The sequence below is a fragment of the Bradyrhizobium sp. CCBAU 51765 genome, assembly GCF_015291725.1.
GTDB classification, from domain to species: Bacteria; Pseudomonadota; Alphaproteobacteria; order Rhizobiales; family Xanthobacteraceae; genus Bradyrhizobium; species Bradyrhizobium liaoningense.
In genome coordinates, this window is the sequence record NZ_CP030038.1 from 2009736 (window position 1) to 2916268 (window position 906533).

Here is a 906533-nt window from a genome sequence, read left to right on the forward strand (position 1 = left end):
AACGGCCGCTACGGGCAGGGCGGCCTGATCCGCGAGCGGTTCGCCGCGCGCATCCTCGAGGCCGATCCGAAGTCGCTGCTGGATGCGGCCGGCGACAATCTCGACCCCGACAAGGTCTGGGCCGCGATGATGACCAACGAGAAGCCGGGTGGTCACGGCGAGCGCTCCGTCGCGGTCGGCACCATCGACATGGCGGTGTGGGATGCGGTGGCGAAGATCGCCGGCAAGCCGCTGTTTCGCCTGCTCGCCGAACGTCACGGCCTGACCGCCAATCCGCGCGTCTTCGTGTACGCCGCCGGCGGCTACTACTATCCCGGCAAGGGCCTGTCGATGCTGCGTGGCGAGATGCGCGGCTATCTCGACCGCGGCTACAACGTCGTGAAGATGAAGATCGGCGGCGCTCCGATCGAGGAAGACCGTAAGCGCATCGAGGCCGTGCTGGAAGAGATCGGCAAGGACGCGCAGCTCGCCGTCGACGCCAACGGCCGCTTCGACCTGGAGACCGCGATCGCCTACGCCAAGATGCTGCGCGACTATCCGCTGTTCTGGTACGAGGAGGCCGGCGATCCCCTCGATTACGCGCTGCAGGCTGCGCTCGCCGAATTCTATCCGGGCCCGATGGCGACAGGCGAGAACCTGTTCAGCCACCAGGATGCCCGCAACCTGATCCGCTACGGCGGCATGCGCCCCGACCGCGACTGGCTGCAATTCGATTGCGCACTGTCCTATGGCCTGTGCGAATACCAGCGCACGCTCGAGGTGTTGAAGACCCACGGCTGGTCGCCCAGCCGCTGCATCCCGCACGGCGGCCACCAGATGTCGCTCAACATCGCCGCCGGCCTAGGCCTCGGCGGCAACGAGAGCTACCCCGACCTGTTCCAGCCCTATGGCGGCTTCCCCGACGGTATCAGCGTCGAGAACGGCCACATCACCATGCCGGAGCTGCCAGGCATCGGCTTCGAAGGCAAGTCGGATCTCTACAGGGAGATGAAGGCGCTGGCGGAGTAGCCCGGCTGCCGCCACACACTCTGTCATTGCGAGCACAGCGAAGCAATCCAGAATCGTTCCGCAGAGACAGTCTGGATTGCTTCGTCGCAAAGGCTCCTCGCAATGACGGTGGAGGGGGCGGTGTCATCCTCGGGCACCTTGGTCCGCGACACAAGGCAATGCTGAATTGCGCGAAGTGCCGCCATACACTCCGTCATTGCGAGCGCAGCGAAGCAATCCAGAGTCTTTCCGCGGAGGCAGTCTGGATTGCTTCGTCGCAAGGGCTCCTCGCAATGACGATGTGGCGAAAGCCTCGGAATCATCTGTTGGTTGTGGTATTGTAGCGGCTGTCCTCAGCCGAGCACGATCATGAAGCGGCCCTGCGTTTACATGTTTGCCAATCGTCGCAACGGGACGATCTACACCGGCGTCACCTCGAACCCGCCGCGCCGCGCGTTCGAGCATCGCGAAGGCCTCGCGAAGGGCTTTTCGTCGAAGTACGGCTGCAAGCTCCTCTGGTACGAGCTGCATGCGACCATGACCGATGCGATCACGCGCGAGAAGCAGATCAAGGGCGGCAGCCGGGCCAAGAAGCTGGCGCTGATCGAGAGTGTCAATCCGGGATGGATGGATTTGTACGAGACGCTGATCTGATCGCTTTAGTCGATGACAGCGAGACGCAAATTGCCGCCATACACTCCGTCATTGCGAGCGCAGCGAAGCAATCCAGGATCTTTCCGCAGAGGGAGGCTGGATTGCTTCGCTGCGCTCGCAATGACGACGACTGAGCGTGTCCCCTACGACAACCGCATATCCAGCAGCCTTCGTCCCTCGCCCTTCAACAGCTTCTTCACCGCGCTCGACGCCACGACCTCGCCGTCGTTGGCATAGGCTTCGTGGTTCTTCTCGATGTCGTCGAGGCGGTAGAGGTAGTTGACCATGATGCCTGCCGACTCGCGCAGGCCCTTCGGCGAGAGGTCTCCGAGCCAGTTGATGCGCTCGAGCCTCGCGCCGTTGCCGAGATGGAAGCGGGCGACGGAATCGATCAGCCGGCCCTTCGGCGTGCGTGCCTTGAGGAAATAGTGCGCCGCGAGCGGCTCCAGCACGCTGCGCAGCAGCGCCGCCGTCTCGGGACTCTCGAACCATTTGGGCTCGTCGAGACGCTTCAGCACCTCGCGGTCCTCATCCGACAGCGGCAGGTCCTTGTCCTGCCTCACCCAAGCCATGAAGCCGGGCACCGGAGACAGCGTCACGAAGGTGTCGAGCTTCGGCAGTTCGCGGCGCAGCTCTTCCACCACCTGCTTGATCAGGAAGCTGCCGAAGGAGATGCCGCCGAGGCCGCGCTGGGTATTGGAGATCGAATAGAACACGGCGGTGCGCGCGCGCTCGATCGGCAGGTACTGGCGGTCGACCGCAAGCAAGGGCGCGATCGCGCCCGGGATGGTCTCGGTCAGCGCCACCTCGACGAAGATCAGGGGCTCGTCGACCATCGCGGGATGGAAGAACGCGTAGCAGCGGCGGTCGACCGGATCGATGCGGCGGCGCAGATCGTCCCAGTCGGAGATCTCGTGCACGGCTTCGTAGCGGATGATCTTTTCGAGGATGTTGGCCGGGGTCGACCAGTCGATCCTGCGCAGCACGAGAAACCCCCTGTTGAACCACGAAGAGAGAAGGTGCGAGACGTCGCGGTCGAGCGCGGCGAGATCGGTGTGCCCGTTCATCATGCCGAGCAAATCGGCGCGCATGTTGACGAGATCGCCGGTGCCGCCGGGCGCACGGTTGAGGCGGCGGATCAGCTCCTGCCGTCGCGGCTCCGAGGCGAAGTGCAGCGAGCTCGCGTCCTCGTCGCTGGGCTCGGCGCGCCATTTCTCGATCGCCCTGGACAGGCGCTCCCGATCGGGACCGAAATCGCGCACCAGCCCCTCGAAGAAGGCGCGGCGTCCTGCCGCATCCAACTCCCGGTAGATGTCGAGCACCTCACGCGCCATCGCGGTGCCGGAGGCTTCGCCCCGGCCCGACAGCAGCGCATCGCAAAGCTCGATCAGCGCATCGGCGTCCCGCCTGGTATCGGCGGAGTCCCCGCGGCGAAGCAGCGTGCGGCCGCGCTCGGAGATGGTGGCGAGCAGGTCGGAGAAGAAGGCATTGGCCATCTGGGCTTTTCGTTTCCGGGTTTGTGCGTTGCGGAAGTTTACACAAGATTTGGACGGAAGCCGATCACAATCAAGCGCAAGTTTATCGCATGTGAAACCAGGCTATGTCTCCAAAGCACGCTGTCATGCCCCGGCTTGACCGGGGCATCCAGTACGCCGCGGCTTCTCGATGCTAGCCGAGCCGTCTCGGCGTACTGGGTCGCCCGGTCAAGCCGGGCGACGACACCGCGTGAGTGGCAAATTCCGTCGGCGTGCGCCCCGTCACCTGGCGGAACGCGGCCGAGAATGCCGGCACGCTGGCATAGCCGAGCTGGGTGGCGAGCTGCTTCACCGACACGCTCGCATCCGTCGACAGGCGCTGGATCGCGGAGGCGATGCGGGCGCGCTGGCACCAGCTTTTGAAGCTCAGTTGCGTCTCGCTCGAGAACAACCGCGACAGCGTGCGCGCGGAGGTGCCGACCTCGCGCGCCAGCGCGTCGATGTCGTGCAGGCCGGTGGGGTCGTCGAGCACGATCATGGCGGCGCGGCGGCAGCGCGGCTCGCGCGGCAGTGGCACGAAGGTGGCGGAATCCTCGGCCTGGTGCAATTCCAGCATCACCAGGCGCACCAGCAGCTCGGTCCGCTCCTCCGTATTGCGCGCATCGAACAGCGCCAGGATCGCCTGGTTCAGCAGCGGCGACACCCGGACCACGAATTCCCTGGTCAATCCCTCATAGCGCTTTTCGCGCTTGAGCCAGGGCAAGTCGAAATACAGCGTGCGCATCTCGATGTCGGCGAGCAGGTCGATGGCATGTTGAAGCCCGGCCGGCACCCAGACCGCGCGGTCCGGCGGCACCAGCCAGCGTCCCCCGGGCGTCGTCACCTGCATCGTGCCCTTGGCCGCATAGATCAGCTGCGCCTCGCGGTGCAGGTGCGGATTGATCCGCATGCCCCTGGGATAGTCGCGCGCGACCAGGTGCACGCCCGCAGGCGAGCGGTGATTGCTCCTGACCTCCCGCAGGATTGGCGTTTCCAAGATTGGCCTTTTCAAGACAGTCATTGGCAGCATCCCGTCATGGGCACGACATATAACTCATTTCGGAGCAGGAGAGGATTCGCATGAACAGCCCAAGCCGGGTCATCAGTTTCGTCAACGCCGGCCATTTCATCGACCATTATGCGATGCTGATCTTCGCCGCCGCCGTCATCATCATGGGCCCGGCGCTCGGCATGGCCTATTCGGAACTTTTGCCCTACGCGACACCTGGCTTTGTGGCGTTCGGCGCGGGGTCGCTGCTGACCGGCTGGCTCGGTGACCGCTGGAGTCGCCGCCACATGATGCTGATCTTCTTCGTCGGCATCGGTCTGTCCATGATCGCTGTCGGCTTCGTGCAGACCCCGGCGCAGCTCGGCGCGGCGCTGCTCGCGATCGGCATTTTCGCCTCGATCTACCACCCCGTCGGCACCGCCATGATCGTGTCCTATGCCGACCGGCTCGGCCGCGAGATGGGCATCAACGGCGTCTGGGGCAATCTCGGCGTCGCCTCCTCGGCCCTCGTCACCGGCGTGATCGGCCAATATTTCGGCTGGCGCTTTGCCTTCATCGTTCCCGGCGTGGTCACCATCCTGATCGGCATCGGCTTCGCGATGAGCGTCGTGCACGAGGACCGCAAGGGCTCGAAGCAGGCGGCGGCCCAGGCGCGGGTGGCCAAGCAGGACATGTGGCGTGTGATCCTGGCGCTGCTGATTGTCGTGATCGCGATCTCCACGACCTTCAACGCCGTCACCGTCGCGCTGCCGAAACTGTTCGCCGAGCGGCTCGCGGACCTGACCAGCAGCCCGGCGCTGCTCGGAATCATCGCCGCCTGCGTCTACGTGTTCGGCGCGATGACCCAGTACACGATCGGCCGGCTGCTCGACCGCTATTCGCTGAAGACGGTGGCGCTGCCGCTGTCCTTCATGTTGGCGCCGTTCCTGTATCTCGCCGCCAGCCTGAACAATCTGCCGCTGATCCTGGTCTCGATCGGCATCGTCATGGGCGCGTTCGGACAGGTCACGGTGAACGACGCCATGGTCGGCAAGTACACCACCGAGGAGTGGCGCTCGCGCGCCTATGCGGTGCGCTATTTCGTCGGCTTCACCGCGGCCGGCGCCTCCGTCGGCCTGGTCGCCTGGCTCTACGAGCAGGGCGGCTTCGTCACCATGCTGCACGCCTTCGCCGCGCTCTGCCTGCTCGCGATCGCTGCCGCGCTGATCCTGCCGCGCGAGATCAGGACGCCGCAGACGGTGTGAGCCGAACTCTCTCCACCGTCATTGCGAGGAGCCCTTGCGACGAAGCAATCCAGAATCTTTCCGCGGAGGGATACTGGATTGCTTCGCTGCGCTCGCAATGACGGAGGATGAGGAGGCACCCTCGCCATGCCGCTACGATGCCATTCTGCCAGTGTTTTGCCCGACGGAGCAACCGTTTTCGACAAGCCCGAAATATTATCGAGCCTTTTCAACCCCATCCCTACTGTGCACGGGGTTGTTTTCGCACTTCTTGTTTTGAGCGGACGAAAGGAAGTTAGGACTTCACCTCCGCCACCGGGTGCGCCTTCGGCGCCTTCTTCGAGGCCCGCCAGTTCTCGAAGCGCTGCACCACCACGAAGAAGGCGGGCACGAACAGCACCGCGAGGCAGGTCGAGGCCAGCATGCCCGAGAACACGGTGATGCCGATCGACTTGCGCGCGCTGGCGCCGGCGCCGGTGGCGAGCACCAGCGGCACCACACCGAGGATGAAGGCGAAGGAGGTCATTAGGATCGGGCGGAAGCGGGCGCGCGCGGCTTCGATGGCGGACTCCATGATCGGCTTGCCCTCGCGGCCGTGCAGCTCGAGCCCGACCTCGACGATCAGGATGGCATTCTTGGCCGAGAGCGCGATCAGCAGGATCAGGCCGATCTGGCAATAGAGATTGTTGTCGATCTTGAGCCCGGAGAGGATCAGCATCGGCCCGAGCAGCGACAGCGGCACCGCGAGGATCACCGAGATCGGCGCATACCAGCTCTCATACTGGCCGGCGAGCACGAAATAGACCAGCAGCATGGCGAGGCCGAACACCCAGTAGATCTGGTTCGAGACCGCCTTCTCCTGATAGGACATCGCCGTCCATTCATAGCCGGTGCCGGGCGGCAGCGTCTTGTCCGCGATCTCCTCCATCAGCTTCAAGGATTGGCCGGAGGAGTAGCCCTGCGCCGGCAGGCCGATCACGGTCGAGGACGGATAGAGGTTGTAGAGGCTGATCAGCGACGGGCCGGTGGCCGGCGTGATCGTGGCGACGGTGCCGATCGGGATCATGTCGCCGTTCGAGTTGCGCACCTGCATGTTGGCAATGTCGCGCTCGGTGACGCGGAACGCCGGATCGGCCTGGGTGTAGACCTGGAACACGCGGCCGAACTTGTTGAACTGGTTGACGTAGGACGAACCGAGATAGGTCGACAGCGCCGAGAACACCTGGTCCGTCGTGACGTGCAGGGTCTGGGTCTTGACGCGGTCGATCTCGACGTTGAATTGCGGCACCGACGAGCGGAACGAGGACTGCACGCGCTGCAGCGCGCTCTGGCTCTGGCCGTTGCTGACCATCGCAGTGGTGATCGCCTGCAGCTTGGCGAAATCGCTGTTGCCGTCGCGCAGCTCGACCTGCATCGAGAATCCCGCGGCGTTGCCGATACCCTGGATCGGCGGCGGCGGCAGCACGATGGTGCGCGCTTCCATGATGGTCGCGAGCTTGTCGTTGAGGCCAAAGACCAGCGAGCGCAGATCCTCGCCGGGCCCCTTGCGGGCCTCCCAGTCCTTCAGGATGATGTAGGCGACGCCGGCATTGGCGAGGCTGGCGCTGTTGTCGAGCGCCGAGATGCCTGCGATGGTGATGACCTGCTGGACTCCAGCGGTGTCCTTGATCAGCTCGCTCGCTCTGTCGAGCACCTTCTGGGTCCGCTCCAGCGCGGCGCCGTCGGGCAGCTGCACGGCGGCGATTAGATAGCCCTGGTCCTCGATCGGCAGGAAGCCGGTCGGCACCCGCGACAGGCCGTAGACGCTGGCTCCGATGATCAGCAGCGCGACCGCGACCGAGATGGTGGCATGCCTGACGAGGAACGTGATCAGCCTTGTATAGCCGCGCTCGACACGGGCATAGACCGCATTGAAACCGCGATAGAAGAAATTGCGCTGCTCCGGCGGCACTGGCGGCCGCAGCCAGAGCGCGCATTGCGTCGGCTTCAGCGTCGCCGCGTTGATGGCAGACAACAGCGCGGTCGCGGCGATCACCAGCGCGAACTGCGAATAGATGCGCCCGGTAAGTCCTGCGAGGAACGAGGCCGGCAGGAACACCGAGATCAGCACCAGGGTGATGCCGACGATCGGCGCGAACAGCTGGTCCATCGCCTTGATCGCGGCATCGTGGCCGTTCATGCCCTGCTCGATGTTGTGCGCGGCGCCTTCGACCACGACAATGGCGTCGTCGACGACGATGCCGATCGCGAGCACGATCGCGAACAGCGTCGACATGTTGACGGTGAAGCCGAGCGCCGCCATCGCGGCGAAGGCGCCGATGATGGTGACCGGTACGGTGGTCGCCGGCACCAGCATCGCGCGCCAGTCCTGCAGGAACACGAGGATCACGACCAGCACGAGCAGGCCGGCCTCGATCAGGGTCATGTAGACCTCGTGCACCGAGGCCTCCACGAACTTGGTGGTGTCGAACGGCGTGTCGTACTTGATGCCTTCCGGAAAGCGCTTGGCGAGCTCGGCCATCTTCTTCTCGACGGCCTGCTCGACCTGGAGCGCATTGGCGCCGGGCGACTGGAAGACGCCGATGCCGACCGCCGGCTGCTTGTTGAGCGAGAAGATCTGGCTGTAGGTCTGCGCGCCGAGCTCGACCCAGCCGACGTCGCGCACCCGCGTGACGTCGCCGTTGGTGCCTGACTTGACGATGATGTTCTCGAACTGGCCGACGTCGTCGAGCCGTCCGTTGACGTTGAGCGTGTACTGGAACGCCTGTCCCGGCGGTGTCGGCGGCGCGCCGATCTGGCCGGCCGAGACCTGCTGGCTCTGCTGCTGGATCGCCTGGATCACGTCCTGCGGCACGAGACCACGGACTTGCAGCTTGTTGGGATCGAGCCAGATCCGCATCGAATACTGGCCGGCGCCGAACACCGTGACGTTGCCGACGCCGGGCAGGCGGGAGAGCTCGTCGCGAATGTTGATGGTGGCGTAGTTGCTCAGGTACAGGCTGTCGTACTTCGCATCCGGCGAGGTCAGCGTCACGAACAGCAGGATCGAGGTCGACCGCTTCTGCACGGTGACGCCCTGGTTCTGCACCGCCTGCGGCAGTTGCGACAGCGCGCTGGAGACGCGGTTCTGCACCAGCACCTGCGCGAAGTTGAGGTCGGTGCCGATCTTGAAGGTCACGGTCAGCGTGTAGGTGCCGTCGGATCCGCTGTAGGACTGCATGTACAGCATGTCCTCGACGCCGTTGACCTGCTGCTCGATCGGCAGCGCGACGGTGTCGATCACGGTCTTGGCGCTGGCGCCGGGATAGCGCGTGGTGACCTGCACCGTCGGCGGCACCACGTCGGGATATTGCGCGATGGCGAGGTTGAACAGCGAGACGCCGCCGATCAGGATCATCAGAAGCGCGATGACGTTCGAGAGGACCGGCCGCTCGATGAAGAATTTCGAGATCATGGCTGGCAGCCCCTCACTTGGCCGAGGCCTGAGACTGGTCGATCTTCGTCGCTTGCGGGTCGATCTTCTGGCCCGGGATGACGCGCAGCAGCCCCGCGATCACCACGCGGTCGTCCGGCTTCAGGCCGCTCTCGATCACGCGCAGGCCGTTGTCGACGGAGCCGATCTGCACCATGCGCTGCTCGACGATGTTGTCGCCGTTGACCACCAGCAGATAGCGACCGCCCTGGTCGCTGCCGAGCGCGGTGTCGGGAACGAGCAGGGCGTTCTTCTCCTGGTCGAAGGGCACGCGGACCCGGACGAAATAGCCGGGCAGCAGCACCCGCTTGTCGTTGGGAACGAGGCCGCGGACCGCCAGCGTGCCCGTCGACTGGTTCAGGGTTGGCGCAACGTAGTCGAGATGACCTTCGTGCGGATAGCCGGTTTCGGTCTGGAGGCCGATCTGGATCGGAAACTGCTTGAGGTTGGCGGCGGTCATCCCGCGGCGTGCCGCTTCGGCGCGAATGCGCAGCACGTCCTGTTCATTGACGGTGAAGTTCACATAGATCGGGTCCATCGCCACGATGGTGGCGAGCTGGGTCGGCGAGGAGACGCCGACGAGTTCGCCGATCGAGACCATATGGGCGCTGACGATACCGTCGAATGGCGCTGTCACCTTGGTATAGCCGTAATTGACTTCGGCGAGCTTGGTGTTGGCCTGGGCCTGCTGGAGATTGGCCTGGGCGTTGTCGCGGTTCGAGGTCGAGGTGTCGAGTGTGGCCTGGGAGACCGCCTGGCGCTGCACCAGCTCGGCCTGCCGCTTGTAATCGGCTTCCGCCTGCCGCAGCGAGGCCTGCGCCCCGGCCTCGGCCGCCTGCGCCTGCTCGAGCTTGAGCTTGTAGGTCTCAGGCTCGATCGTGAACAGCTGGGTGCCTTGCTTCACGAAAGTGCCGTCCTGATAATCGATCGTTTGCAGAAAGCCCTGCACGCGTGCGACCAGGTCGACGCTCTTGATCGGAGCGGTGTTGCCGGTGGCCTCGATGTAGCGCGTCACCGGACGCTGCACCGGCGTCGCGACGTCCACCTTGGGCGGCGGCGGAGCCACGAACGTGTTCTTGTCCTCGCAGCCGACGAGCACGGCCATGGATGCCGCGATGGCCAGTCCCCGCCCGATATGTCGCCGCACTCCATTGCGCCGTGCGGGAGATGCGGGATTCGCTGAGGTCATTCGGTGGTCCCCGATGAGTGTCTGTCGGTGCGGCAGGCTAGCAACAAATGACTGGCCGTGGAACACCATAGCCATGGCAGTCCCCGGCCTTGCAGCGCAAGGTGCAGTGTGGCCTTTGGCAGATTTGTCGTCACAGACCGCTTCGCACTGGGTGCACGATCGACCACAACCAGCGGCACGCCGCGCAAGGCCCACGACAACAGTGGGCCTGACTCATCCATCGGGATGGCATGGTCCATCGGCGTGATGGGGCTAGATCCGGGTCGCAGCCGCCCCTTGCGCATGCCAGGCCGCAAGCACGTCCCGCTCCTCATCGGCGGCAAGCCCGATGACCGGACCGTTGCTGGCGTTGAGCCATTGAAGCGTGTCGAGAGCGGTGACCGCGACCGGTCGCGAGATCAGTCCGGCCGCGCGTGCCGGCGAGGTGTCGCGTGTCAGGAATCCGGCGAAGTCGGGCAGGGGCAGCCACATCGGCAATGATCGCGGACCCGCCCAGCGCCGCACGTCATGCGTTTCGAGGAAGGCGCGCTCGACCCAGGTGAAGGTGCATGATGCGTTCAGCGCGGATGCGCACTCGGCCAGGAATTCGCCGCGCGTGCGAATTGGCCCGATCCCATCATAGATTCCGGTGAGGCGAATCTCTGCCGCATGCACGATCCATTGCGCGAGGTCGCGCACGTCGATGAACTGGACCGCATCTTCAGGCGATCCCGGCGCCAGTACCTCGCCGCCGCGCGCCAGCCGCGCCGGCCAGTAGGCGAACCGCCCGGTCGGGTCTTCCGGCCCGGCGATGAGGCCGGCCCGGCAGATGAAGGCGTCGTTGCCGACCGCTTGTTCGCAGGCGACCTTGGCGGCGCCGTAGATCGCGTCGGTGCTGTGCTCGATCTCCGCTGAACTGGGCTCGCGCAGCGGCGCGGTGTCGGCGCGTTGCCCCGGCACGCGGTTGTCCGCATACACACTGATCGTCGACACGAAGGTCCAATGCACGCCCGGCCGCTTCAGCGCGGCGACCGCTCGGCTGACCTGGCCGGGATGACGCGAGACATCGACCACGGCGTCGAATGTCTCGCCCGCAAGCGGCGCAAGACCGTCGGCGACGTCGCGGTCGATTCGCACGAAGCGCGCGCCCGCGGCAATCGGCCCCGCAAGGCCGCGGGCAGCGCAGGTCACGTCATGGCCGGTCGCGCAAGCATGGCTTGCGATCGCGCGCCCCAGAAACTGGCTGCCGCCGAGAATGAGAACGCGCATGAACCGGGGTCCCGTGTGGCCAATGAGATCGCGAGACTACAACGTCAGGTGGCGGTTGCAACCGATCCATCAGCGCGGCCTGATCTCCGCATATTTCGCCATCGCGCGCTCGAACTTCCGGTTGAACAACCACATGGCAGCGAGGATCTCGCGGTAGCTTGCCGAGCTGCGCGCCCGGTCGGCCTGTCCGAAGGCAAAGATGCTGTTGTTGCGCAGGTGCTTCATGATCGTGGGGCTGGAGACCCTGTAGTTCAGGAGATCGCCCGATTTGAGCGCGGACCTGGTCGGGGTCGGCACGATCTGGATCAGCTCGAACAGCTTCATCTGGTCGATCGGGTCAGGCAGCGTCTTCACGATTCCAGGGATCTCCCGGAACAGGTCGGCGTGCGCGTTCATCAGGCCGTTGCGCACGTTGGTCCAGTGGTTGAAGCGGTGATCGGTGCCGCGGGCCCGGACCTCTTCCCTGTCGTCGCGCGCACTCAGCCCCGGATCGATCGCGGCGATCTCGCCCTTGATGGCCTCCCATTTCCGGTGAGCGTTGCGGTCTTCGGACGGCCCGGTCTGGAAGCTGCCCATATAGGTGTTGGAGCGCGCGTTGCGGACGTTCTGCTTGCCATTGGTTTCCGCAAAGAACAGCCCGAGGCTGATGCGCCCCGCAGTCTCGGCATGCTCAGGCGCCAGCCCCTTGGCGCGCGCGATCGCAACGGCGAGATCGACCACGTCCTTGAACGGCGTTGGCGAGTCCTGCGCGCTGGCAGGCGGTGCCTCCATGATGTCGAACAGCTTTCCATACTCGTCGACCAGCGGCTCGATGTCGGCATCGAAATAGGCGGGTGGAATCTCGAACTTGTTGGGCCGGCCGATCCGCGACGGCATCGCGTCGGTCAGGTCCTTGTAGCTGCTGATGACGGCGACGCGCGCGAGGTAGAGCGCCTGTCCCGGCAGGTTCGGCAGCGGCTGCTTCGCTTCGATCTGGCGCCGTCGCTCGGCGAGGATGGATTTGAAATCGGCGAGCGCGCGATCATAGGCGGCAAGTGCCTCCGATTGCCCGGCCGTGAGCGCGCCTTGTCCCATGGCAGGCGCCGCGAGAAGCAGGGCAAGCGCGGCGACAATCGCGGCGGCGTGACGTCTTGGTTCCATCGCGGGCTCCCGGGCCGGCCGATTCGGCAACCGGAATCGTAGGCAATACGGGCTGGACTGGCGAGCCGCGAGTTCGGGCCGGCGCCAACCCGCCAGCCATCACGCCGTCACCGCGTACTCCGGCGCGGAAGCCAGGAACTTGGCATATTCATCGGCGTCCGGCGGCAGGAAGCGGCCCGCGAGCCCGCCGCGCTTCTGGGGCTTCGCGCCGATGTCGGCCATCAGCTCGTCGAAATGACGGTAGTGATAGGGCGCGACGCACAGGCCGCCATAGACGCCCGCGGCCGGCCGCTCGACGCGCTTGAAGTGCAGCATCATCTCGATGTTGTCGCGCATCGCTTGCGCCGTCGGCTGGTTGGCGAGCTGACCGTCGGCATAGCGCACCAGCCAGTTGGCGGCGAGGTCGGCGCAGAGCACGGTGCAGAACGACGAGTTGAAGCCGACGAAACCGAGCTCCGGCAGATCGGGATTGGTGATCAGTCGATAGAGTCGGTACTGCCCGTCGGCATCGACCAGCTTCTGCTTGTAAGCTTCGGGAAGGAACGGCACGCCGAGCTTGTAGCCGATCGCAAGCACCGCGACGTCGGCACCCACGCGCTCGCCGCCGCTCATCACGATGCTGTCGCCTTCATAATGGTCGAACGTGCCGAACACCGCCTTGATGCGGCCGTCGGCGACCATCGGGTAGAAGCCCGGCGTTGCGATCGGTACCGAGCAGTTGACGCCGTCCTCGATCCGCTCCTTCGGCACCATCTTGCATTGCTTCAGCTTGAGCTGCGCCTTCAAGAGGCTCTCCAGCCCGCGCCAGTTCGCCCAGACCAGCGGCGCGGCGATGCGGTGCGCGAACCGCGCCATCGCGCTCGCGCCCCAACCCGGAAACATCTCCTCCTGCGCGCGGATGTAGAGGATGCGCTTGAAGTTGACGAGGCCGCCGATGAAATAGGGAATGCGCCACACCGGCTGGCGCATCACGATCGTCACCTCGCGCGCGCCCGATTTCACCGCGTTCACCGCGATGTCGGTCGCGGACTTCGAGCCGCCGAGCACGACGACGCGGCGTCCTTTCGCCAGCGTCTGATCCCCGTATTTCGACGAATGCAGGATCTGGCCGCCCTGTGCCAGGAATGCGTCCTCGCCGGGACAATGCAGCTCACGTGGCTCGTTGAACTGTCCGGTGCAGACCGCGACGAAATCGAAATCCTCGCTCGTGGTCGTGCCGTCCTTGTCCTTCAGGGTAAGCGTCCAGCCCGGCTTGCCGTCGGCGCGGCGCGCCATGCCGGTGATCTCCGTGTTCAGGCGCAGCATGCGGTCGAGGCCAAAACTCTTGGCGTAGTCGGCGAGGTAGGCATGGACCTGCGGTCCGGTCGGCCATTCCGGATAGGCGTCCGGCATGGCCCGATCGGTGTAGCGGTAGAGCTCCTTCGGGCTCTGCGTCTGCACGTCCGGGTAGGAGCGCGCCAGCTCCCAGACGCCGCCGAGATCGGCGCTGCGCTCGACGATGGTGACGCGGTGGCCGCGGGTGGAGAACGCTTTTGCGGCGGCAAGTCCGGAGACGCCGGCGCCGATCACGCAGACTTGCTTGGGGTTGACCATGGGATGGCTCGCAATCAGTGTGTTTTCGCGCAAGCGGCCACGTTCGGCCGCAAAAGCGCGGCCGGCCGAGCTGCAAGCAGATGAAGGTGGACGAGGAGGCGGGTCGCCTCGAGCATGATCCGGAAAAGTGTGTAGCGGTTTTCCGGAAAGATCATGCTCAAACAACAACCTAAAGCGCGATGATCGCGCTCTAGTCGTTGGCCTCGGGCGGCAGGAAGTCGACCTCGTGCAGCGCCGAGATGCGCACGACCTCGGCAGGGTCGGTCAGATTGTGCAGCTGGTTGAACAGCGCCTCCAGCTTCTGCATCGGCGAGACCCAGAACAGCGCGCGGCACGGCTTGTCGGACTTGTTGAAATAGCCGTGGGGGATGCCGCGCGGCATGCGGACGAGGTCGCCGGCATGGGCCTTGACCCATTGACCGTCCAGCTTGAGGTCGAGCGTGCCTTCCTGCACCAGGATGAACTCGTCCTGGGTCGGATGGATGTGCACCGGCACGAACTGGCCGGGATCGCTGTTGGTCTCGAACGCGAAGGTGGAGTCGGTGACAGCCTTGGGGAAATAGACCTGGCCCAGGATATTCCAGCTCTTCCCGCCATAGCCCGTGCCGTTTGCAGTAATGCCCTTTTCGAGTGCAGTCATGCTCACCTCCTCATGGATACCGGCGGGGACGGAGCGTCGACCAGCCAGGGGCCGCTTGTCTATCCGCTAAACGAATCCGGATACGGCTGTTGCCATGCAGCACGGGCGATTTCATGGCGCACCCCTTTTCGGGTCTGGTGAACTATTATAGGCTTAAAGCAATTCCGTGACGCGAAGCGTGGTCGACGATGTCCGCAGCCGTGCTGGAAACGAACGCGATAACGCCCGCAGCCGAGCGGCTTGCGGCCTTCGCCCGCGTCACCACGGATGACGTCGACGAAGCGGCCGAGCAGATCGGGCGCATCTTTTGTCCGCACGATCTCAAGCCGGCGCAGGCGCGGGCGGACGGCTTCTCCGCCCGGCACAATTGCGCTGATTTCGACGGCTTCTCCATCAACTACGTCGCCTATGGCGGATCGGTCGGCATCGATCCCGGCTGTCTGGAGCGCTTCTTCCTGGTGCAGGTCCCGCTTGCGGGCTCCGCCCGCATTCGTGCCGGCCTCAGCGAGCTCGACGTCGCGCCGGCCCGGGCAGCCTCGCTGCTGTCGCCGACCGTCCCGACCCGGATGATCTGGGCCGACTGCGCGCAAGCGATCCTGCTGCTCGACCGCCGCCTGGTCGAGCAGCGCGCTGCGGCGCTGTCGGGCAGGGCGACCGGGGTGGTCGAGTTCGATCCCGCGATCGACCTGGAGGCGCCGTCCGGGCGGGCCTTGCAGAGCAGCCTCGCCGGGCTGATGACGCTTGCCGAGCGTCTCGGGCCATCGGAAAGGCTTTCGCCGGCCGCGATGGCCGATTGGCGCGAGCTGCTGCTCGATCATCTCCTCAACGGGCAGCGGCATGGCCTGTCGGATGCGATCCGGAGGTTCTCGGGGCAGGCCGAGCGCCTGCCGCGTGCGCTCCGCGCCGCGCGCGATCATCTGGCGGACAATGCCGGCGAGCCGCTCGATCTCGAGGAGCTCGCCTGCGTGTCCGGCATCGGCATCCGCGCGCTCCAGCTCGGCTTCCGCCGTCACTTCGGCGTGTCCATTTCACAGATGCTGCTCGACATGCGGCTCGCCGGCCTCCACGCCCGGCTCGCGCAGGCTTCCGCCGGTATCTCCATCACCGACCTCGCCTTCGATCTCGGCTTCACCCATCTCGGCCGCATGGCCGGCGCCTACCGCGAAAAATTCGGCGAGACACCGTCGGCAACGCTGCGGCGAAGGATGAGCTGAGGCGGGATGAAGTTAGGCTCGCGCGGCGGTCCGTGTCACCAGGAGTGGACGGGGCGCCTCAACCCGCCGGCGGATCGGTCTCGCGCAGCGTCGTCACCCAGATCACGCGCGCCACCTGCTGGGTTGGGTTGTCGAACATGTGCGGCACGATGCTCGGAAAACGAAAGCTATCGCCGGCCTCCAGCAGATGAGCCTGGTTGTCGAGCCAGAGCCGCAGGCTGCCCGAGAGGATGTAGCCGGCCTTCTCGCCGGTGTGCTGCAGGAAGTCGGTGCCGGAGGAGGCGCCGGGATTGAGCGTGAGCTCGTAGAGTTCGAGCTGGCCTTTGCCTTCCGGGGTCAGTGCTTCCTTCACGACACCGCTGGCGGTGAGGCGCAGCAGCCGCCGGTTGGTCTTGCGTACGATGTAGCGCGGCACGTCGGCGGGATCGCTGCTCTCGAAGAAATAGGAGATGGGAACGTCGAGCGCGATGCTGAGCAGGCGCAGCGTGCGGATCGACGGCATGGCGCGCGCGCGTTCGAGCTGGCTGATCATGCCGGTGGAGAGGCCGGTCTTGTTGGCGACGTCCTGGATCGAGAGGCCGGCGCGCTGCCGCAGCAGCCGCACGGTCTCACCCAGACGCTGGTCGACCGCATCGTCAGCTTCGATCGCCGGAGCGTCTTTCGTGCCGTTCGGACCGCTGCGACCATCCATGTCGCCCTCCCATGCATCATCTCAACCTCGGACCGCATCGGTCTCGTGGCTTTAGTAGGACTGAAAAGGTTGCGCATACTAGCAATGCGATTGACAGCTGTATTTAGTCGTGATGAAATTTTGGCACAATAATTTAGAAGCACTAAAGCCCACTCCTGTCCCTTTTGCCGGGGTCTCGGGGGCGCGGGAGACGGTGCCGCGTGCGACAACGGAGAGTGGTCATGGCAGGCGACACCGGCAAGCTCGGCGTTGGGGCACTGCATCTCGGCATTCCGAATCGCCGTCAATTCTTCCAGCTCGGCGCGGGAGCCGCGGCGGGATGGACGCTTTCAGGAAACGCATTCGCGCAGACCGAACGTCCCACAAATCCGCCGGACAAGCCGCGGGGCCAGGTGATCGCGGCGCTGTCGCAGGAGCCGACCGTCTTCCATCCGCTGATGCCGGGCATCGAGGTCGACCAGGGCATCTGGTGGCAGGTGTTCTCGCCGCTCTGGTTCATCGAACCCGACGGCAAGTTCGTCCCAGACCTCGCCCGCGAAGTCCCGACCATCGAGAATGGTGGCCTCTCGGCCGACGGCCTGACCTGGAAGATCAAGCTGCGCAGCGACGTGAAGTGGCACGACGGCACGCCGTTCACGGCCGAGGACGTGAAGTTCTCGCTCGAGCTGATCAACAATCCCGGTTTCCGCGCGCGCAGCCGGGTCGGCCATAGCCTCGTCAAGGACATCACCGTCGTGGCGCCCGACGAGATCCATTGGCGGATGGAAGCGCCCTATTCGCCCTATATGTCGATCCTGGCGTCGTTCACGTTCATTGTGCCCAAGCACATCCTGGAGAAGGTGTCCGATCCAAACGCCTCACCGTTCCACAATGCGCCTGTCGGGACCGGCCCGTTTCGCTGGGGCGAGCGCGTGCCCGGCGACCATATCCAGTTGAACGCCCACACCGGTTATCATGGCAAGGGGCCGTACGTCGAACGCGTGGTCTTCAAATACATCCCTGATCTCACCGTGCTCTATACCCAGTTCCGCACCGGTCAGGTCGACTACACGGGCCTGCAAGGCATCCTGCCGAACTTCGTGCAGGAGGCGAAGACGCTGAAGGGCCGCAAGATCTTCGTCTCTTCGACGTCCTCGGTAGAGCATATCGCGCCGAACCTGGATTTTGGCCCATTCACCGATCGTGCCGTGCGCGAGGCGCTCTATCTCGGCATCAACAAGCAGGCGATCATCGACGCGCTCTATTACGGTCTGCCGACGCAGACCGAGAGCTTCGTGCCGCAGCAGGCCTGGTCGTTCCAGCAGGGGCTGCCGCAGCACAAATACGATCCTGCCAAGGCCAACGCGCTGCTCGATGCCGCGGGCTGGGTTCGCGGCTCCAGCGGCATTCGCGAGAAGGGCGGCGTCAAGCTCGAGTTCGCCAACTCGACGACGGCGGGCAGTGCCGTGCGCGAACAATGCCAGCAGCTCCTGATCCAGGACTGGCGGGCCATTGGCGCGGCGATGCGCGTCAACAACATGCCGGCGGCTGTGATCTGGGGCGACTTCTGGCAGCAATCGAAGTTCAATTCGGTGATCGTCGGCGTGAACTTCATGCTGGGCAGCGACCCCGACGTGACGCCGCGCTTCGGCTCCGGCGCCATTCCCGCCAAGGGCGGCCGCGGCTACAACACGTATCAATATCAGAGCGCGGAGGCCGACCGGCTGTTGTCTCAAGGCGCCAAGCAATTCGACCTGGCGCAGCGCAAGGCCACCTATGGCGAGCTGCAAAAGCTGATCCGCAACGACCTCGCCATCCTGCCGCTGTTCCAGGGCTTCATCGCCGAGGGCATCAAGGAGGGGCTGCAAGGCTTCCGTCCCAACATCAACATGTCGATCAACAGCTGGAACATGCGCGAATGGTATTGGGCGTGATGCGTCCAATACGCCGGATCGCCTGAGATGGCCCGTTACGTCGTCAACCGCCTGGCGCAGGCGATCATGCTGCTGGTGATCGTCTCGGCGATCGGCTTTGCCATCCTGCATCTGGCGCCCGGCGGTCCGCTATCGCAGTTCGCCGTGTCCGGACAGATGACGCAGGAGGATCTCGACCGCGTCACCAGGCAGCTCGGGCTCGATCGCCCGCTGCCGATCCAATATCTCGACTGGTTCGGCCGCATGGTACGGGGCGACTGGGGGCGCTCCTATCGCGACGGCGAGGCGGTGCTATCGGTGATTTCCTCGCATCTCGGCGCCACGCTGGAGCTGATGGCAACGGCGACGGTCATCGCGGTGCTGCTCGGCTGCTGGATCGGCGTGCTCGGCGCGCTGCGCCGCTATTCGCTGTTCGACACGCTGGCCACCGTCGGAGCCATGATCGCGCTGTCGATCCCGACCTTCTGGTTCGGCCTCGTCACCATCTATGTCTTCTCGGTGAAGCTCGGCTGGCTGCCGGCCGGCAACAGGCAGACCATCGGCGACGGCTCCTTCCTCGATCTGCTGCATCATCTGATCGCGCCGGCCATGGTGCTGGCGCTGGTCGAAACCGCGATGTGGGGCCGCTTCATGCGCTCCTCCATGCTCGAGGTGATCAACCAGGACTACATCCGCACCGCGCGCGCCAAGGGCATGCCGGAATGGCGCATTCTCACGGTGCACGCGCTTCGCAACGCGCTGCTGCCGATGATCACGGTGGCGGGCCTGCAGTTTCCGACGCTGCTCGGCGGCGCACTGGTCGCCGAGACCGTGTTCACCTGGCCCGGCATGGGCCGGCTGTTCCTCGATTCCATCGGCTATCGCGATTATCCCGTGGTGATGGGCATCCTGATGTTCTCGGCGACCATGGTGCTGATCGGCTCCCTGCTCGCCGACATCCTCTATGCCGTCGTCGATCCGCGCATCCGGGTGGGCTAGCGATGACGGCTGCGACCCTCTCCACCGTTCAGCTCGCGCCCGGCCAGGCCGCGTGGCGTCGTTTTCGTCGCCACCGGCTCGCCCTCGCGGGCGCGGTGATCATCCTCGTTCTCGTCCTCGGTTCGGCGTTCGGTCCTTATCTGCTGCCGTTCGACGACACCTATATCGACATCATGAAGCGGTTCGCGCCGCCGCTGTCCGGCGCGCATATCCTCGGCACCGACGAGCTCGGCCGCGACGTGCTGGCGCGACTGATGATGGGCGGTCGCGTCTCGCTCTCGATCGGCATCGTCGCGATGGTGATCGCGATGGCGGTCGGAATTGCCGTCGGCGCTTTCGCCGGCTTCTATGGCGGCGTGGTCGGTGCGGTCCTGATGCGGCTTGTCGATGCCGTGCTGTGCTTTCCGACCATCTTCCTCCTGCTGGCGCTGGCCGCGCTCACCGAGCCCGGCCTCGTCACAACCACCGTGCTGATCGCGGCGACGGCCTGGATGGCCGTCGCTCGCGTCGTCGAGGCCCAGGTGCGGTCGCTGCGGGAACGCGAGTTCGCAGTCGCCGCGCTCGCCTTCGGCTCGTCGAACCTGCGGATCATGTTCCGCGAGCTCGTGCCCAACGCGATCGCGCCGATCGTGGTCGCGGCGACGCTGAACGTTGCCAAAGCGATCCTGCTCGAATCCTATGTCAGCTATCTCGGCTACGGCATCCAGCCGCCGGCGGCGAGCTGGGGCAACATGCTCAACAACGCGCAGATCTATCTCACCAGCGCGCCGTGGCTTGCGATCGCGCCGGGCCTCGCCATCACGCTGGCTGTCACCAGCTTCAACTTCCTCGGCGACGGCCTGCGCGATGCGCTCGACCCGCGAATGAACATCCCATGACGAGCCAGGTCTCGTTCGAACTGAAGTCCAGGAGTGTCCCATGTCCCCGCCGCTCAACCGTATCAACAGCGATGAACGCCTACCGGCGCAGGTAGACGTCGTCGTCATCGGCGGCGGCGTCATCGGCGTCTCCTCTGCCTATCATCTGGCGAAGAAGGGCCTTTCCGTCGCACTGGTCGAGAAGGGCCATGTCGGCGGCGAGCAGTCGAGCCGCAATTGGGGCTGGTGCCGGCAGCAGGGCCGCGCCCGCGAGGAAATCCCGCTCGCGCGCGAGGCGCTGCTTCTGTGGGAGGACATGCAGAACGATGCCGGCGTCGATGCCGGCTTCCGCCGCACCGGCGTCCTGTTCCTGACCAAGAGCAAGGACGAGCTCGCAAGCTGGGAACGCTGGGCCGCGGTCGCGCGCGAGATGCAGGTTCACTCCACTGTTCTGACGCCGGCCGAGGTTGCCGAGCGCATGCCTGATAATACCGACGCATGGGTCGGCGGCCTGCATACGCCGAGCGACGGCCGCGCAGAGCCGTCGATGGCCGTCCCCGCGCTCGCCACCGCCGCGCGAAAACACGGCGTCACCATCCATCAGGGCTGCGCCGCGCGTGGGCTGGAGACGACAGGCGGGCGCGTCAGCGCCGTCGTCACCGAGAAGGGTACCATCCGCACCCAATCCGTTCTGCTGGCGGGCGGTGCGTGGTCGTCGCTGTTCTGCCGCCGCCATGGCATCGAGCTGCCGATCGGTCTCGTCAACGCCACCGCGTGCCGGACCACGCCGGGGCCGGAGATCACGTCGGGCGCACTCGGCACCGATTTCTACTGCATCCGTCGCCGCCTCGACGGCGGCTTCACGCTGGCGCTGCGTAACCGCGGCACGGTCGAGCTGTCGCCGGACCTGTTGCGTTACGCCTGGACCTTCTGGCCGACCTATCAGCATCGCAAGAACGGCCTGAAGCTGTCGTTCGGCAAGTCGTTCTTCGACCAGCTCATGCGCGGCACGAACTGGAGCTTCGACAAGCCGTCGCCGTTCGAGGCTGAGCGCGTGCGCGATCCCGCACCCGACATGTCGCTGGTCAATTCGGCGCTGTCAGCGCTGATCAAGTCGAATCCCGAGTTGAAGGACATCGAGATCGCGGAAGCCTGGGGCGGCACGATCGACTGCACGCCGGATACGATCCCCGTGATCTCGGCGGTCGATGCGCTGCCGGGCTTCTTCCTCGCCACCGGCTTGTCGGGCCACGGTTTCGGCATCGGCCCTGCGGCCGGCAAGCTCGCCGCCGACATCGTCACCGGCGCAACGCCGCTGGTTGATCCCGCCGCCTACAGCCACAAGCGCATGATCGACGGCCGCAGGCTCGCGCCGGTCAGCCCGTTCTGAGGCCGGCATGACGGTTCTCTACAAGGCCAACATGGTGCGCGGTGCCGAATGGGCGCGCTTCTTCGCGGAGCGCGCGCCCGACGTGCCGTTCCGGCTCTGGCCCGACATCGGCAATCCCGCCGAAATCCGCCATCTGGTGGCGTGGGTGCCGCCGGATGACATTGCGATGACCTTTCCCAATCTCGAACTGGTCTTCTCGGTCGGCGCGGGCGTCGATCAATTCGATACCACGAAAGTTCCAGCGCATATTCCGCTGGTCCGCATGCTGGAGCCCGGCATCGCCGAGACCATGGTCGAATACGTCACCATGGCCGTGCTCGCGCTGCATCGCGATCTCCTGGATTTCATCAACCAGCAGAAGCAGCAGGTCTGGCGCGAGATCCGGATCACGCCGGCGAAGCGGCGGCGTGTCGGCGTGATGGGACTGGGCCAGCTCGGCCAGGCCGTGCTCGAACGTCTCAAGGCGTTCGGCTTTCCGCTATCGGGCTGGAATCGTTCGCCGCGCGAGATCGAAGGTGTCACCTGTCACGCGGGCGCAGAAGCGCTGCCCGAATTCCTTGCGCAGGCCGACATTCTCATCTGCCTGTTGCCTCTCACCGACGAGACGCGCGGCATCCTGAACGCAGACCTGTTCGCGCGCTTGCCGCGCGGGGCGGGGCTCGTCAATGTCGGCCGCGGTCCGCATCTCGTTGAGGCTGATTTCCTAGCGGCGCTCGACAGCGGCGCGTTGTCCGGAGCGGTGCTCGACGTCACCGATCCCGAGCCGCTCCCGCCAGGTCATCCGTTCTGGAGCCACCCGCGCATCCTGCTGACGCCGCACAATGCCAGCATGACGACGCCCGACACCGCCGTCGATTTCGTGCTCGACGTCATCGCCCGTCATCGTCGCGGCGAGGAGCTGCCGGGGCTGGTCGATCGCAGGCGGGGGTACTGAGGGCGGAATGGTGATGGTGACATCAGTGCTGCCACGAACTCCTCTTACCTCTCCCGCTCGCGGGAGAGGTCGGCGCGTAGCGCCGGGTGAGGGCTCTCTCCTCTGGGGGAGCCTTCGTTGTCGAGACACCCTCTTCCCAACCCTCCCCCGCAAGCGGGGGAGGGGGCGCACCGTCACCCCGGCGAGCGGTGAGGGCCTTGCATGAGCATCGGCGCGACCAGACCGGATCAAGCCTTCGCCAACGCACGGTCTCCCGTGCTGTCGGTCGCCGGCCTTACCACCTCCTTCATGCTCGAGCGGCAATGGATCCCCGTTGTCCGCAACGTCTCCTTCGACATCGCGCCGCGGGAAACCGTCGCGATCGTCGGCGAGTCCGGCTCGGGCAAGAGCGTCACCGCGCTCTCGATCATGCGGCTGATTCCGCAGGAGATCGGTCGCGTCGAGGGCCGCATCATGTTGGCCGGCCGCGACCTGCTCGCGCTGCCTGAGGCGAGCATGACCAGCATTCGCGGCAATGACGTCGCCATGATCTTCCAGGAGCCGATGACGAGCCTCAATCCGGTGCTCACCATCGGCTTCCAGATTGCGGAAGCGCTGATCCAGCATCGCGGCCTGTCGCGCGCAGCCGCCGAGGCGGAGACCATCCGCCTGCTCGATCGCGTCCGCATCCCCGGAGCGAAATCCCGCTTCCACGAGCATCCGCATCGCTTCTCCGGCGGCATGCGCCAGCGCGTGATGATCGCGATGGCGCTGGCCTGCAGGCCGAAGCTTCTGATTGCGGACGAGCCGACCACCGCGCTCGACGTCACCATCCAGGCCCAGATCCTCGAACTGCTGAAGGAGCTGCAGCAGGAGGAGGGGATGTCGATCCTCTTCATCACCCATGACATGGGCGTAGTCGCCGAGATCGCTGACCGCACCGTGGTGATGTATGGCGGGCAGGCGGTGGAGACGGACGCCACCGCGCGCATCTTCGCCGCGCCTGCGCATCCCTATACGCGCGCGCTGCTCGCGGCCGTGCCACGGCTCGGTTCGATGGACGGGCGGACGCGGCCGATGCGTTTTCCGATCGTCGACAAGGTGACCGGCACATCGGACGAGCCGGCCGAGACGCCCGATACGGTTTCACCCGCCGAGCGGCCTTTGCTCGAGGTCTCAAACCTCACGACGCGCTTTCCGATCCGCTCCGGCCTGTTCGGCAAGGTCTCGGGCCGCGTCCACGCGGTCGAGAACCTCTCCTTCACCTTGCGCGCCGGTGAGACGCTGGCGCTGGTCGGCGAATCCGGCTGCGGCAAGTCGACGACGGGGCGCTCGATCCTGAGGCTGCTCGAGCCGGACAGCGGGACGGTTCTGGTCGACGGCGAGAACGTGCTGGCCATGAACGGCCGAGCTTTACGCGATTTTCGCAAGCAGATGCAGATCGTGTTCCAGGACCCGTTCGCGAGCCTCAATCCGCGCATGTCGGTGGGAACGGCGATCGCTGCGCCCTTGCTCGCCAACGGGCTCGCCTCGGCGGCGCAGGCGCGGGAGAAAGTCGCCGACCTGCTCGTGCGCGTCGGCCTGACCGCCGACATGGCGGCGCGCTTCCCGCACGAGTTCTCCGGCGGCCAGCGCCAGCGCATCTGCATCGCGCGTGCGCTGGCGCTCGGGCCGAAGCTGATCGTCGCGGACGAAGCCGTCTCCGCGCTCGACGTCTCGGTCAAGGCGCAGGTCGTGAACCTGATGCTCGACCTCCAGGCCAGCATGGGCCTCGCCTATCTCTTCATTTCCCACGACATCGCGGTGGTCGAGCGCATGAGCCATCGCGTTGCCGTGATGTATCTCGGCGAGATCGTCGAGATCGGCCCGCGCGCCGCATTGTTCGGCGATCCGCAGCATCCCTACACGAAGAAGCTCATGTCCGCGGTGCCGGTGCCCGATCCCTCCCGCCGTCGCGCGCGGCGCGAAGCCTCCAACGACGAGATCAGAAGCCCGGTGCGCCCGCCGGACTACCAGCCACCGATGCGGCAATATCGCGAAGTGTCGCCCGGCCACGTCGTCAAGGTCTGGGGCGAGGAGTGGTCGGCTTGGCCTGCTGACTGAGGCCACCTTTCAGCTCCTGCTCCCGCGCTGCCGAGTGCGCACGATACAGGCTGTCCTCCTGAAATCGTGACTGGATCGAGCGACGGGGAACTGCGGCATGTGAACCGTCTCATATTTCACCACTTTCTTTTCGAGCTATCAGTGCTGCAAGAAATTGCCGCACCCGGAGCTAACTGACAGACACGGGTGAGATGCAGTGCCTGCGAAGCCGCGTGCTCGCAGCTTTGGATTGGTTCTCGCCTTGCTCACCGAGCAAGCCAGTTCCGTCACTCAGCGCAGATCTTTCAGAAATTGGAATCAAGGGCATCGCGAAACGGATTGACGCAGCTCCTATTCGGGGTCTGCCGGTAGGCTGCTACTTACCAAGGAGCCCCCAATGAAGTTAAGCAACGAAATTTACAGCGCATTTTCCCTGACGAGACACGCCGGCAATTTTCGGATCGCTCGTTCGAGTCTGATCAAATCGGCCCACCTTCTCGAGAGAATTGGGCTCGCAGCCGTCGGGGCCACTTGCGGCCTCTATGTGGGTGCGACCCTCTTACGTCAGAAGGGCGAACTGTTCGAAAGCGGCTGGATCGTACTGCTAACGATGCTCTACGGAGCAGTTAGCTTCTATGTTGGAATTGACTTGTCTCGTACGTTCGCTCGGACGTCGATTTCGAGCACCGCGGAGGAATACAATGGGTCCGACGCGGTCGAGGTCATGAGTGCGGCCGGAACATTCAGCGCGGCGATTGCAGCAGCTCTGTCCGTCAGCATCCTTGTCCTTGATCAAAGCCTTCCCAATGGCGTGCTGGTCTTTGTGGCCGGCTGTTGGATGGTTGGTTCTTCGCTTCAAGTTGCGGCGGGAACGATAGCGCGCAGCTACGAAGTGCCAGTGGACAAGGAGTGAAGACGACTGTGCTCACGGATAAGCGCCTACCCGACGTCGCGCCGTGAGCACAAGCTTGGTGCCGGATCGACTTCAGATCTGAACGAGTAGCCGACTATTCGCAGCAACCTCCGTCCTTCAATGCTGCGTGCGGACGATTTTTGATAGCGTTCGCGTCGACGTTCCCGCTTGGACGCGCCGGTATTGAGCAACCTAATTTGTCGCGCAACAAACAAGACGTGCCATTATGATGGCGTTGGGATATTGTCCCCGCGTGCCGTGGTCCAAAATTCTGCTAACCGCCAACCACACGATCGGTGGAGCCAATGCAGATTGCGGAGTGGCTCGAGAAGCTGGGGCTTGGGCAATACGCAGAGCGTTTTGCCCAAAATGGGATCGACATAGGCGTCCTTCCCGAACTGATGGATGAGGACTTCGATAAGCTCGGAGTCCTGCTCGGCCATCGCCGCAAAATGCTGCGTGCTATCGCCGACCTCGATCCAGCCGCGTTGATCGCATCGCCCGTTCCTCCTCAGGACGCCGAGCGGCGTCACCTCACCATCATGTTTTGCGATCTGGTCGGCTCGACTGCGCTCTCGGCGCGTCTCGATCCCGAGGACATGTGGGAGGTGATCCGGGCCTATCGCGCCGCCTGCGCGAGCGTTGTTGCTGCTTATGATGGCAGGATCGTCCGGTTCGTCGGTGACGGAATACTCGTCTATTTCGGCTATCCTCGCGCCCACGAGGATGATGCAGAACGGGCAGTGCGAGCGGGCCTCGACATCATCTCCGCGGTTGGGCAACTCAAAACAGGCGTCGACGAACGGGTTGAACTGCGGATTGCAATCGCGACCGGGCTTGTGGTGGTCGGTGACCTCGTCAGCGGAGATGCGTCAGAGGAGCACGCAACGATCGGCGACACACCGAATCTCGCTGCCCGGCTTCAGAGCCTGGCGGAGCCGGGGGCGGTCGTCGTTGCTTCGTCCACGCGCCGGCTGTTGGGAGATCTCTTCACTTTTCGCAATCTCGGACGCCGCGAGGTCAAGGGAATCGCCGACCCCATCGCGGTCTGGGCGGTCGAGGGGGCGACCGCATCGGAGAGCCGCTTCGAAGCGGTCCGCGTGGCGCGCTCGATCGGTTTTGTCGGTCGCAAGGAAGAGATCGAGTTCGCGCTCTCGCGCCAGCGGCTGGCATGGCAGGGGCATGGCCAGATGGTGTTGATTTCTGGCGAAGGGGGCATTGGCAAGTCGCGCATGGTCGCAACGCTGTCCGAAAGTCCTGCGTTGGAGGCGCACCGCCGGGTGCGATATCAATGTTCGCCCTACCACACCAACAGTGCGCTCCATCCCTTTGTTGCGCAGCTCGAGCGCGCAGCCGGAATCTGCTCGCACGACACGCCCGGACAGAAGCTCGATAAGCTCGAGGCAATGCTGGCACTTGGAACACAGCAGGTCGCCCGAGCGACACCGCTCATTGCGGCTCTCCTTTCCATTCCAACCGGCGACCGCTATCCGCCGCTCGGTTTGAGCCCGGCGCAGCAACGGCGACAGACATTTACTGCGCTTCTCGATCAGCTCGAGGGGTTGGCGCGAGCGCAGCCTCTGCTGATCATCTGCGAGGATATGCACTGGGCCGATGCCACCACACTTGAACTGTTCGATCTCGGGGTCGACCGGATCAGGGGATTGCCGATACTCGTCCTCATGACGTCCCGGCCGGAGTTCGAGCCCTCCTGGTCGGGCCTTGCCAACGTCAGTCTGTTGCGGCTCGACCGACTGGACCGGCAGGACACGCGCGCGCTGATCGAGCAGGTGGCGGTTGGTCGCCAGCTCCCACGCGAGATGATGAAGCAGATCATCGACAAGACGGACGGCATCCCGCTATTCGTCGAGGAGCTGACCAAGATGGTGCTGGAGTCCGGAATGCTCGTGGAGGAATCCGGACGCTATCGCCTCGATAGTCCGCTCCCGCCGCTCGCCATTCCCGCGACGCTGCAGGATTCGCTGATGGCGCGGCTTGACCGGCTGGCTCCGGTCAAGGAGGTGGCGCAAATAGGCGCCGCCATCGGCCGCGAATTTTCATACGCGCTGCTGAAATATGTTGTGGGACGCGATGATCTGACGCTGAGCACTGCGCTGGGACAGCTCGAAGAGGCCGAACTGCTGGTGCGTCGCGGGACCCCGCCCGAAGCAAATTATAGCTTCAGGCACGCTCTCGTTCAGGAAGCGGCCTACGAGGGCCTGCTCAGGAGCAAACGGCAGGTGCTGCACAAGCGCATCGGCGATGTCCTGCGCGACAAATTTCCATTCGTCGCCGAGACTGAGCCGGAAGTTCTGGCGCACCACTTCACTGAGGCGGGGTTGAGCGGCGTCGCTCTCGAATGGTGGCGCAAGGCGGGCCAGCAGGCGCTGAAGCGTTCGGCCTATTCCGAGGCGATCGCACATCTCGGCAAGGCGATTGCGGCCGCCGATGAGCTGTCGGATGATCCCGGCCGGATGATGAGCAGGCTCCATCTTCAAATCGCTTATGGCCGCGCGTTGCGGGGTGGCCTTGGTCATAACGCTCCCGAGACGGTAGCGGCATGGACGCGCGCGCGACAGTTCGCAGCCGGTATCGATGATCCCGTCGAACTTGCGCCGGTCCATTCGGGCCTTTTCAATGCCTGCCTGACCCACGGCGAACTCGCTCCGATGCGGGAATTGGCGGATGCCATCAGGAGCGCCGCTGACCGCCGGCCGGACTCGCCGGTGGCCGCCGTCGTCGCCCATTGGACGGGCGGCGTCACCTGCTGGTTCGGGGGCGACTACTTGAACGCGAGAACCCATCTTGAGCGGGCGCTGGCGATCTACGGTGCCGAACCGGATCCCGCGACATTCAAGGCTTCGGCGCTGGATCTTCCGTTCGTGATCATGAGGTTTCTTGCACTGGTGCTCTGGCCACTTGGTGCGGTCGCTCGCGCGCGCAGGCTCGCTGCCGAAGCGGTGAGTGCTTCGGGAGAAAAGCGGGCACTTTCCCAGGCCAATGCGCTCGTTCATCGCGCCGTGTTCGACGGACTATGTGGGGGCATGTTGCAGCAAACAGAGACGATCTTGGCGCTCGGTCTCGCGCGCGACCATACGATGCCGCTGTACGTGGCCGCCGGCACCTACCTGAATGGCCTCGCCAAATGGCGTGCCGGCGACCGAATGGCCGGACTGACGGACATGCGTCACGGCTGGACCTTGCTGCACGAGAATGATTGCTACCTCTGTGAGCCGTTTTGGGGAATGCATGTCGCCGTGGCGAATGCAGAGGTGGGCCAGGTCGAAACCGGGCTGGAAATCTTGAGCGAATTGATCGCCTCGACGGGACAATCCGGCCAGCACTGGCTTGATGCGGAGCTGCACCGTGTCCGGGGAGAACTCTTGTCGCGCCATGATCCTTCGAACGAATCCAGTGCTGAAGACGCCCTCAAGCGAGCGTTGGAAATCGCCCGATGCCAACAGACGAAGACTTTCGAGCTGCGCAGTGCCCTCGGACTTGCGCGCCTGTACGAGACAAATGGCCGAGCGGGCATGGCATCCGAGGTGCTCGCTCCCGTCCTCGTTGAATTCGATGCGGAGCGAAATCTTCCTGAAGTCGAGAAAGCGAAGCAGCTGCTCAGGCAAGAGCACTAGCGACGTGACGTTTCCCTGCGCTGGACGTCTGCGATCCAGGGACGAGGATCACGAATTCACGTGCACGAAATCGCGCAGCAGCGGGTAGATCTCGTTGTTCCAGCGCTTGCCGGAGAACACGCCGTAATGGCCGACGCCGGCCTGCATGTGGTGGACGCGGCGATAGGCGCGCACGCCGGTGCAGAGGTCTTGCGCCGCGAGCGTCTGGCCGATCGAGCAGATGTCGTCCTTCTCGCCCTCGACCGTCATCAGGCCCATGCGGCTGACGGCCTTGGTGTTCACCGGGCGGCCGCGATGCATCAGCTTGCCCTGCGGCAGGAGGTGCTCCTGGAACACGTCGCGCACCGTCTCGATGTAGAATTCCGCAGGAAGATCCATCACCGCGAAATATTCGTCGTAGAAGGTCTTGATGGTCGCCGCCTTGTCTTTCTCGCCCTTGGCGATGTGGTTGGCGAGATCCATGTGCTGCTTGATGTGGCGCTCGAGATTCATCGAGACGAAGGCGGTGAGCTGCACGAAGCCGGGATAGACCTTGCGCAGCGCGCCGCGGCACTGCATCGGCACGTAGTTGATCAGGTTCTGCTCGAACCAGTCGATCGGCCGGCTCTTGGCGAACTCGTTGACCCGGGTCGGCTGAATGCGTGTGTCGATCGGCCCCGCCATCAGCGTCAGCGTCGCCGGGCGTGACGGATGGTTGCCCTCGCACATCACGGCGGCGGCCGCGAGCGCCGAGACCGACGGCTGGCAGATCGCCACCATGTGCGGGCGCGGGCCGAGCTGGCCCAGGAAGTCGATCAGATGATCGGTGTAGTCGTCGAGCCCGAACCGGCCTTCGCTGCGCGGGATGTCGCGCGGATTGTGCCAGTCGGTGATGTAGACGTCGTGGTCCTGCAGCAGCGTCTTCACGGTGCCGCGCAAGAGCGTCGCGAAATGGCCGGACATCGGCGCCACCAGCAGCATGCGCGGCTGCTCCGCCACGCCATGCTTCTTGAAGTGCAGCAGCGAGCCGAACGGCGTCGCGTAGGCGATCTCCTCGGTGACGGCGATCTCGCGGTTGCCCACCATGACGCTGTCGATGCCGTAGGCCGGCCGGTCGTAGGTGAGGGTGGAGCGCGAGATCAGCTCCAGCGCGGCCGACAGCCGGCCGACGACCTGGTCCGACATGCCCTGCGGTACCAGATTGAGGAATTTGAGCGCCGACGAAGCCCCTGCGCGCCATGGCGCCGTCAAGTCCATGTGGTTTTGAAAGGCCTGATAAAACATCGACATCATGCTGAAACGCCCATCCCGTCCCGTGCTGCTATGCAATAAGGACGCCAGACGGCGGTCGCGCCGCCGCAGAATTGGCACGTCGCTTGCTGCTCAGACCCATGGAAAGTTCAGGCCACGGGCACGCCCGGGCTGAAGTCGGGACCAGGGAAGAGGCCATATGGCGAAGGCGACACTGACCATCAGCAGCAAGAACTACTCGTCCTGGTCGCTGCGTGGCTGGCTGCTGGCGAAATTCTCCGGGCTCGATTTCGAGGAGATCGTCACCGCGCCGGACGATCCGTCGGCACGCGCCGAGATTTTGCTGCTGTCGTCGTCGATTCTGGTGCCGTGCCTGCGGCACGAGGGTGCCGTGGTCTGGGATACGCTGGCGATTGCCGAATATCTCAACGAGGTGATGCCGGACGCCGGCCTGTTGCCGGCCGACCGTATCCAGCGCGCCCATTGCCGCTCGATCTCAGGCGAAATCCATTCCGGCTTCACCACGCTGCGCGCCTCGCTGCCGGTCAACCTGAAGGGACACTTTCCGGGCTTCAAGATCTGGTCGCGGGCGCAGGCCGACATCGACCGCGTCTCGTTCATCTGGCGCGACTGCCTGGAGAAATCGGGCGGCCCCTTCCTGTTCGGCGCGCGGCGCACCATGGCGGATGCGATGTACGCCCCGGTGGTGACGCGCTTTGTGACCTATGACGTCAAGCTCGAGCCGCGCCTGAAGGCCTACGCCGATACCATCATGGCCATGCCGGAGATGCAGGAATGGATCGCTGCGGCGCGGGAGGAGCCGGCCGAGATCGAGGAGCTCGAGGTCGAATATTAGGCAGGTGTTGCGCCACCCTGCCTGTTTCGGGGGCGGCGCCCTCGCGCGGCGGCCTCACGGCGATGCCTTTTGCCGCAATTAACCTTTGGCGCCGGTGACAGGCCGGGCTCATTCCGCGTGCTGCGCAGATATTGTGCGCACCCGCACAACCGCATCGACATCTAGCCGTGAACAGCTGCGTACACGGCCTTTCGGCTGATTCGGACGTGATTCGTTCGGGCCGCGTTCCGAAGGTTAAGGCGGAGCGCGGCGCCGTCGCATTTTGAAACAGAAACCGCTCTCAGGCGGCCCCACGCTGCTTCACGCGCGGCAGGCGCCAGCCGATGACGGTTGCTTCGACCGCAATGCCGGCCTCGTGGTTCTGCCAGCGTCCCTCGACGTAGCGGCAGGCGAACGGCAGCTGATATGTTCCGCTGTGATCCTCGCAGAGCACTTCGAGTGGCAGGCCCGGCGGTGGTTCTCCGGCTCCGTCGAACTCCGCCAAACGTCTGTCGCGCGTTGCCATTCCAAAAATCTCCCCTAAACAAAGCCGCGGAACGAGCGCCCACTTCATCCGCGTGCGGATCATCGTTCCCGTCCCAGGGAACGGACGCAAGCTCAACGCGAGAATGCGGTACGAGTGTGGTAGCGTCACGCTGCGGCGCGCAAACGGCGCACATTGCCGTGATCGATTGGACGAGGAACCTGCATGCTGCTTCGAAACGCCGGCATTTGTTTCGCGATGTTGCTGCTCGCAGCGCTAGCGCCGCTGCCGCTCCGCGCGCAGGACGTGCCCGGGATCGAGATCTGCACCGTCGAGAAGACCATGGAGCGGCGCACCAGCTGCCTGCAGAGCAATGTCGATTTCCTGCAGAAGACGATCGCCAAGCTCGCCCTCGATCATCAGCAGAAGCTGGATGCCGCCAATCGCCAGATCGACGCGCTGAAGTCGAGCCTCGCGAAGACGCTCGGCGAGGTTCAGGCCGCGCAGGCGAAGACCGCCGAGGATCTGAAGAAGAAGCAGGACGCCCCGCCGCCCAAGGACGCCGCGAAATAAGCGCGCTGTTCACGCGACGCGATAGCGCTCCATCACGGCACGATCGGGGTCGTAGCCGAGCCCGGGGCCTGTCGGCACCGCGACATGGCCGGTGGCATCGACATCGGCGCGTCCGCCCCAGAGGCAGGCCTCGCGCTTGAGATAGAACATCTCGACCAGCCCGTCGTCGCGCGTCGCGAGCAGATGCAGCGTCGCCAGCAGGCCGGGGCCGAAGTAAGGGGAGTGCGGGACGATCTTGATGCCGGACCGATCGGCCAGGCCTGCGACCTTCAGGAATTCCGTGATGCCGCCGACCTTGGTGACCGAGGGCTGGGCGTGGCTGACCGCGCCCGCCTCGATCATCTGGCGGAATTGATATTCGGTGCAGGCATTCTCGCCGGCGGCGATGTCGAGCCCGCCCTTGCTGCGGACGTCGGCAAGCGTGGCGAAGTCTTCCGGCGGCCAGACCGGCTCCTCCAGAAACATCGGCTGCGCCTCCCGGCATGTTTTCGCAAACGCGATCGCCTGCTCGCCCGTCAGTGGACAGTTCATGTCGACCATCAGCGTAATGGCCGGCCCGATTGCCTCGCGCGCCGCGAACACTGCCGGCGCTGTGGTCTCGTGCAGCTTGATCGCGCCATAGCCGAGCGCGAGCGCCTTCCTGCATTCGGCGGCGATGTCGCCCGGCGAGCCGATCCGCAACAGGCTCGCGTAAGCCGGAATCGCCGTGCGCCTGATCTCGCCCAGCAGGCGATGCACGGGGACGCCTTCGGCCTTCGCAGCCAGGTCCCACAATGCGATATCGAGCCCGGAGATCGCGAACATGGTGATGCCGTAGCGGCCGAACAGATGCAGGTTGCGCTGGATTTGTTCCATCACCGCGGGAATGCCGGCAGCATCGGGCACCTTCAGTCCGCGAGCCTGCGGCGCGATCATCTCCTCGACGGCGCTGCGCGTGGTGCGCGGGCAGACATAGGCGAAGGCATCGCCCCAGCCGGTCAGCCCGGAATCGGTCGTGACCTCGACGAGGACCATGTCGAGCGCGGAAATTGCGGAAGCACCCTGGCGGAAGCTTGCGACACCGGCGTCATAGGGAATGCGGATATGGTGCGCCCGCACATCGGTGATTTCCATGACGCGGTTCCTCTTTCTCGTGAGCGGTTTCAACGAGTGTAGCCACGAACGCCGGGGCGTTGCCAGTGACGATTGCCGAGCTATCGTCATGCGAAGGACAGCAATGCCGATCAAGCAGAGCGGCAGAGACCGGCGCATCATTGCCGCGCTTCGACGAGAGCCTGAACCGCCATGAATCCAGCCCAGCGCGCGCTCTGGTATATCGAGAGCCATCTGGCCGAGCCCATGACGCTCGACGAGATTGCCGCCGAACTTCGACCGCTACGGCGAGGCCTTCGATCCCGTGGCCGGCAACGGCGGCTTCGAAATCTGGATACCCGTGCGAGAGTAGCGCGCAACGCTGGCATACCGTCCGGCTTGCTTGGCAAGGCTTGGTGACTTTGTCATAACCGCGGGCAAATCTTGCGTATGGGGCCCGTGCCGGACATCCCGTGCAAGTCATAACAAGCAGCCGGGAGGGTCCCAATGTCGAATGCCACGACCAACATCCGCGTTCTCGCCACCGACCTCGAATTTCCCGAAGGACCCGTGGTGATGCCGGACGGCTCGGTGGTGCTGGTGGAGATCCGCGGCCAGCGCCTGACCCGCGTCTATCCCGACGGCCGCAAGGAGATCGTCGCCAGGATTCCGGGCGGTCCGAACGGCGCCGCGCTCGGCCCCGACGGCAAGATGTACATCTGCAACAATGGCGGCTTCTCCTGGATCCCGACCCGCAACATGATCATGCCGGGTCCGCAGCCCGACGATTATCTCGGCGGCTCGATCCAGCGCGTCGATTTGCAAACGGGCAAGGTCGAAACCGTCGTGAGCAAATGCGGCGCGCATGATCTGCGTGGGCCGAACGACCTCGTCTTCGACAGGCAGGGAGGCCTCTGGTTCTCCGATCTCGGCAAGCGCCGCGCGCGCGAGATGGACGTCGGCGGCATGTACTACCTCAAGCCCGGCATGACCGAGCTCGTCGAAATCGTGCACGGCATCCTGCCGGCGAACGGCATCGGCCTGTCGCCGGACGAGAACACCGTCTACATCGCGGAGACGCCGACCGGCCGCCTCTGGGCCTACGAACTCTCCGCGCCGGGCACGCTCAAGCCGCGCGACGTGATCTACCGCGGCGAACGGGGCAAGCCGATCTGTGGCCTCGGCGGCTACCAGATGTTCGATTCGCTCGCGGTGGAGGCGGGCGGCAATGTCTGCGTCGCCACCCTCGTCTCCGGCTGCATCTCGGTGATCGCGCCCGACGGCACCCTGGTCGAGCAGGTCCCGACCGGCGACCGCGTCACCACCAACATCGCCTTCGGCGGCCCCGAGCTGAAGACCGCCTACATCACCCTGTCGGGCAAGGGCGAACTGATCGCCATGGACTGGCCGCGCGGCGGTTTGCCGCTCAATTTCCTAAACAAGTGACGATTGCGCTTGCGCAATCGTCATTCCGGGGCGATGCGAAGCATCGAACCCGGAATCTCGAGATTCCGGGTCTGGTCCTTCGGACCATCCCGGAATGACAATCATGAGGACCGATACGATGCCCTGGCCCGATCCCATCACCCTGCGCGGACAGCACGCCCATCTGGAGCCGCTGTCGCATCAGCATCGCGAGGGGCTGGTCGAGGCCGTCAGGGACGGCGAACTATTCAAGCTCTGGTACACTGCGGTCCCGACGCCTGAGGGCATGGCGAAGGAGATCGACCGCCGCCTGGGGCTCCAGTCCGCGGGCGCGATGCTGCCGTTCACCGTGTTCGACGCCGGCGGCAGGATCGTCGGCATGACCACCTACATGAACATCGATGCCGCGAACCGCCGCGTCGAGATCGGCTCGACCTGGTACGGCAGGAGCGCGCAGCGCGGCCCGCTCAACACGCAGTGCAAGCTTTTGCTGCTGCGCCATGCCTTCGAGACGCTGAACTGCATCGCGGTCGAGTTCCGCACGCACTTCTTCAACCACCAGAGCCGCCGCGCCATCGAGCGCCTGGGCGCCAAGCAGGACGGCATCCTGCGCAGCCACCAGATCGCGCCGAACGGCACCTTGCGCGACACCGTGGTCTACAGCATCACCGCCGCCGAATGGCCGACGGTGCAGGCGCATCTGGAGTTTCAACTCAACGACAAGCCGCGCTAGGGATGTCTTCTGATCGATACGAGCTCGCCGCGATGGTTCTCACCTCTCCCCGGAGGGGAGAGGTCGATTTGCGCAGCAAATCGGGTGAGGGGGCTCCGGTCCCACGAGAGACCGCACCCCTCACCCGGCGCTCCGCGCCGACCTCTCCCTATGGGAGAGGTGATCGCGAGCGCGGCAACAGTTTAGCTAAATCAATTAAGCGATAAGGCGGCCGAGGCACCATGGACAGATTCGATTACGTCATCGTCGGCGCGGGCTCTGCCGGTTGCGTGCTCGCCAGCCGGCTGAGCGAAGATCCCAACATCAGCGTCTGCGTGCTCGAGGCGGGCCCGAGGGACTGGCATCCCTACATCCATCTGCCGGCGGGTTTCATAAAAACCTTCCACATGAAGAGCATCAACTGGGCCTATCAGCAGGAGCCCGGGCCCTGGACCGGCGGGCGCAGCATCTACGCGCCGCGCGGCAAGACGCTCGGCGGCTCGTCCTCCATCAACGGCCACATCTACAATCGCGGCCAGCGCATGGATTTCGACACCTGGGCGCAGATGGGCAATCGCGGCTGGGGCTATGCCGACGTGCTGCCGTACTTCCGGCGGCTGGAGAAGCGGGTCGGCGAGGGCGAGGCGCTCTATCGCGGCCGTGAGGGCAGTCTCACGGTCACGACGATGGACTGGCGCGATCCGCTCTGCGAGGCCTTCATGGAGGGCGCGGTCTCGCTCGGCATTCCCCGCAATCCCGATTACAACGGCAAGACTCAGGAAGGCGTTTCCTACTGCCAGCGCACCATCAACAACGGCCTGCGCGTCTCGGCGGCCACCGCGTTCCTCAAGCCGGCGATGAAGCGGCCGAACGTGCATGTGCACACCCATGCGCACGCGACCGAGATCATCTTCGAAGGCAAGCGCGCCGTCGGCGTGCGCTACATGAAGGGCGGCCGCGGCGGTCATCCCGTCGAGGTGCGCGCCAACAAGGAAGTGATCCTCTCCGGCGGCAGCTACAATTCGCCGCAGCTGCTGCAGCTCTCCGGCATCGGCTCGCCGGATCTGTTGCAGCAGCACGGCATCGCGGTGCGTCACGCGCTGCCGGTCGGCGAAGGCCTGCAGGACCATTACGCCCCGCGCACGGTGGCGCGGGTCAAGGACATCAAGACCATCAACGAGCTCCGCCGCGGCCTCTCGCTCTGGATCGAGGCGCTGAAATGGGCAACTGCGCGCCGCGGCCTGCTGTCGCTGTCGCCGACCATGGTCTATTGCTTCTGGCATTCCGGCGAGAGCGCCGAGAGCTCCGACCTCCAGCTCACCTTCACGCCCGCTTCCTACAAGGAAGGCGTGCAGGGCCAGCTCGAGGACGAGCCCGGCATGACGGTCGCCTCCTGGCAGCAGCGTCCCGAGAGCCGCGGTTACGTCCGCATCCGCTCAAGCGATCCATTCGCGCCGCCGATCATCCAGACCAACTATCTCGATGCCGAGCTCGACCGCCGCGTCGTCGTCGGCGGCATGAAGCTCGCGCGCAAGCTCTTGAAGTCCGCGCCGCTGTCGCCCTACTACGCCTATGAGGACTTCCCCGGTCCGAACGTCAACACCGACGACGAATTCCTGGCAGCCGCAACCGAGCGCGGCACCACCACCTTTCACCCCGGCTGCACCTGCCGCATGGGCCCGGCGGACAGCACATGGGCGGTGGTCGACGACCAGCTCCGCGTCCACGGCCTCGAAGGCCTCCGCGTCATCGACGCCTCCGTCATGCCCCGCATGATCTCGGCGAATCTCAACGCCTCCACAATGATGATCGCCGACCGCGCCTCGGACCTGATCCGCGGCAAGCAGCCGATGGAAGCCGCAAGGATTCCGGACGCGGCGGTGGCGTGATATCTTCGTAGGATGGGTAGAGCGCAGCGAAACCCATCATCGTGCAGCAATCGCTGAAGCACGATGGGTTTCGCTGCGCTCTACCCATCCTACCAGAGCGATGACGTCTATGCGAGGTTGTGCCATGATGAGGCATGACCTCCTATCGGCGCAACTTCGTCCCCGGCGGAAGCTTCTTCTTCACGGTCAATCTCGCCGACCGCCGACAATCGCTTCTGACGGCGAATATCGACCTGTTGCGCGCGGCCTTTCGCGAGATCCGTCGACGGCATCCCTTCACGATCGATGCGATTGTGATCCTGCCGGAGCATCTTCACACCGTCTGGACGATGCCGGACGGAGATGCCGATTTTGCAACGCGCTGGCGACAAATCAAATCCGCTTTCTCCTGCAGTCTCGCAACAAGCGAGCCGGTGTCGGCTAGCCGCGCCGCCAGAGGGGAGCGCGGCATTTGGCAGCGCCGCTATTGGGAGCACACCATTCGGAACGAGGAGGATTATGCCCGGCACATCGACTACGTGCACATCAACCCGGTCAAGCATGGCCTCGTCAAACGGGTGTGCGATTGGGGCCACTCGTCGTTCCACCGCCACGTGGCGCTCGGCATCTATCCGACAGACTGGGCTGGTGATCTCTCAAAGTTAGAGCGCGGCGCCGACTTCGGGGAGCCGAGTTGATGCGATGATCTGTAGGATGGGTGGAGCGCAGCGAAACCCATCATCGTGCGGCAATCGCTGAAGCAGGATGGGTTTCGCTGCGCTCTACCCATCCTACGAATTGCCCGTCGGGCAAAACACCCGCCGCATCGTCAACCCCTTCCCGCGAAAATATTCCACTTTACCGAAATTCGGAATTGCGGCATAACCCGAAACAGCCCGGCCCACGGAAGAGGGGCGGTTCGCGAGTCGTTCGAAACGCGGGCCGGGTTGCGGTGGACGCGGCAGCGTCGGCACGAAAGGTGCGGGCAGGGCGGGTAGTCCCTGTGAGCCCGTGGCCGCGTGCAGACGAGCGGCGCTGAGCGCGTACGGCAAAACCGTGTGGTCCTGGCCGTCGTTGCTACGGTCAAGCCTTCCGCGAAGGTGCGCGCGAGCCCAACCGGGCAAACGGCATCGTCAATTCGCGGGGCGAGGGAGGCCAGAAGGAATTCGGCTCCCGGGAGAGCACGGCATAAGCCGTCCGACCATCGCGCAGGGAAGGCCGAGTGATCGGCGACACCTGTATGCTGCTGTGCGGTTTCTCTGCGTGTGCTTTTCGCGCAGCGGACCGCGGGTGCCAGTCGGCACCCGGTCTTCCCTGCGCCCTCTTTCTTTTGGGCGATGGAACGAAAGCAAAGCTCGGGCGAGATGAGCCGCGAGGCTGCGAAGACGTGTCTGCGAGCCAATGTCGCCGTAGGATGGGTAGAGCGGAGCGAAACCCATCAACTTCAACCTCGCAGGAAGAGCTTGATGGGTTTCGCTTCGCTCTACCCATCCTACAAGTCTTCCTACTGGATTCCCCGCCTTCGCGGGGAATGACACCAATGCTTGGAGCGACAGCGGAGCGCTATCGCAAGTGAGCCCGGGCCTACACTTCCCGCCGGCTCAGGAACGCCAGGCGCTCGAACAGGTGCACGTCCTGCTCGTTCTTGAGCAGCGCGCCGTGCAACGGCGGGATCAGCTTGCGCGGGTCGCGCTCGCGCAGCTGCTCGGCGCTCATGTCCTCGTTGAGCAGCAGCTTGAGCCAGTCCAGAAGCTCCGAGGTCGACGGCTTCTTCTTCAGGCCGGGCACCTCGCGCACCTCGAAGAAGATGCGCAGCGCTTCCTCGACCAGGCGCTTCTTGATGCCGGGGAAGTGGACGTCGACGATGCGGCCCATCGTGTCGGCGTCGGGGAACTTGATGTAGTGGAAGAAGCAGCGGCGGAGAAAAGCGTCCGGCAGCTCCTTCTCGTTGTTGGAGGTGATCATCATGATCGGGCGCTGCTTGGCCTTGATCGTCTCGCCGGTCTCGTAGACGTGGAATTCCATGCGGTCGAGCTCGAGCAGGAGGTCGTTGGGGAATTCGATGTCGGCCTTGTCGATCTCGTCGATCAGCAGCACCGGGCGCTGCTCGGCGGTGAAAGCCTCCCACAGCTTGCCGCGCTTGATGTAGTTCTTGATGTCGGAGACCCTCGCATCGCCGAGCTGGCTGTCGCGCAGGCGCGACACCGCGTCGTATTCGTAGAGGCCCTGCTGCGCCTTGGTGGTGGACTTGATGTGCCAGGTCAAAAGCGGCGCGTTCAACGCCTTCGCCACTTCCTCCGCCAGCACCGTCTTGCCGGTGCCGGGCTCGCCCTTCACCAGGAGCGGGCGCTCGAGCACGATCGAGGCATTGACGGCGACCTTGAGATCGTCGGTCGCAACATAGTCCTTGGTGCCGGTAAATTTCATCGCGCGTCCTTGTTGGTCGTCGTCCCGGGCAACGCCTCGGTCACGACAAGCGAACGGCCGCGCTTGGCGGCCGTTCCTGGTTCGGTCAGGCTTTCAGACCCGTTTTATCAGCGAAAGGATGACGAGCACAATCACCGCGCCGATCGTGGCGTCCACGATGGCGCCGACCGTGCCCGTTGCCAGCTGGATGTGCAGCTGCGGCAGCACCCAGCCCGCAACCAGTGCGCCGATGATGCCGACGACGATGTTGCCGACCAGCCCAAATCCCGCCCCGTGGACAATCTTGCCCGCGAGCCAGCCTGCGATCGCGCCAATGATGAGCGCTGCGAGAATTCCCATTGCGAACGTCCCCAAAACAACCCCGTGAAACCGCCAATTCTAGAGCAAAAAGGCGTCGGGTCCACGTTGAATTGGTTCGCCGACGCGCGTGGTTCACCTCTCCGATGGGAGAGGTGAACCGGCGCCCCTTGACGTTCGCCACCCGACGGGCAATCTGTCAGCCATGTTCCTGCAATTCTTCACCTCTCTGCGCGACGCGCAGGTCCCCGTGACGCTGCGCGAATACCTCACGCTGATGGAGGCGCTCGACGCTGACCTGGCGGACTACACGGTCGAGAATTTCTATTATCTGTCCCGCGCCTCCCTGGTGAAGGACGAGCGCAACCTCGACAAGTTCGACCGCGTCTTCGGCACGGTGTTCAAGGGGCTGGAAAGCCTGCTCGAGGCCATGGACAAGGCGGAGATCCCCGAGGAGTGGCTGAAGAAGCTCGCCGAGAAGTACCTGACAGAGGAAGAGAAGAAGCAGATCGAGGCCATGGGCTGGGACAAGCTCATGGAGACGCTGAAGAAGCGCCTCGAGGAGCAGAAGGGCCGGCACCAGGGCGGCTCGAAGTGGATCGGCACCGCCGGCACCTCGCCGTTCGGCGCCCATGGCTACAATCCCGAAGGCGTGCGCATCGGCCAGGAGAAGAACCGCAACAACCGCGCCGTGAAGGTGTGGGACAAGCGGGAGTTCAAGGATCTCGACGGCAATGTCGAGCTCGGCATCCGCAACATCAAGGTGGCGCTGCGACGCCTGCGCAAGTTCGCACGCACCGGCGCGCCCGACGAGCTCGATCTCGACACCACCATCCGCGAGACCGCCAATCACGGCTATCTCGACGTTCACATGCGCCCCGAGCGGCGCAATGCGGTGAAGCTGCTGGTGTTCTTCGACATCGGCGGCTCGATGGACGCGCATATCGAGCAGGTCGAGGAGCTGTTCTCGGCGGCGAAGAGCGAGTTCAAGCACATGGAGTATTTCTACTTCCACAACTGCCTCTATGAAGGCGTGTGGAAGCAGAACAAGCGCCGCTTCACCGACCGCACGCCGACCTGGGACGTGCTGCACAAATACCCGCACGACTACAAGGTCGTGTTCGTCGGCGACGCCTCGATGAGCCCATACGAGATCATGGTGCCCGGCGGCTCGGTCGAGCACGTCAACGAGGAGCCGGGCTCGGTCTGGCTCGATCGCATCATCCGCACCTATCCGCACAGCGTGTGGCTGAACCCGGTGCAGCAGAAGCACTGGGACTATTCGGAATCGACCACCATCATTCGCCGCATCTTCGCCAACCGCATGTACCCGATCACCATCGAGGGGCTGGAGAGCGCGATGAAGGAATTGACGCACTAGCTCCCGCCGTCATTCCGGACGGCCGCAAAGCGGCCGATCCGGAATCTCGAGATGGAGTGTGACGATCGAGGCTCCGGGTTCGATGCTGCGCATCGCCCCGGAACGACGGAGGAAAAGAAGGGAAGACCCATGCCCCAGACCATCACCCGCGGCATCAAGGCGCTGATCGACGAGGCCAATGCCGAGATCGAGACTCTCACCGCCAAGGACGCCATCGAGATCTCCAAGAACGGCGACGTCGTCATCGTCGACATCCGCGATCCCCGCGAGATCGAGCGCGACGGCCGTATCCCCGGCGCTTTCGCCTGCACGCGGGGCATGCTCGAATTCTGGATCGATCCGCAGAGCCCGTACGCCAAGCCGATCTTCCAGGAGGACAAGAAATTCGTCTTCCACTGTGCCGGCGGCCTGCGCTCCGCGCTCGCGGCCAAGACCGCGCAGGACATGGGCCTCAAGCCCGTCGCCCACATCGCCGGCGGCTACGCCGCCTGGCGCGATGCCGGCGGTCCGACGGAGAAGTGGGAGCCGAAGAAGAAGGGGTGAGGGGTGCTGCGCTGTCGTGCCAATCTCCGCTGTCATTCCCCGCGAAAGCGGGGAATCCAGTACGCCGCAGCCTCTCGGCTCAATCATAACCGCCTCTGGAATACTGGATCGCCCGGTCAAGCCGGGTGATGACAGCGGAGTTTGATGCGCATGCTTCAACTTCGGAACGACAAGAAAGACATCGCATGACCGCCACCGACCCCCTCGTCTCCACCGAATGGCTCGCCGCCCACATCGGCGACGCCAACGTCAAGATCCTCGACGCCAGCTTCAAGCTGCCGGGCGTCTTGCCGCTGCCGAAGGACGACTATCTCGCCGCGCATCTGCCGGGTGCGGTGTTCTTCGACGTCGATGCGGTGTCGGATCATTCCAATCCGCTGCCGCACATGTTTCCGAGCGCCGAGCAGTTCGGCCGCGACGTCGGCAATCTCGGCATCGGAAATAGCGACACCGTCGTGATCTACGATGCCGGCGGCTGGGTCGCAGCGCCGCGGGCGTGGTGGATGTTCCTGTCCTATGGCCACGGCAATGTGCGCATCCTCAATGGCGGCCTGAAGAAGTGGCGTGCCGAGGGCCGCCCCGTCGAGAGCGGCGAGGTCAAGCCGAAGCCTGCGACGTTCAAGGCCAACTATGATTCAAACCGCGTGCGCAGCATGCAGCAGCTGATCGCCAATGTCGAAAGCCGCACCGAGCAGGTGATCGACGCACGTGCCGCCGATCGCTTCGAGGGCCGCGCGCCCGAGCCGCGGCCGGGCATTCGCTCCGGGCACATCCCCGGCGCCCGCAACGTGCCCTACAATTTGCTGTTCGACGCCGCGACCGGCGCGATGAAGCCGCTCGAGGAGCTGCGCGCCGCCTTCACGGCCGCCGGCGTCAAGCTGGACGCACCAATCGTGACGAGCTGCGGCTCCGGCGTCTCCGCCGGCGTCCTGACGCTCGCGCTCTATCGCCTGGGGATCACCGACACCGCGCTCTATGACGGCTCCTGGTCGGAATGGGGCCAGGAGGGCGGCCCGGCCATCGCAACCGGTCCGGCATGACGACCTCTGTGAGCGTTCCAGGTTGCCTCCCGCAAGCGGGAAGAGGTGAAGGAATGCCTCACCGCGTGCGCGCGGTCGTTGTTGTCGCGAAAGCCGGCTGCGGCTGTCCAAACGGATCCAGCTGCTGCTGCAGCTGCTGAGGCGGCGGACGCCGCACCACGCGGGGCCGCTTCTTGGCCTTCGCCTTGCGCTTGGTCGCCTTGGCGTCGGATGCGCCGCCGTCCGCCTTGTTGCTCTCGGCCTTGGCCTTCGCCGGCGCGTCCTTCACGGCTGAGGTTGCGGGATCGTTCAGCGCGGCCACCTTCGCCGAGACGACATCAACCGCCGAGGAGGCGAGCGCGGCACCGGGATCAACCTGCGCCGGCTCGCTGGCGGCAGGCGCAAAGTCCGGCTTGGCCTCGGGGATCGAGGCCGTGGTATCGGCGGGAGTGAGCGTGTCGGTGGGCGCTGGCGCTTCTGCTTCCGTCATCGTCTCGGGCTTGGCCGGCTCAGGGGCCGGAGGCGCGGCTTCGGTGACCTGCGGCTCCGGATCGGCCTCGGCCGTCAGCGCGGCCACCTGCTCGGGCCCGCTCGCGGGCAGTCCGATCGTCGGCACCCGGTCGCGCAGCGACGGTGCGGGGGCGGGCGCGATCTCCGGCTCCGCTCGCAACACCGCGAGCACCGGCTGAGCCGGTTCGGGCACTTGCGCAAACACCTGCTCCTGCGGGCCGTTCCGCCAGGAGGGGTTGCTGACATATTGCTGATGGGTCGCCCGCAGCAGCGCGGCGGCTCCTAGGCCGAACACCAGGATGGAGGTTGACAACAGGATCGCGGCAAACAGGAAGCGAAAGCCGGGAAGCATCGAGCGATTGCGAATTTCCGCCCCGGCGGCGAGGTGGCCAGGGCCAAAGAGCCATTTGAACGCGGTGACGGTACTGATTGCCGCGTTCGCCACGCGGGATCGGAGCTCGGAAAGGTGGCGAATCAGGCTGATTCGACCATATCGCAACGATCCTGCGCCGTTCCGTTAAAATCGCGGTCGAATAACACGGCAATTGATGGCGCAATACGATTTCAGCCCCGTGATGCAACGGGGCAACGGTGGTCTTGCGGATCACAAATCGGCAAATCCGGCGCAAATAGGCCTGATATGTCTTGAATGTGCCGCTATCTTCCGTCATCTGGCCGTTAACGGTCCGATCGGGCTTCGGGACTATACAAGAGCGATGATGATCAAACACTTTCTGACGATATGCGCTGCCGCAACAGTCGCTGCGGCGGGAACCTCGCTCGCTCAGGCTCAGAGCTATCCGGTCCAGCACGCGCCGAGCTATGGCGCCCCGGCCGAATATCGGCCCGGTGACCGCACGCCGAGTTTCGACGCGCTGGACGAAGACGACGACGCGCTACCGCAGGCCTCGCTGCCGCCGCCCGGCCCAGTCGACGATCCGCGCTACGGTCGCCCGGTCGGCGCGCCCCCGGTCTATTCGGCCGCCCCGCAGGGGCCGGTGATGTCGCCGGATGATCCCCGATACGGTCGTCCGGCTGGCGCTCCGCCGGTCTATTCGGCGGCGCCCCAGGGGCCCGTGATGTCGCCCGACGATCCGCGCTACGGCCGGCCCGCCGGTCCGCCGCCGGTGATTTATGCCAATCGTCCAGGGCAGCAGGCTCCCGCCAGTGATGGCTTGCGTCCGCCCGAGGCGGTCGGCGGTCCCGCCGCGACCGGGACGGTCGATGCCGCCCAGCCGCCCGTTGGCGCCGACGGCCGGCCGATGACGATCGCCTCGCTCCCGCCCGAGGAGCAGCCCGACGCTGCACCGGCGCAACTGCCGCCGAACCTGCGCCGCCAGGAAGTCGCGTTCCAGACCAAGGAGCCGGCCGGTACGCTCGTGGTCGATACGCCCAACACCTACCTCTATTACGTGCTCGGAGGCGGCCGCGCGATCCGCTACGGCGTCCGCGTCGGCCGCGACGGCTTCACCTGGACCGGCGTGCAAAAGATTACCCGCAAGGCCGAGTGGCCGGATTGGCATCCGCCGACCGAGATGATCGAGCGTCAGCCCTACCTGCCGCGCTTCATGGCCGGCGGCCCGGGCAATCCGCTTGGCGCCCGCGCGATGTATCTCGGCTCGACCGTCTACCGCATCCACGGCACCAACCAGCCCTCGACGATCGGCAAGTTCGTCTCCTCCGGCTGCATCGGCATGCTCAACGAGGACGTCTCCGACCTGTTCGATCGCGTCAAGGTCGGCACCCGCGTGGTGGTGCTGCCGGGTGGCCCGCCGCCGGGAACGGCGACTGCCTCAGCTGCGCCGACGCAGGGCGCTGCCGGGCCGGCTCCGATCTCCGCCCAGGCTGGGCCGGTTCCGGGGACGCAGCCGACCGTGGTGCCGCCGCTGCCCGCGCCGGTCACCGTGCGCTGACGCTGCGAGAGAATTTCGAATTGCGATGGGCGTGCCTTGGCACGCCCATCGTCGTTGAGGCCAGTGTCGTTTCAGGCCAGCCTGCGCGGCAGCTCGCCGCCCTTGGTGAAGGCGTCGATCGCCTCGACCATCTGGCCGTAATGGATGCGCAATCCGTCGGAGGTGGCGTAGCCGAGGTGTGGCGTCAGCACGAGGTTGTCGAGCTTGCGGAAGGGATGGTCGACCGGCAGCGGCTCGACCGAGAACACATCCAAGCCGGCGCCTGCGATCCTCCGCTGCTGCAACGCCTCGAGCAGCGCCTGCTCGTCCACGATCGGCCCGCGTGCGGTGTTGACGAGGAAGGCTGTCGGCTTCATCCGCGCGAGATCGGCGCGGCCGACGAGGCCACGCGAGCGATCGCTCAGCACCACATGGATGGTGACGATATCGGCCTTGGCGAACAGCTCCTCCTTGGTGGCGTAGCCGACGCCGGCCTCCTTGCACTTCTCCGGCGTGAGGTTCGGGCTCCAGGCGATCACGTTCATGCCGAACGCCTTGGCAATGCCCGCCATCTTGCTGCCGAGCTTGCCGAGCCCGACGATGCCGAGCGTCAAGCCCTCGATCTCGACGCCGGCAAAGGTTTGCCAGGGCTCGCCGGCATGCAAGCGCGCATTCTCGCGGCCGATGCCGCGGGTCAGCTCCAGGATCAGGCCCATGGTGAGTGGCGCCGTCGGATCGCGCGAATATTGCGTGCCGCCGATGGCGACATTGCGCGCCTTCGCAGCTTCCATATCGATGGAAGCGTTGCGCATGCCCGAGGTCAGCAGCAGCTTCAGCTTCGGTAGGCTCTCGAACAGGCTCCTGGGGAACGCGGTGCGCTCGCGCATCGCGCAGATGACGTCGAAGTCCGCCAGTGCGCTCGCCGCGGCCTGCTCCGAAGCGAAGGGATGGCTGAACACGGTGACGTCGACCCGGTCGGACAGTTTCTGCCAGTCGGCGACGTCGAGCGCGAGGTTGAAATAATCGTCGAGAATTGCACAGCGCAGCCGGCTCATCAGCGTTTATCCATGGTGAGAGATGACGGCGCAGGCGGGCACCGTCGTCGGAGCCCGGCCATGGTTGCGCGCAATCACACCTGTGCGCAAGCAGCTGACGACTTCAAAAGTCCGATAGGGAGGAGGCGCTCAGAGATCGCGGGGCTTCAGGCGGAACGGCGCATCCATGCCGTGCTTGGCGCGCCAGGCGGGACCGGGTCCACGCATGTAGTGCAGTTCGGGCCGGTAGGGATTGAAGGCGGTGGTGAAGAAGCGCTTCCAGAAGCCCTTGACCTCCGAAACGAACCCGAAGACGTGGCCGGCTCCTGCCGGAACTGAATGAGAATGCGTCTCGATCAGAGCCATGATGCGGCCTCGCTGTGCTCCCGTTCATTCTGGCGGGCGGCGCTGTTTCCGCGCGAAACCGAGCTTTCGGCCTGATTTATTAAAAGATGGTTTCAATTGTCCGGATTGGCGTCCGGATGGTGTCCATTCCGTATTCATCCGTGGTGAACGGGCGGAAAACATTGCCCTTTTGGGGCGGGATCGTTACATCGGCGGCAAGCAAATTTCCTCAAATCGAAGGTGTCACGGGACCGATGGCGCGCCAGTTTATCTATTTCATGCAGGGCCTGACCAAGAGCTACCCGACCCGGAAGGTGCTCGATAACATCCATCTGAGCTTTTACCCGGACGCCAAGATCGGCGTGCTCGGCGTCAACGGCTCGGGTAAGTCGACGCTGCTCAAGATCATGGCAGGCATCGACAAGGAATATACCGGCGAGGCCTGGGTCGCTGAGGGCGCCCGCGTCGGCTATCTTGAACAGGAGCCACAGCTCGATCCCAAGCTGTCCGTGCGCGAGAACGTCATGCAGGGCGTCGCCAAGCAGAAGGCGATCCTCGATCGCTACAACGAGCTCGCGGTCAACTATTCCGACGAGACCGCCGACGAGATGACCAAGCTCCAGGACGAGATCGAGGCCCAGGGCCTATGGGATCTCGACAGCAAGGTCGACCAGGCCATGGACGCGCTGCGATGTCCGCCCGACGATGCCGACGTGACAAAGCTCTCCGGCGGTGAGCGCCGCCGCGTCGCGCTATGCAAGCTGCTGCTCGACCAGCCCGAACTCCTGCTGCTGGACGAACCGACCAACCATCTCGACGCCGAGTCCGTGTCGTGGCTGGAAGGCCATCTGCGCAACTATCCCGGTGCGATCCTGATCGTCACCCACGACCGCTACTTCCTCGACAACGTCACCGGCTGGATCCTCGAGCTCGATCGCGGCCGCGGAATCCCCTACGAGGGCAACTACTCGTCCTGGCTGGTGCAGAAGCAGAAGCGCCTGGAGCAGGAGGGCCGTGAGGACGCGGCACACCAGAAGACGCTCGCCCGCGAGCAGGAATGGGTCGCCTCATCGCCGAAGGCACGTCAGGCCAAGTCGAAGGCGCGCTATCAGCGCTACGAGGAGCTGCTCAAGAAGGCGAGCGAGAAGCAGACCCAGACCGCGCAGATCATCATTCCGGTCGCCGAGCGGCTCGGCGCCAACGTGGTCGATTTCGACGGCCTCAGCAAAGGTTTTGGCGATCGCCTCCTGATCGACAATCTCACGTTCAAGCTGCCGCCCGGCGGCATCGTCGGCGTGATCGGCCCGAACGGCGCCGGCAAGACCACGCTGTTCAGGATGATCACCGGCCAGGAGAAGCCGGACGCAGGCACGATCACGGTCGGCGAGACCGTGCATCTCGGCTATGTCGACCAGTCGCGCGATGCGCTCGACGGCAAGAAGACCGTGTGGGAGGAGATCTCCGGCGGCAACGAATTGATCCTGCTCGGCAAGAAGGAAGTGAACTCGCGCGGCTATTGCTCTGCGTTCAACTTCAAGGGCGCGGACCAGCAAAAGAAGGTCGGTGCGCTCTCCGGCGGTGAACGCAACCGCGTTCATCTCGCCAAGATGCTGAAGTCTGGCGCCAACGTGCTGCTGCTCGACGAACCGACCAACGACCTCGACGTCGACACGCTGCGCGCGCTCGAAGAGGCGCTGGAGGATTTCGCCGGCTGCGCCGTCATCATCAGCCACGATCGCTGGTTCCTCGACCGTATCGCGACCCATATCCTGGCCTTCGAAGGCGACAGCCATGTCGAATGGTTCGAGGGCAACTTCCAGGATTATGAGAAGGACAAGATGCGCCGCCTCGGCCAGGACAGCATCATTCCGCACCGCGTGAAGTACAAGAAGCTGACGCGGTGATGTCGGCATGATGCGGCGGGCGCTCATCGCTGCGGTGATCGTGGTTACCTGCGGCTGGTCGTCCGCCCGCGCAGCAGACGCTGCCTTCATGCAATTCATCGCTTCGCTCTGGCCGGAAGCGCAGGCCGCGGGCGTCTCGCGCGCGACCTTCGAGCGAGAGACGCGCGGGCTCGAGCCTGATTACAAGCTGCCCGACCTGCTTCTGCCGGGCCGGCCTGCGACCGGTGCGCCCTCGCAGGCCGAGTTCGTGCAGGTCCCTGCCGACTACGTCAAGGAAGCTTCGATCGCGCGGCTCGCTGGCGAGGGGCAGCGGCTGCTGCAGAAATATCGCCCGGTCCTGAGTGAGATCGAAAACAAGTCCAGCGTGCCCGCGGCTGTGATGCTGGCGATCTGGGGCCGCGAGACCGACTACGGCCGCTACGCGCTGCCCTACGATCTCGTGCGCGTGCTGGCGACGCAGGCCTATGTCGGCCGGCGCAAGGACCAATATCGCAACGAGTTCATCCTCTCGCTCAAGATTCTCGACGAGGGCGTGGTGACACGCAAGGACATGCGCTCGTCCTGGGCCGGCGCCACCGGGCTGACGCAGTTCCTGCCGTCGGAATATTACAAGCATGGCGTCGACTTCGACGGCGATGGCCGCATCGATATCTGGCACTCCGTGCCGGATGCGTTGGCCTCAGCCGCGCAGCAGCTCGTCAACAAGGGCTGGCAGAGTGGCCTCCGCTGGGCCTATGAGGTGCAGGCGCCCGCGAAGGTCGATTGTACTACGGGCGTACCGGAGGTGACGAAGCCGATCGGTCAATGGCTGCGCGAAGGCTTTGTGCCGGTGCGTGGCGCGAGGCTCAGCGCCGCCGAGCAGGCGCAGCAGGCCTCGCTGCTCCAGCCGGAAGGCATCTACGGCCCGTCGTTCCTGACCACGAAGAATTACTTCGTCATCAAGGAATACAATTTCTCCGATCTCTACGTGCTGTTCGTCGGCCATCTCAGCGATCGCATGACCAGCCCGCTGCCATTCGCAACGCCCTGGTCGGCTTCGAAGCAGCTGCGCACGAAAGACGTCGAGACCATGCAGCGCGAGCTGACGCGCGTCGGGCTCTACAAGGACAAGATCGACGGCAAGGCCGGCATGCAGACGCGTGCCGCGCTCGGCGCCTATCAGAAGTCGGTCGGCCTCAAGGTTGATTGCTGGCCGAGCGAAGAGGTGCTGCGGTCGATCCAGGCGGGGCGATAGCGCAGGACCAAAAGAAAAAACCCGGCCGATGGTCTCGGCCGGGCTTTGACGCGGTGCTTGTGAGCGCCGTGCGGATCAGATCAGTAGCAGACGCGAACCGGGCGAACGACCCAGCCATAACCGTCCCAATAACGCTGGCGCTGCCAGTAGCAGGGCGGGGGCGGCGGGCCGGGCTCGGCCACGTAAACGGGACCGCCATAGGCCGGACGGCTCGAGGCGATCGCGCCGCCGACGATCGCGCCACCGATCAGCCCGGCTGCGATACCGGCACCGATGTTGTCACCGGCTTTCGCCGGCGGCGTTGCGGTCACCAGCGAACCGGCGACCGTTGCAACCGTGAGGGCGGCAACCAAAGTCTTCTTCATGCTCTTGGCTCTCCTGGGAGATGGACTTCCCCTGTAAGGGATGGCCCGGGTTTCAAAGGTTCACGCACACTCTGATGGAATTTGGCCTTGCGGTTAGGAAGCGCGCAAATGGTCAATCCACGGTAAACGCACACGGAGCTGTGACGAGAAAAAGCGGTCTTTTTCGGGCTCCAAGATGAACGGCGCATCCGTAGTGAACCGGTTAAGCGCGCCTCAGCCACAAACTCTGACCCGGCGGACGCGCCAGGCATAGCCGTCCCAGAAGCGCTGCTTCTGCCAGACGCAATTGCCGTAATAGTCGTCGGCGACATAGCCCGGACCGGGGGCGTAGTAGCGGGGCGGGTAGTAGCCCGGTTCGTAATAACGGGGGCCTGGTCCGTAATAATACGGAGAGGCCAGTGCGCCACCGACGATGGCGCCGCCGATGATCCCGGCCGCCACGCCCGCTGCGACACCGCGCTGGGCATGGGCCGGTGTGCCGGCCGTCAGGGCCAGAGTGAGGACGGCAGCGACTGCCAGGAGCGACTTCTTCATGCGCTTGACCTTATCACATGGGGAACTCTTTGGGGCACAAGGTTCCATACTTCGCTTGAATGATCAATGAACGGTCCCTTTGCCGGAGACGACCAACCGGCATGGGCCCCCAGTTTCATCAGGAGACGCTGATGGGCAACGTGATGGTCAATGCACTGATTGCTGCTGGGGTCGTCTTCGCGATCGGCTACGGCTGGATCGCTCACCTCCAGAACCGGGGCCGGCGGCGCACGCGTGTCGGGGCCGGTGGTGCCGGCGGTGGTAGTGGCGCCGACACCTACATGCGGACAAGCGACGGCTTGTCGTTGGGAAGCTGGTTCTCCAGCGACCGTTCGGGGAGCTCGACCGACGGCGGCAGCTGTTCCAGCAGCGATGGCGGCAGCAGTGGCGGGGACTGCGGAGGTGGCGGCGATGGTGGTGGAGGCGGTGGCGGCGATTAGCTCCGCCACAAGCTTGATCAACCGCAATACCTGATTTTAGAGCCGTTCTAGGCTGATTGCCGGGCCAGTTTGGAATAGCTTCAAATACCGCTTTTTCCTTTTGCATCCGGCCGGCCCGTTAAATATCGATGATGGTGCATCACCGAAGGGCCTGCCGCTTCCATGATCGTTTGTTCCTGTAACGTGCTGAGCGATGAGGACATCCGCGCCGCCGTCGCCGAGTCCGACGACGCCGTGCGCCATGCCAAGCAGGTCTATGGATGTCTCGGCTGCAGCGCCGAATGCGGCCGCTGTGCCCGGACCATCAAGACCATCATCGACGAAGCGCTTGGCCCCTGCGCCCAGTCTTGCTGCGCCGGCTGTCCCCATGGCCATACCGTTGCCGCCAATGACGAGACGGCTGAACCTGCCCAGTTCGCCCTCGCGGCCTGCTGAAAACTTCCGCATCCTCAGCTGAGCTTTTCCCCGGCCGCGTCCGCATAGCCGGTTGCCGGCGCGCGTAAACTCATTTAGAAGCATTCTAAATTCGGTTAGGACCGATTTGGACTGCAAAGCTGGAGTGAACCATGCAGGGCGACGCGAAGGTCATCGACTATCTCAACAAGGCACTGCGTCACGAGCTGACTGCGATCAATCAGTACTGGCTGCACTACCGTTTCCTCGACAATTGGGGCCTGCTGGACATGGCCAAGGTCTGGCGCAAGGAGTCCATCGAGGAGATGGAGCATGCCGACAAGCTTACCGCGCGCATCCTGTTCCTCGACGGCTTTCCGAACATGCAGGTGCTGGATCCCCTGCGCATTGGCCAGAACGTCAAGGAGATCATCGAATGCGATCTCGCCGCCGAGATGAGCGCGCGCGCGCTCTACCAGGAAGCGGCGACCTACTGCCACGGCGCCAAGGACTACGTTACGCGTGACCTGTTCGAGAAGCTGATGAGCGACGAGGAGCACCACATCGACTTCCTCGAAACCCAGCTCGACCTGATTGGTCGCATCGGTCTCGAGCTCTACACCCAGAAGCACGTCGGCGGGCTCGAGGGCGAGGGGCATTAAGCTCCGCCCGCCTCTCTCCATTCGTCATGGCCGGGCCTGAACCGGCCATCCACGTGTTGCTGCCACGAGAAGGACGTGGATGTCCGGGACAGGGCCGGACATGGCGGCGTGTCTAAGTGGCGAACGCATCACCTACAGCTGCGTCTTGTAGCGCTCTTCCACGATCTCCTGGCTCTCCGGTTCTCCCAAGCCCGTCTGGTCGTGGATGACCTCGATGATGCTCGGCATCACCGAGCGCTGTACCTTCTCGGATGACCACAGCTTCGAGCGCATCAGCGCCTTGCCGCAGTGGAAATAGACCTCGCTGACCGCGACGTTCAGCACCGCGCGGGGCGGTTTGCCGAACTCCACCATGGCGGCGAGCAGATCCGGATCGGCCGACAGTGTGCCGCGTCCGCCGACGCGCAGCGTCTCGTCGATCCCCGGCACGAAGAACAGCAGCTGCACGAAGCCCGAGCCCTCGACGACGTTGCGAAAACTGTCGATGCGGTTGTTGCCGGAGCGGTCGGGCATCAACAGCTGGTTGGGACCGGCGACGTGGACGAAGCCGATGCCGCCGCCGCGCGGCGAGGCATCGACACTGCCGTCCGCGCCCGAGGTCGCGAGCACGCAGAACGGCGACATCTCGATGAACTTCCTCGCATGCGCATCGATCGCCGGCCGCGCCTTCGCGATCACGCGCGGGGTCGGCTTGGCGTAGATGGCAGTGAGGTCTTCGGCGCTAAGATCGGTCAACGACGTGCCTCCGTATCAGCTTGTCCTCAAGCTAGCCGATCAGGCGTCCCCAGCCAACGAAATCCGGCGCGCTAGACTGCATCCGCCGGCACGAAGCAACTGATGATGATGGCGCCGCGATGGTGGACGTACCACACCACGGCCTGGCCGACCGGATTGCCGCGGTCGCGGATGATGGCGCGCGCGGGCACCTCCATCCATTGTCCGTCGATCGGCACCCAATAGGCGCCGCCGCGCACGTCATATTCGGTGCGATGGCCATCGGAGATGTCGCAACAGGGCACGCCGTTCGGCGCGATCACGCTCTTGAACCAGGCGCGGATATCGGGCGGGACGTGGTCGTATTGGCCGTTGTCAAATGCGAACGCCGCGCTCGTCAGCGCTGTCGTTGCAGCCAGCCAGACGCACAGTGCCAGCCCGTGCATGCGATCCTCCTCATCGCGTATCGTGCCATTGGCGCGCGATTGTCCCGCGCGCCGATTCGTATCGTCGGCGCAATTAAGCCCGAGCTGTCGGCGCAATGCATGCTCAAATAATACGCTGCGCCGGGGCGCCGCACATGATGCGTTGCGAGATGAGACTGCTTGTGGCGGTGCCGCAGCCACGGAGTTGATCGGCATGGTGAGATGGAACTTCGCAGAAGCGCGAAGGCGGATGTAGGATTTCGGCCCAGACCTTCGTCTTCAGGAAAACGTCGGGAGAAAGTGCATGTGCCGCAACATCAAGACGCTGTTCAATTTCGAGCCGCCGGCGACGGAGGACGAGATCCATGCCAGCGCGCTGCAGTTCGTGCGAAAACTGTCCGGTTTCAACAGGCCGTCGCAGGCGAACGAGGCGGCGTTCGAGCGTGCGGTGGCGGAGGTCACGGAGGCAGCACGGAAGCTCCTGACGTCGCTGCATACCCATGCGCCGGCGCGCGACCGTGAGGTCGAGGCGGAAAAGGCGAAAGAGCGCTCGCGGCTGCGCTTCGGTTCGTGAGCTCGAACGGCGTACTCCGTGACCTGGCTCACGGTATCTGCTGCGTCAACTTGCGATGGTGTCGGCCGGGGTTTTGACCGCCCGGAGCACGACCATGAGCCGCCCCCTTCTTCCCTTGAAAGCAGGTGCCATCGCCTTCACGCTGCTGTGGACTGCGTGGATGATGTGGTGGAGCGGCTCGTTCTCGAGCGCGAACATGGTCATCCTCGCCCTGTGCGGCGCGGCGGTCGGCTATCTCTGGTATCGCGCGATGCGCTGGCAGTTCGAGCGCATGGGCATGTTGCCGCGAGACGAGGATCGGCCGAAATAGATGCGTCTGCTAGGCCTTGTCGCCGTGCTTCTTCTTTTTCTTTTTCTTCTTGTGGTCGTCGCCGTCATCGCTCTCGTCATCGATGATTGCCTCGTCTGGCTCCTGGACGGCAGCCTCGAGCGCTTCGCGCTCAGCGGCTTCGCGCTCGCGCTGGCGGCGGCGTTCGTCCCAGGCGTCGAAGAGCTGGTCGAGCCACGGCAGCACTTGCTCGATCGACGGCAATTGGCCGGGCGGACCCGGTTCGCCGCGCGGGCCTTGCGGCCCCGCCGGTCCCTGCGGCCCGGCAGGTCCCGGTGCGCCGGCTGCCCCGCGTGGGCCGGCTTCGCCCTGCTTGCCTTGCGGACCGGGTTTGCCGGGCGGGCCAGCCTTTCCGACCGGTCCCGGCTTGCCCTGCGGTCCGGGCTTGCCGCGCGCCCCGTCTGGTCCGCGCCGGCCCGGATGGCCCTGCGGTCCCGGCCGCCCCGGCTCGCCTTGCCGCCCGCGCGGACCCTGAGGTCCCTGCCGTCGTCCCTGATCGTCTGCCACGCCACCGCTCCCTTGACCGGAAGCAAGCTACTTAGCGGCCTTTGACGACAGCAGCAATTCTGCCCGCGCACCGTGTCCGGCTTGATCAACATCAATCGTCGGCGCGAGCCGCCATGTCATCGATCGCGCACGGCCATACCGCTTGCGAGGAGCGACCGATGCGTGCAGCGTGGAAAGTCTTTTGCCTGTTCGCTGTCGTTCTCGTCGTCTCGCTCGGCCTCGCTCAGCTGCTGGTGCCCGATATCGTGCCGGTCGGATTCGCCGAGGAGCCGCAACCGTTATGGGCCGTCATGACGGCGTTCCTGCTCCGCGCGGTCGAGCTGGTTGCGGCCTCGGTCGCGATGATCGCGTTTGCGGTCATCGCCGGCGCGTATCTGCGGCACGAGCTGCGCCGCTTGCGGCGCAGCTCGTCGTCGCGAGCAGACTGATGTTACCCCCTAATCCTGATAGGCAGGCACGTCGATGCCGGACGCGGCGTAGATCCTGATCTTGTTGCGCAGCGTGCGCACCGACAGGCCGAGCACGCGCGCTGCGCGCGTGCGGTTGCCGTCGCAGCGTGCGAGCGTCTGGAGCACGAGCTCGCGCTCGACCTCGTCGACCGTGGCGCCGATCAGCATCGGAACGATCTGGTTAGGGGCTAGGAATTGCGCGCCCGATTCGGACGCAGCGACATGAACAGTGGTCATCAACACACTCCCCGACCAACGCCCGCTTCCATCATTGGAAGCGGATCGAGAACAACGACCCCAAGCCGTAATTCCACGGTGGTCCTGTTTGGTTAATGAATGGTTAATCGGGAGCGAGCCCACCAATTTACCCCGGGAATGCCGCGAAGCCGCCGCGATTGGCGCAGGATGCATTGCGATGCGGACCTATCTCGCGCGGACAAACTCACTGTCATCCCCCACTTCGCCGGCGATGACACTTCGTGTGCCGAGAGGCCGCGCGTCCCTCACACCGTGCGGTACCCGCCGTCCACCATCACGATCGTTCCGGTGACGTAGGCTGACAGGTCCGACGCCAGGAAGATCGCGGGGCCGACGATGTCCTCGGGCTTGCCGGTGCGCGCCAGCGGGGTGTGATCGAGGAAGGCCTGCACCAGCGCCGGATTGGTTGCGCGCACATTGGCGTTGATGTTGGTCTCGATGAAGCCGGGACCGATCGCGTTGACGCGCACGCCTTCCTTGCCGAGCTCGGCGGCGAGCGCCTTGGTGAAGCCGAGCACGCCGTGCTTCGAGGTCGTGTAGGCCGCCGAGCTCGGCGTGCGCAGATGCACGAAGGACTGGATCGAGCCGATGTTGACGATGCGGCCCTTGCTCGCGCGCAAGGGTGCGAGGAACGCCTGCGTCATGTTGAAGACGCCGTTGAGGTTGAGCGCGATGATGTCGTTCCAGTCCTTCGCCACCGTTTCCGTCTCGGCGGTGAAGGCGTTGCGGCGGGTGATGCCGGCATTGTTGACGAGGATCGAGACCTGTCCGATCTTGTCCGCAACCTGCTTGGCCAGGGCGAAGCAGTCCTCGCGCCTGACAACGTCGAGCGGAAAGCTCTCGGCCCTGCCGCCCGCCTGCCGGATCTCCCGAGCCGCTTCCGCCACCGTCTCGGCATTGACGTCGAGCAGCACGACCTGTGCGCCCTCTCGCGCGTAGCCGGCGGCAATCGCTCGGCCGATGCCGGAGCCGGCACCCGTGACGACGGCGATGTGGTTTGCGAGCAATGCCATGACATATTCCTCCCGGTTTCTTTTCGAAGTTTCACGAAAAGCTAACGCGAAATTAAGGGGTCGGAAACGGCGGCCTTGGCATACTGATCCTGATTGCTAAACGTTGCGCGCATGATGGAACGGCTGGACTCCTGGAAACTCGCTCTCGAACGGCTGCGGTCGGCGCACGCGCCCGATTGGGCCGAGGCGGGCCGGCTCGTCGCCGAGATCGTGCGGATGAGCAGCGACGTCACGCTGCGCCAGGCCGCCGAGCAGGCGCTGCCGGTGCTGCGCCAGGCCGCGGACAATGACGATCATGGCGTGACGCTGGCGGCGCAGCGCCGTCTCGGCGTGGTGCTCGAGGTGGTCCACGATCTCTCCGTCCCGCGCTTCGGCCGCCGCAACGCCATGCCGAAGCAGATGTCCAGGGAGGACCGCGCCCGAAAGGTGCTCGGCCTGCCGCTCGCGGTGCAACTCACCTGCGAGGACATCAACCAGGCCTATCGCCGCGCCGCCAAGGGCATGCATCCCGACCGGGGCGGCAGCGCGCAAGGCTTCATCGACCTCGCCGCCGCGCGCGATCTCCTGATCCATCCCGGCGCGCACAAGGACGCGTGAGGGCGCCTCGGCTCTCGTTCACGCCGCACAAAAAAGCCGGGCAGGGACACTGGCGTCCTGCCCGGCTCTTCGTTCGCCGATCGAATTGTTACCAGGTGCACTGGCCGTTCTTGAGCGCGGCGTCCTTCATGACGAGGGCGTCGATGAAGGTCGGCACGCTCGCGCTGGCGCGGTGGTAGCCCGCCGGCCACGGCGTGGTCGGGATGCTCTCGTCCCAGATCTGGCAGAAGCCGCTGTCCTGCCAGCGGATCAGATGATAGCTGGCTTCGGCAGGGCTCGCGGCGGCGAAGGCGGTGACGGCAAGACTGACGGCAGCGCACAGCAGGGAAATACGACGCATGATCAGCTCCTCAAAATGAAAGACGTGATGCGCCTCCCGACAATGACGGGAGGGGGTGCGCGGGACGCCTTGGGGGATGCGCCCCGAACAAGATGTGAGTAGTTCCGCCGGCCGGTCAGGTTCAAAAGAGCCGCTGCGGGAAATACGCAATTTGAACAGTTTCTGCAAAAGAGAAGGGCGGACCGTTCGCGCGGTCCGCCCCGTAAAAACTCATCCGTATACGCGACCCGTCGCGTCGGGCTCAGAGCGTGCAGCGGCGCTCGCCGCGCAACTTGATCTGAACGTCGGACGCCTCCTGGAAGGTCGGGAACTGCTTGCTGACGACCTTGTAGGTCGAGGCGCCGAACTGGAACGGCTTGTACTTCAGGTCCTCGTTCCAGACCTGGCAGATGCCGGTGTTGTCCCAGCGGATCACGTAATAGCCGACCGCCGCCGAGGCCGGCACGGCGAACACGGACGAAGCGATGCCGGCAACGGCACAGAGGGCGAGAACGCGACGCATGAAATATCTCCTGGTGGGGGATGTGGGGACGCGAAAATTCGTGCGGTAAAAGCAGGCCCTTTGCAAGCTGGGGAGCGCGCGTTTCACGGACATGTCAGGTGCAACCGCGCATTTGGTTTGGCCGCGTGCCCGGCAAGCCACACGCTCACTTCGAAAGCGACGCCACCGCCTCGATCTCGATCAGCATCTTCGGATCGGGCAGGGCCTGCACCACGCAGGTCGTGCGCGCAGGATAGGGCGGCGGGCCGAAGGCGCCGGCATAGAGCGCGTTCATGGCGGCAACGTCCGAGGCGCGGGTCAGGAGCACGTTGACCTTGACGAGGTCGTGCATGCCGGCGCCGGCCTCCCCCAGCACGCGCCTGATGTTGACGACGACGTTGGCGAACTGGGCCTCGAAACCGTCGGGCAGCGCGCCATTGGCATCGAAGCCGGGAATGCCCGAGACGAACAGGAGATCGCCGACGCGCGTCGCAAAGGACAGCGGCGGCGCCTTGACGTGCGGCGGGGGCGCAAAATGCTGGATCGGCATGGGATCACCTCGGAAGCAGTCGCTGAGGCATCAGCGTAGCGGCAGGCGCGGCACGCTCCAAACAAAAAGTTGGAAAACAACCCCATGCACAGTAGACGCCGCACGGAAATCATTGATGTTTTCCAGAATTCGCGAAAGGCGAAATCCCCGCTTGCTCCGTCGGGCAAAACAGGGGCATTATGGCAGCGTGGAAATCAGTCCCTTCGTCGCCCCAACTCCATCATGCCCGGGCTTGTCCCGGGCACCCACGTTCTTTGTGCCGAGAGGAAGACGTGGATGGCCGGGACAAGCCCGGCCATGACGATGCGGAGACACCCTGCCTCGTATGCTGACACGTGAGCTGCCTTGCCCTGCACAGGCCAATCGGCCCCTGCCACGTCCTCCGCCCATCATGTTGCCGCCGCGTTCGATCGGATACATTCGCCGCGTCTGATTCGAAACCACTCTTGAAAAATAGCCCCCGGAGACACCCATGAAGCTCGCATCCACTCTTCGCGCCGCGCTGGTCGCCATCGCCGCCCTGGCCGGACTTTCGACCGCGGCGCGGGCAGACAGCGGCTTCGTGACGCTGACGATCTACAAGGCGGGCTGGATCATCGGCGGCTCCGGCGGCTCGGGCGTGCTCAACTTCCGCGGCCGCTCCTATGCGCTCTCCACCGGCGGCCTCGACTACGGCCTCGTGTTCGGCGGCTCGAAAACCGTGCTGCGCGGGCGCGTCTCCAACATCAATCGTCCCTCGGATGTTGCCGGAGTCTACGGCGCCGCCGGTGCCGGCCTTGCCGTCGGCCGCGGCGCCCGCGCCATCGTGCTGACCAACCAGAAGGGCGCGGTGCTGGAGCTGACGGGTCACCAGGTCGGGTTGATGGCGAACGCGGATCTCAGCGGGCTCGCGATCACGATGCGGTAGGGGAGGGTGTCGTAGGGTGGGCAAAGGCGCGAGAAGCGCCGTGCCCACCATCTCTCGGCGGTCGCCGGCGGCCATCCTTCGAGACGGCTGCTTCGCAGCCTCCTCAGGATGAGGTCTGTGGTCGCGGTGACGGCGCTGGTGGGCACGCTTTCGCTTTGCCCACCCTACGAGTCTGCGGACTTCCCGCTCACCATCGCATGAATCCGCTCGCAATGCGCGGCGAGATTGTCGTGCGCATCGACGAAGGCCTTCAGCGGCGTCGGGATCGGAAAGTAATAGATGTTGGCGATGAAGCCGTAGATGCCGGCATCGATGCTGGTCGGCGCCGCGCCGTGGACGAAGCCCGCGGCCGGCACGATCTCGGCCAGCACCTGCAGATCGGCAAGCCCCCGCGCGTAGGCCTGCTCGGGCGTGTAGCGGCCGATGCCCTGGAAGTGATAGCGCTGCGCGTTGTAGGCCTTCGCCTTCTCGAAGCCGGCGGCGTCGATCTGCGGATGCTGTGCGATGAAGCCGTCGCGGAACGCGGGATAGAAGCGCTCGTCCTTCCAGCGCGAATACGACATCACCCAGTAGAGATCGTCCAGCATGCGCGTCACGAAATGGTTGGTGCGGCGCTGGTCTGGTGACAAGCCGGCGTCGATCGTGAGGCGATATTTCGCGATCGCATGCGCGATGATGGTCTCGCTGTCGCCGATGGTCTCGCCGTCATCGACGATGTAAGGCAGCTGCCCGCGCGGTGCGGCGGAAGCATCGAAGACGTGCTCATGCACGAACGGCACGCTCGCGAGTTTCAGGAAGGCGTAGACCTTGAGGCCGTAGCCGTTGTTGTCGGCGACGCCGAAGAGTTCCGGGTAGGAGTAGAGGGTCAGCATCGGCGGGCTCCTCCGTGTGGGGGAGCCAGAATGCAGGGGAGCCGAAATGGATGCAATGCCCGCCCGGCCCCATGAGCGGAAGCGACATGTGGGTCGCCTGCCGGCCCCGGACATCGCTTGCGCTCATCCGGGCTACGGACGCAACGCGGCGGTGAACACCGCCAGTTGCGCCTCGAACGCCCGCCTGAAGGCCGGCCGCGCCTCGCCGCGGGCGACATAGGCGGCGATGTCAGGGTATTCGTCGAGCAGGCCTGACGTGTTCAACCGCCGCAGCACCGTCACCATCATGAGATCGCCGGCGCTGAAGGCGCCGTCGAGCCAGTCGGCTTTGCCGAGGCGGCGGGACAATTCGCCGAGCCTGATACGGACGCGCTCCTGCAAGCTGGGCAGGCGCTCGGCGTACCAGCTCCTGTCGCGTTCGAGCAGCATCGCCATGGTGAGCTCGACGATCGGCGGCTCCACCGTGCTCAGCGCGGCGAACATCCATGCGATCGCGCGGGCGCGCGCGTTGGCGTCCCTCGGCAGCAAGCCATCATGGCGCTCGGCGATGTCAAGCACGATCGCGCCGGACTCGAACAGGGCGAGGTCGCCGTCCTCATAGGTCGGGATCTGCCCGAACGGATGCAGCGCGAGATGCGCGGGCTCTTTCATTGCGGCGAACGAGACGAGGCGAACGTCGTAGGGCTGGCCGACCTCCTCCAGCGCCCAGCGCACCCGCATGTCGCGCGCCTGGCCCTTGCCGCGGTCGGGGGAGGATTCGAAGGCGGTGATGGTGGGCATCGGGGGGCTCCGGGGTGATCGTTTGCAGAGGACGAAAGACGGGTGCAGCTTGCCGACAGATTGTGTGGGAAATATCGGTGGTGGCGTGCCCCGGACGCAGTGCAGCGCGCCCCTGGCGATGCGAAGCATCGTCCAGTGCGGCGCGATGCGCTGCAGAGCCGGGGCCCATGATGAACGCGTGCCGGAGCTTCTGGGTCCCTGTGTCTGGGAAGTCTGGCATGATGATGGTGGGCGGGAAGCCGTTGGGTCCTTGGCGCTTGACGCCGTGAGCCGGCTCGGTCTCCCGCCCGTTCCATCTATCAACCTGAACAGTTGCACGAGGCTGCGTCAACAGACCTCGCATCACAGGGACAGGCACCGTGATCATATCCTCTCGTTTCGTCGGGATCGACATCTCCAAACATCACCTTGATATTTTCGATGAGGCCATCGGCGTAGCGGAACGCATCGCCAACGCGACACAGGCCATCACACAGCTGGTGGCGCGTTGGCGATGCGATGCGCTGATCGTCTTCGAGGCTACGGGGGTCTATGACCTCGAGCTTCGGGAGGCCCTGCATCGGGCCGGCATCCGCTTTGCCCGGATCAATCCGGCCCGTGCCCGCGACTTTGCCCGCGCCAGCGGCCAGCTCGCCAAGACCGATCCGATCGATGCGCGGATGCTGGCGGCCTTTGCCCGCGCCATGAAGCCCGCCACCGAGCAGGCCGCGACGCCTGCTCGCAACACTTTGGCAAGGCTTGCAAAACGGCGGGACCAACTGGTTGCCATGAGGGCCCAGGAAAAGAACCGCCGCAGCGAAGCCGAGGACCGCGCCATGGTGGAACGCATCGCTCGCCTCATCGAGGTCCTCAATGATGAGATCGCCGAAATCGACACTGAGATTCATGCGCTCGTCAAAGCCGAACCGGAGCTTGCCAATGATGCACAGTTGATGCGCTCGGTGCCCGGCGTGGGACCCGTCGCTTGCATGCAACTCCTCACCCAGATGCCCGAACTTGGGCGTCTCGGGCCAAAGGAGGTGGCCGCTCTTGCCGGCCTGGCTCCCTTCAATGTCGATAGCGGGGCTTATCGTGGCAAGCGCAAGATCGGCGGCGGACGAAAGCGCGTCCGCGACGCCCTCTACATGGCTGCTCTCAACGCCGTTCGTCGCGCCGATCACTTCAAAATCTTCTATGACCGGCTCCGTCTGGCCGGCAAACCAGCAAAGCTCGCCCTCATTGCTGTCGCAAGGAAGCTGCTGACCATCCTCAACGCAATGCTGCGCGACCGAAAACCCTATAAAATCGCACCATCAACATAACAGTTGCCGGGTCTGCGCTACGCTTGCCCGGGACACGAGAGCAGATGCAATCCGGCAGCAACCGTTCAGCGGGCGCGACCAATCCACGCCGCCAGCTCGCGCCACGGCTCCAGCGTCCAATGCCCGGACGCCGCACCTGACGGCGAGGGCAGCACGAACGTCTCCGGCCAGCTTCCATCGCGCGCCTGCCGCCCCAGCGCAATCGCGGCCGACGGCTTGCCGTAAAACAAGCTCGCCGCCTTCTTGCTCGTGAACGCAATGGTCCGCGGCCGGTACTTGTCCATCTTCGCCCGAAACCCCGGCACGTCGATCGTCTCCGCCGCGATCTGGTGATCCATCCCGGCGCCCGACTTGGAGAGATCGGTGAAGCCGATCCCGAGCTCGATCAGCGAAGCGAACTCGCTCGGCTGGTAGCGCCGCGGCGTGATCCCGGCCTCATGGATCGCGCGCCAGAAGCGGTTGCCGGGATGGGCGTAATAGTGCCCGAGCTCGGCCGAGCGCGTCGAGGCGGCGGTGCCGACGAAGACGAGGCGGAGGTTTGGGCGGAGGAGATCGGGGAGGCGCGTAGGGGCTAGCAAAACAATCGTCCGCAGCGTAGTAGCCCGCCTGAGCGTCAGCGTGATGCGGGACTAGTCAATCTAGGATTTAGGCATTCCCATAAGCACGCGAAAAGTTATAGCTGCTGGAGCGCGCGCTCGAAGACTTGAACGAAAGTCAGCACGGTAGGCACAAGAATAAGAAATATCCCAAGGCTATACGCCAAGAGAGAAATTATTCGAGCCGGCCTCTTACTGATGTTCTGCAGAACATAATATTCGCCCATCACGTCGGCCAACGCGTGTAGATTGTCGGACGCTAAAGCCTTGTGTTCAGCTATCACGTTGAACTTCAGATCGAATGGGTCTTTCGCTGGAGCGCCTTTCTGCTTCTCAATCAGCCCGAATAGATAATCTAAATTTCTTGGACCGCTGAAGTAAGTCTTTTCTGCTTCGAAGAAGTCCGATGCTCCGGGATAAATCTTCGCAACCGTTGGGCAGAACAATGCGTACGTGGAGGCTCCGATAGCTACGAAAAAGCAGCCGAAATACAAAAAGTAGAGACGCCAGGAAACGCCGCACGCCTTGCCGGCGCAGAAGTCAGTATGGAGCCTAAGGTATTCGACGACGTCTGAGTTGAATAGGATGAAGTACCCGAGAATCGGGACTGCGATGGTCGATTTCGCAACTGACGAGTTTCCAATGAGGCGAAGCTTGGCCCATCGCGAACTAACATCGAGCATGTCGATTGCTAACATCGCAGTCCGGTTGTGTGTTTTAGGACAGCGCTTTGTTGCTCTCCTTCACCTTCTCCGCATCCAGATAAACGCTTGAGCCCATCTCCTTGAACTTCGCGCTCATCTTCGCCATGCCGTCCTCGGCCGTTCCGCTCATCGACATCCCCACCGAGTTTGGATCATTCAGCGTCGCCGCATAATCCCGCACGTCCTGCGTGATCTTCATCGAGCAGAATTTTGGGCCGCACATCGAGCAGAAATGCGCGACCTTGTGGGCTTCCTTCGGCAGGGTCTCGTCGTGGAAGTTCTTGGCGGTCTCAGGATCGAGGCCGAGGTTGAACTGGTCGGTCCAGCGGAAGTCGAACCGGGCGCGGGAGAGGGCGTCGTCGCGCAATTGCGCGGCGGGGTGGCCCTTGGCGAGGTCGGCGGCGTGGGCGGCGATCTTGTAGGTGATGACGCCGGTCTTGACGTCGTTACGGTCGGGCAGGCCGAGATGCTCCTTCGGCGTGACGTAGCAGAGCATGGCGCAGCCGAACCAGCCGATCATGGCGGCGCCGATGCCTGAGGTGATGTGGTCATAGCCCGGAGCGATGTCGGTGGTCAGCGGCCCGAGGGTGTAGAACGGCGCTTCGCCGCACTCCTTGAGCTGCTTGTCCATGTTGATCTTGATCTTGTGCATCGGCACGTGGCCGGGGCCTTCGATCATGACCTGGCAGCCCTTGTCCCAGGCGATCTTCGTCAGTTCGCCGAGCGTCTCCAGCTCGGCGAATTGCGCGCGGTCGTTGGCGTCTGCGATCGAGCCGGGACGCAGGCCGTCGCCGAGCGAGAACGAGACGTCATACTTGCGCATGAGGTCGCAGATCTCGTCGAAATGCGTGTAGAGGAAGCTCTCCTTGTGATGCGCCAGGCACCACTTCGCCATGATCGAGCCGCCTCGGCTGACGATGCCGGTGACGCGGTTTGCGGTGAGGTGGATGTATTGCAGGCGCACGCCGGCGTGGATGGTGAAATAGTCGACGCCCTGCTCGCACTGCTCGATCAGCGTGTCCTTGTAGAGCTCCCAGGTCAGCTGCACCGGATCGCCGTTGCACTTCTCCAGCGCCTGGTAGATCGGCACGGTGCCGATCGGCACCGGCGCGTTGCGCAGGATCCATTCGCGGGTGGTGTGGATGTTGCGGCCCGTCGAGAGGTCCATCACGGTGTCGGCGCCCCAGCGGATCGCCCACACCATCTTCTCGACCTCCTCCTCGACCGACGAGGTCACCGCCGAGTTGCCGATATTGGCGTTGATCTTGGTCAGGAAGTTGCGGCCGATGATCATCGGCTCGAGTTCACTGTGGTTGATGTTGGAGGGGATGATGGCGCGGCCGCGCGCGATCTCGTCGCGCACGAACTCCGGCGTGATGAAGGCGGGCACGGAGGCGCCGAAGCTCTCGCCGTCGGCGAGGGCGGCTTCGGCGCGCTCGAGCTGCTGCTTGCGTCCGAGGTTTTCTCGCGCGGCGACGTAGATCATCTCCTTGGTGATGATGCCGGCGCGGGCGAATTCGAGCTGGGTGATCTTGTGGCCGTCGAGACCGCGCAGCGGCTTGTGATAGGCCGAGAAGGCGCGCGCGGCCTTGTCGGTGGAGAGGTTGCCGTTGTCCTCCGGCTTGATCTGCCGGCCCTCATATTCCTCGACGCCGCCGCGCTCCAGCACCCATTGCTTGCGGTTGCGCGGCAGGCCGGCGTTGACGTCGATGGTCACGCTCGGGTCGGTGTAGGGGCCGGAGGTGTCGTAGACCGGCAGGTTCGGCTCGCCCGCGCCTTCGGACAGGATGATCTCGCGCAAGGGCACGCGGATATCAGGCGCGGCGTCGGGGGTCGCGAAGATTTTTCGCGAGGAGGGAAGGGGACCGGTGGTGACGGCGGGCACGGTCTGTTGCGGATTGGAGCGGATGTTCATGGGGATCCTCCGGTTAATTCGTATGCTTGGGCGCCGGGACGACGCTGGTGGCGAAGTTCTCCGTCATTGCGAGCGCAGCGAAGCAATCCAGAAATGTTTCCGCGGAAGCAGTCTGGATTGCTTCGTCGCAAGGGCTCCTCGCAATGACGGTGAAGAGAGTTTCGGTCACGCCGCCTCCTTCAGGCCGAGCCATTGCCGCACACGTGCGTCCGGGTCTGGGTTCTGGGTGACGTCGGAGACCACCGCGATGGAATCCGCGCCGGCGGCAAAGATCTCTGCGGCGTGCTCGAACTTGATGCCGCCGATGGCGACCAGCGGGATGTTGCCGATGCGCTTTTTCCATTCGGTGATCTTTGGAATGCCCTGCGGCTCGAAGCGCATCGATTTCAGCGTGGTGAAGAAGATCGGGCCGAGCGCGACGTAGTCGGGCTGGGCTTCGAGCGCGGTCGCAAGCTCGGCGTCGTCGTGGGTGGAGATGCCGAGCTTGAGGCCGGCCTCGCGGATCGCCTTGAGGTCGGCCTCAGCGAGATCCTCCTGGCCGAGATGCAGATATTCTGCGCCGGCGACGACCGCCGCGCGCCAATAGTCGTTCACCACCAGCTTGGCCTGCGTGCCTTTCGTGATCGCCAGCGCATCCGTGACGATCTGCAGCGCCTGCGCGTCGTCGAGCTCCTTCGCGCGCAGCTGGATGGTGCCGACGCCGAGCCTGGTCAGGCGTTCGACCCATTGGAGGCTGTCGACGACGGGATAAAATCGATCAGGATACGGCATGCCAGAACGGGGTCCCAACGACAGGGGTTGAAGGAGAGGCGAAGTCGCGGGCGTTCATCAGCCCGGCTTCGTAGGCGGTGCGGCCGGCGTCACAGCCGAGGCGGAAGGCGTTGGCCATGGCGACGGGATCGGCGGCCTTGGCGATCGCGGTGTTGAGCAGCACGGCGTCGTAGCCGAGCTCGAGCGCCTGCGCCGCGTGGGAGGGAGCGCCGAGACCGGCGTCGACCACCAGCGTGATGTCGGGCAGCCGGTCGCGCAGCAGCTTCAGCGCATCGCGGTTGGTGATGCCCTTCGCGCTGCCGATCGGCGCGGCCCACGGCATCACCACCCTGCAGCCGGCATCGACCAGGCGGCTCGCGACCGAAAGATCCTCGGTGCAATAGGGAAACACCTCGAAGCCGTCCTTGATCAGGATGGTCGCGGCTTCGACGAGGCCGACGACATCGGGCTGCAGCGTGTCGTTGTCGGCGATGACTTCGAGCTTGATCCAGGTCGTGCCGAACAGCTCGCGCGCGAGTTTCGCGGTGGTCACCGCCTCGCGCACGGTGCGGCATCCCGCTGTGTTCGGCAGCACGGTGACGTCGAGCTCGCGGATCAGCTTCCAGAACGCATCGCCGCTCTTGCCGCCGGCGGATTCGCGCCGCAGCGACACCGTGACGATGTTGGCGCCGGAGGCGCGGATCGCGTCCTGCATGATCGCGGGCGAGGGGTAGAGCGCGCTGCCGATCAGGAGGCGCGAGGCGAAGGTCTTGCCGTAGAAGGTCACCATGTTGAATTCCCCGTCATTCCGGACGGGCCGCGGTACGCGGACCGATCCGGAATCTCGAAGTTGCGGCGCGAGATTCCGGGTTCACGCTTCGCGTGCCCCGGAATGACGGGCCAAAAAGAGCCGTCGTCGCGAAGAGAGCGTGTCATCCCATCACCCTCCCTGCCGCGGCGTGATGATCTCGATCTCGTCGCCGGCCTTGAGCCGCGTCTCGGCCCAGCGGCTTTTCGGCACGACGTCGTAGTTCAGCGCGATGGCGAAATGGGTGCCTTCGTAGTCGAGCTCGGCGAGCAGCGCGTCCACGCTGGCGGAATTCACCTCGCGCTGCTCGCCGTTGACGATCACAAGCACTGCATCACCTCGTTGTCGATCTGGCCGCGCTGGACATAGGCCAGCGTCAGCTCGGCGAGAGCAGGCGCGATCAGGAAGCCGTGGCGGTAGAGCCCGTTGACGCTGATCTTGCCGTCGCGAATGCCGATGCGCGGCAGGTTGTCGGGATAGGCAGGCCGAAGCCCTGAGCCGAATTCGAGGATGCGGGCCTCGCCGAACGCCGGGTGCACCGTGTAGGCCGCACCCAATAGCTCCAGCGCCGAGCGCACGCTGACGCCGGTGTCTTCGGCCTCGATCGAGGTCGCGCCCAGCATGAACAGGCCGGCCTCGCGCGGGATCACGTAGAGCGGCCAGCGCGGATGGATCAGCCGCACCGGACGTGCCAGCTGCACCTCACTGGTCTCGATCAGGATCATCTCGCCCTTGACGCCGCGAAGCTCGCCCTGCTCGTCACGGGCACCGATGCCGCGGCAGTCGATCACGATGCCCTCGGGATCCAGGTTCGCGAGGTCGTCTGCGGTGACGTCGCTGCAAAACCTGATGGTGCCGCCGGCGGCGCGGATGCGCTCATGCAGCTTCGGCAGCACGCGGCGCGGCTCGACATGGCCCTCGGCAGGGAAGAACAGCGCGTCGCGGAAGCGTCCCTCCAGCGAAGGCTCCAGCGCGGCGAGGCCGGCGGCGTCGAGCCGCTCGTGGCCCGCGGTCATCCGGGCGAAGCGCTCGAAATCGTTGCGCTCGCGCGGATGGGAGACGACGAGCGAGCCGTTGAAAGGCGTGTCAGGCAGCTCGCGCCGCCAGATATGAAGCGAGCGCAGGCCGAGGCGGCTGATGATGGGCTCTGCGACCTCGGCCTCGCAATAGGGCGCGAGCATGCCGCCGGCCCAATGGCTGGTGGCGTCCGTCATCGCCTCGTCACCGCGCTCGTGCAGGGTGACGGCGTGACCGGCCTGTGCGAACAGCAAGGCCTGCCAGGCTCCCGCAATGCCTGCGCCGATGATGGATACCGGGGAATCCGGTCGCTTGGTGGTCTGCAACATCCCTGTCCCTTCGCCGGCATGACCCGGATCAGGTTCAAAGGGTCACCGCGGTCCTGGGCAGGATTGCCCATTTAGCGGTATCTCAGCTCCTCCTCGGAGCACCCCTCGGAACGGATCTAATGTATGCCAGTGACGGGCGGTGTCAACGCGTGTTGGCCCGGAACCCCACCGTTCGTGCCCCGGACGCAGCGCATCACGCTGCTGCGCGTCCGGGACAAGAGAGGCTACTGCGAGGCCTGCGCCCGCGCGTTTCGGACGCGCTGGGCGAGCTTCCTGTGTGTCGGCGCGCCGAACATCGGCTGCGGATTGCCGTTCGGCTCGAGCCAAGGCTGACCCATGGTCTCGCCCGCATTGGCGACCTGCACGGCTTCCTGGCGCTGACGCTTTGCAGCGTAGTAATAGCCGCCCGCGAAATAACGCACAGCTCGGGCATGATCGCCATTGGCGGCGCGGTAGGCGCCGGCGAGGTATTTGACCGCATAGGTGAGATTGGTGTTGGGATCGCGCAGGCCGGCGGCATCGCCGGTGTAGCCGACCCCGCGGGCGGTCGCGAGCTTGATCTGCATCAGCCCGATGGTGCCGCCGCGGCCGACGAGGTGCGGCTGGTAACGGCTCTCGCGCATGATCACGCGGTGCACCAGCGCTTCCGGCACGCCGTTGGCGCGGGCATGGGCCGCGACCATCTCGGCATATTCGGCCTCGCCGGCGAATGCAGCCTGCGGCAAAATCAATCCAGCCGCGAGCAGCGCGGCTACGCGTAAAATTTTCATCAGATATCCCCGACTTGCCTGCGCCCGGCTGCCTTATCGTTTGAGCATGATCTGTTCGGAAAACCGCGGTGCACTTTTCCGGATCATGCTTTAGGCCCCCGAACGCGGCGATGATGTGACCAAACGACGCCGCTGACGTTTTTGCGGTGCCGTGCCGCCGTTACGACTCAAAGCTGGCGTAATCGGGCTTCCGGGGCGGACGACCCCCGCGCGACAGCACGCCTGTCTATTCGCACGGAGCTGCGAAAGCGAGCCCGCAAGCGCTGCAAATCGGGAGAGGTGCCATGACAAAAGCCAGCCTGGTCAGTGCACACACCGGCGACATCCCCAGACACAACCCTTGTGCCCAGTGCGGCACGCCGATCGCGCAGCCCGACTGGATCGAGCCCGGCGAGGGACGCGTCTCCTACCTCTGGACCTGCCGCGCCTGCAACTATCGCTTCGAGGCGGTGGCCATCTTCCCGCATGAGGCTGTCGAGCACCCGCCGCTCGCGGCGTGAGGTGTCGTCTCAAGAGGTGCCCTAAGCCGCGAGCCGCGGCGCCTGCCAGATCGGCAATCGCATCCGCACGATCAGGCCATGCGGCTCGCGGTCGTGCAGCGACAGTTCGCCGCCATGGGTGGTCGCGATCGCGCGCGCGATCGAGAGGCCGAGCCCGAAGCCGGTGGACTCGTCCATGGTGCGCGCGTCGTCGCCGCGCACGAACGGCTCCAGCATCTCCTGCTTGCGCGCATCCGAAATGCCGGGGCCGTCGTCCTCGACGTCGATGACGAGTGTCGTGCCCGAGACGACGAGGCGGATCGTCACCTCGGCGCCGAAGCGCACCGCGTTCTCGACGAGGTTGGTGACGCCGCGATGCAGATCGTCGGGCCGCGCGGCGGCGGTCGCGGAGGCCGGCCCGTCGTAATGTACGACATGTCCCATGTCGCCGAACTGGTCGGCGATGAGCTGGAGCGTGCTCGCGATGTCGACCAGCGTCACGGCCTCGATCTTGCGGTCGTTGCGCAGCAGCGACAGCACCGACTCCAGCATCGAGCGCATCTGGTCGAGATCGATCAGCATGCGCCTGCGGTTGCCTTCGTCCTCGATGAACTCGGCACGCAGGCGCAGCCGCGTGATCGGCGTGCGCAGATCGTGGCTGATCGCGGCCAGCATCCGCGTGCGATCCGCCATCAGCCGCGCGATCCGCTCCTGCATGCGGTTGAGCGCGCGCGCGACCTGGCGGATCTCTTCCGGCCCGCGCTCGGGCAGCGGCTCGGTGGTGCGGTCGAGACTGAAATTCTCGGCGGCCTTGGCGAAGGACGACAGCGGCCTCGTCAGCGTACGCGCCGCCCACAGGCCAAGCACGGTGACACAGATGAAGGCGGTCATCAGCGCCGTAAGCCAGGGCGCGCCCCAGAACATCGGTCCCGGGCCGCCATCGGCACGAGCCGCGATCACCGTGCCGTCGGGCAATTCGATGCCGACGCGGCGCGCGTCCCCGTCCGGGGCGAGCTGCACCGCCTTGAAGCCCGGGGGGAGGTGGCGGCGCATCCCGCGCAGGTGCGGACTGTCGCTCGTCTCGACAGTCGCGGTGCGGGGCGCCAGCATGTCGATGCCGAGCCTGGGAAAGGCGCGCGCCAGATCGGCGACGAGGCGTGGCCGCTCGCCGGGCTCGGCCGCGCCGAGCAGCAATGCGGCATCGGTCAGTTGATGGGCGCCGTCCGGCGGCGTCTCGCGGCGGTCGGGCCGGCCGATCAGGAACGCGGTGGTGACGACGAGATGGAGCGCGACAGTCGACGCCAGCACCAGCGCGGCGATCTGCCCGCCGATGCCGTTGAGGTGGAAGAACCCGGGCGGCTTCATCTTCGGCGCGCTCAGCCGCTCAGAGGCGTCGCGACCGCTTCCGTCCTCGGCGTGAACAGGTAGCCGCCGGAGCGCACCGTCTTGATGAGGGTGGGGTCGGCCGGATTGGGCTCGATCTTGCGGCGGATGCGGCTGACCAGCACGTCGATGGAGCGCTCGAACGAGCCGGCGTTGCGCCCCTGCGTGAGATCGAGCAGGCTGTCGCGCGACAGCACGCGGCCCGGCCGCTCGCAGAACGTCCTGAGCAGATCGAACTCGGCGCTGGTCACCGCGACGCGCGCGCCCTCGGGATTGCGCAATTCGCGCAGGCGCAGATCGATGCGCCAGCCTTCGAAGGCGAGCGTGCTCGCGCCTTCGACCGCGCTCGCCGCCTGCGCCGCGGCCTGGCGGCGCAGCACCGCGTTGATGCGGGCGAGCAGTTCGCGCGGGTTGAACGGCTTCGGCAGATAGTCGTCCGCGCCCATCTCGAGGCCGACGATGCGATCGACGTCCTCGCCGCGCGCGGTCAGCATGATGATCGGCGTCTGCGATTCGGCGCGCACCTTGCGGCACAGGCTGAGGCCGTCTTCGCCGGGCAGCATCACGTCGAGAATGATGAGGTCGACGCGATGGTCGGCCATCGCCCGCGACATCTCGCGGCCATCGCTCACGGCGGTGACGTTGCAGGCGTTGCTGCGCAGATATTTCGCAATCAACGCCCGGGTTTCGCGGTCGTCCTCGACGACCAGGATGTTGGGATTGGGGATGGCCATGCGGTTTGTTTGACCAAGATTCGGGCCAAATGGCGGATATTTTTGTTTCGGTTTGTTTCTGTTCGGCTGCCTGCAACGAGCGGCAATCGACGGATGGCGGAGCGGCAAGACTGCGTTAAGGCCGTTAACCATAGCGTGGCGGGGTCCGCGACGAAACCCCGCAACAACCACGGAGCCATCATGACCTCGATTTCGGCGGCCTCCGCCGGCAGCTATCAATCGCCGCTCCAGCGGCTTCAGCAGGAATTGCAATCGCAGGTCTCCGCCGGCCCGATCTCGTCGTCGGACCAGTCCGCGCTCTCGACGGCGCTGACCGATATCGACACGGCGCTCCAGCAGGGCCGATCGAGCGACCAGTCGAGCGGCGCGCCTCCCTCCAGGGACGAGATGCAGTCGAAGATCGACGACCTCATCTCGAACGAAGTGTCGAACGGGACGCTGACCTCGGATCAGGCCGAGGAGCTGAAAAGCGTGTTTCAATCCGCCTTCGCGGGCGGCGCGGGTGGACCGGGCGGCGCAGGCGGCCCGCCGCCGGACGACGACTCTTCGGATTCGACGACGACGGACTCGACCAGCGGCAGCTCGACGGACCAGACCACGGCCGAGATCCTCCAGCAGTTCCTGCAGGCGCTGCAACAGTCGCAATCGTCGGCATCGTCCTACGGCGCCAACGGCAGCTCATCGAGCAGCTCGGATTTCTCCGCGCTGCTGATCGACTTCAAGAGCTGACCTGAGCGACGCAAGGTCGGCGCGGTCCTCGCCGCGGTCAAGCGTCACCCCCGGCGCATGATTGTCGGCGGGGAACCGTGCATCGCAAAATGTTCCTGAGTGACGCAGGAACAAAAGCCGTGATTTTTTCGGCTCGCGCATTGCGCGACGAAATTGCGGCGCGCAAGGAACTGCAAGTGTTCAGCGCTGTTCTTCCCGCACGAGTTTTTTGTGAAGGAGAGGACAAACATGCTGATGAAATCGATCGCCGCCGGCCTTGCCGGCACCGCACTTCTTGCAACCGCCGCGTTCGCGCAAGCGCCGACCGCCACCACCGACAAGGCGCCGACCGCGGCCGCCACCACGACATCCACGACCGCGACGGGCCAGTGGCGTACGTCCAAGATGGACGGCCTGAAAGTCTACAACGAAGCCAACGAGAACATCGGCACGATCAATGATCTGCTGATGGACAAGAGCGGCGCCATCAAGATCGCCGTGATCGGCGTCGGCGGCTTCCTCGGCGTGGGTGAGCATCTGGTTGCCGTGCCCTATGAGAAGCTGAAGTTCGTCAACGAGGCCGTCGCCTATACCGGCACGGGCGCCAAGCCGGGCGCGACCACCACCACCACAACCACCACCGGCGCTGCGACCGGCACCGACAGGCCCGCTGCGACCACGACGTCGTCCACGTCGAAATGGTATCCGGACCACGCCGTGTTCAATGCCAGCAAGGACGAGCTGAAGAACATGCCCGAGTTCAAGTACTCGGAGTAATGCGGCTCGTGTAACTAGCTGAACGAAGCGCGCCCGGTTCTCACTGGGCGCGCTGTCGTGTCTTTTCGCCATCGCGAGCAGCTCGCCACGAAATTGCGACGCCGCCGCTCAGGCCCCGCTGCCCTTGAGCCGCTCGTTGCGCCGGCGCAGGCCTTCCAGGGTGGCGAGGAGGATGACCGAGACCGTCGTCAGAATCACCGCCGCTGCCGTGATGGTCGGGCTGATGTTCTCGCGGATGCCGCTGAACATCTCGCGCGGCAGGGTGCGCTGCTCGGGGCCTGCCATGAACAGCACGATCACGACCTCGTCGAAGCTGGTCGCGAAGGCGAACAGCGCACCCGACGCCAGGCCCGGCAGGATCAGCGGCAGGATCACGCGGCGGAACGCCTGAAGCGGCGAGGCGCCGAGCGAGGCGGCGGCGCGTGCCAGATTGGTGTCGAAGCTTTGCAGCGTCGCGCCGACCGTGATCACCACGAAGGGCGTCGCCAGCGCGGTGTGGGCCAGGATCAGGCCGAGATAACTGCCGGTCAACCCGATCGGTGCGAAGAAGAAATACAAGCCGACCGCGGTGATGACCCCCGGCACGACCACCGGCGACAGCACGAAAGCCAGCACGAGCGGCTTGAACCGGCTCTTCCACTGCGCCAGCCCCAGCGCGGCCGTCGTGCCAAGGACCATGGACAGCGCCGTCGAGGCGACGCCGATGATCATGCTGTTCTTCAGCGAGTTCATCCAGCGCGGCGAACTGATGAAATCGTCATACCAGCGAAAGGAGAGGCCCGGCAGCGGATAGGTGAGGTACGAGCCCGAGCTGAAGGACAGCGGCATGATCGCCAGGATCGGCGCGATCAGGAAGACGAACACCAGCGTGGAGACGATGATCGTCGCGGTCCACGCGATGCGCTGGCTGGGCGTGCGGAGGGAGGGGCTATCGCTCAATTCTTCATGCCTCCCGTGACCTGCTGTCCCTGCACCAGCTTGCCGTAGACGAGAGCGAGCAGAACGGTGGCCAGCAGCAGCACCGCACCCAAAGCCGAAGCAAGGCCCCAATTGGCCGTCTCGGTCGTGTAGAGCGCAATGAAGTAGCTGATCATCTGGTCGGCGGCACCGCCGACGAGCGCCGGCGTGATGTAGTAGCCGAGCGCCAGGATGAAGACGAGCAGGCTTCCCGCGCCGATGCCGGGCAGGGTCTGAGGCAGGTAGATGCGCAGGAAGGCGGTGAGGGGTGGTGCACCGAGCGAGGCCGCGGCACGCATGTAGGCAGGCGAGATCGCCTTCATGCTGCTGTACAGCGGCAGGATCATGAACGGCAACAGAACGTGGGTCATGGCCACGCAGACGCCGAAGCGGTTGTAGATGAGGCGCAACGGCTCGTCGACGATGCCGAGCCACAGCAGGCTGTCGTTCACGACTCCCTTGCTCTGCAACAGGACGATCCAGGCGCAGGTGCGGACCAGAAGCGACGTCCAGAACGGCAACAGGACGAAGATCATCAAGAGGTTCGACCGGGCCGGCGGCAGCGTCGCCAGGAGGTAAGCGACCGGGAAGCCGAGGATCAGGCAGAGTACGGTGACGCTGAGGCTGATGATGAAAGTGCGGGCAAACAGGCTGCGATAGATGGCCTGGTCCGGCGGGGCTGCGACGATGGCGCCGTCCACGTTCCGCGTCAGGTCGAGCGCCGCCAGCAGGTAGAAGCTGGTCAGGGGACCGCCGGCGCCCTTGATCGTCGTCCAGGTGGTGCGTTCGCGCCAGGCGGGGTTGATCCTGCCCAGCGTCTCCCTGGCCGTTCCTCGCTCCGGCTCCGCCTTCAGATTGCGGGCCGTGCTGGTCAGTATCGTGCGGAAGCCGTTCAGCGCGTAGTTCAGCCGCTTGGCTGCGATGGCGATGGTGCCGGAGGCGCGCGCCGCCAGGATGTCGCTTGCCAGCGCAGCGTAGGCGTTTTCGTCCGGCAGGTCCTTGCCGTCCCACGCGGCGAGCGCAGCCAAGGTGTTCGGCAGAACCTGGCGGACCTCGCGGTCGTCGACCGCACGCCACAGCATGCCGGCGATGGGCCCCGCGAAGGTGAAGAGCAGGAAGACGAGAAGCGGTGCCACCAGCGCCAACGCCTTGAGCTGGCGTGTCCGCTCGGCGCGCCTCAGTCGGCGCTTGAGCGGCACCTCGGTCGACGCATCGGCGCCGGTCAAGAGCGCATCCGTCATGGCATGAGCCCTTTTGAACGGACATCACTCGCCAATTCAGATAGGGCTATCGCATATGGCCTTTCGGAGAGGCCTGAGCGCGCGCCTCGTCCTTCGAGACGACCGCTTTGCGGTCTCCTCAGGATGAGGCTCTTCGACATCGGTGTCTGTAAAGTCGCTGCCACAGACTCAGACCTCATCCTGAGGGCCCGCCGTAGGCGGGCGTCTCGAAGGATGCGCCGCGGGCGAGCTAGCCGCCACGTTTTTCCCTCCGCCTGCGCCATACAACGGTTCGGTCGCTTGCTACTTCGCCGCCCATTTGTTGAAGCGCTCGGTCAGGCGGTCGATGTTCTCGAGCCAGAAGGCAACGTTGATCTCGACCGCGTTCTTGATGTTGTCAGGCGCGGTCGGCAGATCCTTCAGGACGGCGGCTGGGAGCCGTCCGGCGGCATCCTTGTTCGACGTGCCATAAGCAATGTTCTCCGACAGCTTTGACTGGTTCTCCGCCTTGCCGACGAAATCCAGGAACTTGTAGGCCGCGTCCTTGTTCGGGCTCCCCTTCAGGATGACCCAGCTGTCGAGGGTGAACAGCGCGCCGTCCCACACCATGCCAAAGTTCTTCTTCTCGTTCTTGTTCGCGGTGTCGATGCGGCCATTGTAGACCGAGGTCATCGCCACCTCGCCCGAGGCGAGCAATTGCGGCGGCTGCGCGCCGGCCTTCCACCACACGATGTCACCCTTGATGGTGTCGAGCTTCTTGAAGGCGCGATCGATGCCTTCGTCGGTCGCCAGCACCTTGTAGACGTCCTTCGGCGCGACGCCGTCGGCCATGAGGGCGATTTCGAGCGTGGTCTTCGGGCCCTGACGCAGGGCGCGCTTGCCCGGAATCTTCTTGGTATCGAAGAAGTCGGCCCAGCCGCCGGGGGCCTGCTTCAGCTTGTCCTTGTCGTAGCCGAGAACGAAATCGTAGAGGATGGCGCCGACGCCGCAAGGGTTGACCGATGGCGGGATATAGGCGGCCTCGCCGCCGATCTTGGAATAATCGAGCTTCTCGAACAGGCCTTCCTCGCAGCCGACCGCCAGCTCGTCGCTCTCGACCTGGACGACGTCCCAGGTGGCGGCGCCGCCCTGCACCTTGGCGCGCAACACGCCGACGCCGCCGTCCCAGGACTCGTCGTTCATGGGAATCCCGGAAGCTTTCTTGAACGGCTCGAAATAGACCTTCTTCTGCGCATCCTGATACGCGCCGCCCCACGACACGACGGTGAGGTCGCGCGCTTGCGCAACCGTCGCCAGCGCCGCGCTGGCGCTCAATGCCGCAGCCAAGCCCAGGGCCGTCTTGCCAATCTTGCGCTTCAGCATGGTCTTTGTTCCTTCTTCATGTGAGTTGCATTGAGTCTGATCGATGCGGATCCGTTCGCGTGGGATCAAGCGGGATCGAGGGCCAGGCAGTCCTCCGGGCGGAATGTGATGAAGACGTCTTCGCCAGGTCTCAGGCTGCCAGATCTTGGGCTGCCACGTCTTAGGCTGTCATGTGCTCCCGGCTGAAGCTTGACCATGAACTCGCCGTTGCCGGCGACGTCGAGCACGGCCAGCGCGTGGTCGCCGAGATAGATGGTGTTCCGCACTCTTGCCGGCAGCCGGTTCGGTCCCTCGCCGGAGCCGTCATCCGGAACAATGGCGACGCGCTCCGGCCGCACCGACAGGGAGGTCGACGCGCCCGCGCCTGCGACATTGATCGCCCGAGCGGTCACGGTCCCGCCACCAGCCAGCACGACGCGGCAATAGCCCTTGTCGACCGCCTCGACGGTGCCGGGGAGCACATTGTTCTCGCCGATGAAGTGCGCGACGAAACTGTTCACTGGATGCTCATACAGCGCATCGGGCCTGTCGATCTGCTGCACGATGCCGTCGTTGAACACGGCGATGCGGTCCGACATGGTGAGCGCTTCACTCTGATCGTGGGTGACATAGACGATCGTGATGCCCGTGGTCTCGTGCAGTTGCTTGATCTCCAGCTGCATCTGCTCCCGCAGGCGCTTGTCGAGGGCGCCAAGGGGCTCGTCCATCAGCACGAGTTGCGGATTGAAGACCAGCGCGCGGGCCAGCGCCACGCGCTGCTGCTGGCCGCCGGAGAGCTGGCCCGGCCGCCGCTGCGCCAGGCTTTCCATCTTGATCATGCGCAACGCGGCCCTCACGCGCGCCTGCACCTCCGCCTTGTTCGTCTTGCGAACGGACAGCGGGAAGGCGATGTTCTCCGCGATCGTCAGGTGCGGAAACAGGGCGTAGTTCTGGAACACCATGCCGATGTCGCGCTTGTGCGGCGGCACGTTCTTGATCGGGCGGTCCGCGAGATAGATCTCGCCATGGGTCGGCACCTCGAAGCCGGCCAGCATCATCAGCGTCGTCGTCTTGCCCGAGCCCGACGGGCCGAGCAGGGTGATGAACTCGCCCTTCCTGATGTCGAGATCGAGGTTCTTCACCACGAGATGCTCGCCATCATAGGTCTTCTGAATGCCGGAAAAGCGTACCAGTGCCGGCGCAGGTGTGACCATGCCGGCTTCCATGTTGTCCTCGCGGTGTCCCCTACAATGCCGTGCGAGATTAGCATCGTGCAGCGAGAATGCCAGCGGCGCAAGCGACGAGGACGTGTGCGGATCCGGTGAGTGACAGGGCTATTGCATTTCAGAGCTCTTCCCTGCGGCCATCCTTCGAGACGCCCGCCTTGGGCGCGCTCCTCAGGATGAGGACGGAGTGCGTGGCTGCAGTTTCAAAGGGCACTGAGGCCGAATAGCCTCATCCTGAGGAGGCGCGTAAGCGCCGTCTCGAAGGACGAGGCGTGCGCGCAGGTTGCGCAACAAGTCAAATGCGATAGCCCTGTGGAGGCGCGCTACATGCCCGACAGCTTCGTCACGAACACGTTCAGCGAGCCGCCGGCTTCCGCGACGACGCGGAGGGTCTTGGAATCGAAGGCGATGTCGGCGAGAGTCAGGCTGTCGATCTTGGCCTCGACCTTGAGGCCGTCCTCGCTCTTCTGGTAGTCGGCGATCGCGGCCGCGATTTTCTCGCGGGCGTTCGCGGCGATCGGCTTCAGATCGAGCGTTGCCCTCGTCAACAGCGCCTGCTGCAGCTGCGGCACCACCGCGCGCGCGGCGGCGCCCAGCAGGCCGAAGGCGGCCTCGGATTCGACCGCGAGCTCGATGTCGGCGAGCCGTAGCGTCTGCCGCGCCTGGTCGAGCATCGGCCGGCCCCAGATGTGCACCGTCGCCTCGGCGCCGAGCCCGAACCAGCTCTTCTTCTCCTTGGCGCGCACCAGAAGCGAGATCAGCAGCCGGTCGCCCGAAGGGGTCACGTTGGCGCTCTTGACGGTGACGTCGACCGGGCCGGAGCCGTCCTCGGGATAGGTGCGGCCGACCATCTGCGCTGCGATCAGCTTGTTGATCTCGGTGAAAGGGACGTCGATCGGCACGCCGATGCTCACACCGGTGCCGGTCGGCGGCACGATCGAGATCTTGTCGGGGAACGGACATTCCGGCTTGGTCGCCGCCGAGGTGACACGTGTCTCGGCCTCGAGGCCAAGTAGCAGCGTCACGGCCTGCGCATCGACGCGCGGCTGCGCCGCGATCGCGCGCACCGGCTTCATCTCGAGCCAGAGCGGCGGCAGCGCGGCCGAGGAGCCCGAGCCTTGCAGCGGGATCGAGCGGCACGCCTTGGCCCATTGCACCCTGGCGTTCTCCCGCAGCGAAGGATCGTTGCGAATACGTTCGGCGACCGCGTTGATCTGCTCGCCGACCGTCTTGTCGATCAGCGGCTTCACCTGCGCCGGCACGTTGACCTTGGCGCCGGCGACCGAGAGATTGGTGTCGCCGAGATTGACCTGGGCGCCGAGATTGGGCTCCAGATACCAATTGGCCGCGAGCTTCGGCCGCGAGGTGACGACCACGTTGCCCTTGATCTCGGCGCTGGCGTTCAGGTTCTTGATGTTGACCGCGCCGATCCGTTTCGCCGCGTCGCCGCCGAGCACGCTGCCCAGTGCGTCGCCGAGCGCGCCTGTGGCTTTCGACGACAACGAGCCCGTCACGTTCAGCCTGCCGGTGAGCGGTGTCGAGATCGTCAGCACGTCCTTGTCGCCGCTAGCTGCCATCGGGCCGCGCGCGGCGGTCCAGCCGATATCGGCGTTCTCCAGGATCTGCGAGATCGGGTTGTCGGCCTTGCCGGCGAAATTGCGCGGCGCGGCCTTCTCGGCCTGTTCGCGGATCGCAGATAGCGCGATGGCCACCGGCGCGACCACGATCGAGCTCTTCGAGGCCGGCGGCAGCGGCGGCAGTTGCGCGACCGGTGGCGCCGAGTTCGTGGCTTGCGGTGACAGGAAGTCCATCGCCTTCAGGCTGATGAAGAACGACGCCGCGAGCACTGCCAGGCCGATCAGGATGGTCTTCAGATTCAACGTCGGTCGCATCAATCCCCCAAGCAGCCCCGGTGGGATTCTACAGGGCGGGCGAAGAGGGCGCTAGAGCGCACCGGTGGGGTGGAATTGGGGCGAACAGGTTAACGGAAGCGAACGCGCCGTTACCAGGCGTTCAAGCATTGCGGGCGAGGCTATCCGCGCCGAGGACGGCGGATCGCCCTCACATTGCCGCGATTGCCGCCGCCGCAGAAGAAGCGGTCGGCGCCGTCGGATTCCAACCCCGACACCACCGTCCCGGCGGGCAGGTCGAGCTGCTCCAGCACTTTGCCTGTTTCAGGGTCGATCCGCCGCACATCGCTCTCCTCGCCCTCCCAGGTGCCGTGCCAGAGCTCGCCGTCCACCCAGGTCACGCCGGTCACGAAGCGCTTGCTCTCGATGGTGCGGAGGACCTTCCCCGTTTCGGGATCGACCTGATGGATCTTGCGCTCGCGATATTGTCCGACCCAGAGCGAGCCCTCGGCCCAGGCCAGGCCGGAATCGCCGCCGCCGCCGGGTGCCGGAATGGTGCCGAGCACCTTGCCCGAGGCGGCATCAATTTTCTGGATGCGATCCTCGGCGATCTGGAACAGGTGCCGGCCGTCGAACGCCGTTCCCGCATGCGCGGCGACGTCGATGGAGCGCGCGATCTTGCCGCTGGCCGGATCGACGGCGTTCAACCTGTCGCCGGATGCGAACCAGACATGCTTGCCGTCATAGGTGACGCCATGCACCGCTTCGACGCCTGGAAAGGGCCCGTACTCGGTGACGATCTCGGCGGCTGAACGTTTCATGTGCTCGATCCCTGATGCTTGCGCGCATCCTACGTCTTCAGGAGCGGGGTGGGGAGTAACAAGCCTGTCGGGAAACCCGGAACGGGCGGCGTCATCCAGCGGCGTGCCCGTCCGTGTCCGAAGCACTGCACCTTGTGCGACCGCGCCAGCTCGTCGAGCGCCCGCTGCACGGTGCGCGGACTGATCCCAAGCGCAAGGGCGAGCGCCGAGCTCGACCATGGCTCGCCGTCGGCGAGAAAGGCCAGGACGGCCGCGTGCTTCTCCTCGAGGGGCCGAGCCAGCACGAGGACGTCGCGCGTCTTCCGCGGCGTCAGCACGAAGCCCGGCTTCGTCGCGCTGATCTCGGCCAGCGGCTTCAGCTTGGTGCGGAGCCGTCCGATTTCGACGCGCAATCGCGCGCGGTGCGACTCATCGGCGTGCCTTGCGTGAAAGGCGCCTGATATCAACGCCTCTCGCGAGACGTCGGCGGGCCATGCCTGCGCCAGCAGGCGAGCGAGCGCGAACAGCACGGGCCGCGTTCCGAGCGGCACGACGACGCCTTGCCTGCGCACGACATGATGGAAGGTGTCCACGACGAGCGCCGTCGAGGTCGCCAGCCTTTCGACCTCTCCGAGCAACAACGGGTGTTCGCTGCCGCGCGCGATCAGGCGCGCCGCCGGCGTGTCGAGCATGAGGCTCGCGCTGTCGACCTCGGCCAGGAGCGCCGGGATTTTGGCCAGCCGCGCTGCGTGAGCCGCGCGGCCGAGTGCCGTGCGCGCCTCTTTCGTTCTGAGCCGCCTGATCGCGATGCCGGCGACCACGAGCTCGCGGACGACCTGGGAGGCGGGCGGGAGCGGCGCAGGACGGACCTCGGCCAGCGTGCGCTCGGCCTCGTCGAGGCGCCCGACCAGTAGAAAACGGCGTGCCTCGATATGGCCCGCATGGGCGGCATTGGCGAGATCGCCATGGTTCTCCAGCGTCGCGCGTGCCGCCGCGAGGGTCTTCACCGGCCAGCTCAGATCGCGCGAGACCAGCGCGATCTCGGCTTCGGCCACCACGCATCTTGCGCGTGCCACCGCCTCGCGCGGACCGAAGCCGCGCGCGGCGCTTCGCAGCAGCGTCTTGGCCTTGGCGAGATCGCCGAGCTGGGCCATCGCGATGCCGCGCAGCGCGAGCGACGGCGCATCGTTGCGCAACGCAACGCGGTTCAGCGCGCCGAGCGGATCGCCGGCTTCGAGCGCGCGCGCCGCGGCAGTGATCAGCGACTCCATGTCAATCCCGCCACACTTGTTACTCCCACCGCGCAGCTGTCCGGTGCCAGAAATCGCTGACGGCCGACGACGTGCGGCGAAGGACGATCGGTTCCGCGACCGTCAAGGTGCGGCGGAGCTTCGCCCAGGCAAGGGAATTGGAGGACCATGATGAGTTCAGCAGACAACGCAGCGACGCACGGAAGGACCGCCATGCAGACACCGCCGGTGGTATCGCCGCAGGACTGGGAGGCAGCCCGTCAGCAACTGCTCGTGAAGGAAAAGGCGCATACCCGTGCCCGCGATGCCCTGGCCGCCGAGCGGCGTCGCATGCCGTGGATGGCGGTGGACAAAACCTATGCGTTCGAGGGGCCCGGCGGCAAGCTCGGCCTGAGCGACCTGTTCCAGGGCCGGCGGCAGCTGATCGTCTACCGCGCCTTCTTCGAGCCCGGCGTGTTCGGCTGGCCCGATCATGCCTGCCGTGGCTGCTCCATGGTGGCGGACCAGGTCGCCCATGTCGCGCACCTCAACGCCCGCGACACCACGCTCGTCTTCGCCTCGCGCGCGCCGCAGGCCGACATCGCCAGGTTGAAGCGGCGGATGGGCTGGACCATGCCGTGGGTCACCATCACCGACAGCTTCGATGCCGATTTCGGCGTCGGCGAGTGGCACGGAACGAACGTGTTCTACCGCGACGGCAACCGCATCTTTCGCACCTATTTCGTTAAGAGCCGCGGCGACGAGCAGATGGGCGGCACCTGGAACTATCTCGACATCACGCCGCTCGGCCGCCAAGAGGTGTGGGAGGATTCGCCGGAGGGCTATCCGCAGACGCCGACCTACAAATGGTGGAACTGGCACGACAGCTACACCGAAGGCGCCGAGCCCGACAAGAAATGGGCCGAGATCTCGGACGCCGGCGAGAAGGCTTTTCGCGAGGAGGCCGCGGGGGAACGGAAATGACCGGTCCGGTCAGCGCGGCCCCCGGCGCCGGCCCCGACGGTGTCGCGGCCGCGCGCCACCTCGCCCGATGGCTCGCTCTGGCGGCCACGCCGACCTTCGCGATCATGGCCGCGTTGACGATCATGATCGACGGCGGGCAGGCGGACATGCTCTGCGGTGCCGGCCAGGTGTCCCTGCTGGGCGGAATGGTGCCGATGTATCTGTTGATGAGCGCGTTTCACGCATCGGCTTGGCTGCGGCTGATGGCGGAGCGAAGGCACGCCGCGCGTCGGTAGGTGCGGATGACTCCGCACAAACAAGCTCCGGTCTCGCCGGGGCCGCATCGTCACGAGCCTTGCCCGCCGAAGTGCAAGGCCATCAGGATCTCATCGTAGTATCGGCCGTCCTGCTTCAGCGCCTTCACCTCGCGACCGTATTCGACGAAGCCGACGGCGGCGTAGAGGCGCAAGGCGGCCTCGTTCTCGCTGACGACTGCGAGTTGCAGCTGTTCGACACGGGTCGCAGCGTGCGCCGCGACCGCGTCGGCGAGCCTCCGGCCCGTACCGGATTTGCGCGCCTGCGGCCGCACATATATGCCCCAGAGCACCGCCTTGTGCTCGGTCTTCGCGCCGTCCACCCGGCGAAAGCCGGCAACGCCCACGAGTTCCTGGGCGCAGTAGGCGCCGAAGACATCCGATGTCGTGAGGCGCTCCTCGAACCAGGCGAGGGGCTTTCCCTGCTCGCGCGCGAGCGTGCTGGAGTAGGCCTCGGGATGCGCGGCGAGTGCCTCCAGCCTGATCTCGCGGTAGAGCATGGCGTCGGCAGATGTGAGCAGTTTGATCATGGCCAGGACAGATGTGCCAGCGGCAGGGGCGCGTCGGCCTTGAGAGTCTGGATCGCGATGCTACTGCGGACCTCTTGCACAATCGGCAGGTTCAGCAGCTTGTCGACCAGGAAGCGCTGATAGTCCTCGAGCTCGGGCACGACGATTTCGAGCAGGTAATCGGCCTCACCGGCGACGAGGTGGCAGGCAACGACCTCGGGCATGGCGACGACGGTCCTCTCGAAGCTCAACGCCTGGTCGTTGGCGTGGCCGCTGATCTTGACGCCGAGAAAGGCCGAGAAGCCGAGCCCGAGACGGCCACGCCGCAAGGAGGCGCGATAGCCGTCGATATATCCCTCCTGCTCCAGTCGCCGCACGCGCCGTAGGCAGGGCGATGGCGACAAGCCGACCCGGTCCGCCAGCTCGATATTGCTCAGTCGTGCATTCGTCTGGAGTTCGGTGACGATGCGCCGGTCGATCGCATCCAGCTCGCATTTTGGCATGAACCGCATCCCATTGGATCAAGAAGGGCACGATGTTGCGCCCGAGCCGTCGAGATTAGCCCAGTTCGCAAGGACATGCCTCGGCTTTCCATGGGATGGAGTGCTCCGATCCTGCCACGAATGGAGTGAACCATGACCGAAGGCCCGACTCTCGCGCCCCTGCTGGAGGCTGTCGACCGTTACTTCACGCTGATGTACGACAATGACGTTTCGCAGTTCGACCGCGTTTTTGCGCCGACTGCGCAACTCCATGGAATTCGCGACGCTGAATTGCGGATACTGCCGGTTCGCGACTACAGAACCCTGCTGGCGTCGACCCCTTCGCCAGAATCCAAGGATGCACCGCGGCTTCAGGAGGTATTGCTGATCGACGTGGTGTCGCCGGCGCAAGCGCTCGTGAAGGTCCGGGTGCGGATCGATATGCTCCAATACGTCGACTATCTGGCGTACCACCGCATCAATGACAGCTGGTTGATCACGGCGAAATCGTTCCACGTGGAGCGACGGCATGAGCCGACGGGTACCTAGACTGGCGCTGCAGCGGTTCCTATTGACCGCCCGCCGCCTGCAGATACGCAAACACCTTGCTCGCTTCCTCTGCCGAGACGCCGCCATAGGGCTGCATCTTGTGGCCGGACACGACCTCGTCCGGCTTGACCATGAAGCGGGTGAGCTTGTCCTGGTCCCAGGCGAAGCCCGCCTCCTTCATCGACGAGGAGTAGTTGTAGTTCGGCAGCGAGCCGGCCTTGCGTCCGACGATCTTGTTAAGGTTGGGGCCGAGCCGATTGTCGCCCTCCTTCATGGAGTGGCAGGTGCGGCAGGAGTTGTTGAAGGCCTGCTGGCCGGTATCGTCACCCGCGGGTTGCTGCGCGAGCGTGAAGGGCGCGGACAACAGCAGCATCAGTGCCCCGGCGCTGATCCACGCTTTTGACGAAGGTTGCAGGCGTGGTTGCATTTGCGCCTCCATCGGGGATCGCGCCGCAACAGGCGCGTCGGGATGTCGAGGGCAAACAAAGACGGCCCCGGCGGGTTCCGGGGCCGCTTGCGTCACAATGTCCGGTCGCTCAGCGCGTTGCCGTGCCGAGCTCGGCCCTGCGCTCGGTCATCGGCAGCACGATCACCTTGGTGCCGACGTTCACGCGGGAATAGAGGTGGGTGACGTCCTCGTTGGTCATGCGGATGCAGCCCGAGGAGACACGCTTGCCGATGGTTTCGGGCGCGTTGGTGCCGTGGATCCGGTAGATGGTGCCGCCGAGATACATCGCACGGGCGCCGAGCGGATTGCCGGGGCCGCCGGCCATGTGGCGCGGCAGATAGGGCTGGCGGGCGATCATTTCCGGCGGCGGAGTCCAGGCCGGCCACTCCGCCTTGCGGCTCACCGACTGGATGCCGGACCAGGTAAAGCCATCGCGGCCGACGCCGATGCCGTAGCGCAACGCCTGGCCGTTGCCGAGCACGTAATAGAGATAGGTGTTGGGCGTATCGATGATGATCGTGCCCGGCGCTTCTCGCGTCGCGTAAGCAACGGTCTGGCGGCGGAAGCGGGCCGGCAGCTCGACCGCGTCCTGTTCCTCGGAGGGCTCGGTCTGGTAGGTCGGCGCCTGATAGGGCTGATACGGTTGATAGGGCTGCAGCGGCTGCGGCGCGGTCATCGGCGGCAGCGGCTGGAAGAACGGGAAGATTTGCACCGGCGCAGCCTTGGCTGCGCTAGCGAACGCGAATGCAGAGACCGCGACGGCACTGAGTGCAGCGGCGCGCGAAAACGTCTTGAACGTATCCAGATTGAACATTGGTCGCCCCTGTTTGCTCGGTGTTTCTGCTCACCGCGGCACCATTTCGGTGCTCCGTTGCCTCAAGTCTTAACGGCGAAACGTTTCGGGACATTTGCGCGGAAAACCGAAAACGGTTTCGTCGCGGAAAGGATTGTTTCATGACGGTTTCGTGGCTCCGTGCGTCCGTTAACGAACAAAACAGCACGCCGACACTTCTGTGACGTCACACGCCTGAAATATCCTTCGTTGATGGTCGATTCCTGAGAATCATCAAACTCTCGGGATCTTCCCATGCGGGTATTAATCGCGACTGACGCCTGGCATCCGCAGGTCAACGGTGTGGTCCGCACCCTGACCTCCCTGGCGAATGCGGCCAAAGCCCTCGACGTCGAGATCGACTTCCTCACCCCGGACGGCTTTCCGTCCTGGCCGCTGCCGACCTATCCGGGGCTGCGCATCGCGCTGCCGGGCGCCAAGGAGATCGCGCGGCGGATCGAGCGGGCGGCGCCGGACGCGTTGCACATCGCGACCGAGGGCCCGATCGGCTGGGCGGCACGGGCCTATTGCCGCCGCAACGGGCTCGCCTTCACCACCTCCTACACGACGCGCTTTCCGGAATATGTCGCGGTGCGGACCGGCATCCCGGCCGCAATCGGCTATGCCGTGCTGCGCCACTTCCACGATGCCGCCGCCATGACGATGGTGGCGACGCCCTCGCTGCGGCAGGAGCTCTCCGAGCGCGGCTTCAAGCGGCTCGGCTTCTGGACGCGCGGCGTCGACACCGAACTGTTCCATCCCGATTCTCCGGCGAGGCTCGACCTGCCGCGGCCGATCTTCATGACCATGGGCCGCGTGGCGGTGGAGAAGAATCTCGAGGCGTTCCTCTCGCTCGACCTGCCCGGCACCAAGGTCGTGGTCGGCGACGGCCCGCAGAAGGCGGCGCTCGAAAAGAAGTACCCGGACGCGGTCTTCCTCGGTGAGAAGAAGGGTGCGGATCTGACCGCGCATCTCGCCGCTGCCGACGTCTTCGTGTTTCCGAGCCTGACCGACACGTTCGGCGTGGTGCAACTCGAAGCGCTCGCCTGCGGCACGCCGGTTGCGGCGTTTCCGGTGACGGGACCGAAGGACGTCATCGCCGATCACCCGATCGGCGCGATCGACCACGACCTGCGCACCGCGTGCCTGCGCGCGCTCACAATGTCGCGCGAGACCTGCCGCAATTTCGCGCTGGAGCGCTCCTGGGAGAACAGCGCGCGTCAGTTCGTCGGCAATCTCACCTCTCTTCAGCCCAGCCGCGCCTTGCGTGCCTCGCCTCGCATGGCGCGGCGGCCGGTGCGCAGCTGATCGTCAATTCGAACCACAGCGAGAACCTCATCGATGGCTAAGATCATGAACCTTGACGGCACGCAGCAGCTCGACCTCACCCGTGGCACGGTCGAGCAGGCCTATGACCGCTGGGCGCCCGTCTACGACCTCGTGTTCGGCGGCGTGTTCGCCAAGGGGCGGCAGGCCGCGATCGCGGCCACCAACAAGATCGGCGGCCGCGTGCTCGAGGTCGGCGTCGGTACCGGCATCTCGCTGCCGCTCTATGCCCCCAACGTTCGCATCTTCGGCACCGACATTTCGGAAGCGATGCTGGACAAGGCCCGCCGCCGGGTGAAGGAGCAGAAGCTGAAGAACGTCGAGGGCCTCGCGGTGATGGACGCCGAGAAGCTCGAATTCCCTGACAATTCCTTCGACGTCGTGATGGCGCAATATGTCGTGACGGCCGTGCCGAACCCGGAGAAGGCGCTCGACGAATTCGCCCGCGTGCTGCGCCCGGGCGGCGAGCTGATCATCCTGACGCGCGTCAGCGCCGACGCCGGCGTGCGCCGCTTCATCGAGCAGAAGCTCCAGCCGGTGGTGCGTCCGCTCGGCTTCCGCACCGCCGAATTCGCCTGGTCGCGCTATGCCAAGTGGCTCTCCGGCGCGAACGGCATCGAGCTCGCCGAGCGCCGCCTGATCCCGCCGCTCGGCCATTTCTCGCTGGTGCGCTTCCGCAAGGTCGACGTCGCCAAGGCCGCATGAGGAAGGCGGCTTGAGCTTACGCGTCGCGTGCGTCACCGCGCCGCTGCACATCGTCACATGACAAAATGATGATGTCACACGGCCTACATCGAATCCCTGTAATCCCGTACCCGAAAGCATTTTGGGGGAGAGCATGATCAAGAATTATCTCGAGCAGCTGCGGATCCAGCGCTGGGACGACCATCGCTACTATCACCACAGCCGCATCAACCAGAGCCTGCACTTCGTCAGCGCGCTGAGCTTCCTGTTCGCCTATGTGTGGCTGTTCATCGACCCCGTGGTCTCCGCGCTGGTCGGTTGGCTGGTGTCGATGACCTCGCGCCAGGCCGGTCACTTCTTCTTCGAGCCGCACGATTACGACCACATCAATCAGGCGACGCACGAGTACAAGGAAGAGATCAAGGTGGGCTACAATTTGCAGCGCAAGGTGGTGCTGATGGCGATCTGGGCGTTCTCGCCGCTGGTGCTGCTCGTCGATCCCACGCTGTTCGGCCTGTTCACGCCCTGGGCGAGCGCGACCGACTTCATGCGCCAGGTCGCCAAGATCTGGCTGGTGATCGGCGGCGGCGGCCTTCTGTTCCGAACCGTGCATCTGTTCTTCATTCGCGACGTCGAGACCGGTCTTGTCTGGATGACCAAGATCCTGACCGACCCCTTCCACGATCTGATGCTCTATCGCAGCGCTCCGCTCGCCCTCATGCGCGGCGAGTTGATGGACCCCGGCCTGCACCTCAACCCCGAGCACACGCTGGGCCTGATCGGCGAGCCCACGCTCGAAGAGCAGCACGCCTGAGCGCGCTGGTCTTACCAAGCACTTCGATGTCTCATGGTTACGTCATGCCCGGGCTTGTCCCGGGCATCCACGTCTTGGAGCTACCTCGTGGAGACGCGTGGAAGGCCGGGACAAGCCCGGCCTTGACGGCGTTCGTGGAACCGGCCTCAGCGCCCGAAGCGCTTCGCCAGCATCTCTTTCAGGATCTGCCGTTTGATCTGCTTGTTGGTGAGCATGCCGTCGTGCGACCAGAAGCCGTCGGCCTTCATCTTTTCGGCGGCGCGGACGAAGCGTTCGGCGACTTCGGTGAAGTCGGCGTCGGTGTAGTTGAGGCTGAAGATCAGCCGGCCGGTGCCGACCCAGCTCAGCGCCAGGCCCTCGGCGCGCAGGTAGTATTGCAGCATCCAGTTGTAGCGGGACGGCGTGGTGTATTTCACCGTCCAGATCGAGGAGAAGTTGGCGAACCGCACCGGCAGGTCGGCGCTCTCCATCATCCGGTTGAGCGTTTGGACGCGGCCGTTCCAGGTTTCCTCGAGGCCGTCATAGACCGCGCGGAAGTTCGGGCTGGCGAGGCGGCTCAGGAACTCGTCCATCGCCGTCATGACGTAGGGATGCGAATTGAAAGTGCCGCGGGCGAAGCAGATGTCGGCGGGACGATCGTCGCGGAAGCGGCGCATCAATTCCTTCTTGCCGCAGACCACGCCGACCGGCAGGCCGCCGGCGAGGCTCTTGCCGTAGGTGACCATGTCGGCGCGCACGCCGAAATATTCCTGGGCGCCGCCGGCGGCGAGACGGAAGCCGACGAAGACCTCGTCGAAGATCAGGACGATGCCGCGTTCGGTGCAGACCTCGCGCAGCGTCCTCAGCCACTCCGTGTAGGCGGCCCGATCGAAATTGCCGCCGCGGGAGGAATCGACCAGCGAGGAATCGCCGGGCGCGTTTGCGTTGGGATGCAGGCCCTGCAGCGGATTGACCAGCACGCAGGCGATGTCCTTGCGCGTCTTCAGCACGTGCAGCGTCTTCTCGGACATCTCGGCGAGGGTGTAGGTCTCGTGCGTGGGGATGGGATTGCCGACGCCGGGCTGCACGTCACCCCACCAGCCGTGATAGGCGCCGGCGAAACGGACGAGATGGGTGCGCTTGGTGTGGTAGCGCGCCAGCCGCACCGCCTGCATCACGGCTTCGGTGCCGGACATGTGGAACGAGACTTCGTCGAGGCCCGAGATCCGGCAGAGCCGGGTCACGTTGTCGAGGATGACGGGGTGGTAGGGGCCGAGCACCGGTCCGAGCGCATGCGCCCGCTTCTCGGCGCCCTCGATGCATTCCTTGTAGAAGTCGTTGCCGAAGATGTTGACGCCGTACGAGCCGGTGAGATCGTAAGAGGTGTTGCCGTCGACGTCGGTGACTGTGACGCCGCGCGAGGACTCCATGAAGGTAGAAGTGCCCAGGTGCTCGCGGACGAGACGCGAGAACTGGAACGGCACGCGGTAGCTCTCGGTGAAGTTCAGGTCGGAGATCTTGTCCGCCGCCTCCTTCGTCATCGCGCGGCCCTTCGGGTAGCGCTCGGCGTAGAGGCGGGCGAGGCGGAAGAAGCCGTCCTTGCGTTGCGCGGCGATGTTCGCGGGCGCACCGTCGCAGGAGAAATAGTCGTTCTCTCCGTACTCGTAGAACGGCAGCAGCCGCGCTACCCGGCGCGACATCTTGGAGTGCCCGGCGAGCGACCGGTGCTTGGCGCGGGAGAGTTCGATGCGCGCCTTGAGCTTCGGGAAGGCGGCGGCAGCGGACGCTGCGGCGGCCACGGACATCGAGAGAATCGGGAGTGTCGTTTCCATGACAACAAGCGCTAACCCTGCGAGCTGACAGATTCATGACAGTCAAAGCCCTCATCGCCTCTTTCACCCAGCAGGAAGACCTCAACTTCCTGTTGACCAACCGCATCCCCCGCGCGGCCCTGACCCGCTTCATGGGCTGGTTCTCCAAGGTCGAGAATCCGCTCGTCCGCGACTTCTCGATCGCGCTGTGGAAGCTGTTCTCGGACCTCGATCTGTCGGAGGCGCGCAAGACGCATTTCAAGAGCCTGCACGACTGCTTCACCCGGGAGCTGAAGCCGGGCCTGCGGCCGTTTGATCCGGATCCGGCGGTGGTGGCGAGTCCCTCTGATGGAATCGTCGGCGCCCACGGCAAGATCGCCGACACCGAGCTGTTCCAGGTCAAGGGTGCGCCCTATTCGCTGCTCGACCTGCTCGGCGATTCCGCGCTGGTCGACCAGCATCGCAACGGCTCCTTCGCTACGCTGCGGCTGACGTCGAGCATGTATCACCGCTTCCACGCACCCTATGACGCCCATATCGAACGCGTCACGCTGATCCATGGCGACGTCTGGAACGTCAACCCGATCGCGCTCAAGCGCGTCGAGCGGCTGTTCTGCAAGAACGAGCGCGCGGTGATCCGTACCCACCTCTCGACCGGCGAGGCGGTGACACTGGTGCCCGTTGCGGCGATCCTGGTCGCGAGCATCCGGTTGCACTTCCTCGATATGGTGCTGAACGCGCAGACGAAGGGGCCGGTCAATTTCCCCTGTGACGTCAATGTGGCCAAGGGCGAGGAGCTCGGCTGGTTCGAGCACGGCTCGACCATCATCATCCTGGCGCCCGGCGATTTCAACTTCTGCGACGGCATCGCCGAGGGCTCGCGCATTCGCGCGGGTCAAGCGCTCTTGAGGAGAAAGTAGCCTTCAATCTGCCGTCGCCGCTGGCTATATCGTCTGTCGGGGACGACGATTTTGGATGTGTGAGCGATGGCGCGGGCGCCGGTCTTGGCCGCGGGGGGAATTGTGCTGCGGCGTGGCTCGGCGCCGCTGATTGCGGTCGTGCGCCAGCGCAAGCGCAACGAATGGGTCCTCCCCAAGGGCAAGCTCGACGACGGCGAGACGCCGAAGGAAGCCGCGCACCGCGAGGTGCTGGAGGAGACAGGCCACGACGTCGCCGTGCACGAATTTCTGGGCACCCTCGTTTATCAGTCCGGCGGGCGCTCCAAGGTCGTGCATTTCTGGCGGATGGAAGCTGACGGCGAGCCGGTCCGCAAGCTGATGAACGACATCAAGGCGGTCGACTGGCTGACGCTGGACGATGCGATTGCCCGACTGTCGCGCGAATATGAGCGCGCGTTCCTCAATCAGGTCGGTCCGATCGCGCTTACGGCGGCGGGGCTGGCAGCGTCGCCGCCGCCCGAGCCGGCGCAAGCGGCCGATGACATCGATACCGCCTTGCAGACGCTGACGCCGGCCGAGGCGGCGTCCGTCGACGAGCTGCGCCACGGTTTGCTGCAAAAGGTGAAGGCGTGGCTGCGCGGCGAGGCGTGAGACCTGTTCACTCCGCTCTGCCGCGCTCGCAATGACGGAGGGGCGGTGTCGTCACCGCCGCTCTTTCCTTTCCTTCGGAGAAGGCGCCGGTCTTCGTGGCGGTGTGAGGCGCTGCTGGAATCCACCGGGACGCTGCATGCCTGGCTGTTGAGCCGCCGGCTGGCCCGGCTGCGGCAGCACGATTCCGTCGGGTTGGGATTGCATCTGTCCACCGCGCTGCGGCCGGGTTTGCGGCGCGGCGCCCGGCTGCGTTGCTTCTCCGCGGCGCGGTGCGCCTGTCGGGCGGCCTGCGCCTTGCGGCTGGCCCTGCTGTCCCTGGCCTGCGCGCCGGCCACCCGGCTGCATGGCGCCGCCTTGTCCCTGCCGCTGCGGCGGCTGCGCGCCTTGCCGGCCAGGCGTACCCGGCTGCTGCTGACCCGGACGGATGTTCTGGCCGGGCTGGCCGTTCGGCCGCTGTTGTGCCGGCGGCGTATTCGGCCGCAATTGCTGCTGCTGCGGCTGGACCGGTCGCGGAATGCGGCTGAGCGCGCCCGGATTGGCGCGGCGGAAGTCGCGCTGCTCGGTGACGATCTGCCGGCCCGTGGTTTGTGCCAGATGCACCTGGCTGACGAAGCCGCGGTCGCGCGCGATCTGCTGCGCGGGAATCGTGATCGGTACCGCGGCAAAGCGCATGACGCCGCCAGCGGCGCCCGAACCCGGCCGGATCGCAAAGCCGCTGGACGGCTGTGTCAGCGCGCCGAGCCGCGTGCCGCTGCTGCGGTCGTCAACGTCGATGTGGCCGACCCGGCCGTCGGCGTCGGGATAGAGCTTGATGTTGACGTTGCTGGCCCTGCTCGCCGCGCCTTCCGGCACCTCGACGACGCCGGTGGTGCCGCGGATGCCGAGCGTTGCCGTCGGCGTGGTGATCTTCATGTCGCCGGTCTTCGCCACCGCTGCCGCCACGAAGGCAACCGTGCCCTTGCCGACGTCGAAGATCGCCGAATTCTGCCTGCCGCCGTCCTCGTAGACGTAATTGTCGATCGTGATTTTGGCGCTGGCCGAGAGATTGAACGTGGTGGCGTCGTTGAAGGTGATGCCGAGCGAGGAGTTCGACGAGGTCTGCACCACGTCGTTGAGATAGATGTCGTCGCGCACGCGCAGCGGATAGGAGTTCCTGTCGCGGATCACGGTCGCGATCCCCGTCACCGTCGCGACGTTGCCGATCGGCTCGATGGCGGCGGGCTGTGCGTCTGCAGCGGGTGTCGGTGAGGCCGACGGCGTCGGGGAGGGGCCGGGTATCGGCTGTGCCTGCGGCTGCGCCTGGGCGAGCTCGATGGCCTCGGAGCCGAATGCCATGTTGCTGCCGGCCAGCGGCAAGGCCAACAGGGCGAGCGCGAACACGAGGCGGGGCCAGGCTACCAATGAAGTCACGAGGAGGTCCGGTGAGAACGCGAGGCGAGAGCTGCGGATTTCAGCCGCGGGCAGCTGAATGGCGGATGAACATGGGCGGCAAGAGAGGGACGTTCAAGCAGCGCGCGATGCGAGCGTGGGGTCGGCTATTTCGGCAACGTCATGGCCGGGCTTGTCCCGGCCATCCACGCTTTGCCGGGCGGCACCAAGAACGTGGATGCCCGGGACAAGCCCGGGCATGACCAAGATTTGTGCGAGCCGCGCGAGATCCTCAGGTGCGCAATTGCGCACCATAGTTCGATGCTTCGCATCGCCCCGGGATGACACCGTCGGTGTCAGCTCACGCGCTTCCAGGTCTGGCCGCCGCAGAACATGCCGCCGAAGGCGCAACCCTGCACGCGCATCGCATTCGGACCCTTCATCGAGATCGTGGAATCGTAGTTGCGGCCGGAGTCGGGATCGTGGATGCGGCCGCTCCACTTCGAGCCGTCGGGCCTCATGTTGATCAGGATGCGCGCATTGGTCTTCTCGGCGTAACCGCAGAGATTGGCGCCGCACTGCTCGACGCGGACATTGCCCTTGTTCTCTTCGGTCGTCCACAGGCCGATCGGCGAGTTCGGCGCCGCCACGGGCGCGGTGGCAACAGGAGCCGGGGCCGGCGCAGCAACGACGGGAGCGGGCGGGGCAATCGGAGCAGGCGCAGGTTGCATCTTGTCGACGCCGACGGACGGAGCGGCGGCAACGGTCGCTGCCGGGGCGGCGGGCGTGGTCACGGCCGGCGCCGTGGGCGGAGCCGCCTGCACCGGAGCCGGCGCGGGCTGCGCCGTCGTGGGCGCGGGAGCCGGCGTGACGTCGAGGTCATCGTCCTTGAAACCGCCGAGGCCCTTGAGGTTGATGTCGTTCAGCTTGATCGGCTTGTCCGACAGGCCCGGTGCGACGATGGTCACGCAATCGAGCGAGGCGCAGTTGCGCGGCGTCTCGATGCGAATGCGCTGGCCTTCGATCTGGAACGAGATCGAATTGCCAGCATGTGCGGCGGCAGTCGAAGCGAGGAAGAGAGCGGTGGCGGCGATGGAGAGCTTGTTCATGACAACCTCTGAAAATGGCGTGGTCGCGATATGACAGGTGTCGCTGGTGGATGAAGCGTGGTTCGACCCTACGCCGGGGTGCTCGGGTGTTCTGTGATGGGCGTCACAACGGCGATCGCGCCTGTAGCGCGGGCTGGCCCTACACCTTGTCGGCGCCCAGGGGGGCCGCCCTTGCATCTTCACTGCGAGCTGCGCGGCTGGCTCGATATCCATGAATTTCTCGCACGCGGCGAGATGCGCAGTGTCGTGCCCTCGCCATTTGCGGGAGAGCACCGCTTCGCTGGCCGACACTGTCTGCACGAGCACAAGCGCGCTTGCTCGCCTCGTCCCCCGCAAGAGAAGGAAGAAGAGCCTGCGCTTGATGCGCCTCCAAAGCGTGATGGGATGAAGCTTGCTGCAACGACGGAGGTGCACTCCCTCTCCCGCTTGCTTGCGGGAGAGGTGAACGGCCCGCGGCGATCGATTCAACCCAAAGCCGTTCCGCTTAGATCATGCCGAGGACGATAGCGCCGACGAAGGCCATGGCGAGGTAGGCGGTGATAACGCTCAGTCTGCCGGCCAACGTCATGAGGTCGCTCCCGATGGTCGCGCGCCCTGCCATGACCATCATGGTTAACAGAGAGTCAGCTCGCGAAAAAGGCAGTCTCGCTGTCGCTCATCGTCGGCAGCCGGCAGCGCGCGCGCCCGCCATGGTTAAGGAAGGCTGAAATCAACGTGTTGAAGAGTCTTTAAGTAAATTCACCGAACGTGCGTGCATGACGCGCGGAGTTCGTTTGTATCTCGTCGGCTCCATCGTCCTTGTTTCGCTAGCGGGTTGCGGACGCGGCTTCTTCCAAGCCGAACGCGAACCGTGGCGGGCCGAGGCGGAAGCCGCATGCCTGAAATCGGGCGCGGTGAAGGAGAGTGCGGACATCGTCCGCATCGACCCGATTTCCGGCCCCGGCCAGTGTGGCGCCGAGTTTCCACTCAAGGTCGCAGCGATCGGCGAAGCCTCCAGCACCTATGGCTTTGCCGACGAGCCATTGCGTCCGCCGGGGAGCATCGGCAACCAGCCGCGCTGGCCCGTGACACAACCGCAATCGAACTATCCGCAGGGTCAGAACTACCCGGCCTCCTCCTATCCGCCGCGGTCGAACTATCCCGAGAGCGCGACGCGCCAGCCGTCCGGCTATGGGGCCTCCGCCGGGCCGATGTCGCTGAACGCGCCCGGCGTGGTGCCGCAGGAGGACGAGATCGACCTGCCGCCCGAAGGCACCGATGCCGCCGGGGCTGCGCGCTACATGAATGCGCCGAGCTATCCGGCTCGTCCTGCGCCTTACTCGCAGGCGCCCGCGCAGCAGCCACTGCCGCGCCTTGGTCCGGCGCAGGGCAATCCCGTCACCGCGGTCGGTCCCGTCGCGATCAAGCCGACGGCGACGCTGGCCTGTCCGATCGTGTCCGAGCTCGACCGCTGGCTCGCCGACACGGTGCAGCCCTCGGCGATGCGCTGGTTCGGCGTCCGCGTCGCCGAGATCAAGCAGATCTCCGCCTATTCGTGCCGCGGCATGAACGGCAACTCGCGGGCCCACATCTCCGAGCACGCCTTCGGCAACGCGCTCGACATTTCCGCCTTCGTGCTCGCCGACGGCCGCCGCGTCACCGTGAAGGACGGCTGGCGCGGCATGCCGGAGGAACAGGGTTTCCTGCGCGACGTGCAATCGGGAGCGTGTGCGCATTTCACCACCGTGCTCGCGCCGGGCTCGAACGTCTTTCACTACGATCACATTCACGTCGACCTGATGCGCCGCGCCAGCCGCCGCCTGATCTGCCAGCCTTCCGCCGTGTCCGGCGAGGAGGTCGCCGCGCGCGCGCAATCGCGCAGCCCTTATGCGAACGCGCGCGATCGCTTCGTCACCGGCTCGCTGGGTGCGCGCAAGAGCATCGCGCGCAAGCACGAAGAAGACGAGTACGTCGACGAGTAGCGGCGCGTTTCACCCATGGCCCGGATGGAGCGAAGCGCGGTCCGGGACAATCGTCCCCGCATTCCGCTTCGCTCCATGCCGGCTACGATCTACGAGGCCGGCTTGACGGTGCCGGGGCCAGCCCCATGCACAGCTGCACCTCACTCGGGACGTTGTAGGTGCGCATGATGTGGCGGCTGTCGCGCAAGCCGGACGCCTCACGTTGGACGACGAACATCCAAAGCGCGTGGCCGGCTTCCATCACCAGCTTGCGCCTGGCCGGCTGCATCGCGGCCGGAACCTCCGAGGGAGCGTGGGCGGCGTCGAATTCGCGCAAGCGCGCGAGACTCTGTTCGAGTGCGCGGCCCATCCGTCCAAGCGCCGAGGCCTGTTCCTGGACGATCTCGTAGTGGAGGATGTCGACCGGCGGGCGAAGATCACGAGACATGGCCGCAATATAGTGCCGCCCGGCCCGTCTGCGCAACGCGCTGCTACTTCGTCTTGTACGCCGCCAGGAACATCCGCGTTGCGCTGTCGACCACCTCGGTCATGCGCTGTTCCGAGGGCGCGGGCGCGGCCTGGAAGACGAAGGGCAGGAACAGCGAGGCCTTGCACAGCTCCATGAACTGCGAGGCGGCAAGATCGCAATCGTCGATCTCGAGATCGCCCGCGGCGACGCGGGCCTTGAGATAACCGGAAAGGCGGTTGATGGACTTGTCGAGCACGCGCCCATAGTAGCGGCGGCCGACATCGGGCATGCGTTCGGCGATCGCCATCACGGTGCGGATCGCCGACCCGCCGCCGGGCCGGCAGACCAGGTGAAGGTAGGCGAGGCCAAACTCCTTCAGCGTGGTCTTGGCGTCACGGGCGGGATCGAAATTGAACACGACCTGGCCGTGCTGGAGCGCTTCCTGCTCGAGGATGGCTTCGAACAGCGCGCATTTGTCGGCGAAGTAGACGTAGAGCGTGCCCTTCGAGACCTGAGCGGCGCGCGCGATCTCGCCCATGCTGGCGCCATCGAAACCGAGATCCATGAACACTTTGCGGGCGCCGTCGAGGATCTGGCGGCGCTTGGAGCTGTCCTCTTCATGGACAACCTGCGGATGTTCGTTGGCAACTACAACCATTGGTTTAGAGTCTCGGAAAAGTTTTTGGGCCGGATCAGGTCCATGAAACCCGAATAAAGCCTTCGAGGTCGTATGGTCTGTCCGTGAAGATTGTTTATATTGACCGAACGGTTCGGTCAATGGTACTTGGAGTCAGCGAGAGGGAACCGGCTGCGCAGCGGCCGCCCTCGATCGCACATATTTGGGGGAGGCCTTTATGGCCGTATCGAGAGACCAGACTGCTCGCGTCCTTCGCCAGGACGCGGCGGAGCAGCAGTCGGGCGATGATGCTGCGTCCGAGACAGCCGCACCCCATGCCGAGCAGTCGCGCGCTCATGTGGCCGAGGAAGCGAAACGTCCGTCCCCGGAGGCGCCAAAGCCCGTGACCGACAAGCCGGCCGCACCCGCGCCGGGCGCGCCCGTCGCCGCTGCGCCCAAATCCGGCAAGCGCAAACTCGTCCTGATGGGCGTCGGCCTCGTCCTCGCGCTCGCGGCCGCGAGCTACGCCGGCTATTACACGCTGGTCGGCCGCTTCTATGTTTCCACCGACGACGCCTATGTGCGCGCCAACAACACCATGCTCGGCGCGCGCGTTGCCGGCCACATTGCCGCGATCCTCGCCGGCGACAACACGCCGGTGCGTGCCGGTGACATCGTCTTCCGCATCGACGACGGCGACTACAAGATCGCGGTCGAAGCCGCCGCGACCAAGATCGCGACCCAGCAGGCCACCATCGACCGCATCGGCCGCCAGGTCGCCGCGCTCGACAGCCAGGTCGCGCAGGCCAAGGCGCAGCTCGTCTCCGCGGAAGCGGGCCTCAAGCGCGCCGACCTCGATTATGAGCGCCAGCAGGCGCTGAGCAGCAAGGGCTTTGCGTCGCGCGCCACCTTCGAGAGCTCGGAAGCCGGACGCGATCAGGGCGCCGCCGCGGTCAAGGCCGCGCAGGCCGCCTACGACGTTGCCGTCAGCAATGTCGATGTCGCCAAGGCGCAGCAGGCCGAAGCCCAGGCCCAGCTCGCCGAGCTCAAGACCACGCTGGCCAAGGCCGAGCGCGACCTCGCCTTCACCGCGGTGCGCGCGCCGGTCAATGGCACGTTCTCCAACCGCCTGGTCAATACCGGCGACTTTGTCGCGGTCGGCCAGCGCCTCGGCAACATCGTGCCGCTCGACGACGTCTATGTCGATGCCAACTTCAAGGAGACGCAGCTCAAGCGCATCCGCCCCGGCCAGCCGGTGACGATCAAGGTCGACGCCTACGGCATGCGCAAGTTCTCCGGCGTCGTCGACAGCATCGCGGCGGGTGCGGGCTCGGTGTTCACGCTGCTGCCGCCGGACAACGCCACCGGCAATTTCACCAAGATCGTGCAGCGCGTGCCGGTCCGCATCCGCGTGCCGAAATCGGTGGCGAAGCAGAACCTGCTCCGTGCCGGCATGTCGGTCTACGCCACCGTCGACACCAACAAGGGCGCCGCCGACGCCGACAGCGAGGTCGATCTCGACGATCCCGCGGTCCATCCGCAGTAGGTGCGGTGATGTTCGAGACGAGCGCCGCTTCGTCTTTCACCTCTCCCGAAGGGAGAGGTCGGATCGCATCGGAAGATGCGATCCGGGTGAGGGGTTACGCTCTCTCGTGGAAGCTGCGGCCCCTCACCCGATTTGCTACGCAAATCGACCTCTCCCCGATGGGGAGAGGTGGATCGTGCCCTCTCGCGCGAGCTGAGTGAGAGAATGGCCACCGCCACCACCGCTTCGCCCGACATGATGGCGGCCGCCGCGGAAGAGCGCATTGCGCCGAAGCGGCTGTTCGCGTTCATCATCATGGTGTTCGGGATGTTCATGTCGATCCTGGACATCCAGATCGTCTCGGCTTCCCTCAGCGAGATCCAGGCCGGACTGTCGGCGAGCTCCAGCGAGGTCTCCTGGGTTCAGACCGCCTATCTGATCGCCGAAGTCATCGCGATCCCGCTGTCCGGTTTTCTGTCGCGCGCCTTCGGCACGCGGCTGCTGTTCGCGATCTCGGCGGCCGGCTTCACCGCCTCGAGCCTGCTCTGCGGCTTTGCCACCACCATCGAGGAGATGATCGTCTGGCGCGCGCTTCAGGGCTTTCTCGGCGCCGGCATGATTCCGACGGTGTTCGCCTCGGCCTACACCGTCTTCCCGCGGACGAAATTCCACATCGTCGGGCCCATCATCGGGCTTGTTGCGACCTTAGCTCCCACGATCGGGCCGACGGTCGGCGGCTACATCACCGACCTGATGTCGTGGAACTGGCTGTTCTTCATCAACGTCGTGCCCGGCATCGGCATCACCATCGGCGTCCTGGCGCTGGTCGATTTCGACGAGCCGCAGTTCGAACTGCTCGACCGTTTCGACTGGTGGGGCCTGCTGTTCATGGCCAGCTTCCTCGGGACGCTGGAATATGTGCTGGAGGAAGGCCCGCAATATGAATGGATGCAGGATACGTCGGTCGCGATCTGCGCCTGGATCTGCGCGATTTCGGCGATCGCCTTCTTCTGGCGCGTGTTCACGGCGGACGAGCCGATCGTCAATCTGCGCACCTTCTCCGATCGCAATTTCGCCGTCGGCTGCACGCTGCAGTTCTGCATCGGCATCGGCCTCTACGGCCTGACCTATATCTATCCGCTCTATCTCGCCCAGGTGCGGGGCTACAGCGCGCTGATGATCGGCGAGACCATGTTCGTGTCCGGCATCACCATGTTCCTGGTCGCGCCGCTGGTCGGCCGGCTGATGGCCACGCTCGACATGCGCTACATGATCGCGTTCGGCCTCATCGTGTTCGCGATCGGCTCCTACCAGATGACCTGGATCACCCGCGAGTACGATTTCTACGAGCTGCTGGTGCCGCAGATCCTGCGCGGCGTCGGCATGATGTTCGCGATGGTGCCGACCAACAACGTCGCGCTCGGCACGCTGCCACCTGACCGGGTGAAGAACGCGAGCGGCCTGTTCAACCTGATGCGCAACCTCGGCGGCGCGGTGGGTCTTGCCGTCATCAACACCGTGCTCAACGACCGCACCGACCTGCACATCGCCCGCCTGCAGGAGCGCGTGACCTGGGGCAACGCGAACGCGACCGAAACCCTGAGCATGTTCATGCAGAAATTCCAGGGGCTCGGCGATTCCACGCTGATGGCGATGAAGCAGCTCTCCCAGCTCGTGCATCGCCAGGCCGTGGTGATGAGCTTCGGCGACGCCTTCCTCATGCTGACGCTGTTCTATCTCGGCCTCAGCCTGCTGGTCGCGCTGCTGAACAAGCCGGCCTCGCCGTTCGGGGCCGGCGGCGACGCGCATTGATCGGGCCACATGCTCGGTGTCATCGCCCGGCCTTCGACCGGGCGATCCAGTACTCCGAGACAGCGCGGTTAGAACCGAGAAGCCGCGGCGTACTGGATGCTCCGCCTTCGCGGAGCATGACGGCGGAGAGCGAGGCGATGGCGGCGCGCACTAAATTGCAACACTCGTCCGTGATCTCGCATGGGCCCCGTTGCAATTCGCAAACGACACATCTATAAAACGCACCTCATTCATTCGAACCGGGAGGGATTTGCATGATTTCGTCGCATTCGCAGATCGTACGCCCGCGCTCGATGATGACCTCGATCACGTTCTGGCTCGGTATGTACGCGGCCTGTTAGAGGCCTCTTCCGCCAGCTTCGATTGGGCCAAGGTTTCGACCCAGCGTCCCGATCGCTCCGCTTCCCAAGTCAAATCCCAAGTCAAAATCAGTTTTGAGTGACGCCGTTCCGGCCTTCGCGGCCGGCTTGCGTCCATCGATGGAGCCGGCCCGCGTGTGCGGCCGGATGATGCCATGACCGCTCTGTCAAAGAAGCCCGCCGCGATTCGCGTGGTGCTGCCCTTCGTTTTCCGGCACTGGCTGAAGCAGCCGGGGCGCGGCCTCATCGTCGCCGGCGGGCTGCTGGGTGCGACCGTTGCCGACCTGTTCATGCCGGTATTCTCGGGACATCTGGTCGATGCGCTCACCCGCGGTCCGTCCGATCCCGATGCGCGCCACGCGGCGCTGGTCGCGTTCGGCGCCATCGTGGCGCTGGGCGCGGCCTCGATGGTGCTGCGTCTCGTCGGTCTCCAGGCGATCGTGCCATTCACGCTCAAGATCATGTCCGACGTCGCGCAGGACGCGTTCACGCGCGTACAGCGTTTCTCGACCGACTGGCACGCGAACTCATTTGCCGGATCCACGGTCCGCAAGATCACCCGCGGCATGTGGGCGCTCGACCTGCTCAACGACACCATCCTGATGGCCCTGGCGCCGTCGCTGCTGGTGCTGGTCGGCTCGATGATCCTGATCGGCGCGCACTGGACCTCGCTTGGCCTGGTGATCGCGATCGGGGCGATCTTCTACGTCACGATCACGGTGGTGTTCTCGACCCGCTACATCGCGCCGGCCGCGCGCATCTCCAATGCCTGGGACACCAAGGTCGGGGGCACGCTGGCGGACGCGCTGACCTGCAATGCCGTGGTGAAATCGTTTGGAGCCGAAGCGCGCGAAGACACGCGGCTCGCCCGCGTCGTCAATCGCTGGCGCGTGCGCGTGCGGCGGACCTGGTATCGCTACAATTACACCGCCATGTCGCAGCTTTCCTTGCTGCTGTGCCTGCGCGCGTCCGTGATCGGCGGGTCGGTGCTGCTGTGGATGTCAGGTCACGCCTCGCCCGGTGACGTCACCTATGTGTTGACGAGCTACTACGTCATTCACGCCTATCTGCGCGACGTCGGCATGCACATCAACAACCTCCAGCGCTCGGTCAACGACATGGACGAGCTGGTGGCGATCCATGACGAGCCGATCGGCATTGCGGATGCTCCCGACGCACGGCCGATCGCGATCGAGGGTGGCGAGATCGTGTTCGACGACGTCACCTTCCACTATGGCGGCCATCGCGCGCCGCTGTACGACGGCTTGTCCGTCAAGATCCGCGCCGGCGAACGTGTCGGCCTGGTCGGACGCTCCGGTTCGGGCAAGACCACCTTCGTCAAGCTGGTGCAGCGGCTCTACGACGTCACCGGCGGTCGCGTGCTGATCGACGGGCAGGACATCGCGCACGCCACGCAGCAATCGCTGCGCAGTCAGATCGCGATCGTGCAGCAGGAGCCGATCCTGTTCCACCGCACGCTTGCGGAGAACATCGCCTATGGGCGGCCCGGCGCCAGCTTTGAAGCGATCGAGCAGGCGGCGCGGCTTGCCAATGCGCATGATTTCATCCAGCGCCTGCCGAAGGGCTACGGCACGCTGGTCGGTGAGCGCGGCGTGAAACTGTCGGGCGGCGAACGGCAGCGCGTGGCGCTGGCGCGCGCTTTCCTGGCGGACGCGCCGGTGCTGATCCTGGACGAGGCGACGTCGAGCCTCGATTCGGAATCGGAAGCGCTGATCCAGCAGGCGATGGAGCGCCTGATGAAGGGCCGTACCTCGATCGTCATCGCGCATCGCTTGTCGACGGTGAGGAGCCTCGATCGCATCCTGGTGTTCGACCGCGGCGAGATCGTCGAGCAAGGCACGCATGCGATGCTCGCAGCCAAGCAAGACGGCGTCTATCGCGGCCTGTTCGAGCGCCAGGTGGTGGAGCTCGGACAGATCGCAGCGGAGTGAGGCGCGCGGCGGCGGGGCGAAGGTCCCGACGTCACGCCGCCATAGGTGAATGACATGAAAGACCTGGCGAACGGCTCCATCGTGAGACACATCCTGGCCATGACGCCGCCGATCATGGCCGGGATGATCTCGATCATGGTCTGCCAGCTGGTCGACCTGTACTTCGTGTCGGGCCTGGGCGATGCGGCCGTGGCAGGCGTCGCCGCGGCCGGTAATGCCGGCTTTCTCGTCAGCGCGCTGATGCAGGTGCTCGGTGTCGGCACGGTGGCGCTGATCGCGCACGCCGTCGGGCGCAAGGATCGGCCCGACGCCAATCTGATCTTCAACCAGGCGGTTGCGCTATCGGTGCTGTTCGGCGTGTTGACCCTGGTCGCGGGAGCGCTGCTGGCGCGCGCCTACATGCGTTCGGTCGCCGCGGACCAGGCCACGATCGAGGCAGGGACCACTTATCTGTTGTGGTTCATGCCGGCGCTCGCGCTGGAATTCGTCATGCAGGTGACGGCATCTGCCCTGCGCGCGACCGGGATCGTGCGCCCGGCCATGTTGGTGCGGGTCGTCGCGGTCGTCATCAACATCGCGCTGGCCCCGGTGCTGATCTCGGGCTGGGGCACCGGCTACGCGCTCGGCGTTGCCGGCGCGGGGCTGGCGAGTTCGATCGCGGTCGCCATCGGCGCGCTGATGCTGCTTGTCTATTTCCGCAAGGTCGAGCGCTATGTCGCGTTCAATCCGGCGCAGTGGCGTCCACAGCCGCGACATCTCATGCGCATTCTCAATGTCGGCCTGCCGGCCGGCGGCGAGTTCGCGATGATGTTCATCTTCATGGCGGTGGTCTACTACGTGCTGCGCGATTTCGGCGCGGCGGCGCAGGCCGGATTCGGCATCGGGCAGCGGGTGCTCGGCCTCATCCAGATGCCGGCGCTTGCGGTGGCGCTGGCGGCCGGGCCGATCGCCGGCCAGAATGTCGGCGCCGGCAATGGCGCGCGCGTGCGGGAAACCTTCGTCAAGTCGGCGCTGATCACCAGCGCCGTGATGGTCGGCTTCATGATGCTGGCGCAGTTGAAGCCGGAGCTGCTGCTCGCCGGATTCTCGAACGACCGGGAGACGATGGAGATCGCCTACCTGTTCCTGCGGATCATCTCGCTCAACATGGTAGCGCAGGGTCTCATCTTCACCTGCTCGAGCATGTTTCAGGGCCTCGGCAACACCAAGCCGGTGCTGCTGAGTTCGGCGACGCGCGTCTTCACCTATTCGCTGCCGGCAATCTGGCTGTCGACGCGGCCAGGCTTCCGGATGGAGCACGTCTGGTACCTGTCGATCGCGGCGACGACGCTCCAGGCCGCGTCGAGCCTGTGGCTGTTGCGTCGCGAATTCGGCAGGCGGCTGGTATTGCCTCCTCCGGAGCAAGCTATGGAGCCGTCGGGGTCCGAGGTCGCGCCTCCTGCACGCGCGTCCGCGCTTTAGCCAAAGCAGATCGGATCGCTGCGATTCCTTTTCGGCGGGATGTTAGCTCACAAGCAGACCATTACCATCGACCACCGCGTGATTTTGCTCGTCAAGCCGCCGCGTGACCTTCCCATCGATTGGCGCTTGTTCCTTGTGATACAGGCCCATGTTGATGCAGACGTGTCGATCAACTGCACCTCAGCATCATGAGCGCCGGCCAGTGCGCTCATGAGCTTGGCCCACACGCCCGCCCGTCGCCGGCGAACGAACCGATTGTAGCAGGTCGGGTACGGACCGAAGTTTTCCGGCAGGTCACGCCATGGTGTTCCAGAGCGCAAGACCCAGAAGATGCCATTGAGGACACGACGGTCATTCACTCGTGGCACACCGCGCGGCTTATCCGGCAGCATCGGCTCAATGGCAAACTACTCATTGTCTGTGAGTTCGTGGCGCATGATTCGGCCCCTTCCGTCTGGTGGCTTGAATCATGGCTCGGCCGTCGGGCTGAACTGGCCGCTATGCACCCAAAAGCGGACCTAATATGCTCACCTTGAGTTTTGTTGTGCATGACCCATAGCGGAAGCGTTCGTCATTTCGCCTTGTCGGGCTCCTTTTGGTACTGGTTTGTCCAGTCCTCTTCGTCTTCGTCGAAGAAGTAGGGCAAGGCGAACCCCGAGAGCTTAGGTCCGTCTTCTAGTTTCTCTGTTTTTAGCTCAGGCTCTGGCACGTAGGCCGAGATGATATCCGAGATCAGCCACGAGAACAGCGTCGTGATGTTTTTCGAAACTTCTAGCACGACATTGCTCAGGTCGGAGAATGCCTTGATGTCGGCAGCTAGACTAGCTTGTTCTCTCTCGTCGATCTTTCCAGCAAGACTCAGTGCGCTGCCCGTCGCGACCATCTCGGATGCATAGTAGAAGGTGTTGCCGTGCGTCTTTGACAAATAGAACTCCCACGGCTCGGTCTCAGGCAGCCGCTGGAAGTTCTCCTCCATCAGATCGTCCTTGTCTTTGTAGTGGAACGCCACCTTATTGCGTATCTCGGTTACCGCATTCTTCTTGCCAAAGTACTCGTTAAGCTTCTTGAGCGCTTCAGCTGCTTCATCCTCCAGCTTCGTCAGGTATTTCTCCGATATGTTCTTGTTCGACTGGGCACGCGCTTTGAACAATTCCCATGCTTCATGCAATTTCCCGATCAGGATGCGCATGATGATGAAAACCTGCCCGCCCTCGGTGAAGTCCTCAACTTGCGTGGGCGGATCGCCCTTGCGCATCATCAAAATGAACTTCGAAAGGACATTTAGTTCGTTAGTGGCGTGACCTATGAGCAGTAGCAGCGAACGTTCGTCCCTTCCGGAGCTGACCGAAGCGCAAATTGCGGCGCTGCGGTTTTGACGCGCGAGCGACTGCGTCTGACATCGAAGAGAGAGCCGATTAGCTGGTCGCCTAAGTCCATCTTTAACTTGAATGGTCAAAACATTGACACGTCGGGCAAAACGCCGGCAGAATAGCATCATCGAGACGAGTCTGCGTTGCACCCGCGCCGGTTTTTCCGCCGCGGGTTTTTTGCGTCCTCGATCCCAAATGACTTGGAGTGAATCTTCAGACGGATTTTCAAGATGACCAAGTGGTGAACTGCAACGTTCTTTCCCAGAATGCTCTCGCGAGGGCGGCGGCTCGCCGCGCTCTGAAGCAGCGCACGTTGACTGAAATCAAATACCTGGCGCGGACGCACACGAATCTCGCGATCAAGACCCTCGTGCAGATCATGCGCGGTAAGGACGCTCCCGCCCATGCCCGCGTCATGGCGGCCAACGCCATTCTCGATCGGGGGTGGGGCAAGCCCTTGCAGCCGATCGCGAGCGAAGACGACAACCCCATCCAGTTCGTTCACCGCATCGAGCGGGCCATCGTGCATCCCGGCGCCGACGTGACGATGGAAGCGCATATCGAGGAAGCTGTGCAGCGAGGGCCAATTAGTGTCCTTGGCAGCCTTGGTGCGATCCGCGATGAGGATGCCTCTTATGAAGACTTTGGTTGGAGTCGCAGGAGAAGGCATGAGCGATATACTTCAGAAGTTGCTTCAAACGCGGGTTGAGCCAGGGCCGAAACCCGATTGGCCGCGATGGATCGCGGACGCACTTGATTACAAGCCGGAGAAGTTGGCGCGGGTAGAAGCCTCGCCAACCAAGCCGGTCTCATCGGGAACCGAGGGGCGGCGCAATGTTCGGGTATTGACCCGCATATCAAGCTCTTGAAGCTTAAGCTCGCCGGATACCGCGGGCTTTTGACTGCCCATGTCGGCTGCTGGGGCCGAGGGGACATCTTCTAACGGCCAGAGCATTTCGGCTTGTGGCCCATCAGCGAAGTTGCGCGTCGGCTGACGGAGGTCCGCTCGTTGCGGCAGAGCGGACGAGATTTGCTCAGCTTGAGTTCTTCGCTTTTTGACCCGAAGCGGACCTCGCACCTCTGCAAGATGGGGATCAGAAGAGAAGCCTCAAAGTAACGGAATTCTCTTGCTCTGCCGCGAGCCTAGGCTCTAAGCGCAGTAATCACCGCCCTCAGGCCTGCAGAGAGATACTTTCGGGCGGGATAGTACAAATAGAGCCAATCTTCAGGCGGGCACCATGCGTCCAGCACACGGACCAACTGGCCTTCGGAAATCGCGCGAATAGCATAGTTCTCCCAAAGATAAGCCAGACCAAGACCATCAAGTGCAGCTTGGCGCATGAGGGCGTGGTCATCCAGCGACAACGGGCCGGTCGGCAGAAACTCCACTTCCTTGCCGCCCTTGGCAAAGCTCCAGGCATATCGCGCGCCGCTGGGGTACAGGTTCTGGATGCAGGCATGATGCCTTAAGTCATGCGGAGATTTTGGAATTGAACGCGTCTTGAAGTAGCTCGGCGAGCCCACGACTGCGAAGCGCAATCGCGTCTTGATCTTCACGGCAGTCATGCCGTCTCGAAGACTTTCTCCCAACCGTATTCCGGCATCGAACCCCTCTTCAACGATGTCCACGAGGCGATCGGTCGCAACGATCTCGAGCTGAAGGTTCGGATTGTTGGCCAGCAGTGGCTTCAAGACTGGACCGACGACAAAGGATGCGATGGACGAGGGCACATTGATGCGCACCTTGCCGAACGGTGTGTCCCGAAACTGATTCAGGCTGTCCAGCGCCGAAGCGATGTCGGCGTAGGCGGGAGAAAGTCGCGCCATCAGCATGGCGCCAGCGTCTGTCAGTGACACACTTCGCGTGGTGCGGTTGAGGAGACGGATCTCGAGGCGGGCCTCCAAGCTGGACACGGCATGACTGATCGCAGATGCGGTCACGCCCCGTTCCTCGCCTGCGCGGCGGAAACTGCGATGTCGGGCGACGGCATCGAATGCCGCCAGTTCGCTGAGGTCGGTCGCTCTCATTCCTGAATCCCGCTCAGCATTATCTTCAAGATTATCTAGCTAATCAAGGGCACGTTGATCGGCCATTTTGGCGATGTCCGGCGCTGATGCCGGCCGCGAAAGGAGATGCACATGGCCGATTTCATACCCCCCGCGAAGAACGCCAACTCGCCCTTTGCTGATATGAGGGGGCACCATGTTGCCGTGCGCACACCCGACCTCGAAAGCGCGCTGGCCTTCTACGTCGAAAAGCTCGACTTTCGCGTTGTCGCGACGTGGGACTATGCCGACGAGAAACTCGCCTACATCGCGCCCGCCAACGACGATCGCTTCTATGTCGAGATCCTCGGCGGGGGTGAACCGGCGCCCACGGAAGTGCGGCCGTACACGGATCTGGCCGATAGTCTGAAATACCGCGGCTACCACCATTTCTGTCTGAACGTCGAGAGCGTCGAGCAGACCGTCGCCAAGCTGCGTGCGCGCGGCGTCACCATCGTCACCGAGCCGTTCGTCCTGCCGGCCATCAGCCGCAAGCTGGCTTTTTTCTGCGATCCCTTCGGCAATCTGATCGAACTGGCTGAAGTGTTGACCTGACGGCTCCAGCGAAAGGGAATTGAAATGTCCAAATCACTATTCATCATCGGCGCTGGGCCTGGCATCGGCCAAGCCACCGCCGAGCGCTTTGGCCGCGAGGGCTGGACCATTGTTATGGCCAGCCGCAACCCGCGCAATCTCGATCCGCTGGTGGCCGAACTCGTCGGCAAAGGTATCACCGCCCACGGGATCGTTCTCGACGCTACCGATGCGCAAGCCATGCGTTCTGCGGTTCGTAATGCCGACCGGATCACGGGCGGGCTGACAGGGGTCTTCTACAACGCGGCATTCGTGCGCAAGCAAGACCTGTTCACCATGACTGATGCCGATGTGCTGAACGATCTTGCCGTCAATGTTGCGGGTGGGCTCCATGCGATTCGTGCGGGGACGGAGCTGTTCGACAAGCGCGGCGGCACAATTCTCATCACGGGAGGCGGCTTCGCGTTAGCCCCGCATCACAGCTATGCAAGCCTCGGCATGGGAAAAGCCGCGCTGCGAAACGTCGTGCAAGCGATCGCGCCCCAGCTCGCGGAGCGCAATGTTCGTATCGCGATGATGACTGTCGCAACCTTGATCACTCCACATTCGGCCGAGGCCGACGGCGTAGCGGACGGCTTCTGGTCGCTTGCCCACGGTGCGGCCGATGTGTGGGAAGCTGTCTATCCCGCTGCTTTGGCCGAATAGGGTCTTTTCATCGCGAGATCGGTGCGCGAAGTGAAAATGCCTGCCGTCCCGCCTACTCAAGGAAATCATCCATGTCCCAAGTAACGCTCATTGCCAAGCTGACAGCGAAACCCGGACACACCCATGCCGTGCGCGATGGCTTGTTCGGGGCTACTTGATAAAACCCGCGCGGAAGCAGGGGAGCGGGCGCTCTCATAGCCGGATGGATCGCGGTCAATCTCGGAGGCCGACCTTGAAGGGCTTGTAGCCAGCTTGTGGCCCGATCCTGACGAGACTCACCCCCCAATCATGTCCGCTCTCAAGGAGGGCCGGAAGTGTCCAGCTCAGTCAGCGATGGCGCTGATGACCCAAAGCGGACGGGCCACTCGACGCAGCTTGCTTTCGAAGGGGTAGCTATCTCTTCCCCAAATCCTCTGCGAACCGCAGCAGATAACCATCGGGGTCTTGGACCAGGAATTGCCTGTTGCCGCGTTCCTCTCCTGCGATCCGATACCATGCGTCGTGACACTCCCTGAAGAGAGCCCATTCGTGCTGCTTCAGTGCATCGAGAAGAGGGGCAACAGACTCGACGAAAATTTGAAAATTAATCCCGCGGCCCAACGGCCGCTCTAGAGGCCCGGTTTCCCAGTTCCCATTTCTCTGATTTAGCATGACCTGTGCGCCCTGTAGCTCGATGAACATGAAGAGGTTCTCAGGCCTTTGATAAGCAATCTGAAAGCCAAGTATATCGCACCAAAAACTCTTGCTGCGTTCCAGGTCAAATACGTCAAACTCGGGTACAAGCCGACCAAAGCCGCCACTAGGTAGTCTATCCATCGTTATTCCCATGGCTCGGCCGTCCTCCACGCACTTGGTTCAGCAAACCATGGCAGGGCGGGATTCCGCTCTCGTGAGGGCTATTTATCATAGATCCCTTGCGACTGCTTCTGGCCCTTCTCGGAAGTCCGACAACGTCCGCTTTCGCGCCGCTATTGGGGGACAAGCGGACATCGGTCCACGCGGCTAATTTATGAGTACGCGGCCTAATGCGTGACAACGCTGTTCCAGACGAGGCCAAGGCCCGACAGGAACAACAGGCCGAGCACGACATCGCCGAAATGCTTGTCGCTCAGGGCGTGATAGACGCGGGCGCCGGCCCATGCGCCGATCAGCGTGCCCGGAAACGCGACCAGTGCGAGCCAGACCACTTTCAGTTCGACCAGACCTGAGGCCGTCTGCAGCACCAGCGCGGTGGTGAGCACCGTGAAATTGAAGAGCTGGAAGATGCCGCGCCGCTCATGCTTGTTCCAGCCGCGGATGTTGGCCCAGAGGATCGGCAGCGGTCCCGAGAGTCCGGCAAGGCCGCCGAGAATGCCGCCGGCAAAGCCGATCGCTCCGTCGGCGATCCTGCCGCCGAACCTGAAGGCGAGGGGCCTCTTGTTGAGGTAGAGCGCGCTCGAAAAGACCAGGAGCAACACACCGACGCTCAGCTTGAATACCTTCGGATCGGCCGTGGCGACCATCATGGTTCCCAGCGGGACGCCGATCAGGCCTCCGATCAGGAACGGCCAGACCAGCGAGAGGTCGAAGCTTTTCCACATCGAGGGCAGCGTCGAGGTCTGTGCGATCACCGAGCAGATCAGCACCAGCGGTACCGCGAGCGAGGGCGGCAGGACGTAGAGCCAGATGCCGAGTGCCATCAGCGCCGTGCCGAACCCGGCCAGTCCCGAGACGAAGCCGCCGGCCAGCGCGCCGAACAGCAGCAGGACGTAGGTGAGCGTTTCCAACAGATTAGCCTTGTCGCGAGGGGCGATCCCGGACTGTCGACCGCCGTCGCTCGCATAGCATGCTTGCTGCAGTTCCGGTCAATCCATGCTGCACGCAAGCGTGATCTGCGGGGTGTCGGGCTTTCCCGGAAGACACGCCTACATGATGGCCGTACTTCAATCCCCGGGGCCGCCCGACGCAATCATGCGCCCGGATCGGTCAGTCCTGAATGCGATGATGGAGAATGACCATGACCCGCACCAAGATTGCCGTTGCAGCCGCGCTGCTGGCGGTCGCGTTGACGCCGACAATGGCCCAGGCACAGTTTTCCGAGCCAGCGGCCTATCAGGCCGCTCATCCTGATCGCGATGTGCTGAACGGCGGCCAGCTCACGCCTGCGGGGCGTGCGGCTCGTGGTGAGGCAGTAGCCCCGAGCGAGGCCTATGCGGCCTATCCTGCGGCCGTTGCACCGGTCGCTCGGCCACGCCACCGTCGTCATCATCAATGAAAGTCTAAAGCGGAATGGCTTTAGGTTGAATCGAATTGCCACGGGCTCGGTGCAATCTCTCCCGCTTGCGGGAGAGGTCGCGCCCACCGGGTCGCGCCGAAGGCGCGCCCGATGACAGGCTCCGGCGCGGGTGAGGCTTTCTCCTCTGGGGGATTATCCCATTGCGGAAACACCCTCTCCCCAGCCCTCTCCCGCAAACGGGAGAGGGAGCGCACTTACGTTGTAGCAATCAAACCTGATCTCATCATGACCTAGACGATCTGCCTGGTGTCGGCAGGCTTCTGCAGCGCGCCGACCAGGATGCGCAGCGCCTCCGCCAATTCCGATCTGTTCCGCGCCGCCCCCAGCGAGACTCGTGCCGCATGCGGCGGTGCCCCGTCGACCGTGAAGGCATCGCCGGCGACGACCGCCAGTCCATTCCGCAGAAGATGTGCCGCGAGATCGGGCCCGCCTTCCGGCAGCCGCAACCACAGATGATGGGCGGCGGGCCTGGCCAGGAATTGAAAACCCTTCAGCGTGCGCTGCGCGAGCTGCTGGCGGCCGACCGCCTCGCTGCGGATGGCGGCGATGATGCGATCGGCAATGCCGCTTTCGATCCAATGCGTCACCAGCGCGACCATCAATGGCGCCGGCATCTGCACGGTCGCCTGCAAGTACGTGCGCATGTCCCGCTGCGCGTTGCTGTCGGGCGTCACCAGATAGGCGACGCGCAGCGCGGGCGCGATGCATTTTGACAATGTGGTCGCGAGATAAGTCCGCTCCGGAATGAGGCTCGCGATCGGTGATGCCGAGCGCTCGAGCAGGCCGTAGGCGTCGTCCTCGATCAGGGGCGTGTCGGCATCGCGAATGATCTTTGCGACGGCATTGCGCCGCTCGGCGGACAGCGTCGCGGTGGTCGGATTGTGCAGCGTCGGAATGAGATAGACGGCCTGTGGCCGGTGCGCGCGGCACGCCTTCGCCAGTGCATCGGGCAGGATGCCGCCGTCATCCATGGCGACGCCGACGAGCTTGACGCCGAGCCGTGCGGCGGCGGCCTTGATGCCGGGAAAGGTGAGGGCTTCCGTCAGAACGATGTCGCCCGGCCGCGCGAGATGCGCGAGCAGGTTGAACAGGATGGTTTGCGCGCCGGGGAAGATCAGGAGCCTGTCGGCCTGCGCATGCGGAACGCGTGCGCGCATCCAGCGCGCCGCGACCTCGCGCTCATGCGCGCTGCCGCCGGGCGGCTGATAGTTGAGATACGCCGTCAGTCCCGATTGCGCGCGGATGGCTTCCATGCCGGCGATGATGCGCTCGTCGAGCTGCGCCTCCAGCGGATGCGGCGGCACGTTCATCGAGAGATCGATCGCGACGGGATGCGGCAGGTCGACCGCGCGGCGCGCGCTGGTCTCCGACACGAACGAGCCCTGTCCGACGCGGGCTTCCATGATGCCGCGGCGCCGGGCTTCGGTATAGGCGCGCGTCACCGTGGTCAGGTCGATGCCGAGAGCTTTTGCGAGCGCGCGCTGCGTCGGCAATTGCTGGCCGCGCACCAGCCTGCCCGCAGCAATGTCGGCCTCCATCGCATCGACGATGCGCTGATAGCGCGGGCCGCTCAGCTCCGAGATTGTAGGGGTCCAATCCATGCAATTCAGCCCCATATCCTTTGAATGTATGGATGCAAGATATTATTGTATGGATCGTCGAAAAGGAAGAGGTGTGGTCATGGCGGTCTCTCTGGCGCCGGTCTCTCTGGCTAAGGCGATGTGGCGCGGTTTCAGCGGCAAGTGTCCGAATTGCGGGGAAGGGCACATGTTCGGCCGTTTCCTGAAAGTGGCCGACGCGTGCGACCATTGCGGCGAGGAGCTGTTTCACCAGCGCGCAGACGATTTTCCCGCCTATCTCGTGATGGTCGTGGTCGGCCATCTCGTGGTGCCGGCGATCCTCGCGGTCGAGACCGCCTATGCGCCGCCGGAATGGTTGCAACTCGCGGTGTGGCTGCCGGTGACGCTGTTCGCCTCGCTCGCGCTGCTGCAACCGACCAAGGGCGCCATCGTCGGGCTGCAATGGCAGCTCGGCATGCACGGTTTCGAGGCGAGCAAGCTGCGGCGCGAGGCCGCCGAGCTTGCACCGGTCCTGGTGAAGGCGGATACCCGCGCGGCCTGAGCGGCGTTTACATCGCGCGGCCGGCCAGTACACTCCGTCGTACCAACAAGAACGATGGAAACGCCGATGGCCGCACGCGCGAAGTCCTTCCTGCTCTGTCACGGCGCCTGGTCCGGCGGATGGGCCTGGAAGAAGATGCATCCGCTGATGGCGCAGGCCGGCCATCGTCTGATGGCGCCGACCTACACCGGGCTCGGCGAGCGCGCGCATCTCGCAAGCCCCACGATCGATCTGGAGACGCACATCCAGGACATCCTCAACGTCATCGCCTTCGAGGATCTCAGCGACATCGTGCTGCTTGGCCATAGCTATGGCGGCATGGTCGCGACCGGCGTCGCCGATCGCGCGCGCGAGCGCGTGACGCAGCTGATCTATCTCGACGCCTTCGTGCCGCGCGATGGCCAATCGCTGTTCGATCTCAATGAGGCCGGCCGCGAGCCGATGCAAGGGGCAGCAAGCTCGGGCGACGGCTATCGCATCCCGCCGAATCCGCCGCCGCCCGACACGCCCCAAGCCGATCTCGACTGGCTCAATGCACGCCGCGTCCCAATGCCGATCAAGTGCTTCGAGACCAGACTGAGGCTCGAGCACGGCGAGCCGGCGATGCCGCGCAGCTACATCTATTGCACGCGCATCCCGCCGGGCGATGTGTTCGGGCAGTTCGCCAAGCGGACGAAGAGCGAGGAGGGCTGGCGCTACGTCGAGCTCGACGCCAGCCACGCGCCGAACGTGACGGCGCCGGAGGCCTTGATGGCGGTGTTGAACGAGATCGTGGCTTAATTCTCCGCCGTCATTCCGGGGCTCGCGAAGCGAGAGCCCGGAATCCATCCCTCCACCGTCTCTGCCACCTGATGGATTCCAGGCTCGTGCTGCGCACGCCCCGGAATGACTGCGGTGAAAATGGTGAGGGGTCCGATGCGCTAGCACCGAACCCCTCGTCGCTTACCGAGCAAGACGCGTTTTCTTCACGCGAACCGGAAAACCCACTTCGCTCGAAAACGCTTTAGAGTATCAGCCGGCCTGTAAGCCGGGTTCTGTAGGGCACCGTCCGCTTGCGCGAACGATACGTGACGGCCATTCCTCTGGGACCATGTTTGCACATGGCCTCGAGCAACCTACCCGGACGGCGGGCCTGACATCGCCCCGCGGCGTTATCGCTTGCGCGAACAGCCCGCTTAAGCCGTCCCTATTCGGTTTTGCTCCCGGTGGGGTTTGCCATGCCGGCTCCGTTGCCGGAACCGCGGTGCGCTCTTACCGCACCTTTTCACCCTTACCTGCCTACGCAGCTTGCGCTGCTACGGTACGGCAGGCCCGAGGGCTTGCCGCGCCGAAGCCCCGGAGGGCGAAGGCGGGCGGTTCGTTCTCTGTGGCACTTTCCCTGGGGTCACCCCCGCCGGACGTTATCCGGCACCGCATGTCAAGGGAGCCCGGACTTTCCTCCCCGGCGGCCTTTCGGCACGTGCCGGAGCGGCCGTCCGGCCGACTGACGGATTACGCATGGGGCATTTGTGACGGTTTCGTCAAGCCGATATCGCGACGCACGCTTCGCCCGCAAATAATCTATCCTGAAGATGTCGTTTGGTGCGTGCCCCGTTCGACTGGATGTCGGCAACACAGCCGGGCAACAGGAGTGAAGCGATGCAATATCTGCTGATGATCTACCAGAACGAGGTCGAGTACGCGAAGAACGACGCGGCGACGAGCCAGAAGATGCTGGCCGAATACCAGGCCTTCACGCAATCCATCATCCAGAGCGGCAACTTCAAGGCCGGGGACCGCCTGCAGCCGACCACGACCGCGACGACCGTGCGCGTGCGCGAGGGCAAGACGCTGACGACCGATGGTCCGTTCGCGGAAACGCGCGAGCAGCTCGGCGGTTACTATCTCGTCGAGGCGAAGGATCTGAATGCGGCCATCGAGATCGCGGCGCGAATTCCCAGCGCACGCATCGGCTCGATCGAGGTGCGGCCGATCTGGGTGTATGAGAAGTGACGGCGAAGCCGTCATTCCGGGGCTCGCGAAGCGAGAATCCGGAATCTCGCGCCACAATATCGAGATTCCGGGTTCGTGCTGCGCACGCCCCGGAATGACGTGCAAAGCATCGTTCAATGACCCCTGGCGAGATCGACAAAATCTTCCGCGACGAGGCGGGGCGGGCGCTGGCCACGCTGATCCGTCTCGTCGGCGATTTCGATCTCGCCGAGGACGCGCTCCAGGATGCTTTTGCCGTCGCGCTGGAACGCTGGGCGGGGTCTGAGGTCCCCGGCAATCCGCGCGCCTGGCTGGTCAATGTCGCCAAGCACAAGGCGATCGACCGGATTCGCCGCCAGGCCGTCTTCCGCGGCAAGCAGCAGGCGCTGGTGCATGAGCTCGAACTGAACGCGCAGGGCCCCGATGAGCCGCCTGCAACGCTGGACGACGACATGCTGCGGCTGATCTTCACCTGCTGTCATCCCGCGTTCGCGCCCGAGGTCCAGGTCGCGCTGACGCTCCGCACCGTCTGCGGGCTCTCGACGGCGCAGGTCGCGCGCGCGTTCCTCGTGGGCGAGGAGGCAATGGCACAGCGGCTGGTCCGCGCCAAGCAGAAGATCAGGCTTGCCGGCATCCCCTATGAGGTGCCCGAACGCGACGCGCTGGTGCCGCGGCTCGATGGCGTGCTCGCCGTGATCTATCTCGTCTTCACCGAAGGCTATGTCGCGACCGAGGGCGCGGACCTGATGCGGCCCGATCTTGCGGCCGAGGCCATCCGGCTCGGCCGCTTGCTCGATCGGCTGATGCCCGATCGCGCCGGCATCAAGGGGCTGCTGGCCCTGATGCTGCTGCACGACGCCCGCCGCGCCGGACGCGAGACACCGGCCGGCGACATCGTGCTGCTCGAAGAGCAGGACCGCTCGCTGTGGGATCGTGGGCAGATCGATGAGGGCCTGCGTCTGGTCGACGATGCGCTGCGCGTGCCCGGCCGGCCGCAGCCCTATGCGGTGCAGGCCGCGATCGCCGCGCTGCATGCGCGTGCGCCGAGCTTCGAGGAAACCGATTGGCCGCAGATTGCGGGACTCTACGAGGTCTTGCTGCGCATCAACCCGTCGCCGGTGATCGAGCTGAACCATGCCGCGGCGGTGTCGATGGTCGATGGGCCGGCGCGAGCGCTCGATCTCGTCGATGCGATCACCGCGCGCGGCGGGCTTCGCGGCTATGAGCTGTTGCCCGCAGTGCGCGCGGATCTGTTGCGGAGGCTCGGCAGGACGGAGCAGGCGCGCGAGGCCTATCATGCGGCGACGGAGGCGACGCAGCTCGAGCCGTTGCGAAGGCTCTATGCGCGAAGGATGAGGGAGATGGAGTGATGCTCTCGTGCCCCGGACGCAGCGCAACGCCTCTATGGCGATGCGCCGCAGAGCCGGGGCCCATCTCGTCGCAACGGGCTGCATCGCCGATTGGGTTCCGGCTCGCGCTTCGCGCGTCCGGGACACGAGAGCGAACCGCATGGCCTACGCCGTCACTTCGACGCCACCGTCGTCGCTTCCGCCGGCAGGCTCGCCAGCAGTGCCTGCAATGTCGACAGCGTCGAATGATCGGCGACGCCATCGAGCCGCGCCGGACGGAAATGGCGCTGGAAGGCGGTGACGACTTCCAGCGTCGCGGCGTCGTATTTGCCGGTCAGCGGCACGCCGTAGCCGTACCTTGCGAGCGCCTGCTGCATGCTCAGCACGGCGTCGCTGATGGTGCCGAGCATCAGAGTCTCGCCGCGCACGATCGGAGCGGGCGTGACCCAGTGGCCGACGCCGGAATTGGCCAGCGAATGCCATGGAAATTTTTCGCCGGGGTCCTTCTTGCGCGCGGGCGCGACGTCGGAATGGCCGAGCACCCGGTGGGCCGGCACCTTGCGCCGGAGCATGATGCCGCGGCACAGCGCGATCACGGCGGCGATCTGGCGCAGCGGAAACTCGGGATAGCCCCAGTCGTGGCCGCGATTGATGATCTCGATGCCGATCGAGCAGGAGTTGATGTCGTCCTCGCCGGCCCAGGAGGAGACGCCTGCGTGCCAGGCGCGCTTGGCCTCGGGCACGCATTGCACGATGCGGCCGTCCTCCAGCACGACATAATGTGCCGACACTTCGCTGCCCGCCGTGCACAGCCGTGCCAGCGCGCCCTCGACATCGGGCATGCCGGTGTAGTGCAGCACGATCATGTCCGGCTGCCGTCCCTTGTTGCGCTCGCCGTAATTGGGCGAGGGGATGATGTCCGAGACGATCGACGAGTCGGGCTCGAACGTCCGCAGGCTCGCCACGGTCTTGGGAACCGGGAGAACGCGTTGACGCTTCGAATCAGATCCAGACGGTGTGGACGAACCGGAGGGCATGAGCAGCTCGAACGAACGGAGAGTGGGGCAAGCCCTTCTCTTTACTATTCCTTTACCGTCCACCGCGCGCAATCGCACGGCGCGGTTAACGGATGCATTTCGGCGATGTGTGTGGATGATGCATCACCCCGCTCGTCACCTTTACGACTTGTATTGAGTCGAGCAACGCTTTCTTAACGCTAAGGGCCGTTACTGAGGGATGAAGTGCCGACCCGCGTCCGGAGGCGGCCAAAGCGTATTTTGGCTCGAAATCCCATGGCTGCCCGACAAATTCCACTGGGAACACTGGGTTTGTGGCCTGGGACGACCGGGCCCGGTAACCATGCTGGACGAGGACTTTGTCGTGGAACCGCCGCGACGCGTAATGATTCGAGGCGTTATGGGCTTGTTCGTCCCCGATCTTGCTTGGATGTCAGGCCGGTCGGTCGGCAGGCGTTTCGCATGAGCTCGGTTCCGCACATCCCCGTTCTTGGTCGGGAGGCCGTCGCGCATCTCGCTCCGCGCGAGGGCGGCGTCTATGTCGACGCCACTTTTGGCGCCGGCGGCTATAGCCGCGCGATCCTGGAAGTGCCGGGAACCAGACTCATCGCCATTGATCGCGACCGCACGGCGATTGCCGGCGGCGCCGGGCTGGTCGAACGTTCCGCAGGCCGGCTGATGCTGGTCGAGGGCCGCTTCTCCGATCTTGCCGAGGTCTGCGCGGAGCAAGGCGTCGAGGCGATCGACGGCGTCGTGATGGACGTCGGTGTGTCCTCGATGCAGCTCGACCAGGCCGGCCGCGGCTTCTCGTTCCGCCTCGACGGTCCGCTCGACATGCGGATGGGGCAGACGGGCCCGACCGCGGCCGACGTGGTCGCGCGTGCGTCGGAAGGCGATCTCGCCGACATCATCTATCTCCTCGGCGAGGAGCGGCATTCGCGCCGCATCGCACGCGCCATTGTCGCGGACCGCCAGGAGACCCCGTTCACCACCACGCGCGCGCTTGCCGATCTCGTCGGAAGAGTGGTCCGCGCAAAGCCGGGGGAGATTCATCCGGCAACGCGGACGTTCCAGGCGCTGCGCATCTTCGTCAACGAGGAACTCGACGAGCTCCAGGCCGCGCTCGCTGCAGCCGAGCGCATGCTCAAGCCCGGCGGCCGCCTCGTCGTGGTCTCGTTCCATTCGCTGGAAGACCGCATCGTCAAGAATTTTCTCGCTGAGCGCTCCAGGACCGGCGGCGGTTCGCGGCATCTGCCGGAAGTCGCGCAAGTGACGCCGAGCTTCCGGGTTCTGACGCGGCGGCCCGTCGTCGCCGGCGAAGACGAAGTTGCGCATAATCCGCGTGCACGCTCGGCAAAGCTGCGCGCCGCCGAGCGCACCGCGGCGCCGGCGCACGAGACCGACGAGGCATCGCCCTGGCCGAAACTCTCCGACGTGATGAGGGGCGGCTAGCGCATGCGCATCATCCACCTCCTCGTCATCGGTGCGCTGATCTTCGCGGCGGCCCATGTCTACAGGATCAAGATGGACTCCACGGCGCGCACCGAGAAGGTGCTGCGGCTGCGTGCAGAGATACGCGAGGAGCGCGACGCGATCGCGGCGCTGCGGGCCGAGTGGGCCAAGCTCGATGCCCCGCTGCGGCTGCAAGGCCTGTCCGACCGGCATCTGCACCTCAAGCCGGTTAATGGCACGCAATATGACTCGCTGAAGAATCTGCCGGAGCGCCCGCCGCGGATGTTCAGGCCGGGCGATCCCGATCCGATCGGGGCCATGCTAAACGCCATCGAAGCCGCGAGTGATCCCGATACCGTGACGGGCTCCGTGCCTCAGCCCGAGGACAAGCAATGAGCGCGGCAACGCCTGCAAAATTGACCGAGAAGCCGGCCGAACCGTGGCGGCAGCGGCTGATCCGCAGCCTGCTCTACGGGCGCAATGTCGATCGCGCCGTGAAGGCGCGAGCGCGCGTGGGGCTTGCGATACTGGCCTTCGCTTCGGTCTATGCCCTGATCGGCGGGCGGCTCGTGATGTTCGCGATCGGCGCGGACGCCCACGGGGCGCGCCGCGCCGCGGCGCAGGAGGTGGTTGCGACCGCGCGGCCCGACATCGTCGACCGCAACGGCGCGATCCTCGCGACCGACGTCAAGGCCGCGAGCCTGTTCAGCGAGCCGCGGCGCATCATCGACAAGGATGAGGCGATCGAGCTCCTGACGGCGACCATTCCCGACCTCGACGAGGCCGAGGTGCGCGAGCGCCTGAAGTCGCGCAAGGGCTTCGCCTGGCTCAAGCGCGAGGTCACGCCGGCGCAGCAGCAGGCCATCCACAAGCTCGGCCTTCCCGGCATCGGCTTCCTGCGCGAGAACAAGCGCGTCTACCCGACGGGCAACGAGGTCGCCCACATCATCGGTCTCGTCAACATCGACAACCAGGGCATCGCCGGCCTGGAGAAGTGGCTCGACAACCAGGGGCTCGCCGATCTCCACCGTGCCGGCTTTGCGACCGACCGGCTGCAGAAGCCGATCGAGCTCTCGGTCGATCTGCGCGTCGAGCATGCGCTGCGTGACGAACTCCTCAAGGCCAAGGACAAGTTCCACGCCAAGGCCGCTTCCGGCATCGTCTCCAACGTCAAGACCGGCGAGATCGTGGCGATGGTCTCGCTGCCCGATTTCGATCCCAACAATCCGAAGGAAGCGCACGACCCCGATCGCATCAATCGCCTGACCACCGGCGTCTACGAGATGGGTTCGACCTTCAAGGCGTTCACGCTGGCGATGGGGCTCGATTCCGGCAAGATCAACCTGAATTCGATGTGGGACGCGCGCGGAAACCTGCACTACGGCAAGTTCACCATCCATGACAGCCATCCGCTCGGGCGCTTCATCAACACCAAGGAAGTGTTCACCTACTCGTCCAACATCGGCGCGGCGCGGATCGCGCTTAACCAGGGCGTCGAAGCGCACAAGGCGTTCCTCGCCAAGATGGGCCAGATGACGCGGCTGCGCACCGAATTGCCGGAGAGCGCGGCGCCGCTGATCCCGCGGCGCTGGAGCGAGTTGAATACGGTCACCGCTGCGTTCGGCCAGGGCCTGTCGGTGGCACCGCTGCAGGCCGTGATGGGCATCAACGCGCTGGTGAACGGCGGCTATCTGATTCCGCCGACATTCATGAAGCGCAGCGAATCCGAGGCCATGGCGATGGCCAAGCGCGTCATCAAGACGGAGACCAGCGACAAGATGCGGTACCTGATGCGGCTCAATGCCGAGATCGGCACCGCCAAGACCGCCGACGTCAAGGGCTATTACGTCGGCGGCAAGACCGGCACGTCCGAGAAGGTCATCAACGGGCGCTACGCCAAGAAGCGCGTGCTCAACTCCTTCACCGCCATCCTGCCCTGCGACGATCCCAAATATCACGTCCTGATCATGCTGGACGAGCCGCAGGCGCTGCCCGAAACGCATGGTTTCATCACGTCGGGCTGGAACGCGGTGCCGACCGGGGGCAAGGTGATCGAGCGGATCGCGCCGCTCCTGGGCGTCGAGCCGCGGTTCGACCTGCCGCCGTCCGACCGCCTTATTCTTGCAGCATCCAGGACAACCCAGTAATCAATCGGGTGGGCCATCGCCGGTGCTGAGTCGGAATTTTCAAAGCGATTCGGCTTTCCGGCAGGCATGTCGACTGGAAGACCATGAAGCTGCGCGACCTCTTGGGTCAGGATGTTCTGGGCAATGATGCCGCGATCGAGTCCGCTGTTGCGGCTCTCGACGTGAGCGGCATTGCGCTCGACAGCCGCGTGGTCAAGCCGGGCGATCTCTTCGTCGCAATCGCGGGCAGCAAGACCGACGGCGCGCGCTTCATCGATGCGGCAATTGCCGCGGGCGCGATCGCAGTCGTTGGCGACCATGCGCCTGCGGCCACCAATGTGCCGTTTATCACTGTGGCCAATCCGCGCCGCACACTGGCGCTGGCCGCGGCAAAGTTCTTTCCCGCGCAGCCCGCCACGATCGCCGCCGTGACCGGAACCAGCGGCAAGACCTCGGTTGCGGCGTTCACACGTCAGATCTGGGAGCGGCTGGGGCATGCCTCCGCCAGCATCGGCACCATCGGTCTCGTCTCGCCCAAACGCACCGTCTACGGCTCGCTGACGACGCCCGATCCGATCGCGCTGCACCGGCAGATCGACGAGATCGCGCGCGAGGGCGTTACCCATCTCGCCTTCGAGGCCTCCTCGCACGGGCTCGACCAGTATCGCCTCGACGGCGTGCGCGTCTCCGCCGGCGGCTTCACCAACCTCTCGCGCGACCACATGGATTACCATCCGAGCGTTGCGCATTATCTCGCGGCGAAGCTCCGCCTGTTCCGCGAACTGGTGCCGCCGGGTGGCGCCGCGGTGATCTCGGCCGATCATGATTGCTCGGCTGAAGCGATCGAGGCCGCCAGGGCGCGCGGCCTGCGCGTCATGGCGGTCGGCCGCAACGGCGACGGAGCAGGCGAGGGCATCCGCCTGACGGAGGCCGCGGTCGAAGGTTTCGCGCAAAAACTCACGCTCGAACATCGCGGCAAGCGCTTCGCCATCCGGCTGCCGCTGGTCGGCGAATTCCAGATCGAGAACGCGCTGGTGTCGGCCGGCCTTGCCATCGGCACCGGCAGCGACGCTGCAAACGTATTCGCAAGCCTCGAACATCTCGAAGGCGCGAAGGGCCGGCTCGAGCGTGTCGGCGAGCGCAACGGCGCGCCGATCTTCGTCGATTACGCGCACAAGCCCGATGCGCTGGCGAAGGCGCTGCAGGCGCTGCGGCCTTATGCGAAGCGCAGGCTGGTCGTCGTGTTCGGCGCCGGCGGCGACCGCGATGCCGGCAAGCGTCCGATCATGGGCGAGATCGCGGCCGAGAACGCCGACAGCGTCATCGTCACCGACGACAATCCGCGCAGCGAGAAGCCGGAAGCCATCCGCGCCGCGATCCTCGCCACCGCGAAGGGCGCCCGGGAGATCGGCGACCGCGCCGCCGCGATCCGCGCCGCGATCGAGGAGCTGGAAGACGGCGATGCACTGCTCATCGCCGGCAAGGGCCATGAGACCGGGCAGATCGTCGGCGGAGAAGTTCTGCCCTTCAGTGATCACGAGGCGGTTGCCGCCGCACTAGCGTCGAGGGTTGCATGAGCGCGCCAATATGGACGGTTGCCGAGGTCGCGCGTGCGCTGGGTGTCACCGGATCGTTCCCGGACACGGGAATCGACTTCATCACGCAGGACAGCCGGCTGGTGAAGCCGGGCAGCCTGTTCGTCGCGCTCAGCGGCACGCCGAGCGGCGGCTTCGTCTCGGCCTTCGCCAGCGCGCGCGACGGCTGGGAGTTCGCGGACAAGGCGGAAGCTTCGGGCGCGGTCGCGATGATCGTGCCGCACGAGATCGCCGGCATTCGCATTCCGCAGATCGTCGTCAGGGATACGTTGATCGACGGTCTCTGGGGCCTCGCCCGGGCCGCACGCGCGCGCTTCAATGGCCCGGTGATCGGACTCACCGGAAGCGCGGGCAAGACCAGCACCAAGGAATTTCTCGCCGCCTATCCGAACGCCTATGCGAGCCCGTCGAGCTTCAACAATTTCTGGGGCGTTCCGCTGACTCTGTGCAATGCCAGGCGAGACGCCAGCCTCTGGGTCGTCGAGATGGGAATGAACCAGCAAGGCGAGATCGCGCGGCTCAGCGAATTGACGCGCCCGACGGTCGCGCTCGTCGTCAACGTGCAGCCCGTGCATCTGGAAAAGCTCGGCTCGCTGGAAGCCATCCGGCGCGAGAAGGTGTCGATCGCGCTCGGCCTGCCCGAGAATGGTGTGCTGGTGCTGCCCGCCGGGATCAAGGCGCCCGAGTGGAAGGGCAAGGTCGTGCGCTTCGGCGGCGAGCATGCCGAGGTGCACGAGGTCGCGCACGCGCCGCACGGCGAGAGCTGGCAGGTCGTGGCCGCGATCGGGAAGAAGGAGATCGCCTTCAGCCTCACCCCTGGCGCGCCGCACCGGGTGCACAATGCGCTGGCAGCGCTTGCCGCCATTCATGCTGCGCATCTCGACGTCGCGACGCTGGCGATCAAGCTCGACCGCGTCGGCATCATGACCGGCCGCGGCGTCGAGCAGGCGGTCGGCGATATCACCGTGATCGACGACAGCTTCAACGGCAATCCGGCCAGCGTGGCGGCTGCGCTGCAAAGCCTCCAGGCGCGCCACGTGAGCGAAGGCCGCCGCATCGCGGTTCTCGGCGACATGCTCGAACTGGGCGAGGACGCGCCGAACTATCATACCGGCCTCGCCAAATATCTCGAAGGCATCGACGGCGTCTACTGCGTCGGTCCTCTGATGCGCCACCTCTACGACGTGCTGCCATCAGGCAAGGGCCTCGGCTGGCACGATGATCCGGCCACACTGAAGCCGGGCGAGGTTGCGAGCCTGCTGAAGGCAGGGGATGTCGTGGTTGTCAAGGGCAGCAAAAAGATGTTCTGGGTCAACAAGTTCGTGCCGGGCCTGATGACCGCCTTGCAGGCGAAGGCGTAAACTGCTTGGAAGGCGCTGTTCCCGAATCCCACCCTTTGTGGCGCGAAGCCGTCCGTTTTCCCAGAGGTCGCGCGACCCATGACGAAGACCAGCGAATGCCCGTGAGGCACGTCGAGGCCAAGATAACGGCCACGAACAAGGCCAAGGCTGCGTGTGCAAAGGCGCCATAGGACCGTCTGAATGTTTTACTGGCTGATCGAGCTCTCCAACACATTTCCGGGCTTCGGTGCCATTCGCACCTTCCTGAACGTCTTCCGCTACATCACCTTCCGCACCGGCGGGGCGGTCGTGACCGGCGCGCTGTTCGTGTTCCTGTTCGGGCCCTGGATCATCGACCATCTGCGCATCCGCCAGGGCAAGGGCCAGCCGATTCGCTCCGACGGCCCCCAATCGCATCTCGCCAAGAAGGGCACGCCCACCATGGGCGGGCTGATGATCCTGTCCGGCCTCACCGTCGGCACGGTGCTGTGGGCCAATCCGCTCAACCCCTATGTCTGGATTGTGCTGGCGGTGACGCTCGGCTTCGGCTTCGTCGGCTTCTATGACGATTACCTCAAGGTGACCAAGCAGACCACGACCGGGTTCGGCAGCAAGCTTCGCCTGCTGATCGAGGCGATCATCGCGCTGGTCGCCTGCTACGCGCTGGTGCGGCTGAACCGCGATCCCGCCTCGACCGCGCTGACGATCCCGTTCCTCAAGGACACCGTGCTGCATTTCGGCTGGTTCTTCGTCATCTTCGGCGCCTTCGTCATCGTCGGCTCCGGCAACGCGGTGAATCTCACCGATGGTCTCGACGGCCTCGCCATCGTGCCGGTGATGATCGCGACCGCGAGCTTTGCGATGATCGCCTATCTCGCCGGCAACGCCGTGTTCGCCGAATATCTCCAGATCAAATACGTCGCGGGCACAGGCGAACTGGCGGTGCTCTGCGGCGCGCTGCTGGGCGCTGGTCTCGGTTTCCTCTGGTTCAACGCCCCGCCGGCCTCGATCTTCATGGGCGACACCGGCTCGCTCGCGCTGGGCGGCATGCTCGGCGCCATCGCGGTCGCGGTGAAGCACGAGATCGTGCTCGCCGTGATCGGCGGCCTGTTCGTGCTGGAGGCGGTCTCCGTCATCGTGCAGGTGGTGTCGTTCAAGCTCACGGGAAAACGCATCTTCCGGATGGCGCCCATCCACCACCATTTCGAGCAGCTCGGCTGGACCGAGCCGCAGATCGTGATCCGCTTCTGGATCATCTCGGTGATGCTGGCGCTCGCCGGCCTGTCCACGCTGAAGCTGCGGTGATGAGGATGGCTGCCCAGCACCGTCATTCCGGGGCGACGCATCTGCGTCGAACCCGGAATCTCGAGATTCCGGGTTCTCGCTCCGCGAGCCCCGGAACGACGGAGATGGAGTCATCATGATCCCGGTCACATCCTTCGCCGGCAAGACGGTCGCGGTGTTCGGCCTCGGCGGCTCGGGGCTCGCCTCCTGCCATGCCTTGAAGGCGGGGGGCGCCGAAGTGATCGCCGCCGACGACAATGCCGAGAACGTCGCCAAGGCGGTTCAGGCCGGCTTCATCACCGCCGATCTGCGCAACGTCTCCTGGGCGAATTTCGCTGCGCTCGTGCTCGCGCCCGGCGTGCCGCTGACGCATCCGGTGCCGCACTGGAGCGTGCTGAAGGCGCGCGAGGCCGGGGTCGAGGTCATCGGCGACATCGAGCTGTTCTGCCGCGAGCGGCGCCGCCACGCGCCGGACGCGCCGTTCGTCGCCATCACCGGCACCAACGGCAAGTCGACCACGACGGCGCTGATCGCGCACCTGACGAAAGTCGCCGGCTACGACACCCAGATGGGCGGCAATATCGGCACCGCGATCCTGTCGCTGGAGCCGCCGCGCATGGGCCGCGTTCACGTCATCGAGATGTCGTCCTACCAGATCGACCTCACGCCCTCGCTCGATCCCTCCGTCGGCATCCTGCTCAATGTCAGCGAGGACCATATCGACCGGCATGGTACGATCGAGCACTACGCCGCGGTGAAGGAGCGCCTCGTCGCCGGCGTGCAGGCGGGCGGCACCGCGATCGTGGGCGTCGACGACGGCTATTGCCGCGACATCGCCGACCGGCTCGACCGCACTGGCAAGAACGTGGTGCGCATCTCGGTCAAGAACCCGCTCGCGTCGGGCATTTACGTCGAGCACGGCACCATCGTGCGCGCCGCGGGCGGCGCCCGCAGCGAGGTCGCCGCGCTCGGCGGCATCGGCTCGCTGCGCGGCCTGCACAACGCGCAGAACGCGGCCTGCGCCGCCGCCGCTGCACTCGCCATGGGCATCAGCCAGGACGTGCTGCAGGACGGCCTGCGCAGCTTTCCCGGCCTTGCCCACCGCATGGAGCAGGTCGGCCGCCGCGGCAACGTGCTGTTCGTCAACGATTCCAAGGGCACCAATGCCGATGCCACAGCGCATGCGCTGTCGTCGTTTGCAGATATTTTCTGGATCGCCGGCGGCAAGCCGAAGGCGGGTGGCATCACAAGCCTCACCGGCTTCTTTCCCCGCATCAGCAAGGCTTATCTGATCGGCGAGGCCGCACAGGAATTTTCCGGCACGCTCGGCGCGGTCCCGCACGAGATCAGCCAGACGCTCGACGTCGCCGTCGAGCACGCCGCGCGCGATGCAGAAGCCTCGGGTCTCACCGACGCCGTCGTGCTTCTGTCCCCCGCCTGCGCCTCCTTCGACCAGTACCGCAACTTCGAGATCCGCGGCACCAGGTTCCGCGAACTGGTGCAGGCGCTGCCGGGTGTGAAGCCGGTGGTGTGAAGATGTCGCGGCGACGCTGGATCGGGATCGCCGTCGCCGCACTTGCTGTTCCAGTCGCCGCGGGTTTTGGCTTCGTTGTTGCCGTCGACAATCTCATGAGTGGCTTCGGTGCGTGCCGCGTCGTTCGCCAGCGCGCATTCGCCTCGCCTAGCGGCAGCAAGCTGGTCGTCGTGGTCTGGAAGTCATGCGGTGCGACGGTACCCGACAGCACGCAAGCCAGCATCATCGCGCGCGGCCGGACGTTCTCGCCCGAGAGCACGCCGACCTTTCTCAGCGTGCGCGGGCACCTTGATGTTGTCGTCGCGTGGAGCAGTGAGCGCGCGGTCAGGATCGGGTTCATTCCCGGACCGGATCAGATCTACAAGCGCGACCAGCGCGCGGGAGACGTTGCGATCAACTACGAATAGGCTCTCGTGTCCCGGACGCCGTGCGGCACGAAGTGACGCTCCGCAGAGCCGGGACTCAGGCCGCTACACGATATACTGCCGCGATATGGGCCCCGGCTCTGCAGCGCACCACGCCGCGAAGAGGCGGCGCGCTGCGCTGCGTCCGGGGCACGAGACTCTCCACAACTTGATCCATCATGTTAACCTTGCGGTAACCAACCTCGGCGACCAATGGACGGACCTCCGTCCGAAAGCGGCCGCCCATGCTCTCCCGTGAAGAACGCACCCCCTTTTCCGAGTGGTGGTGGACCGTCGACAAGCCGCTGATGGGCGCCATCCTGGCCTTGATGCTGACCGGCGTGATCCTGTCGCTGGCGGCGAGCCCGCCGGTTGCGACCCGCATCGGGCTCGATCCCTTCCATTTCTTCAGCCGCCACGTGCTGTTCCTGGTGCCGTCCTGCATCGTGCTCGTCGGCGTGTCCTTCCTGTCGCCACGCTCCATCCGCCGCAGTGCGCTCATCATCTTCGCGATCAGCATCATCCTGATCGTGCTCACGCTCGCAATCGGCCCCGAGGTGAAGGGCTCGCGGCGCTGGATCACGCTGCTCGGCGTCAACATCCAGGCCTCCGAAATCGCAAAGCCGTCCTTCGTCGTCATCGCCGCCTGGCTGTTCGCGGAATCAACCAGGCGGCCGGAGATGCCGGCGACCTCGATGGCGGTGGTGCTGCTCCTGATGCTGGTCGCGCTGCTGGTGATGGAGCCCGACTTCGGCCAGACCATGCTGGTCCTGATGGTGTGGGGCTCGCTGTTCTTCATCGCGGGCATGCGGATGATCTGGGTGTTCGGTCTCGCAGGTCTCGGCGCCGCCGGCCTGTTCAGCGCCTATCTGTTCGTCCCGCACGTCGCCGGCCGCATCAGGCGTTTCATGAATCCGGCCTCCGGCGACACTTTCCAGGTCGATACCGCCATGGAAGCCTTCTACAACGGCGGCTGGTTCGGCCTCGGACCGGGCGAGGGCATCGCCAAGCGCAGCCTGCCGGACAGCCACACCGACTTCGTGTTCGCGGTCGCCGCCGAGGAGTTCGGCATCATCCTGTGCCTCGCCATGCTGGCGCTGTTCGCCTTCGTCGTCATCCGCACGCTGTCGCGCGCCTATGCCAACGAGGACATGTTCTCGCGCTTTGCGGCTTCTGGGCTTGCGATCCTGTTCGGCGTGCAGGCCGCGATCAACATGTCGGTGAACCTGCAGCTGATTCCAGCCAAGGGCATGACGCTGCCGTTCATCTCCTATGGCGGCTCCTCGATCGTGTCGCTGGCCTATGGTGTCGGCATGATGCTGGCTCTGACGCGGCTGCGCCCGCGCACCGAGGTCGAAGCGAGCGGCCACGCCGAGGCGATGCGGAGTTATGCGTGATATAGGTTTCGTGTCCCGGACAAGCCAACGGGTCCGCGCGTAGCGCGGCCCGATGACAGGCTCCGCGCAGATCCGGGACCCGGAATGCCGCAACCAATGGGCCCCGGTGCAGCAGCGCACCACGTCGCCAAGAGCGACGCGCCGCGCCCCGGGGCACGAACACCTTTGTTGCCGCACTCGCAATGACCGAGAACTCCCTGTAAAACCCCCTCATCATGGACACGTCCCCCCTGATTCTTCTCGCCGCGGGCGGCACCGGCGGCCATCTGTTTCCGGCCGAGGCGCTTGGCGTCGAGTTGATCCGGCGCGGCTTTCGCGTCCGCCTCGTCACCGACGAACGCGCGCTGCGCTACAGCGGGCTGTTCAGCAAGGACATGATCGACGTCGTGGCAAGCGAGACCGCGCGCGGCCGCAATCCGTTGCAGCTCGCCTATGCCGGCCTCACGCTCGCCGCGGGCACGCTCTCTGCCTACCGCCTGATCAAGCGGCTCAAGCCGGTCGCCGTCGTCGGCTTCGGCGGCTATCCGACGCTGCCGCCGCTGGTCGCTGCGAAATTCGCCGGCGTGCCCGGCATCGTCCACGACGCCAATGCGGTGCTCGGCCGTGCCAACCGGTTTCTGTCGAGCCGCGTCCGCGCCATCGCGACGTCCTTGCCCGGCGTGCTCGATCGCGATCCGGCGCTGGCAGGCAAGACAACGACCGTCGGCACGCCGATGCGGCCGGCGGTTCTGGCCGCCGCTGCGGTAAAGTATAGCCCCCCTGAGGTGAATGGTCCGCTGCGCCTGCTCGTCGTCGGCGGCAGCCAAGGCGCGCGCATCATGGCCGACATCGTGCCCGGCGCGATCGAGCGGCTCGAGCCTGCGTTATGGAGCCGCCTCGTCCTCACCCAGCAGGTGCGCGAGGAAGACATGAGCCGCGTGCGCGCGGTCTATGACAAGCTCAAGATCAAGGTGGAACTCGCGCCGTTCTTCACCGATCTGCCGGCGCGGCTCGCCTCCAACCATCTGGTCGTGTCGCGCTCCGGCGCGGGCACCGTCGCCGAGCTCGCGGCGATTGGCCGGCCCTCCATCCTGGTGCCGCTGCCCGGCTCGATCGACCAGGACCAGTTCGCCAATGCCGGCGTGCTGGTCAAGGTCGACGGCGCGATCCGCATTCCGCAGACCGAGTTCACCTCCGATCGTCTCGCCGCCGAAATCTCCGGCCTGGCCGCCGAGCCCGCGCGCCTTGCCGCCATGGCCGCGGCTGCGAAGGGGGCAGGTCGGCTCGATGCGGCCGAGAGGCTCGCGGACCTCGTGGTGAAAACCGCCGGAATTTAGCGTCCGCGCCGTTCAAGCCTGCACACGGGTCGCTCGGCCCGATGATCGCACGCGCGGCACGTTCAATTGTGCCCGGCGGAGGATTTGCTTGTGGCAGGCTTGCTGATTCACTCCCTCGCGGAGTTTTCCGATCTGGTCCTCGAGGCACTCAGGCTCGCGGATGCGCGCGAGATCGTCGAGATCGGCTCGGAATACGGAGGCATGTCGCCCTTCCTTGCCGCGCATTGTCGTGAGCGCGGCGGACGCCTCACCGCCATCGATCCGGCGCCGAAGCGCGAATTCATGGAGTGGCTGAAGACCAACCCGGACGTTCGCCATCTCGCAAAAACGAGCCTGGAGGCGTTCGCCGATGTCGACGAGGCCGATGCCTGGGTCGTCGATGGCGATCACAACTGGTACACGGTCTACAACGAGCTCGGCCACATCGATGCGATCGGCCGTCGCGCCGGCAAGCCGCTTCTGGTCTTTGTGCACGATATCGGCTGGCCGTGTGGTCGGCGCGATTTCTACTATGCGCCCCACCGAATTCCACCCGAGTATCGCCATGCCTACAGCTTTGACGCCGGTGCGGTTCCCGGTCAGGCAGCGCTGGTCGATGGGCGAGGCTTTCGCGGCATGGGCCAGTTCGCGTTTGCCGAGGTCTCCGGCGGTGCGCGCAACGGCGTGATGACGGCGATCGACGACTTTCTGGCCGACGCGCTCAGGGGCGGCCGCGAGCTCGGCTTTGCCGAGATCCCGGCCGTATTCGGGCTCGGCGTGATCTTCGAGCTGGACGCGCCCTGGAGCGCGCCGCTCGCCGATCTCCTGTTGCCGTATCATCAGAACAAGCTCCTTGGCGCACTCGAGGCCAATCGCCTGCGCAACTATCTTCGCGTGCTCGATCTCCAGGATGAGGCGGCCGCGCGAACCGGCTCCCTCTGACCGCAGCGGCGACATGGTCCCGGTGATCCGAGTGTGAGCCTCGCGATCCGCGAAACGGGCCAAAATGGGGCATCCAACCGGGAAATTACCTCGTTTGGAGGCCGTACCGGTCTTGTCCCGATCCGTCCAGTCTTGCATGAAGTGGAGGAGATTCGCCGCTGGCCGGCCACGACGGGGGTAATGCCGCGGCCGCAGCCGGACTAGACAGAGATACAGCCATGAGACTGCCGCGCGAGATCGGACCCATCCACTTCGTCGGGATCGGCGGGATCGGCATGAGCGGCATCGCCGAGGTGCTGGTCAATCTCGGCTATGCCGTGCAGGGCTCGGACGCCTCCGACAACTACAATCTCGACCGTCTGCGCAAGAAGGGCGCGAAGGTTTCGGTCGGCCACAAGGCCGAGAATGTCGATGGGGCCGAGGTCGTGGTCGTGTCCTCCGCGATCAAGCGCGACAATCCGGAATTGATGGCGGCGCGCGAGAGGCGCATTCCCGTGGTGCGCCGCGCCGAGATGCTGGCCGAGCTGATGCGCCTGAAGAGCTGCGTCGCCATCGCCGGCACGCACGGCAAGACCACGACGACCACGATGGTTGCAACGCTGCTCGATGCCGGCGGGCTCGATCCCACCGTGATCAACGGCGGCATCATCAATGCCTATGGCTCCAATGCGCGCTTAGGGGCCGGCGACTGGATGGTGGTGGAGGCCGACGAGAGCGACGGCACGTTCCTGAAGCTGCCGACGGATGTCGCGATCGTCACGAATGTCGATCCCGAACATCTCGACCACTTCAAGACCTTCGAGGCCGTGCAGGACGCCTTCCGTCACTTCGTCGAAAATCTGCCGTTCTACGGCTTTGCCGTGATGTGCATCGATCATCCGGTCGTGCAGAGCCTCGTCGGCAAGATCGAGGACCGCCGCATCATTACCTATGGCGAAAATCCGCAGGCCGATGCGCGCCTGGTCGATCTCACCGCTGGCGGCGGCGGCTCTAAGTTCAAGGTTGTGATCCGCGACCGCAAGGCAGGCACCACGCACGAGATCCCCGACCTCGCGCTGCCGATGCCGGGCCGGCACAACGCCTCCAACGCGACGGCGGCGATTGCGGTCGCTCACGCGCTCGGTGTGTCCGACGACAGGATCCGCAGTGCCATCGCAGGTTTTGGTGGCGTCAAGCGCCGCTTCACCAAGACCGGCGAATGGAACGGCGTCACCATCATCGACGATTACGGCCATCACCCCGTGGAGATCGCGGCGGTGCTGAAAGCGGCGCGCGATTCCTACACCGGCAAGGTCATCGCCGTGGTGCAGCCGCACCGCTACACCCGGCTGCAATCCCTGTTCGAGGAATTCTGCACCTGCTTCAACGACGCCGATGCGGTGATCGTGGCCGATGTCTATTCCGCAGGCGAAGCGCCGATCGAGGGCATCGACCGCGATCACTTCGTCGCCGGCCTGCGCGCCCACGGCCATCGCGAGGTGATCCCGCTGCCGGCGGCATCGGAGCTGGCGGGCATCGTCAAGGGGCTCGCGAAGCCCGGCGATCTCGTCGTGTGCCTCGGGGCCGGCAACATCACGCAATGGGCGTATGCATTGCCCGGCGAATTGAAGGCGCTGGGGTGAGCATGCTGAGGGACTTGCAGGCAGCCGCACGGCAAACTGCACTCCCTCCCCCCTTGTGGGGGAGGGCTGTTCGAGATGGTGCGAACGATGCTTCGGCGTCGGGACTGCGCTCCCTCTCCCGCTTGCGGGGGAGGGCTGGGGTGGGGGTGTCTCCGCGGCGGGATTGTCGAGAAATGCGGTGGCTGTCCCTGGGTGGCAAGAGCCCTCACCCGCCGCGCTCTGCGAGCGCGTCGGCCTCTCCCGCAAGCGAGAGCTTTGCATATTCGCGAATCTGCGATTCCCTAGACCGCTGAGGGAGGACGGGAATGGCCTATCGACAGGTTGGACAACCGAGCTTTGCGGACGCGCTGGTGTCGCGACGGGGAAAAGGCAATCCGGTGCTGAGACGGATTGGGGACTTGGTCGATTGGGCAGCGGTAGGGGGCGTGCTAGGCGGTCTGCCGGAACCGGAGCGTGGGGCGCCGGCCTATCCGCGGCTGGTGATGTTCAAGGCGCTGTTGCTGCAGCAATGGTACGGGCTGTCCGATCCGGAGCTTGAAGAGGCGCTTGATGACCGCGCCTCATTCCGCGATTTCTGCGGCTTTGTGCTCGGCGATGAGACACCCGATCACGCCACGATCTGGCGCTTCCGCGACAGTTTGCAGCGGGCCGGCCTGGACGAGAGGCTGTTCGGTGAGATTCTGCGCCAGATCGATGCGCATGGGCTGGTGGTGCGGCGGGGTACACTAATCGACGCGAGCCTGATCCCGGCGGCGGTGAAGCCGCCGAAGCCACCAGAGGAGCCGCAGCCCCCCGGCCCGGACGGTCGGGCGCCGAGCAAACTGGTCAACAGCAAGCGCGATCCGGATGCGCGATGGACCAAGAAGGGCGGCAAACGATACTTCGGCTACAAGGCCCATGTTGGCATCGACCAGGGCTCGGCAATCATCCGCCGCAGCAAGCTGACCGATGCTGCGGTCAACGATACGGTGCCCGCCGACGAGTTGGTCTGTGGTGATGAGAAGGCGGTCTATGCCGACCAGGCCTATGACAAGCACGAGCGCCGTAGCGGCCTGCGCGCGCGAGGCATCAAGCCGCGGCTGATGTTCCGGCCCAACAAGCATCATCCGCTGACCGCGCGGCAGAAGCGCTTCAACGGTGCCGTGGGAAAGCGCCGCGCACCGGTCGAGCAGGTCTTCGCGCGCCTCAAGGGCAGCTACCGCTGGGCGCGCGCCCGCTATCTGGGCTGGGCGCGCAACCAGACGCATCTGCGCCTGATCTGCCTGGCAATGAATCTCAAACGATGGGTGGCGTTGTCTCCTGCGGGAGTTGCCGCATGACCGCCCAACCCAATCAGTTGACCACGAAAGCGCAAACCTTCGATGCCGCCGACGTCCAACGCTACGCAAAAAACGCCCAACAGCGGCAATCACTCCCCCGCGTCCAATTAAGCAAAGCTCTCGCAAGCGGGAGAGGCGGAACCGGAGAGAGCTTGCCGACCTCATGCTCGGAGGCGGCATGAGCTTTCCGGACATCACGCCCGACCTCAAAGCCGCGATGCCTGATCTGCGGGGCCGGCTGCTGGCGAACCAGTCGCTGGCCGAGCTCACCTGGTTTCGCGTCGGCGGTCCGGCGCAGGTGCTGTTCACGCCTGCGGACGAGGACGATCTCGCCTATTTCCTCGCGCATCTCGCCAGCGACATTCCGGTCTACGTCGTCGGCGTCGGCTCCAACCTGATCGTGCGCGACGGCGGCATTGCGGGCGTCGTGATCCGGCTTGCGCCACGCGCCTTCGGCGAGGCCACCGCGAGCGGAGACATCGTCACCGCCGGCGCGGCCGCGCTCGACAAGCGTGTGGCGGAGGTGGCGGCATCCGCGAATATCGGCGGGCTCGAATTCTACTTCGGCATTCCCGGCACGATCGGCGGGGCGCTGCGCATGAATGCGGGCGCCAATGGCGGCGAGACCAAGGATGTGCTGATCGAGGCGAGGGGTGTGGGGCGCGACGGCGCGAAGCATGTCTTCTCCAATGCCGACATGAAGTTCGTCTACCGCAACAGCGGCGTCGGTCCCTCCATCATCTTCACCTCCGCCCGCTTCCGCGGCGAGATCAGGGATTCGGAAGCAATCCGCGCGCGCATGGCGGAGGTGCAAAGCCATCGCGAGACTGCGCAGCCGATCCGGGAAAAGACCGGCGGTTCGACCTTCAAGAATCCGCCGGGACACTCCGCCTGGAGGCTGATCGACGCCGCCGGGTGCCGCGGCCTGCGCGTCGGCGGCGCGCAGGTCTCCGAGATGCACTGCAATTTCCTGATCAACACGGGCGATGCCACCGCGCACGATATCGAGACGCTCGGCGAGACCGTGCGCGAACGGGTGAAGGCAAATTCCGGAATCGAGCTACACTGGGAAATCAAGCGGATCGGGGTTTCCGCGTGAGTGTCGTTCCGGGGCGGTGCGAAGCACCGAACCCGGAACCTCGAGATTCCGGGTTCGCGCTTTGCGCGCCCCGGAATGACAAAGAAACAGAGGCAGCGAATGCGCATCACCATTCTTTTCGGCGGCTCCAACCGGGAGCGTCTGGTTTCGGTCGCCTCGGCCCAGGCCCTGCATCAGGCCTTGCCCGAGGCCGATCTCTGGTGGTGGGACGTCGAGGACAAGGTGCATGTCGTGCAGTCCAAACAACTGCTCGAACACGCCCGTCCCTTCGAGGACGAGTTCAAGCCGGGCACGCGTGGCATTCCGCTGGATCAGGCATTGGACAAGGCCAAGGCTGAGAACCGCGTGCTGGTGCTCGGCCTGCACGGCGGACGGGCCGAGAACGGCGAATTGCAGGTGATGTGCGAGGCGCGCGGCGTGCCCTTCACCGGCTCGGGCTCGGCCTCCTCGCACCTCGCCTTCGACAAGCTCGCGGCCAAGCGGTTCGCCGCCCTCAGCGGCGTGACGCCGCCGTCGAACGTTGCGCTTGATAAGATCGACGAGGCCTTCTCCGAATACGGACGGCTGATCGCGAAGCCGGCGCGCGACGGCTCGAGCTACGGGCTGATCTTCGTCAACGCCAAGCAGGACCTCGTCGCCGTCCGCAATGCGGCCAAGCACGAAGAGTATGTGATCGAGCCCTACATCGCCGGCGTCGAGGCGACCTGCGGCGTGCTGGAGCGCACCGATGGCTCGATCATCTCGCTGCCGCCGATCGAGATCATTCCGGGCGAGGGCAATTTCGACTACGCCGCGAAATATCTCCTGAAGTCGACCCAGGAGATCTGTCCCGGCCGCTTCGCACCCGAGATCACCGCAGCGCTCGAGGAGCAGGCGATGCTGGCGCATCGCGCGATGTCCTGCACTGGCTATTCCCGCTCGGACTTCATCGTCTCGGACAAGGGCCTCGTCTATCTCGAAACCAACACGCTCCCCGGGCTGACCAAGTCCTCGCTCTACCCCAAGGCGCTGAAAGCCGCAGGCATCGAGTTCGTCGACTTCCTGCGCGGCCTGGTCGAGCTCGCCGGGCAGCGCGTGCGGAAATAGTCGGGACTGGTTAACGGCCGGATCGGCGAAATCGCCCGGTTTGGCGGCCAAAACCGGTAAAATGCCGGACATCGCGCCACAAATGCCGGATATCGCGGGGCAAAATGCGCATGTCGTTAACGAATTTTACCTTTTGTTTACCAGGACGTCCGAAGGTTAACGCTGGCGGCGCATATGGCGCTTTGGCTGCCGGCGCGTGAGCTGTCGCGGGTGATGTCACCTCCAGCGAACGCTTTGAAGGGGAGAGGTTTTCTTCTGCTGAAGACCAGCACCCGGCCCGGCAGGTCCGAGACGTCATGTTCGCCAGGATCCGCGCGCTGTCGCGGGGAAACTGTTGACGAGCTCGTGCAATGGATGGAGCAGGAAGCCTCACCCGATCGCTTTTCAGATCGCTGAGGCCCCAAGCTGACCTGAAGGCGGCCGCGATTGGAGCGGTCGTGCTTCTGCGCGAGTGGGTGCAGGACAAGCGTCAGCAAAGACTCCAGGCCGCGCGCGTCGCCGCCAAGGACAAGATCCAGAGCAGGGCCAAGGCTGTCGTCGAGCGTGAGCCGACACCGCGCGTCGTTGCGCTGGTCGAGCGCTATCTGCCGCACCGGGTCGGACTTGGCATGACCGTGCTGCTGCTGATCGGGAGCTGCGGCTTCGGCATCGTCAAGGGCGGCCATCTCCAGGACTTCGTCACCGCCGTCAGCGACGCCCGCAACGCGCTGGCCAATTCCGCCGGCTTCCGCATCACCTCGGTCGTGATCAACGGCCGCAAGCAGCTCACCCAGGACGAGATCCTCGCCATCGGCGGCATCAGCGGCCGCTCCTCGCTGCTGTTCCTCGACGCCGAAGCGGTGCGCGACAAGCTCAAGGCCAATCCCTGGATCGCGGATGCGACGGTGCTGAAGCTCTATCCGGGCCAGCTCATGATCGAGCTCACCGAGCGCAAGGCGTTCGCGCTGTGGCAGGAAGCCGGCCGGCTCTCCGTCATCGCCGATGACGGCGCCGTGCTCGAACCCTACGTCTCGCGCCGCTTCCTGTCGCTGCCGCTCGTGGTCGGCAAGGGGGCCGATACGCAGGCGCGCGATTTCCTGGCGCTGCTGGCGCGCTATCCGCAGGTCAATTCGGTGATGAAAGCCGCGATCTTCGTTGGCGAGCGGCGCTGGAACCTGAGGCTCAAGGACGGCCTCGACATCCGCCTGCCCGAGCAGGACGTCGGCAACGCGCTGGCGATGCTGTCGAAGCTCGACAAGGACGACAGGCTGTTCTCCCGCGATATCGTCGCCGTCGACATGCGCCTGCCCGATCGGCTGGTGGTACAGCTGTCCGAGGACGCCGCCAAGGCGCGTGAGGATCAGTTCAAGGACAAGAAGAAAAAGAAGGCCGGGGATTCCGCATGACCGGTCTCGATCGCACCCAGACGCCGAAGACACGCCCGATGCCGCACAAGCGCGGCGGCATCGTCGCCTGCCTCGACATCGGCACCAGCAAAATCGCCTGCATGATCGCGCGGCTGAAGCCGTCGCCGCCGAGCGATGCGCTGCGCGGCCGCACCCATGCGGTGGAACTGATCGGCTACAGCCAGATCCAGTCGCGCGGGATGAAGGCCGGCGCGGTGATCGATCTTGGCGAATGCGAGCAGGCGGTGCGCCAGGCCGTCGGGCTTGCGGAGAAGATGGCCAAGGTACGGGTCGAGTCGGTGCTGCTCTCGGTCTCCGGCGGCCGGCTCTCCGGCCAGCTGGTCGAAGCCGCCGCGGACATCCGTGGCGGCGCCGTGACGCCGGCCGATGTCAGCCGCGTCACCTCCACCGGCATGCGCCACGCCACCGGCGAGGGCCGCACCGTGCTGCACGCGCTGCCGGTCGGCTACACGCTCGACGGCGTCAAGGGCATCCGCGATCCCCGCGGCATGGTCGCGCACCAGTTCGGCGTCGACATGAACGTCGTCACCTGCGACGCCACCGTGGCGCGGAACCTGATGCTGGCGGTGGAACGCTGCCACATCAATGTCGAAGCCATGGCGGCGAGCCCCTACGTGGCCGGCCTGTCGGTGCTGACTGACGACGAGGCCGATCTCGGCGCCGCCGTCGTCGAGATGGGCGCGGGCACCACCACGATCGCGGTCTATGCCGGCGGCCGTTTCGTGCATGCGGCGGGTTTTGCGGTCGGCGGGCAACACATCACGATGGATCTCGCGCGCGGACTCTCCGCGACCATTGCCGATGCCGAGCGAATCAAGACGTTATACGGGACCGTCATCACCGGCGGATCGGACTCGCGTGAGCTGATGTCTGTGCCGACAGCCGGTGACGAGCAGGATCTGCCGCAGATCGTCTCCCGCGCCACCATCGCGAACATCGTCAAGCACCGTGCCGAGGAAGTCTTCGAAATGGTTCGGGACAAGCTGAAGGATTCGCCCTTCGCCTCAGAGCCCAACGGCCGCGTCGTGCTGTCGGGCGGCGCCTCGCAGCTCACCGGCCTCGTCGAGCTCGGCACCCAGATTCTCGGCCGGCCCGTGCGGGTCGGCCGTCCGCTCGGTTTCGGCCGGCTGCCCAACGAGGCGAAGAACGCCGCGTTCGCGGTGCCGGCCGGACTCCTCGTCTACCCGCAATATGTTCACCTCGAACATGTCGAACCGCGACATACGCGGCAGCAGGTCAGGACAGGAACCGGCGGATATTTCGGAAAGGTCGGACGATGGCTACGCGAGGGCTTCTGATGACGGCTTTCCGCAATCTTCGATTTTCACCAACTCCCGCGGCCGCCGGCCGGGGCGAACCCACGCGCGCGTGATCGAGAGGCAACCATGACCATCAGCATCAATGTTCCTGATATTCACGAACTGAAGCCCCGGATCACCGTGTTCGGCGTCGGCGGCGCCGGTGGCAACGCCGTCAACAACATGATCACGGCGGGCCTCCAGGGCGTCGACTTCGTGGTCGCCAACACCGACGCGCAGGCGCTGACGATGTCGAAGGCGCAGCGCATCGTGCAGATGGGCACGGCGGTCACGCAGGGCCTCGGCGCCGGCTCGCAGCCGAACGTCGGCGCCGCGGCGGCGGAAGAGGTGATCGACGAGCTGCGCGACCATCTCTCGGGCGCCAACATGGTGTTCGTCACCGCCGGCATGGGCGGCGGCACCGGCACCGGCGCCGCTCCCGTAATCGCCAAGACCGCGCGCGACATGGGCATCCTCACTGTCGGCGTCGTGACCAAGCCGTTCCACTTCGAGGGCGGCCGCCGCATGCGCACGGCCGAGGCCGGCATCGCCGAGCTGCACAAGGTCGTGGATACGCTGCTGATCATCCCGAACCAGAACCTGTTCCGGGTCGCCAACGAGAAGACCACCTTCGCCGACGCCTTCGCCATGGCCGACCAGGTGCTCTATTCGGGCGTCGCCTGCATCACCGACCTGATGGTCAAGGAAGGCCTGATCAACCTCGACTTCGCCGACGTCCGCGCCGTCATGCGCGAGATGGGCAAGGCGATGATGGGCACCGGCGAAGCCTCCGGCGACAAGCGCGCGCTGACCGCCGCGGAAGCCGCGATCGCCAACCCGCTGATCGACGATAGCTCGATGAAGGGCGCCAAGGGCCTCCTCATCTCCATCACCGGCGGCAAGGACCTCACTCTGTTCGAGGTCGACGAGGCCGCGACCCGTATCCGCGAGGAAGTCGACCAGGACGCCAACATCATCGTCGGCGCGACCTTCGACGAAGCCCTCGACGGCCTGATCCGTGTCTCGGTGGTCGCCACCGGCATCGAGCAGGCCGCGATCGCCCGCAACAGCCAGGCGACCTCCGCGCCCGTCGCAAACCCGGCACCGCAGGCGCAGCAGGCTGCCGCACCTGCCGCCGTTGCCGAGAGCCGTCTCGCCGACCTGACCGCGCGGCTCCGTGCCGACAACCAGCGTCTGGCCGAACGCGCCCAGAAGCTTGACGCGCAGGGCTCGGCCGCCGCGCCGGCTCCGGGTGCTGCCGCGCCCCGTCCCAACGTCGAGCGCGCTGCGCTCGCCGCCATCGCCGCTGCCGTTGCCGAAGCCCCGCAGGCGCCGGCGCCGACGCAGACCTATGGCGACGTCACCGTGCGGCCGATCGCGCAGAAACCGACCCTGTTTCCGGAGCCTGACATGGCCCCCGTCGCGATGCAGGAGCCGATGACGCCCGAAAACTTCATTCCGCCGCAGGCGGAACGTCCGCCGGTCCGCGCGCCGCGGATGCCGCGCATCGAGGAACTGCCGATGCCGGCCCAGGCCGAGATTCGTCAGGCCCGCGGCGAGGCCGAGGAAGAGACCCCGCAGAAGACCCGCCTGTCGCTGCTGCAGCGCCTCGCCAATGTCGGCCTCGGCCGTCGCGACGAGGAGAGCGAGCCGCCGGTCGCCGCCCGCACCGCCGGTCCCGCCATGCCGCCGCTGCCCGAGCGGCGTCCGCAGAAGACCGTGGCGCAGCAGATCGCATCCAGCGAGCCGGTATCGGAGTATGCTCGTCGTCCCGCGCCGCAGGGCCTGGATATGCACGGCCGCCCCGCGCCTGTTGCGCCGGCGCCACAGGGCGACGATCATCTTGATATCCCAGCCTTCCTGCGGCGGCAGGCGACCTGAGGATTGTTACAATAAGGCAGACGGAAAAAGGTCCCGGCAGCAAGCTTGCCGGGACCTTTCCTTTTCTCCCGCCCAGACTCGAATTTTTCTGCCAAGCAACTGATTTTAAATCATTAATTACACATTCGGTGGTTCAGTAAAACTGCCGATAACCGCCTCAAGCCGGGGTTCAATTTGGTTAAGCCTTGGCGCGAATACGGCGGGTTTGGGGTAACAATCGGTAAAAAAGCGTGAGTTGGCGCTGTTTGAGGCAGTGACTATGGTTTGCCGTGACTTGGGGATACGGATTCGCGGGGCGTCGGCACTGGCCGGCGAAGCGGGTTTGTATAAGTCGCGATGGTCGTAGTGGGGCGGTTCCTGATGAAACTCAACCGGCAAACAACGCTTCGTGCGCAAGCCTCTGTGGCAGGCGTAGGCGTTCATTCCGGTCTTCCCGTCACTGTCACCCTTGGGCCTGCGCCTGTCGACGCAGGTTTTATTTTTGTCCGTACGGGCCTTGAGGGAAGTGATCGCGAAGTTCAGGCGACCGCCGAGCAGGTGGTGGCCACCGACCTCGCTACCGTTCTCGGTGACCGCAGCGGGCCGCTGGTATCCACCGCCGAGCATGTGCTTGCTGCACTGCGGGGCATGGGCGTCGACAACGCCACCATCGAGATCGATGGTCCCGAAGTGCCGATCATGGACGGCAGCGCCGCGGCCTTCATTGCGGCGATCGACCAGGCCGGCATCGTCACCCAGCCGGCGCAGCGCCGCCTCATTCAGGTTTTGAAGCCGATCTCGGTCAAGGTCGGCGACTCCTTCGGCGAGATCAGGCCGCACGCCAGCGGGTTCCGCGTCGAGGTCGAGATCGATTTCACCAATCCCGTCATCGGCCAGCAGAGCTACGTTTTCGACCTCAACCCCGAAGGTTTCCGCCGCGACATCGGCCGGGCCCGGACGTTCGGTCTGATGTGCGATGTCGCGCGGCTCTGGAGCGCGGGCTATGCCCTCGGCGCTTCCTTCGACAATACCGTCGTGTTCGACGATGAGCGGCTGCTCAATCCCGAGGGCCTGCGCTACGCCGACGAATGCGCCCGCCACAAGGTGCTCGACGTGATCGGCGACCTCTCGCTGGCCGGCCTGCCGCTGCTTGGCGCCTACCGCTCGGTGCGTGGCGGCCACAAGCTCAACCACGCTGTCCTGACCGCGCTGCTCGCCGACCGTACCGCCTGGCGCGTGGTCGAAGGCGAGGCTGCCCGCCGCACCGCGCGTCCCGTGGGCGAAGTCGGTCGCGGCATCGTCGGTGGCCGGGTTGCCGCGGCGTTCGGACCGGACGTGTCCTGAAAGAGACCCGTCGCCTCGGCGTTTGGTTGGCGACCCCCACCCGGGAAACTCCTGGTAACCAAGATCGGCTAGGATTGCGGCACGTTCGCCTTAATCCGGGCGAAATGCCTGCCTATCCGGTGAGTTAACGATCGTTTGTCGGATACATTGGCGTGGTCGCATGGCAGGCACCACGGTTACAATTCGCGCCCAGGACGGGGTTCGTGGGCTGGCGGGCACCGCATCACAGGGCGTCAGGGCTTAAACTCATGTCGGCACAGCGTATGACGCGCGGATATTTCTCGGTCTCGTCGCGAGCCCGTGGGCTGCTGCAGGCCGTCACCTTCATCATGCTCGCGCTGCCGCTCGCCGGCTGCGGCACGGGCTCGCTCTGGGACAAGTTCACTGCCAAGGACGACACCTTCGTCGAGGAGCCCGCCGACAAGATCTACAATGAGGGCCTGTACCTCATGAACGAGAAGAAGGACATGAAGGCGGCGACCAAGAAGTTCGAAGAGGTCGACCGCCAGCATCCTTATTCCGACTGGGCCCGCAAATCGCTGCTGATGTCGGCCTATGCGTCCTATCAGGGCGGCGACTATGACGGCTGCATCGGCGCTGCCACCCGCTACGTCACGCTGCATCCGGGCAGCCCGGACGCGGCCTATGCGCAATATCTGATCGCCGCCTCCCATTACGACCAGATCCCGGACATCAGCCGCGACCAGTCCCGCACCGAGAAGGCGATCGCCGCTCTGGAAGAGGTGGTGCGCAAATATCCGACGTCCGAATATGCGACTTCGGCCAAGGCCAAGATCGAGGGTGCGCGCGACCAGCTCGCCGGCAAGGAAATGAACGTCGGCCGCTACTACGCGCAGAAGCGCGACTACACGGCCGCGATCAACCGCTACAAGACCGTCGTCACGCAGTATCAGACCACCCGCCATGTCGAGGAGGCGCTGTTCCGGCTCACCGAGGCCTATATGGCGATCGGCATCGTCGGCGAGGCGCAGACCGCGGCGGCGGTGCTTGGGCACAATTTTCCTGACAGCCGCTGGTACAAGGACGCCTATAATCTTGTAAAATCCGGCGGTCTCGAGCCGAGCGAGAATCAGGGGTCCTGGATCAGCAAGACCTTCAAGAGAATGGGTCTCGGCTAGGAAATAGGGTTCCATGCTGGCGCGTCTGTCGATCCGTGACATCGTCCTGATCGAACGGCTCGATATCGAATTCGCCTCGGGCCTCGCGGTTTTGACCGGCGAGACCGGTGCGGGCAAATCCATCCTGCTCGATGCCTTTGCACTGGCGCTCGGTGGCCGGGGCGATGCCGGCCTCGTGCGCCACGGCGCGGAGCAGGGGCAGGTCACCGCCGTGTTCGATATCCCGAAGAATCACCCCGCGGCGAAGATCCTCGCCGAGAACGGCCTCGACGATACGAGTGTAGAAGAATCTTGCGAGATGATTCTCCGTCGGGTGCAGCTCGCCGACGGTCGCACCCGCGCCTTCATCAACGACCAGTCGATCAGCGTGCAGACGCTGAAGGCGGTCGGTGCCGCCCTGGTCGAGATCCACGGCCAGCACGACGAGCGCGCGCTGGTCGATGCCGCCACCCACCGACGCCTGCTCGATGCTTTTGCCGGGCTGGAAAAGGACGTCGCGGCGGTCGAATCGCTCTGGGACGCGCGCCGCACCGCCAATACCGCGCTGGAGGAGCATCGCGCCGCCATGGAGAGCGCCGCGCGCGAGGCCGACTATCTCCGCCATGCCTCCGACGAGCTGAAGCAGCTCGCGCCCAAGGATGGCGAGGAGACCGCGCTGGCCTCGCGCCGCACCACCATGATGCAGGGCGAGAAGATCGCCTCCGACCTGCGCGAGGCGCAGGAGGCGGTCGGCGGCAATCATTCGCCGGTCGCTACGCTATCGGCGGCGGTGCGCCGGCTGGAGCGTCGCGGCGTCAACTCGCCGGCGCTGGTCGAGCCTGCGGTGAAGGCGATCGACGCTGCGATCAATGCGCTGGAGGAGGCCGATCAGCATCTCCAGGCGGCGCTGGCGGCGACCGATTTCGATCCGGCCGAGCTCGAGCGCATCGAGGAACGGCTGTTCGCCCTTCGCGCCGCCTCGCGCAAATATTCGACGCCGGTCGATGGCCTCGCCGCGCTGGCCGCCAAATATGCCGCCGACGTCGTGCTGATCGATGCCGGCGCCTCGCGGCTCAAGAAACTGGAGCAGGCCGCGATCGAGGCAGATGGTCGCTATGCCGCCGCCGCCAAGAAGCTGTCATTGGCGCGGCAGAAATCGGCCGAGAAGCTCAACAAGGCCGTCAATGCCGAGCTCGCGCCGCTCAAGCTCGAACGCGCGAAATTCATGACCCAGGTCGAGACCGACGAGGCCGCTCCGGGGCCGCAAGGCTTCGATCGCGTCGAGTTCTGGGTGCAGACCAATCCGGGCACCAAGCCAGGTCCCCTGATGAAGGTCGCCTCCGGCGGCGAGCTGTCGCGCTTCCTGCTCGCGCTCAAGGTGGTGCTGTCCGACCGCGGCTCGGCGCCGACCCTGGTGTTCGACGAGATCGACACCGGCGTCGGCGGTGCGGTCGCGGACGCCATCGGCGGGCGCCTCGCGCGCCTTGCCGGCAAGGTCCAGGTCATGGCCGTGACCCACGCCCCGCAGGTCGCCGCCCGCGCCGACCAGCACCTCCTGATCTCCAAGGACGCCTTGGACAAGGGCAAGCGCGTCGCCACCCGCGTCAATGCGCTCGCCGCCGACCACCGCCGCGAGGAGATCGCGCGCATGCTCGCCGGCGCCGAGATCACGGCGGAGGCAAGGGCCGCCGCGGAACGGCTGCTCAAGGCGGCAACGGCTTAGCTACACTCAGTCATTCCGGGGCGATGCGAAGCATCGAACCCGGAATCTCGAGATTCCGGGTTCGGCTCTTCGAGCCGCCCCGGAATGACTCCTCATCTGCAGATCGACTCGTAGAGATCATTCCAGTTCGGATTGTCCTTCTCGATCAGCTGGGTTTTCCAGGCCCGCTTCCACTTCTTCAGCTCCTTCTCGCGAGAGATTGCCGAGATAGGGTCATCATAGATCTCGAACCAGACCAGTTGCGTGATGTTGTATCTGGCTGTGAATCCCGGGACCGCCTTGATTCGATGCTCGTAGACGCGGCGCACAAGATCGTTGGTGATGCCGACATAGATTGCCCCGTCGCGCCGGCTTGCTAGGATATAGACGTAGTACGCCACAAGCCCCTCCCACGATCCCGTCATTCCGGGCGCACGAAGTACGAATCCGGAATCTCGAGGTTCCGGGTCTGGTCCTTCGGACCATCCCGGAACGACGCGCTAGAACCTTAAGTGCAATGGCCAGAGCAGCAAGATCCAAAGCAACACCGCTTCGCGACGTCGCCGACCTCACCAAGGCGCAGGCCAAGGTCGAGCACATGCGGCTCGCGCTCGAGATCGAGGGGCACAACGAGCGCTACTATCAAGAGGACGCGCCCACCGTCACGGACGCCGAGTACGACGCGCTGCGCCAGCGCTTCAACGCGATCGAGAAGCGCTTTCCCGAATTCGTCACCGCGGACTCGCCTTCGCAGAAGGTCGGCGCGGCGCCGTCGGGCCGCTTCAGGAAGGTCCGGCATGCCGTTCCCATGCTGTCGCTCGACAACGCCTTCGCCGAGGAGGACGTGCGCGACTTCGTCGGCCGCATCGTGCGATTCCTGAAGCTCGACGACGACAAGGTCGATTTCTCCGCCGAGCCGAAGATCGACGGGCTCTCGATGTCGCTGCGCTACGAGGGCGGCGAACTCGTCACCGCAGCGACGCGCGGCGACGGCGCGGTTGGTGAGGACGTCACCGCCAACATCCGCACGCTCGAAGACGTGCCGCAGAAGCTGAAGGGACGTAACGTGCCCGATATCTGCGAGGTCCGCGGCGAAGTCTACATGACCAAGAAGGCCTTCCTGGCGCTCAACGAACGGCAGAAGGCCGAAGGCGGCACCATCTTCGCCAATCCGCGCAATTCGGCCGCCGGCTCGCTCCGGCAGAAGGACCCGGCCATCACCGCCTCGCGTCCGCTCGGCTTCTTCGCCTATGCCTGGGGCGAGATGAGCGCGATGCCGGAAGAGACCCAGAGCGGCATGATCCACTGGTTCGAGCGCTGCGGCTTCAAGACCAATCCGCTGACCAGGCTCTGTCACTCCGTCGAGGAGCTGCTCGCCTTTCATCATGCGATCGAGGAGCAGCGCGCACGGCTCGACTACGACATCGATGGCGTCGTCTACAAGGTCGACCGCATCGACTGGCAGGAGCGGCTCGGCTTCGTCTCGCGCACGCCGCGCTGGGGCATCGCGCACAAGTTCCCGGCCGAGCGCGCCATGACGGTGCTGCGCGACATCGAGATCCAGGTCGGCCGTACCGGCTCTTTCACGCCGGTCGGCAAGCTCGAGCCGGTCGGCGTCGGCGGCGTGATCGTGCAGAACGTCACGCTGCACAATGAGGACTACATCAAGGGCATCGGCAACAAGGGCGAGGTGCTGCGCGAGGGCCGCGACATCCGCATCGGCGACACCGTCGTGATCCAGCGCGCCGGCGACGTCATCCCGCAGGTGGTCGACGTCGTCCTCGACAAGCGGCCGAAATCCGCCAGGGAATTCCACTTCCCGAAGAAGTGCCCGTGTCCGCTCCACACCGACGTCGTGCGCGAGGAGACGGCGACGGGCGAGGAGGGCTCGCGCGCCCGCTGCACCGGCGAGTTCGCCTGTCCCTATCAGAAGATCGAGCATCTCAAGCTGTTCGTCTCGCGGCGCGCCTTCGACATCGACGGCCTCGGCGAGAAGCAGCTTCAGTATTTCTTCGACGAGGGGTGGGTGAAGGAGCCCGCCGACATCTTCACGCTGGAGAAGCGCAACGCGAAGCTCAAGCTCGAGGAGGTCGAGGGCTATGGCACGACCTCGGTCCGCAACCTGTTCGGTGCGATCGAGAGCCGGCGCAGAATCGCGCTGGAGCGCTTCATCTATGCGCTCGGCATGCGCCATGTCGGCGAGACCACGGCGCTGGCCCTGGCTCGCGGCTACGGCTCGTGGGACGCCTTCCACGATGCCTGCCTCAAGGTCGCCAAGGGCGACGAGGAGGCGATGGCGGAGATGGACGCGCTCGACCAGATCGGCGACACCGTGATCAAGAGCATCGCCGACTATTTCGGCGAGAGCCACAATCGCGGCATCGTCGAGCGGCTGACGAAGGAGGTCGAGATCGTCGACGCCGAGAAGCCGAAGAGCAATTCGGCCGTCGCCGGCAAGACCGTGGTGTTCACGGGCTCGCTGGAGAAGATGACGCGGGATGAAGCCAAGGCCACGGCGGAGCGTCTGGGGGCAAAGGTGTCGGGCTCGGTGTCGAAGAAGACCGATCTCGTCGTCGCCGGCCCCGGCGCGGGCTCGAAGCTCGCGGAAGCCAACAAGCACGGGGTCAAGGTGCTGACCGAGGACGAGTGGCTGAAGCTGATCGGGGAGTGAGGGTTTCTTTCCTTCTCCCCTTGTGGGAGAAGGTGGCGCGAAGCGCCGGATGAGGGGTTGTCTCGGCACGCGACAGCGTCGAGAGTCGTGCTCGCGGAGAGAGACCCCTCACCCGTCTCGCCGCTATGCGGCGAGACACCCTCTCCCACAAGGGGAGAGGGGACAACTGCCGCAAAACCCCTACATCATCCCCGTCTCTTCCTCCTCCGCCTTCTCGATCAGTGTCTCGCTCACCGTCACCTCGCGCCGAGGGACGACGAAGATCATCGTGCAGGCGCAGAGCAGCGAGATCGCGAGGACCGCGGCGGTGAGCGGCAGCGTCGTTGCGGAATGGCCGCCGAGATAGGCGCCGAATTGCGACATCAGCGCGCCGATGCCCTGCTGGAGGAAACCCATGGCACCCGAGGCGGTGCCGGCGGCCTCCGGGCGGATGCTGATGGCGCCGGCGGCGGAATTCGCCATCACGAACGCATTGCCGACCATCACGATCATCTGCGTTCCGAACAGCCATGCGGGCGCTTCGTTCCAGCCCGTGAAGCTCCACAGCAGGTTCAGCAGGCTGCCGCAGAGTTGCAGGCCGAGTCCGAACCAGATCAGCTTTTCCAGCGAGTGCCGTGGCGCAAAGCGCACGCAGAGCAGATTGCCGACGAGATAGGCAAAGCCCGTCGTCGCGAACCAGGCGCCGTATTCGGCGCTGGTCCGGCCCATCTGCGTCACCACGATGTAGGGGCCGCCGCCGGCGAAGGTGAAGATGATCTGCGAAGCCAGCACCTGGCACAGGACATAGCCCACGAAGGCGCGATTGCGGATCAGCATGCCGACGTCGCCGCGGAAGCCGCTGCCGGCGGCGCGGCTGCGGCGCGTCTCGGGCAGCGCCACCGCGATACCCACGGCGACGACGATCGCGGCGATGGTGATGGCGTAGAAGATCGCGCGCCAGCCGAACGCGGTCTCGATCAGGCCGCCGGTGAGTGGCGACACCATCTGTCCGATCATCAGCGCCGCGATGACGAGACTGATCATCGAGGCGACACGGTCGCGCTCGTAGATGTCGCGGATGATGGCGCGGCTCACCACCATGCCGGCGGCCCCGCCCAGCGCCTGGAAGAAGCGCGCGGCGATCAGTTGCGGCAGGTTCTGCGCGAAGATGCAGGCGATGCTGGCCGCGATCATCAGCGCCAGCCCTCCGAGCAGCACCGGGCGCCGTCCGAACCGGTCCGACAGCGGTCCCATGATCAGCTGCGACAGCGCGATGCCGACCATGTAGAGCGAGACCGTCATCTGAGCGATCGAGATGTCGCTGCCGAAATTCGTCGCCAGTATCGGCAGCGCCGGAACCAGCATGTAGAGCGAGATCGGCGCGATCCCGGTCATGACGACCAGCAGCAGCAACACGACGCGCGATGTCGCGATGGTCTTCGTTGCCGCTTCCGGCGGCCTGCTGATCATGCCGTGCATAAGTGTCCGTCTCGTCGAAATCCGAATCGACTGTAGCTTGCTCACGCAAGACGGATATCGGCGTTTCGGAATGCGGCTATTCGGATTTCGGGACGGTTATAATAGCAGCGCGATGGCGACCGATTGGGCGCGTTAGCCGTGCAGCATCATAGCTGTCATTCCCCGCGAAGGCGGGGAATCCAGTATTCCAGAGGCGGTAGTGATTGAATCGAGACGCTGCGGCGTACTGGATGCCCCGCCTTCGCGGGGCATGACGGCGGTGGTGGAGGAAAAAGCATTGCGCAAATCGCGTAGTGCCATGCGCGGCGGAACGACGACCTTACGCCTTCAGCTCCGCCGTCGCCTGATCGAGCCAGGCCGCGGTCGCTTCGTCCAGCGCCGGCCGCACCTCGGCCCGGACGCGCGCGTGATAGGCGTTGAGCCAGTCGAGCTCATCGCGGCTCAGCATCGCCGCATCGATCAGCCGTCGGTCGATCGGCGCCAGGGTCAGCGTCTCGAACGCATTCATCGGCTTCTCGGCGCCCTTGATGTCGGCGGCGACGACCAGCTCGAGGTTCTCGATGCGGATGCCGAAACCGTCGGTCTTGTAGTAGCCGGGCTCGTTCGAGAGGATCATGCCGCGCTTCAGCGGCGTGGTGCCGAGCTTCGAGATCCGGGCCGGCCCTTCGTGCACCGAGAGATAGCTGCCGACGCCGTGGCCGGTGCCGTGCTCGAAATCGACGCCGGCAGCCCAGAGATATTGCCGCGCCAGCGTGTCGAGCTGCGCGCCCGTGGTGCCGTCGGGGAAGACCGCGCGCGCGATCGCGATATGGCCGCGCAGCACGCGGGTGAAGCGGTCGCGCATCTCGTCCGTGGGCTCGCCGACCGCCATGGTGCGCGTGACGTCGGTGGTGCCGTCTTCATATTGCGCGCCGGAATCGATCAGCAGCAGGTCGCCGGGCACGATCCGCCGGTTGCTCCTGCGGGTGACGCGGTAATGCACGATGGCGCCGTTCGGGCCGGTGCCGGAGATGGTCGGAAACGACACGTCCTTGAGCGCGCCGGTATCGCGGCGGAACGTTTCCAGCGCCTCCACCGCGTCAATCTCGGTCAGCTTGCCGCCTGGCGCCTCGCGATCGATCCATGCAAGGAAGCGCGCCAGCGCCACGGCGTCGCGCACATGGGCCGTCCTGGTGCCCTTGATCTCGGTTGCGTTCTTGACCGCCTTGAGCAGTGCTACCGGATCGCTGCCGCGCACCGGCTTGCCGCCGGCGCCCGCGATCAGTCGGCTCAGCGCGTCGGCCGCGGTGGCATTGTCGAGCGCGATCGCCGCACCGCTTTTGGCGAGCGCCATCAGTGTCGGCGCCATCGCATCGGGCTCGCGCACGTCGGCGGACTGCTCGAGATGGTCGCGCGTCAGGTTGGAGAGCTTGCGGTGGTCGATGAAGATGGTCGGCCGTCCCTCCTTCGGCACCAGCGCGTAGGACAGCGGCAGCGGGGTATGCGCGACGTCGGCGCCGCGGATGTTGAAGGTCCAGGCCACCGCGTGGCTGTCGGACAGTACCAGCGCATCGGCTCCGAGCTTGGCGATCTCGCCCCTGATCTGCGTCAGCTTCTCGGCTTCAGTGACGCCGGCATGCTGGAGACCGTGCACGGCGACGGGAGCGAGCGGCGGTTGCGGCCGGTCCTGCCAGATCGCGTCGATCGGATTGCGGTCGACGGCCACCAGCTCGGCGCCGGCCTTGGCGCAGGCTGCGGACAGGCGTTCGGCTGCCGCAAAAGTGTGCAGCCACGGATCAAATCCGAGGCGGTCACCGGCTTTCAGATGCGCCGCCACCCAGCTCTCCGGCGGCGGGTCGATCAGCGATTCCACGGTCCAGGCCTTTGCGTCGACCTGCTTGGCGGCCTGAAGCGTGTAGCGGCCATCGACGAACAGCGCAGCTTCCTGGGACAGCACCACCGCCAGTCCCGCCGAGCCTGTAAAGCCGGTCAGCCAGGCCAGCCGCTCTTCCGATGGCGGCACATATTCGTTCTGCTGCTGATCGGCGCGCGGGATCACGAAGCCGGTCAGCTTGCGACGGGCGAGTTCTTCGCGAAGTGCGGCCAGCCGTGCCGTCAATGCGACACCGGCCTCCGGCTCCTCGAATGTCTGGAAGTGTGCTTCGAACATGGTGGATCACTTTAGGATCATGGGGATCGGTCCGCAATCTCGACGCATTTGCGTCGCATGTGGCATGGACTGTGCTTGAAATAGTTCCATTCGAATCGAGTGGAGTAAGGATGCGGCAGTTGCGCTTCGTCCGGATAACAGGGAAATTCGAGCAAGTGGTTCATCTCAACGGCGAGGGGACACACGATGCCTGCGTTTACGTTTGAGAAGATTTCGCCGCCAGTGCGCCGCGGCCCGGCTGCAACACCACCGAAGAAGCCGCGCGGCCTCATCAGCCAAATGATCGACCGTTTAGCCGAGCGCCGCGCGAGGCGCACCTTGCAGCAGCAGCGCGCGATGCGCCGCGACGAGAAGCCGGCAGAGTAGCCTCAGCGGTGACGGCGTCGTCACCTCGCCCCAGTTCACCCGACCTTCCGCAGCAACAGGCTGCTCCACCCCTCGATCCGCAGATGCTTCAGGGGCACGACGCCGCGCGCGCGATAGGCGGCGATCACGGCGGGGGCTTGGTGAGTCAGCAGGCCGGAAAGGATGACGCGGGCGCCGGGCGCCAGGTGCCGCGCCATCGGGCCCGCCAATTGCCGCAACGGATTGGCAAGGATGTTCGCGAGCACCAGGTCGAACGGGCCGGCGCGCGCAAAGTCCGGCGCCGCAAACCCGGTGGCGCGGATCACCCGGACCTGGTTGCCGACTTCGTTCAGGGAGGCGTTCTCCGCCGCCACCCGCACCGAGGGCGGATCGATGTCGGAGGCGAGCACGGCGCGATGCAGCGCCTTCGCCGCTGCGATCGCCAGCACGCCGGTCCCCGTGCCGAGGTCGAGCACGTTCTGCGGCCTGGAACTCTTCAGGACATGGTCAAGCAGCAGTAAACAGCCGCGCGTCGTGCCGTGGTGACCGGTGCCGAAGGCGAGCGCCGCCTCGATCTCGATGGCGAGCTTGTTTTGCGCCACACGGTCACGGTCATGGCTGCCGTGCACGACGAAGCGTCCGGCCGGGACCGGCACGAGATCCTCAAGGCTGGCCTTGACCCAGTCCCTGGCCTCGACGGTGTCGAAGGCGAGGGTCGCGGCAATCTCATTTCCTGCTGAAGTTGCAACGAGTTCGCGCAGCCACGCCTGATCCGGCGCCTCGGCGAAATGGAGCGTGACGTCCCATTGTCCGTCCGGCCGCTCGAAGGCGGCGACAGCGGCATCGCCGTCGAAAAACACCTCGGTGAGCACGTCGACGACGCGCCTGGCGTCGGCCTCGCTGCCGATTGAAAAGCTGGCGCGATGGGTGGGCGAAGGCTGCATTCAGGGTTCCGTTGGGTTCAATTTTTGGAACTTTTGGTACCAATTTCCCGACAAGTTGCGGTTCCCGGGTTAACTGGGACGAAGGTTCCGCTCTATAGATTCTCGGATGTTGGATCCAGCTAGCACAGCTTGGAGTTGAAACGGAGGCGAGTCTTGAAGCGCATGATTCAGAAGTTCTGGTCGGACGAGTCCGGTGCAACCGCGATCGAGTACGGTCTGATTGCCGCGGGTATCGCCCTGGCGATCATCACCGTGGTGAACGGCCTGGGCACCGCCATGAATGAGAAGTTCACTTCGATTAGCACCTCCTTGAAGTAATTTCCGCCTGCATTTCCCAGCGGGGGGCTGTTTTTCTTCAGAGGCTGTTCCTGATCACCGCCCGCCAGGGATTTCCCTGGCGGGCGAGGTCGTTTCCGCGGCGTCTGTTCTGCGGATCTTCAACAGGTTATCCGCCGGCTTGCCGGGTCCCTGTCCACCGCTTTTCCCGCAATTATCCCTGCGATTTTCCACCGACCTTCCCCAGCTTCGGCGCGGCGGTCTGGCCCAGGCATCCTCCGCCCGACCACAGACCTTTCGACTGCCTGTCCACAAGCAATCCACAGACCTATCCACGGCTTCCGAACAGCGACCGGTGATCCCGCAGGATCGCCTGCGCCGCGTTGTGGCCGGGGGCGCCGGTAACGCCGCCGCCGGGATGGGCGCCGGAGCCGCAATGGTACAGGCCCTTCAGGGGGCCGCGATAATCGGCATGGCCCAGCATCGGCCGTGCCGAGAACAACTGGTTCAGCGTCAGCGCGCCGTGGAAGATGTCGCCTCCCAGCAGTCCGAACTGCCGTTCGAGATCGAGCGGGGACAGGATCTGGCGGCCGAGCACGCTCGCCGCAAAGCCGGGCGCGTATTTTTCCACCGTCGCGATCATGAGATCGGCGACCTCTTCGCGATGCTCGTCCCACGACGTTCCATCGGGAAGCTCCGGCGCGACATGCTGGCAGAACAGGCTCGCGACATGCTTGCCGGCGGGCGCCAGCGTGTCGTCGAGCGTCGAGGGGATCAGCATCTCGACGACGGGTTCGCGGCTCCAGCCCTGCGCTCGCGCATCGAGCCAGGCGCGGTCCATGTAGCCGAGGCTCGGCGCCAGGATGATGCCGGAAGAGAGATGATCGCCCTCGCCCGGCAGCGCCGTGAAGGACGGCAGGTGGTCCAGCGCCACGTTCATCCGGAAGGTGCCGGAGCCGTTCTTCCAGTGCCGGATGCGGGCGAGGAAGTCCGCAGGGAGAGCGTCGGCCGCGATCAGTTGCGTGTAGAGCAGCTTCGGATTGACGTTGGCCGCGACATATCTTGCGCGGATGGCCGAGCCGTTCTCCAGCACGACGCCGACGGCGCGATCGCGCTCGACGATGATCTCGCGGACGCCGGCATCGGTTTCGATGACAACGCCGTGGTCGCGGGCCGCGCGCGCCATCGCCTGCGTAATCGCGCCCATGCCGCCGATCGCGTGGCCCCAGACGCCTTTCTTGCCGTTCACCTCGCCGAAGGCGTGATGCAGCATCACATAGGCCGAGCCGGCGGCATAGGGGCTGGCATAATTGCCGACGATGGCGTCGAAGCCGAACAGCGCCTTGACCAGATCATGTTCGAAACGTTCGTCCAGCATCTCGCCGGCGGAACGGGTGAAGAGATCGAGCAGGCTGCGGCTCTGCTCCAGCGTGAGGCCGCGGAGGATATTGGCGCTCTGGAGCGCGTTCACTGCCTCGCGGATCGCGTTCGTGCCAAATCCGTCGAGCAGGTTCGGCGGCGCGCGCAGCACGAACTGCCTGAGCACGTCGGCGATGTCTTCCAACTCGCGCGAGAAGCCGTCGAGGGCTTCTGCATCATGCGCGCTGAGACGGGCGACTGACGCTTTCGTCCGCCCCTCGCCGGTGAGGAGATAGCTGGCATCTGGCGCGGGCAGAAAATTCTGCGCGCGCCGTTCGACGATCCGCAGGCCGTGCTCGGCGAGCTTGAGGTCGCGGATCACCCGCGGATTGAGCAGGCTCACGGTGTAGGCTGCGACCGAATTGCGGTATCCCGGATGAAACTCCGCCGTGACTGCGGCCCCGCCGACCACCTTGCGGCGCTCGACCACGCGCACCCGCAGGCCCGCCATCGCGAGATAGGCCGCGCAGGTGAGGCCGTTGTGGCCAGCGCCGATGATGACGACGTCGGTTTCGCTCATGAAGAATGCAAGGCCCTGTCTGCTGTCATTCCGGGGCTCGCGAAGCGAGACCCCGGAATCTCGAGGTTCCCAGGTGCGCAAGGGCGCACCGGAGTTCGATGCTTTGCATCGCCCCGGAACGACCTCCTTATATCAAGCATTCCTTGCCGCAACATCACGTCACACTTTATTGCCCGATCAGGCGCCTTGTGCTCCATTGCGCGCGTCCGGCGCCCGCCGGAGTCTTGCCGGAGCATCCATGGATTCCATCGTGCAACCCGCCGCCACGGAGCAGCCTTCGTCGTCGCGCAACCGGCTGCTGCTGGCGGTCTACACGGCTGCGATCTTCGTCAGCGCGCTGCTGCTGTTCTCGGTGCAGCCGCTGTTCACGAAGATGGTGCTGCCGCGGCTCGGCGGCTCGCCGGCGGTGTGGTCGGTGGCCATGGTGTTCTTCCAGTCGCTGCTGCTCGCGGGCTACGCCTATGCGCATCTGCTCATGCAGGCCAAAAGCCGTATCGTTCCGGTCGCGGTGCATCTGGTGCTGCTGATCGCGGCCTTCGCCACGCTGCCGCTCGGCATCGCCTCCGCCTATGGCGAGCCGCCTGCTTCCGGCTATGCGTTCTGGCTGCTCGGCCTGTTCGCGGTCTCGATCGGGCTGCCGTTCTTCGCGCTCGCCGCCAACAATCCGCTGCTGCAGGCCTGGTTCGTCCGCACCGGCCACCCCGCCGGGCATGATCCCTATTTCCTCTATGCCTCCTCCAACATCGGCAGCTTCCTCGCACTGTTGTCCTATCCGTTCCTGCTGGAGCCGATGTTCACGCTGCACCTGCAGAACCGGTTCTGGACGGCAGGCTATGGCCTGTTGATCCTTCTCATCGCCGCCTGCGGCGCGCTGCTGTTGCGTTCGCCGAGGCTGGCTGAAGTCGACGCGCGAGACGAGGAGGTGAACGCACCGGCGCCCGGGCTTGTCACGCGGCTGCGCTGGATATTCCTGGCCGCGGTGCCGTCCGGCCTGCTCATCGCGGTGACTGCGCACATTTCCACCGACGTCGCCGCAGCGCCGCTTCTGTGGGTGCTGCCGCTGTCGCTCTATCTGCTGACCTGGGTCGTCGTGTTCCAGTCGCGTCCGCTGCTGCCGCACAAATGGATGCTGATGCTCCAGCCGGTCGCCATCGCTGGCGTCGTCGTGCTGCTGGCCTTCGGCGGCGAGCAGAATCTGCTGCTGACGCTCGGCGGTCATCAATTGTGCTTCTTCGTCATCGCCATGGCCTGCCACGGCGAACTGGCGCGGACGCGGCCGGCCGCCAGATATCTCACCGGCTTCTATGTCGCGCTGTCATTCGGCGGCATGGTCGGCGGCCTGTTCGCAGGCCTCGTTGCTCCATTCACCTTCTCGTGGATCGCCGAATATCCCATCCTGATCGCGCTTGCCGCGCTGTGCCGCCCTTCCGCGAACGAACGCCTCGCCGGTATCGTCAAATGGTACTGGCTGGTGCTCGCCGCGCTCGCGGTGGCGCTCATTGCGCCGTCATACATGACCGGCGACCTCTCGACCTGGTTCGAGGATCACCGCGTCTGGGTCGCCGGCGCCGTCGGCGTGCTCGCCGCGCTGCTCGCGCTGATCCTCAATGCCGGCCGCTGGAAGATCTTTGCCACCGTCGCGCTCGCGCTGGCGTTGATCCGTGTTTATCCCGCGGACGAGGGCCGCGTCACGACGGTGCGCAGCTTCTTCGGCGTGCACAAGATCGTGGTGACGCCGGGCGGCTATTTCCATGTGCTGATGCACGGCACCACCATTCATGGCGCCGAGCGCTTCCGCAACAATGACGGCACGCCGGTCATCGGCCGGCCGGAGCCGATCACCTATTATCACAAGGACGGCGGCATCGGTCAGGCCGTCAGCGCCATCCGCGAGCGCAAGGGCACGCCGCTCAAGGTCGCCGCGATCGGCGTCGGCTCCGGCACGCTCGCCTGCGCAGCCGAGCCGGGAGAGAGCTGGACCTTCTTCGAGATCGATCAGTCCATGGTCGACGCGGCGCGTGACCCCAGGAATTTCCGCTATATATCGAGCTGCATGCCGGACATGAAGCCCGTCATCGGGGATGCGCGCCTCACCTTCGCCAAGGAGCCCGATGGCGCTTACGATCTCATCATCGTCGATGCCTATTCGTCCGATGCGATCCCGATTCATCTCGCCACCGAAGAGGCGATGAAGATCTACAAGGACAAGCTCGCGCCCCACGGCGCCGTGGTGATGCACGTCTCCAACCGGCATCTCGATCTCGAGACGGTCGTTGTCGGCATTGCGGATGCCAACGATCTCACGAGCTGGGTGTTCAACGAGGATTCCGGGCGCGATTCCGACTACATCTTCTCGACCGACGTCGTCATCTCCGCGCGCGAGGACGCCGACATCGGCAGGCTCGCATCCTCCAAGCAATGGGTACAGACCGAGGCCGATGACAGGGTGCGGGTCTGGACCGACGACTATTCGAATATCCTGGGCGCGCTGTATCGGCGTTTGCGGGACGGGGAGTAGGCTTCACGCCTCAAGTGATCTCGTGCCCCGGCTCTGCGCCGCACCGCTACGCGCTACACCGCGTCCGGGACGCGAGATCGGGTTTACGGCGCTACCGGCGTCCCTGCCGGCAGCGCGATCCCCCTCTCGCCGGCGATCTGGCGCAACAGGTCCGGCCTGTCCGAGATGATCCCATCGACGCCGAGCTCGATCATGCGCGCCATGTCTTCGGGCTTGTTGACCGTCCATACCACGACACGCAATCCGAGTTCATGGGCCTCGGCGACCAGTGACGCGGTCACATCGCCGAAGTAAGGCGACCAGATCGCGCCGCCCGCAGCCTTGACCGTCCTTGGCAGCGAGCCGCCGTGATCGGCCGGGTTGAAGCCCGCCGTCCAGTTGGTCGCCTTGTCGCGTGCCACCGTCGGGCTCGAGCCGCGCTGGAGCGTCAGGTACACGGTCGGAATCTTCGGCGCCTGCTGCTGGACGAGAAGCAGGGTTCGCCAGTCGAACGACTGGATCGTGACGCGGTCGGAGAGTCCTTCGGTCTCGATTAGCCCGAGCAGCTTCGCGACGAAGGCCTGCGGATCAGGCGCTTCATCCGGATGGTTCGGATCGATCTTGGTCTCGATGTTGAAGCCGACGCGCGCGTCGCCGGATTTGCGCACCAGCGCGAACAGCTCGCGCAAGGTGGGAATGCGTGTCCCCGGCATGGCGCGCTGGTCGGGGAATTGTCTTGCGTAGGCACTGTCCGGCCGGATCTGGCCGACGTCATAGGTCCTGACCTCGTCGAGCCGCAGCTTCACGAAGGGTGTGCCGGGCGAAGCAATGTAGGCTCCATCGGGGCCGCGGGCGAGATCGGGGTTGAGCCTGCGCTCATGCGACAGGATGACTTCGCCGTCGGCGGTGATACCGACGTCGAGCTCCAGTGTGTCCACGCCCATCGACAGCGCATTGGCGAAGGCTGGCAGGGTGTTCTCCGGCAACAGCGCCCGCCCGCCGCGATGCGCCTCGAGATCGAAGGCCACATCAGATCCCATGGCCCGTCCCGCCATCAGAACGCAGAGCACGATCGGAATGGTCGTGGCACGTCGCTTCATGGTGCCTCGGCCGGCGAGGGCGGCTGATGGCGGCCGCGTCAGTTCTGATAGTAGTAGCCGCGCGGCTGATAATATTGCCGCTGCTGCGGCTGATAGTAGTAGCCCTGCTGGCCGTAGCCCTGGTCGTAATAGGCCCGCGGCTGCTGCTGCTGATAGACCTGCGTGTCGTAGAGCGAGCGGGTGGCCGAGCGCGGCGCCGGATAGCGCGCGCCGGTGTCGCTGCCGTCGGCCGGATAGATGTAGTTGTCGTCCTGCGGCATGTAGCGGCGCGCGGGCTGTGCCGGCGGCGCCAGGTTCACGGGATCGCCGGCGGTCGCGTATTGCTCCTCAGCCGGCTGCGGTGCGCGGGCCACCGCATTGGCGTTGCGGCCGCGCGGATTGCGAGCCAGCGCCACTTGCGCCGAGCCGGTCAGCGTCACCGTGGTGTTGAGCACGCCCTGCTGCTGAACCAGCGCATAGAGCGTCGAGGCATTCTGGCGCGACAGCCGCACGCAGCCATGGGAGGCGGGGGAGCCGAGCCGGCCGACCGAGTCCGTGCCGTGGATAGCGTGCCCGACCTTGGTGAAGAAGATCGCGTGCGGCATCGGCGCGTCGTCGAATTCCTTGGAATAGTGATCCTCTTCCATGCGGAAGGCGCGGAAGGCGCCGTTCGGCGTCTCGCGCGAGGGGATGCCGGTCGATACCGGCCAGTGATAGCGCGCGACGCCGTCGACGGCGACGGTCATCTGCTGGTTGTCCTTGTCGACGGTGATCTCGACCTTGGCCTCGGCGGCGCTTGCGCTCAACAGCAGCGATGAGGTGAAAGCAATGAAAAACGAACGCATCTGGAAACGCATATCAATCTCGGCCTCCGGCCTGTTCACGCTAGGCGCCGCGGCTCTCCGTCCCCGGCGTGCAATATGCCTGCAATCCGGCTTTCGTTCCAGCGAGCTGCCAGCCCATCGTTAACGCGATGCCGGGCGTAAGCAAGGCCGCTTCGTGCCGCGCCACGCGCGGCAGCGCTGACATTTTCGCGAGCGGAGGCGCGTTCACAACACCGACAATTCGTCACAAAGGCGCGCAACCATTCCGCCGTGCGGCGCGTTGGTGATGGCCTCTCTCCACAGGCGGCACGACCGCCGCCGTTTACCTCTTTACCTTCCCTGGGGACCCGAAAATGAACAAAGCCCGTCTCGCCGCTGCGCCATTGCCGGCCAGTCCGCCCATCCGCCTGCTGTTCGCCGCCGCCATCCTGCTGGCGCTATCGTCGTTGCCGCAAGCCAGTCATGCCCAGGGCATCGTGCGCGGCGCACAGGAGGGCTCTTATGAAGGTAACCGCATCGCCGGGCCCGTGGGCGGCGCGGTCGGCGGCGTCGTCGGCGCCGGCGTTGGCGGGGCTGTCGGTGCAGTCGAGGGCGTGCTCGGCGTTCCCCACCGCCATTACCGGCACCGCTGTCGCGGATATTACGACAGCCATCACCGTTTCCGTTGCTACAGGTGAGACCTTTGCCGTCATTCCGGGGTGCGCGTAATGCGAGCCCGGAATGACGATCAGTTCTTCAGCCGGTATCCCGTCCGGAATATCCACCAGATCACGACGAGGCAGATCATCAGGAACGCCAGCGTCATTCCGATGCTGACGGATACGCTGACGTCGGCGATCTCGTAGAAGCTCCAGCGGAATCCGGAGATCAGATAGACGACCGGATTGAGCAGCGCGACCGTGCGCCAGGTCGGCGGCAGCATGTCGATGGAGTAGAAGCTGCCCCCGAGAAAGGTCAGCGGCGTCACCACCAGCATCGGGATCATCTGCAGCTTCTCGAAGCCGTCGGCCCAGATGCCGATGATGAAGCCGAACAGGCTGAACGTCACCGCCGTCAGCACCAGGAAGGTCAGCATCCAGATGGGATGCTGGATGTGCAGCGGCACGAACAGGCCGGCGGTCGCCAGGATGATCAGGCCGAGGATGATCGACTTGGTGGCGGCGGCGCCGACATAGCCGAGCACGATCTCGAAATAGGAGATCGGCGCCGACAGGATCTCGTAGATCGTGCCGGTGAACTTCGGGAAGTAGATGCCGAACGAGGCGTTGGCGATGCTCTGCGTCAGCACCGACAGCATGATCAGGCCCGGCACGATGAAGGTGCCGTAGCTGACGCCCTCGACCTCGCTGATGCGCGAGCCGATGGCGGCGCCGAACACCACGAAGTACAGTGAGGTCGAGACCACCGGCGAGACGATGCTTTGCAGCAGCGTGCGCCAGGTGCGCGCCATTTCGAACAGATAGATGGCACGGATGGCGCGGTGGTTCATGACGTCCTCACGAGGTCGACGAAGATGTCCTCGAGCGACGATTGCGTCGTGTCGAGGTCATTGAAGCGGATGCCGGCGGCGCGGAGATCGCCGAGGAGGCTGGTGATGCCGGTGCGCTCGCCCTTGGTGTCGTAGTCGTAGACCAGCGTCGCGCCGCTATCGCAGAGCTCGAGCTCGTAATGGCGAAGGCTCTCCGGCAGCGAGGCGATCTTGCCCTGCAGATGCAGCGTCAAGCGCTTCTTGCCGAGCTTCTGCATCAAGGTCGTCTTGTCCTCGATCAGCACGATCTCGCCCTTGTTGATGACGCCGATGCGGTCGGCCATCTCCTCGGCCTCCTCGATGTAGTGGGTGGTGAGGATGATGGTGACGCCGGACTGTTGGAGCCCGCGCACCACCTCCCACATGCCCTTGCGCAGCTCGACGTCGACGCCGGCGGTGGGCTCGTCCAGGAACAGGATCTGCGGCTCGTGCGACAGCGCTTTGGCGATCATCACGCGACGCTTCATGCCGCCGGAGAGCGTGATGATCTTGTTGTCCTTCTTGTCCCACAGCGAGAGGTCCTTCAGCACCTTCTCGATATGTTCGGGGTTCTTCGGCTTGCCGAACAGGCCGCGCGAGAAGCTCACGGTCGCCCACACGCTCTCGAAGGCGTCGGTGTGCAATTCCTGCGGCACGAGGCCGATCAGCGAGCGCGCCTTGCGGTAGGAGGTCTGGATGTCCTCGCCGCTGACCAAAACCTTACCTTCGCTCGGGTTGGCGATGCCGCAGATGATCGAGATCAGCGTGGTCTTGCCGGCCCCGTTGGGGCCGAGCAGCGCAAAAATCTCGCCGCGCTTGATGTCGAGATTGATGTTCTTGAGCGCCTTGAAGCCGGACCCATAGGTCTTCGACAGATTGGCGACGGAAATGATGGAAGACATGATGGCCGGCGGGCTGGGGAGGGAAAGGGGAACGCCGGACCCACTCGGAAAGGCGGGTCGGCGGAGCCCTGAAATAGGAACGCTGTTGTTGGCCCGCAATTCCCCGGAGAAAATTGGTCTCAAAGCAGGCCGTTCAGTGGCATGTTTCGGGCAAGTGTTGCGCGATGGTCACGGCCTGCTGCGAAGATTGTCGCTCACGCGGCTCTTTGTTGCGTCTGCGAGCGGGCCGTGGCTACGATTCCGGCCAATCGCCAAGCGTATTGTCTCCAGGGAAAAAATCGATGAGATCGAACGGCCGTCACACCGCCGGCGCCCGCCAATTGTCCACCCTGCGTGTGTGGGCGATGGGCCTGCTCCTGCTGTCAGCTGTTGCCATCAGCCCGACCACCGCCAAGGCCGCGCCGAGCCAGGCCGCTGTGGCAACCACGCATGTCTACCTGCTCCGTGGCGTGCTCAACATCTTCTCGCTCGGGCTCGACACAATCGGCGCCCGGCTCCAGGCGCAGGGCATCCCGGTGACCGTCGCCAACTTCGTGTCCTGGTCCTCGCTCGCCGATGAAGCGGCGGCTGCCTACAGGGCCGGCCGGCTCAAGACCATCGTCCTGGTCGGCCATTCCTCCGGCGCGACGGCGCTACCGGACATGATCGCCAAGCTCAATCAGCTCGGCGTGCCCGTGAAGCTCGCGATCGGCCTCGACTCCGTATTCAAGACCAAGCTCTCGACCGGCGCGGAGCGTTACATCAACATCTATATCGGCGATGGTCCCGGTGAGCCGGTGCGGGCCGCGGCGGGTTTTCGCGGCAAGCTTGACAATGTCGACGTGCGCGGCACCGGCGTCGGCCACATCTCGATCGACAAGAACGAGGCGATCCAGCGTCGCGTCATTGCCGAGATCGACGCCGCCATCATGCGCTCGCGCGCACCGGCAGCGCCGGTCGCCGAACCCGGTACGCCGCGACAGGCGCGCTCGGCGGCGGCGGCCGCTCCCACCAGGAACTGAGCTTCCCTGCGCGACGGACTCGTCGCGCAGCCATCCTTCGGCGATCGCGGGAACAGCGCGGCAGGGAAGAACGGATCGTTCTTGCCCAGACCGCAGGGAACGGCGGCTTGTGCTTGCGCAAATAGTCCTGGAAGGCGCGATAGAGCGCCTTGTCGCAAGTGGACGCCCTATCGCTTCCTGACCAGCGTGAGGGGACGGCTGGCCCTTTGATCGCGGGGCTTGCTCGCGGCGCGCCCGGCTTCGGGCGGGCTCAGGAAGCGGATGAGCATCGTCTTCAGATGCGCAGTGCTCTGCTTGATATCGAGCTTCGGATTGCGGATCGGCATTGCGCGCGATCCGTCGATGATCGCGATCAGGATGTTCGCCGTCGCTTCCGGGTCCAGTCCCGGATCCACTCGCCCCTGGCTTTGCGCCTGGCGCAGGAAGTCGGCCCACATGCGGCGAACCGCTTCGGTATGCCGTTCGATGATCTTGGCGAATTCCGGATTGCGTGCGGCCTCCGCGAGGCCATCCAGATTGAGGATCTGGGCAGGACGAAACCGCAGGCTGGTTTCCTCGATGTCGGCGAGCAGCGCCTCGATCACGTCCGTCGCCGTGAGAATCTTTTCGAAACGCTCCGCCGAACGGCACAGACCCAAATCGATCATCGCCTCGATGATCGCGATCTTGCTTGGAAAGTAGTGATAGAGGTGCCCCGGACTGATCCCGGCCTCGGTGCAGATGTCGGTCGTGCTGGCGCCGCGGAAGCCGTCCCTGGTGAAGCAGCGGATCGCCGCGTCGAGGATCTCCCCGCGCTTCCGCTCATGCTTGACGGGGTCCACCTTCCTCAAGGCCCGTTCTCCTTTTCGTGAGGACCCAATTTAGCATGCCGTTCCGTCACGAGAAAATCAAAATTAGAGAGTTCCGTCTATTTATGTTGACAGGGGGCAACCGCGTGGGAATAATTCATAGAGTGATCTCTCTGGTAAAGAGTCCGGGCCTGAGCGGGACCATGCGCGTTCGCTGCCTCCGATGGACAGCATTCCCGTGCGGTTCGGCTGTGCTCCCAAATATGTCGCGTGCGAGGCGTTCGGGCGGTTTCCCGGCATCACCGGCTTCGCGAGGCAGGGGGTCGGCCTGCCGCCGGCCTGACGGATTCCGGCGCCAACGCGAGTCTGGCCGGCAAGCCAGACCCGGCAACCCAGGTGAATTCAGAGCGGACACTCACGCAATGATCCGGATGCGGTTGCCGTCGCGTCCGACTTCAACAACATTCGTGGCTGACCAGAGCAGATGACATGACCCAAGCAACGATCCATCCCTTGCGGCAAGATGCAGCGCGCGCCGATGCGCGTGTGTGCGCGAGGAGCGCGCCCCTGTTCACGGCCGATGAGGTGTGGAGCCGAACCAACGTGGATCGTCGTTCGGCCGGCGAGACGGACGGTCAGGATTCGATCCTGGAATCCGGCTTCTGGATGGCGACCGTGGTCGCGTTCCTGCCCACGGTCGCGGGCTGCTTCTATCTCTTTCTGACCCAGGGATGAGGCCCTGGGATGAGGCGCGTATCGAGCGCGGCGGCCTTGTCCGCGGTCTTGACACTGTTGCTGGCGGGCTGCGGGTCGAGCGTCGATCTTCCTCCGGCGTATCAACCTCCGCAGCCGCCCAGTGCCAAGGCGGTGAAAGACGGCGTCACGAAAGCGGCTGCCGAAGCCAAGCTGAGTGGGGGACTGGAGACATCCGCCGTCCGCCATTCCGACCACGGGCCGGGATCGTATTTCGTCTGCTTGAGGCAGAGTGGCGCATCAGCCACGAGGCGCCCCGCCTATTCGGTCTTTTTCGACGATGACACCTACAAGGGTGTCCAGGCTTCGGTGATTCTTGAGGCCTGTGAAGCCGAGGCATGGACACCCTTCAGTCAAATGGGTTCCCTCCAATGATGCCACGATGCCGCGGCGGGCGTCGCGGTCCCGGTTCCGCGCCCCAAATTCCACCCAATCGGCGGTCACTAAGCGCGGTGGGGGAGCCTCTGCCTCCTGGAGTGGGACTGCTGGACTGATGCTTGATCCAAGGCGAATTGTCGCGCTGGCAGCGATTGCGCTGCTCGCCTTCGGCACCGGCACGGCCGCTGCCACACCGGCCAAGTCCAAGACCACCGCGGCCGCCCCCGCCGCGCCGCCGCCTCCGCCGTTCGAGCCATTGCCGCCGCCCAAAATCTACCTGTTCCGCGGCGCCATGGGTCCGATCTTCTCGACCGGCATGGATCGGCTCGAAGAGAAACTGACCAAGGCTGGCTTCTCGGCCAATGTCTACGAATTCACCATCTGCCGGTGGATCGGCGATCGCGCCATCTCCAGCTACAAGGAATCGCCGGCGCCGATCGTGCTGATCGGCCACTCCATGGGCGGCCTGTGCTCGATCGTCATCTCCGAGATGGCGGCCAAGGAGAATATCCCTATCAGCCTCGTCATCGTCATCGATCCTGCGCATGCGACCGGCGACGTGCCGCTCAACGTCGAGCGCTTCATCAACATCTTCCTCTCCGACAGCGTGCTCGGCGGCGGCGACGTCGTGGCCGTGCCGGGCTTTCGCGGCCATTATGCGAGCTACGACCTGAAGGAAAACTCGCGCGTCAGCCACATCAACATCGAGAAGTCCGACGACATCCACCGCCAGATCATCGAGATGGTGACGCAGCTCCCGCGCATCCCGCCGCAAGCCCAGGCCGATGCCGTGCCGCTGCGATATCTCGTGCCGCCGGACACGCTGGTCGAATTGTGGGACAGCGGCGTGCGGGTGCCGGTGCGCCGCGGCGACACCATGGAGAGCATCGCCGCCGCCAATCGCGTGCCGCTGTGGACGCTCGCGCAGAGCAACTCCCTGCCGGAGAACGCGCAGCTCACCCCGGGGCAAACCATCATCGTGCCGCGTCACCTGACGCCGCCGGAGCCTGCGGCGGCGATGGCTACGCCGCCGGCGGCACCGGCGGCGCGGAGGTAGGGGCCGTTATCTTGCCGCAGAAGGCGGTGCGCTCCCTCTCCCGCTTGCGGGGGAGGGTTGGGGAGGGGGTCTCTCCACGATCGAGAACCCCCGAGAGGAGGGAGCCCCCACCCGCCGCGCTACGCGCGTCGACCTCCCCCGCAAGCGGGAGAGGTGCAGCGAGTCCTGGGCCACACTCGATCCGATAAGACTAGACATTCGATCCGTGGATCGCGTCGATCACGGCGTCCGTGACCTCCTTCGTCGTCGCCTTGCCGCCGACATCCGGCGTCAGCACGCCGGCCGCGCAGACGCGTTCGACGGCCGCCATCAGCCTCGAGGCGGCATCCTTCTCGCCGAGATGCTCGAGCATCTGCGCGCCGGTCCAGAACGTCGCGACCGGGTTGGCGATGCCCTTGCCGGTGATGTCGAAGGCCGAGCCGTGGATGGGCTCGAACATCGAGGGGAAGCGGCGCTGCGGATCGATGTTGCCGGTCGGCGCGACGCCGAGGCTGCCCGCCAGCGCGCCGGCGAGATCGGAGAGGATGTCGGCGTGGAGATTGGTCGCCACGATGGTGTCGAGGCTCTTCGGATGCAGCGTCATGCGCACGGTCATGGCGTCGACCAGCATCTTGTCCCAGCTGACGTCGGGAAATTCACCGGCAACCTCCGCCGCGATCTCGTCCCACATCACCATGCCATGGCGCTGCGCGTTCGACTTGGTCACGACGGTCAGCAGCTTGCGCGGACGCGACTGCGCGAGCTGGAACGCGTAGCGCATGATCCGCGTCACGCCGACGCGGGTGAAGACCGCCACTTCCGTGCCGACCTCCTCCGGCAGGCCCCTGTGGGCGCGGCCGCCCATGCCGGCATATTCGCCTTCCGAGTTCTCGCGCACGATCACCCAGTCGAGATCGCCGACGCCGACATTGCGCAGCGGCGAGGCCACGCCCGGCAGGATTTTTGTCGGCCGTACATTGGCGTATTGGTCGAAGCCCTGGCAGATCGGCAACCGCAGGCCCCACAGCGTGATGTGGTCGGGCACATCAGGGGCGCCGACCGCGCCGAAATAGATCGCGTCGAACTTCTTCAGCTCGGTGAGGCCGTCGGCCGGCATCATCACGCCGTGCTTCTTGTAATAGTCCGAGCCCCAGTCGAACGTGGTGACGTTGAAGGCGAGATCGCCGCTGCGCTTTGCCAGAGCCTCCAGCACGCGGACACCGGCCGAGATCACCTCGGGCCCGATGCCGTCGGCGGGGATGGCTGCGATCGAATGGGTGCGCATGGGAATGCTCCGTATCAGTGAGATTGCGGCGAGGATCACGGTCCGGGCCGCAGCGAGTCCTTGCCGGCCGCAGGGCCAATTCAATTGACGCTGGCTTATACAGAAAATGATACGCTATGACATCAATCCGGCGGGAAAGTGGGGATGCGATGACCGATCAGAAGGGCCAGAGTGAGTTGCGGGTTGCCATTGCAGGGCTGGGCTCGATCGGCACCAAGATCGCGACCGCGCTCGACCACGGCATCGAAGGACTGGCGCTGTCCGCCGTCGCTGTACGTGATCCCGCCAAGCATCAGGCCTTCCTTGACGGCCTGAACCGTCCGCCGCAGGTTCTGTCCCTCGATCAGCTCGGCGATGCCGCCGATATCGTGGTCGAGTGCGCGCCGAGCAGTCAGCTGCGCGCGATCGTCGAGCCCGCGGTGAAGCGCGGCAAGGCCGCGGTCGTCGTCAGCGTCGGCGGGTTGCTCGACAATTTCGATCTCGTCGATCTCGCCCGCGCCAATGGCGGCCGCATCCTGGTGCCGACCGGCGCGCTGATCGGGCTCGATGCCGTGAACGCCGCCGCGGTCGGCACCATCCATTCGGTGAAGATGGTGACGCGCAAGCCGATCGATGGGCTGAAGGGCGCGCCGTTCATCGTGCAGAACAATATCGACATCGACAATCTGCGCGAGCCGCTCAAGCTGTTCGAGGGCACGGCGCGCGAGGCCGCGAAGGGCTTCCCGGCCAATCTCAACGTCGCGGTTGCGCTGTCGCTCGCGGGCGTCGGGCCCGACCGCACGATGGTGCAGATCTGGGCCGACCCGACCGTGACGCGTAACGTTCACCGCATCGAGGTCGAGGCGGATTCGGCACGGTTTTCGATGTCGATCGAGAACATCCCGTCCGATAATCCCAAGACGGGGCTGATCACGGCGCTCTCGGTGATCGCGCTGCTGCGCAAGCAGCGCGCCACGCTCTGCGTCGGGACGTGAGTCTCAAGCGCCTGTCACGCGCCAGATCACGTTGCCGACGTCGTCGGCCATCAGCAGCGATTTGTCCGGGCCGATCGCGACGCCGACCGGGCGGCCATAGGACTCCTTCTCGTCCGGCGCGAGGAAGCCCGACAGGATGTCGCGCGCCGGACCGGACGGCCGGCCGTTCTCGAACGGGATGAACACGACCTTGTAGCCGGACAGCTTGCTGCGATTCCAAGAGCCGTGCTGGCCAATCACCATGCCGTCTCCGAAGCCGGGCAGGGTACCTGCGGGCATCCAGCACAGGCCGAGCGAAGCCGTGTGGCCGCCGAGCGCGTAGTCCGGTTGAATCGCCTTGGCGACCATCGCCGGATCCTGCGGCACGCGGTCGTCCACCGTCTTGCCCCAATAGCAATAGGGCCAGCCATAGAAGCCGCCGTCGCGCACCGAAGTGAGATAATCGGGCGGGGTCTCGTCGCCGAGGCCGTCGCGCTCGTTGACGACGGTCCAGAGCGCGCCCGTCGTCGGCTCCCAGGCAAGGCCGACCGGGTTGCGCAGGCCGGCCGCAAAAACGCGATGCGTGCCGGCGACGAGGTCGAGCTCGTAGACCGCGGCGCGGCCTTCCTCGACCTCCATGCCCATCTCGGCGATGTTGCTGAGCGAGCCGACGCCGGCATAGAGCTTCTTGCCGTCGGGGCTTGCCAGAAGACTGCGCGTCCAGTGTCCGCCCGGCTTGAACGTCGTGAGCCGCTTGCCCGGGGCGGTGATGCGGTCGGCGTTCGCGGGGTAGGGAAACGCCATCACGCCGTCGGTGTTGCCGACATAGAAGGTGCCGCCGACCAGCGCCATGCCGAAGGGCTGGCTGAGGTTCTCCATGAAGGCGCCGCGAACTTCGGCGACGCCGTCACCGTCCTTGTCGCGCAGCAACGTGATGCGGTTGGCGGATACGCCGAGCGCCGCGGCACGCCGCATCGTCGCCTGCATCGCATAGTGAAACATGCTGCGCGGGGGGCCTGCGATCTGCGTTGCTTCCGCGATCAGCACGTCGCCATTGGGCAGCACCTCGATCCAGCGCGGGTGGTCGAGGCCGGTCGCGAACGCATTGACCTTGAGCCCGGGCGCGACCGTCGGCTTCTGGCCCTCGCGCCAGCCGCGTGCGGTCGGCATCTTCAAGGTCGGGATCGCGCCTTGCGGCTTCGCCTCGGGAATGGCCGGCTTCTCGCCCCAGGCAGGTGTGGGCTCCGTGCCCGACAATTTTCGCCATTGCAGCGCGATGCCGCCGATGAACGCGACGAACTGCGCGAAGATGCTGGAAAACGTCATGAGAAGCCCCTGTGTGCGCGCGCATCCAACTGGCTGATGGGGCATACGTCAACCTGTGCAGCGCACCACCGGGGTCAATTCCCATGGAATGGCAGCCGATCGAATTTGCATGGGACGGGCGCGGCGTTTGCGCCGGAGATCAGCGGCCGATCTGCCGCTCCAGCCGCCGTGCCGCGCGAAAGTCATCCAGGTGCTGGATATTCGGCGCCAGCGCGGCTTCCCTCGACAAGAGATGATACACCCGCGCGACCGTGCGCTGCTTCTGCTTGGTCCGCCCGGGCGGCAGCGCCCGCGCCTTGCGGAGCGCGGCAATCGCGTGCGCGCGGAAATAATCGTAGGCGTCCGACATGGCTCGATGCTCTGCGGCTGGTAGCAGGTGTCGAGAGGGTAACGGGTGTGGGGAGGACCGGTTCCTCAGCGCGTCGGATCGTGCGCTCGTGCCCCGGACGCAGCGCAGCGCGTCCTCGCGGTGCGCTGCAGAGCCGGGGCCCATTTCACCGCCATGCGATGCCTCGCTATCTGATGTCTCGCTATCTATTGTGTACCGGCTCTGCGCCGCAACGCTAAGGGCGTTGCAGCGCGTCCGGGGGCACGAGAGTGAGCCTTCAGCGTGGCGACAGGAACGGAATGATCATCGGAACGCGGCGGCAATAGGCGCCGTAGGCGTCCTCGCCGAGCTCCTTGGAGAGGAACACCTCTTCCATCCGGCCCTTCTGCCACATGCCGAGCGAGATCAGGATGGCGCCGAGGATCGTCGTCACCAAGCCGATCGCAACGCCGGTCACCAGCATGCCGAAGATCAGCCCCGTGTAGATGGGGTGGCGCACGATGCCGTAGGGACCAGTGTCGATGACGCGGTGGTCTTCCTTGTGGGTGATGGTGTTGGACCAGAATTTCCCGAGATGCAGCCGGCCCCACCAGGCGAAGGCAATGCCAGCGGCCGAGAGGACCGCTGCGACGGCGATGCCTGTGTTGTCGAGTACCCAGAGCGGCTTCCAGCCCATGATCTCCGCAACCCACGGCGTGTACAGGATGCCGCCGACCAGGATCGGCAGCCGATAGCGCTGCGACTCCAGCGTCATGACCTGCTTCTTGGTCCGCCCCTGCCAGAACGAGGCGCCGACCCAGCTGGCGAGAAAGGCAAGCCAAAGCAGAGCCAGAAGTTCGGTCGGCCAAGTCGTGGTCCACCCACCCCAGGCGACAGAGAGAAGCTTGCTGAAATCGAAGGACATGAAGGTTCTTTGCGTTGGGCGGAGCGATCAGCTCGCGCGCGAGGAGAGCGCGTGATGCTTGATGGCGCCGGAGGGCTGCTGGCCGTTGCGGGCGAGCAGATGGGTGATGGTTTCGCGCAAGACCGGCTCGATCGGACGCGGCGAATAGCCGAGCTCGGTGCGCGCCTTGCTGATCGAGAGGTCGCTCGCGGCGAGCGCGATGCGCACGCCCTCGGCGGTACCGTTGGGCGGCCGGCGCGTGACGTGATCGGCGATGTATTCGAGCATGATCGCGGAGAGCTCGGCGATCTTGCCGGGCACGACGACCGGAAACTGCCGGCGGCCGCTCATCGCCGACATCATCCGCAGGATGCGACCGAGCGGAACGCAATCGCCGCCGAGAATGTAGCGCTGGCCGAGGCGGCCGCGTTCCATGGTAAGCACGAGGCCCATGGCGACGTCGCGGACGTCGACCAGGTTGACCAGGAAGTTGAGATGCGGCTGCACCTTCTTCTGGAGGAAGTACCACAGCATCGCGGTCGGCGGCGTCAGATTGTGGTCGGCAGCGCCGATGGGCATGGTCGGCGTGCCGATCACGAGCGGGAAGCCCGCGGCCGCTGCCTTTGCGGCATGATGCTCGGCGAGCGACTTCGATCGCGTATAGGCGCCGGGCATCACATCGGCCGGTTGCAGCGCCTCTTCGGCGGGAACGCCTTTGAGGTCGGAATAGGGGAACAGGATCGATTCGGTCGAGCAGTGCAGGAAGCGCGAGACACCGCGCTTCATGGCAGCCGCGAGCACGATCTCGGTGCCGCGGCAATTCACGTCGTGAAAGTCCTGCTTGTTGGCGACCCACATGCCGGGTAGGCCGGCGAGGTGATAGACCTGATCGACACCGGCGATCGCAGCATCGACCGCGGCGCCGTCCAGCACCGAGCCGTGGACGTGTTCAACGTCGGCATTCGCTGCGGCCGGCACCCGGACATCGAGAACACGAACTCGCTGCCCGCGGGCGCGGAGCGCTTCGACGAGATGATGTCCGATGAAGCCACTGCCACCGGTAACCAGGACGAGAGCCATGCAGAAGGTTGCTGTTTCGCTTTTGGAGTTATCGGGTCGAAAGGGAATTGGCCGGAAGAGGCGCCAGAATCGCGGCAAGGTCGCGACGGAAGCCCAAGGCAATGAACAATTTTGCCATCACGAACATCGGTCCAAGCAAAAGATGCGAAGGAAAAGTGAACAAGGAGGCCTCGCGGCCCTCGAAAACCTTGTGGCCGATGGTCTGCGCGGCGAGGCCGAGCACCACCAGCGTGGCGAAAATCGCCCACATGGCCGCAGTGCTGACTTGCGCTGCGGTCGTCGTCGCAACCGAAAATAGCACGACGGAGACGGCCAGAATGCCGAGCCCGAGCGCCATGTCGAGCAGCAGCCAATAGACCAATACCGGCAAGGCCAGGATCACGGCCAGGCTGACGTTGAAACCGAGCAGCGGAAGCTTGACCAGCGTCAGCGGCAGCACGGCGCCGGTGAACAGCAACAAAATGCCGACCACATGCATCGCCGTGTTCCGGGGATCGCGATGGTACTCAACGTAAACGGCAAGTTGGCGCTGGAAAAAGCCACCCATTTCGGTCTCATGCGGCACGGGTTCGGGGAAGGGCGAAGAGAGGCTATAGCACCTGATAGGACGGTGCACAAACCGGCGCTTTTGTCGCGCCAAGCCGTGCTGATGCGCCCCGGGACAGGCTGCAAAACGCCAGCGCTTCAAAGGGTTCCGCTCGCCGCGGAACCGCGTTCGTTCAACGCTTCTTGGCGGGTTTTTTCGCCGCAGGCGCAGGGGCTGCAGCCGGACGCGGCTCCTCCGGCAGCTTGGCATAGGTCAGGATCTGCAGCTGCCCGTTGACGGCCGAGGTCGGCTTCGCCCGGTCGAGAAATTGCTCCTCGCCGAGGCCGATCGGATGCAGCCGCTTGGTCGAAATCTTGAACGTGTTCACCAGCACGTCGCGGATCGCGTCTGCCCGCCGCTGGCTCAGGATCGCATTGGCCTCGCGCGTCTTCGAATTGGATTCGACGTGGCCGACGATCAGGAACGTGTAGGGCAGCAGCGAGGCATGCACCAGCGCATCGGCGATCCGGCCGACGGTCTGGTAGGACGCCGGCTGGATGATCGGCGTGTCGGCGTCGAACTGGATCTGCGCATTGAAGGCCGGCAGCTTGGCGAGGTCAGGCGCGATCAGCGGCCGGTTCACGGGTCCTGGATCGTTCTTGATCCTGGTCTTGGCGCGCTCCATCACCTGCTGCTTCAGCGCGGGCAGATCGACCTCGGCGGCCTCTTCGAAATGGTTCAGCTTGCCGACGATGTCGTCGCGGGTCGGCGCTGCCGTTTGCGCGCCGGCAGTGCCCGCGAGCAAAGCGAGCCCCAGCGCAACGACCGTTCCGGCGGTGAAGAGCCCCTCCGCGCGCATCAGCGATACCCCGCGTCGTCGACGGCCTTCAGGCAGTTGTTGCTGATGCCCTTGGGCGTCGAGACCAGGCAGGGGACCGACTTGCTGGTCTCCTTGGTCGAGCCGCCGCAGACCTTGACGATCTCGCGCTGGCACGCGTTCGCCACCGTGACGCGCGCGGCGACGCGCTTCTGGATGGCGTCGAACACACCGAAATAGTCGCTCGCGCATTGTGGGGACAGCACGTCGCGGTTGCGCGACAGGCACTCCTTCAGCCGGTTCGAATCCGGATTGACGCCGCGGCAATTGGCGACGATTTCCGCGCCGCAGCTTGCCGCCAGCTTTCCGATCGAATCGCCAAAGCTCATGGTCTCCGCCGCCGCAAGCGACGGCATCCCCAATGCAAGCACGATCAATGTGATGGAGCCCCGGAACATGGGTTTATCTGATACGGGGAAGTTCGCGATGGTCAAGGGGCGTTCGGGGGAGAACTGTCGAGAGTCCGGCGAGTGCGGCGAACAGTCCTCACTCCGAGGCATCGAGGGGCGGCCATTCGATCAGGACAGCCGTGTGTTTCCCGAGATCGTCGGCAAAATCGGGATCGGCCTTGAGCTCGTCCAACGTCCGCGGCGGGGGAAGCTGGCGGCCGTCCGCGGCCAGCTCCTGCGCAAAGAATGCGAGCGCCTCGGGCGCATTCTCCAGCGCCTCGTCGAGATCGTCACCGCCGGAAATGCAGCCGGGCAGGTCGGGAAACCACAGGCTGACAGCGTCCGGATCGGCGTCCTCGATGATGGCAACGTACTGAGCCATGGCAGGATTGGTGGCCTCGAAGGTTGTCCGGCTGGGTTTGGGTCGATTATGAATACCTGATCCGGGGAGGCAGGCAATTGAGGAGATTCACTCTGGCGGAAGGCGCCGGCTCGTTCGTGTTTCACGATGATGGCGCGGTCCCGTCGCCACGATCGATGCGGGTCTTCTCGTTCTGCCCCGGATCGAGTCATCGGCACACGCGCATCATCATGGCGATGCACGGCGTCGATCGCGCTGCCGCGGAGTTTCGCGATCTGCTCGCACCTCAGGCCGAACGCAATGGGCAGATCGTGCTGGTTCCGGAGTTCGATCCGGATCAGTTCCCGGGTGTCCACGCCTACAATTTCGGGGGCGTGCGGCTGCCGCCGCCCGACAACTCGGTTCTGCCGCGCGATCATTGGAATTTCGGGGTGATCGACCGGCTATTTCATCATGTTCGGCATGCGATCGGGTCGAGCCGAGACAGCTTCGGCCTGTTCGGTAACTCCGCGGGTGCCCAGTTTGTCCTGCGCTATCTCGCGCTCAACGAGGCCGCGTCCGTCGATCTCGCCGTTGCCGCCAATTGCGGATGCTACATGCTGCCGAATCTCACCAAGGACTATCCGGATGGCATGGGAGGGATCGGCCTCGACGAAGGTCATCTGCGCAGATATCTGGCGCGCCCGCTTGTCATCCTGCTGGGCGATGCCGACAACGATCCGGACGCCCCCGATCTACCGCGCTGGGACGAGGCGATGGCCCAAGGGCCTCACCGTCTTGCGCGTGGTCTCTGGCATTTCGAGCACTGCAAGGAGTTGGCCGGGCGCCTTGGCGGAACGCTGGGCTGGAAGCTCGAAATCGCGCCTGGCGCCGGGCACGTCGATCAGCAAATCTACGATCAGGGCGCGATCATCCTGAACCGCTGAGCGGAAAGGCTGTTCACGCCCTTTGCACGAAACTGTCCACGACCTTCTTCTCGCCGGCCTTGTCGAAGGCGATGGTGAGCTTGTTGCCGTCGATCTTGGTGACGCGGCCGTAGCCGAATTTCTGGTGGAAGACGCGGTCGGACAGCGAGAATTCCGAGGTGGTGCCGGTCGACTTGGCGACCAGCTCGCCCTCGATGGTCAGGGGACCGCGGCGGCGCGAGGAGAAGCTGCCGAAATCGGGGCCGGCCGATGAGGAGGATGAGAACGTCGCGGCCTCTTCCTCGAAGCCGCCGCTTCGGCCGCCGCCATTGCGGCCGCCGCCGCGGTTGCGGTTGGCTTGGGCGCGCTGCCAGCCCGGCGTCGAATAGCTGGAGCCGAACGCCTCCATGTCGTCGAAGCGCGAGGCGCCGTAGCCGCCGGTGCCGCCCCAGGCCGAGCCGCCCTTGGATTCCGTGATCTCGACATTGGCCGCCGGCAATTCGTCGAGGAAGCGCGACGGGATCGTGGTCGACCAGGTGCCGTGGATGCGCCGGTTGGTCGCGAAGTAGATCTTTGCGCGGCGGCGGGCGCGGGTGAGGCCGACATGGCCGAGCCTGCGCTCCTCCTCGAGGCCGGCGCGGCCCTGTTCGTCCAGCGTGCGCTGGCTCGGGAACAAGCCTTCCTCCCAACCCGGCAGGAATACGTTGTCGAATTCGAGGCCCTTGGCCGAATGCAGCGTCATCAGCGACACCGCGTCGTCCTCGGCGCCGCCCTCACGGTCCATCACCAGCGAGATGTGCTCCAGGAAACCTTGCAGGTTCTCGAACTCCTCCATCGAGCGCACGAGCTCTTTCAGGTTCTCCAGCCGGCCCGCCGCGTCCGCCGAGCGGTCCTTCTGCCACATCTCGGTATAGCCGCTCTCGTCGAGCACGATCTGGGCGAGGTCGGTGTGCGCGGTGACTTCGCGCTGGGCGCGCCAGCGGTCGAACTGGGCGACGAGGTCGCGCAAGCTTCCGCGCGCCTTCGGTTTCAGCTCGTCGGTCTCGACCACCGCGCGCGCTGCTTCGAACAAGGGAATGCGGCGCTTGCGGGCATGGTCGTGCAGCATCTGCACGGTGGCATCGCCAAGGCCGCGCTTCGGCGTATTGACGATGCGCTCGAAGGCGAGGTCGTCGGCCGGCGAATTGATGACGCGCAGATACGCCAGCGCGTCGCGGATTTCCGCGCGCTCGTAGAAGCGCGGGCCGCCGATGACGCGATAGGGCAGGCCGAGCGTGACAAAGCGGTCTTCGAATTCGCGCATCTGGTAGGAAGCGCGCACCAGGATCGCGATTTCGTTGAGCTTCTCGCCCTGGCGCTGCAGCTGCTCGATCTCCTCGCCGATCCCGCGGGCTTCCTCTTCGGAATCCCAGGAGCCCGTCACCGTGACCTTCTCGCCGTCCTGATCCTCGGTGCGCAGCGTCTTGCCGAGCCGGCCTTCGTTGTGCGCGATCAGATGCGAGGCGGCGGCGAGGATGTGGCCGGTCGAGCGATAGTTGCGCTCCAGGCGAATGACCTTGGCGCCGGGGAAGTCGTGGTCGAAGCGCAGGATGTTGTCGACCTCGGCGCCGCGCCAGCCATAGATCGACTGGTCGTCGTCGCCGACGCAGCAGATGTTTTTCAGCCTCGCAGCGGCTGGCGCCAATGCTTGTGCCGCTATGGCCGCGTCCGTGCTGGGGTCATCGATCGCGTCCGGAGCAGCCGCGACTGGCAGCGCTGGCTGCGAAGGCGCCTGCGACAGCAGCCGCAGCCAAAGATATTGCGCGACGTTGGTGTCCTGGTACTCGTCGACCAGGATGTATTTGAAGCGCTGCTGATACTGCCTGAGGATGTCAGGGTGCTCGCGGAAGATCCGGATGTTCTCCAGCAGGAGGTCGCCGAAATCGGCCGCGTTCAGGATCTTCAGCCGCTCCTGGTAGCTCGCATAGAGCTTGCCGCCCTTGCCATTGGCGAAGACGGCGGCCTCGCCCGAGGGCACCTGCGACGGCATCAGGCCGCGGTTCTTCCAGCCGTCGATCAGGCCGGCCAGCATCCGTGCCGGCCAGCGCTTGTCGTCGATGTTCTCGGCCTGCAGCAGCTGCTTGAGCAGCCGGACCTGGTCGTCCACGTCGAGCACGGTGAAGTTCGACTTGAGCTGCGCCAGCTCGGCATGGAAACGCAGGATGCGGCCGCCGATGGAGTGGAAGGTGCCGAGCCACGGCATGCCCTCGACGGCATGGCCGAGCATCTGGCCGAGCCGGTGCTTCATCTCGCGCGCGGCCTTGTTGGTGAAGGTCACCGACAGGATCTCGGCGGGGCGGGCGCGGCCCTGGCTCAGGATGTGGGCGATGCGCGTGGTCAGGACGCGCGTCTTGCCGGTGCCGGCGCCGGCCAGCACGAGAACCGGGCCGTCCAGCGTCTCCACGGCCTCACGCTGCTCAGGATTGAGCCCGGAGAGGTATTTCGGGCCCACCGAGGCGCGCGCACGCGCGGCGATGCCGCCGGCTGCGGGCTGGTGGTCGGGGACATTCTGGGACGTGATCTTGCTCGGCTCTGTCATGCGAATCATTGGCCCCACGATGGCACCGCGGGGTGACGGAAGGGAGCCTTCTTAACAGGGATTGGTGCCTATATGGGGCGCCGGGGACAGGTTTTCCACGTGCGCGGCAGGCCGATTTGTTCCAGCGCCGGCCGCGAATTTCGCCCCCGCATGGGCCGGAACCATCGTTCCCGCGTCGAGATTGTCAGGACAGGTGGCGCGGCCAGCCGCGTCGACGCAGACAACATCAAGACGAGGGTTTGACCATGCTAGGCTGGGTTGTGACGTTTCTGGTTATCGCACTGATCGCCGGCATCCTGGGCTTCGGCGGTATCGCCGGCGCTTCGATCGAGATCGCCAAGATCATCTTCTTCATCGCAGTTGTCCTGTTCCTGGTCTCGGCCGTGGTCGGCCTCGCGCGCGGCCGCAACAGGATATAGCGCTATCCTCGCGGCGCATTCTTCGAGACGCCCGCCTTCGGCGGGCCCTCAGGATGAGGGCAGAGTGTGCGGCAGCGGTCTCGAAGGACGAGGCGCGCGCTCAGACCGCGGCTATAACGCTGCGGCAGCGCTTTGAAACTACCGCTTCGCGGGCATCGCCACGCTCCGGCCGATGCCCTCAGGCCGCGGCACCGCGCCGTGGGCCTTTGTGATCCCGGCGATACGTTCGCGGATGTCTGGCGGAAACGACGCGACGCGCCGTGCATTCATGTCCATGTGCAGCGACATGTTCTCGGACGTGGCCGACAGCCAGCCCTCGGTCGCGTGCCGCATCTCCTCGAACGTGTGCAGCCGCTTGTCGTCGGCCTCCAGCAGCCAGACGAAGATCTGCACGGGATCGCCGAGGTGGATCTCGCGCAAATAGCGCACGTGGCATTCGGCGGTAAAGGTCGAGCCGCCGCGCTCCTTCATGTAGGTCGGCCCGATCCCGAGCTCCAGCCACAGCTGGTCGATCGCGCGGTCGAACATCACGTTGTAATAGGCCATGTTGAGATGGCCGTTATAGTCGATCCATTGCGGCTCGATCTGCATGATCGAGGCGCGGAACGGCGCGGCTTCGGGCCTTGAGGCGGCAGTCTCCGGCATGTTTCCTTCCAGCTATGCGTCCGGTCGCTTGACTTGACCGGTTTTATGTCCTTTGCCACGGTTCTTCTTTCGGGAGGAATTCCGTGGGTACGACCATCACCAATAATCCGCCGCGGCCGGAGCCGAAAGCCCTCGCGAGCACGCTGGAGCAGCTTGCCGCACGCTTCGGCAACCGCCTCATCACCTCGCAGGCCGTGCGCGAGCAGCATGGCCATACCACCACATGGATCGCCAACCAGCCGCCGGACGGCGTGGTGATGGCGCAGGAGACCGCCGACATCCAGGACGTGGTGCGGATCTGCGCGAAAAATCGCGTGCCGGTCATTGCCTTCGGCACCGGCACCTCGCTCGAGGGCCAGGTCAACGCGCCCGCGGGCGGCATCTCGATCGACCTGCGCGACATGAACAAGGTGCTGGCGGTGCATGCCGAGGACCTCGACTGCGTGATCCAGCCCGGCGTCACGCGCAAGGCGCTGAACGAGCATCTGCGCGACCAGGGCCTGTTCTTCCCGATCGATCCCGGCGCGGATGCTTCGCTCGGGGGCATGGCCTCGACCCGCGCCTCCGGCACCAATGCGGTGCGCTACGGCACCATGCGCGACAGCGTGCTGGCGCTGAAAGTAGTGCGCGGCGACGGCGAGATCATCACGACCGGCACCCGCGCGAAGAAGTCCTCCGCGGGCTATGACCTGACGCATCTGTTCGTCGGCGCCGAAGGCACGCTCGGCATCATCTCGGAACTGACCATTCGCCTGCGCGGCATCCCCGAGACGATCGCGGCGGGCGCGGTGTCGTTCGAGACCGTGCACGGGGCCTGCCAGGCCGTGATCCTGGCGATCCAGACCGGCATTCCCGTCGCGCGCATCGAGCTGCTCAATGCCGCGCAGGTCAAGGCCTGCAATGCCTATTCCAAGCTGACGCTGCCGGAGACGCCGCTGCTGCTGATGGAATTCCACGGTAGCGAGATCGAGGTCGGCGAGCAGTCCAAGGCGTTCGGCGAGATCGCAAGGGAGTGCGGCGGCGGCGATTTCTCCTGGACCACCAAGCCCGAAGACCGCACCAAGCTCTGGCAGGCGCGGCACGACGCCTATTGGTCGGTGAAGGCGCTGCGGCCCGGCGACAGCATCGGCGTGGTCGCGACCGACGTCTGCGTGCCGATCTCGCGGCTCGCCGACTGCGTCAGCGAGACCGAGGAGGATCTCAAGCGCCTCAATTTGCTGTCGCCGATCGTCGGCCATGTCGGCGACGGCAATTTCCACTGCTCGCTGGTCTGCGATACCAACGATGCCGAGGAGATGGCGCGGGGCGAGGAGTTCATGCATCGGCTGGTCGAGCGCGCGCAGGCGATGGACGGCACCTGCACCGGCGAGCACGGCATCGGCCAGGGCAAGCAGAAATATCTCAAGGCCGAGCTCGGCCCCGAGGCGCTCGATGCGATGCGGGCATTGAAGAAGGCGCTCGATCCGCTCAACATCTTCAACCCCGGCAAGATCGTGCCGGAGGCGTAGCGCACAGCGCCAGCCGCACCGACCCATGGAGATCGCGATGAAGATGTTCGACGATCTCAGACGGCGCAGTTGCTGTTCTGCGCGATCCAGGCCGGCTGGATGCGCGAAGCCGTTCAGCGCGATTGCCCGGCGCTGTCGCAATAGATACGGCCCGCGCGATGGGCGCGGGCCGGTGCGAGTTCATGCCGGAATGGCTCAATACCTGCGGTAGTCGCCGCGTGCCGGGCCGCCATAGCCACCCCCGTAGCCGCCGCGGCCCATGCCGATTCCGATCCCGATGCCGACACCCACGGCTGCGGGCGGGGGCGGCGGCGGGGCACGCTCGTAGACAACCACTTCGTCGGGCGGGGGCGGGCGGCGCGGCTTCGGCGGCGTCTCGACCACCTTGCGCTTCGGCGGGGTCTCGTCGACGCGCTTCTTGATGGCGGGCGCGACGGTCGGATTGACCGGCGTTGCCGGCGTCGAGCACGGGCAGGTCGGCGCCATCGCGACCGCGACGGGCGTCGCCGCGGCGGCCACGGGCAAGGCGTAGTTGCGGTTCTGGACGCGGAGCAGCAGCCGGCGCGCGGTTGCCGCGAGATCGCTGTTGTCCCAGTTCTGCAGATAAGCCTCGAACGAGGCGCGTGTGTTGATCGCGGTCGCGCGCTCCCAGGCCAGCATCTGCCGCCGGCGCTCCAGCACGGTGCGCAGGCGCGGCGTGCGGGCGTCCTGTGCGTAGAGTTCGATATAGGCCTGATAGGCGGGCACCGTGTCCTCGGTGATCACGAGTTCATAGGCGACCGGGGCCGGCTTGCCCTGCAATTCCTTGCGCCAGTCCTCGAGGCTGCGCGTGGCACTCGCAAGCGCCATTGAAGCTGCGCCTGGAAGGGCGGACGTCTGGACGCTGCTCTCGCCGAAGAACCTGAAGTCCGTGGTCAGCGACGAGCTCTCCCAGGGGATCTGCCGGCCGTCGGTCGATTGCGCCACGGCGACGCGGATGCGCTTGAAGACCTCCTCGATCGGCAGATTGGGCTGCTTGGCGATGGTCAGCGCAGCCGCGGTGTAGGGGCTGTCGATGCCGTTGCCGTCCTCGGCTTCGGCGCCGGGCGAGGTCGAATAGGAGATGAAGGAGCCGGGCGCGCCGGCCTTGGTGTCGACGATTGCAAGTCCGTGGCCGGCGCCGCTGAGCGCGGGGAACGGATTGTTGCGGCAGGCATCGAGCATGAAGATGCGCGCCCGCGTCGGCAGCGCGCCGAGCGTGTTGAGCAGGTCGTTCAGCCGCACGCCCTGGAGCGGAATGTCGGCCTCACGCTTGGGGTCGAGATCAACCGGTACCAGATAATTCTCTCCGTCGATCTGCAGGCCATGGCCGGCATAGAACACCAGCGCGACGGTATCGCTGCCGCTGGCGCCGACCTTGCCGGCGAAATCCGAGATCGCCGCGCGCATCTCGTTCTGCGAAAGGTTGGCCGCGGTGGTGACGGTGAAGCCGGCATTGCCGAGCAGCTCCGTCATGCCTTTGGCGTCGTTGGCGGCGTTGGGCAGCTCCGGCACGGCGCGATAGGCGGATTGGCCGATCACCAGCGCAAGCCGCGTTTCGGCGGCGGCGCCGGTCGGCGTCATCAATTGCGCGAGCGCAAGAAGACCGGATGCAAGCAGAAGATTGGAAAAGGCTGGACGGCGCATGGTGTCACCTCCATCGGCAATGCGCGCGATGATGTCACTTTTTCTACGTCTGCGCCATGAGGCCGTCTGTGCGCTGGATCACGCAGAAGCAGCGGCAAAATGGGGCAGTGGTCTGCCAAAGGCGCGACATTGTTCCGAGGCAATCCATGTGAATTGCGCATTGATCCATGCTCCAATTGGATTGATCCCGGCTCTGCGCGGCAGCGTGCTGCTCGCGCATCGGGCCGCAAGCCGATCCGCAACAATAATTCCGGAAAATTCTGACGTTTCGGCGTGCGCCCGCGCTGCTGATCGTCGCCACGCGCCACTCTGTGGCGGCCGGCCGCCATGCTTGCCTGTGCCGTCGCTTTGGCCATACAGTCCGTGCAACAGGCTGTGGCAACGACCGCGGCGAACAAAAAACAATGTGGGAGAGACCGCACCATGACCATCGTGCCCGTGAACCGTCGCGCGTTCATCAAGTCATCGGCGGCGGTTGGCGCCGGTCTCGGGCTCTCCCCCGCCATCATCGGCCGCGCCGAAGCTGCGACGCTGAAGCTGAAATGTTCCTCCTCGCTGCCGAACGATCCGAAATTTGCCAATGGCCGCGTCTATTACGACAATCTGGTCAAGAGCCTGAAGGCGAACGGGCTCGGCGAGCAGGTCGAGGTCGCCTTCTTCCCCGACAACCAGCTCGGCCAGGAAATCGACGTCATCAATTCGGTGAAGCTCGGCGTGATCGATCTCATGGTGTCGGGCTCATCGATCTCGGCCAACTTGGTGCCGCTGGTCGGCACCTTCGATCTCGGCTTCCTGTTCTCGAGCTTCCCGCAGCAGACCAAGGCGTTCGATGCCGGGGCCGCCAAGCCGATCGAGGATGCGCTGCTCAAGGGCGGCAACATCCGCATCATCGCCTGGGCCTATAATTTCGGCTCTCGCAGCGTGCTGGCGAAGAAGCCGGTGAAGACGCCGGAGGATCTTGCCGGCCTCAAGATTCGTACCCTGCCAAATCCCGTCATCACCGAATGCCTGCGCCTGATGGGCGCGGCCGCGACGCCGCTCGCCTTCGGCGAGATTTACACGGCCTTGCAGGCCGGCGTGCTCGATGGGCTCGAGCACGACCCGCCGACGATTCTTGCCAGCAAGTTTTTCGAGACCGCGAAATCCTATGCGCTAACGCAGCACAATTTCTCGCCGCTCGCGATCTATTTCAGCGACATGACCTACAGCCGCATGGATCCGAAGCTGCGCGAGGGTTTCCTCGATGCTGCCAAGAAGGCCGCGGCCGATACCCGTGCCCATGGACTCGCGGTCGAGAAGGAGGCGCTTGCGGCGTTGACCGAGAAGGGCGTGACGGTCGCCGAATGCGACCGCGAGGCGTTCAAGAAGCGCGTGGAGCCGCAGACCGAGAACTTCATCAAGGCGCGGCCCGGCTCCAAGGCCGTCATCGACATCATCCGCGCGACGCAAGCCTGACATGACGATGACAGCCGCCGTGCCCCTCTCGGGCGGCCGCCACGGCAGCATCGTCCTGCTGCTTCGGCTCAGCGATGCGATCGCGGCCATTCTGCTGGCCGCCGACCTCGTGGTGGTGTGCGCCTCCGTGCTGCTGCGCTTCTTCTTCAACGCGCCGGTCGAATGGTCCGACGACGTTGCTCGCGGACTGATGGTCGGCTCGGCCTTCTTCGGCGCGGCGAGCGCGCTCGCGCGCGGCGAGAATGTCGGTGTGTCGTTCTTCCGCGATCTCTTGCCGGTGCGGCTGCGTACGCTGGTCGATGCCGCCAGCGCGCTGCTGATCGTGGTGATCTCCGGCTACGTCGCCTACAACGCCATCAAGCTGGGCTCGCTGACGTCGGGGCAGACCACCGGCTCCGGCCTGCCGCTGGAGCTGACCTTCTATCCGATGGGCATCGGCGCTCTGTTCATCACGGTGTTCGCGGTCGATCATCTCTGCGCGAGGCCGCTCCCCGAGATCGTCAGGGGCCTCGTTGCCATCATCGCCGTGACCGGCCTCTATCTCGCCTGGGATTATCTGTCGCCGTCGTCGGTGCCGTCGGCGGGCATGCTGATGCTGATCGGCTTCTTCGCGACCTTGTTCGGCGGCCTGCCGATCGGATTTGCGTTGGCGCTCGCCGCGCTGATCTTCATCTGGGTCGAGGGCGCGCTGCCCGGCGTCATCTTCGCCCAGCAGATGGCACGCGGCATCGACAACTTCGTGCTGCTGGCCATCCCCTTCTTCATCCTGGTCGGCTACCTCATGGAAGCCAACGGCATGTCGGTGCGGCTGATCGAGCTGTTGCAGCGCGCCGTGGGCCGCATGCGCGGCGGGTTGAATGTCGTGATGGTCGCGTCCATGGTGCTGTTCTCCGGCATCTCGGGCTCGAAGATGGCCGATGTCGCCGCGGTCGGCTCGGTGCTGATCCCGGCCGCGCGACGCTCGAAGCAGAATCCGGGCGGCGCGGTGGCGCTGCTCGCAGCCTCCGCAGTGATGGCGGAGACCATCCCGCCCTGCATCAACCTGATCATCCTCGGCTTCGTGGCGAACCTGTCGATCGGCGGCCTGTTCGTCGCGGGTCTCCTGCCGTCGGCGCTGATGGCGCTGGTGCTGATCGCGGTGTCCATCATCTTCGGCAAGCGGCCGGCGCGGATCGAGGAGGTCGAGCCGCAGATGCCGGTGTCGGGCCTGTGGAGCGGCGCGATCGCCTCGTTCGGCCTGATCTTCATGATCTTCTTCGGCTTCAAGAGCGGCTTTGCCACCGCGACCGAGATCTCCGCCTTCGCGGTGGCCTATGCGCTCGTCGTCGGTAGCGTGGTGTTCCGCGAGCTCGGCTTCAAATCGGCCGCGCACAGTTTCGTGCAGGCGGCGACGCGTGCAGGCCTCGTGCTGTTCATTGTCGCCGCCGCGCAGTCGCTGGCGTTCACGCTGACCTTGCAGCAGGTGCCGCATGCGGTCGGCGACTTCATGCTTGGCCTGTCCAAGACCTCGGGCGTCTGGCTGTTCATCCTCTTGGCGATCGCAGTGCTGATCGTGATGGGCTCGGTGCTGGAAGGCGCGGCCGCCCTGATCATCTTCGGGCCGCTTCTGCTGCCGGTCGCCGTGCAGCTCGGCGTCGATCCCCTGCATTTTGGCGTCGTGCTGGTCATCGCCATGGGCATCGGCCTGTTCGCGCCGCCGCTGGGACTTGGCCTCTACGGCGCCTGCCTGATCGGCAACGTGCCGATCGAGCAGACCGTGAAGCCGATCATGGGCTATCTCGGTCTCTTGTTCCTCTGCCTGCTCGTCATCGCCTTCGTGCCGTGGCTCTCGACCGCGCTGCCGCGGGCTTTCGGCTACTGAAGGAGTGCCGCCGTGAAGGTCCTGCTGGCTCACACGCCGGAGATGCGGCGCAATTACTATGGCGATCGCAGCCTGAACGGCCTGCGCGCGGCCGTCGAGGTGATCCTGCACGAGGGCGATGACCCGCTGGACGCAGCCGGCCTCGTACGCGCCGCCAAAGACGCAGACATCATCGTCGCCGATCGCATGACCGAGGGCCGCGGCGAGATCTTCGCGCAATTGCCGCAGCTGCGGGCCTTCGTCCGCTGCGCCGTCGACATTCGCAACGTCAACGTGGAAGCGGCCTCGGAGGCCGGCGTGCTCGTGACCCGCGCCGGACCCGGCTTCGTGCAGGCGGTGGCCGAGCTCGCGCTCGGCTTCATGGTCGATCTCTCCCGCGGGGTCTCGCGGACCACCGCCGACTATCAGGCCGGTCGCAAGGCGGAGGCGCGGATGGGCCGCCAGCTCGCCGGCAGCCGAATCGGCATCATCGGCTATGGCAGCATCGGGCGCTATCTTGCCGAAGTGGCAAAGGTGCTGCGCATGGAGGTGCTGGTCACCGATCCCTTCGCGACCGTCAGCGACAGCGCCATCCGCCAGGTCGGTCTCGACGAGCTGCTCGCCGCATCGGATTACGTCGTCTGCCTCGCCGTCGCCAACGAGCAGACCGAGAACCTGATCGGCGAAGCGGCGCTGTCGCGCATGCAGAGGCATGCCGTCTTCGTCAATCTCTCGCGCGGCAATCTCGTCGACGAAGCCGCACTGGTGCGCGCGTTGCGCGGGGGCCGCATTGCCGGCGCGGCGATGGATGTCGGCCGCGCACCCGACCAGATGCCGACGCCCGAGCTGGCGAAGCTGTCCAACGTGATCGCCACGCCGCATGTCGGCGGGCTGACGCCGCAGGCGATCGAATACCAGTCGCTGGAAACCGTGCGGCAAGTCGAGGCCATCGTCAAAGGCGAGGTCCCTCAGGGCGCCGTCAATGCCGATCGCTGGGCGCGGCGGCCGTGAAGCGACGGATCTGGCGCCAAGCGCACTGAAACTTCCACATCGTCATTGCCCGGGACAAGCCTGGACAAATGCGGGCATGACGGCCTCCAGCACTTGCATGTGCTATCGAAGCCCTACAGCCGATCCACCGCCCTGAACGATCCGTCCTTCTGGATCACCGTCAAAAACACCTTCGGCGGCGCGTCGATCATGCGCGGGCCGACGGTGACGATGGTGCCGCTGATGTCGAAACGGCCGATATCGTTGATGGTGCGCAATAGGCTCGCGCGCGTCGGCTGCGGTCCGGCCCTTTCCAGCGCCGCGGCCGCGAGGCGACCGGAGATATAGCCTTCGAGCGACACGAAGTCCGGTGTCAGCGTCGGATCGACCGCCTGCTGCGCCCTCTGGTAGTCGGCGACGAGCTTGAGCGAGCGGTCCCAGGGAAAAGGCACGACCTGCGAGACGATGACGCCTTCGCCGTCCGGGCCAAGCTCCCCGGCGAGCGCGTTGGCGCCGACGAAGGAGACGTTGACGAAGGTCGGAGAGAAGCCGCTGCGGCGCGCGAGCTTGATGAATTCCGCGCAGGGGCCGTAGGTCCCGACCATGACGACGGCTTCGGGCTCGGCGCGCTTGATCACCCGAAAGGCCGCGGCGACAGCGCGGGTGTTGCGCTCGAAAGTGCCCTCGGCGGCGAGTTCGAGGCCACGCCTCGCAAGCGCCCGCTTGACGCCGAGGAGACCGTCGCGGCCGAAGGAATCGTCCTGGTAGAAGATGCCGATGCGGGTGAAGCGGCGATCCTCGGTGAGGTGCTTGACCCAGGCTTCGGCCTCCGCACCGTAGCTCGCGCGGATGTTGACGACGTTGGGAAGCTCGAGGTCGCGGAGAAATTCGGCGCCGCTGAAGGGGCCGATGAAGGGAATGTTCCTGGTGCTGGTGATCGGAATTGTGGCGATGGCGGTCGGCGTGCCGACCGCGCCGATCAGCGCGAACACCTTGTCGTCCTCGATCAGGCGCAGCGTCTGCGTCACCGAACGATCGGGGTCGTAGCCGTCATCGCGGCTGATGAGCTGGAGCTTGCGGCCGTGGACGCCGCCCTTGGCGTTGATCTCGGTGAAGGCCGCGACGATGCCTTGCCGCATGCGCTGTCCGAGCGCGGAGGAGGGGCCCTCGAGCGCGGCCGCCTGACCGAACAGGATCGCGTCCTCGCCGACGCCGACTTCGTCGCTTTTGGCGGAAAGCGTCGCTGCGGCCAACAATGCGATGGTCAAGCCGACGTAGGTCGCGAATGGCGATCGTGACATGAGGATGCTTGCCGAATACAGGACGGGTTGCGGAGACGATAAATCCTGCGGGCTGAACAGGACGCTAATTTGTGCCGACTCCGGGCAAAATCGGCAAGTTACTGCCACTCTGCCGGAACTTTCTGGGCAATCGTTAACTAAGCCGCGCGATGCGCGGCGGTGCGGTTTGCGAAATTGGGCAGTTCTTAACCCCGATCCTGGTCCGATAGTCGCGCCGGCGGCTCAACCAGAAGTTCGTGCCGCCGTACCGAGGGGACTTGCAGATCAAGATGGGCGGTCGCGATCAGAACGATCAGGATCGGAGGCATATGAGCGGATGGTGGCGTGCCGCGCCGCTGCTCGGGCTCTATCGCCCTGCGCTCGTGGCGGTCGGCATCGGCCTGCTGTTCTCGATCGTGGGTGCCGCCGCCGTGGCGCGGTGGGAAGATCGCGTCAACCGGGGCGAGTTCGAGAACGCGGCCGAGACCCAGTCGATCGTCATGCAGAACGGCATGAACGAGTACATCTCGCGGCTCCTCGCGCTGCGCACGCTGTTCGAATCGACCAGCGACGAGGTCACTCGCAGCGAATTCGAGACCTTCAGCGCCCGCCTGTTCGAGCGCCATCCCGGCATGCTGCGCCTTGCCTGGTTGCCGCGCGTCAACAGCAAGGAGCGCGCCGAATACGAGGCCGCGGCGATCGCCGACGGCGTGTCCGGCTATCGGATCAAGTCGCTGCAGGGTGAGAGATTCGTCACCGCAACGCAGGGCGACGAATATTTTCCGGTGTTCTACTCGACTCAGCCGAAGACCTCGTCGGTCTACGGCATGGACTACGCGACCGTTCCGGAGCGCCGGGCGCTGCTGGAGCGTGCGCGCGACAACGATCGCGTCGCAGCCATTCGCACGCGCCTCTTCGAGCCGAAGCAGGGGGGCAGCCGGGTGCCCGACGTTCTCGTCGCCATTCCCGTCTACGCCAAGGGCACGTCGCGCGAGGAGATCGCGGACCGGCGCCGCAATCTCGCCGGCTTCGTGGTCGGCATCTTCGACCTGCCGCTGTTGATCCAGTCCATTCGCGTGACCACCGGAGCAAGCCCGGCGGTCAGCATGAACGTCTACCCGCCTTTCGCGGCGCAGGTCGCCAACGAAGAGGAAACGCTGCCGGATTACTCGTCGGCCGCCACCGCGCCGCGTTCGATGCAGGACATCGCGCAGGCCGTGCACTGGTCGGGCACTCTCAGGATCGGCGATACCGCCTGGCAGGTGCGGGCGGTTCCAACCGCCGGCGGTCCGCTGGCGACGACTTACGATCGCGCGGGCGCGGTGCTGATCGTCGGCATGCTGCTGACGATGTCGCTGTCGACCTATCTGATGCTCGCGAGCCGCAATTCGCGGCGGCTGTCGCAGGCGAACCGGCGGGTGCTCGAGCTTGCCCAGACCGACATACTCACCGGACTGCCGAACCGCGCCTTCTTCCTCACCCGGCTCGACGAGATGCACGGGCAATCCGGCGTGACGGGTCTGCCTTTCGCGATCCTGATGCTCGACCTCGACCGCTTCAAGAACGTCAACGACTCCCTCGGTCACGCAGCCGGCGATGCGCTGCTGCGCCAGGTGGCGCAGCGGTTGAAATCCGCGATGCGCGCGAACGACGTGCTGGCGCGGCTCGGCGGCGACGAATTCGCCATCATCCAGGAAGCCTGCGAGGACCAGCGCGCCTGCTCGACCGAGCTGGCGGCGCAGATCGCCAAGCTCGTGAGCGAACCTTTCCTGCTGCCGGGACACCGCGTCGAGATCGGCACCAGCATCGGCATCGCGATCTCGCCGGACCACGGCAGCGATCAGGAGCAGCTCCTGAAGAAAGCCGATCTCGCGCTCTATCGTTCGAAATCGGCGGGCCGCAACTGCTTCACCATCTACGACGAGGCGATGTCGGCCGAGCTGGAGGCCCGCAACACGCTGGAAGGAGATCTGCGCGACGCCATCGCACAGTGCCAGCTGGAGGTGCACTACCAGCCGTTCGTCGACGCCCTCAGCGGCGTACGGCGCGGCTTCGAGGCGCTGGTGCGCTGGCGGCATCCGACGCGCGGACTGATCCCGCCGGACCAGTTCATCTCGCTTGCGGAAGAGACCGGCCTGATCGTGCCGCTCGGTGAATTCGTGCTGCGGCGCGCCTGCGCTGACGCCGCCGGCTGGCCCTCCGATCTCATGGTCGCCGTCAACTTGTCGCCGATCCAGTTCAAGGAGGCCGAGCTGTTCGACATGATCTGCGCGGCGCTCGCCGATTCCGGCCTGCCGCCGCAGAGGCTGGAGATCGAGATCACGGAATCCGTGCTGCTGGAGCGCGCGGTCGAGAACCACGCCTTCATGGAGCGGCTGAAGAGCATCGGGATCGAGCTGGCGCTCGACGATTTCGGCACCGGCTATTCGTCGCTGAGCTACCTGACCGCGTTCCCGTTCGACAAGATCAAGATCGACAAGTCGTTCATCCGCAACCTCACGCATCAGCCGCGCAGCTCCGCCATCATCTCCGCGATCGTGACACTGGCGCGCGGGCTGGACATGTCGGTCACGGCCGAGGGCGTCGAGACGTGCGAGGAGTTCGAGCGGCTGAAGGTGCTCGGCGTCAATTTTGCGCAAGGCTATCTGTTGGGCAGGCCGCAACCGATCGAAGGGATCCAGTTCGACGAGCCGGCCAAGCCGTCGCGGCGCGACGCCGCCTGAACGCGGCTCGGCGAGGCGTGGACGGCCGGGACGAAAGCCCGGGTTGGACGGAAGCCCCGGCCTCGCCCGGCGGGCATTCGCGAAAAGCGCTTGACCAGAGCATCCTCGGATGATCCGAAGGAACGTCTAGGGATGAAACAAGCACAACATGCGGCTTCCGTTCTTCTACGGCTGGGTGGTGGTCGCCGTGACCTTCGTCACCATGGCCATCGGCGTCAACGCGCGTACCGCTTTCTCGCTGTTCTTTCCGCCCATCATCTCCGAGTTCGGCTGGGAGCGCGGCGTCACGGCGGGCGCCTTCTCCTTCGGCTTCGTGGTGTCGGGCGTGGTCAGCCCGCTGATCGGCCGCCTGATGGATCGCGCCGGTCCGCGCGCGGTGATGGAGCTCGGCGTCGTGCTGATGGGCGGCGGGCTGCTGCTGGCACCGCTGACCAGCGCGCCGTGGCATCTCTATGTCACCATCGGCGTCATGGTCGGTGCGGGCTCGGTGTGCCTCGGCTATTCCGGCCAGTCGCTGTTCCTGCCGAACTGGTTCATCCGCAAGCGCGGCTTCGCCATCGGCATCGCTTTCGCCGGCGTCGGCATCGGCTCGGTAACGCTGCTGCCATGGGTGCAGCACATGATCGAGCAGACCGGCTGGCGCACCGCCTGCACGGCGATGGGCCTGCTCATCCTGGTGGTGCTGGCGCCGATAAATCTGCTCTTGCACAAGCGCCCGCAGGACATCGGCCTTGAACCGGACGGCGACGCCGCCCCGATGCCGGGCGCGGCCCAACCGGTCTCCAACATCGTCGATCCCGTCTGGGTCGGGATCGACTGGACGCTCAAGCGGGCCGTCGCGACCGCGCGTTTCTGGTGGATAGCGCTCGGCTATTTCTGCGGCCTTTACATCTGGTACGCGGTGCAGGTGCATCAGACCAAGTTCCTGCTCGACATCGGCTTCAGCGCCAATGTTGCGGTGTGGGCACTCGGCATCGTCAGCCTGCTCGGAATTCCCGGCCAGATCCTGCTCGGCCATGTCTCTGACCGGATCGGGCGGGAATGGGTGTGGGCGATCAGCTGCGCGGGCTTTGCGATCTGTTTTGCGGCGCTGATGGCGCTGAAGTTCCAGCCGTCGCTGTGGCTGGTTTACCTGATGGTCCTCACGCAAGGCGCGCTCGGCTACGGTCTCACCTCGATCATGGGGGCGGTGGTGTTCGAGATCTTCCAGGGCAGGCACCAGGGCAGCATCTTCGGCACGATCATGCTGGCGGCGCTGGCCGGTGGTGCAGCAGGACCGTGGGTGACGGGCTTCCTCTATGATCGTGCCGGCGACTACACGCTTGCCTTTGCCATCGCGATCGTCATGAGCGGATTGTCGGCACTCTCGATCTGGCGGGCCGCGCCGCGCAATGTGCGGGCCGTCGCCGGCCGGCTGCACAAGCTCCCCGGCGGTATTGCGAGGTAGGTTCTCGCAAGCATCGCATTGTTCGTTTCTTCTTCGGGGAGCGTTAAGCATATCGCGTCTTGGCCTGGCGTCATGGCCCCGCAAGAACGTCTTGGACACCATCGGAGCGCTAGCGTCGGCTCAGTACCACTTCTTCCCGACGCCGTCCGGTTCCAACGATGTCTGCCTCCGATTGTCCCGCGACCGAAATGCCGGACGTGCTGCGCGCGGCACTCGCACGCGCCGAGGACGGCGTCGTCATCGTCGATGACGCGCATCGCATCACGCACTTCAACCCTGCCGCGGAGCGGATCTGGAAGCTCGCTGCCACCGAGGTGCTCGGCCGCAACGCCGCCGTTCTCACCCTCAAATGTCTCGAGGCCGGCGCGACCACGGAGTTCCGCGAGGAGATCAGTCTCGTGCGGCGCGACGGCAGCCGCATCAAGGCGCTGGTGTCGATGTCATCAACGACGATCGGCGGCGCGACCCATCGCATCGTGTTCGCACGCGACGTCACGCTTGATGCGGAGCGGCGCGTCAGGATCGGGCTTCTCCACGCCGTCGCCGACCAGACCAACCGCGCGGTGATCATCACCGACGTCCGGCAGAACATCGTCTACGTCAATTCGGCGTTCACGGCGCTGTTCGGCTATACCAGCGAGGAGGCCGCAGGTCGCAGCGCCGACGGGCTCGTTGCCGGTCGTCACACCGACCGCAAGGCCCTCGCGAAGCTTGTGAGGCGCCTGATGCGTGGCGGACATCGCGGCGAGGCCGAGCTGCTCGTCTACGACAAGGACGGCGAGGAGATCTGGGTCTCCGCCCGGATCGACACGTTCCGCGACAGCAAGGGCCGGGTCAAGCACATCTTCGCGCTGCTCGAGGATATCACCGAGACCAGGCAGTTGCGCTCGCTTCAGCAGCTCATCATGAGCGCGCTCGCCGACGAGGTGCCGATCGGCGAGATCGCCGACCGGCTGTGCCGCCGTGTCGAGGAGATCGCGCCCGACGCCGTCTGTTCGCTGCTGCACGTCGATGCCGCCGGCCTGATCCATCCGCTCGGCGGTCCCAGCCTGCCTGAAGACTATTCCCGCGCGCTGGACGGCATCGCGATCGGCCCCAATGTCGGCTCCTGCGGCACCGCGGCCTTCTACGGTACACCGGTCCTGGCGACCGATCTCGACACCGATCCGCGCTGGCAGCCCTACAAGGCGATGCCGCTCGCGATCGGCCTGCGTGCCTGCTGGTCGACCCCGGTCAAGGCCAAGGACGGCCGCGTCATCGCGACCTTCGCCTTCTACTATCGCGAGCCGCGCGCGCCGAGCAATTGGCACCGGCGCATCGTCGAGGCCTGCGTCAACCTCGGCGCCTTCGCGATCGAGCGCAAGGAGGCGCGCGCCGAGATCGCGCGGCTCGCCTATCACGACATCCTCACCGGCCTGCCCAATCGAGCCCAGTTGCGGCACCTGATCACCACGGCCATCGATGCCTGCCCGACCAGCAGCCATGTCGCGCTGGCCTTCCTCGACGTCGATCATTTCAAGGACGTCAACGATACGCTCGGGCACGCCGCCGGCGACGAGCTCCTGGTCCAGCTCGCGCAACGCCTGCGCGAGCATATCGGTCCCGGCGACATGCTGGGTCGGCTCGGCGGCGACGAGTTCGTCATCCTGCTGCCGCAACGCAACGTCGAGAGCGCCGAGCGCGTCGCGGCCGATATCGCCGAAGCGCTGGCGCGGCCGCTCCGGCTCGGGTCGAGGCTGATGCCGATGTCCGCCAGCATCGGCATCAGCCTCTACCCCGACCACGCCACCGATATCGACACCTTGATGCAGCAGGCGGACGCCGCCATGTACATGGCCAAGCAGGCCGGACGCTCGACTCATCGTATCTTCAGTGCCGAGATGAACGTGCTCGCCGAGCAGCGGCTTGCGCTGATCGCAGCGCTCCGCCGTGCCATTGCGGATGGCGCACTTAGTCTCAGCTACCAGCCGCAGATCCGCAGCTGCGACGGCGCGATCCATGGCGTCGAAGCGCTGGCGCGATGGCGCGATGCCGCGCTCGGCGAGGTCTCGCCGGCAAAGTTCATCCCGCTCGCCGAGGAATGCGGCCTCATCGAGCAGATCGGCCTGTGGTCTGTGCGCGAGGCCTGCCGGCAGATCGCGAGCTGGCGCCACGCCGGGCTCAACATTCCCTGCGTCTCGGTGAACCTGTCGCCGATCAATTTCCGCAACGTCGCGCTGGCGGCGAGGCTGAAGGACATCCTGGCCGAATACGATCTGCCGCCGGACGCGCTGATGCTGGAGATTACCGAAGGCGCGTTCATGCAGGACGGCGTCGCAGCGCTGGAGACGATGAACGCGATCCGCGAGCTCGGCGTCGGCCTCTCGGTGGACGATTTCGGCACCGGCTATTCCAGCCTCAGCCGGCTCGCGCATCTGCCGATCCGCGAATTGAAGATCGACCGCAGTTTCATGCGCGACATCGAGAAAGACGCGGGCGCGCTCGCGATCGCCACCGCGGTGGTCCGCGTCGGCCAGGGCCTCGGCATCACCGTGGTCGCCGAGGGCGTCGAGACCGAGGGGCAGCGCAAGACGCTCGCCGAGCTCGGCTGCGACATCGTCCAAGGGTTCCTCTATACCCCCGCGTTGCCCCCTGTCGCCTTCGAGCGCTGGCTGATCGACCACTGCGCCGAGCAGGCGAGGGCAATGCTGCGGCGGCTTGATATCGTGCCCGCGGGCGAGGCTGCGGTGAAGCGGTCGGCGTAGCTGCCTTTGAGCGAAATTTCCGGTCGATTGGAACGCATCAAGCATCAGCGGTTTGGTCTTCGACGTCTCCCAGAAGGGGCGCCAGCCCTTGTCCTGCCTGCAAACCGCATGAGCCCAACGACACGACGGCAAAACGGCGCCACTGCCCGAGCGGCAGGCTTTCGACCTTCGCCAGCGCAGTTCGAGGCCATCACGGCATGGATGGCTTGTCAGAGCGACGAGCCCAGCCTGTCCGAGGCGATAAGTCGCCTGGTGGAATCGGGGCTTGCGTCGCACGCCGGTCCGGATCTCCAGAAGCACCGCGCGCGCAAGATGGCCGGCGATGCGATCGATCGCATGGGCGACACGACGACGACGGCGGAGGACAGGGCAATCCGCAAGCGGGATCTGCTCGATGGACCCAAGGAGTTCGATCGCGTACGAATTGATCGGTCCAGGTGCGGCAAGCCGATTCGAGAATGGGCTGGGCACCAGGACGTCGCCGACACCGAAGCAATTCGAGCCACCAGCGATATGGAGGACAAGCAATGAGACGGTATTCCCAATCGCATGCGGCGACGGAGGCGAACAGTCTCTTCAAGCAGACCGTGACGAAGCCCGCGACCGACTACGAGAAGGCGGAACAGACCTTTCACGCCAATCGCGAACGGCTCAAGGCTGAACGGTTGGCGAGGGAGGCTGAACGACGCAGCCAGTCCGAGAGGACGACTTGAGTGTCGCTGTTCTACCTTGACATCCGGGATGGTGAATCCTCGGAAAGCCGCCGCGCACACTTTTCCCAATGATGCTTCAGAGCATCGGCAGCACGACAATCCCGTCTTCGAGCTCCCCTGAAGCAAGGCGCGCCCGCGCCATACGCTCGAACTCCGTTCGGTGCTTCTGCAGATAGCTGAAGGCCTGCTTCTGGGTGTTGAATGTCGTGGCAAGCCGGCACAGCTGGCGATTTGCGCCGGATGCGAGGAAGAAGGTGATGGTTCCGTGGTCTGGTTTGATTCTCGGCACGATCTGCACTCTCCGGCAATGAGATCGGCACTTCAAGTCTGGCCGGCGGCGTTGAAGTCGACTATCGCGCCGGCTTCCTTGAACGCCTCTTCAGCGTAGGCGCCGGCAAAGCTGTTCGGAGCGCGTCGTCAGCCGCTTCCTTGGCCTCGCGCACCTCTCGAAGCCGCGCCATGTTCTTGCGAACCTCGATGGCTTGTCTTTCGACGTCTGCCAATGCCCGGGCTCCCTCTTCAGCGGCGAGGCGCTTGCGATCGGAACGCGCAATGCTTTCGGGTGACGGCTCTGCCGATTTCTTGGTGCTCATCGTTCACCCGGATCCGCAACAGCCAAACCCGCTCAATCCCGGGATTGAGCGGGCGAAGCAACCGTTTCAGTACATCCGTGAAACGGCGCCACGATATCAAGCCAGCGAGAGGTTCTCAGCGCTGACTTTGCCTCGCATCTTGTCGGTCTTGATCTCGAAATTGACTTTTTGGCCCTCGCCGAGACCAGCAAGACCAGCTCGTTCAACCGCGCTGATGTGAACGAACACATCGTTGCCGCCATCGTTCGGCTGGATGAAACCGAAGCCCTTTTGGCCATTGAACCACTTGACTGTACCTGTCGTCATTCTCTTCTCCAAAGCGCGCAAGCGCATCCCGCGCGACAATCACGCAGCTATCTTCAACTTCGTCGATGTCTTTGGAAAAGGAGCCCGCGGGCGCATTCAACAAGGCACAGCGGCTAATCGAACGACGTACAATATACACGGCTTTCACGATTTTGCAAGGAGCGCAGCCAGTTTGTTTTCTGGGAGCCGGTTCTTCTGTTCCGATCGAGGCGTTTTGCGTGTGTCCGTCGACCTGCAGGCAGGACGTTATCGATTGACAGCGCTGCGCGACAGTGGTCACGTTGACGTCACCAAGGTGCTCGCCGTGACAGGCAGATCGGCTCGTCCGAAGCCGCGACGATGTCGCCATCACCATCCTCAAAAATTCGTAATGAAGCTCCTGCGCAATTGGCTGCCCTGCAGGACGTGTCGCATTCGCAGCCCGGGCCAGGAGGATCAAATTGCACGTACTCGTCAGAGACAACAACGTTGAGCAGGCACTCCGCGTTCTCAAGAAGAAGATGCAGCGCGAGGGCGTCTTCCGCGAAATGAAGCAGCGCCGTTCCTACGAAAAGCCGTCCGAGAGAAAGACCCGCGAGAAATCCGAGGCCATTCGCCGCGCCCGCAAGCTCGCCCGGAAGCAGGCGATCAGGGAGGGATTGCTGCCCGCGCCACCGAAGAAGAAACCCTTCGAGCGCAAGCCGCCCCTGCCGGAGATCAAAGCAAGGCCAGAGTAGAAGCGATTGATTCCGGATATCATGACGGCGCGTCACCGCTGACGCCGCAGAAGGGCCGGGCCTGGCTGTCCCGGCTGTTGTCTTCCCTATGGCCTGAAATCGATGCCTCGAAGCACGATGCCCGGCGGCGTGCCTTCGAACTCGGTGGCGCGATATTTGCTCTCGGCGCATGCTTCGATGCGATCGCGTAGACGGGCGAATTGGGCTTCCCGCTGCTCGGGCTTGACGTGTGCGCCGTGCTCGAGATCATCCATCGCTGAGGTCGAGATCGCGCAAGGAATCTCCCGGGCGCCGTCATGCATCGAGAACCGGACGATCATCCGGTCGTATTCGTGGTCGATAAAGCGGCCGCTGGTCAGTGTCATGGCTCACTCCGTTACGTATTGGTGTCCTTGCGAGTTCGCGCCCTCCAATCATTGATCGGTACCGCGCGCCCGCTTCCCGGCTCCCGCCGAGCATGCACGTGTCGAGAATGCAGGTGGCCCTCGCTCAGCCCTCTTCGGACAGCCGGGCGAAATCGTCGAACAGCGCCGAGACGAGCGCGCGGTGGCGCGTGTCCTCGGCCGGCAGGCCCGCAGCATAGAGGTTGAGCAGATGGCGCGCCTTCATCGAGGCTTCCTGCCAGGACGCAGCGGGCACTGTCATCATGCGGTGTTCGAGGTCGGCCTCGCGCTCGCGCAGCTCTCTGACATGGGCCTCGACCTCCGCCAGCGCGCGGCGCAGGTCGGTGGCCTTTTGCGCGGCCATGCCACGGCGCTTGTCGAGATCGACCGGCTGGTCAGTCATTGGCGATGCTCGCGTCTGCAGCTTGAGCATTCGCAAGATCGACGGAGCCGATCGACAGCACCTCCATGGCGCCGCCCGCACCTTCGGCGGGCACGGTGATCATCGTGGCGACCCGGCGATAGGCGGCGAAGGTCAGGCCTTCGATCGTCTCCTCGTCGGTGACGACCTCATAGGCGCCGGCCGGCAAGATGCGCTCGATGCCGCGGATGTGGAACGGATGCCTGAAGGTGACGGTCTCTCGCCGCGAGCGGATGGTCATGCGCACGCCTGCCTTTCGCAAGTGAAGCCCCAACCGGTGCCGGCTGCTGCGAGCATGCGCCTTCGGCACGGCAATAGCCAGCACTATCGTGTCCGTACGGGCAAACGGTCACGTCGCGGTGCGACGACAACAGGCACTTAACGCTCGCTATTGGTTCGGCGCGGGCGTAGGCTCGCTGCCATCACCGCGCGTCTCGACGGCTTCGACCGGTGACTGTGGGCACGTGTGCTCCCGCCGAAGGCTGCGCTGGAGCGTTCGATGTCGGGTGATCGCATTTCGGAATCGATCGTGCCGCCGGTGATCGTTCCGCTGTTTCTTCTGCTTCTCGTGTGCGGAGCCGCGGTCCTCAATGGCTAGGACAATACGCGTGCCGTATCTGGTCTGTGGAACCAACGAATACGGCAGCTCCAATCTCGGCCGGGGAACTGCGGCGGTCGCGCTACGCCTTGCGGAAAAACTGCTGCGCGAGGGCTACATGGACGTCAGGGTCTGTACCCCGCGCGGCCGGGTCCTGCAGCCGAGTGAATTCGACGAACTCAAACCAGCAAAGGAGAGCGACATGGCAAAGGGCCAACAACGCGGCAACCGCGAAGCCAAGAAACCGAAGAAGGACAAAGCCAAGGTGATCGCCGCGGCGCCGTCCCGCAAGGAAGCCGCCTGGCAGCCGGATTTCGGACCTGCGAAGAAGAAGTAGCGAGGGGGCCGCATTTGAGCGCGACAAACATGCCGCGCGGCGATTGAAGGCGCTGATGCGACGCCGATCCGTCCGACGCCGCAACCGTGATCGCGCGCAAGAAGTGTCGGCCGGCATCGATCGGCCGGTCACGGATGCTCCAAGCAGGCGCACGCTATCACAAATGCACGATGGGCGGACGACGAGTTGTCGAGGCACTGAACGGAGATCGCGCGAGAGGCATCAGAATCCGTTGAAATCTCATATGAAAACCTCTTGTGAACGACAGCTGCGGCGAGCAGTCACACGGCTAGCGTTCCAACGCGCAAATCTGGACCGTCGGTTGCCAATGTCGGATAATTGCGTGGACCTGGTGTGGCGCCTCCGTTCCCCAGGCTCCTCGCATTGTTGAGACACACGCCATGGCACAGGCGCACGCCTTCGCGCAGAAATTCGAACGGTTCTTGCATTTGAAGGATGCGCCGCCAACGCTGGTCACGCGTTCGCTGCGCAGCGCCGAGCTCGCCGTCACCGAGACGCGGGATGACCATCCGATTCCGCGCCTCTCCGAGTCGATGCCCTCGGAGGACGCCTATCTCGTCAGCCTCAAATTCCGCGATTTCGCAGGTTGTGAGTGCTGGGAGCGCGGCCGATGCGTGATCAAGCGCGATATCCGCGCCGGCGCCACTTATCTGTACGACCTGAAGCGTGATCCGCGCTACGTGATCGACAAGCCCTTCCATTCTCTGTTCTTCCATCTGCCCCGTTCGGCGTTGGACGACATGGCGAGGCAAAGCGGCGCGCCGCGGATCGGTGAGCTCGCCTATCAGCCCGGCGTCGGCCACGACGATATGACGATCCGTCATCTCGGCGCGTCGTTCCTGGCGGCGTTGCGGCAGCCCGAAGAGGCCAACCGGCTCTTCATCGACCACATGATGCTCGCGCTCACCGCACATGTTGCGACGACCTATGGCGGATTGCGGCGCGCCGCCGAGCCGGCGCGCGGCGGCCTCGCCCCCTGGCAGGTGAAGCGGGCTTGTGAAAGGCTGGAGTCCGATCTCCGCGGAAAGCTTTCGCTGGAGAAGATCGCAGCCGAGTTCGATCTCTCGGCCAGTCATTTTTCGCGCGCGTTTCGCGTCTCGACCGGCCTGCCGCCGCACCAATGGCTGCTGCGCCAGCGCGTGGACACGGCCAAGCAATTGATGACGGTGCGCGACCTGTCGCTGGCGGAGATCGCGATATCGGCCGGGTTCGCCAATCAAAGCCACTTCACCCGGGTGTTTTCCTCGGTGGTCGGCGTCAGCCCGGGACTGTGGCGCCGTGAGGCGCAGGGCGTGCCGGACGGCGAAGCGTGATCCCTCCGTTCAGCGGCGCTCGGTCTGGGAGAGGGCATAGGCGTCGCGCCGCGCCGCAAATATCTCGTCCGGCGGATGGCCGATGCCTTCGGCAAGATTGGCTGGATTGAACCCGGACGCATCGCACGTTTCGTTTGATTCAGTGCGCGTTATCACGATCGTTCCGAGGCGCACCGCTTCGCGTCCATCCTCGTCGGGCCAACGGATGGTCACGTCCATGACGGGATCGCCGGGACGGTCCAGCAGCGCCATCACGCTGAACCTGACATCGCGCGCCGCGATCCGGGAGTCGAGATCGCGCAGCAAGCCGGTGGACTTGGCTGTGGTGGCGTGCTCGCTCGGCCAGCGTTCGTCGCCGACCGGCGCGACCTTGAACTTGATGAACCGTGTCTCACCCCTCGCGTTCGTTGCGGGAAAGGCGTGCACGCCCCAATAGGTCGTGCAGGCGAGGCTTGCCGGCGGCGGATTCGCGGCAAGGTAGCTTGCCTGACGCAGCGTCTCGGGATTGGCGGCGGAGAATGCCTCGACCCGGGCCATGTCCGGCGTGCCGTCCGGTCCCGGCATGCGCGCCTGCAGGAAGGCCAGCATCTGGTCGAGCGTTCCGGCGAAATGAACCGGGACGCTCTGGGTGACGATATCGGAGAGCTGATTGCCGCTACCAAGCCGAAAGCTGAGACCGCGCAGCGAGCACCCGTCGATGTCGACCGCGTTCGCGGAGACGCCGTCCGCCGAGAAACGCGCCAGCACCCGGGAGGGCATGGTGAAGCTGCGGGACTTGGTGATCTCCTTGGCCTGATCCGAGGGGGCGTAGGTGCCGCGAACGCATCGGCCCCAGCAAAAGCTCGCCCGTGCCTTTGGCGGACGACCGGCAACCGCCCTCAGGACATCGACAACGGACATCGGTGTGGCTGCGCCGTTCGGGAGCTGAGTCAGAACGGAACCTTTGGATTCGAGCGATGGGCTTGTTTGTGGCGCAGGGTTCGCCGAAAAATCTTTCCCAAAGCCGACATGCCTTGTCCGATCCTGCGACGAATCCCGCAACTCGCTGGCTCGGGACCAGCCGCTCGCTCGCGACACGGCTAGGGCATGTCCTCAACAAGCGATGGCCGCCTGATGTACGGTCTGCTGCCTACAGTGGCCGAAGAGCGAATGGTCTCGCAGGCCGCGGATGGGCCAGTAGCGGGACCTGCCGCAGATGGCCGCTACAAACCTAATCGGCGACCGCTGCTTCCTGAAAGTCCCCTTGCTTTTCGCCCGTGTCGGAGCGACGGGATATTCGGTACCGGCCAGGCGATACGCCGTGATGTCGATGGAATAGCTTCGAAAACGCCGCCGCTGTCTCGTAGCCAACTCTGCTGGCAATTCGCGCGATGGGCTCATCGCTGGCTTCAAGCAGGAACGCCGCCTCCGCCATGCGGCGTTCGACCACATAACGGTGCATGGGCTGGCCGACGAGCTTGGTGAAGCGCGCCGAAAACACCGAGCGGCCGAGCCCCACGCGGTGGCCAAGGTCGCTCAGGGTCCAGGGCTTCTCCGGGTTTTCGTGGATCAGCTTGAGCGCCGGTCCGATATGTGGGTCAGATATGGCACCGAGCCAGCCGCCTTGTCCGGGACTAAGAGACGCGATCCAACTTCGGAGCACCTCGACAAAGAGCACCTCCGTCAGTCGCGACAGCGCGACGCGTTGACCGGGACGCTCAAGCGCGGACTCGCTGACCATGCGGCGCAGGATCGCTTCAAGCCAACCTCCGTCTGCCGTCGGCTTCAGCAGGAGCACGGGCGGCAGTAGCTCCAGCACACTGCCAAACAGGGGCCGTGACACCGTGAAATTGCCGCAGATCATCGTCGAGAGTGGCTTTGCTCGGCTGCCGTGACGGATGACGCCAAACCGCGACGACGCTCGATCGATATCTATGATCCGCAGAGGCTTGGCCCGGCGATCGGAATAAAAGGCATGGGGCTCGCCGCGTGTGATGACGACGAAATCGCCCTCGCTCATCTGGATTTCCGGACCCTCGCCGAGCGCCAGGGTCGCAGAGCCCTCGCTGAGATAGTGAAACAAGGCGTAGGGGCGGGCCGGCAACTCCAGATTCCAGGGATGTCCGAGTTCGAAGTGAAAGAGCAGCGTGCCGCCGAGGCGAACACGATCGAGCACTTGGGCCAGGATGTCCATGTCGCCAAAGTTAGACCAGTGGACGATCCGACACAACATCCGGACGATTGATCTCTATCGTCCGAACTGTCCGCGAACTAGGTCATGCCGCGGGCCGACGTCACGTACGGCAACCATCTTGCCGATGGCAGACGGAAGAACCGCGGCCTTGCTGGAAACGCCTGTCCATTCCGCCGGACCGAGTTCGTCCGACATGCCAACAGGAATTATCAATGCGAAACATCCTCCTCTCAGCCGCCACCGCACTCCTGGCCGGAACGACGTTGGTCGGCTCCGTTCATTCCGCTGAACTACCCAAGGGAGCAGCCCACAACATCGTGCTCGTGCACGGCGCTTTCGTGGACCAGACGAGCTGGCAGCCCGTTGCCAATATTCTCACGAAGAAGGGCTACAACGTTACGCTCGTCGAAAATCCGCTCACCTCCCTTGCCGCTGACGTCGATGCCACGAAACAGGCGCTGGCGAAGCAGGACGGCAAAACCGTTCTCGTCGGCCATTCCTGGGGCGGCGTGGTTATCACGCAAGCCGGTAACGATCCCAAGGTATCGGCGCTGGTCTATGTTTCGGCCTTCGCGCCGGAGGTAGGCGAATCCCTGGCGTCGCTGGCAAAAGCTGGCCCGCCGACCGAAGGCAGCAAGGCGATCCATCCTGATGCGAAGGGTAATTTGTACATCGATCCCAAGGTGTTTCCGTCAGCCGTCGCGGCCGACCTTCCTCCGGAAATCGCTGAGCACCTCGCCAACTCGCAGCTTCCGTTGAATCACGTTGCGTACGAAGCCCCGGTCGACATTGCGGCCTGGCATGACAAGCCGACGTTCTATGTCATCAGCACGAAGGACAAAGTCCTCGCGCCGGAAGCGCAGAAGTCGTTCGCAACCAGGATCAAGGCTCAGACGACGGAAGTCGCCGGTAGCCATGCCTCGCTCGTCGTCCATGCGAAGCAAGTCGCTGAGGCAATCGAAAAGGCCGCACTCGCGAAGTAACGGTAGCGCTCCCGGTCCTTTCGCGCCGGGAGCGCGCCCGCTCGACTATTTCATTGCCAAACATCCGGAGGATGAGATGACTCAACTCAACATCGCGAGCCAGGACGCCGCCACGCTCGAAACGGCACCGACCCGTTACGTCGAAGGCCACGGAATCCGCTTCGCCTATCGTCGCCTCGGCCCCGCGACCGGAACGCCGCTGGTGCTCCTGCAGCACTTTTCGGGCAACATTGACGCGTGGGATCCCGCCGTCGTCAACGGTCTTGCCGCCGATCGCCCCGTCATCGCATTCGACAATGCTGGGGTCGGTCGCTCGACCGGCCAAACGCCTGACAATATCGCAGCGATGGCGAGGGATGCATTCGCCTTCATCAATCTCCTCGGCCTTTCCGAGGTCGACCTGCTGGGCTTTTCTCTCGGCGGCTGCATCGCCCAACAGATCGCAGCTGAGCACGAAAGGTTGGTCCGGAAACTCATCCTCGTCGGCACCGCGCCACGAGGCGGAGAGGAACACCTGTTATCGGTTCTGCAGGAGGCGTTTTCCCAAACCGATGCACCGGACCCCCGTCTGCCGCTGTTCTTCACGAAGTCGTCCGCCAGCCGGTCGTCAGGCTTGGCCTTCCTGAAGCGGACGAAGTTGCGTAAGGACGATCGGGACACCGATAACGGCAACGCGGTTACCGACCCGCAGGCCAAGGCTCTGATCGCCTGGTGCGCCACACCTGATCCCGAGCACGCCATTCTACGCGCCATCCGCCAGCCCGCTCTTGTGGTCAGCGGCAGCCACGACACCATGCTGCCCGCGAACAACGCCTACGCAATGTTCAAGGAACTCGGCAACGCTCAGTTGGTCCTCTATCCCGATTCAGGGCACGGCGCCCTGTTTCAGTATCCCGACATGTTCGTCAGCCACGTCCGGACCTTCCTGGAATCACATCCCGCGGCTGCATGATCTCGCGGCGTTCCGACGCACCATCGGACGCACGTTATCAATGAGAGTCGCTACGGAGGACAAAATGACAATCGTTAGAGTCGAGGTTGAACGTTTCAGCCTCACGAGCGCAAAACCATTCGAGGCTGTTGTCGCGACCCTCAAGTCCGCGATCGGTCAACCTGACATGGTCAACTTCTTCAAAGAGACGAGGGCGACAAACTCCTTTCCGGATCTTGAGCGCGTTGTACAACGCGACCTCGGCCGAACGGACCTTATGCTCTTCGCGGAATTCGACTTGGGCGACATTCTGCGTCGCGAAACTGGATCCAGGACACCCAAGATCAAACGGTTCGTCGTCGGCAATCCACTCATCATGAAAGAGATGGTCAAGCACGTGCCCGATGCCGGATCTTATGCTCCAGTCACAGTACTCATCGATGAGCGTCCCGATGGCGTGCACGTCTCCTATGACAAAATGGAGAGTTATCTACTGCATTATGGCAGCTCGGAAGCACTTGCCGTCGCCCGAGATCTCGATACGAAAATCACAACCTTGCTACGCGAGTGTGCAGGCTAAAGCGCTCTGATGAAATCTTCGGCCGATAGAGTGGGTCACTCATATCAATCGCGGACCGCGATAGGCGTTGTCATGACACGAGCCAGACGTCGAAAGAGAAATTCCTCCATGTACAAGACACTTGTTGTCACAGCCTCGGTTCTTTCCGCCGGGACTGTCGCGTCTGAATCCGCTGTCAGGAAAGAGCCGCTGGATGCTACGACCCTTGGCGCGATCAAATCGAAGTTCGGCAGGCTGATGGAATTGGCCAACAAGCACGATTTCAAGGCTCTCCATGAGATGTTCTGGCAATCGCCCTCCACACTACTGGTAGCTAAGAGCGCGATCCAGTCTGAGGGGAACTGGGCCGGCTTCTGGGGCAACGAGGCGATTGATCAGAAGCTTCACGATATCGGCAGCTCCGGTCCGGTCGTGCTCGAGCCGGATTATTCCAAGCTCAAGGTTGTCGGCCTGACCCGCGATGTCGCCGAGTCCTACGTGCCGATGCATATCACGGTCTCTTATGCGGGGCAGGACGGAACAGCCAAGCCGTTTCTGATGATCATCAATTGGCTTCGCGTCGAGAAAGATTGGAAGATCGCTTCCGAAATCATTCTGCCGGTGCCGCCCGTACCGGCCGCGAAGGACTAGGCGCAAGGCTTCGACTGTTCGGCGCCGACGCCTCTGGCGGCAGGTCCGCTCGGGGTCAATCGAGTGGGTTTGGCCCGGTCAAAGTGGCGTCCGGTTTTGCCTGCGCATCCATCCGATCGGTCTCCGACTACGGGTCAACCTAACCGACCGCGAGGTCGGGGAGTTCCTGTATTCGTATTTTGGATGGCCCGTGGAGCCGGTCGGTCACGACGAAGCCCGATCAGGGCTCGACGCGGACCACTTTGACGTGGTCCGACGCCAATCCCGTCCTGCGCCTGAGATCCGTGATCGCGCGCAGGAAACTGTCGGCCGGCGTCGTCTCCGGATCGATCAGCCGGTGCAGGCGAAAGCCGTCTTCCAGCGCGAGCACGACGGAGGCCATCCATGGCGGGTTCAGATTGTCGTTGCGCCCGTTGCTCTTCAATGTCGCCTCGACGATGTCGGCGACCAGCTTGCGCCGCGCGCGCAGGCGCTTGGCAAGTTCCGGGCGGCGCTTCTCGGCGCGTGCGACGAACAGGATCATCTCCATGTGGAGGAGGGGCGAGCGGCCGAGCGGATCCTGCCGGCTGCGGTCCATTGTCTTCAGCGCCGCGATGAAATCGTCGAGATTGTCGTGCTGCGCGAGGATGTCCATGTTGCGCCGGATCGACTGCTCGACATGATCCTCGAGCATGGCGATGATCAATTCGTCCTTGCTCTTGAAGTTCGAATAGAACGCCCCGCGGCTAAAGCCCGCCGCCGCCGCGATCGCCTCGATGCTGGCGCCGCCGATGCCGTCCTGTTCGAACACGCGCGCGGCCGCCTCGAACAGCCTGTCGCGCGTGTCGTCCCTGGTCGGTCTCGTTCTCACCCTTGACATCGGCACAGGTTAGGGCAGACTGCAACTCGATACAACAATGTATCGAGTTCGATAATTCAGGGATGGTTACGCTGCGCATGAGGGGCTGCCCGGCGTATTCGATTCATGCGGCAACCGGTCTGAGGTCACCATGAACGAGCACGTGCAAGGCGCCGGCGGCGTACCGCTGTTCAACCCGCTCTCGCCGGACTTCATCCGCGATCCCTATCCGCATTACGACCGGCTGCGCAGGCTCGATCCGATCCACGTGACGCCGTTCGGCCAGTTCGTCACCAGCCGCCATGCCGACGTCAGCCTCGTGATGCGCGACAAGCGTTTCGGCAAGGATTTCGTCGAGCGTACCACGCGCCGCTACGGTCCCGAGATCATGAACGAGCCGGTGTTTCGCAGCATGAGCTACTGGATGCTGCAGGCCGATCCGCCGGACCACACCCGCCTGCGCGGCCTCGTCGTGAAGGCCTTCACCGCCCGCCGGGTCGAGGACATGCGGCCGCGGATTCAACAGATCGTCGATGAGGCCATCGACGCCGTGATCGATCGCGGCCACATGGACCTGATCGAGGATTTCGCCTTCCGCCTGCCCGTCACCATCATCTGCGACATGCTCGGCATCCCCGAGGAGCACCGCGAAGTCTTCTACAAGAGCTCGCGCGACGGCGGGCGGCTGCTCGATCCCGTGCCCTTGTCTGAGGAGGAGATCAAACAGGGCAACGCCGGCAACCTGATGGCGCAGATGTATTTCCAGCAGCTGTTCGAACTGCGCCGCCGCACTCCCGGGGATGATCTGATCACCCAGCTGGTGCAGGCCGAGGAGGACGGCAACAAGCTCACCAACGAGGAACTGACCGCCAACATCATCCTCCTGTTCGGCGCAGGCCACGAGACCACGGTCAACCTGATCGGCAACGGCCTGCTCGCGCTCCACCGCAATCCGGATCAGCTTGCGCTGCTCAAGGCGCGGCCGGAGCTGATGGAGGGCGCGATCGAGGAATTCCTGCGCTACGATTCCTCGGTGCAGATGACCGGGCGCGTCGCGCTGGAGGATGTCGACCTCGGCGGCGTGACGATTCCCAGGGGCGAGAGCGTGCTGTGCCTGCTCGGCTCGGCCAACCGGGATCCCGCGGTCTATCCCGATCGGCCCGACCGGCTGGACGTCACCCGGGCGAACGTCAAGCCGCTGTCGTTCGGTGGCGGCATCCATTTCTGCCTGGGTGCCCAGCTGGCGCGCATCGAGGCCGAGATCGCCATCGCCACGCTCCTGCGGCGGCTGCCCGACTTGCGCATCGACGACGTCGAAAATCCGGAATGGCGGCCGACCTTCGTGCTGCGTGGCTTGAAGCGGTTGCCGGCGAGCTGGTGAGGCCTGCCGGCGTTAACCTCCGCGCGCAACAGTCGCTGTGACTTCGCCACACTTCCCTCTATATAAGGGGCTGTTCCGGCGCGCCTGAGGCCCTCAGGTTCGGCCCGGGCCGGTTTGGCCGAGGGGAGACCCGTGCAGACGACGCTGCTCGGATTGGCGATTGCCTTCATTATTGCGCTGCTGGCCGCGCTGATCGGGCCTTACTACGTCGACTGGAACCAGTTCAGGCCCCAGTTCGAGGCGGAGGCTGGCAAGATCATCGGCGTGCCGGTGCGGGTCGCGGGCGAGCTCGACGCGCGGCTGCTGCCGGCGCCGACCCTGCGGCTGCGCGGCGTCACCTTCGGCGGCAACAACGATCTCGGCCGCCTGCGCGCCGACAAGCTCGACGTCGAGTTCAGCCTCGGCTCCCTGATGCGCGGCGAATGGCGCGCCACCGAGCTCACTGTGGGCGGCATGGCGCTGGATCTCGCCTTGGACACGCGCGGGCGGGTCGATCTGCCCTCGATCGCGAGCGGCGCCTTCGATCTGGCGTCCCTCGCCATCGAACGCCTCAATCTCACCGGCCGCATCGCCTTGCACGACGCCGCCAGCCGCTCGACGCTGGAATTGAGCGACATCGCCTTCTCCGGCGACGTGCGCTCGCTCGCGGGCTCGGTGCGGGGCGATGGCAGTTTCAGCGCCGCCGGGGTGCGCTACCCGTTCCGCGTCTCCTCCGGCCCGAGCGCCGACGGCAGCGCGACCCGTCTCCACCTCAACATCGATCCCGGCGAGCGCCCCATCCTAGCCGATCTCGAAGGCGTGCTCGCCTTCGACAACCGCCAGCCGAAATTCGACGGCGCGCTGACGCTCGCCGTGCCCGCGACCAAGAAGGCAGGCGAGGCGGGGCCAACGCCCTGGAAGCTCGCGACCAGGCTCAAGGCCGATCCGGCCGGCGCGAAATTCGAGCAGATCGACGCCAGCTTCGGCACGGAGGACAGCGCGCTGAAGCTTGGCGGCGTCGGTGATCTCAGGTTCGGCGCCTCGCCGCTGCTCCGCGCGGTGCTGTCGGCGCGGCAGGTCGATGCCGACAGGCTGACGGGCAAGGACGATGCCGATCCGCAGCGCGTCCTGCCGGCGCTGCGGGCGGGCCTTGCGGCGATCCCGCAGACGCCGATCCCGGCACAGATCGAATTCAATGCCGACCAGATCATGCTCGGTGGCCGCCCGCTGCAGAACATCGCGGCCGCGCTTCAGACCGACGGCAGGTCATGGACCTTCCAGCGGCTCGAATTGCGTGCGCCCGGCACGACGCAGCTTTCGCTCAACGGCGCGACCCCCGGCGCGGACAGCTTCAGCGGCCGTCTGCGCATCGAATCGTCCGATCCGGACACGCTGGTGGCCTGGCTTCAGGGCCGCAGCGAGGTCAACCGGCGCAGCACGCGGCCGCTGCGCCTCGCCGGTGACGTGACCATCGCCGCCAATCACCTCGCCATCGACAGGCTGAAGGCCGACATCGACGGCGGCGCGGTGGAGGGCCGCATCGCCTTCGTGCAGACAGGCGCGAGCAAGGGCTCGCGGATCGACGCGGAGCTCAAGGCCGACCGGCTCGACCTCGATGCCGCCGCGAGTTTTGTCCGCGCGCTCGCGGGACCGCAGGGCGAGTGGCCGGAAGAGGCGAAGCTCTCACTGGATATCGGCCGCGCGATCTCCGCCGGCCAGGAGCTGCGGCCGTTCGCAGCCAGGCTCGCCTACAGTCCCGCATCGCTGTCACTGGAGCAGTTGCGCTTCGGCCAGGCCAGCGGCCTCACCACGGAGGCGAGCGGCAGCTTCGACCGCACCAAGGCCACCGGCAAGCTCGCGGTGAAATCCTCGGCCAGTTCGCTGCGCGAGCTCACCGCGCTGATCGAGCCGTTTGCGCCCGCGGTGCGCGCGCGCTTCGATGCGTTGCCGTCATCGCCCGGCGCGGCCCGCCTCAAGCTCGATCTCAGCCTCGACAGCAACACCGAGCATGCCGATCGCAGCAATGCCCGGATCGTGCTCGACCTCGACGCGCCGCAGCTCAAGGCGACCACGACCCTGGTGGCGCAGACGCCGGCGGCGGCCATCGGAGGAATCGACCTCGAAAGGTTGCGCAACAGCGACTTCACCCTGGACACGAAGGGTTCGGCATCGCAGGCTGGCGCGCTGCTGGCGCTGCTCGGGCTCGATCGCGTCGTGGCCGCGGGCGAGGGCGCCTCCCAATTCGAAGGCCGCTTGAGCGGCGCCTGGCGCCGACCGCTGCAATTGAACGCGAAGCTCAACGGCGGCGGGCTCGATGCGGATGCGCAAGGCAGCGTCGAACTGTCCGAGCCCAAATCGTCCGAACCCAAGGCGAGCGTGAACCTGCGCGTGCGCAACGTCAATCTGGCGCCGCTGCTCGGCACCGGCCCGGCCGACAAATCGGCGCAGAATGTCAGCCTGTCTTCCCGCCTCACGCTGTCAGGCAATCGCCTGACCTTCGACGATCTCGACGGCAATGCAGCAGGCTCGCATCTGCGCGGGCATCTTTCGATGATGCTCGATCAGGAGAAGAGCGTCGACGGCGAGGTCGGCCTCGACTCGCTCGATCTTGCGCCGGCGCTCGCGATCGCGATCGGCGCGGCCGGACATGAGTCCGGCGAGCCGTTCAGTCCGGGGCTCGTCGGCGGCTGGCGTGGCCGCATCGCCTTCCAGGCCTTGCGCGGAACGTTGCCGGGCGGCATCGAGCTGCGCCCCTTCGGCGGCACGATCCGGAGCGACGGGCAGTCGCTCGCGCTCGATGCGCTCAAGGGCGGCGTCGGTGGCGGCGAGATGTCCGCGAGCCTCGACGCGCGCAACGGCGCGAATGGTCTTGCGCTGAACGCGCGCATCGAGCTCGGCAATGTCGATGCGGCGACGCTGCGCTATCGCGACCTCGCGCTGTCCAAGGGGCGCGCCTCGGTGCAGATGGCGCTGACCAGCCAGGGCCGCAGCGTCGCGGCTTTGACCGGTGCGCTCGCCGGCAACGGCACGGTGACGCTCGAATCCGCGGAAATCAGCGGCCTCAATCCGCGTGCGTTCGAGATCGCGATCCGCGCCAGCGACGGCGGCCAGGTCGCCGACGACAACCGTCTGCGGCAGCTCGTCGAGCCCGCGCTGTCGGCCGCTCCCATTACGATCGCCTCGGCACAGATCCCGTTCACGATCCGCGACGGCCGGCTGCGCGTCGGCGCGACGTCGCTGGAGGCCAAGAACGCCCGCGCCATCGTTTCCGGCGGCTACGACATTCCCGCCGACCAGGCCGACATCCGCGCCAGCCTGACGCCGATCATGACCGGCCTCTCCGGCGCCCCGCCGGAGATCCAGCTGTTCGCGGCAGGGCCCCCCGACAAGCTGAGCCGCACCATCGACCTCACGCCGCTGTCGTCATGGCTTGCGGTGCGCACGATCGATCGCGAGACGCGTCGGTTAGACGCCATCGAACGCGGCGAGCCGCCGCCGGCCACCGCTGCGCTGCCGACGCTGGTGTCTCCGGATGCAGCGCCTGAGCAGGCGCCGGCCCATGTGCCCCTGCCGGGTCAGGACCCGCGCCGCATGCCGGCAAGGCCCAAGGCGGAGTCGAGGCCCGCGCCGACGCCGCGGGCGCCGCAGGCGGCTCCCGCCGCGCCAAGCCCCCCACTCACAAGCCCCCCACTCACAAGCCCGCCGCTCGCAAGCCAGCAGGCCGCACCGCTGCCGCCGCCGATCGAGGTGAAGCCGGCTCCGGGCCCGCCGCCCGCCAAGCCCAGGCCGAAGCCGCCGCTGGTGCTGACGCCGCAGAATCCGTAGCGCGCTTTTGGTTTGCCCGGACCGAGCCGCGGGCTCGCTCACCTCTCCGCTTGCGGGAGAGGTCGCGCCGAAGGCGCGGGTGAGGGCTTTCTCCTCTAGCGGAAAGTCCCATTGCGGACACACCCTCTCCCGCAAGCGGGAGAGGGGCGCACCGTCTCCGTTGCCCGCTCGTTAACGCGTCCCCTCGCATTTGAACGAATTTTCGTCGGCAAAACTGATTTGCCGATTTTACTGAATTCTCGCGTTTCATCTCTAGCGTCGGTTCCCAGAGGAATTCGGCGTCGCGCCAAGAGCGGCGGGACGGCTTGCCAAACGGCTACCAAGAACTGGGGTGATCGAGATGAACGGGGCGAAATCGCTTCTACAGGATCTGGACGACGCGATCGCGCGCGGCACCGACGAAAGCCGGGCGAAGGCGTTGTGGCATGCGACCGATATCCTGATCACCGGCCGCTACAGCGACGACGAGATCTCCACGTTCGGCGAGGTCATCGGCCGGCTCGCCGAGGAGATCGAGGTCGCCGCGCGGGCGCAGCTCTCGGAGCTGATGGCGGCCTGCGACCACGCGCCGCTCAACGTCATCGAGAAGTTCGCGCTCGACGACGAGATCGAGGTCGCCGGCCCCGTGCTGCGCGACTCCAGTCGTCTCGACGAGAAGATGCTGGTCGAGAGTGCCCTGACCAAGAGCCAGTCGCACCTGCTCGCGATCGCACAGCGCAAGTCGATCGGCGAAGCCGTGACCGACGTGCTGGTCAAGCGCGGCAACCAGGAGGTCGTGACGTCGGTTGCCAGGAACGAGGGCGCGCGCTTCTCCGGATCGGGCCTGTTGCACATGGTCCGCCGCGCCGAGGGCGATTCGATTCTCGCCGAACAGCTTGGCCTGCGCAAGGACGTGCCGCGCCACATCTTCCAGCAGCTCATCTCGAAGGCGTCGGAAGACGTGCGCCGCCGCCTCGAGACCGAGCGGCCCGAGATGATGGCGCAGATCCAGAGCTCGGTGACCGAGCTCACCGGCGATCTCCAGTCCAAGTTCGGCCCGTCCTCGCGCAGCTATTTCGTCGCCAAGCGCGTGGTCACGACGCAGTACCGGCAGGGCAACCTCAACCAGGACTCCATCTCGAACTATGCGCGCCAGCACCGTTTCGACGAGGTGCAGATCGGGCTGTCGCTGCTCTCGTCGCTGCCCGTCGACGTGATCGAGCGCGCGCTGATGGACCGCAACCGCGAGATGATCCTGGTCTTGTGCAAGGCGCTCGACTTCTCCTGGGACACGACGATGTCGCTCCTGTTCCTCGGCGCCAAGGATCATCTGATCACGGCGCGCGAGCTCCAGGACAACGAGCGCGAGTACGGCCGGCTCAAGATCGAGACCTCGCGCAGCATTCTGAAGTTCTACCAGTCGCGCAAGAATGGCGCGGGTGCCGAGACCGTTACGGGCCGTCAGCCCGAGTTCCAGGTCCACTAGTCGGGTGCACTGAGCATCATCCCGGAATCGAAGGGGAGTATTTGCAATGTTGCCTCAATTCGGCACCGCCGTTCGCAAGAAGAACCTCGGCAATGCCGTCACCGCCGATCTCGGCGGCGGCGCACCGGACAAGGCGTCGGTCGACGCCGCCTGGCTCGTGCTGGAAGCCGCCAACGATCTCGGCGACCACGCCGCCGTCGATGCCTGCCGTCGCGTCATCGACGCGGAGTTGAACGGCACGGTCGCAGGCAGCTCGGATGTCGATCTCGTGCTGGGGTACTTCCGGTAAACGATCGTCGCGCGGACGGGGCCAGCGGGCTGGCGCGAAGCCGCCCGACGACGGGCTTGGCGCAATCCGTGACCGCCGCGCACCGGATCTTCGCTGCGCGTTGCCTTCCGGCTCGTCTGCAGCGTGAAGCATTCCATGGCCCGGCGAGAGTCCGTGGTTGCTATGGCCCCGGCTCCGCCATTCTCAGCGCGCCTGGCCGCAGGCCGTATCTGCGCATGATGGCCTTGCTCAAGGCGCTTTCGGACGCATAACCGACGTCGCCGGCGATCTTCGCGATCGGATCGGTGGTGCCGGCAAGCCGCTTGCGCGCGATCGTCAATCTCAAATCGGACAGGAACGTCATCGGGGCGATCCCGGCATGCTTCCGAAAGGCACGCACCAGAGTCGCGCGCGACGAGACCGCGACCGCCGCCATTTCGTCGAGCGTCCAGTCCCGGGCGAGATCGTTCAGGATCGCCAACACCACCCGGGCTGTTGCGCGGTCCCGCAACAGCGAGACCGTCCCGTTTCCCGAACCCTCGTCGGCCAGATGGTCGCGGAGCATCATGACGAACAGGGCTCTTGCGAGGTCGGCGGCAACCATCTGCGATCCGACCCGTCCTGCGTCGAGCTCATCGCGAATGTCGATCAACAGGCGCCGAAATCTCTCGAGCAGGGGCTCTCCTGCGGTGCGAACGACGATTTCATCGGGAAGCGCGGCGATCAGAGGGTTCTCGTCCGACATCTCGAACAGGAACCGGCCACACAGGAATTCGGTATCGGCCCGGGCATCGACCGTTCTGCGCTGGCGAATGCCGTTCCTGATTTCGCTCGAGATCCTTGTTGCGACGCCGTTGGCCTGGCTTCGTACCGCGTGGCTGTCCCCGTGCGGCAAAAGCAGAATGTCGCCGGCGTCCAGCCGTTGCGGCCCCAGACCCGGCCTCTCGACCAGACAGGAGCCCCGCGTGACCATGTGGAATTGTGCCCATCCCCGGCCATTCGGCGCGTGTAGCGACTCCCAGGTCCCGCCAAAGCGACAGGAGTCGTCGATCACGGGCCGGATTCTCAACAGCGGCACCATCGCCTTCAACAGCTCGTCTGTCTCGGCTCCCGGCATTCGGCACTCCTGATCCGCGCGGACATGACGTCGATCCGCCTGGCCATATGCGGAGCGGCAAGCGTCTCTAAATCACAATCCAATCATCGAGTCATCGCGCGAACGAAGCGGCCAATGCTCACGGCTTCTAACACAACCTAACGAGCAATTTTTCCAGTGCTCCGTAAATGTCACCGAATGAAAGCGGCCGGCATTTCCGGAAAGCACGATTACCGACGGGAGATCGTATGACGTCCGAGACGAAGATCGAATCGTTGCCACGACCCGCGGACGTTTCCCGCCGCGGCTTCGTCGGAGGCCTGTCCGCGGGCATCCTGGCCGCCGCGAGCGAGCCAGCCCGAGCAGAGTCGCTGGCCGACATCCCCGATCGCGGGCCCGGCGCCGATCTCGGCGCGCACAGCGAGCGGTCGCGCTTCGTCAAGCTCGATCGTATCCCCGAGGCTACGCCAGGCAAACGCAACGTCGACCCGAGCGATGCCATCAATTCCAAGACACCGCACCAGAAGCTGGTCGGCAACATCACGCCAACCGATCTGCACTACGAGCGCAGCCATTCCGGCGTGCCCGAGATTGATCCCGCGCAGCATCGCCTGCTGGTCCACGGCATGGTGCAGAAGCCGCTGGTCTTCAGCGTCGAAGACCTGAAGCGGATGCCGTCGGTCACGCGTGTCGTTTTCATCGAATGCACCGGCAATGGATGGGAGAACTGGAAGAAGGCGGATCCCGATCTGACGGTGCAGAACACGCATGGCCTTGTCAGCACCAACGAATGGACCGGCGTGCCGCTCAAGTTCCTGATCGACCTCGTGACCAAGGACAAGGGCTCGAACTGGATGCTTGCGGAGGGCGGCGACGGCGCAGGCGTCGACCGCAGTATCCCCCTCACCGAGGAGATCGTGAACGAGGCTTTCGTCGCCTACGGGCAGAACGGCGAGCCGCTCCGACCCGCCCACGGCTTTCCGATGCGGCTGGTGATGCCGGGCTTCGAAGGCAACCTCAACATCAAATGGCTGCGCCGCCTCAAGTTCGGCACGGCGCCCTGGATGACGCGCTGGGAGACGGCGCGCTACACACAGTTGCTTGCAAGCGGCAAGGCGCGGCAATTTCAGCTGCGGATGGAAACCAACTCCGTCATTACCCATCCCTCGGGCATGATGCAGGTCCAGCCCGGCTACAACCGGATCTCGGGTCTCGCCTGGAGCGGTCATGGCAAGATCGCCAAGGTCGAGATCTCGACCGATGGCGCCAAGTCCTGGAAGCAGGCCCAATTGAGTCAGCCGGTGCTGTCGAAGGCCCAGGTGCGCTTCCAGATGGATTGGGTATGGGACGGCAAGCCGACCAAGATCGTCAGCCGCTCCACCGACGAGCGGGGGAACGTTCAGCCGGACCGGCAGTCTTTCATCGCCGCGATGGGAACCAATGCGCTGTTTCACTACAACGCCCAGCAGACCTGGAGCATCGATGAGGCTGGGAGGGTTCGCAATGTCCTCGCGTAACAAGCTGTTTCTGGCCGGCATCCTCACCGCCGGCGTGCTCTCCGCGCCCGCATCGGCGTTCGATTTCGGCCGTCCGGCAACGCCGGCCGAGATCAAGTTGTGGGACATCGACGTCGATCCCAATGGCAGAGGTCTGCCTGATGGCAGCGGCACGGTTGCGCAGGGCAGGCAGATCTTCGCCAGCTATTGTGCAGCCTGTCATGGCGACAATGGCCAGGGTGGCATCAAGGATCGCCTCGCCGGAGGCCAGGGGACGCTCGCGTCCAACATGCCGGTCAAGACCGTCGGCAGCTTCTGGCCCTATGCGACGACGTTGTACGACTACATTCATCGCGCGATGCCGTACCCGACGCCGGGCTTGCTCAGCACCGACGAGACCTATGCCGTCACCGCCTATATCCTGAGCCTCAATGGCATCGTTCCCGCGGACGGCAAGGTGGACAAGGAGAGCTTGCCGAAGATCAGGATGCCCAACCGCGACGGCTTCATTCCGGAGCCGGAATTCGATCCCGCCAAGCTGTTCCGCAGGAAGTGAGCGGGTATGAGGCTTTCGGCACTGATCAGGATCCTCGCTCTGATCGCAGCGATATGTTCATGGGAGACACAGGTAATGGCCGCAGAAGGACTCATCACCATCAAGAGCAGTTTCGGGCCCGAAGACACCATGAAGCGGCTGGAGGCCGAAGTGAGAGCGAAGGGTCTCACCGTGTTCGCCCATGTCGACCACGCCGCGGGCGCCGCCGCGGTCGGCCTGCCGCTGCGCCCGACCGATCTCATCATCTTCGGCAACGCCAAGGGCGGCACGCCGTTGATGCAGCAGGCGCAGACCATCGGCATTGACCTGCCGCTGAAGGCGCTGGTCTGGCAGGACGAGCAAGGTGCGACTTGGCTGTCATACAACGATCCGGCCTATATCGCGGGGCGTCACGGCGTAGGCGAGCCGGCGAAGGCCGCCGTCACCGCAATGACCGGAGCCCTGCACGCGATCGCAACCAAGGCAACCGCGCCGTAGCTTCACGAGAGGTCCATGACCAACACAGACGGGCAACCGGCGCCGTCCGGTCCGCAAGAGAGCAAGCTCGGCAGATGGCTGGTCATCGCGGTGCTGTGCGCGATGCTCGTTGGCGCCGTCGCGCTCGGCTATCTCGGCTGGTTCAGCACGGATATCGAGGTGCCGGCGGCAGGCTACCTCGCGCTGGTGCTCGGCGTCATGTTTTCGCTGGTCGTCGGCGTCGGCCTGATGACGCTGGTGTTCTACAGCAGCCGCAAAGGCTATGACGAACCGGCGGTGCTGATCCCCGAGCCGGAGAGCGAATCGGAGAATGGACGCAGTGACCCGCAGTGACTGGCCGGGCCCGCAGGGCTATCGCATATGAGATGTGAGCTATGGGTACCGAGCCTCTCCACGTCGTCATGGCCGGGACAAGCCCGGGCATGACGGCCTCTCGAAAATTCAAATGCGATAGCCCTGGCCGGGCCCGGGAAGAGCGACGATGCCCATCGTGCTCCTGTTTAGATTCCATGGACGGGTAGGACCAATGTCATCCTGCGCGGCCGGATTTTCGACGCGGGTACGCGCATTGCACGCGGCTGTGATCGGCGGAACCCCGTGGAGACCGCCTTGGGAGCCCTCAGCGCCGGATGCGGTAAATCACGACATCCTCGCCGTGGCGGTTCGTGCTCCGCTCGAGAAGGTAGTTCGATTTCTCCAGCACGCGGCGGGATGCACCGTTCCCGACATGCACGATGCCGACGACGGACGTTAGCGCGAGCTGTGACAGTCCGATGCGCGTCATCGCGGTCGCGATCTCACCGGCAAGTCCCCGGCCCCAGAGGTTGCGAGTGAACGCGTAGGCGATCTCGATCTCGTCGATGTCGTCCACCAGGATGTGCCGGAGGCCCGCCCGTCCTGCGAACGCCCCGTCGCTCGTTCGCAGCGCCCACAGCCCAAAGCCATGCCGGTCCCAATGCGCCATGTTGACGTCGAGATATTCCTTCGTCGTCTCGGCCGAGCGCACGCCGCCGAGATGACGGGACACCTCGGGATCGAGATGTAATGCGACGAGATCTGCGAGGTCAGCCTCGCGCAGCCGTTCGGCGGTCAGTCGTTCGGTGACGAAGCGATCGATGGAGCCAGATGGACGCATTTCGAGAAGGTCGCCATGCCGTAGCGGGCCGATGATGCCATTATGCCGCTGTTTTGCCCGACGGCGCAAGCGGATTTAGGATAATCCGCAAGTCATTGATTTCAAGACCCACGGTCTACTGTGCATGGGGTTGTTTTCGAAGTTTTGTCTTGGGGGATCATCCCGCGCCCAGCGCGACCGCGACATTGTACGTCACGAGGCTCGCCGCATAGGCCAGCACCAGCATGTAGGCGAAGGTCGCGCCCATCCAGGCCCAGCTTCCGGTCTCGCGCCGGATCACGGCCAGCGTCGAGGCGCATTGCGGGGCGAAGATGTACCAGGCCAGCATCGACAGCGCGGTCGCAAGCGACCATTTCGTGGCCAGCACCTGGCCGATCTGCTCGGCCGCTTCCTTGCCGCCCTCGATCGCATAGACGGTGCCGAGGGCAGCGACCGCGACTTCGCGCGCCGCCATGCCCGGGATCAGGGCCACCGCGATCTGCCAGTTGAAGCCGACAGGGGCGAGCAGCGGCTCCAGCGCCTTGCCAATCATGGCAGCCAGGCTGAAGTCGATTGCGGGCCCGGTGGCGCCCGCGGGCGGCTGCGGGAACGAGGCCAGGAACCAGATCAGCACCATCATCGAGAAGATCGTGGTGCCGGCGCGCTGCAGGAACATCTTGGCGCGGGTGTAGATCCCGATCGCGATCGATTTCAGCCGCGGCATCTTGTAGTCCGGCAGCTCCAGCATGAACGGCGCCGGCGCAAAGTCGCGGATCATGAAGAACTTGATCACGTACGAGACGGCAAGCGCGCTGACGATGCCGGTGGCATAGAGGCCGAACATCACGAGGCCCTGGAGGTTGATGTAGCCCCAGACGTCTCTAGCCGGAATGAAGGCGGAGATGATCAGCGTGTAGACCGGAATGCGCGCCGAGCAGGTCATCAGCGGCGCGATCAGGATCGTGGTGAGGCGGTCGCGCTTGTTGTCGATGACGCGCGTCGCCATGATGCCGGGAATGGCGCAGGCAAAGCTCGACAGCAGCGGAATGAAGGCGCGGCCGTGCAGGCCGGCGCCGCCCATGATGCGGTCCATCAGGAAGGCGGCGCGCGCCATGTAGCCGAAATCTTCCAGCAGCAGGATGAACAGGAAGATGATGATGATCTGCGGCAGGAACACGATCACGCTGCCGACGCCCGAGATCACGCCGTTCTGGAGGAAGCTCTGGAGCAGGCCGCCGGGGAGGGTGTCGTGGACGAACTCGCCGAGCGCATCGAAGCCCGAATTGAGCAGGTCCATCAGCGGCTGCGCCCAGGCGAACACCGCCTGGAACATCACGAACAGGATCAGCGCGAGCACGATAAGGCCGCCGACCGGATGCAGCACCACGGCGTCGATCCGTGCGGTCCAGGTGTCGGGTCTGGCAGGCAGGCTGACGCAGTCGGCGATGATGCGGTCGGCCTCGCGCTGGGTGGCGCGCAATTCGCTGACGCTGAGCGCGCGCCAGCTGTTCTCCTGCGGCTCGGAGAGCTTCGCCGAGATGTCGTCGGTCAACTGGAGCAGATCGGCCGTGCCGCCCTTGCGCACCGCGATCGAGGTGACCACGGGCACGCCGAGCTCTTTGGCGAGCCGCTCGACGTCGACGGTGATGCCGCGGCGGCTCGCGATGTCGAACATGTTGAGCACGAGGATCATCGGCCGTCCCGTGCGCTTGAGCTCGAGCAGCAGGCGGATGGTCAGGCGCAGATTGGTGGAATCGGCGACGCACAGCACGAGATCGGGCACCGTCTCGCCGCTGGCCTTGCCGAGCACGAAGTCGCGGGTGATCTCCTCGTCCGGGCTGCGGCCGCGCAGCGAATAGGTGCCGGGCAGGTCGACCACCGAGACCTGGCGTCCCAGGGGGGTGACGAAGAAGCCCTCCTTGCGCTCGACCGTGACGCCGGGATAGTTCGCGACCTTCTGCCGGCTGCCGGTCAGGGCGTTGAACAGCGAGGTCTTGCCGCTGTTCGGCGTGCCCACCAGGGCGAGATGCAGCAGGGGTAGTTCCATGTGATCAGGGCCCGGATGAGGCGTCCCGTCGCGATCTAGGCGACGATGATGGCCATGGCTTCGCGACGGCGGACCGCGATGGTGATGCTGTCGACCCGTACGGCGATCGGATCGCGCCCGACCAGCCCCTCATGCAGGATCTCGACCCGGGCGCCCTCGACGAAGCCGAGTTCGATCAGGCGGCTTTCGAGCTCGACGTCCGAGAGCGCCGAGCCCGCCTGCTTGGCGGAAAGGTGCTGGATGACGCCGGTATAGCCGCGCTGGGCCAGACCCAGCGGCATGTGCGGACGCGTGTCAGTGGTGTCGGTCATGCCCTGTATTTTCAACGCAAGGCATCAAGGTCAAGCGCGCACCTTCGCGGAAGCTGCACCTTAGAGTGATTTTAAAGTGTGGCAGCCGGGGTGCCCTCGTGGGCGCCCCCGAAGGCTACTGGGCCGGGACCTTGTCCGGCTGGGCGGCCATGGCGCGGCTCTTGAAGTAGTCCAGGACGAAGAGGCGGATCGCCGAAGACAGATTGCCTTGCTGGCGGTTGTTGTCGATCTCGCCGACCAGCTCGGACAACGTCATGTTGCGCAGGCCGGAGATCTCCTTCATGCCGTTCCAGAACGCCTCTTCCAAGCTGACGCTGGTCTTGTGGCCGGCGACGACGATTGACCGTTTCACGACGGGCGACTTCATGGCTGCTCCTCGTGATCGATCCGGTGCTGGTCCAGATGCTCCTTGGCCTGGTCCGCCCGCTTCTCCTCCGCCGAGCGGGCCGCCTTCGTGCGACCGAATTTCGCCCGGTTGGCGTCCGCCTGCTTCGCCGAGGCTTCCCGCTCGGCGCGCTTCCTGAATCGATTCAGGTTGATGACGTTCCCCATGCCGTGTCTCCATCATCCGATCCTCGCTAGGCAGGATGAAACATTCAGAAACAGGGTGCCGCGTTGCGCCCCGAAAGACTTGATCGTCATTCGCTCGTCCTCGTCAATCGGCCCATCGGGCCATCAAACGATGAATTTCGCCCGTCGAGGGCAGTGGAGCTGCGTAACACGCCGCTCCGCCGTAACATTGACGGTAATCAAATCCCTCCCCCAAAACCGCATATTTCTGGAGGGCCGAGGGTCCGTATCATTACGGATGGCTGTCGGAATTCGGAAATCTATCCCGGGCTGGTCATCTTCTCGGGGCGTACCAGACGGTCGAACTCGTCGGCCGAAACGAAGCCGAGCCGCAGGGCCTCCTCCTTCAGCGTGGTGCCGTTGGCATGCGCCGTCTTGGCGACCTTTGCCGCGTTGTCGTAGCCGATCTTCGGCGCCAGCGCCGTGACCAGCATCAGCGAGCGCTCCATCAGCTCCTTGATGCGCTTTTCGTCGGCGCGGATGCCGCTGACGCAATGTTCGGTGAAGGAGCGTGCGGCATCCGCCATCAGGCGGATCGAGTGCAGCATGTTGTAGGCGAGCACGGGCTTGTAGACGTTGAGCTCGAAATGGCCCTGGCTGCCGGCGACGGTGATGGCGGTGTGATTGCCGAACACCTGGCAGCACACCATGGTCATCGCCTCGCATTGGGTCGGATTGACCTTGCCGGGCATGATCGAGGAGCCCGGCTCGTTCTCCGGCAGGATCAGTTCGCCGAGGCCCGAACGCGGGCCGGAGCCGAGCAGGCGGATGTCGTTGGCGATCTTGAACAGGCCGGTCGCGACCGAATTGATGGCGCCGTGCGCCAGCACATAGGCGTCGTTAGAGGCCAGCGCCTCGAATTTGTTGGCGGCGCTGGTGAACGGGAGCTTCGTGATGCGGGCAACATGCTTTGCGAACAGTTTTGCAAAGCGCGGCTTCGAGTTGAGGCCGGTGCCGACGGCGGTGCCGCCCTGCGCCAGCGGATAGAGGTCCTTCACCGCGACCTTGAGCCGGGCAATGCCGCTTTCGACCTGCGCGGCATAGCCGGAAAATTCCTGGCCCAGCGTCAGGGGCGTCGCATCCTGGGTGTGGGTGCGACCGATCTTGACGATCCTTCCGAACTCCTTCTCCTTCTTGCGCAGCGCGCGGAGCAATTCGCCGAGGGCAGGGACGAGATCGGCATTGATGCGGCTTGCGGCCGCGATGTGCATCGCGGTGGGAAACGAGTCGTTCGACGACTGGCTCATGTTGACGTGGTCGTTGGGATGCACCGGCTTCTTGGCGCCGAGCTCGCCGCCGAGCAGCTCATTGGCGCGGTTGGCGATCACCTCGTTGAGGTTCATGTTGCTCTGCGTGCCGGAGCCGGTCTGCCACACCACAAGCGGAAAATGATCGTCCAGCCTGCCTTCGATCACCTCGCGCGCGGCGCGGATGATGGCGCCCGCCCGGCGCCGGTCGAGCAGGCCGAGCTCGAGATTGGACTGCGCCGCAGCGAGCTTGACGATGCCGAGGGCATGCACCAGCGAGATCGGCATGCGGTCGGTGCCGATGCGAAAATTCTGGCGCGAGCGCTCGGTCTGGGCCCCCCAATAGCGGTCGGCGGGGACCTCGATGGGACCGAAGCTGTCGGTTTCGATGCGGGTCGCGGAGCTTGAAGGGCGGGTCTTCTTGGCCATGAGCACATCCATTCCGCCACGCGAAAGCCGCGCGGCCATTTCTGTGCTCTCTATATACGCAGTTTGGCTGTGTGCGACGGCTTCGGGCTCAACCTAGATCATTTCTTACGGAAACGATCGAGCCGCACGACTTCGGCGCCGCCCTGGCTCGGCGGGGTCGGCTCGTCGGTGGCTTCCGCTGTCTCGGTCGCAGGTGCCGGGACCGATACAGCCGACGGCGCGGGCGCTGCCGGCAAAGTCTCGGATGGCACCTCGGCGACGTCGGAGGTGTCGAACTGGAGGCCGAACTTCACGGACGGATCGAGGAAGCTCTTGATGGCACTGAACGGCACCACCAGCCGCTCAGGAATGCCGCCAAAGGACAGGCCAACCTCGAAGCGGTCCTCGAGCACGGTCAGGTCCCAGAACTGGTGCTGGAGGATGATCGTCATCTCTTCCGGATATTGCGCGAGCAGCCGCGGCGACAGCTTCACGCCCTCGGCCTTCGAGACGAAGGTGATGAAGAAATGGTGCTCGCCCGGCAGGCCATGGGCCGCGGCATCGGTCAGCACCTTCCGCAGCACGCCGCGTAGCGCGTCGCGGGCCAGCACATCATATCGGATATGATCGGTCGCCATGGTGGTCCTGTTGCATCCCCGAAGCCGGACCCTGCCGGCCCGACTCGCCAAGCCGCAATAGTACCGCGCCTGACGGGTGAGCAGGAGTCCCCGCCGGGGAAGAAATAAAAGAGTTAAGTGGAGGCTTCTGTTGCCAGGTGCCTCCGAACCCCGCCTAGCGGAGCTTAACCCGCTAGGACTTTAGAGTGGTCTTTCAAACTGCGTTACGCAGCCTGAGCAACCGGAGCAAAGTTGTCGTTGGCAACTATTGCAGTAGCCCGATAACGGCGGAACAATACCGGGAAAAAGTACGCCCTTTACGCCCTCGTCGATCCTATTTCGCCCCCGCCAAAGCCCGCTTCGGGACAGCCCGATGGTGGGCTTTGGTGGAGGCGCCGGGTACCGCCCCCGGGTCCGAATGGTTTATTGCGACGACCGTTTATTTCCATAGCCGGCGAACCGGCACTCCCAATATAGGACGCAAAGCTTTCGAAAAACAGGGGTTTCGAGCGGATTGACTGCGGTTCCCTTTGGATAGGTCCCGGACCGTCTTGGCCGCGGCGCGACCCTCGTTCTAAGCTCCTGGCATGTCCTCGGGTTCAGCACCGGCCGTCCAAGAGCCGGATCTCGCCACCGCACCGCCAAGCCTGGTCGCGCTGTTTCTGGCCTTCGCCAGGATGTCGCTGGCGGGTTTCGGCGGGGTCCTGGTGTTTGCCCGGCGAGCGATCGTCGAGCAGCACCGCTGGATGACGGCGGACGAGTTCAACGAGACCTTTGCGCTCTGCCACTTCCTGCCCGGGCCCAACATCGTCAATCTGTCGATGGTGTTCGGATCGCGGCTGCGCGGCATCGCCGGCGGCGTTGCCGCCTTTGCCGGGTTGTTGCTGCCGCCGACGCTGATCATGACGGCGCTTGCGATCGCTTACGCCCGTTTCGGCGATCTCGAGGTGCTGCGCCGAATCCTTGCCGGCATCTCCTGCGCGGCGGTCGGCCTCTTGATCGCCGTGGTCTTCCGCATGATGATGCCCCTGCTCAAGCAGGCGGATCCCCTTGCGGTGATCCTGATGCTCGGCGTGTTCCTTGCCATCGGCGTGCTTCGCCTTCCGCTCCAGGCGGTGCTGCTGGTAGCGATCCCCATCAGTATCGGCCTCACTTATTTCCTGCGGCGGAAAGTAGCAGCATGACCGGCCACAGCCCGATCTGGTCGCTGATCTCCACCTTCGGTCTGATGTCGCTATTTGCCGTCGGCGGGGCCGCGGCGGCGGTGCCCGAGATGCACCGGATCGCGGTGGAGGTGAATCACTGGATGACCGACAAGCAGTTCGCGGACGCCTATGCGATCGCGCAGCTCTCGCCAGGTCCGAACGTGCTTATCGTGACGTTAATCGGCTATGCCGTCGCCGGCATCCCCGGCGCGCTGGCGGCGACGCTGGCGATGTGCCTGCCGACGGCGCTGCTTGCCTATTATGTCAGCCGGCTCCTGAATCGCCCCAGCCAATCGCGCTGGCCCGGCCTGATCCAGGCTGCACTGGTTCCGCTCTCGATTGGTTTGATGGCGGCGAGTGCCCTTGTCCTGGCCCAGTCCACCGATCGCAGCATTGCTGCACTGCTTCTGACCGTAATGGTTGCGGTGATGGCATCCGTCTCGCGCGTCAATCCACTGTGGCTCCTGCTCGCCGGGGGCGTGTTGGGTTTTGCTGGCATTGTGTGATGAAAATCGCTAGGCAGTGATCCGGGCGGGGGATCCAGTTCCAGCCGATTTACAACAACAGTGCTCGTGACTTACGGGTCGCGGAGGAGACAGGCATGGCCGACACGATGGGCCACTCAGCGATGGCCACTCGAAACACCAAGGTGGCGCTCGGCTTTTGTCTGCTGGCGATTGCGCCGCAGATTTTCGAATTGATCTGGTCGATCGGAACACTCTTCGGCTGGGGGACCGGCCGCGGCCCGGCGACGGTCGTGACCAGCCACGCGACCGCGCTGCTCGCCGGCGCACCCAGTGCCATATTCGGATCGTTCGGCGGCGGCACCAAGAAGATGTCGTCCGAGGTGCTGCTGGCGCTGATCTATTCCTATCCGATGTTCGCGGTGGCGATTCTCACGCTGTTCATGACGATCCGCTCGGCACAAGACTATGTCGGCGGCGTCGTCCTGATGGCGGTCGCCCTGTTCGCGCTGTGGGCATCGAGTGATTTGCAGGGCATGCGAGGCTTCTCCTTCGGCGCAGGCACCGCGCCGCGCATGTTCGGCGGGCTGCTGGTCGCCTTGTCCGCCGGCATCGCCCTGACCGGCCTTCTGACCGATGGGCCTGCGATGGCCCATTACTCCTGGCGGGGACCGCTGTTCGTAGTGGCTGCGATTCTCTTCTTCGCGCTGGCGATCCGGCCGCTCGGCGTCGTGGTCACGGCCTTCGCGAGCTTCATGATCGCGGCGACGGGCTCGCACGAGACGCGGTGGCTCGAAGCGGTGATCGTCGGCGCCTGCCTGACGGTCGGTTGCGCCATCCTGTTTCCCTACGTGCTCGGGCTGCCGATGCCGATGTACCCGCGTTTCCTGATCCAGTGAGGGCGTAATGGATATTTTTGCCAACCTCGCTCACGGCTTCGCCGTCGCCTTCTCTCCGATCAACCTCCTGATGTGCCTGATCGGCGCCCTCGTCGGCACGCTGGTCGGCGTGCTGCCGGGCATCGGCACCATTGCGACGGTCGCAATGCTGCTGCCGATCACCTTCGGACTGCCGCCGGTCGGCGCGTTGATCATGCTCGCCGGCATCTATTATGGTGCCCAGTATGGCGGCTCGACCACGTCGATCCTGGTCAATATTCCAGGCGAGGCGACATCGGTGGTCACCGCTATCGACGGGCACCAGATGGCCAAGCAGGGCCGCGCCGGCCCGGCGCTGGCGATCGCCGCGATCGGCTCGTTCTTCGCCGGCTGCGTCGCGACGGTCCTGATTGCCATCCTCGGTGCGCCGCTCACGAAGCTCGCGCTGGCGTTTGGCCCGGCTGAATATTTCTCGCTGATGGTGCTCGGCCTGATCTTCGCGGTGGTGCTGGCCAAGGGCTCGGTGCTGAAGGCGATCGCCATGATCGTGTTCGGCTTGCTGCTGTCGATGGTCGGCTCGGACATTGAGACCGGCGCCTCGCGCATGGCCTTCAACATTCCCGAGCTCGCCGACGGTCTCGGCTTTGCGACCGTGGCGATGGGCGTGTTCGGCTTTGCCGAGATCATCCGCAATCTCGACCATGGCGCCGGGATGAACCGCGACCTCGTGCAGCAGAAGATCACCGGCCTGATGCCGACCAAAAAGGATCTGGTCGACTCGGCGCCGCCGATCCTGCGCGGCACCGTGCTCGGCTCGATCCTCGGCATTCTGCCCGGCGGCGGCGCGGTGATCGCATCCTTCGCGGCCTATACGCTCGAGAAGAAGCTCGCCAAGAACCCGTCGCGGTTCGGCCGTGGCGCGATCGAGGGCGTGGCGGGGCCGGAAAGCGCCAACAACGCCGCGGCGCAGACCTCGTTCATCCCGCTGCTCACCCTCGGCATCCCGCCGAACGCGGTGATGGCGCTGATGGTGGGCGCGATGACCATCCACGGCATCGTGCCCGGTCCGCAGGTGATGCAGAAGCAGCCGGACCTCGTCTGGGGCATGATCGCCTCGATGTGGATCGGCAATCTGATGCTGATCATCATCAACCTGCCGCTGGTCGGAATCTGGGTGCGCCTCTTGCGCGTGCCGTACCGGCTGATGTTCCCCTCGATCGTGATCTTCTGCGCGATCGGCATCTATTCGGTGAACAACGCGCCGGTCGACGTCATCCTGGCCGGTATCTTCGGTCTCGTCGGCTACTGGCTGATCAAGCACGATTTCGAGCCGGCGCCGTTGCTGCTCGGCATGGTGCTGGGACCGCTGATGGAAGAGAACCTGCGCCGCGCGCTGCTGATCTCGCGGGGCGACTGGAGCGTGTTCGTCACGCGTCCGTTGTCGGCGGTGCTGCTGGCGGTTGCGGCGGGTCTTCTCGTCCTTACGGTGCTACCGGCGTTGCGCGCCAAGCGCGACGAGGTGTTCACCGAGTCCGAGAACTGAGGTCGCCGCCCAACGGCGCGCCACGTCCTGCGTCGGCGCGCCGCATTCGGAAGTCGAATCGACTTGTGTGACGGCTTCGTGAAATGAAAATAGCGGCCTTTGGGCCGGCAGTTTGATTGTTGTCCAAGGGGATCCACATGACTTTTCTTCGCGCGCTCACGGGCGCATGTGCCGCAGCGCTTGCCTCGCTGGGCACCTTCATCGCGCCGGCCGAGGCGCAGACCTACCCGACGCGCAGCATCACCATGATCGTACCGTTCGCGGCCGGCGGGCCGACCGACGTCGTCGCGCGCATCGTCACCTCGCATATGGCGCAGACACTGGGACAAAGCATCATCATCGAGAACGTCGTCGGTGCCGGCGGCACCACCGCGACCACGCGCGCCGCCCGCGCGGCCAATGACGGCTATACGCTGATCACCGGGCATATGGGCACGCATGCCGCATCCGTGCCGCTCTATCCGAAGCTGGCCTACCATCCCGAGAAGGATTTCGAGCCGATCGCGCTGCTCGCGGGCACGCCGATCCTGATCCTCGCGCGCAAGGACTTTCCGCCGAAGGATCTGAACGAGTTCGTCGCCTATGTGAAGGCGAACGCCGAGAAGGTGAACGCCGCGCATGCCGGCGTCGGCTCGGTCTCGCACGTCTCGTGCGAGCTCCTCCACTCGATCCTCGACATCAAGCCGGTGGGCGTGCCCTTCAACGGCACGGGACCTGCGATGAATGCGCTGGTCGGAGGCCAGGTCGATTACATGTGCGACCAGATCGTCAACGCCGTGCCGCAGATCAACGCCGGCACCATCAAGGCCTATGCAATCGCAACGCCGGAGCGCAATCCGTCGCTGCCGAACGTGCCGACGACGGCCGAAGCGGGCCTGCCGAAGTTCCAGGCCCAGGCCTGGAACGCGATGTTCGCACCCAAGGGAACCTCGCCCGCGATCGTGGCGAGCCTGAACGCCGCGGCCGTCAAGGCGCTCGATGACGAGACTGTGCGCAAGCGCCTGCTTGAGCTCGGCAGCGTCATCCCGGGCCCCGCCGAACGGACACCGGAATCGCTGGCCGCCCTCGTCAAGAACGAGATCGCGAAGTGGACCCCGGTGCTCAAGCCGGCAACTTAGGCAATGCGATCAAGCTGATAGGCCGGAAGGGCGGGACGCAAGTTCCGCCCTTTCGTTTGTGCCAGGACCGCTCATTTTTCCGGGTATAATCGCCACGGACAGCGAATCGCTGCTGTCGCAGCATGGGGGCGGCCGCTAACTTCGCCGCCTCCCCCAGAGGCTGCCGTCTTCCAAGGTTTTTGGCACATGCACCAGTATCAGGACCTGCTCGAGCGGATTCTTTCAGACGGCGCCGAGAAGACCGACCGGACCGGTACCGGCACGCTTTCCGTGTTCGGCCACCAGATGCGCTTCAATCTGTCCGCCGGCTTCCCGATGCTGACCACCAAGCGGCTGCCGCTGAAGGCGATCGTGCACGAACTGTTGTGGTTTCTGAAGGGCGACACCAACATCAAATATCTGCGCGACAACGGCGTCACCATCTGGGACGAATGGGCGGACGCCAATGGTGATCTCGGCCCGGTGTACGGCCATCAATGGCGCTCCTGGCCCACGGCCGACGGGCGCAGCATCGACCAGATCGCCAATGTCATCGACATGATCAAGCGCACTCCCGATTCCCGCCGGCTGATCGTCACCGCCTGGAATCCGGCCGACGTCGAGAAGATGGCGCTGCCGCCCTGCCACCTGCTGTTCCAGTTCTATGTCGCGAACGGTAAACTGTCGTGCCAGCTCTATCAGCGCTCGGCCGACGTCTTCCTCGGCGTGCCCTTCAACATCGCCTCCTATGCACTGCTCACCATGATGGTGGCGCAGGTCACCGGGCTGAAGCCCGGCGACTTCGTGCACTCGCTCGGCGACACCCATCTTTATTCCAACCATCTGGAGCAGGCGAAGCTCCAGCTCACGCGCGCGCCGCGCGCGCTGCCGGTGATGCGTATCAACCCTGATGTAAAGGACATCTTCTCCTTCCGCTTCGAGGATTTCGAGCTCGTCGGCTACGATCCGCATCCGCACATCAAGGCGGAAGTCGCGGTCTAGCGCAGATGTCGTTGGCCATCCGTCGTGCCCAGGCCGGAGAAGCCGGCCTCGTTCTGTCCTTCATCCGCGAGCTTGCCGAATACGAAAAGCTGTCGCACGAGGTGGAGGCGACCGAGGCTGACATCGCCGACGCGCTGTTCGGTGATAGGCCGCAACTCTATTGCGCGATCGCCGAATGGAACGGTGAGCCGGTCGGCTTCGCGGTGTGGTTTGCGAATTTCTCTACCTTCAGCGGCCGCCACGGCATCTATCTCGAAGATCTCTACGTGCGGCCGTCGCATCGGGGCAGGGGCCTCGGCAAGGCGCTGCTGGTCTATCTCGCCAGGGAATGCGTCGAGAACGGCTGGTCGCGCCTGCAATGGGCGGTGCTCGACTGGAACGCGCCGTCGATCGCGTTCTACAAGTCGTTGGGCGCCGTCATGATGGACGACTGGACGCTATGCCGCGTCACCGGGCCTGCGCTGAAGCGGCTTGCCGGGAGTGAGTCCTGATGGAGATCGTCTTCGTCGTCGCGATTGCGGAGAACGGCGTCATCGGCGCCGGCAACGCCATTCCGTGGCGACTGAAATCCGACATGGCCCGTTTCAAGGCGCTCACGATCGGCAAGCCGGTGATCATGGGCCGCAAGACCTTCGAATCCCTGCGCCGGCCGCTGCCGGGCCGCACCAACATCGTGATCACGCGCGATGCGGCTTATCGTGCCGCGGGCGCCCTCGTCACGACGTCGGCTGCGGAGGCGGAGGCGGTCGCGCGCGGCGATGCCCTGCGGCGTTCGGTCACTGAGATCGCGGTGATCGGCGGCGCCGAGATCTACCGGCAATGGCTCGATCGCGCCGATCGCCTCGAAATCACCGAAGTGCACGCGCGGCCCGAAGGCGACACGCGTTTCGACATCGACAAGTCCGGGTGGGAGGAGACCACGCGCATCCGTCATCCTGCCGGACCCGACGACAGCGCCGACTTCTCCTATGTGACATATCGTCGGCGGGCGGCCATTAACCGCATTCGCCAATGTTTACATTGACTTTTTCGTCCCCGAGCATAGCTCGGAAGGCAGCCCGGGTTGCGTTGTAAGGGACCTGTCTCTCCCCTATAAAGCCGGACCGGACAAAGCGGGCGGGGGCAATTCCACCCTGCCGAGGAGATCATCGAATGCCGTGGAAGAATCAGGGCGGTGGCCCATGGGGCTCGGGTCCAAAGGGACCATGGGGCTCAGGCCCGCAACCGGTCGGGCCGAGGCCGCCGGATCTGGAAGACCTTCTGCGGCGCGGCCAGGACCGCCTCCAGCAGATCATGCCGGGCGGCTATTTTTCCGGTATCGGCATCACGCTGATCATCCTGCTCATCGTTGCATTCTGGCTGCTGTCGGGCTTCTTCCGCGTGCAGTCCGAAGAGCTCGGCGTCGTGCTGCGCTTCGGCAAGCATGTCCGCACCGTACAGCCGGGCCTGAACTATCATCTGCCTTATCCGATCGAGACCGTGCTGCTGCCGAAGGCGCTGCGCGTCAACACCACCTCCATCGGCATGACGCTGATCGACGATCCGGCGCGGCGCGGCCGCTCCATTCGCGACGTGCCTGAAGAGAGCCTGATGCTGACCGGCGACGAGAACATCGTCGACGTCGACTTTACCGTGCTCTGGCGCATCAAGCCGGACGGCGTCGGCGACTTCCTCTTCAACATCCAGAATCCCGAAGGCACCGTGAAGGCGGTCGCCGAGAGCGCGATGCGCGAGGTGATCGGCCGCTCGCAGATCCAGCCGATCCTGACCGGCGCGCGGAACGTCACCGAGCAGAACGTGCATGAACTGATCCAGAAGACCCTGGATAGCTACGGCGCGGGTATCCAGATCAGCCAGGTGCAGATGCAGAAGGTGGATCCGCCGGCGCAGGTGATCGATGCCTTCCGCGACGTACAGGCGGCGCGCGCCAATCTCGAGCAGCTGCAAAACGAAGCCCAGACCTACGCCAACCAGGTGGTGCCGCAGGCGCGCGGCCGTGCCGCGCAGATCCTGCAGGCTGCCGAAGGCTACAAGGAGCAGGCGGTCGCCGAAGCCAAGGGCCAGAGCGCGCGCTTCCTGAAGGTCTATGACGAGTACAAGAAGGCGCCCGATGTGACGCGCGAACGGATCTATCTGGAGACCATGGAACGCGTGCTCGGTGGCGCGGACAAGCTCATTTATGACGGCGGCAGCGCCTCGGGGCAGGGCATCGTGCCCTATCTCCCGCTTCCCGAACTGACGACCAAGCGGCCGCCTACCACCGGTCCGCAGTCGAGCGGAGGCAGCCGATGAGGTCCCCGGTTACAGGTTTCGTCACGCTGCTTGGGCTGCTTCTGGTCCTGATCGTAGCCTACATGTCGCTGTTCACGGTGCAGCAGACCGAGCAGACGATCGTGCTCCAGTTCGGCCGGCCCGTCGACGTCGTCACCGCGCCCGGACTGCATTTCAAGGCGCCGTGGAACTCGGTGATCAACATCGACAAGCGGATCCTCGACCTGGAGAATCCGTCGCAGGAAGCGATCGCGTCCGATCAGAAGCGGCTCGTGGTCGACGCCTTCGCGCGCTACCGCATCAAGGATGCGTTGCGCTTCTATCAGAGCATCGGCTCGATCCAGGCTGCCAACGTCCAGCTCACCACGCTCCTGAACGCGGCGCTGCGCCGCGTGCTCGGCGAGGTCACCTTCATCAATGTGGTGCGCGACGACCGCGAGAAGCTGATGCTGCGCATCCGCGACCAGCTCGATCGCGAGGCCGACGGCTACGGCATCGAGGTCGTCGACGTCCGGATCCGCCGCGCCGACCTGCCGGATCAGAACAGCCAGGCGGTCTACCAGCGCATGAAGACCGAGCGCGAGCGCGAGGCCGCCGAGTTCCGTGCACAGGGCGGCCAGAAGGCGCAGGAGATCAAGTCCAAGGCCGACCGCGAGGCCACCGTGATCGAGGCAGAAGCGAGGTCGCAGGCCGAGCAGACGCGCGGCATTGGCGACGCCGAGCGCAACCGCCTGTTCGCCGAGGCTTACGGCAAGGACCCCGACTTCTTCGCCTTCTACCGGTCGATGACGGCCTATGAGAACGGGCTTCGTTCGAACGACACCCGCTTCCTGCTGCGACCGGAGTCGGATTTCTTCCGGTACTTCAGCAACCCGTCCGGCAAGATGGCGACCGAGACGCCAGCGAAGCCGTAAGCTAGACAAGGGCGGCCGGTCTGGCCGCCCTTTGTCCAGACAAGAACAGCATAACGGGGAGGTTCCATTCCGATGAGGTCCATTGCGTTCGCCGACTTCCTCATCGGCCTAGGCATCCTGTTCGTGCTCGAAGGCTTGATGTTCGCAGCCAGTCCCAACTGGATGCGCAAAGCCATGAAGAGCGCCATCGCGACGCCGGACAACGTGCTGCGGGCGGTCGGGATCGGTTCGGCCGTGGCCGGTCTGGTCCTGATCTGGGTTATCCGGCGCCCGATTTAGGGCATCAGGCCAACGCCAAAGTGAAGGCGCCAGACCGGTTTTCGTCGTATTGTCGGTGTCTTGAGGCCCGTTAAGCTCCGCGCTTGCGCCGTGCCCCCGTTCGAGCGCAGTCTGGCGCCGAATCCCTTTGTCTGGAGATCACAATGACCGCTGCCACCACTGCCCCGTCCCGCTCGCGCCGTTGCGTGCGACTTGGTGTGCGAATTGGGCTGGCCGCGCTCGCCGTCGGTGCTTTCAGCGCGTTCGGCACGCCGGCCCATGCGCGCGGACCGGATGGCATCGCCGACGTCGCCGAGAAGGTGATCGACGCGGTCGTCAACATCTCGACGTCCCAGACGGTCGAGGCCAAGGGCGGCGGCGGCGGCAGCAACACCATGCCGCAACTGCCGCCCGGCTCGCCGTTCGAAGAGTTCTTCGACGACTTCTTCAAGAACCGCCGGGGTCCCGGGGGCGGCAGCAAGGGCGGCGACAACGCGCCGCGCAAGACCAACTCGCTCGGCTCGGGCTTCATCATCGACGCATCAGGCGTCGTCGTCACCAACAACCACGTCATTGCGGACGCCGACGAGATCCACGTCATCCTCAACGACGGCACCAAGATCAAGGCCGAGCTGGTCGGCGTCGACAAGAAGACCGATCTCGCCGTGCTCAAGATCAAGCCGCCGAAGCCGCTGGTCGCGGTCAAGTTCGGCGACTCCGACAAGCTGCGCCTGGGCGACTGGGTGGTCGCGATCGGCAACCCCTTCAGCCTGGGAGGCACGGTGACCGCCGGCATCGTCTCGGCCAAGAACCGCGATATCTCATCAGGACCATACGACAGCTACATCCAGACCGACGCCTCCATCAATCGCGGCAATTCCGGCGGTCCGCTGTTCAACCTCGACGGAGACGTCATCGGCGTCAACACGCTGATCATCTCCCCATCCGGCGGCTCGATCGGCATCGGTTTCGCCGTGCCGTCGAAGACAGTGGTGGGGGTCGTCGATCAGCTCCGCCAGTTCGGCGAACTGCGCCGCGGCTGGCTTGGGGTGCGCATCCAGAGCGTCACTGACGAGATCGCCGAGAGTCTCAACATCAAGCCGGCGCGCGGTGCGCTCGTTGCCGGCGTCGACGACAAGGGCCCGGCCAAGCCCGCCGGCATCGAGCCCGGCGACGTCGTCGTCAAGTTCGACGGCAAGGACGTCAAGGACCCGAAGGACCTCTCCCGCGTCGTCGCCGACACGGCGGTCGGCAAGGAGGTCGACGTCGTCGTCATCCGCAAGGGGCAGGAAGAGACGAAGAAGGTCACGCTGGGCCGCCTCCAGGATCCCGACAAGGTGCAGGCTGCGGTGAAGACCGACGAGCCGGCGCCGGAGAAGCTGGTGACGCAGAAGGCGCTTGGCCTTGATCTCGCGTCGCTGAACAAGGATCTGCGCACGCGCTACAAGATCAAGGACAGCGTCAAGGGCGTGGTCGTCACCAATGTCGACGCCAATTCCGACGCAGCCGAGAAGCGCCTGTCCGCCGGCGACGTCATCGTCGAGGTGGCGCAGGAGGCGGTGTCGAGCGGCGCCGACATCCAGAAGCGGGTCGATCAGCTCAAGAAGGACGGCAAGAAATCGGTGCTGCTGCTGGTCTCCAACGGCGACGGCGAGCTGCGGTTCGTTGCGCTGAGCGTGCAGTAGGAAACGCGTAGCCTCACACCCGCTGTCATTCCGGGATGGTGCGCAAGCACCAGACCCGGAATCTCGAGATTCCGGGTTCGATGCTTCGCATCGCCCCGGAATGACAGATAGAAAATCTACCCCTCCACGAACTCGTCCCGCCGATAGCCCTGTGCATACAGTAGCGCGGTGAGATCGCCGTGATCGATCCGCGCGGCCGCGGCCGCGGCCACCGCGGGCTTGGCGTGATAGGCCACGCCGAGCCCCGCCGCCTGAATCATCGCGAGATCGTTGGCGCCGTCGCCGACCACGACCGAGTCGATGTCGTCGAGATCGAACGACTCCATCAAGTCCACCAGCGTCGCGAGCTTTGCGGCGCGGCCCAGGATCGGCTCCTTCACCTCGCCGGTGAACTTGCCGTCGCGCACGACGAGCTCGTTGGCGCGGTTCTCCTGGAAGCCGATCATGGCGGCGACCGCGCGCGTGAACAAAGTAAAGCCGCCGGAGACAAGGCAGGTATAGGCGCCGTTCGCGCGCATGGTGGCGACCAACTCGCGGCCGCCCGGCGTCAACGTGATGCGCTTGGCCAGCACCTCGTCGACAGCGCTGGCGGGCAGGTCCTTGAGCAGCGCGACGCGCTCGCGCAGTGCCGGCTCGAACTCGATCTCGCCGCGCATCGCGCGCTCGGTGATGCCAGCGACATGCGCCTTCACCCCGACGAAATCGGCGAGCTCGTCGATGCATTCCTGGCCGATCATGGTGGAATCCATGTCGGCGAGAAAAAGCTTCTTGCGCCTGAAGCCAACAGGCTGCACGACGATATCGATGGGCAGGTCGCCGCGGAGCTCGCGCAACCGTTGCTCGATGGCGTGACGGTCGCCTTCGAGGTTACTGTCGGTGCCGAATGGGATGTCGACCGCGACCCCGTCGAACAGCCAGTGCGCGGGCGCCGCCTGTGGCAGCACAGCGCGGGCGCCGTCGACGATGGTCGAATCGAGCGCGGGATTGTCGGGATTGCAGATCAGCGTGGCGACGAGGGACATTGAGGGTTTCGTGAGCGAGGGGCATTCAAGCAAGGCCGTGCTTATCGCAGGCCCGACCGCCAGCGGCAAGTCGGCGCTGGCGCTCGAGCTTGCGCTCGCCACCGGCGGCGTCGTCATCAATGCCGATTCCATGCAGGTCTACCGCGACCTCCGCATCATCACGGCGCGGCCGACGGCGGCGGACGAGGCGCGCGTGGCGCATCGTCTCTATGGCCATGTCGATGCCGCCGTGAACTTCTCGGCTGGTGCCTGGGTAAGCGACGCGGCGAAGGCGCTCGATGAAGCAAGGGCTCAAGGCCGTCTGCCGATCTTCATCGGCGGCACAGGGCTCTATTTCAAGGCTCTGACGGCCGGCCTCTCCGTGGTGCCGCCGATCCCTGCCGAGGTGCGGGAGGATGTGCGTGCGCGGTTGGAACGGAATGGCGTCGAGGCGCTGCACGTGGAACTTGCGCGCCGGGACCCAGCTGCAGCCGAGCGATTGAACCTGCGCGACCGCACGCGGATTGCCCGCGCGCTCGAGGTGATCGAGGCGACCGGGCGTTCACTTCTCGACTGGCACCGGGAGGGACAGCCACCGCTGCTGCCGAAGGACAGCTTTCGCGCGGTGTTTCTCGCGCCCGAGCGGGATGAGCTCTATGCCCGCATCGATGCCCGCTTCGGCGCCATGTTGGGGGCCGGCGCGTTGAGGGAGGTCGAGCGGCTCGCCGCCAGACACCTCGATCCGCTGCTGCCGGCGATGAAGGCCCATGGCGTGCCGGCCCTGATCCGGCATCTGCGCGGCGAGCTCAGCGTGGAGGAGGCCGCCAGCATCGGCCGCGCCGACACCCGCCACTACGCCAAACGGCAGTTCACCTGGTTCCGGCACCAATTGCCGGAATTCGAATGGGTCAAGCCGGAGGAGGCAAGGGGTTGGCTCGCGGCGGTCGCGAATGCGGCGGACCCGGGTTGACGCGCTTTTGTGCGCGGTTCCGGGAATTTACCTCTCGCCGAACCCCGGGAACACCGCTACACTGCCGAAATCGCGCGGGAGCGGCCGCATTGCCTTGACATCCGGGCTTTGGCCGCTATGTTTCGCGCAACCTTTGGGAAGCCGATCGCCTGCCATGCGTAACATTATTACCAAACTCCTTATCGCCGTCGTACCCAGGCACACCGCCGGGGATGGCTAGCTGCCATCCACAAGACAGGCGGTGTGCATGGGCCCTCTTCGGGGCCTTTTTTATTTCCCGAACCCGACACGAACGAAGCCGCTGACAACAGCGCATCCGGAGCAAGCCAATGAGCGAGAAAAGCCACGATCCGAACCAGATGACCGGCGCCGCGATGATCGTCCGCGCGCTCATCGATCACGGCGTGACCGACATTTTCGGCTATCCGGGTGGTGCGGTGCTTCCGATCTATGATGAGATCTTCCAGCAGAGCGAGGTCCAGCACATCCTGGTCCGCCACGAGCAGGGCGCCGGCCATGCCGCCGAGGGCTATGCGCGTTCGACCGGCAAGCCGGGCGTTGCGCTGGTCACCTCCGGTCCCGGCGCCACCAACATGGTGACGCCACTCACCGACGCGCTGATGGACTCGATCCCGCTGGTCTGCATCTCCGGCCAGGTGCCGACGCATCTGATCGGCAACGACGCGTTCCAGGAATGCGACACCGTCGGCATCACGCGTCCCTGCACCAAGCACAATTGGCTGGTGCGCGACGTCAACGATCTCGCCAAGGTGCTGCACGAAGCCTTCTATGTCGCGACCTCCGGCCGTCCCGGCCCGGTGCTGGTCGATGTTCCCAAGGACGTGCAGTTCGCGACCGGCACCTATCACCCGCCGCGCAAGTCCGACGTGCACCGCTCCTACGCACCGCGCGTGAAAGGCGATGCGACGCAGATCCGCAAGGCTGTGGCTCTGCTGGCCAATGCCAAGCGCCCCGTGATCTACAGTGGCGGCGGCGTCATCAATTCCGGTCCTGAAGCCACCAAGCTGCTGCGCGAGCTGGTCGAGGTCACCGGTTTTCCGATCACCTCTACGCTGATGGGCCTGGGCGCCTATCCGGCGTCGGGCAAGAACTGGCTCGGCATGCTCGGCATGCACGGCACCTACGAGGCCAACATGACGATGCATGATTGCGACGTCATGCTGTGCGTCGGCGCGCGCTTCGACGACCGCATCACCGGCCGCGTCGATGCGTTCTCGCCCGGCTCGAAGAAGATCCACATCGACATCGATCCGTCCTCGATCAACAAGAACATCCGCGTCGACGTGCCGATCATCGGCGATTGCGGCAACATCCTCGGCGACATCCTCCAGGTGTTCAAGGCGGAGGCGAAGAAGCCCGACATCAAGAGCTGGTGGCAGCAGATCGCGCAGTGGCGCGCCCGCAACTCGCTCTATTACAAGAAGAGCAACGACGTCATCCTGCCGCAGCACGCGATCCAGAGCCTGTTCGAGGCGACGCGCGGCAAGGACACCTACATCACGACCGAGGTCGGCCAGCACCAGATGTGGGCGGCGCAGTTCTACGGCTTCGAGGAGCCGCATCGCTGGATGACGTCGGGCGGTCTCGGCACCATGGGCTATGGCCTGCCGGCGGCGGTCGGCGTGCAGGTCGCCCATCCCGACAGTCTCGTCATCGACATCGCGGGCGATGCCTCGGTGCAGATGACGATGCAGGAGATGTCGACGGCCGTGCAGTACGAGCTGCCGATCAAGATATTCATCCTGAACAACCAGTACATGGGCATGGTGCGCCAGTGGCAGCAGCTGCTGCACGGCAACCGGCTGTCGCATTCCTATTCGGAGGCGCTGCCGGATTTTGTCAAGCTCGCGGAAGCCTATGGCGCCGTCGGCCTCCAGGTGCACAAGCCCGCCGATCTCGAGGGCGCCATCAAGGAGATGATCTCGGTCAAGCGCCCCGTGCTGTTCGACTGCCGCGTCGCCGCGCTGGAAAACTGCTTCCCGATGATCCCCTCCGGCAAGGCGCACAACGAGATGCTGCTGCCGGAGCAGGCGAACGATGAAGCCACGGCGAAGGCATTCGCCGGCGGCAAGGCGCTGGTGTGACAAGAGAGATTTGAAGGGGACGATAATGAACCAGCCCGCATCAGCCTATTTCATCGAGGACCGCCACGATCCCAACGAGACGCACACGCTTGCGGTGCTCGTGCAGAACGAGCCGGGCGTGCTCGCGCGCGTCATCGGCCTGTTCTCGGGGCGCGGCTACAACATCGAGAGCCTCACGGTCTCGGAGACCGAGGCTCAGAAGCATCTGTCGCGAATCACCATCGTCACCACGGGTACGCCGATGGTGATCGAGCAGATCAAGCACCAGCTCGATCGCATGATCCCGGTCTACCGCGTCGTCGACATGACCCTGACCAGGCGTTCGATCGAGCGCGAGTTGGCGATGGTGAAGGTGCGCGGGCAGGGCGAGCACCGGGTCGAGGCGCTCAGGCTGGCGGATGCATTCCGCGCCCGCGTGATCGACGCCACCACCGAGAGCTTTGTGTTCGAGATCACAGGCAATACGGACAAGATCAACCAGTTCATCGACCTTATGCGCCCGCTCGGCCTCGTCGAGGTGTCGCGCACGGGCGTCGCCGCGATCGGTCGCGGACCTGAAGGGATGTGAGCCATGTTGGCGCGCGACTGGTACTACAACGAGCGGAACCGGATGGGGATCGAGCCCGCTGTGGCATCGATCTACGACAGCCATGACGATGCCGATCTGCGGGCGCGCGCCGCGCTGAAAATGCTCGGTGTGCAGCGCGGCTGGCGTATCGCCGATATCGGCTGCGGCAACGGCGTGCTCGCCACCGAAGCCGCGCTGATGGGCGCAGAGGTCGACGCCATCGACATCTCGCCGGCGATGCTGGCGCTCGCTGAGATCTACGCCCGCGACCGCAAGGCGCCCGTACGCACCCAATCCGCCGGTCTGCTCAGCTTCGCCTACCGGCCGGAATCCTACGATCTCATCGTCAGCGAGTTCACGCTGCACCATCTGCCGGATTTCTGGAAGGCGGTGGCGATGTCGCGGATTTTTCGCGCGCTCAAGCCCGGAGCGACGTTTTATCTCCGTGACATTGTTTACTCCTCGATGCCCGACGCGATCGAGCGTGACGTCGAGCAATGGGCCGATTTCCAGATCAAGAACCACGATTTCTCCCGCGAGGGCGTGGTGACCCACATGCGCGACGAATATTCCACCTTCGGCTGGGTGATGGAGCGGATGCTGACCGACGTCGGCTTCACCCTGGTCTCGGCCGATTACCACGCGCCGATGCACGGCACGTATCTGCTGCGGAAACCGAAAGCCGGCGAGCAAGGCTAGACAAGAACAACAAACAGGGCTGCGATACAAAGCAGAACCGGAAACAACAATGAAGCCGGCCGACATCCTCATCGCCGTCATGGTGGCGATCATCTGGGGGCTTGCCTTCGTGGCGAGCCGGATCGCGCTCGACGAGCTTTCGCCGGAGTTGATGACGGCGTTGCGTTTCACGATCGCCGCGGTGCCGTGCCTGTTCATTCCCAAGCCGAAAATCGCCTGGTCGCTGCTGATCGCAATCAGCTTCACGCTTTTCCTCGGTCAGTTCCTGTCGCTGGCCTACGGCATCGCCCATGGGGTGCCCGTGGGCCTGACCTCCGTCGTCGTGCAGAGCCAGGCGCTCTTCACGATCGGCTTTGCCGCGATCGTGTTCGGCGAACGTCCGACGCCGGTGCAGACCCTCGGTGTCGCTGTCGCCGCGACGGGCTTGCTGATGATCTGCGGCACCGTCGGTTACGATTTCAGCGTCGGTGCCTTTGCTGTGCTGATGATCTCGCCGCTCAGCTTCGCAATCGGCAATCTCCTGCTGCGCAGCGCCCGTGGCGTGCCGATGTTCGACCTGTTCGCCTGGCTCTGTTTCTCCGCGGCGGTGCCGCTGTTCGCGCTGGCGCTGATCGCCGATGGGCCGTCGCCGACCTGGACGTCGCTGACGCACCTATCGCTGACGTCGGCGCTCTGCATGCTGATGCTCGGCGGCATCTCCACCAGTATCGCCTATTGGCTGTGGGGCCGCCTGTTGCGCGACTATCCCGCCGCGCAAGTGGTGCCGTTCGCGTTGCTCGTGCCGTTCGTCGGCTCGGCCGCCTCCAGCATCATGTTCGGCGAGCGGTTCGGACCGTTGCGCCTCGCCGGCATGCTGACCGTGATCGGCGGCATCGCCGTGATGGTGCTGGCGAAGCGCCCGCAAGTCCTGCCCAAGACTGCGTGAGGTGAATATGACCTACTCGCTGTTCTACGCCTTTCTCGCCTTCATGGCGGTGATGTACTTCACCCCGGGGCCGAACAACATCATGCTGTTGTCCTCCGGCCTGACCTACGGCTTCCGGCGCACGATCCCGCATATCGTCGGCATCGTCATCGGCTTCGCCTTCATGATCGCAGCCGTCGGCCTCGGGCTCGGCACCGTGTTCCTGGCCTATCCGATCCTGCAAACCATCCTGAAATATGCCGGTGCCGCCTACCTGATCTATCTTGCCGCCGTGATCGCGATGTCCGGTCCGGCGAAGCCGGGCGAGGAGAAGGCGCGCGGCCCGATGACCTTCTGGGGCGCGGCGATGTTCCAGTGGATCAACGCCAAGGGCTGGGTGATCGTGATCGGTACCATCACCGCCTACGCCGCGATCGCCCAATTCCCGCTCAACATCGCCATCCAGACCGTGATCAGCCTCATCGTCGGTACGGTCTCGACCGTGGTCTGGGCCCTGTTCGGCACCGCGCTACGGCCGGTCCTGACCTCCGAGCGGCTAGTCCGCGCCTTCAATATCCTGATGGCGGTCCTGCTGCTCGCTTCCCTCTACCCCGTTTTCACGGATGCATGATGTCGCGGATTTCCATGCAGAAACGGGTTTCCCTCAGGGCTGAAAATGCTCTAGACAGCCCCCGAAATCCGCAAATTTCACCCTTCGGACACTGACCATCGGCCGATTTTCGGCCCTGAACGAGGAAACGACCATGCGTGTTTACTACGATCGCGACGCCGACCTGAACCTGATCAAGGGCAAGAAGGTCGCCATCGTCGGCTATGGCAGCCAGGGCCACGCCCATGCGCTCAACCTGAAGGATTCCGGCGTCAAGGAAGTCGCCATTGCGCTGCGCAAGGGTTCGGCCTCGGCCAAGAAGGCGGAAGCTGCCGGCTTCAAGGTGCTGGAAGTCGCCGAAGCCGCCAAATGGGCCGACCTCGTCATGATGCTGACGCCGGACGAACTCCAGGGCGACATCTACCGCGAGCACCTGCACGACAACATGAAGAAGGGCGCCGCCCTCGTGTTCGCGCACGGCCTCAACGTCCATTTCAACCTGCTCGACCCGCGCGCCGACCTCGACGTGCTGATGATCGCGCCGAAGGGCCCCGGCCACACCGTGCGCTCGGAATATCAGCGCGGCGGCGGCGTGCCCTGCCTGATCGCGATCGCCAAGGACGTCTCGGGCAACGCCCATGACCTCGGCCTGTCCTATGCTTCCGCCATCGGCGGCGGCCGCGCCGGCATCATCGAGACCACGTTCAAGGAAGAGTGCGAGACCGACCTGTTCGGCGAGCAGGTCGTGCTCTGCGGCGGCCTGGTCGAGCTGATCAAGGGCGGCTACGAGACCCTGGTCGAAGCCGGCTATGCGCCCGAGATGGCCTATTTCGAGTGCCTGCACGAAGTGAAGCTGATCGTCGACCTGATCTATGAAGGCGGCATCGCCAACATGAACTACTCGATCTCCAACACCGCCGAGTACGGCGAGTACGTCACCGGCCCGCGCATCATCACCGACGAGACCAAGAAGGAGATGCGCAAGGTTCTGGCCGACATCCAGGGCGGCAAGTTCGCTCGCGACTGGATGCTCGAAAACAAGGTCAACCAGACCTCGTTCAAGGCGACCCGCGCCAAGCTCGCCGAGCACCCGATCGAGGAAGTCGGCGCGAAACTCCGCGACATGATGCCCTGGATCAAGAAGGGCGCCCTGGTCGACAAGAGCAAGAACTGACGGCTACGCCGTCATTCCGGGTTCGCGCTAACGCGCGCCCCGGAATGGCGGACGAAACGCAACCTTGCTCGCCAAACCAAATCTTAAATCTTCGCGGCTATGATCGAGCGAGATCGCAAACAGTGGTCTCGCTCTTTCCATTCTGCGCGAAGCACTGCTGCTTCATTCAAATTCTTCGCAAGTTGACGCGCGGCCTGAACGCGAAGAACCGAATTTTAAACCACATTCTTGGCATCGCGGCGTTTGTCGCGCATTCTCGCTGCATTCCGAACATCAAAACCTCTGCGTCTTCAGGGGCAAGGATTCGGCTCTTCATCCGCATTCTCATCTCGTGTCCACTGGGCGCCGGGCCGTTGCATGCCGGCCGAGCGTATCGCCCAAAGCGTGACCGAGCGCTGACCGCGGCAGGTCCCAAGGTGCGCCATCAGATCACGCCGGAGCCGATGCACCACCTGATCGGGGCCGTGCTGCGGCTGCCGCGCGCCGATCGATGCTGCGCTGCAACTTGCGGCGGAGGGAAACAAGATCTCCGTCCGTGAAGCCGCGTGCCGGCTGCCGTGTCGGCGGGAGCGCTGTTCCAGCACTTCCCGAAACCGCGATGCCTTGATGGTGGCCGTGGCAGAGGAGGCGCAGCGGCGCTTTCGTGCCAAGATCGAGACGGCGCTGGGCTCGGTGCCGGCCGCCGACCCGCTGGCCGGCTTTCAAGCGTTCCGCCTCGCTTTGTCTGCGCTGGACCACGGTGCAATCCCGCGCATGTCCAGATCATCTCCACCGGGCGCCATTTCGTCCATGGCGTTGGCCCATGGAGGAGCGTGACAATCGAGCGGGTGGCGGAAGAGGTGCTCGACCTGTTCATCGCGGGCGCTGCCAAGCCGTAGCAGCTTCGCCGCTCGCTAACATTAAGCGAAGGTCGGGCCGCTCCGTGCGTTGCCTGTCCTTGACCATTCCGTTACAGTTTTATGACACGGTGCAGGCTTCCGGCTGCGCCGGACGCCCTGACCGGCCGGTCAGACGTGTCACCGGGCCGGACTTGAAGTTCAGCGTATTTTCGATGGCGTCCGCGCCCAATCCAGGTCCTTCTGCCGCGACCGCCGTGCTGGCGAGCGTCGCCGCGCTTGGCATCTGGCGCCTGCTCGCGGTTGCAGCGCCGCATCTCGCCGCGCTCGCGCTGATGTACGAGACCGAGACCGATTTCGGCTCGCGCCTGTCCTTTGCGCTCGCCTGGGGCATCCTGAACTTCTTCTGGATCACGCTGTTGCGGCGGCCGGCGCTCTCGGGCGCGTTGTCGCTGACCATGGTCGTCGTGCTGGTGCTGCTGTCGCAGCTCAAGCACGAGGTCGTGCAGATGACGGTCAATTTCATCGACCTGATGATGATCGACCGCGACACCGTCGGGTTCCTGTTCACGATCTTCCCGAACTTGCGCTGGTCGGTGATTCTGGCCGGCCTGATCACGCTGCCGTTGATGTATTCGCTGTGGTGGCTCGACCCGTTCCGCGTCCGCCGCCTGCCGGCGCTGGCCTGCAAGCTCGCCTGCCTCGCCGGGCTTGTCGGGTATTCGCTCTACCATCCGGATGAAGCCTGGCGCAGCTATTACGACGACGGCTATCTCTCGAAATTCTTCCGCTCGGGCGTCAGCGCGGTGTCGGATTTCGCGCAGTACGGCTTCATGGAGGCGGCCGCTTCGACCAATGAACGGCTCAACATGCCGCTGGTCGATGCCTGCCATCCCGCCGGCCGCCGGCCGAACATCATCATGATCCATGATGAATCGAGCTTCGACATCCGCGCGGCGCAGGGCATCAAGGTGCCGCAGGGCTATGGCAGCCACTTCACCTCCTGGGACGGCAAGCAGCGCACGTTCCTTGCCGAGAGCAATGGCGGACCGAGCTGGTTCACCGAATACAACGTGCTCGCGGGGCTTTCCTCGCGCTCGTTCGGACGCTTCGCCTATTTCGTGACACGCATTGCCTCGAGCCGGGTTGAGCGCGGCCTGCCGCTGGCGCTGCGACGTTGTGGCTACGAGACGCTGTCGCTCTATCCCGCCAACGGCGGCTTCATGGGCGCGCGCAGCTTCCAGATGACGACCGGCATCGAGCGCTTTCTCGATGCGAAGGATCTCGGCGCGAAGGATGTCGAACCCGACAGCTTCTTCTACGACAAGGCGCTCCAGCTGATGGGCCAGCAGCCGCCGAACAAGCCGCTGTTCACCTTCATCTATCTCGGCGCCAATCATTTCCCCTGGGAGACGCGCTTCCGTCCCGACCTGCTGCCGAACTGGCGCGGGCCGGGCAATGTGCCGTCCATCGACGAATATCTGCGCCGGCAGGCGATCAGCGCCGAGCAGTACAAGGCCTTCGTCGCAGGCCTGAAGAAGAAATTTCCGGGTGAGCCCTTCCTGATCGTGCGCTACGGCGATCACCAGCCGGAATTCGCACCGCAGATCCTCGAGCCCGGGCTCGACGAGGGCGCCCTCGGCAAGAAGCTGGACAATTACGATCCGCGGCTCTACGCGACCTATTACGCGATCGACGCCGTCAATTTCGAGCCGGTGAAAAGCGCGGCCGTGATGGACACGATCGACGGCCCCTATCTGCCGCTGGTGATCCAGGAAGCTGCCGGCATCCCGCTGGATCCCTCGTTCGCCGAGCAGAAGGACATCATGCTCCGCTGCAACGGCATCTTCTACGGCTGCAAGGACGGCGCCGAGGCGCGGCGGTTGAACCGGCTGCTGATCGACGCGGGGATGATCAGGGGGCTGTAGTCCCGATCTTTGAGTAGGGGGGCAAAGCGACTTGTCCGCCGTAGCTCGAAGAGCGAAGGCGGAAGCGTGCCCACCACCTCTCAACCGTATTCAAAGACGTGGGCCCGGCGCTCCACGCCTTTGCCCACCCTACGAAAATCTCAACGCCCGCCCACCTTGCCCCACAGCCACTTCGCCACCGCATCCGGCGACGAGTTCGCATCGTTGCCGCCGGCGCGCAAATTGGCTTCGCGCATGTTGGCGATGTCGATCCTACCGAGCAGCGGCCTCAGCGCCGCCTGCAGTCGCTCGTCATCGGCGCGTCTCGGCGCGAGCAGCAGGATGGCGTCGTAGGGCGGGATGGCGTGCCTGATATCGTCCAGCGCGACGAGATCGTATTTCGCGATCAGGCCGTCGCTGGTGTAGCCGGCGATCACGTCGACCTCGCCGCTGGCGGCGGCCGCATACATGAAATCCGGCTGCATCTGGCGTTGGGCGCGGAACGAAAGGCCGTAAGCCTTTTGCAGGGCCGCCCATTCGGGCCGCGAGAAGAATTCGTAGTCGCCGGCAATCGACATCGTCGATGCGTGTGCGGCGAGATCGGTGATGGTGCGGATGCCGAGCGCCTCGGCGCGCTTCCTCGGCATCACCAGCGCATAGGCGTTCTCGAAGCCGACGTCGCCGAGCAGGGTGATGTTGTCCCTGGCGAGCGCTGTCTTGAGGTCCGCGAGCAGCTCGGTGCGCGGCTTGATATCGCTGCGATGCAGCTGGTTGGCCCAAAGCGTGCCGGAATAGTCGACATAGAGATCGATGTCGCCGGCCTTCAGCGCCTCGAAGATCACGCTCGAACCGAGGCCCGAGCGCGCCGTCGCGGACAGGCCGGCGGCCTGGAGACGGTCCCTGAGCAGCGCGGACAGCACATATTGCTCGGCAAATGTCTTGGCGCCGACGACGTAGCCCTGCGAGGAGCGGCCCATTGTCGGCACCAATGTTGCGGCAACGAGAGCTGCGATCCCGACGCAGCCGAGCGCTGCGCGCAGACGGCTGCGACGACGCAGACCGTTCTCGATCAGGCCAAGCAGTTGATCGACGGCGAGCGCGAGCAGGGCCGAGGCCAGGCAGCCGAACAGCACGAACACCCAGTTCTGGGTCTGCAGCCCGGCAAAGATGTAGTTGCCGAGGCTGGTCTGCCCGATCGGGGTCGACAGCGTCGCGGTGCCGATCACCCAGACTGCGGCGGTGCGGATGCCCGCCATCATCACCGGCAGCGCCAGCGGCACCTCGACCAAGAGCAGCGATTGGCGTCCGGTCATGCCGACGCCCTTAGCGGCTTCGATCAGCGCGGGGTCGATGCCGTTGAGCCCGGTGATGCCGTTGCGCAGCACCGGCAGCATCGAATAGAGCGCCAGCGCCAGCATCGCCGGCAGGAAGCCGAAGGCGGAGAAGGAAACGCCGAACCAGGTCAGCGCGACCGAGGCCGCCGCGAGCAGCAGCGGATAGAACAGTGCAAGCAGCGCCAGTCCCGGCACGGTCTGCACGATGCTGGCGAACGCGAGCAGCATGCCGCGCGGCGCCGGGCGATTGCGCGTGAGGATCGCCAGCGGCATGCTGACGGCGAGACCGAGCGCCAGTGCGGCAAGGCTGACCTGCACATGGTTGCCGAGGTAGTCGGGCAGATGCGCGAGCGCCTCGCCCCAGCGTGGATCGGCGAGGAGGCTCATGCCGCACCGCTCTGCGGCAACAGCGCATTCAGCCGCTCAGCCTGGCGCCGCGGCGTGCGCAGCAGCTCCAGCACGTAGTCGTCGCCGCTCTTGGCGAGCTCATTGGGCGTGCCCTGCGCGAGCAGTCGTCCGCCCCGCATTACGGCGATGCGGTCGGCGAGCAAGATAGCCTCCGTCATGTCATGGGTGATCATCACGGTTGTCAGCCCCAGCTTGCGATGCAGCGAGCGATAGTCGTCGCCGAGCGCATCGCGGGTGAGAGGATCGAGCGCGCCGAACGGCTCGTCCATCAGCACGATGCGAGGCCTTGCCGCGAGCGCCCGCGCCACGCCGACGCGCTGACGCTGGCCGCCGGAGAGCGCTTCCGGCAGACGGTCGCGATGCGCAGCATGGTCGAGCTGCACCAGCTCGAGCAACTCGTCGACACGTGCCGCGATATCCGCCGCCGACACACCCAGCAGTCTCGGTGTGATCCCGATATTGTCGGCGACGCTCAAATGGGGGAATAACCCGCCGCTCTGGAACACGTAGCCGATCCGCCGCCGCAGCGCGACCGGATCGACGTCTCTCACGTCCTCGCCCTCGACGGTGATGGTGCCGCCATCGGCCTCGATCAGCCGGTTGGCGAGCCGCAGCAGCGTGGTCTTGCCCGAGCCGGAGCCGCCGACGATCGCCACAAACTCGCCCTCGGCGATCTCGAGCGATACATCGTCGACGGCTTTGAGAGAGCCGAAGCTCCTGGTGACGTGCTGGTAGCTGATGGCTGGTTTGGATGGCATCCGACGCGGCTCATTCTTCCTTACCCTCCCCTGGAGGGGGAGGGTCGCTCGCGCGAAGCGCGGGCGGGGTGGGGTGATCTCTCAACACGGGCAGTGTTCGACGCGGAGAGACCGTCAGCCCACCCCGTTGTGCATTTCGCTTCGCTGCATGCCCAACGACCCTCCCCCTCCAGGGGAGGGTAAGAGCGCCCCGGGACCCATGCGTAGCACGCTTGGCGCCTTGATTGAACTTGGCCGCGCGAGCGGCTAAGGCATCGGCCTGAATTCGGAGGAAGCACATGACGACGCCCACGGCAGTGGCGCTGGAAGATGCCAAGGTCGCGTTCCGCCTCGGGGACGGGCGGGTCTATACGGCGGTCGAGAAAGCCCATCTCACGGTCGCCCAGGGCGAGTTCGTCGCCATCGTCGGCCCGACCGGCTGTGGGAAATCGACGCTGCTCAACGTTGCGGCAGGGCTGCTCAAGCCCGCCGCCGGCAGCGTCCGGATTTTCGACCGGCCGCTGGCGGGGCTGAACCGGGATGCCGGCTACCTGTTCCAGGCCGACGCGCTGTTCCCGTGGAAGACCGCGCTCGACAATGTCGCGATCGGGCTCGAGATCAAGGGCACGCCGCGCACTGATGCGCTGCCGCGGGCGCAAAAATGGCTGACCTCCGTCGGCCTCGGCGCCTTTGCGGGCCGCTATCCGCACATGCTCTCCGGCGGACAGCGCAAGCGCGTGGCGCTGGCGCAGGTGCTGATCCGCGATCCCAAGATCCTCTTGATGGACGAGCCGTTCGGGCCACTCGATGCGCAGACCCGCCAGGTCATGGGCAACCTGCTGCTCGACTTGTGGAACGCCGACCGCAAGGCCGTGCTGTTCGTCACCCACGATCTGGAAGAGGCGATCGCGCTCGCCGACCGCGTCGTGATCATGTCGGCCGGGCCGTCCTCGCGCATCATCGGCGACTGGCGGGTGAGCCTGCCGCGTCCGCGCGACATCTTCGAGGTGCGGCTGGACAAGGAATTCCATGCGCTGCATCGCGAGATCTGGAGCGTGCTCAAGGACGAGGTGATGAAGGGCTACGCGCAATCCACTCACGCCGCGGAGGCGGTCTGATGTCGCGTCCGACGCTGCTTGCGCTGCAAATCCTGGTCGCGGTCGTCTGCATCGTGCTGTGGCAAGTGCTGTCGACCGTTCCCGTCTTCGGCAAGATCCTGCTGCCGCCGTTCTTCTTCTCCAACCCATTCGACGTGTTCAGCCAGATCGTGAAATGGTTCTCGTCCGGCGTGATCTGGAAGCATCTCGGCATCACATTGGCGGAATCGATCCTCGCCTTCGTGATCGGATCGCTCGGCGGCGTGCTGGTCGGCTTCTGGTTCGCGCGCCAGCCGCTGGTCGCCGCCGTGTTCGACCCCTACGTGAAGATGGTCAACGCACTGCCGCGCGTCGTGCTGGCGCCGATCTTCGCGCTGTGGCTCGGGCTTGGTATCTGGTCCAAGGTCGCGCTCGGCGTCACCTTGGTGTTCTTCATCGTGTTCTTCAACGTCTATCAGGGCGTGAAAGAGGTCAGCCGCACCGTGCTCGACAACGGCCGCATGCTCGGCATGAGCGAACGCCAGCTGATGCAGCATGTCTATTGGCCTTCGGCACTGTCCTGGATGTTCTCCTCGCTGCACACGTCGGTCGGCTTCGCGGTGGTCGGCGCGGTCGTCGGCGAGTATCTGGGCTCGGCTGCGGGCCTCGGCTATCTCATCCAGCAGGCCGAAGGCGTGTTCGACGTTGCCGGTGTGTTCGCCGGCATGTTCGTGCTGTCAGCCTTCGTCATCCTGATCGACTTTGGCGTCACGCTGGTGGAGCGACGGCTGCTGGTGTGGCGGCCGGCCGCGTCGGATGGGCGGGGTTAAGCCGCCTCGTTGCGCGCTGACATTTATGTGATCGGCAGGCCGGAATAGAACGCGCGGCCGCGCGTCAAACCCCCATGCGACCACCCGCATGGGAGTTCTTGATGTACCCGTCACAGTTTCGCTGCGCCGTAGCGGCGCTCTCAGCCAGATGTCGATGGCCCAGGTCCGGCTTCGGCGCGGCGTTCCTCGCCGCGCGCCTTCTCGTCGCGTTCGCGGTGCCTCCGCTCGCGTTCGCGCATGAGTCCCATCCGGCCAGCCCGCCGGCTGCGCTGAGCACGGAGGAACGGGCCTTTCTGGAAGAAAATGAAGCCGCCATGACCAAGATGATGAACGACATGGCGGTCAAGCCGACCGGCGATGTCGATCGCGACTTCGTCGCGATGATGAATCCGCATCATCAGGGCGCGATCGACATGGCGGTCATCGAACTGCGCTATGGCAAGAACGAGCAGCTGCGGCGCATTGCCCAGGAGATTATCGTCGATCAGATGCAGGAGATCGCGGCCATGAAGCTCGCCATAGGCGAGCCGGCCACGGATACCGCACCTGCTCCGACGCAACCGGCATCCGCTCCGGTTGCCAACGTTCATCATCATTCGGGCATGCAGATGGATATGCCCGCCGGAATGAAGAAGTAGGAGCGACATACATGAGCACATCGAAATGCAGGGTTGTGAGAAGCATTTTCCTGGCCGCCACGATGCTTGCAAGCGGATCCGCTGCGTGGGCGGGGCAGGCACCCGGCGCGCTGTCCGCCCCCGATATTCCGATCAGCCATCACGACCGCGTTTACGCCGTAGAACAATTCTCGAATACGGTTTCGGTCACCGACCCCGTCGACAACAAGCTGCTTGGTGTGATCCGGCTGGGCGACCCGCAACCCGGCAATTTCAGTCCGCTCTACAAGGGCCAGGTCCTCGTGCACGGCATGGGCTTCTCGCCGGATCACAAGACGCTCGCCGTGGTCTCGATCGGTTCGAACTCCGTGAGTTTCATCGATACCGCGACCAACACGGTCAAGCACGTGACCTACGTCGGGAGGTCGCCACACGAGGCGTTCTACACGCCGGACGGCAAGGAGGTGTGGGTCACCGTCCGCGGCGAAAACTACATCTCCGTCATCGACCCGACCAGCTTCAAGGAGAAAGCCCGCATCACGACCCCGAACGGGCCCGGCATGCAGATTTTCTCACCCGACGGCAAGTACGGCTACATCTGCTCGTCCTTCAATCCCGAGACTGACGTGGTCGCTGTTGCCGAACACAAGATCATCGCGAGGGTGAAGCAGGAGAGCCCATTCTGTCCGAACATCGCGGCGACGCCGGATGGCAACCAAGTGTGGTTCACGCTGAAAGACGTGGGCCGGACCCAGGTGTTCAACGCGAGGCCGCCGTTCAATGCGATCAAGACCATCGAAACCGGCCCGATCACAAATCACGTCAACTTCGCGCATACGGCCAAGGGCACGTTTGCCTATGTCACCGTCGGTGGCCTGAACGAAGTGAAGGTGTTCCGCACCGACGACTTCTCGCAGGTCGCGACGATCCCGGTCGGTAGTCTTCCGCACGGTGTGTGGCCGTCCGGCGACGGGACCCGCATCTATGTCGGGCTGGAGAATGCCGACGCGCTTGCGGCTATCGATACGGCGACCAACAAGGTAATCGCCAACGTTCCGATCGGCCAGGCGCCGCAGGCGATCGCCTATGTCCCGAACGCCGCGCCTGACCCGGATGACCGCCAGAACCTGCAGGCTCTCGGCCTTGCCGGCCAGGTTGCTCATCTCGCGCTTGTATCGAAGGGTGGTGCAGGGGGCGGCCAGGCGCCGACCAGCGTGTCGTTGTTCGATCAGGGCTTGATACAGGTCCTGCAGGCTTCGGTGACGGGACTTCAGCCCAGGCAGAAATATGTGCTGGCGCTGGCGGACCATGGCGATGGAAGCGGGCCGCTGCAGCCATTGGCGGCGTTCATGACCAATCCGGCCGGATCGGCCATCGTCAACGCGACCGGTCCGATCCGGCAGATCGTCGACCAGTCTGCCGCGGCTGCCAAGCGATATCTGGTGATTGCGTCCGGCGATGCGGCTATGCCGGGCGACGTCATTCAAATCGAGGCGCGATGACGTTTTGCGGGCATCAACCGAGATGAGGCGGAGCGCGTCATGAAGGATATGCTGGTTCAGGTCGAGCCGCTGATCCCCGCGCTCCGCCGCTATGCGCGTGCGCTCATGCGCGATCGCGCGGCGGCTGACGACCTGGTCCAGGACTGCCTGGAGCGCGCCGTCAGCCGCTGGCATCAGCGGCGCGATGGCAGCGTCCGCGCCTGGCTCTTCACCATCCTTCACAATCTTGCGATCACGCAATTCCGCCAGGCCACAGCGCGGGGAAGGCATATGCCGATCGACGATGCGGGTGAGCAGGAGCTTGTCAGCGCGGCAGCGCAGGAACAAAGACTGATCTACCGGGACGTTCTGAGCAAGCTTGCGCGACTGCCGGAAGAGCAACGGGCGGTCTTGCTGCTGGTCGCAGTCGAGGATCTCTCCTACGCGGATGCTGCGAAAGTTCTCGGCGTTCCCGTGGGTACGGTGATGTCGCGCCTGTCGCGCGCACGGGAGCGGTTGCAGCAGGAGATGGATGCGGTGGGGCCGAGGAACGTCGTCGCATTGCGGAGCTTGAAATGAACCAGCGGCCGATCACGGAAGATGATCTCCATGCCTATGTGGACCAGGCGCTCGAGCCCGAGCGTCGCGCCGAGGTCGCATCCTATCTGGACGAGCATCCGGATGTCGCCAACCGCGTTGCGGGCTTCGCCAACCAGCGCGAGCAGCTGCGTGGCGCGCTCGCGTCAATCGCCGACGAGCCATTGCCCGTGGAATTGAACCTGCCGCACATCATCGAGAGCCGCAAGCGCCGTCCCCTGTGGGCATGGCGGGCAATCGCTGCGATGTTGCTTCTGGGTATCGGAGGCCTCGGCGGATGGACCATGCGCAGCGTACTGCAGGATGGCTCGAACGGACTATCCGCGTTGGCCCAGGAAGCAGCCTATACCTATGGCGTTTACGCACCGGATCGCGTGCGCCCGGTCGAGATACGGGCGTCCGACAGCGCAGAGCTCACGCAATGGATATCCAACCGGCTGAAACAGCCGGTCAGGGTACCGGACCTCTCCGTCTCGGGCTATCGGCTGATGGGGGGGCGCCTGGTCGCTACCTCGCACGGTCCGGCCGCGATGTTCATGTACGACGACGATCGCGGCAATCGCCTCGTGGTACTGACGCGTCCGATGATCAACCGCAATCAGGGTACGCCGATGATGCCGCAGTCGTCCGGCGACGTCGCGGGTTTTGCCTGGATAGAGGACGGCCTCGGCTATACCCTCGTCGGCCAGCTTCCGACAGACACCCTCAAGCCGATCGCGAACGAGATCCGGAAGCAGTCGCGCCCGATCTAGCGGTCACGAAGCGGGCCCAAGCATCGCCGCGAGTCCAATCGCGAGGGCTCAATCCCGCAGCGTGACGTCGTCGGGCGCCTGCGGCGGCGTCTTGATCCTCCCCATCGGGAATTGCTCTTGTCCGGGCACGCTGTTGCGCCGAAAGGCCGATGGCCAGCCCACCCAGGCAGTGCTTCTCAAGCCCGTCCCGCTGCTCTATGGTGCCGCCGGCCGAACGGAGGACACCAATGAAAAACACGATTGCCAGGCTCGCCGGCGCGCTGCTCGCGCTGACGCTCACCACCTCGCTTGCCGCGGCGCAAAGCAAGGTGACCATCGCGGTCGGCGGCGGTTCCTGCCTGTGCTACCTGCCCACGGTGCTGGCCAGGCAGCTCGGCGAATACGAGAAGGCGGGCCTCAATGTCGAGCTGGTCGACCTCAAGGGCGGTTCGGACGCGCTGAAGGCCGTGCTCGGCGGCAGCGCCGACGTCGTCTCCGGCTATTTCGACCATTGCGTCAATCTCGCGGCCAAGAAGCAGGAGCTCCAGTCCTTCGTGGTCTATGACCGTTACCCCGGCCTCGTGCTGGTGGTCGCACCCTCGCGCACCAACGACATCAAGTCGGTCAAGGACCTCGCCGGCAAGAAGGTCGGCGTGAGTGCGCCCGGCTCCTCCACCGACTTCTTTCTGAAATACATGCTCAAGAAGAACGGACTCGATCCCACCAGCGTCGCCGTGATCGGCGTCGGTCTCGGCGCCACAGCGGTCGCTGCCATGCAGCAGGGCCAGATCGATGCGGCCGTGATGCTTGATCCTTCGGTGACCGTGCTTCAGGGCAGCCACAAGGATCTGCGCATCCTTTCGGACACCCGCACCCAGAAGGACACGCTCGAGACGTTCGGCGGCGAATATCCGGGCGGCGCGCTGTACTCGACCGCGGCCTGGATCAACGGCCACGAGAAGGAAACGCAGGCGCTCACCAACGCGATCCTCGCCACGCTGGCCTGGATCCATTCGCACAGCCCTGAGGAGATCATGGCGAAGATGCCGGAGGAGACGGTCGGCAAGAACAAGGACCTCTATCTCGCCGCGCTGAAGAACACGATCCCGATGTTCTCGGAGACCGGCAAGATGGATCCGAAGGGCGCGGATGCCGTGCTCGCGGTGTTCAGCGTCGGCTCGCCCGAGGTCGCGAACGCCAAGATCGACGTCAGCAAGACCTTCACCAACAAATTCGTCGAGCAGGCCAAGAAGACCACGGGAAGTGCCAAATAGCCGACGCGAAGGCGTGGTAATCGCCCGGTCATGACGTCACCTGTCATTCATCGCGTCACGACGCTTGATCTTGCGGTGCGGCCGGTCGTGTGGCCGTTCGCGGAGGAACGGCGCACGGAGATCGCGGCGCATTTCGCCGAGAAGCAACGCGAGCGGCCGAAGATCTGGAACGGCCGCGTCTTGCTTGGCCGCGATCCCGTGTTCACGGGCGACCATTTCGCCGCGACCTATTTCGAGACCGATTTTGCCAGCTTCCTTGCCTGGCGCGACTGGGGCTTCCCCGATACGGCCGTGTTCAACGGTTTCGGCATGGGGGCGCTGCGCACGACCGACGGCGCCTTCGTGATGGGCGAGATGGGACAGCACACCGCCAATGCCGGCCGCATCTATTTCCCGTCGGGCACGCCCGACCTCGGCGACGTCAGGGGGGGCGCCCTCGACGTTCCCGGCAGCGTCGTCCGCGAGATCGCGGAGGAGACCGGGCTGACCGCCGATGACTACGCGGCGGAGGCGGACTGGCACTGCGTCGTCTCCGGCCGCGCGATTGCGATGATTCAGATCCTCAACCTCGACATGCCGGGCGACGAAGCCCGCGCCCGGATCGAAGCCAATCTCGCACGTGACGACGAGCCTGAATTGTCGGCCATTCATCTCGTGCGCGACATGGGTGATCTGAGGCCGTCCATGCCGCGATTTGTCACGGCCTTCGTCGAGCGCCAGTTCGCCTCGCGCTGATGCGCGAGGCTTGACATCGCCGCGCTCAGCCCATGTGATGGGTAAAAAGCAAAACCAACAAGAATGCGATGCACAATCGTCCAGGGAGGTTTTGATGCGCCTGCGCATGGCTGCCCGTTTGGTACGTGGGCTGTTGATCGCCGTATCGGCGACGGGCTTGGCGGTGTCCGCCGAGGCCCAAGACAAGGCTCAAGAGAAGAAGCTCAAGATCGGCGTCATCTATGATCTGACCGGCCCGCTCGCCGGCGGCGGTTCGGAGCTGCAATATACCGGCGCCAGGATCATGCTGGACCAGTACAGCGCGAAGGACGTCGAGGGCTACAAGATCGAGGCGATCTATGCCGATGCCCAGAGCAAGCCGGACGTCGCCATCAACGAAGCGATCCGTTTGATCGAGCAGGAAAAGGTCGACATGCTGCTCGGCTTCTTTTCCTCGGCGCAGTGCGTGCCGGTGGCAGCGCGCGTCGAGCAGCTGAAGAAGTTCATGTGGATCACGACCTGCATTTCGTCGGCGGTGCTGGAGAACAAGAACTACAAATACGTGTTTCGCCCGCAGGCCTCCGGCGATCAGTTCGGCATGATGACGATGGACTTCATCGCGCAGAACACGAAGGAAAAGTTGGGCAAGGATCCGAAGGATCTGCGCGTCGCGATCATCCACGAGGACGGTGCCTACGGCGTCGACGTCGCCAAGGGCAACGAGGCCGGCGCCAAGAAGGCCGGTTTCAACATCGTGCTCAGGGAAGGCTATTCGGCCACGGCCCCGGATCTGTCTGCGCTGGTCACCAAGCTGAAGCGGGCCAAGCCGGATGTGGTCTTCCACACCGGCTACAATCCCGACATCACCCTGTTGCTCCGGCAAGCCCGCGAACAAGGGCTGAAGTTCGGTGCGCTGGTGGGGCATGGCGCCGGCTACGGGGTCTATGAGAAACTGAAGGAGGGCCTGGGCGCCGATGTAAACTACGTCTTCAACACCGATCCGATCTCGATCTGGCTCGCCAACCAGAAGAGCATGGATCCGAAGCTGCCGCCGATCATTAAGGCGGTTGGCGAGGAGTTCGACAAGCGCAAGCCGGGCATCGCCATCCGTTCGGCTCATGTCGGCATGGCTGCGTCCAACACCTACCTGTTCCTGACCGACGTACTGCCGCGAGCGATCAAGAAATATGGCGGCATAGATCCCGACGCTCTGCGCAAGGCAGCACTCGACACCGACATACCCGAAGGCGGCACCATGCTCGGCTTCGGCGTCAAATTCCACGGCGAGGGCTCGCCCATGGCCGGCCAGAACGAGCGCTCGTTCCCCGTCGTGATCCAGTACGTCGACGACAAGTCCTACGTGGTGTGGCCCAAGAGTCAGGCGCAGCGCGAGGCCGTGCTGCCGCTGCCGAAAGGCACCACCTACAGCAACCAGTAGCGGCGGAGAGCGGCGGTGCTGGAGGTGAACGGGCTGGTGAAGCGGTTTGGCGGCTTCACCGCCGTGAACAACGTGTCCTTCAAGGTCGACGAGGGCGAGATCCTCGGCCTGATCGGTCCCAACGGCTCGGGCAAGAGCACGATCTTCAACATGCTCTCCGGCACGCTGGCGCCGACATCAGGTTCGATAGTTTTCGCCGGCCACGAGATCGCGGGCCTCGCGCCGCACCGGATCATCAACAGCGGCATCGGCCGCACCTTCCAGATTCCGCGCCCCTTCCGCCGCCTGACCATCTTCGAGAATGTCGCGCTCGCCGGCTTCTACGGCCAGGGCCGCCACAGCCGCGCCAGGGCGGAAGAGGCGGCCGAGCGCTCGCTCGCCATGGTCGGCCTGCCGACCGATCGCCATGCCAGCGTCGATGGCCTCGGGGCTGCCGGCTTGAAGAAGCTCGAACTTGCAAAAGCGCTCGCCACCGCGCCAAAGCTGCTGCTCGCCGACGAGAGCCTCGGCGGCCTCGACGAGGCCGAGATGGATCAGGCCGCCGACATGCTGCGCAACATCCGCGACGAGCTCGGCATCACCATCATCTGGGTCGAGCACATCATGGGCGTGCTGATGCGGGTCGTCGATCGCGTCATGGTGCTCGATCACGGCGAGAAGATATCGGAAGGCCTGCCGAGTGCGGTCGCCGGCGATCCGCGGGTGATCGAGGTCTATCTCGGCACCGATGCCGAGACCACGCAGGCCGCGGCCGCCGAAGCGCGCCGCCGCGCGGGAGGGTAGCCGATGCTGGAGCTTCGCGGCGTCAATGCCGGCTACGGCACCTTCCAGGCCCTGTTCGACGTTGGCCTCGATGTGAAGGCCGGCGAAGCCGTCGGCGTCATCGGCCCGAACGGCGCCGGCAAGACCACCCTGATGCGCGTGATCTCCGGCCTGATCAGGCCCTCGCGCGGCTCGATCAGAATGGAAGGCATCGACCTCGTGGCGACGCCCTCGCACAAGATCGTCAGCCTCGGCATCGCGCATGTGCCGGAGAACCGGCGGCTGTTTCCGCAGCTCACGGTGGACGACAATCTCAAGATGGGCGCCTTCATGAAGGAGGCGCGCGGGCACTATGCCGAGCGGCTCGAAGTCGTGTTCGAGCTGTTCCCGCGCCTGAAGGAGCGCCGCCACCAGATGGCGGGCACCATGTCCGGCGGCGAGCAGCAGATGTGCGCGATCGGCCGCGCGATGATGTCCAATCCGAAGCTGCTGCTGCTCGACGAGCCCTCGGCGGGGCTCGCGCCGGTCGTGGTGCAGCAGGTGTTCGAGCTGGTGAAACGGATCCGCGCCAGCGGGCTGACCGTGCTGATCGTCGAGCAGAACGTGCAGCAGGTGCTGAAAGTGGTCGACCGGGCCTATCTGATCGAGGCGGGCACGATCCGCGCCTCCGGCACCTCGGCCGAGATGCTGGCGAGCGACACGGTCAAGGAAGCGTATCTCGGGGTGTGACGGGCATGCAGGCGTTCCTGGACATTTTCGACATCTACCTGCTGGAGGCCGTGATCAACGGCATCCTGCTCGGCGGCGTGCTGGCGCTGCTCGCGCTCGGCCTCAATCTGATCTTCGGCGTCATCGACGTGACCTGGATCTGCTATGCAGAGCTCGTGATGATCGGCATGTACGGCATGTACTTCATGGTGCAGTACTACGGGATCAGCTATTTCGTCGCCGCGCCCCTCACCATCCTGCTGGTCGCGGTGCTCGGCGCGGCGCTGCACTACCTCGTGATCGCGCCGCTGCTGACCGCGCCGCCGATCAACCAGCTGCTCGCGACCGGCGGCGTGCTGTTCGTACTGCAGAGCTTTGCCACGGTCGCCTTCGGCATCGACTTCCGCAATCTCGGCATCCGCCTGCCGGTGCTTGCCTTCGGCGAAATGAACTTCAGCTACGCACGGCTGCTATCGTTCGTGGCGGCGCTGGTTGGCATGGTCGCCGTCTATCTGTTCATGACGCGAACCTTCACCGGCACTGCGATCCGTGCCATCTCGCAGGACCGGCAGATCATGGCTTTGATGGGCGTCGATACCAGGCGGATCTATCTCATCACCTCGGCGCTCGGCGGCGCGCTGGCCGGGCTCGCCGCCTGCCTCCTTGTGCTGCAATACGACGTGCATCCCTTCGTCGGCCTCTCCTTCGGGCCGATCACCTTCCTGATCTGCGTGCTCGGGGGGCTCGGCAATTTCATCGGCGGCTTCATCGCCGCCTTCGTGTTCGCCGAGATCATTTCGCTCGGCGGGCTGTTCTCCGATCTCGAATGGGGCTATGTGCTCGCCTTCGCCTTCTTCATCGTCATGATGTTCATCCGGCCCGCGGGCCTGCTTGCGAGGCGCCGATGATGGGGCAGGGGCGGCTTGCAGCCTGGGGAATAGGCCTGGCGGCGCTGGTCGCGCTGCCCTTCGTCTATCGCGATCCCTATCATCTGCACATCCTGGTGCTGATCCTGATCTGGTCGTTCGCCTACACCTCCTGGTCGATGATGGGGCGGTTCGGCCTGGTCTCGCTCGGCCATGGCGGTTTCATGGGGATCGGCGCCTATGTCACGGCGCTGCTCTGGAATCATCTCGGCCTGTCGCCCTGGATCGGCATCCCCATCAGCATGGTCGCGGCGGGCGCGCTGGCGCTGATCGTCGGCTATCCCTGCTTCCGCTTCCGCATCACCGGGCACTATTTCGTGCTGGTGACGCTGGCGCTCTCCGGCATCGTGCTCCAGGTCATCACCGCAACACGCGACTACACCGGCGGCTCGCTGGGCTACACGCCGAACCGGACCTCGGGCAACAAGCTGCTGGCGCTGCAATTCGATGACAAGACGACCTGGTACCTGATCGCGCTCGGGATCTGGCTGTTCGGCATCGTGGTCTGGCACTGGGTGGATCGCAGCATGGCCCGCTATGCGCTGGATGCGATCTCGGAGGACGAGGATGCCGCTGCCGCCGCCGGCGTCGACGTCACGGCGGAGAAGCTGAAGATCACGCTGCTCAGCGCGCTGATGACGGCGCTCGCCGGCGCGATCTATTGCCAGTACCAGATGTTCATCACGCCTGACACGGTCAGCGGCATCGCGGTGTCGCTCCAGATGGTGTTCGCGGCCATCGTCGGCGGCCTGTTCGTCTCGCTCGGCCCGACCGTCGGCGCCATCATCACCATTCTGCTGGCCGAGACGTTGCGCATCGGCTTCGGCACCAAGGCGGTCGGCTGGGACAACCTCGTCTACGGCGTGCTGCTCGTCCTTTTCATCATATTCCTTCCCAAGGGCATCCTTGGTAGCTTGCTCGACCGATTGAAGCCGCAACGCAAGGTGCCCCGCGCTCATGAACAAGAAGCCGTCCAAATCGCTCGCCCAGGAACTTGACCGCTACATCTCGCCATTCCGCCACGATGGTTCGGGCAAGTTTCACCTCAAGGACCACAAGACCGACGAAAGGGGCGATCTCGACAAGGAGAAGGCGCAGGCGGTCCTCGATTCGAACAAGAAGCGGCTGATCGAGTTTCAGGAGAAGCTTTACGCGCAGGACCGCTGGTCGCTCCTGATCGTGTTCCAGGCGATGGACGCCGGCGGCAAGGATTCTGCGATCAAGGCGATCTTCGAGGGCATCAATCCGCAGGGCTGCGAGGTTCATGCCTTCAAGGCACCGAGCAGCAAGGAACTCGATCATGACTTCCTCTGGCGCCATATGATCGCGCTGCCCGAGCGCGGGCGTATCGGCATCTTCAACCGCTCCCACTACGAGGAATGCCTGGTGACGCGCGTGCACCCGGAGATTCTCGCCAAGGAGAAGCTGCCGCCAAAGCTCGTGACCAAGCACATCTGGAGGGAGCGGTTCGAGGACATCTCGGCCTTCGAGCGCTATCTCTGCCGCAACGGCACCGTCGTGCTGAAATTCTTCCTCAACGTCTCAAGGGAGGAGCAGCGCAAGCGCTTCCTCGAGCGGCTGGAGGATCCGGCCAAGCAGTGGAAGTTCTCGATGGACGACATCAAGGAGCGCGCGCTGTGGCCTCGCTACCAGGCGGTCTATCAGGACATCGTTCGCCACACGGCGACGCCCCACGCGCCCTGGTACGTCGTGCCCGCCGACCACAAATGGTTCGCCCGTGTCGTGATCGGCTCCGTGATCAACGCGACGCTCGAAAAGCTCGACCTGCGCTTTCCCCGCGCCGACAAAGCCTCGCTGCAAGAGTTCGAGCAGGTGCGCCAGGCGCTGGAGAAGGAGGAGACAGGAGGCAGGAAGAAAGCCAAGTGACAGCCAACCGTACCTCGGACCGCAAGACCGTCAATTTCGCGCTCCAGGGCGGCGGCGCGCACGGCGCCTTCGTCTGGGGCGTGCTTGACCAGGTGCTCGAGGACGGCAGGCTCGCGATCGAGGCGATCAGCGCGACCAGTGCGGGCGCCATGAATGCGGTTGCGATGGCCTCCGGCATGGCGCACGGAGGTGCTGAGGCCGCGCGGGAGAGCCTGCACGCTTTCTGGTACGAAGTGTCGCGCATGGACATGGCGTACGATTTGATGTCGCCGCTGAACCAGTGGATCCAGGCGCTGAGGCTGCCGCCGGAATATCATCCGGTCCACGCCGTCATCCATACGCTGACGCACACGCTGCCGCCGGGCCTGCTCAATCCCTTTCATTTCAATCCGCTCCGCGCGTTGCTGCAGCGCGTGGTCGATTTCGACCTGCTCAATTCCTCGCCCGAGGCGCCGCAGCTGTTTCTCAACGCCACCAACGTGCGCACCGGCAAGATCAAGGTGTTCCAGAGCCCGCTGCTCACGGCGGAGACCGTGCTCGCCTCGGCCTGCCTGCCGCCCTATTTCCAGGCCGTCGAGATCGACGGCGAGCATTATTGGGATGGTGGCTATCTCGGCAATCCCGCGATCTATCCGCTGATCTACCGCAAGGGCAGTCACGACGTCATCATCGTGCAGGTCACGGCGATCCGGCGCGACGAGCTGCCGACCAGCGCAGCCGACGTGCTCCACCGCATCAACGAGATCAGCTTCAATTCGTCCCTGATGCGCGAGATGCGCGCGATCGCCTTTGCCACGCGGCTGATCGACGACGGCGAGCTCGACAGCGACAGGCATAGTCGCATGTACATGCACTGGATCGGCAACGACCAGTTGATGTCGCAGCTCGGCACCGCCACGCAGTTCCATCCCGAGTGGAGCCTGTTGTGCCGACTGCGCGACGAGGGCCGCGAGGCGGCACGAAGCTGGCTGGCACGACACTTCGACCAGATCGGAAAATCCTCGACGGTCGACCTGGCGGACATGTTTCTCTAGGCTGCCCCGCCTGCATCGACAAGAAAGTCCGAAAACAACCCCATGCACAGTAGCCCGTGCCAGCGGAATCAATGATTTGGCGAGGGCAGCTCGTGCTTTTGCGGATTTGGCGAAGCCGTTTGACTCGTCGGGCAAAACAGGGGCATGATGTCATGATCGCCGCGGACCGGTACGGTGGGCGAAGCGTGGCCACTATTGCCACTATTGTTCATGCGAAAAGGATGGCGGGCACGGCGCTCTCGCGCCTTTGCCTATCCTGAACCTCACGGCCCGCTGTAGACTCACCTCAATACCCGCGAGCCCACCAGTAGCAGAAGCGCTCGACATTGGCCGGAAGCGTGGACTCGTAGTTCGACCACTTCTCGTATTTCGGCAGCTTCACCTCCTTCATCGCGACGTCGAAGCACTTGCCGGCGTCCGCGGCCTTCTTCACCTCGGCGGAGAGGTCCTCCATGTAGGCGATGTCGTCCTCGACGTCCTTCTTGGTGCCGAGGCGACCGCCGGCATAGGGATGGCCGGGGATCATCCGCTCCCAGTCGAGCGACGCCAGCTTCTTCAGCGAGGCGATATATTCCAGCGGCGAAGCGTTGTCGGGGATGTTGCGGAACTGGACCTGCTCGATCGGGGCGAAATCGACCACGAAGACGAGCTTTTCCTTCGGCAGCCGCATCACCAGCGAATTGTCGGAATGATTGCGGCCGACATAGTTCAGCTCCAGCGTGGTGCCGCCGAGCGTGATGCTCTTCCTGTCATCCACCACCTGATCCGGCATCACGACGTCCGCAAGCAGAGACTTCTGCTTCTTCAGCTCGAGCAGGCGTTCCTTGGTCTTGCGGTGCGCGATGAAAGTCGCGCCGAGATCCTTGAAGGGCTGGCCTCCGGCAATGTGATCGTAGTGATGGTGGCTGTAGATGACGTATTTGATCGGCTTATCGGTGACCGCCTTGATCGCGTCGATATAGGGTTTTGCGGGACGCAAATAGGAGATCGGATCAGTCGCGATCACGCCCTGCGGGGTCACCACGAACATCGCCTGATGGCCGCCATAGCGGAAGATGTAGACGTTGTCGGTGCCGTCGACCTTCCTGGTGGACGTCTGCGGCGGGGTCTGCGCGAATGCCGATCCGGTGACGAGGGCGGCGAGAACAGCGATGCAAAATGATGCTTTCATCTCTGGCTTTCCGGAAATGAACGAGGGCGACAGAGGCGGATATTCTCTTCGATACAAACGCTGCGATCAGGGATTTATTCCACCGCTTCACGGGGCCAATCGGGCGCGGGAACAGCGCGGAACGCGCCTTCAAATGTGATTTCGAGGCCTTTGATCCCGCTTGACAGTTTTGTGTCGCAGGAGGACCATGCCGAGGGTCGCAAACAAGCGACACGCAACGTCCACCTCATGAGCAAGGGGAGGTCTATGACGCCACCTCCGCAAATCCAGCCGCGTTAATTGCGATGGAGCTCGTTCGGACTATCGCATAGCGGCAGAAACCGCGAACGGCACGCCGGGACAAGGTTTAGCGGGCTGCATCAGTGAGGCAAAGCCCCTACCTTCCCGGCGCTGTATTTTGCATCACATCGATCGCGTCTGACGGCCATGACCAGGCCGCCGCGATGGGCATCCATGACATTCTGCTGTCCGCCGTCCTCCTCCTCGCCGTCGTTCCGCAATGACGGGAGAGGTCTTTGCGCGTACGGGGATTGAAGGCGTTTCGCCGACGCCGGCTCCTGATCTTGCATTGCGGCAAATGCCAAGAGAATGTCGCCTCAAAGGCCAACTTCCGACACAGGGCCGGGGCGAATAGCGGCAATCCGACATGATGCATGTGCTTCGTCGGTGACGGTCCCGACGCCGCTGGCGCATTCATATTTCCAGGGAATCCTCGTGTCGCATAAGCTGGCCGCGGCGCTCCTCGCCGCTCTCTTCCTCACGATTCCATATTCCTCCGGCGCCCGTGCCGAGCCGTCTCCGCCGCCGGCAAACAGCGCTGCCGCACTTTCGCCCGACGAGGCGAAGCGCGCGCTGGAAACCCTTCAGGACGACAAGAAGCGCGCGCAGATGATCGACACGCTCCGCGTGATCGCCAACGCGTCCGGTCCGCAGCAACCCGCGCCCGAGCCGAAATCGCCGATCCCGCTCTCGGCCGACGGCCTCGGTGCGCAGCTCCTGCTCACGGTGTCGGAGGAGATCGGCGAGATCTCCGGTGAGATCGCCAGCATGGCGCGGACGCTCACGCACTTTCCGGCGTTCTATTACTGGATCATGCGGACCGCGAACGATCCCGCGGCCTACAATCTCCTGATCGAGATCGCCTGGAAGCTTGCGCTGGTGTTCGGTTCTGCCTTCTGCGCGGAATGGGTGATCTTCCGCCTGATCCGGCGCCCGGCCGCGTTCCTGGAAGCACGCGTGCCGCAAACGGCACGTCTGCCAGTGCAGGTCCTGCCGATCGCCGATCCGCCGTCATCGGTCGCGGATGTCACCCCGCAGCCGGAACTGCACAAGCGCCGTCACAGCCTCGCGCGGATCTGGCAATTGTTGTTGCGGCTGCCTTTCGTGCTGGGTCGCATCGTGCTCGAACTGCTTCCCGTGATCGTCTTCGTGGGCGTTGCTACGGCACTGCTCGGGACCGAGATCGGCGAGCCCACCACCGTCCGCCTCGTGATCCTCGCAGTCGTCAACGCCTATGCGTTCTCGCGCGGGCTCATCTGCATGGTCCGGGCACTGGTGGGGCCATTCGGCCTGTTCCCGGTGCGCGCCGAGACCGCCGCCTATATCGAGATCTGGGCGCGCCGCATCGTCGGCGTCGGCGTCTCCGGCATCGCCTTCGCCAACGTGGCGCTGCTGCTCGGCCTGCATCGCGCCGGCTACGCCGCACTGCTGCGCATGGTGATGCTGGTCGTGCACCTCTTCATCGTCGTCATCATCCTGCAATGCCGCCGCCAGGTCGCCGACGCCATCCGCGCGCCGGCCGAGCGGCAGGGGATTGCGGCCCGTTTGCGCAACCGCATCGCCGGGGGCTGGCACTATCCTGCCATCGCGCTCGATCTCGCGTTGTGGGCGGTTTGGGCGCTCAACATCCGCAACGGCTATTCGCTGCTGCTGCAATATTTCGTCGGCACGGCCGTGGTGGCGCTGGTCACGCGCGTCGTCATCATGGTGACGCTGAGCCTGATCGACCGCGGCTTCCGCATCAAGCCTGAGATCCTCCAGCGCTTTCCGGGCCTCGAGATCCGCGCCAACCGCTATCTGCCGCTGCTGCGCAGGATCGTGTCCGGCGTGATCGCCTTCATCGGGTTCGTCGCGGTGCTCGAAGTCTGGGGCGTCGACGCCATCGTCTGGTTCTATGGCGGCCAGATCGGCAGCCGGCTGATCTCGGCCGTGGTGACGATCGGCCTTGCCGTGTTCATCGCAGCCGCGATCTGGGAAGCCAGCAACGCGCTGCTGGACCGCCAGATCAATGCGCTGTCCCGGGACGGCCATTATGCCCGCGCCGCGCGTTTGCGCACCTTCCAGCCGATGCTGCGCACGGCGCTGCTCTGCCTGATCGCCACGGTGGTCGGCCTCACGGCGCTCAGCGAGATCGGCGTCAATGTCGCGCCGCTGCTCGCGGGTGCCGGCATCGTCGGCATCGCGATCGGTTTCGGTTCGCAAAAGCTGGTGCAGGATCTCATCACCGGCCTGTTCCTGCTGCTGGAAAACACGGTCCAGGTCGGTGACAATGTCAGCGTCTCGGGGCTCTCGGGCGTGGTCGAGAATGTCTCGATCCGCACCATTCGCCTGCGCGCCGGCGACGGCGCCGTCCACATCGTGCCCTTCAGCGCGGTCACGACCATCACCAATGCCAGCCGCGGCGCCGGCAACGCCTCGGTCAGCGTCAACGTCGCCTACAAGGAGGACACCGACCGTGCCGGCCAGATCCTCAAGGACATCGTCGACGAGATGCGCCGCGAGCCTGAATTCCGTGCGTTGATACGCGGCGACCTCGAGCTCTGGGGCATCGACAAGGTCGACGGTGCGATGGTGTCGATCGTCGGCCAGATCCGCTGCACCGAGGCCGGGCGCTGGCCGGTCCAGCGCGAATTCAACCGGCGCATGAAGCTGCGCTTCCAGCAGAACGGTATCGAGGTCGCATCCGCCACCCAGACCATTTTGATGCACATCGCGCCACCGGCGGATAGCGCCGCCAGTCTGACGCCGCGGCGGGCAGCTGGATAAGCTGTCCCCAAGATTTCCGGCCTGCCTCGCTTGATTCGGCAGCGTTCAGTCTGCATCCGAGCGCGCGACCATGGCCGCTTTCATGAGGCCGAGACGGTGAAATGGTAGCCTCTCGTTGTGACGGCCGACATCAAGCCGGAGTAGCGCGTTAACCCTTTTTCTCGCGTGCAGACTGCCAGGCGTTCGCGAAAAGCTCGCTGCGGTGCGAGATCACAATGCCCCCGTCTCTCCGTCCTTGATCTGGATGGAGCGCTGGCCGACAATGTCCGCGGTTCAATGAGAAGCTCCTTGGGGGAATTCGTGAATAGACCTGCCCGGGTCGTTGCCCAATCGACGTCGTCCAATTCGCAGCAAGGCATGACGCTGCTGCGCGATCCCTTGCTCAACAAGGGGACTGCCTTCACGGAAGCGGAGCGCGAGACGCTCGGCCTGCGCGGCCTCCTGCCGCCTTGCGTGCTGACGATGGAGACGCAGGCCCAGCGTGTGCTCACCCATCTGCGCACGCTGCCGACGGATCTGGAAAAATACGTCGCCCTGAACGCGCTGCATGACCGCAACGAGGCGCTGTTCTTCCGCGTCGTCGTCGACAATATCGACGAAATCCAGCCGATCATCTACACGCCTACGGTCGGGCTCGCCTGCCAGAAATACGGCCTGATCTTCCAGCGGCCGCGCGGCATGTTCATCTCCTCGCGCGATCGCGGCCAGATCGCGGAGATCCTGAAAAACTGGCCCTATCCGGCCAGGCTGATCGTCGTCACCGACGGCGAGCGCATCCTCGGCCTCGGCGATCTCGGCGCCAACGGCATGGGCATTCCGGTCGGCAAGCTCTCGCTCTATTCGGCCTGCGCCGGCGTGCATCCAGAGTTGTGCCTGCCCATCGTGCTCGACGTCGGCACGAACAATGAGGAGCTGTTGAACGATCCCTATTATATCGGCCTGCGCGAGCGGCGGCTGACCGGCGAAGCCTATGACAGCTTCGTCGACGAGTTCATGCAGGCTGCGCGAAAGACGTTCCCGGGCGTGCTGATCCAGTTCGAGGATTTCGCCAATCACTCCGCCTTCAAGCTGCTGCACAAGTACCGGGATGAAGCCTGCGTCTTCAACGACGACATCCAGGGCACCGCGGCGGTGGCGCTCGCCGGCCTGTTCTCAGGCTTGCGCATTTCCGGCGGCAAGCTCAGGGATCAGCGCATCCTGTTCCTCGGCGCGGGCGAGGCCGCAACCGGCATCGCCGATCTCGTGGTGTCCGCCATGATCGCCGAGGGTGCCACCGAGGCCGAGGCGCTCCGCCGCAACTGGCTGGTGGATTCCCGCGGTCTCGTCGTCGGCGGCCGCGAGGGCCTCTCCGGTCACAAGCTCCGCTATGCCCACACCGACCAGGCGCCGATCGCCGATTTCCTCACCGCGATCAAGACGCTGAAGCCGACGGCAATCATCGGCGTTGCCGCGGTTGGCGGCGCGTTCACACCCGACGTGCTCAGGACGATGGCCGAGCTCAACGAGCGGCCGATCGTGTTCGCATTATCCAACCCGACGTCGAAGGCCGAGTGCTCGGCGGAGGATGCCTATCGCTACACCGAGGGCCGCGCGCTGTTCGCCTGCGGCAGCCCGCACGACCCGGTGAAGCTCAACGGCCGCAGCTTCGTGCCGCGCCAGGGAAACAATTCCTACATCTTCCCCGGCGTCGGCCTCGGCGTCATAGCCAGCGGCTCGCGCCTGGTCACCGACGAGATGTTCATGGCGGCGGCCCATACGCTTGCCGATTGCGTCGGCAAGGAGGACCTCGCGCAAGGCAGTCTCTATCCGGCACTGCCGCGCATCCGCGAAGTTTCGGTCCGCATCGCTGCGGCCGTTGCCGACGTCGCCTATCAGCGCGGACTCGCGGACGGACCTGCGCCGAATGATGTGAAGGCTTTGGTCCAGTCGCAGATGTACGAGCCGAAATACTGAGGCACCACGCCGACAGTTGATCGGCGCCGGAACGCAATCCAGTCGGGCGCTCGCCAGGTTTCTGGCGTAGCGCCCGATTTTCGTTACCCCTGCGCTGGCCAAAGCGCGATGAAATGAGGATTGATCGCTGCGACGACGGCGGTGAGCCCCCTCTCCAGCTTGCGGGAGAGGTGACCGAGGCCGGTCCGGGCAAGGATTCAACCAAAGCCCGCCACGCTCATCTGGGGCCGTCTATGCCGATTCAGAACACGCACTGTGGTGGAATCGTCACAGCCGGTCGTGAAACGGCCGCGGCCCCAGAGCCGCTTTTGTTCCGACAAGGTTCTGCCCTCATTGCCGACCGAAAATCCGGCCGTTCGGAGGGCGTACCATGTCTCGCATTGCACGTGCCGAAACTGCCCGGATTTCCTTCGCAACCTCGTGCCGGCCGCTGCTCGCGGTCGTCGCCGCAGCATCGCTCGCCGCCTGCGCGCAAGCGCCGGTGGGCCGCCAGAAGGCCGATCTCGCCGCTACCAGCCGGCATGCCGCGGTGGAGCGGCCGCAAAGGGTGGCGGCGCTGCATCCACGCACGATCAGGCGGGCGCGTGCCCCGGACCGTGATGCCAAGCAGACCCCCTCGCACGGCGTCGCCAGCTTCTATTCGGATACGGAAACCGCGAGCGGCGAGAAGTTCGACAAGAACGAGTTGACTGCGGCGCATCCGACCCTGCCGTTCGGCACCAAGCTGCGGGTCACCGATACCTCTTCCGGCCGCTTCGTCACCGTCAGGGTCAACGATCGCGGACCCTATGTTCGCGGGCGCGTGGTCGACATCACCCCTTCTGCAGCCGAGGCGCTCGGCATGGTCGACAAGGGCATCACCAATGTCAGGCTGGAGGTCGTGCAATAGGGCACGACTCGGCAAGACCAATGCGGCGCGCTTAACCGGCTGTTAGCTGCTTCTCGATCACCATGGCTGCCCACACAATTCGGGGCATTCGGGGAGGCGGCGCTTGAACACGATCAAGTATCTCGAAGATCAGGCTGCGCGCGCCGAGCGGCTCGCCAAACGGATCACGGATACGCTGACGATCGAAAAGCTCCTGACCTTCGCCGGCGAGCGCCGCCGCGAGATCGAGGTCATCGCCGGCAAGCACCGCGGCACGCGTTCCCCGTAAACCATGCCTTGAGCGCAACGGGCTTTAGCGGTGGCTCTCGACGAAGTCGCTGAGATAGTCGGGCAGCATCACGCCATCGATGTCGCAGCGCGCCTTTATCTCGCAGGCGACATCGGCCGAGATGTCCTTCATCCAATGCTCGAGCGTGTTGAACGAGATCACCTTGACGGGGTCGTTGAAGCAGCCGGCGACGAGCTCGTCGATCGTGGTTTCGAGATCGCTCCGCTCAATGCGGATTTCGGTCGACCGGTCGAGGCGATCGATCACCACGAAGAGAGTCTGGTCTGCGCCATAGGGCACGGCAGGTGAAGGTATGCCAGCTTCAAGCATCTGAGGCGCTCACGCCTTGGCTTCCGATCGCTGACAACGGAGAGGACCGGACGAAGGTTCCTCCGCGCGTGCTTGCAAGCTGCCGTCAGAGAAACTCCCTCAGCCGCGACAGCTCGATGACGTGCTCGGGCGAGAGGGTCTCGGTCACGAGTGGCGGCTGCGGCGCCGTCCGGATCTCATAGAGATGCCGGGTCGCTGCCGGTTTCTCCATGAAGGCCGAGATGCACTCGTCGAGGGTACCTTCGCTGATCTGGTATGATTCCCGGTCCGGCCGGCGCTGGTTTGCAAGCGACGGCCATTTGTGCAGCACCGCAAGCGCACCAAAATCGACCTTTGAACCCGCGACCGCATCCCCCATCGTCTGGCCTCACGCAAGAAGCCCCCAGCACGCCGATTTGCGTGCCGGGGCTCACACCTATCGCTGCATCTCAATGCCGCAAGCGCCTCAACGCGGCAGCCGGGAAAAGGTTCCCGCCGTCTCGTCGCGATCAGCTCGCCGCAGCCGCGATCTTGAGGCTGGGCCGACCGCTGCTGTGCTCGTCGCCGCGGCTGACCTCCGGCGGAAGCCCGGCAAAGCGGCGCAAGGCTTCGGCCATCCGCACCCGGCCCGGCACTCCGGTGATCACCACATCGACCATGGTGAAGGACGAGTGGAAATGACCGCGGGCCTGAAGCTGCTCGACCAGGACGCCGGCTGCGGCCATTGCCTCGGCATAGGCGACGCCCTCGTCGCGCAACGGATCGAACTCGCAGGTGACGACGAAGGCCGGCGGCAGCCTTTCGACCTTGCCGCGCAGCGGCGAGACGCGCGGATCGGTACGGTCGGCCGGCGAGCAGTAGAGGTCCCAGAACCAGTACATCAGCGAAAGCGTCAGGAAATAGCCCGTCGCATTGTCGTTGTAGGACGGGCGATCGAAGGTGCAGTCCGTGACCGGGCATATCAGGAGCTGGCCCGCGATTTCGGGCCCGCCACGATCGCGCGCGAGCTGGCAGGTGACGGCTGCGATGTTGCCGCCGGCGCTCCAGCCCGCGACCAGCACCGGGCCCGGTTTGCCGCCGAGCTCGCCGGCGTGCTCGGCGATCCAGCGCGTCGCCGCATAGCCGTCTTCCGCCGCGGTCGGGAAGCGATGCTCCGGCGCATGGCGATAGCCGACGCTGACGAACATCATGCCGGTCCGGCGCACCATGTCGCGACAGAACGGCTCGTCCGACTGCTCGTCGCCGAGCACCCAGCCGCCGCCGTGGAAATAGACCACGACCGGATGCGGCCCGGGCGTTGCCGGCTTGTAGACGCGATAGGGCAGCGGACCGTCGGCGCCGGGCAGGGTGCCGTCGACGATCTCGCCGATCGGCCGTCCGGCCGGGCGGCTCTTGTTGAACTCGTTGACGAAGGCGCGCGCCCCGATCGCGCCCATCGACTCGATCGGCGGCAGGTTGAGCGATGCGAGCAGGTTCAGCACCAGCCGCACGTCCGGCTGCAGGCGTACCACCTCGCCGTCATTGCACTGCGCAGCAACGTAGGGTCCGGTGAGCCTGAAGCCGAGCATGCCGCGGCTGACCACCTCGTCGCAGATGCTGCGATAGGGGCCGACGCCGCCGGTATAGGGCATCAGCCCCTGGACCTTGCCGGGTACGTTGGCGCCCGTGTACCAGGTATTGGCGAGCCGGTGCAGCGTCAGCGTCGAACAGTCCGCCATGTGCCGGCCCCAGCCGGCCTGCGCAGTTTCTGTCGGCTCGATCGTGGTGAAGCCGGCCTCGCGCAGCGCGGCAAGGCGATCGACGACCCAGTCGACATGCTGCTCGATCGACACCGCCATGTTCGACAGCACCGACGGGCTGCCGGGGCCGGTGATCATGAAGAAGTTCGGGAAGCCCGCGACCGTGAGGCCGAGATAGGTCTCCGGTCCCTTCGCCCAGACGTCGGAGAGCGACTTGCCGCCGCGCCCGGTGATCGGGTGCACGGCGCGGATCGCGCCGGTCATCGCGTCGAAACCGGTCGCGAACACGATGACGTCGAGGTCGATGCTGCGCCTGGCCGTCGTGATGCCGCCTGCCGTGATCGCCTTGATCGGCTCCTGGCGCAGATTGACCAGCGTGACGTTCGGCCGGTTGTAGGTGGCGTAGTAGTTGGTGTCGAGACAGGGGCGCTTCGCCCCGAAGGGATGATCGTCCGGCATCAGCGCCGCGGCGGTTTGCGGGTCCTTCACGGCGGCTGCGATCTTCTCGCGGATGAGATCGCAGATCAGCTTGTTGCCTTCGAGGTCGACCGCCTGGTCGGCCCACAACTGCGTCAGGATGTAGACGAGATCGCCCTTGCCCCAGGCTTCCTCGAACCGCGCGCGGCGCTCGGCGTCGGTGAGCTGCCAGCTCACGACCGTCTGCTGCGGATAGGGCACACCGGCCATCGACTGGCGCGCCTGCTCGCGATAGGCGGCGCGATCGCCCTGCAGCAGGCTCATGCGGTCCGACGGCGCCGGGCCGTTATGCGCGGGCAACGCGAAATTCGGCGTGCGCTGGAACACGGTGAGATGTGCGGCCTGCTCGGCGATCAGCGGGATCGACTGGATCGCCGACGAGCCCGTGCCGATCACGGCGACGCGTTTTCCCGCGAGGTTGACGCCGTCATGCGGCCAGCGGCCGGTGAAATAGACCTCGCCCTTGAAGTCCTTGACGCCGTCGATCTCCGGCGGCTTCGGCGCGGAGAGGCAGCCGGTCGCCATGATGTAATGGCGGCAGGAGACCGGTGCGCCATTGTCGGTCGTAAGCTGCCAGCGCTCGGACGCATCGTCCCATCTGGCTTCGGTGACCTTGGTCTTGAAACGGATGTCGCGCCTGAGACCGTAGCGATCGGCGACGAAACCGAGATAGCGCAGGATCTCGGGCTGGGTCGCGTATTTCTCCGACCAGGTCCAGGCCGACTCGAGTTCCGGATCGAAGGTGTAGCTGTAGTCGATGGTCTGGATGTCGCAGCGCGCGCCTGGATAACGGTTCCAGTACCAGGTGCCGCCGACATCGCCGGCCTCATCGAGGGCGACCGTGGAGAAGCCGGCTTTGCGCAGGCGGTGCAAGAGATAGAGGCCGGCAAATCCGGCGCCGACCACGGCGACGTCGACCTGCTGAGCGGTTCCGCGCTCATCGGAGACACGTGTGGCAACCATTGCGTCAGGCATGGCATTCCTCCCGTATGTTTTGTTTTGCCGGCAGGCTATCGCCGCAGGTTCAGCTTGTCATCAGAGCAAGTGCAATCCCCGGTGGTTGTTTGCGGCGCATCGCGACCGCGCGAATGTTTGCGGCACCACACGCATCGCGATGCACAATGGCCGTGATAGCCCGGGGTAATCAGAGCGCATCCTTCTGTGTATGCTTGCGCTTACAAGCCACGCGTACCGGCCGGGCGTCATGACAGAGTTGAGTGAGCGAACCAAAGCGAACATGGACGTCGTTCTCGAGCAGACATGCCGCCAATTGCCGCATGGCGGCGATCATGACAGCCGCAGGTTCATCGCCGAGCGCCTGATCGAGGCGGCGGAGTCCGGCCACTGCACGCTCGGCGAGCTTGGCATCGTCGCGCGGCGCGCGCTGGCGGAGTTGACGGGCAAAGGCGGCTAGGCGCGGGCGCGAGGCTTGCCTCGCTGACGGCCCTGGACATAACCTGCCCGGGATCCTTCATCGAGATCTTCGAAGATGCGGTCTTTGCTTGCACTCGTTGCGGCTTGCGCAGTCCTGTGTTGCGCACGATCGGCTGAGGCTCAGCCGGTCGGACAGTTTCCATTCGCGTTGACGCGTGAAGGACAGATGCTCGGCGCCGTGGAAGGCGAGGTGGCGTCCTTCAAGGGGCTGGCTTACGCGGCGCCGCCGGTCGGCGCGCTGCGCTGGCGCGCGCCGCAGCCGACGACCGAAAGCTCGGAGATGCGCACCGCCTACGACTATGGTGCGCCGTGCCTTCAACCGTCGCTGCAGGATGCGAGCGAGGATTGCCTGACGCTGAACGTGTTCCGTCCCTTCGGGGTCGACGGTTCATTGCCGGTGATGGTGTTCATCCATGGCGGCGGCTTCGTCTCGGGCACGGCGAACGATCCGCTGTTCGACGGCGCCAGGCTGGCGCAGGCGGGCCTCATCGTGGTTACCGTGAATTATCGCCTCGGCGCGCTCGGCTGGATCGTTCATGCCGCGCTTTCGGACAGCGGCGGAAATTACGGCCTGATGGACCAGATCGCCGCGCTGCATTGGGTGCACGACAACATCGCGGCCTTCGGCGGCGATCCTGATAACGTCACCTTGCTTGGCAGCGATGCAGGCGCGACGTCGGTCGCGCTCCTGATGCTGTCTGCGCAATCACGCGACCTCTTCCAGAAAGCCATTCTGCAATCGGTGCCCGCTCGTGCGCGCCTGCGCTCAGTGCAAGAGGCAGAGGCCATCGGCCGGCAGTTCGTGGCCGCGCTTGGGGCAGATTTGCGCGCAGCCGAGCCGCGGCGCGTGCTGGCCGCCGAACGGCAATTGCTGGAGAAGTCGCCGCGCAGCTTCGCGCCGACGATGGATGGGCGTCTGGTGACCGAGGATCTCGCCCCGGGCTTTACGGCCGGACGTCAAAGCCGCATTCCCCTGATCATCGGCTCGAACGACGACGAGACGGGCTTGGACGATGAGATCGACATCAAGAAGGCGCTTGCGTCGTCCGGCATTCCCAGCGACGAACTGCGCAAGCTCTATCCGGACCTCGCCAGAAACTCGGATCTCGCGGCAAGGTTCTACACCGACAAGGTCTTCTCGGAGCCGGCGCGATTGCTGGCTCGCCTGCACGTCGCAAGTGGTGCGCCGACGTTTCGCTATCGCTTCGCCTATGTGCCGGAGGCCCGGCGCGCGAATCCGGAAGCTGGCCACGGGCGGGAGTTGCAGTTCATCTTCGGTGCGGAAGGCGTGCCCGGCGCCGGAATCTTGTCGCGAGGTGATCGCGGGCTCGCGAGCCGCATGCGCGCCTATTGGATCAATTTCGCGAGAAGCGGCGATCCCAACGGTCCCGACCTGCCACGCTGGGACACGGCCAGTGGCGATCGCCTGCTGCTGATCACGAACGACCGGATCGCGAGCGGCGACGATCCGCTGGCGGAGCGTCTCGACAGGCTCGCAGGTGAGGGCAGCAAATGAGTTGGAGTTACGCGGCGAGCTCGACGCGCGGCGCCGGGCTCAGCCGGTCTTCCTCCAGATAGTCCATCGCGCCGTCCTTCTCGACGGCGTAGAACTGCTGGCCTTCCCGCGACTTGAAGGCGGCACGGACGACACCGCGGCGGCCCTTGTCACTGTTGACGACGTCCCCCAGCGCAAACTTCCTCATCTCACGTCTCACTTGTCTTGAGGCCGACTCCTTCGGCCACACCGATTCTGAGCGGCAAATCGTTAACGACTTGCTAACCATGCGGGTTTGCCTATGCTCGCCCTTGATCGCGCGGCTATGCACGCGCATGTTGCGAACCAGACGAGCCGGCATCCATGACTCGATTTCCGACGTTCTTCCTGTCCCACGGCGGCGGCCCCTGGCCGTTTATGGAGGACAGGCGGGTGCAATATGCGAAAACTGCGCAGGAATTCGGTCGTCTGCCGCAGTTGCTGCCGGAGCGGCCGAAGGCCGTGCTCGTCATCACCGGACATTGGGAAGCCGACGCCTTCACGGTGTCGACCTCGCCGCATCCGCCGATGGTGTACGATTATTACGGTTTCCCCGAGCATACCTACCACCTCAAATATCCGGCGCCGGGCAAGCCCGAGCTTGCCGCGCAAGTGAAGGCGCTGCTCACGCATGCCGGCCTCGATTGCCGGGAGGACCCCAACCAGGGTTTCGATCACGGCACGTTCGTTCCGCTCGGGCTGATGTATCCGAACGCCGACATGCCGATCGTGCTGCTGTCGCTGAAATCGAGCTACGATGCGGCCGAGCACATCAAGGTGGGACAGGCGATCGCTCCGCTGCGCGATACCGGCATCCTAATCGTCGGCAGCGGGCTCACCTATCACAACATGCGCGGCTTCAACCGGCCGGAGTCCAAGCCGGTCTCCTACGACTTCGAGGCCTATCTGAACGAGGCGATCAGCAATCCGGATGCGGCGCGCCGCAACGCGATGCTGGTCGACTGGGAGAATGCACCGAGCGCGCGCCTCGCGCATCCGCGCGAGGATCATCTGCTGCCGCTGATGGTGGCGGCCGGTGCTGCCGGCAGCGACGTCGGACGCCGCGTCTTCGTCGACGAGGTCGCGAACGTGGCGATGGCGTCGTATGTGTTCGGGTGATGATCTCTTCTCCCTCTCCCCGCACGCGGGAGGGGGCTATCGCATATGACTTCTTGCGGCGGCCTGCGCGCACGCCTCGTCCTTCGAGACGGCGCTGACGCGCCTCCTCAGGATGAGGCTGGTCAGCGTCAGTGCCCGTTGAAATTGCAGCCACACGCTCCGTCCTCCTCCTGAGGAGCCCGCCTAAAGCGGGCGTCTCGAAGGATGGCCGGAGAGAAAAGCTCTCATATGCGATAGCCCTGCCGCAGGCGGGGAGAGGCGAAGTAACTTCACCCGTATTTCAGCTTCATGAACAGGATGCCGCCGGCGAGCAGCATGGTGACCGCGTTGGCGGCGACCAGGGGGGCATCGCCGGAGAGCAGGCCGTAGACGAGCCAGAGCGCCAGGCCCAGCACCATGACCAGGAACATGCCGAGCGAGATGTCGCGCGCCGAGCGGGTCTTCCAGACCTTGATGAACTGCGGCGCGTAGGCGACGGTGGTACAGGTTGCGGCGGCAAAGCCGAGCAGCTTGATCGCGAAGGGGTCCATGCCCGGCTCTATAGCATGGATTCGGCCATGCCTCACGCGCGGGCCGCCAGGAGGCGGCGATAGAGCGTGGCATAGTCGCCGGCGCGATTGCGCCAGGAGACGTCGGTCGCAAGCCCGCTTCGTTGCAGCCGGCGCCAGGTCAGCTTGTCGTGGAAGACGGTGTTGGCCTTGCGCAGCGTGCCGGCGAGGGCGTCCGCCGTCACGGGGCCGAACTTGAATCCCGTGGCATCGTGGCCGGACGCATCGGCCTCGCTGATGTCGACGATGGTGTCCTCGAGGCCGCCGACGCGGGAGACGATCGGCACGGCGCCATAGCGCAGCGCGCAGAGCTGGGTCAGGCCGCACGGCTCGAACCGCGAAGGAACGACGAGGGCGTCCGAACCGGCCTGGATCAGATGCGCCAAAATCTCGTCATACCCGATCGCGACGCCGATCCGGCCGGGATTGGCGCGGGCCTCAGCCTGATAGCGATCCTGCAGATCGCGGTCGCCGCTGCCGAGCAGCGCGAGCTGCATGCCCTCCCGCAAGATGGTCGGAATGGCCTCGAGCAGGAGATCGAGCCCCTTCTGCCACGACAGGCGGCTGATGACGCCGAGCAGCGGCGCCTCGTCCGAGGAATCGAGGTTGAACTGCTGCTGCAGCACCGCCTTGTTCGCGGCCCGGAATGTCAGGTCCTCCGCGCCGAAGCGGTAGGCGATGTGCGGATCGGTTTGCGGATTCCAGACCTCGGTGTCGATACCGTTGAGGATGCCGCTCAGCACGCTGGATCGTTCACGAAGCAGACCGCCGAGCCCCATGCCGCCTTCGTCGCTCTGGATTTCCTTCGCGTAGGTCGGCGATACCGTGGTGATGCGATCGGCGAAGCGCAGGCCCGCCTTCAAGAAGCTGATGCCGCCGAAATATTCCAGCTCGTTGGCGTTGAAGGAGTGCCAGGGCAGGCCGATTGATCCGATCAGCTCGGCAGCGAACTTGCCCTGATAGGCCATGTTGTGGATGGTCATCACGGTGCCGGGCCGCGGACGATCGTCGTAGTGCAGATAGGCCGGCGCCAGCCCGGCCTGCCAGTCATGGGCGTGCACGACATCGGGCACGAACGCCGGAACGAGGCCGTGGCCGATATCGGCGGCGACGCGCGACAGCGCCGCGAAGCGCACACCGTTGTCGGGCCAGTCGATGCCCTCGGGGGTGACATAGGGGTTGCCCGGCCGGGCATAGAGATGCGGCACGTCGAGCACGAACAGATCGAGCCCGTCATATGAGCCCGCGAGCAGCCGGCCGGGGCCGCCGAAATAATCCGGCCAGCTCCGGAGTTCCTCCGCACCCGAGATCAGGCGCATCACGTCGGGGTAGCCGGGCATCAAGGTGCGCATCTCGACGCCATGTGCCTTGAGCGCAACCGGCAGCGCGCCGGCGACATCCGCAAGGCCACCGGTCTTGACGAGGGGATAGACTTCAGAGGCGACCGCGATGACGCGAACAGGCGTCATGTATTGAGCCTGTCGATCATCGGCTGGGTGATCAGCGAGATGCCCTGCTCGGTGGTGCGGAAGCGCTTTCCGTCGAGCTCGGGATCCTCGCCGACGACGAGGCCTTCCGGAATCTCGACGCCGCGGTCGATGACGACGTTCCTCAAGTGGGCACCGCGACCGACATTCACATAGGGCATGATCACGGCGTTCTCGACATTGGCATAGGAGTTGATGCGCACGCCGGTGAACAGCAGCGAGCGCCGCAGCGAGGCGCCGGAGATGATGCAGCCGCCGGAGACCAGCGAGCTCACCGCCTGACCGCGCCGGCTCTCCTCGTCGTGAACGAATTTCGCGGGCGGCGTGATCTCGGCATAGGACCAGATCGGCCAGGCGCGGTCGAACAGGTCGAGCTCGGGCACGACGTCGGTGAGGTCGATATTGGCCGCCCAATAGGCATCGACCGTGCCGACGTCGCGCCAATAGGCGCGCTCGTCGCTGCCGGAGCGGACGCATGACGTCGAGAACTGGTGCGCGATGGCGCGGCCGTTCTTGACGATGTAGGGAATGATGTCCTTACCGAAATCGTGGTTCGAGTTCGGATCCTCGGCGTCGCGCTTGAGCTGGTCGAACAGGAATTTTGCGTCAAACACGTAGATGCCCATGCTGGCGAGCGAGACGTCAGGCTTGCCCGGCATCGGCGGCGGATCTTTCGGCTTCTCCAGGAATTGCTGGATCCAGCCGTTCTCGTCGACATGCATGATGCCGAAGCCCGAGGATTCCGTCCGCGGCATCTCCAGGCAGCCGACGGTGACGTCGGCGCCGCTCTCGACGTGCTGACGCAGCATCAGCTCGTAGTCCATCTTATAGATGTGATCGCCGGCCAGCACCACGATGAAGCGGCAGGCGTGAGATTCGATGATGTCGATGTTCTGGTACACCGCGTCCGCCGTGCCGACATACCACATGGTCTCGGAGACGCGCTGGCTGGCGGGAAGGATATCGAAACTCTCGTTGCGCTCGGGGCGGAAGAAGTTCCAGCCCATCTGGAGATGCCGGATCAGGCTGTGAGCCTTGTATTGCGTCGCGACCGCGATGCGGCGGATGCCCGAGTTCACCGCGTTCGACAGCGCGAAATCGATGATGCGGGACTTGCCGCCGAAATAAACCGCGGGCTTGGCACGCCGGTCGGTCAGCTCCAGGAGCCGGCTGCCGCGCCCGCCAGCCAGGACGAACGCCAGCGCCTGACGGGCAAGCGGCTCGGGTCTCGCGGCACTCATGTCATCCTCCCACAACTCTGGCGCTCGCGAGAAGCCTCCCGGCCGCGCACATTGGAACCGATAGTAATGGCACGAATAGTAAATCGTGAAGGTGGTTGTTGGTTGCGAATGCGCGGGAAGCTTAATGCTTTCCGGGTGTTCGCGCCTCAGGCGCCGTCGCGCCGGTGTCACACGCGGCGAGGTCGCCGAGCTGGGCACCGGTTGATCAGAACGGAGGCATGCGTCTTGTGCGGTGCACGCAAATTCCAGGCTTTGAAATTCCAGGCTTTGACTTGGCGCAAGGATGCCCGATCATGACGCTGCGATCCTTCTCCAAGCGAAAGGTCAGACAGGGAGTAAGACGATGAGTATCTGGAAGACGGCAATTGCCTGCTCGTTGGCCGGCGTGGTCATGGCAGGCCAAATCGGGCAGGCCACGGCGGGCCCGATGCCGACCAACGTTGCGACGATGAAGGCTGCGGCCGGCGACGATGTCACGCAGGTGCATTGGCGCGGCGGCGGCTGGGGATTTGCCCTTGGTGGTCTCGCCGCCGGCGCGATCATCGGCGGCGCCATCGCCAGCGGCGCGCCTTACGGCTATGGCTATTATGGCGGCCCCTATTATGGCGGCTACGGATATCCGGGCTACGGCTATGGTTATGCTCCCGCGTATTACGGCTATGGCTACAGACCGGTCTATGCCTATCCGCGATACTATCGGCCCTATCGTCCGTATTACGGCTATGGCTATTACCGGCCGTACCGGGTCTATCACCGTCCCTACTACCGCGGCTATTGGTGAGACCGCGCGGCTAGAATGAGAGCCACACGATCAAGCTCATGCATGCAACATGCATGAGCACGATCGCGGCGAGGTGCAATGGGCCGGGCTTGAGGCGAAGCGCGCGCATTCGGCCGGCCTTTGCCTTGTTGGATTTGCCTGTAGCCGTGAACATGGTGCGCTCCCTCCCCCGCTTGCGGGGGAGGGCCGGGGAGAGGGTGTTTCCTCTAGCGAGAACCCCCAAGAGGCGAGAGCCCTCACCCGCGTTGCTTCGCTCCGCGACCTCTCCCGCAAGCGGGAGAGGTGCACCGAGCGCGCGGCTCAGTTCGAAGGTCATGTCGTTTAATTCGATCCCGCGGCCGCCGCGGTGAAGCTGCGGTCGACGGCTTGGCTCACGTCGAGCTTCTTCGGCAGGATGCCGTAACGCGTCGCGCGGTCGGAGGCCTCCTGCACCTCCTTCACCACGTTATCGTCGATCACGATCGGGCTGGTGTGCTGCGCGGCGTAGGCCGACAGCAGTACGTCCTCCGGCAGCCTGGTCAGCTCAGCCGTGTTCCTGGCGTATTCGCCGAGGTGATCGAGCGACCATAGCCGCGCCTTGTTCAAACGCTGCACGAGATCCTGCACCGCCGCGCGCTTGGTGGCGATGGCGTTGTCGGAGGCGACGATGAAGGTGATGGTCGGCGTCAGGCCTTCGCCGTCGGCGATCACGCGGGCCTTGTCCTTCAATGTCGCGAACGAGACGTAGGGCTCCCACACCGCCCAGGCATCGATCGAGCCTGCGACCAGCGCGATCTTGGCGTCGACGGGACCGAGCGGCGCGAAGGTCGCGTCCTCGAGCTTGATCTGCGCCTTCTCCAGCGTCGCGTCGATCAGGAACTGACCCCAGCCGCCGCGCGTGCCGGCGAGGCGCTTGCCCTTGAGGTCGGCGGCCGACCTGATCGATGAATCCTGGCGCACCAGGATGGCCTGCGTCTTCGCATCCGAGCGCGTGCCGCCGATTGCCTTGATCGGCGCGCCCGCCGCATAGACCGAGAGGAAGGAGAGGTCGCCGGTGTAGCCGACATCGAGCGCGCCGGCATTGAGCGCCTCGAGGATCGGCGCGGCTGCGGGGAATTCCGACCACTCGATCTTGTAAGGCAGGTCCTTCGCGTATCCAGATATCTCGAGCAGCGAGCGGTTGCCGCCCTTCTGGTCGCCGACGCGCAGTACGACCGCGTCCGCGGCAAAGGCTGCGGCAGCCGTCGACAACGTGATGGCGGCGGCGAACAGCGATAGTGCGAGCCGGCGGGTGACGGAATGGTCGTGGGAGTTGATGCTCATATGGCCTGTCTTGTTAGTTGGCTCACGACGCGTGAGCGAGCGATGCTGCGAGACGATCAAGTCTATGGGTGCGCGACGCGTCGTCAATGAAATGGCCGACCGTATTGCGTGCGCGATCGGCAAGGACGTTTCAATGAAGCGAGGCTTTCGAGAACGCGCGGCTTGCGTAACCGAAAGATGCATACGGATGAAGCAAGCGAGGGAGTCGCGATCCGCTTTGAATGACGACGCGACAGCGAAAATCCTTTCATCGTTCCCGCACGCGCAGATGGAGAGAATGACTTCGCTTCGCGTCACATTCGAAATTCCATTTCATTGACGATGCGGCTCGCACGCCGCATGATTTGCGCATCGCATCAACGCGGCGCAGGAAGCGCCGACGAAGAATATTCTCTCAACGCATCTCCGTACGGAACATGCGCAACGCAATGCGCTGCGCGAACGGCGGAGCTGTGCCAACTCAGGAGCGGGGCTGATGGACAAAGATAGCAAGCGCGGAGGATCGAGCCTTGACCGGCGTCATTTACTCCAGGCGGGGTTGGCTGCGGCGTTCGCCGCGCCGCTTGGCGCCTTTGGTGCAGCACAGGCCTTCGCACCGCGCGCCATCGCGCCCGGCGTCGACTTCTCGGAGTTTCCGCTCTGCCGCACGGCCTCGGACGCGCCCGCGCTCACCGGCGCGCCGCGCAAGCTGAAACTGTCGTGGAATGCCGGCGCCGTCTGTCTCGCGCCGGTGCCGGTCGCGATCGAGCACGGTTTCTTCCAGAAGCACAATCTCGACGTCGAGCTCGTCAACTATTCCGGCTCGACCGACCAGCTGCTCGAGGCGATCGCGACGGGCAAGAGCGATGCCGGTCTCGGCATGGCGCTGCGCTGGCTGAAGCCGCTGGAGCAGGGTTTTGACGTCAAGATCGCCGCGGGCACTCATGGCGGCTGCATGCGCGTGCTGTCGCGCATCGATTCCGGCGTCGGCAAGCTCGCCGACCTCAAGGGCAAGATCGTCGCGGTCGGTGATCTCGCCGGTCCCGACAAGAACTTCTTCTCGATCCAGCTCGCCAAGCTCGGCATCGATCCGGTGAAGGACGTCGACTGGCGCGCCTATCCCGGCAATCTGCTCAACGTCGCCGTGGAGAAGGGCGAGGTGCAGGCGTTCCTGTCCTCCGATCCTCTCGCCTACCTCTGGCTCAAGGACACGCAATACAAGGAGGTCGCCTCCAATCTCGACGGCGAATACCGCGAGAAAAGCTGCTGCATCCTCGGCCTGCGCGGCAGCCTGGTACGCGAGGAGCCCCAGGTCGCCCGTGCCATCACGCAGGCGCTGCTCGATGCCGCGATGTTCACCTCGCAAAATTCGTCGGTTGCGGCAAAATCGTTCCAGCCTTACGCGCCGAAGGCCGCAACTCTCGCCGATATCGAAGGCATGGTGCGCTACCACACCCACCACCATCATCCCGTCGGCGATGTGCTCAAGCGCGAGCTCAAGGCCTATGCCGACGATCTCAAGAGCGTGCAGGTCTTCAAGCAGAGCACCGACACCGCCAAATTCGCGGAGCGCATCTATGTCGACGTATTCGCTGTCTGACGGCCTCGCCTCCGGCGCGCCGCGCACCTCGCGCGTGCCGCTGCTGGCGACCTGGCTCCGGGAATCGGGCGCCGGCGTTCTCGCCAGCGTCGCGTGGATCGCCTTCGGCCTCTCCTGCCTGTGGTGGGCGGACGTCGGCGACTGGTCGCGCACGCATTCGCTCGGCATCGCCGCCTTCGTCATCGCGGCGATCGCGCTGTTCGGAACCGTCGGCGTCGACTATCTAGGGGCAGCGGGACAGGCGTTGCACAAGCGGGCGCCGTGGCTGGTCGCGCTCGGTGCCTTCCTGACCGTGTGGGAGGTCGCGACGGCAAAATTCGCCTGGCTGCCGCTGCCGTTCTTTCCACCGCCGCAGGCGATCATCGAGGTCTACACCGACGACTTGCCAAAGCTGCTCGACAGCGTCTTTGCGTCCGTGAAACTTCAACTCGGCGGCTATCTGATCGGCGCGACGGTCGGCTTCCTGACCGGCGTCTCGATCGGCTGGTCGCGCGCGGTCGGCTATTGGGTGCATCCGGTGCTGCGCTTCATCGGCCCGCTGCCGGCGACCGCCTGGCTGCCGATCGCCTTCTTCACCTTCCCGTCGAGCTGGAGCGCCTCGACCTTCCTGATCGCGCTGGCGACGGGCTTTCCCGTCACCGTGCTGACCTGGTCGGGCGTCGCGAGCGTCAGCAACGCCTATTACGACGTCGCGCGCACCCTCGGCGCAAGGCCGTCCTTCCTGGTGTTGAAGGTCGCGATCCCCGCGGCACTGCCGCACGTCTTCGTCGGTCTGTTCATGGGGCTGGGCTCGTCCTTTGCCGTGCTCGTCGTCGCCGAGATGATCGGCGTGAAGGCCGGACTCGGCTGGTACCTGCAGTGGGCGCAGGGCTGGGCAGCCTACGCCAACATGTACGCGGCGTTGATCGTGATGTCGCTGCTCTGCTCCGGCGCGATCACACTGCTGTTTTCGATCCGCGACCGCTTGCTGGTCTGGCAGAAGGGGACCGTGAAATGGTAACCGCAGCCCTGGCCGAAATTGCCACGCATCCGGCCGCCGGCGCCGCGCTCGACATCGAGCAGGTCAGCCATGCCTTCGATATCGACGGGACCGAGCTGCCGGTGCTGAGCGACGTCAGCATCTCGGTCGAGCCCGGCGAGTTCGTCGCGCTGCTCGGCCCCTCCGGCTGCGGCAAGTCGACCTTGCTGCGGCTGGTCGCTGGCCTCGACAAGCCCAGGGCGGGGAGGCTGCGGGAGGACGAGAGCCGTATCAGAAGTCCGCATCCCTCGCGCGTGGTCGTGTTCCAAGACCCGACCCTGTTTCCCTGGCGGTCGGTCTGGGACAACGTCGCCCTCGGGCTCGAGGCCCAGGGCATCCTCAAGAGCCAGCGTCACCGCGTCGATGCCGCGCTCGATCTCGTCGGGCTGTCCTCGTTCCGCAAGGCCTATCCGCACCAGCTCTCCGGCGGCATGGCGCAGCGCGTCGCGCTGGCGCGGGCGCTGGTCAATGATCCCAAGATCCTGATCCTCGACGAGCCGCTGGGAAAGCTCGACTCGCTCACCCGCATCACCATGCAGGCCGAGCTCGTCTCGCTCTGGCAACGGAAGGGCTTTACCACCCTGCTGGTGACGCACGACGCCGAGGAGGCGCTGGTGCTTGCCAACCGGGTCATCGTCTTCAGCGATCGTCCCGCGCGCGTGAAGGCCGACATCCGCGTCGACCGTCCATATCCGCGCCATCGCGGCGATCCTTATTTGGCCGATCTGCGTCGCCAGATCCTCGGCTTGCTGGGGTTGGATGCCACATGGTGACGTCCGCAGCCGAAGACCGCCCGGTCCATAGCGAACCTGACTACGTCGCCCGCACCGAGACGCTCGCGGCAGGCTTTGCCGCGCGCGCCGCCGGGCACGACCGCATCGGGACGTTTCCGTTCCAGAATTTTGGCGAACTGTCCGAGGCGGGCCTGTTGTCGCTGACGGTGCCGGCGGTTCATGGCGGGGCAGGCGCGGGCGCGCGATACGCCGCGCGTATCATCGGCATCATCGGTAAGGCCGATCCGTCGACCGCGCTGGTGCTGTCGATGCATTACATCAATCATCTCGTCATGGCACGCAGCCCGACCTGGCCGGCGCGGCTGTCGCGCAAGCTTGCGCGCGAGAGCGTGGAAGGCCTCGCGCTGATCAACGCGCTGCGCGTCGAGCCGGAGCTCGGTTCACCCGCGCGCGGCGGCCTGCCGGCGACGATTGTGCGTCGGACCGAGACCGGCTGGAGCCTGACCGGCCACAAGATCTATTCGACGGGATCGCCGATCCTGAAATGGTATCTGGTCTGGGCCGGGACCGACGAGGCCGAGCCGCGCGTCGGTCAGTTCCTGGTGCCGGCAGGCCTGCCGGGAACGCGCATCGTCGAGACCTGGGACCACCACGGCCTTCGCGCCAGCGGCAGCCACGACGTGATCTTCGAGGACGTCGTGATTCCGCGCGATGCCGAGATCGACGTGCGCAAGCCGGCGGATTGGCGCGCGCCCGACATTGCACAGGCGGCCGTCCATGCCGTCTTCATCGCCGCGATCTATGACGGCGTCGCCCGCGCCGCACGCGACTGGCTGATCACATTCCTGAAACAGCGCGTGCCCGCCAGCCTGGGCGCGCCGCTCGCAACACTGCCGCGCGCGCAGGAGACTCTTGGCGCAATCGAGGCTCGGCTCGCGGTCAATGCGCGGCTGATCGACACGTTCGCCCGCGATGTCGACGAGGGCGTCGAGCTTTCCGCCGGCGAGTCCAATGCCGTCAAGCTGGCGGTGACCAACAATGCCGTGGCCGTGGTCGAGGACGCGTTATCGCTCACCGGCAATCACGGTCTCAGCCGTGCCAATCCGCTGGAGCGGCACTATCGCGACGTCCTGTGCGGCCGCGTGCACACGCCACAGGACGATTCCACGCGCGTCGGCCTCGGCCGCGCCGCACTCGGCTTCTAGGACATCAACAGGGAGACGATCATGTCGATCGAGTTCATCGGCTTTATCAGCAACAACAATTCGTCCGAGACCATCGTCCGCGAAGGACCGGCCCTCAACCCGACCCACATCGAGACGGTGGCGAAGGCGCACGAGAACGCCGGCTTCGATCGTGCGCTGCTGGCGTTTCATTCGACGACGCCCGACTCGCTCCAGGTAGCCCAGCACGTGCTCAATACGACCAGCCGCCTCAACGTGCTGATCGCGCAGCGGCCCGGCTTCACCGCGCCGACGCTGCTGGCGCGGCAGTTTGCCGTGCTCGATCAGTTTTCCCGCGGCAGGGTCGCGCTCCACGTCATCACCGGGGGCAACGCCACCGAGCTCCGGCAGGACGGCAACACGCTCGACGACAAGGACGAGCGCTATGCCCGCACCTCGGAATTTCTCGATGTTCTCAAGCTGGAATGGACCAGCGACAAGCCGTTCAGCTACAAGGGCAAGTATTATCAGGTCGAGAACGCCTTCTCGCAGGTGAAGCCCTATCGTCCGGAGGGCATCCGGATCTATTTCGGCGGCGCTTCGGATGCGGCGATCGACGTGGCCGGCAAGCACGCCGACACCTTTGCGCTGTGGGGCGAATCCTATGCGCAGGTCCGCGACATCACTTCCCGCGTCCACAACGCGGCGGTCCGGCATGGACGGCCAACGCCGCGCTTCAGTCTCTCGGTGCGGCCGATCATCGCCCCGACTGAAAAGCAGGCCTGGGAGAAGGCCGAGGAGATTCTGGCGCGCGCCACCGCACTCCAGGACAAGACCGGCTATCGCAAGCCCGCGGACGGCCACGCCACCGCCGGTGCGCGGCGCCTTCTCGCGCTCGCCGACCAGGGCAGCCGCATCGACAAGCGGCTCTGGACGGAGATCGCAAAGCTCACTGGCGCCAACAGCAACACAACCGCGCTGGTCGGTACGCCCGAGCAGGTCGCGGAGGTCTTCGGCGATTATTACGATCTCGGCATCAGCCATTTCCTGATCCGCGGCTTCGATCCGCTGATCGACGCCATCGAGTACGGCCGCGAGCTGATCCCGCTGACGCGTGAGCTGGTCGCCAAGCGCCAGGCCGTTCGCAGCGAGGCTGCGGAATGATCCGCCTCATGTTGGCCGGCGCGCTGCTGTTCGCTTCGTTCGAAGTCGCAGCTGCGCAAACCACGCTCCGCGTCGGGGACCAGAAGGGCAATGCGCAGGCCGTGATGGAAGCGGCCGGCGTGCTCAAGGACGTCCCCTACAGGATCGAGTGGAAGGAGTTTCCGGCGGCAGCTCCACTGCTCGAGGCGCTCAGCGCCGGTGCGATCGAGACCGGCCTCGTCGGTGACGCGCCCTTCACCTTCGCGGCCGCCTCCGGTGCGCCGGTCAAGGCGATCGCCGCCATCCGGCAGACGCGCGAGGGCCTCGCCATCCTCGTGCCGGAGAACTCATCGATCAGGAGTTTCGCCGATCTGCGCGGCAAGAAGATCGCCACCGGCCGCGGCTCGATCGGCCATCAGCTGATCCTCGCCGCGCTGGAGAAGAACGGCTGGAGTGCGAGCGACGTGCAGATCGCATTCCTGGCGCCCTCGGACGCCAAGATTGCCTACACGCAAGGCTCCGTTGATGCGTGGTCGACCTGGGAGCCCTATGTCAGCCAGGAGGAGGTGCTGTTCAAATCGCGGCGCATCATCACCTCCGAAGACCTGACGCCGGGCCTGAGTTTCCAGGTGGCGAGGCCTGACGCGATCCGTGACAAGCGCGCGGAGTTGGCCGACTTCGTCCGACGCCTCACCGCAGCGCGGGCGTGGTCGCTGAGCAACGTCGACAGCTACGCCGCGACCTGGGGCAGGCTGATGAACATCCCGACCGCCGTGCCGCAGAACTGGCTCTCGCGGGCCAAGATCCGGATCGCTCCGATCGACGATGGCGTGGTCGCGGACGAGCAAAGCACGATCGACCTCTATTTCCGCTGGGGTCTGATCAAGCAAAAGCTCGATGCAGCCGAGATCGTCGATCGTTCCTTCGCGGATGCGATCGCGAAGGCGGGATTGTAGGCATCTCTCGTGTTGCGGATCTGGCGCAGCGTGCAACGCTGCTGCGCAGAGCCGGCCCGTTCCGCGCAGATCGCTTGCGGTGAGATGGCCCCGGCTCAGCAGCGCACCACTGCGTGATGCGCTGCGTCCGGGGCACGAGACCTCACAAGGTACTCAAGCATCTGTGAAACGAGGGTACGCCTTCTAGCCCGATAGTCATCCTCAAAAAGTTCCTTCTGCATATCGCGCTAGCAGCAGCACCATCATTGCTATTTGCGCTCCCTCCCTTGCGCTCCCACGCGCTCCCGCAAAGATCAAACACACACCACATCGGGAGACTGGCCATGGGCCTGCAAGAAACAAAAATCGAATCGCTTCCTTTCGTCACTGCCGAACTCAACTATCTCGCACCGACATCGGGCAAGCCGCGCACCTACGCCTTCGACCCGCCGCCCGGCGAACCCAAGAGCACGTCGCTTCCTGAGCCGCATCAGGTGCCGATCTTCGACGCGCGGCTGATCGCGCAGAATTTTTCGCTCGATCGTGAAGGCTTCGCGCTGGTGCGTCACCCGACTCAGGTGAAGGATTTCTACAACGACGAAGAAGTGAGGGGGTCTATTATCCCGCGGTCGAGGCATTCCTGCGCGCCACGCTGAAGGCGGATCGCGTGTTCATCTTCGATCACACCGTGCGCAAGCGTGTCGAAGGTGCGCCAGATATCCGCGACGGCGGCCCGCGTCAGCCGGCGACGCGCGTCCATGTCGACCAGACCGCAGTTTCCGGCGCCAATCGCGTCCGCGAGCATCTGCCTGACGAGGCGGAGGAGCTGCTGAAGGGACGTGTGCAGGTGATCAATCTCTGGCGGCCGATCCGCGGCCCCTTGCGCGATTCCCCGCTCGCGATGGCCGACGGCACGACGGTTGCTCCGGACGATCTCGTCGCCTCTGACCTGATCTATCCCAACCGTCGCGGCGAGACCTATTCGGTGAGATACAATCCGAACCACCGCTGGTTCTATTTCCCGGAGATGACGCCGGACGAGGCGCTGCTGCTGAAGTGCTACGATTCCGCAACCGACGGCCGCACCCGCTTCGGGCCGCATACCGCATTCGTCGACCCGACCACGCCGGCAGATGCAGCGCCGCGCGAAAGCATCGAGGTCCGCACCCTGGTGTTCTATCGGCAGTAACAAAGTGTGATGACCCTGCCGGCCGCTTCCCGGCAGAGTTCCTGGAACCTTGGAGCAAAGGGGACATTTGTAGCGTCGGGCAAGGGGCGACCGGGAGCGGTGCCGTGCGAGCAAAGCCAACGCTGTTGCTTGGTCTCGTGACTTCATCCCTTGCCGTCATGTCCGTTGCAAACGCCGAAAGCGGCCTCGCCTCCTATTACAGATACGGGAAGGCCGGCAGAGGCGGCGAGTTGACCTGCGCCCATCGCACGCGCCCGTTCGGCAGCGTGCTCAAGGTGTCCCATAGCGGACGCACGATCCAGTGCCGCGTCAACGATCGCGGTCCCTTCATCCGCGGGCGGATCGTTGATCTCTCGGTGCCGGCCGCCCGCGCGCTCGGCATGATGAGCGCGGGCGTGGTGCGCGTCTCGGTGGAATAGGCTTCTGAGCGCGCTATAGTGCCGCCCCAAAGCAAGGGGGCGCCATGGCCAGGATCAGGGTGGGAGTCGTCGGCTGCGGCTTCGTGTCGGAGCTGCACATGCATGCGTTCCGGCGCGTTTATGGCGTCGACGTCGAGGTCGCGGCGGTTGCGGCGCGTGGCGACCTCGTCGTTGGATTCGCTGATCGACACAACATCCCGCGCGTCTATCGCGGCTTCGCCGATCTGATCGCGGACGCCGATCTCGACGTCATCGACATCTGCACCCCGCCCAATCTCCATGCCGGGATGATCGTCGGCGCGATGCAGGCCGGCAAGCATGTGATCTGCGAAAAGCCCTTCGCCGGCTATTTCGGCCGCGAGAGCGATGCGCAGCCGATCGGCAAGCACGTGCCGAAGGCGCTGATGTATGAGCGCGTGCTGGAAGAGATGGACGCGACGCGCGCCGCGATCGAGCGGACAGGAAAGCTCTTCATGTACGCCGAGGACTGGATCTACGCGCCGGCAGTGACCAAGACCGCGGAGATCATCAGGGCGACGAAAGACAAGATCCTGTTCATGAAGGGCGAGGAGAGCCATTCCGGCTCGCACGCCGCCCATGCCGCGCAATGGGCGATGACCGGCGGCGGATCGCTGATCCGCATGGGCTGCCATCCGCTCTCGGCCGTTCTCTATCTCAAGCAGGTCGAAGCCAGGGCGCGCGGCGAGACCATCCGCGTCGCCAGCGTCACCGGCGACGTCGGCAACGTCACCGCCGGCCTCAAGCCCGAAGAGCGCAGCTACATCAAAGCCAATCCCGTCGACGTCGAGGACTGGGGCACTCTCACCGCGACCTTCTCCGACGGCACCAAGGCCACCGTGTTCTCCGGCGACATGATCATGGGCGGCGTGCGCAATCTGATCGAGACCTATACGAGTGGCGGCTCGCTGTTCGCCAACATCACCCCGAACAATCATCTGATGAGCTACCAGACCAGCGAGGAGAAGCTTGCCGGCGTCTACATCACCGAGAAAGTCGACCGCAAGACCGGCTGGCAATATGTCTGCCTCGAGGAGGAGTGGACGCGCGGCTATTTGCAGGAGATCCAGGACTTCATGGAATGCGTTGCGACCGGACGACAGCCGCTGTCGGACCTCGCGCTCGCGTATGAGACGATCAAGGTGAACTACGCCGGCTATTGGGCGGCGGAGGAGGGGCGGCGGGTGGTGTTGTAGGGGCGCGCTTCGCTTACCCTCCCCTCCAGGGGAGGGTGCAGCGCGCCGCCGCCTACGCCCCGTAGGTCGAGCCTTTCGGCAGCGGGAACACCGGGTCCTGTGTCCTGATGTTGGTCGGCCATACCACCGAGATGTGCTCGCCCGCGTTCTGCATCACCACCGGCGTCGAGCGTTCGTTCTGGCCGGACAGCGGCGTGCCCGGCGGGAAGAATTTCACGCCGTAGCCCTGGATGGTGCCGCCGGCGGGGATATCGACGTCGAGCGCGGCCTTGCGGATGGCCTCGGGCTCGAAGCTGCCGTACTTCTCCTTGGCCACCGGCAGCACGTTGTTGAGCAGCACCCAGGTCTGGTTGAAACCCATTGAGCAGTGCGGCGGCACGTCGGTCGCACCGGTCTTGGCCTTGTAGCGCGTGACCATGGCGTTGATCAGATCGCCAATGCCCGGCGCGAGCTTGGCGGGGTCGAGCAGTTGCGCTGGCACCGGGTCGATGTTGCAGAAATTGTCGATGTCGGCCCCGAAGGTGGCGCGCAGCTTGTCGAGCTGGCTGTAACCGGCGCCGGCCCCGAACAGCATCTTGAAGCGCAGGCCGCTCTCGCGCGCCTGGCGCAGGAACAGGGTGATGTCAGGGTTGTAGCCGGCATGCGAGATCACGTCGGCCTTGGCGCGCTTGATCTTCGTGACGAGCACCGACAGGTCCGGTGCCGATGCCGAATAGCCCTCGCGCAGCACCACCGGCATGCCGGCCTGCCTGGCATAGGCTTCGTCGGCCGTGGCGACGCCGACGCCGTAGGGGCCGTCCTCGTGGATCAACGCGACCTTGACCTCCTTCGGGTCCATGCCGAGCTTGGCTTTCGCATGTTCGTTGATGAAGCTTGCAAAGGCCTGCCCGTATTGATCCGAATGGATCTGTGCGCGAAACACGTATTGCAAATTCTTGTCCTTGAACACGGCGGTCGAGACCGCGGTCGTGATCCAGAGGATCTTCTTCTGCTGCTCCACCTTCGCGGCCAGCGGCACCGCATGCGAACTCGCATAGACGCCGTTGAGGATGTCGATCTTCTCCTGGCTGATCAGCCGTTCGGCCTCGTTGATCGCAACGTCCGGCTTGCTCTGGGAATCCGCCGCAACCGCAGCAATCTTGGTCTTGCCGCCGACACCGCCTTTCTCGTTGACGAGATCGATCGCGATCTGCGCGCCGATCGACGAGGCGACCGAGCCACCCGCGGCAAAGGGTCCGGTGAGGTCGTAGATCAGGCCGATGCGCAATGTCTCGGCTTGTGCCTGGGCGCGTGTCCAATCGAGGCTGAGTGCGGCGGCGGCAGCCGCCGAGGTCTTCAGCAGCTGCCTGCGTGAAGTCGGCATCCTATCCTCCCTCGTAACCATCTTTTGGTTGGTTGTTGTTTTTGCGAAGTATGGGGAGGGGGATGGCGGAAAGTCAACATCGCGAAAGTCGGGATCCTTCTTTGACGGCATGGAATGCATGGAACGCAGTTGCGAAATGACCGCGAGGCGGCCGTGCCTGCGATCCCTGCACGCGTTATTGCGCCAGGCGCCGCAGCAGATACGGCGCGGTCTTCCCGCCGGCCTTGGCGACCTGCTCGGGCGTCCCCGATGCGACGACACGGCCGCCTTCGTCACCGGCGCCAGGACCGAGATCGATGATCCAGTCGCTGTGCGCCACGACGTCCATGTCATGCTCGACCACGATTACGCTGCCGCCGCCTTCCACGATCCGTTCGAGCTGAGCGATGAGGCGCTCGACGTCGCGCGGGTGAAGGCCGGTGGTCGGCTCGTCCAGGACATAGAGCGTGTGGCCGCGTTGCGGACGCATCAGCTCGGTCGCTAGCTTGATGCGCTGGGCCTCGCCACCGGACAGCTCGGTCGCGGATTGGCCGAGGCGGATATAGCCCAGACCGACCTCGCGCACGACCGACAGTGCGCGGTTCAGCGTTGCATCGCCCTCGAAGAAGTCGAAGGCCTCATCGACGCGCATCGCCAGCACGTCCGCGATGGATTTGCCGCGGATCTTCACCTCGAGCGTCTTGTCGTTGTAGCGCGCGCCCTTGCAGGTCGGGCAGGGCGCGTAGACGCTGGGCAGGAACAGAAGTTCGACGCAGACAAAGCCCTCGCCTTCGCAGGTCGCGCAACGTCCCTTTGCGACGTTGAAGGAGAAGCGACCGGCATCATAGCGGCGGGATCTTGCCTGCGGCGTCGCCGCGAACAGTTTTCGCACGTGGTCGAACAGGCCGGTATAGGTCGCGAGGTTGGAGCGCGGCGTGCGGCCGATCGGCTTCTGGTCAACGACGACGAGGCGGCTGATTTGGTCAAGGCCGGCAACGATCTTGCCGCCCAGCGTCTCCACCGTCGGGGCCAGGCTGTCCTCATCGGCGTCGGTGGCGAGCGTGTGGCCGAGATGCCCGGCGACGGTCTCGACGAGGAACTGGCTGATAAGGCTGGATTTGCCGGAGCCGGACACGCCGGTGATGCTGGCGATCACGCCCAGCGGAATATCGACATCGAGGCCACGCAGGTTGTTGCGGGTCACGCCCCTGATCTTGAGATGCCCCTTCGCCTCGCGGCGGATCGTCGGCAGCTTCTTTCGCGGGTGTGCGAGGTAGTTCGCGGTTCGCGAGGACTCGATCTCGCCGAGCCCCGCCGGCGGACCGCTGTAGAGGATGCGTCCGCCGCCGTCGCCGGCGTCAGGGCCGACGTCGACCAGCCAGTCCGCCTGCCTGATCACCTCGATCTCGTGCTCGACCACGAAGATCGAGTTGCCCGCGCGCTTTAGCCGGTCGAGCGCTCGCAGCAGCGCCTCGGTGTCGGCGGGATGCAGGCCGGCGGAAGGCTCGTCGAGCACGTAGACGACGCCGAACAAATTCGAGCGGACCTGCGTCGCCAGGCGCAGCCGCTGCAATTCGCCCGGTGACAGAGTCGGCGTGCTGCGTTCGCAGGCGAGATAGCCGAGGCCGAGATCGAGCAGGACGGCAAGGCGCGCCGACAGATCCTCGCAGATGCGCCTGGCGACGACTGCCTTCTCTGATTTGTCCGACGAAGCTCTCGCAAACGGCTTGATCACCTCGTGCAGCTGCTTGAGCGGCAGGTGCGACATGTCGGCGATGTTGAATCCTGCGAACTTCACCTTGAGCGTCTCGGGCTTCAGCCGCGTGCCATGGCATGTCGGGCAGTCCCGCGTGATCATGAATTGCGCGACGCGGCGCTTCATCATCGCGCTCTCGGACTTGGCGTAGGTCTGCATCACGTAGCGCTTGGCGCTGGTGAAGGTGCCCTGATAGCTCGGCTCCTCCTTGCGGCGTAGCGCCCGTTTGACTTCGGCGGCATCGTAGCCGGCATAGACAGGAACGGTCGGCTGCTCCTCGGTGAACAGGATCCAGTCGCGGTCCTTCTTCGGCAGCTCGCGCCAGGTCTTGTCGACGTCGTAGCCGAGCGTGGTCAGGATGTCGCGGAGGTTCTGTCCCTGCCAGGCGCTCGGCCAGGCCGCGACGGCGCGCTCGCGGATCGTCTTGGTGTCGTCGGGCACCATCGACTTCTCGGTGACGTCGAGCATCCGGCCGATGCCGTGGCAGGTCGGGCAGGCGCCCTCCGGCGTGTTCGGCGAGAACGACTCCGCATAGAGCATCGGCTGTCCGCGTGGGTAATCGCCGGCGCGGGAATAGAGCATCCTGAGCAGGTTCGAGATGGTGGTGACGCTGCCGACCGACGACCGCGTCGTCGGCGCCCCGCGCTGCTGCTGGAGCGCGACCGCGGGCGGCAGGCCTTCGATATCGTCGACTTCAGGGATCTGCATCTGGTGGAACAGGCGCCGCGCATAGGGCGATACCGATTCCAGATACCTCCGCTGCGCCTCGGCGTAGATCGTCCCGAAGGCGAGCGAGGATTTCCCCGAGCCCGACACGCCCGTGAACACGACCAGCGCGTTGCGGGGGATGCGGACATCGACATTCCTGAGATTGTGCTCGCGCGCGCCGCGGACTCGCACGAAGCCGTCGTCCTGCATCAGGTCGGGTTGTCTGGGTCGATCGTCCATCTGGCTGCTCCGGGCCGCGTCGGGATTAACGGCAGGATCGCAGGATAGGTCCGTTGATGCCAGTGGGACCGTTATGATCCGACGAAGCGAAAGGCGTTCAGATGTCGATGGGCATGCGCTTACAACGCAGGGAGCGAGTCCTTACGGCCACCGCCTTCGCGGCAGATCAAGCGGCGGGAGGCGGGCCGGATCGAAGGGCGCGAGGTCGACGTTGCGCGTCGCGCCTTCGACAATCAACTCTGCGAGTGCTTCGCCGGTTGCAGGGGCATTGAGGATACCCCAGACCCCATGGCCAGTCGCAACGTAGAGCGCTTCTTCCTGCGGCACGCGGCCAATCAACGGGGAGCCATCCGCTGTTACGGGGCGGTAGCACGCTTGTTTGGCGATGATCTTCTCCGGTCGGAACAGCGGCGAAAGTCGCTCCGACATCTGTTGCAGCCTGTGCATGCGGTTAGGCTCGGGCTCCACATGGGCCGGATCCGTAAAGAAGGCACCTGTGTCGGGACAAGCGGTCACATAGGTGGTGCCGTCCGGGCGAGGGAACACCTCGATGGGGGCAACTTGGCCGTGGATCTCCATCTCGAGAAACAAGGCGTCTGCGGATACATGTGTGCCCGTGTCGTAGACAATGCTCGGACTACTTTGCGCATACAGGGCGGGCAGACTCATCCAGCTCGTGGCGAGCAGGGACCATGGACCCATTGCGATCACCACGGCGTCGGCCTCGATGATGCTATCTCCCACCCCGATGCCCTTGACGGTCGTGCAACCCGCCTCGCGTAGGATGCCCGTGAAGAGGCCGTGGCGAAACTCGGCGCCTTGCGCGATCGCCGCATTCATCACGGCCGATGTGAACTTCTGGGGATGAACGATGGCAGTCGTCTCGGTCGTGCCGATGCGCTGCGCGATGTGGATGCCTTTGCTGAGCCAGTCGAATGTGGAGCGCGTGTTCCGGCGCGGATCACCTTCGGGAACGACCCGGCCGCTGTATGCGCTCATCGGCCGGTAGTCCCAATGCCCAGGAAGCTCCCGGGGCAGTTGCGCGTGAAGCTTAAAACTGTGGCGGGCCAAAGCGTCGAGCGGCGTGCCCGCGCACCAGTCGCGCGCCAGAAAGCCGCCGGCTTTGCCGGAGGCTGCAGCCGCCACGCCGGTCCGTTCGACGACGATGACATCGACACCATGCCGGCGGAGGAAATAAGCAGTGCAAGCTCCGACGACGCCGCCGCCACAGATTACAACACGCATCGCCTTCTTCCTCATGGAGCCGATTGCTGCGGCCACAGTCTGGCTCGGATAGCATACAGCCGCTGCTATTGCGATGCCTGCGGCAGCAACATGTGATCGAAGGCCTCGTCGCTGTCCTTGTGCATGACTGCTTCTTATGCGAGGGCGTCGACGTCGGCGCCTCTCGCAATTTCACGTAAATCTCTCAGGGTCATAGGGTGGGCACCATCTCGCTCCGTATCGGAGAGATCGTGGGCACGCTTCGCTTTGCCCACCCTACGCTAGCAGTGCACTCTTCGCTCAGCCGGGCCCCGCGCCTTGCGTCGCCGTGTACACCGCGTAGAGCGACTGGCTCGCCGCCATGAACAGGCGATTGCGTTTCGGACCGCCGAAGCAGACGTTGCCGCAGACTTCGGGCAGGCGGATGCGGCCGAGCAACTTGCCCTCCGGCGACCACACGGTCACGCCGCTGTAGCCGACGGAGCGGCCGGCATTGCTGGAGGCCCAGAGGTTGCCGTTGACGTCGCAGCGCAGGCCGTCCGGCCCGCACTTCACGCCGTCGATCACGCAATCGCTGAACTTCTTGAGGTTGGAGAGCTTGTTGTCGCTGCCGACGTCGAACACGAAGATCTCGCCCTTGCCGCCGGGGCCGGTGTCGCCCGGCCCCTTGCCGGTCGAGGCGATGTAGAGCTTCTTGTAGTCGGGCGAGAAGCAGAGCCCGTTCGGGTCAGGCACCTGGTCCTCGGTGACGACGAGGTCGATGCGGCCGGAAGGGTCGATGCGATAGCAGTTGGTCGGCAGCTCGCGTTTGCCCGGCACGAAACCGGCCGGCTGTCCGATCCGCGGATTGAGCTTGCCGCCTGCATTGCTCGGCCCGCCCGCGACGTCTGGCTCGCCCTCATAGAGCTGGCCGCCATAGGGCGGGTCGGTGAACCAGTAGCTGCCGTCGGGATGCGCGGCGACGTCGTTCGGCGAGTTCAGCTTCTTGCCCTGATAGGAGTCGGCGAGCACCGTGGCGGTGCCGTCGTGCTCGTAGCGCGTCACCCGCCGCGTCAGGTGCTCGCAGGAGAGCTGGCGGCCCTGGAAGTCGAAGGAGTTGCCGTTGGAATTGTTGGACGGCGAGCGGAACACGCTGACGCGGCCGTCGTCCTCGCTCCAGCGCATCTGCCGGTTGTTGGGAATGTCGCTCCACAGAAGATACCGGCCCTGCGCGCTCCACGCCGGGCCTTCGGCCCATAGCAGTCCGGTGTACAGACGCTTGATCGCGGTGTTGGGCTGGGCGAGATCGTTGAAGGAGGGATCGACCGCGATGATGTCGGGGTCCCAGAAGTAAGTGGTCGGCGCGCCGTGGGGGCCGAAATCGCGCGGCGGGCTTGTGATGGTGGTCGGCGGTGCGGCGGGCCCGGTCTGGGCCAGCGCGGGGCCCGCCAGCGTGGCCGCGGCGCCGAGCGCCAGCCCCCGGACCAGCGTTCGTCGTGAAAGCGCAGCATCCTGCGCACGCTGCTCCTGCTGAGGAGCCTCCTGGCGTGTCATCGTATCCTCCCGGTTATGTTCGGCCGGCCGGTTGATCCGGCCAAGCGAGGTGAAGGTTAGTCCGGTCCGCGTCCGGTTGCGAGGGGCGGGTTCGCAGCCCTCGCGCGATGCCGCGAGATCGCCGCAACGTTGCCGCATTGCGGCTGCGCAAAATGCGCGGCGACAATTCGCCTCGCCCTCTGACAAGAGGCGGTTTCGAGGCCTGTCAAGCCTTGACCTCACGCGTGATGCTGGCAGAACGGTGCGCGGGGCATTTTCCGGAGTTCACCGTGCTAGCCGTTGTTGCACTGCTCGTTGCGCTCGCCATCGCGTTCGCCGCCGGCTATTTCACCCGCGATCTGGTCTCCCGCAAACGTCGGGCGGAGGCGCGGCGTTGGCGCGAATATCACGAACCGGACTGGCTGCGCGCGGCCGCGCCCGCCAACACCAACGAGGCCGCGAAATCAAACGCGGTTGCGAAGGTCGCCACCGGCGAGCTCGGCCAGATGCTGGATCGCTGGGAGAGCAGGGCCCGCGCCCGCCGCGCGGGATAAGAGGCCGCGGATCTCTATGTCTGAGCCGCGGGCGTCTTCGCCGCGGTCGCCTTGCGCGTCTTGCCGACCGCCGATGTCGATCCCGCCTTGCGTTCTGCGTTATTTTCCTCCCGCAACAGATCGATGAAGGCGCGAAGCCCGGCCGTCATATGGCGGTGCCGGGGATAGTACAGTCGCAGGCCCGGGAATGGTGGCGTCCAATCGTCCAGCACGGCTTGCAGCGCGCCATCGGCGATGTGTTTCGCCACCCAGAAATCACTGACGAACGCGAGGCCCAGCCCGTCGAGCGCGGCTTCGACCATCAGCGCATCACTATCGAGCGTGAGCCTGCCCGGCACATCCATAGTGATTTCCTCCCCGCGCTTCTCGAACTCCCAACGATAGAGCTTGCCGCCCGGCATCCGCCTGCGGATACAGGCGTGATTGAGAAGATCCGAGGGCGACCGCGGCAATGGATTGCGTGCGAAATAATCCGGCGCGCCCACGACGAGGAAACGTGAGGCCGGACCGCAGGGAACGGAGACCATGTCCTGCGGCACGGCTTCGGCCAGCCGAATGCCGGCGTCGAACCCTTCCGCCACGATGTCGATGTGGCGCCCTTCCAGGACGAGCTCGACGTTCATGTCGGGATAGCGCCGCAGGAATTTGCCGACGACCGGGCGGAGGATCTGGTGCGCGGCGCGCTCCTTCAAATTGATGCGGAGCGTTCCGGTCGGCGTGTCGCGAAACTCGTTCACGTCTTCCATCGCACCGGCGATCTCGCGCAAGGCGGGACCGACCCGTGCGAGGAAGCGCTCACCCGCTTCCGACAACGAGACGCTGCGGGTGGTGCGATTGATGAGGCGGACGCCGAGCCGTTTTTCGAGTGTGGCGATCGCATGGCTCAGGGCCGAGGGCGAAATGCCGAGCTCGGTCGCGGCGGCGCGAAAACTGCGATGTGCCGAAATCGCGGCAACGGCGTTCAGCTCGAAAAGACCGGTGTGGAGCATTGTGCGATATTTTGCATCAGGTCATGCCATTTTATGCCGATTATTGCACTAATCAAGCCACCTATATTGGGCCCACAATCGTGACCCGAAAGACATCCCACATGGCAAAGACCTTTCTCATCACCGGCGTTTCCTCCGGCTTCGGCCGAGCATTGGCGGAGGCAGCGTTGAGCGGAGGCCACAATGTCGTTGGCACCGTGCGCAAGGACGCCGACAAGTCGGGCTTCGAGGCGCTCGGTCGCGGCGCGCATGCGGTGCTCCTCGACGTCACCGAGACCGGGGCGATAGCCCCTGCGGTTGCCGACATCGAAAGCCGGATCGGCGCGATCGACGTTCTCGTGAACAACGCGGGCTACGGCCACGAGGGCATCCTGGAAGAATCGTCCATCGACGATCTGCGGCGCCAGTTCGAGGTCAACGTGTTCGGTGCCGTGGCGATGATCCAGGCGGTGCTGCCTTTCATGCGCAAGCGCCGTGCCGGACATATTCTGAACGTCACGTCGATGGGCGGGATCATGACGCTGCCGGGCCTGAGCTATTACCACGGTAGCAAGTTTGCGCTGGAAGGGATCTCCGAATCCCTCGGCAAGGAAGTCAGGGAGCTCGGCATCAAGGTGACCGCGGTCGAGCCCGGCAGCTTCCGCACCGACTGGGCCGGACGATCGATGGTGAGGGCCGCACGATCGATCGGAGATTACAACGCGATCATCGATCCGATCCGCCAACGGCGCATGGAGCTGAGCGGCAAGCAGCTTGGCGATCCCAGCAAGGCCGCGCAGGCGATGCTGAAAGTCGCGCTGTCGGCCGATCCGCCGGCACATCTGCTGCTCGGCAGCGACGCCGTGCGGCTGGTGGACGAAAAGCTGAAATCGCTGCAGGCCGAGTTCGAGGCATGGAAAGCCGTTTCGCTTTCCACCGATATTGATGCGTGATGATGTGTGCCGTCGGCGGGCCCGGGTTTCGCGCCGGCCGTGAAACGGCCATTGGTATCCGCGCCGGAGCCCGCCCCAACCAGGTCAGCCATTCTGACTATCTTTTGGCGTTGCAGATGCGCCCGTTTCTCGTCTAGAAACGGCCGCATCAGGCCTCTCCCGGAAACCAACCGTCAATGGTTTTGACCGAGGATTTGAGGCTCAACAGGGTCTGGCAATGCTGATTCGCGGCCAAATCGAGGGGATTTCGGGGGAGGTGGCTCTGGCCGCCGCCACGACCCCGGCCGCGTTGCTGCCCACCCTCCTTATTGGCGGCCTCCTTCTTACTTGCCCCTGAGGGCCGGCTGGGCGCCACGCGCCTGGGCGCTCAGGGGTTGGTCGAGATCACCGGACACCTCAAGCGCCAAGGGACTAAAAGGTCTGAACGGCGCAAACGCTCAAAAGGAAATTTCGTAATGGCCACCCAGAACAAGTCCGACAAGGACCGCGTCATCATTTTCGACACCACGCTGCGCGACGGCGAGCAATGCCCCGGTGCCACCATGACCTTCGAGGAGAAGCTCGAGGTTGCGGAGCTGCTGGACGATATGGGCGTCGACGTCATCGAGGCCGGCTTCCCGATCACCTCCGAGGGCGACTTCCAGGCCGTCAGCGAGATCGCCCGCCGCTCCAAGAACGCGGTCATCGCCGGCCTCTCGCGCGCCCATCCCGCCGACATCGACCGCTGCGCCGAGGCGGTGAAATTCGCCAAGCGCGGCCGGGTCCACACCGTGATCGCAACCTCGCCGCTGCATATGCGGGTGAAGCTGAACAAGACCCCGGAGCAGGTGATCGAGACCTCGGTCGCCATGGTCGCGCGCGCCCGCAACCAGATCGACGACGTCGAATGGTCGGCGGAAGACGGCACCCGCAGCGAGATGGACTTCCTGTGCCGCATCGTCGAGGCCGTGATCAAGGCCGGTGCCACCACGGTGAACATCCCCGACACCGTCGGCTACACGGTGCCGGAGGAATACACCCACTTCATGAGGACGCTGATCGAGCGCGTGCCGAACTCGGACAAGGCCGTGTTCTCGGTGCACTGCCATAACGATCTCGGCATGGCGGTCGCGAACTCGCTGGCCGGCATCGTCGGCGGCGCGCGCCAGGTCGAGTGCACCATCAACGGCATCGGCGAGCGCGCCGGCAATGCCGCGCTCGAAGAGATCGTGATGGCGATCAACGTGCGCAACGACAAATTTCCCTACTGGAACAAGATCGACACCACGCAGCTGACCCGCGCCTCGAAACTGGTATCGGCGGCGACCTCGTTTCCCGTCCAGTACAACAAGGCGATCGTCGGCCGGAATGCCTTCGCGCATGAGAGCGGCATCCACCAGGACGGCGTGCTGAAGGACGCTTCCACCTACGAGATCATGCGGCCGGAAATGGTCGGCCTGAAGCAGTCCTCGCTGGTGCTCGGCAAGCACTCCGGCCGTCATGCCTTCGTGCACAAGCTGGAGGAGATGGGCTACAAGCTCGGCCCGAACCAGCTGGAAGATGCGTTCACGCGGATGAAGGCGCTGGCCGATCGCAAGAAGGACATCTACGACGAGGACATCGAGGCGCTGGTCGACGAGGAGATGGCGGCCTCGCACGACCGCATCAAGCTGACCTCGTTGACCGTGATCGCCGGCACCCATGGTCCGCAGCGCGCGACCATGAAGCTCGACGTCGACGGCCAGATCAAGATCGAGGAGGCCGAGGGCAACGGTCCCGTCGACGCCGTGTTCAACTGCATCAAGCGCCTGGTGCCGCACGAGGCGAAGCTGGAGCTGTATCAGGTCCACGCCGTCACCGAAGGGACCGACGCGCAGGCCGAAGTCTCGGTGCGGCTGTCGCAGGACGGCCGTTCGATGACGGCACGCGCGGCGGATCCGGATACGCTGGTGGCCTCGGCCAAGGCCTATCTCGGCGCGCTCAACAAGATCGTCATGAAGCGCCAGCGCGACACCGTGACGACGGCGGCGGCGAGCTGACGAGCGAAGCTTGTCGTTCCGGAGGGGCCGAAGGACCAGCCCCGGAATTTCGAAATTCCGGATTCGGTCCCGTGGACCGGCTCCGGAACGACCGCCGGGGAGATGGCTGCCCTGCTAACGGCCAATAGCCCCTGGCGATGCCGGTCTGTATGAATGCAGCCGGCATGAGGACAGGCCGCTCGGCATGCCGGGCGGCCCAATAACACCAGGGAGAGATTATGCGCACCTTCGCGATCGCCGCGTCCATGGCGGTACTGGCACTTGGCCTGACCGGGCCGGCACTGGCCCAATCGCCAATCATCATCAAGTTCAGCCACGTCGTCGCCACCGACACGCCGAAGGGCAAGGGGGCGGAGAAATTCAAGGAGCTTGCCGAGAAATACACCGGCGGCAAGGTCAAGGTCGAGGTCTACCCGAACTCGACGCTGTACAAGGACAAGGAGGAGCTTGAGGCGCTCCAGCTCGGCAGCGTGCAGATGCTGGCACCGTCCAACTCCAAGTTCGGGCCGCTCGGCATTCGCGAGTTCGAGGTGTTCGATCTGCCCTATATCCTGCCCGACCTGAAGACGCTGCGGAAGGTGACGGAAGGCCCGCTCGGCACCAAGCTGCTCAAGCTGCTGGATGCCAAGGGCATCACCGGCCTTGCCTATTGGGATAACGGCTTCAAGCAGATGAGCGCCAACAAGAAGCTGGTGACGCCCGCCGACTATCAGGGCGTCAAATTCCGCATCCAGTCCTCGCGCGTGATCCAGGCCCAGTTCAAGTCGCTCGGCTCGTTGCCGCAGGTGATGGCGTTCTCGGAAGTCTATCAGGCACTCCAGACCGGCGTGGTCGACGGCCAGGAGAACACCTGGTCGAACATCTACACCCAGAAGATGCACGAGGTTCAGAAGTACATCACCGAAACCAACCACGGCTATATCGGCTACGTCGTGATCGTGAACAAGAAATTCTGGGACGATCTGCCGGCCGACATCCGCGACCAGCTTTCCAAGGCGATGAAGGAGGCGACCGCGTTCAGCAACGCGCAGTCGCAGAAGGAGAACGAGGACGCGCTGGCCGAGATCAAGAAGAGCGGCAAGAGCGAGATCATCAAGCTCACGCCGGAGCAGGACGAGGCGATGCGCAAGGCGATGGAGCCGGTCTACAAGGACGCCGCAAGCCGCGTCGGCCAGTCGCTGATCGACGAGTTCCAGAAGGAAGCGAAGAGCACGACGAACTGATCCTGACGGACGATGAATGATGAACGAAGGCTTCCGTGCGGTCCGCACGGAAGCCTTTTTGTTGCGAATGATTTCCGATCGCGGCTGGAGGTAAAATCGGCCGTTACATCTTCGTAACAACGCGCTCCCTGTCCAAGTTGTAAGTTGCGCGTCAGCCGCGCCGCGCTCATCCTCGATGCATCCTTCCAGAGGAGGTTCGTATGAGGAAATTCACCATCGCAGCCATCGCCGTGCTCAGCATCGCCGGCTCGGGCGCGGTCTATGCCCAATATCATCGCCCGTGGATGGAGCACGTCCGCCACATGCGCATGAACCCCGAGGACCGCGCCGCCCTCGTCGATGCGCGGATCGCCGCCGTCCATGCCGGGCTGAAGCTCAACGCCGATCAGGAGAAGCTGTGGCCGCCGGTCGAGGCCGCCGTGCGGGACTTCGCCAAGCTGCGCATCGATGGCGCCAATGCCCGGATGAATGCCGGGCCGGGCGATGCCGACAGGGCCGAGGATCCGATCGCCCGCCTGCGCCAGCGCGCCGAGGACATGGGCGCCAGCTCTGCCGCCCTGAAGAAGATCGCCGATGCCGCCGATCCGCTCTACAAGACCCTGGACGAGGGCCAGAAACGGCGCCTCGCGGTGCTGACCCGCCACCGCGGCCCGTTCGGCGGCGGCGAAGACGGCCCGCGGCACCGCCATTTCATGGAGCGCATGGACCGCATGATGGATCGGGGCATGGACCACTTCCACCACGACCGTTTCGACCGTGACGGCGGTCCGGATCGGGACCGCGAGGGCCGGCTCTGAGCGGCTCGGGTTTCCGGCCGTTAACCCTGGCGAAGCCGCTGGATTCCAGCGGCTTTTCGCTTTTTGCGACCTGCGGAAGAAACCTCGGCAATCCCTTGGAAAACCTTCACCGGATCGCTTGCCAGACCCGGATCGCTTTGCTAAACGACCGGCCTCGCAAGGCTTTAGCCGCCTTTCGGGCGCATAGCTCAGTTGGTAGAGCAGCTGACTCTTAATCAGCGGGTCCCAGGTTCGAGCCCTGGTGCGCCCACCAAGCAAATCAAGCACTTACAGCAGTGCGCACCAGAACGGACCAGTCGGTTTGACGTCCGGTTTGAGAAATTTGTTCGTCGTCCGTACGCCAAGTTGAAGGATGGCGGAATGGCTGCGCGTTACCACAGCGGCTAACTCGTTCCCCGGCGGCGTGGAGCGCTCTCTCACGCAAAAGCCTTGGCGACCGAGGACGCCTTCACCTGGAATCGATCCACATCCCAAACTCACTGTTCCTACCCGTATACTTCACTCAATTTCTTGATCGCTGACTCGGCGAGTTCGAGCCGGCCGCCCAGGTAGTGCGCATCGAGAATCTCCTGCACCGTCTTCATCGAATGGCCAGTTATCGAGGCGATCTCCGGAACCGAGCAATTCGATAGCGCGAGGCGCGTAACGGCAGTGCCGCGCAAATCATGGAAGTGCAGATCCTTCAGCGACGTTTTCTTGAAAGCCTTGTCCCAGCTCGTCCTGAAACCGTCCTCCGTCCATGGCCGGCCGAACGAGTTGACCAATATAGTCACGGCCGAGCGCTCTTCCTTCAACGCAGCGTCAAGCGCAGCCTTCAGCGGCGGTCCCACCGGTATGGTTACACGGCGCCGGCCCTTGTTGCCGCGTCCCTTCGATTGGCGCATCCGGATATACGTGCCATCGTAATCTTTCCAGGTTAGGCGCAGCAGGTCTCCTTGGCGCTGACCTGTCCATAATGCGAGCGGGAGAGCGGCTTGCAGCTCAACCGACGCCACGCCACAAAAGGCCCGGATGTCCTCGGCCGACCAAACTATCTCAGACCGGTCAGATTCATAAAGCCGACCGCCACGCTCGCAGACGTTCACTGAGATCCTGCCACGATCCTTTGCAACGGACAGAACACGCGCAATCGTCGTCCAGATATAATCCGCCTTGCGTGGCGTGTCGGAAAATGAATCCCGAAACTCCTTGAAGTCGCCCCGTGCGCGTTTGTCCTCGATGGCGCCAATCGGCATCGAACCGAACCTAGTTTCAATAAGCTTGAGGTATCCGTCGTAAGCGCGCTTACTCTTGTCACCGATACAATCCCCCGGCAAAACGCGACCCGATGTAGCGAATTTCTGGTTCAGGACACTAGACTCGAACCGTCTCCCGGCCGGGGCGGCCCGCGAATGCGCCGAACTGCGCGGCGCGCGGTCCGGAAACCACGAAACCCCGTCCGGCACGACCGAGTTCATTCCACTTCAACAGTGACGTTGCACTCCCCGTTCGTCCGACCGCGACCGGCTGCGGTCGCTCCGGTACAAGCAGGGCGTCAAATTCCCGAAACGAGGAATCGAGCGAGTCGAACGCGGTGCGGATGAGCAGGTTGTTGGTGATCGACCAGATCAGCAGGACTGTGAAAAGAAGGCCGATGACGGTCGCAATCCTCCTCGGAATGAACCGCTGCATCCGGCTGGAGAGAAGCCGGTTGCCAGCTTGAACGATTGAGCCAGCCCGAGCAGCGCCAAAAACTTGATGAGCGCGATGCCGGTGAGTTTGAGAGGATGGGCCCTTTTCAACCGGCTGCCATTCCGCGGCCCGCCAGAGAAACAGGCTTATCGTCACGATCCGATCGCTGCGCAGGTTCCGGGCGGCCGGCGAGCGGCATCGACAGGCGCAATCGAGAGATCGGTCATTTCGGACCGATCTCCTTGTAGATGATACCGTCCTTCATGATGACGATGAACTTGTTCGCGGGGTCAGCGATGAGGCTGATGTCCTCCAGTGGATTGCCGTCGACGAGCAGGAGATCGGCCAGCGCACCTTCTTCGACCACGCCGATTTTGCCGGGATAGGGATTGCGTGCGCCGGAGAGCGCGAGCAGCTCTCCGTTGGCCGAGGTCGCCATGGCCAGTGCTTCCGCAGGAGCAAACCATCGCGTGAGATCCACGATTCCCTGGCCCTGATGCTCGGCCAACGCCTTGGAGAAGAGAATGTCGGTCCCGAAGGCAACCTTGATGTTGAACTTCTTGACCAGCCCGTACATGGTCTCGGTGCCCGCGACGACCTGGCGCATCTGCGCCTGTTGCGTCGGAGGGAGCGCGGCCGCGCCGCCGAGGTCCACGAATGGCTGCGTGCTCAGCCAGATGTTCTTCTCTGCTATGAGGCGGGCGGTCGGCTCATCCATGAGGTGGCCATGTTCGATCACTTTGACGCCCGCCTCGATGGAACGCCGAATGGCACCTGGTGTATACGCGTGGGTCGCCACATACGTCCCCCAACTCGTTGCCGCTTCAACTGCCGCCCGCAATTCCGCTTCGGTGAAGGTGGTCACATCGAGTGGACTGAAAGGAGAGGCCACACCCCCACCCGCTGTCAGCTTGATCTGGGACGCGCCCTGCATGAGTTGCTCGCGCGCGCGCTTTCGAATCTCGTCCGGGTTATCTGCGACGATACTCCCGCCAAGCTGTTCGACCCGGCTCGTTCCGCCAATGCTCTGTGGCAATTCCCAGAGCTCACGGAAGTCCCCATGGCCGCCGGTGACCGTGATTACGGCGCCTGATGGATAGATGCGAGGGCCGGGAAGGAGACCTTCGTCGATCGCGCGCTTGAGCGCGAAGGCGGGACCGCCCATGTCCCTGACGCTCGTAAACCCGCGCATCAGCGTGGCGGTGGCCTCCGCGCCCGCCAGCAGCGTGGTATAGCCCAGGTCGTTCGCCAGCATCTGAGCAGGGGTCGGACGAACCATCATCGTATGCCAATGCATGTCGCTGAGGCCGGGCATCAGCACGCGTCCACCGCCTGCAATGATGCGGGTATCCGCACGCCGATCGACCGGAATGTCGGTGGTTGCAATCCGCTCGATGAGGTTGCCTCGAACGAGGACGTTCGACGGCGCGGAAAGCGCTTGGCTCTTCCCATCAAAGATACGGACGTTCTCGAAAAGCGTCACCGCCGAGCGTTCCTGCGCCGCGGCGGTATTGAGGGTCGTCCATGTCGCGAGGATAATGAAAGCGGCTCTGGCTCTTTGCATCTGCGGGACTCCCCTTGGACGTATCTCGTCATCTCGTGTCGCGCGAGCTCTCCGGTTGAACTCGTCCAAGAGAGCATGACGGCGCGTGAGATGGGCTCGACAGGTAATTTGAGCGCGGGAAAATACGGTGTCGTTGGACGGAAACCCTACAGGTCGCCCCCGTCTCGCGCATCGGGGATTCTCTGTAGATGGAACGGGCAGGAATTGCCTCGGCGAATTCGCAAGGTCCCCCGGTATCAGCCACGGCTCTGCACGCTGCGGATTAAGCCGGCGCGACTCCAGTGATAAACAGCGTCCGGTCCCCGCCGATCAATTGATGAACAGACCAGAGACGATCGGGAATCCGCTGAATGATATCAGGGCTTTCTAGGATAACGCACTGAATGATAGCCGATATCGTCGACGAATCAGCGGCGGATAACTCCGCGCGAGCAGAGCGTGGTTCGGCTCATTGCAGAGCGACACACCAATAGATCCATCAGTGCGACACTGAAGGTGCGCGTGAAGACGGTTGAGACGCACCGCGCATCGGCCATGCGCAAGCTGGGGACGTCGTCGACAGCCGAGCTTGTCCGCTACGCGATTCGCAAGAAGTTGGTCGGGCTCTGATGCACGTGATCGACGAGCGCAATATGATGCGAGTACTGATCCTGCTCTTTCTAAACCATGATCCGGAAAAGTGCGCATCGGCTTTCCGAGAAGATCATGCTTAAACAACAACCTAAAGCGCGATGACGGTTCTTCCTAATCGCATCGCGGTTTGGTCGGCCTTGCGACAACGATCTCCGTTGCCGAGGTCTTGGCACAGAAACACGCCGCGCGGATCGCCGTTTCAGGTGCCAGATACTCATTGATACGATAGCATGTGGCGCGCGGAGCGCGAGATGCCGAGATATTGGGGCATATCGATCGCCGATCAGGGCGATGCCCCCCGCAGCTCAAAACGATCCGAAAATCGAACCCAGGACGAGGACGGCGACAAGCGCGATGATGCAGCTGACGATCACCGTCATTACCATGTCCAGATAACTCTCACGGTGAGTAAGACCGCTGATTTGCAGCAACAGCAACACCGTGCCGTTGTGGGGAAGCGCGTCCAGGGTACCTGCGCTCATCGTCGTTATGCGATGCATCAACTCGGGATCGATATGATACTCAGTGGCAAGATCCATGAAGTCAGCGCCAAATGCATTGAGCACAATCGCCATGCCGCCCGAAGCAGTTCCGGTCAAGGCAGCCAGCACATTCATGGAGAGTGCCAATGAGACCAGTGGTCCTCCCTGAACCGAGAATACCGCATCGCGGACTAGCGCAAATGCCGGCACTGCTGCAACGACCGCGCCGAAGCCGACGAGACTGGCGATCATCAGCATCGGCATGGCGGCAGAGTTCGCGCCCGCGTCGAGAGTTTCGCGCACAGACGGCAAGCGTCGAAAGTTGATGAGAATGACCGTCAGATTTGCCAGCGCGAGAGCCACCAAAACTGACCAGACGCCGGAGACTGCCCCGATCGTAATATCGCCCCAGCGAGGCTCGGACAGGTACGAGAAATCGAGCCGCGGGAATATGACGAGCGCCATCAGGAAATTGGTGACGATAACGACGACGATGGGCAGTATGGCCAGGACGAAGGGCGGCCCGCTCTCGGCCGGCTTGCCATGCTCCAACTCGGCAGGATCGAAGTCACCCGCCGGCGCCGCTTGCTCGCGGACCATCTCATTGACGACAGGCGCGGTTACTGCCTCGCCAGCGTAGCCTTCGCCAGCTTTGCGCGCTGCAGCCTCGGCACGGCCAAGCCACCACATGCCGAAAGCGATGATGATAGCCGACGCGATGAGACTCAGCCCGGGGGCCGCAAAAGTGGTGGTGCCGAAATATGGCATCGGAATCGCGTTATTGACCGAGGGCGTTCCCGGCATCACCGACATCGTGAAGGTGAATGCACCGAGTCCGACCGCTGCCGGTATCAATCGGCGCGGCAGATTCGCTGCCCGGAACATCTCGTGAGCCAGCGGGGCGAGCACGAAGAATGCGACGAACACGCTCACGCCGCCATAGGTCACGATCGCCGAGGCTGCTACCACCGCGAGCATCGTGTGGCCGGCTCCCAATTTCTTGGTCAAGTACTGCGCGATCGCGCTGACCGAGCCGCTGTCGCCCATGAACTTGCCGAACAATCCGCCAAGCAGAAACAGTGGGAACCATTGCGCCACAAATCGCGCCGCTCCCGGCATGAAGGTCTGCGTCCAGTGAGCGAGCAGCGGTTCCCCCGAGAACATGGCCACGATGAGCGCCGCGATTGGAGACACCAGCAGGATACTCCACCCGCGGTAGGCGAGCCACATGAGGAGAGCTAAGCCGAGCAGTACGCCAAAGAGTCCCATGATTAGCTTCTCCGATGAATCCGAGGTCCAGGAGGGAGCCGTCGCTGTCTTGCTCACGCACCGCCTCATGAAAATCAGGCAGGCTTTTCCACATCGTGCACTACGGCGGATACTGGCTCGAGGCGTTGCCGGGGCAGCAGGAAGAGCCAAGTCACCAGGACGAAAGGTGCCGTCAGGGCCGGGATGGCGAACGGGGACAGCGCAACGTTCAAGGCTGACTGGACGATGACCGTGAACATCGTGCCAAGGGCGGTGTAGACTACGACTCGCCAACTCGGCTGATAGAAGACGGTGCCAAGCGCGATCGCCGTCAGGACCGGGCTGAACCCGAGGAGACCGCCGGTGATCAGGTCGCTCTCCGCGCCGAAAAGATGGGCTGTCAGTACGGCCAAGATCGCGCCCCCAAGAGCGAAACCCGCGGCCGCGAGCGAGCTCACGACGAGCCCCGCAAACAGGAGCAGCGCGGCGATGCTGCTGGCCTTCAGGAAGACCTGCGAGATGCTGAGGAACACGCCTTGGACGAGATCAATCAGCTGGAGCGGACTTCCTTGGTAGGGCTGGAAGACGGTAACAACCCTGCCGGTCGGCAGTGCTGCTCCCGCGAGGCCGGAAAATCCATATGTGGCCAGCAAAAGAAGCCAAGTTGTGAGCACGAACGGAAATGTGAGAGCGCCGCCCCACGGCTTGACGGCGTTGGTTGTCCCCAGCATCACGACGACGGATACGACCGCTCCCAGTATCACATACACCCAAAGCAGCAGCCCGGGAGCCAGGAACGTCGCCAGCGCAAGGCCGACGAGGATGCCGTTGAAGCCATATAGTCCAGCATGGAGCGAGTCGGTATCGACGTGAAGCAGCTCCGCGGTCAGGTTCGCCGCGACGACCGCTACGATGCCCGCAATTGCCACGCGTGGAGCGCCGGATGCATATGATGCCCAAGAAATTGCAGCAAGGAAGAGCATCCCGGTCAGCGGGTTGTTCTGAAACATAACTTGCCCGATGCTGCGCAGATTGATGTCCAGGAACCGTAACATGCCGGAGGATCCGCAGAGGTTCTCCCACCCCGCCAAGATCTTTTCCATTGCTGCCTCCTCGAACGTGCAGTCACTGCTATGGGCGGTCAATTGCCGGTGCCCGCTAGCGCCAGAGATACGGCGGAGGTAGTGCGGCCCCGATGATTTCCTCGCGGACCACTGCCCAAAACTCGCGAACCTTGGCCTTCACTTGCGCGGTCTCGCGGCCCAGCACCTTGAACACCAGCCCGGCGTCATTGGGCAGGCGACACGCGCCGAACGCCAGGTTGTTCACGAGGTCCACATCGGCGCCGGTCCGCTCGTGGATCCGCTCGGCCTTGTCCTTGGGGACACACAGAATCACGTTGGCGAACACGTCGAAGGCGTCCATCACGCCGGTCTGCCGCATCGCATATCGCTGCGGCTCGATGACCAGCTTCTCTGCAAACAGGACACGACCATCGGGGCGCGCGCCGGACGTCGCAATCGACAAGATGGTGGCGCCGAAGCATTCGTCTGGATGATGGTGCTTGCGGCCGGGCTGAATGATCTCGGACATAAGCAGCGTGGCCGAAGGTGCCACCAAGATCTGCGTATCGCTGAGATAACGCGAATGCCGATGCGGGATCACGGGATCTGGAAGAAATTCCAGGTAGGCATCATCGGCTAGCGTGATGGTCTGGCTCTGCGCCGCATAGTTGGCGTCCATCGCGTGGATCTTGGTCGCAGATTGCGAGGTGATGTGCGCCTGCGCCCGCGGAGCGAGGGTGATGTCGAGGGTGAGCCTGTCTCCCTGCAGCACGCAACCTGTCGTCGTGATCAGGAAAAGGCAGGCCAGACCTGGCATTTCTTCGTCGCAATAAAGCGCGCGTTGCACCATGTAGGGCGCGCGCCGCTCCAGCTTCGCCAGAACAGTTTGACCAGAGCGGTGCTCCAGACCCAGGCGCAGGAAACCCGTCTTGCCGACCGCCCCGCTCCTCATCTGCGGCGGCTCGTCCTGGAACGGGGCAAACTCCGGGCTCGATGCAGCGATGGCTTCGGCGCGGGCCCAAGGAAAGCTCGCGGGTATCATGCCGGACGCCGTAGCTGCCGTTGGACATCGAACAGGAATTCCCGCTCGATCAGCGCGACCAATTCGGGAATGCCTTCCCCCGTCTTGCAGTTCGTGAACAGGAACGGCTTGAGGCCACGCATCATCTGCGAATCCCGCTTCATGACCTCGAGGCTGGCTCCTACGTAGGGCGCAAGATCGGTCTTGTTGATGACCAGGACGTCCGAGTACGTGATGCCGGGACCGTTCTTTCGTGGAATCTTGTCGCCTGCGGCGACGTCGATCACGTAGATGAAGTAGTCCACCAGCGCCGGAGAGAATGTCAGCGTCAGATTATCGCCTCCACTTTCGATCAGCACCACATCGCTGTCCGGAAAGCGCCGCTCCATGTCCTCGACGGCCGCGAGGTTCATGCTGGGGTCTTCACGGACCGCAGTATGCGGGCATGCCCCCGTCTCGACGCCGAGGATGCGCTCCTGGACCAAAATGCCCTTGAGCGTGCGCTGGACGTGCTTGGCGTCCTCGGTCGTGACCACGTCATTCGTGATGATGAGCACTTTGATGCCGAGATCGAGCAGACGGGGCGTGATGGCTTCCACGATCGCGGTCTTCCCTGATCCGACCGGGCCGCCGATGCCGATGCGCGTGATGTTCTTCGACATTCGGAGCTCCATTCGTCAATTCATGAATAGCCGGACATGCGCTCTGGTGTGGACGGCGGCCAGGATTTCCGTCAGCGGAGCAAAACTGGCCATGTCCGAAAGTCGCGCCGCCGCGGCGGCGGGGTATGCCTCTTCTGCCTTCCGGGTGAGCTCGTAGAGAATTTTCTGCGTATCGATGTGGCTGACCCTCATCAGCCTTAGGGCCGCTCCGAGGATCGTCGTCGCAACTCCGTACTGATGAACGACGAACGCCTGGCTGGCGGGCAGAGACTGTACGGCAAAGCCGATCGGCAGCGCTACCGGGTAGCAGCCCGGAGTCACGGACGCTTCAATGCGCTCGCGCCACGTGCGAAGGAGCGGCGCGCCGACCACCTCCACGCCCATCTCCGTGAACTTCTTGCCCGTGCGAACCGACATCGCCCGCGCTTCGTCGGAAAGCTTGCGGGCGTAGACCTGCGCATCGATCCGGGCGAGCGTGTCAACGTCATTTGCGGCTGCCGCGCGATGCGCGGCGATCAGCGCGATGCAGTCGCTGCGTGCGGCCTGCTCGAGCGCTGTGTGTGTGAACGCGCGGAGCGTAGCAGCATCGGTGACGACGCCTTCCTGGATCGCGGATTCCACTCCGCAAGAAAATGAGAATGCGCCGATGGGGAACATCGAATCGCCGAACTGCAACATCCGCGAGAGAAATGCGGCGCTGTCTGCTGCTTTGGCGCCCTCATTCGCGATGGTCATGCGCGGACCGGCCGTTTGCAGGCGATGCTTGCGTCGGATCTCCCGAGTCCACATCGCGGCGCGCCGGCGGATGCCCGTGAACGTGGCCGCCGTCGGGCTCGATGCCGGCGTAGCTCTCGTGTGTGTGGGAATGCACAGGGCCTTCCGCTCCGCCGAAGAGGCGCCGCGATTCATGTGGAGCAAGATAGGGAATGACATCCCGGCCGGGTACGAACTCGTAGCGGAGTCCCTCGAAGCGGTGCGTGTTCATGACGGACGCCATCACCTTGCGGTCGACGGTGAGCGGGACATAGACGACCGTGTCCTTGACAAGCGCGGGCCAATGCTGGTTGCCCATCGCGTGGCCCAGTTCCACGCATGTCCGCATCGCCAGCTTCGGCGGAAGCCTCGTCAGTTCGTCCAAATGCACGATCATCACGTCACGCAACTCGATTCGCGCAATGATCGCGGAGCGCGCATGGGCATCCCAAAGCAAGACGTCTCCATCGCGGATGTGGGTACCGCGGTCGATCGAGATTGCGACTTGCACGCCCTTGACCGTCGTCTTCCGGAAGCGGCTCTTCTGCGCTTCCCATTGGTCGATCTCGAGCAGGTCGGTATCGGCGGATGACAAGCGCTCCGCCCATTCATGGTCGTCGATGCTGCCTACGATTGAATCGATCAGGATCATGCCAGGTGCCTCAGCTGAAGAAGTATTTCTGGTTCAACGACACCGTCTTTAGGGGGGGCACGGTCGCGTGCTTGCCGTCGACCGTCACCGCAAAGGTTTCCGGATTGACTTCGATCTTCGGCGTGCCGGCGTTTCGGACCATATTGCTCTTGCCGATATTGCGTACATTGCGTACCGGCATCACCTGCCTGCGGAGTCCCAGCCGCTCCTTGACCCCGGCGGCGTGCGCTGCGCCGGAGACGAACGTGATGCAGTTCTCCGCCAGCGCGCTACCCTGGGTTCCGAACATGGCCCGATAATAGGTGGGCTGGGGCGTCGGGAGCGACGCGTTCGGATCCCCCATGACCGCCCAGCTGATGAAGCCGTTCTTAATCACGATCTTGGGCTTCGCGCCGAAGAACGCAGGCTCCCACAGGACGAGGTCCGCAATCTTGCCGACCTCCACTGAGCCGAGCACCTCGCTAAGACCGTGTGCAATGGCGGGATTGATCGTGATCTTCGCTACGTAGCGTAGCACCCGGAAATTGTCGTTGCCGGGCGCGTCCTCCGGAAGCTTGCCGCGGCCGGTCTTCATCGCATCGGCGGTCTGGACGCAACGCAGCCAACATTCCCCGATGCGGCCCATGGCTTGGGAATCGCTCGAGAACATCGAGATGATCCCGAGATCCTGAAGGACGTTTTCCGCCGCGATGGTCTCAGCCCTGATGCGACTCTCCGTGAAGGCCACATCGGACGGAATGTCCGGACTGAGGTGGTGACAGACCATGATCATGTCGTAGAGCTCCGCCTGCGAGTTGATGCCGTAGGGGAGCGTGGGGTTCGTCGAAGAGGGCAGCACGTTGGGAAGGCCGGCGATCTTGATAATGTCAGGCGCATGGCCGCCGCCGGAGCCCTCGGTATGGAACGAATGGACCGTCCGCCCCTCGAACGCCTCGATCGAGTCGTCGATGAAGCCAGACTCGTTCAAGGTGTCGGTATGAATGCAGACCTGCGTGTCCGTCTCGTCGGCTACTGTCAGAGCGGACCGCAGCACTGCCGGAGTGGTGCCCCAGTCTTCGTGACACTTCACGCCGACTGCGCCCGCCTCGATCTGTTCGATGAGGGCCGCCTTGCCGTGTCCGTGACCCTTGCCGAGGATGCCGACGTTGAGAGGCCAATCCTCGAACGCGCGTAACATCATGTTGATGTTGCCGGGACCGGATGTCACCGTCGTCGCATTGGAGCCGTCGGAAGGGCCCGTGCCACCGCCGATCAACGTCGTCGTGCCGTTTGAGAGTGCGGCCTGCGCCTGCTGCGGAGAAATGAAGTGAATGTGCGTGTCGATCCCGGCGGCTGTCAGGATGAGATGCGAACCCGAGATGGCGTCGGTGGCCAGACCTATCTCGAGCCCGGGCGTGACACGGTCCATGATCTGCGGATTGCCGGACTTGCCGATGGCACAGATGCGGCCATCCTTGATGCCCACATCCGCTTTCACGACGCCGAGCACCGCGTCGATCACGGTGACGTTGGTGATCACGAGGTCGGGAGCGCCACCCGCCCGCGTCACCTGATTGTCCATACCCATGCCTTCGCGCATGCTCTTGCCGCCGCCGAAAACGATCTCGTCGCCATAGCCGCCGCGCAGATCGCGCTCGATCTCGACGAACAGCCCTGTATCACCCAAGCGGATGCGATCACCGGTCGTCGGACCGAACAGGCCGACATATTCTTGTCGCGATATGGTCGCCATCGTCGCCCTCGCTCGAGAATAGGAGTGTCAGGCCTTCGTCTTGACGGAACGGAAGCCGCGCTCCGTCGCCTGTGCCACCGCCTTGGATTTGACCGTGGCGGCGTCCGAGCCGGCGGTAGGACCGTCGACGAGATTGTTGAAGCCATAAACGGCACGCTTGCCGCCATATGGAACGAGCTCAACCTCGCGTTCGTCGCCGGGCTCGAACCTGGTCGCAGTCGAGGAAGGAATATTGAGGTGCAGTCCGAAGGCGGCTGCGCGATCGAATTCCAGCGCGCGATTGACTTCGAAGAAGTGGAAGTGCGATCCAACCTGTATCGGCCGGTCTCCGGCGTTGCGCACCTTGAGTGTCGTGACGGGGCGATCTGCGTCGAACGAGATCGCAGACGGGCCGTAGATGTAGCCGCCGATCGGTACATCGACCGTCGCCGGGTCGACATCGGCGGCGATCTTGGGACCGGCCTTTGGTCCAGCCATGTTGAACTCCTGCTAGGTTGTCATTGGATCGGCGTATGTACTGTCACCAAACGGCTCCCGTCGGTAAATACCGCCTCGATCTGAACCATTGGAATGAGATCGGCGACGCCATCCATCACGTCGGCCTTGCTCAGGACGGTGCGCGCTTCATTGGTCACATCTTCGATTGTCTTCCCTGCACGGGCACCATCGAGAGCCGTCGCCGAGATGACGGCTACGGCCTCTGGATAGTTCAGCTTCAGGCCTTTGGCTTGTCGCTTCAGCGCAACGTCAGCCACCATGTAGACAAGCAGCTTGTCGAATTCTCTCGGCGTTAGTTGCATGCAGTCCTCCTGAGCTGCTGGCGAAGGGCAGGCTGACATTGCTAGTCATGCAGCCGCTCGCCGGAGCGGGCAATGGGGCTTCTACCTAGTCACGGATTGGGAAATACCTAGCGAGCGGAATGTCATTGCGCTTGGCCTGTCCAGCGCTTGATTCTCCTAATATGACAGCCGACACGGCGGCAGGGAGCCATTGGTTCTTGTTGCTCATTGTCTCCTTCGTCCAATCAATGACGGCTGAATGGGCTTCGGGACGAAGCTGGCTCTTTGGATTTGCGCGGTTGGCAAGGAGCATTTCAGGCCTCACCGCCATCCGCACACCCGACGACCGCGATGCCACCAGCAGACCCAGCGGCGACGGCGTCTCCTGTGCGGGGGCCCCCAGCCCGGGTGAGGAGGCGGGGGCGGTCCCCACCACTGCGCCCGCCGCACGAAGTCCGTCGGCTTGCCGGTTTTCGCGAGATCGGAGTCGATCGGCATCGCCTCCGCGACGCGAACGAAGTGGACACCGACGGCGCCGATCGCCGCGGCGACTACGGCATTCTGTGTAAGGCCAAGGAAAGCGCGTCGGGTAGGAGCGTTCATCGCTTTCTCCTTCATTGTCATGCCGTCCTGCGCCCCGATTGCAGCGCGTAGCGCAGCCACGCCAGGCCATGCACGATCAAGTCGACGCCAAGCAGGAAGCCGAGCGCCCAATCGCTGATCGTGGGGAAGCGGAACAGGATCAGCACGCCCGCGAGGATCGCGAAGGCGCCAGAAATCAGCATGATCCAGCCGTTCTGCCCCCAATAGGCAAAGCTCAGAATGCATCGTATGACGCCTGATGCGAACAGCACCGCGCCGAGAACATAGGTCAGGATCAGCGCGCCGGAGGCGGGTTGGGTGAGCAGCACGAGACCGAAGGCGAGATAAAGCGCGCCGAGCACGATCTGCCAGAAGAAACCGCCCCACCCTTTCGTCCAGAACGCGTGTGCAATCTCGAACGCGCCGGCCGCGATGGCGGTTAGTCCGATGAACTTGACGCTGACGATAGTCGCAAACACAACATCGCCGAGGGCGGCGGCGCCGGCGGCGACCAAGATGATGCCAAGCAGAGCGCAAACCCAGACTGGCGGAGGCCCTAGAGCTTCGATTCCTGACCGGCTGTCAAAGACTGTCATGCCACCCTCCAGATCTGACCGGCACGTTTCGGATGCTAGTTTCTGATCAGCAAAATGGACATCCGACGAAACCCTGAACGACGGTCGGGAATGTGCGTATGTGTGAATGGGACCGCAGCTTCCGGGAACGGCACGGCGACGGCTTATCGCCGACCTCGCGGGCCCAACGTCAAGTGGGTCACCCCCGCCGCCAAGTTGATCCCGATCGACCGCTCTATCGACAGCGGCTGCAGGACCACGGTACGGCGAGAGCCGCCAATCAGAACGTTGGCTCCGAGGCCAGGGCCGACGGCGAGGCTGCCGCTCGCGCCCACATAGCTGCCTCGCAATGTGCCGGGACCGATCCGCGAGTTCTTGGCAAGCACGGCCCAGGACAGCGTGCTCGCGCTGGTCACGCCGAAGTCAAGGCCAACGCGCCTGATCCGTCCCTCGTAGATGTACTGCCGGGGTGGACGCCGCGCGTAGAACACACAGCGCAACGATTGCGCCGATCCAAGCACCAGCCCAACTCGAGGCGTGGAGAAGCACAACAGTCTGCCGACCCTGAACGTCTCCGCCCCCGCGGGCGAGACGATGGTGCAAAGCCAAGCCGACACACCGATGATTGCAAGATATCGCAACTTTTGCATTCAATCCTCCGCCTGCTTGTTCATTCCGGCGGGGACCTGTGAGGGCCGATCCTGGCGCAGCCAGAACGAGATGGCGAGGCCGATCAGCAGTACGGCGCCGAGAAGGAAGAAAAAAATGGACTGTTTGAGCCAGGATATCGCCGGAACGGCGGCGCCCATCGCGAGACCTAGAAAGGAAATTTGCGGAGACAGCAGGCTCACGCCCGCAAGGAACGTGCCGAGCGCAAGCAGCGTCAGCAGGACAAGGCTGGTCGCCGGGGTGGGAAGCAACTGCTGTACGCGGGAGATCAGCATGATGTTCATCGTGACCAGAACCGCGATCCAGTGCAGGGCCTGGGTCCAGATCAAGCGGAACTGGTTCTCCTTGCCTTCGATCTCCGACCACTTGGTAAGGACGCAGACCACGCCGAAGGCAAGTGCCAGGAATTCCCAATAGCCGGTCAGTGGCTGGTGCGAGATGTTGGTATAGGCGACGCCGGCGATGGCGAGCAGCAGCGCTACAGCATAGGGAAGCTGCTGCCACAGGAAACGGGACCTCCGGGAACGCGCCAAGGGACGTTCTGGAGCATGACTTTGCTGCGCAGCGATCCCGCTCATTGCTGCTCACTCGCGGCGGTCAGGGCCGGCTCGAGATCATCGCCAATGTAATCCTCGACATAGAGCCTGATGATTGCGACGCGGCCGACGGCGACCAACGGCATGGCAACGGCGACCCCCATAACGCCGAACAGCGCGCCGAGCAGGACTATCGCAACTAATGTCCAGGCCGGAGGGGTCTCGACCGCATGTCGTTGGATCAGCGGGCCGATCACGTAGCCTTCGATCGACTGGATGATCGTGTAGGCGACGACGGCCCAGATGAGCAGCGAGGTCCCCAGCGGCATCGCGACGAGCGCAATCGGGATCGCGGCGACGATCGGCCCGAGATAGGGAATGAAATTTGACAAGCCCGCCTGGATCCCAAGCACGAAAGGAGCGGGCAGTCCTATGAGATAGAGCGTGATCCATACGCAGAGTGTCATCAGGATGACGCGGACCAATTGACCGACAAACCACAACCGCATGACGCTGCCCATCTCGTCCATCACGGCGCGAGCGCGGGCACGGTACGAGTGCTTGACCAACACGATCACGCTCTCTCGATGGCTGGTGGGATCGTAGGCAAACAGAATCCCGAGGAACAGAATCACAAGCACGGCGGTCAAAAGGCTCGATGCTCCACCCAGCAGAAATTGAGCGTGGCTGAGGAAGCGCACCTGATCCGCGAACAGCCATTGCGCAAAGTCGCGGCCCCATTCCGGACCGAGCAGGTCTACGCCATATGACAGTAAGTGTGTCTGGAGCACGTCGACTTGGGCATCCATGACCTTCAACAGCAGGCGTGTCTGTTCTGGCAACTTGCCTGCGCCCCAGGCCACTCCAAAACCGGACAGCACGGACAGCAGCAAGATAACGAGCGTCAAGCGCCAGACGCGTTTGATGGGAACGACTGGGGCCAGAGCCCGCGTCAAAGCATCAAGAAAGGCTGCGAACAACACGCCCGCGAAGACAATCAGCAGACTGGAGACGGTTTGCCATATCAGGAAGAGGGCGACGCTCGTGGCAAGCAAGGTGAGGCCGACCGCCAGCATGCTCGGCCGTCCGGTTTTTTCGGCCTGGTCAGCAGGATTCTCGTGCAGAACGACCTCGCGGATTCTGTCTGTTCCCATCCTGGAATCGCTCATCACTCGGTCCATTGCCAGGGGTGACGCTCAGATGTGACGACCAGGTCGGCGATCCCTCAGGTGCGAACACGACGGCTGCCATAGTGCGGGTGCCTGCCGCCGCGATGGCGCCAGTAGCGGTGCTTGAAGGGATTGGCATTGGTGTTGGGCGCCACCTCTTTTGGTGCAACCGCACCAGTCTCTTTTTGCGGCGTCGCGGTACTGTCCTTCGGCTGCGCGACCGAAAGGGACGGCATGATAACCGCCACCAATCCGCCCAGTACCAAGGCGCGCCCAATGGGGTGAATGTTCATCCTCGCCTCCTTGCGGCCGGGGGACCACGGCTCAGACCGCCTGGCTCTGGCGGCCTGCGCGCAGAGCCAGGCACCACCCGCGACCTTAGAAGTACGCGTCGCGTGCGCACATCAGGGATTCTCTGTAGACGGCGAGGGCAGGAAATCGGCAGGCGCGCCGAACGCTCAGGAGGTGGAGGTCGGATCCGGCTGCCGGCCAACGAGCACGACACTGCCGCGGAAGAACTCGCCGGCCCTGGCGAGCTCGGCGGCGACATGCCGGGCGTGGCGGATGGCGGCATCCTGATCGGCGCAGTCTTGTCCAATCCCATCGGGACAGACGCCGTACTTGTCGGCAATGTGAAAGAAGAAGCGCATGCCTCGGATTAGGGCAGACAGGCTCCCGCTTCCAAGTGACAAAGGCGTAAGGAATCTACGCCAAAGGGCGCAGCCGACCGGGCAGGTTCCTGTCTTGCGGGACTGTAACGCCAGCAGCGGGCGACGCTTGGGGGCGCCGCGAGCATATCCGGAGCAGGTGGTTTTCACCGCAGCAATTCGGGTCATCGTCCGATGCCGCTCCGCTGGCCGAAGGGATAGCGTGGCCCCGCTGGGGCGAGTTCCAGAGGAGGCAGCGATGTCCAATTTTGACCAGAACCTGGCGGCCGCGGAGACGGCGGGCAGCGCGATTGCGGTAGACGCCGGATTGCGCGACTACATGCTGCGTATCTACACCTACATGGGCGCGGGCGTCGGCTTTACCGCCGTCGCCGCTTGGCTCACCTATCAGATTACTGATCCGGCCTGGCTGCAGAGCCCATTGATGTGGATCTTCATCCTGGCGCCGCTTGCGCTGGTGTTCTTCATCGGCTCACGCATCAATACGCTGTCGGCACCGACGGCGCGGCTTCTGTTCTTCGTCTATGCAGGCTTGATCGGCATATCGCTCTCGATACTGCTGCACATTTATACCAGTTCGTCGATCGCTCGCGTGTTTTTCATCGCAGCCGCCAGTTTCGGCGCGCTCAGCCTTTTTGGCTATACGACCAGGCGCGATCTCTCCGGGCTCGGCACCTTCCTGTTCATGGGCCTGATCGGAATCATCATCGCGAGCCTGGTCAATCTGTTCCTGTGGTCGAGTGCGCTCGACTGGCTGATATCGATCGTCGGCGTTGGCGTGTTTGCCGGGCTCACGGCCTACGATACGCAGCGGATCAAGGCGATGTACGACAGCGCGGATGACCAGACCTCTGCAGGTCGCAAGTCAGTCTTGGCCGCGCTGTCGCTCTATCTCAATTTCATAAACCTGTTCATGATGCTGTTGCGGCTGGCGGGCGGCCGACGCTGAGGCGAGGAAAGCCGGCGGTTCATGCCGCCGGCCGCTCGACGGCGCTGGCCAAGGCGTCGCGCAAGACCTTTTCCTTGGTGTCGTCGAGAGACGTTTTGAGCACGACGCCCCCGGCGTCCTTGATCTCCTTGATCACCTTGTCCGCGGTCATGTGCTTGATCAGGACGAACAGGGCCGCGTTTCCGGTCTGGAGATTTGCGGCCAATTCCTTCATGAACTTGTCATCGATGCCGAAGTCCGACAGAGCGCCACCGAGAGCACCTGAGGCCGCGCCCACAGCGACGCCCAGGATCGGATTAAGAAAGAGAACGCCGATCAGAAGCCCCCAAAAGCTTCCTGTCATCGCGCCCATGGCGGTCGTGTTGACGAGTTGATTGAGCTTGATGCCGCCCGATTCCGTCTTCACGGCGATCACGGCGTCGCTGATCGTGATCAGATATTCCTTCTGCAGCCCGAGCAGTCGTTGGCGCACCTCTTCGGCCTTCGCCTCGGATGGATACACGATCGCAACCAGATCGGACATGGAGACCTCCTGTTGGTTCGAAAACATGCGGAGCGGAACATCAGGGCCGACGTTACGGCGCAAAGGTCAGCTTCGGGATCGGAGGAAACCCTAGGCCTGATGGCTGAATGTCCCCATATCGTGGGCTCGCACATGCAATCGTGTCGCTCCGCCGACCCAGACAAGTCCTCATGCTGGCGAAATCGGCCAGCAAAATCCGCGCAAAGAAAATCTCGCCGCGACACTGGATCGACGCGCGCCTTTTCAACGCGTGCAACGCCACGAAAACAATGTTTCGAGTGCATCTATTATGTGTCAGCGAAGGCGTTTCCGAAACATCTCCGCGACGATCGCGCCATATTTGTTTATCCGAATTTTAAGATCGAGGCGTCAGTGGCAATAGCCTCCATATGGTTGCTCCCGCGGACCGCCTGCTTGTGCAAAGTCCCATTGAGGGTTTTAATCTAGGATAATGCTACCCTCTGGTGTGGTGCTACCTTCAAGAGTATACTCAGCCCCGGGGCACAAGCTCTCGGGCGGGGCCACAGAGAAGAGGAGCGCGTACGATGCTGCATGGCTCCCGCAATCCTAAATGGAAAAAGGCCGCCGTCTGCGAATGGCATCACATCGGTCCGGCAGCGGCGAACGACCAACTCCATTGGTGGTCTTCGAAGGATCTTCTTTTCCTTGTGCGCCCTTCTTACGGGGGGCGCTTCATATACGAGGGGGCCAATTCCGCGTTCGAGGCTTGTCTTGGGCTGTCTTCCGAGGACATCTACGACAAGGATATCTCTGATTGTATGGGCAAGGAGGACGCTATATCGGTGTCCGAAGCCTTTCGGGCGTGCGTCGCACAAAGCAAAGAGGTCAGAATTCACCAGCATCTTGCGTTCGGCGGCCCGCGGCGGATGGTGGAGACCACTGTTGTACCGATCGTCGATCCCATGGTCGGTCGCGTCGTCCGGCTAATGGGAAACCATCGTGCCGCGTGCGACGGTCGCTGTGACATTGTTACTGAAGGTGCCGATCAGGCGCATGCCAACATCGGCTTGATATCGATCCAGGACGGCATTCAGGAGCGGATTGCGTCCGATCTCCACGATTCGACTTGCCAATATTTGATTGCTGCGAGTCTGGGCCTGATGCTGATGCGGACCAGCTTAACGGACACGTCCCGATCGCAGCAACTTTGCGACGAAATCGATACGTCTATTGATAAAGCTCTCAAGGAAATCCGCGGCTTTGCCTATCTGCTGCATCCTCAAAATCTGACGGTCCATGGTTTGAAGGCGGCAATCGAGCAGTACGCAGAGGGAGTTGCGGCGCGCACATCGCTCCAGATTCATACGAGGATCGTATCCGACGTAGATCGATTGTCCCATGAAACGAAGCACGCACTTCTGCGTGTCGTTCAGGAGGCTCTTACGAACGTCGTTCGCCATGCCAGAGCGACGGAGACGAGAATTGTCATCAACACGGCGGGCCCCAATTTTCGGCTGACGATCAGTGACAACGGACGTGGTTTTGCGACCGACCCTGCGAGTAAGGGCGCGAGTTCCATCCCGATTGGGGTGGGAATTCCTGTGATGAGGGCGAGGCTGCAACAGGTCGGAGGCACCTTCGATATCAGGTCTACTCCGGCAATGGGGCAGTCCGGCACAAAGTTGTGCGCAATCGTTCCGCATGGTCCCGTCGGGAATACACATAGCCGGCGAAAGCCCATACCGCGCTTGCAGGTACGCAATAGGGAAGAACATTGATCACCGGCTCCGATTGGAAGTTGCCTGGTCCCTTCATCTTGGAACCGCGCCGTCAAGAAAAAGGACCTTGGAGTACTTTGTCATGAAGCGGCTTCTTATCGCGGACGACCATGATGCGGTGCGGTCCGGCTTGCGCGCGGTGCTGGAGCAACGGCCAGGCTGGGAGGTGGTGGCCGAGGCCAGTGATGGCGGAAAGGCGATCGCCGCGGCCATTGAAAGTCGGCCGCACGTCGCGATTCTCGACTTTTCGATGCCGCGGATGACGGGCGTGGAGGTCGCGAGGCGGATCAGGAACTATCCATTGCAGACCGAAGTCTTGATCTTCACGGTGCATAACTCCAGCCTGCTCGCTCATGAGGCCTTTGAGGCCGGTGCCCGTGCGTTCCTCTCGAAGTCGGACGCCAACAAGCTGCTGTTGGCGGCCGTTGAGTCGCTTCTGCTGCACAGGCCATTTTGCAGCGGGGTTTGCCCGAACGAATTCGATAGCAGACGACTGGTCGGGGAAGGCAAGAATCGTCCACTCACCCCGCGGGAGCAGCTTGTCGTCAAGCTGGTTGCGGAGGGGTACAGCAACAAGAACATCAGCGTCGTCTTGAACCTCAGCCTCAAGACAACCGAAGCTCATCGAGCGGCTGCAATGCATAAACTGGATGTGAATTCCACGGCGGGGTTGGTCCGGTACGCAGTTCGGGCAGGACTGGTCGACGCATGACGGTTTTTGGCGGACTTCGGTCGCGTCGGTACCTTGGCCGGGACATCTCAGGGTTATCCGGGATAATCCTATTGGGCGGGACCGGTATAATCGCTCGCTGCTGCTGGTCGTCTTCGTCGCCTGCTCGACAGGCCGGAGTCGGAAAACGGGAACGACACCGTGAAACGCATCTTGGTTGCGGATGACCATGAGGTTGTGCGTTCCGGGCTTCGCGCGATCGTTGAGACGCGCTCCAACTGGACCGTGTGTGGAGAGGCGTTCGACGGCGAGCAGGCCGTCGCATTGGCCCTTGAGACGAGGCCGGACATCGCGATCATCGACTATTCAATGCCTCTCATGAACGGCTTGGCTGTCAGCCGTCGGCTCAGGTCGCTTCATCTGCGCACGGAAGTGCTGGTTCTGACGATGCATGAAACGGAGGAACTCCTGACAGAAGCCCTCTCGGCAGGCGTTCGCGGGTTCTTGTTCAAGTCTGATGCCCGGAAACACCTGATTTCGGCGATTGAAGCACTGCTTGACGGCAAACCCTATTTCACCAGCGTCCTGCTCGAGAAGCTGCTCCAACAGTACCAGGTCAACGCGCGGAACGAATCAGGCAGGCTGCTGACCTCGCGCGAGCAGAACGTGGTTCAGTTGATTGCGGAGGGACACACCAACAGGTCCATAAGTGCGATCCTGAAGCTGAGCGTGAAGACTGTGGAAACGCATCGCGCCTCGGCAATGCGCAAGCTTGGCATGTCGTCAACCGCTGAACTGGTCCGCTATGCGATCCGCAAGAAGTTGGTTTCGCCATGATTGGATTCCTGATCTTGGAGCAGAGCTGATGACCCGCCGCTTGGGGAGGGAGGTCCTGGTTAGGCCGACTTGGGATAGTTGGACGGTGTCAGGTGGCGTAGAGGCGCCCGTTTTGAACTCTTAATCAGCGGGTCCCAGGTTCGAGCCCTGGTGCGCCCACCATATAAGGCCTTCTCGATCAATTGCTTGGGCGAGCCGCTTTTCGAGAACAATACGAGTCTCGTGCGTAATTCCTTGTAATCGGACGTTACACGGTCGGACCGGGCGTCGATCTTTCCTTTGTTTCTGTACCTTCGCCCATTCGATACGGCGCGGAAATCCGATGGTACAGGCCGATCACGTGCTCGTCGTAGATTAGGATACAAGAGCGAGCAAAACGGGCAATCTGTTATGCTATGCCCGTCGCCGCAGGCTATCGATTTGCTCCAGTGGCGACCTGGCTATCAAAGGTCTGTCTTTCCGCCTCCGGCCGCAGCATGGCGGTGAGGTCGTAGAGGCGGGCAGTCGCGGCGAGCAAATGAATCCGCCTTCCGACGACACCTAAGCCCAAAACATGCGTGGCGATCGCTTGCCACAGTCCGGGCCGTAAATTGTACGAAGATCCTGTGGTCGCTTGTCAGGCGAGGGCTTGTAGGTGGCGATGTAGGGATGGGCGATGTCGTTCCGAGTCGGCCGACGCCGACTTTACCTGAATCGGCCTGGATACATCGAGCGGCAGTGCTCGCCGGCTGGAGACGTTGCGCACCGCGAGACCAGAGCGGATGCTCGCGACACCGGCGATCCGGGATATGCGTGCAATCAGATTCTCGAGGTCGGAGACGTGCAGCCGAAGCATGCGACGGTCTGGGCTTCGGTGGGTGTTGCCCCAAGTAGGCGTTTCGAGCATCTGCGCGATGAACACCATACCCAACCTCTCATGACCCAATTCCCTGGCATTCTCCCGCGAGCAAAATCAATCGCGTCTGACGGAGCGAATGATCGGGTCAGTTTTGCGCAAAATACGCAATAGGACTTGAATATTGCGCGATATGAGCATATTTAGAGCGGTTCACGAATTTATTGAATCGGAAGGGATTCCGGATCTGGGGCGAATATGATTCAAGATGCTGGCTGGGCTGGAGGCCAGCATCCGATGGTGCGACCAATTTCCAACGATTTGCGCAAGCGCGCGGTATCCGCTGTTGCCAAAGGTGAGAGCTGCCGATCTGTGGCGGAACGGTTTGGCGTTGCGGTCTCGTCAGTTGTGAAGTGGTCACAGCGTTATCGAGCGACCGGTTCGGTAGCGCCTGGCAAGATGGGGGGTCACCGCAAGCCTGTGCTTGATCCGCATCGCGCCTTCATCGTCGAACGGATCACTCAGACGCCGCATCTGACGCTGCATGGCCTGAAGGCGGAACTGGCAGCCCGTGGGGTCAAGGTTTCACACAACGCGGTCTGGCTGTTCCTACGCCGGGAAGGGCTGCGGTTCAAAAAAAACATTGTTCGCCCTCGAACAGGCTCGCGCCGACGTCTCTCGTAGGCGCCAGCGGTGGCGATCCTGGCAGGCCGGACTTGATCCGGGTCGGCTCGTCTTCATCGATGAGACCTGGATCAAGACCAACATGGCCCCTTTGCGAGGCTGGGGCCCCAAAGGGGCACGCCTGCGTGGCTTCGCCCCGCACGGGCATTGGCGTACCCTCACATTCCTCGGCGCACTCCGCCATGACCAACTCACAGCACCCTGCGTCTTCGACGGCCCCATCAACGGCGAATGCTTCCGCGCTTATGTGAAGCACCTTCTCCTGCCAACCCTGCGCGAGGGGGACATCGTCATTCTCGACAATCTCGGAAGCCACAAGTCGAAAGCCATCAGGCAGATGATCAAGGCTGCCGGCGCCAGGCTCTGGTACCTGCCGCCATACTCGCCCGACCTCAACCCGATCGAACAGGCCTTCTCCAAGATCAAACATTGGATGCGGCAAGCTCAGAAGCGCACCATCGAGGACACCTGGCGCCATATCGGTCACCTCGTCCAGGACATCCAGCCTCGCGAATGCGCCAACTACTTCGCAAGCGCCGGTTATGCTTCAATCAAAATGTGAAACGCTCTAGTCAGATAACTTGCTCGGTTTTTAATAGGAAAACGCGCAAAGTGATCAGAAGTGTGCTGTGCGGTGTGCGGGAGGACAACAAAGATGCAGGTTCCAATCAAGCGGGCGATCGAGAGCGTGCCTGGCGGGATGATGGTGGTCCCTCTGTTGGTCGGGGCGCTTATTGCCACCTTCTTTCCTGACACCCCGAAGTTCTTTGGCTCCTTCACCGGCGCACTGTTCTCTGGAGCGCTGACGATTCTCGCCGTGTTCTACGTTTGCATGGGCGCGAGCATCGACTTCCGCGCGACCCCCTACATTGTGAAGAAGGGCGGCACCCTGCTGATCGTGAAGGTTGGCGTGGCCGTTGTCCTCGGCCTGATCTTCGGCCGCATTTTGGGAGAGACGCCGGTCGCAGCTGGCATGTTCGCGGGTGTCTCGACGCTCGCGATCGTCGCCGCCATGAACGACACCAATGGCGGTCTCTACATGGCGTTGATGGGCCAATATGGACGTCCGCGTGACGTTGGCGCCTATACCGTCATGTCGCTGGAGAGCGGTCCTTTCCTCACCATGATCACTTTGGGCGTCGCCGGCCTCTCGGCATTTCCATGGCAGACCCTCGTGGGCGCTATCCTGCCTCTGGTGGTGGGTATGATTATCGGCAATCTCGACAGAGAGATGCGCGACTTCCTGAGCCGTGCTGTGCCTGTGATGATCCCGTTCTTCGCCTTCGCGCTCGGCGCCGGCCTCGATCTGTCTAAGGTTTGGCAGGCCGGCCTGCTCGGCCTCGGCATGGGAGTGGCCGTGGTGGTTGTGACCGGCATCCCGCTGTTCCTCGCCGATCGTATCACCGGCGGGAATGGTGTCGCGGGTGTTGCGGCGGCCTCGACGGCCGGTAATGCGGCGGCCGTCCCGGCGATTGTCGCCGCGGCGAATCCGGCCTATGCGGACGCGGCGCGGCCTGCGACTATCCTCGTCGCGGCGTGCGTCGTGGTTACCGCAATTCTCGTGCCGATCGTCACCGCATGGACAGCCCGCGTTGTTGGTCGCGACGTCGCGGAGCCTGCGGAAGAGAACAACGTGGCTTCTTCCGGCAAGATGACCCCCGCGGCGCGCTCGATTGTCACTGAGGCAAGTCACTGACACAATGTCACCGAAGCAGGTCGCTGAAGATGGCCCCTAAAGCGTTTTCGAGCGAAGTGGATGCCGGTTTGCGTCAAGAAAACGCGTCAAGCCAAAGCTGGCTGATCGTCGCTGACGATCTCACCGGTGCCGCGGACTGTGCGATCGCCTTCGGCAGAAGGGGGCGTGCGGCTGCGGTGACGTGGGGTGAGATGACCGACGCATCGGGCTACCAGCTGCCCGTCCTGGCCTACGATGCCGCGAGTCGAGGCCTTTGGGCCGGGGCCGCTGCAGCCCGCCATGCCGATGTGCTGGCGCGCCTGTGCGAAGGCGGACGTATTCTCTTCAAGAAGATTGACTCGACGCTGCGGGGGCAACCTGCAGCGGAGACTGCCGCCGCGCTTGCGCATCTCAAGTCACGGTCGGGTCCGGCCTTCGGCGTGTTCGCGCCCGCCTTTCCGGCCACCGGCCGCACCACCATCGACGGGCGTATTCTGGTCAAAGGCCGCCCTCTCGAGTAGGCCGAGGTCTGGCGCCGCGACCACACCTATCCGAACGCCGATCTTGTCGACGTTCTCGCGACCGCGGGCGTCCGCGGTGAGAAGGTCAAGCTCGCTGCCGTCCGCGGTGGCGATCTCAAAGCCATGTTCGCGAGGCTTGCCCGGAAGGGCGACGTGGTCGCGGCCTGCGACGCCGAGACTGAACACGATCTGCGTTTGATCGCGGGGGCGAGCCTGCATGCATCGCCCGCAACCTTCTTCATCGGCAGCGCCGGCCTCGCGCACGCCCTGGCCGGCCTCGAAGTCAGCCATGCCGCCGAGCCACTGCGCATTCCGACGAGCGCTTCCGGCACCCTGATCGTGGTGGGCTCGCTCGCCGGCGCATCTCGCGCCGCCGCGCGCAAGCTGGAGGCGACCGGCACCGTGGCGCATTTCCCGGTCGCGCCGGAGACGCTGCTCAACGATGGTGCCGGCCGGGCGGCGCTCGCCGCGGGCGTGATGAAACGACTTGCCGGCGGCGGCGATACACTGGTTGAGATCATGATGGATGATCACCCCGACATGTCGCTCGGCCCGCAGCTCGCCAAGGGGCTGGCCGACGCTCTTGAGGCCGTCGCACCCGCGATCGGTGCCTTCGCTGCGACCGGCGGCGAAACCGCCGCGGCGATGCTGTCGCGCTTCGGCGTCAACGGCATCCGTCTTGCCGACGAAATCGAGCCGGGCGTGTCGCTCGGCCTTACTCTTGGCCGATTGTCTGTTCCGATCGCCACCAAAGCGGGCGCGTTCGGTGACGAGAACAGCCTCATTCGCATCAGCGAGCGGCTTCGCGCCGTCCGAACCATAGGAAGTTTCACATGACTCGTCCGACCATTGCGATCACCATGGGAGATCCGGCCGGTATCGGGCCCGAGGTGATCATGAAGGCGCTGGCGCAGCCGCAGGTGCAGGCGATCTGCAATGCGCTGGTCATCGGCGACTCCAACCGTCTGCGCAAGGCCGGTCAGATCGTCGGCGTGCCGCTTGAGGTCGAAGCGTTGAGCGACGCGAAGCAGGCGAATTTTGCGTCGAAGGCCGTGCAGTGCGTTGACCTGAAGCTGGTGCCGGACGATCTGCCGTTCGGCAAGGTGTCGGCGACGGCAGGTGAGGCGGCCTATCGCTATATCGAGAAAGCCGTGCAGGTGGTGCAGGCAGGGCTCGCGCAGGGCATCTGCACCGCGCCGCTTTCGAAGGAAGCGCTCCATGCGGCCGGCCACAAATATCCCGGCCATACCGAGCTTCTGGCGCATCTGACCGGCACGCCGGAAGTGTCGATGATGCTGGTGTCGCCGAAACTCCGCGTCATTCACGTGACCACGCATATCGGCCTGCTCGATGCGATCGAGAAGATCGAGCCCGGCCTCGTCGAGCGTGTCATCGCACGCGGACATGACGTACTGGTGCGCGCCGGCATCGCCAATCCGAAGATCGGCGTCTGCGCCATCAATCCGCATGCCGGCGAGAACGGGTTGTTCGGTCGCGGCGAGGAAGCCGCGAAAATCACGCCGGCCGTGGAGGCCTGCCAGCGCAAGGGCTGGGACGTGCGCGGCCCCCTGCCTGCCGACACGCTGTTCTTCCTGGCCGGCCGCGGTGACTACGACATGGTGGTCGCGATGTATCACGATCAGGGCCATGGACCTATCAAGGTACTGGGGCTGGAAGCCGGTGTGAACATCACTGTTGGTCTACCGGTGATCCGCACCTCGGTCGATCACGGCACCGCCTTCGACATCGCGGGCAAGGGCATCGCCGACGAGCGCAGCCTGATCGAGGCGCTGCGGCAGGCGGTCGATCTCGCGCCGAAGAAGGCGGTTTGAGGGGGGGCGCGGGCTCAGGATGAAGAGCGAGATGCGCGTTAAGCGCTGACATTGCGCGGCCGATGCATCGTGGTATCCATCGGCCGTGCCGCGAAGCCGATACGGTCGAACTCGGCTGACGGCGATGAATCCGGGGGCTGAGGTTCGATGTCGATGCGCAGCAAGGAGCGTCACGCTCGTCTGTTGGAAGCACTGAACGCGGGAGAGATCGATGTCGATGATCTCGCGCGGCGCTTCGACGTCTCCGCTTCCACCGTGCGGCGCGACCTGCAGCATCTTTCCAAGAACAATGCCGTGCGCCGCACCTATGGCGGCGCCATTCTCACTGCCCATGCGAACGAGACGACGCTCGAGCAGCGCCTCGCGGTTCAGGGCAAACAGAAGCAGGCGATCGCGCGCGCGGCGATCGATCTGATCGAGGATGGCGACACGCTGATTCTCGATGCCGGCTCGACGGTCGCAGCCTTCGGCCGACTGCTGCAGCACCGGCGGCTGCGCATCATCACCAACAATCTTGCGCTGCTGCCCTTTCTCGCCAAGGCTCCAACCATAGAGCTTGTGGTGCTGGGCGGCACGCTGCGCACCACAAGCATGAGCACCATGGGGCCGCTCGCCAATGAGGCGCTGCGGCGCATGACCGCGGATCGCGCCGTCATGAGCGCCGATGGCGTGGTGAACGGCCGTGGCCTGTGCGAAGCGGATCTCGAACAGGTCGCACTGAAATCGCTGATGATGCAGCAGTCGAAGGAAGTCATTGTTCTCGCCGACGCCAGCAAGCTCGGCCGCGCCGAACAGATGGCCTGGGCGCCGCTGCCGCCGCGCTGGACTCTGGTGACTGATGTCGGCGCATCTGAGGAGCAGTGCAGGAGTCTCACCGATGCGGGAGCGCGCGTGATCGTTGCCAGCGTTCGCTGAGCCGGCATCGCAATTTTTCGCGTGATCGGAGAAAGATATCGACCCGAGGCGGGGTTGTAAGGAATCGCTGAACTGGAGTGCGATGCGGTTAAGTTGAATCGTCATATGCTAGGTGGCGAAGCGTCCGCCAAAAGGCTCGGCTACGATTAGCCAATAACTGAACTGTAGTCTGAAATGAGTCAGCCTTCGCGTGTGATCGCTTTGGAGATAAGCAGTCTCGACAAGCGTTCGATGCCTACGCCTAGACCTTCACGTCTATCCGACGAATAGGCAGCTACCGTGCTTACGGCAGGGGCGCGCGGGCTTGCGACGATAAGGTTCAACCAACGCCCATCACCCGCGGGATTCTCGCAGCCGGCAGTGTTCCATATTGGTGGGCGTATGCCGGTGTTTCACTCTCTAAGGAATGTTTTCCAGTCGCGCGCGCGTATTCGCGTCTCCAGCTGCTGGTCGATCTTGTCGAGGCTCTGGCGAAGCATTGCGATCTCTCGTTCGTCGAGTGCAGCGACGAGTTCGCGCTCAACCCGAGTCGAGAACGTCTCGATATCCCTATAGATCCTACGGCCTTGCGCAGTGAGGCGCAGGCTGACGCGGCGTCGATCGTCCTTGTCGATGTCTCGACGGATCAAGCCTCGACGAACCAGGAGCTCGATAGCCCGGGCGACCTTGAAGGCATCAGAAGATGTAAGGTTGGCAAGCTGCTTTGCCGTAATCGGCTCGTAGCGGGCAATGACAGCAAGGCTGCGCCAAGCCGGCATCGTGAGATCATGCCGGTCCTTGTACATCTGGGCGACGTAGTTGCCCAATCGTGCAGCGATAAGACTGAATCTGTAGCCAATCCAGTGCTCGAGCGGGATCGCAGGTTCTTTGCTCTTCATGGACAGGGAGGCGGCCTCGGCTCGCGATTCGGAATCTGGCGGGAACTATAACGATGCTCATTCCCAGACTCAACGAAGCGCCGCCGAAGCGTACGACGCGCGCAATGTCATTGACGTAAATCAAAATACTTGCATAATGCAACAAATTCTAAAAATTGCGCGGTGCGCAAACGGCTGCAAGGGAGGATCTCCATGTCCAAGGCAACGGATGGCCATGATCTCACGCGCGTCGGGCCGGGCACGGTGATGGGCGAGCTGATGCGGCAATATTGGCTTCCCGCTGCACTTTCGTCAGAGCTGAAAGCAGACGGAGACCCGATGCGGCTCATGCTGCTCGGGGAGGCCCTGATCGCATTTCGCGATAGCTCGGGCCGGGTCGGCGTCCTCGACCACCAGTGCCCGCATCGTTGCGCCTCCCTGTTTCTGGGGCGAAACGAGGAGGGGGGTATTCGCTGCGTCTATCACGGCTGGAAGTTTGATGTGGACGGGCGATGCCTGGAGATGCCGAACGTGCCGCCGCCTCAGGATTTCAAGGAGAAGGTGCGAGCCAAGAGCTACAAGGTGCAGGAAGTCGCGGGCCTCATCTGGGTCTATATGGGCGCCCGCGAGCAGCCCCCCGCGCTTCCGATGCATGAGGCGCTGTTCGTGCCCGAGGAGGATCTGACCGTTACCATCCTGCAGCGGGAAGCCAATTGGCTGCAGGGATTAGAAGGCGATATCGATACCTCGCATTTTGGCTTCCTTCATGCCGGCCACGTGAAGGCCGAGGACTTCGAGGAGGGGCATCCGGCGCGCCACACGGTCGCCAATCGCGCCCCGGAATACAAGGTCGCGGACACCGAATGGGGGACCATGTACGGAGCGTACCGGCCGGAGTCTGATGGAAAGATTCATTGGCGGATGGCGCATTTCTCGCTGCCGTTCTGGACCCAGACGCCGAATGCAGACTTTGCCGACCACGTCGTTGCGAAAGCCTGGGTGCCAATGGACGACACCCACACGATGCTGATTTCGATCTATGGCGGGCGCGGGAAGGGCGCGACGTATTCGACCTCGAAGCTGAAGTCCGGATCTGGAATCGGCGGTGCCGAGCCATTGGACTATCTGCCCAATAGCACCGACTGGTTCGGCCGCTGGCGTGCGGTGCAGAACGTGGGTAACGACTGGCAGATCGACCGCGAGGCACAGCGCTCCAATCGCATCTATACCGGTATCCGCAACATCGTGATGCAGGACCAGGCCGTCAGCGAGAGCATGGGGCCGATTGTCGATCACACCAAGGAGCATCTGGCACCCAGCGACATCATGATCTCGCGCACGCGCCGCCGGCTGCTCAACACTGCCCGCGCGCTTGCCGAGAGCGGAACCGTGCCGCCGGGCGTGGACGATGCCGAGGTGTTCTGGAAAGCGCGTGCCGGTTCGTTCTACGCCGACGCAAATTCCGACTGGCTCGATGCTTACCGGGAGCAGCTAAAGGGGGCGGTCCGCTGGCCGGCGCCAGGCCAACAAGCCGCGGAGTAGCGTGATGTCTCCGTCCGATCGGAATAGCCGTTTCTCGATCTCTCGTCGCGCGGCCTTGCTGGGACTGGCGGGCGGCGCTGCAATGCTCGCAGCGATCGATCGCGCGCGTGCGGAAGACGAGTGGCAGAAAATCGTCACGGCGGCCAAGAAGGAAGGCCACGTGGTGCTCTATAGCGCCTTTGTCGGTCTTGCCACGCACCAGGAGCTGAAGAAGGACTTCGAGGCGACATACGGAATCACGGTCGATATTCTGGAAGCGCGAGCGAGCGAGGTGCGCGAGCGTATCCGCATCGAACAGGCGGCGGGACGCTTTGCGGCAGACGTCTCGGAGAACGGGCGAACCACGACGACGCTGCAGATCGCGCAGGACCACGTCTTCGAGCCTTACGGGCCGCTGCCGAGCACCGGTCGCCTGAAGAGCGAATTCAAAAACGACGAGATCCGCCTGCCCGTATTCGCCATCATTTATGGCATTCTGGTCAACACGCGACTGGTCAAGCCGGAGGATGAGCCAAAGAGCTGGCTCGATCTCATCGATCCGCGCTGGAAGGGCAAGATCCTCAGCGACGATTTTCGCGCGCTCGGCGGGGGCGGGGTTCTGTTCTATGTCCTGATGGAAAAATTCGGTCGCGATTTCATGGAGAAGCTTGCCAGGCAGGACCTCAAGTTCAGCCGCGAGATTCCCGCCAACGAGCGCCGCATCGCGCGCGGCGAGCTTCCGATCTATCTGCCGGACAGCCTGACGTCGATCCCGGGACTGAAGGGATTGCCGGTCAAGCTCGTGGCGCCGAAGGAAGGGCTCCCCTACATCGGCTACGATCTGGCTCTGCTGAAGAACGCGCCGCATCCGAACGCTGCCCGCCTCCTGATGGAACACTATCTGGGCAAGAAGATGCAGCAGAGTTTCGCCGATCTCGGGCTGCTGCCGGTCACAACGGACACGCAATCGCAGCTGGATTCGGCGGTTGCCGAACTTGAAAAGAGCAAGCTGCTCGGCACGACCGATGCCACGCAGATGGACAAGATGCTCGCGCTGGCGCGGGAGGTCTTCCCGTAAAGCCAGGATCGTTGGCCGAGCGTCGTGATATTCGAAAAGCCGCAAGTCAAAAGTCGGCGTTGCAAGCGAAACGGGATGATGGGAGAGCGCATGGCAGGGAATAGCCTCGGCACCGATCGCGCCAAGAGATTCGCGGGCGCAATTGACTGCGATCTCCATCCCGCCGTTCCGGGGATGAACGTTCTGCTTCCCTATCTCGATGACTATTGGCGCGAGATGATCACGGTCCGCGCGCTCGACCGTCTCAACCTGAGCCTCACCAGCTATCCCCAGAACGCGCCGCTGTCCTGCCGGCCGGACTGGGCGCTCGAGGACGGAAAGAAGCCGGGCTCGTCGCTGAAGGCAATGCAGGAGCATGTGCTTGATCGCTACCAGTCTGGTCACGGCATCCTCAATTGCCTGTACGGCGCCCAGGTGTTCCACAGCGAAGACATGGCGGCGGCCTTCTGCCGAGCGACCAACGATTGGATTCGCGACGAATGGCTGAGCCGCGATTGCCGGCTTCGGGCCTCGATTGTGATACCCGCCCACAATACCGAGATGGCGGTCGCCGAAATCGAGCGGCGTGCCGATGATTTCCGTTTTGTGCAGATCCTGATGCTTGTCTCGGGAGAACTGACCCTCGGCCGGCGTCAGAACTGGCCGATCTACAGATTGGCGGAACGCCTGGGGCTGCCGATCGGCATTCACGCGGGCAGCGCCTATCGATGTGCACCGACGCCGGTGGGGTGGCCGTCACATTATGTCGAAGACTACATCGCCCAATCGGCAGCCTTCGAAACGCAGCTGCAAAGCATGATTGCTGAAGGCGTGTTCGCCAAGTTTCCAGATCTGAAGGTCGTGGCCATCGAGTCCGGCCTGACCTGGCTCAGCGGCTACATCTGGCGTGCCGACAAGACCTGGAAGGGGGTTCGCGCCGAAGTGCCATGGGTGACGAAGGCGCCATCGGAGATCATTCGTAGTCACGTTCGCTTCACCGTGCAGCCGATCGATGCCGCCGACGAACGCGAGGCGATCGCGCGGCTGGTCGATCACATGAAGTCGGACAGCCTTTTCCTGTTCTCGACCGACTATCCGCACTGGCAGTTCGACGAAGATGCGGCCCTTCCGCCGGGACTTCCCGACGAACTGTTCCGCAAGATCGTGAGCGAGAACGCGCTCGCCACCTATCCGCGCTTGTCGAAGGCCAATCAGATCATGGAGATTGCGCTATGAGCATCGTCGATGTGGAGCGAGAGCAAGGGGCGAAATACAAGCTCAAAGTCATCGATTGCGATATCCATCCGGCCATGACGTCCTGGAAGGAAGTTCATCCTTATCTGGAGCAGCGGTGGATCGAGCATCTGACGGTGTACGGCAGCCATCTGCGCCACGCCTTTTCGGAGGCGCTGTCGCATCCGCGAATGTCGCCCGATGCGGCCCGGGTCGATGCCTATCCGGAGGAGGGTGGTCCCCCGGGGTCGAGCCTGGACATGCTGCAGAAGCAGCACCTCGATCCGAACGGGGTTGAGATCGGGATGCTGATTCCCTTGCGCTGGAATCCGGGCAGCCAGCGCAATCTCGATCTCGGCGTCGCGCTGACACGGGCGATGAATACCTGGCAGGTCGAGCGCTGGATCAGGAACGAACCGCGGCTACGCGCCTCCGTCCTCGTCGCGCAGGAGGACACAGAAGGCGCGGTCGCCGAAATCGATGCTCGCGGCGGCGACCCCAACTTCACGCAGATACTTCTCCTGCCGCGCACCGACGAGCCGCTCGGACGGCGGCGCTACTGGCCGATTTTCGAGGCGGCCGTGCGCAATGACCTTCCGATCACCATTCACGTCGGCGGCACCGGAGGCCACCCATCGACCTCCGGCGGCTGGTCCTCCTATTACATGGAAGAGCACAACATGGTCGCGCAGGCGATGCAGGCGGTGCTGGCGAGCCTCGTGTTCGAGGGCGTATTCGAGCGCTTCCCCAAACTGCGGGTCGTGATCATGGAGGGCGGTCTCGGCTGGATACCCTCGTTCTGCGCTCGCATGGACAAGAACTGGAGCAGGATGCGGAGCGAGGTGCCGAACGTGCAGCGGCCGCCGTCCGAATACGTCCGCGAACATGTGTGGTTCACGACGCAGCCGATGGAGGAACCGGGAAGCTCGGCCGCGCTGCTCGACCTGTTCGATCGGATCGGGTGGGATCGGCTGCTGTTTGCTACAGATTATCCGCACTGGGATTTCGACGATCCGCGCACCGCGTTCAAGACGAATCTGACGGAGGCGCAGCGCCATCAGCTGCTCTACGGCAACGCCCGTCATTTCTACGGGCTCGACAAATGACCCGCCACATCGTTGCCACGGTCGATCAAATCCCCCCGGGTGAGCGCATGCTGGTGACCATCGGCAACCGGGAAATCGGCATCTTCAACGTGGCCGGCGAATATTTTGCCGTCGGGAACCGCTGCCCCCACAACGGCGCGTCTCTGTGCAAGGGGCGGATCGTCGGCCTGGTCGAAGCCCGCGAGCCGGGCTCCTACCAGTTCAGTCGGCGCGGCGAACTCGTGCGGTGTCCCTGGCACGGCTGGGAGTTCGATCTTCGCACCGGCAAGTCGCGCTGCGAGCCAGATCGGACCAGGGTGCGCAGCTACGAGGCGAAGGTCGAGCCGGGCGCAGTCCTGACTGACGATACGCTCAGGGCTGAAACATTTCCGGTCTCGATCGACCGGCAATACGTCGTCGTGGACGTCTGACAGCCGCTATGGGGTGGATCAAACGAATTGGTGGGAGGAGAGGTCATGCGAATGCTGCTGAAGGCCGCAATTGTCGCTTGTCTTATGGGTTGCGCGTTGCCGGCTAGAGCCCAGGACTCCTGGCAACCCGTCATCGATGCCGCCAGGAAGGAGGGTAAGCTCGTCATTTACGACATGGCCCTCGGCGCGCCGTACTTTATCGCGGTCCTGAAATCGTTCGAGGCCAAATACGGCATCCCGGTCGAAAGCCTCGACCTGCGCGCCAGCGAATTGGCCGAGCGCATCCGGACCGAGCAGTCGGCCGGACGCTATCTCGGCGACGTCGAAATGATCACTTCGACCATGATCGAGGAGCAGCGCCAGAACGGCGATTTCATCGAAAAGCTCCCGGATATCCCGAACGCTCGCAATTTGCGGCCGCCGTTCCGCGCTACCGAGTACAGCGTACCGGTCTTTGTCCAGCCGATGGGTATTCTGATCAATACACGGCTGGTGAAGGATGCGGACATTCCGGTGAGCTGGAACGATCTCACCGATCCGAAATGGAAGGGCAAGATCCTGTCGGACGACATGCGTCCCTTGGGCAGTGGCAACACGATGTTTGCCATCCTGGAGCACCAGATGGGCGCCGACTTCAATCCAAAGCTCGCCGAACAGAAGCCGGTCTTCAGCCGCGACATGCGCAACGACGCGCGACGGGTCGCCCGCGGCGAATTCGCGATCTACGTACCTCAGATCTTTGCCTTCACGTCGGACCTCAAGGGATTGCCGGTCAAGGTCGTCGTGCCGAAGGAGGGCGCTCCCTACGCACAGATGGAGTTGGCTGTGCTCAAGAATGCGCCGCACCCGAACGCGGCGCGGCTGTTCATCCAGCACTTCTTGTCACCGGAGTCGCAGCTGATTTATGCCAACGCCTGGATGCCGCCCGTGGTCGCGGGTGTTGCTGAGCGCGCCAATCCCGACGCGCAACCCTTTGCGGAGGCAAAGTTGATAGGTCCGGCGAAGCTCGCCGAGCGGTCGTCCATGATGGCATTGGCCAAGAAGCTCTATCCGTAAAGATCGGCATAATGGCGTTATCTGTGGATGATCGGGTGGGAGAGGTCGGCAAGGCGCCAGTTGCGGCCGGCCTGCAGGTCCGGCTGCGCCGGCTGCAGACAGGTCCAACCAGCCGGGCGACGGCTCTGGTCGTGCTCGTCGCGGTGTTGGGATTTCTGTCCGTTTATCCGTTGTCGATGCTGCTCTATGGCAGCCTGCACTCGACACCACCGGGCATGGCGGGAACGTTCAACCTCGACGGTTACCAGCAGGTCTTGACCCCGGAAAGCCTGCTGACCCTGCTGAACACGATCGGCATATCGTTCGCCAAGACCATCCCTTCGGTCGTGCTTGCGGTCATGCTGGCCTGGATCCTGGCGCGCACCGACACGCCGTTCCGCGGAACGCTGGAGGTGCTGGTTACGCTGCCGTTCTTCATCCCGCCGATCCTGACCGCCATGGCCTGGGGCATGCTGGGCAATCCGCAAGTGGGGCTGCTCAATCAGCTCTATCAATGGATCACGGGATCCACGGATTCTCCAATCAACGTCTATTCGTATGGCGGGGTGGTCTGGCACATGATGCAGTACTCCGTGCCGTTCCTTTTCCTGCTCATCGTCGACGCGTTCCGGGCTATGGATCCGAGCTTGGAAGAGGCGGCACGCATGTGCGGCGCGTCGCGCTGGCGGACCTTCCGGACGGTGACATTGCAGCTCATGCTGCCCGCGCTGACGAGCGGTGCAATCCTGAGCTTCATCCGCGGCATCGAGAATTTCGAGTCGCCGCTGTTTTTCGGAACGCCTGCCGGAATCCGCGTCATCACGACCGAGATCTACGACTCGATCAACCAGCGCTCGCCGCCGCAATATCAATACGCGACCGCAGCAAGCTTCGTCATCATGGCGCTCTTGTTCCTGATCGTGCTGCTGCAATGGCGGCTGTTGCGAGGGCGGAGCTTCGTCACCGTCAGCGGCAAGGGCTATTCGCCCGGGGTCATTAAGCTCGGAAGCTGGCGATGGGCGACCTTCAGCTTCTGCGTGCTGTTTTTTGTCGTGACGGTGGTGCTTCCGCTCGGCCAGCTGTTGATCGGGTCGTTCTTCAAGTTTTTTGGCTTCTACGAATGGGACATGCTGACGCTTGACCATTACCGGAACGTCTTTGGCAGCTCGGAATTCTGGCGCGGCTTCCGGAATACGATGCTGCTGGGGCTGATCGGCGCCACCCTGACCATGGTCCTGGGTGGCGCAGTCGCCTACATCTCCGTCCGAACCAAATGGCGTGGACGCTCGCTGATCGATGCCATGGCCTGGCTGCCATGGATGATGCCCGGTATCGTGCTCGGCGTCGGTTTCCTCTGGGGCTTTGCCCTGCTGCCCCACGCGATCCCGATCTACGGCACGATCTGGGCGCTGTTGCTCGCCTACATCTCCCTGGGCACGCCACTGTCGGTCCGCGTGATGTCCAGCGCCTATGCCCAGCTCTCCTACGATCTGGAGGAGTGCTCGCGCGTCCACGGCGCAAGCTGGCTGCAAACGATGTGGCGGATCATAATCGCGTTGGCGTGGCCGTCCTTCGCCGTCGGCTGGGTGCTGGTGTTCTTCGGGATCATGCGCGAACTCAGTGCCTCCGTGCTGCTCTATTCAGTCGGTTCCGAGGTCCTGTCTGTGGTGCTGCTGAAGCTGTGGGCCAACGGTAACGCCGAGCAGGTGAGCGTGATCGGCTTGATGATGATGGCGCTCGTCATCCTGTTTCGATGGGTGCAACTCAGGCTCTTGAGGCCACGCGTCGGCGCGTTATGAGAAGGAGATCCGCCATGTCAGAGGTCGTTCTCGAGAAGGTCAGTCGGAACTTTGGCAATTTCGCAGCTGTCGCCGATGTCGATCTGCGCGTCAACCAGGGCGAATTCGTCACGCTGCTCGGGCCCTCCGGCTGCGGCAAGACCACGACGCTGCGCATGGTTGCGGGTCTCGAACCAAATTCGGGTGGCCGCATCTCGATCGGCAGCGAGGTTGTCAGCGATGCCGGGCGCGGCATCTTCGTGCCGTCGGAGCGGCGGCGTCTCGGCATGGTGTTCCAGTCATACGCGATATGGCCGCATATGAGCGTTTTCGAGAACGTGGCCTATCCGCTGCGGGTCCGCCGCTGCCCCAACGCTGAAATCCAGGAGGCGGTGGCGCGGACCCTGCGCTTGGTCGAGATGGAGAGATTCGCGGATCGCCCGGCACCAGCCCTGTCCGGAGGTCAACAGCAGCGCGTCGCCATCGCGCGGGCGCTCGTGTTCGAGCCGAAAGTGCTTCTGCTCGACGAGCCGCTGAGCAACCTCGATGCAAAGCTCCGGCTGCAGATGGGCGACGAGTTTCGCGCTATCCAGAAACGGCTCGGCATGACGACGTTGTATGTCACGCATGATCAATCCGAAGCGATGGCGCTGTCGGATCGGGTGGTTGTGATGGACCGTGGTCGCATCCAGCAGATCGGAGCACCGGAGGAAATCTATCGATTTCCAGCCAGCCGTACCGTGGCTGCGTTCTTCGGCACGCCAAATCTGCTCGACGCTGAAGTCAAGGCATGCACAAGGATCGATGGCCGCCGCGTAAGGCTGGATGTTGTGGGGCAGGGTTGGGGTGGTCGCTGTGAGGCCGCGCACGAGGCGCGTCCCGGGCAAGCAGTCACCGTCATGGTGCGGCCGGAAGATGCCCGGATCGCGTCCGCCGGCTCGGATGCCGGTGATCAGGAATTACGCTGGTCTGGGAGGATCGCCCATTCGACGTTCCGTGGAGCGACTCGATCGATCGTGGTGCAGACTGATAATGGTCAACTCAATGTCGATATGTCCGCTTTCGATGCTCATGCGATCGGGGACAATGTGAATGTGGTCGTGTCACAACGCGCGGCCTGGGCCGTCCCGCGAGGAGATGTTACGGCTTGAAAGGCGGGTGCCCTCGCAAGAGCCGCCCGACAGGCGTCATTCCGCCCTGGGAGGCCGCAAGAATAAGGCGGGCCTGCTTCAGATGGGGGGCATCGAGCATAACGCCGTCGAGCTGCACTGCGCCCTTCCCGCCGCTTTCGAATGCAGCGATAACGCGTCCAGCCCAGCGGCGCTCCTCGTCCGTCGGCGCGAAACAGCGGTTGATGATTTCGACTTGAGATGGGTGAATCGCGGCCTTGCCTGAAAAGCCGTCACGGCGGGCCGCATCGGCCTCGCGGATCAGGCCATCGCCATCGCGAAAGTCGGTGAAGACCGCGTCGATCGGCGCCACGCCTGCGGCCCGCGCCGCCAGCAGGCAGAGGTTCCGCGCCATCAGAAACGGCGCCGTATAGCGGCTTTGATCGTCGCGATTGGCGGTTGCGCCGATCGCTGCCGACAGATCCTCGCCGCCCCACATCAACCCGGCGAGCCGCGGATGCCGCCAGGATTTCGCCGCGAGCGACAGCGTGGAGGACGGAGTTTCGGTGCAGACCACGATGATCCCGGTCGCGCCCTTGTTGGCCCGGGGCTCGTGGCGATCGACAAACTCGCTCAGCCTGATGACATCTTCCGGTCCCGACGATTTGGGCAACACGAGACCGTCCGGCGCCGCGGGGAGGATCGCTTCCACATCCTCCCGGCACCAGGCGGTATCGAGCGAATTGACGCGCACGAAGCGCCGTGGACCGGTGCTTGCGCCGGCGAGCGTTTCGACAACGAGCCTGCGCGCCTCCGGCTTGGCGTCGGGATGAATGGCGTCCTCGAGGTCGAGGATGATGACGTCGGCGCGGCTTGCCGTCGCCTTGGCAATCATCTTCGCTGAATTGCCAGGAACGAACAGCAACGAGCGCATCAGGCCGCCTTCGGCCGCCTGCGCATGAGCGCCGCGCGCTCGCAGGTCGCCACGACATCGCCGTTCTGGTTCGTCATCTCGTGGTAGAAGTTCACGATGCCTTCGTTGGGGCGCGACTTGCTTTCGCGTTTTGAGCGGACGATGGTTCGCACCTTCACCGAGTCGCCCTGGAATAGCGGTTTCGGAAAGCGCACGTCGGTCATGCCGAGATTGGCCAGCGTCGTGTTGAGAGTGGTGTCGTTGACGGTCATGCCGATCAGAAGGCCAAGCGTGAACAGGCTGTTCACCAGCGGCTTGCCCCACTCCGATTTCGCCGCGTAATGCGCATCGATGTGCAGCGGCTGCACGTTCATGGTGAGCAGCGAGAACCAGACATTGTCGGTCTCGGTGATGGTGCGCGACCATTCATGGTTGAACACCATTCCGTCGGTGAATTCCTCGAACCACAACCCCGCCATCAGGTCTTCTCCTCGGTTTCGTTCGGCGTTATTTCAATCAGGACGGCGCCCGCCGGGACGGTATCCCCCACGCTGCAGCGTATCTGGTCGATGCGGCCGGCGACCTGGGCTCGCAGCGTGTGGATCAGCTTCATCGCTTCCATCTGCATGACCGGCGCTCCGCGCTCTACGGTATCGCCAAGCGCCACATGGAGTTGCGAGACGACGCCGTGCAGCGGTGCCTCGATCGCGTTGCCGGACTTCTCCAGGCTCCCGTGCTCGCGCGGCATCTCGATCCGCAGTCGGATGGTCGCCGATAGCGACAGCCCTTCGCGGGCGATGCTGACGACGTTGCCTTCGCGCAGGGCGATGAAGGGGCGGCCCGAGGGGGAGGCGAGCTTGATCTCACCGCCCTCGATGAAAGGCCTGCCGAGGTCGAACGACACGCCATCGAGCTCGACGGCGATGCCATCGCGGTTGACCAGGACCTCGGCGTCGGCTTGGCCGTATTCATCGGCGAGATGAAGCGATGCTTTCGCCGGTCGGACGGCCGCCGTGACACGGATGGCGCTGCGGCGCTGCCAGGGGTTGACCCAGTGCGCAGCCGGCTCCGCACCATCCAGCTCCGCCCATACCACGCAGGCTGCCGCGCGCAGGCTGCGCAATTCGTCCACATTTGGCCGCCAGCCGTCTGGAAAGGCGGTCTCGATGAAGCGCGTGGTGGCGTGGCCTTCGGCAAACAACGGCTGCCGTACGGCGTCCCGCAGGAAGGGTTGGATCGTAGGAACGCCCAGCAGCGTCAGTTCCGAAAGCCCTGTGCCGAGGCGTGTCAGAGCGGCCGCGCGATCGGGTCCCTGCGCGATCAGCTTGGCAAGCATCGAGTCGTAATAGAGGCTGACGTGCGAGCCGGTCTCGACCCCGCTGTCGAAGCGCAGGCCGTGCGGCGCGTTCACGGTCAACAATCTGCCCGTTGCGGACTGGAAGCCGAGGTCGGCGCGCTCGGCGGTGATACGCGCCTCGATCGCGTGGCCACGGGCGCGGATCTTGTCCTGCGTGAGCGGAAGTTTCTCTCCTGCCGCAGCGAGCAGTTGCCATTCGACCAGATCGATGCCGGTGACGAGCTCGGTGACGGGATGCTCGACCTGCAGGCGAGTGTTCATCTCGAGGAAATACGGCTCTTCGCTGTCCCGGTCCATGATGAACTCGACGGTTCCGGCGGAGTCGTAACCGATCGTGCGGCCAAGCTTGAGCGCGGCATCGAACAGCTTTGCGCGCACGCTGTCAGGCAGATTGGGAGCGGGGGCCTCTTCGAGGACCTTCTGGTTGTTGCGCTGCACCGAGCAGTCGCGTTCGAGCAGATGGACGAGGTTGCCCGTGCGATCGCCGGCAAGCTGCACTTCGAGATGGCGCGGGTTCATGATGAATTTCTCGAGCAGGATCGAGCCGTCGCCGAAAGCGGCTTCGGCTTCGGCCCTGGCCGCGGCAAGTGCGGTAGCGAAGTCCGCTGCGTCGTCGACGCGGCGCATGCCGCGCCCGCCACCACCTGCGGAGGCCTTGATAAGCACGGGAAAACCAATCCTGCTGGCCTCTCTTGCCAGCGTGGCTTCGCTCTGATCGTCGCCGTGATAGCCGGGCACTGTTGGCACGCCGGCGGCAGCAGCGATCCTCTTGGACTCGATCTTCGATCCCATTTGCTCGACCGCCCTTGCCGACGGGCCGACGAAGATCAGCCCGGCCGCTTCGCAGCGCTTCACGAAGGTCGCGTTTTCCGACAAGAAGCCGTAACCGGGATGGATCGCATCGGCGCCGGCCTGCCTCGCGGCCGAGAGGATCGCATCGATGTCGAGATAGCTGGCGCGCGCCGGCGGCGGACCGATCCGGATGGCCTCATCGGCGGCATTGACATGCGGCGCCTGCGCGTCGGCATCCGAAAAGACGGCGATGGTGCGGATGCCGAGACGTGCGCAGGTCCGCATGACGCGAAGCGCGATCTCGCCGCGATTGGCAATCAGGACCGAACCGATGGGGCGGGGGCTCAAGAGCAGCGACACGGGCAACATCCTACATTCGATAGACCGGCCGCGTGCCGGTGACGGGCGGCTCCATCGCGCCGATCGCAAGACAGAGCCCGAGCACGTCGCGGGTATCGGAAGGGTCGATCAGGCCGTCGTCCCAGAGCCGCGCCGTGCAGTAATAGGGATCGGACTGCTCGTCGAACATCTGGCGCAATTGCTGCTCGTGGGCGGCGAGGTCGGCTTCGGTCGCGGGATTGCGCGAGATGCTGGATCGACGCAGGTCCATCAGCACCGAGCTGCCGACGTCTGGGCTCATGGTGCCGAGGCGGGCGTTCGGCCACATGAACATGAAGCGCGGCCGGAAGCCGCGGCCGCTCATGCCGTAATTGCCCGCGCCATAGGAACCACCGGTCACGACGGTGTAGCGCGGCACGCGCGCGTTGGAGACGGCATAGACGAGCTTCGCCGAATTCTTCGCAATTCCGGTCCGTTCCGCCTCCGATCCGACCATGAAGCCGGTGATGTTCTGCAGGAACAGGATCGGAACGTTGCGCTGGTCGCACAGCTCAATGAAGTGTGCACCCTTGAGCGAGGAGTCCGAGAACAGGACGCCGTTGTTGGCGATGATTCCGATCGGAAGTCCGTGGATATGGGCGAAGCCGCAGATCAGCGTCGCACCATAGAGCGGCTTGAATTCGTGGAATTCGCTGCCGTCCACCATGCGCGCGATGATCTCGCGCTGGTCGAACGGCACCTTGAGATCGGCGCCGACAATCCCGGGGATCTCCGAGGCATCGAACAGGGGAGCGCGCATCGGGCGGATATCGCCATGAAATTTCTGCACGCGGTTCAAGGCGCCGACGATATCGCGCGTCTTGGCGATCGCTTCCATTTCGTCACGCGCGAAATGATCGGAGACCCCGGAAACCGTGCTGTGCATCTCCGCGCCACCCAGCGTATCGCGATCGACGATCTCGCGGATCGCGGCTTTCACGATCTGCGGGCCGCCGAGATGGACGCTGCTGTTGCCGGCGGTCATCACGACCTCGTCGGCCAACGCTGGAATATAGGCGCCTCCGGCGGTGCATTCGCCGAACACGGTGGCGATCTGGGGAATGCCGGCCGCGGACATCCGGCATTGCCGGTAGAATGCACCGCCGAAATGATCCTGGTCCGGAAATACCTCGTCGCCCCGCTGCAGATTGGCGCCACCGCAATCGACGAGATAGACAACTGGCAACTTGTTTTCGAAGGCGATGTCCTGCGCACGCACGTGCTTGCGGATGGTCTCCTTGAAGAACGACCCGCCCTTGGTGGTAGCATCGTTGGCGATGATCATGCAGATCACGCCGCGGATGGTGCCGATGCCGGTGACGAGGCCCGCGGCAGGCACCGCGTTGTCATAAAGCCCCCATGCGGCGAGCGGCGACAGTTCCATGAATGGGCTGAACGGATCGACCAGTAGATCGATCCGCTCACGCACCGGAATCTTGCCGCGGTCGCGGTGGCGTTGAACCATGCGGTCGCCGCCGCCTGCGAGCGACCAGGCCTGTCGCGCGCGCAGGGTCTTCAGCAGTCCGTCATAGACGCCTGCGTTGGCCTGGAAGGTCGGAGATCGCGGATCGATCGCGCTGTTGAGCGTTGCCATATTGGATGTCGCCGAAGTCTCTTCTCGATTGGGTTCAGGTCGTGCCGTCGGGGCGACGCTGCATCAGCAGCACGATCGATCCGGTCTGCACGATCTCGTCGCGCTGGTTCAAAACCTCGAAGCCGAGCTTGAGAACGCCGCGTCCGGCCACCTTGCTGGGCCGGGCTTCGAGCGGGGTGACATTGGCGCTGATGGTGTCGCCGGGCTTGACCGGTGCTTGAAACTCCCACGACACGCCCAGCAGGCCCATAGCGGTGCCGTCGATCCAGTTCATCTGCGACATCAGGCCGATCGCGCTCGAGAGCACCAGCGGCCCGTGCGCGACACGGCTGCCGAAGATGCTCTTCCTGGAGAATTCCTCGTCGACGTGCAGCGGGTTGTGGTCGCCGACCAGCCCGGCGAATAGCGAGACGTCGCCTTCGTTTACCGTCCGGCCACGCGTTCTGCGCGTACGATTGAGTTCGAATTCTTCCAGGTAGAGACCCAACGTAATTCCCCTTATTCGGCTGCCACTTACTGCCTAACTAACCGGACGGTTAGCAAACCGACTTGTCAGACAGTAGACTAGCGGGTAGCTTGGTGGCCGGCAAGATGGGGAGGTCGATTTGTTTCCGACCAGGGAAGACGTGCACGGGATCAAGCGCCTCGAGGTGCTGCGCGAGGCCGCGGCGTCGTTCAATTTCAAGGGCTATCACGCGACGTCGATGAACGAGATCGCGGCGAGCCTCGGCGTCACGAAGGCCGCGCTCTATCACTACTTCCCGAACAAGAACAGTTTGCTGGCCGCGTGTTTCGACCATGCCATGGACGCGGCGTTCGCGAGCATGGAGCGCGCGCGCAAAGAGGGGCGCAACGGCCGAGAGCGGCTGGTTCTGACGATGTCCTACTACGTCGCGCAGCTGATCAATGAGCTGAATTGCTGCGTCGTGCTGATGGAAGACAAGGCTCTGGAGCCGGAAGATCAGGCCAAGCTCGTGCGGCAGCGCGACCGCTTCGAGCGGGCCCTGCGCAGCTTCATTCGCGAGGGGATCGATGACGGGAGCGTCGTGCCGTGCGATCCCAAGCTCGCGGTCTTCGTCATTCTGGGCGCCATGAATTGGGTGCCGAAATGGTTCAAGCCGAGCGGCGCCTGGAAGCCCGATCAGCTCAACGCGGCCCTCGCCCAGATGTTCGAGAGGTTGGTTTCGTCATCGCCGGTGGCCGCCATGGCAAGTGACGTGGGTGAGCTTCCGTCGAGTGCGGGGCCGCCGTTGAGCCTGAGCTCGCTCGGCTTGCGTGGGCACGGCGCGCGCGTAACGAAAATTGCAAAAAAGACTGACAAGAAAGTCAAAGTGGGAGGAAGACGATGAGGACGGGAGAGATGCGAAGACCGGGGGCTTCAAAAAATCTTTCTTCATCGCTTTGACGGCGTGAGGGAGCAGATTTTGTCATGATCGCCAATCTCATCGTTGGAGGTCTCGCGGCCGGCTGCCTCTATGCAATGGTCGGCATCGCGATCGTCGTCGTGCTCAACATCACCGACATCGCCAACTTCGCTCAGGGCGAGATGGCGATGGTGACCACGTTCTTCGCCTACTGGCTGCTCGACAGCGTCGGCCTCACCTGGTGGCAAGCGGTGCCGGTCGCGATCCTGTTCGGTATGGTGCAGGGCATCGTCATCCAGCAGGTCGTGATCCGGCCCCTGATCGGCAGTCCGGTGCTGTCGGCGATCATCGCGACGCTCGGGCTCAATATCGTGCTCAACAGCGTCGCCGGACTGATCTGGGGGCATCAGACCTATACGTTCCCGTCGCCTTTCGCATTCTCTGCCCCCCTCATGATCGGAAGTGTGCCGGTCCCTGTCGCCAGCGTCGTCAGCATCTTGGCCGGCCTGGCGATTGTCGTGGCGATGACTTGGTTTCTCCGCTTCACCTGGATCGGTATCGGCTTGCGCGCGGCGAGCCAGAACCCCACGGTCGCGCGCATGATGGGCGTGTCGATCTCGCGCACATCGGCAATCGCATGGGGCCTTGGCGGGTTAATCGGCGGCATAGCCGGAATCCTGGTCGCGCCCTTGCTGTTCCTCGACACCAATCTGATGGGGGCGCTTCTCATCAAGGCCTTCGCCGGCGGGGTGCTCGGCGGCCTGCACAGCCTGATCGGCGTCTTCCTCGGCTGCCTCGCGCTCGGGGTCGCGGAGAACCTGGTGGGTGCCTATGTCTCGCCGGCTTTCGGGGAGGCCATCACCTTCATCATCATCATCGCCGTGCTGATCGTGCGGCCCGAGGGTGTCTTCGGCCGTGTCAAGGTGCGTAAAGTATGAGCGCCGCAACCGACATGGAGCGCACGCAGCGCCAGGCCACGTCAGTTGGCGCGGGAGCGTTGCTCGGCCTTTGTCTTGCCGCAGCCTGCGCTGCCCCGTTCGTGCTGAATGGCTACGGGCTCTACGTGCTGACATTGACCGGCGTGTTCGCGCTGGTTGCGCTCGGGCTCAATCTGCTCACCGGTTATGCCGGCCAGATCAGCCTGTGCCATGCTGCCTTCTTCGGCGTCGGTGCCTACGCCACCGCGATCCTGACGCAAAGCGCGGGTGTTCCCTATCTGCTGTCGCTTCTCGTGGCGGCTTTGTTCACAGCATGCGTGGGCGCCGTCGTCGCGGTGCCGGCGATGCGACTCAAGAGCCTCTATCTCGCCATTGCGACGCTTGGTTTCGGCGTGGTGCTGCAGAAGATCATCTTTGAGTGGCGCGGCCTCACTAACGGCGGCGGCGGTCTCGCGCTCAGTCCGCCAGTGATCGCCGGGTATGAGCTGCGCGCGATGGGTCTGTATTACCTGACGTTGGCGGTCGTGACGCTTGGTATTTGGGGCGCATGGAATGTCAGCCGCGGCCGTACCGGACGCGCGCTCCTGATCATCAAGGAAAGCGAGATTGCGGCCGGCGCACTCGGCATTCCCGCTGCGCGCTACAAGGTGATCGCCTTCGCCATCAGCGCATTCTATGCGGCGGTTGCCGGCGGGCTGTTCGCCTATCTGGTCCGATACATCCACCCCGAGAATTTCAGCGTAGGTCTCTCCATCGCCTTCCTCAGCATGGTCGTAATCGGCGGGCTCGGCACCATCGGCGGGTCGATCGTCGGCGCGGCTTTCTACGTCATCGTTCCCGAGCTGTTGCGCGGCATCAAGGACGCGCCGGGCCTGGTGTTTGGCCTGCTGCTCGTCGTCGTCATGGTGCTGATGCCGCAGGGCCTCTGGGGGTTGGTGCGACGTCTTGGGCGGAGGAGCTGAGATGGCACGCCTTTCGATCGAAGAAGTCTCGGTTGATTTCGGTGGCATCCACGCGCTACGCGACGTCACCTTTGAGCTGGAATCGGGCTCAATCGTCGGCCTAATCGGGCCGAACGGCGCCGGCAAAAGCACGCTTCTGAATTGCGTTTCCGGGATCACACGGCCGAGCCGGGGCCGGGTGCGGCTCGATGAAAAGGTGCTCTCGGAATTGCCGCCGGCCAGCGTCGCCGGCTGCGGCATCGGCCGCGTATTCCAGCATCCGGAGCTGGTCGCCGATCTCTCGGTGCAGGAAAATCTGCTGATCGCCTGCCACCGTTCGCTCGGCTATGGCCTCGTCAGCGAGCTTCTGAAGCTGCCAAACATGTGGAAGGCCGAGCGCGACGCGGCGCGGCGAGTCGAGGAGGTGCTTGGTCGCCTCGGACTGTCCGATAGCGCGGAGCTCACGATCCGCAATCTGCCCTACGGTCACCGCAAGCTGGTCGATCTCGGCCGCGCGCTGTTGATGGATATCCGGTTCCTGTTGCTGGATGAGCCGATCGCCGGCCTGAACGACGCCGAGGTCGCCAAGCTCCGCGATCTTCTGCTCCGCCTGCGGGAGGAACTCGGTCTCGGTATTCTCGTCGTCGAGCACAACATGCCGTTCGTCTCGCGTCTTTGCGACCGTCTTGTCGTGCTCGATTTGGGCCGGCTGATAGCCAACGGCGCGCCGGCCGATGTGCTCAGCGCCCCCAAGGTGATGGCCTCCTATCTCGGCGAGGACGCCTGATGCTAGAAATTACCAATCTCAACGTCCGATACGGCGCGGTCGAAGCGTTGCGCGACGTCTCGATCAAGGTGAGCTCGGGCAGCCTCGTCGCGATCCTTGGCGCCAACGGTGCGGGTAAGTCGACCTTGCTGCGGGCGATCAGCGGAATCGTCGGCGCGTCTTCGGGCAGCATTGCTCTGCTCGGCAACGCCATCGATGGCTTGAGCCCGGAGGAGATCGTGCGTCGTGGCGTAGCGCATGTGCCCGAAGGCCGCGGCATCTTTCCGGACCTGACAGTGAAGGAAAACCTCATGATCGGCGCGTACGCGCGCCGGGGGCGGGATCTCACCGGCGACTACGGCAAGGTGATGCAGATGTTCCCCCCGATAGCGCGGCGCGAGCGGCAGTTCGGCTACACGCTGTCCGGCGGGGAGCAACAGATGCTGGCGATCGGCCGCGCGCTAATGGCCTCGCCGCAGGTGCTGTTGGCCGACGAATTGAGCCTCGGGCTTGCGCCAATCATCGTCAAGCAGGTCTTCGCCAAGCTCGACGAGGTGCGCAGGGCCGGCATCACGGTGCTCGTCGTCGAGCAGAATGCACGGCTCGCGATGAAATTCGCTGACTATCTCTATGTGCTCAAGTACGGCCGCGTGGTGATGGAAGGACCGCGGGACGAGTTCGAACGATCGACCGAGTTGGTCGACGCTTACCTTGGTATTTGACGATGCATGATTATCCTCTCAAGCAGCGCACCATTGGACGACTATTGGCTGACAAGGCGGCACGCATCGGCGGCCGCACCTGGCTGATTCATGGCGATGAGAGGTATAGCTACGCCGAGGCACACGATATCTCCAATCGCTACGCCAACGGATTTGCTGAGCTTGGCGTCCGCAAGGGAGATCACGTCGCGATCATGATGCCCAACTGTCCGGAGTTCATCTGGACAATTTGGGGACTCGGCAAGCTTGGCGCGGTATCGGTGCCGCTCAACACCGCGGCGAGGGGCGACCTCCTGCACTACTTCGTCACGCAATCGGATTCGTCCATGGTCGTGGTGGCGAGCGAATGGGCCGATCGCATGGCCGAAGCCCTGGCGGTCGAGAACGATATTCGGACGTTTGTTACCCATGGTGGGGCCGGGGCGAAGCTCGCGAGCCTGGGCAAGCCGCTGGTCGATATCAAGGTGCTGGCGAACTCTTCCCCCGTCGAGCCGGATCCCGAATTGGTGCAGGCGAGCGACCCGCAATACATCATGTACACCTCCGGCACCACTGGCCCGTCGAAGGGGGTGATCAGCCCGCATTCACAAGCACATGGCGTAGGCCGCTCGCTGGCAGGGAATTACGGCTATCGCAGCGATGACGTAATCTTTACCTGCCTGCCGCTCTTTCACGGCAACGCACTCTGGTACTCCTGCTACGCGGCTTTCTGGGCCGATTGCACGCTGGCGATCTCGCCGCGTTTCTCGGCGAGCACTTTCTGGGACGAGATCAGGGCGACAGGCGCCACCCAGTTCAATTCGCTCGGTGCCATGACCAATATTCTGCTGCGCGCTCCGCCGTCGCCGCGGGATCGCGATCATCGCGTGCGCCAGGCCATGATCGTGCCGCTGTCACGGGAATCCTATCGGGATGTTTCCGATCGCTTTGGCGTTCAGGTGACCTCGCTTTATGCGATGACCGAAACCTTCGCCGTGACGATGTTCTGCCCCGATGATCCCGAAGCCAAAGGCGCCTCGGCTGGCCGGCCGCGCGGCCTCGCCGAGATCCTGATCGTCAACGATGAGGACGATCCGCTGCCGACGGGCGAGGTCGGCGAGATCTGCGTGCGCCCCTGCGAGCAGGGGATCGTCATGTCGGGCTATTACAAGATGCCGGAGGCGACGGTGCGCGATATGCGCAATCTCTGGCTTCACACCGGCGACCGTGGCCGGCTCGACGACGACGGCTACCTGTATTTTGTCGACCGCAAGAAGGAGGCCATCCGCCGCCGTGGCGAGAACATCTCGGCATACGAGGTGGAGATGCTCGTGGCGAAGCACCCCGCCGTGTTGGAGGTCGCTGCCGTGCCGGTGACCTCGGAACTGAGCGAGGACGAGGTGATGATCTATGTCGTTCGTCGCGACAACGCGAAGGTCAGCGAGGAGGAGCTGGTGCGCTTTGCCAACCACAACATGGCGCATTTCATGGTGCCGCGCTTCGTGCATTTCATTGACGCCTTGCCCAAGACTGCGAGTGAGAAGATCGAAAAATACAAGCTGAAGACTTGGGCCGAGCAGAACCGTGCATTCCTGTGGGATCGCGAGGCTGTTGGCCTCAAGCTCGAGCGCTGAGCGTTCTATCAACAAAAACATGAATGGGAGAGGAAGCATGATCTGGAAAGTATTGGGAAGGAGCCTGGCGTGCGCGGCGGCTGTCGCGATGATGGCCTTGCCTGCCAGTGCGCAGGAACTGGTCAAGGTCGGCATGAGCGGTCCGTTCTCGGGCGGCCTGTCGCTGCTCGGGCAAAGCGTTCGCGACGGCGTCGAAGTCGCGTTCGGCGAAGTCAACGACGCGGGCGGGGTGAACGGGCGCAAGCTCCAGTTCATCGCCGAGGACGACGGCTACGAGCCGATGCGCACCATCGCTTCCGCGCGAAAGCTGGTCGAGCAGGACAAGGTGGTCGCGTTGCTCGCCGTGACCGGCACCGCGCCGTCGGCGGCGCTGCTGCCATTCGTCATGGAAAGCAAGACGCCGTTGCTGTTTCCGTATGCCTTTGCCCACGCGCTGACTACGCCGCTCAACCGTGATGTCTTCACGACGCTGCCGGAGGTGCGGGTGCAGATGATGGTCCTCGCCAACTATATCCTCAAGGAGCTGAAGCAGACCAAGGTCGCCGCGATCTACCAGAACGACGATTTCGGCCAAGATGCCGTTGCCGGTCTCGAGGAGCGGTTCAAGAGCGCGAATGTCCCGCTCACGAAACTGCCTTTCGACCGCGGCACCACCAACTTCTCCGGTGTCGTTGCCCAGGCGAAGGGGGCGGGTGTCGAACATGTCGTCTTCCTCGGCATTCCAAAGGATGCGGCGCTGGTGATGCGCGAAGCCAACAACCTCGGCTGGAAGCCGCAGTTCAGTGGTCACAACGCGCTCGGCGATCCCCAGACCTTCCAGCTCGCCGGCCCACTGGCCGAAGGCGCGATCGCGATCGCGGTGATGGAGCCACTCGATTCCGACAAGCCTGCGGTCAAGGCGTTCCTGGCGGCGCAGCAGAAATACAAGCCCAACAGCAAACCGACCACATACAGCATGCACGGTTACCAGTCCGGCAAGCTGTTCGCCGAAATTCTCAAGCGAACCGGCGGCAAGACGGACGAAGCCTCGATTGTCTCGGCGCTGGAGGGGATGAAGAACTTCGATACCGGCCTGATGGCGCCGCTCTCGTTTGCTTCTGACCAGCATGCTGGCGCGCTTTCGGGCGCGATCATGAAGGCGGAGGGCGGCAAGTGGAAGATCATCTCGGGCTGGCTGTCGGCGAACTGAGGCACTGATCCGATGCTTGCCGTCATTGCCGAGCGTACCGGCCCACCCGACGTCTTGCGCGTCGCCGAAATAGTCGCGCGCGAGCCCGGTCCGGGTGAGATCAGGATCGCAGTCGCCGCCTGCGGCGTCTGCTTCCATGATGTCGTGGTACGTAACGGTACCTATCGGCGCGGCGTCGCCATGCCGGTCATCCTCGGGCACGAGGTGGCCGGGACGGTCGAGAAGCTCGGTCAGGGCGTTGGCGGATTGCAGTGCGGCGATCTCGTCGCCACCACGACCTATAGCCACGTCTGCGGCTGTTGCAGGCATTGCCGCGGCGGGCACGAGACGTCGTGCCCCGACCGCGTCTTTCTCGGTGATGCCGGGCTCAATGGGGGCTACGCCGAAATGGTCTGCGTAGATGCGGATGCTGTGCAGATAATCCCTCCGGCCGTTTCCATGGAGGAAGCATCGATCGTCGCTTGCACGATCGGGACTGAGCTCAATGCCGTCCGGGAGGTTGGCCGGGTGCAGACCGGGGACTGCGTCTTGGTGACCGGTGCCGGCGGCGGACTTGGCCTGCACGGTGTGCAGCTCAGCCGTCTGGCCGGTGCCTTCACGATCGCGGTGACGACAAGCAAGGCCAAGGCCGCTCGTATCCGCGAAGCCGGTGCGGATGAAGTGATCGTGGTCGAGAGGGGTAGTGAGTTTTCTGCCGAGGTCCGCCGGCTGACCAATGGCCGGGGCGTCGACGTCGCGATCGACAATGTCGGCAGCCCAGTGTTCAAAACCGTGCGGCGTAGCATGGCGGACGATGGGCGTATGGTAGTGGTCGGACAGGTGACCGGCGATTTCATCACGATCAATCCTGCGCAACTCTTCCTGCGCAACGTCTCGATCCTAAGTGCCAAGGGTGTCTCGCGCAGCCAGCTTGCCGATGCGCTCGAGCTTGTTGCAAGGCGGCGGATCAGGCCGGTTGTGGAGCAGGTCCGCCATCTGCATGATGCCGCGGCAGCGCATCGGGTCGTCGAGGCCGGGCTTTCGAGCGGACGGATCGTCTTGTCGCCGATGAAACAGAGAGGTGGTTCTTGATGTCAGCCGACAAAGCCGAGTTCATCGGCAAGGCCGTCACGTTGTCCTGGCCCGAGCCCGATATCGCGCTCGCGACAATGACCCGCGAGCGCGAGATGAACACGCTCAGCCTCGAACTGCTCGAGGAGCTCGACGCAGCGCTGACCGCGAGCGTTGCCGGCGGCGCGCGGGCGCTTATCATCACCGGGCAAGGCCGGGCGTTCTGCGCTGGCGCACATTTGCGCTATTTCACCAGCGAAGACGCGCGGATCGGAAGCAGCAGCTTCGCGCTACGCGATCGGTATTTGCAGCCGATCGCGACGCTGTTCGACCGGATCGAGACGGTGCCGATGCCAGTCATCGCGGCGATAAACGGCTTCGCGCTGGGGGGCGGCTGCGAGATGTCCTTGGCCTGCGATTTCCGGCTCATGGCCAACGATACCAAGATTGGCGTGCCGGAGGTGCGGATCGGAGCGCTCGCAGGCGCCGGCGGCGTACAGAAGCTTCATCGTCTGGTCGGACGCGGCAAGGCCATGGAATGGGTGCTGCTGGGCAGTCACATCACTGCACAGGACGCGCTGATGCATGGTCTTCTGACCAGTGTGCACCCTCAAGATGAACTTCTGCCTGCAGCAATGGATTTGGCTCGTCGCTTTCGGCTTCTTGGCGCACGCGCTGTCGCGCAATCAAAGATGGCCGTACGCATGTGTGGAGATACCGATCTGGCATCCGCCAGGAACATCGGCTTGGAGACGCTGGCGATGTTGATCGGAGGTGCGGAATGGCAGGAAGGAATGAGTGCTTTCATCGAGAAGCGCCCCCCGAATTTCCCTCCTTTGCGAGGGTGATTTGCGTGGTTCTAACTGGATTGTTGTCTGCGACAATCCGGTATGACTTCCGCAGCCCTCAGCAAGTCTGCTCGGTGGCATGAGCCAAATCCGGATTGCGGTCGCCCCGCGAAAGACAAGCCGTCTGCGTCGACCGCCTCTGCGGACTTGGGTCGCGAGAGCAATAGGCGCCCGAAGTGGGCAATAAGTCCCTAGGGACAGTGTTGCGACCCCTTGGGATGATAGGCCGTGCAATTGTGCGACGAATGCCCGTTTTCGGTCGGATAAGCCCAGTGGGCGACCAGTAAGTCATTGATTGTTCTCAATCCAGGGCTGACTCTTAATCAGCGGGTCCCAGGTTCGAGCCCTGGTGCGCCCACCAAATCAGCACCTTAGCGGGCAAACCCGTTTGAGCGTCTGATTTTTCAAACGGTCTTTTTTAAACCACGGCCAACAGCGCCGACAATGAGAGTCATCGCGCGACACCAACTCGCCGCAACGCTTGGGCTCCCATTTGCATTTGCGGCGCACTTTGCGGCTGGAGAGCTGTTCAACGCCCTGAACATATACCGCTCCCGGTTTCAGCCGTCGTAATTTCTGCAAGCGCCGTACGCCATGGTAGGTGTCAATGTCTTTGCGGCGGATACCGATGCGGAGGCGCAGCATCTATTCACATCGTTGCAGCAGTTCATCAGCTTAAGGCGGAGCTCACCGGGACCGCTGCCGCCGCCGGTCGATGATATGGATTGGCGCAGCTCGCCCACAGAGCGGTCGATGGTCAAGGAGTCGCTGGTTTATTCGACCGTGGGCAGCCCCGCACCGTGGAAAGCGGACTGGTCCGGATCATCGCCGAGACCCGGGCGGATGAGCTCATTTTGACGGCCCAGATCTACGACCATAAGGCCCGACTGCGCTCGTTTGAAATTGCCGCTGAACTCCGTCCCAAGGCCGCTGCGCTTGCCGCCAGCGTCACCTGAAACTCGTGCAACTAGTCGAGCAGATGCAGGTTCCGCTTTCCTCGCGGGGCTGATCAACGCGACCCTTCATTCCGACAAAGGAAGTATCCATTGAATGGTCAATGCAAGTCAGATGGTTCAGTTGTCGGAATGGGCGTTGATTTTCCTGCCAAATCATCGGCCTCTTCATCAGCGGGTCCCAGGTTCGAGCCCTGGTGCGTCCACCGAATAAACTAAACACTTAGCGGTTTGATCAAACGGCAAAACGAGCGCCGTTTACACTCCCTTTTCAGTTTTATTCTTGCTTCGAGCTTGGGTCCGGTGACTAACTGACGAAAGCTTATCAGTCGGGGCCGGATAGCTCGCGACTAGGTAGCTGTTCAAACTCACAAATCAGGGGAAGCACCTGGGTTTCGTGGTGTTGCAGGATCTGGCTTCGATCCGCGGTTGTCGAGACAGAGCAGGGGTCCCTACAGCTGTCATCAGCGTAGCCAGTGCAGGTCTGAGCATTGATCTAGGCGAGCTTCTTACTGCCCCAAGCGGCGCGTCAAAATAGTGGAAACCGGGATCGAGGCCGCGAAGATCGGCGGATTTTTTCGCGGGAAGTCGTGAGAAGCTTTCAGGCAATCGGGCTCCATAGTGCGAATGCGCGATGCAGCTTACATCGTCCAGTCAAGGCGCCTTCAGCAGACCGAGCCCTACCAGGCTTTCGGCTGCCGCGAGGATCGCTTCCTCTCTTGAGCGTGGGGCCCAACCGAGCAACTGTCTCGCTTTTTCGGCCGTTGCATTCATGTTCACCCCGAGGTGGGGTACGATCTGTCTCATCGCGGGGTTCCCGATCGCAATCAGACGTATGAACCAGTTGGGTAGAACCCGCGTCGAGACCTTGCTGGCGGCCGCTCCCATGCATTGCCGTAGCACCTTCGCAATTTCGGCTAACCACATGCTCTCGCCCGCGGCCGCGAGAAAACGTTCACCGCGGGCGGCGCTGCTGGTCATTGCGCGCAAGTGCAGATCAGCGACGTCCCGGACGTCGACCACGCAGGTATTGACCTTCGGGCATCCCGGCTGGCCATCCATCATGTTCTTGATCAGCCGGATGGAGTGTGAGTAGTCGGAGCCGAGTGCGGGCCCGAGAACCGTAGTCGGGTTGACAGCCGACAGTTCGAGCCCGCCGCCCTCGCGGGCCACGAAATCCCACGCGGCTCGTTCGGCCAGGGTTTTCGATCGCTGGTACGGCGCCACGTCGCCGCTCAAGTCGCTCCAATCCAGCTCGTTGAATGGCCGCTTCAACGGTCTGTGTCCGACGCCGATTGCGCCAAAGGCGGAGGTCAGGACGACGCGCTTCACGCCAGCATCCCTTGCTGCGCGCAAGACCCTGAGATTGCCTTCGACAGCGGGCTTGACCCAATCCTCCTCACGAACCTGGTTTCCCGATGGTGTTGGCGAAGCCCCATGCTGCACGTAGGTACAACCGTCGGCTGCCTCCGTCCAACCGCGGTCGGCGGTAAGGTCAACGGCGACAAACGAGAGGCGATCTTCGGCGTCGACACCGCCAACCTTGAGATTCGAACGAACTTCCGCTTCCCGCGCCAACGATCGAACCGTGGTCCGAACGAGATAGCCGGCATCCAGCAGCGCCAGAATGCAATGCTGCGCGATGAATCCGGTCCCTCCGGTGACAAGCACCATCTCCTCACTCATATCGTTCTCCTGATAGTCGCCTAGCGGGCTTCGTCATCAACGGCTTGGGATACCCGCTCTTCCGGATCGTTCGGGCGCCTGGGCCTGATCGGCTCGGTCCGCTGGCTGGATGAACAATGAGATCGCGCCGCCGGATTGTGAATGCTTGAAAGTCCGCATTACTTGCGTAATAGTTCGAAAATGTCCGACGATCCTTTCTCAGACATCCTCAGGTTCACACGGGCTGAAACGTTGGTGACCGGCGGCTTCACGGCCGGAGGTCCATGGGCCATCCGCTTTCCGGTGCCGAAAACCATCAAGTTTTTCGCAGTCGTCAAGGGCGGCTGCTGGGTCAGCATCGATGGCGAGTCGCATCCCATTCGATTTGAAACCGGCGATGTCGGACTCTTGGCGGCGCCTCGTTCCTTCATGCTGGCTGGCAATATGGATGTGGCGCCGACGGATGCCATGGATCTGTTCTCCGGCGCCGGCGGGACGATGGCCCGGCTCGGCGATGGCAGCGACTTTGCCCAGATCGGCGGTCACGTGCTGCTTGATCCGGTGAGCGGCAGGTTGTTGGCGGATGTGTTGCCGCCGTGGATTCACATACAGGCGGCATCACCCCAGGCGATAAACTTCCGCTGGCTGCTCGAGCGCCTGGTCGAGGAGCGAGCCTCAGCTTTGCCCGGCGCGAAGCTTGCCGTGGCGCAGCTGGCTCAGCTCCTCTTCATTCAGATCATTCGTGCCCACCTGAAGACCGGAACCCATATGCCAGCCGGCTGGTTGCGGGCCCTGGGGGACGCGCGTCTCGCGCCAGCGTTACGTCTGATGCATGGCGAGCCGGCCCGCGCCTGGCGCTTGGAAGAGCTGGCAAGCGCTTGTGCCATGTCCCGGACCACATTCGCTTTTCACTTCAGAACAGTCGCTGGAATTGCGCCGCTGACCTATCTCACTGAATGGCGCATGCATCTTGCCGAACGTGCCTTGCGGGAGGAGGCGACCCCGGTCGCAATCATCGCTCGGTCGCTCGGGTATGCGTCGGAAAGCGCCTTCAGTAATGCCTTCAAGCGCGTGACCGGCAAATCGCCCAGAGCGTGCCGGACTGCGGGCGGAGTCTCCAATTCGCATGTTGCGAAGCGCGGGAGTGAAGGCCCTCAGGCGAGCGCGGGGCTGAGCTAGCTAGCTTGCCTGGAAACTAAGCCTCAACCGTGAATCGCTCTCAGCGGCTGGCGTCACCGACGGCCCCGTCGAGCATGCAGCCTGCGCTAGGCGGCCACTGACCTCATCCGCGGGATGTCAATCCCATTTGGTTAAGCACCGCGGCGCCGTCCAAGGCGCTCTTGCTCCTGCAAAACGGCGGCCAAATTCACCGCATCCGAAGCCGCAATCTGAAGGCTTGATTTGGTCCAATCATTGGAGTAATAGACGGGGATGAACTTCACCACGGTCAAGTCAGCCCGATTGTTCGAGGAAGTCTCTCGGCAGATCGGCGAGCAAATTCAGTCAGGACGGTTCTCGCCCGGCGCGAAACTGCCGAACGAGAGGGATCTCGCGTCGACCTTCGCGGTCAGTCGCCATGTCGTGCGGGAGGCTTTGCGTTCTCTGGAATCACTTGGCCAGGTTGAACTGCGCAAAGGTGCTGCAGGAGGCGCCTTTGTTGTAACCAGCGGTCCGCAGCCGCTCACCAAAATCATGCGAGGCATGGTGGCCGTCGGGGGCATCGATCTCGCCCAACTCACCGAAGCCCGGCTGGCGATCGAATCGGCAGTGATCAAGGCCGCTCTCGGGAGGGCCGACGAAGCGGGTTTTGCAGCGCTCGATGCGAATATCGACGAGGCCGAACGTCAAACGCTGGCTGGAAACCTCGCGCTGAAGACGCAGACCAACGTCCAGTTCCATATCCTGGTCGCGGAGCTTACGGGCAATCCCATCCTCATCATGATGATGAAGTCATTGATGAGCATCCTCAGCGACTTTATCGCCGAATTTGGCTCCGTGATGGGTGTCGATGTTATCCGGTCGCGCAGGCGCTTCATGAAGCATATGCGTGGCGGCGATGCGGAACGCGCGGTGAGCGAGATGGAGCGCCACCTGAAGATACTGCATCAACACTATCTCGATGCCGCGAAAAAGGCGCAGGGAAGAAGAGGAAAGCTCGATGGCTGACGCGGAAACGTTGCGATCCATGGTCGATCAGACGCGGCGCTTCGTCCGCGAGGAGCTCATTGCCGCAGAGGAATGGGTCGAAGAACACGACGAAATTCCCGATCATATCGTCGCGCGTCTCAAACAATTCGGTTATTTCGGAATGACAATTCCCGAGCCGTATGGCGGGCTTGGTCTGTCGATGTACGAGGAGGTCGCCGTCGTCTGCGAGATTGGCTATGCCTCGCCTGTATTCCGCTCCTATTTCGGCACCAGTAACGGTGTCGGTACGCTCGGTATCATCATCGATGGTACGGAGGAGCAGCGGGGAAAATATCTCCCGCGTATAGCAGCGGGCGACCTTGTGGCCTCCTTCTGCCTCACTGAGCCCGACGCGGGATCGGATGCAGCTTCGCTGACGACGCGCGCTGTGAGAGATGGCGACAGCTATATCATCAACGGCACGAAGCGATTCACAACCAATTCGCCTCATGCGGGCATCTTCACGGTGTTCGCGCGTACCGGCTCGAAGGAGCAGCGGGCGTCGGGCATTTCCGCATTCCTCGTCGAGCGAGACACGCCCGGCATCACCATCGGGCCGCGCAACAAGAAGATGGGCTTTCGCGGAGCGCACACCGCCGATGTCATCTTCGAGGACTGCCGCGTTCCGGCGACCGCTCTTCTGGGCGGCCGCGAAGGCGTTGGCTTCAAGACGGCCATGAAGTCTCTGGATCATGCGCGCCTTCACATGTCCGCCGTTGCGACGGGCATGAGCGAGCGCATCATAGATGAGGGGGTGCGCTACGCCTCGCAACGCGTCCAGTTCGGGAGCGCGATCGCGCAGTTCCAGCTGATCCAGGGCATGCTCGCCGACTGCCAGGCGGAGGCGCTGGCATCACGAGCGATGGTGGAACGTGTCGCGCACCTGCGCGACGAGGGGAGGGCGGTCACCAAGGAAACAGCCTGCTGCAAATACTTTACGACAGAAGCGCTCGGCCGGATTGCCGATCGCGTGATGCAGATCCACGGTGGGTACGGATACATCAAGGAATACCCGATCGAACGGCTCTACCGCGACGCACGCCTGTTGCGCATCTACGAAGGAACCAGCCAAATCCAGCAACTCGTTATCGCGCGTGAGATGCTGAGAGAGCGCGCGGCCTAGAATGGGCGGTCCGCTCCAAGGCATTCGGGTTCTCGACCTGACAACGGTCGTAATGGGGCCTTATGCCTGTCAGTTGATGGGCGACTACGGCGCCGACGTCATCAAGGTCGAGTCGCCCGATGGCGATGTGATGCGGCTCTCCGGTCCCATGAAGAACCCTGGTATGGGCCACCTCTTCATGTCTACAAACCGCAGCAAGCGGTCCATCGTCGTCGACCTGAAGACGAAGGAAGGACGCGAGCTGCTGCTTCGCTTGGCCGAGCGAGCGGACGTTCTCCTCTACAATATCCGACCGCAGGCGATGGCGAGGCTGGGACTGGGGTACGAGGACCTTCGCGCAGTCAATCCGCGGCTGGTCTATGTGGGAGCATTTGGCTTCAGTCAGCGCGGTCCCTATGGCGCGCGCCCCGCTTATGATGATCTGATCCAAGGAATGTCCGGCATCCCATGGCTGTCGCTGAAGGCGGGATCGTCCGAGCCGCGCTATGCGCCGGTGATCCTCGCCGATCGAATTGTCGGCCTGCAGGTTGCTTTTGCCGCAGTGGCCGCTCTGCGCCATCGCGACCTCAGCGGCGAAGGGCAGCGTGTCGACGTGCCGATGTTCGAGAGCCTTCTGACGATCGTGCTCGGAGAACATCTTGCCGGTGCAATGTTCGAGCCCCCAGTCGGTGGGGTCGGTTATCAGCGGAGCCTGGCGCACAACCGTCGTCCGCACCGGACGCGAGACGGGTATATCTGCACGCTCGTTTACACAGACAAGCACTGGCGGAGTTTTTTCGCGGCAATCGGGCAGCCGGATATTTTCGAGAACGACAAGCGGTTTTCCTCGCAAAGCGAGAGGCTCGCTCACATCGACGAAGTCTACGGGTATCTGGCCGGCGTGCTGGCAACACGTACGACGGCGGAATGGATCGACATTTTTACCGAAGCTGACATTCCCGTGGCCCGCATGAACTCTTTGGAGGATGTCTTGAGCGACGAGCACCTGCTCGCCATCAACTATTTCCGAACGATCGAGCATCCATCGGAAGGACCGGTCAGGGATATCGCGATTCCGACGGAGTGGTCTGTCTCGTCCCCGGAGGTCTCTCGACACGCGCCGGCATTGGGCGAGCACACGGTCGAAGTCCTGAGGGAGGTCGGGTTGGACACCGAAGTCATCGCCGAGTTGCTTGAGAAGAAAATCATCAGAGCCGCAAAGGCTCGTGCTTCCGGGAAGGAACCTCATGGCTAGACGGATTGCTCTTGCTACCACCGTGCTTTCAGCACTCGCGTGCCTTGCCGCTTTGAGCGATGCCTTGTCCGCGCAGGACGCGAATGGCCCCGTCAAGCTCGCGGTGCTTGACGATATGAGCGGTCCCTACGCGGAAAATTCGGGACAGGGCAACGTGCTGGCCGTCCGAATGGCGATCCAGGATTTTGGTGGTTCGCTTCTCGGCAAACCTATCGAAATGACGTCGGCCGACCTGCAGAATAAGGCCGACATCGGCATGAATATCGCGCGAAAATGGTTCGATGTCGAAGGCGTCGATGCGATAATTGGCATGGGCAGCTCTGCGGCGGCACTCGCGGTCCAAAAGCTTGCCGCCGAGAAGACCAAGATCACTCTCGCGACGACCCCCGCGACCGCTGAACTCACTGGAAAGGCCTGCTCGCCGACCGGCGTTCACTGGGTCTACGATACCTACGCGCTCGGCAAAGGTGCGGCGGCCGCAGTGGTCGCCCAGGGCGGAAAGAGCTGGTATTTCATCACGGCCGATTACGCCTTCGGACAAGCGCTCGAGGCAAGCGCTGCGAGTTTCGTCAAGGCGCTGGGTGGTACGGTGCTTGGTGCGGTCAGGCATCCGCTCAATACGTCCGACTTCAGTTCGTTCTTGCTGCAAGCCCAGAGTTCGCATGCCCAGATCATCGGTTTAGCCAATGCCGGCAACGATACAATTACGGCTCTGAAACAAGGCGCCGAGTTCGGCATTCAGCAAAACGGCCAGAAGATCGTCGGCCTTTTGATGCAGGTGACCGAGATTCACTCGCTGGGGCTCAAGGCCTCGAAGGACCTTCAATTTGTGGAGGCCTTTTACTGGGACCAGAACGACGAAACGCGGGAGTTTTCGAAGCGCTTCTGGAAAGAGTACGGGCAACCGCCGACCCAGGTGCAGGCTGGTACGTACAGCGCCGCCATGCATTACCTGAAGTCTGTGAAGGCGGCAGGCACGAAGGATGCAAAGGCCGTCATGGCGAAGATGAAAGAGCTGCCGATCAACGATTTCATGACGAAGGATGGAGCTATTCGTGATGATGGGCGCGTGATCAGGAACATGTACCTTCTTGCGACCAAAGATCCTTCCGAGTCTAAGGGCGAGTGGGATCTTATGAAAGTCGTTACAACAATACCCGGCAAGGACGCGTTCCGGCCGTTGGCAGATAGCGAGTGCCCTTTGGTTCAGCGAAAGCAATAGCTCGATAGCTGTCGCGCGCTCCGCGTCGTCCCATACAACAGAACCTGATGGCGCCATACTGATGCTAGAGCGGTTCACGAATTTATTGAATCGGAAGGGATTCCGGATCTGGGGCGAATATGATTCAAGATGCTGGCTGGGCTGGAGGCCAGCATCCGATGGTGCGACCAATTTCCAACGATTTGCGCAAGCGCGCGGTATCCGCTGTTGCCAAAGGTGAGAGCTGCCGATCTGTGGCGGAACGGTTTGGCGTTGCGGTCTCGTCAGTTGTGAAGTGGTCACAGCGTTATCGAGCGACCGGTTCGGTAGCGCCTGGCAAGATGGGGGGTCACCGCAAGCCTGTGCTTGATCCGCATCGCGCCTTCATCGTCGAACGGATCACTCAGACGCCGCATCTGACGCTGCATGGCCTGAAGGCGGAACTGGCAGCCCGTGGGGTCAAGGTTTCACACAACGCGGTCTGGCTGTTCCTACGCCGGGAAGGGCTGCGGTTCAAAAAAAACATTGTTCGCCCTCGAACAGGCTCGCGCCGACGTCTCTCGTAGGCGCCAGCGTTGGCGATCCTGGCAGGCCGGACTTGATCCGGGTCGGCTCGTCTTCATCGATGAGACCTGGATCAAGACCAACATGGCCCCTTTGCGAGGCTGGGGCCCCAAAGGGGCACGCCTGCGTGGCTTCGCCCCGCACGGGCATTGGCGTACCCTCACATTCCTCGGCGCACTCCGCCATGACCAACTCACAGCACCCTGCGTCTTCGACGGCCCCATCAACGGCGAATGCTTCCGCGCTTATGTGAAGCACCTTCTCCTGCCAACCCTGCGCGAGGGGGACATCGTCATTCTCGACAATCTCGGAAGCCACAAGTCGAAAGCCATCAGGCAGATGATCAAGGCTGCCGGCGCCAGGCTCTGGTACCTGCCGCCATACTCGCCCGACCTCAACCCGATCGAACAGGCCTTCTCCAAGATCAAACATTGGATGCGGCAAGCTCAGAAGCGCACCATCGAGGATACCTGGCGCCATATCGGTCACCTCGTCCAGGACATCCAGCCTCGCGAATGCGCCAACTACTTCGCAAGCGCCGGTTATGCTTCAATCAAAATGTGAAACGCTCTAGCGGCGGAGCCGCCGCGCCGTCTTCGTGGCTGCTTGAACTGCAGCCGGAGAGGCGAGGGATCTTATCAGAGATGACTTGACACTGGCGACATGGTCTCGCATCAGCATCTCGGCGCGCCAGGGCTCGCGCCCGACGATCGCCTCGAAGATGCGATGGTGATCCTCGTGCCGGCGACGAACGTCGCCTTCTTCAAACGCGACGACATTGCGTGGCGACGAAACCGGCACCTGCTGACACAAATAGACCATGTCGTTGAGGAGTCGCGAGCCGGCGGAGGCATGGATCGTGACGTGGAAATACGCATTGATCCGGCTGTACTCGGATCGATGCTCGTCGGTGATCTGCCCATTGCGAAGCAAATCGTCGCCGTCCCGTAGCGCCTGTTGTAAGGTCCCTATCTCGCTGACGTTCAGCCCACGCTCGGCGCTGAGTCGTGCCGCAAGGCCCTCCAGTACGGCTCGCACTTCATAGGCGCTGATCACTTCGTCGATTGAGAATTCCCGCAGCGTATAGCCGCGGTTGGGCGTGTAATCGAGCAGTCCCTCCGATGCGAGCTTCTGAAGCGCCGCGCGGACGGGGGTGCGCGAGACGCCCAGCAGCGTCGTCAGCTTGACTTCGTGCAGGCGTTCGCCCGGTTCGAATTCGCCGGCAAGGATGGCAGCGCGAACCGCCTCGAGCACGGATTCGAACCGGGTGGAGGATGACGTTTCTGGGGCTGGCAGGGCGGCCATACGAAAAGGGTCCGAAACTTATTTGTACACAATCTAGCGAAACGTCGGTGCCGTTCAAGCGGCGTCTGTCGTTACGCGCGAAGGTGGTCTTGCGCATATTGGCGTATTTTTGAGCCGGATTGAATATGGATTGACCGTGCTCCGCACAAAATCCAAGCATGAAAATGTATACATTATCTTTGACTCGTCGTCAGAATGTATTGCAGACTGGTGCAGGTGAGTTTGTCTCCTGCCCAACAATCCGGATGCCAAGGAAGCGGCACATGAATCTCGGCGTCGACCAACCCAAGGCTGCGATCATCGCGATTGATTTGCACCGCGGTCATCTGGATATGGACGTCGCGACCATGCCGACATCGCCGGAGGTTGCGCAGCGGGTGATCGCGGCCAACAAGCGCCTGTTCGATTGGGCGCGTAGCGCCAAGATCCCGGTCATCCATCTGCTGACGCAGTATCGCGATGTCGTTGAAATCGCCTCCAATCCGTTCTGGCGGACGCGCGCTGAGGATCCTAAGGCGACGCGCAAGAATGTGCTGCGGCACAATATCGGCGGGATGCCGGGTGTTGCGATCATCCCTGACCTCTATGACAGCGAACGGGACCTCGTTGTCGACACGAAGAAGCGCTACGATTGCTTCCTCGGCACCGATCTCGATTTCACGCTGCGCGCGCACGGCGTCAATACGCTGCTGATCACGGGCGTCAATACCAACTCCTGCGTGCTCGCGACGACGACTGCGGCCAATGTGCGCGACTATGCCGTAATCGTTGTGAAGGATTGCGTCGAGACCATGGACGGTCCAGCGCTGCATGAGGCGGGCCTGCTTTGCATCCGCACCGCGTTTGGTTTCGTGCTCGACGCCGGTGAAATCCAGCAACTCAGCCTCTTCGGCCCGGTCGCCAGAAGCGCCGCTTAGGAAATCCGCGATGACGTCGTCTGCGTATGCTCCGGATCTTCCAGTTCCCGTCGTCGCGGCGGCTTCACTGCCAATCGCAGGGTCGTCGCAGCGCTTTCCGGTGCGCCGGATCTATTGCGTCGGCCGGAATTATGTCGAGCATATCCGGGAAATGAAGGAAGGCGACGAGCGCGACCCGCCTTTCTTCTTCCAGAAGCCGGCGGATGCACTCGTTGAAGACGGGGCGGTCGTGCCCTATCCGGCCGATACGGACGATTTTCAGTTCGAGATCGAGCTCGTGGTTGCGCTCGGCGCCGGCGGCTGCAAACTGTCGCGCAGCAGCGCGCTGGAAAGCGTTTTTGGTTACGCGGTGGGCATCGACCTCACGCGCCGCGACCGGCAGCGCGAGATGCGCGCGAAGATGCTGCCATGGGAACGGGGGAAATCGTTCGACGCGTCAGCCCCCTGCGGCGCCATTCATCGCGTTGCTGAAGTGGCGCATCCCGCGCGGGGTGCCATTACGCTCGACGTCAACGGGCGCGAACGGCAGCGCGGCGATCTTTCGCAGATGATCTGGAACGTGCCAGAGATCATCGCCAACCTGTCGTCGTCCTATCGCCTCGCGCCTGGTGACCTCGTGATGACGGGAACCCCAGCGGGTGTCGGGCCTCTATTGCCCGGCGATCGGGTCACCGGAGCGGTCGAGGGCGTCGGCAGAATTGCCATCACCATTGGAGCGCGCGAGACGTGAACATGCTGCCCACCGACCGTCTGGCCTATTCGTCGATCGCGGACCGGCCGCCGCTGGTGCTTCCGGATGCTGCGCGTGTCGCCGTCTGGGTGATCGTCAATGTGGAGGAATGGGACCCGAAAGAGACGATGCCGCGAACGGTGCTGACACCGCCGGCCGGTGGCGCGCCGATGCCCGATATCCCGAACTGGGCTTGGCACGAATACGGCAATCGCGTCGGATTCTGGCGCATGCTCGATGTGCTGGACCGCTTCGCTATCAAGGCTGCGCTCGCCATCAATGGCAAGGCGATCGGCACGTATGAGCCGATCGCGAAGGCGGCGCATGACCGGGGCTGGGAATTCATCGGTCACGGCTTCGGCCAGAAGAACATGCAGAAGGTCCCGGACGAGCGCGAGGACATCCGCAAGACGCGCGACGCGATCCGCGCCTTTACGAACAAGAAACCGCGCGGCTGGCTGGGTCCCGGGCTGACCGAGACCTGGGAGACGCCGGATATCCTGGTGGAGGAAGGGTTCGACTACGTCTGCGACTGGGTGCTCGACGATGAGCCCGTGGTCCTGAAGACCCGCACGAAGCCGATCGTGAATGTGCCCTACACCCAGGAGTGCAACGACGTGGCGATGATGCTGATCCAGCATCACAAGGCGTCGGAATACCGGGATCGTGCCATAGACCAGTTCGACCAGATCTATGCCGATGCCAAGACCTCATCCCGTATCATGGCGCTGGTGGTTCATCCTTACATCATGGGAGCGCCGCACCGGCTCAAATACTTCGCAGCCGCAATCGAGCATATCAAGCGTCATCCTGATGCGACGTTCTGGACCGGAGAGCAGATTTACGACTGGTACCTGTCGCAACGTCCGAACGCACTGAACGATCACGCTCCGGCATGATGGGGATCAATCTCTTTCAGATCCTGAACGGCCTGACCTTCGCGGCGCTGATCTTCATCGTCGCGTCCGGCTTCACCTTGATTTTCGGCTTGCTGCGCATCGTCAATCTCGCTCACGGAGCACTCTATCTGGTCGGAGGCCTCGCCGGCTATTCGGCGGCAAAGGCCAGCGGAAGTTTCGTGGTGGGAGCGTTGGCGGCGATGGTGCTGGTCGCAGCGCTGGGCGCGGTGCTCGACCGCGGCCTGTTGAGCTTCGTGCGCGGCGTCGAATTGCGTCAGGTGCTGCTCACGCTCGGAGTCGCCTTCATTCTCAACGACATCTCGCTCGTGATCTGGGGCGGAGACACGTTTTCGGTGCCGGTCCCGGAGGTCCTGAGAGGGGCCATGTGGATCGGCGGCGTGATGTATCCGAAGTATCGCATCTTCGTTCTGGTTCTCGGCCTGCTGGTGTTTGCCGCGCTCTGGCTGCTCCTCAACAAGACGCGGCTCGGCGCGCTGATCCGCGCAGGTGTCGACGATCCCGAGATGGTCGAAGCCATGGGCATCAACATCCGTCGGGTTTTCCTCGGTACATTCATGCTCGGGGCGGCCCTGGCAGGCCTCGGCGGGGTGGTGGGAGGTGCCTTCCTGACTCTTTACCCCAGTGCCGACGCTGAGATCCTGGTGTTCTCGCTCGCGGTCGTCATCATCGGCGGACGCGGCAGTCTCGTGGGCGCTGCGCTCGGCGCCTTGCTGGTGGGCCTTTTGAACGCGATCGGGCAGGTGATGTTTCCAGAACTCGCCTATTTCGTCATTTTCGGACCGATGGCGCTGCTGCTGGCGTTCCGGCCGCTCGGCCTGTTCGGGAGGGCAGCGTGAGATCGGCTCCGCTCACCCCGGCTGTATCGTCGCCGGCTCCTTTGCTCCGCCGGCCTCGCGCCGTCGGCTGGATCGCGATGGTGCTGCTGGTCCTCGCCGTCCTGCCTGCCGTCTTGCCGAGTTATCAGGTCTCTGTCGTAACGCAGGTCCTGATCTTCAGCGTCCTGGCGATGTCGATTGACATTCTCGCGGGATTCGCAGGACGCACCTCGCTCGGTCATGGCGCTATTTTTGGCGTCTCCAGTTATGTCGCGATCTACTGGAGCTCGACGCTTGGCGGCGACATCTGGATCGGCATCGCCCTCGGCATTCTGGCGGCGACGGCGCTTGCCGGCGTGTTCGCGGCGTTGGCCATCCGTACGTCAGGCGTCTATTTCCTGTTGCTGACGCTGGCGCTCGGCATGATCGTGTGGGGCGTCTGCTTGCGCTGGACGGCGGTCACGGGCGGCGAAAACGGGCTGCGCGGTGTCGGTCGTCCCGCCTTTATCGCAGACCATGCCAGCTTCTATTACGCCGTGCTCATCATTGTCGCGCCACTGACCTGGCTGATGTGGAGGCTCGTCCACTCGCCGTTCGGGCTGACCTTGCGCGGAATCCGCGACTCCGAGAGTCGTATGCGGAGCCTCGGCTACAACGTTCCGCTCCACCTGTTTGTGGCATTCGTGTTGTCCGGATTCTTCGCAGGCGTCGCCGGCGGTCTCTACGTCCTGTTCAACAATTTCGTCAGTCCCTCGACCGTGCAGCTGTCGCAGTCGGTCTCCGCTCTGCTGATGGCCATCACCGGCGGCGTCGGCACGTTGCTCGGTTCCTTCGTGGGAGCCGCCGCCATCATCGTCCTGGAAAACGCCGTCAGCGCCTACACCGCGCGGTGGCCGAGCGTGCTTGGGATCGCCTTCGTGCTCATCATGATCTTCGCGCCGGAAGGCGTGGTCGGCCGTGCGCGCCTTCTGCTCGCACGCCGGCGTTCCCGTTCCCCGAAACCAAATCATTCCGGAGGTTAGACGATGGACCGCAGACGCTTCCTGAAAACGACCGGCCTTACGCTCGCAGCCGGCACCGGTGCTCTAGCCGCCCCCTTCGTGGCGCGTGCCCAGGCGGCGCCGATCCGTATCGGCCTGATGGCGCCGCAGACCGGCGTCGTCGCGGCCGGCGGCCGCGAGATCATCGACGGCTTTTCGCTGTTCTGGGAGAGCGCAGGCAGTCAGGCGGGCGGCCGCAAGGTGGAGATCATCGTCGAAGACGACGCCTCCAATCCGGACACGGCGCTGCAGAAGGCGCGACGCCTTGTCGAGCAGGCCAAGGTGGACATGCTCTTCGGCAATCTTCTGGCCAACACCGGCCTTGCCGTTGCCAATTACGTCAAGGGCAACGGGACGCCGTACTTCATTCCGGTGATCGCGGCCGACGATCTCACCCAGCGCACCAGGATCAAGAACGTGATCCGCGCCGGCGGTTACAGTGCCAGCCAGTTCTCGCGGCCTCTTGCGGACTGGGCGCTGAAGCAGGGTTACCGCCGGGTCGCGATGATCTCGCAGGATTACACCTTCGGCCACGAGCAGTGCGGCGGCTTCGCCCAGACGTTCACGGAAGGCGGCGGCACTGTGGTCGGCCAGTTCTGGCATCCGCTGAACACGTCCGATTTCAGCCCCTATCTTGGTCAGGTGGCGGGTGTGAAGGCTGACGTCGTGTTCGCGATGCAGACCGGCGCAGACGCCACGCGCTTGATCCAGCAATATGCGAGCTTCGGTCTGAAGGATCAGATACCCCTGCTGGGATCGCAGAACGCGACCGACCAGTCCGTCATCAGGACGATGGGCGCCGAGTGCGAGGGGATCGTCACCTCCGCCCATTTTGCCGAGGGCGCCGATCTGCCGGCCACCCAGGCGTTCGTCAAGACCTATTCGGACAAGTTCAGCAAGATCCCCTCGCTCTACGCCTTCTCGCACTATGTCGGCGCGATGTGGGTGGCCAAGGCGATCAACGCGATCAACGGCAAGGTCGAAGACCGCGATGTCTTCCTCGACACCGTGCTCAAGACCGACCTTCCGGACAGCCCGCTCGGCAAGCCGGTTCGCTTCGATGATTACGGCAATCCCGTCTACGACGTCGTCATCCGCAAGACCATGAAGAACAAGGACGGAAAATTCTGGAATGTCCCGATCGGGGGCTATCCGCAGGTGTCGCAGTTCTGGAAGTACGACCCCGCGACCTACATGAAGCAGCCGCCCTATTCGCGGGATTTCCAGGGCATCAAGAAGACCTGAGACCATCGAGGCGGCGGCTAGCTGGCCGCCACGTTCTGCCAATTGATGAGAATGCGCGTGCCGGACACCATCCTCAAGCTTGATCACGTCGGCGTCTCCTTCTACGCGTTGAAGGCGGTTGACGACGTGACCCTGCGGGTCAGGCGTGGCGAGCGACGAGCCATCATCGGCCCCAATGGTGCCGGCAAGACCACGCTGTTCAACGCCATCACGGGCGTGGTACCGCCGACGTCCGGCCGGGTCGAATTCGATGGCCGCGACATCACGAGGATGCCGCCTCACCGCCGAGCCGCTTGCGGCATCAGCCGCACCTTCCAGATCACCAACCTGTTTCCGAGCCTGACGGTCGAGCAGAACATGCAGCTCGCGCTTTGCGGCCTGACGCCGCGCAAATTTTCGCTGCTTGGTTCGGGCGGGCTGACCGATGCCGAACGCGGCCAGGCCGACCGCGCCCTCGGTTTGTCACGGCTCGGTGCACGTGCAAGATCGCTGGTGAGCGAATTGTCGTATGGCGAGCAGCGACAGCTCGAGATGGCGATGGCGCTGGCGCCGAATCCCCGGCTGCTGCTGCTCGACGAGCCCGCCGCCGGCCTTTCGCCGGCCGAGCGCGTCATCGTCGCCGACGTCATCCGCAGTCTGCCGGCGGAGATCACCATCGTCCTGATCGAGCACGATATGGACCTGGTGCTCTCCCTGGTGGACTGGGTAACCTGTCTCAACAACGGTCGGTTCCTGGCCGAGGGGGCGCCGGCAGAGATCCGCGGCAACGCTGACATCCAGGACGTCTATCTCGGCAAGGCACACCGTCATGCTTGAGATCCGCGATCTTCACAGTTTCTATGGCGAGGCCCATGTGGTGCAGGGGGCCTCGCTCACGGTGCGCGACCGCGAGGTGGTCGCGCTGCTTGGCCGCAACGGCATGGGCAAGACCAGCCTGATCCGCTCGGTGATGGGCTTGTCGGCGCCCCAGGTGCGCCGGGGCAGTGTGGCGTGGAAGGGCGAAGTCCTCACCGGGATGACGTCGCACGAGATCGCCGGGCGCAAGATCGCGCTTGTGCCGCAAGGGCGGCGGCTGTTCCCCTCGCTCACTGTTACCGAACATCTCACCATGATCAAATCCGTCCGCGCTCGCGACGGCTGGACCGTCGATCGCGTCATGGAGCTGTTCCCGCGGCTGGCCGAGCGGCGTCAGCACCGCGGCAACCAGCTCTCGGGCGGCGAGCGGCAGATGCTCGCCGTGGCGCGCGCGCTGATGATCGACCCTGAGCTCATCCTGATGGACGAACCCTCGGAAGGACTGGCGCCCGTCATGGTCCAGCATCTGGAAGGCATCATCGCGCGGCTGAAGGAGGCGGGCCTGGCGATCCTGCTGGTCGAACAGAACCTCTACAGCGCACTTGCGGTCGCAGACCGCGTCTATGTCATCGAGACCGGCAAGATCGTCCACGAGGCGGATGCGTCGGCCCTGGTCGATAATCCACAATCACTCATACGCTTCCTCGGCGTGCACTGAGACCCGACTGCATGAAGATCGATATCCACAGCCACGTCATTCCGGATCGCATCGTCAGCGCCATCGCCGCCGATCCCAAGCGCTTCCGTGCGCGTGTCGAAGGCGGGGGGCCTGCGCGCAAGATCATTCATGACCAGGGCTACGTCTATCCCTTGTTCGAGGAATTTCGCCAGACGGACGCCAAGCTCGCCGCCATGGACCGCAAGGGCATCGACATCTCCGTGATCTCGCCGGCGCCGCCGATGTTCTATTATTGGGCCGATGCCGATCTCGCGCTCGAAGTCGCCGGCCTCGTCAATGACGGCGTGGCGGACATGGTCGGCGCCAAGCCCGCCCGATTGCGCGGCATGGCGACCGTGCCGATGCAGCATCCGGATGCCGCCGTCGCCGAACTCGAGCGCGTCGTTCGCGCCTACGGCTTCAAGGCCGTGGAGATCGGCACTTCGATCGAGGGTGCGCAGCTCGCCGAGGAGCGTTTCCGTCCGCTGCTGCGCCGCGCCAGCGAGCTCAACGTCTTTGTCTTTGCGCATCCTTACTATGTCGGCGCGAAGAGCGGGCTCGAAAACTATTATCTCACCAATCTCATTGGCAATCCGCTGGACACGACGGTGATGCTGGCCAATCTCATGTTCTCCGGCCGGCTCGACGAACTGCCCGACCTGAAGCTCGTCCTGGCGCATGGCGGCGGCTTTGCGCCGTACCAGATCGGCCGGCTCGTGCACGGACACGCGGTCCGCAGCGAAGCCAACGGCATCAGCAAATCCTCGCCCAAGGACTTGCTCAAGCGGATCTATTTCGACAGCCTGGTTTTCGAACCGAAGGCGCTGCGTTACCTGATCGATCTTGTCGGCGCCGATCACGTCTGCATCGGAACCGACGCCCCCTTCGATATGGCCGACGCCGATCCCGGTGCGACGATCGAGGCGGTGCCGGCGATCACGCCGCTGGAGCGTCAATGCATCTGCTGCGGCACAGCGCTGAAGCTACTGTGCGAAGGTTGAATGAAAAGGAGTAAGAGATGTCCGAGCCCGTCGGCAACAGTCTCCGCAACCGGCTGTCCTACAGCCCGATCCACCGTAGACCGTCGCTCAAGCTCCCAAACGATGCGCGGGTGGCGGTGTGGACCATCGTCAATGTGGAGAACTGGAGTCCTAACGGTGCGATGCCGCGCGCTGTGCTGCCGCCACCGATGGGACAGCCGCTGCTGCCTGACGTTCCCAACTGGGCCTGGCACGAATACGGCATGCGCGTCGGTTTCTGGCGTTTTCTGGACGTGCTTGGCAGCCGGAATTTGAAGGCGACCTTCGCGCTCAACGGTTCCGTCTGTGAGCTCTATCGCGAAGCATGCGAGGCGGCGCGGGACGCGGGATGGGATTTCATGGGGCACGGCTTCGTGCAGAAGCCGATGCACAAGGTCGAGGACCAGAAGTCGGCGATCGCCGACACGATCGCTGCGATCACGAAATTCACCGGCAGGCCGCCCCGCGGCTGGGAAAGCCCGGGCCTCACAGAGACGGACGAGACGCTGGACCTGCTGGCTGAAGCCGGCATCGAATATGTCGCGGATTGGGTGCTGGACGAGCAGCCGATCCCGCTGAAGACGCGCCACGGCGACATCATCTCCGTTCCCTACACGGTCGAAATCAATGACGTCGTCATCAGCGCGGTACAGCAGCAGCCCTCGGACGAAATCCTGCGTCGCGGCCGGGATCAATTCGACCGGCTCTATCTCGATGGCGCCAAGGCGCCGCGCGTCATGGCCATTTCCATCCACCCATATTTGACGGGTGTGCCGCACCGGATAAAATATCTCGAGATGCTCTACGACTACATTCTCGGCCGCGACGGTGTCGTGATGTGGACCGGGGCCGAGATATTAGATTGGTATCGCTCGCAAATGCCGGCTTAGGCCGGCGACGCTGCCGTGTCAGGACAGGAAATATTCGATGGCTTGCATTGTAAGCATCAGCAGCAGCGAGGCAGGCCACCGGCAGGAAGCGCTGATCGCCGAGCACTGCGAGATCATCACAGCGCTGCAGGAGTGCGACGGAAGGCGTGCGGGGCGCATTTTCACGCGCCACGCCGGCCGTGCGCGCGAGCGCGTGTTATCGGCGCGCTCGCCTATCGTGCCGTAAGGAGCCAGCGATGAAGGCGCCCCCCTTTGCCTATCACGATCCGCGCAGCCGCGATGATCTGATCGGCTTGCTCGCAGAGCTCGAGAACGCCAAGCTTTTGGCGGGTGGCCAGTCGCTGGTGCCGATGTTGAATTTCCGTGTGGTCGCACCCGACCACCTGATCGACATCAACCGCATTCCGGATCTTGCCGGCATCCGCCTTTCCGCGGACGACGTTGTGCTTGGGGCCATGACGCGGCAGTGCGATCTGCAGGCATCCGCGGACCTCGCCGCATCGGCGCCGATCATTCGCGAGGCGCTGGCTCATGTCGGTCACTTCCAGACCCGTTCACGCGGCACGATCGGAGGAAGCTGCTGCCATCTGGATCCAGCGGCGGAATTGCCGGCCTTGTGCGCGCTGTTCGATGCCGAGTTCGACGTCGCGGGTCCAAACGGCGCACGCGTCGTGAAGGTCGGCGACTGGTTCAAGGGTTATCTCGAGTCGGCGCTCGAAGAGCGGGAATATCTGCAGTCGATAAGGTTGCGCCGCTGGCCGGCCGGGCACGGCTACGGTTTCAGCGAATATGCGCGCAGGCGCGGCGATTTCGCCATCGCCGGCGCGGGCGCGTTGCTCGAATTTGCTAAAGATGCTCGCATCCGGCGGGCCGCGATCGTCGTGTTCGGCGTGGAGCCTGCGCCGGTCCGGCTGGCTGAAGCCGAGCAGATGCTGGTGGGCCAGACATTCAGCGAGACGCTGCTGGCCGAAGCCGCCGCCCAGGCGAGCGCGCTCGATGCGATGGCCGACGTGCATGTCTCCGCCGCTTATCGGCGACGCCTTGCCGGCGTCGTGACCCGGCGCGCGCTCACCGAGGCCGTCCGCCTCGCGAGGGAAGCGGTATGAGCGCCCGGAAAATCAGTCTGACCGTCAACGGTCAAGCCGTCGAGGCCGAGGTCGAGGCCCGCGTCAACCTTGCCGATTTCGTGCGTCAGGCCATCGGGCTGACCGGTACGCATGTCGGCTGCGAACATGGGGTGTGCGGCGCCTGCACGATCATCGTGGATGGACGGCCCGCGCGCGCCTGCCTGATGCTCGCCGTTCAAGCCGATGGGGCGGAAGTGGAGACAGTCGAGAGTCTGGGAACGCCGGAGGCGCTCTCGGAACTCCAGCAGGCCTTCCGTGATCGTCACGCGCTGCAATGCGGCTTCTGCACGCCGGGCATGTTGATGACGATCGAGGCTCTTCTGCGCGTCGAAGCTTCGCCGACGCGCGAGCAGGTCAGGGACGTGCTGTCGGGCAATCTCTGTCGCTGCACCGGCTATCAGGCCATCGTCGATGCGGCGCTGGATGCAGCCAAAGCGCGCAGGGGGACGCGATGAGCACGCGCTATTTCGGTGCCGCCGTTCCGCGCCTCGAAGATCCCCGCCTTCTCGCGGGCAGGGGGACCTATGTCGACGACATCGTCCTGCCTGGCATGCTTCATGCCGTCTTCCTGCGATCGTCGGTCGCTCACGGCCGCATCCGACATCTTGATTCGACAGCAGCCCTGTCGATGCCGGGCGTGCGCGCGGTCTATGCGATGGCCGATCTGGCCGGGTTCGGCGCAGGGCCGATGCCGGCGATGGCGCCTCATCCGCTGTTGAAGACCCCGATCACCTGCAGCCCGCTTGCGAGCGACGAGGTTTGCTACGTGGGCGAGGCGATCGCGATGGTTCTCGCCGACAGTCGCGCCGAGGCCGAGGACGCGCTGGCGGCGATCGAACTCGACATCGAGCATCTTCCAGTGGTCGCAAACGCACGCCAAGGCATCGCGGACGGCGCGCCGCGGGCCCATTCGGGCCGGGACAGCAACGTGATCGCCACGCTGCGCGGGTCCCATGGCAATGTCGACGCGGTCTTCGCCGCCGCGGCGCATCGGTTCAGCGAGACGTTCGAAATCCATCGCGGGGGCTGCCACGCGATGGAATGTCGCGGCGTCGTCGCGGCGCCGGAGCCGCGATCAGGCGAACTGTCGCTCTGGACCTCGTCGCAGTCGCCTTACATGGTGCGGCGGCATCTAGCGACGTATCTCGGCCACGATGAAGCCGATATTCGCGTCACGGCGCCGGACGTCGGCGGCGGGTTTGGGCCCAAGGCCAACGTGTACCCGGAAGAATTCGCCGTCGCACTTGCCGCGCTCGCCTGCGGCCATCCGGTCAAGTGGATCGAAGACCGACAAGAGCACTTCCTTGCAACAACGCAGCAGCGCGACCAGTTCTGGTCGCTGGAGGTCGCCTGCGATGCGGCCGGCCGCATGTTGGGCGTGCGCGGCCGCTGCATTCACGACAACGGCGCCTATGCGCCTTATGGTCTCATTCTGCCGACCACGGCGCTGGCGTCCTTTCCGGGCCCTTACGCCCTTGCCGCGTTCGATTTGTCGATCGACGTCGTGCTGACCAATCTGGTGCCGACATCGCCGGTGCGGGGCGCCGGCCGACCCAACGCCGCCTTCGTGCTGGAGCGCCTCGCCGATACCATTGCCCGACGTCTGAATCTGCCGCGCGAGGAGGTACGCCGCCGCAGTTTTGTCCGCGCCGAACAGATGCCGTATGTCACGGGCGGTAAGATGCGCGACGGCTCACCGGTCGCATATGATAGCGGAGATTACGCAAGGGCGCTGTCGCTCGTGGTCGACAAGATCGATGCCGCCAGCTTCGAGGAGCGCCGCGCCGAAGCTGCAACTCGAGGCCGTCTGCTCGGCCTCGGCTTCGCGTCTTGCGTCGAGGACACCGGGCTTGGGCCGTTCGAGGGCGCCTCGGTCCGCGTCACGCCGGCCGGCAAGGTGGTGGTCGCGACGGGCGCTGCGAGCCAGGGCCAGGGGCATGCGACGACGTTGGCCCAGATCGCCGCCGATGCGCTTGGGGTCGATCTGTCCCAGGTGACCGTCAAGGCCGCCGACAGCCGCATCTTTCCGCTCGGGATCTCCACGATTGCGAGCCGCGTGGCCGTCACCGCGGGGTCTTCGGTCGAGATCGCTGCGCGCAAGGTGCGCGACAAGGCGATCAAGGTTGCCGCCCATATGCTCGAGGCGGGCGAGCACGATCTGGAGATCGAGAACGGGCAGGTTCGCGTCGTCGGCGTGCCCGACATGAACGTGCCGTTATCGACCATTGCACGGGTTCTGTCCGGCTCAGCCGGCGTGCCGATCCCTGCCGGCGTCGAGCCGGACCTGGCCGCAACCGGCTATTTCGACGCGAACCAGCTCGCCTTCGCCTACGGGTCTCAGGCCTGCGAAGTCGAAATCGATCCTGAAACCGGTGATACCCGGATCACCCGCTACGTGGTCGCGCATGATTGCGGAAGATTGATCAATCCGCTGATCGTCGATGGCCAGATCAGGGGCGGGGTCGTGCACGGCATCGGCAACGCCTTGTTCGAGCATATGCGGCACGACGAGGCGGGGCAGCCGTTGACCGCGACCTATGCAGATTACCTGCTGCCAGGCGCTGCCGAGATGCCGGATATTGAGATCCATCACATCGAGACGCCGTCGCCGCGCAACCCGATCGGAGCCAAGGGCGCCGGCGAGGGCGGCACGATACCCGCGGCGGCCTGCGTAATCTCCGCCATCCAGGATGCGCTAGGGCCAGAGGCGCCATTCGTCACGATGCATCCGGTCTCACCGGAACAGATCGTGGAATGGATCGACCAAGCCAGAAAATAAAGCAGGGGGAAATGATGAGCGTGGTGGCAGATACGGCGCCTTTGACGGCAGCCTCGGCGATGATGTCGGTTCAGTCGGGCGCCAGGCTCGACCGCTTGCCGATCTCAGCGTTCCAGAAGCAAATATTCCGGCTTATCGGAGCCGGCATGAGGCGGAGGACCATCGTCACCGAAATCGAGAAGGAGTGTGGTGCGTCCGCCTTGCCACCATTGCCGCCCACGGCCGCAGTCAAGAGCTTCGGCGCGGCGGAATTGTTCGGGCCGGTCCAGCTGCCCTGCCTGATCCTCGGGTCGATCGTTCTGATCGTGATCAATACCCTGATCTTCGGCTTCGTGACGTGGCTGCCGACCTTCTTCGTTCAACAGGGCATGACGCTGACGAAGTCGAGCGTTTTTGGGTCATCTTCGCCTTCCGGGCCACCTCAGGCCGCGCCCATGGAATCAGGGCTGGTTAGGTCAAACAGCTTCGCGGCCGGCCGATAGGATTGCTTAATTGGGCCGGCGAGCCAGACGTGTCCCACTGGCGGGCCCCGGAGATAAGACAACGAGCCGCTCCCATGATCGGCTCACCAGCCCCTTCGTCAAAGCCGGCCACCGCCTCGCCGACGACGACAGCCGCCTCGTGCGCGCGTCCCTGCGCGAGCAGGAAGCGGCCAAGAGAGACGGCTGCACGCAATTCCCAGCCCTTGGCGTCCTGGCGCCGTGCTTCGATCATGGCGTGGCGAAGATGATGCTCAGCGATCTGTTGATATGGCTCCCCGGCTCTGCTGACGATATCGCCACGCGCGCGACGCATCTCCGGAAGAAGATAGAGCTCTCCGTTGCGCTTGGCCCGCTTCAAAGCTTCGTTGAGCACTCTCAGAGCCTCGTCATGCTCTCCCCCGGCAGCCATGGCTTCGGCAAGGCTGCACGAGAATTGCGTGTTGAGCACCTCGTGCCTTTCGGTCTGCAGCACCGACATCGCCGCGGTCAACTCCTCGATGCCCAGATCGAGGTTGCCCCTCAAGGCCGCGATTTGCCCGCGCATCCCGACCCCTACCGCGAGGTAAGGTTCCAAGGAGTTCTCCTCTGCACAAGCGATAACCCCATCGACGCGTCGCGCCGCAGTGTCAAGATCATGCGACCAGATGGCGGTGGTTGCCGTATAGATGTTCGCGATGCACACTGCAACCGGCTGCTGTCGATCGACGGCCTCGCGTATAACCTCGTGAGACAGGCGGGACGCCTGATCCCAAAAGCCGCGGAGCCACAATGTCCGCACCAAAACGATGAGACCGCGGATGCGTTGATCATAGCCAAATGCGTTGAAGCGTGATACCGGGACACTCAACGAACATTTGAGAGCAGATTCACAACAGCTCTGTGCCCTCGCCTGATTACCGCTGAGGTGGTAGGCGGTCGCCTTCATCCATTTGGTCATTGCAGACAGATCATCCCGCGATGTCGACGCCGCCAATTTCGACGCTCGACATGAGATTTCATGTATGCCGTGAACATCGCCGATCCGGGCCTTGAAGATGTGCATGGCCGACAACAAACGCAATTCCTGCTCGCTCGCCTTCAATTGCCGCGCAATTGTGAGTCCGCGCTCGATCAAATGCTGGATTTGCTGCGAGTTGCCGCGCATGAACATGTTCGAGGCACCAAGTCCCTCCCACAATGTCAGCTCTGTTTCGGCGCTGCCCCCCAATCCATCAAGAACGGCAAGGGCCCGCTCGCACCACAGGCCACACTCTCTCAGGAGTGACCGCCTCAAGAGCAGTGGAACGGCCTTGGCCACCAGGTCAGGTGCCCCTTCCCGGTCGGGCGACCGCGAAAAGCTCCAGCTTAGAGCTAAACGCAGATTCGCGATCAGGCCGACAATGTCCTCTTCAGCAACTGCCTCCCTGCTCCCCGTCGGTCCTTGCAGCGCAGTGATCCACTTCGCGACGTAGGCTGCATGACGACGGGCAACCGAGTCGTAATTACCGCTCCGCTCAAGCCGTGCGAACGCGTACGCCCTCGTCAGACCGAACAGACGATAGTGAAGTCCTCCCTTCACCATGTCCTCTCGGATAAGCGATTTTTCGGCCAGGCTCACGAGGGCATCGGCAACATCATCTCGGCGGATTCCATCTTCGCCGGCGACATCTTCAGCGGCGGTCACGGTGAACGGTCCGACGAAGATGGATAAGCGCGTCAATATTAGTTGATCTCGCTCGCGGAGCAGATCATAGCTCCAATCCAATACCGCGTTCATCGTTTGGTGCCGGCGAGCTGCATTACGACGACCGCGCCACATCAAGCCAAATCGATGATCGAAAAGTTGGCCTGTTCCTTCGACACCATGACTGGCCACTCGGCCGGCGGCGAGCTCGATGGCAAGGGGTACGCCCTCGAGACGACGGCAGATCGACGCTATGGTGGACACCTCTATGTCGGTGATCTCACGCTGATAGCCACTCGCGGCGACCCGATCCAAAAACAGCCGAACGGCAGGCCATTCCATCGCGCTCGCGGCTGTCATCTCCTGCTTGCATGGAGGATGAGCCAGCCCGCTCAAGCGATACACTGCTTCACCGTCTGCGCGAAGGGTCTCCCGGCTTGTCGCAAGAATGCGCAATTCGGGAGCCCCTTCCATCAACCGCTCGACAGCGGAGGATGCTGACGCAATGAGATGCTCGCAATTATCCAGGACGATCAGCGCCCGCATATGCCGGATGCTCGCCAGAATCTCGCCGAGAACGTCGTCGGACGTGGGCGCCAGTCGAAGCGCTTCGGCGATGCTGAGCTCGACATGCTCGGCGCATGTCGCCGTACTGAGATCGACGAACGCGATCGCGCGGTCGAATTCGCCCATGAGGCGGTGTGCGACGGCTATGGCGAGAACCGTCTTCCCGATGCCGCCCGCCCCAACGATGCTGACCAAGCGGCCAGATCGAAGCATATCCAGGATCGCGGACATCTCCACCGTTCGACCGACCATGCGGTGAAGCCGTGCCGGGAACGTGTCGGCAAAGCTCGGCATCTTCTCAGCGGGCGACCTCGACTTGTCCACGCTTGGACTCTCGTCCGGTTCCACACGCGCCACGAAGCTGTATCCCCGCCGTGGTACAGTAGTGATATAGGACTCTTCGTTGTCGTGCTGCGCGAAAAGGCTGCGCAGCGCAGCGACATGCACGCGCAGATTGCTCTCATCGACAAAGACGTTCGGCCATGCCAAAGCCATCAGGTCGCGATGGCCCATGACAGCGCCGGCATTTTTCACGAGGGCGACCAAAAGGTCGAAAGCGCGTCCAACGAGCTTGACCTCGTCCGCACCGCGCCACAGACGCCGCTCATCGGGCCAGAGACGATATGGGCCGAATTTCAGCCGGTCGACTTGCCGCGTTGAACTTTCCACCATCTATCACTCGACAATACTACTCGTCTCACGCCGCACAGAGTTCCTACCCACGTAGCGGCGGTCCCTGATCCCAACACGCACACCTTCCGTCGCCAAGAACCTCTCTAGCGCGTCAATGGACGTGCCTGGAGCCTGCGTGAACGCGAAATGGCTGACCTTCGGCAATATCAGCAAATAGGCACCAGGAATTGCTTCCGCAATGTGCTCTGTATGCTATCGCTTGATGCCCCCATATTATTCGCCGTCCACCACCTAGACGGGCACCTGCGTCCGCCACGAGATCATAGCTGAAGCCACGGTCATGCCTAGTGCTGCGCCCATGGCCGCGGCTGTCGACGAGAATGACCCGATACGACGAATGCACGAGCGCCCGCGCTTGCAGGGCACGGTAGCTTGAATTCGCAAACCCGCCGTGCAAAAGCAGCACCGGCGGGCCGGCACCGAACTCGTCATAGAAGACGGATGCCCAGTGACATCAATGGGGACTGTCCAGCCGTCATCCAAATCAATGATTTTCACTTCCGTGTGTGGCGGGGGCAGTCCAACGAGCGCACGTCTCTATGCGTCAGATCGGGACGGTCCAACAACCGGCCGAGCATCGTAGGCAAGCAAGAGCATCATTGTTGCGCTTCACTGCTCCATCAGACCAAGGATCGCCGCGGGATCGAACGCCAGCACATGGCATGCGCCGCTTGCAAGGCGCCCAAGGTGGCCAGTCCGCATCCAGCGGTGTGACAGCGGCATCGGATTGAGGCAGACGTCGGCCTCATCCACGCCGACTGCCCTGGCATAAAGGCGGGCAATATGCGTCAGACCATTGGCTCTGACGAGCTCCCCTCGGCGTCTCCGTCGTGCCGGAGCGCATTGAATTGGGGCAACTTCTGAAGATGTGACGTCCAGCAGAGCACTGCGGCTTGATGCGGGGCCAGCAGGTGTCCGTCAATGACGAGAGCGTGATGACATCCCGCAGATCGGGAGGTTGCGGCGCCACCTTTCAGATCGCTATCTGGCGACGCCTCTGCTTAGGGGGCCGGCTCACTCGTCGAAGCCGTCTCCATGAAGACGCCCTTCGGCGTTCTCATAGAGCTCGAGCCGTGACACCGTTCTCGGCCGAGCCTTGTGGTGACCCCATCGAACTATTACAAAGCGCTTCGTACCGCTGGCGCGCTTTTGCGTCAGCCGAATAGCCGCCCGCGAGCACCCAGAGCGCCGCCTGGGAGATGAAGCGCGATACTTTTGCAGTCATGCCCATCGAGGCTCCCATTATGTAGCGTCGCACCGTCCTTGCGAACTCGCGAGGAGCGGCCCGGTCCCTTGCACTCACCGACCTCTGCGTGCTCGACATGTCGCTGAACTCTCCACACGCATCCGCCGTCCGCCTATTGTGCAATATTGGCATCCTGCTGCGCGAACGCATAATGCCATTATCTGATTCAGTTCGCGGCCGTGAGCGATAGATCAAGACAGCTTGTGTGCGGCTCGCCTTCCGCAAGTCCAGTTTCATCAGCATTGGCATTTCTCCCGATTTGTATCGGCGGCGACGGCATGTTGGTCTCTACCCGATGGCGCGATCGGCCATTTCAACCGTTCATTCCGCGATAGATTCGTCGGATCCCCATATAGATCGATCCTTTTCAGAGGCGCCTCATGATCAACAATCGACGCAGTACCGTATCATCTGCTCGATGAGATCGCGCTCGGCCCAGCCAAACGCTCGAAGCGTGTCGTCATCCAGCCTGTGGAGGCCAGCGACGCTTTTCTCTCCCGCGGCTCACTGCGACGCGGCTTCGCCAAGACGCGCTTCGGACCCGATTCCTGATCGCAACTCCTGACTTGCGAAGTACTCATTTTGGATTTCCCTTGTTCCGCGATTGTCTATCTACACACGGCCTTTGACGGTCGGCTTCAAACGTCGCAACAGAGTCGCGAGCTCACGGAACTTGATGGCGCCACGCAATGGAGCAGCAATAGCGCGCCGATAGTGAAGCAGGTGTAGCAAGCAGCAATCATCTCCGGGCCGTTATTCAGATGCAGCGCGACCCGATCGCCTGCCCTGACCCCATTCTCCAGCAGCTCTGTTGAAAGGGCGATTGCCTCCGAATACCCACGCCGGTAGGTCCACCCCTCGCCTTCGAACACGAATGCAGTTTCGTTCGGACGCGACTGCGCCTTCATGGCGAGGATCGGGTTAGACCTAACGCATTCATAGCGACACCAGGACATCCTAAGGGGTCATCCGACGACATTGCGGGTCTGCTTCGCACAAAACCGGCACTACTTCCGACCGCGCACGCGATGCGCGCGACATCGAACGACTGACGCTTAGCGTTCCTGATGCCGAATGGCACGTTATTAATTGCAAATTTTCATAAAGGAACGCGAAGCGCCCGGTTGGTCCGATTCGCACCCGAACACTAGCTCGGCTGCATTCCAACAAATGAGTGTCGCAGCGGCGCGGCTATCTTTTGAATAGCGAAGCACTCACAGTCTGATTGTCTTCCCAGCAAATCGCGACTTTTTGACTTCAGTTGCATTCGATTACGGCAGCGGCCGATTGCCCACGAGCATGGAATGTATAAATCAGCGTTGAGCAGCGCTACCCGCTCAAGCCATCGGTGGTCGGTTTCCCAGCGAGGATTTGTGGCTCGGCAAGGAGAATCTGCGGTATTGGCGCGGGAGTCGCTGGCCACACGAATTTCCCGTCGTCAACGCCAGGCTCCCGACCGATCCTGCCACGGGCGACCGGCAGCAAAAGTTACGGCTGCTCCGGACTTCTGGCGTCCTCCGCCGGTCGAGGCTAGGCAGATGTGTCAGCGGAGGACCGGGACGGACGCATAACGCGAAAGGGAATCATGTCCATAGACGCCGGTCACATCGTCGTTGTCGATGACGACCACACTATTGCTTGCCTTTCTCGAAGCACCGCAGCGTCCTCTGGCCCGAGAGCATCTGCTCCAGTCGACTCGCGTTCACGAGGACATATTCGATCGCAGCATAGGCGTTCAAGTGTTGCGGCTGCGGCGTAAGCTGGAGGTCGACCCGAGTTCGCCACGCGTCATCAAGACCGAGCGGGGAGTTGGCTACATCTTCGCGGTTGCCGTAGAGCCGTTCTAGAGCGATGAGATTAGAATGAATCGTCAAGGCGCTACAGATGTTGGGTGCGCGTGATCTTTCCGGAAAGCCGCTTCGCACTGTTCCGGATGGTGCTGTTGGAACTCGATCGGGGGAGGTACGCCGCAGGTCCGGCCGGGTGATCTCAATCAGATAGGACGGACATTTATCGCATTCGCGCCAGTCAATCCATTGGGCCGACAACATAGGACTAGCGGTTCGGTTTCTTTTGCATCGGTTTCGCCGGTAGCTGCATTCAGTACCGACGAAATCGTCGCGTAGCCGATCTCTCCTATGCGCGGCACGGGCATGTTCGCCTTCAAAGGGAGAGGAGAGCTGATGATACTAATCAGACTCAGCGTAACCACTGTCGCAGCCGCCACGTTGGCATGGCCGGTTTCTAGCCTGAGGGCCAACGGAAAGAATGCCCCCGCCGCGACGTTCGTCACACGAGACGTTTCTGATCCCGTAGCGTTCACCGCCCCTGTCGGGCAAGCGCCTGTGGGACACCGGCAGCGCGCCCAGTGGGGTGCCTGCTCCAGTGCAGGGCTCGCCCGAGGACGTGATACTGCAACGGAGCTGCGCGGCGGCATCCAGCGCGCTGGTCGCCTTTTTCGACGGCCGCCCCGCGTTTGCCATGGCGGCTGTCGGTGGTTCGGCGCACAATGCTAACAAGCCAAATGCCAACATGGTGACGGTGGCAGAGCAAGCCATCCGGTACTTCAAGGAACTGCACGGTGATTCGCGGCTTGGCAAGGTTACCCGCGAGGGCCCGCGATTTTTGTGATGCGCCACTGTTCTTCAGCAACGCAGAGGTCCTTCAAACAGGCGCTGTTTGAACCGCGGATTCTGGACGGTGGAGCGCAGCGCTCTCGGACGGCGGTCGCGCGCCTCAAGAATTCCCGGTAGCCGCGGGGCCGGACGAAGGCGAGCGGCGCGCCTGAACGAACTCGATAATCGCAAACATAACGATCACGACAATGAGCACGACGACTGACGCTGCGGCGATGACGGGGCTGACCTGCAGCAGAATCCCATCCCACATCTGCTTCGGCAAAGTCGACTTGATGCCACCACCGACGAACAGCGCGACCGTCAGTTCCTCGAACGATTGCAGAAAGCCGGTTACGAAGCCGACGGCGAGGCCGCCAGCCACCAGCGGCAACGTGATGCGCCAGAACGTGCGCAGTCGTCCGGCGCCGAGCGTCGAGGCCGCCGCATCGAGATTCCAGTCATACCCCTTGAAGGTCGCCAGCATGACCATAAACACCACGGGCATGGCGATAACCGTGTGGCCGATGGTGATGCCAACGTTGCTTGCCACCAACCCCACCCGCGCGAACAGATAGAACAGCGCGATTGCGATCACGATGGACGGGACCATCATCGGTGAGAGGCAGAGGAGGAACGCGATGCCGCCCAGCCGGCTGCGAGTCCTGGCGACCCCGTAGGCCGCCATCGACGCGATCAGCAGCGTGATGGCCGCCGTCGCGAACCCGATGCCGAATGAACGGGTCATTGCGCCAAGCCAGAGCGGGGAGGCAAAGAACTGCTCGAACCAGCGGGCACTCCAACTCGGCGGTGGAAACGACAGAAAGGTCGAGCCGGTGAAGGCCATCGGGACAAAGGCGATGATCGGCGCCAGCAGCAAGGCGATCATGACCCAGGCGTAGATTGAAAGCAGGACGCCTCCGCGCAGGCCGCGGATATTGCGCTTCCAGATCTCCTCGATCGTGCCGCAGATCAGACCGGCGGCGTTGACGATGGCAAGCCCGGCACGGCGCATTGGGCCGTTGGCTTTCGTTGGTCGCCCATGACCCGTCGTCACCGCCGACAGGTCGAAGATCTGATCGTAAATGAAGCAGATTGTGATGGTCGAGACCAGGAGGATCGCGGCGAGCGCGCTGCCGAGCTGCCAGTTCTGCAGCTCGTTGATCTGCAGGATGATGAGCTGCCCGATCATGGTCTCCTTGGCGCCGCCGACAAGCGCCGGCGTGATGAAGAAGCCGAGCGAGGCCACAAGAACGAGGAGGCCTGCCGAAGCAACGCCGCGTATCGAGGGCTGGAAGAACACCTGCCAGAACGCGCGCGCGCCGTTGGCGCCAAGTGTCGATGCCGCCATCGTCAGGCGGCGGTCGATCTGGTTCATGACCGGCAACATCGTGATGACGGCGAGCGGCAGCAGCGTGTGCACCATGGCGAAGATGACGGTGGCGCGCCCGAACAGCAATTGATCTCCGCCCTTCAGGCCGATCGCGGTCATGGTTTTCGCCACGATCCCGTTGCGCCCGAGCAGCACCAGCCAGGAAAAGTTCTTGATCAGCGCGCTGGTCCAGAACGGCAGCAGTACGAACAAGGCGGCGCTGCGCTGCTGTCGGGCCGGCTTCTGCGACAGCCAATAGGCGAGGGGATAGCCAAGCACCAGGCAGAGCACAGTGGTCCAGAACGCGACCTGGAATGTCGTCGACAGCACGGCGAGATAGGGGCCGCCGCTCCAGATCCGCAGGAACGGAGCGAAAGTCAGCGCTCCGGTGACCTTGTCCATCACGCTCACGGACAACATCTGTGCGGTCGGCCAGACCAGAAACAAGACCAGGAAGCCGAGGCCGGGCAGCGCCAGCCACAGCGGATCGAGCTTGCGTTTGCGCATCTTCGCGTGCGGTTGCTCGGCAATTCCGAGAGACGCCATGTCGGCCATCACTCAGTGCTTTCGTTCGATCCGTCGGAGCTCGGTCATCTCAGCCTATGCGCGTTTGGCAATCGGTGTGGACGTCAATGAGGTGTGGCGGTTCTCAGGCCGTGCCAGGCCAAGGTGCTCGCGGAGGGTTCGTCCTTCATAGTCGTGGCGGAACCGTCCGCGTCGCTGCAGCTCCGGGACCACCTTCTCGACGAAGTCCGTCATCGTGCTCGGCAGCGCCACGAACGAGATCATGAACCCGTCGCAGGCACCCGCCTCGATCCAGGCTTCCATGTGATCGGCCACCTGGGTCGCGGTGCCGCAGAACGTTGCCTTGGCGCGATTGAATCGACGCGCGATCTCGCGCAAGGTCAGGCCTTGGCGGATCAAGCCGGCGATCTCGTCGAAATAGGCCTTGTGGAGGTTTGATGTCGCCGGAATCCGGCTGACCGGCACGGGTTCGTCGAGCGGGAGATCCGACAGGTCGGTTTCGAGATCCTGTCCGAGGCGCAAGATGCCGACATCGGGATGAACGAGGTCCTGCCAGCGATCGAGCTTGTCGCGAGCCTCCTGCTCGGTATCGCCGATCACGACCGAGATTCCCGAGGCGATCTTCAGATCGTCTGGCCGACGGCCGAACTTGGCCATCCGCGCCTTGAGATCGCTGTAGAAGGCTTTGGCGGCATCGAGATTGCCGCTCGACCCGAACACCACTTCGGCATGCTCGGCCGCGAAATCCCGACCGGTGTCGGACGCGCCGGCCTGGATGATGACCGGGCGGCCCTGCGGCGAGCGCTCGATGTTGAGCGCGCCATGCACGGTGAAGTACTTGCCCTTGTGGTCGACCAGATGCTGCTTCTCGGGCAGGAAGCTCTGGCACGTCTCCTTGTCGTAGACGAAGGCGCCGTCTTCCCAGGTGTCCCAGAGTGCTTCGACGACTTCGAGAAACTCCTTCGCCTTGGTGTAGCGGTCGGCGTGCGGGGGTAGTCGTTCGAGACCGAAATTGCGCGCCGCATAGTCGTTTGCGGACGTCACCACGTTCCAGGCGGCGCGGCCATGCGAGATATGATCCAGTGAGGAGAACAGCCTGGCGACATTATAGGGTTCGTAGAAGCTGGTTGATGCGGTCGCTCCGAGGCCGATACGGGTCGTCGCCCCCGCGATGGCCGAAAGCAGCGTGATCGGCTCCAGGACGTTCATGAACAGCGGCGACCGGCTCCAGGCTCTCAGATTTTCGGTGCGCGCGGCCGGCGTGTCCGCGATGAAGAAGAAGTCGAACTTGCCGCGTTCGGCGAGTTGCGCCATCTCGCGGTAGTAGTCGATATCGGTCGAGGCGTGCGGCCGCGCCTCGTCCATCAACCAGGATGCCGCGTGCGATCCGTTGGCGTGCACCAACGCACCGATCACCATCTGCTTCTTCTTGCTCATGACCGTCCCTCGATGTTTTCCTGCCGCTGCAGACGCTATTTCCTGCCACCCATCAGCAGCCATTCCTGAAAGCGCTCCGAGACCGCCGCGTAGTGCTTGCCCCAATAGGCATAGTCGCGCACGGTAAGGCCGGCGAGATTTTCGGGCAGCGTCGGAAGCACTTTTGCGCGTTCAGGCGTAATGAACTTGTAGGCCTTCAGGTTGCTCGGACCATTGGCGACGATGCTGGAATAGGCAGCCTGGCGCTCGGGCTGCATGGAGAATTTTACGAATTCGCGGGCCTGCTTCAGCTTGGTCGTTCCCAGCGGAATCGACCAGCCATCGATGGAGTAGAGGCCTTTCCAGACGATGTTGACCGGGGCGCCGGAATCGATTGCGGCAAAGGCGCGCGCTGACCAAGTATCGGACATGTCGACTTCGCCGTTCTGCAGGATCTGGGTGTTTTGCGCGCCCGCGGTCCACCACACCGCGACCTCGGAGCGAATTTTGTCCATCATCTTGAAGGCGCGGTCGAGGTCGAGGGGGTAGAGATTCTTCGGGTCCACCCCATCGGCGAGCAGCGCCGATTCCAGCACGCCCTTGGGATTGCGATACAGGCCGCGGCGCCCCGGAAACTTGGTCGTGTTCCAGAAATCGGCCCAGCCCGTCGGGGCTTCCTTCTTGTAGACGTCGGTGCGGTAAGCCATCACGATGCCGTAGGCCGAGAAGCCGAACCAGTTCGGCATAAGAGCGCCCGAAATCAGCTCGTCATCCGGCCCCTTGGTGATTTCGAGCGGCTCGAGATAGTTCTTCTCCTGGGTCAGGCGCAGCACGTCGTCGGGGGTCACCATGCAGACGTCCCAGAGCTTGCTGCCGGTGTCGACGATGACCTTGAACTGCGTGACCGGGTCGGATTCGTGGGCAACGCCTTCGACACGGATGCCGGTGGCCTTCTCGAATGGATCATAGAAGGCGGTGCGCAGCGCGGCGCCTGGCGCGCCCCCGACGTCAGCGACGGTGATCTGCTCGGCTGCGCTGGCCCGTCCGGACCAGACCGCGGGCAGTGCGACACCGGTGGCGGCCACGCCTGCGGCTTTCAGAAGCTTTCGTCGTGAGATGCGCGTGGTGGCGGACATTGTTTTGTTCTCCCCGTGATGCACTGACTGATGTCGGAACGGCGTGATGTGATGGCGTGGCGTCATGCGCCCGATGTCGATGGACTGCTGTCGAGGACCCGGGCCTGATCGCGCTCCCACCGGATGAAGACGTTGTCATCGATTTCGACCGGCGGCAGGCCGGCCGTGCGACGCACGGTGATCGCGGTGCCGCTGGCGAGGCGGACCAGAAGCCGCGTCTCCGAGCCCGCATAAATGCTCTCCTGAACACGACCGCTCAACAGCGCTTCATCAGCGCCGCAGAGAACGAGCTTTTCCGGGCGCACCACCAGCGCAGCCGGTCGGCCGAGCTGCAAATCGCAACCGTCGGGCAGCGGCAGGACGCCATCGCGTGTCTCAAGGCGTCCGTTGGCAGCAATGCTGCCATGGATCAGATTGGATGCGCCGATGAAATCGGCGACGAACGTGTTGGCCGGCCGTTCGTAGAGATCCTGGGGCGTGCCGAGCTGCTCGATTCGGCCCTCGTTCATCAGGCATATGCGGTCAGCCAGTGCGAGGGCCTCTTCCTGATCGTGCGTCACGAAGATGATGGTTGCACCGGTCTCGCGGTGCAGTCGCTTGATCTCGATCCGCATGTCCTCCCTGAGCTTCTTGTCGAGGGCGGACAGTGACTCGTCCATCAGGATCAGCGATGGCCGATAGACGAAGCAGCGCGCCAGCGCGACCCGCTGCTGCTGGCCGCCGGACAGTTCGCGGGGAAAGCGGTTGGCGAAGTCCGACAGCCCGACCATCGCGAGCGTGGCTTCGGCCCGGCTCTTGATTTCAGCCGCGGGAACGCGCCGCATCTGCAGCGGGAACGCAACGTTTTCGCGGACAGTGAGGTGAGGGAACAGCGCGTAGTTCTGGAACACCACGCCGATGTCGCGCTTGTCCGCTGAGTTGTCGGTCTCGTCGCGGCCATCGATGATCAGCTGGCCTCCCGAGGGCTCGACCAGACCGCAGATGATCTGGAGAAGCGTGGTCTTGCCGGACCCGGATGGACCGAGAACCGCGAGGAGCTCGCCGGCAACGACCTTCAGCTCGATTGGTCCGAGCACGGTTGCCTCGCCGTAAGCCTTCGAGATGCCGCGAACATGCAACTTGACGGTCGACGCGGCCGGACCGGTCGGTGCCGACGCAGAGGTCTGGTTCGATGCGGCGAGCCTGGCGGTCGTATCCTTTGCGTCGCGCGACGATCGCCACAACATGCGAAACACGTCGGTACGGCGGCTTCGAAGGGGAGCGGCAGGGATCGCGTCCATTACAGATCCTGTCAGGTCAACTCGGACTAAGTAAGCCGTCGGGATCCGCAACGTGTAAATTACGAAAACCGGGTCCTTTGCTTAGATGACGCCTAATCGGTTTGGTTGCGGAATTATTGGGCGAACCGTGATCAACCATTGATCTTTTCGCCTTCGGCGTTGGCGATCGCCCGCTATAGCTTTCAGGTAATCAGCGGCGACGATTTTCGTATTTTACCCCGGCCGCGGAATCCATAAGTCTCGCTGGCCTGACCTCGCGTCTCGGAGGAGCCATAGATGATGAATTCCGCCACCTCGCCGGAAGAGCAGCAGCTTCGTGTTGATCTCGCAGCCGCTTTCCGCAGCATTGCGAGGCTGGGCATGCATGAGGCCGTCGCCAACCATTTCAGCGCAGCGATCTCCGCCGATGGCCGCCGCTTCCTGATGAATCCAAAGTGGCGTCACTTTTCGCGCATCAGGGCGAGCGATCTCGTTCTGTTCGACCTGGATGATGAGCGAGGCGTCAAGGGGCGGACGGACGTCGATCCGACGGCCTGGGCCATCCATGGCCAGATGCACAGGCAACTGCCCCAGGCGCGGGTTGTGATGCATCTCCACCCGCCTTTCGCGACCACGATCGCGTCGCTCATGGATCCGCAGATCAAGCCGATCGATCAGAATACCGCACGCTATTTCAATCGCCTCGCCATCGACGACGGCTATGGCGGCATGGCCGACAGTGAGCAGGAGGGCGCGCGCCTTGCCGCTCTGCTTGGCAACAAGTCGCGGTTGATGATGGGAAACCACGGCGTGCTCGTGATCGCCAATACGGTCGGCGAAGCCTTCGACGACATCTACACGCTGGAGCGCGCCTGCCAGATTTTGGTTCAGGCCTACGCGACGGGGCAGCCGTTGAGGGTGCTGCCCGACGCTGTCGCCGAGAGCACCGCGCAGGATTGGGAGCAGATCACGGACTTCTCGATCGCGCATTTCGAAGAGATGAAATGCATCCTGGATGCCGAGGATCCGTCCTACGCGCAGTGATGGCTGCCGACATGCGCTGTTCCGGCAAGTTCTGGGATGCCGCTGAGAGATCGAGACAGGAGCGGACATGATACGCACGGGCGAAGAGTATAAAGCCTCCATTCGCGACGGTCGCGCGGTCTATATGAACGGCGAGAAGATCAAGGACGTCACCATCCATCCAGCGTTCAAGCCGCTGGTCGATCTCAGGGCGCGGATCTACGACCTCCAGCATGACCCTGCGACGCGGCATCTGATGACTTACCGCGAGGACGGAGAGGTCAATGCGATCAATAACAAATTGCCGCTCAGTCAGCAGGATTGGTGGGACAAGCGTCGCGCGACCGATACGGTTCTGGAGGATGCCGGCGGCATCATCACGCGCGTTGGCGATGAGACGGTCGGCGAAATGTGGTCGCTGTTTGACGGGCAGGATGTGCTCAACGACGTCGATCCGCAATTCTCCAAGAACATTCGCTGCCACATTCTGAAAGTTCTGCACTCCGATCCGTTTCACGTCTCGGCCAATACGGACCCCAAGGGTGACCGCTCGAAGGCTCCGCAGGACCAGGATCCTGACATGTTGCTGCATGTCGTCAGGGAGACCGACGCCGGGATCGTGGTGCGGGGTGCCAAATACGAGACGGCGGCCGCCTACGCCAATCAGGCCTTCACCAAGCCGACCATCGCCAATTGGGGCGATGCCGCCTACTCCGATTATGCGGTTGGGTTCATCTGCGATCTCAACGCCCCGGGCCTCAAATTCATCTGCCGCACCGGCTTTGCGGGCCGCGCACCGGCCGAAGATTACCCGTTGTCGAACCGGTTCGACGAGGTCGATACGCTGGTGATCTTCGACGACGTCCTGATCCCCTGGGACAATGTGCTGTTCTATCGGCATACGAAGGCGGCGGCCTACATCCGGGCCACGCTTCATCGCTACTCGGCGTTTGCGTTCGTGCAGCGGAATCTGAAGTTGGCTGACATGCTGATCGGCGCGGCGCTGTTCAACGTTCGTCAGACTGGACTTGAGAAGCAGCAAGCGGTGCAGGAGAAGCTTTCCAAGCTCGCGATCTATCGCGAGGGGATCAACGCGCATCTGACGGCGGCGATCGCTCTGCCTGAGCGCAGCCCGGGCGGCTTGATGATGCCGAACCAGTCGCTGCTCTATACCGGGCGTGTGCTGGCCTGCTCGCAACTTCATGAGATGATGCACGTCGCGCGCGAGTTGTGCGGAGGCCAGGTCTGCGTGACGCCGGACAAGGCGGCGTTCGACGATGCCGACACAGGGCCGTGGCTGGAGAAGTTCTACACTGTCAACGAGCATTGGATCGCCGATGACCGGCGCCGGCTGCTATCCTTTGCGCGCGACCTGCTCAACTCGGACTATGCGGGCCATCGGCTGACCTTCCAACTGTTTGCGCAGTCGGCGCCGTTCGCGCACCTTGCCGCGGTGTATCGAAATTTCGATTGGGACGGTCCGCTCGATTTCGTGCGCAGATCCGCGGGACTCTCGGAGAGGGTCATGAAAGAGAAGGGCGCTCAGACAGGGGATCGTGCCGTCAACCAATGGTTTGGACAGATCCGCGATGCGGCCGAATAGCGAGAGGGCATGACATGTCAGCCATAAGCGTGCAACCGACGGCAATGGACATTCGGACGCAGTTCCTTGACGGCATGAGCCGGGCCGCATTTTGCGTCAATGTCGTGACGACGGATGGTCCGGCGGGACGCGCCGGCGTCACGGTCTCGGCGATGTCATCGGTCTCTGCCGACGGCAGCACGCCAACGGTTCTGGTCTGTATCCATCATCAGAGCAAGACGGCGGCGGCCATCGTCGACAATGGCGTCTTCTGCATCAATATCCTGCGCGACGATCAGGCCGATATCGCCGATCACTTTGGCGGCCGCAGCAAGTTTGGCGGCGACGATAAGTTTGCATATGGGCAATGGCTTCCGAGTGAGACCGGCGCGCCGCGGCTGGCTGAATCCGTGGTGGCTTTCGACTGCCGCGTCATATCGTCCGAACGCGTCGGCACCCATCACATCTTCGTCGGCGCAGTCGGCGCGGTGACGGTGGGCTCGGGGCGGGCCTTGATCTATGCCGATCGCGTCTATGGCCGCGCCCATCCCATCCCGGCTTCTCAAGCCTCTTGATCGCTTTGCTTCCGACATCAGGACCAGTAAATGACTCACAAACGTATCCGACAGTTCAACACCAAGAACACATATCCCGAGCAGAAGCTCGACAACGATCTGTGCCAGGTCGTGGTCGCCAAGGGCAGCATGGTGTTCGTGCGCGGCCAAGTCGGCCAGGACCTCGACACCGCGGTCAATGTCGCGATCGGCGATGCTGCTGGCCAGACCGAGCAGGCGATGACGAACGTCAGGACGTTGCTGGCGGAGGCGGGCGCAGAACTCGGCGACATCTGCAAGATCACGATCTACATCACCGATCCTCGCTATCGCGAGGCGGTTTATCGCAAGATCGGAGAGCACCTCAAGGGCGTCTTCCCGGTCTCGACCGGGATCGTCGTGTCGGCGCTGGCCCGGCCGGAATGGCTGGTCGAGGTCGATGTGACGGCTGTCATCCCCGACGGCAGGTGAGGTCTGCATGACCTTCTCCCTGACGGCCCGCTGCCCGGACACCGGGATGTTCGGCATGGTGATCTCGTCCTCGTCTCCGGCCGTCGCGGCCCGCTGCGTCCATCTGCGCGCCAAGGTCGGTGCGGTCGCGAGCCAGAACATCACGGATCCCGCGCTGGGACAGATCGGTCTCGATCTGCTGGCGCGTGGTCTGAGCGCAAGCGAGGTCCGCGACGCGCTGGTGGCTTCGACGCCGTTCATCGCCTACCGGCAGCTCGTGGTGGTCGATTCGCAGGGACGCAGCACGTCGTATTCAGGCGGCAACACACTCGGCATTCACGCCACCCATGGTGGCGAGGGCGCGATGGCCGCGGGCAACATGCTCGCCAACGCCGAGGTGCCGGTGGCCATGGTTTCGGCTTATCAGGGCAGTGCAGGCGCGCCGTTCGTCGAGCGGCTGCTGGCGGCGCTGAGGGCCGGGCTGGCGCAGGGGGGAGAGGCCGGACCGGTTCATTCCGCCGGCCTCCATGTGGTGCGCGACGTATCCTGGCCGATCGTGGACCTCCGGGTCGATTGGAGCGATAGTCCGATCGAGGAACTTAGGAAGCTTTGGGAGATCTATCAGCCTCAGGTCGACGCCTATATCGACCGGGCAAGAAATCCGTCAGTGGCGCCCGGTTTCGGCGTCGCCGGCGACGACAGGGCCTGATCGGGCGCGCGCCCATGCTATAAGTTGGCTCCATGGAGTCCGATGCAGGGGGCGAACAGAAGCTGATGAGATATACGCTACGCCAGATCGAATATTTCATCGCCACAGCGGAGACCGGAAGCATCACTCTGGCGTCGGAGCGAGTGAACATCTCACAGCCCTCGATCTCGACGGCGATCGCGCATCTGGAGGAGGAACTCGGAACCCAGCTCTTCGTGCGCCGGCACGCCCAGGGGTTGTCGCTGACGTCAGCGGGACGCGTCCTTCTCGTGGAAGCGAAGCGGCTGATCGAGCAGGCCGAGCAGGTCTATTCGGTGGCGTCCGAGGTCGGAGAGCGCGTTCGTGGCCAATTATCGCTGGGAAGCCTGGTGACGCTGGCGCCGATGGTGATGCCGGAGTTGTCGCACTCGTTCACGTCCACCTATCCGGAATCGCGTATCATCCAGACGGTCGCCGACCACGAGCAGCTGCTGGAGCGCCTGCTGCGCGCGGAGCTTGATGTTGCCATCACTTACGACCTCTTGATTCCCGACGAATTCGAGTTTCTGCCGCTGGCGAGCCTGCCGCCGCATGTCGTGGTCAGCGAAGCCGGCCCGCTGGCACGCCACTCTGCCGTGAGCCTGCAAGAGCTCGCGCGAGAGCCGCTGATACTGCTGGATCTGCCGATCAGCCGCGAATACTTCCTTAGCATGTTCATGAAGGAAGGCCTTGAGCCGAACATCGTGTCCCGTTCCACGCATCAGGACGTGATCCGGACCATGGTCGCCAACGGCTACGGCTACACGCTGGCGAACGTTCGGCCGCGCTGCGAGATTGCCTTGGACGGCCGGCGCGTGTCCCGGGTTCGGCTGTCCGGCGATCACAGGCCGATGGTCATGGGCGTGCTGACTCTTTCCCAGGGACGAAAATCCAGGTTGGTCGACATGTTCGAACAGCATTGCCGCCGCTTCGTCTCCGACGCCTATATCCCGGGTATGGTCGCGCCCGTCATGGAGCGCCGCACCTTCCGCGGACTGGTCGAGGGAGAGCAGAACCGGCCCGAAAAGGGCACGCCGGACTGAACGGCTCGCGTCGCGTGACCTGAAGTCCGGCAGCACATATCGAAATCCGTCGAATCCTATAGGTTTTTTCGATTTTCGTCCGGATGACGCGGCTGGGTACTGTTCGTGCGGCCGCGCACGTCCTGACTGGTATGCGTCCTGCATCGTCGGCGGTCGCGGCGCGTGTCGACCGTATTGGCAGAGGTGTAAGCGCATCCATGACGAAACCGACGATCTATTTCCTCAATGGTCCGAACGCCAATCTGTACGGCCTGGATCGCAGCGGAACCTATGGCCGCGAGAGCTTCGTTTCGATCCAGAAGCGATGTGAGGATCACGCCGCTACGCTTGGTCTGGCGCTCGATTTCCGCCAGTCGAACCATGAAGGCGTTCTCGTCGACTGGATCCAGGAGGCGCGGGAGAAGGCCGCGGGCATCGTCATCAACGCTGCCGGGCTCACCTACACGTCAATTGCAATTCTCGATGCGCTGCTTGCTTTCGAAGGACCGATCGTCGAGGCGCATATGAGCAATATCTGGAAGCGCGAGCCGTTTCGGCACCATTCCTATGTGTCGCGCGCGGCGACGGGTGTGGTTGCTGGCCTCGGCGCGCTCGGCTACGAGCTCGCATTGACGGCGGCCTCACGATTGATCGCGGAGCAGGCGGCTCGATGAGATCCGACTTGATGGCGTTCTACAGCGCCCATGACGATTTCAACGCGTGGCGCGCGGCGCTTGCGGCCGAGGATGTCGAGCTACGCCGCGCCGATGATATCGAGGAGGTCGGGCGTGTCCGGCATGCGCTCGTCTGGAAGCCTCCGCATGGCTTCTTCGCGCGCTTTCCCAATCTTGGTCTTGTTGTCAATCTCGGGGCTGGTGTCGATGCGCTGGTCGGACGCCCCGATCTGCCTGACGTGCCGATCACCCGCCTGTCCGATCCAAAGATGGCACGCATGATGGCGGGCTTCGTGCTGTTCGCGGTGCTGCGTCATGCGCGCAATATTCCCGCCTTCGAACGGGCGCAGCGCGAGCGGCGCTGGCACTACATCCATCCGCGCGATCCCGAGACAATCAAAGTCGGCATGCTCGGTCTTGGCGAGCTCGGGCTGACCGCTGCGATGGAATGTGCACGACAAGGCTTTCGGGTACGCGGCTGGTCGAGATCGCCGAAGGCTATCGACGGGATCGAGACCTCGGCCGGCCTGGATGCGCTGGAAGCGGTGTTGGGAGAGAGCGATATCGTTGTCTGCATGCTGCCGCAGACTGCGGCGACCCGCGGTCTCCTCGATGCCGGCAGGCTGGCACAGATGAGGCCAGGGGCCTCCTTCGTCAACGTGTCGCGCGGCAGCATTGTCGATGAGCCTGCGTTGGTCGAGGCGCTGCGAACCGGTCATATCGCTGAGGCGACGCTGGACGTGTTTGCAACCGAACCATTGCCATCGGAAAGTCCGCTCTGGACTCTCGACAATGTGCTGATCACGCCGCATCTGGCATCGATCGCGCTGCCGGCGTCCGCTGCACGGCAGATCGGCGAAAACGTCCGTCGTTCCCGGACCGGTGAGCCGTTACTAAGTCGCGTCGACCCCGGGCGGGGCTATTGAGCCGGGCCCGAAGAGGCCGCCGATGGCAAAGGCATCGCGCGTGTAGTCGGCGAAACTCTGCACGGCGGGACGCTGCGTGTGCCGCTTCAGCCGCAGCACCGTGACGTGAGTTGGCGGCAAAGGCTCGACGATCGGCACGACGGCGATGCGGCTGCCGTCGTAGCCTATATTCGTGCGCGGCACCGCATTGTGGATCGAATATCCCTGTCCATGTCCGATCAGGCCGCGGATCATTTCGAATGAGCGGCTCCGGAAGGCGACGCGCGGCTCGAGTCCTGCGGCGGCAAACAGGCCGAAGAAGTAGTCGCGTGAATGCGGCAGGTCGAGCAGGATAAAGGGCTCGTCGCGCAGTTCCCCGAGGCTGATCGCAGGGCGCCTTGCCAGCGGATGGTCGGCTGACAGCAGGATATAGGGCGGCAGCTCACATAGCTTGTCGCCCGTTATGTCGTCCGGCACAGCGAACGAATAGGAGAGGGCAAGCTCGGTCCGCCCCAACATCAACGCGTCGATGATTTCCTGCTGGTTGCCTTCCTCCAGCTTGACCGAGATGCCGGGCTGGCGTTGGCGAAAGCCGGAGAGCAATCCTGGCATGAAGCGCGTAGCGAGGGTCAGGAAGCTTCCAACCACGATCTCGCCATGAAGCGCATTGCCGAGGGACTGTGCACTTTGCGCGAAATCGCGCGCGTGATTGAGCAACAATCGTGCATCATTGACGAGACGGTGGCCGGCCGGCGACAGCGTGACGCCCTTTGCCAGATGCCGGACGAAGACCTGAATGCCGAGTTCAGCCTCGATCTGGCTCAGCGCAGCCGAAATCGAGGGTTGCGATACGTTCAGGCGCTTGGCCGCCTCGGTTACACTCCCCGCGTCGGCCGTTTCGACCATGTACCGAAGGGCGCGGAGAGAGAACCTCATCGTGTTTTCCTATGCATCTCCAACGATAATTATATTTTCCTTATGCTAACTGCTCCGCCACCCTCTCGTCCAGTGCAACAGGAGCCAATCGATGATCCGCACGGGCGAAGAGTACAAGCAGGGCATTCGCGATGGTCGCGAGGTCTGGATCGATGGTGAGCGTGTCAAGGACGTCACCACGCATCCTGCGCTGAAGCCGATCATCGACATCAAGGCGCGCATGTACGACATGGCGCATGAGGAGCGCTACAGCGGAGATCTAACTTATGTCGAGGGTAACGAGCGGCACTCGATCTTCTACCGTCCCCCGCTGGTACAGAAGGACTGGCACGACAAGATCAAGGCCCTCGATCACTTCATGAAGGACATTTCCGGCGTCGTCACCCGGGTTGGTGATGAGACCATTGGTGAAATGTGGTCGCTGACCGACGGTCGCGACGTGCTGGCCGAGATCGACCCACGTTTCGCGCCCAATATCGACCGTCACATCCGCGCCGTGGTCGAAAAGGACGTCTTTCACGTCTCCGCCAACACTGACCCGAAGGGCGATCGCTCGCTGCCGCCGCAGCAGCAGGATCCCGACATGATGGTCCACGTCACGCGCGAGACCGATGCCGGGATCATCATCCGTGGCGCCAAATACGAGACTGCGGCCGCCTATGCCGACCAAGCCTATCTGAAGCCCACAGTCGGCGCATGGTCGACCGAGAAGCTGTCGGACTACGCGGTGGGCTGCATCGTCAAGATGGGCGCGCCTGGCGTCAAGCACATATGCCGCAGCGGGTTCGCCAGCCGCAGCAACCCACAGGACTATCCGCTCGCCAACCGCTTCGACGAGGTGGAAGCGCTGGTCGTGTTCGACGATGTCCTGGTTCCCTGGGAGGACGTCTTCTTCTATCGCCACACGCGCGCCGCTCAATTTGTGCGCTCGACGCTGCATCGCTACTCGGCATTCCCTTACGTGCTGCGGCTGCTTTACGTTGCCGACATGATGATCGGGGCGGCGATGTGGAACGCCAAACAGACCGGCCTCGACAAGCTCCAATCGGTGCGTGAGAAGCTTGCCGATCTCGTCTGCTACCGCGAGGGCATCAACGCGCATCTCACGGCGTCGATCGCGATGGCCGAGAAGAGCTCGGGCGGGCTGTTGATGCCGCAGCAGTCCATGCTCTATGCGGGGCGCGTCTTTGCATGCTCGCAGCTGCCGGCGATGATGCACATCGCACGCGAATTGTGCGGTGGACAGATCTGCATCACGCCCAATGTGAATGCGTTCGACGTCAAGGGCAGCGGGGAGTGGCTGAACAAGTTCTATTCCCTGAACGACGAGTGGCAAGCCGATGATCGCCGCAAGCTGCTTGCCTTCGCGCGCGACCTTCTCAATTCGGACTATGCCGGTCACCGTCTGACCTTCGTGCAATTCGCCCAGGCGCCGCACTTCAACCATCTGGCCGCTGTCTACAACAGCTTTGACTTCTCCGGCCCACTCGATTTCGTGAAGAAGTCAGCCGGGTTGTCGGACCGCATCGATGGAAAGAGCGAATGAGCGTGGTCGGCCGTGCCAGTGGATGCTGCCGCGGTCCAGATCGGACTGCTTCTCGAACAGGCATAAGCAGGCAGGCCGATGCTCTCGTTGTGACAGACGGGATCCTCTGAGGTCTGACGGAGATCGAAATGATCGCTGAAGCGTCGATGATTGGATCGCCTCGGGGCTGATTGACCATCAGCTCCTCACAAGATGAGCGCTGATCTCTCGTGAGAGAGGTCGGTATGTTCGCTTGCGTATTTCATAAGTATTTTCAATGGGTTGTCGATCGAAATGGCATGCCGTTTGCTTGCTGATCCATGTCAAACATTGTTGTGAGGGTTCGAGATGAAACGTGTCCTGAAGCACTTCGCGGTGGTGCTGTCGTCGGTGCTCATCATCGCTGGCGCGCCGTCCGTGGCCTCGGCTGAGGATAAGCTCGTTGTCAGCACCTGGGGCGGCAGCTTTCGCGATCTGATCGACGAGTCGATCGCAAAGAAGTTCACGGCGGAGACGGGCGTCAAGGTTGAGTACGTCACCGGTGGCACGATGGACCGGCTCAACCAGGCCAAGCTGGCGGCCGGTAAGCCCGAGAGTGATGTCACCTTCACGACGGCCCATGTCGGCTGGCTCTATGCAAATGACAATCTGTTCGAGAAGCTCGATCTCGCCAAGATCCCCAATGCCGCGCATCTGGTGGAGCAGGCCAGGATCAGCCCCTACCACATCGGCGCCTGGGCCTATGTCTACACGATCGGCTACCTGCCGGATCAGCTGCCGAAGGGTGTCAGCTTCGACAGCTGGGAAGGGCTCTGGAATCCTGCGCTGAAGGGCATGATCTCGTCGCCCGATTTCGATCCCAGCCATGTTATCGCTGTCGCCGCGAAATTGTCCGGCGCCGATGCCGCGCACTGGGAGGCCGGAAAGGACAAGCTGAAGGCGCTGAAGCCGAACTACAAGGCCTTCTACACCAATGACGCCAACAGCCAGCAGATGTTCGCGACCGGAGAGACGCCGGTCCAGGTCGTGCTGTCGATGAATGCTTACTACATGCGCGACCAGGGCGTCCCGATCAGGCTCGTCATTCCCAAGGAGGGTGCGGTGCTTGGTGTTGACACCATGGGCATCACCAAGGGCACGGCCAAGGCTGATCTGGCCTACAAGTTCCTGAACATTGCGCTCGATCCGGCGGTGCAGGCACAGATCGCCGATCTCAAGAAGGGTAGCCCCGTGGTCGATAACGCGAAGCTCCGGCCCGAGGTGGCTGCGCTCCCCGGCGTGTTAACGACTCCAGACCAATGGGCGCATCAGACGCTTATCATCGATCACAAGCTGCGTGCCGAAAAGACGGCCGAGTGGCGGAAATGGTTCGCCGAGAACATGATGGCTCCCTGAGCGAAAGGTGCGGCCCGGCTACGGCCGGGCCGCGAGTTCCTGCGCGGAGTTCGCGATGATCAAACGCCCGTTTTTGGGATGGTTCGTTTCGCCGGCCGGACTTGCCGCGCTGGGGCTGACGGCTGCGATGGCGGCCGTGTTTCAGTTCAGCATGAGGACTTACATTCCGGGCTCGCTTGATGTGGGCGGGTTCACGTTGCAGAATTTTGCGGCCATGCTCCGGCCGCTTTATGCGTTCGCGTTCTGGAATACGATCCTGCTCTGCTTCGAGACGGCGGCGTTCACGCTGATCCTGGCCTTTCCGCTCGCTTATGCGCTCGTCCGCACGAGAAGCTCGGCGGTGCGTTCCTTCATCCTGATCGCGGCGGTGACGCCATTGTTTCTGGGTGAGGTGGTGCGGACCTATTCCTGGATGATCGTGCTCGGGAACAATGGCTTCCTGAACACTTTGCTGGTGAAGCTTGGTCTCGTCGAGCGACCTGTACAGATGATGTTCACCGCTGGCGGCGTGATCGCTGCGCTGGTCCATGTAACGATGCCGATCATGGTCATCATGCTGGCCGCGGGTCTGTCGCATATCGACCGGAATTGCGAGAAAGCGGCGGAGAGCCTCGGTGCCGGACCGATCCGGGTCTTTCTGACAATCACTCTGCCGCTGTCGATGCCGGGTATTGTCGCCGGCTTCTCGACGGCGTTTGCCTGGACATTCAGCGCCTTCGCGACGCCGCAACTGATCGGTGGCGGGCGGGTCAGCACGGTATCGACCCTGATCTATCAGCTCGGCTTCTCGTCGTTCAATTTCCCCTTTGCCGCAAGCCTGTCGATCATTGGTCTCGCGCTGTCTCTGGCCGTCATCGCATTGCTGAAGCAGGCGACCCGGCCGCTGGAGCGGCTCGCGAGCGCCACATGAAGCGGTCTCCGGCCAACATAGCGCTGAGATGGTCAGGGCGCATCCTTGTCTCTGCGATCCTTCTGTTCGTGCTGCTGCCCGGCATCGTCGTGGCCGTGACCGCGTTCAACGACCGCGCCATTCTGGCATTTCCGCCGCAAGCATGGTCGCTACGCTGGTTCTGGCGGGCCTTCTCATACAGTGACTTCGGCCGGGGCTTCTGGAACGGCCTCACGGTGACGTTATGGGCGTCGAGCATTGCCCTGGTCATCGGCGCAGCCTTCGCCATCGCGATCCATCGCTACAATTTCGTCCTGAAGTCACTGCTCGAGGGCATCCTGCTATCGCCGCTGATCATCCCGCACTACACGATCGGCCTGGGCGTGCTGATCCTGGCGTCGCAGGCGGGTACGGGGCGCGGCTTTCCGCTTGTGATCCTGACCCACGTGCTGCTGGTGCTGCCATTCGTGATGCGCAGCACCTTCATCTCACTGGAGAACCTCGATAGCCGGCTTGAACTCGCGGCTTCCAGCCTCGGCGCTACGCCAGGCCGTATTCTGCTGACCGTGACGATTCCGTTGCTGCTGCCGGGGCTGTTGAGCGGCTGGCTGTTCGCCGCGATCCTGTCGTTCAACGAGTTTACGGCGACGCTGTTCGTCAGCAGCCAGGCGACGCAGACGCTGCCGGTCGCGATGTATAACTATGTCCGCGAGTTTGCCGATCCGACGCTGGCTGCATTGTCGGTGATCTATATCGCCGTCACGGCATTGCTGCTGAGTTTCGCCAATGCTTTCCTTGGCCTCGGGAAGATCCTCAATGTTGATGCACACTGACCGAACGGCTGCGACCGCAGGCAGCGAGGCGGGCCGGCAAGGCCAGCCGGCGGTGCAGCTCGACGGTGTGACCAAGCGCTACGGTGAGTCCATTGCTCTTCATGAGGCCTGGCTCAAGATCCGGCCGGCGGAGTTCATGACTCTGCTCGGTCCGTCTGGCTGCGGAAAGACCACGCTGCTCAACCTCGTTGCCGGCTTCCTCGAAGCCGATGGTGGCGAGATCTTCATCGAAGGCACGCTCGTCACCGAAACGCCCGCCCATCAGCGCGAGATCGGCATCGTCTTCCAGAATTATGCGCTCTTTCCGCATATGAGCGTCGCCAACAATATCGCCTACGGTCTGAAGACCCGCGGCATCGGCAGGAAAGAGATTGCGCGCCGGGTCGATGAGGCTCTGGCGCTGGTGAGACTGGACGGATTCAGTGACCGCAAGCCGCGGCAGCTATCGGGCGGCCAGCAGCAGCGCGTCGCACTGGCGCGCGCGCTCGTGATCAAGCCGAAGGTGCTCTTGCTCGATGAGCCATTCTCGGCGCTCGACAAGAATCTGCGCGGATCGATGCAGGTCGAGCTGAAGCAGATCCAGCGCGAGCTCGGCGTCACCACGATCTTCGTGACCCACGACCAGGGCGAGGCGCTGTCGATGTCAGACCGTATTGCGGTGATGTCGGCGGGGCGGATACGTCAGATTGCCGCGCCTGGTGATGTCTATTGCCGTCCCGCGGATCGCTTTGTTGCATCCTTCGTCGGGAATGTGAATGTTCTCACCGGACGCCTCGTCGAGCGGCGCGGAGAGGCCGCGACCGTGTCCGTCGGCAAGATGCGCCTGGAGGTTCCGGCGGCGCCGCTCGCGAAGCTCGCCGTCGGTGACGATGTGGACGTCTTCATTCGGCCGGAGCATCTGGCCGTGACGCCGGGAACCGCGCCGGGATCGTTGCGCGGAACGGTGACGACACAGGTCTTCCAGGGTGATCACATCGATCTCTACATCGAAATCGCCGGCGTTGCGCGCGCACCCGTCCTGCTGCGCGCGCCGGGGATCGCGGCCTTGTCGTCCTGTCCGGCCGGCGCCGAAGTTGGACTGATCGTGGGGTCTGATGATGTCGTGGCGTTTCCCCCCGAAGCGCGCGAGTCGTGAGAGGCGCGTAGCCATGGGCGGACTGCGCCCCTGCGCCTGATTTCGTCATACGGAAAATGCCATAAATGAGCTCGCCGGGGTGTTCCAACATCGCCTTGGTGCCCAGTGCGGTCGGATGCGCGTCAGCGCTCGCGCGCTGCAATAATAGGCATGGTGCTGCCCGTGCGATGGGCGCGTGGCGCTCAAATGGTCGGATTTTATGATGGACATTCCGGAGCCATGATGCAAACTATGGATACATAATTTGTAAAGTGAGGTGCGGCGATGGTTCGAACAGTGGTCCGGGCAGGCCATGTCATTGCCTTTCAGGACGGCGGTCATCGGCATTTGCAGAACGGCGTGATCGTCGTCGAGGACGATCGCATCACGCATGTTGGCGGCGGCGAATTCGACGGTCAGGCGGACGAGATCATCGATGCCAAGGACAAGATCGTCACGCCGGGCTTCATCAACACGCACACGCATCTGAGCGAGTCGCCGCTCGACCGCTCGTTTGTCGAGGATCGTGGTCCGCGGAATTTTTACCTTTCCGGTCTCTTCGAGTTTCTGACCGCACGTGATGGCGCCATCACCGACCAGGCGCGCCGCGCGTCCGTTGCGGCGTCCATGCCGGAACTGATCCGTACAGGCACGACCACCGTCGTCGAGATGGGCCGCCATGGCCAGTTTGTTGCCGAACAGGCGGAGAAGGCCGGACTGCGGGCCTATATCGGCGAGTTCTACCGCTCCGGGCGTTGGTACACGAAGGACGGCAAGAGCGTTCAATACGAATGGTCGGCCGACGACGGCGTGGCCGCAATGCAGCACGCGGTCAATTTCATCAAGGAAGTCGATGGCCGCGCCAACGGCAGGATCAAGGGTTTTCTGACGCCGGTGCAAGTGGATACCTGCTCAGAGGCGCTGCTGCGCCGCTCGCGCGAGATGGCGACCGAACTGAAGGTGCCGCTCGCGCTGCATGTCTCGCAGTCGGTGCCGGAATTCCAGGAGATGGTTCGTCGCAACGGCTGCTCGCCGGTCGAATGGCTGGAGAAGATCGGCTTCCTCGGCAACGACGTCATCCTCGGCCATGTCATCATGCCCGGTGGATCGAGCTGGACCAATTATCACGCTGATGATGTCGGCATCCTCGCCGACACGGGCACCAATGTCGCGCACGCGGTCTGGGTGTTCGCCCGCCGCGGCATCGCGATGGAGAGCTATTCCAAGTACCTGGCTCGGGGTGTCAACATGACCCTGGCGACGGACACCTCTCCGCAGAGCATGATCGAGGCGCTGCGCTGGACGGCCGTCATCAGTAAGATCATGGATCGGCGGACCGAGGTGGCGACCGCCGCCGACGTGTTCAACTCCGCGACATTGTCGGCCGCGAAGGCGCTTGGCCGCGACGATCTTGGCCGGATCGCTCCTGGCGCCAAGGCCGACCTGCTGTTCTGGGAAGGCGCAAGCCTGTTCATGACGCCGATGCGCGATCCCGTGCGCAACATCGTCTATTCCGCGCAGGCGGAAGACCTGAACGCAACCATGATCGACGGCAAGCTCGTCATGAAGGATCGCGTCGTCCCGGGTTTCGACGTTGACGCGCTGCTGGCCGATCTGCAGGCGGGCGCTCAGCACATGTGGGCCAACATGCACCGTGAGGATTGGGCCCATCGCGACATCAACATCCTTTCACCGGAAAGCTATCCGGCGTTCAAACGCTAGCCTGACGGACGATCTCTCCGCGATGAAGCCCGCGGGGAGGCACTGCGTCACCGCGCAATCTAGGGGACTGAAATGAAGCTGCATATGAAGATGGCATCGTCGCTTCTGGCTGCCGTCGTATCGACGTTGTTAATCTGCGTACCGGCGACGGCAAGCGAGCTGAAGATCGTGATGGAAAGCCGGCTCGGCAATCTCGATCCGATCCTCAGCGCCTCGCACCAGACGCGTGACCACGGCTATCTCATCTACGACACGCTGTTCGCGCTCGATGCGGAGCAGAAGATTCATCCGCAGATGGTCGATAGCTACAAGGTATCCGAGGACGGCAAGGTCTATACGTTCACGCTGCGCGACGGCCTGAAGTGGCACAACGGCGCTCCCGTCACCGCGGCGGACGTGGTCGCGTCAATCAAGCGCTGGGGCAAACGCGATCGCATGGGCATCGCCCTGATGTCGATCACGTCGGACGTTTCTGCCGCCGATGCCAAGACTTTCTCGCTCACGCTGTCGACCCCGTCCGGCGTTATCCTCGACGCCTTTGCCAAGCCGAGCGGCGTTCCGCTCTTCATCATGCCGGCAAAAGTCGCGGAGACCCCGGTGACCGAGGCGATCACCAACTATACCGGCTCCGGGCCGTTCAATTTCAAGGCCGACGAATATCAGCCGGGCGTCAAGGCGGTCTACGTCAAGAACGAGAACTACGTGCCACGCAAGGAAGAGCCGAGCTGGTTTGCCGGCGGCAAGCTCGCAAAGGTCGATCGGATCACCCGTATCGAAATGGCCGACCCGTTGACCTCGCTTAACGCGCTGAACAGTGGCGAAGTCGACTACGTCCAGAACATCAATTCCGACCTGATGCCGCTTGTGAACGCGTCGAAGGTCACGACGGCGCGTCTGGACCAGCTTGGCTACCAGATCAGCTATCGCTTCAATCATCTCCAGGCGCCGTTCAACAACAAGCTGGTCCGCCAGGCGGCGCTCTGGGCAATCGGGCAGCAAGAAGTCATGCAGGCCCAGTTCGGAGCGCCGGAAAACTACAAGCTCTGCGGTGCGGTGTTCGGTTGCGGGCTGCCGTATGAGAGCGATGTCCTGGCAGAGATGGTGATGAAGCCCAACGTCGAGAAAGCGAAGGCCTTGCTGAAGCAAGCCGGCTACGACGGCAAGCCGGTTACCATCCTGCACATCTCCGACATTCCCTCGCTGTCCTCGGTCGCTCCGGTCATGGCCCAACAGCTTCGCGCCGCAGGCTTTGTGGTCGACTTGCAGGCGATGGACTTTATGACGATGCTGTCGCGCCGTGCCAATCAGGGACCGACGACGGAAGGTGGCTGGAGCATTTTCATCACCAGCTGGCACAATACGGAGATCCAGGAGCCGCTGCGCAACTTCATGATCGTGGCGGAAGGCAAGGGCGGTTATGCCGGCTGGGCCGACGTGCCCGCCATTCCGCAGCTCACCAAGGCCTTCCTGACCGCGGGGTCGGAAGCCGAGCGCAAGGAGATCGCGACCAAGATCCAGTCGATCGTCTATGACGAAGGTGTCTTCGCGCCCCTTGGTTCCTTTGCCCGCATCAGCGGTTTCGGCAAGGACGTCAGGGGCGTGCTGCCGGCGCCGGCGAACATCTTCTGGAACATCTCCAAGGGCGCGCCGTAGGCCGATGTTTGGCTATATCGTCAGACGCTCCGTGATGACCATCCCCGTGATGGGGGTGGTCGCACTCATCGTGTTTGCCCTGCTGCATTTCGCCCCGGGCGATCCGGCAGCAATCATGGCTGGCGATTCAGCCTCTCCGGCGCAGCTCGCCGAGATCCGCGCACGGCTCGGCCTCGATCAACCGCTCCACATCCAGTTTTTCTACTGGCTCGGCCAGCTCGGCCAGGGGCATTTCGGGACGTCGTTGCATTCGCACAAGCCGGTCGCCGAAATGATCTCGTCGCGCATCGGGCCGACGCTCTCGCTCGCCGTGACGACGATGACCTTCTCCCTGCTGGTCGCCATTCCCATGGGCGTCTACGCCGCCTGGGCGCGCGGCCGGCTTAGCGACCGTCTGGTGATGATGATGGCCGTACTCGGCTTCTCGACGCCCGTCTTCGTCACCGGCTATGCGCTGATCTACCTCTTTTCGCTGAACGCCGGCTGGTTTCCGGTACAGGGATTTACCCCGCTGGCCACCGATCCCGTGCGTTTCCTGCAAACGGCAACGCTGCCGACGCTGACGCTGTCGGCCGTCTATGTCGCCCTCATTGCACGCATCACCCGATCGAGCGTGCTGGAGATCCTGGGCGAAGACTTCATCAGGACGGCCAGGGCCAAGGGCGTCCCCGAGGCGCGCGTCGTGCTTCGTCATGCGCTGCGCAACGCAGCCGTGCCGATCGTCACGGTGGCAGGCTCGGGCGCCGCCTTCCTGATCAGCGGTGTGGTCGTGACGGAAAGCGTCTTCAACATCCCCGGTCTTGGCCGGCTGATGGTGGAGTCGGTGCTTGCGCGCGACTATCCGCTGATCCAGAGCCTGATGCTGCTCCTGTCGCTGATCTACATCCTCATCAACCTCGGGATCGACGTCCTCTACATGGTGTTCGATCCACGCATCCGGGCTTGATCGGTGGGAGAACTAGACATGAAAATGTCCGCCGTCTTGCCTGCCGCGCGGGAGCGCCGTGCCGGGCAGTGGCGCGCACGCCTGCGCGGCAATGGACTTACGATCGCAGCTTCAGCTTTCCTGGTGTGTCTTGTTCTTGTTGCGATCTTCGCGCCGCTGCTGACCAGCGCCGATCCGATTCTGATCAACGCCGTGAACCGGTTGAAGGCGCCTTCGGCGCAATTCTGGTTCGGCGCTGACACGATGGGGCGCGATCTGTTTGCCCGCGTCGTCTACGGCGCGCGGACGTCTCTGGTCGTCGGCGTCGTCGCGGCGGGCGCATCGCTGCTGCTTGGCCTGTTGATCGGCCTTGTCTGCGGCTATTTCCCGATCGTCGACAGCGTGCTGATGCGGGTCATGGACGGCATCATGTCGATTCCGTCCATCGTGTTCGCCGTGGCGCTCGTCGCTATCACCGGTGCCAATCTGGTCACGGTGCTGCTCGCGATCGTGCTTCCCGAATTTCCACGTGTTGTGCGCCTTGTCCGCGGCCTTATTCTCTCGCTGCGCAACGAAGCCTATGTTGAGGCGGCAGTCTCGCTCGCGACGCCGGCCTGGCGCATCCTGCTCAGCCACATGCTGCCGAACACGCTGGCGCCGTTGATCGTCCAGGGGAGCTTCATCCTGGCGTCGGCCATCCTGACGGAAGCGGTGATGAGCTTCCTTGGCGTCGGCTTGCCGCCGGAGGTCCCGTCCTGGGGCAACATCATTGCCGACGGTCGCTCCTATTTCCAGCTCAGGCCCGGCCTCGTCTTCTTTCCCGGCATCCCGCTCGCATTGACGGTGCTTGCCATCAATCTGATTGGCGACGCCTTGCGCGATGCGCTCGATCCAAAACTCGCGCGCAGGGGCTGATCCATGACGGAGATCAATGCGAACGCGGATGTGCTGCGCATCGAGGGGCTGACCGTCGCGTTGAAACAGTCTGGTACGCCGGTCATCGATGACATCTCTTTTGGCGTTCGCGCCGGCGAGACGCTCTGCCTGGTCGGAGAGTCCGGCTCGGGCAAGTCCGTGACGTCGCTCGCAGTGATGGGCCTGCTGGATCCAGCTGCGCTGGAAGTCGCAGGTGGCCGCATCACGGTCGATGGTGCGGACGTGTTGTCGGCCGGCGCCGAGGAGCTGCGCCGGATGCGGGCGTCCCGGATGTCGATGGTGTTTCAGGAGCCGATGACCGCGCTGAACCCAGTCGAGAAGGTCGGGGCGCAGGTCGAGGAGGTGCTGCGGGTGCACGGTGAGGGCAATGCGGCCTCGCGCCGCCGCCGTGTGCTGGAGATGTTCGAGGCCGTGCGGCTGCCGAACCCGGAGCGCATCCACGCCTCCTATCCGCATGAGCTTTCGGGCGGACAGCGTCAGCGCATCGTTATCTCCATGGCACTGATCATGAACCCGAAGCTCCTGATCGCGGACGAGCCAACGACGGCGCTCGACGTCACCACCCAGCGGCAGATCCTGTTGCTGATCTCGGAATTGCAGCAACGGTTCGGCACGGCGGTCCTGTTCATCACCCATGATTTCGGTGTGGTTTCTGAAATCGCCGACCGGATCGTCGTGATGAATCGTGGCAGGACGGTCGAAATCGGCAGTCGGACGGACGTCTTGTCGAACCCGCAGGCTGACTACACACGGATGCTGGCATCTGCGGTTCCGAGCCTCGTGCCGCCGCAGAGGCCTGCCTCGACCGATCCCGAGGTGCTGAGCGTCTCGAATTTGGCGATGTCGTACAAGGTCGGCGACCTCTTTTCGCCCCGGCCGCCGGTGCACGCGCTGAAAGCGACCGACATGAGCCTGCGACGCGGCGAGATCCTTGGCATTGTCGGCGAGTCCGGCTCGGGCAAGACGACGCTTGCCCGGTGCATCACCCGGTTGATCCGGCCGTCCGACGGCTCGATCGTGCTTGATGGCGTCGACATTTCGCGGCTGGGGGAAACAGCGCTCCGCCCGCATCGCCGCCGTCTGCAAGTGGTATTTCAAGATCCGTTCCGCTCGCTCAACGCCCGCAAGCGTGTGCGTGATATCGTCGTTGAAGGGATGCTGAATTTCGGGACGCCGAAGAGCGAGGCTTATGAACGCGCCGCCGTGCTGCTCGAGCGGGTCGGATTGTCGCGGGACATGTTGATGCGCTTTCCCCACCAGTTTTCCGGCGGCCAACGCCAGCGCATCTGCATCGCGCGTGCGCTGGCGCTCGACCCGGACGTTCTTGTCGCCGACGAGTCCGTCTCGGCTCTGGATGTGTCCGTGCAGAAGCAGGTGCTTGAACTCCTGCGCGGCATCTGCGACGAGCGCGGTGTCGGCATCCTCTTCATCACCCACGATCTGCGCGTTGCCGCGCAGATTTGCGACCGGATCGCGGTGATGCGGGACGGGCAGGTGGTCGAGGCCGGTACGGCACACGCGGTGCTGGCGACGCCTGAGCATTCCTATACGCGCGAGCTGATCGCCGCAGCTCCCGGCCGCGACTGGGATTTCGCGAACTTCCGACCCTATGGCCAGCCGGCGTGAGCCGGCATTAGCCGCCGGCATGACGGTCGACAATCGATGCAAGAAGACGAGGTGAGATGAAAACGATCGGCGTTGATGTGGGCGGAACGTTCACGGATCTCGTCTGCTGCGACATGACCAGTGGTCAGGTTGTCATTCACAAGGTATCCACGACTCCGCACGATCCGTCCGTCGGCGTCATGCAGGGCGTGAAGGAGCTGTGCGAGAGTGCGGGGGTCAAGCCATCGGAGATTGCCTACGTCTTCCATGGTACGACGACGGCGACCAACGCGGTGCTGGAGAACAAGATTGCCCGTACGGGCATGATCACGAACGAAGGTTTTCGTGACATCATGCATATCGGCCGGCACCAGCGCGTCGAGCACTATTCCATCATGCAGGAGCTGCCCTGGCAGAACCGGCCCCCGGTCGCGCGGCGCTATCGCAAGACGGTCGCCGGCCGCCTCGCACCGCCCGACGGCAGGGAACTCGTTCCTCTCGATGAAGCCAGCGTCCGTCGCGTGGCGGAAGAATTGAAAGCGGAGGGTGTCGAAGCTGTCGTCATCTGTTTCCTGTTTTCGTTCCTCAATCCCGCCCATGAGCTCCGCGCCCGTGCGATCGTGCAAGAGGTCATGCCCGACGCTTTCGTCACGACCTCGTCGTTCATATCGCCCCAGTTCCGTGAGTTCGAACGCTTCACCACGGCGGCACTCGCCGCCTCCATCGGTCCGAAGGTGGAGCGCTATATCGCAAATCTCGAAGCCGCGCTGGCGAATCTCGGCATCGCCGGCGAACTCCGGATCATGGCCTCGAATGGCGGCGCCGCGACCGCGCGCATGGTGACGGAGAAGCCGGCGCTGACATTACTGTCCGGCCTTGCGGCCGGCGTATTGGGGGGAGCTTGGGTCGGCGAACTCGCCGGCCGAAACGATCTGATCACCTTCGACATCGGCGGCACGTCGGCCGATATCGGCATCATTCGCAACGGCCGCTTTGCAGAGACGGATGCGCGATCGACCTCGCTGGCCGGCTTTCCTCTGCTGATGCCGATGATCGACGTGCACACGATCGGTGCCGGGGGCGGCTCGATTGCACATATCGATCGCGGCGGCGCCTTCCGCGTCGGGCCGCAGAGCGCAGGCGCTGTGCCGGGACCGGCGGCCTATGGACGCGGCGGCAACGAGCCCACCGTCACCGACGCCAATATCGTCCTCGGCCGGCTCGATCCGGATAATTTCCTCGGTGGTGGCATGAAGCTCGATGCCGAAGCCGCGCATCGGGTTATTGCCGAGCTCGCAGAGCGGCTCGGCCTGCCGATTGACGAGGCCGCCGAAGGCGTGCTGACCGTGGTCAACGCCAACATGGCCAACGCGATCCGCTCGCGCACGGTGCAGAAGGGCATCGATCCGCGCCGCTTTGCGTTGATCGCCATGGGCGGCGCCGGCCCGCTGCATGGGGCGGACGTCGCCGCAATGCTGTCGATCCCGGAGATCATCGTGCCGCCATATCCCGGCATTACCTCCGCGATCGGCTTGCTGACGACGGATCTGAAATACGACGAGGTGCGCACGCAGTTCCAGACGTCGCAGGCGCTCGATATCGATCGGCTGAGCCGCAATTTCGCGGAGATGGAAGCGTCATTGGCCGCGCGCCTCAGGGCGGATCGCGTGCCGGATGATGCCGTCAGTTTCCTGCGCAGTGGCGACTTGCGCTACGTCGGTCAAGGCTACGAGTTGAAGATCGACTTCCCGGCAGGTCCGACGACGCCGGATGCGATGGCCAAGGTCTGGCGGGAGTTTCACGACAGGCATGCCGAGGAATATGGCCATGCCTTCACGGCCAGCGTGATCGAGATCGTCAATATTCGGGTCACCGGCATCGGCGCGCTGCCGAAGCTGCCGCCGCAGGTGGCACCCAAGGGCGGCTCGCTCGCGCAAGCGGAACTGCGCAAAGGCCGTTGTACGTTCCGCATCGCCGGGACGCTGAAGTTGTTCGACACGCCAGTCTATCGGCGCACGGCCCTGCCGGTCGAGGTCCCGTTCGCGGGACCGGCGATCATCGTCCAGCAGGACAGCACGACGGTCGTGCCGCCGGGAGCGGAGGCCTGCGTCCATCCATCGGGCAGCATCATCATCACCTTGGGAGGCCGCGTATGACCGCAGATCAGCCGAACGGCGAGAGCCGCATCGATCCGATCACTGCTGCAGTTATCCAGGGCGCGCTCGATAACATCGCCATCGAGATGGGCCACAAGCTCATGCGCATGAGCTACTCGTCCATCATTCGTGAGTCCGAGGATTTCGGCACCGCATTGACCGACGCGCAGGGCAGCCAGCTTTGCGAATGCCGAATGTCGACACCGCTGCAGTCCGGTCCGATTCCGGGATACATTCGCCATCTGCTGAAGACAATGAAGGAACGCGGCGAGGTGATCCGTCCCGGCGACGTCATCATGCACAACGATCCCTATGGCGGCGCAAGCCATGGGCCCGACGTTGCCTTCTGCGTGCCGGTCTTCCACAACGACGAGCTCGTCGGTTTCTCAGCCACGACGGCCCACCATCTCGATATCGGCGCTCTCTCGCCCGGGAGTTGCGGCATCGTCGATGCCGTCGACACCTACGCCGAAGGGCTGCAGTTCAAGGCGATCAAGGTCTATGATCAGGGCCGCCGCGTCGATCCGGTCTGGCACATCCTGCAAGCCAACCTGCGCGCGCCGCATCTCGTTGTCGGCGACATGGAGGCCCAGATCAAGGCAGCAAGGATCGGGGCGGATCGCTATCTTGAACTGATCGGGACGTGGGGGCTCGACAAGCTCAGGGCCGCACATGCGGACCTGATGGATTATTCCGAGCGGCTGATGCGCAATGCAATCCGTGCGTTGCCTGACGGCGACTATGGCGCGCTCGGGCATATCGACGGCTATCTCGACGATCCCGATCCAGCCCGCAAGGATTTGCAACTGGCAGTCACGCTTCGCATTCGAGGCGATTCCATGATCGTCGATCTCACCGGCACGGCGCCGCAGATTCCGGACAAGCCGGTCAACATGCCGTTCGAGGGGACGGTGGATTGTGCGGTCTGGCTGACGCTGCGCTCGATCCTGCTCGACAGCGTTATTTACGGCAACATTCCGCAGAACGAGGGGTTGACGCGTCCGATCACCATCGTCGCCCCGAAGGGGTGTCTTGCAAATCCCGAGTTTCCGGCGCCGGTGATCGCGCGCTTCTGTCCCGGCAACCAGCTCGCCGACACCCTGATGAAGGCGTTGGCGCAAGTGGTGCCGACCAAGGTATCGGCAGGCATCGGCAATCTCCGCATCGCCTCGTTCTCCGGCTTCAAGGACGGGCGGCACTGGGTGCACATGGAGATCCTCGAAGGCAGCTATGGCGGCCGCGCCGGGCTCGATGGCATGGATGCGGTGGACACGCTCTATGCCAACACGAGAAACAATCCGATCGAAGACATCGAGATGCACCTGCCGCTACGCGTTAACCGCTACGAACTGCGCGAAGAGGCCGTGCCAGCGGGCCGCTGGCGCGGCGGCATCGGAAGCGTGCGAGAATTCGCCTTTCTCGATGATGGTGGCTTTTCGATCGAGGGCGACGGCCACAAATACCAGCCGTGGGGTTATGACGGCGGTCACGATGGCAGGACCGCATCGATCACGCTCGTTTCGAACGATCAAGTTGCGAAGGACCTGGTCTCGAAGGTTTCCTATGTCAAGGCAAGGCCAGGTGACCGTCTGATCTGCCTTGGCCCATGCGGCGGAGGATATGGCAACCCTCTGGAACGTGATCCGGAGGCTGTGCTGCACGACGTTCGCGAAGGTTATTTCGGTCCCGACACGGCGCTCGAGGACTACGGGGTCGTTGTGAGCGAAACAGGGATTGATCTCGCCGCGACACGGGCCGAACGGTTGAGCCGCCAGTGATCGGTAGGCCGGCGCCGCGGATACTCACGCTTCGAGGAATTCCCGCCAGCGGCGGACCAGATAGGTGTGCTCGTCCATGAATGTATTCCATACGCGCACGCGCCCCATGCGGGTCGCGCAAGAGCCTCCCTCGCGCACGTGTCCGACGGGAATCGCGGGCTCGCCGAACGGATCGGGCAGGGCTCTTGCAGCAGGCAGGCCGTCATACCAGTAGTCCCACTCGTCCTGCTCCAGATAGCTGCGCGCACGCTCGGGGAAGAAGGCGTAATAGCCCTGACGCGAGAGGCACGCACTTGGCCATCCCTCGGCCCACCAGTTCAGATAGGCATAGGCGGCGTCGAGCGCCTTTCCATGGGTCGCTGAGGAGATGCAGAGATCGGAATGCCAGCCGCGGCCCCCCTCGATGGGGCTGGCAATGATCACAGACAGTTTTTCTCGGCGCAGACGCGTCGCACCCGGCGTGAACATGCTCTGCACCAGCGCCCCGCGTTGCATGAGACGCGCGGCCTCCTCGTAGTTTGACCAGACGCCGCGAAAATGACCGAGCTTCTTGAGCTGGATCAGGGCATCGGCGACCAGATCGATGTCCTCGATGGAGAGGTTGCCGATGTCGTCGAAACTGATATTTCGGGAGGCTTCCGTCGCCAGGGCCGCCTCGATCATTCCGAGCACGGGATCTGATAGCAGCCCGACATGGCCCCGCAGCCGATCGTCAAAGAGCCAGCCCCAGCTTTCGCGGACATCCGCACCGATCAAGTCGCGAACCGCCGGCTGATAGGCGAAGCAGTCGACGCCGCGGAGAACAGGCAGCATCGACACGTGACCGCTCGGCGCGGATCCGAGTTCGCCGTCCGCCTGAAGGAACAACTTGCGCGTGACGGTGGGGGGCGACAATGCATTGAGTGGGGGGCGCGAGATGGCGCGCAGGGCGGCGGCGCAGGTCAGGCGGTCCAGCGCGATCGGCTGGATCGCCCTGGACGTCCAGATGAGATCGATCGTGTGCCATTGGTGATAGACATCGAACGTCTCCGGCGCCGTGACGACGCGGCGTAATCCATCCAGCGTATCGACGACGTCGAATACGATATCAATATCAAGCGCGCGCGCAGCCTCGGCCTTCAGCGGCTCGGGCACGAATTCCCGTCGGGCGATGACGCGGAGGCGCGGGCGGCTCATATCAGTGGATTCGCGTCAGATAAGGCAGATCGTTCGGCGCGTCAAAGATCGACAGAACCTTGAGCCTCGCTCGCGTGCGCTGGTGCTGTAGGTCGAGGTGACGCCTCAACGCCTGCCCGGCACCCTCGGAATCCCTCCGAATGAGGTGAGCAAGGACAATGTCGTGCTCGTCGAGCAGGTTGGATTCGTCCTGTACGCCGATATGCTCACGAAACAAATCATCGACAACCGGCGCAATCTGCAAGTTCATGACATTAGCCACCATGCGGCGGTTGCGGCATCCGCCTGGGAGTTCGCGATGCAGCGCGGCTTCGGCGCCGGCGATCTCGTTGATTGTCAGGACGTCGTCTCGCCTGCGCAATATCTCGATTTCTTGCCGCATGGCCAGCAGACGCTTCTGGTCCACGCGGGACGCCGCGTCCATCAGCGCTTGCGGCTCGAGAAGACGGCGCATTTCGTGAGTCTCGTCCAGCGCCCGGGCCGAGAGAGGACCAACAATCCAGTGGGAGCTGCGGCTCTTTTCGACGTGACCCTGCGTGTCGAGGCGCGCGAGCACCTCGCGGGATACCGTGCGACTGACGCTGAAATGGTCACAGATGCCCGTCTCGGAAATCTGGAAGGTCCCGAAAGGAATGGCACGCAGCACACCTTGTTTGACCTCTTCGAGGATTGTTTCCCAGCGCGGCGCGAGTGGTGTCGATTTGCCGCTCTCGAGCAGTGACAGATCGAGGTCCAGCAGATGCAAGTTCTCGCGCCCCGGCTGTCCAGCCTCCTGGGTCGTGCCTCCCACGACGTAGCCGTGCTGGGGATGAAGGACGAGGACACCTTCTTCCATGAGCTGGTCGAGCGCCCGGCGGACGGGCGGGGGGCTCAGGGCCAGCCGGTCTGCGACGGCGGCTGTATAGAGACGAGTTCCACGTGGAATCCGCCCCTGACGGATGTTCTCCTTCAGAAGAGTTCGAACAAGGCTGTAGTACCCCTTACTCCGCATGGTCCTTGAACAACGGCGAGCGACTGCCAGAAAGACTGTTGATCTACTATTTGTAGAATGTGCTGATGATCATCCGCAAGGACCGCGGGCGCCGGACGGGGCGATCGGGGCTTGCCTGATTAGGCTCAAAAATTGTATAGATATTTCAATCGCATACGAGTTCGAAGTTTATTCTGAGGGGCGCGCCATTCGTCTCTGCTTTCACTGGTTCTTCTCTATACGCCCGATCGGCGTTACCGAGTGTTACCGTAAGACGGCGGCACGCCCTTGAGCGCCGCTCCGATGTCGATCAGCGCCCTTCGCCTGACGATCCGGACCTGGAAGAACGGATGGCTCGAATAGAGATCGAGCAGATCGGGGATTTCCGTGCCCCGCTCGATGCGCTGGGCCTCTGGCTCGAAGACAAGTGCCTCCCCGCCGCCGTGATCGTTCAGCCAACGTAAGATTGCGTACCGCGGGAGCGCGTCGTTCTCCTCTTTCTGCGGCACGGGATCCAGGAGTTAAAGAGCCGTTTGGGCTAGCCTGCGCGATCCGAAACGCTGATGCCATTCCGGCGATCGATGGCGTTCCAACTCTAGAGGAAGGTCCATCGTAGTCCGGCTATGCGATCGCGTACGATGGCACCGGCATCGCGACGGTCATCCGGCGCGAGGCCGGGTCCGGCCGTTTGTTTTCGATCGGACGGCGGCTCTTCGAAGACGGGGCGTTCGAGTGCCTGGCCTTCGAGTTCATGCCCGCGCTTGCGATTTCCCGCGCCCGATCGTGACCGCTCGGTGCGCACGTTCGAGCAGACGCTGCTCGACAACTCGGGCGAGTTCTGGCGCGGACGACTCCAAACCCAAGGCGACCACGCGCGCCGGTGCCGGCATGCAGCGAGGACGTTCTCATGAGCTCGAGGTTCGCGAGCGGGACGATGCGCTACGGCGCCCCGCGGGCGCCCCGGCGGTTGCCGACCCGGTTGTTCGGAATGTAACGAATGATATTGGCCATCCGCAGCACGATCACGAACGCGATCGCCGCCGCGGCCCACAGCGCCGGCTGGATCAGCCGGTCGCCATCGAAACCATTGAGGTTCATGTATTCATCTCCACAATTCGCAACTGGGCGGCCCTGCTAACCAAAGGCCACACCCAGAATGCCGGAAGCGGAAATATGAATACGGCCCCTCCTTCGCAAGCGCGATGTCGAGTAAAGCCGTGCCATTGGGGACTTGACGGGAGCCGAAATTGCGCGGCCGAGCAAGCCATCAGAAGCCCGTTCAGCCGCGGAAAAATCAGGTCGTGAATTCGTCTATGGCTCGCGTCACTTTGTTGGCTCGGTCGTCGACCACAGCACGGTCTTGGCGTTCTTCTCATACGCCATGCCCTTGGGGTAGCTGATCAGCTCCATCTGCATTCCCCACGGTGTCAGGAAATAGAGGATGGATTGACCGGCCGCCGGCCCCTCGTTCACGGGAATCGGTCCCTGCATGGTCTTGACGTTCTTCGATCGCAGATACTCGGCAGCCTTTTCGATGTCGTCGACATAGAGCGCGATGTGGTGGCCTCCGATATCGCCGTTCTTCGGCAGCGTCTTGGCCTGGTCGGGTGACTGATACTGGAACAGCTCGATATTGGAGCCGTAGCCGCAGCGGACCATGCTGATCTCGTCGATGACAGCGCGCGGGTTCACGTTGACGACGTCCTGCATGAAGGTGCCCTTGTCGTCCATGAACGGTCCGAACGACATCGCATGCGAGCAGCCGAGGACGTCGGTAAAGAACGCAGTCGCGGCCTTCACGTCCGGCACGGTGATGCCGGTGTGGTCGTGCCCACGCAGGCCCGGAATGGAATCCGCCGAAGCCGGCAGGATCGAGGCACCGAGCGACAGCGCGGCGGAGGCAAGCAGTACTCTCAACGGGATCATGATCGCTTCCTTTTGGTTCGCAGTAACGCAACGTCAGACGTGAAACTCAACCCGGCGACGCCAGCTGGCGTTCGACACCCTTGGGATCATGGGCAAGGCCTTGTGCAAGGCCGCGCGCCATCTCGCCGACATAGATCTCCTCCTCGCCGGCCTCGAAGCCATCGACAATTTCCTTCGCAGCATCCGCGGTCGTCATCTTCGGGATAGTCAGCATCGCAGTCATGCGGGTGTCGATCGCACCGGGAAGTGCGGCAACGACACGCACGCCCTTCGGGCCGAGATCGCCGCGCAAGCCCTGCGTCAGGCTGAGGCCCGCCGCCTTTGAGGCGCAGTAGGATCCCATGAATGGCAGATTTACGCGTGCGAGGATGGTGAGGATGTTGAGGACCGCCCCCTTGTTCCTGACCAGCGCGGGCGCGAAGGCTTTGGTCACCCGCAGCGGCGCGAGATAGTTGAGCTCAATCTCCTCGCGGGCGATCGCAAGATCGGGAGCGACCATGAAGCCGGTATTGTGATTGACGCCTGCATTGTTGATCAGCACTGTAACATCGCCGAGCTGGCCGGCGGCTTTCGCCACATCGTCGTCGCTTGTCACGTCCATCTTGACGGGCTCGATGCCGGCCGAGGCTGTCATGGCGGCAACATCGCGCGCGGTAGCATAGATCTTCGCAGCCCCCCGCGCCTTCAGTTCGGCAATGAGCGCCTGCGCGATCGCGCCGGCAGCACCCGTGACGAGGACGACGGAACCTTTGATTGTCTCGGTCATGCGGCTGATCCTTGCTGTTGCGGAGAGACGACCGAGGATTCATCGAGCCAGCCCGGCTCGACGTCGGGCAACGGAATCGCGGCGAGCAATTGCCGCGTATAGGCGTGCTGCGGAGCACCGAACACGCGTGCGACCGGGCCGGATTCGACCACTTCGCCGTGGTGCAGGATTGCGACGTCGTCGCAAAGCACACGCACGACCGAGAGGTCATGGCTGATGAACACCATGGTGAGGCCGAGCCGCGCGCGCAACTCCTTCAGCAGCAGCAGGATGTGCGCCTGGGTCGAGACGTCGAGACCCGACACGATCTCGTCGGCGACGATGAAATCGGGCTCGAGCGCAAGGGCCCGTGCGATGCCGGCGCGCTGGCGCTGGCCGCCGGACAGTTCGTGCGGATAGCGGTTGGCGAAATCGGACGGCAGGCCGACCAGATTGAGCAGCGCTGCCGCACGCTCGCGCTGATCACGCTTGCCCTTCAGCCGCCCGTGCACGCCGAGCGGGCGCGTCAGCGTCGTACCGAGCCGCAGCCGCGGATTGAGCGAAGACTGCGGGTCCTGAAAGATCATCTGGATGCGCGCGCGCAACGGGCGCAGCGCGGCCTCGTCGAGCTGACCTATCTCGACGCCGTCGAACTGGATGCCACCGGAGGTCGGCTTCAACAGCCGCACCAGCAAGCGGCCGAGCGTGGTCTTGCCGGAACCGGATTCCCCGACGAGACCCAGCACCGAGCCACGCGGCACCGCGAGATCGACGCCCTTGATCACTTCGCGAAGAGTCGGTTTCCCGAACAGGCCGTTACGCTGAGGATAGCCGAAGCCGAGGCTACCTGTCCGGAGCAGGATATCGCTCATGCCGCCCCCGCCGCCGGAACCTGATCGAGCCGGTGCGCCTCCGACCACAATTGGTCGGTGAGATCAGGCGGCACCGGACGCAGCGCCTCGGCCGGCCGGTCGGCGCGCGGCGTTGCGGCGAGCAGCGCACGGGTATACGCATGGCGCGGTCGCACCAGCACGTTGGCCGTCTCGCCCTCCTCCAGCACTCGGCCGGCATGCAGCACCGTCATGCTGCGGCAGATCTTGGCGACCACGCCGAGGTCGTGGGTGACGAACAGCACGGCGCTGCCGTGGCGCAGGCGCAGCCTCTCGACGAGCTGCAGCACCTGGCGCTGGACGGTAACGTCGAGCGCCGTGGTCGGCTCGTCGGCAATGACGAGCGCGGGATCGCAGGCAAAAGCCATCGCAATCAGCACACGCTGGCGCATGCCGCCGGAGATCTCGTGCGGATAGAGCGACAGCACCCGTTTGGGTTCACGGATCGCGACCTCGTTCAAAAGGTCGGTGGCGCGCATCAGCGCCGCACGTTTCGACAGTCCGAGATGATGCCGCAGCAAATTGCCGATCTGTCCTCCGATGCGCTTGACCGGATTGAGCGAGGTCATCGGATCCTGGGGGATCAGCGCGATGCGACGGCCGAGCAGGTTACGACGCTCTGCCTCTTGCATGGCGAGGAGATCGCGGCCCTCGAAAGCGATGCGCCCTGCGGTGACGCTCGCGTTCGCCGGCAACAGCCCGAGCACGGCACGACCGAGCATGGACTTCCCGGCGCCGGATTCGCCGACCAGGCCGCGGACCTCGCCCGGCTGCACCTCGAGACTGACCCCACGCAGCACATTGGCGGCACCGATCGCGACCTTCAGCCCCTCTATCGTGAGCGTCGCCGTCATGAGCGTTGCACCGGATCGAGGGCGAGCCGCAGGCCGTCGCCGAATAGATTGAGGCCGATCACGCTGGTGATGATGCAGACGATCGGCAACGCCATGATCCACGGCGCCTGATAGACGATCTGGCGGCCCTCGGCGATCATGCTGCCCCAGGTCGGCGTGTCGCCGGCCACCGAGATGCCGACGAAGGACAGGATGACCTCGACCAGGATCGCAATCCCCATCTCGACGGCGAGGAGGGTGACCAGCAGCGGAACGAGGTTGGGCAATATCTCCAGGCGCAGCAGCCTGGCCCGGCTGAGGCCGATCACTTGCGCGGCGGCGGCATAGTCGCGCGTGAGCTGCACCATGGTCTCGGCGCGAATGACGCGGGCAAAGCGTGTCCAATCGACCACCACGATCGCGGCGATCACCGAGGTCAGTCCGGCGCCGATCACCGCAGCCAGCACGATCGACAGCAGCACCGGCGGAAAGGCCATCCAGACGTCGATCAGCCGCGAGATGGACTGATCGACCCAGCCGCCAAAACTCCCGGCAAACAGGCCGAGCGCGACGCCGATCAGCGCCGCGAGCGTTGCCGCGATCAGTGCGACCATTACCGCGGTGCGCGCAGAATAGATCAGGCGCGACAGCACGCAGCGGCCGAGGCTGTCCGTGCCGAGGAGATACGTGTGATCCCCGCCAGTCATCCAGGCCGGCGGCAATTGCGCCGACATCAAATCCTGCTCAAGCGGATCGTGCGGCGCGAACACGGGCGCGAATATCGCGGCCAACATCAGGAGAGCGACCAGCACCGCGCCGATCCAGAGACGCGGACCGCTCCGCCTCAAGCCCGCAAGCAGGCGCGACGGCGGCGCGGCAAGAGCGGCGATTGCGATGTCAGCCATGGCGCAGCCTCGGATCCAGCATGGTGACCACGAGATCGACCAGGAGATTGAGCGCAATGAACATCACCGCAAAAGCCAGGACCAAGCCCTGGATCAGCGGAAAGTCGCGGTTGATCACCGCATCGATCGCCATGTTGCCGATACCCTCATAGGAGAAGATGCGCTCGACCAGCACGGTCCCACCGAGCAGCAACGTCACCTGCACGCCGCCGAGCGCGACCGTCGGGATCAGCGCGTTGGGAAATACCTCGTGCAGCAGGATGCTCGGGCGCGAATAGCCGCGGGCGCGCGCGACCTGGGCATAGTCCTGGTCCTCGGACTCCGCCAGCGACGCTTTCAACAGACGCGCCACCAGGGCGGCAAACGGCAGCGCCAACGCGAGCGCCGGCAGGATCATGTGATGCAGAAGCGCGAAGGCGATGTCGAAGTGGCCGGTCAGGATGCTCTCGATCAGGAAGAAATTGCTGTGCAGGTTGAGGTCGATCTCCGGATCGACCCGGCCGGAGATCGGCAGCAGCGGAATCAGCACACCAAACAGCAGCAGCAGGATCAGCGCCCAGAGGAAATCCGGAATCGCGAGCAGCACGCCGATGCCGCCATCGACGACCCATTCGGCGCGCCGGCCCCGCAGTAGAATGCCGACAAGCGCTGCGACAACGCCGAGCAAGACGGCGATGATCGTCGCCACCAGCGCAAGCTCGATCGTGGCCGGTAGTCGCGCCAGCAGCAGTTCCAGCACGTTTTGCCGCACGCTGATGGAGCGGCCGAAATCGCCGCTTGCGACCTGGCCAAGCCAGGTCGCAAATTGTTGGAGGATCGGCTGGTCGAGGCCATAGAGCGCACGGAGCCGGCCGATGTCGGCCTCCGAGGCGCCGGGCGGGATCATCATGGCAATGGGATCGCCCGGCACGATGCGCAGCAGCACGAAGACGATCACCGCCACACCGAACAATGTGGGCGGGACGAGGACGAGTCGTCTGATCAGCTCGCCCCATCGCATCCTTGTGCCCCCTTTTTCGAAGCCGGCGACTCAAGCCGGCGTGACGAGCTGCGGAAGGATCATGCCGTTGGATTGCGACACGACCTTGAGACCCTTCTTGTGGATGATCGGCTGGACATATTGGAACAGCGGGATCACCTCACCCTCCTCGGCGATGTACTTGTCGACGGCCTTGTAGCCGGCGATACGCTTGGCCTCGTCTTTCTCGCCCCAGAGAGGCCCGATGCGCTCGACGAGATCCTTGCCCTTCCAGGCGCAATGCGGCGATGGACCGAACATCGCAAAGCCGGTCGAGGTCGAGGGATCGCCGATCGCGTTGCCCCAATTGTAGAAGGCGGCCGGCGCCAGCGCGTGGCGTGCGCGCAACTCGAAATGCTTGGCGATCTCGTATATCTCGATATTGGCGTCGATGCCCACTTTGCGCCACATGCCGACGATCGCCTGGATCATCTCGAAGTCCTTCGGCTTGAAGCCGCGCGTGGTCTGGATCGTGAACTTCACCGGCTTGTCCGGAGAATAGCCGCTCTTGGCGAGCAGGCTTTTCGCAAGCTGGGGATCGTATGCAACTTTGATGGAGGGATCGAAGGCCGCATAGCCTGGCGCCTCAAGTGTCGAGATCGGAACGCCGTAGCCCTTAAGAAGCCGGTCGACGATCGCCTTCTTGTCGATCGCATGGTGGGCGGCGAGCCGCACGTTGCGGTCGAGCATTGGGTCGATGTCGGTGATGAAGATCATCGCGATGTCGGACACCGGCTTGGTCTGTCCTGCCAATCCCGGCTTGGCTTTGAGGCGGTCGAACTCCTCGTAAGGGATCTCGAAGGTGAGATCCGAGCCACCGGACTCCATCTCGGCGACGCGGCTCGTCGGATCGGTGATAAACTTGAACACTACGGTCTCGAAAGCCGGCTTGCCGCCCCAATAGCCAGGATGCGCCTTCAGCCGCAGGAAGGCGTTGCGCTCGAAGGCATCAACCTTGTAGGGACCCGATCCGATCGGCGCCTTCTCGAAACCTTCGGCACCGACCTTCTCGAAATAGGCCTTAGGCAGAATATAACCGGTGAGGAACGCCATCCATTTGAACAGCGTCGGCTCGAACTCGAGCACGTCGCCGGTGATGGTGTTGCCCTCGATCTTGTAATTGCCGACCTTGGACCAGACGAACTGAATGGGATTGCCGCCCTTCGGATCGGCGGCGCGGGTGAGCGACCACACCACGTCCTCCGGCGTCACCGGGGAGCCGTCATGCCAGGTCGCGCCCTTGCGCACGTCCATCGTGATCTTGCTGCGATCCTCGTTCCAGCCCCATTTCGTCAGCAGCCCGGGCTTGAAGGAGAGGTCCGGCGCCTGGCCGATATAGGGGTCGAACACCGCCTGATAGATCGACTGGATGGTCGGGTTCACGGCCGAGAGGCCGACAGTCGGATCGAACGACGGCACGTTGACGTTGTAAGCGATGGTCAGCGTGCCCGGCGTAGCGGCAAGTGCGCCACCGGTGAGACCCGAGGTGAAAGGCAGCGCGGCGACGCCGCCGGCGAGCTGGAGAAGCGAGCGACGAGAGAGATACGACATGTTCATGACCCCCAACACGATGGACGAGAGATTGCGAGCATTTGCGAGAACGGCGCCGCAAGCGGCGCCGTGGATCAGATCTGCTTATTTCCCGGCGCTCTCGGACCAGCGCGCCATCAGCGTGTTGGAGGGTAGCGATTCATCGACCAACTTCCTGGCGGTCTCGACGCCGGCCACCGGCAGCTTGCTTGGATCGATCAGGCCGATCTGCACCAGCACGGATGCCTGGTCCCAATAGATGTGCTCGTTGTAGAGCTTGTCGCCACGGAAGCGCACGATCGCCACCAGGGGGATCTCGACATACTTGCCGGTCGGCGGCACGCCGGGCAGCATCCAGTCGATCTCGATGTCGTGGGTGAAGCAGAACAGCATCTCGTCGACGATGCGGTCCGAGCCGATAGTGCGCGAGATCGGCACCAGCTTGGTGTCCTGCGGTGTCTTCGGAATGAAGTGGTTCTTGTAGAAGCGCAGCAGGTCACGATAGCCCACGCCACCCGTCATAGTCGGGATGTGGTTGACATAGGGCTCGGCAACCATGGTTGTCATGGTCTGCTCGGCCGACCGCGTCGCGAATTCGAGTTCGGTGTGCTTGTCCCACAGCGCCGAGAGGTCGTAGTGCGGGCCCAGCACCTTCCGGAACAGCGCGATCGAGCGTGTATAGGCCATCAGCGTCGCGGGCTTGTTGAAGCTGGTGCGCTCCGGCGCAGCGAAGGCGTGGTCGCAACCGGGGTAGAGGTAGAATTCGATCTCAGGCCGCCCCTTGAAAGCCGCCATGATCTGCGCACGCGCTTCCGCCGGAGCAAATCGGTCGAGCTCGGCAAAATGGAAGACCACGGGGCTTTTGACGTCGGCCGCTTCGCCAAGATCGGCCTCGATGCCGACGCCGTAATAGCTGACGGCGCAGTCGACATCCGTCCGTGCGGCAACGAGATAAGCAAGCTTGCCGCCAAGACAGAAGCCGAGCGCACCGACCTTGCCCTTGCATTCGGGACGCGCGCGCAGCACTTTCAGCGCGTCGGCGGCGTCCTTGATCGACTGGTTGACATCGAAGCGCTGGTAATAGCCCATTGCCTTGCCGAAATCGGCCTCGGTGTAGCCAAGCTCGACGCCTGGCTCCATGCGCCAGAACAGATCGGGTGCGAGCACCACATAGCCTTCCTCGGCGTAGTGGTCGGCAACCTCACGAATCGATTTGTTGACGCCGAAAATCTCCTGCAACAGCAGGATGCCGGGACCGGCGCCCGACGCTGGGACCGCGAGGTACCCCTTGAACGTGCCGCCATCCTTGGCAGCGATCTCGATCCACTGTCCAGCCATCGTGACCGTCCCCTCTTCTCGTTGAGCCCCTGGAGCCTTCCCTCATCACGGCGCGTCTGTTTGACGCGTCGGGCACGAGGCGAAGACGGTTGCCTTTTCATCATGCTTTCTTAATTGAATTTTTAATGTAAGAATCGAACTTGTAAATAGCATAGATTGAGCACAGCCTGCCCAGGCAGTAAGCGAGCGCGGAATCAGGAGACGATGTTGAGGAAGACGCAGAAGGCGGCCGCGCGACGAACGGGCACCGCCGCGAGAGACAAGCAGCGGCCGGCCGCGACGGAGCGGCCAGGCTCGTGGCACTTGGCGCGCACCGAGACCGAGCTGCGCCTCTCCGAGTTCGAGTTCAGGCTGGAGCGGCTGGCACAAGCCTATTATCGCTGGAAGGCTGCCTGCCTTGCCGCCGTCTGCGACGCGCCGTTGACCGGAGACGATGTCGCCGTGCTCAACGTGGTGCGCATGGGCGATGAACCCAAGCGGCTGTCAGAGATCGGCCAGCTGCTCAATCGCGTCGACGTCCCCAATCTGCAATATGCGACCCGCAAGCTTGTGAAGGCCGGTTTGATCGAGACCGAGGGCTCGTCATCGCGCAAGGAGACGCGCTACCGCGCGACCGATCGGGGCCACGACGTCACTGAAGCCTATGCAGCCTTGCGCGCGGAAACGCTCCCGCCGATGTTGGAAGCATTGGACGGCTGGGCCGAAAAGTCGGAGGCCATGGGCTCCCATCTCGAACTGGTGTCGAGCCTCTATACGCAGGCCGCCCAGGCCGCGATCATACGGCGGCATCAGCCCTGAAGCTCCTGAAGCTGCTGTGCAGTCTCGCCCCTGATTGCAGAGGAGAGATCGGTGTGCCCGGAATGACTCGAAGGTCGCATGTTCGAGTCATGCCGGGATCGGCAGACCTGCCTCGACTGAAGCTGTCGTATTTCGATCAGCTTGTTGTCGCGGGGCGAAGAAGCGCGGTCCTTGAACGGCAGGCTAGGAATCGCCTGAGCTGGCAGGCCGGTAAGACCGCTGGTCTGATCTCGCCTCAATTGCGGCTCATCTGAATATCCTTCACGACGACGTCGCCGTCGATCACGATCGCTTCGTCATCCAGCAGCAGCGAGCAGTTGCGCATGGGAATGTCGAGATGGCACGCGGTGGTGTTGGGGCCGCCGAGTTCGTTGTTGGGGCCGGTCGAAAACATGACATTGCCGTAGAAGCTGCGCGGCTCCATGCCCATCCCTCCGGGAAATTCGCCGGGGACGAAATTGTGCCAGCGTGCCTGAGGGTTCATGCCCCAGCCGACATGGCTCATGCCGTAGCCGCGCTTATCGTTGAAGGATTCCATGTAGGCCTTGACGATCTCGGCCTCGAGCCCGCCCCTGATGTCGGTGACCCAGCCTCGCTCGATCGTGTAGGTGATGGGATCGCGGACCATGATGTTCTGCGGCAACAGGATGTCACCGGTCGCGACCACGATCTGCCCATCGACCCCGTCATCGTCGCCGCCGGTGAAGACGAAGCCGGAAGGCCAATGGTCCCAGCGGCCCGGCGTGTCGTTGCAGGCATATTCGGCGATCGTGTCATAGGTATTCAGCTTGTAGGTCACGTCGGTGCCGTGCGGCGAGGTGATCCGCATCACCTTGGCCGCGTCGAGAAGGCCGGCGGCGATCTCGACCTTCTCGCGCAATTCGGGATAGGGCTGCATCCGTGCCAGCAATTCCGGCGGCTCGACCGCAGTGAGAATGCGAGTGCCTGCGGCCTGAATGGCGAACTGTTCCGGCGAGAACAGCAGGAAGACGCAGTCGATCAGCATGTCGCAATTCTTCAGGGCCTCGACGGCGTCGGGCATGGCGGCCAAGCCGGTCACGCCGACGTTCCAGCCGGCAGTCGGCAGCGGCGCAGGCAGCCGCATGTGATACATCCGCGCGCCGAGCCGCTGGCCCGCGGCCATGAAGGCGTCGGCGTAGGACAGGCGATCATTGCCCTGGGTCAGAACAACCAGGCGCTCGCCGTCGCGTACACCGGACATCTTGAGTTGATGCAGGCAGATTTCGGTGAAACCGGCGTGGTCCATGATTCCTCCTCTTTCTTGGAGGGATAAATTAAACGGCGGATTAATTTAATGGCAAGCCCATGTGATAGGCAGGCTATGAGGCAGGTTGCGCGATTGGGCGGCGCCCTCAGCCCTTGAAGCCCAGGGTGGTGAAGCGGACGACCTCCTCGATCAGATCGCCGGACGGAGGCACGCTGCGCTTCGTCCCGCTGATCTCGTCGATGCGATGCGCGTCAGAAAGAATGTAGATGTAGATTCCGATGAACTGGGCAAAACGCAGGTACAGGCGCTCATCGGTCAGATGCGGCAGCAAACCGGCCAGCACCTCGACGTAAGCGCGCACCGGGCGATCATAGACCTCACGGCGCAGTCGGTAGGCCGTTTCGTCGGGTTCGGCATGCAGGCGGGCCTGGAGGCGCAGAAAGGCGCGTCCCTGCGCCGACGCCCGCAGTTCGAAAGGCGGCGTCACATAGGCGCGCAGGACGTCCTCGACCTTGAAGCGCCGTCGCGCCGTCAACTCGCCGAGCAGCGCCATCCGACGTTCGGCCAGCCATTCACCGCGCCGCAGATAGACCTGCCGGAACAGCTCCTGCTTGCTGCCAAACCAATAATTCGCCATGGCCTGCGTGACCTCGGCAGCTTCGGCGATCTCGCGCAGATTGGCCGCCGCATAGCCGCGCTCGGCGAAATAGCGTTCGGCGGCGTCCAGAAGCGCGTCTCGGCTCTCGGTCTGCCCCTCGGGGCGACCCGGTCCACCGCGTTTCTTTCCACTGCGAACCGTTTTCATCACCACCATGCATGCCTCGATCGCGTCGCCATGCCGGGAGCGGGACAGCGTCTCGTGTGGGATAGCAATCGGTCGCCCGCCGTACCAGTCGCCTGTCCGCGATGTCGATCGGATGTCATGGCTGACCGAACGGCGTTTCGTCAGCGCCGGGACTTCCTGGAAGGAGCGGTGGGGCGCTGCGGCTCGTCCCGGCGCATGCCGCCGGCGATGAACGCAACGGTCTCCGCCTTCAATCTCGCATTGTCCCGCGGATCATAGGCTTGGGGCATCATGTCCTCCATCCGGTTCGTGTCGGACAAGGCATAGAGATAGGTCCCGATCATCAGCGTCATGCGCCAATGGATATCGACGCGCGAGAGATGGGGCAGCGCCTCGTGCAACGCTTCGATATAGAGCATCGTCGATTCATCATAGGCGGTCTTGCGCAGCTCGTAGGACAGGTTGGGCGGCTCGGTGTGCAGCCGTGCATGGAGGCGCAGGAAGGCCAGCCCTTGCACCGACGCGCGCAGATTCAGGATCGGTTGCAGGAACGCCTCGATGATGGCCACAACGTCGTTCGCACGGCCGGCGGCCCGCAACGCGGCGAGGCTTTCGATCCTGGCATCGGCGATGACAGATGCACGGCGAAGGAAAGTCTCGCGAAACAGGCCGAACTTGGTGCCGAAATAATAGGTGATGAGGGCCTGCGTCACGCCGGCCTGCTCGGAAATCTCGCGCAGCGTGGTTCCAGCATAGCCCTGATTGGCGAAGATGACCTCTGCGGCATCCATGATGTCCGCGCGCATCTTGCCGGTGCCGCCTTCGGGCCGGCCTGGGCGCTTGGTACGAGCCTCGGTTGCGGGAAGCCCGCGCCGGCCGGACACGCCACTCATATGCGCCTCGCTCCGTCGATGCCGCGGCCCGCGCCAAAGAGGCGGCATGATGCACGGAATCGATGCAAGCGACTCTGTCGAGACCGCGTTGGCCGCATGAAGTTGCCCCCGAATGGACGAAGATGGCGATACTTTCCGCCTTTTCTCAAGCTGGCACGTGGATTGCAAACAATAATTATATAGGCGACCAATAAAGAAATTATATGGTCGACCAATTAAGAAGACGTGGCGGTGCCGCGTTCGTAAAGGAGCATCGATGCCCGCCATGACCGTGACCGCTCATCGGCCGATCACCGCCCAGGACGGCTGCCAGGACCCTGTCTTGCTCAATGACTGGCATGTCGTGGGGTTTGCGTCGGACTTCGTCCCGGGCAAGATCCATCCGGTTCGCTTGCTCGAGCGCGACTTGATCGCGTGGCGCACGGACGATGGCGAGATCCATGTCTGGGAGGATCTGTGCATCCATCGCGGGGCCCGCCTGTCCAAGGGCTGGATCAAGAACGACCGGGTGGTCTGTCCCTATCACGGCTGGGAATATGACGGGGGCGGCCGGTGCACACTGATGCCCGCGGCTCCGGACGAGACGCCGATGAAGAAAGCGCGGGCCTTTCCTTATCTGGCGGTGGAGCGCTACGGCTTCGTGTGGGTCTGCCTCGGCGAACCCAGCGCCGACGTGCCGCTGTTTCCGCAATGGGACGATGCGAGCTTCCTCAAGGTCCATAGCGGACCTTATCGCTATGCGGCCAACGGCTTCCGTGCGATCGAGAACTTCATCGATGCCAGCCATTTTCCCTTCGTGCATGCCGGCCTGAACGGAGTCATGGATCAACCGGACCGGCTCGATCCCTACGACGTGCACGAGGTCGACACCGGGCTTCGTTCCTCGGAGGTGAAGGTGTTCCAGCCGTTCGGCGATGCGCGTGGCGTGCCGCTGATGGCGTTCTACACCTACCATACGTTCCGGCCGCTGGTGGCCTATTTCTCCAAGCGGACGCAACAGGCCGACGCCGCCGCAAACATCGTCTCCGATCACTCCGATCTGTTCACGACCTTCTTCACGGCTCAGCCCATCGACGAGAAGACGACCATCGTCCGCGTCTGCGCGGCGCTGAATGTGCAGCCGCATCCCGACCCGAAGTCGGTCCGTGAACGCGCCGACGTCGTCTATGGGCAGGATCGCGAGATCGTCGAGTCGCAGCGGCCGGAGCGCATCCCGACCGAGTTGCGCTACGAATTGCATCACCGTACCGACCTGATGGGCCAGCGCTACCGCACATGGTTGCGCGCCAAGGGAATTTCCTATGGCGTCATCTGAGCTCGGCCTCTGCTTGCGGCTGGTCGAGATCGTTTTTGGCGTCCCGGGCATCAACCTCTACCGGCTGGCCGCGCCCGACGGGTCCGCGTTGCCGGCATTCGAGCCCGGAGCGCATCTCGATCTGGAGATCGCGCCCGGACTTGTCCGGCAATATTCGCTGCTGTGGCCGCAACCGGCCGGAGATCGCTACGAGATCGCCGTCCAGGAGGCGCCCGACGGGCGGGGCGGTTCGCGCTGCTGGCATCGGCAGTCGGTCGTCGGCGACGTCTACCGTGCCTCGCTTCCGCGCAATCACTTCGCGCTCGGAGCCGCGACGCCCGCGACCCGATATCTGTTGGCCGGCGGCATCGGCATCACGCCGATCATCTCGATGTACCGCAAGCTCGTCGCTCAGCGGCAGCCGGTGCAGTTGCACTATTGGACTCGCAGCGCGGCGTCTGCGCTGTTCCACGACGAACTCGCCGGCTTCACCGATGGCAGCGTGCACCTGCACTCGACGCAGGGGCCTGCGCCGCGCCTGGCGGACGTGCTGCCGTCGGTGCCCGGCGATGCGCCCATGTATTGCTGCGGGCCGCAGCGCATGATCGACGCGTTCGATGCGCTGACCGCGCGGCGTCCACCCGAGCTCATGCATCGCGAGCGCTTTGCCGCGGCCCCGCAGCAGGCAGAGCCCTCCGGAAGTTTCAGCATCCGTCTCGTCCGCTCCGGCCGCACCCTGGAGGTCGGCGCCGACGAGAGCGTGCTCAGCGCGTGCATCGCCGCGGGGGTCGACCTCTCCTACTCCTGCGAGGAGGGCGTCTGCGGAGCCTGCGAGGTCCGCGTGCTCTCGGGGGACGTCGATCACCGCGACCAAGTCATTCCACCGGCTGCGAGAGCGACTTCGGCCACCATGATGGCCTGCTGCTCGCGCGGCCGGACCATGCTCGAACTCGATATCTGAGCTTTGCCAAATCTGAGCCTCGTCAACTCTGCCCTGCCAAGGCCAATCCGGGAGATCGCATGAAACATCCTTTCCACGTGGCCATCATCGGCGGTGGCATCGGCGGCGTCGCGCTGGCGCGCAGCCTCGATATGCTTGGCATCGACTATCATGTGTTCGAGCGCGCGGCGGCCTTCGGCGAGATCGGCGCGGGCGTGCAGGTCACGCCCAATGCGGTCAAGGTGCTGGAGGCGCTCGGCCTTGCCGAGGATCTCGCGGCCGCCGGTTTCCTGCCCGAAGCCATGGTCGGCTGGAATTGGCAGAGCGGTGAAGAGTTGTTCCGCACCCCGCTTCGCGCCGTATGCCCGCGGGTGTTCGGGGCCGACTTCTATCACGTCCATCGCGCCGATCTGCACGCGATGCTCGCCAAGGACATCTCGCCGGAGCGCGTCACCTTGGGCCGGGCCTGCACGGGGCTGCGCCAACGGGCAGGGCGGATGGTCGCCTGCTTTGATGACGGCAGCGAGCATGTCGCAGATCTCGTGGTCGGCGCCGACGGCGTCCGGTCCGTGATCCGGGCCGAATTGTGGGGACAGGAGCCGGCCAGCTACACCGGTCACATGTGCTGGCGCGCGCTGGTCCCGGTCGATCAGCACCCGTTGCCGTTCGTCACGCCGACATCCTCGTTCTGGATGGGCCCCAAGGGGCATGTGGTGACCTATTACGTCAAGGGCGGCGCGATGGTGAACATCGTCGCCGTCGCCGAGAACCGCGAATGGGTCGAGGAATCCTGGACGGCCAAGAGCACGCCCCAGGAGCTGCTCGATGCCTATGCGGGCTGGCACGACGATCTGGTCCGGCTGTTCGCGCGGACCAATCCCGATCAGGTCTACAAATGGGGATTGTTCGACCGCGATCCCATGGCACGCTGGTCGCAAGGGAACGTCACGCTGCTCGGTGATGCCGCTCATCCGATGCTGCCGTTCCTGTCGCAGGGTGCGGCGATGGCGATCGAGGACGCCTACGTCCTTGCGCAGGCGCTGGATCATTTCGGGCCTGGAAGGCTCGACGCGGCACTCGACGCGTATGAGATGGAGCGGCGCCCGCGTACGGCGCGGGTCCAGCTCGAGGCGCGCGAACGCGGCCGAACCTATCACCTGGCTTCTCCGGAAGAGTCGCGCGCGCGAGATCTCGCCTTCAAGGAGGAGCAGGCGCGCAATCCCAACGCGGTCGGCATCAAGGCGGAGTGGGTCTACCAATACGATGCCCGCATCTGTCGCGATCGTTTCGACACATCACCGGCGCTGAGCGCCGCGTCCTGAGGTTTTGAGGTCCCATCGTTCACCGGAGAATAGACGTAATGATCAAGAAAGTGAGTTTTATGCGTGTTTTGCTGTCCAGTCTCGCCGCCGTCGGTGTCCTATCTTCGGCTGCGGCCATGGCCGAGGAGCCGATCAAGATCGGCGAGATCAATAGCTACAAGTCGCAGCCTGTCTTCACTGACGGCTACAAGAAAGGCATGCAGCTTGCGATCGACCAGATCAATGCCGCGGGCGGCGTCGCCGGCCGCAAGCTGGAGCTCATCACCCGCGACGACAATGCCAATCCGGGCGAGGCGATCCGCCAGGCCGAGGATCTGATCACCCGCGAGAAGGTCGATATCCTCGCCGGCGCGTTTTACGCCCATATCGGCACCGCACTGACGGACTATGCCAAGCAGAAGCGCCGCTTCACGCTGATCACCGAGGCCTTGAGCGATAACATCGTCTGGAGCGTCGGGAACCGCTACACGTTCCGCCTCGACGCGTCGACCTACATGCTCGTCGCCTCGCTGGTCGACGATGCCGTGAAGCTGAAGAAGAAGCGATGGGCGCTCATCTATCCGAACTACGAGTTCGGCACGTCGGCCGCGAACGTCTTCAAGAAGCTGATGAAGCAGCGCCAGCCGGATGTCGAATTCGTCACCGAGCAGGCTCCGCCGTTCGGCAAGATCGATGCCGGCAGCGTCGTCCAGGCGCTGTCCGACGCCAAGCCCGAGGCCACGTTCAACGCTCTGTTCGGCACCGATCTCGCGCAATTCGTCCGCGAGGGCACCACCCGCGGCTTCCTCGGCGACAACATGCCGGTCTACAGCATCATCACCGGCCAGCCCGAATATCTCGAGCCGCTGCGCGACGAGATTCCGAAGAACTGGGTGGTCACCGGCTATCCCTGGTACAGCATCAAGACGCCGGCTCACCAGACCTTCCTGACCGAGTACCAGACCAAATACGGCAAGGAGAATCTGCGCTTCGGCTCCATCATCGGCTACGCCACGATCAAGGCCATCGCGGCCGGTGTGGCGGCCTCGGGCGGCAAGACCGATACCGAGTCGATGATCAAGGCGTTCGAAGGGCTCGAATTCGATACGCCGGATGGCAAGACGGTTTTCCGCAAGATCGATCATCAGGCGACCTGGGGTCTATATGTCGGCAAGCTCGCGGTCGTGGATGGCAAAGGCGTGATGGTCGACTACCACTTCGCGCCGGGCGACACGCTGCTTCCGTCGGACGACGAGGTGCGCAAGCTGCGTCCCGCCGATTGATCCGACGACGGGCGCCCCACATGCCGTGGGGCGCCGGTCGCCATTCCCCGCCGCATCTGTCCTGAGCGAGATTGCCAGAGAACTGTCATGGATCTTTACGCCCTCCTGGCGCAATTGCTGAACGGCCTGGCGGAAGCCTCCGCGTTGTTTCTGGTTGCCGCCGGCCTGTCGCTGATCTTCGGCGTGAGCCGAATCGTCAATTTCGCCCACGGCTCCTTCTTCATGCTGGGCATGTATGTGGCTCATTCGCTCATCGAGCGGCTCGGCGGCGGCTCCTGGCGAGTTATGGGGTTCTGGGGCGCGCTGTTGCTCGCGGCGTTGGTGGTCGGATTGCTCGGTGCGCTGGTGGAGATGCTGCTGCTGCGTCGGATCTACAAGGCCCCCGAACTGTTCCAGCTTCTGGCCACCTTCGCGCTGGTGCTGGTGTTCAACGACGCGGCGCTCTGGATCTGGGGGCCGGAAGATCTGCTGGGCCGCCGCGCGCCGGGGCTCGCAGGCGCGGTCCAGCTCTTCGGCCGTGCCTATCCGAGCTACAATCTCGTCCTGATCGTCGTCGGGCCCGCGATCCTCGGACTGCTCTGGGTCCTGCTGACGCGGACACGCTGGGGCGTGATGGTGCGCGCGGCCACGCATGACCGCGAAATGCTCGGTGCGCTGGGGGTCAACCAGGCCTGGCTGTTCACCGGCGTGTTCGCGCTCGGATGCATGCTGGCGGGGCTCGGCGGCGCGCTGCAATTGCCGCGTGAGCCGGCGAGCCTCGGCCGCGATCTCACGACGATCGGCGATGCGTTCGTCATCGTGGTGGTGGGCGGCATGGGATCGATCCCGGGGGCGTATCTGGCGGCCTTGCTGATTGCGGAAGTGAAGTCGATCTGCATCGGGCTCGGCACGGTTCAGTTGGCGAGCATTACGATTTCCTTCTCCAAGCTGACCCTGGTGGTCGAGTTCCTGATCATGGCGGTGGTTCTTGTGGTGCGGCCCTGGGGGCTGTTGGGACGCCCGCAGGCAACCAATCGTCATGCGGCGCCGGTCGAGGCGCCGCTGCGCCGCGGCTCGGGACGATATGCGGTCGCGATCACCGTCTCCCTGCTCGCGATGGCGGCGCTGCCATTGCTCAACCAGTCGCTGCCTTATGCCGCCGTGCTGGGCCAGGACGTGCTGGTGGCGATCCTGTTCGTGGTCAGCCTGCACTTCATGATGGGGCCGGGTGGCATGCACTCGTTCGGGCATGCCGCCTATTACGGGCTCGGCGCCTATGGCGCCGCGATCCTGGTCAAGGCGGCTGGCTTGCCGATGCCGCTCGCGACGCTCGCGGCGCCGCTGCTTGCGGGGCTCGGCGCGATGCTGTTCGGCTGGTTCTGCGTGCGGCTTTCGGGCGTCTATCTGGCGATGCTCACGCTCGCCTTCTCGCAGATCGTCTGGTCGGTCGTGTTTCAGTGGGACGCGGTGACGGGCGGCTCCAACGGCATGATCGGCATCTGGCCGGACGAGTGGCTGAGCGGAACGCGCTACTACTACCTGACCCTCGTGATCGTCGCGCTCTCGGCCTATGTGCTGCGCCGGTTCCTGTTCGCGCCGTTCGGCTACGCGTTGCGGGCCGGTCGGGACTCGCCGCTTCGCGCCGATGCGATCGGCATCGACGTGAAACGCGTGCAATGGCTGGCCTTCGTCATCGCCGGCGTGTTCGGCGGATTGGCCGGCACGATCTACGTGTTCTCCAAAGGCAGCGTGTCGCCGGATGTGATCTCGGTCGGCAAATCGGTCGATGGCCTCGTCATGGTTCTCCTCGGCGGAATCCAGGCGCTGACGGGGCCCATCATCGGCGCCGCGGTGTTCGGCGTCCTGCAGGATTCGGTCATGCGCGCCACCGATTACTGGCGGGCTCTGTTCGGCGGCATCATCCTGTTTCTGGTGCTGGCCTTCCCGCAGGGACTTGCGGGGATCTCGTTACAGATACGCAGCTGGTGGCAGCACCCACGAATGGCCATGACGGCGGAGCGGCAGGAGAAGCTGACATGAGCGCTGCTTTGCTTGAGGTCCGGGACCTCGGGATTTCCTTCGGCGGCGTGCGCGCCGTCGATGGCATCAGCTTCGACCTCCATCGCGGCGAGCTGCTGGCGCTGATCGGCCCCAACGGCGCGGGCAAATCGACCACGTTCAACATGGTCGGGGGGCAGTTGCGTGCCTCCGGCGGATCGGTGCGCATGGCGGAGCACGATCTGATCGGCATGAAGCCGCGCGCCATCTGGCGCCTCGGCGTCGGACGAACCTTCCAGATCGCGGCCACCTTCGCCTCCTTCACGGTCGCGGAAAACGTGCAGATGGCGGTGCTGTCGCATCACCGCCAGGTGTTCGCGCTATGGCGCCCGGCGGCCGACCGGTTTCGCGCCCAGGCTTTGGCGCTGCTCGAGCAGGTCGGCATGCGCGCGCAGGCCGACCGGCCGTGCAGCGAACTGGCTTATGGCGACATCAAGCGCGTCGAACTCGCGATGGCGCTCGCCAACGATCCGAGGCTGCTGCTGATGGACGAGCCGACCGCCGGCATGGCGCCCCGTGAGCGCAACGAGCTGATGGCCCTGACGAAGCGGCTGGTGGTCGAGCGCGGCATGGCCGTGCTGTTCACCGAGCACAGCATGGATGTGGTATTCGCGCATGCCGACCGCGTCATCGTGCTCGCGCGCGGCAAGCTGATCGCGGAAGGGACGCCGGAGGCGATCCGCAACCATCCCAAGGTGCAGGAGGTCTATTTCGGCAGCGGGACGACCTTCGAGCATCTGCCGCAACCGGCCTTCGCCGGGAGGATGTCCGCATGAGCGACGTCGTCGAGCCTGCTCTGCTGGAAGTTTCCGGCTTGAACGCCTGGTACGGCGCCGCCCACATCCTGTTCGATGTTGCGCTTCAAGTGCGCCGTGGCGAGGTCATCTCACTGATGGGGCGCAATGGCGCCGGCAAGTCCACAACGCTGAAGGCGATCATGGGGCTGCTGGCGCGCCGCGATGGGCAGATTCGCTTCATGGGCCGCGATATCGCCGCCAAGGAGCCGTTCCAGGTCGCGCGCATGGGGCTTGGTTTTGTACCCGAGGATCGTCGCATCTTCCCCGATCTGACGGTGACGGAGAATCTCGAAACCGGCCGGCAGCAGCTTCGTCATTGGCCGGATGGCAGTCCGGCGCTGAACTGGACTCCGGACGCGCTCTATGAGCTGTTTCCCAATCTCGGACGCATGCAGGGCCGGCGCGGCGGACAGATGAGCGGCGGTGAGCAGCAGATGCTCACGATCGCCCGCACGCTGATGGGCAATCCGTTCCTGGTGCTGCTCGACGAGCCTTCGGAAGGCGTTGCCCCCGTCATCGTCGAGCAGATGGCGCACATGATTCTGTCTCTCAAGGCGCGCGGCGCCAGCATCTTGCTGTCGGAGCAGAATTTCCATTTCGCCCAACTGGTCTCGGATCGCGCCTATGTGCTGGAGAAGGGGCAAATCATGTACGAGGGCTCGATGAGGGAGCTTGCGGAGAATGACGACATTCAGCGCAACTATCTTGGTGTCTAGGCGAGAAGCCCCCTGGACCACGAGAAAGCACCGGCGCCCGCCGAAGTAGCCCATGGGCCGGATAGGAGACATTTCCGTCGTGGTCGATGCGGTGCTTTACTTTGATGGTGCAGGGCTTCCGACAGGCGAGACACTCCGTGTCGATCGAGGGAAGGCCGCGGGCCACGACCTGATCTGAGCAGGCGCTGCATCAGCCAAAGGTGTGTCTGATAGTTTGTAGTTTGGCTGTATAGGCAACATGTCCACGTCGCCGATCGCGACGGGTCCGATAGTCGGCCGATCTTCGACGCAACGGATCTGCAAGGCACAGTCGCTACCTCATTGATTTCTACGGCTCTACAACGGTTTCCCAAGCTGTAGGTCGGATATCGACGAATTGTCGACCCAATCTGTTTCTGGTAACCGTTTCCGCCGAAAGCACCCAGTCTTCGCGGGCTTCTCGTAGTTGCAGGGACGCTTTCGGTAGCAAACCTGAGCAATGCTTTGACTGCGCTCAGGTGGTAGCACTCGGTCGTAGCTTTGATGCGCGCGTTGATGGGACTGATCGTTCGCTGTCGGAGTCTAGACGAAAGGCGCGAGGCGATGACGCAGAAGCAGCGCGCAAATGGCGCTTGGGCCTTGGCGACGTTGGCCGCATGCCCGAACTCATCTGTGTGAACGATACTGCCTCGGGCATAATAGACCTCGAGGAGCCTCCGCTTGGCCCCTCCCGCCCCAGCCAGTGCTTAAGCTATTAAGCTCGTTCGCTAAGCAGTTTCATCCCAGTCAGGTCTTTTGAGCGCGTTGGGAAACAGAGATTCTAAGGCTCGATCCAGAATCGAACTAAATGGTGCGGCTTCCATCCCAACATATACCGCGGAAGCTGCTCGGGCAGGTCTGCTTTGCCTTCATCGTAGAATAGGGTGCTACGGCGAGCGAAGCGGACAACCGGTCGAGATGCGGTGTGCGGAATTGCAGCCGTGCCGCACTCCGCTCAGCCGGCGGCCTTGGGGGGCGGTCGTTGCCCCGCTATCGGGGACCACTATGACTGCAAATCGCGTGGCCTTCGTTTCCTGGCCCGACCGGAACGATGTAGACCTCGCACTTCCTGCTGTTGAAAAAGGTCCGCGCATAAATCACGCAACCATTGGCTCGCCGGGTCGTGATGGAAACGGGCGTGCCAATATTGCTTGACCGTAAAGCCGGCGATCGCCAGTGGGCAGTCGAGCACGCGCAGCCCGTAATAGTGAGCCAACGTTTCGCCAATGTGCCTTGGCAGAGTAGCGATCAGGTCGGTCGTCCCGACGATTGCGGGTAATCCCAAAAAGCCGGGGAGCTCAAGCGCAACGTCAAGGACGATCTGCTGCTCCTTCAGTGCGTCCGCCAGCAATTGATGTCCGGTGCCGGAGCGAATGAGGACGTGCGCCTCACGCCGGAAATCCTTTGTGGTGATGCGGTCGCGGATCTGAGCATGCTTTGCGTTGGCCAGGCAGACCCAATCCTGCGGAAACAGCGCCTGCTGGAAGTGTCCCGCATCGAGATCCGAGATGTAACCGAGCGCCAGATCGGCCTCGCCAGACTGCAGCATTCGTGGCGTATCGCTGCCGATCTGCGCTGCCTCGATGCGGATGCCCGGCGCAGCGCGGCGAACGTGGGCGAGTATGGCGGGAAGCAGCGTAATGTGGCTCGCATCCGTCATGCAGATGACGAAGCGACGCTTTGCAGTCGCTGGATCAAACTCAGGGCGAAGCTCCGACAGACGCCGCAGCATTTCCAGTGCCTGTCTGGCCGTGCCGATGAGAGCCTCCGCGCGCGGCGTCGGCAGCATTCCCTCCGCAGACCGGATGAAGAGCGGATCGCCGAGCTCCTTTCGCAGGCGCGCCAGCCAGATTGAAATGGTCGGCTGACTTTGACCGAGCTTCTCGGCTGCTTTGGTGACGCTGCCAGTGGTGAACAACGCGTCGAACAGCCGGAGCAGGCGCGGCTCCAGCAGGTTCGTCTCGGAGATGTCTCGGTGCTTCATTGCGATCTGCAATGTTGGATATAAGATTCATAGAATATCCAAATATTAGCCAACCTGCTAGCACGCTTTCAACGCCAAAACGGGCGAGGGAGAAGCGTTCGGATGAGGATCTGCTTTATCGGAGCGGGAGCCCTGGGCTCGACCATCGGTGGCGCGCTGGCGCGCGGTGGTGCCGAGGTTTGGTTGATCGATCCGTTTCAGGCTCATGTCGGCGCGATCAATGCGGGTGGCCTACGGATGCTCGAAGGTGAAGCCGAGACCGTTGTAAAGGTCTCTGCCTGCACCTCAGCGACCCAGGTCGGCATAGTGGCGGACCTCGTCGTCGTCCTCGTCAAATCCTACCACACGCGGGATGCGATCCGGGCGGCCGCGCCGATCATCGGGCCGCAGACGGTTGTGATGTCGCTCCAAAACGGTCTTGGTCACGAGGACATCCTTTCGGAGGAAGTCGGTCGTGACCGGGTCATGGCGGGCAAGACCTACGTTGGCGGCGTGCTGCTCGGCCCTGGCCGTGTTCGCTCCGGGGTCGTCGGCAAGGAGACCATCATCGGCGAACTTGATGGAGGCTTGACCGAACGCGCACGGCGAATTTCCGAGGCATTCAATCACGCCGGTATCCTCACGGCGCTCAGCGACAACATCCTGGGCACGATGTGGGACAAGTTGTTCATCAACGTCGCCGGAGGTGGAATTACCGCCGTTACCGGTCTCACCTATGGCGGCCTCTATTCGCTGCCGATCCTGGAAGATTGCGCGCTGGCCGCGATCTCTGAGGGCATCGCGGTCGCGCAGGCTGCCGGCGTGAAGATCTCGATTACCGAACCGCGGCGTGCCTGGACGATGGCGTCCGCCGGATTGCCGCCCGAGTTCAAGACGTCGATGCTGCAGAGCTTGCAGTCCGGCAACCTGACCGAGGTCGATTACATTCATGGCTCCGTCGTGCGTTGGGGCGCCAGGTTCAACGTGCCGACACCGGTCAACGCGGCCCTCGTCGCGTTGGTCAAAGGGCTTGAATACGCCCGCACTGACTATCCGGGAAAGGCCTGAGACGATGTCGTTGCCCCGCGCTTATGTCGAACACGTCGCGATCCTCGTGCCGGACGTTGATCGTCACGTCGACTTCTTTCGTGAGGTGCTTGGTCTTGCCATTCGCGACGAGCAACCCGCTGATGGTGCGCGCCCTCGTCAGGTATGGGTGCTCGGAAGCGTGCAGCTCATCGAAGACCCGAATTTCGTCGGACCGGAGGGGCGCCTCGCCCATCTCGGCATCATGGTCGACGATTACGAAGGTGTGCTCGCCCGTGCCGCCGCCTGGGGCGCCAAGGCATTGCCCGCCGGCCCGAACTGGCTCGAGCTGCCGGGCGGCCTGAACGTCGAGATCTTGCAAGCCAGCGCAGGCGCCGTGGAAGCGGCCCTCGCGATCAATCCACGAGCCTAAGGAAGACGCGATATGACCGTCGAGCGCTATTGGGACGATGCCAAGGTCGGTGACGAATGCGTCACCCCTTCGGTGACGGTCACTGAAGCGATGGTAAATGCCTATGCCGAACTGACGGGTGATTTCACGCCGGTCCACGTCGACGAGGAATACGCCAGGACCACACCATTCGGCACGCGCGTCGCGCACGGGTTGTTCGGTCTGTCGCTGGCCGACGGTTTGAAGACCCGTGCCGACTACCGCTTCCTTCCGGGAATGTCGCTGGGCTGGACGTGGGATTTCAAGCTGCCGATCAAGCTCGGCGACACCGTGCACGTGAAGTTCCGCGTCGGCTCAATGCGCACTACGAAGCGTGATGGGTGGGGCATCGTCGTGTTGCCCTCGGAGCTGGTCAATCAGCGCGGCGAAGTGGTGCAGCTCGGCGAGCACCGGCTGATGATTCCGATGCGCCCGAAGACCGACTCCGCAGGAGAGCAGGCATGACCGCACAAGACCTGCCGCTCCAAGATCTGCCGCTCAAAGGCATTCGCGTCATCGACTACAGCCATTTTCTGGCGGGCCCATTCATGGGCCGTTGCCTCGCCGCGATGGGTGCGGAAGTCATCAAGGTGGAGCGTCCGAAGGCAGGCGACGCGGGCCGCGCCCATGGCTATTTCAAGGACGGACAATCCGGCTACTTCCTGCAGCAGAACATGGGCAAGCAGGGATTGTGCATCGACCTGCGCGATATGCGCGGTCTCGACATGATGATGAAGCTCATCGACACGGCCGATGTCTTCATCGAGAACTACCGGCCCGGCGCCCTCGAACGCCTTGGGCTCGGTTACAAGGCGCTGTCGGCGCGCAATCCTGGACTGATCTACTGCTCGGTCTCCGCCTATGGCCACACCGGTCCCTATGCCGACCGTCCGGGCTTCGGCCTGATCGCGGAGGCAATGTCGGGCGCACTGGCGCAACTGGGCAACCCCGGCGAAGCGCCGCCGCTGCTGCGGATGCCGCTGGCCGACATGTATACCGGCATTCACGGTGTGGCTGCCATCAATGCCGCGCTGGTCGGCCGCGCGTCCTCCGGACGCGGCCAGCATATCGATCTCGCGCTGTACGACTGCATGGTCTCGATGCACGACTATGCGGTGCAGCGCTACTTCCTCTCCGGCGGGGGCGATCTGCCGAAGCAGACTGGCAGCGGACAGCCGGATTCGACCGTCTACGGCGTCTTTCCGGCAAGGGACGGCAATCTTGTCATCGCCGCGCAAGTCGATGATGCGTGGCGACGATTGGCGAGCCTGATCGGGGGAGACAATTTGGCATCCGACGAACGCTTCACCACGCCTGCTGTGCGCAACGCCCATTATGCTGAAGCGATGGAGATTGTGCGCACGTGGACGCTGTCGCAACCATCCCGGAATGCTTGTCTTGCGGCACTTGAGGAAGCAGGTGTGCCGTCGGCTCCTGTGCAGACCATCGAAGAGGTCGTGAGGGATCCGCAGATCCACGCGCGTGGCATGCTGGTCGAGCAGGAGCATCCTGTGCTCGGGAAGGTGACGCTGCCGAACCTGCCGTTCCGCTTCTCCGATTGCGACACCACGGTGCGGACTCCGGCGCCGCTGCTCGGCCAGGACAATCGCCGCATTGCAAAGTCGCTTGGACTGTCGGCCGAAGTCGTCGAGGCGATGGTGCGAGACGGGGTCCTCTACAACGAAGCCGCAGTGCAGGAGTAAGCCATGAGCGATCGTTACGCGGTGATTGGTAATCCGATCGGCTTCAGCAAATCACCCCTCATCCATGGCACGTTCGCCAAGATGACAGGACAGGACCTCGTCTATGAGGCGATCGAGGGGCCCCTCAATGGCTTCAGCGAGCGGGTTGATCAATTCCGGACAGAGGGCGCCAAGGGGCTGAACATCACCGCCCCGTTCAAGCTCGATGCCTTCGCCTATGCAAACGAGCTTTCAGAGAGCGCCAAACGAGCCGGCGCTGCAAACTGCCTGAAGTTCGACGGCGATCGGATCATTGCCGAGAATTTCGACGGGATCGGCCTCGTGCGCGACATCACGGTCAATCTCGGCGTCAGAATGGCCGGTCGGCGCGTGCTGATGCTCGGCGCCGGGGGCGCGGCGCGTGGCGCGCTGCTGCCGTTCCTGCGCCAGGAGCCGTCCGAGCTGGTTCTCGTCAATCGTACCTTATCGAAGGCTGTGGCATTGGCCGAAGAGTTTGCCGGTTGCGGTCCCCTGATCGTCAGCGGCTATGCTGAACTGGCCGATCTTGCCGAGGGCTATGACGTCGTGGTCAACGCGACATCGGCGAGCCTGCGAGGTGAGATGCCGCCGCTTCCAGGCAATGTCTTCCGCGGTGCGGAGCTGGGGTACGAACTCGCCTACGGCAAGGGATTGACTCCCTTTCTGCAAGCGGCGCGCGCCGAAGGCGTAACCAAGCTGGCCGACGGCGTCGGCATGCTGGTCGAGCAGGCGGCGGAAGCTTTTTCCTGGTGGCGCGGCGTTCGACCGAGTACGGCTCGGGTCATCGCCGAGCTGACTGTCCCTTTGAGCTGACGGGCGATGCCGAGCATGCATCAGAAGTCCAGCTTTCTCGTCGGCCTGATCGGCAGCGGCATCGCTGCGTCCCGCACCCCGCCCATGCACGAAGCTGCCGCTGATGCTGCCGGCATCCGCTATCTCTACAAGAAGATCGATCTGGCCGAGTTGAAGCTCGGCGTGGAGGCATTGCCGGAATTGCTCACGGCGGCAAGGCGGATGGGCTTTGACGGGTTGAACGTGACCCATCCCTGCAAGCAGGCGATCCTCCCGCTCTTGGACGAGCTTTCGCCCGACGCGGAGGCGCTTGGTGCCGTGAACACCGTGGTCATCAGGAATGGTCGAATGACCGGCCACAACACCGACTGGTTCGGCTTCGCCGAGAACTTTCGCCGCAGCATGCAAGGTGCGCCGCTCGGACGCGTCGTCCAATTCGGCGCGGGCGGCGCAGGCGCGGCGGTCGCTTTCGCGCTGATGAAGCTCGGCGTGCGGGAGTTGACTATCATCGACGTCGAGCCGGCCAAGGCGCAGAATGTGGTCGACGGCTTGTCCTCTCGATTTGCAGAGGGGCGTTTGAGGGTCAGCCAGGATGTCGCGGCCGCCATTGCTGGCGCAGACGGCATCGTCAACGCGACGCCGATCGGCATGGACAAATATCCGGGCACGCCGCTGCCGACGCCCCTGCTGCGTCCCGATCTCTGGGTCGCTGAGATCGTCTACTTCCCGCTGGAGACCGCATTGCTGCGTACGGCGCGTGCCCTCGGCTGCCGCACCGTCCATGGTGGCGGCATGGCGATCTTTCAGGGCACCGAAGCATTCCGCCTGTTCACGGGCATCTCACCTGATCCGGACGTCTTCCTCGCCACGTTTGCATCCCTGGGAGGGTGACACCCGGCCGATGGGCGAGCGGCACGTACAACGCCCGAGAGGAAACGCAAGATGGGCTACACGCTCGATTTCTCGGTGGTTTGGCATGCCATGCCCGCGCTGCTGCGGGGGTGCGTGGGTACGTTGAGCCTGGCGCTTGCCGGCATGACGCTCGCGATGATGATCGGTGTTGCCGGCGTCGCGGCACGCGATTCGAAGGCGGCCTGGTTGCGTGCTCTCGTGATCGGCTTCGTCGAGATCGTACGCAATACGCCTTTCCTGGTGCAGATCTTCTTTCTGTTTTTCGCCCTGCCGCTCGTCGGATTGAAGCTCAATCCGACCGTCACCGCCATCATCGCGCTCGGTGTCAATGGCGGCGCCTATGCCATCGAGATTATCCGCGGCGGCGTGCAATCCATCCATAAGGGACAAATAGAGGCCGGCTACGCGCTCGGCCTGCACAGAGGGCAGGTGTTCCGGTTCATTGTGTTCAAGCCCGCGCTTCGCGCGATCTATCCCTCGCTCACGGGGCAGTTCATCATGCTGACGTTGACCTCATCAGTCTGTTCGGCGGTGTCGGCGTACGAATTGACGTCGGTTGCGCAGCGCATTGAAAGCGACACCTTCCGCAGCTTCGAGGTCTATTTCTTCGTCACCTTCCTCTATCTCGCGATCTCCTGGCTGCTGATGCTGGGCTTTGCGGTCATCTCGCATCGCTTCTTCTCGTATCCGACACGCTGAGGAGGGCAGGTCATGACACCGCATTTTGGTCTTCCCGAGTTCGGCTTCCTGCTGCGTGGGCTGCAGTGGACGGTGCTGCTGACGCTGGTTGCGTTTGTGGGCGGCTGCACGGCGGGTCTGGCCGTCGCATTGCTGCGCACCTGCGGTCACAAAGGCGTGGAATGGATCACCCGCATTTACATCGGGATATTCCAGGGCACTCCGCTGCTGCTGCAGCTTTTCGTCGTGTACTACGGATTGGCGCTGACCGGGCTGAAGCTCGACGCCTTCGTCGCGGTGGCGATCGGCTTTACCGTGAATGCCTCCGCCTTTCTTGGTGAGATCTGGCGCGGAGCAATCCAGGCCGTGCCGCGCGGCCAGACCGAGGCGGCGATGGCGCTTGCACTGCACTATTCGTCGCGCATGCGCGACATCGTGCTGCCGCAGGCGATCCGCATCTCGCTGCCGGCAACCATCGGCTATCTCGTTCAGCTCATCAAGGGCACGTCGCTCGCCGCCATCGTCGGCTTCATCGAACTCGCTCGCGCCGGCCAAATCGTATCGAACCAGACCTTCCAGCCGTTGCTCGTCTTCGGGGTGGTCGGCGCAATGTATTTCATCCTCTGCTGGCCACTCTCGTGGTGGGGCAGCCGGATGGAAGCCAGGCTCGCCCTGGCCAGTCAGAGGTAGGAACGGCGCACCTGCTCAATCAATACAGCCATCACAAGGAGGAGGAATCTCATGTTGTTTTCACTCAGTCGTCAGCTCGGCATTGCGCTGCTGGCGCTCGGGGCAATCGCCATGGCAGACAAGTCGCAGGCGGGCACTCTGGAAGACGTGAAGAAGAAGGGCGTCGTCGTCATCGGCATTCAGGGCGACAATCCCCCTTGGGGCTATGTCGACAGCTCGGGAAAGCAGGATGGTATCGATGCCGACATGGGCCGCGCCTTCGCTGAATATCTCGGCGTGAAAGCCGAGTTCGTCCCGCTGGCGGTGGCCAATCGTATTCCGGCGCTGACCACAGGCCGGGTCGACATTCTGTTCGCAACCATGGCCATGCTGCCCGAACGTGCGAAGGCAGTGCAGTATTCCAAGCCCTACGTCGCCAACGAGATCACGCTTGTCGCTGCCCAGGCGACCCCGATCAACAGCAATGCCGACATGAGCAAGTACGTCATCGGCGTTCCCAGGTCCTCCACGCAGGATACTCAGGTGACCAACAACGCCCCGTCCGGGACCGAGATCCGCAGGTTCGACGATGACGCGGCTACGATCCAGGCGCTGCTCTCCGGCCAGGTCCAGGCGGTCGGCGCGAACTTGTTCTATCCCCAGCGCCTCAACGCCGCAAAGCCGGAACTCGGCTTCGAGCCCAAGCTTCACTTCACCGCCCTGTACAACGGAGCCTGCACGCGCCTGGGCGACAAGGAGTGGAACGAGACGGCCAACAAGTTCATCGACCAGATCAAGTCGAACGGCAAGTTGGCCGCCTTTTACGCCAAATGGATGAAGGTCCCGGTGCCAGTCTTCCCGGACTCCGTCCCCGGCGTTCCCTTCACCGTCCAGTAGCCACCGCGAGCGGCCGACGCGATCTGCGTTGGCCGCCGCCCAACGGCGGAGACCAGCATGCAGGACCAGATCCTGATCGAAATGAAGGGCGTGCAGAAGTGGTACGGCGGGTACCAAGCTCTCCGCAACGTCGATCTCACCGTGCGCAGAGGTGAAAAGATCGTGCTCTGCGGTCCGTCCGGTTCAGGCAAGTCGACGCTGATCCGCTGTATCAACCGCCTGGAGCCGATCCAGCAGGGCAGCATCGTGGTGAACGGCCATCGGCTGGAGGACAGCATCAAGGCAATCGATGTCGTACGTCAGGACGTCGGCATGGTCTTTCAGAGCTTCAACCTTTTCCCGCACATGACGGTGTTGCAGAACTGTATGCTCGCCCCCATTCGCGCGCGCCGCATCAGCAAGAGCGAGGCGGAAGCGACCGCGCGAAAATATCTCGAGCGCGTACGCATCGGTGATCAGGCCGGGAAGTATCCGGCTCAACTTTCCGGCGGTCAGCAACAGCGTGTCGCGATTGCGCGTGCGCTCTGCATGCAGCCCAAGGTGATGCTATTCGACGAACCGACCTCGGCTCTCGATCCTGAGATGGTCAAGGAGGTGCTCGATACAATGATAGGCCTTGCCAACGACGGCATGACCATGATCTGCGTCACCCACGAGATGGGCTTTGCCCGCCAGGTTGCCGACCGGGTCATCTTCATGGCCGAAGGCCAGATCATCGAAGAAGGCGCTCCCGACGCTTTCTTCCGCAATCCGCAGCATGCCCGCACCAGGCAGTTCCTTGGCGAGATCATCGCCCATCACTGAACGGAGTACTTCCATGAGCCGTCTTGTCTACGTCCTGAACGGGCCAAATCTCAACTTGCTCGGAAAACGTCAGCCCCACATCTACGGTCACGAGACGCTTGCGGATGTGGAGCGGGATTGCCGGGCGCTAGCCAAGGAGCTTGGCCTGGAGATTCGTTTCCATCAATCCAACAGAGAATACGAGCTAATCGACTGGATCCACGAGGCGCGCGAGACGGCTGCCGGCATCGTGGTGAACCCCGCGGCTTTCACCCATACATCGGTTGCCATCCTGGATGCCTTGAATACGTTCGAGGGCACAGTGATCGAGGTGCACATTTCCAACGTGCACAAGCGCGAGGAATTCCGCCACCACTCGTTTGTCTCCAAACGAGCTGATGGAGTCATCGCCGGCTTCGGCACCCAGGGCTATCTGCTCGGCCTGCGTCGTGTGGCCAAGCTGCTGGATGAGAAGAAGGGATAGCATCGTATGAGTGCACCCGTCCGCCTGTCGGTCATGGGAGCGGGTCTCATCGGCAAGCGACACGTCGAGCACATTCTCGCGCGGCCGGAGGCGATGCTGTCGTCGATCGTCGATCCGATGCCGGCGGCCCGAGAGTTGGCGGTTTCGCTGAAGGTGGACTGGTTTCCGTCCTTTCAGGACATGCTCTCCGGAAATCGGCCGCAGGGGGTGGTTGTCGCCACCCCCAACCAGATGCATGTGGCCAACGGCATGGATTGCATCGCGGCTCGCATCCCAGCGCTGATCGAGAAGCCGCTAGCAGATGACGTCCTCGCCGCACAGACCCTGGTCGAAGCCTCGGAGCGGGCGGGCGTGCCGCTGCTCACCGGCCATCATCGCCGGCATAACCCGATGATCCAACGCGCCAAGGCGCAGATCGACAGCGGCCGGCTGGGCCAGATCGTGTCGGTGCATGGCATGTTCTGGCTGATCAAGCCGGACGAATATTTCGATATGGCCTGGCGACGGGAAAAAGGGGCGGGTCCTGTTTTCCTGAATCTCGTCCACGACGTTGACCTCTTGCGCTACCTATGCGGGGATATCGTCGCGGTACAGGCTGCCCAATCCAATCGGTTGCGTAGAAATGCGGTCGAAGAGACCGCGGTGATCATCCTGCACTTCGCCTCCGGCGCCCTGGGAACGGTCAATGTCTCCGACACCATCCAGTCGCCCTGGAGTTGGGAATTCACCGCCGGGGAGAATCCGGCCTACAGTCATACGGAGGAGGCGTGTTACCAGATCGGCGGCACGAGGGGATCGCTGGCTATTCCGCAACTCGATCTCTGGCATCACCCAAGCAAGGCCAGCTGGTCGGCGCCGATCGAGCGCGAGCGGCTGAGGTACGAGAGAGAAGACCCGCTTGGTCTGCAGATCGCCAATTTCTGTGAGGTCATTCGCGGTACGGCTGCGCCTGTGGTGAGCGGGCGTGAAGGGCTGAAAACCCTCAGAGTGATCGACGCGGTCAAACGTGCGGCGGAAACCGGAGAATTCATATCGGTTTGATGCTGGAAAGCAGGGTGACTTGCCGCCCTTCGTTGGGTGAATGAAAAGCTCTATGCAGGCAAGATGCTGATGATTTTTTCTTCGAGAGTACCGACGGTGATCGCTTCGCCCATTCATGTTTACGCGACGCAGCAAGATGCGACACAAGATTTTCAGGCATCGTCTGAACAATCCTCTCAACTTGAAAGGGATTCGCGGGAGCAATCGAGCGCCAGCCTGCCGATACCCCGGGAAGAGCTCGATGTCAGCGGAGACCGCATGATCGAGAACTTTCAGCGGCCGGAGGGCACCAAGGTCGTCATCACCTGGGAACGGGTGCGCTAGAGAGCGCGTCCCCCCACTCGAATTTCCCGCGAGCCGATGCGGGAAACAGGGCGGGCTTTTCGGACGTCTTGGTGGCACGCTGTTTATGTGCCGGCGGGTACTCCCTCCTCCATCGTCGAAAAACTTGCAGGTGCCTTGCAAGCCGTGATGCAAGACAGGGACGGGCGAGCGCAGCTGGAAGAGATCGGGCTGGTGGCGCAGTATCGTCCCGCGGAGGAAGTGACTCAGCAGACGTCATCGGATATGGCGAGCTTCAGAAAGATCGCCAAGGAAAGCAACATCAGCCTGGACTGAATTGCATCGCTTTCGATCTCGGCAGTCTCGTCCGAAATGGAGGCTCGAGGCGGAGACGGAAGCTCTCCGGTCTGACGCGGCATCCGGAGTGTTAGACATGCGTCACAGACAGCCTCGAGCAGGACGAGAGATGGCGTGACCTGTCGGATGGTCACGCGCACGTTACTGAAATGCCCCGTGGCCCTGCGTCAAAATAATGCACCCGGTGTAGTTTTGTTGACACGAAGAACCCGGGCTGTTACCCAATTGGCTTCGGCACAGTGCTGTCAATGCCGGGTGCGGGGAAGTAGCAGGAGTAATGGTCATGAGAAGCTGGCTCGCTGCTATGGCATTGGCATGTGCCGTCGCGATGGCACTGCCTGAAGGCGCCAATGCGCAGAATGCTCAGGTGCAGCAGGAGCATGCGGCCTTTCGTGCGGTCGACTTCGATTGGATAGATACGTCTCGAGGTCGCGAAGTTCCTGCTCGCTTGTATTGGCCCACTGAGGCGTCGCCGGGAAAGGTGCCACTGATCATCTTCTCGCACGGCATGGGCGGTTCGCGAAACGGCTACACCTACCTCGCTGCCCGGTGGGCCGCACACGGCATTGCGAGTTTGCATGTCCAGCATATCGGGAGCGATGCCTCTCTCTGGCGTGGAAATCCCTTCGAGCTCGTGGGGCGGCTGCAAGCGGCGACCCGGGATGATGAAGCCGCGGCGCGTGTCGGAGATCTCCGTTTTGCGCTCGACCAGATGCTGTTATTTGCAACCGGTCCGTACGCGCGATTTATCGACATGCGACGCATCGCCGTAGCTGGACATTCCTATGGCGCGAACACCGCGTTGTTGACGGTCGGTGCCCGGGTCATTCGGGATGGTCGTTGGCTCGATTTCCGCGACCGACGCTTCAAGGCAGCGATCGTGATTTCAGCCCCACCTTTCTATGGTGAGAGCGACTTGTCGAGCGTGCTTGCCAACATCGCTGTGCCGACGCTTCACGTGACGGCTACACAAGACGTCATCAAAATTCCTGGCTTCTATTCGAGTGCACGCGATCGAGTCGCGATATTCGACGCGATCGCCAATCGACGTAAGCTGCTGGTCGTGTTCCGAGGCGGATCCCATAGTATATTTACGGACCGCGCCCTGACCGGGGGGCCAGGATTGAATCCGAAGGTCAAGGAAGCCACCGGAGAATTGACTCTCGCATTCCTGGACTATGCGTTCGCCGGGGATTCCAGAAGTTTGGCGCAATGGAGCTTCGACTGGCAGGATATTCTCGCGCAGCCGTCCATTCGGAACGCAATGCTGATCTCAGGCGCCTCCGCACGGGCTGATTTGCAGGATAACGTGCCCGCGACAGCGGCCGAGAAAGGCCGTGCCATGACCGGTGAGCAACAGAAGAGTTACCCTCCTCTTCGGGACGGGGGACGTCGGGCGGCGGCAGAAATCGACTGGTCGGCATCTGCATCGCGTCGCTGAAGTCCGATGCAGCGTTTCCAGCTCATAGCGGCCTTGTGTCTGCTGACCGCCGGGTGCGCGAGTGCGCCGCTGAACAGGGCGGGTTCGCTGACCAGTTATGATGGTCTGACGCCATCCGACGGTGTTCTGACGAAGTCAATCGTTCGCGTCGACAAGGAGGACGTTCTCGGCGCCAAGACCGTACGGCTGGTAGAAACTCGATTTTCGTCCAAAGCGGCCGCGGAGGTCTCCTTCTCGCCGGAGCAGCGCAGGATCATCGGCAACGCCATCGACCGTGCTCTGTGCTTCGGATTGAGCGATAGATTCCAGATTGTCGGTCCGGCGGATCAGGCCGACCTGACCGTTCAGGCCGTCATCACGCATGCGGCGGCGACGGACCCTGCGGCGGCTGGCGCATCCGGTGTCGCGCGGGTCGCGAAAACTGTACTCCTGCCTGGTGTGCCAGTACCAGTTCCGCGCATTCCGGTGGGACTTGGCAGCCTGTCGGTCGAAGGTGAGGCGAGGGACGGAAGAGGGAAGCAGAAGGCGGCTATGGTGTGGGGCCGGGGAGCGAATTCTTTCACAAGCTCTCCCCGCGTATCGGCTGATGGCGATGCATACGACCTTTCCACGGCATTTGCCGCCGACTTCAGCCGATTGTTGGTCACGGGGAGTACGCCTTTCGGAACCCTTCCAGCGCTGCCGTCGCTCGAGAGCCTGCACACGTCGCTGGGCGGTGCGCCGAAGCAATCGGCGTGCGAAGTGTTTGGAAGAGCTCCGGGACTTGCTGGATTCATCGGCCAGGGGGTTGGAGCTCCTCCAAGTTGGACCGACAAGGGCGCGGTGCCGCCATCGTCTCCGGCTGCCGCGCCACCAGTCGGCGAGCGTTCGCCGCCTGCGACATGAAGTCGGCGAAGCGCGGATCCTCGACATGTGCGATGTTGACGTGCATGCCAGGTGCCGGCGAGCGTCGGGTCTGAAGTCGATCCAGGCGCGCAACCAGTTGCCGCCTGATTCCGCACCTCAGCTGCAACCTAACCGCGGCATCGCGACGTTACCGATGCCGCGTGTCATGCACTCTGTCTATCCGGGTCGTCGCGAAAACAGCTGAAGCAATGAGTTCTGACGAAGGCCTATCCTCTCATATACCGGCTTTCCAGCCGCGGTGGCCTGGAGGCATACGCGTTCGATGCCGGTTGCTTGGATCGCCTCGTACATCGCCTTGCGCGTGACAGCCTCTCCGAAACCGCGCCGCTGGCGATCGGTGTCGGTTGCTACCAGGACCAGAAATAGGCGGCCATCCACCTCGCACACGCCCGCGCAGGCGACGGCGCTCGATCCCTCATATGCGACATAGGCGAATATCTCCTCGCGCCACAAGCGCGAACCGCGGAATGTCGCCATGGCATCCGTCTCCGACAAGCCGTATGCGCGCGCATTCAGGCTGGCATAGGCATCGAGATGCTGCGCGGTGGTGACGCGCTCAAAGCGGAGGGCGGGATGGCTCGGCTCTTCCAGTGACGACAGATCGCCAGCCATTCCCCAGCATGTGAAAGCACTCACCAGCCCGGCATCGAGAGCCAGATCGTTGATCTTGCCCCGAACATCGGGGGAGACCATCTCCTCAAAAATCCAGACACAACCTGGCTGTTCCCGACCAGCCATAAATTCCGCAGACCGCGAGAGAAGCCGCTTTAACCGCTCCGCGTGATGCACCGGGCTAGTCACGACGAGAGCATTATAAAAAGCAAACCTGGCATCGGCCCAGCGAATTGCGAGCCCGTCTTCATCAGCAACGGAACAGCCTGCGTCCGTGACCAGTTTACCCCACATTCCCGCGAGCTGGCTGACGGATTCGTATACTTCGGAATCGACGTGAAACATCTTGATAGTCTCTGCTGCAGGTTGGATGGTTTTGCTGTGGTGGATAACGGGCAGAATGTTTATCCAGTACGGATCGATCTCCCGGAGGCCGAGCGCCTCAAACATCGCGCCTCAGCGGCCAGAACCTGCCGCCGCGGCGGTCCGCGCCAGCATCGTTACGGTGCCGCGCATGAAGCGCGTGAGGTGGATGCACAGGTTCACCCGTGATGATATCAGGAAAGTACGGAGGCGACGGACACCTCTGAAGCTTTCTATGAGAGCGTTGATCCGACGATGCATCAACGCTCATTTGCTCAGAAGACGATACCATCGCCAGTCTTGCGTTGGCCATTCACGAAAATTCTGGGACGATCGCGGCAGCCGCTTCCTGGATCGTGCGCCACACCGCCTCTATGTCGCTCGCCTCGGTGGATATCGTGCCGATCGAGACGCGGACCATCCAATGCCCGGCCGCGATAGCGGGCGTGACGTAGGCTTGACCTGAGGCGTTCACCGCGTGCGCCCATGCACGCGTGAAGTCATCGAGACGATGGGAAGGCACAGACTTCGGGCGATTCACAATGCATACGGTTTGCAGAACGACGGGTGCGACGACTTCCCAACCTGGTGTTGCTTCGACTTTCGACCGAAGATCTTGGGCCAAGCTGATGTCTCGCCGCAACCGGGCCTGCAACCCGGAAACGCCCTGTTCCCGTATGGCGAACCACAGTTTCAACGCCCTGAATCTCCGTCCGAGCGGAATACCTGTGTTACGCAGATTGCGCACCTTCTCGTCGGCCTGAGATTGGAGGAAGCTCGGATCGGCAGACATCACCTGGAGAAGGTGAGGCTCGTCCCGAACGAAATAGAGCGAGCAATCAAAAGGGACGCCGAGCCATTTGTGCGCATTGATAACGACGCTGTCTGCATCCTCGACCCCTTCCCACATCCACCGAAGCTCGGGCAAGATCATCGCATTCCCGGCCATCGCAGCGTCGATGTGGAGCCACAAACCATGCCTCCGCGCTATGCCGGCGATCTCTGATACCGGATCAATGGACACGGTAGCCGTCCCGCCCACTGCCGCGACGATCGCGCATGGCGTGAACCCAGAGCGAATATCCGCAACGATTGCATCTTCGAGCGCCTCTGGCCGCATCGCAAAATTGGCGTCGATATCGACCATGCGGACATTCTCACGGCCGAGCCCCGCCAGCAGCGCCGCCTTCTCCACTGACGAATGAGCGCTTGCCGATGTGTAGATCGTCAACGGCTTGGGTTCCGCTTGCAGACCTCGGCGAACGAGCGAGAAGCTCGTCGTCTTCTCGCGGGCACATAGCAGAGCAACCAAGGTGCTTGTCGACGCAGTGTCGTTGATCACACCGAACCAGGCGGAGGACAGGCCAACCATCTGCCTGAACCAGTCGACCGTGACCTCCTCGATCTCCGTTACCGCGGGCGACGACTGCCAGGACAGGCCCAGAACCCCAAGTCCGCTGCTCACCAGGTCACCAAGGATGCCGGAGCCAAGTGAATTGGAGGGAAAGTAGCCGAAGAACCGCGGGTGTTGCCAATGCGAGATGTTGGGAAGAACCACTGAATCAAGATCAGCGACGATTTCGTCGAATCCCTCAGCTTCTGCCGGTGGGGAGGCGGGCAGCATCGCTTTGACGTCACCCGGCTGTGTCGCAGGCTGGACCGGATAGTCGGACATTTTGGCATGATAGTCCGCCAGCCAGTCGATGATCTCGTGACCTCGTCGTCGGAATTCCTCGGGCGTCATTCAGGCCTCTTTGGTTGTTCACTTCGTGGTCGGGCGGGCGTTCCAAACTATGGGAGAAGGTATCTCGGATGGCTCCGCAAGGTGCAGTGATGGGATGTGCCGGCGCGATAGCCTGAGGCGCCGAATCTGGGATACCGCAGATGTAGCCAGCGCGCGAATCCTCGCCATCGTCCCGGTCCGAAGCACGCTGAATGCGGGAAACAAGGCGAACAGCAAAGTAAGACCGATCCACCTCATCAGTCGCCCCGAGAGGAACGCTTGTATCGTGGGTGTCACCTCTTCTTGCAGGAAATCCACCGTTGTCACCAATATCGCCTTCGCGCCGGGGCAAACGAGGCTGCCTGAAACGATGCCGGCCAGATCGAAATAGGGATGGAATGAGATCACATACAGGAGAGCAGCGATCCCGACATTCGTGAGAATTGGAGATCGGAGTGCCTTCACAACGCGTGCGGCGAAGCCAAAGGAAATTGGAGCAGCGTGGGTTTCTTCGTGTTTCGCGGGATCGGCGGGCTGAATGGGCTTCAACGCCGACAGGTAGGAGCCACGGGGTCGGTCGCGCCGTCCGCGCGTTCGGCGTTGAGCAATCGTTCCACGCCCTATGGGCGCTTCGATCGGCCACACGCGCGGACGCGGCCGAAGGTGATCGGGGTCACCGCTATGGCTTGCGGACGCGCCGCCGGCAAATGGCCGCTCAGCATCTCGCTCCCGCTCTCGTTGCGGAACAGCGATATCCGTCCCATCCGGCGTGTCATATGTCATTTGATGACTCCTTGTTCGTCCCCGCGGACGACGGTCTGGATGCCTCAAGGGCGGTCATTTCAGAAGTCTCGCACCAAGCGTGACTTATTTCGCACTTGGTGTAATATTATTTGGGCGATTTCGTGGCCCGGTCCATGAGGACGCGCGTCCGCCAGCGGCATCTCCTGTGAGACCTCGCTTGGCCCGCAAGGCAAGACGTCCCGTGCGCAAATTTGCGCAACGATGGTTTTGATATGGAGGAGGCAGTTGGACGAAGTCGTGTTCGTTCGTATTGGGGGGGCCGGCGAATGAAGCCGGCCCGGTATCGTGCCCGCAACCCGAAGCGCTTTGGGCTGCCGCTTATCAGGCTGTCGATTTGGGCTTCACGGATACTGTGCTTCGATTTCGATCGACTTCACGTCGGGGATCTCGACTTTTCCCTTTTCGAAGGTGGGTCTGTTTGTCAGACTCATCTTTGGATTATTCGCTATACCTATTCCCGATGTCGGGATTCCCAGCAGGTTCGTTTCAGGTTTGCCCGTTCGTTTCGGATCGTGAAACATCGAGACTGCGTACTGTCCTGCGGGCAGATTGGGGAAGGACACTCGTGCACCGGACGCTGGCGCGGTAACCTTCTTGAACGGACGCCCTTCGGCGCATCTGGGAAAGCCTTCGTCCGTCGAACGCCAAAGGCAGACGACGATGTCCCCCTCGGTACTCTTCAACCTTGTCACGGTCACATCGAGCGCGGCCGCGACGGGCACAAGCCCGAAGAGCGCGGCAGCAGTCAAAGCGAGACGAATGGTAGAGCGACGCCAGCCCGATGAAGGAAGCTGCATCCGATTTGTTCTCCTCATGACTCTTTCTTTCACGGTATTATTGCTGATGGCGGGTGGACTGTTTGCGAGCATTGGTCACTCGAGAGTGCCGCAATTCCCCTTACGTGATGGCTGCATGCTGCCGGAAGCCGTCTTCCGAGCGATCACGACGATTGAGTATTGAGCGGTAATGCGAACGCGGAAAATGCCTGAACTTGCATTTTTCTTGCCTATTCCTGCAAAGGGCAAAGGTGGATTTCCGCCCGCGTTGGCGTGCGAAATTTGTCGCGTCGAAAGGTACCTTCGAGCGGCGTCGAAGAATGCCGGTCGTAGTGTACGATCGCACCTTATCGATCACGGATGTCTTGAGGCGGTCGAGGTACGAGCCAGAGCAAAGGAGATTGCAGGTCGGCGCGCAGCTGTCGGGTTCGATCAGAGTCGTCGCCGGGGCAGATAGGCGCTCACCACGATCGCCGAAGTGAAGCAGCGATCCGCCGATTTGCAATCAACAGGACGATGCCAGTGACGGCGCTGGCGACCGGGACAGTCAGCATTCCAATCGCGAGCCCGTTAGGCATCTGGGCCCTTGTCGCGGCGTCGCTGATCAAGCCGACGATCAGCGGCCCAATTGCCGGGCCGAAAAGGCCCGAGCCGATCATAACGAGGCTGCTGGCCATCGCCTCTTTGCCTTTTCCGGCCACCAGATGTGCTGCTCCAAACCCCCAAGGCAGCAGAAATGCGAAGGACAACATGCTCGGCACCAGCAGCAATATCGAGAGCCAACCGATTGACGCAAACAGGGCTGCAGCTGTCGTCGTGCTGGCGACAAGAAAGAGGATCGCGGGAGGCCCAAGTAGCTTTCCGCTACCGGAGCGCACGGCGCGATCGAACCAGCGCCCGCCTATGAGCGTACCGAGAATGCCCATCAGACCTTGGAGAAGCCCGAATGCCAGCCCTGCCTCGCTGGCGCTATATCCGTGAGTGCGAATGAGAAAGGGGGCTGCAAAAGCGTAGAACGGGGCTGCCGCGAAACTGCCGATGATTGCACCAACGAACAACCAGCGAAAGTTTGCGGACGAAAGAAGCCGGTAGCTCGCTCGGAAGAAGGGTTCGCTTCTTGTAACTCTGGTCCTGATTGGCGGAGTCGGACTGATGATTGCGAGCGCCAGAAGGCCGATTGCTGCTCCCGCGACGCCTGCGCCAATCAGCGCCGCGCGCCAACCGAGTGCATCGCTGACGGCACCGCCGCCGGCGAATCCGACCATGGTGCCGAGAGGTAGACCCAGGGCGAAGAGGGCAATCGCGAGGCCGCGGTGTTCGGGGTTGATCTTCCGGGCGATGATCGCGTGTCCCGCCGGGGTGGCGCCGGCCTCACCGAACGCAACTCCGAAGCGTGTGAATGCCAGGAACAGGAAGCTGGCGGCGAAGCCGCCAAGCGCCGTCATCGTACTCCAAAGCAGGGTGCACAAAGCGATCACCAACCGGGGTGATCCCCTATCAGACGCTCTGGCGAGCGGCAAGGAAAGGAGCGTGTAGCAAACAGCGAAAGCAGCCCCGGTCAGTAAACCGACCCCGGTGTCGCCGAGCGCTAGATCAGCCTTTATCGCTTCTGCCATGACGAACGGCAGTATCCGATCGATCTGAGAAATCAGGCTGACAAGAAACAATGCAGTCAGCGTTACGGCAACGCGCCATCCCTGGATGTACTCGCGGCCGTCATCTTCAGAGACAATTGACAAGAGGCCTGGCCCTTAGGTTGAAAGCGTGACGCCGTTCGTCACGCCAGCGGGATGTTTCTGTTTTGCTGGATGTTGTTCGGCATAAAGAGGCGGCCGATTGCCAATGCCCGCTACGTAGATATATTTGGCTAGTCCAACAAGGGACCATACGTTTGCTGTCGGGGGCCAAGTGTCGCACGGGCCGCACGACCGATCGGAGGCTCGCGTGTCGTCGTCGCTGCTTAGAGCTGTCACTTCTTATATCGAGGCTCAGGGTGGCGGCCAGGGTTTGTTCCCGACACAGATCAGCTCTGTCAACATCATGCGATCGTTCGACCGGAGACCGCCGATGCGGCAGATCTACCGGCCGTCGATCTGCGTCGTGATACAAGGCTCGAAACAAATCCTCTTCGGAGAGGAGACGCTCCACTATGGCGCGATGGAGTGCCTTGCCGTCGGGATGGAGCTGCCGGCCACTGGACGCATCGTCGAAGCAGGTCCGGACTCTCCGTATATAGGCGTTACGATAGAATTCGATTTGGCGATAATGCGTGACGTGCTGGAGAATCTGGAGACGCCCCCAACGCTTCCGCCCGATTCAGGTCGGTGCGTGTTCGTGAGCAAGGTTGATGGACCTCTGGCCGACTGCATCCTCCGTGTTATCCGGATGAACGAAGCACCGCAGGCGATACCGATCCTCTACCCTTCAATCATGCGAGAGATTTGCTATTGGCTTCTGAGTAGCCCGCATGGCGGAAAACTATGTAGGTTGGTATTGCCCGAAACGAACGCGGCGCGAGTCTCAAGGGCGATCCATCTCATACGTACCGACCTTGCCAGGATGTTGCGTGTCGAGCAGCTGGCCGAAGCGGCACGAATGAGCCTTTCGTCATTCCATCAACATTTTAAGGCTCTAACGTCTATGACGCCGCTTCAATTCCAGAAGCAATTGCGTCTTATCGAGGCGCGGCGGCTCATGGTGACAGAGAATGCAAGCGTGACGGAGGCTGCGTACCAGGTCGGCTACGAAAGCGCATCTCAGTTCAGCCGGGAGTATTCTCGCATGTTCGGAGTTCCTCCCAAGCGGGACGCCATGAACAAGCAGCGGCTATATAGCCAATACATCAACCGAAAAGCACAAAACGCATACAGCAGCTAGGGCATCTTGTCGTGCGCCGGAAAGTTGAGGCGGGCAGGTTCGTCGCACATCGACTGGTACTCAAGACGTCGACTGGTACTCCATCAGAGGGCGCCGCGGGCGCAGCCTCTTACGGGCCGCTCCTCGGTTCAAAGGATGCCCCGCAAATTAGCGAAGGATTCGCGGAGATAGGCTGCCGGCGGCCGCCTGCCGTTGTCGTTGCTCCAGGATTCGATCGCCAGTCGAAGCGCTCCGACGGCGACCATGGCGACGTATCGAAGAGATTTCCGCCGCTTGGCCTGCGGCCATTTTACGCAAAGGGCTTCGAATATCGCCTGTTCCTGAGCGATATACTTCGCGTGACTCGCGGAAATCAGCGCCGGGCTCGAGCGGATGACCCGATCGAGGGCAAGGCTCTGCTCCGAATTGTAGTTGCCGGTCAGTTTCAGCAAAGCGTTCTTGACGGTGTCGATTGGTGATTGATCGGACGGCTCGGCGATCACGGCAGCTCTAATGAGCTGCGTGAAATGGCTTTGCCACGCAAGGAGAATTTCCTCCTTGGACTTGAAATAATAGAAGAAGGTCCGCCGAGAAATGCCTGCCGCCTCGGCGATCGCCTCGAGGGTCGTCTCTTCGTAGCCATTCGTCATGAACAGCTTGAGGCCCGCTTCCGCGATCCGAGCCAGCGTCTCGCGCCGCTTGCGCTCGCGAAGACCCTCCTCCGCAACTTTGTCGTCCGCTACTACTTTTGCCGGCAAGGAAGGCCCCATCCAAAAAATCGCACCCAGTGCAATATACTACACGCTGCGCAAACAATGTGCAAGGAAAAAGCGATTTGCCTGCCGTGACTTAGGCTGTCTTGCGATGCGATCGCGGTGCTCGGCTGGTGGCTGCGTCCGCGGCCAGGGGTCGCACAGTCGGTGCCCGCTACAGCCTTGCAATATCGCACTTCGTGCAATAAAAAATACACTTGATGTAAGTTTTTCGAGGGGCCGCTGCGCTGTTCGCCGGCTGGTCTTCGTTAGAATGCCGCGGTGTCATACATGTTCGCAGATTTCTTCCCAGTCAGGCTCTTGTAAAATTACACTGAGTGCAATATTTGTCTTGCGTCCTAGTGTAGTGGACTGCGGAGAAGGCCATGCCGGAATGGACCATCAAGGATATTCCTTCTCAATTGGGGCGATTAGCCGTCGTCACGGGAACTGGTGGGATCGGCTTTGAAGACGCGTTGGCGTTGGCCCGGGCCCGCTGTGAAATCATCATCGCGGGCCGTAGCCTGGAGAAGGGGGCGAGCGCCATTGCACGGATCCGCACGGCGTTTCCCGACGCCAAGGTGCGCTTTGAAGAGCTCGACCTCGCAAGTCTGAGGTCGGTGAAGGACTTCGGCGCCCGGATGCGAGCCCAACGGTCGAGCCTCGATATGCTCATCAACAACGCCGCCGTAATGGCTCCGCCGCTGCGAAAGATGACGAGCGATGGCTTCGAGCTGCAGCTGGCGACCAACTATCTTGGCCACTTTGCGCTCACGGCGCAGCTCCTTCCGCTTTTGCGCAACGGCAAGGAGCCACGCGTCGTCAACGTTTCGAGCCTCGCCGCCCGGAGCGGCGTAATCGACTTCGATGATCTTCAGGCGGAGCGCGAATACAGGCCCATGCGGGTTTACAGTCAATCAAAGCTCGCGTGCCTCATGTTCGCGCTCGAGCTTCAGACGAGAAGCGATGTTTCCGGATGGGGAATCAGGAGCATCGCCGCGCATCCCGGCATCGCCCGCACCGAGCTGATTCCAAACGGCGCCGGGCCTCGCAGTTTGCAGCGCCTCACTCGGTCCTTCCTCTGGTTCCTGTTTCAACCGCCAGCTCAAGGGGCGCTGCCGACGCTGTTCGCGGCGACGTCTCCGCTTGCCGAACCTGGAGGCTATTACGGGCCGGACAGACTGGGCGAGACCCGCGGCGTACCGGCCGCCGCTCGAGTACCCCGGCAAGCAAAAGACGCGGCCGCGTCCGCGCGACTCTGGGAGGTTTCCGAAAAGCTCACCGGCGTTCGTGTTTCATGAGCTGTTCGACGATCAAGCGTAACGGAAGAGCGGTCTGTAACGCTGGCGCTCTCCCCGTTGACGATGACCGCGTCTTCCGCAGCGGAACGCAAGCCGGCCACGGCCCTATTGAACCTCTGACAGGCAGAATGCTCTTGGCAGACTCTCGGCGGGCCCGCCCGGACATGGTGAAAGGGCTCTATGCGATGGTCAGACGGAGCGCTTTCTCGATTTGCGCCGTCGTCTCGCTCGTTCTGAGCGGGTGCGGCACACCCTTGGTCGGCGCCGATCCGGTACCTTCTACGTCCAGCCTCGACCACGCACGTGATGTCGCTCGGCCCGAGCTGGAGCGCAGTGCGGATTTCGAGAAGATCAGCGTCGAGACCGAGATCCAGGCACCTTTGGCTTCCGTAACGACCTGGTTCGCTGACCGCGGCGCTGCCGCATTCGGCTCGTTTCTTACGGGAACGGACAGTGTGCCGGGCGTCGTGAGCACAGAGTCGCTGAGCGGAGCCTGGGGCAAGCCAGGCGACCGTCGGCGCGTCGTATTCTCGGACAACAACACCGCGCTGGAAGAGATTACGGATCGCAAACCACAGCTTCTACAATACCAGATATGGAATCTCACCAACCGTACCGGACGCTACATCAGGTATGCGGTGAGCGAGCTGGAGTTCATGGATAATGGCCAGGCGACCCGCGTGCGCTGGACTTATTCGTTCCGGCCCAAGATCTGGCCGGACGGGTATCTCATCCGGCCCTACGTCCAGAACGACTTTCGGAAGTTCATGGAGGTCGGCCTGCAAGCAATGCGAGACAAGGCCGTGGCGGACCTTGCTCCAAAACGCAGCGCGCGGTCGTCCTGAATAGGAGTAGGCGAGCTTGAGCATCGAGCAGGAAAGTATCCATCCAAGAGTCATTCCCATGGCGATCGTGTACGCACGCCCTTCACCTGCCTTCGTAACCTCGCGCAACGGCAGTAGGCCTGGCTCTCGGTCGGAAATGGCTGCTCGGGCTCATGCCGCTATGGGCAAGGTGTCGAGTACCGCGCTTCGGGCGAAGCGTACGAGTAGCCGTCTGACCTCCAGGGTAGGACGTGCAGCGCTCGTCTTCGGGATGTGGCTGGTCGCGTTCGGTGCCCCAAGCGCGAGCGCCGCCGAAGGCGACGTGCGTGCTTCCTATGCCGTATCGTTCGCCGGGGTGCCGTTGGCTAACGTGACTTTGCATGTGGCGCTCCGCGGCAGTACCTACGCTGCGCAAGTCGACTATCAGGTCTCCGGAGCGATGCGGCTCTTGAGCAATTCTGCAGGTATCGCGTCCTCTAACGGCACTCACAACGCAGGGCACTTCGTCCCGACCGAGTTCGATCTCGATCATCGAAGCGGTTCACGTCGGCAGAAAGTGAAGCTCGGCATGACCGACGGCGTCGTCAAGACCATGGTGGTCGATCCGCCACTGGCCCTGGATTCGAATCAAACTGCGATTGAACCGAAGCATCTCGTGGCAATCGTCGATCCCTTGAGCGCGTTCCTCATGGGAGCCGCCAAGATCGAAGGAAGAGCACAGGGGGGAGTATGCGATCGGGCGTTATCGATCTTTGACGGTCTGAGACGATATGACGTCAAGCTCGAGCACCAAGGGACAGGGACGACCGTACAAAAAGGTCTTGGCGGAAGCACGACCATCTGCCGAGCAGTCTTCAAGCCTGTGGCCGGGGGGATTGGCGAAGGAGACAGGGCGCGAAGTTCGTCTCCGAACTCCAACGTCGATCAGATCACGATAACATTCGGCCGAACCAGCACGATGGATCTCTACATTCCGGTCTCCATCCAGGCGCAGACGCGGCTGGGTGCCGTAAGCGTTCTCTTGACGGCATTCAGCGCCGACTCTGCAAGGTCTGCCGATTCTCGGTGAAGCGGCGGGGTCTGGAAGCCGAGTTCTCGTCACTTCCGCACAAGCTCTGCTCGGCGGAGCTCCGGTATGACGTCGGGCCGGCGTCAATGCGAAATCATTCCCTGGAGGCCTTGAAAACTACACTGAGTGCGATATATTTTCGCATGAAGTGCAATTAAGGGATCGTCGATGAAGCTTAACGTCAATGGCGAGGATCGGGATTTCGATGGCGATCCGAACATGCCGCTCCTCTGGGTTCTTAGAGACCATCTGAATTTGAGCGGCACGAAGTTCGGCTGCGGAATCGCTCAATGCGGGGCGTGCACCGTACACTTGGACGGCAAAGCCGCGCGTTCGTGCTCCGTGCTTGCGGCTGAGGCGCAAGGCATGAAGATCACGACGATCGAAGGCGTAAACGCTGGACATCGATTGCTCGTCGCCTGGGTCAAGCACGACGTTCCGCAATGCGGCTATTGTCAGTCTGGGCAGATCATGCAAGCGGCGGCGCTTCTCGATGAAAAGCCGAAGCCTACGGATGCCGACATCGATGCTGCCATGAGCGGCAACATATGCCGTTGTGGGACCTACCGGCGCATCAAAGCGGCAATCAAAGACGCCGCGGGAGTGGCGTGATGTCGGAGCGGAAGTTCGGAGAGGGAGCGCAACCGTCGCCGGTCCTCACCCGCCGTCGCCTGGTCCTGGGTGGCAGCTTGCTGGGCGGAGCTTTGGTAGTCGGCTATGCGGCGACGAACTTTGGGGCCATCGCCGCCGGCGCGCTGAGTGTTGGTGCTGCAGATGCGAATCCGGGCGTGTTCGGGCCGTTCATAAAGATCGACGAGGCTGGCTGGGTTACAGTCGTCAACCGATACCAGGAGATGGGCCAAGGTACCCATGCTGGCTTGGCCGCAATCGTCGCTGAGGAATTGGACGCCGATTGGGAGATGGTGAGATTTGAGAGCGCTCCCGCCAACGCTGCCGTATATCGGGACGTGACGATGGGGATTCAGGGCACCGGCGCCTCGCATGCGATCGCGGGCTCTTGGGACCAGCTTCGCCAGGCCGGCGCTGCAGCGCGGACGATGTTCGTCCAGGCAGCTGCTCGGAAATGGAGTCTGCCAATCGACTCGATCGGCGTGCGGAACGGCGTCGTGTATCACGTGGCTTCCCAGCGTAGCGCGACGTTCGTCGATCTGCTTGCTGACGCGGCGAAGGTCGCGCCACCCGAGTATCCCAAGCTCAAGGATCCGAAGGACTACAAGCTGATCGGCACGGAGATCGTGCGCCGCAAGGATAGTCAATCCAAGAGCAATGGCACCGAGCTGTATACGCAGGATGTCCGGCTTCCGGGCATGCTCGTGGCGATGGTCGCCCATCCCTCTCATTTCGGCGGCAAGCTCGGCAGCTTCGACATAAGCGCGGCGCGAAAGGTGCCTGGCGTCGTGGACGTTTTCGAGATCGCGAGCGGCGTTGCCGTAGTTGCCAAGGATACATGGTCCGCCCGTCTCGGGCGCGACGCACTCAAGATCAGTTGGGACGATGCAAAGGCCGAGACACGATCCTCCGATGAGCTGCAAGCGCTCTATCGTGAAATCGCGAAAGGAAAGACCGATGTAACCGGGTCGGCGTTCCAGACGAAAGGCAAGGTCGACGATGCGTTCGACGGGGAGCTGTTCGAAGCGTCGTTCGATTTTCCCTACCTCGCAAATGCTCCCATGGAGCCGATGAACTGCGTTGCTTCGGTTGACGGACGCCGGGTGAAGCTTACTTTCGCCGCGCAGATCCAGACGGTGGACCAGATAAACTGCGCCTTGGCTGCGATCACGCTTCCCGGCATGGTGGAGATCGAGACGTTGCCGGCGGGTGGATCATTTGGACGTCGCGGCACGTTGACGTCCGACTACATTGTCGAATGCGTCAACATCGCCCGTCACGTCGGCGGCGGTCGGCCTGTCAAGCTCGTCTGGACGCGCGAAGACGATATGAGCAGCGGATACTACCGGCCGATGGCCCATCACAAGGTTTCCATCAAATGCGACGAAGATGGGCTGCCGACCGCCTGGCGCCACAACATCGTGTCGCAGGCAATCGTTCCTTTCGGCGCTAACGATCTGCCCACACACGGTGTGAAGAATTCACCCTATCTGTCTGTGGCCAGCGTGGTGGACGCCAGGATTTTCACCCCGAAGCTCGCTGTGCCCCCTGGCCTATGGCGATCCGTCGGAAATTCGCAGTCGGCGATGGTCATGGAACACACGGTCGATCTACTGGCGCGACGCGCGAAGCGGGATCCGGCCGAGTATCGCCGCGCTATCTTTACGAAAGTAGGTGATGTCCGCAAGCTGGCCGTCCTGGATCTTGTCTGCAAGAAGGCAGGGTGGGGCAGTCCATTGGACGCTGGATGGGCGCGGGGGCTCGCCATCCACGAATGCTTTGGCACGGTCGTGGCCCAGGTTGCCGAAGTCTCGGTGCAGGGAGGAAATCTCAGGGTACGCCGGGTGGTGTGTGCGGTCGATTGCGGCATCGCAATCGCGCCAAATCAGATCGCCGCACAGATCGAGGGTGGAGTTTGCTTCGGACTTGGTGCGGCTCTTTATGGACGAATTACGCTTGATCATGGCATTCCGCAAGAAACGAACTTCGACGCTTACAGGGTTCTCCGTATGGACGAAGCGCCCGCTGTAGAAACCCATATCGTGCCATCGAAGAAAACTCCCACGGGCATAGGCGAGCCGGGTGTCCCGCCGATCGCTCCCGCCGTAGCGAATGCTCTTTTGAGTCTGACCGGGCGACCGACCAGCAGTCTCCCGTTCGTCATATGATCTGGCGCGGCAGCTTTGGAGGCCCCTGATGCGATGGATCGCCGTCTTCGACTTCGGCATTCGTCTGACCCTCGTGGCCGCTTTGCTCGCGGTCGGCGCGGTCTTCGTTTACTGAACCGTTCTTCGCCTTCGCGACGTGCCGGGTATGGCCTGGTGTCGCGAGCGCGGTATCGACCGGTCCCGTTCTGCCCCCAACGACGGTGACGAGGATTTCTCGCGAACGCTGATCAACCCACGCCCCGCTGCCGCAATGTGGCACTTCGCCTCTAACCCCGCGCCGCGCGCTGTCCCGTGACGGACGGGGCGTATGTTGTGAGACCAACGGCACGCTATGAGGGGGCAAAGATCGATCATGAGGTGGCGAGCCCGCAGGCACGCATGAGGTAGTCCGCAATAGTGTGGCTACGAAGAATATTACGTCCTGACTCTATGGCTCATCCGGCGAGAAACCCGCCATCCACAGCAACGACCGTTCCGGTCGCATATCGCGACGCCGGCATGCAGAGGAAGGCAACTGCGCCGGCGATCTCCTCCGGCTGTCCCCAGCGCTTGAACGCGGTGCGATCGGCGATGCGCTGATAATGCGCGAGATCAGTACGGCCGGCGGCGTTGATCGCCGTCTCGATATAGCCGGGCGCTACCGCATTGACGCGGATGCCGTCTTCGGCCCACTTCAAGGCCAGCGCCTTGGTCAGCATCACGACACCGCCTTTGCTGGCGCAATAGGCGGGAATGCGCGGCAGCGCCAGCGTCGCATTCATCGAGGCGATGTTGACGATCGAGCCTTTAGTCTCCGCGAGCCGCGGCTGAAACGCCATGCAGGTGCGGAACGTGCCGGTGAGATTGACGTCGAGCACCTTCATGAAGGTCTCGATTTCGAATTCCTTGTCGCGCGCGAGGATTCCGGCACAGTTGACCAGCGCATCGACGCGCTTGTGCTGCCGGGCGAAGGACGTGACGGCGGCATCATCGGTCACGTCGAGTGTCGCGAGCGTAAGGCCCGCGCGGGGCGTGAGCAGGGTGCGTGCGAGATCGGCATCGTTGGCGCCAGTGGCCGTCACGGTCGCGCCGAGATCGCAAAACTGGTTGCTGATCGCAGCGCCAATGTCGCCGGCGCCGCCGATCACGACGGCGTGGAAACCGGGTGAGAGTGAGAAATTCGAACTCATGGGCAGGGTCTCATTTCAGGGATTTCGGAGGCTGGGCCGTCGATTCACGCACAACCAGCGAGAAGTCGATCTCGCGATGCATGATGGTCTGCTCGCCGGCAAGGCTCCGCACCAGATATTCGCCGGCGCGCTGCCAGGTTTCTCCGGTCGGAACGTGGATCGTGGTCAGGCTCGGCCGCAAATGGCGGCTCCAGTCGAGGTCGTCGAAGCCGACCACCGACAAGTCGCGCGGCACGGAGAAGCCGTCGCGCTCCGCCTCGAGCAGGACGCCGTAGGCGATGACGTCGTTGCCGCACACCACCGCCGTCGGACGGTCCTTGAGATTGAGGAGATAGCGCGCCGCCTCGCGCGCGTCGTCCAGCGTGTAGGGCACCTCGACATGCCATTGCGAGGGAAGCTCGATGCCGTTCTCGGCGAGCGCGCGGCGAAAGCCGGCGACGCGGGCGCTGGCGCGGTCGTTGTTGCGCTGGAGCGCCGAGACGATGCCGATGCGGCGATGGCCGAGCTCGATGACGTGCGCAGCGGCACGATGGGCGGCGGCTTCGTTGTCGGTGCCGACGCAGGGGTAGGGCCTATCAGGCTGATAGATGCCGACGTTGATAAAGGGGATTGCATTGTCCGCGAGCAGTTTTCGCAAGCCGTCGTGATGACAATCGCCCCGCAGCACCAGGCCGTCGACGCCGCGGCTGATCAGATTGCGCGCCTGCTGCAATTCGACGTCGAGGTCGTAGCCGCTCGTGGTGAGAAACAGCATGTATCCGACCGAGGAGAGATATTGCTGCAGCGAGGCGATGCCGCGCGCGAACATCGTGTTGTCGATCGTCGGCACGATCGCGCCCAGTGTGCGCGAACGCCGCGACGACAGGATCCGCGCCGGCGCATGCGGGATGTAGCCGAGTGCGTCAATGGCCTTTTCGATGCGCGCGCGCAAGGACGGGCTCACCGCATCGGGATTGTTGAGCGCGCGCGACACCGATGCCGTCGAGACGCCGGCGCGCGCCGCCACGGCGCGGATCCCCTGTTTCGCAGATTTGGCGTTGGTTAGTCTCATGTAACGTTACATTGTGCGGCGCAACCCGAGCGTTAGCGGGATTGTCGCAAATCTGCCGTAGATTGTGCAGCTTGTCCATCGCTTGACACAGCGGATGCGAGGTCTATTTTGTAACCGTTTTCAGATAGTGATCAAACGTACTCAGAATGGTCCGCCAGCTTAAGGCGGCCAGCCGGGAGGAGAGTTCGATGAAGGCCAGGATGCTCGCGACCCATGTCGCGTTGCCCGTTTTCGCGATTGCCGCCGCCAGCGCGCCGGCACACGCGGCCGATTTCGACTGGATGAAATTCAAGGGCAAGACCGTCACCTTTCTCGCCAACAACAATCCGGTCGCGCAGGCGCTGCTGACCTACAAGGCCGATTTCGAGAAGCTCACCGGCATGACCCTGAAGGTTGACGCCTATCAGGAACAGCAGATGCGCCAGCGCCTGGTCACAGTCATGAACGCGAACAGCGACGAGGTCGACGTGTTCATGACGCTGCCCTCGCGCGAGGGCGAGCAGTTCGCCGCTGCCGGCTGGTACGGCGATCTCACCGCGATGGCCAAGAACGAGGTTGCCAAGGACTATGATCCGAATGGATTGAGCCAGGCCTTGCTCAAGGCCGCGACCTTCGACGGCAAGCTCACCAGCATGCCGATGAACATCGAAGGTCCGATCTTCTACTACCGCACGGACATCTTCAAGAAATGCGGCCTCGAGGCGCCGAAGACCATCAAGGACGTCGAGGCTGCTGCCGAGAAGATCAAGACCTGCGACGGTGCGGTGACGCCGTTCGTCTCGCGTGGCCTCAAGCCCGCGATCGCCTACACCTTCAGCAATATGCTGCACAATATCGGCGGCACCTACATCGCAAGCGGAAAGTCGAACCTCTGCTCTGCCAAGGGCAAGGAGGCGCTCGATACCTATAGCCGGCTGCTGCGCGATTTCGGTCCGCCGGGCGTCGTCAATTACAGCTTTCAGCAGATCTCCGCGCTCTACCGCAGCGGCCGCGCGGCGATGGCGTTCGAATCCTCGAACGAACTGCGCACAGTGATGGAAGGCGGCGCGCGCCTCAAGGACACCGGCCTGCTGCCGTTCCCGGCAGGCGAGGCCGGCCAGGTGCCGACCACGATCGGCTGGGGCATGGCGGTGTCCTCGCACAGCAAGCAGCCGGAGGCAGCCTGGTACTTCGTGCAGTGGGCGACCAGCCCCGAGGTGCAGAAGAAGATGGCGCTGCAGGGCATTGCCCCGCCGCGTCCATCGGTCGCCAAGGACCCTGAATATCGCAAGTGGATCGACGAGGAGCCGGTCCGCAAGGAATGGCAGGCCGCGCTCGACGTGCTCGCCACCAAGGGCTCCTCTGAGGTCGGCTATCCCATCGTTGCCAACCCGGAATCGCGCGAGTTCATCGGCCAGGCGGTGCAGGATCTGATCCTGAAGCAAAAGCCGCTCGAGCAGGCCTGCGCGGATGCCGACAAGGCGCTCGATGCGCTGATCGCCCGGAAGTAACGGTTTCATGCCGGCAGGCGCGCTGCCTGCCGGCACCTCATTCTCAAGGAAACGGGCGGATGTCTGACACGGCTGCGACACTCACGCAGGACCGGCAGAAGCTGGAGATGGCGGCGCTTTCCGCGCCGGCCGTGGTCTTCACGGTCGCGATGATCGCGTTTCCGGTCGTCTATACGATCTGGCTCGGCTTCCAGACGTTCTCCTCGACCGGCAAGCAGTCCTTTGCGGGCCTCGCCAATTATTCGACGCTGATCTCCGATGTCGAATTCTGGCACGGGTTGTGGATCACCATCGCGCTGTTCGTGCTGTCGCTGGTGCTGCAGCTCGTGTTCGGCGTCTGGCTGGCGCTGGTGCTGTTCCATGCCAAGCGCCTGCCGGGCATCGTGCGCTCGCTGTTCATCTCGCCCTTCATGATGCCGCCGGTGGTCGCGGGCATGATGTGGCTGGTGATCCTCGATCCCTCACTGGGGGCGGCCAACTACATCCTGCAATCCTTCGGCCTGCCGCCGTCGGATTGGCTGGCGTCGCCGACATGGGTGATTCCAACCATCGCGCTGATCGACAGCTGGCAGTGGACGCCCTATGTCGCCCTGATCGTGCTGGGCGGCCTGCAGTCGCTGCCGCCGAGCGTCTACGAGGCCGCGCAGATCGACGGCGCATCCCCGTTCAAGACCTTCCGCCGCATCACGTTGCCGCTGCTGCTGCCGACCATCGTCACCGCGGCGATCCTGCGCAGCGTCGATCTCTTGCGCTTCTTCGACATCATTTACATCACCACCCAGGGCGGGCCGGGCAACGCCTCGAACACGCTCAACATCTACGGCTTCCGGGTCGGCTTCGAGTTCTTCAACATCGGCTATGCCAGTGCCCTGATGCTGACATTGACGGCGATCGTGTTCGGCGCCGTGCTCGCCTTCAACCGCCTGCGCGGCGCAGTGGCGTGGTGATGTCATGACCGATGCCGCCGACACCGACCGCTGGATCCGCCGGCTCAACCTGGTGCAGCTCGTGCTGGCCGGCCTGCTCATCATGGCGCCGACGGTCTGGATGGTGCTGTCCTCGTTCAAGCCGTCCTTCGAGGTCACCGCCTATCCGCCGACGCTGGTGTTCACGCCGACATTGGAGAACTATGTCGAGCTGACGAGGACCACGCCGTTTCTCAGCTATGCGCTCAACAGCCTCATCGTCACCGTGGGCTCGACCGCGCTCGGACTGCTGTTCGGCATTCCCGCCGCGTTCGCCGTCTCCTGGACGCGGATTTCCTGGCCCGCGATCCTGACGCTGGCGGCGCGCATGGCGCCGGGCACGCTGTTCCTGCTGCCATGGTACGTCATGTTCCGGCAGGTCGGCATGATCGGTTCCTACACCGCATTGATTCTCAGTCACGCCGTGATCACGCTGCCGATCGTGATCTGGGTCCTGCTGCCGTCCTTCGACGGCATCCCGCGCAGTGTCTTTGAAGCGGCGCAGGTGGACGGATGCAGCGTCACGCGCATCCTCTGGCGCATCGCGCTGCCGCTGGTGGCGTCGGGCGTCGCGGTCTCGGCGATTCTCGCCTTCGTGTTCTCTTGGAACTACTTCCTGTTTGCGCTGGTGCTTTCCAATGGCGACACCAAGACGCTGATCGCGGCGGCCTTCAACTTCATCGGCGAGGGTTCGACGCAGTGGGGAGCGCTCATGGCGGCGGCGACGTTGATCGCATTGCCGCCGCTGGTGCTGGCGGCCCTGGTTCAGCGCTGGCTCGTGTCCGGACTGACGCTCGGCGCGGTGAAGGGCTAGGTCTCATGAATGCATTATCCCGTCCGAACTCGATCATGCAGGCCGCGGTCTTCCACGGCAACGATCGCATCACCATCGAACGCGTGCCGATGCCCGACGTCGGCAAGGGCGAGGTGCTGGTGCGCGTCTCGCGCACGGCGCTGTGTGGCTCGGACTTCAAGCTCTGGCACAAAGGTGCGGAGTTCACCGCGGGCCACGAGATATTCGGCGTGGTCGAGCAGCCCGGTCATCGCCTGCATGGCCGGCGCTGCGCCGTCTATATCCCCTTGCACTGCGACCGCTGCGCCGCCTGTCAGCGCGGCGACACCCAGATGTGCCTGGAGGTCTCCAGCCTGATCGGCTGGAACAGGCCGGGCGGCTATGCCGAATACGTGCCGGTGCCTGAAAACTGCCTGCTCCCGGTCCCCGACGACATCGAGGACAGCCTCGCGCCGCTGCTGCTCGACACCATCGGCACCTCGGGCCATGCCGTGCGCTTCGTCAGCCGCGTGGTGTCACCGGCCGAGGCCGGACCGGTGCTCGTGATGGGGGCGGGGCCCGTCGGTCTCGGCGTCGTACTGGCGCTCCGCGCGCTCGGCTACGATGACGTCCATGTCGCCGACCCCAACGCCGCGCGCCTCAGGATCGCGCAATCCTTCGGCGCGAAGGCGCACCCGGTCGGCGACACCTCCAAGCGCTTTGCTCTCATCATGGAATGCTCGGGCGCGCATGCGGCGCGCAATCTCGGCATCGAGCTGGTCCTGCCGCGCGGCGCCTTGGTACTGGTCGGCGAAAACGCGGCGCCCTGGACCATCGAGGAAGGCAAGGTGTTTCGCCGCAAGGATTTCTACATGATCCGGACCTTCTATTTCCCGGTCTCGGACTTCGAACCGAATGTCAAGCTGCTGCGCAAGTACAAGGACGAATACCGCGTCCTCGTCGACGGCGAGTTCGGCCTGTCGGCTCTCCCTGAGAATTTCGCCCGCTTCGCCAAGGGCGAGCTGATCAAGCCTGTGCTGGCGCTGGACTGAGCGATCATGGCCTCGATCTCGATCCGCAACCTCACCAAACGTTACGGCAATTTCACCGTGATCCCCGATCTCAATCTGGAGATCGCGGACCACGAGTTCGTTGTGTTCGTCGGCCCGTCCGGATGCGGCAAGTCGACCTTGCTGCGCATCATCGCGGGCCTCGAGCCGATCTCGTCGGGCGACCTCTATATCGGCGACAAGCGCGTCAACGGCGTGCAGGCCGCGCAGCGCGACATCGCGATGGTGTTCCAGGACTACGCGCTCTATCCGCATATGCGCGTCTACGACAACATGTCGTTCGCGCTGGAGCTGCGTGGCACGCCGAGGGCGGAGATCGATGCCCGCGTAAAGCGCGCCGCCGCTCTGTTGCACATCGAGCCTTATCTGGACCGAAAGCCGAAGGAGCTGTCCGGCGGCCAGCGCCAGCGCGTCGCCATGGGCCGCGCCATCGTGCGCAATCCCAAGGCGTTCCTGTTCGACGAGCCGCTCTCCAACCTCGACGCCAAGCTGCGCGGGCAGGTCCGCGCCGAGATCAAGGCGCTGTCGCAGGAGCTGAAGACCACCATGGTCTTCGTCACCCACGACCAGATCGAGGCCATGACCATGGCGGACCGGATCGTGGTGCTCCAGAGCGGCACGATCCAGCAATACGACACGCCCGAGACCGTCTACGAGCGGCCCGCCAACCAGTTCGTCGCCGGCTTCATCGGCTCGCCCGCGATGAATTTCTTCCCGGTCGAGTGGCGCCAGGAGCAGGCAGTTCTTTCGCAAGGTGGAACGGTGGTGGCGCTGGACGGCGAGACCGCAGGGCGCCTGAGCAAGGCCGGTAACGCCGTGCTCGGCATTCGCCCCGAACATTTCGCGGTCGCGACCGATGCCGCCGATGGCATCGCCATCGACGTCAAGCTGGTCGAGCCGCTCGGTTCGGACACGCTGATCCATTTCGACCTCGCCGGCGGCCCCGCCATTGCGCGGGTCGATCCGGCGCTGCGGCCGAAGGTCGGCGATCGCATCAACCTGCGCCCGCAGCCGGGCAAGACACACCTGTTCGATGCCACCAATGGACAGGTTCTGCGGTGAGCGCGTCGGTGAACATCGGCGACCTCTCGGCGCTGGCGGACGTCGCGTCCAGGGAGAGGCCCGTGCACGTGATCTGTCTCGGGCTGTCCGCGCTCGACCAGGTCTGGCGCGTCGATCGGCCGTTCGCGGGTGGAAGCGAGAAAATCAGGGCGGTCGAGTACGGCACGCTTGGCGGCGGCATGGCTGCCAATGCTGCCGTCGCGGTGGCGAAGCTCGGCGCGTCCGTCGCGTTCTGGGGGCGGGCAGGGAACGATGCCGCCGGCCATGAGATGAAGTCGGCCTTCACCGCCGAAGGGGTCGACGTCCAGAACTTCCGGCTGTTTCCCGCCGGCCGCTCGTCGGTCTCCGGAATCATCGTCGATAGCTCCGGCGAGCGCCAGATCGTCAACTTTCGCGGCCTGTATCCGGAAGCAGCCGATTGGATTCCGCTCAAGATCGTCGCGCACGCATCCGCCGTGCTGGCCGATCCGCGCTGGGTCGAGGGCGCGGCCGCGCTGTTCCGCGAAGCGCGTGCGCGCGGCATTCCGACCGTGCTCGACGGCGACATGGCCGACGCCGAGGTGTTCGAGCGGCTGCTGCCGCTGACTGATCACGCCATCTTCTCGGAGCCCGCGCTCACGGCCTTTGCCGGATCGGCCGATGATAGATCCCTCGTAACGCTGGCGCGCTTCGGATGCCGCGTCATCGCCGTCACGCGCGGCGAGGGCGGCGTGAGCTGGCACGAGAACGGCCAACTGCATCGGCAGGTCGCCTATGCCGTCGACGTCGTCGATACCACGGGCGCGGGCGACGTCTTCCATGGCGCCTATACGCTTGCGATCGGCGCCGGCATCGACGTGCGCGCCGCCATGGCGTTTGCGGCGGCCACGGCCGCCATGAAATGCCGCCATGCCGGCGGCCGCAATGGAATCCCCACCATCAATGAGTGTCTTGTATTCATGAGGACGAAGCCATGAGAGCGATTGGAAAGAACCGGGGCCTAGCACGGCTTGCTGACGCGGACGGCCACTTTCGCATGGTCGCGCTGGATCAGCGGCCGCCACTGTTCGATGCCATCGCGAAGGCCAAGGGCATCACGCGGGAGCAGGTCGAGTTTTCCGACGTCACGGCGGCCAAGCGCCTCCTGGTCGAGAACCTCGCGCCGCATTGCAGCTCGATGCTGTTCGACCCGAACTTTGCCGTGCCGGCCGCCATCGACCTGCTGCCGCCGCGCTGCGGCCTCATCATGACGCTGGAAGAGCACCGCGTCGAGGAGACCGCGGGCGGCCGCAAGTCGCGTGCGATCACCAATTGGAGCGTGGAGAAGATCCGCGCCATGGGCGGCGACGCCGTCAAGGTGCTTGCCTGGTACCGGCCCGACGCCGATGCCGCCGTCAACGAGCACCAGAAGAAGTTCGTGCGCGAGATCGGCGAGGACTGCGCCCGCCACGACATTCCCTATGTGCTCGAATTGCTGGTCTATCCGTTCCTCGGCAGCGCCAATCACACCGCCGATTACGTGGAATCGCCGGGCAAGCTGCCGGGCCTCGTCATCGACAGCGTGCGCGAGTTCGCGAAGCCCGAATACGGCGTCGATCTCCTCAAGCTGGAGAGCCCGCTAGCGGCCAACAGCCTGCCGGTACGTGACGGCAGCGCCGAGGCGAAAGCCGCGCAGAAGGAGTTCGATGCGATCGGCGATATCTGCCGCGCGCGCAACATTCCCTGGGTGCTGCTCTCGGGCGGCGCAGCGCCGGAGAAGTTCGAGCGTGTGCTCGACTATTCCTATGCCGCAGGCGCAAGCGGCTTCCTGGCCGGCCGGACCATCTGGCTCGATGCCGTCCTGAAGAACTTCCCGGACCGCGCGGCAGTCTCGGCGAGCCTGAGCAAGGATGGTCTCCACGTGCTCGAACGGCTCAGCGAGCTGACCACGGCCAAGGGCACGCGCTGGAAGCCGCGCTTTCCGGTCTTTACCGATATCAAGCTGGAAGGTGACTTCGCACGCGCCTACTAGGATGGTAGCGGTCCGGCGTGGTCTTGCAGGAATTGCAACATGACTGACAGCTTCACCATCCGTTCGATCGAGGCGTTCTGCTATCGCTATCCGCTGGCGATGCCGGTGGTGACCTCTTTCGGCAAGATGCTCAACCGTCCCGCCGTCTTCGTTCGCGCTATCGACGAAGACGGCGTCGAGGGATGGGGTGAAGCCTGGTGCAACTTTCCAGCGCCAGGCGCGGAGCATCGCGCCCGGCTCATCAACGAGGTGCTTGCGCCCGCGCTCGTCGGGCGCAAATTCGATGGTCCCGCTCAGGCTTTCGAGACCCTGACCAAGGCCATCGAGGTGCTGGTGATTCAATGCGGCGAGCCCGGTCCGTTTGCGCAGGCGATTTCGGGCATCGATCTTGCGCTGTGGGACGTCTGCGCACGGCGTCGGCGGGTGCCGCTATGGCGGCTGCTCGGCGGACAGTCCGGCAAGATCAAGGTCTACGCCAGCGGCATCAATCCCGCCGGCGCGGTGCAGACGGCGGAAGCCGCGCTCAAGCGCGGCCATTGCGCGCTGAAGCTGAAGGTCGGGTTCGGCGCCGAAACCGATATTGCCAATTTGGCCGCGCTGCGTGGGATCCTCGGCGCCGGCATGCTTGCCACCGATGCAAATCAGGGCTGGTCAGTCGGGCAGGCGATGGAGATGCTGCCGCGGCTTGCCCAGTTCGATCTACGCTGGCTGGAAGAGCCGATTCGGGCCGATCGCCCGCGCGCGGAATGGCGCAGGCTGCACGCCGCAGCGAAGATGCCGATTGCCGCCGGCGAAAACATTTCGAGCGTCGAGGGCTTCAAGGAGGTTCTTGCCGACGACGTGCTTGGTGTGGTTCAGCCCGATATTGCGAAATGGGGCGGGCTGAGCGTGTGCAGTGCACTGGCCCGCGACATTCTGAAGGCGGGCAAAACGTTCTGTCCGCACTATCTCGGCGGAGGCCTGGGCTTGCTTGCGTCCGCGCATCTGCTCGCCGGCATCGGCGGACATGGCTGGCTGGAGGTTGACGTCAACGACAACCCGTTGCGCGATCTCTGTTGCGGCCCGGTTCTTGACGTGAGGGAGGGCACGGTTGAGTTGGATCAAGAACCGGGGCTCGGAATAGCGCCCGAACTCTCACGCATCGAGCGCTATCGCAGCATCTAAGCCGGCGACCGTTCGTCATCATCGGCGTCTGCCGCCGGCACTTCCGGCAGGTGCCAGACGCGCATGGCCTGTCGGATCGTCAGGAGAAAAGTGGCTCGGCGACACGGCGGGCCGATCATGCGCTCGTCAGACATCAGACTTCCATGGCCACGCCGGGAGCCGTGCGCTCGCAAGTTCGTGTGCACGGATTCACCCACCGCTGCGTGCCGCGCGTTGGCGCAGCAGCTTGGCAAACGCCTCCGCGGGCGGTGAGAGCACGAGCCCGCGTCGTTGATATATATAGTAGCGGCGGCGGATTTCCGGAGCGCGCAGCTTGATGAAACGCACGTCGAAATTCGGCGCGAACAGTCGTCCGTAGTCGGGAACGGCCGCCAGGCCGGTACCGACGCCCACCAACGCCAAAGCGGTGGTCAGATATTTGACCTCGACGGCGGTCTGCATGGAAAGCGAGCTATCGTGCGCATGCAGCAGGCTCTCCAGGTGCCGGTTGAACTCACTGGAATAAATGACCCAGCGCTCGTCGCGCAGTTTTTTCCATGAGACGGCGCGTTGCTGCGCCAGCGGGTGCTGCGCTGAGCAGACCACTCGGATCGGCACATCCATCAGGAATGTGCTGGTGACATCCTCGCCGGTGGCGCGCTCTGGGCCAACGCCCAGTTCTGCCTCGCCCCGGCGCACCGTGCTCACCACCTCGTCCGCCATCGCGTCGGTCACGCGCAGGCCGACATCCGGATGGGCTTGCTCGAACTCGCCCAGCACTGCCGCCACCCATGTGCATGCCAGCATCTGCGGCGCCACCACGCGCAGCAGGCCGGTGCGAAGGGAGCGAAGGTCCGAAGCGCCCTCTGCGATCTGTTGCACGTCATCCAGGATGCGGCGCGCCAGGGGGAGCAATTGCTGGCCGGCCGCCGTCAACAACACGACCGCGCCGCGGTCGAACAGTTTCAGCCCGAGAGTCTCCTCGAGTTGCTGAACCAGCATGCTGACTGCCGACTGCGTCAGGTTGATCTGTCGCGCCGCCGCCGTGAAGCTGCCCGCTCGAGCGACCGCGGCAAAGGCGCGCATCTGGCGCAGGCTGAGAGTGGAGAGAATGGCGGGCCGCATCACATATCCTCGCTCGAACGGATCGATTATCAGGAAACCTGATGATCATATTAAAAGAATTGGCTTGTGTGATGGGGGAATTATTTTTCAGAATTCCCGCATGCACATTGTCGTCATAGGAACGGGAATCGTCGGCGCTTGCACTGCGGCGTGGCTGCAGCGCGACGGCCACGCGGTGACCTTCGTCGACCCGCTGGACGCGGGCGAGGCTTGCTCCTTCGGTAATGCCGGCTCGCTCTCGCCCAGCGCCTGCCTGCCGGTGGGCATGCCAGGCATGTGGAAGAAGGTCCCGCGCTGGCTGCTGGACCCATTGGGACCGCTGACGGTGCGTTGGTCCTATGCCCCGCTCGTGGCGCCATGGCTGCTGCGACTGCTGCATCATTCATCACGCGAAGAGGTGACACGCATCGCCACCGCGTTGCGGACGCTGCTGTCGCCGATCTTCGACTGCTACGATCCGCTGGTGGCCCATGCCAATGCGCAGGAGTTGGTGCGACGGAGCGGCTGTCTGTATGTTTTTTCCTCTCGCGAGACAGCGGCGCAATGGGCCTGGGGCATGAATCTGCGGCGATCGCTGGGCGTGCGGATGCAGGACGTGGAGCAGGACGAGCTGGAAAGTCTCGAGCCGGACCTGAAGGGACGTTTTCGGTTCGGCATTCTGGCGCCCGACAACGGCTCGACGTCCGATCCATCTGCCCTCGTCAAGGCGATCTACAATCGCTGCATCGGCGACGGCGCGCGTCACGTCCGCGACCGCGTCCGTGGTTTCGAGCGGCAGGGCCGGCGCGTCACGGCAGTGCTGTTGGAGCAGGGCGAGCCGCTGGCAGCGGACGGCGTGGTGGTGGCAGCCGGGGCCTGGTCGGGCGCATTGGCGGCACAGCTCGACAGCCCGGTGATGCTGGAGACGCAGCGCGGTTACCACGTCACCGTGCAGAGCTCGAACCTGGCCCTGCGCCACACCGTGATGGCGGTGGAGCACAATCTGATGGTCAACCCGATGGCCATGGGTCTGCGGCTGGCTGGCACGGTGGAATTCGCCGGCTTGAAGGCGCCACCCAACATGGCGCGTGCCGATGCCCTGCTTCGTCAGGGACAGCAATTATTCCCGCACCTGGACACATCGTCCTTCACGCGCTGGATGGGTCATCGTCCCTGTCTTCCCGACAGTCTTCCCGTGGTCGGTCCGGTCCGCGCGGCCGACAACGCCTGGCTCGCCTTCGGCCATGGCCATATGGGCATGTGCATGGGCGCGGCGACCGGCCGCGAGATTGCGCATCTGGTGGCCGGACGACCGACGCAGGTGGACCTGACGCCGTTTTCGCCGGAGCGCTTCCGTTGAGCGCGTCCTGGTCGCTCGCCGTGGACATGGGTGGCACCTTCATCGATGCGGTGGCCTTGCGGAGCGACGGGCACGTTGCATCGCTCAAACATCCGCGCGCCGGACGCCGGCTGGCGGAGCCGGTCGTCGAGGCACTCGATCGGCTGTGCGCGCAGGCGGGCATCGGGGCAGATGACGTCGGCCGCGTCGTGCACGGCTCCACCGTCGTCACCAATCTGCTGCTGGAGCTGAACGAGCCGCCGGTGGCCCTTGTCCTGACGCGCGGCATGCGCGACGTACCGGTCCTGGCGCGCCAGGACCGCAAGGAATTGTATGAGCCGGTGATCATGCCGGCCGTGCCCGAAGCAAAGCTGTTTCCGGAGCCACTGCGTTTCGAGATCGGCGGACGTATCGATGCGGAGGGGCGTGAGGTGGAGCCGCTCGACCTGTCGGCCGTTGACGCCATTGCGGATGCAGTGAGCGATGCCGGCGTGCGCGCGCTGGCGGTCGGTCTGTTGTTCTCGCACCGCAATCCGACCCATGAGCGCGCGCTGCGTGCGGCGCTGCATGCGCGCCTTCCGAGCTTGCATATTTCACTGTCCAGCGAAGTCGATCCGCAACCGCGGGAATTCGAGCGCTGGCTGACCACGGCGCTGGACGCCTATGCCAAACCGCTGGCAGCGAATTATCTGCACGCGCTGGCCGACGCATTGAAGATACGTGGCTTGCCGCCGTTGCGCCTGATGCGATCGGCCGGCGGCACTGAGCCCTGGCATGATCTCGCCGCGCAGCCGATCGGCCTTGCCATGTCCGGTCCCTGCGCGGCGCTGCAGGGCGTGGCCGCCGGTCTTGCAGCCTCCGGTCCCGCGATCGTTCTGGATATCGGAGGCACCAGCGCCGACATCAGCATTCTGCTCGACGGCAGGCCGACCTTTACCGACGCGCTGGAATGTGACGGCTTGCCGATCCGTCAGCGCTGCGCAGATATCGCCTCCATCGGCATCGGGGGTGGCAGCGTGGTGTCGGTGCTGCCGGGTGGCGCGCTTCGCCTGGGGCCGCGCTCGCAAGGCGCCTGGCCAGGACCGGCCGCCTTTGGTCTCGGCGGTGGCTTGCCGACGCTGAGCGATGCGCTGTGCGTCCTGGACCGCTTGCCGCCCCGGCTGGCCGGCGGGATCGTGCTGGACCGCGCCGCCGCGGAGGCCGCGCTTGGCGGCGTGGCCGGCGCGCTCGGCCTGTCGGTGCTTCGAACCGCTGAAGCCGTCGTGAGCGCGGCCGCCGCCGGGATGGCGGAGGCGCTCAAGACCCACGCCTTTCAGCGCAACCTGGATCCGGCGGATGCGGTGCTCGTCGCCATCGGCGGCGGCGGCGCGCAGCATGCGGCCGAGATCGCCGAACTTGCGGGCATCCGCCGCGTGCTGGTGATGCCGAACGCCAGCGTGATGTCGGCGCTGGGCATGCTCTGCGGTCCGGAAGAGGGCGACGTCGGCCTGACGGCGAGCAATAGTCCGTGGGCTTCGCTGCCGCCGGAAGGCGCAGGGCCGCATTCGTTGTTCGCGCCGATGACAACCGCCTTTGTGCCGGCGGGCTGGTCGTGGCGGCTGACGCCGGATCAGACGCTGGCGCTGGAGGCGAAGGCATGATGCCGCGCGCGCGCGACGTCGCACCTGATCCGGTCATCGCCCTGCGCATGGAGCCGCTGCGTCTGGCGCTGCAAGGCACGGCCGACCGCATGCAGCATGGCATGATGCGCGCCGCCGTGTCGTCCATCGCCCGCGAGAGCGGCGACTGTGCCGCGGCGCTGTTTCTGCCGGACGGTCGCTTGCTCGCCCAGGCGCGCTCGCTGCCGTTGTTGCTGGGATCGCTGATTCCGGCCGTTGCCGGTGTGCTCGCACGCTTTCCGCTCGCAACGATGTCCGAGGGCGACGCCTATCTGCTCAACGACCCCTGGTCCGGCGGCACGCATCTGCCGGACCTGGCTCTGGTCCATCCGGTCTTCCACGACGGCGAGGTGATCGCGTTCGCCGCCGCCAATTTGCACCATCAGGATGTCGGGGGCATGGCCGCCGGCTCCATTCCGCCCGATGCAACCGAAGTGTACCAGGAGGGCCTGCGCCTGCCGCCGGTGCGCTGGCGCAGTGCCGAAGGCGTGCTGCCCGATATCGACGCCATCCTGGCCGCCAACTCACGCACGCCTGACAATTTGCGTGGCGACCTGGAAGCGCAGTGGACCGCGCTGACGCAAGGCGCGCGCGAACTGAAGCAGATCGCGCGTCACACCGGACCTCGTTTTGCCGACGTCTGCGATGCCTTGATTGCCCAGACCGAACGCATGACCCGCGCCGCCCTTGCCGCCGCGCCCGACGGCGAATGGACCTGGCGCGATCAACTCGACGGCGACGGCATCGACACCGCCCCGGTTTCCATCGCGGTGAGCTTGCGCAAGCAGGGTGACACACTGGTCATCGACTTCGAGGGGACCGCGCCGCAGGTGAGGGGGCCGCTCAATGCATCGCCGGCGGCGATGCTGTCGGCGGCTCTGTTCTTCATGCGCACGCTGGCACCGGACGCCCCCAACAATGCCGGCTGCCTTGCGCCACTGACGCTGAAGCTTCCACCCGGCAGCCTGGTCAATCCGGTGCTGCCGGCGGCGGTCAATGCGCGCACGGCGACCGTGAAGCTGGCGTGCAACGCGATTCTCGGAGCCTGGTCACAGTCGGCAGGCGGGATGGGCGTGGCGCCGCACGCCGGGGTGGCCACCGTCCTCGCGCTCAGCGGCACGCGGGCGGACGGGCGACGCTGGATGTTCACCGAGATCATTGCCAGCGGCGCCGGCGCCAGCGTCCACGCGCCCGGCCGCGCCGGCGTCTCCACCGACGTCGGCAATGCGCGCAATACTCCCGTGGAGGTGATCGAGACCGAAGCGCCGCTGCGTGTGGAATGCTACGAGATCCGCCGCGGCAGCGGCGGCGCCGGTCTGCAATGTGGCGGCGACGGCGTGCGGCGCGCCTATCGGCTGCTCGAAGGCCAGGGGTGGATCGCCTATCGCGGCGAGCGCCATGTCGGCCGTGCGCGCGGTGCTCGAGGCGGCGGGGCCGGCGCAACGTCGATGGCCCGGGTCTTGCGTGTGGACGGAGCGATCGAGCTCTTGCCTGCGCGCGCCCGCATCGCGTGGTCCGCCGGCGACCTGCTGATCATCGAAACCGCTGGCGGCGGCGGCTGGGGATCCCTCGCTCCAACTGAATCCGCCAACCCACTCGTAAGGAGTTGCCCATGATCCGTTTCCCGATGTCGCGCTGTGCGACGCTGGCGTTGGCCAGCTTCGCGATGCTGATGCCTGCACTGGCCCATGCGCAATCAACCTACCCGAACAAGCCGATCCACATCGTGGTGCCATTCGCGCCTGGCGGCAGCACCGACGTGCTGGCGCGGCGTGTGGGAGAAAAACTCGCCGCGGCCTGGGGACAGCCGGTGGTGGTCGACAATCGCCCCGGTGCCGGCGGCGCCCTGGGCGCCGACTTCGTGGCCAAATCCGCACCCGACGGCTACAACCTGTTGGCGGGGGTGACCGGCAGCAACGCCATTGCGCAGGCGCTGTATCCGAAGTTGCCCTATAACGTGATCAACGACTTCGCACCCGTGTCCATGATGGTGAACTCGCCGTTGGTGCTGGCCGTCAATCCCGACGTCAAGGCGAACACGCCGGCCGAGTTTCTCGCCCTGGCCAAGTCGAAACCGGGCGCGCTGAGTTACGGCTCGGCCGGCAACGGCACATCGATGCATCTCACAGGCGAGATGTACAAGCAGGCGACCGATGTTTCGATGGTGCACGTTCCCTATCGCGGAAGCGCAGCCATGCTCACCGACCTCATGGGCGGTCAAATCCAGGTCACGTTCGGCGACGTCCTGGTGCTGATGCCGCAGATCCAGGCCGGAAAGATTCGCGCGCTGGCCGTCACCTCGAAAACCAGGCACCCCCTGCTGCCGGACGTGCCGACGCTGGATGAATCGGGTCTGAAGGGTTTCGAGGCGCTGTCATGGCAAGGCCTGTTTGCGCCGGCCGGCACGCCGCCCGAGGTGGTGGAGAAGCTGAGTGCGGAAGTGAACAAGGCCATGCAGTCTCCCGACATCAGGGACTACTTCGCGGCGCAGGGCTTCATCGTCCAGGGCTCGACTCCCGAGGCCTTCAAGGCCTTTGTCGCGAGCGAGGTGCAGAAGTGGACGCCGATCGTGAAGAATTCGGGTGCGCAGGTGAATTGAGCTCGCGCCGCCGGCGCGGTGCCAATTGGAATTCGCCCGCGGCAAAGGACTTTTCGACCCTGCCCCTTCGCTTCCTGAGGTCGGTGCAACGGGTCGTCCGGCGGCATCAGCCTCGGGGCGCACCATTGCCTTGCGGGAATGCCGTCGGGCAAAACACCCGTCAACCCCTCGCCGCAAAAATATTCCACTTTACCGAAATTCGGAAATGGCGTATGTGTCGCCCATCCCGGCTCATTCTTGAGGGGCGATCATGAGGTCGTCATTGTCGCGAGCCGGGCTTGCGGTGGACGCGGCAGCGTCGGGCGCGAAAGGTGCGGGCAGGGAGGGTAGTCCCCGGTGAGCTCGTGGCCGCGCGCGGACGAACGGCGCTGCTAGGCTTCGTCTCGCCTGTAAGTTTCCGGCTCCGTCGACAGGGCCGGGAAAACTGCGGCGAAATGGCGGGCCGCGCGTACGGCAAAACCGTGTGGTCCTGGCCGTCGTTGCTACGGTCAAGCTCTTGCGGAGGCGGCAGTCGCGTCAACCGGCGCGGCGCCGGTGAATTTCGCGAGGGCGAGGGAGGCCAGAACGAACTCGGCTCCCGGGAGAGCACGGCATAAGCCGTCCGACCATCGCGCAGGGAAGGCCGAGTGATTGGCACCACCTGTATGCTGCTGTGCGGTCTCTTCGCGCACCATTTTCGCGCAGCGGACCGCGGGTGCGACGTCAGCACCCGGTCTTCCCTGCGCCCTCTTGGCTCAAGAGGGTGAGCGACGAAGCAAAACTCGGGCGAATTCCGCCGCGAGAGCGTGAAGCCGTGGCAGCTGTCTCACGACCGGGCCAGCCGCAGGTTCGCCGGCCGGAACGGATTGCGTCCGGTGGACGCGATCGGAAAGCCAGCCAGGTCGCAGTTGGCAGCTTGCGTTACAGTAATGGCAGCGATCCATCTGCCCGAGGCGGGAACCGCGCATCAGCTGGGGCGCCGCCGGTCGCATCGCCCGTTGCGCCGACCAAACTATGTTTGCGCTTTGGTCAGTTGGTTTCCAGGGCTGCGCATCGTGACTCAGAGCTTCAAAAGTGCCAGCAAGGCGAATTCTTCTCGTAAGACAAAAACTTGGGTCCGGAAACCAGCCGCCTCGGAACAGCGGTTGCGGTCTGGCCCGAATGTTGCCCCTTGGTATGCCGGGTTGACGCAAAGATCATACGAGAGGAGCTCCGGTCTTGGCCAAAGTGCATCGCGCGAGGCAAAGCTCTCGACGCGCGTCAGCTGCCAATCCCATTTTGCTGTTCGGTGGGCTTATCACAGCCAACATCGCCGCATGGACCTGGGCCTTCGCGCTGTTCGGCGACCGGCCGACGGTGATGGCGACCGCGTTGCTCGCCTGGGTGTTCGGGTTGCGCCATGCTGTTGATGCCGACCACATCGCTGCCATCGACAACGTCGTACGCAAGCTGATGCAGGCGGGAGAGGCGCCGCGGTCCGCGGGCCTGTACTTTGCACTGGGCCATGCCAGCGTCGTCGTGGTTGCGACGATGTTGCTTGCGCTCGGCATGGTGACCCTTGGCGGCGACAGCCTGCTCAAGGAAGTTGGCGGCCTGATCGGAACCTCGGTGTCGGCGTTGTTCTTGCTGGGGGTCGCAGTCGTCAATCTGGCGATCTTCGCCGGCCTGTGGCGAACCCTGCGCGAGGTGCGCGAGCAAGGTATCCATGACGCCGCACGGCTCGATGCGCAGCTCGCCGCCCGCGGACTTCTAGCGCGATGTCTCGGTCCGATGTTCCGCCTGGTGACAAGATCCTGGCACATGTACCCGCTCGGCCTGCTGTTCGGGCTCGGCTTCGACACGGCGACCGAGATCGGCTTGCTCGGCATTGCCGCCACGGAAGCTGCGCGTAGCGTGTCTCTCGTGCATGTGCTGGTCTTTCCCGTGCTGTTTGCCGCCGGCATGGCGCTGGTCGACACCGCCGACTCGGCGCTGATGGTCAGCGCCTATCGTTGGGCCTACGTCGATCCCCTGCGAAAGCTCTGGTATAACCTCACCATCACCGGCGCTTCCGTTGCGGTCGCGCTGTTCATCGGCGGCATCGAGGCGCTCGGGTTGGTCGGCGACCGCTTCGGCCTTTCCGGCGGCGCATGGGCGCTGGTCGACGGCCTCAACGAGTCGCTTGCGAATGTCGGTTTCGCCGTTGTTGCCCTATTCGCGATCACCTGGCTCGTCTCGGTCGTGACCTATCGCCGGATGTTTGCCGATGACGCGCGCGCTGCGGCGCCAGAAGTGCTGGAATGCGTCGATGCGACCGAGGCGGCCTGAGTTTGGCCGGCGCCAGCGTCTCGCGTACGCTGAGTGGCTCATTCGCGGGCTTGCCGACGCAGACCACCCGGCAACGACATTCCGAATGCGCCGCCGATGGTGGCAACGGCCGGTTCACTTATGCCTATGGTTCCCTGCTCAAGACCGAAACGCTCCGCAATCTCTGCACCGGCGGCATCGCGCCGACGTCGGTCTGCCAGAACGGCGTGATGGACTATATGATGCACCCGGTGGAGCCGCTGACGCTCCGCTCGAGCGTGGCTGGTACGTCCCAGGAGAAACAAGCCGTGCAGCGAAAAGCGGATGATCCGTCGATGAGCTCTGGTCTGGATCTCGCCTGCTTTCAGTTGCATCCGCAGCGGGGCGCGGTGTTGAGTGAGGTCCATGCGCGCCCGTTCACGCGGCTGACCGGGCCGCTCGCCGTGCTGCGCTTCGCATTTCTCAGCCAGGGCGATACAGCTACCGCTGATCGGCAGAGCTTTGCCTCCTTTTGCGCTGCACATGGACTGGCAGCGCCGGATGCATCCGCAAAACACCATCACGTGACGGTCGGTGCCGTCACTTTGCGCTGGGAGCAACATTCCGAGTTCACGACCTTCACCTGGATCAGAAGCCATGCGGGCGCCTCGCGTCCGTTTGGTGATGTGGACGACGAGCTTGCTGCGCTGATCGGGTCGCTTCCTCAGGCCGGACAATTGCTGGTCGCACTCAAACTCGAGGTCGAGGAGACATCCGCCGCGGTTGATCGTGCCGAACAGTTGTTCGAGAAAGGCAGCCTGGCCATGGTCAACGTTCGAAGCGGCCAGGCTGTGGTTGCTTCGGACTTCCGCGTGGACGAGCAGGGTTTCGTGCGCATCCTGGTCTGCAACAACGGTCTGTCGTCAGGCCGTCTGGGCGCCCTGGTGCAGCGCGTGCTTGAGATCGAGACCTATCGCACGCTGGCGCTGCTCGGTTTACCGGCTGCGCTTGCGCTCGCACCATCCGCCGATCACATCGGGCGACGGCTGGTCGAGGTGCTCGAGGAGATGCAGGGCGCGGCAGACTTCAAGCTCAACAATCATCTGTTGACCGAGTTGACGGCGCTCGCCGCCTCGCTCGAGCGTGGCGCCGCCGGCAGTCTCTTCAGATTTGGGGCCAGCCGGGCCTATTACGATATCGTGCAGGCTCGGCTCGGGGTGGTCGAAGGCGGTGAGATCGCGGGCTATCCGACCTGGTCGTCATTTCTCGCCCGTCGGATGGCGCCGGCGATGCGGACCTGCGCCGCTCTGGAGGAGCGCCAGGCCAATTTGTCGATCAAGCTTGCGCGCGCCGCCGACCTCCTGCGCACCCGCGTCGACGTCGAACTGGAGGAGCAGAACCGCGACCTCTTGCGTTCGATGAACGAGCGTACCAAGCTGCAGCTGCGCCTACAAAGTACGGTCGAGGGGCTGTCGGTGGCGGCGATCGGCTACTACGTTGTCAGCCTGTTCGGCTATCTTGCCAAGGGCGCGCATGACGCCGGCGTGCATGTCGAGCCGTCGCTCGCGACCGCGCTCTTCGTGCCGGTCGCCATCGGCGTCACCTGGATTGTCACGCGCCGGATTCGCCGGCGGCACTTGAAGCATGACGGCGGGACGTCGGCTAGGCAGGATTGAGTTACTTCAAGCCAAAGCCGTGCTCGTGTGCTACGAGCGGCCGATGCTTGGAGGCTGAGGAGGAGCCATGAGCGGATCGGATGGAATGACCAACGTGCTCTGGCTGCAAGGCGCCAGTTGCGGCGGCTGCACGATGTCGATCCTCGAAAGCGGTGCCTCCGGCTGGTTCGACGAGCTCAGGCAGTTCGGCATCAACTTGCTATGGCATCCGTCGGTCAGCGAAGAGACCGGCGAGGAGGCGGTCGAGGTGCTGCAGTCCGTGCTCGACGGCAAGGTGCGGCTCGATCTGCTCCTGCTGGAGGGATCGGTGACGCGGGGGCCGAACGACACCGGCCGCTTCAACATGCTCGCGGGCACCAACCGTTCGGTCTATCGCTGGATGCTCGATCTTGCGCCGCGCGCCGACTATGTGATCGCGGTCGGAAGCTGTGCGGCCTATGGCGGCGTGCCGGCCGCCGGATCGAACCCGACCGATGCGGTCGGCTTGCAGTTCGAAGGGTCCGACAGCGGCGGTGCGCTGGGCGCGGGCTTCCGTTCGCGGCTCGGGCTTCCCGTCATCAACGTCGCGGGTTGCGCGCCGCATCCCGGCTGGATGATGGAAACCATCCTGGCGCTGACCACCAAGGACCTCGCCGCCACCGACCTCGATTCCTACGGGCGGCCCAAATTCGTCGCCAATCACCTTGCCCATCACGGCTGCTCGCGCAACGAGTTCTACGAGTTCAAGGCCAGCGCCGAGACCATGTCGGAGCGTGGCTGCCTCATGGAGCATCTCGGCTGCAAGGCGACGCAGGCGGTGGGCGACTGCAACCAGCGCTCCTGGAACGGCGGCGGCTCCTGCACCAAGGGCGGCTATGCCTGCATCGCCTGCACCTCGCCGGGCTTCGAAGGGGCGCAGAACTTTCTGGAGACCGCCAAGCTCGCGGGCATTCCGGTCGGGCTTCCCACCGACATGCCGAAGGCGTGGTTCGTTGCGCTCGCCGCGTTGTCGAAGTCCGCGACGCCGCGCCGCGTGCGGTTGAACGCGACCGCAGACCATGTGGTCGTGCCGCCGGGGCGCGCGACGACCAAGGGCAAGCCATGACGCGGATCACGATCGGCCCGTTCAACCGCGTCGAGGGCGACCTCGAAGTCCGCCTCGATGTCGAGAGCGGCCGCGTCGTGCGCGCCGAGGTGACGGCGCCGCTCTACCGAGGTTTCGAGCAGATCCTGGAGGGACGGCCGCCGCTCGATGCGCTGGCGCTGGCACCGCGCATCTGCGGCATCTGTTCGGTCTCGCAATCGGTCGCGGCTGCGGCCGCCCTGCGCGCCGCCATGACGATCGAGGCGGCGCCCAACGGGCTGCTCGCCACCAACATCGCCCATGCGGCGGAGAATGCGGCCGACCATCTGACCCATTTCTACATCTTCTTCATGCCGGACTTTGCCCGCGAGGCGTATGCCGCCCATGGCTGGCACGAGGAGGCGCGCGAGCGCTTTGCCGCCACCCGCGGCAGCGCGGCGCGCGATGCCTTGCCGGCGCGGGCGCGGCTGCTCGAGACCATGGGCATCATTGCTGGAAAATGGCCGCACAGCCTGGCGTTCCAGCCCGGCGGCACCACGCGCGCCATCGATCTCGGCGAGCGCGTCCGGCTCTTGTCGATTACGACGGCGTTCCGAGCCTTCCTGGAGCGCATCGTCTTCGCGGATTCGCTGGAGAACGTGCTGGCGATAGCAACCGCCGACGAGCTGGACGACTGGCGCGATGGCCGCGGCGGCGACTTCGCGCATTTCCTGCGGCTGGCGGACAGCCTGGCATTGACCGGGCTCGGCCGGGGGACGGGGCTGATGATGAGCTACGGCGCCTATCATGGCGTCGACGGCGAGTTGTTTCCGCGCGGCCTGTTCGGCCCGCGCGCAATCGTCGAACCCCTGCCGCTGACGCAGATCACCGAGGACGTCTCGCATGCCTGGATGCGGAATTCCTCCGCGGATCCCGCCCATAGCAGCACAGTTCCGGATCCCGACAAGCCTGCGGCCTACAGCTGGTGCAAGGCGCCCCGGCTCTCGGGCCAGCCGATCGAGGTCGGCGCGATCGCGCGCCAGACGGTGGCGGGCCAGGCGCTGATCACGGATCTGGTCGCGCGGGACGGCACCAACGTGCGCAGCCGCGTGGTCGCGCGGCTGATCGAGACCGCGCGCATCGCGCTTGCCATGGAGCAGTGGACGCGCGCGCTGCGGCTGTCGGAGCCGTTCTGCCACAATTCGCGCGAGCTCCCCGACGGAAGCTGTGTCGGGTTGGTCGAGGCCGCCCGCGGCAGTCTCGGGCACTGGATGGCGGTGCGCGACGGCAAGATCGAGCGTTACCAGATCATCGCGCCGACCACCTGGAATTTCTCGCCGCGCGATTCCTTCGACGTCGGCGGCCCGCTGGAGCAGGCGCTGGTCGGCACCGATGTCGGCGAGGCCGGGCCGCGTGCGGTTGCGATCCAGCATATCGTGCGCTCGTTCGATCCCTGCATGGTGTGCACCGCGCATTGACCGGAAACTTCGTTGCCGGCTGCAAATCGAATTGTTTCCGCTTCTTGTGTTGTCAGCGTCCTCGCTTACCGTTCATGACGGTGGTTCAAAGCCGCAACATTCTGGAATCCCTCCAGTTTTGAATCGCTCCAGGCTGTTGGCCTGCTTCTTGCTGTCCTTTGCGTCATCGAAAAGTCAAAGCCGAAGGCGGGAGGATTCATGGGCGCGGCGACGGAAACGTTCTACAGCGTGATCAGGCGGCAAGGCATCACGCGTCGGAGCTTTCATAAATTCTGCAGCCTGACGGCGACGAGCCTCGGCCTCGGACCGCTGGCGGCGAGCCGCATCGCGAACGCGCTCGAGACCAAGCCGCGCGTGCCCGTGATCTGGATGCACGGCCTCGAATGCACCTGCTGCTCGGAGAGCTTCATCCGCTCCGCGCATCCGCTGGTCAAGGATGCGGTGCTGTCGATGATCTCGCTCGACTACGACGACACCATCATGGCGGCTGCGGGCCATCAGGCCGAAGCCATCCTCGAGGAGACCCGCGCCAAGCACAAAGGCCAGTATATCCTCGCGGTCGAAGGCAATCCGCCGCTGAACGAAGGCGGCATGTTCTGCATCGACGGCGGCAAGCCATTCGTCGAGAAGCTGAAGATGATGGCCGAGGACGCGATGGCAATCATCGCCTGGGGCGCCTGCGCCTCCTGGGGCTGCGTGCAGGCGGCAAAGCCCAATCCGACACAGGCAACTCCGATCGACAAGGTGATCACCAACAAGCCCATCATCAAGGTGCCGGGATGCCCCCCGATCGCCGAGGTGATGACCGGCGTCGTCACCTTCATCACAACCTTCGGCAAGCTGCCCGAGCTCGATCGCCAGGGCCGGCCGAAGATGTTCTACTCGCAGCGCATTCATGACAAGTGCTACCGGCGCCCGCATTTCGACGCGGGGCAGTTCGTCGAGGAGTGGGACGACGAGTCCGCGCGCAAGGGCTATTGCCTCTACAAGATGGGCTGCAAGGGGCCGACCACCTACAACGCCTGCTCGACCGTGCGCTGGAACGGCGGCGTGTCCTTCCCGATCCAGTCGGGTCACGGCTGCATCGGCTGCTCGGAGGACGGCTTCTGGGACAAGGGCTCGTTCTACGATCGTCTCACCAACATCAAGCAGTTCGGCATCGAGAAGAACGCCGATCAGATCGGCATGGTGGCGGCGGGCGCCGTCGGCGCCGCGGTGGCTGCGCATGCGGCTGTGACCGCTGTCAAGCGGCTCGCGACCAAGCGCGAAGACGCCGACCACAACAGCTGATCGAAAAGACACGGCAGGGCAGGACAATCATGGGTATCCAGACTCCCAACGGCTTCAATCTCGACAATTCCGGCAAGCGCATCGTCGTGGACCCGGTGACCCGTATCGAAGGTCACATGCGGGTCGAGGTCAATGTCGACGCCGACAATGTCATCCGCAACGCGGTCTCCACTGGCACGATGTGGCGCGGCATCGAGGTGATCCTGAAGAACCGCGATCCGCGCGACGCCTGGGCGTTCACCGAACGGATCTGCGGCGTCTGCACCGGCACGCATGCGCTGACCTCGGTGCGCGCGGTCGAAAACGCGCTCGGGATCACGATTCCAGAGAACGCCAATTCGATCCGCAACCTGATGCAGCTTGCCTTGCAGGTGCATGACCACGTCGTACACTTCTATCACCTTCACGCGCTGGACTGGGTCGACGTCGTTTCCGCGCTCTCGGCGGATCCGCGGGCGACCTCCACGCTGGCGCAGTCGATTTCGAGCTGGCCGCTGTCCTCGCCCGGCTATTTCAAGGATCTGCAGACGCGGCTGAAGAAGTTCGTCGAGTCCGGCCAGCTGGGGCCGTTCAAGAACGGCTATTGGGGCAGCAAGGCCTACAGGCTGCCGCCCGAGGCCAACCTGATGGCGGTGGCGCATTATCTGGAGGCGCTCGATTTCCAGAAGGAGATCGTCAAGATCCACACCATCTTCGGCGGCAAGAACCCGCATCCGAACTGGCTGGTCGGCGGCGTGCCCTGTCCGATCAATGTCGACGGCACGGGCGCCGTCGGCGCCATCAACATGGAGCGGTTGAACCTGATTTCCTCGATCATCGATCAACTGATCCAGTTCAACGAGCAGGTCTATCTGCCGGACGTCGCGGCGATCGGCTCGTTCTACAAGGACTGGCTCTATGGCGGCGGCCTCTCCGGCAAGAGCGTGCTCGCCTATGGCGACGTGCCTGAACATGCCAACGACTACTCCGCAAAGAGTCTGAAGCTGCCGCGCGGGGCCATCATCAACGGCAATCTCTCTGAGGTATTTCCGGTCGATCTTGCCAACCCCGACGAGATCCAGGAGTTCGTGGTCCACTCCTGGTACAAATACCCCGACGAGACCAAGGGCCTGCATCCCTGGGACGGCATCACCGAGCCGAACTACGTGCTGGGCGCCAATGCGAAGGGGACGAAGACCGCGATCGAGCAGCTCGACGAAGGCGGCAAGTACTCCTGGATCAAGGCGCCGCGCTGGCGCGGTCACGCCATGGAGGTCGGCCCGCTGGCGCGCTGGGTCGTCGGCTACGCGCAGAACAAGGCGGAGTTCAAGGATCCCGTCGACAAGTTCCTGAAGGATCTGAACCTGCCGACCTCGGCGTTGTTCTCGACGCTCGGCCGCACCGCGGCGCGCGCGCTCGAGTCCGTCTGGGCCGGTCGTCAGATGCGCTACTTCCAGGACAAGCTCGTCGCCAACATCAAGGCCGGCGACTCTTCGACCGCCAATGTCGACAAATGGAAGCCGGAGAGTTGGCCGAAGGAGGCCAAGGGAGTCGGCTTCACCGAGGCGCCGCGCGGCGCGCTCGCGCACTGGGTCAAGATCAAGGACACCAAGATCGACAACTACCAGTGCGTGGTGCCCACGACCTGGAACGGCTCGCCGCGCGACCCCAAGGGAAACATCGGCGCCTTCGAGGCGTCGCTGATGAACACGCCGATGGTCAATCCCGAACAGCCGCTGGAGATCCTGCGCACGATCCATTCCTTCGATCCGTGCCTCGCCTGTTCGACACACGTGATGAGTCCGGACGGCCAGGAACTCGCCAAGGTCAAGGTCAGGTAGGAGAGGATCATGATGGATGCAGTTGCTCCCGCCTCGGACGCCAGGCCCGACCTCGCGGCGATCGCAGCCGATGCTTCCGGAGAACGAGCGGTGGGTCGTCCCACCGTCTATGTCTATGAGGCTCCGGTACGGATCTGTCACTGGGTGAACGCGTTCTCGATCATCGTGCTCATGGTGACCGGCTATCTTATCGGAACGCCGTTGCCGACGGTCGCGGGCGAGGCGTCCGACAATTTCGTGATGGGCTACATCCGCTTCGCCCATTTCGCCGCGGGGCAGGTGCTTGCGGTCTTCTTCCTCACGCGCATCCTGTGGGCCTTCGTCGGCAACCACCATTCCCGGCAGATCTTCTACATCCCGGTTCACCGCAAGCAGTTCTGGAAGGAAGTGCTGCACGAAATTCGCTGGTACGCGTTCCTGGAGCGCGAGCCCAAGATGTATGTCGGCCACAATCCGCTGGCGCAGACCGCGATGTTCACCGGCTTCACGCTGTTCGTGGCCTTCATGATCGTCACCGGCTTCGCACTTTATTCGGAAGGACAGGGCATCGACAGCTGGCAGTACAAGCTGTTCGGCTGGGTGTTTGCGATCTGGCCGAACAGCCAGGATGTTCATACCTGGCATCACCTCGGCATGTGGGCGCTGGTCGTGTTCGTGATGGTGCACATCTACGCCGCGATCCGCGAAGACATCATGTCGCGCCAGAGCATCATCTCCTCGATGATCTCGGGCGAACGGCAATTCCGCGACTGATACGAGAGCGCCAGGTGATGCCGACATTCTCACAAGACGATCGCATCCTGGTGCTCGGCATCGGCAATATCCTGTGGGCCGACGAAGGCTTTGGCGTGCGCGCGGTGGAGGAGTTTCATCGCCGCTACGCCGTGCCGGACAATGTCACCATCCTCGATGGCGGCACGCAGGGGCTCTATCTCGTCAACTATCTGGAAGAGGCGGACCGCCTGATCGTGTTCGACGCGATCGACTATGGCCTCGAGCCCGGCCAGTTGAAGCTTGTGCGTGACGACGAGGTGCCGCGTTTCACCGGCGCCAAGAAGATGAGCCTGCACCAGACCGGTTTCCAGGAGGTGATCAGCGCGGCCGACCTGCTCGGCCGGTGCCCGAAACATCTGGTGCTGATCGGCTGCCAGCCGCTCGATCTCGAAGACTGGGGCGGGCCGCTGACGCCGCCGGTGCGCGACCAGATCGCGCCGGCGATCAATCTCGCTTGCGCCATCCTGGCCGAATGGGGCATCACGGTGAGCCAACGCGCCGAGCCATTGGCGGATACCGAGCGGCTGCTCGCCAATGACATCGATCATCTCCACTACGAGACGCGGCCGGCCTGATCGGCCACACTGTCGGAGATTTGTCCATGTGCCTCGGCCTGCCCATGACGATTGTCGAGACCGACGGAGTGTCGGCGCTGTGCGCCTATCGCGGCGAGCAGCGCCGGGTCTCTGTGCTGCTGCTCTCGAATCCGCCGGTCGGCGCCAAGGTGCTGGTCTATATCGACACCGCGATCCGGCTGCTGGACGAGGACGAAGCGCGCCTCATCGCGAATGCGATCGAAGGGCTCAGTGCAGCGCTCGACGGCGAGGATTGCGACCGCTTCTTCGCCGACCTCATCGACCGCGAGCCGCAACTACCGGAGCACCTCCGGTCCAGTTAGCAGCGTCGCTGCATCTCCCGATGAATGCATTGATGACACCCGTGACCGGCCCGGCCCCGGCGGCCGCTGTAAGCCTGGAAAGGTCGATTCCTACCAGCAAAGCTGGCTACCACCAGATATGAAAAGTATCTTGCCATAGAAGCTTGGCGGACAGTCGAAGCTAGAAAATAGATGATATAGATCAATTGGATAATTCCGGACAGGTGATAACCAATCCTGGCACGTGCCTTGCTAACCTCTAGTCCGAGCAAAAACACAAGCTTGTCAGGGGAGGTTCGATGGAATTCCAGGTGGGAAAGCATGATCCGGCGCGGAGTGGCCTGCCCGAGGTCGATGCTGCGACGGTCGATCATTTCTTTGGCGGAGCGGACGAGGCCGGTGCGGTCGCGGTGCTGCTGTCGGCCGGCGATCCCAACCGCTTCCCTGAGGCAATCGATGTCGCCGTGGTGCTGCCGGAGCTGATCACCGCGTTCGAAGGCCGGCTGCGCGGTGCGATCATCGCGCGCAGCGACGAGAGCGCGCTCGGCCAGCGCTTCGGCGTGCGCGTGCAGCCGACGCTGATTTTCGTTGCCAAGGGCGAGACGCTGGGACTGATCGCCAAGATCCAGGACTGGTCGGTCTATGTCGACCGCATCACCAAGCTGATCGACCGGCCGCGCGGGCAAGGCGCAGCAGTCGCCGTCACCATCGTTCCCCAGCATCGCGCGCAAGGGGCCGGGCTGTGAAGGCCGGCTTCTGGGATGCGCCCGAAGGCGCCGAGCAACCGGTCAACGTGTTTCCGATCGGCGAAGAGAGTCTCAATGCAGCGAAGGGCAGCCTGACGGCGGCCGGCGCGCTGGCAAAGCTTGCAACGCTCGACAGTGCAGAGCTTGCAAAGAGCTGTCCGAACGCGGTCGCGCTGCTCTCGCGCATCGCGGTCGCCATTGAAGGCCAAAAGGCGGACGCGCCGACGCAATTGTTCCGGCTCGCCAATCTCAACGATCTCGAGAGCAAGCTGGTGGCCGACGTGCTCGGCGAAGGCGAGGTCGCCGGCGTCGTCGCGCTGCCCGACGGATCGCTGGCGCAGATCCAGGAATCGGTGCTGGCGGGAATTTGGCGTGTGCGGCTCGAGACCGACGCCGCTTCCGAATACCTCGAGATCGGGGCGATTCCGGAGATCGTCAGGCGCGCGGCGGCCGACCTGACATCCGCCGATTTCGAGATCGGGCAGGTGCCGGAGGGCGCGATGAACGTACTGCCGGTGCTCGCCGAGATCCGCGAGCGGGCACAGGCCTGGCGGCCCGGTCTTCGCTCGCAGATCATCAATTTCACGCTGCTGCCGATGAGCCCGGTCGACATGAGCTTCCTGCAGGACACGATCCGGAACGGACCGATTCAGCTCGTCTCGCGCGGCTACGGCACCTGCCGGGTGCTCTCCACCGGCATTCGCAATGTCTGGTCGGTGCAGTTCTTCAACGCCATGGACACCATCATTCTCGATACGCTCGAAGTCGGCGGCGTGCCGACGGTTGCGCTGGCAGCGGACGAGGATTTCGAGGATTCCGCCGAGCGGCTGCAGGAAATCATCGAGGCCTACTTCAAATGAGCGCCTTCGAGAACTTTGGCGTGCGCCGGGACATCACTGAGGCTACGCGGCTGGAATGCGGCATCTGCTGGACCGTCTACGATCCGGCGGATGGCGATGAGGTAGCGCAGATCGCGCCGGGCACGCCGTTCGCGGCGCTGCCGGAGGAGTGGCACTGCCCGAATTGCGACGCGCCAAAATCCAAGTTCATGGCGATCGAAACATGACCGGCAGCGCGCCAGCGAGTACATCAGGTCCTGTCGGCGGCGCCGACGCCGCGGCGTGGGGTGAGCTTCTGGCCGCAAGCTACCGGGAGATCGGCGAGCGCGCGATGCGCGATCTGCCCATCTACAACGATGCGCTCGACGTCGAGGCGGTCGATTTCCGCCCTTTCAACGGCACGATCGTCGGCATCATGGTCACGCCGTGGTTCATGAACGTGGTGATGCCGGCGGGCGCTATTGCGCCGGCCACCTCGGGCGCGAACGTGCGAATGCGTTTTCCCGCGGGGGATATCGAATTCATCCTGAGCGAGGTCGCCCGGGTCGGCCGGATCGCGAGCTGCTCGCTGTTCTCGCCGATGTTCCAGTTTGCCGACATGGATGCCGCGCGAGCGACGGCCGAAGCCGCGCTTGCCGAATTGATGCTGCCGGCGGACAGCGAGGAGGCGGTTCGCCGCCGCGAGCCCGCGACAAGCCCGATCGATCGGCGTAACTTCCTGCGGGGTGCCCTGACGGAGCGGCGCGGATGAGCCTCTCGTTCCGCAACGAGATCGATATCACGGTGCTGCTGTCCGGTGCCACGATCGCCGACGTCGCGATCAAGCCGCGCAGCCGGCCGCCGCTGACGCGGCTGTTTGCGGGAAAGCCCGCCGCTTCCCTGCTTCCCGTGCTGCCGCGTCTGTTCTCGCTGTGCTCGGTCGCCCATCACGTGGCGTTCCAGTCGGCGGTGGAAGCCGCACAAGGGCGGCAGGCGGCTCCCGCAACAGTGCGGCGCCGCGTCACCGCAGTCGTCGCCGAGCGGCTGACCGAACTGTTGCGCGGCTTGTTCGTCGGACCGCTCGCGCTCGACGGCACAAACGCGCCGGCGGTGCGCGCCGCGATGCAGGCAAGCGCGCTGCTCGGCCGCGCGGACGAGGCCGTCCCACCGGCCTTGCATCGCGACGCGGTGGAGCAGATCAAGGCCGCGCTCGGCGCGATGGGGATCGCCGGTGAAGAAGACGAGACGCTCGCGCCGGGCAGCGCGCTCGTCGCCTCCGTCGCGGGATGCAATGACAGGCTGGTGTCACAGCCGCAGGCCGATCCATCCTTCCTGACGGTGGCGGACGATCTAGACATCGTCACGCGTCTGCTGGCGGACGGTGCGGCCTATTCCGATGCGCCGGACCTCTGCGGCCGGATTCCGGAAACCGGCGTCTGGGCGCGCATGGCGCGCCGTGAAGCGGTCTCGCCGGCGGAAGCTGGCTCCGCCGCGCGTCTGAAGGCGCGGGTTGCCGAGGTCGCGCGGCTCTGCGCCTGGCTCGTTCGTGGCGATGCGGAGCTCGACGAGGGCGTCGTCGCAAGCTACCGGCTCGGCGTGGGCAAGGGGGCGGCCGCTGTCGAATGCGCCCGCGGGCGCCTCCATCATGCCGTCGCACTGGACGACGAGGATCGCATCGTCAAGTTCGAGTACCTGGCACCGACCGAGTGGAATTTTCACGCCCGTGGACCGCTGGTCAGGAGCCTCCAGGGCGCGACGCTCGCAGCCGGCCGGCACGGACAGGACGAGGTCCGCGCGCTGGTCGGATCCTTCGATCCCTGCGTCGGCTTCAGCCTGAATTTTCGCGAGGCGGCCCATGCATGAGATGGCGCTGTGCGAAGGCATCGTCGGTATCGTCGAGGAGGAAGCGCGCAAGCGCGCTTTCACCAAGGTGAACGTCGTCTGTCTGGAAATCGGTGCGCTGAGTCATGTCGCGCCGGAGGCGCTGAAATTCTGCTTCGAGGCCGTCGCCGCGCGGACCATCGCGCAAGGCGCGCGACTCGAGATCGTCGAGACTCCCGGCACGGCCTGGTGCATGGCCTGTTCCAAAGCCGTCGAGATCGGGCAGCGCTACGAGCCGTGCCCGTCCTGCGGCGGCCACCAATTGCAGGTGACGGGCGGCGAAGAGATGCGCGTAAGGGAATTGGAGGTCGACTGATGTGTACGGTCTGCGGCTGCAGCGATGGCAAGACATCGATCGAACATGCGCATGATCATCATCATGATCACGGCGGGCACCACCACCATCATCACCACCACGGCCATGGTCACCACCATCACCACGGTGGTGACCACGACCCAGCCCCCGATGAGGCCGGGCTGCTCGACTGCGGCGCCAATCCCGCGGGCCAGAAGATCGCCGGCATGAGCAGCGACCGTATCATCCAGGTCGAGCGCGACATCCTTGGCAAGAACGACCGGCTTGCGGCCGACAACCGCGCCCGCTTCGCGGCCGATGGCGTGCTCGCCTTCAACCTGGTCTCCAGCCCCGGCGCCGGCAAGACCTCGCTGCTGGTCCGCGCCGTGTCCGAGTTGAAGGAAAGCTTTGCGATCGGTGTGATCGAAGGCGACCAGCAGACCTCCAACGATGCCGAGCGCATCCGCGCCACCGGCGTGCCGGCGATCCAGGTCAATACCGGCAAGGGCTGTCACCTCGATGCCGCCATGGTCGGCGAGGCCTATGACCGGCTGCCCTGGCTCAACGGCGGCCTGCTCTTCATCGAGAATGTCGGAAATCTGGTCTGCCCGGCGGCGTTCGATCTCGGCGAGGCCTGCAAGATCGTGGTGTTCTCGACCACCGAGGGCGAGGACAAACCGCTGAAATACCCCGACATGTTCGCAGCCTCGTCGCTGATGCTGATCAACAAGATCGACCTCGCGCCCGTGCTCGATTTCGATCTGGCGAAGACCATCGAATATGCGCGCCGGGTCAACCCGAAGATCGAGGTGTTGACGGTGTCGGCGCGCACCGGCGAGGGGTTTGCAACGTTTTATGCCTGGATCCGCAAGCGGATGGCGGCGATGAAGCCGGCCGCGATGACGGCAGCGGAGTGACGATGGGCGGCGCGGCCACAGCACGGGACGGACGGCGGCTGCGCCTGCATGTGCGCGGCGCGGTGCAGGGCGTCGGCTTTCGCCCGTATGTCTACGGTCTCGCCACGCGCTACCGCCTCGGCGGCTTCGTCGCCAACGATTCCCATGGCGTCGTCATCGAGGTCGAGGGCGAGCGCGCGTCCGATTTCGTCGCGGCGTTGCCGCTGGAAAAGCCGCCGCTCGCCCGGATCGACGAGATCTCGGTGCAGCCGGTCGGGGCGGTGGCGAGTGCGGAGTTTTGCATCCGCGCCAGCGAGCAGGGGAGGGTGTCGACGCGCATCGTCGCTGATGCCGCAACCTGCAAGGACTGCCTGCGCGAGCTGTTCGATCCCGCCAGCCGGTTCCATCGTTATCCCTTCATCAACTGCACCCATTGCGGTCCACGCTACACCATCGCCGAGCGGCTTCCCTATGATCGAGCGGCAACGGCCATGAAACGCTTTGCGATGTGCAGAGCCTGTGCCGACGACTACGCCAACCCCCTCAGCCGCCGTTTCCATGCCGAGGCGATCGCCTGTCCGCAATGCGGCCCGAGGCTCAGCCATGAGGTCGCGGAGATTGCCGACGCGGTCGCGGCCGGCAAGATCGTCGCGATCAAGGGGCTCGGCGGCTATCAGCTGCTTTGCGATGCCCGCGACGACGAGGCTGTACGGCGGCTGCGGCAGCGCAAGCATCGCGACCAAAAACCCTTCGCGGTCATGGTCGGATCGGTGGATGCGGTTGCGGACATCGCCCATGCCGATACCGCCGAGCTCGCCTTGCTGCAGACGTCGCCGCAGCCCATCGTGCTGATGACATCACGCCACCGGCTCGCGCCAGCCGTCGCGCCGGGCCTGTCGCTCCTCGGCGTCATGCTGCCGGTCGCGCCGCTCCACCACCTCATCTTCGATGCCCTGACTACAGCGCACGAGCGGGCCGGCGAGAATTGGGCGATCGTCGCCACCAGCGCCAATCCCGGTGGCGAGCCGCTCCTCATCGACAATCGCGAAGCCGAGCAACGCCTTGCCGGCATCGCCGACCTCATCGTCACGCACGACCGCGACATCGTCACCCGGGCCGACGATTCTGTGGCGGCGGTCGTCGCCGGCCGGACGCAATTCATCCGCCGCGCGCGCGGCTACGTGCCCGAGCCGGTTCGCCTGGCGCGGTCGGTGCCGCCGATCCTGGCCGTTGGCGGCGCGCTCAAATCGACGGTGACGCTCACGCGCGGCAACGAGGCGTTCGTCTCCCAGCACATCGGCGACCTCGCCACTGCGGAAGGCGTCCGCTTCTTCGAGGAGACGGTGCATCACCTGCTTTCGACACTCGACGTCGAGCCGGTCGTCATTGCCCATGACCTGCATCCGAACATGGCCTCGACCCGTTTTGCCGAGGCCAGCGGGAGGCCGCTGATCGCGGTCCAGCACCATCATGCCCATGCGGCCGCCGTGATGGCGGAGCATGGCACCGCAGCACCGGTGCTGGCGTTGGTGCTCGACGGTTTCGGCCACGGCAGCGACGGCGGCAATTGGGGCGGCGAGCTGCTGGCTTGCGACGGCGCCCGCTTCCGGCGGCTCGGACATCTGGCCCCGATGAAGATGCCGGGCGGCGATCGCGCCGCGCGCGAACCGTGGCGCATGGCCGCGAGCGTGTTGCACGGCTTGGGGCGCGGCGGTGCGATCGCGCCCCGGTTCGGCGCACAGCCGCAGGCCGCGCGTCTTAGGGCCATGCTCGATCAGCCGGGCGTGCCGACGACAACTAGCGCCGGCCGATTGTTCGATGCGGCGGCGGGCCTGCTCGGTCTCTGCCCGATCCAGAGCTACGAGGGGGAAGCTGCGATGAAGCTCGAAGCGCTGGTGCGCAGCTCCCGCATCGCGCCTGACGGCTGGGCCATCGAGCACGGCGTGCTGTCCTTGGCCCCGCTGTTCGAGCGCCTGGCAGCTGGAAAGATCGATGCGGTCGAAGGCGCCGAGCTGTTCCACGGCACGCTTGCCGCGGCTTGCGTCGACTGGATTGATCGCGCGGCGGGCGCGACCGGGATTCGGACCGTCGCCTTGAGCGGCGGCTGCTTCCTCAACGCGATCCTCTCGGAGCAGATCGAGCGCGGCTGCCTTGCCGCCGGGCTCTCGCCGCTGCTGCCGCGCCAAGTACCGCCCAACGACGGCGGGCTCAGCCTCGGGCAGGCCTGGGTTGCCGCGCTGACACTGCTCGAACGGCAAGGCCTGGAAGGAACCATCTGATGTGTCTCGCGATACCTGCCGAGGTCACGAAGCTCCTGCCCGACGAGATGGCGATCGTTTCCATCGACGGCGTCAGCAAGGAGATATCGGTCGCCTTGATCGAGGGTCTCGCCGTCGGCGATTACGTGATCATCCATGTCGGCTATGCCCTGACGAAGATCGACCCGGAGGAGGCGAGGCGGACGCTCGAGCTGCTGCGCGAGCTCAGCGCCGAGGGGCAGGGAGCCGCGTCATGAAATATGCCGACGAGTTTCGCGACAAGGAGATCGCGCTTGGGCTCGCGAAAGCGATCCGCGCGGAGGCCGATCCGCAAAAGCCTTATCGCTTCATGGAGTTCTGCGGCGGCCATACCCACGCGATCTCGCGCTACGGCCTCGAGGACATGCTGCCGAGGAACGTGCGGATGATCCATGGCCCCGGCTGTCCGGTGTGCGTGCTGCCGGCCGGACGCATCGACATGGCGATCCGGCTCGCGATGAGGCCCGACATCATCCTGTGCGTCTATGGCGACCTGATGCGCGTTCCCGGCTCGCAGGGCGCATCGCTGTTGAAGGCGAAGGCGCGCGGCGCCGACATCCGCATGGTCTATTCGACCATCGACGTCATCCGGGTCGCCGAGGACAATCCCGGGAGTGAGGTGGTGTTCTTCGCCATCGGCTTCGAGACCACGACGCCGCCGACCGCGGTCATGATCCGCCTCGCCGAGAGGAAGCAGCTCGAGAACTTCAGCGTGTTCTGCAACCACGTGCTGACGCCGCCTGCGATGCAGAACATCCTGGAAAGTCCGGAGATCCGCAACATCGGCCGGGTCGAGATCGATGGTTTCGTCGGGCCGGCCCACGTCTCGACGATCATCGGCACGGCCCCATACGAGTTCTTTGCCGAGGAGTTCGGCAAACCCGTCGTGATCGCGGGTTTCGAGCCGCTCGACATGATGCAGGCGATCCTGATGCTGATGCGGCAGGTCAACGAGAACAGGCACGAGGTCGAGAACCAGTACAGCCGCGCGGTGAACCGCGACGGCAATCTGCGCGCCAAGGAGGAGGTCTCCGACATCTTCGAGCTGCGCGATCAGTTCGAATGGCGGGGGCTCGGGCAGGTTCCCTATAGCGGGCTGAAGCTGAAGCGCGCCTACGCCAAGTACGACGCCGAGGTGCGCTTCGACATGCACGAGCTGCGCGTCGACGACAATCCCGCATGCGAATGCGGCGCCATCCTGCGCGGCGTGAAGAAGCCGGTCGACTGCAAGCTGTTCGGCACCGTCTGCACGCCGGAGACGCCGATGGGCTCCTGCATGGTCTCCTCCGAAGGCGCCTGCGCCGCGCACTGGACCTATGGCCGCTTCCGCGATCACCAGCAGAGGCGCGCGTCATGAAGGCCTATCAGCGCAAGCTCGACATCAGGAACGGCTGCGTCGACCTGTCCCACGGCTCGGGCGGCCGCGCCATGGCGCAGTTGATCTCCGGATTGTTTCATGAGGCCTTCGGCAATGAATGGCTGGCGCGCGGCAACGACCAGTCGGCATTCGACGTCGGCGCCGGGCGCATGGTGATGACGACCGACGGCTATGTGGTCTCGCCGCTGTTCTTCCCCGGCGGCAATATCGGCTCGCTTGCGGTGCACGGCACCGTCAACGATATCGCCATGGCCGGTGCACGCCCGCTCTACCTCTCTGCAAGCTTCATCATCGAGGAAGGCTTCCGCTTCGCCGATCTCAAGCTGATCGCTGAATCGATGGGCGAGGCGGCGCGCGATGCCGGCGTCCACATCATCACTGGCGACACCAAGGTGGTCGAGCGCGGCAAGGCCGATGGCCTGTTCATCTCGACCGCCGGCGTCGGGGTCGTGCCCCACGGGCTCGATCTCTCGGCGGAGAACGCCCGCGCCGGCGATCGCGTGCTGATCTCCGGCACGCTCGGCGACCACGGCGTGGCGATCATGTCGAAGCGGCAGAATCTCGCCTTCGAGACCGAGATCGTCTCGGATTCGGCGGCGCTGAACGACCTCGTCGCGAAGATGGTCGAAGCCGGCGGTCGCGGCATCCGCCTGATGCGCGATCCCACCCGCGGCGGCCTCGCCGCCACGCTGAACGAGATCGCCCGGCAGTCCGACCTCGGCTTCCATCTTCGCGAGGAAGCGATCCCGGTCAAACCGGGCGTGGCGGCAGCGTGCGAGCTGCTCGGCCTCGATCCGCTCCATGTCGCCAATGAGGGCAAGCTGGTCGCGATCGTCGCGCCCGAGCTTGCCGGTGCGGTGCTGGCCGCGATGCGGGCGCATCCGCTTGGCCGCGACGCCGCCGAGATCGGCGAGGCCGTGGCCGACGATCATCATTTCGTGCAGATGGCCACGAGCTTCGGCGGCGGGAGGATCGTCGACTGGCTGTCGGGTGAGCAATTGCCGAGAATCTGTTAGGGCCCATCATGCGCATTCTGCTCCTGTCGCATTCCTTCAACAGCCTGACGCAGCGGCTCCATGTCGAGCTCAGGGAGCGAGGCCACGATGTCGCGGTCGAGCTCGACATCCATGCCGAGGTCACGCGCGAGAGCGTGGCGCTTTATCGGCCGGACCTTATGATCGCGCCGTTCCTGAAGCGGGCGATCCCTGACGACGTCTGGCGCGGCGTGCGTTGTCTGGTCGTTCATCCCGGTCCGCCCGGCGACCGCGGTCCGGCGGCGCTCGACTGGGCGATTCTGGATGGGGCAGGCGAGTGGGGCGTCACGGTCTTGCAGGCGGACGGCGAGTTCGATGCCGGCCCGGTCTGGGCGTTCCGCAGCTTCCCGATGCGGCGCGCAGCCAAGTCCAGCATCTACCGCAACGAGGTAACGTGCTGCGCGGTTGCGGCAGTGCTCGAAGCTGTCGCGGCGATCGAATCCGGACGGCCTGCCCCGCAGCCGATGGATACGGGCGATCCGCGCATTCGCGTGCGCGGACCTTGCCGCCAGGCGGACCGGGCGATCGACTGGCAGCACGACACCACCGCGACCGTGCTGCGCAAGATCGACAGCGCCGACGGCATGCCGGGCCTGGCCGACAGCCTGTTCTTCCAGGAGGTCAGGCTGTTCGATGCGCATGAGGCGCACGGCATCTCCGGCGTGCCCGGTACCGTCGTCGCGCAATGCGACGGCGCGCTGGCGCGCGCCACGGTCGATGGTGCGGTCTGGATCGGGCATGTCAGGAAGCTCGCGCCGAAGAGCCTGAAGCTGCCGGCCGCGAAAGTCTTCGCTGCCGAGGCGGCGCAGCTGCCGCGCCGGCCCGGCTGCGGCTACGCCCCGATCCGGTATCGCGAGCATGGCGAGGTCGGCGAACTCGCGTTCTCCTTCTACAACGGCGCCATGGCGACCGGCGACTGCGAGGCCCTGCTCGAGGCCTATCGCGCGGCGCTGGCGCGCCCGACCAGGGTGCTGCTTCTGACCGGTGGCCGGGACTATTGGTCGAACGGCATTCATCTTGCCGAAATTGAGACGGCCGATAGCCCCGCGGATGAGTCCTGGCGCAACATCAATGCGATCGACGATCTTGCCCGCGCGATCATCGAGACCACCGACCGCCTGGTCGTCTCGGTCATTCGCGGCAATGCGGGTGCGGGCGGCGTCTTCCTCAGTCTTGCCGCCGACGAGGTCTGGGCGAGCGACCAGATCGTTCTCAATCCGCATTACAAGGACATGGGCAATCTTTACGGCTCGGAATACTGGACCTATCTGCTGCCGCGCCGTGCGGGCGCCGCGAACGCAACCCGGATCACACAATGCCGACTCCCGATGGGCGTGGCGGAGGCCCGCCGCCTCGGCATCGTCGATCGCGTGCTGTCGGGCGAGGCGCTCGCTGATGCTAGCCTCGTGAAGTTCGGCTCGGCCATGGCGTCGGATGCCGGCTTTGCCTCGCGCCTCGCCGCCAAGCGGCAGCGGCGCGCCGCCGACGAGGCCGAGAAGCCGCTGCAATCCTACCGCGACGAGGAGCTGCGGCGGATGAAGCTGAATTTCTACGGCTTCGATCCGAGCTACCACGTCGCGCGCTACAATTTCATCCACAAGGTGCCGAAGTCGCGCACGCCGCTGACCATCGCCGGTCACCGTGTCAGGCGTGCGCCAGATCGGCCTGTCGGCATGGCGGTGCCATCGTGAGCATTCAGGGAACCATTCTCGTCATCGACGACGAGGTCCGCTCGCGGGAAGCGCTGCGGCGCGTGCTCAGGGAGGATTTCGAGGTGCTCTGCGTCGGCAATGCGACCGATGCGGAGAAGCTGCTGGAGGGCGAGATCGTCCACGCGATCCTCTGCGACCAGCGGATGCCGCACGAATCTGGCGTGAGCTTCCTGAAGCGCGTCCGCGAGCTCTGGCCGGATCCGGTGCGGATGATCATCTCCGGCTATTCGGACTCCGAGGACATCATCGCAGGATTGAACGAGGCCGGCATCTATCAATACATCACCAAGCCCTGGCAGCCGGACCAGCTGGTCGAAACCGTTAAGGAGGCGGTTCAGCTCTATCGGCTGCAGAAGGAGACCGAGACCGCCGGCGTCGACGTCAAGGCGACCTCGGGGCACATCAAGAAAGTCGTCTCGGTCAAGCGCGGCGTGGCCAAGCAGCTCTACGATTTCGACCGCATCGTGCATTCGACGGAAAGCCCGATGCACGCCGTGATCGAGCTCGGCAAGCGCGCCGCCGACTACGATATCTCGGTTCTGATCACCGGGGAATCCGGCACCGGCAAGGAGCTTCTGGCCCGCGCGATCCACTACGGCTCGGCCCGGGCCAACAAGGCATTCGTGGTCGAGAACTGCGGCGCGCTGCCGGACGAGCTCCTGGAAAGCGAGCTGTTCGGTTGCAAGAAGGGCGCCTTCACCGGCGCCTACCAGGACCGCATCGGCCTGTTCGAGGTCGCCGATGGCGGCACGATCTTCCTCGACGAGATCGGCGAGACCTCGCCGGCGTTCCAGGTCAAGCTGCTGCGTGTGCTGCAGGAGAGCGAGATCCGGCCGCTCGGCGCGCAGCGCGTGCGCAAGGTCGACGTTCGCGTGGTGGCGGCGACCAATCGCGACCTGGAGGCGGAGGTCGAGGCCGGTCGCTTCCGGCGTGACCTGTACTACCGCCTTGCCGCATTCCCGGTGCACATGCCGGCGCTGCGGGAGCGCCCGATGGACATCCCGCTGATTGCGGAGGGCGTGCTGTCGGCGGTCAAGAGTTCCTTCAACCGGCCGAAGCTGCGGTTTGCGCGCTCGGCGCTGGACGAATTCGGCAAGTATCACTGGCCGGGCAACGTACGCGAGCTCCAGAACGAGATCCAGCGCATGGTCGTGCTCGCCGACCGGGACGAGCTGCGCGCGCCGCCGCTGCTCGGCCGCCGCAACGGGAAGCGATCCGCGCCGCTGCCGACCCACGGCAAGCTGAACGGATCGGCCTCGCTGAAAGACAAGGTGGAGGATCTCGAGAAGTCGGTTATCATGAACTGCCTGGAGAGGAACGACGGAAACATCAGTCGTGTCGCCAGCGAGCTGGGTCTCTCGCGGGTAGGGCTCAGGAACAAGCTGACCAGGTATGATCTGAGAAAAAATGCCAAAGGCGACGCATTCTCCTGAAGCAAGCGAGACGGATTCGCTGCTCAAGCTGGTCACCAGCGGCGGCGCGATCGAGTTCGACCGCGAGCGCGAAGGCGCCTGGATCGAAGTCATCCGCAAGATGGACGAGGTCTATTCGGACCTGTTGCGCTATGAGGTCGACCTCGAGCACAAGAATGCGGAGCTGGAGGAGGCGCAGGCCTTCGTCACCAACGTCATCGAATCGGTCTCGGACATCCTGATCGTCTGCGACGCCAAGGGAATGGTGCAGCAGGTCAATTCCGCGTTCCAGCATGCGCTCGGCCGCAGTGTCGGGGACGTGGTCGGCCGGAACATTGCCGACGTCATCGATGTCGCCGACGGTGCCAAGCTGCTGCCGCTGCTGAGGCCGCGCGGCACGCCGGACGTCGTCGACGGTGAATTGAGGTTCGCGACGGACGGCGGCAGCACCGATCTGTTCGCGATCAACAGCTCGCCGCGCCACGATCATCGCGGCCGCTTTATCGGCGTGGTGCTGACGGGGCGGCCGATCGGCGAGCTGCGCCGCGCCTATGAGGCGCTGCACAAGGCCCATCACGAATTGCAGCGCGCCCAGCGGCAACTGGTCGAGCAGGAGAAGATGGCGAGCCTCGGCCGTCTCGTCGCCGGCGTCGCGCACGAGTTGAACAATCCGATCAGCTTCGTCTACGGCAACATTCACACCCTGATCCGCTACCGAGCGGCCATCGTCGCCTATCTCGACGCGATCCACGGCAAGGGGCGGGCGAACGATCTCGCCGCGCTGAAGAAGAGCCTGCGCATCGACGAGGTGATGGAGGATTTCGGCCCGCTGATCGAGGGCACCATGGAGGGTGCGGTCCGGATCAGCGAGATCGTGAAGAATCTGCGCCGCCTCTCCTTCAGCAAGCTCGGCGAGGTCGAGCGTGTCAATATCGAGCGTTTGATCAACACCGCGGTGCTGTGGGCCGTCCGCACCAAGCAGGTGCGCATCGACCTGCAGATGGAGCTCGAGCCGGAACTCTGGATCTCCGGCAACGAGGGACAACTGCACCAGGTCATCGTCAATCTCGTCGAGAACGCGATCGACGCGATGCGCGGCACCGAATTGCCGCGGCTGGTCGTCTCGACGGCGCGCAAGGGCAACGAGATCCTGTTCCGGATTTCGGACAATGGTCCGGGAATCGACAAGGATCACATCAGTCACATCTTCGAGCCGTTCTTCACGACCAAGCGAGTCGGCGAGGGCACGGGGCTCGGCCTCTGGATCAGCTACGGCATTGTGCGCGAGCACGGCGGCGAGCTTCTCGCCGCGAATGAGCCGGACGGCGGCGCGACGTTTTCTTTTGCGTTGCCGGCAGCGTAGACCGGCGCCGCCTCTTCGACACCGGCGTCTATTGCGGGTCGATTCCGGCCGTCTTGACGATCCGTCCCCACTTGCCGATCTCGGCTTTCAGAAGGGCTTCAAGGGCTTCCGGGGCCGCCCGCTCGGGCTCCACTGGAGCCATAGCTCGGCAAAGCGGCCGACAATCCGGGCGATTGGCGATTGTCTTGGCCGGTCTGTCCAGAGGCTTGGGCTATGCGCGACGCCCCGGAGCGACGAAGTATGGACCGACGCCCACACGAGCCTCGGAGACCGACAATGGAAGCTGGCATCGCAACCACATTCGAGCAGACTGATTTCGCGGGGATCAGCACCAGGATCATCAATTCCGGCACAAGCCCATTCACGATTCTGGACATGACGATCAAGCCAGGCTTCGGCGCACCGGCCCATATTTCCGCGTCCGAGGACAAGGTGTTCGTCGTTCTCGAGGGAACGCTGAGATATCTCATCGGCGACCAGACCGAGGTCGTAGAGCCCGGGGCACGCGTGCAGGTTCCGAAAGGCGTGGTTCATGGGTTCACGAATGTCGGCTCCCGTGATGCGCGCCACATCTTGGTCTCGACGCCGCGAAAGCACGAGGAATTCTTTCGCGATCTCCGCGACATCCCCGAACCACGGGAGCAGAATATGAATCTCCTGCCTGGGATCGCCCAGCGGCACGATCAAATGATCGTCGGACCTTTGCCATAGCGTTCGCGCCTTCCGGCACCGGGGTTCTGAAGGGCGATATCGACCCGCAGATCGAGCGAGGAAACGGGTCGAACGATGGCGGGGAGGTCCCCGATCCCCGGATGTCTCATCCCTGGCTGTGACCGACCCATCTTCCGGCGGGCGTTCGTAAAAACGAGGATGTGAAGAAGGGGACAGCGCCCGATATCGTACTATCGCGCGATAGATGCGGACTCTCGAACACTCCAGATCCCGCCCATCCATACTTGGGGATGGCCGCCGGAGCGCTCATCGCCGGCTTCCGGAAGCGGCACGCCATTTCGCCCGTGATCCCATCAGACATCACGGCTCGCTGAGCGCGCGCTGATGGATCTCAACGCGCTCAAGACATTCATTGACGTCGTTCGCGCGGGCAGCTTCTCCGGAGCCGCGCGCCGGACAGGGATGCCGCGGTCTTCCGTGAGCCTGCGCATTCGCAATCTCGAGAGCTCGCTGGGCGTTCGCCTGTTCAAACGGTCGACACGCGCCTTCGCCCTGACCGCCGAAGGGCAGGATCTGTATCAGCGATCGGAGGGCGCCCTGGCGTCCCTGGTCGATACCCTCGCCGATCTGAAGCAGGTCGAACCATCTCATGCGGGCGAGATCCGCATGACGCTGCCTGCGGACTTTCCGGCAAAGATCGTTGCCCCGGCCATCTCGGAATTCTGCGCGGCATATCCGAAGGTGCGGATCGATGTGGTTCCGACCAACGCGGTGCTCGACCTCGTCTCCGAGAATGTCGATGTCGCACTGCGGATCGGTGCCGCCAATCCCCAGGACGCCGTCGTGCGGGCGGCGCTCGACATGGAATTGGGCTTTTATGCGAGCGCCGATTATATGCGCCGTCACGGTGCTCCGGCGAGCATCGCCAGGGCAACGCGGCTGATCGGCCCACGGCAGCCGGAACTGCGCCGCCTTTTCGAACAGTGCCTCGATGGCGGGGTCCTGCCTCAATTCCACGTTACGGTCGACAGCTTCACGTTCATCCGCGAACTGGTGCTGCTCGGTCAGGGCATCGGCCTCCTGCCCGGGTCGCTATGCAGAACGGCGTTGGCGTCCGGCGCTCTCGTGAAGGCCTTCCCCGTTTCGGCTTCGGTCAGACTCCAACTCACCTATCCCTCGCGCGCCGACATCTCCTCGAAAGTGAGGGTGTTCGCAGAGATACTTGCCCGTCATCTGAAAGCGGCCGTCGCCTAAGCGCCGATTGGCGATCTTGCTGGCCGTTCTGTCCAGAAGTGCAGGCTATGCGCTGCGCGTCTTTACGACAGAATGTCAGCCGACGCACCCGGGCCCTGGAGATCACGGCCAGTGAAGGCGTCGTCACGACGCCGCTTCATTGGCAGCCCCATGGCCGAAGGACCGGGCCGGACAACACAAAGGGATTCATGATGGACAGATCGCTTCCAATCTCGATGCTCGATTTTTCTCCGAAGTACAATGGCGACGGTACGCGTCAAGCCCTGGCCCGCACTGTCGAGCGCGCGCAGCATGCGGAGGCGCTGGGCTATCGACGCTTCTGGTTCACCGAGCATCACAACGTGCCGCGGCTGACCAATGCGGCGCCACCTGTCGTGCTTGCTCATGTTGCGAGCCGTACGCGATCGATCCGCGTCGGCTCCGGCGGCGCAATGTTGCCCAACCATTCACCCCTCCTGATTGCCGAACAATTCGGAACATTGGCGGCGCTTCATCCCGGCCGGGTCGATCTCGGACTCGGACGCGCAACGGGTGGACCAGGGTCGGACGCTGACACGCTCCGGATGCTACGCAAGGCGCCCGATGCGCGCATGCGATTTGACGCTGACCTCGACGAATTGCTGGCGCTCCTGCGCGAGCCGCAATCGGGCGACAGTCCATATGCACCTGGGCGCGGCCTCGATGTACCCGTCTGGTTGCTGGGGTGTTCAACGGCCTCGGCGACAATGGCGGGCAAGCTCGGCCTGCCGTTCTCCTACGGGACCCATATCGCGCCCGATGATTTGATTCCTGCCATGCAGACGTATCGCGCGCATTTCCGGCCGGGCGCCACGATGCGATCTCCGCATGCGATGGTGTCGGCCTTTATCATCGCGGCAGACACGGATGCAGAGGCGGAGGAAATGATGGCTGGCGTCCGGCCGATCCTGGTGCAATGGTTTCGCAAGAAGCTGCCGGCGTCGGCGCCGGACGCGATTGCGGCGCCCGTCGCAGCCATGCCCGAGCGTTTGTCCTACGCCATCGTTGGTGGGCCGGAAACGGTGCGTTCCGGTATCCAGGGAATGATCAGGAGAACGCACGCAGACGAACTCATGATCATCACGTTCATCCAGGACACCGCCGCGGCCTATCGCTCCTATCAGATCGTCGCCAGTGTCTGCCAGGAGATCGATAGAGGGGCGGCTGACGACGAACCCATTCAGCCGGGTAATCGCGGAAACGTATGGGAGCTATGAACCATGTTTGGCGATGCCCGGAGCGCTCTTGCGAACGCTCGGAGCATTTCCCGGCGTTAGTGAGTGGCGCCCGGCTGATCATGGGCGGGCGGCCGCATCGAGGTTCATCAGGCGCGATGAAGCGCTGTCGTTGCAGGAGACGGCCGTCTCATTCGGCGTCCAGCGGCGGCGATGGTCTCCATCTCGTCGACGAGGCAGGACCGATCGATATCGACCTTGATGGCCTCGCCGAGGAAGCGAGCCGTCGTCGTGAAACGCGGCTCGGTGACCAGCCGGTCCACTGCCGCTGCGATCTCCTTCTCCGAGGCCGTTGGAGGCAATCGAAGCCCGGCGCCCTTGGCCTCGACCCGCGCCGCGTTCGCGGCCTGATCCCGTCCCATCGGAAGAACGAGCTGCGGCAAACCGTGGAGAAGCGAGCGGGTGACGGTTCCGTGGCCGCCTTGCGACACCACGGCAGAAACGTCTTTCATGATCAGGTCATGGGGAGCGCCGCTGATCAATTGCACGTTCTGCGGAGCCCGCAGATCTGTAACCTTCAGATTGGGGCCTGTGGTCGCGATGGCATCGATCTTGAGCATGCCCATCGCGTTGACGACGCGCTGAAACAGGTCGCGCTGGCCTTGAGCGCCGGTGCTGCAAGCGATCAAGATGCGGGGGCGCCCCGATCGCATGGACGATGCTGGCCAGGTGGCGGCCTGCCGCGAACTGGGGTGCGCGACCTTGGACCAGTTCGGCACGTCGAGCAGCGGCCCGACATACCGAAAATTGTACGGCAGAGCATCGGCCTGAAAGTCGAACGCCCGACTGGTTGCGAGCAGAAGCCGGTCAGCCCGATCGAACAGGTGCATGACGTCCGCGAGCGGGGCGAGTCCCAGATCGACGCGGGCCCGGTTGAGAAGAGGGAGAAACGAATTCAGCATCTGGGATACGGCGGCATTGGCCACGTCGACCTCGGCACGCTCTTGCGGAGTTTTCGGCTGGCCCAACCCGCTCGTGGCCGGCGGCATTCCCGGCAGGGTCCGCAGGCTGACATGGGGGGATAAAAGAGCGAGGGGCACATCCGATGCCTCCGCTCCGAGCGCGGCGCCGAACAATACGTCCAAGCTGAGAACCGCATCCGTCGGCCCGCGGCGAATTTCGTCCCGGATATCGGCCGCATAGGCCGAGCAGGGGGCGAATACGACGCGGCGTATCCATTGCGACATGTCCGAGAGATCTGTCGGATCGGCGGCCTCTCCCGTCGGAGCGCGGCGCCATGTCACGAATTCGAAGTCGGCGCTCTCGACTTCCGCACGCATTGCCGGATCCGCCATCACCCGGATATGATGACCATTCCGGCGCAGTTTCCGTCCCGCAGTCAGGAGAGGGCTGAGGTTTCCCAATGTGCCCCACGATGCCAGCAGAAAATGGTATAACATTCCAGAAGCCTCATCAGGTCGCGAAACTCACTGACGCAATCGTTCCTTTCGCGACCGGAGCAGGCGACGGGATAATTGCGTGACCGCGGGTGTAGCCGCGCTGGCCGCGCCAACGATGGTGCCATGCTGCTACCGAATGATGTCTGGTCGAGACGAAATGGTTACCTCTGTAAGAATGGCACGCGCGATCATGTGCAGTGTTCGCAGCGGTTACCGCCTCGGCGATCGCTGTCACAGTTTCGTGCGAATTAATTGATCCGCATGGCTGCTCCTGCAGGGGAAACCAGGACATTGAACGCGGCGAAGACAGATGTTTTTCACGCGAGCTCAAGCGGCTAGTCACGAGCCGCCGCCTTAGCATGATCAGAAGCCGCCAGATGATCAGCTTGCGGTCGATTTCGGCATCGAGCCGGCGCGCATCAGCCGCTCGATCGTCTGAGATTGCAGACGACGGTCGGCGGGACGCGCGACCAGGAAATACAGGACGAGCGCGAGGAGCGCTGACGCAGCCATGACCGCCGTCGTCGAGAGCGCGGTCCGGCCGTCGAAGCAAGCCGCCACCAGTCCGCTCGATATGGCACCGGCGATTAGCTGGATGCTTCCGGCAGCAGCGCTGACGGCGCCGGCGATGTCGGGAAAGTGCTGCATCGTCGCGCTCACCACGTTCGGCACGCTGAGTCCGAAGCCGAGTGCCACCGCCATCAGCAGCGCGGCGACAGGCACCGTGGGCATCCAGCCGGCCAATGTCATCGCGAGCAGGACGATGCTGGCCGCCGACGACAGCGTCAGCCCGGTGGCGAGCATGCATGCCGAAGATATCCCGCGCCGGCCGAGCTGTCCGTCGAGGAAGGCGCCGCCCATCACGGAAGCCGAGCAGGCGCTGAAGATCAGGCCGAATTGCTCGGGCGAGAGTCCGACGGCTCCGACGAAGAAGAGCGAGGCGCCGGTGACGTAGGCAAACACCGTCGCGCCGCCCGCCGCACCGACCAGGATGTAAGGAAGTGAAACCGGATGCGTCAGGACGCGGCGATAGCTGTCAATCACGGCCGCGGGCACCAGGCGGGCGGATGGAGCGATGTTCGCACTTTCGGCGAAGCGAAACATCACCACCACCAGCAGCGCCAAACCCATCGCAGCCTGGCTCGCATAGATCGATTGCCAGCCGGCAGCCGCCAGCAGGGCGGCCCCCGCGGTGGGCGAGATCACCGTGGCAACATTGACTGCGACCATGACGTTGGCGATCTTGCCTCGAGCCGCGGTGCCGTCGAAGAGGTCGCGTATGATGGCAAAGGTGGTGGCGGTTGCGGCGGCGCCGATGCCTTGAATGAAACGGCACACCAGCAGAACCGGCAGCGAGGAAGCAAGCGCGCAGCCGAAACTGGCGGCGACGAACAGCGCGAGGCCGAATGCCAGGATCGGCTTGCGGCCAAGGCGGTCGGAGGCGGGTCCATAGATCAGCGGCGCTGTTGCGAGGCTGAGCATGAAGGCACTCGTCGTCAACCCGACGTCCGACGCGCTCACGCCAAACGTGGAGCCGGTGGCTGCCAGTGCCGGCAGATTGATGTCGATGCCGGAATATGGCACGGCCGCCAGCAGCCCGAGCAGCACCATGAAGGCGAAGGAGTCAGGTTCGATGCGCATGAACGAACATCCGATGACTTCCGATGGACACTGATGGAACGACGGAGGACGGTCGCACCGCCCTCCATGGCTCAGTTCGGCAAACTGATCATCCGCGCCGCCCGGCGCGCCGGCCCCGGCTCGGCACGGCCGCGCGGAGGCGTGACAGCTTGGTCTGGTCGGTGACGAGTTCGCCGATGATCCGGAGAATTTCCGTCCGCGTATCGATCCCTGCGAACTCGTCCGCGATCTGCGACACGCGCAATCGATAGCGCGGCTGGTCGAGCACCGTCCGCACCGCCTCGCGCAAGGCTTCCGGCGTCGGCTCGTTGGTCGCGAGGTCGATGCCGACGCCGGACCACGCGACCCGTGCGTTGACGTCGGCCTTGTCTTCGGTCAGTCCCGCGGTGACCAGGGGAATGCCGAAGCTCATGGCCTGGTTGACGCTGCCATAGCCGCCGTTGGTGACGAGCACGTCGACCTTCGGCAGCAGCCGTTCGAACGGCAAATAGCTGGCGACGCGGGCGTTCGACGGCACCTTGCCGGGAATGGCGTCGACTGGACGGCCGCCTGCCGTCGCGATCACCAGGATGTCGGGCTCGTTGGCGAGCGCCGCCAGCGTCGGGGCGACCAGCAGATTGAGGTTGTGATTGGCCACCGTGCCCTGCGTCACGAGCACGACCTTGCGCGAGCCGTCGAGGTCCTCGGCCCAGGGCGGCGGCGAGACCTGGTTGGCAATGATCGGAGGCGTGCCGACGAAATTCACCGAAGACGGCATGTCGCGCGGGAATTCGAAACTCGGCACCGACAATTGCAGATAAGAATCTGCGAGATCGACCACGGAATGGAATAGCGGCATCGCCACCGGCCCGACCCCGAGGCCCTTCAAGGCGCGGTTCAGGCGCAGCAATACCGGTTGATCGACCGTCGCGTCATAGTCCCGCGCCAGGGCCGCATACCGATCGCGGTCCTCGTCGGTCCCTGCCGGCGGCAAGCCGAGAAAATTGGGTGCGCCGTCCTCGCGCGCCCAATGCAGGATCGAGGTGCCGCAGAGCGCGACGGGAGGCCGATGCGATCGCGGTCCGAGCAGGATCGGCAGGATGCCGAAAAACATGTCATCCGCGACAATGATGTCCGCCGGAAATTGCCGCAACGCCTCCAGCAGCCCCTCGTGCTGGGCCGGAATGGCGTCGACGAAGATCCGCTCGCAAACAACGCGAAGCCACTCCAGCCCCGGGGGAATGGTCTTGAGCTCGGGGACCAACGAGAAGACGTCGTTCGGATTGAAGTCCGCGCCCTCGGGAAGAGGAAAGAACCTGATGCCGTTGGCTTCGACGCGGGCACGAAAGGCGGTGCCTGTCACAAGGGCAATCTCGTGGCCTTCGGCAGCCAGGATCTGCGTGATCGCCAGCAGTGGATTGAGATGGCCCGTCGCAGGCGTCGAAGCGATAAGAATCTTCATGGGAGCTGACCTCTTGATGGATCCGTGCACGGTCGCAACAGGGCGGCCGAGCGATTGCGCAGAGCGAGTTGACGGGATCGCCGTTACACCAATGCTTCCGCCGGCCATCGAATGGTTACAGCGGAAACGCAACGTGGCGTGATCGAGGCTGGCGTCGCCGCGTCTTCCGGCGCTGCAGATCCGTGCTAAACGCGGCCGGCGGATTGCAACTGTAGCCTTTTTGCCGATGACGGTGATCTCGGTGTAACGGCCGGCCTGCACACAGGCTCCCACGAACATTGCGTGGGAGATCTACGATGAAGTCGCATTCTCGCAGTATGGTCCGGCTTGTTCGCCCGGTTGACGGCGAACTCGACGGTCAAGATTTGGCCGCATGGCCCGATGAGCGCGGTACGGCCGGTCTCGGTGCTGGCCGTAGTGGGAGGCAGGACCTCGCGGACATTGGTTCGCATCCGGCGCCGGCTGAAGCCGCGCCGGACCGGGGCGGCATGTTGTGGTCGGCGATCTTTTCCTTCATGGAAGGGTTCGCGCTCTACGGTGCAGCGTTGCATCCGGCCGCGGCCATGCCGGCTCACACGATACTGGCGGCACGAAAAGACTGGCCGACGGACCGGGAGACCGGTGAACAGGCAGAGCCGATGCGCAGCGGCGGTCGCGATGGCGCCGAGCGCAACGGCAACGCTGTCAAATGCGGCGGCGTCCCGCCGCGCGCCGCGCAACCCGCGCGACGTTGGAATTGGCTGCGTTCGGCCGGTGAGATGCTGACGGTCTTGCGGTTGCATTTTCGCCGAGAGCGGGAGATCAGAAGGGCTGTTGCTGCTCTGATGAAGCTCGACGACCGGACGTTGCGCGATCTTGGAATCCACGGCCGTTCGGAGATCGAGTGGGCGGTGCGGTGCTTCCATGATTGCTGAGGCGGGCGATCTTGCCATCGCAGGACTGAGCCTGGGCCGCGCCGCGCTGACGGGCCGGCGACCGCCCGTTACGATTGCAACGAAGTTCGACCGTCCGGCAATCGAGACGTAATGCGCCAGGCCTAGGGAGGAGAAATCGCAGTCAAGGACAGGAGAATCCCAATGGCAGAAGTTGTCGGCGCCGACGATCGGGCGGCTCTCGCCGCTGTTGAGGACCTGCCGGTTCTCAGTGCGGCAGACCTCGACGCGGATCCTCACGGAATGTTCCGCAAGTATCGTGCCGCCTATCCCCTTGTCAGGCATGAGACGGGAGGCTACCTCGTGCTCCGCCATGCCGACATTGAGCGGCTCGGCAGTGATGTCCGTATAGCCGCATCCGAAACCGCCCACCCGGAATTGTTCGGTGTCACGGAGGGAGCGCTGTTTGACCTCTTCGCGCACGGAATGCTCACCGCGAACGGTGCCGTTCACCGCCGCCGGCGCTCTCCATTCTCCAAAAGCTTTGCGGCCCGCATGATGGCCGATCTGCGGCCGCACATACGACGCTCCTCGGAGCAGCTGATTGAGAGCTGGTATGCCGATGGTCAGGTCGAATTCGTCGGTCGGTTCGCAGCTCAGCTTCCCGCCCAGGTCATTGGCGATCTTCTCGGCCTGCCGCGAGCCGATACCCCATCCTTTACAGAACTCGTCCACGCGGTGACTCGATTCCTCAGCGCCAGCATATTGCCGGACGAAATCCCCGAATCGGAGGTGGCCTGCCAACAGTTGCGCGCCTACGTGGAGAAGACGATCGAAGACCGGCGGCGCACCCCTCGGGATGATTTCCTCTCGGATTTCCTTGGGAAGGCCGACGCAGCAGGTGAGTTGTCACCTCTCGAGATCATATTTCAGATCGTACAGTTGATCGTCGGCGGCACCGACACGACTCGCGTCGCCATCGTCATGCAATTGGCGCTTCTGCTCCAGCACCGGGAGCAATGGGAGGCGGTATGCCGCGATCCCTCGTTGATTCCGGGCGCGGTTGCGGAGGCGATGCGATTCGAGCCGAGCGTGGCATCGTTCATCAGAGTGACGGCCGAAGACATCGAGGTTGGCGGCGCTGTGCTCCCGGCTCGGCAACTCGTCATCTTGTCGACCATGTCCGCCGCGCGTGACGAAGAGGCCTATGAACGGCCCGACGCATTCGACATCCGTCGAACCGACCAACCACGGTTGCTGCCCGCCTTCGGGGCCGGTGCCCATCGTTGTATCGGTGAAGCGCTGGCGCGGATCGAACTCGAGGAGAGCCTGGCGGCGCTCGCGGCCCGCATTCCTCAGCTCCGATTGGATGAAGCGCCAGCGATCAAGGGGCACAGCGGCATCCGTCGCCTCGACACCATGCGAATATCCTGGCGGCCGTGACATCCGGACGAGGCCTCGCACGGCGAACGGCCTGCCTCCTGGATGCGCGGGAATCCAGGAACCAGTGCCCTTGCGAATGCGGTAGTCGCGTCAACCGGCGCGGTGCCGGTGGATTTCGCAGGGGTGAGGGAGGCCACAACGAACTCGGCTCCCGGGAGAGCACGGCATAAGCCGTCCGATCATCGCGCAGGGAAGGCCGTGTGTTGGGCTTCACCTGTATGCTGCTGTGCGGTTTTCTGCGTGTGCTCCATGCGCAGCAGACCGCGGGTGCGAGCTTGTGCCAAACTCGACTCTCTTGCCCCGGACGCAGTTCAACGCTGCTTCAGCGGTGCGCTGCAGAGCCGGAGCCCACGTCGCCGCGCCGTGCCATGTGGCCCTGAGTTTCGCTTCTACGCCACAATGCTGGCGCGTGCGGCTTGTCCGGGACACCAGGATCACCACGAAATCGGAATTCTCTGCGCAAATCCGCCCAGGTCCGAATCCGGATTCAGAGGCTGACGGTCGAGCGGCCGGTTGTTGTTTCCGCGTGCGAACGACATGCCGGGCGGCAAGGCGTAATCGGTGAACTTGCGATCGCCGGGAAGCACTTCGGTCCCGCCATCCAGCCACGACCGCTTGCTCACATAGATGCGCGTATGCGGGCCGGACTGATAGGACTGGTTGGGCCCGTGCGGACCATACTCATAGACGACCTCATGCGTCGTCTGTTGTCGATCGCGCTTGCGGGTGGTTGCGGCATGGGCGGTGAGGGTCGAGGAGAGGAGGACGACCAGCACCGTTCTGGTCATGACAAGCGCGTTCATCGGCAAATGCCCCATGCGAATTCTTGATGTTGTCGCCTCTCGCACCGACTGCCGAGGCTGTAAAGAATTCAGGCGTTGCGGGATGTTGCTACGCGCTTGCCTGGTCGGCCCGTACGAGACCGTCCGCACGTCGGCCGCTGGCCGCGGAAGGCTCGCGCGGTCGTCAGGGCGCCGTATTCGCGCAGCCGACCCGCCAATCAATTTCAACGTCCGGAAACAGTACAGCAATCTCAAAGCCACATCGCGGCCACAGCCGTTTCGTTTCAGAGCAGGAGGTGCTCTTGAGGTGTGGAATGTCGGTGTTGCGGGGCTTGCTGATCGCGGTGGCGATGGGTGTTGTGTCGATTGCGAGTTCAATTCCCGTCGTACTGATGCCGCAGCCGGCGGCCGCGCAGAGCATGGAGACCATCGTGGTCGAAGGCAATCGCCGCGTGGAGGCCGAGACGGTCCGCTCATATTTCAGACCTGGACCCGGCGGTCGCCTCGATCAATCCGCCCTCGATAACGGCCTCAAGGCCTTGATCGGGACAGGCCTGTTCCAGGACGTGAAGATCAGTCAGTCCGGCGACCGCCTCGTGGTGTCGGTGGTGGAAAATGCCGTGATCGGCCGCATTGCGTTCGAGGGCAACAAGAAGATCAAGGACGAGCAACTCTCGGCCGAGATCCAGTCCAAGCCGCGCGGGACCTTCTCGCGGGCGCTGGTACAATCCGACACGCTGCGCATCGCCGAGATCTATCGCCGGTCCGGCCGCTACGACGTGCGCGTCACGCCCGAGGTCATCGAGCAGCCGAACAATCGCGTCGACCTGATCTTCACGATCGAGGAGGGCGCCAAGACCCCGGTCAAGTCCGTCGAGTTCATCGGCAACAGCGCCTTCTCGGCCTCGCGACTGCGCGACATCATCAAGACGCATGAAAGCAATCTGCTCAGCTTTCTCGGCAGCAACGACATCTATGATCCAGACCGCGTCGAGGCCGACCGCGACCTGATCCGCCGCTTCTACCTCAAGAATGGCTTCGCCGACGTCCAGGTCGTCGCCGCGCTCACTGAATACGATCCCGATAAAAAGGGCTTTCTCGTCACCTTCAAGATCGAGGAGGGCGCGCAGTACCGTGTCGGCGCGGTCGACTTCCGCTCGAGCATTCCGAACTTCGATCCAGCCTCTCTACGCGTCTATTCGCGCATCCATGTCGGTTCGCTCTACAACGTCGAATTGGTCGAGAAGTCGACCGAAGACATGCAGATCGAGGCCTCGCGCCGCGGCTATGCCTTTGCCCTGGTCCGTCCCGGCGGCGACCGCAATTTCGAGGCGCGCACCGTCTCCGTCGTGTTCAACGTCGACGAGGGCCCGCGCACCTATATCGAGCGCATCAACCTGCGCGGCAACACCCGTACGCGCGACTACGTGATCCGCCGCGAGTTCGACATCTCGGAAGGCGATGCCTACAACCGCGCGCTGGTCGACCGTGCCGAGCGGCGGCTGAAGAACCTCGACTATTTCAAGAGCGTGAAGATCACGGCCGAGCCTGGCTCATCGAGCGACCGCGTCATCCTGATCGTGGACATGGAAGAGAAGTCGACCGGCGACTTCTCGATCTCGGGCGGTTACTCCACCACCGACGGCGCGCTGGCCGAAGTGTCGGTCTCCGAGCGCAACCTGCTCGGTCGCGGTCTCTACGGCAAGGTCTCGGTCAGCTACGGTCAGTATTCCCGAGGAATATCGCTATCCTTCGTCGAGCCTTATCTGCTCGACTACCGGCTGGCGCTCGGATTTGACACCTACTGGCGCCAGCAATTATCCAACAGCTACACGAGCTACGGCGTGACGACGTTGGGCTTTTCTCCACGCCTGGGCTTTGCGTTGCGCGAGGACCTCTCACTCCAGCTCCGCTACTCGCTCTACCAGCAGAGCATCACGCTCGCCAGCGCTTACAACAACTGCAACAACAACGCATCGAACACGTCGCTGGCCTTCAATCCGACGCCGGCCTACATCAGGAGCGTATTGGGCGGCGTGGACCCGACCAATTCCACGGATTCGGGCGTTTACGGATACGGCTGCTATGGCGACGGTGAGTCGAGCCTGCCGGTCCGGCGCGAGCTGGCGAACGGCGCGACCTGGACGTCGGCGCTCGGCTACACGTTGAACTACAACACGCTCGACAACACCAAGAACCCCACCGACGGCTTGCTGGTCGATTTCAAGCAGGATTTTGCGGGTGTCGGCGGTGACGTCACCTATCTGAAGACGGCGCTGGACACCAAGTACTACACGTCGCTCGTGTCCGATATCGTCAGCGTGATCCATCTCCAGGGCGGTCTCCTCAGCAAGCTCGGCAACCAGGACCTGCGCATGCTCGACCACTTCCAGATGGGACCGAACCTCGTGCGCGGCTTTGCTTCCAACGGCATCGGTCCGCGCGACATCACCTATTGGAGCCTGGGCGGGAGCGGCGATGCGCTCGGCGGCACGAAATACTGGGGCGCATCGATGGAGTTGCAGATGCCGTTCTGGTTCCTGCCCAAGGAAGTCGGCCTGAAGGGCGCGGTCTACGCCGATGCCGGATCGCTCTGGGGCTACCAGGGTCCGACCTCATGGTCGGCCACCGGCGAAGTCAACACCAAGGCGTGCCCGACCTGCGGACTGCAATATGACGACGGCAATCTGGTGCGATCGTCCGTCGGCGTCGGCCTGATCTGGGCCTCGCCGTTCGGGCCACTGCGCTTCGACTATGCCGTGCCGCTGACGAAGGGCAAATACGACACGGTTCAGGAGTTCAGGTTTGGGGGCGGCACTTCGTTCTAGTTGGGCGCTGTGGCCTTGCCGTGCGGGCGCCGGATGATCGCGATCGGCAGCGCCGGAGCACCGGCAGGCGTTCCTCGCGCAGCCTCATACCGCGCTAGCGGGCCCTTAGTTCGTTATCGCGGGCGCTGGACGCCGGTTTTCACTGGACTCGATGATGCTCAGGGAGATCGATGGCCTCGCCGGCGATCAAGCAAGGCTTTGTGGGGCTTCGATCATTTGCCGTGCTCCACCCGCACCTCTCGGAGCGTCAGGTCAATGCCGGACTCCGTCCGGCTCGGTCTCCGACGCGAGGATAAAAACCAGAGCTGTCGAGCCGCAGTACGATCCGCGCGATCGCATCAATAGCACGCAGCCATCGCGCCGAGCTTCGGATAAAGCCGATCGATCGCGGCGATCTCGCTTTTCATCTGCGCGGTGATCCAGTCGCGGATCTCGGCGGCGATCGGGCGCATCGGCCGGTTGCGCGGCGGCAGGAATTCGCAGATGCGGCGCGTGGTGGTGAGTGTGTCGGAGGCCGGCACCAGCGCGCCGGTGAGCAGCCAATGCGAGGTGACCGTCAGCCAGCCGAGCGCAATGCCCTGGCCGAGCAGCGCAGCCTGCACCACGACGGCATAGTCGGTGAAGCTCAGCGCTTTGGCCGCGCCGCGCCGCCCGGTGAGCAGCGAGGCGTAATCCGCGGCCCAGTCGCCCGGCGTCTCGGCGAGACGAATGATGGTGTTGCCTTCCGTTGGATCGGTCTCGCCGAGGTATCCGGGGCTGCACATGGGCAGCATGACTTCCTTCATCACCAAGGTGCCGCCGGATGACGGCTCGTCGCGATCGCGGAAGCGCATGCCGAGATCGACGTTCTCCACCGGTCCGCGTAGCGCACCGGAGATGAGCTGGAAGCGCAGATCGACTTGCGGAAACTGCTTCTGCAGCTTGTCGATGCGCGGCATCAGCCAGTGCGTGGTGAAGGCGGAAGAGACCGACAGCGTCACCGTTTCGGTGCCCTTGCGCCGCCGCTCGATCTCGACGAGCCCGCTCTCGATGCTGCGAAAGCCCTCGAGCACGCGGCGATAGAGCAGCTCGCCTTCCTCGGTGAGCACAGCGCGGCCCGCTGTGCGGTCGAACAGGCGTACGCCGAGATGCTCCTCGAACTGGCCGAGCATCCTGCTCACCGCGGGCTGCGTGACGTTCAACTCGGCCGCCGCCGCGGTGAAGCTGCCGTTGCGCGCTGCGGCGTCGAAGACGAACAGGGCGTTACTGGACGGCAGCATCCGGCGCAACTCAGGCATAACGTCATGTTATAAGGCCCGTAATAATTTGGCAATTGCCGGGTTTTGCCAAGTCTGTTGTCATTGGCATCACAGCCTAAAGACAGGGCTTGCGAGAGAAGGTTAGGTGCACTGCACGCTTCAGCCGTGAGTGCTCAGAAACCCTGTCTATAAAGCAGGCTTATGGCGCGCAGTGAGGCACGCCATTGCAGGGATGGGTGAGGTCGGTCGTTGGACAAGCGAGCGGAAAGCGTCGAGATCAGGTCCGCGAGCAAGGCGTATGGCGCCGTTCGCGCCCTAGACGATGTGTCCCTCGATGTCGGCGCCGGAGAGTTCGTCTCGCTGCTCGGCCCCTCAGGTTCCGGCAAGACCACGCTGCTCGGCATTCTCGGCGGCTTCATCCTGCCATCGTCGGGCTCGATCCATTTCGGCGGCCGCGACGTCACCTACATGCCGCCGCACAAGCGCGACATCGGGGTCGTGTTCCAGAACTACGCGCTGTTCCCGCATATGAGCGTCGGCGAGAACGTCGCCTTTCCGTTGCGCGCGCGGCGGCTGCCCAAGGCGATCTGGCCGGAGAAGGTGCGTGCGTCGCTCGCGATGGTGGGGCTCGCCGGCTATGAGGAGCGCGGCATCGCGCAGCTCTCGGGCGGCCAGCGCCAGCGCGTGGCCTTGGCCCGCGCGATGATCTTCGAGCCGCGCCTGATCCTGATGGACGAGCCGCTCTCCGCGCTCGACAAGCAGCTGCGCGAATCCATGCAGATCGAGCTGCGGGCGCTGCACAAGCGCATCGGTGCCACCATCATCTACGTCACGCATGACCAGCGCGAGGCGCTGACCATGAGCGATCGCGTGGCCGTGATGAAGGACGGCCGGCTGATCCAGATCGACACACCCGAGCTGCTGCACGACCATCCCGCCGATTCCTTCGTGGCTAGCTTCATCGGCGAAGCGACCATGCTCGCGGTCCGCCGCGTCGACGCCACCAGTGTCGCACTCGGCAATGTGCTGCTGCGCAGTGCGCGCGCGCTTCCCGATGGCGACGCCCTGATGCTGGCGGTGCACAGCGAAAAGCTGCTGATCGACGACGGCGCGCAGGATCCCGCCTGCAACCGGCTGACCGGGACGGTCACCGACATCGTCTATCAGGGCGAAAGCCTGCGCATCTTCCTGGCGCTGGAAGGCGGCATCGAGCTCAGCCTGCGCCAGCCGGCCTATCACCAGGCCTACAGCCGGATTCCGCCGCTCGGCGGCGGCCTCACCGTCACCCTCCACCCCGAAGACACCATCGTCGTGCCCCGGGTGGACTGAACCCACGCCCGTTCAACCGAGAGAAGAAACGACCATGTCAACCCCAGCCGCATTCAGCCATTTCAAGGTCCTCACCTTCGACGTCGTCGGCACCTTGATCGATTTCGAGAGTGGCGTCCTCGCCGCTGTGCGCCGGATTTCGGGCAAGACCCCGGCTGAGCTCAGCGACGACCGGATCTTCGAGCCCTACAAGCGCGGCCGCGACAAGCACTATGGGCGCTCGAGCGAGGCAATGTTCCACGTCTATCGCCATCTCGCCCAAGAGCTGGATCTGCCGGCCGATGATGCCGCCTGCGATGCGTTCCAGCTCTCGGTGCTGCGATGGGGCCCCTTCGCCGATTCCGTCGAGGCCCTGAAGCGCCTGCGCACCAAATTCCGCCTGGTCGCGATGACCAACGCCGACCGCGTCGCGCTGTCCGCCTACGCCCATGCACTGGGCGATCCCTTCGACGACACCGTATGTGCCGACGATACCGGTGTCGCCAAGCCCAACCCCGAGTTTTTCGCCTACAACAAGGGGCGGCAGTCCGCCTTCGGCTACAAGCAGTCCGACATATTGCACGTCGCGCAGAGCCAGTATCACGACATCGGAATCGCCCGGAAGCTCGGCTACAAGGTGTGCTGGATCGAGCGCCGCCAGGGAATCGCCGGTTTCGGCGGCACGCCGGCCGTGGAGACGTTGACCCAGCCGGACTTCCATTTCCCGACCTTGAAAGCGCTGGCCGATGCGGCCATCGGGCCAGCGGCGTGAGGACGTGAGTGCGGGCATGACAGGGGAGTGGAACGCGCTGCCATCGGCCAACTCGCTGTGGGCTGCCACGGCGGAGCCGGCGCGCGACTTTCCGGTGCTCGCGAGCGAGCATCAGGCGGACGTGGTGATCATCGGTGCGGGCTACACCGGCCTGTCCGCTGCGCACCACATCGCCCAAAGCGGCCTGTCACCGGTCGTGCTGGAGGCCAACCGTCCCGGCTGGGGCGCGAGCGGGCGCAATGGCGGGGTGATCACCGCGAAATTCCGGTTGTCGTTCCGGCAGATCGACGCCGTGCATGGCCGCGACATGGCGCGGCGCATGTACGAGATCGCGCATGAATCGACCGACATCGTCGAGGAACTCGTCTCCGAATTCGGCATCACCAGCGCGAACCTGACGCGCACCGGCCAGGTCAAGGCCGCGCACAACGAGACGACGCTGCGGGCCGCGATCGACGAGGCCAACTGGATGACGCGCGAGATGGGCTCGGCCGAGGTCCGCATCCTCGACAGCGGTGGCGTGCGCGAGGAGACCGGCTCCGATGTCTTCGTCGGCGGCGTGCTCAACCCAGGCTCCGGTGGCATTCATCCGCTGAATTATCTGCGCGGCCTTGCCGACGGCTTGGCGCGCAGGGGTGTTCCGATCTTCCAGGAATCGCCGGTGATGAAGCTCCGGCGAGATAACGACGGCATCGTCGCCGAGACGCCGCGAGGCGCCGTGCGGGCCAGGCAGGCGATCATCGCTACCAACAGCTATTCCGACCTCACCGGTGCGACGGCGGATCTGCGGCGCACGCTGATCCCGTTCCGCAGCGCCATCATCGCAACCGACAAGCTGCCGCGTAACCTCGCCGGAAAGCTGATGCCGACGGGCCGCACCTACACCGAGACCAAGCGCATGATGCGCTGGTTCCGCATGGTCGACAACCGCGTGATCTTCGGCGGCCGCGGCGCCTTCGGCAAGCGGGACTCGCAGGCCGCCTTCGACGCGCTGCGCAACGCCATGGTCGGCATCTTCCCCGATCTCGCCGACGTTCCGCTCGCCTACACATGGTCCGGACTCGTCGGCATGACGCTGGATTCGGTGCCGCATATCGGCCGACTCGACGACCGCACGCTGTTCTCGGTCGGCTACAACGGCGCCGGCGTCGCGATGTCGAGCCTGATGGGCCGCTATCTCGCCGCCCTCGTGCGCGGCGAGACGCCCGAGCTGGCGCTGCTCGATGCGCGGCGCATGAAAGCGATCCCGTTCTATCCGCTACGCGAGCCGGCCGTCCGCATGGTCGCCGGCTGGTATCAGTTTCTCGACGCGATCGGTCAGTGACATTGTTTTGGCGATGGAGGAGGCGAGTATGATGACGACACGGACTTTTGGACTGGGCTGTGCCGTAGCGGGTGCTATTGCCCTCGGCGGCACGGCGGCGGCTGCTGCCGAGCAGATCACCTTCGTCTCGCAGGGCGGCGCCTATCAGCAGGCGCAGACGGTGGCGATCCTCGATCCCTCCGCCAAGAAGCTCGGCATCACCATCAACCAGGATTCCATTCCCGATGCCTGGCCGGCGATCAAGACCCAAGTCGGCAGCGGCAAGCCGATCTGGGACGTGGTCGACACGCCAACCGGCTATTGCCTGCGCGGTGGCGAGCAGGGGCTGATCGAGAAGCTCGACTTCTCCAGGATACCGAATGCGGCGGCGATGCCGGAAGCCTATCGTAGCCCCTATTCGATCTCCTACGAATTCTATTCGAGCGTGCTGGCCTACAGCCAGAAGACCTTCCCGAAGGACGCGCCGAACAGCTGGGCCGATTTCTGGAACGTCAAGAAATTCCCAGGCCGCCGGGCGCTGCGCAACCACCCGATCGCCACGCTCGAGGCGGCGCTGATGGCCGACGGCGTCGCGCCGGACAAGCTCTATCCGCTCGACGTCGACCGCGCCTTCAAGAAACTCGAGGAGATCAAGCCGCACATCACGGTGTGGTGGACCTCGGGCGCGCAGTCGGCGCAGCTGCTCAACGATGGCGAGGTCGATATCGAGATGGCTTGGAACGGCCGCGTCAGCGCGCTCGCCAAGGAAGGCGCCAAGGTCGCTTTCACCTACAATCAGGGCATCTTGCAGAGCACCTCGCTCTGCATCCTCAAGGGCGCACCGAACCTCGACACGGCCGTGAAATTCCTCAACGAGGCCGTCGATCCCGTGCATCAGGCCAATCTGCCGCTCCACATCGATTACGGCCCGGGCAATCCCAAGGCGTTCGAGACCGGCGTGATCAAGCCGGAACGCGCCGCGCAATTGCCGAGCGAGCCCGCGAATGCGGCCAAGCAGGCGCTGATGTCCTACGCCTGGTGGTCCTCGCCGGCCGGTGAAGCCGCCGAGAAGCGCTGGGCGTCGTTCCTGCAGAAGTAGGTCGAGCGAAGAAATGAGCCGGAGGAGCATCGGCACCGATTCTCCTTTGCCTCTCCCGCCTGTGGGAGAGGTGCAGCAACCGAGAGCAGCGAGGCCGCGTTGAAGAGATCAGTGTCCGATCCATCGGAGCAGCATCGGCGCCGCGAGAACGGGCTGATGCTGGCGCTGGTGTCGCCGGCGCTGCTCGTGATCCTGCTCCTGATCGTGCTGCCGGTCGGCTGGCTGGTCTGGCAATCGGTCTACCAGGACGGCTTCACGCTGGAACATTACCGCCGCGTCTTCACCGAGGCCATCTACTGGCGCAGCTTCGCGCTGACCTTCGAGATCAGCCTCGCGGTGACCGTCATCGCGCTGCTGCTCGGCTATCCCGTGGCGTATCTCGCCAACTCCGTGCCGAAGGGATGGAGCATCCTGATCCTGTCGCTGGTCGTGCTGCCGTTCTGGACCAGCGTGCTGGTCCGCGCCTATGCCTGGCTGGCACTGCTGCAGCGGTCCGGCGTGATCAACCAGCTCCTGCGCTATCTCGACGTCATCAGCGAACCGCTCGCGCTGGTCCACAACACGTTCGGCACGGTCGTCGCAACCGTACACATTCTGCTGCCGTTCATGGTGCTGCCGCTCTACGCCACCATGCAGAAGATCCCCGGCGATCTGATGCAGGCCGGCGCCAGCCTCGGCGCGAGCCCGGCGCTGACCTTCGTGCGGGTCTTCCTGCCGCTGTCGCTGCCGGGTGTACTTGCGGGCTGCACCATGGTGTTCGTGCTCTGCCTCGGCTTCTACATCACGCCGGAGCTGCTCGGCGGCGGCCGCACGGTGATGGTGTCGATGCTGGTCAGCCGAAATGTCGAGCTCTACAACCAGTTCGGCGCTGCAAGTGCCGTGGCCGTGGTGCTGCTTCTGGGCGTGCTCTTGATCTTCGCCGTCGTCAGCCGCTTCGTCGCGCTCGATCGCATCCTGGGGCAGAAATGACGCGTCTCTCGCCCGCACGGATTGCGCTCTATGTGGTCTGCGCCCTGGTGCTGGTCTATCTGATCCTGCCGGTCCTGATCATCGCGCCCATCTCGTTCTCCAGCGCGCGGTTCCTGACCTTCCCGCCACCCTCGTTCTCGCTGCGCTGGTATCTGCAATATTTCGCCAGTCCCGCCTGGATGCAGGCGACGCGGGTGACGCTCACGCTCGCACTTCTGACGGTGCTGATTGCCACGCCGCTCGGCGTCGCCGCCGCCTATGCTATCAGCCAGTCGAAGCTGCGCATCATGCGCATCATCCATCTGGCGCTGCTGCTGCCGCTGGTGGTGCCGATCATCATCATCGCGGTCGGGATCTTCTTCATCTACGCCAGGGTCGGCCTCGTGGCGACCATGCCGGGCCTGGTGCTGGCGAACGTGATGCTCGGCCTGCCCTACGTCGTCATCTCGGTTCTGGCGGGCCTGCAGAGCTTCGATCCGGCGCAGGAGATGGTGGCGCGCAGCCTCGGCATGAACCGGCTGCGCAGCTTCTTCGCGGTGACCTTGCCGCAGATCAAGTCCAGCGTGATCGCCGGCGGCGTCTTCGCCTTCATCTCGGCGATGGACGAGACCATCGTCGCCTTGTTTATCTCCGGTGGCCAGTACCAGCCGCTGACCAAGCGCATGTTCACGGCGCTGCGCGACGAGATCGACCCGACCATCGCTGCGATCTCGACGCTGATGACGGCGGCGTCCTTCATGCTGGTGCTGCTGGCGAGCGCGCGGCAGCGGAGGAATTCCTGAGGCCCCCAGCGATCGAGGGAACGCAGTAAGTGATCGCGACGATGGAAGCAGCATCCCGCGACTGAACGAGAAATCGATCCACCCGATTGATGGAGCGCGCAGACCCGACCGTGCGGGAATCTGTTCGAACAAGGCTCCGCACCGGAATCATCATACGGCCGAGATGTGGGAAGCGCCGCGATCTGACACACGCTGGCGTTGATCTGGATCAACGCAAGCTCTTGACCGGCGTGGCTTCCTTGCGAACGGACGTTTACCGAACATGCCGGAGAACCTTTGCATGTATCAGATTGCGTCGCGTGTCTTTGCTCTTGCTGCCACTGGTTTCGCGACACAGGTCACGGCGATCGCCCCGCCGCGGCCCTTTCCGCTGCAAGAGACTGTCGTGGTGCGGCAGGACCTATTCGATCGTACCGATCCGAACAGTATGTTCAACTGGCCGAGCCCGCCCGCGCAGTCAGGGCAGTATTGGGAGCGGAGACAGACATGAATGCGACCATATTTTCGCTTGCGCTGCTGGCGAGCCCGTCCTTGGTAGAGGTCTCGGATAAAGTTCCGGAGCTGAAAGTCGAAGCTTTGTGCAAAGCGACGTCCGAGACGGACAAGGCGATGGGATTGGCACTGCCGCAGAGCTTTTCGGACTGCATGCGCGACGAGACCACGGCGCAGCAGCAGCTCGGCGAGATCTGGACAACGACGAAGCTCACCGTCCGCGACGTATGCGAGGGCGAAGCGACAAGCGGCGGGAGCCAAAGCTACGTCGATCTACTCACCTGCATCCAGATGACGGGCGTTGCACCTGCGACAACGGCGACGCCCGCGCTCAGAGGCGCGAGCAAGAACCGAAGCAGGCAATAGGAAGCCATGCCTGGCGCGCGCGGCCGGATTGGTTCTGTCCAGCCAATCGGCTCTGGGTCAATGCTTTCCACCTTGCTGGAGTTCACCAGACGGCCTGGTGATTCAGTTCGACAACGGGACGATCTGGCAGTGCGACATTCCGCCGGCCCTGCCGGCTCCACGCCGGCTGTGAGGGTACAGATTCATCCTCATCGCATCGCGCCTTAGTGGTCTGGCGCCTCTTGCGCATACCTGATCATGGCGCCGGGGGGCTGCTCAGCGAACGCAGCCGGGCTTCCGCAAGTCCAGGAGCGGGATCGCCCGTCAGTGCGTTCCCGTGTACGCAGCGCGGCGGCTGTTCCTCAAGGATCCGCCGTACGGATTGGGAGCATCGCCCGCACCTGACAGTGCAACCCAGGCAGTCATACACCTGCGCAGCCGAAAAGAGTTCGTCGTCGGTCGAGCCGACCGCACCCCTGATGTCGTGATCGCTGATGATGTTGCAGGAGCAGACGATCATGCCGGATTCCGTTGCGTGATGCGATGTGCGGTGTGAAGCTTGACGGCGGCGGTTGTTGCATTGGCAATGGCGCGCCCGCGCTGATCCGTTCCGGTCCATTGGGCGTGCCGTCCGCGCGGATCGATCTCCAGCAGCTTGACGCCGGCCGGAACTTCGCTGCCGTCGCGGGCGATGCCGCGCAGGATTCCGTCGCGCGGCGCGAGCACGGGAATGCCGGAGAGATGGCCGAGCACGAGATCCCGGTAGACGCGGGTGCCGATCTCGACCGGCGTGTGCCAGCGTCCCGCGAACGGCGAATAGACGAAGCGTTCCGCGCCGACATCACCCAGTGAACTCGCAACGCCATCGGCAGCGTCGGTCCAGCGTGCATCGGTGACAGGTCCGATCTTCCCTGGCCGGGTTTCCACCGCGATGTCGCAATTGGAGTTCGATGAGAAGCCGGGGCCCAGCCCGATCGCGAGCCGGCCGAGTCGCCTGAGGTCGGGCGTGATCCGGCGCTTCTGCAGACGCGCATCGATCAGAAGGTCAATGTGGCGGACCGGAAGCAGATCGAGCAGGCCGAGCCATGTAACCAGGATTTGGGCCGGCCGACGGAGCGCCTGATGGACCTGCATGCCGTCGTCGACTCGCTCGGCGACAATGTCCTCAAGCTGCACGGTGTCCGTGAAGAGCGCGTCATGAAAGGCCATCTTGCGCCGGATCACCGGCGGATCCGGATCGTGTGACATCACGACGCAATATCCGGCGCGCACGAGTTGGATGCCGATCGCGGATGCGATCTCATTGGTGCCGAGGATGACGGCAAAGAGTCGATGGTGGTTCGGCTGGGGCATTTGAAACCACGTTTGCGGAGTAAGCGCAGCGAGATGTGATCAAGTTTGGAACAAGAAGAGCAAGAGCCGGGCCATTTGGAATGATTGAAAAACAGCTCTCAACCGCTGGCCAGCACTCGGAAAGGAGGTTTGCGCCGTGACGGCGCCGCTTGGTTCGAAAGCCCACGCGTGCATGTCGCAAATCTGGCAGCGTGTCGCGAAGCCGACATTCAGCCTTGAAAATCACAGCGATCCGGCGTTGGAGCGTGGCCCAAATCCTGCAAAGTTGCTCCCGTTGTCATTGTCTGCGTCCGTCCGGACGCGGCGAGGAGTTGACATGACGCTCGATCTTTTGGATCGCGATGGTGCCCCTTCGAGTACTTCGGCACCCGACGTCGCACTGTGTCCGTTTCACGGCGACAAGTCGAGGGCACAACATGGCGAGCGCAAAACGCTCGTTCTGACCGGCGCGTCCCGCGGCATCGGCCATGCGACGGGAAAGCTGTTTTCGGAGGCCGGCTGGCGGATCATCACCTGTTCCCGGCAACCGTTCGACGGTGAACGGTGCCCCTGGGATTCAGGGACGGACAACCATGTGCAGGTGGAACTGAGCGACCATCGCGCGCTGCCGCGGGCAGTCGCCGGAATCAAGGAGCGGCTCAACGGCGGGCCGCTGCATGCACTGATCAACAATGCCGGTATTTCGCCCAAGGCGGATGATGGCACCCGGCTGAACTCGTTGACGACGCCGGTCGAGACCTGGATGAGCGTGTTCCACGTCAATCTGCTCGCGCCGGTCCTGTTCGCGCAGGGCCTCGTCGACGAGCTGAAGCTGGCCGCAGGCGCGATCGTCAATGTCACCTCGATCGTGGGCTCCCGGGTGCATCCGTTTGCCGGCACCGCCTATGCGACGTCGAAGGCTGCGCTTGCGTGCCTGACCCGCGAGATGGCGCACGACTATGCGCCGTTCGGAATTCGCGTGAACGCGATCGCGCCCGGCGAGATCAAGACCGACATCCTGTCGCCGGAGACCGAGGCACAACTTGCGCCGATCATTCCGATGCATCGCGTCGGCACGCCGGACGAGGTCGCGAAAGTGATCTTCTTCCTCTGCTCGGAGGCGGCCAGCTACGTCACAGGTGCGGAAGTACCGATCAACGGAGGGCAGCACGTGTAATCAGGCGGCAGCGGCCCGCCACGGAAAAAGTTTCGCGGATTTGCGCTGGATCAATGCGGAGATCTCGATCTCGAGCGTGTCGCGCATCGCGATGGTAAATTCCGTGAAACGGATGACAAAGCGTGCAAGTGCGACGGAATCTTTTTGCAGCAATGCCGACAAGTTGAGCGCGACTCTCGACACGACATGAATGAGAATAAGACAAATTCCAGAGAACGCGGCCGGGAGGATCTAACGGGCAACGGAGATTCCGTCATGCTGAATGCTGCTCCCTTGGTTGAACGACACAGGGCCGAACAGACGGCACCCATCGTACCGATCAGTGAGATCGCGCTGACCGGCATCTTCGAAATCTCAAAGATACTGACGGCGCCGACTCGGCTGGAGACGACGCTCGCGAACGTCGTCAATCTTCTGCAGTCCTTTCTCCAGATGCGCCATGGCGTGGTCGCGCTGCTCGCGGACGACGGCATTCCCGACCTCGCGGTCGGGGCCGGATGGAGCGAAGGCAGTGACGAACGCTATCGCGGGCGGTTGCCGCAGAAGGCCGTTGATCAGATCGTCGCGACCGCGATGCCGCTGGTCGCAGAAAACATTGCCACCCATCCCGCCTTCAGCCCGGCGGACGTAGAGACCCTCGGAGCCTCTGAGACGATCCGCGTGTCTTTCATCGGCGTCCCGATCCGCATCGATGCCAAGGTCGTGGGCACCCTGACGGTCGACAGGGTCTGGGACGAGCGATCGCTGTACCGGCTCGATTCCGACGTGCGTTTGCTGACGATGGTTGCCAATCTCGTCGGCCAGACCGTGAAGCTGCATCGGATCGTCGCGCAGGATCGCGAACGGCTGATGCATGAGAGCTACCGCCTCCAGAAGGAGCTATCCGAGCTCAAGCCGGCGCGCGATCGCCGCAAGGTTCACGTCGAAGGCATCATCGGCGACAGTCCGGCGCTGCGCGGGCTGCTGGAGAAGATCGCGGTCGTGGCCAAATCGAACTCGACCGTGCTGCTGCGGGGTGAATCCGGCACCGGCAAGGAGCTGATCGCGAAGGCCATTCACGAGCTTTCGCCGCGGGCCAAGCGTCCGTTCATCAAGATCAACTGCGCGGCTCTGCCGGAATCGGTGCTGGAGTCCGAGTTGTTCGGCCATGAGAAAGGCGCCTTCACCGGCGCGCTCAATTCACGGAAGGGCAGGTTCGAGCTGGCCGACAAGGGCACCCTGTTCCTGGACGAGATCGGCGAGATATCCGCCTCGTTCCAGGCCAAGCTCCTGCGCGTGCTCCAGGAGCAGGAGTTCGAGCGCGTCGGCGGCAACCAGACCATCAAGGTCGATGTTCGCGTCATCGCAGCGACCAACCGCAACCTGGAAGAAGCCGTCGCCCGCAACGAATTTCGCGCCGACCTCTATTACCGGATCAGTGTGGTCCCGATGATGCTGCCGCCCCTGCGCGAGCGGCGCAGCGACATTCCGTTGCTGGCCAACGAGTTCCTGAAGAACTTCAACAGCGAGAATGGCCGTGCGCTGTCCTTCGATCGGCATGCGATCGAGGTTCTGATGAGCTGTGGGTTTCCGGGCAACGTGCGGGAGCTGGAGAATTGCGTGCAGCGTACGGCGACGCTGGCGCCGGGCCCGGAGATCGTCAGGAACGATTTCGCGTGCTGTCACAGCCAGTGCCTGTCGGCCATGTTGTGGAACGGTGCATCCGAGGGCGTGCCGCAGCGCTCGTTGCCCATCGTGCCGCTCTCGGTCCTTCCGGCTTCCGCTGCGCGCGAGAGAGGCGCCAGCACCCCTCCGTCAGCCGTTGAGCCGGTGGCGCCGACGGCGAGCGCTTCCAGCCTGTTGTCGACCGGGAGCGTGGCCGAGCGTGAGAGCGTCATCGCGGCCATGGAGAAGTCAGGTTGGGTCCAGGCCAAGGCCGCACGCCTGCTCGGCCTGACGCCGCGGCAGATCGGCTACGCGCTGAAGAAGCACGGCATCGAGGTCAAGCGGCTCTGACGGCGACTGTCGCAGATGCGACATGCTGTCGGGGCCACGACAACCGGCTTCGCGCAAGATTACGCTTGAATTTCAGACCTTTCAGGGTTGGCACGGCGCTTGAAAGAAGGTGTCCGACGGCATCGTCTGCTCAAGGAGTCGGAACACATGTCTTACAAGATTGTCGCCTCGCAATGCACGGTTTGCGGCGCATGTGAGTTCGAGTGCCCGAACGCGGCGATCAGCCTCAAGCGCGACATGTATGTCATCGATCCCAAGAAGTGCACGGAGTGTGAAGGGAGTTTCGACACGCCGCAATGCGCGGCCGTCTGTCCGGTGCCCGACACCTGTATTCCGGCCTGAGGCACCTCCATGGCGCGGTCGAGGCTGGCGGACTGGAAATCTCACTCGCGGACGGAGCGGTAGATGGCGGCGGTTCAGGAAACCATCGAACAGGTTCGCGGCATCGACGTCGACCAGTATCGTTATGGGTTTGAGACCCTGATCGAGTCCGACAAGGCCCCCAAGGGTCTGTCGGAAGAAACCGTCAAGTTCATCTCGGAGAAGAAGAACGAGCCCGCCTGGATGCTGCAATGGCGGCTGGAGGCCTATCGGCGCTGGCTGACCATGACGGAGCCGACCTGGGCCCGCGTCGACTATCCCAGGATCGACTTCCAGGACCTCTATTACTACGCGGCGCCGAAGCCGAAGAAGACCGTGTCCTCGCTCGACGAGATCGATCCGGAGATCCTGAAGACCTACGAGAAGCTCGGCATCCCCCTGCGGGAAGTCGCCATGCTCGAAGGCGTCGAGCCCAAGCCCGGCGAGGAAGACCCGGCCCGCCGCAAGATCGCGGTCGATGCCGTGTTCGATTCGGTCTCGGTTGCAACCACGTTCAAGGCCGAGCTGAAGAAGGCCGGCGTGATCTTCATGCCGATCTCGGAGGCGATCCGCGAGCACCCTGAACTGGTGCAGAAATATCTGGGCTCGGTGGTTCCGACCTCGGACAATTTCTACGCGACGCTGAATTCGGCGGTGTTCTCCGACGGCTCGTTCGTCTACGTGCCGCCGGGGGTGCGCTGCCCGATGGAACTGTCGACCTATTTCCGCATCAACGAGCGCAACACCGGCCAGTTCGAGCGCACGCTGATCATCGCCGACAAGGGCGCCTACGTCTCCTATCTCGAAGGCTGCACCGCGCCGCAGCGCGACGAGAACCAGCTGCATGCCGCCGTGGTCGAGCTCGTCGCGCTCGACGATGCCGAAATCAAATATTCGACGGTGCAGAACTGGTATCCCGGCAATTCGGAAGGCAAGGGCGGCATCTACAATTTCGTCACCAAGCGTGGCGATTGCCGCGGCGCCAATTCCAAGATCTCCTGGACCCAGGTCGAGACCGGCTCCGCCATTACCTGGAAATATCCGAGCTGCATCCTGCGCGGCGACAATTCCCGCGGCGAATTCTACTCGATCGCGATCTCGAACGGCTATCAGCAGGTCGATAGCGGCACCAAGATGATCCATCTCGGCAAGAACACGACGAGCCGGATCATCTCCAAGGGCATCGCCGCCGGCAAGTCGCAGAACACCTATCGCGGCCTCGTCACCGCGCACCGCAAGGCGCTAGGGGCGCGCAACTTCACGGCCTGCGATTCGCTGCTGATCGGCGACAAATGCGGCGCGCACACCGTGCCGTACATCGAGGCGAAGAACTCCTCGGCGACGTTCGAGCACGAGGCGACGACCTCGAAGATCTCCGAGGACGTGCTGTTCTACTGCATCCAGCGCGGGCTCAGCCAGGAGGAGGCGGTCGGCCTCGTCGTCAACGGCTTCGTCAAGGACGTGCTGCAGCAGCTGCCGATGGAATTCGCGGTGGAAGCGCAGAAGCTGATCTCGATCTCGCTCGAAGGGAGCGTCGGATGACTGTCTTTAGACCTACCAGGCAAGGAGAAGTGTGATGACGGCGCTCCTCGATATCCGCGGGCTCAAGGCCGAGATTGACGGCCGTCAGATCCTCAACGGGCTCGACCTCGCCGTGAACAAGGGCGAGATCCACGCCATCATGGGTCCGAACGGCGCCGGCAAGTCGACGCTGTCCTATGTGCTGTCGGGCAAGCCGGGCTACGAGATCACCGGTGGCGAAGTGTTCTTCAACGGCGAGGATCTCCTTGCCATGGACCCGGACGAGCGGGCGGCGAAAGGGCTGTTCCTGGCCTTCCAATACCCGCTCGAAATTCCCGGCGTCGCGACGCTGACGTTCCTGCGGACGGCGCTCAATGCCCAGCGCAAGAAGCGTGGCGAAGAGGAATTGTCCTCGCCCGATGTGCTGAAGAGGGTGCGCGAGCTCGCCAAACAACTCAGCATCGACCCTGAGATGCTGAAGCGGCCGCTCAATGTCGGTTTCTCCGGCGGCGAGAAGAAGCGCAACGAGACGCTTCAGATGGCGCTGCTGGAGCCCAAGCTGTGCGTGCTGGACGAGACCGATTCCGGCCTCGACATCGATGCGCTACGCATCGTCGCCGACGGCGTCAATCGCCTGCGTGCGGCCGACCGCGGCATGATCGTGATCACGCACTATCAGCGGCTGCTCGACTACATCGTGCCCGACGTCGTGCATGTGCTGGCTGCGGGCCGCATCGTCAAGACCGGCGGCAAGGATCTCGCGCTCGAACTGGAGGCGACGGGCTACGCGCAGTATCAGAGCGAGGCGGCGTGATCCCATGAATGCCGAGGTCCGTTCCGTCAAGACCGCTGCCGAGATCGGGTTCGCCGATCTGTTCGCGGCCGCGCGCGAGAGTCTGCCCGGCGGGGACAAGATCGAGGCGGTCCGGCGCGATGCCTTCGACCGCTTCGCGGCGCAAGGCCTGCCGCATTCCCGCACCGAGGCCTGGAGGTATACCGACCTGCGGCGCCTGCTGCGTGATGCCAAGCCGCTGGCTCCGCGCTCCGATGCGGCAGCCAGGAGTGTCGCTCGCGAGGCGGGTGCGGTCTTCGCGGGCCTCGGCCTCCGGCGGCTGCTGATCGTCGACGGCGCCTTCGCGCCCGAACTCTCCGATCTCGCCGGGCTCGAACCCGGCGTCGTCGTTCGCGCGACGGTCGAGGCGCTGGGGGCGGACGAAATGGTTCTGCCGCTCGACATGGCCGGAGGTGATCCGGTCGCCGCGCTCAACACCGCACTCGCCGCCGACGGTGTCATGATCACGGTCGCCCCGGGTGTCGTCGTGGAGCGGCCGATCCATCTCGTCTTCGTGACCACAGGCGGTACGCCCGCCGCGACGTTCACGCGATCGCGGCTGGAACTCGGCAGCGGTGCGGTCCTCACGCTCGTCGAGACCCATGAGGGTCCGGACCAGTCAGACTACCAGGTCAATGTGGCCTTGCAGGTGGATGTCGGAGACAGGGCCCGTCTGGACCACGTCAAGATCACCGGCGAAGGCGCAGCCGCGCTGCACATCTCAACGCTCGAGGCCTCGACCGGGGCGGGCGCGAGCTATCGCGATTTCGGCTTCACCATCGGTGGTGCCGTGGTGCGCAATCAGCTCTTTGTGAAGCTGGCGGGCGAGGGTGCCATCGCCGATGTGTATCAGGGAAGCCTTCTGGCCGGCCGCCAACACGCAGACACCACGCTCGTCGTCGACCATGTCGCCGCTGGTTCGCAGAGCCGGGAAGTCTTCAAGGCGGTCGTGGACGATGAGGCCCGGGCCGTGTTCCAGGGCAGGATCACGGTGCAGCCCGGCGCGCAGCAGACCGACGCCAGGATGATGGCGAGGGCGCTGCTCCTGTCGGACGAGGCCGTCGCCAATTGCAAGCCGGAGCTCGAGATTTTCGCCGACGACGTTCAGTGCGGACACGGCACCACCACCGGCGCGCTGGACGATCAGTTGAAGTTTTATCTGATGGCACGCGGCATTCCGGAAAAGGAAGCCGAGGCGCTGCTGATCCAGGCCTTCGTCGGCGAGGTGATCGACGCCGTCGCGCGCGACGATCTGCGTGAGGCATTGACGCAGGTGATGCTCAACTGGCTCAAGGAACGGGATTAGTTCCATGCATCCGGCGGTCGCCAACGGAAGTTACGACGTCAATCGCGTCCGCCAGGACTTTCCAATCCTGTCGACGCAGGTGTATGGCAAGAAGCTGGTCTATCTGGACAATGCCGCCTCGGCCCAGAAGCCAAATGCCGTGCTTGACCGGCTGACGCAGGCCTACACCAGCGAATACGCCAACGTGCACCGTGGCCTGCATTACCTCGCCAATGCCGCCACCGAAGCTTATGAGGGCGCGCGCGATAGGATTGCCCGTTTTCTCAATGCAGAGCGGCGCGAGGAGATCGTCTTTACCCGCGGGGCCACGGAGGCGATCAACCTGGTGGCCCAGACGTTCGGTCGCGAAAGGATCGGCGAAGGCGACGAGATCGTACTCTCGATCATGGAGCACCACGCCAACATCGTGCCGTGGCACTTCCTCAGGGAACGGCACGGTGCGGTGATCAGATGGGCGCCGGTCGACGACGAGGGCAATTTCCTGATCGACGAGTTCGAGAAGCTCTTGAACACGAAGACCAAGCTGGTTGCAATCACCCAGATGTCGAACGTGCTGGGCAGTGTCGTTCCGGTCAAGGAGGTCGTACGGCTGGCGCATGCCCGCGGGATTCCCGTCCTGGTCGACGGTTCGCAAGGCGCGGTCCACATGGATGTCGATGTGCGCGACATTGGCTGCGACTTCTACGTCATCACCGGGCACAAGCTGTACGGGCCGACCGGAATCGGCGCACTCTACGGCAAGTACGAGCACCTCGCGGCCATGCCGCCCTTCAACGGTGGCGGCGAGATGATCCGCGAAGTCTCGCGCGACACAGTCACCTATGGCGAGCCGCCGCATCGCTTCGAGGCCGGCACGCCGCCGATCGTGCAGGCCATCGGCCTCGGTGCCGCCATCGACTATATCGAATCGATCGGCAAGGAGCGGATCCGCAGGCACGAGAGGAGCCTGCTGGCCTATGCCGAGGAACGTCTGCGTGGGATCAATTCGCTGCGCATCATCGGAACCGCCGCCGACAAGGGCGCCATCGTGTCGTTCGAGATGAAGAGCGCCCACGCCCACGACCTTGCGACCGTGATCGATCGCTCCGGTGTGGCGGTTCGCGCCGGAACCCATTGCGCGATGCCGCTGCTCGACCGCTTCGGCGTGACCGCCACCTGCCGCGCGTCGTTCGCGCTCTACAACACCTCAGAGGAGGTCGACGCGCTGGCCGCGGCCCTGACCAGGGCCCAGGAGCTGCTCTCATGAGCGAACGGATCGCCACCAGGCCACGTCCCGTCAAGCCGCGGCCAGTTGCCCGCATCGTCTGCGATGCCCATCGTCGCCGAACGGTGCGGAACATGGAGCGGCGCTTCACCGGCGAGTATTCGGTCGGTGAACCGATCCGCGCCGCGGCACTGATCAGGAACGACGGCACGTATCCGCACAAGGATGTCGGCGAGCCGCTCGTGCACCCCGGCGATGCCGGCGTTGTGCGCGAGAGCTGGCGCTTTCTCGGCGAGGTCTACTACACGGTCGAATTCACGGCCCGGTCGGTGTTCGTCATCATGGCGGACCACGAGATGATGCGGGTGGGAACCGCGTTCGACGTCACCTGACGTTCTCCAGGCGTCATACGGCTTCCGCGAGTGCGGCCGCCGCATCCGCACGCGTACGCGCTACCATCGACCGGAATCCATTCGAGCGCTGTGGTGTCAGATGCTCGCCGAGCCCGAGCCGCTCGAACAAGGCGAGGGGATTCTCGCCCGAGATCTCCGCGGCCGGTCGTCCCGACAGAAGCGCGATCAGGATCGCGACCAGGCCGCGGACGATGTGAGCGTCGCTATCGCCGGCGAAGGTGAGGAAAGGCCGCCCGTCGCGGTGCTCGATCGTGGTCGCAAGCCAGACCTGGCTGACGCAGCCCTGCACCTTGTTGGCGTCGGTTCGCTGCTCCTCCGGAAAGGGCGTCAGCATGCGGCCCAGTTCGATGACGTAGCGGTAGCGGTCGTCCCACTCTTCGAGGAGCGAGAAGTTCTCGATGATGTCGTCGATCGGCGTTGGCCGAGAGTTCGTTTCAAGCTGCATGATCGCCTCGATGCATTGATGAGACGCGTCAAGCAAGCCCCATACCGCAGCGCGGATCGACGCTTCCCTGCAGGAAAATGCATAGCCGATGCCGTCTGGCGACGACACGCATTGTTTTGTTTCGAACAGCCCTCCGCGCACGCACATGTCGACATGATGCGATGTCGGGTTTGCAACAAACGCGAGCTTCGAAGCTATCTGTCTCCAATCGCTTCACTTTTTGTCGTCGGTATGTGCTGGCACACTCGTTGCAAAAGTCCTTGTGCAAGGCGACCTCGCGGAAGAGATCGCGAGCGCGGCGCGCCGGTTGAGGCGTCCGATCGTCACACAGGGATAACCGAGGGATACTCGCATGAGCCTAGCAACCACAGAGAGCGTCGCCGAGATCAAGGCCCGCAACAAGCAACTGATCGACGAAGTCTTGAAGGTCTATCCGGAGAAGACCGCAAAGCGCCGCGCCAAGCACCTCAATGTGCACGAAGCCGGCAAGTCCGATTGCGGCGTCAAGTCGAACCTGAAGTCCATCCCCGGCGTGATGACCATTCGCGGCTGCGCCTATGCCGGCTCCAAGGGCGTGGTGTGGGGCCCGATCAAGGACATGATCCACATCAGCCACGGCCCGGTCGGCTGCGGGCAGTATTCCTGGGCGGCGCGACGCAATTACTACATCGGAACGACCGGCATCGACACCTTCGTCACCATGCAGTTCACCTCCGACTTCCAGGAGAAGGACATCGTGTTCGGTGGCGACAAGAAGCTCGCCAAGATCATCGACGAGATCCAGGAGCTGTTTCCGCTCAACCACGGCATCACCATCCAGTCGGAATGCCCGATCGGCCTGATCGGCGACGACATCGAGGCCGTCTCGAAAGTGAAGTCCAAGGAGTATGACGGCAAGACCATCGTCCCGGTGCGCTGCGAAGGTTTTCGCGGGGTCTCGCAGTCGCTCGGCCACCACATCGCCAACGACGCGGTGCGGGACTGGATATTCGACAAGGTCTCTCCGGAGGCGAAGCCGGCCTTCGAGGCGACGCCCTATGACGTCGCGATCATCGGCGACTACAACATCGGCGGCGACGCCTGGTCCTCGCGTATCCTGCTCGAGGAGATGGGCCTGCGCGTGATTGCGCAATGGTCGGGCGACGGCAGCCTCGCGGAGCTGGAAGCGACGCCGAAGGCGAAGCTCAACGTCCTGCACTGCTACCGCTCGATGAACTACATCTCCCGTCACATGGAGGAGAAGTTCGGCATTCCCTGGTGCGAGTACAATTTCTTCGGGCCCTCCAAGATCGCGGAATCGCTGCGCAAGATCGCCAGCTTCTTCGACGACAAGATCAAGGAAGGCGCCGAGCGCGTGATCGCGAAGTACCAGCCTCTGATGGATGCGGTGATCGCCAAGTACCGCCCGCGCCTGGAAGGCAAGACTGTGATGCTGTTCGTCGGCGGCTTGCGCCCCCGCCACGTGATTGGCGCCTATGAGGACCTCGGCATGGAGGTGGTCGGCACCGGCTACGAGTTCGGTCACAATGACGACTACCAGCGCACGGCCCAGCATTACGTCAAGGACGGTACGCTGATCTATGACGACGTCACCGGCTACGAGTTCGAGCGCTTCGTCGAGAAGATCCAGCCGGATCTCGTCGGCTCCGGCATCAAGGAGAAGTACGTCTTCCAGAAGATGGGCGTGCCGTTCCGGCAGATGCACTCCTGGGACTATTCCGGTCCCTATCACGGCTATGACGGCTTCGCGATCTTCGCCCGCGACATGGACATGGCGATCAACTCCCCGATCTGGAAAAAGACCAAGGCACCCTGGAAGGATGCCCCGCGGCCGAGCCTGATGGCGGCGGAATGACGGTAAGCGCCGGCTCCTCCCGTTCAGGGAGGAGCCGGGACAGGCGATCGAACACGAATCCAACCAAGGTGCCGCGATGACACAGAATGCCGAACACGTGCTCGATCACTTCGAGCTGTTCCGAGGTCCGGAATACCAGCAGATGCTGGCGAACAAGAAAGCGCTATTCGAGAACCCGCATGATCCGGCGGAGGTCGAGCGTATCCGCGAATGGGCCAAGACGCCCGAATATCGCGAGAAGAACTTCGCTCGCGAAGCCCTCACCGTCAATCCCGCCAAGGCCTGCCAGCCGCTCGGCGCGGTATTCGTCGCGGTCGGCTTCGAGGGCACGCTGCCCTTCGTGCACGGCTCGCAGGGCTGCGTCGCCTATTACCGCAGCCATCTGTCGCGCCACTTCAAGGAGCCGAGTTCCTGCGTCTCCTCCTCGATGACGGAGGATGCGGCGGTGTTCGGCGGCCTGAACAACATGATCGATGGCCTCGCCAACACCTACAACATGTACAAGCCGAAGATGATTGCGGTCTCGACCACCTGCATGGCGGAAGTGATCGGCGACGACCTCAACGCCTTCATCAAGACGGCCAAGGAGAAGGGCTCGGTGCCGGCCGAGTACGACGTGCCCTTCGCCCATACGCCGGCCTTCGTCGGCAGCCACGTGACGGGTTACGACAACGCGCTCAAGGGCATCCTGGAGCATTTCTGGGACGGCAAGGCCGGCAGCGCGCCGAAGCTCGAGCGCAAGGAGAACGGCAGGATCAACTTCATCGGCGGTTTCGACGGCTACACCGTCGGCAACATCCGCGAGATCAAGCGCATCTTCGAACTGATGGGGATCGAGTACACGATCCTCGCCGACAACAGCGATGTGTTCGATACCCCGACCGACGGCGAGTTCCGCATGTATGATGGCGGCACCACGCTGGAGGACGCGGCAAACGCGATCCATGCCAAGGCGACCATCTCGATGCAGCAATACTGCACCGAGAAGACGCTGCCCTTCATCGCGGGGCACGGGCACGAAGTCGCGGCCTTCAATCACCCGGTGGGCGTCAGCGCCACCGACGACTTCCTGATGACGCTGTCGCGCATCACCGGCAAGCCGATCGCGAAGGCCCTGGAGCAGGAGCGCGGCCGCCTGGTCGACGCGATGGCGGACTCGAGCGCGCATATCCATGGCAAGAAGTTCGCGATCTACGGCGATCCGGACCTCTGCTACGGGCTCGCGGCCTTCCTGCTCGAGCTCGGCGCCGAGCCCACCCACGTGCTCTCGACCAACGGCAACAAGGCCTGGGCCGAAAAGATGCAGGCGCTGTTCGCCAGCTCGCCGTTCGGCAAGAACTGCCATGCCTATCCGGGCAAGGATCTCTGGCACATGCGCTCGCTGCTGTTCACCGAGCCGGTCGATTTCCTGATCGGCAACACCTACGGCAAGTATCTGGAGCGTGACACCGGCACGCCGCTGATCCGCATCGGCTTCCCGGTGTTCGATCGCCACCATCACCATCGCTATCCGGTGTGGGGCTATCAGGGCGGCATGAACGTGCTGGTGAAGATCCTCGACAAGATCTTCGACGAGATCGACAAGAACACCAACGTCCCCGCCAAGACCGACTACAGCTTCGATATCATCCGCTGACGTCGATGAGAGCTGCCGCCGCCCGATGGGGCGGCGGCAGACCACCAGTCTAGCCAGAGCGATCGAGACTGCGGGGCGGCAAGCTCGCGCAGCGGGTCAGGGAATAGGAGAGACGCATGAGCTCGCTGTCGGCCACCATCCAGGACGTCTTCAACGAGCCGGGTTGCGGCAAGAACGCCAACAAGACGGAGGCCGAACGCAAGAAGGGCTGCACCAAGCAGTTGCAGCCGGGCGGGGCCGCCGGCGGCTGCGCCTTCGACGGCGCCAAGATCGCGCTGCAGCCGTTCACCGACGTCGCGCATCTCGTCCATGGCCCGATCGCGTGCGAGGGCAATTCCTGGGACAATCGCGGCAGCGCGTCGTCCGGCTCCGACCTCTGGCGGCGCAGCTTCACCACCGACATGAACGAGACCGATATCGTGTTTGGCGGCGAGAAGCGGCTCTACAAGGCGATCAAGGAGGTCATCGAGAAGTACGATCCGCCGGCGATCTTCGTCTATCAGACCTGCGTTCCCGCCATGATCGGCGACGACATCAACGCGGTCTGCAAGGCTGCGGCCACGAAGTTCGGCAAGCCGGTCATCCCCGTCAATTCGCCCGGCTTCGTCGGCCCGAAGAACCTCGGCAACAAGCTGGCCGGCGAGGCGCTGCTGGAGCACGTCATCGGCACCGAGGAGCCTGATTACACCACGCCCTACGACATCAACATCATCGGCGAGTACAACCTGTCCGGCGAGTTCTGGCAAGTCAAGCCGCTGCTGGACGAGCTCGGCATCCGCATCCTCTCCTGCATCTCCGGCGACGGAAAATACCGCGAGTTGGCCTACTCGCATCGGGCCAGGGCCGCCATGATGGTGTGCTCCAAGGCGATGATCAACGTCGCCCGCAAGATGGAGGAACGCTACGGCATTCCCTACTTCGAGGGCTCGTTCTACGGGATCCAGGATTCCAGCGATTCCCTACGCGAGATCGCCCGCCTGCTGATCGAGCGCGGCGCGCCGGCCGAGCTGATGGACCGCACCGAAGCGGTGATTGCGCGGGAGGAAGCCAAGGCCTGGGCCGCGATCGAGCGCTTCAAGCCGCGCTTCAAGGACAAGAAGGTGCTGCTGATCACCGGCGGGGTGAAGTCGTGGTCCGTGGTGGCGGCACTCCAGGAGGCGGGCCTCGAGATCGTCGGCACCTCCGTGAAGAAGTCCACCAAGGAGGACAAGGAGCGGATCAAGGAGCTGATGGGCCAGGACGCGCACATGATCGAGGACATGACGCCGCGCGAAATGTACAAGATGCTGAAGGACGCGCGCGCCGACATCATGTTGTCAGGCGGCAAGTCGCAGTTCGTCGCGCTGAAGGCGGCGATGCCCTGGCTCGACATCAACCAGGAGCGCAGCCATGCCTATATGGGCTATATCGGCATGGTCACGCTGATGGAGCAGATCGAGAAGGCGCTCTACAACCCGATGTGGGCGCAGCTCCGCAAGCCGGCGCCATGGGACGATGCCGGCGTCAACTGGCAGACCAAGGCGATGGAGCAAATGGATGCGCAGGCTGCCGAAATCGCCGCGGATCCGGTGCTAGCGGAGGCGGCCCGGCGAGCCAAGAAGATCTGCCACTGCAAGACCGTCGACCTCGGGACAATCGAGGATGCGATCGCGGCCCACGGCCTCTCCTCGGTCGACGGCGTGAAGGAGCACACCAACGCCTCAGGCGGCTGCGGGGCCTGCAAGGGACGGATCGAGGACATCCTCGCCGCTCAGCCCACGCCGATGCTCCAGGCGGCGGAGTAGGGCGCAGCCGATGGCCATCGTCACCACCTCCAAGAAGGCCTGCTCGGTCAATCCGCTCAAGATGAGCCAGCCGATCGGCGGCTCCTTCGCCTTCATGGGCCTGCGCGGGGCGATGCCGCTGCTGCACGGCTCGCAGGGCTGCACCTCGTTCGGGCTGACGCTGTTCGTGCGGCATTTCAAGGAAGCCGTGCCGATGCAAACCACCGCGATGAGCGAGGTCGCAACCGTGCTCGGCGGCTATGAGAACGTCGAGCAGGCCATCCTCAACATCTACAATCGAACCAAGCCGGAGATCATCGGCATCAATTCGACCGGCGTCACCGAGACCAAGGGCGACGACGTCGAGGGTTTCATTCGCCTGATCCGGCAGAAGCATCCGCAGCTTGAAAAATTCCCGCTGGTCTATGTGTCCACGCCCGATTTCAAGGACGCCTTCCAGGACGGCTGGGAAAAGACCGTCGCGCGCATGGTCGAGGTGCTGGTCGATCCGGTCGAGGCCGGGGCCGCGCGCGATGCGGCGCGCGTGAACGTCCTGCCGGGCTGTCACCTCACGCCGGGAGATCTCGACGAGCTGCGCACGATCATCGAGGATTTCGGGCTCAAGCCGTCCTTCCTGCCGGACCTTGCCGGCTCCCTCGACGGCCACATCCCCGATGAATTCACGCCGACCACGATCGGCGGCATCGGGGTCGACGAGATCGCGACCATGGGGCAGGCGGCCTGGACTATCGCGATCGGCGCGCAGATGAAGCGCGCGGCGGAAGCCATGCAGCAGAGGTCGGGCGTACCGTTCCGCTTGTTCGAGCGGCTCTGCGGCCTCGCCCCAAACGACGAATTCGTCGCATTCCTCAGCGAGATCAGCGGCCGGCCGGTGCCGGCGAAGTACCGCCGGCAGCGCGGCCAGCTCGCGGACGCGATGCTGGATACGCACTTCCACATCGGCGGTCGCAAGCTCGCGATCGGCGCCGAGCCGGATCTGCTGTTCGATCTGTCCAGCATGCTGCATGAGATGGGCGCCGAAGTCGCAGCCGCGGTGACTACGACCGCCTCGCCGGTGCTCGAGCGCATCAAGACGCAGGAGGTCCTGATCGGCGATCTCGAAGACCTGGAAGAGCTTGCCAAGGCGCGCGACTGTGATCTCCTCATTACCCATTCCCACGGTCGTCAGGCGGCCTCGCGCCTGAAGATCCCGTTCTACCGCGCGGGCTTTCCGATGTTCGACCGTCTCGGCGCCGGACACCAGCTGTCGGTGGGCTACCGCGGCACGCGCGATCTGGTCTTCGATCTCGCCAATCTCGTCATCGCCGATCGCGAGGCCAACCATCAGCCGACGCCCGATACCTGGCGGACCACGGACAGCGGCCTCCAGGTCGTCCCGCCGCAACTGCACTGATGCAACAAGAGGGACCAGATCGATGAAAGTCGCCTTTGCCACCCAGGATCTCAAGCGCGTCGATGCGCATTTCGGCTGGGCCAAGAACATCGCCATCTACGACGTCAATCCGGACGGCCATCGCTTCGTCGAGGCCATCCAGTTCGACGGTGACCTCAAGGAGGACGGCAACGAGGACAAGCTGGCGCCGAAGATCGAGGCGATCAAGGATTGTACGATCCTCTACGTTGCCGCGATCGGCGGCTCGGGCGCGGCGCGGGTCGTCGCCAACAACATCCACCCGATGAAGGTGACGCAGCCCGAGGCGATCGACGATCTCTGCGTCAAGCTCGAGGACGTGCTGAAGGGTTCGCCGCCGCCGTGGCTGCGCAAGGTGCTCGCCAAGGGACAGGAACGCAGCTTTGATTTCGAGGACTGAAGGGAACCGCCATGACTGAAGCGGCTCAACTGATCCAACCCGACAACGCGGCCGAGGCGCCGTTCGTCAAGGAGCTCGTCAAGATCTGGCGGGCCCAGGACACCCATGGCGCCTGGGAGGGCAAGAAGGATCTCGACCTGCTCGAGCCCTACATCCTCGACAAGGAGAAGCGCCGCGCGCTGCCGATCGTCGGCGATCCTGACCCGGACACGATCTGGCGCATGGAGCTGTTCTTCAACGCGGTCGCGCTGTCGATCGAGAAAGCGACCGGCGTGATGATCTCGCCGATGCTGAAGATGCACCATGAAGGCTTCGGCCGGATGGTGCTGATCGGCGGCCGGCTCATCGTCGTCAACAAGCAGCTGCGCGACGTGCACCGGTTTGGCTTCGACAATCTCGCCAAGCTTGCGGCCGAAGGTGACAAGCATGTCGCAGGCGCGGTCGAGATGATCCGCAAATTTCCCGATGTGGCGAATTACTGAGGCTTGAGCATGAGCGATCTCGAAACCCTGAAGGCCGAAATCAAGAAGCTCTCGGCCAAGGCGACGCAAGCCAAGATGGATCTCCACGATCTTTCGGAGGAGCTTCCGATCAACTGGACCTCGATCCTGAGCGTGGCCCAGAAGGCGCATGATGCCTTCGCTGAGCTCGAGCGCAAGCGCGAAGATCTCAAGACGTTGGAAAAGGCATAACCGGATCCCGCCCATGTCCTACGCAACCCGTGACGGCCGCGACTGGAAGCCGGACTATCTGGTGTCGATCGATGCCCAGAAGTGCATCGGCTGTGGCCGCTGCTACAAGGTCTGCGGCCGCGAGGTCATGACGCTGAAAGGCATCAACGAGGACGGCGAGATGATCGACCTCGATGACGACGATGACGAGGTCGAGAAGAAGGTGATGGTGATGAACGACGACGGCGCCTGCATCGGCTGCGGCGCCTGCGCGCGAGTCTGTCCGACCAACTGCCAGACCCACGCCCCCGCGGCGGCTTGAACGCCGTGCCGGACCCAGCGATGAGCAAGACGAGGTTCGCCAGGTACAATATCGGCCAGGTGATCCGTCATCGTCTCTACGCAATGCGGGGCGTCATCTTCGATGTCGACACATCGTTCGCCGGCATGGATGGCGAACCGGAGCCCGACGGGGCGACGACGGGTCTGGTCTACCGGCTGTTCGCAGAGGACGATGAAATCCCCTACGTGGCCTGTATCGCGGAACGCGACCTCGAGCCCGATGATTCCGGCGAGCCGGTTAGCCATCCCGGGATCGGGGCCATGTTCGAGGTCGGCGAAGCCGGCAGTTATCGCCGGCGCCGGCACGCGTTGAACTGACGCGCGAGCGACGCCGATCCGCCTTACTCGATCCCCTGTTCGCGCGACTTCATCATCGCGGCGATGCGGAAGCGCTCGTGGATGGCGACGGGATTGGCGAGCATGTCGGCTTCCGCCTGCCTGAATGCGGCGAGCACAATCTCGGCTTCCTCGCGCGTCAGGGGCACGCGGCCAGCCATGTGGGTCGCCTCCGGCGCGGCGGCACGGATCGCGCGGCGATAGGGGTGATCCTTCACTTCGACCAACTCGTTCGCCTCGAGCTTGCCGCCGAGCGTGATCGCGAGTCCGACGACCTCGAGCTTGCGGCCGTCCTGCGTGGTCTTGACCAGGATCGCCATCACGGCACCAGCGGCATGGCAAAGCCGGGGCGGGGATGGGCGTCGTAATAGTCCGGGCGTTCCGGCCAGCCGCCTTCGGCGATGAACTTGAACGCGGTGATCTTCACCGGCGCGCCTTGCGAGCAGGAGACCTCGGCGAACTTGATCTCGCGCAGGCCGGGACCGGCGGAGAAGTCCGCAATGACGGTCCCGTCGGCCTTGCAGGCGCGGGCAAAGCCCGGTGTGCCGACACTGCCTGCCGGCACCGGGTTGGCCGCGAGGTTGACGCCGGCGTCGCCGCTGAACGCCGGGGTCGCGAACTTGAACGTGGCGAGGACGGCGCTGCGGTCGACAGGGCGATCGGCGGTGATCGGGCGCGCCACCGAATAGACGGTCAGCGTGCCGCCATCGAGCAGCGCCTTGATCTCGTCTTCCGAGCAGGCGGCGAATTCAGACGCGACGTTCATGTCATTCTCCATGCCAAGGGGGCCTGACTGAACAGCATCAATTTCCATGCCACCTCGCGGGAGTGTCCCGAGAGCTACGACGTCGCCAAAACCGGGAGAATCGGCGTGGAACTGGCCCCACATGCTGAACCAGGCGAGTGACGACGCTGTCGTGTGTCGGATTCCTGACCTGACGTCCCCCTAACCTAGCGCGATTCTTGCACCGTTCGAGCGATCCGACCGCGAACGAGGACAGCATGGACCAGAATACCGCCTATGCGATCTGCGCCTTCAACGACATCCCGAGCCAGAGGGCGATCGGCTTTCATCTCATGATCGTCGGCGAAGACGGAACGCCGCGGCCGTGGCCGATCGTGATCGTGCGCTGGGGCAAGCAGGTGTTCGGCTATCTCAACCGCTGCCCGCACAATGGGGTGAACCTGGACTGGGAGCGCAACCAGTTCCTGGACGGGAACGGCACCAAGCTGATGTGCGGCAAGCACGGTGCGACCTTCGAACTCGGCACCGGCAATTGCGTGAACGGGCCATGCAAGGGCGAGAGCCTGACGCCGATCGCGCTCGCCGTGCTCGACGGCGATATCTGCGCGACCGGTGTGGCGCTGGTGGAGGACGACGAGAGGCCCTGCGAGGAAGAGGTCTGACGACGATGCGTCAGACCGGGCGGTTCTCGTTGCGGTTCTTCACCGGCTCCATCTTCGCAACGGCGTCCTCGAACGAGATCTCGGTATAGGAGCCGTTGAGCTCCCTGGCGGCATCGAGCAAATAGTCGAGCTTGCCCGCGGTATCGAGCTTCTTGATGTCGTTCTTGTCGACGCCGGCGAGGTCCATCATCTCCTTCCACACCGTCGATTCGTCGCACGGCAGGATGCGGAATTCGATGTCCCCGATCCTGGTGCGGTACTTCGCGAGCAGGTCGATGTTGTTGCAGAACATGAAGTAGCTGCCCTTCGGGCTCAACGCGCCGTCCAGCACCTTGGCGACGTCGGCGAGATAGGCATAGGAATGCAGGTAGCCGGCGAGCACCGGGATGGTCTCTTCGCCCTCCTGCGCCACGGTCAGCACCTGCTCGATCGAATAATCCGGCGGACGCTTCTCGTCGGCGACCTGGGCCTGGAACTTCAGCGCGATGTCGCCGCGAAAGCCGAAGCGGCCGGGCTTGGTCGTGTCGCCCTTCAGCACCGCGTTCAGGAGCCGGCCTTCCTTGTCCAGGCGGCCAAGGGCGGTGTTGTCGATCGACGTCATGAATGTCTCCTTGTCTCATCTGCCGCGCGGCCGTGTGGCCGGCGCGAAGGTCTCGATCGCCCTTATGCAAGGAGTTTGCCGCCTGCCTGCGTATCCGCCGAAAGTTCGAATGCAGCGGGAATCCGGATGGCTCGGCGCGACCGCTGCACGTCGCCCGGTATGGCGTTGCCATTCCACGTGTCCAAGCGCCGCGACCGCCCCCTGTCGCAAACCCGACAAGCGTCGTAAAGGCAACAGCCCGGTGGTGGAACGAAAATGCAGCAATTTCAGACGTATGCGCTCTGGCACGAGACTTGCGATCCCTCATTGCAACAGACCCAGATAGCGAGGGCGAGCGATGATCAACCTGACGGACAGCGCGGTGAATGCGGTGAAGACCGCGATCTCCTCGGCGGCGCAGCCGGCGAGCGGCCTGCGTATCATGGTCGAAACCGGCGGCTGCGCCGGCTTCAAATACATGATGGGCCTCGCTGAAGAAGCCAAGCCCGACGACACCGTGATCGAGCGCGGCGGCGTGAAGGTGTTCGTGGACAACCAGAGCCACGAGCATCTCAACGGCACCACGATCGACTTCGTCGTGGCGCTGGAGGGCTCCGGCTTCACCTTCGACAATCCAAACGCCAAGTCGAGCTGCTCTTGCGGCAAGTCGTTCAGCTGAACGGCGCTCGTCGTCGATCTGAAAGAAGAGCAAGAAAGAGAATGTGAAATGCTCGTCGAATCCGAACACAATAAGCAGTTGCCGGCCGCTGAGCCCAGCGAGCGCGAACGCATCGTTCGCGCCGTGCTCGACGAGATCCGGCCCAATCTGAAGCGCGACGGCGGCGATTGCGAGCTGCTCGAGATCGATGGCAACAAGATCATGGTCAGGCTCACCGGGGCCTGTGTGTTCTGCAAGCTGGCAAGCGCGACCCTCGAGGGTATTCAGGCCCGGCTGATCGAACGGCTCGGCGAGTTCGTTCGCCTGATTCCCGTCGCCGGAGCGGCCAAAGCGCGCCATTGAGGAGAGGGGTTCCGTGCGGCCGATCTACCTCGACAACAACGCGACGACCCGCACGGACCCTTCCGTCGTCGCGGCGATGCTGCCGTTCTTCTCCGACCAGTTCGGCAACGCATCTTCAGCTCACGCCTTCGGCAGCGACGTCGCCGGGGCGGTGAAGGAGGCGCGCCGTAGCGTGCAGGCGCTGATCGGCGCCGCCTTCGACCACGAGATCGTCTTCACTTCGGGTGGTACCGAGTCGGACAATGCGGCGATCCTGTCGGCGCTTGCCGTGCAGGACGGCCGGGACGAGATCGTCACCACCGCGGTCGAGCATCCCGCCGTGCTGTCGTTGATCGAGGAACTCGGCCGCCGCGGCATCAAGAGCCATCTCATTGCCGTGGATACGCGTGGACGCCTCGATATCGACGCTTATAGGCGCGCGCTCGGACCACGCACCGCGATCGCGTCCGTGATGTGGGCGAACAACGAGACCGGCACGGTCTTCCCGGTCGAGTTCCTGGCCAAGATGGCGCGCTCGGCCGGCGCGCTGTTTCACACCGACGCGGTGCAGGCCGTCGGTCGGCTTCCGATCGATCTCAAGGCGAGCGAGATCGACATGCTCTCGCTGTCCGGCCACAAGCTGCATGGTCCCAAGGGCATCGGCGCGCTCTATGTGCGCAAGGGAACGAAATTCAAGCCGCTGATCCTGGGTGGTCCTCAGGAACGTCGCCGCCGCGCCGGCACCGAGAACGTTCCCGGCATCGTTGGTCTTGGCAAGGCAGCCGAGCTTGCGGCCGCGCAGCTCGACCGGGAGCGGGCGGAGATCGCCGCCCTGCGCGACCGGATGGAGCAGGGCATCCTGCGGCTCGGCCACTGCATGGTGCTGGGCGACGTCAAGAGCCGACTGCCGAACACCTCGAACATCGCCTTCGAGCATGTCGAGGGCGAAGCGATCATCCATCATCTGAACCGCGCCGGCATTGCCGCTTCGCTGGGATCGGCCTGCGCCTCCGGATCGATGGAGCCCTCGCATGTACTGCGTGCGATGAACGTGCCGGCCGCGTCGTTGCGCGGTGCGATCCGCTTTTCCTTGTCGCGCGAGACCACCGGCGACGAGATCGACCGTGTCCTGCACGCATTGCCGGACATCCTATCGAAACTGAGAGCATTGTCTCCGTCGTGGCAAGGGCGCGCGAGCGACACCTCTCGTCCTGCGGAGATGAGCCTATGAAAGTCATGATTCGCCGTTCGCCGGAGACCGGCCTGTCGATCTACGTGCCGAAGAAGGATCTCGAGGAGCCGATCGTGGACTCCGAGCACGAGACTCTTTGGGGCGGCTGGATCAAGATCGCCAACGGCTGGGTGCTCGATCTGCCGCAGATGGCCGCCGATACCAGCCTGCCGATCACCATCAACGCCAGGAAGCGCGGCGGCGAGGGAGACGAGTGATGAACGCTCCGGTCCCGCAGATCGATTTCGCCGCGCCGGCGGACGCCGAGGCCATTCTCAGCGAGGTTGTCTCGCGGCTGCGTGGCGGCAATGTCATTCCTTATCTCGGGCCTGGCGTGGCCGAGCCCGGCGAGCCAGCCGTGCCGATGAATCCGGAAGCGCTGGCGGCCTTTTTCGGCACCAGGGTCGCCCTGCCACGCCGCGCCCGGGGCAATGCCTGGGCCTCGGCGCAGCACATCGAGAGCACCAGGCATCGTGCCACGGTGACAGCGCTGATGGTGGAAGCTTTTGCAACCCCGGTCGCGCCGACCGCGCTCCATCACCATCTCGCCACCATGTCGCTGCCGCTGATCGTCGACAGCTGGTACGACGGTGCGATGCGGAGCGCGCTCGCGGGCCGTGTTGATTGGGGTGAGATCCAGGGCATCACCCGCGCCGGCATCGGCGAGGACCGCTGGTACCGGTTCTACGATGCCACCGGCCAGGAGGTCGACCGCGCCCGGGCCAAGGACTGGACCACGATCCTCTACAAGCCCCACGGCAGCGTCGCGCCGGCGAAGAACTTCCTGATCTCCGACGCCGACTATGTGGAAGTGCTGACCGAGATCGACATCCAGACGCCGATCCCGGACGAGGTGAAGGCGCGGCGCACCGGCCGCAGCTTCCTGTTCCTCGGCTGCCGTTTCAACGACCAGCTCCTGCGCACCTATGCGCGGCAGGTGTCGAAACGTTCGACCGACACCCATTATGTCGTGGTCGAGCCCGATGCGCTCTCGAAGAACGAGCTGCGCTTTCTGGTGAGCCAGGGTCTGACCCCGCTCGCCATCCCGCTTCCGCGCGCGATCGAGATCGTGCTGGCGGGCTGACCTTCGTCGTACTGTCGAACTGACCTCGCCGCGCGGACCTCGTTCGCGCGGCGCGCGTTTTGTCGGCGGTCAAGGCTCTCTGTCGGCGACGTCGCATCTGTCACCTTTGCAACATGCGTTGACAACCCGACATTTCCCGACGCACGCGCTAACCCCTTGAAGCAAGCGAAGAAAGTCGTAGGCGGGGTGCTGGCATGCAGGTTGCTAATACCTTTCTAGAACGGCTCTTAGGACGCTTCTCGAAATCCGAGCCGCAAATCTGTTCGGCCTGCAAGGAGAACTGAGCACATGGACGTTTCAGCGCAACACGACGCGAGCAGCAACGGCGGCAATGTCGGCGAGATCATGCAGGCCATCGCGGAGCACAAGGGCTGCGGCACGACGGGCGGAAGCGGCAAGGCGAGCTGCGGATCGCAGGCCGGGCAAGGCGATCTGCCGACCGAGATCTGGGAGAAGGTGAAGAACCATCCCTGCTACAGCGAAGAGGCGCATCATCATTACGCACGCATGCACGTCGCGGTCGCGCCGGCCTGCAACATCCAGTGCAACTACTGCAATCGCAAATACGACTGCGCCAACGAATCGCGCCCCGGCGTGGTCAGCGAGAAGCTGACGCCCGAGCAGGCCGCCAAGAAGGTGCTGGCCGTCGCCTCCACCATCCCGCAGATGACCGTGCTCGGCATCGCCGGCCCCGGCGATCCGCTGGCGAACCCCGAAAAGACATTCAAGACCTTCGAGCTGATCTACAACACGGCGCCGGACATCAAGCTCTGCCTGTCGACCAACGGCCTGATGCTTCCCGATCATGTCGACACCATCGCGAAATATAATGTCGACCACGTCACCATCACCATCAACATGGTCGATCCCGAGATCGGCGCGAAGATCTATCCCTGGATCTTCTACAAGCACAAGCGCTACACCGGCTATGAAGCCGCCAAGATCCTGACCGACCGGCAGCTCCAGGGCCTGGAGATGCTCACCGAGCGCGGCATCCTCTGCAAGGTCAACTCGGTGATGATCCCCGGCATCAACGACCAGCACCTGGTCGAGGTCAACAAGGCCGTGAAGTCGCGCGGCGCCTTCCTGCACAACATCATGCCGCTGATCTCCGCGCCGGAGCACGGCACCGTGTTCGGCCTGAACGGCCAGCGCGGCCCGAGCGCGCAGGAGTTGAAGGCGCTGCAGGATTCCTGCGAGGGCGAGATGAACATGATGCGGCATTGCCGGCAGTGCCGCGCCGATGCGGTCGGCCTGCTCGGCGAGGACCGCAGCGCCGAGTTCACCACCGAGAAGATTATGGCGATGGAGGTGAAGTACGACGCCGACACCCGCAAGGCCTATCAGGAGAAGGTCGAGGAAGAACGCATCGCCAAGGTCGCCGCCAAGCAGGAGGAGCTTGCCGAGCTCGCAGGCAAGTCCAGCGACATCAAGGTGCTCGCCGCGGTCGCGACCAAGGGCTCCGGCCTGATCAACGAGCACTTTGGTCATGCCAAGGAATTCCAGGTCTACGAGCTCTCCACCGCCGGCGCCAAATTCGTCGGCCATCGCCGTGTCGATCTCTACTGCCAGGGCGGCTATGGCGAGGAGGACAGCTTGGAGACCATCATCCGGGCCATCAACGACTGCCATGCGGTCTTTGTCGCCAAGATCGGCGGGTGCCCGAAGGGCGACCTGGTCAAGGCCGGCATCGAGCCGGTCGACCAATACGCCCATGAGTTCATCGAGAAATCTGCGATCGCCTGGTTCAAGGCCTATCTCGACAAGGTCAATAGCGGCGAAGTCGAGCATGTGGAGCGCGGCGATGCCGCCATCCGCCAGGGCGCGCTGATCTCGGCTGCTTGAGGAGAGACTAATGCCGTTCAAGATCATCGCTTCGCAGTGCACGAGCTGCTCGGCCTGCGAGCCGGAATGCCCGAACGTCGCCATCCGCGAGAAGGGTGGAACGTTCGTGATCGACCCGAAGAAGTGCACCGAATGTCTCGGCCATTTCGACGAGCCGCAATGCGTGGCGGTGTGCCCAGTCGACAACACCTGCGTCATCGATACGTCACTGCCGCGCTACCAGGCGCCTGCTTGAGGGGGATGGAATGAACTTCACGATCACACCGGCGGCGCAGAAGTTCATGCGCATGATGCTCCGCGTCGACGGCGGAGCGAGCAGCGGCTTCCGCCTCGCGGTCAGCCCCGGCGGCTGCTCCGGCCTTGCCGCCGACATCAGTGTGCGCGCTGAGCCGCAGGCCGGCGACGCGGTGGTCGAGCGGGACGGCGTCAAGCTGTTCCTGCCGGCCGAAAGCCGCCTGCTGCTCGACGGCGTGACCATCGATTTCGCCGACACGGCAACCCAGACCGGGCTCGTGTTCCATGATCCCAAACAGGTCTCCTGCGGACATCACTGAACAGGCGGCAATGATGCCCGACACGTTTGTCAGTCCGCAGGTCGAGATCAACGAGGCGCTCGTCACCGGCGCCTTGCTCGGGCGCGGGCTGCCGAGCGAGGCGGAACATCATTTGTGGGAAGCTGGGCTTTCCTATCACCTGGACGACATCGCGGAACGTCATCTGCGTGAGGCCGAAGCGCTCGCGCCCGACCACGCCGCTGTGCTGATCGGCCTCTATCGATTCTATTTCTACAAGGGCCGTCTCGCCGAGGCGCTCGCTGTCGCCCGTCGCTGCCTGCTCAAGGCGGCGCAGGAGAACAATCTTCCCGCCGATTGGCGCTCCGTGCGGACTGGCGATGCCGAGTTCGGCCGCTACGAGAACATTCTGCCGCGCTTCTTCCTGTTCTCGCTGAAGGGCTATGCCTATCTGCAGATGCGCCTCGGCGAGACAGAGGAGGGGCGGCTCGCGGTCCAGAAGCTGCTGGAGCTCGATCCCACCGACAAGATCGGCGCCAAGGTGCTGCTAGGCGTGCTCGAGCGGATGGGGCAGGACGATGAGTGATGACATCGACGAGGCCCTCGACTGGCTGGGACGTCAGGTTGATTGTGCGGCTTGCCCGCATCTGGCGCTCAACGGCGCCGGTGGCTGCCGGATCAGGCATGCCTGCGTCAACGATCGTTACGCGCGCCGCATCGACCGTTTCTTCACCTGGAATCCGGGCCTTGCCGACGGCTATCTCGGTCATCCGCATTTCGAGGTGCGCGCAATCGCCGCAAAATTCGCCAACCTGTTCCTGCTTCCGCCCCTGCTCGGCGATGCCGACGAAACGGTACGCTGGAATGCCGTTCGCCGACTGCCCCGACGCTATGTGCTGCAATTGCGCAAGGATCCGCATCGCGAGGTGAGGATGCGGGTTGCAACCCTGATCGACGGCGACGACCTGCTGCCGATGGCTTCCGACCAGGACTACTACGTCCGCATCGTCGTCGCGCGCCGCCTGGCGCCGCTCCTGCTCGGCCGGATGATCGACGACGAGGAGGCGGAGGTTCGCCGCGTCGTAGCCCGGCGCATTCCGGACGAATGGCTGCTCGGCATGATCAGCGACCGCGACGCCGCGGTGCGGCTCGAGGTTGCACAGCGCCTGTCGCCGGAGCTGCTGGCCTTGATGCGCGGCGATCCGGATTGGCGCGTCCGCTACGAGGTCGCAAGCCGCGCCGCCGTCGGCGAGCTCATGGGACTCGCCGAGGACCAGGATGGGCTGGTGCGCGAAGTCGCGCGGTCGCGGGTCGCCGTGCGGCTGGAGCGAGGAACGGGAGCCTCCCTATGAGCAACATCGTCCGTGACAGCGACGTCGTCGAGCTGACCGCCCCGCCGTTCTTCAGCTTCGGCGAGAAGGTGCGGGCCAAGCGCACCATCCGCAACGACGGCACCTATGCCGGCAAGGAGATCGGCGACATCCTCGCCAAGAAGGGTGAGATCGGTTACGTCGTCTCGATCGGCACCTTCCTCCAGCAATTCTACATCTATGGCGTCGAATTCCTCGAAAGCGGCAATCGCGTCGGGATGAAGCGCAAGGAGCTCGACCCCGTCAATCCGCGCGATGCGGTCGAGGACATTCCACTGCCGGAGACCGTGTCATGATGATCGAACCTAGATTGCCGAAATATCAATGGGGCCAGCGCGTGAAGGCGGCGGTGGACCTGCACAATGACGGCTCGTTTCCGGATGCGCCGGCCGAAGGCCTCCTCGTCGGCGTCGGCGGCACCGGGGAAATCGTCCAGGTCGGCAGGCACACCGACGCCAATCTGCCGATCTACCTGGTCGAGTTCGGCGAGCGGCTGGTGGTCGGCTGCCTCGAAGAAGAAATCAGTCCGCTCTAGGGATGGCCACGATGAATGCCGCGGTCCTCAGACAGCCCGACATAGGCCTGCCCGCGCATCCCAACGAGCTCGATCGCAGGCGGATCGAGCGGGCGCTCGGGTCGCGCAAGCGCTATCGCTACGTCTCGCCGATCGTCAGTGGCGTGACCGGCGGCTATCTGGTGGAGAGCCCCTGCTGCTCGCGCAACATCGACGCCGAGGGCGGTGTCATCGACGTCGCGCTGCTGCATCACGATGCGGCGGGTGCGAGCTGGAAGCTCTTCCGCAAGGACCACAAGACGGGCGCCTGGGAGCTGCACGGCGTGCATCAACGGCTGGCATCGGCGACGGACGTCCTGAATGCCGATCCCGAACGTGTGTTCTGGCAATAGCAGGAGGTTGGAGACATGGCGCTTGCGGCGACAGAGCTGACCGAGATCGAGCGGATGCTGGGCTCGCCCGACGCGGCGACCCAGGTCTATCTCGAGCTGCGCCGGAAATTCCCCCACCTTGCTTGGATCCGCTGCGACGCCTCCGACGTGACAGAGACCCCGTACCGCAGCTGCGGCGCGTTCGAACTGCATCTGCTCGACAGCGCCGATCATTGTGCGCAGATCACGGACGATCCCGCACGTGCGACCGGCATCGTGCTCGCCAAGCGGGCGGCCGGGCCATGACCGAGCCTGCTCTCGCTTATGACGACGTGGCCGAAACGGGCGAGGTCTCCGTCGAGACCGGGCACGACTTCATTCCGCTCTCCGACCCGGATATCACGCTGGCGGAGATTGCGGCGGTCGATGCCACCTTGCGCTCGCCACGGCTGTCCAGCGGGCCGCTGGCGGAGGAATTCGAGGCGGCGTTCGCCGCCTATGTCGGCCGCGCCTATGCCGTTGCGGTACCGAGCGGCACCATCGGCCTTCTGCTCGCCCTGAAGGCGTATGGCATTGGTGCCGGCGACGAGGTCGTCGCTTCGTCCTATTCGTTCCGCGAGACCGCGCATGCGATCAGCCTCGCCGGCGCCAGGCCGGTGTTCGCCGATATCGACTATTGGTCCGGCACGCTTGCGCCGCACAAGGTGGAAGAGCGGATCACGCCGAGGACGCGCGCCATCCTCGCCGCCAACACCAATGGCCATCCGGCGCCTTGGTCGGAGCTGCGCGGCATCGCGGCGCGACGCGGCGTCCTCCTGCTGGAGGATTCCACCGAGGCGATCGGCTCGCGCTACAAGGACAGGCTGGTCGGCAGCTTCGGCGACGTCGCCGTGTTCGATTTTGCGCAGCCCTCGCTGTTGACCTGCGGCGAGGGCGGCATGCTCGTCACCGACGACATCGATCTCGCCGTGGCCTTGCGCCGTCACCGCGCGCATCGGCTGAACGAGCGCTCCTCGGTCGTGGTGAGCTCGGCCGCTGCCTATCAGGCCGGGATCAGCGATCTCGCGGCCGCGCTTGGCCTCGCCCAGCTCAAGCGCATCGACGAGATCATCGAGCGGCGCCGACTGGTCGAGCAGCTCTACGCGACGCACGTGCAGTCGTTCGAGGGCATCAAGCCGCCCTATATTGCGCCCGATGTGACCGAGGTGAACTGGTTTCTCTATCTCGTGCATCTCGGCACGCGCTTCACCCGCTCGAGCCGCGACGCCATTGCCGAGGATCTCCGGGTTGAGCAGGTCGAGGCTGCCGCCTACAGCCATCCGCTGCACTTGCAGCGGCATTATTTCGATCTCGGCTACCGCCGCGGCGATCTGCTTGTCACCGAAAAGATCGCCGATCGCGCCGTCGCGCTGCCGTTCCATACCCATCTGACGGATAGCGAGATCGAATTCATCGTCGAGACCATGAAGGACGCCTCGATCAATGTGGGCGCAGGCGCGGCGATCTACTGAAGAGCCGATCACCAACGAAAGAGGATGACGACCATGACCACACTGACCGTTCTGCCCGCAGGCAAGACCATCGAGGTTTCCGAGGGAACGACACTTCTGGCTGCGCTGCTCGGCGCCGAAATCGCGATCCCGCACAAATGCGAGGGTCAGGCGAAGTGTGGCTCCTGCCACATCTTCGTGCAGGAGGGGCGCAAGGGGTTGTCGAAGATCGCGCGGCTCGAAAACGAGAAGCTCGACACCATTGTCGGCGTCGGATCGAAGTCGCGCCTCGCCTGCCAGGCCACCGTGCTCGGCACAGAGGACGTCAAGATCGAGCTGCTCGGCTTCTCGTCGGGCATCTAGCGCGGGAGCAGGACGATGGATACGCAGAAGCTCATTCTTCACACGCGCTTTGCGCCGAACGGCACCGTGGTCGAGATCAGCGAGCGGCCCGAGGGCCTCACGCCGCAGGCCTGGTTCAACTTTCTCAGCGACAAAGCCGGCGACGTCTATCAGACGCTTGCCGGCGGCCGGGGTGTGTTCCGGCTGACCCGGGAAGAGCTGACGGCGCTGAGGCAAGCGGCCACGCCGGCGGCCTGACCAGCTGGAGGAGTGACGATGGGAGCGAGAGAGATCGACGTCTTCGTCATCTGCGCCAGCGACGAGATCGAACGCGGCAGCGCGAGGGCGTTCAGCCTTTCGCGTTTCGACGAGTCCGGCGAAAGCCGGCCGTTCCCGATCGTCGTGATCCGGACCCATGGCAACGACTATGTCGGGTACGTCAATGCCTGTCCGCATGACGGTGTCTGGCTCAACATCGGCAGTGGTGACTTCTTCACGCAGGACCGTGCGTTCCTGAAATGCGGTCGCCACGGCGCCACGTTCGAGATCGACAGCGGGCTCTGCATCGACGGTCCCTGCAACGGCAAGAGCCTCCAGCCCATCGCGCTTGCCGTGGTCGACGGCGAGGTCTGCCTGTGCGGCGAGCGGCTGGTCGAGGACGACCGTCCGTTCGGCGCCTTCGACGACCATGACGAGACCATGGACATCATGATCCACCCGGACTAGGAGGGCAGGGCGTGACCGTCGCGCAATTGCTCGATCGCCTCAAGGACCTCCCGGGGGACGCCGTGGTGCTGATGGACAGCGGCGACGGACTGTCGCGCGTCGCCACGCTGGAATTTGTCGCCGATCAAGGCCCGGGCGCGCTGGCGGAGGTTATCCTGTCGCCGAGCATGGACGAATAGGTACAACAGAAGGCATCGGCAGATACGGTGGTCACTGTTTCAATGTTCGAACGGATCGGCGGGCCGGTTGTCGTCGACCGCCTGGTGGAAAGCTTCTATCGCCGGATGGACGCGCTCCCCGAAGCCGCCGGCATCCGCGCCATGCATGCGGACGACCTGACGTCGACCAAGCAGGTGTTGAAGCGATACCTCACCGAATGGACCGGCGGGCCAAAGCTCTATTCGCCGGAGAAGGGCCACCCGCGGCTGCGTCAGCGTCACATGGGTTTCCCGATCGGTAGTGCCGAGCGCGACGCCTGGCTGCTGTGCATGCGCGGCGCGCTGGGCGAGACGGTCGCCGACGAAGCGGCGCGGGCAGAGCTCGATGCCGCGCTCACCAAGCTCGCCGACTGGATGCGCAACCAGGCCGGCAATCCGCATGATGCGCGCGGCGGCGGGCACGGCTGAGGGGACGCGGCGTCAGTCCGTCAGCGGCAGGCCAAAGAACTCCTCCTCGGCGCCGCCCCAGGCCTTGTGCAGGGCAAGGCCGCTCCGCCACTTGCCGATCTCGATATCATTTGCCAGGCGGTGTGTGATCTTGCCCTCCGGTTTCTCGGCCAGCAGGAAGGTCTTGCCGTTGCGGATGAAACGATTGAGGTCCTTGGTATCGGTCGGCCGCACGACGCAGCGCGGCGCATCGTCAATGAGAATCGTCGTCGGCATCATCGCGCGGGACTCCCTCAATCCATCGGCGGCCCGAGATCGTCGTTTTCCTTCTTCTTTTTCTTCTTCTCGGTCTTGGCCTGGGCATAGGCGCCGGCATTCTTCAACAGGATCGGCTTCTGTCCCTCGACATATTGCGCGATCCAGAACAGGGTCCGTTCCTGCGCCTTCGCCGCCGCGGCCTCGCGAAAACTGCCGCGCTCCTCACAGCCGAAGCCCTTGATGGACTCGGGATAGGTGAAGGCGCTGACGTCGGGGCGCCAGGCGCGGAATTGGGTGATGGCCTCCAGCGGTAGCTCCGGATCGCTTTCGCAGAAGTGCAGGAGGGTCGGCACCTTGCGCTTTTCGCGATAGTCGGCGATCGTGTGGCTGCCATCATAGCCGATCACGCAGGCAATACCGCTGACCTTGTTCGCCGCGGAATAGGCGAGGTCGCCGCCCCAGCAATAGCCAACGAGCGCGACCTTGCCGGTGTCCTTCACAGCGTCGACCGTCGCCTGGATATCCGAGATCGCCTGCTCCCTGCCGATCTGCGCGCTGATCGCGGCCCCCTCGGCCTTGCCGTCCTGGTCGTGACCGAAGCTGACGCCCGGCTTCACCCGGTCGAACAGCGATGGCGCGATCGCTACGTAGCCCTTGGCGGCGAATGCATCGGCAATCTTCTGGATCTCGGGCGTCACACCGAAGACGTCCTGAAGGACGACAACGGCGCCCTTGGGCGCTTCGGCGGGATCAGCACGGTAGGCGGAGAAACTCGCTCCGTCGCTGGCGGTCAGTTCGATCATTGTATCCTCCTGATGGGTCTCTGGTTGTTCCGCTAGAGCAGGCCGAGCTCGAGCTTGACGTCGTCGGTCATCCGCGATGAGTCCCAGGGTGGATCGAACACCAGCTGCACCGCGACTTTCTCGATGCCGCCGACCTCGATGACAGCCTTCTCCACCCAGGACAGCATTTCGCCCGCGACCGGACAGCCCGGCGCGGTCAGCGTCATGTCGATCTCGACCAGGCCGTCGTGCTTCGGCTCGATCCGGTAGATCAGGCCGAGGTCATAGATGTTCACGGGGATTTCGGGATCGTGAACCGTCCGCAGCGCGGCGATGATGCCCGCAATCAGCGTCTCGTTGTCGGCAAGCTCCGTGGTCGTCATCGCCACCTCACTGGAGTCCCTCGGCGAGTGCCGCAACGACCGACCAGCCGACCGTTCCCGTCGGGTCGAGCCCGCGCAGCGCAGCCAGCAGTTCGTGGGCCTGCTGTCGTTCGTCCTTGCGAAGATGGATGAAGGCGAGCGCCTTCAACGTGTAGAGCGCGAAGCGGCCGGCGCCGTCCGGCAGCTCGGCCTGCGGCTGCCAGCGACGCCAATCGGGGCTCCAGCCGGCCTGGTGAGCGGCCTCGCGCAGCCCGCGCTCGGCGATGCTCTGGGCCTCGTCGAGACGCCCGCGATAGGTGTGGGTCTTGTAGAGGCAAAAATAGACTGCGAGCTCGGTCGGGGCCGCATCCAGGGCCTTGCGGAAGATCCGATCGGCCTCGAGAGGGTCGTGCCGGTAGCTCACCACGCCCTGCTGGAGAAGCGAGTCGATCTCGGGCGCAAGCTCGCCGAAATTGATGCCGTCGGAGTCGACGAGCACGTTCGCCATCATTGGGATTGGGCGCCGATCGCCCAATCTGCTGGAGTCTGTGCGAGACAATTCGAGTTCCTCTTCTGGCGTATCGGAATACGGATGCAACCTTGCAAAGCAAAAGCCGGGCCGAATGAGAAACGCCGCGAAAGGGCATCGTTTGGAGGCGCTGCGAGCCATCGTCGTAGTGTCCGGAGCGAAACCGTCGGCGTTCGTCACGTCATCGACATGCACGCAGGCGGCGTTGTCGCAAGTCGGACATCGCGGCGGAGCCGGGCACGCAAGTTCCTCTGAACACACATGTTCCGAAACTGGTTTGGCGCTTGCATGGACGAGGCGCGGAGCAGGAGTGTGCGACATGGCAATGGCGGGACCGGAGATCGAGCAACTGATCAGGGAGGCGTTTCCGGACGCTCATGTGATCGTGACCGATCTCGCCGGCGACGGCGATCATTACGGCGCGCGCGTCGTCTCGCAGGCGTTTGCCGGCAAGACTCGGATTCAGCAGCACCAGATGGTCTACGCCGCCTTGAAGGGACAGATGGGCGAGGCGCTGCATGCGCTCGCGCTCGAAACGGCGGTGCCGACGTGAATATGGAAGGATAGAAGCATGAGCGAACCGACCGAACAACGCATCAGGGACATCATCGCAGGCAGCGACGTCGTGCTGTTCATGAAGGGCGTTCCAGCTGCGCCGCAATGCGGCTTCTCAGGCGCCGTCGTGCAGATTCTGAACGGCCTCGGCGTGCCCTTCACCGGCATCAACGTGCTCGCCGATCCTGATATCCGCGAGGGCATCAAATCGTTCTCGAACTGGCCGACCATTCCCCAGCTCTACGTCAAGGGCGAGTTTCTCGGCGGCTGCGACATCGTGCGCGAGATGTTCAAGCTGGGTGAGCTGGCCGCAGTGCTGAACGACAAGGGCGTTGCGGTGGCGGCGTCATGAGCGACGGGATGACCGAGGAATTCGAGCTGCCGCAGCTCTACCGTCATCACGTCTTCGCCTGCCATACCCAGCGGCCTCCGAGCCATCCGCGCGGAAGCTGCGGAGCGTCCGGCGGCGGGCCGCTGTGGGAGCGGCTCGGCAAGGCCATTGAAGCGAAGGGGCTGACTGACGTCGGCTTCACCGCATCGGGCTGTCTCGGCTTCTGCGCCGCCGGCCCTCTGATGGTCGTTTACCCCGATGGCGTCTGGTATCGGCCGACGACGCCGGAAGACATCGACGAGATTGTCGAGCAGCACCTCGCGCAGGGCCGGCGCGTCGATCGCCTGGTGATGGTGCTGGCGCGGAGCTAGGCGAATCTTCCTTTTCCCCTTGTGGAAGAAGGTGGCGCGAAGCGCCGGATGAGGGGTTCTCTCCGCAAATTCAGGCGCAAGAGTGTCGCGCGCGGAGACAACCCCTCACCCGTCTCGTCGTTACGCGACGAGCCACCCTCTCCAACAAGAGGAGAGGGGAACCATTGCGGCACTACACTTCCGCGCAATGCGGCATTGCCTCCGGCCGTGTGCAGCCTTCGAGGTCACTTCGCTCGCCGCCAAGCAGGGATGGGACCGGCTCACGGTCGAAGCCCGCGCATCTGGCGCCATCAGCGTCGATCAGCGGACGCCGGATCAGCAGGGGATCGTCCAGCATCAGGGCGATTGCACCTGCTGCGTCGCTCTCTGCCGGATTCAACTCACCGGATTTGATCCGGGGCGCGGCCGGGTTGAACCAGGAGGTGACGGGCGTCGCACCGAAGAAGGCGAGCAGACGCTCCGTCGTCCACGGCTCGGTGAGAAGGCTCTTCGCGATCACCTGATGACCCGCCGCCTCCAGCGCGCGAATCTGCCGAGCGTTGGTCCCGCAACCGGGCTTCTGGTAGAACAGGATGGTCGCCACGCGGGCGCTCCTATCTCATCATGCTGAGCTGGACCAGGGGCGCAGCACCGCCACGCCCGAGGATGGTGTCCACTTTCTTGCGGACGCCCTCCAAGGTCAGCGGTTTCACCACGGCGCCATGGGCTCCGGCCTTCATCGCCTCGACCGCGGTGGTCTCGTCGGATTTGTCGGTGACGACGAGAATGCGCACGCCCGGAAACTTCGCGCCGAGCTCGCCGATCAGAGCAGGGCCGCGAGCCTTCAGGAAGGAGACGCCAAGCAGCACGACGTCGGGCTTCAACCAGTCCACACCCTTCTCATAGGCCTCCTCCGGAGTGGCGAGCTCATGCGTCTCGATCTCGTCGTGCAGCATGAACTGAAGCGCCGCGCGGGTGATCTCGTCCTCGTCGACCACGAACACGCGCCGCTGGTCGACTGCCTTGGCCGTCTCGACACCGATCTGCATCCGTCATTCTCCTCGAATTGTTTCACCTCGTGGATTAGCAATTTCCGTTCCGCGTGCACGCCGCAGAAATCGCGGTGCGTTTGCACCGCAATCGCCGCGATCCTTGTCCGGTTTCTGACAGAGACCCTACCTCTGTAGGGTTCGACACAGCTTCTGTCGGCTGCCTGGGTCGAAATATTTCGCGAGCGCGATCAGCGTCTTAGTGAGCGCGCCGCGAATGGCACGCCAGTTGCTATTTGGATGCAGCAACAACGAGTGAGGGCTGAGAACACGCCGACGCCGCTGGCGAGCGATGTTCTCCTTCCCGAACCCCGCGGGCCCACGCTTCTGAGAGAGAAGCAATCTCGCGCGAATAGCGCGGAGTCATTGGCAATCGGTTGATGGAGAGCAACATGTCTTCACTGAGACAAATCGCGTTTTACGGCAAGGGTGGTATCGGAAAATCGACGACGTCGCAGAACACGCTCGCGGCGCTTGCCGAGATGGGTCACAAGATCCTGATCGTCGGCTGCGATCCCAAGGCGGACTCGACCCGCCTGATCCTGCACGCCAAGGCGCAGGACACCATTTTGAGCCTCGCGGCCAACGCCGGCAGTGTCGAGGACCTCGAGATCGAGGACGTCATGAAGGTCGGCTACAGGGACATTCGCTGCGTCGAGTCCGGCGGCCCGGAGCCCGGCGTCGGCTGCGCCGGCCGCGGCGTCATCACCTCGATCAACTTCCTGGAAGAGAACGGTGCCTATGAGGACATCGATTACGTGTCCTATGACGTGCTCGGCGACGTCGTCTGCGGCGGCTTCGCGATGCCGATCCGCGAGAACAAGGCGCAGGAGATCTACATCGTGATGTCCGGCGAGATGATGGCGATGTACGCCGCCAACAACATCTCCAAGGGCATTCTGAAATACGCCAACTCCGGCGGCGTTCGTCTCGGCGGCCTGGTCTGCAACGAGCGTCAGACCGACAAGGAGCTGGAACTGGCGGAAGCGCTGGCCAAGAAGCTCGGCACCCAGCTCATCTACTTCGTGCCGCGCGACAACATCGTGCAGCATGCGGAGCTTCGCCGCATGACAGTGCTGGAATACGCGCCGGAATCGCAGCAGGCCGAACACTATCGCAAGCTCGCGCAGAAGATCCACAACAACGGCGGCAAGGGCATCATCCCGACCCCGATCAGCATGGACGAGCTCGAGGACATGCTGATGGAGCATGGCATCATGAAGGCGGTCGACGAAAGCCAGATCGGCAAGACCGCTGCCGAGCTCGCGACGGCCTGACGATCCTGCCGGCCTTCCCACCCGGGAAGGCCGGCCTTTATCGACGTCCCCTGCGGCATAACCGGCGGAGCGTTTCGTGATTGCGGCGCAAGCGAGTACGAGCGAAGCGACTGCGCATCTACCGGCACGGCCCAATGCCAGCGGGACGCATGCGGGAATAGAATTCTACCGTCTGCTGACCGGCTGCGCCCCCGCGGAAGCCGATATCGGCGCCGACGATGATTTCGATCGTCATGTGCTTGCCTCGATCCTGGCCGCGGCAGTGATGGATGGCGGTGCTCTGGCCGAGCGTGCCGGACTGTCGGAGCAGGAGCTCAATGACCTGCTCGCTCGCAGCTTCCCCTCCGCGACGGTCCGCGCGTTCGCATGGATGCCGAGATCCGCTTCCGAGAGCGACGACGAGACCATCATGGTGCGCGATCTCCTGCTCGCACAGCGTTCGACCGAAGGCGATGTCGGCCGCTGGCTCGCGGCGATGGTGGCGCGGCGTGCGATGGAGCCCAACCACCTCTGGGAAGATCTCGGGCTGCGTGATCGCCCCGAGCTGTCACGCCTCCTGACACGTCATTTCGCACCGCTGGCGGTCCGCAACACCGGGAATATGCGCTGGAAGCGCTTTTTCTACCGCATGCTGTGCGAGGACGACGGCTTCGTGATGTGCACGACGCCGGTCTGCACGCAGTGCAACGATTTCGACCTCTGTTTTGGCGAGGAGAGCGGCGAGAGCCGCATGGCCGAGCGCCGGCGGGACTATTTGCGGGGCGACAGCGATCGGATCGATGCCGCCCGAACGGCGTGAGGTGATCATGGACGCGTATTCCGAAGGGACTTTTGTCGACGTGGTGGACGAAGGGCCGTCTGCGTGCCACGTGCACCGGGACGGTGAATGCTCCGCGTTCCAGCGGTTGCGCGACGCTGGCCTGCGGCCGACACGCCAGCGCCTGTTATTGGCAGATTTGTTGTTCGGCCAGGGACACCGCCACGTCACCGCGGAAATGCTGTTTGCCGAGTCGGCGGAGGCCAATATCCAGCTGTCGCTGGCGACCGTCTACAACACGCTGAACCAGTTCACCCAGGCCGGGCTGCTGCGCCGGATCGGGCCGGATGGCTCGCGGTCGTTCTTCGACACCAACACGACGGTTCATCCGCATTTCTACCTTCACGGCGAGGATGTCCTGATCGACGTGCCCGAGACGCTCGTCCTTGCGCAGATGCCCGAGCCCTTGCCGGGCCACGAGATCTCGCGGCTCGACATCATCATCCATGTCCGCCGCAAATCCGCCGACACCTGACAGGCCTGTCTGGGCCTGTCGCATTTGCGACAAAGCGAGCGGTGCCGAGAAGCCTATGAATCTCAATTGCTTGGCGATTATTCCGACAATGGCATGCAGGTTGCTGAACTCCTGATCGGAATGAATGACTGGAGTGCGCGGATGGTGTTTTCCAACCCGACGAAACGACTGGATGGCGGTCAGCTCCCGCTCGTCGTCCTCAACGACACCACGCTGCGGGACGGCGAACAGGCGCCTGGCGTCGCGTTCACCACCGCGGAAAAAGTCTCGATTGCGCGCGCACTGGCCTCGGCCGGCGTCACCGAGATCGAAGCCGGCACGCCCGCCATGGGCCATGACGAGGTGAGCGCGATCCGCGCTATCGTGGAGGCCGACTTGCCTGCGACCGCGATCGGCTGGTGCCGGATGCGGACGTCCGACGTCGATGCCGCGATCGAGGCCGGCGTCTCCATGGTGAATGTGTCGATCCCTGCCTCCGACGTGCAGATCGCCGCCAAGCTCGGCGGCGGACGGCCGGCGGCGCTGGAGCAGGTGAGGCGGGTGGTCGGCTACGCCCGCGACAGGGGCCTCGACGTCGCGGTCGGCGGCGAGGATTCCTCGCGCGCCGATGTCGATTTCCTGGTTGAGCTGATCGCCACCGCAAAGGCCGCAGGCGCGCGGCGCTTTCGCATTGCGGATACGCTGAGCGTGCTCGATCCTGACGCGGCCTTTGCGTTGCTGGCAGCGCTTCGTTCGACCACCGATCTCGAGCTCGAATTCCACGGTCACGACGATCTGGGCCTGGCGACCGCCAACACGCTTGCCGCAATCAAGGCCGGTGCGACGCACGCCTCCGTCACCGTGATCGGTCTCGGCGAGCGGGCAGGCAACGCTCCGCTGGAGGAGGTCGCCGTCGCGCTCAGGCAGCTCTACGGCCGCGAGACCGGCGTGGTGCTGTCCGAGCTGGAGCATGTTGCAGCCGTGGTCGCGGCCGCGGCCGCGCGCGCCATCCCCCTCAACAAGGCGATCGTCGGCGAGCACGTCTTCACCCACGAGTCCGGCATTCACGTCGACGGCCTGTTGAAGGATCAGCGTACCTATCAGGCGCTGGATCCGCGGCTGCTCGGCCGCTCCAACCGCATCGTGATCGGCAAGCATTCCGGGCTCGCGGCGATCACCGCGCTGCTGGCCGAGCTCCAGCTGTCCGTCAGCACGGAGGAAGCAAAGTCCGTTCTCGCCCGCGTCCGCCAGCATGCCGTCGAGCACAAGGGCGCCGTTGCGCGCGAGACTGTGACGGCGATCTGGCGCGAGGTGCGCGAGCGCTCGCTCCTGAATTGCGCGTGAGGGTGCCATGGCCTGTGCCGTCGATATTCCGCTCGCCGAACCGTCCGCTCCCGGACCGGTCAAGCCCTCGCTGCTGAAGTTGATCCGCGAGGACGTCGGCTGCGTGCGCCAGCGCGATCCCGCCGCGCGCAGCCAGATCGAGACGCTCCTGACCTATCCCGGCGTTCATGCCGTCATCTGGTATCGGATCGCGAACCGGCTGTGGGCCGGCGGCTGGCGCTTTCCGGCGCGGCTGTTGTCCTGGTTCGGGCGCTTCGCCAGCAATGTCGACATCCATCCCGGCGCGCGCATCGGCCGGCGCTTCTTCATCGATCATGGCGCCTGCGTCGTCATCGGCGAGACCGCCGAGATCGGCGACGACGTCACGCTCTATCATGGCGTCACCCTCGGCGGCACGTCCAGGTTTCCCGGCAAGCGCCATCCGACGCTGGAAGATCGGGTCGTGGTCGGAGCTGGCGCCAAGATCCTCGGGCCGATCACGGTCGGCGCCGGCTCGCGCGTCGGAGCCAATTCGGTGGTGATCGACAGCATGCCACCCGACGTCACCGTGGTCGGCATTCCCGCGCGCGTCGTGCGTCCGCAACTTGGTCATCGCCGCGTCGTCGGCAAGATCGATCTGGACCATCATTTGATGCCGGATCCCGTCGGCGACGCCATCGCCGTATTGCTCGACCGCGTCGAGTTCCTGGAAGCGCGGCTGAGCCACATGCAGAGGCGCGCCAGGGACGCCGGCGCTTCCGCGCCACAGAGCCTGATGGAGACCGACAATGGCTGATGGAATCCTCGCGCGACTCAACGAGGCCTCGGCGGCCGAGGAGTTCTTCACGCTGCTTGGCGTCGATTACGATCCGAAACTCGTCAACGTGGCGCGGCTGCACATCCTCAGGCGCATGGGCCAGTATCTTGCCGGGGAAGATTTCTCCGGCGTGGCGGACGAGACCGTGGCGGAGCGGTGCAAGATCGTGCTGGAGCGGGCTTATGCGGACTTCGTCGCATCCTCGCCCATCGACCAGCGCGTGTTCAAGGTCCTGAAGGATGCTGTCGCGCCGCAGCCGAAGCAGGCGCCGACATTGGTGCAGATCGGCTCGCTGAAGTGAGCACGTGCTCTGTCGCATTTGCGACGCGTGTCGCAGCAGCGTTGTCGGCCCTACAGTCCGAAGCGGATGCAACCGATACCGTCACTCTTCTAAGTCGCTGTGTCTGCATCTGAATTTCGTCGTTCGCGCAGTTGGTACGACACTTGCTGTTCTGGCTCTGAACGAGGTTTTCGAAGACGAGTCCTGGAGAAGCGCATGCACATCGTCGTCTGCATCAAGCAGGTCCCCGACTCCGCACAGATTCGCGTGCATCCCGTGACCAACACCATCATGCGTCAGGGCGTGCCGACCATCATCAACCCCTACGACCTCTTCGCACTGGAAGCGGCACTCGAGCTGCGCGATCAGTTCGGCGGCGAGGTCACGGTGCTGACCATGGGTCCGCCGTCGGCCGAGGATTCCTTGCGCAAGGCGCTGACCTTCGGCGCCGACCGCGCGGTGCTGCTGACCGACCGCTTCTTTGCCGGTGCAGATACACTGGCCACCACCTATGCGCTTGCAACAGCGATCCGCAAGATCTCGACCGAGTTCGGTGCGCCCGATCTCGTCTTCACCGGCAAGCAGACCATCGACGGCGATACCGCGCAGGTCGGCCCCGGCATCGCCAAGCGGCTGGGCCTGTTGCAGCTCACCTATGTCGCCAAAATCAGCGCGCTTGATTTGGAGGCCCGCACCATCGACGCGGAACGGCGCTCCGAGGGCGGCGTGCAACTCCTGCGCACCAGGCTGCCGTGCCTCGTCACCATGCTGGAGGCGACCAACCAGATCCGCCGTGGCGCGATGGCCGACGCGCTGCGCGCCGCGCGTGCTCCGATCGTGAAATGGAGCGCGCAGGAGGCCGGCGTCGAGGACATCTCGAAATGCGGACTGCGCGGCTCGCCCACCATCGTCAAGCGGGTGTTCGCGCCCGCGGCGCGCAGCGAGAAGGCAGCGCTGATCGAGGTCGGCGAACAGCCTGCGGAGGCGCTGATCGACGCCATCTTCAAGCGCCAGCCGGCGCTGGAGACTGAGCTCGCGGCGCTGGCGCGCGGCTATTGAGGCGAGAGGGAGCAAGCACCATGGGCACCGCACCGAAAACCGCAGCTCCAGCCTCCGGTCGCGCCGCGACCAAGAAGGAGCTGCCCGAGCACTTCAAGGCCTACAAGCACGTCTGGGTCTTCATCGAGCAGGAGCGTGGCCAGGTCCACCCCGTCTCCTGGGAGTTGATGGGCGCCGGTCGCAAGCTCGCCGACAAGCTCAAGGTCGATCTCGCCGCGGTCGTGATCGGCCCCGAAGGCGAGGCGACGCAGAGCGCCGCCGCGGAGTCGTTCTGCTACGGCGCCGATCTCGTCTACATGGTCGCCGACAATCTGCTCGCCGACTATCGCAACGAATCCTACACCAAGGCGCTGACCGACGTCGTCAACACCTACAAGCCCGAGATCCTGCTGCTCGGCGCCACCACGCTCGGCCGAGATCTCGCGGGATCGGTGGCGACGACGCTGCTCACTGGCCTCACCGCCGACTGCACCGAGCTCGATGTCGATACCGACGGCTCGCTCGCCGCGACACGCCCGACCTTCGGCGGCTCGCTGCTCTGCACGATCTACACGCTCAACTACCGGCCGCAAATGGCAACGGTGCGCCCGCGCGTGATGCCGATGCCGGAGCGTGTCGCCCGTCCGGTCGGCCGCATCGTCAGCCATCCGCTTGGCCTGGTCGAGGATGACATCGTGACCAAGGTGCTGTCATTCCTGCCCGACCGCGATTCCGCAAAGTCCAATCTCGCTTATGCCGACGTCGTCGTCGCCGGCGGCCTGGGGCTGGGATCGCCCGAGAATTTCCAGCTGGTGCGCCAGCTCGCAACGGTGATCGGTGCCGAATACGGCTGCTCGCGGCCGCTGGTGCAGAAGGGCTGGGTCACCTCCGACCGGCAGATCGGCCAGACCGGCAAGACCATCCGGCCGAAGCTGTACATCGCCGCAGGCATCTCCGGCGCGATCCAGCATCGTGTCGGCGTCGAAGGCGCCGACCTGATCGTTGCCATCAACACCGACAGGAACGCGCCGATCTTCGATTTCGCCCACATGGGCATCGTCACTGACGCCATCCGCCTGCTTCCGGCGCTGACCGCGGCGTTCCGCGCCCGGCTGTCGCCGCATTCGCGCGACCGGATCGCGAGCTAGAAAGGGAGAGGCACCATGATCGAGGAGAAATTCGACGCCATCGTCGTCGGCGCCGGCATGGCGGGCAATGCCGCGGCACTCACGCTCGCCCAGCGTGGCCTCAAGGTGCTGCAGCTCGAGCGCGGCGAGTATTCCGGCTCCAAGAACGTGCAGGGCGCGATCCTCTATGCCGACATGCTGGAGAAGCTGATCCCCGACTTCCGCGAGGACGCGCCGCTGGAGCGACATCTGGTCGAGCAGCGCTTCTGGATGATGGACGACCGCTCGCACACCGGCCTGCACTACCGCTCCGACGACTTCAACGAGGAGAAGCCGAACCGCTACACCATCATCCGCGCGCAGTTCGACAAATGGTTCTCGCAGAAGGTCCGCGAGGCCGGCGCCATCGTGCTGTGCGAGACGACGGTGACTGAGCTGGCGCAGGACGCCTATGGCAAGGTGATCGGCGTTCGCACCGACCGCGCCGATGGCGAGATCCATGCCGATGTCGTCGTGCTGGCCGAAGGCGTCAACGGCCTGCTCGGGACCCGTGCAGGGCTGCGCGAGCGGCCCAAGCCCGACAAGGTCGCGCTCGCGGTCAAGGAAATGCATTTCCTGCCGCGCGAGACCATCGAGGCCCGCTTCAACCTCAGGGGCGACGAAGGCATGGTGATCGAGGCCGCCGGCACCATCTCCCGCGGCATGACCGGCATGGGCTTCATCTATGCCAACAAGGAGTGCATCTCGCTCGGCATCGGCTGCCTGGTCGCCGATTTCCAGCGCACCGGCGAGACGCCGTACGGGCTGCTCGACCGCTTCAAGCGGCATCCTTCGGTCGCCCCGCTGATCGAAGGCTCCGAGGTGAAGGAATATGCCGCGCACCTCATTCCCGAAGGCGGCTTCAAGGCGATCCCGCAGCTCTATGGCGAGGGCTGGGTCGTGGTCGGCGACGCTGCCCAGCTCAACAATGCCATCCACCGCGAGGGCTCGAATCTCGCAATGACTTCGGGCCGGATCGCGGCGGAGGCGATCTTCCAGGTCAAGTCGCGCAAGGAACCGATGACGGCGGAGAACCTGTCGCTCTACAAGACGATGCTGGATCAGTCCTTCGTCATCAAGGATTTGAAGAAGTACAAGGACATGCCTGCGCTGATGCACACCCAGTCGCAGAATTTCTTCCTGACCTATCCGGAGCTCGTCTCGAAGGCGATGCAGAACTTCCTGCGCGTCGACGGCACTCCGAAGGTCGAGAAGGAAAAGACGACGTTCAAATCGTTCATCAAGGCGCGGTCGTGGAGCGGATTGTTCGGCGACGCCTTCCGCCTCGCGCGCGCCTGGCGCTGATCTCAAGGAAACGCAACACTGGCGATGGAGACTTAAGGCCATGTCGATCGAGCCATCCGTACGTGTCGAGGACAAGCTGTTCTACAACCGTTATCTGGTCGATGCCGGCCGGGCCCACATCAAGGTGCGCCCGCACACCACGCCGTCGCCGGAACTCCTGACGATGCTGAAGGCTTGCCCGGCGCGCTGCTACGAGCTCAATGACAAGGGCCAGGTCGAGATCACAGTCGACGGCTGCATCGAATGCGGGACATGCCGTGTGATCTGTGAGGAGAGCGGCGATATCGAGTGGAGCTATCCGCGCGGCGGTTACGGCGTGCTGTTCAAGTTCGGCTGATCCATGAAGCTCAGTGCACGAAACGTTCTACCCGGACGGGTGATCGCCGTTACCAAGGGCACGACGACGGCTCATGTGAAGATCGAGCTCGCGCCGTGCCTGGTGGTGTTCTCCGCGATCACCAACGAAGCGGTGGACGACCTCGCCTTGAAAGTGGGCGATGCCGTCTCGGCCGTGATCAAGTCATCCGACGTGATGATCGGCAAGTAGTGCCGCAGGCGCCTCGGCGGGGGCGCGCGCCGCGCGGGCCCGCTTCATCCGCGACGACAGGTCCAGCCACCAGCCCTCGATCGCTCCTCGCTCGCACAACAGGCTGGTGCCGATCCCGCCGGTAAAGTCATTCCAGGCGTCGAGGCATTTCTCCGGCACCGCTGTGAGCACGGGGATACCAGCGGCGATGGCGTCGGCCAGCTCGTCCCGCAGACCGTCGCCGGCTGCCTCCTGCTTGGAGAATTTGTTGATCACGACAAGATCGACATCGGCCGCGATCGCGCGGGTGACGGCGACCGCCGCTTCGGCAAGGCCCGCAGCGTCGAGCTTGCACGCCATGGCGCCCGAGCCGAGCGGCTGGCAGATCGAGATCTCCGCGCCCGTCATGAGGTCGATCGCCTGCATGCCGATCTGGCAGCCCGCGCCATCCTCGACGTTGCGCTGGACCACGCCGCCGATCCGCTCGCCCGACCGCGCGAGATCCTGAGCAAAGTCGGCGAGCAGGCCGTCGACGTCGTCCTGCGGACGGTAGAGGATCGCGGCGACGCGGTTCGGGTCGATATCGTGAAAGTCGATCGGCATGGAAGTCATCCTCGTCGGGTTTCCTACGCTCTTCCGTCGTCGCGAGCAATCTCCAAGCCGATCGCGGCTCCCGGCCAGTGGTATCGGGTGGAGGCTGTGCAGCGGGCCGGAGCCGACGACGCGGCCTTGCTCCATCAGCACCAGATGATCGGCAAAGCGCTCGATCTCCGCCATGTCGTGGCTGATATAGAGCACCGGCAGCGACAGCGTCTCGTGCAGCCGCTCGAGGAACGGGAAGATCTCGTACCTGGTGGTGCGGTCGAGCGCGGACAGTGGCTCGTCCATCAGAAGGAGTTTTGGCTGCGACAGCAGGGCACGGCCGATCGCGACTCGCTGCCGCTCGCCGCCGGAGAGGCGGTAGGGCGAGCGGTCGAGCAATGCGGCAAGGCCGAGCAGCTCCACGACCTCGCTGAATGTGATCTGCGCGCGAGCCGCCTTCGGAGCACCGAACAGCAGATTGCGTTGTACCGAAAGATGCGGAAACAGGCTGGCTTCCTGGAAGACGTAGCCGATCGGCCGCCGGTGCACGGGCCGAAACGACGAACCGTCCTGCCAGACTTCACCATCCACCGCGCAAAAGCCGTCGGCCATGCGCTGCAGGCCGGCGATACAGCGCGCGACACTGGTCTTGCCGCAACCCGACGGGCCGAAGATCGCAGTGACGCCGGTGGCGGGCAGGCTGAGCTCGGCGTCGAGTGTGAAACTGCCGAGCCTGCCGCGGAAGGCCGCGTTGATGCGTGCGGGTTCGGCCGTTCTCACGCCGCAGCCCTCGCGGCGCGCTTGTCGACAAGCGTCATGGTGAGGATCACGGCGAAGGCGAAAACCACCATGCCGCCGGCGAGCATGCTCGCCTCGCGCCAACGCGAGGTCTCGACATAGTCGAAGAGCGCGACCGACAGCACCTTGGTATGGCCGGGAATGTTGCCGCCAATCATCAGCACGAGGCCGAACTCGCCGACGGTGTGCGCGAAGCCGAGCACCGCACCGGTCAGGAAACCAGGCCGCGCCAGCGGCACCGCGACGGTCCAGAAGGTCCGAAGGGGCGAAGCGCGCAAGGTGGCGGCAACTTCGAGCGGACGCTCGCCCATCGCGGCAAAGGCGTTCCGGATCGGCTGCACCACGAACGGCATCGAATACACCACCGAGCCGATGACCAGACCTTCGAAAGTGAAGGCAAGCGTGCGCGCGCCCCAGAGGCGCGCGAGCCACCCGCCCGGCCCGTCCGGGCCGAGCAGCACCAGCAGATAGAAGCCGAGCACGGTCGGCGGCAGCACCAGCGGCAGCGCAACCACGCTCGCGATGATTTCGGTCCACCAGCCCTTGGCGCGCGCCAGCCACCAGGCGAGCGGCGTGGCCAGCACCAGCAGGATCGCGGTCGAGATTGCGGCCAGTTCGACCGTCAGCAGAACCGACTGGCGTATCTCCGCCGACCAGATCTCCATGTGCGTCAGCTCTGCCCGTCCAGCACGTAACCGTATCTCTCGATGATGGCGCGCGCCTCGGATCCCCTGAGGAAGGTGATGAACGCGCCGGCGGCCTCGTTGCCGGCGCCCGCCTTCAGCAGCACCGCGTCCTGCCGGATCGGGTTATAGAGCTCCTGTGGTACCACCCAGCGCGAACCGGCCTCGCTGCCGGTCAGTTGCGACAGCGCCACGAAGCCGACCTCGGCATTCCCCGTCTCGACGAACTGATAGGCCTGGGTGATGGTCGCGCCCTCCACCAGCTTCGGCTTCAGGGCGTCGTAAAGGTTCAGCGATTTCATGGTCTCCACGGCGGCAAGACCGTAGGGCGCGGCGGCCGGATTGCAGATCGAGAGCTTTGCAAAGGAGGCGGCCTTCAGCGTCTCCTCGCCCGTCACGAGGCCCGGCGACTTGCTCCACAGCACGAGCTTGCCGATCGCGTAGGTGAAGCGGCTGCCCGCGACTGCGAGACCTTCCTCGACGAGCTTCTTCGGCCGTGAATCGTCGGCCGACAGGAACACCTGGAACGGCGCGCCTTGCGTGATCTGGGTATAGAATTGCCCGCTCGCGCCGAAGCTGAGCACCGCCTCGTGCCCGGTCTTCTGCTTGAAGAGGGCGGCGATCTCCTTGGCGGCATCGGTGAAGTTGGCGGCCACGGCGACGTTGGTCTGCGCGGCCTGCGCCGATGCGCATGCGAGCAGCAATCCTGCGAGGATGGTGATGGAGCGAAGCAGCTTCATGATGAACTCCAGCGGCCGGCAATTGCGTCAGCGCAGCCCGATTGCTGCAAGGTGCCGGCCGGAAGCATCCCAGCAATCGGCGTGCCGGATATGTGGTCGCAGTCTGGTGTGCGCCTTGCAGGAATGGTGTCAAGAGAGGGGGCTTTCCGCCTCTTGCGGGCGGCGGGACCGATGATCCGTGTCGGATTCCCGACAAGGCCGTCGGCAAGCCGACACCAATGAAGGGACGCACGACATGGCAACCGTTGCATCGCGCGCCGAGCTCGAACGCCTGCTGGAAGACGACGTCCCCTACGGCGATCTCACCACCGAGGCGCTCGGGATCGGCGGGGCCATCGGCGTGATGCAGTTCGCCGCGCGCGCGCCGATGGTGCTGGCGCTCGCCGAGGAAGCCGCCGCGATCATCGCGCTCGCCGGCTGCGAGGTGGAACTGTTCGCCGCGTCCGGCGCGGCGCTGGAGCAGGGCGCCCCGATCCTTCAGGCGCGCGGTCCGGCCGCGGGCCTGCTGCGGAGCTGGAAGGTGGCGCAAACCCTGATCGAGATCTGGTCGGGCGTGGCCAGCGAGACCCGCGCCATCGTCGACGCGGCGAGGGCGGTCGCACCTCATATCCCGGTCGCCTGCACGCGCAAGAACGTACCGGGCACCAAGCGCTTTGCGGTCGCGGCCGTGAAGGCGGGCGGCGCCGTGATGCACCGGCTCGGCCTGTCCGAAACCGTGCTGGTCTTCCCTGAGCACCGCGTCTTTCTCGGCGACCTGCCGCTGTTTCAAGCGGTCGAGCGGCTGCGCCGGGCGGCGCCGGAGAAGAAGCTCGTGATCGAGGTGAAGACCGCCGATGCCGCGCTCGCCGCGGCGGTCGCCGGTTTCGACGTGATTCAAGCCGAGAAGTTCTCGCCAGCCGAGATAGCTGCATTGGTCAAGCGCATGGCATCGATGGCCTATACGCGCGCTCGTCCGCTCATCGCCGCCGCCGGCGGCGTCAATGCGGCAAATGCCGCGGCCTATGCGGAATCTGGCGCCGATGTCCTGGTCACGTCCTCGCCCTATCTGGCGAAGCCGAGAGACGTGCAGGTGGAGATCGCGTCAGCCGACGACGGCACACGTGCGCGGCTTATTCTCAGGACGGATGCAGCCGTTCCGGCATCGACGTAGCAGGAGCCGCCTCTTTCCGAGTCGCCACCGCTATTTGGACAGGCTCCTGGTTTCGGGTTGGCCTCCTCCGAGCAACAGAACGAGCCCGGCGGTGACAATCGCCATGCCGATCCACTCGATGGTTGTTGGAATCTCCGAAAGTATCGGAATCGCCAACAGCGTCGCACTTGCCGGTACCGCCGCAGCCAGACCGGCCGAGGGCGTAGGACCGAGACTCCTGACGGAAATTGAGAACAGGATGACCGCCAGGAAACCGGGGCCCAAGCCCTGGAAAGCGGCCTGAAGCAGGATCGTCGTCCACGGCGCATCCTGCATGGTGGAAGGAAGAAAGAAAAACCAGACCGGCAGGAAAACGAGCGCGTTCGGCACGCTGACAAGAACCAGCGCCTGGCGCGCCTCGACCTGCCAGTGCTTCACGCCCACAAAGTAGATCGAGAGCACAGCTGACGCCGCGAGGAAGAACCCAATGGCCGATGCCACGTTATTGCCGCCGGCACGCATGCCCGGAACGGCAACGAGCACTGCGCCCACGAGCAGGATGAGAACTGCAACGAGTTGCTGCCAGGACGGCACGCGCCGCGCGAAAAGCAATCCCAGCAGAATGGTGAAGATCGGTAACGAGCCGTTGGCGAACGCTCCCCCGTATGCTGCCGACGACCCCTTCAAGCCGAAGTACATCAAGATATTGTACAGCGCGCCGGGGCCAAAGATCGACATCGCCAGAATTGCGTGCAGCGGCAGGTGGCGCGGCCACCAGGCCTTGGCGAACGGAAGAACCAGGGCGCCCGCGACCATGAACCGAAGCGCCGTCAAATCGAAGGGTGTCAGGCCGGATTGCATGCCGGCCCTCGAGAAGACGAGAAAGCCGGACCAGATGCAGAACACGCCGGCTGCGCTCAGGAGTCCGAGAATTCGCTCGTTCGATTGGGCTGCTGGAGTCAAGCCGGTGTCCGATTGCTTGAGATATCTTCACGCACCTAAAGCACCTGTGAGTTTCAAATGCTCTCCGCAACACGGTCATCAAAGATGACGCCATGGTGATCGGCCATTCGCGAGAATCAGAATGGTGCGTTGAACTCTAATCGGGGCGAGCCGCGAAAGGCGAGGAGTTTGCGCCTCGACAAAGAGGTCAGCGGCCTCGCATTCGTGTGGCTGCTGCTCGCGGAAATCCTGACGGTTGCCGGCTTCGGCTTTCCTCATGACGATGTCGGCGGGCCGGACACGCTCCGAAGGTAGGAACACTTCCGGCGGCGCTCCGTTAGCGCAGCAGACGTCCGGAGTTGTCCATGACCGATTATCCAAAGCCGCCTTATCCTGCGCAGCAGCAACCGATGCCCGGCTCGACGCGAGCGATGCAGCCCCGGCCGGATCATGGCGAGGAGAGTTACAAAGGCGCCGGGCGGCTTGCGGGAAAGAAAGCCATCATCACGGGCGGAGACAGCGGCATCGGCCGCGCGGTGGCGATCGCCTATGCGCGTGAGGGCGCCGATATCGTCATATCCTACCTGAACGAGGACGAGGATGCCGCGGAGGTGAAGACGTTGGTGGAACGGGAGGGGCGCAAGGTCGTCCTCGTCCCCGGCGATATCAGCGATCCCGATCACTGCCGCGCCATCGTGCGTCGCACCGTCGAGGAGCTCGGCCGCATCGACATCCTCGTCAACAACGCGGCGCATCAGGCTACATTCAAGGACATCGGGGATATCACCGACGAGGAGTGGCAGCGCACGTTCGAGACCAACATTCACGCCATGTTCTATCTGGCCAAGGCCGCCGTCCCCCACATGCGGCCGGGAGCTGCGATCATCAACACGGCTTCGGTGAATTCGGACATGCCGAACCCTACGCTGCTGGCTTACGCCACGACCAAGGGGGCCATCCAGAATTTCACGGGCGGGCTCGCGCAGATGCTGGCCGAGAAGGGCATTCGGGTCAACGCGGTAGCCCCGGGTCCGATCTGGACTCCGCTCATCCCCTCGACCATGTCGGAGGAAAGGGTCAAGAACTTCGGCAAGCAGGTCCCGATGCAGCGCGCCGGCCAGCCGGCGGAGCTCGCAACCGCCTATGTCATGCTGGCCGATCCGCTCTCGAGCTACACCTCCGGGGCGACGGTGGCCGTCACCGGTGGCAAGCCGTTCATCTGATCGGACGTGTCCGCTAGCGGTAGAGATGAGCGGCAACGGCAGGAAGATGGCGGCGGCGGGCGCCGCCATCCTTTCGATCCGTCGGCCTCGATCACGCGGCGTTCGACGCCTTGGCGTTGACGCCCTTGCGCAGGGCGACCGTGTTCAGCTTGGTGTTGGCGGCCTTCTCCTCGTTCAGATTGGTGGTGAGGAAGCGCACGATGTCGTCGTGGCCGAGCTCTTCGGCCCAGGCGATCAGCGTGCCGTAGCGGCACATTTCGTAGTGCTCCACGGCCTGTGCGTTCGCGACGATCGCGGCGTCGAGCACGGCCTTGTCCTCGATCTCCCCGGCGGTCTCGTCGGCTTCCTTGATGAGGCCGTCGATGGCCGGACAATGAGTGCCGCTCGGCTCCTTGCCGAGCTTCGCGAACACCTTGTTGAGGCGTTCGACCTGCTTGTTTGTCTCTTCCAGATGGGCTTTCAGCCCGGCGACGAGGTCCCTGTTGGTCGCCTTGTCGATCATCTTCGGCAGCGCCTTCAGGATCTGCTGTTCCGCGTAGTAGATGTCCTGAAGGCCGTGCAGCAGCAGGTCTTCCATCGATTTGATGTCCTTGGTGAAGAATCCCATAAAAGACGTCTCCTGTTCACAATGATGGCAGTGGAACGCCGTGCGGCCGTCGCTGTTCCATTCCCTGTGCAGATCGGGAGAGCCAAATGAGCGATGGAGTCGATCATCTTGCGAGCCTGCTCGGACGCGCGGCGATGGACGTGTGGGGCGACATGCCACGCGACATCCAGGAAGCGCTGTTCGAGACCGCCATGAAGGGACGCCCGACGGAGCGTGAGGAGCTTGCGCGGTTGCTGCACGAGCGGCACCCGCGCACGCTTCATCCGGCCCGGCCGGGCTGAAGCCGCGGGTCGCGTCGGGAACGATCGCGCCTGCTCCTGATTGGTGAAATGGGTGGCGCGCAGCCGAACGGTTTGATGCAAGCCGCGGGAGGCGCATCGCCCAAGCCCCTGGACCAGATTTGCGAGCCGATCGACGTGACTGAGATGAACATCGGAAAATGGTACGACCCGATTTCGGAGCGGTGGATCGCGCCGCGCGAAGCACGCACCATCGCAGCGAATGATCGGTCGAGCGCGAGGCCGGCGCCGGAGGCTCACAAGAGGGAAGAGGCGCAGCGGATCTGGAATCTGCTGGTCGATTGCTGCGCACGCGGATGATGCCTGCCACGCCAGCATGACGGATTCGTTCTGTGCGGGCTCCGGTGCCCGGCCGATGCCGCGGCAGACGATCGCCCCCGCAACGAATTCTCCTGGCCGCCGTGGCGACACGAATCGGCAGTTCGGGCAAATCCTTGGGCCCCCGACCCGTGCAGGTCACTGCTGACATCGCAGGCGCCCTGGCGACGCCCTCGGCTGGCATTGCGCGGGGCAGGCCAGCGTTTCCGTCAACGCTGATCTCGACGACGTCCGGAGCGGATCGGTATATTACCACCCCGATTGCAGGCCGGTACTGGAACAAGGATCAGACCATGGACGATACGATTGGCTTTCCCGACCCTGGTCTCGACCTGTCGGACGGCTTCAAGCCGCATACCTCGCATTGGGGCGTCTTCTCCGCGCGTCAGGGCGCGGCCGGGCTGGAGGTCAGGGCCTATGCGGGCGATCCCGATCCGAACGGCATCATCGACAATTTTCCCGGCGCGCTCCGCCATCAGGCGCGCATCGCCCAGCCGGCGGTCCGCCGCGGCTGGCTGGAGCGCGGGCCGGGCCCCGACGATCGCCGTGGCCGCGACGAGTTCGTCTCCGTCAGCTGGGAGAAGGCGCTCGATCTCCTGGGGGACGAACTGACACGCATCCGCGATACGCGCGGGCCGGGCGCCGTGTTCGGCGGTTCCTATGGCTGGTCGAGCGCCGGCCGCTTCCATCACGCCCAGAGCCAGGTGCATCGCTTCCTCAACATCGCGATGGGCGGTTACGTTCGCTCGGTGAACTCCTATTCCTCCGGAGCGTCCTCGGTGCTGCTGCCACAGATCCTGGCCGGCTACGAGGACATCACCAAGCGCAACGTCACCTGGGAGCAGATCGCTGATCGTACCGAGATCGTGCTGGCATTCGGCGGGATGGCGCTGAAGAACTCCATGGTGGCCGGCGGCTCGATCAGCAAGCATGTCGAGCGCGACGCGATGGCGGCTGCACGCCGGCGCGGCTGCGAGTTCGTCCTAGTCAGCCCGCTGCGCGACGATCTCCCGGTCGAGGCCGGCGCCGAATGGATGACGTGCATCCCCGGGACCGATACTGCGCTGATGCTCGGCATCGTGCACACGCTGGTCAGCGAGAGCCTGCACGATCAGGCCTTCCTCGATCGCTACACCGAGGGCTGGCCGGTTTTCCTGCGCTATCTCACCGGCGAGAGCGACGGGCAAGCAAAGCATGCCGAATGGGCCGCCGCAATCTGCGGCATCGAGGCGGATATGATCCGCAAGCTGGCGCGGCGACTTGCCCGGAAGCGCGCGCTCATCACCGTCTCCCATTCGCTTCAACGCGCCGAGCATGGCGAGCAGCCGGTGTGGATGGGCATGGTGCTGGCGGCAGCCCTCGGCCAGATCGGCCTTCCCGGCGGCGGCTACGCCTATTCGCTGGGTGCGATCGGCTATTACGGCCGCCGCGTCAACGACGTGCCCGGGCCGACGCTGGGTCAGGGCCGCAATGGTGTTGCGGATTTCATCCCGGTGGCACGCATCGCCGACATGCTGCTCAACCCCGGCAGCACCTATCGCTACAACGGCGAGACGCGCACCTATCCGGACATCCGTCTGGTCTACTGGGCGGGCGGCAATCCGTTCCACCATCACCAGGACATCAACCGCCTGCGCAAGGCCTTTGCACAGCTCGACACCTTCGTCGTGCACGAATTGGCCTGGACTGCGACGGCCCGCCACGCCGACATCGTGCTGCCTGCGACGATGACGCTGGAGCGCGAGGACATCGGTTATTCCACCAACGATCCGCTGATGGTCGCCATGCACCGCATTGCCGAGCCGTTCGGGCTCGCGCGCGACGATTACGACATCTTCGCCGATCTCGCCGACCGTCTCGGAGCGCGCGAACCCTTCACCGAAGGACGCACGTCGCGGCAGTGGCTAAGACATCTCTACGAGCCGACTCGCGCATCGCTGGCCAAGCGCGGCCTCGAAGCTCCTGATTTCGACGAGTTCTGGGCGCGCGGCAGCCTGGTCGTGCCCCAGCAGCCCGATGACGGTGGCCGGCTGCGCCGCTTCCGCGACGATCCGGTCAATCACGGCCTGCCGACGCCGAGCGGGCGGATCGAGATCTTCTCGGCCAAGATCGCAGGTCATGGCGATGCGGATTGTCCCGGCCATCCGGTCTGGCTCGACAAGACCGATGCGCCCAAGCCCGGGGCGCCGTGCTTCCTCGTCGCCAACCAGCCGGCGACGCGCCTGCACAGCCAGCTCGATTTTGGCGGACATTCGCTTGCCGCAAAGCATCGCGGCCGCGAGGTCGCGCGCATGAACCCGGTTGATGCGGACGCGCGCGGCATCAAGGACGGCGACATCATTCGCCTGTTCAACAAGCGCGGCGCGTGCCTTGCTGCCGTCCACGTCACCGACGGCATCGCGCCCGGCGTGGTCCAGCTTCCGACCGGCGCCTGGTACGATCCGATGGATCCCGAAGACGAGGCGCCGCTCTGCGTTCACGGCAATCCGAACGTGCTTACCCGTGACATCGGCACCTCCTCACTGGCGCAAGGTTGCACCGGCCAGCTGACGACTGTCGAGGTGGAGAAGTTCACCGGCAATCTGCCGCCGATCCGGGCGTTCGATCCGGTGTAGGGGCGTCAGTATTGCGCTTTCGTGCCCCGGACGCAGCGCAGCGTCTCTTCGACGATGCGCTGCAGAGCCGAGGTTCATCTCACCGCAAGCTACCGTGGAGCGTTCTGGATCCCGGCTCTGCACCGCAACGCTCGCGCGTTGCTGCTTGTCCGGGGCACGAGGACTTGCAGCGGCGAGATCGGGAGCAGCAAACAAGTTGAGGCACACGCCTCGGGATCCCTGTCGTCCGTCGCTCGCCGGATCAGCTATGCAGCGGCGCTGGCGATCCAATCCCGCTCCGGAGACGCGTGCCGCCTCGGCCGCGCTTCGACCTCGCGCTGTCCGTCCACGTTGGCAAGGCGCCAGCGCGCCGGAGATTGACCGCTGATGCGCTTGAAGACGGTCGAAAAATGCGCCTGCGTGCTGAAGCCCACCGCGAGCGCGATATCCGCCAATGGCCGCTCGGTGGTCGCGAGCAGCGTCTTGGCGTGCTCGACCCGCTGCGTCAGCAGATATTCGCGGGGACGATAACCGGTCGCGGCGCGGAACTGCGCCGCAAAGTGCATCCTGGACAGGCCGGCGACATTGGCGAGCTCGGACAGGCTGATGCAGCGGTCGAAATGATCTGCGATGTGCTGCTCGACGCGCCGCAACCGCCATTTCGGCAAGGCATTGACCTTGACGCGCGGCAGCTCAATCCGGGTGAGATGCATCGCCAGGGTCTGGCCGATGCAGCGCGTGAACTGCAGGTCCGCGGCGTCACCATGTTCGATCAGCGCCCTGGCGAGCTCCGCAGCGAGCGGATCGCGCAACAGCACGAGGTCATTCAGCCCGTCGGCGTGCGCCGGAAGATGGTCCGTGGAGATGTGGACGTGCAGGAAGGCGCTCGGCGACAGGAATTGTGCGCCGAGAGGCTTCGACGGCGCGGTGACATACAGCGACCCCGCCGGCATGGTCCCTTCGAAGATGATCCGGCCATCCCGTATGAGCTTCGCGCGCGTGGTCTTCAGGGCAATGCCGACGAAATAGCGATCATCCGGCGTCGTCGTTTCGTGCGACGAGGTGCTCCGCGGGTCGTCCCATCGCGAGATCGTGATCTCCTCGATCATGCTCTCCTGAGTGCGATCGATCTGACGCCACCGGCTCTCCCGGGCGATCGCCTGTGTGGAGCGAAGACCCTCATGATCCCGCGGGGCGGCCGGAAATTCAATCCAGGCATGCGCCGCGTGCAAGTTGCTCGACATCGTTCGTCCTCTCCTGGTTCCGCCGCAGCTTGCAACGACCGACAGGCGCGCAAGCCAATGCTTTCCATGCTGAGAGGATAGACGTGAGCTGGCCAGGACGCCCGTTAGTGGTGATTAGGATCTGTTAGATTCTGTGGGTGTGCATCAGGTGTGACAGCTCGTCGCAGAGGGCTGACTAGGACCAATTTGTCACGCATTTTGCGCGAACCGGACTGGCTTGAGGAGAGCGCAAGGCATCGCCTGGCGACCGATGCGCGATGCGGGTTCGTGCAGTGCCTTCACTGGACCGCGCTGCGGCGCCTTGTATAGTCGCGCCGTTTCGAGGAAGCAGTCGTCAAGATGAGCGAGATGTGACCGAGCTTTCGGCAGGACATGGCGGCCGCAGCGGCGACACCGGGCCGATTCTTGATCTCGATGCCGTCTCGTTCGGACCATTTTCGCTGCGTTCGCGGCTGCTGGAGAAGGACGGCGTGCCGGTCAAGCTCGGCAGCCGGGCGATGGACATTTTGCGCCTGCTCGTCAGCCGCGCCGGCGAGGTGGTGCCGAAGCACGAGATTCTCGCCTACGCGTGGTCGGGCCTCTCCGTCGAGGAGATCAGCCTGCGGGTCCATGTCGCGGAACTGCGCAAGGTGCTCGGCGACGGCAAGGATGGCGCCCGCTACATCACCAACATTCCGAGCCGGGGCTATTGCTTCGTCGCGCCCGTGCGGCGTGGCGAACGCGCAGAGCCGCCTGTGACCGCGTCGCGGCTGCCCGAAACGTCAGTCCCGCCGCCGTTTCTGCCGCGTCGCCTGGATCGGATGGTCGGGCGGGACGACGTCGTGGCCGAGCTGGCAACGCGCCTGTCCCGCGATCGCTTCGTCACGCTGCGAGGGCCGGGTGGCATCGGCAAGACCACCGTTGCGGCCGCGCTCGCGCATGACATGTGCGACAGGTTCGAGGGAAACGTCCATTTCCTCGAATTCGGTCCGCTGCAGGACGCCGCGCTGGTCGCGAGCACGGTTGCCGCCGCGCTGGGCCTCGTCGTGCATCACAACGATCCCGCCGGCAGCATCGTCAATTTTCTGCGCGGCCGACGGCTGCTTTTCATTCTCGACAGCTGCGAGCACGTCATCGACGAGGTCGCGCGTCTCGCAGAAGCTATCTACCGTGAGGCGCCCGGCGTCGCCATCCTGGCAACCAGCCGCGAGTCGCTGCTGGTGGAGGGGGAGCAGATCTTTGAACTCGCTCCTCTGCCTGGTCCGCCGCAGAATGCTCGCCTCAGTGCTGGCGAGGTGCTGAATTATCCGGCAGCGCGTCTGTTCGTGGACCGCGCCGTCGCGGCAGGCCATCGGGACGCCATCACGGACGAGGATGCGGGGGTCCTGGTCCGGATCTGCGGCAAGCTCGACGGCATCGCGCTCGCGATCGAGCTGGCCGCCGCGCGCGTCGGTCTCTACGGACTGCGCGAGATGGCGGCGCTGCTCGACAGCCATTTGCAGCTCGAATGGCGCGGGCGGCGAACGGCGCCGCCGCGCCAGCAGACGCTCGGCGCCACGCTCGATTGGAGCTTTGGCCTGATCGGCGAGAGCGAGCGCATCGTGTTTCAGCGTCTCGCCGTGTTCGCGGGCCCCTTCACGTTGCAGGGCGCGATCGCGGTGGCTGCCGACGCGGCGACGGCGGAGGATCGCGTCATCCATGCGCTGGAGCAACTCGTGGTCAAGTCGCTGGTGTCGGCGCAGCCGGACGGCGCGTCGCGGCGCTATCGCCTGCTGGACGCAACGCGTGCCTATGCCATGCAGAAGCTGGCCGACGGCGGCGAGGCCGATGCAATCGCGCGCCGTCATGCCGTATATGTTCAGCGAACGCTCGAAGCCGGCATGACGGAGCCGGTCAGCCGCGATCAGGCGTCCCGCGCGCAGGAGCGGGCCGGCCTGCTCGCCGACGCCCGCGCTGCACTGGCATGGAGCTACGCCAATGTCGACGGCGCCGGCCTGCGCGTTCCGCTCGCGGGGAGCTGCACGAGGCTGTTCGTCGAGCTCAGTTTGCTGAACGAAGCGCGCATATGGTCCCAACGGGCACTCGCAACGCTCGGTGAGGCCGAGCGGGGCGACAGATGGGAGCTCGAGCTCCAGTCGACGCTCGGTCATGCCCTCATGTTCACCGAGCGCAACAGCGAGCAGGCGGAAGCGGCGCTCAGGCGTGGCCTGGAGATCGCGGAAGCGCTCGGCGACCATGCCAATACCTTCCGGCTGCTGTCGCGGTTGAACATGTTCTACCGCCGGACCGGCGGCTATCGGCATCTGGTGGCGACCGCGCGTCACGCCGAGCGGATTGCCCACCTGATCGGCGATACCGCAGGCGTTGCCGGCAGCAAGGCACTGCTCGGCGTGTCCTATCACCTCGCCGGGGACCAGCTCGAGGCGCAGGCCCATCTCGACGAGGGCCTGCGCGACGACGCCGCGCTGCGCGGCATCCAGCCCGGACATTTCGCCTATTCGCGCACGCCGCAGATTCCGCTCGCGCGCGTGCTATGGTTGCGCGGCTTTCCCGACCGTGCGCTCGAATGCATCCGCCCGCTCGTCGGCGCGTCAGCGCCGCGCGACGTGGTCATGCATTGTATCGCGTTATGCTGGTCCGCCTCGGTGTTCGGCTGGGTCGGCGACTGGTCCTCCGTCGAGGCCATGACCGGTCGCCTGGCGAAGCATGCGAACCTGCACGGGCTCGTTCCTTACGAAGCCGTCGCGAGCGGCTTTCGGGCGCAGGCCATGATCGCCCGCGGTGAGGTCACCGGTGGCATCGACCTGTTGCGGACTGCGCTCCCGCGCCTGCACGCGGATCGCTACGAACTCTACGCATCGGCGTTCGCAGCCGATCTGTCCCGGGGATTGGCGGCACTCGGACGGCTGCCGGACGCACAAGAGGTGCTGCACGAGACCGTTGCGCGGATCGAGCAGGAAGGCGGCGCCTTCGACATGCCGGAGCTGCTCCGTCTGCGGGGCGAGCTCGAGGCGCGTGGCGGAGACCTCGCAGCTGCCGAGGCAAGTCTGGTCGCGTCGGCGACGCTCGCCGAGCGCCAGGGCGCATTGTCCTGGCGGTTGCGAACCGAGATGTCGCTGGCGCGGCTGCGAGACCGTCAGGGTATGCCGGATTCGCTTGAGCGGCTTGCCAGCACCTACGCCCGATTCTCCGAGGGGGTCGAGACCGCCGATCTCAGGGCGGCACGGCTGATGCTGGATCAGCCGGCCTGATTGTGCGCGGTCCGAAATCCGAGGCCTAGTCCTTGTCCTTATCCAGGCGCGCAAGGAAGTCGCGAACGAGCGCGGCGATTTCGTCGGCGGCTTCATCCAGCGCGAAGTGGCCCGCCTCCAGGATGTGAACCTCGGCATCCGGCACATCGTCGCGATAGGCTGTGGCGCCGGCGACGGTGAAAGACGGATCGTATTTGCCCCAGACCACCAGCGTCGGCGGCCGCATCTTGCGCAACCAGTCCTGCCATTTGGGATAGGAGGCGACGTTGGTCCGGTAATCCAGGAACAGCGTGGCCTGGATCTCGGCCTGGCCGGGACGCGTCAGGAACGCGTATTCGTCGCCCCACGTGTCGGGGTCGTAGCGTTCGGGGTGCGGACTAGAGCCGAGATGCCGCTGACGCGTCGCCGCCAGCGAGGTGAAATTGGCCTTGAGCGCCTCGAGCTCGTGTGCCGGGTCGGCCCAGTACCTGCGACGCGCTTCCCAGAGCGGGCTCAAGCCCTGCTCGTGCGACACCGCATTCTGGATGATGATTCCGCGGACACGTTCGGAATGCGCCAGCGCCATGCGGAAGCCGACAGGACCGCCGTAGTCCTGCATGAACAGAACATATTTGCCGAGACCGAGCTTCGTCGTGAGCTCTCCGATCACGCCGGCGATGTTGTCGAACGTATAGGTGAAAGCGGACGGCGGCGGCGCGCTGCTGTTGCCGAAGCCGGGATAATCAGGTGCGATCACGTGATATCTGTCGGCGAGCAGCGGCAGCAGAGGCTCCCACATCCGCGACGAGGAGGGGAAGCCATGCAGGAGCAGCACGGTCGGCGCGTCGGCGGGGCCGGCCTCGCGGTAGAAGATCTCGAGGCCCTGGATATTGACGGTGTGATAGCTGATCGAACGCCGGCTCGATCGCAGGTCTTGTGCCGAGGCGTGCGCAGTCGCGCAGGCCAGGGCTGCCGAGAGTGCAAGGGTAGCTGGAACCTTCATGTCATTGCTCCGATGGCACACGTCGTTGGTTGCTCGTTCGTGCAATCTGCACCCGATGGCGTCTGTTGGCTCGTTATGTATTGTTAGGCGTTGAGGGCAGAGTGGTCGCCGCTCCCGCGGGTGCTCGTCTCTACTCGAAGACGGCGTCGAAGATCTCGACGTCCATCAGCACGGGCCTGGCGATGACCGTTCCATCAGGCTGCAGCGCCTGCATGCGTCGAAGTGTCGGCACGACGATGCCGCAGAAGCTGTCATGAGCCCATGAGAAGTGTGCAACCTTGTTTCCGAAGAGATCGTGGTCCGTCCGCCGTTGCAGGGCGCTCTCGTCGAAATAGAAGATCTGTTCAGGCGCAAGCGTGATGAGGTGTGGGGGGAACTGTGCCCGGAGCCGCCGCCACGTCTCGGCGCCCTCACGCCAGGGCGCCAGCTCCTCCACCGCGACATCGGGATGGGCGAGCAGGAACGGGCTGGTCAGATAGTTCCAGATCGCGACGCCGCAGAAGAACACCAGATGCAGTTCGTCCGCAAGGGCGGGCGAGCCGGGCTCGGTCAACGCGAGGCTCGGGTTGCGCCAGCTCCGCAGAACTTCACCATCCAGGCTCTCGATCGTGATCGCGTCGGGTTGAAAGGAGCCGGAGTGTTCGCCCCCGGTGATGCCGGTGAACCGGAGCGATTGCGCGCGGGTCGAGCCTTCCGCGGTCACGTCCTTGAATTCCTGGGCATGTCCCGCGCTGGAGAACAACGACCCGCCAACGGAAAGGTGGAGCGTAAACCGGTTCAGGCTGTTCCAGTGGGCCAAGCCGCCGCTGGCATCCATTACGTCGTCAAGAAGCGCCATGTCCCGCCATATCCACCTTGAAGTGTCGCCACCATGGCGGGGCGCAGGCGGCTTGGCGTGTTAGAAGTTGTTAGGAGTTGCGAGCAGGCAGTTTGGCGGTATGCCGTTGAAGATGCTGTCAATTCAGCGTGCCCAGCAACTCCCTTGCGGCGACCAGATCGCGGGTCTGGAGCCCCTCCTGGTAGCGCGCGACGAGCGGGGCGAGCAAGTCGCGTGCGTCGCCGGCCTTTCCGGCCTCGCGCCAGATGCGGCCGAGGCTGATCGCACCCCGGAGCTCCCAGCCGACTGCGCATTGGCGCTGCGACAGATCGAGCGATTGGCGCAAGCAGCTCTCGGCCTCCACCGCGCTGCCCGACCGGGCGAGGATGTCGCCCTTGATCCTGAGCATCTCCGGCATGTCGAAGGACTCTCCATGATCGGGAATCTGGGCGATCGCCTCGTTGATCGTCCGCAAGGCTTCGTCGGGCTGATTCTGGGACGCGAGACCCTCCGCGAGCGTCGTCGCGAACACGGTCGTCATGATCCGGTGCCGGGCCGCGTGCAACGTGGCCTGACTGCGGCGAAGGTGCTCGACGCCTGCGGCAACGTCGCCGCGGCGCAGCAGCAGCTCGCCCTTCTGGCCGATGCCGACCGCGTGATAGGGCCCGAGGAAGTGCCGCGCCGAATGGTCGATCAGCCGCTCGATCAGGATTTCGGCGTTGTCCCAGTCGCCGACCCAGAGGAACACGTAAATCGTCCAGATCAGGGAGATGCCGAGGGTCAGCGGCTGTTCGAGCAGCTCGGCCTCGCGAACCGTGTATCTGGCGGCCTCGATCGCACGCTCGGGCCGGCCGGTGAGCCAGAGTCCGCGCGCCAGCGCCACCAGCGCGACGATGCGGTCGTCATAGCCGAGATGGCCGATGTTCAGCCGTTGCGAGCCGGGATTGTGCACCATCGCGCTCTCGCAGAACCGAACCGCCTTGTCCTGGTTGCCGATCAGATGGTGCGCCACGCCCAGCATCCATTCGACGTTCAGCGTGGCGGTGGGATCGTTCAGCTTTCGCGCGACGCTCTCGCCCTGTTCGCCGATTCCGAGCGCGCCGTGAAAATCTCCGACCCTGGTCAGGTAGATGTGCAATCCGCGCAGCAGCCAGAGCTGCCAGTGCAGGTCCTCGAGTTCCCGGGCAAGCTGGAGACTGCGCGTGAATGCCGACCGGACCCCTTCGGTATTGCCCTGCGTGAACATCACGGAGACGCCGAGCGCGGCCTGCAAGGTCATCTCCTTCCGGCTGTCCGCGGCGCGCGCATCCGGCGAGGCCAGCGCCTGCCGGGTCCAGCGGTAGCATTCCGTCAGCAAGGTCAGTTCGAGGAAGAACTGCGCGGCCGAGGCCGCCAGATCGACGCCGATCGTCCGGTCGCCGCTCTCCGAAAAGCTGAAGGTCAGCGCGGCCCTGACATTTGGCAAATGGTCGGCATAGGGAAGGAAGCCGCCCGCGCTCTGCATGCTCGTGGATTTGAGGGCAATGTCGTGCAGCAAGTCGCGGATATATTCGGCGTGGGCGCGCGCGACGCGGTCCGCTTCCCCGTTCTCGACGAGCTTGTCCGCGACGAAGGCGCGGGTGGTGTCGAGCAGGCGGTAGCGCAGCCGCCGCTCCGCGGGCGAGGTCGCGATCAGGGATTTGGACAGCAGGTTCGAAATCGCCTCGACGGCTTCGGGCTCGCCGATCCCCTGGCAGGACGCGACGGCAAGCGCGGCCTCCAGCGTGAACGGCCCGACGAACACCGACAGGCCGCGCAGCGTTGCGCTTTCGGCCGGCGGCAGCAGGTCGTAGCTCCAGGCCAGCGCCGCGCTCAAGGTTTGATGCCGCGGAATTGCGGTACGCCGCCCCCGCCACAGCAGCGAGAAGCGGCTGTCCAGCAGCGAGGCGGTGCCGGCAATGCCATAGGCGTTCACACGTCCGGCCGCGAGCTCGATCGCGAGCGCAATGCCGTCCAGTCGCCGGCAGATCTCGGCGACGAGCGGCGCATCCTCGTCGCGGAGTTCGAACTCGCTCAAGCTCTCGGCAATGCGTTCCACGAAGAGCTGACTTGCGGGATAGGCAAGGATGTCGGCGATGCCGAGGCCGTCGCGCTCCGGCGGGCAATCCAGCGGAAACAACCGATGGATGCGTTCACCGTCGGCGCGAAAGGATTCCCGGCTGGTGGCCAGGATATGCAGCTGCGGCGCCTCGCGGACGAGCCGCTCGGCCAAAGGGGCGAGTTCGTCGAGGATGTGCTCGCAACTGTCGAACACCAGCAGGATCCGCCGGTTGCGCAGGACCGTCAGCAGGCCCGGTATCGGGTCCTCGGAATTGACGGTCAGGCCCAGCGCGGCCGCAATGGTTCCGGGGACGAGCCGGGTATCGGTCAGCGCGCCGAAATCGACGAAGCACACCTGGCCGTCGAAGGCCGCGAGCTCGCCCTGCGCCACGGCGAGTGCGACCGACGTCTTGCCGATCCCGCCGGGGCCGACGATGGTGACGAAGCGATGCTGGGCAAGCTCGGCGGAGATTCTCTCGACCGCATCGTCCCGGCCGATCATCTTCGCGAGCGGCGAGGGCAGCGAGGGGGACGAAGCGGCGGGCGGGCTCGTCCCGCTCTCCGATGCTGCGGGCCGGAGCAGCGGAGCCGTGAAGCAATAGCCGCGTCCCGGGACGTTGACGACGTAGCGGGAGCCTTCGCCCGCATCGCCCAAGGCCTTGCGCAGCGTCGTGATGTGGAAGCGCAGGCTGCCTTCGTCCACGTTCACGTCGGCCCAGATGCGCTTGATCAGCTCCCGCTTGTCAATGACCTCTCCGGCACGCTCCGCGAGAAAAATGAGAATGTCGAGCGCACGGCCGCCGAGGGGAAGCGGGGCGCCGTCCTTTTCCAACAGCCGCGATTTCACGAACAGGCGAAACGGCCCGAAGGCAATGACCGAATCCTGCTCGTTGGTGTCCGGCACTGGCCAACAATTCCAATCAATGAGCTGAAGTGTGCAATTTGATTACCAGATCGAGACGTTCAGTAAACCGGCCGAAAGTGGCGAAATCGCGTGGCCGACCGCCGATCGCACTGGGACGTGTGTCGCAAATTTTGCTTAAACGCGAGCGGCTTACGACGCGACTGCGACAATTCGTCAGCGCGCCTGACCCTCGGGGCAGGCGTGTCCGCTGCGCGATCGCGGGCGCCGCCGATCATAACAGAATCTTGCAACGTCTAACGGGCAAAACGCGCGCGACGCATCCACTATAGCCTTCGAGTGAGATCCTGTTTCAACGGGGAGGCCATGATGTCCGGTATCGGCGCTAGAGTGAACGACCACGTCGTTCGACCTCAACTCGTCGCCAGTCTCGATGATCAGTCGCGTGACTGGGAACTCGTGCTGCGGGAGTCCCACCATCGCATGAAGAACACGCTGACGCTGCTCGGTGCGTCAGTCCGCCGCGACTTCACGCGCGCGAGTAAGAGGGATGTGTCGCTGGCGGTGGACCGCCTCGAGCGGCGCATCGTCGCCTTCGGCCGGCTCTATCAGCTTCTGTCCGACAACGACGATCCATCGGCCATCGCGGTGGAGCCGTTCTTCGAAAAGCTGTGCGGAGCCCTCTCCGAAGCGGTGCTGGAGCCGGCAGGCATCCGCTGCGAAGCCGCGATCGAGAGCGGCAGGCTGCCGGCCGCTCAATGTCACCGGCTCGCGCTGATGCTCACCGAGCTGGTCACGAACGCGGCGAAGCACGCTTTCCCGAACCGAAGCGATGCGCTGATCCGCATCGAATTGGCGAACCGCGACGGCGCCTGGTTCTGCACGGTGGCCGACAACGGCATCGGTGCGACCGGCCCGCTTCAGGGCACCGGCAGCCGGATTCTCGAAGGGCTCGCACGCAGCATCCACGCGCGGTTGCATGGTGAGGCGGGGCAGGGCGGCACGCGGGTGACGATCGTGATGCCGACTGTCGCATGAAGCCCTTCCATATATGCAACCGCGTCTCACATCAGGGAGTTCGACATGACCGCCATCGAAATCGATCGCGAAACCGGAGCCAGGCCCTCGACATCGCGCAGCGTTGACCTGAAGCTCGAGGTCGTCGTGATCCCCGTGTCCGACGTCGACCGTGCCAAGGCGTTCTACGCCCGCCTCGGCTGGCGACTCGACGCCGATTTTTCGTCAGGCGAGGACTGGCGCGTGATCCAGTTCACGCCGCCGGGCTCGGCCTGCTCGGTGATCTTCGGCAGGAACGTGACGGCCGCAGCGCCCGGCTCAGTGCGAGGCCTGTACCTGATCGTCTCCGATCTGGAGGTCGCCCGGCAGGACCTGCTCGACCGCGGCATCGACGTCAGCGAGCCATTTCACGGTGGCGGCGACGTTCATGCCGGGCCCGATGAGCCGTATCTCTTCGGCAGCGTTCGAGTCGGCGGTGCCGATCCGAAACGCGGCAGCTACAGTTCATTCGCATCGTTCAGCGACCCTGACGGCAATGGCTGGCTGTTTCAGGAGGTCACGACGCGACTGCCCGGGCGCATCGCGGGCGGCGCCACGACATTCGCGTCGACGACCGATCTGGCGGCGGCGCTGTGCCGAGCGGCGACCGCGCATGGCGAGCACGAGACGCGGACCGGCGGACACGACGAGAATTGGGCGGACTGGTACGCCGACTATATCGTCCGCGAGCAGGCCGGCCAGCCGCTGCCGTCGTGAATTGCAGGCCAGCCCGCTCCCGACTTTGGCCGACACGGCGCGCGATGACTGACCTCGTCGCGCGCCGTGCCGCATCGACATCGCGTGTTCTGTTTCATCGCGCGGACTCGCAAGGGCTAACGAGGCCTAACAAGCCATAACGAGCAAATCGGACTTGCCCGCGTCAATCTCTGCACAGAACGAACCGATGTGCCGCTCTCGGACCCGATCCGGGCACCGGTCGAAGCAAGGGAGATCCAAATGACGACGCAAGTCCGCACCGACATCCTCAACCCCGATCGGCGTCAATTGCTGAGCCAGGCCGCGATGGGCGCGGTTGCCGCCAGCGTGTCGAGCCTGCTGCCGCTGCAGCCGGCGAGGGCGGCTGCGAACGGCACGATCCGCCCGTTCCACGTGAACGTGCCCGAGGCGGACCTGCTCGACCTCCGCCGTCGTCTCGCGGCCAGCCGCTGGCCGGATCGCGAGATCGTCACCGATCAATCGCAGGGCGTGCAACTGAGGACGGTGCAGGAGCTGGTGCGCTACTGGCAGAGCGACTACGACTGGCGCAAGATCGAAGCGCGGCTGAACGCTCTGCCGCAATTCGTCACCGACATCGACGGCGTCGACATCCATTTCATTCACGTCCGCTCGCGGCACGAGAATGCGCTGCCGATGATCGTCACGCATGGCTGGCCCGGCTCGATCATCGAGCAGATGAAGATCGTCGGCCCGCTCACCGATCCGACCGCGCACGGCGCCGGCGCCACGGACGCGTTCGATCTGGTGATCCCCTCGCTCCCCGGCCACGGCTTCTCGGGCAAGCCGACGGAGCTCGGCTGGGATCCCCGGCGCATCGCGCGCGCCTGGATCGTGCTGATGAAGCGGCTCGGCTACAGCCGCTATGTCGCGCAAGGCGGCGATTGGGGCAATGCCGTCACCGAGCAGATGGCGCTGATCGCACCGCCCGAGCTGCTCGGCATCCACACCAACATGCCCGCGACCGTGCCCGACGACATCGCCAGGGCGCTTCAGCCGGGCGGAGTGCGGCCGCCGGATCTCTCGACCGACGAGCGCATCGCCTACGACCAGCTCGACGATTTCTACAAGCATGGTCTCGGCTACGCGATCGAGATGTCGAACCGGCCGCAGACGCTCTACGGCCTCGTGGATTCGCCCGCGGGTCTCGCCTCCTGGATGCTCGACCACGACGCACGCAGTGCCGCAATGATCGCGCGCGTTTTCGACGGCAAGACCGAAGGTCTGTCACGGGACGATGTGATCGACAACATCACGCTCTATTGGCTCACCAACACCGCGGTGTCGTCGGCGCGGCTCTATTGGGAGAACAAGCTGGTGTTCTTCGCGCCCAAGCACGTCAGGATACCGGTCGCTGTGAGCGTCTTCCCGGACGAGATCTACGCCGCGCCGCGGAGCTGGGCCGAGAAGGCCTATCCCAGGCTGATCCACTACAGTCGTCTCGACAAGGGTGGACATTTCGCTGCCTGGGAGCAACCCGCGCTGTTCTGTGCGGAGATGCGCACCGCGTTCCGTCCGCTGCGGCAATCGATCTGAAGCGCGAACACATGCATCAGGGAGTACAAGAGATGAACCGTCCCGAACGCAATCTCACGACCGGTGACATCCGACTGGAGCGCCGGCTGCCGTCCTACTGGCGCGTCACCTTCGACATGCCGCCGGTGAATATTTTCGGGCCGAAGCAGCTTCCGCTGCTGGGCGACATCGTCACGGCGATCGAGACGGATCCGGACGTGAAGGTCGTGGTGTTCGACAGCGCCGTCGAGGGCTTCTTCATCACCCACTACGATTTCCTCGCACCGCTGCAAGAGTCGTTGAGCATCCCGCCCGGGCCGACCGGCCTGCAGGCGCTGCCCGACATGCTGGTCCGCCTCAGCCGTGCGCCGGTGGTCTCGATTACCGCGATCCGGGGCCGCGCCACCGGCGTCGGCAGCGAGCTCGCGCTCGCCAGCGACATGCGCTTTGCCAGCCGCGAGAAGGCGATCCTGTCGCAATGGGAGGTCGGCGCGGGCCTCGTGCCCGGTGGCGGGCCGATGGCGCGGTTGCCGCGCCTGATCGGCCGCGGCCGCGCGCTCGAAGTGCTGCTCGGCGCAGACGATATCCACGGTGATCTCGCCGAGCGCTACGGCTATGTCAACCGGTCGCTGCCGGATGCCGAGCTCGACGGTTTCGTCGAGGCGCTCGCGATGCGCATCGCGTCCTTCGACAAGGAGGCAATCGCCGAGACCAAGCGCCTCGTCGACGTCGCGAGCCTGCCACCCGATGCCGAGATCAAGCCGGAGTGGGATGCGTTCCTGGCGGCGCTCGGCCGGCCTGCGAGCCAGAGCCGGATCAAGGCGCTGTTGGCGCGCGGCTTCCACCGCGCGGGCGATGTCGAGAACCGGCTCGGTTTCCACGTCGGGCAGATCGGCACCTAGCTGACGGAACCGCTGCGGCGTTCGGCCGGTTGGAACGGTGACGGGCGGTCGTGCCAATGTCGCCTTTCCACCGGTACGCAGCGCCGGTGCTGAAATCAAACAAGGAGAACTGAAATGATCCGCAAGGCAACGGCAGTCTGGAAGGGCACTGGTCGCGATGGGACCGGTCATCTGACGAGCGAATCCGGCGTGCTCGCGCAGACGCCCTATTCGTTCAAGACCCGCTTCGAGAACGAGAAGGGGACCAATCCCGAGGAGTTGATCGCGGCGGCCCATGCAGGCTGTTTTACGATGGCGCTGGCGTTTGGCCTTCAGATGGCAGGTTTCACGCCGGACGAACTGTCGACGGAAGCCGCGGTGACACTCGAGCCCGAGGGCAAGGGCTTCAAGATCAGCAAGTCGGCGCTGACCTTGCGTGCAAAAGTGCCGAACCTCGACGAGGCCGGCTTTGCGAAGATCGCCGGCGAGGCCGAGAAGAACTGCCCGGTGTCCAAGGTGCTCAACGCCGCGATTACGCTCGACGCCAAGCTGGGCTGATCGGAACAATGGAGACGCTGCCATGCCGCGCCAGGATCTGCCTCGCCAACATCAGCCTGACGAAGACAGGTTTCGGGCAATCCTGCCCGAGGACGTCGCATGGCAGCCCTTCCCCGCTTTCCCGCCGGGCGCGCGGCTGGCGGTGATGGTCGGCCATCCCTCCGAGCCCGGACCTTACCTTGTCCGGGTGAAGGTGCCCGGCGGCACGAAGCTGATGCCGCACAAGCATCCCGAGGACCGCATCTACACGGTCATGTCGGGCGTCTTCTACATCGGGCTCGGCGAGCGCTTCGATGGCGACAAGGTGAAAGCCTATCCGCCCGGCAGCGTCATCGTGCTGCCCGGCGACACCTGGCATTTTCACTGGGCGAGATCAGGCGAATATGTCACGCAGGTCTCGGCCATCGGGCCGCTGGGCCTCGAATATCACGATGACGTTGATGATCCGCGCTTGCATACTGCGGGGGACAAGCGCTGAATATCTCAATCAAACCAATGGAGCGTCAGATGACGACAGAGCGCGCAGTTTTGGCCGGGGGCTGCTTTTGGGGCATGCAGGATCTGATCCGCAAGCAGCCGGGCGTGATCTCCACCCGCGTCGGCTACACCGGCGGGCATGTGAAGAACGCCACCTATCGCAATCACGAAGGCCATGCCGAAGCGATCGAGATCATCTTCGATCCCGCCAGGACCAGCTTCCGCACGATGCTGGAGTTCTTCTTCCAGATCCACGATCCGACCACGCTCAACCGTCAGGGCAATGATCTCGGCACGAGCTACCGGTCGGCGATCTTCTACACGAGTGACCAGCAGAAGCGGATCGCTGAAGACACCATTGCCGACGTCGAGGCGTCCGGCCTGTGGCCCGGCAAGGTGGTGACCGAGGTCGCGCCCGCTCGCGAGTTCTGGGAGGCCGAGCCGGAGCATCAGGATTATCTCGAACGTTATCCTGACGGCTACACCTGCCACTTCATCCGGCCCGACTGGAAGCTGCCGCGGCGCGCGGCTGCCGCTCAGGGCCTATGATAGTGAGCGTTGGAGAAACCGAACTCTCCACGACGTCATGGCCGGGCTTGTCCCGGCCATCCACGCCTTGCCACGTCGCACAAAGAACGTGGATGCCCGGGACAAGCCCGGGCATGACGACCAACTTGTGAACGTGCACCCTCGGCTGCTGCTGGGGGCGAGGCGGCGCCGTCAGTTCCGGAGTTGCGCCGTCAACTCGCGTGCGGTGCGCATGTCGGCGATCTCGGCGCCCTCCGTGAACGATCCCAGGACATTCTTCAGATCGGCCAGTGCGTCCGCACTCCGGCCGGCCCCCATCCTGAGCCGCGCGAGGCTGATCGCGCAGCGCAGCTCCCAGAAGCGCGCGCCCTGCTGGACGGCAATCTCCATGGCCTCGCGAAAGCGTGCCTCGGCGTCCGCTGAATGCCGCGCGCTCCTGAGCATCAACTCTCCCTTGATGCGCATCAACTCAGGCAGATACCAGAGCTCCTGCCGGTCGTTGCAACGGGTCAGGACGTCGTCGATGACGTCGAGGCCGCGATCGACCTGGTCGGCTTCGCCAAAGCACGCCGCAAGCTCGCCAAGCAGTGGAAGAAAGCGCGGCAGGAAGCGTGCATCGCCGGCGCGGTTGAGTTCTTCGCGCAGCAGCGGCAGGCCGATCGCGATGTCGCCGCGCTTGGCGACGACTGCCGCATTGAAGGCTCTTGCCCACAGGCCCCACAGCCGGATCGCGTGCCGATCGGTGTGCTCGAGCAGCTCGGTGCCGTGGCGCTCCGCGGCGTCGAGATCGCCGGCCCAGAAGGCGATGGGGCAGGCGGCCTGGCCCAGCACGCTGCAGAACGTCAGGGCGTGACCGTTGGCTCGGCCTTCCTCGATGTTTCTCGCCGCCAGCGCCAGCGCCTGGTCGGCGAGACCCTGCAGCCACAGGATACGGGCCCGGAAATACTGCGTCGAGATCCTGAGATCGAGCGGGAAGATCTTGGGCTTCTCCGCCAGAAAGTGCAGCGATGCATTGACCCGGTCGATGCGCTGCCGCGCCTCGTTCTGGTCGCCGAGATAGTGCAGCGCTACAGCCATCAGCCGGTCGCCCAGCATGACGTCGGTCTTGTCGGGAGAGTTCGCCGCCGCGCTCGCAAAACGATCGGCGAACGCGCGGGCCCTGCCGAACTGTCCGTTGTTGAACTGGTCGATGCACAGGCCCCAGAGCGCGCGCAGCCGGAAATCCTTGTCGTCGAGCCTGTCCGCCAGCTCGAGAGTCGTCTCCAGGATCGGGCGCGCCTCGCGCGCGCGACCCTCGCCATACATCAGCGACCAGCCGAGTGCCGACAGCAGCTGCATGCGGATGCGGTCGTTGTCCGCGCCGTCTCCGAGCGCCGCCAGTGCCGTTCTGCTGCGTTCTCGGCATTCGGCGAACAGCGAAAGCCGCACCCAGAGGGTGATCGCGGCCGCCGTCAGCGCGATGCCGAGCCCTGCGTCGCCGTCGGGCGAGAAAGCCCAATCCAGCGCGGCGCGCACATTGTCCAGCTCCCCCGCATAGATGCTCAGCCATTCGGGCAGCGATGTCGATGTATCGGCCTCCGCATGCTCGAAGAATTCGCGAAAATGCTCGGCGTGGCGCCGCGCGAACGTCCGCGCTTCTCCGAGCTCGTTCAGCTTCCCGAGCGCGTAGGTGCGCGTGGTGTCGAGCAGGCGATAGCGCAGCGTCCGCGAACCGGATGGCGAGATCAGCGATTTGGTGACCAGGCTGTCGATCGCCTCCAACGTCTCCGAGGTGCTGAGGCCCTCGCCCGATGCGACCGCGGCGGCCGCCTCCGGCGCGAACGGCCCGGCGAACACCGACAGTCGCCGCAAGGTGGCGCTTTCCGCCGGCGGCAGGAGGTCGTAGCTCCAGTCGAGCGCAGCGGCGAGCGTCTGGTGCCGCGGCACGGCCGTGCGCCGCCCCCGCCATTGCAGCGAAAAGCGGCTGTCGAGCAGGGAGGCCGTTCCGGCGATGCCGTATGCGTTGACACGGCCCGCCGCGAGCTCGATCGCCAGCGCAATACCGTCGAGGCGCCGGCAGATGCTCGCCACCAGCGGCGCTTCTTCAGCGCTGAGCTGGAACGGACCCGAGCTCTGCGCGATGCGCTCGACGAAGAGCTGAGCGGCGGGATAGGCGAGGACCTCGGCGACCTCGAGACCCCCACGCTCCGGCGGACAATCCAGCGGGAACAGACGAAAGATCCGTTCGCCTTCGCTCCGGAACGACTCGCGGCTGGTTGCGAGAACGCGAAGCTGCGGCGCTTCGCGAACGATACGCTCCACGAGCGGAGCCAGCGTATCCAGCACATGCTCGCAACTGTCGAAGATCAGCAGGGCGGGGCCGGTCTTCAGGAATGTCAGGAGGGCCGGCGTCGGGTCCTCCGAGCTCACGGTCAGTCCGAGGACCGAGGCGACGGTGGTCGTGACATGGCTGGCGTCCCGCAGCGGACCGAAGTCGACGAAGAAGACGCGTCCGCCGAAATCTGCCGAGCGGCGATGCCCGACCGTGACGGCGACGGCGGTCTTGCCGATGCCGCCCGGGCCGACCACCGTCATGAAGCGATGCAGGGTCAATCCGTTCGAAATCTTCTCGATGACCTCCTCTCGCCCGATCATCTTTGCAAGCTGAGCAGGCAGGGAGCGAGGAGGGGAGATCTCGGCTGCGACTGAGGAGACCGGCGGAGCTGCTTGAACGAACGGCGCGACAAAGCAATAGCCGCGGCCGGGCACGTTGAGGACATAACGCGTCGACTTGCCGGTATCGCCGAGCGCCTTGCGCAGTGCTGCGACATGGAAGCGCAGACTGCCCTCGTCGACATTCACGTCGGCCCAGATGCGCTTGACCAGCTCCCTCTTGTCGATGACTTCACCGGGGCGCTCGGCAAGCAAGATCAGAATATCAAGCGCGCGGCCGCCGATATGAAGCGCCGCCCCGTCCTTCTCCAGGAGCCGCGACTTTGGAAACAGCCGAAATGGCCCAAAAGAAATGTGCGAGTCGTGATTACTATGGGTTTCCACGTGCCATTGCCCCCTCCACGGGAGTCAAAAGGTATTCGGTTGTGATCTAGCAGAACGACGCGTCCAGTAAACTGGCCGAAAGCCGCATGGCAGACAGACCGGCGCAGATGGCTCGGGCTTTTCCGCCAACCAAAATAGTGCCTGCGAAATAAGGGTTTAGGCTGGCATGCCAAGATGCTGGTCCTGGACCCGCGCGTGCATGGGACCATTGTGGCCGATGGCAATCCCGCCCCTCCCATCCGTAATTCGGCACAGGGCCGCTCACGCATCGACGCGCGACATCTGGCGCTGCTCCGCCGTGACGATCCGCGCCGACAGCGTGACGAGGCCCATCAATCCGGCCAGCAGCCAGAACGCCATGGGTAATCCGCCAAGACGTGCGACGAAGCCGACGCCGGCGGGGCCGATCAGGACCCCCGCGTATCCCGCAGTCGTGATCGCCGCGACCGCAAGCCCGGTAGGCATCACCGTTTGCTGCGCGGCCCGCCGGAACAGCACCGGCACGAGGTTTGACGCACCGAGCCCGATCAGCAGGAATCCGCCGAGGGCGACCGCCGCGACAGGCGCTGTCAGCAGGACCACAAAGCCCGCGATCGCGATGAGGCTGCCCCAGAGCAAGGTCGTGCGGTCCCCGATGCGCGCAACGACCGCGTCGCCGCCGAGCCGGCCTATCGTCATGGCGATCGAGAACACGATGTAGCCGGCTCCGCCCTGCGCCTCGGTGACGAGTCCCGCGCCAATCACGAGGAGCGCGCCCCAATCGAGCATTGCGCCTTCGACGAGGAAGGTGATGGCGCCGAGCAGCGCAAGCAGCAGCACCGACCCGTGCGGCAGCACGAACAACGGGCCGTCCTGCACCTGCACTGAGCGAAGCAGGCGCGGCCAGGTCGCAAACATCGCGAGCAGCATCAGGACGGAGCAGATCAATGTGCAGGCCAGCGCGCCGAGTTGCAACGAGAGCAGCACTGTCATCAGCGCGGATCCGGCGAAGCCGCCGATGCTGAACAAGGCGTGGAAGCCGGACATCAGCGGGCGTCCCGCGGCGCGCTCCACCTCCACGGCGTGGATGTTCATGGCGACGTCGATCGAGCCGAGCGCGGCGCCGAACGCAAAGAGCGCCAGCGCCAGAGACATGGGCGAGCTTGCGATCGCGAGCAGCGGCAGGACCAGCGCGAGCATGAACCCGCTTGCGACGATGATCGGTCTGCTGCCATAGCGCGCACTGAGAACGCCGGTCAGCAGCATCGCTACGACCGAGCCGATGCCGAGGCTGAGCAGGAGCAGCCCGAGGACCCCGTCGTCGACGCCGAGCCGCGCCTTCGCGAAGGGCACCAGCGGCGCCCAGCACGCGATGCCGAAGCCTGCGACGAAGAAGGCAAGTCTGGTCGCAAGGCGGGTCGCCGGCCGATCGGCTGAAGACATGAGAACTCCGGGGGAAGCAGGGGCGGGACGGAGGACAAACCCGAGAAATGCCGCGGCTTTATGGCCGAGGCGCGCTCGGTTCGTCGTGGCCGACGCGTGGTGGGCATGCTCTCGTGGCCCGGGTGAGCGAAGCGACACCCGGGAATTCACGCGCAAAGATTCCGGATGTCGCTTCGCTCATCCGGGCCAAGCACCTTGCTGTGTCGCCCCTCTGTCAATCCGCCCGCACGAAAATATTCCGCTTTACCGAAATTCGGAAATGGCGTATGTGTCGCCCATCCCGGCTCATTCTTGAGAGGCGATCGTGAGGTCGTCATTGTCGCGAGCCGGGCTTGCGGTGGACGCGGCAGCGTCGTGCACGAGAGGTGAAGGGCAGGGCGGATTGCTCTCCGTGAGCCCGAAACGCGTGCGGACGAGCGGCGCTGTCAGGTTCGTCGTGCCAGCATTTCGGCGGCAAAGTGCACAACGCCGTCGAACTCTGTGGCGCCAACGAACCGCGCGTACGGCAAACCGTGTGGTCCTGACCGTCGTTGCTACGGTCAAGCTCTTGCGGAGGCGGCAGTCGCGTCAACCGGCGCGGCGCCGGTGAATTTCGCAAGGACGAGGGAGGCCAGAACGAACTCGGCTCCCGGGAGAGCACGGCATAAGCCGTCCGACCATCGCGCAGGGAAGGCCGTGTGTTGGGCTTCACCTGTATGCTGCTGTGCGGTTTCTGCGTGTGCTCTATGCGCAGCAGACCGCGGGTGCGAGCCGGCACCCGGCCTTCCCTGCGCCCTCTCTTGGCTCAAGAGGGTGGAACGACGAAGCAAAGCTCGGGCGAATTCGGCCGCGAGAACGCGAAGGCATGTCTGCAGCCCCACACTCGGCGTCATCGCCCGCGTAGGCGGGCGATCCAGTACTCCGAGACGATCGTGAATCCCACCGCGGAGAGAGACTCTGGATTGCTTCGCTGCGCTCGCAATGACGACTTGGAGAGAGCGGGCGCTACACTTCGCTCTCGTGGCCCGCTGCAGAGCCGGGGTCCATCTATCCGCAATTGCCGTGTTGCCTGGGTCCCGGCTCCGCGCCGCAATGCTTCACGCATTGCAGCTTGTCCGGGATACGAGCGCTTGTGCCGCGCGATCGACTGCCGCAGGTCGGCAGCCACGTCTCGCTCTAGCCGCCGAGGATCCGCCGGCAGGCGTCGACGAACACCTCTGCGCCGGTGACGATATCGGCGTCGGCGGTGTTCTCGGTCCAGTGATGGCTGATGCCGCCGATCGAAGGCACGAACAGCATGCCCGCGGGCATGACGGTCGCGAGCATCTGCGCGTCATGCCCGGCGCCGCTCGGCATGCGGAGGGACCGGCCGCCGGCCAGGGCCCTGCTCGCGGCCTCGATCGCGTCCTGGAAGCCGGAATTCATCATGGCGGGCGCACCAGTGCGCAATTTCTCGACGGTGACGGTGCAGGGACCGTTCGAACTGGCCTCCTCCGCCATGATCCGCAGCAATTGCTCCAGCCGCGCGATCACGGCCGGATCATCGTCGCGGATCTGGAACAGCATCTCTGCGCCACCCGGAATGATGCTCGGCGCACCCGGATCGAGCGTGATGCGCCCGGTGGTCCAGACCGTGCGCGGGCCGCAGGCAGACGGAAAGCGGTCGTCGATCGCGACGCAGAATTTTGCCAGCGCGAGGCCGGCATCCTTCCGCGCTGCCATGCGCGTGGTGCCGGCGTGGTTCTGCTCGCCGGTAAAATTGATCTGGTACTGCCAGATGCCGACGATGGAGGTCACGACGCCGATCGCGAGGCCGCCGCTTTCGAGCGTATCGCCCTGCTCGATATGCGCCTCCAGATAGCCAACGTGCCGCCCCGGCTCGACGGTGATGCGCGGGCGTCCGGCGAGACCCATGTCGGCAAGCGCATCGCGCATGGTGCGGCCGCTGGTGCGGTCGCGCGCAGCGTCGACGTCGGCCTCTGTCACCTGTCCGACATAGGAGCGCGAGCCGAGGAAATGGCCGAAATGTCCCTCCTCGTCGCACCAGGCGGCGACTTCGACCGCGCCGTTGAGCGATGGATCGGTATTGAGCACGCGCGCCGCCTCGAGCGCGTAGACGACGCCGAGCGGGCCATCGAGCCAGCCGGCGTAGTTCTGGCTTTCCAGGTGGGAGCCCGCCAGCAGCTTCGGCCCGGGCTTCGTGCTGGTGCCGAACACATTGCCGATGCCGTCGATCGTCGCGGAGAGGTTGGCCTCGGGCAGCTTCTGAACGAGCCACTCCAGCGAAAGCTTGTGCGGCTCCGAAAAGGTCGGCTTGTGCACGCCGGTCTTGTAGGCGCCCATGGCGCGGAGCGCATGGAGGTCGGCGAGGACGCGATTTCCGTCGGCGCGCGGCTGGGTGTCAGGCATGTTCGGCAACTTTCAGCGCCTCGGTGCGGATCTCCTCGACCAGCCGCTCCTTGAGCTGGACGAATTCCGGCGTGGTCTTGATCTTGTAGGAGCGTGGATGCGGCAGGTCCACATGGATCTCGGCCTTGATGCGGCCGGGACGCGCGCTCATGACGATGACGCGGCTGCCGAGGAAGATCGCTTCCTCGATGTCGTGGGTCACGAACAGCACCGTCTTCTGGTCGCGCTCCCAGATCCCGAGCAGCATTTCTTGCATCAGGGCGCGGGTCTGGTTGTCCAATGCGCCGAAGGGCTCGTCGAGCAAGAGGATCTTCGGATCATTGGCGAGCGCCCGTGCGATTGCCGTGCGCTGCTGCATGCCGCCGGAGAGCTGCTTTGGCCAATGGTTCTCGAAGCCCGACAATCCGACCTGGCGGATGAAGGCATCGGCGATCTTGTTCCGCTCGTCCTGCGCCACGCCGCGCTCGCGCAGGCCGAAGGCAATGTTCTCGCGCACCGTGAGCCACGGGAACAGCGTGTAGGACTGGAACACCATGCCGCGATCGGCGCCCGGGCCGGTCACCTCGCGCCCGTCGAGCGTGACGCGTCCGCTGGTCGGGCGGTCGAGGCCGGCGACGATGCGCAGCAGCGTGGACTTGCCGCAACCGGAGGGACCGAGGATGGTGACGAAGTCGTTGTTGCCGATGACGAGGTCGGTCGGTTCCAGCGCCCTGGTCGGTGCGTTGCCGTGGCGAGCGGGGAAGGTGCGCGAGACCTGTTCGACCTTGAGGATCGTCATGCGAGCCTCCACGGAAACAGCCAGGCGTTGAACGCCTTGAACAGGAAGTCCGAGATCAGGCCGATCAGTCCGATCACGATGATGCCGAAGATGATCTGGCCGGTATTGAGCAGCGCCTGGCTGTCGGTGATCATGTGACCGATGCCGGAGGACGAGCCGATCAACTCGGCGACGATGACGTAGGTCCAGGCCCAGCCAAGCACCAGCCGCAGGATCTCGGCGATCTCGGGTGCCGAGGAAGGCAGCAGCACCCGGCGGATGATGCCGCGGTCGCCGGCGCCCAGCGTATAGGCGGCTTCGACCAGATCGCGCCGCGTGGCGCCGACGGTCACCGCGACCATCAGGATGACCTGGAATACCGAGCCGATGAAGATCACGAGCAGCTTCTGCAATTCGCCGATGCCCGCCCACAGGATCAGGAGCGGAATGAAGGCGGAGGCAGGCAGATAGCGTGCGAAGGAGACGAATGGTTCGAGGAACGCCTCGACTGGCTTGTAGGCGCCCATCAAGACGCCGAGCGGCACCGCGATGATCGCCGCGAGCGCAAAGCCGCCAACGACGCGCCAGATCGTCATGCCGATGTCGAACGCGAATCCCTGCTTGGTCAGCAGGTCGAAGCCTTCCTGCACCATGGTCAGCGGGTTGGCGAGAAAGGTCTTCGACACGTGGCCGCCGAACGTCGCCCAGGACCAGAGGGCGACGAACAGCACGAAGAACGCGAGGCCGTAGGCCACGCGCTGCCTCGATGTAACAGGGTCCAGGGGGCGCATCAAACTGTCTATCCGAATAGTCGATCACGGGCCGGCTCCGCCTCGTGGCGGAACCGGCGGCTTGCAGCAGCTTACTTGATGAAGCTCGCGTCGAAGAGGTCCTCGACCTTCGGCGCGGCCTTGATGATGCCGATCTCGAGCAGGAGGTCGGCGGCCTCCTTGTTGAAGGTCAGGAAGTCGCCGGCGAAGAATTTCTGGTTCGCGGCCTTGTCCTGCCAGCGCAGATATTTCGCCGAGTTGCCGAACTGCTCGCCGGTCTGCTTCACGTCGGCGCCCATGATCTCGTAGGCCTTGGCTTGGTCCTTGGCGATCATCTCGAGGGCCTCGAAATAGCTGTCGGCGAGCGCCTTGGCGGCCTTGGGATTCTCCGTCAGGAACTTCGGCGTGCAGCCGAAAGTGTCCATGACCATCGGGTAGTCGAGCGTGGTTGCGATAATCTTGCCCTTGTCTGGCGCGGCACGCACCGTCGACAGATATGGCTCATAGGTCATTGCGGCATCGTTCTGGCCGGAGACGAAGGCCTGCGCTGCCGCGGCCGGCTCGAGGTTCACGACGGTGACGTCCTTCACCGAAAGCCCGTTCTTCTTGAGCATCCAGGCCAGCGCGAAATAGGGCGAGGTGCCGGGTGCGGACGCGGCGACGGTCTTGCCCTTCAGGTCCTTGATCGCGGCGACGTCGTTGCGCACCACCATGCCGTCGGCGCCATAGCTCTTGTCGAGCTGAAAGATCTGCTTGGTCGCAACACCATTGGCGTTCCAGGAGATCCAGGTCTCGACCGTGGTCGCCGCGCACTGGATGTCGCCGGAGGCGATCGCGAGATGGCGGTCCTTCTGCGGGATCTTCTTGATGGTGACGTCGAGGCCGTTCTTCTTGAAGATGCCCGCCTCCTTCGCCAATGTCAGCGGCGCGAAGCCGGTCCATCCGGAGATGCCGACGCCGACCTTGACGTCGTCGGCGAGCGCGGGAGTGGCGGCCGCGAGAGCAATGATTGTCGCAAATAGCTTTGAACTACGCATGATTGTCGTCCTCTTGCCGATCGATGGATTGACGTCCTGTTGATCACTGTCGGCCCATCTGGACCGTTGCCCGAAGCGTTGCACGATTTGTGCCGACATGTTCTCTCAGCCTCCCTTGAATCGGGCGACAAGGCGGTGAGAGTCACCGGGATAGAGCAGGCGTACCGCGGTGATGGTGCGCGCGCTCCGCCAGGTGTAGCGGTCGATCACGAGGCAGGGCGCGCCGACGGCAATGTCGAGTGCCTCCGCGGTGCGATCGTCCGCAACGATGGCACTGATCGTGTGCTCGGCTTCGGTCCATGGGACATGGTGAAGCAGCCACGAGCCGGGGGGCTCGCGCGAGAAGTCCGCGGTCGCGGCATCCGGCACGGACGACAGGTCGATCAGCCTGTCCTCGGCGGCGAAGGGCACGTTGTCGGCGCTATGGCGGCAGGTGATCGCGATCACCTTGCCTGCCTTCTTGACGCCGAGGCGATCGCGGTCGGCAGCGGTCGCCGCGCGCAGCTTGCGGCCGATCAGCTCGTAGCCGTAAGTCCGGCCGAGGGCCGTGATCTCGGCGCGAATGTCGGCGATCTTGAGCACCGCCGATTGATGCTGCGGCCGGCGCACGAACGAGCCGGCACGCCGCCGCCGCTCGATCAGATCGGCTTGCGCCAGCTCCGACAGCGCCTTGTTCACGGTCATGCGCGAGCAGCCGTAGCGGGCCACGAGTTCGTGCTCGAACGGAATGCGATGGCCCGGCGGCCACTCGCCGGTCAGGATGCGCTGCTCGATGTCGGCACGGATGCGCTTATAGAGGGTCGGCTTGTCGGCATCGGTGACGAGGCTCATGCGACGAGCTCCCGCACCGAAGCGGTGAAACGGTCGCGCGCGGCTTGGCGCAATCTGTGGCGCCCGCCTTCGACGACCTTGTGGCCGCCGGCCCAGACGCAATCGATGGCGCCGCCGCCCGCCGCGAAGATCCAGCCGTCGATCGCCGCGTCGCCGGTGCGGCCTGCCAGCGAAGGATGCGCCGTATCGAGCGTGACGATGTCTGCACGCGCGCCCGGTGCAAGGCCGAATGTCGCCTGCGCCAACGCTTGCGCGCCGCCCGCAAGCGCATGGTCGAACAATGTGCGGCCGGTGGAACGTCCCGCGCCGCTGGAGAGCACGTTGCGCTCGCGATGCTTCAGCCGCTGGCCATATTCGAGCTGGCGCAGTTCGTCAGCAACGCCGACCAGCACGTTGGAATCGGTGCCGACGCCGAAGGCGCCACCGGCCGCGAGAAATTCGCGCGCTGGAAAGACGCCGTCGCCGAGGCTTGCTTCCGTGATGGGACAGAGGCCGGCCACCGCACCGGTCCTGGCGAAAGCCTCGACCTCCGCGTCCTTCATGTGCGTGGCGTGGATAAGGCACCAGCGCCGATCCACCGGCGCGTGCTCCAGCAACCACTGCACCGGACGCAGTCTCGACCAGGCCAGGCAATCCGCGACCTCCTTCACCTGCTCGGCGGCGTGGATATGCACCGGCCCGCCCTCGGCAAGCGGGATGATCAATTCGAGTTCGTCAGGCGTCACCGCGCGCAAACTGTGCGGCGCGATGCCGATATTGGCACCGGGCAATGCGCCGATCGCCTTGCGCGAAGCAGCCATCAATGCGGCGAACCGATCGACTGAGCAGATGAAGCGGCGCTGCCCGGCATGGGGTGCTGCACCCCCAAATGATCCATGCGCATAGAAACTCGGCAGCAAGGTCAGTGCAATGCCGGAAGCTTCGGCAGCCTGTGCAATGCGCGCGGCCATCTCACCGAGGTCGGCGTAGGGCGAGCCGTCGCGGTCGTGATGCAGATAATGGAATTCACCGACACGGGTAAAACCCTGCTCGAGCATCTCGACATAGAGCAGCGTCGCAACTGCCGCAACGTCGTCCGGCGTCATGGCGAGCGCAAAGCGATACATCGTCTCGCGCCAGGTCCAGAAGGTATCGGTGCTGTCGCCGCGCTGCTCCGCAAGTCCGGCCATGCCGCGCTGGAAGGCGTGGCTGTGCAGGCTCGCCAATCCCGGAAGCGCGATCTGGTGGCGCTCGTCGCCGGCGGCAGGCTGCACGCCCGCCGTCACCTCCGCGATCGCGCCGGCGGCGATGACCACCTGCACGTCATTGGCCCAGCCCGAAGGCAGGAGCGCGGAAGCGAAATGCAGTCGGGTCATGGTTACACGCCGGCTGGACAGAACGGCGTTACGATTATATGTCTAGACATATAAGTCAAGCATCCGACGCCGAATGGATACCCGCATGGCAGAACGCTTCGACCGGATCTGGCACAATGCCCGCCTCGCCACGCTGCGAGGTGACGGCCCCGATCTCGGCGAGGTCGAACGCGGCATCATCGCCGCCCGCGGTGGCAGGATCGTCTATGCTGGTGCGCAGGCCGATTTTTCGGTGGACGCCGATGCGGCCGAACGGATCGACTGCGACGGGCGGTGGATCACGCCGGGGTTCGTCGATTGTCACACCCATCTGGTCTATGGCGGGGATCGCGCGCATGAATTCGAGCTACGCCTGAAGGGCGCGAGCTACGAGGAAATTGCGCGCGCGGGCGGCGGCATCGTTTCGACCGTGGCAGCGACGCGCAAGGCAAGCGAGGCCGAGCTCGTCGCAAGCGCGTTGCCTCGGCTCGATGCCTTGATCGCCGAAGGTGCAACCACGATCGAGATCAAATCCGGCTATGGTCTCGATACCGAAACGGAGCTGCGGCAGCTCGCGGCCGCGCGCAGCCTTGGTCGCGAGAGGCCAGTCGCGATCCGCACCTCCTTCCTCGGCGCGCATGCGCTGCCGGTTGAAGCCGACGGTGACAAGGACCGTTACATCGATCTCGTCTGCAAGGAGATGTTGCCGGCGGTTGCAAAGACAGGCCTCGCCGATGCCGTTGACGCCTTCATGGAGGGCATTGCGTTCTCGGCTGCGCAAACCGCACGGGTGTTCGAGACGGCGAGGGAACTCGGCCTGCCGGTCAAGCTGCATGCCGATCAGCTCTCGAACCTCGGCGGCGCTACGCTTGCCGCGAAATTCTCGGCGCTCTCGGCCGATCATTTGGAGCACACCGACGAGGCCGGCGCCGCCGCAATGGCGAAGGCCGGGACGGTAGCGGTGCTGCTGCCCGGCGCCTTCTACTTCATTCGCGAGACTCAAAAGCCGCCGGTCGAGGCGTTCCGCACGCACGGGGTTGCCATGGCGCTCGCGACCGACTGCAATCCCGGCAGTTCGCCACTGACCTCGCTTCTGCTCACGATGAATATGGGCGCGACGCTGTTCCGTATGAATGTGGCCGAATGCATCGCGGGCGTCACCCGTGAGGGTGCACGTGCGCTCGGTATCCTCAGCGAAGCCGGCACGCTGGAGGCCGGCAAATGGTGCGATCTCGCGATCTGGGACATCGAGCGGCCCGCCGAACTGGTCTACCGCATCGGCTTCAATCCGCTGCACCGCCGGGTGTGGAGGGGACAATGACGAACGAGGGCGCAGTGATCGTCGTCACGCCGGGAACGGTCAGCCTCGATGACCTCGCGTGCGTGCTCGATGGTGCGCCCGTCGTGCTCGATCCCTCGTTCTGGCCGCGCATCGAAGCGGCGGCGGAGATCGTGGCAAGAGCTGCGCGCGCGGATGTCCCCGCCTACGGCATCAACACCGGATTCGGGAAGCTGGCGTCGAAGCGTATTCCGCCCGATCAGACCACGCTGCTCCAGCGCAACCTGATCGTTTCACATTGCTGCGGCGTCGGCGCGGCGACGCCAGAGCCAATCGTCCGCCTGATGATGGCGCTGAAGATCATCTCGCTCGGCCGTGGCGCTTCCGGCGTGCGCCGCGAGTTGATCGAGCAGCTGCAGGACATGCTGGCGCGGGGGGTCCATCCGCTGGTGCCACAGCAGGGCTCCGTGGGTGCCTCCGGCGATCTCGCGCCGCTCGCGCATATGACCGCGGTGATGATCGGTGAAGGGCAGGCGATCCTTGACGGGAAAACCGTGTCCGGCGCTGAAGCGCTGGCAGCTGCCGGCCTTGCGCCGCTGACGCTCGGCCCCAAGGAGGGGTTGGCGCTGATCAACGGCACGCAATTTTCGACCGCATACGCCATATCGGGCGTGCTGCGTGCATTCCGCCTGGCGCGGGCCGCCCTCGTCACCGGCGCATTGTCGGTGGACGCGGCGATGGCCTCGACCGCGCCGTTCCGGCCCGAGATCCAGGCGTTGCGTGGCCATGCCGGGCAGATCGCCGCGGCGGCGACGCTGACGGCGCTGCTCGATGGCAGCGACATCCGACTCTCGCATCTCGAAGGCGACGAGCGTGTGCAGGATCCCTATTGCCTGCGCTGCCAGCCACAGGTCGCGGGCGCCGCGCTCGACCTGATCACGCAGGCCGCGCGCACGCTGATCGTCGAGGCCAATGCCGTCACCGACAATCCGCTGGTGCTGGTCGAAACCGGGGAGATCGTCTCCGGCGGTAATTTCCATGCCGAGCCGGTCGCCTTCGCTGCCGACGCTATCGCGCTGGCTCTGTCGGAGATCGGCGCGATCAGCGAGCGGCGCATTGCGACATTGGTCGATCCCGCGCTGAATTTCGGCCTGCCGCCGTTCCTCACGCCCGATCCCGGCATCAATTCCGGCTTCATGATCGCCGAGGTGACGGCGGCCGCGCTCTATGCCGAGAACAAGCAGCGCGCGCTCGCCTGCTCGATCGATTCGACGCCGACCAGCGCCAACCAGGAAGATCACGTCTCGATGGCGGCGCACGCCGCGCGGCGGCTGTCCGACATGGCCGACAATCTTGCCGCCATTCTCGGCATCGAGCTCCTCGTCGCCGCGCAAGGCATCGCGCTGCGCGCGCCGCATGCGACCAGCAGGCCGCTTGCTGCCGTCATCGCCGCCTTGCGCGAGCAGGTGCCGGCACTCGGTGCCGACCGCTATATGGCCGGCGATCTCGCCAAGGCGGCTGCGTTGATCGAGGCCGACATGCTGACGGGCGTCGCGACGGCCGCGCTTTCATCCGATCCATTTCCGAGACTTAGCTGAAGAGGTCCGCATGAACCGCCGACTGGACAATGACCGCACCATCCGCGCGCCTCGCGGCAGCGACATCAGCGCCAGGAGTTGGTTGACGGAAGCGCCCTTGCGCATGCTGATGAACAATCTCGATCCCGATGTCGCGGAACGCCCGAGCGAGCTCGTCGTCTATGGCGGCATCGGCCGCGCCGCGCGTGACTGGGAGAGCTTTGACCGGATCGTTGCGGCCTTGCGCAACCTCGAAGCCGACCAGACGCTGCTGGTTCAGTCCGGCAAGCCGGTCGGCGTGTTCCGGACCCACGCCGACGCCCCACGGGTGCTGATCGCGAACTCCAACATCGTGCCGCATTGGGCAACGCTCGACCATTTCAACGAGCTCGATCGCAAGGGCCTGATGATGTACGGCCAGATGACGGCGGGCTCCTGGATCTATATCGGCAGCCAGGGCATCGTGCAGGGCACCTACGAGACCTTTGTCGAGGTCGGTCGGCGCCATTATGGCGGCAGCCTTGCCGGCAAATGGATTCTCACCGCCGGCCTTGGCGGCATGGGCGGCGCGCAGCCGCTGGCCGCGACCATGGCCGGCGCCTCGATGCTCGCGGTCGAATGCCAGCCCAGCCGCATCGAGATGCGCCTGCGCACCGGCTATCTCGATCGCCAGGCCGCAACGCTCGACGAGGCGCTCGCGATCATGGCAGAGTCCGCGCAGACGAAGAAGGCGGTCTCGGTCGGCCTGCTCGGCAATGCCGCCGAAATATTCCCGGAACTGGTTCGCCGTGGTGTCAAGCCCGACATCGTCACCGACCAGACCAGCGCGCATGATCCGATCAACGGCTACTTGCCGAAGGGCTGGACGCTGGCCGATTGGGAGGCGAAACGCGCTTCCGATCCGAAGGCAGTCGAGCGCGCGTCGAAAACGTCGATGGTCGACCATGTCCAGGCCATGTTGGATTTCCACGCGCAGGGCATTCCGACGCTCGACTACGGCAACAACATCCGCCAGATGGCGCAGGACATGGGCCTGAAGAATGCCTTCGATTTCCCCGGCTTCGTCCCTGCCTATATCCGCCCCTTGTTCTGCCGCGGCATCGGACCGTTCCGCTGGGCTGCGCTCTCGGGCGATCCCGAGGATATCTTCAAGACCGATGCCAAGGTCAAAGAGTTGATGCCCGACGACAGGCATCTGCACAATTGGCTTGACATGGCGAAGGCGCGCATCAAGTTTCAGGGCCTGCCGGCGCGGATCTGCTGGGTCGGCCTCGGTGATCGCCATCGCCTCGGCCTCGCCTTCAACGAGATGGTGGCGCGGGGCGAACTGAAAGCCCCCATCGTGATCGGCCGTGATCATCTCGACAGCGGTTCGGTCGCCAGCCCCAACCGCGAGACCGAGGCGATGAAGGACGGCTCGGACGCCGTGTCCGACTGGCCCCTGCTCAATGCGCTGCTCAATTGCGCCAGCGGTGCGACCTGGGTGTCGCTGCATCATGGTGGGGGCGTTGGCATCGGCTATTCCCAGCACGCCGGCATGGTGATTGTCGCGGACGGCACGTCGGAAGCCGCCAGGCGCATCGAGCGCGTGCTCTGGAACGACCCGGCCAGCGGCGTCATGCGCCATGCCGACGCGGGCTATGAGACGGCGATCGACTGCGCGCACGCCAACGGTCTCGATCTGCCGAGTTTGGCAAAGTAGGCGAAGTCAGGCGCCGAGCCGGGACGTACTGCTGACCAGTTTTGGCATCGTCGTCTTCGCGCCGTCCATGAAGGTCTGGACGGCGTCGCGGACGATGGCGCCGAGATCGGGTGGGATCGGCGTTGCGTAAATGAACTTGCGGATCGCGAGATAGAAGATGCGGCCGTGCAGACCCCAAAACAGCTCGGTTTCGCGTTCACTCAGCGCGTGAGCTTTTGCATCGGGCAACTTCAGCTCATGACGCAGCTCGGCGGCCGCGGGCTCGATGATCTCGCGCCTGACGATGTCGAGATAGCGGCTGGTGATGCCGAACGACTTCATGCCGGAGAACACGAAGATCCTCACCCAATTGTACTCGAACACGCGCTCGACATAGTCGAGATAGAAGCGGGTGAGCCGCGCCTCCAGTGGCAAGGCCCGGTCGCGGATCATCGGTCCCCAATCGGGCGACCAGCGGCTGAGATAGACGTCCTGGTAGACCCGCTCGATCAGCGCCTCCTTGCTGGGGAAGTGGCGGTAGATCGCCGAATGCGTGATGCCCATGCGCTTGGCGAGCTCACGGGTCTGGCCCTCGAAGCCGCGCTCCGCAAAGAACCGGATCGCCTCGTCCACGATCGCGCGCTCCCGATCCGCCGCGCGCATGTTGCGGCGCTTTGGCGCGGACTTGCCTGTCTCGGTCCGTTTTCGGACCAGTCGCTTCGCCGTTTTCTGCGCTTTTCGGGCCATTTCGTTGCTGAATCGTACGTCTTGGTGCCTTCATAGCCCAAGGCGCATTTGTGACCAAATGGTCATTTCCTGTTGACCGCCTCCCGGCGGCGTGTCAGGATTTTGAGACCAGATGGTTACAAATCTGGCATCCCGGCTGATGAGCCGATGGATTTCGGGGAAACGGCAGTGAAGGCGAGCGCTTTCAGCTATTTTCGTGCTGCGACGATCGACCAGGCGCTGGACGCTCATGCGCGCGCCGGGGACGATGCGCGTTTCATCGCCGGCGGCCAGAGCCTCGTGCCGGCGCTGTCGCTGCGGCTCCAGGCGCCGCGGCTGTTGATCGACATCACGCACATTGCCGAGCTGCGCGGCGTCAGACGCGAGGGCGCCTGTTTGCGCATCGGCGCGCTGACGCGCCACTGCGAGATGCTGAGCGAGCCGCTGATCGCGGAGTTTGCGCCGCTGCTGCATGCCGCGGCACCCTTCGTCGCCCATCCCGCGATCCGCAACCGCGGCACGTTCGGCGGCAGCGTCGCGCTGGCCGACCCGGCCTCCGAATTTCCCGCGATGACCTTGGCTCTGGATGCCGAGATCGAGATCGCCGGTGCCTCGGGCAGGCGCCGCGTGAAGGCCGATGAGTTCTTCTTCGACTTGTTCGAGACGGCATTGCAGCCCGGCGAACTGATCACGGCCATCTACGTTCCGCTGTTCAAGGCCGATCAGCGCTTTGCATTCGACGAACTGGCGCGGCGGCGCGGGGATTATGCGCTGGTCGGTTGCGGCATGCTCGCGACTTTCACGAGTGATCGGATCGACGACATCCGCATCTCCTTCTTCTCCGTCGGCAATAGGCCGATGCGGGCGAAAGCCGCTGAGGCGGCTTTGATCGGCTTCGGCCTCGATGCGGAACATATCGCTGCCGCGCAGGCCGCGCTCGAGGATGATCTCGCGCCGCCCGAGAACGACGAGGTGCCGCCTGCGATGCGCCTGCATCTCGCCCGCGTGTTGCTTGGCCGCCTGCTTGGACGTCTCGGTGAGGGCGCATGAGAGGCTTTGACGAAACCCTGCTGGACGAGGCCGACGAGACTGTGCGGGTCCGCTTCGTCGTCAACGGCCGCAAGGTCGCCTGCGAGGTTGCTCCCCGCGAGACATTGGTTGACTGCCTGCGCGACAAGCTCGAGCTGACGGGCACGCATGCCGGTTGCGAGATGGGCGCCTGCGGCGCCTGCCTGGTACAGATCGACGGCCGCGCCGTGCACTCCTGCCTGATGTTCGCGGTGCAGGCCGACGGCGCCAGGATCGATACGATCGAGGGGCTCACCGAGAGCGGGGCGATCGCCGACCTCCAGGCCGAATTTCATCGCCGCAACGCGCTGCAATGCGGCTTCTGCACGCCGGGCATGCTGGTCAACGCCTGCGAGCTGCTCTCGCAGGTGGCACGACCAAGTCGCGAGCAGATCCGCGACGCGCTCTCGGGCAATTATTGCCGCTGCACCGGCTATGAAGCCATCGTCGATGCCATCGACGCTGTCGCCAAGGCACGCAGCGCCGGAGGCGCGAGATGACCGCGCCGCTGACCTCGCTCGACCGCCCGAACTCCTACATCGGCCGCTCCCTGCCGCGGCCGAATGCCAAGCGCCTGCTCGCCGGACGCGGACGCTATGTCAGCGACCTCCGTCTGCCGCGCATGCTCCATGCTGCCTTCCTGCGCAGTCCGCATGCCCACGCCAAGATCGTCTCGATCAAGACCGATGAGGCGCGCGCGCTGGAAGGCGTGCATCTCGTCGCGACGGGGGCGGATCTCGCAACAATCTGCACGCCCTGGACGGGCACGCTCGATCATTTCAAGGGCATGACCTCCGCGCCGCAATTGCCGCTGCCGCTGGATCGCGTGGTCTGGGCCGGACAGGCAGTGGTCGCCGTCGTCGCTGAGAACCGTGCGACCGCCGAGGATGCGCTGGAGCTGATTGAGGTCGACTACGAGGACCTTCCCATTGTCGTCGACATCGACGGCGCGCGTGAGGCCGACAGCCCGCTGGTGAATCCCGGAAGCGTGAGCAATGTGTGCTTCCGCAGCCAGCTCGACAGCGGTGCCGTTGATGACGCCTTCGCGCACGCAGCCCATGTGGTGGAGGAGGAATTTTCCTTCGGCCGCCATACCGCGGTAACGCTGGAGCCTCGTGCCATCGTTGCGGACTACGATCCCGCCGCCGGGATGCTCACAGTGCATCACGGCACCCAGACGCCCTACCAGTTCCAGGACCTCTATTCGCGCCACTATGGCATCCCGGAAGCCCGTGTTCGCGTGATCGCGACCGACATCGGCGGCTCCTTCGGCATGAAGCTGCATGTCTATCACGAGGACATGGCGGTGGTCGGCCTCTCGATCCTGCTCGGCCGTCCCGTGAAGTACGTCGCCGACCGTATTGAATCGTTCGTCTCCGACATCCACGCCCGCGACCACCGCGTGCGGGCCCGCATGGCGCTGGATGCCAAGGGCGAGATTCTCGCAATGGACGTGCTGGATCTGACCGCGATCGGCGCATTCTCGACCTATCCACGCACCAGCGTGGTCGAGGGCAACCAGGTGGTCCGCCTGATCGGCGCGCCCTACCGCTTCAGGAATTACCGCGCCACGCTGGAGGTGATCTTCCAGAACAAGGTGCAGACCAGCCAATATCGTGCCGTCGGCCATCCCATCGCCTGCGCCGTCACCGAGCGGATGGTCGACATGGCGGCGGCGAAGCTCGGCCTCGATCCTTTCGCCATCCGCGCGCAGAACGTGATTGCCGATGACGCCTATCCGCAGACCTCGCCGACCGGCTACCGCTTCGAGGCGCTGTCTCATGAGGCGTGCCTCAAGCGCCTGCAGGAGATGATGGGCTATGACGGCTTGCGTGCCGAGCAGGCGGAGTTGCGCAAGCGCGGCATCTATCGCGGCATCGGCATTGCCACCTTTGTCGAGATCACCAACCCCAGCCCGGCATTCTATGGCGTCGGCGGCGCGCGCATCTCCTCGCAGGACGGGGCGATCGTCAGCCTGACGCCGTCGGGCGAGGTGCGCTGCCTGATCTCGGTCACCGAGCAAGGACAGGGTACCGAGGCGATCATCAGCCAGATCGTGGCCGATCAGCTCGGCCTTGCGCAGGAGCACGTCAAGGTCATCACCGGCGATACCGAGGTAACACCGCATGGCGGCGCCACCTGGGCCTGCCGCGGCGCCGGCATCGGCGGCGAGACCGCGCTCCAGGCCGCGCGCGCACTCAAGCGCAACATTCTGGAGATTGCCGCGCTCATCCTTCAGGAGCAGCCGTCGGCCCTCGACATCATCGATGGCGATGTCGTGGACGCAGGCACGCGGAACCGGCGCCTGCCGATCTCGGAGATCGCGCGCATTGTCTATTTCCGCTCCGATACGCTGCCGCCGGGCACGCAGGCGCAGCTCACCGTCAGCCATCATTTCGCCCCGCAGGGCTATCCCTTCGCCTTCACCAACGGCATTCAGGGCTGCTCGCTGGAGGTCGATGTCGACACCGGTTTCATCAAGCTCCTGAAGCATTTCATCGTCGAGGATTGCGGCCGTGTCATCAACCCGATGCTGGTGGACGAGCAGCTTCGCGGCGGCATCGTGCAGGGGCTGGGCGCGGCGCTGTTCGAGGAGTGCCGCTACAGCGAGACCGGACAGCTCGTGAACGGTTCGCTCGCCGACTACCTCGTCCCGATGCCGATGGAGATGCCCGACATCGCCATCGCCCATGTCGATACGCCGACCGCCGACACCGAGCTCGGTGCCAAGGGGGTTGGGGAGGCCGGCACCGCGGCGGCGTCCGCCTGCGTGCTCAACGCGGTCAATGATGCGCTCGTGCCGTTCGGCGCCGCCGTCAATTCGATTCCGATCACGCCTGCAAGAGTCCTGAAAGCCCTGAAGCGTTTCTAGAAAAAGACAGTTGGAGGAAATCATGCCAAAATCCGGTTCGACCCCGAAGATAACCCGCCGCACCGCGCTCGCCGGCCTCTCGGCCAGCGCGGCCCTGCTCGCTATGCCGCGGCTCGGCCACGCCGCCGACGAGACGATCCGCATCGGCTTCCCGACGCCGCTGACCGGGCCGTTCGCCGCTGAAGCGCGCGATCAGGTCAAATGCGCCGAGCTTGCGGTAAAGCTCGTCAATGACAAGGGTGGCATTGCCGGCCGCAAGGTCGAGCTGCTGGTCCGTGACGACAAGCTCAACGCCGGCGAGGCCGCGACCCGCACGCTCGAGCTGATCGAGAAGGACAAAGTTCATGCCGTGGTCGGCGCGCTCTCCAGCGCGGTGCAGCTGGCGGTCAACGAGGTCACCCGCGCTCGCGGCGTGATCTACGTCTCGATCAGCCAGTCCGACACCATCAATGAGGCCAAGGACTTCAGCAAATACACCTTCCACGAGGCGCTGAACCCGCACATGACGACCGCGGCCGTTGCGCGACAGACGCTGAAGAAGGGTATGAAGGTCGCTCATCTCGCCGCCGACTATGCCTACGGTCACGAGATGCTGCGCGGCTTCAAGCGCGCGCAGACCGCGATCGGTGCGGACAATGTCGGCGAGATCCTGCATCCGTTCGGCGCCGCCGACTATTCCACCTTCATGCCGCGCCTGATGTCGATGCGACCCGACGTGCTCTGTATCTCGAATTTCGGTCGCGACCAGGCCAATGCGATCAAGCAGGCCGTGGACTTCGGCGTCAAGCAGCAGATGAAGATCGTCGTGCCCGTCATCCTGCACAATCAGCGCCTCGCCGTCGGCCCCGACGTGTTCGAGGGCGTGGTCGGCGGTGCCAATTACTATTGGGGGCTGGAGACGCAGAGCAAGTCGGCGTCCGCATTCAACGCAGCGTTCAAGGCCGCCAACAGCGGGGCGATTCCGACCGATTATGGCGCCTACGGGTATTCCGGGGTCGGATCGTTGCTGGCTGCCATGCAGGCCGCCGGCGGCACCGATACGGACAAGGTCATCGATGCCCTGGAGAAGCTGCAATACGATCTGACCAAGGGTCCGCAACATTACCGCAAATGCGACCATCAGTCGGTTCAGTCGGTGCTGGTGCTGGAGTCCAAGAAGAAGTCGGCCATGGCAAACGAGAACGATCTGTTCGCGATCCTGGCCAACGATGCGGGGGCCGACGACATGCTGCGCAGCTGCAGCGAGCTCGGCCACGCGACCTGAAGCCCTGTCACGATGGACCTGTCGCTGATCATCATGCAGCTTCTCTCCGGGATCGCCCTTGGGGCGGTCCTGGTGATCACTGCGCTTGGGCTGACGATCGTGTTCGGCATGCTCGGGGTGGTGAACTTCGCCCACGGCGCGCTGTTCATGATCGGAGCCTATGCGGGGCTGTATCTGGCATCACTCACCGGAAGTTTCTGGTGGGGGCTGCTGCTCGCACCCATCTTGATCGGCGTATTCGGCATGCTGATCGAGTTCGTTCTGATCCGGAGACTGTATGGACGCTCGATCGACGATCCGCTGCTGCTGACGTTCGGCCTCAGCTACATCCTGGTCGAGGGGGTGCGCATCGTGTTCGGCAGCGACGGCATTCCTTTTCCGACGCCGCCGCAGCTGGTCGGCGTGCTCGATCTCGGCATCGGTTTCTTCCCGCGCTACCGCCTGTTCGTCATCGTGCTGGTGGCGGTGGTGCTGCTGGTGCTCTGGCTGACGCTGGAGAAGACCCGCGTCGGCCTGATCGTGCGCGCCGGCGCGCGCGATCCGACCATCATGCAGGTTCTCGGTGTCGATATTGGGCGGGTCTGGCTCGCGATCTTCGGGCTCGGCGTTGGGCTTGCCGCGCTCGGCGGCGTGCTCGCCGGGCCCATGCGGAGCGTCAATCCGGAGATGGGCTCGCTGGTTCTGGCGGAAGCCTTCGTGGTGACCGTGATCGGCGGGCTCGGCTCGATCGTTGGCGCAGTCGTTGCCGGCCTCATGGTCGGCATATCCATCAGCATGGTGGCGCTGTTCGCGCCGGAGATGGCGACCATCGTCATGTTCGCACTGATGGCGGTGGTGTTGCTGATCCGCCCGCAAGGCCTGTTCGGTGTGAGAGGGAGGACGGCGTGACGCTACCTTCGAGCGGCGAAGCGGTCGCCAAACCTGCCTCCAGCGGGCTCGGCTGGCTCCTCGACCAGCGCGTGCTCCTCTCGATTGCCGTGCTTGCCTTGCTGCCCTGGTTGCTGCCGTCGAAGGCGCTGGCCGTCAACGTCCTGATCTACGGCGTCGTGGTGATGGGCTACAATCTGCTGTTCGGCTACACCGGGCTGCTGTCGTTCGGCCAGGCTGCGTTCTTTGGTGCAGGCGCCTATTTCACCGGCATCGCGATCGGACGCTACGGCATACCTTGGTTCGCCGCCGTACCGATCGCCGTACTCCTCAGCACCTGCCTCGCCGCCGCAATCGGCATCGTTTCGACGCGCACCCGCGGCATCTACTTCTCCATGGTGACGCTCGCCTTGGCGCAACTCGTCTACTACGTCGCGCTCCAGGCGGCCTCCTTCACCGGCGGCGAGAACGGGCTGCGCGGCTTCACGGTCGACCGCATCAGTCTGTTCGGCCTTCAGGTCAACTTCCTCGATCCCGTCAACAAGTATTACGTGCTGATGGCCTTCGCGGCGTTGGCGATGTGGTTCCAGTCGCGCATCCTGAACTCGCCTTTCGGGGCCGTCATCGAGGCGATCCGCGAGAACGAGCAGCGGGCACGGGCCTGCGGCTATGACGTCGAACGCAGCAAGCTGGTCGTGTTCATGCTGTCGGGCGCGATCTCATCGCTCGGCGGCTGCATGCTGGCACTGCATCTGTCCATCGTGCCGCTGGACATCCTGCACTACCAGACCTCGGGCATGATCGTGATGATGGTGCTGCTCGGCGGCGCCCGGAGCTTCTTCGGGCCCTTCGTTGGTGCTGCCAGCTTCCTGATCCTGGAGGACGTGATCTCGCTCTGGACGCCGCATTGGCAGATCTTCGTCGGCGCGATCTTCGTATTGTTCGTGCTGTTCCTGCCCAAGGGCATCTGGGGTACGCTGCTCGATGCGCTCGGCGTCGGAAAGGCGCGGCGATGAGCGGCGAACTGCTTCGCGCCGAAGGCATCGGCAAACGCTTTGGCGGCTTCGTCGCGCTCGAAGACATCACCGTTTCGTTCACGGCAGGCCAGCTCACCTCGATCATCGGGCCGAATGGCGCCGGCAAGAGCACCTTCTTCAACATCCTCTCGGGCGCGCTGACGCCGAGCTCGGGCAAGCTGCACTTCAGGGGGCGTGAGCTGAACGGGCTGCCGCAGCACCGCTTCGTGCATCAGGGCATCTCGCGCTCCTACCAGATCACGAACATATTTCCCGATCTGTCCGTGCACGAGAACGTGCGCGTGGCTGCCCAGGCGCTGATCGTGAGCTACGACATCTGGCGCAACCGCGCCCGGCTCGCGGAACTGGATGCGCGCGCAGACGCCGCGCTCGACGCAGTCGGGCTGCTGGCCCGGCGGAACGAATTGGCGAAATTCCTGTCGCATGGCCAGCAGCGCGCACTGGAGATTGCGATTGCACTGGTTTCCGAACCCGAATTGCTGCTGCTGGACGAACCGACTGCCGGCATGGGGCCGGAAGAGACCAAGGACATGGTCGCTCTGCTCGAGCGCCTCGCCGAGAAGCGCACCGTGCTCCTGGTGGAGCACAAGATGAAGATGGTGCTGGGGCTCAGCAAGCGCGTGGTCGTGCTGCATCACGGCCGCCTGCTGGCGGACGGCGCGCCCGACGAGATCAGGAGCAATCCGGAGGTCCGCCGGGTCTATCTCGGACAGAGTGAAGGCTATGGTTGAGACCGCGCTGCTCGAAATCAACGATCTCCATGCCTGGTATGGCGCAAGCCATATCCTCCACGGCATCTCCCTGAACGTGAACCGGGGTGAGGTCGTGGCCCTCGTCGGCCGCAACGGTGCCGGCAAGACGACGACCTTGCGAGCGATGATGGGCCTGATGCCGAAGGCGGCGGGCCGCGTGCGCTTCGCAGGCAGGGAGCTGTTGCCGCTCCGCGCGCATCAGCGCTTCCACCTCGGCCTCGCTTACGTGCCCGAGGAGCGCCGCATCGTCCCCGGCCTGTCCGTGCGCGAGAATTTGCGGCTCGGTCTCGTCGCTGCCGGCGGCGATATCGAGGAGCGCACGGCGATCGACGAGATCGCCGAAACCTTCCCGCGCCTGAAGGAACGTCTTGATCAGGAGGGCGTGACCCTCTCGGGCGGAGAACAGCAGATGCTGGCGATTGCGCGCGCGCTGATCGCTAAGCCAAAAATGATCCTGCTCGACGAGCCCTCGGAGGGCATCATGCCGGTCCTCGTCGAGGAGATGGGCGTGCTGTTCCGCCGCCTGCGCGACGAGGGCAAGACGCTGCTGCTGGTGGAGCAGAACGTCGAATGGGCGCTGCGGCTGGCTGACCGCGCCGTCATTATTGATCAAGGCGAGGTCGTGCATCAAAGCAGCGCGGCGGCGCTGCTCGCGGACAAGGATATCCAGGAGCGCTATTGCGCGGTGTGACTTTAGGCCACGACCTTCGCCCCGGCGCCTTCGAGGCGCTGGCCTTCCTTCGCCAGATAGTCGCCAATCGCATCGGCCGGCATGGGCTTTGCGAAGTAATAACCCTGGATGAAGTCACAGCCGAGCCGGCGCAGGCTGTCGAGCTGGGCGCGGGTCTCGACTCCCTCGACGACGCAGGCGATCTCCATGTCGTCGCACAGGCCCGTGAGCGACTTGATGATCTTGTGGCTGACGGGATTTTCGTTGATGTCGGCGACGAAGCTGCGGTCGACCTTGATCTTGTCGAGCGGTAGCCGGTGGACGTGGCTCAGCGACGAATAGCCGGTGCCGAAATCGTCAAGCGAAATGCCGCAGCCCATCGCCTTCAGCGTCGCGATCGACTGCTGCGCGCGAACGAAGTCGAAGGTCACGGCGGTCTCGGTGATCTCGAAGTCGATCCGATGCGGCGGCAACCCACTCTTCTCGATGATGGAGATCAGCGGCAAAATGCCCTCCGCCGCGCAGACATCGTGGGCCGAGAGGTTGAACGACAGGCGGACGTGATCGGGCCACGTCCTGGCGATGGCGAGCGCGCGCACCAGCAGCGCCTGCGTCAGTGGCCGGATCAGACCGATACGCTCGGCGGCCGGAATGAAATCGGCCGGGGAGACCATGCCGAGGCGAGTGCTATGCCAGCGCGCGAGGACCTCGAACCCGGCGGCGTACTCGCTCATGGCGTCGACGATCGGCTGGAACACCAGATCCATCTCGGTGCTGAAATCGGCCGTGCGCAGCAGGTTCTCGATGACTCCGCGACTGCGGATCTCGGCCTCGAGCTCGCTTGAGAAGATCACGGTGCGGCCGCGCAGATTGCGCTTGGCGTGATAGAGCGAGTAGTCGGCGCACTCGTATAGCGCTTCCGACGTGGTTGCTGAGTCCGGAAACGATGCGAATCCGATCGAGCACGACAGCCCGGTGTGGGCGGTATCGAGCTGGTAAGGCAGTTTGACTTGGCCGCCGATGCGTTCGCCCAGCCGCATCAGATCCGCGTCGTCGGGACCGCCGCACACGATGAGGCCGAACTCGTCGCCGCCGAGCCGGGCGAACTCCACGCGCTGCGGGCCAAAGCCCTCGCAGACCTCGCGGATGCGTCGGCCCGCCTCGATCAGGACGCGGTCGCCGACCGAGTGGCCGTAATTGTCGTTGATCGGCTTGAAGCCGTCGAGATCGATGATGCCGACCGCGACGCGAACGTTCCTGCGCTCGGCATCTGTGAAGGCACTCGACAATTCGGCGAAGAAACGGCGGCGGTTTGGCAGCTCCGTGAGGGTATCGAGATTGGCAAGTCGAAAGTTCTCGTCCGAAAGCGCCTGCGTCGCCGCCTGTTGCGCCAGCAGCGATTTGCGGCTGGCAACGAGATCGGCGAAGTCGCGGTAGTAGATGAACAGCACCGTCACCATCGCGCCGGAAACCAGGAGGTTGTTGACGGCGATCGCCTTCAGCGTCGGTTCGCCTGTGGCGAAGAAGAACAGCACATAGGGCACATCGACGATCAGCGTCACGATCAGCGCTGCCGAACGCAGATGCATCAGTGTGAAGATGCAGCCGATCACGGTGACTGCCATGTAAAAGGCGACCTGGCTCTTGGCGAAGGGATCGCCATAAGGGTAGAGTGCGAAGGACCAGGCGGTGAAGCCGGCGCCGATCGGCAAGGTCAGCCAGTTGGTGGCGCGCAGATTGCTCAGGATGTCGGCATCGCTGCGCACGCGGCGGCGCTGGCGCAGCCACCAGACGGTTCGCAACCCTGCGAGCACGGCCAGCACACCAGGCACGATCATCGTCAGCCAGTCCGGCGCCACGTTCACATACGTATAGGCCACCGCGATCGTGTTGCTGATGAGGATGAAGTAGAGCAGCGGGATCTGCTTGGAGAACGCATTGAACTGCGCACGCGTCAGGTCCGGGTTATCGGCCGGTACGCGAAACAGCCGCGTTGCGGCGGCAAGATGAGACTTCAAATCGGCAACAGGCATTGAAATACGAGCCCCGGATCCCCTCAAAACGCGGGCGAGCTTGCACGGCGCGGGTAAAGGGCGCGTTAGATCGGGGCGCGCGGAAGGCCGACACAGGTTGACGCGCTACCTCAAGGTCTATTCGGCGGTTCGATTGGTGAGGTCCCGTTAAGGATATCCGCCGCTGGATGCGTGCGTCTCGGGCGCAAGTCCGCCGCAATCACTGCAGCTACGGTCTGCTAACCATCTGCCTCCCATAGTTTTCATGTCGTTCCGATCGGGCGATTGCCGTGGCTCGATCGGTCACGCTTCAGCGCCCGATCGTCACCCCGGCGGTGGAGCGCATCGCATCTCTCAGGCTGGTCGCGTTCATGTCGTCGAGGACCTGCCGCGTCAGCACGGTGGTCTGGCCGGGCGTGTCGAGGATCGTCTCTCCGCGCGAGGAAGAGAGCCGATTGGCCTTGTAGGGCGCGGCCGGATCGGTGGCGGGAATGGCCGTGGCTGCAGGACGCGGCCGTTTGCCGGCGGCGAGCGCTGGCTGTGAGATGGCGAAGGCGATCACGACCAGAAGCAGCGATCTTGCGCGCATGTGCGATCTCCCATGTCGGGACTTCAGGCTAGCACATCGGGAGCGTGGTCGCAGAAGAAAGGATCAGGCGAGAGCGGCCTGGCGCTCCCGCGTCGGTTCGCGGACGCGGTCGATGTTCCTCGGCTCGGCGAGTCGCGTAAAGCTGCGATGGTTCGCCTGCGCGGGCGCCTCGACAATGACGCCCTCACAGACGATCTGTCCGCCGAGCATCCTGAATTCCAGCTTGTCGTAGCGCGGCATTGTCTCGCCGGGCGCCGGCGGCAGCAGCCCGACGCTTCCCTGGATGTTCAACGCGGCCTCGCCGGTGCCGTGAAGCCGCGGATTCCACATACGGATTCCGGTCTCCGTCCAGCGCTGTCGGATCAGCGCGGCGCGATCGCTGGGTTCCGCGGCTCTCGCGCGAGCTTTCGGGGCGCTGCGGATCTCCGGAGCAGGAGACTCGAGCGGCGGAGCCGGTTCGATCTCGATGGCGACGCTGGCTGACTCGTTGGCCGCCGTCGCAACGGCTGTGACGAGCGGGACATCGTTTGCAGGGGCCGGCGCGACCTCGACGGCGAGCTCCGGGTCGCTATCGGCTCCGGCTTCAGAATCGTCGGGCGCGACGCTGTTGGCTTCGCCGAGGAGGACCGGGATTGCTTCGACGGCGACCGTTTCGACCTCGGTGGAAACGTCGGGCGATGGGGCAGCCTCGATAACGGCATCAGGGACGTCAGTCGAAGCGGTCGCGACGTCTGGTGGTGAAACCACAGCCTCTTCTGCGACGTCGGAATCGATTTCGGCGGGAGATGCATCGCCAATGATGGCGAGATCAGCGTCCGCAACTGGCTCGTTCTCCGCGTCGGGCGATGAAGCCAACACCTCCTCGGCGACGGGCGGCGTCGCGGGCGCGTCCATTTCCGTCGCTCTCTCCGGAGATGAGTCGTCGCTGGTACAGATATCGTCGGACGGATTCTCCGCGACGACAGGCACAGCCGCATCGTTCGCCGCGACCGGAGCCTGGGTGGCGGGGACAGCATCGTCGCGCACCGGGGCGGTGCTGATCTCGGCGATTCGAGCTTGAACAGGGGCCGCGACGTCTTCGATGACGGCGGGCGAAGCGTCCGTGGCGATCGGCGCGACGTCGATGCTGCCGCCGTGCGGCAAGGGCCGAAGTCGGGTAAGCGCCCAGTTCACCGAAGGGATGCGGCGCAGCAACGATATCAGTCTCGAAAGCACTGGGAGTTGTCCAAGAGGTACTCGGCGTGAGGCAATCGCTGATTCGCCAGCAATGAGAAAACCTGCCCCGGCCGTCACACTCGTGTCAATGTAGGGAGGACCAATTGCAGAACATCCACGCATCCACTGCGCGCAGATGGCGACGCAATCAGATCGAGATCACGCGCGCAAGCTTACCACACGATGCGGAAACCGCCGGTGCCCCTGTAGCCGTGATTGTCACCTGGATCATCAACGCTCGCGCGGTAGGAGATCTCGCCGAACACGGCATAACGGCCGTTCGCCCAGCTATGGGTGCCGCCGCCGCCGATGCTGCCCCACAGGCGATCATGGCCGCTCGCGAAGCCGGTGCCGGCGACATCGATCCGGTGCCGTCCAGGAACTCATAGTGCAGATTGCCGATGGCATAGAGGTCGGAGCGGACGATGCCCGTGCCGTCGTTCCAGGTGCGCTGATGGTTGAGCGACAGCCCGAGACGGCCGAGTAGACTGTCGGCGTTGCCAAGCGTGACCAGCGCGCCGAAGTGGTCGGTGAAGGCATCGAAGCCGACCTTTGAATAGGTAAGCTGAGCCTGCGGCGCCAGCCAGAAGCCGCTACCGACCGCGATCCGCTTGCCGCCCTCGAGGCTGAACGCATAGCCGAAGCCTTCATTGCCGTGGATCACGCTGCCGGCCAGCGCCGACGACAGGTCGCTGCGATAGAACATGGTCTGCGCCTGGCCGTCGACATAGAAACCGTCGTGGCCGTACCAGGTCGCGGTCGCGCCGACGCCGGTCCCTTGCGCGCGAATTCGGCCGTTGCCGAACACTGAATTGACGAAGGCCGTGGTCAGGCCGTATTGCGCCGTGATGCCGACGATCAGCCGGCCGCGCGCGTTGTCGAGCGCAACGCCATCGAGCCCGACCTGCGCTTTCATTTCGTCGGAATCATAGGTCGAGCCGGTCGTGTTGGACGGCCGCAGCTTGGACTGCCCGCCCTCGATGCGGCCCCAGAATGCCGATTGCGTCCATGAGCCGTCCGTGGTCTGCGCGGTATCGATGCCCGCGCGCGCCATCGCCTCGCTGCCGCTCCAATAGCGGTTGCCGGCGCGCTGCTGAAGGCTCGGCGCCTGGTTCATCCCGAGCAGCACCTGTGCGTAGTTCTCGTACAGGGGGACGCCGGCCTGATAAAGCGGCCCGGCGGCCACCGGCCCCAGTGGGTCGATCAGGCTGGAGCGCAGATACCAATCGCCGTCCGTCGGAGTACCGATTCCATTCTTCTGCAACGTGTATGCGTAAGCACCGCCGACCAAAGCCTGCTGGCCGCCAATGACGTAGTCGCCCTGCAGCGCGAAGGTGCCGTTCGAGGCACCGCCGACGTCGATCACCTTGATGCCTTCGACAGTCTGCGCGCCGTTGCCGCCGATCTTGGCGATGCGGAGCGTGGAGGCGCCAGACGTGGCTCCCTGCACAACAAGTCGATCAGTGATCGAGCCGTCGCCGCCGAGCGCGGTATTGAGGAGAACCGTGCCGCCATTGCCCGTATAGTCGCCGGTCACCGTCAGCGTGGTCCCCGGTGCGCCCCCGGTTCGCACCAGCCCGGCATTGTCGAGCGATGCGATGGTCTGGTTGAAGCCGTTCAAGTCGAACGTCCCGCCGGTAGCGGCGACGTGGGCGGACGCGGCGCTGAAGGCACCGGCCGCGCCGGCGCGCAGCGTGCTGCCGGTGACCGTGGTTGCGCCGCTATAGGTGTTGACGCCGGACAACGTCTGCGTCCCGCCGGTGAGTGCGAGCCCACCGGTGCCGCCGAGTGCGCCAGCGAATGTATCGCCGGCATTTGTGATTGCCAGCGTCTTGGTGCCGAGCACGACGGTGCCGGTGCCGGCAAGGCTCTGAATGTGCGAGCTAGCGTCTGTAACGCCAGAAATATCGAATGTTGCATTCACGACCACCCGCCTTGAATTGGCGAGCGCATCGCTGGCGCTGGCGATGACGCCAATCGCGAGCGTGCCCTGCTGGATCACGGTCTCGCCGGTGTAGGTGCTGCCGCCACGAAGGAACAAGGTCCCGTTGCCAATCTTGGTCAATCCGCCGATGCCGCTGAGGCCGCCCGCGCCTGAAGCGATGACAGTGAAGCCGTTGGTATCGAAGGTCAGCCCGCCCGCGGCGATGTTGTTCTGGGCGGCCGTGCCGCCGAAGTAGTTGGCGTTATTGCCCGCAGCTCGGATGACGGCATTGTCGTAATTGGCCTGATTGGCAGCACTTCCGAAAAAAGCGATGTTGGAGGCCTGCAGCGTGCCATTGCTGATGTTGAGTGTGGCGGTGCCGTTGCCGGCCGGTGCGCCCATTTGGAGCCTGCTTGTTGTGACTAGAGTTCCGCCATCCGTGATGTTGACGATAGCTGCGCCGCCGCCACCCACCGTGATGAGGTTGTTGGTCGTCCATCGCGATCCGGCTCCGGTGATGGTCATGGTGGTCGTGGCGCCCAGAGTGATGCCAACCTGAATGGAGGCGCCGGTGGTTGTCAGATTGCTACCGTTCTGAATCGTAAGGCTGGTCACTCCGGCCGAACCAAGACGAAAGTTGCCCGTTGTGCCGGTCGCCCCGGGCGTCACGCCAAGAATGATGCTTGCAGGTGTCGTCATATCGACCGCGCCGCCGGCCGGGGCCGTTCCGCCGGACCAGTTCGAGCCCACCGTCCAGTCATTGCTGGTGGCGCCGGTCCACGTCTGCGCCGCTGCGGAGCTTGGAAAAAGCGCCGAGAGCGCAGCCGCTGCAGCGCTCATCAACAGCAGGTCGCGGAACTCGGCACGTTTGCATGTGAGGGATACGGTCCGACGTGGATGTCTGCTCTGATCGTCGGTCGCTTGTCGCGAGATCGTCACAGCCCCGATGCATTCGCGCATGGTGGCACTGCCCCTGTTCTTGGTGCTGTGTCCGGATGGCTGATCGCCAAACATGATCGACAGCAGATCGTGACTGTTACGGTATGTGGCTGGCTGTGATCGGGTCAATGCAGATCATTGCTGTTCATTGCTGCGCAATACGGAATAGCGATAAGTGTGTTTGTCGTGCAACGTCAGGTCGATGGCGTTAATGGAGGAGTAACCACGCAACGCGTGTGCGAACATACAAAGACGATGCAGGTTTAAGCCGGCGGCGCGCTTTTGCCGCGCCTATGAGGAGCGAGCCGAGACGCGCCGTGGATCGATTGGCAAGCCTCGGCGACCGGGCTGCCTTCAGGGTCAATTTCCGTTGCGGCCCAAGGTCGGGGTTCCCGACGTCATTGCCCGCGCGTATTCAGGACCGTCATTGTCTGGTCGGAGACGTCGCATGAGGAAGCTTGCCACGATCGGAGCGGTCTTGCTCTGGTCCACTATCGCATTCGCACAGGATCGCACCATCACTGTGGCCTCGACGACCTCGACGGAGCAGTCGGGGCTGTTCGGCCATTTGCTGCCTCTGTTCTCGAAGGCCGAGGGCATCAGCGTCAAGGTCGTCGCCGTCGGCACCGGCCAGGCGCTGGATATCGGGCGGCGTGGGGATGCCGACGTGGTGTTCGTCCATGACCGTGCTGCCGAAGACAAGTTCATGTCCGAAGGGCAGGGCGTGAAGCGCTTCGACGTCATGTACAACGACTTCATCATCGTCGGCCCGAAGAGCGATCCCGCGAAGATCGCCGGCGGCAAGGATGTCGCGGATGCGCTGCGCAAGATCGCGGGGGCCAAGGCGCCGTTCATCTCGCGCGGGGACAAGTCCGGCACGCACGCGGCCGAACTGAGGCTATGGAAAGAGGCGGGCGTTGACCTCGGCGCCGGGAAGGACAATTGGTACCGTGAGATCGGTCAGGGCATGGGCCCGGCGCTGAACATGGCCTCGTCGTCGAATGCCTATCTTCTGTCGGACCGCGGCACCTGGCTTTCGTTCAAGAACAGGGGCGAACTTGCCGTCCTGACCGAGGGCGACAAGCGGCTGTTCAACCAATATGGCGTCATGCTGGTGAATCCGGCAAGGCATCCGAACGTCAAGGCGAAGGACGGGCAGGCCTTCATCGACTGGCTGGTTTCGCCGAAGGGGCAGGAAGCGATCGCCGGGTACAAGGTCGGCGGCGAGCAGCTATTTTTCCCCAACGCGTCCCACTAGCACGAAGGCGACGGTCGACACCGCGACGCTGAGCGCGAGCAGGATCAGCCCGAGCCCCAGCGCCAGCGGCAGGTCGCCTTTGCTGGTTTCCAGTGCGATCGCTGTCGTCATCGTGCGGGTGAAGCCGCGGATGTTGCCGCCGACGATGATGATGGCGCCGACTTCGGCAATGGCGCGCCCGAACGCCGCGAGAAAGGCCGTCAGCAACGAGGTCCGGCCGAGCGCCAACAGCAGGGCCATGCTGCGCAGGGTCGATAGCCCGTCGATCCGCGCCAGGTCGCCATACTCCGCCCATAGCAGGCTCGCCGGCCGATGCACCAGCGCCACCACGATCGGCGTGGCCAGCAGCGTCTGGGCGATCACCATGGCGGCCGGCGTGAACAGCAAGCCCGCCGCCCCGAGCGGACCGGACCGCGACAGCAGGAGATAGAGGGCGAGCCCGACCACGACCGGCGGAAGGCCGAGCAGCGCATTGGTTACGACGATGATAACCTGACGTCCCCGGAAACGGGTGATCGCAAGCAGGGCTCCCAACGGTGCGCCGATCAGGAGCGCGACGATGCTGGCGGTCAGGCTGACCCGCACCGACAATGCGACGATGCCGAGCAGCTCGGCGTCGGCCTCGGCGATCAGGGTGAGGGCGGAGCCGATAGATCGTGCAAAGTCGTTCATCCGGCCTCAGGCAACTCCGTTCCGCGGGGCTCCCGCGACGTGCGTTCTGGCCGTTGCGGCTGCCATAATCAAGACCCCGACTGGGCTGCCGCGGGAGGGCATGGAGGCCGCAAACCGGCCTCCGGGCGCCCGAGGACGGCGTTTGAAGCCCGTCAGGCGCTTTATTCCGTCTATGAATGCTTTAAGGGAGGGGCAGGATCGGGTCGCAGCCGTCTTGCGGCGGTGCTAGACCTGATGCGGAAACAATGGCGCCGGGCCATGCTGGCATCGGCCGCAGGATGAGAAGGAAGTGAGGCAATGATCCAGACGGTTGGCATCATCGGGGCAGGGACCATGGGGAACGGCATCGCGCAGGTCTGCGCCGCAGCCGGGCTTTCGGTCGTGATGGTCGATATTTCCGATGCGGCGGTGAACCGCGGCCTCTCGACCGTCGGCGGCAGCCTCGAGCGCCTGGTCAAGAAGGACAAGATGTCGGCGGCCGATCGCGAGGCGACGCTCAAGCGCATCACCGGCACCACCGACCGGTCGAAGCTGTCCGATTGCGATCTGGTCATCGAGGCCGCGACCGAGAACGAGGAGCTCAAGGTCAAGATCCTGAAGGATCTCTGCGCGAAGCTGTCGCCGCGCACGCTGGTCGCGACCAACACGTCGTCGATCTCGATCACCAAGCTCGCTGCGGCGACCGATCGTCCCGACCGGTTCATCGGCATGCACTTCTTCAACCCGGTGCCGGTGATGGCGCTGCTGGAGCTCATCCGCGGCCTGCAGACCTCGGACGACACCCATGCGAAGGCGCTCGATTTCGCCAAGCGCGTCGGCAAGGTGGCGATCACGGCCAAGAACAGCCCGGGCTTCGCCGTCAACCGCATCCTGTGCCCGATGATTAACGAGGCGATCTTCGCGCTCCAGGAGGGGATCGCAACGGCGGAAGAGATCGACGCCGGCATGAAGCTCGGTTGCAACCATCCGATCGGGCCGCTGGCTCTGGCCGATCTGGTCGGGCTCGACACCATGCTTTCGGTGATGGAGGTCTTCTACAAGGGCTTCAATGATCCCAAATATCGGCCGGCCCCGCTGCTGAAGGAAATGGTCGATGCCGGCCATCTCGGGCGCAAGACCGGGCAGGGCTTCTACACCTACAGCGCCTGATGAGGGCAGGGCGGTGGACGCGAGCGCCCGCCGCCAGATCGCACTTTGCGCTGCGACAAAGACGCCGCGCGCGATCGGCCCCAGCGTGGAGGCGGGCGCTTCCTTCTCCCCTTGTGGCTTTGTGGGAGAAGGTGGCGCGAAGCGCCGGATGAGGGGGCGCTTCCGTAAAATCAAATGCTGATGACTGGGCGGAGACAGGCCCCTCACCCGTCTCGCCGCTTGGCGAACCACCCTCTTCAAGGGGAGAGGGCAAGAGAAAACGGACGAAGAGAAGAGGACATGTCGGATCGACTGAAGGCCGAGCGCGAGGCGGCGGCCGCACGGCGGAGCCTGTTGATGCAGGATGCGATCGAGCGCACCGGAATCACCGAGGAGATGATCGGGGAACTCGTCACCCGCTTCTACGGACGCGTGCGCGAGGACGCGCTGCTTGGTCCGGTCTTCGCCATCGTCAAGAATTGGGACGAGCACCTCGCCAAGCTCAAGGACTTCTGGTCCTCGGTGGTGTTGATGAGCGGCCGCTATCATGGCTCGCCGATGCGGGCGCATCTGCCGCTGAACCTGGTGGGAGATCATTTCGACCGCTGGCTCGATCTGTTCGAACAGACCGCGCGCGAGGTCTGCCCGCCGGCGGCGGCTGCGTTGTTCATCGAGAAGGCGCGTCGTATCGCCGACAGTTTCGAGATGGCGTCGGCAACTGTCGCAGGTCGTATCGCATCGCCGCGTCACGTGCTCAGGTCCTGAACACAAATGCCTGCCTAAGAAATGCGCGCCGCGCATCCCGCGATGGCGCGCTGCACCAATTCCAACATCATCGGTCTGATCTGCAAAATCATCATGCAGTTCGCGTGATGCGATGTAGAATTTGCGAAAACGCGCTTGAACGTATTCAGTACTATTCAATCATCGCGAGTAAAGCCATATTGATGCACTGCGGCGCCAATTCTTTGCCTTGTTTTCGGCAGAGTTCCAGCGCCTGCTTGCGGGCATGTCGAGCGCACCGTTCAACGTCAATTCATCACGATCCGAGAGCATAGCGGAAGCTGAAGCCGACGCGGGCACCGAGCAAACGCGACGGACGCTGCTGTTCGGCGCGCTCGCGACCACCGCGTGCCTCGGCTGCTCCCCGCCGGCGCATGCAGGCGAGGATCCGCCCGGCGCCGACGAGCGGCCGCAGAAGGGCGATCTGCTCGTCTTCTCCGAAGGCGAGCAGGAGGGGAAGATCATCACCACGGCCGATCTGAAGGCCGGCGGTCCACCGCTCCATGCCTGGCCGAAGGACCCCAACACATCGGTGGTGCGCAGCGCCTCGCGGCTCAACGAGATCCTGATCATCAGGCTCGATCCCGTCGAGCTCGACGAAAAGACCCGCGCGCGTGCTGTCGACGGCATCATCGCCTATTCGGCGATCTGCTCGCATGCGGGCTGTCCTGTCACCGCGTGGGTGAAGAGCGATGTCGGCGACAAGGAGGTGTTCAAGTGCATGTGCCACAATTCCGAATACGATCCTCGCGCGGGCGCGCAGGTCGTGTTCGGACCGGCGCCGCGACGGCTCGCAGCATTGCCTCTGGCGCTGGCTGACGGATCGCTCAGCGTCGCCGGCAATTTCGTCGGAAAGGTAGGTGGCGCGCAGCCAGGATGATGGACGGTTGCGGGCCATGCCCGCGTCACGAGAGGCCGCTCCGCCGATCGGCGGACGACGGGACGAATGACAAGAACGACAAGAATTCACAACAAGAATTCAAACGGATGAAAAAGGGGAACGTCCATGAGAACTTCCATGACCAGGAAGCAATGGTTACTGTCCGGCTTCGTCGCCTTCACGTGTCTTGCCTCGACCGCGGCCGTATCAGGTCCGATCGAGAATTATGCTCCGGTCACCGCGCAGCGATTGGAAAATCCCGAGCCGAGCAATTGGATGCTCTATCGGCGCACCTATGACGGGCAGGGCTACAGTCCGCTCGACCAGATCAACACCTCGAACGTGAAGAGCCTCACGCCGGTCTGGACCTTTGCCACCGGCGTGGTCGAAGGCCACCAGGCGCCGCCCATCGTCAACAACGGCGCGATGTTCGTGACGACCCCGATGGGGCAGGTGATCGCGCTGAACGCGAAGACCGGCGACGAATACTGGCGCTACAAGCGGCAGCTCCCAGACGATCTGTTCCAGCTGCATCCGACCAACCGGGGCGTCGGCCTGTGGGAGGACAAGCTCTACCTCGCCACCACGGACGACCATGTGGTCGCGCTCGATGCCAAGACCGGCAAGGTGGTGTGGGACACCAAGGTGCAGGACTACAGGAAGGGCCAGTACCTGACGCTGATGCCGTTGATCGTGGACGGCAAGGTCATCGTCGGCGGGTCCGGCGGCGAGTTCGGCGTACGCGGCTATATCGTGGCCTATGATGCCAAGGACGGCAAGGAGCTGTGGCGGACCTACACCATCCCCGGCGAAGGCGAGCCCGGTCACGACACCTGGCAGGGCGACGACTGGAAGAACGGCGGTGGCTCCGCCTGGATGACCGGAAATTACGACAAGGAGACCAAGACGATCTATTGGGGCGTCGGCAACGCGGCGCCATGGCCCGGCGAGACCCATCCCGGCGACAATCTCTACACTGCATCGGTGCTCGCGCTCGATCCCGACACCGGCAAGATCAAGGCCTATCACCAGTACCACCAGAACGATTCCTGGGACTGGGATGAGGTCGAGGCCCCGATGCTGATCGATCTGCAACGCAACGGTCGCAACATCAAGAGCCTGGTCCATCCGGGACGCGACGCGATCTTCTGGGTGCTCGAGCGGACGCCGACCAAGATCAACTATGTCGCCGGTTGGCCGTTCGTCTATACGGACGTCTGGAAGGGCATCGACGAGACCGGCAAGCCGATCGTGGATCCCGCGCACAAGCCGGTCATCGGGAAACGCGTCGAGTTCTGTCCGTCGCTCTGGGGCGGCAAGGATTGGCCGTCGGCCGCCTACAGCCAGAGGACCGGCCTCGTCTACGTGCCTGCCAATGAGAATTTCTGCGGCGGATTCACCGGCGAGAAGGTCCCGCTCAAGCCGGGCGAGCTCTGGCTCGGCACCAAGCCGGAGGACATCGGCCTGAAGACGAGGCCGGGCGCGGATCATTTCGGCGAGCTCCAGGCCTGGGATCCCGCCACGGGCAAGAAGGTCTGGCAGCACAACTTCCCGAAGTCGCAGCTGTTCGGCTCCGTCACGGCGACGGCGGGCGATCTCGTCTTCGTCGGCGGGACCAACGACCGCAACTTCCGAGCCTTCCACGCCAAGACCGGCGAACTTCTGTGGGAACAGAAGACCAATTCCGGCATCGTCGGCATGCCGGTGTCCTATGAGATCGACGGCACGCAATACATCGCGATCCAGTCGGGATGGGGCGTGGATGCACAGCGCATCCAGGATGCACTCGTGACCAACAATATCGGCATCGAAGCCAATGTGCCCCAAGGCGGGGTCATCTGGGTCTTCGCGCTGAAGAAATAGCTCCGCGGGCGGATCGAAGAAGCGGAGCAGCAGGGGGGTGGTGAATGCGGCGGACGGCAACGTCCGCCGCATTTTTGCGTGGGCTCTTCCTTCTCCCCTTGTGGGAGAAGGTGGCGCAAAGCGCCGGATGAGGGGTTCTCTCCGCGCGCGCTCATGGCGAGTTGGGCTCGCGGAGAAAACCCCTCACCCAAGCAAGCTCGTAGTAACCCGCGTCGCTGCCCTCTCCCAAAGGGGGAGAGGGCACATCAACCGGCACCGCCGACAGTGGTCGCCATGATGGTGTGCACGCAAGGCCCTCGCTACTTCCCCTGGCGCTCGACCTTGTCCTTCTCCTTCTGGTTCATTTCCTGAACCTTCGGATCGGGATTGTGCTGCCCGGTGGTCTGGGTGGTGGAGGCGGGCGGGGCATTGGCGTTGGGAAGCGACGTCTGGTCCGGCGTGGCGGGGCGGGTGGCCGTTGTCGGCGGCGTCGTGTTGCCCTGGGCGAATGCGCCCGCGGCGGTCAAAAGAAAGGCGCCCGACAGCAACGAGACTGCGAGCGCCCTTGATATGTTGGTCATCGATCTGCTCCTGTCAGATCGATGCAAACGGCGCGAGGCCGCTTGCGTTCCGTCTCACGCCTCCAATTGCTTGCCGATCGGAAGCGAGCGGATGCGTTTTCCCGTCGCCGCGAAGATCGCGTTGATCAGGGCCGGCGCGAACGGGGGAACACCGGGCTCGCCGACGCCGCTCGGCGGCGTGGCGGGTCCCGGCGGCACGATGTAGACGTTGGTCACCGCAGGAGATTCGTCGATCCTGACGACCTGGAAGTCGTCAAAATTCTTCTGCTGCACCTTGCCGTCCTTGAAGGTGATCTCGCCGTATTTGGCGAGGCTCAGGCCCATGATCGCCGCGCCCTCGATCTGCGAGGCGATGCGCTCGGGGTTGACATAGGTGCCGCAATCGATCGCGGTGTCGACCCGCGGCACCGTCAGCTTGCCCTTGTCGTCGACGGCGACCTCGACGATGGTCGCGATGTAGCTGACGAAGCTGCGGTGCACGGCGATGCCGAGACCGTGGCCCTTCGGCAACTTGCGCCCCCATTCCCCCTTCTCGGCGACCAGCTCGACCACCTTGCGCAGGCGCGCGGTGTCGATCGGGTAGCTGTCCTGGGGCTCGCCATAGTTCCAGAGGTCCTTCACGTTCGGCTTGACGATGCGGGGCGAGCCGATCAGCTCGAGCAGCATGTCTTTCTGGTCGCGGCCGGTCGCCTGCGCGATTTCGCCGACCATCGATTGCACCGCGAAGGCGCGAGGGATGTTCGAGACCGAACGGAACCAGCCGATGCGGGTGTGCGCGGCTGCTTCCGGATTCTCGCAGGAGATGTTGGCGATCTCGAACGGCATATCGACAAGGCCCATGCCGATCTCGAACGGGGCCTGATGCACCGTGCCGGCGGCAAAGGTCGAGGCGATGCTGGGAGCCACGCTGCGGTGGCGCCAGGCGATCACCTTGCCGCTCTTGTCGAGACCGGCCTCGATCCGCTCGACCGAGACGGTGTGCACGAAGCCGTTGTGGAGGTCGTCTTCGCGTGTCCACTGCACCTTCACCGGCGCGCCGAGCTCTTTGGACAGCAGGGCGGCCTCGAGCGCAAAGTCGCATTTCGACTTGCGACCGAAACCACCGCCGAGCAGCGTCACGTTGACGGTGACGTTGCCTTCGGGGATCTCCAGCGTCTTGGCGACGTCCTCGCGGGTGCCGCCGGGACTCTGCACCGGCGCCCAGATATCCGCCTTGTCGCCCTTGACGTTGGCAACCGCGACCGGCGGCTCCATGGCGACATGGGCGAGATGAGGGATGTAGTATTCGCCGACGATGACCTTGTCGGCCCCCTTTAGGGCGGCGTCCGCATCGCCCTCCTTGCGCAGGACGAGGCCGGGCTTGCGCGAGGCCTCCTCGAGCTCCTTGCGATAGGCGACGGAGTCGTATTTGCCGTTCGGACCGTCGTCCCATACCAGCTTCAACGCGTCGCGGCCCTTGATCGCCGCGCCGGTGTTGCGCGCGATCACGGCGACGCCGCCGAGCGGCTGGAACTTTGAGGGCCACGGCCAGCCGCGCACCTGCATCACCTTCTCGACGCCGGGAATCTTGAGGGCCGCCTCCGGATCGAACGAGACCAGCTTGCCGCCCGTGACGGGCGGGCGCGCGATCACGGCATACTTCATGCCGGGCAAGCGGACGTCCGCGCCGTAAAGCGCCTTGCCGGTGGTGATGTCGTGAAGATCGACAATGCCGACCTGCCCCTTGCCGAGATAGCGGAAGTCCTTGGCATCCTTCAGCTTGAGACCTTCGATGCTCGGCACCGATTCCTTGGCTGCGTCCGCGGCGAGCTCGCCGAAACCCAGCTTGCGGCCGCTGGCGCTGTGGACGACCTCATGGTTGACCGCCTTGACCTCGGTCGCGGGCACGCCCCAGCGCTTCGCAGCAGCCTGCTCCAGCATGGTGCGGGCGGAGGCGCCGATCTGGCGCATCGGCATCAGATAGTGCCGCGTGCTGCGCGAGCCGTCGGTGTCCTGGTTGCCGAACTTGACCTCGTCGCCATGGGCCTGCTGCACCTTGACCCTGGACCAGTCGGCTTCCATCTCCTCGGCCACGATCAGCGGCAGGCTGGTGCGCACGCCGGTGCCCATTTCCGAACGGTGCCCGATGATGGTGACGATGCCATCCGGGGCGACCGAAACGAACACGCGCGGATCGACCACGACACCGTGCGGCATCTGGCCGGCACCGGTCTCATAGGCGAGCGCCTGGCGCGACATCACGGGGGCGGCGAGGACGAAGCCGCCGGTGACGCCGAGCCCCTTCAGGATGCTGCGGCGCGAGACCTTCTCGACCCTGATATGCTTCTCGAAGCCGCGAAGCTTGCGGGGATGGTCGATGAAGTTCATGTCACACTCCCGTCGATGCGAGATGGACGGCGTTCTCGATGCGCTGATAGCAGCCGCAGCGGCAGATGTTGCCCGACATCGCCTCGCGGATCTGGTCATGCGAGGGTTTCGGGTTGTCCATCAGGAGGGCTGCAGCCTGCATGATCTGGCCGGCCTGGCAGAAGCCGCATTGGGGCACGTTGACCTGGCGCCAGGCCTTCTGCACCGGGTGATCGCCGTTGGGATGCAATCCCTCGATCGTGGTGACCTCGCGTCCGGCGACGTCGTTGATGGACGTGATGCAGGCGCGCACGGCCTCCTTGTCGACGATGACGGTGCAGGCGCCGCACAGGGCTTGCCCGCAGCCGTATTTGGTGCCGGTCAGTCCGGCCTCGTCACGCAGGAACCAGAGTAGCGGGAGATCCGGGTCGCCGTCCCAGCTCTGTTCCTGGCCGTTGATCTTCACCTTGATCATGATCGTGCCTCGCTCTTCATAAGCATGCCAAATTCAAAGTCCGCCGACGCCGGTCGGCGACGGTTCGTGCGTCGTCTCGCCGCATTCCGCCGTCGTCCCGCGCGGGCAAATCCCGGAGGGAGGCAGGAGCGCGGATAGCGATGTCTGGATTTGCTCGATACTCCCGTCTTCTTCTTGATTGATTGTACTTCGCGCAGCATCGTGACGGCGCGACCCTAGCAGGGATCGCTCCGACCCGGCGTTCACAGCCGAGTGTTCTCACCGGGAAAAGATTGCATCGGTGGTTTGTCAAAAGCAGGGCGCGGTCATCGCGCTGCGCGCCTCTGCAACGGTCCCAAGCAAAAAAGCTTCGTCCGCCAGGAACTGCGCGGACGAAGCAGGATGCCTCAGTCGAGGGAGGGAGAAACACAGGCTCCCCGAGCTTCAAGCGGGAAGCGGGCGGCCCTGCGCAGTCATTCAGAGACCAGGACTGAGGAACTGATGGCCTCATACATGTCTGGTGCAGAAGCGGCGGCATCGCCGCGCTGGTCCCGGGACGGCGACCGGTCCGGCTCGCTGGCAACGGCAGGCGCCAGCGAGCGGATGGAGGGACCGGCGAAGGTTCGGCGGCTCCGCTCAGGCGGCCTTCTCAGGCGGCTTTGGCTTTCGCCACATGGGTCGCGATCGCGTCCATCAGCGCCGGCGACAGGCAGTCATAGGGCTCGAGCCCGATCTCCTTCAGTCGCGATCGGATGCCTGCCATCTGCTCGGGCTTCACGCCCGATTCGATCACCGAGGAGACGAAGGCGGCGAATTGCGGCGCCTGCGAGCCCTGCTCCTGGAACAGTTCGGGATGGATGAAGTCGAGGCCGTAGAACGGGTGGTTCTTGTTCTCGATGCGGCCGTACATGTGCGTGCCGCAGGCCTTGCAGGCGTGGCGCTGGATCACTGCCGAGGGGTCGACGATCTGGAGCTTGTCGCCGTTCTCGAGCACGGTGACGTTCTGGCGCGGCACCACGGCGACGACGGAGAAGGTCGCGCCCTGCGGTTTCCAGCACTTGGTGCAGCCGCAGGCGTGGTTGTGGGCGACGTCTCCCTTGATGCCGACCTTGACCGGATGGTCCGTGCATTTGCAGACCAGCGTGCCGCCGGCGAAGTTGCCGCTACCTTGCTTGATGCCGTTGTCGATCGAGGGATGGAGTGCAACAGTCATGGGTCGATCCTCCTTGGTGTGATGTCTTTCGAGCTAGAACACGACGACTGAACGGATGGATTTGCCCTCGTGCATGAGATCGAAGCCTTTGTTGATCTCTTCGAGCTTGAGCACGTGGGTGATCATCGGATCGATCTGGATCTTTCCGTTCATGTACCAGTCGACGATCTTCGGCACGTCAGTGCGGCCGCGCGCGCCGCCGAAGGCGGTGCCGCGCCAGTTGCGTCCGGTGACGAGCTGGAACGGGCGGGTGGCGATCTCCTTGCCGGCTTCGGCGACGCCGATGATGATCGAGGTACCCCAGCCGCGATGGCAGGCTTCCAGCGCCTGGCGCATCACCGTGGTGTTGCCGGTGCAGTCGAACGTGTAGTCGGCGCCGCCATCGGTGAGGCCGACGAGGTGCTGGACGATGTCACCAGTGACCTTCTTCGGATTGACGAAGTGGGTCATGCCGAACCGCTTGCCCCACTCCTCTTTGGAATCGTTGATGTCGACGCCGATGATCTTGTCGGCGCCCGCCATCTTGGCGCCCTGGATCACGTTGAGGCCGATGCCACCGAGGCCGAACACGATCACGTTGTCGCCGGGCTCGACCTTGGCGGTGTTGACCACGGCGCCAACGCCGGTGGTGACGCCGCAGCCGATGTAGCAGCTCTTGTCGAACGGCGCGTCCTCGCGGATCTTGGCGACCGCGATCTCGGGCAGCACGGTGAAGTTCGAGAAGGTGGAGCAGCCCATATAGTGGTAGATCGGCTTGCCCTTGTAGGAGAAACGGCTGGTGCCGTCAGGCATCACGCCCTTGCCCTGCGTCGCACGGATCGCGGTGCAGAGATTGGTCTTGCGGCTGAGGCAGCTTTTGCACTGCCGGCATTCCGGCGTGTAAAGCGGGATGACGTGATCGCCCGGCTTCACCGAGGTCACCCCCGGGCCGATCTCGCGGACGATGCCCGCGCCCTCATGCCCCAGGATCGACGGGAAAATGCCCTCGCTGTCGAAGCCGTCGAGCGTGTAGGCGTCGGTATGGCAGATGCCCGTGGCCTTGATCTCGACCAGGACCTCGCCGGCCTTTGGGCCTTCCAGATCGACTTCGACGATTTCGAGCGGCTTCTTGGCCTCGAAGGCGACGGCGGCACGTGTTTTCATCGTAAGACTCCTCAGATTCTCATAGGACGCCAAGAGGTGGTCTCGGCAGTCCTCGTAACGTTCATTTGTTGCCCATGCAGGCGTCTTCCGCCTTTCTGTACGCCTCTGTCTTCTCCTCCTTCTTGGCGGGACGCTGCCGGCCCCATGCTTCGGTGGAGCGGGCGCGCAGATAGACGTACAGGTCGTCCATGTAGCAGGCGACGTTCGGGTTGTCGCCGAAAGCAGGCATAACGTTCTCCTGCGCGGTCGAGATGTTCTTGCGGCCGGAGGCGACCACGCCCAGGAAGTCGCCATAGCTCATGCTCTTGACGGAATCCTTCAGTGCCGGCGCGTAGGTGGAGCCCATGCCGTCGGGGCCATGACAGACGTGGCAGTCGGAATGATAGCGGCGGTATCCGGAATAGGTGAACCAGTCCACGGTGCCGTCGGCCGAAATCTTGTAGGTCGGAATCCCTTCCTTATCGAGCCACTTTCCGTCGTCTTCCTTTTTCACTGCGGTGGGGTCGCCCGGACCGTCCGCGACCGCAATTCCTCCGGACGCAACCAAGATCATCGCAGCAATGACAGAGCAGATTTTACGCAAGAGATTTTTCCTCGAGGAGCCCGGTGGGACCCGGTGGGAGACGAGCCGGCGCGTGGAGTTGATCCACGCGCCGGAGCGATGTAGAGCGAGGCCTAGTTCGGCAGCGAGAACACGGTCAGCGTACCGCCGAGTGCCGTGTAGTTGCTGAGGGCCGCGTAACCACCGACTGCGCCGAGACCTGCGGTCGGATCGGTCAAACCTGCCGCCAGGCCGATGCCGGCCCAGCCACCGACGCCGGAGAGCACGGCAACGTACTGCTTGCCATTGTTCTCATAGGTGGTGACGTTGCCGATGATGCCCGAGGGAGTCTTGAACTTGTAGAGCTCCTTGCCGGACTTGGCGTCGACCGCCTTCAGGTAGCCTTCGAGCGTGCCGTAGAACACGACGCCGCCTGCCGTTGCGAGCGCACCCGACCAGACCGAGAACTGCTCCTTGTTCGACCAGATGATCTTGCCGGTCTTGTTGTCCCAAGCGATGAAGTTGCCCATGTGGCTTTCACCCGGGGGCGGGTACATCGAGAGCGTCGCGCCCACATAGGGCTGGCCCGCGGTGTAGCTCACCTTGAACGGCTCGTAGTCCATGCAGACATGATTGGTCGGAACGTAGAACAGCTGCGTGTCCGGCGAGTATGCTGCCGGTTGTTGGTCCTTGGTGCCCAGCGCGGCCGGGCAGATGCCCTTGGTGTTCTTGTCCTCTCCGCCGTGCTCGGTCGAGTATTGAGCGACGACCTTCGGACGGCCGTAGGTCGGCGAGTTCTTGTCCATGTCGACGCCGCTGGTCCAGTTCACCTTCGGGTCGTACTTCTCGGCCACTAGCAGTTCGCCGGTCTCGCGGTCCATGGTGTAGGCGAGGCCGTTGCGGTCGAAGTGCGTCAGCAGCTTGCGGTTCTGACCATTGATCTGCTGGTCGCTGAGGATCATTTCGTTGACGCCGTCATAGTCCCATTCGTCATGGGGCGTCATCTGGTAGACCCACTTCGCCATGCCGGTGTCGGCATCGCGCGCAAAGATCGTCATCGACCACTTGTTGTCGCCGGGACGCTGCTTCGGGTTCCAGGTCGAGGGATTGCCCGACCCGTAATAGACGAGGTTCAGAGCGGGATCGTAGGAGATCCAGCCCCAGGTGCAGCCGCCTCCGATCTTCCACTGATCGCCCTGCCAGGTCTTCAGCGACGAATCCGGGCCGACCGGCTTGCCGAGCGCCGTCGTCTTGACGGGATCGACCTTGATCTGGTCGTCCGGACCTTCGGAAAAGGCGCGCCAGGCCTGCTTGCCCGTCTTGAGGTCGTATGCGGTGAGATGGCACTGCACGCCGAACTCGCCGCCGGAGATGCCGACCATGACCTTGTCCTTGACGACCAGGGCCGCGGAAGTGCCGGTCTCCCCCTTTGCCGGATTACCGTTGGCGGCCGACCATGCGACCTGACCGGTCTTGGCGTCGAGCGCAACGAGAGTGGTATCGGCCTGATGCAGGATGATCTTGCCGTCGCCGTAGGCTAAGCCACGATTGACGGTATCGCAGCACATCACCGGGATGACGTTCGGATCCTGCTTCGGCTCGTATTTCCAGACGATCTTGTTCTCCTGCGAAAGGTCCATTGCATAGACCTTGTTCGGGAACGGTGTGTGGACGTACATCATGTTCCCGATGATCAGCGGCCCGCCCTCATGGCCGCGCAGCACGCCGGTCGAGAACGTCCAGGCCACCTGCAGCTTGCCGACGTTCTGGGCGGTGATCTGGTTCAGCTTGGAGTAACGGGTGTTGGCGTAGTCGCCCGCCGGCATCACCCAGTCCTTCGGGTTCTGCGACATCTTGATCAGCTCGTCGTTGGCTGAGGCGCTGCCGACGGCGAGAGCCGCCGCGGAGCCGATATAGGTCGCCAGTAGCACCTTGCGCATAGTCATTCCTCCGTTGGTCTCGTTTATTGTTTCCGAAGCATTGCTCAATCGCCGGGCTTCTCGTCCGGCGTCTGCTCGTGCAGGGCGGTCACGGTTGGGACCAGAAACGAATGCTGTTCTGTTTCCTCCTCCTGATGAGAGCCACGGGTCCACGTGCAGGAGCGGCCCGTTCTTGTTGTTCCTGCCGCAATCCCTAACGGCTTCGTCATCGGGAAACTTGCCCAAGAGAGAAGCCGGTTTGCTCGACAGCGCACGGACGCGAAGATTTTGTTTTGCAGTAGCGAATTCAGCGGCTTCCGCACCCCCTTGACCGCTCCCTCAGCGCTCAGGTTCCCCTTGACGGCGCTGCAACTAAGGCGGAGGATTAACTTTCAAGAGTGGCAATGGCACAATGGCGCTCGTGCCAAGAGACCGCTCAAATTCGAGGTAAACGTCACGCAATCACGGCTGAGGGCTCCGGCAGCGCTGGTTGCGATTCGCGTCGAATCTCCGGATCAAACCAGTGGCTGGATTAATGTCCGACACCATTCACACGCTCTCGACGACCGGTATGACGCCGAAGCGCCAGATCCAAAGCTGGATCGACGGGCTGACGAGCCTGTGTGGGCATTTCGACGTCGATCCGCTGGAGGCGTCCTCGCTCGAAGGCCGCATCGATTACACGAGCGTCTCGCGTCTGAAGCTCTGCCAGATCGAGGTCAGCCAGCATCGCATCGCGCATACGCTGGCGCGCGCCAAGGCCAATGAGCACCCCTACATAAAAATCCACTTCCAGACCTATGGGGTGTCTTATTTCGAACAAGAAGGCCGTCACATCGAAATCAACCCGGGCGACATTATCGCCTATGATGTCTCCTGCCCGCATTCGATCATCAGCCCGGCCTTCACGCGTCACGACGTGGTGATCGTGCCGAAGGCGCTGCTGCGCGACCGCGGGTTCCCCTCGCAGCGGATGCCCGCGTGCAAGCTGTCGGCGAAGACCGGCACAGGGCGGATCGCCCACGATTTCGTCCATGCGACCTTCGACGAGGCGGCGAAGCTATCGGCGAACAGCGCGGTCGGCGTGGCCGATTCGCTGATCGACCTGTTGCTGCTGCCGCTGCGTGAAGCCGACACGATGTTCGATCGTGTCGGACCCGAAGCGATGTATGTGCGCGCGCAGTTCTTCATCCGCGAGCACCTGCGCGATCCGGATCTGTGCATCGACCAGATATCGGCCGAGCTCGGCTGCTCCAAGCGCTACCTGCACATGCTGTTCTCGGAACGCGGCACCACGGTGAGCGACTACATCTGGCAGGCCCGGTTGCAGAACTGCCGCCAGGAACTCGAGGCCCACGCCGGCAAGACCATCACCGACGTCGCGTTCTCCTGGGGTTTCTCCAGCTCATCGCATTTCAGCCGGGTGTTCCGGAAATATTTCGGCGTGGTGCCGTCCTCGATCCATAAGTCGCAGCAGGGTACCCTGGCCTCGGGCGAACATTAGGCATGGTTTTTAAGAGGGCGGCCGGAGAGGCCATCCTCCTGATGCGCGCCGGCTGTCTGGTCAGGCCGGCTCGAGACCCAACGACTTCGCGCTCTCGATCCAGATCGGCAGCTCACGCTGGTACAGCGCGTTGGTCTCCTTGAAGCCGATCGCGGGCTCGAGCACGAAGGTCGCGAGAACCTCCTTCACCTTCGGATCGCCGTTGGCGGCGACGCAGAGCTCGGCAAGGCGATCGACCACCGGTTGCGGCGTTGCCTTTGGCACGGCCCATCCGGTGAACCCGCTGACCGTGAAGAACTTCGAGGTCGCGCCCTGTTCGGGCAGCGTCTTCACGTTCGGGATCGCGTCGACCTTCTTCGAATGCACGGCGAAGACGGTGCCGCGGTCGCTTTGCAGCACCGATTGTGCGGCCGTGTAGCTGCCCATGGCGGCATCGAGTGTGCCCTCGAGCATGCCCGTCCACATCGGCGCTTCGCCGCGATAATGGATCGGCTCGATATTGAGGCCGTACTGCTTGTTGAGCTCGTTGATCGTCATGTGGGGAGCCGAGCCCGCGCTGTAGGTGCCGAAGTTCACCTTGCCGCTCTTGCGCGCGAAGGCGACGAAATCTTCCAGCGTCTTGACCCCGGTTTTCGGGTTCGCCACCAGCAGCAGGCCGGCGCCGGGAATGACGCTGACGAGCGTCAGATCCTTGTCCATGTCGTAGCCGGGATTTTTCATCACCACCCGGTTCATGATGTAGGTCGTCGAGATCGAGCACAGGATGGTGTGGCCGTCGGGCTCGGCGCGGGCGACCTCCGCCGTGCCGATCGCGCCGGAGGCGCCGGGCTTGTTCTCGACGACGACGGTCTTGCCGACCTGCTTGGAGATGAATTCGCCATAGGCGCGCGCGAGCAGGTCGGTCTGTCCGCCGGCGGGATAGCTGCAAATCATGCGAATCTGCCGCGCCGGCCAGGTACCTTGTGATGCGCCTTGCGCCGCGGCGCCGCGGACGACGAATGGCATCGCCAGTGCAGTGGTACCGGCGGCGATGAAGTGGCGGCGATCGAGTTTGGCGGACATGATTCTCTCCCGGATTTCTGCGGAACCTACTGCATCAGGCTGGCGCCGGGCATGGCCGGCAGGCGAGACAGATTGGCGCATGATGCGTGCGCAGCGCGCAGGCGTCACTGCGTGCCGGCCGGGACATCAGCGCCCTTGCAATCACCGCTGAATGATTTGCGTCCAGACGTCGCCCAGAATCGCTGGCTCCCGCGGCGGCAGATAGGTGAGGCCGGCCTGCTTGCCGAATTCGGCGATCTTGCCATCGGCAGCAAGCTGGCCGAGCGCCTTGTTGACGGCCTCGATCAGCGCGCCATCGCTGGCGAGCCCGACATAGCCGCGATTGGCTCCGATCGGATAGTAGTAGCCGGACGCCGTGATCGCCGTGTCGGGGTGCGCGGCGCGATGGGCGTCGAAGCGGGCAAGATCGATCAGAGTCGCGTCATGGTCGCCGCGCTGGAGCGCGCCGAGGAGGTCGTCGCGACCGGGGACGAGATGGGTGATGCTGTCGATCAGTCGGCCCTTGTCGAAGCTCATCAGGACGGCGTCGCCGAGCGACCCGCTTTCGATGACGAGACGAAGGCCGGCGAGATCGCCGATGTCGCCGATCTTGCGGCCGCGGGCCTTCGGCCCGAGCACCACCGTCATCGGCGAATAGATGTAAGGCTGGCTTGGCGCGAGCATGCCCAGCGGGACGCGGCGCCGCCGATCGTCGCGTGTGGCCCCCGCGAAGTCCGGCAGGCGCGCCGTTTTCATCCCGGGCACGACCAGCGAGTCCTGCGTCAGCGCATAGCCGCCGACCAGCGAGCAGCGCCCATCCGAGAGCAGCGCATTGGCCTCGAGCTGCGGGCTGGAATCCTCATCGAGCCTACTCTCGAACCATTGGATCGCGAGCGGCCGTCGCAGGCGTTCGGCCACGGCGCGCGCCAGCAGCACGTCGAAGCCGGCATCCGGCTTGCCCTTTCGATGCACCGACAGCGGTGGCCGGTCCTCGTCGAGACAGATCTTGAGCGGATCCTCGGCCGCGCCCGCAACGAGAGGCGCCGCCGCGAGGATCGCGGCAACGCTCCAGATGGAGAGGCATCGTCTCATGGCTTTCTCCGGCTGGAGACGAAGGCCCAGAGGTTCCCGATCTCGTCGTCGCTGAGAATGTCGGCCCAGGGTGGCATCTTGTTGTTCTTGCCGTTCTTCACCGTGGTGACGAAGCGCGTTTTGTCGTCGGGAATGGCGCGCAGGTCGGGCGTGACGGTGCCGGAGTTCATCAGATTGGGACCGTGGCAGTGCGAGCATTTCGAGGCGTAAGTCGACTTGCCATGGTCGATCTGCGCCTGCATGGAATTGCCAGTGGTGTTGTTATCGGCACGACCGGCCGCCGCAAGCGCGACCGACAGCACCGCGACGGCGGCGATCATCGCCGCCGTCTTATGAGAGATCACTTTCAGCATCGTACCCGTGGTTACTGCTTGACCGCAAAGACCCACAGCGAGCCGCCGGGCGGCACGTTGGCAAGCCGCTCGTCGCCGGAGAACAGCGAGTAGACGCCGCCATAGCCGCTCGTCACGGCGACATACTGCACGCCGTCCTGCTGCCAGGTCACCGGCTGTCCCTCGATGCCGGAGCCGGTCTGGAACTGCCAGAGCTTCTTGCCGGTGTCGGCGTCGAAGGCCTCGAACTCGCCGGTCAGCGCGCCAGAGAACACGACGCCTCCGGCCGTCGAGAGCACGCCCGAGAAGCGCGGAATGTCGCTCGGCGCTTCCCATTTCGATTTGCCGGTCATGGGGTCGATGGCCTTGAGATGGCCGCGCGGCCCGTCTCCGTATTCCCAGAGGTCGGTCAGGTCCATGCCGAGGTACCATTCACCCTGCTTATAGGTGACTGGCTCGGTCTTGTACCTGCCGCCGAAGGCGAGCGTGTTGGCATAGGCAAGGCCGGTCTGCGGATTGAACGACATCGGCTCCCAATTCTTGCCGCCGAGGATGGACGGATAGACCGTCACCTTCTTGCCCTCGCGCGCGTCCTTGGAAACGTCGGTCTCGATCGGACGTCCGGTCTTCATGTCGATCCCGGTCGCCCAGTTGACCTTCACGTACGGATTGGCCGCGAGCAGTTTCCCGTTGGTGCGGTCGAGCACGTAGAAGAAGCCGTTGCGGTTGGCATTCATCAGCGTCTTGGTCGGCTTGCCCTCGACGTTCACATCGGCTAGCACCATCTCGGCCACGGCGTCGTAGTCGAATGGATTGTTCGGCGAGAACTGGTAGTGCCACTTGATCTTGCCGGTCTTGGGATCCAGCGCCAGGACGGAGCAGGTGTAGAGATTGTCGCCGGGGCGCACTGCCGAGTTGAACGGGCCGGGATTGCCGATGCCCCAATAGATCGTGTTCAGCTCGGGATCATAAGACCCGGTGATCCAGGTCGAGCCGCCGCCGAGCTTCCAGGTGTCGCCCTTCCAGGTGTCGCCGCCGGGCTCGTCCGGCGAGGGGATCGAATGGGTGCGCCAGAGATGCTTGCCCGTTGCCGGATCCCAGCCGTCGATGAAGCCCCTTGTGCCGAACTCGGCGCCGGAGATGCCGGTGATGACGACGCCGTCGGCAACGAGCGGGGCCACCGTCATCGAATAGCCTTCCTTGATGTCGGCCGCCTTTTGCCGCCACAGCTCCTTGCCGTTCTTGGCGTCGATCGCAATCACGTGGGCATCGAGGGTCGTACGGAACAGCCTGCCCTCATGAATCGCGACGCCGCGGTTGATGATGCCGCAGCAGACAATTCGCGGCGTCTCCGCCGGATATTCGATCTTGCTCTTCCAGATCTGCTTGCCGGTCTTGACGTCCACCGCCATGGTCGCATTGTGCGTGGTCACATAGATCACGCCCTGATAGACAATGGGCTGGGATTCCTCGCTACGGTCGTCATTGAAGCTGTAATTCCAGATCGGGACGAGGTTCTTGACCGTATCCTTGTTGATCTGCTTCAGCGTCGAGAACCGCTGGAGATTGTAGCCCATTCCATAATTGAGAACGTTCGACGTGTCGGTCGCGCCCTTGACCAGCTGCTCGGTGGTTTGTGCATTTGCACAGGTTGACGCAAGCATGACGAGGCCTGCGGCCATCGCAAAGCGTTTCATCCGTTCCTCCCAATATGCGCGCCTTTTGACGCTGCGACTGCAACACTCCGCCCGAAAGCAAAACTCGTCAATACGAAAGTCGTAAGTGCCGTGCCGATATCGTCGGACGCGGCGTGTCGGTCGCCTTACGGAAACCTTACGAAAGCAACTTCCACTTGTGCGGAGACGCTGAGAAAATTCCGCGCTACGAAGCGGTCCCGGGGTGGGCCCGGGGCGCACGGCCGGGTTCTCCCGGGTTGTGGTGCGCGCAAGTTGCAAGTCCGGACTTGAACCAAGGCCCGCTTGCGGATTTATGTCGTTTCTGTCCCCGTCGATTCGGGGCTCATCGTCAGGGAGGTCTAGATGATTTCGCGTCGTTCAATTGCCCTTGCCCTTGCCCTTTCGCTTACGATTGCATTGTCAGCCGGTCCGGCGTGGTCGGCCTCTGGCAACGCGGTCAAGTTGTTCGACACCGACAATGACGGCACGCTCGATCTTGCCGAGGTGAAGAAGGTGGCCGCCGCAATGTTCGCAAAGCTCGATCCCGATCATGACGGCACGCTTGATGCGCGCGAACTGCGCGGACGGTTGTCGGCGAAAGAGCTCGCCGCCGCCGATCCTGACCGCGACGGGACGCTTACGCTGGACGAATATCTGTCCGTGGTCGAGCAACGCTTCAACGCGGCGAATCCCGACAAGGACGGAACGCTGGATGCGAAGGAGCTGAACTCGCGCGCAGGCCGCACCCTGCTGCGATTGTTACGGTGAGCGGGGCAATCGGAACTGACGTGACGAGGGCCGTGTTTGCGATCATTCCGGCCTGACGCCCGGGAACATCGGGCTGCTCGGCCTGTTTTCTCCGCAACGTCCTGCCTGGCGCCGGGGCTGCGCGGCAGGCGAAGAGGAGATGCAGATGAACACAAAACGTTCCGTTCTTGCTGCCTGCGCCATCCTGACATTGAGCGCCGGCGTTGCCGTCGCCGGCCCGTGCAACACCGGTAGCGCCAGCACCGACAAGGATGCCGGCTCTGGTCCGGTCACCGTGGGCTCCGCTCAATCGCACTCGTCCAGTTCAACGCGCGATGCCAGCCAGCATCCGCCGACCAGCACGATGAATCGTGCAAGCGGTGAAACGCCGGCTTCGTCCGAGGATGCTCAGCGGCAAATGCAGAGTGAGCCGACCGCGGCCCAGCGCGCCGAAGGCGCCAAGCCGAATACCGAAATGGCCGACAAGGGCTGCTAACGGCGCTGTCGATCACGCGCGGTGCGTTGCACAAGTTGTTGTCTCGCTGGTCGTGCTTGACCAAGAGGGAACTGGCTTTGTCCGAGAGAGAAATGCAGTGCCGAAGAATCGACACGGACACGCTCGGCAGTCCAATCGAGGCTTGAACTGCATCTGACGCAGCCCTACGTTTTGCGCCGCGCGATGTCGCGCTCAATACCTTGGGAGACCCCGAATGGCTTGGAAAGCTCCGAAGATCGTGGAAGTGCCGGTCGGCATGGAAATCAACATGTACGCCTGCGCTTCGCGCAAGTAAGACTGACGACCTGCCGCGGCTTCGATGGCGAGCGCCGTCGAAGCCGCGGCAGTGTCGGATTTCGGCTTGGCCTCATCGTGCTTCGCGATGGACGCGAAGCGGCACGTGTGCAGGCCTCGACGTCTCCACCAAAATCTCGACCGCGCTCTGCCGCAGTGTGCTACGCTGATGCTCGGTGAGCGTTGCTGCTGCATCGCAGCGGCGCGCCTTTCGGGGCACGGGATGGGCGGCAGAACCTGTAAGTTCTGGATGGTGATCGGGTGCGCGATCGTGCTGGCGCCGGCACGCAGCAGCGCCGAAGAAGGCTTTGATACCGAGCACATTTTCGGCTTCATGATCGGCACCGATGTCGGCAATGTCGGCGAGCGCGAATTCCAGACTCAAACGACAGGGCGCTTCGGCAAAGGCGGGGCGGCGTATCGTGCGCTCGAGCACGAGGTCGAGATCGAGGTGGTGCCACTGCCGAATTTTCGTATCGAGCTCGGCGGCACCGCCAGCTTGCACGACATCACCGGCGTCCCTGATATCGACGACCGCCGCCAGTTCAACTTCCAGGGCGCCTCGCTCGACCTGCGTTATCGCCTGCTCGATCGCGACCGCGCCCCGTTCGGCTTCACGATCGCTGCCGAACTGCACGGCGACCGCATTGACGAGACCAGCGGCGCGAAAGGGCGAATGTACGGCACCGAGTTCACGCTGGCATTCGACCGCGAACTGATCCCGAACTTCGCCATCGGCGCCATCAACCTGATCTACCAACCGGAATGGGCGCGCCTCGAGGTTGGAGGAATATCCGAGAAGAGCTCAACGATCGGCGCTGCGTTTGCCGGCCTGGCGCGCGTGCGGCCCAATGTGCTGCTCGGTGGCGAGTTGCGCTATTTCCGGCAATATGAGGGGATCGGCCTCGGAGAATTTGCAGGCCAGGCCCTGTTCGTCGGCCCCACCGCATATTTCCAGCTATCCGAGCGCTCGCGGCTGACCTTGAGCTGGAGCATGCAGGCCTGGGGACGTCCGGCCGGATCGGGCGGCAAGCTGGACCTCGTCAATTTCGAGCGACACCAGGCCAGGATGGTGTTCGGGATCAACTTCTAGCTGCGAGATCGTCATGGGGGACAAGCCCGGTCATGACCTCTGGAGAATTCGGCGTTTTGCGTCGCAATGCCAGTAAGGGATGGAAGCAGTTCCCTCCGCCATTCTGACCTCCGCCTGAAACTTTTCCCCTCCTTGCAACGTAATCTTTCGTGCTAATCTCCAGCGCCCCTTGCGAGAGGATACGGCATGAACCCGATTGACCTGGTGGTGACTGTGTGTGCTGTGCTCTCGCCTGCGACCTGCGAGGAGCAGCATCTGGTGTTCAACTATTCCGGCTCGCCCCGCCAATGCGTGATGGCCGCGCCGCCCTATATCGCGCAATGGGTCAGCGAGCATCCGAAGTGGCAGGCGGTGCGTTGGCGCTGCGAATATCCACGCCCCAACGACAGGGCATAGGGCGCAAGGATCTGTTCGAGCGCTACTTCGTGCAGTCCTTCAGATCCTTGTCGGCGATCGAGAACACGGCGTCCGCCTTGATCTCGATGTCACGGACGATGCACTGCCGCGCGTCGGGATAGCTGACCTTCGCGTCATAGCGGCCGGGCTCGACACCGGTGATGCGCAGCCGCTCGTCGTGATCGACCTCCTTGTCCTTGTCGTTCAGGCACTGGTTCGGACCCCAGTCGGACTTGCCGGCCGGCGCGAGCTGGAAACCGGAGATCGTTTCCGTCGTCAGGTTCCAGAGCCTTACGCCCTTGCCCTTGGTCTGTGCGGCGGCCTCGCCGGCAAGCGTCGACAACGCGATCAATGCCAGTACCCAACGCATCAGGCAGTCCTCCCACAGGCGCGCCATCATTCCCTGATCAGGCGTTCGCGGTTCTTTGCCTTGTCGAAATTCTTGGCGCGGTCAAGGCCGTTCGGCGCGATCAGCTTCGCCGAGGCGAGATCGGCGCCGTCGAAATCGGCATCGATGACGATGGCGCCGGTCAGATCGGCTCCGCCGAGTTGGGCGTTTTTCAGCGATGCACCGCTCAGGTCCGCGCCCCTGAGGACCGCGAATTCAAGGTCGACGCGTGACAAATCGGCGTTGCGCGCGTTCAGCCGTTCCAAATTGGCGGATTTCAGCACCGCGCGCATCAGCCCCATCGACTGGTTGCGCATGTCGGCACCGAGATGCGCTTCCGCGATCGACGTGCCGACCATGCTCGCGCCGGTGAGATCTGCCGTGATGCGCGCACCAGTCAGATCGGCGCCGTCGAGGCGAGCACGTGCCATCTGTGACGCGAACAAATTGGCGCCCTTCAGGCTCGCGCCCGTGAGATCTGCGTCCAGCAGCCACGCCTGATCGAGGATCGCCCCATCGAGCCGGGCACCGGCGAGCTTCGTCTTGTTGAGCCGAGCCGCACGGAGAATTACGTTGGCCAGGTCGAGACCACTGAGATCGAGCCCCGATAACCGCTTGCCGGTCAAATCGGCGGGGGCGCCGGCGCTCGCTTTGGCCAGCGCGGCCTCGACCTCCTGCCGGCTCATCTCGGCGGAGACCATGGCGGGTGACGTCAGATCGAGATCGCGCATCATGTCCTGCGCACGCGTCGTTGTCGCGAGCAGGGCAAGGCCAAGTGCCGTCAGGGCGATCCTTCGCTTCATCAGCAGACTCCGCCGCGACCCAATTTAGCACGGGCCTCGCGCGGTTGCCTATGAGACATCCCGCCCGGCGTGAACGCCGCCTTGTTCCGACTGGATGCGCCGTGCAAGCTCGGTCCTGATCGCCGCAATCTCGGCTTCGCTGCGCGCGGCGCGGGGGATGGCGATTGGAAGCTCCTGTACGATCCGCGCGGGACGCGGCGACAAGAAGAACAGCCGGTCGCCGAGCCGGATCGCATCGTCGAGACTGTGAGTGACAAGCAGCGTCATCATCGGACGGCTCGCGACCAGAGTTGCGATCTCGTCGCGCAGACGGCCGGCGAGCGCATCGTCGAGCGAGGCGAGGGGCTCGTCGAGCACCAGGAGATCGGGCTCGACCGCGAAGGCACGGGCGAGTGCGACGCGGCGGGCAAGGCCGAGCGACAGTTCGCCGGGGAAGTGGCTGCGATGCGCTTCCAGCTCCAGGATCCGGAACAGCTCCGACAGTTTCGCGTCGGAAACCTCCGGGGCCGCAAGCCGTACATTCTGCTCGACCGAGCGCCACGGCAGCAGGCGCGGCTCCTGGAACACCATGCCGATCCGCGCCTCCGGCGGTCGCGCGATGCGGCCTGCAAAGTCGCGGTCCAAGCCGAGGATGATGCGCAGCATCGTGCTCTTGCCGCAGCCGGACGGCCCAATCAGCACACCGACCTCTCCGGATTGAAGCGCGAACCGGACCGGCGCCAGCACCTCGTGCGTTCCGCCCGCAGCACTCCTGAAGGTCTTGCCTGTGATCTCGACCTCAAGCCGCACGGGGCCGCCACCGGTTTGCGCGGGCTTCGAACGGCTGCACCAGCAAGGTTTCGATGACGAGCACGACGGCGGCGAAGGTCAGGGAGTAGGCCAGCAGCCGCGGCGTGTCGAACAGCTGGAAGGCGACGCCGATCTCGAAGCCGACGCCGTTCGGACGACCCAGGAGCTCGGCGACCAGCACGATCTTCCACACCAGCGACAGCCCGGAGCGCGCGGAGGCCGCGATATAGGGCGCAAGCTGCGGCAGCACGACGTGGCGGAAGGCGCGCCAGCGCGGCATCGCGAACACGCTCGCCATCTCGTCGAGCGAGCGGTCGAGCGCGCGTGCGCCCTCGCGCAAGGTGACGATGGCGGTCGGCAGCTTGTTGATGGCGATCGCTGCGATCGCGGCGGCCTCGGTGAGCCCGGCCCAGATATAGGCCAGTACGATCACGACCAGCGCCGGCAAATTGAGCAGCAGGATCAGCCAGGGATCGCCGAGCCGGTCGGCGAGCTTCACCCGGCCCATCAGGTAGCCGATCGCGCTGCCGAGCGACATCGCCAGCACGAAGGCGAGCGTGACGCGCGCCAGCGTGGCGCCCAGATGCAGGAACAGCGCGCCGGATGAGGCTTCCACGATCATGACCTGGAGCACGGCCGGCGGGGAGGGCAGCTTCGCGCCACCGACGAACAGCGCGGCGGTCCACCAGGTTGCGAGGAACAGGGCGAACGAGAGAAGACGCAGCACCTCAGTCTCCGGGGACTGCGTGATAGAACGTGCCGGGGTCGAGCTCGGCCGCAGGACCAACGAGATCGCGGCCGCCGATCTCGGCCAGCACGCGGTAGAGCACGCGTGCGTCCTTTTCCTCGTCGTCGATGCTCCGGCGCGGAATGCCGTCGCGGTAGCGGTCGCGGTAGGTCTTGAGCACGGCCGGATCGCTGGTGCCGGTGAGCGGCGCGACCTTGTCCCAGGCCGCATCCGAGGTCGCCAGCAGCTCTTTGGCCTTGCGGGTCATCGCGATGAAGCGCGCCACGGCGTCGCGATGGCTCGCGGCCCAGCTCTCGTCGAAGACATAGCCGACGGCGGAGACAGCACCTTTGGCGCCGAGCTTCGGCAGGATGTCCTCGATACCTGCGAGGCGCCGAAAACCCTTGGCTTCGAGCTGGGCGCAGAAATTCCAGAAATTGAGGCTCGCATCCATCTCGCCGTCGAGCGTCTTCGCGGCGATCAGGGGCGGGGCGCCATAGACGATGGTTGCCTCGGACTTCAGGTCGATCCCGTCCTGTTTCATGCGCGCCTGGAGCAGCAGCCAGCTCTTGTCGATCGCCCCGCCGGCGACGGCGAGCTTGCGGCCCTTGAGGTCGGCCAGCGTCTTGATTGGAGAAGCCGCCGGAACCATCACCGCGCCCAACGCGCTCGAATAGGGATAGAAGGTGAGCTTGGCGCCCAGCGCACGCTCGCGCGACACCCACAGCCAGTCCGACAGGATGATGTCGGCGCTGCCGGCGCGCATCGCGATCTTGCCGGCCTCGGTGCTCGCGAGCTCGGCGACCTCCAGCGACAGGCCGGCCTCCTTGTCGAGACCGCTCGCTCGGATTGCAGCCAGCTCCCAGGAGAATGTTCCGGTCTTCTGCACCGCAAGGCGGATCGCATCCGCGGCGCGGCTGGGCGCGGCGAGCGTCAGCGCCAGCGTCATTGCGAGCGCCAATGTTCGACCAAATCCCCTCGTCACACCCAGTGCTCTCATCACCTTGTGAGCCGCTTCCTCTGACGGAATGCTTTTCAGGACAATACGCATAGCATAGCCTTGGTCGCAACCAGCGGGAGGATGCGCATGAATCTGGCGGGACAGCTACGACCGATTGTCGCCGCATTGGTGATGCTGGCTGCGAGCGCGTGCTTGGCACGGGCCGAGGAGGTCAATGACTATCCCACCTCGGCGCGCGCGGAGTATGTCTATGGCTGCATGAAGGCCACGGGCGAGACGCGGGCTGCGATCGAGCAATGTTCCTGTTCGATCGACGTGGTGGCTTCGATCATACCCTACGAGCGCTATGTTACCGCCGAGGCCGCGCTCAGCATGTCGCAGGTGCGCGGCAATCTCGGCGTCCAGTTCCGTACCTCGGAGCAGGCGAACTCGGCGGTGAACGATTTGAGGCGCGCGCAGGCGGAAGCCGAGGTAAGGTGTTTCTAGTTTGCTGCCGTCATTCCGGGGCGCCCGAAGCACGAACCCGGAATCTCGAGATTCTCAGGTGCGCGATTGCGCACCAGAGTTCGGTCCTTCGGATAGCCCCGGAATGACGGCTCGCTATCACGTCCCCGGCTTCTCCACATCCCACTCGTTGCGGAACACGTGCCCGTCTGTGTCCCTTGCTTCCGCTCGGAAACGCTTGGCGCCGTTGGATACGTACGTGAAGCGCAGATTGGGATCCTCCGAGATCGAGATGCCGCCTTCCATCGACAGCACGGGGCTGTCGTCCTGCGACAGCTTCAACTGGTTGATGAAGAAGGCGGGGATATAGAGCTGCGTGACCTGATCCATCTGCAGCCCGGAATTGTTGGGATGGCCGATCATGACCTGCGCCTCGCGCACGCGGCTTGCCGGCGCGTCCTCGCGGGCGAACTGCCGGTAGCGCATCTGGCCGAGCCGGTTCCGGGCTTCCTCGACGTTCTTGCCCGCCGGTGCCGAGCAGCCGCCGGAGGCTTTCACGTAAGTCTTGGACACATAGAGCTGACCGTCGCTGAGCTCGGCGACCGCGTGGACATCGGTGTAGTTGTTGACGCGCACGCGCGTCGAGATCTCCGTGACATTGGCGTCCGGCCCGAGCTCGAACTTCGCCGCCATCGGCGCGGGGTTGCGGTCGATCACCAGCGTGATCGAACGGATGCGCCGCGCATCGCCGGGCGACAGCTTGCTGCGCAAGGTCACCGGCACGATGGCCGCGTCCTCGGCGCGATACGGCATCTCGATGCCGATGACGGCGCTGCCGTCATTCATCGGACGGTTCTTGAAGATGTCCTGCACCAGGCCGGGCCAGGGATCATAGGCCTCTTCCGCCTTCGCCGGCGGCGCGAAAGCGAGGCCGAGCAGGAGGGCGGTGAGGGTCAGGCGGCGTGTGCATCCCGTCATGGTCATGATCCCGCACGGACGAAACGAGCGTTGGCGACAGCCTAGCGCGCCCGCTACTCCCATTCAATTTCAGAGAATGCTGCAGTTGCGTTGCGGGCGTTGTAGTCGTCGAACAGCTGCCAATGCGGCCGTTCCGACGCGGCCGCCTTGTCCGCGGCGGCTCGGATCGGCTCGCCCTTCTTGTTCAGCGTGCGGACGTCGGACAGCAGCGTGGATAGGTAGCGCCGTTCATCGATCAGCGCGGCGGGCCAGTCGCTCACGGGGCCGTGACCGGGAACGACGCGGAGCGCCGGGATGGTCTCAAGCCGCTTCAAGGTGTCGAGCCAGCCGCGGATGCTGCCGTCCATGACCGGAATGTGGCGGAGAAAGACCAGGTCGCCAGCAAACAGGGTCCTGGTCGTCTCGTCGTACACGATCAAGTCGCTGTCGCTGTGTCCGGCCGGCCAGGCACGCAAGCTCAGGCGGCGCGATCCCAGATCGAGCGTCATCGTGTCGGTCACGAGCTGGGTCGGGGCAATGATCTTGACGGGATCGATCAGCTCGCTGCCCATGATGCGGCGGAAATTGTCGAGATAGAACGGCCCGCGCGTCGCGAGCGCCTGCGGCAGCCTGCTGTGCCCGACGAAGGTCGCGCCCTCCGCAACGAAGGCGGCATTGCCGAAGACATGGTCGGGATGGCCGTGGGTGTTGATGACATAGCGGATCGGCTTGGGCGTGCGGGCCCGCACGGCGGCCAGCAGCGCTTCGCCTTCGCGACGGCTGCCGCCGGTGTCGATCACGGCCACGGCCTCATCGCCGACGATGAACCCGACATTGGCAATGTCACCTTCGTTCTCGCGGGTCATCAGGGCGATGGTCCCGGAGTGCACGAAGATTCCCGGTGCGACTTCGCTCACAGGCAATTCGGCCGCACAGGCGCGTGCTAGCGTCGCTTCAAGCAGGAACCAGGCTGCGATCAGAGCGATGCGAGACACTTTTTTCTGCCTCAGTTCAAAGGGTTCGTCTCGTTGCACTGCAACAAGTTGGGCCAGCGCGAAGTTGGCACAGGTGGCGCGTCATGCGTTGCATGGATAACATCCAACCAAAACGAGGAGGAAGCGCGATGACGGAGGCCGGACGACATCGTCGCTGGTTGTTTTCACTGTGGGTCGTGGTCGCATCCTGTGCGTTCGGCGATGCCGCCATCGCGCAGACCAGCGAGACCGGCGATCTCTCATTCGAATTGGTCGATCCCAAGGTGCTGCGCGTCTGCGCCGATCCGCGCAATCTGCCGTTCTCGAACGAAAAGGGCGAGGGGTTTGAGAACAAGCTCGCCGAGTTTCTTGCGGACAAGCTCCAGAAGAAGCTCGACTACGTCTTCTTTCCGCAGGCCACCGGTTTCGTGCGGATGACGCTGGGTGCGCATCGCTGCGACGTCATCATGGGCTTCCCGCAAGGTGACGACCTCGTGCAGGGTACCAATCCCTACTATCGCACGAGCTATGCGCTGGTTTCGAAGGCCGGCAGCGGGCTCGAGGACGTCGATACGCTCGAGGACCCCAAGCTGAAGGGCAAGCATGTCGGCATCGTCGCCGGCACACCGCCGGCGACCAACATGGCGCTGGCCGGCCTGATGGGCGATGCAAAGCCCTATCCGCTGATGATCGACACGCGCTTCGACAATTCGGCACAGGCGATGATCAATGACCTCGCCGCCGGAAAGATCGACGCCGGCGTGTTGTGGGGGCCGATGGCCGGATACCATGCGAAGAAGGCCGGCTCTTCGCTCCATGTCACGCCGCTGGTGAAGGAAACCACCGGGCCGAAGCTGGTCTATCGCATCGGCATGGGCGTGCGCCCTGCCGACCAGAACTGGAAGCGGCAGCTCAACAAGCTGATCCAGGAGAACCAGGGCGAGATCAACAAGATCCTGCTCGATTTCGGCGTACCGCTGCTGGACGAGAGCGACCGGCCGCTCGGCGCGGAGGCGGCCAAGAAGACGCCATGAGACGGCCGCTTGCCGCTGCGATTGTCGTTGCTCTGCTCGTGGCACCGGCGTTGGCGCAGCAGCAGGAGCCGTTCGAGCCCGAGGGCTATCGCACCGACAATTATCGCGCGCCGGTGCCGGCGACGCTTGCCGGCGCGCGCGTGCTGACGACCGAGGAAGCGGAAGCGATATGGCGCGCAAACAGCGGCGCGTTCGTCGACGTGATGCCGCGCCCGCCGAAACCGAACAACCTTCCCGAGGGCACGGTGTGGCGCGATGCGCCGCGCCGGAACATTCCGGGCAGCATCTGGCTGCCTGACACCGGCTACGGCACGCTGCCGCCGGCCATGGATGACTATCTCCAGCGCGGCCTCGCGCGCGCCTCGCGCGGCAACAAGGGCGCCTTGCTCGTGATCTATTGCCTCGCCAATTGCTGGATGTCCTGGAACGCCGCCAAGCGTGCGCTGGCTTACGGCTATTCCAACATCGCCTGGTACCCCGACGGCACCGACGGCTGGGAGCGCGCGAAGCTTCCGACCGACGAGGCGCAGCCGGAGCCGCGGCCCGAGCAACATTGATCAGCGAGGATGCGCTTCCCCTCTCCGCAAGCGGAGAGGGGGCAAGCGCAGTGCTGCTATTTCTGCTTCTGCAGCTTCGTTAGCGTGCCGGTGCCGTTCGTCTCGGTGGCCGTATAGTTCACCCTGTCGCCGGCATGAACGGCATCCAGCATCGCGGCATCCTTGGTTTTGTACTCCTGAAGCGCGCCGGCGCTGCCAGCGCTGGCGCCGACCGTACCCTTCTGCGTCTGCTGGATCGCGATCGTGCCGTTGAGACGGTCGATCCGCGTGATCGTTCCGGTCATGTCTTCGGCAAATGCGCTGGATGCGAGCAAGCTAAGGGCCGCAGCGCCCGCGAAGATGAATTTCGTTGTTCCCATCGAGGCCTCCCGACGTATGGGGTTCACTTCGACAAGGCATCCTAGATCGATTTGGTTCCGGCAGATAGCTCGGCAAAAGGTTAACGATTGTGGAACTCTCGCGAAAGCCGTCAGCGAGGCTGCCGCTATTCCATTTCCTGCTGGATCACGCGGCCGAGCGCGAACAGGCGCTGGTCGATCGTGGTTGGAACCTCGCAGACGAACCGCACCACCTTGGTGCGGTCCTCGAAGATTCGGGTCTTCCAGATCAGCTCGTTGCTGAGCGCCTCCACCTTGGCCTCGTCGCGGGGTGTCGCGCCTTGCAGGGTGTGGAGTTGGAGCGTTTCCTCGCGAATCTTGTCGGCGGCCTCGCGCTGCTTCCGGCTGACGCGTTCGAGCCCGTTCATGACCTGCGAGCGCTGAGCATTGAGCGTGTCGAACAGACCGGCAAATAGCAGCTTCGCATTCGCCGTCTTGTCGGAACCGGAGGCGGCCAGAAACTCCTTCACCGATTTCTCGGCCTCGTCCAGCGGCGTCTTGCGCGCCGCCAGTCTTGCGACCAGCGCGCTGACCCTGGCGTCGTCCTTCCATTTGTTCTGGACGTCGTCGAGCGGCGGACCGGCCCACACGGCGGCCAGCGAGATCTCCGGCACCTTGGCCTGGGTGCAGGGCCAGTCCGGATAGCGCGGATCGGCCGCGCGCGCGGTCGTGCCGGACAGCGCGATCACCAGGGCAGCCAGGAGCCAGACCTTCATCCTTCGCCTCCCGCAGGCCCGCGTCGCGCCAGCCCGCGCGAGGGATCATAGGCCAAAATCGCTCCGACCATGAAGACGATTGTGCAGGCGGCAACCACCGCCAGCGAGATCCAGTTGATCTGCCCGTACAGCGCGAAGCGGATCAGCTCGACCGCGTGGGTGAACGGATTGGCCTCGCAGAGATAGTACAGATAAGGGCTGCCCTCCTGCACCCGCCAGAGCGGGTAGAGCGCGGAGGAGGCGAAGAACATCGGGAAGATCACGAAGTTCATCACGCCGGCGAAATTTTCCAGCTGCTTGATGCCCGAGGAGATCAGCATGCCGAGCGAGCCCAGCATCAGCCCGGACAGGACCAGCGCCGGCAGCACGGTGAGATAGCCCTGGGGCGGCGGGGTGATGTCCCAGAGCCAGGCGATCAGCAGGAATGCGTAGACCTGGAGCAGCGACACCGCGGTGCCTGCGAGCAGCTTGCAGAACAACAGGAATCCGCGCGGCAGCGGGCTCACCAGGAGCGTACGCATGTTGCCCATCTCGCGGTCATAGACCATCGAGAGCGAGGATTGCATGCCGTTGAAGAGCTGGATCATCGCCATCAGCCCAGGTGCGATATAGACCTCGTAGAGGATGTAGGTCTCGTAGGGAGGGATGATGGAGATGCCGAGCACTTGGCGGAAGCCGGCGGCAAAGATGAACAGCCACACCAGCGGGCGCACCAGCGCCGAGACGAAGCGCTCGCGCTGATGCAGGAAGCGCAGCCCCTCGCGCCAGACGATACCGGTGAGGCAGGTCAAGTACTCCTGGACCGAGAAGCCGCGCGGGGTGTCGCGCGTGGTGATGCTGCTCATGCGCCGCCTCCCGGCATCACTTGCGCGCCGGTCAGGCGCATGAAGGCGGTGTTGACGTCCTGCGCGCCGGCCTCGGCGATGACGCGGCTCATCGGCCCCTTTGCCAGCACCTTGCCCTGGTGCAGCACTACGAGATCGTCACCGGCGTTGATCTCGTCGAACAGGTGCGTGGCCCAGAGCACCCCGATGCCCTGCTCGGTCACGAGCTGGCGAACATGGCTGATGATGTCGGCGCGCGCCTTGACGTCCAGGCCCACCGTAGGCTCGTCCAGCAACAGCAGCCGCGGCCGGTGCAGCAGCGCCCGCGCAATCTCCAGCCGCCGCATCTGGCCGCCCGAGAGATCCCGGACCTTGCTGCCGGCGCGCTCTTCGAGCCCGATGCGGCCGAGCAGCTCGGCGCTGCGCGCGGCGGCCTCGCGGCGGCTGATGCCGTGCAGCGCGGCGTGATAGAGCAGATTCTGCGTCAGCGACAAATCGAGATCGAGCGTGCGCGGCTGGAACACGACGCCGAGCAGCCGCAGCGCCTCGCCGGGGCTCTTGCTGATGTCATGACCGAAGATGGCGACACGGCCGGACTGGATGCCGAACAGGCGCGTGACGAGCGAGAACAGCGTGCTCTTGCCGGCACCGTTCAGCCCAAGCAGCGCAGTCAAGCTCGCGGGCTGGACATTGAAGGAGACGTCCATCAGCGCGCGGCGCGGCCCATAGGCGTGGCTGACGCCGTCGATCGCCAGCGCCGGCACGGCAGCGGGATCAGGCCCTGGTGCGGCGTCGTGTGGTTCGGCGATCGGGGCGGGGCTGGTCATGGCGCGATCGTGACGCCCCAGGGCAGTTCGCCCACCTGAATGGTCTTGATCACCTTTTGCGCAGCGACGTCGATGACCGAGACGTCGTTCGACACGCCATTGGTGGTGAGCAGATACTTTTCATCCGGCGTGAACGCCACGTGCCAGACGCGTTGCCCGACCAGCAGGTATTTCGTCACCTTGCGCGAGGCGACATCGACCACGGCGATGCGATTGGCGGGGCCAAGCGCGATGAAGGCGGTCTTGTCGTCCTTGGTCATGCCGATGCCGACGGGCTGGATCGCCTCTTTCCGCAGGCCGGGGATCTCGAAGGTGACCTTGCCGATCACCTCGTGCTTCCTGGGGTCGATGATCGACACCGTCCCGCCGATCTCCGAGGATACCCAGACTTCCGAACTGTCATGCTTGAACTCGGCGAAGCGCGGGCGCGCGTCGACCAGCACGTTGGCGACGATCTGGCGCGAGGCGGTGTCGATGAAGTGCGCCATGTTGGTCGTCTCGGACGTGTTGATCAGCGTCTTGCCGTCGGGGCTGATGGTCATGCCCTCGGGCTCGACGCCGACCTGGATGTCGCCGAGGCGTGCGCGCTTATCGAGATCGATCACGGTCACCGTGTTGTCGTTCTCGTTGGCGACATAGAGGATCTTGCCGGCGGCATCCTGCGCGAACAGCTCGGGATCGGGCCCGGAGGGCAAGCTGTCCACCACGCTTTGCGTCTTGGCGTCGATGACCTGGATGGTGTCGTCGTCGCCGACCGCGACCAGCACGAACTTGCCGTCGCGCGTGAAATCGATGCCGCGCGGGCGCTGGCCGACCTTGATGGTCTTGGTCACGGTCCAGCTCTCGGTGTCGATGACGGACACCGTGTTGCTCTTCTCGTTCGAGACATAGGCGATGAACGCGTGTGCGGGTGCGGTGGTCAGCGCGAATGCCGCCAGCAAAGCTGTCCCCAGCATGCGCGACATCTGTCCGCGGGAGGTCTTCACCTCCCCCGCTTGCGGGGGAGGTCGCATCGCATCGACAGATGCGATACGGGAGAGGGCTCTCTCCTCTTGGGGGTTCTCGCGAGCGGAGAGATCCTCTCCCCAACCCTCTCCCGCACGCGGGCAGGGCAATCGCACTTGAATTTTGCAGAGGTCGTCATGCCCGGGCTTGTCCCGGGCATCCACGTTCTTTGTGCCGCGTGGAAAGGCGTGGATGGCCGGGACAAGCCCGGCCATGACGCTGTGGAGACAGTCGGTGCCCATAGCCACTTCCCATATGCGATAGCCCTGCGCACGCGGGAGAGGGGGCGCACCATCTCTGCGGAGGCTCCGTCGCATCACTTCGCTCACTTCAGCTTGCATTTGCTCTCCGGACGATCGTAGCCGAGCGTGTCGAGCTCGGAGACCTGGTGCAGGAATCCCTCCTGCGGCGACACCGACACCACCATGCGACCGTCGACCAGCAGGATCGGCTGGCGCAGCTGCAAGTTCCAGTCGCGCAAGGTAAGCCGCGTGCCCTTGAACGCGGCGACCGAGAAATCCGGAGCCTTGATGAAATCGGTCACCTTCTTGACGTCGCCGGAATTGGTGCGCGAGGTGGCTTCGCCGATCATGCGCACCGCGGTCCAGGCCTGCATGTCGAGCGCGGTCATGCGCCGCGAATTCAGCTTGAAGAAGCGGTTCTGCATCTGGATCGCGCCCCACTGGTCCTGCGCGGCGTCCCAGCTGCGCGGCACCAGCCCGGCCGAGCCCGCGACGGGCCGCGGATCCCAGGTGCGATAGGGCAAATAGGCGCCGAACACCTCGCTCTCGTCGGCGGCGACCAGCACGTCATAGGCCGGCGCCTGCTGAGTGAAGACAGGCATCTGGCGCTGTATCAGCGTCACGCCGCTATCGGTACGGCGTGCGCCGCCCTTGTCTTCGAAGGTGCGCTCCTGCACGATCTTGGCGCCGAAGCGCGTGGCGGTACGCCGGAGCGCATCGGCGAACAGCTTGTCCTCGTCATGGGAGCCGACCACGAGCAGCCAGCGCTTCCACTGCTTCCACACCAGGTATTGCCCGAGCGCGTCGGCGAGCATTGCCCGGGTCGGGGCGGTATGGATGACGTTGGCGCGGCAATCGGCCTCGCGCAGCCGTTCGTCGATGGCGCCGACGTTGAACAGCAGCGTGCCGCGGTCGCGTAAGGCGTCCGAGACCTTTAGCAGCGCATCGGCCGGCAGGTCGGCAACGATGAAGCCGTTCTTCTCGGCGAGCGCGGACGCCGCCTGCACAACGTCCTCGCCTTCCTTGATGCGCCGCTCCTCCAGCGTAAAGCGCTGGTTGAGGAATTTCCCGGTGGTGTTGTTGTCTTCGATGGCGAGGCGGGCGCCGGCAACGCCGTCATTCTCGGCCGGCTGCTCGACCAGCGACAGCGTCGATCTGGTGCCGGCGATGCCGAGATAGCCGACGCCGATCGTGACGGGGTCGGCCGCGAGCGCACTCGTCGCGGCAAGACTCCAGCCGATCAGGCCGACCAACCATCGGATCATGTTTCCTCCAGGTGTTCTCCCCGGCTTGACCGCCGGTGGAGAATTGTTTCTGCTTCAAGCATGACCGATTTGGCCCGCCTTGCAACCCCGCATTTCGTCCTCGCGCGCGCGAGACCGGGAATCACGATTATGCGAGCACTGATCTGTCTCTCGGCGTTGCTGTTGACGGGCTCGGTCGCACTCGCAGATCCGCCGAAACTCGCGGTGTTCGATTTCGAGCTGATCGACACCAGCCTGCCCGGCGAGTTCTACGGCTCGAAGCCCGAGCAGGCGCGGCTCGAGCGCATCAGCGAGCAGCTGCGCAAGGAACTGGCAGATTCAGGCAAGTTCCAGATGCTCGACATCGCGCCAGTCAGGGACGCAGCCCGTCACGCGAACTTACAGGCCTGCGGCGGCTGCGACCTCAAGCTCGCCGGCCAGCTCGGCGCCGACCTGGAGATCACTGGCCTCGTGCAGAAGGTCTCGAACCTGATCATCAATCTCAACATCTATATGCGTGACGTGAAGACCGGCAACATGATCACTGTCGCCAGCGCCGACATGCGCGGCAACACCGACGAATCCTGGTCGCGCACCATGAGCTATCTGGTCCGCAACCGCCTGCTGGCGCCGAATTACGGAAGACCCGAATAGTTCTTCTCTCCGCGAGCGCCGGTGCACCCTCTCCCGCAAGGGGAGAAGGAAGTAAGAGATCACGCCGTCAATCTCGCCGCATGCCAGTGCAGATGATCGCTCATGAACGTCGAGATGAAGTAATAGCTGTGGTCGTAGCCCACCTGCCGGCGCAGCGTCAGCGGGATATTGGTCCTGGTGCAGGCCTCCTGCAGCAGCTCCGGCTTGAGCTGCTCCTTCAAGAAATTGTCGGCATCGCCATAGTCGACGAGGAAGCCCGAAAATTTCGCACCGTCCTCGATCAGCGCCACCGTATCATGGTTGCGCCAGGTATCCCTGTTCGGTCCGAGATAGCCGGTCAGGGCCTTGATGCCCCAGGGCACCTGCGAAGGCGCCACGATCGGCGCGAAAGCGCTTGCCGCGCGAAACCGGTGCGGGTTGCGCAGCGCAACCGTCAGCGCACCATGGCCGCCCATCGAGTGACCCATCACCGATTGCCGCTTGACGTCGACCGGAAAGTTTTCCGCGACCAGCTTGGGCAACTCGTCGGTGACATAGCTCCACATCCGATAGTTGCGCGCGAACGGCTCTTGCGTCGCATCGACAAAGAAGCCGGCCCCTAAGCCGAAATCATAGGCGTTGTTGGCATCACCCGGCACGTCCGGCCCGCGCGGTGAGGTGTCCGGCGCGACGAAGATCAGGCCGAGCTCGGCGCAGGCTCGACGGAATTCGCCCTTCTCCGTGACATTGGCATGCGTGCAGGTGAGTCCGGAGAGGTACCAGACCACGGGTAGTCTGGCGTCGCTCGCGTGCGGCGGAACGTAGACCGAGAACACCATGTCGGTTCCGGTCGCCAAGCTTGCATGGCGGTAGACGCCTTGCACACCGCCATAGGATTTATTCGTCGAGACGGTCTGGATCGTCATGCCTGAAACTCCGTGGCATCTCACCACCTCAACATTGCAACGCTTGTGTGACCGAAATTTGTGGCGCCGTCAGGCGACGCCGCTGTCGATCGCCAGCCGCACCAGCTCGACGGAGGTTTTCACCCCGAGCTTCTGGCGCATGATCGACGAGGTATTGGCAACCGTCTTGTAGGACGATTGCACCAGCCAGGCAATCTCGGACAGGCTCTTGCCGGCGCTGAGCAGCCGCAGGATCTCCATCTCGCGCGCATTCAGCTTCGACAGCGGGCTCTGTGCCAGCGTCGGCCCCGCAAAGGCGATGCTGCGCGCGATCGCGGTCGGAAGGTACGTGCCGCCGCCGCCGACGGCGCGGATCGCCTCGACGAGATCGTCGGGATCGCCGGTCTTGGAGACATAGCCCTTGGCGCCGCACTCGATCGCACGCGCGGCGAACGCAGGATCGTCGTTCATGCTGAACATGATGATGCGGGCCTCGGGCGCGCGCTCGAGGATGCGGCGCGCGAGCTCGAATCCGGAGACGGTCGGCAGGTTGATGTCGATGATGCAGAGCTCGGGGCGTTCGACGATGAAGACGCACTCGCCGTCTTCGGCGTCGGCGGCCTCCAAAATCTCGATCTCGCCCTCGTCGGCCAGCACGGCACGGCAGCCGGAGGCGACAATGGGATGATCGTCGACGATCAGTATGCGCATAGGCGTTCCCCGCGACAGCGCGTTTCCCGTGTTGGAATTTGCCTGTTTTGCGCTGCACGCTGCCGGCATGAGGAGCTGCGCGTCTCATGTGGCCTCATGCAACCCGGCTGGGATTGCTGTACGTTTCCGATTAGATATCCGGCGCTTCGCCTCTGTCAACGTCATCGGACAGGCGCGGGCATCCTTCGCGAGGCACAGGCGATACCAATGTGGCAAAATTTATCCTTGCGCGGGCGCATCAACCTCTTGCTGGCGCTGCTGCTGGCGCTGGGGCTCGCCGTCAATATCGGCCGGCAGGTCGCAGAGGCCGGGCCGCGCGTGCAGGCCGAGGACCAGAGCGTGATCCGCCTTGCCCGAGAGTTCATCGAGATGATCGTGGCGGATCTCAACGAGGCTCCCGATCCGGATGCCAGGCTCAACCAGATCGCGCGCGATCTCAGCCGCCTGCGCCACGTCAGCATCACGCTTCGGGACGCCGGCGGCCATCCGCTGACGCCCCCCCGGCTTGACGCCGACGCCGACACGCGCGCGCCGCCGGCCTGGTTCGTCGCCCTGGTTCATCCCGAGCAGACCGCGGTCAGCGTGCCGGTCTCGATCCGGGGCAAGCCCGCCTCGCTTGTGATCACCTCGCATCCCGACGACGAGATCGCCGAGATCTGGGACGGGATCGTGACCCAGCTCGAGGTCGGCTCGGTGATCGCGCTCGCGCTGTTCTTCCTGATGATGAACGTGGTCGGCCGGGCGCTGGCACCGCTCCAGTCTCTGGCGGAGGCAATGGGGAAGCTCGAGGGCGGACATTACGATGCCCGTGTCGCGCCGGGCGGCGCGCCGGAACTCGCCGCGATATGCACCAAGCTCAACCATCTTGCTGCGACGCTTGGTGAGGCGGTCGAGGACAAACGGCGTCTTGCCGAGCGCGCGGTGTCGCTTCAGGATATGGAGCGCAAGGAGATCGCGCGCGAGCTCCACGACGAGTTCGGGCCTTATCTGTTCTCGCTGCGCGCGCATGCGAGCGCGCTGGCGAAGCTGGCGGACGGACGCGACCCGAGTGCGGATGCCGTGCGAAAACATGGCAGCGCCATGCTGGAGCAGATCAATGCACTCCAGCAATTCAACCGACGCGTGCTGGAGCGCCTTCGGCCCGTGGGCCTTGCCGAGCTCGGCTTGCGCAAGGCGCTCGAATCCCTGTCGCGGCTATGGCGGCAGTCGCATCCCGACGTCGCGATCGAGACCGTGATCTCGCCGGCGCTCGGGCCGACCGGCGAGACGGCCGATCTCACCATCTATCGTATCGTGCAGGAGGCGCTCACCAATGTATTCCGCCACGCCGGTGCGACTGCGGTCAATGTCGTCATCGAGCCGGTGGAGCAGATGACTCACGACGGCCGCGGCTGCGCCCGGGTGCGGGTCAGCGACAACGGCCGCGGCATGGAGCCAGGGCAGAAGCTCGGCTTCGGCCTCGTCGGCATGCGCGAGCGGATCCTGGCGCTGGGCGGCACGCTCAACGTCGTCTCCGGCGATGCCGGCCTGACCGTGGAGGCCTTGGTTCCAACTGCCTCGTCCTGATCTGAATGTGACGTCTACGACCTCGGGGAGAGCTCGAAATGCAGAAATTTGGCCGATGGATGGTCTCGATTCTGGCTGTCGGGATGGTGTCGGGATCTGCGCTGGCGGCGTCTCGCGGTGATCCGGTCAAGAAGTTCGATACCGACAGCGACGGGACGCTGGACCATATCGAGGTCAGGAAGGCGGCGACGGCGTTTTTCGCCAGGCTCGATCCGGATCACGACGGCACGCTGGACGTGCGGGAGTTGCGAGGCAGACTTTCCGCCAAAGAGATAGCGGCAGCGGATCCCGACCACGATGGAACGCTCTCGGTGAATGAATATCTCGCCGCCGTCTCGCAGCGCTTCGACGCAGCCGATCCAGATCACGACGGGACGCTGGATGGGAGAGAATTGAAGACGTCTGCCGGGCGCGCGCTGCTTCAGCTCCTGCAATAGATCAGGTGGCCGCGCGTCAGTTCGAGCTGTCTTCTCCGCCGGCAAGATCGCGCGCCCGGCGGAGCAGGTCGCTCGTGCGACGGATACCGAGCTTGCTCCTCGCCTGCTTGATCAGCCGGGCGACGGCCCGGGGCGTGATGGCCAGCTCTTCGGCGATCGCAGAATATGAATTTCCCTGGCCAAGCAGGCTGAGCGCCTCTCGTTCTCGGCGCGTCAGTGTGGCGACGTTGCCGGAATCGACGTGATCGGGCAGGGGCACGCCGCGCAAATTGATCCGCTCGTCGACATAGCGATGGCCGAGCCTGACCTGACGCACCGCCTTTGGCAGTTCGTCCGGCGGAGAGTCCTTCAGCAAATATCCGATGGCTCCCGCCTTGATCGCGGACGCGACGATATTTGCGTCCGCATGCATGCTGAAAACCAGGATGCGGGCGAGTGGCGCATCCGAGGAGATGCGGTGCAGCAAGTCGACACCGCCGAGTGCTTCTCCGGGAAAGGTCAAATCGAGGATGACGACTCCGGGCCGGTGCTCCAGAAATGCTTCATAGCCGCTCGGCACATCGCGCGCAGCGACCACGTCCTCGACGTCCCCCAGCATGATGCGACAGGCTTCGGCAATGATGGGATGGTCGTCGACGACGAGTATGGGGCTCAAGGGATATCTCTGAAAGGCATGATGTTTCAAAGGATTGAGGCGTGTGGCGAGCGTTGGGCGCGCCGGCTGCAGCAATGCCTGCCGCAGCCGTCTCGCCGCGTCACTTCTTCGGCCGTATTGCGTCGGCCGTGCCCTGGATGAATGCCTGAATCTTCACGACGTCGGCTTCGGTCAGCTTGCCCGTGAAGTCCGGCATACCCTTGTCGCGGAACGGTCCCTTGAACACGATGTTCTTGAGGTTGGCGATCTCCTCCGCCGGCACGTAGCCGAGGTTGCGGACGTTGCCGCCCTTGTCGACGCCGGGCACGCCATGGCAGGTGGCGCAGGCGGCGACATAGAGCGCCGTTCCTTCGGGCACGTCCTTCGGATCGTACTTCACGCCCTGGAGAAGGCCTTCGGTCTGGTACTTCACGAACTCCGGCAGCGGCGCCTTGCCGTTGAGCGCGAACGTGTAGACCGTCCCGGGACTTTGCCGCTCGGTCGCCCGTTGCGCCATGCCATAGACTCCGCCCCAGCCGACGGCAATCGAGACATACTGCACGCCGTCGAGCATGTAGGTCGAAGCCGCAGCGACGACGCCGGTGCCGGTCGGTGTTTCCCACAGCGTCTTGCCCGTCGTGGCGTCATAGGCGACGAAGCGTCCATCCGCGGTGCCCTGGAACACCAGGTTTCCGGCCGTGGTCAGCGTGCCGCCGTTCCATGGCGAGGGGTATTCGACGCGCCAGGCTTCCTTCTGCCTGACCGGATCCCATGCGACGAGGCGTCCGAACGGAAGACTCTTGGGCGGCTCTCCGTTGAGCACGAAACCGACATTCCAGCCGGTGGCGCCGCCGAACTTGCCGGGCGTTGCAGCATTCTGCTTGAACTTCTTTTCCGGAATGAGGTTCAGCGGCACGTTCTGGGCCGGCAGATAGACCAGCCCGGTTTGCGGGTTGAACGACATCGGGTGCCAGTTGTGGGCGCCGTAGGGTCCCGGGATCGAGTCATAGGCCGCGTCGCCGCGCGCGGCCGGCACCTCGATCGGGCGGCCGTTGGCGTCGTAGCCGGTGGCCCAGTTCACATCGACGAAATTCTTTGCCGAGATGAATTTGCCGTTGGTGCGGTCGATCACGAAGAAGAAGCCGTTCTTGGGCGCGTGCAGGATGACCTTGCGCGGCGCGCCGTCGATGCTGATGTCGGCGAGTATCATCGGCTGGGTCGAGGTGTAGTCCCAGTGGTCGCCGGGCGTCTCCTGATAGTGCCAGGCGTATTTGCCGGTATCGGCGTTCAGCGCCACGATCGAGGCGAGATAGAGATTGTCGCCGCCGGCGGGGCTGCGCACGTTCCGGTTCCAGGGCGAGCCGTTGCCGGTGCCGATGTAGACGAGGTTGAGCTCGGGGTCGAAGGTGATCGTGTCCCATGGCGTGCCGCCGCCGCCGTTGAGCCAATATTGGCCGGCGGGATCCCAGGTCTTGGCCGCCTTCTCCATCGACTCGTCCTCGAACGGCTTTGACGGATCGCCGGGGACGGTGAACCAGCGCCAGAGCTGGTTTCCGCTTTCGGCCTCGTAGGCGGTGACGTAGCCGCGCGCGCCATATTCGGCGCCGCCTTGTCCGATCACGACCTTGCCGTTGAAGACGCGCGGCGCGCCGGTGATGGTGTAGGAATGCTCGTGGTCGATCAGCGTGTCCTTTTCCCAGACCTTCTTGCCGGTTGCCGCGTCGAGCGCGATCAGGCGGCCATCATAGGCGGCCACGAACACCTTGCCCTTGTAGAGGGCGACGCCGCGGTTGACGACGTCGCAGCAGCCCCTGTAGCCGAGCTCGCGGTTGACTTCCGGATCGAAGGTCCAGATGCGCTTGCCGGTTCGCGCGTCGATGGCATGCACGACGCTCCACGGGGCGGTCTGGTACATGATGCCGTCGACGACGACCGGCGTCGCCTCGACGCCGCGCGAGGATTCGAGGTTGTAGGTCCAGACCAGACCGAGGCCTTTGACGTTGTCGCTCGTGATCTGGTTGAGCTTCGAAAAGCGGGTCTCGGCGTAGTCGAGACCGATCGTCGGCCAGTTGTTGGACGTTGCGGTGTTGGCCTTGATGTAGGCGCCGTCGACCTGCGAGGTGATGGCCTTGATGCTCTCCGGCGTCGGGGTCTTCGCGGAATCCTGCGCAGACGCGGCGGTGATGGATGCGGCGAGGCCCAAGCCTGCGAGAAGACCGACGACAAGACTGCTGCGGACTGGCCGAGCCGATGAATATCGAGCGGAAAAGCGGTCCCCCAACGTCATCATTTTCCTCCTGTATTCTTGTTTGCCGTAAAGGCACCCCGCCCGCGAGGGCGGGGTGAGTCTACGGATGAATGACTCGCGATCGGATCGCGATGTCGAGCCAAGGATTGCACGAAGGTCTTTCACGAGGTTCGGCAAAAAGTCTCGCGGCGGCCGGGAATAGTTCCCGGTCGCTCCCGATGAGGCTCGCCCACGCCGTTGGAGGGGCCGGGAATAATTCCCGATTTGGTCGGGAATTCGTGCGCCGGACCGGGCGGACCTTTTACGGCTGGTGCTCTTCGGCTGTTGGCCTGTATCGTTCGCCCAACCGGCGGGGAACCGAGAGAGCCGGACGATACGGGTGGAGGCGGGCAGGAATGGGCGTTCGTGGTCTGGTCATCATTTCAGTTTCCACGGGAATGGTTGTTGCGACCAGCGCGATGGCCGCGCAGGACGAGGAGACCAACATCCAGAATCTGCCGCCGGTCGAGGTGGCGGCGCCACCGCCTGCGGCGGCGAGGCGCGTCGCACCGGCGCGACCGGTCGCGCGCATAGGGGCGCCGGGGTCCGCCAGCCCCAGGACACGCCTTTACGTCTACCCCACCGCGCCGGGCACGGGCAGGGGTCTCGACGTCGACAAAGTCCCGTCGGCGATCAATGCCGTTGATGCCAGCCAGATCAAGCGGACGGGTTCGCTGAACGTCACAGATGCGCTGCGCGACTACGTGCCGGGCGTCAACATCAGCGAAGTCACCGGCAATCCGTTCACGCCCGATGTCGAGTTCCGCGGCTTCGTCGCCTCCCCCGTGACCGGCACCCCGCAGGGCCTTGCCGTCTACCAGAACGGTGTCCGCATCAACGAGGCGTTCTCGGATGCCGTCAATTGGGACCTGATCCCCACCGCTGCGATCAGGTCGGTGACGCTGGTGACCAACAACCCCGCCTTCGGTCTCAATGCGCTGGGCGGCGCGATCAACCTGCAAATGAAGGACGGCTTCACCTATCAGGGCGCCGAGATCGACATGATGGGTGGCTCGTTCGGCCGCATCCAGGGCTCGGCGCAATGGGGCAAGCAGGTCGACAAGAACTACGCCGTCTATGCCGCGCTCGAAGGCTTGCACGACAACGGCTTTCGTAATTTCTCTCAATCGGACGTACGGCGCTTCTACGGCGATGTCGGTTACAAGGCCGGCGACAGCGAATTCCACGCCAACATGGGGGTCGCCAAGAACAATTTCGGTGCCAGCGCCACCGTCCCGGCCGAGCTGCTGGAAAAATATTGGGGCGCGACCTACACCACACCGCAGACCACCGCCAACCGCGTCGGCTATCTCAACCTGACCGGAAAGGTCGACGCGACGCCGACCTGGACGCTCGAGGGCACGGCCCATGTGCGCAGGTTCGAGCAGAACATCGTCGACGGCAATCCAACCGACGTGGAGGAATGCGCTGCAGATGCCGCGCTGCTCTGCTTCGGCGACGACACCACACCTGCCAACGGCGCGGGCGGCGTGCAACTCGCCAACCCCTTCGCACCGGGAACAATTTTGGGAGCGATCGACCGGAGCTCGATCCGTTCGACGACGTTCGGCGTGTCGGGGCAGGCCACCAACACCGATCAACTGTTCGGCCACGACAACCGCTTCGTGATGGGCGCAACCTATGACGCCAGTACCACGCGCTACAACGCCAGCTCCGAGATCGGCTCGATGGGAGAGAACTACGTCGTCAGCGGTAGCGGTGTCTTCCTGGGGGCGACTCCCACGGCAGATCCCGTTGCCGGCCCCGTCTCGTTGCGGACCGTCAATCAATACAACGGCCTCTACGCGATGGACACGTTCAATGTCACGGACGCTTTCGCGATCACGGGCGGCGGCCGCTTCAACGCGGCGCGGATCACGCTCGAAGACCAGCTCGGGACTGCGCTGAACGGCGATCACACCTATACCCGCTTCAATCCGATGATCGGCGGCACCTACAAGATCACGCCGGGATTGACCGCCTATGCCGGCTATTCCGAGGCCAACCGCGTGCCGACGCCGCTCGAGCTCGGCTGCGCGGATCCCGCCCGGCCCTGCCTCATTGCGGCCTTCCTGGTTGCGGATCCGCCGTTGAAGCAGGTCGTCTCCAAGACCGTGGAGGCCGGCTTCCGCGGCACCAGGGAGCTGAATATCGGCACTCTCGGATGGAAAATCGGCGGCTTTCGCGCCACCAACTATGACGACATCGTAGCGGTGCCCGCCGTCGGGCGGACGGGCTTTGGCTATTTCACCAATGTCGGCCGGACACGGCGGCAAGGTCTGGAAGCGGAGGTCAACATCAAGTCGCCCACGCTTCAATTCCAGGCGAGCTATGCCTTCGTCGACGCGCGCTTCCTTGATCCGCTCGAGCTCGGCTCGGAAAGCCCGTTCGCCGATGACGCCACCGAGACCATCCAGGTCAGACCCGGCAACCAGATCCCCGCGATCCCGCGCCACCGCGTCAAGGTCGGCGTCGACTACGCCGTGACCGATGTCTGGAAGGTCGGCGGCAACGCCCTGTTCGTCTCCAGCCAATACATCGTCGGCGACGAGTCGAACCAGTTCGCGAAGCTGCCGTCCTATACGGTGTTCAATCTCCACACGTCCTACCAGGTGACGAAGAACATCCAGCTCTACGGCCGCGTCGACAACGTGTTCGACAAGCGTTACGTGACCTACGGCCAGTTCTTCGATCGCGAGGCCCTGCCGAACTTCACCAATGGCGGCGCGGAGTTCGTCGACCCGCGCTCGCTGAGCCCGGCGAGGCCAAGGGCATTTTACGCAGGAATGCGCGTGACGTTCTGAGTTACAGCAAGCGCTGATGCTTCCTTCTCCTGGAAAGAGGGAGAAGGAAGCATGGGGCGCCCCAGGCTCAGTAATCCCAGAACACCGGCACCCAGCGGAAGGCATCGCCGTCGACCGCGACGTGGCCGACGGACGGGAACGGCAGGTGCGTGGCCACCAGCATCTCGCCGGTCCTGGCAAGCTCCCGCAAAAGACCTATGCGAACGCGCGCCGCCTCCTGAGGGTCATGTTCGAAACCGTTGTGCCAGTCGGGCTGCTCGAACCCGACGGCAAACACGGCGTCGCCGGCAAACGTCAGTGCATCGCCGCCGGATGCGATCCGAACCACGCTGTGTCCGGGGGTGTGACCGCCGGTGCGACGTACGACGACGCCAGGTGCAACCTCGTGCTCCTCATCGAATGGCCTGAGCTGACTGCCATACGCTTTCACGAACTGCTTGGCGGTCGCCCGCAGCGCATCGGGGAAGCCCTGCGGCATGTTGGTGTGCGTGAAATCAGGCGCTTCCCAGAATTTGACCTCGGCGGCTGCGACGTGGATGCGCAGGTCCTTGCGCAGTCGCTCCTTCACTCCGTCGACGAGCAGGCCGCCGATGTGGTCCATGTGCATGTGGGTCAGCACCAGATCGGTCACGACGGAAAGATCGATGCCGGCAGCCTCCAGTCGCTTGATCAATTGCCCGGCCCGCGGCAAGTGCAGATCCGGATCGGAGCCTAGTCCAGCATCGATGAGAATGGTCTTGTCAGCGCTGCGGACCATCACCGCATTTAGCGCCCAATCGAAGGCATCCGGCGGCAGGAACATCTCTTGCAGCCAGCTCGCCCGGTCCGCCGCGGCGGCGTTGTGCCCAAGCATGATGGTTGGCAGCGGCAGCACGCCGTCGCTGACCACCAGCACGTCGATGTCGCCGACCTTCAGCGCATAGCGCGACGGGACGAGCTCTTCGGGCTTCGATGTCGCGGGGTAGGAGGTGTTGTGCAGGTTCATGTTGATCTCCTGTTTCAGTGCTTCTGGCTGGTGTTGGTCGATCCGGTCGCGCAGCCAGGGAGCGCGGCCGTCATCGCATCGTGCGTTAGAGGCTGGTCACGCGTTCCGGATCGGCAGACGCGAGCGCAGCGGCGCGTTCGGCCTTCGGCGGGTAGATCCAGACCGTGTTGATCTCCTGCTTCGTCTTCTTGGCGACGTCACCGACCATCTCGACCTTGCGATCCCAGCCGCGGGTGAACAGTGCGCCGGCTTCGCCGAGATCGAGACAGGTGACGTAGGCCTTCTGGTGGTAGGGCCTGGTCGGAACGCCGAGCAGCTCGGCGGCGGCATTGTTGCCCGCAAAGGCGCCCATGCGCGTGGCGTGCTGGCAGGACATCAGTGCGTAATTGCCCTCGTCGTCGCAGGCGGCACGGGCCGCATCGCCGGTCGCGAAGACGCCCTCGACGCCTGGCACCCGCAAGCAGCGATCGACCAGCAGCCGGCCGAAATTGTCGCGCTCGGCGGGGATTTGCGCCGTCAGAGGGGCGGCACGAATACCCGCCGCCCAGATCACGGTTTCGGTTTCGATGTGTTCGCCGCTGGACAGGGTGACACCGGACTCGTCGAGCGAGGCGACGCCGGCACCGAGGCGGGTCTCCACGCCGAGCTTGTGGAGGGCGCTCTCGATGACCGGCCGCGGACCTGAGCCCATGTCGGGTGCGATCGCGCTGTTGCGCTCGACGATGATGACGCGAGTCCTGGCATTCGGGCCGAGGATCGCGCGGAGCCGCGCCGGCATTTCGGTGGCCGCCTCGATGCCGGTGAAGCCGCCGCCGGCGACGACGACCGTGTCGCGCCCGTTCACGGCGGGTCGCTTGGCAAGGCCATGCAGATGCCTGTCGAGCGCGATCGCATCGTCGAGCGAGTCGACGCTGAACCCGTGTTCGGCAAGACCCGGGATGTTCGGGCGGAACAGCCGGCTGCCGGTGGCGACCACGAGGCGATCGTAGGAGAGCGTCTTCTTGGTGCCCTCCGCCGTGGCGATCCTCACCATGCCGGATTGGGTTTCAACCGTCTCGACGCTGCCCTGAACATAGGTGACGTCGATCGCCTTGAGCACATCGAGGAGCGGTGCCGTCAAGGTCTCCGGATTCTTCTCGTAGAGCCGCGGGCGGACGACCAGCGTCGGTTCGGGTGCGACCAGCGCGATCTCGAGTTTGTCGGGCGAGACGCCCTGGATCTCGCGCAGGCGAGCGGCGGAAAGGGCGGCGTACATGCCGGCGAAGCCGGCGCCGATGATGACTAGTCGCATTGACGGTCTCCTTTGGTTGATCTTCCTGGGCACAGGCGCGTTGCCGCTGCCGCTGCGGGTTTGCGGCAAGTCCTGTCGCGGTCAGCGACGACGCGAATGATTGAAGCGAGCTTGCTGACGGCTATTGGAGCGGGCAGCCGGTCGGCCCGTCCTGACGAAAGACGATCGACCGCGCGGACTTGCGGCTCCAGTCCTGGTAGGGAAGGCGGAAGCTGTCCCCGCTGATCACCGAAATCACCGGGTGGGCGCGTTGTGCGGATTGCGGCGGGATGTCGTCACCTGTTGCTGAAGTGAAGCGAACAGTCAGCGTAAGTCCGTACACGACCGCGGTGGCGAGACCCTTGCGTGATGAGGTGATGGCCAACCGGTGGACAAAGTCTTTCCCGATCATCATTTGCCTCCGTCATGGGATTGGACATGGTGACGGTCTAACCGATCACGCGTGCCGCTGCCCCAGAGCGATTGCTGTCGCCATCGAGCGATTGCTGCTAACGCATGCGCCTGCGCCATTCGCTCGGCGTTTCGCCGGTGAGCTTCCTGAAGGCCGCGGCGAACGCCGTCTGCGAGGAATAGCCAAGTGCCGCAGCGATCGAGACGACCGGGTCGTCGCTCTCCCGCAGCATGTTCATGGCCTGCTCGAGCCGGTGTTGGCGCAGCCAGGCATGCGGCGAGAGCCCGGTGCTCTCCTTGAAGGCGCGGCAGAAGTGAAAGCGCGAGAGGCCGGCATCGGACGCCAGCGCATCGAGGGAGACGTCCGCATCGCTGTCCGAGCGCAACCGTTCGATCGCGCGGAGCAGGACCTTCGGCGACAGCCCGCCCATGGTCGGTTGGAACGTGGCCGGTGAACCCGTGTGCGCAGCCAGGACGCGCGTGGCAAGAAGATCCGTCACCTGGTGCCGGAACAGCGTGTCGAGGACCCCATTGCCTTCGAGCGCATCCGCTGCGCTCAAGAGCAGTCGGGACGTAATGGGGTCAGGGTGCGCGGTCCGCTCCAGCAGGTCGGTCGCTCCTGTGATCCCGGCTTCGCCGGCAACGCGCTTCAGTGTCGCATTCGGAAGGTAGAGCTGAACGACATCAACGGGCTTCGGAATGTCCCATCGGGAGCTCGATCCTTCCGGGATGATGATCACGACTCCGGGACGAAACGTGCCGATCGAAACCGATTTTCCCGACCGGCGCTCCATGCGCTGCATCACGCCGTTATAGGCCATGATCACGTGGTGGCTCATGGGTTCGACGACGTCATGCAATGGATCGTGGTTCCAGTGCGCGATCCCGGCGCCGGAGGAGTCCAGCGCCATGCGGGTCGGTTCGGTCCTGAGCACCCGCGCCATCTCCGCCTCGGCGGCGCGTCGCTCGGCCATGGCGATGTCGACGGGTTGTGTGCTGGGCAGGGGTGGCTGGGGGGGATTGCGCATGAGTGCGGTGCTCCCGGTCATGGCGTGGCTCCTTCTGATCGCTTGCTGCCTCAGATCAGGTGTCCGTGCTTTTACGGGTCGGCGCGAGTTCTATGCGGCGCAGAGGGTCCGGGTCTTGCCTGGAACGGTTCTGTTTTGCCCGATCCTGCTCCGGGCAATCGTGCGGTTTCACGAACGCACGATGAGCGACGTTGAGTTGCCGCCCCGGCGCCGCGGGATTGGCGCCGCCTTTAACCGATCAGAAACCATGGAAAATGATCTGAAAATTCTAATGAAACTGCTCGGTCTTCTGCGCGTCGGTTTGTCGGAGGGCCCGTCTGATGACAGAACGCCAGTTGAGAGAGCAGGAATTCCTGATCGCGCGTTACCGGCATTTGGAGCGCGAAGTCACCGACCCGCTTGCCGCGCATCTGCTTCACAGCATCATCGAGGAGCTTGAGGCCGAGCTGCGCAAGGAAAGACCGGATTGGCACGGGCACGGCCATTAACGATTTCTTGGCATTAAATCGTGCCAATGGTCCGCGTGGGAATATCAGGAGAGACTGCTCCCATGCTGAAGGACGGCACCTACGCCGCGTGGTACAGGACGCCCCTCGACCAGGGTACCGGGATCGTCCATGTCGCAGACGGCCAGATTTGGGGCCGTGACAGCCTGATGACGTATCACGGCTCCTGCTCGGTCGATGGCGAGCGCTTCACCGCGACCGTATCGACGAAGCGTCATACCGATGGGCGTTCGACGGTCTTTGGCGTTGAGGATGAGCTCACGCTGAACATCGAGGGACGCTGCCCCGGCAAGATCGCGAGCTACACCGCGACGACACAACAGGTGCCCGGAATGATCCTTCATGGCACGCTCATCCTGACGGAACAGCAGCCGCCTGCATGTGAACGAGCCGAGCAGGTGCCGGCGTTCAATCCCGACAAGCTGCGAAAATTGCCGAAGCGTTCGCGCTGATCGGAAAGCCACGGCGTCGGCTGGCCCGCATCCATATGTCGCGCCAAGGCCGCCAGTTTCTGCATCCGGCTTTCGCCAAAGCTTGCTTTTCAAACGGCCCGCGACTCGCCATTGTGCGTCCGCAACCACCGGGAAGCGGAGAAGCATCCATGACGGACAAGGTCTCGCGTCGCCAGCTTGCGAAGATCGCGGGGCTGTCCGCAGCCGGGATGACTGGCGCGCTCGACGCAGCCGAAGCCAAGCCGGCCCGGCCGACGCGCGGTGGAAGCAGCTTTCCGTCGGGCTTCGTCTGGGGCACGGCGACCTCGTCCTACCAGGTGGAAGGCGCGGTCGACGAGGACGGGCGAGGGCCGTCGATCTGGGACAAGTTCGTGGGCATTCCCGGCAAGATCGAGGACGGCACCACGGGCGACCGCGCAAATGAGCACTATCACCGCTACAAGGAGGACATCGCGCTCATCAAGGAGCTCGGCTGCAGGGCCTATCGCTTCTCGGTGGCCTGGCCGCGCCTGTTTCCGGACGGCGACGGCAAGCCCAACCCGAAGGGGCTCGACTTCTACAATCGTCTCGTCGACGAGCTCCTGAAGAACGGCATCGAGCCGTGGCTGACGCTCTATCATTGGGACCTGCCCCAATCGCTCCAGGACCGTTTCGGCGGCTGGCGTTCGACGGAAACCTGCAAGATCTTTGGCGATTACGCGGCCTATGTCGCCGAGCGACTGACCGACCGGGTCAGGAACGTGTTCACGCTGAACGAGAGCGGCCGCTTCGTCTATTTCGGTTACGGCATCGGCATCGACGCGCCGGGCCTGACGCTGCCGCAGGCCGATGTCAACCAGATCAGGCACAACAGCGCGCTGGCGCACGGGCTCGCGGTGCAGGCGGTGCGCGCCCATGGCCGCCGCGGCACCAGGGTGGGGCCGGCCGAGAACGTCGATGCCTGCGCCCCCGCGATCGACACGCCGGAGAACGTTCGCGCCGCCGAGATCGCGCTGCGCGAGATGAATGCCGGCTATCTCAACGTCATCATGACGGGGCGCTATACCGACGCCTTCCTGAAATTCGCCGGGCCCAACGCGCCGAAATTCACCGATGCGGAGCTCAAGATCATCTCCTCGCCGGTCGACTTCCTCGGCCTCAACATCTACGCGCCACAGAATTACGTCGTGGCCTCCGACCAGGGCGCGGGCTTCATGCCGCTGCCGATCCCGAAATCGTTTCCGCACATGAATTCGGACTGGCTGCGCGTCGGGCCCGAGACGATCTACTGGGTGCCGAAGCTGGCGGCAAGGATCTGGAAGACGGATGCGATCTATATCAGCGAGAACGGTGCATCCGGCGACGACGCGGTGACGCCCGACGGCAAGATCTACGACACCGATCGCATCATGTATCTACGCAATTATCTCGCCCAGCTCCAGCGCGCCACCAGCGAGGGTGTGCCGGTGCGCGGCTATTTCCTCTGGAGCCTGATGGACAATTTCGAGTGGGTCTATGGCCTCAACAAGCGCTTCGGCCTCTACCACGTCAATTTCGACACCCAGGTTCGCACGCCCAAACTCAGCGCCAGCTTCTATCGCAACGTGATCGCCAAGAACGCGGCCGGCGCGTAGCGGCTTTCTTCCATGGAGAGAGCTATCTGAGAGATCGTCATGCCCGGGCTTGTCCCGGGCATCCACGTTCTTCCTCCCGGGGCAAAGCGTGGATGGCCGGGACAAGCCCGGCCATGACGTCGCTGGGGCTTTCGCGTAGCGGAAAATCCGGGCGAGCGGCGGGGAAAGCGTGTAGCGCCGCGCATTGACTCTCTTCTCCCGCTTATCCAAAACCGTTCTCAACATTCATAAACGAGAGGACGACGCCAATGGCTGACGCGCTGATCATCGATGCCTGCCGGACCCCACGAGGCATCGGCAAGGCCGGCAAGGGAGCGCTCTCCGGCATTCATCCGCAGCAACTTGGCGCAACCGTGCTGCGCGCGCTTGCCGATCGCACCGGCATCGATACGGCCGACGTCGACGACATCGTCTGGGGCTGTAGCGCGCAGGTCGCAACGCAAAGCGGCGATCTCGGCCGCATGTCCGCGCTCGATGCCGGCTACGACGTGCGCGCCAGCGCGGTGACGCTCGACCGCTTCTGCGGCTCCGGCATCACCAGCGTCAACATGGCCGCAAGCTCGATCATGGCCGGCGCCGAAGACCTCGTCATAGCCGGCGGCTGCGAGATGATGTCGATGGACGGACGCCGTGGCGGCGGTCCGATGATGATGGACGGCGGCAATCTCCGTCTGCGCGCGCGGCATCCGCAGTCGCATCAGGGCGTCTGCGCCGATGCGATCGCGACCATGGAAGGCATCACGCGAAGGGATGTCGACGCGCTCGGGCTGGAGAGCCAGAAGCGCGCCGCGCATGCGATCGCGAACGGCCACTTCAAGAAGAGCCTCGTGCCCGTCCACCGCGAGGACGGCAGCCTCGCGCTCGACCACGAGGAGTATCCGCGGCCGCAGACCACGATGGAAGGGCTCAGCAGCCTGAAGCCGGCATTCCCCGCGATCGCGGACTACGCGCTCGACGACAAGGGCACGACCTATCGCGGCCTGATCCTGCAAAAATATCCCGATCTGAACATCGACTTCGTGCATCACGCCGGCAACTCCTCCGGCGTCGTCGACGGCGCCGCCGCGATCCTTCTGGCTTCGCCCGCCTACGCCAAGGCGCATGGCCTCAAGCCGCGCGCCCGCGTGGTCGCGATGGCCAACATGGGGGACTCGCCGACCTTGATGCTGAATGCCCCGGTGCCGGCGACCTGCAAGGTGCTGGCGAAGGCGGGCCTCACCATCGACGACATCGACCTGTTCGAGATCAACGAGGCGTTCGCGGTGGTGGCGGAAAAATATATCCGCGACCTCAAGCTCGACCGCGCCAAGGTCAACGTCAATGGCGGTTCGATCGCGCTCGGCCATCCCATCGGCGCCACCGGCTCGATCCTGATCGGCACCGTGCTCGACGAGCTCGAGCGGCGCGACCTCAGGCGTGGACTCGTCACCATGTGCGCCGCAGGCGGCATGGCGCCCGCCATCATCATCGAGCGCGTCTAGCCGACGCTTCTTCACCGCTCCCCGTAAAAAATGGGGAGCGGGAGAGCTGCGGTGCGATCCAGCCCTTATTTTCCAGGGCGAAACGCGCTTCTTCTCGCACAAAGAGGCCATGATCGCTTGTCGAAAGCCGCGAATCAGCTTTAGCAAGATGGCGTACGGGCCTTTGAAACAAGGCAAAAACCGCTGCCCGAGGCTTTTCCCGCTCCGGAAGTAGCTAAAAAGCAGGGTTTTTTGTCACAGGGGGACAGAAAAGCCCGTAAATTCGCGACAAAACTGTGCAGAAGGCTATAGGCCTTCAACGGTTGGTCTAATATGCAACCGGCAACGAATCAGAGGAGACACGATGCCAACCCAAATGTCCAAATCGCAGCTGATCGAAAAGATTGCGACCGCCACCGAGCTTTCCAAGCGCGACGTCAAGAACGTCATGGAGACGCTGACCGACGTCGGCCACAAGGAGCTCAAGAAGAACGGCCTGTTCCTGGTGCCGGGCTTCGCCAAGTTCGTGGTCATCAAGAAGCCCGCGACCAAGGCGCGCAAGGGCACCAACCCGTTCACGGGTGAAGAGATGATGTTCAAGGCCAAGCCGGCCCGGAAGATCGTCCGCGCCCGCCCGGTCAAGGCCGCCAAGGACGCCGTGTCCTAAGAACGCAAAGACCCCCTTGAAGGAGGGGGCCTTTTGTTTGGGGCAGCCGCGAGGGCTTGAGACGGAGGGCTCAACCCTTGCGGCGCTTCACCCGGACCGGGACCGGCTGAAGCCGCGGCTCAGGCGCCGCAAGCGCATCGCGAACCCGGTCGATCGCGCGATCGAGAAACTGGCGCAGCCGCTGCGTCTTCCGCGATCCCTTCGCTTTCTCCAGCAGTTTCTTCATCGCATTCACTCCGCAGCTTCGACCTTGACCTCGGTCGGCTCGAGCGCCGCGGCGATGGCCTCGTCGACGCGCTCCAGCCAGATGAACTCAAGGTTGTCCCGCGCGCTCTTCGGGATGTCGTCGTAATCCCGCTTGTTGCGCGCCGGCAGCATCACCCGCTTCAATCCGGCGGCGGCCGCAGCCACCACCTTCTCCTTGATGCCGCCCACCGGCAGCACCAGGCCGCGCAGCGAGATCTCGCCGGTCATCGCGGTGTCGCTGCGCACCGTGCGATTGCTGAGCAGGGACGTCAGCGCCGTGAACATCGCGACGCCGGCGCTCGGCCCGTCCTTCGGGGTTGCGCCCGCGGGGACGTGAACGTGGATGTCGCTCTTCTCGAACAGCTGGGGATCGATGCCGAGCTGGGCGGCTCGGCTCTTCACCAGCGTCATCGCGGCCTGCACGCTCTCGCGCATGACGTCGCCGAGCTGGCCGGTCAGGATCAGGCCGCCCTTGCCGGGCACGCGCGTCGCCTCGATGAACAGGATGTCGCCGCCGACCGGCGTCCAGGCAAGGCCGGTGGCCACGCCGGGAACGCTGGTGCGCAGTGCGATCTCGCCTTCGAAGCGCGGCTGGCCGAGCACGGTGGCGATGTCCTTCGGTGCGATCACGACCTTCGTGGCCGTGCCTTCGGCGACCTGCACCGCGGCGTGGCGGAACAGCTTGCCGATCTCGCGCTCGAGGTTGCGCACGCCGGCCTCGCGGGTATAGCCCTTGACCACCAGCTTCAGCGCCTCCGGCTCGATCTCGGCCTGCTCGGCCGAGAGGCCATTGGCCTCGAGCTGCCGCCGCACCAGATAGCGCTGCGCGATCTCGAGCTTCTCGTCCTCGGTGTAGCCGGCAAGGCTGATCAGCTCCATGCGGTCCAGCAGCGGACCCGGGATCTGGTCCAGCATGTTGGCGGTCGCGATGAACACCACGCGCGACAGGTCGAATGGCACGCCCAGGTAATTGTCCCGGAACGTCCCGTTCTGCTCGGGGTCGAGCACTTCCAGCATGGCGGCGGAAGGGTCGCCCTGCACGCCACGGCCCATCTTGTCGATCTCGTCCAGCATCATGACGCAGTTCCGGCTGCCTGCCTTCTTGATGCCCTGGATGATGTTGCCGGGCAGCGCGCCGATATAGGTGCGCCGGTGACCGCGGATCTCGGCCTCGTCATGCACGCCGCCCAGGCTGACGCGCACGAAGGGACGATCCATCGCGCGTGCGATGGATTGGCCGAGCGAAGTCTTGCCGACGCCGGGCGGGCCGACGAAGCAGAGGATCGGGGCCTTGCCCTGCGGGGCGAGCTTGCGCACCGCCAGATATTCGATGATCCGGCTCTTGATCTTCTCCAGGCCGAAATGATCCGCATCCAGGATGCGGCGCGCCTCCTTGATGTCGATCGGCTTCTCCGCGGGCAGCGCCCAGGGCAGCTCGATCAGCCAGTCGAGATAGGTGCGGACCATGCCGGCTTCGCCGGCGGCTTCAGGCATGCGCTCGTAGCGGCGCAGCTCCTTCTTGGCGTGCGCCTCCGCCTCCGGGGGCATGTTGGCCTTGGCGATCGCCGCCGTCAGCTCGGTGACCTCGGCCGCCTTGCCGTCGCCTTCGCCGAGCTGGCGCTGGATGGTCGCCATCTGCTCGCGCAGGATCGCCTCGCGCTGCCGCTCGTCGAAGGAGGCCTTGGTCTGCTGGCCGATCTCCTTGCTGATGCGCAACACCTCCAGCCGCTCGGCCAGGTGCTTCGACACCTTCTCCACGCGGAGAGCGAGGTCGATGGTCTCCAGCACCTCCTGCTTGTCCTGCGGCTTGATGTCCATGAACGAGGTCGCCAGATCCGCCAGCGCGCCGGGCGCGCTCGTCCCCTGGAAGACCGCGGCCAGCTCGGGCGGCGCCTGCGGCAGCAGCTCGATCGCCTCGATCGCCAGACGCTGCAGGTTCAAAGCCCGGGCCTCGATCTCCGGCGAGGTCGTGGTCGGCTCGGGGATCTGCTGGAAGCGCGCGGCCGGGAACGGCGTCCCCGGCAGGAAGTCGAGGATGCGCGCGCGCTGCACGCCCTGGCAGACGATGTGGTTGGTGCCGTCGGGCGCGGTGATATAGCGCACGATGTTGGCGATGGTTGCGACCCTGTAGAGGTCGTCCGGCCCGGGGTCATTGGTCTCGGGACTGCGTTGCAGGACGATGCCGATCGGGCGCTGCTCGCGCAGCGCCTGCTGCGCGGCGGCAATGGACTTCGCCCGGCCGATCGTGATCGGCGCGATGGCGCCGGGAAACAGCACCATCTCGCGCACGGGGATGATGATCAGCGCGTCCTCGGGGATCTTCACGTCGTTGTTGGTCTGTTCGTTGTTCATCTGTTCGTTGGCCATGATCGACCTCAGGATTTGGCGAGGCGCAGCGCGACGCAGCCGTCCATTACGAAGCGGCTGATGGCGTAGCGGCCAAGGGGCAATGCGATGCGGCGCTCAAAACGCCCCTGTGGCAGCTCGAGCCGATGGATGCGGGCGTTGCGAAGCTCCGGCGGAAGGGTGCGCTGACCGGAGATGACGAGAACGCCGTCATGGATGACCGTCTCGACATTGTCCGGATTGACGCCGGGAAGCGCCACCAGGATCAGGAGCTCGCGCTCGGTTTCGAGCACGTCGATCGGCGGCTCCCAGCAGGCTTCCTGGCGGCCGAACTGCTGGCGCAGCCGATCGGCGCGGGTCAGCGAGTCCAGGGCTTCGGACAGCATCCAGTCGAGGGGGTTTTTGGGTTGCATGATGCGGGCTCGGGGGGTGGGGAAGCCTGCAATATGGGGCCGGTTCCCGGGAAATCCAGTGCAGTGGCGCCGGTGTGCCATCCGCCATCGTGTCATCGAACAAGAAAAGGGGGGAACGGGAAAAGGCCGCGGCACGGGCCGCGGCGTTTCGTCATTGGCCGGCGCGGGTCAGGCCGCGGCGCGGTACTCTTCTTCCGCTTCCAGGTTGATCACGGAGGTGGCGAGCTCTGTCAGGGTGTGATCGGTCGCCTCTTCCTCATCCAGCGTCTCCTGGAGCAGCCTTGCTGCGTCCTGCATGCCGAGCTCCTCGGCCCAGGTGCGGAGCGTGCCGTAGCGGGAGATCTCGTAATGCTCGACAGCCTGGGCGGCCGCGAGCAGCCCCGCATCGAGCGCCGGCGCGCCCTTGAACTCCTTCATGATCTCGGCGCCCTCGTCGGTAATGCCGTTGATGGCCTCGCAGGGCTTGCCGCGTGCTGGCTTGCCCAGCATCCTGAAGATCTGGTCCAGCCGCTTGACCTGGCCCTGGGTCTCGCGCAGGTGCTTGTTGAAGGCGGCGGACAGCTCTTTCGACTGCGCTGCCTTCGCCATCTTGGGCAAGGTCTTGATGATCTTGTTCTCGGCGAAATAGATGTCCTTCAGCGTCTCCAGAAACAGGTCGCTGAGCATCTTCGGGGCCTGACGCGGTCGCCGCGCCGCTGTCTTCCTGGTCGCGCGCTTCTTTGCTCGTTTAGCCATACGTCCTCCTCTTGAGGTGACACGGGAAGGCGTCGCCTTCCTCAATCCTCGGGCGATCAAAACCTTCGGAGAACGAAAGTTCCAAACTGCAACCCGCGTTCGCGGATCGCTCAGGTCGGGCGCTTGTACGGGTCTTCCTGGCGCTGCCGCTCTTCCGTCGCGCGATCGAGGCGTGCCCGCTCGCTGCGGCGCAGGTGGCCGGCCTTCATCACCCCGTAAACGAGGACCCCGCCGAGCACGAACGCGCCGATGAACCAGAGCCAAAGCATCTGAGCCGAGGCGTGGCCCAAGAGCATGCCAACTCCGCTGTCACTCATGATTGGTCTCCACCGATCTTCATTGCGGTCATGCTGAGCTAAGTCGGCTGTCGAAACCTCGTTCCATGCACCCTGGGTCGCACTGCAAGTGCCGTGCTCTCGCGCGTTCTCGCGGCCTCCTCAGCGTGGTTCGTGATCACCGCGATTGCTGCGGTCCGGACGAGCCTGCCATTGGGCCGCGATAATCCGCAGATTCCTTCATATTTCCATCCCTTTCGTGGTTTGGCAGGGGCGTCGCCGAGATGGAGACGATCCGGGACTCTTTCGCTTGCGCTGCCATATTGCTTTGACGTACTTCCGGTCTAACAAGCCCTTCGTCAGGAAATCGCGATGTCGATGAGAGCAGACGAACTCGCCACAAGACAGGCCATCATCGATGCCTGCCGGCGCATGAACGCGCTCGGCATCAACCAGGGCACCTCGGGCAATATCAGTGTCCGGCATGCGGACGGGCTCCTGGTCACGCCGACCAGCGTGCCCTATGACGCCATGTCGCCGGACCAGATCGTCTTCATGGCCATGGACGGCACACACGCGCCCGATCAGAAACCGTCCAGCGAGTGGCGCTTCCATCGCGACATCCTGAAGTCGCGGCCCGACGTCAATGCCGTGGTGCACGCCCATCCGACCTATTGCACCATCCTGGCGATCATGGGCATGGAGATTCCGCCCGTGCACTACATGATCGCGGCGGCCGGCGGCGACAGCATCCGCTGCGCGCCCTATGCGACGTTCGGAACGGCGGAGCTGTCCGAACATGCGGTGCGGGCGCTGGAAGGCCGGCTTGCCTGCCTGCTCGACCACCACGGCATGATCGCGATCGGCAAGACGCTCGACAAGGCGATGTGGCTCGCCGTCGAGGTCGAGACGCTGGCGCGGCAATATCACGGCTGCCTCCAGATCGGACGGCCGCCGCTGCTCTCTAGCGACGAGATCGAGCGGGTCCGCCAGCGCATGGCCGGCTACGGACTGGCGGAACGGTAGGGGCGGGCAGAGGGTGTTCGTGCGGATCAGGCATCTCGTCGATCGCAAGGGGACGAACCGTACCATGGTTCGGCTGCGCGCCCTGCTGCGCAGCAACGAGTTCTACCTGATCCCGCTTGCGCTCGTGATCGGCACGCTCGCGGGCTCGGTCGTGACGTTGATGGCCCAGATTGCCCAGCTCGCGCATGTGGTAATCTACGGCATTCCCATTGATGTTCACCTGTCGGCTCACGAGAGCGTCAGCCCGTGGGCGGCGCTGATCGCACCTGCGCTCGGAGGGCTCTCGCTCGGCATCATGGAATGGTCGCGGCGGCGCATGAAGATCTCGAACGCGGTGGACCCGATCGAGGCCAATGCGCTACGCGGCGGCAATCTGTCGATGCGCGACAGCGTGGTGGTGTCGAGCCAGACGCTGATCTCCAACGGCTGCGGCGCCTCGGTCGGCCTCGAGGCCGGCTATACCCAGATCGGCTCGGGAATCGCTTCGCTGCTCGGCAAGTTCTTCAATCTTCGCCGCAACGATCTGCGCCTGATGGTCGGTTGCGGCGCGGCGGCCGCGATCGCGGCGGCGTTCGGCGCGCCGATCACCGGCGCCTTCTATGCCTGCGAGCTGATCGTCGGCGTCTATTCGGTCGGCAGCGCCGCGCCGATCCTGGCGGCCTCGCTGGCGGGCGCCCTGACCGCGCAATGGCTGGGCGGTGCACCCTATTCGCTGGAGATCCCGAAGGTCAGCGCCGTCGGCGTCGAGCAGTACCTGGCACTGATCGGGCTCGCCCTCATCACCAGCGGCGTCGGCATCGCCGTGATGCGCTCCTCGCCGATGTTCGAGCGCCTGTTCGCCTGGATGCCGGTCTGGCTGCGTCCGGTGATCGGCGGCCTCATCGTCGGCGGCTTCGCGATCATCACGCCGCAGGTGCTGGCAGCCGGCCACGGCGCCATGGTGCTCGATCTCTTTCACGAGATGACGATCGGCCTGATCGCGCTGGTCATCGCCTTGAAGGTGACGGCCTGCCTGATCTCGCTCGCCTCGGGTTTCCGCGGTGGCCTGTTCTTCGCCTCGCTGTTCGTCGGCAGCCTGATCGGAAAGTTCTTTGCCGCGGTGCTGCTCCTGATCAGCCCGAACTTCGCGATCGATCCGCTGGTGGCGATGCTGACGGGCATGGCGACGCTCGGTGTCGCCATCGTCGGCGGTCCCCTGACGATGTCGTTCCTCGTGCTCGAGATGACCCGCAATGTCGACGTCACCGCCGTGGTGCTCGCCGGCTGCATCGTCACCTCGATCTGCGTCCGCTTTATGTTCGGCCACTCCTTTTCGACCTGGCGGCTGCATCTGCGCGGCGAGACCATCCGCAGCGCCAACGACGTCGGCTGGCTGCGCAACCTCACGGTCGAACGGCTGATGCGCTCCGACGTCGGCAAGGTGCCGTCGACCACGACGATCGCAGCGGTCCGCCGCGAGTTCGCGCTGGGCTCGCGGCCCGGAATCGTGATCGTCAACAATGCGGACGAATATGTCGGGCTCGTCATGCTGCCTGACCTGTTCTCCAATGATCTCGACAGCATCGCGGACGACATCCAGGTGATCGAGCTCGCCCGCCTGATCGACATCGTGCTGATCCCGGAAATGAACGTGAAATCGGCGATGGCGGTGTTCGACGAGGCCGAGGCCGAGATGCTGGCGGTGGTCGATTCCACCGACAGCCGCAAGGTGGTCGGCTTCCTCACCGAGAGCTTCGCCCGCCGCCGCTATGTCGAGGAGATCGACAAGGCGACAAGGGGCGTGCTTGGGGCGCTCTCGTAAGGATCGGCTATCGGCCGGGTGGCGCTGCGACAAGGCAGGCCACGATCCGGCGGACCAGTGGCAGGACCATAAGCAGCGTCGGAAACGCCACGAGCCAGGACAGCGCCCAGGCGCCTGGCCAGGTCGCCAGGAACGCCGGTGTTGCGCCGAGGCTTCGCAGCGTCGATATGACCGAGACCACCGCGGTCATGAGGATGGACAGCACGAATGGCATGACGATCGGCGCATAGCGCGCCGGCAGTTTGCGAACCGCAATCATCTGAACTTCTTTCGAGGAAAAGGACGCGTCGATTACGTTGAACCTTGAAAATTGCATCGATCCCGACGGCGTCGGTTGATGCGTTGGTTCACGTGAAACGCTTACGGCGACCGAGAAACGGCGCGGCTGTTCATTAACCGCTCAGGTTGGATGGTTCAAGCTGGACCTGATCGTTCGGTTTACAATCGTTCAAAGCGTGGCAGATCGCCGCGATCATGAAACTATTTCAATGGTTTGCGCGTTGTAGAGGGTTTGCTTATGTCTTTTTGGCGAGAACAGAGGAAGGTCGAAATGAGTATTGGACCGATGATTTCCGCAGCCGGCCGCAACACGGTCGTGGCCGCGTTCGCAAGCCTCGCCCTGATCGCGGCCTCCGCATCCCCGTCCACGGCCGCCTCGGCCGGGACACCGGCCGCGAAGGCGGCCGTCGCCGGCCAGGGCGCGTCTGACGTCACTGATTTCAGCGCAGCCCGGCGTCGCCATTACCACCGACGCGGGCCGAACGCCGCAGGTCTCGCCTTCATGGGCATGGCGGCAGGTCTGATCGGAGGCGCGATCGCCGAGAGCCGCCGCCGCGAGTACTATGAGAACCGCTACTATTATGGCCCGCGTCCTTACTATGGCGGCCCGGGCTATTACGGCGGTCCGGGTTACTACGGCGGCGGTCCCAATTATTACGGTCCGGGCTATGGTTACGCGCCGTATTGAGCGGTCGCGTTCGCCAAGGGGCGGTGCTTTGCGCCGCCCCTTTTTGATTTTGGCGTCGTTCACCTCTCCCGCTTGCTTGCGGGAGAGGGAGTGCACCTCCGTCGTTGCAGCGATCAAGCCTCATCCCATCACGCTTTAATGGGCTTCGCTGGCGATCGGGCTGTTTTGCTACTCTGTCAATCCTATCGCGCGAAAATATTCCACTTTACCGAAATTCGGAATTGGCGTATGTGTCGCCCATCCCGGCTCATTCTTGAGGGGCGATTGTGAGGTCGTCACTGTCGCGAGCCGGGCTTGCGGTGGACGCGGCAGCGTCGTGCACGAGAGGTGAAGGGCAGGGCGGATTGCTCTCCGTGAGCCCGAAGCTGCGTGCGGACGAGCGGCGCTGCCAGGCTTCGTCTCGCCTGTAAGTTTCCGGCTCCGTCGACAGGGCCGGGAAAACTGCGGCGAAATGGCGGGCCGTGCGTACGGCAAAACCGTGTGGTCCTGGCCGTCGTTGCTACGGTCAAGCCCTTGCGAATGCGGCAGTCGTGTCAACCGGCGCGGCGCCGGTGAATTTCGCAAGGAGGAGGGAGGCCAGAACGAACTCGGCTCCCGGGAGAGCACGGCATAAGCCGTCCGACCATCGCGCAGGGAAGGCCGAGTGATTGGCACCACCTGTATGCTGCTGTGCGGTCTCTTTGCGCTACATTTTCGCGCAGCGGACCGCGGGTGCGAGGTCAGCACCCGGTCTTCCCTGCGCCCTCTTGGCTCGAGAGGGTGAGCGACGAAGCAAAGCTCGGGCGGAATGAGCCGCGAGAACGCGAAGGCATGTCTGCCATGCCGTAGGATGGGTAGAGCCCTTGCGAAACCCATCATGCTTCAGCGCGGAGGATGCGTGATGGGTTTCGCTGCGCTCATCCTACGAGTTCTGCGGAGCGGGCCCATCAATCCACAATGCCGCGTGGCCTGGGCCCGGCTCTGCGCCGCAACGCTCCACGCATTGCAGCTTGCGCCGGCGAGCCGGCGCCCGTTTGCCGGGCAATTCCGCCGGTGGACTCACCTCCCGCAATCCGGTTCAATGGCAACGAGCTTTCAGGCGATCGGGCAGGCCGGGTGGCGTGCCCAACTCATACGAGAGCCTCCCGTGCCCTTGCGCGAAGCCCGATGGAGTGCTTTTTGCTGCAAGTTTCCCGCGGGGCGCATCGCCCCCGATCCAGAGAGATGAGATGAGCAAACTCGTTATCCGCGCCGGCGATTTCACCTTCGATGCCCGTTTCGAGGAGCAGGCGGCGCCCAAGACCGTCGCCGCCTTCCGCAAGGCGCTGCCGTTCGAAAGCCATATCATCCATGTGCGCTGGAGCGGCGAGGCCGTGTGGATGCCGCTCGGCGACCTCGACTTCGGCGTGGGCTACGAGAACCACACCTCCTATCCCGCGCCCGGCCAGATCATCCTCTATCCCGGCGGCATCAGCGAGACCGAGATCCTGCTCGCCTATGGCGGCGTGCATTTCGCGAGCAAGATGGGCCAGCTCGCCGGCAACCATTTCATCACGCTGACCTCGGGCCTGGAGAATCTGGCGACACTGGGCAAGAGCGTGCTGTGGAAGGGCGCGCTGCCGATCCGCTTCGAGGAAGTCTGAGTGACTGAGCCCCGCTACCCGCGCGATCTCCGCGGCTACGGCCGCAATCCGCCGCATCCGCAATGGCCCGGCAACGCGCGGGTCGCGGTGCAGTTCGTCGTCAATTTCGAGGAGGGCGGCGAGAACAACATCCTGCACGGCGACCGCGCCTCGGAAGCGTTTCTGTCCGACGTGCTCGGTGCGCAGCCCTGGCCGGGCCAGCGCCATGCCAACATCGAATCGATGTTCGAATATGGCTCGCGCGCCGGCTTCTGGCGGCTGTGGCGGATGTTCACCGCGCGCAACTGGCCGACCACCGTGTTCGGCGTCGCTACTGCGCTCAAGCGCAATCCCGAGATCGTCGCGGCGATGAAGGAGGCAGGCTGGGACATCGCGAGCCACAGCCTGAAGTGGATCGAGCACAAGGACATGACGGAAGCGCAGGAGCGCGCCGAGATCGCCGAAGCGATCCGCGTCCATATCGAGGCGACCGGCTCGCGGCCGCTCGGCTGGTACACCGGGCGCTCCTCGATCAACACCAACCGTCTGTTGATGGAGGAGGGCGGCTTCCTCTATCTCTGCGACTCCTATGCCGACGATCTGCCCTATTGGGTGAAGGGTCCGGGCGGCAAGCAACTCATCATTCCGTATACGCTGGATGCCAACGACATGCGCTTCATCAACCCGCAAGGGTTTGCCGAAGGCGAGCAGTTCTACACCTATCTGAAGGACGCCTTCGACGTGCTCTATGCGGAAGGCGAAACCGCTCCGAAGATGATGTCGGTGGGCCTGCACTGCCGCCTCGCCGGCCGGCCCGGACGCGCAGCGGGCTTGATCCGCTTCCTCGACTATATCGGCAAGCACGAGCGCGTCTGGGTGCCGACGCGGCTGCAGATCGCGCAGCACTGGCACGAGAAGCACGGCCATCTTGCCGCCGACGCATTCGAGATCGGATGAGATGATGTCGCAGATTGCGCTGGCCGACCTCAATACTGCAAGCACGGCCGACTTCGTCGCGGCGCTCGCCAACGTCGTCGAATATTCGCCATGGATCGCCGAGCAGCTCGCGGCAAAGCGGCCGTTTGCCGGCATCAATCAGCTGCACGCCGCGCTGATGGCGGCGATCCAGAGCGCCGAGCCTGATGTTCAGCTCGCGCTGATCCGGGCGCATCCCGATCTCGCCAACAAGACGCAGCGCGCCGCCGGCCTCACCGCGGAATCGACCGACGAGCAGAACAGCGCCGGGCTCGACCGGCTGTCGGAGGCCGAATATGCGGCGTTCGAGCGTGCCAACAACGCCTATCGCGACAAGTTCGGCTTTCCCTATATCGTCTGCGTGCGCCGTCACACCAGGGATTCCGTGCTGCGCGACTTCGAGACGCGACTGCTCAATATCGCCAAGACCGAGACGCGACGTGCGATCGAGGAAATTGGCCGCATCTCCGCACTGCGGCTGGATCAGCTCGTCATGGCCGATGACAGGCTGAAGGTGCACGGCCGACTGTCGACCCATGTGCTGGACAATCACATTGGCAAGCCTGCGCCGGGCGTTTCGATCGAGCTCGTGGAGCTCGCGAGCCTTGGCGAGAGCCGCGTCATCGCGCGCGCGGTGACCAATGCCGACGGGCGCACCGACCAGCCGCTGATAGGCGGTCGCCCGCTGCCGATCGGCCGCTACGAGCTCAGATTCCGCGTTGCCAAATATTACGCCGAGCGCAATGTGCCGCTGTCCGATCCGCCGTTTCTCGACGAGATCCCGCTGCGCTTTGCGATCAGCGAGCCGGAAAGCCATTACCACGTGCCGCTGCTGGTCACGCCCTGGAGCTATTCGACCTATCGCGGCAGCTAAAGCACGTCGGTCGGGCGGGCTGGTTCACCTCTCCGCTACGGCGAGAGGTGAACCCACTCTAGCCGCCAAACTTGTCGTGCAGCACCGGAAACAGCCGATCCGGCTTGAAGGGCGGTGCGGTGAAGCGGATGCCGGTGGCATCCGCAATCGCGTTGCCGAGCGCGGCGGCGACCGGATTGTACGGGCTCTCGCTCATCGACTTTGCGCCGAGCGGTCCGATCGTGTCGGACGTCTCGGCGAAGAACACCTCCGTGCGTGGAACGTCGGCGAAAGAGGGCAGGTGGTAGTCGCGAAATTTCGGGTTGATGACGCGGCCGTTCGCATCGATCACCATCTCCTCGTAAAGCGCAGCGCCGAGCGCCTGCGCCACGCCGCCTTCGACCTGACCGCGGCATTGCGTGGGATTGGCGACGATGCCCGCGTCGGCGGCGTGCACGCTCCTGAGAATCCTGATCTCGCCGGTGCCCTTGTTCACGGCGACACGAAAACCCTGCACGTTGAAGCCGACCGAACGCGGCGTGCCGGTGGAATTGCCGGTGCCTGCGAACGGCCGTCCGCGGTCGTGCGCGAGCTTTGCAAGCTCCGTATAGGGCATGCGCCGTACGCCGCTGACGACGGAGTCCCCATCGAGCACGCAGGTTTTCACGTCGCACAGCCACGCGCCGGCGGCCGCCGCCTTCAGCTCGGTCGCAAGCTGCACGGCCGCCGCATGCGTCGCCTTGCCCGCGACGAAAGTGCCGGCGCTGCCATAGGCGCCGGTGTCGTGGCCGCCAAGGGCGGTGTCGGACTGGCGCAGGCGGATTCTTCCGACCGTGGTCGCCAGCGTGGTCGCGGCAATCTGGAGATGCACGGTGCTGGTGCCGTTGCCGAACTCGGCCGTGCCGACGGTGAGGTCGAAGCCGCCGTCGTCGTTGAGTGCGATCGTCGCGTCGGCGATGTGGCCGGCCGGTGGCGCCGTATCGATCATGGCCAGCGCGATGCCGTCGCCGATCAGCCATTCCGGCGACAGGTCCGGCTGCGGGCCATCAGCCTGCATTGCGCGCTCGACGAGGTCGAGGCACTGGTCGAGCCCGTAGGATCCGTAGAGCACGTCGTGATATTCGGACGGCGGCGGCGACAGCATGGGATCGCCAGGCCTCACGATATTGCGCCGGCGCATCTCGTATGGACTGATGCCGAGTTGCCTGGCCAGCTCGTCGATCGCGGCCTCCACCGCGATCAGTGTCTGCGGCAGGCCATAGCCGCGAAACGCGCCCGCCGGCACGGTGTTGGTATAGACGGCGACGCCGTCCACCCGCTTGTTCGGACAATTGTAGACACTGACGGACTCGCCCAGAGCGTGGAACATCACGGGGCCGGCATGATTGCCGTAGGCGCCGGTGTTGGAGAGCACGTCGAGCTGGAGCGCGGTGAGCTTGCCGTCGGCATCGGCGCCCGCCTTGATGTGGACACGCATCGGATGCCGCGTCGAGGTCGCGATGAACTGCTCCTCGCGGGTGAGCTCCAGTTTCACGGGCCGCCCGGTCCTCAGCGCAGCAAGCGCCAGGATGTCCTCGACGAACATCTCCTGCTTGCCGCCGAAGCCGCCGCCGACGCGCTCGCAGAATACGCGGACCTTGTCCATGGGAAGCTGGAAAATGTCCGACAGCGCGCGCCGGGTCAGGAATGGGACCTGCGTCGAGGTGCGGACATTGAGCACGCCTGCGTCATCGAGCCATGCGAGGCCACCATGGGTCTCCAGTGCTGCATGCTGTACACGGTGACTGTGGAAAGTGGCCTCGTAGGTCACGGCGGACGTGGCGAGCGCGGCCGCGACATCGCCGAACTCGCCGTGTGTTTCCGCGACGAGGTTGCGCTGCGCGTCCGCGACGCGGTTCGCAATGGTGCGGTCCGGATGAATGATGGGCGCGCCCGGCTCCATCGCCTGCTCCGGATCGCTCAGCGACGGCAGAATCTCGTAGCTGACTTTCAGCCTGCGGCATGCCTCCTCGGCGGCGCCTTCGGTCTCGGCGATGACGGCGGCGACCTTCTGGCCGATGAAACGCACGATATCGTCGAGGATTCGGGTCTCCTCGGGGTCCATCCAGTCCTTCTCGTGCCGGGCGGTCGACATCAGCACGGATGGCGCATCCTCATGCGTCAGCACCGCATGCACGCCGGCTACGCGAAGGGCTTCCGACCTGTCGATCGTGAGGATCCTGGCGTGAGCATGCGGCGAACGCAGCAGCTTGATGTGCAGCAGTCCGTCGATGGCGGTATCGAAGGTGTAGCGCGCCTTGCCGCGCACGATGTCTGGCCCCGCCGGCGCCGGCAGGCTACGGCCGAACGCGGCGCCGGCCTCGACGCTCGCCTCGACATTGGTCTTGCCGAGGATCGCATCCTCGATCGAACGATAACCGGTGCAGCGGCAGATATTGCCCTTCAGCGCTGCGCCGAGATCGGTCCGCTGAGCCTGGTTCAGCGAGGCACAGGTCAGGATCATGCCGGCGGTGCAGAAGCCGCATTGAAAGCCCTGCGCATCGAGGAAGGCCTGCTGCATCGGATGCGTGCCGTCATCTCCGCCAAGACCTTCAATCGTGGTGACGGCGCGTCCCTCGGCACGGAACGCCGGGATCAGGCAGCTGTGCACCGGCTCCCCGTCGAGCAGCACGGTGCAGGCGCCGCAATCGCCGGCATCGCAGCCCTTTTTGACGCCGAAATGGCCGAGCTCGCGCAGGAACGTGCGCAGGCACTGGCCGGCGCGCGGCTCCTGAGAAAATACCTTGCTGTTGACCTCGAAGCTCATGGTCGCGTTACTCCCAGGAGCTCACCGCGAATTTCCTCGGCGAGCCGCAGCGTCATGTGCTTGCGCCAGAGCGGCTTGCCGTGGATGTCGGTGTTGTACAACTCCTCGGTGACCCCTTCCGAGACGGCGGCGCGGAGCCCAGCGGCGTCCGGCGCCTTGGCAAAGAAGAGTTGCACCGGCCGCACCGTCGATGCGGTGATCGTCAATGTCAGTCTGCCATCCGGATCGAGGCTGCCGATCAGAAGCGCTGCCGAGCGGCCGACGGGGGCCAGCGAAATCTGGCGAAAGGCCGCGCGACGGCGCAGTGCCGCAATCGGGATATCGATCTGGCGCAGCAGGTCGCCGGGCATGAGACGGTTGCTCTGGTTGCCGGTGACGAAATCGACGACGGGAATGTTCTGCTCGCCGCCCCCGGCCTTCCAGATGGTGCAGACGCCGTCGAGCGCCGATGTGAGCGAGATCATCGGCCCCGCCGGCAGCGACATGCAGAGATTGCCGCCGACCGTGGCTGTCTTCCAGATCTTGAAGGAGGCGAGGAAGGCCCGGCAACACCGGCCGATCAATGGCGCTGCGAGCCAGTCGGGCGGGCAGGATAGACCGTCCAGCTGGGCAACCGTGCAGGTGGCGGCAATGGAGAGATGGCTGTCCGTGATCGTCAGCGCCGGCCATCTCAGATCGGTGAGATCGATCAGTCGCCTCAGGTGGACCTGCGGCTCCGAGTACAGCCAGGTACCCCCCGCAAGCCAGGCATCACCTGTCGTCCAGGCAGGCAGTTGCGCACGCGTTTGCGGGTGGGCCACCGTCGTGATGGTATTCAAATCCATGGCTGCGCCAGCGCTTCCGCCCGGGGTGAATCGTGCAGACGAGTCTTGCAAGACCGGAGCCAAGCCGCAACAAACAAGTCGTAGCAATACCGTGTTCGGACTGGCGTTCCCCTTGCAGGCCGGTCGTCATTCGGCGTGTGGAGAAGCAGGATCATGAGCGATGCGAAGCCCATCTGGATCAGGGATCCCCTCGCCATCCTTGCCGACGGTGCCGAACGCGGCATCGTGGTGAAGGACGGCCTGATCGTCGAGCTGGTGCCGGCCGGCGGTGCGCCTGCAACCGCGGATGTCGCAGTGTTCGATGCAGGCGAGCACGTCGTGCTGCCGGGCCTGATCAATACCCATCATCATTTCTACCAGACGCTGACGCGGGCGCTGCCGGCTGCAATGGACCGGCAGCTGTTTCCCTGGCTCCAGGCGCTCTATCCGGTCTGGGCGAGGCTCACGCCTGAGGCGCTCGAGCTCGGCGTCACGGTGGCGATGTCCGAGCTGCTGCTCTCCGGCTGCACCACCACGACCGATCACCACTATGTTTTCCCGGCAGGGCTCGAGGACGCCGTCGACATCGAGGTGGCGGTGGCACAGCGACTGGGGGTGCGGGTGCTGCTGACCCGAGGCTCGATGAACCTGTTGCAGCGCGACGGCGGCCTGCCGCCTGACAGCGTCGTGCAGGACGAGGATACGATCCTCGCCGACAGCGCGCGCGTGGTCGCCAAGCATCACCAGCGCGGCGCGGATGCGATGGTGCAGATCGCGCTCGCGCCGTGCTCGCCGTTCTCGGTGACGACTTCGCTGATGCGCGCGACCGCCGATCTCGCCGACACGCTCGACGTGCGCCTGCATACGCACCTCGCCGAGACCGAGGACGAGAACAAATTCTGTCAGCAGATGTATGGTTGCCGCCCGCTCGACTATCTCGAGCAATGCGGCTGGCTCAATGCGCGAACCTGGCTCGCCCATGGAATCTTCTTCAACGCCGATGAGATCAAGCGGCTCGGCCAGGCGAAGACGACCGTCAGCCATTGCGCCTGCAGCAACCAGCTGCTGGCGTCCGGCTGCTGTCCCGTCTGCGAGATGGAGGAGGCCGGCGTCGGGATCGGGATCGGCGTCGACGGCTCGGCGTCGAACGACGGCTCAAACCTGATGCAGGAGGTACGCGCCGCTTTCCTGCTGCAACGGGCCCGCTACGGGGTGACGAAAGTCAGTCACAAGGATGCGCTGCGCTGGGCGACCAAGGGTTCGGCGGCCTGTGTCGGGCGGCCGGAACTCGGTGAGATCGCCGTCGGCAAGGCCGCCGATCTCGCTCTGTTCAGGCTCGACGAGCTGCGCTTTTCCGGCCACGGCGATCCGCTGGCTGCCTTGGTGCTGTGCGGGGCGCATCGGGCCGACCGGGTGATGGTGGCCGGAAAATGGACGGTGATCGACGGCGCGATTCCGGGCCTGGACGTGGCAGACCTCATCCGCCGCCACGGTTCCGCAGCGCGGGCCATGCGGGCTGGATAGGCCAAGCAAGGTGGAAAGAGGGGGCAGCCACAAGTGCCGGGTGCTTCTGGCCACCCCCTCCGAACCTCCTCCGGGAGGAGCAGGTGAATTGGGGAATGCAAGAAGCGTGCTACTTGCCCGGCAGTTTGTCGTCGATGCCTTTCACGTAGAAATTCATGCCAAGGATCTGGCCGTCGTCGAGGTGATCGCCGCCCTTGCACTCGACCGGCTTGCCGTCCTGCCCAACGATCGGGCATTTGAACGGATGCAGCTTGCCCGCAGTGATCGCGGCCTGGGCATCCTCGGCCATCTTTTTCACATCGTCCGGCATGTTGGTGTAGGGCGCCATCGCGAACATGTGGCTGTCGAGGCCGCCCCAGGTGTTTTCGGACTTCCAGGTTCCGGCGAGCTCGGCCTTGACGCGCTCGATGTAGTAGGGGCCCCAGGTATCCAGGATCGAGGTGAGCTGGGTCTTGGGCCCGAACTTGATCATCTCGGAATCCTGGCCGAAGGCGAGCTTGCCGCGTTCGCTGGCGATCTGCATGGCGGCGGGCGAATCCGTGTGCTGCATGATGATGTCGGCGCCCTGGTCGATCAGCGCCTTGGCGGCGTCGGCTTCCTTGCCGGGATCGAACCAGGTGTTGGCCCAGATGATCTTGACCTTGATGTTCGGGTTGATGGTCTGCGCCGCCAGCATCGTCGCGTTGATGCCGGAGACGACCTCCGGAATCGGGAACGAGCCGATGTAGCCGAGCACGCCCGACTTCGACATCTTCGCTGCGATCAGGCCTTGAATGTAGCGGCCCTGATACCATTTCGCCGAATAGGTCGACATGTTCGGGTTGCGCTTGTAACCGGTGGCGTGCTCGAAATGCACGTTCGGGTATTTCTTGGCGACCTTCAGCGTCGAGTCCATGTAGCCGAAGGACGTCGTGAAGATCAGCTTGTTGCCGGCGCGGACCAGCTGCTCGATCGAACGCTCGGCGTCGGGGCCTTCGGGCACGTTCTCGAGGTATGTGGTCTCGATCTTGTCGCCCAGTTCCTTCACCAGCGCCTGACGACCGAGGTCGTGCTGATAGGTCCAGCCGAGGTCTCCGATCGGACCCACATAGACGAAGCCGACCTTCAGCTTGTCGGCGGCGGAGGCTGCACCGAGGCTGCCGGCAAGCAAGAGCCCCGCAGTCAGGGCAAGAAGTGATTTCCGCATCATCAATCTCCAACATCAGGGGCAAGCCACGATCCGCAACACGCGCCCCGCCGCGCACGCCGCGGAGAATAATTCAACGATCAGGCACGAACACCGTGCCGAGTGCGGCCGGCGCGGTCGAGCCGCCGCTGCGTGCGCGGGAGAGCAGGACCAGGACGATAACGGTTGCGAGATAAGGCAGTGCCGACATAAATTGCGAGGGAATGCCGACGCCCCAGCCTTGCGCGTGCAGCTGCAGGATCGTCACGGCGCCGAAGAGATAGGCGCCGACCACGAGTCTGCCCGGCCGCCAGGACGAGAACACCACCAGCGCCAAGGCGATCCATCCGCGGCCGGCGGTCATGCCGGGAATGAAGAACGGCGTGTAGGCGAGCGGCAGATAGGCGCCCGCAAGGCCGGCGCAGGCACCGCCGAACATCACGGCGAAGGTGCGGATGCGCAGCACGGGATAGCCAAGCGCATGTGCGGAGACATGATTGTCGCCGCAAGCGCGCAGGATCAACCCCGCCCGCGTGCGGTACAGGAACCACCAGACGCCGGCGATCAGTGCGACCGAGAAATAGACGAAGCCGTCCTCGCCGAACAGCACGCGGCCGATCAGCGGAATGTCCGTCAGGACGGGAATATAGAGGTGCATTGCCGGCGTGATGCGCTCGCCGACGAAGCCGGCGCCGATCAGGCCGGAGAGCCCGACGCCGAGGATGGTCAGCGCGAGCCCGGTCGCAACCTGGTTGACGGCAAGCCCGAGCGCCATCAGCGCGAAGACGAGCGACATCAGCGCGCCCGCGACCACGCCGAACAGCGCGCCGATGAAGACCGATCCGGTCAGCCAGGCGCCGGCAAAGCCGCAGGCCGCGCCGACGATCATCATGCCCTCGACGCCGAGATTGAGCACGCCGGAGCGCTCGGTCACGAGTTCGCCGGTCGCCGCGATCAGCAGCGGCGTCGACGCGGCGAGCACCGCGAGGATGATGGCTTCAACCAGCTCCACGAGACACCTGTCGGTTCGGGAAGACCAACTTGAAGCGGTAGAGGATGAGGGAATCGCAGGCGAGCACGTAGAACAGCAGAATGCCCTGAAAGACCTTGGTGACGTCCAACGGGATCTTCATCGCGATTTGCGCCTGTTCGCCGCCGATAAAGGTCAATGCCAGGAATAGGCCTGCAATGAGTATTCCAACTGGGTTCAGACGGCCGAGGAAGGCCACGATGATCGCGGTAAAGCCGTAACCAGGCGAGATGCCGGGCTGGAGATGCCCGATCGGACCTGCAACCTCGATGATCCCGGCGAGGCCCGCCAGGGCGCCTGATACCGCGAAGGTCAGGATGATCAGCTGATTGGCATTGAAGCCGCCGAACCGCGCCGCACGGGGCGCAGCTCCAACCACGCGGATCTCAAAGCCTTTAATGGTACGCCCGAGCAGGATCGCCGCTGCTGCCACGACGAGCAGGGCGATGATCGAGCCGAGATGCAGCCGGCCGCCCTCGATCAGCAGGGGGACTGTCGCCACCGGATCGAATTCCGCCGTGGTCGGAAAATTGAAGCCCTGCGGGTCGCGCCATGGACCGCGCACGAGATAGTCGAGGAAGAGGTCGGCGACATAGACCAGCATCAGGCTGGTCAGGATCTCGCTGGCGCCGAACTTGACTTTGCAGATCGCCGGGATCAGCGCATAGAGCGCGCCCGCTGCGGCGGCGAGGACGAGCATGGCCGGCAGCACCCAGGCGCCGGCGTCGGTGCCTTGCGTCTTCACCGCAACCCAGCTTCCGGCGACCGCGCCGATCAGGAATTGTCCCTCGGCACCGATGTTCCAGGCATTGGCGAGATAGCAGAGCGACAGCCCGATCGCGATCATCACCAGCGGCGTTGCCTTCACCGCGATCTCCTGGAGCGAATAGCCGTCGGTCAAGGGTGCAATGAAATAGGCGTGTAGGGCGAGCAGCGGATTCTTGCCCAGTATCGCGAACAGGATGACCATGGTCAGGATCGTGAGGCCGACCGCGATCAGTGGGGATACCAGCGCGATCGTGCCGGAGCGCTCGACGCGCTTCTCAAGCACCAGCTGCATGAGCGGCCTCCTTCGGTTCCAGGCTGCTGCCGCCCATCAGGAGGCCGAGCTTTTCGCGGCTCGCTTCGCTGGCTGCGAGCGGAGCGGAGAGCCTGCCGTGGAACATCACGGCGATGCGGTCGGCGATCTCCGCAAGCTCGTCGAGATCCTGGCTGGTCACGAGGACGGCGGCGCCGGCGGTTGCGAGATCGAGCAGCGCCTGCCGGATGACGGCGGCGGCGCCGGCATCGACGCCCCAGGTCGGCTGGTTCACCACCAGCACCGCGGGGGAGCGCAGGATCTCGCGTCCCACGATGAACTTCTGCAGATTGCCGCCGGACAGGCTCGCGGCTTCCGGATCGCGTTTGGCCTTGCGGACGTCGAACGTCTCGGTCGCACGGTCGACCGCCTTCAGCGTGGCTGCGGTGTCGATGAAGCCACGGCGGACCATGCCGCTGGCGGCGTGCCCGGTGAGCAGTGCGTTCTCCGACAGCTTCATGCGGGGCGCGGTGCCGTGGCCGAGCCGCTCCTCGGGTACGAAAGCGGCGCCCAGCCTGCGCCGCTGGGTGATCGAGAGATGGCCGGCGGCGATGCCTTCGATCACCACCGTGCCAGGGTCCTTCGCGAGGCGCTCGCCGGAGAGCGCGGCGAACAGTTCGTCCTGGCCGTTGCCGGCGACCCCGGCGATGCCGAGGATCTCGCCGCCCTTCAGTTCGAACGAGATGTGCTCGAGCCGCACACCATGCGCGTCTGCGGGGGCCAGCGAAAGATCGTCGACCACGAGCCGCGGCACCGTGGTCTTGCGGCCGGATGCGGCCTTCACCTCCTTGATCTCACCGCCGACCATCATCCGCGCGAGCGAGGCTGCGGTCTCGCGCCGCGGGTTGCAGGTCTCGACCTTCCTGCCGCCGCGCAGGATCGTCGCGGTGTCACAGAGGCGCTTCACCTCCTCCAGCTTGTGGCTGATATAGAGGATGGCGCGGCCCTCGGCCTTGAGCCGCTCCAGCACGATGAAGAGCTGATCTGCCTCCTGCGGCGTCAGCACCGCGGTGGGCTCGTCCAGGATCAGGAATTTCGGATCCTGCATCAAGGCGCGGACGATCTCGATGCGCTGGCGCTCGCCGACGGACAGTTGCCAGACTTCGCGCCTGGGATCGAGGGGCAGTCCATAGGTCTTCGACACCTGCTCCAGCCGCGCCGACATGTCCTTGAAGGACTCTTTGCCGTCGAGGCCGAGCGCGACGTTCTCGGCGACGGTCAGATTGTCGAACAGCGAGAAATGCTGGAACACCATACCGATGCCGAGGCAGCGTGCTTCCGAGGGACCGGAAAGCACGATTCGTTGCCCCTGCCAACGAATCTCGCCGGCGCTGGGCTGGATCAGCCCGTAGATGGCTTTGACCAGCGTCGACTTGCCGGCGCCGTTCTCGCCGAGCAGCGCGTGAATTTCACTCGGCCAGATGTCGATGTCGATGGCGTCGTTGGCGAGGAAATCGCCATAACGCTTGGTGAGGCCGATCGTCCTCAGGAGCGGGGAATCGCCGGAATGCTGGCCGTTGGGCGTCGGATCTAACATTCGCTGATGCGCTTGCATGCGTGAAGTGTCTCGATACTGGGCCAGTTTGAACCGCGCTGTAAGATGTGAAAAAGCATCATCCCTTGCTCAACGTTTCGGCGGGCGATCGGCCAGCGGGTCGTCAACCGTGCTGAGCGACCAGGTCGCGACAGCTGCTCCAACTCGGCATCACATCGGGCGCGATCAGAAAAACGGCGTCATCTCCCTCTGGATGTGCTGCTACTTCGTCCAAGCGCCGTCGTGCAGTGCTTCAGCCTCCTTTTCGAGCAGGGGGCCGATGACCTCTGTCGGGCGCTGGCCGCTGGCAAAGACCTCGCGGCACGGCAGGTCGAGGGTCGGGTTCTCCGGATGGTTGCCGGTGAGGCCGCGCAGGCGACGCTCGCTGAGGCCAAAGACGACGCGGCCGATGCCGGCCCAGTAGATCGCGCCGGCACACATCGCGCAGGGCTCGGCCGACGAATAGAGCGTGGCCTTCGCCAGCACTTCGCGCCCGAGCGTGCGGCAGGCCTGGGTGGCCGCGAGACGTTCGGCATGCGCGGTGCCGTCATGATCCGGCAAGTAGCCATTCTCGCTCTCGATGAGAACCTGGGCCGTCGGCCGCGACAACGATGCAGCCGAAGGGATGATTGCCATGGCTAAGCGAGCGGCGGGCGACCGCGAACGACAGGCGCAGGAAGTGTTCGTCACGTTCGGACGCAGCGTCCATCGCTACTCCGCGGTCAATGCCCGCCATTGCGCCGGCCGACCACGATGAATGTCGGCTTCGCTGATCCGTGCTTCATACACAATTTGCTGTGAAACATCACCAGCCAGCCGGACGATTGCTGACGACGGCATTTCCCGGATAACCGATTGAAAAATATCGATAATGCGGCCCATTAGATCCCTGATTGGGAAAAGATGCCAGACCCAATTGCACGCGTTGGGGCTCCCGCGCGCATGACCGGTGCGAGGCAGCGTGGCGCGTACCCCCATTCATGCTAATCACGCGCTTGTTGGGGCAGGCGCCGGTGCGTGATTTGCTGGCACCGAACTCGTACCGATCGCCGGGACAGCCGCCGCCGCGGTCCAGAGAAGAGGAAATTTGTCGAGATGGGGTCCGCTAACGCCGTTCAAAATGCATCGCTCGGCGAAGTGATCGTGCGTCGGATCAACGATCTGGCCGCGATCTCGGAAGAGGGTGACAAACTCACCCGCATCTATCTCACCAAGGAGTTGCGCGAGGCGGCGGACCTCATCCTGGGCTGGATGCGTGAAGCCGGCATGAGCGCGCGCCTCGATGCGATCGGCAACGTCTGCGGCCGCTACGAAGGCGACCGGCCGGGTGCTCCCTGCCTGATGCTCGGCTCGCACTACGACACCGTGCGCGATGCCGGCAAATGGGATGGACCGCTGGGGGTGATCACCGCGATCTCTTGCATTGCCGATCTCAACCGCCGCGGCAGGCGCCTGCCGTTTGCGATCGAGGTGGTCGGTTTTGCCGATGAGGAGGGCGTGCGCTTCGCTTCGACCTTGCTCGGCAGCCGTGCGGTGGCCGGCACCTTTGACGAGAGTGTGCTGAGCACGCGCGATCGCGATGGCGTGTCGATGCGCGATGCGCTCGTGCAGTTCGGGCTCGACCCCGACCATATCGGCGCGGCCGCGCGAGCGCGGCGTGAGCTGCTTGCCTACCTCGAATTGCACATCGAGCAGGGGCCGGTGCTGGAAGCGCAGAACCTGCCCGTGGGAGTGGTCACCGCGATTGCCGGCGCCACACGGCTCGCCGCGCGGCTGACGGGCATGGCCGGTCACGCCGGCACCGTACCGATGGAGCTTCGGCGCGACGCGCTCGCCGGGGCGGCCGAATGCATCGGTGCGATCGAGCAATTCTGTCGCACCGACGAGGGCGGCCTGGTCGGCACCGTCGGCTACATCCAGGCGCGGCCCGGCGCGACCAACGTCATTCCGGGCGAAGTATCCTTCACCATCGATATGCGCGCTCCCACCGACATGCACCGCAAGCGTGCGGTGGCCGATATCGTCCGCCGGATCGAGGCGATCGCCGAGCGCCGGCAGCTGGCCCTTCAGCTTGACGTCACCCACCAGAACCGCACCGCGCCTTGCGCGCCGTGGCTCAAGGAGCAGATCGCGCAGGCGATCGAAGCCGAAGGCTTCTCGGTGTTCGAGCTGCCGAGCGGGGCAGGGCACGACGGCATGGCGATGATTGACATTGCCGATGTCGGCATGATCTTCGTCCGCTGCCGCGGCGGTATCAGCCATCACCCGGATGAACATGTCGAGCTCGCCGATGCCGATGCCGGCGCGCGGGTGCTGCTGCGGCTGATCGAGAATTTTCAGACACGGGAGAGCCGCGCCACCGCGAGCTGAACAGCCGGCCCCCGGTCGTCATCGTGGCGAGACACGAATCAGTCACACTTGGAATGGTGACCGGCCAATGCCGGGATCGCGCGACATCAGGTGCACATGAAAACCAACATTCCCCTGCCGTCACATCGCGGAAACCGGTTTTACCAGGGCGGGGTTGCGACCCTTGTCGCCAACGCTCTTCAGGCGGTCAATTTTCTCGGCGACCGGTTCCTGAGAAAGTCGCATCATTCGTTGTCGGCTATCGAGGACCTCTATCGGCACTCGATGGACAGCGCGTTCTCGGTGACCGAGGCTTTCCTCGTCACAGGCGCCCCGCACGCCTCCGCCTATTATCCGCGAGACTTCGCGTGGTTCTATCCCGACGTTCTCGACCCCGAAACCATCATGGATCCGCAGGATGCGGTGCGGCGGGTTCGGTTGCTCGAAAAGAGCGTCCGTTTGTTGCTGGAGGCGGTTCGCGCCGGTGTCGTCACGACGACCATCGTCCCGGCGGGACGCGGTCGGTACCTCGGCGTGAACTATTTCTCGCGCCCGTCGGACACGCTGCTCGGCATTCTCGCCGGTCTCCAGCAGATGATCTCTGCCGAAGACAGGACGGCCGCCTACCTGGCAATGTCACAATGCGCGCATGCAGGCCGCCTGTTGCTGGCCGAATATGGCGGTGACCTGAAGCGAGCGATCCTCCAGCTCGCAAGCGAGCTCGAACCGTTGAGTGACGACGGTACCAGGTATTTGCTTTGCGACGTCCACGCACCGCGCTCCGCCGCAACGGACACCCGCGCCGAACGCAGGCGCTTCGTGACCAATGCTTCCGTCTACACGACGTTCGTGTGGGGCGTGCAGCTCGGGGTCGTCGACGAGAACGAGCTGAAGCGGCTGCTCGGGCGTGATCTTGCGCAGTACAAGAAGGACCTGCTCCGCCTGTTCGGCAAAGACGGCCATATCAGGCATTCCCTGGAGGGTTCGGAGAGCTCGCCGGCCTCATCGGTCGCGCTTGATTTCGTCAGCGTGCATCGTGGATTCTGGAATATGAGCGATGCGAGCGAGCGGGCGCTGTTTGCGGCCACGACGGATCTGATCATTGCGGAGCCGCGGTTTCGCATCCCCAGCACGTTTCATTTCCTGGTCTCAGCCGATAATCCCAGAAACAAGATGATCCACAGGATTGCGGCACCAGCCTATCAGGGGCGTTCCTGCTGGCCGACGTTCAACGTCGAGTTCGCGGATCGCATGCTGGACTATGACGAATTCACTGGCGGCGAGACCTATCGGGCCTGCGCCAAAGGAATATTGAAGGATATTCGGACAGCGACCGAGGTTCACGGCGGCTATCAGGAGCTGATCTCAGAACAGGGTCTGAAGTATCGCACCTGGGCCTATAAGGGCGCCGTGGCTCATTCCTGGTTTCCGCGCTTCCTGTCCGTCTGGCGGCGGGCGTACGGAACGCCACTCCTCCGGTGGATTGACGAATCCACTCGGTGACGTATCGCTCATGCCACGAGATCCAGCAGCCGGCATGATCCGCGCACGAGTACCTTGCGTCCGATCGGCGTCATGGCAGGCACGCCGTCGTTGATGACGACGAGGCCGAGTGCGACGAGGCTTTCGACGAGATGGGCCTTGAGACGGCCGTTCGACAGCGGGTTGCGAAGTGAGCGCAGGGCTGCCCATTGGTCCGGCGACAGCTCAAAGTCGAAATCGTCGTTCATGTTGCCTCAGGCGATCGTAACGTTCACGCGCCCCTGTTATCGGCGCTGCATGAAGACCATGCGACGACAATGAGTCCGGAATTCGGTGAGATGTTTAGAACGTCTCTTCACAAATTGCCGCACTTCGTTGCGCCACATGAGTTAAGATCGTTTGCTCGCGAATATCGTCCCAACTTCCGATCACTAATTGATGATCTGCGCTTGATGTTGCAGTGCGAATTGTCGCGCTGCACGGGAAGCGTCGCTGTCCTATTCTGCGTCGCGATATGCACAGAAATGGCGAGACGGGTGGTTCCGGGCTCTGCTAAGTTACTTCGTGGGGAATGGCTTCACACGACAGGAGTGTGAGTGCATGATGAGGCTGGTTGAAATCCGTAGTCAGGAATTTCTATGCCGCGAGCGCGCGGCGCGCGATTCCGAACGTCGGGTATTCTGGCTCGCGCAGGCCGAGGAATGGGAGCAGCGCGCGCTCGACGAAATCGCCTATCACTTCCGGGAGTGCAATCTCGCGCGGGCCGAGCGGAATGCCGCCTGACGCGGGTGGCTGATATTTATTGCTCACTGATAAGTCGCCACGATATCGGACACGGCGCGCTCGAGCTGGTGCGCAGTCGCGCATTGGCGCACGACCGTGCAAAAGGTCGCGTAGCGCGGCATCTCGGAATCGCCAAAGCCCCAGGCGAGCCGCCCCTCGGGATTGAGCCAGACCAGTCGCTTGGAGCGATCGGAGATCCGGCGCAAAATGTCGGCGCGCGGGTCGAGATTGTTGCTGCGGGCATCGCCGAGCACGATCACCGTGGTCTGCGGCGTCAGCGTACTCATGAACTCCTTCTCGAAATCGACCAGCGAAGAACCGTAGTCCGACGAGCCGAAGCCGACATTGGACATGATCTCGGACATCGCCTCCTCCGGCGACTTCGATTCCAGGATCTCGCTGACCTCGATCAGGTGCGAGGAGAAGGCGAAGGAGCGGACATCGTCGACCACCTCGTGCAGCGAGTGGATCAGCAGCAGAAAGAAATCGGACACTTGCGCAACGGAGCCCGAGACGTCGCACAGTGCTACGATCTTCGGACGGTCGCGATGCTTGCGCTTCCATGCCGTAAGGAAGGGCACGCCGCCCCAGGCCGCATTGCGGCGGAGCGTGCGACGGACGTCGAGATGGCCGCGGCGCTGGCGCTTGCGCGGCTTCGAGTAGCGCTCGCGCAGCCGGCGCGCGATCTGACGGATGAGGGCGCGCATCTCGGTGACCTGGCGCCGCTCAATGCGGGCAAGCGGCGCATTGCGCAGGATCTCGTTGCGGAGGTTTTCGGCCTCCTCGCGGGCATAGAGTGCAAGCCCCTGAGAGACCGTATCGCGCACGGCTTCGCGTAAGGCGTCGAGCGCTGCACGTAGACGCTCGGCCTGTGCCGGGTTGGTCGTGGTGAGCCCGTCGAGATCGTCGCGCAGGCGCTGGAGCCCCATGGCGTCGAGAATGCGGCTGGAGAAGATGCCGCGCTGAGTGGAGTAGCGGATGTCGGACAGGGAGGCCGCCCCGGAGGCACTGGCAATCGCAGCCGCAATCGTGTTGCGGTCCTGCGACAGCAGCATCTGCGCGAGCGGGCCTAGACCTTCGGGAGACTGACCTTCACCGGCATCGCTGGGAGCGCCGGAGGAGGGCGGCCGATCTGCGTCCTGCGGAGCGTCGTCGTTGTTGGCCTCGGGCTGGTCCTGCCGCGGCTCCGGCTGACTGAAGAACAGATCAAAGCAGTCACCGAGCGCGAGCTTCTCGTCCTGCGACTTGGCAAGTGTCAGGAGCAGCGCGTCGCGCAGGACGGCGCGGTCGGAGACGCCGACCTGCGCGACTGCGCGCATCGCATCGATGCTTTCGGCAGGCGAGACGTGAACGCCGACACCCCGCGCCGCTCGAAAGAAACGATGGAGGTTCTCGCGCATCGGCGTCAACCGAAGACGTTGGACCGTGCCGCCTTGGCAATGAAGGTCGTCACCTGCGGCGCCGCTGCCTCTATGTCCGTCTCGTATTTCAGGAGGACGTTGAGTGTGTCCTTGACGATCTCGGTGTCGAGCTCGGAAGCCTGGAGCAGCACCAGCACGCGCGCCCAGTCGATGGTCTCGCTGACCGACGGCAGCTTCTTCAGATCCAGCGAGCGGATCTCGTGGATGAAGCCGACCATCTGCCGGCGCAGCGTCTGGGAGATGCCGGGCACGCGGCTTTCGACGATGCGTTCCTCGAGGCGCTGCTCGGGGAAGCCGATATGAAGATGCAGGCAGCGCCGTTTCAGGGCGTCGCCGAGATCGCGCTCGCTGTTGGAGGTGAGGATCACGGTCGGCGGCGTGATGGCCGACACGGTTCCGAGTTCGGGGATCGTGACCTGGAAGTCCGAGAGGATTTCCAGCAGCAGCGATTCAAACTCCGCATCCGACTTGTCGATCTCGTCGATCAGGAGCACGCAGCCGCCCGGCTGCTCCAGTGCCTGGAGCAGGGGACGCGGCTCGACGAACTCCTTGGAGAAGAACACGTCGCCGAAATCGTGGAGCTGATCCAGCGCCGCATGCAGCGTCTGCGCGCCGCCGAGAACCTCGCCGAGCTTGTCCTTCAGGATCTGCGTATAGAGTAGCTGCTTGGCGTATTTCCACTCATAGAGCGCCTTGGCCTCGTCGAGGCCCTCGTAGCATTGCAGGCGGATCATCTTCATGCCGCGCCAGGCCGCGATCGCCTTGGCGAGTTCGGTCTTGCCGACGCCCGCGGGGCCCTCGACCAGGATCGGCTTCTCGATCTGTTGCGACAAATAGACGGCGGTCGCGATCTGCCGGCTCGCGATATAGCCTTGCGCGGCGAGGCCGCTCTCCACTGCCTCGATCGAGGTCGAGGCCTTCTGATCAGCCACGAATGGGCGCTCCCAAAGGTCTTGGTTGAGGCCTGTTCTGCCTGCGTTCCCGGCAAAGAACAAGCCTCGTTTGGGAGACATCAGACCCGCATGAACGGCGTTTTTTCCGCTTAGCGCAAATAGTTAAGCGGTTCGCCGTTCGCGCGATCAGTGCCGCAGCAGCTCCGGCTTGCGGATCGTCTGTCTGACCTCGGCGCCGCAATCGGCGCATTCATAGACGAAGTCGATTTTGGCAAGGCTCCAATGCGGCTCGACCTCGCGCACATACATCGGCAGGAACCCCATGCAGGTAGGGCAATTCACAGGCGCGATCTCGACGTCCTGATGATGCTGAACGTAAGCTGGCATCGCGGCTCTCCTTCGCAGGCGACCACCAACCCCCGCGCGAAAGCTACTGCCGGTTGCCCCGGAGCCCTCATCAACTCTTTCGAACAGAGGCGGAACGGCGAGCGTTTGTGGTTCGCTGTGACATTCCTGTTACGGATCTGTACTGTATCGGGCGGACCAGATGCCTATTTCGTAGGCCGGTTGGGTTCACTGGATTTCACTGCAACGATAAGGGAGCAACGCCCATGACGCATGCCATTCGCTTTCACAAGACCGGCGGTCCGGAAGTCCTGGTCTGGGAAGAGGTCAGTGTCGGCAAGCCTGGACCCGGCGAAGCGCGCATCCGCCACACGGCTGTCGGCCTCAATTTCGTCGACATCTACAACCGTTCGGGTCTCTATCCGGCGCAATTGCCGAGCGGGCTCGGCAGCGAGGCGGCCGGTGTCGTCGAGGAGGTCGGGCCCGGTGTCACCGATCTGAAGCCGGGTGATCGCGTCGCCTATGGCGCCTCGCCGCTCGGGGCTTATTCCGAGGCGCGGCTGATCCCCGCCGACCGGCTGTTGAAATTGCCCGACGGCGTCGACGACAAGACCGCGGCGGCGATGATGCTCAAGGGGCTCACCACGCAATACCTGATCCGGCAGACCTATCGGGTGAAGGCCGGCGATACCATCCTGCTTCACGCTGCGGCCGGCGGCGTTGGCCTGATCTTGAGCCAGTGGGCCAAGCATCTCGGCGCGACCGTGATCGGCACCGTCAGCAACGACGAGAAGGCGAAGCTCGCCAAGGCACATGGCTGCGACCATGTGATCATCTACACGCGGGAAGATTTCGTAAAGCGGGTCGACGAAATCACCGGCGGCAAGAAGGTGCCGGTGGTCTACGATTCCGTCGGCAAGGACACGTTCCTCAAATCGCTGGATTGCCTCGCGCCGCTCGGTGTCGCGGCTCTGTTCGGCCAGTCTTCGGGAACCGTCGAGCCGCTCAATCTCGGCCTGCTTGCACAGAAGGGGTCGCTCTACGTCACGCGTCCGACGCTGTTCACCTACGCCGCCAAGCGCGAAAATCTGGTCGCGATGGCGAACGAACTGTTCGACGTCGTCAAGTCCGGCGCAGTCAAGATCGAGGTGCACCAGACCTATCTGCTGAAGGACGCCGCCAAGGCGCATACCGATCTTGCGGCTCGCAAGACCACGGGATCGACCGTTCTTCTGGTCTGATGCTCGGCCGGGCCGGGCCGTGACGCAAGCTGCTTGGCCTGCGTCACGTCCGCTCGTGCTTGCGCAGATCGCGGGTGTGATCAAGGCGGATTGCCTGGAGGTCGACATCCTCGGGCGCAATCTGGGGCAGGGCGGCCTCGGTCAGCATGGCCTCGGTTACGTCCTCGACGGCATTCTCCACGATTTCGTGGATGAACGAGATGTTCCGGTATTCACCCGAGGCGATGCGGGAGATGACCTCTCGCCTCGTGATTTCGGGATCGACGACCGCCTCGCGGCCCCGCCGCCCATAATCGATCATCACGACGAAGTATTGCATGAAACGATCCTGCCGCGCCCCGTGGTCAGGGACGAGGCAGAGTATTTCCGAAAAACGGAACTTTGTCAATCGCGATTTCTATAAATCAGAAATCGCTGATCGTATGGTCTTTACTTGCCTTTCTTGCGAGGGCGCGCCGATTTCGCACGCAGCCGCTCAAGCTGCCCCTTGGGCATGGACAGGCAGATCTCACCCACCCAGTCGAGCTTGACCCCGACGATCGGCTTGGCATTGAAGCTCGTGAGATTGACGACGGAGGGTGATTTTCCCCGCTCGATGGTCTTCAGATAGCGCTCGCCGGTCTTGAGGCGGACCACCGCCTCTTCGCCGTAGAAGCTCGACAGCGGATGGCGCTGGTCCTTGTAGACCACGATCACGTCGCCGCTCTCGTATTTGGGCAGCATCGAATCGCCCACGATCTCGAATGCGATGGTCTCTTCCATGATCGGAAAGGGCAATGTGATGTCGCCGAGACCTTCCGGGGGAACCTGTTCATAGTCCGGCTCGATCACCGCGCCGGCTCCGACGCGGCCCATGATCGGCGCGAGATTGAGCTCAAGATATTCCATGATCGGAATGATCTCCGAGGCCTTCACCAGACGCTCGCCGCCGAGGATCTCCGAGACCGCGCCGGGCCGCACGCCCATGGCTGCTGCCAGGCCGCCCTTGCTCTTGCCCGTCTTCTCCAGGCCTCGTTCGATCATTGCAACGTCCAACATGGTGATTCCCTCGATTGCGCGCCGTCTCGCCTCTTGTAATCCGAAATTCGGAATTGATGCAATTATGAATATCAGAAATATCGCTTGACACCGTATTCGGAATAACGGAATGTGTGTGCCGCTTCCCGGTCGCATGATCGGAAGGCTCATCACAGGACAGCATCATGGAACCGAGCCAATGGCCGTCGGAGCACTCCGACGCGCTTCGCGACTATTTTCTCAAAGGCATGTCTTACGCGGAGATCGGAAGACAGATTAACGCAAGGTTTGGAACGGCTTATACGCGCAGCGCGGTGGTCGGCCGCGCCAAGCGGCTCGGGCTCGTCGTGCCGGAATGGATGACGAGCCCGTCGATCGTGCCAACTTTGCCGGGCGAGCCCAGTCTCATTTCGCCGCGCCGGTCGGCGTTGCCGAACCTGAACCTGCCGCCGAAGTCCGCAATGAAGCCTGCGGCGCGGGTGAAGTTGCGTTGTGTCGGCGTCCAGCCGCGCCTGGTCCAACTGGTCGAACTCGAGCCGGCCGACTGCCGCTATCCCTATGGTGGCGACAAGGACGGGGAGGACATCACCTTCTGCGGCCACCCGCGCCAGCCGGGCTCCAGCTACTGCGCGCCACATGCCCGCCTGGCGCGCCGTTCCGAGGCTGCGTCGGGCCGTGCCGCGGGCCCCGTCGTGCTGAAGCTGGTCTCGGCCGCCTGAAGCGGCAGCCGTCCGTTCAATCGTCAGTCTTGCAAGGAGTATCCGAGTGGCTCGTGCCCGACGTAACAAGTCCTACAAATTGGCGCAGATCTACGACCGGCGGTCGCGGGAGGTGCCGTTCAATGCGGAGGTGGCGGAGGTGGAGGTCGACAATCCGCTCGCGCTCGATTCAGGCGAGAAGATCCTGGCCATCCGCTCGATCCGCAACGATCCGCTCGGCCGGCTGCACGCACACCACCAGATCGACGAGGCGCAATACCGGGGCGGGCGCGCCTTCCAGGACGATTGGGAGCGGGCGGAGCGGGGCCCTCAGGCGGTGGATACGACACGCGAATATGTCGATGGTACAGCCACGCGCGAGCCGGTCACCGAGAGCCAGCGACAGGCGGTGCTGCGGCTGAACCGGGTCGAGCGCGAGCTCGGCACCGATGGCGCCGCCCTGGTGCACGACGTGCTGGTGCTGGGTCTGACGATGGATCAGATCGGGCAGCGTCGGGCCGTCCGGACGCAGCGCTGGAGCGATTATTTCGGGCGGCGCTTTCGCGAATGCCTGGATCGGCTGGCGCTGGTCTATGGCTTCGCGACTGAGGCCGGGACACAGCGTGCGGACCGGCGCAGATGATTGCGGCACGCCTGTGGCATCGGCCGCAGGCGTGCCGGCCTGCCGCTACGGATGAGGTACAATCCGGTAAGGCGTCGTGTAGGGCTCGACGCGAAGCGAGGCGTTGGCCAAAAGCCCGATCTTGGCGGTCGGCGCCTGCTGCAGTTCGCCGTTCGGGCCACGGTGCACGCTGTATTGCCAGACAGTGAGGTCGCCCTTCTGTGCCAGCGCGTGTGCAACGGCGCTGGCATCATTGCCGCCGAGCGCCTGAAGCTCCTCTTGCGACAATCCGACGACGATTTCGTCCTTGATGGTGACGATCTTGAACAGGTTCATCCTGGTCTCCTGCGCCCATGCGCCTTGTATCGAGAAGGTGAGAAGCGCGACCGCGGTGCCCTTGATGAGATCGCAGCGAGAAAGCATGCCGTTGTCCTTTGGTGCTGACGCGCGCCCAAATCGATGAGTCTTCAGCCATGGCGCCCGTATCTGCGTGGCCGTGCCGCAACGGCTTGGTCGCTCGCTCGCGGGCGACGGTTCACGGCGGAGTTGCACCCGGACCGACGGTTCCGGCTGCGAACTGTCGCGTCAAGACCAGGACCGGCTGCAAGATCGACCTCTCATGCCGGAGATACAACCGCCGAAGTCGGGCTCAACAATACAATTACGTGTGCATGCTGAAGCAGCGCCAATTCGTGCGCACGATGTGAATTCACATCGGAAACAAGCTGAAACGTTGTGCGGATTGATCGCGATCAGGGCTGTGTGCGTGATTGATGCAACTTCTTGACGCAGGTGGGTGACGGCGGTCGATATTCCTGTTATCCGGAAATCGCGGTGAGGCGATGCAGACGAAGCGTCGCTACACCCACGGTTGGGCTTGCCGGATGGGTTGTTCCTTGGCATAGTTACAACCGAGCGGCCATCGTTCGAATGCAGTTCAGTGTGTGAACTCGGCGGTCCCCGGCCGCGGCTCGTCGCGATTGGTTCTGGTGCGGCGTTCGGTTCTTGGCGGATCACGAGGGCCGGTGCTTGTCATAGGTGCGAGATGAAAAACCTCGATTTCGCGGCTGAGTTGCATCTCAAGCTCGGTGTGCCTGCAAGCAGCACTGTCGAAAGTCTACGCCTTCTCCGCGCGTTCCTGAAGCTCGCGCCTCGACAGCGTTTCGAAGTGATCAAGCTGGTCGAAGATCTCGCCGCGGAAGAAGCTTTTCCCGAGCACCCCTTGTCCTAACGTCCGGCCCTGTGCCGTTCCCTTCCTTTTTCTGCCTGGGCCGCCGCGCCGGCGTCGTTCCCCCGAGGCTGGCCGCTGGAAGGTGGTCGGGCAAGTGTGGTATTCAGTTGAAGAAAAGGGAGGAGTGCGACCATGATCGAACCGAAGCTCGAAGTTCCGGCCGAACTGCGCGACCTGGCTGAGAAGACGATTGACCAGGCGGAAAAGGCATTCGGCATGTTTTTTGACGCCGCCACCAAGTCGATGTCATCCGTTCCGGGCGCGGGGACGGAGGTGTCGAAGCAGGCGCTGGCTTTCACCGAGCAGAATATGAAGTCGGCGTTCGAGCATGCACGCAAGCTGGTGCATGCCACCGATCTTCAGGAAGCGATGCGAATCCAGTCGGATTTCCTGCGCAGTCAGTTCACCAGCGCCGGAGATCACATGCGCGAGATGACCGGCACTCTCATGCAACAAGGCAAGGGCAAGTCCTGATTCTCGGTGTGTACACAGAGTGCCCACAAATTGACCTTGTGCGGCGTGGAAATCCGCGCTTCGATACAGGCGCAGGTCCATGATGGGCCACCGAATGACCTCATTCGCCGTCCGTCATCCTTTCTGCTGATCCCTGCCGGCCTCCGGCAGGGATTTGCGTTTGCACCGGGACGTAATCGTCCGGCGGCTGCTAACGCAGCGATGAGATATAGGCCGCGATATCGGCGGCTTCGCTCCGGCTCAAGGGAAAATTCGGCATCTTCGGGTGCGGATCGAGCAGGAAGAAGGCGAGCCTTTCCGGGCTGAAGTCCGGCCTGCGCGCAACGGATGCAAAGGAGGGAACGTCGGCGCTCGCCTGGGTTTGCCCGTTCGCCACGACATGGCAGCTCGCGCACCAGCGCTTGGCGAGATCGGCACCGTGATCCGCGTCAGCTGCGAGGGCGGACGACGTGCCGACGCCAGAGATTACGCCAAGCAGCAGGCAAATCCGTCTCACATGCCGGGACATAGGGCAATCTTTCTGCGTTCGCACGCGGTCGCCGCGCTCATCCGCAGCATGATCCTGGAAACTGCGAGAGGTCAATTCGGGCGATGATCGACCGCAGCAGCTTGCGGGTCGAACGATAGAGATGCCGCAGGAATGACGGCATTCCTGCCGCGGGCAGGCCAAGGCCTTTCGTATGAAGGCTTTTCGTATCAAGAGTTTCGGTATAGTGCGGCACGTGTCTCTCCGAGGCCATATGGCTCTTCTATCGTGCCGCTTTGGAGCCGCCTTTGATCTGCCGCAAAGCATTCCCGGCTAATAGTCACCTGGGTTCATGATCATTGGGCTCTTCGTATCCGCCGGTGCAAGCGCGCTGCTGGCGCTGTCACGCAGGAAGCGGTCGAGCGTCTCCTGGATCTTCTCCTTGACCGAGTTCGGGCCGCGATCGCTCATCTCAGTGTGCTGCGCGCCGGTGTGGACGATATCGATGCCGCGCGCTTTGGCCTCTTCCGGCGACGGCAGCACGCCGGGATCTGTCACGAAACGCGGGTCCTTCGATCGAAACGACAGGATCTTCATGTGGTCGCTGAGCACGAAAGGCACCCGCAGATTGTCGAGCGTGATCACCTTCGACACCAGCTCCGGGTGCTGATGGGCGACGTACATGGAGACATCGCCGCCGTTGGAGTGGCCGACGAGAGTGATATGGTCGTATTCGACGTTCTCCTGCCGCCTCTTCAGTTCGCCTAATACGAAGAGAATGTTGGCTTCGCAGCGGATGTAGACTTCACGCCGGCCGACATATGGCTGACCGACGTGGGTCATCAGCGGCGGATCGCTCGGCAAGTCCTGCTGGATGCTGGCGACCAGATAGCCTCGTGCGGCGAGGACGTTGGCGAGGAAGGAATATTCGGTGGCCTTGACGGTATTGCCGTTACTGATGATGGCGAGCGGGAGCTTCCACAGACCGAGATTGGCCTTGGTCTCAGCGTCGCGCCGCACGGCAATCTCCACCGAGATCGGCCGCTGGCGGGAGGCGTCAAATAGGGTCAGGGTCTCATGGCGGATTGCGAACTGGCTGACGACAAAATACTGCCCGACACCAAGGACGCAGAGCAAAGCCAGGATAGCAAACACCTTCCTCATGGTTCTTTCTCAAAATCACCTTTGACTGAACATGGTGATCGGGAACTCCCGGTCGAGTGATCGTGAGCAGGTTACGGGATTAAATTTAGGCAAGTCTGTGACGTGGCCGCAAAAGGGCCGCATGCCGGCTCGATCGACGGAAGGACAGCTAGAGACAGCAGGCCCTGCCGCGCTCGGGCAGACCCGGAACGTGCTCGAAAGTGCGAAGCGGAAGCGTGGGCTGCGGCGCTCGTTGTCCGGCGCCCGGTAGCTCAAGGGGAAAGCCACCCCGAGATCCGCCTGGAGATCGTACGGCAAGAAGAGCCGCACACCGGCCCCGGCCGAAGGCCGCGCCGCCAAGATAGAACTGCTGCGAGGTGAACAATGGCCGCGATGCCGTCTGGCTCGCAGCCGAGAACTTGAGCGACCAGGCGCCGCTGAGTGTCTGGTCGCGCGTGAACCAGAAGTTCAAGACCGAGAAATTCGACGAGGCGCCGTCGCGCGACAACAGATCGTCGTCGAAATGCGATGCGCTAAAGATGTCGAGACCCTGCGGTATCGTCGGCTCGACAATCGGTCTCAGCAAGCAGCTCGGTCTGACAGTCGTGGCTGAAGGCACCGAGGACAAGGCAACTGACGACTTCCTGGTCAGCATGGAATGCGAGGAAGGGCAGGGATATTTCTTGGCCGCCCGATGCCGGCAGAAGCATTCGATCGGCAGTTCCTCGCGGCTGGGCACGAGGCCGCCAGCGCTGCCTGAGCGGGCTTCGCTTCTACCGCCGGCGCGCCACCGCCACGCCAAAGAGGAACGCAACGAACAGGCTGGCAAGCGGCGCTTCGCGGGTGACCGCTGCGACCGTCGCGAGAACCCCGCCAGGCCTTCGCGATTCCTCGACGGCAGAGGTCAGGCGGCCGACGGCTGCGTGCAGTCCTCCGGCGACTTCACCGATCGTGCGGGAGACGTCCGCCGCCGTATCGATGGCACGCTCGGCCATCCCGGGTTGGGACGTGGATTGCGGTATCTCCGTGCTCAAGGGGGCGACCTCCGGGCCTGATGATGGAAGCCGACACCTCTGGCTATCCGCGACAGGCGCGCGTGGTTTACGGCGAGTGCCGGCCTTGGATGGGCAATTCAGCGCACGGGATTTTGTTCCGGGGTACGTCGATGGTGGCTGGCTTCCCCGGGAAACGTCGGGTGCGAATCTCTGTTAGGCTGGGTCAACCTTGCTGAAGTCAGGAGACGGCCGTGACCGATCGGACCGCGACGGATCGAGCCCGGCGCATCGCCTTGCTCGGCGCTCCCATCGACATGGGAGCTTCGCAGCGTGGCACCTTGATGGGGCCTGCGGCGCTGCGCACTGCGGGCCTGGCGACACTGCTCGAAAGCCTGGATTTCGAGGTTGTCGACTATGGCGATCTTTCCGTAGCCGAAGTCCGGGACCTCACCGACACGCCGCCCGAAAATGCCAATCACTACCGCGAAATCCAGCGCTGGACACGAGTCCTGAGCCGCAGAGGCTATGAGATCGCGACAACCGGTGCGCTGCCGATCTTCCTTGGCGGCGATCACACGCTGTCAATGGGGTCGGTCAACGCGATGGCGCGTCACTGGCAGGAGCGTGGACGCGAACTCTTCGTGCTCTGGCTCGATGCCCATGCCGACTACAACACCCCGGAGACGACGATCACCGCGAACATGCACGGCATGTCAGCTGCGTTCCTGTGCGGCGAGCCCGGCCTTGACGGCCTGCTCGGCGACGATGCGCGCGCGTCGATCGACCCGGACAGGCTGGACCTGTTCGGTGCGCGTTCGATCGACAAGCTCGAAAAGGAGTTGATGCGCGTGCGTCGGATCAGGATCGTCGACATGCGCCAGATCGACGAGTTCGGCGTCGCCGTCATGATCCGGCGCGTCATCGACCGGGTCAAGGCGAGCAATGGCGTGCTGCATGTCAGCTTCGACGTCGATTTCCTCGACCCCTGCGTGGCGCCGGGCGTCGGCACCACGGTGCCGGGTGGCGCCACCTATCGCGAGGCGCATCTGATCATGGAGCTGTTGCATGATTCCGGCCTGGTAGGATCGGTCGATATCGTCGAGCTCAATCCCTTCCTGGATGAACGTGGACGGACGGCGCGTGCTGCAGTCGAGCTGATTGGCAGCCTGTTCGGCCAGCAGATCACAGACCGGCCGACGCCGAGCAACGCAATCGCTCCGGGTGAGTGAACGGCGGACGGCGCTTGTGCGCTCGAGGCCCGGCGGTCGGAGGCGTGATTCTCGCTGGGATTCGGCTGCCGCAGCAGGATCGGACGCGTTGGCCTGGAACTTGCTTGATGGCGGCGGGGGGAACCGGGTGGGGCGCAATCGAGTTGACCTGCGACAGGAAAATAGCGGATCCTTCAATGACAAGTGGTCGTTTCGCAAACTCCATCTCCACCGCCCTTCGGCATCCTGGTGTGATCGCACTGATCGTGGCGGGTGTGACGATTGCGGCCATGCTGATCGTCGACCACGGACCCTGGAGCCGCGCAAAGATCCAGCCAGCCCATGTCGCGATGTACGCGACCACGGGAGAAGCTGCGCGCGCCGCGGGCGCCGCCGTAATTCCGACCGAACCGAAGTCACCGGTCGAGCCGGCCCGCCCGGGACCGAAGACGTCCCCGACCGTCAATCCCGTGACGCCGTAGCTCTCAGCTCCTGCGGCCGTAATTGAGGAGCCCCCCGCTGTTCTTCGGCGGGTGCGCGCGCAAGGCGTCCTCGTTGGGCTCGGTGCCCCAGCCGGGCCGGTCCGGGACGATCAGATGGCCGTCCTGAATCTCCGGCACATGCGTGAACAGCTCGTGGTCCCAGGAGAGACGATCGATGTCGATCTCCATGATGCGCAGGTTCGGCACCGCGGCACAGAAATGTGCGTTCATCATCGAGCAGAGATGGCCGTAGAAATTGTGCGGGGCGACGTTGACCTCGAAGGCTTCCGCCGCGCTCGCGATCTTCATCGACTGCCAGACGCCGTTCCAGGGCGTGTCGATGATCGCGACGTCCATCGCCTGCTCATGGAAATAGGGCAGGAATTCCCGCAAGGAAAGCAGCGTCTCGCAGGATGAGATCGGGTGCGGGCTCTGCCTTCGGATATAGCCGAGCGCCTGCGGATTGAAGCTGTCGATCTCGACCCAGAACATGTCGAGGTCGGCAATGGCGCGCAGGATCTTCAGATAGCCTTCGGTCTTGGCGTTGAAGTTGCAGTCGAGCAGGATGTCGACGTCAGGACCTGCGCCGTCGCGCATCGCCTCCAGGTGCATGTGCAGGTCGCGCAGGATCTTGCGGTCGACGTTGATCTCGGGGGCGAAGGGTGAGCCGAAGCCGGGACGCCAGCCGGTCGGCTTGCCGTCGTCATAGGCAAAGATGTTGGTCTTGAGCGCGGTGAACTTCTTCTCGCGGACCTCGCGCCCCATGGCCTTGACGCCGTCGAGACTTTCGATCGGCGGCTTGTACCAGGATGGGTGATTGATGCGCCATGTGGCGCAATGCGACCAGTAGACCCTGATACGGTCGCGGATCTTGCCGCCGAGCAGTTCGTAGCAGGGGACGCCGAGAGACTTCGCCTTGGCGTCGAGCAGCGCATTCTCGATCGCACCGAGGGCTTGCGCCACCACGCCGCCGGCGGCGGGACGCGTCGCTCCGAACAATTCGGCAAAGATGCGCTCGTGCTGGAAGAGGTTCTGCCCGATGACACGGGCGGAGAGGCGCTGGATGGCGGCGCCAACGCCGGGCGAACCGAAACCCTCGTCGAACTCGCTCCAGCCGACGATGCCGTCCTCGGTCGTCAGCTTGACGAAATGATAATTTCTCCAGCCGGCATCGCAGGCAAGAATCTCGAGGCTTGTTGCTTTTGATGATCTGGTCATGTCGCTCCCTGTCGCGCCCGGCCGGGTTTCTTTTTTGCGGCCCGATCTCAGGCCGGGTCCGGACCGCATTGTTAAGCCAAGCGCGGGCGGGCGGGAAGGGCGCAGCGATGCAACGCGGGAGCGCGTCCGAAGCAGCGCTTGCGTCAGCCAATCACCGAAGAGACGAGCAGGGCGAGGACGGCCAGCGCCATCAGCGCAGTGCCGAGCCAGCCCAGCGCGATCAGCCAAGATCGGGCCCTGAAGCGGCCCATGATCACGCGGCTCGAGACGATCAGCATCATCATGGCCATGATGGGGACGGCGACGATGCCGTTGAGCACGGCGCTCCACACCAGCATATGGATCGAGTCGATTCCGGTGAAGCCGAGGCCGAAGCCGATGAGGGTTGCCGCCGCGATGATGGTGTAGAAACCGACCGCTTCGTCCGGCTTGGCCTCCAGCGTGGCACGCCAGCCGAAGATCTCCGCGACGCCGTAGGCGGCCGAGCCCGCCAGCACCGGGATGGCGAGCAGGCCCGTGCCGATGATGCCGATCGCAAACAGGGCGAAGGTGAAATCCCCGGCGAGCGGCCGCAGCGCTTCGGCCGCCTGCGTCGCCGAATTGATGTTGGTGATGCCGTTGGCATGCAGGACCGAGGCCGTGGTGAGGATGATGAAGAAGGCGATGCCGTTGGACAGCAGCATGCCGGAGATGGTGTCGGTCCTGATGCGCGCGAGCTCCGGCTTGCCGCCGTGCCTGAGCTCGCGAAGCGGCTTGTCGCGCTGGCCCTGGTTCATCTCCTCCACCTCCTGCGAGGCCTGCCAGAAGAACAGATAGGGGCTGATCGTGGTGCCGAGCACGGCGACCACCATCATGAAATAGTCGCCGCTGACATTTGCCTTCGGCCACACCGCGGCGAGCAGCGCCGTGCTCCAGGGAATGTCGACGGTGAAGGCGGTCGCGACATAGGCGAACAGCGCCAGCGTGAGGAATTTCAGCACCGGCGAATAGCGGCGGTAGGGCAGGAACACCTGGAGCAGGGTGGAGCCCGCCGCGAAGATCAGCGCATGCTCGTGGTTGAGGCCGCCGATGACGAGCGAGAGCGCCTCGGCCATCGCGGCGATGTCGGCGGCGATGTTGAACGTGTTGGCGGCAACCAGCATGGCGACGAGGGCCAGCACCGCCCAGCGCGGCGCGATCTGCATGACGTTGGCGGCGAGGCCCTTGCCGGTGACGCGGCCGATCCGCGCGCTGACGAGCTGGATCGCGATCATGAACGGCGTGGTCAGGAATACGGTCCAGAGCAGCCCGAAGCCGAATTGCGCGCCGGCTTGCGAATAGGTGGCGATACCGGACGGGTCGTCGTCGGCAGCTCCGGTGACGAGGCCAGGCCCCAGCCTTTGCATCAACGTCGGCGCGGATTTCGTCGGCGTGAGGGCGCTGTCGCGCATGTACGGGGACCTCGCAGGGGGACTGGCGTGTCCCTAGCAAATGCGAATGCAGGAACATAGGTTCCTGCCGCGCGAACGCCGGTTTTTCTGATAATGCTAAATTCGCTTGTGCCGTCGGGCAAAACAGGGGTAGATTGCCAGCATCGCAAGACGTCTCGAAAGTCGCCGCCGTCCGCAGCTCGCAACCGGCGGGGAAAACCGAGTCTCGGATGAAGCGGCCCGCGTCGTCCTACTTCACGCTGACGAACATGCCCCAGGCGGCGGCCAGCGCCGCGCCGGTGAAGAGGACCACCGGATTGTCGCAGAACGTGCCGCCATAGCTGCACACGTCCGCTCCGAATTGGCCGAGCTCATGACGGCTCGCGGAATAGAACAGTCCCGACAGCACCAGCAATGCAGCGGCGACGTAGTACATTGACGATCTCCCGGTTTGCCCCGTCCAGGCAACATGTCCCAGCATGACGCGAAGAGATTTCGTTTCGCCGAATCCGCTTTGCTGCATTTAAGATAAAGTTTGACGCGTCGGGCAAAACACCCGCAAGATGAGGCCATGGGCGAGTGCCGGCGTCGCCATGATGACCGGCGTTCGGCATGAAAAAGGCCCCGCATCGCGGGGCCTTTGTCGTGTTGGGCCTGCTCCGGTCTATCGCCGCGAGCCCGCGCCGTACAGCTCACGTTCGCGCCGGATATCGTCGGGCGCAAGTGGCGGGCTGGCGGCATCGAAGTCGGTCCAGCCGGACTTCTTCCAGGCTGAGCTGCGATCCTGCAAGTTCACGGACCTCTCGTGCAGAAGCGCTTCGAGGCGTGCGCGATCCTGGTCCGGGACCCTGGCTGTGACGAGCGTGCCGCCACGGCGAACGCCCTCGGCATAGAGCGATGCATCCTCCTTGGAGACACCGGCTTCGGTGAGGGCGCCAACGATGCCTCCGGTTGCCGCGCCGGCGGCCGCACCGGCAGCGGTCGCAGCGAGCCATCCGGCAGCGACGACCGGCCCGAGGCCGGGAATGGCCAGCAGGCCGAGGCCGGCGAGCAGGCCTGCCGCGCCGCCGATGCCGGCGCCGATGCCCGCACCGGTCCCCGCGCCCTCGGCGCGATCGTCGGTGCCGTCGCGATCACGATCGACCTTGCCGCCCGATGTGAGGCCGGCCTTGCCGGACGACGAGTCGTACCAATTGTCCGAGTTGTTGGCGACGATGCTGATATCGGAGTGCGGTACGCCGGCGTTTTCGAGCCGCCTGACAGCCTGCTCCGCATCGGAATAATTGTCGTAGAGACGAGAAATGGTGGTCGTCATGCTAATTCCTCCTTACTTGGCGGGATTGACGTTGCCCTGGAAGTCAACGCTCACATCGGTCTTGGTGCCGGCCTTGTCGGCCTTGCCGCGCCAGACGCCTTCGTTGTCCTTCTGCAGGCCGGAGACGTTGGAAAATCCCGCGCCCTCGATCCGCGATTTCGCCTGTCCCTCGGTGAAGCTGTTGCGACCGGCGACCGGAGCATTTGAGTTGTTCTGGTCCGAGCTGTTGACGGCGTTGTTTCCGGGCCCGCTTTGCGCCGGCTGCGACTGGGCGCCCGCGGGCACCGCGCCGAGCAGCAACAAGGTTGCTGCCAGCAGAGTTAGACGTGACATGTTTTTGTCTCCTGCAAGTGATTGTGCCGGCGACAACATGCGAGATTCGAATTGGTTGCTACTGTTCTGGAGGAGTCTGCCGCGGCTCTTTGGTCGGCAACGTCGAGCGAGCTGTGGTCGTCGTCTGCCGCAGCGCGTTCGCCGGCAGGCTACTACTTTGAGGACTTCACAGGCTCGCCTTGGCGCTGGCTGGTTTCCCAGGGCGCTGGAAGTATGACGCGGATGGGTCGGGCTTCGGCGGAGCTTTGAATGACGGGAGCAGCCTGGTCCTTGACGGGCTCAGCTGCTGCTGCAGCCATCAGCGTGACCAGCATCGCCAGAGAAGTTGTCACGAGCCGCACGTTCAGCATCGAAGCCTCCTGTTGGCGCACCAACGCAGTCCGAGCCGGTTGGTTCGAATCTTGGTCCGGGAACAAGTGGCAATATGTCCTGTTTGTAGATGACAGGCCTGATGACCGGGCTACTGGAGGAGGACACGATGAACATCAAAGCCATCATTGCAGCCGCTGTGCTGACGTCAGTTGCGTCTCCCGCGTTTGCGCAATCGTTCTACGTGGTGCAGGACGTCAAGACCAAGAAGTGCACCATCACCGAATCCAAGCCGACGACCACGGAAACGACGGTTGTCAGCGGCGACACCGTGTACAAGACCAGGTCTGAAGCCGAGGCCGGCATGAAGACGGTCAAGATCTGCACCTCGCACTGAGGAAATGCCTGTGCTTTTGCTTTGGGCCATCCCGCTGTGATCCTTCTTGGCGGCGCGCCGACCTGATCGGTCACATGCACTGAGACGGGAAGGCGCGGTGGCCGTGGTCCCGCCGGGGCTTCGGCGCCTCCCGAGGCAACAACGCGATCGATGAAAGCCCGCGCGGAGCCATCCGTCGCGGGCTTTGATTAACAGGCGGGCCGCGCGGATGACCTCGATGAAACACGCCTGAAACAGTGCTGAAACCCGATTGTCCTGAACTGCTCGGCTCCGGTCCTCGACCAACGAAGAGAACAGGAGAAACAATCATGATCCAGATCGGTTCGAAGGAAGAAGTCGCGTTCTTGCTGGCGCTGTTCGGCACCCATACCCAGCCGGTCAAGCGGCCGAAGCCGAAATCGCAGCAAAGGTGAGAGAAGCCATGCCCGGCCTAGCCGAATGCCAGAGCCTGTTGCGGCTCCTGATCGCAAAGGGCGATCCCAAGGCCATTCCGCTCGCCAGGGGCGCCATCGATGAGTTCCTGAACACGGCGCCGGCGAGCGCCCGCGGGCGCGGCCTGCGCGTGCTCCAGCGCGACGCGCTCGACCAGCACGATGCCGCGGTCGGCGTGCAGCGCTCGTTCGCCGAGACCGTGGACGCCTATATCGAGCGCAAGCTTGCGGAGGAGTGAGAGGCGAGTGCGCGAGCTGGCGCACTCCGGTCCCGGCTGAGCCCGCGCGCTCAGTTCCCGAAACCCTTTGATCCCAAGCGAATATTTTCGTCCCGCTAGAAACCTTTGTCCGCTCCTCGGCCTATTACGGCGGAGGATGCAACAATGCCCCGATACTACTTCGACCTTCGCGACGAGAACGGAACTGCGCTGGACGACGAGGGACTGGAATTGTCCGGCCCGCGCGCGGTTCAGGCCGAGGCCGCCAAGTCGGTCGCCGACATGGCGCGCGATGCGGTGCTCTCCGCGCAGTTCTCGGGCGGCCGGCAAGAGATGGCGATCGGCGTTCGCGACGCAGGCGGCCCCGTCATGCAGGTGAAGTTCTGCTTCGAGATCGAAGATCTCACGTCGCGATCCCGGTCACGCGATCATTGACGCGTCAGCATGGGGCGGGATGGCTCGGGCAGCGGCGGCCGAGACTGCTCGGACTCCAGCACGGCGACCTTGCGGCCGAGCTGCCAGACTTCGACCTTGCCGAGCCGCGTGAACTGCTTCGCAACGGTCAGCGCGGAGGAATCGGACGGGGCTTCGAACGCTTCGGCGGAGCGGAAGACGCCGTCCTCGCCGACGAGATAAGCGCGATATTGCTGCATCATGTCGGCGCCCTCAGGCCGGGCGAGCGCAGCCACGTCTCGATCTGCATGGCGGTCTCGTCCTGCCGCGCCTGGCGCAGCAGCATCTCGCGGCGGCGCCCCGGCGCCAGCGCGCGCGCCTCCTCGCGACAGCGAGCGGCTTCGTCCGCGAGTCTTTCGTTGAGGGTTCTGGTCTGCTTGAACCGACGCCGTGTCAGCATGGGGCGTCTCCCTTGTTGGAGGAGGCGGGAGCGCAACTGGCGTTCTCATCACCGATGGATGCCGCGGGCCTTGCGGTGATGGATCAAGGTTACGCTTCCGACGAAGGCGAGTCACATCATATGATATGTCGTTCGGATTAAATTTTCGGGTGCAAGTTCAGCCGCTTGAGCCACTTACTCATCTTGCTGCGTCGCGATTCCCGAGTTCACTTTTGAACAAAGGCGACGTTGCACGACATCGCCGGCCAAGGCTTTCGTCCGTGGACGCGGTGACTGAGAGAGCGGGCGCGCTCCTGCCTGCAAGTGAAGCGAGCGCAGGTGCGCATCCATCGGCCGTTGCCCGCCAGGCGCGAGCGGGCCGAACACATGCTGCGGATCGTACGCAAGTGCCGCGAGCTGTTGAAGCCGCCATACGATCTGCATCTTGGACGGAAGACGATGGACACGCCTCCGAAGGAGGAGGATGGCGGTGGCTGGTGACGCGGTGCGTTGGGGCAGGACTGGAGCATAAAACCTCTTGGCCCGTCATCGACGAACGTCTCGCGGTTGCCGAAGCCGCGCTTGCGGTACGGCGTCAATGCCGGCTCGGCCGCGGTCCGCTTCGACGCTCGAGGCTCAGCCCGGGGCGCCTCGCCTCGATACTTGCAAATGGGATGAGGCCTGGGCGAGAGCGAAGAACGGGAGAGCATCGTTTCCGATACGACGAACAATCCGATATCTGCCAATAATTTCATCCAGGCGGGTTATCGGCTCTATGAACCCGAATTGCCGTGGGCCTGGTCGCACACGCTTTACTGGCGAAAGTGGCTCCGCTGAGAGAATGGAGCGGGGTTTCCCGTAATGCGGAACATGGCAACGGTGAATAGCGGGCGCGAGACGGTCACGCAGCCTATGTACCCGGAATATCGAAGGCCCGGCAGCCTGATGGCTGCCGGGGCCCTTTTTGCATATTTGGGCAATGCGGGCGAAGCACTTGCGAAGTCGCCCATGCCGGGCTTTAAGTTTGCTCTTGCGGGAAATTCGGCGGCCATAAGCCGATGTAAGGAGCGCTATCATGCCCACCAAGCCTCAATTGCCGGTGCGTTCGTCGCGAGGGACTGGAGGGCCGACCGCGCTCGATGGTCTGCTGGTCGTCGATTTCACGCGCGTGGTCGCCGGCCCGGCCTGTACCCAGACGCTCGCCGATTATGGCGCCCACGTCATCAAGATCGAAAATCCCGACGGCGGCGACGACACGCGCGCCTATGAGCATGCCGAGATTGGCGGCGAAAGCGCCGCCTATCTCAGCCTGAACCGCAACAAGCGCGGCATTGCGCTCGACCTTGCCGTGCCGGAGGCCCGAGAGATCGCGCTGGATCTGATCCGCAAGGCAGATGTGGTCGTGGAGAACTTCTCGAGCGGGGTGATGAAGAAGTTCGGGCTCCACTATGAGTCGGTCGCGCCGCTCAACCCGCGGCTGGTCTATTGCTCGATCTCCGCCTATGGACGCACCGGTCCGTTTGCTTCGCGGCCCGGCTTCGATCCCATCACCCAGGCGGAAAGCGGCTTCATGTCGCTCAACGGATTTGCCGACGGCCCGGCGGTCCGTACCGGCCCGCCCATCGTCGACATGGCGACGGGGATGTCCGCCTGCAACGCGATCCTGATGGCGCTGCTGGCGCGGGACCGGCTCGGCCGCGGCCAGCATGTCGAAGTCGCCCTGTTCGACGTTGCAATGGGGATGACCGGCTTCTATGGCATGGCCTATCTCATCAACGGCGAAAACCCGGGCCGGTTCGGCAATTCGCCGAGCGGGTCTCCCACCGTCGGCGTCTACGAGGCCTCAGACGGGCCGCTCTACATGGCTTGCGCCAACGACCGGCTCTACCGCCGGCTCGTGGTGGAGGTCCTGAACCGACCCGATCTCATCACCGATCCGCAGTTTGCCACGCGCAAGGCGCGTTCGGAAAACAAGGAGCTCTTGCGGGCAGCCATTGCAGAGGTCTTTGCAAGCGATAGGCTCGAGAATTGGATGGCGAAGATGAAGCTGGCCAATATTCCGGTCGGCTACCTCCGCACGGTCGAGGAGGGGTTCAATGCGCCCGAGGCGCGCGAGCGCCATCGCTTGAACCGGATTCCGCACCCGACAGCGGAATGGGTGCCAAACATCGAGCCACCGATCGCCATGGGCATGACCGGCGCGATCGATCCCGTTGCGGCACCTCTGTTGGGCCAGCATACGAAGCAGGTCCTGCATGACACGCTCGGTTACGACGAACGTCGCATCGCCCAATTTGCCGAGAAGGGCGCCTTTGGCTCGGCCAAGCCTCTGACGCCAGGTTGAGGACGTGGCCTCGGCTTGATTTAGCGAAGGTCTCGCCGCATAAATGTGTGAAAGCGAGGGACACGAATGGCGCTCGGTCAGGAGCCGCGCATGACTCAGCCCACCGGACAGCAAGACGGCGGAGAAGTCTATGGGGCAATGATTGCGAAGGCTCGGGCGCTCCTGCCGCGACTACGCGAGCGTGCCGCGCGGACGGAGGAGCTGCGGCGTCTTCCGCCGGAGACCGAAAAGGATCTTCATGACACCGGCCTGTTCCGGATGCTCCAACCGGCCCGGGTCGGCGGCGCCGAGCTCGACTATGTCGCTCTCGTCGATTGCGCCGAGCTGCTCGGGCAGGCGGATGCGTCGGTAGCCTGGAATCTCGCCAACCTGGCGAGCCATCATTGGATGCTCGGCATGTTCGGGCAGAAGGCGCAGGATCTGGTCTGGGGCCGTGATCCGGACGCGCTAATCGCATCCTCGTTCATTTTTCCCGCCGGACGCGCCACGCGGGTCGAGGGCGGATACCGGCTGCACGGCAGCTGGCCGTTCTCTTCGGGCGTTGCCTCCTGCGAATGGAATATGCTGGCAAGCGTGGTCTACTCCGACGACGAGGCGGATGGCATCGAGTATCGAATCTTTTTGCTGCCGAAGGGCGATTACACGGTGCTGGACACCTGGAATGTCGCAGGATTGCGCGGGACGGGATCTTGCGACGTCGAAGTCCGGGACGCTTTCGTGGCCGACTACATGACGGTCGCTGTCGGTGACCTCTCAGGTGGCCCGACACCGGGAAGCAAGGTCAATCCGAATCCGCTGTATGCGTTACCCGTGTTCTCGCTCTTCCCATACGTTCTCTCCGGCGTCGCGCTGGGGAATGCACAGGCATGCCTCGACGATTACACAGAGGTCGCGCGTCATCGCATTTCAACCTACAATCGTGCCAAGCTGAGCGATTTTCAAAGCACGCAGATCAAGATCGCGGAGGCATCGGCGAAGATCGACGCCGCACGCCTGATCATGCGGTCGGCCTGCCTCGATGCCATGACGGACGCTCGGCGCGGCCATATCCCTGACATGGCGACGAAGACCAGATACCGGCGCGACGGATCTTTCTCAGTGAACTTGTGCACGGATTCGGTTTCGATGCTGTTTGCCGCGAGTGGCGCGCGTGGTCTGTTCACAAGCGGCATGTTGCAGCGGCAGTTCCGCGATGCGCACGCGATCAACTCGCATCTCGCGTTCAACTTCGATGCGGCCGGGACCAATTATGGGCGAGTGGCGCTCGGCCTGCCGTCCGAGAATCTGACGCTGTGAGGCCGGCCGATGAATGATCTGCCGAAGCAGCCCCGCGCTCCCGATCCCGCCAACGAGTTTGCTAGCGACAACTCGCAGATCGATCCTCGCGACTTTCGCAACGCGCTTGGAACCTATGCAACGGGGGTAACGATCATCACGGCGGCAGCGCCTGACGGCAAGCCCTACGGACTGACGTGCAATTCGTTCGCCTCGGTCTCTCTGAACCCGCCGCTGGTTCTGTGGAGCCTCGTCGTCTATTCCTCGAGCCTGACCATCTTCCAGAACGCCAGCCATTTCACCGTCAATGTGCTTGGTGCTTCGCAACAGGCGCTTGCGAACAAATTCGCAAAATCATCGGACGACAAGTTCACCGGCGTGGACTGGGCGCCGGGCCTCGGCAACGCGCCGGTACTCACCGAGAGCGTCGCCAACTTTCAATGCCGCTCCGTGAATCGCTACTATGGCGGCGACCACGTGATCTTTCTCGGCGCGGTCGAGGCCTACACCTACAATGCGAAGGAGCCGCTACTCTTCGCACGGGGGGCGTTCGGCCGCTTCATGGCTGACGATGAACGCAAGAAGGCGCGGTAACGCGCTTCAGGTCGCCTAGACAGCCTGGTGTTTCGGCGCCGATAGCTTGTAGATTTCCAACGCGTCCGCGTCCGCACCTCGCGCGGCCTTCGCCAGCCTGAAAAGTTGCCCGGCAAGGGTGGCCATCGGCACTGGCGTCGACGTCGCCTGTGCGACATCGGCGACCGTATCGAGGTCCTTGAGCATCGTGGCGATGTGACCGAGCGGCGGGTTGTGAATGCCCTGGACCATCCGCGGCACGAACAGCTGGAGCGGGATGGAATCCGCAAAGCCGCCGGCGAGCGCTTCGGGCAACCGGTTGGCATCGATTCCGGCATTCACGGCAAGACGCGTCGCTTCCGCGAGGACGGCCATGGCGCATCCGACGATCACCTGGTTACACAGCTTCGTGGTCTGGCCGGCTCCGATCGGGCCCATGCGAGTGAACCTGCGCGCCATGGCCAGCACATAGGGCCGCACCCTCTCGATGTCGCCAGCTTCCCCGCCCGCCATGATCGCGAGCGTGCCTTCCTCGGCGCCCTTCGTGCCCCCGGACACGGGCGCATCGATCCAGCCCGCGCCATTCGCGCCTTTCAGTCGCGCTGCGAGATCGCGCGCAGCGTCGGGATGTATGGACGAGAAGTCGACGACAAGCTTGCCCGAGCCGGGTGCCGCTGCCAGACCTTCGGGCCCGAAGATCACCTCCTCGACCGCGGCCGCATCGGTCACGCACATGAAGATGATATCCGAGTTCACCAGGAGATCACGAGGCGTGACCGCGCGCTTGGCGCCGGCGTCGGCGAGCGGCGCCACCTTGCCTTCCGAGCGGTTCCAGACAGCGACCTGATAGCCGGCCTCGAGCAGGCGTCGGGTCATCGGCGTGCCCATGAGCCCAAGCCCGAGATAGCCGAGCCTCTCGGTGCCTTGCGGGTTTGCCTTGCTCTCATCAGCCATAGGTTGCCTCCTTCTGTCGCAATGCGACGGCCCCTTTACCATACATTGTGCATCCGACGTCAAAACCGCCCGGCCTGCATGGCTTGCCTGATTGTTTGAACCATGAAACATTTGAGGCGGTCGGGTTGGGGGCGCCTGTCGGCGCCGGAGCAGCGGAGTGGGTACGATGCGAACCGTTTCGAAATGGATCCTGGCTTTGGGGGCGGCAGCAGCCGTGAGCGCGGCGGCAAGCCCGTCATGGGGGCAGCAGACGATCCGCGTGGGCTGGACGATCCCGGCCGAGGAATCCAAGTACTGGATGATGCGCAGGCCGGCCGAGTTTCCCAGTATCGGCAAGACCTACAACATCGAATGGACCCAATTCCAGGGCACCGCCCCGATGACGCAGGCATTGGCGGCCGGCGCGCTGGACTGCGCGACGCAGGCGCCACTGTCGCTCTCCAATGGCGTGGTCGGCGGCAATCTCAAGGCCTATATCGTCGCGCAACACGTCTTCGAAAAGCCTGGCGGTTTCTCGGTCTATTGGGCCGTCAAGGATGACTCGCCCATCAAGACAATCGCCGATCTCAAGGGCAAAACGGTCGGCATTTCCGTGATCGGTGGCGGCACGCAAGGGCCATTCAACCTGCTCTTGAAGCAGAATGGCGTCGATCCGGCCAAGGACATCAAGCTGGTCGAGGTCGGCTTTGCAGTTTCCGAGGACGCGCTGCGTCAGGGCCGCGTCGATGCGGTCAACATGAACCAGCCGTTTGCCGCACGCGCGGAGGCCAAGGGCGGCACAAGGAAGCTGTTCTCGCTGTCCCAGGCCATGCCGAACATCGTGCACATCCTGGAAGCCTGCCGTGCCGATTTCGTCGACAAGAATCCGGAGCTGGTCAAAGCCTATGTCCGCGACATCACGTCAGGCATGAAGAAGGCGCTGGCGAACCGCGAAGAGACCCTGAAGGTCGTATCGGAGGTGCTGAAGGCGCCCGTTCCGGTGCTCGAGACCTATCTGCTCAAGGACAATGATTTCGGTCGCGATCCGGGCGCAGCACCAAACTTCCCCGCGATCCAGAAGATGCTGGATATCTATGCAGAGACAGGAATGCTGCCCAAGTTGGATGTCGCGCAGTTCAAGCATCCGACGATCGTCGCTCCGCTGGAATAGAAGCGGGCGAACGATCGTGCGTGAGACCGCAGCGTTCCGGATCATCCGGGACGCTGAATGAAGAAGATGCACATATGAAGAAGTTGCGATCACGCGTCACCACTGACGGGCTCGACCGAGCCCCGCATCGTGCATTCATGCGCGCCATGGGGCTGGACGACGCTGCGATCGCCAAACCGATGGTAGGCATCGTCAGCATGAAGGGCGAGCAGACGCCCTGCAACATGACCCACGATTTCCAGGTCGCCGCGGCCAAGACAGGCATCGAGGAAGCCGGCGGCACACCGCGCGAATTCTCGACCGTGTCGGTCTCCGACGGCATCAGCATGAACCACGAGGGGATGAAGTTTTCCCTGTTCTCGCGGGAGCTGATCGCCGATTCGATCGAAGCCGTCGTGCATGGGCTGGCCTACGATGCGCTGATCGGATATGGCGGATGCGACAAGACGCTTCCCGGCGTGATGATGGGTATGGTTCGCTGCAACGTGCCGTCCATTTTCATCTATGGCGGCAGCTCGCTGCCGGGCCGCGTGGACGGTCGAACGTTGACGGTGCTGGACTCCTATGAGGCCGTCGGCAGCTTCATGACCGGCGAGATCGACGGCGCTACGCTCGAGCGGATCGAGCGCGCGTGCTTGCCGACGATCGGCGCGTGCGCCGGCCAGTTCACCGCGAATACCATGGGAATGGTGTCGGAGGCGATGGGCCTGACCATTCCAAACGTCTCGATGGTGCCCGGTGTCTACGCCGAGCGTGCGCAGATCTCGCGGCGTGCCGGACGGCTAATCATGGAGATGCTGGAGCGTGGTGGACCGCTGCCGCGCGATATCGTGACGCGCAAATCCCTGGAGAACGGCGCGGCGATCGTGGCCGCGACGGGCGGCTCGACCAACGCCGCGTTGCACCTTCCTGCCATCGCGAACGAGGCCGGCATTGCATTCGCGATCGACGATGTGGGCGAGGTATTTGCCAGGACGCCGCTGATCGGAAATCTGCGGCCAGGGGGCAAATACACGGCGAAAGATGTCTACGACATCGGCGGCGCGGCGGTGGTGATCCGCGAGCTGATCCAGAGCGGGCATATCGATGGCAGCTGCATCACCATCACGGGCCGAACGCTTGCCGAAGAATATGGTGCGGCTAATGCTCCCGATGGCGAGGTCGTTTACGCGTCTCGTGCGCCTATCATGCCAGATGGAGGCGTTGCAGTTCTGAAGGGCAACCTCTGTCCGGACGGTGCGGTGATCAAGGTTGCCGGTTTGAAGAGCCAGTTCTTCGAGGGCGTCGCGCGCGTTTTCGAGGATGAGGAAGCCTGCGTCAAAGCGGTTCGCGACCGCAGCTACAAGGCGGGCGAGGTTCTCGTGATCCGCAACGAAGGGCCGGTCGGCGGGCCCGGCATGCGTGAGATGCTCGGCGTCACCGCGCTGATCTACGGACAGGGCATGGGCGAAAAAGTCGCCCTGATCACCGACGGGCGGTTCTCGGGGGCGACCCGCGGCATGTGCATCGGCTACGTGTCTCCCGAGGCGTTTGTTGGCGGCCCATTGGCGCTTGTTCGCGACGGCGACAGGATCCGGATCGATGCCGCAAATCGGCGGATGGATGTGCTGCTCGACGAGCAGGAGTTCACCGCGCGGCGGCGCGATTGGAAGCAACGCCCGCCGCGTCACCGTGCAGGTGCGCTCGCAAAATATGCGCGGCTGGTCGGCCAAGCGCCGGGCGGGGCCGTTACGCATGAAGGCCCGGCAGAATGGCCGTGGTTCGAATGACGCACCGCACGTGTGCGAAGGCGACGGCCTGTCTGGCAGGTTTCTTGCTAAGCTCGTGCTGCTGAATGTTCGCGCGAGTGAGACGAGATACGGGATGACGGTAGTGGCTGCGAGATCGAGCGAATGGATGAGACCGGTGACATCACAAGAGCCGGCTTCCGCAATCATCGAGATCGATCGCGTCTCGCAGGTCTTTCAGACCTCGGCGCGCAAGGATCATTTGGCGCTGTCGGACATCTCGCTGACAATCGAGGAGGGCGCCTTCGTCTCAATCCTTGGTCCGTCCGGCTGCGGCAAGTCGACACTGCTCTATATCGTCGGCGGCTTTGTCAGCCCGACCAGCGGCATGGCGAAGATCAAGGGACATGCGATTACCGGGCCTGGTCCGGATCGCGGACCGGTGTTCCAGGAATTTGCCTTGTTTCCCTGGAAGACAGTGCTGGGAAATGTGATGTATGGCCCACGGCAGCAAGGTGTGCGCGCCGCCGAGGCCGAAGCGCAGAGCCGGGCCCTGATCGAGATGGTCGGTCTCAAAGGCTTTGAGAGTTTCTACCCCAAGGAATTGTCCGGCGGCATGAAGCAACGCGTGGCGCTGGCGCGCACACTCGCCTACCATCCGGAAGTTCTGCTGATGGACGAGCCGTTCGGCGCGCTCGACGCGCATACCAGGACTCGCCTGCAGAACGATCTTCTGACCATCTGGGAGCGCGACCGCAAGACGGTGCTGTTCGTCACTCATTCGGTCGATGAGGCCGTCTTCCTCTCGGACAAGGTTGTCATGATGTCGAAATCTCCGGGCCGCATCCGGCAGGTCATCGACATTGATCTGCCGCGGCCGCGTCGCCGCAACGAGCTGTTGCTCGATCCCCGCTATCAGAAGTACGTCGTAGATATCGAGCGCATGTTCGATGAGAGCGACGAAGCCGGGCCTGTCTCATGATGACGCCAGCTGCGTTGACCAAACGGGCTGCTCCGGTGCTGGCCTGCATCGGATTGCTGGCGGTGTGGCAGGTTGCCTCGCTGGCGCTGAAGAACGACAGCTTCCCGACGGCGATTGAGGCGGTCCGGGCAATTCCGGACATTCTCGGCGACAAGGAATCCCTGCTCAACATCCTCGCTTCGCTTCGCCGCATGGCGATCGGGTTTGGTGTGGCCGTGCTGGTTTCGATTCCACTGGGCCTGTTGATGGGACGCAGCCGGAGCATCGCGGCCTTCTTCAATCCGCTCTTGATGGTGATTTATCCGGTGCCGAAGGCCGCCTTGATGCCGATTATCATGCTTTGGCTGGGCGTTGGCGACGTCACCAAAACATTGGTGATCTTTCTGGGCGTCAGCCTCCCCGTGATCTACCACAGCTTCGAGGGTGCCAAGGCGGTTGAGGAGAAGATGCTGTGGTCAGGGGCTGCGATGGGGCTTTCGCCGGCACAACGCCTGGTGCGGATCGTGCTGCCCGCGGCGCTGCCGGAAATCCTGACCGGGTGCCGCACAGGATTGGTGCTGGCGCTGATCACGATGATCACAAGTGAGATGATTGCCCGTCAATCTGGCGCTGGCAATATCCTGTTCAATGCGCTCGACATGGGCCAATACGACACCGTCTTTGCGATGATCATCATCGTGGGGGCGATGGGAATTTTCCTCGACGCGCTTTTCGAAAGGGCTCGTGCCAGACTTGTGCGTTGGTCCGAGCCGCAGTTCGACATGCCGCTGAGCTTCTCATGATGTCGCGCTTTTTCTCCCCAAACGTCTTTCTTGGGATTGCCCCGATCGTGCTGGTGATCGCGGTATGGCAGGGCCTGGTGTCATTCGGCTTTGCGCCCGCGGTCTTGTTGCCGCCGCCGGGGTTCGTCTTCGGCCGGCTGCTTCAGCAACTCGTGACGTTCGCGTTTCAGCAGGAGATCGCGGCAACGCTGATCCGGTTGTTTGCGGGGTTCGCGATTGCGGTCGTGCTAGGCGTGAGCATCGGTATCGCGGCTGCCGCCAACCCCGCGATCAACGCCGTGGTCCGTCCTATCGTCCGCGTATTGGCGCCGTTGCCCAAGGTTGCCCTCTATCCGGCGCTCCTGCTCCTGCTCGGGTTCGGCCACGGATCGAAGATCACGTTGGTCGCCGCGGACGCCTTGTTTCCCATTCTGCTCTCCACCTATTACGGTGCATCGACCGTCGAGCAGAAGCTGATCTGGTCGGCCATGGCGGCCGGAACGCCGCGCTATGAAATCCTCTTCAAAGTAGTGCTGCCGGCCGCGATGCCGTCGATCCTGACGGGATGCCGGATCGGCCTTGTCATTTCCTGCATCGTGGTGTTTCTGGCCGAGATGATCACGTCGACGGATGGATTGGGGCACGCGCTGGTGACGGCGGCCCGAACCTTCCAGGCCGTCGATATGTTCGTGCCCCTGATCACGATCTCGCTGCTGGGGCTGATCCTAAACGGCCTGCTGGGAGCGCTGCGGTCCTACTTGCTCCGGGGCTTCCCTGAAGCGTAACAAACAAGAACTCTGAAGACCGGGAGAGAACCATGCTGGCCGATCGCATCGAGGCAAAATGGATTGACGCATTCTGCGAGATATTCGAGCGATGCGCCGTCAAGGCCGGCGATACTGCGGCGATCCTCTCGGAAACCCAGTCGCGTGCGTTGAACGTGCATCTGGCGGAGCTTGCGCTGCTGCGGATGGGAGCGCGGCCGTTTCATGTGGTGATGCCGACGCCGCGTAACCGGAATATCGTTCCAGTTCGTTCGACCGGAGCGAGCGAGGCGATTCAGCGCCTTGGACCGGTCATCAGCGCACTGCAGCAGGCCGGTTTCGTGGTGGATTGCACCATCGAGGGTCTGATGCACGCGGTGGAGACGCCTGAGATACTCAAAGCCGGCGCGCGGATCCTGGTGATCTCCAACGAGCATCCCGAGGCGCTGGAACGGATGGTGCCGGATCCCGCGCTCGAGAAGCGTGTTCGCGCCGCGGCGAAGATGCTACGCGGGACCAAGCGGATGCGGGTGACGTCGAAGGCCGGAACGGCGCTCGACATCGACATGGTCGGCGCCTCCACGGTCGGTGTGTGGGGCTGGACCGACAAACCCGGAACGCTGGCGCATTGGCCGGGCGGCATTGTCGTCAGTTTCCCCAAGAGCGGCAGCATCAACGGTACGCTGGTGATGGCGCCCGGCGACATCAATCTCACTTTCAAGCGCTACCTGACGTCTCCTGTGAAGATGACGTTGAAGGACGACTATGTCGTCGAGCTGGAAGGCGAGGGCACGGATGCTGCGATGATGCGTGCCTATCTCGCCGCCTGGGGCGATCGCGAAGCCTACGCCGTGTCGCATGTCGGCTTCGGTATGAATCCGGGCGCGCGCTATGAGGCTCTGTCGATGTACGACCAGCGCGACACCAACGGCACCGAGATTCGGGCCGTCTCCGGCAATTTCCTGTTCTCGACCGGAGCGAATGAATTCGCAGGGCGCTACACGGCAGGACATTTCGACCTGCCGATGATGGGGACGACGATCGAGCTCGACGGCGTTGCGGTGGTCCGGGAGGGCGTGCTCCAGGACGTCTTCGGCTAGTTGCGGTCGAGCACCGGGGGGCGCGCCAGTCCGAAATGCCGGAGCAGGTCTACCATGGCCTGGAGCCGCTTCGCGCGATAGGCGTCGATGTCGAGCTCGGAATAATCGAGAAAACCAGCGCCCGTGCGTAGGCCGATCCGGCCTTCATGCATGTTGCGTGAAATGACGTCCGGCGCGCGATAGCGCTCGCTGCCGAGGGCGCCTTCGAGATAGCGGCTTGCATAGTACAGGATGTCGCCGCCGCCCCAGTCGATGAATTCGAGCAGCCCGAGCACGGCATAGCGGAAGCCGAAGCCATAGCGGATCGCCTTGTCGATCTCTTCGGCGCTTGCAACACCTTCTTCAACCATGCGAGCGGCCTCGTTCATCGCCAGGGCCTGGATGCGCGGGACGATGAAGCCAGGCGTCGCCGCACAGACCACGGGCACCTTGCCGATGCCTTCGAGCAGTGCCTTGACCTCTTCGATGATGGCGGGGTCGGTGGCCTTGCCGGGAGAAACTTCGACCAGCGGGATCAGGTAGGCCGGATTGAGCCAATGTACGTTGAGAAAGCGACGAGGGTTCACGATTGCGCCGGAAAGATCGTCGACGAGAATGGTCGATGTCGTGGATGCGATGATCGTGTCCGGGCCGACTTGCCTCGAGGCGGCCGCCAGCACCTCCCGCTTGAGCTCGACCACCTCGGGAACGCCCTCGAACACCATGCCGGCCTCAGAGAGCGCTGGACCGCTTTCGCCGGCCGCAACCACCGAGACCCGCGCGATGAGAGGCTCGACATCTGCTTCGCTCAGCAGCCCCAGCTTCGACAGGCTGGCGAAAGTCTTGCTGACTTCACCGAGCGCGTCCGTTTCCAGCCTGGTGAAATCCTCCGCGGAACGCGCCTTGATATCGATCATCGTGACCCTGTGCCCCGCATAGGCGAAGGCAACGGCGATGCCCCGGCCCATGCGGCCAGCGCCGAGACAGGCGATATTGATGCGATTGGTCATCGATCAGAATCCATTGCGAAGCAGCGTCTGCAATTCAGCCTTCCTGAGATTGCCGAGCCCCAGCGTTTCGAGCGTTCGGCCACCTTGCGCAAAATCCTCGCCGCAGACCGCGCCACCTATCGACAGGAACGCTTTGGCGAGCGGCGTGGCCACACCAGCCAGATCGGCTATGGACACCAGCAGCGACAGCCCGAGCCGCAGATCCTCGCGCATGTAGCGGTGCTCGCTCAGCACGATCCGTTCACGCCAGTCACCGGAATCGGTCAGACGGTCGTGCGAGCCGCGGCCGTACATCCAGATCTCGCCTTCTTTCGCGTAGTGATGAGCTAGCGGGAAATGCGGTGCGCCGTAGCCGAGCGCCTCCCGCACCGCGATCCGCTCGGCGTCGAGCGCGTCGGTGACCCGCCGGATCGCGGCTTGCGTGCCTTCCTTGTGAATGTCCCAACGTTCGAAATGTTCGATCGGGCCGGCGTTCATCACGATCAGCGGCGGATGGATGATGGGTCCTGCATTCATGAGCGCTCCGGACAGCGCGTCTCCACACGGCTCGATCACGCCCGGGAAAGCGCGTCCGATGACATCGAGTGCGTGGGGCGCCTGGTCGAGCGGGAACACACCGACTGGCAATCGCTTGGCGCGGATGGTGATCGCGACCTCGAATGGTCCGTGCTTACGGGTCAGCCACGGCAGCGTGCCGGTCTCAGCAAAGCTTGCCTTGGCGTGGTTGCCGGCATCCCGCGCCGCCTGGGCGAAGATCATCGAGCCGAATGTCGCCGGCGGCAGAAACACGACGTGGCCGTCCCGCAGATGCGGGGCGAGCAGGCGGGCGATATCCGGCTGTGCGAAGGCAGGGGCGGGGCACAGGATCAGCTCCGTGCCGTTGACGGCTTCGGCGATGTCGGTCGTGACCAGCGCGAGCTTCACGTCGTGGCGGCCGTTGTGATCCTTGACCAGGATGCGCGCGCCCGCGGTACGATGTGCCGCGACCTGATCGGCATCGCGGCGCCAAAGCCGCACCTCATGTCCCGACAGTGCAAAATCGCCCGCGGCCGCGAAAGAGCCGTTCCCCCCACCCAGAACCGCAATCTTCAAGATGCTTCTCCTTGCGCGCGCGACTGCGTATCAAGCTGCTTCAGCAGGAAATGCTGGACCTTGCCGAGCGCCGTCCGCGGCAGATCGGTGACGAAGACGATCTCGCGCGGAACCTTGTAGCGCGCGAGTTGCGCCTGAAGATGCGTCCTCAATTCGTCGGCCTCGAGCCGGCAACCGGATCTCGCAATGACATAGGCGATGGGCACCTCGTCCCAGCGCGGATCGGGCCGGCCGATCACGGCGCATTCGCTGACATCAGGATGTTCGAGCAGGACGCGCTCGACCTCGGCCGGGTAGACGTTTTCTCCGCCTGAAATGATCATGTTCTTCTTGCGGTCGCGAACCCAGAAATAGCCGTCAGCATCGCACAGGCCGATATCGCCGGTGCGATACCAGCCGTCATGCAAGGCATCGCGCGTTGCGGCCTCGTTGCCCCAATATTCAAGGAACACGTTGGGCCCGCGCACCGCGATCTCGCCCGGCGTGCCCGCCGGCATCTCATTGCCAGCCTGATCGATCACTTTGGCTTCACAGCACAGGCCGGCAAGGCCGGTCGATCCCACGCGCGAAAGATCGCCGCCGAGCCTCGTGTAGATTGCGATCGGGCATGTCTCGGTCGAGCCGTAGACCTGAAGCACCGGGACATCGCGCGCGACAAAGCGCTCGATCAGGTGTGGAGGCACGATGGTCGAGCCTGTTGCGACGGCCTTGAGCGACGAAAGATCGGCGGTCGCCCAGGCGGGATGCTCGCTCACCGCCTGGATGATCGCAGGCACCAGCACCGTGAGCGTCGGCCGTTCCTGTTCGACGGCCGCAAGCGCGGTATCCGGCGTAAAGCGCGCGTGGATCGTGACCGTCGCGCCCAGCTGGAGCGCCGGCGTCGTCTGGATGTTGAGGCCGCCGACGTGGAAGAACGGCAGCACGGTCAGCACGTGGTCGTCGGACGTCATGTTGTGCATGTGCTGGCTCATGACGCCGTTCCAGAACAGCGCCTCCTGGCGCAGCACTGCGCCTTTCGGCCGCCCGGTCGTTCCCGACGTGTAGACGATGAGCAGCGGACACGAGAGATCGGTGTGCGGGTTTCGGCTGGTGCCGTCGCTCCTGGCCAGCAGGTCTTCGAATGTTGTGCCGCCGGGCGGCGCGAAATCGAGGCCCACGACGGCAGTCCCCGGCGCGGACTGCGCGAGCGTGGAAAGAAGTCCCTCAAAGCCTTGCTCAAGCACGAGAGCCTTGGCGCCGGCATCGCTGAGAATGAACAGCTGCTCGGCGATAGCCAGCCGCCAGTTCAGTGGGACCAGGATAGCCCCGAGCCGCGCGCACGCGTAGAGCAGCACCAGATAATCGGGCCGGTTCAGGCTCAGAATCGCGACGCGGTCGCCGCGGCCGACGCCAAGCTCCTGCTTCAAGGCGGTTGCGGTCCGTTCGATGCGCGCGGCGAATGCCGCATAGCTCAGCCGCGTCCCTTCGAAGGAAATAGCCGTCTTGTCTGGAGCGAACGCCGCGTTGCGGTCTATCAGGCTACAGAGGTCCACCGTCAGTCGTCCGTTTCACCGGCCTCGTACAGTGCTTCGCGTCCGATCCGATCGAGGCAGAGCTCGGCGGTCCAGGGCAGCATCAGCGAGCCGCAGCGGCTGTCGCGATAGATCCGCTCGAGCGGCAGCGACCTGAGCATGGCCTGACCGCCGCAGGTGCGGATCGCGAGCGCGGCGAGCTCATTGGCCCCTTCCATCACCGAATATTGCGCGGCATAGGCCCGGAGCACCTGCTCCTTGCTCGGATTGGCGCAGGCTTCGGTGACGGCCTGGAACCAGATCCCCTTGATCTGCTCCAGCTTGATCTGCATCTGCGCGACCGCGATCTGCTTGGTCGGGTACATCCGCCGCTTGACCGGCGGCATGCCCGGCACCTCGCCGCGAAGGTAGCGCACGGTGAAGTCATAGGCGGCTTGTGCGAGGCCCATATAGGTCGGCGACAGCGTCAGGAACATGTGCGGCCAGCGCATCGCAGCCTGGAAATAGACGCCACGCGGCATCAGCGCAGAATCCTCCGGCACGAAAACGTCCCTGAACAGAAGCGTCCGCGAGACCGTGCCCCGCATGCCGAGCGGATCCCAGTCGCCGACGACCGAGACGCCTTGCGACTTTGCGGGGATGGCGAGGTAAAGCGTGTTGCGGCGCGAGGCCTTCTCGCCTTCTTCGATCTCGGTGCAAAGCACGCCGTAATAGTCGGCGTGGCCGGAGAGCGAGGCAAAGATCTTCTTGCCGTTGACGATCCAGCCCCCCGCAACCGGCTTCGCTTCCGTGCCAAACGCGACACCGCCGGCCGCCGCCGCACCACCTTCGGAGAAGGGTTGCGAATAGATCGCGCCCTCCTCGACGATGCGCCTGTAGTGGACCGCGCGCCGCCGCTCATGCTCCGCGCGCGTTTCTGCATCCATGTCGAGATCGTCGGCGAGGGGCCCCGACCACAGAGTCGAGCAGACATGCATGTTCCAGGTGAGCGCGGTCGCGCCGCAATAGCGGCCGATCTCGGCGGCGGCCAAGGCATAGGTTTGGTAGTTCGCGCCAAGTCCGCCGTGCTTCTTGGGGACGGCGATGCCGAGCAGCCCGACGCGATGCAGGTCGCGATAGTTTTCGGTCGGGAAGATCGCCTCGCGATCATAGGTGGCGGCGCGACCGGCAAAGACGCTCTGGCCGATCTCGCGGGCGCGCGCAATGATGCCGGCTTGATCCTCGCTCAGGCGGAAGGCAACAGGATCGAAGATCGGCGCGTCCAGCGCGACCTTGTTGGTCGTGCCAATAGTCTTGCTGACTTGCATGGTCATCGCGCAGTTACCTTAGGCTTTGGTCGCGAGTGAGTTCAGAAACCGGCCGAGAGCTTCGTCAAAGGCGGCGGGGCGTTCGAGATTGGCGAGATGGCCCACGCCGGGGAGCTCGACATATGCGGCGCCAGGGATATAGGTCGCGGTCTTTGCCATCATCGGGGCGGGCGCATTATTGTCCTTGGAACCGGACAGCAGCAGCGTGGGGACGGAGATACCCCCAAGCGTGCTGCGCTGATCGAAGCCGATGAGAGCCAGCATCATGGCGCGATAGCTTGCCTCGGGCACGCTTCCCATGCATTCGCGCGCCAGCTCCATCCCGTTCGGATCGGGATCATCGCCAACCAGCTCCCTCACCAGCATTGGCGCCAGAGACTTCATGGTCTCCCCACGATCGAGCGGCCCGAGCCGTGCCGCGATGAATGATCTTTGCCAATCGCCGTCAGCCTTGCCGAAGGCAGGGCTGGTCTGCGCCAGCACGACCGCGCGTGCCAGTTTGGGGGACTGCACCAGCCACTTCTGGACGATCATGCCGCCGATGGAATGGCCGACCAGAATAGGCTTGGCCGCGCCAAGCTGCTCGATGAATTGCTGAAGTGCATCGGCCAGGGCAGCGATGCTGACGCTGGCGAGCGGCGCCGATCCGCCATAGCCCGGCATGTCCCATGCGATCGTGTGGAAGCGGTCGCCGAACGTGGCAAGTTGCTGCCGCCAGCCTCGCGCCGCGCCGCCAATGCCATGCAGGAAAATCAGGGGCATCCCACCCGGATCGCCCGCAGCTTCATAGGCGAAGCGTCCGTCCTTTGTTATCATTGGCGCAGGCTGCGACACGCGACATCCTTTTGCTTGGCCCGTTGATGCTAACAGGCCTGTAGGGGATGGGAAGAGATAATTTTATACTTAAAGCAATTTCCGGGCCGCTTCTGTGCGGCGGTGTTCGGGAGGCGGGCGCCGGCTTCGTTGCAAAAATTTCAAGGTTAAAATATATCGGAAGAACGATCACGAGATCCGAGGGGAGTCAGCGCATGTCCGGATTGCCGCACTTGCCGCACGCACTGGTGACCGGCGGCGGTCGCGGCATCGGCCGCGCGATCGCTGCTTCTCTCGTCGGCGCTGGCGCGACCGTGACCGTGCTTGGCCGGAACGCGGCGGTTCTCGAAGAGGCGGTCAATGCGGGTGCAGCGCACTTTGCGGCCGTCGCTGATGTGTCGAACGAAGCGTCCCTGAAAGCTGCCATTGCCGGAGCGAGTGCGCGCAAGCCGATCGACATCCTGATTGCCAATGCGGGCAGCGCTGAATCGGCGCCCTTCGCGAAATCGGATGCCGCCCTTTTTGCGCGCATGATGGAGGTCAATTTCATGGGCGTTGTGCATGCCGTCCAAGCTGTGCTGCCGGGCATGAAGGACCGCCCCTATGGCCGTATCGTCGCGGTCGCGTCGACGGCCGGGCTCAAGGGCTATGCCTATGTCAGCGCATATGCTGCTGCAAAGCACGCCGTAGTCGGTCTCGTGCGTTCGCTCGCCCTCGAGATGGCTGGAAGCAATGTGACCGTGAATGCGGTGTGTCCCGGCTTCACCGACACCGATCTCGTCGCAACCAGCATCGAGAACATCATGAAGAAGACGGGGCGGACGCGCGAGCAAGCCATCGCAGAACTCGCGAAACACAACCCGCAAGGACGCCTGATCACACCGCAGGAAGTGGCAAACGCGGTTCTCTGGCTGTGCGGTGAAGGCGCGAGCGCGATCACCGGGCAGGCGATTGCCGTGGCCGGGGGCGAGGTCTAGCGTGCCTGGTGGAGTCGGGGAACAAGGAAGCCAAGGAGATCGCATGAGCAGACCCGCCAATCCCGTCACCGTCCCGCTTGCAGACTACTCGCCGCAACACTTTATGCTGGCTGTGGTCGACGGCGTTGCGACGGTCACGCTCAACCGCCCCGAACGTAAGAATCCGCTGACGTTCGAAAGCTACCGAGAGTTGACCGATTTCTTCCGTGCCTGCGCCTTCGACGACGCGGTCAAATCCATCGTCGTCACCGGTGCCGGCGGCAATTTCTCTTCGGGCGGCGACGTGTTCGAGATCATCGGCCCGCTCGTGAAGATGGACACGAAGGGGTTGACCGCCTTCACTCGGATGACCGGCGACCTCGTCAAGGCGATGCGGGCCTGTCCGCAGCCGATCGTGGCTGCGGTCGAGGGCATCTGTGCCGGGGCCGGGGCGATCATCGCCATGGCATCTGACATGCGCCTTGCGGCGAGCGGGGCCAAGGTGGCGTTCCTGTTCAACAAGGTGGGGCTGGCCGGCTGCGACATGGGGGCCTGCGCAATCCTGCCGCGGATCATCGGGCAGTCGCGCGCCTCCGAACTGCTCTACACCGGCCGGTTCATGACCGCGGAAGAGGGCGAGCGCTGGGGCTTCTTCAGCCGCATCGTCACGCCGGAGCAGGTGCTGCCCCAGGCGCAAATTCTAGCGAAGCAGATCGCGGAAGGGCCGACTTTCGCCAACACCATGACCAAGCGGATGCTGGCCATGGAATGGGCGATGTCGGTGGAGGAGGCGATCGAGGCGGAGGCCGTTGCCCAAGCGTTGTGCATGACCACGGCGGATTTTGAGCGCGCCTTCGAGGCTTTCGCCAACAAGGTCAAGCCGGTATTCAGGGGCGACTAGATCGATCGCCTTGAGGGCGTCCACGCCAGCAACGAGGACTTGCGCCAAATTATTTTAGGCTTAAAATAGTTTCCATGGCCGGGTGAATTGGCGAGGCTCCCATGAAAGTCGCGATCATCGGTGGCGGACCTGCGGGTCTTTATGCGGCGATCCTGCTGAAGAAGCAGCGGCCAAGCGCCGACATCACCGTGTATGAGCGCAATCGCGCCGACGACACCTTTGGCTTCGGCGTGGTGTTCTCGGATGCGACGCTCGACAATTTCGAGAAGCACGATCTTCCGAGCTATCGCCGCATCACCCAGGAGTTCGCCTACTGGGATGACATCGCCGTGCATTTCCGCGGCACGGTGCACCGGGTCGGCGGCAACGGCTTTTGCGGCTGCTCGCGACGCAAGCTGCTTCTGATCCTTCAGGAGCGCGCTCGCGAGCTTGGCGTCGTCCTGCATTTCGAGGTGGACATCGACGACGAGTCCCGTTTTGCCGATGCCGATCTCATTCTCATCGCCGACGGCATCAACAGCCGCTTCCGCGAGAAATACGTCGACCATTTCGAGCCGGAGGTCGATATCCGCTCCAACAAGTTCACCTGGATGGGCTCGACCAGGCCGCTCGATGCCTTCACTTTCATCTTCCAGGAGACCGAGTGGGGGCCGTTCATCGCCCATGCCTATCAGTATGAGGCCGGGCATTCGACTTGGATCTTCGAGACCGATCCGGAGACGTTCGAGCGGGCAGGCCTGACGGGGCTAGATGAAGCCCAGTCCGCCGCACGGATGGCTGATATCTTCGGCTGGTTCCTCGGCGAGCATCGATTGCTGACCAACCGCTCGATGTGGCGCAATTTCCCGATGATCCGCAGCAAGCGCTGGGTCAAGGACAACATGGTCCTGCTCGGCGACGCAAAGGCGAGCGCGCATTTCTCGATCGGCTCGGGCACCAAGCTCGCGATGGAAGACGCGATTGCGCTGGCCGAAGCGATGGAGAAGGCGCACAGCATCGAGGCGGCGCTGGAGATTTATGAGCACGGCCGCCGCGAGGAGGTAGAGAAGACGCAGCATGCCGCCGACGTCTCGCTGGTCTGGTTCGAGCATGTCGACCGCTTCTGGGATTTCGATCCGGTGCAATTCGCCTTCGGCGTCATGACGCGCTCGAAGGCGATCACCTATGACAATCTGAAACTCCGCGCCCCGGATTTCGTGGCGGAGGTCGAGAAGTCGTTTGCAAGGCAGGTGCGCAGCAGCGGCTTCGATGTCGATACCGATCGACCGATGGTGCCGCTGTTCCAGCCGTTCCGTCTGCGTGAGATGAAGCTCGCCAATCGTGCGGTGATGTCGCCGATGTGCATGTATTCGGCGAAGGAAGGTGTGCCGACAGACTTCCACCTGGTTCATTACGGCTCGCGCGCGATCGGCGGCGCCGGGCTGATCTTCACCGAGATGACCTGCGTTGGCCGCGATGCACGGATCACGCCCGGCTGCGCCGGCCTGTGGAACGACGAGCAGGAGGCCGCATGGCGGCGCATTGTGGATTTCGTCCACGGCAATTCGGCGGCAAAGATCTGCCTTCAGTTGGGGCACGCCGGTCGCAAGGGCGCAACCAAGCTGATGTGGGACGGCATGGACCGGCCTCTGGATGAAGGCGGCTGGGAAACCGTTTCGGCATCGCCGCTGCCCTATTTCCCCGACAGCCAAGTGCCACGTGAGCTCGACCGCTCCGGCATGAACGCGGTGAGGGACGCTTTCGTTGCGGCGGCCGAGCGCGGCGAGCGCTGCGGCTTCGACATGTTGGAGCTGCACTGCGCTCACGGCTATCTGCTTGCGAGCTTCATCTCGCCGCTGACGAATACCCGCACGGACGAATATGGTGGCTCGCTCGCCAACCGGCTGCGTTTTCCGCTCGAGATCTTCGAGGCGCTGCGCGCGGTGTGGCCGTCGCACAAGCCGATGTCGGTGCGTATCTCCGCAACCGATTGGGCTGACGGCGGCATCACCGGCGATGATGCCGTCGCCATTGCGCGGGCCTTCGCCGAGGCGGGTGTCGATCTCGTCGACGTCTCGACCGGCCAGACGGTGCGCGACGCGCAGCCGGTCTACGGGCGCATGTTCCAGACGCCGTTCTCCGATCAGGTTCGCAACGAGGCGCGGGTGGCCACCATGTGCGTCGGCAACATCACCACGGCGGACCAGGCCAATACCATTTTGGCCGCTGGCCGCGCGGATCTCGTCGCGCTCGGCCGTCCGCATCTCGTCGATCCCTTCTTCACCATGAGGGCGGCGGCCTGGTACGGGGCCGACGACGCATTCTGCCCGTCGCAATATCTGCCAGGAAAAGATCAGATTTTCCGCAACAGCGTGCGCGACCGGCAGGATCTGGAGGAGCTGAGAATTAAGGCTAAGCCCAAGACCCGGGCCGAGCTCAAGGCGGAGGCGACAAAGCCGCTTGCGGCGGAGTGACCGCCCGTGCGACGTTAACCCGTTGCCTGTGTTTCGAGTGGAGTTAGGGCGATGAAGGCGATTATCGTCGGTGGCGGTATCGGTGGTCTCACCACGGCGTTGATGTTCCGCTCGCGAGGGCTGGATTGCGAGATCTACGAGCAGGCCGACACCATCCGCGAACTCGGCGTCGGCATCAACACGCTGCCGCATGCGATGCGCGAGTTGGCCGGACTCGGTCTGTTGCAGAGGCTCGACGACGTCGCGATCCGCACCGATCAGCTCTATTACCTCAACCGCCACGGCCAGGAGGTCTGGCGCGAGGCCCGCGGCATCGACGCCGGTCACGACGTGCCGCAATTCTCGATCCATCGTGGACGCCTTCAGGGCGTCATCCATCGCGCGGTCGAGGAGCGGCTCGGGCCGGACGCAATTCACACCGGCTGCCGGCTTGGTGCCTTCACACAGGATGAGGGCGGCGTCACCGCTTACTTCTTCGATCGTGCCGGCGCGCACGTCCACACCGCGCGTGGCGATATTCTGATCGGCGCCGACGGCATTCACTCGCGCGTCCGCGAGACGCTGTTTCCGAACGAAGGGCCGCCGTGCTGGAACGGCCTCATGCTGTGGCGCGGCGCCCGCGATTGGCCGCTGTTCCTCACCGGCAGATCGATGATCGTGGCCGGTGGTCTCAATGCCAAGGTGGTGATCTATCCGATCGCGGAAGGATCGAGCCCGGCAAGCCGCCTCACCAATTGGGCGGTGCTGGTGAAGGTTGGCGAGGGCAACGCGCCGCCGCCGCGGAAAGAAGACTGGTCGCGGCCGGGGCGGCGCGAGGAGCTGATGCCGCATGTGGCGCGCTTCTCCGTGCCCTATATTGACGTCAAGAGCCTGATCTCCGCGACGCCCGAATTCTACGAGTATCCGACCTGCGACCGCGATCCCTTGCCCTATTGGTCGTCCGGGCGCGTCACGCTGCTCGGCGATGCCGCGCATCCCATGTATCCGGTCGGCTCGAATGGCGCCTCGCAGGCGATCCTCGATGCGCGCTGCCTTGCGGATGCGCTGGTGCGTGCCGAGCATCCGCGCCAGGCGTTGCTCGAATACGAGAAGAAGCGCCTGCCAATGACGGCCGAGATCGTCCGCTCCAATCGGCGCGGCGGCCCTGAAGGTGTCATCGACGCTGTCGAGCAGCTTGCGCCTGACGGCTTCGACAATGTCGATAACGTCCTGAGCTATTCCCAGCGCGAGGCGATCGTGCGCGGCTACGCCACCAAGGCCGGCTTTGCCGCCGTCCCGGGACTTGCGGCGGTACGCGCCTGACGCGCGGCTAGCCGCCGGGCGGCGGCGGCAGGAAGTGGATGTTGAACTCGGCGGCCAGCGCCACCACGTCCTCGGGCTTCTGCTCCTTCATGTTGTGCAGGCCCCAGAACAGGTCGAACAGCTTGCGGCTTGGGGAGACCCAGAACAGCACTTTTGCGGTCTGCTCCGACTTGTTGAAGATGCCGTGAGGCACGCCCATGCCGAGTCGGATCAGGTCGCCGGCGGTGGCCTGCGACTCCGAATTGCCGAGCACGAAATCGAGCTTGCCCTCCAGCATGTAGAGATACTCATCCTGATCGGGATGAATGTGCGGCGGCACGAACGTGCCCGGCGGAAGTGTCGCATGCCAGGAGAAGCTGTGTTCGGCGTAGCTCTTCGGCACATAGGTCTGGCCGAGGATGTTCCAGGAAATGCCCTGGATGCCCTCATTCGCCCGGGTGATGCCGGTGATTTCGCTCTTCATTGCAGTCCTCCCGTAGCGCGATACGCGGCCTTAGTTCGCCGCCTTGCAGTCCTTGGCATAGCGGTCGCCGTAGTTCTCGAAGACCTTCTGGACGATCTCGGTCTGGAACTTGCCGTCCGGACGCTTGGCGACTTTGGTCAGGTAGAAATCCTGGATGGGATAGCCGTTGGTGTTGAACTTGAAGGTGCCGCGCAGCGAGGTGAAGTCGGCCTTCTTGAGCGCCGCCCGAACGGCGTCCTTGTTCGATAGATCGCCCTTCACCGCCTTGACCGCGCTGTCGATCAGCATCGCGGCGTCATAGGCCTGAAAGGCGTAGGTGCCGGGCACGATGTTATAAGCGGCCTCATAGGCGGCAACGAACTTCTTGTTCTGGGGATTGTCGAGATTGGGCGCCCAGTTCGCGCCGCCGAACATGCCGACCGCGGCGTCCTGCTGCGCCGGCAGGGTCGATTCATCCACCGTGAAAGCCGAGAGCACCGGAATGGTGTCGGCAAGGCCGGCCTGCCGGTACTGCTTGACGAGATTGACGCCGAGGCCGCCGGGCATGAACGTGAACAGTGCATCGGGCTTCTGCGACGAGATCTTGGACAACTCCGGCTGGAAGTCCAGCGTGTTCAGCGGCATGTAGGATTCCTCGACGATCTCGCCCTTGTAGTCGAGCTTGAACCCCGCCACCGAATCCTTGCCGGCCTGATAGTTCGGCACCATCAGGTACATGCGCTTGTAGCCGCGATCCTGCGCGACCTTGCCGAGGATCTCGTGCACCTGATCGTTCTGATACGAAGTCACATAGAAGAACGGGTTGCAGTCCTTGCCGGCGAAGGTCGACGGCCCGGCGTTGGGGCTGATCAGGAAGGTCTTCGATTCCGTGATGGGCCGGTGGATCGCCTGGAGGATGTTGGAGAAGATAGGCCCGACCACGAAGTCGACCTTCTCGCGCTCGAGAAGGCCCTTGACCTTGGTCACCGCTGCATCCGGCTTCAACTCGTCGTCGACGACGACGACCTCGACATCTCGGCCGCCCATCTTGCTGCCGAGATCTTTCACCGCAAGCGCAAAGCCGTCCCGAACCTGTTGGCCAAGCGCGGCGGCAGGCCCCGACAGGGTCACGATCACACCCAGCTTGATTTTTTCCTGGGCAAGGGCAGGGGTCACCACGGTGCCGAGCACCACGGCGGCTGCGGCCAAGGTCATTTGCGTCTTCATGATCGGTCCCTCGTGACGATTGGCTCGCGCTGCAAGCCGCGTACTCCAAATTCAAACTTATGCCGATGATGGTCGCCGCGGCAAGCCGAGCTCGAGGCGTCGCATTCTGCGGGGAGCACCGCATGCAAGCGGCGCGCCAATTATTTGAAGCCTAAAGAAATTGTCCTGCGGTTGATTGTTGCAGCTTTGGACTTGCAGCCGGCTCCGATTTATTTGAAGCTCAAAACGTTGGGGAATCCGTGCCGGCGCCAATGCCGGCCGTGAGTGACTGCATCAACATGCTCGATTCCGAGACCAAGGCCGTCGAAACGCCGGAGGACCACGCCGAAGAGCTTCGGCTGTGGCTGCGGCTCCTGACCTGCACGACGCTGATCGAGGGCGAGGTGCGCGGCCGGCTGCGGCAGCGATTCGACGTCACGCTGCCTCGTTTCGACCTGATGGCGCAGCTCGACAAGGCGCCTGACGGCATGACGCTGTCCGATGTTTCCAAGCGCATGATGGTGTCGAACGGCAATGTGACCGGCCTCGTGGAGCGTCTGGTGGACTCCGGTCATCTCGACCGCCGGACCTCGGAGACGGACCGCCGCGTCCAGGTGATCCGACTCACGAAGCTCGGACGCGCCGAGTTTCGCCGAATGGCTGCGGAACACGAAACCTGGATCGCCGATCTCTTCGCCGACCTGACCCCGAAGGACGTGCGCGAGCTGATGCGGCTCCTGGCCAAGACCAAGGCGTCCGCGCAGAAATCGGCGGCGCGCCGCCGGTCGTAAGCCCGGGCGCTGGGTCGGCCACCAATTCCTTTTGCCGCAGGAAAAAGCACGGCGTGCCCAAAATCCGCTATTGCGCCGAATTGTTTTAAGCCTAAAATGTTTCCAGATCGTGCTGCCGGGTGCAATCCATGCTGAAAGGAGCGTGCGATGGCCAACGCCGCCAAGATTCAAATGTCGGGTTCGTGTGACGGCAACGCCGCGACGGCCCATGTCGATACGTTCGCGCGGCAACATCTGCCGCCGCGCGAGCTCTGGCCCGAATTCATCTTCACGCGGCCGGAGCTGCACTACCCCCCGCGACTGAACTGCGTCAGCTATTTCCTGGATCGCTGGGTCGAGCAGGGACATGGCGAGGCGCCGTGCGTCATCAGCCCTTCCGTCAGCTACACCTATCGCGAGTTGCAGGCGCTGGTGAACCGCATCGCCAACGTGCTGGTCGGCAAGCTCAACCTCGTTCCCGGCGGCCGGGTGCTGTTGCGCTCTGCCAACAACCCCATGATGGTTGCGACCTATCTCGCGGTGATCAAGGCCGGCGGTATAGTCGTGGCGACGATGCCGCTGCTCCGCGCCAAGGAGTTGTCCTATCCGATCCAGAAAGCGGAGATTTCGCTGGCGCTGTGCGACGGAAAACTCGCCGACGAGATGGAGAAGGCGAAGGCAGCCGCGCCCGGTCTCGAGCGTGTCGTCTATTGGGGCAATGACACCGACAATTCACTCGAGGCGCTGATCGCCGATGCCAGCTCTGAGTTCACAGCCGTCGATACCGCGTCCGACGACATCTGCCTGATCGCTTTCACCTCGGGCACGACAGGTGATCCCAAGGGCACCATGCATTTCCACCGCGACATGCTCGCGGTCTGCGACGGTTACGCGCGCAACATCCTGCGCGCCGGGCAGAAGGATCGATTCATCGGCTCGGCCCCGCTCGCCTTCACCTTCGGCTTCGGCGGCGTGCTGTTTCCGATGCATATCGGCGCGTCCTTCGTCGTGCTGGAGAAGACGACGCCGGACGACCTGCTGTCGGCGATCGAGCAGTACAAGACCACGGTCTGCTTCACCGCGCCGACCGCATACCGCGCCATGATCGGCAAGCTTCCGGGCCGCGATATCTCCTCGCTTCGCAAATGCGTCTCTGCGGGCGAAACACTGCCCAAGCCGACATTCGATGCCTGGCTCAAGGCGACCGGGATCAAGCTGATGGACGGCATCGGTTCGACCGAGATGCTGCACATCTTCATCAGCGCGACCGAGGACGAGATCCGCCCCGGCGCCACCGGCAAGCCCGTGCCGGGCTATGAAGCCAAGATCGTCGATGATGAGGGCCGCGACGTTGCGCCCGGGACGATGGGCCGTCTCGCGGTACGCGGGCCGACCGGCTGCCGCTATCTGGCCGACGAGCGGCAGCGCAAATACGTCCAGAACGGCTGGAACATCACCGGCGACACCTATCTGATGGATAGCGACGGCTATTTCTGGTACCAGTCGCGCTCCGACGACATGATCGTGTCGGCCGGCTACAACATCGCAGGGACCGACGTCGAAGCGGCGCTGCTCACGCATCCGGCGGTCGCCGAGTGCGGTGTGGTCGGCGCCCCCGACGAGGCGCGCGGCATGATCGTGAAGGCCTATGTCATCACCGCGCCCGGCGTGACTGCGGACGCGCAGCTCGTGACGGAGCTGCAGGAGCATGTCAAACGCGAGATCGCGCCGTACAAATATCCGCGCGCGATCGAGTTCGTGACGCAATTGCCGAAGACCGAGACCGGCAAGCTGAAACGCTTTGCCCTGCGGCAGTTGGCGCAGGCTGCGCCGACGTCCTCTGGCGTCGCTGCGGAATGAGAGAAGGATAGAGAATTGTCCGTGACGCCCCCGAAAGGCTCGCAACTCGCGGTGCTGCCGACCGCAGCCGAGGACGGAGCGCGCATCAAGGCGCAGATCCTCCAGCCGTCAGGCTGGCCGGTTCCGAAAGGCTATGCCAACGGCATGGCTGCCGAAGGGCGCATCGTCGTCACCGGCGGGGTGATCGGCTGGGATACAGAAGAGCGCCTCGCGGAAGGCTTCGTCGCGCAGGTGCGCCAGACCTTGAGCAACATCGCCGCGATCCTGGCCGAGGCCGGTGCCCGGCCCGAGCACCTCGTGCGCCTGACCTGGTACGTCGTCGACATGGACGAGTACCTGGCCAACCTGAAGGAACTGGGCAGGGTCTATCGCGACGTCTTCGGAGCGCACTATCCTGCGATGGCGCTGGTTCAGGTGGTCCGCCTCGTGGAGAAGGCGGCGCGCGTCGAAATCGAAGCCACCGCCGTCATTCCTGGCTGAACTTCTTCCGCGATCGGCTCTCCCTGATTAGCTTGCCCTGGTCAGCTTGCTTTGGCGAGCTCATCGTCCTCGGGCGAGTTCAGATAGACGCCGGACATGGTGTCGACCCAGCACAGATGGTCGTGAACCTTCTTTACGCCCTCGACGTTCTCCGCGGCGACGATCGCGGCCTGCCGTGCGCGCTCTTCGGTGATGACGCCGCTGAGATGAACGATACCGTTGCGCACGATCACGTTCAGCCCGAACGGGCACCAGTCGCTCTTCTCCATGGTATCGATGATGCGGCTGCGAATGTGGTCGTCATCCGCGGTCGGATCCGGCACTTCGCGGGCGAGACCCGCCACCGCCTGCAGCAGATTGGCGCGGGATACGATCCCGACGACCTTGTCGCCACGCACGACCGGCAGCCGCTTGATGTTGTTCCGCTCCATGAGATCGACGATCTCAGCGAGCGCCGTATCCTCCGTGATCGTCACGGGCGAGTCGGTCATCACTTCCGAGACCTTGCGGCCGTGCTCGTGGACGAAGTCGCTGGCGGATTTGCCGGGACCAAAGATGAACCGCAGCCAACGCCCGCGCTTGCGCCCGGTGCCGATTTCGCTGCGGCGGATGAAGTCTCCTTCCGACACGACACCGAGCAGCTTGCCGGTCTCGTCGACCACCGTGAGTCCGCTGACATGCCGCTCCAGCATGATATTTGCCGCTTCGACGATGCTGGTGTCGGGGGTGACCGAGATGACCGACCGGGTCATGATCTGGTGGGCGCGCATAGACAACTCCGCTGGCTTGTTGAATGTCGATGCGCGAAAACTAGCTCGGGTATCGAGGTGCGGTTTGACTCAAGTCAATCGGGCGAACATGGATCGAACTCAATTGAGCAATTGTGATCCCGACCCGGATTTGATGCAGCTCAACACGTCGTCGAGGCCGATCCGTATCCTGCTGCCGACGTTGAACTGAAGCCCGCAGGAATTTGAGCCATGAGCGTCGTGCAGATATTTCCGCGGGCAGAAGAGCCGTCGGTTCAAGTTCTCCCCACCCATCCCGTCGCCGGTCCGGAGGCCTCGACGGCGAGCCGCGAAAGGCTCGAACACATGCCGGTTGCCGCCGGTCCTCCGCCTGGATCGGAGCCATATCCTTTTGACCGCGCCTTTCACGCGATGCTGGCGCGATTTACGGGCGGGATATCGCCGCTTGCCTTGTCGCTCGCCTGGCTCGATTGGAGCTCGCATCTGGCCGCGGCGCCTCAGCGCCAGATGGAGATTTCCCGCAACATCCTTCGCGACGGCGGCCGGTTCGTGGAAGCTGCTGCGCACGCGATGTCGCCTGGGCAAAAGCCGTGGGCTGTAATCGCGCCGCAGCAGCGGGATCGCCGCTTCAGCGGACCGCAATGGGAGATCGCGCCGTTCAACCTGCTGGCGCAGGCGTTTCTGCTCGGAGAGCGCTGGTGGCGCGATGCCGCGACGGGCGTACGCGGCGTGTCGCACGCAAACGAGGCCATCGTCGAGTTCTCGATGCGCCAGATGCTCGACATGCTGGCGCCGTCGAACTTCGCCGCGACCAATCCGAAGGTGCTGGAGAAGGCATTCCAGAGCGGCGGAGAGAATTTCGTCTTCGGCTGGCAGAACTGGTGCAGCGATCTGATGCGCCTGCTCTCCAACTCGAAACTGGCCGACGACGGGCAGTTCGTAGTCGGCAAGACGGTGGCAGTTTCACCCGGCAAGGTCGTCTACCGCAACGAGCTGATCGAGCTGATTCAGTACTATCCGACCACCGCGCAGGTGCGGCCCGAGCCGATCCTGATCGTGCCGGCCTGGATCATGAAATACTACATCCTCGATCTGTCGCCGCAGAACTCGCTGGTCAAATATCTGACGGGGCAAGGTTTCACCGTGTTCGCGATCTCCTGGCGCAATCCGGATGCGAGGGATCGGGATCTCGCCTTCGACGATTATCGCAGGTTGGGCGTCATGGCGGCGCTGGATATGATCGGCCTGATCATGCCGGGTCGGAAGACCCATGCGCTCGGCTATTGTCTGGGGGGCACATTGCTGTCGATCGCCGCCGCCGCGATGGAGCGCGACGGTGATAACCGTTTCGGCTCGGTCACTCTCCTTGCCGCGCAGACCGATTTCACCGAGGCCGGAGAGCTGACGCTCTTCATCAACGAGAGCCAGGTGGCTTTTCTCGAAGACATGATGTGGCAGCGCGGCTATCTCGACACGACGCAGATGGCCGGCGCCTTCCAGCTGCTGCGCTCGAACGAACTGATCTGGTCGCGGCTGTCACATGACTATCTGATGGGCGAGAGCGCGTCGCCGAGCGACCTGATGGCCTGGAACGCCGATGCCACGCGGCTGCCTTATCGCATGCATTCGGAGTATCTGCGCAAGCTGTTTCTCGACAATGATCTGGCGGGAGGGCGCTATCTCGTCGGAGGCCGGAGCATTTCGCTCTCCGATATTCACGCGCCGATGTTCGTGGTCGGCACGCTCGCCGATCACGTGGCGCCGTGGCGATCCGTCTACAAGATCCACTATCAGGTCGATGCCGACGTGACGTTCCTGTTGACCAGCGGCGGTCACAATGCCGGTGTCGTGGCGCCTCCGCAGGAGCCCGGCCACAGCTATCAGGTGCTGACCAAGGCTGCTGATGCGCCCTATGTCGGCGCGGATGAATGGCTGAAGCTGGCCCCGCGAGTTGAAGGGTCGTGGTGGCCGGAATGGGCGAAATGGCTCGCGGCGCGCTCCGGCGCGCCCTGCGATCCGCCGCAGATCGGGCTTGGAGGCGCACCCGGCCTGCCCGATGCGCCGGGAGACTATGTTCACACCTAAACCTCCGGCTCGGAGCCCGGCGCGAGGTCCGCGGAGCGGAACGGCTTGGCCTTGTCCAGTTTCCGGTAGGCCACCGACGCGGTTCGCAACAGCTTCTTTTCCCGCTTTCGGTTGAGAAAGCGGTCGGTGGCACCGAGGCCGGCGCCGTTCAAGGACGCGGCCAGCGCCTGTCCTCGTGCATCGTCGTTCAATTGTCCGAGTGCTCTTTGCGCCTTGCGCAACTGCTTGAGGATGGACTTGTGTTTCGTCGGCGTTTCCGCAGCGAACAGGTCCTGGAGCGATTCGATCGAATAGGTCAGCCGCTTGTTGAGAAGCCGCAGCTTGTGTCGTTTCTCCACATCGAGCTTGCAGAGTTTTCGCGCTTTCTTGAGCAGCCTCGTCTCCCACTCGGTCAGCCGATCCATCGCGTGTTCGGCGAGCGTGCGGCGGCGCAGTCGAATGGCTTCCTTGCTGCGCCGGGTCGACCAGGGGCCGCTTTCGATCCACGTCGAGGTCAGCTCGGCCAGGCGGCGGTACCGTGCGGATTGCAGCGCACGCGCCAGCAGCCTGTGGCTCTCGGCCCGTTTCTCGTCCCACTGCTGAAGCTCGGCGACCACGGCGAGTTCGTCGCCAGTCTCGGCGACGACCCGCTCGATCGCCACGTCGAGGTCCCGCACCATGCCAAGCTGGCCGTTCAGCCATTTCAGTTCGGCCCAGACGTTCGGGCGCAGGGCGTCGTCGACCATCGGCGAGAAGAAGCGGATGGCAGTACGCAGATGCGTCAGTGCGATGCGGATCTGGTGCAGAGCCTCGGGATCGCCGCGGCAGGTGCCGTCGTGCTGAGCGATCACGGCATCGAGGTGACGGCGGGCGATGATCCGGAAGGCCGTGTCGCAGGCCATGCCGGGGCTGAGGCGGCCGGGCAAGGTATTGCGCCGCATCGCCGGCTTGGCACGCGTGGCCGCCCTCGCGCTTGTGGTGGGTCCCGACATCCTTGCCTGCATCAATCAGGTTGCGTTGTTTGCCCCTTGGCGATCACGTCCCGGCAGGTCTGCAGCGTCTGCTCTTCTGTCCCGGATGCATCGATGGTCGCCCAGCCGACATGGCCGATCTTATAGTGCTCTTGCAGCGCGGCAACCTCTTGCGTGGCGTCCGATGCATCTCCCCGGCGGCTTCCGATCCGCGCCTGCCGTGTCGCGAGGTCTGCGACGAGGAATAGACCGTTCAGCGACACGTTGCGTTCGCGCGCCAGCGCGGCGATCGCGTCGCGTTCGTCCTCGCGGGCGAATACGCCGTCGATGAGCGCCGAATGACCTTGCGCCAGCACCCGTCGGGCGTGCTGAGCCAGCGTCTCGTAGACGCGGGCCGTGACCTCCGGCGTATAGGCGGATGGCGGCAGGCGGTGCGTGTCCTCGACCGCGAACATCTGCTTGCGGACGAGATCGCTGCGCAGCACGACGGCTCCCGGCTGCGGCGCGACGAACGGCGCGAGCGCGTACGCCAGAACGGTCTTTCCGGTGCCGGACAGTCCGCCGACCGCAATCAGACGCGGAGCGGGAGGACGGATCAGCATCCTGGCGAGGTCAAAGTAGCGCTGCGCCTGGTCGAGGATGCCGGAACGATCGGGATGCGGCCGCTTCAGCCGTGCCAGGGCCACCTGGGCGCGGATCGCCGCACGGATCGACATGAACAGCGGCAGGACCGACAGCGCGTCGAGATTGTCGGCCGGCGTTGCTGCAAGATAGCGGTTCAGGGCGGTGTTGGCCGCGCGCAGTTGGTCGTGCTGCAGCAGGTCCATGAGGGTGAATGCGAGATCGTAGAACACGTCGACCGTTGCCATCTGCGCATCGAACTCGATGGCGTCGAACAGCACGGGGCGATCATCGATCAGAACGATGTTTGCGAGATGCAGATCGCCATGACAGCGGCGCACGAAGCCATGGCGGCTGCGTTCTGCAAGCAGGGGACGAATACGCAGATATGCCTCGTGCGAGGCCTTGCCGAGCCTTTCGATGTCTTCCGCGTTGAAATGTCCGCCGGCCCGCAGACCGTCACTGTTGCCGTCGATCAGGGCCGGGATGGATGAGACCCAGGCTTCTCCGTCGGCGCGTGTCGCCGCCGCGTGCGACGCCACGATTGCGTCAGCGGCAGCGGAGGCAAGCTTCGCCTCCAGCGGACCGGCCTTTGCCAGATGATCCAGTGTCCTGTTTTCGTCGAAACGCGACATGTTGACCGCATACTCGATCGGCCGGCCGGCGCCGTCGACCTTCAGAGATCCATCCGGCTCTTCGGTGATCGCCACGACGCCGTGATAGATCTGCGGCGCCAGCGGCCGGTTGATCCTGATCTCCTCCTCGCAGGCCGCCTTGCGCTTCTCGAGTGTCGAATAATCAAGGAACGGAAACCGGACGGCGCGCTTGATCTTCAGCGCGCGCTTTGCGTCCAGGAACACCGAGGCTCCATGCGTGTCGATCCGCGTGACGCCGGGATGGTCGGTCAGCATCTGGAAGATGCGCTCCTGGGCCGCCGTTTCATCCTCGATCGGAGCGGGCATTCGAAGCACCATCACGGCGTCAGCACGGCTGCGCCGAGAATCTGGCCATTCCGCAGCATGCCAAGAACCTCGTTGGCCTGATCGAGCGGAAACGCCGTCGTCTCGGTACGCACGCCGGCTTGCGGGGCGATCTTTAGAAAATCGAGGCCATCCTGCCGGGTCAGATTGGCGACCGAGACCAACTGCCGTTCCTGCCAGAGCAAGTCATACGGAAAGCTTGGAATGTCGGTCATGTGGATGCCGGCGCATACGACGCGCCCGCCTTTGCGGACGGCGCGCAACGCGGCCGGAACGAGCTCGCCGGCTGGTGCGTAGATGATGGCGGCGTCGAGCGGCTCGTCGGGCGCTTCGTCCGATGACCCCGCCCAGACCGCGCCGAGACGGCGTGCAAGATCTTGTGCAGCGACGTCGCCGCGTCGTGTGAATGCATGGACGGATCGTCCCTGCCAAATCGCGACCTGCGCGATGATGTGGCCGGCTGCGCCAAAGCCATAGAGGCCGAGCCGGTCGGCGGGGCCGGCCAGGACCAGCGAGCGCCAGCCGATCAGCCCTGCGCACAGCAGGGGCGCAATCTCCACGTCGTTGCCGGCCTCACCGAGCGGAAAAGCGTAGCGTGCGTCCGCGATGATGTGGGTCGCGTAGCCGCCGTCGCGCGTGTAGCCGGTGAACAGCGGTGCGTCACACAGGTTTTCCATTCCCTGCCGGCAGAAGCGACACTTTCCGCAGGTGAAGCCGAGCCAGGGAATGCCGACCCGGTCGCCAGGCGCATGTGTTGCCACATTCGGCCCAACGAGATCGACCCGGCCGACGATCTCGTGCCCAGGCACGATCGGATAGCGAATATCGGGCAGCTCGGCATCGACGAGATGGAGATCTGTCCGGCATACGCCGCAGGCGCCGATCTTCACCCGGAGCTGGCCCTCGCGCGGAATCGGGTCAGGCCGCTCCTCCATCTGGAGCCGCGCTCGTGGAGCCGGCAACACCATCGCACGCATGAGTCTCTCCGGGGCGAACCGCTCCGATTTAATTATTCATAGAATGACCAGGCGACCAGTCCTTGACGCTGGTCAACGCTTGTTCCCGGGCGACCGGATAGAGTTTGCGCTTGACGAGGATCAAGCGCCTCGACGAGCGCCGGCCTATTGTGGCGACCTAGGAGAATGCGGATGCCCATCAAGGACGTCTTTCTGCCCCTTGTCGGCCAGCCGCGCGGACCGGCTGTGGTCGCAATAGAGAAATGCGTGGCCGTTGCCGCCGATCTCGGCGCCAGGATCACCGCGCTCGCGCTCGAGGAGGAAATCTTCGAGCGACCGAGGGTGATGCTGCCTTACGATCGCGATTCCGAGCACGCCGGCTCTAAAGCCGGCGACATGCAGCAGCTCCTGAATGCCTTCACCAGCGCAGCTTCCCGCGCCAACATTCGCGCCCAGAGCCGATCGGGCAAGGTGCCTGCGGATCAGATCGGCGCGATCCTGGCCGAGCATGCCCGCTTCAGCGACCTCACGCTAGTTCCCGTGAAACCGCACGACAGCCGAACAGAGGGCATTGTCGAAGCCTTCTTGTTCGGATCCGGCCGGCCGCTTCTGCTCTGTCCCGAACATCTCGCGGACGAACTTCGGCCTGAATTCGAGAACGTCATGATTGCCTGGGATCACTCTGCTCGCGCCGCGCGTGCGGTCGGCGACGCGTTGCCGATTCTTCGGGCTGCCACCTCGGTCCGTGTGGTGACGGTGGCGGACGACAAGACCGAGGCGGTCGTGCAATCCGGCACGGCTCTCGTCGATCATTTGAGGGAACATGGGGTCGATGCCTCGTTCGAAACAACGAAATGCGGCGGCAGCTCGATCGGCAAGGCACTGGGAAGCTGGGCGAATTCCCATGGCATCGATGCGATCGTCATGGGCGCCTATCATCATTCGCGCCTGAACGAGATCGTCTGGGGCGGTGTGACAAAGACCGTCATTGGCCAGCCACCGTGCTGGGTTATGATCTCGCACTAGGCTCCTTCTTTCGTCTTGATCGTCAACCAATCGGAACCGCCGCTGACCCGGCGCATTTTCTTTCATGTCAACCTATCGTCTGAACAACCTGCTGTCGCCGCGCTCGGTCGCGCTCGTCGGGGCGAGCGCCCGTTCGGGGTCCGTGGGACGCGCCGTTCTGGAGAACATTCGCAAGGCCGGATTCAAGGGGCAGTTTGGCCTCGTCAATTCGCGCCATGCCGAGATCGGCGGCGTCGCGGCGGTGAAGAGCCTGGACAGGCTGGACTTCGTGCCCGAGCTCGTGGTCATCACCGCCCCCGCAGGCGAGATTCCAGGCATTGTCGACCAAGCCGGGCGTCTCGGGTCTGCGGGCGCACTGATCGTCTCGGCCGGGCTCGGCCAGGGACCGGGATCGCTGTACGAGGCCACAAGCACTGCTGCCCGAAAACACGGCATGCGCCTGATCGGGCCGAACTGCCTCGGCATCATGATGCCCGGCGTCAGCCTGAATGCCAGTTTCGCCGCGCACATGCCGGGGGCGGGTAACCTCGCGCTGATCTCGCAATCGGGCGCAATTGCCGCCGGCATGGTGGATTGGGCCGCGCCGCGCGGCGTCGGCTTCTCTGGCATCGTCTCGATCGGCGATCAGATCGACGTCGATATCGGCGATCTGCTCGACCATTTCGCGATGGATCACAAGACCCGCGCGATCCTGCTCTACATCGAGGCCATCAAGGACGCGCGCAAGTTCATGTCGGCGGCGCGCGCCGCCGCGCGCGTGAAGCCCGTCGTCGTGGTGAAGTCCGGCCGCATGGCGCAGGGCGCGAAGGCGGCTGCCACCCACACCGGTGCGCTCGCCGGCGCCGACGCTGTCTACGACGCAGCGTTCCGCCGCGCGGGTGTCCTGCGGGTCTCCGATCTCCGTGAGCTGTTCGATTGTGCCGAGACACTCGGCCGTGTCGAGTCGCCGGCGGGAAAGCGTCTCGCCATCCTGACCAACGGTGGCGGCATCGGCGTCCTTGCTATCGATCGATTGGTCGATCTCGGAGGAGTTCCGGCAACCATCTCGGCCGAGGCGCGCAAGAAGCTCGACGCAGCACTGCCGCCGACCTGGTCCGGTGCGAATCCCGTTGACATCGTGGGTGATGCCGACGCCTCGCGCTACGCGGTGGCGCTGGAGGAACTGCTGGCCGACCGTGACAACGACGCAGTCCTGGTCCTCAACGTGCAAACGGCGATCGCCTCGGCCGCCGAGATCGCCACGACCGTGACGGAGCTCGTCAGAAAATACCGCGAGCAGCACCGCAGCTGGGCGAAGCCCGTATTGGCGGCGTGGGTTGGAGCCGATCAGCACATCATTCAGACACTCTCCAGCGCCGGTGTGCCGAACTATCCGACCGAGGACGATGCCGTGCGCGGCTTCATGCATCTGGTCCGGCACCGCGAGGTGGTGGAGGAGCTGAGTCAGGTTCCTCCCGCGATGCCTGATACTTTCGTTCCGGACGCCGGGGGAGCGAGGCAGATCGTTACCGCCGCCATCGCGGACGGCCGTGAATGGCTAGAGCCTGTCGAGATCAAGCAGCTGCTCGAAGCCTACGACATCGCGATGGTGCCGACCTATGCGGCGACCGATGTCGAGCAGGCGGTGGCCTATGCGAACGACATCTTCGCACAGGGCGATACCGTCGTGCTGAAGATCATGTCGCGGGACATCGTCCACAAATCCGACGTCGGCGGCGTCGTTCTCAACCTGACCACGCCTGAAGCAGTGCGAGTGGCCACCACGAGCATTATCGCGCGTGCGAAAAAGCTGCGTCCGGAGGCGCGCATCGGCGGCGTCATCGTCCAGGCGATGGTCGTCAAGGCGAAAGCGCGCGAGCTGATCCTGGGCCTCGCCGACGATCCGACCTTCGGCACGGTCGTCGTTTTCGGCCGGGGCGGGACGGCGGTGGAGATCATCAATGACAAGGCGCTCGCGCTGCCGCCGCTCGATCTGCAGCTGGCCCGCGACCTGATCGAGCGCACGCGCGTGTCGCGGCTGCTCCGCGCTTACCGGGACGTGCCGGCAGTGAAGCCGGACGCCGTCGCCATGGTGCTGGTCAAGCTGGCGCAGATGGCGGCCGACATTCCCGAGATCCGCGAATTCGACATCAATCCGCTGCTGGCGGACGAAACCGGCGTGACCGCGGTCGATGCCCGCGTTGCGGTCGGGCCGCCGCAGCGGAAGTTTGTCGGCTCCGGCCCGGCCAATTTCGCCGTTCGCGCCTATCCGTCGCAATGGGAGCGACGCATCGAGCTCAAGGACGACTGGCGCATCTTCGTGCGGCCCATGCGGCCCGAGGACGAGCCGATCATCCACGAATTCCTGGGCCACGTCACCCCGCATGACCTTCGTCTGCGGTTCTTCGCACCGATGAAGGAATTCACCCACGAATTCATCGCACGACTGACCCAGCTCGACTATGCGCGCGCGATGGCCTTCATCGCATTCGACGAGGCCACCGGCGAAATGGTCGGCGTCGTCCGGCTCCATTCGGACTCGATCTACGAGAGCGGCGAATACGCGATCCTGCTACGGTCCGATCTCAAGGGCAGGGGGCTCGGCTGGGCGCTCATGCAGCTGATCATCGACTATGCGCGGTCGGAAGGACTGAAGGCCATATCGGGCGACGTGCTCCAGGAGAACACCGTGATGCTCGACATGTGCCGGCAGCTCGGCTTCGAGGTCAAGCCGGATCCGTCCGAGCCTGACCTTTGCGACGTCAAGTTGAAGCTTTGAGCGCGCGCTCGAGCACGTCAGCGCAAGGTGTGGGCTTCAGGAGCGCGCTTCGGCTGATGTCGCATCGGCGGACGCCTTGGCCGGCGTCCGCAGGTTCTTGATGATGATTGCGATCAGCGGCAGCAGCACCGGCACGATCGTGCTGAGCGGATGATGCACCGCGCCCGACACCTGGGCCTGGAGCGCGCGCGCCTCGAGCTGGAGGGCTTCGATCGAGGCACCGTGAATTTCGTTGGCAAGCTCGATGTCACGTCCCGACGGAGCGCGGCCGGCGATCAAGAAGAGAACGGCCGCGATGACAAAATTGACGGCGCCGAGGATCGCAGCCGCGGCAATTGCGCTCCAGATCTGCACCAGCGCGAAATAGGCGGACAATTCCAGCATCAGGAGCCCGAACGCGGCGATCAGCGCCGCGAAGGCACGCAGGCCGAGGCCGATCAGCAGATGGCGCAGCCTGATGTCCGCGATGATCCTGTCGGTACGCCACAGCACGCGCAAATGTTTGACGACGTTCTCGGTATTCACCTAGTGTCTCCTCAACATGAAGCCGACAACCACGCCCAGCGCGAAGGCGGAGGCGAGCGATGTGATCGGACGCTCCGCAACGAGGCCCTGGAGCTGCGCGTGCTCTTGTTCGACGGTCTCGCCGAGCTCGGTGAGCGCGGCCCTGATCTGATCGGCGAGCGCCTCGGCGCGGTCTTTCGAGCTCTCGAACATCTCCTCGCCGGCGGTGCTCAGCAGGCGTGTGACGTCAACCTTCAGCGCCCGCAGCTCTTCGCCCATCCTGTCACTGTCGAACATGGATCCGGTATCCTCATTGAATCAAAGCAAGTCTAAGACCCACCTGTGCGACCGCGCTTGATTTGCGTCAAGAGGCAGGGCGTGCTCGTCTCTTGAGACAGGTCAAACCGGCCGCCACATGCTAGCCTAGAAATGCCGGCTGAATGGGGACCGATTGTCCCGATGAGGTGGAAGCGTGAACCACGAACCGCTGTTGCTCGCGACGCCGTCCGGCGACGAGCTGAAATTGCGCCCTGAAGGGCCCTGGACTGCCGCCAATGTGGTGACGCTCGAAACTTTGTCCCGGTCGGTCGGAGGCGACGTCGACCGGTCGCGCGTCGTAACTCTGGACATGTCAGGCGTCAGCGCGCTCGACACGCTCGGCGCCTGGGTCCTTGAAAAGCTGTCGCGCAGGGCCGCATCGTCGGGCAGAGCGGCCGAATTCGTCGGCGTCGCCGACCATTTCAGCGGGCTGATGGACGAGGTGCGCCAGGTCAACCGCCACACGCCGGCCCCGGCGCCTGCACCCAATCCGGTTCTGGCGAGGCTGGGCGATCTCGGCAAGTCCACGGTCGGGGCGCGGGAAGACATCACGGTCTTCCTCCAGATGCTCGGCGCGTTGTTCATGGCCGTGATCGGCGTGCTGCGCCGGCCGCGTTCGCTGCGGCTGACGTCACTGGTCTATCAGCTCTACCGCATCGGGTGGCAGGCGATCCCCATCATCGCGCTGATCACCTTCCTGATCGGCGCCATCATCGCGCAGCAGGGCTTCTTCCACTTCCGCAGATTCGGCGCGGAGTCGTATACCGTCGACATGGTCGGCATCCTGGTGCTGCGTGAGCTCGGCGTGCTGATCGTCGCCATCATGGTCGCGGGCCGGTCGGGAAGCGCCTACACGGCCGAGCTCGGCTCGATGAAGATGCGCGAGGAGATCGACGCGCTCTCAACCATGGGGCTCGATCCCGTCGACGTCCTGATCCTGCCGCGCGTTGCGGCCCTGGTCATTGCCCTGCCGATCCTCACTTTCATCGGATCCATTGCCGCGCTCTATGGCGGCGGCCTCGTTGCCCAGTTCTATGGCGACATGGGACCGGCGATCTACATCGCGCGGCTGCATGAGGCCATCTCGGTCACCCACTTCGAGGTGGGCATCCTGAAGGCGCCGTTCATGGCGCTGGTGATCGGGATCGTGGCCTGTAGCGAGGGATTGCGCGTCAAGGGCAGCGCGGAGTCGCTCGGGCGGCAGACCACGACATCGGTCGTGAAGTCGATCTTCCTCGTCATCGTGCTCGACGGCCTGTTCGCTGTCTTCTTTGCCTCGATCGGAATGTGACGATGGACGGACCGCAAGATGAGTTCGCGATCCGCGTCCGTGACCTCGTGGTCGGCTTCGGTCGTCAGACCGTGCTCGACCATCTGTCGCTCGACGTTCGCCGGGGCGAGATCCTCGGGCTCGTGGGGGCGTCCGGCGGTGGCAAGTCGGTGCTGATGCGGACCATCATCGGCCTCATCCCGCGCCGCAGCGGGACCATCGAGGTCATGGGGCAATCCGCCGGCGGCCATGGTCGAGGCGCAGCGATGGCGTGGGGCATCCTGTTCCAGCAGGGCGCGCTGTTCTCCTCGCTGACGGTGCGCCAGAACGTCCAGTTTCCGCTCCGTGAGAATCTCGTCCTGTCGCAGGAGCTGATGGACGAAATCGCGATCGCGAAGCTCGAAATGGTCGGCCTGCGCGCCGAGGACGCCGACAAATATCCGTCGGAGCTGTCCGGCGGCATGACCAAGCGCGTGGCGCTGGCGCGTGCGCTCGCGCTCGATCCGCCGATCCTGTTCCTGGACGAGCCGACCTCGGGCCTCGATCCGATCGCCGCCGGCGAATTCGACGTGCTGATCAAGACGCTACAAAGGACGCTGGAGCTGACCGTGTTCATGGTGACCCATGACCTCGCGAGCCTGACCACGGTCTGCGACCGCGTCGCCGCGCTCGCCGACGGCAAGATCGTGGCGATCGGGCCGATGCGCCAATTGCTGCAATCCGAGCATCCCTGGGTGCGCGCCTATTTCCACGGCAAGCGCTCGCAGATGCTGCAACACGAGATGAGATGAGAGATGGAAACCCGCGCTCCCTACGTGCTGATCGGCAGCTTCGTGCTGGCCGCGATCCTCGCGGTGTTCGGCTTCGTCTATTGGCTGAACAACACCGGCGGCATCGGGCCACGCACGAACTACCACGTGCAATTCCAGGGGCCGGTGCCCGGCCTCCTGGTCGGCGCCGGCGTGCTGTTCAACGGCATTCGCGTCGGAGAGGTGACCCAGCTCGGGCTCGCGCCGGACAACCCGCGCTTCGTCAATGCGACGATCTCGGTTGCCACCGCGACGCCGGTCCGCTCCGACACCAAGGTCGGCCTCGAATTCCAGGGCCTCACCGGTGTGCCGGTGGTGACGTTGGAGGGCGGCGTGATCGTCGCCAAATCCGGCGAGCCCTTGACCTTGATTGCGGAGGCCGGCGCCGGCCAGAGCATGACGCAGGCGGCGCGCGACGCGCTGCGGCGTGTCGACACGGTGCTTCAGGACAATTCCGGCCCGCTGAAGGACACTATTGCGAATTTCAAGACCTTCTCCGACGGGCTCGCGCGCAACACCGGCAAGATCGACGGGATTCTGGCGGGCCTCGAGAAGATGACCGGCGGCGGCACGCCCGCGCAGAAGGTCACCTACGACCTGCGCACGCCGCAGAACCTCGGCCCGGCCGGCAAGACGCTGGCCGCTTCACTGGCGATTCCCGAGCCGACAGCCGTCGCAATGCTGCAGACCCAGCGGATGCTGTTCGCGCCCGCCGGGGACAGGCCGGGCTTTGGGGAGTTCCTCTGGGCCGACAGCATTCCGAAACTGGTGCAGGCGCGCCTGATCGACAGCTTCGAGAACTACGACATCGCCCACGCCCCGCTGCGCACGTCGGACCTCGGGCAGGCGGATTACCAGCTCCTGATCGATATCCGGCGCTTCCGGATCGCCACGGAGGGTGAGATTCGGGCCGAGATCGGACTGTCGGCGCGGATCGTCGACAAGAACGGCAAGGTGATCGCCTCGCGCCTCATTGAGACCAGCGAGAAGCTCGACAAGGTCGAGCCGGCCGCGGCGGTCGCCGCCTTCGATGCGGCCTTCGCGCGCATCGTAAAGGAGTTGATCGGTTGGACCGTGCAGGCGGTGTGAGGCCGACTATTCCAGCGTCTTGAGGTAGGACAGGAGATCGTGGATCTGGTCCGGATTGAGCTCGAAGACCGGCATGTCGGCGTGGCCGGTGTAGATGCCCTCGGCCAGCGCCTCGCCAAGGCTGTCGATCGGATAGCGGCGATGCAGGGTGCGCAACGGAGGCGCGATCTCGACCGGGCTCTTGGAGACGCGGTCGATGGCGTGACAGCGGGCGCAATTGGCCCGAGCAAATGCCTTGCCGCGCTGTTCGGCCGTGGGGGCCGCCAGCGCAGGCGTAGTCAGAAGCAGCCCGATCAGGCCGTGACGCAGAGCGCTTTGCAGCATGGAAGGTGATCCCGTCGAACCGTGGGCGCAGAATAAGACGGGGATGCCACTCAAATTTGATCTGAGTCAATCGGCTTTGGCGCGATGCAGTAAAATGCAATCGCGTGGTGGACTCGGCCTGGTGTCGGGGATAGCCCGCGCGAGGAGCGGTGGATGAAGCCTTCCGTGGTCACGATTGAGCCGAACGGACATTTTTGCGACGATTGCGCCGTGCGCGGAGCTGCGGTTTGTTCGTCGCTGGATGCGGCCGAGCTCAGGGAATTCGAGCATCTCGGCCGCCGCGTCCATTTTGGCTCGGGCGAGACCGTGTTCTCCGAGGAGGAGATTACGACCTCATTCTACAACGTTCTCGAAGGCGTCATGCGGTTGTACAAGCTGCTGCCCGACGGCCGGCGGCAGATCGTCGGCTTTGCCTTGCCCGGTGACTTCCTGGGCATGAATCTGTCCGGCCGGCACAACTTCTCGGCCGATGCGATCGGCGCGGTGACCGTGTGCCAATTCGCAAAAGCGCCCTTCAGCCGTTTCATCGAGGATCGGCCGCAGCTGCTCAGGCGAATCAACGAGCTGGCCATTCGCGAGTTGAGCCAGGCCCGCGACCATATGGTCCTGCTCGGCCGACGCTCGGCCGACGAGAAGGTCGCGACCTTTCTGCTCGGCTGGCGCGAGCGGCTGGTCGCGCTCAAGGGGCTCTCCAACACGGTGCCGCTTCCGATGAGTCGTCAGGACATCGCCGATTATCTCGGCCTGACCATCGAAACCGTGAGTCGCACCTTCACCAAGCTGGAGCGTCAGGGCGTGATCGAGATCATCCACGGCGGCATCAGCCTGCTCGATCCGGCTCGCGTCGAGGCCATGGCTGCGGCCTGACCTCCTGTCCACAACGCCCCAGGGCGTTTGATCCCGATCAATGACGCCGGCCGTGCGCAGCAAAACAATGCTGCAAACAATCCGGGAGGAGCATGATGCCTGCTGACGCATTGCTGGTGACCATCGTCGTCGTCGCGATCTTCGTCGCATTCGCCGCGGTTCTGGCTTGGGCAGACCGTCAAACCAGCGCGGGCCGGCTCGATCCGGATACCAAGCGCTGAAGCTGAAGCGCCTCAGGTCTTCGTCCGCTTCCGGCGTGTCGACCGCCTCGTCTTGCCGGGCCGGCGGTGACCCTCGGCGGCAGCGCGACGCAATCACAGCCTGTGCTGCCTGCAACTCTGCGTCAGCCGAGACGCGTCCATGCATCCTTCGGATGTGAATTCTCGGCCGTACCACGTCCTTTTGGGGGCATTTGCCTCGAATCCCGCGCGTGCTTTCCGGTTGAAAAGCCTGATAACGTTGACTACGCAGGAACCCAGTGCCTCGTAGTCTTAGGAGCCCCGCGGCGTGCCTCAGGACAAGATCGGCGATCCCCGACAGTCGGCGAGCAGCAAATTATCGGTCTTGCGCAAGCACCCGATCTTCGCGGATCTGGAGCCGGAAGCGCTCGATCAGCTCTGCCGCTACGCCAAGCACACCACCGTCAAGCGCGGCGCAACGATCGCCGCCAAGGGCGATCCCGGCAACAGCCTGTTCGCGGTGGTCACGGGGACGGTGAAGATTTCGTCCTCGTCGCCCGACGGACGGAACGCCATCCTCAATCTGATCGGTCCGGGTGAAATCTTCGGCGAGATCGCGGTGCTCGACGGCGCCCCCAGGTCGGCGGATGCGACCGCCAACACCAATTGCGAGCTCTACGTCATTGATCGCCGGGACTTCCTGCCCTTCGTCAAGAGCCAGCCGGCACTGGCGATGAAATTCATCGAGCTGCTATGCGCGCGTCTGCGCTGGACCAGCCAGCAGGTCGAGCAGGTGATCCTCCAGAATCTGCCGGGCCGGCTCGCGAGTGCGCTGCTCGGCCTCACCGAGGAGCGCAAGCTCGATTCCGGCAGCGGCACGCTCGCCATCACGCAGCAGGAAATCAGCGAGATGGTGGGGATGACGCGCGAGAGCATCAACAAGCAATTGCGCGTCTGGGCCGGACGTAACTGGGTTCGCCTCGAGCACGGCGCCATCGTGGTGCTGGATACGGACGCGTTGCGCGAGCTCGCCGAGAGCGGCCTCGACGACTGACGGCGTCTGCCTAAAGCGGAATGGCTTAGATTGAATCGATTGCCACGGGCTCGGTGCGACCTCTCCCGCCTGCGGAAGAGATCGCGCCGAAGGCGCGGGTGAGGGCTTTCTCCTCTGGGGGATTATCCCATCGCGGAAATACCCTCTCCCGCAAGCGGTAGGGAGTTCACCTCCGTTGTGGCGATCGAACTGATCTCATCGCTGCTCTAGCTATCGATGATGGCGACCGCGCGGGTCCAGCCCGCGGAAGCGCGCTCGATCTTCACCGGAAAACACGAGATCGTGAATCCGGTCGATGGCAGCTGGTCGAGATTGTGCAGCTTTTCGAGATGGCAATAGCCGATGTGCCGTCCCGCCTTGTGGCCTTCCCAGATCAGGCTGGCATCTTTCGTTTCGGCATACTTCCGCGCGGTATAGACGAACGGCGCGTCCCAGCTCCAGCCATCGGTGCCCGTCAGCCGCACGCCGCGTTCGAGCAGGTACATGGTGGCTTCATAGCCCATGCCGCAGCCGGAATTGACATAGTCGGCCCTTCCGAACTTCGCGCCGGCGCTGGTGTTGAGGACGACGATCTCCAGCGGCGACAGCGTGTGCCCGATGCGCTTCAGCTCCGTCTCGACGTCGGCCGCACTTGCCACGTAGCCGTCGGGCAGATGCCGGAAGTCGAGCTTCACGCCGGGCTGCAGGCACCATTCGAGCGGTACCTCGTCGATCGTCCATGACCGCTCGCCGCGGTTCATGGTGGGATGGAAGTGCCAGGGCGCATCGAGATGCGTCCCGTTGTGGGTCGACAGCGAGACCTGCTCGACGGCCCAGCCCTGACCATCAGGCAGATCCTGCGCCTTGAGGCCGTCGAAGAACTGCAGCATGCGCGGCAGCCCCTGCTGGTGATCGATATACTCGATCGTCGGGTGATTGCCCGGCGGATCGGCGGTCACGTCGTTTGTGAGCGGCACCGAGATATCGATCAGCTTCCGCGGCATGGGTATTCCTCGAGATCGTCCGAAGTTTCCGGCATCTTGAGGGGCCTCCATTGGTTGGGTCAAGTCACGTGCCGGCGACGTCAACCCGGTCCGTCGTCTCCAAGAACTGCGCCAGATTGATCGATGCAACTCCTGCATTGATCGATGCCGGATTTGGCTTGGACAGAGAATGCCGTCCGCCCTAGGGACGACATTGGCGCTTGACTTCACACCAGAAGGGGAGCGACCCAAGGCGGCCGAGCATCTGCCCCGACAACGATATAATCAATCCAGGAGGAGAGCCCAGATGAAGAGAATCACCGGCATTATCATGGCCGTTGCACTGGCGGTTTCAGCGCCCCTGGCGACCGCACGCGACTTCCGTTCCGCCGACATTCACCCCGCCGACTATCCGACCGTCGAGGCCGTCAAGTTCATGGGCAAGCAGCTCGCGGCGGCGAGCGGGGGCAAGCTCGGCGTGAAGGTGTTTCCGAACGGCGCCCTGGGCTCCGAGAAGGACACGATCGAGCAGCTCAAGATCGGTGCGCTCGACATGATGCGGATCAACGCATCGCCGCTCAACAACTTCGTGCCTGAGACCATCGCGCTGTGCCTGCCCTTCGTCTTCCGGGATACGCAGCACATGCGCACCGTCCTCGACGGGCCGATCGGCGACGAGATCCTGGCGGCGATGGAGCCCGCTGGCTTGGTGGGGCTTGCCTATTACGATAGCGGCGCCCGGTCCATTTACACCGTGAAGGCGCCGGTCAAGTCGCTTGCGGATCTGAAGGGTTTGAAGATTCGCGTCCAGCAGTCCGACCTGTGGGTCGGCATGATCCAGAGCCTCGGCGCCAACCCGACGCCGATGCCGTACGGCGAGGTCTATACCGCGCTCAAGACCGGCCTCGTCGACGCTGCCGAGAACAACTGGCCGTCCTACGAATCCTCGCGTCACTTCGAGGCTGCCAAGTTCTACAACATCACCGAGCACTCCCTCGCTCCGGAAGTCCTCGTGATCTCGAAGAAGGTCTGGGACACGCTGAGCAAGGACGATCAGGCCATGATCCGCAAGGCGGCCAAGGAATCGGTGCCCGTCATGCGCAAGCTCTGGGACGAGCGTGAGCAGGCCTCCCGCAAGACCGTCGAGGCCGCCGGCGTTCAGGTCGTCACGATCGCCAACAAGGCGGAATTCGTCGATGCGATGAACCCGGTGTACCAGAAGTTCGCCGGCGACGAGAAGCTCCAGAGCCTCGTCAAGCGTATCCGGGACACGAAGTAAGATACGGCGGCGACGGGGTCCGGCGTCGCCACGCGGCGGCACCGGGACTCCGCATGGAGGCGCGGGATGACAGACCCACACGTCGCAAGCCACGAGCAGGGCGCCGTAGCGACACGCCCGTCCACCGGCCCGCTGTCGCGGATCAACGCCACCGTTGCGCGCGTGGGGATGTATCTGTCGGTGACCGGTCTGCTCGTCATCGTCACGATTGTCTTCTACCAGGTGTTCGGTCGCTACGTGCTGAACTCCAGCCCGACCTGGACGGAGAACCTCGCGCTGGTCCTGATCCTCTACGTCACGCTGATCGGTGCCGCGGTCGGCGTGCGCGATGCCGGGCACATCGGCATGGACAGTCTGCTGGTCATGCTTCCGGATCACGTGCGGGAGAAGATCGAGATCGTGATCCACGTTCTGGTCGCCCTGTTCGGCATTGCGATGGCCTATAACGGCTGGATCCTCGGCGCGTCGGTCGGCACCGTGAAGATTCCCAATCTCGGTCTGCCTGAAGTCATCCGCTACGTGCCGCTGATCGCTTCCGGCGTCCTGATCCTCTCCTTTTCCATCGAGCACATCATCGCTCTCCTGCGCGGCGAAGAGGTCGTGCCCTCATGGAACTGATCATCCTCGGCGCCACATTCTTCGGCTTCCTGATCCTCGGCGTCCCCGTCGCCTTTGCGATCGGCCTGTCGGCGATCTGCACCATCCTCTACGAGGGCCTGCCGGTCGCCGTCATCTTCCAGCAGATGATGTCGGGGATGAACATCTTCTCGTTCCTCGCCATTCCGTTCTTCGTCTTCAGCGGTGAACTGATGCTGCATGGCGGCGTCGCCGACAAGATCGTGCAACTCGCCAAGAACCTCGTCGGACACATCCGCGGCGGGCTCGGCATGTCGAACGTGGTCGCCTGCACGCTGTTCGGCGGCGTCTCCGGCTCGCCCGTGGCCGACGTGTCGGCGATGGGCGCGGTGATGATCCCGATGATGAAGAAGGAAGGTTTCGACACCGACTACGCCGTCAACGTTACCACCCATGCCTCGCTGGTCGGAGCCTTGATGCCGACCAGCCACAACATGATCATCTATGCGCTGGCCGCCGGCGGCAAGGTCTCGATCGGTGCGCTGATCGCCGCGGGTCTGCTGCCGGCACTGGTGCTGATGGTGTGCATGCTGGTCGCCGCCTACGCAGTCGCGGTGAAGCGCGGTTATCCCGCTGGCAAGTTCCCGGGCTGGGCCGAGGTGGTCCGCTCGCTGGCAGCCGCGTTGCCGGGGCTTTTGATCGTCGGCATCATCCTGGCCGGCATCCTGTCCGGCATCTTCACGGCAACCGAATCGGCGGCCATCGCGGTCACCTACACGATCCTGCTGACCTTCTTCATCTACCGCACCATGACCTTGCAGAATTTCCTGCGGGCCGCGGCCAAGGCAGTGAAAACGACGGGCGTGGTGCTGCTGCTGATCGGCGTCTCCACGATGTTCCAGTACCTGATGGGACTTTACGAGGTTGCCGACCTTGCCGGCGAAATGATGAGCAAGGTCTCTACGCAACCCTGGATGATCTTCCTGCTCATCAACGTCATCCTGTTCGTGCTCGGCACGTTCATGGACATGGCGGCGACCATCCTGATCTGCACCCCGATCTTCCTGCCGATCGCGATGAAGGCGGGCATGGATCCCGTGCAGTTCGGCATGCTGATGCTGATCAACTGTGCACTCGGGCTCAACACGCCTCCGGTTGGGACTACGCAGTTCGTCGGCTGCGCCATCGGCGGCATCTCGGTCGGTGCCGTGATGCGCACCATCCTGCCGTTCTATGCCGCGCTGATCGCAGCACTGATGTTCGTGACCTATGTCCCTGCATTCTCGCTGTGGCTGCCGCGCCTCTTGATGGGCTACAAGGGCTAGCAGTATCAGGGAGAAACTATCAGTGACCGACTATCGCAAGCTGTTCGATCTCACCGGCAAGACCGCAGTCGTCCTCGGCGCCGCCTCGGGCATCGGCAAATCGTCGGCCGAGGCGCTGGCCGGGCTCGGCGCCCGCGTCGTCTGCGCCGATCGCGCGCTTGACGCTGCGGAGGCGACCGCCGCCGGCATTCGCGACAAGGGCGGCTGGGCGGAGGCAGCCAGCTGCGACGCGGCGAGTGCTGCGGAGGTCAACGCGCTCGCCACAACCGTGATGCAGAAGTCTCCGCGGCTCGACATCGCCGTGACGACGCCCGGGCTCAACATTCGCAAGACCATCCTCGACTATACCGAGGAGGATCTCGACCGCGTCCTCAACCTCAACGTCAAGGGCACGGTCTGGTTCTTCCAGGCCTTCGGTCGCATCATGGTCGAGCAGAAGGGTGGCAGCATCATCGCCTGCTCCTCGGTGCGCGCGGTCACCATCGAGCCCGGTCTCGGCGTCTACGGCTCGACCAAGGCGGCGATCGGCCTGCTGGTGAAGGGCTTTGCCTCCGAGGTCGGCCACGCAGGCGTGCGCGTCAACGCGATTGCGCCGAGCATCGCCGAGACCGCGCTGACCGGCCCGTTCAAACAGCGCCCCGACATCTACGATCTCTACGCCCGCCACACCGTGTTCAACCGCTGGAGCAGTGCCGACGAGGTCGCCACCGCGGTCGCCTATCTCGCCTCGGACGCCGCGAGCTATGTCAGCGGCAGCACGCTGTTCGTCGACGGTGGCTGGACGGCGGTCGACGGCCCGCCGACTGGTCTCACCCAGCTGCACAAATAGGGAAGGCATTCGCATCTGGCCGTTTAGCTGGCGGCGCGCGTCCGTCGGAAACCGGCCGGCGCGCAACCGCCGCTGCTTTCCCTGACCAAGCCGTCTTCGCGGTTGCAGCAGGAACCGGCGGCGCGTGCGCTTTGAGCAAATCGCATGGGCCTTGCCGGATAAATGCGCTCGGCTGGCTGGTATTTTGGTGTTACGAACTGGGACATGAACCAGCACGCCAAGATCGAAATCCGCCATTCGACCTGTCCGCATGATTGCCCCTCGGCCTGCGCCCTCGATGTCGAGGTGATCGAAGGCCGCAGCATCGGCCGCGTCCGCGGCTCGAAAAAGCAGACCTACACGGCGGGCGTGGTCTGCGCCAAGGTTGCCCGTTATGCCGAGCGCATCCATCACCCCGAACGGCTGATGTATCCGATGCGCCGAACGGGTGCGAAGGGCTCAGGGCAATTCGCGCGGATCTCCTGGGACGAGGCGCTGGACGAGATCGGGCATCGTTTCAATGCCGCCGAGCGCGAGTTCGGCGCGGAATCGATCTGGCCCTACTACTACGCCGGCACGATGGGCCTCGTGATGCGCGACGGCCTCAACCGCCTCACCCATGTGAAGAAATACTCGCGCTTCTATCAGACCATCTGCGCCAATGTCGCGCGCATCGGGTTCGCGATCGGCACCGGCAAGATCGCCGGCGTCGATCCGCGTGAGATGGCGCTGTCCGACCTCGTCGTGATCTGGGGTACCAATCCCGTCAACACCCAGGTCAACGTGATGACGCACGCCGCCCGTGCGCGCAAGGAGCGCGGCGCCAAGATCGCCGCGATCGACATCTACGACAACGAGACCATGAAGCAGGCTGACATCAAGATCATCCTGCGTCCAGGCACCGACGGCGCCTTTGCGTGCGGCGTGATGCATGTGCTGTTCCGCGACGGCTATGCCGACCGCGCCTACATGGACAAGTACACGGACTGTCCTGCCGAGCTCGAGGCGCATCTGAAGACGCGCACGCCGGAATGGGCGTCTGCCATCTGCGGCGTGCCCGTGGCGGAGATCGAGGCCTTTGCCAAGGCCGTTGGCGAGACCAGGCGGACCTTCCTGCGCCTTGGTTACGGCTTCACCCGCTCGCGCAACGGCGCGACGCAGATGCATGCGGCGTTGTGCATTCCCGCAGTGACAGGCGCCTGGCAGTATGAAGGCGGCGGTGCGTTCTTCAACAATTATGCGCTGTGGCACTTCAACGAATCCATCATCGAAGCCCACGACGCGATCGACAAGTCGACGCGCGCGCTCGACCAGTCGCAGATCGGCCGAATCCTCACCGGCGATGCCGAGGCCCTGCAAGGCAAGGGCACGGTCAAGGCGATGCTGATTCAGAACACCAACCCGATGACGGTCGCGCCGGAGCAGGCGCTGGTTCGGCAGGGCTTTGCGCGCGAGGATCTGTTCGTGGCGGTGCACGAGCAATTCATGACCGAGACGGCCCAGATGGCCGACATCGTGCTGCCGGCGACCATGTTCATGGAGCACGACGATCTCTACTACGGTGGCGGCCACCAGCACATCTCGGTCGGACCGAAGCTGATCGATCCGCCCGGCGAATGCCGCTCCAACCACGAGGTCTTGCAGGCGCTGGCGCCGCGGCTCGGCGCGAGGCATCCGGGTTTCGAGATGACGCCGCGCGAATTGATCGATGCGACGCTGAAGCTGAGCGATCACGGCGACATCGCCGGCCTTGAAGCCGATCTCTGGCGCGACCTGCAGCCGGATTTCCGCACCTCGCACTATCTCGATGGCTTTGCTCATGCCGACAAGAAGTTCCACTTCAAGGCTGACTGGGCGCATCCGCCGTTCGGTGTGACCATGGGCGATGTCGACAAGATGCCTGATCTGCCGGACCATTGGGCGGTGATCGAGCACACCGATCAGGCCCACCCATTCCGGCTCGCGACCAGCCCCTCGCGGAGCTTCCTCAACACCACCTTCAACGAGACGCCGTCCTCTCAGGCGCGCGAGGGCGAGGCGAGCGTGATGATCCATCCCCTGGATGCGGCCGCGTTCGACATCGCCGATGGCGACGCCGTAACGCTCGGCAACGGCCGCGGCGAGACCACGCTGGTCGCAACGCTGTTCGAGGGCGTGCGGCGCGGTGTGCTGATCGCGGAGTCCGTTCATCCCAACAAGAACCATATCGGTGGCCGCGGCATCAACACGCTGACGGGTGCGGACACGATCGCGCCGATCGGCGGGGCCGCGTTCCACGACAACAAGGTCTGGATCAGGAAAGCGGTCGCCGCCTGAGCGCGCACGGCGATCGGCCGGCAATTTGTGTCGAGGCGCTAAAGCAGCGGCCTGCCGCAGTTTGCGCTTGCACCTCCCGCCCGAGCTGCCGCAAATGGCTGCAAGCGGAGCCAGGGAAGCGAGCGTGCCATGACCGACACCACAGCCGTCATCACCGAGAAGCGCGGGCAGGCGTTCTGGATCACCATCAACCGTCCGGAGAAGCGCAACGCGTTGAACGGCGACGTGATCGCCGGCATCAGCAAAGGCTATCGCGATGCGCATGACGACAAGGATGTCCGCGTCATCGTGCTGACGGGCGCCGGCGACAAGGCGTTCTGTGCCGGCGCCGACCTGCAGAACTCCGGCGCGGCTTTCGCGATGGATCATTCCAAGCCAAATGTCGACTATGCCGATCTGCTGCGGTTGTCACAGAACGCCACCAAGCCGGCGATTGCGCGGGTCGGTGGTGTCTGCATGGCCGGCGGCATGGGCCTCTTGTGCATGACCGATATGGCGGTCGCGGCCGATCACGTCGTCTTCGGCCTGCCGGAGGTGAAGGTCGGCGTCTTCCCGATGCAGGTGCTGAGCCTGCTCCAGAGCATCGCGCCGCCGCGCCTCGTCAACGAATGGGCGCTCACGGGCGAACCGTTCGACGCCAAGACCGCGCAGGCCGCGGGCCTCCTCAACTACGTCGTGCCCACGGCCGAGTTAGATGCCAAGGTCGACTGGCTGACCAGCCGCATCGTCGACAAGTCGCCGACCGCGATCCGCCGCGGCAAATACGCTATGCGCGCGATCGCCTCGATGTCGTTCGACGAGAGCATCGCCTACACCGAGAGCCAGATCGCGCTGCTGGCGATGACCGAAGACGCCAAGGAAGGGCTGAAGGCGTTCAGCGAGAAGAGGAAGCCGGTCTGGACGGGACGGTGAGGGGCACGAGCGGAGTTTATCACCTCAGTTTGATTTCAACGAGAATGTAGCCGCATTCTCCGCCGTCATTCCGGGGCGCGCGTAGCGCGAGCCCGGAATCCATCGTGCAACAAGCAATGCGGAGAAATGGATTCCGGGCTCGCGCCAAGTGGGCGCGCCCCGGACGATCTCACCCTGCGTTCGCCTTCAGCCCCGCCGCCTGGATACCCGCCACAGCGCAGGCCTCGTCATTGTCGGAAGTGTCGCCCGACACGCCGACGGCGCCGAGCAGCGTCGTGCCGTCCATGATCAGCACGCCGCCGGGGACCGGCACCAGCGCGCCTTTGGCGATCGTGTTTACGGCATCGATGAAGTAGGCCTGCTCCTGCGCGCGCTGGAATAGAGCCCGCGAGCCCATGCCCATCGCGAGGGCGCCATAGGCCTTGCCGTGCGCGATCTCGGCGCGCATCAGGCTGGTGCCGTCCTGCGCGGCAGCGAGCTTGAGCACGCCGCGCGCGTCCAGGATGGTGACGACCAGCGGCTTCAGCTTGAGCTCGCCGGCTTTCGCGAAGGCGGCGTCGAGGATCTTGCGGGCGGTATCGAGCGTGAGGTCAGCCATGGCTGGGTTCCTTTGCAGCTTGAGAGGAGGAATGGGTTTCGGCGCGATCGAAACTCATCGCCAGCACGCGCGCGACGTGAAGCGCCTCGCGTTGCGTGCCGTCATGGATCTGGTGCCGGCACGAGGTGCCGTCGGCGACGACCAGCGTATCCTGGTCCGCGCGCCGGACGGCAGGCAGCAGCGACAGCTCGGCCATCTCGATCGAGGCGTCATAAGTGTCCGCGCCGTAACCGAAGGCGCCGGCCATGCCGCAGCAGCTGGACTCGATGGTCTCGACCTTCAGGCCGGGGACGAGGCGCAGCACCTGCTCGACCGGCTTGAAGGCGCCGAAGGACTTTTGATGGCAATGGCCGTGCACGATGGCTTTGTCGGCGACAGTGCCGAGCGGCAGCTGCAGCCGGCCGGCCTCGGCCTCGCGCACCAGAAACTCCTCGAAGGTGAGGGCATGGGCGCCGACGGCCTTGGCGTCGTTGTCCTTGCGCAGCGAGGCGAGCTCGTCGCGCAGCGTCAGCAGGCAGCTCGGCTCGAGCCCGACGATCGGCACGCCGCGCGCCGCGAAGGGCGCGAAGGCAGCCACCAGCCGATCGAGCTCGGCCCTCGCTTCATCGACGAGGCCGGCTGAGAGGAACGTGCGGCCGCAACACAGTGGGCGGCTGCCGTTCGCATGCTTCGGCAGATGCACGCGATAGCCGCCGACCACCAGAACGCGTAGCGCCGCATCGAGATTCTCGCGCTCATAGATCCGGTTGAACGTGTCGGCGAACAGCACGACCTCCCGGCCGCCCTCCGGGCCGACGCTGTCGGCGGGCGGCACGAACACGTCGCTGCGGAAGGCGGGCAGGGCCCTGCGCGCGCTGATGCCGGCAAAGCGCTCGACCAGCTTTCGCAACAGCGGGCTGCGATTGCGCAAATTGGCCAGCGGCGCGAAGCGCGACGCGAGTCCGGCATAGCGCGGGAGGTAGCCCACAAGCCGATCCCGCAACGTCAGGCCGTGCGTGGCAGCGCGCGCGGCCAGCACCTCGATCTTCATCTTGGCCATGTCGACCCCGGTCGGGCATTCATGGCGGCAGGCCTTGCAGGAGACACAGAGCTTCAGCGTCTCCATCATCTCGTCTGACGCCAACGCGTCGGGGCCGAGCTGGCCCGAGATCGCAAGCCGCAGCGTGTTCGCACGCCCTCGCGTGACATCCTTCTCGTTGCGCGTCGCGCGATAGGAGGGGCACATCACGCCGCCCTCGAGCTTGCGACAGGCGCCGTTGTTGTTGCACATCTCGACCGCGCCCTGGAAGCCGCCGCCGGCGCCGGGATAGGCTGACCAGTCGAGTTTTGTTTTCAGCTCGGCGACGCGATAGTCGGGCTTGAATCGGAACAGCGAGCGGTCGTCCATTTTGGGCGCATCGACGATCTTGCCGGGATTGAGGACGCCCTCGGGATCGAAGCGCTGCTTCACCTCCCTGAAATCGACGACGAGACGCTCGCCGAACATGGTCTCGTGGAATTCCGAGCGCACCAGCCCGTCGCCATGCTCGCCGGAATGCGAGCCCTTGTACTCGCGCACCAGCGCAAACGCCTCCTCGGCGATGGCACGCATCGCCTTGACGTCCTTCTCCAGCTTCAGGTTCAGCACCGGACGCACATGCAGGCAGCCCTCCGAGGCATGCGCATACATCGTGCCGCTGGTGCCGTGCCTGGCGAACACCTCGTTCAGCCGCGCCGTGTAGTCGGCGAGATGCGGCAGCGGCACCGCGCAGTCCTCGACGAAGGAGACCGGCTTGCCCTCCTGCTTCATCGACATCATGACATTGAGGCCGGCGGCGCGGAAATCGGCAATGCCGCTCTGCAGCGCGGGCTCGGTGATCTCCACCACGCCGCCCCATTTGCGCTTGTCGTTGTTCCAGCCGAAGCCGAGGTCCCCCATCAGTTCGCCGAGCTGCCTGAGCCGCGCCAGATTGTCCGCCTGGTCTTCCTCCGCAAACTCCACCACCAGCACCGCGTCCGGATCGCCCTTGATCGCCGCATTGATGATCGGCTTGAACATCGCGATGTCGCGGCCTAGCGCGATCATGGTGCGGTCGACCAGCTCGACCGCGATCGGCTTGAGTTTCACCAGATGCTGGGCCGCATCCATCGCCTGGTAAAAGCTGCCGAAATGACAGACGCCGAGCGCCTTGTTGCGGATCACGGGCCAAAGCTTCAGCTCGACCTTGGTGGTGAAGGCGAGCGTGCCCTCGGAGCCGACCAGGAGATGCGCCATGTTGTTCGGCGCGTTGCGCGGCACCAAGGCGTCGAGATTGTAGCCGCCGACGCGGCGCTGCACCTTGGGGAAGCGTGTCGCGATCTCGTCGGCCTCGCGGGCTCCGAGATCGAGCATGTCGCGGAACAAGGCGCGGGTGCCGTCCCCAGCCTTGAGATCGGAGAGATCGCGCGAGACCTCGCCAAATTGGCTCAGCGTGCCGTCGGCGATGGCGGCCTCCATCGACAGCGTGTTGTCACGCATCGTGCCGTAGCGAAGCGAGCGGCCGCCGCAGGAATTGTTGCCGGCCATGCCGCCGATGGTGGCGCGCGAGGCGGTGGAGACGTCCACCGGAAACCACAGGCCGTGCTTCCTGAGCTGGCGGTTGAGGTCGTCGAGCACGATGCCGGGCTCGACCACGCAGGTGCGGCCTTCGACATCGAGCGACAGGATCCGGTTCAGATGCTTGGAGAGATCGACCACCAGGCCGTCGTTGACGGTCTGGCCGCATTGCGAGGTGCCGCCGCCGCGAGGGGTGACCTTCAGCCCCTCGTCGCGGGCGATCGCCAGTGCCCGCAGCGCCTCGTCCATGCTGCGCGGCACCACCACGCCGGCCGGCATGATCTGGTAGAACGAGGCGTCGGTGGCGTAGCGGCCGCGGCTGAAGGGGTCGAACAGGACGTCGCCAGTGATTTCCCGGGCCAGACGTGCCGCCAGACCGTCTTTTTGGACCGATTCCGGTGATTTTCCAGCCACTTCCGCCGCCATGGTCCGCTCTTGCCCGTTCGCCTGCACCGTCTTTGCCTCCCGTCACGGCCCTTGGCAAGCGAGCCCTGCTTCTTGTGCATTGACGGACTCCGCCGGGCGAGGGACAAGCCCGGCGAATAGTGATATGCGAGCGGCTCGCCGGAGCCTCAATGCGGGCTGACGGACGCCAGAGCCAAGACAGCCTCAACGACCGGGAAGGACGCCGATGACCGTGCATAGTGGAAGGCATTTCCTACAGATTCCAGGACCGACCAACGTGCCCGACCGGGTGCTGCGGGCGATGGACATGCCGACGCTGGACCACCGCGGTCCGGAGTTCGCCGAGCTCGGTTTCGCCGTTCTCGCTGCGATGCAGCGCGTGTTCCGCACCAAGCAGCCCGTGATCATCTTCCCCTCGTCGGGCACCGGCGCCTGGGAAGCGGCGATGGTCAATGTGTTCGCGCCCGGCGACAAGGTCCTGATGTGCGAGACCGGCCAGTTCGCCGTGCTGTGGCGCGGCATCGCCGACAAGTTCAAGCTCGACGTCGACTTCATTCCGGGCGACTGGCGCCACGGCGCCGATATCGCCGAGATCGAGAAGCGCCTCGCCGCCGACAAGCAGCACAAGATCAAGGCGGTCTGCGTCGTCCACAACGAGACCTCGACCGGCTGCGTCACACCCCCGCTCGAAGTGCGCAAGCTGCTCGATCGCGTCAAGCATCCGGCGCTGCTGATGGTCGACACCATCTCCGGCCTTGGCTCGATGGAATATGAGCACGATGCCTGGGGCATCGATGTTTCGGTCGCCGGCTCCCAGAAGGGCCTGATGCTGCCACCGGGGCTCGGCTTCAACGCCGTCTCGGAGAAGGCGCTTGCCGCGGCCAAGGCCAACCCGGGCATGCGTTCCTATTGGGATTGGCAGGAGGTGATCAACTTCAACAAGCTCGGCACCTTCCCCTATACGCCCGCCACCAACCTGCTCTACGGCCTGCGCGAAGCGGTCAAGATGCTGGAAGAGGAGGGGTTGGAGAACGTCTGGACCCGCCACAAGCGCCACAGCGCTGCGACGCGCGCCGCGGTCAAGGTCTGGGGCCTGGAGACGCAATGTGCCGATCCCGCCGCGCATTCGCCGGCGCTGACCGGTGTGCGCGTGCCGGAAGGACACGACGCCGACGCCTTCCGCAAGGTCGTGCTGGAAAATTTCGACATGTCGCTCGGCACCGGCCTGAACAAGGTCAAGGGCAAGGTGTTCCGCATCGGCCATATCGGCCATTTCAACGACCTGATGCTGATGGGCACGCTCGCCGGCGTCGAGATGGGCCTGGATCTTGCAAAGATCCCGCACCGGAGCGGCGGCGTGCTCGCGGCCATGGACGTCCTGAAGGGACGCGACGCGGTGCCGATGGCCAAGGCCCAGGTGGCTTGAGGCCTGAATAGCTTGAAGGTTCAGGTGGCCTGAACCGGCGTAACGAAGAAGAGAGCGCGCGATGAACGCACCGACGACTGCCAACGAAGACCTGCTCTACTCCGTCGAGGACGGCATCGCGCGGATCACCTTCAACCGCCCGCAGGCGCGCAACGCCATGACCTTCGCCATGTATGACCGCATGGCGGAGATCTGCCAGGAGATCAATGCCGATCGCTCGATCAAGGCGCTGATCCTGACCGGTGCCGGCGACAAGGCGTTCGCCTCCGGCACCGACATCTCGCAATTCCGTGCCTTCAAGACCGCGCAGGATGCGCTCGACTACGAGGCGCGGATCGACCGCGTGCTCGGCACGCTCGAGCAGTGCCGTGTGCCCGTGATCGCGGCCATTGCCGGCGCCTGCACCGGCGGCGGCGCCGGCATCGCGGCCTGCTGCGACCTGCGCATCGGCACCGAGACGACGCGGATGGGCTTTCCGATCGCGCGCACGCTCGGCAACTGCCTGTCGATGTCGAACGTCAGCCGCATCGTCGCGCTGGTCGGCCCCGCCCGCACCAAGGACATGATCTTCAAGGCGCGCCTCGTCGAGGCACAGGAAGCGCTGGCGCTCGGCCTGCTCAACGAGGTCGTGCCCGACGTCGAGACGCTGCAACGCCGCGCCGACGAGACCGCAAAGCTCGTTGCCAGCCACGCGCCGCTCACGCTGGAGGCGACCAAGGAGGCGGTGCGCCGCATCCGCCGCACGCTGTCGCGCGAGGAGGGCGAGGACCTGATCCTGAAGGCCTATATGAGCGAAGATTTCCGCGAGGGCATGGATGCCTTCCTCAACAAACGGGCGCCCGTCTGGAAGGGCAAGTAAACTCACGCGCTATCGGCGTCGTCCGTCGAAAGTCATAGGCGCCGAATTGCCGGGCTGCTTGCACTCGTCAGCTTTAGTCCGCACTATGCAGGGATAGAATTCTTCCGCACTACAACTCAAAAAAGACATCAGGGGACGAAACTCGTGCGAATTTCAGTCAAAGCCGTCGGCGCTGCGGCGGCGCTGTTGTTGACCACGCCGGCCTTCGCCGGTTGGGAACCGACGAAGCCCGTCGAGATCGTGGTGGCCGCGGGCGCGGGCGGTGCCTCCGATCAGATGGCGCGGATGATGCAGGCCGCGATCCAGAAGAACAATCTGATGAAGCAGCCGATGGTCGTCTCGCTCAAGGGCGGCGCCTCGGGTGCGGAAGCGCTGATGTACATGAAATCCAGCGAGGGCGACCCGAACAAGGTGCTGATCGCCTATTCGCTGATCTACATGCTGCCGCTGTCGGCCAAGATCCCGTTCAACTGGCGTGAGCTGACCCCGGTCTCCGTGGTCGCACTCGATCAGTTCGTGCTCTGGGACAACAGCGCGGGTCCCAAGACGTTGAAGGAGTTCGTGGCCGCGGCGAAGGCAGCAAGCTCGCCGTTCAAGATGGGCGGCACAGGCTCCAAGCGTGAGGATCACGTGCTGACCGTGTTCCTCGAGCAGAAGACCGGCGCGAAGTTCTCATATCTGCCCTACAAGTCCGGCGGCGAGGCCGCGACCCAGCTGGTCGGCAACCACACCGAGGCCAACGTCAACAATCCCTCGGAAAATCTGGAAGTCTGGCGCGCGGGCCAGGTGCGTCCGCTCTGCGTCTTCGACAAGGAACGCATCTCCTACACGACGAAAGTGACGGAGACGCAGTCCTGGGCCGACATCCCGACCTGCAAGGAGGAGGGCGTTGACGTGCAGTATCTGATGCTGCGCGCGATGTTCCTGCCCGGCAAGGCGACGCCGGAACAGCAGGCGTTCTATGTCGATCTGTTCCACAAGGTGACGCAGACCACGGAATACAAGGAGTACATGGAGAAGCAGGCGCTGAAGCCGATCTTCCTCACCGGCAAGGACATGGTGCAGTTCCTCGAGGAGGACGATGCGCTGAACAAGTCGCTGATGACGGAAGCCGGTTTCGTCGCGAAGTAGCTGGTCTTCACCTCTTCCCGCAAGTGGAGAGGTGATGGACCACAGCATTTGCTCACCATGTCCCAAACCGAACTTGAAATCGTCGTCGACGATCCGACCGCGCCTGAAGACGACTCCCCCTCCGTCGTCTCTTCCGCGACGGTCGAGACCGTCGTCTGTCTCCTGCTGCTCGCGCTCGCCGCCACGCTCGGCTACGACAATTGGCGTACCGGCGCGTCCTGGGATGCGACCGGGCCGGAGCCAGGCTATTTCCCGTTCTACCTCGCCATTATCCTAGGCGGCGGCAGCCTCTACGGCCTGATCGCGGCGCTCCTCGCGCGGCGCGCGGTGCGTGAGACCTTTGTCACACGGGCGCAGGCCCGCCGCGTGATGGCGGTGTTCGTGCCGACGCTGCTGTTCTGCGCGGCGACACAGTTCCTCGGGCTTTACGTAGCGAGCTTCCTCCTGATCGCGGGCTTCATGCGCGTCGTCGGCAAGATCGCGCTGTGGAAGTCGCTGCTCACCGCCTTCGTGTTCACGGCGATCATGTTCGTGACCTTCGACGTCGCCTTCGACGTCATCATGCCGAAAGGGCCGCTCGAAGCGGCCCTCGGCCGCTAGGCGGGCCCGCGCGATGGAAGCTTTCGGGCTCTTGCTACACGGTTTTGCCGTCCTGCTGACGTGGAAGACGCTCGTGCTGATGATGGTCGGGCTCGTGCTCGGCATCTTCGTCGGCGTGCTGCCGGGGCTCGGCGGCCCCAATGGCGTCGCGATCCTGTTGCCGCTCACCTTCACGATGGACCCGACCTCGGCGATCGTGATGCTGTCCTGCATCTATTGGGGCGCGCTGTTCGGCGGTGCCATCACCTCGATCCTGTTCAACATCCCTGGCGAAGCCTGGTCGGTCGCGACCACCTTCGACGGTTATCCGATGGCGCAGCAGGGCCGGGCGGCGGAGGCGCTGACCGCGGCGTTCACCTCCTCCTTCATCGGCTCGCTGGTCGCGGTGCTGCTGATCACGTTCCTCGCGCCGATGATCTCGTCCTTCGCATTGAAGTTCGGCCCGCCGGAGTTCTTCGCGGTCTATCTGCTGACCTTCTGCTCCTTCGTCGGCCTCGGGCGCGAAGCCAAGCACAAGACGGTCATCTCGATGTCGCTGGGGCTGCTGCTCGCCGGCATCGGCATGGATACCGTGTCCGGCAACCTCCGCATGACCTTCGGCTCGCCGGAGCTACTTCGCGGCATCAACTTCCTGGTCGCCGTCATCGGCCTGTTCGGCATCAGCGAGATCCTGCTGACGATGGAGGAGCGGCTGGCGCTGCGGGGGCATGCGGCGGGCATTTCGCTCCGCGTCGTGCTCAGCGTCTGGAAGGACCTGCCGAAATACTGGGTGACGCTGCTGCGCTCCTCCTTCATCGGCTGCTGGCTCGGCATCACCCCCGGCGGCGCGATCGCGGCCTCCTTCATGGGCTACAATCTCGCCAAGCGCTTCGCCAAGGAGCCCGAAAGCTTCGGCAAAGGCCGCATCGAGGGTGTGTTCGCGCCGGAGACGGCGGCGCATGCCTCCGGCACCTCGGCCCTGCTGCCGATGCTGGCGCTCGGCATTCCCGGCTCGGGCACCGCGGCGATCCTGCTCGGCGGCCTGATGGTATGGGGGCTCAATCCGGGGCCGCTGCTGTTCGTCGAGCACAAGGACTTCGTCTGGGGCCTGATCGCCTCGATGTATCTCGGCAACGTCGTCGGCCTCGTCCTGGTGCTGACGACGGTGCCGATCTTCGCTTCGATCCTCCGCGTGCCCTTTGCCGCGGTGGCGCCGATGATCGTGGTGTCCTGCGCGATCGGCGCCTATGCGATCCAGAACGCGATGTTCGACATCTGGCTGATGCTCGGCTTCGGAATCGTCGGCTACGTCTTCAAGAAGATCGGCATTCCCTTGGCGCCGTTCACCCTCGCGCTGGTGCTCGGCAATCGCGCCGAGGATGCCTTTCGCCTGTCGATGATCGGCGCCGGCGGAGACCTCAAGGTGTTCTGGTCGAACGGTCTGGTCGGCTCGATCACGACGCTGGCGATCGTGCTGCTGTTCTGGCCGGTGATCGACGGCTTGCTCGGCCGTGTCGGCTGGCGGCAGCAGGATAAAACGGCGACGCAATGAAAGGTGAATTTGATCTGTGTCTTAGTTCTATCGTGTCGCCATAGTCCGGTCGCTGACGCCTAGTGGTTGTTCCCGAATGTTGCTGTCGCGCGACAGCCTGGGTCGGCCCTGGCGCTTATGCTGCTCGTGGATTTCTTGTTTTTCACGGGGCATTGCAATGAAGATTGTGACGGGAGTTGTGGTGGCATCGCTGGTCGCGACCAGCGCATTGGCAGCTGATCTGGCATCGAAACCTTACGTCAAGGCTCCGGCCGTCGTCGATCCGGTCTGGAGTTGGACGGGCTTTTACGCCGGATTGAACGCCGGATACAGCTGGGGCAGGGCGGAGACGACTGTGGCGCCGATCGCACTGCCGTTCCCGGCCACACAATTCAGCGCGTTTGGCCAGAACGTCGATGGTTGGCTGGCCGGCGGTCAGCTGGGCTACAACTGGCAGGTAGATCCGAAATGGGTCGTTGGCCTCGAGGGCGACATTCAGGCGACCGGCGAGCGGTCATCGCGGACGGTGACCACGACGAGCGCGCGCTACGGTTCGAATATCATCGGTCTCCCATTCGGCACCGACTTCAACTCCATTGCGACTCTCACCGCAAATCTCTCCTACGACCTGCGGTGGTTCGCGACATTCCGCGGGCGCGTCGGTGTCCTGTCGGATCCGCAGACTCTCTGGTACGCGACCGGTGGTCTTGCCGTAGGCGAGTTCAAATATTCGTCTGCGACCGCGCTTGGCATCCAGGTCTTCGGGCCGGGTCTCGGCGGCACGACGCCGCTCGGCGGTTTCAGCTTTCCAATCGGGGCGGCGGCAACCAGCACTGATACCCGAGTTGGCTGGACGGTGGGCGCTGGCGTCGAACGCAAGTTCACCCGGAATTGGTCGGCCAAGCTCGAATATCTCTACATGGATTTCGGGAGTAAGACTTACTTCGCGGGCACCGCCAACCAGGCGGACGTGAGCTTCCACGATCACGTGCTGCGCGCCGGCTTCAACTATGCGTTCACTCCAGCGCCCGTCGTTGCAAAATACTGAGCTGTCCAGCGCGAACTGCCTTCGATGCCCGGCAATCTTGCCGGGCATCGTCGTTTCCGACCTGGGTCACACCACCTTGGCGTCCCTGAGCCCTGCAATCTCGTCGGCGCCGAAACCGAACTCTTTCAGCACCTCGTCGGTCTGCTCGCCGAATTCCGGCGGCCGCGCCACCATCCTGCTCGGCGTGCGCGACAGCGTGACGGGCTGGCCGACCAGGCGGATATGGCGGCCCTCGTCGTTCGGCACGTCCTGCGCAATGCCGAGATGCTTCACCTGCGCGTCCTCGAACATCTGGTCGATGGCATAGATGGGACCGCAGGGCACGCCGGCCTCGTTGAGCTCGCGGACCCAGGTCTCGGTCGACTTCGTCACGGTGCGCTTCTCGATCTCGGCGTTGAGGGCATCACGGTTCTTGGATCGGGCTGGGGCCGTCGCATAGTCGGGATGGCCAAAGAGCTCCGGCGCGCCGATCGCCTGCGCACAGCGCTCCCAGATCCGGCCGCCGGTGGTCGCGATATTGATGTAGCCGTCGGAGGTCTTGAACACGCCGGTCGGAATGCTGGTCGGGTGGTTGTTGCCGGCCTGCCTGGCGACCTCCTTCTCCATCAGCCAGCGCGCCGCCTGGAAGTCGAGCATGAAGATCTGGGCCTGGAGCAGCGAGGTCTGCACCCACTGGCCCTTGCCGGAGATCTCGCGTTCGAGCAGTGCGGTGAGGATGCCCATGGCGCAGAACAGGCCGGCGGTGAGGTCGGCGACGGGAATGCCGACCCGCATCGGGCCTCCGCCCGGCGCGCCGGTGATCGACATCAGCCCGCCCATGCCTTGCGCGATCTGATCGAAACCGGGGCGCTTATGGTAGGGGCCGTCCTGGCCGAAGCCGGAGATGCTGCCATAGACGATGCGCGGGTTGATTGCGGCGAGGCTGTCATAGTCGATGCCGAGCTTCTTCTTCACGTCGGGCCGGAAATTCTCGACCACGACGTCGGCTTTGGTGGCCAGGCGCTTGAAGACGGCGAGCCCGCGCTCGTCCTTCAGGTTCAGCGTCATCGCCCGCTTGTTGCGGTGCAAATTCTGGAAGTCGGAACCCTGCCGGGGGCCGCCCGGCTGCTCGCCGCCGGCGTCCTCGGTCAGCGCGTCGATCTTGACGACGTTGGCGCCCCAGTCCGCGAGTTGCCGCACGCAGGTCGGCCCGGAGCGCACGCGGGTCAGATCGAGCACGGTGAAGCGCGACAGGGCTTCCGAGGCATGCGGAAAGGGCATCTTGAGAGGCTCCGGGACAGATTGCGGGGCCTACCATAGTGCCGAAAGACCTTGCGGCAACCCTCGTCCGATGCGGATGCCGCCTACCGAAATGCCATGTCTGATACGGCTTTGCTGCAGTGCGTGGAAGGCTCAGCGCGACAGGCGCTTCAATTCCGCGCGCGCCTGCTCGGCCAAGGGATCATCGCCGTGACGCGCAATGAAAAGCTCGAACGCTTGCCGCGTTCCCTTCCGGCGGGCCGCTTCGTATTCCTCTGCCACCGCGACGGCAGGATCGCGGGCGATTGGCATGGGGGGCGCGCGGCCTGCCTTGCTGCCCTCCTTCCAGCCATCGTCCGCTTTGGCTTTCCCGACCATGGCAGGCTGTTCTCCGTTGGACAGATGATCCGATCCCGCGAACGTCGCGAGGACGCCGATCAGACCGGCTGACAATGCGCCTCGTTTCATAATATCGTCTCTGGGACATGACAGGGGACCGGAGCCGTATCCCATCGGTGTCCGTATGACTACGGGATTTGACGCCTAACAGGGTCTTACCGAAGGGAGCGGACGCCGCAGCCCAAATTAAACCAAACGTTCAACTGTCAGGCTAGAATCATGCGCCTCCGCCGCGAATCTGGCGAGGCGGTGCTCTGGAGAGTCAATTGGCTACCGCTGTAAATGTCAGTGCCACCAATAATGCCGAGATCGACGGCCTGCTGTCGGGCGCCAAATGGTCAGGCACCATCACCTACAGTTTTCCCGACGCGCCGAGCGACTACGCCAATCCCTATAGCGGCGGCTACAGCGAGCCGACCACCTCGGGCTTCGCCTCGGTGCCCACGCAGATACAGGCGGCGATCAACTACGCGGTCGGGCTGATTCTCAGCTACACCAACGTCGACATTCAGTACGCAGGCACGAACGGCGCCGACATCATGATCGCGCAGTCGCCGGCGGCCAATCCGACCGCCTACGCCTACTATCCCGGCAATTATGCGCCCGGCGGCGACATCTGGTTCGGCACGCAATACAATTTCTCGCTGGCCAAGCTCGGCAATTACTACTTCACCACCGCGCTGCACGAGCTCGGCCATGCCCTGGGCCTCAAGCACAGCCAGGAGGCTGGTGGCCCCGGCAACGTCGCGGTGCCGGGCGCGCATGACAGCAGCGAATACACCGTCATGAGCTATCGCAGCTATGTCGGCGCTTCGACCACGGGCGGCTACACCAACGAAGCCTACGGATATTCGCAGACCTACATGGCCAACGATATCCTCGCGCTCCAGACGATGTACGGCGCGGACTACACCACCCAGAGCAGCAATACCGTCTACACCTGGAATCCGACCACGGGGCAGGAGTTCATCAACGGCGTCGGGCAGCCCGCGCCGGGCGGCGGCGTCGGCGGCTCGGCCAACCGCATCTACGAGACAGTCTGGGACGGCGGCGGCGTCGATACCTACGACCTGTCGAACTACACGACGAACCTGAGCATCAATCTCAATCCCGGTGCCTCGTCGGTGTTCTCCGACGTGCAGCTGGCCTATCTCGGCAACGGCCATTATGCATCGGGCAACGTCTACAACGCCTATCTCTACAACGGGGACACGCGCTCCTACATCGACAACGCCATCGGCGGGTCCGGCAACGACGCGATCCTCGGCAACGCCATCGCCAATACGCTGAACGGCGGAGGCGGCAACGACACCATCACGGGCGGTGCGGGCAACGACAGTATAAATGGCGGCACCGGCACGGACACTGCGGTGTATTCGGGCAGCCGGGCCAGCTACCTGATTTCGTACGACGTGGCGACACAGATATTCACAATCGTCGACCAACGTTCCGGCCTGCCCGACGGAACCGACACTGCCGTGGGTGTAGAGTACTTCCAATTCGCCGATGGTACCTTCGCAAGCTCCAGCTTGGTGACAACCACGATCGAGGCGCTTGGATCGACGCGTCTGGTTTTATCCGGCGGCAACTACCATCTCGAGAGCATAGCCACCGGGACCGGACCCACCTTGAAATATGCGGGCTCTGCGGTGATCGCAGCGAACTGGGGCACCTGGTCGGTGATTGGTGCCGAGCAGGTATCCGGCGCCGGCTATGACGTGGTCTGGAAGGAAGGGGCCAGCGGGCAATATTCCGTGTGGAGCACGGACAGCAACGGCAACTTCCTGACCACGCTGGGTTCGGCCCCGCAAATGCTGGGAACCGATCCATCCCTGAAGACGCTCGAGCCGACTCTGCAGCAAGATCTGAACGGTGACGGGATGATCGGCTTCCCTGTTGCCGTCACGATCGAGGCGCTTGGATCGACGCGCGTCGTTTCATCCGGCGGCAACTACCATCTCGAGAGCATCGCCACCGGTACCGGGCCGACCTTGAAATATGCAGGCTCTGCGGTGATCGCAGCGAACTGGAGCACCTGGTCGGTGATTGGCGCCGAGCAGGTATCCGGCGGCGGCTATGACGTGGTCTGGAAGAACTCGGCGAATGCCCATTATTCCGTCTGGAGCACGGACGCGAACGGCAATTTCCTGACGACCCTTGCCGCGGCCCCGGAAGTGCTCGGGTCCGATCCGTCTCTGAAGGCGCTGGAGCCGACGCTGCAGCAAGATCTCAACGGTGACGGCATGATCGGCGTCGCTGCTGCCGTCACCACCACGATTGAGGCGCTTGGATCGACTCGTCTGGTTTTATCCGGCGGCAACTACCATCTCGAGAGCATCGCGTCGGGTACCGGGCCGATCTTGAAATACGCGGGCTCCGCGGTGATCGCAGCGAACTGGGGCACCTGGTCGGTGATTGGTGCCGAGCAGGTGTCGGGCGGCGGCTACGACGTGGTCTGGAAGGATTCGGCAGGCGGGCAATACTCCGTGTGGAGCACGGACAGCAACGGCAACTTCCTGACCACGCTGGGGTCGGCTCCCCAAATGCTGGGAACCGATCCATCGCTGATGACGCTGGAGCCGACGCTGCAGCAAGATCTGAACGGTGACGGGATGATCGGTGTCGCTGCTGCCAGCAGCATCACGATCGAGGCGTTTGGATCGACGCGCGTCGTTTCATCCGGCGGCAACTACCATCTTGAGAGCATCGCGACAGGTGCTGGGCCGACCTTGAAGTATGCAGGCTCTGCGGTGATCACAGCGAACTGGGGCACCTGGTCGGTGATCGGCGCCGAGAAGGTGTCGGGCGCTGGCTACGACGTGGTCTGGAAGAACTCGGCGAACGCCCATTATTCGGTCTGGAGCACGGACGCGAACGGCAATTTCCTGACGACCCTTGCCGCGGCCCCGGAAGTGCTCGGGTCCGATCCGTCCCTGAAAGCGCTGGAGCCGACGCTGCAGCAGGATCTCAACGGCGACGGCACCGTGGGCGCTGCGCCGACATCCGGCGACGGCTTCGCGTTCGATTTCACCCCCTCGTTGACCGCTCCGTCCGAGCCGCCGGACCTTATCCCGGCACCCGCCGATCGGTGGACTGCGTCGGATCAGTGGACTCCACCGGCGGACAGTCACGGCACGGCTACAATCGACATTCTGGCCGACTTTCTCCAAGCCCGTCACGATTTCGATTTCCAGCTGACCTGAAGGCGTGGTCGTTTTCCGCAAGGCTTCTCCGGCAAACATCTCTGTCTTGGTTCGCCGTTGTCCCATCCTGCCGGCTACATCGCAGCTATCCGCAACCACGAGAATGGCCCCGCGAGCGGGATCAGGCGATTTCGAGCGAGTGCTTGAAGTAGGCAATCGTCTCCTTCAACCCATCCTCGAGCGCGACCTTCGGCTCCCAGTTCAGGACAGCCTTCGCCTTGGTGAGGTCGGGCTGGCGCTGGCGCGGATCGTCCTGCGGTAGCGGCTTGAACTCCAGCTTGGAGCGCGAGCCGGTGAGCTTGATGACCTTCTCGGCGAGCTCGCGGATGGTAAACTCGGAATTGTTGCCGAGATTGATCGGTCCGGTGACGTCTTCCGCACTCACCATCAACCGCATGATGGCCTCGACGAGGTCGTCGACATAGCAGAACGAGCGAGTCTGGCCGCCGTCGCCGAACACGGTGATCGGCTCGCCCTTGAGCGCCTGGACGATGAAGGACGACACCACGCGACCGTCGTTGGGCTGCATGCGCGGGCCGTAAGTGTTGAAGATGCGCGCGACCTTGATCGGCAGGCTGTGCTGGCGCCAATAGTCGAAGAACAGCGTCTCGGCGCAGCGCTTGCCCTCGTCGTAGCAGGAGCGGATGCCGATCGGGTTGACGTTGCCCCAGTAATCCTCGGTCTGCGGATGGATCAGCGGATCGCCATAGACCTCGCTGGTGGAGGCCTGGAAGATGCGCGCCTTTAGCCGCTTGGCGAGCCCGAGCATGTTGATGGCGCCGTGCACCGAGGTCTTGGTGGTCTGCACGGGATCGCGCTGGTAGTGGATCGGGGAGGCCGGGCAGGCCAGGTTGAAGATCGCGTCGACCTCGATGTAGAGCGGGAAGGTGACGTCGTGCCGGACCGCCTCGAACAGCGGATTTGCGATCAGATGCGCAATGTTGCGTCGGCTGCCGGTGAAATAATTGTCCGCGGACACCACCTCGGCTCCCGAACCGAGCAGTCGCTCGCAAAGGTGCGATCCGATGAACCCGGCTCCCCCGGTCACGAGGATGCGGCTGTTCCTGTAGTTTTCAAACGGCATGATCGGTTCCAGATTGTTCGCAAAGGGAGCGGCTGAGTGGTATCGGCAACGGCCGGACTCGCCAATAGCCAAAATGCCTTGGATCGAGGTATCTAAACACCCCTACTGTGCATGGGGTTGTTTTCGCAGTTTTTGTGGCGGGGCGCGCCGGGCGCCCGGCGATCAGCCTAAAGCATGATCCGGAAAAGTGCGCAGCGGTTTCAGCAACAACCTGAAGCGCGATGACGATTCACCCTAATCGCATCGCGCTTTAGAACTCCCGCCGCTTCAACCAGGCCCGTGCCCCCCAATGGCCGAAGCACCAGGCCGATCGGACCAGGGAGAGGTGCTCGACATTGCGGTAGATCTGCCAGACCCATTTGGCCGAGCGCACCGGGCGGCTGGAGACCGAGGAGCCCCTGACGCGGTAGCGCGCCAGATCCTCGTTGAGGCCGTAGGCGGTATGACCGCGCTTGAGGATCGAGAGCCACAGGCAGAAATCGTCATAACCCTCGTTCTTCATCGCGATGGGGCCGGCGATCTCGCGGTCGACCATCGCGGTCAGCGTGGCGATCGCGGTGTTCTTCAGGAGCTGCCCATGGGTGAGCGAGGCCGGCACCTCGATCAGCCGTCCTGTGACCGTGTTGGTCTCGTTGATGCGGCGGAAAGCGGTGTAGCTCAGCGCGGCCTGTTTCGCCTTCGCGAAGGCGAGCTGCCGCTCCAGCTTCCCGGGCAGCCACAGATCGTCGCTGTCCAGGAAGGCGAGATAGCGGCCCTGCGCCCGGTCGATCGCGGCTTGGCGCGCCAGCGCCGGCCCGCCATTCTTCGCCTGCGGGATCAGCTTGACGCGAGGATCGCGCTCGCCGATCTCTGCGATGATCTGCGGTGTCCTGTCGGTCGAGCAGTCGTCCGCGATCAGCAGCTCCCAATCGGAGAAGCTCTGGCGCTGCACCGAGCGGATGGTCTCCTCGATCAGGCCTTCGACGTTCCAGGATGGGGTGATGATCGAGACGAGCGGCATGACGGGTCCGTTCAATTCGCGCGGGCGGCGGGCTCGGCGATCGCGGCGCATAACGAGGCCGCAAACGTGTCGAGCAGCCTGGGATCGCTGATATAGAGTTCGCCCGGATAAGACCTGCGCCAGGCCGATTCGAAATAGGGCGCGCCCTTGGCTGGATCGAATGGCCCGGCGGAGAGCGCCTCGCGCAGCCTTGTGGGCACGTCCGCCAGCCGGTCGACCGCGTAGACCAGCGGGCAGGAACGGTAGAACGCATCGCCCATCACCACGACCGGCTTGCCGAGCAGCAAGGCCTCGGCTCCCGACTTGCTGTTGACGGAGATGACCGCATCGGCGCGGTTGAGCACTGTGTAATTGTTGGTCTGTGGCGGCAGCAGCACGAAATTGTCGAAGCGGCGCGCCAGCTCGAACAGGCGATCGGCCGAGATCGCGCCGATCTGGGCGGGGTGTTCCTTCACCACCAGCACATGCGTGTCCGGGATCGTCCGCAGCAGGAAGTCGACCGTTGCGACCTGGTCGAGGTAGTCGGGCGAGCGCAGCGTCAGCGCCATGTCGGCGGGAACGTGGAATGGATAATAGACGAAGGGCGCCCCGGGGATCGGCTTGTAGAGCCTGCGCAGCCGCGTCGCATTGAGCGCCATCGCCGCGTGCACGCGGGCGTGACGCAGATTGTGTCCGAACTCCTGATGCTTTCCGAGCGCGAACTGGTCCCACAGCTTTTCGGTGAGGCGACGGGCGTTGCGCAGGTTCACGACCTTCTTGAAGGCCGCTGAATAATGATGCTGGTCCTTTTTGGGGATGACGATCGCGCGCTGCTTCAGCGTGTCGTCGAGATAGGCGCGTACCTCTGCCGACACCGTATCCGCCGGCGTCGGCATCACGTCGGGCGCGGCGAGACTGTCGGGCGTGAAATACATCCGGCCACGAAAGAACGAGGGCTCGATGAACCAGTTGCGGATGTTGCGACGCCTGGCGGCGTAGAAGCTCGCGATGACGGAGAGGAAGCCGCCGAGCTCCTGAACCAGCTCGACGCGTTTGCCCTCAGCCTCCAGGCGGTCGAGCAACGCCTCCATCGCGTTGGCATAGATCATGAACCGCCGGCGCAGCGCTGCGGTGTCGCGGATGCCGAACGTGAACCGCTCATGGCTAAACAGGAAATTGGTCCCGTCGAGTCCGTAGGCGGCGACGCGGGCGTCGAACGCGCCGCGGTCGTCGGGGGAGGGACCGGTCCTGAGGCCGTCGCGGTACATGTTGGTGACCGGCACGCCTTCGGCCGCCGACATTTCGGCGCTGCGATCGTCGAAGGCGAGCAGCTCGACATCGTTGCCTGCCGCACGTAGCCGCTGCGCGACCGGAATCCAGAACCGGGTCTGGTATTCGGCAAGCGTGGTGATGAGAATGGTCTTTGAGGGTGTGGCCATGAGTCTATCGGGTGGGGTCGATGGCGATGCTCGCGAGCGGCAAGCCTGTCGTCGCGCAGTGTGCGCGTCTTGTGGCGAATTGCACCGGGCTCGCGCGGTCATGAGCTGCGATACGCTGCAGCAGGGTCCTGACGACGACCGGCTCGATGCGCTTGTCGCGCCGGGCCGGGTTGAACCGGCTGCGCAACCGTTCCGTCACGGCCGATCCGAGCGCGGCGCTGGCAGCGCCCTTGACGATCTGGCCGACACTCGGCTTGTCGCGCGTGCCCTTCACGGTCGCCAGCAACGACACGTAAGGCCGGCGCGCATCCGCAGCGCGCGTCAGGACATCAGCGACCCGTTCTGCGGCTTGCCCGTCGTTGAGATGGAAGAAGGCCTCGATGTCGGCGGCATGAACGCGGGCGAAATCGAAAGCCTCGGTCTCGCGCTCGATATGGTCGATCGCGCCAAGCAGCTCTTCGAACGAGGCGACCGGCCGGCTCACGCGCGCGGGCAGCGCCGCATGACCGGCGGTGGTCGGTGTGTTCAGATATTCGAGCTGGAGCGGAAGCTTTCCGAGCAGGACCGATTCGACGGCCGTGCCGCAGTTGAGATGAACGACCGCGGCCGCATTGCGGATGCGGTCGAGTACGCTGCCGGTGCCGTCGATCAGGACGTTGGCGTGGCGCGCTAGCGCGTTGCGATAGACCTCCTCGCTCTCAAAGGGATGCGGACGCACCAGAATGGTGCGGTCGGGCCGCGCCGCGGCAAGTCGGTCGATCTCGGCGAGGTAGTTGGCGAAGACCTGCTTGAGGTCCGCGATGAAGCGATCGACATAGCCGCCATCCCAACCGGCCCGCACCATCGCTTCGCGCTCGCCGCCCGGCTTGCCGGTGAAGCGTGAATTGACCAGCGGGAAGTTGGCGTTGACGAGCAGGTAGTCGCGCGGTTCGCCATCGAGCAGCGCGCGCCAGCGCGGTGCAGCAAAGTCGAAGCGTGGGCATCCGGTGAGGTGAAGCTGCTCCGGCTTCATGGTTCCGGCCGAGAGGAAGGCCTCGTGCAGCCGACTGCCCCAGAAGAAATAGCCCGCCAGGATGTCGGCGTAGCCGCTGCCCTTGATGTGGGCCGCCATTGCCGGAGGCGAGTTGCCGCCCTTTTCCGCGAGCACGCCGCCTTCGGTATCGAGCACGTAGAGCGCGAGCCCGTCCCTCGCAAAACTGCGCATGAGATCGAGGTTGACGGGACGCGCGTAGTTGACGACCAGCGCATCGAGTCCGAGTCGCGGGACGTCGACGGCCTGCTCGTACATCGGCACCAGCACGACGGAGACGCCGCGCCGCGCGAGTTGATAACCGAGCATGACCGCACCCGGCAGGTCACGCTTGGGGTGATCGACCACCAGGCCTATGCGCACCGTTCACGTCTCCTCGTATCGACCAAGGCGCTCATCGATCTCCCGAATATACTCGTGCAAATAGTAGGCTAGGTCGACGCCCAGCCGAAGCGCTGGCCGAGTTCCGCGAAGATTGCCCGCTGGCGGTCTTCCAGAACGAGAAAATATTGTGCGGTCCAGCTCACTACGCAGAACGAAGCAATCGCAAGCCCAAGCCCCCAGAAGCCGTCGATTGCAAGGTACTCTGCAAGCTTGAGGAGCAGCAGGCCGAAGACCACGAGAATGACGGCCTGCATGAGAAGTGCTCTAAGGAGGCGGTGGGAGTCAAGCTGCAACGCGCGGCTCACGGTGCCGACCTGCAACGGTAGAATTACGGCGTTGGCAACCACTTGGCCAAGAATCAGCGCCCGCTCGTCGAACAGGTGCAATGTCGCAACCGCCACCGCGGCCCACACCGCCAATTGATAGATCATGAGCCGGTTCAGACGCGACTGCACGTCTGTGCGGGTCAGGAACATGACGTTGCCGAAGGCGAGGTATTGAGCGCAGATCGGCACCACGAAGCCGAGGCCCATCCAGAAAGCGTAGGGGGCCATCTGTGGTCCGATCCATACCTGCATGATCTCGCGCGACAGCATGGCGGCCGCCATCAGCGGCGGAACCGTGAACATCGGCAGGATGATCAGGCCGAATTCGCCAAGGCGCTGGAACGTGGCGGCGTTGCCGCGTTCGTCGAGGCGGCTTGCCACCGGCAGCAGGGCCGACGTCAGGAGGCCAACGACGACCTTGGACACACGGGGCAGCCTGACCAGGGTGTCGTATACCCCCACGCCCTTGGGCCCGAACAAGAGGCCGACCAGGAAGGGTTGAATCGGGAGTGCCAAGCCGCCCGTCAGCTTGCCCTGCGCGAACAGCGCGCAGCGGTGGAACAGTTCGCGCCGGATCGGCGCGTCCCACATCGCGAGTTTGACCTTGCGCACGACGGCGACGAAGGCTGCGGCGAACGCCAAGCATGCGCGCATCAAAGTGCTGGCGAGATAGATGTAGGCCACCACCTCGAAAGAGGCCGCGGTGTTGGCGGCCCAGATCGTGCAGGCCACATAGGCGATCGTGGAGCTCACCTCCGCCAGCCGCAGGACATTGTAGCGCTCAAAGCCCTTGACGATGCCTTCCCAGACCAGCGCCGGGATCAGCACCACGTTGGCAAGCGCAGTGTAGCGCAAAATTTGCGCAAACCTGTCGGCGTGAGCAGCATCGACGCGGAGTGCGATGGTCAGGTAAGGCGCGCTGATCCAGATCGTGACCGCGAGCAGTCCTGCAAGGCTCACGGCCATCACAGTAAGAAGTGCGAGCTGCTGGCCCGCGATGCGCCAATTGCGATGCTCCCGCGCCCGCGCGACCGCTTGCGTTGTGACCTCGGAGAGGCCGAGATCGAGCAGTCCCATCATCCCGCTCGGCAGCAGGATGCGGGCCAGCACGATGAGGCCGAACTCGGTCACGCCCCAAGTGCGGATGATGACGGGTATAACGACGAGCCCGAGCACAGCCGCAATTCCGAAGGCCGCACTGGATATCAGCGTGTTGCGGATCAGCTGTTTGAGCATGCTCCGCCGCTCACCACGCGCTCAGGCCGCCATCGACCGCGATGTTCTGGCCGGTGACGTAGGATGCCGCATCGGACACCAGGAACAGCATCGTTCCCACCATTTCGTCCGCGCGAGCCATGCGGCCCAATGGGATACGGGCACCATAGCGCGCCTTGAAGGTCTCGTTTTGCCCGCTCTCCACCCCGCCGGGGGTGAGGGTATTGACGCGAACGCCCTTGCTCGCCCAGTAGGTCGCCAGGTGCTTCGTGAGGCCGATGACACCGGCCTTCGAGGCGGTATAGACCGCCGGCGTGTTGATGGCGCGGCCGAGATATTCGGAGCCTTCGTAGATGCGCTGATCGGGGGCCATCAGTCCGTAGATCGAGGCGGTCTGCACGATGGCGCCGTAGCCGCGTTCGGCCATCCGGCCGCCGAACACCTGCGCGACGTTGAACATGCCGTCGAGATTGACAGCCATGATCTCGCGCCAAGTCTCCTGCGAGAATTTCTCGACGGGCGCGAAGAAGGCGTCGACGTCGCGGGTCTTGCTGGCCGCGTTGTTGAGCAGGATCGAGACCGGTCCGAGGTCGGCCTCGATCGCATCGGCTGTGTTGCGCACCGCTTCAGGGCTGGTGATGTCGCAACCGTAGCCTCTGGCGCGGACGGCATGGCGGGAGGCGACGTCGGCTGCCGCGGCATCGGTTGCGGCCTGATCCAGATCGACAATCGCAACGTTGGCGCCGAACTCGGCAAGGCCCTCGGCAAAGCGACGACCGAGAATGCCGCACCCGCCGGTAACGACGGCGGTGCGGCCGGTCAGATCGAACAGAGCCTTGAAGCTCGTGGTCATCGCTTGCGCCTCCTCAGGCCGCCAGTCGTTGGCGGAGCAACAGTTCCACCAACGCAAAATCGAGATCGGAATCGATGTCGATCGAACGCTCTTCCGGCATTTCGAGCAGACGCGTATCCGGGTAGAATACCGCAGGCCGCTCCAGGAAAGGCGCGACGCGCCAGACATAGATCGACGCGTTCATGTCGAAGCAGCGCGGCGCATCCTGCCGGCGCGTGATCGGAGGATCGGCAGATTTGGACAGGCCGACGCTGCCATCGGAGCGCTGCTCAACGAGGTTGAAATAGGGCGACCGCCGCGCCGGCGCCCCGGTAATGACATTGCGCGCGCCGCTCTCGCGCAGCAGTGCCACCGCACCGGTGATGTCGGAGGCCAGCCTGAGCGGCGAGGTTACGTCGAGATCGACGAAGATATCGGGCGTCGTGCCCATTTGCGCGATCGCCTGCTCGAGACAATGGCGGATCGCCGGCAGCTTTGGCGCGATATCGGTCGCCATCTCGTCGGGGCGTCTGACCGCGATGTCGGCGCCGGCCTTCAGCGCGGCCTCGAGCAGGGCGTCCGAATCGCTGCTGAAGGCGATCGCATCGAACAGGCCGGTCTCTCGCGCCTGCGCGATGCTCCACGCGAGCACCGGCCTGCCCAGGAGATCGCGCGCGTTCTTGCCGACGACCCCTTTCGAGCCGCCTCGCGCGCAGATGGTGCAGACGAGACTCATGGCGATATCCAGCTCTTGGTGCGTAGCGCGCGCTCGCTGGCGTCGATCAGATGCACGACGCCGAGGGCCTCGGGCAGCGAGCAGACCGGGCTCGCGCCGCGCATCGCCGCGACATGCATGTCGCGATAGCTCTGGTCGCGCTCGCTGGGAATCTCCGTTGCCTTGCCGTTGACCGTGAGACGGCTGCCGACGAGATCGGCCTCGATGGTATCGTCGTCGACATTGACGCGAATGCGGCGGATGCCCTGGCGATCGAGATAGTCCATGTGGACGTGCACCGATGGCGCCAGCTGCATATCGAGCAGCAGGTCAAGATGGTCGTCGACGTCGATGTCGCGAGCGCCGGAGGAGCCGCCGAGCGCTGCGACGCGATGCCATGGCCCGAACAGCCACAAAAGATAGTCCAGTTCGTGGCTGAGATCCCGCAGCACGCCGCCTCCGGCATCGGCCGTGGCGGATGCAGTCGTACGGTGATCGCGGCCCGGCCGCCAGTCCCTGATGTCCTGGCCGACATAGGCGTCGACCGTGATCACGTCGTGCCCGCTCAGTCTTTCCGCCAGCGCCGTCATCACGGGGTGAAAGCGTAGATTGTATCCGACGCTGACACCGGCGAAGGGATATTTCGGGGCCGGGGCCGGTGTTGCGAATAGCGGCTTTTCGACAAGGACTCTGCCACGGAACCCGGTCTGCGCGAGCTCTTGCAGATTGTCCGCATGACGCGCAGTCTCGGTCGCGATCACCACGTAGTCCGGATGCGCCGCCGCGACGGCCTGCGCGATCGACCCGTAGTCGCCGCCTTCGCGCCGGCTGACAGTCGAGACCCGAAGTCCGAGCTCGCCCAGGACCCGCGCATGCCTTGCGCCAATCGAGCCGAGACCAACCACGACGGCGGTTGTTGAGGTCACGGGAAGACCTCGTGAAACTCTGCATGCGCCTGCTCGAAATCCTCAAGGCGGCCGATGTCGAGCCAGTATTCACGAATGGGATAGACGGCGACGCGTCCCTTATCGGCGATCACCCGCTCCAGCACGGTCGGCATATCGATGCTGACGCCGGGGGCGACATGGCGGAAGACCGAGCTTCCAATCACGTAAATGCCGGCACTGACGAACCAGCTCTCGGTCGGCTTCTCGCGAATGGTCTGGAGAAAGCCCTCCGACGTGGAAACCACGCCATAGGGGACGTGCACCTTGTGCTCGCGAACGGCCATCGTCGCTTCCGCCGGCGTTCCGTTATGGAAGTCGAGAAGCGCTCCATAGTTGATCGTGGTGAGGATGTCGCCGTTGGTGACGATCATCGGCAGATCCGGCGGGGTCGAAAAGAGCCCGAGCGCGCCGGCGGTACCCAGGCGTTCGGTTTCGTGCACGTACTGGATGTTGGCACCGAAGGCCGCGCCATCGGCAAAGTAGTCTTTGATCGTCTGAGCCTTGTAGTTGACCGAAATGAAGATGTTGCCAAAGCCCTGCTGCACCACGTTGCGGACGATCGTCTCCAGCAGTGGTCGGCCGCCGACATTGAGCATCGGCTTCGGCACGTCGCGCGTCAGCGCACCCAGGCGCTCGCCGAGGCCGCCGGCCATGATCAGCACCGGGTTAGGATAGTGACGCGGTTCGAGCAGCTCATCGAGCGTCTCGACCACGACCAGATGGCCGCCCTCGTCGACAAGCGGGAGTTGCTTGATCGACCTCTGTCGCATCAGCTGCAGGCGATCCTCGCGCGGCATGGTCGCAGAGGCCGACACCGGCGTCCGGTTCATGATGTCGGTCGCAAGTCCGGTGAGAGGGATGCCGCGTAGCAGCCCGCGCCTCACGTCGCCGTCGGTGACCACGCCCAGCAGGCGATTGTGGTCGTCGAGCACCAGAGCAACCTGGATGCTTCCGCTCTCGATCGCGGCGATGGCCTCGCCCACAGTCGCCTGGGTACCGACGACGGCTTTGCGCCAGGATTTCATGGCAATTTGCCTCGTATACGCCAGATATTGGGGGCGGCCCACGGCTGAGCCTGCTATATCGCGGCTGCGAGAGGCGGCGTCAACCCCGCCAGGGGCCCGGGCGTTGACCTTGTTAATACCCGTGTTTTCCGGCCGGGCCCCGTCGGTTTGAAGTACCGCAGTCCCGTCGCTAAGATTGGTCTGTGCAGGGGAAACGCGATGGACGATCTCATCATCATCGGTGGCGGCGAGCATGCCTTCATGGTCTATGAGGCCGCTCTCCTGTCGGGCCAGTTCAACGTCGTCGGTTTCCTCGATCACCAGCCGGGTACACTGGGCAATGCGCGCTACCTCGGAACCGATGACGTTGCGCCCAACTATCCGGACGCCGCCTTCGTGGTCGGGATCGGAACGATGCAGGCGGGGCCCGCGCGCCGGCAATTGATCGGCCGGCTGCAGCTCAAGCGCTGGGCGACGGTGATCCATCCGCGCGCGTTCGTCTCGCCTTCGGCAACGATCGGCGTGGGCAGCGTCATCATGCCGGGTGCGATCGTCAATGCACGCAGCATGATCGGCCATCACTGCATCATCAATTCCGGCGCTGTCGTCGAGCACGATGTGCGAGTTGGGCACTGCACGCATCTGTCTCCCGGAACCGTGGTCGGCGGCGGCGCAGAGATCGGCGACAACTCCTTTGTGGGGCTCGGCAGCCGGGTCCGCGACCACATTTCCATTGGCAATGATACGCTGGTGGCGATGGGTTCCGTCGTTACGGCTTCATGGCCGCCCGGGTCCGTACTGCGCGGGGTTCCTGCCAAGCCCCGTCGTTAAACCGGATCGTCCGGGTCAAGCGCCTGCGGCGCCGCCGTTCCGATCAAGGACCAATAATCGATCGGCGGCCGCCCGGTGCCCGGCCGCTTGGCCGTGATGTCGGCCGGTCCGATGATCTCGCCGGCCCTCAGCGCGCGCGCCGCCACGATGCTCTTGCGCGCCACCGGGACGTTCCTGATTTCGGATTCCTTCGGCGTCTTCACGCCGTCGCCGAGCGCGGCCTCGACATTGCGGATGGCGCCGACCATGCGCTTGAAATCGTCCGGCTCGAGTGAGGCTGCGTGGTCGGGGCCGGGCGCATTGCGATCCAGCGTCAGGTGCTTTTCGACGATGGTCGCGCCGAGCGCGACCGCGGCGACCGAAATCTCGAACCCATCAGTGTGATCGGAATAACCGACCGGAAGCTGGAATGCCGATCGCATCGTCGCCATCGCGGCGAGGTTCACATCGGCGATGGGGCAGGGATATTCGGTCGTGCAATGGAGCAGGCTGACGTGCCGCGCCACCGCGGCGCGCGCCGCCGGATCGCGCCATGCAGCGCGGAACGAGGCGATGCCTGCGGGATCGTTGCGCTGCGCATAGCCATGGGCCAATACGCCCAGCGCTTCCTCGACCTCGCCGAGCGTTGCCATGCCGGTCGACAGGATCAGCATGGCGCCGGCCCTCGCCGCTGCATGGAGCAGCGGCGCATTGGTGAGATCGCCCGAACCGATCTTGATCCGCGGCAGTTTCAGCGACAAGAGGAAGCCGAGCGACGCATCGTCGAATGGCGTCGACAGGAATTCGATGCCGCGCTCCTTGGCGCGCGCGATCAGCGTCTCATGCGCAGCCTGCGGCAGCTCGAGACGTTCAAGCATGGCCAGCTGGCTCTCGCCGGCATCGGTGGTGCGCTGCTGATAGTCGGCCTTCTTCGCCGCGCCGCCCGCCAACGCCTTTGCATTGAAGGTCTGGAACTTGACGATGTCGGCTCCGGCATCGGCTGCCGCATCGACCAAAGCCAGCGCCTTTTCCAGGCTGCCGTCGTGATTGACCCCGGCTTCCGCGATGATCAGCGTGTGCGTCGTCATGGCCGCGCTCCGCTTACGGGAAGTTCGTAAAAGCCCTTGGCCAGAAGCCGCCCGAAATCGGGGATGGCGGCGACAATGTCGGCAAATCGCCGGCTGGATTCACCGTCGCCATAGGGGTTGACGGTGGCTTCGCGGCCACGCTGGAGTCCTGCCGAGATCGCGGCGGCAATTGCGCCACGTTCGGGCGCGGCATGAAACACCGAGGCCGCGCGCTCACGCCCCTTCTGACGGTCGCCTATATCCACCGTGGGAACGCCGAAGGAGGGTGCTTCGAGCACGCCGCTCGAGGAGTTGCCGATCACCACGTCGACTTGGCTCATCAGGCTGAGGTAGCGGAGCTGCCCAAGCGAGGCGACCGCGATCGTGTTCGGCCGGCGCGCCGCGAAGGCCTTGGTCCGATCGTTCAACGCGCGCCCTTCGGCATCGGCATTGGCGAGCGTGAAGACAAGACGGAAGGCGGGATCGAGTGTCGACAGGGCAGCGAACAACTCCTCCAACTCGGCCACCGACCGCCCGGCTTCGACCGTGACAGGGTGAAACGTGATGAGTGCATTGCGTTCGCCGAGCGGCATCCCGATCGCGTCGCCTATGTCGTCGCGGTTCATCAGATCGAGATGCTTGATGGCGTCGATCCCGACCGAGCCGATGGTATGGATGCGGGACGGGTGCTCGCCAAGCTGCATCAATCGCCGCGTCGAGCCATGATTGCTGGTGAAATGCAGATGCGCCATCTTGCTGATGGCGTGGCGCGTGGATTCGTCGACCGCGCCTTCGGTGACGTCTCCGCCGAACAGATGCGCCATCGGCAGTCGCATGAACATCGCGGCCTGCGCCGCCGCGAACATTTCGAACCGGTCGCCGAGCACGACAACGAGATCTGGCTGCAACCGCGTGAAGGCGTCGGCAAAGCCGATCACCCCGAGTCCGACCGATTTGGCGACTCCGGCGCCGGTATCGCTGCTCAGCAGCGTCTCGATGCGCTCGTCCACCTCAAAACCTTCCTCGCGGATGGAGTTGAAGGTGTAGCCGAACTCCGGCGCGAGATGCATGCCGGTGGCGATGAGCTGAAGCGTCAGGCCTGGCGTCTGACGGATTGCGCGCATCGGCCAGACCAGCAGGCCGAAATCGGCCCGGCTGCCGGTGACGAAGCAGATTTTTCGTGCGCGACTAGTCATCGCGGGGCCTGATGCTGGCGCTGCTGGGCAGGTTGATCAGCCGGCGTTCTATGGATTCCGCGGTGGAAAGATCGCCGCGCGGGCTTTGCGCGAACATCGGCAGCCTGTGCATCAACGTCCAGGCCGGGCGCGCGCCGAAGCCGGCCTCGTTCAGTGCCGTGAGCACGTCGTCGCGCCGCTCGGCATGCGCCTCGTCGAGCAGGACCGCGTTCAGCCAGTAATTGCTGGTCGTACCCGCGGGCTCGCGCGAGAAGCGCACGCCGGGCACGCCGGCAAAGACACGCTCATAGGCGGCCGCCAGCCGGCGCTTGCTCGCCAGGAAGCCGTCGAGCTGCTCGAGCTGGGCGCAACCGAGTGCGGCGTTCAGGTTGGGCAGGCGGTAGTTGAAGCCGATCTCGTCATGCACGAAGGCCCATTTGTGCGGCAGCTTCGCGGTCGTGGTGAGATGCTTGGCGCGGCGTCCCAGTTCCTCGTCATTGGTGAGGATGGCGCCGCCGCCGCCGGTGGTGACGATCTTGTTGCCGTTGAAGCTCAGCGCCGCGAGCCGCGCCTGCGATCCGACGGCGTGACCCTTGTAGGTCGAGCCGAGCGATTCCGCGGCATCCTCCACCAGCGCGATGCCCCAGTCGTGTGCGATCGCTGCGATCTCGTCGAGTGCAACGGGATGCCCGAACGTGTGCATCGGCGAGATCGCCGCGATGCGGCGTCCGGTCTCGCGATTGATCGTGCCTCTTGCGGTCCGCTCCGCAATCGCCCCGAGGCGCACCGCGAGTGCGCCGGGATCCATGCCGAGCGTGGCAAGCGAGCTGTCGACGAAATGCGGGGTTGCTCCGCAATAGGCGATCGCGTTCGTCGTCGCGATGAAGGTCAGCGCTGGCGAGATGACCTCGTCGCCGGGCTCGACGCCGGCGAGCCTGAAGCAGGCATGCAACGCGGCCGTACCATTGACGACGGCGACCGCGCGTTTGGCGCCGGTGACCTCCTCCAGCATGCGCTCGAACCGATCGACAAAGGGGCCGACCGAGGAAACGAAGGTGCTCTTGATGCACTCTTCGAGGTAGGCGATCTCGTTTCCGGCGAACACCGGTTCGTGCAGGCCGAGCACGCCGTTTGGCGTTCCCACCGCGTGCCGCACGGCGTCGACGATCGTCTCCGGCTTGAAGTCTGAGCTGGTCACGACATTGTCCACCATCACCTCAGACATTGTAGACGTCAGCCTTGTAGCGGTTGAGGTTTGCGGGATTGGTGAACCAGTTGACGGTCTTGACCATGCCGCGACGCATGCCCTCGACACCGCCGAATTCAGGGCTCCAACCGAGCTGCTGGCGTGCCTTGGAATTGTCGGCCCAGAGCCGCTCGACCTCGCTGTTGGCGGGACGGAGGCGCGCCTCGTCGGTCTCGATTTCGATCGTGGTCCCCATGACATCGGCGATCATCTCGACGGTCGCGCCGACCGAGATCTCGAAGCCGCTGCCGAGATTGATGGTCTGGCCGACGCATTGCTCGGCCGGCGCGGTAAGTCCTGCGATGAGGCCGCGCGCGGTATCGGTGACGAAGGAGAAGTCCCGCGTCGGACTGACGGCGCCGAGACGGATCTTGCGCTTGCCGGTCGCGATCTGGCTGATGATGGTCGGGATCACCGCGCGCGCCGACTGCCGGGGGCCGAAAGTGTTGAACGGGCGGATCACGACAACCGGCATGTCGAACGAGGCATGGAACGACAGCGCCATCTGGTCGGATGCGATCTTCGAGGCCGAGTAGGGTGACTGGCCAACCAGCGGATGGTTCTCCTTGATCGGGACGATCTGCGCCGTGCCGTAGACCTCGCTGGTCGAGGTCTGCACGAATCGCCGCACGCCCGCCATGCGCGCCGCCTGGAGCACGTTCACTGTGCCCTTCACGTTGGTGTCGACATAGGAGTCGGGCGCGACGTAGGAGAAGGGGATCGCGATCAGCGCCGCCAGGTGCAGCACGTCGGTGCAGCCGCTGGCGGTTGCGATCATGAAGTGCGGATCGCGGATGTCGCCGGCAACCACCTCCACGGACTTCATGATGTCGGCGGGAACCGTGTCCAACCAGCCCCAGGAATTGAAGGAGTTGTAGTAGACGATCGCCTTGACGCGTGCCCCGGCTTTCACCAGCTCCTCGACGACATGCGAACCGATGAAGCCGTCGCTGCCGGTAACGAGGACGCGGGCGTCCCTTAGATCTGCCATGCCGGACCCCAGAAGGCGATTAAGCCTGTGTTCGCAACAAGATGGCGCTATAGCACACTGGCGGTTGCGCGCAACAGAACAGCTGCAGAAAGCTGCCAAATGCCCGGGGATGCAGCAGTTTTCGTGACGCGCGCCTAGGCCTGGCCGGCCGGGATGAGGCGCTGTCTCACGAAGGCCTCCAGGTTGCCGCCCTCGAACAAGTGGCCCGCGAGGCCGGCCGCACGCGCGGCTTCGATGTCGCTCGGCTTGTCGCCGATGACCAAGCTGCGCGTCATGTCGACCGGAAAGCGCTGTGCGAGATCGATGATCATGCCCGGCGCCGGCTTGCGCCGGTCGCTCGGGCGGCAATAGCGTGCAACGGTTCCTTCGGGGTGATCGGGGCAATATTCGAATGCATCGACATGCGCGCCGATCAGCGCCATCTGGTCCGCCATCCAGCGGTGCAGCGCGACCACGTGATGCTCCTCGTAGTAGCCGCGTGCGACTCCGGACTGATTGGTGATGACGAAGGCAAAATAGCCGGCATCGTTGACGGCCTTCACGGCCTCGCGTGCGCCCTCGATCCATTCGAGCCTGTGCGACTCGAAAGTGTATCCCGAATCATGGTTGAGCACGCCGTCGCGATCGAAAAACACGGCCGGCCGTCGCAGCTTGTCCCGCAATTCGCGGTCGGCGCGCGCAAAGTCGTCAGGAATGCCGATGTCGATGAAGTAACCGCGATAGGCCGTGCCGCGCAGCGCGCCGGACTTGGTCAGGCCAGGAAAAACGTCCTGCTCGAGCGAGGCGGGAAGCATTGTGATGTCGGCAAGAACGGACTTGTCGATGACGTAGATGCCGGCATTGACCGGTCCGGTGGCACCCACACCCGGGGCGATGAAGTCACGCACCACGTCACCGTCGAGGACGACGCGTCCATAGCGGTCCCCGACGACGCCGTCGCGCAGTGCCATGTGAACGCGCCCCCCTTGGGCGCGCATGATCAGGTCGAGCAGGTTGAAGTCGAACAGGGAATCGCCGTTCAGCAACAGGAACCGGTCATGCAGAAGGTCGCGCGCATGCACGAGCGCACCGCCGGTGCCGAGCGGCTCGGGCTCGCGCGACACGATGATTCGCGTCGATCCCCTGGCGGCCGCGGCGTAGTGCGTCTCGACGATCTCCGCCTTGTGGCCCGCAAGCAGAAGAATTTCATCGAACACGCCGTAGCGTACCAGTTCGTCGAGCAGGGTGTCGAGAAACGGCCGGCCGCCAACATCGAGCATCGGCTTCGGCACGGTTTTGGTGCGTTCGCCGAGGCGAGTGCCGAGTCCCCCGACGAGGACGACAGCCTGTCTCAGCATGTCGGCTCTCCCAATCGGCACCTCAGTCGAAGGTGAGCAGCAAATGTCTGTCTCAAGGTTCTGGCTCTCGTTGGATCGAGCTGTGGTGGCCGGATTGTCTCCCAACGTCGGTCGATCCTCGATCAACGCTTGGCGAACGTGACACTGAGTGAAGAAGACCCCGCACCAACGCCCGTCAATGACGAGCTGCCCAATGCGACAGGAACTGTTGCGAGATCTGTTTACGCTTGGTGGCGCCCGGAGGCAACGAGCAAGGGAGAGGGCGAGGATTCTCTTGTCGAACGAACCGGCCGGCGGCGGAGCGCAGGCGGGCGATCATACGAGGGTCGATCATCGAGAGTCCCTGGCCATGAGCCGATTGATCAACCAGAGATGGCTCAGTATGATAACGACCGAGTTCCCCATCCGTATTGTGGGGGTTGCCGGGGACAAGAGTCACATGCCGATGGCCGAGCGTACGCCGCGAGCTCCAGCGTTTCTGCAGCTCGCGAGATGGTTCCATGTTGCTGTCCGAGCAGCGCGGAAACATTGGGTCCTTTCGCTCATGATCGGGGCGATCTTGTTGGCTGCTCTTGGCTCTCTTGCCGTCGGCCGGAAGGTGGAATCCTGGACCGCGACCGCGACGATCGCGATTGGTACGGTGCCCACCCTTCAAAGTATTCTCGGGCTCGCGGGGGCAGGCGTTGAACCCGTGGAGAGTGCTCGTGATCTGGTGACGCGAATCGGAGCGGTCCAATTTCAGAGCACTGTTCTGGCCGATGCTCGCAAGGCGCTTCCCGACTCGCGTGGGGCGTTCGGCGGAGCCTCATTGCGCGGGATCGTCATTGGCGATTCGTCGATCCGCCTGGAGGCGAGCGCCGCCTCGAAGGAGGAGGCGGCGACCCTGCTTCAACAGGCTGTTCTTGCGATCCAGGCCGCACACCAGAGATTATCCGAGCCGAGGATGGAGTTGTTGCATTCGGTGCGCGCGCGCCTGCAAGATGCGAGAGCTCAGCTCAACGATGCATCGAGGAAGGGCAGTATGGACTTCGTGCCAGCTCGGCCGGACGGAGGTTCCATCGGGGCTGCTTTCTTGGAAAGTCCAGGGGCTTCGGTCGACAGGATGCTCAACGTTGATACGCGCATTGCCCTACTGGCTTATATCGAACGCACCGTGACGATGACGGGGCCGCAGGATGGTTCGTCTCCCGCGACGGAAGGGCCGAGGGAAGTCAATCTCGTGCAAAGAGCCATCCTGGCGGGCTTGGGTATTCTGCTTTTCATCGGTCTTTTGACCTTCTTTCTGAGGCGGCCGGCGCGTCAGGGCTAGGACTTCGGCAATGACCATTCTGGCTGGAGCCTCCATACTACTCTTCGTCGTCTGGCTGGGGCTATTCAGGTCGGCGATCCTCATTTGTCTTGCCTTCCTTTTGTTTACCTTCGCATGGCGGACGATCTCGTCGCTCTATATCGATCTCACGGGGCCCGTGTTCTCGTCCCAGCTTCAGATGTTCATTGGACCCGGCGTCATGACGGTGTTCCAGTCGATCGCGTATTTTCTGACGCTTCTTCCCTTCCTCTGGGTCTTCAATTCGAGGGCTCTCGATGAATGGGCGCGGGCGGCTCCAACTCCCGGACTGCCTGCGTCCCAATCTCAACTGACCCTTTCGGACGTCACGTTCTACGCGTCCGTCCTCTTCTTGATCTTGCTTTTCGGTGCCCTGATTCAGGGAGGTGTCATTCCGCTGTTTGCCAAGATCGAGCGTTGGACCTTCAACGAACAGGCCAGCTTCCTCCATCGCCTGGTGGTCGAGCGAGGCGACATGCTCTGCTTCTGGTGGGGGACCATGTTTGTGGCCGAGCGATTGCGACGCGAGCGATACGATTACCGCTTCGTGGGTTTGCTGGCCGTCCTCACCTTCTACATGTTTCTCGCAGGCGGGCGCTTCTCGCCGTTCTACCGATATTGTGCGTTCTTTGTCATACCGTTCTCCGCGGTGCTGATCGTTCAGGCGCGAGATCTCGGGAGCGCAAGCTTGTTCAGCTTGCTGCCCCGGATTAGCGACCGCCGCATCGTGCTGGCGGGCACCGGCGTCATTGTGCTGACGGCCATGATGATTGCATTCGCACTCTATTGGAACCTGACCAGGGTCCGAGGGTTCGAAGGTCAGGCGGCGCTGGATGCTTTTGTCGAGCGCGTTCTGGTGCAGCCCTCGGAGATAGGATGGGCGTCCTATCAACGCGTCCTGGTCAACGGAGATTGGGACGCGCGCCACGTCTTCGATTTTCTGTTCGACCGCCCCATCGTCGCGGGACGGAACACGACCCCGCAGCTTCTGATGTCCGAAACCATTGGTGAGCCGCGGACGACGGAACACATCACAGGCGGTTTTCAGTTCGCGGGCGGGTTTCCCGAAATTTTCTTCGAACTGTTTGGTCCTTATTTTGGCTGGATCTTCCTGCTGGGGGCCGGTTGGCTCACTGCGCTCCTCTCAGCTGTCATGATCCGGTCAATCATCGTCGAACGATATCTGACGGCGGCTCTATCTTTCTACGTGCTGTACGGCATCTACGTGATGTACATCGGCGGCATGCTGAACTTTGTCGCGACGCCGACATATTGGGTGAAGATTGCTGCGCTGTTTGCGGCAATCATTATCGAGGAGCGGGCGCCCATTCTTCCGTGGGTGCTGGGCGACAGGACTCGATTGTTTCGCCGCTTCGTGGTGCGACGTCCGCAATTGCCCTGACGCAGCCCGCAATTCCACCAAGCCATGAGCGGCGATCTTCAGTTTCGATTCGATGGATCGGCCGGACGGCCGATGATCAGGGCGCCAAGCGTGAACAGATCCTCTTCGGAGAAGCCTCTGAAGCATGGTGCCAATCGTTCCAGAACATGCCGCTCCGGCGGCCGGCGGTCGGGCTGATCGCTGAGTAGCTCAAACCCGGCCTCTCTAAATAGTTTCAGATATTCGCTGTGGCGCAAACGATTGACGTACTGGAAGCGCGACTGGAAGGGCGCCCAATCCTCCTCGGAATAGGTCAGAAAGTTGAACGAGCTGATGGACGGATCGAAGCCTTTGAAGTGGTCGCCATAGTCGATCTGCATGAGGATCAGTCCGTCAGGACGCATGATGCGTCGCAGCTCCTTCAAGATCGCGGCGATGTCATCCTTGGGAATGTGTTCGAGCGTTTCGACGGAGACCGCGCAGTCGATCGAACCGGCCGGCAGGCCTGTCGTCCGGGCATCGGCTGGCGCACGATAGTCGATCCTCCAGGAACGTTCGAGGTCGTCAAGGGAATTGATATCGGGGTGGCTGTTGCCGCTGAGTCTGGAAATGATGGCGGCATTGGAGCGGATCAGCTCCAGCTTGGCCAAGCGCGCGATGTCGACCGTGATGAAGCGCTGCGCTCCATGCGCGCTGAAGGCGAGCGGAATGATCAGATCGCGTCCGGTGCCGAACTCGAAGCAGGTCGAATCCCGTAGCGGCCGTAGACTGTACGCTTGGTGAACGCCCAGCAGCCGCTGCGCGAGCGTGTAGACGGATTTGACCTGCTTCTCGGGCCGCGGCAGCCGTCGTGTGACGTAGCGCTGCAGGGCGTAGTGGATGTCTTCGCCAAAGGGGATGTTCGACAGCACCGAGAACGCTCGCGCCTTTGTCTGCCAGCGCACGTCAGTGATTCCTCGGGTGAAATGACGTCGTGGTTGGCGTGGTGCTGACGAACGGTCGTCGAGGCATGGTGGATGTCCAGGATGGGCCCTGATCCGGCTGTTCGTACCAAATCGCATAGCCAGCTTTGATTATATGGGAGCCACAGGCGCAACGCAAGGTTGCGGGGCGGGCTCGGGAGCAAGTCCGACCGAGGTCGAAGTGCCTCTTCCGGCTACGTCGCGGCCGCAGGTTGCCCTCCAAGCTGCTGACGTGCTCGTGGCGAGCCGTGTCTTCGGAACAGCTCGGCTTGGCGCCATTCCCGGTTGATTCCACGGTCGGCTGAGCGTAAACAGACGCTCAAATTACGTCGACGTTTCAGCATGCGGGCCGGAAAATCGCGTATGGTTTGTCGAAAGCTGCCGGTCGATTTGGTCTGTGCCGGTCCATTGCTCTCCCGCCGAGTCTTGTCGAATGTCCGGTGAACTGCAGATCGGAGAGGCCGTCGCGAGAGGTTATCCCCCCGCCGTGCTCTACCTGCGCAACGACGAGACGGTCACGACGCAAGTCTGCGCATTCAACTACTTCTCGGTCTTTATGAATGATCATCCGGAAGTGGACGCGCATGTCTGGCTCTTCGACGGAGCGGGCACGCAGGCCGGGTATTTCCACAGGGAGCTCGGCGTCAACGGACAGCTGCAGTTGCAGACTTCGGAGCTGTGTCCGCAGGTTTCGGGAACGGTGGCGATGGCGCTGGTCCCGAAACACGAGACCAAGCTTCGTCCCGGCCGGAAGGTGACCACCGGCTATTATGCACAATATTTCTCGCAGCACGGTGCGGTGACGTTGTCACACGAGCGCGAACCCGTGGCGGCCGCGCCGTTCCCGACCTCAGCCTGGATGCAATCCTATCTTACGCGATTCCTGAAGGAGTCCGGTGTGGTGCTCGTGAACTCCTGCATGGCGCCCGAGGGCGTCTCGGTTGGGACCGCCCGGCTCATGGCCCTTGATGGCACCGCATTGGGCCAGCGCGCGCTGCCGGAGATCGCGCCGATGGGAGCCGTCCGCATCAGCACGCTCGATCTCTTCCCCGAGGCTGAAAGGTTGATCGGCGCGTCCGAAGGTTTCGCTCTGGAGTTCAAGGGCACCAACATCGCCAGCCCGTTCAGCTATTATGAGTTTGCCAACGGCAAATTCAGCTTGCATCATTTTTAGGGGCGCGTCCGTGACACGTTTCTCGTCCAGTCCCTGGAAGCCCTACGAGCCCAGATTCATGTTCCCGACCTTTGCGGGTGTCGAGTCGCGCATGGGTTTCTCGATCCCTGCTTGGTATCGCCCCGTCGACATCAGGTATCTCCGCAGCCTCGTCGCCGGCAGCCTGCGCAAGAATTTCCGCGAAACAGTCAAGGATCTCGTTCCCGAACTCGCCAGCCTGGTCGCCTCGGGCTTCAGCAAGAAGCTCAGGTTCAAGCTGCACATCCTGTCCCGCGACGGCGAGTACCGGGCAACCTACGAGTTTCCGGACAATTATGCGCCGGGTTCCTCCGTCGAGATCGAGCTGTCGCGTCTTTTCGCCTCGCTCAAGCTGCCACAGGAGGATTATCTGGTCATCGCCGTGATGTCGCGCGGGCGTATGGACGGCTTCCGATCCTCGCCTGCCAGCTATTCGATGACCTATGTCGATCAGGATAACGTTGCGATCTATCGCACCGGAGCCTTTGCCCGGCCCCTGAACGAAGGCAGGCTCAAGGCGCATGTCGGATTCACCGGGATCAATCCGAAGATCATGGCGACCAGCGACATCGTCAGCAGCCTGATGCTGATCAATCACTCCTCCGATCCCGAATATGCTCATGCGGCGCGGCCGACATCGAAGCTGATCCGCGAGGATGGCGAGCAGATCGAGGCCGATTTCGGCGAGATTCCGCCGCTCGGGGCGCGCGAGATGTCGGTCGTCGACATGTTCGGCAGTCGGGTGTTCGACTTCCTGAAGCCGTTCGGCGGCCGCGGGACTACGGTTACCACTTGCGCCGGAATGACGCTCGCGAGCCTGCACCTGCAACGAACGAACGACAATCGGCGGACGTTGCTGGGCATCGAGCACTCGCGACCTGCGCACATGAACCTCGCGGGCATTCTGCAGCATTGATCTAGCGGTCTTGACCGCTTGCTGAAGTTTGACGAGCACATGAATACTCCACCCTCAGCCTGGTGCTCGGCTTCTGGGGCGTATCGAGCGTTCTGGTCGTCGCCTAATATAGAAGTATCCGACATATCTCCCGGGGTGCTGTAATACGCTGGGATAGATTTTGCATCATCGTCAGTCGTCCGTTAAGAAACCGATTTGAGCAGTGGCTGGCGGCTGCGATGAGGGTGGTCAGGATCAGGCACCAAAGAGCCCTCAGCCAGGCGAGGACACGGCGGAAGTTGTGACCGGCGGCGGAGAGGATGACGTTAGCCGCATCGCCGAGGCGGCCTTTGAGGTAGCAGCGGCCGAGGTGACCATCGGTCTTCAGGTGTCCGATGATGGGTTCGATGGCAGAGCGGCGGCGCAGCTCGCGCTTGATGACACCGACGACCCCGCGCTTCTGGCCAGAGAAGGCACGGCGCGGGTTCTGCGCGTCATGGCCGCGGTATCCCTTGTCGGCATAGGCCCGCTCGATCGCACAGCCGGTGAGTGTCTCGGTGCGGTCGACGACGTCCCGCAAGGTGTGACCGTCGTACGGGTTATCGGGTAGCGCCCTGGCGTGCAGCACGAACAGGCCGCCGGGAGCACGGCGGTTGTTGGTGACGATGGAAGCTTTGACACCGAACTCGTAAGGCGCGGCTGCTTTGCCCTTGCCGATGCACTCGACCTCCGGGGCATGGAAGGAATACAGCTTCCAGCCGCGCTGGCGCTGCTACTGCGAGCGGATCTGGGAGGCCCGGCCGAGCGGGAGGGCGAAGGCGTTCTCGAGCACGGCCCGACCTTCGATCTTGCGGCGGATATCGCGGATGATCCGGCCCAGCCGGCTACGCAGGATGCGCAACGGCCGCTGATGCCGCTTGAATTGCTTGGCGTGGACGTAGCGTCCCGCCATCATCGCCGCGGTCTTGGCAATGCGAAGATAGGACTGCCGCAGCTTGACCCCGTGCTTCCTCGCCAGGCGGTTGAGCCCCTTGATTGCCGCGTGCAGTAGCTTGGCATCGGTCGGGAAGGTGATGGCCTTCGGCTGCACGGTGGTATCGACCGTGACCCGCTTGAGGTCCTGGCTGCGCAACGCGCCGGCCTCGTGCGCCACCCGCAGGCTCTCGGCCAAGAGCAGCTCCAGCTTGTCGCCAAGCCGCTTGCGCCAGTGGCTCAGGTCCGAGCGCTCATGCGGGAACGCGTGCTGAAAGAACTCCTCGCCGGTGAAGTACTGGAAATATGGGTCGTGGACCCAGCGCTCGCACACCCCCTCATCGGACAGGCCGTAAATGTGCTTGAGCAGCAGCCCGATCACGAAGCGGGTCGCAATCCCCGGCCGACCGTTCTCGCTGTAGAGCGGCGCGATCTCGCTGTCGATCCAGTCCCAATCGACCTTGCCGGCGAGCCGAACCAGCTCGTGCTTCATATTGATGATCTGGTCCAGCCTGGCCCGGAACAGGTCGTCCGCTTCTTCGGTCGCATCGCCACCTCCGATGCGAGGACGGAATCATGACCGGCGATTCGATGGCATCCTCAAAATGAAATTGCAGGGTTCCGATGCCCGAAGCATCAAAACCCTGCAATCCCAAAACAGGCTACAACGAATAATGCGATCCCAGCTCAATCGCTTAGCCGCTCTTCACGGACGACTCGTCAGCCTCCGTTCCGACAGAGTTGTTCTTCAGGGGCGGAAAGTTCTTCCTTGATCCAGTCGCACTTGGACTGCCCGTGAACTGCTGCCTCACCTTCCATCGCGGCGCACAAAGCCAATCTGATGCAGGATCAAACGCGATCTAACCTGGATCATGAGATCAGCTCTCACCTCATCGGAGGCTACATCCGGCCGCCGATCACCAGGATCACTCAGATGCGGTTCATCATGCTTGCGCTCGCCGGACTCGCCTTCGTGGCTACCCTAGAGCATGATCCGGAAAAGTGTGTAGCAAGTTTCCGAAAGATCACGTTCAAACAATGACCTAAAGTGCGATGCATCCAAATCTCATCACGCTTTAGCGAAGGACTTGGAAGATTGCTGGAAGGACGCACGACGGCGGAGGCCGGCAGCCTCGCGAATGCGCCAACTACTTCGCAAGCGCCGGTTATGCTTCAATCAAAATGTGAAACGCTCTAGCGGAGAGTTCCGGGCTGAATCCGATGGAAGCCGTCAGAGGTCGCTCGTGATCACTGTCCCGCGGACGTGTATCTCAGAAGAAGCGCTTTCAGGTCTTTCCCAACGATACCTTCGACGCGAACACGCATACAGCGATAACGCTCTTCGAGAATTCGGACACCTCGCGTGGAAGCATGAAAATGAGAACGAAAGGAACGCAGGCGAGTAGAACCACAATGAGTGCTGGCAAAATTCTTCGTGCCCGCCTTTCGTAGAAGGCTGCAAACGTGAATCTGCCGTCCTCCATCTCCGTGCTGATGATAGACGTGATCAGATAGCCGCTAATGACGAAGAATATGTCGACGCCGAGGTAGCCGCCCGGAACCGCATCCAGCCCGGCGTGGAAGAGAATAACCGAGAGAACGGCGATCGCTCTAAGGCCATCGATTTCGGGGCGATATTCCACTTGAGAAACCTGATTCATGTCGAATCTGACATGGTGATCGTGGATCGGGAGTTCCTATGAAGGGACGCCGTCGTCCTGGGGAGCCGTCGCGCGCGGGCGCTGGTGCCGCTACCACACGCTTCTCCCGCCGTCGATCACCAGGTTCTGCCCGGTCATGTAGCTCGAGGCATCGGAGCAGAGGAACTGCACCGCAGCGCGGTATTCGTCGACATCGGCCATGCGAGCCATGGGGATCAGGCGCGTCAGTCGCTCGACGAAGGCGGGATCCTGGTTGTTGAAGACGCCGCCGGGCGAGATCGCATTGACGCGGACGCCGTGGTCGGCCCAATAGGTCGCCAGATATTTCGTCAGCCCGATCAGGCCGTGCTTGATCACCGAGTAAGTCACGGGTTTCACCGGCTGCTCCTCCTCGCGTGTCACCTGTGGCTGGCGGTAGATTCGCTGATCCGGCGCTATCACGCCGAGATCTGAGGCGATGTTGAGGATCACGCCGCGACCGCGTTTGGCCATCGCGCCGCCGAACACCTGCGCGCACAGCATCGCGCCGGTCAGGCCCACGGCGATCTCGGTCTGCCATTGCGGCACCGGAAACGCCTCGAAGCGGGAAGAATGCATCACGCCGGGTGCGGAGGTCACCTTGGGGTCGATCGCCGCGTTGTTGACGAGGATGTCGATGGAGACGCCGCGGCCGGAAAGTTGCTCGTTTGCAGCCTGTACCGAGTCAAGGGAGGTGACGTCGATCGCAAGCGCGATTAGGTCGGCGGACGGCGTGTTCTGCTTGAGCGCGGCAACGGCTGCTTCGGCCTGCGCAAGCCCGACGTCGGTGACGACAACGCGCGCGCCCGCTTCCGAAAGCGCGGCGACATGCTGCCGCCCGAGCAGGCCGCCTGCGCCGGTCACGAGAGCGGTGCGGCTGGTCAGGTCATAGCGTGAGGACGGGCTTGCCATCGGGAGGCTCCTGTTCAGCTACGCAACTGGCCGCCGTCGGCGACCATCACGCTGCCGGTGATGAATGCCGCGCGGGGCGAGACGAGAAAGGCGACGAGGTCGGCGACCTCCTCCGGCCGGCCCAGGCGGCGCAGCGCGACCTCGCGCACAAGCATCTCCTCGACCGCAGCACGGTTTTCCGCAAGCTTGCGCGCCCAGGTGCCGTCGGCGGCCAAGATGTTGCCCGGCGCTACCGCATTGATGCGTATGCCTTCGAGCGCCAGGGGCCGGGCCAAGCCACGCACGGTCGCATTCAACGCGGCTTTTGCGGCGTAGTAGGTGACGGGCGCCCCAAGCGCCGCCATGCCTGCGATCGAAGAGATGCAGACGATGGACCGGTCGCCGCTGCCGCGCGCCATCAAAGGCCGGGCGGCCTCGATCATGTTGGTCGTGGCGAAGAGATTAAGATCCATCACTCGCGACCACTCCGCCGCGGTTTCCGTTCCCGGCGGTACGGAGGCGCCGCTGCCGACGTTGCAGACGAGGATGTCGAGGCGCCCCCAGCGCCGCTCAACCTCGTGTACCAGCGTCGAGGCAGCGGCCGGGTCGGTGACGTCAGCCGCGTGCGCCGATGTGCTGCCGCCGATCTCAGCTCGGGCCGCATCAAGCGCATCGGCCCCCCGCGCGGCGAGCGCGACCTTGGCACCTTCCCCGGCGAGCACCGTTGCGATCGCAAGTCCGATCCCGCGGCTGGCGCCGGTGACGAGAGCGACGCGATCGTTCAGCTCGAGCTTCATCGCGCTGCGTCCTCGATCCAGCCGATCGTCATGTCGCGATACCTGGCGAGCGCTCCGGCGTGATCGTCGTCGGCGGCGCGCGCGGTTTGCAGGATGTACTGACCCTTATAGCCGGAACGCTCGATCAGGCGGATGGTCTTGGGAAGGTCGGCGTTGCCGGTGCCGAGCGGCACGGTGGTGCCGCCGCGAATGCGGTCCTTCACATGCACATTCAGGATGCGCGGCGCGTATGCGGCAATCTCCTCGTCGCTGTCATAGCCCAGCGAGGCGCTGTTGCCGCTGTCGTAGTTGATGCCGAAGACATCGGCTGGAAACGCCTCCATGAACCAGGCAAGCTCACGCGGCGGCAGATCGGATTCGAAGACGATCTTGACGTTCCGCCTTGCAAGTGTCTCCGAACGCGCGAGCAGCACGCGCTTCAACGTATCGCTCTCGCTCTGTCGCTCGATCTTGCCGTTGTCGACCAGCGGGATCACGACGAATTCGATGCCGATCCGGCTGCAGGCGGCGATCAGGAGGTCGAGGTCGGCGACGAGCGCGTCACGTACCACGGCGTCGACCTTCCAGAACGGTGCCTGCATGAAGCAATCACCGGTCAGGCTCGGGATGCGCACACCGTTCTCGCGCGACAGCGTCAGAATCTCCTGTTGTCCCGGCTCGGTCGTCAGCGGGTTCTCGCGCAGCCGCTCCTGATCGATGGTCCATTCCATTCGCGTCAGGCCGAGCGCCTTGGCGCGGGGAAATTCCTCGCGCCATTCATCCCAGGGGAATGCCTGGATCTTGCCGTCGACCAGTGCCGACAGGCGTCCCTGCATGAAGCCGATGCGTTGCAATGTTGCGGTCACGATTTGTTATCCGAGCTGATGGCGAGACCCTTGGTGGTCCAGCCCCCATCGACGAAGATTTCCTGGCCGGTCACATAGGCGGAGGCGTCCGACGTTAGGAAGATGGCGGCGCCGATCATGTCGGCGGGCTGTCCCCAGCGGCCGAGCATGGTGTGGCGGCGCCTATCTTCGTGCATGACCGGATCGGCAAAGCTCTTCGCGGTCATCTCGGTTGCGACATAGCCCGGTGCAAGCGCGTTGACGCGGATGCCGTCGGGTGCGTAGTCGGCGGCGAGTGCCCGCGTCAGCCCGGCAAGGCCCGCCTTCGCCGCCACGTAGCCGGGATTGCCGGGAAAGCCTCGGATCGAGTTGATGCTGGTGACGTTGACGATTGCGGCCGAGCCGGCGTTCTTCAGGAGCGGATAGGCGGCGAGGATGGTGGTGTAAACGCCGGTAAGATCGGTTGCGACCGTGGCGCGGAAGCGCGCGAGCTCGCTTTCGGCGCTCTGGGCCGGAAGACTGATGCCGGCGGCATTCACGAGCGCGTCGATGCGTCCGGCTGTTGCCGCAATGGCGCGGAACGCGTTGTCGATCGCTTGGTCGTCGGAGAGATCGCAGGCAATGGCAGTGACGCCCTGCGGCGTGGTCCCGGACCGGCTGAGGCCGAACACCGTGGCACCCGCCCCCTGCAGGCCGCTGGCAATCGCCGCGCCAATACCTCGCGAGGCGCCGGTGACCACCGCGATCTTGCCTGCGAGAGAGAAGGCGCTGAGCTCAGGCATAGCCGTAACTGCGCATGATGGCGGCGCAAAGCTTGACGTCCTCGGGACGATCGATCTGGAACATCTTGTGACGCTCCATCACGTGGAAGCCGATCTTGCCGCCGAGACGATTGTTCTGCTCGCGCAGGAGGGATGGGACCAGGACGTAGAACGAGCCGTTCTCGAGGTAGCGCTTCTCGATCTGCTGCCGCATGCGGCGGTTGCGATAATCGTAGTTGATCGGCTCCGGGCCGTTCGCGCCGATCCGCCAGTTGAAGTAATCCTCGACCTCGCAGACCGAAAGCAGGCTGTCGAGATGATCGCGATCGAAGGTCGCTAGCGCGTTCTCGATGTCGCCGGGCTCGCGGATCGGCGATGTGGCCTGAAGTGCGACGATGCGCTCGAACCGGCCCATGCTCGCCTCGGTCGCATCGAGGGCATGCAGCCAGGCGGATTCGGAGGAGGCGAGGTCACCCGAAATGTCGTCCGGACGCCGCACGCCGACGGCGCCGGCGGCCTCGGCGGCGGCCAGGATATTGTCACTGTCCGACGAGACCGCCACCACGTCGACGCCGCGTGCGGCGCGCGCCTGCTCGACCGTCCAGGCGATCAGCGGCTTGCCGCAGAGATCGAGCAGGTTCTTGTGTGGGATGCCCTTGGAGCCGCCGCGCGCGGCGATCACGGCCAGCGTCTTTCGCGCCATCAGATATGTCCCTCGAGACGCTCGAGCGCGGTCCAGAAGCCTTCGCCCATGTTCTTGTGGCCCTGCCATATCTCGGGAATGAACGACGCCGTCGGTGCATGCTTGCGCAGCACCTGTCCGATTTCGTCGAAATCGATCTCGCCCTCGCCGATCTGGAGTCCTTCGCCGTCGAGCCCCTTGGCGTCGCCGAAATGCAGATGTGCAGTGTGCGGCCCGAGCTGGGCGAGGCCTTGTGCAAAGTCGAAGCCGAAATGATTGGCGGCGAGCTTGGTGTGGGAGATGTCGACGCACATGCGCAGATCATGCTTGGCGCAGAATGCGGCCGACTCCTCCGGGAATATGAAGATGTTCTGATGACGCTGGCCGCCGAAATGCCAGGGGAACGGTGCCATGGTCTGCGGCGTCAGCTCGACGCCGTCCATGTCGAGCTCGGTCAAGCTCTGCGCAAAGATGCGGTAGCGCTCGGCCTTCTCCTCCGGCGGCAGCGGCTCGTCCATGGTGAAGCCGCCGATATTGGCGACGATGGGTGGGCGCTTGGTCTTGGGAAAGAACTTCTTGAGGCCGCGCGTGATGTCGATCACCGCTTGCGTCTGCTCCAGCGAGTAGCGCCGCAGCGCCTCGTCGGGCGTTGCGAGGTCCATCAGCTTGGAGCCGGCAAACAGCTCCGGCGCATGCACGACGAAGCCGAGATCATAGGTACCGGAGAGATAGGCCGCCGGATCGCGCTCCATGTCGCTGTAGCTGAGATGGAATTCGATGATGTCGGGCTCGCAGATCTCCAGGAAGCGCTCGGTATCGTGATAGCGCACCGGCACGCCCCAGGGGCGGTCGAACCGATAGCGCCGAGCCTTCGCGGCGCCTTCATTGAGGTCGCTCTGGAAGAAATAGTCGTCCGCCAACATCGGCCGCGTCAGCTTGCGGCCGAGCAGCGCCGGCATCTTCAGCGGCGACAGGCCCTGTCCCGGGCTCTTCACGGCGATGTCGCTTTCGGAGATCACGGTGCCGGCCGGAAGGTCGCGCGCGGCCACCAGGCTCTTGGCGAGGTTCTCGCGGTTGATCAGCTCGCCCTGGCTGAGCGCGCGTTCCGCGAGCTTCTCGCCGCGGGCCGCCTCGACCTCGCGAATGCCGGAGACGAGTGCCTTGAACTCCTCGGGCTCGAGGCTCGCGGCATGGTCTGGACCTTCCATCTCGCGATCGAGCGTGATGTGGCGTTCGATGACGACGGCGCCGAGCGCGACGGCGGCCGTCGAAACGGCAATGCCGCGCTCGTGGCCGGAATAGCCGACGATCGGATGGATATCGCGCAGCGTCTCCATGAAACGCAGATGGATGTTGTGGAGCGCGGCCGGATAGGTGCTCTGGCAATGCAGCAGCACGTAGCTGGCATTGCGGTCGTCGAGGAACTTCGCCGCGGCCTTGATCTCGTCCGTCGTGCTCATGCCGGTCGAGACGATCAGCGTCTTGCCGGTGGCCGCGAGGCGGGCGAGCAGCGGCAGGTTGGTGAGGTCGGCCGAGGCGATCTTGTAGGCGTGCACACCGAAGCCTTCGAGCACGGCGACGCTCTTCGCGTCCCAGGGCGTGCAGAGGTACTCGATACCCTTGGCTGCGCAGTACTCGGCGATCTTCTTTTGCTGCGCGGTCGGCAGCTCGAAGCGGCGAAGGAGATCGAGCGTATATTCGACGGCGAGGTCGTCGTCCTTCCCGGACAGGCTCGAGGCGCGATAGACTTCGTCCAGCTTGCGCATCTGGAATTTGGCGCAATCTGCCCCGGCCGCGACCGCGGCATCGACCAGCGCAATGGCGCGGTCGAAGTCGCCATTGTGGTTGTTGCCGATTTCGGCGATGACGTAGCAGGGTTCGCCTTCGCCCAGAAGACGGTTGCCAATACGGACCGGAGCAGACTGTTTGGGCGATGTCATCAACATTCTCGTCTCATATGCGTCAGGCGAGCCGCGCGGGAACGCGCGACTTCCACGTCCGCAGCCCGTTCTCTTCGAACATGATGCGCGAACAGCGATGCCCCTGCTGCTCCAGCGCCGCGATGAGCTGGTAGCGCTCGAAAGGACGTACGAAGAACAGGAAGTAACCGCCGCCGCCGGCGCCCAGGAGCTTTCCGCCGACTGCGCCGTGCTGCTTGGCGAAATCGTAGATCGCGTCGATCGCCTCCGACGAGATCTTCGAGCTCAGCTTCCGTTTGGCGTGCCAGGCCTCGTCGATCAGCCGGCCGCATTCCAGGAGCTGGCCGCGCAGCAGATGCCGCCTTATGTCGCGCGTCACTTCCTTTTGCTTGGCTGCCGCGGCGACGGCGTCGCTAGTCTCGTGCTGAGCCTTCTGGTCGCGGTGAATGGCGCCGGAATCGCGGCCGGAGCCGGCGTAGCAGAGCACCAGGCTCTCCTCGAGCTCGGCGATGATGTTGGGATCGAGACGAAGCGGCACGATGGTGTTCTGGTCGGAGAAGAACTCCATGTGATTGAAGCCGCCGAACACGGTGGCGTACTGATCCTGCCAGCCGCCGGGAATGTTCAGCATCAGCCGCTCGGCCTGGAAGGCCATCTCCGCGATCTCGTGGCGATCCCACTGATCCCCACGGAATTCATTGAAGCATCCGATGATCGCGGACGAGACCACCGCGGAGCCGCCGAGGCCGGAACCGACCGGGAAATCGGCGGATACCTCGAGCTCGAATCCATAAGTCGGCTTGATCAGGCGCACGACCGACTTGATCAGCGCGAGATCTCCGCCCGTTCCGAGTTCTGCGAGATTATCGGCCTCGACCGTGCGACGGAAATCGTGCGAGTAGATCCGGATGCTGGGATCGTTCCGGCGCCGCAGCGTCGCGTGAGCGTACATCTTGATCGTGGCGCTGATGACCGCACCGCCGTCATTCGCCACGAAGTAATGCGTCAGGTCGGTGCCGCCGCCGGAGAAGCTGATCCGCACCGGCGAGCGGGCACGCGCGAACACCTCGCTCTCTTCCGAGAGGTTGAACAGCTCGCGGCTGAATACGTCAACCAGCCGTCCCTCGCCATCGAGGATCGGCACCACGTGCACGCGCTGGTCGAGCAGCTTCAGGATCTGCTCGCGCGGGCCGCCGGTCGGCGCCCAGACGAAGTTGCGATTGATGCAGGACGCGACCCGGTCCTGGATCGTGATGCCGGTCAGCATGCGCCTGCGGATGTCACCGTCCGTCACGGCGCCGACGATTCGTCCGCTCGCGTCCTGCGCGAACAGGATGCCGAGCATATTCGCATTCAGGCGCCGGAAGGCTTCCTCAATGGTCTCGGTCTCGGCGATGGTGACGAGGGTCGGTTCAAGCACGTTTGGGATCCGGAAGGGGCCAATTCCAGGCCATATTGTAGCAGCGGTTGGTAATACGGGAGCCGCAGGGACGATGCAAGGTTCCTGCGCCGCCGGCGGCATTGCGCGAAAACGGCACTTGTCAAGCGCTTCGGCCCGCGAAGTGACCGTTTACAGTGGCCGCAGCTCCTAGAGAAGGCGCACGTTAACGGGTCCACACGGAATGAATGTTGGAATCAGCTCGTGGATCAAGTGTGGAAACGCCGCGCGATCTGTTCGTTGCGTTCGCGAGAGCGATCTCGCCGTTGACGTCGGTCGAAGTTACCGCTCGTCCGCGATCACCTTGCCGTCGTTAGGCAGCGTGCCGGGACTAACCAGTTCGACGCTTCCGCCGAGTTTCGTCACTGCGCGCAGGCTGGCTGCGAGCTCATCACGCAGGGCATCGTTCGTGGCCGCGGTTTCCGCTCGCAGCGTCATCGCGTCGGCCTCGCCCTGGCGTGTGACGACGAGGCGCAGTCTTCCGAGGGCGGAATGGCGCTTGCCGATCTCGGCGATCTGCTCGGGCCGGACGAACATGCCCTTGATCTTGGTAGTCTGGTCGGCGCGGCCCATCCAGCCCCTGATGCGCATGTTTGTGCGCCCGCATGGGCTCGTGCCGGGGAGGGCCGCGGTGAGGTCGCCGAGGGCGAGCCGGATCCAGGGATGGTGCGGATCGAGCGAGGTCACGACGATCTCGCCGACGTCGCCCGGCGCAACCGGATCTCCGGTGCCGGGCTTGACGATCTCCAGGATCAGGTCCTCGTTCACGACCATGCCCTCGCGCGCCTCGGTCTCGAACGCGATGAGGCCGAGATCGGCGGTGCCGAAGGCCTGGTAGGCGTCGATGCCGCGCGCCTTGATCTCGGCCTGGAGCGAGGGCGGGAACGCGGCGCCCGAGACCAGCGCGCGCTTGATCGAGGAGATGTCGCGCCCGGAGCTTGCCGCGGCGTCGAGCAGGATCTTCAGGAAATCCGGCGTGCCGCTGTAGCCAACCGGCCGGTAGGCCTCGATCAGCTCGAATTGCTGCTCGGTATTGCCGGGGCCGGCCGGGATGACCGCACAGCCGAGCGCGCGCGCGGAGGCGTCGAAGATGAAGCCGCCGGGGGTGAGATGGTAGCTGAAGGTATTGAGGACGATATCGTCAGGACGGAACCCGGCCGCGAACAGCGCCCTTGCGCCGCGCCAGGGATCTCCTTGCCGTCCCTCCGGCTCGAAGATCGGGCCGGGGGAGGTGAAGAGGCGGGCGAACGAGCCGGGGGGGCCCGCCACAAAGCCTCCGAAGGGTGCAGAGGCCTTCTGCAGGGCGGGCAGCTCCGATTTGCGCAACACCGGCAGGCCCGCCAGGGCCGCCCTGGAGGTCACGGCTGCGGGATCGCAGCCTTTGAGCCGCCCGGCATAGGCCGGGGCGGCCATCGCGGCTCGCAGCACCCCTGGCAGGCGGGAGAACAGGTCGGCCTCGCGCGCGGCTTGTTCACGGATCTCGCGGGCGTCGTAATGGGCGGTCATGGCTGTTCTTTCCGTGTTGGCATCCGTTGCGCGCCGCCACCGGCATGGGTATCAGACCGCCATTGGTGAGGCCTAGAGAGGACCCGATGGCGGACGAAGGAATCATTGCGGCGGACGAGGCGTCGAACGTCGTCTCGCGCCTGAAGGGCCGCATGATCGACGAGGCGCTGCCGCTGTGGTCGACGGTCGGCTGGGATCAGGCTGCGGGTGGTTTCATCGACCGGCTGCACCGCGATGGCACGGCGGATGCGGCCGCGCCCCGGCGCGTATTCGTGCAGGCGCGCCAGATCTGGTGCTACGCCAAGGCGGCGCAGATGGGATGGTATCCTGAGGGGCGTGGCATCGCGCTGAAAGGGCTGGAGCATCTGCTGTCCAGAGCGAAGGCGCCCGATGGCCGGCCCGGCTACGTGCACCGGCTGACGTCCGAGGGAGCGGTGCTGGATGCCCGGCGCGATGCCTATGACCACGCCTTCGTCCTCTTTGCGCTCGCGGCCGTCTACGCCCTCGACCAGGATGCGCAGGTTCGTGCCGAGATCGATGCGCTGCTCGCCTTCCTCGACGGCCATCTGCGCTCGCCGCATGGCGGCGTTCACGAAGGCCTTCCGGTTTCGCTGCCGCGCCGGCAGAATCCGCACATGCATCTGTTTGAGGCGATGATCGCGTGCTTCGAGGCGACCCACGATCTGTCGTTCCAGAACCGTGCCGGAGAATTCTTCGCACTGTTCCTGGCCAATCTCTACGACAAGCAGAAGCGCATCCTGACCGAGTACTTCGAGGAAGACTGGTCGAAGATCGAGCCCGTCAGCGTCGAGCCCGGTCACCAGGCCGAATGGGTCTGGCTGCTGAAGGGCTTCGAGCGCATCACGGGCTGCCCGACTGCGCCGCGGCGTGCCGAACTGCTGTCGACCGCGCTGCGTTATCGCGACGAGGCCACGGGCTGCCTGATCGACGAGGGGGACGACGTCGGCAACGTCCGCCGCAGCACGCGCCGGCTGTGGCCGCAGACCGAGATCGCGAAGGCGTGGATCGCGCAAGCCGAGTCCGGCGAGGTGGGGGCGGCGGATGAGGCGCGCGCGGCGCTGGTGCGGCTCGAACGGCATTATCTCAGCCATCCCGTGAAGGGCGGCTGGTACGACCAGTTCGATCGCGACGGCAAATCGCTGATCGACATCATTCCTGCGTCGTCGTTCTATCATGTTCTCTGCGCAGTCACGGAAGCTGAACAGGTGCTTGAGAGTTGAAGCTCTTTTGTATCGACGCGCTTTCTTCACGCGAACCGGTTCCCGCTTCGTTTGAAAACGCTACAGCCAGCGCTTGCGCCGCTTGAAGCTCTTGAGGTTCTTGAAGCTCTTGCGCTGGTCGCCGGCGCCGCCGAGATAGAACTCCTTGACGTCCTCGTTGTCGCGCAAGTCGTCCGCGCTGCCGTCGAGCACGACCTTGCCCTGTTCCATGATGTAGCCGTGACTTGCCACCGAGAGCGCAGCGCGCGCGTTCTGCTCGACCAGCAGGATGGTGACGCCGAGGTCGCGGTTGATCTTCTGGATGATCGAGAACACCTCTTTCACCAGCAGCGGCGACAAGCCCATCGAAGGCTCATCCATCAGGATCATCTTGGGGCGCGCCATCAGGGCCCGGCCGATTGCGAGCATCTGCTGCTCACCGCCGGAGAGATAGCCGGCAAGGCCGGTGCGCTCTTTCAAGCGTGGAAAGTAGTTGAAAACCATGTCGAGATCGGAATCGACCCCGCGGTCCCTGCGGGTGAAGGCGCCGAGCTTGAGGTTCTCCAGCGACGTCATGTCGGCGACGATGCGCCGGCCCTCCATCACCTGGAAGATGCCGCGGCGCACGATCTTGTCGGGGTCGATGCCGTTGATCCGCTCGCCTTCGAACAGGATCTCGCCGCGCGTGACCTCGCCGTCCTCGGTCTTGAGCAACCCGGAGATCGCCTTCAGCGTCGTCGACTTGCCGGCGCCGTTGGCGCCCAGGAGCGCCACGATCGCGCCTTTCGGCACGTCGAGGCTGAGGCCGCGCAGCACCAGGATGACGTCGTCATAGACGACCTCGATGTTGTGCACGGCGAGGAGAGGCGCGGACGCCACCGCGGTTGGCTTGGCGCGGGATGCTTCGAGGGTGTCGGTCATGCTTCAAAACTCCGCTGTCGTCGCCCGGCTTGACCGGGCGACCCAGTATTCCAGAGACGCCGGAGATTCATCGAGAAGCCGCGGCGTACTGGATCCCCCGTCCCGGTGCGCAATTGCGCGCAAGGCGGGGGACGACAGTTGTGTGCGTGGCTGGAGCAGGCCTCACCACCCCAGCAATTCCGGCTTGCGCGGCAGCTCGACGGTCTTGACCTTCTCGAGCTTGATCGTGCCCTTGGCCATGACGTCGTTGAGGTCGCCGTCGGTCGCGCCCGAGACCTTGGTACGATAGAGGTCGACCTTGAGCGTGCCGCGATGGTCCTTCTCGGTCCAGGTCGAGGCATTGCAGACGCCTTCCATCCCGGCCGGCACCCAGTCCTTCTTCTGGTGGAAGCCCTTGGCGACGTTCTCGCCGGTGGCGCCGCCGTTCTTGGCGGCCCAGTCGATCGCCTCCTTCATGTACATCGCCGAGCAGACGGCCGCGACGTAATGCACGGGGCGATAGACCTTGCCGGTGGGATCGGACATCTTCGAGATCTCCATCACCGTCTTCATGCCGGGCGCATCGCCGCCCCAGCTCACCGCGGTGCGCAGCGGGAAGATCACGCCATTGGCCGCATCGCCCGCGGTCTTGGCGGCATTCTCGTCCATGCCCCAGACGTTGCCGAGGAACTGGATATCGACGCCGGCGGTCTTGCAGGCCTTCATCACCGAGATGTTGGAGGCGGCGGTGTTGCCGAGATAGGCGTAGTTGGCGCCCGAGGATTTCAGGCTCAGGCACTGTGCGCTGTAGTCACCCGGCGTGAGGGCGAACACCAGCGGCGGCAGAACCTCGAAGCCGAGCTCCTGCGCCATGGCTTCACCGGCGGCCTTCGGCGCGTTCGGATAAGGATGGTTGGCGCCCATGTGCACGAATTTCGGCTTGCCGGGCTTGCCCTTGGCCTTCCAGTCCTCGGCTGCCCACATCAGCATCGCGCGCAGCGCGTCCGAATAGCTCGGGCCATAGAAGAAATTATAAGGCGCAGGCTTGGCCTTGCCGCTGACCCCTTCGGGATCGGTGAGGGCGGCGGCATAGGAGCCGGACATGTCTGGGATCTTGTCCTGGGCAAGGAAGCCGGTCAGCGCCTCGGTGTCCGCCGTACCCCAGCCCATGATTGCGGCGACCTTGGAGTCGGGCGCCGACCACTTCTTGTAGAGCGCGATCGCGCGCGGCACCTGGTAGCCATAGTCGTTGGTGTCGAGATTGAGCTGCTTGCCGCCGACGCCGCCGTTCTTGTTGACCCAGGCGAACGTATCCGCGACGGCCTGGCCATAGGGCGTGCCGACGTCCGAGGTGCCGCCGGAATAGTCGGCGAGATGCCCGATCGCGATCTGCGCCTGCGCGCTCGCGGAGAATGCGGCGATCGCAAGCACGAGCGATGCGGTGCTCAAAAGGGACTTTGTCGTCATGGGTCGGTTCCTCCTGTTTATTGTTTAAGTGAAGTTGCCCGCGCTCAATGCGAGAACGGGTAGAGTTTCCAATACGCCTTGATCTGCCGCCAGCGATGCGCGAGCCCGTCAGGCTCGAACATCAGGAATGCGATGATGATCACCCCGATCGCGATCTCGCGCAGGAAGGTGATGTTGTTGTTGAGCGAGAGCGCCTGGTCGATCGCTCCGCCCTTCAGATGATGGCTCAGCCACTCCATCGATTCCGGCAGCAGCACCACGAAGGCGGTACCCATCAGCGTGCCCATGATCGAGCCGGTGCCGCCGATGATGATCATGGCGAGGAACAGGATCGAACGCTCGATGCCGAAGCCCTCCTGCGACACCACGAGCTGGTAGTGCGCATAGAGCGCGCCGGCGATGCCGGCGAAGAAGGCGGCAAGCCCGAACGACAGCGTCCGGTACTTGGTGAGGTTGATGCCCATGATCTCGGCGGAGAGATAATGGTCGCGGATCGCTACCAGTGCGCGGCCGTCACGGGTGCGCATCAGATTGGTGACGAGGACGTAGCTCACGAGCACATAGGCCAGCACGACGTAGAAGTACTGTCGGTCGCCGCGCAGCGTATAGCCGAAGATCGAGAAAGGCGCGGCGCTCGCCGGCACCGAGCCGCCGGAGAACCATTCGGCGCGCGAGAAGAAGTCGAGCAGGATGTACTGCGCAGCCAGCGTCGCGATGACGAGGTAAAGACCTTTCAGCCGCGCCGCCGGAATGCCGAAGATCAGCCCGACCAGCGCAGTGACGATGCCGGCGAGCGGGATTGCGAAGAACACCGGGATCTGCGCGTTGTTGGAGATGTAGGCGGAGGTAAATGCGCCGAGCAGGAAGAAGGCGGCATGGCCGATCGAGATCTGGCCGGTGAAGCCGACCAGGATATTGAGCCCGAGCGCCGCGATCGAGAAGATGCCGATCTGGATCAGGATGCTGAGCCAATACCCGCTGAAGAATTGCGGCGCCAGACACAGCAGCAGCACGCCTGCGATGGCGAAGTTGCGGCTCGTCGCGGTCGGGAAGATCGTGGTGTCGGCCGCGTAGGAGGTGCGGAAGTCACCAGCAGGAATGAGGGCAGGGCCGGCCATGGGTCAGATCCGCTCGATGTCGTGGGTGCCGAACAGCCCGTAGGGCTTGATCATCAGCACGATGATGAGGACGTAGAACGGCGCGATCTCGTAGAGATTGCCCCAGTGCAGATACTCGCTGTCGACATATTGGGCGACGTTCTCGAGCAGTCCGATGATGATGCCGCCAAGCACGGCGCCGCCAACTGAATCCAGCCCGCCGAGGATCGCCGCCGGGAACACCTTGATGCCGTAGGCGGCAAGGCCCGAGGACACGCCGTTCACGACGGCGACGACGACGCCGGCAACCGCCGAGACCGTCGCCGAGATCGCCCAGGCCATCGCGAACACGCTCTTGACGGAGATGCCGAGCGACTGCGCGACCTGCTGGTTGAATGCGGTGGCGCGCATCGCCAGGCCGTATTTGGAGGCGCGGAAGAACCAGGCCATGCCGATCATCATCGCGACCGAGACGACGAGGCTCATGACATAGACGGTCTGGATCTGGAGCCCGAACAGGCTGACGGATTGACTCTCGAACACGCGCGGGAACGGCTGCGGGTTGACGCCGAACATCCACTTCAGCGTTGCCTGCAACACCGTCGACAGGCCGATCGTCACCATGATCACCGAGATGATGGGCTCGCCGATCATCGGACGCAGGATGAGCACCTGGATCGCGATGCCGAACACGAACATGAACACCAGCGTGATCGGCATGCCGATCCAGAAGGGCACCTGGTATTTCGCCAGCAGCGCCCAGCACACCCAGGCGCCGACCAGCAGCAATTCCCCTTGCGCGAAATTGACGACCTGTGTCGCCTTGTAGATCAGGACAAACGACATCGCGACTACGCCGTAGAGTGTGCCGACGACGAGGCCGTTGACCAGGAGCTGGATGAGGAAGGCGGTGTTCATGCAGTGGTGCTCGCTGACAAATCCGGCGCGCGCTCACCCTCTCCCCTTGTGGGAGAGGGTGGCTTCGCGAAGCGAAGCCGGGTGAGGGGTTGTCTCGGCAGTGGCGGTGTGGAGAGAGAACCCCTCACCCCAGTGAGGGTGTGGTTGATAGCGGCGATGCCCTCTCCCACAAGGGGGGAGGGCACAGCAACGCGCGTCGCGCTCGTGGCGGACAGGACGCTCACTCCGCCGCCTCCGCCATGTGGCCGTGGCCGCCGAGATCCACCACACGCAACGTGGTGCGCACCCGCTGGGTGGTGCCGTCCTGGAAGCGGATCACGGTGTCGACGGGAATATCCGCGACGCCGTGGTAGATGGCGTCGATGATGCCTTCGTATTTCTCGTTGATGACGCTGCGGCGGACCTTTCTGGTCCTGGTAAGCTCGCCGTCGTCGGCATCGAGTTCCTTGTAGAGCAGCAGGAAGCGCGAGATGCGCTGGGCCGGCGGCAGCGTGGCGTTGACGGTCTCGACCTCCTTCTGCAGCAGCGCGTAAACCTCGGGCCGCGAGGCGAGGTCGCTGTAGGTCGTGAACGAGAGCCGGTTCTTCTCCGCCCATTTCGAGATGATGGAGTAGCGGATGCAGATCATCGCCGCGAGCGCGTCGCGGCCGGCGCCAAGCACCACGGCTTCCGCGATATAGGGCGAGAACTTCAGCTTGTTCTCGATGAATTGCGGCGAGAAGCGCTCGCCGCGCGAGGTCTCCGCGAGATCCTTGATGCGGTCGATGACGACGAGCTGCCGGTCGGCATTGAAATAGCCGGCATCGCCGGAGCACATCCAGCCGTCCTTGATGTCGGCGACGCTCGCCTCGGGATTCTTGTAGTAGCCGAGGAACATGTTGGGATGCCGCACCACGATCTCGCCGACGCCGTGGACGTCGGCATTGTCGATGCGGATCTCGATGCTGTCGGCCATCGGCACGCCGGTCGTATCAGGGTCGACCTTGCCCTCGGGATGCAGCGTATAGGCCCCCAGCAGCTCGGTCTGGCCGTACAGCGTGCGCAGCGGCACGCCCATGGCCTGGAAGAATTTGAAGGTTTCCGGGCCGAGCGCTGCGCCGCCGGTGGCGGCCGACCGCAGGCGGGTGAAGCCGAGGCGGTCGCGCAGCGCGCGGAACAGGATCGCGTCGGCAAAGCCGGAACGCTTGCCCTGTTCGAGTGCGGCGAGGCCGCTCTTCATGCCGATGTCGAACAGGCGCTGCTTGAAAGGCGTCGCATCCATCACCTTGGCGCGAACGTCGGCCGCGATCGATTCCCAGACTCGTGGAGCAAAAAGCACGAAGGTCGGCGCGATCTCGCGCAGATCGTTCATCATGGTGTCGGGCTCTTCGACGAAGTTGATCTTCATCCGGCACAAGAGGCCTTTGCCGAGCACGTAGACCTGCTCCATGATCCAGGGCAGCGGCAGCACCGAGACGTATTCGTCATCGGGTCCCTTCGGATCGAAGGCGAGATAGGTCGCGCAATGCCCGAGCACGCGGCCGGCCGCGAGCATCGCGAGCTTCGGATGCGAGGTCGTGCCTGACGTCGTGCAGAGGATCGCGACGTCCTCGCCCTTGGTGGCATCGACCAGCCTGTCGTAGAGCTCCGGCTCCCGCGCAGCACGCGCCCGGCCGAGCTCGGCAAACTTCTCCGCCGACATCAGCCGGGGGTCGTCATATTTCCGCATCCCGCGCGGATCGGAATAGATGATGTGCTTCAGCTTGGGCGCGCGCTCGGCAAGGGTGAGCAGCTTGTCGACCTGCTCCTCGTCCTCGGCGAAGACGAGCTGCGCCTCGCCATAGTTGAGGAGATAGGAGGCCTCCTCGTCCAGCACGTCGCGATAGAGTCCGAGGCTCAGTCCACCGATCGCGTGGGTCGCGACTTCCGCAGCGACCCAGTCCGGCCGATTGTCGCCGATGATGCCGATGACATCACCGCGAGCGAGACCGAGCTCGACCAGGCCAAGCGCGAAATCGCGCACCCTTGTCTGGTAGTCGTTCCAGGTGAAAATGCGCCAGAGCCCGAGATCCTTCTCGCGCAAAGCGATCTCGTTGCCGTGCTCCCTGGCGTTGAGCCGGAGCATCTTCGGATAGGTGTCGGCTTGCGCGACGCGGCCTGCATAATCCATCATGCCGCGCTCTCCTGCGCCGGCGGCGCGTCGTCGGGATCGACCAGCACCTCGTCCTCCTCGCCGAGATAGGCGCGTTTGACGTGGGGATCGGCGAGCACGGTGGCCGGATCGCCTTCTGCGATCTTCTTGCCGAAATCCAGCACCATAACGCGATGGGAAATGTCCATCACCACGCCCATGTCGTGCTCGATCATCACCACCGTCATCCCGAACTCCTCGTTGAGATCGACGATGTAGCGGGCCATGTCCTCCTTCTCCTCGAAGTTCATGCCGGCCATGGGTTCGTCGAGGAGAATGAGACGCGGCTCCAGCGCCATGGCGCGCGCGAGCTCGACACGCTTGCGCAGGCCGTAGGAGAGCGTGCCTGCGGTCGCCTTGCGCACCGACTGCAGGTCGAGGAAGTCGATGATCTCCTCGACCTTGCGGCGGTGCTCGAGCTCTTCCTTGCGCGCGCCGGTGAGCCAGTACAGCGAGCCCGTGAGGAAGTTGTTCTTCAGCAGGTGATGGCGGCCGACCATGATGTTGTCGAGCACGCTCATATGGTGGAACAGCGCCAGGTTCTGGAAGGTGCGGCCGATGCCGAGCGAGGCGCGGGCATTCGGCGTCAGACCGGTGATGTCGCGGCCTTGGTAGAAGAGCTGGCCTTCGGTCGGCTTGTAGCGGCCGGAAATACAGTTCACGATCGAGGTCTTGCCGGCGCCGTTGGGGCCGATGATCGAGAACAGCTCGCCCTCCCTAATGGCGAAGCCGACGTCGGTCAGCGCTCGAACACCGCCGAATCGCAAGGACACGCCGCGCACTTCAAGACTGGTAGCCACCAAACGAATCCCTCCCGGTCATGGCGCATTTCAGCGGCGCTCTTCGTCCGTTCTGTCGAGCGATCCTAGTACGGCGGTGACGGTGAGGCCATGCAGCAGATGGTCTCGACCGGAGCCGCTCACTCTCGTTCCCGTTTGGGATCGAAAGCCGTATCGCCCGAGGTGGTCCTCAATAGGGGAAAGCGCTATTTTGAAATGTCTCCCGGCTGACAATTCTGCGACAAAGTTTGCGGGCCGGCAGCGGCGTTCATCTTTGGTCGAATGGCGGTCGATACCATCATGTTGCAATGCAACAGAAAACGGAGTGACGAAGTCGTGCGGCCGGCCGCCAGATCATGATTTCAGAAGATCATCTGAAGCGCGTCGCCGCCTGGTCGCGCGAGCTCACGCAAGCGGAGATCGAGGTCGCGCGTGCCGGCATCACGGAGCGGTCCTACGGCACCGGCGAGACCGTGTTCATGCGCGGTGACATTTTTGCCTATTGGGCCGGCATGGTGAGCGGCCTGGCCCGCATGGGCGGGGTCTCGCGCGACGGCAAGGAGACCAGCCTTGCCGGTCTGACGGCAGGGGCCTGGTTCGGCGAGGGCAGCGTGCTCAAGAACGAGCCGCGCCGCTATGACGTGGTCGCGCTGCGCGACAGCCGCGTCGCACTGATGGAGCGCAGTGCATTCATGTGGCTGTTCGAGAACAGCGTCGGCTTCAACCGCTTTCTGGTGCGCCAGCTCAACGAGCGGCTCGGCCAGTTTATCGGCATGCTCGAGGTCAACCGCACCCTGGATGCCACCGCGCGCCTCGCTCGCAGCATTGCTTCGCTGTTCAACCCGATCCTCTATCCCGAATCGACCACGCATCTGGAGATCACGCAGGAGGAGATCGGGGCGCTTTCCGGCATGTCCCGCCAGAACGCCAACCGCGCGTTGAACCGGCTGGAGAAAGAGGGGCTGCTGCGGCTGGAATATGGCGGCGTCACCATCCTCGATATCGAGCGGCTGCGCGGGTACGGGGATTAGGGCGGATATTCGTCACCGCGCGTTGGCGGGGGCGTGGACAGGCCAGAGGTCAGCGCGCCAACGCGCTGCGATCGCCAGCATCGCGAAGAAGCCCGCGGCGGCATAGAGCGAGCCCGTCGCGGAATAGCCGATGACGTCGATCAGGCTGCCGGCCGCGAGCAGTCCGATCGGCAGGCCATAGATCACCATCATGCGCACGCCCATGACGCGGCCTCGCAGATGTGCGCTCGCGGTGCGCATCAGGATCACCGCTGCCGAGATCATCGACATGCTCTGGGCGATGCCGGCGAGAACGAGGCAGGCCATCGCCACCGGCATGGTCCTGACCTCGACGAATACCAGCAGCATGGCGTACCAGGCCAGCGTCGCGCCGATCAGAAGCCGGGCAATGCGCACGCCACTGACCAGGCTGAGCGTGATGGAGCCGATCAGCGAGCCGACGGCGAAGCTCGCCGAGAGATAACCGAGGCCGGTCTGGTCGGTGTGAAAGATCTCGCGCGCGATGTAGGGCAACAATCCGCCCGTGAAGGGAAATGCGGTGAGATTGGCCAGGAAGGCGACGCACAGCGCCGCGCGCATTCCCGGGCCGTTCCAGGCATAGACGATGCCTTCCTTGAGCTCGCCAAACAAACGGGAAATGGCGCCGCTATTCGCGGGAAGATCGCTCATCGTGACGGTCCTTTTCGGCCGGCTCAGACATAGCATGAGGAGTGCGGCCATCAGGTAGAGGCAGGTGATCGCCACATAGACAAGACCAATGCCGAGGACGGCGAACAGCCCCGCGCCTGTCAACGCTCCGGCGATGCGTGCGCTGTCTTGCGTCGTGCGAGCGACGCTGATGGCCCCTACCAATTGCCCGGGCGGCATGATCTCGGCCAGCAGTGCGCCGCGGACGCCGAGATCAGAAGGGCGGATCAGGCCCATGATCGCGACGATGATCATGACGTTCAGCGGCGACATGTGACCGGTCAGCGCCAGGACCATGATGGTCGACGAGAGCGCCGTATAGGCAAGACGCATTGCGATCAGGAGATCGCGATGGCCGATGCGGTCGCCGATCATGCCGAACACGGGCGCGACCAGTGTTCCGACGAACTGGAGTGAAGCAAGCACGGTGAGCAGCAGCACCGAGCCGGTTTCGACAATGATGTACCAGCCGAGCACCAGCGTCTCGACCTCGAAGGCCCAGGAGGTGAGCAGGTCGGACGGCCACTGGAAACGATAATTGCGGATGCGGAATGGCGCGAGCGCCGAAGGTCGTGCGGTGGCGTTCACGACGCGATGACGCGTATCACGGCGATTCCCTTGCCCTTGTTGTTTCTTCTTGCGGTCGCGCAAGCTAGCGCTGGCGATGCTTGTGTCAATCGCAGCCGCCGCAGGCCGCCCCCGCGTTCGGCTCTTAGCTCGCCGCGGCTCTCGGCTTCCGCTCCGCCAGCGCCGCGGCCATCGCCGAGATCAGCGGGCGCATGAAATAGGCTTCATCCGCCGGCGAGACGTCCGTGCGCAGACCGTGCGCGGCGAGTTCACCGGAGACCGCCGGCCCCACAGAGGCGATCAACGTCCGTTCGAGGCCTGTACGCAGTTTTGCTTCGGCGCCATGCGCTTTCGCGGCCTCGATCAGGCGGCGGACCTGGCCGAGATTGGTCAGCGCGATGGAATCGATCCGCCCGGTGGCCATGTCGTCGATGGCGGCGACGATGTTCGAATCCGCTGCCTTGGAATCGTAGACATAGGGCAGCACGGTATCGACGGCGGCGCCTTGCGCGGCCAGCGCGCCGGTCAGCGCGCCGTGGTCCTTGTCCGGATAGAGCTGGAGACCGAGGCGTCGTCCTTTCAGGTCGAGCCTGGCCAGCATCTCGATCACGCCCTCGGTGGTCGGCTTCTCCGTGGTCTGCTGTGCCTCGAGACCGATCTCGCGCAGCGCCTTGCCGGGCTTCGGACCCCGGGTGAATTTTCGCGCTTTGGCGAGTGCCGCGACAAGGGCCGTGTCGAGCTCGCGGGCGCGGGCGAGCTTCATGATCCGACGCAGGCCTTCGCCCGTCATCAGCACGAGATCGTCGAAGGGCTTGTCGATGGCACGCCGGATCCAGGCCTCCACCGGAGCCGGGTCCGGCGCATCATGGATGGTGAACATCGGGCATTGCACGACCTCGGCGCCTTGCTCGGCCAGAAGCTTCGAAAACTGCGCCTCCTCCCGCGTTTCCAGAATTAAGATGCGGTAGCCGTTCAAACGGTCGGCCATGGGTATGCTCCGATCATGGATTGCAATCGTCCGTTCATCCTGACTCTGCGCCCGGGATTGGCGCAAGGGCGAGGTCGGTGCTAGAGCAGGGCGCAAATCGCGGATAGTTCCGCTGCACAAACCTTCATCAAGAGCCAAGCCCGTTCATCAACATGCCCGACCATCAATATGTCCTGACCCTGTCCTGTCCGGATCGCCCCGGCATCGTCTCGGCCGTGTCGACGTTCCTTGCCCACAACGGACAGAACATCCTCGACGCCCAGCAGTTCGATGACGTCGAGACCGAGAAGTTCTTCATGCGGGTGGTGTTCACAGCGGCCGATCTTGCCGTGGAACTGTCGGCGCTGCAGACCGGCTTTGCGGCGATCGCCGAGCGTTTCGGCATGGAGTGGCAGATGCGAGACCGCGCTGCGCATCGCAAGGTGATGCTGCTGGTGTCCAAGTCCGACCACTGCCTGGTCGACATCCTCTATCGCTGGCGCACCGGCGAATTGCCGATGATTCCGACCGCGATCGTCTCCAACCATCCGCGCGAAGTCTATTCCGGGCTCGATTTCGGCGGCATCCCGTTCCACCATCTGCCTGTCACCAAGGAGACCAAGCGCGAGCAGGAAGCGCAAATCATGGACCTCGTCGGCAAGACGAAGACCGATCTGGTGGTGCTCGCCCGCTACATGCAGATTCTGTCGGACGATCTGTCGGCAAAGCTGTCGGGGCGCTGCATCAACATCCACCACTCGTTCCTGCCGGGCTTCAAGGGCGCCAAGCCCTATCACCAGGCCCATGAGCGCGGCGTCAAGCTGATCGGCGCCACCGCGCATTACGTCACGCGCGACCTCGACGAGGGCCCGATCATCGATCAGGACGTCGAGCGCATCAGCCATCGCGACACGCCGGAAGATCTGGTCCGGAAGGGCCGGGACATCGAGCGCCGCGTGCTGGCACGGGCCATCCGCTACCATCTCGACGATCGCGTCATCCTCAACGGCCGCAAGACGGTGGTGTTCGTGGATTGATCGTGGGAGTCATTCCGGGGCGATGCGCCAGCATCGAACCCGGAATCTCGAGATTCTCAGGTGCGCAATTGCGCACCATAGTTCGCCTCTTCGAGGCGCCCCGGAATGACGATTCAACGCCCCGCGCCAGCCGATGCCGTCCCCGTTGTACCCTTCTGGGCCTGCTCTTCCTTCTCGCGATCCGCGGCCGGCAGCAGGCGCTTGCGTTCGCGTTCCTTCATGTAGGCGTCGTATTGCGGCGTGCCCGGTCGCGGCGGAGCATCGGCGGGCAGGCCGCCGGCCCATTGCGGGACGTAGTCGCCCATGCCGGCGGAGAGTTTTTCGTTAACCGTCCCGCAGCCGGCCAGCCCCGCGGCGAGCGCAACGAGGACGAGGGCGGAACGAAGAGTCTTGGGCATGGTGTACGCGTTCGGTGATTGGACGCCAGTTCGGCAGGAAGAAGCGTAGCCTTCAACAAGGTAAAATAGACTTATTCGAGGTAGGTAATTTATTACCGAGTTGCGCCCGAGCGAGGCGCGTGGATGTACAGATTCTGCAAAAGAAAGGCGAAATCCTCCATGCACGCGATCCCTCGCATTTCTGGACTTGGTGCGAGGCTCGCGACAACATGGCTTGGTCCGTGGGCAGGGGTTTTCGTTGACAAGTCCATTTTGTTTGTACATTCGTACAAATGAAGGCCGTCACGAGCGGGTTGCTCGAACTGCTCCGACGCAATCGCAGTACCGCGTCCGGTCGACCGGTCTTCGGAACGCTCCGGTTGCGCCGAAGGGCCGCCGAACGTCCGATTGACAAGCAGGGCGCGAAAGACGCCCATGTGGCGCCCGAGAGCGCTCGCGCGGTCTAAGATCAAGGCAAGGGCCGGGCACTCGGTCCAGGGCACAAGAGTCAGGAATGAAGGGGAGGGACATCTGATGTTCGAACGCAAACAACTGTCGCACAAGGCGACTTGGGCCGCTGCCGTTGCGGCCATTGCAGGCCTTGCCGGCTTCGCGCCCGCGAAGGCCCAGGACAGCGTCAAGATCGGTCTGATCCTGCCAATGACCGGCGGCCAGGCTTCGACCGGCAAGCAGATCGAGAACGCGATCAAGCTCTACATGCAGCAGAAGGGCGATACCGTCGCCGGCAAGAAGATCGAAGTCATCGTCAAGGACGATGCTGCGATCCCGGACAAGACCAAGACCGCCGCGCAGGAGCTGATCGTCAACGACAAGGTCAACTTCATCGCCGGCTTCGGCGTGACGCCGGCCGCGCTCGCCGCTGCGCCGCTCGCCACGCAGGCCAAGATTCCGGAGGTCGTGATGGCGGCCGGCACTTCCATCATCACCGAGCGCTCGCCGTATATCGTGCGCACCAGCTTCACGCTGGCGCAGTCATCGACCATCATCGGCGACTGGGCGGTGAAGAACGGCATCAAGAAGGTCGCGACCCTGACTTCGGACTATGCGCCGGGCAATGACGCGCTCAACTTCTTCAAGCAGCATTTCACGGCCGGCGGCGGCGAGGTGGTCGAAGAGGTCAAGGTGCCCCTGCAAAATCCTGACTTCGCGCCGTTCCTCCAGCGCATGAAGGACGCCAAGCCCGATGCGATCTTCGTGTTCGTGCCGGCGGGGCAGGGCGGCAACTTCATGAAACAGTATGCCGAGCGCGGCCTCGACAAGGCCGGCATCAAGGTGATCGGGCCCGGCGACGTCACCGACGACGACCTTCTCAACAACATGGGCGATGCCGTGCTCGGCACCGTCACTGCGCACCTCTATTCTGCGGCGCATCCCTCGCAGATGAACAAGGATTTTGTCGCAGCCTACAAGAAGGCCTTCGGCAACCGCCCGGGCTTCATGGCCGTGGGCGGTTATGACGGCATCCATCTGATCTACGAGGCGCTGAAGAAGACCGGCGGCGACACGGACGGTACCAAGCTTGTCGAGGCCATGAAGGGGATGAAGTGGGAAAGCCCGCGCGGCCCGATCTCGATCGATCCCGAGACCCGTGACATCGTGCAGAACATCTACATCCGCAAGGTCGAGAAGGTCGACGGCGAGCTCTACAACGTCGAGTTCGCGACCTTCGAAGCCGTCAAGGACCTCGGCAAGACCAAGAAGTGACGCGCGAAAGCGCGTCATCCCCGGGGCTCTCTCGGCAAGCTCGCCTTACCTCTTCCGCTTGCGGGAGGGGTCGGCGCGAAGCACCGGGTGAGGGCTCTCTCCTCTGGGGGAGTCTTCGTTGTTGAAGCACCCTCTCCCCAACCCTCTCCCGCAAGCGGGAGAGGGAGTGCAGCACGGCCCTTGGCCACACTTGAGATGACCCTCGACTGCTGATGACCGCAATCCTCACCAACCTGTTCGACGGCGTTGCCTACGGCATGCTGCTGTTCGTGCTCGCCTGCGGGCTCGCGGTCACGCTCGGCCTGATGAACTTCGTCAATCTCGCCCATGGCGCCTTCGCCATGGCCGGCGGCTATGTCTGCATGGTGCTGGTCAACCGGATGGGCTGGCCGTTCTTCGCCGCCCTGCCGCTCGCTTTCGTTTCTTCGGCTGCAATCGGTATTGTGCTCGAACGCACGCTGTACCGCCACCTCTATGCGCGCAGCCATCTCGACCAGGTCCTGTTCACGATCGGCCTGACCTTCATGTCGGTGGCGGCCGTGGACTACGTCCAGGGCTCCTCGCGCGTCTTCATCAATTTGCCGGCCGCGCTCCAGGGCCAGTTCGACCTGTTCGGCGTCGGCATCGGACGCTACCGGCTGATGATCATCGTGATCTGCGGCCTGCTCACCATCGCGCTTCAGATGGTGCTGGCCAAGACGCGCTTCGGCAGCCGCCTGCGCGCCGCGGTCGACGATCCGCGCGCCGCCAGCGGCCTCGGCATCAACGTGCCGCAGGTGTTCGCCTTCACGTTCGCATTCGGATGCGGGCTCGCCGGCCTCGGCGGCGCGCTCAGCGCCGAGATCCTCGGCCTCGACCCGTATTTTCCGCTGAAATTCATGATCTACTTCCTGATCGTGGTCACCGTGGGCGGCTCCTCTTCGATCACCGGCCCGTTCCTGGCCTCGCTCCTGCTCGGCATCGGCGACGTCGCCGGCAAGTATTACGTGCCGAAGATGGGCCCCTTCGTGATCTACACCATGATGATCGTGATCCTGATCTGGCGCCCGAACGGTCTGTTCGGACGCACGGCCGCGCGTTGAGTTCGCCGATGAGCGCTTCGTCCGACGTCGGTTATCACGCCCAGCGCCACGCGCGGTGGCACTACGGTGAAGTCGTTTTCTGGCTGATCGTGCTGGCCTGCGGCTTCGCATTTCCCAATCGCTATTTGATCATGACCGACATCCTGCGGCTGGCGCTGTTCACGATGTCGCTCGATCTGATCCTCGGCTATGCCGGCATCGTCTCGCTCGGCCATGCCGCGTTCTTCGGCGTCGGCGCCTATGCCGCGGGGCTGCTTGCCTTGCACGGCATCGTCACCGAGCCCGTGCTGGCACTGGTCGTCGCCGGCCTTGCCGCGATGGTGCTCGGCTTTGCCACCAGCTTCTTGGTGATCCGCGGCGTCGACCTGACGCGCCTGATGGTCACGCTCGGAATCGCCCTGCTGCTGGAAGCGCTCGCCGAGCGCTTCTCCAACATCACCGGCGGCACCGACGGCCTGCAGGGCATCGAGATGCAGCCGATCTTCGGCGAGATCCCTTTCGACATGTTCGGCAAGACCGGCTTCTTCTATTCGCTGGCTGTCCTTTTCCTGCTGTTCCTGTTCGCCCGCCGAGTCGTGCACTCCCCGTTCGGCCTGTCGCTGCGGGCGATCAAGAACAATCCGCTCCGGGCGGCCGCCATCGGTATTCCGGTCAACCGCCGCCTGATCGCGATCTACACACTGGCCGCGTTCTATGCCGGCATCGCGGGCGCACTGTTCACCCAGACCACCGCGATCGCCTCGCTCGATGTGTTCGCCTTCGAGCGCTCGGCCGATCTGATGCTGGTGCTCGTTATCGGTGGCACCGGCTATCTCTATGGCGGGCTGATCGGCGCGGTGGTGTTCCGCATGCTCCAGGAATTGTTCTCCACCATCACGCCGCAATACTGGCAGTTCTGGATCGGCCTCGTGCTGGTCGTGATCGTGTTGGTCGGCCGCCAGCGGCTGCATCGCTGGGTCCTGTATGTGCCGAATCTGGTGATCAAGCAGATCGCCGGGCGCAAGGCCGTGGTCGCCGTGCCGGAGAGCGACGCATGACCATCGCGCTCGAAACGAAGAATCTCGAAAAGCAGTTCGGTGGCCTGCGCGTCACCCGCGATTTGTCCTTGAGGATCGAGCAGGGCGCCCGCCACGCGTTGATCGGCCCGAACGGCGCGGGCAAGACCACGGTCATCAACCAGCTCACCGGGGTGCTCAAGCCGAACTCGGGCCGCATCCTGCTCGAAGGCCAGGACATCACCGATCTTCCCGTGCACAGGCGCGTGCTGCGCGGCCTGTCGCGCACCTTCCAGATCAACCAGCTCTATCCCGACCTGACCCCTCTCGAGACCATCGGCCTTGCCGTTTCCGAGCGTCTCGGCCATGGCGGCGACTGGTGGCGACGGATGGGCACGCGCAATGACGTCAATGACGAGATTGCCGAGCTGCTGGCGCGCTTCCACCTGCTCGACGTCATGAACGAACAGACCGTGACGCTGCCCTACGGCAAGCAGCGCCTGCTCGAGATTGCGGTCGCCATTGCGGCCAAGCCGCGCGTTCTGCTGCTCGACGAGCCCGCCGCCGGTGTGCCCGAGAGCGAGCGCCACGACATTCTCGCCGTCGTCGGCGCGCTGCCGCGCGACGTCACCGTGCTTCTGATCGAGCACGACATGGATCTCGTATTCTCCTTCGCCGACCGCATCTCGGTGCTGGTCTCGGGCGCGCTGCTCACGGAGGGGGCACCCGAGCAGGTCGCGCGCGATCCGCAGGTGAAGGCTGTCTATCTCGGCGAGGAGGCGGTCAATGTCTGACCTGCTCGCGATCGATTCCCTGCGCGCCGGCTACGGTGAGGCCGTGGTCCTGCCCAACATGTCCCTGCGCCTCGCCGAAGGCCAGGTACTGGCGCTGCTCGGCCGCAACGGCACCGGCAAGACCACGCTGATCAACTCCATCGTCGGCGTCACCCGCCGCTTCTCCGGCTCGATCGCGCTCGCCGGCGCCGACGTCACGACGCTGCGTCCCGACCAGCGGGCCCGTGCCGGCATCGGCTGGGTGCCGCAGGAGCGCAACATCTTCCGCTCGCTGACGGTGGAAGAGAACATGACGGCGGTGGCGCAGCCCGGTCCCTGGACCGTCGAGAAGGTCTACGAGATGTTCCCGCGGCTGAAGGAGCGGCGAAGCAATTTCGGCAACCAGCTCTCCGGCGGCGAGCAGCAGATGCTGGCGATCGGCCGCGCGCTGACCCTCAATCCGAAGGTCCTGCTGCTGGACGAGCCGACCGAGGGCCTCGCCCCCATCATCGTCGAGGAGCTGCTCAAGGCGATCGGGACCATCACCCGGGCGGGCGGCATCTGCTCGATCATCGTCGAGCAGAATGCCCAAAAGATTCTGGGGCTGGCCGATCGCGTTGTGATATTGGAGCGCGGAACGATCGTCCACGACGCCCCGAGCGCCGCGCTGAAGGCCGACCCCTCGGTCCTGGAGCGCCACCTCGGCGTCGCAGGGGCAGCGGTCCACTGATTTCTTCGCTTCTCCCCGCTTGCGGGGAGAAGGAGTACAACGAGCGCTGAAATTTCGGGAGAAACAAAAATGCAGCGAACCAGAGCCCCCTTCCGCGCCGACGAGGTCGGCAGTCTCCTGCGTCCGGCCAAGATCAAGGAGGCGCGCGCCAGGCTCGAGAAGGGCGAGATCTCGGCCGACGATCTGCGCAAGATCGAGGATCTGGAGATCGAGAAGGTCGTGCACAAGCAGGCCTCGATTGGCCTGCAGCTCGCGACCGACGGCGAATTCCGCCGCTCCTGGTGGCATTTCGACTTCCTGGCCAAGCTCACCGGCTGCGAGCTGTTTCACCCCGACACCGGCATCCAGTTCGCGGGCGTGCAGACCCGCCACGATGCGGTCCGCGTCATCGGCAAGCTCGACTTCCCCGACAACCATCCGATGCTGGATCACTTCCGCTTCCTGAAGAAGTACGCCGACCAGGCCCACGTCACCGCCAAGATGACGATCCCGTCGCCGGCGGTGCTCCACTTCCGCGGCGGCCGCAAGTCGATCTCCAAGGACGTCTATCCCGATCTCGACGCGTTCTACGAGGATCTCGGCAAGACCTACCGCAAGGCGGTGAAGGCCTTCTACGACGCCGGCTGCCGCTATCTCCAGTTCGACGATACCGTCTGGGCCTATCTCTGTTCGCAGGACGAACTGCAGAAGGCGCGTGAGCGCGGCGACAATCCCGACGGTCTCCAGCAGATCTATGCACGCATCATCAACTACGCGCTGGCCGAGAAGCCAGCCGACATGGTGGTGACGACGCATGTCTGCCGCGGTAATTTCCGCTCCACCTGGATCTCCTCGGGCGGCTACGAGCCGGTTGCCGAGACCATGCTCGCGGGCACCAATTACGACGGCTACTTCCTCGAATACGACAGCGACCGCGCCGGCGGCTTCGAGCCGCTGCGCTTCCTGCCCAAGGGCAACAAGGTCGTCGTGGTCGGCGTCATCACCTCGAAGTTCGGTGAGCTCGAGAAGAAGGACGACATCAAGCGCCGCCTGGAAGAAGCCGCCAAGTTCGCCCCGCTGGAGCAGCTCGCACTCTCGCCGCAATGCGGCTTTGCCTCGACGGAAGAGGGCAACGTTCTCTCCGAGGAGGAGCAATGGGCCAAGCTCAGCCTTGCGGTCGAGATCGCGAAGGAAGTGTGGGGCCAGTAAGTCTCCGCAGCTAAGGCTCACGGGTCCGGGACGCGCTGCAACGCTCTTGTGTTGCTGCGCAGAGCCGGCACCCATGCTGCTCGACTTGCTCTTCGGAGATATGGGCCTCGGCTCTGCAGCGCACCGCTGAAGAAGCGCTGCGCTGCGTCCGGGCACGAGAGCATCTCACCCCTCCGGCCGATCGACCTCCCCCAGCAGGGGCGAGTTGGACCACGGCACCTGATTGTTCTTGGTGGCCGACACCAACCTCAGCCCGCACCCGCCTCAACATCTCCTGCGCCTCCACGCCCGGCCCTGCCGACATGGCGCGAGGGCGGCGGAGCGTCGCGAGCTCGCGCCTTCGCCGTCGGGTGGGACCTCGTTTGGCGCGGTCGCATAGGCCATCAGCGGCGGCTCGCCGCGGACGGATCGGGGCGCCGGACGTATGCGCTATTCCCTGAGTGGGCAGAATTTGCTAGGACACGGAGCCCAACCTGTCTGCCCACTGTGTCCCACCCCATGAAGAACGACGAAATCCTGAGCCAGATCACGGAGTTCTGCCGCAAGGCGGACATGGCGGAATCGACGTTCGGCCGGCGCGCGGTGAATGATGGGAAGCTGGTGCATCGCCTGCGCGAGGGAAAACGCATCACCATCGACACGCTGGAGCGGATCCAGGCCTATATGGCCGCATCGATCGCCGGCGGCATGCCGCCGCCGCGGGGACTTCAGGTCCCGCCCGAAAAGCGCGATCCACGCGGCAATTTCCGGTTCTTCGAGAACCGCCAGAAATACCTGCTGTTCGTCCACACCTGCAGCGAAAAGCGAGTGATCGCAGACAGGGTCGCGCTGGAACTGGCCTCGATCCATCCGCGCCCGCCGGCCTTGCGCCTGTTCGATGCCGGCGTCGGCGACGGCACGGTGCTGGCGCGGGTGCTGCGCGCAACGCATCAGCGCTTTCCGCACATGCCGTTCTATGTCGCTGGCAAGGAGCTCAGTCTGGAGGACCTGCGCCTGACGCTGGAAAAGGTGCCGGATCGCATTTTCGAGCATCCGGCATCGGTGTTCGTCTTCACCAACATGTTTTACGCGGAGGCGCCCTGGCTTACGCCGGCATCGCCGGCTGCGGCGGCCGCTACCGTCTGGCACGAGGTGCCGCTCCGCGGCGCTTCGTCGGGCGAGTTCGAGCAGCAGATCGCGGAGCTGAGGCCATTCCTGGAGCAGAACTGGCGCGCCGCGATCAGCCCCCGCACCGCCATGCCGCTCTACGAGCGGCCCGTCGTCCTCGTGCTCTATCGCGAGGATCACAGGTTTCTTCTGGATGCGACCATTCCGCGGCCGGGCCAGGCCGAGGCCAATTTCGACCTCGTCATCGCTTCCCAGCCCTACCGGGCCCTGTCCTCGGTCAATTTCCGGGCCAAACGCATTATTGCCCCCCTGGCGCGGGCGCTTCGACCGGGAGGGCGGCTGATCGGAATCCACTCCCATGGCCAGGATCCGGGCATGGAAATGATCCAGGCGATCTGGCCGGGAGAAAACCCTTTCTCAGTGAGCCGTCATGAGCTATTGCGCGCAGTTAAGTATGAACTTGGATCGGTGGGCCGCGACTTAAATTTTAATGCCTACGCGGACAACCGTTCGATCTTCAGGTATGATATGGAAGCTCTGCCCAACGAGGTCACGGGCACTATCGGAACCTCGACGGCCTTTGCAGCGTGGAATGCGGCGGTGTATGTCGCTCAGATTGAGGACGACCGGTTGACGGAAATGACTCAAAACAGCCGCACCCTGGACGCCGCCAGGGACGTGCTGCGGAAGTACAATGGGCTCTGGTTTCTCGACGAATCCTACGTCATCTCGCGCCGGCGTGATTGACATCATTAAAGGTAAACATCGCAAACGCCCGCCGGCTAGCGGCGGAACAAGGGGTTACTGATGCGCGCGTCCTATCTCTTCACCAGCGAGTCCGTGTCCGAGGGCCATCCGGACAAGGTCTGTGACCGGATCTCCGACGAGATCGTCGACCTGTTCTATCGTGAAGGGCCGAAGGCGGGCATCGATCCGTGGGCCATCCGCGCCGCCTGCGAGACGCTCGCGACCACCAACAAGGTGGTGATCGCCGGCGAGACCCGCGGTCCGAAGTCGGTGACCAACGAGCAGATCGAGAGCGTCGTCCGGGGCGCTATCAAGGACATCGGCTACGAGCAGGAGGGCTTCCACTGGAAGACCTGCGACATCGAGATCCTCCTGCATCCGCAGTCGGCCGACATCGCCCAGGGCGTCGATGCGCTTCAGCCGGGTGAGGTCAAGGAAGAAGGCGCGGGCGACCAGGGCATCATGTTCGGTTACGCCACCAACGAGACGCCCGACCTGATGCCGGCGCCGATCTTCTACGCCCATAAGATCCTGCGCCTGATCTCCGAAGCCCGTCACTCCGGCAAGGAGAAGGTGCTCGGTCCGGATTCCAAGAGCCAGGTCACCGTGCAGTACGAGAACGGCAAGCCGGTCGCCGTGCGCGAGATCGTGGTCTCGCACCAGCATCTGGTCGAGGACCTCAGCTCCAAGCAAATCCGCGACATCGTCGAGCCCTATGTGCGTGAGGCACTGCCGAGGGACTGGATCACGCCGAAGACGATCTGGCACATCAATCCGACCGGCAAGTTCTTCATCGGCGGTCCCGACGGCGACACCGGCCTGACCGGCCGCAAGATCATCGTCGACACCTATGGCGGCGCGGCCCCGCACGGCGGCGGCGCGTTCTCCGGCAAGGATCCGACCAAGGTCGACCGCTCGGCGGCCTACGCTGCGCGCTACGTCGCCAAGAACATCGTCGCGGCCGGTCTTGCCGACCGCTGCACGCTCCAGCTCGCCTACGCGATTGGCGTGGCGCGTCCGCTGTCGATCTACATCGACACCCACGGCACCGGCAAGGTGTCGGAGGACCAGCTCGAGAAGGCGGCGGCGCTGGCGATGGATCTCACGCCGCGCGGCATCCGCAGTCATCTCGACCTCAACCGCCCGATCTACGCGCGGACGTCTGCCTACGGCCATTTCGGCCGCACGCCCGACAACGAGGGCGGCTTCTCCTGGGAGAAGACTGATCTCGTCGAGCCGCTCAAGCGCGCGCTCTAGTTCTCTTGCGTCGTTCCGGGTTCGCTCGTTTCACGAGCGCCCCGGAACGACGAGCCAACAAGACGAGCCAACAAACAGGAACCCCCTATGAACGCGAAGCCCGGCTTCACCGATTACATCGTCAAGGACATTTCGCTCGCCGATTTCGGCCGCAAGGAGATCTCGCTCGCCGAGACCGAGATGCCCGGCCTGATGGCCACCCGCGAGGAGTACGGCCCAAAGCAGCCGCTGAAGGGCGCGCGCATCGCCGGCTCGCTGCACATGACTATTCAGACCGCGGTGCTGATCGAGACGCTGGCAGCGCTCGGCGCGGACATCCGCTGGGTCTCCTGCAACATCTACTCGACGCAGGACCACGCCGCGGCCGCGATCGCCGCCGCCGGCATTCCGGTGTTCGCCGTCAAGGGCGAGACTCTGACCGAGTACTGGGACTACACCGCAAAGCTGTTCGACTGGCATGGCGGCGGCACGCCGAACATGATCCTCGATGACGGCGGCGATGCCACCATGCTCGTGCATGCCGGCGTCCGCGCCGAGAACGGCGACACCGCTTTCCTCGACAAGCCGGGTTCGGAGGAGGAAGAGATCTTCTACGCGCTGGTCAAGCGCCTGCTGAAAGAGAAGCCGAAGGGCTATTTCGGCGAGATCGCCAAGAACATCAAGGGCGTCTCCGAAGAGACCACCACGGGCGTGCATCGCCTCTACGAGATGGCCAACAAGGGCACGCTCCTGTTCCCCGCCATCAACGTCAACGACAGCGTCACCAAGTCGAAGTTCGACAACCTCTATGGCTGCCGTGAATCGCTGGTCGACGGCATCCGCCGTGGTACCGACGTGATGCTGTCGGGCAAGGTGGCGATGGTCGCCGGCTTCGGCGACGTCGGCAAGGGCTCGGCCGCCTCGCTGCGCCAGGCCGGCTGCCGCGTCATGGTGTCGGAAGTCGATCCGATCTGCGCGCTGCAGGCCGCGATGGAGGGCTACGAGGTCGTGACCATGGAAGACGCCGCGCCCCGCGCCGACATCTTCGTCACAGCCACCGGCAACAAGGACATCATCACGATCGAGCACATGCGCGCGATGAAGGATCGCGCCATCGTCTGCAACATCGGTCACTTCGACAACGAGATCCAGATCGCGGCGCTCCGCAATCTGAAGTGGACCAACATCAAGCCGCAGGTCGACGAGATCGAATTCCCCGACAAGCACCGCATCATCATGCTGTCGGAAGGCCGCCTCGTGAACCTCGGCAACGCCATGGGCCACCCGTCCTTCGTGATGTCGGCGTCCTTCACCAACCAGACGCTGGCGCAGATCGAGCTGTTCGCCAACAACAAGGACGGCAAGTACGGGAAGAAGGTCTACGTCCTGCCGAAGACCCTCGATGAGAAGGTCGCGCGCCTGCACCTCGCCAAGATCGGCGTCAAGCTCACCGAGCTGCGCAAGGATCAGGCCGACTACATCGGCGTCAAGCAGGAAGGCCCGTACAAGTCGGACCACTACCGGTACTGATGCTGGTTCGATCGATCTCGACGCGAAGCCCCGGAGCGATCCGGGGCTTCGTTGTTTTCGGCGCATGGAATTCGGTTCGCCTTTTAGTTGCTGCACGGCTGATTGCCGATTGACGGCCAGCAGCGGCGGGCGGACACTCGCCGGTGGCGGAGGAAACCATGCAACCAGAACATGTCGACGTCCTCATCGTCGGTGCCGGGCTATCAGGCATCGGCGCGGGCTATCATTTGCAGACCAGGTGTCCGACCAAGAGCTACGTCATCCTCGAGGGGCGCGACTGCATCGGCGGCACCTGGGACCTGTTCCGCTATCCCGGCATCCGCTCCGACAGCGACATGTTCACGCTCGGCTATTCCTTCAAGCCGTGGACGGATCCGAAGGCGATCGCCGACGGGCCGCAGATCCTGAACTATGTGCGCGAGACCGCGGCCGAGAACGGCATCGACAGGCACATCCGCTTCCGCCATCGCGTCAAGCGCGCGTCGTGGTCGACGCCTGATGCACGCTGGACCGTCGAGGCCGAGCGCATCTCGGGCGAGGGCGCGACCGAGCTCGTGCGGTTCACCTGCAATTTCTTATTTCTGTGCTCGGGCTATTACAAATACGAGGCGGGCTACACGCCGGAGTTCAAGGGCACCGCGGATTTCGCCGGCCGCATCGTGCATCCGCAGAAATGGACCGAGGACATCGACTACGCGGGCAAGCGCGTCGTCGTGATCGGCTCGGGCGCCACCGCGGTGACGCTGGTACCGGAGCTCGCCAAGACAGCGGCGCAGGTCACCATGCTCCAGCGTTCGCCGACCTATGTGGTGTCGCGCCCCGCGCAGGATCCCCTCGCCAACAAATTGCGCCGCAATTTGCCGGCGCAGCTCGCCTATCATCTGATCCGCTGGCGCAACGTGATGTGGGGGATGTTCTTCTTCCAGCTCAGCCGGCGCCGGCCCGCGAAGGTGAGGGACCTCATCCTGAAGGGCGTCCGCATGGCGCTCGGCCCCGGCTACGACGTCGCGACCCATTTCACGCCGCGCTACAATCCCTGGGACCAGCGGCTGTGCCTTGTTCCCGACGGCGATCTGTTCAAGGCGATCCGCGAGCAGCGCGCCGCCGTCGTCACCAGCGAGATCGACACGTTTACCCGCGACGGCATCCGTCTGAAGGACGGCCGCGAGCTTGCGGCCGACATCATCGTGACGGCGACCGGGCTGGTGCTCCAGGTCGTCGGCGGTCTCGAGGTCAGCGTCGACGGCCGCGCCGTCGATTTCGCCAATACGCTGACCTACAAGGGCATGATGTATGCCGACGTGCCCAACATGGCTTCGGCGCTCGGCTACACCAATGCATCCTGGACGCTGAAATGCGATCTCACCTGCGAATATGTCTGCCGGCTCATCAACTACATGGACCGGCATAATTTCCGCCAGTGCATGCCGCACAATGACGACCCCGAGATCACCGCGCAGCCCTCGCTCGATTTCACCTCGGGTTACGTGCAGCGCTCGGTGGCAAAACTGCCGAAGCAGGGTTCCAGGCGGCCGTGGCGGCTGCACCAGAACTACGCGCTCGACATCGTCTCCCTGCGCTTCGGCCGGATCGACGACGGCGTGATGCAATATTCCTGATCGCGCCGCCGCTCGCCTCTATGCCTTGCGTGTGATGAGCGCGAACCCAAGATCGATCGCGAGCGCCAGCACCGCGGCGCCGCCGCCGAGGCCGAACAGCAACAGGTAGTCGCCGCCCGTCTGGGCGTAGATCCAGGAGAAGCCGTAAGCGGCGGTCGCCTGGAACAGCGCAAAGCTGGTGGTGGCATGGCTCCATATCGCGCGTTGCTGTTGGCTGGAGTGAGGCACGAGCTCATGGATGCGACCCAGCACCAGCGGTACGATGCCTGGCGTGAAGCCGCCGACCACGACGCTCGACACGACCAATGAAACCGGCGCGGTGCTGACGGTTGGCAGCAGCACGGCTCCCGCCTCGATCAGGAAGGCCGCGCGCAGGGCCGGGCCGAAACCCGAGCGGTCACCGAGATGACCGGTGATCAGCGGGCCGACGATCGCGGCGAGGCCGTACAGCACCCAATAGCGCGATCCCGCGGCAATGCCCTGGGCCAGGCCGCGTGCCACGAAGTCGACGATGAAGACCATGTGCGGCACCAGCGCCACCGCATTGAGGCCGTACTGAACCAGCAGCGCGCGGGCGGCCGGCGAGACGCGATGAGGTTTGGCTGGATGCGAGGGCGCAGCATCGGCCTTGGTCTCGGCAGGCCAGTTCCACCAACTCGCGAGCGTGAGCAGGGCGGAGAGCATGCCGAGGCCATACCAGCTCTGCTGCAAACCCTGTTGCAGCAACAATGGCACCAGCGTGCCCGATGCCGCGACGCCGAGGCCGACGCCGGCGAAGATCACACCGCCGACGATGCCGCGCCGTGCGGCCGAGGTATGCGGCAGAATGACGGACGCCGCCAGCACCATGATAATGCCGCCGGTGAGGCCGGCCAGGAAGCGCCACGCGAAAAACCAGCTGAACGACAACGGCGCCGAGCTGGCGAAAAAGGAGAGGGTGGCGAGCAGCATCATCGTCCGTAACGCGCGGACCGCGCCGATGCGGGTGGCAAGCGCTCGTGCTGCGAGCGCGCCGGCGAGATAGCCGGCGAGGTTCGCAGCGCCGAGATAGACGACGTCGGATGCGCTGAACCATTTTGCGGCGATCAAAGCCGGGATCAGCGGCGTGTAGGAGAAGCGGGCGAGGCCAAGCCCGACCAGCGAGGCGGACAAACCCGCCACAGCATACCGCCAGGTTGTTCGTGAGGCCGAGCCCGGCCGCGGTTGCGGACGGGTCTCGACGTGTCGCTTCGTGTCTGCGTTGGTCATGTCATCTTCCTGCGCGAGGGGGCGCGGATCATCCTGTCCGGGCGGCGCGGCGGCGCCTGAATTCCTGCACCGGCAGGCCGCCCCAGCCCCAATTGTCTGTGTCCACTTCCTCGATCACCACAAAAGTGGAATCGAGCGGCTTGCCGAGCACGTCGAGCAGGAGCTGGCTTGAACCCTTGATCAGCGCGGCCTTTTCCTCCGCAGTGAGCGACGCCGCTCCCGGCGTCGTTCCCTCGCGGGTGACTTGAATGGTGACGATGGGCATCGTGCTTCTCCCCGTCTCAATGGCCGGCGCTCTGGCCGCCGTCGACATGCAGGATCTCGCCGGTGACGAAGGAGGCCCCCTCGAGATAGAGGACTGCGTCGACGATGTCGGACATCTCGCCCATGTGACCGACCGGGTGCAGCGCACTGAGCTGCGCATGCGTCGCGACCGGATGCATCGGCGACTTGATGATGCCGGGTGAGACCGCGTTCACACGGATGCCGCGCTTGGCGTACTCGATCGCGAGCGATCTGGTCGCAGCGTTCAGCCCGCCCTTGCTCAGCGAGGCCAGCACGGATGGCACGTTGGAATTGGCCTGATCCGCCAGCGTGGTCGTGATCTGCACCACGTGGCCGGATCCCTGCTTCTCCATCTCGGCAATGGCGAGCTGCGTGATGTTGAAGAACCCCGCGACGTTCGTTCCCATCACCGCGGCATAGTCCTCGGCCGTGTATTGCGTGAACGGCTTTGCGACGAAGATGCCGGCGTTGTTGACCAGCGTGTCGACCCGACCGAAGCGGGCGATCGCCTGTGAGACTACGCGCTCGGCAGTGGAACGGTCGGCGATGTCGCCGGGAACGGCGAGGACATCATCGTCGCCAGACGGCTTGATGGAGCGCGCCGTGGCGACGACGCGGTAGTTGCGATCGCGAAAACCCTGCACCAATGCGGCGCCGATGCCCTGCGATGCACCGGTGACGATGGCGACCTTCTGCTCGATACCCATGATGGGCTCCTGTTGTTGGCTTTGAGACCTGCGCCAGCTGCGGCTGGCTTGCGTGCTGAGGTACGCCGCGGCGGCCCGGTCGCGAATAGCCGCTGTCCGGCACACACTCTTTCGCCGCGCGAACGAATGTGGGGCCGGCACCCCGGGTAGTTGTCGAGGTTGCGGCGAACGCCTAGCCTGCGAGCGGAAGCCCAGAGCAAGACGGGAAGGGAATGGATCGTCTGGATGCGATGAAAGTGTTCGTCCTGGCCGTGGACGAAGGCAGCTTGGCCGCCGCAGGACGCAAACTCGGCCGCTCGCCGGCGGCGGTGAGCCGGGCCATCGCGTTTCTGGAAGAACGCGTGGGCGCCGAATTGCTGCACCGGACCACGCGCTCGATCAAGCTGAGCGAGGAGGGGGAGCGCTATGCCGCGATCTGCCGCCGTGTGCTCGCCGAGCTAGAGGAAGCCGACGACATCGCGGCGGGACCGCGCACGGCGCCGCGCGGCCTGCTCACGATCACCGCTCCCGTGGTCTCGGGGGAGATGGTCTTGCGGCCGATTCTGGATGCGTTTCTCGATGCCTATCCCACCGTGTCGGCAAAGCTCCTGCTGTTCGATCGCGCGGTCAATCTGATCGAGGAGGGGATCGACGTCGCGCTTCGCATCGGTCCTTTGGCGGATTCGGCGATGATTGCCATGCGGGTCGGAGAGATCAGCCGTGTCGTGGTGGCAGCGCCGCGCTATCTGAAGCAACATCCGCGCATCGCCGAGCCCGGCGATCTCGCCAAGCACCAGATCGTCGCGATGGCGCATCTGCCCAATTCCTGGACCTTCGCACCACAGGCGGGTTCATCGGTGCCGCGCTCGGTGCAGTTTACCCCGCGGCTCGTCGTCAACAGCACCTATGCGGCAGTGGCCTCCGCCGTTGCCGGGCGGGGCGTGGCGCGGATGTATTCGTACCAGGTCGCCGAGCAGGTCGCGCGCGGCGAGCTTGAGATCGTCCTGGCCGGCGACGAGGACCCGGAGATGCCCGCGCATTTGATCTGCCCGCAGGGCCGGCTCTCGGTGCCGAAGGTGCGGGCCTTCACCGACTTCGCGGCGCCCCGGCTGAAGAAGCAGTTTGCGCTGCTGAAAAAGAGCATCAAGGCGCGCTGAGCCGCTTCGCTGCCTCGCAATGCGTTGTTTTGCGTATACGGCGGCCCGGCTGAATCGGCGAGGGTTCCAAAACGGTTAACGCCGATTTAACGGATGAGTCCTAGCCTGTCTCGGCCGGGGTTACTCGCAAAGCCGAGGTGAGCCCAATGGAAGCCCAGAAGATCGCGGTCGACGCTGTCGTCGCGCTGACCGATTGCGACCGCGAGGCCGTGATCGCCTTCATCCGCCGTCTCTACCTGGCCGGCGTCACCGATCCCAAGCGCCTGACCTTCAAGGGGCTGCAGGCGCTGTCGCGGGCTTGATTCGGACGGTTCCGGCCCTTTCGACCCAAGTTCCCGGCCGAACGCTCTCCCCAGCGTGATTGCAACCCTCCGGTGAATATCTTGTCGCTCGGGCCCGGCCGGAGTAGATGACGTCCCCGGCTGGGTTCACTTGGGAACTGGGGAAATGCTGAAACAGCTTTTTGCGCCGCAACTTGTCATTCTTTATGTGCTGGCGGCCTCGACGATTTACGTTCACTTCCGCGGCAAGCAGCGGCTGCGCTTCGCGCGCCAGCTCGGCGATCACTCGACCTATCTCGCGCCCTACAACGTGCTGATGTACGCCGGCTCGGCCGTGCCGAACAAGCCGGTGATCCCGGTCGAGCAGTTTCCGGAGCTGAAGCCCCTCAGCGAGAACTGGGAGACCATCCGCGACGAGGCCGTCCGCCTGTTCGACGAAGGCTTCATTCGCGCGGCGGCGAAGAATAACGATTGGGGCTTCTACTCGTTCTTCAAGAGCGGCTGGAAGCGGTTTTACCTGAAATGGTATGATGACTTCCTGCCCTCGGCGCGCACGCTGTGCCCGAAGACGGTGGAGCTCTTGAACGCGATCCCGAGCGTGCACGGCGCGATGTTCGCGATGCTGCCCCCGGGCGGCAAGCTGGGCGCGCACCGCGATCCCTTCGCGGGCTCGCTGCGCTATCATCTTGGCCTCGTCACGCCGAATTCGAACAAGTGCCGGATTCTCGTCGACGGCGTCGAATGCGTCTGGCGCGACGGCGAGGCCTTCATGTTCGACGAGACCTTCATCCACAGCGCCGAGAATGCGACCGACGTCAACCGCATCATCCTGTTCTGCGACGTCGAGCGTCCGATGAAGTATGGCTTCATGACCGCGATCAACCGCTGGGTCAGCCATCACATCGTCAAGGCGTCGGCGACCCAGAACGTCGATGGCGAGAATGTCGGCGTGCTCAACAAGGTGTTCGGCAAGCTCTACGAGATCCATCTCGCCAGCCGCAAGGTCAAGGAGTGGAACCGCAACGTCTACTACACGCTGAAATACTCGCTGACGGCGCTGATCCTCGGCCTCATCGTGTGGTCGGCGCTACGGTGAATGATCCGGCCAATGACCTCCCTGCCGATTGCTGACGCGGAGATCACGCAGTTCTTCCGCAACTGGCTGGAGACCTTCGCGGGCTATGTCCGCGAGGTCGACTACGCTTCGGCGCGGCCGCTTTTCCATCCGGACGTGCTCGCCTTCGGCACGCACAACGATGTCATCCCCGGCCTTGATCAGTGGGTCTCGACGCAGTGGAATAACGTCTGGCCGAAGACGACCGATTTCCGCTTCGTCCTCGAGCAGACTTCCGTTCTGGCATCTGCCGATGGCGCGATGGCGACTGTGATCGCGCCGTGGACGAGCACGGGCTATCATCCCGACGGCAGCGCGTTTGTGCGGCCCGGCCGCGCCACGATGGTGTTTTCCAGAAATGGCGCGGGCTGGCTGTGCGTGCATTCGCACATGTCGCTCAATCGCGGTGTGCCGCAGACGAGCCATGCCAATCGGCCGGTGAAGGCCTGGTAAAGACAGAAAAAGCCCCGGATGGGTTCCCCCCGGGGCTTTTTGATTCCAGACGTGTGCAGCCTATTCCGGCTGGCCGATGCTCACCTTCAGCGTGCCGACGCCGTCGACGCCACATTCGAGCTTGTCGCCGGGTTGGAGCTGCGACACGCCGGCGGGCGTGCCGGTCATGATGATGTCGCCGGCGGCGAGCTTCACCTGCTGCGAGAGTTGCCAGATGATTTCGGGCACGTTCCAGATCAGCTCGGTGAGGTCGCCCTTCTGCGCTTCCTTGCCGTTGACCGTCAGCCAGATCTTGCCCTTGGAAGGATGGCCGATTTTCGAGGCCGGCTGCACCGCGGAGCAGGGCGCCGAATAGTCGAACGACTTGCCGATCTCCCAGGGACGCTCCTTCTTGCGCGAGGCGATCTGGAGATCGCGGCGGGTGAGATCGATGCCGACGGCGTAGCCGTAGACGTGGTCCAGCGCCTTGTCGGCGGGAATGTTGAGGCCGCCGCTCTTCATCGCAACGATCAGTTCGACCTCGTGATGCAGGTCCTTGGTCAGCGGCGGATAGGGAATGGTGGCGCCATCGGGCACCAGCATGTCGGCGTGCTTGGCGAAGAAGAACGGCGGGGCGCGCTCGTCATTGCCCATCTCGCGGATGTGCTCGAGATAATTGCGGCCGACGCACCAGATGCGGCGCACCGGATAACGGCCGCTCTCGCCGACGACGGGAAGCGAAGCCTGGGGCGGAAGCGGGATGACGTAGGAGGCGGCGTTCATGTAAGGTCTCGGCGGGTTGCAAAGAAAGGGCGCTGTCGTATTTACGCGGTTGCAGAGGGCGAGGCTAGTGGTGCCGGCGGAAAAAGGAGCTCTACCCGCGCCATCGCCGACCGGATACAGCGGCGCGAATGTAAGTGAGGGGGCCGTGAAGAAATGGATATTGGCGGGTGCTGCCGTCGTCGTGATCGTGGTGTTCGGTCTTGTCCTTCGTTTCTTCATGGTCGCACCGGGACGTATCGAACAGGGGCAGAACCGGATCGTTCCAGTCGCGTTGAACGTAACGCCGGCAGCGCAAGCCCTGCATGCAACGCTCGATGTCGCCGACATGCATGCCGACAGCCTGCTCTGGAAGCGCGACCTGCTGGAGCGATCTGATCGCGGACATGTGGATGTTCCACGCCTCGTCGAAGGGCACTACGCGCTCCAGGTGTTCTCGTCCGTGACCAAATCGCCGAAGGGCCAGAACTACAAGGCCAATAGTGCCGACAGCGATACTATCACCTCGTTGGCCATCGTCGATCTGCAGCCGATCAGAACCTGGAATTCGCTATTGCAGCGCTCGCTCTGGCACGCCGAGAAGCTGCGGGACTACGCCGCGAGGTCGGGCGGCCGGCTCCGCCTGATCACGACGCCGGTCGAAGTCGACCGGCTGCTCGCGGACAGGAAGGGCGGAGCCTCCGTTGTGGGCGGAATGCTTTCAATCGAGGGGCTGCAAGATATCGAGGGCCGCATTGAAAACCTCGATGTCCTTTACGCCGCGGGATTCCGCATGGCCGGTCTCGCGCATTTCTTCGACAATGATGTGGCCGGGTCAATGCACGGCATGCAAAAGGGCGGGCTGACTCAACTCGGCCGACAGGTGGTGCAGCGTATGGAGGGACTTGGGATGATCGTCGATCTGGCGCATTCCAGCCATACGACGGTGGCCGAGGTGCTGGCGATAGCGAAGCGACCGGTGGTCTCCAGCCATGGCGGCGTGCAGGCGACCTGCAAGGTCAACCGCAACCTCTCCGATGACGAGATCAAGGGTATCGCGAAGACCGGTGGCGTGATTGGAATCGGCTACTGGGAAGGGGCGATCTGCTCGACCAAGCCGGAGGCTGCAGCGCGGGCGATTGCCTATGTGCGCGATCTCGTGGGCATCGATCACGTCGGTCTCGGCTCGGACTTCGACGGTTCGACCACGACGGGCTTTGACGCAAGCCAGGTTGCTGCGATTACGCAGGCCCTGCTCAGTTCAGGTTTCTCCGAAGAGGACATCCGCAAGGTGATGGGCGGCAACGTCCTGCGCGTGATCCGCGCAGGGCTGGCGCCGTCCTGATTGGTCAGGAGTTGGCGGAGTAGGCCAACACGGGCGCAGCCTCCGTGTCCCGATGCTGCAACCGGAAGAACGAGGCATAGCGCCCGGCGCGGCGGAGCAGCTCGTCATGCCGGCCCTGCTCGACGATCTCGCCGCCCTCGACCACCAGGATGGCGTCGGCGTGCATGATGGTGTGCAGGCGATGCGCGATCACGATGGTGGTGCGGTTCCGGCAGAGGTGCTCGATCGCCTCCTGCACCTGCCGCTCGGATTCGGAATCGAGCGCGGCGGTGGCTTCGTCCAACAGGATGATCGGCGCGTTCTTGATCAGCGCGCGGGCCACCGCGATGCGCTGGCGCTGGCCGCCGGAGAGCTGCGTGCCGTGCTCGCCGACAGGCGTGTCGTAGCCGAGCGGGAAGCCCATGATGAAATCATGCGCGCAGGCGGCCTTGGCGGCGTCGACGATTTCGTCCTCGCTCGCGCCCGGCCGGCCGAAGGCGATGTTGCTGCGGATGGTGTCGCGGAACAAATAGACGTCCTGGCCGACATAGGCGGTCTGTGCCCGCAGCGATTTGCGCGAGACCGCGCCGATCGACTGGCCGTCGATCACGATGTCGCCTTGCGTCACCTCGTAGAAGCGCAAGAGCAGCGCCAGCACGGTCGACTTGCCGCCGCCGGAGGGGCCGACCAGCGCGGTGACCTTGCCGGGCTCGGCCGTGAAGCTCATGCGGTTGAGCACGGTCTCGCCGTCGCGATAGGAGAAGCTGACGTCGCGCAGCTCGATGCGGGCATCTGACAGCTTCAGCGACGGCTTGTCGTCGTCGGACTGCTCGCTCGCGGGGCTGTCGATGATCTCGAGCAACATCCGCGCGCCGACCAGTTGACTGTTCAAATCGATGTTGAGCCGGGCCAGCCGCTTGGCCGGCTCGGTCGCCATCAGGAACGCGGTCATGAAGGAGAAGAACGCGCCGGGCGTGGCGTTGAGCGCGACCACGGCATAGCCGCCGTACATCAGGCAGCCGGCGACGGCGAAGCCGCCGAGCATTTCCATCAGCGGGTTGGAGCGGTTGGCGACGCGGGCCATCTTGTTGGCGTTGCGCTCGACGACCGCGATGTTCTCGTCGATCCGCTTCTGCATGGTCTCTTCGAGCGTGAACGCCTTGACGGTGCGGATGCCTTGCAGCGATTCCTGCATCGTCTCCATGATGTCCGCGGTGCCGGTGAACTGGTTGAAGGCGAGGCCCTTGATGCGCTTGACCAGCTTGCGCAGCACCAGCATTGCCGGCGGCACCGCGACGAGGCCGATGAACGACATCAGCGGATCCTGCCATACCATCACGCCGATCATGGCGAGCAGCATCAGGAGGTCGCGCCCGATGGCGTTGACCAGCATGTTGAGCACATCGGTGATGGATTTGGCGCCCGCCGTCAGCCGGGCCAGGAACTCGGACGAATGCCGCTCGGAGAAGAAGCCGACGCTCTCGCGCATCAGCTTGGCGAACAGCTGGCGCTGGTTGGTGGCAAGAATCGCGTTGCTGATCTTGGTCAGGATCACCATGTGGCCGTAGGTCGCCACGCCCTTGACGAAGAGCAGCGCGACGGTGATCCCTGAGAACATCGCGATGCCCGGGATGTTCTTGTCGACATAGGCCTGGTTGATGACCTGGCCGAGCACATAGGTCGCGCCCGCGGTCGCACCTGCGGCGAGCGCCATCAGCGCGAAGGCGACGAGGTAGCGCCGCCAGTAGACGATGCCCTGTTCCGTGACCAGGCGGCGAATCAGGACCGCTGCCGCGTAGGGATCGTCGGTGATTTTCTTCGGAAACTGGGCCATCCGGTGTCCATTGACGGCGCGGGACAAAACCTGCCCGTGCGTCAGGGATCGATGGGCCTCTGTGCCCGCTCAAGCCGGGTTTTTCAAGCCCAATTAAGGGCTTGCGCTTGGGATGATTCTAGGCCGAGACGGCGTGGCGGAGCTCGCCATGGCGTTCGCGGAACAGCTTGTCCTCCCAGGCCAGGGCGTGCGCCGCAATGGTCTCGAGGTCGTCATATTGCGGCCGCCAGTCGAGCAGGCTGCGGATGCGGCTGGTGTCTGCGACCATGGTCATGATGTCGCCGGGCCGGCGCGGGGCGTACTGCACGGCGAAGCTGCGGCCCGAAACCCGCCGCACCGCGTCGATGGTCTCCAGCACCGAATAGCCGCGGCCGTAGCCGCAATTCAGCGTCGTCGAGGCGCCGCCGCTGCGCAGGTAGGCGAGCGCCGACCTGTGGGCCTGCGAGAGGTCCGTGACGTGGATGAAGTCGCGGATGCAGCTGCCGTCCGGGGTCGGATAGTCGGTGCCGAAGACGTCGATCTTGGCGCGCTGGCCGGTCGCGGCTTCCACCGCGATCTTGAGCAGATGCGTGGCGCCGACGGTGGCGAGCCCGATGCGCGCCTGCGGGTCGGCGCCGGCGACGTTGAAGTAACGCAGCGTCACGTACTGCATACCGTAGGCCGCTGCGACGTCGTGCAGCATGATCTCGGTCATCAGCTTCGAGGAGCCGTAGGGCGACAGCGGCCGCGTCGGCGCGTGCTCGGGCACCGGCACCTGGTCCGGATTGCCGTAGACGGCGGCGGTCGAAGAGAAGATGAAACGACCGATGCCGCGCTTAACCGCGACGTTGAGCAGGTTGCGCGCGGTCGTGAAATTGTTGCGGTAGTAGCCGAGTGGATCGCGCATCGAATCCGGCACGACGACCGAGCCGGCGAAATGGATGATGCTCTCGACGTTGTGCTGGGCGATCACGCCTTCGAGCAGATTTTCATCGCCGGCATCGCCGATGAACAGCGGCACGCCTTCGGGCAGGTAAGCGGAGAAGCCGGTAGACAGGTCGTCGATCACGACGACGTCCTCGCCGGCTTCCGCCAGCGCCAGGACCGTGTGACTTCCGATGTAGCCGGCGCCGCCGGTGACTAGCACAGTCATGATCTCACCCGTCTTCGATCAACGCGCAAACTAGCGCTCGCGTGGTGAAGAGGGGGTATCGGCGCGGCTGAACTGGTCACTATGCTTAATGTTGCGTATAGGGACTTTGCGAAATGGAGTGTGACGTGGCGAGTTTCCCCGGCGATCTCGAATTGATCGTGCCAAATCTGCACAGGCGCTATTCCGGGGTCACCGCGACCAACCGGATGGTGGCGCCGCGGCTGGCGAAACTGTACCGCGCGGCCTGGTTCGGCTCGGACGCGCCGGAGGGGATCGCGCGGCTGAGCGTTGCCGATTTTCTGAAGTTGTGGCGCCGCAAGCGGCCCCTGATCTGGCATGCGCGCCGCAACAACGAGATGATCGCAGGCGTCGCGTTGCGCGCGCTCGGCTGGCCGCTGAAACTGGTGTTCACCTCGGCGGCGCAGCGGCATCACAGCTGGATCACGCGCTGGCTGATCCGGTGCATGGACGCGGTCATCGCAACGAGCGACATCTCGGCCTCGTTCCTGAAGGTGAAGGCGACGGTGATTCCGCACGGTGTCGACACCGATGTCTATGCGCCGCCGACCGATCGCGCTGCGGCGTTCGCGGAAGCCGCGCTGCCGGGCCGCTACGCCATCGGCTGCTTCGGCCGCGTGCGCGCGCAGAAGGGCACCGACGTGTTCGTCGATGCGATGTGCCGCCTGCTGCCGCGCTATCCGGATTTCACCGCCGTCATCGTCGGGCAGGTGACGGCCGAGCAGACGCCCTTTGCCAACGACCTGAAGAAGCGCATCGAAGCCGCCAAGCTGCAATCGCGCATCGTCATCACCGGCGAACTGCCGATCGAGGCGGTGCAGCGCTGGTATCAGCGGTTGACGATCTACGCCTTCACCTCACGCAACGAAGGTTTTGGATTGACGCTGATCGAGGCGATGGCGGCGGGAAGTGCGCTCGTCGCCGCACGCGCCGGCGCGGCTGAGCTGGTGGTCGAGGATGGTGTCACCGGCGTGCTGGTTCCGACCGGCGATGCTGATGCGCTCGCCGCCGCGGTCGAGCCGTTGATGCGCGATGTGGCTGCGGCGACTGCCATGGGCGAGCGCGGGCGGGCGCGGGTGCTCGAGAAGTTCAGCCTCGATGCCGAAGCGGCGCGGATCGGCGAGGTCTATCGGCCGCTGCTCTGAGGCGCTGCAAACATAAATCGCGAAAACAACCCCATGCACAGTAGCCGGGGTCAGCAAAATCAATGCCTTGGCTGAGAGCTCGATCTATTGCGGATTTTTCGAATTACATTTTGACTTGTCGGGCAAAACACTGGCATGATGCCACCATCGCGCGAGCCTCGATTGCCTCAGGTTAGTGCCTTCGCCCCTGCCTCCATCAGCACCCGCTGCGCAATCCCCACCACCTCGCTCGCCGCGAGATCCCGCATGCAGCGGTGGTCGTTCATCTTGCAGATCGTGCTCTGGCAGGGCTGGCAGGGCAGCATTTCCTTGTCCTGCACCACCGTTGCCGCAAGGCGGTTGAGGGGGGCCCAGAGGTAGGGGCTGGTGGGGCCGAAAATGCCCATGGTGGGCGTGTCGAGGGCGGCGGCGATGTGCATCAGGCCGGAATCGTTGGAGATGGCGACGCCGGCGGCGGCCATGGCGAGGACGCCGTTGCGCAGATCGGTGCCGGTGAGGTCCCGGACCCCCGGGCCGCCCGCGGCGACGATCTCCCGGGCGAGGCCCTTTTCGGCGGGGCCGCCGACCACCCAGACCTCCAGGCCACGCTCGACCAGGAGCCGGGCAGCCTCGGGATAGTAGGTCCAGCGTTTTGAGACCCCGACCGAGCCCGGGGCGAGCGCCACGGCGGCTCCGGCGCCGAGGCCGTTGGCCTCGCGCCAGCGGACGATCTCCTCGGCCGGGACCCGCAGTTGCGGCACCGGCCATTCCGGAGGGAGGGGGGCGCCGTCGGGCTGGGCCAGGGCGGCGTTCTTGTCGATGAAGCGGGGCAATTTCTTCTCGCCCCAGCGCCAGCGGTTGATCAGGCCGAACCGAAACTCGCCGACGAAGCCGACCCGTTCAGGAATACCGGCCAGCGTCGGCGCGATCGCCGCCTTCCAGGTCCGGGGCAGCACCAGGGCGGTACCGTAATTCCGTTTCCGAAGGAGCTCTGCCAGGCCGAACTGGCGGCCAATTGCGAGCCGGCTGCGCGGCAGGTCCCAGACGATGCCGGCGCGCACGCCGGGCATGTAATCGATCAGCGGGGCGCACAGCGACGTGGTCAGGAGATCGACCGGCCGGTTCGGCCAGCGCTCCTTCAGGACCCGCACGACGGTATGATTCCGCACGAAATCGCCGATCCACATGTAGGGAATGATCAGGATCGGGCGAGTGTCGCTCCGGTCTGCATCTCCAACAAATTGCGAATCAATATTCATTCGTTAATTAGGACCGGCGACGTGCTGATGTTGGCGGTTCGGTAGCCGCTCCCGGCCGGCAGGTAAAGCCGGCAGAAGCGACGATCCCAAAACCGCTTACACTTTGGCGGATCATGCGCTACGGCAGGACCGGGCACTAAGAAAATCGGGCAGGTAGTTGGAATGTTGCTGGTGACCGGCGGGGCCGGTTTTATCGGATCGAATGTCGTGGCCGCGCTGAACGAGGCCGGCCGCAGCGACGTCGTGGTCTGCGACCTGCTCGGCACCGAGGGCAAGTGGCGCAACCTCGCCAAGCGGCAGCTTGTGGATATCGTTCCCCCGGCCGAGCTGCCCGAATGGCTGAAGGGCCGCAAGCTAGAGGCCATGATCCATCTCGGGGCGATCTCCGCGACCACCGCGACCGACGGCGACCTCGTGTTCGAGACCAATTTCCGCCTGTCGATGCGCCTGCTGGACTGGTGCACGATGAACGCGGTGCCGTTCATCTATGCATCCTCGGCGGCGACCTATGGCGACGGCGAGGCCGGCTTTGGCGATGACGCGTCGCTACCGGCACTGAGAAAGTTGCGGCCGATGAATCTCTACGGCTGGAGCAAGCACATGTTCGATCTCGCGGTCGCAGCGCGCGTGGCGAACGGCGATCCGCTGCCGCCGCAATGGGCCGGGCTGAAATTCTTCAACGTGTTCGGCCCCAACGAATACCACAAGGGCTCGATGATGAGCGTGCTGGCGCGGCGCTTCGACGACGTGAGGGCAGGCCGCGTCGTGCAGCTGTTCAAGTCCCATCGCGAGGGCATCGAAGACGGCGACCAGCGCCGCGATTTCATCTATGTCGACGACGTCGTGCGCGTGGTCATGTGGCTGCTGGCGACGCCGTCGGTGTCCGGCCTGTTCAACGTCGGCACCGGCAAGGCGCGCAGCTTCAGGGATCTGATGCTGGCTGCCTACGCCGCGCTCGGCACCGGGCCCAACATCGAGTACATCGACATGCCCGAGAGCATCCGCAGCAGCTATCAGTACTTCACCCAGAGCGAGGTCGATCGCCTCTGCCGCGCCGGCTACAACGGCGGCTTCACGACGCTCGAGGACGCGGTCAAAGCCTATGTCGGGGATTATCTCGACCGGCCCGACCGCTTCCGCTGAGGCCTTTGATCATGGCGACCCCCATTCTCGATTTCGACGCCCTCGCGCAAACGATCTCAGGCCGCACGGTGCTTTGCATCGGCGACATCATGCTGGACGAGTTCGTCTATGGCGAGGTGTCGCGGATCTCGCCGGAAGCGCCGACGCCGGTCATCGCCGCCCAGCGCAGCGAGATTCACATCGGCGGCGCCGGCAACGTCGCGCGCAATGTCGCGTCGCTCGGCGCGCGCTGCATCTTCGTCGGCCTCGTCGGCGAGGACGATGCGGGCAGGCGGCTGGCATCGGCGCTGGGTGAGCAAGCCGGTATCGAGAGCGTGCTGGTATGCGATCCCTCGCGGCCGACCACGCGAAAAGCCCGCTTCGTCTCAGAGCATTTTTCCACGCACATGCTGCGCGCGGATTGGGAGCACGCGGCGCCTGCTTCCGATGACATCGAAACGAAACTGATCGACGCGATCCTGCCGCAGATCGCGCGCGCCGACATCGTGCTGTTGTCCGACTACGCCAAGGGCGTGCTGACCGCGCGCGTGATCCGCCACACCATCGACGCTGCGCGAAAGCTCGGCAAGCCCGTGGTGGTCGATCCCAAGAGCCTGAACTGGGCGATCTATCGCGGCGCCACGCTGCTCACGCCCAATCGCAAGGAATTCTCGGAGGCGACCCGCAGCCGTGCCGAGACGGTGCAGAGCATCGTCGAGGCCAGCGAGGACGTGATGCGGCTCGCCGATTGCGGGGCGATCCTGGTCACGCAGGGCGAGCACGGCATGACGCTGGTGCCGCGCAATGGCGCGGCCGTGCACGTTCCGGCCTTCCCGGTGAAGGTGCGCGACGTCTCCGGTGCCGGTGACACCGTCGCCGCCGCGCTCGCGGTATCGCTTGCGGCCGGCGCGGACTGGGATACGGCGCTGCGCGTGGCCAATGCCGCCGCCGCCGTCGCCGTCGGCAAGCAGGGCACCGCCAGCGTGAGCGCGGCCGAGCTGCGCCGAAAGATCCTGCCGCATGCCACTCTCGCGGCCGAGGAGAAGATCGTGCTCGATCCGGCTGCGCTCGATGCCCAGCTCGCCGACTGGAAGCGGCAGGGCCAGCGCGTCGGCTTCACCAATGGCTGTTTCGACATCCTTCATCCCGGACACGTCAAGGTGCTGACCGCGGCGCGCGCTGCCTGCGACCGCCTGATTGTGGGGCTCAACAGTGACGCCTCGGTGCGGCGGCTGAAGGGCGCCGATCGTCCGGTGCAGGACGAGCGCGCGCGCGCCGAGGTGCTCGCCGCGCTGGAGGCCGTCGATCTCGTCGTCATCTTCGCGGAGGACACGCCGATCGACCTGATCACCAGGATCAAGCCCGGGGTGCTGGTGAAGGGCGGCGACTACACCCGCGAGCAGGTCGTCGGCCACGAGGTGGTCGAGGCCGCGGGCGGGGTGGTCGTGCTGGTCGACATCCTCCAGGGCTTCAGCACCACGGCGCTGGTTCATCGCGCCCGGGGAGGCGGCAAGTGACGGCGCTTGCCGGCGAGACTCCCGGCCAGATGTTGCGGCGGCGCCTGCGCAGTCCGGCGGCCTGGCGCGAGACAGTCGACCTGTTTGCGATCCTGACCGCGGCGTCGCTGCCCTGGTCGACGTCGCTTGCGGGGATATTCAACGCGCTGATGCTGCTCTGCATGGTGCCGTACCTCGACGTTCGCGCCTTCCTGCAATCGCTGAAACGTCCGATCTGTGTGGCGCCGATCGCGCTGGTGCTGCTCGCGCTGGTGGGGACGCTGTGGTCGGATGCGGCCTGGGGCGCACGCTTCTATGCGGTCAATCCGACCGTCAAGCTGCTCGTGCTGCCGGTCCTGCTCTATCATTTCGAGCGCTCGCCGCGCGGCTGGTGGGTCTTCGTCGCCTTCCTGGTGTCCTGCGCCCTGTTGTCGGTGATGTCGTGGCTGGTCGCATTCTATCCCAATCTTGCGCTCAAGACCGATCCGGCGGAGCGCGGCATCTTCGTCAAGAACTACATCGACCAGAGCCAGGAATTCGCGCTCTGCGCGGTCGCGCTCGCCTATCCGATCGTGATGCTGCTGCGGGAGAAGCGATATTGGTTCGCCGCCCTGCTCACGGCGCTTGCGCTCAGCTTTTTCGTCAACATGGCCTTCGTGGTGGTGTCGCGCACCGCGCTCGTCACCATTCCGATCATGTTCGGCGTGTTCGCGTTGCTTCACCTCAGGTGGCGCAGCATTGCGATCGTCGCCGCCGCGCTGCTCGCCGGCGCCTTTCTCGCCTGGCAGGTCTCGCCGCATTTGCGCCATACTGCCGAGAGGTTTACGGACGACTACACGCGCTATATGGAGCGGGGCGAGCCGACCTCGCTGGGCCTGCGGCTCGAATTCTGGCGAAAGTCGCTCGGTTTCTTCGCGGAGGCGCCGATCGCGGGACACGGCACGGGCTCGACGCGCGGATTGTTCGAGCGCGTCGCGACGCCCGGCAGTCAGCACAAGGCGTCAGCCGAAGTGATCGGCAACCCCCACAATCAGACGTTGAATGTTGCCGTGCAATGGGGTCTTATCGGCGTCGCCGTTCTCTACACGATCTGGATCCTGCATCTGCTGTTGTTTCGCGGCGACGGGCTAGCCAATTGGATCGGGTTCCTGGTCGTGGTGCAGAACGTCTTCACCTCGCTGTTCAACTCGCATCTGTTCGACTTCCACGAGGGTTGGATGTACGTCATCGGCGTCGGCGTTGCCGGCGGCATGGTGATCCGGGCACAACAGGCCGAGGCGAAGATGAGGGAAGCCGGTTCCTGAGCGGTCGCGCGGCTGGCAAGTCTTGTCCAGATGGGTTATCAGCGCGGTCAGGTTGCATCTAACTGGGTCTTTATCGGTCGGCGGATGACGCGTCTTTCGCATCTTACCTCGCGCAATTTCCTGATCGCGCTCCACGACCTGCTGGCGACCACGGCCGCGCTTTTTGCCGCCTTCTATCTGCGATTCGAGGGTGGCGAAGACTTCTTCGAGCGCTTGCCGCTGCTGTTCCAGATCCTGCCCTATTTTCTTGCCTTCAGCGTCGTCGTGTTCTTCGTCTTGAACCTGACCACGACGAAGTGGCGCTTCATCTCGCTGCCGGATGCGCTGAACATCATCCGCGCGGCGACCGTGCTCACCGTTGCCCTGCTCGTGCTCGACTACATCTTCGTCGCTCCCAACGTCCGCGGCGCCTTTTTCCTCGGCAAGGTGACGATCGTTCTCTACTGGTTCCTGGAGATCGCCTTCCTCAGTGCGCTGCGCATGGCCTATCGCTACTTCCGCTATACGCGGGTGCGGCGTCACGCGAAGGGCAACGATGCCGCCCCGACGCTGCTGATCGGCCGCGCCGCGGACGCGGAGGTGCTGCTGCGCGGCATCGAGAGCGGGGCCATCAAGCACATCTGGCCCGTCGGCGTATTGTCGCCCTCGATGGCGGATCGCGGCCAGTTCATCCGGAACCTGCCGGTGCTGGGCGGCATCGACGACGTCGAGGACGTCATCGCGGACTTCGCCAAGCGCAACAAGGCGATCGCGCGCCTCATCATGACACCGTCGGCATTCGAGCCGGAAGCACACCCCGAATCGATCCTGATGCGGGCGCGCAAGCTGGGAGTGATCGTCAACCGCATGCCCTCGCTGGAGAGCGGCGACACGCCTCGGCTCACCGCGGTCGCGGTCGAGGACCTCCTGCTGCGGCCGAGCGAGACGATCGACTATGGACGCCTGGAAGCGCTGATCAGGGGCAAGGCCGTCATCGTTACCGGCGGCGGCGGCTCGATCGGTGCAGAAATCTGCGAGCGCGTCGTCGCCTTCGGCGCCGCGCGGCTCCTGATCGTGGAAAACTCCGAGCCGGCGCTCTACGCGATCACGGAAGCGCTCGCCGCGCGGGGGGCGACAGCCGAGATCGAAGGGCGGATCGCCGACATTCGCGACCGCGAGCGCATCATGCGGCTGATGGCGGAGTTCAAGCCGGACATCGTGTTCCACGCCGCGGCGCTCAAGCACGTTCCGATCCTCGAACGCGACTGGAGCGAAGGCGTCAAGACCAACATCTTCGGCTCGATCAACGTTGCGGATGCCGCCGTGGCGGCCGGCGCCGGGGCGATGGTGATGATCTCGACCGACAAGGCGATCGAGCCGGTGTCGATGCTCGGCCTGACCAAGCGCTTTGCGGAGATGTACTGCCAGGCGCTCGATCACGAGCTCGCCGCAGGCAGCGGCGCCGCCAAGCCGCCGATGCGGCTGATCTCGGTCCGGTTCGGCAACGTGCTGGCCTCGAACGGCTCGGTGGTGCCGAAGTTCAAGGCGCAGATCGAGGCCGGCGGCCCGGTGACGGTGACGCATCCCGACATGGTCCGCTACTTCATGACCATCCGCGAGGCCTGCGATCTCGTCATCACCGCGGCCACGCACGCGCTCGGAACGCAGCGCCCTGACGTCTCGGTCTACGTGCTCAACATGGGCCAGCCGGTAAAGATCGTCGATCTCGCCGAGCGCATGATCCGTCTTTCCGGACTGCAGCCGGGCTACGACATCGATATCGTGTTCACCGGCATGCGGCCGGGCGAGCGGCTGCACGAGATCCTGTTCGCTTCCGAGGAGCCGACCCGCGAGATCGGCGTGCCCGGCATCATGGCCGCGCAGCCGAACGAGCCGCCGATGCAGACGCTGCGCAAATGGATTGCTGCGCTGGAGCAGGCGATCGCCCGCGACGATCGCGCCACCATCAGGACCATCCTGAAGGATGCGGTGCCCGAATTCGGGTCGACGGCGGCCTGACCATGCAGCGTCGAGGCAGGATCGTCGCCTGTGCCGCTCCGGCCTGCGAATTGTCGGGCAACGCGGTTCTGGTGGAGCAACGATGAGCGAGACCAAGCCGCTCGCGCTGGTGACGGGGGCGAGCGGCTTCCTCGGCCGCCATATCGTGCCTGCGCTGACGCGGGCAGGGTGGTCGGTCCGCCGCGCGGTGCGCCGCGCGGATGGGACCGACGGCGAGGTTCCGATCGGATCGATCGGCCCCGAAACCGACTGGCAGGCCGCGCTTGAAGGCGTCGACGCCGTCATCCATCTCGCCGCGCGCGTGCACTACAAGAACGATGAACACGCGGTCCAGCTCTACCGCGACGTCAATGTCGACGGCACGCTGCATCTGGCGCGCTCCGCGGCGACGGCCGGCGTGCGCCAGTTCATCTTCATCAGCACCGTTCTCGTTCACGGCCGCACCAATGAAGGCCGCGCGCCGTTCCGCGAGAGCGATGTTCCGACGCCGCGTGGCCTCTATGGCACGTCCAAGGCGGAGGCCGAGGCGGGCTTGAGCGCGCTGGCGCGCGACAGCAAAATGAAGATCTCGGTGATCAGGCCGCCGCTCATCTATGGCGCGGGCGCCAAGGGCAATTTCCCGCTGCTGGCACGGGCGGTGAGGCTGGGACTGCCGCTGCCGTTCGCGGCAATCCGCAATCGCCGCAACTTTCTCTCCGTGCAGAATCTGTCGTCGTTCATCCTGCACCGCCTCGGCCATCCCGACCCGGGGAGCAATTTCGAGATTTTCCTGTTGGCCGACCGGGAGCGGGTCTCGACGCCTGAATTCATCGCATGTCTGGCGCGAGCCTCCGGCAAGAGCAGCCGGCTGTTCCGCATGCCGCCAGAGCTGCTCGGCGCGGTCCTCCGCATGATGGGCCGTCAGGATATGCATGACGGCCTGATCGGCTCGCTCGAGCTCGACATTTCGAAGGCGATCGCAACCGGCTGGCAGCCGCAGGTCACCCTCGAGGAGGGCCTGCGCCTGGCGGTCTCGGATCAGCCCTGAGGCCGGGAGAAACGGCGCAGCACGAATCCGACCGCGCCCGCGCCGGCGAGCAGGGAGACGATCGTGATCGTCGTCGAACCGGCGCGAACGGTGGCGATGGCGAGCAATGCCAGCACGAGATTGAGCGCGAATGCCTCGCCGACCGCCCGCTTCACCGTAAATCCGTTGTCGGTTGCACGCTGATAAAAGTGCGTGCGGTGTGCCGACCAGAACGGTTCGCGCCTGATGATGCGCCGGAACAGCGTGATGGTGGAATCCGCAAGATAATAGGCGGGCAACAGCAGCGCTGCGGCCGGCTGCCCCCGGAAGGCAAGCTCCAGCAGGCACCAGCCGAGCAAGAGGCCGATCGGCAGGCTGCCGACATCGCCCAGGAAGACCCTTGCGACCGGACGGTTGAACGGCGCAAAGCCGAGCATGGCGCCGCACAGCGCGGCGGCGATCAGTGCGGCCGGCCACGAGAGATCCCCGAGCATTCCCAGCAGCAGCAGTGCCGCGGTGACCGGCACGACTTCCGCCACCGTCATCAGGTCGAGCCCGTCCATGAAGTTGACGAGGTTCACGAACCAGACGCCGGCAAGGACGATGAGGCCGCGCTCGAGCGCAAGCGGCAGCGCCGTCACGATGCGCGCGGTCTCCGGCGCGGTGAACACCACGGCGCCGACGCAGGCTGCCTGCAGCACCAGCCGCACGATCACCGGCAGCGACTTTATGTCGTCGGCAAACCCGACCAGCGCGATCAGCACCGTCGCGCCGATCAGTACCGGCGGGATGGCGACGTTCGCCCAGACGGCCCAGAACGAGGCGACGATCAGGGTCGCGGCGATCACCGCGATGCCCGCGCCCTGCGGGGTCGGGATGCGATGTGAGGACCGCGCGTTCGGTCGCGCCAGTGCGTAGCGCTGGAGCAGGGGACGGCTGGTCCAGGTGACGAGCGCCGAGATCAGCGCGGCGGTCGCAACGGCAAGCAGCACGGGCGCGCCGGCGAGCGCTTCGGTGGTCGAGCTCACTCCGGCACTCCGATCGGGGCCGAGCCTTGCGCGGCCTTCTCCGCGCTGAGGATCCAGACCAGGCCGCCGACTGCGCCGACGATGAAGTACACGGCGCCGAACAGCAGCGAGACGTTGACGCCCTCGTTGGCGGCAAGTCCCGCGAAGCCGAACGCAAGGCTCATCGTGGCTTCGCGCACGCCCCAGCCGGCGATCGAGATCGGCATCATCGTGATCAGCATCACCGGCGGCACCAGCAGAAAGACGTCGCTGAAGCGAACCGGGGCCGCAATCGACCGCACGACGCACCAGGCGATGACGACGGCCAGCACGTGAACGAGGACCGACAGGATCGCGACGATCGGCCCGCGGGTGCGGCTGAAGATCACGCGATTGGCGATCACCGCGCAGGCGTGAATGTGATGCGTGCCCCACCAGGTCTTCAGCCAGGGCCATTTCAGCGCGCCGAAGATCAGGAAGCCGAGGCCGCCGGCGAGCGCCACGAGGTCGATGAGCAGCAGCGCCGAGCGCCCGTGCGGATCGGTGATGAGCGTGTAGCTCCAGGGCAGGCTGGCGACGATGAGAACCGCGAGCGCGATCAGGCCGATCGCACGGTCGACGAAGATCGAGTAGGTCGCCGCACGCCAGCCGGCGCCGGCGCGCGCGACCAGCCACAGCCGGACCGCATCGCCGCCGATCGCCGACGGCAGGGTCTGGTTGAAGAACGAGCCGATCACGTTGTAGCGCATGGCGCGGCTGAGCTCGAGCGGTGCGCCGCAGACGGCGCTGATCTGGCGCCAGCGCAGCACGCCGACGAAGATCTGCAGGAACGCAACCGCGATCGCGACGCCGATCCAGAACAGGCTGGTGACGGTGAAGCGCGAAAACAATTCGGACAGGTCCACCTTGCGCAGCGCCAGATAGAGCAGCGCCGCGGAAATCATGATCTTGGCCGTCGACAACAGGATTCGGCGCATCTCGCCCGCATGGACAGGGTTTGCGAAGATTTGAGGCAACCCGACGCGAGGCGCCGAATTCGGCCGCTTTGGTATGGTCTTGGCGCCGATCTTGCAATAGCCGTCGTTGGGGTGTTGTGAGGGCGCGGCGAGCCTATTGCGACCCGATCGAGCTGGCGGCTAAACAGGACCGGGCGAGGGATCCCCAGGGAACAGGATGACGGATCAGGCGATTTTGGTCACGGGTGCCGCCGGATTCATCGGCTTTCACGTCGCCCGGCAGCTCCTGGGCGAAGGCCGTCCCGTCGTCGGGCTCGACAATCTCAACAGCTATTACGATCCGGCGCTGAAGAAGGCGCGCCTGGCGCTGCTCAGGGGAGACTCCCGCTTCTCCTTCGTCGAGGCCGACCTCGCCGACCGCGAGGCGATGGCGGCGCTGTTTGCCGAACATCGTTTTGCCAAAGTCGTGCATCTGGCGGCGCAGGCCGGCGTGCGCTACTCGATCGAGCAGCCGCACGCCTATGCCGATTCCAATCTCCACGGCTTTCTCAACGTGCTGGAGGGCTGCCGCAACAACGGCTGTCGTCATCTCGTCTACGCCTCGTCATCCTCCGTTTACGGCGCCAACACAAAACTGCCATTTGCGGTTGCGGACCGCACCGATCGTCCCGTGAGCTTCTATGCCGCGACCAAGAAGGCGAACGAGGTGATGGCGCAGTCCTACAGCCATCTCTACCGCCTGCCGGTCACGGGGCTGCGCTTCTTTACCATTTACGGCCCGTGGGGCCGGCCCGACATGGCCATGTTTCTGTTCGCGAACGCCATCGTGGCGGGCAAGCCGATCCGGCTGTTCAACCATGGCGAGATGCGCCGCGACTTCACCTATATCGATGATGTGACCCGCGTCGTATCGAAGCTGATCGATCTTGTGCCCACGGACGATCCGGCTGCCGCAAATGCGCCGTTTAAGCTCTACAATGTCGGCAACCACCATCCGGAGGAGCTGATGCACGTCGTCGGTCTTCTGGAGCGGGAGCTGGGCCGGACGGCGATCAAAGAATTGCTGCCGATGCAGCCGGGAGATGTGCGGGAAACGTTCGCGGATGTCGAGGATCTGATGCGCGACACCGGCTTTGCACCGTCAACGCCGATCGAGCATGGGGTTCATAATTTCGTCACCTGGTATCGGGACTACTTCAAGGTTTGAGATCACGATGGACAAACGCATAATCCCCCTGATCATGTGCGGCGGTGCCGGCACGCGGCTGTGGCCCGCTTCGCGCGAGGTTCGCCCCAAGCAGTTCCTGCCGCTGTTCGGCACGCGCTCGACATTCCAGGACACGCTGCTGCGCGTGTCCGATCCCTCGCTGTTCGATCGTCCGATCGTCATCACCAATGCGTCCTATCGCTTCATGGTGCTGGAGCAGCTCGCCGAAATCGGCATCGAGGCGGACGTGATCCTCGAGCCGATGCGGCGCGATTCCGGGCCCGCGATCGCGGCGGGCGCGGTGTTCGCGCAGAACCGCGACAGTGAAGCGATCGTGCTCGCGCTCGCCGCCGACCACGTGGTGCAGGACAATGCCGCCTTCGTCGCCGCCTGCCGCGAGGGCCTCACCGCCGCGCGCGCCGGGCGCATCGTCACCTTCGGCGTCAAGCCGGAGCGGCCGGCGACCGAATACGGCTACATCAATCCGGGTGAGGTGATTTCCGGCGAGGTGCATGCGGTTGCGCGCTTCGTCGAGAAGCCGGACGCGGTGAAGGCGTCCGACTACGTCAATTCGGGCTATCTCTGGAACAGCGGCAACTTCATGTTCCCGGCCGCCGTGCTGCTCGACGAATACCGCAAGGTCGATGCGGCGAGCGTCGAGGCCGTCGCCAGCGCCGTCAACAATGCCGGCCGCGATCTCGGCTTCGTCACGCTGGAGCCGGAGGCGTTCGGCGCGGCGAAGGCGATCTCGATCGACTATGCGGTGATGGAGAAGACCGCGCGCGCGGCCGTGGTGCCGGTGTCGTGCGGCTGGTCCGACGTCGGCTCCTGGCTCGCTGTGTGGGAGCTGTCGGAGAAGGACGCGCAGGGCAATGCGGCCCACGGCACCGCCGTGTTCGAGGACTCCCGCAACTGCAACGTCACCACCGATGCCGCGCTGGTCGCGCTCGAAGGCGTCGACGATCTCGTCGTGGTCGCCACCGCGGACGCGATCCTGGTCTCGCGCCAGAAGGATGCCAACGGCCTGAAGCGCCTGGTGACCAAGCTGAAGGCGGTCGCGCCGAAGGTCACCGAGGAGCATCTCAAGGTGCACCGGCCCTGGGGCAGCTATCAGTCCGTCGACAATGGCGAGCGTCACCAGGTCAAGCGTATCGTGGTGAAGCCGGGCGGGCGACTGTCGCTGCAGAAGCACCATCATCGCGCCGAGCACTGGATCGTGGTGCGGGGCACGGCCCAGGTCACCGTCAACGAGGCCGTGAAGACGGTGCACGAGAACGAGTCGATCTACATCCCGATGGGCGCCGTCCACCGGATGGAGAACCCCGGCAAGATCCAGCTGGAGCTGATCGAGGTCCAGACCGGCTCTTATCTGGGGGAAGACGACATCATCCGGATTGAAGACGACTATCAAAGGTCGTAACCAGCAAGCTCCGAATCATGTGACCCGGGCCGGAAAGACGGTATGTTTTGCGGCTTAAGGCCCGGGGAACGTGTAACTTTTTGAATCAAATCGTGTCCGGGGTCCCAAGTCCGCATTCGCCACAAATGTGGCGGCCGTGCTAGGAGAGGCGCCGGGGATTTGGGTTGAATCGGGGTTTGCTCAGATGAGTTCCAAAGGATCTGCACCGGCGAAGGCCGGCTTGCGCGTCGGCGTCATTGGCGCCGGCGTGATGGGCAGCAACCACGCGCGCGTGCTTGCGGGTCTACCCGGCGTCAGCCTCGTCGGCGTCGTCGATCCCTCGGCGGCACATCGCGCGCGGGCAACGGAGCTTGCCGGTTGCGAAAGCTTCGAGACGCTCGACCAGCTCCTCGCCGAAGGCGTCGACGCCGTGACCATCGCCGCGCCCACCCATCTGCATCACGAGGTCGCGCTCGCCTGCATCGCCAAGAACATCCACGTGCTGGTCGAGAAGCCGATCGCCTCCACCGTGCAAGAGGGCCGCGAGATCGTCGCCGCGGCGCAGAAGGCCGGCGTGACGCTGATGGTCGGCCATGTCGAGCGCTTCAATCCGGCGGTCGCCGCGGTCAAGCAGGCCATCGCGGGCGAGGACATTCTCTCCATCGCCATCACGCGCGTCGGCCCGTTTCCGCCGCGCATGTCCAATGTCGGCGTCGTCATCGACCTTGCGGTGCACGACATCGATCTGATCCGCTGGTTCACCGAATCCGACATCGTCGAAGTGCAGCCGCAATTGTCGAGCGCCGTCGCCGAGCGCGAGGACATCGCGCTCCTGCAGTTCCGCACCGCCAACGGCGTGCTCGCCCACATCAACACCAACTGGCTGACGCCGTTCAAGGCGCGCAGCGTCACGGTCGCCACGCGCGGCAAATATGTCATGGGCGATCTGCTCACGCGCCAGGTCACCGAGTGCTTCGGCTTCAAGCCCGACGGCAGCTACTCGATGCGGCATCTGCCGGTCGGCCACGATGAGCCGCTGCGCGCCGAGCTGATCGCGTTCCTCAAGGCGGTACGCCACGGCGATACGCCGGCCGTAACGGGCGATGAAGGCGTCGCCAGCCTCGAGATCGCCACGCAATGTCTCGAAACGCCGTCGCGGCCTGCGGCGACGGCGCCTGTCCGCAAGGCTCCGCGCCGCGTCGCCGGCTGATCCCTTTCCATGTCGACCGCTCAAACGTCACAAGGCGCCAAGAACCAGACTATGAACCAGCATCTGCGTTCCGATCCCATTCCCTTCATCGACGTCGGCGCGCAGCGGCGCCGGCTCGGGGCCTCGCTCGATGCAGCCGTCAAGCGCGTGCTCGACCACTGCCAGTTCGTGAACGGACCCGAGGTCTTCGAGCTCGAGAAGCAGCTCGCGGCCTATTGCGGCGCCAAGCACGTGATCGGCTGCGCCAGCGGCACCGACGCGATCCTGATGGTGATGATGGCGAAGAATGTTGGGCCCGGCGATGCCGTGCTGTGTCCATCCTTCACCTTCATCGCGACCGCCTCGCCGGTGGCGCGGACCGGCGCGACGCCTGTCTATGTCGACGTGGACGAGGCGACCTTCAACATGAGCCCGGAGTCGCTGAAGCGCGGCATCGCGACCGCTCGCAAGGCCGGCCTCAAGCCCGTCGCGGTGATTCCGGTCGACCTGTTCGGCCAGCCGGCCGATCATGATTCCATCGCCGAGATCGCCAAGGCCGAGGGCCTGTTCGTGCTCGACGACGCCGCGCAGGCGTTTGGCGCGAGCTACAAGGGCCGCAAGCTCGGTACGCTCGCGCATGCCACGGCGACCAGCTTCTTCCCGGCAAAACCGCTCGGCTGCTTTGGCGACGGCGGCGCGATCTTCACCGATGACGACGAGCTCGCGGCCACGCTGCGCAGCATCCGCGTGCACGGGCAGGGCGTGGACAAATACGACAACGTCCGCCTCGGCCTGACCGGCCGGATCGACACCATGCAGGCTGCGGTCCTGATCGAGAAGCTGAAGATCTTTGACGACGAGATCGCCGCCCGCAACAAGGTCGCGGAGCGCTATGAGCGCGGTCTGTCCAATGTGGTCAGCGTGCCGCGCGTCAGCTCCGGCAATACCTCGGTCTGGGCGCAGTACACCATCCGTCTGCCCGAGGGGACCGACCGCGACGGCTTTGCCGCCGCGCTGAAAGCCCAAGGCGTGCCGACCGCGATCTATTACGGCAAGTCGATGCATCAGCAGACCGCCTACAAGCAATATCCGGTCGCGGAAGGCGGGCTGCCGGGTTGTGAGAGCCTGTCGCGGGACGTGATCAGCCTGCCGATGCATGCCTATGTGACCGAAGCCGACCAGGAGCGAATCATCGCCGCCGTCCGCGGCGCGCTCGCGGGGTGATCTTGCTTTCTTCCCCTCTCCCGCTTGCGGGAGAGGGTGGCGCGAAGCGCCGGGTGAGGGTTCTCTCCTCTGGGGGAGTCATCGTTGTTGAGACAACCCTCTCCCCAGCCCTTCCCCGCAAGCGGGGTAGGGAGCGTACCTGCGCCGTGGTTTGCACCTAGACCTATTCCTGACATGCTCTAGAACAGACGCATGCTCGGACGCATCTTCACGGTTGGCGGCTACACGCTGCTCTCGCGGGTGACGGGATTTGCCCGCGACATCATGCTCGCGGCGATCCTCGGCGCCGGTCCCGTCGCCGACGCCTTTTTCGTGGCGCTGCGGCTGCCCAACCATTTCCGCGCGATCTTCGCCGAGGGCGCCTTCAACGCGGCCTGGGTGCCGGCCTATGCCCATGTGCATGGCGAGAAGGGGGAGGCGGCGGCAAGCCTGTTCGCCGACCGCATCTTCACGTTGCTGCTGGCCTCGCAGGTGGTGCTGCTGGTCGTCGCCTGGCTGTTCATGCCGCAGGCCATGAGCATCCTCGCACCGGGCTTTTCTGACGACGCCGAGCAGCGCAAGCTCGCGATCGAGCTGACGCGGATTACCTTTCCCTATCTGCTCTTGATCACGCTGGTGACGCTCTATGGCGGCATGCTCAACGTGATGCAGCGCTTCGCCAGCGCGGCGGCGGCGTCGATCTTCCTCAACGTCGCGATGATGATGACGCTGGCGCTTGCCGCGTGGTTTCCGACCGCTGGCCACGCCGCGGCCTGGGGCGTGCTCATCTCGGGCTTCCTGCAATATTTCCTGCTGGCGGGCGATCTCGCCCGTCATGGTGGCCTGCCGCGTTTTGCACCGCTGAAGCTCGACGAAGACGTCCGCGGCTTCTTCAAGGCGCTCGGACCTGCGACGCTGGGCTCGATGGGCACGCAGGTGGCGCTGTTCGCCGACACCATCATTGCGACGTTCCTGCCTGCGGGCGCGCTGTCGGCGCTCTACTATGCCGACCGTCTCAACCAGCTGCCGATCGGCGTCATCGGCATCGCCATCGGCACGGTGCTGCTGCCGGAGATGTCGCGGCGGATCACAGCCAACGACCAGGACGGCGCGATGAAGGCACAGCGTCGCGCCTTCGATTTCACGCTGCTGTTCTCGATCCCGTTCGTGGCGGCCTTCCTCACCGTGCCCGACGAGATCATGCGCGCGCTGTTCGCCCGCGGCGCCTTCTCGAAGGCCGATGCGGTTGCCGCCGGCGGCACGCTCGCAGCCTACGCCATCGGCCTCATTCCTTTCGTGCTGATCCGCAGTGCGGTCGCGACCTTCTATGCGCGCAAGGATACGGCGACGCCGGTTCGTGCGTCGCTGACCGGCATAGCAGTCAACGTCGCGCTGAAGGTCGCCCTGATGGGATCGCTCGCGCAGATCGGCCTCGCGCTGGCAACCGCCGTCGGCGTCTGGACCAATCTGTTGCTGGTGCTGTTCTTCGCCGTGCGGCGGGGCTTCCTCGTGCTGGACCGCGCCTGGCTGATGTCGCTCGCCAAATTCCTGCTGACCGGCCTCATCCTGGCCACCGCGTTCTGGCTGATCGCGCGCTTCAGCGCTCCATCTCTCGCCTCGATGCACTTCCACGACGAGTTGACGCTGGTCCTGCTCGCCGTCGGCGGCACGATCGTTTACGCGCTCGCGGTCCTCATCCTGTTCGGCCGCAACTGGCTGATCTCGCTGGTGCGCGGATAGCCGAGCACGACGTTCGCGTTCAGGGTGCAGCACGCTTTCGCGCATCTCTTGATTTTGCGTGCTTGCCGTGGTATTCGCGGCTCATGATCAAATCGTCGCGCACCATCAACCTCAACCACATGACCCGCTTCGGCTGGGCCGTGGAAGGAGTCGTGCGCTAGGAATTCGACGACGACATCTTTTCCACCAGGCCCCGCCGGCATCGGACGGGGCCTTTTCATTGGCCACGCTCCCTGCCGGCACAACAGCAGGAGCGTGCGATGCCACCACAACTGACGAACATCTCACCCGAAATTGAGATCGATGCCGCAAGGCGTTGCCTCGACCTCTCCATCGTTTTAAGCCTGCTCAGGCGATCCTGGCGTGCGCTTCTGCAGCGGGCCCAGGGCCAGCGAGTCACCTTGCATGATCTGAGCGACAGGGAGCTGATGGACATCGGCTTGACGCGCGGCGAGATCGACGCCGTCGCGCCTAAACGCGCCCTCGAGAGATTGAGAGATAACGCGAGGAGTCTGTTGGGCCGTGGTGGGATGTGAGCGGCCACCGGTCAGCCGATCTTTGCTACGACGACGGAAAGCGCGTGATCATGACGTCGCTGCCCCGATGCGCACCTCGTCCTTCGAGACGACCGCTTCGCGGTCTGCTCAGGGATGAGGCTAAGCAGCATCGGTGCGCGTTGAAACCAGTGCCGCTCACTCGGTCCTCATCCCGAGGGCCCGCCAACGGCGGGCGTCTCGAAGGATGGCCACAAGGGAGGTGCGTCCATATGCGACTGCCCTTACAGGCCAGCACCGGGCAGGTCCTTGCGGGCCGCCAGCCTATTGCCATTTGCCTTGCCAGTTTTTCCACGGCAATATGCCGGCAAAACAACCATGAGAACGGGAAAAGACAATGGCGGCTCCCATCAAGTTCGGCGTTGGCCAAAGCGTGCTGCGCAAGGAGGATGACGCGCTCATCCGCGGCAAGGGCCGCTATACCGACGATTACGCGCCGCAGGCCGCGCTTCGCTGCTTGATGCTGCGTTCGCCGCATGCGCACGCCAAATACACCATCGATGCGGGCCGCGCCCGCGGGCTGCCCGGCGTTGCGCTGATCCTGACCGCCGAGGACGTTGCGGATCTCGGCAATCTGCCCTGCCTGTTCAATCTCGAGACCGATCCGTTCACCGGCCCGCCTTACCCGATCCTCGCCAAGGACGAGGTGCGCCATGTCGGCGATGCCATCGCCTTCGTCGTCGCCGAGACCATCGACCAGGCCCGCGACGCGATCGAGGCGATCGAGGTCAAATGGAGCCCGTTGCCCGCCGTGACCGGCGTCGTCAACGCCGTGAAGAAAGGTGCGCCGCAGGTCTGGCCGGACAAGCCCGGCAACGTGCTGTTCGACGTCTCGATCGGCGACAAGGCCGCGACGGAAGCCGCCTTCGCCAAGGCGCATGCGGTGGCCGAAATCTCGATCGTCAATCCGCGCGTGGTCGCGAGCTTCATGGAGACGCGCGCGGCCGTCTGCGAATACGATGCCAAGCGCGATCACCTGACGCTCACCATCGGCAGCCAGGGCAGCCACCGCCTGCGCGACATCCTGTGCCAGAACGTGCTTAACATTCCCACCGACAAGATGCGGGTGATCTGTCCCGATGTCGGCGGCGGCTTCGGCACGAAGCTGTTCCCGTACCGCGAATACGCCCTGATGGCGGTCGCGGCCAAGAAACTGAAGAAGACGGTGAAATGGGCGGCCGACCGCACCGAGCATTTCATGGGCGACGCGCAGGGTCGCGACAACGTCACCACCGCGAAGATGGCGCTCGCCGAGGACGGCAAGTTCCTGGCGATGGATTGCGACCTGATGGGCGACATGGGCGCGTATCTGTCGACCTTCGGGCCCTACATCCCGCATGGCGGCGCCGGCATGCTGCCGGGCCTCTATGACATCCAGGCCTTCCACTGCCGGGTGCGCACCATCTTCACCAACAGCGTTCCTGTCGATGCCTATCGCGGCGCGGGCCGGCCTGAGGCGGCCTATGTCATCGAGCGCCTGGTCGATGCCTGCGCGCGAAAGCTCGACATGACGCCGGATGCGGTCCGCCGCAAGAACTTCATCCAGCCGAAGGCGCTGCCCTACAAGACTGCCACCGGCAAGGTCTACGATTCCGGCGACTTCGCCGCGCATCTGAAGCGCGCGATGGAGATCGCCGAGTGGAAGGAGTTTCCGAAGCGCGCGAAGCTCGCCAAGAAGCACGGCCTGATCCGCGGCATCGGCCTTGCGAGCTATGTCGAGGTGTGCGGCACCATGGGCGAGGAGACCGCCAATGTGCGGCTCGATCCCAATGGCGACGTCACCGTCCTGATCGGAACGCAATCGAGCGGGCAGGGGCACCAGACCGCCTATGCGCAGATCGTCGCCGAGCAGTTCGGCGTTGCGCCCGAGCGCGTCCACATCCACCAGGGCGACACCGACGAGATCGCAACGGGCCTCGGCACCGGCGGCTCGGCCTCGATTCCCTCGGGCGGCGTCAGCGTCGAACGCGCCACGCGCGAGCTTGGTTCGAGGCTGAAGGAGATCGCGGCGCAGGCGCTGGAAGCCAGCGCCGGCGACCTCGAAATCTCCGAAGGCGTGGTGCGCATTGCCGGCACCGACCGCTCGATCTCGTTCGCCGATCTCGCCACGCGGCCCGGCGTCGATCCATCGAAGCTGAACGGCAGCGCGACCTTTGCCAGCGCCGACGGTACCTATCCGAACGGCACCCATGTCGCGGAGGTCGAGATCGATCCGGCCACCGGCATCATCAAGATCGTCAACTACGTGATCGTCGACGATTTCGGCAAGACGCTCAATCCGCTGCTGCTGGCGGGACAGGTGCATGGCGGCGCCATGCAGGGCATCGGCCAGGCGCTGATGGAGCAGGTGGTGTATGGCGCCACCGACGGCCAGCTCATCACCGCGACCTTCATGGACTATGCGCTGCCGCGTGCGGCGGACGGGCCGGCCTTCGTGTTCGAGACCAACAACGTCCCCTGCAAGACCAATCCGATGGGGGTGAAAGGGGCGGGCGAGGCCGGCGCGATCGGCTCCTGCCCGGCGATCGTCAACGCCATCGTCGACGCGCTCTGGCGCGAATACAAGATCGACCACATCGACATGCCGGCAACGCCGGAGCGGGTGTGGATTGCAATCAACGAGCACCATCGCCGCCACAGCCTGTGAACGGTGATCTTCCCCGCGGGCGGGAATAAACGTCCGCCGCGGGGTTCTATTCATGATGGGTCTCATGATGGGTCCCGGCTTCCCCTGAAGCCCGTGAAGCTCATTCCATGAACATCTCGAGAGCCGGAGAAACGAGCCAATGAAACGGACGATGATTGTCGCGGGCGTCCTTGTGCTAGGTGCGGGCGCGGTGATGGCGCAGCAGGAGATTGCCGTCCAGCAGGACAATCTGATGCGGTCGATCGCGAAGAACCAGTACGGTGTCATCCAGAAGATGACGAAGGGTGACATCCCCTTCGACAAGAAAGCTGCCGATGAAGCCATCGCCAGCATCGAGGCCGATGTCGCCAAGATCGCCAAGACCTTCGAGGTCAATCCCAAGCAGGACGTGGTGAACGCAACCTATGGCTCATCGCAGAAGATCTGGCAGAACAAGGCCGATTTCGACTCCAAGATTCCTCCGGTGCAGAAGGCGATCGCCGACGTCAAGGGCAAGATCAAGGATGTCGCGAGCCTGAAGGCGGCCTATACCGCAATCAACGACCGCTGCAACGATTGCCACGAGACGTATCGCGTGAAGCTGAAGTAACGGCGCAGTTCGTGGCCCGAAGTACGTAGCCCGGACGAGCGCAACGACACCCGGGACGGTGGAAGCATATCTCGCTGAGTTCATGCGACCTGCGGTTCCTGCGATTGCCGCGACCAGCCGGTCGAAGCCCAGGGCAATCGCATCTGAATTCTGCAGAGGTCGTCATGCCCGGGCTTGTCCCGCCTGCGCGGCCGAAGCCGCTTCGACGAGGCGAAGGCCCGGGCATCCACGTTCTTTGCGCTACGTGGAAAGACGTGGATGGCCGGGACAAGCCCGGCCATGACGCTGTGGAGACAGTCGGTGCCCATAGCCACATCTCATATGCGATAGCACTGGATCGAAGCCGACGGGTCTGTCCCGGATTGGCTACGCACCATCCGCGCGATTGGCGCTGCCTCTGATCGCGACTGGCCACGGGCCAGCCACGAATTCCGTTCGCATGGCCTGACGGATCGCTGTCAAAGAGGTTATCTATGGTGATGCCGATGCGGCATCGATGTCTCACGGCATCCGGAGGTTCCAACGCCCGGCGCGGAATTGAATCAACAGCGAGACAGGCCATGGCAAAACCGTTTCCGTCCAAGACCCACATCGGCAACCATATGCTGCATCCGGAAACCTTGATGCTGACCTATGGCTATGATCCGCAACTGTCCGAAGGCGCCATCAAGCCGCCGGTGTTCCTGACGTCCACCTTCGTGTTCAAGACGGCCGAGGACGGGCAGGACTTCTTCGACTACGTCGCCGGCCGGCGCGATCCGCCGGAAGGCATGGGTGCGGGCCTCGTCTATTCGCGCTTCAACCATCCCAACAGCGAAATCGTCGAGGACAGGCTCGCGATCTACGAGCGCACGGAGAGTTGTGCGCTGTTCTCATCCGGCATGGCGGCCATCTCAACCACGATCCTGGCCTTCATTCGCCCCGGCGACGTCATCCTGCACTCCCAGCCGCTCTACGGCGGGACGGAAACCCTGCTGACGAACACGCTTTCGCGCCTGTCGATCGGCGCAGTCGGCTTTGCCGACGGCATCGACGAGACGGCGGTCGGGCAGGCCGCGGAGGAGGCCATGGGCAAGGGGCGGGTCTCGGTGATCCTGATCGAGACGCCGGCCAATCCGACCAACGGCCTGGTCGACATCGCGATGATCCGCCGTGTTGCCGACGCGATCGGAAAGGCGCAGGGACACACACCGGTCATCGCCTGCGACAACACGCTGCTCGGACCAGTGTTTCAGCGGCCGATCGAGCATGGTGCGGACCTCTCGCTGTACTCGCTGACCAAATATGTCGGCGGTCATTCCGACCTGATCGCGGGCGCCGCGCTCGGCTCGAAGGCGATCATGAAAGGCATCAAGGCCTTGCGCGGCGCCATCGGGACCCAGCTCGATCCGCATTCCTGCTGGATGATCAACCGCTCGCTGGAGACGCTCAGCCTGCGGATGGAGAAGGCCAACGACAATGCGCGCCTCGTGGCGGACTTCCTGCGCGATCATCCGAAGGTCGCCAAGGTCCATTACCTCGGTCATCACGAGGAGGACTCGCCGGCCGGGCGCGCGTTCGCGAGGCAGTGTCTCGGCGCCGGATCCACCTTCTCCTTCGACATCGAAGGCGGCAAGGAGGCGGCGGTGAAGTTCCTCAACGCGCTGCAGATCCTCAAGCTGGCGGTGAGCCTTGGCGGAACGGAATCGCTTGCGAGCCTGCCCGCAACCATGACCCATTCCGGCGTCCCCGCCGACATCCGCCGCAAGATCGGTGTCCTCGATTCCACGATCCGGCTGTCGATCGGCATCGAGAACCCGTCGGACCTGATTGCCGACCTCGCGCAGGCGCTGAACGCGGCTTGACGGCCCCGGAATCGAAAAGGCCGGACGCCCCCTCCAGCGCCCGGCCTTCGCCGATGAAGCAGCCTCGAGGCTTACTTCGTAACCTGTCCGCGGATCTCGCCGCCCGGGTTCGCCGCCGTGTGGATGTTGATGTAGTACTTGCCGCCGAGCAGATCGGCGGCCTGCGCGTCGGTCAGGGTCGCTTCGCCCTTGACCGGGCTCGAGGCCGCGTTCGGGATCGGGACAGCAACGCCTGCGTTCTTGCCGGCCTCGGCAGGCCCGTGGAAATGCGCCGCAGTGGCGGGCCCGGAAAGCCCGGAATAGGTGACGGTCCAGGACAGTTTCTTGCTGGCGGCATCGTAGTTGAGATCGGCCGTTCCCGTGGCGCTGCTGGTCGTCGCGGGCACCTCGGCCTTGCCGTCGAGCGTTGCTTTCAGCTTTTCGGCGTTCGCGGACCCTGCAAAGGCGACGGCACCGAGCGCGAACACGGCAATGACGGACTTGTTCATGAGATTCTCCCTGTTGAACCCGAACGGGCTGCCAAACTTCCAACAGCCGGCATTTCAGTTTATTCCCGTCTCCGGCCAGGGCGGGCTAAATTCTTCGTGGCTGGAGCCGCGACGGCAACGGTCGTAAGTTCGCCGCAACGAGTGAATGGGTGCGCATGTTGCAACGAACAATTGTCGTGGCGCTGCTCGTCGCGGTCGCCGCTGCCGGCCTTTACTGGTGGCTCAGTGCGCCGGTGGTGGCGGCTGCGAGCGCCATCCCGGCCCGCGCGCCCGACCTCGCCAATGGCGAGGTGATGTTCAACGCCGGCGGCTGCGCGTCCTGCCATGCCGTTCCCAATCAGCCCGATCGTCTCAGGCTTGGTGGCGGCGTCGCGATCAAGTCGCCGTTCGGAACGTTCTACGCGCCGAACATCTCGCCCGATCCGAACGATGGCATCGGCAAATGGACGGACGCCGATTTCGTCAACGCGGTGATGCACGGGGTCTCGCCGTCGGGCCAGCACTATTTTCCGGCCTTTCCCTACACCTCCTACCAGCACGCGAGGCGGGAGGACGTGCTCGATCTCTTTGCCTATCTGAAAACGCTGCCGCCGGTTGCAGGCAAGGTGCGTGATCACGAAGTGAGCTTTCCCTTCGACATCCGGCGCAACATCGGCATCTGGAAGTTCCTGTTCATGGACGGCAAGCCGTTCGTCGGCGACGCCAGCAAGTCGCCGCAGTGGAATCGCGGCGCCTATCTCGTCAACAGCTTCGGCCATTGCGCCGAGTGCCACAGCCCGCGCAATGCGCTCGGCGGCATCATCTCCGGCCAGCGATTTGCCGGCGGGCCGAATCCGGAAGGCGAGGGATGGATTCCGAACATCACCCAGAAGCGCCTTGGCGAGTGGAGCACGAAGGATCTCGCCTATTTCCTCAAGACCGGTGAATTGCCGGATGGCGACAGCGCCGGCGGCGCGATGACGCGCGTGATCAAGAACACCTCGCAATTGCCCGACCAGGATCTCGCGGCGATGGCGGAGTACCTCAAATCGCTGCCGCCGGTGGACGGGCCGACGCCGCCGAAACGCAAGCAGGGCAGCTAGTCTAGGGTATGTAGCGGAAGTACGTGGCTTTTTGGGGAGGCTCAGGGAAGCCGCGAACTTCAATTAGCCGTGGTGGAGGCTTGCCTTCCATAAGTAGTATCGCAAGATCGTTCAGCACATTTCGCGTTGTGGCGAACGTGTTGTGATTTAACCCGAACAGTTCATCTCCAATTAGACTGACATCAATCGTCCAAAGTCCAGGCAAAACAACTGGCCCGGCATCAGGTACGTCTCCTGCGCGCGGGACACCCCCGGCAATACGTTTCGATAGCTGCAAAGCCCTGTCGTTCTTGGATGCGTAAAGTGTGAGCCCCTTGGTGACCTTTGCAGCGCCGGAAATGCCTTGAACGAACATGTCTCGGTCCACATCGGGGGCGACCATAATCAACTGCGCAATAGCTTTGGGTGATCGCGTCGCGGCGCTATTGGATAGTGCGTCGACTGCGATCAAGTTTCCCATACTGTGAGCTATCACATCGATTTCGTCATATCCGGCTTTGTAAAGATCGTCGATTACGCGAAGAAAGGCCGTGCGCGAACCCAACGCGCTTTCCTTGTCATAGAGATAGTCCGCGATATCTCCGCGAGACGGCCATGAGAATAGGATTGTGGTGCCCCTGAACTGAAGGTCCCAAGTTATCTGCGCTGCCCGGAAGACGGCATCGCGGAATTTGGTATTGAAGCCGTGGACAAACACGAGAGCCTTTTTCTTCTTTGTTGATGCTAGCGTTTTTATCCATTTCGCTTCGTCTGTTTTCTCGATGCTGCGAATCGTAAAGTGCTTTGTTGGGTCAGTTGTGTCTCTTCTCAACTTGAATCCGAAGAGCTTAAGATCGGGGGGCAATTCCAGATTTCCGATGTGGTGTCCCTCAGGCACCCGGACGCGAACGATCCCGACGCTCAGATCAGGGTTGCGCTCGCCTGTATAGCCGCTGACAGCAGTCCAACCGTTTAAGCTGTAGACAGGAGGTCCACCGCTTGTGAATGTGGGCTGGGGGTTGCCTTCGACATCGGGGGGAGTATCCGACTCTTTGCGGTTCGTTGCATAGAAAAACTCGACTATGCGTGTGTCGGTTCTGGAGTCTTGCGCTGCGTTTTCCAAGGATTTATCCGTATTTTTAGCCTCACTCGCTGTTTTCTGATCCCCTTTCTGAATCGCGCCGCCTCGGATGTCCGGGTCTACTTTGATTCCGCCGGTTTTAATCGTCGGCCTGATCGGGGCTAACGTCGCAGAAAAAGGCGCGCGCCATGGCTCGTCATCTGCCAGCGTGACGGGCCTGAACCTCTCGATGGAAATCCGTTGAACTGAGTTGGAGTCAGTGAGGAACCTCCAGTAACTCTCGTACTGAGTGTTCTGAATCAGAAAAGTCACGCTATTTGGTTCGCGCTCGCGCTCCGAAGCCGATAGGCAGCCTCGTAGCCGGTCCGAAAAGCGCGCGTATCTCCCAACGAAATTCTTGGCAGCGTCCGGCCGGACAATTGCCGGCATTTGCTCCGGGGCTTTCCTCGAAAACGCTTCGCAGATCTGAAGGACGTCTCGCTCGGCGATGATCGGTTGCGCGTAGCTGCTCCCGAAGCTCGCTGCGAAAGCAATTGACCAGACAGCCAGGTATTTCGACCAATGCTGAGGCACGGCACTCCCCTCACAGTGAAAATACAGGAGATCGGGCACGCGTTCGTCGCAGAGTTTCTCTTGGTCCGGCGGGGGCTTCCGTAGCGCCAGCGGTCCAGCTCGGTAGCATGCAGTCGTCGTCGGATATCGACTGTTGAGAGTTAGGAAGGTCGGGCCTCATTGCCGTGCTCCAGCAAAGGTGTTGCAGCTCTTCACCAATCCAGTTGTGTAACCGACATCGAACCAATGATGGCGCTGAGCAGCGCTGCCATGAGTGAACGAGTCAGGCATGACGTGCCCCAAGGCACTTTTCTGCAACGTATCATTGCCTAGTGCTTCTGTCGTTCGAATTGCCGCAGCTATGTCGCTCGCGGTGATCTTCGCTTTCTCTTTAATTTTGCGCGCCCAAATGCCAGCGAGACAATCGGCCTGCAGCTCGAGAAGTACTTGCAGCCGGTTTCTCTCTGCCTCCGTTTCCATGCTCCCTTGAAGCTCGCGTACCCTTGGAAGAATTCCCAGCAAATTCTGAACGTGGTGTCCGACTTCGTGGGCTATCACATAGGCCCGAGGAAGTTGACAGTCGGCGCCGCTCGAATCGCAGGCACGAAGTTCAGTCTGCATCTCCTGGAAGAACGAAAGGTCGAGGTAGACTTTCTGATCATCAGGACAATAGAACGGTCCCATGATTTTCTCGGCCAATCCGCAGGCTGCGTAGGTGGCGCTTGTGTACAGGACGAGACGGGGTGGCCGATAAGTTAGGCGATCAGATGCGAAGATTGCCTGCCACACATCCTCCGTGCTGCCCAGAACTCGCGAAACGAAGAGATACATTTTGTCGCGCGGTGCACCGGTCTGGTCGCCCGACTTCGCAGGAAGCTCAGCATAAAGCCACTCGGCTTGCCGGTCATCGCTACTCGTTGTTGCCGTGAATCCTTCGCCGAATAGGCGAGCCCGCAAGAAGCTGCCGACCTCGATCTGTTCAGTTTGAGCCACGCCATGACGTTGGAGCGGTGGGACGGCCAATGCCTCGCGATAGCCGACCGTCATTTCCGTCGGAGGATCAAGGCCAACTGAACCCGGACCAATTTTGTCGACTTGGGTACGGAGGATGGCCGCGGGGTCTATCGGTGTTGGGTGAACCGCCCATGCTAGGCCGCCAGTGCAAAGCACCCAGAGAGCAACTGCTATCGAAACAAGCGGTCCTTTGGGCATTGCCCGCCCCCGGCGCTCACGATCTATGCGAAAAGAGCATTCCAGGGTGGTCGGTTCAATGAACTATTTCACATTTTGAGCGCGGCATAAGTGCACGCGATCGGGCCGCCGAATTATTCCTCCGCAGAGCGCCTGGGCTACGATGCAAAGGTCCCAACCACTTGGAGACTATTCGTTTTTTGACTGAACATGGTTGAGATAGGCAACCGGGTTGATGCCGCGGATTGATCGCTCGACCGCATTGTTGTGGAGTTCGACGCGACCGTCATCCTTGAAGCGCGCTGAGCCTTGCCGGCGAGAGAGGGCGTCACGTGCTGGATGATGTCTGCGATGGTAAAATCAGAAGGGCTCACTTTGAGCACAATTGGTCCGCTGCGCTGTCTCGGAAGCGGACTTCCCATTCGGCTCTCTGTGAGTGCACACCCTAGAGCGGTTCACGAATTTATTGAATCGGAAGGGATTCCGGATCTGGGGCGAATATGATTCAAGATGCTGGCTGGGCTGGAGGCCAGCATCCGATGGTGCGACCAATTTCCAACGATTTGCGCAAGCGCGCGGTATCCGCTGTTGCCAAAGGTGAGAGCTGCCGATCTGTGGCGGAACGGTTTGGCGTTGCGGTCTCGTCAGTTGTGAAGTGGTCACAGCGTTATCGAGCGACCGGTTCGGTAGCGCCTGGCAAGATGGGGGGTCACCGCAAGCCTGTGCTTGATCCGCATCGCGCCTTCATCGTCGAACGGATCACTCAGACGCCGCATCTGACGCTGCATGGCCTGAAGGCGGAACTGGCAGCCCGTGGGGTCAAGGTTTCACACAACGCGGTCTGGCTGTTCCTACGCCGGGAAGGGCTGCGGTTCAAAAAAAACATTGTTCGCCCTCGAACAGGCTCGCGCCGACGTCTCTCGTAGGCGCCAGCGGTGGCGATCCTGGCAGGCCGGACTTGATCCGGGTCGGCTCGTCTTCATCGATGAGACCTGGATCAAGACCAACATGGCCCCTTTGCGAGGCTGGGGCCCCAAAGGGGCACGCCTGCGTGGCTTCGCCCCGCACGGGCATTGGCGTACCCTCACATTCCTCGGCGCACTCCGCCATGACCAACTCACAGCACCCTGCGTCTTCGACGGCCCCATCAACGGCGAATGCTTCCGCGCTTATGTGAAGCACCTTCTCCTGCCAACCCTGCGCGAGGGGGACATCGTCATTCTCGACAATCTCGGAAGCCACAAGTCGAAAGCCATCAGGCAGATGATCAAGGCTGCCGGCGCCAGGCTCTGGTACCTGCCGCCATACTCGCCCGACCTCAACCCGATCGAACAGGCCTTCTCCAAGATCAAACATTGGATGCGGCAAGCTCAGAAGCGCACCATCGAGGACACCTGGCGCCATATCGGTCACCTCGTCCAGGACATCCAGCCTCGCGAATGCGCCAACTACTTCGCAAGCGCCGGTTATGCTTCAATCAAAATGTGAAACGCTCTAGCCGGTGCCGAACGCCTTGAAGGTGATGATGGTGAGGGTGTCCTGGATGCCCGGCAGCACCTGCACCTTCTCGTTCACGAAATGGCCAATGTCGGTGTCCTTGTCGACGTAGAACTTCACCAGGAGGTCGTATTGGCCGGCCGTGGAGTAGATCTCGGAGGCGATCTCGGCTTCGGCAAGCGCATTGGCCACCGTGTAGGACTGGCCGAGCTTGCATTTGATCTGGACGAAGAAAGGAACCATCGCGGGCACTCCGAAAGCGTATTCTTCCGGCTAATAGGCCAAAACCGGCTGGATTTAGCAAGCGAACTTGCCGGGTTCGGCGCGGGCTTGCTAAGACGGCTCATGGCTCGAAAACGCGGAAAATCGTCATGACGACCCCGGTCGCACTCACCATCGCCGGCTCCGATTCGAGCGGCGGCGCCGGCATCCAGGCGGACCTGAAGACCTTTGCCGCGCTCGGCGTCTACGGCGCCTCCGTGATCACGGCGCTGACGGCGCAGAACACGCGCGGCGTCACCGGCATCCACGCGGTGCCGGCCGAGTTCGTCGCCGGACAGATCGAGGCGGTGTTCTCCGATCTCGAAATCGGCGCGGTGAAGATCGGCATGGTGGCCCAGGTCGCCAGCATCGATGCCATCGCGGCCGCGCTGTCGCGCTGGGCGCCGGGGCATGTCGTGCTCGATCCCGTCATGGTCGCGACCTCCGGCGACCGCCTGCTGGCCGCGGAAGCCGTCGACGCCCTGCGTACCAGGCTGATACCGCTGGCCGCCGTGATCACGCCCAACCTGCCGGAGGCCGCGGCTCTGCTGGACGAGCCGGTCGCGGCAAGCGAGGCCGAGATCGAAAGCCAGGGGCGCCGCCTGCTGGCGCTCGGTTGCCGCGCCGTCCTGGTCAAGGGCGGGCATGGCGAGGGCGCGGAGAGCATCGACTATCTGGTCGGTGCGGACAGCACGATCGCGCTCGCCGCGCCGCGCATCGCCACCCGCAACACCCATGGCACCGGCTGCTCGCTGTCCTCCGCGATCGCGGCGGGGCTGGCCAAGGGCGAGGATCTGGAAAACGCCGTGCGCAACGCCAAGGCCTGGATCAGCGCCGCGATCGGCGCCGCCGACCGCTTCAGCGTTGGCCACGGCCATGGGCCGATCCATCATTTCCACAAGTTCTACTGACGCGGGGCTCCTTCACCTCTCCCGCTTGCGAGAGCTTTGCTTAATTGGACGCGGGGGAGTGATTGCCGCTGTTGGGCGTTTTTTGCGTAGCGTTGGACGTCGGCGGCATCGAAGGTTTGCGCTTTCGTGGTCGACTGATTGGGTTGGGCGGTCATGCGGCAACTCCCGCAGGAGACAACGCCACCCATCGTTTGAGATTCATTGCCAGGCAGATCAGGCGCAGATGCGTCTGGTTGCGCGCCCAGCCCAGATAGCGGGCGCGCGCCCAGCGGTAGCTGCCCTTGAGGCGCGCGAAGACCTGCTCGACCGGTGCGCGGCGCTTTCCCACGGCACCGTTGAAGCGCTTCTGCCGCGCGGTCAGCGGATGATGCTTGTTGGGCCGGAACATCAGCCGCGGCTTGATGCCTCGCGCGCGCAGGCCGCTACGGCGCTCGTGCTTGTCATAGGCCTGGTCGGCATAGACCGCCTTCTCATCACCACAGACCAACTCGTCGGCGGGCACCGTATCGTTGACCGCAGCATCGGTCAGCTTGCTGCGGCGGATGATTGCCGAGCCCTGGTCGATGCCAACATGGGCCTTGTAGCCGAAGTATCGTTTGCCGCCCTTCTTGGTCCATCGCGCATCCGGATCGCGCTTGCTGTTGACCAGTTTGCTCGGCGCCCGACCGTCCGGGCCGGGGGGCTGCGGCTCCTCTGGTGGCTTCGGCGGCTTCACCGCCGCCGGGATCAGGCTCGCGTCGATTAGTGTACCCCGCCGCACCACCAGCCCATGCGCATCGATCTGGCGCAGGATCTCACCGAACAGCCTCTCGTCCAGGCCGGCCCGCTGCAAACTGTCGCGGAAGCGCCAGATCGTGGCGTGATCGGGTGTCTCATCGCCGAGCACAAAGCCGCAGAAATCGCGGAATGAGGCGCGGTCATCAAGCGCCTCTTCAAGCTCCGGATCGGACAGCCCGTACCATTGCTGCAGCAACAGCGCCTTGAACATCACCAGCCGCGGATAGGCCGGCGCCCCACGCTCCGGTTCCGGCAGACCGCCTAGCACGCCCCCTACCGCTGCCCAATCGACCAAGTCCCCAATCCGTCTCAGCACCGGATTGCCTTTTCCCCGTCGCGACACCAGCGCGTCCGCAAAGCTCGGTTGTCCAACCTGTCGATAGGCCATTCCCGTCCTCCCTCAGCGGTCTAGGGAATCGCAGATTCGCGAATATGCAAAGCTCTCGCAAGCGGGAGAGGTCGGCGCGTCCGGGCGATGCGAAGCATCGTCCCGCGCGACGGGTGAGGGCTTTCTCCTCTTGGGGAATCCCACCGGTGAAACACCCTCTCCCCAGCCCTCCCTCGCACGCGGGGGAGGGAGCGCACCTACTTCCGGAGGGACAAGGCGATCTACCTTTGCGCCCGCTGCGGCGCCATGTCGCCTGATTGTCGCATGCGACTGATATTCGCGGGGAGGGCGAGGCGAAGTTTGATTCGTAGCTGAGGTGCCTCAAGGTTCAATCGGTCATCCCCCTGTCACGGGACATTGTTACAGGCTGGCGCATGGGAAGTTACGCTGTGAGTGACGAGAGCCCGGAGCGGCGCTTTCGCACCTTGTTTATCTCCGACGTCCATCTCGGAGCCCGCGGTTCTCAAGCCGATCTCCTGCTCGACTTCCTGCGCTACCACGATGCCGACACGATCTATCTCGTCGGCGACATCGTCGACGGCTGGGCGCTGAAATCGAGCTGGCATTGGCCGCAATCGCATAACGACCTCGTCCAGAAGCTGCTGCGCAAGGCGCGCAAGGGCGCCAAGATCATCTACATCCCCGGCAATCACGACGAGTTCCTGCGCAACTATTACGGCACGCATTTCGGCGGCATCGACGTCGTCGAGAACACGGTTCACGCCGGCGCCGACGGCAAGCGCTATCTCGTCATCCACGGCGACATCTTCGATCTCGTGGTGCAGAACGCGCGCTGGCTCGCCCATCTCGGCGACAAGGCCTACGATTTCGCGATCCAGATGAATCGCCTGGTCAACTTCTTCCGCCGCCTGTTCGGCGTGCCCTATTGGTCGCTGTCGCAATGGGCCAAGCAGAAGGTCAAGAACGCCGTCAACTATATCGGTGCGTTCGAGCAGGCGCTCGCCGCCGAGGCGCGGCGCCACGAAGCGGACGGCGTGATCTGCGGCCACATCCACTACGCCGTGATCCGCGACGAGGCCGGCATCCGCTACATGAATTGCGGCGACTGGGTCGAGAGCTGCACCGCCCTGGTCGAGCACGACGACGGCCATTTCGAGATCATCACCTGGGCGGATCACCTGCAGAAGCCGGCAGCGGTCCCGCAGGTCGCGGCAAGAGCTGCATGACAAGGGCCGCCTGATGCGCATCCTGGTCGCGACCGACGCCTGGCACCCGCAAGTCAACGGTGTGGTTCGGACGCTGACCAAGCTTGCCGACGCGGCCAAGGATCTCGACGTCGAATTCGCGTTCCTGACGCCGCAATCGTTCCGGACCTTCGCGATGCCGAGCTATCGCGACGTGCGGCTGGCCATGCCGCGCCCGGCCCGAATCGCGAGGCTGATCCAGGAAGCGCGTCCGGACAGCATCCACATCGCGACGGAAGGGCCGATCGGACTGATGGTCCGCCGCTATTGCCGCCAGCGCAAGCTGCCGTTCACGACCAGCTTCCACACCCGCTTCCCCGAATATGTGTCCGCGCCCGCGTGCCGGTGCCGGGCTCGCTGATCTGGCACGCGCTGCGCCGTTTCCATGCGCCGAGCCGTGCCGTGATGGCGGCAACCCCGGCGCTGGCCAGCGAGCTGACCGACCGCGGCTTCGACAATGTCGTGCTGTGGCCGCGCGGGGTCGATACCGGCCTGTTCCATCCCCGTGCCATCGATCTCTGCCTGCCGGCACCGGTGTTCCTGTCGGTGGGCCGGGTCGCGGTGGAGAAGAATCTCGAGGCTTTCCTCGACGTCGATCTGCCCGGCACCAAGGTCATCGTCGGCGACGGCCCGGCGCGGGTCTCGCTGGAGGAGGCCTATCCCGATGCGATCTTCCTCGGCGAGAAGCAGGGCGAGGCGCTGGCGGACATCTACGCGGCTGCCGACGTGTTCGTGTTCCCCAGCAAGACCGACACGTTCGGCCTGGTCCTGCTGGAAGCGCTCGCCAGCGGGCTGCCGGTGGCGGCCTTTCCGGTGAAAGGCCCCCGCGACGTGATCGGCGATGCGCCGGTGGGCGCGCTGGATCACGATCTGGGCCGTGCCTGCTTCGCCGCGCTCGACGTCTGTCGGCAGGACTGCGTCGCTTTCGCCGCCAACTACACCTGGGAAGCCTCGGCGCGGGTCTTTATCGACAGCATCAGGGCGGTTGGCGCGGTGTTGCCCGGCGGGAACGGGACGGAACAGCCGCGCTTCGTCGCCTAAGGCCATCTCGATCGATCGAGAACGTTTTGGGAATCCTCGCGCGGAGGTGTCTTGCCGGAGCCTCGTCGGCCGCGATACCATTCCGCCATGACCGAACAGCTCCTCCCGGTCGGCCCCGCCGACATCGAAGCCGCAGCGCGCGTGATCGCGCCTTACGCCATCCGCACCCCGCTGTTGTCCTTCCCTGTGCTCAACGAGCGTGTCGGCGCGAAGGTCTTCCTGAAGCCGGAGATGCTCCAGCGCACCGGCTCGTTCAAGTTCCGCGGCGCCTTCAACAAGGTGTTCTCGATCCCGCAGGACAAGCGCGCCGGCGGCGTGGTTGCGTTCTCCTCGGGCAACCATGCCCAGGGCGTGGCAGCCGCGGCAAAGATCCTCGACATGCAGGCGACCATCGTGATGCCGGCGGACGCGCCGCTGTCCAAGCGCGAGCGCACCAAATCCTACGGCGCCGAGGTCGTGCTGTACGATCGCGACAAGGACGATCGCGAGGCGATCTCGCGCGGCATCGCCGAGAAGCGCGGTGCGACGCTGGTGAAGCCCTATGACGATCCCTTCGTGATCGCGGGGCAGGGCACCGCCGGCCGCGAGATCGCAGAGGACATGGCGAGCCTCGGTCTTGCCCCTGACATCGTGGTGGCGCCGGCCTCCGGCGGCGGCCTGATCGCGGGCGTCGCGACGGCGGTGAAGGCGCGCTATCCGCTGGCCGAGATCGTGGTGGCCGAGCCGGAGGCATTCGACGATCACGGCATTTCGCTGACCGCCGGCCACCGCGAGCCGCATGCACCGGCGGGGCGCACCATCTGCGATGCGCTGATGGCCTTGATGCCCGGCGAGATGACCTTCGCGATCAACAGCAAGCTGCTCGCGCGCGGCGTCACTGCATCGGACAAGGAGGTCGGCGCGGCCGTCGCGTTCGCCTATCGCGAACTCAAGCTCGTGGTGGAGCCCGGCGGCGCCGTCGGCCTCGCCGCGCTGCTTGCGGGCCGCCTCGATGTTGCCGGCAAGAACGTCGTCATCGTGCTCTCGGGCGGGAACGTCGATGCTGATCTGTTCGCCGAGCTGGTGGCTTAGCCGTCATTCCGGGGCTCGCGAAGCAAGAGCGATGCGCAATTGCGCATCTGAGAATCCATTTCTCCGCCGACTCTGCCGCCGATGGATTCCGGGCCTGCGCCTTGCGGCGCATCCCGGAATGACGAAGCTCAAGAGCTGACATGAAGAAGGGGCAGAGCGGCGACGCTCTGCCCCTTTCGTTTTGCTCATTTCGTGGTTCGAACTCGCGGCTTGCTCGGTGCAACCTCTCCCGCTTGCGGGGGAGGTCGGCGCGAAGCGCCGGGTGGGGGCTCTTTCCT

Annotated in this window: 871 protein-coding genes, 2 tRNA genes, 2 other RNA genes, 16 pseudogenes and 1 riboswitch (1 of these 892 only partly in view); of the genes and pseudogenes, 528 read left to right on the plus strand and 363 right to left on the minus strand. The window is 64.2% G+C overall.

The annotated features are described in order from the left end of the window. Both tarD and XH96_RS09445 read left to right on the plus strand, forming a co-directional pair. Positions 1–1008, plus strand: partial view of a D(-)-tartrate dehydratase gene (tarD, locus tag XH96_RS09440; protein WP_194392257.1) — the 3' portion only. 162 nt of this gene lie to the left of the window's left edge; the window shows 1008 of its 1170 coding nt (coding positions 163–1170); its start codon lies off the left edge, out of view; it ends in the stop codon at positions 1006–1008. Between the two features lie 348 nt (positions 1009–1356). Then, positions 1357–1641, plus strand: a complete 285-nt coding sequence (locus XH96_RS09445) for a GIY-YIG nuclease family protein (RefSeq protein ID WP_194392258.1) — start codon at positions 1357–1359, stop codon at positions 1639–1641. Between the two features lie 143 nt (positions 1642–1784). Here XH96_RS09445 and XH96_RS09450 read toward each other — a convergent pair whose 3' ends face one another. Further along, on the minus strand, positions 1785–3137 hold the full coding sequence (locus XH96_RS09450) for a malonyl-CoA decarboxylase (RefSeq protein WP_194392259.1): 1353 nt from the start codon (positions 3135–3137) through the stop codon (positions 1785–1787). Between the two features lie 172 nt (positions 3138–3309). Then, positions 3310–4185, minus strand: coding sequence for a helix-turn-helix transcriptional regulator (locus XH96_RS09455; RefSeq protein ID WP_194392260.1), 876 nt, complete (start codon positions 4183–4185; stop codon positions 3310–3312). Between the two features lie 50 nt (positions 4186–4235). Here XH96_RS09455 and XH96_RS09460 point away from each other — a divergent pair, with 50 nt between their 5' ends. Then, positions 4236–5408: an MFS transporter gene (locus XH96_RS09460; RefSeq protein WP_194392261.1), complete on the plus strand. Its 1173-nt coding sequence runs from the start codon at positions 4236–4238 to the stop codon at positions 5406–5408. A gap of 274 nt (positions 5409–5682) precedes the next feature. On the opposite strand, the gene XH96_RS09465 is transcribed toward XH96_RS09460, so the two are convergent. From XH96_RS09465 to XH96_RS09490, 6 genes are all read right to left on the minus strand, one after another. After that, entirely contained in the window at positions 5683–8841 is a 3159-nt protein-coding gene (locus tag XH96_RS09465) for an efflux RND transporter permease subunit (RefSeq protein WP_194392262.1), read from the minus strand. A gap of 13 nt (positions 8842–8854) precedes the next feature. After that, the gene (locus XH96_RS09470; protein ID WP_194392263.1) at positions 8855–10048 is read right to left on the minus strand and encodes an efflux RND transporter periplasmic adaptor subunit; all 1194 of its coding nucleotides are present in this window, start codon (positions 10046–10048) and stop codon (positions 8855–8857) included. 252 nt (positions 10049–10300) lie between these two features. Then, the gene (locus XH96_RS09475) at positions 10301–11296 is read right to left on the minus strand and encodes an NAD-dependent epimerase/dehydratase family protein (protein WP_194392264.1); all 996 of its coding nucleotides are present in this window, start codon (positions 11294–11296) and stop codon (positions 10301–10303) included. 69 nt (positions 11297–11365) lie between these two features. Beyond that, a complete protein-coding gene (locus tag XH96_RS09480) occupies positions 11366–12436 on the minus strand; it encodes a hypothetical protein (protein ID WP_194392265.1) in 1071 nt (356 codons plus the stop codon). Between the two features lie 99 nt (positions 12437–12535). Continuing rightward, positions 12536–14029, minus strand: a complete 1494-nt coding sequence (locus tag XH96_RS09485) for an NAD(P)/FAD-dependent oxidoreductase (RefSeq protein ID WP_194392266.1) — start codon at positions 14027–14029, stop codon at positions 12536–12538. Positions 14030–14219: 190 nt separating this feature from the next. Continuing rightward, positions 14220–14669, minus strand: coding sequence for a cupin domain-containing protein (locus tag XH96_RS09490; protein ID WP_024339447.1), 450 nt, complete (start codon positions 14667–14669; stop codon positions 14220–14222). 188 nt (positions 14670–14857) lie between these two features. Here XH96_RS09490 and XH96_RS09495 point away from each other — a divergent pair, with 188 nt between their 5' ends. Further along, positions 14858–15883: an AraC family transcriptional regulator gene (locus XH96_RS09495; protein ID WP_194392267.1), complete on the plus strand. Its 1026-nt coding sequence runs from the start codon at positions 14858–14860 to the stop codon at positions 15881–15883. Positions 15884–15941: 58 nt separating this feature from the next. Here XH96_RS09495 and XH96_RS09500 read toward each other — a convergent pair whose 3' ends face one another. Continuing rightward, positions 15942–16574: a cupin domain-containing protein gene (locus tag XH96_RS09500; protein ID WP_194392268.1), complete on the minus strand. Its 633-nt coding sequence runs from the start codon at positions 16572–16574 to the stop codon at positions 15942–15944. Between the two features lie 221 nt (positions 16575–16795). Between XH96_RS09500 and XH96_RS09505 the strand changes: the two genes are divergently transcribed. From XH96_RS09505 to XH96_RS09540, 8 genes are all read left to right on the plus strand, one after another. Beyond that, positions 16796–18487: a peptide ABC transporter substrate-binding protein gene (locus tag XH96_RS09505; RefSeq protein WP_194392269.1), complete on the plus strand. Its 1692-nt coding sequence runs from the start codon at positions 16796–16798 to the stop codon at positions 18485–18487. Between the two features lie 27 nt (positions 18488–18514). After that, positions 18515–19465, plus strand: a complete 951-nt coding sequence (locus XH96_RS09510; protein ID WP_028180332.1) for an ABC transporter permease — start codon at positions 18515–18517, stop codon at positions 19463–19465. A 2-nt stretch (positions 19466–19467) separates the two neighbouring features. Then, positions 19468–20343, plus strand: a complete 876-nt coding sequence (locus XH96_RS09515) for an ABC transporter permease (RefSeq protein ID WP_194392270.1) — start codon at positions 19468–19470, stop codon at positions 20341–20343. A gap of 40 nt (positions 20344–20383) precedes the next feature. Next, the gene (locus tag XH96_RS09520; RefSeq protein ID WP_194392271.1) at positions 20384–21712 is read left to right on the plus strand and encodes an FAD-binding oxidoreductase; all 1329 of its coding nucleotides are present in this window, start codon (positions 20384–20386) and stop codon (positions 21710–21712) included. Between the two features lie 7 nt (positions 21713–21719). Then, a complete protein-coding gene (locus XH96_RS09525; protein ID WP_194392272.1) occupies positions 21720–22646 on the plus strand; it encodes a glyoxylate/hydroxypyruvate reductase A in 927 nt (308 codons plus the stop codon). A gap of 201 nt (positions 22647–22847) precedes the next feature. Further along, a complete protein-coding gene (locus XH96_RS09530) occupies positions 22848–24728 on the plus strand; it encodes an ABC transporter ATP-binding protein (RefSeq protein WP_194392273.1) in 1881 nt (626 codons plus the stop codon). Between the two features lie 376 nt (positions 24729–25104). Beyond that, on the plus strand, positions 25105–25620 hold the full coding sequence (locus tag XH96_RS09535) for a hypothetical protein (protein ID WP_194392274.1): 516 nt from the start codon (positions 25105–25107) through the stop codon (positions 25618–25620). A 305-nt stretch (positions 25621–25925) separates the two neighbouring features. Beyond that, positions 25926–29255, plus strand: a complete 3330-nt coding sequence (locus tag XH96_RS09540) for an adenylate/guanylate cyclase domain-containing protein (protein WP_194392275.1) — start codon at positions 25926–25928, stop codon at positions 29253–29255. A gap of 48 nt (positions 29256–29303) precedes the next feature. Here the strand turns inward: XH96_RS09540 and XH96_RS09545 are convergent, their stop codons facing one another. Further along, positions 29304–30527 carry a polyhydroxyalkanoate depolymerase gene (locus XH96_RS09545; protein ID WP_194392276.1) on the minus strand — a complete coding sequence of 408 codons (1224 nt, stop codon included), beginning with the start codon at positions 30525–30527 and terminating at the stop codon, positions 29304–29306. Positions 30528–30684: 157 nt separating this feature from the next. Here XH96_RS09545 and XH96_RS09550 point away from each other — a divergent pair, with 157 nt between their 5' ends. After that, complete coding sequence (locus XH96_RS09550; protein ID WP_194392277.1) at positions 30685–31341, plus strand: glutathione S-transferase family protein; 657 nt, start codon at positions 30685–30687, stop codon at positions 31339–31341. 280 nt (positions 31342–31621) lie between these two features. On the opposite strand, the gene XH96_RS09555 is transcribed toward XH96_RS09550, so the two are convergent. Continuing rightward, positions 31622–31846: a hypothetical protein gene (locus tag XH96_RS09555; protein ID WP_024339451.1), complete on the minus strand. Its 225-nt coding sequence runs from the start codon at positions 31844–31846 to the stop codon at positions 31622–31624. Between the two features lie 183 nt (positions 31847–32029). Here XH96_RS09555 and XH96_RS09560 point away from each other — a divergent pair, with 183 nt between their 5' ends. After that, complete coding sequence (locus tag XH96_RS09560) at positions 32030–32377, plus strand: hypothetical protein (RefSeq protein ID WP_194392278.1); 348 nt, start codon at positions 32030–32032, stop codon at positions 32375–32377. Positions 32378–32386: 9 nt separating this feature from the next. Here XH96_RS09560 and XH96_RS09565 read toward each other — a convergent pair whose 3' ends face one another. Further along, positions 32387–33490: a mandelate racemase/muconate lactonizing enzyme family protein gene (locus tag XH96_RS09565; RefSeq protein WP_194392279.1), complete on the minus strand. Its 1104-nt coding sequence runs from the start codon at positions 33488–33490 to the stop codon at positions 32387–32389. Between the two features lie 465 nt (positions 33491–33955). Here XH96_RS09565 and XH96_RS09570 point away from each other — a divergent pair, with 465 nt between their 5' ends. The 4 genes from XH96_RS09570 (at position 33956) to XH96_RS09585 (ending at position 38151) form a co-directional block, all read left to right on the plus strand. Further along, on the plus strand, positions 33956–34894 hold the full coding sequence (locus XH96_RS09570) for an SMP-30/gluconolactonase/LRE family protein (RefSeq protein WP_194392280.1): 939 nt from the start codon (positions 33956–33958) through the stop codon (positions 34892–34894). 118 nt (positions 34895–35012) lie between these two features. Then, positions 35013–35606, plus strand: coding sequence for a GNAT family N-acetyltransferase (locus XH96_RS09575; RefSeq protein WP_194394083.1), 594 nt, complete (start codon positions 35013–35015; stop codon positions 35604–35606). 221 nt (positions 35607–35827) lie between these two features. Further along, the gene (locus XH96_RS09580; RefSeq protein ID WP_194392281.1) at positions 35828–37474 is read left to right on the plus strand and encodes a GMC family oxidoreductase; all 1647 of its coding nucleotides are present in this window, start codon (positions 35828–35830) and stop codon (positions 37472–37474) included. A gap of 134 nt (positions 37475–37608) precedes the next feature. Further along, positions 37609–38151, plus strand: coding sequence for a transposase (locus XH96_RS09585; RefSeq protein ID WP_194392282.1), 543 nt, complete (start codon positions 37609–37611; stop codon positions 38149–38151). A gap of 886 nt (positions 38152–39037) precedes the next feature. Here XH96_RS09585 and XH96_RS09590 read toward each other — a convergent pair. After that, on the minus strand, positions 39038–39880 hold the full coding sequence (locus tag XH96_RS09590) for a MoxR family ATPase (RefSeq protein ID WP_024339458.1): 843 nt from the start codon (positions 39878–39880) through the stop codon (positions 39038–39040). Positions 39881–39973: 93 nt separating this feature from the next. Further along, positions 39974–40219, minus strand: coding sequence for a GlsB/YeaQ/YmgE family stress response membrane protein (locus XH96_RS09595; protein ID WP_028179892.1), 246 nt, complete (start codon positions 40217–40219; stop codon positions 39974–39976). A gap of 163 nt (positions 40220–40382) precedes the next feature. On the opposite strand from XH96_RS09595, the gene XH96_RS09600 reads away from it, so the two are divergent. From XH96_RS09600 to sseA, 3 genes are all read left to right on the plus strand, one after another. Then, entirely contained in the window at positions 40383–41558 is a 1176-nt protein-coding gene (locus XH96_RS09600) for a VWA domain-containing protein (protein ID WP_194392283.1), read from the plus strand. A gap of 129 nt (positions 41559–41687) precedes the next feature. Next, positions 41688–42101 carry a rhodanese-like domain-containing protein gene (locus tag XH96_RS09605; protein WP_028179894.1) on the plus strand — a complete coding sequence of 138 codons (414 nt, stop codon included), beginning with the start codon at positions 41688–41690 and terminating at the stop codon, positions 42099–42101. Positions 42102–42286: 185 nt separating this feature from the next. Continuing rightward, positions 42287–43141: a 3-mercaptopyruvate sulfurtransferase gene (gene sseA / locus XH96_RS09610; RefSeq protein ID WP_194392284.1), complete on the plus strand. Its 855-nt coding sequence runs from the start codon at positions 42287–42289 to the stop codon at positions 43139–43141. Between the two features lie 58 nt (positions 43142–43199). Here the strand turns inward: sseA and XH96_RS09615 are convergent, their stop codons facing one another. Next, the gene (locus XH96_RS09615) at positions 43200–43982 is read right to left on the minus strand and encodes a hypothetical protein (RefSeq protein ID WP_194394084.1); all 783 of its coding nucleotides are present in this window, start codon (positions 43980–43982) and stop codon (positions 43200–43202) included. 367 nt (positions 43983–44349) lie between these two features. Here XH96_RS09615 and XH96_RS09620 point away from each other — a divergent pair, with 367 nt between their 5' ends. Beyond that, positions 44350–45543, plus strand: a complete 1194-nt coding sequence (locus XH96_RS09620; RefSeq protein WP_194394085.1) for a L,D-transpeptidase — start codon at positions 44350–44352, stop codon at positions 45541–45543. 71 nt (positions 45544–45614) lie between these two features. On the opposite strand, the gene XH96_RS09625 is transcribed toward XH96_RS09620, so the two are convergent. Continuing rightward, positions 45615–46577: a D-2-hydroxyacid dehydrogenase family protein gene (locus XH96_RS09625; RefSeq protein ID WP_194392285.1), complete on the minus strand. Its 963-nt coding sequence runs from the start codon at positions 46575–46577 to the stop codon at positions 45615–45617. A gap of 129 nt (positions 46578–46706) precedes the next feature. Further along, a complete protein-coding gene (locus XH96_RS09630) occupies positions 46707–46922 on the minus strand; it encodes a hypothetical protein (protein ID WP_194392286.1) in 216 nt (71 codons plus the stop codon). A gap of 233 nt (positions 46923–47155) precedes the next feature. Here XH96_RS09630 and ettA point away from each other — a divergent pair, with 233 nt between their 5' ends. Both ettA and XH96_RS09640 read left to right on the plus strand, forming a co-directional pair. Next, positions 47156–48805 (plus strand): energy-dependent translational throttle protein EttA, encoded by a 1650-nt coding sequence (gene ettA / locus XH96_RS09635; RefSeq protein ID WP_194392287.1) that lies wholly within the window; start codon positions 47156–47158, stop codon positions 48803–48805. Positions 48806–48812: 7 nt separating this feature from the next. After that, positions 48813–50039, plus strand: coding sequence for a lytic murein transglycosylase (locus XH96_RS09640; RefSeq protein WP_194392288.1), 1227 nt, complete (start codon positions 48813–48815; stop codon positions 50037–50039). A gap of 80 nt (positions 50040–50119) precedes the next feature. Here XH96_RS09640 and XH96_RS09645 read toward each other — a convergent pair whose 3' ends face one another. Both XH96_RS09645 and XH96_RS09650 read right to left on the minus strand, forming a co-directional pair. Next, on the minus strand, positions 50120–50404 hold the full coding sequence (locus XH96_RS09645) for a hypothetical protein (protein WP_028179902.1): 285 nt from the start codon (positions 50402–50404) through the stop codon (positions 50120–50122). A gap of 213 nt (positions 50405–50617) precedes the next feature. After that, positions 50618–50938 carry a hypothetical protein gene (locus XH96_RS09650; protein WP_131869664.1) on the minus strand — a complete coding sequence of 107 codons (321 nt, stop codon included), beginning with the start codon at positions 50936–50938 and terminating at the stop codon, positions 50618–50620. 131 nt (positions 50939–51069) lie between these two features. Here XH96_RS09650 and XH96_RS09655 point away from each other — a divergent pair, with 131 nt between their 5' ends. The 3 genes from XH96_RS09655 (at position 51070) to bfr (ending at position 52433) form a co-directional block, all read left to right on the plus strand. Then, positions 51070–51378: a hypothetical protein gene (locus XH96_RS09655; RefSeq protein WP_194392289.1), complete on the plus strand. Its 309-nt coding sequence runs from the start codon at positions 51070–51072 to the stop codon at positions 51376–51378. Positions 51379–51540: 162 nt separating this feature from the next. Beyond that, entirely contained in the window at positions 51541–51813 is a 273-nt protein-coding gene (locus XH96_RS09660) for a bacterioferritin-associated ferredoxin (RefSeq protein WP_028182392.1), read from the plus strand. 131 nt (positions 51814–51944) lie between these two features. After that, positions 51945–52433 carry a bacterioferritin gene (gene bfr, locus XH96_RS09665; protein WP_024339472.1) on the plus strand — a complete coding sequence of 163 codons (489 nt, stop codon included), beginning with the start codon at positions 51945–51947 and terminating at the stop codon, positions 52431–52433. 132 nt (positions 52434–52565) lie between these two features. On the opposite strand, the gene XH96_RS09670 is transcribed toward bfr, so the two are convergent. Continuing rightward, positions 52566–53168: a pyridoxamine 5'-phosphate oxidase family protein gene (locus XH96_RS09670; RefSeq protein WP_194392290.1), complete on the minus strand. Its 603-nt coding sequence runs from the start codon at positions 53166–53168 to the stop codon at positions 52566–52568. 71 nt (positions 53169–53239) lie between these two features. Beyond that, positions 53240–53593: a hypothetical protein gene (locus XH96_RS09675; protein ID WP_194392291.1), complete on the minus strand. Its 354-nt coding sequence runs from the start codon at positions 53591–53593 to the stop codon at positions 53240–53242. Between the two features lie 283 nt (positions 53594–53876). On the opposite strand from XH96_RS09675, the gene XH96_RS09680 reads away from it, so the two are divergent. Further along, positions 53877–54146 (plus strand): DUF2277 domain-containing protein, encoded by a 270-nt coding sequence (locus tag XH96_RS09680; protein WP_194392292.1) that lies wholly within the window; start codon positions 53877–53879, stop codon positions 54144–54146. A gap of 94 nt (positions 54147–54240) precedes the next feature. After that, positions 54241–54456 carry a hypothetical protein gene (locus tag XH96_RS09685; RefSeq protein ID WP_028182408.1) on the plus strand — a complete coding sequence of 72 codons (216 nt, stop codon included), beginning with the start codon at positions 54241–54243 and terminating at the stop codon, positions 54454–54456. A gap of 9 nt (positions 54457–54465) precedes the next feature. Here the strand turns inward: XH96_RS09685 and XH96_RS09690 are convergent, their stop codons facing one another. Further along, positions 54466–54981, minus strand: coding sequence for a collagen-like protein (locus tag XH96_RS09690; RefSeq protein ID WP_194392293.1), 516 nt, complete (start codon positions 54979–54981; stop codon positions 54466–54468). 158 nt (positions 54982–55139) lie between these two features. On the opposite strand from XH96_RS09690, the gene XH96_RS09695 reads away from it, so the two are divergent. Beyond that, positions 55140–55409, plus strand: a complete 270-nt coding sequence (locus XH96_RS09695; protein ID WP_194392294.1) for a hypothetical protein — start codon at positions 55140–55142, stop codon at positions 55407–55409. 9 nt (positions 55410–55418) lie between these two features. On the opposite strand, the gene XH96_RS09700 is transcribed toward XH96_RS09695, so the two are convergent. Both XH96_RS09700 and XH96_RS09705 read right to left on the minus strand, forming a co-directional pair. After that, entirely contained in the window at positions 55419–55667 is a 249-nt protein-coding gene (locus XH96_RS09700; protein WP_028182395.1) for a helix-turn-helix domain-containing protein, read from the minus strand. A 266-nt stretch (positions 55668–55933) separates the two neighbouring features. Continuing rightward, a complete protein-coding gene (locus tag XH96_RS09705) occupies positions 55934–56701 on the minus strand; it encodes an SDR family NAD(P)-dependent oxidoreductase (protein ID WP_194392295.1) in 768 nt (255 codons plus the stop codon). Between the two features lie 111 nt (positions 56702–56812). Between XH96_RS09705 and XH96_RS09710 the strand changes: the two genes are divergently transcribed. Further along, positions 56813–57298 (plus strand): J domain-containing protein, encoded by a 486-nt coding sequence (locus XH96_RS09710; protein WP_194392296.1) that lies wholly within the window; start codon positions 56813–56815, stop codon positions 57296–57298. An 88-nt stretch (positions 57299–57386) separates the two neighbouring features. On the opposite strand, the gene XH96_RS09715 is transcribed toward XH96_RS09710, so the two are convergent. The 3 genes from XH96_RS09715 to XH96_RS09725 all read right to left on the minus strand — a co-directional run bounded on the left by XH96_RS09715 (position 57387) and on the right by XH96_RS09725 (position 58669). Then, positions 57387–57638 carry a hypothetical protein gene (locus XH96_RS09715; RefSeq protein WP_194392297.1) on the minus strand — a complete coding sequence of 84 codons (252 nt, stop codon included), beginning with the start codon at positions 57636–57638 and terminating at the stop codon, positions 57387–57389. A 241-nt stretch (positions 57639–57879) separates the two neighbouring features. Next, on the minus strand, positions 57880–58140 hold the full coding sequence (locus XH96_RS09720) for a hypothetical protein (protein WP_194392298.1): 261 nt from the start codon (positions 58138–58140) through the stop codon (positions 57880–57882). A 145-nt stretch (positions 58141–58285) separates the two neighbouring features. Then, positions 58286–58669 carry a RidA family protein gene (locus XH96_RS09725; RefSeq protein WP_194392299.1) on the minus strand — a complete coding sequence of 128 codons (384 nt, stop codon included), beginning with the start codon at positions 58667–58669 and terminating at the stop codon, positions 58286–58288. A 472-nt stretch (positions 58670–59141) separates the two neighbouring features. Here XH96_RS09725 and XH96_RS09730 point away from each other — a divergent pair, with 472 nt between their 5' ends. After that, positions 59142–59576 (plus strand): hypothetical protein, encoded by a 435-nt coding sequence (locus tag XH96_RS09730; RefSeq protein ID WP_061879483.1) that lies wholly within the window; start codon positions 59142–59144, stop codon positions 59574–59576. A 164-nt stretch (positions 59577–59740) separates the two neighbouring features. Here the strand turns inward: XH96_RS09730 and XH96_RS09735 are convergent, their stop codons facing one another. Together XH96_RS09735 and XH96_RS09740 are read right to left on the minus strand one after the other, a co-directional pair. Further along, positions 59741–60448, minus strand: a complete 708-nt coding sequence (locus XH96_RS09735) for a glutathione S-transferase family protein (RefSeq protein ID WP_194392300.1) — start codon at positions 60446–60448, stop codon at positions 59741–59743. A 132-nt stretch (positions 60449–60580) separates the two neighbouring features. Continuing rightward, positions 60581–61228, minus strand: coding sequence for a glutathione S-transferase family protein (locus XH96_RS09740; protein ID WP_194392301.1), 648 nt, complete (start codon positions 61226–61228; stop codon positions 60581–60583). A gap of 359 nt (positions 61229–61587) precedes the next feature. Here XH96_RS09740 and XH96_RS09745 point away from each other — a divergent pair, with 359 nt between their 5' ends. Next, positions 61588–62529 carry a transposase gene (locus tag XH96_RS09745; RefSeq protein ID WP_194392302.1) on the plus strand — a complete coding sequence of 314 codons (942 nt, stop codon included), beginning with the start codon at positions 61588–61590 and terminating at the stop codon, positions 62527–62529. Between the two features lie 65 nt (positions 62530–62594). On the opposite strand, the gene XH96_RS09750 is transcribed toward XH96_RS09745, so the two are convergent. The 8 genes from XH96_RS09750 to XH96_RS09785 form a co-directional block, all read right to left on the minus strand. Further along, positions 62595–63107, minus strand: coding sequence for a mismatch-specific DNA-glycosylase (locus XH96_RS09750; protein WP_246790022.1), 513 nt, complete (start codon positions 63105–63107; stop codon positions 62595–62597). A gap of 95 nt (positions 63108–63202) precedes the next feature. Then, entirely contained in the window at positions 63203–63823 is a 621-nt protein-coding gene (locus XH96_RS09755) for a hypothetical protein (protein WP_194392303.1), read from the minus strand. Between the two features lie 19 nt (positions 63824–63842). Next, the gene (gene thiC, locus XH96_RS09760; RefSeq protein ID WP_194392304.1) at positions 63843–65744 is read right to left on the minus strand and encodes a phosphomethylpyrimidine synthase ThiC; all 1902 of its coding nucleotides are present in this window, start codon (positions 65742–65744) and stop codon (positions 63843–63845) included. Between the two features lie 165 nt (positions 65745–65909). Then, on the minus strand, positions 65910–66515 hold the full coding sequence (locus tag XH96_RS09765) for a thiamine phosphate synthase (protein WP_194392305.1): 606 nt from the start codon (positions 66513–66515) through the stop codon (positions 65910–65912). Further along, a complete protein-coding gene (locus XH96_RS09770) occupies positions 66502–67284 on the minus strand; it encodes a thiazole synthase (RefSeq protein WP_194392306.1) in 783 nt (260 codons plus the stop codon). The genes XH96_RS09765 and XH96_RS09770 overlap by 14 nt, the downstream gene beginning before the upstream one ends. Before the next feature lie 150 nt (positions 67285–67434). After that, complete coding sequence (gene thiS, locus XH96_RS09775) at positions 67435–67632, minus strand: sulfur carrier protein ThiS (RefSeq protein ID WP_194392307.1); 198 nt, start codon at positions 67630–67632, stop codon at positions 67435–67437. Continuing rightward, positions 67623–68648, minus strand: a complete 1026-nt coding sequence (locus tag XH96_RS09780; RefSeq protein ID WP_194392308.1) for an FAD-dependent oxidoreductase — start codon at positions 68646–68648, stop codon at positions 67623–67625. The genes thiS and XH96_RS09780 overlap by 10 nt, the downstream gene beginning before the upstream one ends. Next, a riboswitch (TPP riboswitch) is annotated at positions 68636–68764 on the minus strand. Its footprint overlaps the gene before it by 13 nt. A gap of 108 nt (positions 68765–68872) precedes the next feature. Further along, a complete protein-coding gene (locus XH96_RS09785; RefSeq protein WP_194392309.1) occupies positions 68873–69418 on the minus strand; it encodes a lytic transglycosylase domain-containing protein in 546 nt (181 codons plus the stop codon). Positions 69419–69702: 284 nt separating this feature from the next. Between XH96_RS09785 and XH96_RS09790 the strand changes: the two genes are divergently transcribed. After that, entirely contained in the window at positions 69703–69918 is a 216-nt protein-coding gene (locus XH96_RS09790; protein WP_028178064.1) for a hypothetical protein, read from the plus strand. 21 nt (positions 69919–69939) lie between these two features. Here the strand turns inward: XH96_RS09790 and XH96_RS09795 are convergent, their stop codons facing one another. After that, positions 69940–71262 (minus strand): ATP-binding protein, encoded by a 1323-nt coding sequence (locus tag XH96_RS09795; protein WP_194392310.1) that lies wholly within the window; start codon positions 71260–71262, stop codon positions 69940–69942. An 11-nt stretch (positions 71263–71273) separates the two neighbouring features. Continuing rightward, positions 71274–72014 carry a response regulator gene (locus tag XH96_RS09800; RefSeq protein ID WP_061877526.1) on the minus strand — a complete coding sequence of 247 codons (741 nt, stop codon included), beginning with the start codon at positions 72012–72014 and terminating at the stop codon, positions 71274–71276. A 180-nt stretch (positions 72015–72194) separates the two neighbouring features. On the opposite strand from XH96_RS09800, the gene XH96_RS09805 reads away from it, so the two are divergent. Both XH96_RS09805 and XH96_RS09810 read left to right on the plus strand, forming a co-directional pair. Further along, entirely contained in the window at positions 72195–72743 is a 549-nt protein-coding gene (locus tag XH96_RS09805; RefSeq protein ID WP_194392311.1) for a hypothetical protein, read from the plus strand. 228 nt (positions 72744–72971) lie between these two features. Further along, positions 72972–73499, plus strand: a complete 528-nt coding sequence (locus XH96_RS09810) for a PRC-barrel domain-containing protein (RefSeq protein ID WP_194392312.1) — start codon at positions 72972–72974, stop codon at positions 73497–73499. Positions 73500–73607: 108 nt separating this feature from the next. Here XH96_RS09810 and XH96_RS09815 read toward each other — a convergent pair whose 3' ends face one another. From XH96_RS09815 to XH96_RS09845, 7 genes are all read right to left on the minus strand, one after another. After that, positions 73608–74438 (minus strand): ABC transporter permease, encoded by an 831-nt coding sequence (locus XH96_RS09815; protein WP_194392313.1) that lies wholly within the window; start codon positions 74436–74438, stop codon positions 73608–73610. Then, positions 74435–75697 carry an ABC transporter permease gene (locus XH96_RS09820; RefSeq protein WP_194392314.1) on the minus strand — a complete coding sequence of 421 codons (1263 nt, stop codon included), beginning with the start codon at positions 75695–75697 and terminating at the stop codon, positions 74435–74437. Before XH96_RS09820 ends, XH96_RS09815 begins: the two co-directional genes overlap by 4 nt. Before the next feature lie 282 nt (positions 75698–75979). Further along, entirely contained in the window at positions 75980–77038 is a 1059-nt protein-coding gene (locus tag XH96_RS09825; protein WP_194392315.1) for an ABC transporter substrate-binding protein, read from the minus strand. Positions 77039–77103: 65 nt separating this feature from the next. Then, positions 77104–78243, minus strand: coding sequence for an ABC transporter ATP-binding protein (locus XH96_RS09830; RefSeq protein WP_194392316.1), 1140 nt, complete (start codon positions 78241–78243; stop codon positions 77104–77106). Positions 78244–78566: 323 nt separating this feature from the next. Continuing rightward, positions 78567–80135 (minus strand): DUF4403 family protein, encoded by a 1569-nt coding sequence (locus XH96_RS09835; protein ID WP_194392317.1) that lies wholly within the window; start codon positions 80133–80135, stop codon positions 78567–78569. A 140-nt stretch (positions 80136–80275) separates the two neighbouring features. Next, on the minus strand, positions 80276–80914 hold the full coding sequence (locus tag XH96_RS09840; protein WP_194392318.1) for a PQQ-binding-like beta-propeller repeat protein: 639 nt from the start codon (positions 80912–80914) through the stop codon (positions 80276–80278). 29 nt (positions 80915–80943) lie between these two features. After that, complete coding sequence (locus XH96_RS09845) at positions 80944–82164, minus strand: helix-turn-helix domain-containing protein (RefSeq protein WP_194392319.1); 1221 nt, start codon at positions 82162–82164, stop codon at positions 80944–80946. Positions 82165–82311: 147 nt separating this feature from the next. On the opposite strand from XH96_RS09845, the gene XH96_RS09850 reads away from it, so the two are divergent. Together XH96_RS09850 and XH96_RS09855 are read left to right on the plus strand one after the other, a co-directional pair. After that, positions 82312–83106 carry a DUF899 domain-containing protein gene (locus XH96_RS09850; protein WP_194392320.1) on the plus strand — a complete coding sequence of 265 codons (795 nt, stop codon included), beginning with the start codon at positions 82312–82314 and terminating at the stop codon, positions 83104–83106. Further along, positions 83103–83381 carry a hypothetical protein gene (locus XH96_RS09855; protein WP_194392321.1) on the plus strand — a complete coding sequence of 93 codons (279 nt, stop codon included), beginning with the start codon at positions 83103–83105 and terminating at the stop codon, positions 83379–83381. The genes XH96_RS09850 and XH96_RS09855 overlap by 4 nt, the downstream gene beginning before the upstream one ends. Positions 83382–83431: 50 nt before the next feature. On the opposite strand, the gene XH96_RS09860 is transcribed toward XH96_RS09855, so the two are convergent. Together XH96_RS09860 and XH96_RS09865 are read right to left on the minus strand one after the other, a co-directional pair. Then, positions 83432–83929, minus strand: coding sequence for a GNAT family N-acetyltransferase (locus tag XH96_RS09860; protein WP_194392322.1), 498 nt, complete (start codon positions 83927–83929; stop codon positions 83432–83434). Further along, positions 83926–84411: an Lrp/AsnC family transcriptional regulator gene (locus XH96_RS09865; RefSeq protein ID WP_194392323.1), complete on the minus strand. Its 486-nt coding sequence runs from the start codon at positions 84409–84411 to the stop codon at positions 83926–83928. The genes XH96_RS09860 and XH96_RS09865 overlap by 4 nt, the downstream gene beginning before the upstream one ends. A 132-nt stretch (positions 84412–84543) precedes the next feature. On the opposite strand from XH96_RS09865, the gene XH96_RS09870 reads away from it, so the two are divergent. After that, positions 84544–84939 (plus strand): nuclear transport factor 2 family protein, encoded by a 396-nt coding sequence (locus tag XH96_RS09870; protein ID WP_194392324.1) that lies wholly within the window; start codon positions 84544–84546, stop codon positions 84937–84939. A gap of 19 nt (positions 84940–84958) precedes the next feature. Here XH96_RS09870 and XH96_RS09875 read toward each other — a convergent pair whose 3' ends face one another. Next, entirely contained in the window at positions 84959–85378 is a 420-nt protein-coding gene (locus tag XH96_RS09875) for a cytochrome c family protein (RefSeq protein ID WP_194392325.1), read from the minus strand. A gap of 97 nt (positions 85379–85475) precedes the next feature. Continuing rightward, a complete protein-coding gene (locus XH96_RS09880; protein ID WP_194392326.1) occupies positions 85476–86201 on the minus strand; it encodes a L,D-transpeptidase in 726 nt (241 codons plus the stop codon). Positions 86202–86474: 273 nt separating this feature from the next. Between XH96_RS09880 and XH96_RS09885 the strand changes: the two genes are divergently transcribed. From XH96_RS09885 to XH96_RS09895, 3 genes are all read left to right on the plus strand, one after another. After that, positions 86475–87527, plus strand: a complete 1053-nt coding sequence (locus tag XH96_RS09885; protein WP_194392327.1) for a glycosyltransferase family 1 protein — start codon at positions 86475–86477, stop codon at positions 87525–87527. Positions 87528–87560: 33 nt separating this feature from the next. After that, positions 87561–88250 carry a methyltransferase domain-containing protein gene (locus tag XH96_RS09890; protein WP_194392328.1) on the plus strand — a complete coding sequence of 230 codons (690 nt, stop codon included), beginning with the start codon at positions 87561–87563 and terminating at the stop codon, positions 88248–88250. 133 nt (positions 88251–88383) lie between these two features. Next, on the plus strand, positions 88384–89043 hold the full coding sequence (locus tag XH96_RS09895; protein ID WP_194392329.1) for a hypothetical protein: 660 nt from the start codon (positions 88384–88386) through the stop codon (positions 89041–89043). Between the two features lie 146 nt (positions 89044–89189). On the opposite strand, the gene XH96_RS09900 is transcribed toward XH96_RS09895, so the two are convergent. Then, a complete protein-coding gene (locus XH96_RS09900) occupies positions 89190–90854 on the minus strand; it encodes an aminotransferase class III-fold pyridoxal phosphate-dependent enzyme (RefSeq protein WP_194392330.1) in 1665 nt (554 codons plus the stop codon). A gap of 35 nt (positions 90855–90889) precedes the next feature. Between XH96_RS09900 and asd the strand changes: the two genes are divergently transcribed. Together asd and XH96_RS09910 are read left to right on the plus strand one after the other, a co-directional pair. Beyond that, positions 90890–91753 (plus strand): archaetidylserine decarboxylase, encoded by an 864-nt coding sequence (gene asd, locus XH96_RS09905; protein ID WP_194392331.1) that lies wholly within the window; start codon positions 90890–90892, stop codon positions 91751–91753. A 66-nt stretch (positions 91754–91819) separates the two neighbouring features. After that, positions 91820–92383: an NUDIX hydrolase gene (locus XH96_RS09910; protein ID WP_194392332.1), complete on the plus strand. Its 564-nt coding sequence runs from the start codon at positions 91820–91822 to the stop codon at positions 92381–92383. Positions 92384–92434: 51 nt separating this feature from the next. Here the strand turns inward: XH96_RS09910 and XH96_RS09915 are convergent, their stop codons facing one another. Next, a complete protein-coding gene (locus XH96_RS09915) occupies positions 92435–93784 on the minus strand; it encodes a FecR domain-containing protein (protein ID WP_194394087.1) in 1350 nt (449 codons plus the stop codon). A 323-nt stretch (positions 93785–94107) separates the two neighbouring features. After that, positions 94108–94860 carry a DUF2147 domain-containing protein gene (locus tag XH96_RS09920; protein WP_194392333.1) on the minus strand — a complete coding sequence of 251 codons (753 nt, stop codon included), beginning with the start codon at positions 94858–94860 and terminating at the stop codon, positions 94108–94110. A 755-nt stretch (positions 94861–95615) separates the two neighbouring features. Between XH96_RS09920 and XH96_RS09925 the strand changes: the two genes are divergently transcribed. After that, a complete protein-coding gene (locus XH96_RS09925) occupies positions 95616–96821 on the plus strand; it encodes an extensin family protein (RefSeq protein ID WP_194392334.1) in 1206 nt (401 codons plus the stop codon). An 82-nt stretch (positions 96822–96903) separates the two neighbouring features. Here XH96_RS09925 and XH96_RS09930 read toward each other — a convergent pair whose 3' ends face one another. Both XH96_RS09930 and XH96_RS09935 read right to left on the minus strand, forming a co-directional pair. Then, positions 96904–97248 (minus strand): DUF6665 family protein, encoded by a 345-nt coding sequence (locus tag XH96_RS09930; RefSeq protein WP_194392335.1) that lies wholly within the window; start codon positions 97246–97248, stop codon positions 96904–96906. Positions 97249–97291: 43 nt separating this feature from the next. Beyond that, positions 97292–97927 (minus strand): TetR/AcrR family transcriptional regulator, encoded by a 636-nt coding sequence (locus XH96_RS09935; RefSeq protein ID WP_194392336.1) that lies wholly within the window; start codon positions 97925–97927, stop codon positions 97292–97294. Between the two features lie 196 nt (positions 97928–98123). On the opposite strand from XH96_RS09935, the gene XH96_RS09940 reads away from it, so the two are divergent. The 4 genes from XH96_RS09940 (at position 98124) to XH96_RS09955 (ending at position 104994) form a co-directional block, all read left to right on the plus strand. Next, on the plus strand, positions 98124–99431 hold the full coding sequence (locus tag XH96_RS09940; RefSeq protein ID WP_194392337.1) for an HlyD family secretion protein: 1308 nt from the start codon (positions 98124–98126) through the stop codon (positions 99429–99431). 204 nt (positions 99432–99635) lie between these two features. Next, a complete protein-coding gene (locus tag XH96_RS09945; RefSeq protein WP_194392338.1) occupies positions 99636–101222 on the plus strand; it encodes a DHA2 family efflux MFS transporter permease subunit in 1587 nt (528 codons plus the stop codon). A 514-nt stretch (positions 101223–101736) separates the two neighbouring features. Next, positions 101737–103533 carry an ABC transporter ATP-binding protein gene (locus XH96_RS09950; protein WP_194392339.1) on the plus strand — a complete coding sequence of 599 codons (1797 nt, stop codon included), beginning with the start codon at positions 101737–101739 and terminating at the stop codon, positions 103531–103533. A gap of 54 nt (positions 103534–103587) precedes the next feature. Further along, complete coding sequence (locus XH96_RS09955) at positions 103588–104994, plus strand: MATE family efflux transporter (RefSeq protein ID WP_194392340.1); 1407 nt, start codon at positions 103588–103590, stop codon at positions 104992–104994. 211 nt (positions 104995–105205) lie between these two features. Here XH96_RS09955 and XH96_RS39805 read toward each other — a convergent pair. Both XH96_RS39805 and XH96_RS09965 read right to left on the minus strand, forming a co-directional pair. Further along, positions 105206–105386: pseudogene (locus tag XH96_RS39805) on the minus strand (transposase); the annotation flags it as partial. 179 nt (positions 105387–105565) lie between these two features. Next, on the minus strand, positions 105566–106252 hold the full coding sequence (locus tag XH96_RS09965; RefSeq protein WP_194392341.1) for a hypothetical protein: 687 nt from the start codon (positions 106250–106252) through the stop codon (positions 105566–105568). A gap of 317 nt (positions 106253–106569) precedes the next feature. On the opposite strand from XH96_RS09965, the gene XH96_RS09970 reads away from it, so the two are divergent. After that, positions 106570–107073: a hypothetical protein gene (locus XH96_RS09970; RefSeq protein WP_194392342.1), complete on the plus strand. Its 504-nt coding sequence runs from the start codon at positions 106570–106572 to the stop codon at positions 107071–107073. 434 nt (positions 107074–107507) lie between these two features. Here the strand turns inward: XH96_RS09970 and XH96_RS09975 are convergent, their stop codons facing one another. Continuing rightward, positions 107508–108392: a LysR family transcriptional regulator gene (locus XH96_RS09975; protein ID WP_194392343.1), complete on the minus strand. Its 885-nt coding sequence runs from the start codon at positions 108390–108392 to the stop codon at positions 107508–107510. A 105-nt stretch (positions 108393–108497) separates the two neighbouring features. Between XH96_RS09975 and XH96_RS09980 the strand changes: the two genes are divergently transcribed. Continuing rightward, positions 108498–108965, plus strand: a complete 468-nt coding sequence (locus XH96_RS09980; protein ID WP_246790024.1) for a VOC family protein — start codon at positions 108498–108500, stop codon at positions 108963–108965. A gap of 24 nt (positions 108966–108989) precedes the next feature. Then, positions 108990–109649, plus strand: a complete 660-nt coding sequence (locus XH96_RS09985) for an SDR family NAD(P)-dependent oxidoreductase (RefSeq protein WP_194392344.1) — start codon at positions 108990–108992, stop codon at positions 109647–109649. 393 nt (positions 109650–110042) lie between these two features. Here the strand turns inward: XH96_RS09985 and XH96_RS09990 are convergent, their stop codons facing one another. Both XH96_RS09990 and XH96_RS09995 read right to left on the minus strand, forming a co-directional pair. Continuing rightward, positions 110043–110465 (minus strand): VOC family protein, encoded by a 423-nt coding sequence (locus XH96_RS09990; RefSeq protein ID WP_246790026.1) that lies wholly within the window; start codon positions 110463–110465, stop codon positions 110043–110045. Between the two features lie 206 nt (positions 110466–110671). Further along, entirely contained in the window at positions 110672–111415 is a 744-nt protein-coding gene (locus XH96_RS09995) for a sulfite exporter TauE/SafE family protein (RefSeq protein WP_194392346.1), read from the minus strand. Positions 111416–111645: 230 nt separating this feature from the next. On the opposite strand from XH96_RS09995, the gene XH96_RS10000 reads away from it, so the two are divergent. Then, on the plus strand, positions 111646–111903 hold the full coding sequence (locus tag XH96_RS10000; protein ID WP_194392347.1) for a hypothetical protein: 258 nt from the start codon (positions 111646–111648) through the stop codon (positions 111901–111903). Between the two features lie 251 nt (positions 111904–112154). Here the strand turns inward: XH96_RS10000 and XH96_RS10005 are convergent, their stop codons facing one another. Further along, positions 112155–113525, minus strand: a complete 1371-nt coding sequence (locus XH96_RS10005) for a PLP-dependent aminotransferase family protein (RefSeq protein ID WP_194392348.1) — start codon at positions 113523–113525, stop codon at positions 112155–112157. A gap of 79 nt (positions 113526–113604) precedes the next feature. Between XH96_RS10005 and XH96_RS10010 the strand changes: the two genes are divergently transcribed. Further along, positions 113605–114045 (plus strand): DUF983 domain-containing protein, encoded by a 441-nt coding sequence (locus XH96_RS10010; protein WP_371740032.1) that lies wholly within the window; start codon positions 113605–113607, stop codon positions 114043–114045. A gap of 66 nt (positions 114046–114111) precedes the next feature. Then, positions 114112–114825, plus strand: coding sequence for an alpha/beta fold hydrolase (locus XH96_RS10015; protein WP_194392350.1), 714 nt, complete (start codon positions 114112–114114; stop codon positions 114823–114825). Positions 114826–115052: 227 nt separating this feature from the next. Here the strand turns inward: XH96_RS10015 and rnpB are convergent. Continuing rightward, positions 115053–115532, minus strand: an RNA gene (rnpB, locus tag XH96_RS10020) — RNase P RNA component class A. A gap of 151 nt (positions 115533–115683) precedes the next feature. Here rnpB and XH96_RS10025 point away from each other — a divergent pair. Both XH96_RS10025 and XH96_RS10030 read left to right on the plus strand, forming a co-directional pair. After that, positions 115684–116037, plus strand: coding sequence for a YciI family protein (locus XH96_RS10025; protein ID WP_027572587.1), 354 nt, complete (start codon positions 115684–115686; stop codon positions 116035–116037). Between the two features lie 116 nt (positions 116038–116153). Then, positions 116154–117386 carry an RNA polymerase sigma factor gene (locus XH96_RS10030; RefSeq protein ID WP_194392351.1) on the plus strand — a complete coding sequence of 411 codons (1233 nt, stop codon included), beginning with the start codon at positions 116154–116156 and terminating at the stop codon, positions 117384–117386. Positions 117387–117538: 152 nt separating this feature from the next. On the opposite strand, the gene XH96_RS10035 is transcribed toward XH96_RS10030, so the two are convergent. Beyond that, entirely contained in the window at positions 117539–118402 is an 864-nt protein-coding gene (locus tag XH96_RS10035) for an N-acetylmuramoyl-L-alanine amidase (protein ID WP_194392352.1), read from the minus strand. Between the two features lie 441 nt (positions 118403–118843). Here XH96_RS10035 and rsmH point away from each other — a divergent pair, with 441 nt between their 5' ends. From rsmH to recN, 21 genes are all read left to right on the plus strand, one after another. After that, a complete protein-coding gene (rsmH, locus tag XH96_RS10040; RefSeq protein ID WP_194392353.1) occupies positions 118844–119833 on the plus strand; it encodes a 16S rRNA (cytosine(1402)-N(4))-methyltransferase RsmH in 990 nt (329 codons plus the stop codon). Positions 119834–119836: 3 nt separating this feature from the next. Continuing rightward, positions 119837–120229: a hypothetical protein gene (locus tag XH96_RS10045; RefSeq protein WP_131869722.1), complete on the plus strand. Its 393-nt coding sequence runs from the start codon at positions 119837–119839 to the stop codon at positions 120227–120229. Next, entirely contained in the window at positions 120226–121980 is a 1755-nt protein-coding gene (locus tag XH96_RS10050; protein ID WP_194392354.1) for a penicillin-binding protein 2, read from the plus strand. Before XH96_RS10045 ends, XH96_RS10050 begins: the two co-directional genes overlap by 4 nt. 83 nt (positions 121981–122063) lie before the next feature. Then, positions 122064–123536: a UDP-N-acetylmuramoyl-L-alanyl-D-glutamate--2,6-diaminopimelate ligase gene (locus tag XH96_RS10055; protein WP_194392355.1), complete on the plus strand. Its 1473-nt coding sequence runs from the start codon at positions 122064–122066 to the stop codon at positions 123534–123536. Continuing rightward, entirely contained in the window at positions 123533–124915 is a 1383-nt protein-coding gene (murF, locus tag XH96_RS10060; RefSeq protein ID WP_194392356.1) for a UDP-N-acetylmuramoyl-tripeptide--D-alanyl-D-alanine ligase, read from the plus strand. Before XH96_RS10055 ends, murF begins: the two co-directional genes overlap by 4 nt. A 180-nt stretch (positions 124916–125095) precedes the next feature. Further along, complete coding sequence (gene mraY, locus XH96_RS10065) at positions 125096–126199, plus strand: phospho-N-acetylmuramoyl-pentapeptide-transferase (RefSeq protein WP_194392357.1); 1104 nt, start codon at positions 125096–125098, stop codon at positions 126197–126199. A gap of 115 nt (positions 126200–126314) precedes the next feature. After that, positions 126315–127712 carry a UDP-N-acetylmuramoyl-L-alanine--D-glutamate ligase gene (murD, locus tag XH96_RS10070; protein ID WP_194392358.1) on the plus strand — a complete coding sequence of 466 codons (1398 nt, stop codon included), beginning with the start codon at positions 126315–126317 and terminating at the stop codon, positions 127710–127712. Between the two features lie 2 nt (positions 127713–127714). Continuing rightward, entirely contained in the window at positions 127715–128119 is a 405-nt protein-coding gene (locus XH96_RS10075) for a hypothetical protein (RefSeq protein ID WP_194392359.1), read from the plus strand. 242 nt (positions 128120–128361) lie between these two features. Continuing rightward, positions 128362–129513, plus strand: coding sequence for a putative lipid II flippase FtsW (ftsW, locus tag XH96_RS10080; RefSeq protein WP_194392360.1), 1152 nt, complete (start codon positions 128362–128364; stop codon positions 129511–129513). A 215-nt stretch (positions 129514–129728) separates the two neighbouring features. After that, the gene (murG, locus tag XH96_RS10085; RefSeq protein WP_371740035.1) at positions 129729–130829 is read left to right on the plus strand and encodes an undecaprenyldiphospho-muramoylpentapeptide beta-N-acetylglucosaminyltransferase; all 1101 of its coding nucleotides are present in this window, start codon (positions 129729–129731) and stop codon (positions 130827–130829) included. 90 nt (positions 130830–130919) lie between these two features. After that, positions 130920–131750, plus strand: coding sequence for a class I SAM-dependent methyltransferase (locus tag XH96_RS10090; protein WP_194392361.1), 831 nt, complete (start codon positions 130920–130922; stop codon positions 131748–131750). A 218-nt stretch (positions 131751–131968) separates the two neighbouring features. Next, positions 131969–133372 carry a UDP-N-acetylmuramate--L-alanine ligase gene (gene murC, locus XH96_RS10095; RefSeq protein WP_194392362.1) on the plus strand — a complete coding sequence of 468 codons (1404 nt, stop codon included), beginning with the start codon at positions 131969–131971 and terminating at the stop codon, positions 133370–133372. A 305-nt stretch (positions 133373–133677) separates the two neighbouring features. After that, the gene (locus tag XH96_RS10100) at positions 133678–134691 is read left to right on the plus strand and encodes an IS5 family transposase (RefSeq protein ID WP_194389004.1); all 1014 of its coding nucleotides are present in this window, start codon (positions 133678–133680) and stop codon (positions 134689–134691) included. Positions 134692–134869: 178 nt separating this feature from the next. After that, positions 134870–135790, plus strand: a complete 921-nt coding sequence (murB, locus tag XH96_RS10105; protein WP_194392363.1) for a UDP-N-acetylmuramate dehydrogenase — start codon at positions 134870–134872, stop codon at positions 135788–135790. Between the two features lie 99 nt (positions 135791–135889). After that, positions 135890–136876, plus strand: coding sequence for a D-alanine--D-alanine ligase (locus XH96_RS10110; RefSeq protein ID WP_194392364.1), 987 nt, complete (start codon positions 135890–135892; stop codon positions 136874–136876). A gap of 350 nt (positions 136877–137226) precedes the next feature. After that, entirely contained in the window at positions 137227–138261 is a 1035-nt protein-coding gene (locus XH96_RS10115; RefSeq protein ID WP_194392365.1) for a cell division protein FtsQ/DivIB, read from the plus strand. Then, positions 138258–139580, plus strand: coding sequence for a cell division protein FtsA (gene ftsA, locus XH96_RS10120; RefSeq protein WP_194392366.1), 1323 nt, complete (start codon positions 138258–138260; stop codon positions 139578–139580). Before XH96_RS10115 ends, ftsA begins: the two co-directional genes overlap by 4 nt. A gap of 87 nt (positions 139581–139667) precedes the next feature. Next, complete coding sequence (gene ftsZ, locus XH96_RS10125; protein ID WP_194392367.1) at positions 139668–141461, plus strand: cell division protein FtsZ; 1794 nt, start codon at positions 139668–139670, stop codon at positions 141459–141461. 360 nt (positions 141462–141821) lie between these two features. Next, positions 141822–142784 carry a UDP-3-O-acyl-N-acetylglucosamine deacetylase gene (gene lpxC / locus XH96_RS10130; protein ID WP_194392368.1) on the plus strand — a complete coding sequence of 321 codons (963 nt, stop codon included), beginning with the start codon at positions 141822–141824 and terminating at the stop codon, positions 142782–142784. A gap of 248 nt (positions 142785–143032) precedes the next feature. Beyond that, positions 143033–143923, plus strand: a complete 891-nt coding sequence (locus XH96_RS10135; RefSeq protein ID WP_061877579.1) for an outer membrane protein assembly factor BamD — start codon at positions 143033–143035, stop codon at positions 143921–143923. A gap of 13 nt (positions 143924–143936) precedes the next feature. Continuing rightward, the gene (gene recN, locus XH96_RS10140; RefSeq protein WP_131869739.1) at positions 143937–145625 is read left to right on the plus strand and encodes a DNA repair protein RecN; all 1689 of its coding nucleotides are present in this window, start codon (positions 143937–143939) and stop codon (positions 145623–145625) included. 92 nt (positions 145626–145717) lie between these two features. On the opposite strand, the gene XH96_RS10145 is transcribed toward recN, so the two are convergent. Then, the gene (locus XH96_RS10145) at positions 145718–146005 is read right to left on the minus strand and encodes a GIY-YIG nuclease family protein (protein WP_194392369.1); all 288 of its coding nucleotides are present in this window, start codon (positions 146003–146005) and stop codon (positions 145718–145720) included. A gap of 116 nt (positions 146006–146121) precedes the next feature. Here XH96_RS10145 and ligA point away from each other — a divergent pair, with 116 nt between their 5' ends. Further along, the gene (ligA, locus tag XH96_RS10150; RefSeq protein ID WP_194392370.1) at positions 146122–148275 is read left to right on the plus strand and encodes an NAD-dependent DNA ligase LigA; all 2154 of its coding nucleotides are present in this window, start codon (positions 146122–146124) and stop codon (positions 148273–148275) included. A 180-nt stretch (positions 148276–148455) separates the two neighbouring features. On the opposite strand, the gene XH96_RS10155 is transcribed toward ligA, so the two are convergent. Continuing rightward, positions 148456–149733 carry a multidrug effflux MFS transporter gene (locus tag XH96_RS10155; RefSeq protein WP_194392371.1) on the minus strand — a complete coding sequence of 426 codons (1278 nt, stop codon included), beginning with the start codon at positions 149731–149733 and terminating at the stop codon, positions 148456–148458. A 319-nt stretch (positions 149734–150052) separates the two neighbouring features. Then, positions 150053–151882: an aminopeptidase P family protein gene (locus XH96_RS10160; protein ID WP_194392372.1), complete on the minus strand. Its 1830-nt coding sequence runs from the start codon at positions 151880–151882 to the stop codon at positions 150053–150055. Between the two features lie 186 nt (positions 151883–152068). Here XH96_RS10160 and XH96_RS10165 point away from each other — a divergent pair, with 186 nt between their 5' ends. After that, positions 152069–152248: a hypothetical protein gene (locus XH96_RS10165; protein ID WP_082821949.1), complete on the plus strand. Its 180-nt coding sequence runs from the start codon at positions 152069–152071 to the stop codon at positions 152246–152248. A gap of 35 nt (positions 152249–152283) precedes the next feature. Here the strand turns inward: XH96_RS10165 and XH96_RS10170 are convergent, their stop codons facing one another. Further along, complete coding sequence (locus tag XH96_RS10170; protein ID WP_194392373.1) at positions 152284–153171, minus strand: 50S ribosomal protein L11 methyltransferase; 888 nt, start codon at positions 153169–153171, stop codon at positions 152284–152286. Positions 153172–153333: 162 nt separating this feature from the next. On the opposite strand from XH96_RS10170, the gene XH96_RS10175 reads away from it, so the two are divergent. Further along, a complete protein-coding gene (locus tag XH96_RS10175; protein WP_085973554.1) occupies positions 153334–153489 on the plus strand; it encodes a Flp family type IVb pilin in 156 nt (51 codons plus the stop codon). A 286-nt stretch (positions 153490–153775) separates the two neighbouring features. On the opposite strand, the gene XH96_RS10180 is transcribed toward XH96_RS10175, so the two are convergent. Then, positions 153776–155386, minus strand: coding sequence for an NAD(P)/FAD-dependent oxidoreductase (locus XH96_RS10180; RefSeq protein WP_194392374.1), 1611 nt, complete (start codon positions 155384–155386; stop codon positions 153776–153778). Positions 155387–155624: 238 nt separating this feature from the next. Here XH96_RS10180 and XH96_RS10185 point away from each other — a divergent pair, with 238 nt between their 5' ends. Then, positions 155625–157904 (plus strand): fused MFS/spermidine synthase, encoded by a 2280-nt coding sequence (locus XH96_RS10185; protein WP_194392375.1) that lies wholly within the window; start codon positions 155625–155627, stop codon positions 157902–157904. Positions 157905–157987: 83 nt separating this feature from the next. On the opposite strand, the gene XH96_RS10190 is transcribed toward XH96_RS10185, so the two are convergent. After that, positions 157988–158983 (minus strand): glycerophosphodiester phosphodiesterase, encoded by a 996-nt coding sequence (locus XH96_RS10190; RefSeq protein WP_194392376.1) that lies wholly within the window; start codon positions 158981–158983, stop codon positions 157988–157990. 38 nt (positions 158984–159021) lie between these two features. Next, the gene (locus XH96_RS10195; RefSeq protein WP_246790028.1) at positions 159022–159807 is read right to left on the minus strand and encodes a L,D-transpeptidase; all 786 of its coding nucleotides are present in this window, start codon (positions 159805–159807) and stop codon (positions 159022–159024) included. Positions 159808–160139: 332 nt separating this feature from the next. Here XH96_RS10195 and XH96_RS10200 point away from each other — a divergent pair, with 332 nt between their 5' ends. After that, complete coding sequence (locus tag XH96_RS10200; protein ID WP_194392378.1) at positions 160140–160463, plus strand: hypothetical protein; 324 nt, start codon at positions 160140–160142, stop codon at positions 160461–160463. 50 nt (positions 160464–160513) lie between these two features. Here the strand turns inward: XH96_RS10200 and XH96_RS10205 are convergent, their stop codons facing one another. Then, complete coding sequence (locus XH96_RS10205) at positions 160514–161275, minus strand: ABC transporter permease (RefSeq protein WP_194392379.1); 762 nt, start codon at positions 161273–161275, stop codon at positions 160514–160516. Beyond that, positions 161272–162195 carry an ABC transporter ATP-binding protein gene (locus XH96_RS10210; protein WP_194392380.1) on the minus strand — a complete coding sequence of 308 codons (924 nt, stop codon included), beginning with the start codon at positions 162193–162195 and terminating at the stop codon, positions 161272–161274. Before XH96_RS10210 ends, XH96_RS10205 begins: the two co-directional genes overlap by 4 nt. A 281-nt stretch (positions 162196–162476) precedes the next feature. Between XH96_RS10210 and XH96_RS10215 the strand changes: the two genes are divergently transcribed. Beyond that, positions 162477–163196: a hypothetical protein gene (locus XH96_RS10215; protein ID WP_194392381.1), complete on the plus strand. Its 720-nt coding sequence runs from the start codon at positions 162477–162479 to the stop codon at positions 163194–163196. A 167-nt stretch (positions 163197–163363) separates the two neighbouring features. Here XH96_RS10215 and XH96_RS10220 read toward each other — a convergent pair whose 3' ends face one another. After that, complete coding sequence (locus tag XH96_RS10220) at positions 163364–164026, minus strand: TetR/AcrR family transcriptional regulator (protein WP_194392382.1); 663 nt, start codon at positions 164024–164026, stop codon at positions 163364–163366. A gap of 447 nt (positions 164027–164473) precedes the next feature. Between XH96_RS10220 and XH96_RS10225 the strand changes: the two genes are divergently transcribed. From XH96_RS10225 to XH96_RS10235, 3 genes are all read left to right on the plus strand, one after another. Continuing rightward, positions 164474–164719: a hypothetical protein gene (locus XH96_RS10225; protein WP_194392383.1), complete on the plus strand. Its 246-nt coding sequence runs from the start codon at positions 164474–164476 to the stop codon at positions 164717–164719. Between the two features lie 9 nt (positions 164720–164728). Further along, the gene (locus tag XH96_RS10230; protein ID WP_194392384.1) at positions 164729–165112 is read left to right on the plus strand and encodes a hypothetical protein; all 384 of its coding nucleotides are present in this window, start codon (positions 164729–164731) and stop codon (positions 165110–165112) included. Between the two features lie 118 nt (positions 165113–165230). Further along, positions 165231–166172: a LysM peptidoglycan-binding domain-containing protein gene (locus XH96_RS10235; RefSeq protein ID WP_194392385.1), complete on the plus strand. Its 942-nt coding sequence runs from the start codon at positions 165231–165233 to the stop codon at positions 166170–166172. Positions 166173–166362: 190 nt separating this feature from the next. Here XH96_RS10235 and XH96_RS10240 read toward each other — a convergent pair whose 3' ends face one another. Next, positions 166363–167436, minus strand: coding sequence for a tartrate dehydrogenase (locus tag XH96_RS10240; RefSeq protein ID WP_194392386.1), 1074 nt, complete (start codon positions 167434–167436; stop codon positions 166363–166365). Between the two features lie 149 nt (positions 167437–167585). Between XH96_RS10240 and XH96_RS10245 the strand changes: the two genes are divergently transcribed. After that, positions 167586–168410 (plus strand): aspartate dehydrogenase, encoded by an 825-nt coding sequence (locus XH96_RS10245; protein ID WP_194392387.1) that lies wholly within the window; start codon positions 167586–167588, stop codon positions 168408–168410. 3 nt (positions 168411–168413) lie between these two features. Here the strand turns inward: XH96_RS10245 and XH96_RS10250 are convergent, their stop codons facing one another. The 8 genes from XH96_RS10250 to XH96_RS10285 form a co-directional block, all read right to left on the minus strand. After that, complete coding sequence (locus XH96_RS10250) at positions 168414–169715, minus strand: sorbosone dehydrogenase family protein (RefSeq protein ID WP_194392388.1); 1302 nt, start codon at positions 169713–169715, stop codon at positions 168414–168416. Positions 169716–169854: 139 nt separating this feature from the next. Further along, positions 169855–170064 (minus strand): hypothetical protein, encoded by a 210-nt coding sequence (locus XH96_RS10255; RefSeq protein ID WP_194392389.1) that lies wholly within the window; start codon positions 170062–170064, stop codon positions 169855–169857. A 256-nt stretch (positions 170065–170320) separates the two neighbouring features. Next, entirely contained in the window at positions 170321–170947 is a 627-nt protein-coding gene (locus XH96_RS10260) for an isoprenylcysteine carboxylmethyltransferase family protein (RefSeq protein ID WP_194392390.1), read from the minus strand. A gap of 27 nt (positions 170948–170974) precedes the next feature. Continuing rightward, on the minus strand, positions 170975–172006 hold the full coding sequence (locus tag XH96_RS10265; protein ID WP_194392391.1) for an NAD-dependent epimerase/dehydratase family protein: 1032 nt from the start codon (positions 172004–172006) through the stop codon (positions 170975–170977). 28 nt (positions 172007–172034) lie between these two features. Continuing rightward, positions 172035–172553, minus strand: a complete 519-nt coding sequence (locus XH96_RS10270) for an Mpo1-like protein (RefSeq protein WP_194394090.1) — start codon at positions 172551–172553, stop codon at positions 172035–172037. Between the two features lie 172 nt (positions 172554–172725). Next, on the minus strand, positions 172726–173391 hold the full coding sequence (locus XH96_RS10275; RefSeq protein WP_194392392.1) for an OmpA family protein: 666 nt from the start codon (positions 173389–173391) through the stop codon (positions 172726–172728). Next, positions 173391–173807, minus strand: a complete 417-nt coding sequence (locus tag XH96_RS10280) for a hypothetical protein (protein ID WP_028178314.1) — start codon at positions 173805–173807, stop codon at positions 173391–173393. Before XH96_RS10280 ends, XH96_RS10275 begins: the two co-directional genes overlap by 1 nt. Before the next feature lie 88 nt (positions 173808–173895). Then, positions 173896–174180 carry a type II toxin-antitoxin system HicB family antitoxin gene (locus XH96_RS10285; RefSeq protein WP_194392393.1) on the minus strand — a complete coding sequence of 95 codons (285 nt, stop codon included), beginning with the start codon at positions 174178–174180 and terminating at the stop codon, positions 173896–173898. A 77-nt stretch (positions 174181–174257) separates the two neighbouring features. Here XH96_RS10285 and XH96_RS10290 point away from each other — a divergent pair, with 77 nt between their 5' ends. Next, positions 174258–175085 carry a hypothetical protein gene (locus XH96_RS10290; RefSeq protein ID WP_194392394.1) on the plus strand — a complete coding sequence of 276 codons (828 nt, stop codon included), beginning with the start codon at positions 174258–174260 and terminating at the stop codon, positions 175083–175085. 13 nt (positions 175086–175098) lie between these two features. Here the strand turns inward: XH96_RS10290 and XH96_RS10295 are convergent, their stop codons facing one another. Continuing rightward, positions 175099–177651, minus strand: a complete 2553-nt coding sequence (locus XH96_RS10295) for an ATP-dependent helicase (RefSeq protein WP_194392395.1) — start codon at positions 177649–177651, stop codon at positions 175099–175101. A 236-nt stretch (positions 177652–177887) separates the two neighbouring features. Here XH96_RS10295 and XH96_RS10300 point away from each other — a divergent pair, with 236 nt between their 5' ends. Beyond that, positions 177888–178061 carry a DUF1328 domain-containing protein gene (locus XH96_RS10300; protein WP_008556598.1) on the plus strand — a complete coding sequence of 58 codons (174 nt, stop codon included), beginning with the start codon at positions 177888–177890 and terminating at the stop codon, positions 178059–178061. A gap of 138 nt (positions 178062–178199) precedes the next feature. Here XH96_RS10300 and XH96_RS10305 read toward each other — a convergent pair whose 3' ends face one another. Further along, positions 178200–178706 carry a thioesterase family protein gene (locus XH96_RS10305; RefSeq protein WP_194392396.1) on the minus strand — a complete coding sequence of 169 codons (507 nt, stop codon included), beginning with the start codon at positions 178704–178706 and terminating at the stop codon, positions 178200–178202. An 83-nt stretch (positions 178707–178789) separates the two neighbouring features. Here XH96_RS10305 and XH96_RS10310 point away from each other — a divergent pair, with 83 nt between their 5' ends. Further along, positions 178790–180214 carry an FAD-binding oxidoreductase gene (locus XH96_RS10310; RefSeq protein WP_194392397.1) on the plus strand — a complete coding sequence of 475 codons (1425 nt, stop codon included), beginning with the start codon at positions 178790–178792 and terminating at the stop codon, positions 180212–180214. Positions 180215–180409: 195 nt separating this feature from the next. On the opposite strand, the gene XH96_RS10315 is transcribed toward XH96_RS10310, so the two are convergent. Beyond that, complete coding sequence (locus tag XH96_RS10315; protein ID WP_194392398.1) at positions 180410–181879, minus strand: caspase family protein; 1470 nt, start codon at positions 181877–181879, stop codon at positions 180410–180412. Positions 181880–182302: 423 nt separating this feature from the next. On the opposite strand from XH96_RS10315, the gene XH96_RS10320 reads away from it, so the two are divergent. From XH96_RS10320 to XH96_RS10330, 3 genes are read left to right on the plus strand one after another with little or no spacing between them, the layout of a single operon-like run. Continuing rightward, complete coding sequence (locus tag XH96_RS10320; RefSeq protein WP_194392399.1) at positions 182303–183334, plus strand: TRAP transporter substrate-binding protein; 1032 nt, start codon at positions 182303–182305, stop codon at positions 183332–183334. Between the two features lie 7 nt (positions 183335–183341). Next, complete coding sequence (locus XH96_RS10325) at positions 183342–185195, plus strand: TRAP transporter large permease subunit (protein ID WP_194394091.1); 1854 nt, start codon at positions 183342–183344, stop codon at positions 185193–185195. Positions 185196–185207: 12 nt separating this feature from the next. After that, the gene (locus tag XH96_RS10330) at positions 185208–186185 is read left to right on the plus strand and encodes an NAD(P)-dependent oxidoreductase (protein WP_194392400.1); all 978 of its coding nucleotides are present in this window, start codon (positions 185208–185210) and stop codon (positions 186183–186185) included. Positions 186186–186298: 113 nt separating this feature from the next. Here the strand turns inward: XH96_RS10330 and XH96_RS10335 are convergent, their stop codons facing one another. Beyond that, on the minus strand, positions 186299–187465 hold the full coding sequence (locus tag XH96_RS10335) for an ABC transporter substrate-binding protein (protein ID WP_194392401.1): 1167 nt from the start codon (positions 187463–187465) through the stop codon (positions 186299–186301). A 308-nt stretch (positions 187466–187773) separates the two neighbouring features. Between XH96_RS10335 and XH96_RS10340 the strand changes: the two genes are divergently transcribed. From XH96_RS10340 to XH96_RS10360, 5 genes are all read left to right on the plus strand, one after another. Beyond that, complete coding sequence (locus XH96_RS10340) at positions 187774–190167, plus strand: EAL domain-containing protein (RefSeq protein WP_246790033.1); 2394 nt, start codon at positions 187774–187776, stop codon at positions 190165–190167. 148 nt (positions 190168–190315) lie between these two features. Next, on the plus strand, positions 190316–191614 hold the full coding sequence (locus tag XH96_RS10345) for an MFS transporter (protein WP_194392403.1): 1299 nt from the start codon (positions 190316–190318) through the stop codon (positions 191612–191614). Between the two features lie 158 nt (positions 191615–191772). Next, positions 191773–194358 (plus strand): EAL domain-containing protein, encoded by a 2586-nt coding sequence (locus XH96_RS10350; RefSeq protein WP_194392404.1) that lies wholly within the window; start codon positions 191773–191775, stop codon positions 194356–194358. 108 nt (positions 194359–194466) lie between these two features. Next, a complete protein-coding gene (locus XH96_RS10355) occupies positions 194467–194889 on the plus strand; it encodes a hypothetical protein (protein WP_194392405.1) in 423 nt (140 codons plus the stop codon). Next, positions 194886–195071, plus strand: coding sequence for a hypothetical protein (locus XH96_RS10360; protein WP_194392406.1), 186 nt, complete (start codon positions 194886–194888; stop codon positions 195069–195071). The genes XH96_RS10355 and XH96_RS10360 overlap by 4 nt, the downstream gene beginning before the upstream one ends. Before the next feature lie 76 nt (positions 195072–195147). Here XH96_RS10360 and XH96_RS10365 read toward each other — a convergent pair whose 3' ends face one another. The 3 genes from XH96_RS10365 to XH96_RS10370 form a co-directional block, all read right to left on the minus strand. Next, positions 195148–195369 (minus strand): hypothetical protein, encoded by a 222-nt coding sequence (locus XH96_RS10365; protein WP_028181636.1) that lies wholly within the window; start codon positions 195367–195369, stop codon positions 195148–195150. 52 nt (positions 195370–195421) lie between these two features. Continuing rightward, positions 195422–195664 (minus strand): transcriptional regulator, encoded by a 243-nt coding sequence (locus XH96_RS39085; protein WP_246790035.1) that lies wholly within the window; start codon positions 195662–195664, stop codon positions 195422–195424. 96 nt (positions 195665–195760) lie between these two features. Beyond that, positions 195761–195970 carry a cold-shock protein gene (locus tag XH96_RS10370; RefSeq protein WP_194392407.1) on the minus strand — a complete coding sequence of 70 codons (210 nt, stop codon included), beginning with the start codon at positions 195968–195970 and terminating at the stop codon, positions 195761–195763. Between the two features lie 440 nt (positions 195971–196410). Here XH96_RS10370 and rpsU point away from each other — a divergent pair, with 440 nt between their 5' ends. Then, positions 196411–196686, plus strand: a complete 276-nt coding sequence (gene rpsU, locus XH96_RS10375; protein WP_025038058.1) for a 30S ribosomal protein S21 — start codon at positions 196411–196413, stop codon at positions 196684–196686. Positions 196687–196772: 86 nt separating this feature from the next. Here rpsU and XH96_RS10380 read toward each other — a convergent pair whose 3' ends face one another. From XH96_RS10380 to XH96_RS10390, 3 genes are all read right to left on the minus strand, one after another. After that, positions 196773–197051, minus strand: coding sequence for a DUF1488 domain-containing protein (locus XH96_RS10380; protein WP_035700406.1), 279 nt, complete (start codon positions 197049–197051; stop codon positions 196773–196775). Between the two features lie 124 nt (positions 197052–197175). Next, entirely contained in the window at positions 197176–197472 is a 297-nt protein-coding gene (locus XH96_RS10385) for a hypothetical protein (protein ID WP_194392408.1), read from the minus strand. Continuing rightward, complete coding sequence (locus XH96_RS10390) at positions 197465–197731, minus strand: hypothetical protein (RefSeq protein WP_194392409.1); 267 nt, start codon at positions 197729–197731, stop codon at positions 197465–197467. Before XH96_RS10390 ends, XH96_RS10385 begins: the two co-directional genes overlap by 8 nt. Before the next feature lie 349 nt (positions 197732–198080). Here XH96_RS10390 and XH96_RS10395 point away from each other — a divergent pair, with 349 nt between their 5' ends. Next, positions 198081–198425 (plus strand): hypothetical protein, encoded by a 345-nt coding sequence (locus XH96_RS10395; RefSeq protein ID WP_194394432.1) that lies wholly within the window; start codon positions 198081–198083, stop codon positions 198423–198425. 401 nt (positions 198426–198826) lie between these two features. After that, positions 198827–199759 (plus strand): helix-turn-helix domain-containing protein, encoded by a 933-nt coding sequence (locus tag XH96_RS10400; protein ID WP_194392410.1) that lies wholly within the window; start codon positions 198827–198829, stop codon positions 199757–199759. A gap of 9 nt (positions 199760–199768) precedes the next feature. Here the strand turns inward: XH96_RS10400 and XH96_RS10405 are convergent, their stop codons facing one another. After that, positions 199769–200692 (minus strand): catalase, encoded by a 924-nt coding sequence (locus tag XH96_RS10405; RefSeq protein WP_194394092.1) that lies wholly within the window; start codon positions 200690–200692, stop codon positions 199769–199771. Between the two features lie 277 nt (positions 200693–200969). Beyond that, on the minus strand, positions 200970–201932 hold the full coding sequence (locus XH96_RS10410) for an AraC family transcriptional regulator (RefSeq protein WP_194392411.1): 963 nt from the start codon (positions 201930–201932) through the stop codon (positions 200970–200972). Positions 201933–202144: 212 nt separating this feature from the next. Here XH96_RS10410 and XH96_RS10415 point away from each other — a divergent pair, with 212 nt between their 5' ends. From XH96_RS10415 to XH96_RS10430, 4 genes are all read left to right on the plus strand, one after another. Further along, a complete protein-coding gene (locus XH96_RS10415) occupies positions 202145–202915 on the plus strand; it encodes an alpha/beta hydrolase (RefSeq protein WP_194392412.1) in 771 nt (256 codons plus the stop codon). 76 nt (positions 202916–202991) lie between these two features. Further along, the gene (locus XH96_RS10420; protein WP_194392413.1) at positions 202992–203867 is read left to right on the plus strand and encodes an alpha/beta fold hydrolase; all 876 of its coding nucleotides are present in this window, start codon (positions 202992–202994) and stop codon (positions 203865–203867) included. 64 nt (positions 203868–203931) lie between these two features. Further along, positions 203932–204426, plus strand: a complete 495-nt coding sequence (locus tag XH96_RS10425; protein WP_194392414.1) for a DUF302 domain-containing protein — start codon at positions 203932–203934, stop codon at positions 204424–204426. A gap of 108 nt (positions 204427–204534) precedes the next feature. Next, positions 204535–205056 (plus strand): hypothetical protein, encoded by a 522-nt coding sequence (locus XH96_RS10430; RefSeq protein ID WP_194392415.1) that lies wholly within the window; start codon positions 204535–204537, stop codon positions 205054–205056. Between the two features lie 220 nt (positions 205057–205276). On the opposite strand, the gene XH96_RS10435 is transcribed toward XH96_RS10430, so the two are convergent. Continuing rightward, on the minus strand, positions 205277–205915 hold the full coding sequence (locus XH96_RS10435; RefSeq protein ID WP_194392416.1) for a TetR/AcrR family transcriptional regulator: 639 nt from the start codon (positions 205913–205915) through the stop codon (positions 205277–205279). Positions 205916–206045: 130 nt separating this feature from the next. Here XH96_RS10435 and XH96_RS10440 point away from each other — a divergent pair, with 130 nt between their 5' ends. The 4 genes from XH96_RS10440 to XH96_RS10455 all read left to right on the plus strand — a co-directional run bounded on the left by XH96_RS10440 (position 206046) and on the right by XH96_RS10455 (position 212833). Continuing rightward, entirely contained in the window at positions 206046–207275 is a 1230-nt protein-coding gene (locus tag XH96_RS10440) for a cytochrome P450 (RefSeq protein ID WP_194392417.1), read from the plus strand. Between the two features lie 132 nt (positions 207276–207407). Further along, complete coding sequence (locus tag XH96_RS10445; protein ID WP_194392418.1) at positions 207408–211079, plus strand: AsmA-like C-terminal region-containing protein; 3672 nt, start codon at positions 207408–207410, stop codon at positions 211077–211079. 340 nt (positions 211080–211419) lie between these two features. Then, entirely contained in the window at positions 211420–212544 is a 1125-nt protein-coding gene (locus tag XH96_RS10450; RefSeq protein ID WP_194392419.1) for a DUF2336 domain-containing protein, read from the plus strand. Positions 212545–212590: 46 nt separating this feature from the next. Next, positions 212591–212833 carry a hypothetical protein gene (locus XH96_RS10455; protein ID WP_194392420.1) on the plus strand — a complete coding sequence of 81 codons (243 nt, stop codon included), beginning with the start codon at positions 212591–212593 and terminating at the stop codon, positions 212831–212833. 160 nt (positions 212834–212993) lie between these two features. Here the strand turns inward: XH96_RS10455 and XH96_RS10460 are convergent, their stop codons facing one another. After that, positions 212994–213929, minus strand: coding sequence for an AraC family transcriptional regulator (locus XH96_RS10460; protein WP_194392421.1), 936 nt, complete (start codon positions 213927–213929; stop codon positions 212994–212996). 227 nt (positions 213930–214156) lie between these two features. Between XH96_RS10460 and soxC the strand changes: the two genes are divergently transcribed. The 4 genes from soxC to XH96_RS10480 are packed head-to-tail and all read left to right on the plus strand — an operon-like array spanning position 214157 to position 216770. Further along, positions 214157–215425: a sulfite dehydrogenase gene (soxC, locus tag XH96_RS10465; protein ID WP_194392422.1), complete on the plus strand. Its 1269-nt coding sequence runs from the start codon at positions 214157–214159 to the stop codon at positions 215423–215425. After that, the gene (locus XH96_RS10470; protein ID WP_194392423.1) at positions 215412–215960 is read left to right on the plus strand and encodes a c-type cytochrome; all 549 of its coding nucleotides are present in this window, start codon (positions 215412–215414) and stop codon (positions 215958–215960) included. Before soxC ends, XH96_RS10470 begins: the two co-directional genes overlap by 14 nt. A 6-nt stretch (positions 215961–215966) precedes the next feature. Beyond that, a complete protein-coding gene (locus XH96_RS10475; protein WP_194392424.1) occupies positions 215967–216437 on the plus strand; it encodes a DUF302 domain-containing protein in 471 nt (156 codons plus the stop codon). 15 nt (positions 216438–216452) lie between these two features. Continuing rightward, on the plus strand, positions 216453–216770 hold the full coding sequence (locus tag XH96_RS10480) for a hypothetical protein (protein ID WP_194392425.1): 318 nt from the start codon (positions 216453–216455) through the stop codon (positions 216768–216770). 286 nt (positions 216771–217056) lie between these two features. On the opposite strand, the gene XH96_RS10485 is transcribed toward XH96_RS10480, so the two are convergent. From XH96_RS10485 to ssrA, 8 genes are all read right to left on the minus strand, one after another. Continuing rightward, positions 217057–217554, minus strand: a complete 498-nt coding sequence (locus XH96_RS10485) for a GNAT family N-acetyltransferase (RefSeq protein WP_194394093.1) — start codon at positions 217552–217554, stop codon at positions 217057–217059. A 175-nt stretch (positions 217555–217729) separates the two neighbouring features. Beyond that, on the minus strand, positions 217730–219598 hold the full coding sequence (locus XH96_RS10490) for a ferrous iron transporter B (protein ID WP_194392426.1): 1869 nt from the start codon (positions 219596–219598) through the stop codon (positions 217730–217732). 35 nt (positions 219599–219633) lie between these two features. After that, a complete protein-coding gene (locus tag XH96_RS10495; RefSeq protein WP_061879324.1) occupies positions 219634–219909 on the minus strand; it encodes a FeoA family protein in 276 nt (91 codons plus the stop codon). A gap of 115 nt (positions 219910–220024) precedes the next feature. Continuing rightward, the gene (locus XH96_RS10500; protein WP_025038043.1) at positions 220025–220276 is read right to left on the minus strand and encodes a ribbon-helix-helix domain-containing protein; all 252 of its coding nucleotides are present in this window, start codon (positions 220274–220276) and stop codon (positions 220025–220027) included. Beyond that, positions 220273–220461, minus strand: a complete 189-nt coding sequence (locus XH96_RS10505; RefSeq protein WP_028177109.1) for a DUF4169 family protein — start codon at positions 220459–220461, stop codon at positions 220273–220275. The genes XH96_RS10500 and XH96_RS10505 overlap by 4 nt, the downstream gene beginning before the upstream one ends. 278 nt (positions 220462–220739) lie before the next feature. Beyond that, a complete protein-coding gene (gene fumC, locus XH96_RS10510; protein ID WP_194394094.1) occupies positions 220740–222167 on the minus strand; it encodes a class II fumarate hydratase in 1428 nt (475 codons plus the stop codon). Between the two features lie 86 nt (positions 222168–222253). Next, positions 222254–222772, minus strand: a complete 519-nt coding sequence (locus XH96_RS10515) for an SspB family protein (RefSeq protein ID WP_028177111.1) — start codon at positions 222770–222772, stop codon at positions 222254–222256. 116 nt (positions 222773–222888) lie between these two features. Further along, positions 222889–223254: a transfer-messenger RNA gene (gene ssrA / locus XH96_RS10520) on the minus strand. An 84-nt stretch (positions 223255–223338) separates the two neighbouring features. Between ssrA and XH96_RS10525 the strand changes: the two genes are divergently transcribed. The 12 genes from XH96_RS10525 to XH96_RS10580 all read left to right on the plus strand — a co-directional run bounded on the left by XH96_RS10525 (position 223339) and on the right by XH96_RS10580 (position 234068). Next, positions 223339–223935 (plus strand): chromate transporter, encoded by a 597-nt coding sequence (locus XH96_RS10525; protein ID WP_194392427.1) that lies wholly within the window; start codon positions 223339–223341, stop codon positions 223933–223935. Then, entirely contained in the window at positions 223932–224462 is a 531-nt protein-coding gene (locus XH96_RS10530) for a chromate transporter (RefSeq protein WP_194392428.1), read from the plus strand. The genes XH96_RS10525 and XH96_RS10530 overlap by 4 nt, the downstream gene beginning before the upstream one ends. Positions 224463–224557: 95 nt before the next feature. Further along, entirely contained in the window at positions 224558–225319 is a 762-nt protein-coding gene (locus XH96_RS10535; RefSeq protein ID WP_194392429.1) for a tripartite tricarboxylate transporter TctB family protein, read from the plus strand. 7 nt (positions 225320–225326) lie between these two features. After that, a complete protein-coding gene (locus tag XH96_RS10540) occupies positions 225327–226841 on the plus strand; it encodes a tripartite tricarboxylate transporter permease (protein WP_194392430.1) in 1515 nt (504 codons plus the stop codon). Between the two features lie 137 nt (positions 226842–226978). Next, the gene (locus XH96_RS10545) at positions 226979–227959 is read left to right on the plus strand and encodes a tripartite tricarboxylate transporter substrate binding protein BugD (protein ID WP_194392431.1); all 981 of its coding nucleotides are present in this window, start codon (positions 226979–226981) and stop codon (positions 227957–227959) included. Between the two features lie 186 nt (positions 227960–228145). Further along, a complete protein-coding gene (locus XH96_RS10550; protein ID WP_028177116.1) occupies positions 228146–228940 on the plus strand; it encodes a thymidylate synthase in 795 nt (264 codons plus the stop codon). A 5-nt stretch (positions 228941–228945) separates the two neighbouring features. Continuing rightward, a complete protein-coding gene (locus XH96_RS10555) occupies positions 228946–229431 on the plus strand; it encodes a GNAT family N-acetyltransferase (protein WP_194392432.1) in 486 nt (161 codons plus the stop codon). Further along, a complete protein-coding gene (locus XH96_RS10560; RefSeq protein ID WP_194392433.1) occupies positions 229431–229964 on the plus strand; it encodes a dihydrofolate reductase in 534 nt (177 codons plus the stop codon). The genes XH96_RS10555 and XH96_RS10560 overlap by 1 nt, the downstream gene beginning before the upstream one ends. Before the next feature lie 128 nt (positions 229965–230092). Beyond that, complete coding sequence (hflK, locus tag XH96_RS10565) at positions 230093–231232, plus strand: FtsH protease activity modulator HflK (protein ID WP_194392434.1); 1140 nt, start codon at positions 230093–230095, stop codon at positions 231230–231232. Further along, positions 231229–232125, plus strand: a complete 897-nt coding sequence (gene hflC, locus XH96_RS10570; RefSeq protein ID WP_194392435.1) for a protease modulator HflC — start codon at positions 231229–231231, stop codon at positions 232123–232125. Before hflK ends, hflC begins: the two co-directional genes overlap by 4 nt. Before the next feature lie 72 nt (positions 232126–232197). Beyond that, entirely contained in the window at positions 232198–232404 is a 207-nt protein-coding gene (locus tag XH96_RS10575) for a DUF2065 domain-containing protein (RefSeq protein WP_028177121.1), read from the plus strand. Positions 232405–232547: 143 nt separating this feature from the next. After that, complete coding sequence (locus XH96_RS10580) at positions 232548–234068, plus strand: Do family serine endopeptidase (RefSeq protein WP_194392436.1); 1521 nt, start codon at positions 232548–232550, stop codon at positions 234066–234068. Positions 234069–234184: 116 nt separating this feature from the next. On the opposite strand, the gene serB is transcribed toward XH96_RS10580, so the two are convergent. Further along, on the minus strand, positions 234185–235090 hold the full coding sequence (gene serB, locus XH96_RS10585; protein ID WP_194392437.1) for a phosphoserine phosphatase SerB: 906 nt from the start codon (positions 235088–235090) through the stop codon (positions 234185–234187). Between the two features lie 10 nt (positions 235091–235100). Here serB and miaA point away from each other — a divergent pair, with 10 nt between their 5' ends. The 10 genes from miaA (at position 235101) to XH96_RS10635 (ending at position 244863) form a co-directional block, all read left to right on the plus strand. Further along, positions 235101–236039: a tRNA (adenosine(37)-N6)-dimethylallyltransferase MiaA gene (gene miaA, locus XH96_RS10590; RefSeq protein WP_194392438.1), complete on the plus strand. Its 939-nt coding sequence runs from the start codon at positions 235101–235103 to the stop codon at positions 236037–236039. Positions 236040–236368: 329 nt separating this feature from the next. Further along, positions 236369–238144: an acetolactate synthase 3 large subunit gene (locus XH96_RS10595; protein WP_194392439.1), complete on the plus strand. Its 1776-nt coding sequence runs from the start codon at positions 236369–236371 to the stop codon at positions 238142–238144. A 25-nt stretch (positions 238145–238169) separates the two neighbouring features. Then, complete coding sequence (gene ilvN / locus XH96_RS10600; protein WP_028177127.1) at positions 238170–238712, plus strand: acetolactate synthase small subunit; 543 nt, start codon at positions 238170–238172, stop codon at positions 238710–238712. 3 nt (positions 238713–238715) lie between these two features. Then, on the plus strand, positions 238716–239411 hold the full coding sequence (locus tag XH96_RS10605; protein ID WP_194392440.1) for a class I SAM-dependent methyltransferase: 696 nt from the start codon (positions 238716–238718) through the stop codon (positions 239409–239411). A gap of 49 nt (positions 239412–239460) precedes the next feature. After that, on the plus strand, positions 239461–240336 hold the full coding sequence (locus XH96_RS10610) for an EamA family transporter (protein ID WP_194392441.1): 876 nt from the start codon (positions 239461–239463) through the stop codon (positions 240334–240336). Between the two features lie 7 nt (positions 240337–240343). After that, on the plus strand, positions 240344–240946 hold the full coding sequence (locus tag XH96_RS10615) for a LysE family translocator (RefSeq protein WP_194392442.1): 603 nt from the start codon (positions 240344–240346) through the stop codon (positions 240944–240946). 133 nt (positions 240947–241079) lie between these two features. After that, a complete protein-coding gene (ilvC, locus tag XH96_RS10620; protein WP_036006621.1) occupies positions 241080–242099 on the plus strand; it encodes a ketol-acid reductoisomerase in 1020 nt (339 codons plus the stop codon). A 44-nt stretch (positions 242100–242143) separates the two neighbouring features. Then, positions 242144–242638: a hypothetical protein gene (locus XH96_RS10625; protein WP_194392443.1), complete on the plus strand. Its 495-nt coding sequence runs from the start codon at positions 242144–242146 to the stop codon at positions 242636–242638. A gap of 67 nt (positions 242639–242705) precedes the next feature. Next, a complete protein-coding gene (locus XH96_RS10630; protein ID WP_194392444.1) occupies positions 242706–242915 on the plus strand; it encodes a hypothetical protein in 210 nt (69 codons plus the stop codon). 235 nt (positions 242916–243150) lie between these two features. Next, entirely contained in the window at positions 243151–244863 is a 1713-nt protein-coding gene (locus XH96_RS10635; protein ID WP_194392445.1) for a sulfatase-like hydrolase/transferase, read from the plus strand. 140 nt (positions 244864–245003) lie between these two features. Here XH96_RS10635 and XH96_RS10640 read toward each other — a convergent pair whose 3' ends face one another. Both XH96_RS10640 and XH96_RS10645 read right to left on the minus strand, forming a co-directional pair. Beyond that, on the minus strand, positions 245004–246563 hold the full coding sequence (locus XH96_RS10640) for an ABC transporter permease/substrate-binding protein (RefSeq protein WP_194392446.1): 1560 nt from the start codon (positions 246561–246563) through the stop codon (positions 245004–245006). After that, entirely contained in the window at positions 246560–247342 is a 783-nt protein-coding gene (locus tag XH96_RS10645) for an ABC transporter ATP-binding protein (protein WP_194392447.1), read from the minus strand. The genes XH96_RS10640 and XH96_RS10645 overlap by 4 nt, the downstream gene beginning before the upstream one ends. Positions 247343–247620: 278 nt before the next feature. Between XH96_RS10645 and XH96_RS10650 the strand changes: the two genes are divergently transcribed. The 15 genes from XH96_RS10650 to XH96_RS10720 all read left to right on the plus strand — a co-directional run bounded on the left by XH96_RS10650 (position 247621) and on the right by XH96_RS10720 (position 261396). Next, positions 247621–248439, plus strand: a complete 819-nt coding sequence (locus XH96_RS10650) for an ABC transporter ATP-binding protein (RefSeq protein ID WP_194392448.1) — start codon at positions 247621–247623, stop codon at positions 248437–248439. Further along, positions 248439–249227: an ABC transporter permease gene (locus XH96_RS10655; RefSeq protein WP_194392449.1), complete on the plus strand. Its 789-nt coding sequence runs from the start codon at positions 248439–248441 to the stop codon at positions 249225–249227. Before XH96_RS10650 ends, XH96_RS10655 begins: the two co-directional genes overlap by 1 nt. Before the next feature lie 101 nt (positions 249228–249328). Next, a complete protein-coding gene (locus XH96_RS10660; RefSeq protein ID WP_194392450.1) occupies positions 249329–249865 on the plus strand; it encodes a DUF305 domain-containing protein in 537 nt (178 codons plus the stop codon). Between the two features lie 11 nt (positions 249866–249876). Continuing rightward, positions 249877–251346, plus strand: a complete 1470-nt coding sequence (locus XH96_RS10665; protein ID WP_194392451.1) for a YncE family protein — start codon at positions 249877–249879, stop codon at positions 251344–251346. Between the two features lie 39 nt (positions 251347–251385). Beyond that, a complete protein-coding gene (locus XH96_RS10670) occupies positions 251386–251904 on the plus strand; it encodes a sigma-70 family RNA polymerase sigma factor (protein WP_194392452.1) in 519 nt (172 codons plus the stop codon). Continuing rightward, a complete protein-coding gene (locus XH96_RS10675; RefSeq protein WP_194392453.1) occupies positions 251901–252674 on the plus strand; it encodes an anti-sigma factor in 774 nt (257 codons plus the stop codon). The genes XH96_RS10670 and XH96_RS10675 overlap by 4 nt, the downstream gene beginning before the upstream one ends. 227 nt (positions 252675–252901) lie before the next feature. Continuing rightward, positions 252902–253927 (plus strand): ABC transporter substrate-binding protein, encoded by a 1026-nt coding sequence (locus tag XH96_RS10680; protein WP_194392454.1) that lies wholly within the window; start codon positions 252902–252904, stop codon positions 253925–253927. Positions 253928–253957: 30 nt separating this feature from the next. Next, on the plus strand, positions 253958–254662 hold the full coding sequence (locus tag XH96_RS10685; RefSeq protein WP_194392455.1) for an NUDIX hydrolase: 705 nt from the start codon (positions 253958–253960) through the stop codon (positions 254660–254662). A gap of 94 nt (positions 254663–254756) precedes the next feature. Continuing rightward, entirely contained in the window at positions 254757–256079 is a 1323-nt protein-coding gene (locus XH96_RS10690) for an ABC transporter substrate-binding protein (protein WP_194392456.1), read from the plus strand. Positions 256080–256094: 15 nt separating this feature from the next. Then, positions 256095–256862 carry an ABC transporter ATP-binding protein gene (locus XH96_RS10695; RefSeq protein WP_194392457.1) on the plus strand — a complete coding sequence of 256 codons (768 nt, stop codon included), beginning with the start codon at positions 256095–256097 and terminating at the stop codon, positions 256860–256862. 3 nt (positions 256863–256865) lie between these two features. Further along, positions 256866–257570, plus strand: a complete 705-nt coding sequence (locus XH96_RS10700) for an ABC transporter ATP-binding protein (protein WP_194392458.1) — start codon at positions 256866–256868, stop codon at positions 257568–257570. 5 nt (positions 257571–257575) lie between these two features. After that, complete coding sequence (locus tag XH96_RS10705) at positions 257576–258457, plus strand: branched-chain amino acid ABC transporter permease (RefSeq protein ID WP_028177144.1); 882 nt, start codon at positions 257576–257578, stop codon at positions 258455–258457. Next, entirely contained in the window at positions 258454–259473 is a 1020-nt protein-coding gene (locus tag XH96_RS10710) for a branched-chain amino acid ABC transporter permease (protein ID WP_194392459.1), read from the plus strand. Before XH96_RS10705 ends, XH96_RS10710 begins: the two co-directional genes overlap by 4 nt. Continuing rightward, the gene (locus XH96_RS10715) at positions 259433–260362 is read left to right on the plus strand and encodes a polyphosphate kinase 2 family protein (RefSeq protein ID WP_194392460.1); all 930 of its coding nucleotides are present in this window, start codon (positions 259433–259435) and stop codon (positions 260360–260362) included. Before XH96_RS10710 ends, XH96_RS10715 begins: the two co-directional genes overlap by 41 nt. Then, positions 260359–261396: a patatin-like phospholipase family protein gene (locus tag XH96_RS10720; RefSeq protein WP_194392461.1), complete on the plus strand. Its 1038-nt coding sequence runs from the start codon at positions 260359–260361 to the stop codon at positions 261394–261396. The genes XH96_RS10715 and XH96_RS10720 overlap by 4 nt, the downstream gene beginning before the upstream one ends. 286 nt (positions 261397–261682) lie before the next feature. On the opposite strand, the gene XH96_RS10725 is transcribed toward XH96_RS10720, so the two are convergent. After that, positions 261683–262567, minus strand: a complete 885-nt coding sequence (locus tag XH96_RS10725; RefSeq protein ID WP_194392462.1) for an MBL fold metallo-hydrolase — start codon at positions 262565–262567, stop codon at positions 261683–261685. 714 nt (positions 262568–263281) lie between these two features. Between XH96_RS10725 and XH96_RS10730 the strand changes: the two genes are divergently transcribed. The 4 genes from XH96_RS10730 (at position 263282) to XH96_RS10745 (ending at position 268722) form a co-directional block, all read left to right on the plus strand. Further along, on the plus strand, positions 263282–265612 hold the full coding sequence (locus XH96_RS10730) for a mechanosensitive ion channel domain-containing protein (RefSeq protein ID WP_194392463.1): 2331 nt from the start codon (positions 263282–263284) through the stop codon (positions 265610–265612). A 357-nt stretch (positions 265613–265969) separates the two neighbouring features. Continuing rightward, the gene (locus XH96_RS10735) at positions 265970–267565 is read left to right on the plus strand and encodes an NAD-dependent malic enzyme (protein ID WP_246790161.1); all 1596 of its coding nucleotides are present in this window, start codon (positions 265970–265972) and stop codon (positions 267563–267565) included. A 370-nt stretch (positions 267566–267935) separates the two neighbouring features. Then, a complete protein-coding gene (locus tag XH96_RS10740; RefSeq protein ID WP_194392465.1) occupies positions 267936–268454 on the plus strand; it encodes a septal ring lytic transglycosylase RlpA family protein in 519 nt (172 codons plus the stop codon). Positions 268455–268557: 103 nt separating this feature from the next. Next, positions 268558–268722 (plus strand): hypothetical protein, encoded by a 165-nt coding sequence (locus tag XH96_RS10745; RefSeq protein ID WP_194392466.1) that lies wholly within the window; start codon positions 268558–268560, stop codon positions 268720–268722. A 24-nt stretch (positions 268723–268746) separates the two neighbouring features. On the opposite strand, the gene XH96_RS10750 is transcribed toward XH96_RS10745, so the two are convergent. From XH96_RS10750 to XH96_RS10760, 3 genes are all read right to left on the minus strand, one after another. Next, entirely contained in the window at positions 268747–269052 is a 306-nt protein-coding gene (locus XH96_RS10750) for a hypothetical protein (RefSeq protein WP_194392467.1), read from the minus strand. Between the two features lie 85 nt (positions 269053–269137). Further along, positions 269138–269410 (minus strand): hypothetical protein, encoded by a 273-nt coding sequence (locus tag XH96_RS10755; RefSeq protein WP_194392468.1) that lies wholly within the window; start codon positions 269408–269410, stop codon positions 269138–269140. Positions 269411–269540: 130 nt separating this feature from the next. After that, positions 269541–272222 carry an alpha/beta hydrolase fold domain-containing protein gene (locus XH96_RS10760; RefSeq protein WP_194392469.1) on the minus strand — a complete coding sequence of 894 codons (2682 nt, stop codon included), beginning with the start codon at positions 272220–272222 and terminating at the stop codon, positions 269541–269543. 190 nt (positions 272223–272412) lie between these two features. Here XH96_RS10760 and XH96_RS10765 point away from each other — a divergent pair, with 190 nt between their 5' ends. Together XH96_RS10765 and XH96_RS10770 are read left to right on the plus strand one after the other, a co-directional pair. After that, entirely contained in the window at positions 272413–272661 is a 249-nt protein-coding gene (locus XH96_RS10765; RefSeq protein WP_194392470.1) for a hypothetical protein, read from the plus strand. 75 nt (positions 272662–272736) lie between these two features. After that, positions 272737–274197 (plus strand): carboxylesterase/lipase family protein, encoded by a 1461-nt coding sequence (locus XH96_RS10770; RefSeq protein WP_194392471.1) that lies wholly within the window; start codon positions 272737–272739, stop codon positions 274195–274197. A 7-nt stretch (positions 274198–274204) separates the two neighbouring features. Here the strand turns inward: XH96_RS10770 and XH96_RS10775 are convergent, their stop codons facing one another. Next, the gene (locus XH96_RS10775; RefSeq protein ID WP_027547875.1) at positions 274205–274384 is read right to left on the minus strand and encodes a hypothetical protein; all 180 of its coding nucleotides are present in this window, start codon (positions 274382–274384) and stop codon (positions 274205–274207) included. 155 nt (positions 274385–274539) lie between these two features. On the opposite strand from XH96_RS10775, the gene XH96_RS10780 reads away from it, so the two are divergent. Further along, positions 274540–275334, plus strand: a complete 795-nt coding sequence (locus tag XH96_RS10780; RefSeq protein ID WP_194392472.1) for a class III extradiol ring-cleavage dioxygenase — start codon at positions 274540–274542, stop codon at positions 275332–275334. A gap of 269 nt (positions 275335–275603) precedes the next feature. On the opposite strand, the gene XH96_RS10785 is transcribed toward XH96_RS10780, so the two are convergent. Genes XH96_RS10785 through glgC form a run of 3 tightly spaced genes read right to left on the minus strand, consistent with a single transcriptional unit; the run spans position 275604 to position 278610 of the window. Beyond that, the gene (locus XH96_RS10785; protein ID WP_024339661.1) at positions 275604–275864 is read right to left on the minus strand and encodes a SemiSWEET transporter; all 261 of its coding nucleotides are present in this window, start codon (positions 275862–275864) and stop codon (positions 275604–275606) included. A 32-nt stretch (positions 275865–275896) separates the two neighbouring features. Then, the gene (gene glgA / locus XH96_RS10790) at positions 275897–277351 is read right to left on the minus strand and encodes a glycogen synthase GlgA (RefSeq protein WP_194392473.1); all 1455 of its coding nucleotides are present in this window, start codon (positions 277349–277351) and stop codon (positions 275897–275899) included. Further along, positions 277348–278610, minus strand: coding sequence for a glucose-1-phosphate adenylyltransferase (gene glgC / locus XH96_RS10795; protein WP_194392474.1), 1263 nt, complete (start codon positions 278608–278610; stop codon positions 277348–277350). Before glgC ends, glgA begins: the two co-directional genes overlap by 4 nt. A gap of 343 nt (positions 278611–278953) precedes the next feature. Here glgC and XH96_RS10800 point away from each other — a divergent pair, with 343 nt between their 5' ends. Then, the gene (locus XH96_RS10800; RefSeq protein ID WP_194392475.1) at positions 278954–279391 is read left to right on the plus strand and encodes a hypothetical protein; all 438 of its coding nucleotides are present in this window, start codon (positions 278954–278956) and stop codon (positions 279389–279391) included. Between the two features lie 321 nt (positions 279392–279712). Here XH96_RS10800 and XH96_RS10805 read toward each other — a convergent pair whose 3' ends face one another. After that, on the minus strand, positions 279713–280693 hold the full coding sequence (locus XH96_RS10805; protein WP_194392476.1) for an ABC transporter substrate-binding protein: 981 nt from the start codon (positions 280691–280693) through the stop codon (positions 279713–279715). Positions 280694–281168: 475 nt separating this feature from the next. On the opposite strand from XH96_RS10805, the gene XH96_RS10810 reads away from it, so the two are divergent. The 9 genes and pseudogenes from XH96_RS10810 (at position 281169) to XH96_RS10850 (ending at position 290087) form a co-directional block, all read left to right on the plus strand. Then, on the plus strand, positions 281169–282272 hold the full coding sequence (locus XH96_RS10810; RefSeq protein ID WP_194392477.1) for an ABC transporter substrate-binding protein: 1104 nt from the start codon (positions 281169–281171) through the stop codon (positions 282270–282272). After that, entirely contained in the window at positions 282250–283272 is a 1023-nt protein-coding gene (locus XH96_RS10815) for an ABC transporter permease (RefSeq protein WP_194392478.1), read from the plus strand. The genes XH96_RS10810 and XH96_RS10815 overlap by 23 nt, the downstream gene beginning before the upstream one ends. Continuing rightward, entirely contained in the window at positions 283266–284063 is a 798-nt protein-coding gene (locus XH96_RS10820) for an ABC transporter ATP-binding protein (RefSeq protein WP_194392479.1), read from the plus strand. The genes XH96_RS10815 and XH96_RS10820 overlap by 7 nt, the downstream gene beginning before the upstream one ends. Further along, positions 284057–285229, plus strand: coding sequence for an acyl-CoA dehydrogenase family protein (locus XH96_RS10825; RefSeq protein ID WP_194392480.1), 1173 nt, complete (start codon positions 284057–284059; stop codon positions 285227–285229). Before XH96_RS10820 ends, XH96_RS10825 begins: the two co-directional genes overlap by 7 nt. Before the next feature lie 21 nt (positions 285230–285250). After that, positions 285251–286351, plus strand: coding sequence for an LLM class flavin-dependent oxidoreductase (locus tag XH96_RS10830; protein ID WP_194392481.1), 1101 nt, complete (start codon positions 285251–285253; stop codon positions 286349–286351). Then, on the plus strand, positions 286348–287286 hold the full coding sequence (locus XH96_RS10835; RefSeq protein ID WP_194392482.1) for an ABC transporter substrate-binding protein: 939 nt from the start codon (positions 286348–286350) through the stop codon (positions 287284–287286). The genes XH96_RS10830 and XH96_RS10835 overlap by 4 nt, the downstream gene beginning before the upstream one ends. 323 nt (positions 287287–287609) lie before the next feature. Beyond that, positions 287610–288454 (plus strand): annotated as a pseudogene (locus XH96_RS10840) (CmcJ/NvfI family oxidoreductase). A gap of 104 nt (positions 288455–288558) precedes the next feature. Continuing rightward, the gene (locus tag XH96_RS10845; protein ID WP_194392483.1) at positions 288559–288873 is read left to right on the plus strand and encodes a septal ring lytic transglycosylase RlpA family protein; all 315 of its coding nucleotides are present in this window, start codon (positions 288559–288561) and stop codon (positions 288871–288873) included. Between the two features lie 44 nt (positions 288874–288917). After that, a complete protein-coding gene (locus XH96_RS10850) occupies positions 288918–290087 on the plus strand; it encodes a Gfo/Idh/MocA family protein (RefSeq protein WP_194392484.1) in 1170 nt (389 codons plus the stop codon). Positions 290088–290139: 52 nt separating this feature from the next. Here the strand turns inward: XH96_RS10850 and XH96_RS10855 are convergent, their stop codons facing one another. The 4 genes from XH96_RS10855 to XH96_RS10870 all read right to left on the minus strand — a co-directional run bounded on the left by XH96_RS10855 (position 290140) and on the right by XH96_RS10870 (position 296890). Further along, a complete protein-coding gene (locus XH96_RS10855; protein ID WP_194392485.1) occupies positions 290140–291450 on the minus strand; it encodes an ABC transporter substrate-binding protein in 1311 nt (436 codons plus the stop codon). 175 nt (positions 291451–291625) lie between these two features. Continuing rightward, positions 291626–294133, minus strand: coding sequence for an excinuclease ABC subunit UvrA (gene uvrA / locus XH96_RS10860; RefSeq protein ID WP_194392486.1), 2508 nt, complete (start codon positions 294131–294133; stop codon positions 291626–291628). Positions 294134–294274: 141 nt separating this feature from the next. Continuing rightward, on the minus strand, positions 294275–295393 hold the full coding sequence (locus tag XH96_RS10865; RefSeq protein WP_246790040.1) for an FAD-binding oxidoreductase: 1119 nt from the start codon (positions 295391–295393) through the stop codon (positions 294275–294277). A gap of 264 nt (positions 295394–295657) precedes the next feature. Then, complete coding sequence (locus tag XH96_RS10870; RefSeq protein ID WP_194392487.1) at positions 295658–296890, minus strand: SMP-30/gluconolactonase/LRE family protein; 1233 nt, start codon at positions 296888–296890, stop codon at positions 295658–295660. Between the two features lie 269 nt (positions 296891–297159). Between XH96_RS10870 and XH96_RS10875 the strand changes: the two genes are divergently transcribed. Then, complete coding sequence (locus XH96_RS10875) at positions 297160–297423, plus strand: hypothetical protein (protein ID WP_194392488.1); 264 nt, start codon at positions 297160–297162, stop codon at positions 297421–297423. Between the two features lie 14 nt (positions 297424–297437). Here XH96_RS10875 and XH96_RS10880 read toward each other — a convergent pair whose 3' ends face one another. After that, positions 297438–298412, minus strand: a complete 975-nt coding sequence (locus XH96_RS10880; RefSeq protein WP_194392489.1) for a LysR family transcriptional regulator — start codon at positions 298410–298412, stop codon at positions 297438–297440. Positions 298413–298513: 101 nt separating this feature from the next. On the opposite strand from XH96_RS10880, the gene XH96_RS10885 reads away from it, so the two are divergent. The 5 genes from XH96_RS10885 (at position 298514) to XH96_RS10905 (ending at position 303635) form a co-directional block, all read left to right on the plus strand. Then, positions 298514–299344: an oxidoreductase gene (locus XH96_RS10885; protein ID WP_194394096.1), complete on the plus strand. Its 831-nt coding sequence runs from the start codon at positions 298514–298516 to the stop codon at positions 299342–299344. 455 nt (positions 299345–299799) lie between these two features. Further along, positions 299800–301362, plus strand: a complete 1563-nt coding sequence (locus tag XH96_RS10890) for a 2-isopropylmalate synthase (RefSeq protein WP_194392490.1) — start codon at positions 299800–299802, stop codon at positions 301360–301362. Between the two features lie 218 nt (positions 301363–301580). Further along, positions 301581–302585: a TRAP transporter substrate-binding protein gene (locus tag XH96_RS10895; protein ID WP_194392491.1), complete on the plus strand. Its 1005-nt coding sequence runs from the start codon at positions 301581–301583 to the stop codon at positions 302583–302585. 200 nt (positions 302586–302785) lie between these two features. Next, positions 302786–303382, plus strand: a complete 597-nt coding sequence (locus tag XH96_RS10900) for a Spy/CpxP family protein refolding chaperone (protein ID WP_194392492.1) — start codon at positions 302786–302788, stop codon at positions 303380–303382. A 177-nt stretch (positions 303383–303559) separates the two neighbouring features. Beyond that, positions 303560–303635: transfer RNA gene (locus XH96_RS10905), tRNA-Lys, on the plus strand. A 232-nt stretch (positions 303636–303867) separates the two neighbouring features. Here the strand turns inward: XH96_RS10905 and XH96_RS10910 are convergent. The 3 genes from XH96_RS10910 to XH96_RS10920 form a co-directional block, all read right to left on the minus strand. Continuing rightward, positions 303868–304617, minus strand: a complete 750-nt coding sequence (locus XH96_RS10910; RefSeq protein WP_246790042.1) for a tyrosine-type recombinase/integrase — start codon at positions 304615–304617, stop codon at positions 303868–303870. Positions 304618–304735: 118 nt separating this feature from the next. Then, positions 304736–305209 (minus strand): alpha/beta-hydrolase N-terminal domain-containing protein, encoded by a 474-nt coding sequence (locus XH96_RS10915; protein WP_194392494.1) that lies wholly within the window; start codon positions 305207–305209, stop codon positions 304736–304738. A 67-nt stretch (positions 305210–305276) separates the two neighbouring features. Continuing rightward, a complete protein-coding gene (locus XH96_RS10920) occupies positions 305277–306617 on the minus strand; it encodes an amidohydrolase family protein (protein WP_194392495.1) in 1341 nt (446 codons plus the stop codon). Between the two features lie 417 nt (positions 306618–307034). Between XH96_RS10920 and XH96_RS10925 the strand changes: the two are divergent. Then, positions 307035–307226 (plus strand): annotated as a pseudogene (locus XH96_RS10925) (response regulator transcription factor); the annotation flags it as partial. 329 nt (positions 307227–307555) lie between these two features. Here XH96_RS10925 and XH96_RS10930 read toward each other — a convergent pair. The 15 genes from XH96_RS10930 to XH96_RS11000 all read right to left on the minus strand — a co-directional run bounded on the left by XH96_RS10930 (position 307556) and on the right by XH96_RS11000 (position 319824). After that, the gene (locus tag XH96_RS10930; protein WP_194392496.1) at positions 307556–309001 is read right to left on the minus strand and encodes a GntP family permease; all 1446 of its coding nucleotides are present in this window, start codon (positions 308999–309001) and stop codon (positions 307556–307558) included. A gap of 74 nt (positions 309002–309075) precedes the next feature. Further along, a complete protein-coding gene (gene yut, locus XH96_RS10935) occupies positions 309076–310083 on the minus strand; it encodes an urea transporter (protein ID WP_194392497.1) in 1008 nt (335 codons plus the stop codon). Between the two features lie 55 nt (positions 310084–310138). Beyond that, the gene (locus tag XH96_RS10940) at positions 310139–311086 is read right to left on the minus strand and encodes an urease accessory protein UreD (protein WP_194392498.1); all 948 of its coding nucleotides are present in this window, start codon (positions 311084–311086) and stop codon (positions 310139–310141) included. Further along, a complete protein-coding gene (ureG, locus tag XH96_RS10945) occupies positions 311083–311727 on the minus strand; it encodes an urease accessory protein UreG (RefSeq protein ID WP_194392499.1) in 645 nt (214 codons plus the stop codon). The genes XH96_RS10940 and ureG overlap by 4 nt, the downstream gene beginning before the upstream one ends. A gap of 15 nt (positions 311728–311742) precedes the next feature. Next, positions 311743–312462, minus strand: coding sequence for an urease accessory protein UreF (locus XH96_RS10950; RefSeq protein ID WP_194392500.1), 720 nt, complete (start codon positions 312460–312462; stop codon positions 311743–311745). Beyond that, positions 312446–313132 (minus strand): urease accessory protein UreE, encoded by a 687-nt coding sequence (gene ureE / locus XH96_RS10955; RefSeq protein ID WP_194392501.1) that lies wholly within the window; start codon positions 313130–313132, stop codon positions 312446–312448. Before ureE ends, XH96_RS10950 begins: the two co-directional genes overlap by 17 nt. A 10-nt stretch (positions 313133–313142) precedes the next feature. After that, positions 313143–314864: an urease subunit alpha gene (locus XH96_RS10960; protein ID WP_194392502.1), complete on the minus strand. Its 1722-nt coding sequence runs from the start codon at positions 314862–314864 to the stop codon at positions 313143–313145. A gap of 27 nt (positions 314865–314891) precedes the next feature. Then, a complete protein-coding gene (locus XH96_RS10965) occupies positions 314892–315341 on the minus strand; it encodes an urease subunit beta (RefSeq protein WP_194392503.1) in 450 nt (149 codons plus the stop codon). 20 nt (positions 315342–315361) lie between these two features. Beyond that, a complete protein-coding gene (locus XH96_RS10970) occupies positions 315362–315664 on the minus strand; it encodes an urease subunit gamma (protein WP_035678625.1) in 303 nt (100 codons plus the stop codon). A gap of 599 nt (positions 315665–316263) precedes the next feature. Beyond that, entirely contained in the window at positions 316264–316821 is a 558-nt protein-coding gene (locus tag XH96_RS10975; protein ID WP_194392504.1) for an HdeD family acid-resistance protein, read from the minus strand. A 143-nt stretch (positions 316822–316964) separates the two neighbouring features. Then, positions 316965–317450, minus strand: a complete 486-nt coding sequence (locus XH96_RS10980) for a DUF992 domain-containing protein (RefSeq protein ID WP_194392505.1) — start codon at positions 317448–317450, stop codon at positions 316965–316967. Continuing rightward, positions 317451–318047 (minus strand): hypothetical protein, encoded by a 597-nt coding sequence (locus tag XH96_RS10985; RefSeq protein ID WP_194392506.1) that lies wholly within the window; start codon positions 318045–318047, stop codon positions 317451–317453. Further along, the gene (locus XH96_RS10990; protein WP_194392507.1) at positions 318044–319174 is read right to left on the minus strand and encodes an AI-2E family transporter; all 1131 of its coding nucleotides are present in this window, start codon (positions 319172–319174) and stop codon (positions 318044–318046) included. Before XH96_RS10990 ends, XH96_RS10985 begins: the two co-directional genes overlap by 4 nt. 56 nt (positions 319175–319230) lie before the next feature. After that, positions 319231–319467, minus strand: a complete 237-nt coding sequence (locus XH96_RS10995) for a hypothetical protein (RefSeq protein WP_194392508.1) — start codon at positions 319465–319467, stop codon at positions 319231–319233. A gap of 165 nt (positions 319468–319632) precedes the next feature. Continuing rightward, positions 319633–319824 (minus strand): hypothetical protein, encoded by a 192-nt coding sequence (locus XH96_RS11000; protein ID WP_194392509.1) that lies wholly within the window; start codon positions 319822–319824, stop codon positions 319633–319635. A gap of 256 nt (positions 319825–320080) precedes the next feature. Between XH96_RS11000 and XH96_RS11005 the strand changes: the two genes are divergently transcribed. After that, positions 320081–320791 (plus strand): Bax inhibitor-1/YccA family protein, encoded by a 711-nt coding sequence (locus tag XH96_RS11005; RefSeq protein WP_194394097.1) that lies wholly within the window; start codon positions 320081–320083, stop codon positions 320789–320791. 19 nt (positions 320792–320810) lie between these two features. Here XH96_RS11005 and XH96_RS11010 read toward each other — a convergent pair whose 3' ends face one another. Then, positions 320811–321314 (minus strand): DUF1269 domain-containing protein, encoded by a 504-nt coding sequence (locus XH96_RS11010; protein WP_194392510.1) that lies wholly within the window; start codon positions 321312–321314, stop codon positions 320811–320813. Positions 321315–321859: 545 nt separating this feature from the next. On the opposite strand from XH96_RS11010, the gene XH96_RS11015 reads away from it, so the two are divergent. The 9 genes and pseudogenes from XH96_RS11015 to XH96_RS11050 all read left to right on the plus strand — a co-directional run bounded on the left by XH96_RS11015 (position 321860) and on the right by XH96_RS11050 (position 331022). Next, positions 321860–323053, plus strand: a complete 1194-nt coding sequence (locus XH96_RS11015) for an ATP-binding protein (protein ID WP_194392511.1) — start codon at positions 321860–321862, stop codon at positions 323051–323053. A gap of 82 nt (positions 323054–323135) precedes the next feature. Then, positions 323136–323765: a response regulator transcription factor gene (locus tag XH96_RS11020; protein WP_194392512.1), complete on the plus strand. Its 630-nt coding sequence runs from the start codon at positions 323136–323138 to the stop codon at positions 323763–323765. 159 nt (positions 323766–323924) lie between these two features. Next, a complete protein-coding gene (locus tag XH96_RS11025) occupies positions 323925–324560 on the plus strand; it encodes a response regulator transcription factor (RefSeq protein WP_194392513.1) in 636 nt (211 codons plus the stop codon). A gap of 1132 nt (positions 324561–325692) precedes the next feature. Then, positions 325693–326641 (plus strand): IS630 family transposase gene (locus XH96_RS11030; RefSeq protein ID WP_194394098.1). Its coding sequence is split into 2 segments (ribosomal slippage): positions 325693–326028 and positions 326030–326641, totalling 948 coding nucleotides; the frame shifts between segments, so codons are not numbered across the junction. Between the two features lie 93 nt (positions 326642–326734). Beyond that, positions 326735–327775, plus strand: coding sequence for a 2-keto-3-deoxygluconate permease (locus XH96_RS11035; protein WP_194392514.1), 1041 nt, complete (start codon positions 326735–326737; stop codon positions 327773–327775). Positions 327776–327804: 29 nt separating this feature from the next. Further along, positions 327805–328485: pseudogene (locus XH96_RS39090) on the plus strand (four-carbon acid sugar kinase family protein); the annotation flags it as partial. A gap of 132 nt (positions 328486–328617) precedes the next feature. After that, entirely contained in the window at positions 328618–329112 is a 495-nt protein-coding gene (locus tag XH96_RS39095) for a nucleotide-binding domain containing protein (protein WP_246790162.1), read from the plus strand. Continuing rightward, entirely contained in the window at positions 329109–330107 is a 999-nt protein-coding gene (gene pdxA / locus XH96_RS11045; RefSeq protein WP_194392515.1) for a 4-hydroxythreonine-4-phosphate dehydrogenase PdxA, read from the plus strand. The genes XH96_RS39095 and pdxA overlap by 4 nt, the downstream gene beginning before the upstream one ends. A gap of 147 nt (positions 330108–330254) precedes the next feature. Further along, entirely contained in the window at positions 330255–331022 is a 768-nt protein-coding gene (locus tag XH96_RS11050) for a DeoR/GlpR family DNA-binding transcription regulator (protein WP_194392516.1), read from the plus strand. 392 nt (positions 331023–331414) lie between these two features. On the opposite strand, the gene XH96_RS11055 is transcribed toward XH96_RS11050, so the two are convergent. After that, positions 331415–331900, minus strand: a complete 486-nt coding sequence (locus tag XH96_RS11055; protein WP_194392517.1) for a MarR family winged helix-turn-helix transcriptional regulator — start codon at positions 331898–331900, stop codon at positions 331415–331417. A 162-nt stretch (positions 331901–332062) separates the two neighbouring features. On the opposite strand from XH96_RS11055, the gene XH96_RS11060 reads away from it, so the two are divergent. The 8 genes from XH96_RS11060 (at position 332063) to XH96_RS11095 (ending at position 341170) form a co-directional block, all read left to right on the plus strand. After that, positions 332063–333421 carry a Rieske 2Fe-2S domain-containing protein gene (locus XH96_RS11060; protein ID WP_246790044.1) on the plus strand — a complete coding sequence of 453 codons (1359 nt, stop codon included), beginning with the start codon at positions 332063–332065 and terminating at the stop codon, positions 333419–333421. 4 nt (positions 333422–333425) lie between these two features. Then, positions 333426–334478, plus strand: a complete 1053-nt coding sequence (locus XH96_RS11065; protein ID WP_194392518.1) for an ABC transporter substrate-binding protein — start codon at positions 333426–333428, stop codon at positions 334476–334478. 90 nt (positions 334479–334568) lie between these two features. Then, a complete protein-coding gene (locus XH96_RS11070; protein ID WP_194392519.1) occupies positions 334569–335693 on the plus strand; it encodes an amidohydrolase family protein in 1125 nt (374 codons plus the stop codon). Next, on the plus strand, positions 335690–336796 hold the full coding sequence (locus XH96_RS11075) for an amidohydrolase family protein (protein ID WP_194392520.1): 1107 nt from the start codon (positions 335690–335692) through the stop codon (positions 336794–336796). The genes XH96_RS11070 and XH96_RS11075 overlap by 4 nt, the downstream gene beginning before the upstream one ends. Continuing rightward, on the plus strand, positions 336793–337206 hold the full coding sequence (locus XH96_RS11080; RefSeq protein WP_194392521.1) for a Rieske 2Fe-2S domain-containing protein: 414 nt from the start codon (positions 336793–336795) through the stop codon (positions 337204–337206). Before XH96_RS11075 ends, XH96_RS11080 begins: the two co-directional genes overlap by 4 nt. Positions 337207–337251: 45 nt before the next feature. After that, positions 337252–338262 carry an ABC transporter substrate-binding protein gene (locus tag XH96_RS11085; protein WP_194392522.1) on the plus strand — a complete coding sequence of 337 codons (1011 nt, stop codon included), beginning with the start codon at positions 337252–337254 and terminating at the stop codon, positions 338260–338262. Positions 338263–338273: 11 nt separating this feature from the next. Further along, complete coding sequence (locus XH96_RS11090; RefSeq protein ID WP_194392523.1) at positions 338274–340040, plus strand: iron ABC transporter permease; 1767 nt, start codon at positions 338274–338276, stop codon at positions 340038–340040. A gap of 14 nt (positions 340041–340054) precedes the next feature. Next, on the plus strand, positions 340055–341170 hold the full coding sequence (locus tag XH96_RS11095) for an ABC transporter ATP-binding protein (RefSeq protein WP_194392524.1): 1116 nt from the start codon (positions 340055–340057) through the stop codon (positions 341168–341170). On the opposite strand, the gene XH96_RS11100 is transcribed toward XH96_RS11095, so the two are convergent. The 5 genes from XH96_RS11100 to XH96_RS11120 are packed head-to-tail and all read right to left on the minus strand — an operon-like array spanning position 341160 to position 346649. Further along, positions 341160–342062, minus strand: coding sequence for a CoA ester lyase (locus XH96_RS11100; RefSeq protein WP_194392525.1), 903 nt, complete (start codon positions 342060–342062; stop codon positions 341160–341162). The genes XH96_RS11095 and XH96_RS11100 overlap by 11 nt on opposite strands. Then, positions 342062–342520, minus strand: coding sequence for a MaoC family dehydratase (locus XH96_RS11105; RefSeq protein WP_131868923.1), 459 nt, complete (start codon positions 342518–342520; stop codon positions 342062–342064). Before XH96_RS11105 ends, XH96_RS11100 begins: the two co-directional genes overlap by 1 nt. Next, the gene (locus tag XH96_RS11110) at positions 342520–344550 is read right to left on the minus strand and encodes a biotin carboxylase N-terminal domain-containing protein (RefSeq protein WP_210337869.1); all 2031 of its coding nucleotides are present in this window, start codon (positions 344548–344550) and stop codon (positions 342520–342522) included. Before XH96_RS11110 ends, XH96_RS11105 begins: the two co-directional genes overlap by 1 nt. A 10-nt stretch (positions 344551–344560) precedes the next feature. Beyond that, positions 344561–346162, minus strand: a complete 1602-nt coding sequence (locus XH96_RS11115) for a carboxyl transferase domain-containing protein (protein ID WP_194392527.1) — start codon at positions 346160–346162, stop codon at positions 344561–344563. Positions 346163–346196: 34 nt separating this feature from the next. Then, entirely contained in the window at positions 346197–346649 is a 453-nt protein-coding gene (locus XH96_RS11120; RefSeq protein WP_194392528.1) for a MaoC/PaaZ C-terminal domain-containing protein, read from the minus strand. A gap of 139 nt (positions 346650–346788) precedes the next feature. Between XH96_RS11120 and XH96_RS11125 the strand changes: the two genes are divergently transcribed. From XH96_RS11125 to XH96_RS39810, 11 genes are all read left to right on the plus strand, one after another. After that, positions 346789–347511 (plus strand): TetR/AcrR family transcriptional regulator, encoded by a 723-nt coding sequence (locus XH96_RS11125; protein ID WP_210337870.1) that lies wholly within the window; start codon positions 346789–346791, stop codon positions 347509–347511. Between the two features lie 80 nt (positions 347512–347591). Continuing rightward, positions 347592–348464 carry a branched-chain amino acid ABC transporter permease gene (locus tag XH96_RS11130; RefSeq protein ID WP_194392529.1) on the plus strand — a complete coding sequence of 291 codons (873 nt, stop codon included), beginning with the start codon at positions 347592–347594 and terminating at the stop codon, positions 348462–348464. Next, entirely contained in the window at positions 348461–349426 is a 966-nt protein-coding gene (locus tag XH96_RS11135; RefSeq protein ID WP_194392530.1) for a branched-chain amino acid ABC transporter permease, read from the plus strand. Before XH96_RS11130 ends, XH96_RS11135 begins: the two co-directional genes overlap by 4 nt. Before the next feature lies 1 nt (position 349427). Beyond that, positions 349428–350192, plus strand: coding sequence for an ABC transporter ATP-binding protein (locus XH96_RS11140; protein WP_194392531.1), 765 nt, complete (start codon positions 349428–349430; stop codon positions 350190–350192). A gap of 47 nt (positions 350193–350239) precedes the next feature. Beyond that, positions 350240–350893, plus strand: a complete 654-nt coding sequence (locus XH96_RS11145) for an ABC transporter ATP-binding protein (RefSeq protein WP_246790046.1) — start codon at positions 350240–350242, stop codon at positions 350891–350893. Between the two features lie 2 nt (positions 350894–350895). Then, a complete protein-coding gene (locus XH96_RS11150) occupies positions 350896–352506 on the plus strand; it encodes an ATP-dependent acyl-CoA ligase (protein WP_194392533.1) in 1611 nt (536 codons plus the stop codon). Positions 352507–352543: 37 nt separating this feature from the next. Beyond that, positions 352544–353695 carry an ABC transporter substrate-binding protein gene (locus tag XH96_RS11155; RefSeq protein ID WP_194392534.1) on the plus strand — a complete coding sequence of 384 codons (1152 nt, stop codon included), beginning with the start codon at positions 352544–352546 and terminating at the stop codon, positions 353693–353695. 54 nt (positions 353696–353749) lie between these two features. After that, positions 353750–354766 carry an alcohol dehydrogenase catalytic domain-containing protein gene (locus XH96_RS11160; protein ID WP_194392535.1) on the plus strand — a complete coding sequence of 339 codons (1017 nt, stop codon included), beginning with the start codon at positions 353750–353752 and terminating at the stop codon, positions 354764–354766. Continuing rightward, entirely contained in the window at positions 354766–355593 is an 828-nt protein-coding gene (locus XH96_RS11165; protein ID WP_194392536.1) for an enoyl-CoA hydratase/isomerase family protein, read from the plus strand. The genes XH96_RS11160 and XH96_RS11165 overlap by 1 nt, the downstream gene beginning before the upstream one ends. A 257-nt stretch (positions 355594–355850) precedes the next feature. Beyond that, positions 355851–355954, plus strand: a tRNA-Ser gene (locus XH96_RS11170). 364 nt (positions 355955–356318) lie between these two features. Then, positions 356319–356549 carry a hypothetical protein gene (locus XH96_RS39810; RefSeq protein ID WP_194392537.1) on the plus strand — a complete coding sequence of 77 codons (231 nt, stop codon included), beginning with the start codon at positions 356319–356321 and terminating at the stop codon, positions 356547–356549. A 651-nt stretch (positions 356550–357200) separates the two neighbouring features. On the opposite strand, the gene XH96_RS11180 is transcribed toward XH96_RS39810, so the two are convergent. Next, on the minus strand, positions 357201–358232 hold the full coding sequence (locus XH96_RS11180) for an aldehyde reductase (RefSeq protein WP_194392538.1): 1032 nt from the start codon (positions 358230–358232) through the stop codon (positions 357201–357203). A gap of 180 nt (positions 358233–358412) precedes the next feature. Here XH96_RS11180 and XH96_RS11185 point away from each other — a divergent pair, with 180 nt between their 5' ends. From XH96_RS11185 to XH96_RS11210, 6 genes are all read left to right on the plus strand, one after another. Next, positions 358413–359390: an AraC family transcriptional regulator gene (locus XH96_RS11185; RefSeq protein WP_194394101.1), complete on the plus strand. Its 978-nt coding sequence runs from the start codon at positions 358413–358415 to the stop codon at positions 359388–359390. A 252-nt stretch (positions 359391–359642) separates the two neighbouring features. Continuing rightward, positions 359643–360377 (plus strand): FadR/GntR family transcriptional regulator, encoded by a 735-nt coding sequence (locus tag XH96_RS11190; protein ID WP_194392539.1) that lies wholly within the window; start codon positions 359643–359645, stop codon positions 360375–360377. Next, entirely contained in the window at positions 360370–361521 is a 1152-nt protein-coding gene (locus XH96_RS11195; protein ID WP_194392540.1) for an acyl-CoA dehydrogenase family protein, read from the plus strand. Before XH96_RS11190 ends, XH96_RS11195 begins: the two co-directional genes overlap by 8 nt. Position 361522: 1 nt before the next feature. Further along, entirely contained in the window at positions 361523–362755 is a 1233-nt protein-coding gene (locus XH96_RS11200; protein ID WP_194392541.1) for a CaiB/BaiF CoA-transferase family protein, read from the plus strand. Next, entirely contained in the window at positions 362748–363977 is a 1230-nt protein-coding gene (locus XH96_RS11205) for an ABC transporter substrate-binding protein (RefSeq protein ID WP_194392542.1), read from the plus strand. The genes XH96_RS11200 and XH96_RS11205 overlap by 8 nt, the downstream gene beginning before the upstream one ends. 158 nt (positions 363978–364135) lie before the next feature. After that, positions 364136–365084 (plus strand): IS630 family transposase gene (locus XH96_RS11210; protein WP_194394098.1). Its coding sequence is split into 2 segments (ribosomal slippage): positions 364136–364471 and positions 364473–365084, totalling 948 coding nucleotides; the frame shifts between segments, so codons are not numbered across the junction. 6 nt (positions 365085–365090) lie between these two features. On the opposite strand, the gene XH96_RS11215 is transcribed toward XH96_RS11210, so the two are convergent. Next, positions 365091–365825 carry a GntR family transcriptional regulator gene (locus tag XH96_RS11215; RefSeq protein WP_194392543.1) on the minus strand — a complete coding sequence of 245 codons (735 nt, stop codon included), beginning with the start codon at positions 365823–365825 and terminating at the stop codon, positions 365091–365093. Positions 365826–365983: 158 nt separating this feature from the next. Between XH96_RS11215 and XH96_RS11220 the strand changes: the two genes are divergently transcribed. The 14 genes from XH96_RS11220 to XH96_RS11285 all read left to right on the plus strand — a co-directional run bounded on the left by XH96_RS11220 (position 365984) and on the right by XH96_RS11285 (position 379302). Beyond that, positions 365984–366742, plus strand: coding sequence for a cysteine hydrolase family protein (locus tag XH96_RS11220; protein ID WP_194392544.1), 759 nt, complete (start codon positions 365984–365986; stop codon positions 366740–366742). Between the two features lie 10 nt (positions 366743–366752). Beyond that, positions 366753–367472 (plus strand): fumarylacetoacetate hydrolase family protein, encoded by a 720-nt coding sequence (locus XH96_RS11225; protein ID WP_194394102.1) that lies wholly within the window; start codon positions 366753–366755, stop codon positions 367470–367472. A 2-nt stretch (positions 367473–367474) separates the two neighbouring features. Further along, on the plus strand, positions 367475–368371 hold the full coding sequence (locus XH96_RS11230) for a polysaccharide deacetylase family protein (RefSeq protein WP_194394103.1): 897 nt from the start codon (positions 367475–367477) through the stop codon (positions 368369–368371). Further along, on the plus strand, positions 368368–369228 hold the full coding sequence (locus tag XH96_RS11235; protein ID WP_194392545.1) for a branched-chain amino acid ABC transporter permease: 861 nt from the start codon (positions 368368–368370) through the stop codon (positions 369226–369228). The genes XH96_RS11230 and XH96_RS11235 overlap by 4 nt, the downstream gene beginning before the upstream one ends. Then, the gene (locus XH96_RS11240) at positions 369225–370229 is read left to right on the plus strand and encodes a branched-chain amino acid ABC transporter permease (protein ID WP_194392546.1); all 1005 of its coding nucleotides are present in this window, start codon (positions 369225–369227) and stop codon (positions 370227–370229) included. The genes XH96_RS11235 and XH96_RS11240 overlap by 4 nt, the downstream gene beginning before the upstream one ends. 3 nt (positions 370230–370232) lie before the next feature. Then, positions 370233–371492 carry an ABC transporter substrate-binding protein gene (locus XH96_RS11245; protein ID WP_194392547.1) on the plus strand — a complete coding sequence of 420 codons (1260 nt, stop codon included), beginning with the start codon at positions 370233–370235 and terminating at the stop codon, positions 371490–371492. A gap of 57 nt (positions 371493–371549) precedes the next feature. Continuing rightward, entirely contained in the window at positions 371550–372308 is a 759-nt protein-coding gene (locus XH96_RS11250) for an ABC transporter ATP-binding protein (protein ID WP_210337874.1), read from the plus strand. After that, entirely contained in the window at positions 372301–373005 is a 705-nt protein-coding gene (locus XH96_RS11255; protein WP_194392549.1) for an ABC transporter ATP-binding protein, read from the plus strand. The genes XH96_RS11250 and XH96_RS11255 overlap by 8 nt, the downstream gene beginning before the upstream one ends. 11 nt (positions 373006–373016) lie before the next feature. Then, entirely contained in the window at positions 373017–374006 is a 990-nt protein-coding gene (locus tag XH96_RS11260) for an amidohydrolase family protein (RefSeq protein ID WP_194392550.1), read from the plus strand. Positions 374007–374023: 17 nt separating this feature from the next. After that, a complete protein-coding gene (locus tag XH96_RS11265) occupies positions 374024–374914 on the plus strand; it encodes a polysaccharide deacetylase family protein (protein WP_194392551.1) in 891 nt (296 codons plus the stop codon). A gap of 179 nt (positions 374915–375093) precedes the next feature. Continuing rightward, the gene (locus XH96_RS11270) at positions 375094–376020 is read left to right on the plus strand and encodes a xanthine dehydrogenase family protein subunit M (protein WP_194392552.1); all 927 of its coding nucleotides are present in this window, start codon (positions 375094–375096) and stop codon (positions 376018–376020) included. Further along, positions 376017–376496: a (2Fe-2S)-binding protein gene (locus tag XH96_RS11275; RefSeq protein ID WP_194392553.1), complete on the plus strand. Its 480-nt coding sequence runs from the start codon at positions 376017–376019 to the stop codon at positions 376494–376496. Before XH96_RS11270 ends, XH96_RS11275 begins: the two co-directional genes overlap by 4 nt. Beyond that, positions 376493–378820: a xanthine dehydrogenase family protein molybdopterin-binding subunit gene (locus tag XH96_RS11280; RefSeq protein WP_194392554.1), complete on the plus strand. Its 2328-nt coding sequence runs from the start codon at positions 376493–376495 to the stop codon at positions 378818–378820. Before XH96_RS11275 ends, XH96_RS11280 begins: the two co-directional genes overlap by 4 nt. 11 nt (positions 378821–378831) lie before the next feature. Further along, positions 378832–379302, plus strand: coding sequence for a hypothetical protein (locus tag XH96_RS11285; RefSeq protein ID WP_194392555.1), 471 nt, complete (start codon positions 378832–378834; stop codon positions 379300–379302). Here the strand turns inward: XH96_RS11285 and XH96_RS11290 are convergent. The 5 genes from XH96_RS11290 to XH96_RS11310 form a co-directional block, all read right to left on the minus strand. Continuing rightward, a complete protein-coding gene (locus tag XH96_RS11290) occupies positions 379271–382204 on the minus strand; it encodes a winged helix-turn-helix domain-containing protein (protein ID WP_194392556.1) in 2934 nt (977 codons plus the stop codon). The genes XH96_RS11285 and XH96_RS11290 overlap by 32 nt on opposite strands. A 112-nt stretch (positions 382205–382316) precedes the next feature. Then, on the minus strand, positions 382317–382631 hold the full coding sequence (locus tag XH96_RS39815; RefSeq protein WP_194392557.1) for an alpha/beta fold hydrolase: 315 nt from the start codon (positions 382629–382631) through the stop codon (positions 382317–382319). 203 nt (positions 382632–382834) lie between these two features. Beyond that, positions 382835–382978: a hypothetical protein gene (locus tag XH96_RS11300; RefSeq protein ID WP_194392558.1), complete on the minus strand. Its 144-nt coding sequence runs from the start codon at positions 382976–382978 to the stop codon at positions 382835–382837. 304 nt (positions 382979–383282) lie between these two features. Beyond that, a complete protein-coding gene (locus XH96_RS11305) occupies positions 383283–383456 on the minus strand; it encodes a hypothetical protein (RefSeq protein WP_194392559.1) in 174 nt (57 codons plus the stop codon). A 653-nt stretch (positions 383457–384109) separates the two neighbouring features. Further along, a complete protein-coding gene (locus XH96_RS11310; protein ID WP_194392560.1) occupies positions 384110–384379 on the minus strand; it encodes an AMP-binding protein in 270 nt (89 codons plus the stop codon). Positions 384380–385102: 723 nt separating this feature from the next. Here XH96_RS11310 and XH96_RS11315 point away from each other — a divergent pair. Further along, positions 385103–385318, plus strand: a pseudogene (locus XH96_RS11315) (winged helix-turn-helix domain-containing protein); the annotation flags it as partial. A gap of 538 nt (positions 385319–385856) precedes the next feature. Continuing rightward, positions 385857–386102 carry a hypothetical protein gene (locus XH96_RS11320; RefSeq protein ID WP_194392561.1) on the plus strand — a complete coding sequence of 82 codons (246 nt, stop codon included), beginning with the start codon at positions 385857–385859 and terminating at the stop codon, positions 386100–386102. A gap of 105 nt (positions 386103–386207) precedes the next feature. On the opposite strand, the gene XH96_RS11325 is transcribed toward XH96_RS11320, so the two are convergent. The 4 genes from XH96_RS11325 to XH96_RS11340 form a co-directional block, all read right to left on the minus strand. Then, positions 386208–388004, minus strand: coding sequence for an ABC transporter permease subunit (locus tag XH96_RS11325; RefSeq protein WP_246790048.1), 1797 nt, complete (start codon positions 388002–388004; stop codon positions 386208–386210). Positions 388005–388058: 54 nt separating this feature from the next. Then, a complete protein-coding gene (locus XH96_RS11330) occupies positions 388059–389420 on the minus strand; it encodes an LLM class flavin-dependent oxidoreductase (protein WP_194392562.1) in 1362 nt (453 codons plus the stop codon). 35 nt (positions 389421–389455) lie between these two features. Next, positions 389456–390535, minus strand: a complete 1080-nt coding sequence (locus tag XH96_RS11335) for an ABC transporter substrate-binding protein (protein WP_194392563.1) — start codon at positions 390533–390535, stop codon at positions 389456–389458. 62 nt (positions 390536–390597) lie between these two features. After that, on the minus strand, positions 390598–391761 hold the full coding sequence (locus XH96_RS11340) for an ABC transporter ATP-binding protein (protein WP_246790050.1): 1164 nt from the start codon (positions 391759–391761) through the stop codon (positions 390598–390600). A 330-nt stretch (positions 391762–392091) separates the two neighbouring features. Here XH96_RS11340 and XH96_RS11345 point away from each other — a divergent pair, with 330 nt between their 5' ends. The 8 genes from XH96_RS11345 (at position 392092) to XH96_RS11380 (ending at position 398752) form a co-directional block, all read left to right on the plus strand. Continuing rightward, the gene (locus XH96_RS11345) at positions 392092–392838 is read left to right on the plus strand and encodes a class II aldolase and adducin N-terminal domain-containing protein (RefSeq protein WP_194392565.1); all 747 of its coding nucleotides are present in this window, start codon (positions 392092–392094) and stop codon (positions 392836–392838) included. Between the two features lie 67 nt (positions 392839–392905). Next, on the plus strand, positions 392906–394420 hold the full coding sequence (locus XH96_RS11350) for a 4-hydroxyphenylacetate 3-hydroxylase family protein (protein WP_194392566.1): 1515 nt from the start codon (positions 392906–392908) through the stop codon (positions 394418–394420). A 44-nt stretch (positions 394421–394464) separates the two neighbouring features. Beyond that, on the plus strand, positions 394465–394974 hold the full coding sequence (locus tag XH96_RS11355; RefSeq protein ID WP_210337876.1) for a flavin reductase: 510 nt from the start codon (positions 394465–394467) through the stop codon (positions 394972–394974). Between the two features lie 30 nt (positions 394975–395004). Continuing rightward, positions 395005–395424, plus strand: a complete 420-nt coding sequence (locus tag XH96_RS11360) for a RidA family protein (protein ID WP_194392567.1) — start codon at positions 395005–395007, stop codon at positions 395422–395424. A gap of 7 nt (positions 395425–395431) precedes the next feature. After that, the gene (locus XH96_RS11365) at positions 395432–396112 is read left to right on the plus strand and encodes a DUF1028 domain-containing protein (protein ID WP_194392568.1); all 681 of its coding nucleotides are present in this window, start codon (positions 395432–395434) and stop codon (positions 396110–396112) included. A 65-nt stretch (positions 396113–396177) separates the two neighbouring features. Further along, on the plus strand, positions 396178–397173 hold the full coding sequence (locus XH96_RS11370; protein ID WP_194392569.1) for a LysR family transcriptional regulator: 996 nt from the start codon (positions 396178–396180) through the stop codon (positions 397171–397173). 197 nt (positions 397174–397370) lie between these two features. Then, positions 397371–397826, plus strand: a complete 456-nt coding sequence (locus tag XH96_RS11375; RefSeq protein ID WP_194392570.1) for a type II 3-dehydroquinate dehydratase — start codon at positions 397371–397373, stop codon at positions 397824–397826. After that, entirely contained in the window at positions 397823–398752 is a 930-nt protein-coding gene (locus XH96_RS11380; RefSeq protein WP_194392571.1) for a glyoxylate/hydroxypyruvate reductase A, read from the plus strand. The genes XH96_RS11375 and XH96_RS11380 overlap by 4 nt, the downstream gene beginning before the upstream one ends. Here the strand turns inward: XH96_RS11380 and XH96_RS11385 are convergent. After that, a complete protein-coding gene (locus tag XH96_RS11385; RefSeq protein ID WP_194392572.1) occupies positions 398720–399667 on the minus strand; it encodes a LysR family transcriptional regulator in 948 nt (315 codons plus the stop codon). The two genes, XH96_RS11380 and XH96_RS11385, sit on opposite strands and share 33 nt — an antisense overlap. A gap of 91 nt (positions 399668–399758) precedes the next feature. On the opposite strand from XH96_RS11385, the gene XH96_RS11390 reads away from it, so the two are divergent. The 12 genes from XH96_RS11390 to XH96_RS11445 all read left to right on the plus strand — a co-directional run bounded on the left by XH96_RS11390 (position 399759) and on the right by XH96_RS11445 (position 416198). Further along, the gene (locus XH96_RS11390; protein WP_194392573.1) at positions 399759–401213 is read left to right on the plus strand and encodes a 4-hydroxyphenylacetate 3-hydroxylase family protein; all 1455 of its coding nucleotides are present in this window, start codon (positions 399759–399761) and stop codon (positions 401211–401213) included. A 327-nt stretch (positions 401214–401540) separates the two neighbouring features. Further along, a complete protein-coding gene (locus XH96_RS11395; RefSeq protein ID WP_194392574.1) occupies positions 401541–402587 on the plus strand; it encodes a PotD/PotF family extracellular solute-binding protein in 1047 nt (348 codons plus the stop codon). Between the two features lie 55 nt (positions 402588–402642). After that, positions 402643–403497 (plus strand): ABC transporter permease, encoded by an 855-nt coding sequence (locus XH96_RS11400; protein WP_194392575.1) that lies wholly within the window; start codon positions 402643–402645, stop codon positions 403495–403497. Between the two features lie 68 nt (positions 403498–403565). After that, positions 403566–404309 carry an ABC transporter permease gene (locus XH96_RS11405; RefSeq protein ID WP_246790052.1) on the plus strand — a complete coding sequence of 248 codons (744 nt, stop codon included), beginning with the start codon at positions 403566–403568 and terminating at the stop codon, positions 404307–404309. Next, positions 404293–405444: an ABC transporter ATP-binding protein gene (locus XH96_RS11410; protein WP_194392577.1), complete on the plus strand. Its 1152-nt coding sequence runs from the start codon at positions 404293–404295 to the stop codon at positions 405442–405444. Before XH96_RS11405 ends, XH96_RS11410 begins: the two co-directional genes overlap by 17 nt. Positions 405445–405708: 264 nt before the next feature. After that, positions 405709–407145, plus strand: coding sequence for an amidohydrolase family protein (locus tag XH96_RS11415; RefSeq protein WP_194392578.1), 1437 nt, complete (start codon positions 405709–405711; stop codon positions 407143–407145). 72 nt (positions 407146–407217) lie between these two features. Beyond that, on the plus strand, positions 407218–408798 hold the full coding sequence (locus XH96_RS11420; protein ID WP_194392579.1) for an ABC transporter substrate-binding protein: 1581 nt from the start codon (positions 407218–407220) through the stop codon (positions 408796–408798). A gap of 4 nt (positions 408799–408802) precedes the next feature. After that, positions 408803–409744, plus strand: a complete 942-nt coding sequence (locus XH96_RS11425) for an ABC transporter permease (protein WP_194392580.1) — start codon at positions 408803–408805, stop codon at positions 409742–409744. Positions 409745–409762: 18 nt separating this feature from the next. Beyond that, entirely contained in the window at positions 409763–410638 is an 876-nt protein-coding gene (locus tag XH96_RS11430; RefSeq protein ID WP_194392581.1) for an ABC transporter permease, read from the plus strand. Between the two features lie 3 nt (positions 410639–410641). Further along, positions 410642–412285: an ABC transporter ATP-binding protein gene (locus XH96_RS11435; protein ID WP_194392582.1), complete on the plus strand. Its 1644-nt coding sequence runs from the start codon at positions 410642–410644 to the stop codon at positions 412283–412285. Between the two features lie 56 nt (positions 412286–412341). Further along, complete coding sequence (locus tag XH96_RS11440) at positions 412342–414420, plus strand: hydantoinase/oxoprolinase family protein (RefSeq protein WP_194392583.1); 2079 nt, start codon at positions 412342–412344, stop codon at positions 414418–414420. Beyond that, positions 414417–416198 (plus strand): hydantoinase B/oxoprolinase family protein, encoded by a 1782-nt coding sequence (locus XH96_RS11445; RefSeq protein ID WP_194392584.1) that lies wholly within the window; start codon positions 414417–414419, stop codon positions 416196–416198. Before XH96_RS11440 ends, XH96_RS11445 begins: the two co-directional genes overlap by 4 nt. A gap of 24 nt (positions 416199–416222) precedes the next feature. Here XH96_RS11445 and XH96_RS11450 read toward each other — a convergent pair whose 3' ends face one another. The 13 genes and pseudogenes from XH96_RS11450 to XH96_RS11505 form a co-directional block, all read right to left on the minus strand. Further along, positions 416223–417374, minus strand: coding sequence for a PotD/PotF family extracellular solute-binding protein (locus XH96_RS11450; RefSeq protein ID WP_194392585.1), 1152 nt, complete (start codon positions 417372–417374; stop codon positions 416223–416225). Between the two features lies 1 nt (position 417375). Then, the gene (locus XH96_RS11455) at positions 417376–418209 is read right to left on the minus strand and encodes a GntR family transcriptional regulator (RefSeq protein ID WP_246790054.1); all 834 of its coding nucleotides are present in this window, start codon (positions 418207–418209) and stop codon (positions 417376–417378) included. A 12-nt stretch (positions 418210–418221) separates the two neighbouring features. Next, positions 418222–418365 (minus strand): annotated as a pseudogene (locus XH96_RS39820) (hypothetical protein); the annotation flags it as partial. 233 nt (positions 418366–418598) lie between these two features. Beyond that, a complete protein-coding gene (locus XH96_RS11460; RefSeq protein WP_194392587.1) occupies positions 418599–418853 on the minus strand; it encodes a hypothetical protein in 255 nt (84 codons plus the stop codon). 430 nt (positions 418854–419283) lie between these two features. After that, complete coding sequence (locus tag XH96_RS11465) at positions 419284–419442, minus strand: hypothetical protein (protein WP_194392588.1); 159 nt, start codon at positions 419440–419442, stop codon at positions 419284–419286. A 225-nt stretch (positions 419443–419667) separates the two neighbouring features. After that, a complete protein-coding gene (locus XH96_RS11470) occupies positions 419668–420270 on the minus strand; it encodes a VOC family protein (RefSeq protein WP_194392589.1) in 603 nt (200 codons plus the stop codon). 46 nt (positions 420271–420316) lie between these two features. Then, positions 420317–421036, minus strand: a complete 720-nt coding sequence (locus tag XH96_RS11475) for an SDR family oxidoreductase (RefSeq protein ID WP_194392590.1) — start codon at positions 421034–421036, stop codon at positions 420317–420319. Further along, positions 421033–421887 carry an ATP-binding cassette domain-containing protein gene (locus XH96_RS11480; protein WP_194392591.1) on the minus strand — a complete coding sequence of 285 codons (855 nt, stop codon included), beginning with the start codon at positions 421885–421887 and terminating at the stop codon, positions 421033–421035. The genes XH96_RS11475 and XH96_RS11480 overlap by 4 nt, the downstream gene beginning before the upstream one ends. Further along, positions 421884–422759, minus strand: a complete 876-nt coding sequence (locus XH96_RS11485; RefSeq protein WP_194392592.1) for an ABC transporter ATP-binding protein — start codon at positions 422757–422759, stop codon at positions 421884–421886. Before XH96_RS11485 ends, XH96_RS11480 begins: the two co-directional genes overlap by 4 nt. Then, the gene (locus XH96_RS11490) at positions 422756–423643 is read right to left on the minus strand and encodes an ABC transporter permease (RefSeq protein ID WP_194392593.1); all 888 of its coding nucleotides are present in this window, start codon (positions 423641–423643) and stop codon (positions 422756–422758) included. Before XH96_RS11490 ends, XH96_RS11485 begins: the two co-directional genes overlap by 4 nt. Then, a complete protein-coding gene (locus XH96_RS11495) occupies positions 423636–424643 on the minus strand; it encodes an ABC transporter permease (RefSeq protein WP_194392594.1) in 1008 nt (335 codons plus the stop codon). The genes XH96_RS11490 and XH96_RS11495 overlap by 8 nt, the downstream gene beginning before the upstream one ends. Positions 424644–424673: 30 nt before the next feature. Next, positions 424674–426212 carry an ABC transporter substrate-binding protein gene (locus XH96_RS11500; protein WP_194392595.1) on the minus strand — a complete coding sequence of 513 codons (1539 nt, stop codon included), beginning with the start codon at positions 426210–426212 and terminating at the stop codon, positions 424674–424676. A gap of 84 nt (positions 426213–426296) precedes the next feature. Then, positions 426297–427529: a dienelactone hydrolase family protein gene (locus XH96_RS11505; RefSeq protein WP_194392596.1), complete on the minus strand. Its 1233-nt coding sequence runs from the start codon at positions 427527–427529 to the stop codon at positions 426297–426299. Between the two features lie 204 nt (positions 427530–427733). Here XH96_RS11505 and XH96_RS11510 point away from each other — a divergent pair, with 204 nt between their 5' ends. Next, the gene (locus XH96_RS11510; protein WP_194392597.1) at positions 427734–428327 is read left to right on the plus strand and encodes a winged helix DNA-binding protein; all 594 of its coding nucleotides are present in this window, start codon (positions 427734–427736) and stop codon (positions 428325–428327) included. Positions 428328–428562: 235 nt separating this feature from the next. On the opposite strand, the gene XH96_RS11515 is transcribed toward XH96_RS11510, so the two are convergent. From XH96_RS11515 to XH96_RS11525, 3 genes are all read right to left on the minus strand, one after another. Then, complete coding sequence (locus XH96_RS11515) at positions 428563–429594, minus strand: leucyl aminopeptidase (RefSeq protein ID WP_194392598.1); 1032 nt, start codon at positions 429592–429594, stop codon at positions 428563–428565. A 106-nt stretch (positions 429595–429700) separates the two neighbouring features. Further along, positions 429701–430369 carry a TetR/AcrR family transcriptional regulator gene (locus XH96_RS11520; protein WP_194392599.1) on the minus strand — a complete coding sequence of 223 codons (669 nt, stop codon included), beginning with the start codon at positions 430367–430369 and terminating at the stop codon, positions 429701–429703. A 131-nt stretch (positions 430370–430500) separates the two neighbouring features. After that, positions 430501–431499 (minus strand): TetR/AcrR family transcriptional regulator, encoded by a 999-nt coding sequence (locus XH96_RS11525; RefSeq protein WP_210337877.1) that lies wholly within the window; start codon positions 431497–431499, stop codon positions 430501–430503. Here XH96_RS11525 and XH96_RS11530 point away from each other — a divergent pair. The 7 genes from XH96_RS11530 (at position 431489) to XH96_RS11560 (ending at position 439600) form a co-directional block, all read left to right on the plus strand. Beyond that, positions 431489–432547 carry an aromatic ring-hydroxylating dioxygenase subunit alpha gene (locus XH96_RS11530; protein ID WP_210337879.1) on the plus strand — a complete coding sequence of 353 codons (1059 nt, stop codon included), beginning with the start codon at positions 431489–431491 and terminating at the stop codon, positions 432545–432547. The two genes, XH96_RS11525 and XH96_RS11530, sit on opposite strands and share 11 nt — an antisense overlap. Then, positions 432534–433487, plus strand: coding sequence for a PDR/VanB family oxidoreductase (locus tag XH96_RS11535; RefSeq protein WP_194392600.1), 954 nt, complete (start codon positions 432534–432536; stop codon positions 433485–433487). The genes XH96_RS11530 and XH96_RS11535 overlap by 14 nt, the downstream gene beginning before the upstream one ends. Before the next feature lie 59 nt (positions 433488–433546). Beyond that, positions 433547–434788, plus strand: a complete 1242-nt coding sequence (locus XH96_RS11540; protein WP_194392601.1) for an FAD-dependent monooxygenase — start codon at positions 433547–433549, stop codon at positions 434786–434788. Between the two features lie 59 nt (positions 434789–434847). Then, positions 434848–436050, plus strand: coding sequence for an ABC transporter substrate-binding protein (locus XH96_RS11545; protein ID WP_210337881.1), 1203 nt, complete (start codon positions 434848–434850; stop codon positions 436048–436050). Between the two features lie 87 nt (positions 436051–436137). Next, the gene (locus XH96_RS11550) at positions 436138–438069 is read left to right on the plus strand and encodes an ABC transporter permease (protein WP_194392603.1); all 1932 of its coding nucleotides are present in this window, start codon (positions 436138–436140) and stop codon (positions 438067–438069) included. Beyond that, the gene (locus XH96_RS11555; protein WP_194392604.1) at positions 438066–438863 is read left to right on the plus strand and encodes an ABC transporter ATP-binding protein; all 798 of its coding nucleotides are present in this window, start codon (positions 438066–438068) and stop codon (positions 438861–438863) included. Before XH96_RS11550 ends, XH96_RS11555 begins: the two co-directional genes overlap by 4 nt. Next, a complete protein-coding gene (locus XH96_RS11560; RefSeq protein WP_194392605.1) occupies positions 438860–439600 on the plus strand; it encodes an ABC transporter ATP-binding protein in 741 nt (246 codons plus the stop codon). Before XH96_RS11555 ends, XH96_RS11560 begins: the two co-directional genes overlap by 4 nt. 1021 nt (positions 439601–440621) lie before the next feature. On the opposite strand, the gene XH96_RS11565 is transcribed toward XH96_RS11560, so the two are convergent. Then, positions 440622–441602 (minus strand): LysR family transcriptional regulator, encoded by a 981-nt coding sequence (locus XH96_RS11565; RefSeq protein ID WP_194392606.1) that lies wholly within the window; start codon positions 441600–441602, stop codon positions 440622–440624. 102 nt (positions 441603–441704) lie between these two features. Here XH96_RS11565 and XH96_RS11570 point away from each other — a divergent pair, with 102 nt between their 5' ends. From XH96_RS11570 to XH96_RS11645, 16 genes are all read left to right on the plus strand, one after another. Continuing rightward, positions 441705–442649 (plus strand): ketopantoate reductase family protein, encoded by a 945-nt coding sequence (locus XH96_RS11570; protein WP_194392607.1) that lies wholly within the window; start codon positions 441705–441707, stop codon positions 442647–442649. A gap of 4 nt (positions 442650–442653) precedes the next feature. Then, entirely contained in the window at positions 442654–443040 is a 387-nt protein-coding gene (locus XH96_RS11575) for a VOC family protein (protein ID WP_194392608.1), read from the plus strand. 12 nt (positions 443041–443052) lie between these two features. Then, positions 443053–443523, plus strand: a complete 471-nt coding sequence (locus XH96_RS11580) for a MaoC/PaaZ C-terminal domain-containing protein (protein WP_194392609.1) — start codon at positions 443053–443055, stop codon at positions 443521–443523. Further along, positions 443520–444761 (plus strand): CaiB/BaiF CoA-transferase family protein, encoded by a 1242-nt coding sequence (locus XH96_RS11585; protein WP_194392610.1) that lies wholly within the window; start codon positions 443520–443522, stop codon positions 444759–444761. Before XH96_RS11580 ends, XH96_RS11585 begins: the two co-directional genes overlap by 4 nt. 3 nt (positions 444762–444764) lie before the next feature. Then, positions 444765–445592: a shikimate dehydrogenase gene (aroE, locus tag XH96_RS11590; RefSeq protein ID WP_194392611.1), complete on the plus strand. Its 828-nt coding sequence runs from the start codon at positions 444765–444767 to the stop codon at positions 445590–445592. 15 nt (positions 445593–445607) lie between these two features. Further along, a complete protein-coding gene (locus XH96_RS11595) occupies positions 445608–446462 on the plus strand; it encodes a shikimate dehydrogenase (RefSeq protein WP_194392612.1) in 855 nt (284 codons plus the stop codon). Between the two features lie 51 nt (positions 446463–446513). Next, positions 446514–447182, plus strand: coding sequence for an amino acid ABC transporter permease (locus tag XH96_RS11600; RefSeq protein WP_194392613.1), 669 nt, complete (start codon positions 446514–446516; stop codon positions 447180–447182). Positions 447183–447194: 12 nt separating this feature from the next. Beyond that, positions 447195–447851, plus strand: a complete 657-nt coding sequence (locus XH96_RS11605) for an amino acid ABC transporter permease (protein ID WP_194392614.1) — start codon at positions 447195–447197, stop codon at positions 447849–447851. A gap of 51 nt (positions 447852–447902) precedes the next feature. Continuing rightward, positions 447903–448727 (plus strand): transporter substrate-binding domain-containing protein, encoded by an 825-nt coding sequence (locus XH96_RS11610; protein ID WP_194392615.1) that lies wholly within the window; start codon positions 447903–447905, stop codon positions 448725–448727. Positions 448728–448784: 57 nt separating this feature from the next. Further along, complete coding sequence (locus XH96_RS11615) at positions 448785–449531, plus strand: amino acid ABC transporter ATP-binding protein (RefSeq protein WP_194392616.1); 747 nt, start codon at positions 448785–448787, stop codon at positions 449529–449531. 13 nt (positions 449532–449544) lie between these two features. Then, positions 449545–449994, plus strand: coding sequence for a type II 3-dehydroquinate dehydratase (gene aroQ, locus XH96_RS11620; protein WP_194392617.1), 450 nt, complete (start codon positions 449545–449547; stop codon positions 449992–449994). 6 nt (positions 449995–450000) lie between these two features. Continuing rightward, a complete protein-coding gene (locus tag XH96_RS11625; RefSeq protein ID WP_194392618.1) occupies positions 450001–451035 on the plus strand; it encodes a Gfo/Idh/MocA family protein in 1035 nt (344 codons plus the stop codon). A gap of 36 nt (positions 451036–451071) precedes the next feature. Continuing rightward, positions 451072–451359: a hypothetical protein gene (locus tag XH96_RS11630; RefSeq protein ID WP_194392619.1), complete on the plus strand. Its 288-nt coding sequence runs from the start codon at positions 451072–451074 to the stop codon at positions 451357–451359. A gap of 87 nt (positions 451360–451446) precedes the next feature. After that, positions 451447–451653 carry a hypothetical protein gene (locus tag XH96_RS11635; RefSeq protein WP_246790056.1) on the plus strand — a complete coding sequence of 69 codons (207 nt, stop codon included), beginning with the start codon at positions 451447–451449 and terminating at the stop codon, positions 451651–451653. A gap of 304 nt (positions 451654–451957) precedes the next feature. Then, positions 451958–453115, plus strand: a complete 1158-nt coding sequence (locus XH96_RS11640; RefSeq protein ID WP_246790058.1) for an acetylhydrolase — start codon at positions 451958–451960, stop codon at positions 453113–453115. A gap of 6 nt (positions 453116–453121) precedes the next feature. Then, the gene (locus XH96_RS11645) at positions 453122–454000 is read left to right on the plus strand and encodes a DUF3313 domain-containing protein (protein ID WP_194392622.1); all 879 of its coding nucleotides are present in this window, start codon (positions 453122–453124) and stop codon (positions 453998–454000) included. A gap of 177 nt (positions 454001–454177) precedes the next feature. Here XH96_RS11645 and XH96_RS11650 read toward each other — a convergent pair whose 3' ends face one another. The 5 genes from XH96_RS11650 to XH96_RS11670 form a co-directional block, all read right to left on the minus strand. Further along, positions 454178–455083: a GNAT family N-acetyltransferase gene (locus tag XH96_RS11650; protein WP_210337885.1), complete on the minus strand. Its 906-nt coding sequence runs from the start codon at positions 455081–455083 to the stop codon at positions 454178–454180. A gap of 226 nt (positions 455084–455309) precedes the next feature. Continuing rightward, positions 455310–456740 (minus strand): aminotransferase class V-fold PLP-dependent enzyme, encoded by a 1431-nt coding sequence (locus tag XH96_RS11655; protein WP_194392623.1) that lies wholly within the window; start codon positions 456738–456740, stop codon positions 455310–455312. 18 nt (positions 456741–456758) lie between these two features. Next, complete coding sequence (locus XH96_RS11660; protein ID WP_194392624.1) at positions 456759–457502, minus strand: hypothetical protein; 744 nt, start codon at positions 457500–457502, stop codon at positions 456759–456761. Positions 457503–457864: 362 nt separating this feature from the next. Further along, on the minus strand, positions 457865–458320 hold the full coding sequence (locus XH96_RS11665; protein ID WP_194392625.1) for a DUF2141 domain-containing protein: 456 nt from the start codon (positions 458318–458320) through the stop codon (positions 457865–457867). A 440-nt stretch (positions 458321–458760) separates the two neighbouring features. Continuing rightward, complete coding sequence (locus XH96_RS11670; protein ID WP_371740163.1) at positions 458761–459915, minus strand: MFS transporter; 1155 nt, start codon at positions 459913–459915, stop codon at positions 458761–458763. Between the two features lie 328 nt (positions 459916–460243). Here XH96_RS11670 and XH96_RS11675 point away from each other — a divergent pair, with 328 nt between their 5' ends. Further along, positions 460244–461176, plus strand: coding sequence for an AraC family transcriptional regulator (locus XH96_RS11675; protein WP_194392627.1), 933 nt, complete (start codon positions 460244–460246; stop codon positions 461174–461176). A 128-nt stretch (positions 461177–461304) separates the two neighbouring features. Here XH96_RS11675 and XH96_RS39105 read toward each other — a convergent pair whose 3' ends face one another. Beyond that, positions 461305–461658, minus strand: coding sequence for a hypothetical protein (locus tag XH96_RS39105; protein ID WP_246790164.1), 354 nt, complete (start codon positions 461656–461658; stop codon positions 461305–461307). 96 nt (positions 461659–461754) lie between these two features. Beyond that, positions 461755–461925: pseudogene (locus XH96_RS39825) on the minus strand (TetR family transcriptional regulator); the annotation flags it as partial. A 368-nt stretch (positions 461926–462293) separates the two neighbouring features. Between XH96_RS39825 and XH96_RS11685 the strand changes: the two are divergent. The 5 genes from XH96_RS11685 to XH96_RS11705 all read left to right on the plus strand — a co-directional run bounded on the left by XH96_RS11685 (position 462294) and on the right by XH96_RS11705 (position 467899). Beyond that, positions 462294–463208 carry an SDR family oxidoreductase gene (locus XH96_RS11685; RefSeq protein WP_194392629.1) on the plus strand — a complete coding sequence of 305 codons (915 nt, stop codon included), beginning with the start codon at positions 462294–462296 and terminating at the stop codon, positions 463206–463208. A 164-nt stretch (positions 463209–463372) separates the two neighbouring features. Beyond that, positions 463373–464053 (plus strand): SRPBCC family protein, encoded by a 681-nt coding sequence (locus XH96_RS11690; RefSeq protein ID WP_194392630.1) that lies wholly within the window; start codon positions 463373–463375, stop codon positions 464051–464053. Positions 464054–464069: 16 nt separating this feature from the next. Next, positions 464070–465101, plus strand: coding sequence for a DUF3108 domain-containing protein (locus XH96_RS11695; protein WP_194392631.1), 1032 nt, complete (start codon positions 464070–464072; stop codon positions 465099–465101). Between the two features lie 168 nt (positions 465102–465269). Further along, complete coding sequence (locus XH96_RS11700; protein ID WP_194392632.1) at positions 465270–465713, plus strand: (2Fe-2S)-binding protein; 444 nt, start codon at positions 465270–465272, stop codon at positions 465711–465713. Continuing rightward, entirely contained in the window at positions 465713–467899 is a 2187-nt protein-coding gene (locus XH96_RS11705) for a xanthine dehydrogenase family protein molybdopterin-binding subunit (RefSeq protein WP_194392633.1), read from the plus strand. The genes XH96_RS11700 and XH96_RS11705 overlap by 1 nt, the downstream gene beginning before the upstream one ends. A 434-nt stretch (positions 467900–468333) precedes the next feature. Here the strand turns inward: XH96_RS11705 and XH96_RS11710 are convergent, their stop codons facing one another. Together XH96_RS11710 and XH96_RS11715 are read right to left on the minus strand one after the other, a co-directional pair. Then, positions 468334–469068 (minus strand): SDR family NAD(P)-dependent oxidoreductase, encoded by a 735-nt coding sequence (locus XH96_RS11710; protein WP_194392634.1) that lies wholly within the window; start codon positions 469066–469068, stop codon positions 468334–468336. Between the two features lie 10 nt (positions 469069–469078). After that, entirely contained in the window at positions 469079–470119 is a 1041-nt protein-coding gene (locus tag XH96_RS11715; RefSeq protein WP_194392635.1) for a LacI family DNA-binding transcriptional regulator, read from the minus strand. Between the two features lie 188 nt (positions 470120–470307). Here XH96_RS11715 and XH96_RS11720 point away from each other — a divergent pair, with 188 nt between their 5' ends. From XH96_RS11720 to XH96_RS11755, 8 genes are read left to right on the plus strand one after another with little or no spacing between them, the layout of a single operon-like run. After that, positions 470308–471609 carry an ABC transporter substrate-binding protein gene (locus XH96_RS11720; RefSeq protein WP_194392636.1) on the plus strand — a complete coding sequence of 434 codons (1302 nt, stop codon included), beginning with the start codon at positions 470308–470310 and terminating at the stop codon, positions 471607–471609. A 59-nt stretch (positions 471610–471668) separates the two neighbouring features. Beyond that, on the plus strand, positions 471669–472556 hold the full coding sequence (locus tag XH96_RS11725; RefSeq protein WP_194392637.1) for a carbohydrate ABC transporter permease: 888 nt from the start codon (positions 471669–471671) through the stop codon (positions 472554–472556). A 4-nt stretch (positions 472557–472560) separates the two neighbouring features. Beyond that, positions 472561–473388: a carbohydrate ABC transporter permease gene (locus XH96_RS11730; RefSeq protein ID WP_194392638.1), complete on the plus strand. Its 828-nt coding sequence runs from the start codon at positions 472561–472563 to the stop codon at positions 473386–473388. 5 nt (positions 473389–473393) lie between these two features. Then, positions 473394–474398, plus strand: a complete 1005-nt coding sequence (locus tag XH96_RS11735) for a zinc-binding dehydrogenase (RefSeq protein WP_194392639.1) — start codon at positions 473394–473396, stop codon at positions 474396–474398. Between the two features lie 6 nt (positions 474399–474404). Then, a complete protein-coding gene (locus tag XH96_RS11740; RefSeq protein ID WP_194392640.1) occupies positions 474405–475478 on the plus strand; it encodes an ABC transporter ATP-binding protein in 1074 nt (357 codons plus the stop codon). Beyond that, positions 475475–476434, plus strand: coding sequence for a sugar kinase (locus XH96_RS11745; protein ID WP_194392641.1), 960 nt, complete (start codon positions 475475–475477; stop codon positions 476432–476434). Before XH96_RS11740 ends, XH96_RS11745 begins: the two co-directional genes overlap by 4 nt. Next, on the plus strand, positions 476431–477468 hold the full coding sequence (locus XH96_RS11750) for a tagatose 1,6-diphosphate aldolase (RefSeq protein WP_194392642.1): 1038 nt from the start codon (positions 476431–476433) through the stop codon (positions 477466–477468). The genes XH96_RS11745 and XH96_RS11750 overlap by 4 nt, the downstream gene beginning before the upstream one ends. Positions 477469–477507: 39 nt before the next feature. Then, on the plus strand, positions 477508–478632 hold the full coding sequence (locus XH96_RS11755; protein WP_194392643.1) for a mandelate racemase/muconate lactonizing enzyme family protein: 1125 nt from the start codon (positions 477508–477510) through the stop codon (positions 478630–478632). 189 nt (positions 478633–478821) lie between these two features. Here XH96_RS11755 and XH96_RS11760 read toward each other — a convergent pair whose 3' ends face one another. Next, the gene (locus tag XH96_RS11760) at positions 478822–479736 is read right to left on the minus strand and encodes a LysR family transcriptional regulator (protein WP_194392644.1); all 915 of its coding nucleotides are present in this window, start codon (positions 479734–479736) and stop codon (positions 478822–478824) included. Between XH96_RS11760 and XH96_RS11765 the strand changes: the two genes are divergently transcribed. The 30 genes from XH96_RS11765 to XH96_RS11910 all read left to right on the plus strand — a co-directional run bounded on the left by XH96_RS11765 (position 479723) and on the right by XH96_RS11910 (position 513505). Further along, positions 479723–481075 carry an FAD-binding oxidoreductase gene (locus XH96_RS11765; RefSeq protein ID WP_246790059.1) on the plus strand — a complete coding sequence of 451 codons (1353 nt, stop codon included), beginning with the start codon at positions 479723–479725 and terminating at the stop codon, positions 481073–481075. The genes XH96_RS11760 and XH96_RS11765 overlap by 14 nt on opposite strands. Beyond that, the gene (locus XH96_RS11770; RefSeq protein WP_194392645.1) at positions 481072–482694 is read left to right on the plus strand and encodes a hydantoinase/oxoprolinase family protein; all 1623 of its coding nucleotides are present in this window, start codon (positions 481072–481074) and stop codon (positions 482692–482694) included. Before XH96_RS11765 ends, XH96_RS11770 begins: the two co-directional genes overlap by 4 nt. Next, entirely contained in the window at positions 482691–484328 is a 1638-nt protein-coding gene (locus tag XH96_RS11775; RefSeq protein WP_194392646.1) for a hydantoinase B/oxoprolinase family protein, read from the plus strand. Before XH96_RS11770 ends, XH96_RS11775 begins: the two co-directional genes overlap by 4 nt. After that, positions 484325–485311, plus strand: coding sequence for a tripartite tricarboxylate transporter substrate binding protein (locus tag XH96_RS11780; RefSeq protein ID WP_194392647.1), 987 nt, complete (start codon positions 484325–484327; stop codon positions 485309–485311). Before XH96_RS11775 ends, XH96_RS11780 begins: the two co-directional genes overlap by 4 nt. 1197 nt (positions 485312–486508) lie before the next feature. Next, the gene (locus XH96_RS11785; protein WP_371740055.1) at positions 486509–487597 is read left to right on the plus strand and encodes a HoxN/HupN/NixA family nickel/cobalt transporter; all 1089 of its coding nucleotides are present in this window, start codon (positions 486509–486511) and stop codon (positions 487595–487597) included. Positions 487598–487911: 314 nt separating this feature from the next. Further along, positions 487912–489231: a DUF3422 family protein gene (locus XH96_RS11790; RefSeq protein ID WP_194394110.1), complete on the plus strand. Its 1320-nt coding sequence runs from the start codon at positions 487912–487914 to the stop codon at positions 489229–489231. Positions 489232–489298: 67 nt separating this feature from the next. Beyond that, positions 489299–490315 carry a HupU protein gene (locus XH96_RS11795; RefSeq protein WP_194392648.1) on the plus strand — a complete coding sequence of 339 codons (1017 nt, stop codon included), beginning with the start codon at positions 489299–489301 and terminating at the stop codon, positions 490313–490315. Beyond that, complete coding sequence (locus tag XH96_RS11800; protein WP_194392649.1) at positions 490312–491751, plus strand: nickel-dependent hydrogenase large subunit; 1440 nt, start codon at positions 490312–490314, stop codon at positions 491749–491751. The genes XH96_RS11795 and XH96_RS11800 overlap by 4 nt, the downstream gene beginning before the upstream one ends. Before the next feature lie 198 nt (positions 491752–491949). Further along, on the plus strand, positions 491950–493041 hold the full coding sequence (locus tag XH96_RS11805) for a hydrogenase small subunit (protein ID WP_194392650.1): 1092 nt from the start codon (positions 491950–491952) through the stop codon (positions 493039–493041). Between the two features lie 29 nt (positions 493042–493070). Then, entirely contained in the window at positions 493071–494861 is a 1791-nt protein-coding gene (locus tag XH96_RS11810) for a nickel-dependent hydrogenase large subunit (RefSeq protein ID WP_194392651.1), read from the plus strand. Between the two features lie 9 nt (positions 494862–494870). Further along, entirely contained in the window at positions 494871–495614 is a 744-nt protein-coding gene (gene cybH / locus XH96_RS11815) for a Ni/Fe-hydrogenase, b-type cytochrome subunit (protein WP_194392652.1), read from the plus strand. Between the two features lie 17 nt (positions 495615–495631). Continuing rightward, positions 495632–496210: a HyaD/HybD family hydrogenase maturation endopeptidase gene (locus tag XH96_RS11820; RefSeq protein ID WP_194392653.1), complete on the plus strand. Its 579-nt coding sequence runs from the start codon at positions 495632–495634 to the stop codon at positions 496208–496210. Positions 496211–496236: 26 nt separating this feature from the next. Next, positions 496237–496533 carry a HypC/HybG/HupF family hydrogenase formation chaperone gene (locus XH96_RS11825; protein ID WP_194392654.1) on the plus strand — a complete coding sequence of 99 codons (297 nt, stop codon included), beginning with the start codon at positions 496237–496239 and terminating at the stop codon, positions 496531–496533. A 278-nt stretch (positions 496534–496811) separates the two neighbouring features. Next, on the plus strand, positions 496812–497258 hold the full coding sequence (locus XH96_RS11830; protein ID WP_194392655.1) for a hydrogenase accessory protein: 447 nt from the start codon (positions 496812–496814) through the stop codon (positions 497256–497258). Next, positions 497255–498118, plus strand: coding sequence for a hydrogenase expression/formation protein (locus tag XH96_RS11835; RefSeq protein WP_194392656.1), 864 nt, complete (start codon positions 497255–497257; stop codon positions 498116–498118). Before XH96_RS11830 ends, XH96_RS11835 begins: the two co-directional genes overlap by 4 nt. After that, positions 498115–498324: a rubredoxin gene (locus tag XH96_RS11840; RefSeq protein WP_194392657.1), complete on the plus strand. Its 210-nt coding sequence runs from the start codon at positions 498115–498117 to the stop codon at positions 498322–498324. The genes XH96_RS11835 and XH96_RS11840 overlap by 4 nt, the downstream gene beginning before the upstream one ends. Next, positions 498321–498848: a [NiFe]-hydrogenase assembly chaperone HybE gene (gene hybE / locus XH96_RS11845; RefSeq protein ID WP_194392658.1), complete on the plus strand. Its 528-nt coding sequence runs from the start codon at positions 498321–498323 to the stop codon at positions 498846–498848. Before XH96_RS11840 ends, hybE begins: the two co-directional genes overlap by 4 nt. Beyond that, a complete protein-coding gene (locus XH96_RS11850; protein ID WP_194392659.1) occupies positions 498845–499939 on the plus strand; it encodes a nickel-dependent hydrogenase large subunit in 1095 nt (364 codons plus the stop codon). The genes hybE and XH96_RS11850 overlap by 4 nt, the downstream gene beginning before the upstream one ends. Beyond that, complete coding sequence (gene hypA / locus XH96_RS11855; protein ID WP_194392660.1) at positions 499932–500273, plus strand: hydrogenase maturation nickel metallochaperone HypA; 342 nt, start codon at positions 499932–499934, stop codon at positions 500271–500273. Before XH96_RS11850 ends, hypA begins: the two co-directional genes overlap by 8 nt. After that, entirely contained in the window at positions 500273–501169 is an 897-nt protein-coding gene (gene hypB, locus XH96_RS11860) for a hydrogenase nickel incorporation protein HypB (RefSeq protein WP_194392661.1), read from the plus strand. The genes hypA and hypB overlap by 1 nt, the downstream gene beginning before the upstream one ends. Positions 501170–501171: 2 nt before the next feature. After that, entirely contained in the window at positions 501172–503427 is a 2256-nt protein-coding gene (gene hypF / locus XH96_RS11865; protein ID WP_194392662.1) for a carbamoyltransferase HypF, read from the plus strand. Continuing rightward, the gene (locus XH96_RS11870; protein WP_194392663.1) at positions 503427–503663 is read left to right on the plus strand and encodes a HypC/HybG/HupF family hydrogenase formation chaperone; all 237 of its coding nucleotides are present in this window, start codon (positions 503427–503429) and stop codon (positions 503661–503663) included. The genes hypF and XH96_RS11870 overlap by 1 nt, the downstream gene beginning before the upstream one ends. After that, the gene (gene hypD / locus XH96_RS11875; protein WP_194392664.1) at positions 503660–504802 is read left to right on the plus strand and encodes a hydrogenase formation protein HypD; all 1143 of its coding nucleotides are present in this window, start codon (positions 503660–503662) and stop codon (positions 504800–504802) included. The genes XH96_RS11870 and hypD overlap by 4 nt, the downstream gene beginning before the upstream one ends. Next, entirely contained in the window at positions 504799–505839 is a 1041-nt protein-coding gene (gene hypE, locus XH96_RS11880; RefSeq protein ID WP_194392665.1) for a hydrogenase expression/formation protein HypE, read from the plus strand. The genes hypD and hypE overlap by 4 nt, the downstream gene beginning before the upstream one ends. Before the next feature lie 8 nt (positions 505840–505847). Next, on the plus strand, positions 505848–507548 hold the full coding sequence (locus XH96_RS11885; RefSeq protein WP_194392666.1) for a hydrogenase maturation protein: 1701 nt from the start codon (positions 505848–505850) through the stop codon (positions 507546–507548). Beyond that, complete coding sequence (locus tag XH96_RS11890) at positions 507545–509002, plus strand: sigma-54 dependent transcriptional regulator (RefSeq protein ID WP_194392667.1); 1458 nt, start codon at positions 507545–507547, stop codon at positions 509000–509002. The genes XH96_RS11885 and XH96_RS11890 overlap by 4 nt, the downstream gene beginning before the upstream one ends. Next, positions 508977–510344, plus strand: coding sequence for a sensor histidine kinase (locus XH96_RS11895; protein WP_194392668.1), 1368 nt, complete (start codon positions 508977–508979; stop codon positions 510342–510344). The genes XH96_RS11890 and XH96_RS11895 overlap by 26 nt, the downstream gene beginning before the upstream one ends. 276 nt (positions 510345–510620) lie before the next feature. Further along, a complete protein-coding gene (locus XH96_RS11900) occupies positions 510621–511055 on the plus strand; it encodes a cupin domain-containing protein (protein WP_194392669.1) in 435 nt (144 codons plus the stop codon). A 345-nt stretch (positions 511056–511400) separates the two neighbouring features. Continuing rightward, a complete protein-coding gene (locus XH96_RS11905; RefSeq protein WP_194392670.1) occupies positions 511401–512270 on the plus strand; it encodes a LysR family transcriptional regulator in 870 nt (289 codons plus the stop codon). 188 nt (positions 512271–512458) lie between these two features. After that, the gene (locus XH96_RS11910; RefSeq protein ID WP_194392671.1) at positions 512459–513505 is read left to right on the plus strand and encodes an LLM class flavin-dependent oxidoreductase; all 1047 of its coding nucleotides are present in this window, start codon (positions 512459–512461) and stop codon (positions 513503–513505) included. Between the two features lie 107 nt (positions 513506–513612). Here XH96_RS11910 and XH96_RS11915 read toward each other — a convergent pair whose 3' ends face one another. From XH96_RS11915 to XH96_RS11925, 3 genes are all read right to left on the minus strand, one after another. Beyond that, on the minus strand, positions 513613–514803 hold the full coding sequence (locus tag XH96_RS11915; protein ID WP_371740057.1) for a glycosyltransferase: 1191 nt from the start codon (positions 514801–514803) through the stop codon (positions 513613–513615). A gap of 501 nt (positions 514804–515304) precedes the next feature. Then, positions 515305–516564: an MFS transporter gene (locus XH96_RS11920; RefSeq protein ID WP_194392673.1), complete on the minus strand. Its 1260-nt coding sequence runs from the start codon at positions 516562–516564 to the stop codon at positions 515305–515307. Between the two features lie 88 nt (positions 516565–516652). Further along, positions 516653–518005, minus strand: coding sequence for a glycosyltransferase (locus XH96_RS11925; RefSeq protein WP_194392674.1), 1353 nt, complete (start codon positions 518003–518005; stop codon positions 516653–516655). A gap of 296 nt (positions 518006–518301) precedes the next feature. Here XH96_RS11925 and XH96_RS11930 point away from each other — a divergent pair, with 296 nt between their 5' ends. Next, on the plus strand, positions 518302–518919 hold the full coding sequence (locus XH96_RS11930) for a DUF1127 domain-containing protein (protein ID WP_194392675.1): 618 nt from the start codon (positions 518302–518304) through the stop codon (positions 518917–518919). Between the two features lie 162 nt (positions 518920–519081). Continuing rightward, entirely contained in the window at positions 519082–520320 is a 1239-nt protein-coding gene (locus tag XH96_RS11935; protein ID WP_194392676.1) for a cytochrome P450, read from the plus strand. Between the two features lie 434 nt (positions 520321–520754). Here XH96_RS11935 and XH96_RS11940 read toward each other — a convergent pair whose 3' ends face one another. Then, on the minus strand, positions 520755–521123 hold the full coding sequence (locus XH96_RS11940; protein ID WP_246790060.1) for a hypothetical protein: 369 nt from the start codon (positions 521121–521123) through the stop codon (positions 520755–520757). Between the two features lie 293 nt (positions 521124–521416). Here XH96_RS11940 and bamA point away from each other — a divergent pair, with 293 nt between their 5' ends. Then, complete coding sequence (gene bamA / locus XH96_RS11945; protein ID WP_194392678.1) at positions 521417–523930, plus strand: outer membrane protein assembly factor BamA; 2514 nt, start codon at positions 521417–521419, stop codon at positions 523928–523930. A gap of 338 nt (positions 523931–524268) precedes the next feature. Here the strand turns inward: bamA and XH96_RS11950 are convergent, their stop codons facing one another. Then, a complete protein-coding gene (locus XH96_RS11950; protein WP_194392679.1) occupies positions 524269–525207 on the minus strand; it encodes a LysR family transcriptional regulator in 939 nt (312 codons plus the stop codon). A gap of 210 nt (positions 525208–525417) precedes the next feature. Here XH96_RS11950 and XH96_RS11955 point away from each other — a divergent pair, with 210 nt between their 5' ends. The 7 genes from XH96_RS11955 to XH96_RS11985 all read left to right on the plus strand — a co-directional run bounded on the left by XH96_RS11955 (position 525418) and on the right by XH96_RS11985 (position 532259). Continuing rightward, positions 525418–526497: an ABC transporter ATP-binding protein gene (locus tag XH96_RS11955; protein WP_194392680.1), complete on the plus strand. Its 1080-nt coding sequence runs from the start codon at positions 525418–525420 to the stop codon at positions 526495–526497. A 34-nt stretch (positions 526498–526531) separates the two neighbouring features. Beyond that, positions 526532–527248, plus strand: a complete 717-nt coding sequence (locus XH96_RS11960) for an HAD family hydrolase (protein ID WP_194392681.1) — start codon at positions 526532–526534, stop codon at positions 527246–527248. Between the two features lie 16 nt (positions 527249–527264). Further along, complete coding sequence (locus tag XH96_RS11965) at positions 527265–528572, plus strand: FAD-binding oxidoreductase (RefSeq protein ID WP_194392682.1); 1308 nt, start codon at positions 527265–527267, stop codon at positions 528570–528572. Positions 528573–528600: 28 nt separating this feature from the next. Next, positions 528601–529650, plus strand: a complete 1050-nt coding sequence (locus XH96_RS11970) for an ABC transporter substrate-binding protein (protein WP_194392683.1) — start codon at positions 528601–528603, stop codon at positions 529648–529650. Positions 529651–529806: 156 nt separating this feature from the next. Continuing rightward, entirely contained in the window at positions 529807–530619 is an 813-nt protein-coding gene (locus XH96_RS11975) for an ABC transporter permease (RefSeq protein WP_194394111.1), read from the plus strand. Further along, complete coding sequence (locus tag XH96_RS11980) at positions 530616–531401, plus strand: ABC transporter permease (protein WP_194392684.1); 786 nt, start codon at positions 530616–530618, stop codon at positions 531399–531401. Before XH96_RS11975 ends, XH96_RS11980 begins: the two co-directional genes overlap by 4 nt. Positions 531402–531887: 486 nt before the next feature. Continuing rightward, positions 531888–532259, plus strand: a complete 372-nt coding sequence (locus tag XH96_RS11985; protein ID WP_194392685.1) for a hypothetical protein — start codon at positions 531888–531890, stop codon at positions 532257–532259. A 235-nt stretch (positions 532260–532494) separates the two neighbouring features. Here the strand turns inward: XH96_RS11985 and XH96_RS11990 are convergent, their stop codons facing one another. Then, positions 532495–532857 (minus strand): bacterioferritin-associated ferredoxin, encoded by a 363-nt coding sequence (locus XH96_RS11990; protein ID WP_371740059.1) that lies wholly within the window; start codon positions 532855–532857, stop codon positions 532495–532497. Then, positions 532755–533591 (minus strand): xanthine dehydrogenase, encoded by an 837-nt coding sequence (locus tag XH96_RS11995; protein WP_194392687.1) that lies wholly within the window; start codon positions 533589–533591, stop codon positions 532755–532757. Before XH96_RS11995 ends, XH96_RS11990 begins: the two co-directional genes overlap by 103 nt. A gap of 316 nt (positions 533592–533907) precedes the next feature. Here XH96_RS11995 and XH96_RS12000 point away from each other — a divergent pair, with 316 nt between their 5' ends. Beyond that, a complete protein-coding gene (locus XH96_RS12000; RefSeq protein WP_194392688.1) occupies positions 533908–534747 on the plus strand; it encodes an SDR family NAD(P)-dependent oxidoreductase in 840 nt (279 codons plus the stop codon). On the opposite strand, the gene XH96_RS12005 is transcribed toward XH96_RS12000, so the two are convergent. Next, positions 534748–534909, minus strand: coding sequence for a hypothetical protein (locus XH96_RS12005; RefSeq protein ID WP_194392689.1), 162 nt, complete (start codon positions 534907–534909; stop codon positions 534748–534750). It abuts the gene before it with no gap. A gap of 93 nt (positions 534910–535002) precedes the next feature. Here XH96_RS12005 and nifA point away from each other — a divergent pair, with 93 nt between their 5' ends. From nifA to XH96_RS12040, 7 genes are all read left to right on the plus strand, one after another. Continuing rightward, positions 535003–536742 carry a nif-specific transcriptional activator NifA gene (gene nifA / locus XH96_RS12010; protein WP_194392690.1) on the plus strand — a complete coding sequence of 580 codons (1740 nt, stop codon included), beginning with the start codon at positions 535003–535005 and terminating at the stop codon, positions 536740–536742. Between the two features lie 147 nt (positions 536743–536889). Then, on the plus strand, positions 536890–537084 hold the full coding sequence (locus XH96_RS12015; RefSeq protein WP_194392691.1) for a 4Fe-4S dicluster domain-containing protein: 195 nt from the start codon (positions 536890–536892) through the stop codon (positions 537082–537084). Positions 537085–537147: 63 nt separating this feature from the next. Beyond that, a complete protein-coding gene (gene sufB / locus XH96_RS12020) occupies positions 537148–538644 on the plus strand; it encodes a Fe-S cluster assembly protein SufB (RefSeq protein WP_194392692.1) in 1497 nt (498 codons plus the stop codon). A gap of 34 nt (positions 538645–538678) precedes the next feature. Beyond that, the gene (sufC, locus tag XH96_RS12025; RefSeq protein ID WP_131870817.1) at positions 538679–539437 is read left to right on the plus strand and encodes a Fe-S cluster assembly ATPase SufC; all 759 of its coding nucleotides are present in this window, start codon (positions 538679–538681) and stop codon (positions 539435–539437) included. A 4-nt stretch (positions 539438–539441) separates the two neighbouring features. After that, the gene (gene sufD / locus XH96_RS12030) at positions 539442–540761 is read left to right on the plus strand and encodes a Fe-S cluster assembly protein SufD (RefSeq protein ID WP_194392693.1); all 1320 of its coding nucleotides are present in this window, start codon (positions 539442–539444) and stop codon (positions 540759–540761) included. Positions 540762–540765: 4 nt separating this feature from the next. Then, positions 540766–542007: a cysteine desulfurase gene (locus XH96_RS12035; RefSeq protein WP_194392694.1), complete on the plus strand. Its 1242-nt coding sequence runs from the start codon at positions 540766–540768 to the stop codon at positions 542005–542007. Next, positions 542004–542357, plus strand: a complete 354-nt coding sequence (locus tag XH96_RS12040; RefSeq protein WP_194392695.1) for a nitrogen fixation protein NifZ — start codon at positions 542004–542006, stop codon at positions 542355–542357. Before XH96_RS12035 ends, XH96_RS12040 begins: the two co-directional genes overlap by 4 nt. 13 nt (positions 542358–542370) lie before the next feature. Here XH96_RS12040 and XH96_RS12045 read toward each other — a convergent pair whose 3' ends face one another. After that, positions 542371–542823 (minus strand): SufE family protein, encoded by a 453-nt coding sequence (locus XH96_RS12045; protein WP_194392696.1) that lies wholly within the window; start codon positions 542821–542823, stop codon positions 542371–542373. A 352-nt stretch (positions 542824–543175) separates the two neighbouring features. On the opposite strand from XH96_RS12045, the gene nifD reads away from it, so the two are divergent. The 9 genes from nifD to hspQ all read left to right on the plus strand — a co-directional run bounded on the left by nifD (position 543176) and on the right by hspQ (position 551240). Further along, positions 543176–544678 carry a nitrogenase molybdenum-iron protein alpha chain gene (gene nifD / locus XH96_RS12050; protein ID WP_194392697.1) on the plus strand — a complete coding sequence of 501 codons (1503 nt, stop codon included), beginning with the start codon at positions 543176–543178 and terminating at the stop codon, positions 544676–544678. A gap of 76 nt (positions 544679–544754) precedes the next feature. Beyond that, a complete protein-coding gene (gene nifK / locus XH96_RS12055) occupies positions 544755–546314 on the plus strand; it encodes a nitrogenase molybdenum-iron protein subunit beta (protein ID WP_194392698.1) in 1560 nt (519 codons plus the stop codon). 116 nt (positions 546315–546430) lie between these two features. After that, positions 546431–548098: a nitrogenase iron-molybdenum cofactor biosynthesis protein NifE gene (nifE, locus tag XH96_RS12060; RefSeq protein WP_194392699.1), complete on the plus strand. Its 1668-nt coding sequence runs from the start codon at positions 546431–546433 to the stop codon at positions 548096–548098. 10 nt (positions 548099–548108) lie between these two features. Beyond that, positions 548109–549491, plus strand: coding sequence for a nitrogenase iron-molybdenum cofactor biosynthesis protein NifN (gene nifN / locus XH96_RS12065; RefSeq protein ID WP_194392700.1), 1383 nt, complete (start codon positions 548109–548111; stop codon positions 549489–549491). A 22-nt stretch (positions 549492–549513) separates the two neighbouring features. Beyond that, a complete protein-coding gene (gene nifX / locus XH96_RS12070) occupies positions 549514–549909 on the plus strand; it encodes a nitrogen fixation protein NifX (protein WP_131870826.1) in 396 nt (131 codons plus the stop codon). Between the two features lie 11 nt (positions 549910–549920). Then, positions 549921–550391, plus strand: a complete 471-nt coding sequence (locus tag XH96_RS12075; RefSeq protein WP_194392701.1) for a NifX-associated nitrogen fixation protein — start codon at positions 549921–549923, stop codon at positions 550389–550391. A gap of 9 nt (positions 550392–550400) precedes the next feature. Continuing rightward, a complete protein-coding gene (locus tag XH96_RS12080) occupies positions 550401–550601 on the plus strand; it encodes a CCE_0567 family metalloprotein (protein ID WP_028137114.1) in 201 nt (66 codons plus the stop codon). Between the two features lie 13 nt (positions 550602–550614). Next, on the plus strand, positions 550615–550902 hold the full coding sequence (gene fdxB, locus XH96_RS12085) for a ferredoxin III, nif-specific (RefSeq protein ID WP_188096640.1): 288 nt from the start codon (positions 550615–550617) through the stop codon (positions 550900–550902). Between the two features lie 20 nt (positions 550903–550922). Continuing rightward, complete coding sequence (hspQ, locus tag XH96_RS12090; RefSeq protein ID WP_194392702.1) at positions 550923–551240, plus strand: heat shock protein HspQ; 318 nt, start codon at positions 550923–550925, stop codon at positions 551238–551240. Positions 551241–551263: 23 nt separating this feature from the next. Here the strand turns inward: hspQ and XH96_RS12095 are convergent, their stop codons facing one another. Both XH96_RS12095 and XH96_RS12100 read right to left on the minus strand, forming a co-directional pair. Then, positions 551264–551581: a hypothetical protein gene (locus tag XH96_RS12095; RefSeq protein ID WP_194392703.1), complete on the minus strand. Its 318-nt coding sequence runs from the start codon at positions 551579–551581 to the stop codon at positions 551264–551266. Next, the gene (locus tag XH96_RS12100; RefSeq protein WP_194392704.1) at positions 551578–552024 is read right to left on the minus strand and encodes a hypothetical protein; all 447 of its coding nucleotides are present in this window, start codon (positions 552022–552024) and stop codon (positions 551578–551580) included. Before XH96_RS12100 ends, XH96_RS12095 begins: the two co-directional genes overlap by 4 nt. A gap of 236 nt (positions 552025–552260) precedes the next feature. Here XH96_RS12100 and XH96_RS12105 point away from each other — a divergent pair, with 236 nt between their 5' ends. After that, entirely contained in the window at positions 552261–552665 is a 405-nt protein-coding gene (locus XH96_RS12105; RefSeq protein WP_194392705.1) for a Rieske 2Fe-2S domain-containing protein, read from the plus strand. A gap of 10 nt (positions 552666–552675) precedes the next feature. Here the strand turns inward: XH96_RS12105 and XH96_RS12110 are convergent, their stop codons facing one another. Further along, positions 552676–553266, minus strand: coding sequence for a hypothetical protein (locus XH96_RS12110; RefSeq protein ID WP_194392706.1), 591 nt, complete (start codon positions 553264–553266; stop codon positions 552676–552678). Between the two features lie 337 nt (positions 553267–553603). Between XH96_RS12110 and XH96_RS12115 the strand changes: the two genes are divergently transcribed. The 20 genes from XH96_RS12115 (at position 553604) to XH96_RS12210 (ending at position 564356) form a co-directional block, all read left to right on the plus strand. Then, complete coding sequence (locus tag XH96_RS12115; RefSeq protein ID WP_194392707.1) at positions 553604–553924, plus strand: iron-sulfur cluster assembly accessory protein; 321 nt, start codon at positions 553604–553606, stop codon at positions 553922–553924. A 48-nt stretch (positions 553925–553972) separates the two neighbouring features. After that, positions 553973–554266, plus strand: a complete 294-nt coding sequence (locus tag XH96_RS12120; protein ID WP_194392708.1) for a NifU family protein — start codon at positions 553973–553975, stop codon at positions 554264–554266. A gap of 13 nt (positions 554267–554279) precedes the next feature. Continuing rightward, positions 554280–555476 carry a cysteine desulfurase NifS gene (gene nifS / locus XH96_RS12125; RefSeq protein ID WP_194392709.1) on the plus strand — a complete coding sequence of 399 codons (1197 nt, stop codon included), beginning with the start codon at positions 554280–554282 and terminating at the stop codon, positions 555474–555476. Next, positions 555473–555694, plus strand: coding sequence for a putative nitrogen fixation protein NifT (gene nifT, locus XH96_RS12130; RefSeq protein WP_194392710.1), 222 nt, complete (start codon positions 555473–555475; stop codon positions 555692–555694). Before nifS ends, nifT begins: the two co-directional genes overlap by 4 nt. Further along, positions 555694–556560, plus strand: a complete 867-nt coding sequence (locus XH96_RS12135) for an SIR2 family protein (protein WP_194392711.1) — start codon at positions 555694–555696, stop codon at positions 556558–556560. Before nifT ends, XH96_RS12135 begins: the two co-directional genes overlap by 1 nt. 288 nt (positions 556561–556848) lie before the next feature. Continuing rightward, complete coding sequence (gene nifB / locus XH96_RS12140) at positions 556849–558405, plus strand: nitrogenase cofactor biosynthesis protein NifB (protein WP_194392712.1); 1557 nt, start codon at positions 556849–556851, stop codon at positions 558403–558405. 10 nt (positions 558406–558415) lie between these two features. Further along, positions 558416–558640, plus strand: coding sequence for a 4Fe-4S binding protein (locus XH96_RS12145; protein ID WP_025037807.1), 225 nt, complete (start codon positions 558416–558418; stop codon positions 558638–558640). Positions 558641–558650: 10 nt separating this feature from the next. Beyond that, positions 558651–558959, plus strand: a complete 309-nt coding sequence (locus XH96_RS12150; RefSeq protein ID WP_194392713.1) for an iron-sulfur cluster assembly accessory protein — start codon at positions 558651–558653, stop codon at positions 558957–558959. A 10-nt stretch (positions 558960–558969) separates the two neighbouring features. Next, positions 558970–559503, plus strand: a complete 534-nt coding sequence (locus XH96_RS12155) for a hypothetical protein (protein ID WP_371740066.1) — start codon at positions 558970–558972, stop codon at positions 559501–559503. Further along, positions 559496–560269: a 4Fe4S-binding leucine-rich repeat protein gene (locus XH96_RS12160; protein WP_194392715.1), complete on the plus strand. Its 774-nt coding sequence runs from the start codon at positions 559496–559498 to the stop codon at positions 560267–560269. Before XH96_RS12155 ends, XH96_RS12160 begins: the two co-directional genes overlap by 8 nt. Beyond that, on the plus strand, positions 560266–560583 hold the full coding sequence (locus XH96_RS12165; protein WP_194392716.1) for a nitrogen fixation protein NifZ: 318 nt from the start codon (positions 560266–560268) through the stop codon (positions 560581–560583). Before XH96_RS12160 ends, XH96_RS12165 begins: the two co-directional genes overlap by 4 nt. Next, entirely contained in the window at positions 560583–560822 is a 240-nt protein-coding gene (locus tag XH96_RS12170; RefSeq protein ID WP_194394112.1) for a nitrogen fixation protein NifZ, read from the plus strand. Before XH96_RS12165 ends, XH96_RS12170 begins: the two co-directional genes overlap by 1 nt. Before the next feature lie 11 nt (positions 560823–560833). After that, positions 560834–561193, plus strand: a complete 360-nt coding sequence (locus tag XH96_RS12175; RefSeq protein ID WP_194392717.1) for a hypothetical protein — start codon at positions 560834–560836, stop codon at positions 561191–561193. A 15-nt stretch (positions 561194–561208) separates the two neighbouring features. Beyond that, positions 561209–561478 (plus strand): hypothetical protein, encoded by a 270-nt coding sequence (locus XH96_RS12180; protein ID WP_194392718.1) that lies wholly within the window; start codon positions 561209–561211, stop codon positions 561476–561478. Beyond that, on the plus strand, positions 561475–562683 hold the full coding sequence (locus tag XH96_RS12185; protein WP_194392719.1) for a DegT/DnrJ/EryC1/StrS aminotransferase family protein: 1209 nt from the start codon (positions 561475–561477) through the stop codon (positions 562681–562683). Before XH96_RS12180 ends, XH96_RS12185 begins: the two co-directional genes overlap by 4 nt. A gap of 33 nt (positions 562684–562716) precedes the next feature. Further along, positions 562717–563025 carry a 2Fe-2S iron-sulfur cluster-binding protein gene (locus XH96_RS12190; RefSeq protein WP_061026965.1) on the plus strand — a complete coding sequence of 103 codons (309 nt, stop codon included), beginning with the start codon at positions 562717–562719 and terminating at the stop codon, positions 563023–563025. Between the two features lie 15 nt (positions 563026–563040). Continuing rightward, entirely contained in the window at positions 563041–563262 is a 222-nt protein-coding gene (locus tag XH96_RS12195) for a hypothetical protein (protein WP_061026935.1), read from the plus strand. A gap of 18 nt (positions 563263–563280) precedes the next feature. Beyond that, the gene (locus XH96_RS12200) at positions 563281–563730 is read left to right on the plus strand and encodes a Rieske 2Fe-2S domain-containing protein (protein WP_194392720.1); all 450 of its coding nucleotides are present in this window, start codon (positions 563281–563283) and stop codon (positions 563728–563730) included. Positions 563731–563741: 11 nt separating this feature from the next. Beyond that, positions 563742–563909 (plus strand): hypothetical protein, encoded by a 168-nt coding sequence (locus tag XH96_RS12205; protein ID WP_194392721.1) that lies wholly within the window; start codon positions 563742–563744, stop codon positions 563907–563909. Between the two features lie 42 nt (positions 563910–563951). Continuing rightward, positions 563952–564356 carry a group II truncated hemoglobin gene (locus XH96_RS12210; protein WP_194394113.1) on the plus strand — a complete coding sequence of 135 codons (405 nt, stop codon included), beginning with the start codon at positions 563952–563954 and terminating at the stop codon, positions 564354–564356. 12 nt (positions 564357–564368) lie between these two features. On the opposite strand, the gene XH96_RS12215 is transcribed toward XH96_RS12210, so the two are convergent. The 4 genes from XH96_RS12215 to XH96_RS12230 are packed head-to-tail and all read right to left on the minus strand — an operon-like array spanning position 564369 to position 566245. Then, a complete protein-coding gene (locus XH96_RS12215; RefSeq protein ID WP_194392722.1) occupies positions 564369–564614 on the minus strand; it encodes a hypothetical protein in 246 nt (81 codons plus the stop codon). A 14-nt stretch (positions 564615–564628) separates the two neighbouring features. Next, on the minus strand, positions 564629–565396 hold the full coding sequence (locus tag XH96_RS12220; RefSeq protein WP_194392723.1) for a dienelactone hydrolase family protein: 768 nt from the start codon (positions 565394–565396) through the stop codon (positions 564629–564631). A 32-nt stretch (positions 565397–565428) separates the two neighbouring features. Beyond that, positions 565429–565758, minus strand: coding sequence for an iron-sulfur cluster assembly protein (locus tag XH96_RS12225; RefSeq protein WP_194392724.1), 330 nt, complete (start codon positions 565756–565758; stop codon positions 565429–565431). A 7-nt stretch (positions 565759–565765) separates the two neighbouring features. Next, positions 565766–566245 carry a hypothetical protein gene (locus XH96_RS12230; protein ID WP_194394114.1) on the minus strand — a complete coding sequence of 160 codons (480 nt, stop codon included), beginning with the start codon at positions 566243–566245 and terminating at the stop codon, positions 565766–565768. A 340-nt stretch (positions 566246–566585) separates the two neighbouring features. On the opposite strand from XH96_RS12230, the gene XH96_RS12235 reads away from it, so the two are divergent. From XH96_RS12235 to XH96_RS12245, 3 genes are read left to right on the plus strand one after another with little or no spacing between them, the layout of a single operon-like run. Beyond that, entirely contained in the window at positions 566586–566819 is a 234-nt protein-coding gene (locus XH96_RS12235; protein ID WP_194392725.1) for a BolA family protein, read from the plus strand. Between the two features lie 18 nt (positions 566820–566837). Further along, positions 566838–567173, plus strand: coding sequence for a Grx4 family monothiol glutaredoxin (gene grxD / locus XH96_RS12240; protein ID WP_061026940.1), 336 nt, complete (start codon positions 566838–566840; stop codon positions 567171–567173). Then, positions 567170–567523 (plus strand): ferredoxin, encoded by a 354-nt coding sequence (locus XH96_RS12245; RefSeq protein WP_061026941.1) that lies wholly within the window; start codon positions 567170–567172, stop codon positions 567521–567523. The genes grxD and XH96_RS12245 overlap by 4 nt, the downstream gene beginning before the upstream one ends. Before the next feature lie 172 nt (positions 567524–567695). Here XH96_RS12245 and XH96_RS12250 read toward each other — a convergent pair whose 3' ends face one another. After that, a complete protein-coding gene (locus tag XH96_RS12250; RefSeq protein WP_194392726.1) occupies positions 567696–568106 on the minus strand; it encodes an ArsC/Spx/MgsR family protein in 411 nt (136 codons plus the stop codon). 10 nt (positions 568107–568116) lie between these two features. Then, a complete protein-coding gene (locus XH96_RS12255; protein ID WP_194392727.1) occupies positions 568117–568551 on the minus strand; it encodes a response regulator in 435 nt (144 codons plus the stop codon). Between the two features lie 392 nt (positions 568552–568943). Between XH96_RS12255 and nifH the strand changes: the two genes are divergently transcribed. The 11 genes from nifH (at position 568944) to XH96_RS12310 (ending at position 577575) form a co-directional block, all read left to right on the plus strand. Beyond that, complete coding sequence (gene nifH / locus XH96_RS12260; RefSeq protein ID WP_194392728.1) at positions 568944–569828, plus strand: nitrogenase iron protein; 885 nt, start codon at positions 568944–568946, stop codon at positions 569826–569828. Between the two features lie 76 nt (positions 569829–569904). Continuing rightward, positions 569905–570627 carry a nitrogen fixation protein NifQ gene (locus tag XH96_RS12265; protein ID WP_194392729.1) on the plus strand — a complete coding sequence of 241 codons (723 nt, stop codon included), beginning with the start codon at positions 569905–569907 and terminating at the stop codon, positions 570625–570627. Then, positions 570608–571120, plus strand: a complete 513-nt coding sequence (irr, locus tag XH96_RS12270) for a Fur family transcriptional regulator Irr (protein ID WP_246790061.1) — start codon at positions 570608–570610, stop codon at positions 571118–571120. The genes XH96_RS12265 and irr overlap by 20 nt, the downstream gene beginning before the upstream one ends. A gap of 141 nt (positions 571121–571261) precedes the next feature. Continuing rightward, complete coding sequence (gene nifV, locus XH96_RS12275) at positions 571262–572443, plus strand: homocitrate synthase (RefSeq protein WP_194394116.1); 1182 nt, start codon at positions 571262–571264, stop codon at positions 572441–572443. Between the two features lie 7 nt (positions 572444–572450). After that, positions 572451–573218: a serine O-acetyltransferase gene (gene cysE, locus XH96_RS12280; RefSeq protein ID WP_194392730.1), complete on the plus strand. Its 768-nt coding sequence runs from the start codon at positions 572451–572453 to the stop codon at positions 573216–573218. Next, a complete protein-coding gene (gene nifW, locus XH96_RS12285) occupies positions 573211–573540 on the plus strand; it encodes a nitrogenase stabilizing/protective protein NifW (protein ID WP_194392731.1) in 330 nt (109 codons plus the stop codon). The genes cysE and nifW overlap by 8 nt, the downstream gene beginning before the upstream one ends. Before the next feature lie 195 nt (positions 573541–573735). After that, the gene (locus XH96_RS12290; protein ID WP_194392732.1) at positions 573736–574578 is read left to right on the plus strand and encodes an electron transfer flavoprotein subunit beta/FixA family protein; all 843 of its coding nucleotides are present in this window, start codon (positions 573736–573738) and stop codon (positions 574576–574578) included. Between the two features lie 20 nt (positions 574579–574598). Continuing rightward, positions 574599–575705: an electron transfer flavoprotein subunit alpha/FixB family protein gene (locus XH96_RS12295; protein WP_194392733.1), complete on the plus strand. Its 1107-nt coding sequence runs from the start codon at positions 574599–574601 to the stop codon at positions 575703–575705. A 15-nt stretch (positions 575706–575720) separates the two neighbouring features. Next, positions 575721–577028, plus strand: a complete 1308-nt coding sequence (locus tag XH96_RS12300) for an FAD-dependent oxidoreductase (protein WP_194392734.1) — start codon at positions 575721–575723, stop codon at positions 577026–577028. 40 nt (positions 577029–577068) lie between these two features. Next, positions 577069–577365 (plus strand): ferredoxin family protein, encoded by a 297-nt coding sequence (locus XH96_RS12305; RefSeq protein WP_131870862.1) that lies wholly within the window; start codon positions 577069–577071, stop codon positions 577363–577365. Between the two features lie 3 nt (positions 577366–577368). Continuing rightward, entirely contained in the window at positions 577369–577575 is a 207-nt protein-coding gene (locus tag XH96_RS12310; protein WP_194392735.1) for a molybdopterin-binding protein, read from the plus strand. Here the strand turns inward: XH96_RS12310 and XH96_RS38985 are convergent. The 4 genes and pseudogenes from XH96_RS38985 to modA form a co-directional block, all read right to left on the minus strand. Further along, positions 577549–578166, minus strand: a complete 618-nt coding sequence (locus tag XH96_RS38985; RefSeq protein WP_371740164.1) for a DUF2478 domain-containing protein — start codon at positions 578164–578166, stop codon at positions 577549–577551. The genes XH96_RS12310 and XH96_RS38985 overlap by 27 nt on opposite strands. 51 nt (positions 578167–578217) lie before the next feature. After that, a pseudogene (gene modC / locus XH96_RS38990) lies at positions 578218–578916 on the minus strand (molybdenum ABC transporter ATP-binding protein); the annotation flags it as partial. Next, entirely contained in the window at positions 578913–579599 is a 687-nt protein-coding gene (modB, locus tag XH96_RS12320) for a molybdate ABC transporter permease subunit (RefSeq protein ID WP_194392737.1), read from the minus strand. The gene modB and the pseudogene modC, both read right to left, overlap by 4 nt. Positions 579600–579604: 5 nt before the next feature. Further along, entirely contained in the window at positions 579605–580357 is a 753-nt protein-coding gene (gene modA, locus XH96_RS12325) for a molybdate ABC transporter substrate-binding protein (protein WP_194392738.1), read from the minus strand. A gap of 235 nt (positions 580358–580592) precedes the next feature. Here modA and modD point away from each other — a divergent pair, with 235 nt between their 5' ends. Next, positions 580593–581507, plus strand: a complete 915-nt coding sequence (modD, locus tag XH96_RS12330) for a ModD protein (RefSeq protein WP_194392739.1) — start codon at positions 580593–580595, stop codon at positions 581505–581507. Positions 581508–581537: 30 nt separating this feature from the next. On the opposite strand, the gene XH96_RS12335 is transcribed toward modD, so the two are convergent. Continuing rightward, positions 581538–582449 carry a DMT family transporter gene (locus tag XH96_RS12335; protein WP_194392740.1) on the minus strand — a complete coding sequence of 304 codons (912 nt, stop codon included), beginning with the start codon at positions 582447–582449 and terminating at the stop codon, positions 581538–581540. A gap of 168 nt (positions 582450–582617) precedes the next feature. Between XH96_RS12335 and XH96_RS39615 the strand changes: the two genes are divergently transcribed. Together XH96_RS39615 and XH96_RS12340 are read left to right on the plus strand one after the other, a co-directional pair. Beyond that, positions 582618–582743 (plus strand): hypothetical protein, encoded by a 126-nt coding sequence (locus XH96_RS39615; RefSeq protein ID WP_256439339.1) that lies wholly within the window; start codon positions 582618–582620, stop codon positions 582741–582743. A gap of 50 nt (positions 582744–582793) precedes the next feature. Beyond that, on the plus strand, positions 582794–583651 hold the full coding sequence (locus XH96_RS12340; protein ID WP_194392741.1) for an SDR family oxidoreductase: 858 nt from the start codon (positions 582794–582796) through the stop codon (positions 583649–583651). Between the two features lie 91 nt (positions 583652–583742). Here the strand turns inward: XH96_RS12340 and XH96_RS12345 are convergent, their stop codons facing one another. After that, complete coding sequence (locus XH96_RS12345; protein ID WP_194392742.1) at positions 583743–584258, minus strand: ferritin-like domain-containing protein; 516 nt, start codon at positions 584256–584258, stop codon at positions 583743–583745. Between the two features lie 86 nt (positions 584259–584344). On the opposite strand from XH96_RS12345, the gene XH96_RS12350 reads away from it, so the two are divergent. The 3 genes from XH96_RS12350 to XH96_RS12360 all read left to right on the plus strand — a co-directional run bounded on the left by XH96_RS12350 (position 584345) and on the right by XH96_RS12360 (position 587490). Beyond that, entirely contained in the window at positions 584345–584539 is a 195-nt protein-coding gene (locus XH96_RS12350; RefSeq protein WP_194392743.1) for a hypothetical protein, read from the plus strand. Positions 584540–584587: 48 nt separating this feature from the next. Further along, positions 584588–584857 carry a hypothetical protein gene (locus XH96_RS12355; protein ID WP_194394433.1) on the plus strand — a complete coding sequence of 90 codons (270 nt, stop codon included), beginning with the start codon at positions 584588–584590 and terminating at the stop codon, positions 584855–584857. A 311-nt stretch (positions 584858–585168) separates the two neighbouring features. Then, on the plus strand, positions 585169–587490 hold the full coding sequence (locus tag XH96_RS12360) for a molybdopterin guanine dinucleotide-containing S/N-oxide reductase (RefSeq protein WP_194392744.1): 2322 nt from the start codon (positions 585169–585171) through the stop codon (positions 587488–587490). A gap of 245 nt (positions 587491–587735) precedes the next feature. On the opposite strand, the gene XH96_RS12365 is transcribed toward XH96_RS12360, so the two are convergent. Further along, the gene (locus XH96_RS12365) at positions 587736–588713 is read right to left on the minus strand and encodes a helix-turn-helix domain-containing protein (RefSeq protein WP_194392745.1); all 978 of its coding nucleotides are present in this window, start codon (positions 588711–588713) and stop codon (positions 587736–587738) included. 350 nt (positions 588714–589063) lie between these two features. On the opposite strand from XH96_RS12365, the gene XH96_RS12370 reads away from it, so the two are divergent. After that, on the plus strand, positions 589064–591943 hold the full coding sequence (locus XH96_RS12370; RefSeq protein WP_194392746.1) for a winged helix-turn-helix domain-containing protein: 2880 nt from the start codon (positions 589064–589066) through the stop codon (positions 591941–591943). A 25-nt stretch (positions 591944–591968) separates the two neighbouring features. Here XH96_RS12370 and XH96_RS12375 read toward each other — a convergent pair whose 3' ends face one another. The 3 genes from XH96_RS12375 to XH96_RS12385 all read right to left on the minus strand — a co-directional run bounded on the left by XH96_RS12375 (position 591969) and on the right by XH96_RS12385 (position 596725). Then, positions 591969–592925, minus strand: a complete 957-nt coding sequence (locus tag XH96_RS12375) for an alpha/beta fold hydrolase (RefSeq protein ID WP_194392747.1) — start codon at positions 592923–592925, stop codon at positions 591969–591971. 130 nt (positions 592926–593055) lie between these two features. Further along, positions 593056–593763 carry a hypothetical protein gene (locus tag XH96_RS12380; RefSeq protein WP_194392748.1) on the minus strand — a complete coding sequence of 236 codons (708 nt, stop codon included), beginning with the start codon at positions 593761–593763 and terminating at the stop codon, positions 593056–593058. Positions 593764–593881: 118 nt separating this feature from the next. After that, on the minus strand, positions 593882–596725 hold the full coding sequence (locus tag XH96_RS12385) for a winged helix-turn-helix domain-containing protein (protein ID WP_194392749.1): 2844 nt from the start codon (positions 596723–596725) through the stop codon (positions 593882–593884). A gap of 327 nt (positions 596726–597052) precedes the next feature. On the opposite strand from XH96_RS12385, the gene XH96_RS12390 reads away from it, so the two are divergent. From XH96_RS12390 to msrA, 7 genes are all read left to right on the plus strand, one after another. Then, positions 597053–597721: a sensor histidine kinase gene (locus tag XH96_RS12390; protein ID WP_194394117.1), complete on the plus strand. Its 669-nt coding sequence runs from the start codon at positions 597053–597055 to the stop codon at positions 597719–597721. A 45-nt stretch (positions 597722–597766) separates the two neighbouring features. Further along, positions 597767–598456, plus strand: coding sequence for a VOC family protein (locus XH96_RS12395; RefSeq protein WP_194392750.1), 690 nt, complete (start codon positions 597767–597769; stop codon positions 598454–598456). Between the two features lie 240 nt (positions 598457–598696). After that, the gene (locus XH96_RS12400; protein ID WP_194392751.1) at positions 598697–600010 is read left to right on the plus strand and encodes an epoxide hydrolase family protein; all 1314 of its coding nucleotides are present in this window, start codon (positions 598697–598699) and stop codon (positions 600008–600010) included. 32 nt (positions 600011–600042) lie between these two features. Continuing rightward, on the plus strand, positions 600043–600891 hold the full coding sequence (locus tag XH96_RS12405) for an enoyl-CoA hydratase/isomerase family protein (protein ID WP_194392752.1): 849 nt from the start codon (positions 600043–600045) through the stop codon (positions 600889–600891). Between the two features lie 114 nt (positions 600892–601005). Then, the gene (locus XH96_RS12410; RefSeq protein WP_194392753.1) at positions 601006–601428 is read left to right on the plus strand and encodes an OsmC family protein; all 423 of its coding nucleotides are present in this window, start codon (positions 601006–601008) and stop codon (positions 601426–601428) included. A gap of 22 nt (positions 601429–601450) precedes the next feature. Then, positions 601451–601906: a cupin domain-containing protein gene (locus XH96_RS12415; RefSeq protein WP_194392754.1), complete on the plus strand. Its 456-nt coding sequence runs from the start codon at positions 601451–601453 to the stop codon at positions 601904–601906. A 29-nt stretch (positions 601907–601935) separates the two neighbouring features. Next, entirely contained in the window at positions 601936–602454 is a 519-nt protein-coding gene (gene msrA, locus XH96_RS12420; protein WP_194392755.1) for a peptide-methionine (S)-S-oxide reductase MsrA, read from the plus strand. A 171-nt stretch (positions 602455–602625) separates the two neighbouring features. On the opposite strand, the gene XH96_RS12425 is transcribed toward msrA, so the two are convergent. The 8 genes from XH96_RS12425 to XH96_RS12460 form a co-directional block, all read right to left on the minus strand. Beyond that, complete coding sequence (locus tag XH96_RS12425; protein ID WP_194392756.1) at positions 602626–605469, minus strand: winged helix-turn-helix domain-containing protein; 2844 nt, start codon at positions 605467–605469, stop codon at positions 602626–602628. 261 nt (positions 605470–605730) lie between these two features. After that, entirely contained in the window at positions 605731–606891 is a 1161-nt protein-coding gene (locus XH96_RS12430; protein ID WP_194392757.1) for an MFS transporter, read from the minus strand. A gap of 1155 nt (positions 606892–608046) precedes the next feature. Then, entirely contained in the window at positions 608047–609279 is a 1233-nt protein-coding gene (locus XH96_RS12435; protein WP_194392758.1) for a Zn-dependent hydrolase, read from the minus strand. Further along, positions 609272–610057 carry an ABC transporter ATP-binding protein gene (locus tag XH96_RS12440; protein WP_194392759.1) on the minus strand — a complete coding sequence of 262 codons (786 nt, stop codon included), beginning with the start codon at positions 610055–610057 and terminating at the stop codon, positions 609272–609274. The genes XH96_RS12435 and XH96_RS12440 overlap by 8 nt, the downstream gene beginning before the upstream one ends. Continuing rightward, on the minus strand, positions 610054–610827 hold the full coding sequence (locus tag XH96_RS12445) for an ABC transporter permease (protein WP_194392760.1): 774 nt from the start codon (positions 610825–610827) through the stop codon (positions 610054–610056). The genes XH96_RS12440 and XH96_RS12445 overlap by 4 nt, the downstream gene beginning before the upstream one ends. Positions 610828–610898: 71 nt before the next feature. Continuing rightward, positions 610899–611843 carry an ABC transporter substrate-binding protein gene (locus XH96_RS12450; protein WP_194392761.1) on the minus strand — a complete coding sequence of 315 codons (945 nt, stop codon included), beginning with the start codon at positions 611841–611843 and terminating at the stop codon, positions 610899–610901. A gap of 105 nt (positions 611844–611948) precedes the next feature. Then, a complete protein-coding gene (gene hutC, locus XH96_RS12455; protein ID WP_194392762.1) occupies positions 611949–612674 on the minus strand; it encodes a histidine utilization repressor in 726 nt (241 codons plus the stop codon). After that, complete coding sequence (locus XH96_RS12460; protein ID WP_194392763.1) at positions 612671–614029, minus strand: formimidoylglutamate deiminase; 1359 nt, start codon at positions 614027–614029, stop codon at positions 612671–612673. The genes hutC and XH96_RS12460 overlap by 4 nt, the downstream gene beginning before the upstream one ends. A gap of 85 nt (positions 614030–614114) precedes the next feature. Here XH96_RS12460 and hutI point away from each other — a divergent pair, with 85 nt between their 5' ends. From hutI to hutU, 3 genes are read left to right on the plus strand one after another with little or no spacing between them, the layout of a single operon-like run. Beyond that, positions 614115–615329, plus strand: coding sequence for an imidazolonepropionase (gene hutI / locus XH96_RS12465; protein WP_194392764.1), 1215 nt, complete (start codon positions 614115–614117; stop codon positions 615327–615329). Further along, positions 615326–616885, plus strand: a complete 1560-nt coding sequence (hutH, locus tag XH96_RS12470; protein ID WP_194392765.1) for a histidine ammonia-lyase — start codon at positions 615326–615328, stop codon at positions 616883–616885. Before hutI ends, hutH begins: the two co-directional genes overlap by 4 nt. A 10-nt stretch (positions 616886–616895) precedes the next feature. Beyond that, the gene (hutU, locus tag XH96_RS12475) at positions 616896–618566 is read left to right on the plus strand and encodes a urocanate hydratase (RefSeq protein ID WP_194392766.1); all 1671 of its coding nucleotides are present in this window, start codon (positions 616896–616898) and stop codon (positions 618564–618566) included. A 6-nt stretch (positions 618567–618572) separates the two neighbouring features. On the opposite strand, the gene XH96_RS12480 is transcribed toward hutU, so the two are convergent. Continuing rightward, positions 618573–619208: a TetR/AcrR family transcriptional regulator gene (locus XH96_RS12480; protein ID WP_194392767.1), complete on the minus strand. Its 636-nt coding sequence runs from the start codon at positions 619206–619208 to the stop codon at positions 618573–618575. Between the two features lie 252 nt (positions 619209–619460). Here XH96_RS12480 and XH96_RS12485 point away from each other — a divergent pair, with 252 nt between their 5' ends. The 8 genes from XH96_RS12485 to XH96_RS12520 are packed head-to-tail and all read left to right on the plus strand — an operon-like array spanning position 619461 to position 627822. Then, positions 619461–620321 carry a xanthine dehydrogenase family protein subunit M gene (locus XH96_RS12485; protein WP_194392768.1) on the plus strand — a complete coding sequence of 287 codons (861 nt, stop codon included), beginning with the start codon at positions 619461–619463 and terminating at the stop codon, positions 620319–620321. After that, on the plus strand, positions 620318–620839 hold the full coding sequence (locus XH96_RS12490; RefSeq protein WP_194392769.1) for a (2Fe-2S)-binding protein: 522 nt from the start codon (positions 620318–620320) through the stop codon (positions 620837–620839). The genes XH96_RS12485 and XH96_RS12490 overlap by 4 nt, the downstream gene beginning before the upstream one ends. Further along, positions 620836–623211 carry a xanthine dehydrogenase family protein molybdopterin-binding subunit gene (locus XH96_RS12495; RefSeq protein WP_194392770.1) on the plus strand — a complete coding sequence of 792 codons (2376 nt, stop codon included), beginning with the start codon at positions 620836–620838 and terminating at the stop codon, positions 623209–623211. The genes XH96_RS12490 and XH96_RS12495 overlap by 4 nt, the downstream gene beginning before the upstream one ends. A gap of 22 nt (positions 623212–623233) precedes the next feature. Then, positions 623234–624475, plus strand: a complete 1242-nt coding sequence (locus XH96_RS12500) for an ABC transporter substrate-binding protein (RefSeq protein WP_194392771.1) — start codon at positions 623234–623236, stop codon at positions 624473–624475. Positions 624476–624487: 12 nt separating this feature from the next. Next, complete coding sequence (locus XH96_RS12505; protein WP_194392772.1) at positions 624488–625363, plus strand: branched-chain amino acid ABC transporter permease; 876 nt, start codon at positions 624488–624490, stop codon at positions 625361–625363. After that, the gene (locus XH96_RS12510) at positions 625360–626358 is read left to right on the plus strand and encodes a branched-chain amino acid ABC transporter permease (RefSeq protein WP_194392773.1); all 999 of its coding nucleotides are present in this window, start codon (positions 625360–625362) and stop codon (positions 626356–626358) included. The genes XH96_RS12505 and XH96_RS12510 overlap by 4 nt, the downstream gene beginning before the upstream one ends. Then, positions 626355–627110, plus strand: a complete 756-nt coding sequence (locus XH96_RS12515) for an ABC transporter ATP-binding protein (protein WP_194392774.1) — start codon at positions 626355–626357, stop codon at positions 627108–627110. The genes XH96_RS12510 and XH96_RS12515 overlap by 4 nt, the downstream gene beginning before the upstream one ends. Next, a complete protein-coding gene (locus XH96_RS12520) occupies positions 627103–627822 on the plus strand; it encodes an ABC transporter ATP-binding protein (protein ID WP_194392775.1) in 720 nt (239 codons plus the stop codon). The genes XH96_RS12515 and XH96_RS12520 overlap by 8 nt, the downstream gene beginning before the upstream one ends. A gap of 2 nt (positions 627823–627824) precedes the next feature. Here XH96_RS12520 and XH96_RS12525 read toward each other — a convergent pair whose 3' ends face one another. From XH96_RS12525 to XH96_RS12540, 4 genes are all read right to left on the minus strand, one after another. After that, positions 627825–629834: a bifunctional diguanylate cyclase/phosphodiesterase gene (locus XH96_RS12525; protein WP_194392776.1), complete on the minus strand. Its 2010-nt coding sequence runs from the start codon at positions 629832–629834 to the stop codon at positions 627825–627827. 289 nt (positions 629835–630123) lie between these two features. Next, a complete protein-coding gene (locus XH96_RS12530; protein ID WP_194392777.1) occupies positions 630124–630402 on the minus strand; it encodes a TonB-dependent receptor plug domain-containing protein in 279 nt (92 codons plus the stop codon). 63 nt (positions 630403–630465) lie between these two features. Continuing rightward, on the minus strand, positions 630466–631596 hold the full coding sequence (locus XH96_RS12535) for a hypothetical protein (protein WP_194392778.1): 1131 nt from the start codon (positions 631594–631596) through the stop codon (positions 630466–630468). A 169-nt stretch (positions 631597–631765) separates the two neighbouring features. Continuing rightward, positions 631766–634381, minus strand: coding sequence for an autotransporter outer membrane beta-barrel domain-containing protein (locus XH96_RS12540; protein ID WP_194392779.1), 2616 nt, complete (start codon positions 634379–634381; stop codon positions 631766–631768). 547 nt (positions 634382–634928) lie between these two features. Here XH96_RS12540 and XH96_RS12545 point away from each other — a divergent pair. Beyond that, positions 634929–635738, plus strand: a complete 810-nt coding sequence (locus XH96_RS12545) for a substrate-binding domain-containing protein (RefSeq protein ID WP_194392780.1) — start codon at positions 634929–634931, stop codon at positions 635736–635738. On the opposite strand, the gene XH96_RS12550 is transcribed toward XH96_RS12545, so the two are convergent. Further along, on the minus strand, positions 635712–636410 hold the full coding sequence (locus tag XH96_RS12550; protein WP_194392781.1) for an ABC transporter permease: 699 nt from the start codon (positions 636408–636410) through the stop codon (positions 635712–635714). The two genes, XH96_RS12545 and XH96_RS12550, sit on opposite strands and share 27 nt — an antisense overlap. 297 nt (positions 636411–636707) lie before the next feature. Between XH96_RS12550 and XH96_RS12555 the strand changes: the two genes are divergently transcribed. The 4 genes from XH96_RS12555 (at position 636708) to XH96_RS12570 (ending at position 641064) form a co-directional block, all read left to right on the plus strand. Then, positions 636708–637559, plus strand: a complete 852-nt coding sequence (locus tag XH96_RS12555; protein ID WP_194392782.1) for a 3-hydroxybutyryl-CoA dehydrogenase — start codon at positions 636708–636710, stop codon at positions 637557–637559. A gap of 336 nt (positions 637560–637895) precedes the next feature. Then, entirely contained in the window at positions 637896–638303 is a 408-nt protein-coding gene (locus tag XH96_RS12560) for a group III truncated hemoglobin (protein WP_194394118.1), read from the plus strand. A 244-nt stretch (positions 638304–638547) separates the two neighbouring features. Then, positions 638548–639201: a ubiquinol-cytochrome c reductase iron-sulfur subunit gene (locus tag XH96_RS12565; protein WP_194394119.1), complete on the plus strand. Its 654-nt coding sequence runs from the start codon at positions 638548–638550 to the stop codon at positions 639199–639201. Positions 639202–639339: 138 nt separating this feature from the next. Continuing rightward, the gene (locus XH96_RS12570) at positions 639340–641064 is read left to right on the plus strand and encodes a methanol/ethanol family PQQ-dependent dehydrogenase (RefSeq protein ID WP_194392783.1); all 1725 of its coding nucleotides are present in this window, start codon (positions 639340–639342) and stop codon (positions 641062–641064) included. A gap of 299 nt (positions 641065–641363) precedes the next feature. Here XH96_RS12570 and XH96_RS12575 read toward each other — a convergent pair whose 3' ends face one another. The 7 genes from XH96_RS12575 to xoxF5 form a co-directional block, all read right to left on the minus strand. After that, a complete protein-coding gene (locus XH96_RS12575) occupies positions 641364–641624 on the minus strand; it encodes a hypothetical protein (protein WP_194392784.1) in 261 nt (86 codons plus the stop codon). A 54-nt stretch (positions 641625–641678) separates the two neighbouring features. Then, positions 641679–643991 carry a molybdopterin cofactor-binding domain-containing protein gene (locus tag XH96_RS12580; protein WP_194392785.1) on the minus strand — a complete coding sequence of 771 codons (2313 nt, stop codon included), beginning with the start codon at positions 643989–643991 and terminating at the stop codon, positions 641679–641681. A 1-nt stretch (position 643992) separates the two neighbouring features. Continuing rightward, complete coding sequence (locus XH96_RS12585) at positions 643993–644445, minus strand: (2Fe-2S)-binding protein (RefSeq protein ID WP_008144235.1); 453 nt, start codon at positions 644443–644445, stop codon at positions 643993–643995. Between the two features lie 628 nt (positions 644446–645073). Next, positions 645074–645637 carry an S-(hydroxymethyl)glutathione synthase gene (gfa, locus tag XH96_RS12590; protein ID WP_028177984.1) on the minus strand — a complete coding sequence of 188 codons (564 nt, stop codon included), beginning with the start codon at positions 645635–645637 and terminating at the stop codon, positions 645074–645076. Between the two features lie 33 nt (positions 645638–645670). Then, on the minus strand, positions 645671–646780 hold the full coding sequence (locus XH96_RS12595) for an S-(hydroxymethyl)glutathione dehydrogenase/class III alcohol dehydrogenase (protein WP_061883481.1): 1110 nt from the start codon (positions 646778–646780) through the stop codon (positions 645671–645673). A 61-nt stretch (positions 646781–646841) separates the two neighbouring features. Next, positions 646842–647333: a c-type cytochrome, methanol metabolism-related gene (locus tag XH96_RS12600; protein WP_194394120.1), complete on the minus strand. Its 492-nt coding sequence runs from the start codon at positions 647331–647333 to the stop codon at positions 646842–646844. A 122-nt stretch (positions 647334–647455) separates the two neighbouring features. Then, the gene (gene xoxF5, locus XH96_RS12605; RefSeq protein WP_194392786.1) at positions 647456–649261 is read right to left on the minus strand and encodes a lanthanide-dependent methanol dehydrogenase XoxF5; all 1806 of its coding nucleotides are present in this window, start codon (positions 649259–649261) and stop codon (positions 647456–647458) included. A gap of 514 nt (positions 649262–649775) precedes the next feature. Here xoxF5 and XH96_RS12610 point away from each other — a divergent pair. Further along, positions 649776–650744, plus strand: a complete 969-nt coding sequence (locus XH96_RS12610) for a helix-turn-helix domain-containing protein (protein WP_194392787.1) — start codon at positions 649776–649778, stop codon at positions 650742–650744. Positions 650745–650804: 60 nt separating this feature from the next. Here the strand turns inward: XH96_RS12610 and XH96_RS12615 are convergent, their stop codons facing one another. From XH96_RS12615 to XH96_RS12630, 4 genes are all read right to left on the minus strand, one after another. Next, complete coding sequence (locus XH96_RS12615; RefSeq protein ID WP_194392788.1) at positions 650805–651806, minus strand: tripartite tricarboxylate transporter substrate binding protein; 1002 nt, start codon at positions 651804–651806, stop codon at positions 650805–650807. A gap of 141 nt (positions 651807–651947) precedes the next feature. Beyond that, positions 651948–652877: a transporter substrate-binding domain-containing protein gene (locus XH96_RS12620; RefSeq protein ID WP_194392789.1), complete on the minus strand. Its 930-nt coding sequence runs from the start codon at positions 652875–652877 to the stop codon at positions 651948–651950. After that, positions 652874–653230, minus strand: coding sequence for a cytochrome c (locus tag XH96_RS12625; RefSeq protein ID WP_061883475.1), 357 nt, complete (start codon positions 653228–653230; stop codon positions 652874–652876). Before XH96_RS12625 ends, XH96_RS12620 begins: the two co-directional genes overlap by 4 nt. A gap of 11 nt (positions 653231–653241) precedes the next feature. After that, positions 653242–654906, minus strand: coding sequence for a methanol/ethanol family PQQ-dependent dehydrogenase (locus tag XH96_RS12630; RefSeq protein WP_194392790.1), 1665 nt, complete (start codon positions 654904–654906; stop codon positions 653242–653244). A 342-nt stretch (positions 654907–655248) separates the two neighbouring features. On the opposite strand from XH96_RS12630, the gene XH96_RS12635 reads away from it, so the two are divergent. The 5 genes from XH96_RS12635 (at position 655249) to XH96_RS12655 (ending at position 657911) form a co-directional block, all read left to right on the plus strand. Then, entirely contained in the window at positions 655249–655653 is a 405-nt protein-coding gene (locus XH96_RS12635; protein ID WP_194392791.1) for an EF-hand domain-containing protein, read from the plus strand. A gap of 139 nt (positions 655654–655792) precedes the next feature. Next, complete coding sequence (locus XH96_RS12640) at positions 655793–656128, plus strand: hypothetical protein (protein ID WP_131871029.1); 336 nt, start codon at positions 655793–655795, stop codon at positions 656126–656128. Between the two features lie 214 nt (positions 656129–656342). Next, on the plus strand, positions 656343–656423 hold the full coding sequence (gene pqqA, locus XH96_RS12645) for a pyrroloquinoline quinone precursor peptide PqqA (RefSeq protein ID WP_008562446.1): 81 nt from the start codon (positions 656343–656345) through the stop codon (positions 656421–656423). A 222-nt stretch (positions 656424–656645) separates the two neighbouring features. Further along, the gene (locus XH96_RS12650; RefSeq protein ID WP_194392792.1) at positions 656646–657515 is read left to right on the plus strand and encodes a hypothetical protein; all 870 of its coding nucleotides are present in this window, start codon (positions 656646–656648) and stop codon (positions 657513–657515) included. A 186-nt stretch (positions 657516–657701) separates the two neighbouring features. Further along, positions 657702–657911, plus strand: coding sequence for a hypothetical protein (locus XH96_RS12655; RefSeq protein WP_131870918.1), 210 nt, complete (start codon positions 657702–657704; stop codon positions 657909–657911). 22 nt (positions 657912–657933) lie between these two features. Here the strand turns inward: XH96_RS12655 and XH96_RS12660 are convergent, their stop codons facing one another. Genes XH96_RS12660 through XH96_RS12680 form a run of 5 tightly spaced genes read right to left on the minus strand, consistent with a single transcriptional unit; the run spans position 657934 to position 661567 of the window. Further along, positions 657934–658281 carry a hypothetical protein gene (locus tag XH96_RS12660; RefSeq protein WP_194394121.1) on the minus strand — a complete coding sequence of 116 codons (348 nt, stop codon included), beginning with the start codon at positions 658279–658281 and terminating at the stop codon, positions 657934–657936. A gap of 26 nt (positions 658282–658307) precedes the next feature. Next, complete coding sequence (locus tag XH96_RS12665) at positions 658308–659102, minus strand: pentapeptide repeat-containing protein (protein ID WP_194392793.1); 795 nt, start codon at positions 659100–659102, stop codon at positions 658308–658310. 48 nt (positions 659103–659150) lie between these two features. Continuing rightward, the gene (locus tag XH96_RS12670; RefSeq protein ID WP_194392794.1) at positions 659151–659891 is read right to left on the minus strand and encodes an ABC transporter ATP-binding protein; all 741 of its coding nucleotides are present in this window, start codon (positions 659889–659891) and stop codon (positions 659151–659153) included. Continuing rightward, complete coding sequence (locus XH96_RS12675; RefSeq protein ID WP_194392795.1) at positions 659881–660618, minus strand: ABC transporter permease; 738 nt, start codon at positions 660616–660618, stop codon at positions 659881–659883. Before XH96_RS12675 ends, XH96_RS12670 begins: the two co-directional genes overlap by 11 nt. 1 nt (position 660619) lies before the next feature. Further along, positions 660620–661567, minus strand: a complete 948-nt coding sequence (locus XH96_RS12680; RefSeq protein ID WP_194392796.1) for an ABC transporter substrate-binding protein — start codon at positions 661565–661567, stop codon at positions 660620–660622. Between the two features lie 138 nt (positions 661568–661705). Here XH96_RS12680 and XH96_RS12685 point away from each other — a divergent pair, with 138 nt between their 5' ends. Further along, complete coding sequence (locus tag XH96_RS12685; RefSeq protein ID WP_194392797.1) at positions 661706–662065, plus strand: hypothetical protein; 360 nt, start codon at positions 661706–661708, stop codon at positions 662063–662065. Between the two features lie 117 nt (positions 662066–662182). Here the strand turns inward: XH96_RS12685 and XH96_RS12690 are convergent, their stop codons facing one another. Both XH96_RS12690 and XH96_RS12695 read right to left on the minus strand, forming a co-directional pair. Next, positions 662183–663001, minus strand: coding sequence for a quinoprotein dehydrogenase-associated SoxYZ-like carrier (locus tag XH96_RS12690; RefSeq protein ID WP_194392798.1), 819 nt, complete (start codon positions 662999–663001; stop codon positions 662183–662185). A gap of 53 nt (positions 663002–663054) precedes the next feature. Next, entirely contained in the window at positions 663055–663975 is a 921-nt protein-coding gene (locus tag XH96_RS12695; protein ID WP_194392799.1) for a quinoprotein relay system zinc metallohydrolase 2, read from the minus strand. 128 nt (positions 663976–664103) lie between these two features. Here XH96_RS12695 and XH96_RS12700 point away from each other — a divergent pair, with 128 nt between their 5' ends. Both XH96_RS12700 and XH96_RS12705 read left to right on the plus strand, forming a co-directional pair. Then, on the plus strand, positions 664104–664988 hold the full coding sequence (locus XH96_RS12700; RefSeq protein WP_061883466.1) for a substrate-binding domain-containing protein: 885 nt from the start codon (positions 664104–664106) through the stop codon (positions 664986–664988). After that, a complete protein-coding gene (locus XH96_RS12705) occupies positions 664985–665545 on the plus strand; it encodes a PQQ-dependent catabolism-associated CXXCW motif protein (RefSeq protein ID WP_194392800.1) in 561 nt (186 codons plus the stop codon). Before XH96_RS12700 ends, XH96_RS12705 begins: the two co-directional genes overlap by 4 nt. A gap of 56 nt (positions 665546–665601) precedes the next feature. Here XH96_RS12705 and XH96_RS12710 read toward each other — a convergent pair whose 3' ends face one another. From XH96_RS12710 to XH96_RS12735, 6 genes are all read right to left on the minus strand, one after another. Further along, entirely contained in the window at positions 665602–665904 is a 303-nt protein-coding gene (locus tag XH96_RS12710) for a copper-binding protein (RefSeq protein ID WP_194392801.1), read from the minus strand. Positions 665905–666029: 125 nt separating this feature from the next. Then, positions 666030–666638 (minus strand): hypothetical protein, encoded by a 609-nt coding sequence (locus XH96_RS12715; RefSeq protein ID WP_194392802.1) that lies wholly within the window; start codon positions 666636–666638, stop codon positions 666030–666032. After that, positions 666635–667483 (minus strand): ABC transporter permease, encoded by an 849-nt coding sequence (locus XH96_RS12720; protein WP_194392803.1) that lies wholly within the window; start codon positions 667481–667483, stop codon positions 666635–666637. Before XH96_RS12720 ends, XH96_RS12715 begins: the two co-directional genes overlap by 4 nt. Then, positions 667480–668289, minus strand: coding sequence for an ABC transporter ATP-binding protein (locus XH96_RS12725; RefSeq protein ID WP_194392804.1), 810 nt, complete (start codon positions 668287–668289; stop codon positions 667480–667482). Before XH96_RS12725 ends, XH96_RS12720 begins: the two co-directional genes overlap by 4 nt. Beyond that, positions 668286–669254 carry a YVTN family beta-propeller repeat protein gene (locus XH96_RS12730; protein WP_194394122.1) on the minus strand — a complete coding sequence of 323 codons (969 nt, stop codon included), beginning with the start codon at positions 669252–669254 and terminating at the stop codon, positions 668286–668288. The genes XH96_RS12725 and XH96_RS12730 overlap by 4 nt, the downstream gene beginning before the upstream one ends. Positions 669255–669619: 365 nt before the next feature. Beyond that, the gene (locus XH96_RS12735) at positions 669620–670801 is read right to left on the minus strand and encodes an ABC transporter substrate-binding protein (RefSeq protein WP_194392805.1); all 1182 of its coding nucleotides are present in this window, start codon (positions 670799–670801) and stop codon (positions 669620–669622) included. Positions 670802–670861: 60 nt separating this feature from the next. Between XH96_RS12735 and XH96_RS12740 the strand changes: the two genes are divergently transcribed. Then, complete coding sequence (locus XH96_RS12740; RefSeq protein ID WP_194392806.1) at positions 670862–671434, plus strand: DUF3280 domain-containing protein; 573 nt, start codon at positions 670862–670864, stop codon at positions 671432–671434. 59 nt (positions 671435–671493) lie between these two features. Here XH96_RS12740 and fghA read toward each other — a convergent pair whose 3' ends face one another. Together fghA and XH96_RS12750 are read right to left on the minus strand one after the other, a co-directional pair. Beyond that, a complete protein-coding gene (gene fghA / locus XH96_RS12745; RefSeq protein WP_194392807.1) occupies positions 671494–672339 on the minus strand; it encodes an S-formylglutathione hydrolase in 846 nt (281 codons plus the stop codon). A 69-nt stretch (positions 672340–672408) separates the two neighbouring features. Then, a complete protein-coding gene (locus XH96_RS12750; protein ID WP_028180673.1) occupies positions 672409–673029 on the minus strand; it encodes a response regulator transcription factor in 621 nt (206 codons plus the stop codon). 207 nt (positions 673030–673236) lie between these two features. Between XH96_RS12750 and XH96_RS12755 the strand changes: the two genes are divergently transcribed. Further along, positions 673237–674595 carry a histidine kinase gene (locus XH96_RS12755; protein WP_194392808.1) on the plus strand — a complete coding sequence of 453 codons (1359 nt, stop codon included), beginning with the start codon at positions 673237–673239 and terminating at the stop codon, positions 674593–674595. A 38-nt stretch (positions 674596–674633) separates the two neighbouring features. Further along, positions 674634–675032, plus strand: coding sequence for a calcium-binding protein (locus XH96_RS12760; protein ID WP_246790065.1), 399 nt, complete (start codon positions 674634–674636; stop codon positions 675030–675032). A 16-nt stretch (positions 675033–675048) separates the two neighbouring features. Here XH96_RS12760 and XH96_RS12765 read toward each other — a convergent pair whose 3' ends face one another. Further along, on the minus strand, positions 675049–675687 hold the full coding sequence (locus XH96_RS12765; protein ID WP_246790066.1) for a response regulator transcription factor: 639 nt from the start codon (positions 675685–675687) through the stop codon (positions 675049–675051). A 100-nt stretch (positions 675688–675787) separates the two neighbouring features. Further along, the gene (locus XH96_RS12770) at positions 675788–677956 is read right to left on the minus strand and encodes a PQQ-dependent dehydrogenase, methanol/ethanol family (RefSeq protein ID WP_194392809.1); all 2169 of its coding nucleotides are present in this window, start codon (positions 677954–677956) and stop codon (positions 675788–675790) included. A 353-nt stretch (positions 677957–678309) separates the two neighbouring features. On the opposite strand from XH96_RS12770, the gene XH96_RS12775 reads away from it, so the two are divergent. Then, complete coding sequence (locus tag XH96_RS12775) at positions 678310–680757, plus strand: TonB-dependent receptor (RefSeq protein ID WP_194392810.1); 2448 nt, start codon at positions 678310–678312, stop codon at positions 680755–680757. Between the two features lie 67 nt (positions 680758–680824). On the opposite strand, the gene XH96_RS12780 is transcribed toward XH96_RS12775, so the two are convergent. The 4 genes from XH96_RS12780 to XH96_RS12795 form a co-directional block, all read right to left on the minus strand. Next, positions 680825–681742 (minus strand): MBL fold metallo-hydrolase, encoded by a 918-nt coding sequence (locus XH96_RS12780; protein ID WP_194392811.1) that lies wholly within the window; start codon positions 681740–681742, stop codon positions 680825–680827. A gap of 85 nt (positions 681743–681827) precedes the next feature. Further along, on the minus strand, positions 681828–683033 hold the full coding sequence (locus XH96_RS12785) for an NAD(P)/FAD-dependent oxidoreductase (RefSeq protein WP_194392812.1): 1206 nt from the start codon (positions 683031–683033) through the stop codon (positions 681828–681830). A gap of 121 nt (positions 683034–683154) precedes the next feature. Then, complete coding sequence (locus tag XH96_RS12790) at positions 683155–683427, minus strand: hypothetical protein (protein WP_194392813.1); 273 nt, start codon at positions 683425–683427, stop codon at positions 683155–683157. A gap of 94 nt (positions 683428–683521) precedes the next feature. Then, positions 683522–684472 (minus strand): helix-turn-helix domain-containing protein, encoded by a 951-nt coding sequence (locus tag XH96_RS12795; RefSeq protein ID WP_371740069.1) that lies wholly within the window; start codon positions 684470–684472, stop codon positions 683522–683524. A gap of 299 nt (positions 684473–684771) precedes the next feature. On the opposite strand from XH96_RS12795, the gene XH96_RS12800 reads away from it, so the two are divergent. The 5 genes from XH96_RS12800 to XH96_RS12820 all read left to right on the plus strand — a co-directional run bounded on the left by XH96_RS12800 (position 684772) and on the right by XH96_RS12820 (position 689149). Beyond that, positions 684772–684939 (plus strand): hypothetical protein, encoded by a 168-nt coding sequence (locus XH96_RS12800; protein ID WP_162832023.1) that lies wholly within the window; start codon positions 684772–684774, stop codon positions 684937–684939. A 62-nt stretch (positions 684940–685001) separates the two neighbouring features. Further along, positions 685002–685409 carry a hypothetical protein gene (locus XH96_RS12805; RefSeq protein ID WP_194392814.1) on the plus strand — a complete coding sequence of 136 codons (408 nt, stop codon included), beginning with the start codon at positions 685002–685004 and terminating at the stop codon, positions 685407–685409. A gap of 149 nt (positions 685410–685558) precedes the next feature. Next, positions 685559–687022, plus strand: coding sequence for a GH1 family beta-glucosidase (locus XH96_RS12810; protein WP_194392815.1), 1464 nt, complete (start codon positions 685559–685561; stop codon positions 687020–687022). Positions 687023–687270: 248 nt separating this feature from the next. Beyond that, entirely contained in the window at positions 687271–688503 is a 1233-nt protein-coding gene (locus XH96_RS12815) for an acetyl-CoA C-acetyltransferase (protein ID WP_194392816.1), read from the plus strand. Positions 688504–688846: 343 nt separating this feature from the next. After that, positions 688847–689149: an HU family DNA-binding protein gene (locus tag XH96_RS12820; RefSeq protein ID WP_027574583.1), complete on the plus strand. Its 303-nt coding sequence runs from the start codon at positions 688847–688849 to the stop codon at positions 689147–689149. Positions 689150–689219: 70 nt separating this feature from the next. On the opposite strand, the gene XH96_RS12825 is transcribed toward XH96_RS12820, so the two are convergent. The 5 genes from XH96_RS12825 to XH96_RS12845 form a co-directional block, all read right to left on the minus strand. Beyond that, positions 689220–689375, minus strand: a complete 156-nt coding sequence (locus XH96_RS12825; RefSeq protein WP_194392817.1) for a hypothetical protein — start codon at positions 689373–689375, stop codon at positions 689220–689222. Positions 689376–689380: 5 nt separating this feature from the next. After that, on the minus strand, positions 689381–691762 hold the full coding sequence (gene lon, locus XH96_RS12830) for an endopeptidase La (RefSeq protein ID WP_194392818.1): 2382 nt from the start codon (positions 691760–691762) through the stop codon (positions 689381–689383). An 8-nt stretch (positions 691763–691770) separates the two neighbouring features. After that, positions 691771–692154: an Hsp20/alpha crystallin family protein gene (locus XH96_RS12835; protein WP_024342525.1), complete on the minus strand. Its 384-nt coding sequence runs from the start codon at positions 692152–692154 to the stop codon at positions 691771–691773. A gap of 168 nt (positions 692155–692322) precedes the next feature. After that, a complete protein-coding gene (locus tag XH96_RS12840) occupies positions 692323–692889 on the minus strand; it encodes a ferritin-like domain-containing protein (protein ID WP_194392819.1) in 567 nt (188 codons plus the stop codon). 110 nt (positions 692890–692999) lie between these two features. Further along, entirely contained in the window at positions 693000–693206 is a 207-nt protein-coding gene (locus tag XH96_RS12845; protein ID WP_061883443.1) for a hypothetical protein, read from the minus strand. Between the two features lie 330 nt (positions 693207–693536). On the opposite strand from XH96_RS12845, the gene XH96_RS12850 reads away from it, so the two are divergent. Both XH96_RS12850 and XH96_RS12855 read left to right on the plus strand, forming a co-directional pair. Beyond that, on the plus strand, positions 693537–694190 hold the full coding sequence (locus XH96_RS12850) for an L-fuculose-phosphate aldolase (RefSeq protein ID WP_194392820.1): 654 nt from the start codon (positions 693537–693539) through the stop codon (positions 694188–694190). A gap of 13 nt (positions 694191–694203) precedes the next feature. Next, positions 694204–695991, plus strand: coding sequence for a chloride channel protein (locus tag XH96_RS12855; protein WP_194392821.1), 1788 nt, complete (start codon positions 694204–694206; stop codon positions 695989–695991). A 7-nt stretch (positions 695992–695998) separates the two neighbouring features. On the opposite strand, the gene XH96_RS12860 is transcribed toward XH96_RS12855, so the two are convergent. Beyond that, on the minus strand, positions 695999–696250 hold the full coding sequence (locus XH96_RS12860; protein ID WP_008565736.1) for a DUF2798 domain-containing protein: 252 nt from the start codon (positions 696248–696250) through the stop codon (positions 695999–696001). A gap of 291 nt (positions 696251–696541) precedes the next feature. Between XH96_RS12860 and XH96_RS12865 the strand changes: the two genes are divergently transcribed. From XH96_RS12865 to uraD, 4 genes are all read left to right on the plus strand, one after another. Further along, positions 696542–696958: a hypothetical protein gene (locus tag XH96_RS12865; RefSeq protein ID WP_194392822.1), complete on the plus strand. Its 417-nt coding sequence runs from the start codon at positions 696542–696544 to the stop codon at positions 696956–696958. 1208 nt (positions 696959–698166) lie between these two features. Then, on the plus strand, positions 698167–698580 hold the full coding sequence (locus XH96_RS12870) for a DUF3830 family protein (RefSeq protein ID WP_025037689.1): 414 nt from the start codon (positions 698167–698169) through the stop codon (positions 698578–698580). Next, positions 698581–699516, plus strand: coding sequence for an allantoinase PuuE (puuE, locus tag XH96_RS12875; RefSeq protein WP_194392823.1), 936 nt, complete (start codon positions 698581–698583; stop codon positions 699514–699516). A 4-nt stretch (positions 699517–699520) separates the two neighbouring features. Beyond that, positions 699521–700408, plus strand: coding sequence for a 2-oxo-4-hydroxy-4-carboxy-5-ureidoimidazoline decarboxylase (gene uraD, locus XH96_RS12880; protein ID WP_194394126.1), 888 nt, complete (start codon positions 699521–699523; stop codon positions 700406–700408). A gap of 58 nt (positions 700409–700466) precedes the next feature. Here uraD and XH96_RS12885 read toward each other — a convergent pair whose 3' ends face one another. Continuing rightward, complete coding sequence (locus XH96_RS12885) at positions 700467–703193, minus strand: molybdopterin cofactor-binding domain-containing protein (RefSeq protein WP_194392824.1); 2727 nt, start codon at positions 703191–703193, stop codon at positions 700467–700469. Further along, positions 703190–704017: an FAD binding domain-containing protein gene (locus tag XH96_RS12890; protein WP_194392825.1), complete on the minus strand. Its 828-nt coding sequence runs from the start codon at positions 704015–704017 to the stop codon at positions 703190–703192. The genes XH96_RS12885 and XH96_RS12890 overlap by 4 nt, the downstream gene beginning before the upstream one ends. A gap of 153 nt (positions 704018–704170) precedes the next feature. Here XH96_RS12890 and XH96_RS12895 point away from each other — a divergent pair, with 153 nt between their 5' ends. Continuing rightward, a complete protein-coding gene (locus tag XH96_RS12895) occupies positions 704171–705520 on the plus strand; it encodes an 8-oxoguanine deaminase (RefSeq protein WP_194392826.1) in 1350 nt (449 codons plus the stop codon). A gap of 109 nt (positions 705521–705629) precedes the next feature. Here XH96_RS12895 and XH96_RS12900 read toward each other — a convergent pair whose 3' ends face one another. The 6 genes and pseudogenes from XH96_RS12900 to XH96_RS12925 all read right to left on the minus strand — a co-directional run bounded on the left by XH96_RS12900 (position 705630) and on the right by XH96_RS12925 (position 711209). Beyond that, positions 705630–706706, minus strand: coding sequence for a BMP family ABC transporter substrate-binding protein (locus XH96_RS12900; RefSeq protein ID WP_194392827.1), 1077 nt, complete (start codon positions 706704–706706; stop codon positions 705630–705632). Between the two features lie 73 nt (positions 706707–706779). Further along, positions 706780–707697 (minus strand): ABC transporter permease, encoded by a 918-nt coding sequence (locus tag XH96_RS12905; protein ID WP_194392828.1) that lies wholly within the window; start codon positions 707695–707697, stop codon positions 706780–706782. Beyond that, a complete protein-coding gene (locus XH96_RS12910; protein WP_194392829.1) occupies positions 707684–708775 on the minus strand; it encodes an ABC transporter permease in 1092 nt (363 codons plus the stop codon). Before XH96_RS12910 ends, XH96_RS12905 begins: the two co-directional genes overlap by 14 nt. Further along, complete coding sequence (locus XH96_RS12915; RefSeq protein WP_194392830.1) at positions 708759–710330, minus strand: ABC transporter ATP-binding protein; 1572 nt, start codon at positions 710328–710330, stop codon at positions 708759–708761. The genes XH96_RS12910 and XH96_RS12915 overlap by 17 nt, the downstream gene beginning before the upstream one ends. Before the next feature lie 219 nt (positions 710331–710549). Further along, positions 710550–711036: pseudogene (locus XH96_RS12920) on the minus strand (nucleoside deaminase). Positions 711037–711038: 2 nt separating this feature from the next. Continuing rightward, positions 711039–711209, minus strand: a complete 171-nt coding sequence (locus XH96_RS12925) for a hypothetical protein (protein ID WP_194392831.1) — start codon at positions 711207–711209, stop codon at positions 711039–711041. A gap of 213 nt (positions 711210–711422) precedes the next feature. Here XH96_RS12925 and XH96_RS12930 point away from each other — a divergent pair, with 213 nt between their 5' ends. Both XH96_RS12930 and XH96_RS12935 read left to right on the plus strand, forming a co-directional pair. Then, positions 711423–712697 carry an allantoate amidohydrolase gene (locus XH96_RS12930; RefSeq protein ID WP_194392832.1) on the plus strand — a complete coding sequence of 425 codons (1275 nt, stop codon included), beginning with the start codon at positions 711423–711425 and terminating at the stop codon, positions 712695–712697. A 96-nt stretch (positions 712698–712793) separates the two neighbouring features. Next, positions 712794–714179, plus strand: coding sequence for a hypothetical protein (locus tag XH96_RS12935; RefSeq protein ID WP_194392833.1), 1386 nt, complete (start codon positions 712794–712796; stop codon positions 714177–714179). 8 nt (positions 714180–714187) lie between these two features. Here the strand turns inward: XH96_RS12935 and XH96_RS12940 are convergent, their stop codons facing one another. Beyond that, positions 714188–714406: a hypothetical protein gene (locus XH96_RS12940; protein WP_194392834.1), complete on the minus strand. Its 219-nt coding sequence runs from the start codon at positions 714404–714406 to the stop codon at positions 714188–714190. Between the two features lie 352 nt (positions 714407–714758). Between XH96_RS12940 and XH96_RS12945 the strand changes: the two genes are divergently transcribed. Beyond that, positions 714759–714941, plus strand: a complete 183-nt coding sequence (locus tag XH96_RS12945) for a hypothetical protein (RefSeq protein ID WP_194392835.1) — start codon at positions 714759–714761, stop codon at positions 714939–714941. 23 nt (positions 714942–714964) lie between these two features. Here the strand turns inward: XH96_RS12945 and XH96_RS12950 are convergent, their stop codons facing one another. The 3 genes from XH96_RS12950 to XH96_RS12960 all read right to left on the minus strand — a co-directional run bounded on the left by XH96_RS12950 (position 714965) and on the right by XH96_RS12960 (position 717642). Beyond that, positions 714965–716341, minus strand: a complete 1377-nt coding sequence (locus XH96_RS12950; protein ID WP_194392836.1) for a VWA domain-containing protein — start codon at positions 716339–716341, stop codon at positions 714965–714967. A 5-nt stretch (positions 716342–716346) separates the two neighbouring features. Then, entirely contained in the window at positions 716347–717294 is a 948-nt protein-coding gene (locus tag XH96_RS12955; protein ID WP_035678446.1) for a MoxR family ATPase, read from the minus strand. A gap of 147 nt (positions 717295–717441) precedes the next feature. Further along, positions 717442–717642: a hypothetical protein gene (locus XH96_RS12960; RefSeq protein ID WP_027545881.1), complete on the minus strand. Its 201-nt coding sequence runs from the start codon at positions 717640–717642 to the stop codon at positions 717442–717444. A 224-nt stretch (positions 717643–717866) separates the two neighbouring features. On the opposite strand from XH96_RS12960, the gene XH96_RS12965 reads away from it, so the two are divergent. Then, a complete protein-coding gene (locus tag XH96_RS12965) occupies positions 717867–718841 on the plus strand; it encodes a quinone oxidoreductase (protein WP_194392837.1) in 975 nt (324 codons plus the stop codon). A gap of 43 nt (positions 718842–718884) precedes the next feature. Here the strand turns inward: XH96_RS12965 and XH96_RS12970 are convergent, their stop codons facing one another. Next, positions 718885–719160, minus strand: coding sequence for a hypothetical protein (locus XH96_RS12970; protein WP_194392838.1), 276 nt, complete (start codon positions 719158–719160; stop codon positions 718885–718887). Positions 719161–719270: 110 nt separating this feature from the next. Continuing rightward, entirely contained in the window at positions 719271–719879 is a 609-nt protein-coding gene (locus tag XH96_RS12975) for a S24 family peptidase (RefSeq protein WP_027576185.1), read from the minus strand. Positions 719880–720043: 164 nt separating this feature from the next. Between XH96_RS12975 and XH96_RS12980 the strand changes: the two genes are divergently transcribed. Both XH96_RS12980 and XH96_RS12985 read left to right on the plus strand, forming a co-directional pair. After that, positions 720044–720577 (plus strand): GcrA family cell cycle regulator, encoded by a 534-nt coding sequence (locus XH96_RS12980; RefSeq protein ID WP_194392839.1) that lies wholly within the window; start codon positions 720044–720046, stop codon positions 720575–720577. Between the two features lie 46 nt (positions 720578–720623). Beyond that, complete coding sequence (locus XH96_RS12985; RefSeq protein ID WP_194392840.1) at positions 720624–721199, plus strand: hypothetical protein; 576 nt, start codon at positions 720624–720626, stop codon at positions 721197–721199. Positions 721200–721244: 45 nt separating this feature from the next. On the opposite strand, the gene XH96_RS12990 is transcribed toward XH96_RS12985, so the two are convergent. Then, positions 721245–721601: a hypothetical protein gene (locus tag XH96_RS12990; protein WP_194392841.1), complete on the minus strand. Its 357-nt coding sequence runs from the start codon at positions 721599–721601 to the stop codon at positions 721245–721247. A gap of 622 nt (positions 721602–722223) precedes the next feature. Here XH96_RS12990 and XH96_RS12995 point away from each other — a divergent pair. Both XH96_RS12995 and XH96_RS13000 read left to right on the plus strand, forming a co-directional pair. Further along, the gene (locus tag XH96_RS12995; protein ID WP_131871037.1) at positions 722224–722409 is read left to right on the plus strand and encodes a hypothetical protein; all 186 of its coding nucleotides are present in this window, start codon (positions 722224–722226) and stop codon (positions 722407–722409) included. Positions 722410–722541: 132 nt separating this feature from the next. Further along, positions 722542–722883 (plus strand): phasin, encoded by a 342-nt coding sequence (locus XH96_RS13000; protein WP_028178910.1) that lies wholly within the window; start codon positions 722542–722544, stop codon positions 722881–722883. A gap of 190 nt (positions 722884–723073) precedes the next feature. On the opposite strand, the gene XH96_RS13005 is transcribed toward XH96_RS13000, so the two are convergent. The 4 genes and pseudogenes from XH96_RS13005 to XH96_RS39120 form a co-directional block, all read right to left on the minus strand. Beyond that, positions 723074–723391 (minus strand): cytochrome c, encoded by a 318-nt coding sequence (locus XH96_RS13005; protein ID WP_061877890.1) that lies wholly within the window; start codon positions 723389–723391, stop codon positions 723074–723076. A 37-nt stretch (positions 723392–723428) separates the two neighbouring features. Further along, positions 723429–723605: a hypothetical protein gene (locus XH96_RS13010; RefSeq protein ID WP_194392842.1), complete on the minus strand. Its 177-nt coding sequence runs from the start codon at positions 723603–723605 to the stop codon at positions 723429–723431. Between the two features lie 77 nt (positions 723606–723682). Then, complete coding sequence (locus tag XH96_RS13015; protein WP_131870971.1) at positions 723683–724513, minus strand: alpha/beta fold hydrolase; 831 nt, start codon at positions 724511–724513, stop codon at positions 723683–723685. Positions 724514–724661: 148 nt separating this feature from the next. Further along, a pseudogene (locus XH96_RS39120) lies at positions 724662–725054 on the minus strand (ShlB/FhaC/HecB family hemolysin secretion/activation protein); the annotation flags it as partial. On the opposite strand from XH96_RS39120, the pseudogene XH96_RS13020 reads away from it, so the two are divergent. After that, positions 725026–725252 (plus strand): annotated as a pseudogene (locus XH96_RS13020) (hypothetical protein); the annotation flags it as partial. The pseudogenes XH96_RS39120 and XH96_RS13020 overlap by 29 nt on opposite strands. A gap of 13 nt (positions 725253–725265) precedes the next feature. Here XH96_RS13020 and XH96_RS13025 read toward each other — a convergent pair. Next, positions 725266–725526: a hypothetical protein gene (locus tag XH96_RS13025; protein WP_194392843.1), complete on the minus strand. Its 261-nt coding sequence runs from the start codon at positions 725524–725526 to the stop codon at positions 725266–725268. 212 nt (positions 725527–725738) lie between these two features. Here XH96_RS13025 and rocF point away from each other — a divergent pair, with 212 nt between their 5' ends. Both rocF and XH96_RS13035 read left to right on the plus strand, forming a co-directional pair. Continuing rightward, complete coding sequence (gene rocF / locus XH96_RS13030; RefSeq protein WP_194392844.1) at positions 725739–726716, plus strand: arginase; 978 nt, start codon at positions 725739–725741, stop codon at positions 726714–726716. Between the two features lie 176 nt (positions 726717–726892). Beyond that, positions 726893–727177 (plus strand): hypothetical protein, encoded by a 285-nt coding sequence (locus XH96_RS13035; protein ID WP_194392845.1) that lies wholly within the window; start codon positions 726893–726895, stop codon positions 727175–727177. Between the two features lie 3 nt (positions 727178–727180). Here XH96_RS13035 and XH96_RS13040 read toward each other — a convergent pair whose 3' ends face one another. The 6 genes from XH96_RS13040 to XH96_RS13065 form a co-directional block, all read right to left on the minus strand. After that, entirely contained in the window at positions 727181–728395 is a 1215-nt protein-coding gene (locus XH96_RS13040; protein ID WP_194392846.1) for a mandelate racemase/muconate lactonizing enzyme family protein, read from the minus strand. Positions 728396–728538: 143 nt separating this feature from the next. Beyond that, positions 728539–729825, minus strand: a complete 1287-nt coding sequence (locus XH96_RS13045; protein ID WP_194392847.1) for an NRAMP family divalent metal transporter — start codon at positions 729823–729825, stop codon at positions 728539–728541. Positions 729826–730054: 229 nt separating this feature from the next. Next, on the minus strand, positions 730055–730240 hold the full coding sequence (locus XH96_RS13050; protein ID WP_035676373.1) for a hypothetical protein: 186 nt from the start codon (positions 730238–730240) through the stop codon (positions 730055–730057). Positions 730241–730468: 228 nt separating this feature from the next. Continuing rightward, positions 730469–731119 carry a general stress protein gene (locus tag XH96_RS13055; protein ID WP_194392848.1) on the minus strand — a complete coding sequence of 217 codons (651 nt, stop codon included), beginning with the start codon at positions 731117–731119 and terminating at the stop codon, positions 730469–730471. 12 nt (positions 731120–731131) lie between these two features. Beyond that, positions 731132–731452 carry a hypothetical protein gene (locus XH96_RS13060; protein ID WP_035676375.1) on the minus strand — a complete coding sequence of 107 codons (321 nt, stop codon included), beginning with the start codon at positions 731450–731452 and terminating at the stop codon, positions 731132–731134. Positions 731453–731604: 152 nt separating this feature from the next. Then, on the minus strand, positions 731605–731802 hold the full coding sequence (locus XH96_RS13065; protein ID WP_194392849.1) for a hypothetical protein: 198 nt from the start codon (positions 731800–731802) through the stop codon (positions 731605–731607). A 128-nt stretch (positions 731803–731930) separates the two neighbouring features. On the opposite strand from XH96_RS13065, the gene XH96_RS13070 reads away from it, so the two are divergent. The 3 genes from XH96_RS13070 (at position 731931) to XH96_RS13080 (ending at position 733242) form a co-directional block, all read left to right on the plus strand. Continuing rightward, positions 731931–732158 carry a hypothetical protein gene (locus XH96_RS13070; protein WP_028178924.1) on the plus strand — a complete coding sequence of 76 codons (228 nt, stop codon included), beginning with the start codon at positions 731931–731933 and terminating at the stop codon, positions 732156–732158. Between the two features lie 421 nt (positions 732159–732579). Beyond that, positions 732580–732828 (plus strand): hypothetical protein, encoded by a 249-nt coding sequence (locus XH96_RS13075; RefSeq protein WP_061877902.1) that lies wholly within the window; start codon positions 732580–732582, stop codon positions 732826–732828. A 144-nt stretch (positions 732829–732972) separates the two neighbouring features. Further along, positions 732973–733242, plus strand: a complete 270-nt coding sequence (locus tag XH96_RS13080) for a hypothetical protein (RefSeq protein WP_194392850.1) — start codon at positions 732973–732975, stop codon at positions 733240–733242. On the opposite strand, the gene XH96_RS13085 is transcribed toward XH96_RS13080, so the two are convergent. Together XH96_RS13085 and XH96_RS13090 are read right to left on the minus strand one after the other, a co-directional pair. Beyond that, positions 733236–733496, minus strand: coding sequence for a hypothetical protein (locus tag XH96_RS13085; protein WP_246790067.1), 261 nt, complete (start codon positions 733494–733496; stop codon positions 733236–733238). The two genes, XH96_RS13080 and XH96_RS13085, sit on opposite strands and share 7 nt — an antisense overlap. Further along, positions 733460–733660: a hypothetical protein gene (locus tag XH96_RS13090; RefSeq protein ID WP_194392851.1), complete on the minus strand. Its 201-nt coding sequence runs from the start codon at positions 733658–733660 to the stop codon at positions 733460–733462. The genes XH96_RS13085 and XH96_RS13090 overlap by 37 nt, the downstream gene beginning before the upstream one ends. A gap of 681 nt (positions 733661–734341) precedes the next feature. Between XH96_RS13090 and XH96_RS39830 the strand changes: the two are divergent. From XH96_RS39830 to XH96_RS13105, 4 genes and pseudogenes are all read left to right on the plus strand, one after another. Further along, positions 734342–734476: pseudogene (locus XH96_RS39830) on the plus strand (GNAT family N-acetyltransferase); the annotation flags it as partial. Positions 734477–734714: 238 nt separating this feature from the next. Continuing rightward, positions 734715–735983, plus strand: a complete 1269-nt coding sequence (locus XH96_RS13095; protein ID WP_194392852.1) for a CaiB/BaiF CoA-transferase family protein — start codon at positions 734715–734717, stop codon at positions 735981–735983. A gap of 66 nt (positions 735984–736049) precedes the next feature. Then, positions 736050–737279 carry an acyl-CoA dehydrogenase family protein gene (locus XH96_RS13100; protein ID WP_194392853.1) on the plus strand — a complete coding sequence of 410 codons (1230 nt, stop codon included), beginning with the start codon at positions 736050–736052 and terminating at the stop codon, positions 737277–737279. Positions 737280–737288: 9 nt separating this feature from the next. After that, entirely contained in the window at positions 737289–737852 is a 564-nt protein-coding gene (locus tag XH96_RS13105; protein ID WP_194392854.1) for a flavin reductase family protein, read from the plus strand. Positions 737853–737867: 15 nt separating this feature from the next. Here XH96_RS13105 and XH96_RS13110 read toward each other — a convergent pair whose 3' ends face one another. Then, the gene (locus XH96_RS13110; RefSeq protein WP_194392855.1) at positions 737868–738785 is read right to left on the minus strand and encodes an NAD(P)-dependent oxidoreductase; all 918 of its coding nucleotides are present in this window, start codon (positions 738783–738785) and stop codon (positions 737868–737870) included. A 166-nt stretch (positions 738786–738951) separates the two neighbouring features. Between XH96_RS13110 and XH96_RS13115 the strand changes: the two genes are divergently transcribed. The 6 genes from XH96_RS13115 (at position 738952) to XH96_RS13140 (ending at position 745269) form a co-directional block, all read left to right on the plus strand. Next, positions 738952–739935, plus strand: a complete 984-nt coding sequence (locus XH96_RS13115; protein WP_131870988.1) for an ABC transporter substrate-binding protein — start codon at positions 738952–738954, stop codon at positions 739933–739935. A 74-nt stretch (positions 739936–740009) separates the two neighbouring features. Beyond that, on the plus strand, positions 740010–741704 hold the full coding sequence (gene ilvD / locus XH96_RS13120; protein WP_194392856.1) for a dihydroxy-acid dehydratase: 1695 nt from the start codon (positions 740010–740012) through the stop codon (positions 741702–741704). Between the two features lie 94 nt (positions 741705–741798). Next, a complete protein-coding gene (locus XH96_RS13125; protein ID WP_051393937.1) occupies positions 741799–742644 on the plus strand; it encodes an ABC transporter ATP-binding protein in 846 nt (281 codons plus the stop codon). Further along, positions 742641–743426 carry an ABC transporter permease gene (locus tag XH96_RS13130; protein WP_194392857.1) on the plus strand — a complete coding sequence of 262 codons (786 nt, stop codon included), beginning with the start codon at positions 742641–742643 and terminating at the stop codon, positions 743424–743426. The genes XH96_RS13125 and XH96_RS13130 overlap by 4 nt, the downstream gene beginning before the upstream one ends. Next, a complete protein-coding gene (locus tag XH96_RS13135) occupies positions 743423–744190 on the plus strand; it encodes an ABC transporter permease (protein WP_028180297.1) in 768 nt (255 codons plus the stop codon). The genes XH96_RS13130 and XH96_RS13135 overlap by 4 nt, the downstream gene beginning before the upstream one ends. 32 nt (positions 744191–744222) lie before the next feature. Then, positions 744223–745269 (plus strand): peptidase M29, encoded by a 1047-nt coding sequence (locus XH96_RS13140; RefSeq protein ID WP_194392858.1) that lies wholly within the window; start codon positions 744223–744225, stop codon positions 745267–745269. On the opposite strand, the gene XH96_RS13145 is transcribed toward XH96_RS13140, so the two are convergent. From XH96_RS13145 to XH96_RS13165, 5 genes are read right to left on the minus strand one after another with little or no spacing between them, the layout of a single operon-like run. After that, the gene (locus tag XH96_RS13145) at positions 745266–746258 is read right to left on the minus strand and encodes a 3-hydroxybutyryl-CoA dehydrogenase (protein ID WP_194392859.1); all 993 of its coding nucleotides are present in this window, start codon (positions 746256–746258) and stop codon (positions 745266–745268) included. The genes XH96_RS13140 and XH96_RS13145 overlap by 4 nt on opposite strands. A 3-nt stretch (positions 746259–746261) precedes the next feature. Beyond that, entirely contained in the window at positions 746262–747350 is a 1089-nt protein-coding gene (locus tag XH96_RS13150) for an NAD/NADP-dependent octopine/nopaline dehydrogenase family protein (RefSeq protein ID WP_194392860.1), read from the minus strand. Then, entirely contained in the window at positions 747347–748882 is a 1536-nt protein-coding gene (locus XH96_RS13155) for a class I adenylate-forming enzyme family protein (protein ID WP_194392861.1), read from the minus strand. Before XH96_RS13155 ends, XH96_RS13150 begins: the two co-directional genes overlap by 4 nt. A 2-nt stretch (positions 748883–748884) precedes the next feature. Continuing rightward, a complete protein-coding gene (locus XH96_RS13160) occupies positions 748885–750174 on the minus strand; it encodes an acyl-CoA dehydrogenase family protein (RefSeq protein WP_194392862.1) in 1290 nt (429 codons plus the stop codon). 12 nt (positions 750175–750186) lie between these two features. After that, positions 750187–751002, minus strand: coding sequence for an alpha/beta fold hydrolase (locus XH96_RS13165; RefSeq protein WP_194392863.1), 816 nt, complete (start codon positions 751000–751002; stop codon positions 750187–750189). A 194-nt stretch (positions 751003–751196) separates the two neighbouring features. Here XH96_RS13165 and XH96_RS13170 point away from each other — a divergent pair, with 194 nt between their 5' ends. From XH96_RS13170 to XH96_RS13185, 4 genes are all read left to right on the plus strand, one after another. Then, the gene (locus XH96_RS13170) at positions 751197–751958 is read left to right on the plus strand and encodes an SDR family NAD(P)-dependent oxidoreductase (RefSeq protein WP_194392864.1); all 762 of its coding nucleotides are present in this window, start codon (positions 751197–751199) and stop codon (positions 751956–751958) included. 43 nt (positions 751959–752001) lie between these two features. After that, positions 752002–752838, plus strand: coding sequence for an enoyl-CoA hydratase family protein (locus XH96_RS13175; protein WP_035672506.1), 837 nt, complete (start codon positions 752002–752004; stop codon positions 752836–752838). Between the two features lie 101 nt (positions 752839–752939). Further along, positions 752940–755291, plus strand: a complete 2352-nt coding sequence (locus XH96_RS13180; RefSeq protein ID WP_194392865.1) for a bifunctional salicylyl-CoA 5-hydroxylase/oxidoreductase — start codon at positions 752940–752942, stop codon at positions 755289–755291. Positions 755292–755342: 51 nt separating this feature from the next. Beyond that, positions 755343–756593: a flavin-dependent oxidoreductase gene (locus tag XH96_RS13185; protein WP_194392866.1), complete on the plus strand. Its 1251-nt coding sequence runs from the start codon at positions 755343–755345 to the stop codon at positions 756591–756593. A gap of 7 nt (positions 756594–756600) precedes the next feature. Here XH96_RS13185 and XH96_RS13190 read toward each other — a convergent pair whose 3' ends face one another. Both XH96_RS13190 and XH96_RS13195 read right to left on the minus strand, forming a co-directional pair. Then, the gene (locus XH96_RS13190; RefSeq protein ID WP_131873100.1) at positions 756601–757056 is read right to left on the minus strand and encodes a cupin domain-containing protein; all 456 of its coding nucleotides are present in this window, start codon (positions 757054–757056) and stop codon (positions 756601–756603) included. A gap of 30 nt (positions 757057–757086) precedes the next feature. Then, entirely contained in the window at positions 757087–758262 is a 1176-nt protein-coding gene (locus XH96_RS13195) for an ABC transporter substrate-binding protein (RefSeq protein ID WP_194392867.1), read from the minus strand. 251 nt (positions 758263–758513) lie between these two features. Here XH96_RS13195 and XH96_RS13200 point away from each other — a divergent pair, with 251 nt between their 5' ends. The 3 genes from XH96_RS13200 (at position 758514) to XH96_RS13210 (ending at position 761351) form a co-directional block, all read left to right on the plus strand. After that, positions 758514–759032 carry a MarR family winged helix-turn-helix transcriptional regulator gene (locus tag XH96_RS13200; RefSeq protein WP_035672496.1) on the plus strand — a complete coding sequence of 173 codons (519 nt, stop codon included), beginning with the start codon at positions 758514–758516 and terminating at the stop codon, positions 759030–759032. 147 nt (positions 759033–759179) lie between these two features. After that, complete coding sequence (locus XH96_RS13205) at positions 759180–760871, plus strand: benzoate-CoA ligase family protein (RefSeq protein ID WP_194392868.1); 1692 nt, start codon at positions 759180–759182, stop codon at positions 760869–760871. Between the two features lie 15 nt (positions 760872–760886). After that, positions 760887–761351, plus strand: a complete 465-nt coding sequence (locus tag XH96_RS13210; protein WP_194392869.1) for a RidA family protein — start codon at positions 760887–760889, stop codon at positions 761349–761351. Between the two features lie 41 nt (positions 761352–761392). On the opposite strand, the gene XH96_RS13215 is transcribed toward XH96_RS13210, so the two are convergent. After that, positions 761393–762121 carry a CBS domain-containing protein gene (locus XH96_RS13215; protein WP_194392870.1) on the minus strand — a complete coding sequence of 243 codons (729 nt, stop codon included), beginning with the start codon at positions 762119–762121 and terminating at the stop codon, positions 761393–761395. 210 nt (positions 762122–762331) lie between these two features. Here XH96_RS13215 and XH96_RS13220 point away from each other — a divergent pair, with 210 nt between their 5' ends. Continuing rightward, complete coding sequence (locus tag XH96_RS13220) at positions 762332–764185, plus strand: alpha/beta hydrolase (RefSeq protein ID WP_194392871.1); 1854 nt, start codon at positions 762332–762334, stop codon at positions 764183–764185. Here the strand turns inward: XH96_RS13220 and XH96_RS13225 are convergent. Genes XH96_RS13225 through XH96_RS13235 form a run of 3 tightly spaced genes read right to left on the minus strand, consistent with a single transcriptional unit; the run spans position 764182 to position 767713 of the window. Continuing rightward, positions 764182–765156 (minus strand): CHAD domain-containing protein, encoded by a 975-nt coding sequence (locus XH96_RS13225; protein ID WP_194392872.1) that lies wholly within the window; start codon positions 765154–765156, stop codon positions 764182–764184. The genes XH96_RS13220 and XH96_RS13225 overlap by 4 nt on opposite strands. A gap of 11 nt (positions 765157–765167) precedes the next feature. Further along, positions 765168–766718: an AAA family ATPase gene (locus XH96_RS13230; protein WP_371740076.1), complete on the minus strand. Its 1551-nt coding sequence runs from the start codon at positions 766716–766718 to the stop codon at positions 765168–765170. Between the two features lie 11 nt (positions 766719–766729). Continuing rightward, positions 766730–767713, minus strand: a complete 984-nt coding sequence (locus XH96_RS13235) for a zinc-dependent alcohol dehydrogenase family protein (protein ID WP_194392873.1) — start codon at positions 767711–767713, stop codon at positions 766730–766732. 171 nt (positions 767714–767884) lie between these two features. Here XH96_RS13235 and XH96_RS13240 point away from each other — a divergent pair, with 171 nt between their 5' ends. Further along, positions 767885–768718: a universal stress protein gene (locus XH96_RS13240; protein ID WP_194392874.1), complete on the plus strand. Its 834-nt coding sequence runs from the start codon at positions 767885–767887 to the stop codon at positions 768716–768718. 64 nt (positions 768719–768782) lie between these two features. Beyond that, positions 768783–771476, plus strand: coding sequence for a bifunctional acetate--CoA ligase family protein/GNAT family N-acetyltransferase (locus XH96_RS13245; RefSeq protein WP_194392875.1), 2694 nt, complete (start codon positions 768783–768785; stop codon positions 771474–771476). Between the two features lie 36 nt (positions 771477–771512). On the opposite strand, the gene XH96_RS13250 is transcribed toward XH96_RS13245, so the two are convergent. Continuing rightward, entirely contained in the window at positions 771513–772001 is a 489-nt protein-coding gene (locus XH96_RS13250) for a phage holin family protein (RefSeq protein WP_194392876.1), read from the minus strand. Continuing rightward, entirely contained in the window at positions 772002–772277 is a 276-nt protein-coding gene (locus XH96_RS13255; protein ID WP_194392877.1) for a hypothetical protein, read from the minus strand. It lies immediately after the preceding gene. A 175-nt stretch (positions 772278–772452) separates the two neighbouring features. Between XH96_RS13255 and XH96_RS13260 the strand changes: the two genes are divergently transcribed. The 3 genes from XH96_RS13260 to XH96_RS13270 are packed head-to-tail and all read left to right on the plus strand — an operon-like array spanning position 772453 to position 775466. Then, positions 772453–773589, plus strand: coding sequence for an ABC transporter permease (locus tag XH96_RS13260; RefSeq protein ID WP_194392878.1), 1137 nt, complete (start codon positions 772453–772455; stop codon positions 773587–773589). A 2-nt stretch (positions 773590–773591) separates the two neighbouring features. Further along, the gene (locus XH96_RS13265) at positions 773592–774359 is read left to right on the plus strand and encodes an ABC transporter ATP-binding protein (protein ID WP_165936293.1); all 768 of its coding nucleotides are present in this window, start codon (positions 773592–773594) and stop codon (positions 774357–774359) included. 3 nt (positions 774360–774362) lie between these two features. Next, on the plus strand, positions 774363–775466 hold the full coding sequence (locus XH96_RS13270; RefSeq protein ID WP_194392879.1) for an MlaD family protein: 1104 nt from the start codon (positions 774363–774365) through the stop codon (positions 775464–775466). A gap of 6 nt (positions 775467–775472) precedes the next feature. On the opposite strand, the gene XH96_RS13275 is transcribed toward XH96_RS13270, so the two are convergent. Further along, entirely contained in the window at positions 775473–775790 is a 318-nt protein-coding gene (locus XH96_RS13275; RefSeq protein ID WP_028181560.1) for a cytochrome c, read from the minus strand. Between the two features lie 153 nt (positions 775791–775943). On the opposite strand from XH96_RS13275, the gene XH96_RS13280 reads away from it, so the two are divergent. The 3 genes from XH96_RS13280 to XH96_RS13285 all read left to right on the plus strand — a co-directional run bounded on the left by XH96_RS13280 (position 775944) and on the right by XH96_RS13285 (position 777890). Next, entirely contained in the window at positions 775944–776657 is a 714-nt protein-coding gene (locus tag XH96_RS13280) for a helix-turn-helix domain-containing protein (RefSeq protein ID WP_194392880.1), read from the plus strand. A gap of 92 nt (positions 776658–776749) precedes the next feature. After that, the gene (locus XH96_RS39620) at positions 776750–776878 is read left to right on the plus strand and encodes a hypothetical protein (RefSeq protein ID WP_256439371.1); all 129 of its coding nucleotides are present in this window, start codon (positions 776750–776752) and stop codon (positions 776876–776878) included. A 286-nt stretch (positions 776879–777164) separates the two neighbouring features. Beyond that, positions 777165–777890, plus strand: a complete 726-nt coding sequence (locus tag XH96_RS13285; protein ID WP_194392881.1) for a Crp/Fnr family transcriptional regulator — start codon at positions 777165–777167, stop codon at positions 777888–777890. A gap of 206 nt (positions 777891–778096) precedes the next feature. On the opposite strand, the gene XH96_RS13290 is transcribed toward XH96_RS13285, so the two are convergent. Next, the gene (locus XH96_RS13290) at positions 778097–778873 is read right to left on the minus strand and encodes a cyclase family protein (protein ID WP_194392882.1); all 777 of its coding nucleotides are present in this window, start codon (positions 778871–778873) and stop codon (positions 778097–778099) included. Between the two features lie 286 nt (positions 778874–779159). On the opposite strand from XH96_RS13290, the gene XH96_RS13295 reads away from it, so the two are divergent. From XH96_RS13295 to XH96_RS13320, 6 genes are all read left to right on the plus strand, one after another. After that, a complete protein-coding gene (locus XH96_RS13295; protein ID WP_194392883.1) occupies positions 779160–780131 on the plus strand; it encodes a TRAP transporter substrate-binding protein in 972 nt (323 codons plus the stop codon). Positions 780132–780197: 66 nt separating this feature from the next. Further along, positions 780198–780749: a TRAP transporter small permease gene (locus tag XH96_RS13300; RefSeq protein ID WP_194392884.1), complete on the plus strand. Its 552-nt coding sequence runs from the start codon at positions 780198–780200 to the stop codon at positions 780747–780749. After that, positions 780740–782032, plus strand: a complete 1293-nt coding sequence (locus tag XH96_RS13305; RefSeq protein WP_194392885.1) for a TRAP transporter large permease — start codon at positions 780740–780742, stop codon at positions 782030–782032. Before XH96_RS13300 ends, XH96_RS13305 begins: the two co-directional genes overlap by 10 nt. Before the next feature lie 22 nt (positions 782033–782054). Next, positions 782055–782861 (plus strand): SDR family NAD(P)-dependent oxidoreductase, encoded by an 807-nt coding sequence (locus tag XH96_RS13310; RefSeq protein WP_194392886.1) that lies wholly within the window; start codon positions 782055–782057, stop codon positions 782859–782861. A 204-nt stretch (positions 782862–783065) separates the two neighbouring features. Next, positions 783066–785156: a molybdopterin oxidoreductase family protein gene (locus XH96_RS13315; RefSeq protein WP_194392887.1), complete on the plus strand. Its 2091-nt coding sequence runs from the start codon at positions 783066–783068 to the stop codon at positions 785154–785156. Positions 785157–785285: 129 nt separating this feature from the next. Then, complete coding sequence (locus tag XH96_RS13320; RefSeq protein WP_194392888.1) at positions 785286–786068, plus strand: enoyl-CoA hydratase/isomerase family protein; 783 nt, start codon at positions 785286–785288, stop codon at positions 786066–786068. A gap of 169 nt (positions 786069–786237) precedes the next feature. Here XH96_RS13320 and XH96_RS13325 read toward each other — a convergent pair whose 3' ends face one another. Continuing rightward, the gene (locus XH96_RS13325; RefSeq protein ID WP_036007469.1) at positions 786238–786666 is read right to left on the minus strand and encodes a heme-binding protein; all 429 of its coding nucleotides are present in this window, start codon (positions 786664–786666) and stop codon (positions 786238–786240) included. Further along, on the minus strand, positions 786659–789667 hold the full coding sequence (locus tag XH96_RS13330) for an FAD-binding and (Fe-S)-binding domain-containing protein (protein WP_194392889.1): 3009 nt from the start codon (positions 789665–789667) through the stop codon (positions 786659–786661). Before XH96_RS13330 ends, XH96_RS13325 begins: the two co-directional genes overlap by 8 nt. Positions 789668–789872: 205 nt before the next feature. On the opposite strand from XH96_RS13330, the gene XH96_RS13335 reads away from it, so the two are divergent. The 6 genes from XH96_RS13335 (at position 789873) to XH96_RS13360 (ending at position 796220) form a co-directional block, all read left to right on the plus strand. Further along, a complete protein-coding gene (locus XH96_RS13335; RefSeq protein ID WP_194392890.1) occupies positions 789873–791072 on the plus strand; it encodes an alanine--glyoxylate aminotransferase family protein in 1200 nt (399 codons plus the stop codon). Positions 791073–791133: 61 nt separating this feature from the next. After that, the gene (locus tag XH96_RS13340; RefSeq protein WP_194392891.1) at positions 791134–791931 is read left to right on the plus strand and encodes an enoyl-CoA hydratase/isomerase family protein; all 798 of its coding nucleotides are present in this window, start codon (positions 791134–791136) and stop codon (positions 791929–791931) included. 144 nt (positions 791932–792075) lie between these two features. Further along, positions 792076–793062 carry a tripartite tricarboxylate transporter substrate binding protein gene (locus XH96_RS13345; protein ID WP_194392892.1) on the plus strand — a complete coding sequence of 329 codons (987 nt, stop codon included), beginning with the start codon at positions 792076–792078 and terminating at the stop codon, positions 793060–793062. 57 nt (positions 793063–793119) lie between these two features. Then, positions 793120–793662 carry a tripartite tricarboxylate transporter TctB family protein gene (locus XH96_RS13350; protein ID WP_194392893.1) on the plus strand — a complete coding sequence of 181 codons (543 nt, stop codon included), beginning with the start codon at positions 793120–793122 and terminating at the stop codon, positions 793660–793662. A gap of 13 nt (positions 793663–793675) precedes the next feature. Further along, positions 793676–795193 (plus strand): tripartite tricarboxylate transporter permease, encoded by a 1518-nt coding sequence (locus tag XH96_RS13355; protein WP_194392894.1) that lies wholly within the window; start codon positions 793676–793678, stop codon positions 795191–795193. 181 nt (positions 795194–795374) lie between these two features. Then, on the plus strand, positions 795375–796220 hold the full coding sequence (locus XH96_RS13360) for an outer membrane protein (protein WP_246790069.1): 846 nt from the start codon (positions 795375–795377) through the stop codon (positions 796218–796220). Positions 796221–796286: 66 nt separating this feature from the next. Here XH96_RS13360 and XH96_RS13365 read toward each other — a convergent pair whose 3' ends face one another. Both XH96_RS13365 and XH96_RS13370 read right to left on the minus strand, forming a co-directional pair. Next, positions 796287–797480, minus strand: a complete 1194-nt coding sequence (locus tag XH96_RS13365) for a CaiB/BaiF CoA-transferase family protein (protein WP_194392895.1) — start codon at positions 797478–797480, stop codon at positions 796287–796289. A 132-nt stretch (positions 797481–797612) separates the two neighbouring features. Continuing rightward, on the minus strand, positions 797613–797927 hold the full coding sequence (locus XH96_RS13370; protein ID WP_194392896.1) for a hypothetical protein: 315 nt from the start codon (positions 797925–797927) through the stop codon (positions 797613–797615). A gap of 197 nt (positions 797928–798124) precedes the next feature. On the opposite strand from XH96_RS13370, the gene XH96_RS13375 reads away from it, so the two are divergent. Then, entirely contained in the window at positions 798125–801061 is a 2937-nt protein-coding gene (locus XH96_RS13375) for a M10 family metallopeptidase C-terminal domain-containing protein (RefSeq protein ID WP_246790070.1), read from the plus strand. Between the two features lie 121 nt (positions 801062–801182). Here the strand turns inward: XH96_RS13375 and XH96_RS13380 are convergent, their stop codons facing one another. The 9 genes from XH96_RS13380 to XH96_RS13420 form a co-directional block, all read right to left on the minus strand. Beyond that, complete coding sequence (locus XH96_RS13380; protein WP_194392897.1) at positions 801183–802145, minus strand: UDP-glucuronic acid decarboxylase family protein; 963 nt, start codon at positions 802143–802145, stop codon at positions 801183–801185. A gap of 250 nt (positions 802146–802395) precedes the next feature. Then, positions 802396–803145, minus strand: coding sequence for a glycosyltransferase family 2 protein (locus XH96_RS13385; RefSeq protein WP_194392898.1), 750 nt, complete (start codon positions 803143–803145; stop codon positions 802396–802398). A gap of 11 nt (positions 803146–803156) precedes the next feature. Beyond that, complete coding sequence (locus XH96_RS13390; protein WP_194392899.1) at positions 803157–804563, minus strand: capsule biosynthesis protein; 1407 nt, start codon at positions 804561–804563, stop codon at positions 803157–803159. A gap of 4 nt (positions 804564–804567) precedes the next feature. Continuing rightward, entirely contained in the window at positions 804568–805956 is a 1389-nt protein-coding gene (locus tag XH96_RS13395; RefSeq protein ID WP_194392900.1) for a surface carbohydrate biosynthesis protein, read from the minus strand. 68 nt (positions 805957–806024) lie between these two features. Beyond that, positions 806025–807539, minus strand: a complete 1515-nt coding sequence (locus XH96_RS13400; protein WP_194392901.1) for an oligosaccharide flippase family protein — start codon at positions 807537–807539, stop codon at positions 806025–806027. A 10-nt stretch (positions 807540–807549) separates the two neighbouring features. Continuing rightward, on the minus strand, positions 807550–808371 hold the full coding sequence (locus tag XH96_RS13405) for an SDR family oxidoreductase (RefSeq protein ID WP_194392902.1): 822 nt from the start codon (positions 808369–808371) through the stop codon (positions 807550–807552). A gap of 13 nt (positions 808372–808384) precedes the next feature. Then, on the minus strand, positions 808385–809086 hold the full coding sequence (locus XH96_RS13410; RefSeq protein WP_194392903.1) for an acylneuraminate cytidylyltransferase family protein: 702 nt from the start codon (positions 809084–809086) through the stop codon (positions 808385–808387). Then, the gene (locus XH96_RS13415; protein ID WP_194392904.1) at positions 809083–809991 is read right to left on the minus strand and encodes a Gfo/Idh/MocA family protein; all 909 of its coding nucleotides are present in this window, start codon (positions 809989–809991) and stop codon (positions 809083–809085) included. The genes XH96_RS13410 and XH96_RS13415 overlap by 4 nt, the downstream gene beginning before the upstream one ends. Beyond that, positions 809988–811271, minus strand: a complete 1284-nt coding sequence (locus XH96_RS13420) for a nucleotidyltransferase family protein (RefSeq protein WP_246790071.1) — start codon at positions 811269–811271, stop codon at positions 809988–809990. The genes XH96_RS13415 and XH96_RS13420 overlap by 4 nt, the downstream gene beginning before the upstream one ends. Here XH96_RS13420 and XH96_RS13425 point away from each other — a divergent pair. After that, positions 811236–811847, plus strand: a complete 612-nt coding sequence (locus XH96_RS13425) for an acetyltransferase (protein ID WP_194392905.1) — start codon at positions 811236–811238, stop codon at positions 811845–811847. The two genes, XH96_RS13420 and XH96_RS13425, sit on opposite strands and share 36 nt — an antisense overlap. Here the strand turns inward: XH96_RS13425 and neuB are convergent. The 5 genes from neuB to XH96_RS13450 all read right to left on the minus strand — a co-directional run bounded on the left by neuB (position 811844) and on the right by XH96_RS13450 (position 817642). After that, positions 811844–812914, minus strand: a complete 1071-nt coding sequence (neuB, locus tag XH96_RS13430) for an N-acetylneuraminate synthase (RefSeq protein WP_194392906.1) — start codon at positions 812912–812914, stop codon at positions 811844–811846. The two genes, XH96_RS13425 and neuB, sit on opposite strands and share 4 nt — an antisense overlap. Continuing rightward, positions 812911–814089 (minus strand): UDP-N-acetylglucosamine 2-epimerase, encoded by a 1179-nt coding sequence (neuC, locus tag XH96_RS13435; RefSeq protein ID WP_194392907.1) that lies wholly within the window; start codon positions 814087–814089, stop codon positions 812911–812913. Before neuC ends, neuB begins: the two co-directional genes overlap by 4 nt. Beyond that, positions 814082–815266, minus strand: coding sequence for a LegC family aminotransferase (locus XH96_RS13440; RefSeq protein ID WP_246790072.1), 1185 nt, complete (start codon positions 815264–815266; stop codon positions 814082–814084). The genes neuC and XH96_RS13440 overlap by 8 nt, the downstream gene beginning before the upstream one ends. 19 nt (positions 815267–815285) lie before the next feature. Beyond that, positions 815286–816305: an NAD-dependent 4,6-dehydratase LegB gene (locus tag XH96_RS13445; protein WP_131873020.1), complete on the minus strand. Its 1020-nt coding sequence runs from the start codon at positions 816303–816305 to the stop codon at positions 815286–815288. A gap of 134 nt (positions 816306–816439) precedes the next feature. Beyond that, positions 816440–817642 (minus strand): HAD-IIIA family hydrolase, encoded by a 1203-nt coding sequence (locus XH96_RS13450; RefSeq protein ID WP_194392909.1) that lies wholly within the window; start codon positions 817640–817642, stop codon positions 816440–816442. 274 nt (positions 817643–817916) lie between these two features. Here XH96_RS13450 and XH96_RS13455 point away from each other — a divergent pair, with 274 nt between their 5' ends. Together XH96_RS13455 and XH96_RS13460 are read left to right on the plus strand one after the other, a co-directional pair. Next, positions 817917–818951: a hypothetical protein gene (locus tag XH96_RS13455; RefSeq protein ID WP_194392910.1), complete on the plus strand. Its 1035-nt coding sequence runs from the start codon at positions 817917–817919 to the stop codon at positions 818949–818951. A gap of 10 nt (positions 818952–818961) precedes the next feature. Further along, entirely contained in the window at positions 818962–820371 is a 1410-nt protein-coding gene (locus tag XH96_RS13460; RefSeq protein WP_194392911.1) for a DUF6418 domain-containing protein, read from the plus strand. Positions 820372–820409: 38 nt separating this feature from the next. Here XH96_RS13460 and XH96_RS13465 read toward each other — a convergent pair whose 3' ends face one another. After that, a complete protein-coding gene (locus tag XH96_RS13465; protein ID WP_194392912.1) occupies positions 820410–821411 on the minus strand; it encodes a class I SAM-dependent methyltransferase in 1002 nt (333 codons plus the stop codon). A 334-nt stretch (positions 821412–821745) separates the two neighbouring features. On the opposite strand from XH96_RS13465, the gene XH96_RS13470 reads away from it, so the two are divergent. Beyond that, positions 821746–822486 carry a hypothetical protein gene (locus tag XH96_RS13470; protein ID WP_194392913.1) on the plus strand — a complete coding sequence of 247 codons (741 nt, stop codon included), beginning with the start codon at positions 821746–821748 and terminating at the stop codon, positions 822484–822486. 10 nt (positions 822487–822496) lie between these two features. Next, positions 822497–823420 (plus strand): hypothetical protein, encoded by a 924-nt coding sequence (locus XH96_RS13475; protein WP_246790073.1) that lies wholly within the window; start codon positions 822497–822499, stop codon positions 823418–823420. A gap of 220 nt (positions 823421–823640) precedes the next feature. Here XH96_RS13475 and XH96_RS13480 read toward each other — a convergent pair. From XH96_RS13480 to XH96_RS13525, 10 genes and pseudogenes are all read right to left on the minus strand, one after another. Next, positions 823641–824933 (minus strand): annotated as a pseudogene (locus XH96_RS13480) (IS5 family transposase); the annotation flags it as partial. A gap of 724 nt (positions 824934–825657) precedes the next feature. Beyond that, positions 825658–826032: an acyltransferase gene (locus XH96_RS13485; RefSeq protein ID WP_194392914.1), complete on the minus strand. Its 375-nt coding sequence runs from the start codon at positions 826030–826032 to the stop codon at positions 825658–825660. Between the two features lie 90 nt (positions 826033–826122). After that, positions 826123–826962, minus strand: coding sequence for an SDR family oxidoreductase (locus tag XH96_RS13490; protein WP_194392915.1), 840 nt, complete (start codon positions 826960–826962; stop codon positions 826123–826125). Between the two features lie 14 nt (positions 826963–826976). Then, positions 826977–827738, minus strand: a complete 762-nt coding sequence (locus XH96_RS13495; protein ID WP_194392916.1) for an SDR family NAD(P)-dependent oxidoreductase — start codon at positions 827736–827738, stop codon at positions 826977–826979. Further along, positions 827735–828583, minus strand: a complete 849-nt coding sequence (locus XH96_RS13500) for a sugar phosphate isomerase/epimerase (RefSeq protein ID WP_246790074.1) — start codon at positions 828581–828583, stop codon at positions 827735–827737. The genes XH96_RS13495 and XH96_RS13500 overlap by 4 nt, the downstream gene beginning before the upstream one ends. Then, a complete protein-coding gene (locus tag XH96_RS13505) occupies positions 828580–829344 on the minus strand; it encodes an SDR family oxidoreductase (RefSeq protein WP_194392917.1) in 765 nt (254 codons plus the stop codon). The genes XH96_RS13500 and XH96_RS13505 overlap by 4 nt, the downstream gene beginning before the upstream one ends. Further along, entirely contained in the window at positions 829337–830026 is a 690-nt protein-coding gene (locus XH96_RS13510) for an acylneuraminate cytidylyltransferase family protein (RefSeq protein ID WP_194392918.1), read from the minus strand. The genes XH96_RS13505 and XH96_RS13510 overlap by 8 nt, the downstream gene beginning before the upstream one ends. Further along, complete coding sequence (locus tag XH96_RS13515) at positions 830026–831945, minus strand: N-acetylneuraminate synthase family protein (protein ID WP_246790075.1); 1920 nt, start codon at positions 831943–831945, stop codon at positions 830026–830028. Before XH96_RS13515 ends, XH96_RS13510 begins: the two co-directional genes overlap by 1 nt. 22 nt (positions 831946–831967) lie before the next feature. Then, a complete protein-coding gene (locus tag XH96_RS13520; RefSeq protein WP_194392920.1) occupies positions 831968–833344 on the minus strand; it encodes a CBS domain-containing protein in 1377 nt (458 codons plus the stop codon). A gap of 300 nt (positions 833345–833644) precedes the next feature. After that, positions 833645–834868, minus strand: coding sequence for a phenylacetate--CoA ligase family protein (locus XH96_RS13525; RefSeq protein ID WP_194392921.1), 1224 nt, complete (start codon positions 834866–834868; stop codon positions 833645–833647). Positions 834869–834954: 86 nt separating this feature from the next. Between XH96_RS13525 and XH96_RS13530 the strand changes: the two genes are divergently transcribed. Continuing rightward, a complete protein-coding gene (locus tag XH96_RS13530; protein WP_194392922.1) occupies positions 834955–836109 on the plus strand; it encodes an AGE family epimerase/isomerase in 1155 nt (384 codons plus the stop codon). A 60-nt stretch (positions 836110–836169) separates the two neighbouring features. On the opposite strand, the gene XH96_RS13535 is transcribed toward XH96_RS13530, so the two are convergent. The 6 genes from XH96_RS13535 to XH96_RS13560 form a co-directional block, all read right to left on the minus strand. Next, the gene (locus XH96_RS13535) at positions 836170–837009 is read right to left on the minus strand and encodes an ABC transporter ATP-binding protein (RefSeq protein ID WP_194392923.1); all 840 of its coding nucleotides are present in this window, start codon (positions 837007–837009) and stop codon (positions 836170–836172) included. 162 nt (positions 837010–837171) lie between these two features. Then, positions 837172–838455 carry an ABC transporter substrate-binding protein gene (locus tag XH96_RS13540; protein WP_194392924.1) on the minus strand — a complete coding sequence of 428 codons (1284 nt, stop codon included), beginning with the start codon at positions 838453–838455 and terminating at the stop codon, positions 837172–837174. Between the two features lie 44 nt (positions 838456–838499). Then, a complete protein-coding gene (locus XH96_RS13545) occupies positions 838500–839573 on the minus strand; it encodes a branched-chain amino acid ABC transporter permease (RefSeq protein ID WP_194392925.1) in 1074 nt (357 codons plus the stop codon). A 3-nt stretch (positions 839574–839576) separates the two neighbouring features. Continuing rightward, positions 839577–840470 carry a branched-chain amino acid ABC transporter permease gene (locus tag XH96_RS13550; RefSeq protein ID WP_028181436.1) on the minus strand — a complete coding sequence of 298 codons (894 nt, stop codon included), beginning with the start codon at positions 840468–840470 and terminating at the stop codon, positions 839577–839579. Positions 840471–840690: 220 nt separating this feature from the next. Beyond that, positions 840691–842622: a long-chain fatty acid--CoA ligase gene (locus XH96_RS13555; protein WP_194392926.1), complete on the minus strand. Its 1932-nt coding sequence runs from the start codon at positions 842620–842622 to the stop codon at positions 840691–840693. After that, positions 842619–843440 (minus strand): ABC transporter ATP-binding protein, encoded by an 822-nt coding sequence (locus XH96_RS13560; RefSeq protein WP_035674435.1) that lies wholly within the window; start codon positions 843438–843440, stop codon positions 842619–842621. Before XH96_RS13560 ends, XH96_RS13555 begins: the two co-directional genes overlap by 4 nt. A gap of 335 nt (positions 843441–843775) precedes the next feature. Between XH96_RS13560 and XH96_RS13565 the strand changes: the two genes are divergently transcribed. Next, on the plus strand, positions 843776–844450 hold the full coding sequence (locus XH96_RS13565; RefSeq protein ID WP_028181433.1) for a Crp/Fnr family transcriptional regulator: 675 nt from the start codon (positions 843776–843778) through the stop codon (positions 844448–844450). A 12-nt stretch (positions 844451–844462) separates the two neighbouring features. Here the strand turns inward: XH96_RS13565 and XH96_RS13570 are convergent, their stop codons facing one another. Further along, entirely contained in the window at positions 844463–845725 is a 1263-nt protein-coding gene (locus XH96_RS13570) for an MFS transporter (RefSeq protein WP_194392927.1), read from the minus strand. Between the two features lie 124 nt (positions 845726–845849). Beyond that, positions 845850–846692, minus strand: a complete 843-nt coding sequence (locus tag XH96_RS13575; protein WP_194392928.1) for a uroporphyrinogen-III synthase — start codon at positions 846690–846692, stop codon at positions 845850–845852. A gap of 152 nt (positions 846693–846844) precedes the next feature. On the opposite strand from XH96_RS13575, the gene purU reads away from it, so the two are divergent. Continuing rightward, the gene (gene purU, locus XH96_RS13580) at positions 846845–847708 is read left to right on the plus strand and encodes a formyltetrahydrofolate deformylase (RefSeq protein WP_194392929.1); all 864 of its coding nucleotides are present in this window, start codon (positions 846845–846847) and stop codon (positions 847706–847708) included. Positions 847709–847821: 113 nt separating this feature from the next. Here purU and XH96_RS13585 read toward each other — a convergent pair whose 3' ends face one another. After that, the gene (locus tag XH96_RS13585; protein ID WP_194392930.1) at positions 847822–848106 is read right to left on the minus strand and encodes a hypothetical protein; all 285 of its coding nucleotides are present in this window, start codon (positions 848104–848106) and stop codon (positions 847822–847824) included. A gap of 513 nt (positions 848107–848619) precedes the next feature. Between XH96_RS13585 and XH96_RS13590 the strand changes: the two genes are divergently transcribed. From XH96_RS13590 to XH96_RS13615, 6 genes are all read left to right on the plus strand, one after another. Continuing rightward, the gene (locus tag XH96_RS13590; RefSeq protein WP_194392931.1) at positions 848620–849810 is read left to right on the plus strand and encodes an ABC transporter substrate-binding protein; all 1191 of its coding nucleotides are present in this window, start codon (positions 848620–848622) and stop codon (positions 849808–849810) included. A 212-nt stretch (positions 849811–850022) separates the two neighbouring features. Further along, positions 850023–850892 carry a branched-chain amino acid ABC transporter permease gene (locus tag XH96_RS13595; RefSeq protein WP_194392932.1) on the plus strand — a complete coding sequence of 290 codons (870 nt, stop codon included), beginning with the start codon at positions 850023–850025 and terminating at the stop codon, positions 850890–850892. A gap of 8 nt (positions 850893–850900) precedes the next feature. Continuing rightward, entirely contained in the window at positions 850901–851929 is a 1029-nt protein-coding gene (locus tag XH96_RS13600) for a branched-chain amino acid ABC transporter permease (protein ID WP_194392933.1), read from the plus strand. Beyond that, positions 851926–852681 (plus strand): ABC transporter ATP-binding protein, encoded by a 756-nt coding sequence (locus XH96_RS13605; protein ID WP_194392934.1) that lies wholly within the window; start codon positions 851926–851928, stop codon positions 852679–852681. Before XH96_RS13600 ends, XH96_RS13605 begins: the two co-directional genes overlap by 4 nt. Continuing rightward, positions 852674–853390, plus strand: coding sequence for an ABC transporter ATP-binding protein (locus XH96_RS13610; RefSeq protein ID WP_035674426.1), 717 nt, complete (start codon positions 852674–852676; stop codon positions 853388–853390). The genes XH96_RS13605 and XH96_RS13610 overlap by 8 nt, the downstream gene beginning before the upstream one ends. Before the next feature lie 69 nt (positions 853391–853459). Beyond that, positions 853460–854578, plus strand: coding sequence for a cobalamin-independent methionine synthase II family protein (locus XH96_RS13615; protein WP_194392935.1), 1119 nt, complete (start codon positions 853460–853462; stop codon positions 854576–854578). A 165-nt stretch (positions 854579–854743) separates the two neighbouring features. Here the strand turns inward: XH96_RS13615 and XH96_RS39125 are convergent. Next, positions 854744–854965: pseudogene (locus XH96_RS39125) on the minus strand (caspase family protein); the annotation flags it as partial. 111 nt (positions 854966–855076) lie between these two features. Between XH96_RS39125 and XH96_RS13620 the strand changes: the two are divergent. From XH96_RS13620 to XH96_RS13635, 4 genes are all read left to right on the plus strand, one after another. Continuing rightward, a complete protein-coding gene (locus tag XH96_RS13620) occupies positions 855077–856432 on the plus strand; it encodes a hypothetical protein (protein WP_061878907.1) in 1356 nt (451 codons plus the stop codon). A gap of 60 nt (positions 856433–856492) precedes the next feature. Continuing rightward, positions 856493–857689 carry a methionine adenosyltransferase gene (gene metK / locus XH96_RS13625; protein ID WP_194392936.1) on the plus strand — a complete coding sequence of 399 codons (1197 nt, stop codon included), beginning with the start codon at positions 856493–856495 and terminating at the stop codon, positions 857687–857689. An 87-nt stretch (positions 857690–857776) separates the two neighbouring features. Next, a complete protein-coding gene (gene ahcY, locus XH96_RS13630; RefSeq protein WP_028180562.1) occupies positions 857777–859198 on the plus strand; it encodes an adenosylhomocysteinase in 1422 nt (473 codons plus the stop codon). Between the two features lie 158 nt (positions 859199–859356). Then, positions 859357–860817: an NAD(P)/FAD-dependent oxidoreductase gene (locus XH96_RS13635; RefSeq protein WP_194392937.1), complete on the plus strand. Its 1461-nt coding sequence runs from the start codon at positions 859357–859359 to the stop codon at positions 860815–860817. 18 nt (positions 860818–860835) lie between these two features. On the opposite strand, the gene XH96_RS13640 is transcribed toward XH96_RS13635, so the two are convergent. From XH96_RS13640 to XH96_RS13650, 3 genes are read right to left on the minus strand one after another with little or no spacing between them, the layout of a single operon-like run. After that, a complete protein-coding gene (locus tag XH96_RS13640; RefSeq protein ID WP_194392938.1) occupies positions 860836–862065 on the minus strand; it encodes a YbfB/YjiJ family MFS transporter in 1230 nt (409 codons plus the stop codon). Positions 862066–862093: 28 nt separating this feature from the next. Continuing rightward, complete coding sequence (locus XH96_RS13645; RefSeq protein WP_193374348.1) at positions 862094–862330, minus strand: 4-oxalocrotonate tautomerase family protein; 237 nt, start codon at positions 862328–862330, stop codon at positions 862094–862096. 16 nt (positions 862331–862346) lie between these two features. Beyond that, a complete protein-coding gene (locus XH96_RS13650; protein WP_194392939.1) occupies positions 862347–863057 on the minus strand; it encodes an SDR family NAD(P)-dependent oxidoreductase in 711 nt (236 codons plus the stop codon). Positions 863058–863269: 212 nt separating this feature from the next. Between XH96_RS13650 and XH96_RS13655 the strand changes: the two genes are divergently transcribed. From XH96_RS13655 to XH96_RS13670, 4 genes are all read left to right on the plus strand, one after another. Then, positions 863270–864193, plus strand: a complete 924-nt coding sequence (locus tag XH96_RS13655) for a LysR family transcriptional regulator (RefSeq protein ID WP_194392940.1) — start codon at positions 863270–863272, stop codon at positions 864191–864193. A gap of 146 nt (positions 864194–864339) precedes the next feature. Further along, on the plus strand, positions 864340–864495 hold the full coding sequence (locus XH96_RS13660; protein WP_162832013.1) for a hypothetical protein: 156 nt from the start codon (positions 864340–864342) through the stop codon (positions 864493–864495). 145 nt (positions 864496–864640) lie between these two features. Beyond that, positions 864641–865570: an aspartyl/asparaginyl beta-hydroxylase domain-containing protein gene (locus tag XH96_RS13665; protein ID WP_194392941.1), complete on the plus strand. Its 930-nt coding sequence runs from the start codon at positions 864641–864643 to the stop codon at positions 865568–865570. A gap of 12 nt (positions 865571–865582) precedes the next feature. Beyond that, on the plus strand, positions 865583–866041 hold the full coding sequence (locus tag XH96_RS13670; protein ID WP_194392942.1) for a nuclear transport factor 2 family protein: 459 nt from the start codon (positions 865583–865585) through the stop codon (positions 866039–866041). A gap of 60 nt (positions 866042–866101) precedes the next feature. On the opposite strand, the gene XH96_RS13675 is transcribed toward XH96_RS13670, so the two are convergent. Further along, positions 866102–866803 carry a fumarylacetoacetate hydrolase family protein gene (locus tag XH96_RS13675; RefSeq protein WP_028179464.1) on the minus strand — a complete coding sequence of 234 codons (702 nt, stop codon included), beginning with the start codon at positions 866801–866803 and terminating at the stop codon, positions 866102–866104. A 67-nt stretch (positions 866804–866870) separates the two neighbouring features. Here XH96_RS13675 and XH96_RS13680 point away from each other — a divergent pair, with 67 nt between their 5' ends. Next, positions 866871–868124 carry a dipeptidase gene (locus XH96_RS13680; RefSeq protein ID WP_246790076.1) on the plus strand — a complete coding sequence of 418 codons (1254 nt, stop codon included), beginning with the start codon at positions 866871–866873 and terminating at the stop codon, positions 868122–868124. Positions 868125–868128: 4 nt separating this feature from the next. Here XH96_RS13680 and XH96_RS13685 read toward each other — a convergent pair whose 3' ends face one another. Next, positions 868129–869937, minus strand: a complete 1809-nt coding sequence (locus XH96_RS13685; RefSeq protein WP_194392945.1) for an ABC transporter ATP-binding protein — start codon at positions 869935–869937, stop codon at positions 868129–868131. A gap of 118 nt (positions 869938–870055) precedes the next feature. Beyond that, on the minus strand, positions 870056–871069 hold the full coding sequence (galE, locus tag XH96_RS13690; RefSeq protein WP_194392946.1) for a UDP-glucose 4-epimerase GalE: 1014 nt from the start codon (positions 871067–871069) through the stop codon (positions 870056–870058). Between the two features lie 125 nt (positions 871070–871194). On the opposite strand from galE, the gene XH96_RS13695 reads away from it, so the two are divergent. Then, a complete protein-coding gene (locus tag XH96_RS13695; RefSeq protein ID WP_194392947.1) occupies positions 871195–872232 on the plus strand; it encodes a glycosyltransferase family 4 protein in 1038 nt (345 codons plus the stop codon). A 167-nt stretch (positions 872233–872399) separates the two neighbouring features. On the opposite strand, the gene waaF is transcribed toward XH96_RS13695, so the two are convergent. Continuing rightward, entirely contained in the window at positions 872400–873470 is a 1071-nt protein-coding gene (waaF, locus tag XH96_RS13700; RefSeq protein WP_194392948.1) for a lipopolysaccharide heptosyltransferase II, read from the minus strand. A gap of 162 nt (positions 873471–873632) precedes the next feature. On the opposite strand from waaF, the gene rfaD reads away from it, so the two are divergent. The 5 genes from rfaD (at position 873633) to XH96_RS13725 (ending at position 880417) form a co-directional block, all read left to right on the plus strand. After that, the gene (gene rfaD / locus XH96_RS13705; protein ID WP_194392949.1) at positions 873633–874613 is read left to right on the plus strand and encodes an ADP-glyceromanno-heptose 6-epimerase; all 981 of its coding nucleotides are present in this window, start codon (positions 873633–873635) and stop codon (positions 874611–874613) included. 11 nt (positions 874614–874624) lie between these two features. Beyond that, positions 874625–876109 (plus strand): D-glycero-beta-D-manno-heptose-7-phosphate kinase, encoded by a 1485-nt coding sequence (gene rfaE1, locus XH96_RS13710; protein ID WP_194392950.1) that lies wholly within the window; start codon positions 874625–874627, stop codon positions 876107–876109. Continuing rightward, positions 876106–877392, plus strand: a complete 1287-nt coding sequence (locus XH96_RS13715; RefSeq protein ID WP_194392951.1) for an O-antigen ligase — start codon at positions 876106–876108, stop codon at positions 877390–877392. Before rfaE1 ends, XH96_RS13715 begins: the two co-directional genes overlap by 4 nt. Before the next feature lie 84 nt (positions 877393–877476). Then, positions 877477–879390, plus strand: coding sequence for a nucleoside-diphosphate sugar epimerase/dehydratase (locus XH96_RS13720; RefSeq protein WP_194392952.1), 1914 nt, complete (start codon positions 877477–877479; stop codon positions 879388–879390). 82 nt (positions 879391–879472) lie between these two features. Beyond that, entirely contained in the window at positions 879473–880417 is a 945-nt protein-coding gene (locus XH96_RS13725) for an NAD-dependent epimerase/dehydratase family protein (RefSeq protein ID WP_194392953.1), read from the plus strand. On the opposite strand, the gene XH96_RS13730 is transcribed toward XH96_RS13725, so the two are convergent. Together XH96_RS13730 and XH96_RS13735 are read right to left on the minus strand one after the other, a co-directional pair. Continuing rightward, entirely contained in the window at positions 880408–881424 is a 1017-nt protein-coding gene (locus XH96_RS13730) for a glycosyltransferase family 4 protein (protein ID WP_194392954.1), read from the minus strand. The two genes, XH96_RS13725 and XH96_RS13730, sit on opposite strands and share 10 nt — an antisense overlap. Continuing rightward, positions 881421–882380, minus strand: coding sequence for a lysylphosphatidylglycerol synthase transmembrane domain-containing protein (locus XH96_RS13735; protein ID WP_194392955.1), 960 nt, complete (start codon positions 882378–882380; stop codon positions 881421–881423). The genes XH96_RS13730 and XH96_RS13735 overlap by 4 nt, the downstream gene beginning before the upstream one ends. Positions 882381–882576: 196 nt before the next feature. Between XH96_RS13735 and XH96_RS13740 the strand changes: the two genes are divergently transcribed. From XH96_RS13740 to XH96_RS13780, 9 genes are all read left to right on the plus strand, one after another. After that, positions 882577–883566: an NAD-dependent epimerase gene (locus tag XH96_RS13740; protein WP_194392957.1), complete on the plus strand. Its 990-nt coding sequence runs from the start codon at positions 882577–882579 to the stop codon at positions 883564–883566. A 7-nt stretch (positions 883567–883573) separates the two neighbouring features. After that, positions 883574–884986, plus strand: coding sequence for a mannose-1-phosphate guanylyltransferase/mannose-6-phosphate isomerase (locus XH96_RS13745; RefSeq protein WP_194392958.1), 1413 nt, complete (start codon positions 883574–883576; stop codon positions 884984–884986). A 184-nt stretch (positions 884987–885170) separates the two neighbouring features. Then, positions 885171–886175, plus strand: a complete 1005-nt coding sequence (locus XH96_RS13750) for a Gfo/Idh/MocA family protein (protein WP_194392959.1) — start codon at positions 885171–885173, stop codon at positions 886173–886175. A gap of 51 nt (positions 886176–886226) precedes the next feature. Beyond that, a complete protein-coding gene (locus XH96_RS13755) occupies positions 886227–887378 on the plus strand; it encodes a DegT/DnrJ/EryC1/StrS aminotransferase family protein (protein WP_194394133.1) in 1152 nt (383 codons plus the stop codon). A gap of 192 nt (positions 887379–887570) precedes the next feature. Next, positions 887571–889097 carry a murein biosynthesis integral membrane protein MurJ gene (murJ, locus tag XH96_RS13760; RefSeq protein WP_194392960.1) on the plus strand — a complete coding sequence of 509 codons (1527 nt, stop codon included), beginning with the start codon at positions 887571–887573 and terminating at the stop codon, positions 889095–889097. Between the two features lie 260 nt (positions 889098–889357). Then, positions 889358–889633, plus strand: a complete 276-nt coding sequence (locus XH96_RS13765; RefSeq protein WP_194392962.1) for a DUF1127 domain-containing protein — start codon at positions 889358–889360, stop codon at positions 889631–889633. A gap of 355 nt (positions 889634–889988) precedes the next feature. Next, positions 889989–892298, plus strand: a complete 2310-nt coding sequence (locus XH96_RS13770) for a xanthine dehydrogenase family protein molybdopterin-binding subunit (RefSeq protein WP_194392964.1) — start codon at positions 889989–889991, stop codon at positions 892296–892298. Positions 892299–892437: 139 nt separating this feature from the next. Then, a complete protein-coding gene (locus XH96_RS13775; RefSeq protein ID WP_028179446.1) occupies positions 892438–892887 on the plus strand; it encodes a cytochrome c in 450 nt (149 codons plus the stop codon). A 560-nt stretch (positions 892888–893447) separates the two neighbouring features. Further along, complete coding sequence (locus XH96_RS13780; RefSeq protein ID WP_194392966.1) at positions 893448–894731, plus strand: cystathionine gamma-synthase family protein; 1284 nt, start codon at positions 893448–893450, stop codon at positions 894729–894731. Between the two features lie 71 nt (positions 894732–894802). On the opposite strand, the gene XH96_RS13785 is transcribed toward XH96_RS13780, so the two are convergent. Continuing rightward, the gene (locus XH96_RS13785) at positions 894803–895219 is read right to left on the minus strand and encodes a CHRD domain-containing protein (protein ID WP_028182282.1); all 417 of its coding nucleotides are present in this window, start codon (positions 895217–895219) and stop codon (positions 894803–894805) included. Positions 895220–895374: 155 nt separating this feature from the next. Between XH96_RS13785 and XH96_RS13790 the strand changes: the two genes are divergently transcribed. Next, on the plus strand, positions 895375–896301 hold the full coding sequence (locus XH96_RS13790; RefSeq protein ID WP_194392968.1) for a cytochrome c: 927 nt from the start codon (positions 895375–895377) through the stop codon (positions 896299–896301). Between the two features lies 1 nt (position 896302). On the opposite strand, the gene XH96_RS13795 is transcribed toward XH96_RS13790, so the two are convergent. The 3 genes and pseudogenes from XH96_RS13795 to XH96_RS39835 form a co-directional block, all read right to left on the minus strand. Continuing rightward, on the minus strand, positions 896303–897973 hold the full coding sequence (locus XH96_RS13795; protein WP_194392969.1) for an alpha/beta hydrolase: 1671 nt from the start codon (positions 897971–897973) through the stop codon (positions 896303–896305). Between the two features lie 117 nt (positions 897974–898090). Continuing rightward, a complete protein-coding gene (locus XH96_RS13800) occupies positions 898091–898960 on the minus strand; it encodes a neutral zinc metallopeptidase (RefSeq protein ID WP_246790077.1) in 870 nt (289 codons plus the stop codon). 333 nt (positions 898961–899293) lie between these two features. Further along, a pseudogene (locus tag XH96_RS39835) lies at positions 899294–899389 on the minus strand (hypothetical protein); the annotation flags it as partial. 254 nt (positions 899390–899643) lie between these two features. On the opposite strand from XH96_RS39835, the gene XH96_RS13810 reads away from it, so the two are divergent. After that, positions 899644–900592, plus strand: a protein-coding gene (locus tag XH96_RS13810; RefSeq protein WP_194394098.1) for an IS630 family transposase whose coding sequence is annotated in 2 segments (ribosomal slippage) — positions 899644–899979 and positions 899981–900592 — 948 coding nt in all. Because the reading frame shifts where the segments join, the coding sequence is not laid out codon by codon here. 6 nt (positions 900593–900598) lie between these two features. On the opposite strand, the gene XH96_RS13815 is transcribed toward XH96_RS13810, so the two are convergent. After that, positions 900599–900844, minus strand: coding sequence for an Lrp/AsnC family transcriptional regulator (locus XH96_RS13815; protein WP_018642903.1), 246 nt, complete (start codon positions 900842–900844; stop codon positions 900599–900601). A 128-nt stretch (positions 900845–900972) separates the two neighbouring features. On the opposite strand from XH96_RS13815, the gene thiD reads away from it, so the two are divergent. Further along, positions 900973–901773, plus strand: coding sequence for a bifunctional hydroxymethylpyrimidine kinase/phosphomethylpyrimidine kinase (gene thiD / locus XH96_RS13820; RefSeq protein WP_194392971.1), 801 nt, complete (start codon positions 900973–900975; stop codon positions 901771–901773). Positions 901774–901924: 151 nt separating this feature from the next. On the opposite strand, the gene XH96_RS13825 is transcribed toward thiD, so the two are convergent. Continuing rightward, positions 901925–902938 (minus strand): IS5 family transposase, encoded by a 1014-nt coding sequence (locus XH96_RS13825; RefSeq protein ID WP_194389004.1) that lies wholly within the window; start codon positions 902936–902938, stop codon positions 901925–901927. Between the two features lie 374 nt (positions 902939–903312). Here XH96_RS13825 and XH96_RS13830 point away from each other — a divergent pair, with 374 nt between their 5' ends. The 3 genes and pseudogenes from XH96_RS13830 to XH96_RS13840 all read left to right on the plus strand — a co-directional run bounded on the left by XH96_RS13830 (position 903313) and on the right by XH96_RS13840 (position 906255). Next, the gene (locus XH96_RS13830) at positions 903313–904125 is read left to right on the plus strand and encodes a UDP-2,3-diacylglucosamine diphosphatase (RefSeq protein ID WP_028182133.1); all 813 of its coding nucleotides are present in this window, start codon (positions 903313–903315) and stop codon (positions 904123–904125) included. Between the two features lie 13 nt (positions 904126–904138). Then, a pseudogene (locus XH96_RS13835) lies at positions 904139–905184 on the plus strand (glycosyltransferase family 4 protein). A gap of 87 nt (positions 905185–905271) precedes the next feature. After that, positions 905272–906255 carry a threonine/serine dehydratase gene (locus XH96_RS13840; RefSeq protein ID WP_194392972.1) on the plus strand — a complete coding sequence of 328 codons (984 nt, stop codon included), beginning with the start codon at positions 905272–905274 and terminating at the stop codon, positions 906253–906255. Positions 906256–906533: the final 278 nt, after the last annotated feature.

Excerpts from the sequence above, each read along its gene's own strand:
- XH96_RS09445 (WP_194392258.1), top strand. The coding sequence starts at position 1,357 with ATGAAGCGGCCCTGCGTTTACATGTTTGCCAATCGTCGCAACGGGACG.
- XH96_RS09450 (WP_194392259.1), bottom strand. The coding sequence starts at position 3,137 with ATGGCCAATGCCTTCTTCTCCGACCTGCTCGCCACCATCTCCGAGCGC.
- XH96_RS09455 (WP_194392260.1), bottom strand. The coding sequence starts at position 4,185 with ATGCTGCCAATGACTGTCTTGAAAAGGCCAATCTTGGAAACGCCAATC.
- XH96_RS09460 (WP_194392261.1), top strand. The coding sequence starts at position 4,236 with ATGAACAGCCCAAGCCGGGTCATCAGTTTCGTCAACGCCGGCCATTTC.
- XH96_RS09465 (WP_194392262.1), bottom strand. The coding sequence starts at position 8,841 with ATGATCTCGAAATTCTTCATCGAGCGGCCGGTCCTCTCGAACGTCATC.
- XH96_RS09470 (WP_194392263.1), bottom strand. The coding sequence starts at position 10,048 with ATGACCTCAGCGAATCCCGCATCTCCCGCACGGCGCAATGGAGTGCGG.
- XH96_RS09475 (WP_194392264.1), bottom strand. The coding sequence starts at position 11,296 with ATGCGCGTTCTCATTCTCGGCGGCAGCCAGTTTCTGGGGCGCGCGATC.
- XH96_RS09480 (WP_194392265.1), bottom strand. The coding sequence starts at position 12,436 with ATGGAACCAAGACGTCACGCCGCCGCGATTGTCGCCGCGCTTGCCCTG.
- XH96_RS09485 (WP_194392266.1), bottom strand. The coding sequence starts at position 14,029 with ATGGTCAACCCCAAGCAAGTCTGCGTGATCGGCGCCGGCGTCTCCGGA.
- XH96_RS09490 (WP_024339447.1), bottom strand. The coding sequence starts at position 14,669 with ATGACTGCACTCGAAAAGGGCATTACTGCAAACGGCACGGGCTATGGC.
- XH96_RS09495 (WP_194392267.1), top strand. The coding sequence starts at position 14,858 with ATGTCCGCAGCCGTGCTGGAAACGAACGCGATAACGCCCGCAGCCGAG.
- XH96_RS09500 (WP_194392268.1), bottom strand. The coding sequence starts at position 16,574 with ATGGATGGTCGCAGCGGTCCGAACGGCACGAAAGACGCTCCGGCGATC.
- XH96_RS09505 (WP_194392269.1), top strand. The coding sequence starts at position 16,796 with ATGGCAGGCGACACCGGCAAGCTCGGCGTTGGGGCACTGCATCTCGGC.
- XH96_RS09510 (WP_028180332.1), top strand. The coding sequence starts at position 18,515 with ATGGCCCGTTACGTCGTCAACCGCCTGGCGCAGGCGATCATGCTGCTG.
- XH96_RS09515 (WP_194392270.1), top strand. The coding sequence starts at position 19,468 with ATGACGGCTGCGACCCTCTCCACCGTTCAGCTCGCGCCCGGCCAGGCC.
- XH96_RS09520 (WP_194392271.1), top strand. The coding sequence starts at position 20,384 with ATGTCCCCGCCGCTCAACCGTATCAACAGCGATGAACGCCTACCGGCG.
- XH96_RS09525 (WP_194392272.1), top strand. The coding sequence starts at position 21,720 with ATGACGGTTCTCTACAAGGCCAACATGGTGCGCGGTGCCGAATGGGCG.
- XH96_RS09530 (WP_194392273.1), top strand. The coding sequence starts at position 22,848 with ATGAGCATCGGCGCGACCAGACCGGATCAAGCCTTCGCCAACGCACGG.
- XH96_RS09535 (WP_194392274.1), top strand. The coding sequence starts at position 25,105 with ATGAAGTTAAGCAACGAAATTTACAGCGCATTTTCCCTGACGAGACAC.
- XH96_RS09540 (WP_194392275.1), top strand. The coding sequence starts at position 25,926 with ATGCAGATTGCGGAGTGGCTCGAGAAGCTGGGGCTTGGGCAATACGCA.
- XH96_RS09545 (WP_194392276.1), bottom strand. The coding sequence starts at position 30,527 with ATGATGTCGATGTTTTATCAGGCCTTTCAAAACCACATGGACTTGACG.
- XH96_RS09550 (WP_194392277.1), top strand. The coding sequence starts at position 30,685 with ATGGCGAAGGCGACACTGACCATCAGCAGCAAGAACTACTCGTCCTGG.
- XH96_RS09555 (WP_024339451.1), bottom strand. The coding sequence starts at position 31,846 with ATGGCAACGCGCGACAGACGTTTGGCGGAGTTCGACGGAGCCGGAGAA.
- XH96_RS09560 (WP_194392278.1), top strand. The coding sequence starts at position 32,030 with ATGCTGCTTCGAAACGCCGGCATTTGTTTCGCGATGTTGCTGCTCGCA.
- XH96_RS09565 (WP_194392279.1), bottom strand. The coding sequence starts at position 33,490 with ATGGAAATCACCGATGTGCGGGCGCACCATATCCGCATTCCCTATGAC.
- XH96_RS09570 (WP_194392280.1), top strand. The coding sequence starts at position 33,956 with ATGTCGAATGCCACGACCAACATCCGCGTTCTCGCCACCGACCTCGAA.
- XH96_RS09575 (WP_194394083.1), top strand. The coding sequence starts at position 35,013 with ATGCCCTGGCCCGATCCCATCACCCTGCGCGGACAGCACGCCCATCTG.
- XH96_RS09580 (WP_194392281.1), top strand. The coding sequence starts at position 35,828 with ATGGACAGATTCGATTACGTCATCGTCGGCGCGGGCTCTGCCGGTTGC.
- XH96_RS09585 (WP_194392282.1), top strand. The coding sequence starts at position 37,609 with ATGACCTCCTATCGGCGCAACTTCGTCCCCGGCGGAAGCTTCTTCTTC.
- XH96_RS09590 (WP_024339458.1), bottom strand. The coding sequence starts at position 39,880 with ATGAAATTTACCGGCACCAAGGACTATGTTGCGACCGACGATCTCAAG.
- XH96_RS09595 (WP_028179892.1), bottom strand. The coding sequence starts at position 40,219 with ATGGGAATTCTCGCAGCGCTCATCATTGGCGCGATCGCAGGCTGGCTC.
- XH96_RS09600 (WP_194392283.1), top strand. The coding sequence starts at position 40,383 with ATGTTCCTGCAATTCTTCACCTCTCTGCGCGACGCGCAGGTCCCCGTG.
- XH96_RS09605 (WP_028179894.1), top strand. The coding sequence starts at position 41,688 with ATGCCCCAGACCATCACCCGCGGCATCAAGGCGCTGATCGACGAGGCC.
- sseA (WP_194392284.1), top strand. The coding sequence starts at position 42,287 with ATGACCGCCACCGACCCCCTCGTCTCCACCGAATGGCTCGCCGCCCAC.
- XH96_RS09615 (WP_194394084.1), bottom strand. The coding sequence starts at position 43,982 with ATGCTTCCCGGCTTTCGCTTCCTGTTTGCCGCGATCCTGTTGTCAACC.
- XH96_RS09620 (WP_194394085.1), top strand. The coding sequence starts at position 44,350 with ATGATCAAACACTTTCTGACGATATGCGCTGCCGCAACAGTCGCTGCG.
- XH96_RS09625 (WP_194392285.1), bottom strand. The coding sequence starts at position 46,577 with ATGAGCCGGCTGCGCTGTGCAATTCTCGACGATTATTTCAACCTCGCG.
- XH96_RS09630 (WP_194392286.1), bottom strand. The coding sequence starts at position 46,922 with ATGGCTCTGATCGAGACGCATTCTCATTCAGTTCCGGCAGGAGCCGGC.
- ettA (WP_194392287.1), top strand. The coding sequence starts at position 47,156 with ATGGCGCGCCAGTTTATCTATTTCATGCAGGGCCTGACCAAGAGCTAC.
- XH96_RS09640 (WP_194392288.1), top strand. The coding sequence starts at position 48,813 with ATGATGCGGCGGGCGCTCATCGCTGCGGTGATCGTGGTTACCTGCGGC.
- XH96_RS09645 (WP_028179902.1), bottom strand. The coding sequence starts at position 50,404 with ATGAAGAAGACTTTGGTTGCCGCCCTCACGGTTGCAACGGTCGCCGGT.
- XH96_RS09650 (WP_131869664.1), bottom strand. The coding sequence starts at position 50,938 with ATGAAGAAGTCGCTCCTGGCAGTCGCTGCCGTCCTCACTCTGGCCCTG.
- XH96_RS09655 (WP_194392289.1), top strand. The coding sequence starts at position 51,070 with ATGGGCAACGTGATGGTCAATGCACTGATTGCTGCTGGGGTCGTCTTC.
- XH96_RS09660 (WP_028182392.1), top strand. The coding sequence starts at position 51,541 with ATGATCGTTTGTTCCTGTAACGTGCTGAGCGATGAGGACATCCGCGCC.
- bfr (WP_024339472.1), top strand. The coding sequence starts at position 51,945 with ATGCAGGGCGACGCGAAGGTCATCGACTATCTCAACAAGGCACTGCGT.
- XH96_RS09675 (WP_194392291.1), bottom strand. The coding sequence starts at position 53,593 with ATGCACGGGCTGGCACTGTGCGTCTGGCTGGCTGCAACGACAGCGCTG.
- XH96_RS09680 (WP_194392292.1), top strand. The coding sequence starts at position 53,877 with ATGTGCCGCAACATCAAGACGCTGTTCAATTTCGAGCCGCCGGCGACG.
- XH96_RS09685 (WP_028182408.1), top strand. The coding sequence starts at position 54,241 with ATGAGCCGCCCCCTTCTTCCCTTGAAAGCAGGTGCCATCGCCTTCACG.
- XH96_RS09695 (WP_194392294.1), top strand. The coding sequence starts at position 55,140 with ATGCGTGCAGCGTGGAAAGTCTTTTGCCTGTTCGCTGTCGTTCTCGTC.
- XH96_RS09700 (WP_028182395.1), bottom strand. The coding sequence starts at position 55,667 with ATGACCACTGTTCATGTCGCTGCGTCCGAATCGGGCGCGCAATTCCTA.
- XH96_RS09705 (WP_194392295.1), bottom strand. The coding sequence starts at position 56,701 with ATGGCATTGCTCGCAAACCACATCGCCGTCGTCACGGGTGCCGGCTCC.
- XH96_RS09710 (WP_194392296.1), top strand. The coding sequence starts at position 56,813 with ATGATGGAACGGCTGGACTCCTGGAAACTCGCTCTCGAACGGCTGCGG.
- XH96_RS09715 (WP_194392297.1), bottom strand. The coding sequence starts at position 57,638 with ATGCGTCGTATTTCCCTGCTGTGCGCTGCCGTCAGTCTTGCCGTCACC.
- XH96_RS09720 (WP_194392298.1), bottom strand. The coding sequence starts at position 58,140 with ATGCGTCGCGTTCTCGCCCTCTGTGCCGTTGCCGGCATCGCTTCGTCC.
- XH96_RS09725 (WP_194392299.1), bottom strand. The coding sequence starts at position 58,669 with ATGCCGATCCAGCATTTTGCGCCCCCGCCGCACGTCAAGGCGCCGCCG.
- XH96_RS09730 (WP_061879483.1), top strand. The coding sequence starts at position 59,142 with ATGAAGCTCGCATCCACTCTTCGCGCCGCGCTGGTCGCCATCGCCGCC.
- XH96_RS09735 (WP_194392300.1), bottom strand. The coding sequence starts at position 60,448 with ATGCTGACCCTCTACTCCTACCCGGAACTCTTCGGCGTCGCCGACAAC.
- XH96_RS09740 (WP_194392301.1), bottom strand. The coding sequence starts at position 61,228 with ATGCCCACCATCACCGCCTTCGAATCCTCCCCCGACCGCGGCAAGGGC.
- XH96_RS09755 (WP_194392303.1), bottom strand. The coding sequence starts at position 63,823 with ATGTTAGCAATCGACATGCTCGATGTTAGTTCGCGATGGGCCAAGCTT.
- thiC (WP_194392304.1), bottom strand. The coding sequence starts at position 65,744 with ATGAACATCCGCTCCAATCCGCAACAGACCGTGCCCGCCGTCACCACC.
- XH96_RS09765 (WP_194392305.1), bottom strand. The coding sequence starts at position 66,515 with ATGCCGTATCCTGATCGATTTTATCCCGTCGTCGACAGCCTCCAATGG.
- XH96_RS09770 (WP_194392306.1), bottom strand. The coding sequence starts at position 67,284 with ATGGTGACCTTCTACGGCAAGACCTTCGCCTCGCGCCTCCTGATCGGC.
- XH96_RS09780 (WP_194392308.1), bottom strand. The coding sequence starts at position 68,648 with ATGTTGCAGACCACCAAGCGACCGGATTCCCCGGTATCCATCATCGGC.
- XH96_RS09785 (WP_194392309.1), bottom strand. The coding sequence starts at position 69,418 with ATGAAAATTTTACGCGTAGCCGCGCTGCTCGCGGCTGGATTGATTTTG.
- XH96_RS09790 (WP_028178064.1), top strand. The coding sequence starts at position 69,703 with ATGACAAAAGCCAGCCTGGTCAGTGCACACACCGGCGACATCCCCAGA.
- XH96_RS09795 (WP_194392310.1), bottom strand. The coding sequence starts at position 71,262 with ATGAAGCCGCCCGGGTTCTTCCACCTCAACGGCATCGGCGGGCAGATC.
- XH96_RS09800 (WP_061877526.1), bottom strand. The coding sequence starts at position 72,014 with ATGGCCATCCCCAATCCCAACATCCTGGTCGTCGAGGACGACCGCGAA.
- XH96_RS09805 (WP_194392311.1), top strand. The coding sequence starts at position 72,195 with ATGACCTCGATTTCGGCGGCCTCCGCCGGCAGCTATCAATCGCCGCTC.
- XH96_RS09810 (WP_194392312.1), top strand. The coding sequence starts at position 72,972 with ATGCTGATGAAATCGATCGCCGCCGGCCTTGCCGGCACCGCACTTCTT.
- XH96_RS09820 (WP_194392314.1), bottom strand. The coding sequence starts at position 75,697 with ATGACGGATGCGCTCTTGACCGGCGCCGATGCGTCGACCGAGGTGCCG.
- XH96_RS09825 (WP_194392315.1), bottom strand. The coding sequence starts at position 77,038 with ATGCTGAAGCGCAAGATTGGCAAGACGGCCCTGGGCTTGGCTGCGGCA.
- XH96_RS09830 (WP_194392316.1), bottom strand. The coding sequence starts at position 78,243 with ATGGAAGCCGGCATGGTCACACCTGCGCCGGCACTGGTACGCTTTTCC.
- XH96_RS09835 (WP_194392317.1), bottom strand. The coding sequence starts at position 80,135 with ATGCGACCGACGTTGAATCTGAAGACCATCCTGATCGGCCTGGCAGTG.
- XH96_RS09840 (WP_194392318.1), bottom strand. The coding sequence starts at position 80,914 with ATGAAACGTTCAGCCGCCGAGATCGTCACCGAGTACGGGCCCTTTCCA.
- XH96_RS09845 (WP_194392319.1), bottom strand. The coding sequence starts at position 82,164 with ATGGAGTCGCTGATCACTGCCGCGGCGCGCGCGCTCGAAGCCGGCGAT.
- XH96_RS09850 (WP_194392320.1), top strand. The coding sequence starts at position 82,312 with ATGATGAGTTCAGCAGACAACGCAGCGACGCACGGAAGGACCGCCATG.
- XH96_RS09855 (WP_194392321.1), top strand. The coding sequence starts at position 83,103 with ATGACCGGTCCGGTCAGCGCGGCCCCCGGCGCCGGCCCCGACGGTGTC.
- XH96_RS09860 (WP_194392322.1), bottom strand. The coding sequence starts at position 83,929 with ATGATCAAACTGCTCACATCTGCCGACGCCATGCTCTACCGCGAGATC.
- XH96_RS09865 (WP_194392323.1), bottom strand. The coding sequence starts at position 84,411 with ATGCCAAAATGCGAGCTGGATGCGATCGACCGGCGCATCGTCACCGAA.
- XH96_RS09870 (WP_194392324.1), top strand. The coding sequence starts at position 84,544 with ATGACCGAAGGCCCGACTCTCGCGCCCCTGCTGGAGGCTGTCGACCGT.
- XH96_RS09875 (WP_194392325.1), bottom strand. The coding sequence starts at position 85,378 with ATGGAGGCGCAAATGCAACCACGCCTGCAACCTTCGTCAAAAGCGTGG.
- XH96_RS09880 (WP_194392326.1), bottom strand. The coding sequence starts at position 86,201 with ATGTTCAATCTGGATACGTTCAAGACGTTTTCGCGCGCCGCTGCACTC.
- XH96_RS09885 (WP_194392327.1), top strand. The coding sequence starts at position 86,475 with ATGCGGGTATTAATCGCGACTGACGCCTGGCATCCGCAGGTCAACGGT.
- XH96_RS09890 (WP_194392328.1), top strand. The coding sequence starts at position 87,561 with ATGGCTAAGATCATGAACCTTGACGGCACGCAGCAGCTCGACCTCACC.
- XH96_RS09895 (WP_194392329.1), top strand. The coding sequence starts at position 88,384 with ATGATCAAGAATTATCTCGAGCAGCTGCGGATCCAGCGCTGGGACGAC.
- XH96_RS09900 (WP_194392330.1), bottom strand. The coding sequence starts at position 90,854 with ATGGAAACGACACTCCCGATTCTCTCGATGTCCGTGGCCGCCGCAGCG.
- asd (WP_194392331.1), top strand. The coding sequence starts at position 90,890 with ATGACAGTCAAAGCCCTCATCGCCTCTTTCACCCAGCAGGAAGACCTC.
- XH96_RS09910 (WP_194392332.1), top strand. The coding sequence starts at position 91,820 with ATGGCGCGGGCGCCGGTCTTGGCCGCGGGGGGAATTGTGCTGCGGCGT.
- XH96_RS09920 (WP_194392333.1), bottom strand. The coding sequence starts at position 94,860 with ATGAACAAGCTCTCCATCGCCGCCACCGCTCTCTTCCTCGCTTCGACT.
- XH96_RS09925 (WP_194392334.1), top strand. The coding sequence starts at position 95,616 with ATGACGCGCGGAGTTCGTTTGTATCTCGTCGGCTCCATCGTCCTTGTT.
- XH96_RS09930 (WP_194392335.1), bottom strand. The coding sequence starts at position 97,248 with ATGTCTCGTGATCTTCGCCCGCCGGTCGACATCCTCCACTACGAGATC.
- XH96_RS09935 (WP_194392336.1), bottom strand. The coding sequence starts at position 97,927 with ATGGTTGTAGTTGCCAACGAACATCCGCAGGTTGTCCATGAAGAGGAC.
- XH96_RS09940 (WP_194392337.1), top strand. The coding sequence starts at position 98,124 with ATGGCCGTATCGAGAGACCAGACTGCTCGCGTCCTTCGCCAGGACGCG.
- XH96_RS09945 (WP_194392338.1), top strand. The coding sequence starts at position 99,636 with ATGGCCACCGCCACCACCGCTTCGCCCGACATGATGGCGGCCGCCGCG.
- XH96_RS09950 (WP_194392339.1), top strand. The coding sequence starts at position 101,737 with ATGACCGCTCTGTCAAAGAAGCCCGCCGCGATTCGCGTGGTGCTGCCC.
- XH96_RS09955 (WP_194392340.1), top strand. The coding sequence starts at position 103,588 with ATGAAAGACCTGGCGAACGGCTCCATCGTGAGACACATCCTGGCCATG.
- XH96_RS09965 (WP_194392341.1), bottom strand. The coding sequence starts at position 106,252 with ATGATGCGCAAGGGCGATCCGCCCACGCAAGTTGAGGACTTCACCGAG.
- XH96_RS09975 (WP_194392343.1), bottom strand. The coding sequence starts at position 108,392 with ATGAGAGCGACCGACCTCAGCGAACTGGCGGCATTCGATGCCGTCGCC.
- XH96_RS09980 (WP_246790024.1), top strand. The coding sequence starts at position 108,498 with ATGCACATGGCCGATTTCATACCCCCCGCGAAGAACGCCAACTCGCCC.
- XH96_RS09985 (WP_194392344.1), top strand. The coding sequence starts at position 108,990 with ATGTCCAAATCACTATTCATCATCGGCGCTGGGCCTGGCATCGGCCAA.
- XH96_RS09990 (WP_246790026.1), bottom strand. The coding sequence starts at position 110,465 with ATGGATAGACTACCTAGTGGCGGCTTTGGTCGGCTTGTACCCGAGTTT.
- XH96_RS10000 (WP_194392347.1), top strand. The coding sequence starts at position 111,646 with ATGACCCGCACCAAGATTGCCGTTGCAGCCGCGCTGCTGGCGGTCGCG.
- XH96_RS10005 (WP_194392348.1), bottom strand. The coding sequence starts at position 113,525 with ATGGATTGGACCCCTACAATCTCGGAGCTGAGCGGCCCGCGCTATCAG.
- XH96_RS10010 (WP_371740032.1), top strand. The coding sequence starts at position 113,605 with ATGGCGGTCTCTCTGGCGCCGGTCTCTCTGGCTAAGGCGATGTGGCGC.
- XH96_RS10015 (WP_194392350.1), top strand. The coding sequence starts at position 114,112 with ATGGCCGCACGCGCGAAGTCCTTCCTGCTCTGTCACGGCGCCTGGTCC.
- XH96_RS10025 (WP_027572587.1), top strand. The coding sequence starts at position 115,684 with ATGCAATATCTGCTGATGATCTACCAGAACGAGGTCGAGTACGCGAAG.
- XH96_RS10030 (WP_194392351.1), top strand. The coding sequence starts at position 116,154 with ATGACCCCTGGCGAGATCGACAAAATCTTCCGCGACGAGGCGGGGCGG.
- XH96_RS10035 (WP_194392352.1), bottom strand. The coding sequence starts at position 118,402 with ATGCCCTCCGGTTCGTCCACACCGTCTGGATCTGATTCGAAGCGTCAA.
- rsmH (WP_194392353.1), top strand. The coding sequence starts at position 118,844 with ATGAGCTCGGTTCCGCACATCCCCGTTCTTGGTCGGGAGGCCGTCGCG.
- XH96_RS10045 (WP_131869722.1), top strand. The coding sequence starts at position 119,837 with ATGCGCATCATCCACCTCCTCGTCATCGGTGCGCTGATCTTCGCGGCG.
- XH96_RS10050 (WP_194392354.1), top strand. The coding sequence starts at position 120,226 with ATGAGCGCGGCAACGCCTGCAAAATTGACCGAGAAGCCGGCCGAACCG.
- XH96_RS10055 (WP_194392355.1), top strand. The coding sequence starts at position 122,064 with ATGAAGCTGCGCGACCTCTTGGGTCAGGATGTTCTGGGCAATGATGCC.
- murF (WP_194392356.1), top strand. The coding sequence starts at position 123,533 with ATGAGCGCGCCAATATGGACGGTTGCCGAGGTCGCGCGTGCGCTGGGT.
- mraY (WP_194392357.1), top strand. The coding sequence starts at position 125,096 with ATGTTTTACTGGCTGATCGAGCTCTCCAACACATTTCCGGGCTTCGGT.
- murD (WP_194392358.1), top strand. The coding sequence starts at position 126,315 with ATGATCCCGGTCACATCCTTCGCCGGCAAGACGGTCGCGGTGTTCGGC.
- XH96_RS10075 (WP_194392359.1), top strand. The coding sequence starts at position 127,715 with ATGTCGCGGCGACGCTGGATCGGGATCGCCGTCGCCGCACTTGCTGTT.
- ftsW (WP_194392360.1), top strand. The coding sequence starts at position 128,362 with ATGCTCTCCCGTGAAGAACGCACCCCCTTTTCCGAGTGGTGGTGGACC.
- murG (WP_371740035.1), top strand. The coding sequence starts at position 129,729 with ATGGACACGTCCCCCCTGATTCTTCTCGCCGCGGGCGGCACCGGCGGC.
- murC (WP_194392362.1), top strand. The coding sequence starts at position 131,969 with ATGAGACTGCCGCGCGAGATCGGACCCATCCACTTCGTCGGGATCGGC.
- XH96_RS10100 (WP_194389004.1), top strand. The coding sequence starts at position 133,678 with ATGGCCTATCGACAGGTTGGACAACCGAGCTTTGCGGACGCGCTGGTG.
- murB (WP_194392363.1), top strand. The coding sequence starts at position 134,870 with ATGAGCTTTCCGGACATCACGCCCGACCTCAAAGCCGCGATGCCTGAT.
- XH96_RS10110 (WP_194392364.1), top strand. The coding sequence starts at position 135,890 with ATGCGCATCACCATTCTTTTCGGCGGCTCCAACCGGGAGCGTCTGGTT.
- XH96_RS10115 (WP_194392365.1), top strand. The coding sequence starts at position 137,227 with ATGGATGGAGCAGGAAGCCTCACCCGATCGCTTTTCAGATCGCTGAGG.
- ftsA (WP_194392366.1), top strand. The coding sequence starts at position 138,258 with ATGACCGGTCTCGATCGCACCCAGACGCCGAAGACACGCCCGATGCCG.
- ftsZ (WP_194392367.1), top strand. The coding sequence starts at position 139,668 with ATGACCATCAGCATCAATGTTCCTGATATTCACGAACTGAAGCCCCGG.
- lpxC (WP_194392368.1), top strand. The coding sequence starts at position 141,822 with ATGAAACTCAACCGGCAAACAACGCTTCGTGCGCAAGCCTCTGTGGCA.
- XH96_RS10135 (WP_061877579.1), top strand. The coding sequence starts at position 143,033 with ATGTCGGCACAGCGTATGACGCGCGGATATTTCTCGGTCTCGTCGCGA.
- recN (WP_131869739.1), top strand. The coding sequence starts at position 143,937 with ATGCTGGCGCGTCTGTCGATCCGTGACATCGTCCTGATCGAACGGCTC.
- ligA (WP_194392370.1), top strand. The coding sequence starts at position 146,122 with ATGGCCAGAGCAGCAAGATCCAAAGCAACACCGCTTCGCGACGTCGCC.
- XH96_RS10155 (WP_194392371.1), bottom strand. The coding sequence starts at position 149,733 with ATGCACGGCATGATCAGCAGGCCGCCGGAAGCGGCAACGAAGACCATC.
- XH96_RS10160 (WP_194392372.1), bottom strand. The coding sequence starts at position 151,882 with ATGTTCGAAGCACACTTCCAGACATTCGAGGAGCCGGAGGCCGGTGTC.
- XH96_RS10165 (WP_082821949.1), top strand. The coding sequence starts at position 152,069 with ATGCCTGCGTTTACGTTTGAGAAGATTTCGCCGCCAGTGCGCCGCGGC.
- XH96_RS10170 (WP_194392373.1), bottom strand. The coding sequence starts at position 153,171 with ATGCAGCCTTCGCCCACCCATCGCGCCAGCTTTTCAATCGGCAGCGAG.
- XH96_RS10175 (WP_085973554.1), top strand. The coding sequence starts at position 153,334 with ATGATTCAGAAGTTCTGGTCGGACGAGTCCGGTGCAACCGCGATCGAG.
- XH96_RS10180 (WP_194392374.1), bottom strand. The coding sequence starts at position 155,386 with ATGAGCGAAACCGACGTCGTCATCATCGGCGCTGGCCACAACGGCCTC.
- XH96_RS10185 (WP_194392375.1), top strand. The coding sequence starts at position 155,625 with ATGGATTCCATCGTGCAACCCGCCGCCACGGAGCAGCCTTCGTCGTCG.
- XH96_RS10190 (WP_194392376.1), bottom strand. The coding sequence starts at position 158,983 with ATGAAGCGACGTGCCACGACCATTCCGATCGTGCTCTGCGTTCTGATG.
- XH96_RS10195 (WP_246790028.1), bottom strand. The coding sequence starts at position 159,807 with ATGCGTTCGTTTTTCATTGCTTTCACCTCATCGCTGCTGTTGAGCGCA.
- XH96_RS10200 (WP_194392378.1), top strand. The coding sequence starts at position 160,140 with ATGAACAAAGCCCGTCTCGCCGCTGCGCCATTGCCGGCCAGTCCGCCC.
- XH96_RS10205 (WP_194392379.1), bottom strand. The coding sequence starts at position 161,275 with ATGAACCACCGCGCCATCCGTGCCATCTATCTGTTCGAAATGGCGCGC.
- XH96_RS10210 (WP_194392380.1), bottom strand. The coding sequence starts at position 162,195 with ATGTCTTCCATCATTTCCGTCGCCAATCTGTCGAAGACCTATGGGTCC.
- XH96_RS10215 (WP_194392381.1), top strand. The coding sequence starts at position 162,477 with ATGAGATCGAACGGCCGTCACACCGCCGGCGCCCGCCAATTGTCCACC.
- XH96_RS10225 (WP_194392383.1), top strand. The coding sequence starts at position 164,474 with ATGACCCAAGCAACGATCCATCCCTTGCGGCAAGATGCAGCGCGCGCC.
- XH96_RS10230 (WP_194392384.1), top strand. The coding sequence starts at position 164,729 with ATGAGGCGCGTATCGAGCGCGGCGGCCTTGTCCGCGGTCTTGACACTG.
- XH96_RS10235 (WP_194392385.1), top strand. The coding sequence starts at position 165,231 with ATGCTTGATCCAAGGCGAATTGTCGCGCTGGCAGCGATTGCGCTGCTC.
- XH96_RS10240 (WP_194392386.1), bottom strand. The coding sequence starts at position 167,436 with ATGCGCACCCATTCGATCGCAGCCATCCCCGCCGACGGCATCGGGCCC.
- XH96_RS10245 (WP_194392387.1), top strand. The coding sequence starts at position 167,586 with ATGACCGATCAGAAGGGCCAGAGTGAGTTGCGGGTTGCCATTGCAGGG.
- XH96_RS10250 (WP_194392388.1), bottom strand. The coding sequence starts at position 169,715 with ATGACGTTTTCCAGCATCTTCGCGCAGTTCGTCGCGTTCATCGGCGGC.
- XH96_RS10255 (WP_194392389.1), bottom strand. The coding sequence starts at position 170,064 with ATGTCGGACGCCTACGATTATTTCCGCGCGCACGCGATTGCCGCGCTC.
- XH96_RS10260 (WP_194392390.1), bottom strand. The coding sequence starts at position 170,947 with ATGTCCTTCGATTTCAGCAAGCTTCTCTCTGTCGCCTGGGGTGGGTGG.
- XH96_RS10265 (WP_194392391.1), bottom strand. The coding sequence starts at position 172,006 with ATGGCTCTCGTCCTGGTTACCGGTGGCAGTGGCTTCATCGGACATCAT.
- XH96_RS10270 (WP_194394090.1), bottom strand. The coding sequence starts at position 172,553 with ATGGGTGGCTTTTTCCAGCGCCAACTTGCCGTTTACGTTGAGTACCAT.
- XH96_RS10275 (WP_194392392.1), bottom strand. The coding sequence starts at position 173,391 with ATGCGCGCGGAGGGGCTCTTCACCGCCGGAACGGTCGTTGCGCTGGGG.
- XH96_RS10280 (WP_028178314.1), bottom strand. The coding sequence starts at position 173,807 with ATGTTCCGGGGCTCCATCACATTGATCGTGCTTGCATTGGGGATGCCG.
- XH96_RS10285 (WP_194392393.1), bottom strand. The coding sequence starts at position 174,180 with ATGGCTCAGTACGTTGCCATCATCGAGGACGCCGATCCGGACGCTGTC.
- XH96_RS10295 (WP_194392395.1), bottom strand. The coding sequence starts at position 177,651 with ATGATTCGCATGACAGAGCCGAGCAAGATCACGTCCCAGAATGTCCCC.
- XH96_RS10300 (WP_008556598.1), top strand. The coding sequence starts at position 177,888 with ATGCTAGGCTGGGTTGTGACGTTTCTGGTTATCGCACTGATCGCCGGC.
- XH96_RS10305 (WP_194392396.1), bottom strand. The coding sequence starts at position 178,706 with ATGCCGGAGACTGCCGCCTCAAGGCCCGAAGCCGCGCCGTTCCGCGCC.
- XH96_RS10315 (WP_194392398.1), bottom strand. The coding sequence starts at position 181,879 with ATGCGCCGTCCAGCCTTTTCCAATCTTCTGCTTGCATCCGGTCTTCTT.
- XH96_RS10320 (WP_194392399.1), top strand. The coding sequence starts at position 182,303 with ATGACCATCGTGCCCGTGAACCGTCGCGCGTTCATCAAGTCATCGGCG.
- XH96_RS10325 (WP_194394091.1), top strand. The coding sequence starts at position 183,342 with ATGACAGCCGCCGTGCCCCTCTCGGGCGGCCGCCACGGCAGCATCGTC.
- XH96_RS10335 (WP_194392401.1), bottom strand. The coding sequence starts at position 187,465 with ATGTCACGATCGCCATTCGCGACCTACGTCGGCTTGACCATCGCATTG.
- XH96_RS10340 (WP_246790033.1), top strand. The coding sequence starts at position 187,774 with ATGAGCGGATGGTGGCGTGCCGCGCCGCTGCTCGGGCTCTATCGCCCT.
- XH96_RS10345 (WP_194392403.1), top strand. The coding sequence starts at position 190,316 with ATGCGGCTTCCGTTCTTCTACGGCTGGGTGGTGGTCGCCGTGACCTTC.
- XH96_RS10350 (WP_194392404.1), top strand. The coding sequence starts at position 191,773 with ATGTCTGCCTCCGATTGTCCCGCGACCGAAATGCCGGACGTGCTGCGC.
- XH96_RS10355 (WP_194392405.1), top strand. The coding sequence starts at position 194,467 with ATGAGCCCAACGACACGACGGCAAAACGGCGCCACTGCCCGAGCGGCA.
- XH96_RS10360 (WP_194392406.1), top strand. The coding sequence starts at position 194,886 with ATGAGACGGTATTCCCAATCGCATGCGGCGACGGAGGCGAACAGTCTC.
- XH96_RS39085 (WP_246790035.1), bottom strand. The coding sequence starts at position 195,664 with ATGAGCACCAAGAAATCGGCAGAGCCGTCACCCGAAAGCATTGCGCGT.
- XH96_RS10370 (WP_194392407.1), bottom strand. The coding sequence starts at position 195,970 with ATGACGACAGGTACAGTCAAGTGGTTCAATGGCCAAAAGGGCTTCGGT.
- XH96_RS10380 (WP_035700406.1), bottom strand. The coding sequence starts at position 197,051 with ATGACACTGACCAGCGGCCGCTTTATCGACCACGAATACGACCGGATG.
- XH96_RS10385 (WP_194392408.1), bottom strand. The coding sequence starts at position 197,472 with ATGACTGACCAGCCGGTCGATCTCGACAAGCGCCGTGGCATGGCCGCG.
- XH96_RS10390 (WP_194392409.1), bottom strand. The coding sequence starts at position 197,731 with ATGACCATCCGCTCGCGGCGAGAGACCGTCACCTTCAGGCATCCGTTC.
- XH96_RS10395 (WP_194394432.1), top strand. The coding sequence starts at position 198,081 with ATGGCTAGGACAATACGCGTGCCGTATCTGGTCTGTGGAACCAACGAA.
- XH96_RS10400 (WP_194392410.1), top strand. The coding sequence starts at position 198,827 with ATGGCACAGGCGCACGCCTTCGCGCAGAAATTCGAACGGTTCTTGCAT.
- XH96_RS10410 (WP_194392411.1), bottom strand. The coding sequence starts at position 201,932 with ATGGACATCCTGGCCCAAGTGCTCGATCGTGTTCGCCTCGGCGGCACG.
- XH96_RS10415 (WP_194392412.1), top strand. The coding sequence starts at position 202,145 with ATGCGAAACATCCTCCTCTCAGCCGCCACCGCACTCCTGGCCGGAACG.
- XH96_RS10420 (WP_194392413.1), top strand. The coding sequence starts at position 202,992 with ATGACTCAACTCAACATCGCGAGCCAGGACGCCGCCACGCTCGAAACG.
- XH96_RS10425 (WP_194392414.1), top strand. The coding sequence starts at position 203,932 with ATGACAATCGTTAGAGTCGAGGTTGAACGTTTCAGCCTCACGAGCGCA.
- XH96_RS10430 (WP_194392415.1), top strand. The coding sequence starts at position 204,535 with ATGTACAAGACACTTGTTGTCACAGCCTCGGTTCTTTCCGCCGGGACT.
- XH96_RS10435 (WP_194392416.1), bottom strand. The coding sequence starts at position 205,915 with ATGTCAAGGGTGAGAACGAGACCGACCAGGGACGACACGCGCGACAGG.
- XH96_RS10440 (WP_194392417.1), top strand. The coding sequence starts at position 206,046 with ATGAACGAGCACGTGCAAGGCGCCGGCGGCGTACCGCTGTTCAACCCG.
- XH96_RS10450 (WP_194392419.1), top strand. The coding sequence starts at position 211,420 with ATGAACGGGGCGAAATCGCTTCTACAGGATCTGGACGACGCGATCGCG.
- XH96_RS10455 (WP_194392420.1), top strand. The coding sequence starts at position 212,591 with ATGTTGCCTCAATTCGGCACCGCCGTTCGCAAGAAGAACCTCGGCAAT.
- XH96_RS10460 (WP_194392421.1), bottom strand. The coding sequence starts at position 213,929 with ATGCCGGGAGCCGAGACAGACGAGCTGTTGAAGGCGATGGTGCCGCTG.
- soxC (WP_194392422.1), top strand. The coding sequence starts at position 214,157 with ATGACGTCCGAGACGAAGATCGAATCGTTGCCACGACCCGCGGACGTT.
- XH96_RS10470 (WP_194392423.1), top strand. The coding sequence starts at position 215,412 with ATGTCCTCGCGTAACAAGCTGTTTCTGGCCGGCATCCTCACCGCCGGC.
- XH96_RS10475 (WP_194392424.1), top strand. The coding sequence starts at position 215,967 with ATGAGGCTTTCGGCACTGATCAGGATCCTCGCTCTGATCGCAGCGATA.
- XH96_RS10480 (WP_194392425.1), top strand. The coding sequence starts at position 216,453 with ATGACCAACACAGACGGGCAACCGGCGCCGTCCGGTCCGCAAGAGAGC.
- XH96_RS10490 (WP_194392426.1), bottom strand. The coding sequence starts at position 219,598 with ATGGAACTACCCCTGCTGCATCTCGCCCTGGTGGGCACGCCGAACAGC.
- XH96_RS10495 (WP_061879324.1), bottom strand. The coding sequence starts at position 219,909 with ATGACCGACACCACTGACACGCGTCCGCACATGCCGCTGGGTCTGGCC.
- XH96_RS10500 (WP_025038043.1), bottom strand. The coding sequence starts at position 220,276 with ATGAAGTCGCCCGTCGTGAAACGGTCAATCGTCGTCGCCGGCCACAAG.
- XH96_RS10505 (WP_028177109.1), bottom strand. The coding sequence starts at position 220,461 with ATGGGGAACGTCATCAACCTGAATCGATTCAGGAAGCGCGCCGAGCGG.
- fumC (WP_194394094.1), bottom strand. The coding sequence starts at position 222,167 with ATGGATGTGCTCATGGCCAAGAAGACCCGCCCTTCAAGCTCCGCGACC.
- XH96_RS10515 (WP_028177111.1), bottom strand. The coding sequence starts at position 222,772 with ATGGCGACCGATCATATCCGATATGATGTGCTGGCCCGCGACGCGCTA.
- XH96_RS10525 (WP_194392427.1), top strand. The coding sequence starts at position 223,339 with ATGTCCTCGGGTTCAGCACCGGCCGTCCAAGAGCCGGATCTCGCCACC.
- XH96_RS10530 (WP_194392428.1), top strand. The coding sequence starts at position 223,932 with ATGACCGGCCACAGCCCGATCTGGTCGCTGATCTCCACCTTCGGTCTG.
- XH96_RS10535 (WP_194392429.1), top strand. The coding sequence starts at position 224,558 with ATGGCCGACACGATGGGCCACTCAGCGATGGCCACTCGAAACACCAAG.
- XH96_RS10540 (WP_194392430.1), top strand. The coding sequence starts at position 225,327 with ATGGATATTTTTGCCAACCTCGCTCACGGCTTCGCCGTCGCCTTCTCT.
- XH96_RS10545 (WP_194392431.1), top strand. The coding sequence starts at position 226,979 with ATGACTTTTCTTCGCGCGCTCACGGGCGCATGTGCCGCAGCGCTTGCC.
- XH96_RS10550 (WP_028177116.1), top strand. The coding sequence starts at position 228,146 with ATGCACCAGTATCAGGACCTGCTCGAGCGGATTCTTTCAGACGGCGCC.
- XH96_RS10555 (WP_194392432.1), top strand. The coding sequence starts at position 228,946 with ATGTCGTTGGCCATCCGTCGTGCCCAGGCCGGAGAAGCCGGCCTCGTT.
- XH96_RS10560 (WP_194392433.1), top strand. The coding sequence starts at position 229,431 with ATGGAGATCGTCTTCGTCGTCGCGATTGCGGAGAACGGCGTCATCGGC.
- hflK (WP_194392434.1), top strand. The coding sequence starts at position 230,093 with ATGCCGTGGAAGAATCAGGGCGGTGGCCCATGGGGCTCGGGTCCAAAG.
- hflC (WP_194392435.1), top strand. The coding sequence starts at position 231,229 with ATGAGGTCCCCGGTTACAGGTTTCGTCACGCTGCTTGGGCTGCTTCTG.
- XH96_RS10575 (WP_028177121.1), top strand. The coding sequence starts at position 232,198 with ATGAGGTCCATTGCGTTCGCCGACTTCCTCATCGGCCTAGGCATCCTG.
- XH96_RS10580 (WP_194392436.1), top strand. The coding sequence starts at position 232,548 with ATGACCGCTGCCACCACTGCCCCGTCCCGCTCGCGCCGTTGCGTGCGA.
- serB (WP_194392437.1), bottom strand. The coding sequence starts at position 235,090 with ATGTCCCTCGTCGCCACGCTGATCTGCAATCCCGACAATCCCGCGCTC.
- XH96_RS10595 (WP_194392439.1), top strand. The coding sequence starts at position 236,369 with ATGAGCGAGAAAAGCCACGATCCGAACCAGATGACCGGCGCCGCGATG.
- ilvN (WP_028177127.1), top strand. The coding sequence starts at position 238,170 with ATGAACCAGCCCGCATCAGCCTATTTCATCGAGGACCGCCACGATCCC.
- XH96_RS10605 (WP_194392440.1), top strand. The coding sequence starts at position 238,716 with ATGTTGGCGCGCGACTGGTACTACAACGAGCGGAACCGGATGGGGATC.
- XH96_RS10610 (WP_194392441.1), top strand. The coding sequence starts at position 239,461 with ATGAAGCCGGCCGACATCCTCATCGCCGTCATGGTGGCGATCATCTGG.
- XH96_RS10615 (WP_194392442.1), top strand. The coding sequence starts at position 240,344 with ATGACCTACTCGCTGTTCTACGCCTTTCTCGCCTTCATGGCGGTGATG.
- ilvC (WP_036006621.1), top strand. The coding sequence starts at position 241,080 with ATGCGTGTTTACTACGATCGCGACGCCGACCTGAACCTGATCAAGGGC.
- XH96_RS10625 (WP_194392443.1), top strand. The coding sequence starts at position 242,144 with ATGGCGGACGAAACGCAACCTTGCTCGCCAAACCAAATCTTAAATCTT.
- XH96_RS10630 (WP_194392444.1), top strand. The coding sequence starts at position 242,706 with ATGGTGGCCGTGGCAGAGGAGGCGCAGCGGCGCTTTCGTGCCAAGATC.
- XH96_RS10635 (WP_194392445.1), top strand. The coding sequence starts at position 243,151 with ATGGCGTCCGCGCCCAATCCAGGTCCTTCTGCCGCGACCGCCGTGCTG.
- XH96_RS10640 (WP_194392446.1), bottom strand. The coding sequence starts at position 246,563 with ATGAGCCTCCTCGCCGATCCACGCTGGGGCGAGGCGCTCGCGCATCTG.
- XH96_RS10645 (WP_194392447.1), bottom strand. The coding sequence starts at position 247,342 with ATGCCATCCAAACCAGCCATCAGCTACCAGCACGTCACCAGGAGCTTC.
- XH96_RS10650 (WP_194392448.1), top strand. The coding sequence starts at position 247,621 with ATGACGACGCCCACGGCAGTGGCGCTGGAAGATGCCAAGGTCGCGTTC.
- XH96_RS10655 (WP_194392449.1), top strand. The coding sequence starts at position 248,439 with ATGTCGCGTCCGACGCTGCTTGCGCTGCAAATCCTGGTCGCGGTCGTC.
- XH96_RS10660 (WP_194392450.1), top strand. The coding sequence starts at position 249,329 with ATGTACCCGTCACAGTTTCGCTGCGCCGTAGCGGCGCTCTCAGCCAGA.
- XH96_RS10665 (WP_194392451.1), top strand. The coding sequence starts at position 249,877 with ATGAGCACATCGAAATGCAGGGTTGTGAGAAGCATTTTCCTGGCCGCC.
- XH96_RS10670 (WP_194392452.1), top strand. The coding sequence starts at position 251,386 with ATGAAGGATATGCTGGTTCAGGTCGAGCCGCTGATCCCCGCGCTCCGC.
- XH96_RS10675 (WP_194392453.1), top strand. The coding sequence starts at position 251,901 with ATGAACCAGCGGCCGATCACGGAAGATGATCTCCATGCCTATGTGGAC.
- XH96_RS10680 (WP_194392454.1), top strand. The coding sequence starts at position 252,902 with ATGAAAAACACGATTGCCAGGCTCGCCGGCGCGCTGCTCGCGCTGACG.
- XH96_RS10685 (WP_194392455.1), top strand. The coding sequence starts at position 253,958 with ATGACGTCACCTGTCATTCATCGCGTCACGACGCTTGATCTTGCGGTG.
- XH96_RS10690 (WP_194392456.1), top strand. The coding sequence starts at position 254,757 with ATGCGCCTGCGCATGGCTGCCCGTTTGGTACGTGGGCTGTTGATCGCC.
- XH96_RS10700 (WP_194392458.1), top strand. The coding sequence starts at position 256,866 with ATGCTGGAGCTTCGCGGCGTCAATGCCGGCTACGGCACCTTCCAGGCC.
- XH96_RS10705 (WP_028177144.1), top strand. The coding sequence starts at position 257,576 with ATGCAGGCGTTCCTGGACATTTTCGACATCTACCTGCTGGAGGCCGTG.
- XH96_RS10710 (WP_194392459.1), top strand. The coding sequence starts at position 258,454 with ATGATGGGGCAGGGGCGGCTTGCAGCCTGGGGAATAGGCCTGGCGGCG.
- XH96_RS10715 (WP_194392460.1), top strand. The coding sequence starts at position 259,433 with ATGAACAAGAAGCCGTCCAAATCGCTCGCCCAGGAACTTGACCGCTAC.
- XH96_RS10725 (WP_194392462.1), bottom strand. The coding sequence starts at position 262,567 with ATGAAAGCATCATTTTGCATCGCTGTTCTCGCCGCCCTCGTCACCGGA.
- XH96_RS10735 (WP_246790161.1), top strand. The coding sequence starts at position 265,970 with ATGACGCTGCTGCGCGATCCCTTGCTCAACAAGGGGACTGCCTTCACG.
- XH96_RS10740 (WP_194392465.1), top strand. The coding sequence starts at position 267,936 with ATGTCTCGCATTGCACGTGCCGAAACTGCCCGGATTTCCTTCGCAACC.
- XH96_RS10750 (WP_194392467.1), bottom strand. The coding sequence starts at position 269,052 with ATGCTTGAAGCTGGCATACCTTCACCTGCCGTGCCCTATGGCGCAGAC.
- XH96_RS10755 (WP_194392468.1), bottom strand. The coding sequence starts at position 269,410 with ATGGGGGATGCGGTCGCGGGTTCAAAGGTCGATTTTGGTGCGCTTGCG.
- XH96_RS10760 (WP_194392469.1), bottom strand. The coding sequence starts at position 272,222 with ATGCCTGACGCAATGGTTGCCACACGTGTCTCCGATGAGCGCGGAACC.
- XH96_RS10765 (WP_194392470.1), top strand. The coding sequence starts at position 272,413 with ATGCTTGCGCTTACAAGCCACGCGTACCGGCCGGGCGTCATGACAGAG.
- XH96_RS10770 (WP_194392471.1), top strand. The coding sequence starts at position 272,737 with ATGCGGTCTTTGCTTGCACTCGTTGCGGCTTGCGCAGTCCTGTGTTGC.
- XH96_RS10775 (WP_027547875.1), bottom strand. The coding sequence starts at position 274,384 with ATGAGGAAGTTTGCGCTGGGGGACGTCGTCAACAGTGACAAGGGCCGC.
- XH96_RS10780 (WP_194392472.1), top strand. The coding sequence starts at position 274,540 with ATGACTCGATTTCCGACGTTCTTCCTGTCCCACGGCGGCGGCCCCTGG.
- XH96_RS10785 (WP_024339661.1), bottom strand. The coding sequence starts at position 275,864 with ATGGACCCCTTCGCGATCAAGCTGCTCGGCTTTGCCGCCGCAACCTGT.
- glgA (WP_194392473.1), bottom strand. The coding sequence starts at position 277,351 with ATGACGCCTGTTCGCGTCATCGCGGTCGCCTCTGAAGTCTATCCCCTC.
- glgC (WP_194392474.1), bottom strand. The coding sequence starts at position 278,610 with ATGAGTGCCGCGAGACCCGAGCCGCTTGCCCGTCAGGCGCTGGCGTTC.
- XH96_RS10800 (WP_194392475.1), top strand. The coding sequence starts at position 278,954 with ATGAGTATCTGGAAGACGGCAATTGCCTGCTCGTTGGCCGGCGTGGTC.
- XH96_RS10805 (WP_194392476.1), bottom strand. The coding sequence starts at position 280,693 with ATGAGCATCAACTCCCACGACCATTCCGTCACCCGCCGGCTCGCACTA.
- XH96_RS10810 (WP_194392477.1), top strand. The coding sequence starts at position 281,169 with ATGGACAAAGATAGCAAGCGCGGAGGATCGAGCCTTGACCGGCGTCAT.
- XH96_RS10815 (WP_194392478.1), top strand. The coding sequence starts at position 282,250 with ATGTCGACGTATTCGCTGTCTGACGGCCTCGCCTCCGGCGCGCCGCGC.
- XH96_RS10820 (WP_194392479.1), top strand. The coding sequence starts at position 283,266 with ATGGTAACCGCAGCCCTGGCCGAAATTGCCACGCATCCGGCCGCCGGC.
- XH96_RS10825 (WP_194392480.1), top strand. The coding sequence starts at position 284,057 with ATGGTGACGTCCGCAGCCGAAGACCGCCCGGTCCATAGCGAACCTGAC.
- XH96_RS10830 (WP_194392481.1), top strand. The coding sequence starts at position 285,251 with ATGTCGATCGAGTTCATCGGCTTTATCAGCAACAACAATTCGTCCGAG.
- XH96_RS10835 (WP_194392482.1), top strand. The coding sequence starts at position 286,348 with ATGATCCGCCTCATGTTGGCCGGCGCGCTGCTGTTCGCTTCGTTCGAA.
- XH96_RS10850 (WP_194392484.1), top strand. The coding sequence starts at position 288,918 with ATGGCCAGGATCAGGGTGGGAGTCGTCGGCTGCGGCTTCGTGTCGGAG.
- XH96_RS10855 (WP_194392485.1), bottom strand. The coding sequence starts at position 291,450 with ATGCCGACTTCACGCAGGCAGCTGCTGAAGACCTCGGCGGCTGCCGCC.
- uvrA (WP_194392486.1), bottom strand. The coding sequence starts at position 294,133 with ATGGACGATCGACCCAGACAACCCGACCTGATGCAGGACGACGGCTTC.
- XH96_RS10865 (WP_246790040.1), bottom strand. The coding sequence starts at position 295,393 with ATGAGGAAGAAGGCGATGCGTGTTGTAATCTGTGGCGGCGGCGTCGTC.
- XH96_RS10870 (WP_194392487.1), bottom strand. The coding sequence starts at position 296,890 with ATGACACGCCAGGAGGCTCCTCAGCAGGAGCAGCGTGCGCAGGATGCT.
- XH96_RS10880 (WP_194392489.1), bottom strand. The coding sequence starts at position 298,412 with ATGCTCCACACCGGTCTTTTCGAGCTGAACGCCGTTGCCGCGATTTCG.
- XH96_RS10885 (WP_194394096.1), top strand. The coding sequence starts at position 298,514 with ATGGCAAAGACCTTTCTCATCACCGGCGTTTCCTCCGGCTTCGGCCGA.
- XH96_RS10890 (WP_194392490.1), top strand. The coding sequence starts at position 299,800 with ATGGCCACCCAGAACAAGTCCGACAAGGACCGCGTCATCATTTTCGAC.
- XH96_RS10895 (WP_194392491.1), top strand. The coding sequence starts at position 301,581 with ATGCGCACCTTCGCGATCGCCGCGTCCATGGCGGTACTGGCACTTGGC.
- XH96_RS10900 (WP_194392492.1), top strand. The coding sequence starts at position 302,786 with ATGAGGAAATTCACCATCGCAGCCATCGCCGTGCTCAGCATCGCCGGC.
- XH96_RS10910 (WP_246790042.1), bottom strand. The coding sequence starts at position 304,617 with ATGCCGATTGGCGCCATCGAGGACAAACGCGCACGGGGCGACTTCAAG.
- XH96_RS10920 (WP_194392495.1), bottom strand. The coding sequence starts at position 306,617 with ATGCAAAGAGCCAGAGCCGCTTTCATTATCCTCGCGACATGGACGACC.
- XH96_RS10930 (WP_194392496.1), bottom strand. The coding sequence starts at position 309,001 with ATGGGACTCTTTGGCGTACTGCTCGGCTTAGCTCTCCTCATGTGGCTC.
- yut (WP_194392497.1), bottom strand. The coding sequence starts at position 310,083 with ATGGAAAAGATCTTGGCGGGGTGGGAGAACCTCTGCGGATCCTCCGGC.
- XH96_RS10940 (WP_194392498.1), bottom strand. The coding sequence starts at position 311,086 with ATGATACCCGCGAGCTTTCCTTGGGCCCGCGCCGAAGCCATCGCTGCA.
- ureG (WP_194392499.1), bottom strand. The coding sequence starts at position 311,727 with ATGTCGAAGAACATCACGCGCATCGGCATCGGCGGCCCGGTCGGATCA.
- XH96_RS10950 (WP_194392500.1), bottom strand. The coding sequence starts at position 312,462 with ATGACCATCGCGAATGAGGGCGCCAAAGCAGCAGACAGCGCCGCATTT.
- ureE (WP_194392501.1), bottom strand. The coding sequence starts at position 313,132 with ATGATCCTGATCGATTCAATCGTAGGCAGCATCGACGACCATGAATGG.
- XH96_RS10960 (WP_194392502.1), bottom strand. The coding sequence starts at position 314,864 with ATGGCGACCATATCGCGACAAGAATATGTCGGCCTGTTCGGTCCGACG.
- XH96_RS10965 (WP_194392503.1), bottom strand. The coding sequence starts at position 315,341 with ATGGCTGGACCAAAGGCCGGTCCCAAGATCGCCGCCGATGTCGACCCG.
- XH96_RS10970 (WP_035678625.1), bottom strand. The coding sequence starts at position 315,664 with ATGCAACTAACGCCGAGAGAATTCGACAAGCTGCTTGTCTACATGGTG.
- XH96_RS10975 (WP_194392504.1), bottom strand. The coding sequence starts at position 316,821 with ATGACAGTCTTTGACAGCCGGTCAGGAATCGAAGCTCTAGGGCCTCCG.
- XH96_RS10980 (WP_194392505.1), bottom strand. The coding sequence starts at position 317,450 with ATGCAAAAGTTGCGATATCTTGCAATCATCGGTGTGTCGGCTTGGCTT.
- XH96_RS10985 (WP_194392506.1), bottom strand. The coding sequence starts at position 318,047 with ATGAGCGGGATCGCTGCGCAGCAAAGTCATGCTCCAGAACGTCCCTTG.
- XH96_RS10990 (WP_194392507.1), bottom strand. The coding sequence starts at position 319,174 with ATGAGCGATTCCAGGATGGGAACAGACAGAATCCGCGAGGTCGTTCTG.
- XH96_RS10995 (WP_194392508.1), bottom strand. The coding sequence starts at position 319,467 with ATGAACATTCACCCCATTGGGCGCGCCTTGGTACTGGGCGGATTGGTG.
- XH96_RS11000 (WP_194392509.1), bottom strand. The coding sequence starts at position 319,824 with ATGCGCTTCTTCTTTCACATTGCCGACAAGTACGGCGTCTGTCCCGAT.
- XH96_RS11005 (WP_194394097.1), top strand. The coding sequence starts at position 320,081 with ATGTCCAATTTTGACCAGAACCTGGCGGCCGCGGAGACGGCGGGCAGC.
- XH96_RS11010 (WP_194392510.1), bottom strand. The coding sequence starts at position 321,314 with ATGTCCGATCTGGTTGCGATCGTGTATCCATCCGAGGCGAAGGCCGAA.
- XH96_RS11015 (WP_194392511.1), top strand. The coding sequence starts at position 321,860 with ATGCTGCATGGCTCCCGCAATCCTAAATGGAAAAAGGCCGCCGTCTGC.
- XH96_RS11020 (WP_194392512.1), top strand. The coding sequence starts at position 323,136 with ATGAAGCGGCTTCTTATCGCGGACGACCATGATGCGGTGCGGTCCGGC.
- XH96_RS11035 (WP_194392514.1), top strand. The coding sequence starts at position 326,735 with ATGCAGGTTCCAATCAAGCGGGCGATCGAGAGCGTGCCTGGCGGGATG.
- pdxA (WP_194392515.1), top strand. The coding sequence starts at position 329,109 with ATGACTCGTCCGACCATTGCGATCACCATGGGAGATCCGGCCGGTATC.
- XH96_RS11050 (WP_194392516.1), top strand. The coding sequence starts at position 330,255 with ATGTCGATGCGCAGCAAGGAGCGTCACGCTCGTCTGTTGGAAGCACTG.
- XH96_RS11055 (WP_194392517.1), bottom strand. The coding sequence starts at position 331,900 with ATGAAGAGCAAAGAACCTGCGATCCCGCTCGAGCACTGGATTGGCTAC.
- XH96_RS11065 (WP_194392518.1), top strand. The coding sequence starts at position 333,426 with ATGTCTCCGTCCGATCGGAATAGCCGTTTCTCGATCTCTCGTCGCGCG.
- XH96_RS11070 (WP_194392519.1), top strand. The coding sequence starts at position 334,569 with ATGGCAGGGAATAGCCTCGGCACCGATCGCGCCAAGAGATTCGCGGGC.
- XH96_RS11075 (WP_194392520.1), top strand. The coding sequence starts at position 335,690 with ATGAGCATCGTCGATGTGGAGCGAGAGCAAGGGGCGAAATACAAGCTC.
- XH96_RS11080 (WP_194392521.1), top strand. The coding sequence starts at position 336,793 with ATGACCCGCCACATCGTTGCCACGGTCGATCAAATCCCCCCGGGTGAG.
- XH96_RS11085 (WP_194392522.1), top strand. The coding sequence starts at position 337,252 with ATGCGAATGCTGCTGAAGGCCGCAATTGTCGCTTGTCTTATGGGTTGC.
- XH96_RS11090 (WP_194392523.1), top strand. The coding sequence starts at position 338,274 with ATGGCGTTATCTGTGGATGATCGGGTGGGAGAGGTCGGCAAGGCGCCA.
- XH96_RS11095 (WP_194392524.1), top strand. The coding sequence starts at position 340,055 with ATGTCAGAGGTCGTTCTCGAGAAGGTCAGTCGGAACTTTGGCAATTTC.
- XH96_RS11100 (WP_194392525.1), bottom strand. The coding sequence starts at position 342,062 with ATGCGCTCGTTGCTGTTCGTTCCTGGCAATTCAGCGAAGATGATTGCC.
- XH96_RS11105 (WP_131868923.1), bottom strand. The coding sequence starts at position 342,520 with ATGGCGGGGTTGTGGTTCGAGGAATTCACCGACGGAATGGTGTTCAAC.
- XH96_RS11115 (WP_194392527.1), bottom strand. The coding sequence starts at position 346,162 with ATGGCAACGCTCAACAGCGCGATCGATCCGCGATCTCCGACCTTCCAG.
- XH96_RS11130 (WP_194392529.1), top strand. The coding sequence starts at position 347,592 with ATGATCGCCAATCTCATCGTTGGAGGTCTCGCGGCCGGCTGCCTCTAT.
- XH96_RS11135 (WP_194392530.1), top strand. The coding sequence starts at position 348,461 with ATGAGCGCCGCAACCGACATGGAGCGCACGCAGCGCCAGGCCACGTCA.
- XH96_RS11140 (WP_194392531.1), top strand. The coding sequence starts at position 349,428 with ATGGCACGCCTTTCGATCGAAGAAGTCTCGGTTGATTTCGGTGGCATC.
- XH96_RS11150 (WP_194392533.1), top strand. The coding sequence starts at position 350,896 with ATGCATGATTATCCTCTCAAGCAGCGCACCATTGGACGACTATTGGCT.
- XH96_RS11155 (WP_194392534.1), top strand. The coding sequence starts at position 352,544 with ATGATCTGGAAAGTATTGGGAAGGAGCCTGGCGTGCGCGGCGGCTGTC.
- XH96_RS11165 (WP_194392536.1), top strand. The coding sequence starts at position 354,766 with ATGTCAGCCGACAAAGCCGAGTTCATCGGCAAGGCCGTCACGTTGTCC.
- XH96_RS11180 (WP_194392538.1), bottom strand. The coding sequence starts at position 358,232 with ATGAGTGAGGAGATGGTGCTTGTCACCGGAGGGACCGGATTCATCGCG.
- XH96_RS11185 (WP_194394101.1), top strand. The coding sequence starts at position 358,413 with ATGTCCGACGATCCTTTCTCAGACATCCTCAGGTTCACACGGGCTGAA.
- XH96_RS11190 (WP_194392539.1), top strand. The coding sequence starts at position 359,643 with ATGAACTTCACCACGGTCAAGTCAGCCCGATTGTTCGAGGAAGTCTCT.
- XH96_RS11195 (WP_194392540.1), top strand. The coding sequence starts at position 360,370 with ATGGCTGACGCGGAAACGTTGCGATCCATGGTCGATCAGACGCGGCGC.
- XH96_RS11200 (WP_194392541.1), top strand. The coding sequence starts at position 361,523 with ATGGGCGGTCCGCTCCAAGGCATTCGGGTTCTCGACCTGACAACGGTC.
- XH96_RS11205 (WP_194392542.1), top strand. The coding sequence starts at position 362,748 with ATGGCTAGACGGATTGCTCTTGCTACCACCGTGCTTTCAGCACTCGCG.
- XH96_RS11215 (WP_194392543.1), bottom strand. The coding sequence starts at position 365,825 with ATGGCCGCCCTGCCAGCCCCAGAAACGTCATCCTCCACCCGGTTCGAA.
- XH96_RS11220 (WP_194392544.1), top strand. The coding sequence starts at position 365,984 with ATGAAAATGTATACATTATCTTTGACTCGTCGTCAGAATGTATTGCAG.
- XH96_RS11225 (WP_194394102.1), top strand. The coding sequence starts at position 366,753 with ATGACGTCGTCTGCGTATGCTCCGGATCTTCCAGTTCCCGTCGTCGCG.
- XH96_RS11230 (WP_194394103.1), top strand. The coding sequence starts at position 367,475 with ATGCTGCCCACCGACCGTCTGGCCTATTCGTCGATCGCGGACCGGCCG.
- XH96_RS11235 (WP_194392545.1), top strand. The coding sequence starts at position 368,368 with ATGATGGGGATCAATCTCTTTCAGATCCTGAACGGCCTGACCTTCGCG.
- XH96_RS11245 (WP_194392547.1), top strand. The coding sequence starts at position 370,233 with ATGGACCGCAGACGCTTCCTGAAAACGACCGGCCTTACGCTCGCAGCC.
- XH96_RS11255 (WP_194392549.1), top strand. The coding sequence starts at position 372,301 with ATGCTTGAGATCCGCGATCTTCACAGTTTCTATGGCGAGGCCCATGTG.
- XH96_RS11260 (WP_194392550.1), top strand. The coding sequence starts at position 373,017 with ATGAAGATCGATATCCACAGCCACGTCATTCCGGATCGCATCGTCAGC.
- XH96_RS11265 (WP_194392551.1), top strand. The coding sequence starts at position 374,024 with ATGTCCGAGCCCGTCGGCAACAGTCTCCGCAACCGGCTGTCCTACAGC.
- XH96_RS11275 (WP_194392553.1), top strand. The coding sequence starts at position 376,017 with ATGAGCGCCCGGAAAATCAGTCTGACCGTCAACGGTCAAGCCGTCGAG.
- XH96_RS11280 (WP_194392554.1), top strand. The coding sequence starts at position 376,493 with ATGAGCACGCGCTATTTCGGTGCCGCCGTTCCGCGCCTCGAAGATCCC.
- XH96_RS11285 (WP_194392555.1), top strand. The coding sequence starts at position 378,832 with ATGATGAGCGTGGTGGCAGATACGGCGCCTTTGACGGCAGCCTCGGCG.
- XH96_RS11290 (WP_194392556.1), bottom strand. The coding sequence starts at position 382,204 with ATGGTGGAAAGTTCAACGCGGCAAGTCGACCGGCTGAAATTCGGCCCA.
- XH96_RS11305 (WP_194392559.1), bottom strand. The coding sequence starts at position 383,456 with ATGGGCATGACTGCAAAAGTATCGCGCTTCATCTCCCAGGCGGCGCTC.
- XH96_RS11310 (WP_194392560.1), bottom strand. The coding sequence starts at position 384,379 with ATGAAGGCGCAGTCGCGTCCGAACGAAACTGCATTCGTGTTCGAAGGC.
- XH96_RS11325 (WP_246790048.1), bottom strand. The coding sequence starts at position 388,004 with ATGGCGTCTCTCGGAATTGCCGAGCAACCGCACGCGAAGATGCGCAAA.
- XH96_RS11330 (WP_194392562.1), bottom strand. The coding sequence starts at position 389,420 with ATGAGCAAGAAGAAGCAGATGGTGATCGGTGCGTTGGTGCACGCCAAC.
- XH96_RS11335 (WP_194392563.1), bottom strand. The coding sequence starts at position 390,535 with ATGTCCGCCACCACGCGCATCTCACGACGAAAGCTTCTGAAAGCCGCA.
- XH96_RS11340 (WP_246790050.1), bottom strand. The coding sequence starts at position 391,761 with ATGTTGTGGCGATCGTCGCGCGACGCAAAGGATACGACCGCCAGGCTC.
- XH96_RS11345 (WP_194392565.1), top strand. The coding sequence starts at position 392,092 with ATGATGAATTCCGCCACCTCGCCGGAAGAGCAGCAGCTTCGTGTTGAT.
- XH96_RS11350 (WP_194392566.1), top strand. The coding sequence starts at position 392,906 with ATGATACGCACGGGCGAAGAGTATAAAGCCTCCATTCGCGACGGTCGC.
- XH96_RS11355 (WP_210337876.1), top strand. The coding sequence starts at position 394,465 with ATGGACATTCGGACGCAGTTCCTTGACGGCATGAGCCGGGCCGCATTT.
- XH96_RS11360 (WP_194392567.1), top strand. The coding sequence starts at position 395,005 with ATGACTCACAAACGTATCCGACAGTTCAACACCAAGAACACATATCCC.
- XH96_RS11365 (WP_194392568.1), top strand. The coding sequence starts at position 395,432 with ATGACCTTCTCCCTGACGGCCCGCTGCCCGGACACCGGGATGTTCGGC.
- XH96_RS11370 (WP_194392569.1), top strand. The coding sequence starts at position 396,178 with ATGAGATATACGCTACGCCAGATCGAATATTTCATCGCCACAGCGGAG.
- XH96_RS11375 (WP_194392570.1), top strand. The coding sequence starts at position 397,371 with ATGACGAAACCGACGATCTATTTCCTCAATGGTCCGAACGCCAATCTG.
- XH96_RS11380 (WP_194392571.1), top strand. The coding sequence starts at position 397,823 with ATGAGATCCGACTTGATGGCGTTCTACAGCGCCCATGACGATTTCAAC.
- XH96_RS11385 (WP_194392572.1), bottom strand. The coding sequence starts at position 399,667 with ATGAGGTTCTCTCTCCGCGCCCTTCGGTACATGGTCGAAACGGCCGAC.
- XH96_RS11390 (WP_194392573.1), top strand. The coding sequence starts at position 399,759 with ATGATCCGCACGGGCGAAGAGTACAAGCAGGGCATTCGCGATGGTCGC.
- XH96_RS11395 (WP_194392574.1), top strand. The coding sequence starts at position 401,541 with ATGAAACGTGTCCTGAAGCACTTCGCGGTGGTGCTGTCGTCGGTGCTC.
- XH96_RS11400 (WP_194392575.1), top strand. The coding sequence starts at position 402,643 with ATGATCAAACGCCCGTTTTTGGGATGGTTCGTTTCGCCGGCCGGACTT.
- XH96_RS11410 (WP_194392577.1), top strand. The coding sequence starts at position 404,293 with ATGTTGATGCACACTGACCGAACGGCTGCGACCGCAGGCAGCGAGGCG.
- XH96_RS11415 (WP_194392578.1), top strand. The coding sequence starts at position 405,709 with ATGGTTCGAACAGTGGTCCGGGCAGGCCATGTCATTGCCTTTCAGGAC.
- XH96_RS11420 (WP_194392579.1), top strand. The coding sequence starts at position 407,218 with ATGAAGCTGCATATGAAGATGGCATCGTCGCTTCTGGCTGCCGTCGTA.
- XH96_RS11425 (WP_194392580.1), top strand. The coding sequence starts at position 408,803 with ATGTTTGGCTATATCGTCAGACGCTCCGTGATGACCATCCCCGTGATG.
- XH96_RS11430 (WP_194392581.1), top strand. The coding sequence starts at position 409,763 with ATGAAAATGTCCGCCGTCTTGCCTGCCGCGCGGGAGCGCCGTGCCGGG.
- XH96_RS11435 (WP_194392582.1), top strand. The coding sequence starts at position 410,642 with ATGACGGAGATCAATGCGAACGCGGATGTGCTGCGCATCGAGGGGCTG.
- XH96_RS11440 (WP_194392583.1), top strand. The coding sequence starts at position 412,342 with ATGAAAACGATCGGCGTTGATGTGGGCGGAACGTTCACGGATCTCGTC.
- XH96_RS11445 (WP_194392584.1), top strand. The coding sequence starts at position 414,417 with ATGACCGCAGATCAGCCGAACGGCGAGAGCCGCATCGATCCGATCACT.
- XH96_RS11450 (WP_194392585.1), bottom strand. The coding sequence starts at position 417,374 with ATGAGCCGCCCGCGCCTCCGCGTCATCGCCCGACGGGAATTCGTGCCC.
- XH96_RS11455 (WP_246790054.1), bottom strand. The coding sequence starts at position 418,209 with ATGGAAGAAGGTGTCCTCGTCCTTCATCCCCAGCACGGCTACGTCGTG.
- XH96_RS11465 (WP_194392588.1), bottom strand. The coding sequence starts at position 419,442 with ATGAACCTCAATGGTTTCGATGGCGACCGGCTGATCCAGCCGGCGCTG.
- XH96_RS11470 (WP_194392589.1), bottom strand. The coding sequence starts at position 420,270 with ATGATCCCGTTGAGAGTACTGCTTGCCTCCGCCGCGCTGTCGCTCGGT.
- XH96_RS11475 (WP_194392590.1), bottom strand. The coding sequence starts at position 421,036 with ATGACCGAGACAATCAAAGGTTCCGTCGTCCTCGTCACGGGTGCTGCC.
- XH96_RS11480 (WP_194392591.1), bottom strand. The coding sequence starts at position 421,887 with ATGAGCGATATCCTGCTCCGGACAGGTAGCCTCGGCTTCGGCTATCCT.
- XH96_RS11485 (WP_194392592.1), bottom strand. The coding sequence starts at position 422,759 with ATGACGGCGACGCTCACGATAGAGGGGCTGAAGGTCGCGATCGGTGCC.
- XH96_RS11490 (WP_194392593.1), bottom strand. The coding sequence starts at position 423,643 with ATGGCTGACATCGCAATCGCCGCTCTTGCCGCGCCGCCGTCGCGCCTG.
- XH96_RS11495 (WP_194392594.1), bottom strand. The coding sequence starts at position 424,643 with ATGCGATGGGGCGAGCTGATCAGACGACTCGTCCTCGTCCCGCCCACA.
- XH96_RS11500 (WP_194392595.1), bottom strand. The coding sequence starts at position 426,212 with ATGTCGTATCTCTCTCGTCGCTCGCTTCTCCAGCTCGCCGGCGGCGTC.
- XH96_RS11505 (WP_194392596.1), bottom strand. The coding sequence starts at position 427,529 with ATGGCTGGACAGTGGATCGAGATCGCTGCCAAGGATGGCGGCACGTTC.
- XH96_RS11510 (WP_194392597.1), top strand. The coding sequence starts at position 427,734 with ATGTTGAGGAAGACGCAGAAGGCGGCCGCGCGACGAACGGGCACCGCC.
- XH96_RS11515 (WP_194392598.1), bottom strand. The coding sequence starts at position 429,594 with ATGGACCACGCCGGTTTCACCGAAATCTGCCTGCATCAACTCAAGATG.
- XH96_RS11520 (WP_194392599.1), bottom strand. The coding sequence starts at position 430,369 with ATGGTGGTGATGAAAACGGTTCGCAGTGGAAAGAAACGCGGTGGACCG.
- XH96_RS11530 (WP_210337879.1), top strand. The coding sequence starts at position 431,489 with ATGCCCGCCATGACCGTGACCGCTCATCGGCCGATCACCGCCCAGGAC.
- XH96_RS11525 (WP_210337877.1), bottom strand. The coding sequence starts at position 431,499 with ATGGCGGGCATCGATGCTCCTTTACGAACGCGGCACCGCCACGTCTTC.
- XH96_RS11535 (WP_194392600.1), top strand. The coding sequence starts at position 432,534 with ATGGCGTCATCTGAGCTCGGCCTCTGCTTGCGGCTGGTCGAGATCGTT.
- XH96_RS11540 (WP_194392601.1), top strand. The coding sequence starts at position 433,547 with ATGAAACATCCTTTCCACGTGGCCATCATCGGCGGTGGCATCGGCGGC.
- XH96_RS11545 (WP_210337881.1), top strand. The coding sequence starts at position 434,848 with ATGCGTGTTTTGCTGTCCAGTCTCGCCGCCGTCGGTGTCCTATCTTCG.
- XH96_RS11550 (WP_194392603.1), top strand. The coding sequence starts at position 436,138 with ATGGATCTTTACGCCCTCCTGGCGCAATTGCTGAACGGCCTGGCGGAA.
- XH96_RS11555 (WP_194392604.1), top strand. The coding sequence starts at position 438,066 with ATGAGCGCTGCTTTGCTTGAGGTCCGGGACCTCGGGATTTCCTTCGGC.
- XH96_RS11560 (WP_194392605.1), top strand. The coding sequence starts at position 438,860 with ATGAGCGACGTCGTCGAGCCTGCTCTGCTGGAAGTTTCCGGCTTGAAC.
- XH96_RS11565 (WP_194392606.1), bottom strand. The coding sequence starts at position 441,602 with ATGAAGCACCGAGACATCTCCGAGACGAACCTGCTGGAGCCGCGCCTG.
- XH96_RS11570 (WP_194392607.1), top strand. The coding sequence starts at position 441,705 with ATGAGGATCTGCTTTATCGGAGCGGGAGCCCTGGGCTCGACCATCGGT.
- XH96_RS11575 (WP_194392608.1), top strand. The coding sequence starts at position 442,654 with ATGTCGTTGCCCCGCGCTTATGTCGAACACGTCGCGATCCTCGTGCCG.
- XH96_RS11580 (WP_194392609.1), top strand. The coding sequence starts at position 443,053 with ATGACCGTCGAGCGCTATTGGGACGATGCCAAGGTCGGTGACGAATGC.
- XH96_RS11585 (WP_194392610.1), top strand. The coding sequence starts at position 443,520 with ATGACCGCACAAGACCTGCCGCTCCAAGATCTGCCGCTCAAAGGCATT.
- aroE (WP_194392611.1), top strand. The coding sequence starts at position 444,765 with ATGAGCGATCGTTACGCGGTGATTGGTAATCCGATCGGCTTCAGCAAA.
- XH96_RS11595 (WP_194392612.1), top strand. The coding sequence starts at position 445,608 with ATGCATCAGAAGTCCAGCTTTCTCGTCGGCCTGATCGGCAGCGGCATC.
- XH96_RS11600 (WP_194392613.1), top strand. The coding sequence starts at position 446,514 with ATGGGCTACACGCTCGATTTCTCGGTGGTTTGGCATGCCATGCCCGCG.
- XH96_RS11605 (WP_194392614.1), top strand. The coding sequence starts at position 447,195 with ATGACACCGCATTTTGGTCTTCCCGAGTTCGGCTTCCTGCTGCGTGGG.
- XH96_RS11610 (WP_194392615.1), top strand. The coding sequence starts at position 447,903 with ATGTTGTTTTCACTCAGTCGTCAGCTCGGCATTGCGCTGCTGGCGCTC.
- XH96_RS11615 (WP_194392616.1), top strand. The coding sequence starts at position 448,785 with ATGCAGGACCAGATCCTGATCGAAATGAAGGGCGTGCAGAAGTGGTAC.
- aroQ (WP_194392617.1), top strand. The coding sequence starts at position 449,545 with ATGAGCCGTCTTGTCTACGTCCTGAACGGGCCAAATCTCAACTTGCTC.
- XH96_RS11625 (WP_194392618.1), top strand. The coding sequence starts at position 450,001 with ATGAGTGCACCCGTCCGCCTGTCGGTCATGGGAGCGGGTCTCATCGGC.
- XH96_RS11640 (WP_246790058.1), top strand. The coding sequence starts at position 451,958 with ATGAGAAGCTGGCTCGCTGCTATGGCATTGGCATGTGCCGTCGCGATG.
- XH96_RS11645 (WP_194392622.1), top strand. The coding sequence starts at position 453,122 with ATGCAGCGTTTCCAGCTCATAGCGGCCTTGTGTCTGCTGACCGCCGGG.
- XH96_RS11650 (WP_210337885.1), bottom strand. The coding sequence starts at position 455,083 with ATGTTTGAGGCGCTCGGCCTCCGGGAGATCGATCCGTACTGGATAAAC.
- XH96_RS11655 (WP_194392623.1), bottom strand. The coding sequence starts at position 456,740 with ATGACGCCCGAGGAATTCCGACGACGAGGTCACGAGATCATCGACTGG.
- XH96_RS11660 (WP_194392624.1), bottom strand. The coding sequence starts at position 457,502 with ATGACATATGACACGCCGGATGGGACGGATATCGCTGTTCCGCAACGA.
- XH96_RS11665 (WP_194392625.1), bottom strand. The coding sequence starts at position 458,320 with ATGCAGCTTCCTTCATCGGGCTGGCGTCGCTCTACCATTCGTCTCGCT.
- XH96_RS11670 (WP_371740163.1), bottom strand. The coding sequence starts at position 459,915 with ATGGCAGAAGCGATAAAGGCTGATCTAGCGCTCGGCGACACCGGGGTC.
- XH96_RS11685 (WP_194392629.1), top strand. The coding sequence starts at position 462,294 with ATGCCGGAATGGACCATCAAGGATATTCCTTCTCAATTGGGGCGATTA.
- XH96_RS11690 (WP_194392630.1), top strand. The coding sequence starts at position 463,373 with ATGGTGAAAGGGCTCTATGCGATGGTCAGACGGAGCGCTTTCTCGATT.
- XH96_RS11700 (WP_194392632.1), top strand. The coding sequence starts at position 465,270 with ATGAAGCTTAACGTCAATGGCGAGGATCGGGATTTCGATGGCGATCCG.
- XH96_RS11705 (WP_194392633.1), top strand. The coding sequence starts at position 465,713 with ATGTCGGAGCGGAAGTTCGGAGAGGGAGCGCAACCGTCGCCGGTCCTC.
- XH96_RS11710 (WP_194392634.1), bottom strand. The coding sequence starts at position 469,068 with ATGAGTTCGAATTTCTCACTCTCACCCGGTTTCCACGCCGTCGTGATC.
- XH96_RS11715 (WP_194392635.1), bottom strand. The coding sequence starts at position 470,119 with ATGAGACTAACCAACGCCAAATCTGCGAAACAGGGGATCCGCGCCGTG.
- XH96_RS11720 (WP_194392636.1), top strand. The coding sequence starts at position 470,308 with ATGAAGGCCAGGATGCTCGCGACCCATGTCGCGTTGCCCGTTTTCGCG.
- XH96_RS11725 (WP_194392637.1), top strand. The coding sequence starts at position 471,669 with ATGTCTGACACGGCTGCGACACTCACGCAGGACCGGCAGAAGCTGGAG.
- XH96_RS11730 (WP_194392638.1), top strand. The coding sequence starts at position 472,561 with ATGACCGATGCCGCCGACACCGACCGCTGGATCCGCCGGCTCAACCTG.
- XH96_RS11735 (WP_194392639.1), top strand. The coding sequence starts at position 473,394 with ATGAATGCATTATCCCGTCCGAACTCGATCATGCAGGCCGCGGTCTTC.
- XH96_RS11740 (WP_194392640.1), top strand. The coding sequence starts at position 474,405 with ATGGCCTCGATCTCGATCCGCAACCTCACCAAACGTTACGGCAATTTC.
- XH96_RS11750 (WP_194392642.1), top strand. The coding sequence starts at position 476,431 with ATGAGAGCGATTGGAAAGAACCGGGGCCTAGCACGGCTTGCTGACGCG.
- XH96_RS11755 (WP_194392643.1), top strand. The coding sequence starts at position 477,508 with ATGACTGACAGCTTCACCATCCGTTCGATCGAGGCGTTCTGCTATCGC.
- XH96_RS11765 (WP_246790059.1), top strand. The coding sequence starts at position 479,723 with ATGGCGGGCCGCATCACATATCCTCGCTCGAACGGATCGATTATCAGG.
- XH96_RS11760 (WP_194392644.1), bottom strand. The coding sequence starts at position 479,736 with ATGCGGCCCGCCATTCTCTCCACTCTCAGCCTGCGCCAGATGCGCGCC.
- XH96_RS11775 (WP_194392646.1), top strand. The coding sequence starts at position 482,691 with ATGATGCCGCGCGCGCGCGACGTCGCACCTGATCCGGTCATCGCCCTG.
- XH96_RS11780 (WP_194392647.1), top strand. The coding sequence starts at position 484,325 with ATGATCCGTTTCCCGATGTCGCGCTGTGCGACGCTGGCGTTGGCCAGC.
- XH96_RS11790 (WP_194394110.1), top strand. The coding sequence starts at position 487,912 with ATGAGCTCTGGTCTGGATCTCGCCTGCTTTCAGTTGCATCCGCAGCGG.
- XH96_RS11795 (WP_194392648.1), top strand. The coding sequence starts at position 489,299 with ATGAGCGGATCGGATGGAATGACCAACGTGCTCTGGCTGCAAGGCGCC.
- XH96_RS11800 (WP_194392649.1), top strand. The coding sequence starts at position 490,312 with ATGACGCGGATCACGATCGGCCCGTTCAACCGCGTCGAGGGCGACCTC.
- XH96_RS11805 (WP_194392650.1), top strand. The coding sequence starts at position 491,950 with ATGGGCGCGGCGACGGAAACGTTCTACAGCGTGATCAGGCGGCAAGGC.
- XH96_RS11810 (WP_194392651.1), top strand. The coding sequence starts at position 493,071 with ATGGGTATCCAGACTCCCAACGGCTTCAATCTCGACAATTCCGGCAAG.
- cybH (WP_194392652.1), top strand. The coding sequence starts at position 494,871 with ATGATGGATGCAGTTGCTCCCGCCTCGGACGCCAGGCCCGACCTCGCG.
- XH96_RS11820 (WP_194392653.1), top strand. The coding sequence starts at position 495,632 with ATGCCGACATTCTCACAAGACGATCGCATCCTGGTGCTCGGCATCGGC.
- XH96_RS11825 (WP_194392654.1), top strand. The coding sequence starts at position 496,237 with ATGTGCCTCGGCCTGCCCATGACGATTGTCGAGACCGACGGAGTGTCG.
- XH96_RS11830 (WP_194392655.1), top strand. The coding sequence starts at position 496,812 with ATGGAATTCCAGGTGGGAAAGCATGATCCGGCGCGGAGTGGCCTGCCC.
- XH96_RS11840 (WP_194392657.1), top strand. The coding sequence starts at position 498,115 with ATGAGCGCCTTCGAGAACTTTGGCGTGCGCCGGGACATCACTGAGGCT.
- hybE (WP_194392658.1), top strand. The coding sequence starts at position 498,321 with ATGACCGGCAGCGCGCCAGCGAGTACATCAGGTCCTGTCGGCGGCGCC.
- XH96_RS11850 (WP_194392659.1), top strand. The coding sequence starts at position 498,845 with ATGAGCCTCTCGTTCCGCAACGAGATCGATATCACGGTGCTGCTGTCC.
- hypA (WP_194392660.1), top strand. The coding sequence starts at position 499,932 with ATGCATGAGATGGCGCTGTGCGAAGGCATCGTCGGTATCGTCGAGGAG.
- hypB (WP_194392661.1), top strand. The coding sequence starts at position 500,273 with ATGTGTACGGTCTGCGGCTGCAGCGATGGCAAGACATCGATCGAACAT.
- hypF (WP_194392662.1), top strand. The coding sequence starts at position 501,172 with ATGGGCGGCGCGGCCACAGCACGGGACGGACGGCGGCTGCGCCTGCAT.
- XH96_RS11870 (WP_194392663.1), top strand. The coding sequence starts at position 503,427 with ATGTGTCTCGCGATACCTGCCGAGGTCACGAAGCTCCTGCCCGACGAG.
- hypD (WP_194392664.1), top strand. The coding sequence starts at position 503,660 with ATGAAATATGCCGACGAGTTTCGCGACAAGGAGATCGCGCTTGGGCTC.
- hypE (WP_194392665.1), top strand. The coding sequence starts at position 504,799 with ATGAAGGCCTATCAGCGCAAGCTCGACATCAGGAACGGCTGCGTCGAC.
- XH96_RS11885 (WP_194392666.1), top strand. The coding sequence starts at position 505,848 with ATGCGCATTCTGCTCCTGTCGCATTCCTTCAACAGCCTGACGCAGCGG.
- XH96_RS11895 (WP_194392668.1), top strand. The coding sequence starts at position 508,977 with ATGCCAAAGGCGACGCATTCTCCTGAAGCAAGCGAGACGGATTCGCTG.
- XH96_RS11900 (WP_194392669.1), top strand. The coding sequence starts at position 510,621 with ATGGAAGCTGGCATCGCAACCACATTCGAGCAGACTGATTTCGCGGGG.
- XH96_RS11905 (WP_194392670.1), top strand. The coding sequence starts at position 511,401 with ATGGATCTCAACGCGCTCAAGACATTCATTGACGTCGTTCGCGCGGGC.
- XH96_RS11910 (WP_194392671.1), top strand. The coding sequence starts at position 512,459 with ATGATGGACAGATCGCTTCCAATCTCGATGCTCGATTTTTCTCCGAAG.
- XH96_RS11915 (WP_371740057.1), bottom strand. The coding sequence starts at position 514,803 with ATGCGTGCGGAAGTCGAGAGCGCCGACTTCGAATTCGTGACATGGCGC.
- XH96_RS11920 (WP_194392673.1), bottom strand. The coding sequence starts at position 516,564 with ATGCGCATCGAACCTGACTCCTTCGCCTTCATGGTGCTGCTCGGGCTG.
- XH96_RS11925 (WP_194392674.1), bottom strand. The coding sequence starts at position 518,005 with ATGAAGATTCTTATCGCTTCGACGCCTGCGACGGGCCATCTCAATCCA.
- XH96_RS11930 (WP_194392675.1), top strand. The coding sequence starts at position 518,302 with ATGAAGTCGCATTCTCGCAGTATGGTCCGGCTTGTTCGCCCGGTTGAC.
- XH96_RS11935 (WP_194392676.1), top strand. The coding sequence starts at position 519,082 with ATGGCAGAAGTTGTCGGCGCCGACGATCGGGCGGCTCTCGCCGCTGTT.
- XH96_RS11940 (WP_246790060.1), bottom strand. The coding sequence starts at position 521,123 with ATGAACGCGCTTGTCATGACCAGAACGGTGCTGGTCGTCCTCCTCTCC.
- bamA (WP_194392678.1), top strand. The coding sequence starts at position 521,417 with ATGTCGGTGTTGCGGGGCTTGCTGATCGCGGTGGCGATGGGTGTTGTG.
- XH96_RS11950 (WP_194392679.1), bottom strand. The coding sequence starts at position 525,207 with ATGCCTGAGTTGCGCCGGATGCTGCCGTCCAGTAACGCCCTGTTCGTC.
- XH96_RS11960 (WP_194392681.1), top strand. The coding sequence starts at position 526,532 with ATGTCAACCCCAGCCGCATTCAGCCATTTCAAGGTCCTCACCTTCGAC.
- XH96_RS11965 (WP_194392682.1), top strand. The coding sequence starts at position 527,265 with ATGACAGGGGAGTGGAACGCGCTGCCATCGGCCAACTCGCTGTGGGCT.
- XH96_RS11970 (WP_194392683.1), top strand. The coding sequence starts at position 528,601 with ATGATGACGACACGGACTTTTGGACTGGGCTGTGCCGTAGCGGGTGCT.
- XH96_RS11975 (WP_194394111.1), top strand. The coding sequence starts at position 529,807 with ATGCTGGCGCTGGTGTCGCCGGCGCTGCTCGTGATCCTGCTCCTGATC.
- XH96_RS11980 (WP_194392684.1), top strand. The coding sequence starts at position 530,616 with ATGACGCGTCTCTCGCCCGCACGGATTGCGCTCTATGTGGTCTGCGCC.
- XH96_RS11985 (WP_194392685.1), top strand. The coding sequence starts at position 531,888 with ATGAATGCGACCATATTTTCGCTTGCGCTGCTGGCGAGCCCGTCCTTG.
- XH96_RS11990 (WP_371740059.1), bottom strand. The coding sequence starts at position 532,857 with ATGGACCGGAACGGATCAGCGCGGGCGCGCCATTGCCAATGCAACAAC.
- XH96_RS11995 (WP_194392687.1), bottom strand. The coding sequence starts at position 533,591 with ATGCCCCAGCCGAACCACCATCGACTCTTTGCCGTCATCCTCGGCACC.
- XH96_RS12000 (WP_194392688.1), top strand. The coding sequence starts at position 533,908 with ATGACGCTCGATCTTTTGGATCGCGATGGTGCCCCTTCGAGTACTTCG.
- nifA (WP_194392690.1), top strand. The coding sequence starts at position 535,003 with ATGCTGAATGCTGCTCCCTTGGTTGAACGACACAGGGCCGAACAGACG.
- XH96_RS12015 (WP_194392691.1), top strand. The coding sequence starts at position 536,890 with ATGTCTTACAAGATTGTCGCCTCGCAATGCACGGTTTGCGGCGCATGT.
- sufB (WP_194392692.1), top strand. The coding sequence starts at position 537,148 with ATGGCGGCGGTTCAGGAAACCATCGAACAGGTTCGCGGCATCGACGTC.
- sufC (WP_131870817.1), top strand. The coding sequence starts at position 538,679 with ATGACGGCGCTCCTCGATATCCGCGGGCTCAAGGCCGAGATTGACGGC.
- sufD (WP_194392693.1), top strand. The coding sequence starts at position 539,442 with ATGAATGCCGAGGTCCGTTCCGTCAAGACCGCTGCCGAGATCGGGTTC.
- XH96_RS12035 (WP_194392694.1), top strand. The coding sequence starts at position 540,766 with ATGCATCCGGCGGTCGCCAACGGAAGTTACGACGTCAATCGCGTCCGC.
- XH96_RS12040 (WP_194392695.1), top strand. The coding sequence starts at position 542,004 with ATGAGCGAACGGATCGCCACCAGGCCACGTCCCGTCAAGCCGCGGCCA.
- XH96_RS12045 (WP_194392696.1), bottom strand. The coding sequence starts at position 542,823 with ATGCAGCTTGAAACGAACTCTCGGCCAACGCCGATCGACGACATCATC.
- nifD (WP_194392697.1), top strand. The coding sequence starts at position 543,176 with ATGAGCCTAGCAACCACAGAGAGCGTCGCCGAGATCAAGGCCCGCAAC.
- nifK (WP_194392698.1), top strand. The coding sequence starts at position 544,755 with ATGACACAGAATGCCGAACACGTGCTCGATCACTTCGAGCTGTTCCGA.
- nifE (WP_194392699.1), top strand. The coding sequence starts at position 546,431 with ATGAGCTCGCTGTCGGCCACCATCCAGGACGTCTTCAACGAGCCGGGT.
- nifN (WP_194392700.1), top strand. The coding sequence starts at position 548,109 with ATGGCCATCGTCACCACCTCCAAGAAGGCCTGCTCGGTCAATCCGCTC.
- nifX (WP_131870826.1), top strand. The coding sequence starts at position 549,514 with ATGAAAGTCGCCTTTGCCACCCAGGATCTCAAGCGCGTCGATGCGCAT.
- XH96_RS12075 (WP_194392701.1), top strand. The coding sequence starts at position 549,921 with ATGACTGAAGCGGCTCAACTGATCCAACCCGACAACGCGGCCGAGGCG.
- XH96_RS12080 (WP_028137114.1), top strand. The coding sequence starts at position 550,401 with ATGAGCGATCTCGAAACCCTGAAGGCCGAAATCAAGAAGCTCTCGGCC.
- fdxB (WP_188096640.1), top strand. The coding sequence starts at position 550,615 with ATGTCCTACGCAACCCGTGACGGCCGCGACTGGAAGCCGGACTATCTG.
- hspQ (WP_194392702.1), top strand. The coding sequence starts at position 550,923 with ATGAGCAAGACGAGGTTCGCCAGGTACAATATCGGCCAGGTGATCCGT.
- XH96_RS12100 (WP_194392704.1), bottom strand. The coding sequence starts at position 552,024 with ATGAACGTCGCGTCTGAATTCGCCGCCTGCTCGGAAGACGAGATCAAG.
- XH96_RS12105 (WP_194392705.1), top strand. The coding sequence starts at position 552,261 with ATGGACCAGAATACCGCCTATGCGATCTGCGCCTTCAACGACATCCCG.
- XH96_RS12110 (WP_194392706.1), bottom strand. The coding sequence starts at position 553,266 with ATGACGTCGATCGACAACACCGCCCTTGGCCGCCTGGACAAGGAAGGC.
- XH96_RS12115 (WP_194392707.1), top strand. The coding sequence starts at position 553,604 with ATGATCAACCTGACGGACAGCGCGGTGAATGCGGTGAAGACCGCGATC.
- XH96_RS12120 (WP_194392708.1), top strand. The coding sequence starts at position 553,973 with ATGCTCGTCGAATCCGAACACAATAAGCAGTTGCCGGCCGCTGAGCCC.
- nifT (WP_194392710.1), top strand. The coding sequence starts at position 555,473 with ATGAAAGTCATGATTCGCCGTTCGCCGGAGACCGGCCTGTCGATCTAC.
- XH96_RS12135 (WP_194392711.1), top strand. The coding sequence starts at position 555,694 with ATGAACGCTCCGGTCCCGCAGATCGATTTCGCCGCGCCGGCGGACGCC.
- nifB (WP_194392712.1), top strand. The coding sequence starts at position 556,849 with ATGGACGTTTCAGCGCAACACGACGCGAGCAGCAACGGCGGCAATGTC.
- XH96_RS12145 (WP_025037807.1), top strand. The coding sequence starts at position 558,416 with ATGCCGTTCAAGATCATCGCTTCGCAGTGCACGAGCTGCTCGGCCTGC.
- XH96_RS12150 (WP_194392713.1), top strand. The coding sequence starts at position 558,651 with ATGAACTTCACGATCACACCGGCGGCGCAGAAGTTCATGCGCATGATG.
- XH96_RS12155 (WP_371740066.1), top strand. The coding sequence starts at position 558,970 with ATGATGCCCGACACGTTTGTCAGTCCGCAGGTCGAGATCAACGAGGCG.
- XH96_RS12160 (WP_194392715.1), top strand. The coding sequence starts at position 559,496 with ATGAGTGATGACATCGACGAGGCCCTCGACTGGCTGGGACGTCAGGTT.
- XH96_RS12165 (WP_194392716.1), top strand. The coding sequence starts at position 560,266 with ATGAGCAACATCGTCCGTGACAGCGACGTCGTCGAGCTGACCGCCCCG.
- XH96_RS12170 (WP_194394112.1), top strand. The coding sequence starts at position 560,583 with ATGATCGAACCTAGATTGCCGAAATATCAATGGGGCCAGCGCGTGAAG.
- XH96_RS12175 (WP_194392717.1), top strand. The coding sequence starts at position 560,834 with ATGAATGCCGCGGTCCTCAGACAGCCCGACATAGGCCTGCCCGCGCAT.
- XH96_RS12180 (WP_194392718.1), top strand. The coding sequence starts at position 561,209 with ATGGCGCTTGCGGCGACAGAGCTGACCGAGATCGAGCGGATGCTGGGC.
- XH96_RS12185 (WP_194392719.1), top strand. The coding sequence starts at position 561,475 with ATGACCGAGCCTGCTCTCGCTTATGACGACGTGGCCGAAACGGGCGAG.
- XH96_RS12190 (WP_061026965.1), top strand. The coding sequence starts at position 562,717 with ATGACCACACTGACCGTTCTGCCCGCAGGCAAGACCATCGAGGTTTCC.
- XH96_RS12195 (WP_061026935.1), top strand. The coding sequence starts at position 563,041 with ATGGATACGCAGAAGCTCATTCTTCACACGCGCTTTGCGCCGAACGGC.
- XH96_RS12200 (WP_194392720.1), top strand. The coding sequence starts at position 563,281 with ATGGGAGCGAGAGAGATCGACGTCTTCGTCATCTGCGCCAGCGACGAG.
- XH96_RS12210 (WP_194394113.1), top strand. The coding sequence starts at position 563,952 with ATGTTCGAACGGATCGGCGGGCCGGTTGTCGTCGACCGCCTGGTGGAA.
- XH96_RS12215 (WP_194392722.1), bottom strand. The coding sequence starts at position 564,614 with ATGATGCCGACGACGATTCTCATTGACGATGCGCCGCGCTGCGTCGTG.
- XH96_RS12220 (WP_194392723.1), bottom strand. The coding sequence starts at position 565,396 with ATGATCGAACTGACCGCCAGCGACGGAGCGAGTTTCTCCGCCTACCGT.
- XH96_RS12225 (WP_194392724.1), bottom strand. The coding sequence starts at position 565,758 with ATGACGACCACGGAGCTTGCCGACAACGAGACGCTGATTGCGGGCATC.
- XH96_RS12230 (WP_194394114.1), bottom strand. The coding sequence starts at position 566,245 with ATGGCGAACGTGCTCGTCGACTCCGACGGCATCAATTTCGGCGAGCTT.
- XH96_RS12235 (WP_194392725.1), top strand. The coding sequence starts at position 566,586 with ATGGCAATGGCGGGACCGGAGATCGAGCAACTGATCAGGGAGGCGTTT.
- grxD (WP_061026940.1), top strand. The coding sequence starts at position 566,838 with ATGAGCGAACCGACCGAACAACGCATCAGGGACATCATCGCAGGCAGC.
- XH96_RS12245 (WP_061026941.1), top strand. The coding sequence starts at position 567,170 with ATGAGCGACGGGATGACCGAGGAATTCGAGCTGCCGCAGCTCTACCGT.
- XH96_RS12255 (WP_194392727.1), bottom strand. The coding sequence starts at position 568,551 with ATGCAGATCGGTGTCGAGACGGCCAAGGCAGTCGACCAGCGGCGCGTG.
- nifH (WP_194392728.1), top strand. The coding sequence starts at position 568,944 with ATGTCTTCACTGAGACAAATCGCGTTTTACGGCAAGGGTGGTATCGGA.
- irr (WP_246790061.1), top strand. The coding sequence starts at position 570,608 with ATGCCGCCCGAACGGCGTGAGGTGATCATGGACGCGTATTCCGAAGGG.
- nifV (WP_194394116.1), top strand. The coding sequence starts at position 571,262 with ATGGTGTTTTCCAACCCGACGAAACGACTGGATGGCGGTCAGCTCCCG.
- cysE (WP_194392730.1), top strand. The coding sequence starts at position 572,451 with ATGGCCTGTGCCGTCGATATTCCGCTCGCCGAACCGTCCGCTCCCGGA.
- nifW (WP_194392731.1), top strand. The coding sequence starts at position 573,211 with ATGGCTGATGGAATCCTCGCGCGACTCAACGAGGCCTCGGCGGCCGAG.
- XH96_RS12290 (WP_194392732.1), top strand. The coding sequence starts at position 573,736 with ATGCACATCGTCGTCTGCATCAAGCAGGTCCCCGACTCCGCACAGATT.
- XH96_RS12295 (WP_194392733.1), top strand. The coding sequence starts at position 574,599 with ATGGGCACCGCACCGAAAACCGCAGCTCCAGCCTCCGGTCGCGCCGCG.
- XH96_RS12300 (WP_194392734.1), top strand. The coding sequence starts at position 575,721 with ATGATCGAGGAGAAATTCGACGCCATCGTCGTCGGCGCCGGCATGGCG.
- XH96_RS12305 (WP_131870862.1), top strand. The coding sequence starts at position 577,069 with ATGTCGATCGAGCCATCCGTACGTGTCGAGGACAAGCTGTTCTACAAC.
- XH96_RS12310 (WP_194392735.1), top strand. The coding sequence starts at position 577,369 with ATGAAGCTCAGTGCACGAAACGTTCTACCCGGACGGGTGATCGCCGTT.
- XH96_RS38985 (WP_371740164.1), bottom strand. The coding sequence starts at position 578,166 with ATGACTTCCATGCCGATCGACTTTCACGATATCGACCCGAACCGCGTC.
- modB (WP_194392737.1), bottom strand. The coding sequence starts at position 579,599 with ATGGAGATCTGGTCGGCGGAGATACGCCAGTCGGTTCTGCTGACGGTC.
- modA (WP_194392738.1), bottom strand. The coding sequence starts at position 580,357 with ATGAAGCTGCTTCGCTCCATCACCATCCTCGCAGGATTGCTGCTCGCA.
- modD (WP_194392739.1), top strand. The coding sequence starts at position 580,593 with ATGGCAACCGTTGCATCGCGCGCCGAGCTCGAACGCCTGCTGGAAGAC.
- XH96_RS12340 (WP_194392741.1), top strand. The coding sequence starts at position 582,794 with ATGACCGATTATCCAAAGCCGCCTTATCCTGCGCAGCAGCAACCGATG.
- XH96_RS12345 (WP_194392742.1), bottom strand. The coding sequence starts at position 584,258 with ATGGGATTCTTCACCAAGGACATCAAATCGATGGAAGACCTGCTGCTG.
- XH96_RS12350 (WP_194392743.1), top strand. The coding sequence starts at position 584,345 with ATGAGCGATGGAGTCGATCATCTTGCGAGCCTGCTCGGACGCGCGGCG.
- XH96_RS12355 (WP_194394433.1), top strand. The coding sequence starts at position 584,588 with ATGGGTGGCGCGCAGCCGAACGGTTTGATGCAAGCCGCGGGAGGCGCA.
- XH96_RS12360 (WP_194392744.1), top strand. The coding sequence starts at position 585,169 with ATGGACGATACGATTGGCTTTCCCGACCCTGGTCTCGACCTGTCGGAC.
- XH96_RS12365 (WP_194392745.1), bottom strand. The coding sequence starts at position 588,713 with ATGTCGAGCAACTTGCACGCGGCGCATGCCTGGATTGAATTTCCGGCC.
- XH96_RS12375 (WP_194392747.1), bottom strand. The coding sequence starts at position 592,925 with ATGAAGGTTCCAGCTACCCTTGCACTCTCGGCAGCCCTGGCCTGCGCG.
- XH96_RS12380 (WP_194392748.1), bottom strand. The coding sequence starts at position 593,763 with ATGGCGCTTCTTGACGACGTAATGGATGCCAGCGGCGGCTTGGCCCAC.
- XH96_RS12390 (WP_194394117.1), top strand. The coding sequence starts at position 597,053 with ATGTCCGGTATCGGCGCTAGAGTGAACGACCACGTCGTTCGACCTCAA.
- XH96_RS12395 (WP_194392750.1), top strand. The coding sequence starts at position 597,767 with ATGACCGCCATCGAAATCGATCGCGAAACCGGAGCCAGGCCCTCGACA.
- XH96_RS12400 (WP_194392751.1), top strand. The coding sequence starts at position 598,697 with ATGACGACGCAAGTCCGCACCGACATCCTCAACCCCGATCGGCGTCAA.
- XH96_RS12405 (WP_194392752.1), top strand. The coding sequence starts at position 600,043 with ATGAACCGTCCCGAACGCAATCTCACGACCGGTGACATCCGACTGGAG.
- XH96_RS12410 (WP_194392753.1), top strand. The coding sequence starts at position 601,006 with ATGATCCGCAAGGCAACGGCAGTCTGGAAGGGCACTGGTCGCGATGGG.
- XH96_RS12415 (WP_194392754.1), top strand. The coding sequence starts at position 601,451 with ATGCCGCGCCAGGATCTGCCTCGCCAACATCAGCCTGACGAAGACAGG.
- msrA (WP_194392755.1), top strand. The coding sequence starts at position 601,936 with ATGACGACAGAGCGCGCAGTTTTGGCCGGGGGCTGCTTTTGGGGCATG.
- XH96_RS12430 (WP_194392757.1), bottom strand. The coding sequence starts at position 606,891 with ATGTCTTCAGCCGATCGGCCGGCGACCCGCCTTGCGACCAGACTTGCC.
- XH96_RS12435 (WP_194392758.1), bottom strand. The coding sequence starts at position 609,279 with ATGCCTGACACCCAGCCGCGCGCCGACGGAAATCGCGTCCTCGCCGAC.
- XH96_RS12440 (WP_194392759.1), bottom strand. The coding sequence starts at position 610,057 with ATGACGATCCTCAAGGTCGAACAGGTCTCGCGCACCTTCCCCGCTCGC.
- XH96_RS12445 (WP_194392760.1), bottom strand. The coding sequence starts at position 610,827 with ATGCGCCCCCTGGACCCTGTTACATCGAGGCAGCGCGTGGCCTACGGC.
- XH96_RS12450 (WP_194392761.1), bottom strand. The coding sequence starts at position 611,843 with ATGCGTAGTTCAAAGCTATTTGCGACAATCATTGCTCTCGCGGCCGCC.
- hutC (WP_194392762.1), bottom strand. The coding sequence starts at position 612,674 with ATGAGCCTCGTCACCGATGCCGACAAGCCGACCCTCTATAAGCGCATC.
- XH96_RS12460 (WP_194392763.1), bottom strand. The coding sequence starts at position 614,029 with ATGACCCGACTGCATTTCGCTTCCGCGCTCCTGCCTTCGGGCTGGGCC.
- hutI (WP_194392764.1), top strand. The coding sequence starts at position 614,115 with ATGGCAGAACGCTTCGACCGGATCTGGCACAATGCCCGCCTCGCCACG.
- hutH (WP_194392765.1), top strand. The coding sequence starts at position 615,326 with ATGACGAACGAGGGCGCAGTGATCGTCGTCACGCCGGGAACGGTCAGC.
- hutU (WP_194392766.1), top strand. The coding sequence starts at position 616,896 with ATGAACCGCCGACTGGACAATGACCGCACCATCCGCGCGCCTCGCGGC.
- XH96_RS12480 (WP_194392767.1), bottom strand. The coding sequence starts at position 619,208 with ATGCGCGCGGCGGATCGGGAGCGCGCGATCGTGGACGAGGCGATCCGG.
- XH96_RS12490 (WP_194392769.1), top strand. The coding sequence starts at position 620,318 with ATGAGAGGCTTTGACGAAACCCTGCTGGACGAGGCCGACGAGACTGTG.
- XH96_RS12495 (WP_194392770.1), top strand. The coding sequence starts at position 620,836 with ATGACCGCGCCGCTGACCTCGCTCGACCGCCCGAACTCCTACATCGGC.
- XH96_RS12500 (WP_194392771.1), top strand. The coding sequence starts at position 623,234 with ATGCCAAAATCCGGTTCGACCCCGAAGATAACCCGCCGCACCGCGCTC.
- XH96_RS12505 (WP_194392772.1), top strand. The coding sequence starts at position 624,488 with ATGGACCTGTCGCTGATCATCATGCAGCTTCTCTCCGGGATCGCCCTT.
- XH96_RS12515 (WP_194392774.1), top strand. The coding sequence starts at position 626,355 with ATGAGCGGCGAACTGCTTCGCGCCGAAGGCATCGGCAAACGCTTTGGC.
- XH96_RS12520 (WP_194392775.1), top strand. The coding sequence starts at position 627,103 with ATGGTTGAGACCGCGCTGCTCGAAATCAACGATCTCCATGCCTGGTAT.
- XH96_RS12525 (WP_194392776.1), bottom strand. The coding sequence starts at position 629,834 with ATGCCTGTTGCCGATTTGAAGTCTCATCTTGCCGCCGCAACGCGGCTG.
- XH96_RS12530 (WP_194392777.1), bottom strand. The coding sequence starts at position 630,402 with ATGCGCGCAAGATCGCTGCTTCTGGTCGTGATCGCCTTCGCCATCTCA.
- XH96_RS12540 (WP_194392779.1), bottom strand. The coding sequence starts at position 634,381 with ATGAGCGCTGCAGCGGCTGCGCTCTCGGCGCTTTTTCCAAGCTCCGCA.
- XH96_RS12545 (WP_194392780.1), top strand. The coding sequence starts at position 634,929 with ATGAGGAAGCTTGCCACGATCGGAGCGGTCTTGCTCTGGTCCACTATC.
- XH96_RS12550 (WP_194392781.1), bottom strand. The coding sequence starts at position 636,410 with ATGAACGACTTTGCACGATCTATCGGCTCCGCCCTCACCCTGATCGCC.
- XH96_RS12555 (WP_194392782.1), top strand. The coding sequence starts at position 636,708 with ATGATCCAGACGGTTGGCATCATCGGGGCAGGGACCATGGGGAACGGC.
- XH96_RS12560 (WP_194394118.1), top strand. The coding sequence starts at position 637,896 with ATGCAGGATGCGATCGAGCGCACCGGAATCACCGAGGAGATGATCGGG.
- XH96_RS12565 (WP_194394119.1), top strand. The coding sequence starts at position 638,548 with ATGTCGAGCGCACCGTTCAACGTCAATTCATCACGATCCGAGAGCATA.
- XH96_RS12570 (WP_194392783.1), top strand. The coding sequence starts at position 639,340 with ATGACCAGGAAGCAATGGTTACTGTCCGGCTTCGTCGCCTTCACGTGT.
- XH96_RS12575 (WP_194392784.1), bottom strand. The coding sequence starts at position 641,624 with ATGACCAACATATCAAGGGCGCTCGCAGTCTCGTTGCTGTCGGGCGCC.
- XH96_RS12580 (WP_194392785.1), bottom strand. The coding sequence starts at position 643,991 with ATGAACTTCATCGACCATCCCCGCAAGCTTCGCGGCTTCGAGAAGCAT.
- XH96_RS12585 (WP_008144235.1), bottom strand. The coding sequence starts at position 644,445 with ATGATCAAGGTGAAGATCAACGGCCAGGAACAGAGCTGGGACGGCGAC.
- gfa (WP_028177984.1), bottom strand. The coding sequence starts at position 645,637 with ATGACTGTTGCACTCCATCCCTCGATCGACAACGGCATCAAGCAAGGT.
- XH96_RS12595 (WP_061883481.1), bottom strand. The coding sequence starts at position 646,780 with ATGAAAACACGTGCCGCCGTCGCCTTCGAGGCCAAGAAGCCGCTCGAA.
- XH96_RS12600 (WP_194394120.1), bottom strand. The coding sequence starts at position 647,333 with ATGATCTTGGTTGCGTCCGGAGGAATTGCGGTCGCGGACGGTCCGGGC.
- xoxF5 (WP_194392786.1), bottom strand. The coding sequence starts at position 649,261 with ATGCGCAAGGTGCTACTGGCGACCTATATCGGCTCCGCGGCGGCTCTC.
- XH96_RS12610 (WP_194392787.1), top strand. The coding sequence starts at position 649,776 with ATGTCCGACACCATTCACACGCTCTCGACGACCGGTATGACGCCGAAG.
- XH96_RS12615 (WP_194392788.1), bottom strand. The coding sequence starts at position 651,806 with ATGTCCGCCAAACTCGATCGCCGCCACTTCATCGCCGCCGGTACCACT.
- XH96_RS12620 (WP_194392789.1), bottom strand. The coding sequence starts at position 652,877 with ATGAGACGATGCCTCTCCATCTGGAGCGTTGCCGCGATCCTCGCGGCG.
- XH96_RS12625 (WP_061883475.1), bottom strand. The coding sequence starts at position 653,230 with ATGCTGAAAGTGATCTCTCATAAGACGGCGGCGATGATCGCCGCCGTC.
- XH96_RS12630 (WP_194392790.1), bottom strand. The coding sequence starts at position 654,906 with ATGAAACGCTTTGCGATGGCCGCAGGCCTCGTCATGCTTGCGTCAACC.
- XH96_RS12635 (WP_194392791.1), top strand. The coding sequence starts at position 655,249 with ATGATTTCGCGTCGTTCAATTGCCCTTGCCCTTGCCCTTTCGCTTACG.
- XH96_RS12640 (WP_131871029.1), top strand. The coding sequence starts at position 655,793 with ATGCAGATGAACACAAAACGTTCCGTTCTTGCTGCCTGCGCCATCCTG.
- pqqA (WP_008562446.1), top strand. The coding sequence starts at position 656,343 with ATGGCTTGGAAAGCTCCGAAGATCGTGGAAGTGCCGGTCGGCATGGAA.
- XH96_RS12650 (WP_194392792.1), top strand. The coding sequence starts at position 656,646 with ATGGGCGGCAGAACCTGTAAGTTCTGGATGGTGATCGGGTGCGCGATC.
- XH96_RS12655 (WP_131870918.1), top strand. The coding sequence starts at position 657,702 with ATGAACCCGATTGACCTGGTGGTGACTGTGTGTGCTGTGCTCTCGCCT.
- XH96_RS12660 (WP_194394121.1), bottom strand. The coding sequence starts at position 658,281 with ATGCGTTGGGTACTGGCATTGATCGCGTTGTCGACGCTTGCCGGCGAG.
- XH96_RS12665 (WP_194392793.1), bottom strand. The coding sequence starts at position 659,102 with ATGAAGCGAAGGATCGCCCTGACGGCACTTGGCCTTGCCCTGCTCGCG.
- XH96_RS12680 (WP_194392796.1), bottom strand. The coding sequence starts at position 661,567 with ATGACGCTGGCGCTGACGCTCGCCGCGCCCAGCCGCGCCGCGGATGCG.
- XH96_RS12685 (WP_194392797.1), top strand. The coding sequence starts at position 661,706 with ATGAATCTGGCGGGACAGCTACGACCGATTGTCGCCGCATTGGTGATG.
- XH96_RS12690 (WP_194392798.1), bottom strand. The coding sequence starts at position 663,001 with ATGACGGGATGCACACGCCGCCTGACCCTCACCGCCCTCCTGCTCGGC.
- XH96_RS12700 (WP_061883466.1), top strand. The coding sequence starts at position 664,104 with ATGACGGAGGCCGGACGACATCGTCGCTGGTTGTTTTCACTGTGGGTC.
- XH96_RS12705 (WP_194392800.1), top strand. The coding sequence starts at position 664,985 with ATGAGACGGCCGCTTGCCGCTGCGATTGTCGTTGCTCTGCTCGTGGCA.
- XH96_RS12710 (WP_194392801.1), bottom strand. The coding sequence starts at position 665,904 with ATGGGAACAACGAAATTCATCTTCGCGGGCGCTGCGGCCCTTAGCTTG.
- XH96_RS12715 (WP_194392802.1), bottom strand. The coding sequence starts at position 666,638 with ATGAAGGTCTGGCTCCTGGCTGCCCTGGTGATCGCGCTGTCCGGCACG.
- XH96_RS12720 (WP_194392803.1), bottom strand. The coding sequence starts at position 667,483 with ATGAGCAGCATCACCACGCGCGACACCCCGCGCGGCTTCTCGGTCCAG.
- XH96_RS12725 (WP_194392804.1), bottom strand. The coding sequence starts at position 668,289 with ATGACCAGCCCCGCCCCGATCGCCGAACCACACGACGCCGCACCAGGG.
- XH96_RS12730 (WP_194394122.1), bottom strand. The coding sequence starts at position 669,254 with ATGTCGCGCATGCTGGGGACAGCTTTGCTGGCGGCATTCGCGCTGACC.
- XH96_RS12735 (WP_194392805.1), bottom strand. The coding sequence starts at position 670,801 with ATGATCCGATGGTTGGTCGGCCTGATCGGCTGGAGTCTTGCCGCGACG.
- XH96_RS12740 (WP_194392806.1), top strand. The coding sequence starts at position 670,862 with ATGACCGATTTGGCCCGCCTTGCAACCCCGCATTTCGTCCTCGCGCGC.
- fghA (WP_194392807.1), bottom strand. The coding sequence starts at position 672,339 with ATGACGATCCAGACCGTCTCGACGAATAAATCCTATGGCGGTGTGCAA.
- XH96_RS12750 (WP_028180673.1), bottom strand. The coding sequence starts at position 673,029 with ATGCGCATACTGATCGTCGACGATCATCCCATTGTCGCCTCCGGCTGC.
- XH96_RS12755 (WP_194392808.1), top strand. The coding sequence starts at position 673,237 with ATGTGGCAAAATTTATCCTTGCGCGGGCGCATCAACCTCTTGCTGGCG.
- XH96_RS12760 (WP_246790065.1), top strand. The coding sequence starts at position 674,634 with ATGCAGAAATTTGGCCGATGGATGGTCTCGATTCTGGCTGTCGGGATG.
- XH96_RS12770 (WP_194392809.1), bottom strand. The coding sequence starts at position 677,956 with ATGATGACGTTGGGGGACCGCTTTTCCGCTCGATATTCATCGGCTCGG.
- XH96_RS12775 (WP_194392810.1), top strand. The coding sequence starts at position 678,310 with ATGGGCGTTCGTGGTCTGGTCATCATTTCAGTTTCCACGGGAATGGTT.
- XH96_RS12780 (WP_194392811.1), bottom strand. The coding sequence starts at position 681,742 with ATGAACCTGCACAACACCTCCTACCCCGCGACATCGAAGCCCGAAGAG.
- XH96_RS12785 (WP_194392812.1), bottom strand. The coding sequence starts at position 683,033 with ATGCGACTAGTCATCATCGGCGCCGGCTTCGCCGGCATGTACGCCGCC.
- XH96_RS12790 (WP_194392813.1), bottom strand. The coding sequence starts at position 683,427 with ATGATGATCGGGAAAGACTTTGTCCACCGGTTGGCCATCACCTCATCA.
- XH96_RS12795 (WP_371740069.1), bottom strand. The coding sequence starts at position 684,472 with ATGACCGGGAGCACCGCACTCATGCGCAATCCCCCCCAGCCACCCCTG.
- XH96_RS12800 (WP_162832023.1), top strand. The coding sequence starts at position 684,772 with ATGACAGAACGCCAGTTGAGAGAGCAGGAATTCCTGATCGCGCGTTAC.
- XH96_RS12805 (WP_194392814.1), top strand. The coding sequence starts at position 685,002 with ATGCTGAAGGACGGCACCTACGCCGCGTGGTACAGGACGCCCCTCGAC.
- XH96_RS12810 (WP_194392815.1), top strand. The coding sequence starts at position 685,559 with ATGACGGACAAGGTCTCGCGTCGCCAGCTTGCGAAGATCGCGGGGCTG.
- XH96_RS12815 (WP_194392816.1), top strand. The coding sequence starts at position 687,271 with ATGGCTGACGCGCTGATCATCGATGCCTGCCGGACCCCACGAGGCATC.
- XH96_RS12820 (WP_027574583.1), top strand. The coding sequence starts at position 688,847 with ATGCCAACCCAAATGTCCAAATCGCAGCTGATCGAAAAGATTGCGACC.
- XH96_RS12825 (WP_194392817.1), bottom strand. The coding sequence starts at position 689,375 with ATGAAGAAACTGCTGGAGAAAGCGAAGGGATCGCGGAAGACGCAGCGG.
- lon (WP_194392818.1), bottom strand. The coding sequence starts at position 691,762 with ATGGCCAACGAACAGATGAACAACGAACAGACCAACAACGACGTGAAG.
- XH96_RS12835 (WP_024342525.1), bottom strand. The coding sequence starts at position 692,154 with ATGCAACCCAAAAACCCCCTCGACTGGATGCTGTCCGAAGCCCTGGAC.
- XH96_RS12840 (WP_194392819.1), bottom strand. The coding sequence starts at position 692,889 with ATGGCTAAACGAGCAAAGAAGCGCGCGACCAGGAAGACAGCGGCGCGG.
- XH96_RS12845 (WP_061883443.1), bottom strand. The coding sequence starts at position 693,206 with ATGAGTGACAGCGGAGTTGGCATGCTCTTGGGCCACGCCTCGGCTCAG.
- XH96_RS12850 (WP_194392820.1), top strand. The coding sequence starts at position 693,537 with ATGTCGATGAGAGCAGACGAACTCGCCACAAGACAGGCCATCATCGAT.
- XH96_RS12860 (WP_008565736.1), bottom strand. The coding sequence starts at position 696,250 with ATGATTGCGGTTCGCAAACTGCCGGCGCGCTATGCGCCGATCGTCATG.
- XH96_RS12865 (WP_194392822.1), top strand. The coding sequence starts at position 696,542 with ATGAGTATTGGACCGATGATTTCCGCAGCCGGCCGCAACACGGTCGTG.
- XH96_RS12870 (WP_025037689.1), top strand. The coding sequence starts at position 698,167 with ATGAGCAAACTCGTTATCCGCGCCGGCGATTTCACCTTCGATGCCCGT.
- uraD (WP_194394126.1), top strand. The coding sequence starts at position 699,521 with ATGTCGCAGATTGCGCTGGCCGACCTCAATACTGCAAGCACGGCCGAC.
- XH96_RS12885 (WP_194392824.1), bottom strand. The coding sequence starts at position 703,193 with ATGAGCTTCGAGGTCAACAGCAAGGTATTTTCTCAGGAGCCGCGCGCC.
- XH96_RS12890 (WP_194392825.1), bottom strand. The coding sequence starts at position 704,017 with ATGGATTTGAATACCATCACGACGGTGGCCCACCCGCAAACGCGTGCG.
- XH96_RS12895 (WP_194392826.1), top strand. The coding sequence starts at position 704,171 with ATGAGCGATGCGAAGCCCATCTGGATCAGGGATCCCCTCGCCATCCTT.
- XH96_RS12900 (WP_194392827.1), bottom strand. The coding sequence starts at position 706,706 with ATGCGGAAATCACTTCTTGCCCTGACTGCGGGGCTCTTGCTTGCCGGC.
- XH96_RS12910 (WP_194392829.1), bottom strand. The coding sequence starts at position 708,775 with ATGCAGCTGGTGCTTGAGAAGCGCGTCGAGCGCTCCGGCACGATCGCG.
- XH96_RS12915 (WP_194392830.1), bottom strand. The coding sequence starts at position 710,330 with ATGTTAGATCCGACGCCCAACGGCCAGCATTCCGGCGATTCCCCGCTC.
- XH96_RS12925 (WP_194392831.1), bottom strand. The coding sequence starts at position 711,209 with ATGGGCCGCATTATCGATATTTTTCAATCGGTTATCCGGGAAATGCCG.
- XH96_RS12930 (WP_194392832.1), top strand. The coding sequence starts at position 711,423 with ATGGGGTCCGCTAACGCCGTTCAAAATGCATCGCTCGGCGAAGTGATC.
- XH96_RS12935 (WP_194392833.1), top strand. The coding sequence starts at position 712,794 with ATGAAAACCAACATTCCCCTGCCGTCACATCGCGGAAACCGGTTTTAC.
- XH96_RS12940 (WP_194392834.1), bottom strand. The coding sequence starts at position 714,406 with ATGAACGACGATTTCGACTTTGAGCTGTCGCCGGACCAATGGGCAGCC.
- XH96_RS12945 (WP_194392835.1), top strand. The coding sequence starts at position 714,759 with ATGATGAGGCTGGTTGAAATCCGTAGTCAGGAATTTCTATGCCGCGAG.
- XH96_RS12950 (WP_194392836.1), bottom strand. The coding sequence starts at position 716,341 with ATGCGCGAGAACCTCCATCGTTTCTTTCGAGCGGCGCGGGGTGTCGGC.
- XH96_RS12960 (WP_027545881.1), bottom strand. The coding sequence starts at position 717,642 with ATGCCAGCTTACGTTCAGCATCATCAGGACGTCGAGATCGCGCCTGTG.
- XH96_RS12965 (WP_194392837.1), top strand. The coding sequence starts at position 717,867 with ATGACGCATGCCATTCGCTTTCACAAGACCGGCGGTCCGGAAGTCCTG.
- XH96_RS12970 (WP_194392838.1), bottom strand. The coding sequence starts at position 719,160 with ATGCAATACTTCGTCGTGATGATCGATTATGGGCGGCGGGGCCGCGAG.
- XH96_RS12975 (WP_027576185.1), bottom strand. The coding sequence starts at position 719,879 with ATGTTGGACGTTGCAATGATCGAACGAGGCCTGGAGAAGACGGGCAAG.
- XH96_RS12980 (WP_194392839.1), top strand. The coding sequence starts at position 720,044 with ATGGAACCGAGCCAATGGCCGTCGGAGCACTCCGACGCGCTTCGCGAC.
- XH96_RS12990 (WP_194392841.1), bottom strand. The coding sequence starts at position 721,601 with ATGCTTTCTCGCTGCGATCTCATCAAGGGCACCGCGGTCGCGCTTCTC.
- XH96_RS12995 (WP_131871037.1), top strand. The coding sequence starts at position 722,224 with ATGAAAAACCTCGATTTCGCGGCTGAGTTGCATCTCAAGCTCGGTGTG.
- XH96_RS13000 (WP_028178910.1), top strand. The coding sequence starts at position 722,542 with ATGATCGAACCGAAGCTCGAAGTTCCGGCCGAACTGCGCGACCTGGCT.
- XH96_RS13005 (WP_061877890.1), bottom strand. The coding sequence starts at position 723,391 with ATGTCCCGGCATGTGAGACGGATTTGCCTGCTGCTTGGCGTAATCTCT.
- XH96_RS13015 (WP_131870971.1), bottom strand. The coding sequence starts at position 724,513 with ATGAGGAAGGTGTTTGCTATCCTGGCTTTGCTCTGCGTCCTTGGTGTC.
- XH96_RS13035 (WP_194392845.1), top strand. The coding sequence starts at position 726,893 with ATGACAAGTGGTCGTTTCGCAAACTCCATCTCCACCGCCCTTCGGCAT.
- XH96_RS13040 (WP_194392846.1), bottom strand. The coding sequence starts at position 728,395 with ATGACCAGATCATCAAAAGCAACAAGCCTCGAGATTCTTGCCTGCGAT.
- XH96_RS13045 (WP_194392847.1), bottom strand. The coding sequence starts at position 729,825 with ATGCGCGACAGCGCCCTCACGCCGACGAAATCCGCGCCGACGTTGATG.
- XH96_RS13050 (WP_035676373.1), bottom strand. The coding sequence starts at position 730,240 with ATGTACTACGTCGCCGCTGCATTGCTGGTGCTGTCGGGACTGTTCTAT.
- XH96_RS13055 (WP_194392848.1), bottom strand. The coding sequence starts at position 731,119 with ATGACGACCACCATTTCTCGTCTCTACGACAATTATTCCGATGCGGAG.
- XH96_RS13060 (WP_035676375.1), bottom strand. The coding sequence starts at position 731,452 with ATGTCACGTCTAACTCTGCTGGCAGCAACCTTGTTGCTGCTCGGCGCG.
- XH96_RS13065 (WP_194392849.1), bottom strand. The coding sequence starts at position 731,802 with ATGCTGAACGTGCGGCTCGTGACAACTTCTCTGGCGATGCTGGTCACG.
- XH96_RS13070 (WP_028178924.1), top strand. The coding sequence starts at position 731,931 with ATGAACATCAAAGCCATCATTGCAGCCGCTGTGCTGACGTCAGTTGCG.
- XH96_RS13075 (WP_061877902.1), top strand. The coding sequence starts at position 732,580 with ATGCCCGGCCTAGCCGAATGCCAGAGCCTGTTGCGGCTCCTGATCGCA.
- XH96_RS13080 (WP_194392850.1), top strand. The coding sequence starts at position 732,973 with ATGCCCCGATACTACTTCGACCTTCGCGACGAGAACGGAACTGCGCTG.
- XH96_RS13090 (WP_194392851.1), bottom strand. The coding sequence starts at position 733,660 with ATGCTGACACGGCGTCGGTTCAAGCAGACCAGAACCCTCAACGAAAGA.
- XH96_RS13095 (WP_194392852.1), top strand. The coding sequence starts at position 734,715 with ATGCCCACCAAGCCTCAATTGCCGGTGCGTTCGTCGCGAGGGACTGGA.
- XH96_RS13100 (WP_194392853.1), top strand. The coding sequence starts at position 736,050 with ATGGCGCTCGGTCAGGAGCCGCGCATGACTCAGCCCACCGGACAGCAA.
- XH96_RS13105 (WP_194392854.1), top strand. The coding sequence starts at position 737,289 with ATGAATGATCTGCCGAAGCAGCCCCGCGCTCCCGATCCCGCCAACGAG.
- XH96_RS13110 (WP_194392855.1), bottom strand. The coding sequence starts at position 738,785 with ATGGCTGATGAGAGCAAGGCAAACCCGCAAGGCACCGAGAGGCTCGGC.
- XH96_RS13115 (WP_131870988.1), top strand. The coding sequence starts at position 738,952 with ATGCGAACCGTTTCGAAATGGATCCTGGCTTTGGGGGCGGCAGCAGCC.
- ilvD (WP_194392856.1), top strand. The coding sequence starts at position 740,010 with ATGAAGAAGTTGCGATCACGCGTCACCACTGACGGGCTCGACCGAGCC.
- XH96_RS13125 (WP_051393937.1), top strand. The coding sequence starts at position 741,799 with ATGACGGTAGTGGCTGCGAGATCGAGCGAATGGATGAGACCGGTGACA.
- XH96_RS13130 (WP_194392857.1), top strand. The coding sequence starts at position 742,641 with ATGATGACGCCAGCTGCGTTGACCAAACGGGCTGCTCCGGTGCTGGCC.
- XH96_RS13135 (WP_028180297.1), top strand. The coding sequence starts at position 743,423 with ATGATGTCGCGCTTTTTCTCCCCAAACGTCTTTCTTGGGATTGCCCCG.
- XH96_RS13140 (WP_194392858.1), top strand. The coding sequence starts at position 744,223 with ATGCTGGCCGATCGCATCGAGGCAAAATGGATTGACGCATTCTGCGAG.
- XH96_RS13145 (WP_194392859.1), bottom strand. The coding sequence starts at position 746,258 with ATGACCAATCGCATCAATATCGCCTGTCTCGGCGCTGGCCGCATGGGC.
- XH96_RS13160 (WP_194392862.1), bottom strand. The coding sequence starts at position 750,174 with ATGACCATGCAAGTCAGCAAGACTATTGGCACGACCAACAAGGTCGCG.
- XH96_RS13170 (WP_194392864.1), top strand. The coding sequence starts at position 751,197 with ATGTCCGGATTGCCGCACTTGCCGCACGCACTGGTGACCGGCGGCGGT.
- XH96_RS13175 (WP_035672506.1), top strand. The coding sequence starts at position 752,002 with ATGAGCAGACCCGCCAATCCCGTCACCGTCCCGCTTGCAGACTACTCG.
- XH96_RS13180 (WP_194392865.1), top strand. The coding sequence starts at position 752,940 with ATGAAAGTCGCGATCATCGGTGGCGGACCTGCGGGTCTTTATGCGGCG.
- XH96_RS13185 (WP_194392866.1), top strand. The coding sequence starts at position 755,343 with ATGAAGGCGATTATCGTCGGTGGCGGTATCGGTGGTCTCACCACGGCG.
- XH96_RS13190 (WP_131873100.1), bottom strand. The coding sequence starts at position 757,056 with ATGAAGAGCGAAATCACCGGCATCACCCGGGCGAATGAGGGCATCCAG.
- XH96_RS13195 (WP_194392867.1), bottom strand. The coding sequence starts at position 758,262 with ATGAAGACGCAAATGACCTTGGCCGCAGCCGCCGTGGTGCTCGGCACC.
- XH96_RS13200 (WP_035672496.1), top strand. The coding sequence starts at position 758,514 with ATGCCGGCCGTGAGTGACTGCATCAACATGCTCGATTCCGAGACCAAG.
- XH96_RS13205 (WP_194392868.1), top strand. The coding sequence starts at position 759,180 with ATGGCCAACGCCGCCAAGATTCAAATGTCGGGTTCGTGTGACGGCAAC.
- XH96_RS13215 (WP_194392870.1), bottom strand. The coding sequence starts at position 762,121 with ATGCGCGCCCACCAGATCATGACCCGGTCGGTCATCTCGGTCACCCCC.
- XH96_RS13220 (WP_194392871.1), top strand. The coding sequence starts at position 762,332 with ATGAGCGTCGTGCAGATATTTCCGCGGGCAGAAGAGCCGTCGGTTCAA.
- XH96_RS13225 (WP_194392872.1), bottom strand. The coding sequence starts at position 765,156 with ATGTCGGGACCCACCACAAGCGCGAGGGCGGCCACGCGTGCCAAGCCG.
- XH96_RS13230 (WP_371740076.1), bottom strand. The coding sequence starts at position 766,718 with ATGCCCGCTCCGATCGAGGATGAAACGGCGGCCCAGGAGCGCATCTTC.
- XH96_RS13235 (WP_194392873.1), bottom strand. The coding sequence starts at position 767,713 with ATGCGTGCGATGGTGTTGCCGGCTCCACGAGCGCGGCTCCAGATGGAG.
- XH96_RS13240 (WP_194392874.1), top strand. The coding sequence starts at position 767,885 with ATGCCCATCAAGGACGTCTTTCTGCCCCTTGTCGGCCAGCCGCGCGGA.
- XH96_RS13245 (WP_194392875.1), top strand. The coding sequence starts at position 768,783 with ATGTCAACCTATCGTCTGAACAACCTGCTGTCGCCGCGCTCGGTCGCG.
- XH96_RS13255 (WP_194392877.1), bottom strand. The coding sequence starts at position 772,277 with ATGTTCGACAGTGACAGGATGGGCGAAGAGCTGCGGGCGCTGAAGGTT.
- XH96_RS13265 (WP_165936293.1), top strand. The coding sequence starts at position 773,592 with ATGGACGGACCGCAAGATGAGTTCGCGATCCGCGTCCGTGACCTCGTG.
- XH96_RS13270 (WP_194392879.1), top strand. The coding sequence starts at position 774,363 with ATGGAAACCCGCGCTCCCTACGTGCTGATCGGCAGCTTCGTGCTGGCC.
- XH96_RS13275 (WP_028181560.1), bottom strand. The coding sequence starts at position 775,790 with ATGCTGCAAAGCGCTCTGCGTCACGGCCTGATCGGGCTGCTTCTGACT.
- XH96_RS13280 (WP_194392880.1), top strand. The coding sequence starts at position 775,944 with ATGAAGCCTTCCGTGGTCACGATTGAGCCGAACGGACATTTTTGCGAC.
- XH96_RS39620 (WP_256439371.1), top strand. The coding sequence starts at position 776,750 with ATGATGCCTGCTGACGCATTGCTGGTGACCATCGTCGTCGTCGCGATC.
- XH96_RS13290 (WP_194392882.1), bottom strand. The coding sequence starts at position 778,873 with ATGCCGCGGAAGCTGATCGATATCTCGGTGCCGCTCACAAACGACGTG.
- XH96_RS13295 (WP_194392883.1), top strand. The coding sequence starts at position 779,160 with ATGAAGAGAATCACCGGCATTATCATGGCCGTTGCACTGGCGGTTTCA.
- XH96_RS13300 (WP_194392884.1), top strand. The coding sequence starts at position 780,198 with ATGACAGACCCACACGTCGCAAGCCACGAGCAGGGCGCCGTAGCGACA.
- XH96_RS13305 (WP_194392885.1), top strand. The coding sequence starts at position 780,740 with ATGGAACTGATCATCCTCGGCGCCACATTCTTCGGCTTCCTGATCCTC.
- XH96_RS13315 (WP_194392887.1), top strand. The coding sequence starts at position 783,066 with ATGAACCAGCACGCCAAGATCGAAATCCGCCATTCGACCTGTCCGCAT.
- XH96_RS13320 (WP_194392888.1), top strand. The coding sequence starts at position 785,286 with ATGACCGACACCACAGCCGTCATCACCGAGAAGCGCGGGCAGGCGTTC.
- XH96_RS13325 (WP_036007469.1), bottom strand. The coding sequence starts at position 786,666 with ATGGCTGACCTCACGCTCGATACCGCCCGCAAGATCCTCGACGCCGCC.
- XH96_RS13330 (WP_194392889.1), bottom strand. The coding sequence starts at position 789,667 with ATGGCGGCGGAAGTGGCTGGAAAATCACCGGAATCGGTCCAAAAAGAC.
- XH96_RS13335 (WP_194392890.1), top strand. The coding sequence starts at position 789,873 with ATGACCGTGCATAGTGGAAGGCATTTCCTACAGATTCCAGGACCGACC.
- XH96_RS13340 (WP_194392891.1), top strand. The coding sequence starts at position 791,134 with ATGAACGCACCGACGACTGCCAACGAAGACCTGCTCTACTCCGTCGAG.
- XH96_RS13350 (WP_194392893.1), top strand. The coding sequence starts at position 793,120 with ATGTCCCAAACCGAACTTGAAATCGTCGTCGACGATCCGACCGCGCCT.
- XH96_RS13355 (WP_194392894.1), top strand. The coding sequence starts at position 793,676 with ATGGAAGCTTTCGGGCTCTTGCTACACGGTTTTGCCGTCCTGCTGACG.
- XH96_RS13365 (WP_194392895.1), bottom strand. The coding sequence starts at position 797,480 with ATGCCCTTTCCGCATGCCTCGGAAGCCCTGTCGCGCTTCACCGTGCTC.
- XH96_RS13370 (WP_194392896.1), bottom strand. The coding sequence starts at position 797,927 with ATGAAACGAGGCGCATTGTCAGCCGGTCTGATCGGCGTCCTCGCGACG.
- XH96_RS13380 (WP_194392897.1), bottom strand. The coding sequence starts at position 802,145 with ATGCCGTTTGAAAACTACAGGAACAGCCGCATCCTCGTGACCGGGGGA.
- XH96_RS13385 (WP_194392898.1), bottom strand. The coding sequence starts at position 803,145 with ATGCCGCTCGTCTCGATCATCACCCCATCCTGGAACGTCGAAGGCCTG.
- XH96_RS13390 (WP_194392899.1), bottom strand. The coding sequence starts at position 804,563 with ATGGCCACACCCTCAAAGACCATTCTCATCACCACGCTTGCCGAATAC.
- XH96_RS13400 (WP_194392901.1), bottom strand. The coding sequence starts at position 807,539 with ATGCTCAAACAGCTGATCCGCAACACGCTGATATCCAGTGCGGCCTTC.
- XH96_RS13405 (WP_194392902.1), bottom strand. The coding sequence starts at position 808,371 with ATGACCACGAGCTTCAAGGCTCTGTTCGATCTGACCGGCCGCACCGCC.
- XH96_RS13410 (WP_194392903.1), bottom strand. The coding sequence starts at position 809,086 with ATGAGTCTCGTCTGCACCATCTGCGCGCGAGGCGGCTCGAAAGGGGTC.
- XH96_RS13425 (WP_194392905.1), top strand. The coding sequence starts at position 811,236 with ATGGACGATCTCATCATCATCGGTGGCGGCGAGCATGCCTTCATGGTC.
- XH96_RS13420 (WP_246790071.1), bottom strand. The coding sequence starts at position 811,271 with ATGCTCGCCGCCACCGATGATGATGAGATCGTCCATCGCGTTTCCCCT.
- neuB (WP_194392906.1), bottom strand. The coding sequence starts at position 812,914 with ATGACGACGCACACGCTGATCATCGCGGAAGCCGGGGTCAATCACGAC.
- neuC (WP_194392907.1), bottom strand. The coding sequence starts at position 814,089 with ATGACTAGTCGCGCACGAAAAATCTGCTTCGTCACCGGCAGCCGGGCC.
- XH96_RS13445 (WP_131873020.1), bottom strand. The coding sequence starts at position 816,305 with ATGGCAGATCTAAGGGACGCCCGCGTCCTCGTTACCGGCAGCGACGGC.
- XH96_RS13450 (WP_194392909.1), bottom strand. The coding sequence starts at position 817,642 with ATGCTGAGACAGGCTGTCGTCCTCGTCGGGGGACTCGGCACTCGCCTC.
- XH96_RS13460 (WP_194392911.1), top strand. The coding sequence starts at position 818,962 with ATGACCATTCTGGCTGGAGCCTCCATACTACTCTTCGTCGTCTGGCTG.
- XH96_RS13465 (WP_194392912.1), bottom strand. The coding sequence starts at position 821,411 with ATGCGATTTGGTACGAACAGCCGGATCAGGGCCCATCCTGGACATCCA.
- XH96_RS13470 (WP_194392913.1), top strand. The coding sequence starts at position 821,746 with ATGTCCGGTGAACTGCAGATCGGAGAGGCCGTCGCGAGAGGTTATCCC.
- XH96_RS13485 (WP_194392914.1), bottom strand. The coding sequence starts at position 826,032 with ATGAATCAGGTTTCTCAAGTGGAATATCGCCCCGAAATCGATGGCCTT.
- XH96_RS13490 (WP_194392915.1), bottom strand. The coding sequence starts at position 826,962 with ATGGCAAGCCCGTCCTCACGCTATGACCTGACCAGCCGCACCGCTCTC.
- XH96_RS13495 (WP_194392916.1), bottom strand. The coding sequence starts at position 827,738 with ATGAAGCTCGAGCTGAACGATCGCGTCGCTCTCGTCACCGGCGCCAGC.
- XH96_RS13505 (WP_194392917.1), bottom strand. The coding sequence starts at position 829,344 with ATGCCTGAGCTCAGCGCCTTCTCTCTCGCAGGCAAGATCGCGGTGGTC.
- XH96_RS13510 (WP_194392918.1), bottom strand. The coding sequence starts at position 830,026 with ATGGCGCGAAAGACGCTGGCCGTGATCGCCGCGCGCGGCGGCTCCAAG.
- XH96_RS13515 (WP_246790075.1), bottom strand. The coding sequence starts at position 831,945 with ATGACATCGCCCAAACAGTCTGCTCCGGTCCGTATTGGCAACCGTCTT.
- XH96_RS13525 (WP_194392921.1), bottom strand. The coding sequence starts at position 834,868 with ATGACCGCCCATTACGACGCCCGCGAGATCCGTGAACAAGCCGCGCGC.
- XH96_RS13530 (WP_194392922.1), top strand. The coding sequence starts at position 834,955 with ATGGCGGACGAAGGAATCATTGCGGCGGACGAGGCGTCGAACGTCGTC.
- XH96_RS13535 (WP_194392923.1), bottom strand. The coding sequence starts at position 837,009 with ATGACCGACACCCTCGAAGCATCCCGCGCCAAGCCAACCGCGGTGGCG.
- XH96_RS13540 (WP_194392924.1), bottom strand. The coding sequence starts at position 838,455 with ATGACGACAAAGTCCCTTTTGAGCACCGCATCGCTCGTGCTTGCGATC.
- XH96_RS13545 (WP_194392925.1), bottom strand. The coding sequence starts at position 839,573 with ATGGCCGGCCCTGCCCTCATTCCTGCTGGTGACTTCCGCACCTCCTAC.
- XH96_RS13550 (WP_028181436.1), bottom strand. The coding sequence starts at position 840,470 with ATGAACACCGCCTTCCTCATCCAGCTCCTGGTCAACGGCCTCGTCGTC.
- XH96_RS13555 (WP_194392926.1), bottom strand. The coding sequence starts at position 842,622 with ATGATGGATTATGCAGGCCGCGTCGCGCAAGCCGACACCTATCCGAAG.
- XH96_RS13565 (WP_028181433.1), top strand. The coding sequence starts at position 843,776 with ATGATTTCAGAAGATCATCTGAAGCGCGTCGCCGCCTGGTCGCGCGAG.
- XH96_RS13575 (WP_194392928.1), bottom strand. The coding sequence starts at position 846,692 with ATGGCCGACCGTTTGAACGGCTACCGCATCTTAATTCTGGAAACGCGG.
- purU (WP_194392929.1), top strand. The coding sequence starts at position 846,845 with ATGCCCGACCATCAATATGTCCTGACCCTGTCCTGTCCGGATCGCCCC.
- XH96_RS13585 (WP_194392930.1), bottom strand. The coding sequence starts at position 848,106 with ATGCCCAAGACTCTTCGTTCCGCCCTCGTCCTCGTTGCGCTCGCCGCG.
- XH96_RS13590 (WP_194392931.1), top strand. The coding sequence starts at position 848,620 with ATGTTCGAACGCAAACAACTGTCGCACAAGGCGACTTGGGCCGCTGCC.
- XH96_RS13595 (WP_194392932.1), top strand. The coding sequence starts at position 850,023 with ATGACCGCAATCCTCACCAACCTGTTCGACGGCGTTGCCTACGGCATG.
- XH96_RS13600 (WP_194392933.1), top strand. The coding sequence starts at position 850,901 with ATGAGCGCTTCGTCCGACGTCGGTTATCACGCCCAGCGCCACGCGCGG.
- XH96_RS13605 (WP_194392934.1), top strand. The coding sequence starts at position 851,926 with ATGACCATCGCGCTCGAAACGAAGAATCTCGAAAAGCAGTTCGGTGGC.
- XH96_RS13610 (WP_035674426.1), top strand. The coding sequence starts at position 852,674 with ATGTCTGACCTGCTCGCGATCGATTCCCTGCGCGCCGGCTACGGTGAG.
- XH96_RS13615 (WP_194392935.1), top strand. The coding sequence starts at position 853,460 with ATGCAGCGAACCAGAGCCCCCTTCCGCGCCGACGAGGTCGGCAGTCTC.
- XH96_RS13620 (WP_061878907.1), top strand. The coding sequence starts at position 855,077 with ATGAAGAACGACGAAATCCTGAGCCAGATCACGGAGTTCTGCCGCAAG.
- metK (WP_194392936.1), top strand. The coding sequence starts at position 856,493 with ATGCGCGCGTCCTATCTCTTCACCAGCGAGTCCGTGTCCGAGGGCCAT.
- ahcY (WP_028180562.1), top strand. The coding sequence starts at position 857,777 with ATGAACGCGAAGCCCGGCTTCACCGATTACATCGTCAAGGACATTTCG.
- XH96_RS13635 (WP_194392937.1), top strand. The coding sequence starts at position 859,357 with ATGCAACCAGAACATGTCGACGTCCTCATCGTCGGTGCCGGGCTATCA.
- XH96_RS13640 (WP_194392938.1), bottom strand. The coding sequence starts at position 862,065 with ATGACCAACGCAGACACGAAGCGACACGTCGAGACCCGTCCGCAACCG.
- XH96_RS13645 (WP_193374348.1), bottom strand. The coding sequence starts at position 862,330 with ATGCCCATCGTCACCATTCAAGTCACCCGCGAGGGAACGACGCCGGGA.
- XH96_RS13650 (WP_194392939.1), bottom strand. The coding sequence starts at position 863,057 with ATGGGTATCGAGCAGAAGGTCGCCATCGTCACCGGTGCATCGCAGGGC.
- XH96_RS13655 (WP_194392940.1), top strand. The coding sequence starts at position 863,270 with ATGGATCGTCTGGATGCGATGAAAGTGTTCGTCCTGGCCGTGGACGAA.
- XH96_RS13660 (WP_162832013.1), top strand. The coding sequence starts at position 864,340 with ATGGAAGCCCAGAAGATCGCGGTCGACGCTGTCGTCGCGCTGACCGAT.
- XH96_RS13665 (WP_194392941.1), top strand. The coding sequence starts at position 864,641 with ATGCTGAAACAGCTTTTTGCGCCGCAACTTGTCATTCTTTATGTGCTG.
- XH96_RS13670 (WP_194392942.1), top strand. The coding sequence starts at position 865,583 with ATGACCTCCCTGCCGATTGCTGACGCGGAGATCACGCAGTTCTTCCGC.
- XH96_RS13675 (WP_028179464.1), bottom strand. The coding sequence starts at position 866,803 with ATGAACGCCGCCTCCTACGTCATCCCGCTTCCGCCCCAGGCTTCGCTT.
- XH96_RS13685 (WP_194392945.1), bottom strand. The coding sequence starts at position 869,937 with ATGGCCCAGTTTCCGAAGAAAATCACCGACGATCCCTACGCGGCAGCG.
- galE (WP_194392946.1), bottom strand. The coding sequence starts at position 871,069 with ATGACTGTGCTAGTCACCGGCGGCGCCGGCTACATCGGAAGTCACACG.
- waaF (WP_194392948.1), bottom strand. The coding sequence starts at position 873,470 with ATGAATATTGATTCGCAATTTGTTGGAGATGCAGACCGGAGCGACACT.
- rfaD (WP_194392949.1), top strand. The coding sequence starts at position 873,633 with ATGTTGCTGGTGACCGGCGGGGCCGGTTTTATCGGATCGAATGTCGTG.
- rfaE1 (WP_194392950.1), top strand. The coding sequence starts at position 874,625 with ATGGCGACCCCCATTCTCGATTTCGACGCCCTCGCGCAAACGATCTCA.
- XH96_RS13720 (WP_194392952.1), top strand. The coding sequence starts at position 877,477 with ATGACGCGTCTTTCGCATCTTACCTCGCGCAATTTCCTGATCGCGCTC.
- XH96_RS13725 (WP_194392953.1), top strand. The coding sequence starts at position 879,473 with ATGAGCGAGACCAAGCCGCTCGCGCTGGTGACGGGGGCGAGCGGCTTC.
- XH96_RS13735 (WP_194392955.1), bottom strand. The coding sequence starts at position 882,380 with ATGCGCCGAATCCTGTTGTCGACGGCCAAGATCATGATTTCCGCGGCG.
- XH96_RS13740 (WP_194392957.1), top strand. The coding sequence starts at position 882,577 with ATGACGGATCAGGCGATTTTGGTCACGGGTGCCGCCGGATTCATCGGC.
- XH96_RS13745 (WP_194392958.1), top strand. The coding sequence starts at position 883,574 with ATGGACAAACGCATAATCCCCCTGATCATGTGCGGCGGTGCCGGCACG.
- XH96_RS13750 (WP_194392959.1), top strand. The coding sequence starts at position 885,171 with ATGAGTTCCAAAGGATCTGCACCGGCGAAGGCCGGCTTGCGCGTCGGC.
- XH96_RS13755 (WP_194394133.1), top strand. The coding sequence starts at position 886,227 with ATGAACCAGCATCTGCGTTCCGATCCCATTCCCTTCATCGACGTCGGC.
- murJ (WP_194392960.1), top strand. The coding sequence starts at position 887,571 with ATGCTCGGACGCATCTTCACGGTTGGCGGCTACACGCTGCTCTCGCGG.
- XH96_RS13765 (WP_194392962.1), top strand. The coding sequence starts at position 889,358 with ATGCCACCACAACTGACGAACATCTCACCCGAAATTGAGATCGATGCC.
- XH96_RS13770 (WP_194392964.1), top strand. The coding sequence starts at position 889,989 with ATGGCGGCTCCCATCAAGTTCGGCGTTGGCCAAAGCGTGCTGCGCAAG.
- XH96_RS13775 (WP_028179446.1), top strand. The coding sequence starts at position 892,438 with ATGAAACGGACGATGATTGTCGCGGGCGTCCTTGTGCTAGGTGCGGGC.
- XH96_RS13780 (WP_194392966.1), top strand. The coding sequence starts at position 893,448 with ATGGCAAAACCGTTTCCGTCCAAGACCCACATCGGCAACCATATGCTG.
- XH96_RS13785 (WP_028182282.1), bottom strand. The coding sequence starts at position 895,219 with ATGAACAAGTCCGTCATTGCCGTGTTCGCGCTCGGTGCCGTCGCCTTT.
- XH96_RS13790 (WP_194392968.1), top strand. The coding sequence starts at position 895,375 with ATGTTGCAACGAACAATTGTCGTGGCGCTGCTCGTCGCGGTCGCCGCT.
- XH96_RS13800 (WP_246790077.1), bottom strand. The coding sequence starts at position 898,960 with ATGACGGTCGGCTATCGCGAGGCATTGGCCGTCCCACCGCTCCAACGT.
- XH96_RS13815 (WP_018642903.1), bottom strand. The coding sequence starts at position 900,844 with ATGGTTCCTTTCTTCGTCCAGATCAAATGCAAGCTCGGCCAGTCCTAC.
- thiD (WP_194392971.1), top strand. The coding sequence starts at position 900,973 with ATGACGACCCCGGTCGCACTCACCATCGCCGGCTCCGATTCGAGCGGC.
- XH96_RS13825 (WP_194389004.1), bottom strand. The coding sequence starts at position 902,938 with ATGGCCTATCGACAGGTTGGACAACCGAGCTTTGCGGACGCGCTGGTG.
- XH96_RS13830 (WP_028182133.1), top strand. The coding sequence starts at position 903,313 with ATGGGAAGTTACGCTGTGAGTGACGAGAGCCCGGAGCGGCGCTTTCGC.
- XH96_RS13840 (WP_194392972.1), top strand. The coding sequence starts at position 905,272 with ATGACCGAACAGCTCCTCCCGGTCGGCCCCGCCGACATCGAAGCCGCA.